Origin of the sequence: Aliamphritea ceti (assembly GCF_024347215.1) — a bacterium.
In the GTDB taxonomy this organism is placed as follows: domain Bacteria; phylum Pseudomonadota; class Gammaproteobacteria; order Pseudomonadales; family Balneatricaceae; genus Amphritea; species Amphritea ceti.
Map to the genome: position 1 here is coordinate 2,015,198 of NZ_AP025282.1, position 922,746 is coordinate 2,937,943.

A 922,746-nucleotide genomic window follows, 5' to 3' on the forward strand; every position below is an offset into this window, starting at 1 on the left:
TAATCAGTTTGAAGCTGTCTGCTTCAGCTGGTGCGGCGAGTGCCGCCTCTATTTCAGCCTTAATAGCTTCAGCATGCGATAAGTCTATTAAAGGCGTAGTGATTAACTGAGTTCGCTTTTCCTGATGATCAACAACGATTGCCCAGGGGTAGATTGCTGCCTGCATATCCGGCAGTTCCTGATCCTGAGGGTTTAGTTCCGGAAGGTCTTCCAGGCTGCGTCCCAGATCATAAGAGAAATAACCAATCATGCCGCCACAAAATGGCAATTGAGCGATATCTTTGTCAGCAGGAGGAGGGCAGTTTTTAGTGTATGCCTGGTACATTTCCTGAAGGTGGCTGAAAGGATTTCCCTGCAGGGATTCTGTATTGGTATGCAGATGGCTAAGCGTTGTTTTGCCATGTTGGTAACTGAGTTGCGCGACTGGAGATGCAGCAATAATGTCGTACCGGCCGAAGCCTGAGCGGGGCTTACCGCTATCAAGGAAAACCGGCGCGTTATGCTGTCGGATGGCAGCAAAATATGGGCAGGCATCATCTAGATAGGGAAGGGAGAAAAGTCTGTACACCGGGTAAGCCTTTTTGTCGTAGCTGCAAGAGTAACTGTATAGCAGACGGATAATTCCTTATGGGAATAAGCGTCTGGTTAAAGAGGGCGATTGTAACCATCTGGTCCTATTAATGCGAGTATATTGGCGGGAATAAGGCACAATATTACGCATCCAGAGCAGTTTGATTCCTTTCGAGGTAAAGACGTAATTTCGTGTAGACTTAGCGGGACTTTTTATATGATTTTCTTAACCTTAACGAGTGATTATGAAGTTCCCTTATAGCCTGTATACAGGTATTTACCAGCGTCCGGATCAGCAGATATTTTATCGGGTTTACCGGCATTCTGAGAATCAGAGCGGGCGTCGTTTGGTTTTATTACATGGCGCAGGGGTAGCGGGGGAAGATACCTGGCAGGCTTTGCTGGCGCAGCTGGGCCTTTGGTCTGAGGTATTGGTGCCGGATTTGCGGGGGATGGGGAAAACCGTATCGCCGGACGGCGAAGAGTATGCGTATACCGCTCATGAAGTCGTTGCAGATGTTGCCGGGCTGCTTACGCATTTGAATTGGCAACATTTTGATTTGGCGGGGTATTCGATGGGTGGGTTAATCTCCATGCTATATAAACAAGAGTACAGTCAGCATGTTGATAAGCAATATCTGTTGGAGTCTGCCGCAGTAGACCGGGGTGACTGGCAGGCAAGTCTGGAATTGCGTGCTGAGTATATGCAGGCGGCTAAGCATCTTAGCAGTGACACTGAAAAAGGCGTAAAGCAATTTTTGGACGCGATTTCGCCTAACCGAAGAGTATCACCGGTCGTTGAGCGGCTTACCGTTGAGCGTTTAGCCCAGCGTCCGCGAGGGTTTGCGAATGCACTTAAATGCGTGACGGATGCCTTGCATGATATTGATCGCGAAGCGCTGGTAGCAGCGCAGGGAGATGTTAGCAGCTTTATTGGTGGTAACAGTGTTGACGCTATGCATCAGTATCAGAGAGCTCTGGCTGAGCGTTTGCCGAACTGGCATTATTTTATGGTGACAGGTACTGATCATTCTTTGCCATTTCAGAAGCCGCGTCAGATTGCTCAAATAATGCAGGCTGAGCTTGGCCGGTATTTAGCAGTCTGATTATCTTAGCTACCGTTTGTCCCGGTATATGATTCAGATAATAGTTTTTGCATAAAGTGTCGACAGTTCTCGTGTTTTGGTAAAACTGTCGACAATCTTGTTTGTCCTTCCTTCTATCAATACTAGGTTGCTATCAGTCTTGTTTAGTCTTCTTGCTGCCCCTTATCATAAGGCGTAGCGCCTTTTTCGTGATTTCATTTCTAGTCGTTTAACAGTGTGTAATAGTGTGGAAATAGCGCTAGGGATTACCCTTATACTTTTGTATTATGTCGACAAATAGCCCTTAAAACTACCTTGACGAGCTATAATATGGACTGTATCGTAAGTTCACAATTTAGATTGTCGACAATCTGGAAATATATATGACTGAAGTCTCTGTAGTTGAAGTAGCAGACCAGCCAATCAGTAACAGCGAATTGCGCACGCTGGCTGATAAGGTTTGCGAGCAGTTAGTAACTGCCATTGTTAAGGGTGATATACCGCCAGGCCATAAGATCAGCGAACCTGAACTGGCACGCACTTATGGTATTAGCCGTGGGCCATTACGAGAGGCGATCCGTCGCCTGGAAGGTTTGCGACTGGTTGTCCGTGTACCACATGTAGGTGCGCGGGTTGTTTCACTTAATACCGATGAGTTACTGGAAATTTATCACGTACGTGAAGCTCTTGAAGGCATGGCCAGTCGTTTGGCGGCCGTACAAATGTCGCAGGCTGAAATTGACAGTGTGCGGGAGTTGTTACACGAGCATGAGGCCAGTATCGAGAAGATCGATGGTCACTCTTACTTTCAGAAAGAAGGTGATCTGGACTTTCATTTCCGGATAGTTCAGGGCAGCCACAATGAGAAGTTGATGGAGCTGTTAGGCGGTGAGTTATACCACCTGGTGCGAATGTACCGCTATCAGTTTAGCGTGTCTAAGTCCCGTCCACAGAGGGCTCTGAAAGAACATCACCGGATTCTTGATGCCATTGAAGAACGTGATGGTGAATTGGCAGAAATTTTAATGCGTCGCCATATCAGTACAGCGCGGCGCAATATAGAAGTTAAGTTGACCGATCATCAGAAAGACTGACCGGTCTGAATAGAGTAATTACATAGGGAGTCACTTATGTCGCAGCAACTAACCGCCGGCGGACGTTTCCGTCAGGCTTTGGCCGAAACCAAGTCTTTACAGATCCTGGGCACTGTTAATGCCTATCATGCAATGATGGCTGAACGGGTTGGCCACAAAGCTATATATCTGTCGGGTGGCGGTGTTGCGAATGCGTCTTATGGCTTGCCTGATCTGGGTATGACCTCACTTAATGATGTTTTAGAAGATGTACGACGTATTACCGATGCTGTTGAGACTCCACTGCTGGTGGATATCGATACTGGCTGGGGTGGTGCGTTTAACATTGCTAAAACCGTTCGCAATATGACTAAGGCTGGTGCAGCCGCAGTACATATTGAAGATCAGGTGGCGCAGAAGCGTTGTGGTCACCGACCAAATAAAGAAATTGTCAGTCTTGAAGAAATGGTTGATCGGGTAAAAGCTGCTGTCGATGCTAAAACCGACGACGACTTCTTTGTTATTGCCCGTACCGATGCTTTCCAGCAAGACGGTTTGAACGCAGCTGTTGAGCGTGCACAGGCTTGTCTGGAAGCAGGAGCTGATGGCATCTTCGCTGAAGCAGTACATACCCTGAATGACTACCGCGCATTTGCTGAAGGCATTAACGGTGCGCATTTGCTGGCCAATATTACTGAGTTTGGTGCGACACCACTGTTCAATAAACAGGAGTTGGCTGATAACGGTGCCACTATGGTGCTGTATCCACTTTCTGCGTTCCGTGCTGCTAATCAGGCTGCGCTGAATGTGTACGAGGCTATTTTGCGTGACGGTGACCAGAAAGCGGTTGTCGACAGCATGCAAACCCGTATGGATCTTTATGATTTTCTGAATTATCACGATTTCGAGCAAAAGCTGGATGCGTTGTTTCAGGAAGGTAAGAACAAGTAAATATTAGACCGAGGCTTTTCACGAAACGGCGAACAAAAGTGAGTTGAACAAGTCAGGCGAACAACCGGCGTTTATAGTGATGAACGTGAAGTTCGAACTGGTTGTAAGCATCACAGCACTATTGTTGTCATCGTAACAAAGGTCTCAGACAGAATGTTTTGGCCGGTATCAGTCCGGCCACGGTGTGAGGAGACATATCATGGCTGAAGCGAAGAAATTAGGCGGTGCAGGTCTGCGGGGGCAGTCTGCCGGTGAGACGGCTCTGTGTACAGTGGGCCAGTCTGGTGCAGGTCTTACGTACCGCGGTTATGACATTAAAGAGCTGGCAGATAATGCTCAATTTGAAGAAGTTGCCTATCTGTTACTTTACGGCAAGTTGCCAAATGCTGGTGAGCTGGAGATGTATAAGGCACGCCTGAAAGACATGCGCAGTTTACCTTCTGCGTTGCTGACCGTATTAGAAAATATTCCGGCAGATGCACATCCGATGGATGTTATGCGTACCGGTTGCTCTATGTTGGGTAACCTGGAAACCGAGCAGGATTTTTCTGAGCAGCATCATCATATTGATCGCATGCTGGCGACTTTCCCAGGCATCATCAATTACTGGTATAACTTTAGTCATCATGGCAAGCGGATCAGTGTTGAAACTGAAGCCGACTCGATTGCCGAACAGTTTCTGTGGACCTTGCATAATGAAAAGCCAGAACCATTACACGTAGAAGTGATGCATGCATCGCTGATTCTGTATGCTGAGCATGAGTTTAATGCATCTACGTTTACTGCACGCGTTTGCGCTTCAACATTGTCGGATATTCATAGCTGTGTCACTGCAGCTATCGGTTCATTACGTGGTCCGTTACACGGTGGTGCTAATGAAGCAGCCATGGCGATGATTGAGAACTGGCGCAGTGCCGACGAAGCTGAAGCTGAAGTGATGGGCATGCTGGCCCGTAAAGATAAGATCATGGGTTTTGGCCATGCTATCTACAGTGAGTCGGACCCTCGTAATGCCATCATTAAAGAGTGGTCGAAAAAGCTGTCTGAACAGGTTGGCGATGATTACCTGTATGCGGTTTCTGAACGGGTTGAAACGGTTATGTGGCGTGAAAAGAAACTGTTCTGTAATGCAGATTTTTTCCATGCGTCGGCATATAACTTTATGGGTATTCCAACTAAGTTGTTTACGCCAATTTTTGTTTGTTCCCGGGTAGCCGGCTGGACTGCACATGTTATGGAGCAGAGAGCAAACAACCGGATTATTCGCCCATCGGCGGATTATACCGGACCGGAATCTGCAGAGTGGGTTGCGATTCAGGATCGCCCATAATCTGTGAGCCCTGATGAATTTCTTCAGGGCCTCAGCAGAAAATCTGGTTTAAAAAATCCTACAAAAAGAATCTTATAAATAAGAGGGGAGCTGGCGCTGTGCATGCTATGCGTCTGGCTTCGCTCGTGTAAAAAATACTGACGGGTCTGATGCTATGAATACTGCAAATCGTAAACCCTTGCCAGGTACGCAGCTGGACTACTTCGATACGCGTGCTGCTATTGAAGCGATTCAGCCGGGTGCTTATAAAAGCCTTCCTTATACTTCCCGCGTTTTAGCTGAGCAGCTAGTACGTCGTTGTGACCCGGCGGTACTGACTGATTCACTTGAGCAGATTATTGGTCGTAAGCGTGATCTGGATTTTCCCTGGTATCCGGCACGGGTCGTTTGCCATGACATTCTTGGCCAGACAGCCCTGGTTGATCTGGCGGGTTTGCGGGATGCGATTGCAGATCAGGGAGGTGATCCGGCTAAAGTAAATCCGGTTGTGCCAACTCAGCTTATTGTTGACCATTCACTGGCGGTCGAACACGGTGGATTTGAAGCAGATGCTTTCGAAAAGAACCGTGCGATTGAAGATCGTCGTAATGAAGACCGTTTTCACTTTATCGAGTGGACGAAAACAGCTTTTGAAAATGTTGATGTAATACCGGCCGGTAACGGCATCATGCACCAGATTAATCTGGAAAAAATGTCTCCGGTGATTCAGGCCCGTGACGGTATTGCCTTCCCGGATACCTGCGTAGGTACTGACAGCCATACACCACACGTTGATGCATTAGGTGTTATAGCCATTGGTGTTGGGGGGCTTGAAGCGGAAAACGTTATGCTGGGCCGTGCGTCTATGATGCGCCTTCCGGATATTATTGGTGTAGAGCTCACCGGTAAGCGTCAGCCGGGTATTACGGCAACCGATATTGTTCTGGCGCTGACAGAGTTTTTACGTAAAGCACGGGTTGTTTCTGCTTATCTGGAGTTCTATGGAGAAGGTGCCCGTGATCTGACTATTGGGGACCGTGCCACTATTGCGAACATGACACCGGAGTTCGGTGCTTCCGCAGGTATGTTCTATATCGATGAACAGACCATTGATTATCTCAAGCTGACAGGCCGCGAACCTGAGCAGGTTGCACTGGTTGAGAACTACGCTAAAACCACAGGGCTTTGGGCGGACGATCTCGCTAACGCTGAGTACGAACGGGTACTGACATTTGATTTGTCGTCTGTATGTCGCAATATGGCTGGTCCGTCTAATCCCCATCGCCGGTTACCAACATCAGAATTGGCGGCTCAGGGTGTTGCCGGAAGCTGGGAAGAAAAGCCCGGTGAAATGCCTGACGGTGCAGTCATTATTGCCGCTATTACCAGCTGTACTAATACCAGTAATCCGCGAAATGTAATTGCAGCGGGTTTGGTTGCCCGTAAAGCCAATGAGTTGGGTCTGTTACGTAAACCCTGGGTAAAGTCATCTTTTGCGCCGGGTTCAAAAGTTGCGCGTCTGTATCTGGAAGAGGCGGGTTTGCTATCTGAATTGGAAGCTTTAGGTTTTGGTATCGTGGCGTATGCCTGCACCACCTGTAACGGTATGAGTGGTGCACTTGACCCTGATATACAGCAGGAAGTTATTGACCGGGATTTATACAGTACTGCTGTATTGTCCGGTAACCGTAATTTCGATGGCCGTATTCATCCGTATGCCAAGCAGGCATTCCTGGCTTCTCCGCCGTTAGTAGTCGCTTATGCAATTGCTGGCACAGTGCGTTTTGACATTGAAAAAGATGTTTTGGGTACTGATCAGAATGGTAATCCAATTACTCTGAAGGATATTTGGCCGAGTGACGAAGAAATAGATGCGTTGGTCGCCAGCAGTGTAAAACCTGAGCAATTCAAACAGGTATATATTCCTATGTTTGATCTTGGCCAGGCAGAGCAGGCAGAGAGTCCCTTGTATGACTGGCGTCCGCAGAGTACCTATATTCGTCGCCCTCCATATTGGGAAGGTGCATTGGCCGGTGTTCGTGAAATGAAAGGTATGCGTCCTCTGGCTGTGCTGGGAGATAATATTACGACCGATCATCTGTCGCCTTCTAACGCTATTCTTGCCAGCAGTGCGGCCGGTGAATATCTGGCGCATATGGGGCTGCCGGAAGTAGATTTTAACTCTTACGCGACTCATCGGGGAGATCATCTGACGGCGCAGCGAGCAACCTTCGCGAATCCTAAATTGCTGAATGAAATGTGCCGGGATGATGCTGGTGATGTTATTCAGGGGTCACTGGCACGGATCGAGCCGGAAGGTCAGCAGGCGAGAATGTGGGAAGCGATCGAGACCTATATGGCGCGTAAGCAACCGCTGATTATTGTTGCTGGTGCTGATTATGGTCAGGGCTCATCCCGTGACTGGGCAGCTAAAGGTGTTCGTCTTGCCGGCGTTGAAACCATTGTGGCGGAAGGCTTTGAGCGTATCCACCGTACAAATCTGGTGGGTATGGGGGTTTTGCCTCTGGAGTTTAAAGCCGGAGAAACCCGTGAAACCTATGGCATTGACGGTACCGAGACGTTTGATGTGATCGGTGAACGTACTCCGCGGGCACAGCTAACTTTGCTGATTCACCGCAGTACAGGTGAAACCCTGGAAGTGCCGGTTACCTGTCGTCTGGATACAGCCGAAGAAGTGTCTGTTTATGAGGCGGGTGGTGTATTACAGCGCTTTGCGAAGGACTTTCTTGAAAGTAACGCATAACCGTTAATTTGCAGTACTTGCCGTATTGAATATGGCAAGTATTGTTTGTTTTTTTGAATAGTAGGTTAAGCGTCAGATTAATCAGAATTTAGCGGAATTGAATCATGGCACATGTTCCTCAGGTAAAAATACCGGCAACCTATATTCGTGGTGGCACCAGTAAAGGTGTGTTCTTTAGTCTTAACGACTTACCAGTGGTTGCTCAGGTTCCGGGAGCCGCAAGAGATGCTTTGCTGCAGCGAGTTATTGGCAGCCCTGATCCTTATGGTAAGCAAACAGATGGTATGGGTGGCGCAACGTCCAGTACCAGTAAAACAGTAATTTTATCGAAAAGCAGTCAGCCTGATCATGATGTTGATTACCTGTTTGGTCAGGTAGCAATTGATAAGCCATTTGTAGACTGGAGCGGTAATTGTGGCAACTTGTCTGCAGCGGTCGGCGCGTTTGCCATCAGTAAAGGTCTGGTGGATGCATCACGTATACCTGTAAACGGTGTCGCTGTTGTAAGGATCTGGCAGGCAAATATTAAGAAAACCATTATTGCTCATGTGCCTATTACTGATGGCGAAGTTCAGGAAACCGGTGATTTTGAATTAGATGGTGTCACCTTTCCTGCGGCAGAAGTACAGGTAGAGTTTATGTCGCCGGCGGACGGTGAAGGCTCAATGTTTCCGACCGGAAATCTGGTGGATGAGCTGGAGGTGCCGGGCGTAGGTACTTTGTCCGCGACAATGATTAATGCCGGCATACCGACTATTTTCGTTAACGCAGCAGAGATTGGTTATAACGGTTCTGAGTTGCAGGAAGCGATTAATGGTGATGTAAGTGCGTTAGATATGTTTGAATCAATTCGAGCTCACGGCGCGTTACGTATGGGGCTTATCAGCGACCTTAGCGAAGCTGCCGCCCGCCAGCATACCCCAAAAGTAGCCTTTGTCGCACCGCCGGCTGATTATGTATCTTCCAGTGAGAAGTCTGTATCAGCTGCGGATATTGATTTGCAGGTCAGAGCGCTTTCTATGGGTAAGCTGCATCATGCCATGATGGGAACTGCTGCCGTTGCAATTGGAACTGCTGCGGCTATTCCGGGTACTCTGGTTAATTTAGCTGCTGGAGGCGCTGAACGAAGTGCTGTGCGTTTTGGTCATCCTTCCGGTACGTTACGAGTAGGTGCAGAAGCTGCTTGTGAAAATGGTGAATGGACCGCGACTAAAGCGGTAATGAGCCGCAGTGCACGGGTCTTGATGGAAGGTTGGGTGCGTATTCCGGGTGACAGTTTCTGATTGATTGCCAGCTATAAAAAAGGACTCTTCAGAGTCCTTTTTTGTGTTTGTTGTATTAAGGCTTTATTTGACTGAATACAGTCCTAGCGGGTCGTTAGGGTCCAGACAGTCTTCAAACTGTTTGGTACGGTCAATATTGGTGGTTTGATACACCTGACCCAGCCAGCGGTTGGTGAATGCGTTTGCAGTGTCCTGCCAGCTGTTGTGAACCAGTGGTCTGACATGCAACTCCGGAAATTCCGGATGTTCTGTATTGTTTTGCATTGCGCTGACTAAACGTAGCCGGTATTCCTCAAGGATTGCCTGGGATTGCAGTGACAGATAGTTTGCCGGGAAAGGCGGATAATCCCCCCGATCGCCACTTATATAACGCATTACTTCGCGTTTATATTCTTTCAACAGGCTTACCGTGTCGTATTCAGGATGCCCCTGCAGGAAGATGATTCGGAAGCCGTCTTCGCTGACTGCCAGATGTGCACCAGCTTCTTCTGATTCGACCAGTACCTTCAGGCCTGCATTTCGCATGGCTTCGCTGGTGACTTCGTTATGCCGGGAATGGCAGGCATCGAAGCGGCTGTTCATGCCATGTACCAGCGGATGTGTCGGATCGCTGACGGTATGGTTAAACAAACCCCAGCATTTTTCAGGTAGTGGCTGACGGTCTATGTCGTATTTGATTTTAAGCAATGCATGGGAGGCCAGGCATGAGCAAAAAATCGACGTGACATTATCGTAAGCCCAGTCAACGATTTCCTTAAGTGGTTCCCAGAAGTCTTCGTCCTGAATATTTTTATTCGCTACATTAGCACCGGTAATGACCAGTGCATCTAAGCCTTCCAGCTTGAGTTGTTCAAAATCATCGTAATAGTCCGCAACATATTGCTGAATTTCAGGACCGCGCTGTTCAACATTGATCGTAAACGGGTGGAAAATGAACTGAGCAATCTGGTTACTGCTGGCGATCAGGCGCAGAAATTGCCGTTCAGTCGCTGTGAAAGCAGCATCTGGCATCATGTTAAGGAAGCCGATATGCAGTTCACGAATATCCTGAGTGGTGGCGCGTTCATGGGTAAGGATCGCGAAACCTTCAGCTGCTAATTTTGTATAGCTGGGTAAAACCCGGCTGGAAGGAGTAATAATCGGCATAATAGATTCCTAGCGGCGGGCGCTGGCTGTAATAATATCGATGAAGTCTGCTTCAGTTTTACAGGTTGCCAGTTCGCTTGCCTGAACAGTATAACCATAGTTGTCTGCGATATGCTGGTAACGTGGCAGACGGGACTGGAAAAGATTCGGGAAAACCCAGCGAATAAAGTCATCAGGTTCCATCAGCGCCAGGTATTCCAAAGTACGTTCCTGCTGGAATTTACTGAGTTGCTCGAGTATGAAGTCCTGACGGTAATACAGTGGCTTCGGGCTTTGCTGAGCACGTTCGATCAGTTTGATCTCATCTTCTGGTGACGTCTTGATATACAGAATAAGCGTGTTTTTTGCTAAGACTTCAAAGACACCTGGTTCATCGATTTCACAGAGGCTTCCTGTCGAGTCATTGATGAAATGGTTATGGCCTTCTGCATGTGCTTTTTCAATAAATTTAGGTACATCGTATGCAGATGCAATTTCTGCTTCGAGGTAGAGTTTCTGGCGACGCAGAAATTCGGGCAGTGCCATACCCTCTTTTTCAGGGTTTCCTACTTTACCCAGAAATGCAGACACCGAACTCAGGTTATTGATGGTGACGTTGTTACTGATGCTGATAGAGTCGTTTTCCAGCAGTTCACGCAGAAAAGGTACCGTCATTGCCTTGTCGCGCAGGTTGGCTTCAATATCACCGTTCAGATACTTGTGGCCAATACGGTAATCCGCTGAGAAGTGATACCAGTTTTTTTCTTCCAGAATGTTGGAAATATACGTCTTTCCGACTCCAGACATACCCATCAGGGTGACCGCTTTATTCGGGCTGGCGAGGAATTCGTCAATGTTTATACGCATAAAGATCGTGCTCAGTTGATAGGGTTGACGGCGGACCGGAAGTGACAAAGAAGCATCCGACAAAGCAATACAGAGACTTATCATGAGTCTGTCAGAGCGGCAAATACTATACCAAAGCGATTGATGTAAAAAGAGGTATTTACGACCTGTTAATCCACTTGAGGTGCAGTTAACAGGTCGTCTGAAATGAAGCTAAGCGGCTTGCTAACTGGCCTGAAGTTTAACGACTAGCTTAGTGAAAGCCAGCCGGTCTTTCTGGATGCTGTCTACGGCACGGCCATGATAGCGTTCATCGTTATCAGACATAGCTTTTTTAAGATCCAGGCCGATTTTCAGTACATTATCGAACATACTGAAAAGCGGTAACAGTCGCTTACGGGCCAGATAAGGCTTGTTTTCATAGAGTACTGCTGAGTAATGATTTTTCAGATCAATATATGCAGGTGTCCAGGTAAGGTTACGGTATTTGAAATAACCATCAGGGTCATTATTCGCTTTGTGTTCATCGTAAGCGTTTTCTATATCTTCAAGACTGTGCTCATAGTCTTGCTGCAGTACAGTGACAAATTGCTTGATATTCAAGTCCGACAGTTGAGGAATGGGTCTGGGCGCTTTCTCTTCTGTCGCGTCATTTCCGCAGCCGTGCAGTAACAAAAGTATGCAGGTCATTAATATGCCTGCAAGTAAACGATACGTTTGACGCATTATTGGCTTCCCTTAAGCGCTGTGATATACCCATTTATAGCGAATGGTAAAGAAATTAAAAGAGCAGATTGCTCAAAGTGAGAGCTGACGATGGCAGAGCACAGGTTCTTTTGATCCAGAACTATACTTTGGGAAAGTGAATTTGGTGCAGACATGGTTTGAAATGGTTGACTGGCAAGGTATAGAGCCATGGATACGGATTGCCTCTTTTTTTGCCGTATTTGTAGTGATGGCCAGCTGGGAAAATATTTATCCGGCACGTGTCTCAGCTGTTAATCGTGGTTATCGCTGGCTGCATAATCTTGCTTTGGTAAGTTTCAATATTGTACTCGTAAGATTTGCGTTACCTGTCGCACCAGTCGCTGTTGCTGTTTATTGTGATCAGCATCAGTTGGGGGTGTTTAACATGCTGGACCTACCATTGGTGGCTGGCATTTTATTGAGTCTGGTAGTACTGGATCTAGTGCTGTATTTGCAGCACCGTGCTTTTCACCGAATCCCGTGGCTATGGCGTTTGCATCGAATGCATCATTCAGATCAGGATGTTGATGTGACCACAGGGTTGCGTTTTCATCCGTTCGAAATAGCGCTGTCTTTGCTGATAAAAATGCTGGTGGTATTGCTGCTAGGAGCACCTGTGCAGTCGGTGATTATATTTGAGGTTATTCTGAGTTCTATGGCTGTTTTTAATCATGCCAATATCAGTTTGCCACAAAAAATGGAACTCTGGTTAAGACGCGTGTTGGTTACACCTGATATGCACCGCATACATCATTCCGTGGATTTGCGGGAAACACATACTAACTTTGGTTTTAATTTGTCTTGCTGGGACTACTTATTCGGTAGTTATTGTTCGTTTGCACGCACACCTTTACAGGTTGGAGTGAGAGGTTTGTTGCAGCATAGTGAGCAGCGTATAGATAAGTTGCTGACTCAGCCTTTCCGGCAGGCGGGGCCTATCATAGATGAGTGATCAGTTATCGTGGTCTACGAGCCACTGACTGACTGCCGGTGCGACTATTTGCTGTGATTTCTGCGACACAAATACACCTATATGACCGGATTTAACTTCAAGCTCCTGGTAGTCTTTGCTTTTCGTCAGGCCTTTAAGTGCCTGCGATGCAGCCGGTGGCACCAGATGGTCATGCTGGCCGTAAATATTGAGTATAGGCTGCTGAATTTTTTGCAGTACGATGGCCTGACCATTGATCGACGCTGTGTCGTTCATGAAACCGTTATTCCTGAAGAACTGACTGACGAATTCGCGGAACATTTCTCCAGCCTGATCAGGGCTGTCGTTAATCCATTTTTCCATTCGCAAGTAATTCAACGCTTGTTGTTCTGTGGAGCATTGGGCGGGCATATTCAGATATTTCTGCAGGCTGAGCCGCATAGGCATTAATGCTGCATAGGCATCATTGAGCATTTGACCTGGGATATTGCCTAAGGTCTCAACCATCAGGTCAACATCTATCTGTTGAATCAAATGGCTCAGCATATTGCCCTGGGTATGGAAATCTACCGGGGTGACCATAGTTATCAGGTTTTTAATGTTATCGGGCTGAAGTGCTGTATAGCTCAGGCTTAGGCAGCCTCCCTGACAGATGCCCAGTAGATTAACTTGTGGTTGCTTGCTGTGCTGCTTTACCTGTTCAACACAGTTATGCAGGTAGCCGTTTATATAGTCGTCCATATCCAGATAGCGATCGGCTGCGTCGGGATAGCCCCAGTCAATCAGGTAAACTGGAATACCTGTATCAGTCAGGCGGTTGATGAATGAGCGCTGCGGATCAAGGTCTAGCATGTAAGGGCGATTAACCAGTGCATAGCAGATCAGTAATGGTGTCTGACAATTGTCGTTATTGTCTTTGTTATTGTCTTTGTTATTGTCTTTGTTATTGTCAGCAGGCTGATACTTATAAAGCCTGAGCTTATCTTCCTGATAAATACATTGTTTTGGGCTTTGTCCTACCTCACATTCACTCAGAGATTGCAGCGTACGGTAGCTGTCTGCCAATTGCTGATTGAATTGGTTTATCTCAGAAAATATCTGTTCGCTATCGAGAAATTTATGCGTCATGGCGGTGCTCTGAGCCTTGAAGTTTTTCGGAGAGTTGCAGCTTTTCTTCGAGCTGATTCAGCCTTTGCTCCAGTTGAGAGATGGTTTGTTGCTGGGTGCGGACTTTTTTTCGTAGCTGGTGCTGTTGTTTCAGGCTTTGATCATAGTCCTGACGGCTAACGAATCCAGGATTTAAAGGTGATGTCTGAAGATGTTGCTGGCAAATATCCTGTTGTAACTTTCTGAGCTGTAGCAAGCTGTTATTAAAGGCAGCATGCCGGCTCTGGTAGGTTTGTGTAAAAACCTGGCTGGCATAAGCCTGTTCATAGCTATCCACCCAGAGGTCATGTAGTTGTTTAAGACTATCTGGTTGTTCTTGTTGCAGGCGAGTTTTCAGTGTTGCAGAGGTTTGTTGAATAATTGACTGATACTCTTTATTCAGATCCGTAAAGGCGTCACGGCAGACCTGACCGTTTAATCTCAGTTGGTTTAACTGGTCTTTGAATGCGTGATTAACAATGCCGGCCGGCAGACTATCTAGCTGATCAGTGAGTTGTTGGAAGTAATCGTTCAGCGCTGTTTCCCATGCTTGCAGTGACGCTTCAGTATCCGGTTTAAGTAAGCTGCTTAACTGCCAGTTTTTAGCAAATAAGCCGGCGGCTTTTTCCTGAAGCAGTACCTGCAGTTTATCGATCAGTATTTGCAGGTCTTTATGGGAGGCTTGGTTTGTGTCTGCTGTGTTAGCGTGCTTGTCTACCTGTGTGGCTGCAAAGCTCCGGTACAGGTCAGCAAATTCAGCTGCCAGCTGTTGATTGCTGCTCAGTAATTTGGAAAATTCTTCATTATGCTGTGTTTGCTGATACGGATGTTGCTGCAGAAATTCTTGCCAGCTGGTGGCAGGGGAGGATGTCTGACCTGACTGTAATGCCTGCCAAAATTGCTGCTGTTGCTCCAGCCATTTTTCTAGTGGTGTCTGGTTGGGATCGGTCATACACGGCATCCTTTGTATAGCAGGGGATATATTCCTGAGGCTAGCTTAACGAATTTATAGCTGCTTATGTACTGCTGTTACTTTCAAGCATTTCAATAAAGCGTTGCGCTGCTTTACTTAAAGTACGCTCTTTGTGGCTGATATAGCCGAGTTGGCGGGTAACCGGTGGCGCATCGACATTCAGAATGCTCAGACCTTCTGTGATCATAGTGTCAGGAAGCAGGCTCCAGCCGAGACCTATTTTTACCATCATCCGAATAGTATCCAGATAATTAGTCGACATTGCTGTCTTTAGTCTCAGTTCAGGGTGAGTGAATTGCTGTGCTGCAATTTGACGGGTGAAGGTAGCCGAGCCGGAAAGTATAGCGCTGTAAGCGGTGAGTTCTTCCAGAGTGACTTTCTGTTTACCTGCAAGCGGATGATCATGGCTGACAACATAACGGAGGGGGTCATCCCAGACCTTCTGCGCATGGATTTGTTTATGCGGTTGTGGCGACAGGGTGATGAGTGCGAGCTCAAGGTCGCCTTTAAGGACGCCTTCATAGGCAATTTCTGATGCATCAAAGCGCAGGTCCAGATCTACCTCGGGGCATTCCTTGGTGAACCGTCGTAATACCGGAGGTAAGCGGTGCAGGCTGATGTGATGGCTGGCGGCCATTGAAAGGTTACCGCTTACCTGACCTTGCAGATCGTGCAGTGAGCGTTTTGCATCCTGTAACTGGCGTAATATTTGTCTTGCTTGCGGCAGTAGCGTATTACCAGCTTCGGTGAGACTGACTTTACGGCCTATGCGGTCGAACAGTTTGATATCCAGTTGTTCTTCTAATAACGCAATACGTTTGCTGATGGCGGATTGTGTCAGGAATAGTTGTTCAGCAGCCAGGGAAAAAGATTCTTTATCGGCAACGGTAACGAAGGCTTGCAGGCTGTTGCTGTCCATATTTTTTCCCTGTTTGATGAGGAATGTTTCACATAAAAATTGTGCTATCTGATGAATAGTATTTGCTATTCCAATTTGGAATTCAATCTATAAAAAATATGAATTTGTTTTATCGAAAACCTTGCACTAGGATATGCGCTATCTAAGCAGTCTTGGTCACAGTACTGGCCCTGAAGAAGGGAGATTTTTGTACAGTGAGCAAGGCTTATGAAGCTCGCATCAGACGGGCGAAAATGACAAAAATTAGGTTCGGAAGTGAGCCTGATGCCGACAGGAGCTAAACATGGCTGGCAAGACGTTATATGACAAGTTGTTCGAGCAACATTTAGTCCGCATGAATGAAGATGGCAGTGCATTGATTTACATTGACCGTCAGGTACTGCATGAAGTGACTTCACCACAGGCGTTTGAAGGGCTACGCATTGCAGGCCGAAAGCCGTGGCGTATCGATGCCAACATTGCAACGCCGGATCATAACGTACCGACGACCGAGCGTTCAGGTGGCGTTGAAGAGATTGTTGATCCGGTTTCTAAAATTCAGGTGAAAACCCTGGATGAGAACTGCGATGATTTCGGCATTCTTGAATTCAAAATGAACGATCAGCGTCAGGGGATCGTTCACGTAATGGCGCCGGAACAAGGTGCTATTTTGCCGGGTGTAACAGCAGTATGCGGCGATTCCCATACTGCAACATTGGGTGCGCTTGGTGCTTTGGCCCACGGTATTGGTACTTCTGAGGTTGAGCACGTATTGGCAACTCAGTGCCTGATCACTAAAAAGATGAAGAATATGCTGGTTCGTGTTGATGGCGAACTGGGTATTGGTGTGACACCTAAAGATGTTATTTTGCACATTATCGGCGTAATTGGCACCGCTGGTGGTACCGGTTATGCGATAGAGTTTGGTGGCGATGTATTCCGTAACATGACCATGGAAGGCCGCATGACGGTTAGTAACATGGCAATTGAAGCGGGTGCCCGCGTAGGTCTGGTTGCTGTTGATCAGACAACAATTAATTACGTTGAAGGCCGTCCTTTCTCGCCTAAGGGTGAACAGTGGGATGCGGCTGTTGCTGCATGGCAGGACCTGGTATCTGATTCTGACGCTGAGTTTGATTCTGTTATTGAAATTAAAGCCGCAGATATTGAGCCACAAGTTACCTGGGGAACATCTCCGGAAATGGTAGTGGGTGTATCTGAGTTGGTGCCTAATCCAACGAATGAAGCTGATCCGGTTAAGGTAGATGGTATTGAGCGTGCGTTGAAGTACATGGGTCTTGAAGCGGATCAGAAAATTACTGATATCAAGCTTGATCGTGTGTTTATCGGTTCCTGCACCAACTCCCGTATTGAAGATTTACGGGATGCTGCCAAGGTTGTTGAAGGTCAGAAAGTTGCCGGAAACATTATCCAGGCGCTGGTTGTTCCGGGTTCCGGTCTGGTGAAAGATCAGGCAGAAGCAGAAGGTCTGGACAAGATCTTTACAGCTGCGGGTCTGGAGTGGCGTGAACCAGGTTGTTCTATGTGTCTGGCAATGAATCCTGACAAATTAGGTGCCGGTGAGCACTGTGCGTCTACGTCTAACCGCAACTTCGAAGGCCGTCAGGGCTTTGGTGGCCGTACGCATCTGGTAAGTCCGGCAATGGCTGCAGCAGCAGCTATCGCAGGTCACTTTGTTGATGTGCGTGAAATGATCAAGCAGGGGTAAGGGGAAGCAATCATGAGAAAATTTAATCAGCACAGTGGGATTGCCGTACCTTTAGATCGTGCCAACGTCGATACGGACATGATCATCCCAAAACAGTTTTTGAAATCTATTAAACGGTCTGGTTTCGGTCCGAACCTGTTTGATGAACTGCGTTACCTTGATGAAGGATTTCCTGATCAGGATAGTAGCGGCCGTCCGGTTAATGAAGATTTTGTTTTGAATGCACCGCGTTATAAAGGTGCCAGTGTTTTACTGGCCCGTGAAAACTTCGGTTGCGGTTCCAGCCGTGAACATGCGCCATGGGCGTTAGATGATTATGGTTTCCGTTCAGTTATTGCACCAAGCTTTGCCGAGATTTTCTATAATAACTGCTTTAAAAATGGCCTGTTGCCAATTGTACTTTCAGAAGCTCAGGTTGATCAGCTGTTCACTGAAGTTGCTGAAAATGAAGGCTATGAACTGAAGATTGATCTTGAGCGTCAGGTGGTTGTTACGCCATCTGGTGATGAAATGACATTTCAGATTGATGACTTCCGTAAGCATTGTTTGCTTAATGGTCTGGATGATATCGGTCTGACTTTACAGCAGGCTGATGATATCAAAGCGTATGAGGCTAAAGCTCGCGCTGCCAGCCCGTGGTTGTTTGACGCGATTCGCTAAAAGCACTGTTTAGATTTTGAAGTTGCTGTTACGTCAGCAGCTTCCGACATTATAAAGGTTAATAAATGTCTAAGAATGTATTGATACTGCCAGGTGATGGCATTGGTCCGGAAATTGTTGCCGAAGCCCGTCGTGTACTGGAACTGGTAAACGGACAGGATAATCTGGCGCTGGAATTATCTGAAGCGCGTGTTGGTGGTTGTGCTATCGATGCAGACGGTGTGCCACTGCCTGAAGCAACGCTTGAAGCAGCTAAAAATGCCGATGCAATTTTATTAGGTGCAGTTGGCGGTCCAAAGTGGGATACCAATCCTGACTTTCAGATCCGTCCGGAAAAAGGTTTGTTAGGTATCCGTTCTAATCTGGAATTATTCGGTAACCTGCGTCCAGCAATTCTGTATCCTCAGCTGGCAGACGCTTCTTCTTTAAAGCCTGAGATTGTTGCCGGTCTGGATATTCTGATTGTACGTGAACTGACAGGCGGTATTTATTTCGGTCAGCCACGTGGAATCCGTGAAAAAGAAGGCGGTATCCGTGAAGGTTTCAATACTTACGTGTACGACGAAAATGAAATCCGTCGTATTGGCCGGGTAGCGTTTGAAGCAGCCCGTGCCCGTGATAAGCGTCTGTGCTCGGTAGATAAAGCTAACGTATTGGAAGTAACAGTACTGTGGCGTGAAATTATGGATGATCTGGCGAAAGAATATCCTGATGTTGAGCTGAGCCACATGTACGTTGATAACGCAGCAATGCAGCTGGTAAGAGCGCCAAAGCAGTTTGACGTGATGGTAACCGGCAATATGTTCGGCGATATCTTGTCTGATGCTGCCGCTATGCTGACCGGTTCTATCGGTATGTTGCCTTCTGCATCTCTGGATGAAAGTGGTAAAGGCATGTATGAACCTTGTCATGGTTCAGCACCGGATATTGCAGGGCAAGGCGTTGCTAACCCGCTGGCGACTATACTGTCAGCTGCGATGATGCTGCGTTACTCTCTGGGTGCCGGCGAGACTGCTGATCGTATTGAAGCGGCTGTCAGTGCTGTGCTGGATCAGAACCTGCGTACTGCAGATATCTGGTCTGAAGGCATGGCAAAAGTAAGCACCAGTGAAATGGGTGATGCAGTAGTTGCTGCGCTGCAGGCATAATTGCTGGCAGGTTTAGAAACGGCACTTATTGCCAGGTTGCGACCTTAGTATGAGTGCCGGGTTGACTCGGATAGGGCTTTTGATTGATCTTGCTCATGTCAGCCTTATGTAAAAGTCGTATGAAGCCTATATAGTTTATGTATTAGAAATGTTGCATAATACTATGTTCGCTTACTGAGGCTTAGTAAGTAAGAAGTAAGTTTCCTCTGTTAAAATTGAACAGAGGCAGACAGGCTGGTGCGGATATTTTACGCACTGGCTTTTGTCGTTTTTTAAATCCTTAATTTGGTGATTAATACAATGAAGCGTGTAGGTTTTGTTGGTTGGCGCGGAATGGTTGGTTCTGTGCTGATGCAACGCATGATGGAAGAGCGGGATTTCGATCACATCGAAGAGCCGGTCTTTTTCACGACATCCCAAGTAGGTCAGGCCGGTCCAGATATTGGTAAAACAATTCCGGCGCTGAAAGATGCGACATCCATTGATGATTTAAAACAGATGGATGCCATTATTTCCTGCCAGGGTGGCGACTACACGAAACAGGTATATGCTGATCTGCGTAAGGCAGGCTGGCAGGGTTACTGGATTGATGCGGCATCTTCTCTGCGTATGGAAGACGATGCGATTATCGTACTTGATCCGGTAAACATGAATGTTATCAAAGATGGTCTGAGCAATGGCATCAAGACTTTCGTTGGTGGTAACTGCACAGTTTCTCTGATGTTAATGGGCCTGGGTGGCCTGTTTAATGCCGGTTTGATTGAGTGGATGACGTCTATGACGTATCAGGCTGCTTCAGGCGGCGGTGCACGTCACATGCGTGAGCTGATTACTCAGATGGGTATGATCAACGAATCAGTAGCTGCTGATATGGCAAACCCTGCGAGTGCGATTCTGGATATCGATCGTCAGGTTGCGGATATTATCCGTACTGGTCTGCCAACTGAAAACTTTGGTGCACCACTGGCTGGCTCTCTGATCCCGTGGATCGATAGCCCGTTGGAAAACGGTCAAAGCCGTGAAGAGTGGAAAGCGTACGCTGAAACGAACAAGATTCTGGGGCTGTCTGATAGCCCGGTACCAATTGACGGTACCTGTGTACGTATCGGTGCAATGCGCTGTCACAGCCAGGCATTCACGATTAAGCTGAAGCAAAACGTGCCTATGGATGAAGTTAATGCAATGCTGGCTGAAGCCAACGATTGGGTTAAGGTGATTCCAAATGAACGTGAAATTACAGCTGCTGAGCTAACGCCTGCGAAAGTAACTGGTACTTTGAGTGTACCTGTTGGCCGTCTGCGTAAGATGAATTTGGGTGATGAATACCTGAATGCGTTCAGCGTTGGTGATCAGCTATTATGGGGTGCTGCTGAACCGCTGCGTCGCATGTTACGGATTTTGATGCAGGGCTAATTGTTGCTATCGCTCTGAAAAAAAACCGCCTACGAGGCGGTTTTTTTGTGGATGCTTCATAGGTAAAGCCGTTGTCTATACGGAAGCCTTGCGATGATTAAGCTGTTGTAATAATACGCCGCCAATGATCAGTGCAAAGCCAACCAGGGTTGAATACAGTACTTCCTCACCGACAATGACTGCCAATAACACCAGTGACAGGGGCGGTGCCAGATAAATAAGGTTGCTCAGTTGCGCCGTGTTAGTCGCCAGACGCAAAGCACTCATCCAGCATAAGAATGCGAAGCTCATTTCGAAGGCGCCGATATAAATACCGCCGGCGATCGCCGCGAGTGGAATATCGGTAAAGCCGTTTTGCCAGAACATGATAGCCGATAGCATTGGCAGGCTAAGTCCAAAGCATAAGAAAAGGGTAATGACCGGATCGTGAGGGTATTTGGTATTAAGAATCCAGTAACTGGAGAAGAAAATTGAACTGCTTAAGCCCAGTGCAACGCCCAGAGGTTGCTTAAAGTCCAGGGCCATAAGTTCACCCTGTGTCGCAATGACCAATACCCCGGCGTAGGCGATGATGATGCTGAACAAATTGACACGGGTAAAGCTTTGGCCAAGAAAGGGTACTGCCAACATGCTCAGCATGACTGCCCAGGTATAGTTGAGTGCCTGCGCCTGTTGAGCGGGCAGGATGTCATAGGCCGCAAATAAGATCAGGTAGTAAGCTGTTGGATTAAGAAACGCCAGCAGGACAAAAAATCCCGGCGATTTCTTTAGGTGTTGCCAGGCAGGTAACAGTTTTTGCTGCTTCCAGGCAGCAATACCTAATATGGCGACTCCGGTAGTGACCGCCAGCCAAAGCATTTGCAGCGGTGTGACAAGAGTCAGGGTCAGCTTAAATGCACTGGCAACTGTAGACCACATCAGTACCACGCACATAGCCAGTAAAAAGGCTTTGCGGTTCATTTTTATCTCTTATCTAAATTACTGATCTAAGTTGTTGCTTTGATGTCAGCGGTTTATATCAGCTACTTATTCTCAGCCATTTATACCAACTTGGCTTCAATATCTTTGACGTCTTCCATTACGACGAAAGTGCTGGTTTGGGTAACAAAAGGCAGTGACGAAATTTTCTCACCCAGAACCGCCCGATAAGATTCCATATCAGTGGTGCGGACTTTCAGTAAGTAATCAAAATTTGCCGCAATCATATGGCACTGTTCGATTTCCGGAATACTCCGGACAGCGTCATTAAATGCCTGTAGAGCTTTAGTCCGGGTGTCGCTCAGAGATACCTGAACAAAGGCGACATGTTTAGTGCCGAGTTTCTTCTGATCAACCAGGGCGATGTAACCCAGAATATAACCCTGCTCTTCTAAACGGCGCATGCGAATTTGGCATGGGGTTTTCGAAAGGCCGACCCGTGATGCGAGCTCGGTAATAGTGATTCGGGCGTTTTTTTGCAATTCACGAAGGATTGCAATGTCTAGCTTATCCAAATTGTCCATGTGTAGGCTTCTTTTTATGTTTTTGTAATTCTATGCTGCGATTGCGAAAAGGATACGCCTATATATTCTCAGATTACAGGGAAAAAGACTTGTTACTTTTTCATATAATTTAGCGCTTTAGTGTCACATGGCAAAAGTTGTCTGAAGCAAAAAGTCGTTTTTGGTACCAAATCAGTGGATGAGAGGGGGCCAAATGCAAATTTTTTCTTATAAAAGCCGAGAAAAGACAAATACTCACTAGATGTGTCTTTAATCGTCCAGACGACTTAGGTAGAGTGGCGCTAGGAATAATAATAAAAAAGCTCCGGTTCGGAGATTGCATTTCCTGACCAGGGCTTTAAAGCAAGTTCGCGCGACGTAATTGCTATCTGGAGTCAAAAATATATGCATCAACTCGCTGGTCTGACCAAGGCACAGATCATGGATCTGTTGACCGAAAAATTATGTGCACAGGTCGATTCATCCCTCGCACAGTCCATTACTCACTACGCTCACCAGTTTTTCAGTGTTTCCCCACCTTCTGATTTGCAGCGCAAATCTCTGGAAGATCTCTACTCAACAGCTTTTTCATACTGGCAAGTCATTCAGAATTATGACGGTACCCGGCCAGAAGTACGGGTTTTTAACCCGGATTTTGAACATTATGGCTGGCACTCAAACCATACAGTGATTCAGATTCACAACTCTGACATGCCATTTTTGGTAGATTCGGTTCGTATGGAACTGAATCGTCGTGAAGTTGCGATTCATAATATCAACAACTGTGTGATGGCTGTTGAACGTGATAAAAAGCATCAGCTGACAAATGTTACAACTCCGAGTGAGCGCAGCGAAACTGCGCGTATGGAGTCTGTTATTTGTCTGGAAATCGATCGTGATTCAGATCCTGCATGGCTGGATGAGCTACGTGATACGCTGGCAAGTGTTCTGGAAGATGTTCAGTACGTTGTTAAGGACTTCCGTCAGTTGCAGGATCAGGTTCAGGCGGTTAAAGAAGAGCTGCGTGAAACTGACGCAAATAATCCGGAAATTAAAGAGTCCCGTAAGCTGCTGGACTGGATGCTGGACGAGCATTTTATTTTCCTGGGTTACGAAAAAATTGCCTATAAGCATGCCGGCGAAAAGATTACTGAAAATGCAGACGTAAAAAGCCGTCTGGGTATTCGTCGTCTGGCGGCAGATAAAAAAGCCAGCCATGTACTGACCGACTGTGAGCGTGCGTTTGCCAGCAACAGTGATCTGGTTAGCTTCAGTAAAGATACTATTCGTTCGACTGTTCACCGTCCTGCATATCGTGACCTGGTAATTGTTAAGCAGTTTGATGCTAAAGGTAAGTTGACCGGCGCTCACCGTTTCTACGGTTTGTATACGTCTTCAGTATTCTTTGCTAAGCCGTTAAGTATTCCAATGGTGCGTCGTAAAGTTGTTCAGACTTTGTCTGAATGCGGCTTTGAGCCAGGTGGCCACAGCCATAAAGCGCTGGTGCAGCATCTGATTGATATGCCTCGTGAAGAATTGATGCTGGCTGATGCAGGTGAGTTGCAAGAAACCGCGATGGGTATCTTTAACCTGCAGGAACGTCGTAAGGCTTGTTTGTTTGTACGTCAGGATTCCAGCAAGCGTTTCTATTCATGCCTGTATTATATTCCGCGTGATCTTTACACGACACAGCTGCGTCGTCGTATTCATAAGCTGTTGGTCGATGGTTTCCATGCGCTGGATTCGGAAGTAAATGCTCAGGTTTCTGAATCGATTCTGTCGCGTACTCATTTTGTACTTTATGTGGATCCTGAACAGCAGAAAGATGTTGATATCAAAACCATTGAAGCGCGTATTCTGGAAATGTCCCGCTCCTGGCCGGATGATTTACAGCTGAATCTGATCGAAGCCTTCGGTGAAGAGCAGGGTAGTCGCTATAACAGTGATTTCCGTTCTGCGTTTCCGTCGTCTTATACTGAGAATTTTTCTACCGGTAATGCAGTTTCAGATATCCAGCATCTGGATAGCCTGAACGAAGATCGCAAGATCTCTATGAGCTTCTACCGCTCATTCGAAGAGTCCAGCGGCATTCTGAAATTTAAGCTGTATAGCGCTAACGAGCCTTTAGTTCTGTCTGATGTCATTCCGGTTCTGGAAGATCTGGGCTTGCGGGTAATGAGCGAGCATCCTTATCAGATTAGACCTGCAGACGGTAATACCTACTGGGTAAGCGACTTCCTGGTGAGCTACGGACAGGAAGATGCCATTGAGCTTGAGCAGGTTAAAACTATCCTGCAGGATACTTTTATCAGTGTCTGGGAAGGCCGGGCTGCCAGCGATAAATTTAACCGCTTGGTTATTGGCGGTAATCTGGCGTGGCGTGAAGTGGCTATGCTACGGGCAATGGCGCGTTATATTAAGCAGCTGCGTTTTGGTTATTCACAGCCGTTTATGGCGGAAGTGCTGCACCGTAATATTCCGATTACGCGTCAGTTAACCGAGTTGTTCCATGTGCGACTGAATCCTGAGCGTGCCGGCGATGAGTCTCGCGTTGAAGCGATTGAAACCAGTATTCTGGAAGCGCTGGAAGGTGTTGCAAGTCTGGATGATGATAAGATTCTGCGTCGCTTCTTAGTGGTTATTCAGGCGATTCTGCGGACTAACTTCTTCCAGATGGCTGCTGATGGTAAGCCGAAGTCATACTATTCATACAAGATTGATTCTCAGTCTATCCCGGATATTCCGTTGCCTAAGCCGGCGTTTGAAGTTTACGTATACTCTCCACGTATGGAAGGTGTGCATCTGCGCTTTGGTAAAGTAGCGCGTGGTGGTCTGCGCTGGTCTGACCGTACCGAGGATTATCGTACTGAAGTACTGGGTCTGGTTAAGGCTCAGCAGGTTAAGAACTCGGTTATCGTGCCTGTAGGTGCGAAAGGCTGCTTCATCTGTAAGAAGATGCCGGTTAATGGCAGCCGTGAAGAGATTCAGGCTGAAGGTATTGAGTGCTATAAACTGTATATCCGCGGTTTGCTGGATATTACCGACAACCTGGTAGGTTCAGGTATTGTTTATCCAGATAATGTCGTACGTCGTGATGAGGACGATCCGTATCTGGTAGTGGCAGCAGATAAAGGTACGGCGACTTTCTCTGATATCGCTAACTCCATTTCTGAGGAATATAACTTCTGGCTGGGTGATGCATTTGCATCCGGTGGTAGCCAGGGTTATGACCACAAAGGTATGGGTATTACTGCCCGAGGTGCCTGGGAATCAGTTAAGCGTCATTTCCGTGAGAAAGACATTAATACCCAGAAAGAAGAGTTCTCGGTTATCGGTATCGGCGATATGGCGGGTGATGTATTTGGTAACGGTATGCTGTTATCCGAGACAATCAGTCTGGTTGCTGCATTTAACCATATGCATATCTTCATTGATCCGAACCCAGATGTTGCCCCATCTTTTGTTGAGCGTCAGCGGATGTTTGAGCTGCCACGTTCGTCCTGGACAGATTACAACGCTAAGCTGATCAGCGAAGGCGGCGGGATTTTTGAGCGCAGTGCCAAATGGATCAAGATCAGCCCGCAAATGAAAGCGCGTTTTGACATTCAGGAAGATCGCCTGGCACCAACAGATCTGTTAAACCGGTTGCTTAAAGCACCTGTTGATATGATCTGGAACGGTGGTATCGGTACCTATGTTAAAGCGACTAAAGAAAGTCATGCAGATGTAGGTGATAAAGCCAACGACAGCTTGCGTGTTAACGGTAACGAGTTGCGCTGTAAAGTGTTGGGTGAAGGCGGTAACTTAGGTTTCACACAGCTGGGTCGTATTGAGTTTGGCCTGAATGGCGGTTCATCAAATACCGACTTTATCGATAATGCCGGTGGCGTAGACTGTTCTGACCACGAAGTTAACATCAAGATTCTGCTTAACGAACTGGTTAGTCAGGGTGATATGACAGTTAAGCAGCGTAACCAGCTGTTACGTGATATGACTGATGATGTATCTGAACTGGTATTGAAAAATAACTACCGACAGGCGCAGGCGCTTAACATTGCTGAGTTGCATGCAGCCGGTACGATGGATGACTACATCCGTCTGATTCGTCGTCTGGAAGCGGAAGGTAAGCTGGATCCACAGCTTGAATTCCTGCCAAGCGAAGATGAACTGCAAGAGCGTAAAGAGCAAGGTTTAGGTTTTACCCGTCCGGAGCTTTCTGTACTGATTTCGTATGCGAAAATCGAGCTGAAGCAGGCGTTGATCAATTCCTGGATCACTGATGATCCTAGCTTTTCGAAAGAGATGGAAACCGCATTCCCACAGCGATTACTGAACGATTTCCCGGAAGCCGTGCGTAATCACCGTCTGCGTCGCGAGATTACTGCAACACAGATTGCAAACGATCTGGTTAACCGTATGGGTATTACCTATGTGAATAACCTGCGTACAGCAACGGGTCTGGATTACAGTGATATTGCAGCGGCTTACATGATTGTGCGTGAGCTGTATGACATTGACACTATGTGGGCTGAAATTGAATCTCTGGATTATCAGGTAACATGTGATATTCAGGTCACCATGATGCGTGACATGATTCAGTTACTGACCCGTGGTAGCCACTGGTTATTGCGTAACCGTCGCGATGGTCTGAGACTGGAACCTTGTCTGGAAAGCTATAAAGCCTCTATTGATGAAGTGGTTTCCAGTGCTGGCAAGATCAGTAACACAGTACCGGATAATCGTATGGCTGAACGCTATGATGATTACCTGGAAGCAGGTGTTCCTGAACGTCTGGCAGCATTTGCGGCAGCGACTGAAAGTCTGTACTGGTTACTGGATGTTATTGATGTAGCATCTGAGCTGAAAGAAGGCGTAGAAGTTGTAGCCCAGACGTACTTTGGTTTAGGTACGCACCTGAATCTGGTTGGACTGGATCGTAAGATTCGCGAGTTCAAAGCTGCCAACCACTGGCAGGCACTGGCGAAGAACAGCTACCGTATCGAGCTGGATACTCAGCAGCGTGGCCTGACACTCAGTGTCCTGCGTGGCAGTGAATCTGATCAGACAGTAGAGCAACGTTTGGCTCAGTGGAGTGAATCTCACAAGGATCTGCTGACCCGTTGGAATAATACGTTGACTGATATTGAGTCCACCAAGTTGGTTGACTGTGCGATCTTCTCGGTTGCACTCAGTGTATTGCTTGAATTGGCATAACGGCTCTTAGTCAGATAAAAAGCCTCTACCCTGGTAGGGGCTTTTTACTTTCTGGCAGAAGCTTATATCGAAAGATATGTGCTGAAGTAAGCTAAACGCTTGAATCTATAGTGAGAAGTTTGTCATATTAATAACCAATGTTATGAATAACGTCGAGGGTTAGCATGCTGGCAGTGGCATATGCTGTGTATCTTGGAATATTGATACTAATTGGATATTGGGCTTTTCGGCGCAATGAGGACCTGTCTGACTATTTACTCGGTGGCAGAAGTCTGGGTGCCTGGTCCTGCGGTTTAAGTGCTGGTGCCAGCGATATGGGCGCCTGGTTAGTGTTAAGCTTGCCCGGTCTGGCAATGACTACTGGCTTTCATGTGCTTTGGTTAGTGGTAGGGCTGCTCGTCGGTATGTGGCTTAACTGGGTCTTTGTTGCACGTCGTCTGAGGGTTTATTCGGAGCTGGATGGCGACACGCTGACTATACCAAGCTATCTGGAAAATAGGTTTGAAGATAATAGCCGGGTTGTTCGTTTAATTGCCGCGTTATTTATACTTGGCTTTATGTTGCTGTATACCAGTGCAGGTTTATTGGCTGTCGGTCAGCTGCTCAGTGGTGTGTTTGACTGGGATCCGCGTTTGGCAATTATGTTGGCTGCAGTGGCTGTTACCGCTTATACCCTGCTCGGTGGGTTTTTGGCGGTTTCATGGAGTGATGTGTTCCAGAGTTTGCTGGTGCTGGCGGCATTGTTGGCTGTACCGATTGCATTAATTGATGAACCGGGACATTTGCAGGCAAGCTTTAGTGCTTTACAAGCAGCAAATCCGGCGTTGGTTAATATCTTTAGTAATCCTGAAGGCAAAGCTCTTTCAGCCATTGGTATTATTTCTCTGAGCGCCTGGGGGTTGGGGTATTTCGGTCAGCCACATGTACTGGCGCGTTTTCAGGCAATTTCTAGTAAGCATAATATTATCTGGGCACGATACATTGCAGTGAGCTGGGGAGCTTTGGTGATGGTTGCAGCTTGTCTGACGGGGCTGCTTGCCCTGATTACACTGCCCGATGCAGTAACTGAGCCTGAAAGTGTATTGGTTGCAATGCTGAATGTTGTTTTTAATCCCTGGGTAGCAGGCGTTTTGTCGCTGGCTGTTTTAGCGGCAATTATGAGTAGCGTTGATTCTCAGTTAATGGTAGCGGCTTCAACCCTTGCTGAGGACTTTAATGAGTTGGTATTAAATCAGCAGGCAGGGGATGGCATAGCCGCAGATATCGGACGTTATGCAGTATTGCTGATTATCGTGTTGGCTGCCTGGCTGGCAATCGATAAGCAGGCCAATATCCTTGAGTTTGTTGCTTATGCCTGGGCGGGTTTAGGCGCTACTTTCGGGCCGGTTATTCTATTGTCTCTTTATTGGCCATTGATGAATCGTATAGGTGCTATAGCCGGAATGCTCACTGGCGGTATCACGGTGGTTGTCTGGCGCCAATTGGAAGGAGGCTGGTTTGATTTGTATGAAATCCTCCCTGGTGTTATTGCTTCGACCCTGGCTGTTATTGTGATAAGTAAGCTATTTGGGGCGCCCAGTAAGTCAGTTCGGTGGATGTTTGCTAAAGTGCAGGTGAAGCTACGAGATTAAAATAAATATCGCATTCTTGGTTATTTGCCTAATATAGTCATTAAAAAATATCTTTTGTCTTTTTATTGTATAAAAAGTTAGATTTATATAGATGCTTATTTGGTTAATATAGAGAAAGTATCTTCCGTGTTGCAGCTAGAATGATTAGATAATAATTTTAGAGGTGACCCTATGCATCCGCGTATCCAATCATGCCGCGAAGCTATCCGCCAACATTACCTGGCAGACGAAGCCCAGGTAATTTCAACGCTTATCGACAATGCCCGTTTGACTCAAGATGACCGTGAGATTATCTCCCGTGATGCTGCTGATCTGGTACGTAAGGTACGTAATGAAAGCAGCCCGTCTATGATGGAAAAATTTCTGGCGGAATATGGTCTGACTACTAAAGAGGGTGTGGCTCTGATGTGTCTGGCTGAAGCTCTGTTGAGGGTGCCGGATACCGTCACTATTGATGCGTTAATTGAAGATAAAGTTGCAACGGGTAACTGGCGTGAGCATTTAGGGCATTCAAATTCATCATTGGTGAATACTTCTACCTGGGCGTTGCTGGTCACCGGTAAGCTGCTGGCACCGAGCGAAAGCCGTACACTGGGCCGTACGCTAAAAGGTATGGTGAAGCGCTTAGGTGAGCCACTGGTGCGCACAGCGGTTGCTCAGGCAATGAAAGAGCTGGGGCGTCAGTTCGTATTAGGGCGTGATATTCGGGAAGCTACCCGCAGTGCTACTAAGTTGGAAGCGCAGGGCTATTCCTATTCTTACGACATGCTGGGAGAAGCTGCCCGTACTGATGCTGATGCATTGCGTTATCACCGTGCGTACAGCGATGCTATTGGTGCCCTGGCAAAGTCATGTGTACATGATGATATTCGGATGAACCCGGGTATTTCGGTTAAGCTGTCTGCGCTGCATCCACGTTATGAGTTTGCTAAACGTGAGCGGGTGATGGATGAGTTGGTTGCCCGTACTCTGAGTCTGGCCATTCAGGCTAAAGAAGCCAACATGGGCTTTAATATTGATGCTGAAGAAGCGGACCGTTTAGATATTTCCCTGGATGTTATCCATGCCGTGCTGGCCAGTTCTGAACTGGAAGGCTGGCAGGGGTTTGGTGTGGTTGTGCAGGCGTTCGGTCAGCGTGCTTCGTTCGTATTGGACTGGTTGTATAGCTGTGCTGAAGCACTGGATCGCCGAATTATGGTGCGACTGGTTAAAGGTGCATACTGGGATGCAGAAATTAAACGGGCGCAGGTGCTTGGTCTGGATGGCTTTCCGGTATTTACCCGTAAACTGAATTCAGATGTGTCTTATATGTGCTGTGCAGAAAAACTGCTGGCTATGACCGACCGCATTTACCCTCAGTTCGCGACTCATAATGCACATTCCGTTGCAGCTATTCTGCATCTTGCCCGGAATGTTTCTAAAGAAAAATTTGAATTTCAGCGCCTGCATGGAATGGGTGAGTCTTTACATCACGCAGTATTGTCCGGTCAGCAAACCAGCTGCAGAATCTATGCGCCTGTAGGTGCACATCAGGATCTGTTGGCCTATCTGGTACGTCGACTGTTAGAGAACGGTGCAAACAGCTCTTTCGTAAATCAGATTGTTGATACACGGATTCAGCCTGAAGATATCGCTACTGATCCGTTTTCGGCAGTTACAGCATTAGAGGGCAAGATCGCCAGTCAAACGATTCCCAAGCCGGTTGATATCTATGGTGCTGAGCGACCAAATGCCAAAGGCTGGGATATCACTGATCCGTTGGTCATTGATGCTCTGGATGAGCAACGCAGCACTTACAAGGATTACCAGTGGGCTGCGAGTCCGATGTTTGTACGGCAGCTTGTAGATCAGAACGAGGCAGTTGATGCCGTTGCGGTTATGAATCCTGCTGTTGACACTGATCAGGTGGGTACTGTTGTGAATGCGACAGCTGAAGATGTTCAGCAGGCAATTATTGCTGCCAGAGATGGGTTCGCTGAATGGTCGGCGCTATCTGCAGAAGAACGTGCAGTGATTCTGAATAATATTGCTGATGTGTATGAAGAAAATGCTGCTGAGTTTTTTGCACTGGTCTGCCGTGAAGCGGGCAAGACGATGCTGGATGCGGTAGGTGAAGTACGTGAAGCTGTCGACTTTGCACGTTTCTATGCAAATGAAGCTATGCGAATTGGTGATGAGCAACCGGCCCGTGGTGTACTGACCTGTATTTCGCCATGGAATTTCCCATTGGCAATCTTCTCGGGTCAGGTGCTTGCGGGTCTGGCTGCAGGTAATGCAATTCTGGCTAAGCCAGCGGATCAGACCCCCTTGATTGCTGCACGGGCCGTTGAGCTGATGCATCAGGCAGGTGTGCCAGCTGCTGCGCTGCAGTTATTACCGGGCAGTGGTCTTGAGGTTGGCGTGCCATTAACGTCTGACAGCCGTATTGATGGTGTCTGCTTTACAGGTTCAACTGTAACCGCTCAGTCAATTAACCGGGTAATGTCGCGGACGATGGCACCTGAAGCGCCGCTAGTTGCTGAAACGGGTGGTCTGAACGCGATGATAGTCGATTCAACAGCTTTACCGGAGCAGGTTGTACGGGATGTACTTATTTCTTCCTTCCAGAGTGCCGGACAGCGTTGTTCAGCATTACGGGTGTTGTATCTTCAGGAAGATATAGCAGAAGAGTTATTAAAGATGCTTTATGGTGCGATGGATGAGCTCACGCTTGCTGATCCCTGGTATCTGTCTGCGGATATCGGTCCGGTCATTGATAAGGCCGCCAAGCAGAAAATAGAAGCACATTGTCAGGCGTTTGCTGATAAAGGTCGGGTTTTGAAGGCGTTGCCGGTGCCTGCGGAAGGGCGTTTTGTGGCGCCTACAGTAATTCGTCTTGATTCCATTGCAGAATTACCAGAAGAGATTTTTGGGCCAGTTTTACACGTAGTGACCTTTAATGCAGAAAAACTGGATGAGGTGGTCGATGAAATTAATGCGCAGGGCTATGGTCTGACATTTGGTTTACATACCCGGGTGAATAACCGGGTGGAGCAGGTGGTTAGTCGTATCCAGGCGGGCAATATGTATGTTAACCGCAACCAGATCGGTGCTGTTGTTGGCTCTCAGCCGTTTGGTGGTGAAGGCATGTCAGGTACCGGGCCTAAAGCGGGTGGTCCGCAGTACGTCCAGCGATTCAAGCAGGCAGCGGTTTATTCAGCTACTTCAGACGGGGCTTTAGAAGCGGTTTCTTCTGCAAGGCTTCAGTCTGTTATTAATGAGTTGCAACAAATAACAGTGTCACAACCTGCAGTTGCTCAGTTAACAGCGCTGGCTGATGTTTGTCGGGCAACATTACCGGCGCTTGAAGCTGAGCACAGTATGCCGGGGCCTACAGGCGAACTTAATTTGCTGACGAACCATGCCCGGGGAATTGTTTTATGTCTGGGTCCTGACTTAACGAGTTTGCGTGAGCAATTGTTATTTGCGTTGTCTCAGGGGAACGCGGTTGTTGTTGTCAGTGCTGGAGCAACGGAGCTTGTAGCAAGTTTGCCAGACGGCTTTGCTGTTAAAGGTATCGATGGTTGCCTTGATGCCGAGGCGCTGGGTGAATGTGAGGGTTTTGCAGCGGTTGCCAGTCAGGCTGAGCTTGGTAAGTTACAAGCGTATCGACAGGCGTTAGCTGGTCGTAATGGGGCGTTATTACCCTTATTAACAGAGCCCGGTGCTGTTGAGCGTTATGTGATTGAGCGTCATTTATGCGTTGATACTACTGCAGCAGGTGGTAACGCAAGCCTGATTGCTCAGGTGGAATAAACGCGGTTAAGTGTTATGCCGGTTGTAAATTATAAAGCCCTCCTGTGAGGGCTTTTTTTTAGTTATATCTTAATAATTTATCTTGATCTGGCAGAGAAAAGGGCTTTTAATTACTGCTGCTGAAATTTGTTCAGCACTTTCACTTCTTATTCGTATTTATTGGAATCCAGCCGCGATGAAAATGCAGCGTTGTATTAACGTCATTTCATACCGACAAACAAACCGCCACATTATGTGGAATCCGGTTTTGTCGCCGCGTGCCTGTGCTCTGATTACTGAATAAATCAATTTACAGCTGCCGCGGGATATAAAGCGGCGCTGTGAAATTTTCTGTTTTAGACATTTCCTGCTTTTGCTTTATATCTCCGGTTATAAGGAGATCGTCATGTTATTAATTACTGTTCTGGCCGGAATTACTGAAAAAGTTAACGGTTATTTTTCTGATCGTATCAATGCACAGCGTTTGGAGTACCTGGATGATCACCTGCTGCGTGATATCGGGCTTGCGCGTGAATTTGGTCGTATTGTCAGTTACGATTTTCGTGATGACGAGTTGAGTCAGTCGCGCAATAAAACTGCTTTTGAGGATGTTTCGGAGGATTCCGGTGGCTGAGTTTAGCTGCCGGCAAAGGAGTTGTGCTGGCAGGGTAAAAAAGCCAGATGCGGAGTGTCTCCGGTTTGGTGTCAGCAGTTGATTTAACTGCGGCGGTGTAACCGTTGCTAACGGTTACACTTTTCTATCTGGAATTGTCTGGCTTGCCAGCAGGGCTTTGCTGGGGCTCAGGAGATGATTTTCAATGAGTTGGCAGGCGGTTTTTCGATCTCGTTTTAACAACGCTTTTATCAGGTTGTCGTGTTCTTTCTGGTTAGCATCAAAGAAATCATTTTGCTGCATGTTATCGGTGAGCCATAAATTCCGGTAACGGGATGCTTTTTCATACAGTGAACGGCGAACATGTAAAAGTGTTGGTGAGTGGCATCCTGCCACAATGGCTGTGTGAAAATCGTGATGCCGACGCTCCCACTCCTGCGGATCAGATTCCATGCTGTTACTGAATTTTTGCATTTTATGCGCCGCGGCAAGAATTGTGGCTTCCCATTCGTCATCGCCCTGGTCAATAGCTAATCCAACACAAAGGGCTTCAATACGTGCCCGTGTCTGGTAAATATCCAGCATTTCTTCTTCGCTGATCGGGTGAACTCTGAATCCACGCTGGTTTTCAACAATGACTAACTGTTCGATTAATAGCTGCGAAAGTGCTTCCCGTAGTGGCGTGACACCAATCTGATAGCGCTCTTTAAGGCGCGCCATTGCCAGTTTTTCACCGGGAGCAAAGTAACCTTGCAGGATATCCTGTTTCAGGTCGCCAACGACTCGAGCGGCACTGTTGTCTTTGTTATCACTCAGCATGCGAATCCTATGATGGAATGTTGTTTGATATTGAGAGAAGCGCGAAGCGAAATTTTACGGCATGTTTTTACATTAGTTAAATATATTTGTGAATATTGTTGACGGAACTATAAAATGTCGACATTATTTGTTTTCATCGATATAAGTTAGCTATCAGTAAAACTCTAGGAGGAAGGTATTGTGAATGCCGTATTGCCAAAAGTGAGTAGTCCTAAACAAGTCTCTGGGTTCAGTGTTGAGCCTTTTACAGATAATGCCCGTCTGCAGATAGTTACCTTGCAGTGTGACGTTATGCAGAAGTTTTCTGAACTGGCGAACGAGTGGCCGTTACAGGCGCTGGAGTACAAGCCTTTTTTGCGTTTTGCGATAGCGGATATGCTGGATGAGTTAACAGCTAATACTCTTGGCGAGGTTCTCAATACGATTATGCGCAACCGGGATACTGGTGCGTTTCTGCTGAGGTACGATATGTCTGCGAATGAACTGGATAAGCAGCAGCGTACGGAGTTAGACATTAAATTGTCGACGGCGGTCTCTCATCTTATTGGTGTGCCAAATCATGATTCAATGTACGGTAAGTTCTATGCCCGCTTTACCGTAGAGAATACTGATACATCAGACAGCTATTTGCGACAGGCACACCGGCGGATGGAGTTGCATAATGATGGTACTTATGTGAATGAACGCACGGACTTTGTGTTAATGCAGAAGCTGGATGAAGCAAATATGCAGGGTGGTGACTCGTTATTACTGCATGTAGATGAATGGCAGGAGCTTGATAAGTTTTACCGACACCCGATGGCGAAGCAGGAGATACTCTGGGGGGCACCAAAATCAAAAAATGTCAGCGGTAAAATTCAGCATCCGGTGTTTTTTGAGGAAGATACTCAGGGTAAGCCGCATATGCTGTTCATAGATCAGTTTGCCGAGCCACAGAATATGGCGCAGGGGCGTTATCTCTATGAAATGGGAGCTTCCTTAGAAGCTGATCCAAATTTTATACGGGTACCTTTACCGGTTGGTTCTATGCTGGTCATACAAAATCATTGCTGGTTGCACGGTCGGGATAAGTTCGTTGCTCATCCTGAGCTTAAACGTGAATTGCTTCGTCAGCGTGGCCATTTCTATTTGTAATCCAGGCCGGCACTTTATTTTTAATTATTATTCACAGCGCAGAGAGTCAGATGAAATACGATTACATTGTTATTGGTGGCGGGATTGTTGGGGTTTCTACTGCCTGGCAATTACAGCAGCGTTTTCCGGAGAAAAGCATTCTGTTACTGGAGAAGGAGACTGCTTATTCTCAACATCAGACCGGACATAACAGTGGTGTTGTACATGCCGGCGTATACTATGCGCCGGGCAGCCTGAAAGCTAAATTCTGTAAAGCCGGAGTGGCTGCAACGCTGGCTTTTTGCCGGGATAATGATATTGAATTTCAACAGTGTGGTAAGTTGCTGGTTGCTACTACGCCACTGGAGGTAGAGCGTATGCAAGCGCTGTATCAGCGTTGCCATGAAAATGGCATTGATGTGCAGCTGTTGGATGCAGATCAGTTGCAGACAGAAGAACCAAATATTGTTGGCCTTGGTGCTATTCTGGTGAATGATACAGCTATTGTTGATTACCGGCAGGTGACGACGCGAATGGCTGAGCGTTTTCAGGCGTTGGGTGGGCATGTTCGTTTATCCCATGAGGTAACCGGGCTGAAAGAATCTGCAGAGCATGTACAGGTAACTGCTCAGTATCAGGAGCAGGCTGTTAGCTTTACCGGTGATTTTTTGATTACCTGTTCAGGCCTTATGGCGGATAGAACAACGCGTATGTTAGGGATTGAAACTGACTTTCAGATTATTCCGTTTCGTGGAGAATACTACCAGTTACCCTCGAAATATAATGATGTTGTTAAGCACCTGATCTATCCGATTCCTGATCCGGATTTACCTTTTTTAGGTGTACATCTGACACGTATGATTGATGGTTCTGTGACGGTTGGACCCAATGCGGTTCAGGGCTGGAAGCGAGAGGGCTATGGACGGATTAACTTCAGCATCAGAGATGTAGCTGACATGCTGTGCTTCAGCGGATTTTGGCGGGTGCTTAAGAAGCATTTCAGAACAGGTTTAACTGAAACTAAAAACTCATTATGGAAGCCGGGTTATCTGAAGCTGGTGCAGAAATACTGCCCGCAAATCAGCGTGGATGATTTACGTCCTTATCCGGCGGGAATCCGCGCTCAGGCCGTTATGTCGAATGGTGAGCTGGTGCATGATTTTCTATTTGCAGATAGTCCGCGCAGTTTGCATGTGTGTAATGCGCCATCGCCGGCGGCAACTTCAGCGATTCCGATTGGCGACTATATCTGTGAGCAGGTGCTGGTTCGCCAGGCTGGAATTGATAAAGAAAGAATGTGAGCTTAGTGACGGGGATAAATTTTAGACACAAAGAGTTGTAATAAAGTGTGAGCTAAGAATGCAGGGTGAATTTTACTCTTTTGTCGCAACGGGTTATGTTTGAAGAAGGCTACAATGAGAGTATCTGAATAATTGACCAGGGTGGTGCGATGCTTAGATTGAGTGGAACGCGATTACTTATGTTATTAGGTTGTCTGGGGCTGTTTGTTTCGGCAACAATTACACACGCAGGTGAGATAGACGGTAAGTCTTTTAAAGACTGGGTGGGGCAATGTGAAGTTGCACCGGATGGCAGAGAGTTTTGTTACATACTGCAAAGGCTACAGCGAAAAGATAGCGATGGCACTTTGATGATCACTCAGGTTGGTTATCATTTGGACACTAAAGAAGCGTTGGTTATATTTCATTTACCGCCGATGTTAGATCAGCAAGAAATGCTGTTATTTAAAACCGATGATAACGATGCGAAAAGTATTAGTTACAGTTGTAATGAACAGCGATGTCGTGGGGATTTTATTCTTGATAAGGGCTCGTTGGCTGAGCTTAAAAAGGGGCGTCAGGGGTTAGTTGCTTTTGTGCATATGGAAAATGGTAAGCAGGTGTTGTTACCACTATCGCTGATGGGATTTACCGCAGGCTTTAAGTCTTTGCGTTAAGATTATTCTTCTACCCAGATAACCCGTAATGGTTCACCAAAATCATCGTAAATAACTTTCTTACGGTTGCGTGGGCGGTGTAAGGCAACTGGGCTCTGTTTTTGAGTACGGCGTGCATCCATAGTTGCCATTACATTTGTCAGAGGCGTTCGTTCCTGGCGAGGTTCCGTAAAATTAAAGTTACGGGTGTTGTAAGCACCGTCTACCAGACCGGATGCACCGCTGTTAACTTCACTCACCACTCCACCCTGACTCAGGTATGCTTGGGTATGCTGCGTTAATTGTGCGCGGATCTCAGATTTTGTGGGTCGTTTCATAACAGTCTCACAGCGTAAACTTTTTCAGAAGGCTCAACATAACTGGCTAATTATGCACCAGCAATGGCTGTAACTGCAAAGATCTGTTACCCGGATTGGGTCTGAAAAGCAGTTCTTTGGTCGGATGGGATTGTTGTGAGGGTAGGTTACTGCTTGTTTTTGTTCGTTATCTGCTCAGAATTTTGTGTTTACTCTTCGATAAAAGATATTCTGCTTATTTTGAAGATACAGGGCTAAATGTAGCGTAAAGTACGCTTTCTTTCGGGCTGTTCAGGCCTACTGAGTATCAGAATTCGCTATCAGATTAGTCATTGAAGCAGTTGCTGGGGGTGTTTGGTTTGGAGTATCAGCTGCGACGCAGTAAACGGCGTAAAACAGTGGAAATACAGGTGCGGCCAGAAGGGGTGCGTGTGCTAGCGCCTGAAAGTGTCAGTCAGCGCTGGATTGATGAGTTTGTTGCTTCCCGGCGTGTTTGGATAGAAACCCGATACGCAGAGTTGCGGCGTCAGTTGCAGCTGATTGAAACGCGTCAGGCAGAACTTACCGATGCGAGTCAGGTTTTGTACCGCGGTGTTGAATATCCCTTACAGATTCAGGCTGATGCAGATCAAAGCCAGGTGGGTTTTTCTGATGAATGTATTAGTGTTGCTATTTCCCGACGAGTGCGTAAATCAAAACAGGATGCCTGCAGACAGTTGCTTGAAGGTTGGCTGAGACAGCAGGCTGAAGCTGTATTCGCTGAAAGGGTCGGTGAATGGTCCTCACGTATGGCACTTTTTCCAGCATCAATCAAGGTAAAAAGCTTTCGACGAAAGTGGGGTTGTTGCGATTCAAGGGCTGAAGTACGGTTTAACTGGCTGCTGATTATGGCCCCGGATGACGTGCTTAATTACGTGGTAATTCACGAATTGGCACATTTGCAGCATATGAATCATTCTGCTGCGTTCTGGTCGTTGGTGTCCCGTTATTGTCCGGGCTATAAACGCCAGCAGAACTGGCTTAAGCAGCAGGGTGCTACTCTGGTGTTGCCCTGAGTTAATTAAACACTCGGAGGTATGGCTGTCATGATCAGTTAACATTCAACGTACTGTATGTGAACTGAAGTTTATGAGCTTATACGATGTTGTAGAACGAAACTGTTTTTTTACCCTCACCCGTAAAATTGTTGGTAATGTCTTATTCCTGAGTTTTCCGACGGTTTTGTTGTGTGTCTGTATCGGATATTTTATTGCTGAGTTACAGGTACAGTCCCTGCCAGCTGATGTGTTAAAACAGCTTGATAATATGATGCTGATTACATGGGGTGTTGTTGCTTTAACGGTGACAATTGCGCTGTTTTCGGTCTTTTTTATGCGGCATCTGTTTCTGCGGCCGATTAAAGAGATGATCGTAGTGCTCAGTGCCATCCGTAATCAGGACGGTGATATTTCTGCCCGACTTCCCGCCTTTACGCATGATGAAATTTCTCAGATGGCCAGTGACTACAATGGTTTTTCGGACAGCCTGAAGCGTATTATCTCAAATACCCGTTACAAAAGTGTCAATGTAGCGCTGAGTGCCACCCGTTTGCAGCAGGTGTTGTTATCGGCTTATGAAGCAACCAGCGTTCAGCAGGCGCAGGCGCAGCAAGTATTAGAGTCGAGTCGTGAGTCGACAATTGCCATTGATGAAGTAGCAAAAAATACGCTGAATATCTCAGAATTTACTTCCAGTAATCTTGAAGAAATCCGGCAGTCATCAGCTGAGCTGGCAAAGGTGCTGGATCAGGTTCATAGCATTACTGAGCTTTCGCAGGGGTTTCAGTCAACCTTGCAGCAGTTGGATAGCAGCTCAAATAACATCACTGAAATTTTAGTGATGGTTAAGCAGTTTTCAGAACAAACCAATTTGCTGGCTCTCAATGCATCAATTGAAGCAGCGCGGGCTGGTGAGGCTGGTCGGGGGTTTGCGGTTGTTGCTGATGAGGTACGTGGGCTCTCGCTTCAGGTGAATCAGGCGACAGACGCGATTGATGAAAATATTTCCCAGATGGCCCGTTTAATGGGCCAGACACAAAAAGGCGCTGAGGATATTCTTGAAAATATAGAACATGCCGAAAGCTTTATTGGTAATACCAGTGAGCATTTCAATCGTCTGGTGAATGATTTTGAAGAGGTTAATGGGCAATTAGGGAGTATCAGTAGTAGCCTGGATCAGCTGTCATATGCAAATCGGGAGGCGCATGAGCATGTAGAAACGATTGCGGCAGTGAGTGATGATATCCGTAATGGTATGGAGTCTTCTAAGGTGTATTCCGGTGATCTGGAGTCGGCCACTGAAGATACTCAGGAGCTTTTGTCCCGCTTTAAGATTGGTTACGGCAGCTTTGAAACAATTATTGAGGCCGGACGACGCTGGACGAATGAGATGCAAGTTGCTCTGGAAGCAATGGCTGCTCAGGGGTTGAATGTGTTTGATCAGAAATATGTACGGCTTAACGAAGGTCAGGAGCCGGCAAAGTTTGATCTTAGTTATACGAGTGCGTATGAAAAACGCCTGCAACCTTTGATGGATGGCTTTCTGGAGGAGCTGCCGGATATTATCTATGCCATTGGTGTGAATAGCCGGGGGTATGCGCCGGCCCATCATGCTAAGGTTTCAAAGCCTTTGAGTGGTAATTTTGATACCGATAATGTGCTGAGCCGCCAGCGTCGTATTTTCTTTTCTTCCCGTGCTGAGCAGCGTCGGGCAACCCATAATTCTAACTTTTTGCTGCAGACGTTTATTCGTGATACCGGTGAGGTCCTTAATGATTTGTCTTTCCCGGTGTATGTTCAGGGCAAGCGCTGGGGGAGTCTTATTATGGGTTTTAATGCTGAGTTGCTGCTGGAAAGGGAGTAATCTTAAAAAACTATTTTAGGTACTTAACTGGCCCATGCTGCTATCAGGCCGCTGATATTGAGCTATTGTTGTTACTTGTAAACTCTGTGTTACAGAAATGGATTTCTGCATGGCAATGTAAAGCATGCAGACTGGGCTCTGGGTTGTTTGTTATCTGCAGGATGCTTTTTACCTATCTTTCAGTGAGCTGATAACCGGACTGCATGTCAGGTTTTAGGATCTGTCACAGTCTTATGATTGTGGGCAATAAGTATGGAAGTAGTGTGGCGGCTTATATGGATTGTGTGTGTTTATGGGATGCTGAATCAGCAGCCTGTATATGCCCATACGCCGGTAGATGAAGAGCCTGTAACACAGCATCAGCAGTTAGTTATTTCCGATACCGGTAGTCAAAGCCGGATAGACTCTCTGAACATAGTATATAAGCCCCAGCCCTGGGAGGCTTTGGGTGGCTATTTGCTAATTATTGCAGGCATTATTTTTTTAGTATTCATTGTTGTTTTGTTATGGAATACCAGCCTCCGGCGCGAAGTAAGCAGGCGTCGCCGAACTGAAATAGCGTTACGGGAAAGCGAGCAGAGTTTGCTGCAGTCGCAACGAATTGCTGCAATTGGCTCCTGGCAGTTATCAGTGACCGACAGGGTAATGAGTTGTAGTGATGAAATGCACCAGATCCTTGGTGTTGCTCCCGAAGCGCTTGATAATTGCTATAAGCAGTTTCTTGATACGATTCATGAAGATGACCGCTTACGGGTCGAAAATTATTTTTATACAACGGTGCAATATCAGAATGACCTTGATTGCCAGTTCCGGATCATGGGTGCTGATGGTGGTATCCGTTATGTGAAATGTCAGGGCAAGGTTTCTGCGGAGACAGTGCACGGCACACTTCAGGATATTACTGATCGCCATTTATCTGATCTTTTTTTTCAGGGCTTTGCACGTCAGGTGACAGGTAACCACGGTACTGATTATTTTATCGCTTTGGCAGGTTTGCTGGCTGAGACCTTTAATGTGGCTTACGTCATGGTTGGTGTAATTAATCAGTCAGATCCGGGGAGGGTGGACAGCCTTTGCCTGATTGCCAAAGGGAAAGTTGTTAAAGATTTCTACTATCAAATGGCTGACACGCCCTGTCAGAAGGTGCTTGAAAATCACGTCTGTTTTTACGCCCGGGAGCTACGGTTAAGGTTTCCGGATGTGGCTGTTTTACAGCAGATGGAGGCTGACAGTTACGCAGGTATTCCCATGTTCAACTCAGAAGGGAAGTGTAATGGCCTCATAGTCATGCTGGATCAGAAGCCTATGCTCCACGAGCAGGCGACGCTATCAATTTTACAAGTAGCTGCCAGCAGGGCCAGTTCTGAGCTTCAGGAGCTGGAAGCTGAGCGACAGTTAAAGCTTACGTCGCTGGTGTTTGAGAATACTCAGGAAGGCATCATTATTGCTGATGCTGCTGGCTGTATTATTCGGGTTAACCGGGCCTTTTCTGAAATGTCCGGTTTTACAGAGGCTGATGTGCTGGAAAGGCGTCCCGAGTTTTTATACAGCCGTGCTCATCATGATCACCATTTTGTATTTCATTTGCGTCAGGTTCTGAATAAAAAGGGGCGCTGGCAGGGCGAGTTGTGGAATCAGCGTAAAGATGGGTCGGTTTTTCCTGCTTTGCAGAGCATAGAACGAATCAGTGACAGCGGTGGCAAAGTTCAGCATTACATCAGTGTCTTTACGGATATTACTGAAAAAAAAGCGGATGAAGAAAAGATTCAATATCTGGCGCATTTTGATGCCATAACCGGATTGCCTAACAGGGTACTGTTTAATGACCGGTTGCATAAAGCTATTCAGAGAGCCAGACGTTTTAAGCGTCAGGTAGGTTTGATGTTTCTTGATCTGGACAGGTTTAAATATATTAATGACACCTTAGGTCATCCTGTTGGTGATATGTTGTTAGAAAGAGTTGGGATGCGCCTGCAAAAAAGCATTCGCCAGCTAGACACAGTTGCAAGGCTTGGAGGCGATGAGTTTGTAGTTATCGTAGAAGATCTGGATAAAGTCGATACGCTGAATCTGCTGGCAGAGAAAATTATGCAGACCTTATCGCAGCCTGTTCAGTTGGAGTCTCATCGGGTGAGCGTGCATAGCAGTATTGGTATGAGTTTGTTTCCGATGCATGGTGATAATGCTGAGCAATTAGTAAAGCATGCTGATATGGCTATGTATCATGCCAAAGAATCAGGACGCAATCAGGCTGTGCTGTATGTGCCTGAATTAAGTGTACGTACCTATGAGAGCTATTCGCTTGAGCGCAGCTTGCGCCATGCAATTGATACCACGCAGTTACGTTTGCATTACCAGCCGCAGGTGCGTTTATCCGATGGTCGGTTAGCGACGGTAGAGGCATTGGTTCGCTGGCAGAAAGATGACGGGTATTTGGTTGAGCCTGATCAGTTTATTCCGCAGGCAGAAGAAAATGGCCTGATAATCCCTCTGGGAAAATGGGTGTTGCAGCAGGCATGCAGGCAAATGAAGTGTTGGCTGGATCAGGGCCTGAACATACGTGTGGCTGTCAATATTTCAGGGTTGCAAATCATTAATGGTAACTGGCTGGGTACCGTTAAAGAGGTGTTGGAAGAAACCGGCTTGCCTGCCTGTAATCTTGAATTGGAAATCACTGAGAGTTATGTCATTCAGCACATAGATCAGGTTGCTGAAGTATTAGCTAAGTTACGTGCATTGGGAATACGTATCAGTATTGATGATTTTGGTACTGGGTATTCATCGCTGAGTTATCTAAAGCTGTTGCCGGTTGATGCGTTGAAAATAGATCGCTCTTTTCTGCAAGATGTGCCCAATAGCCATAGTGACGGTAAGATTATTGCCGCGATTATTGCGATGGCAGCTCAGCTTGGCTTGGATGTTGTGGCTGAAGGTGTCGAGAACGCAGCGCAGCTGAGTTTTCTGTCACAGCGGGACTGTGATTTAGTGCAGGGATATCTGATTGCTTCACCACAGTCTGTAAGCGAATTGGATGAATGGCTTGTGCGGCATTACAGGCATGAATCCACAACAGTACGCAGGAGTTTGGTGGAGTAAATGCTGAGGTGTATTGTTAGTATTGTTCAATTAAGTACCAAAAAGCCCTGCGTATGCAGGGCTTTTTTATCATGCGTTCCTGAAATCAGGCTTTATTCGCCACGGTCGTCACGACGGCGTGGGCGGCTCTTATCGTTATTTCTTGGCTTGCTTGAACGTGGCTTGCGCGGCGCGCGTTCTGGCAGTTCGCCTTCAAATAAAGTGATATTGGTTTTCTTACGGCAAATAAAGATATTCTGCAGGTGCTTCAGAGTATCTTCAGGCATGCCTTTTGGCAGCTGAACTGTACTGAAGTCATCGTTCAGGCGGATATCGCCAATGTGACGGCTGTTAATATCAGCTTCGTTTGCGATTGCGCCAACAATGTTTTTAACCTGAACACCGTCGTTACGACCAACATCCAGGCGGTAAACATCCATATCTGCACTTGGCATGCGCTCACGGCGCTGTTTGCCATCACGTTCGCCACGCTCACTGCCACGTTCGTTGCGGTCATTACGTTCACGACGCGCACGTGGTTCTGGCTCAGGTGGCAGAATCAGAGGTTTCTCTTTCTGTGCCATATACAGCAGGGCAGAGGCGAGATCCAGAGTTTCCAGTTCAGTGTCGGAAGCCAGTTGATCAATCAGCTCACGGTATACAGACATATCTTCATTGGTGAAGATGTTCGCGATCTGTCCACGGAATGATTCCAGACGCTTGTTCTGAACCATATCACGGGAAGGCAGGTCCATTGTCTCGATTGGCTGGCGGGTAGCACGTTCGATTTGCTTCAGCAGGCGACGTTCACGTGGCGCTACGAAAAGAATCGCTTTACCATCACGACCGGCACGGCCAGTACGGCCAATACGGTGCACGTATGCTTCGGTGTCGTAAGGAATGTCGTAGTTAACAACCAGACCAACACGCTCTACGTCCAGGCCACGTGCTGCAACATCAGTTGCAACCAAAATGTCCAGTTTTGCATCTTTCAGGCGCTGAACTGTACGCTCACGCAGTTGCTGGTTCATATCACCATTCAGTGCTGCTGCAGCGTAACCACGGGCTTCAAGTTTTTCAGCGAGTTCAGTGGTTGCTGTTTTGGTGCGGGCGAAAATGATTACGCCGCCGTACTCATCAGTTTCCAGAATACGTGCCAGGGCGTCCAGCTTGTTTACACCGGAAACGATCCAGCATTTCTGCTCGATGTTTTCCATTGTGGCTGTTTTAGACGCAATCTTTACTTCCTGAGGATCACGCATGTAACGTTTGGTAATGCGACGGATCTGTTCAGGCATAGTTGCTGAGAACAGAGCAGTCTGACGGCTTTCCGGTGTTTTCGCCATAATGGTTTCAACATCATCGATGAAGCCCATGCGAAGCATTTCGTCAGCTTCATCCAGAACCATTGCTTGCAGGCTGTCCAGTTTCAGGGTGCCACGGTCTAAGTGGTCCATGATACGGCCAGGCGTACCAACGACAACGTGTGGTCCACGGCGCAGTTGCTTCAGCTGGATGTTATAGTTCTGACCGCCGTAAATTGGCAGTACGTGGAAGCCCGGAATATGGCGAGCATAAGCCTGGAATGCTTCTGCAACCTGAACCGCCAGTTCGCGGGTAGGTGCCAGAACCAGTACCTGTGGCTTGCTAACCGACAGGTCAATGCGGCTTAACAGAGGTAAAGCAAATGCTGCGGTTTTACCCGTACCCGTTTGAGCCATACCCAGCACGTCCTTGCCGGACTGTAATAAAGGGATACAGCTGGCTTGAATCGGAGACGGGGTTTCGTAACCGAGTTCGGTAATAGATTTAAGGACGGCTGCAGGTAGATCAAGATCGCTAAAGGCGACTGGGGTATCGGACATATCAGGTAACACCGGGGGAGTATTTGAAAGACGCGATATTATACGCGTGATTGTTTGAAAAAGCTCATGTTATTTATGGATCGATACAGGTTTTCTGGCTTTTGGGTGGAATTCCCGCGCTATGTTGCTGTCGCAATCTGTGATGGCTGAGTATGATGCGCTTAAACAGAGTTACCAGAGAACGGAATTATGGCTGTAAATGAAATGCATCAGCGGGTCTGGCAGGTATTAGGTCAGATTCCGGCTGGTAAGGTTGTAACTTACGGACAGGTAGCGGAGCTGGCTGGATTGCCGGGCCAGTCACGAATGGTTGGTCGTTGCCTGGGGAAGTTGCCGGAAGGTTCTCAGTTGCCCTGGCACCGGGTTATTAATTCTCAGGGCAAGATTTCTTTACCGGTCGGAAGTGAGTCTTATGACTGTCAGGTAGGGCGTCTGCAAGAGGAAGGTGTAGCGGTTATAAATGGTCGTATAAAGTTGTCGGTGTATCGTTGGCAGCCCTGAAGCTGTATTGGGGCTGCGACCGGAAAGATATTTAACTGGCTGCGTTTAGCTGTTGCCAGACATTCAGAATGTCTTCTTTATCAGTATCTTCAAGGTGATCAACTTTAAATGCTTCGGCAAGGCTGTGTTCAACGCCGGACATGAATTCCTCAACTGTATCGCCTTCTGCGCTACTAACCAGGCTAATGTGCCCTAACAGATAGCTGTACGTGAAAAGCTGTTCGCTTGCTGCGCAGGCTTCCATGCTAAGTAGTTGCTGATACACAGCTTCGGCGTGAGTTTTGTATGCGTTCATTAATTCGGACTTGTAGTGTGTTATATCTTGTTAGGCTAATAGGTGTGCTGATGCGGAGCTTTTCAGGTATCAGTTCAGTGCTTTGATTACCAGGGAGTAGCTCTTGCCGTCGGTTTCCGTTTGTAACAGTTTAACTAACTGGTAATTCAGTTCCGGTGCGAACCAGATCCATGTTTCCCGTTTGCTGTCTGAGCCTCTGTCGCGGCGCAGTTTTACTGCCTGGAAGTTACCTAAAGCTGTTTCTACAGTTTCTTCGCCTTCGTGGATAAAGCGATAGGTTTTTAAGCGGTCGCCATCTGCTACCTGATATTCCAGCTTGTCGCGTTTGTTGATCAGGTCAAGACGGAGTTGCAGCTGGTAGCTAAGCTTATCCAGTGTACCTAGAGGGATTTCCATTTGCTGTGGGGTATCGCTGATCGGATTGCTTACCAGGCTGTTTTGCCAGTCAAAGTCCAGTTCTGCGCGGCGTTTTTTGCCCAGTACTTTACGTTGGTAGCGATAGCTTTGCGGTTCAACGCCTTCCGGGGTGAAACGTAACTTACTGCTTTCGCTCAGGCTGGCAACCATTGCGCTTGCGTTCAGACTTAATTGCCAGCCGCTTTCTATTTGCTGGAGTTGTCGTACCGCTTCGCCGCTAAGAGAAAAGCCAAGATCCCATTCAGATGCATACACTGCTTTATAGGGCTTTACCTGTACTCCGGCACTGTGTACGGCAGATAAAGGCAGAGCTATCAGGCATAAAATAGAGATTTGTGTGGCTGTTTTTTTAAATGTGCGGCGGAAACTGAATGGCATGCTTACTCCGTGTATTGATAACCCTGGCTGTCCAGACTGATGCCGTCGAGCTGAACCTGTCCTGAAATCAGTTGCAAGCGATCATTGCAGAACCATTCTACTGCTAACGGATAAATATTATGTTCCTGACGATGTACCCGCTGCTGCAGTGTGCTGGCGTTATCTTCAGGCAAAATATCTATTGCTGCCTGAATAGCCAGAGGGCCACCATCCAGTTCTTCCGTCACAAAGTGTACGGTGCAGCCATGTTGTGCTTCTGCATCATCGAGTGCGCGTTGGTGGGTGTTGAGCCCCTTGAACTTGGGTAGCAGAGAAGGGTGGATGTTGAGCATCCGGTCGGAATAGCGGTTGACGAATTCCGGCGTGAAAATACGCATGAAGCCAGCGAGGATTACTAAGTCAGGTGAATGGCTGTCAATTTCAGCAATCAGTGCCTGATCAAAGCTGTCACGGTCAGAGTAATCTGTGTGACGGATAACGCAGCCAGGGATATCTGCCTGACGGGCCCGTTCCAGGCCGTATGCATCATCTTTATTACTGATGACCATTTGTATGTTGCCGTTAATGCGCTGTGCATTAACGGCATCAATAATGGCTTGCAGATTGGAGCCGCTACCTGAAATCAGGACAACGATTCGTTTTGCTGCAGAGGTCATTGTGCTGGTCATCAATTAAGACTCCACACCCAGCAATTCAACCTGTTCTTCGTTAGCGTTGGCGCTGGCGATATGGCCAATCACCCATGGGCTTTCACCGGCATCTTGCAGAATCTGCAGGGTTGCATCAGCTTTATCAGCAGGTACTACGACAACCATGCCTACACCGCAGTTCAGTGTGCGGTACATTTCACGGTTTTCAACGTTGCCCAGTTGCTGAATCCAGCGGAATACTTCAGGCATGACCCATGACTGAGTATCAATAACGGCTTTAGCGCTTTCTGGCAGAACACGTGGAATGTTTTCCAGCAGGCCACCGCCAGTGATGTGAGACAGGGCATTAACCTGGCTCTTTTTAATCAATTCCAGCAATGGTTTAACGTAAATACGGGTTGGTTCCAGCAGAGCTTCTGTCAGAGGTTTACCGTCTACTTCACCGCTCAGATCTGCGCCACGTACTTCGATGATCTTACGGATCAGAGAGTAGCCATTTGAGTGAGGGCCGGAAGATGGCAGGCCGATGATAGCATCACCGATGCTTACCTTAGTGCCGTCAATGATGTCAGCTTTCTCGACAACACCGGTGCAGAATCCTGCCAGATCATAGTCTTCGCCTTCGTACATACCAGGCATTTCTGCAGTCTCGCCGCCAACCAGGGCTGCACCGGCCAGTTCACAACCTTTGCCAATTCCGGAAACTACGTCCGCAGCTATGTCTATGTTCAGCTTGCCAGTGGCATAGTAGTCGAGGAAGAAGAGAGGCTCTGCGCCAGCAACAACAAGATCGTTAACGCACATAGCAACCAGGTCGATGCCGATGGTGTCATGTTTGTTCAGATCCATTGCCAGGCGTAACTTGGTGCCGACACCGTCGGTACCTGAAACCAGAACTGGCTGTTTGTAGCCAGCAGGGATTTCACACAGGGCTCCGAAGCCGCCCAGGCCGCCCATTACTTCAGGTCGGGCTGTGCGTTTAGCAACGCCCTTAATGCGGTCAACCAGAGCGTTACCCGCGTCGATATCAACGCCGGCATCTTTGTAGCTGATAGAGGTATTGTCAGTCGTAGACATAGTGTGTGAAAACCCATTCTAGGAGGTTACTGTAAAAATTTGGCGCCATTCTATCAGGTTGCTCTATGGGGAGCTATGTGTGGTAGAGTTTGAAACCTATTTTTTTGGTACTTATTTTATTTATCGTTCGCCTGTCAGAGGCGCCACGTAAGGGATGTATTTTGTACATGAAAAGTATTTGTAGCCGTGTAGTGTTAGCAATCTCACTGTTGGTGGGAAGTGTAGTACAGGCAGCAGTGGTTGATAATTTGTATCAGTCGGAATTATTAGTGCCAGAGCAATTGGCGCAACCAACCGATAAGCAGTTAAGTGAAGCGCTGCGGGATGTGTTGGTAAAAGTGTCTGGTCGCAGTCAGATAGCAGGTAATGCGAAAATCAGTGAAGCACTTCAGGCTCCGGCGGTTTATTTGCAGGGCTTTGCATACGAGTCAACTCAGATTCCGGTTGCTGCCGGAGATGGCCGTGAAGTACTGGGCTTACGTCTTAAACTTGCTTTTGATACACAGGCTATCAGTGGATTGTTGAGTGAAGCGGGACTGTCTGCTGTTGGTGGGGGCCGGCCGGGAGTATTGGTTTGGCTGGTTGCAGAAGGGCCTGAGCGTCCCAGGGATTTTGTAGCTGCTGAAAGCGAAATCGTCAGCGAACTTCAGGCTTTGGCAGCACAGCGTGCTTTGCCTGTGTTGTTGCCGTTGTTGGATCTGGATGATCAGCAGGCATTGTCACCGGGCGATATCTGGGGAGCATTTCAGGAACCGGTGAATCAAGCCTCTGCGCGATATCGGCCAGATGCTGTCCTTGTTGGTCGTCTGCAGCGTCTGGCTAGTGGTGCATGGAATACCCGCTGGCAATTGTCTTACCAGGAACGTCATCAGACATACGCGCCCACAGGCAGTCTGGCGGAACAATTGGAAGCTGTTGTGAATTCGGTGGGGGATCGTCTGTTAGGAGGTACTTCTGTTGTTGAAAGCAATTATGTAGAAGATGGCATAGTGCTGGAGATCAGCAAATTGAATAGTATTGATGATTATCTGCAATTATTGACCTATATGCGGGAACTGCAGCCTGTTGAGCAAGTCTTACCTGCGCAGTTGGAAAATGACACTGTGACATTGCGGGTTGAAGTGCAGGGCGGCGTACCGGCATTGTTGGAAGCTATCCGGCTAAATCCACGCATTCAGTCTGATTCAGTATTGCCTTCAGCTACAGTTGCAGGGCCGCTGTATTATCGCTGGCAGTAACCGCTATATATTTTGGTAAAGGGACGACAATATGAAACTGACTGATTCACAGCGTTGGATGTTTATTTGTGTGCTGGCGGTGACCGGGGGGCTGGTGTATTTGCTTCAGCCGATACTTTCCCCTTTTATAGTAGGGGCGTTGCTGGCTTATATATTTGATCCTCTTGCTGACCGGCTCGAAGATAAAGGTATGTCCCGTACCGGTGCGGTGGTTATTGTATTCGGTATTATCAGTACATTAGTGATGGTTTTATTGCTGCTGTTACTGCCAAAGCTGGGGCATCAGATACAGATCATGGTGCAAACTATTCCTGCGGTTATTACTTTATTTGAAACTAAGTTAGTGCCCTGGCTGGAGTTGAACCTGGGTGTTTCGCTGGTGAGCTTTGACTGGCAGAACGTTCGTCAGATTTTGAGTGGTAATTGGCAACAAACCGGTAATGTGCTGAAAGATGTGATGAACAGTATCGGTCAGTCCGGTATAGCCGTAGCTGCCTGGCTGGCGAATTTAGTCCTGATTCCGGTAGTAATGTTCTATCTGTTACGTGACTGGGATGTGATGATCGATAAGATCAGTCACTTATTGCCACGTAATGTTGAGCCAAAGGTAAACTTGTGGGCGACTGAGTGTGACGAAGTTTTAGGCGCGTTCGTTAAAGGTCAGTTATTGGTGATGACTGCGCTGGGCACTATTTATGCAATTGGCTTATGGCTGGTTGGGCTGGATTTGGCATTGTTAGTTGGTATGTTGGCGGGTCTGGCGAGCATTGTGCCTTATATGGGCTTTATCATTGGCATTGTGGCGGCCATCATTGCCGCGATGCTGCAATTTAATGATCCAACAGTATTGGCGTGGGTAGGTCTGGTGTTCATTATTGGCCAGATGCTGGAAGGTATGGTGCTAACGCCATTGCTAGTTGGTGACCGTATAGGTTTACATCCTGTGGCAGTCATTTTTGCTATTATGGCTGGTGGGCAGCTATTCGGTTTTGTGGGGATTTTGATTGCGCTTCCAGTAGCGGCGGTTATCATGGTTTTACTGCGTCATTTGCATGATGGCTACCAGCGCAGCAGTCTTTATGGTGACGCTAAACCGGCTTCGAACCTGGTTAATGCTGAAGAAGCAGTCAAGGATGTTGCCGGGGATTGAACAGGCACCTTTTTTTGCGTTTCGAGGCGTAGTACCATACGCGAAATTTTTTATGGTCAGGCTGGCATGTGTAGGTTATTTTTCCTCTTTAGCCTGACTGACAGCAATTTCTGATCAGATATAACTGGATTTGCCAGCTCCGATTTTTGAATAGATGAATAACCCTGTACCTATCCAATTACCTTTAGGCATCGCTTTGCGCGATGATGCGAAGTTCGAGACATACTTGAGCCGGGGTAATGAGCTTGTCTGTAACTACCTGGCTCAGGTAGCAAACGGCGAAGGCGATCTTTTCCTTTATCTTTGGGGAACTCCCGGCGCAGGATGTTCGCATCTGCTGCAGGGTGCTTGTCATGCCAGTGATCCGGCCGGGCGTACGGCGGTTTACCTACCGCTGGATGAACTGATTGATCTGGGGCCCGGAGTGCTGGATGGAATGGAGCATCTGGATCTGGTCTGTCTTGATAATCTACAGGCGATTGCGGGTAATCGTGAGTGGGAAGAGGCTTTATTCCATTTCTTTAACCGTATTCGCAGTGAAAATAATTTTCTGGTTGTCGCAGCGGATCGAGCGCCGCGACAGTTAGGTATAAAGTTACCGGATCTGGCATCCCGTTTTACCTGGGGGATGGTGTTTCAGGTTCAGGGGCTGGATGACGACGGCAAAGTGATTGCGCTTCAGGTACGGGCTCAGAGCCGGGGTTTTGAGTTGTCTGAAGAAGTGGCCCGTTTTCTTATACACCGCGCCAGTCGTAGTATGCAGGACCTGTTTGATTTGCTGGATCAGCTGGATAATGCTTCTCTTAGTGCGCAGCGTAAAGTTACTATTCCGTTTGTGAAGCAGGTGCTTGGCTGGTAATCGCTATACTGAGTATTAGCAAATTTGCCAGGAGGGCCTGTGAAAATTATTCTTGAAGGTTTACCCCGTGAAGTTTCTGATGCTGATATCAGAGATTTTCTTGAAGGTTATGTCGAAGTTCTGGAACTGGAAATTTACGCCAGTCGTCAGGGGGAGCATAGCAGTGCCTGGATTACTATAGTTGCCAGCCATGCTGAAGCTCACTGGGCTGTAGGCCGTTTAAATGGCCGGTATTGGCGTGAACGTACAGTAAAAGCTTATATTTCTCTGTTCTCTGATAATCAATGACAAAATACCTGCCTGTTGAGGGCTTCCCAGACGGTATTCAGCTTATTGCTGATACTGAAGATTTTCTGTTAATCAATAAACCGGCGGGTATCTCTGTTCATAAAGATGATCAGGATGCTGGCTTAGTGATGTTATTGCAGACGGGATTAAAACTACCAGAGCTTTACTTAGTCCACCGCCTGGATCGGATGACATCCGGGCTGCTGTTGCTTGCAAAGCGTAAAACTGTTGCTGCTGAGCTGGGGCGACAGTTTGAGCAGCGCCGGATGACGAAGTTTTATATGGCGTTAAGCCAGACTAAACCCAAAAAGAAACAGGGCTTGATTTGTGGCGACATGCTTAAAGCCCGTAGAGGTAGTTGGAAACTTGCACCGTCGCAGGATAATCCCGCTCTTACTCAGTTTTTCAGTCATGGTTTAGGTGGCGGTTTAAGGGTTTTTCTATTGCGACCGGTGACAGGAAAAACTCATCAGTTACGCGTTGCTCTCAAGAGCATTGGTGCGCCTATTCTGGGTGATAGCCGATACTCAGGCGTGGCAGCTGAGCGCGGTTATTTACATGCTTGGTATCTTGGTTTTGAATTATCGGGCCAGATTTATCGTTTCAGTTGTGTGCCGCAGGAAACTGAATGGAGACAGGCTGAGTGGCCAGATGCCTGGTCTGAACCTGAGCTACTTGCCTGGCCGGAAATAAAGTCGAATAAGCTTGTTAAGCAGTAAGGACGTAACATGAGTGAAGAGCGTATAGAGCGGGATTTTATGAACCGTGATGAACAGGAGCGCCGGGCGTTTCTGGAGCAGACCTGGTGTGATAAATGCCTGCAGGAAAACCTTGGCATGAAAGAGCCTGCTGAGTATGAATACAAAGGTATAGTGTTCATTGAAGGTAAGTGTAACCAGTGTGGCGAAATAGTTCTGACTGAACTGACAGACGAAGAATTTTGACAGAGAGTTTTACGGCGTGACGAATCAGACTGATCCTCGTTTTGGTGGTATTGAGCGGTTATATGGCGCAGCGGGTTTGCGTTTATTTCAACGGGTTAATATCTGTGTTATCGGTATTGGTGGTGTGGGTTCCTGGGTTGCGGAAGCATTGGTTCGCTCAGGTGTTCAGAATATTACGCTGATTGATCTTGATGATATCTGTATTACCAATGTGAACCGTCAAATACATGCGCTTACCGCGACTGTAGGCGAGTCTAAAGTTGAAGTGATGGCGCAACGGCTGAAAGCGATTAATCCTGCCTGCGAAGTCACGGAAGTGGATGATTTTATAACGCTTGAAAATATTCCTGAATTAATTGGTCAGCAGTTCGATTATGTAATTGATGCTATCGATAGCGTGAAAGAAAAAGCAGCGCTAATTGCGCATTGTAAGCGTCGTAAGCTGGGTATTATTACCGTTGGTGGCGCCGGTGGTCAGATAGATCCGACCCGGATAGATATTTGTGATCTGAGCAAAACTAATCATGATCCGCTGGCAGCGAAAGTCCGTAGTTTGCTCCGCCGTGAGTATAACTTCAGCAAAAGTGGCCGTCGTTTTGCAGTCGATTGTGTCTATTCTACAGAGCAGTTGGTGTATCCACAGCCGGATGGATCTGTGTGCCAGATGAAGTCCGTACAGGATGGTAATACCCGCCTCGATTGCAGTGGTGGATTTGGTGCGTCTACTTGTGTGACAGCGAGTTTTGCGTTTGCTGCTGTGTCCCGTGTATTGCAAAAGCTGATTGAAAAGGCCCGTCGTGAAAATAGCTTAGCCTGATATTATTCTTTTGTTTTCTGGTCATTAAGTTCAACTGGTAAGTAATACCGGTTGAATGGTGTTTGAAATTTGTACACTTCTGTGGTCTAAATAGGCGTTCTTCGAATAGCTGATTATCAGTGAACGGCCAGGATCAACATCGTGTGCGACGTCATCCCCGATACTGAGTTCTACACTGCATTGCTGAATCACAGCAGCGATGGTCTGTGCCTGTTAGACGCATCCAGCGGTCTGATACGGATGGTTAATCAGCCTTTGTGTTGTTTACTCGAACGTTCAGAAGAGGGTCTTACTGGCAAGTCGTTTGAGGCTTTGTTCAGTTATCGGTGGTCGGGACTCGTGAATACCCGTCAGGTGCAATATCTGGCGGCGGCTAAACCTCTGTCTTTAGAAATCAGCATTAATCCTTTTACCTGGCAGTCTGCAAGTTATGGTGTCGTAACAGTAAGGGACATTACCGCTCAGTTGCATAGCCGTGAGGCTTTGGTTGAAACCGGGTTGCAGCGGAACTTTGCTCTGAATGATGTTCTTGACGGTTTATGGGAAGTTAATCTGCGTACTAATGAAGTGTATATATCCTCTGAGTTTAAACGCATTATGGGCTTTCCAGCGGAAAAGACGCATTTCGGCCTGGGTGAGTGGCAGCAGCAAATTCATCTGGATGATTGTGTCAGGGTAATGGAGATAATGAATGCTCATCTTCAGGGAAATATTTCGCGCTTTGATGCTGAGTACCGCTTAAAAACCTTTCCAGGTGACTATGTTTGGGTGCGTGACCAGGGCCGGGTATACGAACGGGATGAGCATAACCAGCCTTTGCTTATGGTGGGTATGGTACAGGATATCAGTGCTGCCAAAGCTCAGGAAGTTCAACTGCGCCGTCAGGCCAGCTATGATTACCTGACTGATTTGCTGAATCGCAGAGCGGGCTATATGCATTTTCGTAAGCAGTTGAGTTATGCGCAGCGCTATGGGCGGCAATTCAGTATAAGTCTGATCGATCTGGATCACTTTAAAACAATCAACGACAGCTATGGTCATCAGATTGGCGATAAGGTGCTGAAACATCTGGTCGCACGTATATCATCACAATTACGCCAGTCAGATACACTGATGCGGTGGGGCGGTGAAGAGTTTTTGTTGCTCTTACCGAATACTGATGCAGCGGGTGCATTGCAGTTAGTGGAGCAGTTACGTGTGAGTGTTAATGATAACCCGATGCAGGTTGCAGATGGCGGTGTTCACTATACTTTCAGTGCCGGTGTAGCCAGTTTCCCTCAGCATGCTGAACAGATGGATGCACTGATTAAGTTGGCAGATGATGCTTTGTATGTTGCAAAATCTGCCGGCCGTAATCAGGTCTCTGTCAGTGATGAAGTCACCGAGATCGCGCAGGGTGAGCTTTCTGTCTAACGAATTTATTCGTATTTAATCGTTTGATTGTCTGCGATGGCCTTCAGGCCTTTTAGCGTTGTTTCAATCAATTCACTGTCGCTCGGCGATTCCTGATATACCAAATAAGTTGGCCGCTGAAATATTGGCGCCTCTTTAACCTGATGCAGCTTTCCAGCCTGAATCATAGGTTCAACTGAGCTGGCAATAAAGTAGCCTGAGCCGCCGTGGTTCAGAATATGCTGTAGTCCAACACTGCTGAGTCCTACTGTTAGTTTTGGTACCGGTACATCGGCGAACGCCAGGCTGTGCTGGGCGCGGAAGCTATCACCCCAGTCGACAAATATGTATCCGGGTACTCTACCGGGAACAACCTGTCTGGGTTCGGTTGAAACCAGTATCAGGGGTTCGCTCATATAAGGTTCTATCGTCAGTTCCGGCCTTTGTTGCGGATCGTAGAGAATAGCGACATCGATCAGCCTGTCCCGTAGACGGTCCATAAGAGTAGTCGAGTATTCTGCCAGTACATGTGTGGCTACGTTCGGTGCCTGCTGTTCCATCCAGGCCAGCCATGGCGGTGCGATTTGCTCCCAGTGATTGAGCTGTAACCCCAGATTTACTATTGCTTTAAGATCGTCTGGTAGCGCTATTTCCTGGCGGGCCCGGTCCCAGGCGCGAACCGATGTAAGCGCATGGCGGTGAAAATGATGGCCTGCTGCAGTTAGTTCAGCGCCATTTCTGCGACGTAAAAATAATTCCCGGTTAAGGCGGTCTTCCAGGGCTTTGATTCTTGCGCTGATAGTGGATTGAGTCACGCAAAGTTTATCCGCAGCCAGCTGAAAGCTGCCGGTTGCTGTAACTTCCAGGAATGCGCGCATGTGCTCTATATTCATAAAACCTCTGAAACACTGCTCTGTTAAGGCTCACAGTTACGACTGTTGTTCTTTTTAAATATCGATTTTGTCGATATTAACATTAAATTATATTTGTTTGTTTTATGGAAGAGCTTGTTTGATATTAATCACAACGGTATCTGGCTAGGCCAGAAAATGAATATCAGACACGGAGATAAAAGAGCATGAGCGGGCAAGAAGTGATTCAGGCTGACCCTGTGCGGCTGGAGGATATTGTTGACCTTGAGCGCTATCCTATTGATCAGTTGGATCATCCGGACACTCAGGCATTGTTGGCACATTGTCGGGCTGAGCTGAACGATATTGGCTGTGTAGTTATCCGTAATTTTGTTAAGCCTTCTTCGCTGCAGCGGATGGCTGCTGAAGCTAAGCGATTATTGCCGGAGACTTTTTGGTCGCAGGGAAGCCACAATCCGTATTTCACACCGGATGATCAAGGCCTGCCAGCGGAACATCCAAAACGTTTTTTTGAACGCCGTGAGAGTGGTTACATTAATTCAGATGTGCTGGAAGCTACGTCGGATTTACGTGAAATATATGAAGATCCTAAAATGCTGCGTTTTGTGGGCGAGTGTCTGAATATCTGGCCGTTGTATTGTTGGGCAGATCCATTAGGGCGTAATCCTTATTCTGTAATGGATTCCGGGCATTACTTCCCATGGCATTTTGATGGCAATGAATTCACTGTGAGTATTCTGGTACAGGAGTCAGAAAGTGGTGGTTGTTTCGAGTTCGCCCCGGATATCCGTAACCCGGAAGATGAATGTTTTGATGATGTAAAAGAAGTGTTGGAAGGTGGGCGAGATAAGGTGCATCAGTTGCAGTTGCGCCCGGGAGATTTACAGTTATTTAAAGGACGTTTCTCAATGCACCGTGTCACCCGTATAGAAGGAGATACGATGCGTATTATCGCCTTACCGACTTATTCAACTGATCCTCACACTGTAAACCGGCCTAAGCATTCAGAGCATTTGTATGGACGTGCTATGCCGATTCACTATGAGCGGGAGAATATGCGAGTGGATACCCTGGCGGATTAACAAGATTACTTCCGGCTGACTGAAGGTGCTTTTCAGCTAAAAAATCTTAGCTGGTAGTGATGTTTTGTATACGTTCAATAATCGCCAATAAGCCATTGCCTCTGGAAGGGCTTAGATGCTTCATCAGCTGCAGGCGTTGCAGATAATCAGGGATATCAAAAGTCTGTATTTCTGCAGCGGTTTTGCCATTAAGGGCGGCCAGTAGCAGTGCGATAAGTCCGCGAATCACCCGGGCATCGGCATCAGCACTGAACCAGTACCGTCCATCCTTATCTAGTTGGAACTCCAGCCAGGCCTGGCTTTCACAGCCTTTTACCAGATGTTCACTGGTTTTACTTTTACTGGTCATATGTGGCAGCTGCTTTCCGAGCTGCATTATTTCCCGGTAACGGTCATTCCAGCTGTGCAGAGGCTCAAGTTTGGCAAGTATTACTTTGGCGTCAATGTCTTTACCGAATGGATTGTCGGTAAAAGCTTTGTCGCTACTGACAGTTTCTGCGACAGGAAAGAAGCCGCTGGATGTCAATTGATGAAGAGCATTGGCAAAGCGTTCGACATCATCCAGGGTGTTGTAAGCGGCAAAAGAGGCGCGAATCGTCCCAGGCAGTCCCAGTTTTTTCATCAGCGGCATGGCACAGTGGTGTCCGGTACGAACGGCAATCCCATGCTGGTCAAGAATTAACCCTACATCCTGCTGATGATGGCTGGTCAGCTGGAATGAAAGAATCGCAGCGTTTGCCGTTGGTGTGCCTATTCGGTTAAAGCCTTTGATTTGCTGGCAGGCTTTTATAGCATGCTGCAGAAGTGCTTGCTCATGGCTGGCAATTGCGCGACGGTCTAAGTTGTTGAGCCAGTTGATTGCAGTCATTAGCCCAATGGCGCCGGAGATGTTGGGCGTGCCTGCTTCAAACTTGAAAGGCAGGTCATTGTATTCAGTGTGTTCAAAGCTGACACTACGGATCATTTCGCCACCACCTTGCCAGGGCGGCATTGCTTCGAGCAATGCCTGGCGGCCGTACAGCACGCCAATACCTGTGGGACCGTACATCTTATGGCTGGAAAATACGTAGAAATCACATCCTAGCCGCTGTACATCTACCTGCAAATGCGCGACGGCCTGAGCACCATCAACAATTACTGTTGCGCCGGCAGCTTTTGCCTGCCGAATCATAGCTGCCAGTGGATTTACTGTGCCCAGTGCATTGGAAACATGGGTTAGCGCAACGATTTTGGTTTTGTCAGAAAGCAGATTACCGAACGCTTGTTGATCAAGGTCACCGTTGCTAAGTATGGGAACTACTTTAATGATGGCGCCGGTTCGCTGTGCAAGCATTTGCCAGGGCACAATGTTTGCGTGATGTTCCAGTTCTGTCAGTAAAATTTCATCGTGCTTTTGTAGCTGATCTGTCAGACATTGGGCGATGAGGTTGATGCTTTCTGTGGTGCCGCGGGTCCAGATGATTTCTTTAACACTGGCGGCGTTTATAAAGGTCTGAACGCTTTTTCTGGCGGTTTCAAACTGCAGTGTTGCCCGCTCACTTAAGTGATGTGCACCACGATGCACATTGGCATTGTCAGTTTGATAGAAATCCTGGACGGCCTTAATGACTGAGGCAGGCTTTTGAGTAGTGGCAGCGTTATCCAGATAAACCAGTTGCTGGTCGTGAATCTGCTGATCCAACAGTGGAAACTGCTGGCGAATGTCTGTCACTGAAAAACTCAAAATAATGACTCCGGAAAATACTGCTGGTCGCTAAGATGCGGGTTATTACGAAGAGCCGGTTAAGTCTGCAGACTCTTCATCTGCCAATCAGATTACTCAAATTATTGAGTTTTCTGAGCCGCTAGTAGTTTTTTCAGTTTACTCTGCCAGCGAGTGAACATCATCGCTGCAGTGAACAGACTGGCTACCAGCAGAGTTTCGATTAATCCCAGTAAACTGTTAGGTCCGCTGGACATCGCAATTTGCACTGCGTGCATAAAATAGATGCTGACAAAAAAACACAACCAGATATGTCCGCGTAGGTTTCTTTTCATTATGACCGGATAAAACAGGGCCAGTGGAATCACCTGAAATGCCCAGATAATGTAAGGATTAGCGGTAGGTGGTGGCGAAATTATCAGATACCAGGCCGTCAGAAACAGGATGAGCCCAAAGTAGCTGAGCAATGTGGCGGCACGGCTAATGTTAACCAGGCGTTGTAGTGTGGCTTGCATGGGAGGTTTCATCCAGTATGGTTAATTCGCTGTGAGCAGTTGTTTCGCCAGCCGACCAAGGCGCTTGCCCTGAGCCTGACACAGATTGCGTTCAGCATTGTCCAGGTCGCGACCGTCTTGACCGGCAACATGGGTTGCGCCGTAAGGTGTACCGCCCTGAGTTGTGCTGAGCAGATCTGATTCAGAATATGGAATACCGGCCATCAACATACCGTGGTGCATTAATGGCAACATCATACTCAGTAAGGTGGTTTCCTGGCCGCCGTGTAAGCTTGCGGTTGAGCTGAAAACACAGGCTGGTTTGTCGATCAATGCACCGCTTAGCCATAGGCTGCTGGTACTGTCGATGAAGTACTTAAGGGGGGATGCCATGTTACCAAAGCGGGTAGGGCTACCGAGTGCCAGGCCGCTACAGTTTGCCAGCTCGGTTTCAGTACAGTAGATATCCCCTTCGGCCGGGATGGTTGGTGCAGATTGTTCGCTGTTAGCGGATACTTCAGGAACCGTTCGTAGCAGGGCATCTATGCCACTGGCTTCGATACCCCTGGCAATTTGCTGCGCCATCGTGCGGGTAGCACCATGGCGGCTGTAGTAGAGAACCAATACGTATGGTGAACTCACTTAGAGAATCTCCAGTACCGATTCCGGTGGCCGACCAATACGTGCCTGACCATCTTTGATAACGATAGGACGTTCAATCAGCTTCGGAAATTCAGCCATGAGTTCGATAATCTGGTCTTCGCTGAGGGTTTCATCTGCCAGATTATTATCAGCATATTCAGCTTCACCGGTACGTAGTAGTTCCCGGGCGCTAATACCGAGCTGCTCCAGTATGCTTTTGAGTTCCATTTCAGTTGGTGGATTTTCAAGATACAGACGAATATCAGGTGACACGCCATTTTCTTCCAGCAGGGCCAGAGTAGAGCGAGATTTAGAGCAACGTGGGTTGTGGTAGATTTCTGCAGACATAGCACCATACCTTTTTAGATAGTGAGCAAACTGGCCGTTACTTTTGCAACGGCGCATTTATAATAATGATGCGTCAGGCCTATGATACATATGTTTAAATAGGTGGCGCTGACAGGCCTTATTGTATACAGCTTAGCGTTGGGTCTAAAGCGTCTGAAGCTATGATTTAGCAGTTTTTAAGAGGGTGAACAGAAGATGTCGGGCAGAAATATTTCTGATGAGCAGGGACCCATGGACAAGTTACGTGCTGGCGGTGCTTTTTTACGTTATTTATTCCGACAGTTTATAGAAAACAAAGGTGTGCTGAATGCTTCTGCACTGACGTACACCACTTTGTTTGCTGTGGTGCCTTTAATGACTGTTACCTACGCGATGCTGGCGATAGTGTCGCCATTTCAGGGGGCAGGTGAAGAGTTGCAAAGCTGGATTTTTGATAATTTTGTGCCGGCAACCGGTAATGTTGTGCAGGAGTATCTGAACAGCTTTGCTGCACAGGCTAAGCAATTGACAGTAGTAGGTATAGTAATTCTGGTCGTTACTTCAATCATGATGATGAAGAATATTGAGGCGGCTTTTAACCGTATCTGGCGAGTCGGGGAGCCACGTAAAGGCTTATCCAGCTTTTTGCTTTACTGGGCAGTACTCAGTCTTGGGCCAATTTTGATTGGTGTGGGGTTGTTTGTGACGTCTTATGTGGCGTCTCTGTCATTATTCACCAGTGCGACTGAGCTGGTGGGTAAAGGGCGGTTACTATCTATGTTGCCAATGTTGCTTTCTGCTGCAGCGTTTACTTTGTTATATGCAGCAGTTCCAAACTGTAAAGTACCGCTTAAAAATGCCCTGATCGGTGGCATTGTTGTTGCGCTTTTATTTGAAGCAGCCAAGCGTGGTTTTGCTTTCTTTGTGACTGAATCACCTTCTTATCAATTAATTTACGGCGCCTTTGCTGCGGTTCCGCTGTTTTTAGTGTGGATTTATATCAGCTGGATGATAATTTTGCTGGGAGCTGAGCTTACCCGTGCACTGAGTATTTATCGGCATGAACTGGATCCTGCTGAGCATTCCAGACTGCATACTTTGATAGCTGTATTACACCGTTTATGGCAGGCTCAGCAGTGGGGCAAGTCACTGGATGAGCGAATTTTATTGCGTCAGGTGGAGGGTTTAGATCAGAGTCGTTGGGATGAATATGTGCGTTTACTAACGCCTGGTATTATTCGTCGCACTGATCAGGGGGAATATATTCTGGCGCGGGATTTGGGTAGCCTGACTCTGGACCAGTTACAGCAACGCTTGCCGTGGCCATTGCCGGATGCTGCAGAGGTGGCTGCTATGGAAGTTTGGCAACGCCGCCTGAATTCTCGCTTGAATGATGTAACAGAGCACCGTCAAGCATCGCTGGATATAAGTCTGGAAGTTTTGTTTGCTGAGCCTTCTGAAGACAAGACAGATATTGAATCTGCAGCTAAGCTGAAGACCCCGGGTGTGGGCGATGGCAGGGACTGAATAGTTTCAGTAGTGACTGTCTTTTGTATTTTAATATTTCTGCGCTTAATATCCACGGCAGCTAATATGGCTGTGATTAAACCCTCGCGTATCTGGCCGGTCTATTGTTAAGGAAGTTGTATGGCACGCACGACGAATTATGTTCTCGAGAATGATGACCTGTCTTTTGCCAGGGACTTTATCCGTAAGCAGATTTCCCAGTCAGGAGGGCTGAATGATGCTCAGCTGGTGGGCGCGGCAGATGAAATGGATACTGTCTTGCAGCGACAGGAAGTGCGCTTACTGAGTAAAGATGAAACGGTTGAGGTATTTGCCCGTAATCTTCAGTGTTTTGATTTGCACCCAGTATTTCACGGAGTAATGGGTAAGCTGCGCAATGCCCTGCGGGTGCGTAATTACAGACGCCGCAATGGTTCACGTAAGGCGTCGCAGAAAACCATTACTATTAGTCACGAAGCCTGGGCTGTGCTGAAAACTATGGTTAAAAACAGTGATGCCAGTAATTTATCTGAAGCAATTCTGAAGCTTGAAATTCCTGCTGATGTGATTGACAGCATCAGCAGAAAGTCCTGAGTATCTGAACGGTTACAGATAATTATTTTAGATCAGCACTTATGTTGGGCTAATTAAACTGTCTATTTTCGCTAAATGGCGGGCTTGCTGTTCTCCAGGTAAAAAGCTGGCTGTAATGCTGTTAATTGCCAGTTGTCTGAGCTGTGCGTCTGTCATGTTTAATGCGTCAGCCAGGGCCTGATAATTGGCATTCACATAGCCGCCAAAGTAAGCCGGGTCGTCTGAGTTTACTGTTACCCTTACGCCTTTATCTAACAGCTGAAGAATATTATGCTCCGACATATCGGCAAATACTTTTAGCTTAGTATTAGAAAGCGGGCATACTGTCAGTGGTGTACGGTGCTGCACCAGATAACTTACCAGTTGTGGATCCTGTGTTGCCGCGACGCCATGATCTATACGGCAGACGTTTAGCAGGCTGATGGCATTCCAGATGTTGTCTGCAGGGCCTTCTTCACCTGCATGGGCAACCGTTCTCAGGCCTGCTTCGCGGGCAGCAGCAAATACCCGTTCAAATTTTTCCGGTGGGTGTCCCAGTTCCGAACTGTCTAAGCCGACGGCAATAAAGTGCTCTTTGTAAGGCAGTGCATCCCGTAAGGTGCTGAAAGCCTCTTCTTCGCTCAGGTGGCGCAGAAAGGACAGTATCAGGTAGCTACTGATGCCGAGTTGTAGTTCACCATCTTTGAGAGCGCGAGTGATACCCTTAATCACTGTGCCGATGTCAATTCCGCGCTCGGTGTGTGTTTGCGGATCAAAGAAGGGTTCAGTATGTACGACACCATCAGCCTGGCAGCGTAGCAAATAGGCCCAGGTCAGATCGTAAAAGTCTGCTTCAGTGCGTAAAACATCTGCAGCTTGATAATAGATATCTAAAAAGTCCTGTAGATTGCTGAATTCGTAAGCTGCACGTATTTCTTCGACAGACTTGAAGGGCAGTTCTATCTGGTTTCGCTTGGCCAATTCGAACATCAGCTCAGGCTCAAGGCTGCCTTCAAGGTGGAGGTGTAATTCTGCTTTCGGGATGGCGTTGATTAGTTGCTGCATCTGATCTCCTTCCGGCTGTGTTTTCGATGTTATTTACTAACAGGGTTTGAAATGTTGCGGGCAGTTTAGGTACAGAGTTTTTTGTTGGTGGTTTTTTATAGAGTTCTTTGTTTATAGAGCTCTTTGCTTATAGGTTTCTTTATACTTAGCCCGTTTCGTTAACATCTTTTAACGGTATTTCCCTGATGTTTTAGAAACTATAGCAGGCCAGCCTAATCAAGGCTGGCCTGAATTAGATATTATGGTATCTGGTTTTATTCAAACTTCTCACGATATTCATAAGTAGCTGCAAAGCGGGACAGCAGATAATCGCCAGCTGTTATCTCTGGGTATTTAGCCGGGCTATCAGTGTCGTAACAGCCTTCAAGTGCGTTGATTGAAGTGTCGAAATTTGGCTCAACAAAAAATGGCATGGAGTAACGTTCCTGCCCGCTGGGATTAATAACTCTGTGCGGTGTTGAGGTATAGCGATCGTTGCTCCAGCGAGCCATCATGTCGCCAATGTTAATCACAAAGCTGCCTTCAACGGGTGTTGCATCTAGCCATTCCCCCCGGCGGTTTTTAACTTGCAGCCCGCCTACCTGATCCTGATGTAAAATAGTGATGCAGCCATAATCAGTATGCGCGCCGGCGCCGATCTGTTCGGAATCTGACTTGAACGCTATTTCCGGATAATGAATAAACCGAAGTACGCTAATCGGTGCAGTGAATTTGTCGGCAAAAAAATCTGGATCAATTTTCAAAGCGACGGCCAGGCCCCGTAAAATCGTTTTACCTAACTCGATCATGTCCCAGTAATGGGTTTCCATGATTTCCTGGAATCCAGCTATATCGGGATATTGATTTGGCCCGTGCAGTGGCTTTTGAGCGATAACATCAGGATGCTCTTCCGGCAGGTTGCGACCCATATCAAAAGTTTCTTTGAAATCCCCGGGACGTTCCGGGTCAAGTTGCTCAGTACCAAAACTGCCATAACCGCGATGATGACGGGTACAGGTGATATCTATACGCAGTTTTTCTTCATGAGGCAGGGCGAAAAATGTTTCGCTTAACTGACGCAGTTCAGCTATTCGTTCAGTGCTGATGTTATGGCCAGTGATATAGAAAAAACCACTATTCTGGCAGGCGGCGTCAATTTCTGTGGCAACATCCTGCCAGTCAGCGGAGTTCAACGAGTAAAGTGGGGATATATCAATTTTGGGAATATAGGGTGTCATATAACACACCTCCTGATTAAAAGAGTTGGCTCCCGGCCAGAATGCGCCGGGAGCCAGTGTGTTGTTTGTGAGGGCCGCACCACAGCCCTGCTTTTCAGCATAAGCCGCCTGAGTTGCTTAGGCGGCAGGTGGGGGCAGTATATTACTTAGGAATGTCGCCCTGAACACCTTCTACATACCAGTTGATGCCCAGCAGGTCTTTAATTGGCATACGCTCACCTGCGGCAACCATCACTTCACCTTTCTGGTTTTTAATAGGACCTGTGAATGGAAAGAACTTACCGCTGGTGATATCTGCAATGATCTGATTACCTTCTGCGGCAATTTCGTCAGATACATTGGTGATTTCAGGAACAACGATATCGCCTTCAGCCATACCACCCCAGTAGCTTTCTGGCTTCCAGGTACCATCCATTACTTCCTGTACACGTTTGATGTACAGAGGGCCCCATTCGTCAACCACTGACATCAGGTGAGCGTTCGGGCCAAAGCTGGACATATCCGATGCCTGACCAACGGCAAATTTACCACGACGCTCAGCGGCCTGCATTGCGGCAGGGCTATCAGTGTGTTGCAGAATAACGTCCACACCCTGATCCATCATTACGTTAGCTGCATCTGCTTCTTTACCCGGATCAAACCAGCTGTTTACCCAGATGATTTTCATTTCTGCTTCCGGGTTGTACTTGTTTAGTGCCAGCTGCACGGTATTGATATCGCGGATTACTTCTGGAATTGGGAAGGAGGCGATATAGCCGATCTTGTTGGTCTTGGTTTTCTTAGCAGCAACAAATCCTGCTACGTAACGACCTTCGAATGTTTTCGACAGATAGTTACCGGCGTTCTTTGAAGTTTTGTAACCAGTTGCATGTTCAAACGTAACCTTCGGAAACTGCTTGGCAGCTTTGATGGTAGGGTTCATATAGCCGAACGAAGTGGTGAAAATCAGTTTGTTACCGGCTTTAGCCAGATTACGGATAACCCGTTCAGCATCAGCGCCTTCAGGCACAGATTCGACATAAGTTGTCTCGACCTTATCACCGAAGTGTTTTTCGATAGACTGACGTCCCTGGTCATGCTGATAACTCCAGCCATGATCACCAACCGGACCTACATACACAAAGCCAACCTTGAGTGGTTCTTCTGCCTGTGCGATCGGTGCACTGGCAATGCCAAGGCCAACCGCAACAGAAGCGATAAGATGTTTGATGCTGTGTTTCATTTCAGCTTCCTCATTTGTTTTTTAATGTTCTTATTTAGTTGTTCTTACTTATGTTGAGCTTGCTTGTATTGAAATTGCTTTAGTCGAGCTGTCTAAATATAAATGTGTGTATTTGAATTTATATATGCCGGGCGTACTTTGAAATAATACCTGTAGGCATTGCCTGATTATTTTCGGTCCGCCAGTGGAGTAGAAAAGGAATACTCCATATCCCAGGGGAAGCGAATCCAGGTGTCCTGGCTGACTTCAGTGACAAAAGTGTCTACCAGAGGCCGGCCTGAAGGTTTTGCGTAGATTGTAGCAAAGTGTGCTTTTGGTAAAAGTTCGCGGACATATTGCGCAGTCTTGCCGGTGTCTACCAGGTCATCAACTAGCAGCATGCCTTCACCGTCGCCGGCAGCAGATTTAAGTAGCTGCAGCTCACCACGGGATTTATCACCGTCATCTTCTGATGAGCTGTAGCTTGAAATGCAAACGGTATCAATCATACGGATATCCATTTCGCGGGCCAGAATGGCTGCCGGAACCAGGCCGCCGCGGGTAATCGCGATGATGCCTTGCCACTTTTGCATATCCAGCAGGCGCCAGGCTAAGGCACGGGAGTCTCGGTGAAGTTCTGCCCAGGATACTGGGAAATCCTTGTTGTACGGCATGTTAATCCTCGTTATTTAAAATATACCGGTTTTGTTCCGGTTAATTCTGTGCCGGTGGAGCGGGTTTATAGTTACTGATGTAGCCGCTGCCAATGGCGGAAAATGGCATCTTAAGGTTCAGCTCAGGTACCTGACTGGCCACCCAGGCGACAAATGTATTGCTGTTAGGGCCAGGGAATACCTTGTATTCATTTTTCCAGGGGTAGCTTAGCGCTGCCTGACGAATTTTAGCAATTAATGCCTCGGCCTGAGGGCCTGTATGTGAAACCAGTAGTCTGGGCTTTGAGCCAAACCAGTGACGGTCAGGTATGTCCTGATAAATGCCCAGAACCGGGCGTCCCTGACCACCTCGCCAGCCAATCACATCATAAATGGTATAGCGGCTTTCTCCGTTACGCTTGGTTGCAATCCAGGGGTGGGTAGCAAACCAGCCCCTCCAGCCCCAGGCGTCTGCGGCGTATACCTGAACAACTGCCATGCTCTGCTGCGCCGGATCAGGAGCCAGACCAGCAGATTCACGGCTGGCAGTTCGCCAGTCAGAGTCAGTGGAACAGGCAGAAAGCAATACTGAAATGAGTAGCAGTAAATAACGCTTATTGCCTGACAACCACTGAAACAACATCTAAATCAGCCCCCTGGATGGAAAGGTTTGCCCAGCCAGATAGGCGTGTGCATTTTGCTCTTCGCTACATTACTGGAAATCATGACCAGTACCAGCACGGTCGCTGCATAAGGCATCATGGCTAGTAAGTTTGGTGATACTGGGTAGCCTAAACCCTGAGCAACAAGATTAAGAATACTGGCCAGACCAAACAGGTAGGCACCGAGAATAATACGTTCAGCACGCCAGGTAGCAAATACCACCAGTGCCAGAGCGATCCAGCCCCGGCCTGCGGTCATGTTTTCTGTCCAGAGCGGAGTGTAAGCCAGAGAAAGATAACCACCGGCAAGCCCTGCCATAGCGCCGCCAAAGGCAACCGCCAGATAACGGGTGCGCATAACTGGTAAGCCAATAACATTAGCGGCATGTGGATTCTCGCCCACAGCTTTTACAGTCAGACCTGCGCGGCTGGATTTAAAAAACCAGTAAATAACGGCAAATAAACCAAAGGAAAGATAGACGATCAGGTCCTGTGCAAAGAGCATTTTTCCGATCAGTGGAATGTCGCTGAGAAATGGGATCGCATAAGGGTTGAGGCCTTCAATTGGCTGACCAACAAAATCCGCGCCGATAAAGGCAGAAAGCCCGGTGCCGAAGATGGTTAATGCCAGTCCAGTTGCAACCTGATTGGCATTCAGGCCCAGGGCAATGCCGGCAAATAGCATCGACATGATAACGCCGCTGAGAATTGCCAGAATAAAGCCGAGTAACAGGCTGCCAGTGGTCAGGGTAGCGATAAAGCCAATAACAGCCCCCATTAGCATCATGCCTTCCTGGCCGAGATTCAATACGCCTGACTTTTCACAGACCATTTCTCCCAGAGCGACTATTAGCAGGGGAGTGCCGGTACGGACCATGGCATAGAGTATATTGGTGATCAGATCGATATCCACGCTCAGTTCCCCGTCGCAGTGTTGTTTGCGGCAGCTGAATTCAGCTTTATCCGAAAGTTAATTAACACATCACATGCCAATAGGTAGAACAGCAACATCCCCTGGAACAGGGCGGTAACCGCCAGTGGCAGGTTGAGTTCGATTTGTGCCAGTTCGCCGCCCATATAAATAAGTGCCATCAGAAAACTGGCAAACAGAATGCCAATGGGGTTTAGCCGGCCCAAAAAAGCAACAATGATGGCAGCATAACCGTAACCTGGTGAGATAGAGGGGATCAGTTGGCCAATCGGACCGGTGACTTCACTTGCACCGGCTAAGCCCGCCAGAGCTGCGCTGATCACCATGGCAATCCAGACCAGATACTTATGCTTAAAGCCTGCCAGCTTAGCGGCATTGGCATCGGCGCCCAGTACTTTTATCTGGAAGCCAATAAAGCTGCGTTGCATTAATACCCAGATGCTGACGGAAGCGAATAAAGCGAACAGGATGCCGATGTGTATGCGGGTATCTTCAAGCAGGATAGGCAAGGTAGCGGCGTCACTAAATAAAGCGGATTCAGGAAATCCGTAGCCATCAGGGTCTTTTAACGCACCGTGTACGAAGTAAAGCAGCAAGTACAAGGCGATATAGTTGAACATGATGGTGGTTAAGATTTCGTTGGCATTAAAGCGGGTTTTAAGCCAGGCAGCCAGTAATCCCCATAAACCGCCGCCAATCATGCCGCTGATGAGAATGCAGGGGAGAATCCAGAAGCCTTCTGCTTCGCCAAACTGAAGCGCAACAGCACTGGCGACCAGGCCGCCCATGAGTAGCTGGCCTTCAGCGCCAATGTTCCAAACCTGAGCTTTAAACGCGACGGCAAGGCCTACAGCACAGAGCATAATAGGTGCGGCTTTTACGCAAAGCTCCGCTATGCCATAAAGATCTGAAACCGGTGCAATCAGGAATACGCCTAATGCATGAAAAGGATCTAGACCCAGTGAGGCAAAGAAGATGCCACCGGTAAAGAGTGTCAGTAACCCAGCCAGTACCGGTGACATATATGCCATGGTGCTGGACTGTTCGCCACGGGGGACTAGCTTGATCATACGGACTCCTGTGGCGCAGCTTGTGTTTCAGTATCAAAAATACCGGTCATCCAGCGTCCAACTTCATCGATGCTGGTTTGCTGAGTGGGTTTGGAGGGCGAAACTTCGCCGTCACAGATTGCACATAAGCGGTCACTGATCAGAAACAGCTCATCAATATCTTCAGAAATTACCAGAATTGCAGCACCTGCATCACGTAAGCGAATTAAGGCTTCGTGGATGGCCGTGGCAGCACCGATATCAACGCCCCAGGTTGGGTGAGCAGCAACCAGTAGTTTAGGGTTTTGCAGGATTTCCCGGCCAATAATAAACTTTTGTAAGTTACCGCCGGACAAGCTTTGGGCTGCGGTTTGCTGATTAGGCGTTTTGACTTTGAAATCGTCAATAATCTTATCTGCAAATTTACTGGTGGCTTGTTGATTAATGAAACCTTTGTTTACCAGCCCCTGCAGAAACCCGGTTAATAAGCTGTTATCTTTCAGGCTCATTTCCGGTACTGCGCCGCGTCCTAAACGCTCTTCAGGTACAAATCCAAGTCCGCGCTGACGACGTTGTTTTGGATCAAGGTGACCAACCGGTTCATCGTTAAAGAGAATTTCATCAGCTTTTGCTTCAAGTGTTTCGCCACTGAGAGCGGCTAGCAGTTCTTCCTGGCCGTTACCTGCAACGCCGGCAATGCCTAGAATCTCGCCACTGCGAACATCAAGGCTGACATTTTTAAGGTTCATGCCAAAAGGATCTTCGCTGGTCTGAGAGAGGTTGTGTACTTTGAGGAATGTCTCGCCACCTTCAGCTTTCGGGTAGTCAGTGCTGATAGGTGTATCGTCTCCTACCATCATCCGGGCCATATTTGTTGCTCCGGCCTCCGCGGGAATGCAGTCGCCGGTGACCTGACCTGCACGCAGAATAGTTGCGCAGTGGCAAAGGTCCTGAACCTCTTTCAGTTTGTGGCTGATGAACAAAATACTGCAGCCTTCACTTGCCAGTTGTCGAAGAGTAACAAATAGGCTGTCCACTTCCTGAGGTGTCAGAACTGAGGTCGGTTCGTCAAGGATGAGTAACTGAATGTCTTGTACCAGACAGCGCACAATTTCTACTCGCTGACGTTCGCCCACTGATAGTGAATGGATGTGGCGGTCTGGGTTCAACTCCATGCCATAACGCTGTGAAACGGTAAGTATTTTTTGTGCCAGCGTTGGTAAGTCGCCGGCATCTTCTCCCAGCGCCAGGGCGATATTTTCGGTTACAGTCAGGGTTTCGAACAGCGAGAAATGCTGGAAGACCATGCCTATACCCATGCGTCGGGCGGTAGCCGGGTCTTTAATCGTCACCGGGTTGCCTTGCCAGTATACCTGGCCAGCATCGGGCTTGGTGACGCCGTAGATGATCTTCATTAGGGTGCTTTTACCGGCACCGTTTTCACCTAGCAGGGCGTGTATTTCACCAGGTTCTATTGCCAGGTCGATTCGGTCATTGGCCAGACAGCCGGGATATTGTTTAGTAATCCCCTGCAGTCGCAACCTCATATTCAGGCTGTTACCGGCATCATGGTGCGTGTCCATTGGTGGAGTGTCCTCATCAACGAAAGCGCTTAGCTATGCTTTCGGAATGGTCGCATTGACCAGAGTGTTATTATTTTTTTTACACGAGGCAAAAATATATTCAAAAACTGATTTAAAAGACAGGTTTTTCTTGTTTTTCGTGTAAATTGAAAGAGTTATTCCATATAACGCTTTTGATTTCTAAATACTTTTTCCGGATACCAGGTTTTTCCATAGCTGCCGTTATAGCGTGCCAGTGCTTCAGTGAGATTGCCTTTAGAGCGTTCCAGATAATGTTTCAGAATGGTTGAGCCATAACGAATATTGGTCTGAATATTGGTCAGATTATCCTGTTCGCGGCCTATTTCTTTTTTCCAGAAGGGCATTACCTGCATCAGGCCCTGAGCGCCAACGACTGATACAGCGAAGCGGTCGAACAGGCTTTCAGTATGCATCAGTCCCATGATGAGGGAGGGGGGCAGGTCTACACGGCGTGCTTCTGCGTGCAATGTTCGCAGAATTTCTATACGTTCCAGATCATCGTCAATATAGCGAGAGGTACGCCCGGACATGTCTGTTAACCAAACCTCGGCATCAAACCGGTCGTTAAAACTGTCGCTTTCGGCGAAGGCATCTTTTAGCGCCTGACGCAGCAGAGGATCTGCTTCCTGGGCCTGAAGCGAAGCAGGTAGCAGGCAAAGTAAAATCAAGCCGGTTAACAATTGCCTGGCAGTTTTGCGGATCAGCATAGTAATCACTGGCATGGGATTAGAGTACGCTTTCAAAACCTTCGAACTGAGGCGGGCCGAGATACAGGCCTTCAGGGCGGCTTTTTCCGGCGTTGGCATGTGCCTGCTTAAAGGCATCTGATGTGAGCCATGCGTCGAAGGCTGCTTTATTCCGCCAGATAACGTGAGATGCCATTAAGGTAAACTCATCATTACTTGCACCTTGTACAAGGTTGAAGGATTCAAAGCCATCAGCGCTGTGTAGCTGGCTGTCGCGGTTGCGCCAGATATCAATAAATTCCTGTTCTCTGCCTAACGCTATTTTAAATCGATTCATGGCGATATACATGGTCTTTCTCCTTAAGGCCTGGGCAGAAATTTTCAGTAAAACGGCTCGTTGAGCAGTTTGACAAAAACAGTGTTATAAAAGCAAACACCCCGGCACTGGGCCGGGGTGTGTTGTAGCGGTTAGACCGATAAGGCGGACAGGATAAAGGCTTCAGCCTGGTCTGCAGCAATTTCTTGCTTGTCTGTATCACGGCGGGCTTTATATTCATATGTGCCAGCGCCGATACCACGGTCAGAAATAACGATACGGTGTGGGATACCCATTAATTCCATATCGGCCATTTTAGCGCCTGGGCTTACCTTTGGACGATCATCCAGAATGACTTCCACACCGGCTGCTGTCAGGCTGTCATACAGTGCGTCAGCCTGTTGCTTAACGACTTCAGACTTTTCATATTTCAGTGCAACAATAGCCACGGTGAAAGGTGCAATCGCTTCTGGCCAGATAATGCCTTTGTCATCGTAATTCTGTTCAATAGCGGCAGCCACTACACGGCTTACACCGATACCGTAACAGCCCATATCCAGCGTAGCTGTTTTGCCGTTCTCGTCCAGAACCGTTGCATTCATCGCTTCCGCGTATTTCTTGCCAAGCTGGAAGATATGACCAACTTCGATACCGCGCTTGATGCTGATATTGCCCTGGCCACATGGGCTTGGGTCACCTTCAACAACGTTACGAATGTCGGCAACCTTAGGCAGTGGTAAGTCACGCTCCCAGTTGATACCGAAGTAATGCTTACCTTCAATGTTGGCTCCGGCGCCGAAGTCTGCCATTTTCTCAACAGTACGGTCGATAACAACCGGAATTGGCAGGTTAACCGGGCCTAAAGAACCTGGGCCGGCACCAATCAGTTTACGGATGCTGTCTTCGTCAGCCATTACCAAAGGCGCGGCAACTTCGCTGAGCTTTTCGGCTTTGATTTCGTTCAGATCGTGGTCACCACGTACCATCAGTGCAACAAAGTCAGCGTCACATTCTTCGGAGGCAACAACGAAAAGTGTTTTAACGGTTTTTTCGATATCAAGACCGTGCTGCTCAACCAGCTGTGCAATCGTCTTGGCATTTGGTGTATCAACCAGTGTCATTTCCTGGGTGGCTGCTGCACGATCTACGGCCGGCGCAAGTGCTTCTGCTTTTTCAATGTTTGCAGCGAAGTCACTGTTGGTAGAAAAGGCGATATCGTCTTCACCGGAAGACGCAAGCACGTGAAACTCGTGTGAAGAGTTGCCACCGATAGAGCCGTTGTCAGCCAGTACCGGACGGTAGTCCAGTCCGATACGGTCAAAAATTTTGCAGTAAGTGCTATGCATCAGATCATAAGTCTGTTGCAGTGATTCCAGAGAGCTGTGGAAAGAGTATGCATCTTTCATGATGAATTCACGGGAACGCATAATACCGAAGCGCGGACGAATCTCGTCACGGAACTTAGTCTGGATCTGATACAGGTTAGTTGGCAGCTGTTTGTAGCTTTGAATTTCGTTACGAACCAGATCTGTGATTACTTCTTCATGAGTAGGGCCTACACAGAATTCGCGATCGTGACGATCTCTGACCCGTAACAGTTCAGGGCCGTACTGTTCCCAGCGACCGGATTCCTGCCACAGTTCAGATGGCTGGATAGCGGGCATCAGAACTTCCTGTGCGCCGGATTTGTCCATTTCTTCACGGACAATGCGTTCAACTTTACGCAAGGTACGCAGGCCCAGCGGTAACCAGTTATATAAACCGGCAGCAACTTTACGAACCATACCGGCACGCAACATCAGCTGATGGCTGATGACTTCGGCGTCAGATGGGGTTTCTTTCAGTGTGGCTATCAGATATTGACTGGCGCGCATAGGATACTCTAGTGATCAACAATGAAATAAAAGCCGATATTTTAGGGGGGCGGGGCGTTTGGGACAAGTAAATAATGATTGCCTTGTCGCTATCTGCCTGCGGGCTTTATAATTCTTTCGGCTTTTTGGTCGTATTATAGGCTCAGGAATCTTGTGGGTGTTTATTCAGCAAGTTATTCAAATAGTTATTCAGGAAAAATCATGCAGTTACAGGAAATTGATAAAGAACGTTACAGCAAGCATTACAAAATTGTTTTTGTCGCTGTGGCGGTTGTCTTATTGGTGGTTTCTCTAACGGTTTCTACCGTCCTGATTCAGGTTTTCACCGATGGTGATGGCAGTCACTTTTGGCTGAATCTGTCGGGTGTTGCTGTTGCTGCTCTGGTGGTGGGTAGCTTATTACGACGTTATCGCCGTGATGTCTTTATGTTTGAAGTGATGTACGTTTGGGACCTTAAGCAAATGTTGAATAAAATTTATCGTAAACAGGCCAAAATTAAAGCTGCAATGGCGGAAGGTAATGCTGATGCTATGCAAATTATGAATTTTAGCTATCAGGGCTCAAAGCAGTTATATCTTTTAGATAACAATACCCTGACGATGGAAGAGTTGAATAAGTCGATGACTGAGTTAGATGCGCTGGCCGAGGATTTCAGAATTACGCTGGCGCTGGAGCAGTTTAACCCGGCTATGCTGGAAGCATTTTAAAGCCGGGCTTATATTACATCAGGAGATAACCTCAGAGATAATTTCAGGCGCTATGGGTAAGTGATTCTATAGCGCTTGTTTCAGCAGTTTTCCTTGCGCTGAGTTATCAATGTTTTCCATAAAATCGATCAGCTGTTCAAGCTGTCGTTCATTAAATACGGGCACGCCACTGCGCATTAGTTCATCTGCGGTAGCGCCGGATCCCGGTACTATCGTGCCGTTGAATTGCCCGTCGTAAATTTCCAGATTGCCACAGGAAGGGCTGCGTGATTTAAGTAACGCGCAGCAGCAGCCTTGTTGTTTTGCCAGATTGACTGAATGCTCCGCTCCGGCGAGAAATTCCGGTGTTACGTCCTCACCCGCATCCGTCACTATGTGCAATGGAAACTTATTAAGTATTTCTGCTGGTGCTCTGGGCGTTGGTAAGCCACCAGCCATTTCCGGGCATACAGGGACCATACGGCCTTCTTGTTGCCAGCGATGAATGACTGGGTGATCTAACAGGTTGTCGCGTCCGTCATATCTTACTTTATTACCAAGCAGACAGGCGCTGATGAGGATCTTATTGTTATTTTCTTGCGTCATGGTTGTACCGTGTTTAAAGCCTGAGTACGGAAACGTCTTGTATAAAATCAGGCGATGTAAAAGTCCGTTTACTACAGCGCGGCTATTCTAGGTGAATTCAGCAGTAAGTGACAGGTGCTTATCAATTACATGGCTTGTTTTCTGTACTTTTTGAGTGTTGTCAGGGATTAGGTTATGAAAATTTAATCTTTGTTGAAATGCGAAAACAATCAGAGCTGGTGACCAGAGCCGGATGACCAGGTTATTAGACTAAATGTTAATGCTCTGGGTTTCATTGGGACTTTACCTTTGTGGTTTTGTTAGGGTATATAATTAAGGGTAAACCCTAATTATGAATATGTGTGCTGTTGTATTAACCCGGACATGCACAAATGACTGACAGGACAACGCTATGGATTTAAGCCTCAGTGAAGAGCAGCAAATGATTCAGGAAACTGCGCGCCGGTTCGCTGAAGCAGAGCTGGCGCCTTTTGCCGCAGAGCTTGATCAGAATAAAGATTACGCGAGGTTAGCAACCCATTGCCATAAGCTAGCTGAATTAGGGTTCATGGGGCTGAATGTTCAGGCTGAGTATGGTGGAAGTGAAGCCGGAACCGTCGCGTTCAGTCTTGCGATTACTGAAATAGCTGCCAGTTGTGCATCTACAGCCGTCACTATGTCAGTTACAAATATGGTTGCTGAAGTTATTCAGGCGATGGGCAGTGAAGTTCAAAAGCAGGAGTATTTACCGAAGCTGTGCAGTGGTGAGTTTACCGCTGGGAGTTTTTGCCTGACGGAGTCTGGTGCCGGTTCTGATCCAGCCAGTATGCGCAGCCGTGCTGATGCAACAGAAGGTGGTTGGCGGCTCAATGGGACTAAGCAATGGATTACCAGTGCTGAGCTGGCCGGTGTATTTGTTGTCTGGGCAGTGACAGACGTGACAGTGCCTAAAGGTAAAGGCATTAGTTGTTTTCTGATACCGGCAAATGCTGAAGGTATCAGTATATCTGCCGCGGAAAAGAAGATGGGCCAGCATGGCTCGCCAACCAATGAAGTTCATTTTGATAACTGTTTCGTACCTCAAGATGCATTGCTGGGAGAGCTGAATGATGGTTTCCGCATTGCTGTCGGTGAGCTGGCAGGAGGGAGAATTGGAATAGGATCTCTAGCGCTGGGTATTGGGCAGGCGGCAATGCAATATGCGTCGGCTTACATACTTGAGCGGCAGCAGTTTGGTAAGCCGCTGGCAAATTTTCAGGGATTGCAGTGGATGTTGGCAGATTGCATGACCGAACTGGAAGCGGCGCGCCTGTTGTTAATGAGTGCTGCCTGGCAAAAAGATAGCGGGCAAGCGTTCGCGCGGCAGGCATCAATGGCGAAACTCTTTAGCAGTGAAAAAGCTAACGATGCTTGTTACACAGCGCTTCAGATGCTCGGTGGCTATGGCTATATGCAGGAGTATCCGTTGGAAAGACTGAGCCGTGATGTGCGTATTACGACCATCTATGAAGGAACCAGCGAAGTGCAGCGGATTATTATTGCCAGAGATATTTTACAGAGTGCCGCAACACAACAATCTTAAGCCAGCGTAGGCGATTCAGTCTTGCTGAATACAAATATACGGACTTATCAATATCCATATGTCGTGAGCACAGGGATGAAACCAGAGTGTGCCCGCAGAAATAATAAATATAAGAGGCAATGTTAATGGAAAATTACGCAGAGTTTTATGGTGATTTTACGGCTGCTAAAGCGGAATCACTATTAGTCGGTAATTTAAAGGAAGGCTTCAATGTTTGTACGGAAATTTGCGATCGTTGGGCGAATGAAGAACGTACAGCACTGTATTACGAAGGTATAAACGGGCCAGCTTCAGAGCATAGTTTTGCAGAGTTGAAGGCGGCGGCGGGGCAGTTTGCTAATTTTCTGGCTGCTCAGGGCGTTGGTCGCGGTGACCGGGTGGCTTGTATGTTACCCAGAACACCTGAGTTACTGGTCGTTGTTCTTGGTGTATTAAAGGCCGGAGCTGTTTATCAGCCATTATTTACTGCCTTTGGCAGCGGCGCTATCGAATATCGCCTGACCCGGGCTGAAACTAAGCTGGTTGTGACTGATGCGGAGAACCGGCATAAGTTTGATGCTGTAAATGGTTGCCCGCCGGTGTTGCTGGTAAACCGTGAAGGGGATGCAGCTGGCCATCAGCAAGATATGGATTTCAGGCAACAGCTGGATCTGCAAAGCAGTGATTTCGAGCCGGTAGTGATTGCTGCCGATGAACCATTCTTGCAAATGTTTACCTCAGGCACTGTCGGCAAAGCCAAAGGCGTTGCTGTACCTGCCAGAGCGCTACTGTCATTCCACGTATATATGCGTTATGCGATCGGTCTCAGACCAGAAGATAAGTACTGGAATGTGGCTGATCCCGGTTGGGCGTACGGGCTTTATTATGCGGTGGTCGGGCCTTTACTGCTTGGTAATGCTACTCACTTTAATGAAAACGGTTTTACGCCAGAAACTACTTATGCGATGTTGCGAAAATATGCGATAACTAACCTGGCTGCCGCGCCAACTGCGTACCGGATGCTGATGGCACATGATGATGTGCTGGAGGGTGAAGAGGCATTTAACTTAAGGGTAGCAAGCAGTGCAGGCGAACCGCTGAATCCTGAAGTGATTGGCTGGGTTGATCGTCGTTTAGGGTGTCCTGTGATGGATCATTATGGACAGACCGAAACAGGAATGACTGCCTGTAATCATCATGATCTTGAGCAAAGCGTAGTCAGAATCGGCTCAATGGGCTTTTCAATGCCTGGTCATAGGGTAGTCGCACTTAATCCTGAACTTCAGGAGATTAAAGAAGGCGAAGTGGGTGAACTTGCCATTGATATGGAAAAGTCGCCACTGTTCTTTTTTCCGGGTTATACCTGGGGGGAAAAGAATCCATTCCGGGGTAAGTATTATCTGACCGGTGATGTGGTTGTTAGCCATGGTGATGACAGCTATTCGTTTAATGGCCGGGATGACGACATAATTACAACGGCCGGATACCGGGTTGGCCCAGCTGATGTGGAGAGTACCTTACTTGAGCATGAGGCTGTGGCAGAGAGTGGGGTTGTTGGTAAGCCTGATTCTGAAAGAGGGGCGATTCTTAAGGCATATGTTGTCATTAAATCAGGCTTTGAACCGAATGAGAGTCTAATTGCGCAGCTGAAAACACTGGTGCGTGAGCGTTTGTCAACGCATGCATTTCCCCGTGAAATTGAATTTGTGACAGATTTGCCAAAAACACCGAGCGGTAAAATTCAGCGTTTTATTTTACGTAACCGAGCTAAAGAAGAGGCTGATGCCCTGACGGCATAATGCTGACTGAATCTGTATAAGGGAGAAGTATATGCAGCCGGTAATGTCGATTGCAGATTTAAATGGCTTTTTGTCGGAGCACTTTCCGCAAGGGGAGCGCTTTGGTGTACTGACCGGGCTGGGGGATAACTGGGCAGAAATGACGTTGCAGGTTGGTGATGAGCATTTGCGACCTGGCGGCACTGTATCAGGCCCCGTGATGATGGCGTTGGCAGATGTCGCTATGTATGCCGCTTTGCTTGGGCAGATTGGCGCAGTGGCGCTGGCTGTTACGACTAATCTGAATATTAATTTCATGCAGAAGCCTTTACCTGATTGTGATCTGGTGGCACGTTGTCAGATTATGAAGTTAGGTAAGCGACTGGCGGTAGGTGAAGTCTGGATTCGTTCGGCAGGCTCAGATGAAGTGGTCGCTCACAGCACCCTGACATACTCGATACCGGAGCTCTGAATGAATAACTATCTGAATGATTCGCGACGCCAGCATTACTATGCGCAGGCACTGGAGTGGCAGGAAGGCTTTGTTGCCCCGGAAGAAGGTGTGCAGATTCATTATATTCATGGCCGGCATGCGGAGCATAGTAAGCAGGACAGGCCCGTTTTAGTGTTACTTCATGAGGCTCTGGGTCATCTGGATATGTGGAAAAGCTTTCCCTCCAGGTTAGCGCTGGCAACCGGGCTGGATGTATTTGCGTACGAGCGTCAGGGCTATGGTGGCTCAGGTGAACCGGATGAATATCGTCCCGATGACTATCTGCAACGTGAAGGCCTGCAAAGACTGGCGCCTGTATTGGAAGCTGCCGGGCTGGAAACAGTGATTCTAGTGGGTCACAGTGATGGCGGTTCTATCGCCCTGATGGGGGCGGCGGAATTGCCGGCGCAGGTAAAGGCGATCGTGACTATGGCTGCACATGTTCGGGTGGATGAACTCACCCAGCGTGGCGTGCAGGCCGCTAAGCGAATGTATCAGGAGACTGACTTGCCTGAACGGCTGGCCCGCTATCATGGTGAACACACAGATAAACTGTTCTGGTTATGGAATGAAATCTGGTTGCGGGATTCGTTTCAGGGATTGGATTTAAGTGAATGGCTGAAGCATGTTCAGTGTCCTGCATTGGTTATTCAGGGCGCTGAAGATCAGTATGGTGAGCCGGCTCAGGTTGAAGAAATCTGTGCCGGTATTAATGCTAATATCCACAATGGTGGCGCATTGCAGGCAGAAGCTTTACTGCTGACAGATTGCCGGCACATTCCGCATCTGGAGGCGACTGATGCCTGCGTGGCAGCCATCAGTAAGTTTGTTATGCGGATCGTTAGCTGAGGTTCAGCTGATCAGCCTGTTTGACCAGTTCAGGCAGGCTTGCCGCACGCATTTTGCTCATTACCCGGGAGCGGTGTACCTCAACCGTTTTTGGGCTGATGCCAAGCTCTTCGGCGATTTCCCGGTTGGCCCTACCAGCTACGACTAACACCATTACCTGCTTTTCACGACGACTCAGGCTGTCGTGTAAATCCTGAATATGTTGCTGTTGTTGCTGGCTTTCCATCAGGTTTGCGCTGTGGGTTAAGGCATTTTCAACCAGTGGTAGAAGAACTTCGTCATCGAAAGGTTTTTCCAGAAAATCCAGTGCCCCATTTTTCATGGCGGTTACTGCCATTGGGATATCACCGTGGCCACTCAGTACGATGATTGGCAGACGAATTTCCCGTTCCTGCATAATTTGTTGCAAGGCCAGACCATTGATCTCAGGCATGCGGACATCCAGTAGCATGCACCCTGATTCGCCCTTATAAGTACTGAGGAAATCTCTGGCGGAAGCAAAGCTGCTGACGTTCAGGTCGGCGCTCTCCAGCAACCATTGCATGGAATCGCGGAAGTCGTCGTCATCGTCCACTATGAATACGTTACCTGGATGTTTCTGCATTACACTTGCCTTCAGATGTTTGCCGGTAATTTAATGTAAAACCGGGTGCCGGTTTTACCATCACTCTCTGCCCAAAGCTGTCCGCCGTGGGTTTCTATAATTGTTCTCGATATCGACAGGCCCATGCCAAGGCCAGTGGATTTTGAAGTAAAAAATGGTTCAAAAAGCTTGCCCAGTATTTCTTTGGAAATGCCTTTCGCTTCATCCGATACCGATATATAGATACATTCGTTTTGCTTACGGGTGGCGATAATAACGGGTCGATGGTTTTTTTGACAGCCGTTATAGGCTTCTATGGCATTTCTGAACAGGTTCAACAGTACCTGTTCGATCTGTACTTTATCGGCCAGAATCTGAAGATCTTCGTCTTCCAGCTGAAACTCAAAGACTGTGCCGTGATCAATTGCTTCCTGTTTGAGGAATTCTGCAATCTCATGACAGCTATCGTTGAGTGCGAATGTCATGCGCTGATATTCAGTTTTCTTCACAAAGCTGCGCATACGTTTGACGATTTCAGCGGCACGCTTTGCCTGGCGGGTAATCAGCTCCATGGATTTACCCACTTCAGCCACACTTTTGAAACGACCTTCTTCGATCCGGCGCATTGAGCCGCGGCAATAGTTGAGAATGGCGGCCAGTGGCTGATTGATTTCATGGGCCAGCCCCGAAGCCATTTCACCGACGGATAGCAACCGGGAAATATGTGCCATTTCCAGCTGATGGCGTTTCATTTCTTCTTCTGCTTTACGGCGCAGGGTGATGTCGCGGCCAATGATGGAGTAATACTCCACCGACATATCGTCGTTAAGATTCCGGTGTGCAATAACCTCTCTGATTTCGGCATTTCGTGGCCGGTCGTTTGGCAGTTTTAATGGAATGCTGCCATACCATGTACCGTGTTCTGCTGCGTGGCAGAGAGCGTCATGCAACAGGCTGCTGTATACCTGAGGTTCAAATAGCTGCTCAAGATAAAATACAACCGGGTTCTCTTTTTCAGTACCAAAAGTGATGTAGCTGGCTTCATTCATGTAGGTCAGCTGTCGGGTATTGTGATTGCAGAACATAATCATGTCTGAGGAGGCTTCAACGACCCGGGCCAGACGTCTTGTTGCCTGTTGGGCCAGCGTCTGTTCAGTTACATCCCGGGAAACACAGATGATTTCAATTGGTTTGCCGTCTTCATCACGCAAAGTGCGGCTGGTGGTTTCCAGCCAGATGTAATGCCCCTGTTTATGCTTGTAACGGTAAACATTGGTGTACATGCCGCTGCGGTAACGGACAGAAGCGGAGCGTTTAATCAGGTTGTCAGCATCTTCCGGATGGAATAAATCATAGCCACGGGTACCGGTCATCTCTTCGACTGTATACCCCAACATGCGTTCAACAGCGGGGCTGACATCCAGAAAGGTCCAGTCCTGGCTGGGTGAATGCCGGGATATCATGTCAGTAGACTGCTCTACCAGAAAACGAAAGCGTTCGGCTTCGTCAATGTCTTCCAGATGTCTTAGTTTGTTGTCGGTCATAAATAGCGGGTCATGGCTTTTTAAATAATGGTTGCTCTGATCCTAGGATAAACCCTGATAAGAAAGCAATTTTTAATGCCTCAGTAGAATGTATGACTTTAGGATAGTATCTCGAATAAGTGATTACCCTTAATATCGTCAGATGGTCTATTTAAAGAAAATTTATGTAAGAAACAGTCTGCGCGCCGCGTATTCAGATAAGGGAGATCAGTATGCAAACCCGGAATAGCCCCTATAGTTTTGGTCTTGAAAAAAATGCTGCCAATTTTACCGCGCTCAGTCCGCTTGGTTTTATTCAGCGGGCGGCCAGTGTGTTTCCTGATTATCCGGCGGTTGTGCATCAGGATGTTCGTCGCAGCTGGTTGCAGACTTACCAGCGTTGCTGTCGGTTGGCGGGAGCTTTACAGGGAAGAGGCATAGGTAAAGGGGATACGGTAGCAGTGATGGCGCCGAATATTCCTGAAATGTTTGAAGTACATTTTGCGGTACCTATGTCCGGCGCTGTGCTTAATGCACTTAATATCCGGCTGGATGCTGAAGCACTGGCTTTTATCCTGCAACACGCAGAAGCGAAAGTGGTGATTGTTGACAGAGAGTTCTCAGAGGTTATTGGCCGGGCTCTGAACATGCTGGAACAGCGCCCTCTGGTGATTGATATTGATGATCCGTATTACCAAGGCGGCCGCCTGATTGGCGAATGCGATTATGACGCTTTATTGGCTGAGGGCAGCGAAGATTATTGCTGGCAAATGCCTGATGATGAGTGGGACGCTATCAGTCTGAATTACACATCAGGTACTACGGGTAACCCTAAAGGGGTGGTTTATCACCATCGGGGGGCCTACCTGAATGCGATGAGTAATATCGTGTCCTGGAATATGGGATCTCATCCAGTATATTTATGGACACTGCCTATGTTCCATTGTAATGGTTGGTGTTTTCCGTGGTCGATAGCCGCCGCTGCAGGGGTGAATGTATGTTTGCGACAGGTACGTGATGCAGATATTTACACGGCTATCAAAGATGAAAAGGTTAATCATTTTTGTGGCGCGCCGATTGTCCTGAATATGCTGAATAATGCACCAGACGAGTTGAAAGCAGATATAGAACATCGGGTGAATGTGATGACTGCCGGTGCGGCGCCACCTGCGGCAGTTATTCAGAATATGGAGGCAATGGGGTTTAATGTTACCCATGTGTATGGTCTCACAGAAACGTATGGACCTTCAGTCGTGTGCGAATGGCATGAGGCCTGGGATGAGCTGGGGGCGGATGAGGTTTCTCGTCTGAAAGCCCGGCAGGGCGTGCGAGCGCCAATGCTTGACGGTTTGATGGTCGCTAATCCGGATACGCTGGAGCGGGTGCCGCAGGATGGCCAGGCAATGGGTGAGATTTTCATGCGCGGTAATCTGGTCATGAAAGGCTATCTGAAGAATCCTTCGACAACGGCTGCCAGTTTTGCCGGTGGCTGGTTCCACTCAGGTGATCTGGCGGTTTGGCATGAAGATGGCTACATCGAAATTAAGGACCGTTCTAAAGACATTATTATTTCTGGCGGTGAGAATATCTCCAGTATTGAAGTTGAAGATGTGTTGTATCGTCATCCTCAGGTGATGGAAGCAGCGGTGGTTGCTAAAACGGATCTTAAATGGGGAGAGGTGCCTTGTGCGTTTATTACGCTTAAAGCCTCTGCAAGCGTAAGTGAGGCAGATATTATCGCTTTTTGTCGGGATAACATGGCGCATTTTAAGGTGCCTAAATGTGTCATATTTGGACCTTTGCCAAAAACCTCTACCGGGAAAGTACAGAAGTTTGTTTTGCGTGATAAGGCTAATCTGTAGAGCCTGTCTTAAATGTTAATTTTTTAGATAAGCCATTAAGGACAGCCTTTAATCGGACTTAATTATTAACTGAGGGATTTTCTGCCAGAAGTTGCGGTCATAGTAATGCCAGGTGAATCGCATCTCTTACTCAGAAATAAAGGATTATCATGAACAAGTTTCCTCAGTTTGCAGCTGTCGTCGGCAGTATTTTGCTGACGACTTTTACGCTTAATGTTCACGCCGAAGACGGTTTGGTTCGGTTAAAAAGTGTTTCGTCTGTTGCCGATACTGCAGATAAACTTGAAACAGTTTTGCGTGCTAAAGGTATGACAGTTTTTTCCCGTATTAACCATAGCAAAGGTGCTGAAAGTGTTGGCTTGACGTTAACGCCGACAGAAGTAGTGATTTTTGGTAATCCAAAAATAGGCACGCTGCTAATGAATTGCAGTCCTCAGGTTGCTATCGATTTACCACAAAAAGCCTTAATACAACAGGATAAGAATGGTCAGGTCTGGCTAAGCTATAACGATCCTCAGTATTTGGCTGGCCGACATAATATGCAGGGCTGTGAAGAGCCATTAAAGAAGGTGTCTGGTGCGTTAAATAAGTTTGCACAGAAAGCCACTCAGTAAAGAGTTCGTACGAATGATAAAGGCGCCTGGTGGCGCCTTTTTTTGTGTGGGCAGTTTGGATGTAGAGCTGCAATGCTAAAGGGATTTGATTTGCTCACGAACTTGTTCTGCGTATTGCTTGCGCAAGTTCAGATTAGTAATTTCATGCTCGTTCAGCTGAGTATTCTTCAGCGCGATATCGATTTGTTGCATTGCCCGGTCAACCTGGCCGATAGCCAGAAAGTATTCAATACGAGCGTTGTGGACACCCTGGGTGTCGCCAGCCAGGCCATAGAGTTCTGCCAGTTCATACCAGAGCATACTGTTTTGCGGCTGTGACTCAGTCAGGATTTCATAAAAGCGGACTGCTTTGGGGTATTCTCCGGCTGACATCAGGGCGCGGGCGTAGAATAAGCGTACGGGGTAGCTGTCCGGGTATAGCTGGTAAAGGCTGTCGAGTTTGTCCAGAGCTGCAGAGTAATCTTTCTTAGCTAACAGTAATTCAACGTAACCGATATTAACGGCAAGTTGGTTCTGATATTCGCTCGGTAATTGATTGTAAGCTTGTAGCGCCTTTTTGAATTGCAGATTACGGGTTGCAGCGAGCATGATGCCATACTGGCTTAACGGATCCTGGCTTTGATTCTCATATTCTTTTATCAGGTCTGCTGGCTGCTTAGCATAGCTAACCCTGATACGTGTCTGAATCAGGCCAAACTCAGGAGTAAAGGCGCGGTGTTTAGTCGTTGTTAGTTGTTTTGCCCTGTTTTTCGCATCAGCAATACGTGATTCAGTTACCGGGTGAGTCAGCAAAAATTCGGGAGGCCGTTGACCAAGGAAGCGGCTGGAACGCTGCAGCTGACCAAACATTTGGTGCATCGCGTTAGGGTCATATCCGGACGCAACCAGATTAAGCATTCCGATACGGTCTGCTTCTTGCTCATTTCGACGGCTAAAATTAAGACTCAGTTGCTGGCCAGCGGCAATACTGGTTGATAAACCTGCAACACCGGCCTGGCCTCCAGTCGCGGCGCCGGCAATGATGCTTGCCAGTACTCCAGCGAGTATCAGTGGCTGATTAATACGGGATTGTTCAAGTTGCTGGGCATAGTGTCGTTGTGACAGATGAGCTAATTCGTGTGCGACGACTGAAGCCAGTTGCTGTTCGTCTTCAGCTGCGAGAACCAGTCCAGCATTAATACCAACAATGCCGCCGGGAACGGCAAAGGCATTCAGCGTTGGGTTGTCGAGAACAATCAGTTCCAGGCGACGGTCATTCAGTTGGCTGGTTGCAGCAAGACCCCATAGGGTATCCGACAGATAGTTATAAACCACAGGGTCATGGTATTCGCGAGTGCTGCCACGAAGTAGCCTTGCCCAGGTGCGTCCCAGCTGATATTCCTGCTGCAATGAAATAATAGACGACGTAGTGTCACCAATCGTGGGTAATTGGTTACTGGTTTGAGCGCTCAGTGGCAGTAAAAAAAATGCTGCAGTACTGACGGTGAGGAGGCCGCGTTGAAAAATCTTTTTCATCATCACAACTTTTAACCCTTATTGCCGCAGTGTTTGATAGATGAATTATATCTGTCAGACAGTTTCAGGCAGTACATAGAAAATAACTTTGGTGTCATAGGTTATTGAGGCTTTTTATTATATATTGCTTAACCTGTTATTAGCATTATGGTTTTCGCTGGCATTATGGAATCAATCGTCCGGATGTTGGCAAGCGTTTTCTGAGAGTATTATGAAGCCTGATTCATTTGATCAACATCTTGATGCCCGTGGTTTGAATTGTCCCTTACCTTTACTCAAAGCTAAACAGGCACTGCACAGTCTGGCAGCAGGTCAGGTACTGCGGGTTATAGCGACTGATGCAGGCTCAGTAAGAGATTTTAAAGCCTATACAGATCAATCCGACCATGAATTGCTTGAAGCGTTCACTGAGGATGATGAATATATTTACGTGATTCGCCGCGGTTAACGGCTGAGGAGCATCCGGGTTTGAAGAAGATATTTTCGAAGTGGATTGAAAGTTACTTTTCTAATGAAGAGGTAATGTTGTTGCTGGTGCTGCTGGTAGCATCGTTTGGCATCATTATTTATCTGGGACATGCACTGGCACCTGTGTTTACCAGTATTATCCTCGCATTCCTGATGCAGGGGGTAATTGTCTGGTTGAAAGAGAAAAAGGTTCCGCATCTTATCTCAGTAGTGTCAGTATTCCTGGTGTTTGTCGGAGTGCTTTTGTCGGTCATTCTGTTTATTTTGCCACTGGCATGGAAGCAGTCGGTGAACCTGTTTAATGAGCTCCCCCGAATGGTCAGTGAGGCACAGGCTGTACTGTTACTGTTGCCGCAGCAATACCCGGAGATCTTTTCTGAGCAGCAGATTACCCAGATCATTGATATTGCAACCACAGAGCTGAGTAAGGCCGGGCAGTGGGTGGTAACTTTCTCGCTGAATTCTATTACCGGTTTAATTGCTTTGCTTATTTATCTGGTACTGGTGCCTATCCTGGTGTTCTTCTTTTTGAAAGATGGTGGTGGGTTAGCCCGTTGGTGGGTGTCTTTTCTGCCGGAAAAGAAGGAAATGCTGACTAATGTCTGGCATGAAATGGATGATCAGATTGCCAATTATGTACGCGGTAAAGTAATTGAAATCGTGATTGTTGGCTCGGTGACCTATATCGCATTCGTATTTCTTGGAATTAACTATGCTGCGCTGTTGGCAATCATGGTGGGTTTATCAGTATTGATTCCATACATTGGCGCAGCGTTGGTAACATTGCCGGTTGCGCTGATTGGTTTTGTTCAGTGGGGCTGGACCAATGAGTTTTGGTACCTGATGATTGCTTACGGCATTATTCAGGCGCTCGATGGTAACGTTCTTGTGCCTTTGCTGTTCTCAGAAGCTGTTAATTTACATCCGGTATCAATCATTGTTGCAGTGTTGGTATTTGGTACGGTGTGGGGCTTTTGGGGTGTGTTCTTTGCGATTCCGTTGGCAACCCTTATTAAAGCTATTCTGAATGCCTGGCCGAAAACCCATGCAATGGGGGCGGGGACGCTTGAGTAGGCCGTAAGTCGATAAGAGTAAGCAGGTTACATTCAAAAAGCCGCATAAACCCAGAGTTTATGCGGCTTTTTTGTGTCTGATGTTTAGTTTAAACCGGCGTCGGCAGTTCTTTGCGGGTACGGATCATCAGCGCAATGCATATTAGTAGCATGGCTGTGACTTCAGGTTGACCGAGTGTTTGCTGCATAAACCAGGTGCCAGTGAGCATCGCGATGATCAGTTCACTGGCGCCAATAATAGCTACCTGCTCCGGAGCTGTCCTGCTGACGCCAAACAGAAACATAAATTGTGGAATGGCTGCGGCGAGTATTGATATGCCCAGCAGGCCATACAGGCCATTAATACTTTGAGGTAGTAGCTGGTCCGGAGGTGATAACAGCATCATAGGTACAAGAACAAATAAATGGCCAGTTGAACTCCAGGCTATACGTTTAGTGGCGGGCATTTGTTGTGTGGGTTTTGCCAGGTATTGAATGTGAATAGCAAATACCAGAGGAGCAATCGTGCAGATCAGCAAAGACGTGAGTGGGACGCCATTTAGTGTGTCTGGAGTAGCGACCAGTGACACTGCAATTAGTATCAGCATCGCGGCGAGCGATGCGTTACGGCAAGGTTTACGTTTGCGCCATAACCAGCCGATAGTCACGCAAAATACCGGATAGGTGTAATAAATCAGAATGGCCAGGCTAACCGGAACGTTCTGTAATGCATCGAAATAACAATATGCTCCAATACCATTAAGCATACCAAGCAATAGCATTCGGCATGCTTCTGGCCATAGTGCACGGGCAAGAGGTAAGAATCCAATGCATATCAGACCAGGTATAGCGAAGCGGTAAAAGGTTGTAGTGAGCGTATCAAAACCTTCCTGTGCCAGCAGCTGAACAAAGAGCGGGTTCAGACCAAAGCCGCAGGCTGATGCGAAAATCATCACTGGTCCGGCTAGTTGAGAGAGATTGTTATTCTGAAGGCTGCCTGCCAGTTTGATTCGAGTGTTGGGTAATGAGCTTTGCATGATGTAACTGTGTCCTTGAATACGCACGCGAGCTGATTTGTTGATGACTGCATCCTAGATGCAAACAGATGAATTAAATATTGAAAAATTCGGTAAATCGATTAATTTAATGCATGTGTTTTTGGTTGTATGTGAAGGAAGTTAATTATGATGCGGCTGGATATGCGCCACTGGGAAATGCTGTATCAGGTTTGTCAGTGCGGTACGTTGCGACAAGCTGCTCAAGTGATGGCAATTAGTCAGTCCGCACTAAGTCATCGTCTGGCAGAAGCAGAAAGGCGTTTAGGAGGTCCTGTTTTTGAGCGTCAGGGGCGCCTTCTGAAGTTGACTCCGGCAGGTGAAATATTGATACAGCAGATGCAGCAGGTATTGCCTGTGTTACAGCGTGCTGAGCAGGACTTTATTCAGCGTCAGCAAAACGATGGCGTAACATTACGTATCGGTGTAGCTGCGTATAACTGTTATCACTGGTTGGCTGAGTTTATGGCAGTGTTAAGGCAGCAGGCTCCGGGCATTGAAATCGAGCTGATAGCAGCCGCGACCCACAGGCCTTTACAAAGCTTGCTTGAAAGTGAAGTGGATATGGTGCTGGCACCTGGTCATATGGCGACTCCAGGTGTTGAAGCGATCGCTTTGTTTGAAGATTATCTGGAATTAATCGTGCCGGTAGGTCATGCGCTGGCAAGCAAAATCAGTATTGAGCCGAAGCATTTGCAGGCAGAGAATTATCTTACTTATAGCCGTACAACTCAGCCAGGTTTTGAATACGAAAGGTTTATTCGTCCGGCGGGTGTTGTGCCTGCCAGGGTAAGTGTTGTTGAGGTGACCGATGCTATCGTTGAGTTAATAGCCGCGGGTTTTGGAGTGAGTATTTTATCTCGCTGGGCTGTTTCTGAGGCACTTGTCCGGGGGAAAGTAGTTGCGGTTACTCCGGGAGAGGGGTTGTCCCTGCAGTGGTCTGCCTTGGTGAGGCGAAATGAGAAAGCCAGTTCTGCCGTGCGTCAACTGGCCGGTGTGCTGCAAACCTGGTTTCAGGCTAACGGCACACCGGTGAGTATTGGTTAAAGTGTTTTAACCGCTTCAAGCACTTCGTCGACGTGACCGGCTACTTTTAGCTTGCGCCATTCATTGCGCAGTACACCGTCAGCGTCAATTAAAAAGGTACTGCGCTCAATGCCAAGGTGTTCCTTGCCATACATTTTTTTCAGTTTGATTACGTCAAACAGTTTGCACAAGTCTTCTTCTTTATCGCTGATCAGTTCGAATGGAAAGGACTGCTTTGCTTTAAAGTTTTCATGCGCCCGCATGCCGTCACGGGAAACACCAAAAATTTCGGTATTTGCAGCCTGAAAATCGGCGTATAGGTCACGGAAGTTCTGGCCTTCGGTTGTACATCCCGGAGTGCTATCTTTTGGGTAGAAATAAATAACTACATTTTTGCCTTTAAGATCACTCAGGCTGACGGTGGTTTCGCTGGTGGCTTGAGCGGTGAAATTGGCTACGGCTTCGCCGATTACTGGCAGGCTCATGGTTAGCTCCTTGGTGTTTATCTTAATGGCTTATATTCGTCACATGGGTCGGCCATGTTTATTCAGGCGGTTAACAGGGTGATTATGCTGCCGACCGGAAAATGGCTATACATTCAAACAGAGTATTCTTACGAAGAAAATCCCTGAGTGGATTTTTTAACAGGCTAATTCTCTTTTAAATGCATCGACATGCAGTCAAGGGGGAAAGCATTAGGTGTTGTTATTTACAAAGCAATATATGCACAAAAACCTCTGAACTATTAAGGCTTTAAATACACAAAGGTTAGTCTGTTATGACTTTTTGTTATTTTACCGGCCTGAAGCGTTGAGTGATCTTCTCAGGCCAAGTAGTATTAGGCACTTTCATTTACTTCTGTAGCTGTAGTTGTGGTTGGTGAGTGTGCCAGCAACCGAATAATGCCGGGCGAGAGTATGAACAATCGTAATGGTTTTTGGTTGAATAATCCGGTAATCGCACCTGCAGAGGTAAAGGGCGTCTTGAACGATGTATGTGGTTGCCTTTAATTTTAGAACGGAATTAAACATGCGAAATATTGTGTTGCTGCCATTAGCGGCAGCTGTACTGACTTTGACTGGATGTGGCACATCTAATCCTATTTATGGCGAGAACGGTCTGATTAAGGATCGCAGCCAGGACTATGAACAATCGCAGACCAGTCAGCGGCTGGAAATTCCACCAAGTCTGCGTGACGACACAATTCAGATGAGTGATCGTCTGGAGGTACCAACCGTCGGACAGACATCCGTCGCCCGTAATCAAGAGTTTAGTGTTCCGCGCCCAGAGTTTTTCTATGCAGAAACCGGTGGTGAAAATGTTGCGCTGAAGCGTGAAGGTCTGGATAAAGTGCTCATTGTTGACGAGCCAATCGCTGATGTATGGAATCAAGTGCAAAGCTACTGGGATAATCGCGGTGTTAAGCTCAGCGAATCTTCCGCTCAATCAGGTGTGATGGAGACTGAGTGGGTAGACACTGCCGGTAAAGATTATGGCTTTATTGATGGTTTAGTTAATACAGTTACCTTTAGAGATGTTGAAGGTGATGTTAGCGATAAAATTCGGATTAGTTTACGTCCGGTGGAGAATGATTATCAAAGAACAGAAATAGTGATGGATCATAGCCGCGTCTCAAAGGACGCTCGCCCTTCAGTGGTTGATTGGGAGGAGAGTGAGGATAGCGCATATAAAGCTAATCAGATGTTTGAAATGTTGCGTTACCTGAGTCGTCCGGCAAACAAACCAACTACGCAGCGTGAGCTGGCGAAAGAACAAAACCGTATTAAACGCCCTCAATTAGGCCGCGATGCAAATGGTTTCCCTGCGCTGAAGGTTTCAGGAACGGTTGACCAGGCTTGGGCTGAAGTTAATAAAGCGTTAAATAAGGCAGGTCTTGATATTGGCACCCGTGATCAGCAGCTGGGTGTTATTTATATGACTTTTGCAAGCACTACTCCGTTAGAGGACGGCCCTGCAATGGGGTTCTTTGAGTGGCTGCATTCTGATCGTGAAGAAATTAAACTGAGCACTTCTGATTTGTCTGATGTACTGGGCTTGGGCGGTGAAAGCAGCGATGATCAAGTTAAATATTCTTCAGTAGCAGAGGGTGTTCAGCCGGGAAGTCGTAAAGGTGAAGAAAAGCCGTGGACCGATCCGACAGACCTCTCGAAGCGTAACGGATATAAGATATGGTTAGGTAGCCGGGTTATTTATGTATTCGGTGATGAAGAAGGTGTAATAAATGAGAATACTGGTGAATATGAGCATGTAGGCCGTTATCAGTTGCAGCTTCGACGTACAAATGACGGAGCTTTCCTAGTTGTTAAAACTGATGAAGATGTACCTGCCCCTAAAACTATTTCTGAAGAAATTCTCTGGGAAGTGAAGGATAATCTGAATCAGGCTGGTTAGTCGATTAGTTTAGCGATGAATAATTAAAGGGGCTTGTTAGCCCCTTTTTTGTGTTTAAAGTTTATGGAAACTTGAAATGAAAGCCGTATTTCTTGATCTTGCCACTCTGGATTTTGATGATCTGTTACTGAATAGCCTGCAACAGAGTTGTGATTTTTTTAGTGCCTTTTCTGCGACTGAACCTGAGCAGGTCGCTGAGCGAATTATCGATGCAGAAATTGTTATCTTGAACAAAGTGGTACTCAATGCTGAGTTACTGACACGGGCAACAAAACTGAAGTTAGTGTGTATAGCTGCAACGGGCACGAATAATGTTGACCTTGAAGCAGCGCGAGCACTGGGTATTACGGTTACTAACTGTCAGGCTTATGGAACGAATTCAGTTGCGCAGCATGTGTTGGCCATGATGTTGGCGCTGCATACCAATTTAATTGCCTATGACCGGGCTGTTAAACGAGGTGACTGGGGGCGCTCTGAGCAGTTTTGTTTGCTGGACTATCCTGTTGCAGAGCTGGCAGGAAAAACCTTGGGTTTAGTCGGTTTTGGGGCGCTTGGTCAGGGAGTTGCCAGTTTGGCGGAGGCTTTTGGAATGCAGGTTATAGTGTCTCGGCGTCAAGGTGCTTCGGAGCCAGGTTGTTTGTCATTGGATGAAGTGCTCAGGCAAGCAGATGTGCTGAGTTTGCATTGCCCTTTAACCGATGAAACGAAAGATCTGATAGATGCATCAGCGCTGGCTAAAATGAAAGCTGGTAGCTTTTTGATAAATACTGCCCGGGGCGGCATTGTGAATGAAAACGCTCTGGCTGAAGCGCTTAAATCTGGTCATTTGGCAGGAGCTGCGACTGATGTGCTGAGTGTTGAGCCGCCCAGAGATGGTAATGTCTTGCTAGATGAGGATATTCCCAGTCTGATTATAACGCCCCACAGTGCCTGGGGTAGCTTACAGGCTCGTCAGCGGATAGTGGATCAGTTAGCAGAAAATATTGGTGCTTTCAGGTCGGCAGAGGTGTTACGGGTCGTTAACTAAGCGGAGCGTTGGAATGGCGAATATTACAGTTTTTTATGATGGTAGTTGTCCGCGCTGTGTTAAAGATCGTGAGAGGTACGAAAACCTTGATCCTGCTTATGAAGGTGTTGAGTGGTTTGATATCACAGGGCAGGATGATTACCTTAAATCTTTAGGCATTGATCCATATCGGGCATTAACCGAATTACATGTTTTAAATGAGAATGGTCAGGTGTTACAGGAATTGGATGCATATATTCTGCTTCTGGGACGAATACCTCGCTATCGCTGGATTGGTTGGTTGCTGGGATTGCCTGTATTGAAGCAGTTTCTATCGGCACTCTATCGTTGGTCTGTTAAGCGGCGACTTCGACGTGCAGGGCGACTGTAATGATTAATATCTGTGGCTGTTTTCAGCAACAAACATCTGCCAGTCTTCTAAGGCTTCAATGAAGTCTTCCAGGCCGCAGTGACTGCTGGCTTCTTCATCATAGAAATCGAAGTTTTCTTCCAGGCTTTCAGCTTCAAATCCGTATTCATCGCTGAGGCATTGGTGGCTAATTTGCGCGCTACCGTCTTCAAGTGTTAGCTGATATTCGTCTGATGTGTGTTGCCAGCTTAGTTTGGTTCTGTCCAGAACAGTTTTTGCCTGGGTCAGTATCAGCGAAATTTCATCCAATTTCAGGGATTGGTTAAGGGCTTCATTAAGCCAGCGACCGAAGGCTTCATGAGGCATTGAAAAAGATGCCTGGCAGCCCATGAGGTCATCCTGATTAAATTGATAATCCACAAGAGTAGTTCCGTAAAAGACTGACTGGGTTAGAAGTCGGCAGGTGCGGTAAAAGTAAGCGAAGTGCCGTTAACGGGGTGGCTGAAAGTTAATTGTTCAGCGTGTAACAACAGCCGGGGTGCCATAGCCTGCTGTGCTTCGCTGGCGTAAAAACGGTCGCCGGCGATAGGGTGGCCAAGCGCCAGCATATGTACTCTCAACTGGTGTGAACGTCCGGTAATCGGGAATAAATTAACTCTGCAGCGGTCCTGCATGCGTTCTGTGACCTCCCAGCGGGTTTGTGCCGGTTTGCCCTGTTCATGATCAACCATTTGTAAGGGGCGATTATCCCAGTCGCAACGCAAGGGTAGGTCGACCAGTCCGCTGTTTTCAACCGGTGAGCCGGCAATGATTGCCTGATAATACTTATCCGTTTCCCTGTTTTGAAACTGCATACTAAGATGACGATGGCTGTCGGCATTGAGTGCGATGACCATCACTCCGGATGTTGCGTAATCAAGGCGGTGCACCATACGGGCGGTCGGGAAGTTTACCTGTGCGCGCCGCCACAGGCAGTCCTGTTTGTCTTCGCCTTTACCTGGCACTGATAACAAATCCGCAGATTTGTTAACAACGATCAACTGCTCATCTGCATAGAGTAGCTGGTCGGCATTCAGTGGCGGGTAGGACATTAACGTCGTCTCCAGAAGCTGTGGTTAACAGGCTTGCTGCTGCTTTTACGCTTCTTCAGAGTGTCTTCACGGTGATGGCTGTTTTTACCTAATAGCTTTTCTTGTTGTTCAGGTTTGAAGTGTGGATCACGTTCAAACAAAGCAACTGATTCTATGTGATGTGTCTGCGGGAACATATCTGCCAGCATGAAGTGGCTAAGAACATAACCGTGTCGCTGCAGTTCGCCGCCATCACGAGCAAGAGCGCCAGGGTTGCAGGCAATATAAAGAATCTTGCTTGCCTGTAACTGACAGACTTCCTCGATGATGCTTTCTGCGCCAGCCCGTGGCGGATCTAGCAGAATCTTATCGTATTTGTTTTTGTACCACTTACAGTATGCGATATTATCGGCCAGATTCGCACGGAAGAATGTGCAGTTATCGATACCATTTGCTGCAGCGTTTGCAGAGGCCTGCTCGACCATGGCATCGCTGCCTTCAACACCTGTTACTGATTGGGCTTTACGTGCTAGCTGTAAAGAGAAGTTGCCCGATCCACAGAACAGATCGAGGATTTTATCTTCTGTCTGAATATCCAGAAGTTCGACAGCTTTATTAATCATTTGCTGATTAATTTCAGCGTTTATCTGAATAAAGTCGCCACTGTGAAAGGCGAGGTCAACATCATTGATGCGATAGCTGGCGCTAAGCTTTTCACTTTTCTCATGCTGTAAGCTCAGGTCGTAGGCTTCACAGACTGATGTAAAAATACTCAGTTCATCTTCATTCAGTGGCTTTAAGTGACGCACGCTAAGTAAGCCGTTATTGTCGCCCAGGCTGATATCCAGATGTGTCAGGTGTTTAACTGAAGGTAATGCTTCGAGAGCGTCTCGCAGGCTGGCGCAAATGTTTTCCAGTCGCTTATCAAGTACCGGGCAGTTATCAATTTGTGTCAGTAAGTTTGAAGCGCGCCGCCGGAAGCCGATAATGACTTCACCGTCAGCTTTCTGGTTAATACCAATTCGTGCACTGCGACGGTAATTTTCAGCAGGTCCCTGCAACGCTGGCAGAGTTTTCTGCGGTGTAATATGGCCTATTCGTGACAGTTGCTCGAGTACCTGAGTTTGTTTGTGGTCTACCTGTGCGTCCTGGCGCAGGTGCTGCAGGTCGCAACCGCCACAAGTCTGATAATGCTCACAAAAAGGCTCAACACGATCTGCGCTGGCAGTAATTACTTCCAGGCAGTCTGCTTCATTAAATTTTGCCTTGGCATTATGCACCTTAGCCAGCACTGTTTCGCCGGGCAGTGCATGGCTAACAAATGTGGCTTTACCGTCAAGTCGGCCAACGCCGCGGCCGTCATGGCTTAAGGAGTCGATTACCAGTTCAACCGGTTCGTTAGTCAGTGTTTTAGCTGGCTGGTGTTGTTTGACAGGTGGGCGTTGATTAGCTCGGCGCATGATGTGGCTCTGTTCAGGAAAAATTTGCTGCAATTGGCAAGACAGGAGACTGTCGCTTGAAAGCGATCTGTAAATCGTCCGGAATTATTTGGCAGGACTTATAAGCTGCGGATTTTACCAGTGTCGGGCTGGAAAGCAATTTATGTGATTAGCCAGCATAAGTATAAATAGATACTTAGCTCGGATAATTGCTGGCAGGCGCCAAGGCAATCGCCCGTATAGCCGCCAATACGTTTCAGAAAGTAGCGTCGGCAGGCCAGGGCAGTGAGGACGGCGGGTACTAGTGTTATCCAAACCGCAGTAAGAGAAAATATATCACTGTTGATAGCCGTTAATATCAGAACAATCAGCACTGGCAATGCAGCAAAGCTTAACCCGCCGAAACTGATACCGCGGCCCATGCTGCGGGCTTTGCTGTTAGCGTCGGCCCTGACGTACTGGTCGAGATAGATCAGTAATAATGGGCTGAATCGACTCAGAGTATGAGTCAGAATAATGATCAGTGTAATATCGGTCAGCGCAATATTGGCAAGATTATTTAGGGTGATATATTTCATGCCCAGTGCCAGTAATAACGCAATGCAGCCATAACTGCCGAGCTGGGAATCTTTCATGATGGCGAGTATCTGAGGTTTCTCCCAGCCACCACCAAACCCGTCAGCACAGTCTGCTAATCCGTCTTCATGGAGCGCACCGGTAAGTAAAATACTGGTGAGGATAGCAGCAAGTATTGCCAGTGCTACCCCGAAAAGGTGTTCGGCAATAACAAAGCTTAATGCGGAACTACAACCTATCAGGATGCCAATCCAGGGCAGGTAGCGGTTGGCGAGCTGGCTGTTCTGTTGGCTGTATTCAATACCTTTAGGTGCAGGTAAGCGGGTAAAAAATACCAGGGCGTTAAAGAACAAATGATAATGCTTATGCAGAGTTTTCATGAAAGCTGGGGTGCCTGGTCGGTAACAGGCAATAATGCCGGTCAACAAATGTTAATTTATACCTTTGCGCCCTGTACTCTAGCCTTTAGAATTCAATGACTGCGTATGTTAGCCATTTTATTAATAGATAGTTGATGGCTGTCAGGCACTTGCGGTAACTCCGCGCACTTTAATTTAATCAATCGAGAAGGTCTATGTCTCTGGAACATCCTTTTGCTCAATATGTACGTATTCTTGGTAAAGGTAAGAAGGGCTCTCGTTCACTTACCCAGGAAGAAGCTCATGATGCCATGCAGATGATAATCCGTGGTGAAGTTGAGCCAGAGCAGCTGGGAGCATTTATGATGTTGCTGCGGGTGAAAGAGGAAGCGCCAGAAGAATTGGCAGGTTTTGTGAGTGCTGTCCGTAGTGAAATGAATCCTCCACAGGGCTTACAGGTCGATATTGACTGGTCAACTTATGCCGGGAAAAAGCGTCAGCTACCCTGGTTTCTGTTAAGTGCCTTTGCGCTTGCTGACGCCGGATACAGGGTGTTTATGCACGGTGCCCGAGGTCATACTCACGGCCGGATGTATACCCAGGAAATGTTAGCGATGTTCGGTATAGAGGCCTGTCAGGACTGGCAGCAAACTGCTACAGCATTAAGTCGGGATAACTTTGCGTTTATGTCGATTGAACAGCTTAGCCCGAAGATGTCGAAGATCATTAACCTGCGTAATATTATGGGTTTGAGATCACCGGTTCATACCTTATGCCGTTTACTTAATCCTTTGCATGCTGAGCATACGGTAGATGGCGTATTTCATCCCGCGTATGGTCCTATGCATCAGAAAACAGCAATGTTGCTGGGTGTGAAGCGCGGTTTGACGATTAAGGGCGATGGTGGTGAGGCAGAGATTAAACCTGACAGCGATTGCGATCTGCAGTGGACCTTTGATGGTGAGTACCAGACAACTGAATGGCCGCGGTATTACCCACGCAGGCTGGTGAAGCAAGAGCTGAACTTGGAAGAGTTAGCCGGCCTGTGGCGTGGCGATGTTGAGCACGAATATGGTGAAGGCGCTGTTATTTCTACATTGGCGACTGTACTGCAGCTGCTCAGTGATCAGGCGCCTGAACAGTCAAGTGCTGCTGAGTATATTTTAAAGGCAGAAGAGATCTGGAAGGCGCGTAACAAAGCGAAGTTTTCTGCCTGATATTATTTAAGTGCCCGAATTGGCTGCAGAGAACTCTCCATTAAAGAGCTCTCCATTAAGAGTTCTCTATTAACAGCTCTCTGTAGGGGCAGAGTATTTCCAGAATAACGCCGGTGCAATTAATCCCGGCGTAATTTATCTGAAACCGCGATCGGATTCGGAAAGTTAAATATCACGACATAGGTGGATAACAGGAAGGTCAGGATAGCGGTCGCCTGAATAACATGTGAAGCCTCCTGGCCTATCAGTGCAGTACTGGTCGCCAGATAAGCAATCAGTAATGAAAACTCACTGATCTGACCCAGCCGAAACCCTACTTCCCAGGCAAGTTGCTTGCTTTCACTGATACGTCTCAGTAATACCCTGAATACCAGAGGCTTGAGTGCCAGTACTAAAATTGCCAGCACCAGTGCCGGAATCAGAATGTCTCCCAGCAACGCCAGGTTAAAGCTGGCACCGATTGAGAAGAAGAACAGAATCAGGAAAAAGTCCCTTAAAGGCTTCAGGCTGGTTGCGATGTATTGAGCGATAGGGCTGGTTGCTACTGCAACACCGCCGATGAATGCACCTATTTCAGCGGATAGTCCGGCCAGTTGAGCGATCTCTGCCATGCCCAGGCACCAGCCGATTGCCACCAGGAAGATGTATTCATGGAAGCGGTCAAAGTGATGAATCAGGGGTAGCAAGCAATAGCGCACAAACAAAAACGCAACGACGATAATGGCCGGTAAGGCGATGATTGTTTTGACAAACATCATAGGATCATTTTGTTCTGAGCCTGTGTTGTTCAGAACTAACAGAACCATGATGGCAATAATGTCCTGAAGCAGTAGCAGACCAACCACCAGTTCTCCGGTGTGTTTATGATGCAGGACTGTTGTTGGCAGAAGCTTGATGCCAATGATAGTGCTGGAGAACATCAGGGCTACGCCCATGACAATTGCTTCTGTCTGGGTAAAGCCAAAGGCGATGCCAACAAGATAGCCTATTACCATGAAAATTAACGCACTGAGTATGGCCACCAGAGTCGCTTTGCGAAGCATCTGGACTAAGTGTGAGGGTTGCATATCCAGGCCAAGCAGGAATAGCAGAAAAATAATGCCGATATGAGAAATGTCAGCAAGTAGTTTGGTATCGCCAATGAATGCGAAACCGTACGGGCCTAATAAAGCGCCAAGTACTATATAGGCAACCAGTAATGGCTGGCGTGTATATAAAGCGATAGTGGCAAGGACCGCCGCACCGGTAAAAATCAGGAAAAACGAGAATACTAAGCTTTGTTCTGCCATTTGCCAGTGAGCCCTGTATGTAGGATGAACGGGTCAAAAATCAACAGTTTAATCAATCGGAGCGTACATATGAAGCGGTCTGTTGATTTAAGCCCAGAATAAAAATAGTCAATCTGTTGTCTAATAACTGATCAATTTACTCGGATTTAGAATGGGTGTATCCTGCACGCCACAAGAGTTGTATTTGCCACAGGAATATACATGAATATTACGGTTACTGAGTCGGCTGAAATTTATCTGGCCGAACTGTTGGAAAAACAGAACGTTGAAGGCATTGCCGTGCGTATGTTCGTAACCCAGCCAGGTACCCCATACGCTGAAACGTGTCTGGCATATTGCCGACCAGAAGAAGTCGTTGCTGACGATGAAGTGTTAGAGCTAACAAGGGTTAATTTTTATTTTGAGCTTAATAGTCTGCCTTATCTTGAAGAAGCAACAGTTGATTACGCGACTGACCGCATGGGCGGCCAGCTGACGATTAAAGCGCCAAACGCTAAAGTGCCTAAAGTTTCTGCTGATAGCCCTATGGATGAACAGATTACTTACATCCTGTATTCAGATATTAATCCGGGCCTTGCTTCCCATGGTGGTGAAGTAAAATTGGTTGAGTTAGTAGAAGAAGAAGCCGGTCATATTGCTATTCTGCAGTTTGGCGGTGGTTGCCAGGGTTGTAGTGCTGTTGATATGACGCTGAAAGATGGCGTAGAGAAAACCTTGGTTGAACGTATTCCGGGTCTTATAGGTGTGCGTGATGTAACCGATCATACGGTACGTGATAACGCTTATTACAAGTAAATAGCGATCCGGTTAAGAAAAGGCTCCTCAGGGAGCCTTTTTTATTGCCTGAAATGACGTGTGTCGGGTCGTTTTTGTATGCTTTTTAAACAGTTTTAGCGTTGCTTTGAAAAGCAGAGAATTATTCCCATTATGGTAGATTGTATCGCTGTGTCTGAGCTGCTATAACCTGTGTAGCCTGATGAGAAACATTAAATAATCAGGCGGAGCGGTTGGGGCTTACAACATATTGACCTTGAAAAAGAATTTAAGATTATTTTTATATATAGCGCTTGTAATCTGATTCACGGCCCCCATCTAGTTTTAAAACGTTTTGTTGCATATCTATCTAACCTGTCTTTGGTTTTTGGCAGAGTTTCATAGGCAGTATCTGAAGAAGGAGAGGGTCCCCATGGCACCACTCGAGAATAATACTGAGATCACTACCACGCTTCCGGTTTTACCTCTGCGCGATGTTGTTGTTTACCCGCATATGGTTATCCCCCTGTTTGTCGGCCGCGAAAAATCTATTAAGGCCCTTGAATCTGCGATGGCGCAGAACAAAGAAATTCTGTTGGTTGCACAAAAGAATGCTTCCGATGATGAGCCGGTCGGTAGCGACCTGTTCTCTGTCGGTACTGTTGCCAGCGTGCTGCAAATGCTGAAATTGCCGGACGGCACAGTAAAAGTTCTGGTTGAAGGCGACTACCGTGCGAAGGTAGAAACACTGAATGAAGATGGTGAGTACTTCACTGCTGATATTTCAGTACTGCCTGTTGCTGAGTTAAACCCTGCTGAAGGGGATATTTACAAGCGTACCGCGCTGGATCAGTTTGAGCGTTTTGTTCAGGTGAACAAAAAGATTCCTTCAGAAGTGCTGAGCTCTCTGTCCAGTATTGATGAGGTTGGCCGTCTGGCTGACACTATCGCTGCCCATATGGCGCTTAAGCTGGATGAAAAGCAAAGTATTCTGGAAATGCTGGATGACCGGGCCCGCCTGGAGCATCTGATGGCGCTGATGGAAGCGGAAATCGACCTGGTTGAGGTTGAGAAGCGCATTCGTGGCCGCGTTAAGAAGCAGATGGAAAAAAGCCAGCGTGAGTATTATCTGAACGAGCAGATGAAAGCGATTCAGAAAGAGCTGGGCGATCTGGATGAAAATGGCACTACCGATATCGAAGAGCTGAAAAAGCGTATCGATGAAGCGGGTATGCCAAAAGAAGCATACGATAAGACCATTAATGAATTTAATAAGCTGAAGATGATGTCACCGATGTCAGCTGAAGCAACTGTTGTACGCAGTTACGTTGACTGGATGCTGCAGATCCCATGGGCGAAGCGCAGCAAGGTCCGTCACGATATGAAGCGTGCGGAAAAAATCCTTAACGAAGACCATTACGGTCTGGAAGAAGTTAAAGACCGTATTCTTGAGTATTTGGCGGTACAGAAGCGGGTTCGTAAGCTTAAAGGTCCGATTTTATGCCTTGTAGGACCTCCGGGTGTAGGTAAAACCTCGCTGGGACGTTCTATTGCCCGTGCGACAAACCGTGAATATGTCCGGATGGCGTTAGGTGGTGTGCGTGATGAAGCCGAAATTCGTGGCCATCGTCGTACATACATCGGTTCGCTGCCAGGTAAGCTGATCCAGAAAATGGCGAAAGTAGGTGTACGTAACCCACTGTTCCTGCTGGATGAAATTGACAAAATGGGTATGGATCAGCGTGGTGATCCTGCATCAGCATTGCTGGAAGTACTTGATCCGGAACAGAACAGTACTTTCAATGATCATTATCTGGAAGTGGATTACGATCTCTCAGATGTAATGTTTGTCTGTACCTCTAACTCGATGAATATTCCGGGTCCGTTACTGGACCGTATGGAGATTATTCGCATCCCGGGTTACACCGAAGATGAAAAGTTAAACATTGCTAAGAAATACCTGGTTCCTAAGCAGATGAAGACCAATGGTCTGAAAGCTAACGAGCTGGAAATTGCTGATAATGCTGTGCTTGATTTGGTGCGTTACTACACCCGTGAAGCAGGTGTTCGTGGTCTGGAGCGTGAAATTTCTAAAGTATGCCGTAAGGTGATTAAAGAGATCACACTTGCTGATATGAAGAGCGCCAACATTACGGTTGATTCTGAAAACCTCGAGCAATACAGTGGTGTGCGCAAGTTCAACTTCGGCATTGCTGAAGAAGAGGATCGTATCGGTCAGGTAACGGGTCTGGCGTGGACGTCAGTCGGCGGTGATATTCTGACCATAGAATCCGCTGTGGTGCCTGGTAAGGGGCGTCAGGTGCATACCGGTTCTCTGGGTGATGTCATGAAGGAGTCTATCCAGGCGGCTCTGACAGTCGTGCGTAACCGTGCTGAGTCTCTGGGGATCGCTGACGAGTTCCACGAGAAGAATGATATCCATATTCACGTACCTGAAGGCGCGACGCCGAAAGACGGCCCGAGTGCAGGTATTGGTATGTGTACAGCGCTGGTATCGGTATTAACGAATATTCCTGTTAAGTCCGATGTGGCAATGACAGGTGAGATTACATTGCGCGGACAGGTGCTGCCAATTGGTGGTCTGAAAGAGAAATTACTGGCTGCTCACCGCGGTGGTATTAAGACGGTTATTATTCCGCATGAAAATACCCGTGACCTGAAAGAAATTCCTGATAACATTAAGGCTGATTTAAGTATCTGTCCTGTTAAATGGATCGACGAAGTGCTTGAAGTTGCACTGAAATTTCAGCCGGAACCGTTAAAAAAGGCTGAAAAACCAAGCGTATCGTCAAAGAAAAAGCAAGCAAAAACTGAGTCCGGACAAATAAAAACGCATTAATGGCAAATATGGGTAAAAGTGGCTGAAAGTCGCTTGACACCTGAATCTGCCACTTGGTATAAATTGTCCGACTATATTGCTGGGCATGGATTAAGAACATATAAAAATGATTGGTAAAAGGGGAACAAAGTGAATAAATCTGAACTGATTGATGCAATCGCGGCTTCTGCTGATATTCCTAAAGCGGCTGCTGGTCGCGCACTGGACGCAACTCTAGAATCTATCTCTGGCGCTTTGCAGAAGAATGATTCTGTTGCTCTGGTTGGTTTTGGCACATTCAGTGTTAAAGAGCGTGCAGCACGTACTGGTCGTAATCCACAGACTGGTCAGCCAATTGAGATTGCTGCTGCTACTCTGCCTACTTTCAAGCCTGGTAAGGCTCTGAAGGATGCTGTAAACAAGTAAGATATCTGTTATTCCGGTTCGTTCATTCTTCTGCTTCCTGGTGTCGACTTTCAGGCTTTGCTTAGCCCTGAAAATTTGGCAACTTGTAAACAGAGAATAAACGAACCAGTATAACTGCTTGTAGTAAAGGCGAGTGATTAAAGGAGCGGTAGTTCAGTTGGTTAGAATACCTGCCTGTCACGCAGGGGGTCGCGGGTTCGAGTCCCGTCCGTTCCGCCAATATCAAAGGCGCATTCTATAAGGATGCGCTTTTTTTTATCTGAAATTATTAGAGGTCCGGGAGGATCATGCTTCAGAATATCCGAGATAATTCAAAAGGCATTGTCGCTAAAATCATCGTAGGCCTGATTGCTGTGACCTTTGCTTTGTTTGGTGTTGAGTCTTTAGTTAGCCTGACTGCCGGATCAAATGCGCCGGCTACTGTAAATGGCGAAGAGATCAGCGAGCGTGATGTGCTTCAGGGCGCTGATTTGCAACGTCGGCAGTTGTTGACCCAAATGGGTGAGAATGCCGATCCTACCTTATTAGATGATAATCTGATCCGTAAGGCTGTGCTGGAAGGTTTGATTGAGCAGGAAATTCTGCGTCAGTCAGCGCTAAGCCAGGATATGACTATTTCCGATCAGCAGCTTGATCAGCTGATTGTGAGCACGTCAGATTTTCAGGTGAATGGCCAGTTCGACCGTCAACAATATGAGGCGGTTTTGCGTAATGCTGGTTTTTCTCCATTGTTGTACAAAGAGCTGCTGCTTAAAGATAAATTAATAGAGCAGGAACGTGCCGGTTATTTGCTGTCTGCGTTCACTACGGATGAAGAAGCCGAGCAAGTTGTTGCTCTGGATCGTCAGACCCGTGACTTCGCAGTGATTACATTATCTGCTGAAGCGTATAAAGCACAGCAGAATATTAGCGCTGATGATATCAATGCTTACTATCAGGATAATAAGTCAGATTTCATGACTGAAGAGCAGGTTATCATTGAATACTTGCTGCTGAATAAGCAGGATTTACGTGCTGGTATTGAAGTTGACGAAGCTGAGCTGCAATCACAGTTTGATCAGCGTCTGGCTGCTTTCCAGGCTCAGGAAGAACGTGAGATCTCACATATTCTTGTTGAGCTGGGTGATGACGAATCTACTGCCGAAGCGAAAGCTAATGATCTGTACGCACAGTTACAGGCCGGTGCAGACTTTGCTGATTTGGCGCGTGCTGAGTCCGATGATCCGGGTTCTGCTGATGCCGGTGGTGATCTGGGCGTTTACTTCCAGGGTATGATCCCAGGTGCTTTTGATGACACCGTTAATGAACTGGGTGAAGGTGAGTTGTCTGCGCCTGTACGTACTGATTTTGGCTACCATTTGGTTAAAGTTAATAAAATCAGTAATTCTGAGCCGCCAAGTTTTGATTCCCTGAAAGCACAGTTGGTTGATGAGCAACTGGCTAACAAAGTTGAGTCTCTGTACGTTGAAAAGCTTGAACAGTTAGCTGACCTGACATTCTCTGCGGGTGATTTACTGGAGCCGTCTGATGAGCTGAAGCTGGAAATTATGACAGCGCCTGCTTTTGGTCGTAACGGTGGCTCTGATGAGCTGACAAGCAATCAGCGTGTATTGCGTCAGGCATTTGATCAGGAATTAATTCAGGATGGTATTAACAGTACTCCGATTGAGTTGGATTCCGGTCGCGCAATGGTGTTGCGGGTTAAAGAGCACATTCGTCCACGTCAGTTGGCGGAAGATGAAGTAGCTGAAGTTATTCGTGCGCGTTTGATTGAGCAGGGTGCTTCTGATGCGTTGCAGGCTGATATTGATTCTGAATTGGCTGGCTTGCGAAGTGGTGCTGAGCGCAGCAGTATTCAGGGCTCGGACTGGGTTGTTGCTGATCAGGTGAATCGCGCCAGTAATGAACAACTGCCTCAAATAGTGCAGCAAGTGTTTAAGATGCCTCAGCCGGCAGATAATGCAGCTACTTATAGCAGTATTGATCTGTTAGGTGGCGATAAGGCGATTATTGCGCTGACTAAGGTTAACAATGCTGATATGCAAGTACTGACGACAGAGGAGCGTGCAGCGATGCGGGCGATGCTGGCGCAGCGTTTGGGTCAGTTTGATTATAAAGCGCTGTTAAAGGCGCGTCAGGCGGTTGCTGAAATAGAACGCCTGTAAAAAGTTTTTTAACTGCATGTCCTTAATGCAGATCCGCTGCTGGTAATTTTGAACTGAGTTATCAGCTAAGCGATATAGTCAAAACGCTCCTTTTAAGGAGCGTTTTTTTATGTCTGAAGAAACCTACTGTTGCCGGTCAGAGATTAGTAGCTGCCATAATTGCTGCGCCTGTGGGCTGTGAAGTCTGTTTTTCAGTCGTATCAGATAGATCGGATTAAGCAATCTGGATGGGTAGTTACTGATATCCAGTTGTTGTAACTCTCCGGATTTAAGTTCTGCTTCAATCATGTGGCGGGGCATGCGAGCCCAGCCCATGCCGGCCATGAGCAAGGTTTTTTTCATGTGATAGTCGTTTACATACCAGGTTTGACCTCCTGGGATGACATGTTTGTGAGGTATCGGTACAGAGCCGCTGTCAGTAATTAATATCTGCGCAAGATTACGAAAATAGTGCGGGCTAATCTGATTCTCTGGTTTGCCGTTTTCCGATCTGGGAATATCTGAACGGGATATAAAATCCCGGGTTGCTACTGTCAGAGTTTCGGTTTCGTCAATGACGGTAAATTCAAAGCGATCGTCCAGGCCTGTGTGCGGGCCTATAGCAAGGTCGGAAGTATCGGTATGCAATTGCTCCAGAACGCCTGATAAATGTTCAGTGTTGATTGTCAGGCGCATATCGGGACGTTGCTGGCAAAAGTCGCGGATTGTTTCCTGTTTCGGCAGTTGGCTAAACGTTGCGCTAATTGTGATGTGGAGAGTGGGTGTGCTCTGGTGTGCAAGCTGATGTCCCAGTTGTTCGAGTTCTTCAGTTTGGCTGATCAGCTGCTTCGCCTGCTGATAGAACGCGCGGCCAGCTTCGGTCAGGCTTGGCCGATAGCTTTCTCGATCCAGTAATTGCAATTCAAACTGTGTTTCAAGGTTTCGGACGGCGGCGCTGATACTTGGTTGTGTTTTGTAGATTGCGTTGGCTGCTGCACGAAAGCTGCCATGATCTACAACAGCAATAAATGCTTTTAGCTGGTCATGCGTCATGAAAGATAAATCCTTTCATTATGATAATAAGATGAAATTATTTTACTTTCGATATTACGAGTAATCTATACCCCCTACTGAGATTGTTGAAGGGGAGGTGTTTGTGGGATTTGAGCTGATTGTTTTAACTGTAGCAGGTTTTTTGACGGGGTTTTCTAAGTTCTCTGTTGGTGGCATGGGGTTGTTGATATTACCTGTCCTGATGTTAGCGTTTCCTGGTACCAGTGCGTTAGGCATTATAGTGCCGCTGTTTATGATTACAGATGTGTTGACCATGTGGCCATATCGTCGTGGTGCCGACTGGCAGCTAATCGCTAAGCTGCTGCCAACGATGCTTGCAGGTATTTTGGCAGGTAGCCTGCTGCTAACAGATATAGATGTGCAGCTGTTTTCATTGCTTTTGGGTGGATTGATTTTGCTGGCTTTGTTGCTGGGTATGTTGCTTGACCGAATGGGTTCGGGCTGGTTGCGTAAGCCGTTAGTGGTTGCGGTCATGGGGTTCTTCACCGGGATTATTGGCTTGTTGGCTAATGCTGCCGGGCCTTTAGTGAGTTTGTTTTTGCTGGAACAGAAATTAAGTAAGCGTAATTATGTATCGACACGTTGCTGGATGGCGTCTCTGACAAATCTGGCGAAAGTGCCGGTGCTAATGTATCTGGGTTTGCTGACTCAGGAATCAGTCGAAATAAGTTTGCTGGCAATTCCGGGTTTGCTGTTAGGTGGTCTGATAGGTTACTGCTTTTTAAATGCAGTGAGTGCTGCGCAGTTTAAGTGGATAATTCGTGGTCTGGCAGCGTTGGCGGCCACTAAATTGCTGTTTTTTAGCTGAAAGCGTTCAGCTGTGTCTGTTGACTACGGGCTGGTATAAAGCGGTGATGACAGATTTGCTTAGAAGAGCTGTTTAGTTGGTTTGCTGGCAGGTAAGGCCAAAGCAATTAATAGATTAAATTTTGGATATAAAAAACCCCGCATTAGCGGGGTTTTTTGTGTGACTTACTAATTATGCAGTAGCAATAACGCTTGAAGCTGCATTGGTATAAGTTTCGATCTGATCGAAGTTCAGGTAGCGGTAAACATCTTCAGCCATGCTGTCGATCTTAAGCGCGTATTCCATATACTCTTCTACAGTTGGGATCTTACCCAGCAAGGCTGCAACTGCTGCCAGTTCCGCAGAAGACAGGTATACGTTAGCACCTGTACCCAGACGGTTAGGGAAGTTACGTGTAGAAGTAGAAACAACAGTAGTGTTGTCGCCTACACGTGCCTGGTTACCCATGCACAGTGAGCAGCCTGGCATTTCCATACGTGCACCGGCTTTACCGAAGATGTTGTAGTAGCCTTCTTCAGTCAGCTGAGCGGCGTCCATCTTGGTTGGTGGTGCAACCCACATGCGTGTTGGCAAAGTAGTACCAGCTGCATCCAGAAGCTTACCAGCTGCACGGAAGTGACCAATGTTGGTCATGCAGGAGCCCAGGAATACTTCGTCAACATGTACGCCAGCGACTTCAGTCAGTGTCTTCACGTCATCCGGATCGTTAGGGCAAGCCAGGATAGGTTCTTTAACGTCAGCCAGATCGATTTCGATAACAGCTGCGTATTCAGCATCTGCATCGCCTTCCATCAGTTCTGGGTTAGCTAACCAAGCTTCCATGTTGCCAATACGGCGTTCGATTGTGCGTGGGTCACCGTAACCTTCAGACAGCATCCACTTAAGCATGGTGATGTTAGAGTTCAGGTATTCACGAATCGGCGCTTCGTTCAGCTTGATAGAGCAAGCCGCAGCAGAACGTTCAGCTGCAGAGTCAGACAGTTCGAATGCCTGCTCAACCTTCAGATCTGGCAGACCTTCAATTTCAAGAATACGGCCAGAGAAGATGTTTTTCTTACCGGCTTTAGCAACAGTCAGCAGACCTTGCTTAATTGCGTAGTAAGGAATTGCGTTAACCAAATCACGCAGAGTAACGCCTGGCTGCAGGGTGTCGCCCTTGAAACGCACCAGTACAGACTCAGGCATATCCAGAGGCATTACGCCAGTCGCTGCAGCGAATGCAACCAGGCCAGAGCCTGCTGGGAAAGAGATGCCGATTGGGAAACGGGTGTGAGAGTCGCCACCTGTACCAACAGTATCCGGAAGCAGCATACGGTTCAGCCAGGAGTGGATTACACCGTCACCAGGGCGCAGTGAAACACCGCCGCGGTTCATGATGAAATCTGGCAGGGTGTGGTGAGTCGATACGTCAACTGGCTTAGGATAAGCAGCAGTGTGACAGAAAGACTGCATAGTCAGGTCTGCAGAGAAGCCCAGACATGCCAGATCTTTCAGTTCGTCACGGGTCATAGGACCAGTAGTGTCCTGAGAGCCTACGGTAGTCATCTTAGGTTCGCAGTATGCGCCTGGGCGAATACCTTCAACACCACATGCTTTACCAACCATCTTCTGGGCCAGGGAGTAACCCTTATCAGACTCAGCAGGCTGTTCTGGCTTACGGAACAGGTCAGATGCATCCAGGTTCAGTGCTTCACGTGCACGTTCAGTCAGGCCGCGACCAATGATCAGAGGGATACGGCCGCCGGCACGAACTTCGTCCAGCAGTACAGGTGTTTTCAGGCCGAATTCGCACAGGGTTTCGCCTGTTTCAGCGTTCTTAGCAACACCTTCGTATGGGTAGATGTCGACAACATCACCCATATTCATGTTTGTAACGTCCATCTCGATCGGCAGAGCGCCGGCATCTTCCATTGTGTTGAAGAAGATAGGTGCAATCTTGCCGCCGAAGCAGTAGCCGCCAGCGCGCTTGTTAGGTACGTTCGGGATATCATCGCCGAAGAACCACAGTACAGAGTTAGTTGCAGATTTACGGGAAGAACCTGTACCTACAACATCACCAACGTATGCAACCGGGTGGCCTTTAGCTTTAACTTCTTCGATCTGCTTAAGAGGGCCAACGCTGCCGTGGTTAGATGGCTCAATACCTTCACGTTCCATCTTCAGCATCGCATTCGCGTGTAGCGGGATGTCAGGACGGGTGAATGCGTCAGGTGCCGGAGACAGGTCGTCAGTGTTAGTTTCACCAGGTACTTTAAATACGGTAACGGTGATTTTTTCAGCCAGTTCAGGCTTGCTGGTGAACCATTCGCCAGCTGCCCAGGATTCCATGATCTGCTTAGCATGTGCGTTGCCAGCATCTGCCTTGTCTTTTACGTCATAGAACGCATCGAACATCAGCAGTGTGTGAGACAGCGCTTTAACGGCAGCTGGTGCCAGTGCGTCATTGTCCAGTGCTGCGATCAGTGGTTCGATGTTATAACCACCCAGCATAGTGCCCAGCAGTTCAACAGCTTTAACCTGATCAACCAGTGGAGAAGTTGCGTCGCCTTTAGCGACTGCAGCCAGGAAACCAGCTTTAACATAAGCTGCCTGGTCAACACCTGCAGGTACACGGTTTTCCAGCAGATCAAGGATGAATGCTTCTTCGCCAGCTGGCGGATTTTTCAGCAGCTCAACCAGTGCCGCTGTCTGATCAGCGTCTAAAGGTTTAGCTGGTACGCTTTCTTGGGCGCGTTCTTCTACATGTTTACGGTAAGCTTCAAGCACGATATAGCCCTCATCTGTTGTTCTTTCCGGCCCCATAGAACAGCCGGCGGTCGATACGGCCCGTATTTGGACCGTTCTTGAATTTGGCGCGTGAATTCTAGCTCAAATCGATGAAAAAGTTAAGTTTTGTCAACAATGTTTATGTTAATACTTTCCGCTTAGATGAATTGTGACGCGACGGCATTTTAGTCATATGGCTGATGTGATCTGTGCTTAAGTATTTGTAATTAACTGTTTGTTTTTTATGGTTAATATTTTTCATTAAGTATTGATTGTTGAACGGATAACAGGAGCTTTAATGATCAGTTTCGCTCAAAGGCTTATCGGTGAGCGACATAACAAATAATGTAAAAGTGTAGACAGTCGGGACAGAAAAGGATTTTTTATTCAAGTTTTTTGGCTAGATTGTCGACAATGTCTGTGGTCAAAAGAGTTTTTAAAAATATTATGAATTTTTTAGGCCACAAACAGCTAAATTGTCTGTACTGCTGATGGTTATATAAACAAGTGGGTCACCGGATGACTTAAATTGTCATCTAAATCAGTCTAAATCTTAAGAATCAGGCATATTTGTCTGTCGGACTAGTGATAATTGCCGTCAGGCATTAGAATCCCTGTCATTGCTTTGAGTATCGGATGAAAGAGTATTTCTAATGGGAAGAAGTTTTGAGAATCGTAAGGCATCTATGGCGAAGACCCAGGGTGCTAAATCTAAGTTGTATGCTAAGTACGGTAAAGAGCTCTATGTTTGCGCGAAAAGTGGTGGCGTAGACCCGGATGGTAACTTGTCACTACGACGTCTGATTGAAAAAGCAAAAAAAGACCAGGTACCTGCTCACGTTATTGAAAAAGCGCTGGATAAAGCGAGCGGCAGCGGCGGTGAAGATTACGCTCACGCGCGTTATGAAGGCTTTGGTCCGGGCGGGTGTATGGTGATTGTTGACTGTCTGACAGATAACAATAACCGTACTTTCGGTGACGTACGTACCGCCTTTAACAAAGGTAAGGCTAAGCTGGGCGGCCAGGGCGCAGTAGCGCACATGTTTGACCACCGTGCGGTACTGGTGTTTCCGCATACGGATGAAGATGAAATCCTTGAGCTTCTGATGATGGCAGATGTTGACGTTGCTGACATTGAAAGTGAAGACGGCAAGATCACAGTGCTTGCGCCACATACTGAGTTCTTTAAAGCGAAAACAGCTTTGCACGAAGCGTTGCCAGATGTTGTGTTTGAAGTAGAAGAAATTACTTTCGTGCCTCAAACAGTAACAGAGCTTAGCGGTGAAGATGTTGAGCAGTTCGAGAAGTTTATGGATTTATTAAACGACTCTGATGACGTTCAGGAAATTTATCACAACGCTGAAATCGCTGAATGATATTAGTTGGCTGAAGCAACTGAATTAAAAAAGCCCTGCAGTGCAGGGCTTTTTTGTGTCTGTCGTAAAGCTATTAACAGGTAATTTGAGAACTAATACGTCTGTTAAAGCGTAATTACCCTGATCGCCAGCGCCAGCAGCACCAGGCCTGTAATACGATTAATCCACTGACTGTTACGCTGTAGGCGGTTTAGTACAGTGCCTCGTGAAAGTACCAGGCATACAAGTGTGTACCAGAAACCATCAACCAGCGTGGCTGTGGCAATCAGGATAAACCGATCTGTCTGACTGGCATCTGCAGATACAAACTGAGAAAACAGCGCGATAAAGAAAATAGCCAGTTTGGGATTCAGTAAAGAAATTAGCAGGCCTTCCTGTCCGGCCTGTAACAGTGAGGCTTTTTGGCTTGCCGTTACCTGCAGTGCATTGGCGCTACCGGCACGTATTGCCTGTAAGCCAATCCAGGCAAGGTAAGCTGCACCTGCCCAGGTAATAAGCGTAAATAACTGTCCGGACTGGCTTATCAGCAATGCCAGACCAGTCACTGTGGCAAATGCCCACAAACCAACTCCGGCGGCGTGGGTCCAGCTGGTGAGTAAGCCGTGCTGGCGGCTGTTGTTTACCGTCTGCTTTAAGACGACTGCCAGGCTTGGTCCCGGTGACATGGCGCCCAGACAGCAGATTAAAAATAATGAAAACCAGGCGGCAAGAGTCATGCTCTGATCCTTAGATGTTGCATTGCTTGAATGAATTTACAGTCCCTGAGGGGCAGCATTTAAGCGCTATGCTCTCAGGAATGCAACAGTCTGAATTTAACTGCCTGATTACAATAAGAAAAGCCTCTTAATTGTTGTTATTACATATTGTGTGTCATGCAATAAATAAATTGTGTCATTCAATCTGCCATGCCAGACTTTTCTGCATGGCGAATCACAAGGAGGCATGTATGAAAACAATCGGTATTTTAGGTGGCATGAGTTGGGAATCCAGTGCAGATTACTACGCCGCTTTGAATCAGGGAGTAAAGCAGCAGCTAGGTGGGCTGCATTCGGCAAAAATTTGTATGTTAAGTGTCGATTTTGCAGAAATTGAACAATTGCAGCATGCCGGTGACTGGTCCCGCTTAGCAGAAATTCTTGCCCGGCAAGCTGTTGCAGTTGAGCGTGGCGGGGCTGATTTTTTGTTAATAGCGACCAATACAATGCATAAGGTGGCAGAAGACGTACAAACTGCGATTAACATCCCGTTACTACACATTGCCGATGTAACCGCAGAAAAACTAATAGCTGATGGTGTAAAGCGTATTGGATTATTAGGTACCCGCTTCACTATGGCTGAAGAATTCTATAAAGGACGTCTTAGCGAAAAGTTTGGTTTAGACGTACTTGTACCTGATAACACGCAGCAGGATGAGATACACCGGATCATTTATGAGGAATTGTGCCAGGGGGAAGTGTATGAAGCTTCACGCAAGATCTATTTACAGATCATAGATGATTTGTTTACCCGCGGCGCAGAAGGTGTGATTTTAGGCTGTACTGAAATCGCCATGCTGGTGAAGCCAGAACACACCTCGATACCTCTATATGACACGACGGCATTACATGCCCGGGGTGCGGTTAAATTTGCCTTGGCTGAATGACTATTTAGCAAGCAGGCCTTTGGCTGACTAAACTGTAATCAGACAGTGTCTGTAAAAGTAGTCAGCAGGAGGCGATTATGATTATCAATCATCAGGTGGGCATAGCCGGTAGCGCAACTGATATATATGAAGCACTGACCACAAATGAAGGCTTAATGGACTGGTGGACTAATGATGTTACCGGTGCAGGAGAAGTCGGCTCAGTTATTCAGTTCCGGTTTAATGGTGGTGGGCCTGATTTTCAGGTAACGGAGTTAGTGCCAGACCAAAAGGTAGTCTGGCGGCACCATGGCAATATGCCAGAAGCCTGGAAGGGGACTGAAATCAGTTTCGATCTTATCCCCGGAGACAACCAGATACTGGTGCGTTTCAGGCATGCCAACTGGGAAGAAGCGTCAGACTTTATGGCGCATTGCACGACCAAGTGGGCGGTTTTCCTGCTGAGCCTCAAAGCTCTGATAGAAACAGGTACAGGCCAGCCTTTCCCCGACGACATTCACATCGATCACAGTTAATCATGCAGTGCCTTGAAGAGCGGCGTGTTGAATGTCCTTATTGCGGAGCAGGTTTTACCTGCCTGTTAGATTGCAGTGCGGGTAATCAGCAATACACCGAAGACTGCCAGGTATGCTGCCAGCCAATCGTATTTGACCTTCAAATTACAGAAGGCAGTGCTGAGGTGCAGTTGAGACGTGAAGACGACGCCTGAAGCTGAGCCCTTATAGAGAGTTCTTAAACAGAGCCCTTATAGATAGCCATTAAACAGAGCTCTTAAACAAGATAAGAACGGTTCTGTAATATTTGATATCTGTGTAAACTACGCGCCTTTCAAAATTGCAGAGATAACAGACAGTGGAAAGCCGCGACGTAGTAATTATTGGTGCCGGTGCCTCCGGATTAATGACGGCAGCAACTGCCGGATACCGTGGCAGAGATGTACTGCTGCTGGAGCACACTAAAAAAGTTGGCCGTAAAATACTTATGTCTGGTGGTGGTCGCTGTAACTTTACCAATATCCACAATGGCCCTGATAACTTTCTTTCTTCGAATGCACATTTCTCCAAATCGGCTTTAAGCCGTTACAAAGCTGCAGACTTTATAGAGCTGGTTGAACGGCATGGAGTGGAATTTCATGAGAAAACTCTGGGGCAGCTGTTCTGTAATGAATCCAGTAAAGAGATGTTGCAGCTTTTGCTGACCGAGTGCGACTGGTCAGGCACTGAGATCCGTACTGAAACCACAGTGAATAAAGTGGAAGCGCTGTCAGATGGTGCTGGCTACCGTCTGGAAACGACATCTGGTGAAGTAAGTTGTCAGTCGCTGGTTATTGCGACTGGGGGGCTGTCTATTCCGAACGGTGGGGCGACTTCTTTCGCTTATGATCTTGCCCGCCAATATGGCATGGAAGTAACAGAATTGCAGGCCGCGCTGGTACCGTTCACTCTCCAGCCTAAAGATCTCGAACACTTCAAGCCTCTGTCAGGTGTATCACATCCGGTCACTGCGAGCATTGGCAAAGTCAGCTTCCGCGAAAGCATGCTATTTACGCACAGAGGCATCAGTGGTCCGGCAATTTTACAGATTTCATCTTACTGGCAGCCGGGAACAGAAGTTAGTATTGACCTGTTCCCAGAGCTGGATCTGACAGACTGGCTAATCCAGGCTAAAGAAAAGCACGGTAAAGCAGATATTGTGAATCAGCTGGCACAGCTGATGAGTAAACGCATGTCACAGACCTTTTGTGAGCTGTGGGCTATCAGTGGTCCGATGAATCAATTCGATAACAAGAAGCTGGCAGCTATCGCTGATCAGTTCCATAACTGGACTATTAAACCCAGTGGCACAGAAGGTTACCGTACTGCTGAGGTCACGCTAGGGGGTATTGTTACTGATGAAGTGTCTTCTAAAACTTTCGAAGCTAAGAAAGCGCCGGGTATGTACTTCGTAGGTGAATGCCTGGATGTGACCGGCCATCTGGGTGGGCATAATTTTCAATGGGCCTGGGCCTGTGGTTTTGCGGCAGGGCAGTTTGTTTAAGTGTGTCAGGGTATTTAAAAGTTAGACAAATGGGGTATTGTCTAACTTTTAATATTAGGTAAGTCTGCTTTGTGCCAAAAGCGGACACTTTCATTGATTGAAACTGATGGTTCTTCATGCACCCTAAAGCTATCGTACATAGATAGGCCATTCATCCATTAGGCGTGATTGTATTGGATATTATTGTGCCTGAAGTATCTTCTTAGCCACAACAAAATAACTAGACGCACCCTCATATACTTCTTCGGTCTTGAGCTTTTGAAACCCCCCATTCTCCAGTAATTTGTCTACATCAGACCTTCTGTATCTTCTTATAGAAATGGGGATAATTCCGACTCTAGATAATATGCTTACTAATAACATCTGCATGCTTACTAGAAGAGACTTTCTATCTTTCAAGCAAGGAGTTGCAGTAATGAATACCCCATCATTTTTCAATAAATCATGAATTCTTGAAATGACATTCTGAGGACTGTTTACGGTATGAAGCATATTGAAGGCTAGTATCACATCAAATGATTCTTTCTTATACCTGTTATCAAATATGGTCGATTGCTCGAAATCTACATTCTCAACATTATTTTCAGCCGCTTTATTTTTTGCTATCTCAATCATCTCAGATGATATATCGAGTGCATGAACCTCTTTTACCAGATTAGAAAGTTCACAGGATGCTGTACCTGTCCCACACCCATAATCTAATACGATATCGTTGATTTTAAGGTAGTTTTTAGTGCTTTCTCTGGTTTTATCATGAATGTATTCAAAGCGCTCTTCTGACTTATCGTAGTTCTTTGAAGCCTTATCCCAGAATTCTTTCGCTTTATTCATAACTTGCACCGACTATAGGTTCTTGAGCTTTAGCGAGGTATGTAGAGGTCGAAACTCATTGACTTTTGAACTCATGTTATCCGTATTTTATCAATGCTATTATGAATAGATACGGACGATTTTGAATAACAGGTATTCATATGGGAATAGATTGGAAGGCTGTAGATTTTGATTGGAACCGAGCCAGAGCTTTTCTTGCCACAGCGGAACTAGGCTCTCTCTCAGCAGCAGCCAAGGCTTTAAATTGTTCTCAGCCCACCTTGAGTAGGCAGGTAAATGCGCTAGAAAGAGAGTTAAAAGTAGTCTTATTCGAACGTGTCGGTAAAGGTTTAGAGCTAACACCCAGCGGAGTTGAGTTACTGGAGTGTGTAAGAAACATGGGTAATGCTGCCTCTCATTTCTCAATCGTGGCCTCAGGGAAATCAGAATCATTAGAAGGATCTGTGTGTATTAGCGCATCAGAAATCATGGCTGTTTATGATTTACCTCCAATAATTTCAAAGCTAAGAAAGATTGAACCCAAAATCACTATTGAAGTAATTGCATCTAATACGAGCAGTGATTTAAAGAGAAGAGAAGCAGATATTGCTTTGAGAGCCTATCGTCCTACTCAGCCTGACTTGATTGCCAAAAAAATCAGAGACGATGATTTTTTTCTTTATGCCGCGACAAGTTATCTGGAGACTAATGGAAACCCTACAGTGATAGATGACTTAAATAGTGCGGACTTTATAGGAATACCTGAAACTCAGAAGGTTATCTCGATATTAAATCAACGAGGCCTTGATCTTACATCAGATAACTTTCCTGTTATTACGGGAAACCATACCGTTTATTGGGAGCTAGTTAAGCAAGGAGCGGGTATCGGTTTTATTCAAGAGAAATTAGGTAAAACAGAAAGCAGGGTTGAGAAAGTGTTACCTGCATTAGGAGCATTCTCTAGTGAGCTTTGGCTTGTTACTCACCGTGAACTCAGGACTAACAGGAGAATTCGGCGAGTATTTGACTTCCTTGATGATGAATTAGCGCAGAATAAATAGTCAGGTACGCTATATATGATGCATCCTTAAATGTCCGCTTTGTGTCGTTTGGAGTCTAACGACAAGGTAGCTTCTGATGACTGCTTTTGGTACGGAGCAGTCTAGACAGCTCTGTGTCGGAGGCTGACTTTGAAATATGGAATAGCATTTTTAACGTTTAAATATTACTAGGAATTCAAATGAAAGGAATCAAACTCATAAGTTTAGTGTTTTTATGTTCCTCACTTTCAAGTTTTGTAACTTGGCATTATGTTCAAAGCTCGAATGACGCAGGATATGACTTGATCGGCTTAATGTGCAACTCTTCAACTGTTTCTCTGAACACCAAAGTTCTGAGTTTAGAAAGTGATGATGAATTGCGTTGTCACTTAGCGAAACATACTTCGTGGATGGTGGAAGATCTTGAGGCTGCTGAGATACCTGATAAGTATATTATCGCTGGGCCAGGACTTCCTCGGATGACTAGGTCATTCTTAAGTGAGTCTGTAGGTGAATATAATTCTACCCAGCTCAAAAAATATGCTTCTGAGTGTGAAGTAAAAGAGAAGCTCTTTTGATAAATTATGTTTCGGATACCAGTAATTGTGCTTATTAGTTGCAACGATCCACTGAACTCACAGTCGTTTAGAGTCTAAGTAAACGCAACTATAGATGACTGCTTTTGGCACAAAGCAGAAGTTGGATAAGACTAAATCCACATGACTGTTTTGTGCCAGAAGCAGACATAAACGGCGACTTTTCTTCGTGGGTCGACAGCAGCCTAATTATGGATATTCGTACAGTATATTTGGTGACTTGCAAAATGATGGCTCGTTTTGACAGATAGGTAGGCTCGAAAACCTGTTGGAAATATATACAAAATATTGCATTATCAATGAATTAGCAGATTAGTTGCTTGGGATACTGTGCCAAGCATCCCAGAAATATACGCTGGCACGTTTTCATGGAAGAGAATGAATGACACTTTCTTATTTTTCCTTACTCTTCATATGTTTATCTATCTTTAATAGATATATCTAAAACGACAAACCAAGCCAGCTCAGTATTAAAATGATAGTCGCCTCTAGACATCGAGTTCATGTGTTTAAAAAAGTAGTATTACCAGTCTTTATCGTTATGCTTATATTGGTTACGCCAGTTCTGATGAGAGTGCCGCTGATATTTCACTCAGCCGAGATGGCGTATGCTGATTTTCAGGATACAACGGATCAGGCTGAAGACATGTTAATGGACCCTTTGATTCTCGCTGGAGATAAAGTCGTGCCTTTAGTTCTAAAAGAAGTTCAGTCTCCCGACATGAAGCTAAGAAGATATGCAATTCATTTCTTGGGCAACGGTCGTTATTCCGAAGTATTACCAGTATTAGAATCGATTTTGGCCAATGATAGCGAGCTCGATTATTTTCGAGCCGACGCGCTTGCTAGCATTTTCAATATTGATCGAGACTTGGGGCTTACGTTGGCCGGAGAATATTCTACTCAGCCTGGTTTCCTTGGTCGGCAAGCATCTGAAATTACTACGGGCACTAATAAATGGTGGGTTCAGCGTTCCTTCTGGGAGGCCTTGCGCAATGTTCACCACTAAGCAACTAACAAGCAAAGGCAGCATCGCCCTACGGGCTGGACGCGCTAACGCGCGCCGCTGCTTTGGGCGTTAGAGGTACGTATGAATATTAATGAAGCCCTAGAGTGGGTAAAGAGAATAGAAAATCTGCCTGATATCTATAGTGCTATTGAAGATGCTGTAATCGCAGTTGTTAATAGTTATTATTCAGAGATTATTGAAGTTGAAAAATTAGAAGCTAAAATAATTTCTAAAAAAGAATACGAAGAACGAAGCCTTGATATTCACATGGCTACGAAGAGAAAAGTTCATAGTAAATATTGGTCAAACTCTGCAGGTTTTTATCAGCCATGTTCTGCTAGCAGCCATCCAAATCATGTTTGGGAAGCCCTAAGTGATATTGAAGTTTATCAAAACGGAGACGATGATAATCAACTATTTATATTTAGGGGAAAATATAAAGACCCTAGCCATGGTGTTGTGACAATGAGGGTTTATATTTTAAAAAGAGTTGGGAATGAGCTCAAAATTGAGCATGAATTTTATGGGTAAACCTCTAACAAGTTTAGGCACAGCGAATTGTCTCCGCTACTTCGTAGCTACGCCAATCGCGTGCTAAAAGCGTTATGTTTGTAGTTAAATTTGGTGCATTCAATGAATGATGTGAAATACTTGAAAATCATGGATAAAGATAAGGAAATTGGCAGAATTCCTGATTCAGGTGATCCTGTAGAAAATGCTAAGAGGTATACTCAGTTTTTAAAAGATAAAAACTTGTATGTTGAATTCAGTCAATCAACACTAATGTTTAAACAAGCTAGAGCTTTTGCAACAATAGCTAGGGATATACATTCAAAAAGTCTACTCAAACCTCCCTTTAGCCAAGAAGCCTTGTCACCATTTGTTGTTAATTCAGCTTTTGCATGTGAAATGTATTTAAAAACACTCCAAAACATCTATGGCAAAGCCGAAGAAATTCATAGCTTAAGCTCTCTGTTTAAACACTTGCCAAATAAACTCAAAGACAAAATCAATAAATTAACCAAAGAGAAGAGTGTTGAGTTTAAAATTCAAAGTAAAACACTTTTTAAAGACCATATAAAAACCATTTCCAATGCTTTTGTTGATTGGCGATATATTTATGAACAAGAGAGCGCAACGGTAAATATAAACGTAATATTATTAATATTAACTGTACTGGATACACTTGCATGTAGTGAAGTAAAACCAACATAACAAGCTGTTAAAGCGGGACAATTTACAGTTGGCTGGTTCCGCTCCGCTTCACATTTTAGCCAACTACAATTTGCCCCTTAACAGGGCGTTATGTTTTTTTGAGAGAGATTGAATGAGTAGAGAATTTCTAAATCAGATTGATCCTATAAGGAAGACTAGACTGCTTTCTATTTCTAAGAATTCTAGGGATCATTTACAGATAGACAATTCCCCTCCAACTAAATCTGCAGGGCTATATTGGATTTATACCAGTTATAATGATGATGAATTAAAGGCGAGTACTAGTTCAGATGATAAAGGCGCGATTGATATCTGCTCTATGATGAGCCTTCATGAGGGCTTACCAAAGATCTGTTCAATTAACCAACAATCAAAAGATAAGAAAAAGTTTCGATTGGTGTATAACGGAATTGCAGGAAAGTCATTAGGTATTCGTGGACGCATTCATCAACATTTTAATGGTGGCAAGGGAACTGGCTGCTTATCTATATGCAAATCGTCGTTAAATAATCTAGACAACTGGCGTGTCTCATACCTTGTTCTAGAACACGATGATAGAAATTTAATAGATATAGACGCCAGCTATGAATTGCATGCTAAAAATTTAGAGCGTATTTGGAGGTTAGAGAATGGCTGGCCTCTACTATGCAAAACATAACAAGCGCGTTCAATCTGACCTCCGGCAGTTGACGCGGGCGTTAGCTTATAGTCAAACAATGAAGAAATTATCAAAAAAGAAAGAAGTTCGAGATAACATAAAGAAAATCGACAGATCACAAAGCAGTGATTTGAAGAAACAGTATCTCTTTGAACTAATCAATAGTATCCCCCATATAGCGAGAGTTGTTACAACTGATCAGTATGTATATCGGGCAAATAAGGTTGAAGAGAAACCGAGTGACGTTTCTAGAATAAGTTACCCACCGAAGGAAATAGTCAAGATCCCTCAAGGTCGGTGCAATTATAACGGTAATTCAGTATTTTATTGCTCTGTTGATCCTTCTGCAGCTTTATTTGAAATAAATCCAAGAGAAGGTGATTTGATTGCTCTATCCAAATGGAAAGTAGAGCAAAGGGTATCTGCAAAAATCATTGGATATACGAAAGCTGAATTAAATAGTGAATTCAATGGGGTTGGAGAAAAATCGATTTCAACATCAGATATTGGTCTCTACGATTATATAAATAAATATTTTGATAGTTGGTTTCGATCCCCAACAGAACACTTCTACGAATTAACATCAATTGTTTCTGAAAAGCTACTAAACGATGGTTCATTAGAGCCTGGTCCAGGAGGGAATCAAATTGAGCCAGTTCACGATAATATAGCAATATTGTACCCCTCAATAGCATGGGATAAATCTGATTCTAAATCTAACAAGCCTGCTCACAATATTGTTTTTTCACAAAAGGCAATTGATGATGGGGTTGTTTCAGCTGTAGAAATTGTTTTTGGTGATATTGGTAGAGTAGAAAAAGGTTCTGTCACTTTCAACAATACAATAAAAACAACCGATATATCAGATTCACAGATTAATTGGTAAAACGAAGCTAACAAAAAAATCCATGCGACCGCATTCAGCGGCGCATGATTTGGGCGTTAATGTCCGCTTCTGGCACAAAGAAGACGTCATTCCTCTTTATTGCTTGTGTATTAATTGTTCAGATGGAACGCTTTATCAAGGTTTTTATCTTCTCGGCCGTTGAAACAGACTGGGTCAGGTCTTGTTTTTTGCTAACTTAATAAATAAAGCAAAAAGAAAGACCTGATGCGATTAGCCTTACCGCATCGCCGATGTCTCCCTGAGCGGTATCGTCACGTATGAAGTGTTTCGAAAACCTTTGAAGTTCTATGCTCAAAAACTTAGTTTGGCATCAGATAGATTGGTTTTCACTAATGAGCGTATAAGTTCTGCTAATTGTCTGTAAAAGCCTCGATTTGGTGAGTTCTGCCGCCAGGCCAGTACATGGGTGCGGTGCAGGTTCAGGTCTTCAATATCCCTGACGATCAACCCTTGAGGCTGGTGAATTTCAGAATAAATATAAAGTGAGGGTAAGAAAGTTAATCCCATCTGCATGATCACCATCTGTCGCAGGGCATCCAGACTGCTTCCTTCGTAGTCCCTGGCGATAGTAGCACCCAGGTCGGAACAGAGAACTTCCATCTGCTGATAACTACTGTACTGTCTTTCCAGTGTAAGTATATTCTGACCTTTCAGATTATTGGATCTGACTCTTTCCAGCTTAGCCAGTGGATGATCTTCTGGTGCTATCAGTTTTAGTGGTTCATCAAACAATATTTCTGTCGTCAGACGAGGGTTGTTAAATGGTCTTGGAATCAGTACCAGGTCCAGTCGTCCCTCAAGCAGGTCAAGCTCTAATGCTTTAGGTGTGTGTTCCCTTACAAAAAGTTTAAGGGATTCATAGGTGTAATGTAATCCCGGTAAGATATGTGGCAGCAGGTAGGGGCCGACGGTGGGTGATACTCCCATACGGAAGGTTCCCCCAGGCCCATGGTTCATCATCGCTGCCTGATCAAGAAGACCATTCATTTCCTCAAGAACCTGACGGGCGTTAGCCAGTATATCCCTGCCTGCCGGGGTTAGAGTAGCCCCGCTGCGGCTACGTTCAACCAGGGTCAGATTTAAGGTTTTTTCCAGGTTATAGATCTGAGCTGACAGCGTTGGCTGACTGATTTTGAGCTGCTCTGCTGCGCCACGGAAAGTGGTGGATTCGGCCAGGCGTACAAAGTATTCCAACTGTTTTATGGTAGGTGTTTTCAGGGCCATATTGGTAACTTCTCAGGAGTATAAATTTCATATTGATAGGATTATCCTATCAATAAAATTAAATAATCTCTATTGAGCTATCACTCGTTGAATCGCAATATTAGGTCATATAGTTGTTCTGGAATAACGAATAAGCCGCACTGGATTGAAAGATTAAAGGCTTATTGAAGTTTCAGAGAGCGTTTTTGCGAAGAATAAAAGTCTGTTTTGTTGGTTGTCACTCATAGTGGACTACCATCAAGAAGGGGAGCTGAAGGCCTTTAAGGTCGGTTACCTTTGCTGAACAAAACAAGAAACACATCGGGAATAAATTGGAGCGATATTACATGCATATCGTTAAGTGGGCGGCAGTACTTTCAATATTCTGGTTGTTGCTTTCCGGATTCATCGAGCCGTTATTACTGAGTTTCGGTGCCATATCAGTGGTTGTTGTTGTCTTTGTACTGAAGCGAATGGATGAGGTCGAAAATGAGTCCAGTCAGATCGGTACAAGCCTTCGGCTGATTCGCTATATTCCCTGGCTGATCGGGCAAATTATCAGTTCCAGCATCCACGTAACGAAGCTAATTTGGGGTTCACCGGACAAAGTGTCGCCAGCTATAGCAACAATAAGCGCAAACAGAGTTCCGCCAAGTAGCCGTGTCCTTTATGCAAACTCAATTACACTGACTCCCGGTACCTTAAGTGTGGATCTGGAAGAGGGTGAGATAACTGTACATGCATTGCACAAGTCGTCTATTGATGAGTTGAAAGAAGGTGCAATGGAAAAGAAGATTGCAGGCATCTGGGGCGAAAGCAAATGACAGGTATTCTGGCAGCAGTATGTATTGCGATTCTGGTCGTCATGGCGATTGCCCTGGCCAGAGCATTTAAAGCACCTACGGTTTATGACCGTATCCTTGGGGTCAATATGTTCGGCACCAAGACCGTTTTATTTATCGCGGTTATAGGATTTTTGATGGGACGACCGGACTTTCTGGACATTGCCATTGTATATGCGCTGATAAATTTTATTGGGATGGTCGCGGTACTTCGTTTCTTCGAATATACCTCACCAATTGAATAACAACTGAGTATAAGTGGTAAGCCATGCTTTTCCTGGACATTGTCAGTAGCATACTGCTTCTCGCAGGGATATTTTTTGGATTGAGCGGTGCTGTCGGGCTGTTCAAATTTCCTGACTTTTTCACTCGGGTACACGCAGCCAGTGTCACCGATTCTATCGCCGCTATCTTAATTATTGGCGGTTTACTGTTACAAACTTCATTCGATCTGAATACGGCCAAGCTAGTGTTTATTTTGCTGTTTTTAATGTTGACCAGCCCCACAGCCTCCCATGCACTGGCAAAAGCTGCCCGTCATGGCGGATTGCTTACTCTGGCAGAAACCCGTCCGAAAGATAAACAGGAGCATACTCAGTAATGGCAGAGTTTATTGATCTGGTGCTGCTGGCAATGCTTGCACTGACCGCCTTGCGGATCATTTTCCTAAAAGACCTGTTTGCCGTTGTAATGTTGTTCGGTATCTACAGTTTCCTGTCCGCTTTGATTTTTGTGAATCTCGATGCAGTTGACGTTGCCTTTACTGAAGCTTCAGTGGGGGCTGGTATATCGACAGTTCTGATGCTCGGTACGCTGGCGCTGACTGGCAGAAAAGAGAAAAAGAGCACGCATTCTAAGCTATTGCCGCTGTTTGTTGTTCTGGTTACAGGCGCGGCGTTAATTTATGGCACCCTCGATATGCCTCCTTTCGGAGATCCGAATAACCCGGTGCATCAGCATGTCGCACCACGTTATATAGAAGAGTCACCGAAAGAGGTTGGCTTACCTAATATGGTTACGTCGGTGTTAGCGAGTTATCGCGGCTTCGATACGCTGGGGGAAACGGTCGTAGTGTTCGCTGCGTTGATAGGCGTTTTCTCTCTGCTGGGAGTAAGACGTAAGCAGAAAAAAGACCATGAATCGGGCCTTGAATCACACACAGTGCTGCACGTGGTTGCCAAAGTCATTATTCCCCTGGTGATTCTTTTTGCCTTATACGTCCAGTTCCATGGCGATTTCGGCCCTGGCGGAGGTTTCCAGGCAGGCGTAATTGCGGCAGCTGCTTTCATTTTGTATGCCCTGGTTTTCGGGCTGCCTAAAGCGTTTGCCGTAGTCGGGCCAAAATTCTTACAGTGGATGGCTGCTTTTGGCGTGCTGCTCTATGCCAGTGTCGGTTTGTACAGCATGTATAAGGGCGGGAATTTCCTTGATTACAACCAACTCGCCGCAGACCCGATAGCCGGTCAGCACTATGGCATCATCATTATTGAGCTGGGGGTGGGTTTTACCGTGTTTGCGGTCATGCTGAATATTTTCTATGCCTTTGGCAGTCAGGCTGAGAGGTCAAACGTCCAGTGAACTTTATTCTCGATTATTACAACTACTGGATCGTCGTATTTCTGATGATGGCCGGTTTTTACATTGTTATTTCAGCGAACAATCTGGTTAAGAAAATTGTTGGCCTGAATGTTTTTCAGACCTCTGTCTTCATGCTCTATATCTCCATGGGTAAAGTCAGCGGAGGTACTGCTCCTATCGTGGTTGAAGGGGTTACTGAATATTCTAATCCTCTGCCTCACGTTCTTATTCTTACCGCCATTGTTGTGGGTGTTGCCACAACGGCGGTGGGTCTTGCACTGGTTGTCCGGATTAAACGCGCTTATGGCACTGTTGAAGAGAATGAATTTGATAATAAGGATGATGCGATCTGATGCTTGAACAACATTTGCCTGCGCTTCCTATAATACTGCCCCTGATCGCAGCACCTATTGCACTTCTTCTGGGCCGGTCAATACTTTCCTGGGGCTTTGCCACCCTGGTCAGTGGTCTGGCATTTATATTCTCCTGGCAATTGCTGGCAGCAGCCTTATCTGATGGTGTGCTCAGCTATGCCGTTGGCGGTTGGGCGCCGCCCTGGGGAATCGAGTTACGGGTTGATGTTGCTAATGCCTTTGTCTTATTAGCAGTAACAGCTATCTCTACTCTGGTGCTGGTATATTCAAAAGACAGCATAGAGAAAGAGGTGAAAGCTGCAAATCACTCGCTTTTTTATACCGCACACTTGCTATGCCTTGCAGGTCTTTCAGGCATTCTGATAACCGGCGATGCGTTTAACCTCTTTGTATTCCTGGAAGTCTCTTCACTGGCGACCTATGCCTTAGTGAGTTTGGCTTCGGACCGGCGTTGTCTGACAGCAGCATTCCGTTATCTGGTGATGGGTACTATCGGTGCGACCTTTATCCTGATCGGTGTTGGCATGCTCTACATGAAAACCGGCACCCTGAACATGATGGATTTGGCGGTCAGAATAGACGCATACGACAGTAGTCGTACGATTAATACCGGGCTCGCGTTTATTATGGTGGGTGTCAGTATCAAGCTTGCACTGTTCCCGTTACATATGTGGTTGCCGCCGGCATATACCCATGCCCCTTCGGCAGTGTCAGCATTTCTGTCCAGTACTGCTACGAAAGTGGCGGTCTACGTCATGATCCGCTTTATCTTCACTGTTTTCGGCATTGAGCATGTTTTTGTTGATATGGGGATGGGTCTGATCCTGATGGTGCTGGCGGTTGTTGCTATCTTTAAGTGCTCCTATATGGCAACGGTACAAAGTAACGTTAAGACAGTACTTGCCTACAGCAGTGTTGCGCAAATTGGCTATATGATCCTTGGGCTTAGCCTGGTGAGTGTAGCGGGGCTCATGGCCGGTATGATCCATATCTTTAACCACGCGCTGATGAAGGGTGCCCTGTTTATGGCTGTGGGGGCAGTGTTTTATCGCGTTGGTTCTGTCGATATCAAAGCGTTTGCAGGGCTGGGCAGGAAAATGCCTCTGACAATGGCGGCGTTTGCCATCGCTGGGCTGAGTATTATTGGTGTGCCGCTTACCGTTGGTTTTGTTAGCAAATGGTATTTAGTGACAGCAGCGCTGGAGCAGGATAACTGGATTGTAGCAGCGCTGGTATTGCTCGGTTCTCTGTTTGCGGTTGTCTATATTGGCCGGGTTCTTGAAGCGGCTTATTTTCAAAAACTGCCGGAATCACAGGGTTCGAAAAACATCAAAGAAGTTTCCTGGCTGATGCTGGCTCCGATGTGGGTGCTTGTGATTGCCAATATCTATTTCGGCATTGATACGTCCTTGACAACTGAAGCGGCGAATAGCGCTGCAGAGTGGCTTTTCCAAGCTGACAGTATGTCAGTAAGTAAAGCGCTGGAAGGCCAGATGTCAGACACTGTAGTGCAGGAGGTTTCATCATGAATCTCTGGCAGGCATTCGAACCGGCGCAGTTAATTGCGCTATCTATCTGTGTTCCTTTTATTGGTGCGCTACTGGTTGTTGCGACGGGGAAATTACCTAACCTGCGTGAAGCGGTGACGCTGATAACAGCCGTCATATTGTTCAGTATTGTTCTGGCAATTACTGATTACACTTTCAAAGGAACTGCTCTTCAATTAGATGTGGTTGAGATATTTCCGGGGCTTGGTATCAGCTTTAATGTTGAACCTTTAGGCGTGCTGTTTGCTATCGTTGCCAGCTTTCTGTGGATCGTTACCAGCATATATGCCATTGGATATATGCGCGGCCATCATGAAGTAAACCAGACGCGCTTCTTCTGCTGTTTTGCATTGGCAATCAGTTCAGTCATGGGCATCTGTTTTTCAGGTAACCTGCTTACGCTGTTCATTTTCTATGAGGTACTGACGCTTTCAACTTACCCTCTGGTAACTCATGCCGGCAACGATGCGGCGAAGCAGGGTGGGCGGGTCTACCTGGGCATTCTGCTGAGTACCTCAATTGCATTCCTGCTATTCGCGGTGCTGGGTACCTATGTCCTGACCGGAACGCTGGATTTCCGGGCTGGCGGTATTTTTGATGACTCCCATAATAAGGTGGTTCTCAGTGTTCTGCTTGTTCTGTTCTGCTACGGCGTGGGTAAAGCGGCTATTATGCCTTTCCATCGCTGGCTGCCCGCTGCGATGGTTGCACCTACCCCGGTAAGTGCCTTATTGCACGCAGTTGCGGTCGTAAAAGCCGGTGTGTTCAGCATTCTGAAGATTGTTATCTATATCTTTGGTATTGAAGGTCTGAAGGATCTGGCGACAACCGATCTCATGTTGTATATCGGTGCGGCGACCATACTGCTGTCATCCTGTATCGCCATGACCAAGGATAACCTGAAAGCCCGTTTGGCTTACTCAACAGTGAGTCAGCTGAGTTATATCGTGGTCGGTGCATTGCTCGCATCTTCCATCGCCAGTGCTGGTGCTGCCTTGCATATTGCGACTCATGCGGTCGGTAAGATCACGCTGTTCTTCTGTGCCGGTGCCATCATGGTCGCCAGCCATAAGAAAAACATCAGTGATATGGTGGGGCTGGGGCGCAAGATGCCGATTACTTTTGCCGCGTTCGCTATCGGTGCCATCAGTATTATCGGCTTACCACCGATGGCAGGCACCTGGAGTAAATGGTATCTCGCCATTGGTGCGTTAGAGACGGATAAACTCATCATAGTGGCAGTGCTGATGATAAGTTCCCTGCTGAACATTGCTTACCTGTTACCGATTCCGATCAAGGCGTTTTTCAGCAAGCCTGCGGAAGGTGCTCAGCCATGGTCCTGGTCAGAAACTAAGGAAGCGCCGTTACCCATTCTGATTGCGCTGTCGATCACTTCTGTTGGTTGTCTTGCACTGTTTTTCTATCTTCAGCCCCTGGTCGATCTTATTAATCTGATCCCGGGAGTCTCAACCGACATGCCAGCTTCAACGGATACGAGCGTTTCAACGAATATGGGGGAGGGCTAGATGTCTGATAATCATGATTCAGATGGCTGGTTTGATAAGCCGGAAAACGTTAAAAAAATGTTAAGAGTTTTCTATGTTATCTGCGGCCTGTTAGTCCTGGTTGATTTTATGGTGCACCGGCATATTTATCACGACTGGGAGAACATCCCGGCATTTTATGCCATCTATGGTTTTATTGGTTGTGTTGTTCTGGTGCTTATTGCTACAGAGATGCGTAAGTACCTGATGCGTGGGGAAGATTACTACGATGAATAGTGTGATACCGTTTCTTCCTTTGCTGCTAGGTGCTCTGGCGGCAATTGTGCTGCGGGGCTGGCTGCGTAATCTGATAATGATAGTGGCACCGATTCTGGGGGCTATAAACCTGATGGGGATGGACCATGGTGTGTTCTGGTCCCTCGAGTTTATGGGGTATGCTCTGGAGCCGGTAAAAGTAGACAAACTCAGCCTGATGTTTGGTTACCTGTTCCATCTCGCTTCATTGATTGCTGTTATTTATGCGCTGCATGTTAAAGATACAGTGCAGCATGTGTCTGGCCTGGCTTATGCAGCAAGTGCTGTCGGCGCCGTGTTTGCAGGCGACCTGCTTACGCTGTTTATCTTCTGGGAATTGCTGGCGCTGACGTCGGTATTTCTGATCTGGGCCCGTCGGACGGATCGTGCTTACTCTTCTGGCATTCGCTACCTGATCATTCAGATATTGTCTGGCGTCCTGTTGCTCGTAGGCCTGTTGATTTTCGCCCAGGTAAATAACAGTTTGTTGTTCACTCACATCGGCTTGCAACATGAAGGTATAGCCCAGCTAGGGGCCTGGTTAATTTTCTTTGGCTTTGGTATCAAGTGTGCGTTCCCGTTTATGCACAACTGGCTAACGGACTCTTACCCTGAGGCAACCCCAAGCGGTACAATTTTCTTAGCTTCGTTCACAACGAAGGTAGCGGTATACGCCTTTGCCCGTGGCTTTCCGGGTGAGGAAATTCTGGTCTGGATCGGCGTCACAATGGCGTGTTTCCCGATCTTCTTTGCCGTGATTGAGAATGATCTTCGCCGGGTACTTGCTTATAGTCTGATCAACCAGATCGGCTTTATGATAGTGGGTATTGGTATCGGTACTGCTCTCGCTTTAAATGGTGCCGTCGCACACGCCTTTAATGACGTTATCTTTAAAGGCCTGCTGATGATGACCATGGGTGCGGTATTGCACATGACAGGTAAAATCAACGGCTCTGAGCTGGGTGGCTTATATAAAAGTATGCCCAAAACCACGGTGCTCTGTATTGTCGGTGCTGCCTCTATCTCGGCTTTCCCACTGTTCAGCGGTTTCGTATCTAAGTCGATGATTATGGCCGCAGCTGTTTCCGAAGGCTATGATGTGGTCTGGCTGTTGTTGTTGTTTGCTGCTGCAGGTGTATTCCACCACGCAGGCATCAAGATCCCTTACTTTGCATTCTTTGCTCACGATTCAGGTATCCGTACAACAGAACCGCCTAAAAACATGCTTATCGCCATGACGTTGGCAGCAGTAGCCTGTGTTGTTTTAGGTACTTTCCCGGCCCAGACGGTTTATGCCCTGTTACCGTGGGAGCATAACTATCAGCCTTATGATGTTACCCACGTGTTAACTCAGTTGCAGTTGCTGTTTTTCTCAGCACTCGCCTTTGTATGGCTGAACCTGAAGAATATGTATCCGCCTGAGCTACCATCGACCAATCTCGATGCTGACTGGTTCTACCGTAAGCTTGCGCCGGCTGTTGTGAAACGGGTGGCGAGCACAACCTACGGTGCTTATGTCAGCGTTGAAAATTCTGTAATCCTTTCAGTCAAACGAATGGTACAGAATTCATATGATGCAGAGGCAGGCCAGCCAAAGGGCTACTTCGCTAAGCTATGGCCAACTGAAACCATGGTTGTCTGGGTAGCGATATTGCTGGTGGTCTATCTGCTATTTTATTACCTGCACTGATTATCCTGAGTACTGTTCAGTTTCAGATGGCAGTTTTAGATAGTAAAGTGCGGATCGACACTCTTGTGTATTCATGACATCGTGTCCTGAATATTATTGGTGATAAAGCCAATTTCAAGAGACTAAAGCGACTGGAATGCTCTTAAGCCGATTAATTAAGGGCTTTCAGATTGTCTTCATTCTAATTTTGTCTTTAGTGCTAATATGCCCGCCAATTTCTGGGGGGGCTACAGCCTGGCTTTGTCTTCGTTATAACCCCCCAATCATAAGTGGTTTGAAGTAATTAGAACCAGGTTAATTCAGCAGTATTTCTAACTGCGCTCCCCGGTTTATAGGGTTTCGAGAGTAAATTATCTCCGAATGATCCTCTTATTAATTACGCGCCAAGCTGTAATAATTATTCTAAATATGTCTTCGTGAAGTTGTTTGTGACAACTGGTAGAAGTGTGTTGCAAGGATACACTGAGTCCGCAGTGCGAAGCGGACTGTTGGCTTTTCTTTACCGGTCATTTGATGTCGATAACAAGAAAGTCATCGCGATGATAACCCATATACCTTAGCTGTAATTTATCAAAATGTTCTTGCATCGAGTCGTAATATTTGAAATATTGTTAACATGTTAATTAATTATAGATACCTTAACAGTGATCTATAAATTGTGAGGATCGCTGAATGCAATATCATCTGAATGGGTTCAAACCCGGCAATTACCAAGTTCCTGATGAGGCCAGAGAGCCTTATCCCACACCAGCGACTGTGGATCTGCCTGATGAAGTGGATGTTCTGATCATAGGCACCGGTCCTGCGGGTTTGACCATGGCGCGACAGCTGTCTGAGTTTACTGACATTAAAACATGCATTGTTGATATGGCACCTGGTCCTTTGTTATTTGGACGCGCAGATGGTATTTCCTGCCGTACAATGGAGATCATGGAGGCCTTTAATAGCAGTGAAATGGTAGTGAAAGAGACCTATCAGCTGAAACAAAATACATTTTGGGAGCCTGACGAAGCCAACCCTGCAAACATTAAACTCACGCATAAGATTGCTGATGCCCGCGCCGGGTTATCTGAATTTGTACACGGTATTGTTAATCAGGCGCGTCTGCATGAGTTGTTGGTTGATGGTATGGAAAGATCGGTCAGTCACCTTAGTCCTCATTACAGCCGTGAACTGGTTGAGATGAATATTGACGAAAGTCTCGCTCAGGATCTCGATGCTTACCCTGTAACCGCCACTTTCAGGAGAACCGATGACTCGGGAGCAGGAAAGACCGAAACAGTTAAGGCGCGTTATATCGTGGGTTGTGACGGTGCCAGAAGCCGCGTTCGAAAAAGCATGGATATACCTTTAGAAGGTGATTCTGCCAATAAAGCGTGGGGTGTTATGGATATCCTGCTAACAACCGATTTTCCCGATATCCGCGTTAAGAGCTTTATCCAGTCTAAAGATCACGGTGCTGTGATGACTATCCCTCGGGAGGGCGGCTACCTGTGTCGGTTCTATGTAGAGCTGGATCTGCTGGGTAAAGATAAACGTGTAAGGGATGCCAATCTGACCGAGCAAGATCTTATCGCCAAAGCTCAGAAGGTTTTTCACCCTTACACATTGGATGTGAAAGAAGTAGCCTGGTGGTCCGTCTATGAGGTAGGCCAACGCATTGCTGAGCGTTTTGATAATCGCCCCGCAGGTAGCCCAGATAATATTATTCCCCGTGGATTTGTCGCTGGTGACGCCTGTCATACGCACAGTCCCAAAGGCGGCTGGGGGTTGAATACCTCATTGCCTGATACCTTCAATCTGGGCTGGAAACTGGCCGCTGTACTTCAGGGCAGAAGCGATCCCAAGTTGTTGAGTACCTACGGAACAGAGAGACGTAAAGTGGCACAGCAGTTGATTGACGCTGACCGTGAGTTGTCCAAACTGGTTGCTACCCGACCAACTGCAGGCGATGACTCTGAGAAGGCACAAGTCGACACAGCTAAGATCGAAGCCTTCATGAAACGCCAAAGCGGTTTTGTCTCCGGGACTTCCATCGAGTACTTCCCGTCATACATTTCCACTGGGCAGGAAAACCAAAACTTAGCCACTGGTTTTAAAATTGGTCAACGTTTCCACTCGGCTGAAGCCACTCGCGTAGCGGATGGCAGAAGCCAGCATTTGGGGCATCTTGTAAAGGCTGATGGTCGCTGGCGCATTTTCATATTTGGTGGCACTCAACTCCCTACTGATCCTGCGTCAGATGTATATCAATTCATTGATTTCTTAGCTAACGATGTATCTTCACCCGTGCATAAATACACGCCGAAGGATGCAGATGTTGATTCAGTCTTTGATACCTATGCTGTATTCCAGCAACGGGATTTGTCGATGCATGATCTGCATGACTATTTGTGGCCGGCAAAAGGAAAGTATGGGTTGCGGGACTACGAAAAAGTGTTTCACGCTGAAGAAGGCAATGATATTTATGATCTGCGCGGTATTGACCGATCCGCTGGCTGTCTGGTGATTGTAAGACCTGATCAGCATATCGCCAGTATCTTACCTGTTACGGCACACGATGAACTAAAACAGTTCTTTGAAGTTTTTATGATTGAGCAGAAGTAACAGCCTCATTGCATGAATAAATGCACCATAAGTCCGCCGAATCACTTGGCGGGCTTATTATCCCTTCCCTGTAGAAATTTCAGTCTAGTGCTAAAAGATTGATTTCAGGCCCCGTAATACGAGGCTTGTAATATTGTCTTCGTTTTAACTTCATTATTAGTGCTAAAATGCCCGCCGAAATATTGGGGCTACAGCCTGGCGTTGTCTTCGTTTTAAATTCCTTCAATACATTGGTTGTGTATTCAAGGAAGTGACACGCAAACACTTCTGTTGTGTTTATTGCTGCGTTCCTTTATCTGCAGGGGCTTCAGATATTTCATTCACCGAAAGATATGATTAAACAAGAGGTTCAACATGGTGTTGTTCTTTCCCATTCAGCAAGAACTTGATTGCATTAGTGATAGTGGTCGCATTCTTGGGAAGATAAAGTTTGATGGCTCTGAATCTGAGTACATATTCTGCCCTGACGAGGAATCAATCGTTTTATCAGGCGTAGAAGAAGCGTGCATTGTAGAGAGGCTGGCGGGGCTTGCGTCAGGTAAGTACTCAATGGCTATGCAGGATGATGATTGATTCGTTCTGATCTGGTTGCTGGTCGGGAGTAAATCAAGGTGAAACATGACAGAGAATTATTCTTTTAGCACGTCTTTTACACTAAGTAAGACGTATTTATGTGAGTGTTATGAGCAATCGGTAGTACAAGATCCGTCTTTAATGAAATACAGACGGGCTGCTATTTAGTTGGTACTTGGTGTAGGGCTGCTAGCCTCTGATATGATCAGCAAATATATTGCTTATTTTGTGATTTCATTGGGGGCTTTAGAAGTTTTTAGCACCCGATATCATAAAACCTGGTGGCTTTGGCGGCAGATGTTAGGTAAATCTTATAAGAGCAAAGTCACTATCCATGTCGATGAAGAAGGGATCAATACTTGTTCGCAACATGTGAATGAAACGATTAAATGGCAGGATATTACAGAGATAAAGCAAACGGTTCTGGGAATGATTATTCGTTATCCCAAAGGGACCAGTTATCTTTCTAACAGTAATCTGGATGATGTATCAGTTGAATATATTGTTCAGCAAATAAAAGGGGCTCTGTAGAGTTTACTTTCCCTTCATCTGTTCAGGCGGAATAAAAAGAAAATTGCTATTAGGTAGCAGATTAAATATCGGCCTAAGTATTATCCTCGTACTGCCTCAGAAGGCCGTTATAAAGATAATGAGACCCTGATCTCAGATTTGTGAAATCGGGGTCGTCATTATTTCCTTCAAGGAATTCTTTATTCGAGAATTTGGTAAGCAGCTGAATAACCGGAAATAACAGCGCCCTGCACAGTTGAATTTTGCCCGTAACGGTCAAAGGTTTCTCCTGCGAAGTACACCTTATTACTAAGAGGGGCTTGAAGAGCTTCAATCAGGCTTTCGTCTTTATACTGGTCCGTCCATGTGCCCAGGGTAAATTGAGCCTTACCCCAGTCTTTCATCAGGTATTCGCCACTATAGGAAGCACTCGCCTTGCCGTCGAAGAGTTGATCCAGTTCAGTGAGTACCGCATTCACGATCGCCTGTTCTGATCCCAGACTGTAATAATACTCAGCCGATTCTCCTGTTGATAGTAAGCCAAATACTTTGTCCTCCGCTTCTTTTTGGTAGGCAACGTCGTAATAGGTTTTTTCTCCGCTATTGGTCTCTACTTCAATTGCGTCAGGGTAAAACTTGTTAGAAAACTTTAAGAAAAGCTTAAAGCCTGGCAGAAACGCTACTGACTGAATAGCTGCTTGTTTCTGCTGCGTCAGTTCAGGAATAAACCGAATGTAGTTTGCTTTCAGAACGCCAATGGAAACGGTTGAAATAACCTTATCAGCGAGGTATTGCTGTCCGTTAAGGGTTGTGACGATCACTTTATTACCTGAGTAATCAATAGCTGTAACCGGTGAGTTATAGATAATCTTACTTTCAACATGACTAGCGAAATGCTCTTGTACAAAAGAAAACCATGTTGAATTTTTGAATTTGTATTCCGGGTAACTCCACTGGATCAGCTTGAGTAAATAAGAGGGTACTTTTTCGTAAACACCGTCGTCCAGTGAGTACACATCGGAAGGGGAGTAGCGAATTAGTTCTCTGGAAGCGGGAGAGGTTTCTGGTTTGCCAGTCAGGCGGTTAAGAATACTCTTATCCTGATGAATCCATTCTGCTCCCAGGTCGATAGGAAAGTCTGCAAAACGAGTGTTTTGTTCCAGCCGGCCTCCATAACGTGAAGTTGCTTCCAGTATGGAATAATCAATGCCATTCTTTTCAAGCACTGTCGCCGCAGCCATACCAGCCGCGCCAGCCCCGATAATAATGACGTTGCCTTCGAAGTCGTGATTAACTGTTGTGATCAAGGTCTCAGGAGACGAATCCATCCAGTCTGTAAGCCAGCCCTCACCGAACGAGTGAGCTGTATAGAACGTCAGAGTTAAGATTACAGTAAGTACAGCTAATATTTTTTTCATTGCTAACCTGTAGGGGTTTATCCCGGCGCTTGAGTGTTCGGTGAGATGATATCCAGAAAGAAGTAAATATCAGGTTAAGTCGTTCAGTATTGACTGTATTAAGCTGGGGTAAGGGGAGTCTGGAGTTTCAGTTTTTAACACTGGAAGCAATGCTGGTATTTGGGGCTGTGCGGGGCTAAGTTTTTACTTACTTAATAAATAATTTTTGTGATTGTAAGGGGCGCAATAGCGCCCCTTATTTATACCTGTTCGCTTGGGTGTCCCCACATAAGCGGTGCGGCGTAAGGTCCGGTGATGCTTGACGTGGATTCTCCTACGTTGTCTAAAGCACCTGGCGTCAGTTCACGTGCAAACCAGCATTCCAGAGGGGCCATAGTTTTAACAGGAGGCCTCACCTTGTGAGGAGTGTTGTACCGATTGCCGTAGTGGTGTGGTTCACCCATAACAAAGATTACGTCAGCATCCAGTTGGCTTTCGGCTTCTTCCATTAGCCTGGTAGCGTAACCTTTGCCCTGATATTCAGGCAGTACTGCCAAAGGCGCTAGCACATAGCATGTTAAGTGTGGGACTGAGTCTATGCGAATAGGGGTGTAACAGGCGTGTGCCACGCCCTCATGTACGATAGAAAAGCTACCATCCTCAATCAGAGCATTTGCAAACTCTGCGTATAGTTTCGCGTGCCGCTCATCGTACAGGCCGCCAGCAGCAGCAAAGGCTTCGAATTGTATTTGGTAAGGTGTTTTCATTAGAAAAATCTCCTTTTGTGTAGGCGTATAGCCTTGGTTTTAAACATAATGGGCCAGCAGTGTTATCGCTGCATCATTTGTGACTGAACAGAGCTGGCGCCTAATTTAGTGATGCGATAGGGCTGGCTTTTTATCGAGCTGATCAGTTTTTTACGTCTTAAGTGTTTGAAAGTATTAAGCGTGCATCCGGAAAGGGCATTACCTTCCCGGGTGTAACAAGTGACTTCATAGATTTTTCCGCTTTCTCTGCGCAGGTAATGAACCGAGCCACCAAGAGCGAGAATGTGCAATATGCGTTGTTCTTGCTTTGATATATTCAATTGAGAACCTCAAATTTTTAGAGTGATGGTTACCTTTTCATCGTTTGCTAAAGAGCTTTGTTAAAGTTTCAGACCCTTTAAAGCCTGTCGAGATAGAAAGGCTGTTTTTTTGATAGTTAAACTAACCGACCGTCCGGTCAGTAATTTAAATAAATTTATAGGTAGCAAGCACGTATAATTCATGCGGCTTAGCTGTATTTTTTTATTAACTCATCTTTAATAAGCATCAGAGGAAATGCATCATAAGAGAACAAGTAATTCATAGCGGTGCCATCGATTTCAGCAATAAACAAATGGCTAAGAACCCGGCTATTGTCTTTTGATAGTTGGCTAAAAATATCTTCTGTTGTTTCAAGCAGCATAGTTGCTCTTTCTTCTATCAGATCGCTTAGAATTGCTCTCGTTGTGGGTTGTAGCAATACGTTAAGGTTAAACTGATATAGTTTTCGGTGTTCAATCATTGAGGCGAAAATCGACTCTATGAGGGCAGCTAATCGCTGTCTAGGGTCAGATATTCTTGCCTGCTCCCTATTCAGTTCTCCGATGATTTCTGTGGTTCTGACGAAGATCTCTCTAAGCAAAATATCTTTATTTTTAAAATGGTGGAAAACCAGGCCTTTTGAAACATTAGCGCCTTCGCAAATGGCTGATATAGGTGTTTTTTCAAACCCGTTCTCAGAGAAAAGCTCGGTGGCTATATTCAGTATCTGTTCTCGTTTATCCATGCTCTTTCTTTACCACTTTTCTCTATTACTTGGCGCTACAGTAGAAAATTACAAACTGACCGGTCGGTCAGTGTTGGTGGCACTTTAGTTTTAGTGCGAATGTTTTGTCAACGATTTATTGTTCTGGAACAGCAGTGATATATGGATTAGCAAACAGAGCAGTGCCTGATAATTATGTCGGTGTAAGTATTATTTAGTTAGAGAAGGGCAGAGAAGGTAAGCATACCGGCATATTAATACTGTCTAGCTTTTGGGTTATTTTTAATGGTATTACCGCGCATTGTGGGAGTTGTGAGTGATTATTGTCTGGGATAGATCTCTTCAGTAAAGCTTTCGACCAGAGCTTTCCAGTAGAGCTTTCCAGTAGAGCTTTCCAGTAGAGCTTTTCAGTAGAGCTTTTCAGTAGAGCTCGTGTGATGATGTAAAGGCACTTAACAGAAGTGCCTTATATTTAGGGCTCAAAGGGTGCTTCTATCTGTCTTCGTCAGGTCTTTTTGGCACAAAAACAGCAATTGTCACTACGATCAGGATAACAGCAGCAGCGATATAGCCTAGGCGTTCCAGAGTAATTCCCTCAATACTATGTGCCTGATAAAACAAAAAAATCGCTAGACATACTGCTACGATTGCGCCAAAGATTTTCATAATCACCCTTATGTTTTGTTAACCTGCTCAGGCCCTACATGCTACTGGATAAATGGGGCCAGATAAAACACTAAGCCGGCTTAGTTTATATGTGCTGTGGAATAAGCAGCTATACAGATCGCATTGCCATGTTCGTGTACTTCTACTAAATCACGGTGCAGGCTTTTTACGGTCATTTCATAGTCAGTTTCTTCAATGACAAATTGCATATCTACTTGTCGCATCGATTGATGGATTGCCAGTACGCTAATGTTGTCATTGGCGATTGCGGAGACTGCTTTTGCCAGCATTCCGGGGACTTTTATATCACTGCCGATGGCAGAGACTACCGCGACCTTTTTCTGGTCAAGTTCTGCTTCAGTGAAACGCTCTTGCAGTGCGGACTGTATACGTTTAACTGTTTTCAGGTTTGTGGCCAGATAATGAGTTATTGTATTAGCGTTCATATCTTTGGATATAACATGTGCCCGAAAGCGCTTAATCAGCGCCATGATCTCCTGATCATAATTGTCTATATTGCCCACCATGTCCTGATCGAATAGCTCAAGCGCATAGACGCCTTTTCGGCCAGCGATGATTTCAACACAGGGGGTATCGCTAACATAGTCGCCAGTAATTAATGTGCCGGTGTGTTCTGGCTCAAAAGTGTTTTTTATACGCAGTGGTACGCTGTTCTGTCGCAAGCCTTTTGCCGCTTTAGGGTGGATAGCTTCCATCCCAAGGTTGGCTAACTGGTCAGCGACATCATAATTGGTCCGGCCTATTGGTACTGCATTTTCTTCGCCTACCAGGCGAGGGTCTGCAGTACTAAGGTGAAATTCCTTATGAATGATTGCTTCCCGTGCATTGGTTAAAACGGCCAGACGGCTAAAAGTCATCTCGCTGTAACCGCGGTCGAAAGAAGACATCAGGCCATCTTCACTGTGTGCATAGCCGGTGACTATTGGCAGTTGATTGTCGAGATTTATGTGTTGGAATGCATTGCGAATACGATCATCCAGCGGCAGGTGCTGCTCAGTATTCCAACCGGTCAGGTCAATGTAGCAGGCGTTGATACCATCTCGCTTCAAGAGCTCTGTCATATTCCATGCGCTGTGTGCTTCGCCAATACTGGCGAGCATCTCTCTGACGGTGGCAAGGTGCGCATTCAGGGCGAAATGACCATGCATACACAGACTGTACAGGTCGGTCAGGCATTTTTGTGCTTGTTGTAACCGTTCGTCAATAAAGTCATTGGCAAGGGCTAGCAAGCTGCTTTCACCGAAGAGTGAATGGTTGATGGCATACATCTCAGATCTAAGTTGTTCGAGCGCCTGTAGCCAGCTTTTGTCTTCCATGCTGCTGGCAAAAAGTGCGTAAATACCGGGCTGGCCACTTTTCTTATGCTCGAGCAGTTTATCTGTAATACCGCCATACGCTGAGACAACGAAAACCCGTTGATAGAGACTTTTCTGATTCCCCGGTTTGTGAATAATGTTATCTCTGACAGACGGGTAGTCTGACATAGATGTACCGCCTATTTTCTCGATAGTATGCATAATTCTCGAATGTGTTAATGATGATACTTGGTTTAAATCCAGTCGTGATAGTTTGGATGTAAATGAAGAACCGCTAATTAGCGGCTCATTTTTTTGCTATATAGCGACTGAAGACAAAGGGGTGATCTTGTCACGGCTGCAAATATATTCCGGCCTCGGTGGCTGGTGGCAGAATGGCTGCTGAACCCGGTTGCTGATGGCGTTATAGACAAAGAAAACATTTGAACGGGGCTCCGGAGTAATGTTGCCATTGGAGCCGTGCATAGTGTTGCAGTCAAACACTATGACACTGCCGGGCTTGCACTTGGCGACTGTGATTCCGCCTTTCTTCACCATGTCTTTCAGTTGAGTGTCAGAAGGGACGCCGTATTCCTGCTTTTTGAGAGAAGCCTGGTAATGGTTGTCAGGCGTATCACCCGCGCAGGCGGCGTATTGGCGATGTGACCCCGGAATTAGCATAAGCGGACCATTATGCTCATGGTTTTCTGTCAGCGTAATAGACATGCTTAGCGCTCGCATTCGAGGCATTCCATCTTCTACGTGCCAGGTTTCAAAGTCTGAATGCCAGTAAAATTCTTTACCGCGAAAGCCCGGTTTATAGTTAAGACGGGACTGATGAATATACACATCGTCATCGAGAATGTAGCGTGCCAATTCAGCTAACCGTTCGTCCGCCGCAAGTGAGCTGAAAATCGGGTTGTTTTCATGTACACGAAACACTGACCTTACGTCACCGCTTTCTGGTTCAGTAATAGTTTCACCAGAGTTTTTGACGGCTTCGTCATTGTGCAGTCGTTCCAGTTCCTGTTGAAATATTTGCACTTCCGCTTTAGAGAACAATCCTTCCAGAATCATGAAGCCGTTTTCAGCATAATGTCTGATCTGCTTATCAGAGACTGGTGTTAGTCTGTTTCCGGAAGCATAGACAGTTGGATCCTGGCGTTCGATATAGTGCTCCAGTCCCTGGCGGGAAGGGTAGATATCAGTTGGTTGCGCTTGGTTTGTCATAAAATACCCTCCCAGGTTGATTATCAGGCCGATACAGCTTCAGCTTCCAGTTCATAGGCACCTTCAGTGTTATGAACTTCTTTTCCGTTCAGTGGAGGGTTAAAAACGCAGGCCATCTGCATTTCTTCAAAGGCTCGCAGAATATGTTTGTCATGCTTGTCCAGAATGTAAAGCGTGCCCGGTTTAATTGGGTATACCTTGCCGTCAGATAATGTTTCAACTTCGCCCTCACCTGAAACACAGTAAACGGATTCCAGATGATTCTGATAATGCATCTGAAAATCGGCATGCTTATAAATAGTGGTGATATGGAAGGAGAAACCCATATTGTCATCCTTGAGTAGCATGCGGGTGCTCTCCCAGTTGCCATCAGGGGATACAATTCGGCGATTACTTTGTTCTGCTGTTATTAAGTCACGAACGATCATTACTATTCCTTCATTCAATTATGCTGTTATGTATCGGGCTCGAGCGTGATCACCATATCCTCACTGCCGGATACGGTGACCACTTCATCGGCCGGGATCAATAAAACCTGTTGCGGTTTAATGCGGCAGGGTAGGGAGCGGGACATCAGACGAATCAGGCCTGAGCCACTAATGCAGGTCAGAATATATGTCTGTCCTGGTTCCCTTTCTGGAAGGAGCAAACGTTCTCCATCCAGATATAAATCAGCGCTTGCTGAGGCATGCTTAGCTGGCAAGTGCGACCGGGTCGAAGTACTTTTTCTGTTCCGGAATTGAATCTTCTGTAGCGCAAACCTCACGGATAGCTTCCTCCAGAATATCGATGCCTTTTGCCAGATTATTGATATCGATAATGAGCGGACAAAAGAGCTTTACAACATGATCATCTGCACCGCTTGTTTCGATAATCAGGCCTTTCTGAAATGCTTTCTTAGTGATTTTTCCGGCCAGTTCGCCGTTGACGCAATTGATACCCTGGAACATGCCGCGGCCGCGGGTAGTGAAGTTACCGTTACCGTATTGCTTTACGATCTTGGTAAGGCGGTCTGATACAAAGCTGCCTTTACGCATTATTTCTTTGCTGAAAACATCATCAGACCAATAGTGATCAATGGCTGCTTTGGCTGTTACAAATGCAAAGTTATTACCGCGGAAAGTACCGTTGTGCTCGCCGGGTTTCCACTGATCCAACTCTGGTTTGAACAGGACTACAGCGAAGGGGAGTCCGTATCCACCCAGTGATTTAGAAAGGGTGACAATGTCCGGTTTGATGCCTGCCTCTTCGAAACTGAAGTAAGTGCCTGTACGACCGCAGCCGGCCTGAATATCGTCCACAATTAAGAGTACTTCGTGCTTTTTACATACGAAATCAAGTTGCTTGAGCCATTGGACATCGGCTACGTTGATACCGCCTTCTCCCTGAACGGTTTCAACAATAACAGCTGCAGGTTTATCTATACCGCTGCTTGAATCGCTGAGTACTTTGTCCAGATAAACCGTGGTATCAATATCGTCACCTAAATATCCGTCATAAGGCATTCGGCTAACGCCGCTCAAGCTGACACCTGCTGCACCACGGTGATGAGAGTTGCCGGTAGCGGCAAGCGCGCCCATGCTGACACCATGGAATCCGTTGGTGAAGCTGATAACGTTTTCCCGTCCGGTAATGTTACGGGCCAGTTTTAAGGCAGCTTCAACAGCGTTAGTTCCGGTCGGTCCTGTGAATTGCATTACATAGTTGAGATTACGGGGCTTAAGGATTTTTTCGTTGAAAGCCTCCATAAATTCGCCCTTTGCTTTGGTATGTAAATCAAGCCCGTGAGTAATGCCATCGCTATGGATGTAGTCGAGAAGTTTTTCCTTAAATATAGGGTTGTTGTGGCCGTAGTTCAGCGTGCCGGCACCTGCCAGAAAATCAAGGTATTGATTGCCATCCTCGTCATACAAATGTTCGCCCTGAGCCTTGTTAAAGATGCGTGGGAACGAGCGGGCGTAGGATTGAACTTCAGATTCAATCTCTTCAAAAATTTTCATGACAGTACTCTTTGATAGTGAATTATATGATTTATTTAGAAAGGCGAAGTATTAACGTGACAGAGGGCCGATTCTGGCGAGTAGCTCAGAATCATGCTCGTCGTTGAAGTGAGTTATCCGGTCAAATATCACTGAATGCTCAAGCGGTGCGTCGAAGTGCTTTGCCAGCCGGTTGAATAATGCCCATGAGGCATTATTTGTTTCAGTAATCGTTGTTTCCAGGTGAGTAACAGAGATGTGTTCATCTCGTTCGAGAAGTTGCTGAAGCATTTGACTGCCAAGCCCACAATTACGAGCGTCTGAGCTGACTGCTACTTGCCAGATGAATAAGGTTTTATGATTGCCCGGCTTAAGGTAACCGCTGATGAAACCTAAAATATTGCCATGCTTTTCAGCAATAATAGACGTGTCTACAAAATGACAGCACTGCAACAGATTACAGTAGCTGGAGTTGCTATCTAATTCTGGAATTCTGGATATAAGTTGATGTACTGACTGGCCATCTCTAGCGGTGGGTTTGCGTAAAGTTACGCCTGAAGTATTCATTGCATCCCTAATTGATAGTATTACGAATATTTAGCATTGCTAAGCTTCTTTTATTATAGAACATACTGAATTGTCTTTAACAACAGTAAAATGTAGGTATTTAGCATAAAGTACTGAAATAATTGTTTTGAATTACAAATAAAATTGATTTGAAACCTGTGGGTAGATAGATAAAGGCGCGTTAAATACGTAGAATGGCCGATTTTAAAGTGTCATTGCTTCATTGCTGAGCAGGAATATTGATGGAAAATAGCCAGAAAGCACTTGTGTTGCTGCGACAGATTATTCGATCTGCTGATATGCAGGACAAAGAAATTAGCCGCAGAACAGGGCTGACTCCTGCACAGCTGATAGTTATGCAAACGCTACGGGAAAATGTCCATCTGACGACCGGTGAGCTGGCCAAAGAAATGGCTATAACTCAGGCTACCGTCACCAGTATTCTGGATCGTCTTGAGAAAAAAGCTTTAGTTGCCCGGGAGCGTGGTGTCGAAGATAAACGCAAGGTATGGGTTAGCCTCACTGACGATGGCGTTGAGTTGATGAAAGGGGCTCCCACCACGCAGCAGGATGTGTTTGTGCGTCACTTTGAAGATATACAAAACTGGGAGCAGTCGATGGTTGTGGCAAGCCTGGAACGGGTTGCTTTCATGCTCAACGCACAGCATCTCGATGCTGCTCCTGTGTTGGATATAGGCCAGTTAGATCGCGCTCAGAATGAGCAATCTGATAGCTAAATATTTTTTTGGCTACTTTGGTTTCGTAATCGATGCTGTGCGATGGAATGGCTTTAACTGTCGCCACCTTTTAGTTACAGAGTGTTTGTTTACAGAACGACACTTAAGATTTGCCAGCCGCCAAATCCTAGCAGTAACACTCCTGCCGCTTTGCTGATCAGCTCAATTGTTGATGCGTGTATTTTATGTCGGATGATAGATACCGATGTGGATAGCATCAGCCACCATATAGCTGAACCGAGAAATACACCTGTCACCATAGTCATGGCGGATTGGGTATTGAGCATCATGCTGCCACTTAATGCAGAGAACACTGCGATGAATGACAGAATTGTCATTGGGTTAGCCAGGGTTAACGCCATGGTTGATATAAACGCCTGAATGTTACTTGTTCCGACCTGCAAAGATGCTGCTTTAGTGTTGGCTGACGTCCTCAGCAGTTGGTAACCCATCCAGATCAGAAACAGGCCGCCAAATAGTGCAAGTGGTGTTGCTGCGGTTGTGAATATTTGAGTGACGGCGGTTAAACCAAAAGCACCTATAGCACCGTAAATAGCATCAGCAGTTGCAGCGCCTAATCCGCAGGCAAGGCCTGTTTTAGCACCGCTGATGAGTGTACGTTGCATGCATAGCAGCCCAATAGGTCCGACAGGGGCTGCGATTGATAAGCCTATTACTGATGCTTTGGTAAGTAATACATAGTCCATCGATATCTCCGTGAATATCCGTAAAAACAATACAAATATTCTGACAAGAGGCGCAAATTATTTGAATAGGTTAGTTACGGCAATGGTTTGATTTAGGCTAAACTATTTAGGTAAAAATCAATTTTGGCCGAAACTATGAATATTGATCCTATTTCCTGGCAAATCTTAAACGCTGTACAAAATGATGGCCGTATTTCTTTAAAGGCATTAGCAGCTGAGATCGGTTTGTCATTACCTGCTACTTCTGAAAGGCTGAAACGGCTGGAAGAAGCGGGCATTATCAGCGGTTATCGGGCAGTAGTTAAACCTGAGTCTGTAGGGTATGGGGTAATGGCTATTATGGCTATGACGACCTTACAGCCGGATAAAGCCCGCCTGATTAAGTTGCTCACGGATATGCCTGAAGTTATCGAGTGCCTGCACGTAACCGGTCAGGACTCATACGTCATACGCGTAGTTACCCGGGATTTGCAACACCTGGAGGATTTTGCCGGCAGTATTAATCAGTATGGTGAAACCCGTACCTCTATCGTGTTATCTCATCCAATACGCTTACGGCCAGTGAGTTCGTTAGCTAATCATGACTGACACTTCTGTGATTATAAGTAGTTGTTTGGTGGAACAGTTAAAGTTTTTCTGTTTGCTAAAGGCTTAGGTAAATCTCAGTAAAGGAAAGCAAATAAATGGCATATATCTGTGCCTTTTGTTACCTTGCTGTGCTGTGGAAACGCCTGATCTGAAGCGCTGTCGCTTCTTAATTAAGGTAATTCGGTTTTCCTGCCTGCCATATTCAAATTATTAAGACGAAATTATATGTTTAATGACACCTCTACCCGATTAAATAAGTACATAAGTGAAAGTGGCATTTGCTCGAGAAGAGAAGCCGATCGCTATATTGAGCAGGGTAATGTTTACATTAATGGCAAGCGGGCACAGATAGGTGACAAAGTATCTCCGGGTGATCTGGTAAAAGTTAATGGTCAGCCGATTGAGCCTCAGGATGCCGAAGAGTTTATCTTTATTGCTTTGAACAAGCCGGTGGGCGTTGTCAGTACGACTGAAAGCAGTGAACGAAATAACATTGTAGATTTTGTAAACCACAGCGAGCGGATTTTTCCGATCGGCCGGCTAGATAAAGATTCGCAGGGGCTGATCTTTCTGACCAGTAATGGCGATCTGGTAAACAAAATACTGCGTGCCGGTAATAACCACGAGAAAGAATACATCGTCACCGTTAATAAGCCTGTTACCGATGAGTTTATTACGGGTCTTGGTGCCGGGGTTCCCATGCTCGGAGTCACGACCAAAAAGTGCAAGGTGGTAAAAGAATCCTCCCATGCTTTCCGGATCACTCTGATTCAGGGGCTTAACCGTCAGATTCGTCGTATGTGTGAGCACTTTGGCTACGAAGTCGAGAAGCTCAGCCGTGTGCGTATTATGAATATTGACTTGAAGGGCTTACCTGCAGGTGAATGGCGGGACCTGACTGACGAAGAGCTGATGGTGTTATTGAAGTCAGTAGAAAAGTCTTCTTCAGGCAGTTCTAAGCAAGGCAGTTCAAAACAATCCGGTTCAAAAAAGCCTGGTTCAAAACAGTCTAATTCTAAGTCATCAGGCTCTCGGCAGTCGAATGAATCCGGTAAATCAGCACAGTCTAAAAAGCCGTCAAGATCCGGCAAGTCATCAGGTGCTGCGGCAGGTCGACAGCATAAGCCAAAAGCGACAAACAGCAGAGGCGGTTCACAGCGTTTAGGTAAGAAAAAGACCCGCCGCTAAATTTGTTATATCGAGAAATTAAGTGGCGTAAAACGCGCAATTTTGTCCAAGTAATTTGTGTGTGCTTCGCTCTATACTTCATCTGTGCCTGTGAATGGCTTACTGTGTGTTAGCGGTGACAGATGATGAAATGTGATAATCAGTTCCAATACTTCAAAAGCAAGAACCTGGATCAGGTGACGGTGCTGCAGGCTGAGATGAATGATTTTTCTTATGGCAGGCATGCCCATGAGGAATATTCCTTCGGTGTAACGCTAGCAGGCCGGCAGGATTTTTTTGCTGGTCGTGCATTTCATCGCAGTCATCCGGGTAACGTTATTATCTTTAATCCAGGTGAGGTTCATGATGGTCAGTCCGGAGTGGATGATACCTTGCAGTATCGCATGCTCTATATACACCCTGATCAGCTCGAGCCTATGCTTGAAAGTGCCGGTATCAGGCACAGCAAAGACTTTCAGATTGTCGATACTATGCTGGATGATCCTGAGTTGCGTCAGAGTATCCTCAGTATGGCTTTGTTTATTGAAAACAAAACCGGGGACCAACTGCAGGAAGAGTGCGAGCTTTTTCGGATGGCTGAGCGCATCGCGAAGCGTTATGGCGAGTGCTCTACCGATACAAAACAACGGAAATCAGATCAGTTATTGCTGCGGGCACGGGACTTTATTCATGACAATATCCATGCGGATATGTCTCTGGATGAGATTAGCCAGCAGTCCTGCCTGTCCAAATATCATTTTCTGCGAATGTTTCGACAGCAATTTGGTATTACGCCGCATCAGTACCTTCTTAACTGCCGCATAAATCGTGCTCGCGAAGATCTCGAGTCAGGTATAGCACTTGACGATGTGGTTTTCACATATGGTTTCAGTGACCTGAGCCACTTTAACCGTCGGTTTAAACCTGTCTTTGGTATGACCCCACGGCAATATCAGCAGCATTGTCTAAGCGCTTGAAATAAGTCGCTATTGCTGCTGCAAAGCAGTTAGTTCCGTATTTAATTCCACTTTTTTTTTCTACTTCCAGGGTCATCACTATGGTTGAAATACTCGCGTACGCCTTTGGCATTATGTACACCCCAGGGCCAGCTAATTTGCTGAGCATGAATGCAGGGCTGAACGGTCATTTACGCTCGACAGTCGCATTTTGCCTGGGAGTAGCAAGTGCAATGTTGCTGTTATTTATATTATTTGGCTATACCGGTGCCTGGCTGGTGGGTCCCCGTTATCAATTACTGATCAGTTGCCTGGGGAGCATGTATATCATGTATCTGGCGTATAAAATTGGCTGGTCCAGTATTCGGACACCGGTCGCTGAAGCGGTGGAGCAGACTTCCACGCACAGGCTGAATTATAAAGCTGGGTTGATAATGCAGTTACTCAACCCTAAGGCTTTTGTGGCTATATTACCGATAGTAACGGTGCAGTTTCCTGAGGCGCAGATTTCAGGAGAAGCAATTATAGTTTGGTCATTATTGCTCTCATGCATGGCTTTTGGTGCGCCGGCCAGTTACCTGTTGATGGGTGCGCATTTGGGAAAACGTATACGGGAACCGCGTTATTTCCGCGTTCTTAATTTATGTATGGCTGCACTGCTCTTATATGTGGCGGGAGATATTGCCTATAACCATGTGTATCTGAAATGGGGGTAGCTGTTTCCCTTTATTCATACTTTTTAAATTCAGGGCCTTTAGTCAGCGTGTCGCCCTGATACGCACCGATAGCGATCTTCTTGGTTTTGTTTGGATTTTTAGACTGAATGCTAACCCACTTAAGATTGAAGACGTCGCAAAGGGGTTTGCCTTTAGCCTGCTTGGGTGTTTTCAGTCTCAGATCTCCTTTAAGGGAATCTTTAAACTCAAATGCCTGATCGGTAATACCGTGCTTTTCCTGTTTATATTTGTCTTTGAGTTCACCAAAGCCCGCTGTTGAAATGTCGTAATCAAAATAGAGATTACTGGGCCATATTGCGTTTTCAGGAAGCTTTTTTGTTAAGGCATCCCGCGAGATGCACAGACAGTGTTGGTCGGTATAATTCGCGTGATCACAAAACTGATAGGCGTTATTAAAGTGGTGAAGGTGGTTAATATTGCTTTTTTTAATAGCGTAAGAGCGGGTATACCAGCTGTTGTTGAATATGTAGCTGTCTTTTGATGTTTTTGGATGCTTACCAAATTTGAAAATTTTACCGCCCCGGCCAGTTTGGTTTGGCATTCCTGGTTGGTCATTAAACCAGCCAATGTTGCCATAAATTAACCAGTGGCCGCCCGCGACGTTATCAAATGAGAAGGGGGCGTGATTATTAATAAACTCGTTGTGATATATGTGCCAGTTAAGTGCATGGCCTTCAGGTTCTATCGCGTTATCGCGTATGTAGCGGAAGGTATTCGCATAGATCTGTACGTTTAGATTTCGATCTGAAACATCATCAGTATCGATTGCCATGCGCAGTCCATTGAAAGCGTATTCAATAGTGTTATGGCTGAAGATAATGCCGCTTTTGAAATTCAGGCTGCCAAAGAAACCACCATTCATGTGCGAATAGTGAGTGTGATGGGTATAGAGCCAGTCGATATCTTGCCAAATGGCTTCACTGGGATCTTGCTTCCAGTAATTGTGAGTGATTTCAAAGTCTTCACTGTCAGGGCCTGCGGCAAAAATGGGATAACGACCGTCCTGTATGTGGTTATGTTTGATGTGAACGTTCTGGCAGTTTTCTGCAAACACAAAACAAGGCCAACAGCCTTCGGCATACAGGTTTTCAATGACGATGCCATTGGTATCTTTGATCTTAATGAAGGCGTAATCGTCAGCACCTGGTAATTCTGGATAGATGTTTGTCGGCGAATTCGTGCCACAGAGAATGGTCTTTTTCCCCATTCCACTGATGGTGAGCGGTGCAGAATTATTGGTATGTGGTTTGCTGATATAAACCGGTTGGTAATATTTCCCTGGCAGTAACTGCACTTTTGTATGCTTGCCAGCAAAACGGATAGCGTTCTCAAGTGTGTAAGTTTGTGTGGGTGTTTTTGCCGGATCATTCAGAGGGGCATTCTGGTAGTCAGTGATCTCACCTGTTTCTATAAAACGGTTCGGAAGCACTCTTATATCACCCTGTGGAGAGCAGAAAATTAGCTTAGGTACTTCATGTTCATTTTTTTCAAAAATCATACCGCGGTGGATCATGGCGGGGATTTCTTCGAGTGCGTCACAGCATTCCTTTGGCATGGTTCTCTCCTGAACATAAACAGATGTGAATTACAGTAACCATACAGTAAGAAAAACCATTGCTTCAAGCAGATGTGTTACGGCAAGAATATGCTTGAGATGGCTACTTTAATTGCTCCGGCACGGCGTGCAGTGTAAAGTCTGCGCATCTGAGAAATAGGTGATTTACGCCTATACTCACCTCTCATCTTGCACCTGACGATTCCGGAAAATATCAAATGGAAATCAAAGTTAATTTTTTAGAAAACCTTCGACTTGAAGCTAAGTTTGATGATTTCACTGTGACTGCAGATCAGCCTATTCGTTATAAAGGCGATGGCTCTGCACCGAGTCCGTTTGATTACTTCCTGGCTTCGTCGGCGCTTTGTGCTGCTTATTTTGTGAAGGTTTATTGCAAAGCGCGGGATATCCCAACGGAAGACATTCGTCTGTCGCAGAACAATATTGTTGATCCGGAAAACCGCTATAACCAGATTTTCCAGATTCAGGTTGAGTTGCCGGATGATATTTCTGAAAAAGACCGTGCGGGCATTTTACGTTCGATTGATCGCTGCACAGTAAAAAAGGTGGTGCAGACTGAGCCTGAATTCAAGATTGAAACCGTCGAAAATCTTGATGAAGATGCTTCTATTATGGCGATGGGTATTTCTGAAGATGTCAGTAATACCATGATTCTGGGTAAGGATCTGCCATTGGAAAAAACCATCGCCAACATGACAGGTATGCTGGAATCCCTGGGGATGAAGATTGAGATCTCTTCCTGGCGGAATATTGTACCTAATGTCTGGTCGCTGCATATTCGTGATGCTGCTTCACCTATGTGTTTTACCAATGGTAAGGGCGCTTCTAAAGAAAGTGCGCTGTGTTCTGCACTGGGTGAGTTCATCGAGCGGGCCAGTTGTAACTTCTTCTATAACGATCAGTATTTCGGTGAAGAGATTGCTAACAGTGATTTTGTTCATTACCCGAATGAGAAATGGTTTGTGCTGACAGAAAATGATTCCTTACCGACAGGTCTGATGGATGATTATTGTCTGGATATCTACAACCCGGATGGCGAACTACAGGGCTCTAACCTGATTGACACAAACTCAGGTAACTTTGAACGGGGTATCTGTACGATACCTTATGTACGCCAGTCTGATAAGCAGGAGGTTTATTTCCCGTCGAACCTGCTTGAGAACCTGTTCCTGAGTAACGGCATGAGTGCCGGTAATAATATTCATGAAGCTAAGGTTCAGTGTCTTTCTGAAATTTTTGAACGGGCAGTGAAGCGTCAGATCATTGAAGAAGAAATTGTTCTGCCGGATGTACCTGAGGAGGTATTGGCTAAGTATCCGGGTATTCAGGCGGGTATTGCTGGTCTGGAAGAGCAGGGCTTCCCTGTGTTGGTGAAAGATGCTTCTTTGGGCGGACAGTTCCCGGTCATGTGTGTGACGCTAATGAATCCCCGCACTGGCGGTGTTTTCGCATCTTTCGGTGCGCATCCAAGTTTGGAAGTAGCACTGGAGCGAAGTCTGACTGAGTTGTTACAGGGGCGTAGCTTTGAAGGCTTGAATGACGTGCCTGCGCCGACGTTCAGTAGTGAAGCGGTCTCTGAACCGAACAACTTCGTGGAACACTTTATTGATTCAACGGGTGTGATTTCCTGGCGTTTCTTTAGCGCTAAGAGTGAGTACGAATTCTCGGAGTGGGATTTCTCAGGTACCAATGAAGAAGAATCCGACAGTTTAATGGGAATTCTGGAAGCGCTGGGTAAAGAAGTTTATGTGGCTACTTTCGATGATTTTGGTGCGTCTGCATGCCGGATTTTGGTGCCAGGTTATTCAGAAGTGTATCCAGTTGAAGATCTGATTTGGGATAACACAAATAAGGCGATTCATTTCCGTGAGGATATTCTTAATCTGCACCGTTTAGATGATGAAGAGTTGGCTGATCTGATTGCGCGTCTGGATGAGAGCGAAGAAGACAACTATACCGAAATTAAAACGCTGATCGGCATTGAGTTTGATGAGAATACGGTATGGGGACAACTGACGATTCTTGAGTTGAAAATTCTTATTCACCTGGCTCTGCAACAGTATGAAGACGCAATGGAATTAGTTGCAAGCTTTCTGCAGTACAACGATAACACGGTTGAGCGTGGGCTGTTCTATCAGGCCATGAATGCTGTGCTGGAGATTTTACTGGACGATGAGCTTGAGCTGGATGATTTCATTTATAACCTGCGCAGGATGTTTGGTGAAGAGGTGATGGAGAATGTCGTGGGCTCAGTAAACGGCGATGTTAAGTTCTATGGTTTAACACCGACCAGTACTAAGCTGGAAGGTTTGGATAAACATCTTCGACTCATCGAAAGCTATAAGAAATTACATGCAGCAAGAGCTGCGCGGGCAGCAAACTGATTTGCTGCTTTACTAAAAAAACCGGCTAATTAAGGCCGGTTTTTTTATGGGGAAATTTTACTGCTGAGTGCATAAGTATCTTGTAGCAGGGGATCTGTTGTAAAAGAAGTAGTCGCTTAACTTATAAATAATAAACCGCTGCCATAAAGCCAAACACAAACATTGCCATGCCAATGCCAATGTATAGTTTTCCGATAAATTTAGCAGTTCTTTTGATACTCACGGTATAGGCTTTTCATCATTGTCAGGTTAATGCTCTGTACAAAACTCAGAATATGTTCGTCGTTCTGTTCCTTAAGACGCTGGTCTTTTTAGCCAGTGGTGTTTCAGGGCTTTAGTCATGAATGATTGCAGGTCGTGAATTTAAGTATATGTGCAGTTTTCTTGGCTTGCCTGATTTTTCCTATTACCCATTTTAAGAGGTGCATTGCGGATGGTCGTCGCCAGAGGCGGTCTCTATGCCCTAGAATGAGCTAATTTCTAGTAATTCTCAGCGTTCAGGCAACTAAGTCTATTACTTGCTTCGACACCTCATTAACGCTGGGGAAGTGCGGTAAAACAGACCGGGGTTATCGAATGAAGCTTACCAATAATGACAGCTTAGAAATCGAGCAAGTGGTTGAAGATGCAGAGTCTGATGCCGTATCCCGAAAAGCCTATCGATTACCGTTACGGGATAAAGATAATTATTTTCTGGAGATGAATGGCAGTGCATATCCTTTGCTGGATATCAGCGTGGAAGGTGCCTGTATTGCCATTCTGGATACCCCTCCAATTTCTGCTGATGGCACTAAAGCTGAATGCAAAGTTGTATTGGGCGATCAGGTGTTTGAAGGACTGCAAGGCCAGGTAGTACATACTTCTCTGGATTTTGACGGCGGCTGGATTTGTGGCATTCACTGGACGGATACCGACGAGTTAATAAGTCAGAGTTTACAGCAGGCATTGCTGGCTCTGCGAAAAGAGATGTTTGAGAATGCATAACCCCCAACCCAACGACATAATGGGATTATTGCTGAATGACGATGTTAGCGACGATATAGCAGAACTGGAACAACTCAATAATCTGATTTTTTGTGACGCTGATAATACAGCAGAGGCTGCAACTGAGATCTCTCAGGGTGAGCTGATCTGGCGAGAAGAGAACGATAAGTTTGCGATTCATGTTTGGAAGATAGACGAAAAAATCAGTCTTAAATTTATTTCCAAATCGAAGACAGAAGTGTCAGTCCAGCGGCTGGCTAAGATTGCGTTAAACGCAATCATGGAAGATCTTAAGAAGGCGAATCCATGACTATAATCGTATGTCCCAGCTGTTCGAAAAAGCATCGTGCTGATACTAAAAAGTTCGCAGCGATCAAAAAATTCGTGGTCCGTTGTAAGGCGTGTAGCCATCGCTTCCAGATTGATCTGAATAAACCAGATGTGGTTCAGTCTCCACGTCCACCTAAATTGACCATGCCTGTTTCCGGGCCAAGGCATACCCGCAAAATTTGTGTGTCATTGAGTAAAGGTGGTGTCGGTAAAACCACGACGGCGGTAAATCTGAGTGCTGGCCTGGCAATGGCCGGTTACAAGGTTTTACTGATCGATACCGATACTCAGGGGCAGTCCTCTTTTCTGTTAGGCAAGAAGCCTCAGGCAGGTTTGACCGAGTTACTTACCGGCGAGCTTACGCCGCAGGAAACGATCATTCAGGCGAGACCGAATTTATCCCTGTTAAGTGGTGGGCGTTCTCTGGCTGGGGTGAAGCGGATCATTGATAAAAAGAGCTTTGGTTCGGAGTGGACGCTCAGCGAAGCGATGGAAGATCTGGATAAAGACTATGACTTTGTCATCATTGACACGTCACCAGGCTGGGATCAGCTAACGGTAAACGTACTGTTCTATGCAACAGAAGTACTGACGCCGGTATCCCTTGAAGTTATGTCGTTGCATGGTTTGGCAGAGTTTATTAAAAATCTTCATGCAATCAAAAAGTACAAAGACATCGATCTGAATTACGTACTGCCAACCTTCCTTGATGGCAGGGTAGATCAGCCGCAAAATATTTACCGTAAATTACAGAGCCTTTATGGCGATAAAGTATGTCAGCCGATTCGCTATGATGAACAGCTCAGCCGTTCACCTTCTCACGGGCAGACGATTTTTGAATTCTTGCCAGATGGAATGGGTGCAGAAGACTACACCGCTCTGGTGCGATTCATAGCCAGAGATCAGAATATTCTGACCACCGGAGCAGAAGGGCAGAAAAGCACTGTTGTTCCGAGTTTATGATGGATCGGTCACTAATATTTTGTTGAACACAGTGACTTTGTCAGATCTGTTGCGATCAGCCAGTAGCTTTGTTCGTAGCAGAACTGGCTGAAGACCTTATCCTATTGATTAGCTGGTGCCAGTGCAGTGGTGCTTTGTGAGAAGAGCATTACACCGCTATGTCTGCTCATCTTTTTAAGATAATCACTCAGTGCTTCAGGCAAAGTGAGCTCGGCGACCATTGTCAGGTTGCGGAGCTCAGCGAAGGCGCATAAATCATCAAAATTCAGTGCTCGCTGGTTTTGCAGGAATGCAGGGCTGCTAATAATATCAGGCAGTCGTGCCAGCTTTTCGCTGATTCGGTTAAGCAATTCCGGCGTTAGTGACAGCGCATGCGATGGACTCATGCCTAACCGTTTACTAAGCATCTCACTGAAGCGTGCTAGTGCTTCAGAGGAGGCCAGTTCGGGGAGATTCATAGTTGGCATACGTGGATAGCAGAGCAGATTGATATCTGGCCGTATGCTGATCAGCCAGTTACTCAGAGCGTCTGAAGCTTGCAGGTTTTTTTGTTGTGAATGGTTTAACAGTGGCTGCTCATCATACTGATCCAGGTAGCGGATGATTTCACCGCTATCTTGCAGCAGAATATCGCTAGCGGTCACTTCTAATATTGGAACAGTTGCGGCGCTTAGCTTGTGCTGCAGGTGTTCAGGAAAGTTTCCCAGTGTTACATAGCTAATCTCACAACGGATGTTCTTCATTCCCAGCAGTGTTATAACCCTGATGCAGAAAGGGCAACTGTTGAACGCGTATAGCTTCATATCAGCCTCCGTGGATGATGGCGAAAGACATCTTGCGTATATATACCGGCAGGTCCTGATAGTTTGGCCAGTCCTTATACGCGGGCATTTTCAAATTTTCGCTCATCTCTATTATTCGGGGCACCAGTTGACTCGGATTCGTTGCCAGCGTGTTTTTAATTTCTGGTAACACTAAATCATAAAGATCATCGAGAAATTTGGCTGTAGCAACTAGCGGTGCAAGATCCGTACTGGATGAGTGCACATTAATCGCATGTTTTGGCTGCCAACTGATTAGTGTTTTAAGTGTTTTTCGCACACCGAGAAGATTTGTATCGGTTAAATACACCCCCCGGCCCAGTCCTTCGTCCACATACATATCAGCGCTAAGCACAATGTTTTCTGCTGGCAGATGAACGATAGCAACGGCTGCACCGTCAGCAATGCCCATATGTTGCAGTTCAACCTGAGTTGTCCCCATGTCGATTGTCATGTGCGTAGAAAATGTCTGATGGATAGTGTCGGGCACCATATCCAGTGGATCCAGCTCTTCATAATCATGAATATTCTCATGCGCAATGATTTCTGCATCAGGGAAAACAGCAGTACCACCGGTATGATCAAAGTGTTCGTGGGACAGTACAATCTTTCCGACCGGTTTTTCCGTCAGGCTTTGGATTTCCTGTTTTAACAGATTGGCTCGATAAGGGTTCGCAGTGTCGGTGATCAAAACTTCTTCTTCGCCAATAACAACCAGGCTGGTGTAGTGGAGAAGGTCTATGGTGTAAATATTTGTTGCCAGTTGTGTTGTTTTTGTATCGCCAGTAGCTTGCGCGCTCTGAGTACCGATAAACAAGCTGAGAACCAATATGGCGGGTGTTAAAAATGTTTTCATGTTACGGCTCCTAGTTGCCATGCCAGATGGAATAAGACATACGTTCTACATGGCCAGGCAGGTTTTCTGTATAACCGCGCCAGTGTGAAAACGCCGGTAACTGAATACTTTGTTTTAGTTCTTCTGTCGTTTTACCTGCCTGCATACCGGCCCAAACGGCATCAAACAGTGCCTGTGTAAAGCGGTAATCTTCTTCGAACTGTTGAGGTGAGGATATTGGTGCATGGCCGCTAATTACTGTGTCGTACTCAAGTTCAGTGCGGACCCGTTTGAAAGTGTTGAGAATACCTACATAGTTATGTGCGGGAAGGCGATAAGTCTCATTAATGTAACCGGGCAGATGCCAGTCAACGCCCACCAGTACTTTGTCTTCAGGCATGTGAATGACGCTCATGCAGCTGCCGTCATTCGGGCCGTAATAGTGCAGATCTACCTGTTTGTCGCCTAGCTTAATACTCAACGCGTCCTGATAAGTCAGATCTGGTTTTACCACCTTGTTTTCTAAATCTCTGCTGAGTAGTTCTCCACAGCCTTCCTGGGTAATGAACTGGGCTCCTTCATCTTTGAATATCTGGCCGCCACGGCTGTGATCAAAATGGTCATGGGAATAGATGACTTTAGCGACAGGCTGATCCGTCAGTTTACGGATTTCATTACGCATATCCGTGGCACGTTTTTCGCCGGATGGGTCGGTTATGATGACGCCTTCATTGGTCACCACTACCAGGCTGTTGTAAAAGAATTGACTGTATTGATAGACGCCGTTTTTAAGTTTTGTCATGACTGGTTTTGCCGGATTGAAAGCGGGTTCGCTGCTGGCAGCCGCAGTCAGGCTAGTCGCTAGTCCGGCTGTCAGAGTGAGTGCCGCGACAGATGTAAGAAGTTTTTTCATGGGATGACCTTTCATAATGACAGATGAAAAAAATGGAAATAGCTGCTGAGTTAGCTCTTTGGCGTTAGCTTTGGGCCGATAATTTTTGCACCGAATGTTTCAGCCATTTGGCTAAGTTCTTCCATCGATGTACCGTTTGCTTCAGCTTCCGGAATGTTGCGTATAAAGCCGTCATGAATACCGGGTGTCAGTACACTGATTAACTGGCCATTGTTTGCTTTATCTTCGAAAATAAAGCTGTGTGGTGTGTTTTTCGGGATATGCACGGTAAAGCCAGGCCCACCGGTGAGCTCGTCATTTCCGGCTCTGAACCGAAAAGTCCCACTGATGACATGGAAGGTTTCAGCCTGGTCCGTATGTATGTGCAGTGGGGTGCCTTCACCTGGCTTTACATTCTGAACTCTGAGAGATAGTTGCTCTGACGTTTCTTCGCCAAGTAATGCGATGTTATAGCGTGCAAGGGTGGTTTCTGGCTGCGTGATGACAACTGACTGGCTCATGATGTTCTCCGGAGAAGAGTTGTAAATTCGATGGATTTATCTTAATTTCGATAGTAATGGTTAACAATTGTGGTAAATGTCTTTATAGAATTTACCTGGAGTATCGAATGGATAAGTTAAGAGACATGCATCTGTTTGTAACAGCGGTTGAAAAGGGCAGTTTTTCTCAGACCGCAAAAACAGTTGGCTTAACACCTGCGATGGTTGGACGGCGTATAGCCGCGATTGAAGCTGAATTGGGGTTTATGCTGTTTAATCGTACAACCCGGCGAATGGAGCTGACCCCTGGTGGGCGGACTTACTATGATGGCTGTAAAAGCATTCTGGCGAATGTATCAGAACTGGAAGAGTCTGTTACCAGCGCGCATCAGACAAATCCTAAAGGCAGAATTAAGCTATCAGCACCGGATGGTCTTGGCAGTCCGTTTCTGATTGAAGCAGTAAAAGTGTTTCGAAAATCCTACCCGCAAGTGAGTTTTGATATTGATCTGAGCAGTACACCGCTTGATTTGATTAAGGAGCAGATAGATCTGTCGATTCGGTTGGCTTTCGAGCTGGACGATTCCTCTATGGTTGCCAGCCGTCTGGGACGAACAACTTTCGGATTATATGCCTCCGAAGATTATCTTAGTGAAAGAGGGAAGCCGGCCAGTCTTGATGTTTTGAAGGAGCATGATTGCTTACATATGAGAGGCAGTAAATATGGTGATTACTGGAGTGTAATTGTTGATGGTAATGTAGTGAATTTTCGCCAGCCCTGGGCACTGACTGTGCCGAATACGGAATGTATAATTCAGGCAGTGTCTGATGGTATGGGGATTGCCTTGATTCCGCGTATGTTTGCACGTGAGGCAGAAGAGGAGGGTAAACTTAAGTTACTTAATGGCATTGCTGAGTTTCCGGCGTTAAGTATTTATGCAATGTATCCTACCCGTAAACATCTGCCTTACAGGGTGCATCTGTTTTTAGATTTCCTAAAACAGTGGGCACCTGAAAAGTTAAATATTCTGCCAGAGTAGTGTCTTGACCTGTCTATAGCTACACGGTTTACAGTCCGCGTTCATTGTTGCTCCTGTCTGTATCCGGAGTTGTCTTTTTAAACATTTTTTAAGCATTTTTTAAAAACTTCTAGGTGTCGCTGACAGTATCTGTTAGCGTGCCGCACCCGCTGTTAGTCGGGACAAAGTAATATGTTTTTCCGGTATCGGACTGAACTGGAAATCTAGAGAATATTGAAGGTGAAAGATGGCTATTGGCTTTGATTTTGGGACATCTAACTGTTCTGTCGCACATGTGATTAATGACCCTGTAGCGGGCAAGAGAGTAGAAACAATTCCATTGTCAGGAAATGAAGCATTACTGCTGTCTGCAATGTGTGCACCTACCCGGGAATCGGTGTCAGAGTATCTTTTCAGTTGTTTAGATATAAAACCACTGAGTACGGTTGGTGAAAATGTGCTGCGCCGTGCGATAGCTGAAAACAGAGCAGAAGGGATTAATGTCCGGCCTGAAGATGTTTTGTTTGGTCAGCAAGCAAGGGATATGTATCTGGAAGATCCTGATTTTGTATATTACGTAAAATCGCCGAAGTCCTTCCTTGGTACTTTACAGCTTCGTGAAGCTCAGTTGGCAATGTTTGAAGATATTGTCTGCGCCATGATGGCAAATGTGAAAAGTCGTGCGGAAGCTTACCTGGGGGAAGAGGTTACTGAAACGGTGATTGGCCGGCCGGTTAATTTTAATAACCGGGGCGGTGAGGCATCGAATATTCAGGCTGAAGGTATTTTACACCGGGCGGCAACCCGGGCTGGTTTTAAGCATATTGAATTTCAATTTGAGCCGGTTGCAGCAGGGCTGGATTTTGAATCGACTCTGACCACAGAGCAAAACGTACTGGTTGTCGATATTGGCGGTGGTACGTCTGATTGCTCAATGATTCGTATGGGCCCGCAATGGCTGCAGAAAAAAGACCGCTCCGAGACATTACTTGCACATGCGGGTCGATCTATAGGCGGTAATAACCTGGATATATCAATCGCCTTTCAGCGTTTTATGCCAGAGTTTGGTAAAGATACCCAGACTGTTAAAGGGACAACACTGCCTTCGATGGCATTTTGGAATCCGGTCGCAACCAATGATGTAAATGCTCAGAGAAGTTTTTATGCGTTTGATAACCTGGATGTCCTGAAACAACTGAGAATCGAAGCTCGTTATCCTGAAAAGATTGACCGATTGATTCAGGTGTATCAGAAATCTTTGGGGCATTTAGTCGTGGGAGAAGCAGAAAAAACCAAGATTGCCTTGTCAGATGCATCACAGCATACGGCGAATCTCCATCTGCTTAATGAAGTTGTTGATATTTCAGTATTGGTGGAAGAGATGGAAGCTTCTATCAATGAGCCAATGCGGCAGATTAAAGGCTTAATTAAAGACATTCTTGAGCAGAGCAGTGAAAAGCCTGATGTGGTGTATATCACCGGAGGTTCATCCCGTTCGCCGATTGTCAGAAATACAGTGAAGACCTTATTACCAGATACTCCAATTGTTAGTGGTAATTACATGGGGTCTGTAACTGAGGGACTGGCACGTTGGGCGGATCTCTGTTTTAGCTAAATCTTTGCTTTAGCTAATCCGTTAACCATCAGGCTTATAAAAAAAGGCCATAGTGAATTGCAGTCGCTATGGCTTTTTTTGCTTACATCAACAGCCTGCATGCGTAATAGAGAGCGTAGCCTGCGCAAAATAGCAGGTCAGCAGTTATACCTCTTGCATGCTCATCCCTGCGATCTGATGCCAGTAGCCGTTACATTCAATCTCTTTTTCAAGAGGCGTGAAGGAAGGAGTGCTTAGCTGTTGGCGGAAGGCCTCCAGCTGCTGGAGGGTTTCAGGCGATTCAGGACTGAGCCGCATAATATCGACACCGAGGTTTTGCATCGCTCCTACTTCGTTGATCAGGTTATAGCAATAGCCGGACATCGTCTGAATACCGTTGAGCCGGAATACCTTTTCTGCTTCACGGGATTTCATCATCAAACCATTAGGATGCTTAATGCAGCAATATCTGCAGTCGTCTTTTGGCCGGTTTTCAGCCCGGGCAGTAAAGCAGCGTGCTGAGTAAGCCAGCGGAATGTAGCCGTAACTGAAAATCTCTGTTTCGAACTGCTCTCGAATGCCAGCGTCTTTAGCTTCTTTCAATAGTCTGGATAACCAGTCTCCGGACAGTTCTACCGGCATTACCCAGCGGCGCATGCCCTGAGACAAAAGCACCTTCAGGGTTGCCAGGTTGTAACAGTTAATGGCTGGGCCCACGACAAAGGGCAGTTGTTTCTGGCGGGCGATTTCAACAGCAGATAAATCGTTAGCCTCAATCAAAATATCATGATTATCGATCAGTTTACGAAGAGTGTTCAGCTCAGTCGGAGACTCCAGCAATGCCATGGTTGATAACACGACTTGTTTGCCCTGTGCACTGATCTCCCGAGCAAGGCTGATCCAGTCGTCTGCTTTAAGTTCACGCCGTTTTGAACAGACAGTCTCGCCAAGGTAAATAATATCTGCGCTGCTGTTAATCGCCTGACGATAGAAGTCCTGAACATCTTTTCTGGCCCAGAAATAGAGTATCGGACCTAATGAAAACTGCATGTTATGTTCTCCTATTGCCAGCTGCGGTGATATGCACCGAGAGTGGTCTGGCTACCTTCAGAAAGGCTGGCCAGGGTTTTGTGCCATGTGTCGGTAACACGGAAATCATCCGGGCTTCGCTGATAACTATCGATAGCCTGGCGCCAGGTACGGGTGATTTGTTCAACATAGGCAGGGCTGCGCTGACGACCTTCAATTTTGAATGAGACAATGCCCGCCGAAGCTAACTGCGGAAGCAGTTCAAGCGTATTCAGGCTGGTGGGCTCCTCTAAAGCATGAAAGGTATTGCCTTCAACTTCGAAACGGCCTTTACAGAGGGTTGGGTAGCCGGCGGATTCATCCGGGGCATAGATGTCGATCAGTACATCATTGAGGCGGGCTTCAGTGCCCTGATCTGTTTCCTGCCAGCGTACATATTTTGCAGGTGAGCAGGCGCCGGCTGTATTGGGTGATTCTCCTGTCATATAGGAGGATAAATAACAGCGCCCTTCAGCCATGATGCAAAGGCTGCCAAAGGCAAATACCTCCAATGCAACCGGGCTGCTTTTAGCCAGCTGAATAACTTGCTGAATAGAAAGGACCCGGGGCAGAACGACCCGGTCGACGGCGAAATTGTTGTGATAGTAATGAATAGCTTCAAGGTTAGTGCATGAAGCCTGTACTGATAAGTGCCGTTCTATGTGTGGGTATGTATTCGCGGCGTATTCAAGTACACCTATATCCGAAATGATCAACGCGTCACAACCTATATCAACTGCCTGATCTACAGCATGTTGCCAGCGTGACCAGCCGTTGGGTTGTGCAAAAGTATTGATCGCAACGTGAAGCTTTTTACCATGCTGATGAACATAGTCTGCTGCTTTCAGCAGTTTTTTATCGTTAAAGTTCAGACCGGCAAAGTGGCGTGCGTTTGTGTCGTCTTTTAAGCCGATATAAACCGCATCGGCACCGTTATCGATGGCGGATTTCAGTGCGGGCAAGTTACCCGCAGGACAAAGTAATTCCATGCTGTTACCGATTGTTGGGAAACGGGACGCACATCTTAAGCAGGCATGCCTGTCTGCTCCTTGATATATGACAAGTGACTGATGAGGTTAAGCAGGAGAAGAGACACTGCAATGACAGAGTTGATGTATATCAAGGGTGCCTGTTAAACAGCGGCTATAATCGGTATTTTTATCGGAGGACCGACAATGTTCTTATCGCTTCAACAGCATTTTGTTTCGGTTAGTTCTGGCTTGCCTAAGCCTGGCTGGTTACGACCAGGACATTTGAAGCCTGTATTCAGGTTATTACCTTTTGCTGTGATCAGAGCCGGTTTGCAGCCAACGCTGGAGCGCTTGTTTGCTGAGGCATTGGAAGACGGTGACTTTGAATGCCTGACTGATAAATGGCTGCGTATCGATATTCAGGATCTGGAGCTACGCTGGCTGATTAGCTATAGCCAAGGGCAGTTAGTAGTAGCCAATGCTTTGCAGGAAGATACACCTGCGCAGGTAACCTTTCGGGCGAGCAGTGAAGATTTATTGTTAATCGCTGCGCGCTACGAAGATCCGGATAGCTTGTTCTTTCAGCGTCGGTTGTTAATCGAAGGTGATACTGAGTTGGGGTTAGAAGTGAAGAATATTATCGATAGTGCTGATCTGGAATGCCTGCCAGAGCTAGTAGGTCAGCTGGTCAACTTCGCTGCAAAGCAGGTTAAGCAGAGTGGGTGATATTCTAAGTATCGTTATCCTGTTTCATAACAGTTAAGCGTAAATAAGCTCGGCAATCTTTGCGCCCAGAATCAGGTCCTGTTCGTGGCCCATTTTATTGATACGCAGTTTTCCCTGTTTATCAAAAATCAGCAAGGAAGGTGTGCCCTGAAGATTATAGTGGCGCATGGTTTTCGGTATCGGGTCGTCGTGGTTATCTGCAGGAGCATCAATTGCAACCGGAAAGCTGATTTTATATTCATGAACAAAGGCTCTTAACGACACTTCACTCATGGCCTGATGGTGTTCAAAAACAGTGTGCAGGCCAAGTACAGCAACATCTTTCTCCGGGAAGGCTGCATGTACCCTGCGTGCCTGAGGGATAGAGTATTCGACACAACCGGGGCAGAGCATCTGAAATGCATAGATAACGATTATCTTGCCAGCAAAAGACTCACTGGATATTGGTGTGTTGGTATTTAGCCAGGTATCCGCAAACAGGACTGGGGCAGTAGGGGGATTTGGGTTAGCTGATTTCTGATTCATAGTGCGTTTCCTGAATAACGGCGGCTTAGCGCTGTTACGCCAGCCGCCACGTAAGCTGAATCGCTATTATTTGATCTTACCCGGTAAGGATAGATCACCGGATGCAACGTCAAAGACATCTACCACACAGAGTAATGGCGCGTGGGCACTTTCGTTAACCCGCAAACCGGAAGTAACACCATCAAAAGCAATGCCTTTCAGGTCCCGTGCATTTTTAAATGGCACCCTAACCATCACTTGTTCAGCATCAATAACCGGCGAGTAGCCAGGGCTATCAATTAATATTGGTAAACCGGGCCAGGTCAGAGGCAGCTTGGGTTGAGTGCCTGCAGGAATATCTTTTACCTTTAGTGCACCTTCGCCGCAGGCGTTATCCTGAACCAGTACCACCCAATGGGAGTGCCAGACAGTTCCGTCATTGCCCAGATTGCCGTCGCCGTTTTCGTCAAACAGTGGTGTATCGTCAAAGTCGGGATGTGACGTTATTGCCATCGCCAGAATCCCCTGACTGGCTTCGAAGCCAACCACAGAGCTGTCTATTTTTGTTGGCCACACATAGGAAAATACATCGCTGCCTTCAAGCTTACCTGTCGGGGTTGGTATGGTTTGGCCAGCATTCTGGCTGACGTCCATTTTAAAGGTTAACCAGTTATCACTGGTTTCTACGTTAGCCTGCACAATGTCAAAAGATGCCAGATTAGTATTGCCGGTTTCAGCTTTAATACCATGGGCATTAGCGGGCAAAGATGAAGCTGTCGCGAGGCATACACTGGCACTTACGCTTAACAGCATTTGCGTTATCGTTTTCATATCAGTCTCTCAGTTTAGATGGTTAGTATTGGCTAGAGGGCATGACTTACACACCGGGGCAGCCCTGCATTTTTAAGATGAAATAACCATTTCTGGTGATTTCCTGTGCGACCTCAGGATTCGCCATTTCTGAATGACAGAAATTACAACGGGATAGCTTTAGGTCGGTGCTGACAGCACCGATACTGACCAACCATTGCTGGCCGTACTGGTGCGCCTGTTGCTGGCTGGTACCGGCCGCGACCAGTACGTCGAAGTGCATCAACTGTCCTTCTGCGGACTGGCTGTATGAATCGTAAACGTCGATTTTCATAAGCAGGCCATTAGCTGTTCGAGTTGAGTTTGTTCCGTTGGCGTCGTACCACTCAGCGGTTTACGTGGTTGACCAGCGCTAACTCCCTGTAGTGCTAAGCCGGCTTTAATCGCTTTGGGGATCCCGCCGGCGACAATAAAACTGAGCATAGGCAGCTGCTTATAGAAGTTATCTCTGGCAGCGTTCAGGTCACCGTTGGATACTTGCTCAAAGAGGTTTTTGGGTTGCTCGCCTAACAGGTTTGGTGCTGCAGTACACCAGCCTGAGGCTCCGGCGCAGAGTGCTTCAAGTGCCAGTGGGTTGCTGCCGTTGTAGAAGGGAAGTTCACCTGCTGAAAGCTCTGTGAGCTTATGCATGCGTTGGATATCACCGCTGCTTTCTTTAACCATAGTGACATGAGTGATTTCCCGGAACATTCTTACCATCAGTTCCGGTGACATATCGATGCCGCTGGTGGCCGGGTTGTTGTACACCATAATAGGAATGTTTATGGCGTCAGAAATAGCCTGGTAATAAGCAAAAATTTCAACTTCAGTGAGCTTCCAGTACGACACCGGGATGACCATTACTGCGTCTGCCCCGATAGATTCAGCATATTGCGCTTTGCTGATGGCGTTGACGGTTGTCAGCTCGGAAATTCCAATAATCACGGGTAAGCGATTAGCGACTTTGGTGATGGTGAAGTCTGCTACCTGACGCCATTCTTCAGGGCTCAGGTAAGCGCTTTCACCGGTACTGCCTAACGGGGCGATAGCGTCACTGCCGTTGCTGATCAGTTGTTCCAGTGTGTCACCCAGAACCTCAAAGTTGATTTGCGTTTCATCCTGACTAAACGGGGTAATTGGGTAAGCGATAATTCCGGATAATTTCATGATGGTCTCCTTAAATGCAGTCTGGGTTAGTTTTCAGTGCTTGCCTGGCGTAATAGGTGAAGTTCACTTTGTTGCGTTTGTCTGTTGATACCCAGTCGTGGGCTTCGTGGGCCAGCGCTGTAGGCAGGGGCTGAATTTGTCCGGCAGACATAGCTAGTAGCTGTAGCTTGGCAGCCCGTTCGATGAGAATGGCCAGGTTGCAGGCTTCTTCGATAGTGCGACCAGCAACCAACTGACCGTGATGGGCCAGAAATACAGCGCGCTTATCGGCGAGTATTTTGGAGATAAGAATGCCTTCCTCATTGCCTACAGGTACGCCGGGCCAGTCGCTCAGAAAGGCGCAGTCGTCATACAGGCTGCAGGTGTCCATTTGCGAAATCATTAGTGGGACTTCAAGCATCGATAAGGCTGCAATGTGTGTCGGATGGGTGTGAACGATGCAGTTCACTTCAGGATGTTCTTTATAAATCCAGGTGTGAAAGCGGTTGGCAGGATTAGCCATTCCCTGACCATCAATAGGTTTCAGGTCCTGATCAACTTCAAGAAGATTATCTGCACATATTTCATCAAAACCTAAGCCAAATTGCTGCGTGATGAAGGTGGTTTGCTTATCTGTCCGGCAGGTGATCTGGCCAGCCAGACCGGCGTCGTGACCTTTGCTGAAAAGGATCCGGCAGGTGAGTGCCAGTTTCTGACGATCGCTGAGCTCCATATCAGGTATCAGTTTGGTCATGCTGTCCTGGGCAGTCTGCATGAGCATTTGCTTCGTTGCGGTGGCTGTCTTCATAGGTGGGGTCCTTAAAGTATTGCTTTACTGATTGTCTGAACTCACAATAGCTTTTCATCTGGACCACTAATAACACCCAGTTTTATTTTTAATGATGGTCCTATTGTTTTTTAGGCAGCTTCTTTTGAACTGTCTGTAAACTGTTTGGTTGTTTATGAGGTGTCGTATGCTGCGTCCCTGGCAAACGCAATTCTGGCTGGAAGAAAGCTCAGGCCAGTCATTTCATGCCAAGTTGAGTAATCAGCTGATGAAGGATATTCAGACTGGCCGATTAACTTCAGGCATGATGATGCCGGGCTCCAGGGCACTGGCAAAACAGCTGGGAGTGAACCGCAAAACGGTGCAGCTGGTATATGAAGAACTGGAGTCTCAGGGCTGGCTGATATCAAAGCCGAGAAGTGGCACTTTCGTAGCGGATGTGCTGCCGGAGCAGGCATTATCGGCAGAAAATCAGCAATTAGTGCATACAGTTAAAGCGCCCCGTTCGTCATCTGCATTACTTGATAATCTGTATCAGTCGGCGCTGGTAGCGGAGGACAGACCTGGCCCCAACGATGGCATACCAGATGCCCGTTTGATTCCATATGAACTACTGTCCCGGGCTTATCGCCGGGCACTGGTGCAATCCAGCCGTGGTGCCTGTATGGGTTATGGTGATCCCCGTGGCAGCATAGAACTACGCCGTTCAATTCAGAATATGCTGACAATGGACCGGTTTATGAATGTCTCCACCGAACAGGTCTGTATTGTTCGGGGCAGTCAGATGGGAATTTACCTGGCATCGAGAATACTCAATCCGGACAAGGGCGTTATTGTATTAGAAAAGTTTTGCTATCCGCCGGCCATGGCAGCATTTGAATCGAACGGTTTTACGGTTGTGCGCTGTGAACTGGATCATCAGGGAATAGATACTGATGCCTTGCAGTCGATTCTTGAGAAGCATCAGGTAGCGGCTATCTATACAACGCCGCATCATCAATATCCTACAACCGTCAGCATGACAATGGAGCGACGTCTCAAGCTATTGCAGCTTTCAAAACTGCACAGGTTTGCGATCATCGAAGATGATTATGACCATGAGTTTCATTATGAAGGCCGGCCAATTCCACCACTTTCAAGTTTGCCTGATTCGGAAAATGTGATTCACATTGGTTCAATGTCTAAGGTTTTTGCGCCGGGACTCAGGCTTGGCTATCTGGTGGCGGATGAGGGGTTTGTCGACCGGGTTGCCCAGGAAATAATTCTCATCGACCGGCAGGGTAATACCATGACTGAACTGGCGGTTGCTGATCTGATGGCATCCGGTGATGTTAAAAAACATATACGTAAAACACGCAAGCTATATCAGTCGCGCCGGGATTTTGCGGCCAGTGAGTTCAAAAGAGTATTTGGCGACAGCATTTCTTTTATCTTGCCTGCCGGAGGAATGGCGTTATGGGTAAATGTTACAGCGCTAGTGGATGTGAACTCGCTTGATGCTTTTCAGCATCCAGATTCGAGTTTAGGGACTGTATTCAGTTGTGAGCAAACAGAGCTGACACATATTCGGTTTGGTTTTGGCGCATTAAACGAGCAGGAGATAAGCCTTTCAGTGGAAAAGCTATTTGCAGCATTGCATTAAGGCTTCATTGATCAGGGCTTAGCCGGTTAAGGCGATGTAGAAGAGTTAGATTAATGACTTTTACGATGTCTGTCAGACACGCTCAGACGAATTCAGGTAAACAAGCTGAACAAATATAGCGGGAACCTTCCCAGGTAGATTCCCGCTATACACTGATCAGTTACGAACGCCTTCAAGTTCCAGACGCAGCGCAATGTCGTCGCCAATCATTGGAGCACCGTACTTCATACCAAAATCACTGCGCTTGATGTTGCCAATAGCAGTAAATCCAGCTACTTGCTTACCATTGAACGGGTGTTCGCCAACATTATTTACCGTCAGATCCAGTTCTACCGCCTGAGTAACACCCAGTAAGGTTAGGTCGCCTTTCAGTTTTGCTGTTTCGCCATTAACTTGAGTGATTCCGGTGCTTTCGAAGGTCATTTCCGGAAATTCCAGAGTGTTAAAGAAGTCTGGAGAACGCAGGTGTTCGTCACGCTTTGCATGGAAGGTATCAATAGAGTCAGTTTTGATTACGATAGATACATTGGAGTTTTCAATATCATCCGCATCAAAGGTTAGCTTTCCTTCGAGATCGGCGAAACGGCCGGGCATATTGCTAAAGCCCAGGTGGTTTACATCAAACAGAACGAATGTGTGTGACATATCAATGTCATAGTTAACCGCTTCTGCTTGTGCCAGTGGCGCAGTCATTGCTACGGCCAGTAATGTTGAGCCGATCAGTTTTTTTAAAATCATTATATTTTCCTCTGCGGAATATAGTGGGGGGAGGTTAAATTCAGTAAGCCATACCGCTGGGTTCTGCCAGCATAACGGCGCTGCTAATCGCCAGCGGTAGCAGCACAACAGCAATGGCAGCCAGACTAATTGCACGGGTAACCGGTCCGTTGAACTGGTTAAGAAAATTAATTCGGGTCTGTATCTGGTCAATAAATAACAGGGGTAAAAGCAGTAACAGGGCAATACCGCTGGCTTTGGTGAAGAACAGCGTTTGTGCGAGTAATGCAACCAGTGAAGTGATGACAACTAACTGAGCGGCGGCGCCAAACCGGAAACGTCGGGTAGGCCAATTAAGTAACAGAAAGCCTCCGATGGCTGCACTCAATGCGAAAGCTGTTTGTCCCAGTAGAGCTGACGAGCCAATCACCGTAATAACCCCGAGGCCCATACTGACGAATAACAGTTTTAGTGGACCATCGATGTTTTTGTCTGCTTTAACACATTGCTGCCGGGCAAGAATGGCAGCGCTTATAATTGCGGCGAAATAGCCCCAGCCAATCACATCGATGCTGCCAAAACGTGCACCGAAGAGCCAGGCAAGTACTGAAACAGGTATAACTGTGGTGATGATGCGGAGTACTTTTTCCTGAGCATTTAATGCGTCTAAAAGTAATCCCGCCAGCCCGGCAAAAATAATCAGATAAGGTAGTTTTTGTGACGCAGAGCGGGGCATAAATGAGAACCCCTGAATCTGAAAAACTGTCAGAAGCAAACCCACTCCGATAGCGATCCCTGCAATTTTTTTGCCAAATTCAGAGCTGAATCCGATCATAGCCGTGACAATAAAACTGATTAATAGCGGTAACAGTGAACTTTGAATCAGAGGATTGTTTAGTAATGTTTCCATGTCTGATCTCTTAATTTAGGAGCGTGGCGGAAAGTTTTAAGTGCACTTATTTCAGCGGGAAAATGTCACAAGAGTTTTTCAGTGAAGGGTGATTTTGTCGCAAAAGTTACCAGTCAGATCGATTGATACACTTTGATACATTTTTTTCGTTGTTGTCTGAGAGTCAGAACCGATATCCTTGATGGCTGGTTCTCACTGCTATTTTTATCTCCCTCGGACATATCCGGTTATGCAAAATTCTTCTCATATTCTGGTTGTTGATGATCATAAGGATATTCGTGATCTTGTTGCGCGATATCTGACAGAACATGGTTACCGGGTAACAACGGCTAAAGATGGCAAGGCTATGAAGGCCGCTCTCAGTGCGAGTGCCATTGATCTGGTGATTCTGGATGTCATGATGCCCGGAGAGGATGGCTTGAGCTTATGTCGTAACCTGCGTGAGCAGGGGGCAATGCCAGTTATTATGCTAACGGCAATGGCAGAACAGACAGATCGTGTTGTGGGTTTGGAAATGGGGGCGGATGATTACCTGACTAAGCCATTTTTCCCCCGTGAACTGTTGGCACGTATCAAGGCTGTTTTACGACGCACAGCCGCTATGCCGCCTCAGAAAGCAGCACTGACAGAAGATATTGTGTGTTTTGACCGTTGGCAACTGGATGTTTCAAGACGGGAGCTGATCGGTGAGGATGGAGTAGCCGTCCCATTAAGTACATCTGAATATAAATTATTGTCTACATTTCTTGCGCATCCTAAACATGTATTGAGCAGGGAACAGTTATTAGATCTGACCCAAGGCAGACAGGCTGAAGTGTTTGACCGCAGTATTGATAATCAGGTCAGCCGGCTGCGGCGTAAAATTGAAGAGAATCCTTCTAAACCCTGCCTGATCAAAACAGTCTGGGGTGGTGGTTACACCCTTACTGCAGACGTATCCAGACCGTAAATTAAGCAGCAATGGCCGAGAACTAATGATTGAATATCTGAGAAAAAGCTTGCCGGGCCGGGTCATTGGCCTGTTAATTTTAGGCTTCGGATTACTGAATGCGTTGACCGTTTACGTGTTCTATGAGGAACGTGGACGTGCCGTCAGGCTGAATCAGATGGAAGATCTGGTAACCCGCAGTGCATCCATGGGGCGGTTACTCGATGAAACACCTGTGTATTTGCATCATCAGATACTGACAGCTATATCGACCGACAAATTCCTGTTTTCTATTGACGCCGAGCCAAGTGTCAAACCCGAGGATGCGGCTTCTTTAGAACATCCTTTATACCAGCAGTTGCTGAACAGTAGCCCGGCAAATAACACTGATAACAGTTTATCTATCAGTCCGCGTTATTACTGGTGTTATAGCTGGATAAAAAATCTGCTCAGTCTTGATTTAACATTTGGCACCTATGATGGGCGCAGACCGATTGCGATTGTTTCTATTCAGCGTGAAACAGGTAATTGGTTGAATGCTGTGTTGATGCCATCGAGTTTTTTTCCTGGCTGGATCGCAGCTGTTTTAGTCGCTCTTGCTCTGTTTACATTGTCGGTGGTGATGGTTGTACTTATTGTACGCCGTGTCACTCGCCCTTTGGCTGTGCTGACAAGTGCAACAGATAAGATTGGCCGTGGAGAATTGGATGCACCTATTCCGGTACAGGGGCCTGAGGATGTCCGCCGTACAACGAAGGCATTTAATCGTATGCGTGACAGAATTGAGAGGTTTGTACAAAACCGGACGCAGATGCTGGCAGCAATTTCTCATGACCTGCGTACGCCGCTGACTTCATTGCGACTGCAGGCTGAATTCGTCACGGACAGCGATACCCGTGAAAAAATCATTAATACCCTGAATGAAATGCAGGAAATGACAGAGGCTACCCTGGCATTTACTCAGGAAGATGCTGCCCGGGAGGAAAGCCGAACTATAGATCTGTCGGCACTTGTTGGCAGTTTGTGCGAAGACTTGCAGGATATTGGCCTGGAAATCGAGAATGAACCGGCTGAGCGGCTGCCTTATGCTTGCCGGCCGGCTGGGCTCAAACGGGCATTAAATAACCTGATAGAAAATGCCTGTTACTACGGAGGTAGTGCAAATGTAAGCTTATGGCTACAGGCGGAAGAGGTTGTTATCAGTATTCGTGATAAGGGAACAGGTATTCCAGAAGAAGACTGGGAGCGTGTTTTTGATCCGTTTGTTCGTTTGGAGTCCTCCCGGTGCCGTAATACCGGTGGTATTGGCTTAGGTATGGCCATTGCCCGTTCTATTGCTCATGCCCATGGCGGTGAAATTTACCTGCAGAATCTGCAGCCTGACGGTTTTGAAGTACAGATGCGGCTGCCGACCTGATAATTCTGGTTTTTAAATTTTATAGTGAATGAACATAGCCGCTTTTTAGCGGTTTTTTTGCTCTTTCGAAGTTTCTTAAGATTGCCTTAAGTATTGCGTTTTAGTCTGGCAACAGATTGAAATGAACAGGGCAATTTTCATGCGAGACCTTTCAGCTACACGCGCACACTATACATCTTCAAATGCTCAGCCTGCGGAAGGCGTTAAGGTATGGGATGTGCTTATCCGGATGTTTCACTGGTCACTGGTGATTCTGTTTTTTACTGCATACTTATCTGAAGACAGTCAGGAAACTGTGCATTTTTACGCCGGTTACGGCGTTGCTTTTTTAATTGTATTCCGTTTGTTATGGGGCTTTATTGGCACCCGTCATGCGCGATTCAGAAACTTTGTTACCTCTTTCTCAGACGTTAAATCTTATCTTAAGAGCTTGTTATCCCAACGGGCAAAACATTACTCCGGCCACAATCCCGCGGGTGGCTGGATGGTGGTTACTTTACTGTTAACGCTCGGTTTGCTGAGTGTGTCCGGCTTACTGATGGCTGCTGGTGAAGGTTCAGGTCCGTTAACTAATTTTTATACCGCAGGTCACTGGTTGTTTGCAGAATCCTGGCTGGAACCTGTTCATGAGTTTTCTGCAAATTTTATGATTTCACTGATTGTCATTCATGTGGCTGGGGTGGTGGTGAGTTCTGTTTTGCATAAAGAGAATCTTATTAAAGCCATGCTAACCGGTAAGAAAAAACACTGAATCTAAGGCTGGCGATAGAACAGCTTTCATAACAGCGGCAGGATTAAAGAGAATTCCATCATGATGACTGCAAACCGTTTAAGTTTAACTTTTGGTTGTATCGGTATGTTGTTAATAGGTAGCAGTGTGTTTGCTGCACCGGCCGATGACTTGCTGGCAAAATATCAGGCTCAGGGAATCAGTATCGTTAACGCTGACGCGGGTAAAAAGCTTTGGTTTAAGGGTTTTTCCGGCCGCAGTTGTACCAGCTGTCACGGCGAAACTCTCGCTGCAACAGGTAAACATGCGCGGACAGGCAAACGTATTGAGCCAATGGCGCCATCACTTAATACTGAGCGGTTAACGGATGTGGCAAAGATTGAAAAGTGGTTTTTGCGTAACTGTAAGTGGACGCTTAAACGTGAGTGCAGCCTGCAGGAAAAAGCAGATGTGCTTGCCTGGTTAAAGGAGCAATAAAATGATGCAGCACCTGTATTCCCGTGGGCGCTGGCTAGTGGCCAGTGGCTTGTTATTGAGCGGTATGTACTTTGGTATCAGTGCATTGAGTACCGCCGCAACAGCATCTGAAAAGAATAGCGTCGCAATGCAAAGTCCTGTTCCAGCTGGTTATGAGCGTGCTTGTGGTGAATGTCATATGGCTTATCCGCCAGTGCTTTTACCGGTCAAGAGCTGGGAACGCCTTATGTCTCAGCTGGACAATCACTTTGATGAGAATGCTGAACTGTTGCCGGAGGAGCACGTCAAAGTTGATAAATATCTGATCAGTAATGCTGGTTATGAAGGCCAGGGATTACTGCAGAATATGCAGGAGAAGGCGCCTCTGAGAATTACTCTGTTGCCTGAGTATTTACATGAACATGACGAACTGAAGAAAGAAATGACAACCGAAAATCCGCAAGTTGTCAGTCTGAGTAACTGCGATGCCTGTCATCAGGACAGTGTTCTGGCCCGTTTCGAAGAAGATATGATTAACATTCCTGGCTTTGGTCCCTGGGAGGACTGAGGAACCTGCAACAGCAGGTGCCCGCAGCAATTGAGTTTGCTGCGGGCTTGTTATCATCAGATATGGTCACGTACGTCTAACGTTTCCCCGTGGTGACTGTTCAGTGCTTCAGCGTAAGCGCTGGCTGTGTCCGCAGCACTGATACCTGTGCTGCTGTCCATACCCATCATTTCCATGGTTTCTTTTACGAAGGCTGGTGCTACTACGTTCAGGTTGATCCGGGTTTCTTCCAGAGCTGCTGCCAGCACAAAGCTTTCTAAAGCGCCGTTGGCCATCGCAATACTGGCACTGCCAGGAATCGGTTCTTTAGATAATACGCCAGATGTCAGCGTAACTGATCCGCCGTCGGACACATATTCACTACCGATTCTGATCAGGTTGATCTGCCCCATGAGTTTATTGTTTAACGCCAACTGGTAGTCACTGTCCTGCAGTTGTTGCAGGGGTGCAAAGCTGGCAAGGCCTGCCGTAGATATAATCGCGTCCACTTTGCCTGTGGTTTTGAACATGCTGCGAATGTTGTCTGAATTTCCCAGATCGACACGGACATCACCATCGCTATAGCCCGCGCGAATGATCTGATGTTCAGCTGCCAGTTTGTCAGCAACTGCTTTGCCAATGGTACCTGTTGCGCCAATAAGTAGAATTTTCATCTGTGTTACTCCGTTGCTTTTTCATGCGTTGATGTATTGATGGCTATGCTATTCTTGTGCGTTAATCAGAAAAACAGTCGATTTGTAAAAAGATATTTCTCATAAAGAGAATAATGGTGGTGATATGGATCTGTTAAAGGCAATGCAGACATTTCGAATGGTGGTTGAGCAACAGAGCTTTTCTGCCGCTGCGAGGGAACTGAATCTGGTCACTTCGGCTGTCAGCCGTCAAGTAAACGATCTGGAGGAGCATTTTGGCTGCAAGTTATTGCAGAGAACCACGCGGTCGATGACGTTAACTGAAGAAGGGCGGGAATATCTGACAGGATTTAGCGATATTCTGGATCGCTTATCAGATTTGCAGGACGATATGACTGAGCGTCAAAAGATAGTTGCAGGTCAGTTACGGATTACGTCACCTTCTCATTCTGCAGCATTTGGCTTACAACCTGTAGTAAGTACTTTTATTCAGCAGCATCCGCAGGTGAAGTTGTCATGGTTAATTGTGAATCGCTTTGTCAATCTGGTTGAAGAGGGCGTTGACCTTGCTATACGAGTTGGGGAGTTGCCTGACTCGGGTTTAGTTGCACGTCAGATAGGAACAATGCAGGTTTATTGTGTGGCTCATCCGGATTATCTTCATAAGCATGGGGAACCGGAAAGCCCTCAACAACTGACGAATCATCAGTGTATTCTTGATAGTTCGAATCGTCAGCCTGGGCGTTGGCGGTTTCAACTGAATAATACGCCGCGTTACGTGAGTGTGAATTCTTCGTTGGATACAAGCAGTGGTCAGTTGGCTGCGGATTTTGCTGCCGATGGTCTGGGCATTGCTCTGCTGCCGGACTTTATGCTGCGAGAACATATGCTTGCTGGGCGCTTGGTCAGAATTTTGCGAGATTATGAGTTACCTGCAGCCAAAGTTTCGGTGGTTTATCCGGCCAACCGGGTGATGAAAGCATCGTTGCGAGCGCTGATCGACTTTTTGGTTGAGACCGGTTTGCCCGATAACCGTATAACCAAAACGGATTAAAACCGCGGTGAAAATAGCCGCTCAGTATCGGTCATATCATTGCCAATGCCTTGCTCAACAAAGGCGGGTAACTGTTCTGTATTACGGTCGACTACACCGCATTTTTTGAGTGCCAGACGTAGGTCCGGCTGTTTACCAAGGTACTGCCAGACGGTACGTATACAGCTAATCTGCTGGGAGCCTTCGGCTGAAAAACCAACCAGTAGCCCCGGTAAATAACGGGGCTCACCATGCTCCGAAGGGTATAGGAAGGTTGCGTTTAGGCTACGTCCCTGGCCCTTTTCCCGCTCATAGATGGCAATACGGTTGCAGCCTTCCATGACGATTCCTGAATATTTTAGTGTTGCAGGCAGCATATAGACTTCGTCCATATGCCGCTCAATAGTTTTCGCCAGCCATTTTCCGTCTTCCTGATAAATACGTGATAAAGAACGGATGCAATGTTGCTGAGCAGAGTCCGGCACGATGTAGGCATGATAATAGCCTTCATGGCGCTCAAAAAATCCTGAGGTTGTGTGCTCGCTGGCAGTCAGGTCTTCAACAATACGCTGAAAGCGGTTCTTTCGTTGGTTAAAACGAGGGGGTCGTAAGCGGATAATCTCTCGAAATGCTTTCACATCCAACATTATTTCATGCTCTTCAACACCAAAGAAATCACAAATTTTGCGTAAGCTTGCCAGGGAAGGCTCTGCGTGGCCATTGAGGTATTTACTGAACTGCTGACGATTAATTTTTGCCCGCCGGCAAATATCGGAAACTGAATGTCCGTAACTGCAAAGCAGGCGGATGTTTTCGGACAGTGCAGATTGAGACATAGTTAGAAATACCGTAATACAAATGCTTATGCTAGTTGATGCTTTTAGTATACATATGGCGTCAGTTAATTACAGGCCAATGCATATCAAATTCGAAGCATGCTTCATATCATAGAGATATCCGCTGGAAAGAAGAGTTTGTGAATATGTGTTCACTGATCCGGCACCAAAACTCAATATCGGGAAGTACCTTATGTCTGCTGATTCTTCTTCAAAATCGCCTTATAGCCATGAACTGGCCTGGTTAACTGCGAACCCTCAGGTGAAGCACTTAACTGCTGCGGTGACAGATCTTAATGGCGTTTTAAGGGGAAAGCGTTTGCCAGTGGCACAGGCTGAAAAGATTCTCAGTGGTAGCTTGCGCATGCCACCATCCAGTTTATCCAGTGATATCTGGGGTGGGGATATAGAAGATAATCAGTATGCAGATTTAACCGGTGATGGCGATGGTATTTGCCAGTACACCGGCCGGGGACTGCTACCGGTTAACTGGACAGCCGCTCCCCATGCGTTTATTCCGCTTTGGATGACTGATGAGCAGGGCGAACCATTTGCAGGTGATCCACGGGGTGCTCTGGCGTCAGTACAGCAAGCATATGCAGAACAAGGCCTGACGCCGGTAGTGGCTACTGAACTGGAGTTCTATCTATACAGCCTGGAAGATGGTCAGCCGGTGGCACCCTATACACCGGACAAACACCGCCAGTTTGATACCAGTGGGCTGTTATCCATCGATGAAATGGATCAGATGGAAGAGCTGTTCAATAAGATATATGCAGCTTGTGAAGAGCAGGGGATTCCTGCGGATGCGGCTATTTCTGAAGGTGGCGCCGGTCAGTATGAGATTAATCTCAATCATTTGGCGGATCCGCTTAAAGCTGCTGACAACACAGTGTTGTTCAAACGCATTATCAAGGGTGTTGCCCGGCAAATGGGCTATGGTGCTACCTTTATGGCTAAACCCTATGGTGACCGGGCCGGTAATAGCATGCATGTGCATTTCAGTGTGATAGATGCCGATGGTAATAACATATTCAACGACGGCGGTGAAAAGGGTACCGACAGTTTGTTACATGCAGTGGGTGGCTTGCTGGAAGCTCTGCCGCAGCTGACGCTTATTTTTGCGCCCCATTACAATTCTTACCGACGCTTGCGGCCACATTCGCTGGCTCCAACGAATGTTACCTGGGGCTATGAAAACCGCACCGCCGCTATTCGTATTCCCGGTGGTGCGCCAGTGGCCCGTCGAATTGAGCAGCGTGCCGCGGGTGCTGACGCAAATCCGTATCTGGTTTTGGCTGCACATTTGGGGGCCGCGTTGCAGGGTATGCAGCAAAAGCTGGATCCCGGTAAGCCAGTTGAAGGCTGGAATTATGAAGCAGAAGCCCCGCGGATTCCTACAGAATGGGCTAACGCCATCGACATGTTTGAGCAGGGTGAAATGGCCCGTAAAATTTTCCACCCGGCATTACATAAACAGTTCGTCAGCCTGAAGCGACATGAGCAGGTGATATTCAAACAACGGGTCTCTGAATTTGAATACGCCAGTTATCTGGAGGATGTTTAATGTTGTCTGGGGTATCCGCGTATCCAGACAGTTATTACGCTGCCAGTGTTGAACCTCAACCTCAGAGGTCATCTTTAAAGGGGGCGAATGAAGCAGATGTTTGTATTGTCGGGGCAGGCTTCAGTGGATTATCGGCAGGGTTGTTTTTACGTGAGCAGGGTTATCGCGTCATAGTTCTTGAAAGCCATCAGGTTGGCTGGGGTGCCTCCGGGCGTAACGGCGGACAGCTGATTAACGGCTTTAATGGTGGCATTGAATTTCTGCAAGAATACTTTGCTGATTCCACTATGAGTATTGCTGATTTGCATTTGGCCGGTGGCGATTATTTGCAACAACTGATGCAACGTTATCAGATTGATTGCGACTACCGACCTGGTCATGTCACTGTCGCTTATAGCCGCAAACACATGCAGGATCTAGAAGCTGAAGCACAGCTTTGCCAGCGCTATGAGATTCCCGGTTATCAGATGCTGAATGCTGAGCAGTTAAAAGCATATGTGGGATCTGAAGTGTACGCAGGTGGCTTGCTGGATGGTCGGGGTGGTCACCTGCATCCGTTAAAGCTGGCGTTGGGTGAAGCCGCCGCACTGGAAAGTATTGGTGGCCAGATATATGAACAGTCATCGGTAGTGGCGCTTGAACAGCAAGGTAGTAAGCAAAAGGTTAAAACCGCTTCTGGTGAGGTACTGGCAGATAAGGTAATTCTCTGTGGTAATGCCTATCTGGGGCAGCTATCTAAGCCACTGGCAAGTCGAGTCATGCCGGCTGCGACACAGGTAATGGCAACTGAACCATTGTCAGAGGAGCAAGCCAGAACGCTATTACCGGCGAACATGTGTATCGCTGATTGCCGCTATATTCTGGATTATTACCGTTTATCAGCCGGCCGGCGTTTATTGTTTGGTGGCGGTACGGTTTATGGGGGTGTGGCACCTGCAGATATTATCGGTAAATTACGGCCCAATATGCTTAAGGTATTCCCGCAACTGAACGATGTGAAAATCGATTATGCCTGGAGTGGCAATATCGCTATTACCAATAACCGTCACGCTCAGTTAGGGCGGCTGAATGATAACCTGTATTTCGCACATGGCTATTGCGGTCATGGTGTTAATGTCACGCATTTATTTGGCAAGATCCTGGCGGATGCTATAGGTGGAGAAACAGAACTGTTTGATCGTTTCTCTACGGTGCCATGGTCTGGATTCCCCGGCGGTCAGCGTTTACGGGTGCCTTATTCTGTCGCTGGTTCCTGGTGGTATGGGTTAAGGGATCGTTTAGGGGTTTAAACCTGATTCGCCAGATCAGAACCAGATCTAAGAGACATTTTTTGGTTTTATGGCAGACTAGATTTTATCTATGAAGCGCGTCTTGATCGAAAGGCATTCTAGCAATGCTTTCAAGTAGTACTTTCTAGTAGTACTTTCTTCCAATGTGCGCTTGCAATAAGCGTTTGTAGCACGGATTATTCGTAGCAAAATTCGATCAGGAAAGATTGCTATGAAATATCCGTTGCTTCTGGCTGCCACTGCTCTTTGCAGCACGGCAGTATCCGCTGAAATTCTGTCTGTTCACTGCCCGACGGGTTGTCCGCAAAACCCTGCCGCTAACGATATGATATTCAATCACTTATATGCCATGTCGAATAACCCGAAAACCAAGTTTGCGGATTGGGTTGCATATGAAGTGGACGTGGTGAATTTCGGTGCGTCTCCAGGTCGTGACTGGGCTACTGATCCCTTGCTGGATGAAAATGAGACCTTAGAAGCGAAAGATTATACTGGTGCCCGGAACAGCGAGTTAGAAGCAGACCGTGGTCATCAGGCACCGCTGGCATCCTTTGCTGGTTCCCGCTACTGGTCAGAACTGAATTATCTGAGCAACATTACACCGCAGGATAAACATCTGAACCAGGGGCCGTGGAAAGCACTGGAGGATGCCGTTCGTTCAGGAGTAAGTTACGGTAAGTCTTTATATGTAATTACCGGGCCTCTGTACGAACAGAGCATGCCAGCATTGCCAAAAGCTGACGAAACGCATCAGGTGCCCTCCGGCTATTTTAAGCTGGTTTACAACATGAAAGGCGAGGCCGCTGGCTTCATTATGCAACAGAGTGCAGGCCGTAAAGATGACTTCTGCGCCAGTGCTGTCAGTTTTGCAAAAATACAATCAGATACCCAGTATGAATTACCGGTTCTTAAGGATTCATCTGTAATTGCGAAACGGCTGGGGTGCTAATTAGTTAGAGTAGTGGCTTGCTGAATGACACAATTATTATGTCTGATGGTTTTTTTAATCAGCCAGTCTTTGTGTTTCCGGCTTAACTGAGTGACGATTTCATCCGGGCTGATATTATATCCATGAATTGGGCAACAGGGCTCATAACCTTTCAGGAAAAAATTGTTCAGAGACTCAGTTATCGGTGACAGGTTACGCACTCCCTCTTTGTACTTAACAAACAGAAGTTGTGCGTTTGTCTGATTTGGAGCAATGCATTCTGCCTGTAGCTTGCTGATGTCCTGCCATAAGATACTGACAGTTTTGTGCTCATTCAGCACAATATTAATGCCATTGACGTCAGTCATTATCTTACTGGAAGGTTTTCCCTTTTTTATCCAGCCCGCGAAGACTAGTAAAGCAACCAGAGGTGAACAGACGAAGGTTGTGAGTAATATTGCGGGAATACTGAAGTGAAATATATAGGTGATATAAACGGGAATCAGCGCCGCTAACACGTAGTAAATACGGTAGTGTCGGTTATTTCTTTTAACAGCAATGATGTCATCCATTATTGTATGCTTCTCTTCCATATGAGGCACTGATTGTTGTCCGGAATTAGACTTTAAAAGCTTCAGTGAATCAATGGTTTGATACGTTTAGCACAGAGGTTTAAGCTTTGGCAGGTAATATGTTTTTAGCGTCAAATCAGTACTGTTTCAGTGATCTCTGTTTTTTATTAAAGGAAGCTCCATGACTACCCGCCACATCGGTTCGCTATCTGTTTCTTCCATAGGCTATGGCTGCATGAGCCTGTCCCATGCTTACGGTACGCCGCCGTCCCGTGAATATGCGGAGCAGATGTTGAATCGCGCGTTGGATGCCGGCTATACCTTTCTGGATACTGCAGCTTTGTATGGGTATGGCGCTAATGAAACACTGGTTGGGGAAATGCTCAAAGGCCGTCGTCAGGAGTTTGTGCTGTCCAGTAAGTGCGGCATGTTCCGTAACGATGCGGGTGTACGGGAAATTAATGGCCGCCCGGAGATGATCCGTAAAGTTTGTGAAGACAGCCTGCGGCGGTTACAGACAGATGTGATTGATCTGTATTACCTGCACCGTCGGGATCCGAACGTTCCTATTGAAGAAAGTGTGGGTGCGCTGGGTGAGTTAGTCCGTGAAGGTAAGGTTCGTGAAGTGGGGCTATCTGAAGTGTCTGCAGAGCTTTTACATCGGGCGCATAAGGAACATCCTATTGCGGCGGTGCAGAGTGAATATTCTTTATGGACACGTAATGTTGAAATTGCAGTGCTGGAAGCCTGTAAAGAATTGGGCACTGCACTGGTGGCATTCAGCCCACTGGCCCGGAAGTTCTTAACGAATACTTTATCTGGTCCTGAGCAACTGATGGAAGGGGATTTTCGCAGTAATATGCCGCGCTTCAGCCCAGAGATTTATGCCCGTAATCTGAAGTTGCTGGACGACTATTTACCCCTTGCTGCAGAAGCAGATTGTACACCGGGCCAGCTGGCACTCGCCTGGCTACTTAAAAAGGCCGGGCATATCGTGCCGATTCCGGGTACTGCTGTGCTTGAACATCTGGAAGAAAATATAGCGGCGGTTGATGTCACATTGAGCGATGAGCTGTTTGACCGGGTCGATGCCGTGATTAATCAGCAGACAGTGGTTGGTGAACGTTATCCAAAACAGGCTCAGTCTGAAGTAGATACAGAAAGGTTCTGATCATGCGGGACAGTGATTCTTTCAATCTGAAGGTTGATGATGAAATTCAGCTGGAACTGGTTGCGGCAGAAATGGCGCCTGTGTTTCAGCGACTGGTTACAGATAACTATGAGCCGCTAGCCCGTTGGATGCAGTGGCCCAGGTATTGTAAAACTGTTGATGATTTCAGTCATTTTATTGCCAGAGAACGTCAAAACTACCGTGATGGCTCCCGTATGTCGCTGGCTATTGTTTACCGTGGACTGATAGTCGGCACGGCGTCATTTAATGTTATTGACAGAGAAGTACAGCGGACGGATATAGGTTACTGGCTAATACCTGATTATCAGGGTCTTGGCATAGTTACCCGTGCCTGTAAGGCAATGCTGAACTATGCCTTTGAACAACTGGATGTCAGTAAAGTACAGATCACCGTTGCTGAAGATAATCTGCCTAGCCGGGCTGTGTGTGAACGTTTAGGTATGCAGTTGGAAGGGATTATCAGCCACAGTGAAAAAATCGGCGAGCGGATTCTGAATCATGCGATTTATGCGGCGTTTAAGGCTTCCGAAGATATTGCAGCTAATTAGTGTGAATCACCGGTTTTCTTGTCTGTTGCTTTGTTAGGGGCTGGCTTTAAGCATCGTAAAACAGGCTTAAATGCAAACTTAAACGGTAGCAGATACAGTCCCATACAGCTGGTGTAGATATTAGGTTTCGTCCGGCTAATCCCAAAATGCACGTCTTTGTTTGTCTGTGGCACTTCATAGGTTTTGAACAGTACATCCCAGATAGGAAACACGAAGGCAAAGTTTTTGTCGATGTGATCAGGGTGGCAGCTATGGTGAATCTGATGATGGGCCGGGGAGCCAAACACCATGGCCAGTTTACCGGGCCAGCGTAGCCATATATGTGAATGCCGCAGGTTATATCCCAGTAAGTTAAACATGAATATCAGGATAGGCACGCCGAGTAATACCGGCATGCTGGGCAGATAGCCTAATAACGCATAACTCAGCCCCATAAATATACCGGCAGTCGTACCATTCGTCAGTGCATACACGATGTTATCAACCGGGTGCTCGCGATAATTAGTGAGTGGATGCATGACTTCAGCACTGTGGTGTACTTTATGAAATTCCCACAAAAACGGAATTCGGTGTTGCAGCATATGAATGAAGAAAGATACAAAATCCAGAACCAGCACCATCATAAGCATGTAGAGAGCAGCGACTGTCACTGAGTAGTTAGTTCCGGTCTGGCTGGTGAGAACCGTTAATACGTCACTATTGGCAATCAGTTTGAAAGTTAGGTCAATAGTGCCGGTGAGCAAGCTGGAATAAATCAGCAAACGCACTAGCTGATGAAAAAAGAAATACCGAACATCCAGTCAGGCAGATGGATGTTGCCAGACTTTCCTGGGAAACAGGAATCGAAAAAATGCTAAGGGAGAGCGTTCTGACTTATTCGTCGTTAAATAAAATACCAGTAAGGCGAACAGGGCTGAGGTTATCAGGTATAACCAGAATATCCGTTGGTTTGGAGCTAGGGGGTATTTCAGTACCTGATGTAACTGAGCTGAAATTAGCTGAATTCCGGTAAAAATCTGGTGTAGGAAATACTGTAAAGATTCCTGAAAGGTGATGTCTATTGTCGTATGTAAGGCCGTTGGAGAGTTCGATGCAACCATCAGAGCTATCCTTTACATCTAAGCTGAATTCAGTCTGGGCTGTTGGTGACAGATAACAGCCATCATTCGATTCAGCATAGACCTGGTTCAGGAAAATTACAGGTTTTACGTGACACAGCTGTTTGAATGCTGGGTTATAAAATCTCCTATAGCGCCTGGATTTCCTGCGGTGAATTGCCAAAGAAACGTTTGAATTCCCGGCTTAATTTCTAAGGACTTGTATAGCCAATATTATATGAAGCTTCACTTGCCTGAGTGCCGTTGAGCAGCGAATGGGCCCGGTGCAAGCTTAAGCTTTCACGAATGCCATGGGGCTGGATTGTAGCGTGGATATCTGTTGCGAAGAGTATGCCGGGCAGTATGGTGTTCCGGTTCTGTTTCGCTCATCAATATTCACTAGCCTGTCACAGTTACATGGAGACAAGGGCGCAAAAGCGCTGTGTAATATCCTGTTTACACAGTGGCAGGGGCGAAGTTACCTCAGGTAGCGTGCGATATTGACTACCCACAGGATCTGAAGCTGCTGATGGGTATCAAAAGAAACACGTAATTGTCCCGGTTTGGGTAATTATCTGTCTGAAAGCCAGACGTTTTTCCTGAAATAGAGATATGCTGAATAGATTGAATACGCGTGTTTTGCCAGCTGATTGAATTAGCTGGTGTGTTTTGCATATAAGGAGAAGACCGCCATGGAAAGACGGATGTTACTGGTGGATGATGATCCGGCAGTAGTGGCTTCATTACGTCGGGTGTTGCGACAGCAGAGCTTTGAGCTACAGACGGCTGCCAGTGGGCAGGAAGCTCTGGAGATACTAACTGAGCAACCTGCACAGGTAGTAATGAGTGACTTCCGTATGCCGCTGATGAACGGCATTGAATTCCTCACTGAAGTGAAACGGCGCTGGCCGGACACCGCCAGGCTGATGCTCAGTGGTCAGTCTGATTATGAAAGCACCGAAGAAGCATTAGCCGCAGGCGTGGTAGATTTTTATCTGGCAAAGCCCTGGGATAATGAAGAGCTGCTGGATGTGATTGAGCAAGCCTTTCAGGGGAATGCTAAGCAGCCTCGTACGGCACCGGCTCAGCAAGATCAGCCTGCCGCCAGAGTCGCGGTAATCTCTGTTGATTCAACTGAAAAAACTGCTCCTGCTAAAGAACCTGATAGTTTACCTGCTGAATTCGCACCGGATGTGCTGGACAAGCTTGGTCAGGACGTTGGTGCAGACACCTTACCTTCACTGGTCGATATATTCCTGAAAGATGCCCACAGCCGCTTACAAACGCTGGAGGTAAGCGCGGTGGCAGATAAAAGTAATGTAAAGCATGAGCTGCATACACTGGGAAGCAGTACTGCGTTATACGGCCTTATGAAAATCTCTGCGTTAGCCCGGCGTCTGGAAACCTTGTGCGACACGGATATCAGCAAGGTAATGACGAATCTGCCTGCCTTTATTCGGTTAAGCCGAAGTTGTTTAAAGCAACTGGAAGAGCACATGTCAGCATCTATGCAAACCGAGCTGTAATCTGGCTGATCAGAATGTGTTCATCCGGATAAGTTCTGAGTAGTCAGCTAAAGGTTCGTATTTTTTGTTTATGCGAGTGAATCCGTTTCAGTTTCAGATATTTCCTGAACGGAATAGCGTTCAATGATCTGATCGGCAGTGACTGGCCTGGAATGCAAGTACCCCTGAATATAGTCACACTCCAGTGCCTTAAGAATATTCTGCTGGTCTTCTGTTTCAACGCCTTCGGCGACTACCTTATAACCAAGCTCTTTTGAAAACTCAATTATCAGTTTAACGAATGCGATATGGGTATCATCAGTGGTTAGATCCTGAATGAAGCTGCGATCAATTTTGATTTTATCGACAGCAAGTCTTTTCAGGTAAGCCAGTGAACTGTAGCCAGTGCCGAAATCATCAATACTGATGTTAATGCCAATGCCTCTAAGCTTTTTAATGGTGTTAGTGCTTAAGTAGGCATTTTTCATTGCTGATGTTTCAGTAATTTCAATTTCTATCATTTCAGCCTGAGTGCCGGTCGACAGAAGCACGTTCTGAATACGCTCGACTAACTCAGGGTTACTGAATTCCTGAGCAGATAGGTTGATAGCAATAGGTAAGGTAAAGCCGAGGCTATCCTTCCAGGCAAGCGCCTGCGCAGATGCCTGTTTGATTACCCAATAGCCGAGGTCAATTATCAGATTGCTTTCTTCCGCCAGTTCAATGAACTTGTCTGGCGTCAGTAAGCCTTTTTGCGGATGTAACCAGCGCACCAGAGCTTCTACAGAGACAACTTTATTGGTTTGGGCATCGACAATTGGCTGGTAAAGCAAAAACAGTTGGTTATCGTTAATTGCGTGCGACAGTTCCTGTTGTAGCTGGATTTTATCGTTGAGCTTCTGACTTTCTTCGAGATTATAAAAGTGATAACAACCTCTGCCATTCGACTTTGCCTGATACATCGCCATATCTGCCCGCTTTAACGCCTGATGCACAGAGGTAGCGTCATCAGGGAGCATGCAGATGCCAATGCTTGTACCAATGTTAATTTCTATATCATTAATCAGGAAAGGCTCATCAAAGGTTTCCAGGACACTTGTCGCGGTCATTTCAACTTCAGCTTTGCTGTGAACATCATGTAGCAATATGGTGAATTCATCGCCGCCAATGCGGGATACGGTATCAGTCACATTGATTGCCTGTGACAGACGCAGGCTTATCTGCTGCAGTAAGCTGTCTCCAATGGTGTGACCTAAGGTATCGTTTATTTGTTTAAACTGGTCCAGATCAAGATACATAAAGGCAGTTTGAATATCGCCATCGCTGATCTTACGAAGTGACTGTTCGATTCTTTCGTAAAGTAATGTGCGGTTGGGAAGTGAAGTTAGCTGATCATAATAGGCGAGTTGCTTGAGCCGTGATTCGGCGGATTTAATCGGTGATATATCTGAGAAAATGCCTATGTAGTTTAAAACATCTCCCTGATCATTGTGCATAGCAGAGATTGATAACCACTTAGGGAAGGTGTCACCATTACTTCGTATACCGCACACCTCGCCTTGCCAGCTACCATGTTCATTGATGCCATCCCACATAGATTCAAAGATGACCGGGTCATTATCACTGAGGTTGGCAAAGTTTGGTTGTGTCCCTACGGCCTGTTCCGGGGAGATGTCCATAATCAGACAGTAGGCTGGGTTTACTTCAATAATTGACAGGGTTTTATCGGTAATTAAGATGGCTTCATTGGCCGATTCAAATACCTGGCTGGACAGTTTTAGTTGCTGTTCGGCCTGAGCTCTTTGCTTTATTTCTGCTTTCAGTTCAATCGTCCGTTCCTCAACGGATTTCTCCAAATTCAGATGATATAGCTGCAGCTCCTTGTTCGTGACCTTTAACTCGTTAATCATTTTGTTGAAGAACAAGGTTAGATCATCGACCTCTTTGATAAATATATTCGCGTGGTGTTTAACCGTTGAAACGTTAGAAATTTTGTCAGTGGCAATACTGGCGACGGCCCGGCTGATACGTTCGATTGGCTGGGCTAAATGTTTAGCTGCAATCCAGCTGAGAAAAGTAGAAATAGACAAACCTAATAAAGAAATGATGATAACGGCGTAAAGCACTTCATTGGTATTGTCGATCAGTTCGCTCACCGGTTGTGGCACCATGATTCCCCAGCCAACACCGGGTACTGAGGTGTGTCCGGCTATCATGTCAGCCTGCATGGGCGGCGAGTAAAAGGTACTTACCCCGGTTTGTCCCTGCATCATTTTCTGGACGACTGAAAGGCCGGAGGCGTCTTTGGATGTTCTTTCCCAGTCTTTGTTTGGATGAGCAACAACTTTTCCGGTTGCATCAACAATCATCGAATGTCCGCGCTCGCCAAACGCAATAGATTGCTGACTTTGTTTTATATAGGTTGTTTCTAAAATGCCAACGGCAGTGGCGTGATTATTGAGCGCTTTACTGATCAAAAATACCGGACGACCGTCGATACTGGTTAAATCTGAGAGATGAGTATCACTGTCTGTCTGGCTGGAATTGTTGTTTATTAAAGATCGCTGCTGGCTACTCAGGTCGAAGTCACATGAACTGCCGTTAAAAATATTTTTTGAAGAGTCGTTTGGATAAAAAATACAGGTATCTGTGATGTTAAAGGTGTTTAACAGTTTTTGTCTGTCACCAGTATATGTAGGCGAGAATTCGATTGCGTGTACGAAGTCAAAAGCAGACTTAGTATCTGTGATGTAACGCTGGATCTCTCGGCTAAGGTTGTTCGCAATGATTAAGTGCTTTTCTTTAACGGCTTTAAATTCATTCTCCACCGAGTTTTGCTGCACCCACATGCCTAAGAGCAATACTGGAATCAGGGATATAAGAACCAAAGAGATAAAGATGATGGTTTGAAGGCGATACTTGTTGTCCGTCATTGCAAAAAGCGGCATTAGCTATGAGTCCTGTCATATGCAGAAAGTGGCCGGAGATTACAGGTTAGCTGTAAGCAAATGGCCTGTTTATTGTTTTTATTATCAAGTCAGCGATCAGTCGTGTGTACGTTTTTATAACTGATGGGTGCAATTCCATCTGATTGTAAATATTGAATAATTGGAGCCTGCAGTAATGCTGTAATTTCGAAATAGCTTTAAGTGAACATCGACTGTCAGCAAGTAAACGTGAAATTCAATGACGCGTAAACGTTTGATATTAGTAATAAATGTAACTAATGGGTCAGCTTTGTTAAGAATGATTTTCAATTATTGCTCTCCAGCCCCTATGTACAGTGGGGGAAGGCCATTTAATTTAGCTTCAGGTGCAGGAAGAATTGCATATTTGAAGGATTACTCAAATTGAGTAGTTGTAGGGTGTTTGAGCTATTATCGTGCGCTTTGAGCTTTGCAGCCTGAATGGCGTACACTAGCCGCACAATTTTACCTTGTGCTCAAATAGAGCATGAATAAACAGAGCTTACATATAAGCAAATACCTTATGAATTTTAACGTTTCAGAACTGGGCAACCAGGAAAAGTATCGTCTGTTAAATGGTGGTGTCACCCCCAGGCCCATCGCATGGATCAGTACCTGTTCAAAGGAAGGTATAGATAATCTGGCTCCATATTCTTTTTTCACTGTTGCCAGCTGTAACCCACCGGTACTTCTTTATACCCAGGTTACTCAGCGTAGCGGGATAGATAAAGATACCTTGCAGAACCTGAAAGATACCGGCGAGTGTGTCGTGAATATTGTTAGCGCTGAATTGTTAGAAAAAATGAATGCCACCAGTGCCAGTATTCATAATGAGCACAGTGAGTTTGAGCATGCAGGGGTTGAGCGTATCGCCAGTTCCACAGTGACGCCTTCATCAGTAAAAGGCTCTCCGGTTCGCTATGAATGTACTTTGCGGGAGATCATTTCGGTAGGTGATGAGCCGGCGAGCGGTACAGTAGTGATGTTAGATGTGAAGTCTGTCTATGTGCGGGATGATCTATATGATGACGGGCTGATCAATCAGGCATTGATTGATTCGGTGGGGAAGATGGGGGGAGATGGGTATAGTCGGACGTCGGATTATCTGGAGTTGGAGAGGCCATAGGTTTTCTGTTTGTTTGTTTGTTTGTTTATTTATTGGTTGTGCTGTTTTAGTGGTTGTCGTTATTTTTTGTGGTGGGTTTTAGTTGGGATGATCTTTTTCGACTTCGTCGAGTCAAGACCTTTAAACGGCTTAAGGTCTTAACAATCTAAAGGCCGCCCCACCGCTTGCCCGGCCTTTAGTTGCGAGCAGGCCTGATTCCCTGTGCGTTTCGCTAGTAACAGGCCTTCGAAAAACTCAATCGCTTCGCTCTTTCAAACAGTTTCTCAGGCTGATCTGTTACTAGCTGCAATGCTCGGCTGCGCAGAAGGGGGAAAGGGTGCCTGCTGGTGGATTTTGTGGGTTACCTAGAAGATGAGAAGGGGCCGGATATTTTTATTTTGACCCCATTGGTTACTTGTTTTGATTCGAGTTATTTACCTGCACTACCAAGGCTTTTAATCTGCTTTTCCCAAGATGATTTGTGTTCAGAGTTAGCCGATATGATAGAGCCAAAAAGATTAAGCTCTGCTTTTTCAAAGCCGCAAAACTGAAGTGTAAAAAGATCAAACTGCTGTATAGCCGGGGCCGCCTGTTCTTCGGCATAGTCTGAGGGTGCATCCATCGTCATAATAATTCTGGATGTTTTTCCTTTCAGTAACTGTAAGGGTAGAGGATTCTCACCTTCATATTTGAACGCGAATCCAGGTAAAAAAGTTCTTTCGAATAAACCTTTTAACTTTGCTGGTAAGCCTCCCCACCAAATAGGCGTAACAATCACAATATGATCAGCCCATAAAATCGCTTTTTGAAACTCAACTAAACAAGGCTCAAGTTCTTGCCTCGCGTCATAACCACAATCGAGGCTTGGGTTGAATTCCATCTTTGATAAATTAAAGCGTTTTACGTCAAAGTGCTCTCTTGCTTCAATTTCGTACAGCTCGCCTAAATGCCGGCAATAGCTACTTAGTTTAGGGTTTCCGTTTAGGACCATTATCTTCTTTGTCATCGTACTCATATTCCTAATATTGTGAGTTCGATGACTATTTTAATCTCTGCCCTTAGGGGGAGAGTCAATAGAGGATGGGCAAGATTCTATATCCAGTAAGCACTTCTCGACTTTTTGTACTTTGCTATTCAAATCATCAATTTGCAGTAATAACTGAAGTTTAATATCGGCAAGAAAGCTCTCGATGTACGACCAGTCAACTTCACCATTTTTATAGACAATTGCACTTTTTAGTTGAGACAGCGTTGTACCCAATGACTTAGCTTCTTTAATCAGGTTTAAGATATCAATATGGGTATCACTATAGACACGATACCTGCCTTTTCTAGGGGGCGGCATGATCAAGCCTTTCTCCTCATAAAAGCGGATAGCCTTAATTGAGAGACCTGTTTTGTTGGCTACTTCACCGATGTACATTTTTATCCTGAACTTAAACGTTGCCATTAAAACGCATGTGAGCGCGTTCAGTGGAGGCCCGTTATTTTGGGCCGGAACGATGTTTGATAAACTTGTTAGCTGTCACTGTTCGAAATATTTGGATGTATTGGCTCAAGTGCGAGTTTGCTAGATTTTTTAAACAGAAGACAAAACCAAATCGCATTCCAGGAACCTACGACGGAATAAGCAAACAAATATGCCTTGAACGTCGGCTCACCGCCCGTAAACCCCCACGCAAAAGCATTTCCAGAGTAAATAACAGAGATTACAATAATAACTAAACCAAGTTTTCTTCCCCATTGCTTTCTGTAAAGAAGAGCAAGGCCAGCCGTTACAAACAAAATGTTTATTGTTGCGTCACGAAAGTATGAACCCACTTTATATGCTGTACTCATTGACTCAAATTCTGCATGTTGTGGATCAAGCCCTAATAACGGCCATAGCAAACCAATACCACCAACAAGCAAAAAATAGGATATTACAGCTTTTAAAACGTTCGGTAATTTCTCAGTTATATTTACCTATATTACAGCTAACGCTTTGCTTTGCGGCTATTTTGGAACACAGTGAAAAACAGTCTGGCAACAGCGCCTTGTTACATTCTAAATCTGCCGCTTGAACAGTAAGCATAAACAGATTCTCTGATCTTTTTGAGTTTACCAGATTCAAAATCATGGCCTCTATGTGAACTCAATGCGTGACCATTTTTAGTAAGAATTATGTGGTCCCGACCTCTACCGAAGTAAAGACTATGAACATTATTACTAATTATATTGTCATTGTGCTTTGATTCGTGCTTCGAAAGTGAAAACCGAAAATATTCGTTGTTGATACCTGTTACCTTGATGTCTGGTAGCGGTAGATAGTATATCTCTTCATCTTCATTCCTGTGCGCAGCGATACTTCCATGCATCCCGGATACAAAGTAGTAGTTTTTATCAATAACATTTTCCGAGGCCCACTGATCAAGAGCATTTACTATACTTGGGTTCCCTGCAAGAGACTCTATATAGTCACACCTTTCCTGGTCATATCGAGCCATATCCCAGAAAAGGAAAGCCACGATAGACAAAATAATTACTAACCCGAAAAAGAACAACTTCCCTAAATATTCCAATCTTCACCCTCTGGGAATTGTAACGCTCGCAGCACGCGCGGCTTTGTAGTGGAGGCGAAGCCGCAACGAAAAAGCCGTCGCTGTGACTGCGCTTGTTAAAGGCTACTTGGCAAAATACTCTTTTACTTCGCCATTACTTTTTGTTGTGCGTTTACCAATTAAGCCTTTGGTTTCATAAATGTACTCAATCCTAAAAAACATATCTTTACCAATGTACTTCGTGAGCATCAGAACTTCCCCAGAATCGCATGCCAACTGCACATAGTAGCCTTCGCCATCGTTCCTTTTTCGGGCAATCTCTTTCTCATCGATAGCTTCAGCTACCACCTCTGGAAAAACCTTTAAACCCGCAGCTGCGTAAGTCGTCTCTACCGCGTTATCGCAAGCCAAAACAACCACAGGTAAAAAAGCCGATAAAAGTAACACTGCAATGCGAATGATCATGTGCTCTTTTGTCCTTTAACAATTTATTACTGCGCCCTTACAAGGTTGGTAAGCTTGTAAGCTTCCTAACCTTGTAAGGTAAAAAGATTATTTATAAATAATCAGGTGATTGTAGCTTTATTTAATTAAACCACCTTACGACAAAACCTATTCCTTCCAGCTATTCCGTTTACGGTAAATAGTTGCGGCGCTTATTTCCAGATAATGCGCGGCTTTGGGAATATTACCCTGACAGAGGTCAATGGCGCGTTCGATGGCTTCCCGTTCAAGTTCCGCGATGGGGCGGATTTGCTGGGTAAGGTCGTCGCCGTTGCCTGGGGCGGGTTGTGTTTGTGGTGCTGGGCTGAAGCCTGTCGGTGTTGCGTAGGCTGCTCCTGAGGGATGAGCTGAGGCGTGAGTAGAGATGGGAGTTTGGGGTGGCGCAGGCATTACCGGTGCTACTGGTTGTGTCATAGGGCGTGGTTGTGCGCCACCGATGCTTGCCATGCCGTCCAGTGGGGCGGGGAGCATGGAGGTGGTCACTGTGTCGCCGCTGTGCAGTACTACTATGTTGCGGATAACGTTCTGTAGCTGGCGGACGTTGCCGGGCCAGTCGTAGTTGCTGAGGATGTATTCGCAGTCCGGTTCAAAACCAGAAAAGCCTTTTTGTTCTTCTGCCGCGTACTGGTTCAGGAAGTGATTGGCGATTTCAATCACATCGTTGTCCCGTTCCCGCAGTGGTGGCAGGTGAACGGGTAATACGTGTAACCGGTAGAACAGGTCTTCGCGGAAGTTACCGGCCTGTACTTCTGCCAGAGGATCTTTATTGGTTGCGCAGACGATGCGTACGTCTACCTGTTCGGTTTTATCGCTACCGACTTTCTGTAAGGTGCCGGTTTGCAGGAAACGTAGCAGTTTCGACTGCAGCGACATGTCCATTTCGCAGATTTCATCCAGGAACAGGGTGCCACCCTGGGCGGCTTTGGCTGCACCGTCGCGCTCGCCGACTGCCCCGGTGAATGCGCCTTTAACATGACCGAAGATTTCGCTTTCGATCAGATCTTTAGGAATGGCACCACAGTTCAGCGCGATGAACGGGGCTTTTTTACGGCCGCTGTGCTGGTGAATTGCTTCCGCACAGACTTCTTTGCCTGTGCCGCTCTCGCCGGTGATAAAGATGGTGGCCTTAGAATCTGCGGCGCTGTCGATGATCTGATATACCCGCTGCATGGCTAGGGATGAACCTATAAAGCCACAGAATTGGTGTCTGTCGATTTCGTTGTGATAGGTCTCAACGATGCGTTTCAGATTTTGGCTTTCAAAGGTGTTTTTCAGCGTTGTTAGCAGACGTTCCTGATCAAAAGGTTTGACCAGATAATCCCGTGCACCCAGCTGCATCGCTTCAATGGCGGTATTCATTGAGCAGTCGCCGGTGGTGATGATAACTTCCGCCGGATGTTCTTCGCTGCTGATCTGTTTGAGTATGTCCAGACCGTTCATGTCAGGCAGGCTAAGGTCCAGCAGAATGCCATCGAAGCTTTGCTGGCTGAGTGCCTGTTGCGCAGCGCTGCCGTCTGCTACGCAGTGCAGGTCGTATTCCTGATCCCGAAGATAGCTCTTACATACAGCTGTCATGGTCGGGTCGTCTTCAACAAGTAATAACGTTGGGGTCACGTTTGGCACAGCAAATCCTCTGCATATATAAAGCGGGTTTTTTATCAGGCTGTGGCTGTTTTGTGATTAATTATTAGCTAATCAGCCGCCAGTTTGCCGTGATAAAAAACGCTTAGATTGTGATCCATGTAATACGTAGAGTAAGCTAGAGATATAAGCGGATCAACCAGTTATGGAGTTTCTGCTGACCGGAATGAGTAGTTTTGAGTGGTATATTCCGCGACCGTTGTCATGCAAAAGGAGGTGATATGCAGGTACTTGCAGAATGGGAGTTTCAGCCAGCTTTGAGTGCTGCCCGGGATTTGCGTAATCAGCTGGCGGAGTTGTTGGAGAACCTGCCGGAAGGTCAGTCCGTGGCAAATGTGCAGTATTTCCTGCTGGCCTGCAGTGAACTGGTGGTCAATCTTACCCGCTATCCGCAACCCAGACCAAGCGTCGCGACTTTGCGTTTTTGTCAGGATGAATTCTACGATCAGCTCGAGTTGCTGGACGATGGCGGCAGTTTCATTAATTTTAGCCAGCAGTTACAGGATAGTTCCCCACTGCAGGCGGCTGAAAACGGCATGGGTCTGAAGTTGCTGGCGGCTAATTTTGATGACCTTTGTTATGTGCCTGCCTGTTACCGGGATGATGCCCGTAATCTGATGTTGGTGAAGCAACAGCGCTGCCAGCCACGACCAACTTTGTTGGTGGTGGATGATGATCCGGTGTATAGGGCGGTTGTCCGGGCGTATTTACAGCCGGATTACAGGGTGCTGGAAGCGGAAGATGTTAACACTGGTTATGAGCTGATTTTACAGAACCGACCTGAACTGGTGATTTGTGACATTAGCATGCCGGGTTCCGATGGCCCTGTGTTATTCGATCGTATGCGGCATATACCGGATGTGGCTGGTACTGCATTTATTTACCTTTCCGGCTGTCAGGATGAAGCGGTAATCAACCAGGCATTACAGCGCCCTATAGATGACTTTCTGGCTAAACCTGTTGCTAAAGACAAACTACTGATCAGTGTACAGCGAACTCTGATGCGACGTCGTCATCTGACAGAACAGCTACAGGCTGAGTTGGATCAGAAGATTACTCTTGGCTTACAGCCTTCTTTACCCCGTGAAATTGGTGACTATCAGGTTGCATTGCGTAGCCGAGTGCCGGAAGCCGGCGGCGGCGATATGGTGCTGTTACGGGATCAGTTGGTAATTTTTGCGGATCTGATGGGGCATGGCATTACTGCTAAAGGCTATGTGTATGCGTTGGCGGGGTATTTGCGTGGCTTATGTGCAGCTGCCGGTCAGCCTTCTATTGGTCGATCTTCTAAACAACTGGACGGGAAGGCCTGTCAGCCGTCTCCCGCAGAATTACTGACACTGGTTAGCAGAGGCTTTAGCGGTGACCCGGTACTGGCAGAAACGCTGGCGACACTGATGGTGGTGCAACTGGATAAAGCAGGGCAGTTGCGTATCGCTAATGCTGGTCAGCCACGGCCTTTACTCTGCTCAGCTGAAAATGACTCTGTACAGCAGTTGGACATCGACGGACCGTTGCCAGGTCTTATTTTGCAGGAAGGGGACTTGCAGCAAGAAAGCTTGCAGGAAAGCAGTCTGCAGGAGAACAGCTTGCAGGAGAGCAGCTTGCAGGAGAGCAGTGAGGTGGCGTATTCAGAATATGCTTTGGTCTTGCAAGATTCAGAGCGCTTACTGATTTATTCCGATGGTGTACTGGATGCGGCAGAGCCATTGCCAGCGGCATTTATCCAGCAGATTAAAGCCAGTATGGCGATGCCATTACCCCAGGCGGCAGACTTCCTGATTCAGCAGTTGCCTGCTGATGCACAGGCAGATGATATAACGCTGATTTTGCTAACACGCACATAAATGCATCATAAGCCTGATGCACTGATCAGAGAGGCTGATTGATCAGATCGGAGGCTTCTACTTTTTTGCGCAGATAGTTAGCAATGCGTGGTAGCCATTTATCTAAACGGCGTATTTCTCTTAGCATTTCTTCCCGCAGACCGGGTGAATAGCGGTCATTCATCACGGCGCCACAAAGTGGAATATTGGCTTGCTTAAGCACGTTCTGGGCTTCATCTATCTGGCTTTCGGTTGTTACGTGGGTGACAACATTGAGTATGCAGGTTTCACAAACTGAAGCGATGGTAACGCCACAGATGGCACCGTCATTGGAATGTAGCAGGGGTGGGCTGTCGCAGATGATGATATCGAACTGATCCAGCGCCTGGCCGAAAAAGCTGCAAAGTACTTCAGTATTTCGAAACTCAATGTTGTCCGGGTGAGTCTGGTCATGCAGTGGAGCGGTCAGCACCATCAGCCCGGGGCAACCGGTTTTTTGCATGGCATCCTGCCAGCTGTTATCACAGGGCAGCCAACTGATTTGTTTCGTACCGGTATGCCAGTGCAGGCTGGGGGTTTCGCTATTGAATTCGATTAACAGGACGCGCTTTTCAGCCTGCGCCATCCGCTGTGCCAGTGCCAGGCTAAGCAGTGAATTACCACTTTCCGGGCTGGGGCTGGCAATGGCCAGCAGTGATGTCCGGTTACGGATCAACTGATTGTAGATAGCATCTATAGAAGGCGATGTATGTAACTGATGCATGGTCTGATTCCTTTTATCCGGTGCGTCTTACAGGGTACGTCTGCGGCGCTTTAACTTATGGTTATAGTTCTTGTTCCTGTGCTACAGCCCCAGCAGTTTGGCAAATGAAACGACGGTAATTGATTCCTGCAGAGTGCTGACAAAGCGGTACCAGCTGCTCTGTTCTTTGCCGGGTACATACAGGGTGTCTCCGGCTTGCAGTACTGGTAGTTTGCTGTAGTCACCTGTTTTAGCGAACTCGACCAGATCGAACAGGCGGGAGTGCGCTTCACCGTCAACCCGGTTTACCACCATGATGCGATCTTGCAGAGCGTTGTTTTGAGGGCCACCGGCTTCAGCTAACAGATCGAGAATGGTCATGTTGCTGTCGAAGCTGTAACGGCCTGGGCGCTGTACTGCACCCAGTACCCGAATCACAGTTTCTTTTGGCTTTTCTAACCATGCACGGTCACGTTCAGGGATAAAGATCACATCCTCAGTGCTGACGACTGGCAGCATAGTTTCGTCACCGGTATGGAAATAGTTATGCAGGTTCAGGTGCGTGACTTCATCGTCACCGCTACCACGATGGGTAATGCGTACGTTAGACAGATCAGCACGGGTAGTTGGACCCTGCGCTGCAGAGAGAATATCTAGAAAGTTAAGCTCATCGTTGAAGGCGTAACGACCTGGTGCGCCTACCTGACCAAAGATATAAATAGAGCGCTCGCTGGACTGACGGACCCACTGGGAGCGGTTGTCGTTAGGGTCTTTAGGCAGCTCAGGTACGACCACTGTATCGCCAGCATGAATGCGTGGAATCTGACGAATATCACCACCTTTATCAAGAAAGCGCTTCAGATCGAACGGGATTGACTCAGTAATATGACGCTTACCTTTTTCATGGCTGGAGGTCAGTACCTGCAGGTGAGCAGTATCGGCACCGGCCAGTGGGCCGCCGGCATGGGCGATAAGATCCATCAAGGTCATTTCAGGCGCCCATTCGTAACGACCAGGACGGTTAACGGCACCGATAATGCGAATGGCACGGTTAGGATGAATGTCTAACCAGCTTTTTTCGTTCATATCGGATTTTTCTGGTACCAGAATGGCATCGCCCGGATTAATAGTTGGGATCTGACCACGTGACTGACCGTCGATATAACCTTGCAGGTCGAAAGGTTCTACACCGCCATCAGCACGCAGAATATGAATCTGACGGGTTTCAGCAAAACGGGTAGGGCCGCCAGCTGTGGCCAGCAGGTCGTAGAAGCTGCTTTCTTCTTTCATTTCCATGGCACCGGGTTTGAATACCTCACCCATGACATACACAGTGCGGGCGCCGCCCTGGACCTGATCAGATGCCTGAGGGATAAAGATAGTGTCACCCTGTCGAATTTCAGGAAGCAGTTCCTGATTACCGGTATCAAGGTACTCGCGCATATTAAAAGGGAATGGCTGGCCGTTATGGATTACACGGATTTGTTCGATACCGGCATAACGGGTCACACCGCCAGCCCGCATGATCATATCCATAACAGAAGGTGTACCTTTAAACGCAAATGTACCCGGGCGGTGAACCTCACCAAATACTTTTACGGCTGTGTCGCCTTCACCTGCATCACCGGAAGCGGTCAGTGTACGGGCATCAAATTCAACCTGAACGTTACCAATTAAAGGTGACGCAGGTACAAAAATGGTATCCATAGGCTGAAGCTTTGGCAGAACATTCAGGTCACCGCTGTCCAGATAATGTTTGTAATCAAACTTGATGATCTCACCGTTACGGCGGATTTGTAGTTTATCCAGTTGAGCACCCTGTGCCAGGCCACCTGCATGATTAATGGCCATTTGCACATTGGAACGTAATGGCAGATCGACCGGACCTGGAGTTTTAACATAGCCCAGCACGATAACACTGAGGCGACGCTCCATGAGAATCAGATCAAGATTGTCCAGATCACGGTAGATAACGGCGAGCGTGGTTTTGATTAGCTCCCGTGCTTCATCAATGGTTTTGTCTTTAAGCTGCATTGGGCCGGTTTCCGGCAAGTTAATGCTGCCCTGATGATCCAGTTGAAACGGTTGATCGAAGCTGCTTTCGCCGGGGAATTTGATCTGAACTAAATCACCGGGGCGCAGTTGTGCTGTATTTGCCTGAGTGTTGAGAACCGTTAGCAAAGTAATGAGTGCCAGCAGCATGATGAATAAATGTTTCATAGGATAATCTCCTGATCATTGGAGCGGGCGGTAGTACCGCTGTCCCTGATTGGAATCAGTTGGGGGCTCTTGTCTGGGCTCAGAGGGTGAGGGGCTAATGAGCCATGATTAACCGGCTGCATGTCGGTGAAAACGTCTTTATCAGCTTGCTTTAGCAGGAACTCAACACTGTTCATTGCATCGTTGGCTTGCTGATAATAACCGGCCACATGTAACCGAAGGCTTCGGGTAAGTAGCAAGTTAATGTGCTGATAAAAGTGCGGATAAGTAACGGTAAGCCCTTGCTGGTGATGCACTTGTTTGAGTGCCTGGCAGCGGCCTAACCGGAACATGTAACGTTGCTTTTCCTTACTCTCCTGGCTAACAGGCCAGCTTTCAGTCTGAGGATGCATACCAGGGGTCAGATAATTTTCTGGTTGGGTATAGCGTTCAGCAACGCCACCCTGACCCCGTTCCACCATATAGAAACAACCACTACTGAGCAGCATGCTGCCTGACAGCAGCAAGGCAGAGAATGATTTTATGGTGGCTAAATTGCGCATTGTCCGTCTCCTCTTTTTCTACCAGGTTTTAGCTTTCAGTCTGTGGTTCAAACAGACTGATGCACTTGTCGATGCGCAGGTAACGCATTAACTCCAGTGGCTGCCCGTGTACGCCGGTAATCGACATGTGCAGATCCTGACTTCGCAGGCGTTTGAACAGGAATACGATGGCACCGATACCAGAGGAGTCGATAAACTCAACGTTCTGCATATCAATGACAATGTCCTGTTGTTGCTCAGACAAACTGTCGAATTCATTACGTAGTTCTTCAACTGCCAAGGCGTCGAAGTCACCGCTGAGGTTGATGCAAAGCATCTGGTTAGTAATGGCTGAAGTCATCATGGCGCTTTCTCCTAAAAGGTTTTGTCGCTTACCTGAATAAGAGCAAAGGCCATGCCAGCTGTTAATGTGATTGATTTTAAAGGGAAAGTTTATAGACGTGCTTGGCGTCATTGTTTTTTTACGAGGTTATTCGCATTTTGCGAGGCAGTATTAGAGAGCATGATGAGAGTGCCTCCTGTTATTTTCAGGGGAGCTCTCTAGTGCATGCTGTGAGGAGAAAAGCTGCCCGGCCGATAGTTACCGGGCTGCTTATGTTGGACGTAATAAGCGGGAAAGAAAAAGCGCTGAATGCGTAAGGTTAATTACTGGCCCCGGCCACACACCATTACTACAACAGTCTGTACCATGATACGCAGATCAGTACTCAGCCAGTTGAAAAAACCACTCAGGCTCAGCGCATATGCATGGTCGTAACCAACTTTTGAACGCACATCTTCAATGTCGCGGTCATAACCCTGGTTAACCTGAGCAAGACCAGTAATGCCGGGCTTTAAACCGAAAGTACGTTCAGCAAAAAATGGAATAGCGGTTTCCAGCTTTTGGTAGAAACCTGGACGTTCCGGACGAGGGCCAATCAGTGACATATCACCGCGTAACACGTTGAACAGTTGTGGCAGTTCATCAAGACGGGTTTTACGCAGAAAGCGGCCTAAGTGGGTTACCCGTGGATCACCCTCGGTTGCCCAGACTGCACCGCTACCTGCTTCAGCATCTACCCGCATGGTGCGGAATTTATACATCCAGAACAGATGAGTGAAGTTAGCTTCGGCATGACCAATGCGTAGCTGACGGAAGATCACCGGGCCGGGTGAGTTAATCCGAATGGCCAGCGCAATTAAAGGCAGCAAAACAGCACAGGCCAGTAAGCCTGTGGCTGCAATGCCGATATCCATTGCACGCTTAGCAATCTGCACGCTTTTAGGGACGTAATTGTTGAGTTCGTGTTGTGAAACTGTTTTTTGTTTAATAGCGTTTTTGTTAAACGCTGTATTTGTATGAATAGCTGTATGAGTAGTCATGTTCATGATAATTCTCCCCGGGCAGATTTTGCCGCCCAATTATGAATATTTACTGGCTGCTATCTTTGCTGACAGATTTCCAACAACCGCGCTCAAGGCCGCAGCAATAACGAATCATGCCGATGAAGCTGGCGCGGTAACCGTTCGCCAGATAAAAAATTGTTTGGATTTTGCCCGGTATTAACCTCGCAGGCAGACACTTGCTCAGAGCTGCACAGGTGAATCCCAGTGGCTGCAGAATGCTAAGGGCTAAGAGGATTTGTGATTCGCCGGCGAGCAGGCAACACAGCAACCATTGTAAAAACAGAATTGCAGGCATCAGTGCGCGTAGAGCTTTGCCAGATACAAAAGTGAAGGCAGTACCCTTGTAACGGGGCAGGGTTAATTTGATTAAACGTAGCAGTTGCTGCAGGTTGCCTGCGGCGATACGTACACGGCGTTTTTCATCCATCTGCAGGCTGGCCTGTTCGAGCTCAAGGGCAACAATATCTTGCAGGTAAACACCTTTATAGCCTGCCATTACCATCTGCATAGGTAAGATGAAATCATCGTTGATGGTGTCGGCAGCCAGTGGTGTGAACAGCTGACGTCGGAAGAAGTACAGAGCACCGTGTACACCAATTGGGCTGCCCAGGTTAGCTTCGTTGCACTTAATGCGTGTTTGATACAGCCAGTAATCTGCTTCACCTTTGCTGCCAGGGTTTAGCAGCTTATAAGTAGCAGCAACAAAGCCGGTATCGGCATCCTGAAAAGCATCACAAGCCTGTAATAATGCGTCGATAGAAATGAGCGCTGATGCATCACTCAGGGCAACAATGTTGCTATCCAGTTGGCCAATAATGTCGTTAAGTACAGCAACTTTACCGCGATTTTCTTTAAAGTCTTCGATATGTACCTGTAGTTGGCGGCATTCAGGCTCCTGAGCCGTTTTGCGGGCAATCTCTGCTGTGTCATCACTGCAGCCATCACAGGCGATGATAAGTTGCAGCTTGTCTGCAGGATAATCCAGACTGGCAACGTTGCGGATTTTATCGGCAATAACGTCTGCTTCGTTATATGCAGGAATGACCAGACTGATTGTCAGTCGCTTCACGCCTGGCATAGGCTGTATTGCTCCAGTAGTTGAGTCATTGTCTGACTGGCGACCGAGTCGACTAAGTAACATTGGGTAAATCAGATGGTGATACACAATCACCGCCCAAAACATGAGTAACAGGCTGGATAGCAAGTTAAGTGTCAGAGTGTTCATGACGCACCTCCTAACTGCAGCAAAGAAAAGTAAGCCTGGGCGGTGTTATCCAGGTTGGCATTCTTCAGCACGAATTTCCGTGGGGTAAACTGACTACTACGATGCTGACAATTGATAAGGCCCCGTTCAAGTGCGGAAGCATTGCCCGGTTCGACCAGTTCGCCGCTATTTTTACAGACAATGCTGCGACAACCACCAACGTCGGTAATTACTACTGGAACACCGCTTGCCTGAGCTTCCAGTGGTGAAAGAGGTAAGCCTTCGTTGAGTGATGGCAGACAGAAGATATCAATTGCCCGGTAGAAAGCTGGCATGTCATCAAGGGCACCCAGAAAGTGAACCCGGTTATTGATTCCAAGACGTTCCGCTGTTGCCTGCAGTTCTTCCCGCAGGCTGCCGTCGCCGGCCAGTGCCAGAATAAAACGGGGATGCAGACGGCTTAATGCTTCAAGCAAAAAGTGGTGGCCTTTAACAGTCTCGAGCCGGGCGGCGCAGCCAATCAGGGTGCCGTACTGAGGCAACTTAAGTTTGGCTTTCATCAGACACTGTTCATCCGGATGCACGGGGGTGAATTTACGGGTGTCGATACCGTTCAGAATCACCTGAGGATTGCTGCGCGGAAAGTAGCGTGTCAGCACATCGGCAACCGCATCACAGTCAGCTACTAAGGTTGGTTTAAGTATGGCAATCAGCATGCGCTGTAAACGTCGGTTGGCGCTGGCATTCAGGTGCCAGGCATCATGCTCTGTATGGACGTGAACTTTGATTCCGGCTAGCTTTGCAGCCGTACCACCATAGAGTAACGGGCCTATATGGTGGGTATGAATGGCAGTTGCCTGTAACTGTTTAAGCAGGCCTGATAAAGCAATAATGGCATCCGGACGCAGGCCGGCAGGCTTATTGAGGAAGTGCAGCTTCTGGCGGTAAGGCTTGAGCCGCGGCCATGCATTCAGTGCCTGCTCTGCGGTGCCTTCCAGGCTAACGATGTGGGTTTCACTGTTTGTATCGAGAGAGCCGATATGGCTTAACAGATCAAGTGCCATAGTTTCGATACCGCCGGGACGCAGGTGTTGTACCAGTTGAATAATTACCTGACGCATGTTGCTATCCTCCTTGCCGGTGCCGGTTTTTATGAACCGGACTGGCTGAACAGTTTGTCTGTAGAGTTATCTGTATGGTTTTTTGCAGGCTGAACCGGAATACGGGCCAGAACCGGCACGGCGAGCATTTCACTGAGTGTGTCGCGGCGGCGGATGCTGGTATCCAGCAGTTCAACCACAGTAGCTAGCCCAAAGCCCAGACCGATACCGCCAAACAGGCCAGCAATAATAAATGCGATCAGAGGCAGGTTACTGGGAGCCAGTGGTTCGTAAGGCGGGTCAATCAGTTTTACCCGCTCGTTTTCTTCGTTTTTACCCAGGGAGCCAGTAATCTGTGCCAGTTCGTAGCGTTCAGCCAGATCGTGGTAAACCTTCTGACGTACCTGGATATTACGGTTCAGTTCGTTGAGTCGGCGTTCATGCTGACCGAACTCATTTACCCGGTTTTGCAGGTTGGTGATTTCCTGGGTCAGAGAAGAGACTTCTTTCTCCAGGCGTTGAATATGGTCATCGGCCTTTTGTAAGCGTTCAAGCTGCGATACCAGAAGCATGTGTGGTGTATGAGGGCCGGCATCCTGACCGTTAGATGTAGCCAGAGCCCATAAACGTTCTAACTGCTCCCGGTCCAGACTTTTGGTATCCAGACGTTGTGTGGCAGAAACTACCCGGTTGCGCTCTTTTTCCAGAGCTTTCAGATGTGCCAGTACACTTTGTACCTTGCTGTGATTGTCGGTATAGCGGGCCCGTAGTTGGGTTAGCTCAGCCATGACATTGACAATGGCTTCTTCTATTTTTCCCACCACAGGGTTGGTTTGTGACAGGCGGATTGCCAGGCTGGCCTGAGCCGCTTTAGCACCATCCAGTTCTATACGGCGTTCAGCAACCAGCGCTTTAAGTGCCGATAAACGCGCCACGTTAGCTGAATGTAATGTTGGCAGTTCGCTGGCAAAGCGGTTTTTGTATTCTGCCAACGCTGTTTCAGCGGTGATCAGATCTTTACTGCGCTGCTCCAGCTCTTTGGCCAAAAAGGTTTCAGACTGGGCGATAGAAGAACGCTGTGGTGCCAGTACCCGTTCAACAAAATGCATGCTGACCATAGACAGTGTTTCTTTCATGGTGCTTTTGTCTTCGGCGGAGTAGATGATTTTGATTAGATTATCGCCCACCAGACTGCACTTAAGTGACTTAGACAGCTCGCCAATAACAGTCGCTTTTTCCTGCTCATCCATATCTTCGTTAAGCAGTTTCATCTGCCATGCAACACCGGCCAGAATGTGACGGCTGTGTAGCAGAGCATTAAGCGCTTCTATGCGGCCTTTCAGGTTGGTTGCAATGGAAAGATCTTCCAGAAAGGGGTTATGTTGTGCGGCTTCCTGGAACAGGATTGTGGTCGAGGTGGTGTATTTCTTTGGTGAGATAACGCCAACCACAGCACCAAGTACTGGCATCACCAGTATTGGTAACATGATCAGGTAACGGCGTCGCCATCCGGCCCAAAGCAGGCTGGCGATGTTACGAATCAATGTGCTGCGAAGCATAATTATTCACCTTATTCCGATGATCGGATTACTGAGTAACCAGAATTTGGTTGTGTACTAATTGCGGCTGCATATGTACTTCAGCCTTCAGAGCACGACGTGTTAAGAACTGTGAAACATGGATGCAACGTTTCATGCCTTGTGCCATGGCAGTAAAACTGTCGCTGACATCTGAAGGGGCGCATTTCAGATAAACAGGTTTAACGCTGTATTGGTTGGCATAGGCATTTAACTGCTGAGCTTGCTGCTCAGACAGCTTCATCTGATTGGCAGAGAACGTCAGGGTAATTTGCTCGGGCTGATCATCCTTGTTAGCAGAACCATTTTGCAGGCGGGCATTGCTAAGCAGCTCTGAGATACTGATGGCGCCGACTTGCTGGTTATCGCCACCCTGATTAAGAATGGCCTGTGGCGTCATTTGATTAGAGCTACAGCCGGCCAGCAACAGTGAACTACAGATCATGCCGAGGGTCGTTGTACGAATTGAATGTGGATGACTGTTCATAATCCTTTTCCTTCCCTTATATCTCTTTGCTTAAGTGCTGTTTCAGGTTGCAGTAACAAGTGTTTCTGAAGAGCTTGTATGAGATCACTGATGTAACACTGCTTAAGTATTCGCAAGAAGCGCGCCAAAGCGGGAGTGAAAGGGCTAGAAACCTCGTTTGGTGGGGGTTGTAGCCTGATTGATGGTTTTGATGAAGTGCTGCTGACTTTTCGGAAATGTGGAAATTAGCGATGTAGTCTCATAATAATTCGCATAATGCGAATAGAAGACGATAGTTTTTTCGCGGTTTAGAGGTATCCGTCTATAATTCAAACGGATATTTGAAAACAACGTGACCGGACAGGTAATTGCTAGTCTGTTCGGAAAGCACAGGGAGTGTGCGATGACGAGTGTATCTACTGAGATATATCTTACCTGCGTCGAGATTATCGGTTTGTTAAACAGGGCTAAAGAGATTTCACATTTCAGTATGCTCACAGACAGACTTCATTTTATGGCGTTTAAGCTTAGTGAGTATGATCATCAGGCCTCTCAGGTGGTTCGGCAGATTGCGTTGATTATCGAAAAATACGACCAGGATTGTCCCTGTGGCTGTGAACATCAGCACTTACCGGACAAACGTCAATACGATTTGTTTGTCCGGATAAGTGATCAGGTCGATCTGCTGGCTGTCATCGCTACAGAGCATAGTCTGGCCGGAAACTAAAAAACCATAATTTCACAGCTTTAAGCCCGTATCCGTATGCCAGAAACACTGAACCAGTAACAGAAAACCAGGCTCAAACTTCTGTGCGTGTTTACAGTTCATCCAGCAGGCTTTTTAGTTCTTTACCACGCTGTTGCCAGCTTTCTTTTTCTACCCGTTGCTGACGAATTGTCCGTATAGCTTTAAGGTTCTGACGGTTTCTGTAGATGGCTTCCAGTTCCTCGGCAAAGCCTGCTGCAGAATGACTTACCTTCACCAGGTCACGATAGCCGTCCAGAGCCGGGAAGTCTGTGCTAACAATCGGACTACCAGCGGCCAGATACTCCCGCAACTTAAGTGGATTACAGGCCTTGATCTGAGGGTTCTGCAGAAAGGGCAGTAAACTCACGTCCCAGTGCTGACTATAACGGGGCAACTCATGATGAGGTTTGCTACCTAGCCAACGGATATTGGGCTGTTCCAAAAGGGCGCTGATATCTGTTTTTGCAGGGCCTATTAATACAAAGGTCCAGTGAGGTAAGAGCTTCGCCAATAAGGTGAAGAGCCGCTGATCAAACCAGCCTGCCAGAGACCCGTAAAACCCGGCGACCGGTCCGTCACTGGGCAGATCATCAGCACGAGGTGCGGGGCTGCTGAATAAACTGGTATCGACACCATGTGGTAACAACCAGGTCTTATGGTCAGGGAATTTAGCCGCCAGCTTTGAACTGGCCGTGATGATCAGCTGGCTTTTCTGCGCCAGCTCCTGTTCCATACGGCTGACAGGACCATGATCAACACCATCCAGTGCTGAAAAATCATCGCAGCAATAGTAGACGCAAGCCCGCTCGTTAAGCTTACCCACTACATCCACTGCCGATGGCAGTGAAGTCCATAACAGTGGGGATTTCGCCTTCTGTGACTGATTAGCGGATGCATTTAAAAGTGGCAGTATCTGTCGTTTCAGAAGCTGACTGCTGAGGCTGCGGGCCAGTGGATTACCAGGCCAGGAGATTGCCCTCGGATTAAGGATCTGTAACTGATTCGACAACGGATTCATTGACTGATCAGAGGCACGGCCCAGTGCTTCGTTTTGCTTTTGCTGGCTGATCATTTTACTGATTTTATGCCAGGCTCGACGCAAATCGGCACTGTTCAGACGCGGGCGGCGCAAGCCCAGTGAATTGATCCAGAGTATTTGCTGCTCAGGCAACAGCTGGGTGATCAGGTGCTGAGTGCTGCTTGGATGCTCGCCCCAGTCTTCACCAAACACTAACATATCAATATTCATGCGACGTCCTCCTCTGTCAGTGCGCTTACACAGTGGTTTTCCTTGTCAGCAGGTTTCTTATTCAGTTCTGCCTGCTGTGTTGCGCCAGCCAGTTCGGCACTGTTAATTGGCTTGATTACTTTAGCGGGCATGCCAGCCGCTATTACACCGGCTGGCAAGTCATGGGTGACGACACTGCCAGTGGCTACGATCGTACCGGCACCTATTGTGACGCCTTTCATGACGGTGACGCCGGAGCCTAACCAGACATCTTTTTCGAGAATGATGTCACCGACCTGATCATCAGTATCAGGCAAGCCTTTGGCTCGGGCTTCAGGATCAACCGGATGACCGGGATACCCCGCGAGAAAACAACGGCCGCCCATACGAACGTTGTCTCCCAGAATGACTTTGCTGCCAACAGCAATAGTGGTTTGCCAGGAGATACCAACGTTATTGCCGATAATCAGCATGGGTGTTTCCTGAGTACGCCAGCGACCGCTAAAGGTGGTCTGGCCACTGAGCCGGCAATTGCGACCCATTTCCATGATCAGATTCCCCTGTACCAACGGCATGCCACCAAACAGATATAACTGGTTGCCTAAGCCTTGTGGGCCATGACGTAAGCGGGTACGAAACATCGGCGTCCAGTACATAATCCGGGCGGTTTCGCTGCACAGCTGGCTGACTGCCTGGTGCAACAAACGTAAAGGTTTATAAACCGGATAAAGTGCTGGAATTTCAAACTCACGCCAGCCGGTATGCAGAGCACGTACACTCATACCCAGAGGATGTTGAGTTGTTTTAACCCAACGCTTTAAGTTATGCAGACTGTTCATAGCATCACCTTTGAGGTTGCTGCCGGACAGCTTCACTTTGGTAAGCAGATTCCGGCGGGTTAACTGGCAGTGGTTATTCCACGGTGACGGATTTAGCAAGGTTGCGTGGCTGATCAACATCCGTGCCTTTCGCCAGCGCGGCGTAATAGGCAATCAGCTGAAGGGCAGCGACGTAGAGTAACGGACAGGTAAAGGGGTCAGATTCGGGCATCTCAATGGTTTCGATCTGATCACTACTACAGGCTTTAAGGCTGTGTTTGTCGCCTAATAAAATACAGCGGCCGCCTCTGGCGACTACTTCCTGCATATTCGACAGGGTCTTTTCTAACAGATCATTATTCGGCGCAATAACGAACACTGGCACGCCAGCTTCAATCAGGGCAATAGGGCCGTGTTTAAGCTCACCGGCACCAAAGCCTTCGGCGTGGATATAGCTGATTTCTTTTAGCTTCAGCGCGCCTTCCATCGCAATCGGGAAGCTACTGCCGCGGCCAATAAAATAGGCATCCCGGACATCCGCGAGGCTGTTACCGATGGCTTCGAACTGGCTTTCCATACTCAGAATTTGTTCCAGTTTCTGTGGCACGCTTGCCAGAGTAGTAAAAGCTGCGCGGGCCATTTCTGCAGAAAACTGGCGACGTTGCTGTGCGGCCTGTATGGCCAGGCTACCCAAAACACTTAACTGAGCGGTGAAAGCTTTGGTCGAGGCGACGCCGATCTCAGGACCTGCCTGCGTCTGTACCGACATATCTGCTTCCCGGGCAATGCTGCTGGCGGCAACATTTACAATCGCCAGAGTTTTCTGATTGCTGCTACGGGCGTACTTCAGAGCAGCCAGAGTGTCTGCGGTCTCACCGGATTGCGAGATGAATACCGCCAGGCCTTTGTTGCTCATCAGTGGTGAACGATAGCGAAACTCTGATGCTACATCGATATCTACTGGCAGGGCCGCGAGCTGTTCAAACCAGTATTTGGCAACCATAGCGGCATAGTAAGAAGTACCACAGGCAATAATGCTGAGACGGTCAATTTCCATGAAATCCAGTGCCAGTTGATCTTTGAGATGATAGCTATGCACCAGAGTACGGGCGACTGTATCAGGCTGTTCGTGGATTTCTTTATGCATGTAGAAACTGTGGTTCTGCTTACCGGAATGTTCGTGGTCGATGTCATTATCAACCCGTTTGCGGTTAACACTGCGGCCAAAAGCATCTACCAACTCAATGTGCTGCTGGCTTAAACGCGCCTGATCACCTTCTTCCAGATAGATAACCTGCGATGCACCGTTACCCAGTGCCATGGTATCTGATCCCAGGCTCATTTCTGTGTCGCCGCAACCTAACACCAGAGGGCTACCCCGGCGTGCAGCGTATATGTGATCCGGGTCATCATTGAATAAAACACCTAAAGCAAAGGCACCCTGTAAACGCTCCAGTGCCTGGTTCAGTGACTGGTCAGGATCATTGCAGCGGCGGTAGTAATAGCTGATCAGGTGGGGAATAACTTCTGTATCTGTCTGGCTTTGAAATACAAAGCCTTCAGCCGTTAACCACTGACGTAATTCATGGTGGTTTTCAATAATGCCATTATGTACAACGGCCACATGATCATTAGTATGAGGATGGGCGTTGCGGGTGTTAGGTTCGCCATGGGTTGCCCAGCGCGTATGGCCGATACCAGCGTTGCCACTCAGTAATTGCTGGGTTAACAGGTCACGCAGTGCCTGCAACTTACCGGTTTGTTTTACGGTTGAAATACCGCCTGGTGTGAGCACAGAAATGCCGGCTGAATCATAGCCGCGGTATTCAATGTTGCTCAGGCCGTCCAGTAGTTCGGGGACGACGTTTGAATGACTGATAGATCCGACAATTCCGCACATGATAATTCTCCTTCATAACGAATGTATTTGTTATTGCAGAAGCCGTGCCATTTCTTGTATTTGTTTTAAATCAATGGGTTATGTTGTTTTGTTGGAAGGGTAATGAATGCTTGATTAGCTGTTGTCGCATTTTGAGAATTGTTTTGCGAGGCGAAGAAAACCTTTCCCTGAAAAGGGTGTTTATATAAGTGTTATCGGGAATAAAATAATACAAACAGTCGAAGCGCTTAGGTATGCCTGGACGCCTGACGGTTCTGATATTGTGATAAGGCCACTGCGAGTGCCAGCATAATGTATAGCGGCCAGGTAAAGCCCATGGTCAGGAATGTACCTGACACACAGAATCCAGCCAGTCCGGCCTGTACCGATTGAGCACAGGCAAACAACACCGGATCATATGGGGCTGTTTTCTTGCTGTCGGTGATATCGGTTTTGGGTGCAAAGCTTTTGAGGCAGCGACTGCTGATTCGGGCAACGGCGATAATGATGGCAATGAATACAGTAAAACCCAGTAGGCCGGTTTCGGCGAGCACGCCAAACCAGGTACTGTGTACCGCATGGTTCTTACCGTCCCAGTGGGGGCTGTAATCGAAGTAGTTTGATATAAAGTTATTCAGGCCAACACCGGTTAACGGGTGGTGCAGCGCCATGCCAATAGCCGCTTGCCAGGCGTAAACCCGGCCCATTGCTGATTCATCGATACCTTCTTCGTGGGCGCCACCGGAGGCCCGGTCGGTTATACCTGCCAGCACAAAGAGCACCATCAGAGCAGCTCCTCCAAGGCTTATCAGCAGGACTTTGTTTTCTACCCGGTGCCAGGCATAAATGCCGCTTACAGCGCAGATTCCCAATAAACCGCCGCGACTTTGGGTGGCGATGACTGCACAAGCGACTAATACAAAGCAGATCATACCGAGTAATTTCCAAAGCTTGCCGAACCCAGGTGTTAACAGCATGGCCAGAGCAAAGCTGGCTGGAAATAGCAGCACCAGAGACAGGTCGTTGGGGTCTCCCAGCATTGAGCCAATACTGCGGCCAATGGTTACCCGGGTTCCTTCTACCAATTCCAGCCCCATATGTTTATTGCGCAGAGCAACGATAGCGACACTGATCCCGCAAACAATCATGGTCAGTAATAGCCAGAAAAACTGGCGGCTGTGGCGCAGCAACCAACTGATCGCAAATACCATCGCAGCAATTTTGATATAGGTGCCGGTCAGGCTGCTCATGGCTGCGCTGCGGTTAGTTGCGAGTAAGCAACCAATTATCACCAGTACCAGGAAGAAACAGAATACTGATAATTCCCGGCTCCAGAACATGTTGATGCGTTTGGTCAGCATGTTCACTGCCAGCGATCCAAGAGTACCCAGTGCCAGCAGCTGTGGGATATGCAGTGGATACAAGGCGGGAAATACCTCATGCAGCCGAAAGAATGAAAAGGCAATAAAGGCCAGACAGAGTAAAAATGGCATTTGTAAGCCTGCCGCCAGACAAGCTGGCAGCAGGGCGATAGCAGCAATCAGTGGGCTCGGAACTTTAACCCAGACCAGTGCGATCAGTAGAAGAAAACTGCCTGCCAGAATAATCTGAGTACGACGCTGGTTAATCGGCAGCATAACTATTTACCTGGATTAACGGGCAGGGAAAGTTTTTGTAACAGCGTTTGTAACGGGCCTTTCAGCTTTACAGGAAGCAAGTTGAGCGGCAGCAGGCTTAGAGGAATCAGGCCACTGATGATAACTGCCACTGTAAAGCCACCAAACAGTAGTGGATATACAGCCAGGTTCGACCAGCTTAATGGTTGCTGGGGCATCAGGCTGATGAACAGCAAGCTGATTCCGGCCAGTAACAGCAATCGGCGTAATGGGTAAGGTAATGGCAGGATTCGCTGGCTTATATACAGAGTAACCAGACAACGGCTGATCAGGGCCAGGCTGGTGGCTATAATCGCTCCCCAGGCCTGATACAGCGGAATAAGCAACAGGTAACCGGTCAGCGCTAATGCGGCAGCGCTGCAGTCAACAGCAGCAGGGCGCCAGGTACTGCGTTGTGTCATTGCTCCAAAGTTAAGGGTAGCTGTTATGTTGTGAACGGCTGCCAGAGCCGCAAGCCACGGAATGTAAGCAATGGCACCATGATAACTGGTAGGGGTCATAAGCCGTATCAGCATTGGGCCAACTGCGGTAATGAAGAGTGCAGCAAATAGTGCAATGACGATACCTATGCTGGCGAAGCGGGCGCAGGCTTCTGAGCCGTTGGCTTCTTTAAGACGGCTGAAGCGACGGGCATGCCACCAGAGATCAAAAGGCTGAATCAGTACTGCAGTAATCAGGCCGAATTTAGCTGCCAGTGCATATTCAGCCATTTTTGCCGTGCCTATACTGTCTGCAAGAATCCAGCGGTCGAAACTGCCCAGAATAAAGCCGGCAATACCGACAAATATCAGCGGCCCGCCGTAGATTGAATAGCTGCGAAAACGGGTGAAATCAAAACGGATGCCGGTGTCCTGATATTGCTTCCTGATCAGATAGGCTGCCAGCAAAACTGCTGAAATCAGGGTTGCGCAAAGTACACCTGTTACGCCGAATCCCAGTGTTAGTAACAACACGCTGATAGCAACCTGAAGTGCTACTCTGCCGGCGGTACCTGCAAGATAAAGCCAGGCAAAGTTCTGCATACGTAACCAGGCCAGTGGTACCAGAATTGTGCCGCATAAGGCCAGGCTGAACAGAATTAAACGGGTTTCAGTTTCATTGATTCCGCCTGGCAATAACCGGGTAATCGGTCCGGCAAGTAACTGACCAAGTATCAAAGCAAAAGCGCCCAGGCAGAGTGCCATGCCAAATATATTTGCAGCTGCCGCTTTACGTTCTTCCGCGCTGTCAGCACTGCCCGCATAACGGTAAAGCGTTTCAGCCAGACCCATGCCGATCAGAATACTTAGCAGGTCTGCCAGAGTTTGCAGGACATCCAGACGGCCATAGTCAGCAGGTGTCAGATAATGCGTTGCTACTGGTACCATCACTAATGCCAGACCTTTTGATAGTCCCAGTGCTGCGGCGTAAATCAGGCTGTATTGCAGAGCCTGAGGTAAGCGGTTAAAACGCTGAACTAAAGGATTTCGTCTATGCTCGCCTGAAGTATGTAATCCACTGGACATGATGCTGACCCTCCGTGATATCTGTTATGCAGTGTATAAAGCTATAATCAGGCCATTGTTACTATCTTCAATTAAATCAATTGGTTATATGTTTTATGTAATGTAAGGCTTAGATTTAGGTAAGTGTGTACATAGATTTTTCGCATTTTGCGAAACGTAATGTGAGAGCTTATAGCGTGAGAAAAAAGGTGTGGCTTATATAAAAAAACCCGGCAAAATCTGCCGGGTTATCCTCCCAATTGAGGGGGGGCGGGAGGTATAGGTGAAAGAGGTGAGCTGCTTACGTAAACAGTTCAGCGGCACTCTTTTATGAAATGTTTTTGCGACGCTGTTCTATTACATTATCTTTTGAAGCAGATGACTAAAGGTTCTGCGTGCCAGTAGTTGCTGGCTCAGGCGTTTTGCAAGTAAGCCGATGCCAGCTAACAGAATCAATAAAGCGCTGGCGGCACTATTACCCAGTTTCGGCATGGGGGCTGCCTGCATATTGATGACCGTCTCGGTTGACGGAATATCTGCAAACATAGCGGTGACCGGGTCAGTCCGGATACGGAAAACCGCATCATTAAAGTCGTTGTCACCGTAGGGCCGTTTGAGATCCTCAAAGCCGAGGATGTAGTCATTGTCGGCAGACAGGCTGGACATCATGGCGACGTGGCGGGCATCTTCATCAATACCTGTATACAGATATGCATCGCTGCTGTTTTCAGGATTCAGAAAGTCTAAAGTGTACATCGCCAGGTTGTCGTGGTTGGTATCCCAACCTTTCACCTGAGAGCCATTCCAGGCGTTCTGTATCAGAAAGAAGCCCATATTAGTGCCTTCACTAAAGGTTTCACCGCCGGTCATTTCAAAGTCAGTACCAACGATATTGGTTAATTCCGCGCCGCCCAGGGTGACAGTATCACCTGCATTAAGACTGCCACCACTGCCGCTGCCGGAGACATTATTGAAGATCATGCCAGCATCAACACCACTTATATTTTGCAGTTCGCTGAGGCTGATGTTACCGGAGCTGTTGGTATCAATACTGCCAAAGCTAATGTCGTTAAAGCTGTTATCTTCAAATGTGAAGTAGCCTAGTGAGTTCCTGTAGCCGGCACCTTCTGACAAAAAGGTAACACTGACATGGGCATCATCGGTAAAGGTTAAATTTGGATTATATGAAGAGTTCAAAAATTCCTGATTGACGTCCTGGCCTTCTGGTAACGCATTTGTGACCTCTGTCAGTAAGCCCGCAGGCAGGTCAATGTTCACCAGTGTGTCAGTTGCATCATCTGCAGCTAACGCTAATGGGCTACAAAACATACTGAGTAAAATGAATTTCTGACTGAATCGGTGAAGTGTACTCACATGCAATTTGTGCCGGAGCATCCTCGTCGTTCGTAACGGAGTGAATGTGTGTGTTTGCATTGCGATCCCCTTTTTTTGGAAAAGTATTCTGATGCATATGCACCTGAGTACAGACAGACCTATAGGCAGGATCGATATGGAAAACTGCCTGGAATGTCTCTCTAGTATTTATTGAGCAGATTACATGCCAAGTATTAACTTGTTGTTTGTTAAGGGTTTGTTTTTGTTTGTTGCGTTATGCGCAGTTAATAAGCGTCGCAAAGTGAGAAATTTTCAACCTTATGCGATACGTATTCTCAATATGAGAAATGGCTTAGCCGTTGCTGGTCAGGAAAGTTGCCTGCAATGCTGGCGGCTATATGACACTGGCCAAACTCGATAAAAGCCATTGGTTGGGGGAATGTGTTTTGAGACAACGAAGGCAGGTGTGTTGGGTCAGCAAGTTGGCTAACTGTGCTTAAAACACTGCTGAACTGAAAGTGGATACGTTTGATGAGAATTTTAAGTTCCGGGTATTCCGGGTATAGCTGTCCTGCAAAAATAATTCCCTGAGTTATCTGCTCTGAGCTATTGCTGAGCGGGCTGTCGAGCATGTTCTCGAGAATGTGCGCGCCTTCAGCGTTGCGTTGTAAAGGCAGTAAAGCAATGCTGCCATTGCAGTAATTATGTGAGAAACCACTTACCCGATAATTACCCCGGTTGGCCGGAGACAGCTCACCAAGCTTACTTATAGGGAGGTTTTTCAGACCGCGCACCGGAACTGAGTCTGTTTCGGTTATAGCTGGCGTAATGTCCGTTACCCGTATGGCAGGTGCTATCACTAAGGCAACAAGCAGACATGCCATTGCGCTACTGTTAAGACGTTGTAATTTAGATGTGGCTTTTTGATTATCCGCAGCAGGTGAGTTCTGCGGTGAAGTTTTGTTAGTGGGTCTGACACAGATGACAGGCATGATAAATAGCAGAGCATCAACAATCAGCATGCCGTCACCGTCATGGATATAGGCATATAAATCAGGTCCGGTTGCCATTAATGCCAGTCGTACGCCATTAATTATCAACACTATGATACTGAGAATGCCTGCCCGCAGCAGATCGGCCATATTCAGACGCTGGTGGTTCCACAGGCTAATGCTCAACCAGAGCAGCAGCGCCAGTGATAGGTTAGTAAAAGCAGAGCAGCCGGTGAGAATCAGCAGACTGAAACCGTTGTCCTGATTGATCAGGTTACCGGAGACACTGTACTGATCACCGGGTGGCAGAAACAGCGCCGATAACCAGGTATCGAATCCCAATATCTGATCAGCAAAGCCGTTGAGCATTAGCTGGGTCAGAGGTTCCCGTATGGCGATGGACAGCATCAGCCAGGCCGCCGCCATCATGTAGCGGTTAACACTGTTGCGTAGCCAAAAGAATGCTGACAGAGCACATATAAGCCAGCTAAGTAACGCAATAGGTATCAGCAAGGCTAAAGTCAGAAACCCCGCCAGACAAACGCCAGGAATACTGTCGGTCTGGAAATGAGTTTGCTGTCCGTTCTTTTGAAGACGCGTTTGTGCTGTTTGAAGCTGACGGGCTTTACGGTACAGCAACACTGCTATTAGCAAGCTTAGCCAGATTACCGGGCTGCGACCAAAGCCTTCCAGTAATGCTGACAATAATCCCTGGTTATAGATGCTGAAAAGAGCTGCTGGCAGCAGGGCATTCAGTGCTGCCAGGCCACTCAGGTACGCAAAAAAACGGCTGTTCATGAGCGTTCAGCCATTTGTGCCAGTGCCGGTAATGCCTGGCGATATACATCAATTATTTTGGGGCCGACAACGTCACAGCTGAAGCGCTGACGAATAGTCTGATAAGCCATCAGTGATATGCAGCTTCGATCAGTAGCTGTACTTTGTTGCCAGTGTTGAATCACCTTTTGAAACAGAATGAAGTTCTGTGGTGGGATCAGCCAGCCATTTTTTTCATGCTGAATAAGCTGCGGTAACGCGCCTATCGCGAAGCTGACAACAGGAATTCCCCGTGACATAGCTTCCAGTGCCACCAGAGGTAATCCTTCGCAGCGGCTGGTAATGCATAGCAAGCCAACATCATCCCAATGGTCCTGCATATCTACCTGTCCATGAAAATGCAGATGCGGGTAATGATCCTGTAAGGCTTCACGCATCGGGCCGTCCCCAAAGACAGCTACTTCCGTGTGTTCATCAGGCTTACTTGTGGATTTACAGGCAGAAGAGAGTGTAGCGGTGATCTGTGCAAAGCAGTCGGGGCCTTTCTCATGGGAGAGCCGGCCGACAAAGGCGATTTTCTTGCCTTTATTCTGGCGATAACCTCCTGTGCTGACAAAGTTAGGTAGCTGGTTGCAGTCGCAGGATAGCCGGTTTGCAATTTCGGGGCTCACGCTGATGACCTGATTTGCCAGCGGTGCGCTCAGCGTATCCAACATACTGTACAGACGTAGCCGGCCTTCGCCTAAATCACCTGCATGATACGTCGATACGACAGGGACCCTGGCCAGCCGGGCAGTTATTCTGCCAAGAATGCCAGCTTTATAGCCATGGGTTGCCAGCATGGCAGGATGATGTCGCAACAGTTTATAGAGTGAGTACCAGCCTTCGCTGGTTTGCCATTCTATTCCCGCCTCATCGAGTTGATCTTTAAGCGGGTGAGGCCCGTAATCATTTATAAAGATGATTCGGGTCTGATAACCCTGACGTTTAAGCCAGCCAGACAGATTAAGTATATGGGTTTCTATACCCCCGCTGTTACGGCTGTCGATCAGCTGAAAAATGATCCAGTCATGTAAGGACATAGTCAGATCTCCTGTCACAGTTTCCTTGTTGTTGCTTTGATTGCCGAGCCGCTACGGACATAACTCGGCAGCTTTAATGAGAGGGATAACGCAAATTAACGGCCACTTATAAAATACTATTTATAAATCAGTGTCTTGCAGGGTTTATGGTTTGTTTGAGGATTTACAGATCGGTAACAATTACAGGAAATTTCACAAATTAAGATCGTGTTTAGCAAGTTGCGTGGGAATTTCGCATTTTGCGAATCATTTTGTCGGTCGTAATTGGCGGTATGTAATTAAGTATTTGAAATGTATGGGTATTTGATGTTGGCGAGGCTTTTGCACTGAACATATCAGCGATTAATTTTCGCTCTGTTGAGAGCAAAAGGAGAAAGCCCATGAAATATTTAGTGACTGGTGGTTGTGGATTTATCGGCTCGCATCTGTGTGACTCACTACTCGATAAAGGTTATGAGGTTCGGGTATTGGACGACCTGTCTACAGGATGTGTTGGTAACTTACCTGAAGAAGCTGAGCTGATTATCGGGGATGTTTCAAATCCGGAAGTTGTTAAAGCTGCGATGCGAGGCGTTGTCGGTTGTTTTCATCTGGCCGCGGTGGCTTCGGTTGAACGCTCTTCAACTGACTGGGTTGGCTGCCACCGGATAAATCAGCAGGGTACAGTAAATGTGTTAGATGCTGCCCGTACCGCGAATAACGGTAAGCCGGTACCTGTGGTGTATGCGTCGTCGGCGGCTATTTATGGTGATAATGCTTCTGTACCGCTGAGTGAAGATACTTTACCGCGCCCAATCAGTGCCTATGGTGCCGATAAGCTGGGCAGCGAACACCACGCCCGTGTTGCCTGGTTAGTTCATGGCGTACCCACTGTAGGGATGCGTTTCTTCAATGTTTATGGCCCACGTCAGGATCCGCATTCACCATATTCCGGTGTGATTTCTATTTTTATTGACCGGATTCTTAAAGGTATCCCGCTGACCATTTTTGGTGACGGTAAGCAAACCCGTGACTTTATCTTTGTGACGGACGTGGTGCGTTTTCTGGTGGCTGCGATGATGAATCATCGTAATGAAGCAGCAGTATTCAACGTATCGACAGGACAGATGTCATCGATTCTGCAGCTTAGCCAGACACTGAAGCTGGTGGCAGGTTCTGAATCAGTGATTCGCTTTGAACCGGCCCGTACCGGAGATATAGCTTCATCGCTTGGGGATCCGGGTAAGGCTGTAGCACGCTTTGGTTTGCGGGCTAAGGTAGACCTTGGTTTGGGACTGATGCTGACCTTAGAGTCATTGCGCCGGGAGGAGGCCAGTTATGTTGCTGACCCTGAGCCATTTATGTGTCAAAAGGTACAGTTAGATGAGCTATGAGTTGTGGAAAATCGTATGTCCGGTATGGGATTTATACCGGATATACGGTGCTTATCTGCTTATAAGGCTCCCGCTTTGGGTATCTGTATCAGGTTATGCATCACTGTTGTACGCGGGTTGTGCTATTAAATATAAGTGTTTGTTTTCTCAGTTGGTTACTCTAGATCAAAAGTCTGCTGACCAATTGTTATTTAGTCAGTCATACTGTGCCGATAGTGAATCATCATAAGGGATTAAGGAATGTTAAAGCGGATTTTATTAGTGGATGATGAGGCTGCCATGCTAACTGCGTTGCAGCGGGCATTGCGTAGTAGTGAATACGAGGTAATGGTTGCCAGTTCAGGCCAGGAGGCACTGGATATTCTCACAGTGAGCGAGATACAGGTGGTGGTCTCAGATGTCCGTATGCCTGAAATGACCGGCGACGAACTGATGACACAGATTAAAAATTTGTATCCGGATGTTGTGGGTATTCTTTTGACCGGTTATGCCGAGCTGAATGCGGTTATCCGGGTGTTAAATAACGGTGCTGTATTCAGGTTTCTGGAAAAACCCTGGGAGCAAGCTGCTTTAATTGACTGTTTGCAGGATGCTGTTGTTCACTGGCAGGAACGCCAGCAAGTGAATGATCAGCATACGTATCTGGAAAACCATACGCATGCCTTACTCGAGACGGATGCGGATAACCGGACCATATATGCCAATCAGAAAGCCTGTGAGCTTTTACAGCTTAGCGGCGAGATCGATGGTGTAGCTGTTACTGAATTATTACCTATGTTACGCCCAGAGCAACTGCAATATTTATGCAGTGGTGAGGCGCGACAGCTGGAAGTTCAGGACAGAGCCAATGAGCAAATGCTCAGGGTCAGTGTGCGGGAACTTCATAGCCAGCGCCGAATGTTTAGCATCGAGCAGCTTTACGAACAGGATACACTGGCGATTCCTGAACTATTGTCCCGACAAGAACTGCTCTATCAGCTTGACCGGTTGTTACGCAGTTCAGATATACCGGTAACAGCCATTTATCTGGACATTAATGGTTTCCGCCGATTTAACGACAGTTTAGGTTATCAGCAAGCGGATCAGTTGCTGGCCCTGGTGGCCGACAAACTATTGAAAGGCAGACCTGAATCCGCCTGTTTAGGACGTATGAGCGGTGATGAATTCGCACTGTTCCTGGCCGGTGAATTCAGTATGGCGCAGGTATGTGAGCAGTTAGAAAGAATGCTGGAGCCATTCAGTAACCTGATCGACTTTGCCGGTCGGGAGCTGCATGTGGCATTCCGTGTAGGGTATGCACAATCACCGGACGACGGTACCGATGCCGGTGAGTTACTGCGTAACGCGCAGGTTTCAGCGAATACTGCTTCCCGTGGCGGACGTAGAAATGTCGTCCGTTATCAAAACCAGATGAACGCAAATGACAGTGAATTTGTTTCCCTGCAGTCAGACTTATACCGGTCTTTGGAAAGGGACCAGCTATTTGTGTTGTATCAGCCAAAAGTGTCAATGCCGGACGGGCGTATTGCCGGTGCAGAAGCTCTGCTGCGTTGGGAACATGGTACTAAAGGTATTATTTCCCCGGCGGTATTTATTCCTATGGCCGAAGAAAATGGCCTGATTGAGCCTATTGGTGACTGGGTATTAGCAGCAACCAGTGCCCAGAAACGTATCTGGGAGGCGCAACAGCTGCCTGATTTCGTTCTTTCTGTGAATTTATCAGGCAGGCAGTTGGAAGACGATGGCCTGCTGCAACGGGTGAGCGATCTTATTCAGCAGAATTCACTTCATGCATCGCAGATTGAATTGGAAATTACCGAGACATTTCTGATGCAGGACATCAGTCATAGTCTGGAGTTGTTGCGTGCACTGAAAGCGCTGGGTGTACGTTTGGCAATTGATGATTTTGGCACGGGCTATTCATCGTTGAATTATCTTAATCAGTTGCCGGTAGATACCCTCAAGATTGACCGGTCATTTGTTATGAACCTGGGCATTAACCGCGAAGCATTTGAACTGGTTAAGAAGATCATCCATATGTCACATGATATGGGTAAGCAGGTTGTGGCTGAGGGTGTAGAAACCCGCGAACAGCTGGATATTCTCACTGACCTTAAGTGTGATGAGATTCAGGGGTTCTTTTTTAGCCCGCCGGTTTCTGCCGATAATTTCCGTGAGTTGCTGGAAAATCAGCCTTTAATTTCGCTGGAGACTTCTTCACAGCAAGATATATGGGTACCAGCCTGAGTTTGTATGAGTGGCGTTAGCCTCGCTTTGAGTAACTGAATGCTGGTCAGCGTTTTTGTAGAACGTTTACTATGTACATAAGAAACAAATAGTTAGATGGTCCGATAGCGGTGCTGTTGAACCAATGGTTTCAAGAAAAGGATGCAAGTGTATGGAATTTCCCGAGCGCAGTTTATTGCTGGTTGATGATGAGGCGTCGGTGCTGAGTGCCCTGAAGCGGATTTTGCGCCGGGTGAAGTGCACAGTGCATCTTGCTGAATCAGGCAAGGCCGGGTTGGAGATACTGGAAGAGCACAGGGTCGATTTGGTGATCAGCGATATGCGGATGCCGGAAATGGGCGGTGAAGAGTTTCTGGCCAATGTTGCTGAGCGCTGGCCGGATACAGAACGTATCGTAATGAGTGGTTATTCAGATACAGAAGCAACTATCGAAGCGATTAATAAGGGCAAAATCAGTCGTTTCATGACTAAGCCCTGGAAAGATGATGAAGTGCTGAGCGTTGTCTGCAAAGGTTTTGAACTGGCAGAGTTGCGACAGCGAGCCGATAAGCTGGAAATCATTAAAGAACAGAAGACCCGTGAATTGGCACAACTGAATAAGACCCTTGAACAGAAGGTAGAGCAGCGGACTCAACAATTGCGGGACAGCCATCAAAACCTGCAAAACAGCTATCGTTCAGTAGTACGCATGTTTTCGTCGCTTACTGCACGACGCATGGGGCAAGACAGTAGATACAATCAGAACCTCAATAAACTCCTGTTATTAATGGCTGAGCGGCTCAACATTACGGGCCCGGATCTTAAGCAGCTGTTTTATGCATGGCAATTACGCAATATCGGCAAACTGAGTTTCGACGATGAATTGCTGAAGCCAGCGTATGTGGACTTAACTGCTGAACAACTGCGTCGTTTTCACCGGCACCCGATATTAGCCAATGCTTCTATGGTGCTGGTTAAGCCATTGCATGCCGCAGGGCAGGTTGTACTGCAACATAAAGAATATATCGATGGCAGTGGCTATCCGAATGGGCTGACGGCTGAGCATATAAGCCGAAGCGCGCAGATACTTTGTGTACTCAATGATTTTGTAGAACTGATTAACGGCAGATATCAACCGAGGCCGTACAGTTCTAATGAAGCTATTCAGTTTATGCGCGACTTTGAAGTTCCGCGCTATGATTCTCATCTGATTGAAACTCTTGCAGGCGCGGTTGAAACCCTGGCGAAGGAAGGAGAGGCAATTCAGGACGAACGCATTCTCAGTCACGGTATGAAACCGGGCATGGCGCTTACCCGTGATTTGCTCAGCGAGCAGGGAGTGTTACTACTCAGTGCTGGCGCGAAGCTTGATCAGGATATTATTGACCGTTTAACAGACATGGAAGAAAACCTGGGCGAACAACTGGAAATTTATGTTGATGCTCAATAATTTATTCATACAGAAGTAGCAGTAATCAGATGCAAACACCGTACATGGGTACATAGCGGTATCCCCTGCGGACAAGGACATTTTTCAAGGAGCAGCATGATGAAGACGTTACGTAATTTATTGATTGCCGGTGGTATTTTAATGAGTGTTGGTGCACAGGCCGATACACTTACTTTTGGCATTGTACCCCAGCAGTCAGCGAAGAAACTTGCCAAACTCTGGACCCCTGTGACGGCTTATCTGAGCGAGAAAACCGGTCATGATATTAAGTTTACAACGGCTAAAAATATTCCAACCTTTGAAAAACGTTTACAAAAAGGTGACTACGATATTGCCTATATGAACCCGTATCACTTCACGGTGTTTAATCAAAAGCCGGGCTATAAAGCGATTGCCCGTCAGAAAAATAAGCGTATCAAAGGCATTATGGTGGTGCGCAAAGACAGTAGCTTTGCGGACTTAAATGGTCTGGATGGTTCTAAATTGGCATTTCCGTCTCCGGCTGCGTTTGCGGCCAGTGTTGTTCCACGTGCGAATCTGACTCAAAAAGGTATCGAGTTTGATCCGAAATACGTGTCTTCTCATGACTCTGTATATCTGAATGTTGCTAAAGGTATTTTCCCAGCGGGTGGTGGAGTAATCCGTACCTTTAATAATACTGATCCGGCGGTACGTGACCAGCTTAAGGTACTTTGGACAACAGATGGTTATACGCCTCATGCTGTGGCTGTAGGTCCGGATGTAAGCAGTGATGCGGCGGCTAAGCTTCAGCAAGCGCTGGTCGATATGGCCACTGATCCTAAAGGTGCAGAGTTGCTTAAGAAAATTAACTTTAAAGCCTTTACGCCAGCCAGTGATAACGACTGGGATGATGTTCGCGGGCTGAATATCACTCTGTTAGACCATATGCTGTAACCGGCTAACTTATACCTGCCGAGTTAATTTACTGCTATGTCTATCCGACTTAAAACCATCCTTGGGGTGGCGCTGATTGAAGGTTCATTACTCATTGTCCTATTGGTGACGATGATGAACTTTATGCGTGATTCGAGCTATGAAGCACTGGTAAAACGCGCTCAGACCACTGCCACGCTGTTCGCGACCACCACTAAGGATGCAGTGCTTTCCTATGATCTGGCATCACTGGAAACCTTTGCCGATGAAATGCTGAAAAACCCAGATTTAGTGTATGCCCGGGTTATTTCCGCAGAAGGTGATGTGTTTGCTGAGTCCGGTGATATCAGTCACCTTAAAGAACCTTTTGTGCCGGATACAGATGTCGGCCTGGTTGATGACGATGTCTTTGATGTCATCGTCGACATAGAAGAAGGTGGTGAAGTTTACGGCCGTGTGGAAATTGGCATTCACATCGCCAGTATTAATCAGGCGATTAATCAGGTGTATACCTGGGGTATGACACTGGCTTCAGTAGAAATGCTGTTGGTGGCGCTGTTCTCTTTTTTACTGGGTGGTTATCTGACCGGCCAGTTAAAAGTATTGCAGCGTGCTGCCAAAGTCATTGGTAACGGAAAATTCAATATCAGTATTCCGGTTAAAGGCAAAGACGAAATCGCAGTAGTGGGTGAAGCATTCAATACTATGGCGAAGAATCTGACGAAAACCAGCCAGCAGCGGGATAGCTTCGAAGCTGAGATTCTTGAACTTAACCGTTCACTGGAAGCCCGGGTACAGCAGCGCACAGAAGAGCTCCAGAAAAAACATGCATTGCTGGTTAAAGCGTTTAAATCCGTCAAAGAGACCCAGGCTAAGTTAGTACAGTCTGAAAAAATGGCGGGTCTGGGTACTATGGCAGCAGGGGTGGCGCACGAAATAAATAACCCTGTCGGATTCGTTAAGAGCAATCTCGGTAGTTTGCAGGCATACAGTAAAAACCTCACAGATTACATTAAGCGTCAGGATGAACTGCTGGCCGAACACGATGATATGCAAGCCTACCGGAAAAGCTTGCAGGCAGCCCGGGATGACTTCGATATTGAATACACAGCGGAAGATCTTGAACCATTAATTGTTGAATCAATGGATGGCGTTAACCGGGTAGAAACCATTGTTTCCGGCCTGCGCAGTTTTGCCCGTGAAGACGATGAACAGCAGGCACCGGCAGATATTAATCAGGCATTACAAAGCACCCTTAAAGTGGCTGCGAATCAGCTCAAATACAAATGCACAGTGCATGAAGATTACGCGGAATTACCAAAGCTGGTGTGTAATATTGGTCGTCTTAACCAGGTGTTTATGAATCTTCTGGTCAATGCCGGACAGGCGATTGAAGAAAATGGCGAGATCTTCATTGGCACCCGTTTTATCAATAATGAAGTCATTGTCAGTATTCGTGATACGGGTAGTGGTATGACGCCAGAAGTACAGAAGCAGCTATTCAATCCTTTCTTCACCACAAAAGATGTAGGCTCAGGTACTGGCCTGGGGCTGTCGATCAGTCATGGGATCATTGAAGAACACGGCGGCCGTATTCAGGTACAGAGTGTTGTTGGCAAGGGCAGTCGCTTTATTATCCGCTTACCCATAGCTCTGCAGGAAGAAGCTCCAGCGGTTTCCCCGGATGAAGCCATTGAAGAGAATGCCGGCGCTGATTAGAGCAGTCTGCTTCTTTTTGATATTGGCGTGTATGCAGCGCTTAGTCTGAAAAATGTCTGAAGTGTCTTATTTGAAGAGTTTTCTTTGAAGAATTTTGTTTTAAGAACTCTGTTTAAAGCACTCTTTTTGAAGAACTTTCTTAAAGGTTTTTTTCCTGAGCTGATTGAGTAGTGTCAGTTAAGCATTCGGATTAATTTGATTAAGGATTTATACCGTTATCTATAGGGGTGTTATAAGTCTCGTAAAGAATGTGCCACCGATCAAGGTTAAACATTCACAGGGGGCTTTTGAGCAGGTGGTTAGTCTGGTTTTCTTGTTTAAGCGCAGCCTTTAAATCTTAATTTGTAGCTTGAGATTTAGCGTTCAGCTCTTAGATAAATGAGCCTGGATAAATGAGCTTAGATATTATGCGCTTGGAGAAATGAACTGGATAACTAATCATTGGAGGAGTGAGTGGGAGAAATGAGTTCGGAACAGTTCACTGAATGCTTAGGCTTCAATGTGCTGTTTTATTCGCGTATGTAAAGCACAGGCTGCGCATGAGGCTGGTATTCAGTTTCGTCTTTTTCGGTTTCGTCTTTTTCGGTTTCGTCTTTTTCGGTTTCGTCTTTTTCAGTCAGCTTGCGTCTTTATCTGTTTAGTAATAACCACTTTGTAATTTGATTGAATGTGTTATTACTATGAGTAACCAATAAATGTGCAAGTGCGTGTAAGTAATATAAAAACAAAAACGAGGAGCTTTATACAATGAATGCCTGGGTGAAAGACGCTATCAGTCAGATCAATGCCGATGCGCATCGTTCGGCAGATACTCATCTGTTTAAGTTGCCTTTGCCGGCGCTGGCAGGCGTAGAGATTTACCTCAAAGATGAAAGTACCCATCCAACCGGCAGCCTGAAACACCGGCTGGCAAGGTCACTGTTTCTCTATGCGTTGTGCAACGGCAAGCTGAAGCAGGACATGACAGTTGTTGAAGCTTCTTCTGGCAGCACCGCGGTATCGGAAGCGTATTTTGCCAGAATGATTGGCTTACCTTTTATTGCTGTCGTGCCTAAAAGTACTGCACAGAGCAAAATCAAACAGATCGAATTTTACGGCGGACAGTGCCACTTCGTTAACTCTTCTTCTGAAATGCACGATGCTTCAGTGGCTCTGGCTGCGTCTATTGGTGGTTATTTTATGGATCAGTTCACTTATGCCGAACGGGCGACGGACTGGCGGGGCAACAACAATATAGCCGAAAGTATTTTTCGGCAGATGGCCTGTGAGCCCCATCCAATACCTTCAATGTTAGTCATGAGTGCTGGTACTGGCGGGACATCTGCAACCTTAGGCCGGTTTATCCGTTACAAAGGCTACGATACTGAACTGACAGTAGTCGATCCCGAAAACTCTGTATTTTACGATAGCTATATGAGCGGTGACCGCCAGCTTGTCAGTAATGCCTCCAGTCGTATTGAAGGTATCGGCCGACCTAAAGTGGAGCACTCTTTTCAGCCTGATGTTATCGATCATATGCTGAAAATACCGGATGCCAACAGTATTGCGACTATTCTCTGGTTGGAAAAGCTTATCGGCCGGAAAGCCGGAGCATCTACCGGTACCAATCTGTGGGGGGCGCTACAGGTAGCGGAACAGATGCAGAACAATCTGCAGAAAGGCTCTATTGTCACCTTGTTATGTGACAGTGGTGAGCGTTATCTGGATACCTATTACAACCCGCAGTGGGTGGCAGATAACTTTGGTGACCTTAGCGAAGTAACTAAGACGCTAAACCGTTTCGTTTAAATTCTAAAAAGTACCACCCAGAGTTTTCAGAGGCAGTTTTCTTGTGTCTGAAGACTCTCATTACAGTTCTCCCTGAATCTTTATCGCAGCTTTCCCAGTTATTCTTCTGGCAGCCATCCCGGAGCAGATGCGATTGAACGATTGGCAACTATTCATGATCGTTAAGCAAACTGTCTGAATAGTGCATAGGCTAAGCTTTAAGGCTGATTACTAAAAGAAAGCTGGATTACCGGGAGACAGTCACATGATTAAGCGCATTATTCAGGCTACCTCGCTGTGTTTGCTGACACAGGCTGGCATTGCCGTTGCTGACAACCACGAACGCTTTAAGAACGTCAAAATCGAATCTCAGCAGGTCAGTGAAGGCCTGTATATGCTTACTGGTGCTGGCGGTAACCTGGCGGTCTCGATTGGTAAGAATGGTACGTATCTGGTGGATGATCAGTTCGCGCCGTTAACTGAGCGTATCCTTACCGCGATAAAAGGCCTGGGTGGCGACGTGCCAAAGTTTCTCCTCAACACCCATTGGCATGGGGATCATACTGGCGGTAATGAAAACTTCGGCAAGCAGGGCAGTATCATAGTCGCGCACGATAATGTGCGTAAACGAATGTCGTCTGATCAGTTCATTAAAGCTTTTAACCGCAAAGTTGAGCCTGCACCGGAAGTAGCGCTGCCAGTTATTACTTTTGCAGAAGGTGTTAACTTTCACTGGAATGGCGATGTGCTGCAGGTAAGGCATCAGCCAAATGCGCATACTGATACCGACAGCTTTGTACAATTTAAAGCGGCTAATGTAATTCATACCGGCGATATTTATTTTGCCGGTATGTATCCCTTTATTGATGCCAGTAGCGGCGGCTCAATTACCGGTGTAATCGCCGCGGTTGACCAGATACTGACCGTCGCTGACGACAAAACTAAAATTATTCCGGGCCACGGTAAGCTATCTAACAAAGCCGAACTGATGGCATATAGAGACATGCTAAAAGTGGTTGAAGGCCGTATCAGTAAAATGATCAGTGAAGGTAAGACCCGACTTCAGATTGTTGAGGCTAAACCTACAGCAGACCTGGATGCTAAGTGGGGTGGTGGCTTCATGAAACCCGATAAGTGGGTAAGCATTGTCTTTGATGGTTTGAACTGATGCGCTGAAGTACGCTGTAGCTATATCTAGAACAACAAAGGGCATCTGTTAAAGATGCCCTTTGTTTTTGTATTAGAAATCTTTAACTGAATAGCTCAGCCTGATCCGTAAAGCTCTTAAACTCCAGCGGGTTACCGCTAAAATCCAGCACAAACATCGTCTGTTGCTGACCTGCCTGGCCTTCGTAGCGCTGTATAGGTTTGACTATAAATTCAATATCGGCCTGTTCCAACTGCTGACGGGTGGTTTCAAATTGCTGTGGGTTAAGTACCGCGCCAAAGTGAGGAATTGGCACATCAATCCCGTCTACTTTACCGCAATAATCCAGTGCATTGGGCATCTCTGCTACATGGGCAGATAGCTGATTGCCCCAGAAGTCGAAGTCTACCCAGGTATCAGTAGAGCGACCTTCCTTACATCCGAGAATTTCAATGTAGAAACGTCGGGTACTGGTAAGATCCTTAACTTTAAACGCGTAATGGAAGACGTTTGCCATCGGATATCCTTTTGTTGTTACTCTATTATTGCTATAGCGGTATACGGCTAGTTAGCTATATTTTCAGTTTTCTGACCAGCCATGGATTAGTCGTTGCTTGCACTATTAAGGTAAACAGCACCACACCAAAGCCAATAGACTGGATCGTCCACCAATAGGGAAGTTCAGTCGGCAGGGATAATACCAACGCGATTGTGACTGCGCCTCGCAGCCCGCCCCAAATCATAATTGGCGGATAGCGTTTGTCTACGGTCTGGCCAATAGTTGCTTTGTTGAGCAAGACAGAAGAATACACCGCAATAGTGCGGGCCAGTGTGGCGGCAGCTACGGCCAGTAAAATGGCAAGCCAGCGCTCGGTAAACATCTCAACGGTAATCACCAGGCCTAATAAAACAAACACAAAAACATTGGCGATGAAGCCGATAGACTCCCAGACATTATGTACCTGATGCTCAATATCTTTTAGTTTCTGTCTGGCACACTTTTTAAAGACGATGGCTGCAAATAGTACCGCCACGATGCCAGACACATGCAAGAAATGCTCACCTATAAAGAAGCTGCCATAGGAAAGCACGATAGTGACTAATACCAACCCGGGCAGAGTGACGGTAAAAATACGCAGTATCAGGGCGAACAGATATCCCATCACCACGCCAACAGCGACCCCACCAAAAAAGATCTTCAGAAACTGAATCATGCCATCGGTCACATCCGCCTGAACGGTACCCAGGCCAATTCCAACCAGAATAGAAAATAACGCGATGGCAGTCGCATCGTTAAACAGGCTTTCGCCTTCAATCAGTACGTTCAGCTCAGCGGGAGCATTCAGTGCTTTAAGCTGCGCAACAACTGCAACAGGGTCGGTGGCAGATATCACTGCACCGGTGATTAAGGCAGCAATAAAAGGGAATCCGGGGTGCCCAATGCCGTAGAAAATAAACACCGCAGTCGCAACTGTAGAAACAAGCAAGCCTATAGTGGCCAGTGTCAGTACATTGGGCATGAATTTGAATAACAGCTTTGAATCCAGTGAAAATGCCGCTTCAAAGATCAGAACAGGTAAGAGTACAAACAGCATCAGGTCCTGAAAATTACTGGCCCGGATACCTGTGTCCCAGCCTAAGGTCTCTGTAGACAACGCCAACACAAAGCCCAGTACGACAAGGATCAGTGAGTAAGGCAGGTCGATCAAGCGGGTAATGAACAGGCCGACAATGCCTGTCATAGAGAAAATAAGCAGAACAGCAATGAGATCAGTGATAGGCATGCTGGGTTCCTGTAGCGAGAAGGTTTTTAGCGTTCACTACAGTTAATAAAGCATAAATACTGTTCAGACAGCCAGCAACTTATACTGGCGGTCTGAAAACTAAGCTTTTGAATAGGCTTTACTCACCCAAGTGCGCATAGCTATCTGCGAAGCGTTTGTACTTGTGGCTGCCACAGGTGTAGGGCGGATATTTCGCCGGGTTTGCTTCGCTCTGGCAAGTTGGCACGACGCTGACTTCGGCATCAAAGTCCAGATCGATAAAGAAGGGCAGTGAGTAGCGTTCGCGGCCGCTGGTGTTGATGACGCGGTGCATAGTTGAAATGTATTTATCGTTGGTGAAAGTTTGAACCAGATCACCGATATTCACGATAAAGGTATCTTCTACCGGTGGGGCCGCTATCCATTCGCCGTGGCGGTTTTGTACCTGCAAGCCACCGTTATTGTCCTGGCCGAGAATGGTTAAGAAACCGTAATCTGTGTGGGCGCCGATACCAATTTCTTCCTGACGGATTTCTCCGGATTGCGAAGGGTAGTGCAGCAGCCGCTGAATGGTGATTGGGTTTTGCTGAAGCTTGGCAAAATAGTCTGCAGGCAGGTTCAGGCTAAGGGCGATAGCGCTAATGAGTTTCTCTGCCAGTTGCGTCATTGCGCTGTGGTAGCGTTCAAAGGTCTCTTTGAAGGCTGAGGGTGTTTCAGGCATCAGGTTGGGGCCGTGAAACGGGGTTGTTGCTGGTAGGTCTGCACCCAGGTCGAAGCACTCTTTATGATCTTTGGTGTTTTCCGGATCAACGTTTTCTGCGTACATAGGTATATAGCCGCGCAGGGTCTGGCCGGAATTGCTGATGTGCAGTTTGTTTTTTGCATCCAACGGCAGTTTAAAGAAGGCTTCCGCCTGCTCGTAGGCAGTCTGGATGAGCGCTTTATCGACGCCATGATTGCGAATGTACAGAAATCCGACATTCTCACAAATGTCGCCAATCTGGCTGGCAACCTGTTGTGGATCAGAACCATCGATTAGTGGTCCGATATCAATAATGGGAATTTCATGAAAGGATGTTTCTTTGCTCGCGAGTCGGGAGTCTGTCTGCGTAGACACGTTGGCACCTGTTGGCTTTAGTTATTATAAGAGGTGCCAGTATTGCTTTTATAGGTGCCTTGCCTATATCAAAAATGCGAAGAAGAGTCTTAGCGTTGCGAGAAATTATTCCTGGCGTAGCTGAGACGGCTGAATATCGTAAAGATCTTTAAAGCATTTACCGAAATAGCTCTGTGAACTGAAACCTGTTGCCTGGGCAATACCTGCAATACTCAGATTCGTTTCTTCCAGCATTCGGCGGGCGTGTTGCAGTCGGATCTTCAGGTAATAGCGGTTAGGTGTGGTGTCCTGATGGCGCTGAAATACCATTTCCAGATTTCGTCTTGTGGTACCGATTCGCTGAGAAAGCTCTTCAATGCTATAGGGCTGATCAATGCTTTTTTCCATTAGCTCAATGGCGGCTCCGAGACAGGGGGATTTCATGGAAAGGGCAAGCATACGCTGGCTGGTTAGCACTTCTTCGCCGGAGCGGATGCGTTCCTGCTGAAAACGCTGGGCAACTTTGTGAGCAAAGGTTTTACCCTGATCAAGACCGATCAGGTACAGCAGCATATCCAGTGTAGCGGTACCGCCAGCGCTGGTAAGCAGGTTGCCGTTCACTGTATAGATGCTGTCCTGCAAAGTGATTGACGGGTATAACTCGGCAAAGGTACTGCGGTGCTCATGTACCAGAGTACAGCCTTTTTCATGCAGTAAACCGGCTTTCGCGAGCAGAAAGCTACCGCCACTGAGTGCAGCAATTCGTACCCCTTTTTGTGACAGACGGCGTAGCTGGCTCAGAATTTGTGGATCTTCAAAACTTGCCGCACCTTTGTAGGCACAGATAAACACCATTTCGGCATTGTCACAGGCATCCAGGCCATGGCTGACTTCAATCGGTACCCCGTTGGCACTGATAACGTTACCTGGCTGATTATCGTCAAGCAGACTGCAGATCTTATAGCTATAGATCGGCTGATCTTCGAGTCCGTTGGCGACACTGAGTGCTTCTATCGCCAGCGAAAAAGAGGTCAGGGCAAATCCGGGTAACAGAATAAAGCAGATTTGCTTTTGGACTGTTGTTGATCCGGGTTCGCCGGGATGTCTGTTTAACGTGTTCATTATCAGTGTTTGTCCTTTCCTGCTCTGGTACAGAACAGGAAGCTGCTCCGACCTTTTAATGCATCAGTAATTCAAACAGCTCACTGCAATTTTTTGCGGTTGGCAGTGAGTTAATTGCTGTGCAGATCGCGTCCCGGCGTGACTGATTAAGATTAACCCCGGCCAGTAAATCAAATTTAGCGCGGAACTCTTCTAGCGTCATGGCCGTTGCCGGATCACCTTTCGCCTGAGTCACAGGGCTGACAATACGGCTGCCATCCTGCAGTTCAATACTGACCCGGCTGAGGATCTCTTCCGGGAAGCGCGCTGAAAGATCATCAGCTTCAACAATTTCGATAAGCTTACTGACCTTTAAGATCTGTGCATCTCTGATTGCGTCACCTGTGACCTCATTCGGACCAACTTGACCGCGGGTGATGAGTGCCGCCAGCGGAAAGGCAAGGCCATACTGAGCTTCATCAGCATTGGCTGGAAAATGTCCCTGTAAACGCATGGATTCGTGAAAGGTTTCTACCTGTATTGCGGTAACTGTTGCGCTGCTGATGTGTGGATGCTCGGCTAACATGGCGGTAACAGCCGTCAGTGCCGGTTGAGCCCAGCGGCATACGGGCCAGGGTTTGAAATACTGTGCGTCGATTTCCCAGCGCTGGCCCAGGTCGTTCCAGCAATGGCGAATTTTATCGTTTTCGACAGTTTCGGCGGGTGCTCCGGTAATACCTGCGTCTGCCATGAATAATGCATTTACGCCGGCATAGGCGCCGGCGCCATGGGCATCACGCAGCATGGAGGGGAAGTCGACTAAACGCATCATTGGACAGCGTGGTCCGAAGTATTCAGCAATTCCCAGTGCATGCATGAACTGCTCTTCGCTCATTTTCAGTAAACGGGCCCCGCCACAAACGACGCCTAATCCTGAGAAAGCGCCTGATGCGTGATATTCAGCAGCGGTATCCATTAACGCAACACCGGCACGTAATCCTGTTTCATAGGCAACGGTCACTGCCGCCAGGAATTCTGCACCGGAGATGTCTTTTCCCTGTGCATGGCAGGCATCGGCGATTGCCAGCAGGGCAGGTACTACTGTTGCGCCAGCATGACCTTTGGAGGTGAAATGTCCTTCGTGAGCATCAAGGCTGTCGGCAGTGAAACCACCGGCCCAGGCTGCGCCCATTGGATGAACACTGCGGCCATCAAATAACAGTCGGCTATTCAGGCGGGTCGCCGGGTAATGATCAGCAGCATAATTACGGATGTTTACGCTGGTTGTATTGGCGGTCGCGCCGGCAACAACACCGATGATATCCATCAAAGAAGTGGTTACCAGTTGCTGTGTATGGGCAGGAACGTCACTGAATGTCAGGCCATTGATGAAACTGTAGAGGGACATTGCTTTTACCTTTGAGAAAAAAATAAAGGCACCCGCAGGTGCCTTTGGTATTAAAGACAGGTGCTTAGTTAACAGCAGCGCGTGCTTCAGTTAACCAGCTGTCGTATGTTCCACGGTTAGCAGAAATCCACTCCTGCGCATGACGCTTGATGTCTGCGATAGACTTCTCACCGTCCTGCATTTTCAGGTTCTGTGCGCTTTCGTCGCTGGCACTGATCTGTACCAGAGACAGCAGCTTAGTGGCTACCGGGTTTTCTTCAGCAAAGTCTTTGTTCACAACGGACATTACGCGGTCAACAGCGAAGCCCAGGTTTTTGCCATTGAAGCTGGTGTTGACGTCATTGTTGCCGTCAGGCAAGTCTGTGTGAGGTACTTCTAACCAGACAACATCTTTGTTCTCAACCAATACACCGGAGATCCACTGTGGTACCCAGGTGTAGTACAGAACAGGCTTGCCTTCGTTGTAACGGGTAATAGTGTCTGCCATCAGCGCGAAGTAAGAACCGCGGTTATGGTTAACAGTATCGCCTAAACCGTAAGCTTCGATGTGATGGTCGATAACCAGCTCACAACCCCAGCCAGGATTACAGCCGGTCAGATCTGCTTTACCGTCGTTATCAGCATCAAACAGTTTTGCTATTTCCGGCTTCTTCAGGTCGGCCAGTGACTTGATGTTATGGGCATCAGCGGTTTTCTTGTCGATAAGGTAACCCTGTAATACACCCGGGATAACATCACCGGCTTTAACCATAGTGTCGTCGCCGCCAGCTTTTTTGTAGAAAGTATCGTGCAGTACATCCCACAGGTGAACGGTAAAATCTGCGTCCCCGTAAGAAAGTGCCAGCATCATGGTGGCGTATTCAGTTTCTTTTGGTTCTTCAACTTCGTAACCCAGTTCTTGCAGGCCTGCGATAGCGATTTCACCACGGAAACGTTCTTCAGCAATACTTGGGAAGATAGGTGTCACTTCAACGCCTTCGCCCGGCTTATCAGCTGCAAATACAGAGCTGGCAGAGGTTGCCAGAGTGGCAGCAGCAGTTAACTGAATGATACTTTTAGACAGTTCTTTTAAGCGTGATTTGATCATCGCTGGGTCCTCATTTAAATGAATAGTTTTATTGTTGTTTTTAAATTGTTGTTTTTTTTAACAGTTGCTTTAACTGGTTTTTAAGGTCGAGCTACTTCAATTGTGTTGCGTGTATTTATTTTGCGGTCATGCTGCGATAGCTACGCACCAGGAATCCTGCCGGTCCGGTTTCGTACCAGTGCATTCCATGGTTGGCTGCAGAGCGGTCGCCCATTGCCTGAGTTAAGCGGTCAAGGAATATTGCCAGCAGTACCAGACCGACACCGCCAACAGTGGCCAGGCCCATATCCAGGCGACCGATACCGCGCAGTACCATCTGACCCAGTCCACCGACGGCAATCATTGAAGCAATAACTACCATGGATAGAGATAGCATCAGCGTTTGGTTGATGCCGGCCATAATGGTAGGCATTGAAAGTGGTAACTGAACTTTGAATAACATTTGCCGTGGCGTGCAGCCGAATGCGCGTGCCGCTTCAATTTTGTCAGCCGGTACCTGACGGATACCTAAGTTGGTCAGGCGTACAAGCGGTGGCAGTGCGAACACGATTGTCACCAGTACACCTGGTACGTTGCCAATGCCGAATAACATCACAACAGGCACCAGATAGACGAAAGCGGGCAGGGTTTGCATGGCATCCAGTCCCGGACGGACGATTTTTTCAAGTCGGTCGCTGCGTGCTGAAGCAATGCCTAACGGAATGCCGAATACAATGCAGAAGAACAGTGATGTCAGTACCAGTGACAGGGTTGTCATGGATTCAGACCAAACACCGATCAAACCTAAGAAGGTCAGTGTGATGGCGCAGAAAACGCCCATTTTTTTACCGGCCAGCTGCCAGCCCAGTAAAGACGACAGAATAATGCCGATTAATGGTGGAATGGACTGCAGTACGTATTCAGAGAAATCCAGTACCTGATCGATTGGCCAGCGGATTGCCCGGAAGAACCCCCGGAAGTTTTGTACTAAGTAGTTCAGCAGGCTCTCGACCCACTCACCGAGGGGGATGCTCAGGAACTGAAACGGATCTAATAAACTAAATTCAGACATGATGTAACGGTCTCTTTTATTGTTGTATTCGGCTTAGCCCAAACGTCACGCTGCCCTAGGAATGGCTCAGGGTCTGCAGCATATGATCTTTGCTGATGACGCCACAGAAATTGCCAGTCCGGTCAACTACAGGTACCGGGTAATCGCTGTTGGCGACCTGCTTGAGAACATCTTTGAGCAAGTCATCGCTATATACCTGAGTGTGGCTATCCAGTTGTGACGCCTGCAGTGAATCTAGCGTAGCGGTTGAACCGTCGTTAGCAGTCAGGGGAACAACGCCTTGTAACTGGTTACTGTCGTCGAGGAGGTAGCCAAAGCTATGGCTGCTGCTATCGAAAGGCTGCACACTGCCGTTCACACGTATAGTGCAGCCGGTATCTGCGCAGGCAATGTCGCCGGCTTTAAGGATCTTGGTAACATCTACGCCCTGAAAGAAGGTTTCTACGTAGTCATCTGCCGGGTTGCGCATGATTTCCTGCGGTGTACCTATCTGTACTACGCGACCGCCTTCCATAATGGCGATACGATCGCCGATACGAATGGCTTCATCGAGGTCATGGGAAATAAAGATGACGGTACGTTCCTGTTCTTTCTGCAGGCGAATTAACTCACCCTGCATTTCGTAACGGATTAGCGGATCGAGTGCAGAGAAAGCCTCGTCCATTAGCAGGATAGTAGGGTCGTTTGCCAGTGCGCGGGCCAGACCTACACGCTGCTGCATACCACCGGATAACTGGTGCGGATAGCTGGCACCGTGCTCGCCAAGGCCTACCTGATCCAGGGCTTCCTGGGCACGTCGGTTGCGTTCATCTGATTCAACGCCTGAAATTTCCAGGCCGAAAGCTGCGTTTTCCAGTACAGACATGTGTGGCATCAGAGCGAATGACTGAAAAACCATACTCATTTCTTGACGGCGTACGTCTAACAGATCTTCATCACCCAGGTTAGTGATGTCTTTACCGTTTAGCTCAATGCTGCCAGCTGTCGGTTCTATCAGGCGGTTAAGCAGACGTACCATGGTGGATTTGCCGGAGCCTGACAGCCCCATAATGACGAAAATCTCACCCTTTTTAACGGAGAAACTTGCATCGAAGACACCGACTGTCTGGCCGGTTTTTTCAAAGATCTGATCCTTGTCTGCGCCATCGCGCAACATCTGCATCGCTTTTTCCGGCTGCTCACCGAATACTTTGTATACGTTGCGAATCGACAGGATATCTGTGTTGTCTGTCATGCTGTCCTCGTTTTTATTATTGGATTACATATTCCCCGGCAGAATATTTTCTGCTGGCTGCGCCTTGCTATCACCCGGATAAAATATTCAAACCGGATGCGATGAGACGCAGAAAAACTCTGTTATCTAAATTAGAGATTTTGCAAAAAACCGTCCAACGACATTATTTGCCTAAAAACCATAACTTCCGGTTATTGTTCGTGGCTTAATGATCGAAAAACGTCACTTAAGTAATGAAAGTGTCTGGTAGTGAACAGGTAGGCTCCACGATCATTGATAATGATTGAGATAAATAACTGTGCCGGACAGTGAAATTCGGTGCTGTTTTCTGAACTCAGATACGTGAAGAGAAAAGGATAAGCAGGGCAAGGGACAGGCAAAGACGATGTAGAGGAAGTGATGAAACAGATCAGCGATCAAAGATTAAGAACGCTATAAAAACGGCAAGAATGGCCAGCTGAGTCACTGGCCATACTGAAGATGCTGTGGGCTGAGTACAGAATTACTTACGTGCCAGTGTGATTGCTGCAGCGAGTACCAGCACACCACCAAGTAAGGTACTGGGATGCAGAGGTTCGCCTATCATCAGAACTGCAATACTGATCGCGACTATTGGTTCCAGAGTCGAAATTGTTGCAGCATTCGCGGCACCGGTTTTGGGGGAACCGCTGATAAAGCAAATAGCCGGTAAAATAGTGGCAAAAGCAGCCAGCCCAAAGATTGCCAGCCAGCTGGATGCGCTGACTGTCTGGCTGAGAACTATGCTACCACTGCCGGCCGGATTGCTAAGTATTTCGATGACAACTGCCAAACTGAAAACGATAGCGCCGCCCAGCATAACGACACAGCTGTCAGCAAGTGGTTGCCTGCTCACTGCATTATGGCTGCCATAGATAATAGACGCGCCGTAGCTAAGTGCTGCGAATAATGCCCAGCCAATGCCGCTAAGGTCACCCTGAAAATCCGAGCCTGCGGCTAAAACAACACCCCCCAGCCCCATTAGCATGCTTAACAGTCTGGATTTACGCAGTGGATTTTTTAGCACCAGCATTGAGTAGAGCGTGACAAAAGCAGGAAAAGAGAACAGCAATATGACAGCAGTGCTGACAGATGTACTTTGGCTTGCGGTGTAATAGCCCATTGCGGCACAGCCATACCCTATGCCAATAGTTAAATACTGACGTAAGTTTTTACCGGCTGGCAGAGGCGTTTTTCGCCAGATTAACCAGCTAAGTAACAGCAAAAAAGCAATACTGTAGCGGCTAAGTAGCAGGCCAAACGGGGTAAAACCATCGGCATAGGCCTGGAAAGCAAATAGCGGTTGCAGGCCATAGCTAATAGCAGCAAGGATCACCAGTAAATACCCCCGCAGATATTCACCGGATGGGATCAGTGTGACAGGAAAGCTTCTGTACATATGTGTTCCGTGATATGCCGGAATTCAATAACCGGTTATCAGAAAAGCTGAAAAAACCCTGCCGGTGCTGAACTTCAGTACCGGCAGGGAAGACGGACAAAACAATTGTGCGCTGTAGATACAACCCGAACAGTGATGTCTTTAGATGAATTAGCCCAGACGGGTTTTCATCGTATCGCAGTACCAGTCGACGAACTGACATACACCATTTTCTGCTATTTCTGAAAAAGGGCCTGGAGTGTAAGAAGGTGAGCCTGTACCGCGAAAGGTCTCCTCGACTAATTCACGGTCCTGATCATTGGTAGACAGCCAGACTTTTGTCAGCGTATCCAGATCATAGTCAACGCCTTCCTGAGCATTCTTATTCACCAGCCATTTTGTGGTAACCAGTGTTTCACCATGGCCAAGTGGAAGAATTCGGAAGCTTAATGAGTGATCGCCCAGAAAGTGATTCCAGGTTGACGGGTAGTTGAAATACAGCAGTGCGCCGATGTCTTCCAGATGCTTGCCATTCGCATCCGGAGTATCCAGCCGACCATTTACAGCAGGCTTACCGTTCATGGTGTAGCTGACAGCACCGGATGCTAACGGAATTCGGGTCATGCGGTACTGGCCATTCTTCGGATCCATAACCAGACGGCTTGGGAAACCAGCAGCTTCACAGCTATCCCAGTGGGCAGTCAGCTCTGGGTCATCGTTACCACCAACGCCTGCGACGGATAGATTTTCAACGAAGGAATTAAGCAGTTCCGGGTGGTTGGCATCACAGTGGTAGCATTCACGGTTGTTTTCAAAAACCAGTTTCCAGTTACCTTTTTCGATGATGTTGGATTCGAAAGCAACCTTACAGTCGTCCAGATTATGTGGGGCGATAAAAGGCGTGACGTCAGACCGGAATGCTTCGAAATCAGGTGCGGTTTCGGCGACACATATGTAGATAAAACTGTTCACTACTTCACAGTGAACCGGCAGCAGGCCGTGGTCAGCATTACTGAAATCAGGTCCCATATTGCCAGCGAACAGGAGTTTGCCGTCCAGACCAAAGGTCCATTTATGGTATGGGCACACCAGCTTGGCTGACTTACCTTTGGCGGCAGAACACAGCCTTGAACCACGATGGCGGCAGGCATTATGAAAAGCATTTATCTCACCTTTATCGCCCCGGACAATGACGATCGGATAGCTGCCTACTTGCAGTGTCAGGTAGTCACCAGCTTTAGGTATTTCAAAGTTGTGGCCGGCAAAAATCCACTGCTTGTGCCAGATCTGTTCAAGATCCTGCTGGTAGACATCAGCGTCATGATAAAGCTTACTGCTCAGTGCATGGCGGGGTTGCCGCTGCTGGATAAGCTCAAGGGTTTTGGCCTGACTGGACATGGGGTGACTCCTAAGAAGACGGGTAACGAAGCACTTTTATTCTTGTAAAAAAGCAGTTTTTAAACACCCTGATAAAAACATGGCTATTGTTTTTAAGACCATCTATCGTTTTTAATGCAGCAGGCATTGGCCAGACCGTAAGTTGTAATGCGAGCACCTGAACTCCCCCGGAACTGACATTTCATAAGGGATTAGGGCGAGGCAGAACGGTGCAGACTGTGCGCTGAAATCAGGGCGTGATGACGAGGGCCAGTGTATTTTTGGCCTGAAAATCGGTAAAGCGACTTTTTATTTAGAGAATTGAATACCTGACGTTATGGTTAAACACGTAGAACCGGATCAGATACTGGTCAAAATGCCTTCATTGCGGGCGGTTAAGTCATTTGTGGCGGCCGCTAAATATCAGAACTTTACCCGTGCTGCTGAAGCCTTGTGCGTGACGCAAGCTGCAATTAGCCGGCAAATTCGCGAACTCGAAGCTGCCTTAGGCGTAACTTTATTTAAGCGCTCCGGGCGTGCGGTGGAGCTGACCGAGGCCGGCAGTATTTTCTATGATGCCGCTTATCTTTCATTTGTGAATATCGCCCAGGCAGCCCAGCGAATTCAGAACACCGGTAAGCGTCGTCAGGCATTGACGATTTGCTGCACCCCGGCGTTTTCAACCTTCTGGTTGTCTTACCGGTTACCGGAATTTATCGCCCGGCATCCGGAAATCGACGTTAACATGGTGACCACCAATAATTTCCTGCAGATGGAGCCAGGTGTCCGGCCGGATATTTATATCAATAAGGCCAGTGATCCCCGGGAGGGATATCACTCAGTGCCGCTGTTTTATGATCTGATTTATCCGGTATGTTCACCAGAGTATCTGGCGGCCAATCCTGAAATTGTCACATTAGAAGGCTTGCAACAGGCAGTGTTACTAAACCTGAGTCCGTTTGGTCGTTCTCAGGTTGCTGAGCATGTGGACTGGGGTGTCTGGTTTGCATTTCATGATATGAAGCTGGACCAGAGTGATGACAGCCAGCTGAGAATCTTTAATGCCAACGACTTCAATATGTTGGCACAAATGGCCCTGAATCATCAGGGGGTATGTCTGGGCTGGAATCAACTGGTTGAGCATATGCTGGCAGAAGGGCGGCTGGTCAGAGTCAGTGACCATAAAGCGGTTTTCAAAGAGAAGCTGCATTATCTGACCTATACAGAAGATAAAAGCACGACCCCGGCATTTAAGGCCTTTATGGACTGGTTTATGGATTGTATTCGTCAGGAGCCAACCTATGTTGGCAAGCTTTCTGAGGATGATGAATAGCCGCTATTTCGGAGAGGCGAATGTCAGTAAGTAGTCAGTAATAGGCTGGATCGGTTATTAGGTGAGTTATTAAATTTTAAACGTCATTCTGTGAGAACAGTATGGCGTTTTTTTATGAAATAAAACCCTCAGAAGCATGGCTTAATCATTACCTGAGTGACGGTTTAGTCGCTTTAGCCTTGCTTTGATAACTTGAGGTTATGCTTTTTGCGACAAAAAGGTTGATTGTGGTAACAGGTAGCTCCTCGTTAAGATTTTTACTATGTCGCTATTAATGCTCAGGCATCGATAGCAGGAACAATAAGAATCTTAATGGGTAACACAACTATGCATTTTGAGGGGATTTATACGCCGGTCATCACCCCGTTCGGCGAAGATCACAGCATCGATTACGATGCCTTTGCCGCTCAGGTTCAGTATCTGGTCGATTCCGGCGTACAGGGCCTGATGGTCGGTGGTACTACTGGTGAATATTACGTCGAAAGCCATGAAGAACGGGTTAAGCTACTGGAGATCTCAAAACAGATCGCTGCTGATAAGGCCATCGTTATCTTTGGTACCGGTTCTATTAATCCAGATCACTCCATCAAACTGGCAGAAGACGGCGCTAAATATGGCGCTGACGTGATTCTGCTGGCAACGCCGCCATATTCGCTGCCAACCCAGCGGGAACTGGCGCTGCATGCCCTGACCATTGATCGTGCAGCAAACCTGCCAATCATGCTTTATAACTACCCGGACCGTATGGGCGTCAACATGGAAGAAGAGTTCTTCGACCGTGTCGGCCGTTCCGCTAATTTTCAGGCTATTAAAGAAAGCTCCGGTGACATTAACCGCCTGCACATGTTGGCGCGGGACTATCCGCACATTCAAACTGCTTGCGGCATGGATGATCAGGCCCTGGAATTCTTTGCCTGGGGTGCCAAGAGCTGGGTCTGCGCCGGTTCTAACTTCCTGCCGACAGAGCATTTGGCGCTGTATCAGGCCTGTGTGATCGAAAACGACTTTAACAAAGCCCGCCGGATTATGTCAGCAATGATGCCACTGATGCGGGTACTGGAGCAGGGTGGCAAGTTCATCCAGAGCGTGAAGTACGGCGTGACGATGGATGGTCGCTATTCCGGTGAGATGCGCCGTCCTCTGCGCGGTCTGAACAAAGACGACAAGCGTGCCATGAGCCAGGTTGTGAAGACCCTGAAAACTACCATTGCCAGCATTCTGGCTGAAGATTCTGCGGAGCAATAAGCCATGACTGATCTGTTAACTCTTGAAGAATATCAGGCCGTTGCTGCCGATCTGAACCCTGCTTGCATGAGCTTTGTAGACGGTGGATTCCGTCCGTCTGTATCCGGGAATACTTTTGAATCGACCAACCCTGCTACCGGCGAATTGCTGGGCAATGTGGCTGCCTGTAATGCAGAAGATGTCGACTTTGCGGTACAAAAAGCCCGTGAAGCTTTTGAAGATGGCCGCTGGAGCAAACTGCACCCTGGTGAGCGTAAAGAAGTACTGATCCGCCTGTGTAAGCTGGTGAAACGTAATTCACGCGAACTGGCTGTACTGGAAAGTCTGGACTCAGGTAAGCCAATTGCCGATTGCGAAAGCATCGATATTCCTGAATTCATTCATACCCTGACCTGGCATGCGGAACTGATCGATAAAATTTATGACCAGACCGCGCCTGTCGGCAACGATGCTATTGCCATGGTTGTACGTGAACCGATAGGAGTGGTGGGTGCGGTATTGCCGTGGAACTTCCCGCTGCTGATGCTGGCCTGGAAAATTGCACCGGCACTGGCGGCAGGTTGCTCTATGGTTGTAAAGCCTGCAGAACAAACCTCGCTGACAGCTTTACGCATTGCTGAGCTGGCCATGGAAGCGGGTATGCCAAAAGGTGTACTGAACGTAATTACCGGTGGCGGTGCTGAAGTGGGTGAGCCACTGGGCATGCATATGGATGTCGACATGGTGACCTTCACCGGTTCGACCGTGACGGGTCGTCGTTTCCTGCGTTATGCCGCAGATTCGAATCTTAAGAAAGTTGTACTGGAGCTGGGTGGCAAGAATCCATGCATCGTTCTGAATGACGCTGAGAATCTGGATAAAGTCGCTGAACAGGTCGTTGCAGCTGCATTCTGGAACATGGGAGAGAACTGCTCTGCCGGTTCCCGTCTGATCGTAGAAGCGGGCGTTAAAGATGCTTTGCTGGAACGGATTAAAGCCCACGCCCGTGACTGGAATACCGGTAATCCACTGGACCCGCAGAATCAGTTAGGTGCAATGATCGATGCAGGCCATTTCGCCAAAGTCGATGGTTATCTTAAGCAGGGTAAAGCTGATGGCCATGATGTGGTTTTGGGCGGTGAAACCGACAATGGCACTTTCATTCAGCCAACTATTTTTGACGGTGTCAGCAACAGCGATACGCTGGCGCAGGAAGAAATTTTTGGTCCGGTACTGTCGGTGATTACGGTAAACAGCTATGACGAAGCGATCACTGTGGCGAATGATACGGAATATGGTTTGGCGGCGTCTGTATTTACTGCAAATGCCAAGAAAGCCATCCGTGCTGCGCAGGCAATCCGTGCCGGGACTGTAACCGTAAACTGCTTTGGTGAAGGTGATATCACTACGCCGTTTGGTGGGTATAAACAGTCTGGCTTTGGTGGCCGGGATAACTCTATCCATGCCCATGACCAGTACACTGAACTGAAAACTATCTGGATCGACCTGAGTGACGATGCAGTCGATGGCAGCGTAGATTAATACGCAGCTGTCGCATTGATGGAATTTGCCGCGTTAGCGGCAGGTTCCTGAGTTGTCTGTGATGTTTAGATGTAAGCGTTAACAGGCAGGCAGCATCGTTAGGAGCGATGATATGAGCAGAACAATCAAGGTAAGTCAGGTACCGAAAGAAACCGGTCCGGCAGCCTGGAACGAGATTCTTGACGATTCGCACAGTTTTCCGCAGGCCAGTGGCAATATTGAAACTGACTGGCTGGTTATCGGCGGAGGTTTTGCTGGCATTGCCGCTGCGCGACGTTTAAGTCAGCTGACAGGCGATGACATCGTTTTACTGGAGGCCTGTAATATGGCTGAAGGTCCGGCAGGGCGTAACAGCGGGTTTATGATCGACTTGCCTCATGACCTGAATTCAGAAACTTATGCCGGCGGTACTGAGGCGGATCTTAAACAGATTATGCTGAACCGGGCCGGTATTGAGTTTGCTGCAGAAATGGCCAGAGAGTTTGGCATGCCTGAGCAGGTATTCGATGCCTGTGGACGCGTAACTGGCGCGGCCAGCGAGCGGGGTATTACTCACATCGACAGTTATGTGAAGCATCTGGATGGTTTGGGTGAGTCTTATAAATTGCTGTCTGCGGATGATATGCAGCAGCGAACCGGTATCAGTTATTACCAGAAAGGTTTGTACACACCGGGTGCGGTAATGATTCAGCCGGCAGCGTTTATCCGTCAGGCTGCCCGGGGATTAAGTGACAAAGTACGTATTTTTGAACAGTCACCGGTAATTGAGATGAACCCCGGTGAGCCGCACCGTTTCCGCACACCTAAAGCACGTGTTCGCGCTAAGAAGGTGATTCTGGCGGTGAATGGTCATGTTCAGTCGTTTGGCTATTTTCCCCGCCAATTACTCCATGTGTTTACTTACGCATCGATGACCCGTGCGTTAATGCCGGAAGAGTTACAGAGGTTGGGTGGTGAAGCCGACTGGGGCGTTTTGCCAGCAGATCCTATGGGCACAACCGTACGCAAAACCTCCGATTATCTGGGCAGCGGTGACCGTCTGACCGTGAGAAATCGTTTTACGCTGAATCAGTCGATGGAAATCAGCCAGAAAGATATAGATGGCATCGTTAAGGTACACGATAAGGCCTTTACTTCGCGATTCCCTATGCTGGCCGATGTGCCATTGGAGCATCGCTGGGGTGGCCGTTTATGTCTGTCTCTCAATTCAGTACCTGCTTTTGGTGAGCTGGAGCCCGGTGTCTGGTCAGCGGCTTGTCAGAATGGCCTGGGAACTGTGAAAGGTACCTTGTCAGGCATGCTTGCGGCTGAAAAAGCGGTGTTGGGTGATACTGAACTGGTGAAAGAATTCAGCAACTATGCCGAGCCGAAAAAGTTGCCTGTCGAGCCGTTTTTAACGCTCGGGGCGAATGCAACTATGCGTTGGAAAGAATGGATGGCGGGTAAGGAACTTTAGTTACTATGTCTTTACTGGAAAGAGCCTTACTGGAAAGAGCTCTACTGGAAGGAAGCTTTGCTTGGAAAGCAGTTCTGACTGAAAAGAAGCTTTAACCTTTTTCCACCGAATAATAATCATAAGACCTGCAGGGTATCCCTGTAATTTTCATCAGATGAGCAGTTATTTCAACCCGGTATGTGCCGGGCTGAAGCGTTCCTGTTGCTGATCTGCGGAGAGAGTAATGAACGATTTTAATACCGCTGATTTTCTGAACCCGGTAGCCACCCAAACCTGGGGTAATGGCCGTCACTTAGTACGCTGTTCTAAAGTGATTCATGAAACCCACGATGTCTGTACCTTTACGTTCAGCATGGGCTTGCCGGTTTTGTTTTTCTTTAAACCGGGGCAGTTTGTAACCTTGGAGCTGGAAATTGATGGTGAACGGGTAATGCGTTCATACACTATATCCAGTTCACCTTCGATTCCGTATAGCTTCTCGATTACGGTTAAGCGCGTAACAGGCGGGGTGGTGTCGAACTGGTTACACGATAATCTCAGATCTGGCGATCAAATTGCCGTTCACGGTCCGGCAGGGCAGTTTAACTGTCTGGACTTTCCGACTGATAAAGCACTGTTACTGTCCGGTGGCGTTGGCATTACCCCGGTTATGTCGATGGCACGTTGGTGGTTTGATACTGATTCTGAAGTAGACATGGTATTTGCACACAGCGCCCGTAGCCCGGCGGATATCATTTATGCTCGCGAGCTGGAATATATGTCCACCCGAGTGAAAAATTTTAAGTTACATCTTATCTGTGAGCGTTCAGAAATAGGCCAGGCGTGGGCTGGTTATCGTGGTTATCTGAATGAAAACATGCTGAAACTGATCGCGCCTGATTTTCTCGAGCGGGAAGTGTTCTGCTGTGGTCCTGATCCATATATGAAAGCGGTGCGAAAGCTGTTGGAATCGCTTGGCTATGATATGGATCGTTACCATGAAGAGTCTTTCGGCGCGACACCTGTTGAGGATGCCAAAGATGCAGAGCAACATGCAGATGAAGCAGATCAGCAGGAAGTAACAGGGGACGTTTACCAGGTCAGCTTCACTGACTCCGGTAACAGTGTCAGTGTAGTTGCAGGTACCAACCTTAATGAAGCGGCCAGTGAAGCCGGCGTTAATATTCCTAAAGCATGTGGCATGGGAATTTGCGGTGCCTGCCGGATTAAAGTTATCAGCGGTGATTATGAAATGGCGCATAACGGCGGCATTAATGAAGAAGAAGAAGCCGAAGGTTATGTTCTGTCCTGCTGCACCAGCATTCAGGGTGATATGACGATCGATTACTGATCACTAGCGGGTTTTTATTGATAAGGCAGCTGTGTCCGGTGAGTTTTTACGTTACTTTAAGTTAATCTTAACTGACCGGAACCAGCCCGTTATGCAATCCCGTCGCCTCGATTTACCTTCGTTAACAGCTATTCGCGCTTTTGAGGTTGCAGCAAGGCAACAGAGCTTTAAAGCTGCTGCTGATGAGCTGTGTGTGACGCCAGCAGCGATTAGCCGACAGATTAAACAACTGGAAGAACAGTTAACGACCGCTTTGTTTGAGCGCGGCCACCGACAGGTAAAACTGACGACTGAAGGTGAGCGGTTATTCAGGGCGACCAATAATGCGTTCGATGAAATAACCACTGTTGCCAGGGAAATACGTGGCCAGGTAGCTGATAGTTATCTTAATTTGCATGCGACCAGTTCTTTTTCCCGCCTCTGGATGGTCCCACGGCTTAGCCGGCTGCGTCAGAATTATCCTAATTTGCATCTACATCTGATCAGCGTGGAATCCACGCCGAACGAAGCAGATAAGTTTGATGCAGCGGTGACTCTGGGTTTGAATGAACTGGCCGGTTATCAGTCAGAGTTTCTTTTTGCTGAAGAAATATTCCCGGTATGTACACCTGAATTTTTAGCCCAGTATCCTCAGGCAGTAACATTGGAAGGCTTGCAGCAGTTGCCTTTGCTGGATCTGGATCCGGCATTCTGGCAGGCCCGCTGGTGGTCGCCGGTGAACTGGAATTTCTGGTTGAGCCACTGTGGCGTTAAGCAGCCGGAGGTTAAAGCACAAATGTATTTTAGTCACTTGCCTATGCTGATGGATACGGTACTGGAAGGCATTGGTGTTGGCCTTGGCTGGCGCCATCTGACTGAAGATTTATTGCGCAGTGGGCGCCTGATCCGGCCAATTAAAGAAAGCTATTTAGCGCCTGAGCGTAAACATTATTTTGTTTGCAGAAAAGAGTTGGCTGATACCCCTGGTATGCGATTGTTGCGTGATTGGCTGTTAGAAGAAACGGCAGTGCTTAGGGAAGTGGAACTTCCTGATTGAGCTAATACTAGTTAAAGCAACACTGCCGACAACTCAGCTCAAAAAGGTAAGGGCAGTTTAGCGGTGCGGCCGCCGTCGACAGTGAAGGTCTGACCGGTAACAAATCCTGAAGCTTCGCTGGCAAGGAAGACCACCATAGCTCCAATATCATTTGGTTCACCGGTACGTCCGACTGGGTGCATTGCATGCAGGTCCTGCCTGGCCTGAGTAGGATTGTTCTGAGCATTGATGTAATCATTGCTCAGGTCTGAGTTGATCCAGCCAGGGGCGATAGCATTACAGCGAATGCCATCTGTGCCTAAATCTACTGCCAGTGCGCGGCTGAAGCCATGAACCCCCGCTTTAGAAGCACAGTAAGCAGCATGAAGCGGATTAGCACCAATGCCTTCTATCGAGCCAATATTGATAATGCTACCACCACCTTTGGCACGCATCTGACTAAGTAGTGCCTTACAGAGAAATACCGGGGCGCGCATGTTAACTGTCATCATCCGGTCCCAGTCTTCTTCTTGCATGTCATCCAATGCCATTTCAAACATGAAGCCGGCATTATTTACCAGAATGTCTGCACCGCCTAAGGCCTCTGCAGCTGCGGCTATTTCATAGGGAGCCTGCTGCTCAAGTAAATCAGCTTTAATAAAACTAATCTGAGGGTGCTTTGCCAGTTCGTTATTCAGTGGCTGGCGCTGGGCAATTAATACCCGGGCGCCAGCGTTGAGCAGCTGTTGAGTGATGCCACGACCAATACCCCGGCCGCCGCCGGTGACGATTGCTAATTTGTTATCCAGATTTATCATGCCTGTCCCCCTTAGCCTGAAACCGGTTTGGCGCCGGTGACTTCAATGGTTTCGCCAGCAATGTAACGGGCTTCATTAGATGCCAGAAAGGCGATTACATCTGCGATATCTTCAGGCTCAGCGATACGGCCAATAGGCACTGTTTTATTGAGTTCTTCGACAGCTTTATCAGGATCAAGACCACGACGTTCGAAACCGGAGCGGATCATTGGCGTATTAATTTCGTGAGGGCAGACGGCATTAACCCGAATGCCAAGTGGTGCACAGTCACGGCCAAGGTTTTTAGTCAGTGCTGCAACGGCACCTTTACTGGTGCAATAAGCGACATGAGCGGGGCCCGGATAAGTCCCCCATACAGAGGAGGTGTTCACAATGGCACCGCCATTTTGCTTCATGTGCGGTACAGCGGCGCGACACAGGAAAAACACAGCATTGAGGTTTACATCCATAGCGGTAAACCACATCTCATCTGTGGTTTCTTCGACGGTGCCCCGGGGAATAATGCCTGCGTTGTTAAGTAAGATATCCAGGCCACCAAAGGTAGCTACTGTATGTTCAACAACCGCGTCGCAATATTCGCGTTCACGCAAATTGCCGGAGAAATAGCGAATATCTTCACAATCACGGCCGGTTACCTCTGCAACGTTTGCTGCGACATCAGCACAGGCTGAATCATGCAGGTCTGCAATCATCACTTTCGCGCCTTCGCTGGCAAAGAGTTTTACTAAAGTTTGGCCTACGCCACCGGCACCGCCGGTAATCAGCACGGTTTTATTTTCAAATCGCATTTTGTACTCGCTCACAGAAAAGGTGTTATTTGTGTGCAGTGTGCGATGAGAAGGCGGGCAGCGACAAACTACTTATCAGGTGTTTTGAGGTTACCTGAAGTTAATTGAATTCTGGTAAATAGAAGTGAGGTTTAGTGTTTTCAGGCAAATATTCAGTTGTTGAAAAATCATTAACAACCTGGATGTGTGTGAGTTTAAATCAAGTTGGAGTTTCTTGTTTTGGTCTAGCTTTATAGTCTGGGGGTGTTCATTAATCGTAACGCTGAGGAGGCAAGTATGAGCATTTCAATGGAAGTCATGGATGAAATCAGGGCTAGGGATGAGGCGTTCACTGAGGCTTATCATAAAGGTGATGCTGCCGGTTTAGCGGCGCTTTATACGAAGGACGGTGAGTTCTTGCCGCCGAATACCGATATCGTAAAGGGGCGGTCTGCAATTGAAAAGCAGTTCCAGACGTTTATGGATATGGGGGTGAAAGAGATCAAGTTGGAAACCACTGAACTGGATGGCTTTGGAAACACTGCTTTTGAGATTGGCACATATATTTTGGAAGATGCTGAAAATATGATGCTTGATCAGGGAAAGTTCATGGTTATCTGGAAGAAAGAATCAGGCCAGTGGAAACTTCACCGGGATATGATTAATTCAAATATGCCTGCACCGCATTAGATGACAGGTATCTCTAGTCAGGCAAGGTGGAAGGAAGGGCTGCCCGGATTACCGGGCAGTCAACACGACAGGCTTAACAGTCGTTTCTATTTCTCGCTTTAATTTATTACTCTTTTTTGTCGATTCTTATTTATCGACAGCCGCAAACCCCTGATGCAGTGCGTTTACAATCTTATCGACTTCTTCAGTACCGATAGTCAGCGGTGGTGACAGAATGATCTTGGTGCCAACAGGACGAACAATTACGCCTTCCTGCAGTGCGACAGCTGCAACTTGATTTGCAAAGCCGCTCATTGGATCGATTGGCTCACGGGTTTTCTTATCGCTGACCAGATCAAGCGCAACCATCAGACCCTTACCGCGAATCTCACCGACAGAAGGGAAGTCCAACAGTTTAGCCTGTAGTTTCTCAAGCAGGTCCGCGCCCTGACGGCCTGCATTTTCTGGCAGATTTTCGTCTTCAACGATTTTCAGTGATGCCAGTGCAGAAGCACAGGCAACTGGGTGGCCAGAGTAAGTGTAGCCGTGCATTACCGCACCGCTAAAGTTGTCGCACTTTTCAATGCCGTCAGCAACACGCTGGTTGATGACTGTTGCACCCAGAGGGATGTAACCGGAGTTGATACCTTTCGCGAAACACTGGATATCTGCCGCAACGCCCCAGCCACGTACACCGAACATGCTGCCGGAACGGCCAAAGCCGGTGACAACTTCATCTGCAATCAAGAGTACGCCGTACTTGTCACAAACTTCACGGATCAGTGGCCAGTAATTAGCAGGAGGCACGATCACACCGCCGGCACCCTGAATTGGTTCAGCAATGAAAGCTGCAACGGTATCCGGACCCTGGAAAACGATCTCTGCTTCCAGTTGCTTAGCTGCCAGTTCACCCAACTCCTGAGGGTCTTCAGTGTTCCATGGGTTTCGATATAACCATGGTGTATCAATGTGGATACAGCCTGGAAGAACAGGTTCATAGTTAGTACGGAATACAGTGTTACCGTTGACAGATGCCCCGCCAAAATGAACGCCGTGGTAACCCTGTTTCAAGGATATAAACTTGTAACGCTGTGCCTGACCAACGGCTTTCCAATACTGGCGGGCGAGTTTAAGCGCCGTTTCAACTGCGTCAGAACCGCCTGAGCTGTACATTACCCGTGCCATGCCTTCAGGTTCCAGCATGCCGATAATTTTATCAGACAGCTCGCTTACCCGTGGGTGGCTGATTCCATCGAAAATCTGGAAGTATTCCAGTTCATCTAACTGCGCCGTAATTGCGTCTTTAACTTCTTTACGGTTGTGGCCTACGTTTACGTTCCACAGACCGCCTACGCCATCGACCAGCCACTGGCCTTCCTGATTCTGAACGTAGTTGCCGTCACCCTTGGTAATAACAATGCCGTTACGTGAGCGTGGATCACCCGGGTGTACCATCGGATTCCAAAATGTCTGTGCTGGGCTGTTTGTACTCATTATTTTCTCCAGTAAGAAGTAAGCATCGGGAGAAAGCCGACCAACAAAAGGGGAAGATCTGTGGTCTGTTCTGCACGTAAAAACGGCAACTTTCTGTTGGGTTAAGTATCCCCCGGCTGGTTTATATGTATATCAACCAGATGGTTGATGCCGCCTTGGTGGAGCATCTATTAACATCGATTTAATTACTTAAAAAAGTACTGCATATAAGTACTTATATGAGCACCTATATAGCTACGCAGATAAGCGCCTGAAACCATTCTGAGAAATGATAAAGATAACCATGACCACTGAAACCGCACGGCTGCTGGAAGACTTGCAGCAACGTAATTTGATTGCCCAGAAATCCGGAGATGATGAGGGGTTCACTGCATATTTTTCACAACCGGGCCGGGTGGTTTATTGTGGTTTTGATCCGACTGCTGACAGTTTGCACGTTGGCCATTTGGTGCCGCTGTTGATGCTGAAACGTTTTCAGCTAGCGGGCCATAAACCGTTAGCGTTGATTGGCGGTGCAACAGGCATGATTGGTGACCCTAGTTTTAAAGCATCAGAGCGGAGCTTAAACAGCGCTGATGTAGTAACTGAGTGGGTAACTAAATTAGGCCAGCAGATCACCGGCATTCTTGATGTTGAGAATCCCGCCAGTGCTGCGCAAATAGTTAATAATGGTGACTGGATGGCGGGAATGGATGTGCTGACATTCCTGCGTGATGTCGGCAAGTTCTTTTCAGTGAACAGCATGATAGGTAAGGAGTCTGTGAAGCAGCGGATCAACCGTCCGGAGCAAGGCATCTCGTTTACCGAATTTTCTTACAGCTTGTTGCAATCGTATGATTTCGCAGAGCTGAACCGGCGTTACGACTGTTCACTGCAAATCGGTGGTAATGATCAGTGGGGTAACATTACAGCCGGCATTGATCTGACCAGGCGGATGAACAGACAGCAAGTGTTTGGTATGACTTTGCCGCTGATTACTAAATCTGACGGGACTAAGTTCGGTAAAACAGAATCCGGTGCGGTGTGGCTGGACCCGGCCAAGACTTCGCCTTACAGCTTTTATCAGTTTTGGCTCAACAGTACTGATGCGGATGTTTATGATTACCTGCGCTACTACACATTCCTCAGTGTTGTCGAGATTGCTGAAATAGAAACTGGTGACCAGCAACGTAATGGCAAACCACAGGGGCAAAGAATTCTGGCAGAGCAACTTACGTTACTGATTCATGGTGAGTCAGGGTTAGAACAGGCGCAACGTATTTCCCAGGCTATGTTCAGTGGAGATCCGCGAGCGCTGACACTGGATGAGTTGCAGCAGTTGAGTTTAGACGGCGCACCGAAGTTACAACAGGCGGCGGATAGTGATTTACAGGATGTACTGGTAAAGGCCGGTTTAGCCGGGTCACGCAGAATAGCCCGAGAACTGATGACAGCAGGTGCTGTACTGGTAAATGGTTTGGTTGTTGAGGATACCGATATGCAGCTGAGTCAGGCGCAAGCGCTATATGGCTGCTATGTGCTAATACGTAAGGGTAAGAAGCATTTCTGCCTGATAGAAATTAACTGACAATATTAAGATTAGAACTGCCAGGCTGTTATAGCTGGCAGTTTTGGCTGTACACAAGATTTGCTACTTCCGCTTTGCTGTTCACTGCCATCTTGCTAAAAATGTGTTGCAAGTGAGTCTTAATAGTTGCCAGGCTGCAACACAGATTCTGCGCAATCGACTTATTCGGTAATCCCTGCGTCACTAGCTGAACGACTACACGTTCTTTCGCTGTCAGTTGGTATTCATCACAGAAGTCATCAAAACTGGTCTGCGTGGGTGTAGACAGATTTTGCTCCAGAGAATATTCGATAAAGCGGTGCAGGTGATTGATCTTTTTAAGATCATCACTGAGTATTTCTGGTTGATCTTTTGAGGTAAACAGAGCGGCACCTGCAATCAGTTTGCCGTCTACATGAAAGAATAATTCGACTATGTCCTGAATCCCCCAGGGGGTAACAAAATCACGGTAATAAGGGTGATTATTGCGCCGGTACGGCAGCACCAGATCATTCATCTTTACTACGTCGGCACGGCTTTCCTTGAAGTTCGCTGGATATAGCGGGTCTGATTTATAAAAATCTGACAGGTATTCCCGATGCATCAGTGGCTGCATCTTATGGTTTTTGTAGCACATAGGCTTAGCGCGATCATCTAACAGATAAGTGACCGCGTGATTAACATCTACGACACCGGTTAGCAGTGTCAGACATTCATCCTGAAACTTATATAAACCTGAAAGACGTTGTTGATTGATCTGGCCCATAGCAGTTACCTCAAAGCACAAGCTGTACGTATTACTATGGACTGAGAGTAGCTGAAATGAAATAAAAAGTTAACATGTTAATTATATTTTTCTTATGCTCAATCATAACATTATTTGTGTCAGTCGAGCCAAGCAAAGAGGTTGAATTGGAGAATAGGCCTGAGTTTAACAAAGCAGTGATCATGGTGAGTTACTGAGAATATGACGCTATGTCACTCTAATTTGTAGGGAAATATGCATTTTCATTAAGATGTTTTGCAGCGGCTCAGAACATTTTATCTGGCTGTTTGCACAATTATTAAAGCCTGACATATAAAAAAAATCGATCAATCTATCAGTTTTATCTATATTTAACTCCCTCTTTAGTCTTACGTGTTAAGGCTGGTTTTTGTAAATTTTTCTGTCTGACATTCTGCATGCAACTTTGGTCGCATTTAAATCTGAGTAATCCTTCATGTGCTACGCATCAGACGTGGTGCAGCTTTGATCAAAAAATACCCGATTCAGCAATTACTGACTGCCAGGGCAGGTTGTGAAAAAAATGTAAAAAAAACAGATCGATAATGGCTTTTTTAGGTTAAAAAATGAACTGGTCAATTTTTGACAGGTGACTGAACGCTATCTTAGGCTCTGGCCTTCCATAACGTTCTGGAGACAATAAAAAAAATGTCCAGTGATACCCGTAACGTGGCTGAAAACAATTTAATCTTTGGCGAATTATTCAAAAAACACTTTGGTGCGACGGATCAGGGCTTCGGTCCGGAGTTTGCTAACTCATTAACCTCGCTGCAATCCTGGGGAGGTTCTGGTTGGGCACAGGGCTTTAATAAGCCGGAAGGTCTGATCTGGGCATCGTCTGCGGTGTATCGAAAATTCAAAGATGATTTCGAGTCAATTGGTGATGTCGGTGCTGTCGGCAGGATGCGGGCTGACTTCCGTTATGGAGAATACCTGGCTGATGCAATTCGTGGGGCTGCAGACCCTTCGGCGTATCAGGGCAAAACGGCTGAGTCTACTCAGTCGGCGATTGCCTCAAACGTCTTTGCAACACTGGACTTCATTCCCAATCTTATTGATGCCTATACCAGTTATAAAGTTGAATCAGCTTTCCGGGATATCCGGGCATTTCATGCTGACGGTGGCCAGGATGGCTATACCTATCAGGATGCGGAATTAGAGAAACTAAGAACCGAGCCGGATTTCGATAAGCTGGTTGAGCTGCATAAAACGATTCTGCAACGTAAGCAAGATACTATCAGCACTGAGCTTGCCAGCCTGGAGGCAACCGTCGCTGATGCTCAGAAAGTGGTTGCTGATCAGATCGCTGCAAAAGAGTTACAGAAAGATGCATCTCTGGTGACATACATTGCTCTCGAAGCAGGGCACAGCCTTGGAATAGAAGGCGAGATAGAAGTTACTGAACTGCTGATATCTGAAGATCAGACTGCTCTTAGTCAGAAGCAGAGCCGGATTACAGAAATTGAAGCCGGGGCCGGTGAAGATGGTGCACTGACCCGGGAGCTGGCGGATGAGCTGACGACCCTGAGAACCGAAACTGCTGATCTTGAGCAAACGCTGGTGCGGCGCAATTCAGAGCTTGAGAACTATCGGGAAACGAAAGTTCAGGTAGATAGCTTGTTGCTTCAGGATAGCGATGCGATCCAACAACAGATTGATACACACAAGTCCAGTTACCAGAATCTGGGCGATGAAGTGTATCAGCTGATGAAAGATAAAGCGGCGCTTCCTTATACCGATGAGTACAGTACTCAACGCAGACAACTTGAAGGTAATCAGCTGGATATTGATGTGGATCTGGCAGATGCCAATTCATCGCTGGCGACACACAAATCGCAGGAGCTGCTTAAATCGGGTCTGGCGATCGGCAGTAACCTTTTAACGGTTGCATCCAGTGCTGCAGGGCTGGCCAAAACCATTCAGGAAGACGGCAGTACCGTTGCTGTTGCACAGGCTTCCACCGGGCTAGGTGGGTTTGTTGCAGATACTATCGCCAGTTTTATCGATCTGAGCAGTGCCAAATCGGCCGGTAAGGCCAGTGCTGCATTTGGTGCGGTTGGTGCGGCGGCAGGTTTCTCTGCCAGTGTGGTGGGCATCACCGAGATTTCCAAACAACTCCATGATCCGAATATTTCGGATGAGCAGAAAGAATATCTGAAAGCAGAAATTGGATTACAGGGTGCGGTTGCGGGTTTATCTGCCGTTGCTGGAGGTCTGGCGGTTGCTCAGGCATTGGTAAAAGCAGGTAGTACTGCTGCAACTACGCTGGGCAAAGCTGTACCGATTATCGGCGCTATTGCCTCGGTGGCGTCTGCTATTAATCCTGCTAAGTGGTCTGAGTTTAATGAAAAGCAGGACCGGATCGATAATTTACGTCAGAGTGATGATTACTCAGCGGACCTTTTATCCGGTTTGCTGGACGATACTCTGGTTGCTCAGAAAGGTTTTTATGGCGCAACAACAGCGCTGAATGCGGTAACCGGTGTGGCAAGTGCCGCACTGGCTGCTACCGGTGTCGGCGCGGGTGTTGCGGTACTGGTAGGCCTGATCGGTGGGGCTATCTCGGCCATTGTTGGTGCTTTTGAACAAGTTGCGCTTGAAGATATTGCTGATAAATACGCGGATAAAATCCGTCACCGGGATGACGGCTCTGAACGAACCGTTGAAGAGTTCTTTAAAGGCAGTTTTGATCAGCAACAGGAAAAGTCAAAGCAGGCATATGAGAATGTGCTGCAGGACATCATTAATGATCAGGGTTTTGACAGTGCGGTAACACTGGGTAGTCAGTTGTTGTCAGCTTCTGATCTTGAACTTGCTGCGAAGAGTAAAACCCGGGGCGAGCTTGAGAAAACCGCCCGTCATTATTTTGAAGAATATAAAGACACCGGAGGCTGGCAGGATCAGACCATCCGGTTGGAAGAAAAGGTTGGTGACGATCATATCAACTTGCCGGACGCTGCCAGTACTGCGTCACCGGAAAATGTGTATGTTTCCTTCCTGACGCCTCTGCTAGCCAGCGGTGATCAGAGTACCTCCACGACCTCTACCGGTAAAAACAGTAACCACACATCTGTCACAATCAGTGATCTGGCAGGTTGGGTGGTAAACGATGGTGCCGGAAAAAATACAACTTTTAACATGAATCGTATCATTAACAGCGCCCAGGATAAGGCCAATAATGATGTGTCGGTGGACTTCACGATTAATGCTGGTGACGGTGATGACACACTGTTTGCGTATGACAGTGAAATCACCTTTAACGGTCAGGGGGGAACGGATACTGTTTCCTATACCAGCTTCGCTGCCGATAACCTTGCTGGTGGTATTACCGTCAATAAGACGGCTACCGGTATTAGCGTTGATAAAAGCCTGGCAGCAGGTTCCAAGTATTACAAAGAGTCCATAGGCAGTTACGAAACCTCCCACGGTAAACGTACGGAAACCGTTGAGTATCGTCAGGTACAGGTACTGGAACGGGACAATGTTTCAAATGTAACCGATCAGTTCAGCGGTATTGAGATCATTCAGGGATCTGCGAAAGATGACACCTTTAACCTGTTAGCGGACACTGAAATTCGTCAGATCTTCGGTTTTGACGGCGATGATGTGATTTTTGCCGGTGAAAATACTGAGGTTATTTCAGGGGGCACGGGTAAAGACATCATTCATATCAGTGACAACCTGCTGGCTACCAAAACCGGCACTGCTCAGTTGTATGTGGATGGTGGCAAGGGGCACTCAGATACTTTAGTGATCTCTCAGAACCTGCTGGATACTCTGGCAGAGCAACACTCTGCAGAACAAACTAATATCAGCATTGCTAATTCGGTTGCGGCCAGCCTTGTTGGGGCCAGTGGCAATCTGCAGTCCACCGCCAGCAGTCTGGCAACTATGCTGAATAAGGGTAACCAGAATGCTGCCGCGAACGTTGTTCTGAACGATATTGAGCGTGTACAGCTTGAGCTGAAAGATACACCGTCGGTCAATCCTGACAACGTTGATGGTGTGGGGATTTTTAAAACAGCAGCATTGAATGGTGCCCATGCGGGCAGTGCCAAGCTGGACAGTATTTATTATCTGTCGGATTACGAAGCAATTGTGAATTCACAATTGTCGAAAACCTCTTCTCAGGAATCATTTTACGGCCTGGAAAATGCGCGTGTCGCCAGCTATGAAAATGCATCAGCCAGTGATGCTGCCGCAATGCAGACATGGGTACAAAATCATACAGCGACATCTGTCGCCGATGCCGATAAGTTAAGCGGTGAAATTGCTGTTAACGAGATCAAGCATATCAGCGGCAAAATGTATGTGGTTGAAGGACGCAGTTATTCCTTCAGAGAGGTTGTCGATGATTATGCTTACCTGACCATAGATGGTCAGGCTGTTATCAGTGACACCGTTCATGATAATGCGGCTACCGGTACTTATCAGGCAACAGCTACCGGGTTTGTTGATCTGGATTTCTATGTGCTGAATACCGGAGGTCCGGGCCATTTTGATCTGCGCGGACGATTAGAAAATCCGTTGCCGGAAACTCTGGGAACATTGCAGAACGTTCAGACGCAGGTGTATCAGAATGCCAGTGTCACAGATCCTGCCGATTTGCCCGTGTTTGCGACCGCTAATACTGGTAGTAGCAGTGCTTCGTCTGATCTGGCCGCGACCAATGCGGCGGGTACCCTGACAAAAATTACCGGTCAGATGAGTGTGACTGAAGGGCAGGTGTACAGCTTTCAGGCACAGGGTGAAGTGGTCAGTTATCTGCGCATAGATAATACGGAAATCATCGGCAATGGCAGTGCCGCGTACCAACAGCAGGGGAGCTTTAAGGCCACCGCGACCGGTACGGTAGATGTTGAATATTATGTTTACAGCGCCACTGCTCAGGAGCATAACCTGGTACAGCTGTTACAGACCGGTGCAGCCAGTACCAGTGCTGATCTTAAAATCTTGCGGACCAGTGAATACACTAATCTGCCAACCTCACAGCTGCTTTATAATCAGGGTGATATTGTTGCTGATCTGGCTGCGCGCCAGCCGGCAGACACATCTTTGAGCGGTGATCTGACAGGTACGATTGCAACTGATTCGGCTAAACATATTCAGGCCAAACTGTACGTTGAGGCAGGTCACACTTATTACTTCACAGAGAAAACGGATGATTTTATACATCTGATTGTTGATCAGCAGGTAATTATTGATGACCGGCAGTGGGATGTGACCACTGAGGGCGCTTATCTTGCCCAAAAGAGCGGTTATGTGAACGTTGATTATTACGTTTTTAATGGCCCGGGTCCTGGTAACTATGAACTGACAGTAACTGCCAGCGTTAACCAGACACATACACCAACGAATACCAGCCCGACGGCCAGTGATAGCGACAGTAACAGTTACCCGCGTCTGTTTGTAACCCCTGAAGCAGAGCAGTTACCGGATGATAAGCTTGCCGTGGATGTGACCGCAGCAGGTATTAATCACGGCGTGCAGGTCATTGGCACCAATCAGAATAATGGCATTACCGGCAGCAACCATGCAGATATTTTGTTTGGCCACGGTGGTAATGACATGCTTGAAGGCGGCCTGGGTGATGACACCCTGATTGGTGGAGCCGGTAAGGATAGCTTCATCTTTAAAGGCGATAACTTTGGTCATGATGTGATTGTGAACCTGGTTCAGGGCGACGCGGACCGGGATGAAATCATCTTTGAGGGCACGACCATGACCTCTATCTGGTTGTACCGGATGGGTGATCATCTGGTCGTTAAGCCAAGTGACCAGGGTGCTGTAGTTATCACTCATGTATTTGGGGCGAATGCAGTCGGCGATTTTGAACGCATTGTTTTCCGCGATCAGAATGGCAATGAGCCCTGGGTTTTCACACCTGATCAGTTTGTCGCGGGCGGTCAATATGAAAACATTGGCACCATTACTGCCGGGCATGCGGTCTATGACCGGATAATGGCCAGTGATGCTGCTGATGAATTAGCGAAGGCAGAGCTGAATGTAGCGAAATCTACTGATGAGCTGTTGGCTGAATCAGAAGCGGCTAACCGCCAGACTCTGGTAGAAGCAGAGCTTGGCCGTAACGGTTTTGAACTGGGGGCGGAGCTACTCACTAATGGAGGCTTTGAAACGTCGGGTGGCTGGAGTCATCCTAATCCTCTGGAATACTGGAATGATGGTGCTTACAGCGTATATACCAGTGCCGATAGCCAGCGTTATATCGAACTGGACTACGCAAACGGAGTTGATTCTGTATCACAGCAATTTGCCGGCACTGTCGGTGAGAAATATCTGCTGTCATTCGATGTAGCTCGCCGGGGTAACGGCAATGACGATTCGAATACTGTACAGGTTAGCTTTAACGGTAACCTGTTGGGTGACTTTGTTGCTCAGGGCAATAACATCTTTGAGCGCTATGATCTGGTAGTAGATGCTGCTGCGATGAATACCCTGCAGTTTGCCGAAACCGTCAGTGGTAATGATACTGTCGGGCCGTTACTGGACAATGTGTCGGTACGGAAAATCAATCAGGTACAGGATACTAACCTGCTGAACAATGGCGGTTTTGAATTCTCAGGTGCGGTTGAGTCAGAAGTACACCGCGCCAGCATTGATGGCTGGCAGAGCAGCAACGCCTTCCACTTGTTTGCAACCGCTAATAATGGCGTGACGCCACAGGGCAGTTCGGAAGTATATCTAAAGCTTGACCGGACCGACGCGGCAGACAGTATTACCGCGCAGGCCGATCTACAAACCGGTAAGCAGTATCAGATTCAGTTTGATATTGCCGCTGATACTGCGGTGAGTAATGAATCCAATGCTGTGCAGGTTCTGCTTAATGGCGTGACTCTGGGAACTGCATACGCGACAGGTAATGGATGGCAGACTGTTAGCTTTACAGTAGAAGGTTCTGCAGGTGCAGATAAGCTGACAATCCGTGAATTTGCGAACGGTAATGACGGTGCCGGCGTGTACCTTGATAACGTCCGGGTATTCCAGGATACCGCCAGTAACCGTTTGAGTCTGGCCACCATCGGTGCCAGTCTGATTCTGGATGGTAATTTCCAGTCAGATATACTTCCGGCCGGTCAGACCAGCCAGACCGCCACAGACTGGACGCTGGGCAACGGCGCGTTGCTGACTCAGAATCCCGCTGACAGCACTGATCAGGTTATAAATCTGGATGCTTCAGCTGATTCACAACAGGCTCATGTCGGCCAGCGTTTTGATGCACAAACCGGTAGCGAATATCAGCTCAGCTTTACATTGGCCGGGCAGGGAACTGAAGTGAGCAATACGGTTGAAGTCTGGTGGAACGGTTCGCAGCTGGGCACTGCTTCGGTGGCAGCTAATCTGACTGAAACCTTTCAGTTCAGCGTGACGGGTGCTGCTGGTCATGATCTGTTGCAGATTGTGGAGAGTAGCGTAGGTAATGACGGTGCAGGATTATTCCTGGACGATGTCAGCCTGACGGCGCTTGACTTGCCATCAGTATCGGAAGCCTTACTGGGTGAGAATCTTCTGGAAAACGGAGACTTCGAGTCCAATGGTTTTTCCGGTAGCGGTGTGATTCCGGTGTCTGCAGTCTCTGGCTGGGAATCCGGCAACAGTAATCTTACTGTCGGTCAGGAAGATTATGCTGCTCACGAATCGACTTTGCGTGGACGTTATCTGGAACTGGATCAGACCGCTAACAGTCAGGATCAGGTTTGGCAGGATGTAGCAGCTGAAACAGGTAGTTATTACCGCCTTAGTTATGACCTGTGGAATGATCAGTCAGGTACCGCTGACGGTGCGCCGGAAATTCACTGGAATAATGGACTGGTTACCGCATACAGCAATAATCAGTATGGTGAAGCGCGTCACTTTGAATACATTGTTCAGGGGGCGGATGGCATGGATCGGCTTACGGTTACCGAAGCGGGTGGTAATGATGACGGTCAGGGGCTGTATCTGGATAATTTCAGCCTGCAATATATTGCGCCGGATAAATACAGCGAATTTAACTTTACCTTCTCGTAATAGCCTGTTTGCGGGCTGAGCTTCAGCCCGCAAAGCTCTCTGGACAACGTATATGAATCAGAAACAACTTCTTGATCTTGGCAGAATCTCATGGCTCTGGCAGAACTCTGAACTGCATAAAGAATGGCAGGTTGGCGCCATGTCACGTTATGTGCTGCCTGCTGTCGCTTCAAATCAGTACCTGATTATTGAACATGAAGGCGCCCCGGTTGCTTACTGCTCATGGGCCTTGTTCGATGAACAAGCTGAAAGTGATTATGTGCTGGATCCTGCCAGTCTTTCTCCGCAACGCTGGAATTGTGGCGAAAGGCTTTGGTTTATAGATTGGATTTCGCCGTTTAATTCACGGTTTACCTGGATGTTGCGGGCAGAATTAAATAATCGCTTTCCGGGGTATCTGGCCCGGGCTATGCGGGTTAAGAAAACCACTGATAAAGCCAGAATAGCGTCGTTTTCCGGTAAAGGTCTGAGCAGAGAAGAAAGTCACTCACTTCGTCGCCAGTATTTTACTGACATGGTTGAAGGCGTGCAGAATGCACAGCAGTCCGGTGCGGATATTAAAGTGAACACTGTGCCTGGCTGACCAGTCGGCGTTTAGGCCATGGATGGCTATGTCTTAGCAGGTACCTGATCTACATGGCTTCACAAAAAAACACCTATCTCAGCGATGCACTTAACCTGATACGCGGCGCATTTTTATCCGTTGCAGGTTTTAGCTGCTGCATCAATCTTCTTATGCTTGTTCCGGTCATATACATGTTGCAGGTGTATGACCGGGTGGTCACCAGCGGCAGCCTGAGTACATTGCTTATGCTGACACTGATAATGGTGGCGCTGCTTATTGCCATGGGGTGTCTGGAATGGTGTCGTTCCAAGATACTGATTCGGGCAGGTGCCCGATTCGACCGTTTACTGGCCGCTAAAACCTTTGACGTTGGCTTCAAGCAGTCGCTGTATTCCGGCGGACGTAATAACTCGGCGGGCAGTATTCAGGATCTGAACGGATTGCGCAGTTTTCTGTCCGGTAATGCCTTGTTCGCTTTTTTCGATGCGCCCTGGATGCCGGTATACATAGGTGTGATGTTTATCTTCCATCCGTTGTATGGCTGGGTAGCCGTGTTCAGCGCTATTGTGTTGGGGTTGCTGGCGCTAATTAATGAAAAGCTGACCCGGAATCTGTTGCAGGAAGCGGGTAAGGAAGTCAGTCAGGCTAACGAAGCTGTAACCCGTACGTTATGCAATGCAGAAGTCATTGAGTCGATGGGCATGCTGGGAAGGCTTCGCCAGCGCTGGCAAATGCGTCAGGACAAAGTATTGCTCTGGCAAAGCCGGGCAGCAGAGCGGGGGGCAAGTATTGCCTCTGTGTCGAAAACTATCCGCATTACGGTACAGTCACTGATACTGGGGCTTGGGGCTTATCTGGTTATTCAGCAGGAAATCACCCCGGGGCTGATGGTAGCCGGTTCGATTTTGCTGGGCCGGGCACTGGCACCCATTGATCAGATGATTGGCGCCTGGAAAGGTTTTGTCATGGCGCGTTCTCAGTATAACCGTCTGCGGGACGGCTTACAGAAACTGCTGCCGGAGCAGGAGAATATGGCGCTGCCAACACCGTCCGGAGAAATTAGTATCGAACATTTGTCAGTAACACCTCCCGGTGCTGGCAGTCCGATTCTTAAAGATATTTCATTACAGGCTTCACCCGGAGAAGTATGGGGGATACTGGGGCCAAGTGGTGCAGGCAAGTCTTCTCTGGCAAGGGCTCTGTTGGGAATCTGGCCGCCATCATCAGGTAAGGTCAGACTCGATCATGCGGATATTTTCACCTGGGACAGAGAAGCGCTTGGCGCATATGTTGGCTACCTGCCGCAAGATATCGAACTGTTTGACGGAACTGTAAGCGAGAACATCTCCCGTTTTGGAGATGTTGATCCGGAGCAGGTTGTGCGAGCGGCTCAGATCGCGGGTATGCATGAGATGATACTTTCATTCCATGATGGCTATGACACAAGAATTGGGAAAGACGGAATGATGCTTTCCGGTGGGCAGCGGCAGCGGCTTGGCCTGGCCAGGGCTATTTACGGATCGCCGGTATTGCTGGTTCTGGATGAGCCTAATTCAAATCTTGATGATCTTGGTGAGCAGGCATTAACCCGGGCATTACAAACAGTCAAACAACAGGGCACAACCGTGTTTATTATCACCCACCGGCCTTCTGTGCTAGGTCAGGTTGATAAGCTGATTATGCTTGCTAACGGCGCCGTTCAGCTACAGGGGCCGAGGGACGAAGTACTGAGTCGTCTGAAGCAGGCACAGGCTGCTATGCAGCAGGCCGCACCGAATAATCAGGGAGCCGTAAATGGATAAGCCAGAGCAACAGGTGGCCAAAACAGGCGACCGTTATATCCGGGGATTTGGGCTGATGGTCATTGCTCTGACCTTTGGTATGTTTGGCAGCTGGGCTTTTCTAGCTCCGCTGGATAGCGCTGCACTTGCTCAGGGTGTGGTAAAGGTTGCCGGTAACCGTAAGACTATTCAGCACTTGGAGGGCGGGATTATTACCGATCTATATGTGCGTGACGGTGACAGGGTTAAGCCCGGTGATGCCTTAATTCAACTGGATGCCACACAGTTTCGTTCTGAGTTGCAGGTGCTGAAAACCCAGCTAGTCATTTATCTGGCGAATGAAAGCCGTCTCAGGGCAGAAAGGGATGATGACGAGAGTATACGCTTCAGTCCTGCGCTGGATGATGCTGACCTTAGAGTAGTTGATGCAAAACAGGCCGAAATTCAGCAATTCAATTCCCGCCGCGCAGCCCGTCTCGGTGAAATTGACGTGTTTAGCCAGCGCATCAGGCAACTGGAAGCTCAGGTCGACGGCCTTAAAGGGCTTATGGACAGTAAGCAGGCACGGATAGCCTCCTATAATGATGAGATTGGCGACTACCAGGCTCTGCAGACCCAGGGTTATGTGGATGCCCGGCGAATAAGGGAATTACGCCGTCTGAAAGAAGAAATCGCGGGTGAAGTTGCAGAACACCGGGCGGGGGTAGCTGGGGTCAAGGTTCAGATAGGCGAGGCCCGTTTACAGATTTTACAGTCCAGTAAAGAATTCAATAAGGAAGTAGTGAATCAACTGGCAGATATTCAGGCCAAGGTGTTTGATATCCAGGAGCGTGTCGTTGCTGTAGAAGATCAGGTCCGGCGTACCCTGATAATTGCTCCGGTAGAAGGCATTGTACTGGGGCTGGCATTTCATACGATTGGTGGTGTAGTACCGCCCAGTAGTCCGGTGTTGGATATCGTACCGGAAACCAGTGAACTGATTGTGGAAGCGCAGGTTTCACCGATTGATATTGACCGGGTATCAGTTGGAATGAAGTCTGATATCCGTTTCAGCTCGTTTAAGAGCGCGATTACCCCGGTTCTGACCGGGGAAGTGATTAACCTGTCAGCAGACAGTTTATCGGTGGAAGGTGAAGCCGCTTATTACCGGGCACAGGTGGCCATTAAGGATCCATTGGATAAATTGCCTGCTAATACCCGGTTGGTTCCGGGAATGCCCGCCGAAGTGTTAATTAATACCGGTGCCGGTACCCTGTTTGAGTATCTGATGCAGCCAGCAACTGATGCCATCGCCCGGTCATTTATTGAGGATTAGTGTTGGGATGTGCTTGGTCTTCTTCAGGTAAGTAAGACTGTCAGGAGCGTTAATGCATAAAAGTAACAAGGTTAACGATTCGTCATGTAAGCAAGCGTTACGTAAACAGCAAGTACGCAAATTTTATGAAGTGCTCTGGGATGCGCTTGATAAACAGGCCATACCGGACGTTCTGCATGAAGATTTTGTATTTCGCGGCTCTCTGGGGCAGGAGAAAACCGGCCATGCTGGCTTTGCAGAATATGTCGATATGGTGCATCTGGCACTGGGTGACTATAGCTGCATCATCGAAGAACTGGTGGCTGAAGGGGAAAAGGTATTTGCCAAAATGTCCTTCACCGGCATCCACCGTAATGATTTTATGGGATATAGCCCTACCAACAAACGTCTTACCTGGCATGGCTGTGCGTTGTTTACGTTCCGGGAGGGCAGGATCGCAGAAACCTGGGTGCTGGGTGATCTTAAAACCCTTGAAAATCAGCTAGCAAAGAATCTACAGTAAGCCTTTGAATCTTCAGCCTGTTAAAGGTTTTATATGTCTGCACCGGATACACTTAAATCTCCCGAAATGTTACGTCATCTTGAGAATGTAATGGCCAGCTACACGCGGTATTTTAGTGAACCGCTGATCAGCGGAATGCCAGAAGAAACCAGAAGCATTTCTGAGCGTCTCTGGCAGGCAGATTTTGTACTCTTATCCCATGGCGGAGGTGCTGATCCGGTTTTTAATTTTGGTAATCAGATGGCACTGGATCTTTTTGAGATGGACTATGACACGTTGGCGGCACTGCCTTCACGAAAGTCTGCAGAACCTGTCTCGCAGGCGGAAAGAAATCATCTCCTGAGGCAGGTAACTGAGCATGGGTTTATTGATGATTATCGTGGGGTGAGGATTTCTGCCACAGGCCGGCGGTTTTACATTGAGAATGCCAGAGTCTGGAATTTGTACGATGAAGCAGGGCAATATTACGGTCAGGCAGCAATGTTCAGTAATTGGCGTGATGTTGAAGTCACTGAGCCAGGCTGAATTAGCGCTGGCTCACCTTCGTTGATTTGTTAGCTTGCTGCTGCCGTTTGACGACTTTTTAACTGGCTCCAGGCAAAGATAAGAATCGATGCAATTGTCAGGCTAAGCAGTGTCAGGCTGATAGGGCGGCTGAGAAAGATACTCAGGTCACCATTGGATACGCCAAGCGCCTGCTTAAACCGGGTCAGGAAAACCGGCCCCAGTACCAAACCAAGAATAATTGGCACCGCCGGTATATCGTTCTTGCGTAGCATGTAACCGAAAATTGCAAAACCCAGTGCGATCAGCGCATCCGTAAACTGATAGTTCTGGCTATAGCTACCAATAAACCCCAGTACCAGAATAAACGCGCCGATGAATCGACCACGGATACGGGTCAGGTTAACGATCCAGCGAGTCGCAACAGACAGATACACAAATACAATGATGTTCATCATGAACAGCGAGATGTACAGGCCGGAAATGAATTCAGGGCGTTCAGCGAACAGGGTTGGCCCCGGAATGTAGTTATGTACCATGAATACCGCCAGTAACATAGCCATCAGTGCATCAGCGGGAATACCAAAGGCCAGTAACGGAATCATGACTGACGCTGTCACTGCGTTGTTGGACGTTTCAGACGCAATCAAACCAGCGGGTTCACCGTTGCCAAAATTCTCCGGATTTTTAGAAAACTTCTGCGCCAACGTGTAAGAGAAAAATTGTGAGCCAAATTCGCCAACACCGGGTAACAGGCCCATTACAACGCCCAGTGCGGCAGAGCGGACGACGGTGACTTTATGTTTAAGCAGTGTCAGCGCGCCGCTAAAGAAGCTGTCGCCGGTCAGTTTAGTAACCTGCGAGTCACCGCCTTTCTGTGATAACAGTACAAACGCCTGAGACATGGCAAACAGACCTATTACAGCAGGCACCAGCGGAATGCCACCGAGTAGCCATTCCTGATCAAAGGTATAAGTTTGGGTGTTGTAAGAACGATCCAGACCAATAGTGCCGAGGAAGATGCCAAGTCCCAGCATCATGGCGGCTTCCAGTACATGTTTGCGGTGCGCCAGCACAACAAAGATCATACCCAGTACCGCTAACATGGCGAATTCTGCTGAGCCGAAGTGTGTAGCGACTTGCGACAGAAGCGGTGCCATTAATACCAGCGACATAACACTGATGATGCCTCCGACGAATGAAGCGGTATAGGCAATGGAAAGGGCTTTTTTACCTTCACCGCGTTTGGCCATTGGGTAGCCGTCATAAGTGGTGAGTACGGCGACCGGTGTGCCGGGTGTATTCATCAGAATGGCTGGAATAGCACCTCCATACCAGGCGCCGCCGTATACACCTAGCAGAAGTGTTACACCTGCCAGAGGTTCCATTGAAAAGCTTAGCGGTAGCAGAATTGCCATGACGCCTGCAGGTTCTAAACCTGGAATTGAACCGATAGTCACGCCGATCAGAGCGCCAACGAAAATGGCCAGTAACACATTGACGTTACTGACTTCAGATAAACCGAGAAGTAAAGTTTCCATAGCTGAGCACCTGAATCTTATAAATACTGATTGGCAAAGCTTGCCAATGTTTCTGGCAGCAGCTCGTAGAGCCAGACATCCGGTAGCCAAACACTGACACCAATCCGGAAAATCAGGATCAGCGCGGCAGTTGTTCCAATAGCGCAGCCAAACCAGAACAGGTTAAGCAGACGGCTGAGCCAGAGTAATGTCGAGACGAACAACAACGTGGCAAGTGCAAAACCGAATACAGACAACGTATTGATATAAAGAAAAAACAGGGCGCTGGAAAATAATGCCACCCGGTAATTGCTGAGGGTGTCCATCAGGCTGTCGATGGGGTCAATACTACGTAACCATATCAGTCGGAAGGAAATAAACAGCCGCGCAGCGGTAAATATAACCAGAACACTCAGGCCGATAGCAGGTCCCACCATAGGTTGGGTGTACCAGCCACGTTTAGTGGTTACCCATTGAGCTTCCTGTGGCAGCAGTATCAGTAAGGCACTTGCGGCGACCAGTATCAGCCAGTAAATGCCAAAGGTACGTTGCTGAATCGCAGAATCAGTTTCTTCAGCAAGCGCTTCCATAGAAAGTGATTCTTGTGTGTTTGCTTCATCCGGGAGTGCTTGTTCTGAGCGAGCTTGAGCAGAGTTGGATAAAGCTGTATCAGAATTGTCTTCATGAGCATGTAACTGAGCATCTGAAGGAGTGTCCTGAAGTTTGTCGACAGTGTGGTTTGCGGAAGTCATAGGCGTGTTGCTCTTCGCAGATGAATCATCGGGCCTGGCAGAAAACAGCGTAGCTGCTTTTAGTCAGAGTCTGACCTTAAGCAGCTACGCATGCCATCAGCAGTATTACTGCTTCATGAAGTCCAGCAGATCCTGGGCGGCGTCGTAGTCATCAGAAACGACCTTCTCAGCATCAGTGCCGGCAATCCAGAATACGCCTGCACCTGTTGATTTCGCCAGTTCCTGAGCGCGGTCAGAAGCCATTGTTTTAGCTGCGATTTCAGCAATACGTGCTTTGATTTCCGGAGCCGTACCTTGTTTAACAAATAAGCCGTTCCAGGTTGTCTGGCTAATCCCTGTCTGTTCGTTCAGCGTTGGTACTTCAGGCGCAATGCTAAGGCGCTCACGGGTGATCGCTGTCAGCAGTTTTACGTCACCTGATTTCAGGCAAGCAATGATTTGCTGAGTAGTCGTATTAATAACGTCCGCATCACCGTTTGCCAGTGTTGAACAATCGTTAGAGTCAAAGGGCGCATCAGAAGAGAAGTTGATGCCAATCTTGTCAGCTGCTTTGAAGGTGATTGCTGTTGGCAATGCCTGATAACCAAAGTGGCCTAAAGAGACATCGTTGCTTTTTGAGTATTCCGCCAGTTCGTCCATAGTGTTATATGGCGAGTCTGCTTTGGTAGCAATAACGAATGGGTAATCAAGAAAGATTCCGACTGGCTCGAAGGTTTCTTCGTCGAATGGCGCGTTACCTGCCAGTACATGTGTGGTCAGAATATCCGCAACGAAAGAGCCAATGGTCAGGCCATCTGCACGTGCGCGGGATACGTCGGAAGCACCCACAACACCGCCGCCGCCAGGTTTATTGACCACAGAAGCTGGCTTGCCAGTTTCCTTTGCCATGTCTTCAGCAACCATGCGGGTGAGGATGTCTTCAAGATCACCGGCAGGCCATGGCACAACGAACTTAACCGGACGGTTTGGATAGTCTGCAGCAAATGCAGGTGTCGCCAGTAATGGCGTTGCAACAACAACAGCGGTAGAAACCAGATTTATTATTTTTTTCATAATTACCTCTTCTTATTATGGTATTGCGCATCCTGGGTGCGCGAATGACTGAAACAGTTATTTTTCTTTTTTAAGGGGAACAATCAGGACAGGAACCTGACTTTGATGAATGACTTTCTGGGCGGTTGAGCCAAGAAAAATCCGGGAAATACTATTACTCTCACGGTCACCCATAACGATCATGTCGACGGCCATTGTTTTGGCTTTTTCGAGAATAATTCTGTGGGGCTGACCAATAGATACTTTGATGGTTGCCGGTTTAGGTAGCTCAACACCTGCATCCAGTTCACTCTGCACGAATGATTCAATGCGTTCTTTAATCCGCAGCTTGCGGCTTTGCATGATCTGTTCGCTGTGCTTTTTGCTCAGTTTCTCTGGCAGGTAGTCTTCAATGATGTCTTCGGTGAGTTCACTGATAGGTTCAACCGCATGTAAAAAGATAATTTCAGCGTCATGTCTGATTGCCTCATTAACCGCATAGCGGAACGCAGGCCGGCTACCCTGACCAAGATCAGATGCATACAGAATTCGTTTGATGGTTTGCAGCATGGTTTTACCTTCGCAACGCTGAATATCATTGATTTCTATTAGAGAGGATCGCCGCAAGAAAAAATATCAACCGGATGGTTGATATGTGCAGATGGTTTGAAAATTGGAACAGGTCCTGATTACATATAAAAAAAGGGCCCGAAGGCCCTGAAAATACCGCCAAAAGGCAGTAGCAGATTTACCGGTTTGGAGACCAGTGATGACATCTGTAATGCGGCAGTGCAGGCGTTATTACAGATGTATTGTCGGTATGATCGACAGACGTGATGTGTAGTCGGTCATACGCAGGGGAGCGATGTATCTCTGGCTCGACAGCTATACTGCGCCCAGACAATTACTTATTGATGTTGATGACTTGAGGTAGGGTATATTCCAGCAAACCGTCGAGGCCAAACTCAACACCGAATCCAGATAGCTTACAGCCACCAAATGGTGCGTGTGGCAGGACTTCAGCATGGCCGTTAATCCATACTGTGCCGCATTCTAACTGTGCTGCAATCTTTTGGGCGGTATCCAGATCTTTACTCCACACAGAACCACCTAAGCCAACTGAGCAATCGTTAGCCATACGTACGGCATCGTCCACGTTGCTGTAAGCGATAACGGGCAGGGCAGGGCCAAACTGCTCTTCATCAACAAGACGTGTGCCGTTACTGACGTTGGCAACAATAGTTGGTGGGTAGAAATAGCCGTTACCGGACAGGGCTTCACCACCACAAAGAATCTTACCGCCGTTAGCCGCCGCATCTGCAACCAGCTCGCTGACAATTCTTAGCTGATTGGCATTCTGTACCGGTCCGAAGGTTGTACCGGGTAACATACCGTCACCGATTGTCTGAGCTTCAGCCAGCGCAACCAGTTTGTCGCATACAGCCTGATACTGGCTTTCATGCACGTATAGGCGCTTCAGGCAGGCGCAGGTCTGGCCCATGTTCAGGAATGACGTCTGAAACAGACCTTCAGCTATGGCATCAATATCGCTGTCAGGTAATACGATCGCCGCATCATTACCGCCAAGTTCAAGCGTCAGACGCTTCAGGTTACTGGCGGCACTCTCCATGATACGTTGACCGGTTGCGGTAGAGCCTGTGAAAACAACTTTTTGAATATCCTGATGACGACTGATTGCGTTGCCGATTTCAGCTTCACCGGTAACGATATTGACTACGCCAGCTGGCAATACTTCATTCATCAGCTCGACTAAACGCAGGGTATTGAGTGGCGTCAGGCCTGAAGGCTTACAGACTACTGTATTACCGGAACGCAGTGCCGGGATAACATGCCAGATGGCAATCATCAGCGGCCAGTTCCAAGGCGTAATAGACGCAACCACGCCTAATGGCTTACGGTGGTTTTCGATGCGTTTGTTTTCGCTGTCTTCGATGATCTCGACCGGAATTTCAAGATCAGCGGTATAGCGTGTCCAGGCCATCGCACCCTGGATTTCCATATTTGCCAGAAACAGCGGTTTACCCTGTTCCTGAACAATGATCTTCGCCAGTTCGTCGGCGTGCTGTTCGATTTTATCTGCAATTTGATGAATCAATTGCTGACGCGTTTCATGGCTGCTGTGTTGCCAGGTTTTAAAAGCTTCACTGGCTGCCACAACGGCTTCATCTAGCTGTGCTACAGAAGCCAGTGGCGCCTGGGCAAAGGCTTGCTCTGTTGCTGGATTAATAACATCGAATTGACCGGCTGCACCGGCAACTGACTGGCCGTTAATGGTCAGTAGAATTGCGTCAGACATAATGTTTCTCCCGGGTGGCGGCCGGAACTGTAGGTAACAGTATCTGCAACCGACGCCACCGTTTTATGGTTTTTTACAGGATTAGAAGGGCACGATGGCCAGTAACTGGAAATAGGTATTTGTGTCGGTGTTGCTGACAACGCTGGTGGCTTTATCCGGCGTGTAGAAACCTAATAGCGGGCTGATGATCAGGTGATCATTCACCACCCATTCTGCATACAGGTTTACTTCCTGCGCATCAGACCGGGCTGCACTGCCGGAGGTATCATCAAAATCGAAGAATAGAGCACCAACAGTCAGGGTTTCAGTCGGATTGGCTTTCACGCCGATATGATGAACGTCTACACCCGTATTACCCGGGCCTGCAGCTGAATAATTTGCCCATACTTCACCCTGAAACCAGGTACCGTAACCACGGTTAAAGCCGGTAAACAGACTGTCGTAACCTTTATCAAAAGAGCTGTAACGGTAATTAACACTTGGTGACCAGGGCAGGTCTGCGAAAGTCCAGCCGGCTTCAGCGTACCAGGCATCCGCATCAGCGGTGTTATTGCCCTGTTCCTGATTAGCAAACTCTGCAGAAAGGAACAGATTTTCAACGCCAGCGTTACCCTGGTAACGGACACTCATGGTTTCCTGACCGTCACGTTGTAAATTGTCGAAATTGCCGCCAGCAATACCGGTTGGGCTAGTGCCGAGGCCTTTCAGATAGAAGGCGCCAAAGGTACCGATGTCGCTCACATGTTCAACATTTACACCGGCCATTTCCGGACGGCCCTGTGCTTTGTTGTCTGATTCAAGCCAGAAAATATCGGAACGTAAACCGTCATCACCGCCCAGTTTCAGGACCGCTGTTTTATCAAAGGCTTTACGGCCAGCCAGCCAGTAAGCGCCGCCACGGTTTAGCTGAGGATCTACGCCGTTACCAAAATTAAGGGCATCATCGTTGAGAATAAAACCATCGCCAATGGTGACGATCTGGCGACCTATGGAGAAGTCGACCATGTCGTTACGCCAGCCGGCAAATACTTCTTCAAATTCTGTTTCGCGTTCGTTGCCGGTTGTTGTACCAGAGGCTTCACCGTCGCCCCATGCGCCAGTGCTGATTGCATTGATTTTGCCGTAAAACTGGCTTTCATTACTTAATGTCGTATGGCCGGAAAAACCGTATTTTACAAATGCTTCCTGCCATTTAGGGCTGGAGTTAGCATTTCCGTAAGTCTGATCGCTGCTGAAGGTACCGATAATTGTTTCGATATCCAGATTCAGCTGGTCGCCATTCTCGTCGATTAAGTTTATTGCATGGGTGGGGGCGCTGATGGTTGCCGCTAACAGCATTGATGAAAGGTAATGACCCTTTTGCAGTCTCATCAAAATAAACCTCTGTTTTATTATTCTGTTTTATTCTTCTGTATTTATAAGTGGACTGCGCAGCGGATACTGACAGGCCTGAGGTCTATTTAAGAGCAAAGAGCTAAAGGGAGTAATCAACCAGATGGTTGACCCTGGCGGAAATTTTGTCGAAATATCGGCTAAACAAGTTAGCGGGATACATAAAGAGGTGAGATAGGGGAGTAATTCTGGCCAGTTATTTTACTGGCCAGATCTATATCCACTGCGCCGTATAGCGCAGTAGATATAGATAAGTGCTGTGCAGAGTTTGTTGTTTGCCTGGCAGATTTTTTCTCAGCTTTTATTTGCCGAGCTTATCCGTACTGACTCATTCTTTACTGAGCTTAAGATAAACCCCCAGCGCCATCAGTAGTGCGACGGCTGCCATGAGCATCCATACAGCGTTCAGTACCTGCGTATCGTTCTCCGCCAGTAAGGATTTGAACATTAGCAGCAGGGATTCAATTGATATTGCGATGACAATTGCTGACATGAAACGGGTGATAGTACGCCTTGAAGTATCATGATGATGAATGTCTTTATTTGATAATACTTCTTCTTCGAGAATGGTTTTGCCGAGATCGAAGATTGCCAGCCCGAGGGTAATCAGGATGACGATACCAAAGGCGCCGGTAGTGACGTCGCTGGTAAGTTGTAATACATCAAGCAGGGATTTTCCTGCGCCGCCCAGTAAAAGCAGTGAAACGATGATCAGCAAGCCGCCAATAATCGCATATACACCCTGAAAAGCCGGATGGAAACGTTCACGCAGCTGATCACCTTTAAGGTATGAGATGAGCCGTTGCAGATTGAAGTTCAGTACAAGGTAGCCGGTTACCTCATCCGCATCATTACGAATGGTCTGCACGCAGGAAATGGCCATTTGATGGGTTGCGCTTGAGAGGTAAGGTTCAGTTACGCTGACATCATGATGCTGATGTTCAAGTATTTGCATATAAGGGCGCTGGCTACGGTCGCGTCCTTTGCCGGGTTTGCGGCGTTTACGGTAACTGACGTGAGGACTGAAAACCGTGTCCATCAGTTGGACGCCATGGTTATCCAGGCTATACATGAGTTCAATAAAGGGATAGTTCTCGCTAAGGCGACGTACTGCCTGTTGCTGTTTTTCCTGGTCTGGCAGCAACTGTGCGCCGCTGAGACTTGCCATCATGGATTCCATGAGGCTGTGAATAGCCTTTTTGTATTGCTGGTAATGTTCCAGCAACCGTAAATGATTTTGCATTTTGGATACTCTTCAGTAGAACAAATCAGTTAAAAAAGGGATCAGTTCAGTGAGAGTACGAAGCAGCGGTCGTCAGGCCAGAGGTTTAGTCTGGATTTGTTAGAGCGTGTCTCATCAGCGGGTGTTTTTTCTGAGACTGTTTTTGCAGTAATAGGCGCAGGTTCAGCGGGGTCTTCAGAGCTGGGTTCGAGTTGGGTAGGTTTAACCTGATGTTGGTTCATTATGTTATCTCCGAATAAATCATTTTTGTTGTTGTAAAAGAGGTCTGTAACGACCTGATAAAAATCTTACCGCAGGCCGGATGGGCGATTGGATTGAAATCACTGTATATCTGGCTCATTGATCTGAATTTATACTAACTAACTGGTACTAAAGTCTATTGATGAATTTTTATTGAGAGATAAAGTTTTCTGATGGGTATGCAAAACAAAAGATATAGCGGGCACTAAGAGCCCGCTATAACGTATTTCATATTCAGGCTGAAACAATTAGAGGGAGCTAGCTAACTTTTCGCCGTCCACGGGATGAAAATTCACCGAGAGCAGCATTGGTTCGTAGCAGCAGATTGAGAAAGTCTTCCTGTGACATAACATCAGCAATAGGCTCAGTGCCTCGCTGAATGCTGTCAATGTCACGTAACTGGCTGCCGTAGATTATGTAATCGGCAGGTTCGCCATAGGGAATGACGTGCAGTTTACTTTGAGTATAAAGTGCAATTAAGCGGTGAATCTGGTCAGCGGGAATGCCGACAAGCGATACACGGTTACCTTTGAGCATGGTGTATTCATCCTTGAATAGTTGTGATTAATGCTTGCGGGAAAGCATAGATTGTCCTTTGTGCAGATGCAAAAAAATCAACATCAAAAATTGTGCAAAATGGGTATTAATAGTCTGATTTCATTAGAGTTTACGACTGAAGTCTTAGTTGATTATAAAATTGTGCTACAAAAAAGTTAATGGTAAGAATCTGTAGCGATGGTTGGCAAGCGTTACCCAAATAGTGGAATGCTTATTTGATTGTTTAATCTAACTTCCGGGTAGCAATAAAACTGTCGCTTAATAAGTAAGTTTTGTCGGTTAAAGCGCTTTTGGCTAAAGGGTATTGCTGGTACATTAGCGCCGACTGAAAGCAGCCGCAGATCAGGCAGTAATTTAACATCGGACAATAGATGCGAAGTTACTTCGGAAGCTTTTATGTCTTTTTATAGATACCGTTTCAACAGTGTGTCCTCACCGCTTTCTTAAACTGTTTTATTGAGATTTCCTACATGGATTTGGATCTATGGCTGCTGTTTGTAGCTGTCAGTATTGTACCGGCAATGAGCCCGGGCCCGGCTATTTTAATGGCGATGAATAACACTCTTCAGTATGGTCCGCGAGCGACACTGGTGTCGGCAGTTGGTAATTCTGCCGGTCTTATGGTGCTGGGGTTGGCGATTTCTTTTGGGTTGGGTTCAGTGATGGCATCTTCTGCTGTGGTGTTCACTGTATTTAAGCTCGCCGGTGCCGCTTACCTTATATATCTGGGGCTGAAAGTCTGGCGTGATAAGGCTGCTTTTTCCGCAAATGAAGTTGTGCGCCGTCAGAAGAGTGCGGTCCGTTTAATTATGGAAGCATTTTTACTTGCGGTGACGAATCCTAAAGCGGTGGTGATTTTGGCAGTTCTGTTTCCACCTTTTCTGAATACTTCTGTTGCGTTAATGCCGCAAGTGCTGATCTTATCGGCGACCTTTGCTTTACTGTGTTATCTCAATCATTTTCTGGTTGCACTGTTTGCTAAGCGGCTAAAGTCTTTTATCAAAAGCGAACGGCGTGGCAAATATACCCGCCGCTTTGTGGGCGGTAGCTTTATGGGATTAGGCGGTGTTCTGGCAGCTGCTTCTCAGTAGCGAAAAAAAACCGCAGAGTAAAGCACTGCGGTTTGTTCGTTAAGTTAGCCGGGACAGCAAAGCCGATTTAGCCAGTTAAGAGAGATAAATTTTAGCTTGCCGGCAGGCCCGGCTGATAAGTTCAGGCGCCAGTTGTTGAGCGGTCTCTGTTTCCTGTCGGTCCTGAATCCAGCCCAGATAGGTAAAGCCACGGGCTGTCAGAAAGGTGTCCAGTAGCTGCAGGTCAGCGTCGCTGAGGGAGCGTAACTGACGGTAGCCATCAATCAGCGCTGTTTTAGCCGTTTCATAATCGGTTTCCTGCAAAACAAAATACAGTGCAGTTGCCAGTTCAAACATATGCCAGCCGAAACCGGCATCATCGAAATCCAGCAAGCGTACATCATTGCCATCAGTCATGAGGTTTTCCGGTACAAAGTCGGCGTGAATCAGACTGTAATTCTGTGGGGTTTTATTCAGCTTAGTAAGTACAGATCTGACTTTATCCCGGGCTTCAATGAGCAGTTTTTGTTGTGCAGCTGTTAATAGAGGAAGCTCCCAGAAACGCCCCCAGAAAGGTTGCTCACCGACTAAACCTTCGCTATCCCAAGCATGACGTTCAAAGCCATCCGGTAAAGGCCAGTGAGAAGATTGGTTGTGTAGCTTAGCGGCAATCAGGCCGATCTGCCGGTAAGTGCTGCGAATGTTGTCGGTGTCTTGCGCTAAGCCATGTTCAACGCTGCCCAGCTGTTCACCGTTAATCCAGGCAAACAGATCAATGCAGCGGGTTTCTGGTACAGCATCAATCTGATCGCTGATTAACAGTTGCTTGTCTGCAGTTGGAATGACAACTGGCACTGCAATTCCAGCTTCGTCCAGCGCGGCCATCCACTCTAGCTCGGAACGTAATGCTGCAATGCTATGGTAGCCAGGTCTGTGAATACGCAGTGCATATGTGTTGTCAGCAGTGGTGACTTTGAATACGGCATTCTCGCGGTATTTAATCAAGCTTATTGATTCCGGTTGAATGTACCAGTGTTGCAATGCATGGCGGGCAAGCAGGGCGAGGTGCTCTGCCTGTTGGTCTGGACTGAGTTGGTAGAACTCACCCATGATTCATCTCCTCGGTAACCTGATGCAGCACTTTGTCCAGGGTGTGTAGCAGCAGGTCAGCATGCTCAGGCTGGAATGGCATTGGCGGCCGCAGCTTGAGGATTGAATCGTGGACACCGATGGCACTAATCAGCACACCTTGTTGTTTCATCAGGTTGATAATGCGACGTGCCTGTTTGCTGGCAGGTGTTTTGCTCGCAGGATCTGTTATCAAATCAACCGCAAAGAACATTCCCCGGTCACGGACTTCACCGATCAAAGGATATTTGTGCTGCAATTTCCGTAAGCCGGAAACAACGTATTCACCGGTGCTGATGGCATTTTCCAGCAGCTTATCTTCGACCAGAGTATCCAGAACGGCCATACCAACAGCGCAGGAAACCGGGGTGCCGCCGAATGTATTGAAGTACATCGCTGATTTGCTGAATTCTTCGATCAGTGCCGGGCGGGCGATAACGCCAGCTAATGGATGGCCATTACCCATAGGTTTACCCAGCGTAACGATGTCCGGTGTAATGTCGAACCACTGATGTGCCCACCAGTGTTTACCGGTTCGGCCAAAGCCAGCCTGAACTTCATCGGCGATCAGTAAACCGCCGGCGTTACGTACCAGCGCAGTAGCTTTTTCCATGAAACCGACAGGCACGTTAAGTAAGCCTTCATTGGCGAAATCCGGGCAAACCAGCATGCCGGCAAAAGGAATGCCTTCAGCGGCAAACTCAGCAATCGCCTGTGCGACCTGATCGGCATATGCGTCGGCTAGCTTTTCCGGAGCAACGCCTTCAATGCCTCTGTAGCTATCGGGAATTGAAAACGCTTTTACGCGTTTAGTTTTGCGGGCTTCAGGCATAAAGCCGGTGCCTATTTCGGCAACCGCTTCAGTGTTGCCGTGATAGGCGAAGTCCGTGACGATGATGCCTTGTCCACCTGTACAGTGGCGAGCCATCCGTAATGCCAGTTCATTGGCTTCGCTGCCGGTACAGGTCAGCATGGCCATGCTCAGGTCATCGTGAAAGGTAGCGCTGAGGCGCTCCACGTAATCAACAATGTTGTTATGCAGGTAACGGGTGTGAATGTTGAGTGTGCTGGCTTGCTGATGCATGGCCTCAACAACACGCGGATTACAGTGGCCTACATGAGGCACGTTGTTGTACACATCTAAATAACGTTTGCCTGAATGGTCGTATAGCCAGACGTCTTCGCCACGCACCAGTTGTAATGGCTCTTCGTAAAACAGAGGTGTGTGTGGGCCGAGAACTTTAATTCTGCGCGCCAGCAGAGATTGAGGTGTGTTTTGCATGACAGATACCGAAAAGCTGTTGAATCAGCATTTGAGTATCCTGTTTATCGTGTATTTACAGCATCCATCAGAAGGTTGAGATGGATTTTTAGCCGCGGTCGGGTAAATGGAATTAGCTGGTTTGTAATAGTTGTAGGCTTCGGCTCACCAGCTCTGCACGGGACTGGACGTCGGTCTTCTGAAAGATGTGATGTAAGTGGGTTTTGATTGTCGCCAGGCCCAGGTTTAGTTCAGCGGCTATTTGTTTATTGTTGGCACCGCTGATCAGCAGTTCGAGCACATCGAGTTCCCGCTCAGTGAGTTGGTATTGCTGTTCAAAACTTTGTCGCTCCTGATGGCGGCGGGGCAGGTAAACCGTATTGAGACTGTATTCCATGAAGGGCTGGATGTTGTTAAGCAACTCAAGTTCTGTATCGCTAAAATTGCCCAGCGATTCGGCTCTTAGTACGCTGAGTATGGCGACAATATCACCCTGATTACGGAAGAACATATCCGCAACAAAACGGTGTTCGTGGGGCAGCATGAATTCCTGATAATAACGACTCTGCTTTAGCAGGTGTGGGGCAATTTGAGAGTCCAGCGTAGCAACCCGGGTGTCTTTATCACGAAAGCGATCCGGGCTGAGTGGATCCATTGCGTTGTATTCCTGAGTGTATTGCTTCTCCATATCCTGAGCACCGTTAAAGATTACTGCACCGCGGTGCTGCATTCCGGGCTCCACCAAAAAGAATACTGCATTGCTAACCGGCAGCAGACTGTTTATCAGCGACAAGCTCTGATGTTGAAACTGATGAGGTAAGAGGCTGCTAGCTGACATAGGTATTACTCAGGATTTAAATAATTATAATTAACATATTAAGTTTTTATGTAAAAGCCAAGTGGATTTAGAGATAAGAAGAGAATATTCCCTCTGCGAGAGAGCAGAGGGAGAGGCCATGCTTTATAGGAGGTTACAATTTATCGATAAGCTTTTTCAGGTTGCTTTTTAAAGTGGCGGTTTGTTCAGCAGAAAGGTTACTGAGCAGCTCAGCTTCTTCGTCCAGCGCCAGTTTCTGTAAACGGCGGGCCATATCTGCGCCGGTTTCGGTGGCTTTAAGCGTGTCTTTATCTTTGTATTGAATAAGGCCTTTTTCGGTCATCCAGTCTGCTGTTTGTCGCAGAGTGACTTCCGGCTGCATAACCAGATCAGTTAACTGATCAATGGCTACTTCAGGTTGATTTACCATACGCGCCAGAATACGCCATTCTTCTGGTGTTACCTGGCATTCCTGATTCAGTTTTGGATACAGCTGCGCGCTGAAGCGCTGGTATGTTTCCCGAACAAGGTACAGCAGGTAGTCACCAACAAAATCGTTTTCAGGCGCGGTAACTGTCTCTGCCTGGTTTTGCATCATTTCAGGGTGCTGTGCTGAAACCGCATAGCTGCCACGGGCAAAAACCAGTGGTTCGGTTTCACTGTGGTGACGATAGTCTTTAACTTCACCGACCAGAATCAGGTGGTCACCACCTTCGTATACGGCCCAGGTGCTGCATTCAAACTGTGCCGCGTAATCATCAAGCAGAGGCACGCCACCAATGCCTGTGTGATAATCAGCATTAGCGAATTTGTCTTCGCCACGGCTGGCAAAGTTGTTAGAAGTGCTAACCTGTTCACGGCTGAGTACGTTTACAGCGAAGTGCTTAGCGTTTTCAAATGCGCTCAGGCTGTTGGCGCCTTTGTCGATACTCCATAGCACCAGTGCTGGCTCAATAGATACAGAATTAAAGCTGCTGGCGGTAACGCCAACCGGGTTGCCGGACTCATCCAGTGTGGTAATGACGGTAACGCCGGTAGGGAACTGGCCCAGTGCACGGCGGAAGTCTTTTGCATCGAAACCTGAAGCAGACATAGAGATTACTCATTATTGTAGTTAGTAGGGCGGTCTGATGACGCTGTTAAAGTTTATCGCTTAACCAGAACAGCAATGTTAGGTACCAGAATACGCATCGCTTGAGAAAATTATAGGCCTGTCATGGCCAGTATGAATATATTTTTCACTGCTTCATTGGTACTTTTCGTGTGGTCGTACATAGGACGGGCTGAAAAAAGTGCCTAAAGCTATGCAGATATCTGGCTGATATTAGGTGTTTTTCTTGCTGTCTCTGTATTCACTGGCAGTGACACCTGCATTTCTACGAAAGAAGCGCGCAAAATATGCAGGGTCTTTAAAACCCAGGTGATAACCTATTTCTGTGACCGGCGCAGTTGAATATGTCAGCAGTCGGCGGGCTTCCTGTACCAGTCGGTCCATAATCAGACGTTTTGATGGCTGACCGGCTAAACGGCGACAGATATTATTCAGTCGTGCTTCGGTCACACCGATCTGATTAGCGTAATGTCCCAGGGTCAGGTGCTCACGGAAATGTGTTTCGATTAATTCGTTGAAACGGTGAAACACGCGTACATCTTCCTTTTGGGTATTTTGCTGTGGGCGGCCCTGATCTGCGAGTCTGGAAATATCAATGAGCACTAACTGTAACAGTGCCTGTTGTGCCCGGTTATGTTGCAGGCTTTCCGGGTTATTCTCAGCAGACATCATATTAAGTAATTGCAGCATGCGGTTCGCGGCGGGCTGGCCGTGTGATGTTGTATTCAGTTCTACGCATAGGGGCTGGCTCATAAAACTCTGACTGTTAGGCTGATCTATATCACCGAGTAATTCCCAGATGAGTTGTTGCCGTACTGTTACCACATGACCTGTAGCCTGATCATCGGTGACGAACGCATGGGGGACGGTTGGAGGGGTGAGAAAGAACATAGGTGCTTGTGCACTGTAGCTGACTTCATCCAAATGTACTCTGACGGTGCCACTGAGAATTACATGGAGCTGGTAAAACCGGTCGTGATAATGCACGGGCATATTGCGGCCAAAAAAGTCAGCCAGATTCTCCAGGCTTTCATAGTGAATATCCGCTTCTATATAGCGCTGATCATAAACCTGACCAATATGAATATTAGGTATTTCATCCTGTTGGCGGGTCTGTAAGGTTGTGCTCTGAGGGCTCATAAGGATATCTGTCGCATATGTCTGTTTGTGCAATTTAGATTCTAGACTGAGTTTTAATAATTGCTATGTGACTGTGTAACTATATGAAATATAGATATTTAACAGGATTAGGTTAAAATTATTAGTTAATATGTTAACTTATTTGGCTTTTCAAAAGTACAACAAAGCCGCTGAAAGATCCATTCTCCTGAATAACTGATCGCTGCACACTGTAATCATCCCGCAGTTACTGTTCGTACAGTCGCTGCTTAAAACAAGAATCACAGTGAAGGTAGCAAGATGATGCACAGGCCTAATCCATTACTCGATAAACTTCAGGAAATTCTGCCGCGGATCGCGGAAAATGCAGCCCAGGCTGAGCAGGACCGAACCGTCCCTGAAGAAAATATCCGCTTGTTAAAGTCAGTGAAGTTTCACCGGGCTTTGCAACCTAAGGCTTACGGCGGGCTGGAAATTTCTTTACCAGAACTGACCGACTGTATTGTAGCAATTGCGGGTGCCTGTGGTGGTACCGCCTGGGCGGGTAGCTTACTGGCAACGCATAGCCACCAGATGGCGATGTTTTCTAAGCAGGCACAGGATGAGTTTTGGGCTGAAGATCCGGACGCAACTGCGAGCAGCAGTATTGCGCCTTTCGGTAAAGTTGAAGAAACCGAAGGCGGTGTGTTGTTTAACGGTGATATGAAGTGGAGCTCCGGTTGTGATCATGCTGAATGGGCCATTCTGGGTTTTCTTCGCAATGGTGAGAACGGCGAGAAGATTTATAGCTTTGGTGTGGTGTCACGTGATGATTATGAGATCGAAGATGACTGGTATGCAGCGGGTATGCGCTCAAGCGGTACGAAAACACTGAAGATCAAGCCAGATACTTTTATTCCTGAGCATCGAATTGAAGCGGCTAAAGACATGATGACAGGTAAGTCTGCCGGTTTTGGTCTGTATCCGGACAGCAAGATTTTCTACGCGCCATACCGTCCGTACTTTGCCTGTGGCTTTGCGGCAATTGGTTTAGGTATTGCAGAGCGTATGCTGGAGGTTTACCGCAATATTACTAAGAACCGGGTACGCGCTTATACCGGGGCTAAAGTTGGCCACGCAACGCCGGCGTTAATGCGACTTGCAGAATCTACTCATCAGGTTGCAGCTGCCCGTGCGTTCATGGAGAAAACCTGGGACGAGCACAAAGCAATGAGTGAGCAGCAACGTTATCCAACGGATGAGCAGCTGGCTTTCTGGCGGACCAATCAGGCATATGCTGTGAAAATGTGTATTGAAGCGGTAGACCGTTTGTTCGAAGCGGCGGGCGGCAGTTGCTGGTTTAGCGATAACGAAGCGCAGCGTTTATTCCGTGATTCACACATGACAGCAGCGCATGCCTATACAGACTACGACGTATGTAAGCAGATTCTGGGTCGATCACTGATGGGCATGGAGCCGGATCCAACGATGGTATAAACGGTCAGCCTTATATTTGAAAAATAAGCACCCGCGGCTCGAGAGAGTCAGCGGGTTTAATGCGTGCAGTAAGTGTTTGGAAGTAACTGATATGCAGGGTTTTACGTACATACTGTCTCTGACCAGTCCAATTTTTTTATTAATTGGCTTGGGTTTTTTGGTCGTGCGTCTGGGGTATTTGAGTCGGGATGCGATTCGTACATTTGCCTGGTTTGTCATCAATTTTGGTTTGCCAGCCGCAATGTTTAAAGCGCTGAGTTCACGGTCATTTCAGGATATTCTGCATTTTGATTATCTGCTTATTTTTGGTCTTGGGTCGTTGCTGTCTTTTGCAGTGCTGTTTGTGATTGCACGGTTGCGTAATAAATCCTTGACTGAGTGCGCCATGTTTGGTCTGGGTGGCAGTTTGTCAAACAGCCTGATGATCGGCTTCCCGATTATTATGCAGTTGTTTGGTGAAGCCGCACTAGTGCCATTCGCGCTGACTCTGATTGTCGAAAACTTCTTCATTTTACCTTTAGCACTGGCACTTGCAGATACCGGACAACAGCGTAATGAAGGCTTCTTACGCTCACTGGGCGCCGCTTTACCACAGTTACTGAAAAATCCTGTCGTGATGTCTATCGGAGTAGGTTTAGTGAGTGCTTTAACCGGCTTACAGCCACCGGCATTCGTGAATAAGGCCATCGATATGCTGGCTGTAACTGTAGGTGGTTTAGCACTGTTTACAATTGGTGGCATGCTGGTGGGGCTAAAACCAAGAGGTATGCTGACAGATATATCGGTGATTGTGCTGGGTAAGCTGATTCTGCACCCGTTATGCATTGTGCTGATGATATTACTGATGCCGCCAATGCCAGCATTGTTTCAGTCTGTGGCGCTGGTGCTGGCCTGTATGCCTATGTTTAGCATATATGCGGTGTTTGGCATGCGTTATGGCATGGACGAATTATGTTCAGCTGTATTGCTGCCAGCGACCTTGCTGGCTTTCGTCAGTATTAATCTGATGATCTGGATACTTGATGTGGGTTCTGCGGTTGGTTAATCCTGTCTGACTGATTGTGGTAACTAAGCGATTTCAGCAAGTACAGATAATAAGTATAGATAAACACAGATACGCCTTTGTAGTGAATATTATAAAATTAGTTAACTTGTTAACTAATTTTAATTAGAGTAATCTGAAATAAGTGTTAAACGGCTCCATAGTGGACGAACAATAAATCATTGTTGTGAGTGTTTAAGTGCTTAGACAATGCTTCAGTTAATACGGGTAAGTTATGAAATTAGAATTACAGGACAGCAGTTTGCTGAAGACCCAGGCATTCATCAACGGTGAATGGGTAGATGGCGATGAAGGTAACAGTTTTGCAGTATCTAATCCGGCTAACGGCGAACAAGTAGCTGTTGTTGCCAGTGTTGGCCAGGCAGAGACGCGCCGTGCAATAGATGCAGCACAGGTAGCTATGCAAAGCTGGAAAGCGTTGCCGGCTGCACAGCGTTCAGCTGTTCTGGAGCAGTGGCATGCGCTTATTCTGCAAAACCAACAGGATCTGGCAACACTGATGACCCTTGAGCAGGGTAAGCCGCTATTCGAATCAGTGGGTGAGGTGGCTTATGGTGCTTCTTATCTGAAGTGGTTTGCTGAAGAAGGTAAGCGCGTATATGGCGATGTTATCCCTACGCCACAAACTAACCGTCGCGGCATTGTAATCAAGCAGCCCGTCGGTGTTGTTGCTGCGATTACACCGTGGAATTTTCCGAATGCGATGATTGCCCGTAAGGTCGCGCCGGCTCTGGCTGTTGGCTGCGCTATTGTACTTAAGCCTGCAGCAGAAACACCATTGTCAGCGCTTGCGCTGGCTGAGCTGGCGAAGCGTGCCGGTGTGCCAGATGGCCTGTTTTCGGTGCTGCCCAGCGCTGATGCACGGGCTGTTGGCGGTGAGATGACATCTAATCCGCTGGTGAAGAAGGTGACATTCACAGGTTCAACTCCAGTTGGGAAGTTACTGATGAAGCAGTGCGCTGAGACAGTGAAGCGTACCTCTATGGAACTGGGTGGAAACGCGCCAGTAATTATCTTTGATGATGCTGATTTAGACGCAGCAATTGAAGGTGCGCTGGTTTCGAAATACCGCAACTCTGGCCAGACCTGTATCTGTGCCAACCGTCTGTTAGTTCAGGAAGGTATCTATGATGCATTCGTTGAGAAGTTTGCCACGGCTGTTAACCAATTCCAGTTAGGAGAAGGCTTCGATAAAAATACTACTCACGGTCCGGTTATTACGGGTAAAGCGCTGACAGATATCCATGCCAAAGTTGAGAATGCAGTCGCAGAAGGCGCAACTGTTGTGACGGGCGGTAAGCCTTCAGATCTGGGTGGTAATTTCTATGAGCCAACTATTCTGACTGGCGTTAATTCAGATATGCGTGTCTTCCGTGAAGAGATCTTTGGGCCGGTTGCGCCGGTATTTAAGTTCAGCACCGAAGAAGAAGCGATCTCGATGGCCAATGATACTGAATTTGGTTTGGCTGCTTACGTATATACTCAGAATCTGGGCCGTGTATGGCGGGTATCTGAAGGTATCGAGTACGGTATGGTCGGTGTTAATGAGACAGCGATCAGTTCTGAAGTAATCCCGTTTGGTGGCGTTAAGGAATCCGGCCAGGGCCGTGAAGGTTCTAAGTACGGACTGGATGACTACCTGGAAACTAAGTACATCTGCATGGGCGGATTATAAACAGGCGGTTAAGAAATAGCCGGTGTGTAAATATCCGGCTAATAAACCGCTGACTGCTTAGTCGATCAGCGCGGAATTATCCGCGTTGCTTCAACAGCCAGGCTGTACCTGCCTGGCTATTTCTCTATCTTGTATAACTTCATCTCTGCTACAGAGTAGTTCTATATAAATACTTAATATATTAACCACTAGATATTAATTAACATATTAAGTATATTTATTGATAGATAGTTAAGATGTTATCTGATTTGTGTTTTTGTCAGGTAACAGGGTGTTAGCTGGACAGGCATTAGCTGGCAGGTAACCCGTAAACCAAACACATCAAAGAGAAGGGCACTGGAATGTTAACTCCGGAACAGATCAGCGACGCAGCTGCACGCCTGTATAAGGCAGAAAATGAACGGCAGCAAATTCCTGCGTTAACCCTGGATTATCCGGGGATGGATATGGATGACGCTTACAAGATTCAGAAAACTTGGGTTGACCGTAAGATTGAAGAAGGTGCCAGTGTTAAAGGTTATAAAATCGGCCTGACCTCACGTGCAATGCAGATGGCGGTCAACATTGATCAGCCAGATTACGGTGTCCTGTTGGACGATATGTTCTTTGCCGACGGCGCTGAAATCAAGGTTGATGACTTTCTCGATCCACGCATCGAAGTCGAACTGGCTTTCGTACTGAAAGATCGCCTTGAAGGCGACAACATCACCATGTTCGACGTGCTGAACGCCACAGATTATGTAGTGCCTGCTCTGGAGTTGATTGCTGCCCGTTGTCACCGTACAGACCCTGAAACCGGTTATACCCGCAAAGTGCTGGATACTATTTCTGATAACGCAGCGAATGCCGGCATTATTCTGGGTGGTCGTCCGATCAAACCGATGGAAATTGATCTGCGCTGGGCAGGTTCTCTGCTGTATCTCAACGGTCAGATTGAAGAAACCGGTATTGCAGCAGGCGTATTGGGCCATCCGGCTAACGGTATTTGCTGGGTATGTAAGCGGTTCGCGCCTCACGGCGTTGCACTGGAGCCTGGTCAGGTGGTTCTGTCTGGATCATTTACCCGCCCTGTTCCCGTAAAAGCGGGCGACACAGTACATGCAGATTACGGCCCACTGGGCGGTATTTCTGTGAAGTTCGTTTGAGGTAAGGCTGATGTCCATTCTTAACTCAACTGCTGGTTCTGATTCAACTGCATCTTCTGGTTTAAAAGAAAACTACAGCACTGACTTACCAGTAAATACATTTAAGCAGGGCCTTAAGGGTGATCAGCCTCTATGGGGCTTATGGCTGGGCCTGCCGGATTCAAGCTGTGCGGAAATTGTTGCTGGCGCTGGTTTCGACTGGCTGCTTATCGATGGTGAACATGCTCCGTTTGAACTGGACAGCACCATGCGTCACTTACAGGCGATAGCGCCGTATCAGGTGTCAGCGATTGTGCGTCCTGAAGAAGGCCGCACTGCGTTACTGAAGCGTTTGCTGGATATCGGTGCGCAGACGCTACTTATTCCTATGTGTGACAGTGCTGAACAGGCCCGTGAACTGGTCCAGGCGGTGAAGTATCCGCCACAGGGCATTCGTGGCCTCGGCAGTTCACTGGCCCGTGCGGCTAAGTGGAATAACGTGCCTGGCTATCTGCATAAAGCTAACGATGAGATCTGTCTGATCGTACAGGCAGAAACCGCAACAGCGATGGATAACCTGGCAGAAATTGCAGCGGTAGAAGGTGTTGATGCGGTTTTCATCGGGCCATCTGATTTATCAGCTTCGATGGGGTACGTCGGCAACCCGGACCATCCGGAAGTAGTGGCGGCAATAGAACAAGGCATTGCCACCATTAACGCTGCAGGTAAAGCGGCTGGTCTGTTGTGTATCAATCCGGCGAAAGCCAATGACTATGTAGCCAAGGGTGCCAAGTTTGTTGGTATCGGCGTCGATACGTTGCTGCTGGGCAATGCTGCCCGCCAGCTGGCAAAAAGCTTTAAAACCGATGCTGCAGACACTAGCAGCGAAGCTGGTCAGTCCAGCGGTTATTAATTAGGTATAGAGACTATGAATAGCAATCCAATTGTTAAAGGCAAGCTTGTCTGTGTGGCACTAAATGATGCTGAACAGCTGGCATCCATGCAGGCTGAATTCAGCGAAGCGCCGTACCAAAGTGCACCGACTCAGCCGGTGCTGTATTTCAAACCCCACAACACCTGGAACGTAGACGGCGCAGTTATTGACTGGCCTGTCGATGAAGCTGCGATGGTAGTGGGTGCCAGTCTGGCGGTTGTTATTGGCCAGGAATGTTGCCGCGTCAGCGTTGAAGAAGCCCTGACTTATGTGAACGGCTACACCTTGTTACACGACTTTTCACTGCCGGAGCAAAGCTATTACCGTCCGGACATTAAAGGTAAGTGTCTGGATGGCAGCGCACCGCTTGGCAGCGCGGTGATTGCCGCGGATCAGGTTACTGATCTTGCTGGGCTGACTGTTATCACCCAGGTAAATGGCGAAACCGTGAGCGAAATGCCAATGACACAGCTGGAACGAAACGTACCGGAACTGATTAGCACGATATCACGCATTATGACGCTGCAGGCCGGCGATGTAATTGCAGTTGGTTTCCGTGGCGAACGGACGTCAGTGCAAAAAGGCGACCGGGTAACTTCAGCAATTGCTGGCGTTGCTGAACTGAATAACCAACTGGCTGATTAAGGGGCAGACGATGAAACATGCACGCGTATTTCATAACGGTGTTGAGCTGGATATCACTGTAGACGACGCTAACCGTCTGTTACTGGCTGATGGCACTGAGCTTAACGAAGCAGAAGTTAGCTGGCTGTCGCCAGTTAAAAATCCGGGCACTATTTTTGCGCTGGGTCTGAACTATGCAGATCACGCTTCGGAACTGGCGTTTGCACCGCCGACTGAGCCGCTGGTGTTCCTGAAAGGCGCGAACACTCTTACAGGACACAAACAACCGTCTTATCGTCCGGATGATATTGAGTTTCAACACTATGAGTGTGAACTGGTAGCGGTTATCGGTAAAGAAGGTAAGAACATTTCCCGTGAAGATGCGATGGATTACATCGCCGGTTACACCGTGTGTAACGACTTTGCGATCCGTGACTATCTGGAAAACTACTACCGTCCTAATCTGCGGGTTAAGAGCCGTGACTCTTTATGTCCTATCGGCCCGTGGCTGATTGATAAAGATGATGTGGGTGATATCAGTGATCTGAAACTGACCACCCATGTTAACGGTGAGCTGACACAGGAAGGCACCACCGCAGACATGATTTTCGATGTCCCGTTCCTGGTCGAATACCTAAGCAAGATTATGACCCTGCAACCGGGTGACATGATCGCGACCGGTACGCCAAAAGGTCTCAAAGATATGCAGCCTGGCGACGTGGTTGTGTGTGAGATCGAAAAGGTGGGTGCATTGGAAACCCGTATTGTGTCTGAACAGCAGTTCTATGGCGATAAGTACTAATAAGGGCAAAGAGGAATATCTGATGAGCGAAGCATTAAATCAAAATATCGCCAAGGCTGATGCGTATCTGGCGCGGTTTAAAGACAATACTCTGGGCCACTTTATCAATGGTGAATGGACACAGGGCAACGAAGGCCAGACTTTCGAAAACACTACGCCGATTGATAACTCTTCACTGGGTTACGTGGTTAAAGGCACTGAAGCAGATGTAAATGCTGCCTGTGAAGCTGCCCGCAAAGCAGCGACTAAATGGGCAGAAATGTCTGGAGCAGAGCGGAAAAAGATTCTTCATAAGCTAGCAGACGAAGTTGAAAAACGTGCTGAAGAAATCGCGCTGGTTGAGTCAACTGACTGTGGTCAGGCGTTGCGTTTCATGCGTCAGGCTGCGGTACGTGGTGCAGCTAACTTCCGTTTCTTTGCGGATAAAGCACCGGAAGCCCGTAATGGTTTGTCATTGCATCAGGATCAGCACACTAACTTTACTGTACGTAATCCGATTGGCCCGGTAGCGGTTATCACGCCGTGGAATACGCCATTCATGTTGTCCACCTGGAAAATCGCTCCGGCGCTGGCAGCAGGCTGCACAGTGGTACATAAGCCAGCAGAACTGAGCCCTTTAACGGGCGCTATTCTGGCGGAATGTGCAGAAGCGGCAGGCTTGCCGAAAGGTGTCTGGAACATGGTGAATGGCTTTGGTACTGAAGTCGGTAAAGCGCTGACAGAACATCCTGCGATTAAAGCCGTAGCCTTAGTCGGTGACTCTGCAACCGGTAAGCTGATTCAGGCGCAGACTGCACCAACACTTAAGCGTTTGCATTTGGAGCTGGGCGGCAAGAATCCGGTAATTGTCTTTGATGACGCTGATTTTGACCGGGCACTAGATGCTGTTGTGTTCATGATTTATAGCCTTAATGGTCAGCGCTGTACCAGCTCAAGCCGTTTGCTGGTTCAGAGTGGCATTAAAGACAAGTTCATGGCTGCGTTGAAAGAGCGTGTAGCGAACCTGAAAGTTGGCCATTCGCTGGATCCGGAAACTGAAGTAGGCCCGTTGGTACATACCGGCCATTACGAGAAGGTTACCAGCTACTTCGAAACCGCAAAGCAAGATGGCGCAACCATCGCGGTGGGTGGTCATTCCCTGCGGGATGAATTAGGCCCGGGTAACTATGTTGCACCTACGCTGTTTGTAGATGCAGATAACAGCATGCGCATTGCTCAGGAAGAGATCTTTGGCCCGGTACTGACTGCCATTGAATTTGAAACCGAAGAGCAGGCAATCGAGCTGGCCAACGATACCATTTATGGTCTGGCCGGTTATATCTGGACCAGTAACACTGGCCGCGCCATGCGTATGGCGAACAAGGTTGAAGCGGGCATGCTTTGGGTTAACTCCGAGAATAACCGTAACCTGCCATCACCTTTCGGTGGTGTGAAAATGTCCGGTGTTGGTCGTGACGGTGGTGACTGGAGTTTTGATTTTTACATGGAAACCAAGAACGTCTGTATCGCTCACGATTTACATAACGTGCCAGTACTCGGGCGTTAAGAAACCGGCATAAGCAACAGCATACTGACGGGGGACGGCAGCCTGCCCAATCGAGGGATTGGCTGTCGTGTTTAACCTGTCATTATGCTGGCTTCAAAAGGAGGCAGTCATGCCACATTTTATTATGGAGTATTCAGCAAACCTGGATGACGATCTGGACATTCCAGCGTTGTTTGAACAGCTGAATAATACGGCAATCGCAACCGGTGTTTTTCCCATCGGAGGTATCCGTACCCGTGCGATTCGTTGTGAACATTACCGTATAGGTGAAGGTGATCCTGAGAATACCTTCGTCCATCTGACTGCGAAGGTTGGTGCAGGGCGTGAGCCGCAAATACTGAAAGCAGCGGCAGATAAGGTGTTTGAAACCTTTACCCAATGCTTACAGCCGGTTTTTGATAAACGTTATATGAGTATCGGTTTCGAAATGATCGAGCTTAACGCAGAGCGTAACTACAAACAGAACAATATCCATAAGAAGTTAGCTGACCGCTGATTTCCTGTGGCTGACGTTGTACCGGATTCAGAGTGAAGATCCGGAGCCAGATAAAACCGGTGTATTGATTTTGCAGCTGTATTTATGAACCAAGCTTTTTATGAACAAAGCTTTCATAAGTGAGAAAGCAGCGAGGAAGTAGGAAGTAAGTATCGATAAAAAGAGCCTTTAGCAGATTGGGCTATGGTCGTATTTCTTCTCGTTGACAGACGCATAAAATTAGATAATTAATATATTAAGTTTTTTCTTGGCTGAATTATAAAAATATCATTGAGGAAAGAATAATGAGTATAAAAAAACTTCTCACAGCAGGATTATTAACAGCGCTGGCTAGTGTTGCCAGTGCTGAAACAACCTTGCGCGTCGCCAGTTGGTTACCACCAACCCATACCCAAAATACCGTAGTATGGCCAACCTGGGCCAAGTGGGTAGAAGACGCCACTGAAGGCCGGGTTAAAGTGGTCGTAGAATATGGTATGGGTCACCCGAAAACCATGTTCGAGCTGGTGGAAGACGGTGTAGTAGATGCGTCTTTCAGTTACCACGGTTATGTACCGGGCCGTTTTAAATTAACTCAGATGGTTGAACAACCACTCTTAGGCACAAACGCCGAAGCGGCATCCGTTGCGCACTGGCGAATCCATCAGAAGTACCTGGCAGAAGCCAACGAGCATGATGGCCTGGAAGTCATTGGCCTGTTCACTCACGGACCGGGTCAGATCCAACTGGCAGAGCCGATTGAATCCCTGACCGAGCTAAAAGGTAAGAAGATTCGCTTAGGTGGCGGCGTACAAGGTGAGATTGGTCACCGCATGGGCGTAACTGCCGTGGGTGCCCCGGCGCCTAAAGTGTATGAAATGATGCAGCAGGGCGTGATTGATGGTGTGTTTATTCCACTGATCGACCAGAAGGGCCTGCGTCTTAAAGAAGTTGCCCGCAACGTAGTTGCCTTGCCGGGTGGCATGTATATGGGCAGTTTCTCCATCTTCATGAATCCGGATTTTCTTGCGGATATTGACCCTCAAGACCGTCAGGCAATTCTCGATGTGTCCGGTGAAAAGCTGTCAGCGATGGCTGGCCGTGCATGGGATGCTGGCGATAAAGATGGTTTAGCAGCCGCTGAAGAAGCGGGTGTTAATGTCATCATGGTGAAGCCGGACGATGCCTTTGCCCAGGAATTCGTCAGCCTCACAGAAGGTATGGACGATGCCTTTATCAAATCAGTTTCAGACCGTGGTGTAGATACCCGTACGGCTCTGCAGGAATTGCGCGAAGTTGCCCGCAATTATAACTAATGCGCGTGTGTTCTAAGCATAAGTAACAAACTGATGTGAGGTGGTTCCAATGGCATTAACTGCCTGGGTGAACGCGCATTACGAAGAGCGGGGGCCGGTTGTCTGGCTGGCCTTTGCTCTGGAGCTGATTGCTGCTGTAACCCTGTTTTTTCTGATGGCGCTGACCTGCGCTGATGTGGTGGGCCGTTATTTCTTTGCCGATGCGGTAGATGGCACAACTGAGCTAACGGAAATGGCCATTGCCATTCTGGTGTTTGCTGAAATGCCGGTGGTGACCTGGCGGGGTGGTCATGTAGTAGTCGACATTCTCGATCGCTGGCTTGGTAGCCGGGTTATTCAGCTGCTTGGTCTGTTGTCTGTGTTACTGATCAGCGGGTCTTTGTATTTTTTAGCGGTACGTATTTATGAACTGGCACTGCGCTCAATACGGCGTGGTGAAGTCACTGAGTATTTGCAGTTCCCGGTGGGTTACGTGGTGGAATACATCGCGTTAATGAGCTGGATTACTGCAGCGGCGATGATCACTTACGGTGCTTACCGTCTGATTACTCAGCCACGTGACTAACCTGTGTAATCAACGATTTTAAACTGACGTGATTAAGACAACAGTTCATATATAGCGCCGCGCGCGCATGAGGTATTCACTCATGATAATTGCATTAACCGGCTTTGCCATTTTGCTGGCGATGATTGTGATCGCCCGGGTGCCGATTGCATTTGCAATGGGGCTGGTAGGCTTCTTTGGCTTTGCGTTTATGCAGGGTCTTACGTTCGACAATATGGTGGATTTTCGCTGGACAGGCGCATTATCCATGGCATCTAAACGGGTTATTGATACGGCACAGGAATATAGCCTGTCAGTGATTCCGTTATTTATTCTGATGGGAAATCTGGTAACTAAATCAGGACTCTCACAGGAGCTGTATCGGGCATCTTATGCCTTTCTGGGGCATCGCAAGGGCGGTCTTTCAATGGCTACTGTGGTTGCCTGTGGTGGATTCTCGGCCATTTGTGGCTCCAGCCTGGCGACTTCGGCGACTATGGCAAAAGTAGCAATGCCACCAATGCGTAAATATGGCTATGCCGATTCGCTGGCAACAGCCTCAATTGCGGCTGGCGGTACTCTGGGTATTTTGATTCCCCCCAGTGTGATCTTGGTAATTTATGGTCTGCTCACTGAAACCAGTATTCGGGAGCTGTTTGCCGCCGGTTTTATCCCGGGCATGATTGGCATATTGCTGTACCTGGGCGCGGTTCGTTATGTGGTTTGGCGTAATCCTGAAGCAGGCCCCTGCGGTGAGAAGTTTAGCTGGCCTGAGCGGCTGCAGGCCCTGAATGGTGTATGGGGAGTGCTGATTCTCTTCAGTATCGTCATGGGTGGTATTTATCTGGGTATATTCACGCCGACAGAAGCGGCAGGTATCGGTGCCGGCGGTGCATTTCTGATTGCCATGTTACGCCGTAGCCTTAACTGGGGCAGCCTGTTCGAGATTCTGACGGACACTGCGCGTACTTCTGCCATGTTATTCGCGGTATTAATCGGCGCGCTTATCTTCTCGAACTTTATCAATCGCGCAGGGTTGCCTGCAGATCTGCTGGCAATGGTTAACAGCCTGGAGCTTTCGCCAATGCTGGTGATTGTGTTCATTCTGCTGATTTATATTGTGCTGGGCATGGTGTTCGAAAGCCTGTCGATGCTGTTGCTGACAGTGCCTATCTTCTTCCCGCTGGTGCAGAGCATGGGTTTTGATCTGGTGTGGTTCGGCATTGTAGTTGTGGTGGTAACAGAGATCAGTCTGATAACCCCGCCAGTCGGTATGAATGTCTTTGTGTTAAGTGCGGTATTAAGGGACGTGAAAGCCGCCACTATATTCAAAGGCGTTACACCTTTCTGGTGTGCAGACATCATTCGTTTGGTGCTGATTACCGCCGTGTCTTCCGTTTCACTGTTTCTGCCTGAGTTGCTGTACCGCTAGCGCGGTACAGGTGCTCTGGTGCCGAAAATTTAGGTTATGCCTGCAAGGAGTTATGAATGATAAACCGAATGAAGAAAGTTCTTTATGCCTCGGATATGGATCAGGGCTCACGGCCAGCGCTACAGGTTGCTGTCAGTGTGACTGGCGGCCATGCCGCTGAAATTACTTACCTGCATGTACTGGAATCCACCCATAAGGACAATATGGTGCTGCAGTCGATACTGAAGGACGATCTCATGCGGGACATGTATGAGAAGAGTCTGAAAGATCTTAAGCAGAAGCTCGAAACCAGGATTACAAAATTCCTCACAGATGAAGCGTCCGAGAGCCCGTTACCGGAAGATCTGAATGTAACCTCAGTGATTGCGGAAGGCACTCCATGGAAAGCCATTGTAAAGCAGGGCGAGGCTATGGATGCTGACGTGATTGTCATGGGCACCCGCAGCCATTCAACTTTGGGCAGCGTGATTCTGGGTTCAACGGCGACGAAGGTGATGCAGAATGCCGGAAGGCCTGTGTTGATTGTGCCGCTGGATTAATCTTGTTCCATAACTATATTTAATTAGCGGTCTCTTGAGGAATTGAAGCAGACTGCAGCACTGAGCTAGGGGTCGGATAAGGAATTCAAAAAAGGATATCAGCGCGTTATGGATACGATCCGAGACTCAAAAAAACTGCCAGTTCTGGCGATCTTTTCTGAAGCATTAGCCCTGCCTCGCAAACACTTTCACTCTTTAATTCGTTATGGCCTGCCGGTCTTGGTTCTAGGATTATTTACAACGGTGTTTACTTCACCTCAGATTGGCGGAGGAGGCTTCAGCGGGCTTTTAGGAGGTATCTTTGGTCTGGCGTTTGGACTTTGTTTAGTAATGGGCATTGTGAGTTGTCACCGAATTTTTTTATTGGATAGTGAGATAGCCAATAGTACGCCGGTTTGGCGTTGGACCATTCGGGAAACACGCTATTTAATTGGCTGGATTACGATCAGTGTAGTCACACTGGCTTTAGCATTATCGGTGATGCCGTTTGTTGTGCCGATGTTAGATGATATGTCAGGTGCTGTCGGTAATGATGGTTTTTTGTATTGGCTGCTTTCTAATGCTTTATATGTTCCCCTGATGTATATCATTTCTCGTTTGATGATTCTCTTGCCGGCAATCGCAGTTGGTTCGGTAAGGAGGGGGATGGGTGCTGCATGGCAACTGAGCAAAAATAACGGCTGGCGTCTCACGATATTGATTGGCCTCCCTGCATTTGTGTCACATCAAGTATTTACCTTGTTCGAATACTTTGAAACTTTTCCAATGTTTATTTTGGAGTTTTTTTTCTGGTTGTTTCTGGGATTGATTGAGCTAGGCATTTTGTCACTCAGTTATGCCTGGCTCCGTGATAATAGTTCGTCTGAGAGCAAACCGGCACAAATAAATATTCAGAAGACAGATTAATGCCTCCGGTTTAACAAAATGGCAGTGCTAGTGAAAATTATCAGAAGTAGTGCCAGCCATTCTGTTCCCATTGCTAAAATTACAGGCGCGGCTTGAGTAACCAGCGCGCCAGTAAGGAGTTGCATAAATCCTAATAAGCCTGAAGCGGCTCCCGGTGCTATATCACTACTGGCGATGGCAGCGGACTGGTTATTCGGCTGACTTAACCCACGGCCGAAAGTGTAAAGCGCCATGGGTGTAAACAGCAGAAAATAGCTCAGTTCAGCACTTAGCAGCCCGATTAATAAACTCAACGCTGCAACCACTGAGATACCATTTCCCATTGTGATCATTGTTTTAATGCCAAGCTTTGCCGAGATTTTAGCTGCACTGAAACTTCCCGCCATAAACCCCAGCGCGACAATTAAGAACCAGTTACCAAAATCTGCAGACGTGCCCTGTAAATGATTGGCCACAATGTAAGGTGCTGTCCCAATGAACAGGTAGAAACCGCAGGCGATTAGCGTGGCAGACGTGCTATAACCCATATAGGTTCGATTAGTGATTAGCTGCTTATAGCGAAGTAAGACAGTTTTCAGGCGAATACTGGTGGTCAGATTGACGGCGGTTTCAGGAATAACCAGCAGTACTATCAGCCAGGAAATACTGCTCAGTAATAATGAAAAATGGAATAGTACCTGCCAGCCAAATAATACATTCAGTTGGCCGCCAAGCGTGGGAGCAATAGCCTGTGCCAGTGCAATCGACAGGGTAATGTAGCCTATTTTTCCTGCAGCCTGAGAGCGGCTGTAGCAGTCCAGCATAATCGTCCGCGCCAGAACCATACCGGTGCAACCGCCAGCAGCTTGCAGGACCCTGGCCATCAACAGAGTTTGTAAGTCATTGGCAAAGGCTCCCAGTAAACAACCGGCAAAGTGCAGAGCGATACCTGTCAGCAAAACAGGCTTTCGGCCAAAACGGTCGGCGAGTGGTCCACAGATTAACTGCCCAAATGCCAGTGTGAACAGATAAAGAGTGAGGCTGAGCTGTACTTCATCGGTAGTGACGTTCAGATCAGCCGCGATATTTGGCAGAGCAGGCATGAGAATGTTCAGCGCAACAGGGCTGACCATCGACATAACAGTAAACCAGGCGATGCCCGGTAATTGATGGGTTGCTGGCGCCTGTTGTGTAGAGGTATTCGTCATGCGCTCTGCAGTTCTGGAAACGATGCAATGCCAGCAGCTGCACATTCCTGATCCTGGGATTCGCTGGCACCGGATACTCCAATTGCACCGATTAGCTGTCCGTTATGCTTAATTGGTAGACCACCGCCGAACAGCACCATATCGGGACGCGTCGTAAGGCCTGAAAGTAAGTGTGGTTTGTCTGCCAGGCGCTGCTGCCAGAGGTGAGTTCCAAATCCAAAACTAACGGCTGTATGGGCTTTATCACGGGCGATGTCTGTTGATGGTAACGGAGCATGATTGATACGCTGCATGGCCAGCGGGTTTCCATGACGATCCAGCACCCAGACGCAAATGCGTAGGCTCTGTGCTGTAGCGTATTCACAGCTTGCCTGACAGATTTGCTGAGCACTTTGCCAGTTAAGAGATGTTTCCTGTATCAGCATAAAAGTAGATTCCAATAAAAATGGCCGGGCAGTATTTCTGGCCGGCCATTGAGTATTTATAAGATTTTGGAGTGTGCTTACAGGCTTAGCTTACAAACTAAGCTTACAGACTGAAAACAACGTTCACCTGGCCAGTACCAGAGCTTGGGAAGTACTCACCGATGATTTCGCCTTTGCCCTTATATTCATCCCATCCCAGCGCTCCAAACAGCATAGCAGTATCGTGCATACCGCCTTCACCGGAACACAACTGGGCGTAATCAGGCAGCATTTTCAGGAAGGTGCTGGTATCGCCCTGTTGCCATAAGTCCAGTACCCGCAGATCCACCTGGCGGTTAAATTCTTTGGAGATAGTGAAAGTACCGTTATTGGCTTCGTAATCGTCGTTATCCCAGATGCGGTGAGATAAAGAACCAGACGCCAACAGCATGACATTGCTGTCGCTGGCTTCAATTGCTTCACGGATGGCTTCGCCCAGCAGCTTAGAAGTTTCCAGACTGTGCACGGTACACCAACCGGCAACAGACACTACTTTAAGATCCGCTTCAGGGTTCATATAGCGCATTGGAACAAGAGTGCCGTATTCCAGATTCAGTGTTTCTACCTGATGAGAGAGGGTAAAAGCACCTTTTTCGGTGGCTTTTTCGGCGATCAGGTCGCCAAGTTCCGGATTACCCTTATACTCGTATTCCATATTCTGGATGAAGTGAGGGAACTCATGACTGGTGAAACAGCCCTTAAAATGCTCGCCTGAATTAACGTGGTAACCGGCATTAACCAACCAGTGTGTATCGATAACAACGACTGTATCGGCACCTGCTTCACGGGCACGGCGGGCAATCTCTTTATGTCCGTCAATGGCTTGCTGGCGGCAGCCTTCAAGCTTCCCCGGGCGTTCTGAAAGTAGCATGGTTGGAACGTGGGTGATTTTTGCCGCGAGTACAATTTTGCCCATCGGAGACCTCTCAAATTTGTGTTTATTCTTTTAAAAGTAGCGTCAATGTCTGACAAGTTAAAATCAGTATATAGCGATTAAGTTAATATGTTAACTAATTTTCTGTGAAGAATATGCTCAAAATTGATCTGAATTAGCTTTTAAATGAAAAGTACAGCAAGTAAAAGCAAAAGTACTACGGTAATAAAGCGGCTAAGAGATGAAGATCAAATGGTGTAAGTAGCCAGGTGCAAGCAAGCTGGTTCAAGCAAGCTGGTTCAAGCAAGCTAGTAAAAGAAAGCGTAAGTAATGAATTTAAGTAAAGGAGTATGAGTAAAGGAGTATGAGTAAAGGAGTATGAGCAGACCGGCAACGCCAGCGCAGAAGGAAAGAGCTTCAGCGCCGGATTAATATGGCTGCGCTGAAGAAATATAAGGTAATGAAAGGGCTAATCTATCAGGGTTCAAGCTCAGAAAGCTCTTTGAGCATGAACATCAACTCTTCAAGCTTTTCTTCGCTGTAACGGTCAATGAAGGCAGCATAGCGTGCTTCAACTTCAGGGCTAAGCCGCTCGAACAGATCGTATGCTTTATCTGTCAGGCTGATGAGCGCACGGCGCTGGTCTTCATTACATTTACGGCGCTGAATGTAACCTTGTTGCGCAAGGCGTTTTAAGATGCCAGTCAGGCTGGGGCTTAAAATACAGCAGCGATTCGCCAGTTCTTTAGACTCTAATTCTTTATAGTTGTAAAGCGCTCGCAGAATTCGCCATTGCTGTTCAGTCAGAGAATTGTCGTGCAGCAGCGGGCGGAAAAACAGCATAGTAGCTTCTCTGGCCCGGAGAAGTTGAAGGGGTAATGAGTCTTCAAACTTTCGCATTCTGTCATCGCTTTAAAAGTAATTAATGTATTAACAAATATGGTATCGACGCCCCGGGGTAATGTAAACGCCAGGCACGGACTCATGCTGATTATTTATCGGTTTTGCCAAGAATAATTAGATTTTTATATTAATTGTGCATGATGGAAATAATATATATGCATTAGATGGATTCGTATCCGGCAGGTAGATTGGTTGCCTCGCGGATGTAAAACCAATTGAAGGAAGTATCTGATGCCTGTAACACGCCGTCATTTTACCAGTCTGGCCGGCCTTTGGGCTGCGCTGGCAGCGTTACCTGTTAAGGCTGCATCAAAGTCTCAGGGGGCGGAAGGGAATACACCTGCTTCGGAGAGTAGCAAAGACCGTGGTGATAGCGCTGCATACGGGAAGAAAGCACCAGCCTTGTTCATCGGTCATGGTGATCCGATGAATATACTGCAAGATAATACTTTTACGCGTGACTGGGATGCGCTGGGTGAACGTTTTAGCCAGCCAGACGTAAAGCCACGGGCAATCCTCATGGTATCTGCGCATTGGGAAACTCCGGGGGTAGAAGTTTCGCTGGCTGATAAGCCTGCAATGATTTACGACTTCTATGGTTTTCCGGATGAAATGTATCAGCAGAATTATCCGGCTCCGGGCGCGCCGGAAATTGCTAAAGGTTTGTGGAAAGCAGATTTTTCGCAGCGTATTTTGGCTGATAATAGCCGCGGTCTGGATCATGGTGCCTGGTGTGTACTTATGCGCTTATTCCCAAAAGCGGATGTACCGGTATTTCAGTTGAGTCTGTCACGCAATATACATTCAGCAGATCATTTTTTACTGGGGCAGGAGCTACGGCAGTTACGTGAGCAGGGCGTAATGATCATTGGTTCAGGCAACATTACCCATAACATGCGTAGCTGGCAGCAGGACTACCGTACTGGCAGAACGCATCTGGTACATGACTGGGCGAGGTATTTCGACGCGAAAATAGTTGAGCGCATTAACAACCATGAATACGCAGCGTTGGCGGATTACCTTCAGTACGGTCGAGCTGCGCAAATGTCGGTGCCAACACCGGAGCATTACCTGCCATTGCTGTATGTGGCTGCCAGTGCTTATGAAGATGAAAAAGCTGAATACTTTGCGGAAGGGTTTGAAGCGGGATCTTTCTCTATGCGGTCTGTGCTGTTTAACGGCTGATGGCTCTTGTTAGCTGAAGGGCTTTTGTTAGCTGAATGCTCTTGTTAGCTGAGGGCTCTTATCAAACAGAGGAGGTGAGGCTCCTCTGTTTTGGCTTGGCTTTTTTGCAGAGCTTAGTTTTTGCAGAGCTTAGCTTTTACAGAGCTTAGCTTTCTCTTTAGATTCTTGCAGCTGCTCGCATAATAATACAGTTTGATTCAGCTGCGCCGCAATATTCCGGATCTCTTTGAAGTTGCGTTTCAGGCCTCTGTCTATATTGGCCAGTACAGCTTGCTGTTGAGCTTCTGGAAGATATTGCCAGCTGATTAATCCAGCTTCAGAAATACTGATGTTAACAGTGTTTTCCCAGGGGCCGTAAAGCACAGAGTTATCAATGGCTTGGTTCAACTCTTCATCCATCTGGCTCAGCTTGGCTTTAGCCAAAGCAAGACCGGCCCAGCTGTAAGGCCAGTGCGGTCGTAACTGGCTGGCCTGACGATATAAGTCGAGGCTCTGGTTCATTAGCTTGCCGTAATCGCGGAAGCGCTTTTCCTGTTGTGCATGTAATGCCTGGCTATAACTTAAACCTGCTTTAATGTCGTAGTAATCACCATGGTCAGCACGCCATTCAATTGCTCTGTCGATAGCCTTTTGAGCACGTTCCAGTTTCTCAACGGGAATAGGAGCGTCTGCATCCAGCTCTTGCAGGTTGATAAGCGCATTGCGGGCTGGGTAACTGTTTATGTCTGCCATCATCCAGCGAACGCTGAAATATGCCATTACTGTCAGTAGCAGAATACCGGCAACGGCCAGAGATTTACCCAAAGGGCCTGGCTTTCTGCGGCGGGAGCTTTTGTTCGAACGGGAAGATTCAGTGGTCATAGTTAACAGTAATATTCGACTATTAAGTTCGGGAGATATGTTCGGCTTATGTATTAGCTGTTAGCAGCTTAATGAAGACCAATCAATTTGGCTGGATTCTCATAAACAAGCTGATGCGCAGCAGATTCACCAATTACTTCCGCAGCAGCGTGCATACCTTCAGAAAGTACAGGAGGGCGGCGATTCGTATTATGGGCGTCCGTTGCAATAATAGTGGCCCAGCCACGTTGAAGAATTTCCAGTGCCCGCTCATGGGCAACATCACCAAATTTGCCGGCGACAGACATTGAAGTTAGCTGGAACAGGCAGCCACGGCTTACAAATGGCTCTATCTTTTCCAGCTTATGCATAATGTCTTTATTACGCTCAGGGTGAGCAATCATCGGCAGAATGTCTTTAGCTAACAACCAGTCAACCAGTTTATCGCAACCAGGCGGAATGTGGCTGTGAGGCAGTTCCAGTAACAGAACTTTGCGTCCGTCCCATTCACCCAGAAAAGGAATCTGGCCGGTAGGAACCATACCCAGCATTTCAACTGAAATCCGTACTTCAGCAGCCATGCCTAACTCAAGGGGAATTCCTCGTTCAGCGATGGCTGTTTTTAAAGCCTGGTAAGCGGGAGTGATACTGCCGATGTTATTGTCATAACGGCCCGGATGAATATGCGGCGTTGCAACGGCATGAGTAATGCCGTCAGCGGCAGCCATGGCTGCCAGCTCAACTGCTTCTTCCAGGTTAGCCGCGCCATCGTCGATGCCCGGGAGTAAATGACAATGCAGGTCAATCATAACTTACCTTGCTTTATTTCAGCTTCAACAAGCCAGATTATTTGCCGCCGGTATAACCGTAGCTATCGTAATAGCCAGAATAGTCATAACCGTACTTCTCAGCTTTCTTAACATCCAATTGGTTCAGCACTACACCAATAACAGGAGCATTTGCTTCCTTCAGACGCTTAAGACCATTCTTAGCTAATTGCTGGTTCGTAGAATCCGCTTTAACTGTGTAGATCATTGCGCCAACGATTTTACCAATCATCAGAGCATCGCTTACTGCCTGAGTAGGGGCGGTATCAATTACGATACGGTCGTAGCGAGTTTCCAAGTCTTCAATCACTTTGGCAAACTTCTTAGAAGACAGCAGCTCCAGTGGGTTTGGCGGAATAATACCGGCAGTCAGTATATCGATATTGGCATTTTCAATGCTGTGAATACATTCTTCAACATCGGCAGTGCCAGCTACCAGGTTAGAAAGACCTGCTGCACTTGTAGCAATCCCCATTGCTTTCGCAATAGAAGGTCGACGCATATCGGCATCAATCAGTAATGTCTTTTCCATTTGACCTAATGAGTAAGCAAGGCTTAATGACATTGAGGTTTTACCTTCACCGGGTATCGATGAAGTCACACATAATGTTTTATGCGGATTGTCTAAAGCAGAAAGGACAACGCCTGTACGAATAGTACGGACGGCTTCAGAGTATGCTGATTGAGGTTCCTGGATATATTGTGTGTAGCTTGGGTGGTCATGCTTACGGCGTTTAGGTAGCAACGGCAATAAACCTAACAGAGTAGCGTGTAGCTTTTCTTCTACGTCTTTCGCCGACATTATGGTGTTGTTCAGTGCCTGTAATAAGAGAGCAACCATAACGCCCAGCATGATACTGGCAGCAAAGGCCGCCACAACGATCAGCTTCTTCTTAGGTTTGGCTGGTAGTCGAGGAGGAATTGCAGGATCGGCAATACGTGCATTAGCGCTGTGTAAGTCGCCGGTAGCATTTGTCTCATTTAGGCGACCAAAAAAAGTATCGTAAAGTTGGCGGTTTGCATCAACTTCCTGTTCAAGCTCTTTAAGGCCGTATTCTTTGCGGTTGATAGACTTAAGTTCAGATTTAGTCTGGTTGACGGCAGACTTAAGAGAGCCTTCACTGGCAAGTGCCGCTCGGTATTCGTTTTCAATACTGTTCACTACAGCTAAAATCTGACTGTTTAAGCTTCGGCGGGCGTTATTCAATTCTGATTGCGCAGCTTGCATCTTAGGATGTTTCGCGCCATATCGTTCTGCAAGTTCTGACTTCTTCAGTTCAACAACAAGAACAGACGCTTTGAGATTTTGTACCACTTTGTGTTGCAGTACAGTGGGAATGCGCTCGAAGTCAGCCGGATTATTTTTACTGATAGCTCGAATTTGGCGATAAACACTTTCAAGGGCCAGCCGATCACGACGAGCATCAACTAATTTATCTGACACCAGTTCAAGTTCTGTATTGGCAATATCAAGACCTCCATCCTGACCGACGATGCCTTGTGAATCTCGGTATTCCTGTAAACGGCGCTCTGAAGCTTTAAGCGTCTGACGCAAACCGCTCAGCTGTCCAGTCAGCCATTCAGATGCCTTCGCTGTAAGTTGAAGACGCGCTTCCAAATTGTTATCAATGTAAGCTTCACCGACAGCGTTCGCGACGGTTGCTGCAAGTAAACGATTATTCGCTTCAAAACTGATTTTAACTAACTGTGTTTTACGAACAGGGGAAATTGATAGTTTCTTAAGAAAGGAGTCAGTCACAATTTGAAAATGCTGAGCTGATTCTTCTTGTGCAGTCAGCTCTACTGTTGGAGTGTTAAGCTGATCTTGGATAAACTGATTAACACCAAGGTCTTCTTTGATTTCTGTAATCTTTGACTTTATAAATCCTGGCTCAGGATTAAATTCCGGATGATTAACTAAGTTAAGGTTACGTATGACTTTTTCAGCTAGTTGGCGTGACTTCAATATTTCAAATTGAGTCAGATAGTATTCATTGTTAGACGAGTCGAGCCCATAAACTTCTTCAATGGATACAACGTTGGCCTGTTGAGCTTCGATCAGTAGAGTGGCTGTCGCCCGATAAGTGGGTTTAATGCTGAATACCACCATAATCGTCAGCAAAGTGACAACAATAGCAAAGCTTAGAATACTCCATTTACGTTGCATAATGGTATGCCAGTATTGGCGAAGGTCGATACTTTCTTCTTCGATGACGGGCGTTGTAAATTGATTATTCATTGTATCCATACTTTTTTATATAACTGTTAAAGCGGCAAAAAACCGGACTACTGTTTGCAGCAATCCGGTTTGTAAGCGTTGCTTGTTCAGGCAATGCTCAGAAGAAGCTCTCTTCAATGGTAATAATGTCGCCTGGCTGAATACTGGTGTTAAGCTTCACCCGGCTTGGATCGCCGTTTTGGTCTTCACGGGCGATAAATAATTTTGATTTCGAAGCCCGCTCAGTAAAGCCGCCAGCAATGGCGACTGCTTTTTGCAGCGTCAGACCGGGTTGGTATGGGTAGCCACCAGGTTCTTCTACCTCACCATTAATAAAGAACTCACGGTATTCAGCGACAGTAATACTAACCGTAGGGTTAATAAGATAACCATCAGCTAACCCTGTTTTAATTGTGCTGGTGAGTTCACCAATAGTGTTGCCCAGTGCGTTTAATTCTCCCAAGAATGGATAAGCAATGCTTCCTGCGTCACTCAAGCGAATTTCCATACTTAGCTCTTCTTCGCCGTAAACTTGAATGCTTAATAAGTCACCAGAACCGATACGGTAGTTAGATAGGTCTTCAGCGATTGCGGACTGAATACTAAATAAGAGTACAAATACAAAGCTAAACAAAGAAAGCAAACTACGCATAGTTAAAACCATTTTATAATTACAGAGATGCGTCAACGGTCAGGAAGATGACATTTTTATCAAAGCTGACGCCAGTCACGTTTGAGCTGGTGTCGTTATAGGTATATGAAAGTCCAAGTGATAACCAGCGACGCATATCATAGTTAAAACCAGCGCTGTAGCTTTTAACTTTATCTTCGCGGTTGTTAGCGTCACCTTCGTAAGTTTCAGTCGAGTGGCTAATTCCCAGGTCAGTGCTGATAAAGTCATTCCAGCCATGATTCCAGTTAACTGCTACTGTTTCAGCGTTGATAAAGTTGCCTGTACCGTTACTTTCTTTATCTTCCTGACCTGTAGAAAGCTCAACGATAGAATAGGTTTTAGGTGACCATTTAACTGCGGCTTCCCAGCTCGCACCGTCATCATCTTTACGGGTATTCGAGTCGAAGTCCTTGTCGAAATGACCAATCTTAACGGTACCCGTGGTTTTAGCGGTAGACTCCCAAGTCGCACCGATAAAGTAACGCCAAGTATTGTTGTCTAACGTAACTGTGGCGAGGTCGTAATCGACATCTTTGTTACGGGCTTCAAACAGCAGAGAGGTTTTAGGCGCTATGCGGTAGTAAAAAATACCACCAGCAATAAGCTCCTGGTTATCCCGGCCTTCAGTAATATTACGGAAGTTATTGTACTCACGGTCTAGCCGTTCACCATAGAATTCAATACGGCCAGTTGCGTCATCTCCGCCAAATTGATAATTGAAAGAAACTGAACGGGTATCGTATTCAAGTGGCTCGGTAACTGCGTTGGCTAAGCCGCCGTTAGCGCTTAAGCCTGTGCCCCGGGTTTCATGACCTCGGTTGTATTCAGCACGTAAATCCAGCTTGTTGCGGGAATTGAATTCTAGGTGAGCATCAAGTGCCAGATTATGATCTAAATAATTATCATCAGAACTGTTTTCGAAAATACCTTTACTCAGGGTATAGCTCATGCGATATGCATTGAGACCTTGCTCAGCAATCAGTTGTACACTTGGAGATAGTACCGTCACCATACTTGAAATTTCATTAGTATTAGCGCTAAGAATATTGTCGTCATAACCAACTTGCAGGTTCATGGTTGGCACGAGATCCATTTCACCGACAGCGATAGAAGCGGGTTCAATCTCTGCAAATACAGGATTACTGAGTGCAGCAATAATTGCGGATAGTGGAAGAATTTTGCCAGGGAAGCGCATCGCAAATGTCCTTATATTCTTTAATGATTGCCAAACAGTCAGCTGACGGATGGTAAAGACCATTAAATGTCACGTCCTGTGTGTTGTGCTATTAGATCAAATCTATTGATCAAGAATGCGCGCAATAATAGCACATCACATTATGTGAGCTACAGCTATTGACATGGAATTATTAAAAAAAACTTAAACGAATCTATTTCGTTGCTGACACAAAGTAAAATTTAATTAAAATGACGTAAGTTATTCATAAATATGTCAACTTGGGTAGTCTGGCTGGTTTGGTTTTGGGTTGTTATAAGTGGGTCTGAAACAGATGCATTGTCTAATAAGGGTTAGCCGGAAGTTGGGTGCTTTGTTACTATGCGATTAAGTAGCCGGTAGAGTTAAGAAATATTAGAGGTGTAGAGTGAATAAACTAACCAAGCTGATAATTTCAGTATGTTTGATGAGTTTATCTGCGTTGGGGCAAGCAGTTGACTCATTCAGTATAAAGCAGCCAAGTGCAGTTCAGGCCGAACCAGCGAATGGCAGTGATGTACTAGCTCAATTGCGTGCTGGGCAAGTAGTGTTGAAAATTCAGCAGAAAAGCAGCTGGGCGCAAGTGTTTTTCATGAGTGATACCGATCAGCCAGTCAAGGGCTGGGTGCCAGCAAAATTGTTGGCCGCTATAGGTGATGTTAGCTATGAGCCAGTTGCGTCGGATGTTAAAGCTGCTGAGTTATTTAATAGCAAGGTGAATGCTAATAGTTTGCGTGTACGTGCAGGGGCGAGTACTGATTTTGAGGTGGTTGGACGTTTGGTAAAAAGTCAGTCAGTCGTTCGTCTGAAAGATGCTGATGGCTGGTCTAATATCCGTTTCAAAGTTGATAATGTATGGAGGGAAGGTTGGGTAGCCAGTAAGTATCTTGCTGCTAAATAGCTTTCCTTTTTTGTAAAAAAAACGCCGTATATACGGCGTTTTTTTATGGGTAAATTTTAGAGGTCAGAGATCAGAGAACAGAAATCAGCTACGTGATTTCTTCTTATATAAAGCGATATAGCCACACGCGAGCAGTATGATGAATGTCAGCGCATTTGCGGGAATCTGTAAGTTGAAATCTACCGTTGAATGAATGGCAAAGGCAATAATGGCCATTAGGCAGCCGAAGGCTAGCCCGCGTAGCAGAGGGTCTTTACGGGTTCGAATTGCTTGTGCAGCCATTAAAGCGCATATGAAAACAGCAATTATGAGCAGGATCGTAATGGGCACACCGTATTCACTGGCAAATTGAAAATAATCATTATGGGCTTTGTCGTAGAAGCTACTTCCAGCAAGGTAGTCTCTGTGCATAGGAAAATCGGTATAAAAGGTACCAGCGCCACTGCCGGTTAGCATATGATCATTAATAGCGATCAGTGTATAGCTGTTTACTTCATCACGGGTTTCAGTGCTGGCTGAGGTATTACTGAGTCGCTCGGCTACTTTATCAACGCCAAAAAATGTACCCACCACAAAAATATCAATAATGATCAGGCTGGTAATAAGTATCAGTACTGAACGCAGGCTGCCTTTATGCAGAATAAGTGCTAATACGCCGGTGATTGAAAGGCTGGCGAAGAAAGCAGTGTTACCCATGCGGGAATGCGTCATTACCAGGCCTGCAACCATAATAATCAGAATGAGCCGTAAACTAGCCTTACTGCTGAGTAGGGTTGTGAGAAAGCGTTTCGCCCGCGCACGCCAGTTTTGTTCTGAAGTGAAGTTTAGTTTAGAAATCATCATACCGATGCCTAAAGACAGGGTTAATAAAAGGTATCCTGCAAGGTGGTTACGGTTTACAAATGTGCCTGTAGCTACGCCGATATAAGTGCCTTCGTCTTTTGGTACAAAAAACAGATACTCTATGCCTGTTAGAGCCATCAGACTGCCATACACAGCTTGGAATAAGCCGCTAGCGACTAATGTGTAGCATAGGAGTTTAATTCTGCGGGTTGAGGTACAGAGTAAAAGGCAAAGATTGAATCCAAGCATCAGGGCCAGTGCAAGCATCATATGATTCAAGCTAGTGCTTGGGTCGAGGCTCGAGCCTGTAACTATACTTTGTAAGCCAGCCCATCCTGATGTAACAACAAGAATGACGCTAACAGGCCAGGCATTTTTGAATGGCTGATTAAAGCGTGCCTTACCTGCAAAGAATAAAGCGCTCCAATAAATGCTAGCGCAAGAAAGTAATAGAATGAGTAAGTGTAAAGACCAGTCCCGGTTGCTCCCAAGAGGCAGGGGAGCCCAGAAAAGTATAAATAAAAAGAAATAGAAGAGTTTATTATCAGTTCTGTGGTGGGGTATTGCTGGTGTCATTCAAACTATCCGGATTGCTTACTAGGTTTGGCTTATTCAAGGCAATAAAAAAGCGCATTGCTGCGCTTTTTTCAAATCTTAACAAGTTTTAGCTAGGGCTGCTGTTTCCGCCGCCACCAGAGCCATTGCTTGAGCCGTAACCGATGCCATTATTACCACGGATACCGTTACTGTTGTTAACACCATTGCCATTGTTCGCATTGGCGTTACCACTGTTACCAGCACCTGCAGCGGTGGCTTCCAGTACATCAGTAGTGTCAACGTTTGCTGCGAAAGAAGCGGCAGCAATCGTACCTAAAGGAACGTTTGCTGCGTTTGCCGCACGTCCGATTGCAGCCTGTGCCGCTGGATTACTGTTATTCAGGCCAAGTGCTGCAGTCAAAATAGATTGCTGCTGTGCTTCACTGGCAGAGCTCAGCAGGTTTTGAATAGCAGATTGAATGGCTTCAGGTGTGTTAGCACCATCAAGTGCTACAGCAACGCTGGTAACGATATCAGAAGAAATTCCGGTATCCAGGGCAGTAGCTTGAACGGCTTCTTGATCGACTGCAGCAATAACTGAAGTGGCAGGAAAAGAAAGTGTCGCTGCAATAGCAATAGCTAACAGTGAACGGCGCATATTTTATCGCTCCATGAATTGAATTGTGTCGTGTACTGCCTGAAAGTATCAACACGCGCATAGTTTAGGCGCAACTTTAGAGTATGTAATGGTTTAATTCAAACAGTTTTGCAGGTTTTGTTTGAAATATGTTAGATGAAAACGATTGGTTGCTACTGATGGATTTGATCTGATTTGACTACTCAAACTATAAAGGAGGCGTGCAAGGTGTTAAGATTTGTATATAGAGTAGGGTAAGTGGTTGTTATTACAGGCGCGGTTAAAATATTAAGCAAAAGTTCAGAAAAAATGCAGAATTCTGTTAGGTGCTTTGCTAATATGCGCCTTCTTCGGGGGGAGAGATCGTTTCACAAGTTTGAAACACATTATCGTTATCGTACACATGATGTAGCCTTTTCTCGTCGCTTTAGGTCAATGCGTTTTATTTAGTTTCAAGCGGTTTGAAACTTTTGTGGTAACTGTAGTCGCATTGTAGGAATCATTCATCCAGGGATTTAATCGTAGGATGAAGCTGTTCAACTGAACAGCGGTGATGCAAGGACACGCCATGACTGCGCAAATAAATACCATTCAGGTATCCCGCTCACACGCCCGCAAAAAACGTTTGTTGAGCAATCATCGCTCACTTGCTTACTGGGTTCAGATCCTTGCTGATCTGGGCGTGATTGTTGTAAGTCTCTTGTCCCTTACCTTTTTAAAAAATGGCGCAATAAGCAGCGAGTATCGTGTCTTAGCGATTGCGACTGTGTTACTGATGTTTATTGTGTATCCCACTCAGGGGCTTTACCGCCGTTCCGGTAGTCATCTTAATAATCTATTACGATTGCATGGGGGCTTGTGTGCTTATTGCTTGCACTGGCCGGGTTTGTAACTAAAACCAGCGAAATGTTCTCAAGAGAAGTGCTTTTACAATGGGCCGTAACTGCATATTTATTGCAAAGCATTAATCACCTTGTGTTAAGAGCCTTATACAAACGCTATAAAGTAATGTTTGCTCGTGAAATTCCAACACTTGTTGTTGGAACGGGTGAGTTAGCAAAGCACTTAGTTAAAAATCTGAATTCTAATAACTGGTTGCCAGACAATGTGTCTGGCTTTGTCTATGTAAAAGACAATCCCCGCGATGCCAATATACAGGAAACATTTTCGTTACCTATTCACGGCCATGTTGATGATTTGCGTCAGATAATCAAACAGCAGGGTATTCGTCGTGTTTATATTGCTTTACCTGTTAAAGCCTCTGAAACCATAGAAGCATTGCATATTGATCTGCTGGACATGAACGTCGATGTGATCTGGGTGCCGGATATTTTCGCAATGAGTTTGTTGAATCATTCAGTACGAGAAGTAGCGGGTATGCCACTGATCTCTTTGAATGAAAGCCCAATGACGTCCAGTAAAACATCAATCTTCCTAAAAGGTGTCATGGATCGATCTGTTGCGCTGATTAGTCTGATTTTGTTGAGCCCTCTTTTAATTAGTATTGGGGTTGCTGTGAAACGTTCATCGCCTGGTCCAGTGTTCTTCAAACAGGAGCGTCATGGTTGGGACGGTAAAGTCATTAAAGTCTGGAAGTTCCGCAGCATGAAACTTCATGACGACAGTGAAGTTAAGCAAGCAACTAAGGGTGATAACCGCATTACAAGTGTCGGCGCATTTATACGGCGCACTTCTATCGATGAGTTACCTCAATTAATTAACGTACTACAGGGTTCTATGTCACTGGTAGGCCCTCGCCCGCATGCTGTGGCACATAACGAATACTATTCAGGAAAGGTTGATGCCTATCTGGCGCGTCATCGAATTAAACCGGGCATCACTGGGCTAGCACAGATCAGTGGTTGTCGTGGTGAAACCGAGACTATAGACAAAATGCAGAAGCGGGTTGAGTTTGATCTTAGTTATATTAATAACTGGTCGTTGATGGGGGATATTAAGATCCTAATTAGAACGCCGTTAAGTTTGTTAAGTAAAGATATTTATTAGTTTTTGCAGATATTTTAATGTTCATGTTTTTTAATTTAAAGATTGTAAGGGAATAAAATGGATTTAGAAAATACCAAAATAGGTGTAATAGGATTAGGTTACGTAGGACTTCCTCTTGCAGTTGAATTCGGTAAAAAATTTAAAACGGTTGGTTTTGATATTAACCGAGCTAGGATAGAACAGTTAATGTGCGGTAATGATGTGACTTTGGAGGTTGAGGAAGAAGAGCTATCTCTTGCTCAAAGCTTAGAGTACTCATTTGGCTATGAAGATTTAAAAAAATGTAATTTTTATATTGTTACTGTTCCGACACCTATTGATGATAATAAACAACCTGATTTAAATCCTCTTATAAAAGCTAGTGAAATGCTTGGGAAAGTGGTGAGCGAAGGCGATGTCATTGTATATGAGTCAACCGTTTATCCTGGAGCAACTGAAGAAGTATGTATTCCTGTTGTAGAGCGAGTTTCTGGTCTGAAGTTTAATGATAACTTTTTTGCTGGATATTCGCCAGAGAGAATCAATCCAGGTGATAAGCAGCACAGAGTTACAAATATATTAAAGGTCACAAGCGGTTCTACAGAGCAAGTAGCAGATTATGTCGATGACGTATATAAATCAGTTATTACTGCAGGAACATATAAGGCATCTAGCCTAAAAGTAGCGGAAGCAGCAAAAGTAATTGAGAATACACAAAGAGATGTAAATATCGGTTTAATTAATGAGTTATCCATTATATTTAATCGACTAGGTATAGATACTTTAGAAGTTTTAGAAGCTGCTGGAACAAAATGGAATTTCCTTCCTTTTCGACCGGGACTAGTTGGCGGACATTGTATAGGTGTAGATCCTTATTATCTTACTCATAAAGCTCAGCGATCTGGTTATAATCCAGAGATGATACTGGCTGGCCGAAGAGTAAATGATCGTATGGGAGAATATGTTGTTTCTCAGTTAATAAAGCAAATGATTAAAAAATGTATACAAATTGAAAAATCTAATATTTTAGTTATGGGCTTTACTTTTAAAGAAAACTGTCCAGATTTACGAAATACAAAAGTAATTGATATCGTAAATGAATTGAAAGAATACAATGCAAACGTTGATATTATTGATCCTTGGTGCTCCAGTGATGAAGCGATAAGAGAATATGGAGTGAAAATTGAAAAAACTCCTTCTAAATCTAATTATGACGCAATTATTTTAGCTGTAGGTCATGAGGAATTTAAAAATAAGGGCGCGTCAGAGATTCGAAGTTTTGGGAAAAATAATCACGTTTTATATGATTTAAAATATGTTTTAAAACAAGATGAAGTTGACTTGAGACTGTAAATTTAAACTGAAGTTAATTATCTTAATCTATGGAAGAGTTAAGTATGTTTTGTTATAAAAAATCTCAAACTGAATTGATGAAAAATCCTAAAAAATGGTTGGTAACTGGAGTAGCGGGCTTCATTGGTTCCAATATTTTGGAAAGATTATTGAAATTAAACCAAGTAGTTGTGGGGTTAGATAATTTTTCCACTGGATATAAAAAGAATTTAGACGAAGTAAGAAATTCTGTATCTGAAGAGCAGTGGGATAGGTTTAAATTTATTGAAGGCGATATTAGAGATTATGAAACATGCTTGTTATCAGTAAAAGGAATTGACTATGTTCTACATCAAGCAGCCTTAGGGTCAGTTCCGCGCTCTATTGCTGATCCTATTACTACCAATAGTGTTAACATTAGTGGTTTTCTAAATATACTAAATGCCTCAAGAGAAGAGGATGTGTCTAGTTTTACATATGCAGCTAGCAGTTCAACGTATGGAGACCACACTGCTCTGCCAAAAACAGAAGACGTTATAGGTAATCCTTTATCACCTTATGCGGTAACAAAATATGTAAATGAATTATACAGTACAGTATTTTCAAGAAATTATGGGTTTAAAACCATTGGTTTGAGATATTTTAATGTATTTGGAAGGCGCCAAGATCCAGCCGGAGCTTACGCTGCAGTTATACCAAAATGGATGTCTAGTTTGATTAATCGCCAAGAAGTATTCATTAATGGTGATGGAGAAACCAGTCGTGATTTTTGCTATGTAGAAAATGCTGTTCAAATGAATATACTTGCTGCCATAGCAACTGATGAAATGAAAGATACTGTTTATAATGTAGCACATGGAGAAAGAACTTCGTTAAATGAGTTGTTTGACAATATTAAAGATACATTGATGGCACATGGTGTTTATATTGATCAGTTGCCTGAATATAAAGAGTATCGAGTTGGCGACATACGACATTCACAAGCCGATATAGATAAGGCAAAAACAAAACTAGGCTATCTTCCTGAATATGATTTTAATTCGGGACTCTCAGAGGCTACTAAGTGGTATTTGCAGCACTTGAAAGTGATAAAGGTATAAAATGATAGGCCAGCGTTTTACTGAATTAGATGGCTTAAGAGGAATAGCAGCGGTTGCTGTTGTCTTTTACCATTATTTAGTCAGGTATGTTGAGTTGTATGGCGGTGATAATGTTGTATCAATAGACTTATTTTGGCTCAGTTATGGCGTACAATTATTTTTTGCAATAAGTGGCTTTGTTATTTTTTACTCCATTGAAAAAAAAGGAGTTGGTGCAGAGTTCATAGTCGCTAGGTTTGCGCGACTATACCCTGGCTACTTGTTTGCAGTATTTCTTACATTTTCAATCGTTGGAGCTTTTGGTCTTGAAGGTAGAGAAAGAAGTGTTTTAGATTTAATAAAAAATTTAATCATATTTCATAGTTATTTTGGCATTGCAAGTATTGATGGTGTTTATTGGACTCTTTCATATGAGGTTGTGTTTTATGGGTTGGTTTTTGTATTAGCAATCAGCCTAAAGAGTATCTCTTTATATAGAAAAGTAGTGTTTATATATTTATGTTCAAGCATCTTTATTTTGATTGCTGGGAATGATTATATAGTTTCAAAGATGCTAAATAAAACTTTTATTTTAGATTATTTGTCTTTTTTTATAATGGGGATGTATTTTTGCCAGCGAGTAAATGATGAAAATAAATCAGATATTTTAGGTATGATTATTATATTGTTTTTGATGTATTTGAAAGGCGAAAATTGGGTTGTATTTGCAGTCGTTTTTCTTATATTTCAAATGCTGATGAATGGATGGTTGAAAGTTCTTAAAAATAATTTTTTCTGTTATCTGGGAATGATTTCATATTCATTATATCTTTTGCATCAAAATATCGGTTATGTCATCATTAATTTATTTGTTGATGATTTCGGTCTTGTCTTGGCAATAATGATGGCAATAATGGTGTCTTTGATTTTAGCAACTATCTCATACTACTTTGTTGAAAGGGTAGGTAAAAAAATTGTGTTAAATCAATATAATAAATTTTTAACTTCTTCTTTTATGATAAATAAATCATGAAAATTAGTATTTTCCTAAAATTGTTTAGCGGTGTGGCATTAGCACAAATTATTGTTTTTATTTGTACGCCCTTTCTTGCAAATAGTTATGGGGCAGAGGCTTTTGGTGAATTCGGTTTCTTTTTTACTATAGCCTCTGTATTGGCGATTATTTATGTCGGACGATTAGATTTGGCGATAAGTAAAGCTAGAACAATCGTAGATTGTAAAATAATTATAACTGGTATTGTTTTATTATCATTTTGCTCTGTCTTTCTCACATTTCTAATATGTCAATTGTTATTGAAAGATATTATAAATATCGAGTTTTGGAAATTAGTGTGCGGTGGAATAGGTTTTGGATTGTTTTTAATTTCAAATTCTATATTGATTTTTAACGAAGATTATCTCAATCTCGCGAAACAAAAAGTTACTAGAGCTCTGTTGACTGTTAGTTTTCAGTTTATATTACTTTTTATTTTACCGAACGAAGGTTTAATCATTGGCTGTACAGTTAGCTATATTTTAGCGTCTCTTATTTATCTTACAAGACAATTTAAACCGTGTTATAAAAGATTTTGGCTTGCTGTATCTATTGCTTTGGTAAAGCATAAGGGAATTCTAAAATATAACCTATCAAATGATCTAATCTCAGCTTTTTCTCAAAATATGCCAGTCTTTCTTGCTGCTACGGTTTCATTGAATGTAGCTGGTGTTTACTTTTTGGCTGAAAGGCTAATAAGAACACCTATATATTTAATAGCTTCAACAATTAGGCCTGTAATTATAAGAAGTTTTGTAAGTTTAGATTACAATGATAAGGTTTCAAGATATAAGCTATATATTATACAGCTTTTTGTTTTTTCAATTGCTTTGTTCTTAGTATACATAATAATTTCTAGCATACTCTTTGATTATTATAATTTTGATGAGTGGCTTGATTTAGAGTTCTATATGACTTCTATTATTTTATGGACTCTGGCATCTTTAATTAATACACCAACAAACGCATTTTTAACCCAGACAGGGCGTTCAAAGTTGTTGTTTTATTTTGAAATAGTTATTTTGTTTGTACGATTAGTTCCTGCTTACTTGTTATTTTTAGATCTGATTGGTTTTAAAATATTTGTTCTTTGTTTTGTGACATTATCAGTTATTGGTTATTTATTTATAATCGTATTTGTTTTAATGTCAAGTAAAATAGCTTGCGAGACACCTAATGGTTTTGAAAATTAAAGATATATATTTTTGGTTTTTTGTTTTTGCACTCTTGTTTTTTTCGCGAAGCTTTACTTTTCTTATGGAACGTGAGGAAATTATTGGTAGTAGTGTTGGCTTTCAATTCATAGCATTATTTATATACTTTATCTCTTTTATTTATTTAATAAGATATAAATTGATAAGTGATTTTGTATTAGATAGCAAGCTTCTGTGTCTATTTATAGCTTTCATGTTTGTTTCAACCATATGGTCTGATATACCTGCAAAAACGTTCTCGAGAAGTGTTGCAATGGCTGGGACATTAGTTTTTTCTTATGTTCTGTATAGGTCTTCTACAATTCTTACTTTTACCTCGATAATTATTTGTGCACTTACCTTAGGGGCTATCTTATCATTATTTTTTGGTTTTTTTATACCTGACCTAGGTATTCATGCAGGTGAAACATCAATAGATCATATTGGATTATGGAAAGGTGTATATGGTTTTAAAAATCATTTAGGTAGATTTATGGTTGTATTAACGTTAGCTGTTTTTGTGATGATATTTGTTTTTAAACGAACTGACTTTAAATATTTCCTTATTTTATTAATGTCTATGTTTTTGATTTATAAGTCTGGCTCATCGACAGCTTTACTATTACTTTTTATTTGCCCTTTAATTTACTGTTTTCTTAACATAATTGTCTCATCAAAAATAAATAGATATATTCAAGCTCTTGTATTATTAATTTTTCTTTCTTTTGTGTTAATAGGGATTCTTGTACTTCCATATATTGTTGTTGAAATATTTGGTAAAGATATGACAGGGTCTGGTAGAACTGATATTTGGTTTTCGTTATTTAACGTATCTCAGAGTCCATTAATAGGTCATGGTTTTGGTGGGGTATTCTGGGGTGAATATAACAGTGCATATTATTTACTTGATGAGGCTTGGTTTAACCTAGGGCATGCACATAACGGATGGGTAGATATATGGATTGAACTCGGTTATATAGGTTTGTTTTTATATTTACTTATAACTTTAAAAGTTGTATATGCGGCATACAATCTTGTATTTAGGAAAAAATATAATATATACGCATATATTTTCTTGTTAATATTATTTTTATTCTTATATTCATTTAGTGGTGGAGGATTTGTGAAGCAAAATAATATGCTTTGGGTTTTGTTTTGCTGTTCTTGGTATTATGTATATTCGCGTGAAAGGATAAATGTAAATGACGATGATGTTTCTATTAAATAGCCTAGATGTCGGTGGAAGTGAAAGTAAAGTCGTAAGAGTTTCTAACGAACTTGTTAAACAGGGTGTTGATGTAAGAATTGTTTATCTTGGCGGAGGAGATGCATTGATTAATCGTGTCTCAAAAGATGTTGAGCTTTTAAATTTAAATTATAATATAAAATCGATAACAAAAGCCAGTTATGAGTTGTTTAAATATATTAGAAACAATAACGTGTCTACTATATACACTGTTAATATGTTTCCAATGATTTTTGTTGTTTTAAGTAAAGTATTGCTTAGAAAAAAATTGAAATGGTTTTCATTGATTAACACTACTTACTTTGAATCTTTAAAAAAAGAAATTCAAATGGTTTTATATAGAATTGTTCTTTTTTATCCAAGTTTTATTGTCTTTGGAGCAGAAGAACAGAAAAGAGTCTGGAACAAGAGATATTTAATTAATGATAAATCATCTGAAGTTATTTATAACGGTGTAGATAATAACTTTTTTAGTTTCAACGCTGTTCCGAAAAGTTCAATTGATGAGCTTTATCGTTTATATAATATTGATGACTTCGATCGTGTCTATATTACTGTTGCTCAATTACGTTCTGAGAAGAGACATATCGATATTATTGAAGCAGCTAGAATAACAAAAAAACTTGGATATAATTTTTTATTTTTATTCGTAGGTACAGGATTATCACGAAATGTTGATGATTTAAAAAAACTTGTTGATGAGTATAACCTTTCTGAGAATATTATTTTTATTGGACAAGTAGGTGATCCTCGTCCGTTATTGTCTATAAGTAATGGCTTTATTTTAGCATCTGAATCAGAAACTTTTTCTAATGCGGCGCTAGAAGCTATGTCTATGGGATTACCCTGCATTTTGAGTAATGTAGGAGGTGCTTCCGAGATGGTTATTCCTGGCTATAATGGATTTCTTTTTCAGGCTAAATCTTCAGATTCTCTCGTAGAGCAAATATTCAACCATTTTAATTCAGATAATTCGTTACTATCTGAGAATGCAAAGAAGCTTGTTGAAGATAAATTTTCTTTTTCTCAAATGATTCAACAGTATTTAAGGCTATATAAAGGTTCTTTTTAATTATGCAAGATAAAAAAAAAGTAATTATGATAGGTTGTTCACCAAATTCACCAGGTGGAATATCTAGTGTCATAAAAACATATGAGCAGAATAGCTTATTTGATGGTAGTGTTAGATACATATCATCATATTATTCATCTAATAAGCTTTTAATGATTTTTAGATTTTGTATTTCTTTTTGTCAATTTATTTATAATCTAGTTGTATTTAAACCTGACATTGTCCATGTTCATTCTGCATCTAGGGGGAGTTTTTGGAGGAAATATATTTTTCTAAGAGTATCTTGTTTTTTTGGTATAAAAACAATATTTCATCTTCATAGTGGCGAGTTTATTAATTTTTATACAAATCAGTCTGTTGCTGTTAAAAATAGAATCAGGGTTTTTTTGGAGAATGTAGATCTTGTTATTGCATTAACACCTTACTGGAAAGAAAAGATCAATTACATATCTACAGAAATCAATGTTAAAGTTTTATTTAATCCAGTAGATAAACAAACGCAATCAGCTAGTCGTATTAATAATCAACTTATTTTTCTTGGTCGGTTGAGAAAAGAGAAAGGCATTTTTGAATTACTTGAAGCATGTAAAATTTTGTTACAGGCTGAACTTCAATATAATCTTATTTTAGCTGGTGACGGTGATTTGAAAATTATTGAAGATGAATGTGAAAGGCTAGGTATTAGCCAGAATGTAAGTATTGTAGGTTGGGTTGAAGGTAAAGAAAAATATAAATACTTATTGAGTTCTGATGTGTTTGTTTTACCATCTTACTTTGAAGGCTTACCTATTGGTATTCTCGAAGCTATGATTAATAATGTTGCAGTTGTTGCAACTAATGTTGGCGGTATTCCTGATATCATAGACGATGGTCAAGATGGAGTTCTTGTAGAGCCAAGGGATGTAAACGCTTTAGTTTTAGCGTTAAAAAAAGTATTAACTAATGACTCATTAAAAGAAAGATTACGAGTTAAAGCATCAATTAAGGCAAATGATTCTTTTAATAGTAAAAGTATTATTAGTACATTAAAATCTTACTATACTCAGCTTCAAGGATGAATTACACATGTCAAAAAAAGTATTAGCTGTTTCATCAGGAGGTGGGCATTGGGTTCAGCTTATGAGGTTAAAAAAATCTTTTGTAGGCTGCAATCAAGTTTATGTGACAGTTAATGCAGATTATAAATCATATATTGATACTGATGCCGTATTTTATAAAATAAATGACGCAACGAGGTGGGATAAGTTCTCTTTAGTTATTTTAGTTCTCAGATTATTTTGGATTATAGCCTTAGAAAGGCCTGATATTACAGTTTCAACTGGTGCTGCACCTGGATATATAGCAATTAGAATTGCAAAATTATTTGGCTCTAAAACTATTTGGATTGATAGTATAGCAAATGTCGAAAAGATATCTCTTTCAGGTGAAAAAATTTCAAAGCATGCAGATTATTGCTTAACCCAGTGGGAGCATTTACAAAATGATAAATTTGTCTTTTTAGGTAAGTGTTTATGATTTTTCTTACAGTTGGTTCGCAGATGCCATTTGATAGAATGGTATCAATAGTCAATGAATGGTCAAGTCTAAACCCCCATATCGAAATTGTTGCACAAGTTGGTAACTCGAATTCTAGCTTTACTAATTTAACTACAATTAAAAATGTCAAACCAAAAGAGTATGATCAATATATATCACGTGCAGAGTTAGTCATTGGTCATGCTGGTATGGGGACGGTGATAACATGTCGAGACCTTAATAAACCACTAGTTGTAATGTCAAGGCGAGGGGATTTATTTGAAACAAGGAATGATCATCAAATAGCAACTACTAAATGGATAAAAAATTTTCCATATATTGAGGAGTTTTCAACAGTGGAAGAACTTGGTATTTCTATTAATAAACTACTGGATAAATCAGTTGAAATGGAAGTAAAACCTTCTTCTAATAGTGAATTAGTATCTAATATAATTAATATTATTGATAGAGTATAAAATGAGATTTTGTTTGTTTCGTAGTATGTTGTCTGATGATCTTTATAGGGCAGTTGGTAAACGTGGTTTTTTTAATGGACTAAAGTGCTATATAACAGGTCAGGGGTTTAAATATTTATTTTTTTTGCGAATATGTCAGTTTTCAAAAAAAAATAAGCTAATTAAGTACACTATTTATCCTTTTCTTAGATTTTACTTAAGTAGGTTAGAATTTAAGTTAGGAATTTCAATACCAGTTTCTACAATTATAGGTCCTGGATTTTATATAGGCCATTTTGGGGCGATAATAATTAGTAGTAGCGCTGTTATAGGAAAAAATTGTAACGTTTCTCAAGGTGTTACAATTGGCCGAACAAGTAGAGGAAAGCGCATCGGTGCTCCTATTATTGGCGATAATGTTTATTTAGGTCCAGGAAGCATAGTTTCTGGTAATATAGAGATCGGTGACAATGTGGTCATAGGTGCTGGATGTGTTGTAAATTTTTCAATCCCAGAAGGAAGTGTTGTAGGTTCACCCAGACCAGTCATAATCACACAAAATGGTTCGGAAGGTTATGTTAACAATAGAGTCTGAATTTTAGGTTTAGTGTTATGAACAAATTTAAAAAAATATCTTTTTATGTTTTATATTCAATTTTTTTTCAATACTTACCAAACGGTTTCGGTATTATTGGTAAGTTATCAAATATATTAAGAAGGTTTGTGTGTAGAAGAATTTTTACCGAAACAGATGAAGAATTTAATGTGTATAATAATGTTAAATTTCCATTTAATGGTTCTTTAGTTATGAGGAAGAAGTCAAACTTAGGCCCAAGAGCTCTCATAACCGGAAGAGGCCGTGTTACGGTTGGATGTCATGTTATGATGGGTTATGAGTGTTACATAATTACCCAGAATCATAAATATTTAGAAGAAGGCTATGATGGTTATGAACAAAAAGATGTACTTATTGATGATTATTCGTGGATTGGACATCGAGTAACAATTTTACCTGGAATAACAATTGGTAAGCATGCGATTGTAGCTGCAGGAGCTGTTGTAACTAAGGATGTTCCTGACTACGGGATTGTAGGCGGAAACCCAGCTAAATTTATAAAGTCTAGAAGAGATTAATTGTCAACATAATTGCCATTTTATGAATTCAACTCATTTAATTTGTTGGATAGGTTTAATATAACGAATAAATAACCTTAATTCTGGATTGTTTTTTTACTCCCTGATTAGATTGTCTATACTTCCGTGTTGTAGAACTTTACTATTATTTTTGATTATTTTGTTAAATGCCAATGAGCCAAGTTGGTAACAGACATGTAATTGCCCCTTAATTTGCAAAAATATTCTATTTTACCACTGATAAATTGAGTGAATCCTCAATATTTCTTTAATTGAAAGTAAGTTTGAATAAGTTTGCATCTGCACGCGGAACTTTTAGATGGTTCAGGGCGTTTATCTATAATTTACAATACGTTTGAGAAACTCCAGCTTTTAATTATTACAGCTGTCAAGAGTTTCTACATCATGGCTGGCCTCAATCAGTTCTTCGCAAGTATGGCTGTGGATGGAGCAGGCATCGCCGGTTACCAGAATTTCCATGGATTATTAATTATAGATTTAAATGGCGTTTTCCATTATATTTAGTGCGATTGTCATGTCTGATAATAGTCATCTTAATAGAAATAGACTTTCCTAAAAGGAAATCAATTTTATCTGGTCGCGTTATTCTTTCCATTCTACTGAACTTGATACTTGATGAATAAGTTTTGGCTTTTGAATCTTCGACTTAATACGTATAGCTATTAGCCTGATGAGACGAGTAGAGAATTCCTATGATTGTTCCGGTAATTTTAGCAGGAGGCTCGGGTACCCGATTATGGCCGTTATCCCGTACTGCTTTCCCAAAGCAATTCTTTGCACTCTCAGGTCAACTGACAATGCTTCAGCAGACTTGTGATCGTTTGCAAGGCATGCAATTTCATAAGCCAATGGTTATCTGTAATGAAGAGCATCGGTTTTTGGTGGCTGAGCAAATGCGTCAGTTGGGTTCCAGTGCTGATATTTTACTTGAGCCTGCCGGACGTAATACTGCGCCGGCGATTGCATTGGCTGCTCAGCATGCGAGTGCTAAAGCATCCGGTATTGATCAGGCTGTACTGTTAGTTTTAGCGGCTGATCATGTTATCGAAGACACTGCAGCTTTTCAGGCGGCAGTTCAACGACTATTGCCAGAAGTATGTGACGGTAAGTTTGGCACATTAGGTATTGTGCCTACTGAGCCTGCTACGGGTTACGGTTATATTAAGCCTGCAAGTTCTGGCTCGGATATACAGCAAGTCGCTGAGTTTGTTGAAAAGCCAGATGCTCAAACTGCCTGCCAGTATATTGAGGATGGTTATTTCTGGAACAGTGGTATGTTCATGGTATGTGCCGATCGGTATTTGGAAGAACTAAACCGATATCGGCCGGATATTACCCAGGCATGTAATGCTGCAATGGCTGATGTTTCCCATGACATGGATTTTATCCGGGTTGATAAGGCTGCGTTTGAGGCTTGTCCGGATGAGTCTATCGACTATGCCGTGATGGAACCTTTGTGTGCTGCTGGTGATTCAGTTGTAATGACAGCGCTTGATGCTGGTTGGAGTGATGTCGGCAGTTGGTCTGCGCTTTGGGAAATCTCTGATAAGGATGTCGATGGTAATGCGGTTACTGGCGCAGGGGAGACTGTCCTCAAAGATACTTCAGGCAGTTACGTATATTCGCAAGACCGTTTGGTAACAACGCTTGGTGTTGATGATCTTGTGGTTATTGATACCCCTGATGCTTTGCTGGTTGCCAGTAAAGATAAAGTGCAGGATGTAAAAAGCATTGTTGCTGAGATTAAAGCGTCTGGGCGCAGTGAGCACCATCAGCATCGTAAAGTGTATCGCCCTTGGGGTAAGTACGATTCCATTGATAACGGCGAACGCTATCAGGTAAAGCGTATTACGGTTAACCCAGGTGCAAAGCTGAGCTTACAGATGCATCACCACCGGGCAGAGCACTGGATTGTTGTATCCGGGACTGCAAAAGTTACGAATGGTGATCAGACATTCTTAGTTGGCGAAAATGAGTCAACCTTCATTCCTATTGGCGTTACTCACAGCCTTGAAAACCCGGGGATGATTCCATTAGAACTGATTGAGGTTCAGTCCGGGTCTTATCTCGGTGAAGATGATATCGTCAGATTTGAAGACTTATACGGGCGAAACTGATCAGACAAAAAAAGCCGCATATGCGGCTGTTTTATTAGCTTTTTTATTAGTAATCCGGTTATTAGTAAACGTTTATTAATAGCCTAGTGGATTCTGCTTTTGCCAGTTCCAGTGGTCACTGATCATATCTGTTAGATCATGCTCAGCTTGCCAGCCTAGTTGCTCTTTGCTGTAAGTAACAGAAGCGTAGCACTCTGCAATGTCTCCGGCTCTTCTTGGAGCGACTTTGTAATTGATTTGCTGTTTTGATATTTTTGAAAACGCATTCACAATTTCAAGTACTGAATTTCCGTTACCCGTACCCAGATTATATTCTTTGCATTGATGATTGCTTTCTTTACTCGTTATCTTCGACAACGCAGCAAGGTGTCCGCGAGCTAAGTCGACCACGTGAATGTAGTCGCGCACACCTGTGCCATCTGGAGTTGGGTAGTCATCACCGAAAACACTTAGGCACTCAAGCTTGCCACTGGCTATCTGTGCTACATAGGGCATCAGGTTATTTGGTATTCCGCTTGGATCTTCACCAATCAGGCCGCTTTTATGGGCGCCAACGGGGTTAAAGTAACGCAGGATAGCTGTATTCCACTGGTCGTCTGAAACTGAGATATCCCGAAGGATGTTCTCGATCATCAGCTTTGACTGACCATAAGGATTGGTTGCTGATAGTGGGAAGTCTTCAGTTATCGGTAGGGAAGCCGGGTCGCCATAGACGGTGGCAGAAGAGCTGAATACCAGGTTCTTACAGTTAGCTTCGGTCATTGCTGCAAACAGAAGCAGTGAGGCAGCTACATTGTTCTGATAGTAGTTGATTGGTTTTTCTACAGACTCACCGACCGCTTTATACCCTGCAAAGTGTATAACCGCTTCAATGTTGTTCTGACTGAATACTGTATTCAGTAAACTCGCATCGGAAACATCACCTTCAACCAATGCTGGGGGGGGGCCGCATATAGTTTCTATACGATTGAGTACTTCTGGTTTTGAATTACAAAAGTTGTCTAAGATGAGTACATCATAGCCAGCTTCGATCAGTTCGATACAGGTGTGGCTGCCAATGTAACCGGCGCCGCCGGTAACCAGAATTGTCATGATGAGTCCTTTTAGATTGAACGGGTAATATCCATGTAAAGATTGGCAAATTATACAGGGGTTTTACATGCCTGATAATTGTTATATCAACGATAGTAGCCACTTTCTAAAATACTCAGCACCTTGTTTCGGCCGGGCTGTTTGCTCAGGTTCGAGCATTAAAAACTGTGAGGTGGTTTCTACACTGCTGCTAACCGGTTTAATCAGCAGGCCGCTGGCCAGATAGTCATCTACCAGGTTTTCCCACCCAAGTGCCAGGCCCTGACCATTGAGCGCGGACTGAATTACTAACAGGTAGTTATTGATGTTCATCCGTGGGCCAGCGTCGGCTTTGTATTCAATATTGCAGGCGCGGAACCAGGCTTGCCAGCTGAGCCATTCTTCATCGACTATCAAAATTAGCTATGCTTTCTAGTCTCATTGTAGTGAGTGGTTGCTATGTTCAGCTGCAATAGTCCAGTATACTTTCATCGTTTGAATTGGTGATAGCAGGATTGAGACATAAGACGAAAAACTCCAGATTTATTCTTCTATGTGACAGTTGTATAAGGACTTAATATGCGTCGTATTATCGTAACCGGTGGGGCTGGCTTTATAGGCTCGGCAGTTATTCGATATTTAATCAAATCTACAGACAACTTTGTGGCTAATGTTGATAAACTTACATATGCAGGTAATTTGGATTCATTAAATGAGATTAGTGACTCGCAAAAGTATCAGTTTTTTGGTGTAGATATCTGTGATAAAGCAGCACTGGAAAAAGTTTTTGATGAGTTTAAACCGACTGATGTCATGCATTTAGCTGCTGAAAGCCATGTTGACCGCTCTATTGATGGGCCTGCGGCATTTATTCATACCAATGTTGTAGGTACTTGCGTGTTGTTAGAGGTCGCACGTGAGTATTGGTCAGTACTGGATAGGCAAAAAAAAGACGCGTTTCGATTTCATCATGTGTCTACGGATGAAGTCTATGGTGACCTTGAAGGTACTGAAGACCTATTTACTGAAGAAACACCTTATGCGCCCAGCAGCCCATATTCGGCCAGTAAAGCAAGTTCAGATCATTTAGTAAGAGCGTGGGGGCGGACTTATGGCTTTCCGATTCTTTTGACAAATTGTTCAAATAATTACGGTCCTTATCATTTCCCTGAAAAATTGATTCCTCATGTAATTCTAAATGCGTTAAGTGGTAAGGCTTTACCTGTATATGGCGATGGCAAGCAAGTACGGGACTGGTTGTATGTTGAAGATCATGCAAGGGCACTTGTAACAGTCTTGATGAACGGAAAGCTTGGTGAAACTTATAACATCGGTGGTCATAATGAAAAGCAGAACATAGAAATTGTAGAGACAATTTGTGAATTGCTTGAGGAAATGGTGCCTGGTAAACCAGAGGGCATCAATCAGTATAGAGACTTAATAGAGTTCGTTAATGATCGTCCTGGTCATGATGTACGTTATGCGATTGACGCTTCTAAAATAGCTGAACAGCTAGGTTGGCTCCCGGAAGAAACTTTTGAAACTGGTATCAGGAAAACAGTTTGTTGGTACCTGGAAAATAGTTGGTGGTGGGAAAAAGTTCTTAACGGTGATTATCGTCTTGATCGTTTAGGCAGTGTTTAATTTTTGGATTAAGTATGACTAAGTACAAAGGTATTATTTTAGCCGGTGGTTCAGGTTCTCGTTTGCACCCCATCACTTTAGGTACATCAAAACAACTGTTACCTATTTATGATAAACCGATGATCTATTATCCAATTTCGGTTTTGATGTTGTCTGGTATTCGTGAAATTTTAATAATTTCAACGCCTGAGGACATGCCTGGTTTTAAACGTTTGCTTGGTGACGGTAGCCAGTTTGGTGTTGATTTTAGTTATGAAGTTCAGCCTACACCTGATGGGCTTGCTCAGGCATTCCTGATTGGTGAAAAGTTCATTAATGAAGATCATGTTGCTCTTGTTCTTGGAGATAACATTTTTTATGGTCAGCACTTTAGCGATAAGCTTAAATCCGCGGTTACCAGAGAAAATGGTGCAACTGTATTTGGTTATCATGTAAGTGATCCGGAGCGGTTTGGTGTAGTTGAGTTTTGTGATGATGGCAAAGCTCTGAGTATTGAGGAGAAGCCTCTAAGCCCTAAATCAAATTATGCAGTTACTGGTTTGTATTTTTATGACAATGATGTCATTGAAATTGCTAAATCTATTAAACCTTCTTTACGTGGTGAGTTAGAGATTACAGATGTTAATAACGCTTATTTAAATCGCGGGGATCTTAATGTCGAGATGCTTGGTCGCGGCTTTGCCTGGCTAGATACTGGAACACATGACTCATTGATTGATGCAAGTATGTTTGTTCAGACTGTTGAAAAGAGACAAGGCTTTAAAATTGCCTGTCTAGAAGAAATATCTTATCAGAATGGCTGGATAGACGAATCACGGCTGGCTATGCAAGCAGAAAAGCTAGCTAAAACGAACTATGGTCAATACCTATTTTCACTGATTGGGAACGGAAAATAATGAACGTTTTAAAAACGTCTATACAAGATGCAGTGATTATAGAACCAAAGGTTTTTGGTGATGACCGTGGTTTTTTTTTGGAGACGTTTCGAGAAAATCGATATGCAGAGTTAATTGGTTCAGAACTTAGTTTTGTTCAGGATAATCATTCTAGGTCCAGTAAGGGGGTTTTGCGTGGTTTGCATTTTCAGCACAAGAGACCGCAGGGCAAGTTAGTTAGAGTTGTTCGTGGTGAAGTGTTTGATGTTGCTGTTGATATTCGCCGAGATTCACCAACCTATGGACAGTGGGAAGGTGTGATTTTAACAGAAGATAATAAGCGTCAGTTCTGGGTTCCTCCTGGATTGGCGCATGGTTTTTTAGTGTTGTCTGATGTCGCAGATTTTGAGTACAAATGCACAGATTACTATGATCCGCTAGATGAAGGTTGTTTATCTTGGGATGATCCTACTGTAGGTGTTGAATGGCCTGTTGTAGATCAACCGTTACTTTCATCGAAGGACCTTCTAGGTAAGCGGCTAGCTGACCTATGAGTACTGATAAGTGGCTAATTACGGGGGCTAATGGGCAGCTTGGTAGCTGTGCGCAAGATTTATTCAAAGCGAAGGGGATTAAATTTGTAGCTCTGAGCTCTTCCGAACTAGATGTAACTGACAGATTGCAAGTGATGTCGCAGTTAGATCAGATTAAACCCACTGTAGTGCTGAATGCAGCAGCTTTTACTGCCGTTGATAAGGCTGAGGCAGAGCAGGAAGTCGCTACTGCTGTAAACGTCGAAGGACCAGGCTTGTTGGCAGAATGGTGTGATATTAATAATGCTGTGTTGATTCATATATCGACAGATTATGTTTTCGATGGTGTTTCGTCTTCTGCTTATAAAGAATCCGATAGTACAGCCCCAATGAGTGTATATGGCGTTACAAAACTTCAAGGCGAATTACTACTGGCAGAAAAACTAGAACGGTTTCTTATATTAAGAACCTCATGGGTTTTTAGCGAGTATGGTAATAACTTTGTTAAAACTATGTTGCGCTTAGGTCGTGATAGAGATCAATTGAGAGTTGTAAATGATCAGTTTGGATGCCCCACATATGCCGGTGATATTGCTGAAGCAGCCTATATTTTGCATTTGGCTGCTAAGCAAAATGATGAAGGGTGGGGTATTTACCATTATTGTGGAGATGTTGCTGTCAGCTGGTGGGAATTTGCGCGTCAAATTTTTAATACAGCAGTTGCTGAAGGTAAACAGTCGGTATCTCCAATCTTAAACGGTATACCGACATCGGAATATCCAACACCTGCTGTTAGGCCTCTTTTTTCGGTACTTGATTGCGCTAAAGCTGAAGCGTTATCAGTAGAGTTGTCTGATTGGAAAGAGCGCTTACGGATTGTGATTCCTAAGCTCTAAATTAGTGAAAGAAGCCATTTCCTGAAATACTCAGCACCTTGTTTTGGCCGAGCTGTCTGCTCAGGTTCAAGCATTAAAAACTGGGAGGTGGTTTCTACACTGCTGCTAACCGGTTTAATCAGCAGGCCGCTGGCCAGATAATCATCTACCAAATTTTCCCACCCAAGTGCCAGGCCCTGACCATTGAGCGCGGATTGTATTACCAGTAGGTAGTTATTGATGTTCATCCGTGGGCCAGCGTCAGCTTTGTATTCAATATTGCAGGCGCGGAACCATGCTTGCCAGCTGAGCCATTCTTCACCCACTTCCAGTGTTAGTAGTGTGCCTTTTAGCATGTCTTCAGTTGCCTGGATATGCGGGTTCTTTTCAAGATAGCCGGGGCTGCATACCGGGAATACGTTTTCGGCAAATAATGGTGTTGCGTTCAGGTCTGCCGGCGTTTCGTGGCAGAAGAACAGCGCGATATCGAATTCATTGTGGCGGATGTCTTTCAGGGAGTCGACCGCCAGTATGCGTACATCTATGTCCGGATGTAACTCCTGAAAGGCGTTGAAGCGGGGCAGTAACCAGAAGGACGCCATAGCATGGGTCGTTACTACCGTTACCTGCTGATCACCCTGCCATTGCAGAATGTTACCGGTGGCACCTGCAACCAGTAACAGAGATTGTTGGATACTGTCGTAATATTCAGCGCCTGTATTCGTCAGAGTCAGGCTGCGTTTATCGCGGATAAACAACTTACGGCCGAGATAGTCTTCTAGGTGACGAATCTGACGGCTGACGGCGCCCTGGGTAACGTTGAGTTCATCGGCGGCCCGCGTGAAGCTCAGGTGGCGGGCAGAAGACTCAAATACAACCAGGCTGTTGAGCGGTGGCAGGGGAGTAATACGCATAGGTATTTGTTGGCTCTTATTGTTATTTTTTGTAATAGATAATGGCGATTTTAAGCTTTAAGCCGGTTTAAAGGTGTTGAGCTTTAAGCAGAATTTTCGCTACATATTCTTTTATTATCAGGCAATTTAGTGAGTTTTTAAGGTTTTTTCAATCTTGTTCTTAATGCATTACATTTTGTAATGAATCGGCGACCGAAAAGTCGTTTGTCAGCTTTCCGGGTGCGCCGCTACTATTGAGGGATAAACAGGGTATTTATGAGAGTCGTTAAACAGCAGCGCAACACTGCGAGACTCAACATGATGCCTGAGAATAAGAATCCACCGGTTGTAGTCTGTTTGCCGGTTCCTTTTGAGAGCACACTTATGACTGATTCAATGCTGAAAATCCCTCTGGCTACTCTGGACGCCGTCCATAAACCTATTGCTGATGCGAGCGGCATGCCTAACGCGGTTTATGATGACCCCGCTATGTTTGAATACGAGCGCGATAATGTTCTGGGTAAAACCTGGGCGGGCTTGGCATTCGGTAGCGAATTGCCTAAAAAAGGCTTCGCAAAGCCGGTCGATTTTATGGGCCTGCCACTGGCGATCATGCGTAACCGTGATGGCGAAATTAACGTATTTCATAACGTCTGTAGCCACCGCGGCATGATTCTGCTGCGTGAAGAAACTGAAGTAGAAGGTATGGTGCGTTGCCCGTATCACTCCTGGACCTATGATCTGAACGGTAACCTTAAGGGCACGCCACACATTGGCGGTGTTGGTGTACATAAGGCGGAAGGCTTTGTGTGTGAGAAGCACGGCTTACGTAAGGTCCGTTCGGCCATGTGGAACGACATCATATTTATTAATCTGTCCGGTGAAGGCATTGCTTTTGAAGACTACATTTCGCCACTGGTACAGCGCTGGGAAGAGTTCACCGGCAAGGGCGGTTTTGACAAGGTAAGTGTTGCGCCAACGGGCAGTGCTATGGAGCTGACTGTAATGGCGAACTGGAAGCTGGCGGTAGAGAACTACTGCGAGGCTTATCATCTACCATGGGTTCACCCAAGCCTGAATACGTATTCGCCGCTGGATCAGCATTACAACCTGATTGTAAATGACGACATGTCTGGCCAGGGCAGTTACACCTATAACCTGTCTGATGTTGCTGGCACAAGCTTGCCGCAGTTTACTGACTGGCCACAGGATAAGATCCGTCAGGCTGAGTATATTTCCTTGTACCCGAACGTACTGTTAGGCGTACAGGCTGATCACGTGTTCTCAATTATTCTTCAGCCAAAGGCAAACAACGAGACTTTGGAGAAACTGCAGCTAGCCTATGTGGGCGATGAAGCTTGTGGCGATAAGTACGCTGCTTGCCGTTCATCCGTGCTGGAAAGCTGGAAGGTTGTATTTGGGGAAGACGTATTTGCTGTAGAAGGTATGCAGAATGGTCGTAAGTCTCCGGCATTCCAGGGCGGCGTATTTTCACCAGTATTAGACGGACCAACGCATCATTTCCATCAGTGGGTCGCTAACCGTTATGCTGAGTCTATGGCGTAAGCCTTCAGACAGACTGGAGTAATACATGACAGAACAAAAAAACTGGCAGAATTTCATTGCCGGCGAGTGGGTTGATGGCAGCGAAACTATCGACGTGCTTGATCCAGCTAATGGTGAAGTATTTGCCAGTATGGCCGCAGCGAATGAGGCTGACATTGACCGGGCAGTAACCGCTGCCCGTGCGTGTGTCGCCAGTGGTGTACTGACTGACTGCAGGCCTGCACAGCGGGCCGATATCCTTTACCGTATTGCCGGTGAAATTCATGCGCTGGCGGAACGTGGTGCTGCTTTGCTGGTTCAGGAAAGCGGTAAGTCATTGGACGATGCCATGGGTGAGTTCACCACAGCCGCGCGTTATTTCGAATATTACGCGGGTATGGCGGACAAGATTGAAGGTAAGTCTATTCCATTAGGCAACGACTATGTCGATTTTACCTACTACGAGCCAATTGGCGTTTCTGCCCAAATAGTTCCGTGGAATTTCCCGGTTGATATTTGCGCCCGTTCACTGGCGCCAGCATTGGCGGCTGGTAACGCGGTTGTTGTTAAAACACCGGAGAACACGCCTTTAGCTATGTTGTTACTGGCGGAAGCTTGCCAGCGTGCCGGATTGCCAGATGGTGCTCTAAGCATTATCAACGGTTATGGCTATAGCACCGGCGCACAGCTGGTGGCCCATCCGGGGGTTGATCAGATTGTCTTTACTGGTTCTGTTGCAACTGGCCAGGCGATTCTGCGTTCTGCTGCAGACCGTGCTCTGCCTTGTGTAATGGAGCTTGGCGGTAAGTCTGCCGCGGTTGTGTTTAACGATGTAAACATGGATCAGCTGCTGAGCAGTGTGAAGTGGGGCATCTTCTTTAATGCTGGTCAGGTTTGCTCAGCTATGTCCCGAATGCTGGTGCAGCGTGATGTATATGATCAGGTTGTGGCAGCAGTTAAAGATTTAGCTCAGAGTTTACGTATGGGCCCTGGCATGGAGAATTCAGATCTGACGCCGCTGGTGTCAGCTGACCAGCAACAGCGGGTTGCCAGTATTGTTGAGCGCGCTAAAGATGAAGGCGCCCGGTTAGTAACAGGCGGTAGTATTCCTGACCGTGCCGGTTATTTCTTCGAAGCAACAGTATTTGCAGATGTTACGCCTGAGATGAGCATCTTCCGTGATGAAGTATTTGGCCCGGTATTGGCCATTACGCCATTCGATACAGAAGAAGAAGCCTGGGAACTGGCCAACGGCACAGACTTCGGTTTAGTCGCCGGTGTATTCACTCATGACCTAACTCGCGCAATGCGTGCCAGCCGTAAGTTGCAGGCGGGGCAGGTGTTTGTGAACGAGTGGTATGCAGGTGGCATTGAAACACCTTTTGGTGGTATCAAAATGTCTGGTTACGGTCGTGAAAAAGGCCAGGAAGCATTGTATAGCTATGTTCATACTAAGAACGTTGCTATTCGAGTGACCTGAAAAAATGGGGCTTGAAGAAAGGGCATGATGAACAGCCCTGATAAACAGTCCTGATAAAAGAACCCGGTGAAAATTAGTTATTCATTGGGCTGTTTTATCTAAAAAGCTGCTAAGTGGCTTTGTAATGAATTCAAAGCAGATTGTGTTTTAACTGGCGCATCTGCTTTTTGTTGGTTTTAATCAGAGGAAACAATCGTTTCCGGGGAGAGGAGTAGCGCGTGAGAAAATGGCTCTGTGTGGTATGTGGTTTAATTTATGATGAGGCCAAAGGCTGGCCTGATGATGGCATTATGGCGGGAACCCGCTGGGAAGATGTGCCTGATGACTGGCTTTGTCCCGATTGTGGCGTTGGCAAAGCTGACTTCGAAATGATCGAAATCACTGAATCCCCTGTAGCTACTTCTTCTGTTGCTGAATCCGTTTCTGATGCGCCTATTGCTGCGGTACTGAACGACGAGCCACCAGTTGTTATTGTTGGCAGTGGTTTTGCGGGTTACACACTTGCAGAGACGCTACGCGAAAAATCACCGCAGAAGCCAATCATTGTTTTCACGTCTGATGACGGCGCTAACTACTCTAAACCTGGCCTCTCGAATGCACTGACCCGAGGCAAGAGTGCAGCACAGTTGGTAACTGAAACTGCATTGCAAATTGAAAAACGTCTTAATATCCGTATTTATACCCGTGTTCAGGTTGAGCGTATTGATGCTGACGCGCATTTATTGCACACCGATATTGGTGAGCAAGCGTATAGCAAACTGATACTGGCCACTGGCGCGGCGCCAATTCGTTTACCGCTGGCAGGCAGTGGCGCAGCAGATGTTCTGAGTGTGAATGATTTAGGTGATTACCGGGTGATGCGTGCTCAGCTGGAAGGGGCAAAGAAAGTCTGCATTATTGGTAATGGCTTAATCGGCTGTGAGTTTGCTAATGACCTGAGTAATCAGGGGCTGAATGTAACGGTTGTTGGTCTGGGTGACTGGGCAATGCAAGGCCTGATACCGCAGCAGGTAGGTGAGCAGCTTCAGTCTAAGCTGGCAGAGCAAGGTGTTAACTGGCAGCTACAGGACAGCGTTGAGATTGTTGATCAGGCTGATTCCGGTTATCTGTTAACGCTAACCAGTGGTGTAAAAGTTGAAGCTGATCTGGTGATATCCGCCGTAGGTCTTAAGCCACGCACTGAACTGGCACAAACTGCAGGCATTGACTGTAATCGTGGCGTAAAGGTGAATGGCGGATTACGGACTAACGTAGCAGATGTGTATGCTTTGGGTGACTGTGCTGAACTGCAGGGCAAAGTACTGCCTTATATTGCGCCGATTAACTTTGGTGTACGTGCACTGGCAGATTGCCTGCTAGGACGGCCGACGATGGCACAGTATCCTTATATGCCAGTTGTGGTTAAAACCCCTGCATTACCATTAACGATTCAGTCTCCGGAAGTTGGCAGTGAAGGTGACTGGCAGACTGAAACGACAGATGACGGTATGCGCAGTTTGTTCCGTGATTCTGCAGGTATGCTTAAAGGTTTTGTATTGGCTGGTAGCTGTACGTCTGAACGTCAGCAATGGCTTGATCAGCTAATCTGAACTGATTGATTTTGCTACCCAATGTGGTGTTCTACTGCATGGTCTTGTAGCTTTCTGATTGCTAGTGTTAAGGGTAATCTTTGAGCTACAGGATGCATGCGTGAGATTGTTTCCTTTTTTCTTTCACAAACAGTTTGTTAAACCTTTTCTTCCGGGGATTGTGCTGACTGCTTCCTGTCTGTTCAGCAGTCTTTGTTCTGCCTCACTTGAAGAACTCTCTGAATTTATTGATGCTGGCCAGTATGGCAAAGCCTATGAGTTAGCCAACACAATGCTGGCTGAACATGAAGGTGACCCTGTATTCGATGTTCAGTATGCAGTAGCTGCCATTGAGACCTTTAACCTTGAAGAAGGGGTCTTCGCATTAGAGCGTGTCTTGCTTGTTGAGCCAGATAACCAGCTAGCCAAACTTGAACTTGCCCGTGGTTATTACCAGCAGCGAAAGTTTGATCAGTCTGCAGCTATGTTTAATGCCGTTAAAGCTAACCAGCCACCTCCAAGAGTAGCGACCCGCATCGATCGGTATCTTGCTTTGATCGAAGCAAAACGGGTTAACCGCTTTACCCGGGTACAGGGTTTTATCGAACTCTATGCCGGTTACGATTCTAATATAAACGCTGCGCCAGACAGCCAGTTAACCCGTGTGGTACTGAGTAATGATGCCTTAGGGCGGGATGATTCATTTGCTGCACTAAAAGCAGGTTTGGATGTAGAGCACCGTTATGCCGAAGACAAATCACTGATTCTTGAAACCCGTTTTGATGTCCGCAGCTATAACACTGAAGATCAGCAGGATAACTCTAATCTGACTTTAAAAGCTGGTCATCGCTGGTATCAGGATAATAACCAATACCAGATAAACCTTGTTCGTCAGGATTATCGGCTGGATCAGAAGTCATACAGAAACCTGCTGGGTGTCGGCTTCGACTGGAACCATCAGTTGAGTAACCGCAGTTTACTGCGCTCTTATTTTGCCGTTAATGATCTTGATTATGACACTACAAGCTGGAGAGATTCTCGCCAGTACAGTTTAGGGACCAATTATCTGTATGCCGGTGATGGTGAGTTAAAGCCGGTGTATGTTTTAGGCGGTTTTATCGGTAACGAGAAACCAGATAATCCGGGGGTGTTGGCGAATGCTGATGTCGACCGGGACTTTTACGGTGTGAGTCTGGGCGTACAGCTGACACCGATGCAAGACCTTACACTGATGCCGAGTCTGGTATATCAGGTAAGTGAATATGCGGGGGCGCACTGGATTTACGGTGTTAAACGTAAAGACAAGTATGCCGCGTTAAATCTAAGTATGAATTGGCGGTTCAAGCCTGACTGGTCGTTGTTGGCCACTTACAGCTATGCCGATGCTAATTCAAACATTGAACTGAATGATTACCGGCGAGAGCAGATTAATTTAGGCCTGCGCCGGGATTTTAAGTGAGGTGGCGACATGTTATATGCAACAGCAGTAACGCAAGCGCCTTATGGCCGACGTTTGCTATTACCCCTTTCCTTCATGCTGGCGATTCTGCTGGCTGCTTTTCCGGCCAGTGCCGCTGATGTAGTAGGTAAGGTAATTCTTAGTATTGGCCAGAATCAGGCGACAACTCCTGATGGTCAGGTACGTAAACTTGCCCGTAAGGCGGAGGTGTATGCCGACGATTTGCTTGCAACCAGCGCTAAAGGGCGGCTACAGATACGTTTTACTGATGGCTCACGTTTATCGCTCCGGGCCAGTTCTGAATTTAAGATTACCGAATACCGCTTTGATGCTGCTGAGCCTACTGAGGGCAAGGCTATTTATAAGTTGTTAAAAGGTGGCATGAGAACTTTATCTGGCCAGATTGGTAAGGTTGATAAAGAAGATTACCGGCTGGAGACGACCGTCGCCACGATCGGTATTCGCGGTACAGATTTTGTCATCGTTAAAAATGGTGATTCAGTTACAGGTTCGGTTAACAGTGGTGAGATAAATGTTGCGGGTATTGATGGCTCCAGAACCGAGAATATAGCCGCGGGCGAGTCTTTTGTGATCCAGACTGAAGGTGCTATTCAGGTATTTGAAACCCCGGCAACTTCAGAAACAGGAGAAGGTTCTGCTGCAGAAGGTGATTCTGAAGAAACGGAAGAATCTGAACAAAGCTCTGAGGAAGATACAGACGAAGGCTCTGCAGACGGGGATGATCAGGCAGGATCCGACGATGCTAACGGTCAGAACTCTAACGAAGATACAGATGGTTCGCAGACAGCATCCGCTACAGGTTCAGGAGTTCTGGTATCTGGCGAGAGCACTGAGACTAGCGAGGTATCACTTAACATTAATACTGATTCAGCCTTGCTGCCAGATACCAGCATACCGGCAACTGACCCTCAGGAAAGCAATACCCAGACAAACCCCAGTATTGCACCTAACCCAACGGGGAATGGTGTGCTGGCGCCGGATAACAGTGTAGTTGCAGTTGCATTCACTGAAAGCGAAGCCGGTGTATTGCGCAGTGGTAACGGCAGTGTACCTGTCGCTAGCGGCTCTACAGTGATGATAGACAGTAGCGGTTCAAGTGGTGATGTTGTTACGGGTATCAACTATGTTGATAGCACTGGCCGATCGTCTGCGCCATGTTCACCTTGTACCTTTACCAGCCCGTCTTCATTAGGCGTAGTTCGGGCAGCAGGAAGTACTACATTGGGAGGCGTGAAGGTGTCCTGGGGCCGTTGGGATTCAGGTTTCTCGCTGATTGAAAATGGTGTGGCGACTGAAACATCCGGTGGCTTTAGCTTTATGTACGCTAACAGCATGACGACTGCTGCAGAGATGGCAACAGTTATCGCAGGGAAGACAGGGTCTTATCTGTACAGTTTCTCGCCGGGCTCACAATCGATGACTGCGCCACAGATAGAAAATGGCAGTACCGGTAGCCTGATTGGTTATGGTGATAACAGTGTTTCCAAGGCTGCTGGGCAGCTTTATTACGGCACCTACATGGTCGTTGACTGGGATACGCAGAAAATTTCGCAAACCTCTGTTGTTGCACAAATTCATGATGGTACAGATATCAGAACATATAAATTAGAGGATTCCAGCCAAGTTGATCTGAGTGCTGTACTGAATGGTAGCCAGGTATCGTTGACAGGAACATGTTCCGGAAGCACCTGTACGAATGTAGAGACAGATACGACGCTTTCCGGGCAAATGTCAGTTAACTTTATTGGTGGTCAGGCAGATGGTGCCGTTACCTCTTACGGTGCCAGTGGTGTTACACCTGGCGGTACGACTGCGACTGTATCGGGTACTGCTTTATTACAAAATAATGGTTTAGCACCGTAAATTGCAAAGCCAGTTTATTAGGCTTATTTAAGGTCAGCCTAATAATGCTGCTGGCCAGGTAACTAGAAAATCAGATAGCTGGATAACCAGATAGTTTATAACGGTAATTGAAGAACGCCATGCTGCAGTTTACGCAGATCCTTTTCAGGCAGAAGTGTCAGGCAGCGATCCATGATTTCATCTTCAAACCCTGGTTTGAGGTGAGTGATCATAACCGGGCACTGATGAGTTAACAGGTCAAGCTGCTGAGCCAGGTGAGAAGGTGTCAGGTGGCCGCTGAGTTTAGCCAGTTCATCGACATCATCGGTAAAAGATACGTCGATGATAAGCAGATTAGGCTGTTTCTCGTTAAGGATCGGCCAGAGCGCATCGTTACACCCGCTGTCGCCGCTGAATGCGAAGCTGGCAGAATCAGAAGCAAGCAGATAACCAACGGTCGGCGTTGGATGCTCAGCAGGTAATACCTCAATGCTTTTGTGTTCAAGCTGGAGTATGTCGCCAACATTGACAGTATGTAGCCTGAGGATAGGCGTTGCTTCTGGCAGACAGGTATAGTCCGGCCAGATAACCCAGTTAAAGATGTGTTTTTGTAAGGCATCGATAACTTCGGGAAGGGCATATACATCAACAGGGGCCTGATGTTGGTCGAAGATAGTTGCCAGCATCAGCGGTAAGCCGGTGATGTGATCTACATGGGCGTGAGTGATCAGAACGGTGCGGATCTTTAGCATTTGCTCAAGAGTTAGGGATTCAACCCCGGTACCGGCATCGAGAAGCAGAGTGTCATCAACCAGAAAGGTGGTTGTTTTGAGTCCTTTGCCAATGCCGCCGCTACAACCGAGGATGTCTAACTTCATCTGATCACCTGTTCCGTTATGACCGGTAAAAATAACAACTGCTGATCGTTTGAGTTAAGTGACTGAATCAGCAGAAGAGTTTGATTTCAACGATACAAAATATCGGGCAATAATACTATGCACCAACAGCACGGGATTACCCGCAATGACAATACTGCCACCAGAGGAGCAGTCTGCTTATGATTGGTCGGTTTACATTTGGGCAGCGGTCCGTACGAAGCGGGCTTGGTTTATTGGTAACTCTGCTGATGTTATTACCGCTCATTCTTGATAACCGTCCGGTATTGCTTGAGCGCTTTGAGTCTGATCTTTATGACCTGCGGCTCCGTCAGTTTATGGAGCAGGAGCAGGACCCCCGTATAGTTATCATTGATATTGATGAAGCCAGCCTGGCAGAGCAGGGCCGCTGGCCATGGAGCCGCTATACACTGGCAGAAATGCTTAACCGGTTATTTGATGACTACGGTGTAGCCATTGTTGGCTTTGATATGCTGTTTGCAGAAGCTGACACCAATATTCCTATGGAAGCACTGGAACAATGGCTGGAAAGCCAGCCATCGCTACAGGGTAATCAACTTCGCAGCCAGTTAGCAGAGCTAAACCCTGATCACCGGTTTGCGGCAGCGCTGGCTGAACGGCCTGTAGTGCTGGGCTATGTATTTGATCGCAGTGCTCAGCAATTACAGGTGGGCAGCCCTGGCCTGCCGGTGACGGATGATGTGTTACTGGCCGATGTACCAGTGCCCAGAGCCAGCGGTGTCGTTGCCAGCCTGAATGAACTGCAGAGCAGCAGTGTCTGGAATGGTTTTATTGATAATCCCAGAGTAGATGCTGATGGTGTATATCGCCGGGTGCCCCTGCTACAGGAATACCAGTCACAATATTATCCATCGCTGGCGTTGGCGATGACCTTAGCGCTGTTTGAAGAGCGTCAGGTTACCCCCGTTCTTGAATCAGATGCTAATGGTTCGAATGCTGTGCTGGTGGCGGTAGATGCTGCAGGTATCAGTATTCCGGTAGACCGCGGAGGTTCTGTGCTGGTGCCATACCGGGGCCGCCAGGGTAGCTTTCCGTATGTATCCGCTACTGATGTAATTAATGGCCGCGCGAATACAGACACACTGGAAGGTGCAATCGTGCTGGTGGGAACCAGCGCTGCCGGGTTACTCGATTTAAGGGTAACGCCTGTAGGCAGCCGTTATGCAGGTGTTGAAGTGCATGCCAATATAATTGCCGGCATTCTGGATGAACGGATTAATCACAAACCGGATTACACTTTAGGTGTTGAGTTATTACAGGTGCTATTGAGTGGCATTCTTTTATCTTTATTGATTCCACGTACTTCTGTGCTGGTTTCAAGCTTCTTAACTCTGCTGTGGATAGCGGCACTGACGGGTTTTAATCTGTATGCATGGCAGACTTTGCAGTGGGTTATTCCGTTGGGTTACACCTTGTTTCTGGTTGCATTGCTGTATCTGTTTCAGCAAACCACAGGATACTTTTTTGAAACCCGTAATATCCGTAAATTAGCCGGACAGTTTGGTCAGTACATTCCGCCGGAAGTAGTTGAAGAATTAAGTGCTCAGAACGAAACGGTGCAGCTTTCAGGTGAAAGTCGGGAAATGACCGTGTTTTTCTCGGATATAAGGGATTTTACCAGTTTATCTGAGCAACTTACTCCGCAGCAGCTAACCCGGATGATGAATATCTATCTGACGGCGATGACAGCGAAAATTCACGACCGGCGTGGAACAGTAGATAAATATATCGGCGACGCGGTTATGGCTTTTTGGGGAGCGCCGCTGGATGATGCTTACCATGCCCGCCACAGCTTGCAGGCCGCACTTGATATGCTGGACGTTATGCCTGAATTAAACCGGCAGTTGCTCGCGGAAGATTTACCGGAAGTGTCCGTCGGCATGGGAATTAATACCGGCCAGATGAACGTCGGTAACATGGGTTCAAGTTTCCGCATGGCTTATACCGTGATGGGTGATGCGGTTAATCTGGCTTCCCGCCTGGAAGGCCTGACTAAGTTTTATAACTGTCCGCTGCTGGTGAGTGACGAACTGACTAAAAACGTACCTGAGTATTGTTTTCGCTACATTGACCGGGTGCGGGTGAAAGGTCGGTTTGAGGCCGTCGATTTGTATCAGCCGGTTGGCAAAAACGTGCAGGTAACGGCTGATCAAAAGATAGCTGTTGAGGTGTTTAACTCAGGTGTTCGGGCATATCAGCAACAGCAGTGGGAGGCGGCAGAGCAGGCATTCAGACGTTATCTGGATACTGATCCTGACGATTACTGTGCGCAAATGTATTTGCTGCGTATTGCTGAAAGCCGCGAGTCAGGTGAGCCTAAATGGGATGGTATTTATAGCCATCAGCAGAAATAACAGCCGTTAGCGAAGATAAAAGCCATCAGCAAAAATAGACCTTTGCTGATGACAGGTTAGGGTTAGGTTCGGGAAGGGCTAGGCCAGATTCAGGCCTGGGAGTTCAGAGATTTCAAACTGATCAATTTGCCGTGGCGACATATGGTTTTTCGCATATTGTCTGTAAGTTCCGCTTGTCACAAAGAGTTCGAACAGTTTAGGGTCAAGCTGTCCGTCTTCGACCATACGTCCAAGAATATTCATTGCCTTAGACAGCAGCATACCTTTCTTATAAGGCCTGTCTGGTGAGGTGAGTGCCTCGAATACATCTGCGATACACATAATACGTGCTCTCAGCGATAACTGATCACCGGTAAGACCTCGGGGATAACCGCCGCCATTCATGTGCTCGTGATGATTACAGGCAATTTCCGGCACCTGTGATAACTGGCGAGGGTATTTCAGGGACTCAAGCATATCGATGGTTACCTTGATATGGTCCCGCATGACCTGTCGTTCGTCCTCTGTCAAAGTGCCACGGTTAATGCATAGGTTGCTTACTTCATCTTCGCTGAGCAGGTTATGAATACCGTCTTCGTCTTCCCAGCGAATTTCACCGATGGCTTTCACGCGATTCTGATCCTCATCAGACATAAATTCTTTGCCGGTATTAGCCATACGCAAGAAGCTAAGGTCATCGCTGAGTTTTGTCAGTTGGTTATCCAGCTGTTGCTGTTGTTCTTCGGCGTCATGCGTAGTCAGGTGCGCACGTTGCTGCAGGAATGACAGTTGTAAATGCTGCTGATAGATCTTAAAACGACTGCTGATGAGTTCGATTCTGTCGAACATCGTATGTAGCTTAGTCGCCTTGTCGATGATGTATTCGGGAGTGGTGATTTTGCCGCAGTCGTGTAACCAGGCTGCAATACGTAATTCATACAGCTCCTGATCTGTTAGCTGAGTATCTGAAAAATGCCCCCGTTCGGCATCGTTAACGGCATCTGCCAGTAGCATGGCGATTTCCGGCACCTGTTCACAATGTTTACCTGTCACCGGTGATTTATGGTCAATGGCGCGGCCTATCAGTTTAATAAAAGACTCGAATAGCTCGCGTTGGGCATTAATCAGGCGTCGTTTAGTGAGTACGGTAGCTGCCAGAGAGGCGAGGGACTGCACCAGTTCCTTGTGTGTCTGATCAAACTCAATAATAGCGCCATCTTCGTCCATGGCGTTTATCAGCTGTAACACACCGATAGTCACATTCTCATGATCATTCAGCGGCACACAAAGGAACGACTTGGAACGGTAGTTGAGTTGTTTATCAAAGTTGCGGGTGCCTGAGAAATCATACTGGGTGCAGCTGTAAGCATCTGGAATATTGATGGTCTGTTTAGAGACAAAGGTTTGCACTGCAACCAGCTTAGAGGCCTGTTGTCGGGAGTTGTATATTTCAATGGTTGGAAAGTTACTGGGTTTGCCATGAATACCCAGTGAGCGGTTATGCAGTATGGCAATGTTCAGGTCATTATCACTGGATTCGTCCAGTGTATAGAGCGTACCACCATCAGCATTGGTAAGGTTCATGCAGCCCAGGATGATCCGATCCAGGAGTCGGACATGATCTGTCTCAGATGTCAGTGCTCCGGTCAGGTCAGCTAAATGCTGGATGATTTCCTGGGTTGAAAGGTGGCTCATAAGTATGGTTTCCGGGTGTCATTAACCAGCAATTTTGTTATGTGTTTGGCTATGTTGTTGGTTGATTGTAACTGGCTGTTTTTTAATGTGATTTTCTCGCAGATAGCGTATAGCAAATACGTCTCCGGGTACGGGTTTACCATAATAATACCCCTGGCCGTAATCACAGTTTTCCTCGCGGATAAACTGACTTTGCTCCTGCGTTTCTATGCCTTCAGCAACTACCTGTAAATCGAGACTGCGGGCGATTGAAATAATGGCGCGGGCGAGTTTTTGATCTTGTTTATTCTCAACAATGTTGGCGATAAAACTACGGTCAATCTTAAGCGTGTCGAAAGAGTACTTCTTGAGATAACTTAATGAAGAGTATCCGGTACCAAAATCATCCAGCGAAGTGCGTACACCTAATTCCTGAATAGTACGAATGGTTTTAATGGCCCGGTGTTCGTCTTCAATCAGCACGCCTTCGGTTATTTCAATTTCCAGATATTCGGCAGGTAACTGGTAACATTCGAGCAGTTCAGCAATATACGCGCTGAACTGGTCGTCTTTGAATTGCATAGGCGAAATGTTAACAGCAATTCTAAAAGCTGCCGGAAATATTTTGTGCCATCTGCTGGCCTGTTTTATAGCCGTGCGCAGTACAAAATTACCTATCTCGATGATTTGTCCGGTTTGTTCGGCAACATGAATAAACTGATCAGGCCGCACATTGCCTAATACCGGGCTAAACCAGCGTAGCAATGCTTCTGCACCGACTGTATTGCCTGTTTGGGTACAGATAATGGGCTGGTAGTGAAGAATTAACTCGTCATTTCTTAGTGCTTCGGCCAGATGTGTTTCAAGTAAATAGCGCTGGTTAATAAGAGATTCTGTGGCTTCGCTGAAGAAACCATAACTGAGTTCCTGCTCTTTACTGGCCGTCATAGCTGCGCTGGCTTTCTGGATGAGCAACTGGGCATCCATGCTGTCGTGGGGAGCCATTGCAATGCCGATGTTGGCGATAACAGCAATGGAATGCCCATGAATACTGTAGGCCTGGTGTATGAGTTTGTTTATTTGCTGCACCAGAACCAGTGTTTGTTCCTGAAAATCCTGAGCATTGGCCTGCAAAGGTTTTTGCGCCTGACTGATGATGACAAATTCATCGCCAATTATACGGGCAGCAAACTGATGGTGCTCCAGATTGCTTTGAATTCGCCGGGCCAGTTCACGTAAAACGGTATCGCCGATGACATGGCCATAACTGTTGTTGATCGATTTAAAGTTGTTCAGGCTCAGGTATAAAATCGCAATGCCGCTTTCATTCTGGTCCAGTTGTTCAAGCTGGGCTTCTAGGCTTTGAAGCAATGAATTACGGTTAGCCAGACCAGTGAGGGCATCGTACTGTTGGTTGTATTGCAGAGTGTGTTCACTGGCGTTACGTCGGTCAATCTCATTACTGAGTTTACGATTCAGAGCTTCAAGCTCCTGAGTACGTTCAGCAATACGGGCTTCAAGTTGAATATTCGCCAGCTCGAAGCTGCTTTTTTCGAAGATGATGCGTAAATCTGTTTCGATGGTTTGCTGAAAGCGTTGCAGTAAGTTGATGGCTTGTGGGGTATAGCAGTTTTCTTCACTGTCGAGCATGCAAATAGTGCCGAATGGTGATCCGTCAGGCCAGTTCAGTGGCACACCACAATAAGAGATCATTCCCAGTTTAATATCCGGATTCTGATCCCAGTCGGTATCTTTGAGTGCGTTAGGTACCAGCAACTGTGCTTTATTGGCGATAACGGTTTCGCAATATAAACCCTGACCAAGTGTTTCGGTCATACCGGAATCGTACGGGTTATCGTTACTTTCACTTGAAGCAAATACCTGAATATTATCGCAGCTAATGCGCATAATCAGCGCCGCCGGAATATCAGCTAATTCAGCAATCAGGTTAACGGTTTGCTGCCATCCCTGAAATATCTCTTCAGATACTTTCAGTTCTTCACTGTTAACTTGCATAGGTACAGTCCAACTCCTTCAGACATCACACACAGTTATAGCATTAGTAGCAGACTCAGGAGGGATGGAGAAGTGGGGAAAATACCCACACATCTCATATTGGTTAATGTAGTGAAGTTGCAGGTTTTTAAGGAGGCATAAACAGAACTGTTGTTTGAATTTATGGGTGTTTTAGTTAACTAACAAATACCCGTTTATTCAGGGGTAAATTGCGGCTTAAAAATCTTATTTTAAACCGGGATTATTTCGGCTTAACTGCTCAGAAAGATAGTTGAGCAGGCACTCCAGCCGGCGTGGAATTGACGCTGTGTTCGGGCGAAGTGCATAGAGGTTTAAACAAGCGGTTTGATATTCAGGTAATACGTTAACAACACGTCCGGTTTTTAGATCATCAGCCACAATAAAGTCTGGCATCATGACAATACCCTGATCAGCGAGTAATGCAGTGTGCAGTAACTGACTATTGTTAACCTGTAGCCGTGGTTGCAGATGTATATCCTGAGTTTTATTGTGTCGTGCAAAGGACCAGCGCAAAGGTGCGCCGGGCCGGGTATAAACCAGACAGTGGTGTTGGCGAAGATCTTCCGGTGAGGTTGGGCGGCCCATCTTTTGTAAATATGCGGGCGTCGCGCAAGTTACAAAATCATAACGGGTTAAAGTTCTGCAGAGCAGGTTGCTGTCAGGTAAGGCTGTAGATAGGCGCAAGACCAGATCAAATTCATCACTCAGAATATTGACGTGTTGGTCACTGAGATGAATATCCAGTTCTATATCTGGGTAGAGACGCATAAAGCCTGTTATCAGATGATCAAAGCAATACAGTGTCCAGGTCATGGGCAAGCTGATCCGTAGCTTGCCACTGGGCTTCTGTTCAGCGTGATCCAGGCCATTTTTAAGATCTTGCCAGCCTTCCAGCAGTACCAATGCTTGTTGATAGCAGTGCTCACCACCTTCGGTTATTTGCATGTGACGGGTGCTGCGAATAAATAATGGTGTGGCCAATTCAAGCTCTAGTTTCTCAATGGCTTTTGATACTCGGGCCGTTGTAATGCCTAAACGTTTTGCCGCAGCAGTGAAGGTGCCACATTCAACAACCGCTTTAAATACCCGCAGGCTTTCTAGTTGATTTATCATATTCAACTTAAAGTTATAAATGTTTCAATTAATACCTATATTTATTAGCTTTAAGTTTATTGTCAAGCTGCGTTCTCAATCCAGATAACGGAGCGTTTACTATGTCTATTCTGACAGAATCTCTTTTTCAGCCAGGCTTACTGGCTGGCGTCCATATTAAAAACCGTCTTGCAGTAGCGCCTATGACTCGGGTTAGTGCGCTTGAAGACGGATGTGTTGGTCCGCTGATGACTGAGTATTACCAGAGTTACGCTGAAGGCGGTTTTGGACTAATCATTACTGAAGGTTTGTATACCGATAAAGCATTCAGCCAATGCTATTACCGCCAGCCGGGTATTAGCGATGCCGAGCAGGCGATGAGCTGGCAACCAATTATACGTGGGGTAAATAAGACCGGCGCAAAGATCATCGCACAGTTGATGCATGCGGGGGGATTATCACAATTTAACGGTTTTAAAGGACATAGCGCAGCACCTTCTGCTGTTCGGCCTTTAGGTCAGCAGATGCCGTTTTATTACGGTGAAGGCCTGTATTCCATACCTGAAGCAATGACGGTGATGGATATTGAATCCGCAATTGAGGGCTTTGTGGAGGCGGCTTTAAGGGCTAAAGAGGCAGGCTTTGACGGAGTAGAGTTACATGGCGCGAATGGCTATTTGCTTGATCAGTTTTTGACGACCTACACAAATCAGCGAAACGATGAGTTTGGCGGTAATCTGGAAAACCGTTTACGTATTTTTCAGCAACTGATTTTGTCTGTGCGCCGGGCAGTTGGCAGTGCCTTTATTTTGGGGGTACGTTTTTCTCAGACGAAAGTGAATGACACAGAGTATCGCTGGTCAGAAGGGGCTGCAGCAGCGGAAAAAACCTTCCGGCTGGTGGCTGAGTGTGGGGTCGATTACATTCATACTACTGAGCCAGATATGTGTGAGCCTGCTTTTGAGGGCAGTGATTCCCTGGCAGCGCTGGCGCGGCGTTATAGTGGCCTGCCAGTGATTGCGAATGGAGGTGTTCAGCAACCTGAAGGCGCAGCAAAAATGCTTAACTCTGATCAGGCGGATTTTATTTCACTGGGCAAGGCTGCGCTTGTTAATCCTGACTGGCCAAACCGGGTAAGTAAAACAGGACAACTAAGAGAGTTTGATTTTGCCATGCTATCACCGTTGGCAAATCTGCAATATGGAAGTGAGTATCTTGAAGGTCTGGCTGATTAAGGTATTAAGAACTTAGTGGCTTTTCAGTAAGTTATACAGCTAACAGGGAAGGGCGTTAGATAGGTCTTCCGCAATAAAAACGCAGCTCAAGGGCTGCGTTTTTATGTATAGCTGGCTTTAGGTTTTGATCCGGTAACCGGTTTTGAAGATCCACCAAACACCGCCAAGACAGAGTAGCAGGAAGGCGAACGTCATACTCAGGCTGACAGCTACATTCACGTCAGCTACTCCGTAGAATGCCCAGCGGAATCCGCTGATCAGATACACCACGGGGTTGAATAAAGTCATGGTCTGCCATGGTTCTGGCAGCATCTTAATCGAATAGAACGCGCCTCCTAAAAAGGTCAGAGGCGTAATAACCATCAGTGGGATGATCTGCAGTTTTTGGAAGTCATCCGCCCAGATACCGATCATGAAACCAAACAAACTGAAGGTTATGGCTGTCAGAACCAGGAAGCCAAGCATCCATACCGGGTGCTGAATCTCGTAGTCAACGAATAGCCTTGCCGTGGTGAGTATCAGCAGGCCGAGTAATATCGACTTAGTTGCTGCGGCCCCTACGTAGCCCATTACAATCTCAAAAGGGGAGACCGGTGCAGAGAGCACTTCATATATGGTCCCGGAAAACTTCGGAAAGAATATACCGAATGCCGCATTGGAAATACTTTCACTTAACAGTGACAACATCACCAGGCCCGGAATGATATAAGCACCGTAGCTAACACCGTCGATCTCGCCCATGCGCGAGCCGATCGCTGTGCCAAAGACCACAAAATAAAGCGTAGTAGAGAGGACTGGTGAGGCGATACTTTGCATCAGCGTACGCCAGGCACGGGCCATCTCAAATTTGTAAATTGCTTTTACACCGTAGAAATTCATGCCTGATCTCCCTGCTTGCGAACCAGATTAACAAAGATCTCTTCCAGTGAGCTTTCGCTGGAGTGCAGGTCTTTCACGTCGATGCCGGCTTTACTCAGACCTCGCAGCAGTTCGGCAATACCGGTGTGTTCTTCTGATACGTCAAAGCGGTAATCGATAGAGTAGCCACCGCCATTTATGTCCAGTTTGAACTCTTCCAACTCAGCAGGAATTTCAGTTAAAGGAGATTGCAGATGAATTCGCAGGTGCTTCTGGCCTAACTGGCGCATCAGACGGGTTTTGTCTTCCACCAGCATCAGCGTGCCCTGATTAATGACGCCAATCCGGTCAGCCATTTCTTCAGCTTCTTCAATGTAGTGGGTCGTCAGCAGGATAGTGACTCCACGTTCCCGCAACTCGCGGACCATTTCCCACATGTCGCGGCGTAACTCAACATCAACACCGGCAGTTGGTTCATCAAGGAACAAAATCTGTGGTTCATGGGACAGCGCTTTCGCGATCATTACCCGGCGTTTCATACCTCCAGAGAGCTCACGAATACGGGCGTCTTTCTTATCCCATAAGGAAAGCTGGCGTAACAGTTTTTCAATATACGCAGGGTCAGGGGCTTTACCGAATAAACCACGGCTGAAATTCACAGTTGCCCAGACACTTTCGAAAGCATCGGTGCTGAGTTCCTGAGGGACCAGGCCTATTTTGCTGCGGGCCTCACGGTAATCACTGACAACATCATAACCGTCGGCTAATACTTCACCCTGAGATGGATTAACAATTCCGCAAATGATGCTTATAAGAGTGGTTTTGCCTGCGCCATTTGGGCCCAGCAGAGCAAAAATTTCGCCACGTTGTATATCCAGATTAATGTCTTTGAGGGCGCTAAAGCCTGAGTCGTACGTTTTATGCAGCGATTTAACGCTGATGATAGGTTGATGCTCCGGGGAGTTTTGCACTTGTGCTCCTTATGCAAATGGCCATATGTAAAGATGGAGGCCAGAAAACAGATTGCTTTCAGCGGGGAAGTGTTCTGCTCAGTAAACAGACTAAAGTCGCAGAATGCTGAATTAAAACACTAGTTTAGCGGTAATTTTTAAGAAGTCAGCATCTTTAATACGAACATACCCGTCATGATTTACGAACAATAGACGGGTATCGGGGAGCTGATGGTGCTACAGACGCGCTTATCCCTTGGAAATCAGTACTTTCTTGCCTGATTCACGGGTCTGCATCCGCCTGATCCAGGCTGTCAGATTGGGTACATTTGCAAAGAGCTCACTGGCATGGGGCAGGCCTGAAAGATAGTCGATCATTGGCGTAAGAATCGCATCCGCCATACTGTACTGGTCACCACAAAAGAAAGCATTATCGCCCAGTTGCTGTTCCAACAGTGCTAGCATATCAATGGCTGCTGGTTGATGTTCCGCTACTTTATCCATTCTGATACTGCCATCGTCACCTTTAGGAAAGGCAAATTCCAGTAAATAGTTGCGAACCAGAGCCTGATCCACATAGCAGCTTAATGCGGCTGACCACTGATCAACATTGGCCCGCTCAGCCAGATCTTCAGGCTGAAGCGCCGGGCCCGGAAATGCTGCGTCCAGATAACGGCAGATTGAAGCTGTTTCAAAAACAGTCTGACTGTCATGTAGCAGTGCTGGAATCTTACCGAAAGGATGTAATGCAAGATGAGAAGGGCCTTTATACTCAACTTCTTTGCCGTCCGGTTTTAAACCGTAGCGGTAGCTGATGCCTTTTTCTTCACAGGCCAGGCATACACTGCGTACAAATGTGCTGAACTGGGGACCAAGAATATGAACCTGAGCAGACATGATATTTCTCCGTTTACCGTTGCTGGGTGATGAACTCAGATTAGTGTGTATGACAATATGATCAAGAACATATTTTGGGTTTATAATATGCTGAGCTAAATAGATAACGGAGGCTGCTATGGCCTGGCAAAAAGATCACAAGCAAAAGACCCGTGACAGAATTCTAAGTAGCGGCGCTAAGCTATTCACGTTAAAAGGATTTCAGAAGGTAGGCATCAATGACGTAATGGCTGATGCCGGCCTGACTCGCGGTGCTTTCTATAGTCATTTTTCTTCCAAAGCTGAACTGTATGCAGAATCTATGCGAGCTGCAGGTAAACGCCGTGCTTCAAGTATTCTGAACCGTTCACCTGAAGACAGCGCTAAAGCGTTGCAGGCGCTGGTGAATGGCTATTTAAGTGAGGGTCATCGTAAGAGTGAAGAAGGGGGCTGCCCGCTGGCGTTTCTGGTAACTGATATTGCGCAGCAGGATCAGCAGGTAAGAGATGTGTATACCGAAGTATTCCGTGGTTTTATGGGCATGTTAGGTTCGAGGCTGGGGTATGCAGATGCTGACAGTGCCGAGTCAGAAGCATGTCAGACTGAAGTTATGCAAAAGACAGTGATGATGGTGGGTGGGATGGCTATCGCCAGAGCCCTGAATGATGATGAACTCGCGGATCAGCTATTGCAGGCTTGTCGGATTGGTATGCTCAGCGATGCAGGAATATAAAGCCCCCGGCTAGTACACCAGGGGCTTTTAGTTTGTTATCTAACTTTCATAAACCAGAAGACAGTTCTGAACATCACTGAATATTCATCAACAGGCGCGGGAGGAACAGCGCCAGATCAGGTATAAAGGTTACCGCCAGCACCACTGGCAGATGCCCCAATACAATGAACATCAGCGTGGGTTTCAGGTATTCATTAAACTGCGCCTTTCCAACCGAGCCTGCCATATAAAGTAAGGGGGCGCAGGGTGGGGTAATGTTGCCTAATCCCAGGTTTGTACCAACTATGGCTGCAAAATGAATCGGGTGTACACCCAGGTTCATCGCAACAGGCATCAGAATAATAGATGCCAGAATGCTGCCAGAGACATCATCCACCAGCATGCCAATTCCAATCAGAATCACGTTAATCAGCAAAAGTATGATGATCTTGTTGTCAGACAGCCCAATCATGAAGTCGGATAATTGCTGCGGCACCTGTTCCATAATCATCACCCGGCTCATGACGAACAGGAAGAAGATCATCGCGATGATAGAGCCGGTACTGATCGCACCATGCAAAATAGCCTTGCCGGCGGTTTGCATGTTCAGCCCTTTGTAAATAAAAAAACCAACCGGCAGGGTGTAAACCAGTGCGACCGCTGCAGCTTCGGTTGGCGTAAAAATGCCGCCGTAAATACCACCGAGCATGATAACAGGCATCAGAATTGCCCAGCTGGCTTCTTTACTGGCGAGAGTTATGACTTTGGTGCGTTCCGGGAAACTGACCTTTTTTTCAACCTTAATGTCTTTACGTTTCAGATATAAATAGTTGATCAGGCAGTAAATCAGGGCGATAGCGACGCCGGGAATTATGGTTGAAAGAAATGCCGCTGCTACCGAAAGGCCGCCAGTCAGTGCAAAGATAATCATTGGCACACTCGGCGGGATTAACAGCGCAAGCACTGAAGAACAGCCCACCAGTGCGGTAGCGTAGCCTCTTGGGTAGCCCTGTTCAGTCATCTTGGGAATCATGATTGAACCGATGGCCGCAATGGCAGAAGCACCGGAACCGGCAATGGCACCAAAAAGTGCGCAAGTGACGATTGTTACTGCGCCCAACCCTCCGCGAATTGGACCCACAAAGGCATTAACGAAACGGACTAGCCGGTCGGAAATGCGACTGGCACCCATTAATGCGCCGGCGATAATAAATAGCGGTAGCGATAACAGAGCAAAGCTACCCAGTTGCCAGAAGGCATGGGGTACCAGATAACTCATGCTTTTACCCGTGAGTAATACAAAGCTTATTGCGCCTACGCCAAATACGTAAGCGACTGGCATACCGATTAACAGCAGAGTAATGATGAGTAACAGGGAAATACTTAAGGTAGCCATTAGCGACTCTCCTTCAGAACGGCATCCTGTGAGTGCAGGGATTTATTATCGTACTGGCTATAGGTGTTGGAATGACTGAACAGGTCACGCATTTTGTATGCGGTCATGAGGGCAAACCCGGCGACAGCGGCGCTAACCCAGAGAGAGGTTGGCCAGCTGAGGTTGGTGCTGGCACGGTTGATTTTCATCACAAACAAAAGATATTTAGCCGCATAGAAACCAAAGAAGCAGATAACAGCCAGGCCGATGAAATCATTAAATACTTTGATGAACGTACGTTGTTTAGGGCTGAGATTAAGCAGTTCTATAATGCCGCCGGTGAGATGACCACGTTCGCGGGTAACCAACACCATAGAAATGAAATACAGCCATAAGCCGGTAAGGATGCTGATTTCCTCGATGGCGGGGAATGCCTGATCAAGCACATAACGCAGAAATACAGCAGTAGCCATCAGGCCGGTAAGGAATAAACAGAGGAATATGAGAAGCAACCGCGACAGCCGGGCAAAGCCAGCATCAAGTCGGCTGAGAAAGTTAAGCATGGGATATCTCCCGAAAACAGGAAGGGGCCGGCACATAAAGTACCGACCGGTTATCAGAAATCAGCGATTACAGGTTAGCTGTTGCGGTACGTACCTGATCAACCAGGTGCTTACCGACTGTTTCTTCCATCCATGGCCATTCATTATCCTGAATGATGCTGCGTAACTTAGCCTGTTGCGGGCCGTCCAGTTCAACAACGTTAATGCCATAACCTTTGATATCTGCGATCAGCTTCTCGCTAATACTCTCTGCTTCCTTCCATGCCCAGCGGCCAGCGTCATCGGCCGCTGCTTGCAGGGCTTGCTGCTGATCTGCATTCAGATCATTCCACCAGTCCATGTTGACCAGAAAAGCACCTTGCTCGAAGTAGTCGCGGGAAAATACATAGGTTTCCAGTACATCACGCATCTGCCAGATTTCAGACGGTGGGCCAAAGGTACGGCCGTCGACACTGCCCAGCTGTAAGGCTGTATAAAGCTCGGAGAATGGCAGCGGCACCGGATTAAAGCCCAGGAACTCGAAGCGCTTAATCGCAGTTTGCATTGGTGGTACCCGTACCTTCAGGCCTTCGCCGTCTGCTGGGAAGTTAACCGGTACTTTACCTATGCCTTTACGAATGGCGATGCCGCCAAAATCAACCGGCAGAATCGCCAGCAGCTTCATGTTCAGACCCGCATAGATCTCACTATAAGTGTCTACCATTGAGCCGCCTGGGCCGTATATGCTGGTTGCTTCATCCCAGTTTCCGGCAACCATACCCATAATGGAAATATTCAGGCGAGGGTCAAAATCTGTCGCAGGGAAGGTCATGGTCATGCCGATCTCACCGGCAATGGTTTGTTCGAACTGTGAAGTCCAGTCACCCAAGTCACCACCCGGGTGGTAACGGATGTTGAATTCATCCGGTGCCTGTTTTTCCAAAGATGAAATAAAGCGATCGGCGATCGGGTTAAAGATATGTTCCTGTGACATTGCATGGGCCAGAATCACATCTTCTTCAGCTTGAACAGCAGGGCCCCAGGTTGCCAGAGAAACCGCACCTGCGAGTGCCAGTGCTTTGAGTGATCCGCTCTTTAGGACAGTGTTCATTGATGAACAGCGCTTCAGGGAAAGGTTTTGCAGCATGGTTAACGCTCCGTAATTATTATTGTCTGGAATGTTTCAAAGAGTTTTCAGTGTTGCTGAGCGCTTATCTAAAGTCCTACTGGCAAGCGCTCTGAATTACTCTGAAACCGAGCATAACCAGTTCAGCGTTGTTAGAATTTTTTTGATTGTTGTCATTTCGGCAACGGCAATTATTTGAATAAAAATATGTCGCAGAGGTATTTGTAGGGATTTTCAGATAACTGGTTTAAGCTGCCAGCAGTATCACTGTTAGTGTCATTATCAGTTTCAGTACAGTATTAAGGATGAGTGTTTATGAAAGTTGCTGTGGTGTATTTCACCCATACAGACGTTACCGGCGCTTTAGCCCGTGCACTGGTTGAAAGCATTAAAGGTGCAGGGCCGGTTGAGGTTTTAGAGCACAGCATAAGTGGCTCAGAAATTATCGAAGGGCGGTTTAGAAATCAGCCGTTACTGGATGCGCTGAACAGCTGTGATGCAATCGTTTTTGGCTCGCCTACTTATATGGGCAGTGTAGCGGCACAATTTAAAGCCTTTGCAGACGCTACCAGCGAACTCTGGTGCGAGCAGCGCTGGGCAGGCAAATTAGCAGCAGGCTTTACCTGTGGCAGTGCACTTAACGGTGATCAGGCAGCGACCTTGCAATATATGGCAACACTGGCGAACCAGCAGGGCATGCTGTGGCTTGGTTTATCCAGTACTGGAGAACAGCCGGCGCAAAATGAAGAGGGTGATACTGAAACGTTGGGTATTAACCGTTTAGGTTGCCAGGCGGGTGTTGTTGCGCAATCAGCTGATGGCACTGTTGATCCGCGAGATCTGGCGACTGCCGCGTATCTTGGTAAGCGGATTACAGAGCAGTTAATGCGTTTTAAAAACTGAAAAAACGACTCCAAAAGCTCAGGTAAAAGGAAGCTACATGCGTTACATCATCGGCGTTGTGTTACCGGTAATATTGCAGTGTTTGTTTGTACTGGTGTTGGTAGAAATGAATACCGGCAATGGTTCCTGGGTGGGGCTTGGTGCGTTTTTATTAGGTATGTTTGCCATCCCTGGCACGGCAATTATTAATGCTATTTATATTCGCAGCCACCCGGACTTACATGCGGTGACTGTGATTAACCGTTGTTTTCTGTTCGCACTGATTGTTCCGGTGCTCACACCTGTATTCCTGTTAGCCCTCTGACACAGGGCGGGGCTCTTTGTGCCGTTCGGCACGTTCAAAAGCACCTTGTTGCTGATTGTAGTTGAACTTAGAAGTGTTTCCCTGATGAATTTCCTGAATGCGTAATCCCTCTGTTTCCGGTACCAGAATACCTGCAGCAGCCAAACCGTTATAGCGAGCCTGTGCAGCTTTCTTTTTGGTTACCTGGTGGGGTTGGGTTGTGTTCATGAATTCGATATCGACATCGTCGCCTAATACCAGCGCACCTGCATTAACCGCGTCTGTCACTAACTGCATACCTGCCTGAGTACGGATGATGAGCGAGTTTGTGCCTAAATCAGTTTCTGAGTTTAAGCGATCAGGACTGCCGCCTTGCCAGGTATCGGCTGCGGCAATATCTGCACCGTCGCCAATGCCGTCCGGGCAAATTTTACAACGGAAGGGCAGCGACCAGGCGCTTTCATCCTCACCCCAAAAGTCCAGATAATGTACGTCTTTATGTTTCCCATCAGCGGTGTGAACAGTGGTGGGGCCTGGGCAGCCAAAGCCACGGTAACGTAATGCAGTCACTTCGCTGCGTTGAATCTCTTGTTCATTGAGAAAGCGGTCCATAGATGTGTCTGGCATATAGCCGCCACAGACGGGCGTTAGCCAGTAACGGATCAGCTGATTCACCCGTGGGTCGAGGTGTGCAAGGTTTCTTACCGCATTCAGGTCGCAGGATTTAGCGATCAGAGCAAAAGGTTCGCCGCGGTCTAATGCAGCATTGATATCAATCAGTGGTGCGGTTGGGCCATAACGGGAGCCGGATGCTTCCAATACATCTGCTTCAGTAAAGCTGAGGGTTGCTTCACCAAAGGTTGGCTCAGTGACAGAGGCTTTTACGTGCAAGATAAAAGCAACTTTTTTGGATGCCAGAAGATAGCTGGCCAGCGCAGTTAAAACACCGCCGGTAGCGCCCATATGGCGTATTTCCGGGTTGCCTGCCCAGCCGAGTGATAGTTGATGGTAAGGCCCCCAGACCGGATCATGATTGGGTGCTTCATCAATAAGAGGTGCTGGCAGCCCTTCAGCGCGGGTGCTGGGGCAGGTTGCATAAACCCTATCGACGTCTGACTCTGATAACGGGTTCAGAATCTGAGGGCGCAATTCACCGCTCTGAGATTTGGTCATCCGGACTTTAGCTTCGCCTGTAAGCGACTGGCAAAGCCCGCAGCCAATACAGACACCATCTTCGACAATACGATAAAAGCGATCATTCTGGTTGGTCATAGCATGCTCCTGCCTTTTAGAGTAGGCATGTAATGAATAGCTTTCAGATTAACTGAGCCAGTTTAAGACACAATACTGGGTTGCTTCAGGAGGTCGCTAATAGGGTATTGATGGCGTTGCTGACACAAGAGTTAAGCAGATAAACGCTGGCGTTGAGTATTTACACTGCGAGAATAGTCATTTGTATCTGGCTTATGCTGCATTTTAACCGATAAGTTATATTTGGCGGATGAAGATGCCCTAATTAGTCTGCCGATCCGTTATACTGCCTACCTTGTACGTATACATCTGTTAGCGCCGGTGTATGCAGATTATTTCGTAGTAGGAGCGCTCAGTGTCAAAGTTTTTCTTTAAAGGTACCCCGGATTTAATGGGGAATTACGGTAAAAGTGGATATAACCCCAAGCCTGATGTTAAGGCTGGCAGTAAAGCGCAGCCGCTTGCTATTACGGTTAATAATGAAGCCCGTCGCGAAGAGGTAGAAGCGTTGCTGGCTGAGCATGATTTAGTTGCGAATATCGACGTTGTGGCTGATGTTGCAGAGAATATTGCAGAGCTGGAAGCAATGATTAATACGCCGGAAACGCAGCGGTTTGAGGCAAAGCCTGCCCGTAACGAACCTTGTTTATGTGGTAGCGGTAAGAAGTATAAGAAGTGTTGTGGCTAAACAAAGATTAAGCCATAGCTTTCAATGAAAGCAGCTAAGTCATAGCTTTAATGAGAGTAGCTAAGCTAAACGTGCTACATGACACTTGGGAAAATAGAATCTAATACATAAGCGCTGTAAAAGGAGCCGTCATAAATGGCAACATTGAGCGATAAAAAGATTCTCCAGTCATGGCATAAGAATGTGTCGCCATGGACGGCTGCAATTCAGGATAAAGCTATACCAAGCCGCATACTGGTTACCGATCAGGCTATTACAGACACAGTTGCGTCATTGCAGCCCGAAACCGTGCTGGACATCGGCTGTGGAGAAGGCTGGTTAGCACGGTCACTCGCCGATCGCGGTATGAAAGTTACAGGCATCGATGCAGTTGCCGGTTTGATTGATAAAGCTCGAAGGTTGAGCGCTGTACAAATAGCTTACGAGCAAATAGCGTACGAAGAGCTGTCGGCTACACGCATAACAGACCGTTATGATCTGGCCGTTTGTAACTTCTCGTTATTAGGTAAAGAGTCCGTAGAACACGTCTTGAAAACTATTCCCCAGCTGCTTAATCCCGGTGGCCATTTTGTCGTACAGACCTTACATCCGCTGATCAGCTGCGGCGAATCCGCTTATGAAGATAGCTGGCGGGAAGGTTCATGGGCAGGCTTTAGCGATGAGTTTACAGATCCGGCCCCCTGGTACTTTCGAACCATTGAATCCTGGACTGAACTCTTCGTCTCCAATGGTTTGAGTATTCAGCAGTTGAAAGAACCGGTTCACCCTGAATCCGGACAACCCGCGTCACTGATTATCGTTTCTTCCGTGCCATGAATAGCTGCTCAGCTGTGAAGTGTGAGTGATATGGCTACTGATATGAATACAGAAGCGACAGATAAATTTGCGACTTATCCTGACGATGTCCGGGTCAGCCTGATGGCTATTCGTGAAATGATCTTTGCCATTGCCAAAGCCCATAACCTCAGCCCCGTTGAAGAATCACTTAAGTGGGGGCAGCCAAGCTATTCAGTAAAAGGCGGCAGTCCTGTTCGGATCGACTGGAGTGCAAAAGCGCCGGATCAGTACAGTGTATATTTCAACTGCAGCACTAAGCTGGTGGCTACATTCAAAGAAGTTTACGGTGAAGAACTGCAATTTAACGGCAACAGGGAGCTGGTCTTAAACAGGCATGATGCTTTGCCCGTTAAGCCTTTGCAGCATTGTCTCGAAGTTGCACTGCGGTATCACAGTTTGAAGAAGCTGCCTTTGTTGGGTATGTAAAATCCATATCATATTAGCGCTGAAGCATAAGTGGGCTATCAGAAGGGCTATCAGGCCTGAACTGGAGCAGGTCTTACCTCCGAGCTCAGGCCTGATTCTAATCACTCACCTGTCAGCTTGATTCTTTTCTGTGTCAGTTCACCGTCATCACCGGCGGGCCAGTACAGGTCTACGTTAACGCTGGCTGTGCCATCCTGATCGTCTGTATTCACAATCAAAAAGTTGTGCTGGCCAGACAGGGCATAAAGCCTTGTGGCATAGCCACCTTCATAACCGGATATGCTTCCGGTACTGCGAATGAGCATTTCTGCTTTAGCCGGCGCAGGCTTTCTGGATATAGCGCTGGATGTAGCATTAAACACTTTAGCTTTAGGGTACTTATCACGGTTTTCCAGCTGATACACACTGGCGCTATGAACGTCGCCACTGAGAATTGTAGCCGGGCAGCCATACTGGTCCGACAAGCCCATCACAGCATCCAGCAGTTTATTGCGCTCTTTGTGGTTGGTCTCATGTTCCCATTCATCCCGCAGGTCATCTTTGACAGAACCAATATCCAGGCTGGATACCAGAGCACCCCAGTGAACCACAGGTACAGGGGATACAATGAACAGACTGCTGGAACGTTTGGCGGCTTGTTCAAGCCAGTGGAGGAACCTGGTCATCTGTTTTTCACCGAGTAGAGCAGTGCCTTCTTCATGACGCTCGTAGTCGTGATGCCCGCGCATATCTAACACATAGAATTCGTGATTTCCCATGCGGAAACTGTAATCCCACTCACAGTCTTCGTTGTCTTCAGGCTTTAACGAGACAGGTGTTTTAGGATTATGGCTGTGCTGATACTCAAAATAGACCTGTTTAGCTGCTTCAAACATTAGCTGAATCAACTGATCATTGGTGGCTTCGTCGTCATCCTGAAACAGACGGTTAAGCAGTTTCTTTCGCTCTGCTCTGGAGTACGAGCCCCAACCGTCCATGATCTCGTGATCGTCCCAGACCATATAAGTAGGGAAGCGCTGAAAAGCTTTCTTAAGATTAGGGAAGTTCCAGTAAAGGCGGTAATAGCTGCGGTAAATGTCGACGAAGTACTCAATCAGCTCTTGCTGCTTAAGAGCGCCGTTTTCACTGTATTCTTTGATAATGGCGTTCTTGTAATCGGCCAGCCAGGTCCATACGGAATACATGTCTTCTTTATCGTTCGCATCAATATATACCTGATCACCGCCACCGATGGAGAACAAACCGTTGCGGTTTACCATTGTCTGGTAATACAGCGGCCATGCGCCTTCACTATTGCTAACTGAACTGAAAGGATCATGGCAGCTGAAATAGCCAAAAGTTACTGATGAAAGGTTGGCCGGTAAGGCACGGAAGAACTTCTTACCCTGATGGCCTATCTCGGTCCGGCGGGGGATTCTGTCAGCATCCGCTTTATCGGCAATCACTGCGTAATAGTACTTCTTGCCAGCTTCTAACCCGGAGATGCTGAATATAGCGGTGTTATCAGTAGTCTCATCAATTTGCTTAGGTTTGCAGTAAACAGGCTTAGTTGTTTGTTTTGCCACAAAAGCATCAACATCCAGACCGTCCAGCGTATCAAGATCACCTTCAAGGGGTTTCTCGGTCACCACCAGCCACCAGCGGGCACTGCAATACAACCTGACCCAGAGCTTGCAGGTTTTGGCCGTCATATGACCGATGATTGCTAACGACCCGAGCTTAGGATGCTCCTGTTCGACATTGGCGGGATTCCTTGGGAAATACATACCTATCTCCTTATAGTTTTATATGCTCTTGCCACGTTCCTTCAGCGCTGAGGCTCAAGAATAAGCGGTTTGTAAGAATAGCGGCTTCTGGCAGATAAGTATCTACGGAAGAAGTGAAGCATTATTAAGAAGAAGTGTTGAAGTGGTAAATGCGTATTGGTCTTTGTGAGAACAATAAATCAGTTGTTTGCTGTCTATTGTGTTTTTTTTCAACTGTTTCAGGTCAATAGAGATGCAGTTGATACCAAGATGATACTGTTTTGGTCGGTCGATGTGTGTTTAATGGCTGAAGATGTTCTCAATGAGTCAGTAAGTGCCAGATATGTGTGTCTAAGCACCGTAACTCATTGATTGAATACTGCTTAATACCGAATGAAACGGAAACGTATAGCCAACAAGGAAGCGTGATTGATGAATCTCCAAATAGGGATTTTGAAAGTTTGGAAGGAAGACAAAGGGTTTGGCTTTATTGCACCTGGAGATGGTGGAAGCGATGTTTTCGTTCATATTCGCGATTTCGGCAACATTCCTCGCAAACCCAGAGTCGGTGATCAAATTCATTTCCAACCGATGAAAGATAACGAAGGGCGACTTCGTGCCGGTGATGTTCAGATTGAAGGTATCAGCCGATCAGTGTCTGTCACGCGGTCCAACAGAAAGAAAAAGCCAAAATCTGCTCGGCGGAAAGAAAGCAGTCGATTTGTATCGACTGCGATATCAGTAGTGCTTCTGGGTTTTCTTGCTTTTTTTGGTTATGACGCATTACAAGGTGAATTCAATAGAGGTTCACTTGAAACTTATGAAGTCACATCTACAGATGCTCTGTTAAAGCAGGCATTTCAGGATCGTAAAAGTGATCTGCAAGTTACTGGTACAGGCACAGTTATAAGAATTTTACAGGATGATCTTCAGGGTAGCAGGCATCAAAAATTCATTATCCGCTTGAACTCCAGCCAAACCTTACTGGTAGCTCACAATATCGACTTAGCCCCACGCATAAGTTCGCTTCAGGAGGGGGATGCGATTTCATTTAATGGTGAATATGAATGGAATGAGAGAGGTGGTGTAGTGCATTGGACTCACCATGATCCTGCTGGTCGGCACGAAGCTGGGTGGCTTAAGCATGAAGGGCGAGCTTATCAATGATACATAAGGCAGTTCTTCTGAGACGCAGTGCCATCAGAAGAACATTTGGGATAGGGAATAGTTGGGACAGAGTAAAAACATATTTAGTGTTAACTCAGACTATAAATGTCGTACGAAGAATAAATCAGTTCAACGCCAGCTAAAAATTTAAGTATTAATGTATTTAAGGAAAAAAGATGACTGCGTCAGTGCACAACCCTGATCAATACATGTATGACTTTAAACATATTTTGACAAATGGAAGAAAAAAGATCGGGCTACTTGTCGGGGCAGGTGCGCCAGTAAGCATCAATATAGGAGGCGAAACATCCTGGAAGCCACTTATTCCAGATATAGCTGGCTTGACTAAAATGGTTATTGAAGGTCTGAATGACGAGGAGCGCGAAGCATTTAATCTATTAAAAGAGGATATTTCGGATAGTAACATCGAGTTAATATTATCTAGGGTTCGCTCTCTAGCTGAGATTATAGGGAAGTCGAAGGTTCATGGTTTAGATGCCGAAGGCTATACAGCGCTATCTGAAAAAATATGCCACATAATAAAAGAAATCGTTAACCAACCTTTGCCAACTGGAGAAACTCCTTATTCAAATACCATCTCCTGGATTAATGGTATTAACAGAGATCATGCCGTTGAAATTTTTACTACGAACTACGATTTACTGCTAGAAGAGGCTATGGAAAGGGTTCGGACCCCATATTTTGATGGATTCTCTGGATCAAGAGCTGCCTTTTTTGATCCTTCCAGTATTTCGAGTAATGACCTTCCTCCTAGGTGGGTTCGCTTATGGAAGCTACATGGTTCCATCAATTGGTTGACAAACGAGGTAGGGGAAATAATCAGGGGAATGAATGAAGGTGCAGGGACAATGGTTTACCCATCTCACGTTAAGTATGACCAAACACAATCAGCTCCGTTCTCATCACTGTTTGAAAGACTTAAAAATTTTCTTTTAGAACCAGATACTTTATTAATCACTACTGGTTTTTCTTTTGCTGATGCACATATATCAGCGAAGCTGGATGAATGTATGGCAGAAAATGCTTCTGCGGCTATTCTAGCGTTTCAATTTAAGAATCTTGATGAAGAGTGTTTCGCTACTGAAATGGCACTAAGACGTCCTAATATAAGCGTTTACTGTAAAGATGGGGCAGTTATCAATGGCGTAAAAGGAAAGTGGAAGTTAGGGGATTTACCCAGCAGAAACTGGGAACTAATTCGAAATGAATATTGGAATGATGATAGTTTTATTTTGGGGGATTTTTTACAGTTTGGTAAATTTTTAGCTAGATCAGGTGGAGGTAGATGTATTACAGAGCCAACTTCCTACTTACAGACAGAGGTAGAGGTTGAGCAAGAGGTACAATCAGATGATGAATGATCCAACCTTTTTGGGAGAGGTCTTATCAGTTTCAGGTTCATCAATATTAATACAACTGACACCTCAAGTCAGATCGGGTTTACTAATTATAGAAGGGCGAAATCATAGGATAGGACAGGTAGGTAGCTTTGTTAGAATCCCCCAGGGTTACAATGACTTATATGGCGTGATTGCTGAAACGAGTGAGTCTGCAGTTAATGATACAAAGGGTATCGATGATGAAAGAAGAATCATAAAAGTTGAGCTAGTTGGCGAATCTGTTGGAGATCAGTTTGAAAGAGGAATTAGTCAGTTTCCTAGCATTAATGATGAAGCGCATCTAGTAACCGAAAATGACCTAAAGAAGATTTATGGTGATCAAAGTAATGGGCAGGTGGTCATTGGTAAGTTGTCCAGCTCAGACAGCATAAATGTTAGCGTAGATTTAAATAGTCTTGTAAATCGTCACTCTGCATTATTAGGTTCTACAGGCTCAGGCAAATCCACGAGCGTATCTAGCTTGTTGAGATCAATAGTTACAGATTATAGTGATGAAATTACAAAACCGTCCTCACGAATAGTACTTTTTGATATTCACGGTGAATACGCTTCAGCTCTCAGTGATATAGCTACAGTTTATTCCGTATCTCCAAGAAAAGGCGAAGAAAAATTATTCATACCTTTTTGGTGTGTCTCGCCAGAAAAATTGATTGATTTCTTGTGCGGTCAAAATGAAAACATTAAAAATAAATTTATGGACAGAATGGTTCATGAAAAGAAAGAATTCGCAAAGAACAATGATCTCGAAATTGATATCGAAACAATTACACCTTACACACCTCTTCCGTTTAGGTTGAATAAAATTTGGTATGACCTATACCACGAAGATAATGTTAATTGGGAAGAAAAGGAAAGGGAAACCCCATCATATATTGATGAAGGAGACTTCACTAAACTTATACCTCCAACGTTTAAGCCCCCAAGCACTGGTGCAAATCCGCCTCATAAAGGCGGCCCTCAGCATATGAAGAAACAACTAGATTTGATGAAGTCTAGGTTGTTGGATGGGCAGTATTCCTTCTTCTTGTCTCCTGGTGCATGGAAACCGAGTAATACAAATAAGGTTGATAAAGATTTATCGGTGCTTATTAAGGAATGGATCGGAGGGGTGAACCCTATAACCATTTTGGATCTATCAGGAATGCCATCTTCAAGGCTTGATCTCTTGCTAGGCTCCTTACTCGATATCATGTTTGAAGCTGCTGTTTGGGGTCGTAACCTCATCGAAGGCATGAAAGAGCGGCCGTTGTTATTGGTTATGGAGGAAGCTCATAGATATTTATCGAATGATAGTAATGGTCTTTCAAAGGATATGGTGAGAAGAATAGCCAAAGAAGGAAGAAAGTTTGGTGTAGGTTCAATGCTAGTAAGCCAAAGACCATCGGAAATTGATGAAACCATACTATCTCAATGTGGAACATTGTTTGCCTTAAGAATCAATAATGCTACTGATAGATCAAGAGTTAAATCTGCAATGTCAGATGGGCTTTCAGGTATTGTTGATACGCTACCAATACTAAGAACAGGGGAGGCTATTGTTACTGGTGAAGCCGCCAGACTCCCGATGAGGTTTAGGTTTAAGGTTCCTAAAGATGGTCGCTATCCAGATAGTAGAGATCCCGAAGTTAGTGACAAATGGTCTCAGGCTTACAGTGAAATGGATTACTCAAAGCTTGTAAAAGCCTGGAGGCAGCAAAAAGCAATTAGTAGTACAGACGATGAAAATTAATCAATCATAGGGAGAAAGACCATGGAAAGAACGGCCGTTAGTTCGAGTAATTTAGCTGCTGTAGGTTATGATTTTGATTCAGAAATACTTGAAGTTGAGTTCAATAGTGGTGGAGTTTATGAGTATTATAATGTTCCTGGCTATGTTTTTCAGGAATTAATGAGGGCTGATTCTTTAGGTATTTACCTTAATCAAAATATAAAAGGGACATACCAGTATTCGAGAATATAAGTTATTAACTCATAGAATTGCTTGATGTTATATAAAATAGGGGAATACCTTCTTACTTTATATGTTTAAGTAAAATTAAAATAATTAGTTTTTATACGAAAAGTTCACAGGCATCTTGTTTTTATTTGTGCAAGTGTGGTGTCAGGTCTTATCTTTTGCTGTTATAGAAAGACAGGCAAAAGAGAAGAGCCTGGCTCTGTTAATATTTCTGAACAGGTAATCAGATCAGATAAAATTTACGACTACGATCAGGATAAGTGTAAAGGTCATACCTACGATTGCGACGGTTTTTCTGGGGTTATTAGGGTTACTGTAACTTTCAGTTATTGATTTTTTGCCACACCGTGTGTGGAGGATATCTGCCCAGTGTAAACAACAGGCAGATGGGCAAGCCTATATAGTAGAAAATGATATAAAAAAGAAATTCGACCACGATCCAAAGGATTAAACCCAAAACTAATCTTAGAGTGACAAAGAGTATTTCTTCTAACATTGAATTCATCCCTGATTTGTAATGATTCGTTTGGCTTCCTGCTTATAAGTGTAGGCTCTGTTGTAGATCTGCGATGCTTTTGGTTCATTGCCAATAGTCTGGCCGGGTCAGACCTTGCTTTTTGCCTTTATAGAAAGATAAGCGAAAGGAATAACCTGATCCTGTTATTCGTGTTTCAAGCCTTTCATGAATTTGAGAAATTCCCTTCCTAACATTAATGGTCATAACATTTGGTAGCCGTGCTATCTGATCCAAAGCTCCTTCTCGAGCTTTATCTGGAAATCATTACAGGCAAAACCAACCCCACATTCCCATCCCGAACTCCTAATCTTCTCCTACACTCTTTGTGTTGCCTAAATTAGAACATTAATCCAAATCTAACCTCCTTATTCACAACGCTCTGTTGGTACAGAATGGGGGGCAATGTGATTCTCAATTATAAAAAAAGGTACAACATGGCGAATACGACGGTAGGTGTGATCGGCCTGGGCGCAATGGGGCATGGCATGGCCAAAACTCTGTTGCGGGAAGGTTTTCAGGTTGCTGGTACAGATTTAGGTGAGGCGCAGAAAGCTGCAGCGGCTGAACTGGGTGTTCAGGTTGTGGGCAGCATTGCTGAACTCTGTGAACTGACCGATTCCTTTGTGCTGTCGTTACCAATGGCGAAGCATGTACAGGCGGTTATTCAGGGCGAAGGCGGTTTGCTTGAGCATGCGCCAGCGGGCAGCTTAATGATTGATACCTCTACTTCTGAGCCGGAAATTACCCGGGACCTTGCCGGTTGTCTTGCCAGTAAAGGCCACCAGATGTTGGATGCGCCTGTCAGTGGCGGCCCGGCAGGTGCAGCGGCAGGCACTATGGTGATGGTTGTTGGCGGTGAAGAAGCAGCGCTTGACCGGGCGATGCCGATTTTGAAGGCACTGAGCAGTAAGGTGGTTCACCTGGGTGAAAGCGGTAATGGCCATGTAGCCAAGCTGATTAATAACTTGCTGTGTGCGGCACATCTGGTGACTACTGCGGAAGCGGTGGCATTAGGTAAGCGTGCCGGGCTAGACCCTCAGGCGCTGATCGAAGGTTTAAATGCCGGTTCTGGGCGCAGTGCTATCAGTGAAGTGAATTTCCCTCGCTGGATTCTCAACGAAGGTTTTGATTCTGGTTTTACGATGCAGTTGATGCGTAAAGATGTGCGTCTGGCGAAGAAGCTGATTGGCGATATGCAACTGGAACTGCCAGTTGCTGATCAGATCGCATCTATCTGGGCAGCCAGCGAAGACAGCATTGAAGGCGCTGAGGATTTTAACTGCATCATCAAAAATGCCGGGCTGGGAGAATAACAATGGGTGTATTAGCTAAAGAATTTACCGTTGAAAAAGACGGCACGGCTCAGGTAGCCGAGTTATTAAGCCTGCTGTTTGATGATGCACGTGCGATAGAGAATTTCGGTAGTTGGGTAGGCGGTGAAATGCTGCGCGGCGCGGGTGAGCCGATTAGTCTGATTAACCCGGCAACAGGCGCTGAGTTTATGGTCTATCCGGATGCCGGCGCTGCCGTCGTAAATAAGGCTGCAGATGCTGCCAGTGCTGCACAAAAGCAGTGGTGGGCGCTGCCGGCCAGTGGCCGTGCCCGTTTAATGTGGGCTTGTAGCGTTAAAGTGCGTGAACAGGCTGAAGCGTTGGCGCGTCTTGAGTCAGTGTCTGCCGGTAAGCCGGTTCGGGACTGTCGGGTTGAAGTTGCTAAAGTTGCCGAGATGTTTGAGTACTACGCGGGCTGGTGCGACAAGATGACTGGCCAGGTTATTCCGGTACCGACGTCTCACCTGAACTATACCCGCCACGAGCCTTATGGCGTTGTTACTCAGATTACGCCGTGGAATGCGCCAGTATTCACTTGCGGCTGGCAGATTGCCCCAGCTATCTGTGCCGGTAATGGTGTTTTGCTTAAGCCTTCTGAACTGACGCCGTTAAGCTCTACTGTACTGGTTAAATTAATTGAAGATGCAGGCATCCCTAAAGGCCTGGTAAACGTGATTAATGGCCTTGGCCAGAGTACGGGTGCGGCGGCTATCGAAAACCCTGCGACTAAGAAAGTTGTGTTTGTTGGTTCACCTAAAACAGGTGGTCTGATTGCAGCGGCAGCGGCTCAGCGTGTTATTCCCTGTGTGCTGGAACTGGGCGGTAAGTCGGCCAATATTATTTTTGATGATGCAGACCTGGATCGTGCGGTTGTAGGTGCTCAGGCGGCAGTATTTGCGGCGGCTGGCCAGAGCTGTGTTTCCGGCTCGCGCTTGCTGGTTCAGCGTGGCGTGTATGATGAAGTGGTCGAGCGTTTGGCATCTGCCACTAACAAGATCCCGGTAGGCTTACCATGGCTGGACGATACTATGGTTGGGCCTATCAATAACCTGACGCAGTTCCGTCACGTTTCTGCTTTGGTGGAAGCAGGTAAGGCTGGCGGTGCCCGCATTGCTGCCGGTGGTTGTGGTGCTGATATTGAAGGCGGTGAAGCGGGTTATTTCTTCCGTCCAACCGTGTTGGCCGATGTCGACAACAGTATGGCTGTCGCCCAGGAAGAGATATTTGGGCCTGTGGTATCGGTTATTCCGTTTGATGACGAAGAAGATGCGGTGGCAATTGCCAATGACAGCCGCTTTGGGTTGGCAGGTGCAGTCTGGACCGCTGATGTTGGCCGTGCACACAGAATGGCTGCTGCGGTAAACGCAGGTACATTCTGGGTGAACAGTTATAAGGCGATCAATGTTATGTCTCCGTTTGGTGGCTTTGGTGAAAGTGGCTATGGCCGTTCCAGCGGATATGAGGGCTTGCTTGAATATACGCAGACCAAGAGTGTCTGGGTGGAAACAGCCAAAGATGCTGCGATTCAGTTTGGATATTCTATTGAGTAAGAGCTTTCAACAAGAGCTTTGAATAAGTGCTTTTAACAAGCGCTTAAGCAGCATTAAGTAAGCAGTAGCGCGTATGGGTGTTCAGGTCGTGAGTCAGTATTTTAACGGCCTGAGCTCTATTCGTATTAGCGACTTTAAAGGGGAACCTGATGACAGATTATAAACGTGAAGTAGATCTGACAACCCTGTGGCCAACCATGGTTGCTGAAGCGGAAGCCGCCGCTGAAGAATTTCCTATGCTGGCAGACTTTTTCAGGCGCAACATTATTCAGCATCAGAATTTTTCCCAGGCGCTGGCCTTTGTATTGGCTGAAAAGTTACTCGATAGCAGTGCCAGTATTTCTGATGATCAGACTGATCAGCTAAACCAGTGGCGCAGCTTTCTGTTAATGCAGATGGCCGCGCAGTCTGATATTGAACATGCCGCGTTAAGTGATTTGCTGTGCCAGTTGGAAAGCAATGCCAGTATTAAAGATCACTACACACCACTGCTGCATTTCGCCAGTTATCAGGCGCTGCAGTGTCATCGCATTGCACATCACTGCTGGCTTAGCGATCAGCATGCAATGGCGAGCTATATTCAGGGCAGAGTGGTCTCTCTTTTTGGCGTAGATATTCATCCCGGAGCGCGTATCGGCAGCGGTATTTTTATTGATCACGCTGTAGGAGTGGTGATTGGCGAAACCGCTGTAATTGAAGACAAAGTAACACTGTTCCAGAACGTAACCCTTGGTGGCACAGGTAAGGGCAGTGGTGACCGGCATCCTAAGTTGAGAGAAGGGTGTTTTGTGGGTTCCGGCGCGGTGATCTTCGGCAATATTGAAATAGGTGCAGGCGCTAAAGTAGCCGGTGGTGCCGTGGTTGTGAACGATGTACCCGCCGGTGCAACGGTTGTTGGGCCAAAAGGCCGGGTATTACCAAAGCGGGATTAGCAGGCTTAACAGGTTTGAAGAACAATTTATGATGGGTAGTAAGAGATGAGCAAAACCAATACTGATAATCATCTTGGCATTGACCACCCGCTGGTGGCAGTGCGTGATATGGATAAAGCCTGTGAAGATTTTGCCAGGTTGGGCTTTTTTATTAACCCCCGGCATCACCATCCATGGGGAACAGATAACCATTTGCTGATGTTCCCGGAAAACTTTATTGAGGTGATCAGCATTTATGATCACAGCAAGCTGGATCTCACCAATGAAAAAGGCTTTGCTTTTGGCCGCTTCATTAGTAATTCGATTGAGCGTAAAGAAGGCATTTCGCTGGTGGCATTACACAGTAAAGATGCCCGTGCAGATCATGCGTTAATGGAAGAACGCAGCGTTGAAAACATGGGCATTGTCGACTTCCGTCGTGTAGCCCATCGGCCGGACGGCAGCGAAGAAGAAGCTGTGGTTTCACTGGTGATGCTGATAAACTCCGAAACCCCGTCGGTATCACATTTTTTCTGCCATCAGCATAAGCCGCATCTGGTCTGGGTAAAGGACTGGATGACACATCCGAATGGCGCGAATGGTATTACCTGTGTCAGTTATGTTGCCAGTGAGCCTGCTTCACTGGCTGCGCGTTTTATCGGCATATATGGTGCGGATGCCGTGACCCTTGATAACGATTATCTGCGGGTACAGACCGACAGAGGAATTTTTGAAGTACTGAGTCCGGCGAAGGCTGCGAGCCGATTTAAAGGCGTGGATGTGCCAGTTGCCGATGACCAGTTACCCAGTGGCGTCGCCATCAGAGTGAGTACAACGTCTCTGTCACAGGCAAAAGATTACCTTGATGTTCAGAAGGTAAGTTATTTAGAGACAGATGATGGCGGTCTGCGTATTCCGGCACATTATGCCGGTAACACTATTATTGAGATTTATCCGGATTGCATGTGAGTAATTGCAGTCCAGAGGAGAAGACAGATGTCACTGATTGAACAGGAAGGCCAATTACATCAGCAAATGCGAGACTGGCGCCGCGATTTACATCGCCATCCGGAAACCGCCTTTGAAGAACACCGTACTGCAAAAATAGTGGCCAGTCTGTTAACTGAATTTGGTTTAGAGGTGCATACCGGCATCGCGACAACCGGCGTTGTGGCCACTCTGAAAGGTAATCTGCCAGGTGATGATGCGGTTGCTCTACGGGCTGATATGGACGCACTGAATCTGCAGGAACTGAATACCTTTGATCACTGTTCTGTAAATAAAGGCAAGATGCACGGTTGCGGTCATGACGGCCATACCTGCATGTTACTGGGTGCGGCTAAACATTTAGCTGAGCACCGGGATTTTGCTGGTACAGTAGTTTTTATTTTTCAGCCTGCTGAAGAAGGTGAAGCTGGTGCACGGGCAATGTGTGAACAGGGCTTGTTTGAGCGTTTTCCGGTGAAAGCTGTTTATGGCATGCATAACTGGCCAGGGCTTGAAACTGGTGAGTTTGCCGTACACTCCGGGCCGGTAATGGCCTCTATGGATGTCTTCGATATCACAATCACGGGTAAAGGTTGTCATGGCGGTATGCCGCATCTTGGCGTTGACCCGGTGGCAATTGCCGGTCAGTTGATCAGCAGCCTGCAAAGTGTTGTTAGCCGTACTATGAACCCACTGCAGTCAGGTGTTATCAGTATCACCCGCATGAAAGGTGGTGAAGCCTATAACGTAGTGCCAGACAGTGCGACTCTTTCCGGTACCTGCCGGGCATTTTCAAAGGAAACTCAGGATTTGATCGAATCCCGTATGCGCCGACTGGTAGAGAGTATTTGCCAGGCATACGGTGCAACAGGTGCGCTGGATTACCGCCGTGTTTATCCTTCGACAGTCAATAACGCTGAGCATGCTGACATTTGTGCTGCGGTTGCCCGAAGCTTAGTCGGCGATGACAAGGTTGACCGTAATCCTGATCCGAGTATGGGCGCGGAAGACTTCGCTTTTATGCTGCAGGAATGTCCGGGTGCATATGTTTGGGTCGGTAACGGTTCCAGTGAAGGCGGTAAAGGTCTGCATAATCCTTATTACGATTTTAACGATGAGATTCTGCCTAAAGGTGCAAACTATTGGGTAGAGCTGGCCCGTGCGCAGCTGAATTGAAATCAGTGCGCATAGAGGTAGTAAAGAGTTCTTATGAAAGCGATTAACGAAAAGCGGATAGCTTACCTGTACGAGGCGGTAACGCTGGGTACGGTTAGGGCAGCAGCAGATAAGCTGAACGTTGCACCTTCAGCTGTTAGCCGCCAGATTGCCTTGCTTGAAGACGAGCTGGCTATGACGCTGATAGAACGGCACCGCAAAGGTGTGACTGTCACTGAGGCCGGTGAACTTGTACTGCGTTATTATCGCGAAAGCCTGGCCAACGAAGAAGATTGCGTCGCTAAACTGCAGGCCTTGCAGGGTTTACAGCGTGGTCACATTCAACTGGCCGTAGGTGAAGGCTTTGTTGGTGATTTAATGGCTGGCCCTTTGCCTGAGTTTCATCGGCACTTTCCGCAACTGACCGTGGGTATTACGACTGCTGGCAGTAACGAAGTGATCCGTATGGTAGAGAGTGATGAAGCGCATATCGGTTTACTGTTTCAGCCGGGTAACCATCCGGGCATTCGTTCGCAGGCAATTAGCCGGCAACCAACCTGCGTAATCGTTCATCCTGATCATGAGTTGGTGGCTGTTGCTGAACAAGGGCCCGTTAGCCTGCAGCAGTTACTTGAATATCCCATCGCGTTACCGGAAAGCCAGTTTGGCGTGCGCCAGTTATTAGCGATGGTTGAGCTTCGTGAACAATTTCGTTTTACGCCGGTGATGACCAGTAATTCTATTGCAGTGCTGAAGCATTTTGTCCGCGCGGATATGGGAATTACCTTGTTACCAGAGTTCGTTGTGGCAGCAGAAATTGCTGATCAGCAGCTGGTCGCCATTCCGGTAGATAACAGCTTGCTGGCAAGTGGTGAAGCCCATATGATTACCCGTCTGGGCAGGCATCTCTCTGCTGGCCCGCATAAATTATTACAACATCTTACTGCCTGGATGCGGGCGTTTCGTCCTGCAGGTTAAACGGTTTCTTTCTGCAGGCCTCTGACATATATTCTTTGCTTGGTTAACAGAGGACGTTCGATGGCACTTGATACCTGGTTGATATACCTGTTGGCAGTTGCAGGCCTGTGCCTGACACCCGGGCCTAACAGTTTACTGGCACTCGCACATGGGGCGCTTTATGGGCACCGGCGTACCTGTATGACGATTGCCGGTAGCTTTGCGGGTTTCATGCTAATTGTCGCGCTGTCTTTGCTGGGCATTGGTGCGTTATTGCAAACCAGCGGTGAAGTTTTACTGATTATGAAATGGCTGGGTGCGGCGTATCTGATATATCTGGGTATTCAGGTATGGCGCAGTCCGGCGATGTCTCTGAATCAACCAACTCAGTCACAGGGAAAGAGTAATCTGGCTTTGTTTCGTACCGGGCTGACAACGGCACTTTCAAATCCTAAAGTTATTCTTTTCTTTGCGGCTTTTTTTCCGCAGTTTATTGATCCCGAGCGTTCATTGTTAAGCCAGTTTATTGTGATGGCGGCGACTATAGCGATCGTGGAGTTTACGGTGGAATACACCTTGGCTAGGGCAGCCTTTCAGCTGCGACCAGTGATAGAAAAGTCCGGCAAGATTTTTAACCGTTGTTGCGGGGGAATGTTTGCAGCTATTGGTCTGGCGTTGCCGTTTGGCAGTTAAAACTGTTATTAACAGTTTCTGAAATCATTGCAAAAATCTACCTACAAGCATTATTAATACACTGTCTAAAATAAAGCCCTGTAGCGACTGGGTGATGTTTTGAATTGCAGTTGAAAGCTTCGCTGTAGTTGTTTGATTGATGTGAAACCGCAATCTTCAGCTATCCGTTCAATGCTGCGATTGCTGTTTACTAGCAGATCCCGTGCTGCTTCAAGCCGCAGTTGAGTAATGGCTTTTGCAGGTGTGTTGCCGCTGAGTTTGCAATAATGACGATGAAAACTGCGTATGCTCATGTTGGCCTGTGCAGCGAGTACTTCAATGCTGAGATCTTTATGCAGGTTTTGTCTGATCCAGCTGTGCAGCGTATCGAACCGGCCTCCGGAATCCTGATTCTGTAATTCCAGTGGGATACTGAACTGAGATTGATTACCCGGACGTACCATATAAGTGACCAGTGATTTTGCCAGCCTCAGTGCCTCAGGCCGTCCAATGTCTTCGGCAACCATTGCTAACGCCATGTCTATACCGGCGGTGACGCCTGCCGACGACCAGACACCATCTTCAACATAAATAGAGTTCGGATCAACGTGCAGTTCGGGATAAGAATCTGCCAGTCGCTGACAGGCCTGCCAGTGGGTGGCTATGTTCTTGCCACTGCAAATGCCGGTTGCCGCAAGTAGAAATGCGCCAGTACAGATAGACCCGGTTCGGTAAGCGCTATTTAATCGTTGAGTGAGAGTGTTGATGAGCTGAGGGTTTTTGCAGGCGTCATGAACACCTTTACCGCCGGCAATTAGCAAAGTATGAGGTTTAACATCAGTTAGCTTTACTGTGCTAATAAATACACCTGTATCGGTGCGTATAAGCCCGCCATCAAGAGATGTCAGGCAGGTATTGTAAACCGGCTGTTGTTGGTACTCAGCATCAGAAAATACCTGTAATGCTCCACTGACATCCAGCAGCTTAACATCTGTAAATACCAGTAAAGCGATAAGTGGTCGATCATTGGAATTGGCATAAAATGTCGTCATGCTGTCATTTATGCCATATCGTTTGGTAATAGCATAGCTCTGTAAGTATTTATCAGATCAATTGCGGAGCAGTTTATGAGCCGAACATATATTTATCAGGCAGATGGCGTACCGGCAGCAACATCGCCAATTTCACATGCGGTAGTGTGTGGAGAAACGTGTCACATTTCAGGGCAACTGAGCGTTTACGAAGACGGATACCGAGCAGGAACTGCGAGGGAAGAAGCTGCACGGGCTTTTCAGCTGGTGTTTCTGATCGCAGAAGCGGCAGGGTTTAGTCGAGAAGAAATAGTGTACGTAGACATTGCTTTTAGTGATCTGGAACGTGACCTGGCAGCTGTGAATGAGCTGATAACGGAGCTATTCAGTGATTATCCTGCGCGCACTATATACGAAGCTAAGTGTTTGCCGTTCAGGGCAAAAGTTAAGGTGCAGGCAATAGCGATTCGCGTTGCGAAGTAATAGGATGAGCGTCTGGCTAAGATCGGTAAGTAAGACATCTAAGGGAAACAGGAAATGCAGAATACACTCACCGAAACAACAATTGGTAAGGTTGAAGCTGTACTGACAGGTAAAGCAGTGCCATATAGCCGTCCGGGTAAAACCAGTGCGATTCATAAGCAGCCGGTGAGCGGCAAAGTTCAGGTGACTGAGTCAGGACTTAGTGGTGATGAACAGGCGGATTTACGTGTGCATGGCGGGCCCCACAAAGCGGTGCATATATATCCGCGCGAGCATTACAGTAACTGGCAGTCTGAACTGGGTGATCTTGAGGTGCTGCAACAGGCGGGTGCGTTTGGTGAGAACATCAGCAGCCGGGGTCTTACAGAAGAAACGGTGTGCATAGGAGACCAGTTTCGTATTGGTTCCGTGTTGTTTGAAGTTTCTCAGGGTCGGCAGCCATGCTGGAAGTTAAATGATCGCTTTGATATCCGTGATATGGCCAAGCGAGTGCAGGATACTCGTCGTACAGGCTGGTATTTCCGGGTGCTGGAGGCGGGTGAAATTCAGGCCGGTGACGACATTATCCTAGCGAAACGTGCCTGGCCGGAATGGTCGCTGGCGCGTTTTATGGGGCTGATTTACGACGGCGTTCTTGATGTCGAACAGTTACGGGTGGCGTTAGAGTTACCGCTGGTTGAATCCTGGCAGAAATTGATTCGTAAGCGCTTGGAAAAAGCCGAAGTAGAAGACTGGTCACCGCGTATGGATGGCCCTGCAAAGGGCTGAGCAGGAGAGTACCTCACTATGTCACTTAAAACGCTACGTACACTGGCAGCCATTGTTCAGCAGGGCAGCTTTGCTGCAGCTGGCGAAAAGCTTGGCCTGACTCAGGCGGCGGTGAGTATTCAGGTTCGTCAGCTTGAGGAAGAGCTGGGAGCGCGGCTGTTTGACCGTATTGGCCGCAATCAGGTGCTGAATCCTGATGGGCGAAAAGTGTTGGAACGGGCTGAGAAAATCCTCGGGCTTTACGATCAGCTGGGGGAAGGCATCGGCAGCGAAAGTCAGTATCAGGGTGAGTTGTTACTGGGTGCCGTATTTAGTATTCAGACCGGCGGACTAGGGCTGGTGCTGGCCCGCTTACGGGCACGTTTTCCACTCTTGAAAATCAAAATACTGCGGGGCATGTCTATTGATCTAGCGGCCCGGGTTGAAAATGGCGAGCTGGATGCGGTGCTGATCACAGAGCCGCAACACAGTATTCGCCCGGAGCTGTGCTGGCAGACGCTGGAATCTGAGCCTTTTTATGTGGTGGCCCATAAAGATGTACCGGCGTTATCTGACAGCGAGATCCTGAGCCAATATCCGTTTATCCGGCTCGATCCAAGAGCCTGGGCGGGCAGCATGATAGATAATGAGTTGCGCCGCAGACATATTCAGACTAATGAAATGATGGAGCTGGATTCCCTGCAGGGGGCGCTGAATATGGTGAAGCAGAACCTTGGTGTGACGGTAATGGCGTTGGGTAAGTACCGCAGCGAGCAGTTGAAAAGCGACTTCCGACTGGTGCCTTTCGGTGATCCGGTTATTTACCGGAATATTGGCATTTATCAGCGGCATGATCATGCCCGTCAGGGACTGGTTCGGGTATTGATCGATGAGTTTACTGAAGCCTTTATTGAGGCGTCAGAAGGTTAAATTGGCAGCTTGAGTGTTGGATGTGTTGAAACCAGTAATGGCATAAGCATTTAAGAGCAGAAACCATTGCTGAAGAGTTTTAACTCATAAATAAATTTTAACATTTAAGATAAAAAGTATAATTTTTATTGTTGTTTAAGCAGGCGTAAGCTAGTCAGAAATCAAACCATATAGCTGTGAGATTTCTTCGGAGTCTGTTATGCCACTCGCCATTGAAGCCTTGATACCTGTAACCCTGACCGTGTTGATCGGTTATCTTGCGCGCCAGTATTTTAAAGTGGGTGAGCCTGTTTGGAACGGCCTCGAAAAACTCACCTACTATCTGTTTGCACCTTCTTTGCTGGTGGTTTCGCTGGCGAATAAATCATTGCAGGACCTTGCCTGGTTTGAAGTGTTTGCCACGTTGGTGATGGTGTTATTGTTTTGCAGCGCATTGATCGTGCTTTGGCAAAGTTTGATCCGGCCGGTAGATATGCCGTCTTTTACCTCTGTGTTTCAGGGAGGAGTGCGGTTTAACAGCTTCGTCGCTCTGGCGCTGGCGGATAACCTGTTCGGGGCTGAAGGCTTAATGATTGGCGCGTTGGCGACGGTTATTATTGTTATATCGGTGAATATTCTCAGTGTTTCCGTGTTCTCTGTGGCTAACCGTAAGGATGGTGGCTGGCTGAAGCTGCCGTATCAGTTGATTACTAATCCGTTAATTATTGGCTGCCTCATTGGCTTAACGCTTAACCTCAGTGGTATTGGCCTGACGGCTTCGCTGGATAATTTGTTACTGATGCTGGGTAAAACTGCATTACCAATGGCGTTGCTGGCAGTGGGTGCTGCGTTACGTTTAGGAAATGTTGGCAGCAGTATGGAGATGATTGCCTTTACCTCGGTTATTCAGTTTCTGGTGAAGCCGGTAGTGGCGCTGTTAATTGGCCAGTGGCTTGGGCTGGAAGGGCTGACAGTTATAGTGGTGGTGATTTTCATGGCGGTGCCTACTGCGCCATCGTCATATGTGTTGGCGCGTCAGATGGGTGGTAATGCTCAGGCAATGGCATCGATTATTACAGTGCAGACGCTGGTGGCTTTCTTCACGTTGCCTATTACGCTTAGTTTGTTGCTGCCAATGCTTAATGTGTAACTGAGTAAATTGCGCGATAGACGTTAATCTGAAAGCTGGGATTACCGGTGTTAACTGTTTCGCGCATTTACGCAGCAGATTTGTCGTATTCTGTTAGCTTGCAGTGCAACTTTTTGCCAGACCTTTTGCTATACTCTCGCGCCTTCACGGTCCGACCGTAACTGCATAAGGTTTATCATGTTCACTCACGAGTTTTTATATAACGCTGTCGGGATGCTCAGCTCCCTGATGTTTCTTGGCTGTCTGTTCGGGCTGGTGAAGCAATATCGCCGTATTAACGCTCGCAAAAATGATCCGCAGAACAGCGAAGCCGGTTATGCAACCCGTTCATTGTCAGTTAACAGCTTCTTTTCCAGCTTTGTCGCTTTTTATGCGTTCTTTCTCTATTCCATCATGCTGGTGGAAATAGATTATTACCTGTTCGTTACCCGGCTGCTTGCCGCTTCTATGACACTGGTTGTGTTGTACGAAATCTTCCGTGACCGCAAGCCTTTATCCCAGCGATTACCTTTCCTGTCGGGCGTGTTGCTGATGGCAGTGGCCATTCTGTGTATTGGCGTAAGGGAAGACAAGTTGTTTATTGGTCGTTCGGCGTCGATCTTCCTTGCGGTTGGTGCGACGTTGATAATGCTGCAGGGTGGTATTCAGCAGATTCGTAAGATCCGTGAAGAGAAGTCGACCGGTGCGTTGTCACTTTCGATGAACGTCATCTTTGGAATGAAAGATTTGTCCAACATCGCTTTTGGTCTGGTGATTGGTTTTGCTGATGGCTGGCCGCTAATTATGACGGGTACTGTCAGTGCGCTGACGAAAGCAGTGGTTATTCTTCAGTTTTATCTGTTTCGTGAGAAGCCGGCTGTCGCCTGATACATACCGGCTGAAACGCAGGGGCGGGTTTATCCTGCCCCTTGTTTTTTATTGTGTTGCCTTACAATCCATTCCGCTAGGCCGATTCCGGCCAGTACCAGTGTCAGCCCTACCAAGTGGTATATCTTAAATTCTTCCCCAAGTACCAGTACTGCAAGCAGCGCTCCAAAAATTGGTACCAGGTTAATAAAAATACCACCTCTGTTTGCACCGATACGGGCAACACCTTTGGCATAAAACAGTTGTGCCAGGAAGGATGGGAATATTGCTACGTAGATGATCAGTAAAACGTTATCGGCGTTGATCTCTGGCAGCCCGCGGCTCTGTGCGTTCCAGGCAATCAGTGGCAGCAGTACGGTAAGGGATACAACCGCCAGCGAAAAGATAAAGCTCAGGTCATGAATCTCGGGGCGCCAGCGTAAGCTGACGCTATATGCTGAATAGAAGACGATTGCGATGATCATAATGGCATCGCCGCGGTTGAGGCCTTCATTCAGTAACATTGCCGGGTTGCCCTGGGTTACCGTGATGATAACGCCAATAGTAGCAATAACGACACCGAGAACTTGTAAGCCAAATACCTGCTGACTAAACAGAACTCGGTTCAAAAGCATGATGACTACCGGAATAGCAGCCTGTTCAATAGATACGTTAATAGCACTGGTATAGTGGAGCGCACCATATAAGCAGAGGTTAAAGCCGACAAAGCCGAAACCGCCCATAAGTGCCAGCTTCCACCAATTTTCTCGGATGGCAGGCCAGTCTTTCTTCAGATGTGCACGGGCCATAAACCCAATTAGTGCGACGGCAAATACCCAGCGTAGAAAGGTAAATTCTATGGCATTCCATTCGGTTATCGCCAGTTTACCGACCACCGCATTACCGCCCCAGAACAGCGGCGCTAAAGCCAGCAATAAGTAGGGTGATGATAAGGTGTTATTACGTGTGTCTGACACTGGGTTCGTCCATGGCTTGTTATGAGCAGACGGCCATACTGAAGTAAAAAATCCAGATTGTCAGCAGAAAGTTAGCGGCCATTCTTTGATTAGTGTGGCGGTCTTTTGTGATACAAAAAGCAAATCTGAATATTTTATCAGGAAGTGAAAAATGGAGTGCTTATTTGCAGGGATTGCATGTTTGATAGTGTTTCTGTTGTTGAGGCATTTATTGCTGAGGCCTGCGTTGACCAGATAAAGAATGCCAGCAGAATATTAAACCCTTGATCAGGTGTTTTGAGCATCATAAACGTCTCGAAATAGACTATGATCAGGGTAGTTTTGATGGATCAGACGGCGGTGGAGACTAAATATGTTAACGGGTTTAAATCATATAACGCTGGCAGTCAGGGATATTGATGCATCGCTTGGGTTTTATATTGAGTTGTTAGGTTTTTCTGGCCATGTGAAGTGGGAGCGGGGTGCATATCTCTCATTGGGGGATTTGTGGCTGTGTTTATCGCTGGATGAGCCGGATACAAAAAGTGATTATAGTCATATCGCGTTTGATACCAGGCAGGATGATTTTAATCAGGTTACCCGGTTATTGCAGGAAGCAGGTGTTACCTGCTGGAAGACTAATCAAAGTGAAGGGGATTCCCTGTATTTGTTAGATCCGGATGGGCACAAGCTAGAGATTCACTGTGGTAGTCTGCAAAGCAGGCTGACAGCTTTACAGAAAGAACCTTATAAGGGGCTTGTCTGGTTGTAACTTAGGACCTTAGTTAAACGATATCTAATATTATATTTCCAAAAATATTGAAATATATTTATCATTGGCATATATTGAACCCAGCTCAGCAACCAAGAGCGTTTGGAATAGAAAATGGAACACGAAATAGCAGCGCAGCGCCTTGCAGAATTAGGCCACACTACCCGTTTAGCCGTTTTTCGGTTGTTGGTAAAAGCAGGGCGTGATGGTCTGCCGGTAGGGGATATACAGAAGCATCTGGATGTTGCCGGGCCGACGTTATCGCATCATATTAACCGACTCAAAGGGGTTGGTTTGTTGACCCAGCGCCGCGAGGGCAGAACCTTGTACTGTATTGCAGAGCTGGATGCCTTGCGTGAACTGACAGGCTTTCTTGAGTCTGAGTGTTGTACTTTGTAAACGATATGATCTTCTATGCCTTGCCGCTATTTATGTGAGCTAAAAGAGACGCAGCCATTTGGGCTGCATTTTTTTAACTATATAATTTGATATATTTAGAAATATTAAATTAAATTTTCAGAGGTGAATCATGTTCAGTGAAGGTTTCCTGACACCAGAAATGCAAGTGATGCTGCAGGAAAGCGGTCTGATGTTTTTGCAGTTGTTTACTGAGTTAACGGTATTGTTTCTGGCAATCAGCTTTGCGGTGGGGCTGATTAATCAGAAGTTACCTGCTGAAAAAATACAGCGGCTGTTAGGTGCGCGCAGTGGTCGGGGTTATATAACCGCTGCCGGGCTTGGTGCGGTAACACCGTTTTGCAGTTGTTCAACCATACCTATGCTGGTTGGTTTGTTAAAAGCACGCGCCGGTTTTGGTCCAACAATGACTTTTCTGTTCACATCGCCGTTGTTAAACCCGATAGTAATTGCACTATTCATACCTGTGTTGGGTCTGAAAGTTACCCTGTGGTATGCAGGATTAGCGCTTACTGCTTCGATCCTGGCTGGTTACTTATTGCAAAAGTTTAATTTTGATCGCTTCATCAAAACGGAAATGCTTGAGTCAGGTAAAAAAGGCTGCGGCAGTGGTGCAGAGAGTTGCTCTACAGACTCAGCTAGTGGCTGTAAGCCTGCTGTACCTGACTCAATATGGCAGAAAGCCTGGGCTGACAGCTGGGGTCTGTTCCGGAGCATGTTTCCGTATATGTTGATAGCAATGCTTATAGGTGCGGTTGTACATGGTTTCGTGCCAGCAGATTTTTTTGCAGAAGTAGCCAGTACGGATAACCCTGTTGCTGTGCCAGTTGCTGCACTGATCGGTATTCCGTTGTATATGCGGGTGACTGCTCTGATGCCTTTAGTTGGCTCGTTTCTGGCAAAAGGTGTCAGCATGGGGGCGATTATCGCACTGGTGATAGGCAGTGGTGGTGCGAGCCTGCCTGAGGTAATTCTGTTACGCCGGTTGTTTTACTGGCCATTACTGGCCGCGTTTTTAAGTGTGATCTTTACAATGGCTGTACTGGGGGGCTTTGCATTCGATCATATTATTCTTACCTGAAGTGGGTTAGGTTTTTACTGCATGTTTGTTGGTATATTTTATTTAGATATTACATTAACTTAATGGCTTAATTTACTGTTATATAAACGATATTGTCTTTTTGGTGCGAAGAGAAATGGATGGTTTGGCAGTAAGGCTATGCTCAAAATAAACGCCGTTATCAAAAGGGTAACGGCGTTTTGCTATTCAGTAATTACTGATTAGAAGTCCTGATGCGGGCCGAATACTTCGTAGTGGATCTGTTCTTCAGTAGCGCCCAGGGTGATCAGTTGCTGTTTAATAAAACGCATGAAAGGCGTAGGGCCGCACAGGTAGAAGTCGCCATTGCTCAGTGGTAATTCTTCACTGATCTGACTCAGATCCATCAGGCCGTGATGGGTGTTTTTGGCATCGCTGTGGTCCTGGTTGTACCAGGTGTGGGCAGTGAGTGGCAATACTTCAGTCAGATGGCCAACGCGTTTTCTGAAAGAATGCTGCTCAACGTTTTCACAGGCATGCAGGAAGTGCACCGGCTGGCTATAGCCTTGTCCGGCCAGAGTTTCCACAATGCTGACCATTGGTGTCAGGCCGACGCCGGCTGAAATCGCGACAACCGGGCGTTGCTGGTCAGTGAAGAAGAAGTCACCTGCTGGTGCCAGCAGTTCAACTTCTTCATTGAGGCGCAGGCCGTCATGCAGGTAGTTTGATACCAGTCCAGGAATACCCATTGCTTCACGCTTAACCGAAATACGGTACGTTTCGCCATTGGCTTTATCTGACAGAGAGTACTGGCGAATTTCAATGTGTTCGCTACCGGTAGGCGTCACTTTAACACCCAGGTATTGGCCAGGCTGGTAGCCAATGACTGGCTTGCCATCGATTGGCTCGAATACCAGGCTCTTAACCAGCTCTGATTCGATACGCTTTTCGATCAGGCGGAAGCGGCGTGGGCCTTCCCAGCCACCCTCGGTAGCTGCACGTTCTTTATAAAGAGTACCTTCACGGTTTATGAATACTGAAGCCAGCAGTCCGTAGGCGGCAACCCAGGCTTCTTCGATCTCAGGTGTAAAGGCATCTGATGCCAGCTCGCGCAGAGTCTCTATCAGATGGTGGCCAACGATGTCGTAATGCTCAGGTTGGATGTAAAAGCTGGTATGTTTCTGCGCGATACGTTCTACAGCTGCCGTCAGAACCGGCAGATTATCAATATGGGTTGCGTAAGCTGCCAGTGCATTGAATAGAGCCACAGACTGACCACCGCTCTGCTGATGGCTCATGTTGAAAATATCTTTAAGCTCCGGGTTGTGCTTAAACATCCGGACGTAGAAATGTTCAGTGATCTTGCTGCCAACACTTTCCAGCAGGGGAATGGTGCTTTTAACGGTATCGATATGTTGCTGGGATAGCATAGAATTTCCTTCTTAGGTATTGCTTGTTATAGGTTTAGATTTTTATAGATTCAGTCTGTCTAGCGGGGTTATGCGTTACACAGGCCGTAGTGGTTATCTTGTTTGCGCAGCTTTTCAGCTTGCAGTATCTGCTTGTGATATTGCTTTATGCGGTGCTGGCCAGTGAGGCGAAGTACGTAACCAAACTTCAGGCCAGTAGCAAAAATAAGCATGCCGATATGGCTGATAATCTGGATCTGTAATGTCACCTGATCAGGTATGACGTAGGCGGTGAAAATGGTTGCCAGGAGCATTACAACCGAGCAAGTGAGTAAGCTGTTGCCGGCGGTTACCAGGGTGTTTGCCCGCTGCAGTTCTGCAGCCAGTTCCAGCTGTGTTGGCAGGGGTGTCAGCAGGGCAGCTGAAGTGTTATCTGGCCGCTCAAAGTCGGGCAGTGACTTGTTATTAGAGTTACTTATCATGACAGGTACTTCCTTTTTCGGTGACGTCAGAAACGTCGCCCTGTATCGCATAGACTGTTTTGCACCTGTGCCGGTGCTTTATGTCTTTGTTATTACAGGATACGTGCCATTATTTTAAAATTACTATAAAACAAATATTTATGATGGTTTATTAAAGTTAATTTAAAATATAGAGGTCAAAATGACTCTGTAAAATAAAGGTCTATTTGACATATTTGTGTATTTATTACTTCTGCATGCATATAATTCATCAGTAACCTGATTGGTGTAGATAGCTACCTTGACCAGGCTGATTAATCAGTTTTGAGAGAAAACATATGAGCCCGCTTTCCCATACTGCGCTGTTGCAACTTGCTGTCGATATGGCTAACAGTGTGACCGCCAGTGATCGTTTTGAGCGCTTACTAAACACAGTGCGAAGTCACATTCAGTGCGATGCTGTTGTCTTACTGAGGTTGCAGGGTGAAGTGTTAAAACCACTGGCTCAAAAAGGGCTGCACCGGGAAATTCTCGGGCGTCGTTTTACACTGCAGGAGCATCCCCGTCTGGCAACAATTCATGCTTCTACTGTGCCGGTGAGATTCTCTTCTGATTGTGATTTGCCTGATCCTTATGACGGCATGTTGCCGGAGCACGATGGCGATTTACCTATTCATGCCTGTATGGGTCTACCGCTGTTGGCAGATGATCAGATCATTGGTGTGCTGACGATGGACAGTATGCTGCCGGGAGCATTTGATGATATTCCCGGGCGCTCACTTGAGCTGATTGCTGCTATGTCGGCGGCAAGCCTGAAAACGGCTATGTTGCTGGAGCGTCTCGAGCATCATTCCCAGCATGTTGAAAGTGTTGTTGCTGAGCTAACCCAGGAGGCATTGAATAAAGACGGCGGTGAGCTGATAGGTGACAGCAATGCAATGCAAAAGCTGCAACGGGAAATTACCTTAGTTGCACCTTCTGACTATGCGATTCTGATTGAAGGTGAAACGGGGGTAGGTAAAGAGTTAATTGCCCGCACCTTACATAGCCGTTCGAATAGAAGCCAGGGACCGCTGGTATATGTTAACTGTGCGGCTATTCCGGAGAATCTGGTTGAAAGTGAATTGTTTGGTCACGTGAAAGGTGCCTTTACCGGGGCTGATCGAAACCGGGCGGGTAAATTCAGCCTGGCGGATGGCGGCACGCTGTTTCTCGATGAGATAGGTGAATTACCACTGGCTGCCCAGAGTAAGCTGCTTAGGGCGCTGCAAAGTCATGAAATACAGCCGGTTGGTCAGGATAAAGTTGATAAGGTTGATGTACGGGTGCTGGCAGCAACCAACCGTGTGCTTGAAAAAGAGGTCGCAGAGCAAAGATTTCGGGCTGATCTGTATCACCGGCTTAATGTGTATCCAATAAAGGTGCCGCCATTGCGCGACAGACAAGGTGATGCCGCGTTACTGGCCGGTTATTTCTGTGAGGCGACAAGGCGTAAGCTTGGTATGCGTCAGTTGTTGCTGAGAGATGATGCGGTGCAGGTGCTGGATGCTTATGACTGGCCAGGGAATGTCCGTGAGCTGGAACATGTTATAAGCCGTGCAGCACTGATTGCCCGTGCAGCCAGCGCAGGCAGCATTGTTCAGGTGCAAGCCGAGCATTTAGGGCTACTGATGCCACAAATAGCAAATACTGCCGATATCTCTGAAGAGGTTTCTTCAGAACAGGATAAGCATGAAGCTGACTCAGCGTTCGCAAGCGGGGTTGAAGGAAGTAGTTCTGATAATAGCGGGCCTGTATTTGTTCCTGGGGCAAGTGAGGGGTTAAAAACAGCGACAGAGGAGTTTCAGAAGCAGCTGATTCTCCGGCAGTTGCAGCATAACGATGGAAACTGGGCCGCAGCAGCGCGGGATTTACAGACAGACCGGGCAAATCTGGTGCGTCTGGCGAAAAGGCTCGAAATCGAAGTAGTCAGGGAAATTATTGTTAGATAAAGAACTGTCAGGTGAAGGGCTGTCAGATGAGGGCAGCCAGATGAAAGAGGATGAAGCAAGGATGCACAGTCCGGCTGAAAGGCTGGTTTAGGGTTTATAAGACATTTCAATCGATACGGGTTTTGAAATAGCTTCTGTAATACATTTTTTCGACATTTCAGTGTGTAAAATTGTCGCCGCTTGCGGAATTCTTTCAACGTCTGAATGCAGACATGTGTTTGTCATATTTGACATTTATTATTGCAGCTTTTGTGCTTTTTCAGGTAAATGGCTTTTCAGCTAAATCTAATTTTTACAGGTTTGTATATGCAATCCCCAGACTCATCTTCTAACTCTTCAACTGATTCTAACTTTGATCCCGAACGGGCTGACATACCTCAGTCATCAGTCTTGCAGGTATTTCTGACGTTTCTTAAGCTTGGTTTTACGTCTTTTGGCGGGCCTGTGGCACATATAGGTTATTTTCGTACTGAGTTAGTCGAAAAGCAGCGCTGGCTGACAGATAGTCAGTTTGCTCAGCTGCTGGCTATTTGCCAGTTTTTGCCGGGGCCGGCGAGCAGTCAGATGGGGTTTAGTCTGGGATTAATGCGTGCAGGCTGGGGTGGTGCGCTGGCCGCATTTTTGGCTTTTACTGGTCCATCGGTCGTGCTGATGTTGCTGTTCGCATATTGTTTACCGTATTTTTCAGGCGAAGCGGGAACAGCAGCGATTCATGGCTTAAAAATTGTTGCGCTGGCCGTGGTCGCGCAAGGTGTGCTTGGCATGTCCCGGCAGCTCTGTCCGGATAATACCCGTGCTGCAATGGCGCTGTTGTCAGCGGCAGTAGTGCTTATTATTGGTACCGCTTCAGTTCAGTTATTACTTGTCGGGGCGGGTGCTGCAGCAGGTATCTGGCTATGTCGTGATGTAAAGCCAGAACCAGCGGCTGCGTTACAACTTAATTATGGCGTTAAATTTGGCTGTACCTGCCTGGCTATATTCGCTCTGTTATTTGCAGGTTTACCGCTGTTAAGCGATGGCAACGGTGTTGTGGCAGCAATTCAGGGGTTCTATCAGGCCGGAGCAATGGTTTTTGGTGGCGGGCACGTAGTCTTGCCAATGCTTGAAGATGCAGTTGTGGCGCCGGGCTGGATCAGTTCAGAAGATTTTCTGGCAGGTTATGGGGCTGCACAGGCATTGCCTGGCCCAATGTTTTCTTTAGCGGCTTACCTGGGCAGTGTGCTGCCTGATGGCCTCGGCGGTGTTGGTGGCGGATTACTGGCTGTACTGAGTATTTTCCTGCCGGGTTTCCTGCTATTGGTGGGCTGCCTGCCGTTGTGGCAAAAAGTATCTCAGGGAGCGTCAGCGGCGCGGGCTATTGCGGGTGTTAATGCGGTTGTTGTTGGCTTGCTGGGGGCTGCGCTCTATGACCCTATTTTTGTCAGTGCAGTGACTGAACCGGTAGATCTGGCAATAGGTGTAATTGGCTTTCTTATGCTGGTTATCTGGCGTTTGTCGCCGCTGTGGGTCGTGCTCTGGTGTGTAGCGGCAAGTCTTACATGGGCGCTGGCTTAACGTCGGTTAGCAATAAGGTTACACGTATAAAAAAAGCGGTGCTGACTGTCAGGCTGGGAAGCATTGAGTCAGACCGCTTTGGGGACGTACGTCTAAAGGGAAATCAGAAGTTGTATCTTAAGCCGAGGCTAATGGCGTCAAAATCCAGGTCACCGCTCTGGCTGGTGTTTTGTAAGCCTCCCGGGCCGCCACCGAAACGGTTCAGATCTACATCATCGATCGCTACATAGCGGTATTCTGCAAAGCCGGTTAACTGATCGGTGAACTTCACATCTAATCCCGCCTGTACCTGATACGCGAATGCATTATCGCTGTCGGTAATGTTGGCGGTTGGTCCGTAGGAAATACTGCTGTCGACATCCGCATATCCTATGCCTACACCAATATAAGGGGTAAAGGTGTCGGAGGAGGTGGCAAACTCCTGAGTGACGTTAAGGAATAATGTTTTAGTTTCAATGCTACCGCCTACAGACTGGCCGTTTGCCGGGAAGTTGTTGCCATTGAAATTTACACTCTCAGTATCGTTTTCAGTCGCCAGGTATTCGGCTTCGATACGGATGTTGCCGAGAGTGTTAGCTTCATAGCTGTAACCGCCGGCAATGCTGAATGCGGTGTCTTCATCGAAGGCAGCAGTAACGTTACGGCCTGTGCTGTTAAGTGAAGTGTCGTCAACGTCAGCGCTGAGAATGCTAATTTCGCCGTACCAGCCATCATCTGCCTGTGCGAGAGGTGCGCTTATTACACCTGCCAGAACCAGTGTGGAAACTAAACTGCGTTTCATAAATGTACTTTGCATCGATTTTTCCTGTCATTAAAACCTGTTGCCAGGTTCCTGCTTAAAGTTACTCATTAGTGGTTCAGGTTCACATCGCATATTTTAATTGTTAGCCATTAAATAGTGCACAATTAAATTGTAAGGATTATGACTTGTGATTCAAAGATTAGTTCTGAGAGTTGTGAAAATATTTCAAATGATCAGCAGAGATGTGAGCGGATAGAATTTGTAAGCAAGCTCGTTGCTACGTATTACTACGTAGATGGGAAGGTGAATACGTAAAGAGTCTAAGTAGTTTTATCTGAGTAGTTTTAGTCAGTCTGTTGCGAAGTATTGCGAATATTTTGCTGGCGTAGGTTTTGTCAGACTTGATTCATGGGGGTTGCGCCTGCTGATACGTATTGCAGATGCAGCTGTTCTTTGATGATGAGCGGCAGGAAAGTGGTCACACAGACTCGCTGCGAGGATGACAATAACAATGCTAAACCTTAAAAATCTGAAGATGAAAGCCGCTAAGAAGCTGGCACTGGTTGCGACCTGTGCGGCAGTGCTGGCGAGTCCGGCGATGGCCGCGGACAAAGTTTATCGCCTTAAACTGGCTGAAACCTGGCCGACAAACTTCCCGATATTCGGTGATGCGACCAAGAACATGGCGGCGCTGGCGGAACAAATGTCTAACGGACGTCTGAAGATCACCATTGATTCTAAGAACAAGCATAAAGCGCCATTCGGTGTATTTGATATGGTACGTTCTGGTCAGTATGACATGGGGCATTCTGCGTCTTACTACTGGAAAGGCAAGGTACCTAATACGCTGTATTTCACCACTATGCCGTTTGGCATGACTGCTCCTGAACAGTATGGCTGGTTCTACTATGGCGGTGGTCAGGGGTTAATGGATGAGGTGTACGGTAAGTACAATCTGATGTCTTTCCCCGGCGGTAACACCGGTAACCAGATGGGTGGTTGGTTCCAGAAAGAGATTAATTCTCTGGAAGATCTGCAGGGCCTGAAGATGCGTATCCCAGGCTTCGCTGGGGAAGTGCTGGCAAAGCTGGGTGCTAAGCCAACCAATATTCCTGCAGGTGAGCTTTATACCGCGCTTGAGCGTCGCACGATTGATGCACTTGAATGGGTAGGCCCATCACTTGATTTACGTATGGGCTTCCACAAAATTGCGCCTTACTACTACACAGGCTGGCATGAGCCTGCAACAGAGTTGCAGTTCCTGATCAACAAGAAGAAGTTCGAGCGTTTGCCTGAAGATCTGCAACAGATTCTGAAAACGGCGATGCGTACCGCTGCGTATGACATGTACATCCAGTCTTACCATGCGTCTGCTCAAAACTGGGACAACATGAAGAAAGAGTTCCCGAATATTGAAGTGAAATCTTTCCCGCAAGACGTTGTAACGGCGATGCGCCAGGCTAACGATGAACTGCTGGCTGAAAAGGCTGCTGCGGATCCGCTGGCGAAGAAGATTCTTGATTCTCAGGCTGATTATCTGCAGAAAGCCCGTGCCTGGACCAATATCTCTGATAAGGCCTACCTGGATAGCGCCGCTGCTCAATAACGCATATTAAGCTCAACTGGCCTGCGGACGTTATTTGTCTGCAGGCTGTCAGAATGTCAGGAGCAGTTATGCTGTTAGTCCGTCTTGAGCAGATCATCAATAGTTTTTCCGAGCTGTTGGGTAAGGTGTCTGCAATCCTCTTTATAGCCATGCTGTTTAACGTGTTTTATGACGTTGTCATGCGCTATCTCTTTAACGATGTTTCGATTGGTATGCAGGAGTTGGAATGGCACCTGTATGCATCAGTTTTCCTGCTCGCAGTGCCTTATACCCTTAAAGCTGGCGGCCATGTTCGTGTTGATCTTATTTACGAACGCCGTAGTACAGCAACTAAAGCGCTGATTGATATGTTCGGCACGCTGATTTTGTTAGTGCCGTTCTGTGGGCTAGTCGGCTGGTACGGTATCGGCTTTGCTTACGAAGCCTGGGAGCTTGGTGAGACCTCCGGTGATCCGGGCGGTTTGCCATATCGCTGGATTATTAAAGCGGTCATTCCATTCGCCTTTTTCGCCATGCTGATCAGTGGCATTGGTTTATTCCTGAAATCTCTTAATGTCCTGCTGGGTAACAGTCAGCCGGATGATTATCAGCCACCACAACATTAAGGAGGCATTATTATGATTGGTATAGTCATGTTTATAGTGGCCCTGCTGATGCTGTTGGTAGGTTTTCCTGTGGCGTTTACCTTTGGCGGTATAGCGCTTATTTTTGGTGTTTTCGCTGAAGGTGCTGAGATGTTTGCCTTCATGCCTTTCCGTATTCAGAGCATTATGGAAAACACTGTGCTGATGGCAGTGCCATTGTTTATTTTCATGGGGATCGTACTGCAGAAGACCCGCCTTGCGGAGCAGTTACTTGAATCCATGGGTAAGTTGTTCGGCGGTGTACGCGGTGGTCTGGCAATTTCAACTGTATTAGTGGGTGCGTTGCTGGCAGCGTCTACCGGTGTGGTTGGTGCTTCAGTGGTGGCAATGGGGCTTATTTCACTGCCGGTTATGCTGAAGTACAAGTACGATAAGTCGCTTGCCTGCGGCACCATCTGTGCGTCAGGTACGCTGGGGCAGATCATTCCGCCATCGATCATCCTGATTATTCTTGGCGATGTACTAGGCATTCCTGTAGGAGATCTGTTTAAGGCTGCGGTTGGCCCTGGGTTTATTCTGATTGGCGTATACGTGCTGTATATCCTGATCTATACCTGGTTGAAGCCTGAAGCTGCGCCGGCATTGCCGCTGGATGATGATGTTTCAAGCAAGGGTGAGCAGTATCGTAAAGCATTAATCGCAATCGTACCGCCGCTGGCGCTGATTCTTGTGGTACTGGGTTCTATTTTTGCCGGTATTGCGACGCCAACTGAGTCTTCAGCTTTAGGTGGTGTCGGCGCAATTGTTCTGGCTGCGTTGTACCGCCAGTTCAGCTGGGAAATGGTTTACAACTCTGCATTGGAAACCGTCAAAGTAACCGCGATGGTGTTTGCGATTCTGTTAGGTGCTACGGCTTTCTCGATGGCGTTTACTTATACCGGTGGTGATTACATTGTTGAGGAAATACTGACGGACTTACCGGGTGGGGCGACTGGCTTCCTGATTTTGTCGATGCTGGCGATTCTGGTGCTGGGTTTCTTTATCGATTTTGTCGAGATCAGTTTTATCATCGTACCTATATTAGCGCCGGTTGCTGATGCGCTTGGAATTGCACCGGTGTGGTTCGCGATACTGATAGCAATGAACCTGCAGACCAGCTTCCTGACGCCACCATTTGGTTTCAGTTTGTTTTATCTCAAAGGGGTTTCACCACCGTCGATACGAACGGTTGATATCTATAAAGGGGTCATGCCATTTATCCTGATGCAGGTGGCAGTTGTTATCTCTATATTGCTCTTCCCTGAGTTTTACGGACTCACCTGACGGAGAGTGCTCAGCCCGGCTTACTTTAAGTACGCCGGGCTTTTTTAGTTTTACGGTATACTGCAGCCAGCGTTTGCTGCAGTTAAGCAGATCTTCTGCGATGTTCTGTATGTTTGATAAGGCCCGGTATGAAAGCTGTCATTACCTCTTTAAAAGCAAAAATTCTGCTGTTATCTATTATCCCGCTGATTCTGGTGACAGCGGCGATTACGGTTATTAGCCTGAGCCAGGCAAAGCAGTTATCTGAGCAGGAAATTCAAACTTTCGAAGAAAACTTATTACGTTCAAAGCGTCAGGAACTACAGCATTATGTAGGTCTGGCGATGACCTCTATTTCGCACATTCTGGCAGATGCCGATACCATTGATAAGTTTTCTGAAGCCCGGGTAAAGGCTATTCTGCACAGCCTGACATACGGAGATGATGGTTATTTCTTTGTCTATGATATGCAGGGCAGAAGTCTGGTACATCCGATACAGCCTGAACTCGTCGGTCAGAATTTATATGATCTGCGGGATACTTACGGCAATTTTGTTATTCGTGATTTATTAACCTTAGCGAAGGAAGGCGGCGGTTTTTATCGGTATGTATGGCGTAAACCGTCTAAAGGGGGCCTGGAAGATAAACTGAGTTATGTGGTGCAAATCCCTAAGGTTAACTGGATGTTGGGAACTGGCCTGTATATTGATGACATTGCCAAAGAAGTTGCCGCTACCCGGGAAAAAGTAACCGCCAATATCCGTAATACGTTTCTCACGGTTGTTGTTATTCTGGCGGGTACTGTGGTGATCATCGCCTTGCTGGGCGTCGGTATTAATGTACGTGCTTCGCAGCTGGCGGACACCCGGCTGAGAGAAGTGGCACACAGCTATGTTCAGTCACAGGTTATCCAGCGGCGTAATTTTGCCCGGGAATTACATGACGGTATTAATCAGTTGATGGTATCAGTCAAATTCAGAATCGAGCTTGCCAGAGATAAGCTGGACCAGCCTGAGCAGCGGGCATTGAGTGAGTTAGAAAAAGGCAGTGAAGTGCTGAATCAGGCGATTCAGGAAGTGCGGCGCATTTCTCATGACCTGCGGCCAATTTTGCTGGATGATCTTGGCTTAGAGTCAGCTCTGCACAGTATGACCGATGATTTTGCAGAACGTACCGGTATTGATGTGGAGTTAAGTCTGGATTTGCCGGACCAACGGCTAACAGATGATATTGAGATCACTCTGTATAGGGTGTCACAGGAAGCGTTAACCAATATTGAGCGGCATGCGAATGCCCGTCAGGTGTGGCTGACGGTATGGCAAAAGGATCGTATGATCTGGGTTGAGATTAAAGACGATGGCCAGGGTTTTAGCTGTTCCGGTCAGGGCAGTGATGATTGTGGTATTGGTTTGATGAATATGCGTGAGAGAACAGAAATTCTCAGTGGTGATTTCAGCATTCGAAGTAAGCCCGGTGGTGGTACCCGGGTGCGGGCTGGATTAGCGCTGGTGTAGTAATGTCAGCTAACCTGAGTGAGTCTTAGCGGTATAGGTTAAAAAGGACGACTGATGAGCGATACAAAAATCAGAGTTGTGCTGGTGGATGATCATCCGCTGGTTCAGGAAGGCATTATTGCCCGACTTGAGAGCGAAGCTTCGCTTGAAGTTGTGGGGGCGGCGAATGATGGCCAGCAAGCGCTGGAACTGATTGCTGAGGCTAAGCCTGATGTCGTGCTGATGGATATCTCAATGCCCGTAATGACAGGCTTTGAGGCAACTGAACGGCTACGCGCTGAGCAACCGGATGTACGGGTGCTGATTCTGAGCATGCATGAAAACCGTGAGTATATTCTTAAGCTTATTCAGTGCGGCGCTGCCGGCTACGTGCTTAAAGATGTGTCATCCGGTGAGTTGGTGACGGCAATTCAGACGGTGCACCGTGGCGGTACTTACTTCAGCTCAGGTGCTTCACAGTCACTGTTCGGTCAGGCTGATTTAGCAATGCTGGCACCAGGTTCAGAGTCAGAAACGCTGACCGGCCGTGAGCAGGAAGTGCTGAAGCTACTTGCTGAAGGGGCGAGTAATAAAGATGTAGCCCGGCAGCTGGAAATATCAGTACGTACCGCCGAGACGCACCGGCAGAATATTAAAAATAAGTTAAATATTCAGACTTCTGCTGGTTTAGTGCGTTACGCAATTGAGCATAAGCTGATAGATTAGGTAGCCAATACTGAGGATATCAGAAGGTTTTGCTCTATATGGAAAACAGCAAAAAACATCTGGCGTATGCCGTGCTTGAAGATGGTCGTAAGGTTGCGATTGATGCTAAATCGCTGGTCATTGAAATGGTTGGCGGTGAGGCGGTAGAAATAGATTTAGACGTAGCCCCTTATCCGGGCGCGGGCCTGGCAGTGGCAACGCCGCCTTATGCTGAGCGTGATCAGCGATCACCGCTGGGCTGGCCAAGAATAGTGGTGCGTCCCGGTGCAGCTAACCTGTTAGAGTTGTGTATTGAAACCCCTGCGGAAAAAGCCGAAGACTGATGCTTCGGCTTTTTTTATTCAGTTAGTTATTTCACGGTATATCGCCGGTTTAATGTCCAGCAGTTTAGTCTGATCCAGACAGTCGAGCCCGTTCACTGTGATTCTATCTGCTGTAATCTTGCTAATTGGCAATACTGCAACACCAATAGGGTTTGGCCTTATCGGGCTGCGCAGAGCAAAGGTGCCTTTGTCCCCACGACTGGTACTCGGCTTACCGTTGTGCCAATAGTCGTTGTTCCAGATGTTGCCAGTATCACCCAGCCAGTAAAGCACCATAATATGTTGCCCGGTTTCAAGTCCTTTCAAATCATGCTGATATGCCGGATCAAGCTCAATGGTACATTCAGGTCCATTAAAGTTAATGTTGCGGGGGCATTCATCCAATGATTTATAAGGTGTACGGATTTTGCCTATGAATGTCAGTGTTGTTTGCATCAGCCATCCTCTTTTGCTGTTGATATAGCGTAAACAAAAATAGTAACCAGAATCAGCGTGCCACCGATGATGCTCGCTGCAGGGGGAATCTCGCCAAAGAAGCCAAAGGCCAGCAGTGGCGCAAATACAGCTTCAATCATCAGGATCATGCCAACTTCCGGTGCGGTGATGTAACGGGTTGCTGTTTGAGATAGGACCCGGCCGAAAGGTGCGGTAAATAATCCCATCGCTCCCATGATGATCCAGGTGCTGGTGCTGAATGTAGAAGGGGATGCTAAGAAGAACATTACTATTGCCAGAAACAATCCCCCCAGACCGACGCTGGCCATACGGCTGACGTCTTGATACTTACGTAGCAACGTTTGGTTGAGTGATAAGCAGGTGACTGCAAATACGGCCTGTGCATCACCAATCAGGTTACCTGACTGAAAAGAGCCTGAAACCACAATTCCTATTCCGATCATCACAGAAGTAATCGCAATCCAGGTCGAGCGCCGGGTTACTTCACCCAAAAAGATGCGGCTGAAAACAGCAGCCAGTGCTGGCGCTGCGCTAAGGATGACAAAGGTATTAGCAATAGAGGTGTTCTTGATGCTAAGTACCAGTCCAGACGCGCTCCCAAGCATTAGTAAACCAGAGAAAATGACCGGCCAGCCGCTGTTTTTCAAGGTTTTTATCAGACCCCGTTCATCCCGTAACTGAATGAATAGCGGCATCGAAATCGCCGTGAATAAGCCAAACAGGAAAGCGGTGTCGAATCCGCTAACCCCTGAAAAGCGGATAAAAATCGGATCAAAGCTCATCAGTAAGGCCCCGAGCAAGGCGAGGAGTATGCCTGTGGTTTGGGCGCTTTTTTGCGTAAAGGATCGGGTGAGTTGATTGTTCATGTCGTGCTCCTGTTAAAAATCATACTTGGTAGTATGATTTATGAGATTTGCACGTATGTCAATAAAATCATACTATGAGGTATGATTTTTATCTGGTGAGGTTAAATGAGCAAAATCGAACAAAACAGGGAAAAAAAACGCCGGGCAATACTGCAGGCTGCGCAGGAAGTGTTTTTGTCAGAAGGCTATGTCATAGCGAGTATGGATAAAATTGCCGCAGGGGCCCAGGTAACCAAGCAAACGGTGTATCGCTATTACCCATCAAAGGGGGAGTTGTTTAAAGCTACGTTGCAGTACATGGGGGAAAACTCAGAACTGGATTTTATATTTCACTTGCAGGCGTCAGATGTCCGGGAAGCTATGTATCGTTTTGCCCGTGGTTTCATTGAGTTTCATTTAGCGGATGAGCACTTAGCGACTTACCGGTTGTTGGTATCTGAGAGTGCCAAGGCACCCGAAATGGTTGCCAGTTTCATGGAAGTTGGCCCGGATGATACCAGCGCAAGGTTGGCAGAATTCTTCATTGAACGATTAGGTATTGCTGAACCTGAAACCGCAATAAGGCTATGGTCAGGAATGTTACTTAGTCAGCGGGCTGGTGCACTGTTAGGAATGGAAAAACCGGATCAGGCGGCAATGGAGTCGCTGGCTGAATCTTCGACGGATTTTTTGTTAGCGGGGCTGGGTAAGTCTGCAATCTGAACTTCAGACTGCAGACTTGAGCGAGGTTAAGCTTCGCCGAGGAAATCACCACTCTGATGCGACCAGAGTTGTGCGTAGATACCACCTTTGTTCAGCAGTTCCTGGTGATTGCCTTCTTCAACAATGCGGCCTTTATCGAGCACAATCAGGCGGTCCATCGCCGCGATGGTTGATAAACGATGTGCAATGGCGATAACGGTTTTGTTTTCCATCAGACGGGTGAGGTTTTGCTGAATAGCCGCTTCTACTTCAGAGTCCAGCGCTGAAGTGGCTTCGTCCAAAAGCAAAATCGGCGCGTCTTTAAGTAATACCCGGGCGATGGCGATACGTTGTCGCTGGCCACCGGAAAGCTTCACACCGCGTTCGCCAACTTGTGCGTCATAGCCTGTGCCGCCCTTGGGGTCGCTGAGGCTATCGATGAACTCATCAGCCTGTGCCTGAGCAGTAGCTGCCCGCATTTCGTCTTCGCTGGCGTCAGGGCGGCCGTAAAGGATGTTTTCCCGAATACTGCGGTGTAACAGGGAGGTGTCCTGAGTAACCATGCCGAGATGGCTGCGCAGACTTTCCTGATTGACGGCGGTGATGTCGGTACCGTCGATGCTGATCTTACCTGCATCGAGATCGTAAAAGCGCATTAAGAGGTTAATCAGTGTGGATTTGCCCGCACCGGAGCGGCCCACTAAGCCAACTTTTTCGCCGGGTTTAATGCGTAGGTTCAGGGACTCAATCAGCGGAATGCTTTCGCCATAGTTGAAGCTGATATTGTCGAAGTGAATTTCACCACGGTTCACCTGTATTGGTGGGGCGTTAGGCTTATCCTGAACGCTTTGTGGCTGGGCAAGGCTGGACATACCATCAACCACAGTGCCGATGTTTTCAAACAGGTTACTGACTTCCCACATGATCCACTGAGACATGCCGTTCAGACGCAATGCCAGGCTGACGGCAATGGCAATTGCACCTGCGGTAATGGCGTTATCGTTCCATAGGTACAGTGACAGGGCCGTGATATTGAATACCAGCAGGTAGTTATTAATCTGCACCAGTACATTAAGTTTGGTGACCAGACGCATTTGCCGGTAAACCGTGTCCAGAAAGCCCTGCATATTGTCTTTTGCGTAGGCTTCTTCGCGGTCGGTATGGGAGAACAGTTTGACTGTGGCAATGTTCGTGTAGCTGTCGACAACTGCGCCGGTCATCATAGAACGGGCGTCTGCCTGTTCAGTAGAAACTTGCTGTAACCGGGGTAAAAAATATCTCTGAATGGCGACATAGCAGGCTAACCAAAACATCATTGGAAGTAACAGTAAAGGGTCTGCCTGAGCGACCAAAACCATTAAAGATGTAAAATAAACTACAATATAAACAAATACATCCAGGACTTTTGTAATGCTTTCTCTAAGGGCGAGTGAGGTTTGCATAACCTTGGTTGCAATGCGTCCGGCAAAGTCATTCTGGTAAAACGCCATGCTTTGTTTTAGCAGGTAACGGTGCATAGACCAGCGGATGGCCATCGGGTAATTGCCCAGAATCCCCTGGTGAATTATGGCCGAGTGAAAGAATACCAGTAGCGGTAATATCACCATTAACAGCACAGCCATTAATGTTAAATGGGTGCCATGCTCAGCGAGAATTTCGGTGGTGCTTTTAGAGGAAATCCAGTCGACCAGATCGCCCATAAAGCCAAATAAAATGACTTCACTGATCGCCAGAGCAGCGGTCAGTAAAGCCATAAGCAGTAACTGAGATTCAGCACCGCGAGTGTAATAGCGGCAAAAGGCAAACAGTTTGTTAGGCGGTTGCCGGTCGCCGTGATCGGGAAATGGAGCGATCAGTCCTTCGAAAAACTTCAGCACAGAGTGTAGCCTGCAATATAGATACGGTTAGCGGCGGCTCTGCACTGAGAGCCGTCATTCCACGAGCGCAGATGTTATGCGAATCGGGCCTTCAAGGGTACGGTGTACCGGACATTTATCGGCAATTTCTAACAGCCGTTGCCGTTGGTCCGGAGTCAGGTCTCCCTGCAGGTCGATTAAGCGTTCGATGACATCAATACGCGGGTTGTTCTGGTCTGCTGCCTGGCAGTCGCTGCAATGCTGGCGGTAGTGCTTTAGGCTGACGTTTACGGCGTCAAGCGGCAGATTTTTTCGGTTGGCGTACATGCGTATTGTCATCGAGGTGCAACTGCCAAGCGCCGATAATAATTGTTCATAAGGGTCAGGGCCAGCATTACCGCCACCAACATTTACAGGTTCATCGGAAAGCCACTGGTGATGGTCGGTATTCACCACCCGTAAAAACTGTTTATTACCTTCCCGGATGACTACTTCGCCTTTTTCTATCTGCTCAGCAGGCGCGTCAGGCAAAGGGGTTGAATCAAGATATTTTTCAGACCACCCACTGATGATGGCAGCAGCATAAGCTGCATCTGCTTTGTTGGTTAACAGGTGGTCGGCACTGTCCAGGCTGATAAAGCTTTTGGGGTGCTTGGCACGACGGTAGATATGCTCAGCTTGTTGAATAGATACCGTGGTGTCGAGTGGCGAGTGCATGACCAGTAAAGGTACTCTTAATTGTTCGATGTCGTCATTTTCGCTGCGGATATCATCCAGAAATTGTTTTTCTATGGTGAAGTGACGACCACCCAGGCTGACATCTGCCTTACCCTGAGAGTCTATCTCTTCTACATGTGCTGAAAACTGTTTGGCAACGTGTGCAGCATCCGCAGGTGCGCCAATGGTGGCGACGGCGGCAACTTCAGGAATACGGCTTGCTGCGGATAATACCGCACGGCCGCCCAGGCTATGGCCGATCAGTAGGGCAGGTGCCTGATGGTGTTCCCGCAGATAATCTGCCGCTGCAACCAGATCATTCACATTGGATGAGAAGTTAGTGTTAGAAAAGTCGCCGTCACTGCCACCCAGGCCAGTAAAATCAAAACGTAATACAGAAAAGCCCAGCGCTACCAGGCTTTGGGAGATTCGGGTAGCTGCGAGGACGTTCTTGCCACAGGTGAAGCAATGGGCGAATAGTGCGCAGCCCCTTGAGTTTACTTCGGGGGTTTCAAGTAAACCTGCAAGTTGATGACCGTTACTGCTAAAGGTGACTTTCTGGCGTTGGGCTGGCATAGGTGATTCCCTTTTAAGACATGCTTTTAGGCAAACATTTTTAAATATGACCGGTGTAGTGTTTCGAGGTTCCGGTTGTACGTGGTTTGGAAGTATTTGGAGTATAGGCTTAGCAGATGATTAATGGCGTTGGAGGTTATTGTCAGAGGGGCGGTTGTGAAAGCCAGCCTGGCAATAATAAAGTCTCCCACCCGCGAGCCCATGGCCGTGGTAACAAGCGGGGGGAGAAAACTGCTTTTTAAGTAGTTATAGCATCTGACAGTTTTTATCAGTCTGTTTATGCAACTGCTTCCAGAGTGTTATCAACACTGCTGCGGATCAGGTGATCGAATGCACCTAGCGATGCTGTCGCGCCGGATCCCATGGCGATGATGATCTGCTTGTAAGCTGAGTCAGTTACGTCGCCGGCGGCAAATACGCCAGGCAATGAAGTCTGGCCGCGACCATCAACGATGATTTCGCCTCTGTTTGTCAGCTCTACTATATCGCTTAACCATTCTGTATTAGGCATCAGGCCTATCTGTACGAAGATGCCCGCAACGTCCAGTTGTTTGATCTGGCCATTGTTACGGTCTTCATAGGTTAGCCCCTGTACCTTACTTCCGTTACCGAGTACTTCGGTTGTTCTTGCGCTGCTGATAATGTTGATATTGCTCATGGAGCGGGCTTTACGTTGTAAAACCTCATCAGCACGCAATGTGTCGGCAAACTCAAGTACGGTGACATGTTCAACAATTCCGGCTAAATCGATAGCGGCTTCTATGCCGGAGTTACCGCCGCCAATGACAGCAACTTTCTTACCTTTAAATAGCGGGCCATCACAATGCGGACAGTAGGCGACACCTTTGCCCCGGTATTGCTGTTCACCGGGAACGTTCATTTCCCTCCAGCGTGCGCCGGTAGAAATGATGACAGATTTACTTTGCAGGCTGGCACCGTTTTTAAGTTCGATATTTATGCCATTAGAGGTCTGGCTCAGGCTGCTGGCAAGCTGGCCTGTCATGATATCGACTTCGTAATCTTTCACGTGGGATTCAAGGTTAGCGACCAGTTTAGGCCCCTGAGTTTCGCTCACGGAGATGAAGTTTTCGATTGCCATAGTATCCATTACCTGACCACCAAAGCGGTCGGCTACTATGCCTGTGCGAATGCCTTTACGGGCTGCGTAAATTGCTGCAGATGCACCAGCCGGTCCGCCGCCAACAATCAGTACGTCGTAAGGCTCTTTAGCATTCAGGACTTCAGCCTGTTTATCCGCCGCTGAATCATCAAGCTTATCGATGATTTCCTGTAGGGTCATGCGGCCCTGACCAAGCAGTTCGCCGTTCATGTAAACGCTGGGAACAGCCATTATGTTGCGATCTTCAACTTCCTGCTGGAAGACACCGCCGTCAATCATACTGTGCTGAATATTTGGATTATGCAAAGCCATCAGGTTTAGTGCCTGCACAACATCCGGGCAGTTCTGGCAAGACAGCGATATGTAAGATTCAAAACGAAATTCACCTTTAAGATTACGTATCTGCTCCAGCTGGGCTTCGTCAACTTTTGGTGGGTGGCCACCCGCATAAAGCAGCGCCAGCACCAGAGATGTGAATTCATGGCCCATTGGGATACCTGCGAAGGTAACCCGTGGAGACTCGCCAGTAGCTGCGATGCTCATACTCGGAGCGCGAGGATTACTGTTGTCTTCCCGTAATTGAATCTGATCTGAAAGGCTGCTGATTTCAGTGGCCAGCGCCAATAGCTCCTGAGATTTTGCCTGGCGTTCAGGGCTGCTGTCCGTCGCTACAATTATTTCTATGGGACGCACGATGTTCTGCAGGTAAGTGTTCAACTGGGATTTAAGGTTTGCGTCTAACATGTGTAATTCCTTATTCAGGTCTGACAGTGACCATGCGCATTATGTATTGGGCAGCGCAGCTGAATGGCAGCGCTGCCGGATAGCCTCTTGGCTGTTTAGCTATTTAAATTTTGCCAACCAGATCCAGTGAAGGTGCCAGTGTTGCTTCGCCTTCTTTCCATTTGGCCGGGCATACTTCACCTGGGTGTGCGGCAATGTACTGAGCAGCTTTGATCTTACGCAGCAGTTCAGAAGCATCGCGGCCGATAGCGCCAGCATTGATTTCAATGATCTGAATCTTACCTTCAGGGTTAATCACAAAGGTGCCGCGCTCTGCCATGCCATCTTCTTCGATCATGACATTGAAGTTGCGGGTAACCGTGCCGGTTGGGTCGCCGATCATTGGGAAGTTAATTTTCTGAATAGTGTCAGAAGTGTCATGCCATGCTTTATGGGTGAAGTGTGTATCTGTAGAAACTGAGTACACTTCTACACCCATGTTTTGCAGTTCAGCGTAGTTGTCCGCCAGGTCACCCAGTTCAGTTGGACATACGAAAGTGAAGTCAGCCGGGTAAAAGAAAACCACAGACCATTTACCTTTAAGATCCGCATCTGATACCGGAATAAATTCACCTGCGTGGAATGCGGTTGCCTGAAATGGTTTAACGTCTGTGTTGATCAGCGAGTGGGACATGAATGCTCTCCTAGTTAGTGCATCTGAGTTGTTGTTTCGTAACCGTGGAGAGATATTAATTAAATAAATTAATTTGTTGTAATTGATAGTTTTAACAATTGCTATAGATTTTTATAATCGTAACTTATTGATAAATAACAACTATTGCTTCGATAGATTAAAGCTAACGGTAGTGCTGGGGAGGGAGTAGTAATTGAGTATTGATCCCGGGGATAGTCTGGCCGGGATCCTGTGGCTGTAAGCGCTACGTTAAGAGTAGTTAGCGGGAAATAGCTGACGCTCAGTCAGCTCAATAAAGATGTGCAGGACTTTAATGTGCAATTCCTGAACGCGATCGGCGTATTCTCCGGCGGGCGTACAGATGCAAAGGTCGGCCAGGGCTTCAAGCGGAGAGTTAGGCTTGCCCGTTAGTACTATGCTGCGAATCCCCATTTCTCGGGCAGTCTCAACAGCCTTAATTATATTCTTACTGCTGCCGCTGGTGCTCAAAGCAATCAGTACATCTTTATGATTGCCATGGCTTTCCAGATATCGTGAAAATATAAAATCATAGCCAAAGTCATTGGCTACGCAGCTAATGTGTGACGCATCGCTGATAGCTATTGCAGCGACGCCTTTACGGTTATTGCGGTAACGACCGGTCAGTTCTTCAGCAAAGTGCATGGCATCGCACATTGAACCACCATTGCCACAGGAAAATGCGCGGCCACCGCTGGTAACAGCCTCAACTATCCAGTCTGCGCCGGTGGAAATGTTTTGCAGAGTTGCTTTGTTGCTCAGGAGATTGTCTAAGCCGTTCCGGGCTTCATCAAGGCTTGCGGTAATGTGCTCAATCATTGATACAGTTCTCAGTCCATTTCTTAAGAGATACACAGGACACTACTCTTAATGGCGCTTAAAGACAGTAATTGTTTGTAAGGAGATAAGGAGCTTTAAATGAAATCTGTGTTGCGCGAGGGATGTTACAGGTAGGGTGGTGCAAGTGTTTGATGCGCACGGTAGCGGCTTCTTACCACTGACCGGTAGTCTAACTAGATCTAAAGGCTGTCCGGGCGGCTTTTTATGCGACTGAGAAATTGCGAGGAGAGTTGATGGCCCTGGATGAGCTTGATGCATTTGAAAGGATATACCTTATGCCAGAGGGCTTATTGGCAGGTGCCCTTTAGAAGTGCTCTTTAGAAGTGCTTTTTACAGGCGTTCTTTTCATGTGCTCTCGCTTGAGTAAGCGAAAAAATATCAGATATAAGCCTGGTTGGTTGCTAACAGTCTGGCGTGGCTGGCATAAAACATGCTTAACTTACTTCCGAAAAATTCGCTAATGTTGCAACGTGAAAGGACGATGTTTCGCGTCAAAGGAATGAAGAATGTTTTTAAAAGCGAACGAAGAGCGCTTTCTATTTAATGTGCAGGGAAGTGGCGCTGAGTTTTCACTGGTTAAACTGACCGGTGCTGAGCAAGTTTCCGGTGTTTTCAGATTCAAAATTGAGCTGGTATCTAAGCAATCGGATATCGAACTGGATTCGCTTATGGGGAAGGCCGCAGGGGTCACCCTGATGGATCAGACCGGCGATGAAAACGAACAGACCCGTTACATCCATGGCATTATTGCGCAGGCGAGCATTGGCGAAGAAGGCGTTAACCAGACCGCCTATGAAGTAGTACTGGTGCCTAAAATCTGGTTGCTGAAACATCGTAAAAACAGCCGTATTTTTCAGAACCTTACCACGCAGGATATCATCAGCGAGTTACTGAATGAGCATGAATATCAGACCGATGAATTCCGGTTTGAATTGACTGACCGCTACAGTGCCCGTGAATACTGCGTGCAATACGCTGAATCTGACTTCAACTTTATTGAGCGTCTGCTCGAAGAAGACGGTATTCATTATTATTTCGATCACTCTGACACGCGACATACCGTCGTTTTTAGTGATGCGTCTTACTCATCTCCGGCTATCGGCGGCGATCAGGATATCCCTTATTATCATCATGCGCAGGGCGCAGTAGCGGAGCAGCATTTGTTCCGTTTTCAATTTGCTGAAGCAATGCGTCCGGGCAAAGTCTCACTGCGGGATTTCAACTTTACCAAGCCTAATATGGATCTTACCGAAACTGTCTCTCATGGGCAGGACGAAGCACTGGAGATTTATGATTACGCAGCTAACTTTATGGATGCCAGCCGTGGCGGACAGCTTGCGCAGGCACGTCTTGAAGGAGCCAACCGCAAACGCCAGACGGCCTATGCAGAAAGTGATGTTAATCGCCTGGCGCCCGGCTTCAGTTTTACTTTATCTGGTCATGATCGTGACGGACTGAATACTGAGTATTTTATTTCCCGGATAGAGCATGATTGTGCGCAGCCGCAGGTGTTAGAAGTGGGCGCAACCACCGAAGGTTCACGCTACACGAATAAGCTTCAGTTGGTTGCCATGAGCAATCCTTATCGTCCGAAGCTTTGCCCGAAAAAAATTCCTGCGATTACCGGGGTGCAAACGGCGACAGTTACAGGCCCCGAAGGTGAAGAGATTTATACCGACTCTCATGGGCGCGTTAAAGTGCAGTTTCACTGGGATCGTCATGGCCAGCGTGATGAAAATACCTCCTGCTGGGTACGGGTGAGCCAGAACAGCGCCGGAGGTGCGTTTGGCAGCCTGTTTTTACCACGCATTGGTGATGAAGTGATTGTCGACTTTATTGAGGGTAATCCGGACCGGCCTATCATTACCGGGCGGGTCTATCATGGCCACAATACGCCACCGTATACGCTGCCAGAACACAAAACCCGTTCTACGATTAAAACCCGCTCCAGCAAGGGCGGAGAGGGTTATAACGAAATTCGTTTTGAAGATCGCAAAGGTGAAGAAGAATTGTTCATCCGGGCGGAAAAAGACCTGGATCAACGTACCCTGGATACCCACAAGCAGTGGGTCGGTAATGATCATCAGCAGCTGGTTGAACACAACGAATACCGCGAGTTCTATCAAGAAGAACATGCGCTGACGAAAGGTGACTATCACCGGGAAGTCAAAACCAGCTACAACCATACCGTTGCACCGGATTACCACACACAGATTGGTAAAACGGGCTACCAGCATACCGCCAACGAAGCGAACTGGAAGGCGGGTCAGAAAATACTCTTTGAGGCCGGCAACGAAATTTTGATTAAAGCCGGTGGCAGCACCATTACGATTAACCCTGCTGGGGTGAATGTGAATGGTGCGGCAATCAGCCTGAATGGCGGCGGAGGTGGCGGTAGTGCTAAAGCGGCCGCACCTGTTGTGCCAGAGCCGCCGTTAGAGGCTGATCTGGATCAGGCAGGGTATGTGACTGAGGGTAAAGAGGCGCCTGCGCCCTGGATTCCTGCACCTGCATTGAAACGTATGGCGCTGATGGATCAGCCGGTTATCGCGCTGTGTCAGAAGCAGGGTGGCTCTATAGCTTCCTGTCCCCGTGGCGATTGTCCATGCCGGGGGGCTGCATGATCCCTGAACATCAAGACACGCTGTATTGCCTGATCCTGGATCATAACCGTTTTCAGGAAGATCCATTGTCTGTTGTCTTTCAGAATGAGGAGCTGCCGGAACTGATCAGGTTGTTTGATAACACCATTCTTCAGGACGTTGCAGAAGAGGGACCCTGGTGTTTGTTTTTAACTGCAGAGTCACTGTTTATAGCCGACCAGTTGCTTACTGAGCTATGGCGTGATGATAAATACTGGCAAGGTGGCGCAACGCTTGTTGTTGGGCTGGCAGAACAGAGCAAACAATCATTGCTGGAATGGATACGGAGCCGGGCATTAGCTTTATCATCCGATGGCAACATATCGGTTTTCAGGTTTTATTCACCGGCACTCCTGGGTCAAATAGCTGAATATGAGAATAAGCAAGATCAGGATCATCTGCTTACCGGTGTAAGAGGTGTGATCTGGTCCGCTGGGCAGTTGAGTGCTGATGTGTTTCCCTCAGAAAGGGAGTCTTTCAGAACCTATCAATTGCCCGAAGTGCTTCAGAAAGGATTAATGGAATAATCATGGGAAATAAATACGAGATCATTGAGGGCGATTGCCTGAAATTGATTGCTAAGCGGTTGGGTATCTCAATCGCTGAGCTACAGGCAATGAACAGTGATCAGATCAAGAATGTCGATCTTATTTATGCAGGCAATCTGCTGAATATTCCTGCAAACGATGATAAATCACAAGATAACCAAGCCAAGAGTGAGCCTGCTTATCCTGATGATATAAAACCGACAGAGGTTTCAGCTGAACGTATTCAGCTACCTGAACTGCCAAAAGCCCCGGGCAGTGTGTGTGAGCCGAAAGAATATGTGGACGTGGTTTTTTACCCGTCGATGCCTAAAACCGGCAAGCAGGGGTGGTTTGCCCTGACGCAGCAAGCGAAAGATAAACTTGAAGAAGAGATCGCTCATATGCGTTCCGTCATGAGATCGCTGGCGGCGGGTGATGTTAATGATGCAATGCTGGAGCTTAGTAAGTACGGCATTTTATCTAAATTTCAGAGCTGCGATCATGAGCGCTTTTTGGTAGATTCGGACGATAAAAAGCGTTACCGGGCCCTGCTGCTTTTACAGCTGGCATTAAAGCTGGAAGTGCTCCGTGTGCCTGAGGTGTTGCTTGAACAAGCGATGCAGGATCGCGAGGTAAGTCAGGAGTTTTTGAGTCGCTATTCCGATGCTTATGCAGATCAGTTGTTTTGGGAAGAGTGTCAGAACCTTCTGAATGTTGGCTTTAAAACGGCTCTTAAACGGTCGGTACTGGGTATCTTCAGCGAAGGCCCTTCCAGTGAAGATTACATAATCAATTATCGGGAAGTACGTACAGACGCCATCGCCGATGTCATGGAGCAGTTGGCAGATGAAATTGAAACGCTGGAAAAGAAAGCCCGTAAAGAAGCTGCAAAAAAACTGACTGATGACGGCACGCCATTCACCTACTCTGATTCGATGGGCTATTTTACCAGTAAACAGCAAAATACCGTTCACGCTGCGTTGAATAACGTTCATAAAGCCCGTGGGATGTATAGCCTGGAGCTTGAAGATATCTGTGAAGACAAGCCCGAATCCATTCAGCGAAGGCTTGAACTGTGGCAACAGGACAGTAAAGTTGCTGCTCAGTTGACCCCCTATGAATTTAAAGCCCGTTTTGCTGGCCGCTTTGTGCCGATTTTTACACTCAATACAAACCTGATGGTGCTAATTGAGCAGTGTCTTACCGATGATGAGTTGATCAAAGTCCAGCCTGAGAGCTTTAAGTATTATGAAAAACTGGATGAGGCCGCTGAGAAAAAACTGATCGCTGAAGTGTTTGCCCGCATACCGGGCCTGAAGGATATGACAACCGTTCCCGGCGAGGCCCTGAGCTGGAGTTACTACCCCTGCATTGCTGTATTGCACAAGCTGGAAGCATCACTCAAGACCAAACTGGCCGAACTGAAAGATATTCTCGGCGTTGGCAAACTGCCCAAAGAGGTATTGGGTGATCTGGTGCAGTGTAAAAAAGCACTGCTGGCACGGGTAGAGCATTTCGAGAAGACCGCCAAAGCCCATGCGGCAGCCAAAACCTATCAGCGTTTATTTACCTCAGCAGATAAAGTGTACACACCGGTCTTTAAAGAAAAAGCCTGGAAGCCGGCCAAAAAGACCGGAAGCCTCTACACCAAAGCGGGTAAAGCCGATCTGACCGTGGTGGAATGCTATTTGAGCAGTGAAGGTGGCAAAACCGCGTTTGTGCGGGGGCCGAGCTGGCTGGTACCGGACGATACGGCTAGCAGAGTTGAGTGCGGGGATCATTTATTCGACCTTAAGCCCGGTTTTAAATCCGCTGAACCCATGCAGCCAGCAGCGAAGAAAAATCTGATTCCGGGCGGTGAGCCTATTCCTGAGCCAGAACCTGAGTCTCAAGAAGGTTCCTCTCCTGAGGGGGTGTTAGAAAAACGGACTCAAGCCTATTTCGCTAAGCTGGCTAAAAAATTTCCAGTTAAAGCTAACTTTAAGAACACGCTTGTATCATTTGATAAAGCTTTCCTGAAAAAAGAGATATACAGGTGGGAATCTGAAGGGCCTAAGATCAATGAAACGGCCTATCATATCAGTGCAGAATGTCAGTTTTTGCGGTTTTCCAGTGCCGTCAGTGTTGGGGATGATCTGGATGTTTCAAAACTGACAGATGCTATCCAAAATCAAAATGTTAAGTTTGGCTTAGTAGATGCCAAGGCCACCCTGAACCTGGCGCAGGGACAATCAACCCTGACGGTGGAATATCCCAGTGAGGCAGGTTACGTATTTACCATTCCTTATATTGCTTACGTGCCGTCGGAACCTTTAAAAATTAAGCAGGAAGTCTTGTATAAAGCCGCGCGTAAAAAGCATTCCCGGTTTTTTGATGCCGGAAAGCTTAAATTGCAGGGGGCGTTTACCCTCTACGGCATGGTCGGTGCCTCGGTGAATCTTGGCGCCAGTGTTGAGTTTGGCAACCTGGATGAAGGCGGTGTTGGCGTTAAAGGTTTTACAGAAAGCTATCAGGGGTACAATGCCTATCAGCACGAAGCAGCGCAGATCAGCAACGCTGATGGCGATTTGATAGCACAGAGCAAAGCGGCAGACATAACCGCCACTGCTGGTGTCTTTGCGGGCGTTGAGGCCGGAGGCGAGTTCGTAGGCAGCCTTAAGTGGAAAGCACCGGAAAGGGTTGCCGGGCAGGTGGCAGAAAAAGGCGGGGATAAAAACGGTTTTGTTTCATTCGGTCAGTTTACGGCAAAAGCAGCCGTTGCTTATGCAGCTGCGGCCAGTGGTGTTATTAAACTTACCGTCAGCGGCGGTAAGATCATTTTTATCATGGCAGCCCGACTGGCGTTAGGCCCCGGAGTCAGCGGTAAGTGGGGGTTCGAAATATCACCACTGGTGATCAACAGCTTTATCGATCATATTCTCACGATTATGGACAAAGAAGGCTTTCGCCGCCTTAACCTGTTCGATGAAAGCATCGACCCTGAAAGCGGTGAAAACTCCTTTGAACTATTCAATATGTTCCTCACCGCCGTGATGGTCACAGGTCTGAAAGCCGCGGATGTACTGTTGTTGCCGTTCGAACAGATCAAAGCCTTTAACGACGAAAGCACCCGTGAAAAGCTCGCCCCGGTACTGGCTGATTTTATCAATAAAGACGCAGAAACAGCCCTGCCGTGGGTAAAGAAAATGCCACCGGAGACGTTGGGTAGGCTCTTATATACGCTGACGGATAAGCAGACGTATAGTTGGACGGAAAAAGGGCAAGATATATTTTCTGGAGGTTCATCGAGAGAAGATAGAGATACGGCTAATGATTCCAAACAGAGAGATGCTATGCAGCAAGTATTACTTTGGTTGGTTGATGGTAACGTGTTAAATGATCAAATTACTTTTTTTTCTCCTTCAGAAATACAACGTAGGCATTTTGAAGAAACACTATCGCGTATGAGCAGCAAGGGACAAAAGCCCGACGTTTACAAAGAAGAATGGCAAATGTTATTGGTTAGTATACGCCGTATCATTTATTTATATGAATCATCAGCACGGTCTGAGAATGGAAAAGGTAAAAGTCCATCTGCTATATCAAACATGATTTATCGTTTTAGACAATTACTGTTAGCACTCTCCGATGATTACATATTTTATATGGATAAAGGTTATATCAGTGATGATTATGCGGCTATATATATTGGAGATTGTCAAAATGATGGTGCCGAACAAAAAGCTCGGCAGCAAGCTGTCGGAATTAATTCAAATTATCAGTTAATTTCTGTTATGGATATAGAAGGGCAAGCATAATGTTATTTTTACGTACGCTGTTTTTAGCCAGTGTTTTGCTAATAAGTTCATTAAATAATGCAGCAGGTTATGTAGAGAAAGATCATTATCTTTATCCGATAATGATTGATATTCGTTATAAAAGATATGACGAAGCAATGGTTAAGTTAGAACCTTATGCGAAACAAGGCGATGCCCAAGCGTTATTCTGGTATGGCTATATGAAACAGTCTAACTGGGGGCGTGACCGGTTTGCTGCTTATCGTTGGTATGAAAAGTCTATAGAGGGCGGAAACCCATATAGCATGTTTAAATTATCTGGCGAGGATGGTACGGATTATGTGTGTGACGTCAATGGGTGGGAATGTGCTGAAGATAATTTGGATAAGGCTATTCAACGTTGGGGAGAGCTGGCAGAGCAAGGCGATGTCAGAGCTGAATATTACCTCAGATATTATGATCGTTCTTTTTTACAAATTGGGTATGACGCATGGCTGAGTGATGATAATGAAAGAGCTATCATTAAAGCTGCGAAAAAAGGTTATTATCGTCCTCTAGCGCGTAGCACTGGTATTGCTTATCGTGCAAAGAAAAGCTATCGAGAGCGTTGGGGTGATGAAATGTACCAAGTTCTACTTGATAATATTGATAAAGATCCAGAAATTGCGATGCATTTTGTCTATGAACCTTATGAAGGTATGACAGATTTAGAACGTAGGAATATTTTGCTAAATAGCTTTAAAAAAGGTTATCAAGTTAGTGGTTTTAGCCTGTTTATTGAAAATAATTTAATATCTAAAGAAGAGGCTTATATTATTAGTGGAGCTCAATTGCTAGGTACTGAAGAAGAGTACGATAAAAAATTTCATGCGGAAATGTTTGATGTTCCTGAAAAAAAAATATCTTATTTAGATAAAAGATCAGAAGAGTTTTTTAATAGCATAGAACATGTTGTTAACTTTGATGAAATGGAGTTTATGTATTTCTCTCAACCGGATGTCTGACCTTTAAAACAGCAGAAGGTTCTGCGCTTTGAATATCTTTTCGTCCTTACGCTCGTGTGAGGGCCGTCGCAAGTCAGTGAAGGCGGTACAGTATGTGTCGCCGTAATCCAATGATGAATTATCTATACAGGCCGGGTATAAGCAGGCCGGCTCCCTCAATTGATTTCCAAGGTGAGTTTGAAGCTGATATAGGACTTCGTAAAACAGCTGAGGCTTTTGTTTATGATAGGTCAGTAGAGGGCAATGAGTTGGCTCAGAAAGTCCTGATGAAAGCTGACGAAATTAAAAATAAGAGTAATGCCAGTTGATATTAATGAGCTTTTGAAAAAGGGAAATTTTAATGAAGTTGTTACATGTTTTTAGTGTGATTCTGATCTTGTGTAGTCAGGTACATGCAAGTGATATTGAAGAAAAAAGTGCTATTAAGGTAATCGAAGCTTTCCATCAGGCTTATTTTAACGATCCTTCTGGTATCGATGATGTAGTGGCTCCAGGTATTAGGAAAGGGAGCAAGTTGTATTTTCCGGACATTCCTCGGCCTATGCCGATTAGATCTATAAATAGACAAGAAGCAGATGCGCCTATTACGTTAAAAATTGTTGAGGTCAAGCGTTTTAAGGATGGTGAATTTGATGTCTATATGACCACCGCATTGATTGGGCGGATTGGTGAAACAGACAGCAGCGAGTCAACGGTTCTTTTCTGGCTGAAACAGCATGAGCAAACACCTAAAGTATTTGGTTTAAAGTATAAAAACGCTGTTGTTTTCGACGGCATTGAGAGCAAGGTTAAAAACATAGAAAAGGTTGTCGCTAGCGGGTCAATCAACCAGATTAATGGCGCATTTGGTTTCGAAGAAGCCGACACCTTAAATGAGAAAATTCAATGGCTATCCCCAGCGTTGATTAGAGATGATGTTTCATTTACAGGTTCTGGGCAGGGGGTATTTGGTGAAGATTATCGTACGTATTTTAGAACTTACGACAATAGAGCCCAAAAATCTGAAAATTACAAAATTGTGACTCAGTGTGAGATTGTAGATCCAAACTTAAATGTAGATTGTAAATTTCTTTTTTAAGCTGTTTGGTTTGGGAAAGGGTGGAGCCAAGCAAATCAATATGATGGTATGGGAAGTCCCCGTTACTAACTGTTAAGTATCGAGTATGGGGCTCAAGCTATTTTCAGCTTGCGCCCCTATGGTTGCTTAGCGTGTTAGGTTGTGAGGCTATGTCGGAGGCTAATCTATCTCCTCCACATCTTTTATCCTAAGCGATGGAAAGGGGATAACATTCGAGATTTCCAAATCAGTAGATGTATCGTTCTGATCAGTATTTAAGTATCTCTGTGCTGTGGGGCTACCTAGTTCGGCAGCCATAGAGAAATACTTAATCCCTTCATCTTTGCTGATGTATCCCCAAGTTCCTTTCATATGTGTTAAGCCCATCAGGTAGTGGGCTTGAGGGCAATTTTTCTTAATTCCTTGCTGTATTAGTTCGTAGGCACTGCTGGCACTCTGGTTACCCAGAAGCAGGTCCATAATAGCTAGGTGGCTGTATGCTAGTTCTTCACCTTTGTCGATAGCTGCGATGAAGTATTGTCTTGCCAGCGACATGTGATTCCCTTTACGCGAATGTTTCTGATAAAAAATCCCAAGGACAAGATCACCTAAGCCTATATCGTTATCAGATGCGTACTTCGCATATATAAACGCTTGTAAAGGATCTGCCTGAGGAGCAAGAAGGAGCGTGTTGCTATATAGAGCAGAACAAGTTGCACAGCCTTCCTCGGTGCCTATCTTAAGAGTTTTATTCGCTTCTGATTGCTGGTCTGATTCTTGGTAAGCAGAGTAAAGAAGGGCATAGCCGGCACCGTTCTGTTTTACATACTCTTTTAAAATAGAGATGGCCCCATGGGGATCTGATGGGGTTTTCAGTAATAGATATTTCGCATGATAGAAATCTATAGTGTCTATTTGTAGTTCGATGCCTTGCTGAATAATTGCCCAGGTATCTTCTGGTCTGTTTTGTTGGAAATAGAAGTGACACAGTGCTGAGAAGGCGGGTTTGAACTTCAGGTCAATCAGTTCCAGATAATAGGCTTCTGACGCTTTCAGGTTCTTGATAACGCCAATGCCCTCTTCGAGCATCTGTGCCAGGTTATATCCTGCTGCAGGGTAGTTGTTTTGATAGGCCCTTTGGTAATTTTGCCAGGTGGATTCCGGGCCTTGAAGGGCGTGCTCCAGCATGTCGTGAATCTGGGCAATTCGAAAATAGGCTTCTCCCTTGTTAGGGTATTCAGCTGCATATTGTTCAAAGCACTCGAGGGCGCGACTGTAGTTTTTTTGCGCTTTTGAATAGAGGAATGACTTACCCCATTCTAACAGTGCTGGTTTATAGTCTGTTTCTTCTACAGCGCGCTGTAAGAGGCTTGCGCTCTTCAGGGTGTATCCATTGTCATCACGTTCTAGTAATGCGGTATCGTAGAGTATGGTGTCGATGCCTGCTTTACAGCCCTCGTTCAGCCAGAATTGATATTTTTCATCATCCGCTTCTGTACCCAGGCCGTCTCTGTATAAAATAGATATGTTCTTTATGGCAAAGTGATTTCCTTGTTGGGCTGACTTTAGCCAGTGTTTGAACGCTGTGTCCTGATCTCCTTTGTCCCAATAGATAGAGCCTGCGTCTGCATGTGCAGCCGGGTGACCGTCCTGGATGGCGGTGAGTAAATATTCAAGGGCTTTATCGTTGTTTTCTTTCTTTTTTCGATAATACAAACTACCGAGTAAATACCGCGCGTAAGTATCCCCAGCATCTATTGCTTCCAGATACAGAGCCTCGGCTTGTTGAATTGATGCATCCGTACCTAATGCGTGCTCGTAACAAAAACCTACTGAGCGTATACCCGGAGCATAACCAGCGTCCGCAGCATCATGGTAATGTGCAAAAGCCTCATCTGGGTCTATAGATTCATAGGTATATCCCAACTGATACATGACTCTTCCGTAGTCGTAGTCTTGCGAGTAGGCGCGTTCAAAATAGGAAATAGCCTGGTGATGATCTTTTTCTTCGTCGCGTAAGATGATGCCTGATAATAATGAAGCGTAGTCATTCCCTCCCTCCGATGCGGCCTTAGCATGATAAAGAGCTTTTTTATGGTCTTTTATAATTCCGTGTTTCGAATAGTAGTAAATGTCAGCTAAATTTTTATGGGAGAGAGTGTTGCCTAACTCGGCAGCACGGTGAAAATAGCTAAGTCCAAGTTCAATATTGCCCGGGGTATTGTCAAGTTCATAAAAGTAAATTGACCCAAGGTTATTCAGTGCCCAGATATGATCATTTGCTTTTTCGTACCAATGGATTGTGTCTTTAAGTGTATAGTTTTTTTTAAACCATGGTTTGATAGCCAGCCCATTCCAAAGCATGCATCTGGATATGCTTCCTTAGCTGCAATCAAGAATAAGCGTTTCGCTTCGTTAAAGTCCTGTTTAGCGCTTTTTCCGTTGTTATAGCACCAACCTAGTTCGGATGTAGCTTCGATATCCCCTTGCTCAGTTTTGACGACTAGTTCGGTAAAGCCGGTTTCATTAATATCATCTAAAAAAGTATGATCAAAAATATCGGCATCTATCAGTGTATTAAGCCATTGGCTTGGCATTAACGGATAGCATGAGTACAAATGCTTGAGTTGATCCTTACTCAACTCATCGAACAAATCTGAGGGTATTGTTGAGGTAGATACTTGATCGCAGTAGAAGTCTTCAATTAGCACTATAAATTCTGCGATTGAATACGTACTGCCGTTACTCAGTTCAAAGGTTCCATCTTGCATTTTGTAATCCATTATCAAGTTGCAGTGATGTACAGGGCGAGGGCGGTGTCAAAAAAGCTCAATGTTACAGTATGCACTGAGAGAATCAGATCTGTTATTTGAAAGTTTATACCTGGTATATCTAAATTAAGATAAAAGTGCAGAGTGGTTTCAGCTGCACTGCGCTTGATGAGCTTATGCTTTAATGGTCAAGTATTTTGGCCACGGGTTTATATTCTTCAAAGCGAATCTGTAGTGCGTATCCAGGGTAGGTAGCCTAACGTTTCTGATGTTTTAGTAGCGATTGCCTGGGCAGATTCAAAATCATCAATGACAGAAGTAATTACATTAAACAGGGTAATATTCTGGGTAGTCGTTGAGATGATCCGGGAAGCAATATCCGGGTGGGTCGACTGAAATTTAAGCGCGTCCTGCTGAATAGGGAATGCTGCCAGCTGCAGTATATAGCCGTGTTTTGATACGGCGGCCTGTTTAAAGGCTTGTGCAGGTGGTGGTGCAGGGTTCGGGGCTTTAAATTTAAGAATTTGCCTGCCATCTGTGGCGCTGCAGCGGTTATCGCCGGACTGAGGTTGGATGCGCTGACGGCAGTTTACCGCCCATTTGCCTTTTTGCTCCTGCGTAATAATGAAGTCTGAGGCGTTAATCTGGCTGTTGTACCGTTCTTTGGGAAGTGTTGGAAGCTGTGTATCGGCGCCGGCATTTGAGCCGTGCAGTAATAACAGTGTGCAGAAAGAGAGGTATTTAAATTGTTTGTAGTACATTGCTTCGTCCTTGAGTATGTCTATTTAGACTGAGCAACTTTTATGCCAGCGGTTATTGGCTGATATAAGTTAATTTTTGTGCATTTTTAGGTAAGTGAGAATATTTGTGCGCATATTTGGTGTTATTTTTAAGGGTTTGTTTTTTATAAAGAAGTGAGTAGACTTGTTCGCAGTTTTTTTGCTGTTGATAGTGAATAAGGATGTTTATGACGCCAGTTAAGGATATTCAGTTTGAAGAGCTGTCCGGGTTACGTGATAAGTCTCAAAAGATCAGCTCTTTACTGAGTGAAGATCTGCGCGCTTATGTCAGTACGCTTACTGTTTTATGTGCTCCCCGTAAAATATTGGGGGAATATATGCAGAGTGCTTCCCGTGACAAAGTAATTGGCGCTGAGAAAAATTTTTCACTGCTGGAAGAACGCTATAAAACGGTTATGCGTGATGCGTTCGGTTTGACCGGCAAGCTCTCCACACCTCTGCCTGCAATTCATAATAAGCTTGTTCTGACGCCCTGGAGTTATGCTAAGACTCTGTCCGGGCTGTCTTCGCCGTTGATGTTTTCAACCCCGGTCAGATGGGTGCTTGGCTATGATTGCAGTTATGATCTGCGTAGCCTGATCACGGATCGTATCGCCGGCGAGGCTATGCGCTATGAAGAGGTTTCTCCCTTTATTGTACGGGCTCTGGCGATCTGGTTGCTGTTTGAGCAGAATCCTGATTTGCAGCGCTTGTTTGCCGGATTGGGATATAAAGTGAGTATCGAAACTCTGCCTAATGTATCCGGTGAGCTCCCTTATGTCGTTTTAACCTCTGTGGTGCCAGCGTTTTGTCCGCAGGATGCATTGGTGTCGATGGTCTCTCAGTTGTCTGGCGGTTCTACTTTTGAAGAGTTGGTTGATATTGATGGGCTGGAGCAGATGGGGTTTGATCTGAAACAACGCCTGATGGCTCAGTTGGTATGAATGTGCTCATTCGAGTATGTTTGTGCGCAGTTTGCTGTTTTTTTAAGGTGTGAAGAGCGTAAATCTGTGGTGAAGCCCGCCAAATAGCGGTGTTTGAAAAGTTGGCACGGACTTTGAATGGTTGAAGATACATTTATACAACCATAAGTCTAAGGAGAGAAAGATGCCAACACCAGGTTATATGTCCATTGAGGGTGAAACTCAGGGTAACATTACTGAAGGCGCTAACAGCATGGATTCCATGGGTAACCGTTTTCAGGAAGATCATGAAAATGAGATTACGGTGCAGGGTTTTGAGCACCAGATTCTGATTCCACGTGATCCGCAGAGTGGTCAGCCAAGCGGTCAACGTGTTCATGATGCTTTTGTGATTTCTAAAATTTATGACAAAGCATCGCCAAAATTGTATGAAGCTTTAACCAGCGGTGAGCGTCTGCCTAAGGTTGTTCTGAAGTGGTACCGCACTTCAATGACCGGCCAGCAGGAGCATTACTTCACCCATGAGCTTGAAGATGCCATGATCGTTGATATTAAGGCGAAGATGCCTAATTGTCAGGATCCAGGATTGGCGCACTTCACGCACATGGAAGATATCTCGCTGACTTACCGTAAGATTACCTGGACCCATGAGGTTTCTGGTACTTCCGGTTCTGATGACTGGCGTATACCTAAAGCTTAATACCTGTCGTATTAAGTTTAAGGGGCTGCCTATCTGCGTTAAGCGGATCAGGCGGCCTTTTACGTTGTGTGATTGTAAATGGATGAAGGCTAAAGGAGTTAGATAATGCCGTTTGGTATCGGGAATTTTTGCCGGTTGTTTTTTTGTACGGCGCTGCTGTTTTCTCTGGTGGGGTGTTTTTCACTGGAAGTGAAGGAAGATACACCGCCTGCGGCGACGCTTTCACTGGCGATATCCGCTCACCCATTAACGAATCTCGATTTATCCGGCCGTCCATCGCCCACTGTTGTCAGGGTGTATCAGCTTCGTAAGGAAGTTGATTTTAACGAAGCCAGCTTTTTTGATCTGTATGATCAGGATAAAACGCTGCTGGCTGCCGATCTTCTCAGCCGTGAAGAGCTGGTGGTAGCACCAGGCACGGTAGTAAACCGTCAATTAATTATCAGTCCTGACGCGCGCTTTGTTGCCATTATGGCGGCTTTTCAGGACACCAATAATTCCGTACATAAGCAGATCCAAGCGGTGTCCGGCGTCGATGATACGACCCTGGTTGCCTACCTGAGTGCGAATTCGCTGGCGGTTACGTCAGACGGTTCGACCGGAATCAAAGAACCATCGTTGCCGTTAAACACTAAGATTGATACCCAGGCGTCTCAGGGCGTTGCGGTTGATAAGGATGGTGTATCAGTGAATCCGACAAAACTTGAAGGATGTCAGGGTGCGAAGGCTATAAATGTGCTGATGAATGAGGGATGTTAATTGACTACTAAAGTTATCTGGCATGAGGGCATGTTTTTACGCCCTCATCACTTTCAACAGTTCGAACGCCATGTTGCTAAAGAACTGACGAATCGAAGCCGCGATCTGACGCCTTATTCATGGGGATTGTCAGCGTTAAGTATTAATCAGGCCAATCTTGAAATAGGTGAGTTAACTCTGGATCAGTGCGCCGGTGTATTTCCGGATGGCACAGGCTTCAGTACCCTAACCGGTGATGCGCCGCCTTTATCTATTCGTGTACCTGATGCGGTTGAAGATGCTGTGGTGTATCTGGCGATTCCTTTATCCCAGCATGGCGCTGCAGAAGTTGGTGAAGGTGATCACCGCAACAGCCTTATCCGCTATCTGCCACGCACTGTTGAGCTACTGGATAGCTCAGACGAGCAGGGGGAGCGTTCATCCATTCAGGTGGGTGAGTTGCGAATGCGTTTGTTTGTCGAATCTGCCCGCAATGATGATGAATCACTCCGGGTGCCTCAGGGGTATACGCGGATAGCCATTGCGCATATTGAAGAGGTTAAGGGCGAAAAAATCCGCCTGCGTCAGGCGTTTATTCCCACTGTTCTGCATATTGGTGTTTCCCGGTTGTTATCAGACTTTGTGACTGAACTGCATAGCCTGGTGATGACGCGTGCGCGGGAGTTAGCAGGGCGGGTTGCAGGTGGTGGCGGTAAAGGTGGCGTCGCAGAAGTAACCGACTTTATGCTGCTGCAGATTCTGAACCGGCTGGATCCTGTTCTTAATTTGCTGAGCGATCTTGAAACGCTGCATCCTTTAGCGCTGTATGAACGTTTGCTGGGGATGGCTGGTGAACTGTCGACCTTCATGAAGAAGGATAAACGGTCGCCTGAATACCCTAAATATGAGCATGAAGCTTTATATGAAACCTTCGCACCGTTGTTTAGCGACCTGCGTGATTCATTCGGTACGGTGTTGGAGAATATTGCTGAGTCGATTGCTCTCTCGCCCCCTCAGTATGGTATTCGTGCGGCACGAATTCATGATCGTGCACTCTTAAAGAGCGCCGATTTCGTATTGGCTGTGAATGCGCAGGTGCCACAGGAAAAATTAAGAAAGCAACTGCCTGCACAAATGAAAATTGGCCCTGTTGAGCAAATACGTGAACTTATCAGCAGTGCATTGCCCGGTATTCCAGTCAGTGATTTGCCGGTTGCACCCCGCGAGATTCCTTATCACGCAGGCTTTACCTATTTTCAACTGGATACCAGCGACCCTATTTGGAAAAACCTGGATCAGTCAGGGGGGATTGCATTCCATATCGGGGGCGATTTTCCCGGGCTGGAGTGTCAGTTCTGGGCGATTAAACGGCGTTAACAGAGAGTTTTATCATGGATGACCAAACCATAATCCGTCCCACGCCTGGGGGAAGAAGACCGCAGCGTGGGGGTACTCAGCAGGCGGGGCAGGGACAGGGTTCTTCTGTTCCTCCGCAGCGTCCCGAGACAGGGAATGCCTATCAACCGATGTCGCCTCCTCCAGCTCCCGGACAAGGCTCTGCGCCTCCACAGTATGGACCTGCCGATTATCAGCAGCCGGGTTATCAGCAGCCGGGCTATCAGCAAGCTGGCGGGTATTCTGGCCATGCTGCTCCAAATCAGGATTATGGCCACCCGCCGGCAGGGGCGATGCCTCTGGCTGATGAAAACCCACTTATTGCTTTAGTGTCTCCTTTGCTAGCTTTTGCCAGCAAGATTCAGAGTGCTTCTGAGTGTCCCAATCTGGATGAATTTCACCGTTATGCGCTGGATCAACTGAATTTTTACCGCAGTCAGGGCTGGGGGATTCAGGCGGATCCAAATACTGCTTATCAGATCAGTTATGCGATGTGCTCACTGGTGGATGAGATTGTTTTGAATACTCCCTGGGGGAGCACCAGTCGCTGGTCGGGCGACAGTATGTTAATCAACATGCATCAGGAGGCCTGGGGTGGCGAAAACTTCTTCAATTACCTGCAGGAGTTGATGCAGCGCCCGGCAACCAGTCTTTTAGTGCTGGAATTTTATTATTGTTGCCTGTCTCTAGGCTTTGAAGGTAAATATCGGCGCTTGTCGAATGGCCGCAGAGAGCTGGATCAGTTACGCAATGAACTTTATATCCTGATTACACGGCATAGAAACAGAGCTGCGCAGCCATTGTCTCCTGCATGGTTAGGGCTGGATGTTGCGCATCAGGGGTTTGTGCGTCATCTGCCGCAATGGGTGATCTGGTCGGTTGCTTTGGTATTGTTAGCCACTTCGTACATTGGTTTTAACTGGTATCTGAATCAGAAGTCAGATCAGGTTATGGTGACTCTGGCCCAGGTCGGGCAGGCGGACCCATTGCAGGTCACGCCGGTTAATATCGATAAATTAAACCGCTTTGTGCCTGTTGAGGCTCCAGTGCTGGATTTTCAGCGAGTAGATCTGGTGGGCATTCTGACACCCGTACTTAAACCTGAGCTGGACAGTGGTGTTGTTGAATTAATTGATGACGCGACACATACACTGGTACGCATTCGTCATACCAAGCTATTCGCATCCGGACAGGACGATGTAGCGGCTCGCTTTATTCCGTTGATTGAGCGCATCGGAGATACCCTTCCTGAGTTAAATGCTCCTATTGAGGTTCAGGGTCATTCTGACAATGTGCCTATTTTTTCCGCCCGCTTCCCATCCAACTGGGTATTGTCTAAAGCCAGAGCCGATGCGGTGGGTGATCTATTGAAAAACCGGTTGCCGGGGGAGCAGGTTATCCGGACTGAGGGGCTGGCTGACAGCGAGCCTCTGGTGCCTAACTCATCGGCGCAAAACAGGGCGTTAAATCGACGTGTTGAAATCGTATTACGTAAGTAGACATCGAACTTCCAGGGATTGAATACAGGTTTTGTCGTGAAAAAAATTGTCAGTTTTGTTACGAATAAATGGTTTTTGCAGGTACTGGGTCTCATCTGTATTGCGCTTTTGATCTGGTTTGTAGGGCCGCTCATTGCTATCGCCGATACACACTTTCTAGCGTCTGATTTCGCACGTTTACTTGCCATCATTATTGTTATTGCGCTGTGGGGAGCGAACATTGCCCGCAAACAGTGGCAGACAAAGAAAAAGAACCAGCAGTTGATGGATAACCTTTCCAGTAATCAACAGGTTGAGTTACGGGAAGAGCAGGCAACCGCAGAAGAGCAGGGGGTAATTGGCGAGCGCTTTGATGAAGCGCTTGAGGTGCTCAATTCTCACGGTAAGAAAAATAAATATGCGCTTTATGAGTTGCCCTGGTACATCATTATCGGCCCACCGGGGTCTGGTAAAACAACGGCTCTGGTTAACTCTGGCTTGCACTTCCCGCTGGCAGACAAAATGGGCAGTGAAACTGTGCAAGGCATTGGTGGTACCCGGCATTGTGACTGGTGGTTCGCTGATGAGGCGGTAATGATTGATACCGCAGGCCGTTTCACTACTCAGGACAGCTACGAGTCAGTCGATAAAGCAGCCTGGCAAAAATTTATGGAGCTGTTGAAGCTTAATCGCCCACAGCAGCCGATAAACGGCGCTATTATTGCGATGAGCATGGCTGATCTGATGCAGCAGTCTGACGAAGAGCGTCGTCAGTGTGCTAAGACGATACGCCGCCGTATTGAAGAGCTTCAGGAAAATCTGGGTATTAATTTTCCAATTTATTTCACCTTTACCAAGTGTGATCTGATACCGGGTTTCAGTGAGTTTTTTGGCGGTTACGACAAAGAGGCCCGTGGCCAGGTCTGGGGGGAAACTTTCGGAATTAACGCAGACGGGCAGTGCGATCTGACTATAGAGCAATATCCTGAGCACTTTCAGCAGCTGAGCATGCGTTTGCAACAGCAGGTGCTGGAGCGTCTGCACCATGAGCACGACCCGGATAAACGTGGTCTGATTCTTGGTTTCCCAAGCCAGTTTGCCGGCCTTGGGGATATTGTTTCAGTGTTCCTGAACGAGACTTTTTCCAGTAGCCGTTACAGTCAGCCGGTTTTACTACGCGGAGTGTATTACACCAGTGGTACGCAGGTAGGTTCGCCGATTGACCGTTTGCTGGGGAATCTGGTACGCAGTTTTGGATTTGGCCGTACCACCATGGTGGGTGGTTCAGGAAAAGGCAAAAGCTTTTTTATTCGGGATCTGCTGACCCGCGTTATTATCGGTGAGGCTGGTGTAGCTGGCCTTGATCAGGGCTTACTGCGTAAGCGCCAATGGATTCAGCGTATCAGTGCCACTGCTGCATTGGTTGTAGTTGGCCTTGCTGGCAGTGCCTGGGGCTGGTCGTACCTGAATAATGAAGACCGTATTGAGGAGTCTTCTGTTCAACTTGCCGAGGTGCAGTCCCTGCAAGTGGCTGGACCGCTTGGCCAGGCCGACTTCAGAGCAGTTCTGCCGGGGCTTAACAGCCTGAATCAGATGCCTGCTATTTATGCTTCAGCGGGTGTTGATCATAGTTTTGGTTTGTATCAGGGCGATAAAGTACAGCAGGGTTCTGCGGCGGCTTATCGTAAATGGCTGGAAAGTCAGTTTTTGCCTGTGTTAGTTGCCCGCATAGAAGAGCTGATCATTGCTAATGATCCCAGAGATACCAGTGCATTGTATGAGTTGCTCCGGGTGTATCTGATGTACGGCGGTGTGCGTGATTATGATGCGGAACTGCTGAAAAGCTGGGCGATGCTGGATTGGCAGGCAGATAATGAGTTGACTGATGATGAGCTACAGCAGCTTGAATCGCATCTGGATATCTTGCTTTTGGAAGGTTTCTCGCCGGTTGTGATGAACGATAAAATCATCACTGATGCGCGCAAGAATCTATCCCGGGATCCGCTGGAAAAACAGGTCTATCAAGCCGTTAAACGAGAATTACAGCAGAACCGTCAACATGATCTGGTCATGGATGATGTGTTGGGCACGTACGGCTTCGACATATTCCGCAGCAAAATGGGACAAGACCTCAGACAGTTTGTAATACCTGGCTTCTTTACCAAGAAAGGCTTCTACGAACTGTTTTTACCGAACAGTGTTGAGATCTCTAAACGTTATCTGGAAAACAACTGGGTAATGGGAGAGCGCTATCAGCAGGCGAATGTGGATCCGGCTGCATTACAGCGCAAAGTACTGGATCTGTACTACGCGGATTACATTAAGAATTGGGATGGTTTGCTTGATGACCTTGCGGTTAAACGCCCCACGGATGCCCGGGACAGTGTGCGTCAGGTGAGTATATCTGCGGGTATTGATAGCCCGGTCAGGTATTTGTTAGAAACGGTTAAAGAGCAGACAACTCTGACTCAGTATCTGGTAGAAGGTCAGGGTGAGGGCAGCGAAGAACTTGCACGCTCTGTGGCGAGCCTTAACCAGAAAGCAGCAGTGCAGCAACAGCGGGTCAGTAAACTGCTGCGTAATGCTAAAAAAGCCGGTTTGCTTGACCAATTAGGCGGCAACCTCGGTGAACGGGTTGAACGCCATTATGCGCCATACCATAAACTGCTGGAACGGCGAGGTAACAGTACGCTGTTTGATCGTCTGAGTGATGACCTGGCTAACCTGGGCCTTTACATGGATAGCGTTGCGAACTCTTCTTTTTCAAGCACAGGTGCGTTAGATGCAGCCCAGAACCGCCTGGCCCGTGGTGGTCAGGACCCTATCGGTAAGGTGAATAGCTACCAACACAGCTTGCCGCCTATTATGCAGGGCTGGGTCGGTGATCTTGGTACTCAGAACTGGCAAATGATGTTAAAGGGCACGCTGGATGAGCTGAATCAACTGTGGCAGACGCAGGTGTATCAGGAGTGTAAGGCCTTTGTTGCAGGCCGATTCCCGCTGAATCCTAAAGCTGCATCAGAATCTACTTTAGAAGACTTCAGTCGTTTCTTTGCCCCGCAGGGTACGCTGGATGTCTTTTATCAGAGTTACCTGAAGGACTTTGTTGATACCAAAGGCCGTAAATGGGTTGAGCGGAAGGTTGATGGGCAATCCATTGGACTGTCCCGGAACACGCTGGCTCAGTTGCAGCGGGCGAGTAAAATCCAGGAATTGTTCTTCCGCAATGGGCAACTTTCTGTACCTTTTGTGATGCGGCCGTTAAGCCTGGATGCCAGCGTATCGAAATTTGATATGACCTTGGGCGAGCAGCATATTACTTATCGTCATGGTCCACGGCGACCGATGAATCTTAACTGGCCGACCCAGTCTACAGACAGTGTATCGCTGACGCTGGAAGGGCCGCAGGGTATGTTGTCGTCCCGTTCAGAGATCGGACCCTGGGCATGGTTCCGGGTACTGAACAGTGCCAGAGTTAACAAAACCAATAACCCGGCTATTCATCATGTGACATTCGATGAGCAAGGTTATAAAGCAATGTTTGAGCTGCGGGCGCTGAGTGCTGTGAATCCGTTTGGCGAAGATCTGTTATCCGGCTTCTATTGTCCGGAGTCGCTGTAATGCAGCAGGGAGCAGGGTTCTACGGCAAGATGCCGTGCCGGGGCGATTTTGTCAGTCGTAATTTGCCCCGGGGGCTGGTGGATGGTTTTGATCTCTGGTTTCAACAGGGCATGCACAATGCAAGGCTGGAGTTGAATGAGCAGTGGCAGGCGCGCTATGGCATTGCGCCTATCTGGCGTTTCTTTATAGCCCCTGGTGTGTTTGACCAGCATGGCTGGATCGGCGTGTTTATTCCCAGTGTCGATAAAGTAGGTCGTCAGTTTCCCTGTCTGATCTCTGTACCGGTACATCAACGTATTGCCACGTATGAGCAGATACTCGCGCAGGACAGTGTTTATCTGCGCATTGAGGATTTGCTGCTGGACTCCCTGGAAATAGATTTTAATTTTGATCACTTTTGTGAACAGGTTGATGCACTGGCAATGCGGCCTGTATCGCCACCGGCGGAGTTACTGGCTGTAAAAGATGAGATTCCGGTAATGCAGAATATTTATGCCATGCGTTATCAGTATCAGCATCTCGATTTGATGACTTCAATCGAGTACCCGGTGTTATGGATGAGTGAAGGTACAGAAGGCGTAGAGCCGCAATTGCTGCTATCAGGTGGGCTGCCCGATCCTGTTGGTTTTGCACGGTTTATTGTCGGAGAGAGTGTTGCAGGGGAGAGTAGTAATGCCGGAACAGCTTAGTTGGCGCTCCGTCGGGTTAACTGAAACAGGGCTTGTACGAAAAATTAATGAAGATGCGTTATATGTCTCTGATCCTAAGGCCCATTGGGCTGTTGCCGATGGCATGGGAGGGCATCATGCAGGGGATCTGGCCAGTCAGCTTGTGGTTGAAAGGCTGGATAGGCTGCCACTGGATGCATCGTTATCACGGCGGGTTGACCATTTAGAAGACGCGCTGATTCAGGCCAACCAGGAACTGGTTCACATGGCCGGAGGCGGCGGTAAGGTGATTGGCACGACAGTCGCCGGGTTAATGTTCGATCAAGGCCGGTATCTGGTTTACTGGTGTGGCGATAGCCGTGTGTATTTATTTCGCAATGGCTGCCTGAATCAGGAAACTGTTGATCACACTCTGGTTCAGGAGTTATTGGAGCAGGGCCGGATCAATCCGACGGATGTTGAGAACCACCCAGAACGAAACGTAATTACCCGTGCAGTAGGTGCTGCACCGTCTCTGTATGTTGATATGGATCTGCGACCTCTCCAGGCGGGAGACCTGTTTCTGATTTGCAGTGATGGGTTGGATAAGGAGATCAGTGAGCTGGAGCTGACTCAGATTCTTGGCATTGAAGGGCAAAGTCTTGATCAGATAGCCGGACGTCTGATGTCTACCTGCCTGAACCGTACTGCAAAAGATAACATCACGCTGGTTGTTATCAGTGTCGAAGAAACCGTTGGTATTGAGTGAGGCTTTACGGGTAAATAATGGAATTATTTAAAGCTGAACTGCAGCGTTTTATTCGCGGAGAGAGCGATCAGGCGTCACTTGTTGCCGCTATTGAGAGTGCACTGAATGAGAATCCGGAATATGCAGCGCGTATTAACAGTGGTTTACAACGGCTGGCGGATGCGGGGCACCTTGCTCCCGACGTGGTAGCTGAATTAGTTCAATATACTGAAAGTTTCTCGCAGCGCGATAGCGAGGACAGTACCCGTTTTATTGCGGAAGATCAGACGCAGATTGCATCGCGACCCATTCCAGATGATCAGACACAGATAGCATCAAGCCCTACCACCGAAGATCAGACACAGATAGCATCGGGTCCCATTCCTGATGACCAGACTGTTATGGCGGCCGGTCAGGAAGATAAAACACAGTTTGCGCAAGCCGCGCCCCGTTCCGGGTCTGCGCAGGACCGTTCGGGGTTTACTACGCCTACTTCACGGACTTCAGGTACCAGCAATACGAGTACAACATCCAAATGGGCAAAGCCATTTGATGAAGAGGGCCAGGTTGATCATACGCTGACGGTTGGTTCGGTTATAAAAGAACGTTTTCGTCTGGTCGAGTTTATTGGCTGTGGCGGTATGGGAGACGTTTTTAAAGCAGAAGACCAGCGCCGGATTGATGCGCAGGACGTCGAAAGCTATATCGCGATTAAAGTACTGAACAGCAATTTCCGGGATCATCCCGAATCGCTGCGATCGTTGCAGCGTGAGGCAAGAAAAACCCAGAACCTTGCTCACCCAAACATTGTTAACGTGTTTGATTTTGACCGTGACCAGCATCATGTCTATATGACCATGGAGCTTATGCTTGGTGAGCCGCTTAACAAAGTCATTAAGGGCAAACCCCGCGGTCTGGCTGTTGAAACTGTTTATCGTTATGTCGCTGAAATGGGAGCGGCCCTGAGCTATGCCCATCGTAGCGATATTATTCACTCGGATTTTAAGCCCAGTAATATATTCCTTGATCAGAACACCATCAAAGTATTCGATTTTGGTATTGCCCGTGCGGCAAAAGAGGGGCAGGCAGATAACTTTGACGCTGGCGAACTGGGCGCTTTAACGCCGACATATGCATCGCCTGAAATGCTTGATGGACAGCTACAGGCTGATCCAAAAGACGATATTTATGCGCTGGCCTGTATTACCTATGAGTTGCTGTCGGGTAAGCACCCGTTTCTGGAAAAGGGTAAAAAAGTACCGGCAGATCAGGCTCGGGATAAAGGCTTAACGCCTGCTCCGTTAAAAGTGCTAAAGCGTAGTCAGTGGAAAGCACTCAGCCAGGGTTTGAGTTTTGACCCGGCAAGGCGGACACATTCGGTTGATGATTTTCTGCAGGGCTTTCTGCCTTCTGCTCAGCCGACAGGGCTGATGAGCAAGTGGTATATCTGGCCTGTTGCTGCCACTGTGTTATCGGCCATTGCTTACTTTCCTGCCCGGGACTTCTGGGAAGCGAAGCTGCTAAGTGATATGGCTGATGGCCTTAAAAATGGTGACGATGCCGATATTCTTGCGTTGCTCGATGAAATTGAAAACATGCAGGAAGATGAACGGCTGACTTACTTCAATGACGCGAGGGTTAAAAGCTCACTGACGAAGTATTTTATTGGCCGTATGAATGATCAGATGAGTGATGATCAATATGCAGAAGCGGAGCATGTTGCCGCCAGAGCATTGCAAATCTATGAAGATTCCCGTCGTTTATCTGATCAGCGTGAGTTGGTGAGTAAGCGCAAAGCCGGTCGCCTGAATGAGCTGAATATTGAGCTTAACCAGTATTTGAGTGCCAGCCTGAACGCGTTTATTGCCAAAGTTGAGGCTTTGCCAGCGCTTTTCGATTCCATTCGTAAAGTGGATTACAAAAACCCAATGCTTAAAGACCCGCGGGTGCCAGAGCGTATGGTGGAAGCCATTGACTGGCTGGCTGGGAAGAATGCCTTCAGTGAGGCCGAGCGTGTAAGCACACTTGCGAAAGGAATGTTCGCTGGAAATGATGAGATAACTGTTGCTTATGAGCAGATGAAGCAACAGCAGTACCGCTTTGAACAAACCAGTCAGATCGAAGGGTATGAAGCGTCATTGGCAGCCGCAACGGACATCCGGGCGTTGCCTGATCTGGATACCTACAAAGATGTGGTGACAGAGCTGAACAGGATTGCACCGCAAAGTGCAGTCCTGAGCACCTTTAAGCAAACGGCATCGCCATTGGCGGAACAGGCGATCAGCGATTTGATCGCTCAGAATAACTGGTCTGATGCTCAGGCGCAGTTTGAGCAATATAGAGGTTATCTGACAGGTTCTGTACTGGATCAGCTTTTTGTTCAGATTGAACAGGGCAGGGCTGATCAGTCGAATACGCAGACACGTCAGAAAAATGCGATTTATGCAGCGATTGAACAGGGTGATCTGACACAGGCTGCAGCATTAATCGAGCGTTTTGATGCACCGGAAAATACCCAGCTAATAGTTGCTGAACGTCTTGGCCGGGCCTTCCTGAAACAGGCACGTATAGCCAGAGCTGATAAGCAGTGGGATCAGGCTGTCGGTTTAATTGAAAGTGCCCGCACAGCGTACAATGACACTGAATTTAGCAGCTTGCTGAATGATGAACTGCAGATTATTGAGGTCAGCCGTGCAGCCACTGACTCAGCACAATTAGAGCAGATTCAGGCAGAGCGGGCAGCAGAGCTGAACCAGCATCAACAGACGCTGAATACAATGCTGCAACAACCAGTCGGCTCAGTTGCATTAGAAGACATTCAGGGGTTGCTGGATAAGGTCGAGCAGTTACAGCCAGACCACGCTTTGCTACAGGATATACCGCAGCGGCTTGCCTCCGGTTACCTTAATCAGGCAGAGCATTTAACGCAGCAAAGTGATCATAAGGTTGCATTAGAACTGTTGAATCAGTTCAACACGGCTTTTCCAGGTAATGCATCGGTGGATCAGCGTATGGCTGAGCTGGATAGTTACCTGAAGACGCAGGCTGAAGCGCAGCGTTACAACGATACCGAGCAGCAGATAACACAGCTTCTTACACAGGTTAGTCAGAATCCGAACTGGCAGGCAGAGCTGAATCAGCTAACTGATCAGCTGCAAGGGCAAGGTGCAACAGAAGCGCAGCTTAATGCGCTGAATACAACTATCGCGTTGCAGCTTTCCCAGCAGGCAATGCAGTATTCAGATGACAAACGTTTTGATCCTGCGCTAGAGATGCTGGGTAAAGCTGCTGAATATGATCCTGCACTGGGAACCCTTGCAGGGCTGGAGCAGCAAATCAGAACCAGTCAGGCTGACTGGGAAGCAGAACGGCAACTCAGGAAGCAGCAGGCCGAGATACAGGGCCTGAAACAGACCTTACAAACTCAGCTGCAGGCTAATGATTTGCCGCGCGCTGAACAGAGTCTGGAGAAACTGAAAGGCTTACTTGGGCCTGACAGTCCTTATATTCAGAGTGAAGCGCATCCGGCATTTGTAGATACGTATTTACGTCTTGCTGATCAGCTGGCGCGTCAGACACGGCTTACAAAAGCAGCTGAATTACTTGAGTCGGCTAGAAAGTACTCGGTAGATACAACGGTTATTGATGAGAAAATTGCGGGTTACAAGCGTGATGCAAAGCTGTGGCGTATTGGCCAGGCGACGCGCAGTATTTCCCTGGATTCGTTCACATCAGCCCACCAGTTGCTCACAGAAATTGAAGCGGAATTAGCTCCTGAAAGAGCGGAGAAATTGCATAAGGGGCTGACAGATGCGGTTATAGCGCGGTATCAGCAGCTTAAAGGCAGTCGCCCTGAGGCAGCGCTGAAGTTACTGCAAAAAGCGCGGGGGCTTTATCCTGATCATGCGGGTATTCAGGGGATTGAATTACCGGCTGTCGCGCCGAAACCGGCGGCACCCAAAGCTGAGCCTGCACCCGCACCGGCAGTGGTTGAGCCGGAAACAAAACCTGAACCTGTTGTTGCAAAACCTGCCGTTACAGCGCCTGCAGTAACTGCTACAGGCAAGGCTTGTACCTCAGGGTTAGCGGGCCTGGGCAGAAATGTGAAAGCTGTTTGTTACGACATGGTGTCAGCACAAACTAAAGGGCCGTATATGGTAGTGGTGCCCGGAGGTGCCGGCGGACCTTTTGCAATATCAAAATTTGAAATCAGCAATGAAGATTACAACGCCTATTGCCAGCAGACGGGCTGTAATACCCGTGCTGGCAATGGCCGCAGTCCGGCAACCGGAATCAGTTACAGCCAGGCCGCAGGCTATGCTCAGTGGCTGACGAAGGTGACTGGAAAACAGTATCGCTTACCTGAATATACACAGTGGAAATACGCTGCTCTGTCGGGCAATAAACGTCAGCCGAATAATTTTAACTGTCGGTTGATGCAGGGAGAAACCATTCTGAAAGGCCATGCGCCGGTGTCGGTACGTAACGGTAAAGCCAATAACTGGGGAATAGTAAATTACCTGGGTAATGTTCAGGAATGGGTAACAGATAACGGTGCTGCTAAAGCAGCGGGTGGCCATTATGCCGACAAAATGTCGAGCTGTTCGGTCGACCTTATTCGGACTGCATCAACCGATGCGAAAACAGGTTTCAGGCTGGTTCGGTCGCTATAAAGGTGAATTATGGGAATCACACTACTCACGCTTAGCAGGCAGCATGCTGCAGGAAAGATCACCACGGCAGACTATCGGGCTCAGCGCCGTACCCTGATTGATGAACAGGTTTTTCAACTAGAAGAACGTACTATGCCGGGGTTGGTAAAAGAGTGCGAATCCGTGCGCGGAGCTGTTCTTGGGGATGTTACTCAGCCTCCGCCAGCAGCCTATGGTACAAGGTCAGGTAATCAATATAGCCCGCCGGTATCTGCTATGCCGAATAGCGGGGTGCAGGTAGCTGCTGCTATGGCTTCTGGTTCAGATACAGCCTCTGGCAGTGCTATGAAGCGGTTAGAGGGATTAGCGCATCCTGAACCGGCGGTCAGTAAATCATCTGGTCTGGCGAAGAAGGGGCTGATTACAGGTCTGATCGTCGGGTTGCTTGTTTTAGCTGGGATCGCATATATATTAATGGGGAATACAGAACAGCCGTCAGAACCAGTCGATGATCCACTTAAGCAGGCAACAGTGTTACTGCTTGAAAACCCTGATTGGCAGGTTGCAGATTTGCAGGCTTATCGCCAGCAGCTCAGTGGCCAAACTCAGGGATTAACACATGAGCAGGCTTTGTTGTTAGCCTCTGTGGAAACATACTTATCGGTGCCGCTGAGCAATGATCATTCGGTGCTGGATCAGGCGGTGCAGCGGCTCAAGCAAGATTTAGATGCCTTGGGTCAACAGCAGTAAACTGGTAATTCGTAAAGCAAAGGAAAGCAAAATGGCAAAAGCAGCACGTTTAGGGGATATAGGTTCTGGCCATGGCTGTTTCCCACCCACGCCGATTACATCCGGCAGTGGCAATGTTGTTACCAATGGTCTGCCTGCGGCGCGGTTGGGTGATCCATTAGCCGCCCACGGATGCGGAAATTGTCCGCCTCACGGGCGATCTATCTCTGGCGGTTCCGGAACGGTAACTATTAACGGCAAGCCAGCAGCAAGATCCGGAGACGGTATAGGCTGTGGTGGCTCGGTTGCAGCTGGTTCTGGCGATGTTTTGATTGGCTGATGCTGATGATGCGCTTATTTGCGTAGCATCGCAGCTAGAGACGGGAGAGAAGCCGGCTAGGTTAGGGTGCTTTAGTTCCAGCGGATAGTCTTCAAAATCCATTTATAACTTCGTCTCAATAAGATGTTGAGAGGGCTGTTAATCCTTAACAGCCTTAATACTCAGTGCCAATTGATGGTTTCACCTGTCCATTCATGGACTTCTTTTGGCCATTTCTTTTTAAAGGGGTTAAACCAGAGATAAATTGTTGAAGGGTGTATTAGGAAAACTATTAGGGTAACTAAGGGAAAAATGAAGGGGATCCCCAATAAAGGCATATTCTTGGTATGCACTGCTTTGATGCGAGAGTTTTTATCTTCGGGGTTATAGACCTGGTTTGGTCCTTCTGACATATATGCCCTGACATACTCCCAGTAATTGTAAAGGTCGTAGTGGTATGAGCCCTCGTTCAACAGAACTAAAGGAACAGGCTCTTTGCTTGCTTTCCCATTGACACAGTGCTGCGGGTAGAGCCATAGGTTAAGGCTGTAGGCATCTGCTAAACCGGCCATGCCCATATAATCGGGTGCATACATACAGGCTATTTCACATTCGTTCCAAGGAATGCGGTATAAAGCGCCTTTATGATAGGCATAAACTTCCTGGTCTTGGTAATTAAAACGCACAGGCGTCGCGATCGGTCTGAGAAAGTCGAATAGAATAAGGCCTAAAATACTTGCTAAAAAACCATAGTCTAAAATATCAAATTCTAACCAGCCCATCCCCCCACCAATTCTAAAAACTATATAGCCGAGTATATACATTGGTAATAACAAGAACTGAGCACCACGTGTACACATTTCGCGGTTGGTGACACTATTTACCCGCATATCCATGTAGTGACTATGATTACCTGCACCATAATGTGAACAGCTTTGTTCTTGAATATGTTCGGTGCTTTCTTTGCGGGGAATTTTTTTAGCCGGAGGGTTAAGCACATCTTCCATTACTACACCTTTACCAAATGCTGTGCCTAAGCCTTTACCGCGACGGGCCTTGGTGTTTTTAAAGGTAGGTGAGTAGCCGTTTTGCTTAGGAGCAACCCATGCATTTGGATTGGTTTTATCTATCTGCTTCTTCATTTGGTTAACCGTTTAACATCGAAGCTGACATCAGAGGTGAAAAATGGCACTTTGCTGTCGTCATCGATCGCTATCTGGTAGTGCAGGGTGACAGGGAAGCCTGCGGGGTTATGGTGCTTGAGTTCCAATTGATAGTCTTCAAAATCCATTTGTTGTTTTGTCTCAATAAGGTGATGAGAAGGCTGTTAATCCTTAACAGCCTGGATGCTCAGTGCCAGTTGACGGTTTCGCCCGTCCATTCATGGACTTCTTTTGGCCATTTTTTTTTGAAGGGATTTAGCCAGACATAAATTTTTCTGGGTTCAAGAATTGAGTAAACAATAAAAATAAATGGAAGCTCTATGAAGAGTCTTAATGATAGCTTGGAGAAATCAACAAAATACGCGCGTGAACCATCATCATCATATGTATAGACTTTGTCAGGCCCTTCTGTCATATAGGCTCGGACGTATTCCCAATAATCATAAATGTCGTCGTGAGCTGAGCCTTCATTTAATAGCACCAAAGGAACGGGTTCCTTTCCTGCTTTCCCATTGACGCAATGTTGTGGGTATAACCAGAGGTTTAGATTGTATGCATCAGTTAAACCACCAAGCTCCATATAATCAGGAGCGTACATGCAGGCAATTTCGCACTCATTCCAGGGAATCCGATACAAGGCTCCTTTATGGTAGGCGTAGACTTCCTGCGTTTTGTAGTTAAAGCGTACAGGGGTTGCTATTGGTTTGAGGAAATCAAATAAAATTAAAGCCAGCAAGCCAGCAAGAAAGCACAATTCTACAATATGTAACTCAAACCAGCCGTAGCCTACAGACCTTATAATAAGATATGCAGGCAGGAATATAAGCACAAAAAAGACTTGGGCTGCACGAGTCAGCATCTCACGGTTAGTGACACTATTGACTCGCATATCCATATAATGGCCATGATTACCTGCTCCAAAAAGTAGGCAGCCATTTTGTTGAACCTGTTTGGTTTCTTTATCACGGGGTATTATTTTGGCTGGAGGGTTTAGAACATCCTCCATTACTACACCTTTACCAAATGCTGTGCCTAAGCCTTTACCGCGACGGGCCTTAGTGTTTCTAAAGGTAGGTGAGTAGCCGTTTTGCTTAGGAGCAATCCATGCATTTGGATTGGTTTTATCTATCTGCTTCTTCATTTGGTTAACCGTTTAACATCGAAGCTGACATCAGAGGTGAAAAATGGCACTTTGCTGTCGTCATCTATCTCTATTTGGTAGTGCAGTGTTACAGGGAAGCCAGCAGGGTTATGGTGCTTCAGTTCCAGCTGATAGTCTTCAAAATCCATTTGTTGTTTGGTCTCGTTTAACTCAAAGATTTGCGTAAAGAGTGCATTAGCGGCTTGCGGGTTACTTACACTCTGGCTGGCGGGTATCAGGCTTTGCTGGCCTGTTTCGTAAAGGGTAACCCGTGAACCTGTGCGCTCAGCGGTGAGTTTAAAGTACGGCGGTTGCTTCTGGCCAGAGTTAAAGCCGGGCAGGTGGATATTTAGGGTAAAGTTTTCGTAGCGGCCGTAGTCGGTTTCTTGGTAGTTATCGACCGTGAGAATAGGTTTATAAAGCTGATGACAAAAGGCCGTGAGTTCTTTTTCTGCTGTTTTGTGCACTGAGGCGTCTTCCAGCGCTTCATAGTAGGCCAGGCGGCCGGCTATATCCGTAAGGTTGTCGTCGTATTTATATGCATTGCCTTTACCCCAGAATGTACCTTTCAAGAACAGCTCCATATCACTGACTTGCAGGTAACTGTGCCAAAGCCCAAGTACTATACCGGCAACGGCTAAGATAATGCCGGTGACCGCGACCAGCGGGGCCGCCGGGCTTACCAGTGCAACGATTGCACAGCCCAGTGCAAGAGTGTTCACACCTCCAGAAGTAATGCCTACAGCTTTCGTAATCAAACTCTCATCTTTGTTGAAATCCCGGTGGATATTAAAACCGCTGCTGATCACCGCAAGCAGGTTGCCGACAACGGGGAGCACTTTGTAGCCAGCGCGGCCAGAGCGAACAAATAATTTACTGATAATATTCTTTGTATTTACAGTTTCCTCAAACCGCCTAATAGTGGTAAAGCTAAGTCCTTTTAGAGTGGTATGAGTTTTTATGCCGATATCTTGTAGTAGTACCTTTGAAGCAGCTTTCATTGCCGCTTCGTCGCCCGCAAACAGAATGCGTTGAATCAGAACGAAGCTGGTTTGAACCAATCCAGATAGCGATGAAAAGAGATTCACAAAATCTTTTGCGGATGCTTGTTCGGATCTCAATGATTGGGTTACAGAGTAAAAGTTAAATACTTGTCCCAAAAACAGAATCCCTAACCCTTTACCGGCAAATTTCTCGAAGGCTTTACCAGCTTTTTCTACGGTTTGTACTACTGTTGCATCGCTTTTTACCAGGCCTGCTTTGTCGAGTTGGCCGACAAACCATTTAGCAGTGGGGGTTAGGGTTTGTTCAACTTTACCGACAGGGGCGGGCTCTGCCAGATTAAGGGCCCTGACTCTGATATCGCTTTCAATGGCAGCAGCCAGAGGCGTGGGGCGTGTACCGAGCGCCTGGCTAGCCTGTTGTTGAAAGTTGGACTGAATATCGTTGAGCATGGTGCTCATTTTGTATTGGGTGCTGAACAGGTTGTAGCCGTAACGGTAGGACTGGCGTTCCATTAACAGGAAAAACGCGGATTCGCCGGGTGTATGAACGCCGAGCTGAGCAAGGCGTTCGCCGAATACGAGGTTAAGCTGGTCGGTTGCCAGCGTTGCTCTGACATTCTGCCCGGTAAAGAAGTCAGTATAGGTTTTAGACAGGCTGCCGTAATTGATACCGGATGCGGCGATCAGTTGTTTATTGACCTTGTTGGCTTCCTGAAACACCTTGCCTGCCATCATTAGCAATATGTACCAGCCGGCGCCTTCCTGTTCGGCAAATTTTTCGTCGGGGTTCAGGTTTACTACAAACTTATCGACCCAGTCATTGCGAAGGGCAGCGCCTTTGTCTGACGTTTGCAGGTTCAGAGTCATGTTGCTCAGGGCGGCTTCCAGCTTTTCCAGATTCTCTGCTACCGGGTTGGCCGGGGCGGTATAAAAACTCAGTGCCAGATTCAATTCTTTGCTGTCGAGCCATTTGAGCCAGTCGGTGGCTTCTTCATCCAGCGCTTTGCCCAGGTTCTGGGTGTAGTCATCCCGGGTCGCCAGAAAATCCTGCATAGGGCCGTAATTTAATTGCTCAATGTAGTTCTGCTTTGCCCTTTCGCGGTTTTGAGTTTTGGCAGCGTTGATCCCGTCCTGGTCTCTGGGAATTACGAGCGTGTCATAGCCATAAACGGGTGTTAGTTCCCATGCAAGTTTGACATTATTTGGGTTGAGAATACGACCTGCTGAAGGTTGGCTCTGGCGAACTGTTTTTATTGTATAGGCCGGTACGTTGCGGTCGTAATCATTCTGGGTGAGTTTATTCAGTAATTGCTCGGTGGTTTTGCCAATCAGGTAGGGATGCTGTGTCTGGGCGATGCTGGTCATCGCGACGTCGTACTGTGCATCGAAGAGCAATGCCAGTTCGGTCGTTATGGTAATAGGGTCTGGCAGTACCACGGCAATATGGTTATCCGGTGCTGCGCTATTGGCGGCGGCTAACAGGCGGTTGGCGGCATCGGGCTGTATACTTTGTATTGACCAGTCAAACTGCTCACTGGCGACATTACAGTCGGTCAAAAAGCCGGGAAGTTCACAAAGTGGGCTGGCATTCGCCGTGCCCGGGCCCCGGGCAGCAGTGACAGATACGGTTTTAAAGTATTGTTTACGCAGGCTGTCATTTTGCTGAAACGCAGCAACCAGGTTGCCAGGTAGCTGGCAGGGGGTGTAGAGCAGTTCTATAGTATCGTCTTTCTGTGCTTGCAGGTTGGTGCCGGAGATAGCCTCTGCAGGCGCATTACCTGCTGCACAGCAGGCAGATGATGGGCCGTTATCGCCATATTCCGCTTCAAGTATATGCCCTTGTTTTTGGGAGTAGAGGTAGACATATCCGGGCATCAGCGGACGCGGGACATAAATATGCTTCTGTAAGGATTTAAGGCCGCTGATCTTCAGTTTTTGCGGCTGAAATGAATCGCCATGCTTCTGTTGTACGCCATATCGTAGTGGCATCACTACGATCCATTCTTTCTGATTAGGGCACTGTGCCATCACGCCGTTGGTGGCTCTAAAATTAGCCTTTGCTGCATCATTGGAACGTTGCCCTTCACTGGACTTGGAGGGGCTGGCAGCAGTAGTAGTTGATGTGTTCGTGGCCTTAGCTCCGGCAGGCAGTACAAGTTGGTCGCCAGTGCGAATGGCGTAATCCGGTGGAAGAATGGCCGGATTGGCCTGTTTTAGCGCGTCCAGCGATACGTTGTGCTTTTGCGCAATTGCGCTGAGGCTGTCGCCGGGCTGTATTGTATAGTTAGGCATGACTGGATTCCGTTCCCGTTGCATGGTTTGACTGCAGGGTCTGCTGTGCCGCGACTATGTTGGCGGCCAGATCAGCGGCCTGGGCCACTCTTTGTTGGGGTGTTTGCGGGCTTTTCTGTAGCAGGAGATTGCTGACGTTGGGGTAAGGGGAGTGGGCTTCTATGCACTCTGCTCCCAGCATTGCCAGGGTGTTACAGAACAGTGTTAGACTGAGCTGGTCGTCAAACCCCAGTCTTTTCCCTTGTACTATCCAGTCATTGCAGAGCTCATTTTGTTCTGTGGCGGTTTTGTTTGCCATTGTATCCGGGTAACAGTTACTCAGATGTTGCTGCAGACGCTCCTGAAAAACTTGTTGTGAGGCACCGTCCAGTGCAGCCAACTGATGTTGAGACAGGGGGTATGGGGTATTGCTGCGGGTTTGTTGGCCCGGATTATGAAATTCCGTCCAACCATCGGCAGTAGGTATCAATATGGTTTGGACAGGGCCCAATAGCTCGGCCTGTTCAGTGTTGCTGCTGCACTCGAGCAGGTGCCGACAGACACGGGGATCATACCATCGGAATACAGCTTTTGGTGTTAGCTCGCAGGTTGCATAGAGTAGCGATTGCAGGTGCTTCAGCAGCGTGTTTATGGACACTTCTGGGTAAGTTGAAAGCAGGATGCCCGAGCTGTGTGCATTGCTAAATGCCGAAAACTGATCAGCCAGATGGGCTTGTCCTGGTTTGTTAAGCTCGACCAGACAAGGGGAGACATCACGGGCGTTGGCCATATCAGTATTTTCATATAAGTGATGAAAATAAGGTGTCGAGGTGTGGCTGTATAGCCATTTTTCTGTTGATTCAAACTGCGCGCCATCAAGTAGCAGGTAGGCTGTCTGGTTGTCTGGACAGCGTTGTAAAACACTCATGATTGCTTTTCCTGCTGACAAATTTCACAGATGCCTGCACCTTCCTGTGCTGCTTGTTTTAATGCCAGGCTTTGTTGGTGTAAAGGTGCTGCCTGCCATGGGTCATTACTTGCCAGCTGCGGCGTAACATTTCCGGCCTGATCCAGATCTGCTTCCAGTGGCGGTGTTGGCGGAATGGGAGCCGCCTTCGTAGCCGAGGGGGCTGAGCCGCCGGAGTTCAGGTTTACTTTTGCACCGTTGACAGTGACACCGCCCGGGTTGACGTTGATCGTACTGCCACCCGCGGCAATGACCATATCGACACCGGCCTCTATGACAATTTTGTTACCGGCTTTGATGTGGATGTTCTGGCCAGCGCTGGTGGCATGGTTCTGTTTAATCTGGATATGCCGTTCTTTATCGACAATCAGGTGTTGATCATTGTCACTCTGGCGGTGGAAACTGCCGTCAGTCAGGGCGTTTTCTTTTGCCCGCAGTTCCCGGTATTCATTGTTGACCTGTATCCAGTGATGGTCCTGACCGATCCATTCTTTGTGGTCATTCTCGGTACGCTGATCAAAGTTTTTCTGGGCGTGGATGAATACCTGTTCCTGGGCTTTGGCATCTTCCAGACGAATCTCATTAAACCCATCACCGCCTTTGGTTGAGTTGGTTTTGATGGTGCTAATGGTTTTGCATTCTGGCAGTGGGTAAGGCGTGCGGTTTAGGCCGTGGTAAACCCGGCCTGTTATTACTGGTTTGTCCGGGTTGCCTTCCAGGAAGCTGACAATAACCTCTTCGCCGATACGTGGAATAAAGATGCCGCCGAACGCACCGCCGGCATGGCTCTGACTAACGCGTACCCAGCAGGAACTCTGTTCATCCATCTGACCTTCACGGTCCCAGTGGAACTGGACTTTCACACGGCCGTGTTCGTCGGTATAAATTTCTTCACCTTCGGGGCCTGTCACAATTGCGGTTTGAGTGCCTTTAATGCGCGGTACTGGTGTGGTGCGAGTCGGTCTGAAGATAACTGAGAAGGGTATACTGTGAATCTCATTGGTATATTTTGATCCTTCCGTTGTTGCGCCGGCTTCCAATACCTGTGGTTGCGCACAATTGTGCGCAATGTGTGTAATTAAATGCTCTATATTATGTTGTTCGGTTTCGTGGCCGTGCAGCTCAAAACTGTAGCCGGGTACCAGGCGATTAATGTCAGACTCGGCAATAACCTGTTGTCGGTTGTTGCTGATTGCCTGGGTCATTGATTTGGCTAACTGCTTGCCCCGGCCGGCATCAATAAAGTCGCCCGGGTATTCATAAATCTCAAGTGATTTATCCAACTCATGACTTTCGTCTGCTGCTAAGGTGAGGTTTGGCTTTTTGAAATCATAATCCCGAATGGATACTTTGCCGCTGCGAACGGCTTCACGATAGCGGAATTTAAAAAAGTGCTGTTCACGGACGGTACCTTGACCATTTGTGAAGTAGGGGGCTTGGGTTTCACCGCTGATCGTGGTGTTAGTTTCTGAGGTGTCACTGAATACCAGTACGTGTTTGTCATACTGATGTTCAAAGTAATAATGCATGCCTTCAAACTCAGCTAAACGTTGAATATAGGTCAGATCGCTCTCACGGTACTGCACACAGTATTCGCGTGGTGTGTAGCTATTGCTGAGTTCAAAGCGGTATTCGTCGTTCTGCAGCCCGGCTTCCTGAAGCAGTTGGCTGATAATTTCCTGTACGGATTTGAACTGAAAAATACGGCTGTTAATGCGGTAACGCAGCGGCCAGAGTTTGGGTACCAGGGTTAAGTGGTATGTCGTCTGACGTATCCCTGTTTCGCCAGATTCTGCCGCAGCGATGATCCCATGTATGTAGCGTGTGTGTTCGTTTTCGTCGCAACTCTGATCTAGCAATTTAAGTACTGCGGAACTGTTTAAAAGATTAGTCAGTTCAATTTCAGCGTTTTCTGAAACGACTTCAATCGTTATTTCAAACGGTTTGGAGAGTGATTCAAAACCATTCATGCGGACAAGCTGAAAGCTGTCAGCTGAGTCTGCGACGTCAAAGAAAAAGCGCTCTTCATCCGCTTTTAGAAACATATTGAGTCCTTTTTAATGTCTCTTGTGGGTATGGTGAAAATACCAATGCGTCCCGCATTCTGGCGAGTTTGCCAGCGATATATTTATAAATTAACAGGAGAGTTAAGCACGTTGTGTGCCAGTTTTTGGCGTGCTCGATATTGTTTTAATCGGGTGAAATTTACGATGCAAATAACTGAGCAAAATTTCGTAACTGAGCCTTTAAATTCCCAGTTATTTGGTGTAATGTCCTCCGCCATGAGTTGGCATGTGCATGTTTGAAACATATTGAAACTGCATTGGAATTGCCAGGAAAATGGATGTTTTTCATTACAGGGATAGTGAATGTTGGCTATTTTACAACTGAGGTTAATCGCCTTCCGGGGATTGGCACCCGCTGTTTCTCAGGTGTTTGAATATGACCAGGATGAGATCTTAATCGGTCGCGCTGCCGATAATGATTTTGTCGTCGACGACCCTGAACGCTTCTGTTCCCGCTATCATGCTCGCTGTTATCGTGCCGAAAATCAGTTTTTCGTAGAAGATACCAGTACACCTGGTACCCAGGTCAATGCAGGGCATTTCCTGAATAAAGGGCATCGGCACCGGCTTGTTACAGGTGATCTTTTGCACATTGGTGAATGCCAGATCCAGGTTGAGATTCTTCAGGCTGCTGCCGCTGAAACTCAAGCTGATGTCAGTGCTTTTTCCATCGATGATTTTTTTGCTGATGGAACATCAGGTTTTGATGCACAACCAGAAGTGAAAAAAGTACCGCAGCCTAATATTCCTTATACATCACCCGCTGATTTTTATAATCCTCAGGCATCTGACCCTCATGCGTATTCTGAGCAGCAGTCGATGCAGCCTGTGGCGTTTGAAACCCCGGGTAATGGGTACGCACCAGTAGATGATTATCCGGTGGTTCCCGGGCCAGATGGTTTCGGTGGTAGCGCCGAACCATACCTGGCTGGTGCTCCTGCTCCTGCGGAATCTGTGGGTTATGAAATTCCTACAGGGTATCCGGAACAGACACCGGTAACGGATTATCCTATAGAACCTGTTTTACCTCATACAGCGCCTGTTGATTCAGTGTTGCCCCTAAATTCATCTGCTGAGCCTGTTTTTTCTCAGGCAGCTCCTGGGGAACCTATTTTTCCTCAGGCAGTTCCAGCTGAGCACGTATTGCCTCAGGCAGCACCGGTCGAGCCTGCTTCGTCTCGTAAAGTACAGGCTGAACATGCTTTGTCTCAGGTAGCGCCTGCTGAACCTACCCGTGTGACGGAAAATAAACCTGATACGGATGTTGATGGTCGCGCCATTCGTGCGTTTTTACAGGGGCTTGATGTGCAGCCTTCGGATCTGGTGGGGCGTAACAAAGAAGAGATTATGTATTCTGCCGGCCAAATGCTGAGAGTTTTAACTCAGGGCATTATGGAAATTTTGCTGAGCAGAAATGATGTGAAGAAAGAGTTTGGCATGGATGTTACCCGCATCGGTGCTCAGATGAACAATCCGTTAAAGTTTAGCCAGAGCGCAAGTGAAGCGATGATTAAACTGCTGACCGAAGCTGAGGGATATATGTCAGCCCATGATGCGGTTAAAGAGGGTGTTGTTGATGCCAAGGCGCACCAGGTTGCTGTTATGGCGGGTATGCAAAGTGCAATTGTTTCTATGCTTGAACGCTTTAATCCTGAATCTCTCGAGGAGCAATTATCATCGCGGTTCGTATTCTCCAGAAAGGGTAAGTACTGGGAAGCCTATAAAGACACCTATCGGCAGTTAGTGTCTGAGGCTGAGGATGATTTTAATGCGTTATTTGGTGATGAGTTCAGCCTGGTTTATAGGCAACAGGTGAGTGAAATTGAATCGAGTTACGCTCAGGAGTAACCATCAAGAAATACGAGTTTAGGTTTTTTAAACTGCTTTGAATGCCCCGTTGATGGGGTGATATCAAATGGATTTAGGATTTGTTTCGAACCTTCCTAACTGATTATACGAAATAAAGTGTAAAAGGATTTACTGATAGTGATACATCAACGTTTCTGTTCTCTTCTGATTCCTGCTTTTGTTATGGGAGCTGCTACGGCTTCTCATGCCCAGACTATTCCTGATACGGCAACTCCTGGCGCTATTGTGAGTCCGCTTCCGGATTTATTAATACAGCCAGATAATACACTGGATATTACGATTCCAGCTAAGCAAGACCGTCCACTGAATCTTGAATCAGGCCCCGTCATTCAGGTTGAAAAAATCACTCTTTATGAGCTTGGTAAAGGCTATGAAAAAGGTCTGAAGATTGTCTCTGATGCTCATGTTGAAAAGCTTATTGAAGGGAGCTTAACAGAGCGCTCTGGTGGCTTTACTTTGGGTCAGTTACAGGCGCTTGCGGATGAAATTACAAACTACTATCGCCAGCGCGGATGGATCTTATCGACAGTGTATCTGCCAGAGCAGGAGGTTGATGGTGGTGCTGTTGTTTTTCATTTGTTGCCCGGAACATTGTCAGGAACCTCTGTACAGGGCGAATCATCTTACTCAGACGAACAGTTAATGAAGCCTTTCGATGACTCTCTGGATTCCATATTGGATAAAGATGAGATTGAAAGAGGGCTTCTGACAGTTCTGAGTTATCCGGGAATTGCTGTATCGGGTGTTCTGGAGCCAGGTGAAGAAGTGGGTACAACGCGTCTTAATCTTGCGGTTAATAGTGAAGATCGTTTTACAGGGTTGGTGTATCTGGATAATAAAGGTTCTTCGTATTCTGGTGAGGAACGTTTGGGTGTTGGCCTGCTTTTTAATAATCCGCTGGGCTTAACCGATCTGTTACGTTTGGATGGGATGGTACAGAACAAACCGGAAGTTGAAGGTGAAAACTCGGTTAACCGTGCCTTTTTTGGTGGTCTTACCTATAGCTTGCGGCCATTCGATCCGGATTACGAGTTCAGCGTTACTTTAGCCGAAAACCAATATGATATTGGACGTGAGCTTGCAACCTTTGGATTTGAGGGTAAAACCCGCCGTACGTCTCTGGGTGTTAAGAAACAGTTGCAGCGAAGCCGTACATTTAATGATTCAGTTTCATTTGCGCTCGATTTAAATGATGCGCAGGTTACCCGTGACGGTGATCTTGAATCTCAGGATAAATTAACGACGGTTGAACTGAAGTATAACGCTGACTTTACTGACGGGGTGATGGGCGGCGGTTATTCCGCGTTAGCGGTTTCCTACACTCGTGGTCTTGAGGATACGTTAGGCAGTTTCAGCAATGGCGATGAGCGCATTAGCCGTTTATCTGCTGATGGCCGTGCGCCAGTTGATTTTTCTAAGTTCAATCTGAGTGTTTCCCGATATCAGCGGTTTATTGCCAATACCTCTTTAAGGGGACGTTTTAACCTGCAGTATTCGGATGACCCTCTGGTCTCACTTGAGCAGTTCTCCATTGGTGGTGCGGACAGCGTCAGAGCATATCCCGGCGCGGAATTTATGGCAGATAAAGGTTTTTTCGCCAGCGTTGAGTGGATCGTACCAGCGCCATTTTTCTCAGACACACCGGCATTTAAGGGTCGCACCTGGGGAGATGTGCTGCAGTTGTCGGCATTCTACGATTATGGTCGTGGCGTTAAGAACGATGCGTTGGCCAATGAAGATAAAGATCAAAAGCTGGATGGCTATGGTCTAGGTTTGCGTTTTGCACCGCTTGAGAGTGTTGAACTTAATTTTACTGTGGCCAGAGCGCTTGCAGGAGAACCGAGTAATAAGCGCGAACCTCAGATATTTGTTGATTTGATATACCAATTTTAATGTTTCTGATTGTCGACACAGGACGTGCAATCTAATGAATAGGGCGTAAGCCTGAGATAGTGGAAAGGATTCTTATGAGCTGGTCAAGAACAGCAATGTCAACTTTTGTTAAGTCCGCAATGGTCGCGGGTGTCAGTGGTTCTGTCGTTATACCTAACCAAGTGCTTTCCGCGCCTAAGGGCGGGGTGATATCTCATGGCAGCGGTAGCATCAATACCAATGATAAAGTAACCACTGTGCAGCAGTCTTCATCCTCAATGGTGGTTGACTGGCAGAGCTTTAATGTTGCGCAGGATGAGCTGGTTAAATTCGAGCAACCATCGACCAAAGCAGCGACTCTTAACCGTATTCATGATCAGCAGGCGTCGCAGATTTTAGGGCGCGTTGAAGGGCAGGGTAAGGTCTTTTTAATAAACCCGAATGGTATTGTGTTCGGTGAGAATTCTTCGGTAAACATCGGCAGCCTGGTTGCTTCTACAAAACAGATTTCTGACCATGACTTTATGTCTGGCAATATTGTTCTGCAGGATTCCGGGGATGAAGGCGTCATTATTAACAAAGGAACTCTGATGGCTGCAACCGGCGGTGCCGTAGTGCTTGTCGGGGATACCGTTGTCAATGAAGGTGTTATTCAGGCTACCAAGGGAAGGGTTATTTTAGCCTCAGCGGAGAGTGCAACGCTGGACTTTGATGGCGACGGTTTGTTGAAATTTAAATTGACCGGAGAAACTACCGGAGCTGAATCTGATACGGCTGTCCTGAACACCGGATTGATTTCAGCAGCAGATGGTTCTGTTCTGCTAACGGCCAAAGCTGCCAGAGATGTGTTTGCCAATGTGGTAAACAATACCGGTGTGATTGAGGCTAAAGGTATTGATACCAGCGGCGGAAAGATCAGACTTATTGGCGAAGGTGGAGCCGTACGAAACAGTGGTCAGCTGATTGCATCCAGTGCAACAGGAGCTGGTGGCGATATTGATGTGACTGGTGATCGCACGATAGTTGAGGCAGGTGCTTTGCTGGATGTGTCCGGTGAGACTGGCGGCGGTAATATTCGTGTTGGTGGTGGTTATCAGGGTAAGGATACCGACATCAATAACTCCGGGGAGACGCTGGTTGAAGAATCCGCTGAGTTGAAAGCTGATGCCGGTGCCGGTGATGGCGGGCGTGTGATTGTCTGGGCTGACGAAACTACCAGTTATAAAGGCTCAATTTCTGCCAGAGGCGGAGAGAGCCAGGGCGATGGTGGATTTGCCGAAGTTTCCGGTAAGGAAACGCTGCAGTTTTCCGGTGATGTTGATCTCAGTGCGCCTTCCGGAAAAACCGGTGAGCTTCTGATTGATCCTAAGAATATCCGTATTGCGAAGAGCGGTAGTCCGATTTCTGGCAATATTGACGCTTCTGATCCCCCTACTGACGCTCGTATTGATGTTGATGATCTGATTGAACTTTTGAAAACTACGAATATCTCTTTGCAGGCTACTGATAATATTTTTGTTGAAGCTGGGATTGATACCAGTGTTAACACTGGTGGTGTGGTTGCAACAACGAATCTGACTTTGGATGCCGGCAAAGATATATCAATTAATGACGAGATTCGCCTGGTAAATGGTGAAACCCTGTCATTGACGGCAGGCGGTTTAATCTCTCAAAGCCATTCCGTTACAGCCAGTTCTGTGAATATTGATGCTGATACAGTAACGCTTACGCAGGCGAATGATTTCGATACATTATCTTTGAATGGTGCTACGGCCCAGATAAATGATGTGGATGGTGTTGAATTTGGCAGTACGGATTTAACTGGTAATTTAACAGTGACAGCTGCTGGCAATATCACTCAGTCTGGCGTTGTTGAGGTTGCTGGAGCGACCAGCCTGACAGCAACAAATGCGGATATCACGCTGGATAACAGTGGCAATGACTTTTCTTCGCTGGCGCTGAACGGGATAAATGCCACTATAGAGGACAGTAATGCATTGACGCTGGCTGCTTCGACACTGACCGGAAATCTGGATGTCACTTCCGGGGGCGATCTTACTCAGTCAGGTGCCATTGATGTGGATGGTGCGACCAGCCTGACAGCAACAAATGCGAATATCACCCTTTTTAATGCGAGTAATGACTTCAGTAGTTTATCTGCTTCTGCAAATAACCTGAGTATTCGTGATGTTAATGCGCTGAGCATGGGTGCTTTGAATGTTAATAATCTGACTGTAACAATCGGTGGTGATCTGACTCAGTCAGGTGCATTTGTAGCTACTAATACGGCTAATATTGATGCCAACTCTGCGATTCTGACGCAGGCGAATAATTTCAAGACTCTGTCTTTGAATGGTGGTTCGGCTGAGGTTAACGATGTAAACAGTATTGAGCTTGGTGCCTCGGATCTGACCGGTACCTTAACAGTGACTGCCGCCGGGAATATTACCCAGTCAGGCGCTGTTGAGGTTGCTGGAGCGACCAGCCTGACCGCGACAGGTAGTAATATCACGCTGGATGACAGCGGTAATAACTTTTCTTCGCTGGCGCTAAGCGGGGTGAATGCCACGATAAAGGACAGTAATGCATTAACGTTGGCTGCTTCGACACTGACCGGAACTTTGGATGTCACTTCCGGGGGCAATCTCATTCAGTCTGGCGCTGTTGATGTGGATGGGGCGACCAGCCTGACAGCAACAAATGCGGATATCACCCTTGTCAATGCGGGTAATGACTTCAGTAGTTTATCTGCTTCTGCAAATAATCTGAGTGTGAGTGACGCTAACGCACTGAGGATTGCGGCTCTGAATGTGAATGACTTGTCTGTTACTACTGGTGGTGAACTGACCCAGACAGGTGCATTTGTAGTTACTAATACGGCTAATGTTGATGCCAGCTCTGCCATTCTGACGCAGGCGAATAATTTCAAGACTTTGTCTTTGAATGGTGGTTCGGCTGAGGTTAACGATGTAAACAGTATTGAGCTTGGTGCCTCGGATCTGACCGGTACCTTAACAGTGACTGCTGTTGGGAATATTACCCAGTCAGGCGCTGTTGAGGTTGCTGGAGCGACCAGCCTGACCGCGACAGGTAGTAATATCACGCTGGATGACAGCGGTAATAACTTTTCTTCGCTGGCGCTAAGCGGGGTGAATGCCACGATAAAGGACAGTAATGCATTAACGTTGGCTGCTTCGACACTGACCGGAACTTTGGATGTCACTTCCGGGGGCAATCTCATTCAGTCTGGCGCTGTTGATGTGGATGGGGCGACCAGCCTGACAGCAACAAATGCGGATATCACCCTTGTCAATGCGGGTAATGACTTCAGTAGTTTATCTGCTTCTGCAAATAATCTGAGTGTGAGTGACGCTAACGCACTGAGGATTGCGGCTCTGAATGTGAATGACTTGTCTGTTACTACTGGTGGTGAACTGACCCAGACAGGTGCATTTGTAGTTACTAATACGGCTAATGTTGATGCCAGCTCTGCCATTCTGACGCAGGCGAATAATTTCAAGACTTTGTCTTTGAATGGTGGTTCGGCTGAGGTTAACGATGTAAACAGTATTGAGCTTGGTGCCTCGGATCTGACCGGTACCTTAACAGTGACTGCTGTTGGGAATATTACCCAGTCAGGCGCTGTTGAGGTTGCTGGAGCGACCAGCCTGACCGCGACAGGTAGTAATATCACGCTGGATGACAGCGGTAATAACTTTTCTTCGCTGGCGCTAAGCGGGGTGAATGCCACGATAAAGGACAGTAATGCATTAACGTTGGCTGCTTCGACACTGACCGGAACTTTGGATGTCACTTCCGGGGGCAATCTCATTCAGTCTGGCGCTGTTGATGTGGATGGGGCGACCAGCCTGACAGCAACAAATGCGGATATCACCCTTGTCAATGCGGGTAATGACTTCAGTAGTTTATCTGCTTCTGCAAATAATCTGAGTGTGAGTGACGCTAACGCACTGAGGATTGCGGCTCTGAATGTGAATGACTTGTCTGTTACTACTGGTGGTGAACTGACCCAGACAGGTGCATTTGTAGTTACTAATACGGCTAATGTTGATGCCAGCTCTGCCATTCTGACGCAGGCGAATAATTTCAAGACTTTGTCTTTGAATGGTGGTTCGGCTGAGGTTAACGATGTAAACAGTATTGAGCTTGGTGCCTCGGATCTGACCGGTACCTTAACAGTGACTGCTGTTGGGAATATTACCCAGTCAGGCGCTGTTGAGGTTGCTGGAGCGACCAGCCTGACCGCGACAGGTAGTAATATCACGCTGGATGACAGCGGTAATAACTTTTCTTCGCTGGCGCTAAGCGGGGTGAATGCCACGATAAAGGACAGTAATGCATTAACGTTGGCTGCTTCGACACTGACCGGAACTCTGGATGTCACTTCCGGGGGCAATCTCATTCAGTCTGGCGCTGTTGATGTGGATGGGGCGACCAGCCTGACAGCAACAAATGCGGATATCACCCTTGTCAATGCGGGTAATGACTTCAGTAGTTTATCTGCTTCTGCAAATAACCTGAGTGTGAGTGATGCTAACGCACTGAGGATTGCGGCTCTGAATGTTAATGACCTGACTGTTACCGCTGGTGGTGCTCTGACCCAGACAGGTGCATTTGTCGTTACTAATAATACCAGTCTTAATGGCACTGCAACGTTGAATCATGCTAGCAATGATTTCAATAAACTTACTGTTTCAGGCAATAAAAATATTTCCCTGACAGATATGAATGAAATCGTAATTGCTGAGTCAAGCCTGAGTGGGGATCTGACGATCACTGCAGGAGGAAATATCACCCAGTCCGGTGCGATTGATTTGGATGGAGTCTCTATACTGACAGCTTCTGGTGATATTACTCTGGAAAATGCTGGAAACGATTTTAATAGTTTATCTGCTTCTGCAAATAACCTGAGTGTGCGTGACGCTAACGCACTGAGTATTGCTGCCCTGAATGTGAATGACTTGTCTGTTACTACTGGTGGTGAACTGACGCAGACTGGTGCATTTGTCGTTACTAATAATACCAGTCTTAATGGCACTGCAACGTTGAATCATGCTAGCAATGATTTCAATAAACTTACTGTTTCAGGCAATAAAAATATTTCCCTGACAGATATGAATGAAATCGAAATTGCTAAGTCAAGCCTGAGTGGGGGGCTGACGATTGTTGCAGGTGGGCATATCACCCAGTCCGATGCGATTGAAGTCGGCGGCGCGACCAGCCTAACAGCGACAGGTGGCGATATCACCCTTTTAAATGTGGGTAATGATTTCAGTAGTTTATCTGCTTCAGCAAATAATCTGAGTGTGCGTGACGCTAATGCACTCAGCATTGCAGCCCTGAATGTTAATGACCTGACTGTTACCACCGGTGGTGCACTGACTCAGACCGGTGCATTTGTCGTTACTAATGATGCCAGTATTAATGGCACTGCGACGTTGAATCATGCAAACAATGATTTCAATACCCTTACTGTTTCAGGCAATAAAAATATTACCCTGACAGATGTGAATGAAATCGTAATTGCTGAGTCAGGCCTGAGTGGAAACCTGACGATTGCTGCAGGAGGAAATATCACCCAGTCCGGTGCGATTGATGTGGATGGAGTCTCTATACTGAGTACTTCTGGTGATATTACTCTGGAAAATAGCGGAAACGACTTTAATAGTCTGTCTGCCTCGGCAGCGAATCTTAGTGTGCATGATGTAAATGCGCTTAGTATGGGGGCTGTGACCGTTGATCATCTTAGCGTAACGGCCGGTGGTGCACTCACTCAGACCGATGCGTTTGTTGTTGCCAATACCGCTAATATTAATGCCAGCTCCGCTACGCTGACTCAGGCGAATAATTTCAATACCCTCACATTAAATGGTGGCTCGGCAGAGATCAATGACGTGAACGCTATTGAGCTGGGCAGCACAGGTCTGACTGGCTCTCTGGAAATTACAACTGCAGGAAATATAACTCAGTCCGGTGCGATTGAAGTCGGCGGCGCGACCAGCCTGACAGCAACAAATGCGGATATCACACTGGATAACAGTGGTAATAACTTTTCTTCGCTGGCTCTGAACGGGGTGAATGCCACGATCGAGGATAGTAATGCATTGGCGCTGGCTGCTTCGACACTGACCGGAACTCTAGATATTACTTCAGGAGGCGGTCTCACTCAGTCTGGCGTTGGCGCTATTGATGTAGATGGAACGACTACGCTGACTGCTAGCGGTGACATTACGTTAGAAAATGCATCCAATGACTTTAATAGTATAACCGCTTCGGCAAATAATCTCAGCGTGCGTGATACCGATTCGCTGAACATTGCTGCTCTGAATGTTAATGATCTGGCTGTTACAGCCGGTGGTGAACTGACACAGACCGGTGCATTTGTGGTTACTAATACAGCCAGTATTGATGCCAACGTAGCAACCCTGACTCAGGCAAATGATTTTAACACTCTGTCTTTGAGCGGTGCTTCGGCTCTGGTTAACGATGTGAACGCTATTGAGCTGGGCAACACGGATTTGACCGGTAGCTTAACATTGACAGCCGCTGGCAATATTACTCAGTCAGGTGCTGTTAAGGTTGATTTCGAGACTAACCTGACGGCAACGAATGCGGATATTACGCTTGTAAACGCGGCCAATGACTTCATCAGATTGTCTGCTTCTGCAAATAATTTGAGTGTGCGTGATGCTAATGCACTGAGTATAGGTGCGTTGAGTGTAAATGATCTGAGCGTGACGACCGGCGGTGCTCTGACTCAGACGGGAGCGTTTGTTGTCGCTAACACGGCGAGTATTGATGCCAGCTCAGCCACGCTGACTCAGGCAAATAATTTCAACACATTATCGTTGAATGGCGGCACTGCCCAGATTAACGATGTTGACGGTGTTGTTCTGGGAAGTTCAGACCTGACAGGCAACTTAACAGTGACAGCTGCTGGAAATATCACTCAGTCCGGTGCGATTAAAGCCGGCGGGGCAACTAGTCTTACAGCAACAGGTGCTGACATCACACTGGATAACAACGGTAACAATTTCTTTTCGCTGGCGCTGGATGCTGTCAATGCCACGATAGAGGATAGCAATGCATTAACATTGGCTGCTTCAGCTCTGACCGGAAATCTGGATGTCACTTCCGGAGGCAACCTCACTCAGTCTGGTGCTATTGATGTGGACGGTGCGACCAGTCTGACCGCGACAAGTGGCGATATCACGCTGAATAACAGCGGTAATGATTTCAATAGTTTATCTGCTTCTGCAAATAATCTGAGTGCGCGCGATGTTAATGCATTGAGCATGGGCACTATAAACGTAAATGATCTGAGTGTGACTGCCGGTGGTGCGTTGAGCCAGACCGGCGCGATTGTTGTCGCTAACACGGCGAGTATTGATGCAGATACAGTGACACTGACTCAGGCAAACAACTTTAATACTCTGGAATTGAAAGCTGATTCTGCTCAGATCAACGATGTCGATAGCATCGTTCTGGGTGAATCTGATTTGACAACGTCTCTGAGTGTAACTGCAGCAGGAGATATTTCTCAGATCGGTGCATTGTCAGTGCCTTCACTCTCGATAGATGCGGGCGCAGGCAATGTCACTCTTGAGCATACAGGCAATCAGTTTGATAACCTTAGTATCGCAGGGAATCATGTCAGTATTCGGGATCAGGACGCACTTGAATTGAGAGATGTGAATGCGGCGAATTTTAAAGTTGTAGTTGATTCCGCAATTTCGCAACAGGTTGGAACGGTACTGACGGTCACTGATGAGCTGTCATTGTCTGCCAGCAACATTACGCTGGGCAATGCTAATCAGATCCATGCTGTTGAGCTACTGGGTGGTGGCAGTGTGATTCTGAAAAATACAGCAGATCTTGAGTTAAATGATATTGATGTCACTGATTTAACACTGGATGTAACAGGTTCTATCAGTAATACCACCGCCAGTAATATTAATGTGGCAAATGCCTTTACGGTAACAAACACTGGAAATATTGATTTAGGTCGAATTAGCGGAGACCAGGTCAATTTTGGTTCGGTTGTGCTGAATAGCGGTAATGTGATTCTGCACGAAGATAGCAGTACTTTACTGCAATCTTCTACAGCTTCTAGTTTAACTGTTAACAGTGCCGGCAATGTTACAGATGATGGTGATCTTTCTGTTTCTGGGCTGTTAACGGTTGATGCCTCAGGGGATATCGAATTAGGAACGCTTGGGGCATCGGAAGTCACACGGTTTGGTCAGATCAGCCTGAAGGGGGCGAATATTCGCCTGATTGAGGAAGACGCCATATTGGTGAACCGTGCCGAAGGTGATTCAGTAGAGCTTATTTCTGAAACAGGTGGCATTAAAACCAACGGTACTCAGATTGTCGCCCAAAGCCTGCTGAGACTGGATGCCGGTCCCAATCAGGATATTGGTGACCCCGGGAACCTGGTTAATTTCACACTGGATACCAGCGGCTCATTGATTATTGATGCCCGGAGCGCATATCTGACTCAGTCGGCGGCTGATATTTCCCGTCAGGTTGCTTTGTTCAGTTCTACCGCATTGATTCGCTCAGAAGCAAACCTTAACGCGTTGACCCGATCTGAGGTTCAGTTCCTCAGTTATCTGTTGGGCCTGGATGATGCGCTCTTCAATGAGTTTGTGACAATTTTCGATGTGGCCGATGAGGGTATGTTGTTGCCTGAAGATCAGCGTGAAGAAGAGCTTGCATGGTTCAATAATGATGGGCGTTATCTGGTATCGGTTGATCGTAATGACCGCTTTGAGTATTACCATGATCAATGGGCGAAATACGGTATTGTATTTTCTCTGCAGGCAATGAATACTCAGCAGGGCATCATGGAATGGATGTAATAATGGATAGGGAGTGTCGACCGAATGAGTGTTAAAAAACCTTTATTTTACAACAAGATTACAGCGCTGAGTCACCGCACTCACGGTGCTTGCTATCTTGATAATAACGTTGGTTTCCATTTCGCGAAGGAAGCAAACTCCGTCCCGGTGGGCGTCAACGAGTTTGCTTCTGCCTGTCATTCTTTTCCTATTGTGTTTTTGCTGGAAGACAATGAAGCGGTGCCTATTATTGTGCTGGCTATTCAGGCAAACCTGAATCAATGGGTCAGCGCTGAAGGTGAATGGTCTGGACAATATATACCTGCTTATATTCGCCGTTACCCGTTTATTGCTGTCCGGACCGATGAGAGTGAATTAACACTCTGTATCGATGAGAAAAGCGACAAACTGAACCGCGATGGTCGTGGTATCCCTCTGTTCGAAGGTGAAAAGCCAAGCGAATTCCTGAAACAGATTCTTAAGTTTACTGAGGCTTTTGAGGCAGAGCGGGATCGAAACCAGATGCTTTCGGCGCTCTTGCAGGAATTAGATCTGCTGGAACCTGCTCAGCTTAATGCTAAACCAGAAGCGGAGCGTACTATTTTGTCGGGCTTTTGGGTGGTTTCCAGGGCTCGACTTGAGCAACTGGATCAGGAGAGTGTCGCCAGACTTCACAAAGCTGGGGCGCTGGAACTCATCTACCAGCATCTGTTATCCCTTAAGTGCTTTCAGCAATTAAAGCTGGAACAAAAACAATCTGATAATGCTATAGCAGAAGGAGCTGCTTAATGGATCAGCAGGAAGTTCTGAATTATGCATTGCCGTTATCGGGAGAGTTATCCGCAGGGCCAGAGGTAAAGCATAATGATGATTTTACGGCGTTAGAAGATGAACTGAGAAAGTCAGAAGGCATCAATATACAGCCGGTTGACTGGGATAAGGTCGAAACGCTGGCTGCAAAGATATTGAAGGAGCAAAGTAAGGACCTGCGGGTAGCTGCGCGCCTGGCAGCTGCGCTTTTTTATCGTTATAGCTTTGAAGGTCTTAATCTGGGCTTCCAGCTATTACGTGATCTGGTCAATGCGCCATATTGGTCTGAGATCCATCCTGCCAGACCTAAGAGTCGTGGTGCCGCAGTAACCTGGCTGCTGCAAAAGATTGACAGGCCCTTTTCTGAATACCAGTCGACATTAGATCAGGCCGTATCAGTTATTGATGCGACAAATGCCTTTGTCGAGCTGGATAACAGCCTGGCTGACAAACTGGGTGACAAAGCCCCCAGTTTATTTGATTTCAGGAATGTTCTCGGCCGGTATAAGCAAGAGGCTGAATTCCTACTCGAAGAGGCAAAGCAAAAACAGGCGGAGCCAGAGCCCGCACCAGAACCTGAAATCAGTAAGCCAGTGAGTCAGGACAACGGGTCTGCACCTGTCAGGGTGCCGGCAGAGCAACCGACACCTGCAGCTGCGCCTGAAGCCGTGAAAGCGCCTGTTCATACACCTGTGGCGGTATCATCTTCGGAAGATATTGCTAAAGCGCTCCGCTCATGTGGTTCGACAATTACTAAAGCTGCACACTTGCTACGTTCACAAAGAGTGAATGATGCTTATCCCTATTTTCTTCTGCGTTCCGGTGTCTGGATGCAGCTAAAGGAAACGCCTCCTGATGCTGTTTTACCGGCACCTGCCGAAAGTAAAGTGATGGCCTTGAAACAGTTGGAGCAGGCTAAAGACTGGCCGGGTTTGATTGAAGAATGTGAAAAAACCTTCGCATCGGGTCAGGTCTTCTGGCTTTCCCTACACCGTATGGTAGCTAATGCGCTGGAAGCGATTACCGCAAAAGAAGCGGCACAGGCTGTCAAAGATTCGGTCTCCATGTTGGTATCCCGAATGCCGGAACTGCTTAACGGAAGCTTTGCTAATGGCGAAGGTTTTGCCGATGAAATGACCAAAGCGTGGATCGCTTCTCTCAGCACCGGATCAGTTGATGCGCCAGCGGCAGATAAAGGTTCTGCAACAGCCTCAGCACCCTGGCATGAGGTTGCTGCCAAAGCTAAGCAGTCTGCAATCAGCGGTGATTTTGATCAGGGTCTGGCGATGTTTAAAAGTGGCATTGCCGCAGTCAGTAGTCTGAGAGAGCAGGCCTACTGGCAGTTTGAGCAGGCCCGCTATTGCTTTGAGAGCGGGTATCTCGACATAGCTCAACCTCAACTGACGTATCTGCAGCAAATGATCGAAGAAAAACAGCTGCAGCATTGGGAGCCACTTCTGCATCTGGATGTGATCAGGCTTCTGGTGAATTGCCATATGCAAAATCAGACAAAGAAAAAATATACAACAGAGCAGCTTATCCATGTTGATCAACTGAAGGCGCATTTGTGCCTGATGGATCCTCTGGGCGCGCTGTCCATTCTCAAAACAAACTAACGAAGGAAGTAACCATGGCTAAAGAAGGATCAGTCGCTCCTAAGGAAAGGATCAATATTGTCTATAAGCCTGCTATAGGCGATGCAAAGGAAGAGATTGAATTACCGCTGAAGATCATGATGGTGGGTGATTATACTTTGCGTGAAGACGAAGACGAGGTGGAGGACCGTGAGCTGATTGATGTCGACAAGGCGAATTTTAACGACGTCATGTCTAATCAGAAGCTGAGCTTGCAACTGACAGTGCCTAATAAATTGTCTGGTGAAGAGGGCGATGAAATGCCCGTGGATCTGAGCATCGATACGCTGAAAGATTTTGAGCCAGAAGCCGTGGTCCGCCAGGTTCCGGAAATGGCTAAGCTCCTCGAGCTGCGAGAAGCATTGTCATTCTTGAAAGGTCCACTGGGCAACGTACCTGCTTTTCGTAAGCAGATTGATGAGCTGTTAGGCGACGACGAGTCACGTCAGAAGTTGATGGCTGAACTCGGCATTGAGCAACCGTAAGTTTACGCGGCAATTAAGGTAAAGGAATAAAAAGATGTCAGAACAGGAAATGATTGCGGGGCAAGCTGAAGTCGTTGAAACAGAGAGCGGCTCCTTGCTCGATCAGATTTTGCAGCAAACCAACATGAAAGCAGGTGATGAGTCTTATGATGTTGCATCGAAAGGTGTACAGGCTTTCATTGCAGAGATCCTGACTTCGGGTGAGAAGACCGAGCGGGTTCGTAAACAGCTTGTCGACGATATGATTGCTGAGATCGATGAAAAACTGAGTCTTCAACTTGACCAGATTCTGCATAACGAGAAAGTGCAGAAACTGGAATCGGCCTGGCGTGGCCTGAAGTTTGTTGTTGACCGGACCGATTTCCGCGAGAACAACAAAATTCAAATCCTGAATGTTTCAAAGGATGATCTGGCTGTCGATTTTGAAGATGCGTCAGAGATCACCCAGTCAGGTTTATACAAGCAGGTTTATACCGCTGAATACGGTCAGCACGGTGGTGAACCTGTAGCTGCAATTATGGCCAACTATGAGTTTGAACACAGCGCTCCGGATATCAGCTTACTGCAGAACGTAGCCAGTGTTTCCACTATGGCGCATGCGCCGTTCATCGGTGCTGCATCTCCAAAGTTCTTTGGCGTTGAAGACATTCAATCGTTGCCAAATCTGAACGATATCGCAGCTATTTTCGAAGGGCCTCAGTATGCTAAGTGGCGTTCGTTCCGTGAAAGCGAGGATGCCAGAAGTGTTGGTTTGACCCTGCCGAGATTCCTGCTGCGTTTACCTTATCATGAGCGTGATAACCCGGTTAAGGCGTTCTGTTATAACGAGAACATCGACGGTGATCATCAGAATTATCTATGGGGCAACACCTCTTTTGCGTTTGCTTCACGTCTGACTGAGAGCTTTGCTAAATACCGCTGGTGCCCGAATATTATTGGTCCGCAGAGCGGTGGTGCTGTTGAAGATCTGCCGTTGCATCAGTATGAAGCAATGGGCCAGATTGAAACGAAAATCCCTACTGAAGTACTGGTATCGGATCGCCGTGAATTTGAACTGGCGGAAGCGGGCTTTATCCCTCTTACCTTCAGAAAAGGCAGCGATAACGCAGCATTCTTCTCTGCTAACTCGACTCAGAAGCCGAAATTCTTTGGTATTAGCAAGGAAGGCAAAGAAGCTGAGATGAACTACAAACTCAGCACTCAGTTGCCGTATATGTTCATCGTTAACCGTCTGGCGCACTACATCAAAGTGCTGCAGCGGGAGAACATTGGTAGCTGGAAAGAGCGCAACGATCTGGAAGAAGAACTGAATGTCTGGATCCGTCAGTTTGTCGCCAATCAGGATGGTGCGAGTGCCGAAGTACGTAGCCGACGTCCGCTGCGTGATGCAAGCATTCAGGTTTCCGATGTTGAGGGTGAACCGGGCTTTTACCGTGTATCTATGAACGTGCGTCCGCACTTCAAATACATGGGGGCAGATTTCACTCTGTCTTTGGTTGGTAAGCTGGATAAGTCCTGATAACCGACCTGCAGGACGAGGGGGCTCTGTTGTATACCTCGTCCTGCACATGCCTGGAGGGTAAAGATGCTTGAGTATTCATTATTGCAGCGGATTGCATTAGGTGATGAAGGTGCGCAGCGGTCACTTGAGGTAGGGGTGGATAAGCTTCGCCAATCCGTCCGGTTGCATTTACAGAACCTGTTTAACGTGCGTTATGGCAGTGTTACTGCATTACCTGAGTATGGTTTGCCTGATTTTAATGACCTGGATTTGAATAGCGGATATATGCAGGCAGTTAAGGATATGCGTAAAGCGATTAAACGGGCATTGGAACTGTATGAGCCTCGTCTGGATCAGACCCGCGTATCCTTTACACAGAATGAAGATGATCCGACGGATCTGCGCTTTGAGATTGTGGCGCGTTTGGTTGTTCCCGGAAGCCCTGTGCGAGTTAAGTTTGAAACTATGATGGGAAATGATGGCTTATTTAAAGTACAGAGCTGAGTAATGGCATTTAACAAATATTATCAGGATGAGCTTTCTTACCTTCGAGAGTTAGGTGTTGAGTTTTCACACCAGAATCCGGGGTTGTCAAAGTTTCTGTCAGAAGAAGGCAATGATCCGGATGTTGAGCGTTTGTTTGAAGGCGTTGCATTCCTCACCGGGCGGCTCCGGCAGAAGCTTGATGATCAGCTACCTGAGATCACTCATTCTCTGACCAGCCTGTTATGGCCGCACTACCTGCGGCCATTACCTGCAATGAGTATTCTGGAGTACAAACCTGTCACCAGCGCACTGACAGAAGGAAAGAAAATCTCAAAGGGCGAGATGGTGCGCAGCGTAGAAGTGGATGGCACTGCTTGCCAGTTCAGGACTTGCTACGACGTTGATATATATCCTATCAGTCTGACTGATCTGACGACCTCCGTTAACAGTGATGGCGCGGAGATGGCTATTCGGTTTGAATTGGAAACTGGCGCTACAGCTGAGTCGATGCAGTTGAAAAACCTGCGGTTATTTTTGCACGGCGATCGCGAAACTCATATCAGCCAGGCCTTATATTTATGGCTGTTTCGTTATCTGGACAGTGTGCACTTAGAGGCCGGATACAAAGATGGCCGTGCTAATACGCAGCACCGTTTACCCGGGTTGCCGGTTTCTCCGGTTGGCTTTGCTGAAGATGAGGATTTGCTGCCTCAGAGTAACCGTTCATTTGAAGGTTATCGCTATTTGCAGGAGTTTTTCAGTTTGCCTGAAAAGTTCATGTTTGTAGATGTGAATGTCGATCTTCCGGTGATGTCAGCCCCCATGCTGGAGCACTTTACACTGAGATTTAAGTTTAATCGCCAGTTCGATTCTCAGCTGCGGGTGAAGAAAGGTCATGTTCGTCTGTTTTGTACACCTATCATCAACTTGTTTGAACATGATGCTGACCCGATCAAAGTTGACCCGCGCAAGCTGGAATATTTAGTCCGTCCTGATTATGGGCAGCAAGAACATATTGAGCTTTTCAGCATAGACAGTGTGTTGGGTAAGCAAAGAGGGCGAAGCGATATCTATCGCTATGAGGCGTTTGAGAGTTTTGAACACGAATTAAACCACAGTGATCAACGCCGTCAGATTTTTTATACGCAGCACAGGAAGATGTCGACCCTGCAAAATGGTGTCGATAATTATCTGCGCTTTGTTGATCTTGATAACCATAAAGCGCTACCCGTGACAGAGATCATTTCTATAGAACTGACCTGCACTAACCGCCAGTTGCCAGAAACACTAAGGGCGGGGGACATCATTTATCCCACTTCTGACTCCCCGGAATTTGTAACTTTTAAAAATATCTCCCGGGTGACCGGAGCATTACCGCCACCTGTCAGAGAAGGGCTGCACTGGCAACTTATTGCCAACCTTGCATTGCACTATCGCCCTCTGTCCAATCTGGAGTCACTTAAGAACTTGCTTACCAGCTATGACTTACGGGCAATGTTTGACCGGCAGACAGAGCGTGCCAGTAAACAGTTGCAGGAAGGAATCGTTGGTATTCAGACTGAGACGATTGATCGTATATCCAAGGGTGTGCCGGTTAGAGCGTTACAGACCCGGATGCAGATGCGGGAAAGCAAGTTTGGTGCAAAGGGGATACAGGGTGAAAGCAGCATGTTTTTATTCGCAGCGGTGCTGAGTGGCTTTTTTGCGCAGTACGCTCCGATTAACTCGCATCATCAACTGATTGTCGAAGGGCTTGAGAATGGAGAGGTGTATCAATGGAAGATACAACCGGGTTTGAAAACGATTCTCTGACTCAGCTTATTCTCAGGGATTCGCATCAGTTTGATTTTTTTCAGGCGGTGCGTCTGTTAGAAAAAAACGCTCCTGTAAAGGTCGGTTATCAGGGTGCCGTGGCTAAAGAGCAGGTTCGCTTTGCCGGGCACCCCTCGCTGGCGTTTGCCAGTAGCGATATAGCAAAAGCACGTATTGATTCCAGTGGAAAGGCAGTGCTGGAATCCAATTTCATCGGGCTGTATGGCGCGCCTTCGCCGATGCCCGTGCATGTAACGGAAAGCATCATTGCTGAGCAGATGCGGATCGAAACTCAGGATCATCAGACCTACTTCATTAAAAAAGAGGAGCAGCTTCAGCGCTTACGGGATTATCGACTGGATGTATCCAGTCTTCTGAACGATGCGACTGATATAAAAAAACAGATCAAGTCAGGCGCATTTGCGGTAAGGGAATTCAGTGAAAGCTGTTTAGAGCGTCTGAGACGTTCAGAATCCCTGCCCGACATTCTGGGGCGGTCCGATTATCAGGCATTCCGTCAGGGAGAGCTCCTGCTACAGCTTTATGATGTTCCTGCAGCAAGGCAAAGAGACTTTCTGGATCTGTTTAATCACCGGTTTACTTCGCTGCTGTATCGGAGCTGGGAAAAATATCAGCCGGGTATTCTGTATCAGAAAAGGGCTGAAGATCCGTTCTCTGAAGGTGTTTTCTCTCTGATGGGAGCGCCTGACAAACAGGCCAGAGAGCGTTCAGCAGTGAATTGGCCAAGGTTGTTGGGATACGCCGGGCTAATAGCAATGAATGCTAACTCAGTTAGCGTGATGACCTCTGTAATAAGTGGTTATTTTGGGATGATTCCGGTGCAAATCCAGGAGTACGTTGAGCGCTGGGCAGATATTCCGGGTGATCAGCTCAATAGCCTGGGTAAAGCCAATAGCCGGCTGGGTGATGACCTGTGTCTGGGAAAAAAAATTAAAGACCATTGCGGCAAGTTCAGAGTGTGTATTGGCCCTCTTGATTTTGAAACTTTTGAACGCTTTCTGCCCGATGGCGACGCTTATGCTGCTTTATTAGAACTTATTGAGCTCTTAATGCCGGAACAATTGTGCTTCGACATTGAGCTTATATTGAAACGCGAGGATGTTCCCCCGTTCACCCTGGGTGGGGCATCTGCACCGAAATTAGGTTGGGTGGGTTGGTTGGCGAAAGCCACGGGGGAAGACCCTCGTGTAGTGCTGAGCAACACCGTACAGGACAAATGGATCAGTAAGCCAGATTAATGGCTTGCCAGTGAAGGACTTATGGATAATATAAAAATGAAATCCCTGATGGGACGCCTGAACAAAAATGTAACCCGTGCGCTGGAAGCTTCTGCGGGGCTGGCGGTTTCCCATGGCGCTTATGAGATTAGCGTTGAGCATTTTTTACTGAAAATGCTGGAGGATGATAATGACCTCGCGCAGATTCTTGTGCACTACAAAATCAATGTTATGCACTTTGTCCGCGACCTGCAGCATGCAGTAGAGACGGATAAAAAAGGCAATACAGGTAAGCCTGTTTTCTCCCGTACACTGATGGGCTTGTTTGAAGACGCGTGGCTTATTGCGTCATTGGAACGGCGTGACAGCGAAATCCGCAGCGGTGTTTTGGTGCTGGCGATTCTGTCAAATCAGCGGCGTCACGGCATGGCTGGTTATTGTGACAGTTTGTCTGAAATTTCCGTTGATGATTTATTAAAAAATTACGACGACATTGTTGCTGATTCTCCAGAGCAGAAAGCCGTTTTGAGCCAGGCAGGTCATCAGGCTTCAGTTGCAGAGAAAGAAGTTGATCTGGGGCCTTTGCATAAATATTGCACACATTTTACAGCCCGAGCCCGGGAAGGTCTGATCGATCCGGTATTCTGCCGTGATACTGAAATCCGGCAGATGATCGATATATTAGGACGCCGTCGTAAAAATAACCCGATCTGTGTGGGTGATGCCGGTGTTGGTAAAACAGCAGTGGTTGAAGGGTTGGCGCTTAAAATTGCACAAGGAGAAGTGCCTGATGTTCTGGCCGATGTAGAGCTTTATGGCCTTGACCTGGGTCTGCTTCAAGCCGGCGCAAGTGTTAAAGGAGAATTCGAAAACCGTTTGAACGGCGTTATTACGGCGGTTAAAGAATCACCTAAACCTATTATTCTGTTCATCGATGAAGCCCATACGTTGATCGGTGCAGGCGGTGCTGCAGGCAGTGGCGATGCTGCCAACCTGCTTAAACCTGCTCTGGCTCGCGGTGAATTACGTACCGTTGCAGCAACCACTTGGTCCGAATATAAGAAGTACTTTGAGAAAGACCCTGCTTTAGCCCGCCGTTTTCAATTGGTAAAACTGGATGAGCCGACAGTCGATCAGGCCGTTACTATCATCAGAGGTCTGCGGGAAACTTATGAAGCAGCACACGGTGTTTATGTAAGAGATGATGCTGTTGAAGCGGCTGCAAGTTTGTCGTCACGTTACATTTCAGGTCGCCAGCTACCGGATAAAGCTGTTGATGTATTAGATACAGCAGCAGCCAGGGTCAAAATCAGTATCTCCTCTATTCCTTATGGCGTTGAAGATGCCGACCGTAGAATTCAGACATTACAGAGAGAAAGAGCGGCGCTCGAACGCGATATCGCCGCTGATATCATGGCCGATGAAGGCCAGTTAGATGCGCTGGATGTTTTGTTAGATCAGTCCATGACTGAGCGGGACGTGCTGACCGATCAATGGCAGAAAGAGAAAGCCATTGTTGAGCGGATTCTTGAACACCGACAAACACTGGCGAAGGCTCATCTTGAAACTGCAGAAGGGGACGCCTGTGAGACCATCGATGAAGCCGGGCTTAAGCAGCAGATTCGTGATGAGCTGGCTGAGCTTGCAGGCATTCAGGGTGACAATCCACTGATTCATTATGAAGTCTCTCCTGACGTTGTCGGACGTGTGATAGCAGACTGGACCGGTATTCCTCTGGGGAAAATGGTGCGGGATGAAGCAGCATCAGTACTGACACTGGCGGATAATTTAAAGCAGCGTATCCGTGGTCAGGACCATGCAATCGATGCAATTGACAGAGGGGTGCGTGCAGCTAAAGCCGGTGTCAATAATCCAGATACGCCGTTGGGTGTGTTCCTTCTTGTAGGGCCGAGTGGCGTGGGTAAAACTGAGATGGCTCTTGGCGTTGCCGATATGCTGTTCGGTGGCGAACGCTTTTTAACCACGATTAATATGTCCGAGTTTCAGGAGAAACATACTGTTTCCCGTCTTATCGGTTCACCACCTGGTTATGTCGGCTTCGGTGAAGGTGGTGTATTAACGGAAGCCGTACGTCAGAAGCCATATTCACTGGTGCTGTTGGATGAAGTGGAAAAAGCAGATCTGGAAGTGATGAACCTGTTCTATCAGGTGTTTGATAAAGGCATGTTGTCGGATGGCGAAGGCCAGCTAGTTAACTTCCGTAACTCCGCTGTATTTCTTACCTCGAATCTGGCAACTGAAATCATTACGGATATGTGTAGCGATGGTAAGCGTCCGGATCCGGAAGCGCTGATGGCGGCCATTCGCCCAACACTGAGTAAGCACTTTAAACCGGCACTGCTGGCCCGTATGCAAATTGTTCCTTTTTACACCATTGATACCTCAGTGATGTCTGATATCGCGCGTCTCAAGCTTAATAAAGTTGTCGATCGGGTAGGAAATAGTCAGCAACTGGACATGCAGTACACCGATGAGGTGGTCGAAACCATTGCGCAGCGATGCCAGGAAGTGGAAAGCGGTGCACGTAATATTGACCATATTATTAATGGCTCTCTTCTGCCGCAGTTAGCGAGTGAATTACTCGAACATATGAATAGTGAGGCCCGGTTTACACGCGTAGATCTGGATATAAACGATGCCGGTGATTTCTCGTTGTCTTTCAGTAAATAGCAGGATTAATAATGGATTATTCAATCGAAGATTCTGTATTGGCGCTTGAAGAGCTGGTTCAGATTAATCTTTCAATTACCCGTGAAAAGGATATCAAACGCTTACTGGATAAAATCCTCACAGCCGCCAGAAAACTGACGTCTGCAGAAGCTGGTTGTGTCTATATTCTGGATCGAAAAAAACGTTTCCTGATCCCTGAAGTGGCGCAGGGAGATTATTTTTCTCAGCTGAGTAATGAACTTCGCCCGGTTGATCTCCTGGCTGAAAAGCGTTCAGGCCAGACCGACGTTATCTCCTGGGCGGCCCTGTCGGGCCAGGTTGTTAATATCGCCAATACGTATCAATACAGCGGTTTTGATTTTGCTGAACAGTACCGTTTAGACAGACTCTTTGGTCAGCAAACGGTGTCAATGCTGGTGGTCCCGCTGACTGATTTTGAAGGCAGCAGCCTGGGGGTGATGAAACTTTACAATCGCCGGGAGAATGAGCAGGGAGAGATTAATGCTTTCCCGGCTCAGCTGGAAGGTTTGGTTAAAGCCTTTGCTGTTCAGGCTGTGGTGGTTGCAGAAAATGCGCGTTTGCTGGCAGATAACCGGGTACTGATAGAGCAACTGGATTCGGCCAGACATGTTCTGGAAATTGAAAATCAGGAGCTGAAAGAGCGAATCAGCGGTTCACTTGTAGTAGATAACATCATTGGTGACTCACCGGAGATGCGTAAGGTGTTCAGCCTGATGGAGAAAATCGTCAGCACCAGCGCAACCATTATGATTCGGGGCGAAACCGGAACAGGTAAGGAGTTGGTGGCTGCGTGCATTCACCGTAATAGTCCGCAACGCAGTAAGCAGGCTTTTGTCGCACAGAACTGCGCGGCATTGCCTGAAGAGCTCCTCGAGTCAGAATTATTCGGTTATAAGAAAGGTGCGTTCAGCGGTGCTTCTGCGGATAAAAAAGGACTGATTGAATTAGCCAGTGGTGGCACCTTATTTCTGGATGAAATCGGTGATATGCCACTTAAATTACAAGCTAAACTGCTGCGTGTTTTGCAAGAGCGGGAAGTGCGACCGCTGGGAGCTTTGCACCCTATAAAGATTGATCTGCGGGTGATTGCAGCAACCCATCAGGACCTTCTGGAACTCATTGATAAAGGAGAATTCAGGGAAGACCTTTATTATCGACTGAATGTTTTCCCGATTGACCTGCCGGCGTTAAAAGATCGACGTGACGATATCCCTGCGCTGGTTCACTACTTTATCGGAAATATAGCGCAGCAATATGGAAAACAGATTTCAGGTATTAAATCGGCAGTTTTAGATGTGATTCAGGCGCAGCCTTTACCGGGGAACATCAGAGAGCTCCGTAATATGATTGAGCGTGCTGTGTTATTAGCGCCAGAAGACGGCGTGATCGAGTTACAGCATTTGCCTGAATCAATGACTGCTGCAGCACCGGTTATGGCGGCAGATTCTGAAGGAGTTTGCCTGGATGGTGACAGCCTCAAGGATACAATGCAGCGGCTGGAAGCAAAGGTAATCGCCAAGAAACTGCAGGCGTATAAAGGTAACCAGACCCGTACCGCGAAAGCGTTGGGGGTTTCAAGAAGATCCTTGGTTGAAAAGTTGAGCCGGTACAATCTGCGTGATAATCCTTTGGTCTGCCATTGATCAGGTAGTGGTTCAGAAAAGGATTATGTATTTGGATGCCGTCATAAGCTTGTCTGGCATACCCATTGCTTAATAGATACATACAGTTGATAACCCAGAAACGTATTGAGCGACATATCGCGTGGGTATGTATAAAACAGGGAAGGTTATAGCGTGTTTTTAAAATCCAATGAAGAGCGGTTCTTCTTTACGGCAGCCGGTGCCAGTGATGACTTTCATCTCGTCAAAATGACGGGAGAAGAGGGGCTCTCTAAAAGTTTCCGCTTCAATGTGGAGGTGGTCTCACAATATCCTGATATTGAGCTTACGCCGATCCTGGCGCAGCCGGGGTTGATTACGCTGCATGACCTGACTAATGATGGCGAGCCATATACCCGTTTTATTCACGGTGTCGTTACAGAGGCTGAGCTGGAAGAAAGCAGCTTGCGCCAATCTACCTATCATTTTGTCGTAGAGCCTAAAACGGAACTGCTGAACTTACGTGCCGGATGCCGTATTTTTCAACAACAAAGCACCCAGCAGATAATTACGACGCTACTGGATGAAGCGGGTTTCTCCGGCGATGAATTCGAATTCAGGCTACAGGGAGCGTATCCGGCGCGTGAGTACTGCGTCCAATATAATGAAACGGAGCTGGAGTTCATGCAGCGTCTGCTTGAAGAAGAAGGTATACACTACTTCTTTGAGCATGAAGAAGCGCTGCACCGGATCGTCTTTAGCGACAGTTCAGCTACCCATACCCCCATCGAAAATCAGTCTGAGATACCTTATTTTCATGATGCGCAGGGCGCTTTACGTGAACAGCATATATTCCGTTTTGACTACAGTGAAGCGATTGTATCTGGCCGCAGCCAACTCAGAGACTTTGATTTTACCCGTCCGACCCTGACCCTGGAATCCGCCCAGCAAGATGAGCTTGATCAGGCTCTGGAGGTATATCAGTATCCCGGCCGTTTTCAGCATACTGACGCCGGTGATCGCTTTGCTCAGGTGGTGCTGGAGTCGATTAATGTTCAGCGCCGTACCGTTAGTGCACAGAGCGACGTTAACCGGCTGATACCGGGATTCAGTTTTACGCTCGCTGAGCACGAGAGAGATACGCTGAATACTGAGTATTATCTCACGCATGTTGAGCATGAATGTGCTCAGCCGCAGGTGCTGGAACAAGGCGCGACCACCGAAGGTTCCAGTTATAGCAATACCATTAAGGCCATTCCTTTTGATGTGCCTTACCGGGCACCGTTGAAAACGTCGGTACCGACCGTCTACGGCTGCCAAACGGCAATTGTTTGTGGGCCAGCGGGTGAAGAGATCTATACCGATCAGCACGGCCGGATCAAAGTACAGTTCCATTGGGACCGGGTTGGCCAGCGTGATGAAAACAGCACCTGCTGGCTGCGGGTAAGCCAGCTGTTTGCCGGGCATGAGCGGGGCAGTATGTTTATACCCCGCATTGGTGAAGAGGTACTGGTCGATTTTCTTGAAGGTAATCCAGACCGCCCGGTCGTGACAGGTAGGTTATACCATGGCCTTAACCGGTCACCCTATCCATTGCCGGATAATAAAACTCTCAGCACGATTAAAACCAACTCCACCAAAGGCGGAGAAGGCTTTAATGAGATACGGATCGAAGATAAGAAAGGCGCAGAGCAAATTTTCACCCATGCCGAAAAAGATATGCAGCAGGTGACCCGTAACGACCATAAAGAGTGGGTTGGCAACGAGCATCACCGAATTCTGGAAGGCAACGAGTACCGCCACGTAAAAGGTGATGAACACGTCAAAACCCAGCAGCGTTATAGCCGGCAGGTGAACGGCGATATGCATCTCACCATTGGTCAGGATCATCAGCTGAAAGTGGCTAATGACCAGTATACCTACGCCGGGCAAGAGCTACATTTTACCAGTGGCGTTAAACATGCCCTAAGTGCAGGGACGGAAATTGCGTTTAAAGCCGGCGGCAGCCTGGTGACCATTAATCCGGGCGGCGTCACCTTTAAAGGGGCGCAGGTGAAGCTCAATATGGGCGGCGGTGGCAGCGGTAAGAAAGCGGCACCTATAAGCCCAGCACAGCTAATGACAATGGAAACACCGGCACCTTTCTGTGAAGAATGTGAAGCCTGTAAGGACGGTAGCTGTGCAATCTAGTCATCCTGTTTTATTGCGTGAGCAGCTAAATCAGTTGCAGGAAGTAAGCTCTGAAGGCCTGAACTTTTTTCTGGTGCTCAGCGGTACCTCAGAGGCTAACGCGCTGCAACACTTTTACAGCCAGGGCGAAAGCGGCGCAAAGCCACTTTGGCTGAATACCCCGTATCGTGACTGGGAAGAGGTGATGCCACATCTGGCGCCTATTGAGCCCGACTCTGCTTTTATCGACTGGCTGGATGAGCAAGGTGAGGCATTTCCTGACTGGGGTTGGCTGGTAGTCAGCCCATTTGGATTTGATGCGGTGTTTAGTCACTTTGAAAGCCTGACGAAAGTAATCATGCCCAGCGGTAATGAAGTGTTTTTCCGCTACTGGGATGCACCGCAGGTGTTGCCTGTTTTTCAGCTTGAGGAAGCAGAAAATGTAGCTGACCTGATGGGACCCGTCGCGAATCTGATCAGCGCAAATGGTTCAGTAAGTCATCCTCAAAGTCCTGGTATTGTTTGCCGGCAGTTTCCGTGGTGGGAACTAAGTAAGCAAGTCCAGCAAAAGTTATTTGCCCAGAATACATCCACGCTGGAAAGTAATCTGTTGCAACAGCTTATTGAACGAAATCCTAATCTCTATGAAGCCTATCCTGTGAATACGTTAAAAGTAAAAATTCAGCGGTTTGTTAAATCAGAACAGGCATCAGCTGTTATTACACGCTACTCAGGGTTAGAAGCGTATCTGCAAAAGGAATTGAATGATGCAATCGCATATCCAAAGCATTGAAGAGGCACTAGCGGCCTATCCGGATTCCCTGAATACCTATCGTAAACACACCGAAGAATTCTTTGGGGTCAGTCTTTTACTACCTTCCCTGAAAATGGATCGAAAGATCGTTGTCGGGGAAAACGAAATTGTTGATTCCTATGATGAAAATGATTTTACCCTTACCGCAGTATGTCCTGAAAGTGGTGAGTTGGTTCTGGTAAGTAAATTTGAGTCAGTTTTTCATGTCCCCATAGGTGATGTAAAAGTTGATATTTACGAGGTGGGAGCGGGATTCTTATTGAGCGATGGGGATCCTGTTGATTCAGCGGTTGCTGATAAGGATGGAAGAGTTGTTTTTACCGGATTAAAGCCCCGGGTACGTTACCGCTTTGATATCAATGGCGATGCATCAGATGCGCATTTAACTGCATTGTTTTCATCCTACGACGGTTTTATTCAGGATAACTATGGCTGGTTGCAGGAACAGTGGGGTATTTACAAACCGCAGTGGGCTGGGTCTGTAGGGGCGTCGCTTGGTAGAACCATGGTTGCACCCATAACAGGCATAGCGAAGGGTATATGGGGCGCGTTAAAAGATATCTGGGAGGGTATGAAGGCTGCTTACAACCTATTAAAGGACCCTTACGCAATCCCCGACAAACTGCTGGAAGGGGCAGGTAATATCCGTGATCAGGTTGCCGGTCTTATCGCATCTGCTCCGGATGCTGCAGCAAAGGCTTTACTGTTCGCTTCAGATGAAGCCGCGCTGTTCCTTCTGGTTAAACGAACCTTGTTGTGGATGTCGATGATCCCGCCCGATCAGGCGATTGAAAATACCTACGAAACAATTACTCAGTTTGTAGTAACTATTGCTATCGATATTGCTTTAGGCCTGGTGCTGACAGTATTGGGTGGCGCACTCGGCATAACCTTTCTGGCAGCCCGTATAGCCGTTTATGGAAGGCGTTTTACAAGCTGGTTTTTAAAGATTGCGGATGCGGTAATGGGGTTCTTTAAAGAGCTCTCTGAAATGGTGGTTAAGTATGCCGATAACGCACTGAACTATCGAAAGGTAGCGATACGTGGGAATAAGCCAGCAGCGGCTCTAACTAACGGTAACGAGCTGCATGCAAGTTTTGATAATAAGCCTCATACCAGTGTTGATCAGAACAACGGAGTAACGGATAAATCAGATCAGGGGACCTCTGGTAGCGGTGATCCTATAGACAGTAATGCTTGCACTAAAGTTGATGGCTGTCCTGTTTCAATGGTTACTGGTGAAGAACTTCTTGAACTGGAAGACGCCCGTTTATCCGGCTTAATTCAGCTGCCGTTTGCACGTACCTACCGCTCCTCTAACTGCGAGAACAGCCAGGGTATGGGGTTCGGCTGGACGCATTCACTAAGTCATCAGCTTCGCTTTATTGGCGGCCAGATTGAATGGCATGATCATCAGGGGCGTATGACGCCGCTGGCAAACCCTGAAGAGCATTTTGGTGTTGTAACTAACCGTCTGGCAGGCAGTACCATTTTCTTGGGTAAGAGCGAAGGTGAGTATATTCTCACCTCAGAGAGCGTTGCCCCGTATTTTTACCACTTTAAGAAACACGGTACGGTCGGCTATCTGAGCGCCATCAGTGACCACTACCAGAATCGCCTGGATATACGCTATGACAGCGACCGACGCATCACCCGGGTAGAGTCTGAACATGGCACGGCATTGGGGTTGCAGTACCATGGGCTTTCATCACTGATAAGCAGTGTTGATCTGCTTGGTCGTGAACATGGCCAATGGATTAGCCAGGGTGCGTACATGCGGTATGAGTATAATGCTGCTCATCAACTGATAAAGGCCAGTAATGCTCAGGGTGAAGCTGAGTCCTATGAATATGATGAAGCGAACGTTATTCAGCGACGTCATCTGGCCGGTGGCGCGGAATTTTACTGGCAGTGGCAGGGTGAAGGTAAAGCCGTCCGGGCGATCCGTCATTGGGCCAACTTTGAACAAATGGATACCCGCTATGAATGGGGCGATGATGGCAGTGTTGTCGCCACCTACCATGATGGCAGTAGCCAGACCTATCAGCATGATGACAATGCTCGCTTAGTTAAGCAGGTCGACCCCGATGGCGCTGTGACCGAAAAAGTCTACGGTGAAAAAGGGGAGCTGCTCGAAGAGACCGATCCGCTGGGTCACAAAACAGAGTATAAATATGACAGCAACCAGCAACTTGCTGCTGTTATGTATCCGGACGGTACCTCAACCGGTTATGAATACACCGATAGCCGGCTGACTGCGAAACACGAAGGGACCAAGAGCTGGTACTACGGTCATAATGAGCAGGGCGATCTGATCAGCGAAACTGACCCTCTTGGTCATACTGTTAAGTACAGCTATAACGAGCATGGCCTGATCTCCTCTGTTCACTATCCGGATGGCAGTGTGGCCCGCTACAGCTGGAACAGGCTTGGGCAACTGGTTGACGAAACGGCACCAGATGGTGGTGTTACCCGTTACCGTTATGACTGCTTTGGCCGTCGTATCTGGCAACAGTCTTCAGTTGGCGGTGTCACTGAGTATGGCTGGGACAGTGCCAATCGTCTGATTTCTGTACGTGAGCCGGGTACCCGGCAAGCTCGTATTTACAGCTACAATGCTTACGGTAAAGTGACGGCTGTTACCGACGAACAAGGGCAAACCACCCGCTATGAATACGCACAGCCGTTGCATCTTGTTACCGCAAAAATCAATCCCGATGGTAGCCGGGTCGAATATAAATACGACAACGCCAAACTCTTCCTAAGCGAAATTCGTAACGAACGCGGTGAGCGCTGTCTGCTGGACTATCACCCCAACGGGCTGATTGCCCGGGAGCAAAGCTTTGATGGCCGGGTAACCCACTACGGCTATGATTTAAATGGCCACCTGACTGAAAAGATCGAGCAAGGGTTGCAGGGTTCCGAACGGGTCACCGTCTACGAACGTGATGCTATGGGGCAACTGGTTAACAAAACCCTGCCTGACGGCAATCAGGTTGCGTACCACTACGACCAGTATGGCCAACTGGCCGAAGTCGACGATGGCCACTGGCCTTTAGCTTACACTTACGACCCAAATGGTCAGCTCTTAACAGAACATCAGGGCTGGGGAACCTTCCACTACAGCTATGATGCGATGGGCCGTATGACATCTATGCGGTTGCCTGACCATCAGCAACTGGATTACGACTATGCATCGGGACAGCTGACTCAGCTCAATCTGAATGGTGAGATGCTCACCCGACACCACCATCAGGCAGGCCGGGAGCAGTTTCGTCAGCAGGGGCAACTGACTTCACACTATCAGTACGATGATCAGGGCCGTCTCAGTGCGCATACTGTGAACCAGCGGGAACGCCATGCGACTGACCCTGCGAAGACCGTCCATCATCAGCTGTACAAACGCACCTATGGCTACAGTGAGAATGGCAACCTGCTCAGCCTGGAAGACAGTCGTAAGGGGCGTCGTCAGTATCACTACGATGCACTGAACCGCCTGCAGCAGGTAAGTGGCTCGCTAACTGAACAACTAATCCATGACCCCGCCGGTAACCTGCTGGATGGTCGTGGTGAGCAGAGAGATGTCAGCAAGGGCAACCGTTTAGCCTTTAAAGGCGATCGCCACTACCAGTATGACGAATTCGGTAATCTGGCCGAAGAACGCCGGGGCACGCAACACAAGTTGATCAGCCGTTATGAATACGACTGTCAACACCGCCTGATTAAAGCGGATTTACCAGATGGTAGCAGTGCCCAATATCGCTACGACGTCTTCGGTCGCCGTATTAGTAAGACTGTTAATGAAAAAGATGGTACGCGACAGGAAACTGCGTTTCTTTGGCAGGGCGATAAACTGGTCGCAGAAGTTAATGAGCTCACGCGGCAACACACCAGCTATGTCTACGAACCTTACAGCTTTAAACCGATGGCCATGCTCAAGGGCAGTGGGCAAGCAACCGAAGTTTACTATTATCAGCTTGACCATCTGGGCACGCCGCAAGAGCTCACCGACAGCCAGGGCAAAATAGTCTGGTCTGCTCATTACCGTGCCTATGGGCAGTTGGCTATCGCAGAGGTAGAGGAAATACTGAACCCAATTCGCTTCCAGGGTCAGTATCATGACCTTGAAACGGGTTTATACTATAACCGCCATCGCTATTACGACCCGCATACAGCAAGGTTCACAACGATAGATCCGATAGGCCTTGCGGGCGGCCTGAACAACTATCAGTATGTGCCCAATCCGACGGGCTGGGTTGATCCGCTGGGATTGGCGAGTACGCCGGGGGATTGTCCTGGAAGGGATACATCTCCTTACAATGCTCACGAAACACGTCAGAGACTTGAAGATGCTTTTGGGGCGGAAAACGTACAATCAACGACTGTACCGAATGCTAGTGGAAGAATGGTTCATATGGCAGGTAAAAGGCATCCGGTTACTGGTGTGCCATATGATAGCCGGGGCTTCCCAATATTTGATGATATTGCTAAGTATGATACTAAAATTCCAGGGCCAGATTTTAGCAGCTTGTCATATACTCAGCAGATGCAAGCTGCTTCTAGAGATCTTGCAGGAGCGATTGAGCGTGGGGCTGTTAATTCTTCCGGTTTTAGTGACTTACAGTTGAGTCAAATTCGGTCAGGTTCTTCAAAAGTTGATGGTTATACTTGGCACCATCATCAAGATTTTGGTCGAATGCAATTGTTACCTAGTACTGTTCATAGTAAAACAGGTCATATTGGCGGCGAAAGGATATCAAAAGGTATATAGATGAAAATATATAAAAATGATTCAGATGATTTAGGCTTTGCTTATACTTGTTTATTTAGTCAGGCTGTTAATCTTTCTGAGTTTAAAAAATGGGCGGAGAAAATTGTTCTGGAGGTTGATGATTGTCCAGACTATATCTTCGAATTAATTGATTTTGAAGGTGAAATTTACAAAATGAACGAAGCTATTGGATTTTCTCCTTCATGGGATCATGATATTAATGATGAATATGCATTAATCGGTTTGGCCTATAAAAGAGGAGTGGAGGTTTATGATTCTCCTATTTCAAAAAAGAATGCATTAGAAGTATTGCATAAAAATATAGGTATTGAGGATAGGTTTAAAAGTAGTTTCCCGTTTATTGCCTTCGGTTGAAGTTAAGGAGCCTACGAAGTAAGTGGATTGTTAATAGTTCTGTACTATCCGGGCTTAATAAGTCGACGTGTTCGTCGATCCGAACTTTGAAGAGGATGCTTAGCTGAGACAGCGCCAGGCTCGACGATGGCCACTGGCCCTTAGCGTACGCTTACGATCCTAATGGTCAGCTTTTAACAGAGCATCAGGGCTGGGGAACCTTCCACTACAGTTATGATGCGATGGGCCGTATGACATCTATGCGGTTGCCTGACCATCAGCAACTGGATTACGACTATGCATCGGGACAGCTGACTCAGCTCAATCTGAATGGTGAGATGCTCACCCGACACCACCATCAGGCAGGCCGGGAGCAGTTTCGTCAGCAGGGGCAACTGACCTCACACTATCAGTACGATGATCAGGGCCGTCTAAGTGCGCATACTGTGAATCAGCGGGAACGTCATGCGACTGACCCTGCGAAGACCGTTCATCATCAGCTATACAAACGCACCTATGGCTACAGTGAGAATGGCAACCTGCTCAGCCTGGAAGACAGCAGTAAGGGGCGTCGTCAGTATCATTACGATGCACTGAACCGCCTGCAGCAAGTAAGCGGCTCGCTAACTGAGCAACTCATCCATGACCCTGCCGGTAACCTTCTGGATGGCCGCGGTGAACAGAGCGATGTTAGTAAGGGCAATCGGTTAGCCTTTAAAGGGGATCGTCACTACCAGTATGACGAATTCGGTAACCTTGTCGAAGAACGCCGGGGTACGCAACAAAAGCTGATCAGCCGTTATGAATACGATAGTCAGCACCGCCTGATCAAAGCGGATTTATCGGATGGGAGCAGTGCACAATATCGTTACGACGTCTTCGGTCGCCGTATTAGTAAGACTGTTAATGAAAAAGATGGTACGCGACAGGAAACTGCGTTTCTTTGGCAGGGCGATAAACTGGTCGCAGAAGTTGATGAGCTCACGCAGCAACACACTAGCTACATCTACGAACCTTATACCTTTAAACCGATGGCCATGCTCAAGGGCAGTGGGCAAGCAACCGAAGTTTACTATTATCAGCTTGACCATCTGGGCACGCCGCAAGAGCTCACCGACAGCCAGGGCAAAATAGTCTGGTCTGCTCATTACCGTGCCTATGGGCAATTGGCTGTTGCAGAAGTTGAAGATGTCATTAACCCAATTCGCTTCCAGGGCCAATATCATGACCTTGAAACGGGGTTATATTACAACCGCCATCGCTACTATGATCCACATACCACAAGGTTCACAACGATAGACCCGATAGGCCTTGCGGGCGGTTTAAATAACTATCAGTATGTGCCGAATCCAACGGGCTGGATCGATCCGCTGGGATTGGCGAGTACGCCGGGGAATTGTCCTAGCGTTTCATACGAAAAACCTGAAGAAAATTATGTGTATTTTAATAAGACACATAAGGATTCGTTACCAAAACCTAAAGGGCGAGGTCCGAATAACGGGAGGTTACAATCGCATCATGGGTTACAGCAGCAATGGGCTAAGGAAAATCTTGTTGATTATGGGTATGACTCTAATCTAGCGCCTTCAGTCACTCTTGAAACTGGCAAAGGATTGCCCCATACGACCATCAGTAATGGGCAAAATACCCGTAGAAATGCTCGTGTAGAAGCAGGACAAGAAAAGTGGAGTTCTGGGCTGCAAGATGAGTTGCAATATATTGTTGATGATATGTCTGAAGCTGGCTTTCAGCCACAAACTATAAATCTAGTACTTGAGCAACAATATAAAATGTTAGACAAACTAAATGTTCCTTACAAGCAGATAAATCAGTAGAAGGTCAAATTTTGAGCATACTTTGTAACCTAAATTCAGCTTTACAAATTAAAGCGAGTGAGTCAGCGGCAAGTACGAATGATATTAATTCTTTAAAAGAATTTAGTAGTATTGAAGTGCCAATAGATTATTGTGAAATAGTTAGTGAAATGACAGAGGTCGAAGTTGTTATCGATAGCGATAGATATTTCCGGGTGTGGAGCCCTGACGGTTGTATAGAGATGAATAAGGAATATCAGATTCAAAGTTACATACCACAATCATTAGCCGTTGGTGATGATGAAGGAGGTTCTGCCCTAATCCTAATGACAGGAAAGAATGGCTTTGGGCTATATAAAGTTGATTTTGGTGATTTAGATATTGAAGATGCGGAGTATATTTCAGACTCTTTGAGATCTCTATTAATCGACGGCATTGGAATAGAGCGAATTTAGACTATTGTTCCAGACATTGATATCGAACGAGTTAAATCAAAAAGTTAGCATTTTCCTGCTACAAGAGGTAAGTGTGAGAACCTATAATTATGAATATAGAAGTTGAAAAAAAACGATTTGGTGAGTTATTAATGACTGTCGATCTTGTGGATTGGAGAACAGCAGTTTATTTACCCGTAGATATCGCCCGATGGTCTACCGAAATAGAGGCATTGATAGCAAATCCTGATTTTTTTGATGAATATGACTTAGATGATAATCCAGAATATATGACAAGTATCGGTTATAAAGAGATTTTGTTGTCTGATGATATAGCAGGAGTTTTTAAAAATGCCAAATCTAGGTTTGATGTAGTTGATGAGGATGTTATGTTCAAAGCATTTTTATTTTATTATGAAAATGATGCTTATATCCCTGATTAATAGTTGTAGGTAATAATTGCATATAAAGTTATATTTGTTTTTTTCTTAAAGAAAATAGTTCAATTATTGTTAGCGCGATGAGCTAAGAATGAGTGCCAATAGAACTAGGGAGCCTGCGAATAAGTCTTTTCTGCTGCTCTATAGGCCTCATGGTATGGGAGGCTGTTCTACTATTTTGGACTTATTCGCACTTTCCCAAGGTAGGTTTTTATGAACAATGGTGCTTTAAAAATAGGCGATGACTTTATAGTTGATAGAAATTTTAAAGTTAAAGATTTAAAGCTAGTTGAAAAAAAATACTCCATTAGTCCTGTTGTGATAAATGATATTTATAAATCATACAAAACCAATCCTATATTGTTTTATGGTGAGTTAGTTGCTTTTACCTTGTACTTTGAAAATGATCTCATTGTGAAAGTTAGTATGTATATAAAGAAAGACAGTGGATCTGTCTGGTTATTAGACACTAAACAAAATGAGATGGATAATGTCCAATATCAAGATAAATGGTTGTTCGGTATTCTTAAAGCCAAAAGCCCTTATATCTACCAGTGGGGAAGAATCGAATCTATCTATGATCAAAGAGCGGGTTATAGCTCAGTTGTTATAAGATACTTATAATCATTGTAATAAAATTTTTATGAGTCAGATTATTATTTTCGAATAAGGGAGCCTGCGAATAAGTCCCCAGCATGAGACAATCTACGCTCTTATGTGCTGAGGGCTATCCATGGATCCCCAAGCCTCCTTCGATAGTTGCTTTAACTGAAATGGGGATTACTGGTTAGTCGTGGGCGTTAAAGAAATTCAACCTCAGAGGTATAATATTATTTGTAAATCTAAAATTTATATGGATATCTTATAGTGGTTTTATAGGTATATATAAAATAAGTGTATGATGAATAGAGTTAAAGTAAATTAATAAAAAATATAAGTTTATTTTGTTTTTACGAATAAATAACATTTTGTAACCTTAACGATTAATCTAATTTATATTATTGATATAGATTATATTGTTTTTATAAATCTGGCCTATAAATAAGGTAAAATATATTTAGAGAATATTGAAAGTGGAATGTTTGTTGTCAATATTTGCTATGTTTTTAAGCATAAAGAATGTTGAGTAGTAAAATGGTCCTGGAAGATTAATAAATAGTTAAATGGAATTTTAATATGTATAAGAGTTTTTGTTTGTTGATTGTGATTTTTATTTCTTGCACAGTTAATGCTGCTGATTGTAGCCTTTACGAAGAAGGTGAAAAAGTTGTAATCAATAATGAAGAATATGATGTCAATAAAACATTATATTTATACTTAGATGAACCGGAAGCTGAGATAAATTTGAAAGACTATTTATCTCTTAAATGTCTAGGAAGCATAGCCATTTCTGCTAAAGACGTTAATATTGATAGCATAGGTGGTTTTAGAGATTTAATCTCCCTCAATGTTGACTTAGTTGATCCAAGAGATTTTTCTCTAACACTTGGTGAAATTTCAAAAATTAATAATCTTAAAACTTTTGGTATTGTTGTTGACAGTAAGATGAATGTGTCTTTTGAAAACTTTCCAAAAATAGATGCTTTAAATTCTATTAGATTAAATACTAAAAATATGGATTTGTCTTTTCTTGATAAAGTAGGTTATTTACATGAGCTTATTCTTCCATCTAAAGGAATTGATTATAGTTTAATACCTGAGTCTGTAAATGTTAAGATGCTTGTTTTGTCAAGCATAGGGCCTGTTTATAAGGCGGATGCTATCTCAACAACAAAGGCTATTAGTATCAATGGTAATATTTCCTATGTATTTATAGATGATAGTGGTTTTGTGTTTGATAGATTAAAAGATAACAATTCTATCAAAAAAATTCTTGTTCACGATAAGCGAGAACCAGCCAAAGATGTCATTTTATCTATGAGTGCTTTAAAGGAGTACGGTACAAGTAGTGTTTATGGTTATGGCGGTGAGAAATGGTATAAAGGCGGTGAAATTTCGCTCTATTTTGGTGAAAAAAACGCCTTGGCTAGTTCTACATCAGTTAAAGGCTTTGTTACTTCTTTTGATGCTGGTGCTGGTTATATTAACGATAACAATAAGCTTGTTTATGCGGATAAACTTACTTTGTCTAAGTTAAATAAATGTGGTTCAAATAATATTTATATTAGCACAAGGCTTTTAGGGTTAGATATTGAAGAGTATAAAAAGGTTGTCTACACGCTCATTGACCGAAGAGAAAAGGTCGAAGCCCGGTTTACAATTAGTGGTTGTTCAACAGGAGGTGCGTTGATCAGTGCTCTTTCACTGCAGAAAAACTAAGGTGAGTATAAATTTAAAATAATCCAATTAATAAATTATAGTTTTTACAAAGAAGATAAAGGGAATTATGAGAAGGAAAGTTTCCTTTTTAGTAAGAAGATATATAAAGATGTTATTCAGATGAGTGACAGTCGAATATGAATTTCAGTTTCATAGATGAACTTAAGGTTATCTATATTAAGCTGGGATAAATAGGGGCATAAACTGGTTGCTGAGGCTGATGAACAAACACAGCAATACACCAGCTATATCTTCGAACCCTACTGCTTTAAATCGATGGCCATGCTCGAGGGCTGTGGGCAAGTAATTAATAAAATTAGTGTTGCGTGAGTGATTGTGCGGATAGGGTGGTGCTCGGAGGCAGCGGCATCCTGCCACTGACCTGTAAAAGAATAGGTACTGTTCTTGTTAGATGATGCTCCAGTCAGCGTCCTGTTCGGAGTCTTCCATGCATTCTTTGATGATTTCCAGACCTTTAACAAAGTCTTGTTTATTGACCGAGCCTGCCAGGCTGATTCGGATGGCATGCGCGCTGGCGGTATCGTTGACATAGAAAGCTTTGGCCGGGGCGACTTCAACATTGAAGTTTCTCAGGTTGCCGGTCAGGTTTTCAATATTGATATGTTCGGGCAACTCAAGCCAGACATGATAACCAGGGGCTGATCCGCTGATCTTATAGTCATTGAGGATTTCATGGGTAAGCGCAAAGCGCTCTTCAAGTTCATGAAGTTGTTTGTCCAGTAATCGCTCAGCTGCGCCATGCAGTATCAGGTCACAGGTAAGGCTGGTCAGGAAAGGGGATACCATCCAGTACTGGCTTTGCTGAGCAACAACCATCTTACGGTAGTGACGTCCGGTCGCCAGAATTGCGCCCAAACGTAAGCCGCCTGCCAGAATTTTAGAAAAGCTGAACAGGTATATAGTACGTTCCGGGGCCATTGAATATAGAGATGTCAGGCCATTCTGCGGCATATGAAGCGCGCCATCTTCAATGATCAGGAAGTTGTATTCACTGGCAAGTTCCACAAGACGTTCACGTCTTGCCTGAGTCATGACGGCAGTGGTTGGGTTGTCATATTCAGGCGTTACATACACAGCGCTAATGCGTTGCTTCTTCAGCAGTGCTTCCAGTGCGTCTATATCCATGCCGTCAGCATCCTGATCAACCGCTATCAGAGTCCGACCTAAGAGGCTGGTAGCTTGTTTTACGCCAGGGTAGGCCAATTTATTGGTGACAATAATATCGCCGCTGTTCATAAGGTATTGAAGCACCAGATGTAAACCATGCTGAGCACCTGAGGTAAGCAGCATTTCAGATGCCTTGGCTGAAATACCTATATCACTCATGAAACGGGCGATGAAATCGAGCTGGGGTTGAATTATATGTTCAGGCGCCTGATACGTTGTCATCAGGTTAAGCCGGGCAGGCTGATTCGCCAGACGGGCCATTGCGTTGCTTAATTCAGCACCGCGTTCTTCCATTAATAGTTGTTCATTAAGACTAAGATCAATTGTATTGCTATTGGGTGGTATGGCGGTTTCACTAAGTGTCGATTCGCTGTTACCCGTTTGGCGCCATTTCACATAGGTGCCGCTGCCCACACGGGAGTACACCAGGCGGCGGGTTTCGAGTTCTGAATAGGCTTTTTTTACTGTATCCAGCGCGACGCCCAGGTGCTCGGCCAGTGTGCGTAGTGCAGGCAGACGTTCGTTATAGATATAGAGGTTACTTTTAATCAGGTCTTCGAACTGATTCGCTACTGCCATATAGATTGGATAGGTGTTGTTCGGTGCGATAGCAATTTTTTCGATTTTATTAATCATAATTGTGTTGCTTTCATTTTTTAATAGTATGCATTGTACTTTTATTGTGATGCTGTGTTGTAAATTGTAATATAAGCGTAATACATAGCGCCGGGTTACATCGATGCCGAGTACTGCATCACATACCTTTTGGCGCTTAGGTGTGTGTTACTCAATATCGAGTTTCAAGAGAGCTTAAGAGCTTAAGTCTCAACGAGTGCATTCATAGTAACAAAGGCAGCCAGAGAATACATACAGGGCAAATGTTGTTGTTTCGCCAGCGGTTCAGATAATAAGCCGTAATGACAGAATGGTGCCCTTTAATCTGAGTGTTTGAGTGTAGTACACAGGTATAGGTTCAATGAAAAACAAAAGACTTCTGGGCGGCGTATTAGCAACGTTAGCTGCTTTGTTCAATGGCACTGTGGGTGTCATCAGCGTTAACTTATTCGCATCAGGTATGTCATCGGAAGCAGTGGCGTTTTATAAATGCTTTATAGCGCTGATTGCTCTGAGCGGTGTCTTGCTGATGAGTGGGCAATGGTCTGTCATGTGCAGCTATCTTCGGGAAAAGTGGCGGTATATTTCGCTATGTGCGTTTTTTGGTTTTTTTATGCTGTATAACTTTGAAACCGCTGCTTACCAGTTTATAAACGTTGCTGTTGTCGTGTTTTGTCTGTTTGGCGCGTCGACAGTAACTACCTTTATATTTGGGGCTGTACTCGAAAAACGCAGCCTGTATGGCATAGAAGTTATTTCCATTATTTTGTCGATCGCAGGCTTATTGCTTATCTTTCTGGATGCAGGCAGCTTTGAAATAGACAGTGTTACCGGGATTTTCTTCGCGGTTTTATCCGGCATTGGTTATGGCATGTTTCTGGTGCTTTCAAAGCGTTTTGATTTGGGTGGCGGATTGATTGCAGTGTTCTCACTGCTGCTGTTTGGGGTTGTTTATCTGGCAGTTCCGTTTATTTTAACCGGCGTCAGCTTGCCGACCGCTGCCAGCTTACCGGTATTAATTCTGCTGGCTTTATTACCAACTATCTGCGGTTTCTGGTGTACGGTGAAAGCTCTGACGTTAATGAACAGCCAGTCGGTACAACTGATCGAGCTTACTGAACCTATTTTTGCGCTGATTATCGGCTTTATCGTATTAGGGCAAGTAACTACTATCATGCAGGCTATAGGTGGTGCGTTGATTATGGTAGCAATACTGGTACATGAGCTTTCTCAAAATAAGGTTACAGAAACGGCTTGATTACAGCATTTTGAATGCAAGAAGCTTGCGGTTCATTCCGTATCCACTTGTTTGAGCGCAGGCTGTAATACAGTGATAATCGAGGCCTGGGAATAACAACTATCAGTACTGAGGGATTAGGTAAATGGAATTTATGTTTCTTGCAGACAGGGAAGAAGAGGCCACAACAATTGCACAGTGGTATTTCTCTGAATGGGGCCGTTTATCTCCTTCCGCAACAGTGACGTTTTTTACTGAGCAGTTAAGCGGTTATCTCAATCGTGATGCTGTACCACTGGTGATAATGGCTGTAGAGAATGATGTTGTAATTGGCGCTGCACAGCTGAAATACCGTGAGATGAAAATCTACCCCGAGAAGGAACATTGGCTGGGCGGTGTGTATGTGACCGAGCCACATAGGGGAAAGGGAGTGGCAGCTGCACTGATTAATGAAGTGGAGGCTGTTGCTATTCGCCTGGGAGTCACGGAATTACATCTGCAGACAGAGCAGCTAACCGGCGGCCTTTATGCCCGGTTAGGCTGGCAACCGCTTGAGCAGGTCAATTACCATGACACAGATGTGCTGGTCATGAGGAAGGTCATTGCCTGCTGCTCAGCAAAAGCCGGTGGCTAGCTGCCACCGGCAATGAGCTATACGTAAATCTCGCCCTGCATGAACAGAACTGCTGTACCGCTCATACTTACCCGGTCGCCCTTATGCTGGCAATAGAGTGTGCCACCACGGGCTGACAGCTGTCTGGCAAGTAATACGTCTTTGTCCAACTGTTCTGCCCAGAAAGGAATCAGAGTGCAGTGAGCTGATCCGGTAACAGGGTCTTCCGGTATGCCTGCCTGGGGCGCAAAGAAGCGTGATACAAAGTCTGCCTGGTCGCCTTTAGCGGTAGCGATAACCGCAAAGTGGCTGTTGAGATCTTTAAACGCCAGTAAGTCCGGTTCCAGCGCCAGAATATCTGCTTCAGTTTCATAAACCAGCATCAGATCACGTGACTCCCATGCCGCTATTGGCGCTTTGCCCATGGCTTTAATTGCTGCCTCTGTAATTGCGGTTGGTGTTGGCATTCTGGCAGGGAAGTTTAGGCTAATACGTTCTTCTGCTTCCCGGGTAACAATCAGGTCGCCGCTTTTGGTCGTAAAACGAACGCTTTGGAGTGAGGGTTCTATAAAACGGAAAATGATATAGGCCGCTGCTAACGTGGCATGTCCACACAGATCAATTTCTACTGCAGGCGTAAACCAGCGAAGTTCATAGACATCTCCTGCCTGAACGATGTAGGCGGTTTCAGCCAGATTGTTTTCTGCTGCAATGCTTTGTAGCTGTTCTTCAGGAAGCCAGTTTTGCAATATGCATACTGCAGCCGGATTGCCGCCGAACAGGCTGTCAGTAAAGGCATCAACCTGATAAATAGGGATGTTCATTATAAATGACCTTTCTAGTGTGAATGGGCTTCAGATAAAGGTGAGCTGACGCCTTACCTCAGTGATTAAGTACGGAAGACGCCTTCTAAGCTGTGTGAAAAGTATATTTCGGGTATAGTGATTCAATACAGATTTAATAAAATAATATTTGTTCAGTACAGTTTTGGTATTTTGAAAACTGTACTGATTTTTAAGTGCAGGAACTGTATTGCATGGCGTTATATCGGGAAGTAGCTGCACGTATACAACAGCAAATAGAAGATGGTTTATTTGCGCAGGGGGAGCGTTTACCCGGAGTACGTAAGCTTAGTAATAGTATGGCTGTGAGTGTATCCACTGTAGTGCAGGCGCAACGCTTACTTGAAGACAGCGGCGTTATTAGCGCGCGTGCGCGTTCCGGATTTTACGTAACCCGGCAGTTAACACCGGTTACAGAATTACCAGCTGCTGGCTTGTCTGCAGGGCAGCCGGTACCTGTGACAACTGGTGAAGTTACACTATTTCTCGGTCAGCTGAGTCAACAGAAAGACTATACGCAACTTGGCTTTGCCATCCCGCATACGGATTTTTTGCCTATGCGGGCATTACAAAAATCCTTAATGCATGCTGTCAGACAGTTTGATGAGCGGGCAGCGGGTTATACGTCACCCGGGGGTAATGCTGAATTAAAAGCACAGATCAGCCGACGTATGCGGTTTGCCGGTAGCGAAGTAGACAGTGACGATATTCTGATAACAGGTGGTGCGCAGGAGGCATTAACACTGGCATTGCGCTGTATCGCAGAGCCAGGTGATGTTATTGCAATTGAGTCGCCAACTTATTACGGACTATTGCAGGCGGTTGAGTCTCTGGGTATGAAAGCCATTGAGGTAGCAACTGATCCGGCTGAAGGGATTAGTCTGGCAGCGCTTGAAATGGCCGCCAGACAATGGCCAATTAAAGCCTGCTTACTAATGCCAAATTTCCAGAACCCTTTGGGTGCAAAGCTGAGCGATGCGAATAAAAGCAAAATTATAGAGCTGTCGAAGGCCTATGATTTTATGCTGATTGAGGATGATATATACGGCGAGCTTAGCCAGACTGATCAGCGACCACCAAGCCTGCACAGTTTTGATCATATTTCTGATACTGAAAGTGGTCGGGTGATGTATTACAGCTCCTTTTCGAAAACAATTTCTCCGGGGCTAAGGATTGGTTGGCTGATCAGTCCGCCGGAATACCGGGTACGTTTGCGTCACTTGAAACAGATCCTGAATTTATCCAGCAACTCGCTGGCGCAGCTGGCGCTCACAGAATATCTCCAGAATGGTGGTTATGAGCGGCATTTACGTCAGGTAAGGCTCCGATATTGTGAGCAGGTACAACGAATCAGTCAGGCCGTAATTCGTTACTTTCCTGAGGGAACACGCATCAGCCAGCCACGGGGTGGTTATGTGCTTTGGGTAGAGCTGGTCAGAAATTTTGATACTCTGGCACTGTGTCAGCGCTTATTTGAGCTGAATATCAGCATAGCTCCGGGCCAGCTGTTCTCAGCGAATAAGCATTACCAGAATTGCTTACGGCTGAATTGTGCCCAGCCATGGGACGCAGAACTGGATAAGGCGCTTTTGGTTATTGGCCGGGAAGCAGAAAAGTTGTTGCCGGCCTGATTTACAGCAGGTATCAGCCAGACTGTTTTAGCAGTGTTTTAAGCTTTATGTCAGGGTCTGAAAGCAATGTCTGGTCTGCTTGAATACCCATTTCAAGCATGCGCTGTAGTATTCTTACGTCTGCCGATGCGGCAGTACCTTCCGCGATGCTGACAACGCTGGATAGTTTGCCATTGCGGAAGCCTAAATGAATTTCTTTACGGTCTGAATCCAGATCACCGCGCAGTAGCCAGTGTTCAGCTTCAACAGGAAAGCCAAGTGTTTGGATTTGCCAGTGATACTGGTCTGACCATAGCCATGGTACCGGGTTGTAGTCTTTATGGTTGCCCATAATGCTAGCGACAACGTTTTCAGCTTGCTGGTTGGCATTCTGATAGGACTCAAGCCGCTGATGTCGTTCATATCGGGATAGGAGGCTGGCAGCGCAGTCACCAATGGCATATACGTTATCAGCTGAAGTGAGGCCGCGAGCATCGGTAATAATGCCGTTATCGCATTGAATACCGGCGGCTTCAGCCAGCTGTGTATTAGGAGTTACACCAATGCCGACAATTACCGCTTCGAATTCCAGTTTACTTCCATCCTGAAATTGCACGCCTGAGACATTTTTATCACCAATAAAACCTTGGATGGCTGCGTTGCAGGTAATCTGATTTCCTTCGTTTTGATGTAACGCTGCTATTTTATTGGCAATGAATGCTGGCAGACTACGGGCCATAATGCGCGGGCCGGCTTCCAGCACAGAAGTTTTAATCCCAAGACTGCGGGCACTGGCGGCGACTTCCATGCCAATGAATCCACCACCAATGATTGCAATACTTTGAGCTTCCGCTAAGCGGGCTTTGATCGCCAGGCTATCTTTATTAGTGCGTAATAAATGCACACCGGGCAGATCGCAACCGGGTAATGGAAGGTTACGAGGTGTGGCACCGGTGGCAAATACCAGAATGTCGAAATCCGTATTCAGGTTGTTGTTGAAGGTGGCCTGTCTGGTTTGCAGGTTAAGATGGGTAATCCGAGTGCTGAGGTGCAGTTCGATATTCAGTTCAGCGTATGCTTCAGCAGTGCGCAGTAGCAAGTCTTCAGGCGTTTGGTTGCCGGTGAGTATGCTTTTAGATAATGCTGGTCTTTCATAGGGGGGAATAGCCTCTTCTCCCACTAGAATTATGCTACCGACAAATCCTTTCTGTCGTAGCTGCAGAGCAAGCTGACCGCCAGCCTGGCCGGCACCAATAATCAGGACGCGTTGCTGATCTGACATATATAAGCCTTCCGTGTTTATTATTGTTATCTGTTAGTCGGAATATAGAGCAGTTTTGCTGAACAAAGAAGCAGAGTATTTAGAAGTGCTTTTGTTGAACTATTCAAGCGACTGGATTTCGATTAGTAGTCAGCAACGCTTTATAAGTGTAAGGAACAGCCGTGATAATAGTTATATACGTAGCTAAGGATTTTCGATGTTGTTGGTATGCCTTCATTGATTACTATGAGTCAGCAGAGCTAATTGGTAGAGCCGTATGAGTGTGGCGAAAGTATTCTTTCTTTCTTTCTTTCTTTCTTTCTTTCTTTCTTTCTTTCTTTCTTTCTTTCTTTCTTTCTTTCTTTCTTTCTTTCTTTCTTTCTTTCCTTCTTTCTTTCCTTCTTTCTTTCTTGCGGGGTGGTGCCGTATCAGACACGAAAACGCCCGGCGCGGGGCCGGGCAGAAGCATAAGGGTCGAACTTAAATAACGCTAACAGGCTGGGTTAGATTTCTTCGCGGCCGAGGGCACGCAGTACGTTATTAATCTTATCTTTACCGCCAACGCTATCGTAGTACTTAGGCCATACTTCGCTGGTCGCCTTAGAGATCCATTCTGCTTCATCAACTTCAGCCCACTGCATGCCTTTGCTTAGCAGGTTGGCCTTTGCAGACGCTTCTTTATCACGAAGGAAGTCAGCACTGTGAAGGGTGGCTGCTTTGCCTGCCGCCAGGATTGCAGCCTGAACATCTTCAGGCTGATCCTGGTAGATAGATTCCGACATGATCATAGGTTCCAGCAGGAAGTTGTAATGAATGTTAGAAATGTAGGTTTGTACTTCATTGAATTTAACCGACTCGATATCTACAAGTGACAGGTCCTGACCATCGACGACCTGTTGCTGCAGAGCAGTGAACAGCTCAGACCATGCCATAGGTGTCGGGTTAATGCCCCATGCTTTATACGTATCAATCATTATCTCGTTTTTAGGCACACGGATAACCAGGTCCTGAAGATCATTAAGGTTAGCTACTGGGTGTTTGGAGTTGGTCAGTACCCGAAAGCCAGAAAAGGTCCAGCCGATGATACGTACGCCTGCATCACGAATAGTGTTATCAACCAGCTGTTGTGCAGCAGGGCTGTTGGTTAGCTCAACGGCTTCGTCAAGGCTCTGAATCATGTATGGCAGGGTGAATACGCCAACACTTGGGGAGAAAGGGGTAATGTTATTAATAGCTACGACGGAGAAGTCCAATACACCCAGTGCCGCATCGTTGATCGTATCCTGTTCTGAACCAAGCTGGCTGTTGTAGAACATTTTAGCGGTAGATTTTGCATCAGTATTCTTTTCCAGCTCGGAGACAAATTTACTGGCCAGTGCGTGTTGTGAACCACCCTGACCACCACCAAGTGCTATCTTGTATTCGGTAGCCTGTAATAAAGGGCTGGCACAGAACAGGGCGCAGCTTAACAGTAAAGATTTAGTTGTTGTTTTCATCTTTTACCTCTGGGTCGCGTATCTCAGGCGCGACATGTTAATAGTGAAGCGTAAAAGCTTCACGGTTTTTATATGCCCTTGGCCTATTTTAGTAATAGCAGCTGTCGGACACGGTTGGTTGTAATCGGTTGTGCATCCATAATTCCGGGAATTTGCTGTTCCCTGTTTTCAGTTGGCAGGCTGTTACGGATGACGTCCTGCAAAACTTGTTTATCAAGGCTGAGTTGCTTTACCTGTTTTTGCAGCAAGCGGTTGGTCTGCTGCAACTCAGTAAGTTGATCAATTGCGGCGGCGTTAAGGCCATTAAAGCGACGCTTCCAGTTATAGAAGGTGGTATCTGTGATTTTTAGCCGGTCACAAATGGTGCTAGCCAGCACACCACATTCCGCCATGAATAACGCCTGCTCGATAATTGCTGACTGAGTTTTCATTACCGGGACTGCCAGTACACCACTTGGGTTTCGGTGTATTCATACAGGCCGTGTTTACCGTCAGCACCACCAATTCCAGATTTACGCGTACCAGCGTGATAGCCCTGCATAGCTTCAAAGTGTTCGCGGTTAACGTAGGTTTCGCCAAACTTGAGTTCACGGCAGGCTTTCATTATCTCGTCGGCATCCTGTGAGAAGATGGAGGACGTGAGGCCAAACTCTGAGTCATTAGCGTGAGTCAGTGCTTCATCAAGGCTGTCGACAATCATTACTGGTAATACGGGACCGAAGATTTCCTGCTGCATAAGAGGGTGTTGGTTGTCTTCAACCTGAAGTACCGTCGGCTGGTAGTGATGTCCGGCAACATTTGCGACTACGTCACCACCGCAGAGTACTTTTGTGCCGTCTGCTTTTGCGGCGCTGACCATTGCGGCAACCTTATCCAGTCCTTGCTGGTTAACCAGTGGGCCCATCTCGATCTTTGCATCTTTGAGAGGGTCACCAAGTTTGGTATCGGACATTGCAGCGGTAATTTTTTCGAGAAACTCGTCAGCAACATTGCGCTCGACGTAAACCCGTTCTGCGCAGTTACATACCTGACCAGTATTGATAATGCGGGAGTCACGGATAGCTTTAACTGCAAGATCGATATCAGCTTTAGCGGTAACAATGGCCGGGGCTTTGCCGCCCAGCTCTAAATTAACTTTAGTGACGTTAGCGGCGCAGGTAGCCATGATCCGCTTGCCTGTTTCAACGCTACCCGTAAAGCTCACCATGCCGACGTCTTTATTTTCACAAAGAGCAGCACCACTGGTACCTTTACCTGCTACCAGGTTGAAAATACCAGCAGGTAAATCGGTTTCAGCAACCAGTTTTGCAAATTCAAAGGCATTGTTTGGCGTTTCTTCGCTGGGCTTGATGACTATGGCATTACCGGTAACCAGTGCTGGAGCGAGTTTGCGGGCGATCAGGAAGAACGGGAAGTTCCATGGGAGGATTCCGCCGATTACACCGATGGGTTTGCGTTGTAATAAAATGGTTTCATTGGGCCGGTCGCTGGTTATCACTTCGCCTTCAATACGGCGTGCCCATTCAGCCATGTAATCCAGGTAGTCAGCCGTAAAATTAACTTCAACCTCTGCAAGACCCATTACCTTGCCTTGCTCTGCAACAATAGTTCGTGCCAGAGCGGGTACGTTTTCACGTAACTTGTTAGCAATCTGACGCAGATAGCCAGCCCGTTCTATCGCGGGTTTACGTGACCATTCAACCTGAGCGGCTTTAGCAGCAGCAACAGCCTGGTTAACGTCATCAGCATTACTGTCAGGAATGGTAGACAGTAATTCGCCGTTAGCAGGGTTGGTTACGTCGATCCGCGCGTCAGAAGAAGCGGAAATAAACTGGCCATTTATAAAGTTTTGGTAATGTTCAGTGCTGCTCATGGAGAAGACTCCTTTGTTATTGTTAGCAGGTGCGTTTTTTTAAGATTTCAGTTGTGACGTTTGAAGATCTGTTTAGCTAAGTCTGTAAAAAGTCCGTATGCAACGCGCGTAATGAGGGTCGTCATAAGAGCTTTAAACAGAGTGCTCAGGTACAGCGCTTCAGAAAAACTTAAAGTGCTTTCGGATTGGCTGGCGGATATCCCAGTTCACCAATAAGCCAGCTTCAACGGTCACTAAATCACCCTGATAGATGGTTTTATCGATACCGCACTTTGTTGTCAGGCGTGCTTCTCCATCGAGGATGTAGAACATCTCTTTGGCGGTGTAGTCTTCATCAAAGTTACAGGGTTCCTTTTCCCAAACAGGCCATTGTGTAACAGTGTTAAGTTGGGAGTTGCTCGGTGATTCAATAGAAATCATTTGCCTGTCCATATTTTAATTATTTTAATATCAATTGATTGAAGCAATTTAATAATGTTAATTATTGATTGTTAGCTGGTTCTTGTGTCCATCGAGTCACGCATTTCGTAGTACTTTATAGCGCTGTAAACGCCTAGCTTGTGCATGCCGTGGAATGGAAAAGCTTTGAAATTGGTTGTTGGTATTGCCAGGTCTTCGGGCGCTTTACCTAAGACCCTCTCAGATAGAATGCGGCCCATGACTGTGCCCATGGCAACGCCACGGCCGTTGTAGCCAAGGCCGGCCAATATGCCGGGTGCAGGTTCGTGCAAATGAGGTAATACTTCAGGTGTAAATGCCAGTCGGCCGCCCCAGTAAACATCAAGATCTGCAGCTGAGAATTGAGGGAAAACGTGGTTGATAGCTTTATGCAAACGCTTACGGTCAGCGTTATTGCATTGCTCGCTCATGCCGAGACTGCCGAAGAGTAGGCGGTTCTTGTTGTCTTTTCGGCAGTAATAAATCACCCGGCGGGTATCTGAAAGGGTGTGCCCCTGCGGCAGGATAGCGTCATACTCGTCATCAGTAAGTGGGCGGGTTACAGCCTGTACGCTGATTAACGGAACGATTGTTTGTTTAAGACCTTTCAGTGTGTTGTCGGTATAGCCGTTAGTGCAGAACAGCACCCAGTCACTGGTGACTTTCCCTTTAGGGGTGTTTATTTGCCATTGCTTATCAGCTGGTGTGATGCTGAGGGCTGGGCTTTGAGAATATATTTCTGCTCCATGCTGACTGGCAACGCGGGCCAGTTCACGGCTGTAGGACAAAGGTTGAATGCAGCCACCGGATTTTACGACTGTTGCTGTCTGGTATGCGTTGGATCCACTTACACGCTGTAATTCTTCGCCTTCAAGAAAGCTGATATCAAGGCCAAACTCAGACCAGCCTTTATGCATTTCTTCCAGATCTTTGATAGCACTATTACAGTGTGCACCACGGATCCAGCCATTCTGAACGGCATCACAATCCAGTTTGTATTCGTTAATCAGATTAAATAATTCGTTACCAGAATTTACATAGCTTTCCAGCATGCGGGGGCCATAAGTGTCGCCTAGCTGAGTAATGATCTTTTCTGGAACAGCGTGAGCTAGTGGATTGACCTGGCCGCCAGTACGCCCAGAAGCACCCCAGCCTGGTTCATGGGAATCCAGCAGTGCAACGTTAAGACCTGCCTTTGCTAATTCCAGTGCCGCTCTTAATCCGGTTATACCGGCGCCAATGATGGTCACGTCACGGCGAATCTCTTCCTGCAGTGAGTTGCCCGGTTGTGCCGGAACGGCAGTCTGGGTCCAGAAGGAAGGATTGGTGGATTGCGGAAGGGACATCTTTAGCTCCGTTCATGCTGTCGTGAGTGACAGGTTGTTATCTGAGTGCCGGTTCAGAGTATCAACGGAGGTAGCGCTTCAACCATTTGGCTGGCTTGTACGCTTTGAAGCTAAAGCGCTGCATTTATTGTGCGTTTGGGATGCAGCGCTTATGTAAATTGCGCTTTGTGCTCGGTTTTTAAGCTTTATTAAGGTAAGTTTCTGTATATCGATGGGCTTTGGCATTGGTTACGTGCAGCGCTTAAGAGCACAAAACTGGTTTAAAGCTAACGTAAGCTGTAAAGCCTAGCTAAGTAAAAAACAGAGTATTAGTGAACCGGTTCAGAGACCGGTCAGAGGTGAAGTTTTTCATGCAGCCAAATGATGATCTGGCAAATTTTGCCGCTAATCTGCAGTTCTTATGTGGCTTTTACAGTTCTATTTCAGAGGTTTGCCGCCGGTTAGAAATTAACAGACAGCAATTTAACCGCTATCTGAACGGTAAAGCTTTTCCATCGTTTAAGAACCTGAAGAAAATCTGTGACTTTTTTGGTGTAGAGAGTGAAGAAATTGTTGAAGCACCTGGCGTATTTAAGACCAGGGTTTCGCCACCAGATACCGTTAATGCCCAGCAGGCTATCCCGACAAACTTAGCGAATATTATTTTGCCCTTACTGAAAAGCCCTAATCAGGGGCTGGAACGGTATGAAGGCTATTACTACCGTTACTTTTATTCGTTTGGTTTTCCTGGATTTATCTTCCGCTCATTTGTGAAGATATATAAGAGCGATGATATTTACTACATGAAGCACATTGAGCGTTCCAGCGGTAAGAATCCTATGCTGGGCGCAAGGCTAACCATCAAATATCACGGTTTGGTATTTCTATTGGCGGACAGATTGTTTTTAGTTGAATCAGAGCCTGAGTTAAATTCGACCGTATCGGAAACAATACTGACCCCTAGTTATCGGCCTAATAACCCGTATCTTTCCGGATTAATGATCTGTGCATCAAGCTGCAGTGCCCATCAGCCAGGTGCAGCCCGGACAATGTTTGAATATCTGGGTAAAAATATCGACGTACGTAAGGCTATGAAGAAATGTGATTTATTCCATCATACCGATGACAACATTCCGAAGAATATCCGTCAGGCAATTAGTAATGTCATAACGCCTGAGGAGTTTACCTTTCATCCGCCGAGGGGGTGACAGCTAAAACTGGACAACTCTTCATTAAAAAAAACACGCAGATTAAGTTTAAAGTTGTTAAAAACCCCAAGCCAGATGTTTTGTTTTGGTCAGTCCGGTTATTTTTGTAACAGTTACTTAGCAACTTTTTTGCGTAAAATTTAGTAATATAGATGCTTCACCCGGACTGGAATCTTTGCCGTATGTATATTCAGTCCGATTGCTTACGATATCTGACAATGGATTTTTAATGTCTCTCAAGCTGTTGATTATTGGTTATGTTTGGCCTGAGCCCCGGTCTTCTGCGGCGGGCAGCCGAATGATGGAGTTGATCGACTTTTTTCAGCAGCAGGGCTATGAAGTGACATTTGCCAGCCCGGCGGCATTAAGCGAGCACCGGGCTGATCTGAAAGCGATAGATGTTCATGAGGTGGCAATCGAACTTAACAGTGAAAGTTTTGATGGTTGGGTGCGTAACCTGGCACCGCAGATTGTTATGTTCGACCGTTTTATGATGGAAGAGCAGTTCGGTTGGCGGGTAGAGCAGCAGTGTCCGGAAGCCTTACGGATTCTTGATACTGAAGATTTGCATAGCTTACGTCAGGTGCGGCATCAGCGCTTTAAGAAACTTGATCCGGCAGAAACGCTTGATAAGCAATTCGATGACAAGCATACGCTGTTCTTAGAAATGTCTGAGCTGGATATCGCGCAGCGCGAAATAGCAGCAATCATGCGCTCTGATCTGAGTATTATGATTTCACGGTTCGAGATTGAGTTACTGACGGAATGCTTTGGGGTTCGTATGGAAAACCTCGTGCATTTACCTTTCATGCTTGAGCGGGAGAATATAACTCTGCCACGATTCACCGCCCGTGAACATTTCGTTACTGTCGGCAATTTCAGGCATGCGCCGAACTGGGATTCAGTTTTATGGCTTAAACAGGTCATCTGGCCCCGTATTCGGGAGCAGCTGCCGGAAGCAGAATTACATGTATACGGTTCTTATCCGCCCAAAAAAGCAACTGACTTACATCGTCCTGATGATGGCTTTTTTGTTGGTGGCTGGACGCCAGATGTTCATCGGGTACTGAGTCATGCACGAGTGTGTCTGGCGCCGCTACGTTTTGGTGCGGGCATTAAAGGTAAGTTTACCGATGCAATGCTTAATGGCACGCCATCAGTGACGACCCCGGTTGGGACTGAATCTATGCATGGTGAAATCCCATGGTGCGGTGAAGTGGCTGAATCTGTGCCGGCGATTGTTGCCGGGGCTGTTCGTTTGTATAACGATGCCGAGTTTTGGCTGGATTGTCAGCAAAATGGTTTTGACATTCTGGAAGCAGAGTTCTCCCGCGACAAAATACAGGCAGCTTTTCTAGAGCAGATAGAAAGTACCCAGGCCAAGCTGGTTGTAGCCCGCAAAGAAAACTTCATGGGGCAATTGTTGCGGCATCATCATCACAAAAGTACTAAATACATGTCGCAGTGGATAGAAGCTAAGAACAAGCTTCTGTCCTGAGTATTTGTTGTCAGTCGATTTATCAAAACGGGAATTTCATGTTAGCTGCACTCGCAAATCCTATTTTGCCGATTTTTGCTGTTATTTTTATCGGTATTGTCTTTGGCCGCAAAGGGATCTTTACGCCAGAAATGGCCAAGGCTCTGAATACTTTTGTATTTTATATTGGTCAGCCGGCTCTGATCTTTTTACTGGCGGCACGTTCGCCATTAGATGCTTATGATGTAACAGCATTGGGGAGTTATTTTGCTGTAGAAGTCGCTCTATATGCAGTAGTGGCATTCGTTGCTGTCAGAGTCTTCGGAACTTCACTGGGTGAAGGCCTGGTGCTGGGGATGACCACAGTATTTGTGAACCACCTCTATTATGTTTTACCGATAGTTACTTTACTCAAAGGTGAGTCTGCTGCTATTCCTGTTGAAGGGGCAATCTTTACTGATCTGGCAATCTTGTATTGCGGCACAGTATTTATCGTTGAGCTGATCTCCAGGGGAGGTGCTTCTGTCTCACAGGTACCTGTGATTCTTGCCCGAAATCCCGCTCTGTGGGCACTGCTGTTAGGTCTGATGGCAAATCTTTCAGGATTTGGACTGCCAGAAGGTCTGTATACCTTTGCAGACTTTGTTGGCCGCACGGCTCCGGCAACTTTGCTGTTTGTATTAGGTATTACCATGGCGAATGTCAGGCTGTTCAGTATCGATAAGCTGACGGGCCTGGTGATTGCACTGGCATTGATTGCGCAACCAGCTCTGATGTATTTGCTGGGGCAGTTCAACGGTGCTGATGCACAGTGGCAGGCTACTTTAGTGTTACTGGCAGCGGGACCCTGTGGCGCCATGCCGTTTGTGATTGCACTGAAATATGGAATTCCGACGGACCGGCTAACCCGGGCTATTTTAGCAGCCACTGTATTGTCACTGCCGAGTCTGGCATTCCTGACCCGGTTTGTTTAATCGCTGCTGAGGTAAACTTCAGCCCATCTCCCACAGATGGGCTGCGACAAGGGAGCGAAAAGGGCGAAACTGCTCCAGCCATTCCGCCGTTCTAGACGGACTGATTTTGTCTTCAAGCTGTAGCAGCTGAGTTAGGTTGCGCCTAACTGCGGCATCTGTTTCCAGGGATTCATCCAACCAGCCAAAGCCTCTTAGCAACCCATAGTTTATCGTCCAGGGTCCTATGCCTTTCAGATCGAGTAAGGTCTGACGGACATTCTCCGCGCCCAGGGCCTTCAGCCAGTTTTGGCTAAAATAACCTTCACTGATCACATGACTGCTAAGGTTCAGCAGACAATTAGCTTTACTGTCTGACAACCCACAATTACGTAGTTGTTGATAGCCCAAAGCGTTTATATGCTCAGCATCAGGATAGCAGTGCATGCTGGTGCTATGCAGAACAGCAGCAGTCTGAATCAGTCGGCTACGGATACTGATTGCAGCTGTTACGCTTATTTGCTGGCCAATAATCGCCCATGAGAATGCTTCAAAGGGAGACGCGACGGTGGGAATACGTAAGCCACTGTTATTTGCAATCAGTGAACCCAGCAGCGGGTGATCTCTATACTTTTGCTCAAATAATGCGACATCCTGATGCAAACCGAGCATACGTTCAGTGAGTAAGGAAAGCTCAGCTTCTGTAGTTTTGCTGGGGCCATCAACCAGCAGTTCTGCCGTAGCCTGTGAAATTTTGGATGTAGGATTATGTTTTGGGAAACGTATCGCTATCAGAGCAGGCTTACCTTGCCAGATAATGCCTTTATCTATTCCCGGTGTATCTGAATTTTGATCATGAATCCGCTCTGCCAGTTGCTGCTTGTCGCGTTGGTGATAGGCGAGAATACCCTCGATATGAAAGTTTTCAGGAAGGTTCAGTTGAATTAAGGGTGATGTCATCTGTGTCTTACATGGTGTCTTAGGGGGGAATAGGATATCTGACTGTAACAGCCCTGAAAGTGGTAAACACCAAGTTTCTTGCGGTTATATCAGAGGTGCGTATGCCATCGCTCTGAATCTTGATTGGGTTTTATGATGAACAAAATTAAAAAAAACTTAGCGGAGTATTTGAATTAGATTTTGCTATTTAATACTTTCTTTGCTTAAATTTTTTTAATTCAAACAAAAATGATTGCTGAGGTTACGGTCATGCATTTTACCCTTAAACAGTTACGCTATTTCACCACTGCAGGTGAGTTTAGCAGTGTAACTAAAGCGGCAGAGGCGCTGCATGTATCTCAACCGTCGATTTCTTCGGCAATTTTACATTTGGAAGATGTAACCGGATTACAGTTATTTGTCCGCCATCATGCGCAAGGGCTCTCGCTTACGCCGGCTGGGCGTAAGTTTGTGCTTAAAGCTAAGCAGTTATTGCAGGACGCCGAAGGACTTGGGCATTATGCCAATACATTGGGTGAAGAAATTGCAGGATCATTAAAGGTGGTGGGCTTTCCGACTTTTACACCTATTCTGATGCCTTCATTGATGAAAGCATTTATTGATGCTTATCCTGAAGTGAATATTCAGTGTGATGAAAACCATCAGAAAGATCTGATTCAGAGTTTGCATGAAGGGCGCTATGAGCTGGGCCTTACCTATGACCTGCAAATACCCGCTGATATTGAGTTTGAAGCGGTGATTGAGTTCCCCCCTTATGCGGTACTGAATAATGCCCATCCGCTGGCTGAGAGAGATGAGTTATCGCTAAAAGAGCTGGCGGATTATCCTATGGTAGTACTGGACTGGCCGATGAGCCGTGATTATTTCTATTCGCTGTTTTTAAGTCAGGATCTCGAACCTAAGTTTGCCTACAAAGCACAGTCGCTTGGCATGGTGCGTGGCTTAGTGGGTAATGGGTTTGGATACTCGCTGTTTAACTCGCCACTGGCAAGTAATCTGGCTTTGGACGGAACTGAGCTAAAAGCTATACCGTTGAAAGACAAACTGCGTCCATTGCGGATGGGAATAGCCAAGGTAGCCCAGTTAAGGCTGACACCTGCAGCCCAGGCTTTCGTGCAAATGCTGAAAACCCAGACTACTGAGCTTACTGATGCAGTGTTTACCGATAAGCGCTTCCACAAACCGCTGGACTGAGTTGTAAAGACGACGTTATAAATAGTTTTGAATAGCGGGCCTCAGGGCCCGTTTTTATTGAAGTTAATGCATCTGGATTAATAAATTTAATGCAGGTGGAAACTATATAATATTTTACAAATCCAGTGGGTGTTTTTAGTCTGGATTGATGCGGTTATCCGTTCAATCCAACTTAGTCAGTACCCAAAAATGAATGTTAATAATAAAAAGCTGATCAAATCTGTTCTATGTGGTGATGCCCTTGAAGCATCCGAATTTTCCGATTTAACTAAATTTTCCACGCTACAGTCACTCGCTGTGGGTGAAGCTTTTGTAGTTTCCGACCGTGATGAACTGGCAATACTTCTTAGCGGTGAAGTTGAAGTCTCTCTGTCTGATCTGAAAGTAAATCTTGCTGCTCAGGTGAATCTGAATAACCTGAACCCTACAGATTATCAGATTCAGGGCTGCGCAGTCGCAGCTGCAGTTATTCTGCGTTTACAACGTGATGCGCTGAGCCAGTGGCTCGATCAGTCGCCGCAGACTGCAGCCGTAGCTGTGCGGTTACTTCGCCTTGATCGTCAGCGATCTAATGTAATGTCAGCTGCGCGTCAGTTACAGATTGAGAAGGCTGATGACACACGATTAGAAAAAGATTTACTGGGTGAGCGTCAGGTACCGGCAAGTGCTTTATACGGTGTGCAAACACTGCGTGCAGAAGAGAATTTTGCCATTACTGGCATCAAGCTAATGCATTTTCCAAAACTCGTTATCGCACTGGCAATGGTGAAGAAGGCTGCTGCCCGGGCGAATAACAAACTTGGATTGCTGGACAAAGATATTGCCGCCGCTATTAGCAGCGCCTGTGATGAGATTATCGCTGGTCAGTGGCATGAGCATTTCGTTGTTGATGTGATTCAGGGCGGTGCAGGTACCTCGACCAACATGAATGCCAACGAGGTAATTGCCAACCGTGGTCTGGAGATTATGGGGCATCAGCGCGGTGAATATCAGTATTTGCATCCGAATAACCATGTGAATCTGTCGCAGTCGACTAACGATGCTTACCCGACGGCTATCCGCCTGGGCATTTTACTGAGTCATCAGGAATATGTATCGGCACTGGGGAATCTTTCGTATCAACTGAAACAGAAAGCGGTTGAGTTTTCTGACGTGGTGAAAATGGGCCGTACCCAGTTACAGGATGCGGTGCCTATTACACTGGGCCAGGAATTTGATGCTTGGTTTTCCACGGTTAAAGAAGACATCGAAGAAGCCAAAGATGTGGTGGAATTCTTCCGCGAGATCAATATGGGTGCAACAGCAATTGGCACGGGTATCAATTCTGATCCGGAATATTCCAGCCTGGTAATTGAAGAACTTTCACAGATTTCGGGCAAGGAGCTGATCCGTGCCAAAAATCTGATAGAAGCTACTTCAGACATGGGCGCTTTTGTGACTTTCTCCAGCGTGCTGAAACGTAACGCGGTTAAGCTATCTAAAATGTGTAATGACCTGCGGTTGTTATCCAGTGGTCCGCGGGCCGGCTTACAGGAGATTAATTTACCGCCGATGCAGCCAGGTAGCTCGATTATGCCGGGTAAAGTAAATCCGGTAATTCCTGAAATGGTGAATCAAGTCGCTTTTCAGGTCATCGGCAATGACATTACGGTGACCATTGCTGCTGAAGCAGGGCAGTTACAGCTCAATGTGATGGAGCCTGTAATTGCTTTTAACGTGCTGCAATCGCTGCGTTTACAGGTACGGGCGATTAACACTCTGGCGGAAAAGTGTATTCAAGGTATTACCGCTAACGAACAACATTGTTTGGATGTGGTGAATAACAGCATTGGCATTATTACTGCGTTGAATCCGTTTATTGGTTATGAGAATGCAACGCGGATCGCCAAAACGGCAATTGAGAATAACAGCAGTGTACGTGAACTGGTTCTGCAGGAAGGCTTGCTTTCGATTGAAGAACTGGACGACGTGCTCAGCGTAGAAAATATGACTGCACCGCGCCGCATGCGCAAAGCAGCAGCGAGTGCAATTTAAGGAGTATTGAAACTATGACCGTACAGAACAAAGATTACTGGCTGAGCCTTCAGGCATCGATTCAGTTACAGGATAAAGCCTTCATTGATGGCCAGTTTGTTGCAGCCAGCGACGGTGGTACATATGAAGCGATTAATCCGGCAACCGGAAAGCTGTTAGTAAATGCAGCGGCCTGTACCGGCCAGGATGTGGATATTGCCGTTGCAGCAGCGCGTCGTAGCTTTGATGCAGGCGTCTGGGCTGATCAGGCTCCCTCAGCAAGGAAAGCTGTGCTTAAACGCTTAGCTGCACTGATCATGGAAAACCATGAAGAAATGGCGCTGCTGGAAAGCCTTAATGTCGGCAAGCCGGTTCAGGATGCTATGAATATCGATATCCCGGGGTCTGCGGGATGTTTTGAATGGTATGCCGAGGCGATAGACAAACTATACGGTGAAGTTGCACCTACTGATGGTAATAACATCGCGACTATCACCCGTGAGCCTATTGGCGTTGTCGCAGCCGTTGTACCATGGAATTTCCCACTGGACATCGCTGCCTGGAAACTGGCTCCGGCGTTAATTGCCGGTAACTCAGTTGTGCTTAAGCCTGCAGAGCAGTCTTCACTGACGGCATTACGTCTTGCTGAACTGGCAAAAGAAGCGGGGCTGCCAGATGGCGTGCTGAATGTTGTCACTGGGCATGGTCATGTCGTCGGTAAGGCATTAGGCCTGCATATGGATGTTGATTGTTTGGCATTCACTGGTTCGACAGCGGTCGGTAAACTGTTCATGGGCTATTCTGCCGAATCTAATTTGAAGCCAGTATGGCCGGAAACCGGCGGTAAGAGTCCAAACCTGATTTTTGCTGATTGTGATCTGGATGCTGCAGTAGAGCATGCAGCAATGGGTATTTTCTTCAATCAGGGAGAAGTGTGCTCGGCAAATTCACGCATCCTGATTGAATCCAGCATTAAAGAAGCGTTTGTTAAAAAGTTTGTTGCTAAAGCTGTATCCATGAAAGTGGGTGATCCACTGGATGCTGATACACAAGTTGGTGCGTTAATCGATCAGCAGCATGCCTGCAATGTACGTGAGTTCATTAAGCAAGCTCAGGCAGAAGGCGCTGAAATGCTGACCGGTGGTATTGGTGATGAAGCAACTGCAGTTGTAGCGCCGACCATTTTTGATGGCGTAAATCCTGATATGCAAATCGCCCGTGATGAAGTATTTGGACCAGTTGCAGCGCTGATGACATTCGAAACGGAAGAGGAAGCGATCCGTGTTGCGAATGATTCACTCTATGGATTGGCGGCGTCTTTATGGACGACCAATTTAAACCGTGCTCACCGTGTATCTAAGAAACTGCGTGCCGGTACCGTATCTGTAAATACCATGGATGCTCTGGATTTCAGTACGCCGTTCGGTGGCTTTAAACAGTCAGGTTTTGGTCGGGATTTATCTTTGCATGCTTTGGACAAATTTACGCAACTCAAGACTACCTGGATCAAACTGAGCTAATTCCACATGTGCCAATAATACGCCGGAGTTTTACTCCGGCGTTTTTTTATTCCTGGTTTAAGTTTCGAGTGCTAAGTCTGAGCTATGAGTTCTTAGTTTAGAGCATCGAGTGTTCAGCGGTCAGTGTAATGAAGGGTAGTGAGCACGGCAGAAATTGGCAGCATTCTGTGACTGGGATCAATCCACTATCGGTAATAAGCCGGTGCCTGCTGACGGGCTGGGCGAATCCGTGGTAGTAGGTTATTAGCAATCAGTGCACACACGACTAAAAGCATGCCATACAGTTCCATAGGAGCGATTTGCTTGCCCTGAAAGAAGGCGATGATGAAGGCGGAAACCGGGATCATATTCATAAACAGTAATGAGTTGATTGCTCCCATACGCGCAACGCCACTGGCCCAGCATGAAACAGCTAAAACGCCGGCAGCGAGGATCAGGTAACTAATCTCAAAGCTGACCATACGGATATCACCGGGTGAGGGTAAATAGGCGGCACCGCGCCAGCCGGCAATAAGGTTAATCGCAATAATAGTAAGCAGTCCGGCGCAACAGGACATGGCCGTATAGCGACTGGCTCCCCAACCGGGAACCTGGGTAATGCCCATGGAGAATATGACCCAGCAGGTAACACCCAGAATGATCATCAGGTCGCCTTTGATCGCGCTGAGTTGTAGCAGGTTATCTATCTCACCGCGGGAAATAACCAGCACTACACCGGCAATGGCAATAAGTGCACAGATAAGGGTGCCGGGATCTGGCCGCTTGCCATAGATAACCCAACTGATGAGGGCGCTTATCAGCGGCATGAGTGAGGCAATAACAGCCCCATGTTCAGCCGGTGCATATTCGAGGCCATGAAATAACAGTACGGAGAAACCGCAAAAACCGCAGGATCCGTATAGCCATACTTTGACAAACTGGCCATCGAAGCCGAAGCCGCTGCGACCCTGTTTAAACCACAGGAGCAGGCAGAAAAACAGAGCACCAAAACCATAGCGAATTGTCGTCAGGGTATATGGGTCAAGGTATTGCAGTGCGGTTTGAGATACACCGTACATGCCCCCCCAGGCAATAGCTGCTATGAGCAAGTTTGTGCTGCCAAGTAGTGAGCCGGACGCGTCAGGATGTGTAATAGATGCCTTTGTAGTCATGGCGATTGCGACCTTTGAAAATTGGATTTAACCGGGATGTATAGGTTTAGTTAAAAGAATTCTGGCTGATTGTAGTGCCGCATAACGGGGCAGATAAGCACACAGTCTGAAACAAGATCAACGAATTATTTGAAGATGTCGCTACGGGACTTTCGACGCTGACATTTCTGAATATTTCCACTGAATTGTTGCAGGTAAATACTGCTGAAACTTTGAGGAACATCAGATGGTGGTATCGGTTAAGCCTGAATATCTACAGGTGCTGATCTCTGTTGAACGTAATGGCAGCTTATCGGCGGCTGCTGCAGAGTTAGGCATTACGGTTTCAAGCGTTAGTTATGCGGTGAGGCAGCTAGAAGAGCAATTAGGTCAGGCGTTGTTAAATCGTGACAGTTACAGGGTGTGTCTGACCCCGGCAGGTGTCACCGCCAGAGACTACGCAGAGCAGATTGTGAATTTGCACCAGAGTCTTGAAGCCCATGTGAGGCAGGTAGGTGAAGGTTGGGAGCCTGAGTTACGCATTGCCTTCACAAATATGATGTGTGGAGAAGTGCTGTATCAGTGGCTCCGAGACTTTTATCAGTTAGATACCCGCACCCGCATAAGAGTTGTAAGAGAGGTGTATCAGGGAACCTGGGATGCTCTTTATGATCAGCGAGTTGACCTGGTGATAGGTGCTGTCGGGCAGCCGCCCCATGAGGTGGATATTGAATATCTTCCGGTAGGGCGGCAGGCGCTAATGTTGGTAATGGCCGCAGATCATCCATTGGCTGTCGATACCGCACCGCTGAGTATTCGTGAACTGAGCCAGCAACGGCTGGTGGATGCCGGCGATAGCAGCCGTCTGATTCGTCCGGGTAAAGGTCAGCAGCAACTTTGCGATGAAGTACTGATAGTGCCGGACCTGTTTGCGCAACGTGAAGCGATACTTAGCGGTATTGGGGTTGGATTTATGCCAGAGCATTTGATCGGTGATTTATTAGCAGAAGGGCAGCTGTGTTGTCGGGAGGTGATTAACCTCGACTGCAGCAGTGAATTGTTCGTTGCGTGGCGAAAGTCATCCCGCGGTCAGGCGCTGAATTGGTTCAGTGACAGGTTGCAGGATGCGGCTATGCGAGAGAGTTTTTTGAATAAAGCAGTAACTATTTAAATAAGAATTGAGAGTAAAGATTATGAGCAAGAGCCAAGCGATCAGTGTCTGGAAGTTGAATGAGCTGAGCCAGCCAGCACGGGATAAGCTGTTAGAACGCACTGAGTCAGATATGTCCGAATATTTGCTACAGGTAAGTCCGATCATTGAAGATGTGCGTCGCCGCGGTGATGCTGCGTTAACAGAGTATGCTAAGCGTTTTGATGGTGCCAACCTCCGTGAAGCAGACTTGAAAGTATCGTCAGAAGAATTCGTTGCAGCTGCTGAAAAGGTCGATGCCGATACACGCGAAGCAATCGAATATGCGGCAGACAATATCTGCCGTTATCACGAAGCCCAAAAGCCTGGTGAAATGACCATGCAGGAAGTACGCAGGGGCAGTTTTGTTGGCGAGCGGTTTTTGCCAATACCGTCCGTGGCCTGTTATGTACCCCGCGGCAAAGGATCATTTCCATCGGTACTGATGATGAATGTAATTCCAGCAGTGGTTGCTGGCGTAAAGCAGGTTATTGTTATCACCCCACCGGGGGCAGATGGCAGTGTTGATGCAGCTACTCTGGTTGCAACGCAGTTAATAGCTGACAGGCTGAATTGTCGTATTGATGTATTTAAGTGTGGCGGCGCTCAGGCAGTAGCCGCTGTGGCATACGGTACTGCGACCGTGCCCCGTTGCAGTAAAGTTGTCGGGCCAGGATCACCCTGGATGGTTGCGGCTAAACAGCTGCTCAGCAGCCGCATTGATCCAAGTATTCCAGCGGGGCCATCAGAATCAATTGTGTTTGCCGATGGCAGTGTTGATGGTGGTTTAGCAGCGCTGGATTTACTGATTGAAGCGGAGCACGGCCCGGATTCATCTGCATTTTTAGTGACAACTTCGCAACAAGTGGCTGATGAAGCTATTGCCGCCATGCCTGCGCACTGGGCAGCAATGTCTGATTTGAGAGTGGATTATTCATCCACCGTAATTTGCGGCTCTATGGGTGGAATCGTGGTAGCGGAAGACCGCGGGCAGGCGTTTGAGTTTATTAATGACTATGCACCTGAACATCTGCAGATTCTCAGCACAGATGCCTGGCAGTATCTCGGCGATGTCGAAAATGCCGGTGAAGTACTTTTAGGTAAGCACTCGCCAAGTACTCTAGGTAATTTCGTGCTGGGTTGTAATGCGGTGTTGCCTACATCAGGTAAAGCAGCGACAGTTTCACCATTGTCAGTAATGGACTTCATGAAGTTTATGTCGGTGGCCTATGTAACTGAGTCCGGTTATCCGGAAATGGCTAAACAGGCAGAACGGCTGGCGACATATGAAGGTTTCGACGGCCATGCCAGGGCGGTATCCTCTGCACGCAACCGATATATGCGCTGAGCTACCAGGTAGGTTCGAGTTTACTGACGTAAAAGTCCATCCAAAGACGGGCTTTATGCGTCAGGCCTCGCTGACTGGGATAGAGCATATAAACACTGAGTTCCGGTGTACGCCACTCAGGCAGGATGCGGCGAAGCTGGCCGGATTCAACCTGCTTACGTACCAGGTAGGTCGGTAAGCAGGCAATGCCACCGCCACCTGCTACCAAGGTTGTGAGTGATGTCAGGTCATTGATCTGAATATTAGGGCTAACATTGAGGGCGTATTGTTCGCCACTGTCGTTTTCCATTCGCCAGTTCAATACATTATGTGCATCAGACATGACCAGTATCCGGTGCTGATGTAAGTCTTCAAGTACATGTGGCGCACCATGCTTTTGTAAATAGCTCTCTGCAGCGAACATACCTGCGTGACCGCTGCCAAGGCGCTTGCTGATTAGATTTGAGTCTTCCAGTTTGCCGACGCGTATTACCAGATCGAAACCCTCACTGACGACGTCTACCCGGCGGTTACTTAGTTCAAGATCTATATTGATTAGTGGGTACTTTTCAGTGAATTCGCTTAAGTGTGGCGCGATCAATTGTTGCCCCGTAGTTACTGAAGCGCTGATACGAAGCTGGCCTTTAGGTGTCTCTGTTAATTGATGGACCGCATCTTCAGCTGTTTCAACCGCTTCGTTAATCTGTTTACAGTGCTGATAGTAAATTCTGCCAGCTTCAGTGAGGTGCACAGCACGGGTTGTTCGTTCGAGTAATCGGGCATCCAGTGATGCTTCCAGCATTGCCATACGACGGCTTACTTTGGATTTCGGCAGGTTAAGTACACGGGCAGCGGGGGATATTCCTTTCAACTCGGCTACTTTGGTGAAAATCAGCATATCATTAAGATCTGGCATTATTTAACCCGGTAATTATAGCGTTCTATTAATGGAACAGTATTTTTCAATATTGCCTGCTAGTCAATAAATGTAGAACGGTTAATATGTTCTTATAGATTCAGTGGCAAGACACTGACAATCAGGTAGCAGGAGAACAGGCATGAAAGTATTAGCATTTGCAGCATCTAACAGTAAGCAATCCATTAATAAGCAGCTGGTGGCATACACTACGGGCTTAATTAATGAAGCAGAAGTAGAGATTCTGGATCTGAATGATTATGAAATGCCGTTGTTCAGCGTTGACCGTGAAGCTGATCTGGGTCAGCCGGCAGAGGCTCAGGCGTTCTTCCGTAAAATCGGTGAAGCTGATGCGTTGGTCATTTCTTATGCTGAGCATAATGGCTCTTACAGTGCTGCCTGGAAAAATCTGTTCGACTGGACGTCGCGGATTGATCAGAAGGTATTTCAAAACAAGCCGATGATTTTACTGGCAACTTCCCCAGGCCCTGGCGGCGCCCGTAATGTTCTGACTCAGGCGGCAAACTCTGCACCATACTTTGCAGGTGATGTCGTTGCGGATATTTCTGTTGCGCGTTTTTATGATGTTTATGATGCTGACTCCGGACAGATTACATCTGAAGACACAGCTGAAGAAATCAGCAATGCTGTAGCAGCCCTAACAGATAAAGTAGTGGCAATACCTGCATAATCAATACCGAAATATTATAAAAAAACCGCCTTTATGGCGGTTTTTTGTTTTTAAACTTTTGTTTGATTAAAGGTTTGACGAATCGAAATCTAGTTACTAAACCTATTGATGCATTCTGTAGTCTGCGATGTATTAATAGTCGTCGCAAATGATGGAATAATTCAGCTGTTCTTACTGAACAGGGAGTTATTATGATTTACGTATTCACAAATAGAAATATAACTAATAATAAAACATGGATTGGTGATGGTTTTAATACAGAAGGTAATGAATGTATTCGGGTTGCAGAGTATGTACCATCTGAATCCCCTACAATGCATTTTTACGAAGAGTTACCTGGAGAAGTCCTGCCATCGTTTAAAGTTATAGGAGAAGTTGAGGCGAGTGATAAGCCCTGTTGTATTTTCATTCATGGATTCAATCAGGATCCAGATAAAAATATGAAAAAGTGTAAAGAAATCGAGTCATACGGTGTCAATGTAATAGCGTTTTCATGGCCTTCTAATCCAGGCCCTCAGAAGTGGTACTGGAAGTTAAAAGAATACAAAGCTGCCCGGCAGAATGCCAGAAGATCTGCTGTTGCGCTGGAACGGTTCTTTGATAAATTTAATGACTATGTCGCCGAAAAGGGCTCAATATCTAATATTAAGACCTTAGTTGTTCATAGCTTGGGGAATTATTTATTTCAATCTTTCGTATCCAATGATGGCTTTGAACAGCAGACGAAATTTTTAAAAAACATATTGCTTCATCAAGCTGATGTGGATAGTAATAAACATGTTGGCTGGGCAGATAGTTTAACTGTTGACTCCAGAGTGTTAGTCACTATAAACGAAACTGATGATGTATTAGATTTTTCAGACGTAATAAATCCTGACAGATTAGGTAATACGCTGAGAAACTTAGATTCACATAGCATTAATTATTTTAATTTCGGCCGTATACCGGAAGCAGATGACCAGCATCGACTTTGGATAAAACCTACGATTAAAAACCTGAATGCTAAAAAGTTCTTTGAGAATGTATTTACCGGAGAAAAAGTCGTAATAGGTCAGTTTGAATATGATGACAGTAAAAACTGTTACCATGTGACATGATTATCGATGCCGGTTAAGAATAACCGGCATCATATAAATCTAAATTTCAAAGTATTCCTTAAAGCCAGAAAATAATAGCGAACTTTCTGAAGCTATTTAGTTGTGAGTTGACGCCACCAAAAAGAAGTTCCATTCATGTTAGCGACATCCAGCCTTTCACCAGTTTCTGGTGTAACCAGCTTTACACCCGCAGCGTCGGCAAGTTCACTGATGCGCTCGAATGGTTCATGCCATGGATGAAGGGCCAGATCGAAAGTGCCGTTATGTACCGGCAGTAAAGCTTTACCTTTTACATCTATATGCGCCTGAAGTGTTTCTTCAGGTTTCATGTGTACCTCTGACCAGTCTTGATCGTATGCGCCGTTTTCGATCAGTGTAAGATCGAAAGGGCCGAGGCGTTCGCCGATTTTTTTAAAGCCTTCGAAGTAGCCGGTATCGCCACTGTAAAAGATTTTCTGATCAGGTGTTTCAATTGACCATGATGCCCACAGGGTCTGATTACCGCCGGTGATTCCCCGGCCGGAAAAGTGCTGAGCCGGTGTAGCCGTCAGTTTCAGTTTGCCGATGTTAACGTGCTGCCACCAATCCAGCTCGTGAATTTGCTGCTGATCAACACCCCAGTCCAACATTAGCTGGCCGATCCCCAGCGGAGTAATAAAGTACTCAGCAATGCTGCTGAGTTGTTTAATAGTGGTCTGATCAAGGTGGTCGTAATGATCATGGGAGATAATGACACCTTTAATTTCCGGTAACTGATCATGATTTATAGGTACCGGATGAAAGCGCTTTGGCCCCATCCATTGCACAGGAGAGGCGCGATCGGAAAATACCGGATCAATCAGCCAGAATTCGCCTTCTGTAGCTAACAAAATGCTTGAGTGGCCTAGACGGTAGAGGGCAGTCCCGGTTTTATTTTCTGCGATTAATTGTTCTTTATTTAGCTGTGTTAACGGAATGTCACCAGCAGGTGAAGCATCTACACGTTTCTCTGTCATATAACGCCATGCAATGCGGGCAATGGTACCTGAGTCATTCATATTGAAATCTTTCTGGTTACGGAATTTACCCTCTGAATATTGTTGAGAGGCTGTGTAATCAGGTGTTTTGATTTTGCCGCTGAATATGCTGCAACTGAACAATGATGCCATAAGACTACCTCCCAGTAGGATTTTGAAGAATGTTTTGGAGCGCATAATTGGTTCATTTATAAGTAAACTGTACGGTGCAGTTTACTTAAATTTGTTTAAAAGTAAACTCAGAAGTGTATATTTGTGCCATCTTAGTTTAAATCACAGATAGTTAGCGCCATTGGAAGAGATGATTGATTTTACTGAATTTAATAATACTGGAGTATTGAAATGACCCGGCAAACTCTTAGTCAGCGCAAGCGCGCAGCAATTGTTGAAGCGGCTGTTCTTGAGCTGAGAGATAAAGGGTTTCAGGCAATGAGTATGGATGCTCTGGCAGCAAGGGCAGAGGTCTCTAAACGCACGGTTTATAATCACTTTGCCAGTAAAGATCTGTTGTTTCAGGAAATTGCCAAGCTGATCTTTGCACAGAGTAATGAAGTAACTGCCATCCGTTATCAGGCTGATCAAAGTATTGCATCGCAGTTAACAGATTATGGGCGTAACGAGCTTGAACTACTGAAATCACCACGCTTCAGAGATTTGTGTCGGGTGATGATTGCCGAGTGTATTCATTCACCACAACTGGCTGCTGAAGCAATGCTGAAATTTGCTGAGCAGGAGCAGACTCTGGATCAGTGGATTGCTGACGCAGTTGCTGATGGTAAATTAAAACCGGTTGATGCCAATTACGCAGCTACTCAGTTTCACGGATTGATTAAAGCGCAAGCGTTCTGGCCTCAGTTATTAATGGGACAGCCATTTCCGGACGATACTGTCTGCGAGCAGATAATCAGTGATGCTGTGATGATGTTTATTGGACATTATACGCAGGCAAATCAGAGCTGATGTTCCCGCCATTTAGTTTCAAAATAACTCGCTATCTCAGCATATACTAACTGGATTTTACGACTGGTACGAAGCTCGCTATGCGTGACTAACCAGAAGGGGATTTCTATTGCCGGGAGTTGTGGCAAAACCAATTGGAGATCAGGGTTAAGTGCAGCTATCTCCCGACTAATGATGCTAATACCCAGTCCTTGTTCTATAAAGGCAAGAATGGCAGTACCACTGGCTGTTGAAATTTTAAACTGATCACGGTCAACAGTTATCCCTTGAAGGCTCAAATACTCGATCAGTTTATCTACCTGATCAAAGCCAATAAATTCTGCTTTGCTCAATACAGCAGGGTCTTGCGGATCGCCGATAGTGGCCAGGTATTTTCTTGATGCATAGAGATTCGCGGTTGTAGTACCGATTTTTCGGGCGATAAGATCGTTTTGCTTTGGCCGGGCGTGACGAATGGCAATATCAGCTTCACGTCTGCGTAAATCCCTCACCTCATTCGAAGCTATAACCTCAATCTCTATATTAGGTGCTACTTCACGAAGCCTGGCGAGAATAGGTGGCAAATGATAAGTAGCAAACATGTTTGTTGTAGTAATGCTGACCAGGCCTTCGACAAGCTGTGATTTACCAGTTGCTGTGAGTGATATCTGGTTGGCTGCATCAGCCATCTTCCTGACATGTTCCAGCAATACAAGTCCTGTTTCCGTCAGTTTCATCGCCCGGTTACTTCGTTCGAACAAAATGACTCCCAGAGTTTGCTCAAGTTCGCTTACCTGACGACTGAGTGTTGGTTGTGTAAGTTGGAGAGCTCTGGCAGCAGCAGAAAGGGAGCCTTCCTCTGCTGTTGCTAAGAAAGCTCTTACCTGGTTCCAGTCGTAGGATATCGCCTGCCAGTTCATCTATTTTCGTATACCACTATTTGAATTATTCGAATATGTATTTAAATGTTTACTAGCTAATCTATAAGCACCTAAAAAAAAGTACAAGTATGGTTAAGCAATGATAAAAGCGGATAACACAGATCCGGATGCAAAATTTTGGAACCGTATCGCAAAGCGTTACGCAAAGCAGACAGTCACTGATCAACTGGCTTATGAAACTAAATTAGCTAAAACAGATAGTATTTTGCAGCCAGAAGATAGAGTGCTTGAAATAGGTTGCGGAACAGGAAGCACTGCCATTCATCACGCGCCTCGGGTTAGTCATATTAAGGCGCTCGATATATCTGAGAGGATGATTGAAATAGCCCGACAAAAAGTATCTGTTGCAGGTATCAGTAATGTGGAGTTCGATGTTCAGACCGCTAGTGTTTTAGCATATCCGCCACAGAGTTTTGATGTGGTTATGGCGCATAGTATTTTGCATTTGATGGCTGACGTCGATCAGGTTTTAAGTAATATTCAACAAATGCTAAAGCCTGATGGGCTACTAATCTCCAGTACTGCTTTTATACGGGACGACTATCCCTGGCTCCGCTATATTGCGCCTTTGGGGCGCAAAACTGGTTTGCTACCGAGAGTTAATGTTTTTACTGAAAAACAGTTTATTCAATGGCTCGAAACTGCAGGATTTATTATTGAAGAGCGTTGGCAACCTAAGCCCAAAAGTGGTGTTTATATTATTGCCCGTTCTAAAGGGCAGTAATGGCCGGTTGATCCAGTCAATCTGGTTCTTTTCAGAGTTAATGAATTCCGGTCCAATTGTTGATATTCAATGTAAGTAAGTGAATATTTATGACGCAGATTTTCGATAAAATGCCAGATCCTTATGAACAGTGGTTTCACACGCCATTAGGTGCAGTTATCAAGCAGCTTGAACTTGAATTGATCATGAAGTTGGTGCAGCCGAAAGCTGGCGAACGTATTTTAGATGCTGGTTGTGGCAGTGGTATTTTTACAGAGCCTTTAGTGCTGGCAGGCGCGAAAATAACAGGTGTTGATATCTCACAACCGATGCTGGACTGGGCTGAAAAAAGAATGCCAGATCAGAATTTCCAGGTGGCTGATATGTGTGATCTGCCATTTGAAGATTCTAGCTTCGATAAAGCTGTTTCAATTACCGCGCTTGAATTCATTGAAGATGCTCAGCTAGCAATCGATGAAATGTGGCGCGTTACCCGATCTGGCGGTTTAATGATTGTGGCAACGCTGAACGGTAAAAGCCCGTGGGCGGCACGTCGAAGAGAAAAGGCAGCCGCGGATAAAGATTCAGTGTTTAACCATGCCTGGTTTCGTACTCCAGATGATTTAGCCGCACTAATGGATCTACCCGGTGAGATTCATACTGCAATTCACTTCGCCAAAGACTGTTCGCCTGAGGATGCATTTCGAATTGAGCAACAAGCATTGGAACAGGGGAGTGACAGCGGTGCGTTTCTGATTGGTTGTTGGCGTAAGCCGTAAGCCGTAAGTCTGTTCAGGTATTTATCTGCGGTTTTTATGTAATCTTGGCAGCCACTATTTATAAAGTCTGTGTTGCCTATCGAAAATCTGCTTTGCAGATTGAGTCGGTATCTGCTGTTATTGCTGTAACCCATTGTTAATTATGAACAGGTTCCAACATGAAGGTTACCGGCTATCAACTGACCCAGGTGTCAATTCCTCTTAGTAAACCTCTTATAACTGCTATTCATCGAACAGAGACCGTTGGTTGTGTGTTGTTATCCATAGAAACCGATGCAGGCCTGACAGGTGAAGGCTATGTGTTTGCTCTCAATCAGCAACGTCTGGCGGCTTTTACCGCAATGATTGATAGCCTTATGCCGCTGATTAAGGGGCAAAATCCTTTGTATGTCGAAAAGCACTGGCAAGCAATGTGGCTTGATATAAATCCGGCCGGGCTGAAAGGCGTGACTGTATCCGCCATGTCAGCCATTGATACTGCGCTTTGGGATATCGTTGGTAAAAGGGCGGGGTTACCGCTGTATCAGTTGTTTGGTGCCTCCCGGGATGAAGTTAAAACCTACGCCAGTAGCGGTTTGTGGCTGAGTGCATCTGTTGATGAGCTGATTGCCGAAGCCCATGACTTTGTCGCTCAGGGCTTCAGGGCTGTTAAGTTGCGACTGGGTAAACCTGATATGCGTGAAGATGTATCCCGGGTGAAAGCTTTACGTGAGTCTCTGGGAGATAGTGTTGAAATCCTGACGGATGCTAACCAGTCACTGACACCCCGAACGGCTATAAACCTTGCCCGAAAAATTGCCGACTACGACATTACCTGGTTGGAAGAACCGGTTGCTGCGAATGACTTTGCCGGCCACCGCCGGGTACTTGAAGCAATTGATATTCCACTGGCCAGCGGCGAGACGGAATACACCAGTTTTGGTATGAAAGATATGCTCGAACAGCGCACGGTTGATGTGCTTATGCCTGATTTACAGCGGATAGGTGGCCTGAGTGAAATGCGCAAAACAGTGGCGATTGCTGCTACATACCACACGCCGATATCCACCCATATCTTTACTGAGCAAAGCCTGAGCATTGCCGGTTCTGCCGCGAATTGTATTTCAGTAGAACATGTCGACTGGTTCGCGCCTTTGTTCAACGAAAAGATAACCGTATGCGAAGGGCTGATTTCTATGCCGCAGACTCCGGGTCTGGGGTTCAGTTTTGACTGGGATTATATTGATCAGCACAGGCTCTGAAAGTTTATCTAAAAAAACGCTTCTAAAAAGCCTGTTTTAGAATCAGTTTATAATACGCCTGAATAAAAAAAGGAGAGCCGAAACTCTCCATAAAACCATAATGCAGGCATAACTTGGGAGAAAGTGCTGCACTATGGCGACGGATGGCCCGGAACTGGCATGCTCTCAATACCAGAATAGCCATACGTGAGAAAACGGATAAGGATGATTGGCCCATCAAAGGTCAGGCCAGGAGCTTTGCGGATAATTGCTAATGCTATTATCCGCAAATGTTTCTGCCCCTGTTACAGGGCAGAATACGCATTTAGATTGCTATAAACAGAATCTAACAGCAGGTTTTAAAGAAAGCCTTCGCTCTTCAGGTCCGCCATGGTTGCTTCGATAGATTCACGCAACGTTGCTACCAGGAAGTCGACGTTTTCTTTGCTCAGCGTTAACGGTGGTGACAGAACATTCATGTGCGCCAGTGGACGGACGATTAAGCCGCGTTTCTGACAGTGATCAGCGATGCGGTTACCAACTTTTGCATCTGGGTTGATCAGTTCTTTAGTCTCTTTGTTTGCAACGTTCTCGATGCACATCATGAATTTACGGCCACGGACATCACCAACAATTGGTAAGTCGATCAGGCTCTTAACCTGTTCTTCGAAGTAGGCGCCCATATCTTTAACGTGGCCGCAAAGGTTTTCACGTTCCATGATTTCAATGTTCTTAACACCCGCAGCGCAGCTAACCGGATGGCCAGAATATGTGAATCCGTGGGTGAATAGTGCACCGTCAGCCTGTGGCTTGCTGATTACTTCATACATTTCTTCAGAAATGATGGTGGCACCCAGAGGCAGATAACCAGAAGTCAGACCTTTTGCACAGGTAATGATGTCTGGCACGATGCCAAATTCATCTTCTGAAGCAAACATATGACCAAGACGGCCAAAAGCGGTTACTACTTCATCAGAAACATACAGCACACCGTACTTGCGACATACTGCCAGCGTCTTCTGGTGGTAGCCTTCAGGTGGCACGATTACGCCGCCAGCACCCAGAATTGGTTCCGCAAAAAATGCTGCAACGTTATCCGGTCCAAGCTCAAGAATTTTGTCTTCAAGTTCCTGCACTTTTTCATCACAAAATGCTTCCAGGCTTTGCTCATCCGGGCGACGGTATGGGTTAGGGCAGGAAATGTGGTGAACCAGCTTATCTTCAATATCAAAACCGATGTGATCAAACTTAACACCCGTAATAGACATCGCCATATAGGTGCTGCCGTGATATCCGTCGATACGTGAAATGATCTTCTTCTTCGTCTTCTTACCTAGCTGGTTGAAGTAGAAGTGAATCATACGAACAGCGGTATCGTTAGCAACAGAACCACCGCAACCATAGAAAACGTGGTTAAGGTTACCCGGTGCCAGCTCAGCCAGTTTAGCCGCCAGTTGTGCTGCCGGTACTGTTGTATGGTGGCCGAAGCATGAGTAGTAAGGAATCTGACGAACCTGGTCAGCAATTGCCTGGGCCATTTCTTCACGGGCATAGCCGATGTTTACACACCAAAGGCCGCCGATACCGTCTAAGTATTCATTGCCGTCGCCGTCTTTAACATGGACGTTATCACTGTCGGCCAGCACCATAGAACCGGATTCTTTGAAGGTAGAAAAATCTGTCCAGGGATGAATGTAGTGGTCTTTATCCTGTTGCCACACGGTCTTCATATCGATGTTGTTATCGGACATTTTCAGGAACGCTCCTCAATTTTAATTGTATTTTTGTAGCCACAGATCGCTGGCGGTGTACAAGTTTCACCCTTAGAAAACCGCTGAACCGTACATGGCTGAAGTGTCGGAATCACTGATTAGCTGATTACAAGGTATGCGCTATCTGAGCATAGGTAAAATACTAAAAATTGTATGCCTGTATCAGAAAAATTAATTCAGCGCCTGATTGTATCTGTTTTGATGATTAACCCGCTGCTGGCTACACTGATTGCAGAGCCGTAATACCTTTAATAAATAAGGCGCTAAGGAGTTTCATATGATGGAGTTCAACTGGCTGGGGGTTTTAGTCGCGACCATTCTGAGTTTTGTATTTGGCGCGTTGTGGTATTCACCTTTATTATTTATGCAGCGCTGGTGTGAAGAATCCGGTGTCGATCCTTCAAAAGACATGGCGAATCCAGTGCAGGTGTACCTGAGTACTTTTCTGCTTACACTTATGTCTGCGCTGACCCTGGCATTTCTGCTGGGGCCTTACCCAAGTATCAGTAATGCGCTGATGGTATCTGTACTGATAGGTGTAGGGTTAACAGCTGCATCTATGGGCATTAATTATCAGTTTGCCGGACGTAGCCAGATGTATTGGTTCATAGATGCAGGTTTTCACGTGTGTAGGTTTGCGGTTATCGCCCTGACACTGGCGCTTTGGCCTTAAAAGGGCCCTGTTAGAAAAGTCTCTGTCAGGCCTGTTCATTAACAGGAATGTTTAACGATTCAACAAAGGCTGTTATCTGTTCGGGGGGAGTCGACCAGTTAGTGACGAAGCGGTAATAGTCTCGGACGATTCCCTGATCTTCGAGGGGCCAGTGATACATCTCAAAACCTACATCTTGCGCACGTTGAAACTGTAATTCAGATAGAGGCAAAAATAGCTGGTTAGTCTGCGCACTGAATTTTGCATTCATATCGCGCTGTTTCAGGAGCTGGTCGCACAGAAATGCCATATCGTTCGCATGACGGGCATTTTTAAGCCATAGATCATCACTGAAATAGCTAATTAACTGGGCTGAAAGAAAGCGCATTTTTGAAGCAAGATGGCCACTGCGTTTGGCTTTGGCCATCAGGCCTTTTGCATACTGCGGATCGAATATTACTAACGCTTCTACATTAAAGGCGCCGTTTTTACTTGCGCCCAGTGTCATTGCTGTCACACCTTTTCGCCAGCTAAGCTCTGCGGGATGGCAATTATGTGCAGCGAGTGCGTTGGCAAACCGGGCGCCATCTACAAAGTAGTTCAAACCATATTCCTTGCAGAGATCTCCGAATAGTTGCATGTCTTCCAGGCTGTAAGTTCTGCCCAATTCTGTTGCCTGTGTGATAGCCAGCGTAGCAGGCGGCACACCGTGAATATCGTTCCACTGAATAGCTTCAAGCTGCTGTGCCAACATCAGCGGACTTATGCGGTCAATCTCGCCACCGCTATAGTGCAGCCTTGCACCTCCAGTAAATAACTGAGGTGCTGTACCCTCTGAAACAGCCAGGTGACTGGATTCATGACAGATGATGCTTTGATGGCTGCCGCAAAGCTGACCTAAACCAAGGCAGTTAGCAGCAGTACCTGTCAGAACCGGAAACACCCACACCTCCGTATTGAATATTGCAGACAGGGTTTCATTTAGCATTTTTGTATAAACATCATCGCCATAAGGTAAATCTAAAGTGCCCTGAATCTGTTGCTGCAGGAAAGTGAATATCTCCGGACAAGCAGGTGCAGTGTTGTCTGAAAGGAACATAGGATCTCCTTATATAGCTCGGCAATGTTTGCAGCGGGTGTTTTTAGCAGCGGGTATCAGTAGCTTTAAAATTCGCGGCTTGATCATTGGATAATTTAGCCATACTATATTTGTTATACACTCGTATAACAAGGAGCTTGGTGCAATGTATCAAACTAATCAGGCACAAACTGTGCAATCAGAAGCAGTGCAGGTAGCCCATGCGCAAGTCATACATGCGACGGCTGAAATATCAGGCTTGAGACTGATCTGGAGTGATGATACCAATCAGCTTATTCCGTGGTTTTGGGTGCGGGATCATGGAACCGACGGTATAAGCCAGAATTTAAAAACACTGCAGCGCCAGGTGGATACTTTTTCTCTGGCAGCCGATACCAGAGCTGATATTGCAGCTATGGATGAGGCTGGCCAGAACATTCAGATTGGCTGGTCAGATGGCCAGGAGACAACAATATCAGTACAACGAATAGCGGAAGCAACGGGAAAGTGTATTGATGATGATCAGTTATCAGGCTCTGACAGTAAAACATACTGGCTGAAAGACTCTATGCCAGATCAGGTGCCATCAATCTCTTTTGATGAGGTAATGGCATCGGATGAGGGTGTACTGAACTGGTTAATGAAAATTGATCAATATGGTTTCTGTGTTGTTACCGGTACGGAAGCAACTGAAGAGGGTACTGAGCGTTTGGCAAAGCGTATCGCGCCAGCACAACGAACCATTTTCGGCACGTACTGGCCACTGTCGACAGATGTAAAGCATCATGATGATACCGCGTATACCACTGATTTTCTGGCACCACATACTGATGCTTCTTATTACTACAATGCGGCAGGGCTACAGATGTTCAACTGCATTGAGTTTGATGGCCGGGGCGGGGAAAGTGTAGTTGTTGATGGTTTTGCTATTGCACGGAAAATCGAAGCTGAGCGGCCTGATCTATACGATACTCTGTGTAACATTATTGTTCCGGGACATTATAAAGAAGAGGGTGTACATCTGGCGGCTGAAAGGCCTGTTATCCGCAAGAACCGACATGGGGAACTGGTACAGGTAACGTTCAATAACTACGATCGCTCGCCTTTCATCCTGCCTGAGAAACAGCTGGAAGCATTCTATGAAGCTTATGCGGAATATAGCCGCCACAGTATGGATCAGGCTAACTGGCTGAAGATACCTCTACGACCAGGCATGGCACTTATTTTTGATAACTGGCGTTGTATGCATGGACGTATGGGCTATTCAGGCCGGCGTTATTTCTTTGGCTGTTATCATGATAAGGCTGATTATGAGAGCCGTATCAGAACCTTGCAGCATCAGTTGGCACGTCGGTAAAGCGTTGCGAAAAGAAAGTGTGATTTGAATTAAGCCTTTAAAAAAGGCCCCTGTACAAGTTCTTGTACAGGGGCCTTTTGATATATATTAACGGGAATTAGAACGAACGGGTCGTTTAAGATGCTTCAGAAGCGCAGAGACAGGCAGCTCAGACCGCCATCAATCTTACGAAACTCACTGACATCCACACATATAACAGGATAGCCAGCGGCTTCAATCAACGCTTTGGTTTTTGGATAACCGGCAGGTGTAATCACAGTACCGTTTACCCAAATGCTGTTTGCCGCATAAGATTCGTCCTGTGGTACTTCGATTATGTTGTATTGCTGAAACTCAGGTTTACTAAGAAATTCACCGCTTGCCAGCAGGTTATTATCTTCCAGATAACCTAGTCCTGTTTTGAGGTGAAGCACTTCTTCAAAGCTAACGATCGATCCGCTCATGCCATACTTTTCAAGTATAGCGATCATTTGTTCGGCGCCATTCTGATTAGTACGGGCAGACAGGCCGATATAGAAGTGTTGGCCGACCATCATAATGTCACCGGCTTCAACCTCACCTGGAGCTTTAATACTCTCTACAGCTTCATACAAGTCTTCAATGACCGGTGCCATACTTGTGACTTCATCGGTTCGGCTTTCTGCACCAGGGCGAGTCAGAATTGCACAGTCTGGGGTCATCAGAGCGACATCTTCAACAAAGGTTGAGTCAGGAAAGTTTTCGTCGGCAGGCAGAGAAATGATATCAAGACCACAGGATTTTAATGCTGCTACATATTCAGAATGCTGCCTGAGAGCGTTGTCATAATTTGGTGAACCAAGGTCCGATCCAGTCAGACCATTAATCATTGCAGCGCAGGGCGGTTTTACAATTGCTCGGGTAAACATAGGAAATCTATCCTTGTAATTGTTATTAGCACAATAAATATTATGATTTATGTTGTACGCGTAAGTCATTGTATTTATTGGTGCTAGTATTTTTTATTATGTTTTTAATAACATCTAAGTAGCAATATACTAACGTTGTTATACGTTTGTGCAACAAAAACAATCTAATAATTTTTCACTGGCTAAGAACAGCGAACTGAAAAAAGGTGAGCATTGCTAAATGGTTTATGTCGTTAAGCCGTTTGCGATACGAGCGAAATCAGCGTCTTAGATAAACGGTTAGTGAGGATCTATATATGCAAGGTAGGCATGCTAGTAAGGCGTGAGCAGTGAGTAATAAAATGGTCTAGAAAGGGCTGAACTAAAAAAGGGGGCATTAACTGTTATTAATGCCAAGTAAGTTTTCAACGGAGCTTACGCCAAGATCAGCTAACTCTCCGCTCTTAAACAGATCCATGGCCAGGCAGCCTTCGATCCAGAGGCCGTCAATTAGGGCATTAACTGCAATCGCATAACGCACGATCTGATCATCTGATATTTCTTGTTGTAGCTCATTAAATACTTCTCGGACCAGATATTCACATTCGACGCGGAACTCGAGATATGCCTCACGGTGAATTTCTGCAATTTCTGGAACCGAGTTAATCAGACTACAAAATGATGTCCATAACTGGTGATTACGCGGTTGCATAACCGGTGCTTCAAGCGAGGTTCTGACAAACAGACGCAGGCGGTCGCGGGCGGGTTCTTCCTGAGCATGTATAGCGTCTTTAGCATAACGGGTCATATTCGACATTGTGGCCCGGTGTGCTTCACAGAGCAGGGCATTTTTATCGGGAAAATAATGCCTGACCAGACCTGGCGTCACTTCAGCAAACTCAGCAACCCGACGAATTGTTACAGCAGCAATTCCACCCTGAACAATGCATTCCTGCGTCGCTTCAATTAACGAGGTACGGCGTTCTTCTTCACTTGCGCGGCGAAACGGGCGACGGGTTGTAGTCATTAATTTTAGCCATTTAAATCGCTGAATAGTAAAGCGAATTTTAGCTTTTTTAGGGGGCTTCAGGCAAATAATTTGCCTGGTGAGTATTGCTTGTTATACAAATGAATAATAATATCCTGTGACAACTTTCGAGGTGCAAGTATGTTACTGAGTGAAAATGTTGGTGAATCAGAAGGATTAAATCAGGCTGCTACTGAAGCAATTTCAATCAGTGGCCTGCGAAAATCTTTTAATGGCTTAGAGGTGCTGAAAGGCGTTGATCTTGAAGCCCGTAAAGGTGATGTAATTGCCATCATTGGTGGTAGCGGCTCAGGTAAGTCTACCTTGTTGCGATGTATTAACCTGCTTGAAATTCCATCTGCCGGATGCGTTCGCGTCAATGGCGAAACTATTCAGATGAAATCTTCCCGTGAAGGTCCGGTACCGGCAGATCAGCGTCAGGTGAACCGCATACGTGCGAGTCTGGGAATGGTGTTTCAAAGCTTCAATCTCTGGCAACACATGACCCTGCTTGAAAACCTCATAGAGGCACCGGTACTAGTGCACGGTATTAGCAAATCAGAAGCTACCTCAAGGGCCCGGGAGTTACTCGCAAGAGTTGGCTTAAGTGAGAAAGAATCAAGTTACCCTGCATTTTTATCCGGCGGGCAGCAGCAACGGGTCGCTATTGCCCGTGCAGTCGCTATACAGCCGAGCGTAATGCTGTTTGATGAGCCGACATCTGCACTTGATCCGGAGCTGGTCGGTGAAGTTCTGAAGGTTATTCGGGATCTGGCTGAAGAGGGCCGCACTATGGTTCTGGTTACGCATGAAATGAAGTTTGCCCGTGAAGTTGCAACCAAAGTGGTGTTCTTACATCAGGGAGTGATTGAAGAGCAGGGTACACCGGAAGATATTTTTGAGAATCCAAAGTCCGAACGCTTAAAGCAGTTCATTAGCTCTGTGCAGTAATCTTCTAATGCCTGTTGTATTGGCAAGCGGATAACTGGGCTGGCAACAACAATAATAAATCTGGAGAGAATGACAATGACGTTTCTGAATAAAGCAGGTCTGATCGGCGCGACTTTCAGTGCAATAGCTATGGGTGTTATGGCTGGCGGTGCACAGGCTGAGACAGTAAAAGTTGGCCTTGCTGCCGAGCCTTATCCACCTTTCGCCTTTACCGATGCCAGTGGTAAATGGCAGGGATGGGAAGTCGAAATGATGGATGCAATTTGTTTGACCGCTAAGCTTGAGTGCGAGATAACACCGATTTCATGGGACGGTATTATTCCTGCTTTGCAGAGTAAAAAGATCGACATGATTATGGCCTCGCTGTCGATTACGCCGGATCGCCAGAAGGTGATCGATTTCTCTGATAAGTATTACAACACGCCAGCGGTGATTGTCGGTGACAAGCGTATTGAAATGGACGCTACTCCAGACGCAATGAAGAATAAAATTCTGGGGGTTCAGAGCGGTACAATTCATCGTAAATATATCCAAAAGCATTTTGCTGACATGGCCGATTCAGTAAAAGAATATCAAACTCAGGATGAAGCAAATCAGGATCTTGTTGCAGGTCGTATCGATGCCTTACAGGCTGATTCCATCGCGATGATGGACTTTGTTAATTCGCCGCAAGGTCTAGCCTGCTGTGAAGTAAAAGGTGAAGTGGCAGGTGATCTGGATATCCTTGGGCCAGGTGTTGGTGCGGGTATTCGTAAAGGCGATGAAAAGTTAAGAATGGCAGTGAACGACGCTATTCTGGCGCTGCGAGACAGTGGTAAATATCAGGAAATTTCTGCCAAGTACTTTTCCTTTGATCCATACGGTAAATAGCGGCTGTATCCGGATATAAACAATTTTTGTTTGTGTCTGATGAGAACAAACCGGCAGTACAGATTCTATGTATGTGCTGCCGGAATAATCATAAGAATCAAAATCAGGGTACCGGGTCTGACATACCTGGCATGAAGTGAATTGCTAACTTTATAAGGAAGCACTGAGCAGCCCTGCGTTATTGCATTGGCGTTATGAACTGACAAGGGTGCGGTAACTGATTCCTTCGGGAGAATCAGGTTTGGATATTTTCTCTACGTTTTTCGACAGCCTTCACTTGTTGTCGCTTGAGCCTCCCGGCTGGGGCGGTAACTTATTACGCGGTTTAATGCATTCATTGCAAATTGCAGTGGGAGGTTATGCACTGGGTTTGTTACTTGGTGTATTTACGGCCTGCGGAAAGCTCTACGGCGGCATCATAAGTAAAGACATTCTCGGTTGTTACACCACGATCGTACGGGCAGTGCCTGAATTAGTCCTTATATTACTGCTTTATTATGCAGGCACTGATGTGATTAATCAGCTGATGTTCTGGCTGGGTAAAGATCCTGTAAATATCAATGGTCTGGCTGCAGGTATTTTTGTTATCGGTATCGTGCAGGGCGCTTATAGTGGTGAAGTTATCCGCGGTGCAGTGCTGGCAATTCCCCAGGGGCAGCTCGAAGCAGCCCGTGCTTATGGGTTTACTGGCTGGCAGGTTTTACGCCGCATCACTTTACCTGCGATGCTGCCGTATGCAATTCCCGGGCTGGCTAATCTATGGCTCATCGCAACTAAAGATACTGCACTGCTGGCGGTGGTTGGATTTAGCGAACTTACCCTTGAGACACGTCAGGCCGCTGGTGCTACACGGCATTACATGCTGTTTTATTGTGCTGCCGGGGTGCTTTATCTGTTAGTGACTCTTATTTCAAATCATGTGATCAGTCGTATTGAGCGCTGGTCCCGCCGTGGCATTTATCAGGTGTAAAGCATATGAATGACTTATCATCTAAAAGAACGTTGTCCGGGACCGAAGGTGAATCACAAGCGCAGAGCGCAGGGGTGTTTTCCTGGGCGGCGGATAAAGGTTTTGCGTTACACCGGTTAATAATGGCAGCAATCGCAATAGCAATTGTATTGATCTGCGCGGCACAGATGCGCTGGGACTGGTTGCCGGAATATCATGAACTTATCTTTGAAGGCTTATGGCGTACGCTATGGTTATTAGTTGCCAGCGTGGTGATTGGTTTTGCGCTGGCTTTACCTCTTGGGCTCGTACAGGTGACCGGCCCTGCAATTCTGGCAGCTCCCGCTAAAGCTTTTTGTAACGTCATTCGCGGAACTCCATTATTGTTGCAGTTATGGTTGTTATATTACGGTCTGGGTTCGGTTTTTCCGGCTATTCCTGAAATCCGTGATTCCTGGTTATGGCCGTATTTGCGGCAGGCATGGCCCTATGCGTTACTGAGCCTGACGTTATCCTTTGCTGCATATGAAGCTGAAGTGATGCGTGGTGCTTTTGCCGGTGTACCAAAAGGTGAGCTTGAAGCAGCTAAAGCTTATGGTTTTACGCCCTGGCAGATATTTCGTCGGGTATGGATGCCAAGAGCGATACACAGAGCACTACCAACACTGGGCGGTGAAGTTGTTTTACAGCTTAAAGCGACACCACTGGTAGCTACTATTACAGTTATTGATGTGTATGGCGCATTTACCCGAGTCAGGCAGGATGCTTTTTTGACCTATGAACCTTTATTGCTACTGGCGTTTATATATATGCTGATGGCCGGTGCTCTGGTGCTTTTCTTCAGGTATATGGAACGACGTATACCGGTAAAATAATCCGTAACATGACCGGCAAAAAACTTCTAATTAAAAAGCGTATCGAGATAATTCTCACGGATTTCTCTGATACGCCCACTGGTATGCATAGCCTGCAGTATCTGATCAAGATGAGGGATTATCTGTTGATGACGGATATGAACGTAGTGATAGAGGTCCAGGTTTAACAATGGTGGGTTGAGTGGGGATATATCGGTTACTTCCATTTCTTTTAAAATTTGCAAACCGTTAGAGCGTGAAAGCAGAGCAATGTCTATGCGGGATTTTTCAAGCATATTGAAAAGTTGCTGGTTGCTAGCTACTTCCTGAGTTGAGTGATCAAGTGGCAGGTGAACATTGAAACGTACACCTCGGCGTACACCAAGACGATAGCCCTTAAGTGACTCAAGCGTCATGCTGTTATCGTCGTCTGTGCGGCAAAAGGCGACTACCTCCACCTGATTAATCGGGGTGGGAACCTTTAACAGGTGAGGGTAGTCTTCAGAGATGCCGGCGATGCGATAGAGCTCGCCGTCATACTGACCATAACTCGCCATCATTAGTGAGCGGCTGGCGGGTAAAAAATCTGCATCAACATCTATATCAAGTTTCTTATAGGCTTCACGCATAACCTGCAAACTTATTTGTGAATTCACTGAGTTGGCAATGGTCGCAAAGGTAAGCTGTTTCACGTCGGCCTGAACAGACAGGCTCAGAAGCAACAGGAATAGCCCGTGTACAAGGCAATGCAGGCGATGTTGCAGTGCCAGGTAGTCAATATTGGGCTTAGCCGTTTTGATGCGTTGCATAAATTCACCTGCCGTGAACTGTCCTTAAAACCGCAGCGATAGACAACTGATACCGCCGTCAATTTTTTCAAACTCGCTTATATCGATTGTTTTTACAGGGTAGCCCTTAGCTTCGATTATCGCCTGGGCTTTTGGGTAGCCGTCCGGCATTAACACAGTACCGTTTATATACAGGCTGTTGGCTGCAGCAGCTTCATCTTCGGGCAGTGGTATCTGGTGAAAAGCGGTAAACTCTGGCTTGTCTATGAATTCACCACTGGTAAGAATGTCTCCATTATCCAGATATCCTATGCCGGTTTTCAGGTGCAGGACAGAATCAAGGCAGACGATAGAGGCGGTCATACCATAGCGGGCAAGTATGTTAATCAGTTGCTCTGCACCAGAACGGTTAGTGCGGGTGGACAGGCCAATATAATAGTGCTCTTCAGCCAGTAGTATATCGCCTGCATCCAGCATGCCAGGGGCGTCGATAATTTCGATAGATTCATAATATTCCTGGATAACCGGTGCCATAGTGACTACTTCTTCGGTACGACTTGGCGCACCTGGCCGGGTAAGAATTGCACACTGAGGTGTTAACAAGGCTACGTCCTCAACAAAAGTTGAGTCTGGAAAGCTCTCATCAGCAGGTAATTCAATAACATCCAAGCCGCAGTCGCGAAGTGCCGCTATGTAAGCGGTATGCTGTGACAGTGCCGCCTGGTAATTAGGTGGCCCCATATCTGAAGTGGTCAGCGCTTTAATAATGGCATTGCATGGTTTGCGTACAATCGCTTGTGTGATCATTGGGTTCACTTCCTTGATGACCCGGGCAGCTGAATGTCGTGTCGTATTTGATGTTCTCTGGAGCAACTCTTGCCTGAAAGAGAAACATTCACTTGCCGCAGGACGCTGTATAACGATGACGGTATTACTGCTGAACTTAACTGTAGCAACGATTCGTCAGATTGATGCTTTGCGTATGACAATATGGGTACTTCTATAAAGCGACTTATCTATAGTCACTTGTTTGCTACTGAAAAATATTAAACATAAACAACAGGATGACTGGTGCTGCTGGAAGTGAGCTGCTTAAATAGCCGTCTTTCGATTTTTCTTATTCCGGGAGCTGCTGTTGTGCTTAAAATCATACTGTTAACCAGTCTGGCCATGTTGGCGTTTGCCGGTAATTCAGTCCTTTCCCGGCTAGCACTGGCATCAGGAAGTATTGATGCCGCGAGCTTTAGCAGCATACGTTTGTTATCCGGAATCATCGTACTGGCGATTCTGTTACCTGTGGTAGCAAAGGTGCGAGAGGGTGAAGCAGGACATTTTCGGCAGGCTTTTCGCGGTAGCTATAAAGCGGCCGCTTATCTGTTTATTTATGTAATTGGCTTTTCGTATGCCTATTTAACACTTGATACTGGTGTAGGCGCTTTGATCCTATTTGGTTCAGTTCAGCTAACTATGATTCTGATCAGTTTGTTCGCCGGCGCACGTTTTCAGTTTATGGAATGGTTAGGATTAATGATGGCTGTAGTAGGTTTTGTATATCTGGTATTTCCAAGCCTGACCGAGCCGTCGTTGCTTGGATTTGTATTAATGACCATTGCGGGAATTGCCTGGGGCTTATACACCCTGAAAGGGCGTGGAGCAGAACAGCCAGTCAGGGATACGGCATATAACTTTATTAAAACATTACCAATGATTGCGGTGCTGACGCTGTTGACGTTGTCTGATGCACGTTTTGACAGCAGCGGTGTGATGCTGGCCATTGCATCAGGCGCGATAGCTTCAGGCCTTGGTTATGCAATCTGGTATATGGCATTAACTGGACTTCAGAATGTACAGGCTGCAGTGGTTCAGCTAACCGTCCCTGTGATCGCAGCGATTGGCGGCGTAATCTTTGCCAGCGAGTCTATTGGTGAACGGTTAATTGTAGCTTCCTTATTGGTGTTAGGGGGCGTATTGTGCGTGTTTTTGAGCAGGCATCGGGCAGCAAAAACAGCCTGATGATTTAGATGGAAGGTGAGTGTGGATTACAAGGTTTTCCTGACAATTTTTGCGGCGGTTTTTGTTGCTGAATTGGGTGACAAAACCCAACTGGCAACTATGTTATTTGCTGCTGATGGTGAAGTAAGCAAAATGACAGTGTTTCTGGCTGCATCACTGGCTCTGATTGTTGCTTCAGCAATAGGAGTGTTAGCTGGGAGTCTGCTATCAGACTATATCAATCCGAAAATGCTTTCTTATATTGCCGGTGTTGGTTTTATTGCGATAGGCGCGCTGACGTTATATCAGGCGGGTTAATAACAGCTCGTAAGAGGCTTTATTGGCCAGGCGTTATTAATCAGGGCTTAGCTGCGTAGCTTTTTGCCTAGGTTGTCATTTCTGACTTTTATTAACGATTACCATTAGCCGATTGAGGCACCGGGAAGAGGAAGCGCATTGTGAATTATCCTGTCGTGTTATTCGGTTTCGTACTGACTCTGTCATCCAGCTTTGGTCAGACGCATTTCATTTCATTGTTTAATGAAGCCTGGCGAACAGAGTTTAATCTGAGTCACGGTGAAATAGGTGCGTTGTATTCTGCTGCAACTCTTTGCAGTGCCATTTGTCTTATTTATCTTGGCAAGCTAATCGATAGCATTGATCTGCGTCTTTACACTGCTTGTGTCATGTTGGGGTTAGGAATAGCAGCTTGGTCAATGACAGGGGCTGATTCGCTGTTGTTATTGGGGGCTAGCTTCTTTCTGTTACGACTCTGCGGTCAGGGGCTGTCCGGTCATGTTGGCCTGACGACAGTAAGCCGTTACGCAAAGCAGCGCAGAGGGATGTCCCTGAGCATTTGTGGCTTAGGTTTTTCTGTTGGAGAGTCAATATTGCCTGCCAGTGTCGCGATGTTACTGGGCTGGCTTAGCTGGCGACAGATCTGGCAGGGCGTCGCATGGCTTGAGGTGCTGGTGGCACTGTTATTAGCACTATGGCTGTTAAAACGGTTCTATCCATCGGCTGATGAGGTTTCTGAACAGGTCTTATCAGGACAAAATTTTTCGGCACAAGACTCGTCAGAATTAGAAACTGCTAAGCAGAATTCTGCAGAACAAGAAGTTGCTGTTGTTAGCTCAGGTTGGCGACGACGCCAGGTATTACGTGATACAGGCTTCTGGTTGATGGCACCTGCAATGTTTGCACCTTCTATGTTTATTACGGCGTTTTTCTTTCATCAGCAGAGCTTAGCAGGCTACAAGTCCATAGAGTTTTCATTCTGGGCTGCGACAATCGTTGGATACTCAGTTAGCAGTATAGTGATGTCGCTGGCGGGTGGTGCCGCCGTCGATCGATGGGGCGCTAAGCGTATAGTCAGTTTTATGCTGCTACCTTTGCTGGCGAGTTGTTGGATGGTAGGGACAGATCTGCCAATGGTATCGCTGCTGTTTTTTGCTTTAATGGGCGCCAGTCAGGGCTTATATGTACCAGCCAGTGGTGTGCTCTGGGTTGAGCTGTATGGGACCGAGCATATAGGCGCAATACGTGCACTGATTCATGCATGTATGGTATTTGCCAGTGCGTTGGGGCCGGTTAGCTTTGGTGTATTGTTAGATGCGGGTATGAGCTGGTCTGGTTTGTTATGGGTCAGTATGATCTGGCTGGCTGTGGCTTCATTGCTGTTAATCGCTGGCCTGAAAAAAGCAGGTATGCAGGAACAAGCTTCTCCATCTTTAACTTAACTGCAGATATAAGAATTTACTGAGTAGATATACATGCGACACTGGTTTAAAAAGCTGAGTTTTACGGCAGCATTAATGGTTTCAACACTGACCTTTGCTCAGCAGCCTAATCCTGTTTTGGCGGATCATTTATCCCGTCTGAAACCAATTTCGAAAGTAGCACTGTTGGTTCAGAATCAGGACGACGGCTGGGCTTTGCGGGCTGATAAGTCTCTGGTGCCGGCATCAACTTTAAAGATTGTTACAGCCTGGCTGGCTATTCAGCGTTGGGGGCTGGGACACCGTTTTGCAACGGAGTTCTATCGCGATGGTAATACGCTCTGGGTTAAAGGGCTGGGTGATCCGTTTATCACCTCAGAAGAAATCGAGTTAATAAAAATACAACTGGGTGCGCGAACTGATTTAAGCACAATTACCAGTATTCATCTGGATAACAGTTTTTTTCCTGAGTTGCGTTTAGATGGTCGCAATAAGAGCGACAACCCATATGATGCCGGGAACGCTGCGCTGGCGATCAATTTTAATACTGCCGCCGTACGGTTTAGAAATGGATCTCTTCAGCCGGGCGAAGCTCAAACTCCGCTAACACCTTTAGCCGTTGATTTAGCCGATGATATCCCAATTGATAAGCAAAGCGGTGAGCGTCGCATTGCGCTGCCCGGTGGCCGAAATATGTCTGCTCAATACTTCGGAGAAGTATTTTCAGCGTTAGTATTTGAGCGTCAGCTGCCATTAACTATCATGCCTTTAAACAGCGCAGTTGAGCAGATTTATAGCCATAAAAGCTCACGTACTCTCGAAGATTTACTCGTTGGCATGCTCAAGTATTCCAATAACTTCATTGCGAATCAGTTATTTCTGTTATTACCGGATGGCGAAGTGAGTATTGAAGCTTCACAGCTGTATGCAATGCAACAGCTGGAAACTGCGTTTGGCTGGCAGAATTTTAATGTCAGTGACGGTGCAGGTCTGTCACGGCAGAACAAGTTAACGCCGCGTCAGCTGATGGCTGTTCTGGAACGTTTTCGCGACTGGGCGTATCTGTTGCCATCCCGGGGAGATCGTATCCAGGCTAAAACTGGCACGTTTTGGGATAATCACAGCTACGCCGGATATTATCAGGATGACCAGCAACAATGGCAGGCGTTTGTATTACTGATTAATACAACTATGAAGTCTGGTTATCGATACCGCTTTGCGGATGCTCTTATTCGCTGATTTTAATATTTAATCATTGCTTAGCAGATGACTCCCAATATGTAACAAAACTTTGTTTCAGAAGTTCCTTACCCTTATAGCTATAACTGAATGTCCATTCTCCAGCGACCAATTCATAAGGTTCTTCCAATGTATAAGCTGAATATCCGTAATAACTGTGATCTTTCATATTGTGCTTACGTGTATATGTATAATCGGTAGATGAGCTTCCATCTGCTTTAACCATTTCAGGGTGTGTGACTTGCCATTCAAACTCAACATCACCATTTGGTAAATTATGCAGTTCGTAATCAAACCCGAAAGATACGCTCTCCTCAATAGCTATTTTACGAGTGTATTCCATGAGTACAGGTTCAAGACTGTGTAGTTTTGTAGATGGATTGGTTGTACTCGAGTTTTGTACAGTTTTCAGGACATCATCAGGATGTTCTTCATATATTCCATATTCTGTTATCTGGCCAGTAGGAGCTTTAAAAAAATATGTAATATCATTAAGAAAAAGGGATAAAGAGATAATGAAACTGAGAAATAATTCCAACATAAACTTTCCTTGTTAAACGTTTCGAAAATTATAAGTATTTGTTTATGATTTGCACATACCTGCATTAAATAGCTCTATGGGGTTCTGGGGACATTCCGTCCTGAAGTGACACTTATTGCTATAGCCCTCGCCTCATAAGGCCTACAGAGGCACCTTAATTTTCATTCTGCACGATTGATTGCATAATCTCATCCAAATTGAGTGTATTTTGTTCAAAGCTAAAGCTATAAGTCCCGTTCAAATTGATGTTGTGCCAGGCCACTGGTGAAACCTGCTTGATGATTTCGAGCTTCTTATCGTCACCTTCCGCTTCAAAATGCTCGAGTAATCGCGTCAGTATCAGCGAGTTAAAATAAATAATGGCGTTGGTTAACAGCCTAGCGCATTCATTCCACAAAACGATTTCGTCGTCTGATTTCCCTCTGAATCGATTACCATTCACATGAGCAATGGCACGGCGTAGTTGATGATAAGCCTCTCCGCGATTCAATGCTCGCTGCACATAAGCTCTTAAGCTGGCATCATCAATATAATCCAGTAAGTACATGGCCTTGAGCATACGGTTGTACTCAGTTAAAGCTTTCAGCAAGGGATGGTTTTGACTATAGCCAGACAGCTTTCTAACAAGTGTTGCCTGCGTTATCGTCTTTTGCTGCAGCGATATAATAATGCGTTGAATAGTATCCCACTCATCGATAATTAGTGCTGTATTGATAGGCTTTTTCAATGAGAGCGTCGTCTTATTATCGTCTCCCTCACTCACATCAAAAAGGTCTGATATCACCGTTCCAAACTGAGCATAGCGCGGCGCAAAGGTATAGCCAAACAGGTTCAGCAAGGCAAAGTTCACATGATTAACCCCGTGTGTATCCGTTGACAATATATCCGGCTTAATTTCAGAGGTGTTGTTATGAAGCAGATCCAAAATAAAGTGTGATTCATGTTCATTAGCACCGATAATTCGGGCATTCAATGCCACATGATTGGCAATCAGGTTCATCGATGTCAGTCCTTTGTTTGTGCCAAAATATTTCGATGAATAACGGGTTTTAAAAGTATCTAACCGTGATTCGAATTTCTGCCCATCGGCACTGGCATGAATGAGTCCTTCTTGGATATTGTAATGCTTGAAGATTGATAATTTTGCTGTTGCATCGTTAATGGCATCATTGCCGAGGTTTAGCGTTTCTGGTCGCAAATAATTGGCTTGTACTGTGCGCAAATGGTCGTATGAACGATCAGAGATGCTGGCCATACCATGTAAGCCGTAATACGTTCCATTGCCAATGAGGGCCGCCAATAAATCATTCAGATGATCACTCTGCCCAGACTGTACCTGACGAACATGCTCAAAGTACTTTAAAAAATCTGTCTCCTGGTGAACGAAGCGTAATACGTCAGCAACGTTGATGGGTTTCATGCGATCAAAAAAAGGATTGTTTAGCGCAGTTTTAGCACCGGAATACGGCAGCCGCCATTGGGTTTTACCCGAACGATTACGTAATATCACATTTCGATTGTCGCCTTCATCAATACGCTGGCAGACCCGCTGCAGCTTATCGCTCATCTCTTGTTCCATTGACTTGACCAGCTGGGCAGGATTGGTATTCATACTGTCTAACAGGGAGTCTTTGAGTAATTTGTCTTTCTCTTCCCAAGGGATATCCCCAACCAGATCATCGTGTAATGCGCGATATTTGATGGCCGTGGGTATAAAAAGTTGACCATCCAGCTTATTTTGGGCTACTAAATACAGCATGATCTCGTAACGTTCAGAGACTACTTTGTTATCCGCATCGATCACATACAATTGATGTTTGGACAAAATTAATCGCCGGTCTGCAGACTCCAACTGCCCGGTATCTAACAACTCCTTTTGCATTCCATTTAGTTGTGCTGCTAATGCCTGCGTATTGTCTGACCCTTCAAACGTCAGACATAAAAAGATGGGGCGTATCAACTGCCGAATCAGATCCTGATGTTGATCATAATATTCCCAAATATAATCATTTTTCGTGCGTTTTTGCTTTTTCAGATACAGGCACAGTGATTCTATTTCCCGTGCTCCAAGTAAGTTTTGTACCCGTTGTTTTATTTGTTTAAATGACACTTGATCATCAATGGTATCGTCAATAAAAAAATATAGTAATTCGGCTGCTTTACTGATATTTGCTGCCGCACCTTCCCAGTCTTTATAGGCCATCTCCTTAGCATACGCTTTTGCCTTTTCACGCAATTTTCGAACATGGTAGATAAAGCCATCGGCCAAACGCTCAATATTGATTTGTGCTCGTTCTTGAAGATAACAAAGTAAATAGAGTTGCTGGGTAGATCGATCGAAGCGTTTCAGTTTGGTAATGGAATAGTAATCGACCATCGTCGCATAGTGAAGCTGGTTCTGTTGCGATAGTGACAAAGCAGATACAACTTGATTTACTTCATTCATCCAAGGCTGAATGAGCTTGTTGACGTTCAATTCTTTTCCCAATTCGGGGGCATTAAAACTTTTGGCTGCCTGCTTAAGTTCTTTAACCGTTAGCGTGCTTTCCCCATCGATTAAATCACCCAGATCAGAAGATAATTCATTCGATATGACTGTTGTTAATGTGTCAGAAAGCCGTTTGCGTTCCTGCTTAATTACCTGACTGATAATCCGCTGAAGTACGGTATATTTCGGGATAGTTATATGATTTCGAGCCAGATACTCGGTGCAGGCATCAAATAAAAAGCGTGGATCAATCCAGGATTTGGCAATCTGTTGTAAATAATATCTGAGAGGATCCTGATGTTGCTCTACTTCCCATACTTCAAAGTTCAACAGGCTAAGAATCTTGTCGTAGATGCGTGTTTTCTGCTTACTGCTAATACTGAAGCGAGGGACTTTAAATCTAGGGAAATATTCTTCAGCAATAAAGGCTAAGTCTTCCTTCAATTCCTTGTAAGCAGGATTGAGCTGTATGGGCTTGATCTTAAAGTAGCCCAGTAAAGCAATGGCATAGCATTTATGATTACGATTTCTGAAGGATTTAATAACATCCAGTTCTAGGTCATTCAGGGCAAAGCTGACACGTTTTTCTTCCAATGACAGGCTGGGAAGACAATATAAATCGTTTATTTCTGCTTCATGGAGTATCGTCAGGCGTTCTTTGTAAGACATGGGCTTCTCGCAAACCCCAAATACTACTATGAATTGAATTTTACAGCGATTTTGAAAATTAGGGCCCCGCTGTAGGCCTTATGATGTAAGGGCTACAGCGATAAGTGTCACTTCAGGACGGAATGTCCCCAGAACCCCAAGGTCGAGATCGTCAGCATGGACATGTGGAACCCCTACCGGGCAGCGGTCAAGGCTGTGCTGCCCCAGGCCCGTATCGTGGTCGATAAGTTCCATGTGGTGCGCATGGCCAACGATGCCCTAGAGAAAGTGCGCAAGGGCCTCAGAAAGGAGCTGAAACCGTCCCAGAGCCGGACTCTCAAGGGAGACCGGAAAATCCTGCTGAAACGCGCTCACGAAGTCTCAGACCGGGAGCGCCTCATCATGGAGACCTGGACAGGCGCGTTCCCGCAACTGCTGGCCGCCTACGAGCACAAGGAGCGCTTCTACGGCATCTGGGACGCCACCACACGGCTCCAGGCAGAAGCCGCCCTGGACGAGTGGATAGCCACCATCCCGAAGGGCCAAAAGGAAGTCTGGAGCGATCTGGTCAGGGCAGTGGGAAACTGGCGCGAAGAGACCATGACCTACTTCGAGACGGACATGCCCGTCACCAACGCTTACACGGAGTCCATCAACCGACTGGCCAAGGACAAGAACCGTGAAGGGCGCGGTTACTCCTTCGAGGTGATGCGGGCACGAATGCTCTACACCACGAAGCACAAGAAGAAGGCACCGACTGCGAAGGTCTCTCCTTTCTACAAGAAAACCATCGGTTACGGACTGCCGGACTTCGCAGAGGAACTCAACTACGGAGTCGATCTATCAACCATCTGAGGGTGGTATCAGATTGATGGGGTGAAGGTGCCCCATCAACCATTAAATCCGTATACCCTTTTATTGCCGTGACCAAGACAGCCTCCTGCTAGAGCACCCTCGGTCTTCTAATCTGTAAATGAAGCCCTTACTTGTCCTACACCATCAATTTTGACTGTGATGTGCTCTCCAGCGGCTACCTCTACTAGAGGCGTTGGAGAACCCGGAATAACGATGCTACCAGCTGGCAGCACCTTACCTTGTACATTTAAAAAATTAATCAGCCAGCGTAAGGATTTAAGCGGACCACCATCCATAATATCCCGAGCCTGTGCACCACAAACTAGTTGATCATTCCTATAGACCTGAAACAGCTCCCGATCAAACCTTAGCCCCTCAGGGCTAACTTTATCCTCACCGATTACCAAACCAGCCCAGATTCCTCCACTACAGATAAGCTCCTGCGAACTGGGAGGCATGTGCCAGAATTTAAAATTATGGATTTCGATACCGCAACTGACCCAGTCGATCGCATTGATGATCGTTTCATAATCAAGATCTTGACCGCTGATTTCGTGTTTAAATTTAATCACCAATTCAGGTTCTATAGCGCAGTTAACATATCGGCTATGAGAGAGTGTCGTTCCGCTGGGATAAATGTAAGGTGAGAACATTCTTCCGCTGATAGGCTCTGTCAGTCCAAATTGCTGCCGGATAGGGTCACTCGTGCAACCTACTTTATATCCAACTACTGATTCACTTTTCTTTTCATGTTGCGCAACAATCAGGTCCTGTACTTCATAAGCTTCTTGAATGCTTAGGCATTTCAACTCGCTGCATAGCTCGCCGGGCCATTTTTTCTCATAAAAAGCGAGAGTAAATTTTTCTGCAATTTGTGTTTTGGAAGCCATGTTGTCCCTTGTGTGATAGCTAATTATTGGAGGGATCATAAGCCCCGTGTTTTTAATAGTAACTAGTCATGAACGGTCGTTCAAGCTAAGATTGAACAATTGTTCAAGAGGATTATTCATGTCAACTGCAAAGCACGATCGCCAAGATGCAATTCAAAAGGCAACGGACCTGTTCTGGGAAAAGGGTTTTCATGCCACGTCTATGCGTAACATTCAGCAAGCCATGGATATGCGCCCGGGCAGCATCTACGCGAGCTTTGGGAGTAAAGAGGGGCTATTCCAAGAAAGCCTTCAGCATTACGCAGACTCTAGCAAGGCTCGGCTTAAGGCCTGTGTCCAAGAGGCTTCGTCACCTTTGGAGGGATTGAAGTTATTTATCCGAGATGCGGTGGTCGGCTGCCGAGATAAAGCCCCTAGCGGTATCTGTATGCTGGTAAAAACGATTTCGGAACTGACTGGTGAAAATGAAGATCTTCTAGAGCAGGCTAAAGGTCTTTTCAAAGAGATGGAGCAAGCTTTTATGGAAGTTTTGATCGAGGCTCAGGAACAGGGAGAAATTGATTCCAGCAAAGCCCCGTATCGTTTAGCTCGAACAATCCAGGTTCAGTTGATGGGCCTGCGAGTGTACGGCCGTGCCAATGACGGTGATGAGGCAATTAACGAGTTGATTGATGATATCTTCGATCATTTAACCTGACTCGCATAGGTACGCACAGTTGTATTTCTTAGACTCAAGCATGACCGGTTTGTGTTCAGTCTAGGGAACCTGCGAATAAGTCCTTGCGAGCTTCTGGCTTTCAGCTTGGTTCGCAATCAAGGCGTGGCTTTGCCGCAATGTCTAGACCTTGCAAAAAGTCACAACACGGAGTGCGGGCCAAGCTGAAAGCCCCGTAGGGCAAGGCCTGCGCCTATAATCTGGCTGTTTCAGGCGCTTGCAGAAGCCGCAGAGACTTGTTCGCAGGTTCCCTAGTATTAGCCGTACCATTAGTTCCGGCTAATACTACATAAGAACATATTATTTGAAGAAAAGAAGTAATTCATCGATCAGGGCTGAAGGGGCTTCTTCAGGTAGGAAATGGCCGCAATCTAAAGCCTTTCCTTCCACATGTTTTGCTCGTTCTTGCCATGTTTGAAGAACATTGTAATTCCGGTTTACGAATCCCTTAGAACCCCACAACACTAATAAGGGACATTCTATTTTTTTATTCGAATCTTCTTCATCATGAGTTAAATCAATAGTCGCAGCGGCTCGATAGTCTTCACATGAAGCATGTATAGTTTGAGGCATACTAAAGCAACGGATATATTCAGCTACTGCCTCATCTGAGAACGTTGCATCTGGGGCACTCCAGCGTTTAAGTTTTTCAGTAAGATAATAAGCAGGGTCTGCATTTATCATTCGCTCCGGTAAACCGTCGGGTTGAATCAGAAAGAACCAATGATAATACCCTGTAGCAAAGCTTTGATCGGTTGTATTGAACATATGATGAGTGGGAGCAATATCCATAACACATGCTTTTTTTATCCTGTCTGGATAGTCCAGTGCCATTCGATGTGTCACTCTAGCCCCTCTATCATGGCCAGCTACAAAAAATTGGTCATATCCTAGGGCGTCCATAACTTCAATCATATCTTGCGCCATTACTCGCTTTGAATAAGGAGAGTGGTCAGAGGTACTTTCGGGTTTGGAGCTATCTCCATATCCTCTTAAATCGGGACAGATAACGTGGAAATTGTCGGTTAGGCTAGGGGCTACTTGATGCCAAATTGCATGTGTTTGTGGGTAACCGTGTAGTAATAATAATGGATAGCCTGAACCTCCATGAACTAAATTTATTTCTGCACCATTAGTTTTTATTTGTGTATTGTTAAAATTATTACCGAAATCCATTTGATAAACCTCTTTATGTCATTTATCGCAAGGCAGCCATTTTTAATGGTAGGCTGGGCAATGTTGGGATGTAAAGTTCAATATATCTGATTAGGGATTTTTCGTGTATTGAAGATATAGGCTAGTTAAAGCTATTCATACTCTAAATGATATGAAGTCGAAGAAGGCTCGGGGATTCTTGTATTTTAATGGTGCCGTTACTGAGTTTATTTAGGCGCTCAGATACTGTAACAATAGGCGAACCTAATACGGGTAGATTGGTTGAGAAAGCAATAGGTGTTTTAAGTAAAACCTTATCTTCAGCCATAGCTACATTAGCCACAGAAATAGACGCTGCTAACGAAGTTGTACCGATGATCGCACGGTGCATGATTTTCATAGTAAATCCCTCGTTTTTTATTTGTTTGAGGTGGAGTGAATTAGGTTTAAATAAACTGCTTACCTGGATAGGGGGCTTGTTTGCCCAGTTCAGCTTCTATTCGAAGTAACTGGTTGTATTTGGCAACCCTGTCAGAACGGCAAAGTGATCCCGTTTTGATTTGTCCTGCTGAGGTACCTACAGCTAAATCGGCAATAGTGGTGTCTTCTGTTTCACCTGAACGATGGGAAATAATCACACCATAGCCAGCAGATTTAGCGAGTTGGATCGCATCTAGTGTTTCGCTTAAAGTGCCGATTTGATTGAACTTGATGAGAATGGCGTTACCAACATTACAGCTAATGCCTTTCTGTAAAATTTGACTGTTAGTGACAAATAAATCGTCACCAACCAGCTGTTGATGATCACCAATTTGTTTCGTGAGATGAGACCAACCCTCCCAATCAGACTCGTCCATTCCATCTTCTATTGACCGAATGGGGTACTGTTGGCAGAGGTTGTCCAGATAATTTGCGAAGTGCTCTGAATCAAAGGATCTACCTTCGCCTTTGAGGTGATATTCACCCTCCGAGAATAACTCAGAAGCTGCACAATCTAACGCCAGAGTTACGTCCTCACCCAATTTGTAGCCTGCATTAGCGATGGCTACTGAGATGATGTCCAATGCCTGAGCGTTACTTTCTAGACTCGGTGCAAATCCTCCTTCATCTCCAACAGCAGTGTTTAAACCTTTCTCATGTAATACTTTTTTAAGATGGTGGAAAATTTCCACACCGCACCGGAGGGCTTCACTGAAACTGTCAAAGTTGAGCGGCTGAACCATAAATTCTTGAATATCAATATTGTTATCAGCATGTTCTCCACCATTGAGGATATTCATCATTGGAACGGGCATACTGTATTGTCCTGAAGTGCCGTTAAGTTTGGCGATGTATGCATATAGAGGGAGTTGCTTCTCTAATGCTGCCGCTTTAGCAACGGCCAATGAGCAAGCAAGAGTCGCGTTAGCGCCTAACAAAGCCTTATTTTCAGTGCCATCAAGAGCGATAAGTTTTTGATCAATGACTGCCTGATCAAAAGCATCCATGCCTATCAAAGCATGGTTAATGACATCGTTAATATTGCTAACCGCTTTTAAAACCCCTTTACCCAAATAGCGAGCTGGCTCCTTATCACGAAGTTCAAGCGCTTCACGAGAGCCTGTTGATGCTCCTGATGGAGCACATGCAATAGCTTTGATCCCAGAGGCTAGTTCAACTTCGGCTTCGACAGTAGGGTTACCACGAGAGTCTAAAATTTCTCGGCCTATAATTCGTTTAATCGTGCTCATGATCTTTTAGCTCGCTTGGTTTTGGTTGAGGTAATATCATTTCTTTTTGCTCGGCGACTTCTTCGCGAAAATCAAAGTCTCTTGGCCAATGCTCTTCTTTGGTGTGAACTGTTTTTTTCATTGTTTTGATACCTGAGAATCAGTGGATAGCTTGCCCAACGCGGATGATTTTTAATGTGTTTGTTCCGCCGTGAACGTTGATGTAATCACCTTTTGTGATCATTATGAGATCACCTTCTTGTACTGTTCCTGCTGCAAGTAGCTGTGCAACGGCATACTGATTTATTTCACTGTTTGGTATATCGGAAGCATCGAAGTAGAGTGGTGTAACGCCACGGAAAATGGCAGAACGATTGAGTGTCTGTGTATGTGGGCTAAGTGCAAAAATAGGCAGCCCTGAGCGGATACGAGACATTAATAAAGGAGTCGCGCCTGTTTCGGTCATGGAAATGATCGCTTTAACGCCGCCCAAGTGGTTAGCCGCGTACATAGCGGCGAGGCCAATAGTTTCATCAATTTGGCTAAAGCATTGGTGGATACGGTGGCCTGATTTACGTGTTTGCGGCTGGCTTTCTGCGCCTTTAATCACCCGAACCATAGCTTCAACCGTTTCAATTGGATAAGCACCGACAGCTGTTTCTGCTGATAACATGACGGCATCGGTCCCATCTAATACGGCATTGGCCACATCAAATACTTCTGCTCGTGTTGGCATCGGGCTTTGAATCATGGATTCCATCATCTGCGTTGCAGTAATCACGACGCGATTAAGTTGTCTAGCACGCTTGATGATGTGTTTTTGCACGCCAATTAGTTCGGCGTCTCCAATTTCGACGCCTAAGTCGCCACGCGCAACCATGACGCCATCAGAGGCTTTTATAATGCCGTCTAATATCTCAGGGTTACTAACCGTTTCTGCTCGTTCTATCTTTGCGATTAGGTGAGCTTTACTCTCAGTTTTGTTTAATAAAGAGCGTGCATATTCCATGTCTGCTGCGTCTCTTGGGAAAGATACTGCGAGGTAGTCGACCCCAATTTCCACGGCGGCTTTAAGATCTAATTTGTCTTTGGGTGTCAGTGCTTCAGCAGACAGGCCACCACCTTGACGATTAATGCCTTTATTGTTGGATAGCTTTCCGCCCTGTAAAACGGTGCAATGAATACGAGGGCCATCTACAACATCAATCTTCATGGTAAGGCGGCCATCGTCTAGCAATAGAACATCACCTGCGAAGCAGTCTTGACCAAGCGATTTGTAATCTAAACCTACAATTGTGTTATCGCCTGCGTATTCATCATGTTCGCTATCAAGCGTGAATTTTTGCCCTTCACGCAAGATAATTGATTCCTCTATAAAGCGAGCGATACGAATTTTGGGGCCTTGAAGATCTCCTAATATCGCAACATATTTATTGGCCTTTTGTGCGGCTGCTCTAACACGGTTAGCACGTGCTATATGATCACTTGTTGAACCATGAGAAAAGTTTAGACGGACAACGTCAACTCCTTTTCTAATCAGGCTATCTATGATTTCTTGAGAATCAGATGAGGGACCTAATGTGGCTACTATTTTGGTTCTTCTCATGGGTACTTTTACCTGAAGTGTTATGTAATGTTTGGATTATTATGTTGCTCATCCAGTGAAATATCTTCGGCATAAATACAAATATTAAGGCGGATTTTGCTTTAGTTTTGTGCATCGGCACAAAGCATAAAAGATGCAGAATAAAGCGAATAGGTATAAAAAAGCCGGCTTGGATAGATGAAATGTAGCGTAGGTGTTTAAAAGTTCTGAGGGTAATAATGTAGTGGTCAAGTAAAACTGACCACCACTTTGTAGTCATTCCAGTATCTTTCTTCTGCCAGATTAGGTAGCAACATTCCGTTATGCTGATGCGGCCTTTGCTGGCTGTAATACCCAACGATGTAATCAGTGATTGAGTTTCTGGCTTCAGTTATTGAACAGTAGCCTACCTCTGGAACCCATTCAGCCTTCAAGCTGCGAAAGAAACGCTCCATAGGAGCATTATCCCAACAATTGCCACGTCGGCTCATGCTCTGCTTTATCTTGTGTCGCCACAGAAGCCTACGGAACTTCACACTGGTGTACTGACAGCCCTGATCTGAATGGAACAGCAGTCCTTCTGGTCTACCTCTTAATTCAAAGGCCATCGTTAGTGCTTTGCCTGTCAGGTCGCTATCAGGGCTCAGAGAAAAAGCCCAACCAACAGGTTTACGAGCATATAAGTCCAGTACGACTGCCAGATAGGCCCAACGCCGCCCCGTCCAGATATAAGTAATATCGCCACACCATACCTGGTTCGGAGCCGTGGCCTTAAATTGCCTTGCCAACAGATTGGGTGCAACAGGATGCTCTTGTGTTGCTTTTCTGTAACGGTGCTTGGGTTGCTGGCAACTAAACAGTTGTAACTCTGACATCAGTTTGCCCGCAACATAACGACTGAGCGGTGTACCCGAGAGCGTTACCATAGCTGCTACACTTCGTGCACCTGCTGAACCCTCGCTAATACTGAAGACCTCTCTGACTTTCTCTTTCAAAAGAATACGGGCAGGGTTTTCGCCTTTGGCATAATCCCGCCAATACTTATAACTGCTACGATGCACACCGAAGAGATGGCATAATCGTGTTGCTGAATAGCTCCCTTGAAGTCGGCGTATTACCGCAAACCTTTCAGCTCGTCGGACATCAAGAGAGCTGAAGCCTTTTTTAATATCTCTTTTTCCATCTCAAGCTGCTTCACCTGTTTTTCCAGCTCTCGAATACGACGCTGTTCTTCTGTAACGGTGTGGCTTTTGGTGTTTCACCTTTACGCTCCGCCCGAAGCTGTCGAACCCACTTGTCCATGGTTGATTTACCCACTCCCATAGCTTCAGCGGCTTCTCGTACTTTATAGCCCTGGTCCACGACAAGCTGAGCGGATTCAAGACGGAATTCAGGGCTGAAGTTAGGTCGTTTTGGTTTTGTCATAGTGTCACCTGTGTAGCCAGGAGGCGATCATATCACCTCTAATCAGGTGGCCAAATTCACTATGCCACTACAATATAAGTATATGGAAATTTTGTCAGTGTAATCTATGTGATGTTGGTGCGAATATGTTGTATTATTCCGCCTATGAATATTATTACTATGGATAGTCATTCTATGAAGTCTAAGTTTTCTCGACTTGTGAACACTGCATGTGTATGTTTTTTAGTCACGTCGTTAGCCGCCTGTTCGCCTCAATCAATAAAGATGTTTAGTGACGAGGCACCGTTATTAAATGCTGATGCGGATAATATTTTACCTATTGATGTGAGCGAAATTCTGACAACGACATCTCAGGATATGTCCATTGTTATCTCTTCAGGGTCAATGGAAGGTCAAACTCTCATTGTTGGTCCAACTTATTTTGCTGCGAGTGGTCGTTTTTGCCGTAAAGCCGATATTGATGACAATTTGCAGGGTGAGCGTTATGTGGCTTGCCGATCTGAATCAGGTCATTGGGTATTAACGCGAGCGACAATCTGATATAGATTTTTCCTTCCCCTATTTTAAATAGCCATTAGTACAACCTTAAATGGAATTTTTCATGATCCTTTTTAAAAAATACTCATTTATAAATAAAAGTTTACTTGCAGGCATCTCTTTAATGTTATGCGGAGTGGCCAATGCGGCCATCGAAAGTGCAGGTGCTCTAGATCCGGCTGTTCAGTCGTTGATGAGTGGGGGAACTGATGAGCTGGTACGAGGCAATGTTGATTGGCAACCCAATAATTATGGGCAGTTAGCTGTAGAACCTAGTGCAATAGAAGCGGTTAAGCCGTTTGGTAGTCAACTGTTTGATGGTGGTTTTAGTGGCTTACGTGCTGACGGTTTAAACTCTGACTATAAAATAACACCGGGTGATCAAGTTATTCTCCGTATCTGGGGAGCGGTTGAAATGGAACGTGTTTTACCTGTGGATGCGCGTGGTAATGTTTTTATTCCTTCAATTGGTCCTGTTAAAGTGCAGGGCTTAAACCATAAAGGTCTTGATTCGCGTATTCGAGGAGCTGTTCGCTCAATTTACCCTGAAAGTGTAAATGTTTATACACAAGTGCAGGGCGTTCAGCCGGTAGGTGTTTTTGTAACAGGTTTTGTGCCTCGGCCAGGGCGCTACGCAGGTACTCCTAATGACTCTGCTATTTTCTTCCTGAATCAAGCGGGAGGTATTGATGAAAATATGGGTACATACCGTGCAATAAAAGTTATTCGGCACGGTAAAACCATTGAGACGATTGATCTTTACGATTTTTTGTTAAATGGAGAGTTGGCTCGGCCTCAATTTAGAGATGGTGACACGCTTGTTGTGGGTGAACGTCAGGCTTCAGTGGTCGTAAGCGGTGATGTTGAGCGCTCCTATCGTTATGAGTTGATAAAAGGTGAAATGCTTGGCAGTACTTTGTTAAAGCTCGCTCATATGAAGGCCGGCGTATCACATGCGCTGTTGCGTGGCGATCGGAATGATGGGCCGTTAACGGGGTACTTGTCGCTTGATGAATTTGTTAAACAGCCGTTGCACAATGGCGATGAGGTTGTTCTTAGTATCGACAAGCGTTTTGATACGATTATTGTTGCGTTAGAGGGGAGTTTTTATGGGCCATCCCATTACTCGCTACCGCGCGATATCATGTTACAAGACTTTCTTGATTCGATTGCTGTGCCAGAAAATATCACTGATACAGCAAGTATATCGATGCGTCGAGAAAGTGTTGCCCAGCGACAAAAAGAATCGTTGGAAGAGAGTTTAAAACGATTAGAATCGACCTATTTAGGTGCTTCATCTTCAACGTCTCAAGAAGCAAGTATTCGTGTTGAAGAGGCTAAATTAATTACACAGTTTATTGCACGTGCATCAAAAGCTGAGCCTAGTGGCCGGTTAGTTGTTGCATCGAATGATCATATTGCAAACATTCGTTTACAAGATGGTGATGTGATTACAATCCCCGAAAAATCTGATTCCCTTTTAATCAGTGGCGAAGTACTTGTACCTCAGTCTGTTGTATATGATCCAAGAAAGTCTGTAACAGATTATATCGAAGGTGCTGGAGGCTTTAGCCAGCACGCCGATGATGAAAAAATCCTTATCGTAAGAAAAAATGGTGAGGTTAGAGATGCAGATGATGTCGCGTTAAGAGCAGGTGATGAGATTTTAGTCTTGCCTGCGGTACCTACTAAAAACCTTCAGTTAGCCACAAGCATTACACAGATATTGTATCAAATTGCGGTAGCCACTAAGGTGGTTACAGATCTTTAATCTGCTTTTTAATAATAGCACTGAGTTCTAAGTTTTATTATGTGGATGAATCTTAATATCTAATGGAGTAGGTCATTGTTATCCCCTCGAACACCTTGGCAGGTAACGCGTGCTGTTTGGCACGCCTTGTTTTTACGTGAAGTGTTGGCTCGCACAACAATGGATCGTATGGCATGGTTTTGGATGTTACTTGAACCTATCGCTTTTATTGTCATTATGGTCTCTATAAGAACCGTGGTTTTTGGGCGAAGCAAACATATTGTTGGTGCTGAATTTGTGCCTTGGTTAGTTCTTGGCCTGTTTGGATTCTTTTTAGTGAGAGAGAGCATGATGCGTCCGATTGGTGCCGTTGATGCAAATCGAGCGCTTTATGCTTACAGGCAAGTTAAACCTGTCGATCCGGTTATTATTCGTTGCTATCTAGAGGGTATGATTAGAACTTTTATCTTCATACTTTTTATTATGATAGGTATCTTGCTTGGAATTGATCTTTTTCCAGATGAGCCGTTACGGGCGCTGTTTTATTGGTCTTCGCTATGGTTGCTGGGGGTGGGTGCAGGACTTGTGTTATCTGCCTTATCGGGTCTGGTACCGGAAGTTGGCCGGATTGTGAAAATAATCTCAATGCCCCTGCTGTTAATTTCTGGTGTGATTATTCCTCTTAATTTTTTACCCCACACTTTACTAGAGTACTTAATGTGGAATCCTATTGTTCATGGGTTAGAAGCATTACGCGGTAGTTTTTTTTATGAATATAAGAAGGTTGCAGGAGTTAGTGTTCTTTATCTTTGGAATTGGATACTGATCTTAATTGCTACAGGATTACTCTTACATATACGGTTTGAAGCGAGGTTGAAACGTAAGTGATCAAAATAGAGAACCTGTATAAACGCTATCATAACCATCACGGCAGTAAATGGGTTTTAGAGGATATTAATTTAGACATTCCTCAAAATATTAGTGTCGGATTAATTGGGCGAAATGGCGCTGGAAAATCAACACTATTGCGGCTAATTGGTGGAATGGATAGCCCTGATAAAGGGCGTGTTGTGCGTAGTTGCAGTGTCTCTTGGCCTATTGGCCTTAGTGGTGGTTTTCAAGGCTCGATGACCGGGCGGCAAAATGTCAAATTTGTGACCCGTGTATTGGGAAGTAGCGACTCTGTTGACCAAATCGTTTCTCGCGTTGAAGCATTTGCTGAAATAGGAGAGGCCTTTGATGAGCCGGTTAAAACCTACTCTTCAGGTATGAAAGCGAGGCTCAGTTTTGGTTTGTCGCTGGCATTTGACTTTGATATTTACCTGTCCGATGAAGCGACATCGGTAGGGGATAAAGCGTTTAAAGCAAAAGCGAAAGCGGCCTTTAAAGAGCGTATTAATCAAGCCAGTTTAATCATGGTTTCACATAGTGAAGGCATACTTAAAGAGCTTTGCCAAGCGGGAATTTTTCTAGATGGCGGTAAAGCATATTGGTTCGATGATATTAATGATGCCATAGCTTCATACCATGCAGGTTCTAAATAAACGCACCCATTAAAATAATTAGTGATCGGCCTAAGGTTTAATATGAAAATATTTATTAAACGCTTTCCCCATTGGGTAGCGTGTTTTGTATCAATTTTTGTTGTTGGGGTTTATTGGGGGCTCATAGCGAGTGACCGTTATATCTCTGAAGCGAATGTTGTGCTAGAAAGTCCACAAATAGCCTCTCCTACACTAGATTTTCAAACCTTATTGTCGGGTAGTGGGTCAGGTAACAGTTCAGACATGCTGTTGTTAAGGGATTATTTGCTGTCAGTTGATATGTTGAAAAAGATAGATGCGAAGTTTGCATTTCGGGAGCATTACGCTAACAGCGATATCGACTTTATATCATCATTAGCATCGACTGACGTACCGATTGAAGAGTTACATGCTTATTACCTGAAGCAGATTTCGGTAGAGCTAGATGATTACGCGCATGTATTAAGGATAAAGGTTTCTGCGTTCAGCCCTGAGATGGCGCAAAAAATAGCACTTTTCTTGCTTAAAAGTGGCGAGCAGCATATGAATGATATGGGGCAGCGTTTAGCCTCGGAGCAGGTCGCTTTTTTGGAAAAGCAAGTATCGCAGTTAAATGATATTTTCCATGCATCAAGGCAAGACATCCTTACTTATCAGAATGAAAAAGGCCTGATTTCCCCTTCTGGTACATTAGAGAATATAAATACAGTAGTGGCCAGTTTATCCGCAAAATTAGCAACTTTACGGGCACAGCGTATTGCAGAGATGAGCTATCAAAGTAAAAAATCTGCAGAGGTGCGTAGGTTGGATGCGGAGATAGCGGCATTAAGTCAACAGATTGAGATAGAGCGTTCACGGATGGCGCAAAGCTCTGGCTTGGCGTTAAATGTTCTATCGGCTGAATATCAAACATTAGAGTTAAAAATGGATTTTGCTTTGCAAAGTTATTCGGGGGCGTTAGCGGCCCTTGAAGGTACTCGAATTGAAGCAGCAAGAAAATTAAAGCAAGTGTCAATATTGCAAAATCCTACCTTTCCCGAGTATTCCGTGGAACCTCGCCGATTTTATAATGTTATTGTTTTCGTGATTATATCGGTATTTTTAAGCTTGATATTACATATGTTGATTTTAATTATTAAAGATCATCGTGATTAATTTAATAGGTTGTTAATGTGATTTTCTCTAAAAAAACAAATAGAAAATTTAATTTTATTGATACTTCGTTTTATGATGGTTTTTTTGATTTTTTTAAGAAGAAAACGCCAAAATCAGACTCGTATCCTTATGATGTTTATCATCCATATGACGTTTTGGGTGAAAAATCAGGTTATGAAGGTTTCTATTTGGTAGGTGAGAATTGGATTGATTTCCCAGAGAAACCAATAGCTTTATGTTGGGGGTTCAATGATTGGAAGTTAGGGTTCGTTGCAGCGTATCTTTCTGAGTATCGAGTTGCATTTGCTTCTAGAAAAATAAAAGATTTTATAGCATTTAGAAAGCTATTTTCTATCAAGGTAAAGCCAGCATGTTTTATTGTTTGGGGCTATAATGAAAGTTTTCTAATTCGCAGCTATTCAAAATTTGAAGGTATACCGCTTTATCGTATGGAGGACGGTTTTGTTCGTTCTGCGAGTATTGGTGCGTCTCACTCAGTCCCTTATTCTTTGGTTATAGATAAGTCTGGAGCACTCTACTACGATGGAAGTAAAATATCTGATATAGAGAATCTTCTTAATAATTATGATTATGAGGCTGACCCAACCTTACTTAATAAATCAAGGCAATCTTTAGCTTTACTACAAGAACTAAGAATTTCAAAATATAATCAATCTGATGAATTACTTACGCCACCTGTACGAAACATAAAAACTAAAACAGTCGTAGCTGTTTTAGGGCAGGTGGATTCTGATGCCTCAATTCGTTTAGGTAACCCCGATAATTGGTCATCAGAAGAGTTGGTTCGGTTGGCTGCTTATGAGAACCCAGAGTCAGAAATTTTATATAGACCTCACCCAGAAATTTACAAGGGTTATCAGAAAAGTCGATTTAAGAAAAAGAAAATAGAGAATTTTGCGGCTATATCTTCTCCTGATTTGTCTATGAGTGAGTTTCTAGATGGAGTGGATCATGTGTATACGATCACTTCCTTAACTGGTTTGGAAGCACTTATTCGTGGTATAAAAGTAACTGTTGTTGGTGTGCCCTTTTATGCAGGCTGGGGGTTAACAGATGATCGTATAACTATTAAAAGGAGGCAGAGAGCGTTAACAATAGATGAGCTGTTTGCAGGTTCTTACCTTTTGTATCCGCAGTATTTGGCGAACCTAAATGATTCTTATATCGGTTTTACTTCTGCTTGTTATCGAATAAATGCGGATCGCTTTATCGGGGTCAACGATATTTTTTCTGGGGAGCGTAAGGATTTTAGCAATGTTATAAATACAGCTTTTTGGCCTAAAGCTTTCTTTGATACTAAATTTTCTAAAGATCCTGAAGATTTAACAATGTATATATCTGCTTTGGATTTTTCGAAAGTTTTTCCGGTTGGGTGCGGAAAGATTTACCAAAGTTCTGTGATGTATGCGATTTTGGGTGTGTTAAAGAGTACTAAGCAGAAAGATGCTTTTATTCGTAAAGCTAGAGCGTTTATTAATTACGAAGTTTTAAATGATGTTTTAATATATATGGATGTTTTGTTTCCAGGTTCATATGTTTTTGAACATATTTCTTGGTTGTTGTCTGAAAATGGTGAGGCGGGTCTTTCAAATAAAATTTTATCTAAAGCAGTTCCACATGAGTTAAATGAAATAAGAGATAGTATCATTGACGAAGGGGGGGTGATTGACGAAGGGTGTATAGTCAATTTGAATTCTAATAACCTTAAATTGATGCTTCATTTATTTCAGCAGACAATATCTGCCAAAGATTTCGATACGTCCTTGTCCGTTTCAAAGCTTCTTTTGATATCTAACTATTCTATATACGATGTGCTAAAAGGGGTTTTGGCTGTATCGGAGCTTAAATTTGATTTCGAATCGTCTTTGAATATCTCTAGCTTCATGCAAGGTATAGATATTTTGAGAAATAATCGTGATTCTGTGGTTGCCGAGGTTAAATCAGTCAAGTATATCCCACCAATTACTTCTATCGAATATCATCAGCTTTTAGTGAAAATGCTGGTCTTGAAACCAGAGCAAGTTGCATTTGCATTATTTATTATTGAAAATAATCCTGATTTTTTTAATGAGAATTTTTCCAAACTAATAATTAAAGGAATATTGAATTTAGATAATGATATCTCTCGTAGAAAAGCACAGTGTTATTTAGCTCTGGAGAATCCACTAAAAGCAAAACGTACATTAGAACGTTTAATAATCAATAGTGATAACTCTGATATGACAAGAGTTATATATTCCCAAGCATTATCTTTTAATGGTGAAGTTGGAAAGGCCATGAAAGTTATGGATGCTGCTCGCTTGAAAAACCCAACTAGTGCCATTCTCAGGGAATCAATGCGCCTATGTGTATTGGAATCAAATTATGCGATGAGTTTGGAGCTTTTGAACTCGGCAGAATCACTTCGTATTAATTTAGGAGATATGCATAAGCGGAAAGCTTATTTTGGAAATCGAATGATTTTTGAAGCCTTTGATACTTTTAGGGATATTCAGTTGGTAAAAACAGTATCTAAATATTACCCAGAAAAATATTACAGTTTTAAAGAAAAGTTGCTAGGTGAGGAATTAATAACATTAATTGCAATATTTGGACCTGGTGATGAAATACGCTTTGCGTCAATATATAACATTGTTATGGATGTACTAGGTATTGATAAATTATCGATAACTTGTAGCCCTAGACTGTATGAATTGTTTTCTAGGTCTTTTCCTCGGATTAAATTTGTTCCTGTTCATCGGCCTAGAAACTTTGAGAAAATAAATCTAGAAGAATATTCTCATGTTCCAGGCTCTGATATTATAAGTGTTATTAATAATGCAGCTGTGAATTGTATTGAAGAGTCTGATTATTTTCTCTTTGTGACTGATATGCTTCATGCATGTTTGCCAAGTTATGAAGCTTTTAGTGGTGAGAAGTATTTAACTGCTGATATTGAACGGTGTAATGAATTCAAGGAGGCTTTACCTGAAGGTGAATTTATTATTGGTATAAGTTGGCGTAGTAGTTTGACTACACACTCTAGAAATGAGCACTACCTATCTATTGAGGAAATATCTCCGTTATTTAGGGTTCCAGGCATTAAATTTGTAAATCTTCAATATGATGAGTGTGATGAGGAGCTAGAGTGGGTAGAAAAACAGTATCCAGGTAAGTTGATTAATTTTTCTGACCTTGACCAGTATAATGATTTTGAAGGTGTGGCGGCTTTAATGTCTTGTTTAGACTTGATCATTTCTCCTGCAACTACTGTTGTGGAGCTTGCTGGAGCTTTAGGCATTCCTACGTGGTTGTTTTCTAATTCGTCAGAAATAGATTGGCGTAAAAAAGATAGTGAAGGTTCTGATGTTTGGCATTCCAGTGTTGAAGTTGTTGATTGCGAATCTGTAGGTAATAAACCCGAGTTGGTTAACTGTTTAAAAAGGAAGCTTGAAAATATCAAGTTTACTAGGTATTAGAATGACTAAAATTTATATTCACTTAGGTTCACATAAATCAGCATCTACGACGTTACAAAAGAATTTACGTATGAATACAGGTGTTTTATCGGAAAGTTATAATTTATTCTATAATGCGGGGCAGGAAATTCATACTACAGCTCTAGGTGTTCATTTTAGAAAACTTTCCAAGTTCCAACTTATGGATAAATCTGATTATTTAGAATCTATTGGCGAAGCTAAGAAAGCTGTTAAAGAAATGATAGAACACGCTGCAGGGAAGAATATTTTGGTTTCTTGGGAGGGGTTTTTAGGGCACTCAGCACTAGATAAATATGGTGGAATATATACACACGCGGAACGAGTTGCTGATTCTTTAAGACGTATCTTTTCAGAAAATGAGTTGCGTTTTTTACTAGTTGTACGTAGGCAGGATTCCTTTATTGAATCTTGCTACCTACAGCAGATTAAAGAAAACCGTTCTTTAAGTTTTCATGAGTTTACTGATGGGATTAATATCGATAGTTTGTCATGGTTAGATTTCTTTCTCGAATTCTATAAGTTATTTGGGAATAATGTTGCTCTATGTCCCTTCGAATATATTAAGGGTTCGGGTGCTAAAGGTTTTATTGAGTACTGTATGTCGTCACTCATGGATACGGACTTTAATGCGAGTGAGTTTTCGATTTCTGAAAAAGCTAATGCCAGCTTTTCTGAAGAAGGTGTAGATATATCACGAAGTTTGTTGCCTCAAGTATCTAAAGGACGGCGAGCTGAAATTAATAAAATATTATTTGCGGAATTTTCTAGCAGAACAGGCACAAAAGCAAAGTTTTTTTCTGAATTTGAGAAGAAGCTTATTTTAAATAAAGAGTCGGAGTCTAATTCTCGTCTTTTTAAAGAGTTTTTTGTGCATAAAGTTAAAGGTCGAGTTTTTGACTTGTCAGATGTTAATAATTATTGGAATTTAAACTAAAGTGGTTTAATAATTTAGGGTGATATATGTTAAAAGGAAAAACAATTTTAGTAACTGGAGGAACGGGTTCCTTTGGTCATACGTTTATACCAATGACATTGGAAAAATATAATCCAGCAAAAATCATTGTGTATTCCCGTGATGAGATGAAACAGTGGGAGATGGCAAAGAAATTTGAAGGCGACCCTCGTGTGCGCTTTTTTATCGGTGATGTCCGCGATAAAGAACGTTTAAATCGTGCTTTAGATGGTGTTGATTACGTTGTACACGCAGCGGCTACTAAGATTGTACCTACAGCGGAATATAATCCGTTTGAGTGTATTAAAACGAACATTAATGGTGCAATGAACCTTATCGACGTATGTATTGATAAGGGTGTTAAGCGAGTAGTAGCGCTGTCTACTGATAAAGCCAGCAGCCCAATAAACCTTTATGGTGCAACCAAACTTGCATCAGATAAGGTGTTTGTAGCGGGCAACAGCTATGCTGGCGGACACGATACACGTTTCTCTGTTGTTCGTTATGGCAATGTAATGGGATCTCGTGGATCTGTTATTCCATTTTTTATGTCTATACGTGATAAAGGTGTTTTACCGATTACGGATGACCGTATGACGCGTTTTATGATTTCTCTTGAGCAAGGTGTTGAGCTTGTTTGGCATGCATTTGATGACATGGAAGGGGGCGAAATTTACGTTAAGAAAATCCCATCAATGAAAGTGACAGACTTAGCGACTGTTATTGATCCTAAGGCAAAACAAGAAGTTGTAGGTATTCGCCCAGGTGAAAAACTTCATGAGCAGATGATCGGCGCGGAAGACTCTTATTTTACCTATGAGTACCCAGAACATTTTAAAATATTGCCAGCTATTCATAACTGGAGTAACTGCGAATCCCGTATAAAGGATGGTAAAAAAGTACCCGAGGGTTTCATCTATTCGAGTGATAATAATACCGAATGGATGAGCGCTGATGATTTGTCGGCTTGGATTGATGAAAATTCCGAGAAAATTGGAGCTATCTGAGAATGATTCCTTATGGAAAACAGGATATTACTCAGGGTGATATAGATGCTGTAGTCGAGGTACTGCAGTCGGATTTTCTTACGCAGGGGCCTAAGGGCCCTGCGTTTGAAAAAACGGTATCTGATTACTGTGGCAGTCGTCATGCTTTTGCTGTTAACAGTGCAACATCGGCATTACATATTGCTTGCCTCGCTTTAGAGTTGGGGCCTGACGATTATCTTTGGACTACCCCTGTTACTTTTGTCGCTTCCGCTAATTGTGGGTTGTATTGTGGCGCGAAAGTCGACTTTGTTGATATAGATCCAGCCACTTACAATATGAGTGTGGACGCTTTAGAACGTAAACTGCTTGAGGCTGAACCTAAGGGCATGCTGCCTAAAGTATTGGTTGCAGTGCACTTATGCGGTCAACCTTGTGAGATGGAGCGTATTCATGCGCTATCAGAGCGTTTTAATTTTCGTATAATTGAAGATGCTTCTCATGCTATAGGCGGGCGCTATAAAGATGAACCTATTGGTAATTGCCGTTATAGCGATATCACCGTTTTTAGTTTTCATCCAGTAAAAATAGTGACAACCGCAGAAGGGGGGATGGCGCTTACAAACGATGATGAAATTGCGAGGCGTTTAGCCTTGTTCCGTAGCCATGGGATCACGCGTGACAACGAGCAGATGACCAAGGAGCCTGATGGCCCATGGTATTATCAGCAAATCGAGTTGGGCTACAATTATCGCATGACCGAGCTACAAGCTGCGCTTGGCGTTAGCCAGATGGGGCGAGTTGATGCGTTTGTTTTTCGACGACATCAATTGGCGCATCGTTATTATCAAGCACTTGAGTCTTTACCTATTACCTTGCCTTGGCAGCACCCAGATAGTTATTCTGGTTTGCATCTGTTTGTTATACGTCTAAAACTTGAGCAGATTAAATTGACACATAGGGATGTGTTTGAAGCACTACGAGCAAAGGGTATTGGCGTTAATTTGCATTATATTCCAGTCCATACCCAGCCTTATTATCAAGCGACAGGCTTTAAAGCAGATGATTTTCCGGAAGCGATGAAGTATTACGCTGAGGCGATTAGTTTGCCAATGTTTCATGGTATGACAACTGAGCAGCAAGATGAGGTTATCTCTGTACTAAAAGAGGTGCTTCAGTGAAAATAGCGATAATCCCTGCGCGGGGGGGAAGCAAGCGCATACCACGGAAAAACATTAGAGAATTTTGTGGTAAGCCGATGATTGCTTGGTCTATCGAAGCAGCACTGGCCAGTGGCTGTTTTGATAAGGTGGTTGTTTCTACTGATGATGATGAGATTGCAGCCGTTGCCAAGCAATGGGGAGCTGATGTTCCCTTTATGAGGCCTGCTACATTATCGGATGACTATACGGGTACTATTCCTGTTATTGCTCATGCGGTTAAGTGGTTTAATGATAATGTCGCCCATGTTGATTTAGCCTGTTGTTTATATGCAACGGCGCCTTTTGTTCAAGCTGATGACCTGCAAAGAGGCTTAGGTATTTTAGCTGATACTGACGCTGAATATGCGTTTAGTGTTACCAGCTATCCTTTCCCTATCCAACGCGCTATAAAAATTACGTCTTCTAATAAAATCGAGATGTTTAATCCTGAGTGTTTTAATACACGGTCTCAAGACTTAGAAGAGGCGTGGCATGATGCAGGGCAGTTTTATTGGGGAAAAGCCGATGCATGGCTTAATGAATCAGCTCTTTTTGGGTTGTGTTCTTCTCCCGTACCTCTACCTAGGCATCGTGTGCAGGATATAGATACACCTGAAGATTGGATCCGTGCGGAATGGCTGTTTAAGGCTATGGAATGCTAGTTATTGCTTTTCGCGTAGATGCATCAATAGACATAGGCTCAGGTCATGTCATGCGTTGTCTAACTTTAGCGAATGCTCTACGGCAGCTGGGTGCTGAATGTGTTTTTATATGTCGAGAACATCCAGGTAATCTGATCGAGCATATTCGTAAGTATGATTTTGAGGTTTATACATTACCTGTTGTGGATGTTGAGCCAAGCAATGAAAGTGTCGAGGCTTTTAGGTCTATTCATAGTGATTGGTTAGGTTCTACATGGATGCATGATGCGACCGCCTCTTTGGCGCTCCTTAACGGATTGAAACCTCATTGGTTTATTGTTGATCATTATGCATTGGATGAACAATGGGAGAGCTTTGTTCGTCCATATTGTTCTTATCTTGGTGTGATTGACGATCTGCATGACCGACACCATAACTGTGATTTATTGGTAGATCAAACCTTAGGGTTAACGCCTGATATATATGCTCCTCTTGTTCCCACCTCTTGTGACGTTTTAACTGGGGCCATCTACGCCTTGTTAAGGCCTGAATTTAAAGAGTATAGGTTAGAGAGTATAAAGCGCAGAGACGCCTCACCTAAACTAAAGCACATTTTTGTCAATTTAGGTGGCGTGGATAAAAATAATATAACCAGTCGTGTATTAAGCGGCATTGATCAAAGTGTTTTGTTGAATGACTGTAAGATAACAGTCGTTATGGGGGCTACTTCGCAAAATGTGGAACAGGTAAAAGCGAAAGCAGAGGCTTTACGTATGGATGTGACTGTCCTTGTTGGCGCTAATAATATGGCTGAGTTAATGAGTGAGGCTGATTTAGCAATTGGCGCTGCTGGAAGTACAACGTGGGAACGTTGTTGTTTGGGGTTACCTTCAATTATGGTTGTTCTCGCGGAGAACCAGCGGGATATCGCTGAACAGTTGAGCAATCGAAGTATAGCTGACGTGGTTTTCAACATTAATACTGATTTTGAAAATAATATTGCTAGTGCTTTGAATCGTTTTACACCTGAGAAGTTGGATTTACTGAGTCATGCGTCTAGGCGAGTGACTGATGGTGGTGGCGCTACTTTTGTTGCTGCTCGGATTTTTAATAAGGAATAAATTGATGCCAAGATTTCACGTTCGTGAGATGTGTGATCAGGATTTGGAGTATGTTCTCGAGTGGAGAAACCATCCGGACATACGACGCTTTATGTACTCTCAGCAAGAGATAGGTAAAGAGGAACATTATACTTGGTTTTCAAAAGCATCTATTGATCCGACAAAGAAATTATTGATTTTTGAAGTTGATAAAGAGCCAGTTGGCTTTGTTAACTTCTCATCGATTCGCACAGGTAATATCGCTGATTGGGGGTTTTATTTGGCACCTTATGCGGCTAAGGGCACTGGCGCTGCGCTCGGGAAAACTGCATTAGATTATGCGTTTAATGATTTAGGTTTGCATAAAGTGTGCGGGGAAGCGCTCTCTTATAATCAAAAGTCGATTCGTTTTCATCAAAAAATGGGGTTTGAAATGGAAGGCGTCCTTCGTGATCAATTTTTTGATGGACAGGATTACCATAGTATTCATTGTTTTGGCTTGTTACATTCTGAATGGCCTAATTTACAGGTAGATTAATTTATGAACAATACACCCGTTATTACTATTGATGGTCGAGTCATTTCGTCTGCTCACCCTCCTTATATCATTGCTGAGCTTTCCGCAAACCATAACGGTAAAATTGAGAATGCTTTGCGTATTATCGATGAGGCTAAAAAAGCAGGTGCGGATGCGGTAAAACTTCAGACCTATACGGCTGATACAATCACATTAAATAGTGATACAGAAGATTTTCAGATCAAAGGCGGGCTTTGGGATGGAAAAACCTTGCATCAGCTGTATGAGGAAGCTCATATGCCTTGGGAATGGCATGAGGTGCTTTTTAACTATGCAAAAGAGAAAGGTATTACAATTTTTAGTTCTCCATTTGATAAAACCGCAGTAGATTTGTTAGAAGAATTAAATGCGCCTGCTTATAAAATTGCGAGCTTTGAAGCCATTGATTTACCTTTAATTCGGTACGTTGCAAGTAAAGGTAAGCCAATGATTATTTCTACCGGTATGGCTAATGAGGTAGAGATTGCTGAAGCGATAAAGGCAGCTAAGGACGGTGGTTGTAAAGAGCTAGCTATTTTGCACTGTGTTAGCGGGTACCCAGCACCAGCTGATGAATATAATTTACGCACTATAAGTGATATGTCAGAGCGCTTTGGCTTGGTAACGGGACTATCGGATCATACTTTAGATAATACGACTGCAATTGCAAGTGTTGTGCTTGGCTCTTCTATTATTGAGAAACACGTCACGCTTGACAGAAGTGGTGGCGGAGCTGATGATAGCTTTTCGTTGGAGCCTAAGGAATTGAAAGAGCTATGCCTTAATAGTAAAACGGCATGGTCAGCTCTTGGAACCGTTAATTACGGGCGTAAATCTAGTGAAATAGGTAATGCACAGTTCCGTCGATCATTATATTTTGTGAAAGATCTTAAGGCGGGTGAGCGTATTTCAGATGATGCGATTCGCAGTGTTAGGCCCGGATTTGGCTTAGCGCCAAAGCATTACGACCAGCTTATAGGAAGCGTGGTTTTAAGTGACGTGTCTGCGAATACACCCGTTACCTTAGACAAGGTGGATATTTCCATTTTGGATGCTAACAACGCATAACGCTTGTTTTTAGGCTGGAGGGCGAATTTTAAATGAGCAAGCTTCGTTGTGCTTATGTTGTTTCAGTATTGCATGTAGCATTGTGGAGAAATCGAAGCTTAGCTTTTTTTCTTGATGGGGATCTAAAAACAGATTGGCCGGGTATTAGAGATAGCCAGTGTATAAGGCTGGGATGGGGGCGTAAGAAAAGTGGTTTAAATGCGGTTAGATTAGCTGCTGAGTGTGTACTACTTGAAGATGGTTTTTTGCGTTCCCTTGGTTTGGCGAGCATGGGTTACGAACCCTGTAGTTTGGTCCTCGATAACACCGGTATTTATTATGACGCCTCTTCTCCATCTGACCTTGAGATAATAATTAGGGATTCTGATTTTGCGCTTGATGATTTGCAGCGCGCAGCGCGCTGTATAGAGCTAATCAAAAAAAACAGACTGTCTAAATATAATCATGCTCCTGATATTACGTTATTTGATAGTACGACACGTTCCCGCATTTTGGTTATAGACCAAACATGGGGGGATGCTTCGATTGTTTATGGTGGTGCTGATTCGTCAACGTTTGAGACGATGTTAACCACTGCAACTTTGGAGCACCCTGAGGCGGAGATTCTAGTTAAAATCCACCCAGATGTACTTGCTGGAAAAAAGAAAGGCCATCTTCTAGATGCGGCTAAAAATAAGAATTGTCGTATTATTGCTGAAGATGTATCCCCTTGGTCACTTCTTGATTTAGTTCAGCATGTGTATGTTGTGACAAGTCAGTTTGGTTTTGATGCATTATTGGCAAATAAAAAGGTTACATGCTTCGGAATGCCATTTTATGCTGGATGGGGGCTCACTGATGATCGTCTATCTTGTGCTAGACGAGGGAAGGTCCGGTCGTTAGAGACTGTATTTTATGCGGCTTATATTCAATATAGTAAGTATATAAATCCTTACACGCTTCATCGATGTGAGTTGGAAGATACAGTCCGACTTATCTCTCACCAGAAACAGCATTTAGAAAAACACAGAGGCCGTTGGTTGCTCTTTGGATTTTCTAAATGGAAAACTCGTTTTATTACCGATTTTTTAAACATTGGTGCCAATGTTTTATATACAAAAAATATTAAGAACGATCTTTATAAGTTAGCTCCTGGTGACAATTTACTTGTGTGGGGGCGTTATTTAGATGACGAAAGCCGCTCTTTATGTGATCAGTTAAATATTAAAATTTGGCATATGGAAGATGGTTTTCTTCGCTCTGTAGGGTTAGGGGTTCACCTTGTTCGCCCTCTCTCTCTTGTGGTTGACTCATCTGGTATGTATTACGATGCTCGTACCTCAAGTGATTTGGAGGTGATGCTTAACACCTATCAATTTGATCGTGAAATATTGAATCGTGCGAAAGCTGTATGGGACCAACTGGTTACTTTTAGGCTGTCTAAATACAATGTTGGTCATGCCGAAAAGCTTATTTTGCCGACCGATAAAGCCATTATTCTTGTTCCCGGGCAAGTTGAGGATGATGCGTCCGTTCTTTTAGGGTCGCCCGAAATAACGTCGAATAGCAGCTTACTTGTGGCTGTGCGTGAAAATAATCCGGATGCATTTGTTATATATAAACCACATCCGGATGTGTTAAGTGGGGTTCGTTCCGGAGGGTTGACGGTCTCTGCTACAGAGCTTTATGACTTACAGGTAGAAGACATTCATATAGCTGACTTGTATGACATGGTTGATGAGGTCCATACAATGACATCTCTAGCTGGTTTTGAAGCACTTTTAAGAGGTAAAAAGGTTGTCACTTATGGGATGCCTTTTTATGCAGGGTGGGGGCTTACGGTTGATAAACTTGTGTGTGAACGGCGGCAGCGGACGCTGTCATTAGAGGCGTTAATTGCAGGTGCTTTAATTCTATACCCTACCTATGTTGACCCTGATTCAGGGCAGGTATGTGATATAGAAACCATTATGGAGCTGCTTGTGAGGGGTAAAGATAAGGTTCAAACAGCACCATTTAAACTGCGTATTTATCGGACCATTCAATCCTTCTTTAATCGTTTTCTATCCTAATACACTTTTTATCTAAGCCTGGTTTGTTGCATATGATGATTGCCTCACTAATAGCTTGCTAGTTTTTTTGGGTGGATAGTCTGTTATCAGTGGATAATTTACAATGTTTGTTGTGTTTTCTCAGCGGTGGGCAATAAAGTCGCTTGTGATACAACTTTTTTATAGTAGGGCGTGTTTGTGATTGGTTTTTGTAAAAGGAAAATCGGCCGTTTACCTCATGTAGCGCTGTTACTAGAAAAAAAGCCGCAACGTTTACTCCCTTGGCGGCGCGTTAGAGCTCTTTCTGCAATATTAGGGTGGGGGGCAATGGCTTTAAATAGCAAAGAGCAGCGCCTAGCTTTTAAGTATGGCGTGCCTTATATCGCCTTGGAAGAGGGGTTTCTTCAGCCTTTAACGAAAGATCTAAAGAATCAAAAACTACATAGCCTGATTGTCGATAGACAGGGCATTTTTTATGATGCTACCTGTTGTAGTGATTTAGAATGTTTAATTGCACAAGCCGGTTTTTCGTCAGCAGAGTTAGCGAGGGCTAAGCGCGGTCTTGTGCGTTTGCAGGAGTATAAGGGGTTACAGGCTAAAGAATCTGTAACGGCGATGATGGCGCGATTGTCCGGTAATAAACCTAAAGTGCTAATTGTAGATCAGGAGCAGGGGGAGGTATCCATTGCTCTTGGGCTGGCAAATGGCGATAGCTTTGTCACGATGTTTCAAACGGCTTGTCAAGAAAACCCTGATGCGGACATTATAGTTTTAACTCCCTTAGGGAGTATTGCAGGTAGGAAAAAAAGTTATTTGTTACAGCGAGCTCAAGAGTATGGTTGTACTGTCGTTGAACAAGACGCCACCACAACGGGTTTATTGAGTAGTGTCGATAAGGTGTACGTGGTCACAAGCTCATTAGGTTTTGATGGGCTGCTCGCGGGCAAAGATGTTTTTTGTTTTGGCGTTCCTTTCTATGCCGGTTGGGGGTTAACCCATGATCAGCTCTCTATTTCTCGTCGAAGTGTTTCACGCTCTTTGGCGCAAGTATTTGCTGCTGTTTATTTTCATTATTGTCATTATATTAACCCTTATACAGGCCTTCAGTGTGAGTTTGAACAAGCATTAAGTTTGTTGCATGATCAGGAGCGGCAGCGAGCGCGGTTTTCAGGACGATGGTTGGGTATTGGATTTGGGTATTGGAAAAAAGGCTTCGTACCTTATTTTTTGGGTGATAAGTCGGGTATTAGGTTTGTTAAATCCTGCCCTCCTGCAATAGATAGCGCTAATGAAAAATTACTTGTGTGGGCTTCTGATGGGGAGTCCATTGATGGTGTTGGTAGATACAATCCATTATTGCCTCTTCATTTTATGGAAGATGGTTTTATTCGTTCTGTTGGTTTAGGGGCTGATGCAGTCAATCCATTATCTTTGGTCATAGATGATAGAGGGATTTATTATAATGCCACAGAGCCCTCTGAGCTTGAATCTTTACTTGAAAATGGCCGTTTTTCAGAGGCGCTTGTGCAGCGTGCTGCTCAGCTACGGCAGTCTTTAGTGCAACTCAAGTTAAGTAAATATAATGTGGGTGAGGAAAAACGATTAAACATACCTAAAAATCGTCGAATTATTCTTGTGCCTGGACAGGTGGAAACCGATGCATCAATTCGTACAGGTTCGCCCAGCTTAAAAACGAATGCTGAACTACTGTTTGAGGTTAGGCGCTTAAATCCTGATGCTTATATTATTTATAAGCCTCACCCCGATGTGGTTGTGGGGGCACGGCTAGCTGAAGTCAATCGAGATGAAATGGTGGGTAGTTATGACCTGCTGGTCACTGACATTGCGATGCCGGAATTATTGTGTGATGTTGATGAGGTTCACACATTAACATCATTAACGGGCTTTGAGGCTTTACTCCGAGGTATAAAAGTATATACGTATGGAATGCCCTTTTATGCGGGTTGGGGGATTACGGTCGACCGACATCAGAGTCCCCGCCGCACCCGCCAGCTCACTGTTGACCAGCTGGTTGCTGGGACTTTAATTTTATATCCGACTTATGTTGATCCTGAATCAGGTGATCAGATTAATGTTGAAACAGCTGTTGAGCTTATTAACCAACAGAGGCAAAAGCCTGTTCGAAAAACATTGAACTCATGGGTATGGCAGAAGGTACGTAAACCAGAATAGTTGGCTGTATTAAAGATATTTGAGCTAAAAGGTATATTGTTCTGTTAAATCGAGCTAAATAATTACATTTATTTTTTATCTTGTAGGAATCGTTATTGTGTTAAAAGGTTGTTTTAATCGAAGGGACCTGCATCAGCCGACGGAAATATTGATTACCGGCGCGACGGGGGCTATTGGTGGCGCCTTGGCTAAGTTATATGCCAAACCTGGTGTCACGTTACACCTTCAGGGACGACAGCAAGATATACTTCAACAGGTTAGTCGAGAGTGTTGCTCTTTAGGCGCTGACGTGAATATATATTGTATAGACTTACTCGATACTACCGCGCTACTTACTTGGTTAAAGCACATTGATGATTTATCTCCCATTGATCTGTTTATTGCTAATGCGGGTATGAATATCAATATTGGCTGTGAGAGCCTTGGTGAAAATGAGGAGGAGATGGCCCAGCTTTTAGATTTGAATGTTAAGGCAACTCTTCTTATGAGTGGTTATTTGGCGAAAGCGATGCGTAAGCGGGGCCGTGGAAAAATTGCCTTAATTAGTTCACTGGCAGGGTTTTATGGTTTACCTATTATGCCGAGTTATTGCGCCAGTAAAGCTGCAGTTAAAGCTTATGGAGAAGGGTTAAGAGGGTGGTTGGCCGGTTCAGGTGTTAGTGTGTGTGTTGTCATGCCAGGGAATATTCAATCTGCTATGTGTGAGGCAATGCCGGGGCCTAAGCCTTTAATGATGACACCTGAATCTGCTGCTCGCACTATTGTACGAGGCCTCGCTAATAATACGGCGAGAATTAGCTTTCCATTTCCATTAAATCTGGGGTCTTGGTTTCTCATGCTTTTGCCAGATACGGTATCTCAGAAGATACTTCAGTTATTGGGTTATACTCGGCCTACTAAGTGATATTCATTTTTTACTGAGTAGGCCTGTATCGCGACATGTTCACCCGTTGTTGTGTGATTAAGGGAGTATCTTTTTTTGGCGCGGAGGGAGTGGTAGAAATGCATCCGGTTGGTTAACCGTGTTGTTGATTAATCGGTCACTCATCTCCTCTATGGCTATTTTTCGTCCTTTTTTTGAGATAAAGCTACCGTGAACCTGAATTGTTGCGGCCATCAATCGAACGAATGCCTCTACTAAATGTGGGGTTGGCGTAGCGGGTTGTATAAAAAAGTTTGTTAAGCTTTGCTGGCTCGTGAGTCCAGGGATGTCATACATTGCATCGCCAAGTGTGAGCACAGGCTTTAATTTCTGAATAGCGATAACACCAACTGTACTATTTATTGTGATGGTCCCCGCGCAATCGATTAGCATATGGTCGAGGTTGCCACCATCGACGCACCATACTCTACCGTTTAAATTATAGCGGCTTGTTTCTTCACTAATGATGTTTAACCAATCTTCAATTCCGTTGTCCATTGGATGAACTTTAAAAAGAAGGTGGGTTTCATGCTCAGCACTGTCTTTTAACGCGCTAATAGCTAAGCTGATAGCTTCTCGTTGGTGGTTGAAGGGTGAATTTTCACGTAATTGGTAATCATTTTGCATTTGTAAGGGGAATAAAAAAAAGCGGCCACCTTTCAGTTTTTTTACAATGGTGAGGGCTGCTTTTTCATTTTTTTTAGCTTTGAATAAGCGAGGAATATAATTAATGTATTCGTATAGTGGATTGTAGACCTTGTCCGCTTGGTAGTTACGGAAGAACAGAAAGTCAAAATAATTCGCAAGATTATAGACGACCTCATTCCATGCTTCTTGCCAGAACGGGTGGTGGAGACCTTTTTGTATTGTCGGTGCAGGGAGTTTCTTTCCTGCTTTGAGTATATGATCTGGATCTATTGGAAAATGAGATAGGCGCGACATACCGCCGTGTTCTAGTGTGATCCAATAAGGCCTTAGGTAGCCGTTCTCATAAGTAATCGCATTAATTCCGAGTTCCTGTGCAATATCCATTGCACAGCGGTGGTAAGGTAACCTGTCGGCATAATAAACGAGATCTGTAACGTGGTTCTGTTTAATAAAATTACTCAGGAATGATTTCCAGCCTGCTAATTTTCCACGGTAGTTAATTGCACCGGGTCCTTGCCAAAATAACCAGTCGCCTAGGCAAAGATTAATCTTAAAACATGTTGCTCCATTCTGTTGTAATCCCTTACTGAGTAAAGCGCTAAACCCCGACGGAGGTCCTTGTAATAAAAGAAAAACTTTTTTGTCACTGTGCAACTTACTATCCTTTATCTATTTATGTCAGAGCAATTGCTTTAATAGGTTTATAGTTTGGTCTACCTGCTGTTTAGTGTGGTCATAGGAGATAAAAAACCGAAGTCTAGCACTGTTTTCAGGGACGCCAGGATATATGATTGATTGAACATTGACACCTTGTTGAAAAAGGTTTTCTGCGAGGCGTGCAGTTTTAACTGAACTGCCGATGATTATAGGGACTATAGCAATGCCTTCGCTTGCGCCAGTGTCTAGGCCAGCGGATCTAGCTTGCTCAAGGAAATAGGTTGATATGTGATGTAATTGTGTAATGCGTTCAGGCTCACGTTCCATCATTTGAAGTGATGAGAGTGCAGCGGCCGCGGTTGGTGCTGGTATACCAGCGCTATAAAGAAACCCCGGGGATAAATATCGGAGGTTGTCGATGAGAGCTGACTCGCCAGCGATGAACCCGCCACAGCTTGAAAGTGTTTTACTTAGCGTACCCATCCATATATCTACATCGGTGCCAGGGCATCCGTAGACTTCTCTTAAGCCTTTTCCTGTTTGGCCCAATACGCCAAATGAATGTGCTTCGTCAATCATAAGAAAACTATGATATTGCTTTTTTAATTCTATTAATCGAGGTAAGTCTGGGTAATCACCATCCATACCGTAAAGCCCTTCAACGATTATCACAACTCGCTCAAATTGATGGCGGTGTTGTTCTAGTATGCGCGCTAGAGCGTCCATATCGTTGTGCTTGAATGAGAGCCTTTTTGCCCCAGATAATTGAGAGCCGACAATTGAGCTATTATGGACGTATTCATCGTGAATAATTAGATCTTTATGACCAAACAAGTAACCAATGGTTGACACATTTGTTGCATGGCCGCTGACATATACAAGGGAATCGTCAACGCCATAGATATTGGCTATTTTTTGTTCTAATTCTCGGTGAATTGGGCGCTCACCTGACATTATTCGACTGCCGGATACCGAGGTCCCATACTTATAAATCGCGTCTATTGATGCTTTATGTACCTCAGGGTGTCCATTTAATCCCAAATAATTATAGCTAGCAAAATTTATAAGTTCTCGGCCATCAATGGTTGTCGTCGCTCCAGCTAGGGCGTCATGGACTTTGAAGAAGGGGCTGTCTAACCCCAACTGTGATGCCCCTTGATCCATGAGTTTCATCTGTCGATAACCTGGGTGTTGGTCAAAACGATAAAACTTTTCTGGTATATCGGATTGATTTAAGGCGCCTAATGGCTTGCTCTCTTCCTCTTCGACTTTTTCATATTTACGTCGTAATGACTGCTGAATCAGTTTTTGTTTTAGGTTATTGGGGAGTTTTTTTGTACTCATTTTAACTCGCCCTGTTGATGGCTGCTGTCTTTATTTTGCACTGCTGTGAGGATCTCTTCAGTGGTTTCTGTATCGGTGGTTACACCATGTTGAGCCGCTAAATGTTGTAAGGCTTGTTTATCATCCGATGATTCGGAAGAGGTTTCGCTATCTTGTTTGGCTAGCTCTATGATCTTATTCGCCAGCTGTGAAAGCATGGGAGTATCAGTTAAAGCCATCACGGGTATTCTAATACCCATACGGGATTCGAGAGCGGTCATCAGCTCGACTCCCATTAAAGAGTCCATACCCATATCGTAAATCGACTTATTCGGATCTATTTTATTGGCTGGGGTCATCAAAATCTCACTTAGTTCATTTGTGAGAATCTCTAGGACGGCCGTTTCGAATTCCGATGCACTCATTTCCTGCATCATTAATGTCAGGCTTAGGGCATCCTCCTCGTTTTCCTCTTTATCACCTGCAATGAGGCTAATTTCTCGGAATTTATTTTGAGAGGATGTTGGTAAAAACTTACTTAATGTATGCCATTCCAGTTCAATTATTCCAAGGGTTGATGTGTCGTGAATAATCATTTGTTCAAGCATATTTAGCGCGGCATCTGAGCGCAGTGCATTACCACCTATGCGGTTTTGTAGGGCTTGTTTTGTCTCTTCATTACGGGAAAGGAAGCCTACATCGTCTATAGCACCCCAGCGCACACAGGTTGCTGCTAAGTTAAGTTTTCGCCTTGTTGCTGTCAATGCTTCAAGCCAGCTGTTGGCTGCTACATAGCTGGCTTGACCAGGGTTGCCGAGCAGGGATGTTGCCGATGAATAAAGTACAAACAAGTCGAGCTCAAGTGTTCGAGTGAGTTCATCGAGGTACTGAGCACCGCAGAGTTTGGCTGCTAAGCTTGTTTTTATTTTGTTATGGTCTAAATTTCGAATTAATCCATCGTTGATTAATGTGGCAGCGTGGATTACACCTTTGAGTGCAGGAAGCTCATTTTCGCAAAGCTTAATAATACGTGCTAGAGCTGACTTGTCGGTCACATCACAGGCTTCAGCTCTAACCGATATGTCATTCGCTTGGCATTTAAGTAAGAAGTCCGCAGCCTCTTTAGAGGAGGGGCCTCGTCGACTAATAAGCAGAAGGTGTTTAGCGCCTTTTTCTATTAGCCATTCAGCTGTTCGTAGACCAAATCCGCCTAGGCCGCCGGTTACTAAGTAGGTGGCATCTGAGGATAGTTGTAAACAAGGTGCGCCCGTTTGTGCTTTGGTTGTAATATCAGCCTTTAAGCCTTGTTGATAGGTAACGACAATTTTACCGATCTGTTTGGCTTGTTGCATGTAGCGGAAGGCATCTACGACTTGGTGAGCATTAAATTGGGTGTAAGGTAATGGAAAGAATGTACCGTCGCGAAAGAGCTCCATTAACTCACGGAAGAGGCGCGCAGACAGTTCAGGCATCTCTAGTTGTAACTGGTCTGCGTCGATACCGAAGTAACTAATATTGTTACGGAAAGGGCGTAGACCTATATGGGTGTTCTCATAGAAGTCTCGCTTGCCGAGCTCAAGAAATCGACCAAAAGGCTTTAGAACACGGAAGTTCTGGTTGATGGCTTCCCCTGATAATGAGTTAAGTACGACATCTACACCTTTGCTATCGCCGATATCTCTGAGAAGTTCTTCACCAAATGTCAGAGCACGCGAGTTATAAATGCGCTCAGGGGGAATGCCAATTAGTTCAAGGAACTCACGTTTGTCATCCGAGCCTACTGTTGCATATATTTCAGCGTTCAACCATTGTGCCACCTGTATGGCTGCGATGCCTACACCACCAGCGGCACCATGAATAAGTATCTTTTCGCCCGGTTGCAACCTTGCCAAATGATGAAGTGCATAGTAAACGGTCAAAAAGGTGGTAGGAATTGTTGCTGCACCTTCAAAGCTAACACCTTCAGGTATTTTGGCAATGGCTGATTGTTTAGCTATCAGTCGGTTGCTAAAGCATGCGGAACCTGAGCCGACGATAGCATCGCCTGCTGTAAAGCTGGTCACGTTTTTACCTGTTTTTATTATGCGTCCAGAAAATTCAAGGCCGAGGGTTGCGCCCGCAAAACCGTTTTCAATCGCTTCGTCGGAGAGTAAGCCTAATGAATACATTACATCCCTGAAATTAAGGCCCGTGGCCATGACTTCAACTTCAATATCATCCTCTAATAAAACAGGCTCAGGATGCGCTTCCCACTTAAGGTTGCGTAATTGCCCCGGTAACTCGAAACCTAATGAAATTAAATGATCATCGGTTTTCGATTCGATCATTCCTGGTTCTGTTTCGCTTCTTAAGCGAGGAGCGAACCTTGCCCCATCGGGAGTTATTACTAGTTCATGTTCATCTGATGGTGCGAGCAGCTCTTTAAGGAGCGCATCGCTAGACGCTAGGCTAACACCTGAGGGAAGATCAATAAGCCGTATTGTATTGTTTAATGACTCATTCATTAGCGTTCGGCCAAACCCCCATAGTGCGGCATCAGCAGGGGGATGCTTTGTTGCTTCCCATGCTATCGGTTGGTCGCAAGGAAGGGTTGCTCCCACGCCTTCTGTGAGTAACCAAAACTGTGCTGTTGAATTTGCAGTAAGTTCTAAGGCCATGGATATGTCAGTCGCCAATGTGCAGCGCTCTGTCTGGCTGTCAAGTGGGGGGCGGAGTGGTTCGGTGTTTGGCATCAGAATGACATCGGTGATCGTGATGCCACTTTGTTTAAATTCAGTTAGCTTTGTAATAAGTGAAGCGCGGTTAGTTGGGGCTATCACTGTATGCGGAATATCCGCTGTCATGAGCCTTTCTAGTAACAGTAAGTTTTGCTCATGCTGGTGGCTTAGGATGAGCCAATGGGCATCGCTAGTGTGTGAGTGTACCTCTTGTTTTTCTTGCGCTGCTTCAGCACAAATGATGAAGAAGCCTGAATCAGCTAGCTGTTTAGAAACAATGTTTATATTGGACAGCTGATGTTTTTTCAACGTGGCGGCCCAAGGTTCGGCAGTTGCTTGATTTGATTGCTGTGATGTTTGCCAATCTGGACTGTCACCGAAACATAGATCTAGCCAGAATATTGGAGACATACCGTAGAAAAGAAGGCTTGCCCCTTCGGCGATTAAAGGTCTGATTTGTTGTAGTAGCTTTAAGTTGTCTTGAACTTTGTAGTTATCAAGACTTACAACAACTAATTGGAACGCTTGTTGCAGTGAATCGTTGGCGGTATTGGTCAAGTCTATCGCTGAAGCTAAGGGGTACTGTTCGCGAAGATGGTTTACGCTATCCAACGCGGTTTGACTATTGCTAGCGAAACTGTAATCACCGTTGGTGAAATTAATATGGTTGCATAGGGTGTGGCCAAAGTGAGTTTGACTTGAGGCAACTTCAAGTACTCTTAAGCGTTGGCCTGTAGGTAAGCTATTTTGCTTTTGTTCAATACATTGAATTAGGCTTGACGCAAGTAACGGGTAGCACGTTTGTGCTGAAAGCTCTCTGAATAAACGGGGATAATGTTCTTCTGGCTTGAGGTTAGCGAGTTGTTTTTGCCCTAATATTTTTTGAGACAGGGATAAACTACCACGACCAGCAAGGTTTAATAGGCTAAAAAAGTCGGGATATTCTCTTAATATGGTATTCCATATTAAGGCGCTAGTTACGTCGAGATCTCGGAAATCTTGATTAATGACATATGCATCATCATTAAGTGTAATTAGTTCGAAATTGGTCGCATGTCTTAGAACGAGCTCAAGCAACGCTCCCTGGATTGGATGTTTAATTTTTAACGTTTCAAGTGCGGTTTGATCTAAATGACCTAAACCGGCTTGTATCAGTTCAAGGTTTTCATAAATGGCCTGTAAGGCCATACTTTCAATTAAAGGTGCGACTTCGTTACTGAATCGGTTGAATTCATCCGATAGCTTTTGTCCATTTTTGAGGAGGCTTTTTTGTAAAGTCTGATACAAATTAGACACCGTTCCAATCTTGTTTGGCACGGGGGTTAGGTGATAATTAAGATATGCAATCTTCTGTTGTTCTGACTTATGGAGGCGAACAGATTTGAATCGTATTCCTTCTAATGCCGCAATACAGCGTCCTTGATTATCAAATAGCTCTAATTGAGCAAGAATAGAGTGGGAGGATTTTTTTAATAATCTTAAATGAGCTAACTGAGGCCGTGTTTTAAGGTGTTTATTAATGGTTATCCGGTCCGCCCCTGTTGGGATAAAGGCTGTGCCGTTAGTTTCTGCTAATTCTTCGAGTAAAAACTGTATAATTAGCTGAAAAGCGCTATCAAGAAGAGTCGGGTGTAGAAGGTATTCGTTTATTGTGTCAGTAATATTTTCATCAGCACGTAGGTGCGCGATGACCTCCTTTTGGCTACGCCAACCGGAAGTGACCGCACTAAACGCCGGTCCATATTCTAGACCTGCTTGGCGAGCAAGGCTTCGGTGAGTATCTTTATTAAAATCGGGTTCTCGATTAGGTATTTCGGGCGCTGTAATGTCTAAAGATACAGCGGTACATTGATGTATAGCCCGAGCTTTTATATTTAAATTCCATTGTTCAGATTTAGTGTGAGTACGGCTCGTTATAGTAATGTTACCATTGTCTGGATCGACTTTAGTACGTACCACCTTACTTGTACTCGGTTCTAAAATAAGAGGCGCGAGGATTTGAAAATCTTCAATTTGAATCGGTTGCTCGGGTTGAAAATGTCGGGCTGCATTTAAGGCTAATTCAATAAACCCTGCACCAGGGAAAACAATGCTATCACCCACCTTATGGTCACCTAACCATGGCTGTAAGCTCGTATCAATTTGATGTTCCCATTGTAATGGCTGAAGAGGCAATGCAGCACCTAACAGAGGGTGGATAGCATATCTTTGTAGCAGTTGCTGTGACTCTATTGTAACGGGATGCCAATAGTCTTCGTGCTGGAAGGCATATAAAGGCAACTCTAAGCGTTGACCATCTGTAGGGAACCACTGGTTCATATCTACAGCACCTGCCATAAGCGCTGAGGCTATACAATTATCGAGTTCTGTTTGAGTGCTTTCACTGCGGCTAAACGTAGGAATAACTAAGGCGTTTTTGTGATGTTGACGAATTTGGTCATTAAGGTAGCTGCGAAGAACTGGATGACCACCAATCTCGATAAAGCAATTTTGTCCACGCTCTAAGAGTAGGTCTAACGCTGGACTAAATAATACGGGTTGACGGATGTTGTCCCACCAATACTTGGCCGTTAGTGTTTGACCGTCAAGTTCAGTTCCTGTAACCGTTGAAATAAAAGGGATCGTCGTTGCAGAAGGGGTTAGACCAGAAAGGACTTCGATTACCTTTTCTTCGATTGGGTCCATTGCTGGGCTATGGAATGCGTAATCAAGCTTTAAACGGACGTTAAAAATATTCTCTTGTTGTAGTTTTGCTTCTAGCTTTGTTAATTGATCTGCATCACCCGCAAAGGTTACACCTTTAAAACTATTAATTCCTGCGAGAGAGATATTGCAAAACTCAGGCTTATTTAAAAGAGCTTCGGCTTGTTGTTGGCTTAAGCCCGCAGCAGTCATTGCTCCATTGCCCTTAGTTTCGCCCTGACATAGGCTGCGGTAATAGATTACTTTTACTGCATCATCAAGGGAAAGGGCGCCGGAAGCCCAAGCTGCGGCTACTTCGCCTACACTATGGCCTGTTACGCTCGTGGGCATTATACCGTGGTGCTTTAGGTATTCAGTAATGCCTACTTGAATAGAAAAGAGGGTTGGCTGAGATATTTCCGTGAAATCGAATCGGTTGTTGCCATTTAACCCTTGAATTTCATCCAATAAGGAAAAGTCAGCATATTGGTTGAATCGTTCATCTATTTGCGTGATTGTTTGCCTGAAAATATCAGAAGACTCAAGCAGGGCTTTACCCATGGTTTCCCATTGGCATCCATTGCCAGAGTAAACAAATACAGCCCCAGGGGATGATTCTAGCGCATTTGATGTTCTTACATCAGCAGTCGGCTGATTGGGGGAGGCGGTAAAGCTTTGTAATTTCGTGATGGCATCGTTTGCATTGTTTGCATAAATGAGTGCCGCTTGGGAGTGTTTGTCTTTACAGAAATTATAGTTCCATGCGACATCATAAAAGGAAACGTCTTGATTTGTTTTTAGGAATTTGACTAAGCGTTTGGCGTTATCTACTAAGGCTTGATCACAGCGGCCACTAATGACTAATGGTAAGCTTTCGTCTGTGTTCTTTGATGTTAGGTTTTGGGTTGTGGTTTCTGGACTGCTTTGTAAGATAACGTGAGCGTTCGCCCCCCCAAAGCCGAAAGAGTTGATGCCTATTGTCAATGTACCATCTTGTTTTAACGGTCTTAGTTTATCTACAACATCTATGTTCCATTCCTCAAATTTAATATTTGGGTTTGGTGTTTTCATGCTGATTGTAGCGGGGACTTCGCGATGTTTAATGATCAGCAAAGCTTTAACTAAGCTCGCTACCCCGGAAGCGGGTTCGAGGTGCCCTAAGTTGCTTTTTATTGAGCCGATAGGGAGAGGTTCTTTACGTTTTTTCCCTAAAGCATTACCGATTGCTCGAGTTTCGATCGGGTCTCCAACTGGCGTTCCAGTACCGTGGGCTTCAAGGTAGTCAATATCATCTGCAGTAATACCTGCCTTAAGGCAGGTTTTTTCTATCAGTGATGCTTGGCTGTGACAGGATGGGATAGTAATACCTGATTTATACCCATCAGTATTCACTGCAGAGGCTGCAACTACCGCATGGATTTTATCGCCATCAGCTATAGCTTTCTCATAATCTTTGAGTAGAAAAACGCCTCCACCCTCAGAACGTACATAGCCATCTGCGGACGCGTCGAAAACTTTGCAGCGGCCATCAGGGGATAACATAGAGGCTTTGGAAAAAAGAATAAATCCAAAGGGGTGGAGATGAAGACTAATACCACCGGTTAGAGCAGAGGATACTTCTCCGTTGATAATGGCTTGGCAGGCTTGATGGAAAGCGACCATTGAGGATGAGCAGGCGGTGTCTAATGAAATGCTGGGCCCATGGAGGTCGAAGCTATACGAGATTCTATTGGATGCAATACTGCTTGTGTTGCCTGTTGCAGAAGACGCATTGATGCCACAGAGGTCGTCAGACATTCGGTTGCCGTAATCGAGGCTAGATATACCGATGTAAACCCCACAGTCAGTCTGCTTAAGAGTTGAAGCGCGAACTCCTGCATGTTCAATGGCCTCCCATGACATCTCCAGAAGGTAGCGTTGTTGGGGGTCCATTACTGCTGCTTCACGTGGGGATATGCCAAAAAATCCAGCATCAAAGCCTGAAATTTTGCCTAACGATCCCGCTTTGAATGTATAACTGCTGCCCAAGTGAGCTTTGTCTGGGTGTAAATGATTATCAAATGACCACCGTGACGATTCAACTTCGGTAATTAGGTCTTTTTCATCACGTAAATCTTGCCAGAATGTTTCTTGTGACGTCAGAGGAAGGCGAAATGAAAAGCCGATTAGGGCAACACGTTTATCCATATGTGATAACACTGTCCATTAATACATGTAAATGAGTTGCGCATTTTAAAGTAAATGGGCTGTTGATATAAGGGGTACTAGGGATTTTCCGTCCAAAAACGACAAAAAACGCTGAAGCCTCCGCCCTTCAAAGCCTCCAAGAGGGTATTACTTTTCCTGAAGTCCATTCTTGTACACTTTTTGGTTAAGATGTAGTCATTTCAGGCTACCGATATGGCATATAAAGAAAGAGTTCAGATCCTATCTGATGCTGAACAGTCCGATTTTTACAACCCTCCAATTTTTGCGTCTAATGATCAACGATTCTTTTTCGCTCTTAACGATCAGGAACTAACAGTAGCCAATAAACTCCGAAATCGTGGCCTGCGTTATATGTTCGTCGTGTTGCTGGGGTATTTTAAGGCTAAGCCGGTCGTGCTGAATCCTGGCTTTCACCAGATAAAGCATGACCTTAAACATGTATATCAATCGGTACTGCTGGGACCTGGATTCAGGCCGTTCAATCTATCCCAGAAAGAAAACGAGCGGATTTACCAGGAGATTTTTAATCTATGCGAGTATCAGCGCTGGAGCATTAAAAGCCATAGAACATCTTTAGTAGACTACCTGACTGAGCAAACCAAGGCCTGGTCTGCTCCAAGAAATCTCTTCGATGCAGCTATTGAGTATTTGTCAGGTCATAAGATCGCGATCCCTGCCTACAGCACCCTTCAAAAGATTATTAGCCACGTGATTAATGAGCAACAAACGAGGCTCATTGCCCATATTAAACGCGAGCTGTCTCGAGATCTAACACAAGCATTGACTGATCTTGCCGCCGGTGACGGAGCGCTGACTTTGCGGCAATTACGTCAGTCAGCCCGCAACTTCACAGGAACCGAGTTAGAGAAGGAACTGGCCATACATCGTTACATTCAGTACTGGATGCCGGAAGTGAATACCCTATTGAGAGCACTATCGTTATCTCAGAAAAACCAGCAACACTTTGCCGAGCGTGTAGACTATTATGGAGCCAAACTGAAGCGGCAGTCTGGAGGTCATCAACGACTGTATTTGCTGTGCTATTTACAGTCACGCTGGCAACAAGCTTTGGAACGCATTGCCGATGGTTTTGTTCATCATATCCGACAGACCAAACAAAAAGCCAAGGCCTATGCGCAGGAATCAGTTTATCAAGACTGGCAAAAAGCGGCTAAAAACGTCAGCAATGCGGCGGAAGTTCTGCACCTGTTCATTGATGATACTATCGATCAACATCAGCCTTTTGGGACAGTAAAGCAGAAGGCGCTGAAGCTTCTTGCGGCGAAAGATCTCGAATCTGTTTGCTTGTTTCTGAATGAACAAAAACGTTCCGTTGATGACGCTATATGGCTTTACTATGACCAGCGAACGAGCTTAAGGGAAGGCTTGCTTCGCCAGCTGTTCCTTTGCCTGCACTTTGAAGGCAGTGAGAACACGCAACGACTTACAGCAGCACTCGGTCATGCCCGGCTTGATCTCGTCGCTCAAGGTGGTATATCACAGACAACGATAGACGGTCGGCTGCCAGCCAAGAAGCAACGCCCATTCTTGCAGTATCCGAGTGGTCTGTTTAATCCAGATCGCTATGAATGGTACCTCTATCAACAAATCCCCGACCGTCTGAATGGCCAACTGACCTTGCCTGAAGTGGTTAAATACCGGTCTTTGGATGCTGATTTAATCAGTCGTGAGCGATGGCGAGAAGAAAAGGTTACGTTACTGGAACAAACCCAGTTGCCAAAATTAACCACCGAGTCAAATAAACTGATCATGCGAATGGCGATGGATCTAGAGATCCGTTTGCATGATGTCAGCGACTACTTGGAACACGATGATAACCGAAACATTATCCTAAGAAACCCTAAGGGTAAGCGCCTGTGGCGATTACCGGCTTCCAGTAAAAAGTACCTAGTCAACAATCCATTCTTCCAGCAAATACCTACGACCAGCGTCGCTGATGTGCTGCGCATAGTGGACCGCGATACCGAGTTCATTGACTGCTTTGAGCATGTGCTTGGCGCACAATCTAAGAGCAGAGTCCACGAGTATGATCTGCTGGCCATCCTCGTGGGAAATGCGACCAATCAGGGCATCTATGGCATGGCTCAAATCTCCGATCGCACCTATGATCAGCTCAGTACAATACAGGCGAACTACCTGCGACTGGAAACCCTGAGTGCTGCCAATGACAGCATAAACAACGCGACGGCTAAGCTTCCAATCTTCAGGCATTACAACATCCAAGAAGATGTCATCCACGCCAGCGCCGATGGTCAAAAGTTCGAAGCGCGGCGTGACACTTTCAAAACACGTTACTCATCAAAGTACTTCGGTACTCAGAAAGGTGTATCCGCCATGACCTTAATCGCCAACCATGCCGCCATTAACGCCCGGGTGATCGGGGCGAATGAACACGAGTCCCACTATATTTTTGATTTACTGATGAACAACCGTTCTGAAATTATCCCGGACGTACTCTCTACCGATACCCATGGGGTTAATCACGTTAACTTCGCTTTGCTTGACCTGTTCGGGTACAGCTTTGCACCGCGTTACGCTCAGATTGGACGTATCATCAATGAGATGTTCGATGTAAAGGAAGATAAGGATCAGAGAATCCAGCTACGCTTGAAAAAGCCCATCAACACCCAGCGAATCATGCAGCACTGGGACACTATCCAACGGATCGCCGTCTCGCTTAAAGAACGTAAAACGACTCAGTCAACGCTGGTTCGGAAACTGTCAGGCTACAAGAAGAACCACCCTTTGTTGGAGGCCTTAACGGAGTACAACAGGATGGTGAAAGCGAGTTATCTCTTAAACTACATTGATGATGCCAGTCTTCGCAACTACGTCCAGCGGGCACTCAATCGCGGGGAGGCCTATCACCAGTTGCGCCGAGCGATAAGTAATGTCAATGGGGATCAGTTCCGGGGCAGTTCAGATGAAGAAATCGAACTATGGAACGAGTGTGCCCGCCTTGTCACCAACGCCATCATTTATTTTAACTCCAGCATACTCAGTCAGCTGTTGACGAGCTTCGAACATCAGAACGACAACACAAGGATACAGATCGTCAAGCAAGCTTCTCCTGTCGCTTGGTATAACATCAACCTAAAAGGGACTTACAACTTCGAATTGAGTGAAAAACTGCCAAATCTGGAGGAAATGATGCGTTCAATCGAGGGCTATTTGCCGGTTAAGAAAAAGTAATACCCTCTTGGAGGCTTTGAGGGGCGGGGGCTTCAGCGTTTTTTGTCGTTTTTGGACGGAAAATCCCTAGTACCCCAAACCGGTAAGTTAATGCCGATGTTGCTGGGTAGCGGTGTTAAGGCGTCACCAGCTCTGGAAGCCTGTAGTGATTTTGTGGTGGATGATGGCAAGGCATTACTGGATCTGTGTACTGAAGGCCTGGGACTGATGCAGGCGCCGCACTTTGTATTCAGAGAAGAGCTGGAAAGAGGCGATCTGGTGTCACTGTTCCCGGCAACTCAGGCCGAAGGTTTCGGCGTATGTCTCCTATACCCTAAGCGGCGCTTCCTGCCTGCAAAAGTTACCGCTTTTATCGAGCATGTTCGTCATTCACTGGCGGAGATTAATGAAACCTCAACCCATACATGGGCTCGTGATATTAAGCCTCAGCATGAATGGTAACAGGCTGAATTATTCTTCATGGTGGTTGTGAGAAGTAAGAGCCTGTATTGCTGTTGGTACTTTGTTGACGGGCTTTGCTTTACTGCTTTTCACAGCAAAACCTGAAAAGGTAGCCGTCCGGGTCCTGTGCTATAAATTGTTTTTGAGTTTTTGATGTGTTCCCACACTGATAGATCTTTGTTTCCAGTTCCAGGTAAACAGATTCTGGAGATGAATTTTTGATGCGTGAATACAGTGAATCTATATCCCTGACATCCCATTGAAAGTTTACAGCTCTGCCATAAGGTTTCTCCAGATTGGCGGTTATCCAGTGACGGCCTTCATAGGAAATGCTTTCAACCATGATATCTACATCATCCAGTGTAAAGTACACAAACTCATCTTCTGGCCTTTGATACTTTATATTGAAGCCAAATATTTCAGTATAGAAGCGTGTGGTGGCAACAATATCAGAGCAATATATTTCGGGTACCAACTTCAGATCAGGCATGTAGTTCTCCAGACAAAAGACCCTAAGTTTCAGTAATTACAGTGTGATTCGATCTTATGGTTTGATTAAGCATTGAATCTGATAACGTAACCTGTTTTGCTGGCAACAAAGCCTGCTGATTCGTAAAAATGGTGAGTCTCAGATTTTTTGGAGCCCGTCATAAGCGCAACCTTGTAACACCCGGCTGCCTCGAAATGCTGTTTCGCATAGCAGAGAACTGCTTTACCTATACCTTTACCGCGGCAGTGTTCAGAAACAATCACATTTTCGATAATCGCATAAGGGCGGCCGGACCAGCTTAAGTTCGGGCAGATATTAATTGTACAGGTGCCTAATAAACTTTCATCCGCAAATGCTCCGACAACACATCCTCCTGATTCAATGATTGCGGTATAGATTGTTTCAAGGCATGCCTGATCAGGCCTCGGCGCTGCTTCCTGGTCATACTGATCGATCAGTGCAAGAACGTCGTTTATTTCTTCTGGTTTTATCGCACGAACTTCCATGTCTGGCCTTTTGAATGTTTAGCTTTGCGTTCGCAAACTCACTCGAAATGCTTGTTGTTAGTTACACTTATGTAAACATGAAACTTTTATTATAAGAGCGTTTTTCTTTACCGATTTTGTTCAAAGGCAAAGAACTCTGCCGATTCAGGATTTGATTGGGTTATAAGCCGCTCATTATGTCGTTTAAAAACAATTTTATTTTGAATAAAAAATAACTCTGTTTTCTTAATATCAGCGACTGTAAATATCAAGCCTTTGTGTTGTAGGCTCGTGCCGTGAGTACTTAGGCTTATACCAAATTCTTGCTTAAGTTTCTCTGGGGTAATAATTGATAGACTCCCGTTAGGGAATAAGCACTTAACCTTTTGTTTATTAGCGTGGATCTCGCTCGATCTGGATAGTTCTTTTAACAGATCGACATAGAGCAGTGGCTCATTAGAGCAAGATATGGCGTGGTTAACGCCCAAAGCTCCATTTTCGTGTTTGAGTAATGTAGAACGGTCGATTTCAGGAACAGCTATATCCTGACACGTAAAATAGAATCCGCATTGAGCTTTAGGATGAGTAGCGAAAGCAAGTTTAACAGCAACCGTTTCCATTTGGCCGTCTGGTTGCTCAAACTGCCTGGAGAATGAAACAATATTGCCACCGGAAATGCCGTGTTCCTGAAAACTGCGATGATCCAGCTCAGCGTCAGTAGATGTCATAGCTATATGGGAGAAGCCTTCATCCCCATGTTCTGCACGAAATAACGCATCATTCTTAACAAAAGTATTTCCTGCTTCAATCGCTTCGACATACTTGATGTGATTCTCTATTGATAAGGTTTCGATCATCGGCCCTTTACGAAAGTACATATTCGCGTTGTAAGTGCCGAATGGATGAATACCGTCAGGTGCGACGTTGAACCCTATTTGCTGATAGTGCTGGCGGGCATCAGGAAGATTCCCGGCGACGAGTACAAAATGGTCAATCAAACACATTACAGTTCTCCTATCTAAAACGGGCAGGGGCAATGCCAGTGTAATTGTTTACCACTAATGGGGTGCTCAAAATATAACTCACTTGCGTGTAACAGCAAGCGGTCAGCCCTGTGTTCACTGGTATCACTTTTATATAAATCACAGCCAAGAATAGGGTGGCCGATTTCGCGACTGTGAATCCGTAACTGATGGGTGCGTCCGGAAAGCGGTGTGTATTGCACTAAGGTCCGGGTGGGCTCTACCAGCCTCTCTAATACCTGGTATTCACTGACGGCAGCTTTGCCTGTGCTTTGGCAAATTTTAACCAGAGGGAACAGTGATTTGTCTTTAGCGATAGCAGCGTTAATTTCACCCTGATCGTCAGTAACTGAGCCTTCCAGCATAGCAAAATATCGCTTTTTAATAGTCCCTGCCTGGAACTGTTTATTGAGATGTTTTGAAGACGCAGTATTCAGTCCCACGATCATAATGCCAGAAGTACCAAAGTCTAAACGATGGGGCAGCTTGGCTTCCGTGAACGCCGGTGTCACGCCTTTCTGGCCATTCACTAATCGGTAATGCACTGAATCCCAATTGAGAGGATTTTTACCGGATAAACTAAGCAGTCCGCTAGGTTTACTGATCAGTAAAATATCATCATCCTGATAAAGGATTCCGACGTAGTCTTTACAAGGCTTGGCAATGAAGTCGTCAGTAATGATGTTAGTTGGGAGAGAAGTGTTTGGCATTTAATTCTCGTAAATGAATATGAATATCACAGCAGAAGAGAGGGATACAATTGCGGAGCTGCAGTTTTTGCTTCCTCTGTCCGGTTTTATTATGCCCTAATTAACCTCTAGCTCGTAAGTTGTGAACCTACTTCCCAGAAGCTCATTTTCATATACGTTTTTTGACATCTTTCGTAGGAATTTATATTGAGGACGGGTATGAAGTAAATGAATAAAAACTGTCGCATGACCAAGCTCTTTGGCCCAAGACATTACTTCCCGAAATACTTGTTTTCCAATGCCCCAATATTTGTCATCGACAACAACAGCTATCTCATATTTACCTTCTTCGAGTTGAATTCCACACCACCCGGCGAGCTGCTGATTAACCAAAATAGCTCTAACCTTGCAGCCCTGAGAGGAATCTATATCAGTCTTACACTGCATCCACTCCTTTACCTTATGAATATCAAACGAAGCATGATCAATTAGATGTTCTCGCGTAGTTTGTTTATTCAACAAAGGTAAAAATTCAGCAGGTTTTACTTGATCGAGCTTTACGTATTCTAAGCAGTGCATATGATCTTCGATGATTGATGGTTAAGTTCTCACTCAGCTGGCGCTTCAGCGGGCGGTTGAAATGACTTGTTAGTGGTTGTTATAGGTACTATAGAGTTTTGGAATCCACCATATCTGCTATAAGAACCTTTCATTATTTTCTTTAGGTATATGCTGTATTAGCAGCCTGTACTTTTAACATGGATAGCAATTGTGTACTTCAAGTAGCCGTTATTTAAGTGGTATTAGCCATGATCTTAACCTACTCATATGACTTCTTGTTACCGCGCATAAGCATAGCGCCAGAATCTATCGGTGGGCGGTTCCATCTGTTCGGTTGATTTGTAACAATGCGTTAACTTTTTTGGGATAACGGACATATAACTATGAGTTTTAAGCAGTTTTCCAGTGATCAGGATGTCATTGATTTTGTACAGACCCATACAGCGGTTTTCAATAACAGCCCTGATCTGACGGTAACAGAGATTGGTGATGGCAATATCAACTTTGTATATCGGGTGGATGACGGCGCTCAGAGTCTTATTGTTAAGCAGGCACTGCCTTATATTCGGGTTATTGGTGAAGCCTGGCCGTTATCGCAGGACCGTATTCGTATTGAAGCCAAAGCACTAAAGCAAAGTGAAGAGAGCTGTCCGGGCAGTGTGCCTGAGGTCTATCACTATGATGCTGCGAGTTGCGCGATCATCATGGCGGATATTGGCCAGTATCAAAGTTTGCGTCAGGCGCTTATTGAACGTCAGTCGTTGCCAGGCGTTGCTGAGGAACTAGGCGCATATGTGGCTAAAAGCCTGTTTTATTCGTCAGATTTTTATTTGAGCAGTAAGGCTAAGAAGTCGATTGTTCAAGACTTTATTAATCCTGATCTTTGCCAGATAAGCGAAGAAGTTTACTTTTGGGATCCATTTTGCGACCACGAACGGAATAATGTAAACACTCCGCTGGCTGCCCGTGCCTCTGAATGGTGGCAGGACGCTGAGTTGAAGCAGGCGGTGGCCCGACTGAAAATGAAGTTTCAGAATCAGGCTCAGGTATTGCTGCACGGTGATCTGCATACCGGTTCTGTATTTGTTGATCCCTCGGCTGAACACAAAGTTAAAGTGATTGACCCTGAATTTGCTTTTGTGGGACCAGCAGGCTTTGATCTTGGGGTGCTGATCGCTAATTATCTGCTTAACCTTGCTGGTCAGTCGCGTGCTGCAGGAGAGCCTGAAGAGCGTCATGCATATCAGCAGGTGTTGCTAAGTGATGTTAATAGCCTGTGGCAAAGCCTGACAGAGAGCTTCCGTCGTCTCGCGGCAGAGCATACGCAGGATCCTTGTTTACAGAGTAGCGATATTGTTGATGCCTGGTTATCAGAGTTACTTACCGACAGTCTTGGCTTTGCTGGCGTTGAGATGACCCGGCGCACGTTAGGCGTTGCCCATGTTGCTGATGTAGAGCAAATTGAAGATGAAGCTGCCCGTGCTGAAGCACAGACAATGTGTTTGGATATGGCTGACTTACTGATCAAACATGCAGGTCAGTTCAGCGGTATGCCTGTGATTACGGCTGCTGTCGGTGAACTGAGTTTTTGTCGTTAAATATCGTCGCGCAATAAGAGCTCTGAGTTCGCTATGATGTGAATGGTGTCTTGCTAAAAGGACCAGTAGATGATGGATAAGGCAGGGAAGCATATGGCCGTACTCAGTGAATAGCGCGGATACCTCGCCAGCATTAAAACTCATGCTGGCAGATTTCATACTCAACCTTGAATCAGCCAATGATGTCAGTTCCAGCTTTGATATTTTGGCTAAAGCCAGTGAACAGTTGGGTTTTCAGGGGCTGGTGTATACCTCAATAGCTACCGGGCTGGAGCCGCTAACAACCAGCGGGCCTTTGTTTTTCCGCTCCGATGGTTTTAGCGAGGCATTTCTTACTCATTATCAGCAAGCTGATTTTGCCAGCCAGGATTTCACGATAAAGCGCATCATGAATGATGATCTTGGGTTGATGAATTGGTGGCAGGAAGAGCAGAAAGGGCGACTGACGGATTATGAAAGACAGGTAATAGATGTTGCCCGGCATGAGTATTCAATCGAAAATGGCTTATCCATACCACTGCTAAAAAACGATCACCAAATAGCTGGCTGTAGCGTGGTAAGTCAGGATAAGGGAGTAGTATTTGGTTTATTGCTCGAAGAACGTCTTACTACTCTTAAAGTTATGTTGCGTCTGTTTCATGACCGTAGTTATGCCAATATCGACTTTCAAAAGCAGCTTTATCTTCCTTTACTGAAACAGCTCAATCCTACCGAAAGAACCGTATTACGTTTTTTAGCCAGTGGTCTCCCACTAAAATCTATTGAAGCAGTATCCGGAATCAGCCCTAGCTATGCCGGCAACGTTCGTACTGTTCTGTTCCGTAAACTGGGCGTTAAGAACGTTTCTGAGCTGGCGTATATCGTTGGCTTACATCGCATTCTGGATTTGATCTGAACTTATCTGGTCCATTCCAACCCAATCCAATCGTATTTACATTACGCTTCTTAAGTCCGAATTTTCTCTCATATATCAATACTCTTAGCAATGTGAAAATTGTCACGCTGTTTAGCTCTGGTATAAGGGGTACCATGCGCGCTGTGCATCGTGGAGAAGCATACGGAGAGATATTGCAGCGACTAACAGGGACGTTGCAGGATGAAAGGGACATAAGAAAGGATTCACTTAACGGCGATAAGAACAGGACGTTCCTATCGCCGTTTTTATATATGACGATAAATGATGTAGCTTACTTCACCGGGAATACATAGTTTAACCAGCCAAGCATTCGCAACAGTACTTTACGCATGACTGCCACATGGGTGAACTGATCAGAATATATAACCATTTTACCCTGTACACCTAAAGGCAGTTGATACTGCTCAAGATCTTCCTCAGTTACTTTGATTAGTGCGATTGCACGTCCATGTCTGCTGATCTGATTAGCTGAAAGCAATTGGCCGGAAGCCTGATACTGACCTTCACTCATCGCCGGTAACACACTTATTACCTCTCCTTTGAATACGTGGCCTGGTACAGCGTCCAAAATCATTTCTGTTTCAAAGCCAGGTTTCATCATACCCAGAGAGTTTTGCCAAAAGCTGCCGGCAAATACCCGTTCCTGCTTAGGTATGAACACCATGGCGGGGCTTAGTGGCAGAGGAACAGCCATGATACCGGGTTTAAGGGCGATTTGAGTTGCTATGCCATCAGAAGGGGCGCGTACGACAGTACGTTCCAGATCATAACGGGCTGACTCAAGTTTTTTCTGCAGTTCAACTACCTGGGTATTTACACCGTCGATATTTGATTCGTGAGCAAAGGTAACCCGTTGCAAGTCTGCCTGTGCTGCGTCTGCGTTGGCCTGTGCAGCCAGATACATTTGCCGGCTGTCATCAACAGTTTGCCTTGCGAAGGCAGCAGCATTGTTTTTGCTTCCCTTACGGTAGCGGTTATACGCTGTACGGGTTCGGTCCCTTTCAGCAAGTGCCTGTTTTACCTTGGCCTGTGCAAACTCCAGTTGAGAGCCAAGCTGCATCGCACTTTGCTTAGCTTCCATTAGTGTAGCTTCAAGTTCATCTACTTTTAGCTGGTAAGGCTTCGGATCGATGGTAAAGAGAATATCACCCTGTTTAAGCGGAATGTTTGGCTTTACCTCGACTGTCTGAACTATGCCTTTAACAGGCGGTACCACAGGCACAACAGCATAGACTTCTTTACTGAACTTACCGTACGGGTGGTTAAAGTTCATGAGCAGAATCATGGTGCCTAGCAGGGCTATGCCGCCAAGAATGGCAGTCGGTACGCTCCATTTATTAAGTGGGATTCTGAATAGCTTGAAGATCAGCACACAGAAGCCGGAATATATCAGGATAATTAACAGATCCATATTCAGCGCTCCTGTTGTTGGCTATCAAGTTTCTGCAGTTGTTCCTGCAGCTGGTTAACCTGTTGTTGCAAGCTTGCTAAATCGTCTGTCTTATCATCAGTGACATTGCCGTTGGCATCACTTACATGGTGTTTAAACCCCCAGCCACGGTCCTCACGGTAAAGGGTTGACCAGATCCACAGAAACGGCCACAGCACATGTAGAGTGAACAGGCTGACCCAGCCTGCCACATGAATTGCATCCTGATGGGGATGGTTGCGGTGTACGGCTATTTCGTAGGGTATGTCGTGAATAACGATCACGGCATAGAAAACGAAAATACCGACAAAAAAGATCAGAAACAGCGCTACGTAATCTAGAAACATAATTATCTCCTCGCTATTGTCCAATATTACTTGTGGGCCAGATCCCAGTTTTTACGGAAGCGTTTTACCCAGTAGTCCAGTGTTGAGTCCAACGACTTAACATCTGAAGAGCCTGTTTTAACGGTGGTTTCATCGCCGCTACGCTGATCCACCATCGCGATGAGGCGATCTCCGTTAACAGAGTCATAGCCTTCTGCTTCCAGGCTGGCTTCGTAGAAGATTTCTTCCTGGTCCTGAATATTATTAGCAAGATTCTGACCCGCACTGATTAACAGGGCTATAGGGATGTAGCCCAGTGCACCGCGTTCAGGAGATTTTTTTTGTAAGCCGGTCAGCGCCATACGTACCACCAGAACATTTTTGCCGGCGGTGTCTACGATAGGGTATTGAGGTTCAAATGCAGCTTTAAATTTGCTTTCAAGCTGAGAGGTTATATATGCCAGTTCCTGCGGGTTTATGCCCTGGTATTCAGATTTATTTGAATACCATACTTCAATTGGAAGAAGCATTATTTTGTCGTATTTCTTAAGAATTTTGATATCAGTGTTCTGATTCAGGTAAACCTTTGCACCGTCACTCCAGTCGCGGTCTTCGAAACCTTCGTAGTTGCCAAGAAATCCAGAGCCTTTTACTGCAGCGGTCTGGCAACCGGAGAGCAGTAGAGAGGCGAGAAGAACTGAAATAGCTACATTAATTTTATTCATGAACAATCCCTATGTTGTGCAAATTATTAATAACAGTATAGGAAGAGAAATTAAGGAAGATCAGTAATTTATGAAATAAATAACCAGAATGGTATATGAATGAGATGTGATTACGCGCGCGGCTATGACAATCCGGTTTTATTAAGCCAGACGCTTAAAAGCAGAAAAGGCAGATGTGATCTGCCTTTTTAAAATACTTATATGAATGGAAGGGGACATAGATTTCGATAAATGTACCTGCCGCAGGTCCTGAAGGTCAGGTTTACAGGCTGTTATGTACAAATCGAAACATAGTTACGCCTGGTCCGATACCGTACTCAGGTATGTTGCATCAATATCTGCATCATAATATGCCATACCCAATTTGTTCAGGTAGTCCATGCGGTCTGCTTTCATAAGATCAATCTCGGGAACATTAACACCAGTACGTTCGCAAATGGCTGCTAAATACGCCATGTAGTGTTCACCTTCTTCAACCATTAGCAGGCTGGCTGCACCAACATCAGGTCTAACCTGGCTGTTAAGGTTATCAGGTAGCGTAATCGCCAGTACTATTGGTTGTTCTTCACCTTCTATACGGGTGCCACGTTCGCGAACAGTTTGTTGCGCCCAATAAAATGCCAGCTCTTTACTTTGGGTAAGAAATACCGGCTCGACTGACTCAGTATAGGTGTTACCAATAGTGGCCATGGTCTTTTTTGCCGCGGCTTTCATCATCCGGTCGCCAGAGCGCATTAATCCCTGTTCGTTAATTGAATCGACCAGCGCAGAAGACGTCCCGTGGTACCAGACATTACTGGTAGCAAAGCCTTTGTCGGTTAACAGGTCTTGGGCATCTTGAAGAAAAGAAGGAGTATCAGTCATATTCGAAATCACTTAATCAGTTTGCAGTACAAAGCAGATTGAATTTTAACGTAAAATGCTTAGGGCAGGGCAAAAAAAAGGCGACGTTTCAATGAAGCGTCGCCTTTATGTTTTAAGGTTGATCCGCACCCCGGGTGGCAGGGTGCTTCTCTAAGTCTGTTCTGAATTAGAACTGGTTAGAGGTGTTCTTAGCGCCGCCAGCTTTCAGAGCGTTCTCACCAGCGTAGTATTCTTTGTGATCGTCGCCCATATCGGAACCAGCCATGTTTTGGTGCTTAACACATGCGATGCCCTGACGGATCTCTTTACGCTGTACGCCAGCAACATAACCCAGCATACCTGCATCACCGAAGTACTCTTTAGCCAGGTTATCAACGGACAGTGCAGTCGTGTGGTAAGTCGGCAGAGTGATCAGGTGGTGGAATACGTTCGCTTCACGAGCTGTATCAGCCTGGAAAGTCTTGATGCGAGCATCAGCAGTTGCAGACAGTTCAGTCTCATCGTATTCAGCTGACATCAGGTTAGCACGATCGTATGCAGATACGTCTTCACCAGCTTCAACCTTCGCATCGAAAACTTGCTGACGGAAGTTCAGCGTCCAGTTGAAAGAAGGAGAGTTGTTGTAAACCAGTTTTGCATCTGGGTGTACTTTACGAACGTCATCCATCATGCCCTTGATTTCGTGGACAGTTGGTACTGCAGTTTCGATCCACAGCAGGTCAGCGCCAGCATTCAGTGCTTCGATACAATCGAATACGCAACGCTCGTGGCCAGTGCCCTGACGGAACTGGTACAAACCAGAAGGCAGACGCTTTGGACGAACCAGCTTGCCATCACGGTTGAAGCATACGTCGCCTTCAGCCATGTCAGCTACGTCGATTTCTTCAACATCCAGGTAAGAGTTGTATACGTCACCCTGATCGCCTGGCTCTTTAACAACAGCGATTTCTTTAGTCAGACCAGCACCTTCAGAGTCAGTACGGGCAACGATCAGGCCGTCATCTACACCCAGCTCCAGGAAAGCGTAACGCAGTGCGCGCAGCTTGTTGTGGAAGTCAGCGTGAGGAACAGTAACTTTACCGTCCTGGTGACCACATTGCTTCTCATCAGCAACCTGGTTTTCGATCTGCAGGCAACAAGCGCCAGCTTCGATCATTTGCTTAGCCATCAGGTAAGTCGCTTCAGCGTTACCGAAACCAGCATCGATGTCTGCAACGATTGGTACTACGTGAGTTTCGTGGTTGTCGATAGCAGCCTGTACTTCAGCTTCTTTAGCGGCATCACCAGCTTCACGTGCTTTGTCCAGCTCACGGAACAGACCACCCAGTTCACGTGCATCAGCCTGACGCAGGAAGGTGTACAGTTCTTTAACCAGGCTAGCTACAGAAGTTTTCTCGTGCATAGACTGATCTGGCAGAGGGCCGAAATCAGAACGCAGAGCTGCAACCATCCAGCCAGACAGGTACAGGTAACGACGTTCAGTTGTACCGAAATGCTTCTTAATAGAGATCAGCTTCTGCTGACCTACGAAACCGTGCCAGCAACCCAGAGACTGAGTGTATTTGGTCTTATCTTTGTCGAATTCTGCCATGTCGCGACGCATGATAGCCGCAGTATATTTAGCAACGTCCAGGCCAGTCTTAAATTTGTTCTGTGCACGCATACGTGCTGCTGATTCAGGATTAATTGCATCCCATGGGCTGCCAGCAACTTCTTTTGCAGCTGCAACTGCTGCGATGTTTTCTTGATATGTAGACATGACCAAACCTTCTTTTTTTATAGCTAAAGTTTGAATAAGTCCCCGTTTCACCAGTGTTACAGCCTCTCATGTAACACCAGTGAAACGTTGACTAGCACTCGATTCAGGACGCCACTATGGGGGAGGACGGAGGCTTTGGTCAAAGGGTTTTTGTGCAGAGCAATATAGCTGTAAATATACTACAAACAGTGGTTTACAAGCCTTGGTAAAAAAACTACAGACTATTCTTCTGGCTATTATTGTTAAAAGTCCCGTTTAATCAGGGCTTAGCTGCTGATCAGTTTATGATCAGCTACTTTGGTGTAATAAGATTGAGCTAGTTTTAGACGTTAATTACAAGAATATTAAATGTGTTTTTTATTCCAAAATTTTATAAAGGTTTTCTCACTACATTTTTAGAAAACCATAAAAACTGTCGACAGAAATGAAAAAGTGTTTTACATCAAAACTACGTTTTGAAGAGCAAATAGGCAGTATTTAGGAAAAATGACCCATTAATTACCATTATATTAAATATTAGCTGCATTTTAGTTATAAGGATTGTAGACAATCTTAAGTGTTTTTAAGTGATTTATGAGTATTGAAACAGTGATTGTTGACAACTGTTTGAGGAAACAAAAAAGCCTGCAGGTCTGCAGGCTTGTAGAAGAGATGTTTTTTATGCGGTGTAACTACAAAGGTTATTCTGCGAGATAAATGCAGCCCCGGTTGTACAGGCTGACCAGAAGCTCAAGTTGTTCCTGTGCCCATTCACCCTGATTGATAATCAGATTAGGGGTCTGGCACATTAGCTTAGCCAGTTGAACACTGCCGCCTTTACATTCATATGACTGTCCATCGACAAAGAGTAGTACCTGGTCATCATTTTGCTCAACGAAAGATACCCGGCTTCCTTCATTACGCACGAAAGCCAGTTCACCCTGAGCTAAGGCATCTGCCAGTTGGTCAGCGTCGATCTGATCTTCAGGGCTTTGATCAAGCTCAGGATACTTAGGGTCGGTGACATATTCGCCAAACCAGGTCGCCAGCTTAGTGTCGTCATTAAGAAACTGATTAAACACATCCCGGACTTTATCCAGTGCCAACGCAGGAATTTCACCCGGATGTTCCTGCAGTTGTAAATCCGGATCGGCATAGCGGGATTCAGATGTTAGTTGCTCGCCAACGTAGTCCGTGAATCCGCGCAGTATTTCAGCCTGCGATGGCGCGCGAAAACCAACAGAGTAGGTCATGCAGTCATCAGTAACGGCTGTTCCGTTATGGCCAACCTGTGGTGGTACATATAACATATCACCCGGTTCAAGCACCCAGGTTTGTTCCGGTTTCCAGTCTGGGATAATCATCACAGGCGTATCATCTCTGCGTGGTGAATGCTGGTCGAAATGCCCGCCAACTTCCCAGCGGCGTTCGCCCTGGGTCTGAATCAGAAATACATCGTAATTGTCGTAATGAGGGCCAACACCACCACCGGCACTTGCGAAGCTGACCATCAGATCGTCATAACGCCAGTTAGGGATAAAACGAAACTGTTCGATCAGCTCACTGGCATCTGGTACCCAGTTGTCGACTGCTTGTACTAAAAGTGTCCAGTGACTATCCGGCAAGGCAGCAAAGGTCTGTTCGTCAAACGGGCCGTGTTTAAGTTCCCAGTTGTCGCTATCAGGTGAGGTAATAACCAGGCGGGCTTCAACATCTTCTTCACAGGCCAGCCCGGCCAGTTCGTCAGCATCAACTGGCGGTATCAGGCCTTTGAATGCACCCCGTACCAGCAGAGGTTTTTTTTGCCAGTATTCAGCAAGAAAAGTTTCGATCGAAATATCACCGAAAGGGGACTGGCTCATGATTTGACTCCATCATCTGTGCTGTTTTCACGGGGGTGATCTTTAGCTACTTTTTCAGCGCGCTCTGCAGTTTCATCAACTGAACGCAAAATGCCACGTAGCATATTGAGTTCAAGCTGTTCAGGACGGCTGCGGTTGAAATAGCGGATAAGCTTTTTCATTACCTTGCCTTCGTGTTGCGGGATAATGAACCGGGTTTTACGCAAGGCTGATTCAAGATGCTCGTAAAACAACTGCATCTCTTTATATAGAGGGTATTCAGTTTGTTCTTCTGGTTTAGCATTTTGTTGCTGGCTGGCTTGCCATATTTCGTAACACACTAATTGAATAGCTGCTGAAACATTCAAAACCGGATATTCCGGATTGGCCGGAATATAGACGTGGTAATTGCACTGTTCCAGTTCATGGTTATGCAGCCCCATCGTTTCACGGCCAAAGATAATAGCGACGTTACCGGTATTAGCTTCTGATACCACTTTTTCACCGCAGGTGCGGGCATCAAATATTGGTAAATCAAATGCCCGGTTACGGGCACTTGTGCCAATCACAAGCTGGCAATCTGAAATGGCTTCTTCAAGTGTGCCAACAACTGTTGCATTATCGAGTACATCTTTTGCACCTGCGGCGCGGGAGTCAGCTTCTTCGCTTGGATAAATGCGGGGTTCTACCAGATATAGCTGGCTCAGGCCCATGTTTTTCATGGCACGGGCTGCTGCACCTATGTTGCCAGGATGGAAGGTATTGATCAGTACGATACGAATGTTGTCGAGCACAGCTATGAATCTCCGAAATAATCACGAAACACGCCCGTCGGTCAGGCGACGCGTATTGTATTGCACTGACGGTGAGAAATATATCTGCGATTAGGGAGTCGGTGTCAGTGATTGATCTGGGGCAGTGGTAAATAATTGATACACTTGTATGAATTTGAAAGTTTGAGCCTTAAAATGTATGGCTATCAATCATTTACCATCTAATCAGATGGCTCCAGTTTATATCTGACAGATAGCTATTTCGGAGAAATTATGACCGCACAGACGCTGCTTCAGAGAATGAACCGTATCAAACAGGCGGTCCCTCTGCGAAGTGCGCTTTATCAGGTAATGAATGAATTACATGCCATGGCTAACAGTGATGCATATTCGGTAACTTTTACTGCTGCAAACAACCCTAATACTGTGCCGGTGTTTTCTGCTGCAGGTTATAGTGGCTATTCTGCTGATACAGGTAACAAGCTGATTGGTGCACATGTGACCTTTAAGGACGACTTGCCTAGTTTTGTGCATGAATTAACGCATGCCCGTTGCATTCAGTGTTATAAGTCGGAAGCCGTTAATTACGCTCAAAGCAGACCTAATACTGCCGCGATGACCTTTGGAATGGGGGCGATGCCAGGGGCACCAGCGCATACGGTTTCACTGGTTGCTGAAAGTATAATTGCGCGCAGAACTGCCTGGTACCGGCAAGATTACAAGCTTGTTCTCGAGGGTAACTTAACCCGTCTTAAAGCTATTGCTGAAACAGAAGATTACGAAGAAACCGAAAATAAGTTTATGACCCGTGTGCAGAAGCAACAATTGAAGGCGGCACCAACCAGTGTTGAGCAAATGAATGAGCAACAAACGCTTGCTCAGGAAATGCAGTACCAGGGTAGGGTTCAGAAAACCTTGAGAACATGGAAACCAGCTACGGAAAATCAGTTACGACTACGGACTGAAGCTGAGCGTAAGAAAAGCTGGATTCTGGAACGGATTAACTACGGCAAAAATGGCATGGGCGGCCTGGGTGATGTTCATTTCGAATACGATACTGTGGTTAATCAAATGCTGGTACAGATGCATGCCTGGGGCTTTGATGCCGAGAGCGATTTGTTTACTGCGGTATCTACCTTAGCGCAGGAAACCCATGAGCGCCGTATGAGTGCGATGGCGCCACCGCCAAATGCGATCCCAGGTCCGCGCTCAGTATTAACCTGATAGCTTTAACAGTTGATAAACCCCGCTTTAGGCGGGGTTTTCTGTTTTGATAAAGTAATAAGGTGCGACAGAGCAACCAGCTTGGAAGTTAACAGATATAAAGGACGGTCTCTTATTTCTGGTTCTGATAACGGGCACTTGTCATTAGTCATTAAAACAAACCGTACTGTAACTCAGAGTTTAAACTCAGCCATGTTACCAGCCACTTTAGATAAAGCTGTTTCAAGTTGCTCACGACCGCTCTGTAATGCATGGGTGACGCCTTCTGTCTGATCGGCAACCGTGCTGACATTTGTCATATGGTTATTGATTTCCTGCATGCTGGATCTTTGCTGTTCCGTTTCACTTGAGATCCCCAGGTTTATGCTTTCAATGCTGGCAGCATTTTCTGTCATGTTGTGTAACGCATCACTGACTGCCTGGCTTTTTGCGACGCATTCCAGTGCAAGCTGCTGCCCCTGATCCATCACTGTACGGGTGTTTTTGACGCCTTGCTGAATATTACAGACAGTCTGCTGGATATTCTCAGTAGACTGCCTGGTCTTCAGTGCCAGTGAGCGCACTTCATCGGCAACAACGGCAAAGCCACGACCAGCTTCACCAGCACGGGCAGCTTCAATTGCTGCGTTAAGTGCCAGTAGGTTGGTCTGGTCAGCGATGACTTCAATAACGGTTAACAATTCACTGATGGATTCACTGGCTGATTCCAGCGCTTGCGTACTGTTACTGGCATTGGCTACTTCATGCGCGAGCTGGCCGATACTGTCTGCAGAATCCTGTACTAATGTCAGACTGCTACGGGTTTCATAGTTGATCTTTACCGCCTGCTCTTTGGCTTCGAAGGAATGATCAGCTACTAATTCTACGGTCTGATGCATTTGATCAACAATATCTGCTGTATCCACTAAATGTTGCTTTTGTTGTTTAACGCCCAGACTGGTTTCTGCTGTTAAGCTGCCTACGTGCTGTAGCGTATTATTTGCCTGTTCAACAGAGTCGCGGGTTTCACTTACCAGTAAGTGTATGCGGGCAATAAAAATATCTACTTCACCGGCTAGCTGGCCAATCTCATCATTACGCTTGAATCCAAGTCGCTGTGTGAGGTCGCCTTTACCGTGAGCAAGATTTTTAACTGCACTTAGTAGTTCTGCCAGGGGCAGGGTAAGGCTGCGAGCAATCATAAACGCCAGAATGATGCCAATCAGGCTGCTGAGTCCGAGAATAATATTATTTACATACTGAACCTGCCGGGTATGGGTAATGGTATGCTTTTTGTGCTCGCTGGCGGCATAAAGGCTGTTATCAACCAGTTTTTGTAATTCATCACCTAATTGCATGTCGAGTGTGTTTAACGTGCGTTGATCGGTTAACAGTCGCTGCTGCTGACCTCCTATACGTTGCAGGTTGAGTCGATACCATTGAGCAGCTGCCTGACTCAGCTGCGTTGTATCACCCTGAACCATCAGAGCGGAGGTTGCTGTGATCGCATTGCTGAGCTGTTGCTTGAAAGTTTCCTGATAACTAAGTAATTGCCGTTCTGCTGCAGTTGCATCGTTAAATTCGATGCGTGCCAGTTGCCGGTTAACCAGATCCCGACTGTTACGGAAGGTATCCCAGGCAGCACGGCTCTGATCTACCGCTGTTAATGGATATTCAAATGCCGCTACTGCGGTATTACTGAGCAGGCCCAGTTGATAGCTTTGATAAGCACCCAGGCCGCTGAACAGACTGATTAGTAAGCCAAAGCCCAACCATAATTTCTGTTTAATACTCATATCTTGGTTCTCCGGTCAGAATGGCAGAATTGGCAGGCTGACGGGCTGGTCATCACCGGTCAGGCTTTCAAGGAAGCTGCGCAAATCCTGCATTTGCTGAGCAGTCATTGGGCGTACTTTGATTTTGTCTGATCGGCTTGCTCTTGGTATGCCACCGGCAATGTAGTGAACGATGACCTGATCCAGAGTAGTCATACTGCCGTCGTGCATATAAGGTGCGCGTTGTTGTATGTTTCTTAGTCCGGGAGTTTTAAAGGCCTTAAGATCTTTATCATTGCCAGTTACTGTTTTACGCCCTTCATCAGTGGAGGCGAGACCAATGTCGTAAAATTTGTTATCGCTGAAGTTCCAGCCTGAATGGCAATCACTGCAACCAGCACCATTGTTAAAGAATTCGAAACCGCGTTTGGCTGATTCAGTGATTGCCTGCTCATCTCCGGTTACCCAGCGATCAAAAGGGGCTGTGCCTGACACCAGAGTACGCTCATAAGTAGCGATGGCTTTCATTACGCTGTTGCTGCTAATGCCTGAGTCGGGAAATACACGACGGAACATGTCCTGATATGCCTGGACCTTACTCAGACGTTCAACAACTTCTGCCATGCTGATGTTCATTTCATTCGCTGATTCAACTGGTCCTCTTACCTGTTCTTCGAGGGTTTCACTACGTCCATCCCAAAAGAAGCTGTCTCCCCAGGCCATATTGAGAATTGTCGGGGAGTGACGGTCGAGGAATTTACCTTGTCCACCAAAAGCGCCGGGCACACCATCTTCCCAGCCAAGGGACGGATTGTGGCAGGTAGCACAGGTCATATTAAAATTCTTACTCAGACGTTGATCAAAAAACAGCATTTTACCGAGTTGTGCTTTTTCAGCGCTGTAAAGATTGTCAGCAGGGAACGGAATGCTCTCTGGCCGTTGATACTGAGCTTTAAGGGAATCGATTGATGTGTCTGCAGCGGCTACCTGCCCAGAGCTCAGCAAAACGGATGCTGTAAGAACGGCTCTGAATGTGGCGATATAGGACATTATTATGCTTTCTCCATGAACGAAACAGCTACAGCTTTGTGTGGTGTCCTTCCACAGCAGTCTGTAGTTATTACATGTTGTATTGCTGATTCGGCTGAGCCCGAATCTGTATTTGGTACCTCTCCCCAGAGTGCTTTCAGGTTAATAGGTTTTAGATTCTGAACAAGCGGCAAAGGTCTTAGTTTGGTGATGAATTAAGTGATTTTTAAGGCTTTAAGTTATTAATAAATAACAATTAATTTCTAAAAAAATCACAACTCAATTTTGACTGAACAGATCTGTTCATTGAGGGGTGCTGCAGGTTTGGTACGGGTAAATTGCAAGCAAAAAAATACCCCGCACTAAGGCGAGGTATTATCAGTTTCTAAATTCATTAAAACTGAATTCTGACAAGGCTATTAGCCGTTGGCACGGGCCAGGGCAGCGTTAAGTGTTGCGCTTGGGCGCATTACTTTCTTAACCATGTCACGATTGGCGTGGTAGTAGCCATCCAGTTCAGGTGCTGAACCCTGTACGGCCTTCAGTTCACCAATGATAGCGTCTTCACCGTTTGCAAGGTCTTCAGCCAGTTGCTTGAACTGAGCTGCCAGTTCAGCATCTTCAGTTTGATTTGCAACTGCCTGAGCCCAGTATTTACCCAGGTAGAAGTGGCTGCCGCGGTTATCCAGTTCACCTGTCTTACGAGAAGGTGACTTGTTGTTTTCCAGCAGTTCAATCGTTGCTTCATCCAGTGTCTTAGACAGCAGAGCAGCACGTGCGTTACCTTTCAGTCCCTGTTCTTCCAGAGATACTGAGATCGCCATGAACTCACCCAAGGAATCCCAACGCAGGTGGTTTTCTTCCTGAACTTGCTGCACGTGCTTAGGCGCAGAACCGCCTGCACCAGTTTCATACATACCGCCGCCTTTCAGCATAGGTACGATAGACAGCATCTTCGCAGACGTGCCAAGTTCCATGATAGGGAACAGGTCAGTCAGGTAATCACGTAATACGTTACCTGTTACAGAGATGGTGTCTTTACCGCGCAGCTGGCGTTCCATAGAGAAGCGAATCGCTTCATCATAAGACATGATGCGGATATCCAGACCTTCAGTGTCATGCTCTTTCAGGTAAGCTTCAACTTTAGCCGTCAGCTGTACGTCGTGAGCACGCTCAGGATCCAACCAGAAGACAGCAGGGGTGCCAGAGTTACGTGCACGGTTTACGCCCAGCTTAACCCAGTCACGTACTGGCTCGTCTTTGGTCTGGCAGGCACGCCAGATATCACCAACTTCAACTTCATGAGACATCAGTACGTTACCTGTAGCGTCAACTACACGCATGGTACCGTCTTGCTCAATTTCGAAAGTCTTATCGTGAGAACCGTATTCTTCTGCTTTCTTAGCCATCAGGCCAACGTTAGAAACAGTACCCATAGTCGTTGGGTCGAATGCGCCATGCGTCTTACAGAAATTAATCATTTCCTGATAGATGCGTGCATAGGTGCTTTCTGGCATAACAGCTTTAGTGTCTTTAGCCTTCCCATCAGGGCCCCACATCTTACCGGAGCTACGAATCATCGCCGGCATAGATGCATCAACAATTACGTCACTTGGTACGTGCAGGTTAGAAATACCTTTAACAGAATCAACCATCGCCAGTTCAGGACGGGATTCGTAGCATGCCTGGATGTCTTCTTCGATTTCTTCACGAACAGAGTTAGGCAGGCTGGCAATCTTTTCGTAAACACTGCCCAGGCCGTTGTTTGGGTTAACACCCAGCTTAGCAAACAGGTCGGCGTGCTTTTCGAACAGATCTTTATAGAAAACAGTTACCGCGTGACCAAATACGATAGGGTGGGAAACCTTCATCATGGTTGCTTTAACGTGCAGAGACCACATTACGTTAGTTTCTTTCGCATCGTTCAGCGACTTTTCAAAGAATTCACGCAGTGATTTACAGCACATGTACATGCTGTCCAGTACTTCACCTTTTTCCAGGCTCAGTTCTTTCTTCTGCTGTACTTCACCGTCTTTAGTTACGAACTCAATGCGTACGTTCTGAGCTTCATTAGACGTGATGGACTGTTCGCTGGAGAAGAAGTCTCCGCCACGCATGTGGTCAGCGTGAGTGCGTGAAGCCATGCTCCACTTACCCATAGAATGCGGGAATTTACGTGCGTATGCTTTTACAGCAGCAGGTGCGCGACGGTCAGAGTTACCTTCACGCAGAACAGGGTTTACTGCACTGCCCAGAATCTTAGAGTAACGCGTCTGAACATCTTTATCTGTATCGTTAGTTGGTGCTTCCGGGTAATCAGGGATGTCGTAGCCCTGACCCTGTAATTCAGCAATACATGCTTTTAACTGAGGAATTGAAGCACTGATGTTAGGAAGCTTAATGATATTGGCATCCGGGTCCTGAGTCAGTTTGCCCAGGAACGACAGGCCATCAACAACTTTCTGATCTTCACTCAGGTTATCGGGGAACGCAGACAGTACACGACCAGCAAGAGAGATATCGCTGATTTTGACATCGATGTCAGCAGCAGAGGTGAATGTTCTGATAATAGGGAGCAGAGAACAGGTCGCCAATGATGGTGCTTCGTCGGTCAGGGTGTAGTACATCGTTTGTTTATTGGTTGTCATTTTATCCCCTTTTGTTTCGACAGGTAGACGGTGGTTTATTATAGGAAACTACGAAGACGTGATTTCGCATCTCCCTAAGCGGGTGTCGCACCACCGAATGATTTTAACGCGGAGGCGATTATACGTTAAAAAACTACTAAAATTGAAGCGGAGCCGTGAACAGATCGGGGAATTTTCGGCTAAAGTAGCAGTACAATGTAGTTTTACTACTCCAAAGGTCGCTTTATTTCTTCCAGATAATAAAAAAGGGCTCCAATGGAGCCCTTGATTTTACTGGGTATTTTGCTGATTAGCGGTTTGGTAGTACTGCTTTCAGTTTTTCATGCATATCCAGCAGAGTCTTTTCAGTCGTATCCCAGTCAATACATGCATCTGTAATAGAGACACCGTATTCCAGGTCAGCAGGGTCTGCTGTCATCTTCTGATTACCTGCACCGAGGTTACTTTCAACCATCAGACCAACAATAGTTTTGTTGCCGTCGATGATCTGGTTAGTCACGTCAGTCATAACCAGTGGCTGCAGGTTGTGGTCTTTATTGGAGTTAGCGTGGCTGCAGTCAACCATGATGTTGGTTGATACGCTGGCTTTTTCCAGAGCCTGTTCACACAGTGCTACATTAACAGAGTCGTAGTTTGGTTTGCCGTTACCACCACGCAGAACAACGTGACCATACTCATTGCCCTTAGTACGAACAACCGAGCACTGGCCATCTTCGTTGATACCCAGGAAGTTGTGTGGATGAGCAACAGATTCAAGCGCGTTAATAGCAACTGTCAGACCACCGTCAGTGCCGTTCTTGAAACCTACTGCGCCGGACAGGCCGCTGGACATTTCACGGTGAGTTTGTGACTCAGTTGTACGGGCACCGATTGCAGACCATGAAATCAGATCCTGCAGGTACTGCGGTGAAATTGGATCAAGTGCTTCAGTTGCCAGTGGCAGCCCGGCTTCAGCCAGTTGCAGCAACAGATCACGGCCAATATGCAGTCCTTCAACAATCTGGAAAGAATCGTTCATGTGCGGGTCGTTGATTAAGCCTTTCCAGCCTACAGTTGTACGTGGCTTCTCAAAATAGACGCGCATAACCAGATACAGAGTGTCTTCAACCTTAGCTGCAAGTTCCTTCAGACGCTGCCCATATTCGATGGCGGCTTTAGTATCGTGAATAGAACAAGGACCAACAACGACAAAAAGACGCTTATCTTCGCCTTTAAGGATGTTTTTAATAACCTGACGGCCTTCCATAACAGACGCAGCGGCAGTTTCGCTCAGCGGCAATTTGGACTTTAGTTCGGCAGGAGTGAGGAGGACTTCATTACTCTCAATATTGAGGTTTTCTACGCGTTTATCAGACATCTTATTTCCTTCATGCAGCCCTTAGTGATTCAGCTGGACCGCAACGCCTTGCTTTGGCTTAACTCTTGTTAACTTACTAATAAGTGGAGACTCTTTGTATCACATAAGTTGTTACTGTTTAAGGGGCAAAGCACGAATCCCGGACCTTGTACTGAAGAAAACGTTGCCTGTCGCGCTAAAGTGAATAAAATCCGTGTCACAATCAGTCGCTTAATGACGCTTTTAAAGGTTTGTAGCAAGCGATGAGGGTGGTTTTTAGCAGGACATATCGTTATAGCTATATTTAACTGACCTGAGTCAGATAAAGATTACTGTTTTTAAACAGTTTTATCGCGCTCAAACAGAACTGTTCAGTAAAATGGTTGTCCATTTAGCATCCCGTATAACTTCATTATAGGAATAACCGTGTTGCAAAGAATTCAGCAATGGCTCAGCTATCTGCTAGCTTGCACTTTTTTCATACTTTCGACAGTGCCGGCAGTACAGGCAGGCCTGTTCGATAACGCTGACCCTTTCGGTGCCAGTGATGGTCCTGTCGATGTCGAACAAGCCTTTATGTTTGATTATGAACAGGGCGCAGACGGCAAGCTTAAACTGGTCTGGACGATCAAAGACGGTTATTACCTGTATCGTGACAAAACAGAGCTGACGACCAGTGAGCAGATATCTGAATTGTCCCGTGAACATTCTGCAGCCAAGCTGAAATCAGACCCCCTGTTTGGTGATGTTTATGTTTATTACAACCAGGGATTGATGGATCTTCAGCTTAGCAGCACTACCGGTGCGGCTGTTAATGAAACAATGACTGTTTCTTATCAGGGCTGCTGGGATGGTGGTATCTGTTACCCGCCCGTGCAGAAGACCGTTAGTCTTAAAGATATTCCGGTTGTTAAAGCTTCAGTGATACCTGTGGTGGCAGCAACTGATCCGGCTATGGCGAATGCAGATAAAGTCATTCAGGCGGTTATACCTAAGCAGCCTGCTCAACCATTGACGACGACATTAAGTGAACAGGATAGGTTCGCGCAACTGTTATCGTCCAGCAACCTGTTGCTGACTCTGGGGGCATTCTTTGTCGCTGGAATGGCGCTGGCACTGACACCTTGTGTCTTTCCGATGATCCCGATTCTTTCGAGCATCATCATAGGCCAGAAACAGCCAGTCAGTGCTAAACGAGGATTCTTCTTATCGCTGGTCTATGTGTTGTCTGTGGCAGTTACCTATACGGTAATCGGTATTATCGCTGGCCTGTTTGGTGAAAACTTGCAGGCGGCTTTCCAGAATGCATGGATCATAGGCTTCTTCAGCTTCATTTTCGTTTTATTGTCTTTGTCGATGTTTGGTTTTTACGACCTGCAGCTGCCTAACAGTTTACAGAGCAAACTTAATGAAATGAGTAACAGCCAGCAGGGCGGCAGCCTGATCGGCATCGTTATTATGGGCCTGCTGTCTGCTCTAATTGTTGGCCCGTGCATGGCTGCACCGCTCGCAGGAGCGCTGATTTATATTGGCCAGACCGGCGATCCCGTTTTAGGTGGTGCAGCATTATTCAGTCTGAGTATGGGTATGGGGATTCCTCTATTAATTGTCGGTGCTTCAGCGGGTAAGTTGTTACCTAAAGCCGGTATGTGGATGGAGAACGTTAAAGCAGGCTTCGGTGTCATGTTGCTGCTGCTGGCGGTCTGGATGCTTGACCGGGTGATAGCTGACGGTGTCGCGATCTTCTTGTACGGTGTGATTCTGCTGGTGAGCGCGGTTTACATGAAAGCGCTGGATTCTCTGGTAGATGCCAGTAAATGGCAGCGTTTCTGGAAAGGCATTGCTGTACTGATTCTTGTCTATGGAGGGAGCCTGGTTATAGGCAGCCTGAGTGGCAGTCAGAGCCTGTTCCAGCCACTGAAAGGATTGGCTTCTAACGGTGGAGTTGCGTCTCAAGAAGCTAAGGTAGAGTTTGTAAAAGTGACGAATGAACAGGCACTTGATCAAATTCTCATGACTGCTGAGCAAAATGGTCAGCCTGTTATGTTGGATTTCTATGCTGACTGGTGTATTTCCTGTGTTGAGCTGGACAAGATAACCTTTGTTGATGCCGGCGTTCAGCAAGCACTTAAGTCATTTATCAGTGTTAAAGTAGATGTGACTGCCAATGATGCCGATTCAAAGGCACTGTATAAACGCTATAGTGTGATTGGACCGCCAGCACTGATTTTTTATGATAAACAGGGCAACATTCAGCCGAACATGACGTTGATCGGCATGGTCCAGCCAGATGATTTTACCGGTCACATACAACCGTTGATCTAGTGCTTATCTAATTAAGTTAACTCATATAAAAAACCGGGCTTTTGCCCGGTTTTTTTATTGCTACTTATTACTGTTGTGCTTCTAATACAACCAATAAGTTATTAATGAAGGTGCTGTCTAAAGCCACTGACAGATAGATCAGTGGGTGACTTCGGTAATGACCTGGCTCATGGCCTGAGTAAGCGGCGTGTCTTGCGGACCGCTTAGCAAAATGGTTGTGGATACCGGCAATTCAGGCAGGCCGTCAACGTTGCTCAGCTCGCGCATATGAGGCTGCAAGCTTGAACGGCTTAGCATGCCAATGACAAGACCAGCATTTATAGCTGCTATTATTCCCGACAAGCTTTCACTGCTAAAAGCAATCCGATAATTTACACCGGCGTTACTCAGTGCTTTAACGGCTGCCTCACGCCACCAGCACTCACGGTTAAAGAGCGCCAGTGGTAAAGGTTTTTCCGGCTCTGTTATAAAGTTATCAGTGACCGCCCAAACCATCTCTTCCTGACAGATGATATCGTCACAGGACTCATCGGGGCCAACCGTATATAGCGCCATATCCAGCTCGCCTTTACTGATTGCCTGTGGGAAGTTCTCACTGAAACTGCCGTTGACAGTGACATCTACATCGGGATGACGCAGCGCAAACTGTCGCAGAATTGCTTCCAGCCATGGACGTGAAAAGTCGTCTGGTACCCCTATGCTTATTTGCCCGGTCAGTTTATTACTGAATAGGCGGGATATCCGGTCAATATCGTTTACCAATACTGTTGCTTCAGGTAACAGGCGATGTCCACTTTCAGTTAACAGCATGCCTCTTGGTTGCCGGTAAAACAGGCAGGTATCAAGAGCTTCCTCCAGTTTACGTATCTGGACGCTTATTGCTGACTGAGTACGGTTAAGCAGGTTTGCTGCCTGAGTAAGATTTTTAGTTTCAGCAATCGCAAGAAATGTCCGCAGCAGTTCACTGTCGATATTAGAGCGTTCGATATTTTTCATGGATTGGATCATAACTATTCATTTTTTAAATCATGTTAGCGCTATTACTCTGAGCAGACAATGTAATTAGATAAGGTAAAAATCATGTCCTGTGAAGTTTCTGAGTCTGGCTGTATGGGTTCAGACAGTCGAACTAGCAATGCCCGTTACTGGCTGTTTGGTTTGTTAACGGTGCTCATCATATGTATTAACCCGGTAGCATTTTGGCAAGCTATTCAATTTTCATTACAGAGTCTGTGGCTGGTTAGCCCGATGATTATCATTGGAGTGGCTTTAACTGCTTTTATGCTAGCAACTAATTCCGTACAACTGATTGCACGGGCGTTTCGTGGCAGAGAATTATCAATGATTCTCTGGGTTTCACTGGCCGGGGCGATAACACCTGTATGCGGTGCAACTGTATTACCATTAATAGCTGGCCTGCTGCTGGCAAGAGTTCCATTAGCACCTGTTATGGCGTTCTGGTTGGCATCACCAATAACCGATCCTGCCATGCTGTCTCTTACGGCTGCTACATTAGGCTGGCCACTGGCAATTGCTAAGACGGCAGGTGCTGTTGGAGCTGGATTATTTGGCGGTTTGGCTGTGTTACTGATGACCAGTAGTGGCTATTTACGCGAACCAATAAAAGCACAGTCTGAGTTACATAGGTTGAGCACTAACATGCTTGGTACTGAAGACAGTCTTTTATGGTCGTTCTGGAAAGAACAGCATCGTAAAACAGTATTCAAGGGCAGTATTAAAAGCAATGGCAGACTGATGATTATCTGGTTGTCTCTTGCGTTTATTGCTGAGTTTTATTTGCAAAGGTTTGTGCCATTAGAGTGGTTACCAGAGTTGTTTGGTAGTGACGCTACCTGGGCGGTGCCTTTAGCTGCAATTGTAGGTTCGCCTATATATCTGGATGGCTATGCCGCTTTACCGTTGGTCAGAAGCCTGATTGATGCGGGTATGGGCCCTGATGCAGCACTGACATTTTTGATAGCAGGTGGCATAACCAGTGCTTGGGCTGCAGTGCCTGTATTTGCTCTGGTAAGGGGGCAAGTGTTTATTCTGTACTTACTTCTGGCGTTGCTAGCATCAATGCTAGTGGGCTTCGTCAGTGGTTTTTTCTTATAATCATTTATATCAAAAGGCTAATCAAAAGAAGTTTAACTATGTATGTAAATACGGCAGTAATGACGATAAGTGTATTAGCGTCCAGTGCGGGAGTTGGTGTAGAAACCGTTCGTTATTATCAGCGTTACGGCCTGATGCAAGAACCGGCAAAGCCCGCAAGTGGTTACCGCCATTATACGGCGTTGGATTTACAGCGGTTATTGTTTATTCGCAGAGCTAAGAATCTCGGCTTTAGCCTTAAAGATATATTGGCATTACTGGCGCTGGATGGCGGCAGTAATTGCCAGTTAACCCGTAATTTAGCTGCGGTACGTCTCTCTGAGGTTGAGACTCGCATGAAAGATCTGCAGCTCCTGGCGAGTAGGTTAGAAAGCATTGTGCTTAGTTGTGATCAGAACATTTCAGCAGGTATTGATGAATGCCCGGCAATTGACAGCATGGTCCGCGAAACTACAGTCAATTAACTGTCCAATATTGACTCCGCACTATGGTACGGAGTTTATGCTGCAAAATTGATATCGGATCTAACAGAGATTTAAGGTAAGAAATGCGACTGTCTGGATTTGCGCTTGCTACAGAAAAACTGGGGGCTTTCGGGGCGATTATCTCAGCTATGGGCTGTGCATCTTGCTTCCCTGTACTCGGAGCGTTGGGTGCTGCAATGGGAATGGGATTTTTGGCTCAGTACGAGGGAGTGTTTATTAATACACTCTTACCCGTATTCGCCTGGTTAGCATTGGGCGCAGCTGTTTTAACGGGAATGCAGCACCGGCTTTGGTGGCGGTTGTTACTGGCAATGGCGGGCCCACTGATGGTATTAGCAACTTTGTATCTGTTCTGGACAGATAACTGGAGCACTTTGATGTTTTATCTGGCAATTGCTCTGATGTTTATCGTGGGTGTGTACGACCTGATATCACCACCTCGCCAAAGTTGCACTATGCGCTTACGAAAACCAAATGCTACCCCGGAGGAAGATTAGATATGTCAGGTAAAGTGATCTTAACCTCTGAACTAACTTGTCCGGAATGTGGCTATGTTAAGCCGGAACAAATGCCAACAGATTCCTGCCAGTGGTTTTATGAATGTGAGTCCTGCAAAGCACTGTTCAAACCATTAAAAGGGGATTGCTGCGTGTTTTGTTCATATGGAACGGTGCCTTGCCCACCAATTCAAATAGACGGAAGCTGTTGTAAATAGAATAGTTAAGAAAGATATAAATAAATTTAAAATATAATAACCATTTTGTGTTTTACACAATATTGTTTTATACAAACGTTAAATATATTCAGTTAGATTTTATTTCTTTATATAACATTTAAACGCTCATAATAAATAAGTTAGTCTTTTTAATATGTATTTAGTCATTTTACTTAAACTTAATATTAATTGTAACTGACTGAGTTAGTATGCTCTTTATGTGTAAAATAATACCTATGGATTAGCATAGATCTAGTTTTATACTTATGTTTCAATATCTTATGATTTTACCTAATAACTATCAAAATTAATTTTTGATAAATTCATCATGCTTTAACTATTTGTTTTCATCTTGTATGTTTTTCCTGTTCGTAAATGCGAATAATTAATGTTTTAAGCATGTAAAGGGAAATTAAAGATGATTAAAACCTTGTTTGTTTTATCTCAAACTTATCTTCATTATGCGTCTTCAGAAGCCTTTTTTAGGATTAAAAAACACTCAAAGATCGTGTTGTTTTTATCTGAAAATGAGACGCTCGATGAGCGAATAACTAAATATATTGATGAAGTGGTTCATGTCAGAGGTAATTGCTCATTAACATTGCGGCCAGAATTGGATTTTTCTGCAATAGCTAATCGGGTAAAGGCTGAAATTGAATTGCTGGGCTCTGCTGGCAATATAAGTATTTACTGCCAGCAAGAAGATAACCTGATGGTTGCTGCACGCTTACGTGAAGCTTTTGGTATTGCCGGTGATCTACCTGAGCAGGTAGAAATATTCCGCGATAAGCTGGCGATGAAACTGACAGTTGGCAACTGTATTCCAGACAGTATCCCGAAGCATCAAAAATTTGATCAGCAGAGTTATAGTGAAAACTGTGAAGAGTATTATCAGCTGTTAGTTAAGGCGCTGGGGGCGCGCATGGTCATAAAGCCGGTTTCAGGGGCTGGCAGTGTAAATGTGGCTGTTATTGACAACTATAGCCACTTTGCATCCTTTGGCGAACTTTTAGCACGAACTGATTTCAGCTTTGAATATGAAGTTGATGAGTTCATTTCCGGCAATATGTATCAGTGTGATTCAGTTGTTGTTGATGGCGGGGTTATTTTTTCTTCAGTACTCGAACTTGGTTGTACTAATTTTGAATTTGTTCAGGGACAGCCGCTCAGCTTCATGCCATCTATACCGGGTACACTGCGTGAAGTTCTGAATAGCTTTAATTGTAAAGTTATTAAAGCACTTGGGCTGCAGAACGGCATTACACATCATGAGTTCTTTTATGATGCGCAGACTGAGACCATTACGTTTCTGGAAATAGCCATGCGGGTCCCGGGAACCGTTGTAGTTCCGCTGCATGCAGATAATTCCGGTATCAATCTGATGGATTGCAGCTTGTATCTTGCAACTGATAAGCGCTGGTTAAATACGTTACAGGCAAGCAGTAAGAATGACCGTTTCGCTGCTTTGCTTCCAGTTGGCCCCGGGGAGGTAATGTGTCTTCATCAGCCTGAGCTGGAAAGTGATTACGGCATTGACTGGTTTATAAGTGAAGGTACGGCCATTAATGCTACCGCAACGGTGCAGGATCAGGCTGGAGTGTTAAGGGTGTACAACACGAACCCTAAGGCGTTGCGCCGTGACTTTAATCGTCTACGTAGTTTTACAGCGACAACCTGTCGTTAGATATCTCGAAAATACTTTCTATATATTTTACTGAATTTATCTCTATAAGAGAGGCTTTCGCATGGAAGACTTACGCTATTTTTCGTTTCAGGATCTCGAAGACATCCTTCGTGGAGCACATTTTTATGCCAGTGGTGGCGGTGGTGCATTTGAGAATGGTAGCCAGTTACTACAGCAAACACTGGATATCCTTCGTCAGCGCGGTGAGACCGGGCTTGCTTATTTTCAGCCGGGAGTGGACGTTCCGGATGAGCTGTGGTGCCCGTTCGTAGGGGCGCTAGGAGCACCTGCTAAGTATTTAAGTGAAGGTTTTGAACACGCGCCTTTACGTGCATTCAAACTGCATGAAGAAGCTATGGCGCAACAGTTAGATCAACCAGGCCTAAAATTCTCAGCTGTCAGTGCTGTGGAAACCGGCACGATTGCCTATGGCATGAACATGTTGCTTGCAGCACAGGAGAATATTCCCATGATTGATGCTGATGGTTGTGGCCGGGCTGTACCAATCATCCCAATGCTTGGGCTTGCACAACCTGTAGAGTCAGCGCCTCGGTTATCACCAATTGCGCTTGTTTCAGAACAGGATGAGCACCAGGGTGGGGCACAGTTGGTGATTAATACTCAAAACACCCAAAATCTCAGCGATATGCTACACGGCATTATTACTTATGATGATGGTTTTGATCAGCGTTCTGCATTCAGTTGTTATGCTGCCACAGGTAAGTCACTGAATGCTGTTAGCCCTGGCTTTATTGTTCCTGGGGCTATGACCGATTGTTTAAATCTGGGCCGCGTTTTGCGTAATAACAAAGGTCATGAGACAGCAACTATCAGTGCAATAGCAGAGGTAACGGGGGGTGTGCATCTAGCCAGAGTTCGCTTGCTAAGTATTAATGAAGAAACCAGAGACGGTTTTGATTTTCTGCAAGTGGAACTGCTGGATGAGTTCGGTCGCCGTTACAGGGTGCAAGTTGAAAACGAAAGCCTGCTGGTACAACGTGAAGATCTGTATGGCCACTGGCAATCTTTGGCTATGGCACCCGACTTAATCTGTTATCTGTGCAGCAATGGCGACACTATAAGCAACGCTGAACTAGTCAGTACTCAGGCTGAATATGCGAAACAGGGTCGGCCGTTGATGTTAAATCTTTTTGTATTGCCTGTTCCTGACGCGCTGAATACCGAATACTTTCAACAACTGTGTCTGGATGAATTAGCATCTATCGGTTGGCCACAGGAGGCTTTAGTTTCGCCGTTCACTGATTATCAGAAACCACACAATGGCAAATTACCAGGTGTCAAAGATGTTCTTAGTCAGGCTAAGCAATTAGCTGAAGGAGTGTCATTGTGAACTTGCTGATATTGGTGCCTGTAAATACATCCGCATTCAACGAATCTATTTTAGAGCACGTAAGGCCAGCTGTAGGTAAAGACTGTAGTGTTTCAGTCCGTAATCTTGATTCAGGTACCTCTTGTATCGAATCAAGGGCGGATCTGGCTATTAATGCCAGTCATGTTATTAAGGCGGTACAACAGGCTGAAGCTGATGGCTTTGATGGTGTGTTTGTCACGGATATGGACATGTGTGGCGTTGAAGCTTCCCGCCAGTTAGTCCGCATTCCGGTGATTGGAGGGTATCGGGCCAGCGCATATACCGCAATGATGCTGAGTCAGCGTTTTGCGATTCTGACTATCGCTAACGCCGATGATATGCAGCGTGAGCATGCCCGCATGTTCGGGATTGATAATAATCTGGCAACAGTATTGGCGCTACCTCTGGGGGTATACGACCTAGCGGATGACACTGTAATTAAACAGATGCTGGTTGAATACGCTGTCAGAGCTGTCAGAGAATTCGGTGCCGAAGCGATTACCTTTGGTTGTACCGGATTCGTTGCCTATGCTGAACATCTTGCGAACAGTCTGCAGAAATTAGTAGGGAGTTATATACCTGTGATGGACCCTAACCGCTGTGCAATTAACTATCTGGAATTATTGGTTCGAAATAAGCTTTCTCAAAGCCAGAAAACCTATCCGTTGGTCCAGCCGAATCTTGCTGTCATGACGTAGGTTTGTAATCTGAAGTTACCAACTGATATAAATATAAAGCCGCTGATTTCAGCGGCTTTATAATGGGCAATTTTGAAAAGAATGCCCTAATGATCCCGAGTTTTGATTGCTATGAGCCAATCAGCGAAGGCAACCAGAGTACTATGCTTGGGAAGGCGATCAGAACAGCAATTGTAACTACATCCGCTACGAAGAAAGGTGTAGCTCCCCGGAAAACGTCCTGTACGGAAATGTCTTTTCGTACCCCGGCAACAACAAAGCAGTTGAGACCAATAGGTGGGGTGATCAGACAGAGCTCTGCCATTTTTACGACGATAATGCCAAACCAGATGGCACAGCCTACACCGGATACGCCGAATGCAGAATCAGCAGCGGCGACGGCTTCACCACCGTTTAAGGCAATAACAGCTGGATAAACCACTGGCAGTGTCAGTAACAACATGCCAATAGCATCCATGAACATGCCCAGTACAGCATAGGCCAGCAAAATACATAGTAAGGTCATCATCGGCGGCTGATCGAGAGCCGTAATCCAGTCTGAAAACGCTGAAGGCAGATCTGCAAAACCCAGAAAGCGCACATACAGCAGTACGCCCCAAATGATGGTAAAGATCATAACGGTGAGCTTTGCAGACTCAATAAGAGCATCTTTCAGGTTATGCCATTTCATTCCCTGATAGAGCGCCATAATCAGTACGACAAAGGCACCCAGCGCGCCAGCTTCCGTTGGTGTGCCGACACCGCCATAGATACATACCATAATGATGCCGACAACAAAGAATATCGGCAATGCACCGGGTAAGGATGCCAGACGTTCACCCCAGCTAAAGCCACTGACAGGTGGTCCCAGATCTTTACGCCATTTAGCTAACAGGATGACTAAACCCGCATAGATGATTGCAGATACTATTCCTGGCAGAAAGCCAGCCATTAGCAATGTGCCTACATCCTGCTCAACAATAATCGCGTAGATGACCAGAATTGCAGAAGGGGGGATCAGTGAAGCCAGTGTGCCGCCAGCAGCGACAACGCCGGCAGCAAAGCGTTTGTCATAACCGACTTTCAGCATTTCCGGAATGGCTATCCGGGCAAATACTGCGGATGTTGCGACGGAGGCGCCAGATACCGCGGCAAAACCTGCCGTTGAAAATACTGTTGCAACCCCAAGACCACCAGGGAGCCAGCCAACCCAACATTTAGCTGCCCGAAACAGCGCCTTGGTCAGGCCTGCATAGTATGCCAGGTAACCGATCAGGATAAAGGTTGGAATCAGTGACAATGATAGCGTAGTTGCTTTGGAATGCGGGATAGTGCCGGCCATTTTGACGGCAACACCAAAACCTTTTTCAAAGCCAAGTTTAGCGGAGAAAATCCACAGTAAACCAAAGAAGCCAGCGCTGGCGGCAGCAAATGCGACGCGTACACCGATAATGACCATGAATAACATCAGCGCTGTGATAATTAAGCCAATGTTGATTGAGCTTAGCTCGCCCATAGCAGTGAATAAATCGCTCATACACTGCCTCCGTTATTTTTGTCTTGCGCGTCCATGCCGGAAACAGTATCCGCTTCATGAGATGCCTGAGTGGCTGCGTCTTCAATCAGCGGAACGGCAACAGGGGTATCAGTATCTTCTTTAAAGGCTCTGAGATAGCCCCAGAACTGTAAAATTAAACGTAGCGCCAATACCGTCAGAGCAAATGGAATGACAAGTTTGGCAGGCCATACAGGCAAACCTATATCGATTGAACTATCGCCGTTAGTGTAGGCACGTAGAAAGTGAAGGTATGAGCCGTAAATGAGCACCAAAGTGACGAATAACATTAACAGTGTGGTAACAGCTTCACTTAGCCAGAGCTTACGGCCGTGCAGCTTGCTGACGAATATATCCATGCGGATGTGACCACCGAGGCGCTGGCAGTAAGCAATGCCAAAAAATGCGAAGATCGCCATAAATTGCTCAACCCAGTCGATATAGCCACTAACAGGCAGGCTAAACAGCCAGCGACCAAGGACATTCACGACAGCCAGCAGGACCAGTAAAAAAATGGTTATGCCACTTAGGAGTGCCAGCCAGGATTCAGCAACATGAAATGCTCGGTCCAGCCGACTGAGAAGAGATGAATCACTGAGTACAGCAGAGGATCCAGCCATATTAAAGTACCTGTATAAAACAGCCCGTACTAAGACGGGCTGAGTATCAGAGAAGAAAAAGCTTTACTGAGTAATCATGCCATTAACCAGGTCATATAATTCCTGAGCAGGTATGCCTTTAGCGGTCATATCTTTTATCCAGGCTTCACGAGTAGGTCCGGCAACTTTAGATTTGAATTCAGCGATCTCTGCATCAGAGAAAGTGACACGCTCAATACCTTTCTCATCCAGCTTCGGGCCCCAGGCCTTCATTGTCTTGCCGTTATAGTTGTCAATGTAATACGCCAGTGCTTCATCGACTGAACCTAACAGTGCTTCACGGTTCGCATCGCTCAGGCTACCCAAAGCATCTGTGTTAACTACTACAGGGCAGTTAACCGTGCCTGGGTTAAGGTTAGTGGTCCACCATTTGGCAGATTCAACAGTACCGAAAGCCATGTGTGCATGGGGTGCGAAAGCAACGGCAGAAATAACACCTGAGTCCAGAGAGGTGCGTACTTCAGTTGCAGACATTGAGGTGGGTACTGCATTTACACCGGACATAGCTTTACCAATACCGCCGGTTGCACGTACACGCATACCTTCAAAATCCGCAACAGTTTTGGGCGCATCACCTACACCGGCAATGTTGTACTGAGGCATTGGGGAGGGCATCAGTAAAGTTGCGCTCCAGCGGGCCAGATCTTTTGCAACGGCAGGGTGCTTATATAGTGCCTGGGCAATTTTTGTTTCTTGCTCAAGGGATGACACACCCAGGAAAGGCAGTTCCATCACAGTGATTGTTGGGTTTTTGTCACGGTGATAACCGGCACAGAACTGTGCCATCTCAAATGCACCGATAGAAATACCATCAAGGTTTTCTTTGTTCTTTGAGAGGCCACCGTAGGAGAGATTGAGTTTGAAATCGCCGTTTGTTTTGGCTTCAACCAGTTCTGCCAGCTTTTCAACATGCGCGGTAAATGCCCGTGGTTTACCCCATAGTGATACGTTCCACTCAGTTGCAGCTTGTACTTGTGAAGCAGTTATCAGGCCAATGGCAGATGCCATAGCCAGGGTTTTAAAGTGTTTCATAGCGTTCTCGTAATTATTGTTTTTGTTGAGACGATACAGGTAAGCATTACAATTCGTGGCTTCCCTGACCGACCAGATTGAGTTTTAAAACAAATACATAGGTAACGCATCGGGGAAATGACGTCAAGTTTGACCAGATGGAAAACTCAATAAATTCATCAGATAGTTTGATTTAAAGATGATCAGGAAAAGTAATTGCCCGAATTAAATGAGTAATAAACGGCGCAATGTAACGGCGGGTCTATGAGTTAAGGTTACAAGCTTTATTAAATTACAGGCATAAAAAAGGCCTCAGAAGAGGCCTTTTACATGGGCAACTTTTACAACCAGCTAATTAGCTGATTTTGTTGATGGTGTCGAAACCACCTTTCTTATTCATAACGATACGGCCGTCAGCAACTTCATAGCTCCATTCAGCAGTGCGACGCAGGCCACCTAACGGGTACATGTGAATACCGGTAATACCGCAGTTAGGATCAGTCGCGTGGTAGTGAGCCAGATCTGTAAGCTGCTTGTCTGGTGCATTAACAACCAACAGCTTAGTAATGTTCTTAGCCTGTTTAGTCAGAACCTTCATAGATGCGCCAACACCACAGTGCTTAGCGTGCATCATCAGAGATTTCAATGTTGCCAGACCTGGTACACCGATATGGATCGGTAGTGAATTGCCTTCAGATTGCAGGAACTTATCCCACTGGATAATTGGATCTACGTCGAATGCGAACTGAGTCACCATGTACATATCGGTACCGGTTTCTTTCGCGTAAGCATTCTTCCAGCGCATTGCATCCAGAATTGCCTTATCAGACATATCAGGGCTGCCTTCAGGATGACCGGCAACCGCAATTTTATTAATGCCGTGCTTCTGGAACAAGCCAGTTTGTAACAGTTGAGTAGAGTCAGAGAAGTCGCCCAGAGGCTTATCTACAGCACCTGCAATTGTCAGAACCCAGTCAACACCGGCTTCACCAACAACGCGTTTAATGTTTTCTTCCAGAACTTGTTCGTTGGTAATGCTCCGGGCAGCAAAGTGAGGTACAGGAATGAAACCTTCTTTACGTAAACGTACGGCTACATCAACGGTGTCATTAAAGTCCGAACCTGGCAGGAAGGTGATATATACAACGGTACCTTCGCGTAAGTGCTCGCGAAAATCAGGAATTTTAGCTGCGCCAGCAGGCGTAGTTTCCGCTGTAAAGCCCTGGATAAAGTTCTGAATAATTTCAGGATTGGACATAATCGCTATTACCTTGACCAGTTATCAGTAACCTTTCGCCGGCGAAAGCCTGAGGCGTTTTGGCATGTACCGATAGGTTGATGTAGTTGTTATGCAGCAGGCTTATACCTACTGTGAATCTAGTAAGCCGCTAGTGTCCTCTTTCATGGCATGGATTAATTATCTGAAGACGTCAGAAAAGCGCCGAAATACGGCATGGATATGTCGCTCAAGGCAAAAGTTTTGCTGAAGTTTGATATAGAGCAATCAATCAGTTGCATAAAAAAAGCGCCTTCACAGAAGGCACTTTTAATTATACATAGCCAGATGACGTTATCAGGCAGCTAGTCTTGCTGAAGTTCAGCTATGTTAGCGAATAGTTCAAGTGCTTCCGGATTAGCTAAGGCTTCTTTATTTTTAACCGGACGACCATGTACGACATCTCTTACAGCCAGCTCTGTAATCTTGCCTGAACGCGTACGGGGGATATCTGTAACAGCAATGATCTTAGCTGGTACGTGGCGAGGTGTGCATTCGCTGCGAATGCGCTTTTTCATTGTGATCACAAGATCGTCGGTGAGGGAAACACCCTGAGTTAACCGTACAAACAACACCACCCGGGTATCAGCATCCCACTCCTGGCCAATAACGATAGCTTCCTGAACCTCATCAAAAAGCTCCACCTGGCGGTAAATTTCTGCGGTACCTATACGGACGCCACCCGGGTTAAGGGTTGCATCAGAGCGCCCATATACAACCACGCCATTGTGTTCAGTGATGGCAATAAAATCACCATGAGTCCAGATATTGGCGTATTTATCAAAGTACGCGGACTGATATTTTTCACCGCTGTCGTCACCCCAGAAACCAACGGGCATATTAGGGAAAGGTTTGGTACAAACCATTTCACCACGGTCGCCACGTACTGGCTGGCCATCATCATCAAATACTTCAATAGCCAGACCTAAACCGCGGGCCTGAATTTCTCCACGCCATACCGGGCCTGTAGGGTTACCAAGAATGAAACAGCCGCAGATATCAGTACCGCCTGAAATAGAAGATAACTGTACATCCTGTTTTACTGATTCGTAGATGTAATCAAAACCTTCATCAACCAGTGGCGATCCGGTTGAGCAGATAGCACGAAGATCTTTCAGGTCGTGGGTTTCAATAGGTTTGAGCCCGGCTTTGCGACAGGCATCAATATATTTGGCTGAGGTGCCAAACAACGTAAATTTTTCTTCAGCTGCATAGTCGTACAATACATTGCCGTTTGGATAGAAAGGGGAGCCGTCGTACAGCATGACAGTTGCACCTGTACCGAGAGCACCAATTAACCAGTTCCACATCATCCAGCCGCAAGTCGTAAAGTAAAAGACCCTGTCTTCCGGACGCTGATCACAATTCAGCAGATGCTCTTTTCGCAGGTTAAGCAGCATACCTCCTGCGCTGTGTGTGATGCATTTAGGTTTGCCTGTGGTACCGCTGGAATACATGATAAACAGCGGATGATTAAATGGCATTGCTACAAACTCAATTTCACTGGCTATGAAATCAGCCGTGAAGTCTGCCAGAGTTGCTGCAGAACGTACTTTTTTTACCACGCTGATATCAGGTGTATCGTTCAGCAAAGGCAACACGATAACCTGTTCTACAACGGCAAGGTCGGTAAGGATCTCAGCAACAGTATTCAGACTGTCATGGCCTTTACCGTTGTAGAAGTACCCATCCGCACAGAACAATACTTTAGGGCGGGACTGACCGAAGCGGTCTAATACACCGTTAACTCCAAAATCCGGAGAGCAGCTAGTCCAGATAGCTCCGACTGAGGCGGCTGCCAGCATAGCAATAATGGTTTCAGGCATGTTAGGCACAAAGCCTGCGACCCGGTCACCCGGTACTACGCCTGCATTACGTAACGCCTGGCTTAACAGGGAAACCTGATCGTACAGTTGGTTCCAGCTAACCCGACGGTTAGCCTGGTCTTCGGCTCTGAAGACAATGGCGTCACTTTCATCACGACGCTGTAACAGGTTTTCTGCAAAGTTAAGTTTCGCATCAGGGAAGAATTGCGCGCCTGGCATTTTGTTGCCGTCAATAAGAACTCTCTCGCCCCGGTGCTGACTTTTAATTTCTGCGTAATCCCAGAAAGCACTCCAGAAGTCTTCAGGGTAATCAACAGACCATTGCCACAAACTGTCGTAATCCGGCAGATTAAGATCAAAGCGAGTTTCGCACTGTTGGCTAAACGCGCGAATGTTAGATGCTGCTATCGCTTCGGCAGAAGGGGACCAAAGGGGTTGATTCATGGTGTGCTCCGGAAACTTCTTATTCGTTTTTAAGAAGTGTCTGACAGATAGCTTTATTAATCCAATAAAATTATTTGAATAATTTATTTAATAAATTTATAAATAAGCTTATAAATAAGTTTCGCCGTCATAATCAGAGATCTTTCTTCATGCGTAATATCACCCTTAAGCAATTACGGGCATTCGTAGCTGTCGCACATACACGTAGTTTTACAGAGGCCTGTGTACGGGTACATTTATCGCAACCAGCTCTGAGTATAGCGATAAAGAATCTTGAAGAAGAAGTTGGTGGAGAGTTGCTGGCCAGAACGACACGAACCCTGGCACTGACACCTGAAGGTGAAGAGTTCTTTCCCATTGCGGAGCGCATGCTACTTGACTGGGATAATGCATTGGAAGATTTACAACAGCGTTTTGCCTTAAACCGTGGCCGAATCATTATTGGTGCTATGCCATCGTTTGCCAGCAGTCTTCTACCTGCTCTGTTAAAAGCATTTCGCATTGAATATCCGCAGATTGCAGTGACTGTCCAGGATGTAGTAGCAGAAAGTGTTGTCGACCTGGTCAGGGAAGGGCGGATTGAAATTGGTTTCAGTTTTGATCCCGGCGATGCTGATGACCTGAGCTTTACACCGTTATTTGAAGATCATTTTGTAGCCATTGTTAATCAAAAGAGTCCGCTGGCTGACAACAAAGAGATTCAGTGGGCTGATTTACTGCAACATGATTTTATAAGTTTGCAAAAACCTTCCAGTATGCGTCAGTTGCTTGAAGATGAGTTAGGGGCTCTCAACATGCAGTTGTCACCAGAATTTGAGAGCCATCAGTTAGTGACTATTGGCCGAATGGTTTCAGCAGGCTTAGGTGTGAGTGCCGTGCCTTCTGTATGTATACGTCAGATGCAGGAAATGCAGGTATTGTGTAAACCCTTGCAGGCACCAAAAATATCCAGGCCTGTGGGAATTCTTACCCGGCGACGGTATCCGTTATCCAGTGCTGCAAGGCAAATGCTGAATGTTGTGAGCAATCAGTCAGAATTATTTTCTGTTGGGCTCTAGATACAAATCCTAACTCCAGAGTCAGCCTTGATGCGGCTTACATAGCAGTTAAAGGGTTTTAGTCTTTTACCTCTTGTAAAGGTTTTACACAAAATAAGTAATGTGACATGGCAATGTCAGCATGCAGTACTAGACTTACGTGCTGCAGGTACATCAAAGCGCTTACTAATCAATATGTAAGCTATTTCAGTGGATGGGATAGCGATTAGTAAAGTTTTCATGGATCAGCCTAAGGATGGGGATTATTCGTTCATGTGAATGTACTGCAAATCACGGACGCCCCTGAATTTTTGTAACAATAATTAGGATGAGTTATGAAAATTAGAACTAAGCTCGTAAGTGTTTTTTGTTTGTCTATGGTGCTGATGGGAGCCGCCCTGGTTGCCGAAAAAGTTGCCGTATCGAAAAATGACGACCAGCTTAAGGCCAGCGAAAAGCGTCATTTGTCCAACCTGATTGCGGATGAGTTTTTACAGTCATCTAAAAATCTTACCCGTCTTGCCAGAACGTATGTCGCCACTGGGGATCAAGCCTATCAGGAGAAATACTGGCAGATAGTTCAATGGCGTAGTGGTGACATACCCAGACCAGCTGAGTTTCATCCTGATCTCTATCCTGGGGTGATCAAACCTCAGGCCGATATAATGAAAGACCTAAATTTTACAGATGCTGAATTTGCCCTGCTTAAAGAAGCGGGACAGCTTTCTAATGACCTGATCAGAACAGAAGAACAGGCAATGAACAGTATTAAACAGGGCATTGTTGCTGCGGGACCTTATAAAGCAAACAGTGGTGAAAGCATTGAAACCTTCGCTATACGTATCCTGTTTGACGCAAATTATCATCGGGAAGTGACGAAGATAATGGGGCCTGTTGATCTGTTTTTTGCAGAGATTGATCAGCGCACAGCCGCTGAGTTAAAAGCTGCCCAAACTAGTGCTAACTTCTGGATGAACACTGCGTTTACATTTCAGCTACTCGTTTGCGCAGCACTGATCGCCGTTATATTCATGACATTACGTTTCGTACTGACACCTCTTAATCAGGTGGTTGAGGCTATGCGTGAAATAGGCGAAGGAGACGGTAATTTAGGTAACCGGCTGGAAGAGAAAGGTAATGATGAACTGACAGACCTTGCCCGTAGTTTTAATCTTTTTGCCGCTAACGTTATGGCAATGGTCCAGCAGGTAGGTGCTTCGGTTGAGAACATCTCTTCTTCTTCCAGCCAGTTAGCTTCTACCGCTGAAAAAGCTGATTATGCGATTAATCAGCAGAAAATGTCGATCGATCAGGTTTCATCTGCCAGCCACCAGATGGTTGCTGCGGTTCAGGAGGTTGCCCGTCATGCAACTTCAGCTGCGGCTGCTACAAATCAGTCAGACACTGAAGCCAGCCAGGGTATGCGTGTGCTGGATAACGCAATTCAGGAAATCAATGTCCTGACTGAAGAGATTCACCAGGCTTCCGGGGCGATAGGCCAGCTTGAATCTGACAGCAATACCATAAGCACTGTTCTTGATGTCATCCGGGATATTGCAGATCAGACTAACCTTCTGGCTCTAAACGCTGCAATTGAAGCAGCCCGGGCTGGTGAGCAGGGCCGTGGCTTTGCCGTTGTTGCTGATGAGGTACGTAATCTTGCACAACGTACTCAGGATTCAACTCAGGAAATTCAGGGAATGATTGAACGCTTACAAAGCAGTGCGATGACCGCCGTAAACGTCATGCAGCGAAGTCAGGATCAGGCAAAAAGCTGTGTGACTCAGGCAGTTGAGGCGGGAACATCATTACAAAGTATTACTCAGGCAATTTCTTCTATTAATGACATGAATAATCAGATTGCTACTGCCAGCGAGCAGCAGGGTGCTGTAATGGAGGAAATAAGTACTAGTATTATGGCTATTCTGACTCAGGTGGATGAAACTTCTGAGGGCTCCCGTAATACTGCCGTTAGCAGTGACAGTATGCGTGATTTATCGATGGAGCTGAAAGCACTGGTTGGGCAGTTTAAAGTGGCTTAGCACTTAACCTTAAATAGCTAGAATTATAGAAAGTTTAGAAAAAGCCTTCAGATATGAAGGCTTTTTTTTGTTATCAGGAATGAGTCAGGCTCTTTACCAGCGGCATAAGTTTGATGGCTGCTTGCGAATCTTCCTGAACCATAGCCGTTGTGATCGCCCCTTCTTTTAATAGGCAAAGGGTGTCTGCCAGTAGTATGGCTGTTGATTCATCAGAACGAATCAGACGAGTGTGCTGCATCACCAGCTGATAAACATGTTTTTTGTGTTCTTTGCAGGCTTTATGAACCGCCGTTAACGGATCAGTATATTCACCGCTGGCATTAATAAAAAAGCAGCCACGAAAGCTTCCCAGCGCGTCAGCTCTGTCATTGAACCAGTCGTCCAGGCCGTCAAACATAGCGAGAAGTGCATCCTGACCTGGAGCAACAGAAGACATCTTGCCAGTTAACCAACCCATAAATATTTCGTCACGGTAATTGAGAGCGGCAATTATCAGTGCTTCTTTACCGGAGAAGTAACTGTAGAGTGTCTTTTTAGCAACGCCGGATTGCTGGATGATCTCGTTGATCCCAACCGCATGAATTCCTTGCCGATAAAATAAACGTAGGGCTGTGCGTACGATAGTGAGTTGTTTTTCGGTCATTCTGGCCCGGAATATAAAGATACTTGTATATATAACAACTCCGGATGGAATTGTTTACGACATGAATATTGACAGAGGTAGACAGACTTGTCTACCATGCACCAAAAGGTAGACCAACTTGTCTACCTATAATTATATATGGTGAGGATAATCCATGCTGGATTCTAAGTTATTTCCGCTGGTGGCTGGCATCGCTGCAGCCGTTACGATTTCAATTCTGGCGTATCTGGAAGCCTTTACCAGTGCAGGCTTATGGCTAATGGCGCCATTTGGAGCATCCACAGTTCTGGTATTTGGCCTGCCAAAAAGTCCGTTAGCACAACCTAAGAACGTTATATTTGGTCATGTATTGTCAGCACTGGTGGGTGTTGTCTTCGTGACGTATGTAGGTGTTGAACCCTGGTCTCTGGGAGCCGCAACAGGTGTTGCAATTGCTCTTATGCTGGTAACTAAGACAACGCATCCGCCAGCTGGCGCTAACCCGGTGCTGATTATGCTGACCGGACAAAGCTGGAGCTTTCTGCTTACACCAGTCGCAATAGGTGCTGTCGTAATTGTCGCCATGGGCTTTCTGGTTAACAAGCTGGTACACAAGTCATAATTTGTTAGTTACAAAAAAGGGGATCATAAGATCCCCTTTTTTACGTCTGTACGCACCGAATTTTCCAAAGCCAACAGCTAAGCAGGTTCTTCTGCTGGAACCTGCTGACCCTGAAAATATTTGGGCCAGTGTTTTTTAACAACCTCACCCCTTGTATTCAGGGCATGACAATTATCCAGCATAAAAGGCTGAGCGCCGGGCATTTGTTCGAGTCTGGCGACTTGCTCTTTGTGGGTAGATTGAAATGCAGTAGTAGCAATAGGACCCAGTAGTTCAAGTAAATGTGTACAGCCGTTAATACCACCAAAGAGCTCACGGGTCTGGCGGGTAAAGCCTGAAGCAATACGCAAACCAATAAGCTTTTTGTAATGCTGGCTAATCTCAGGACACAAACGGTAGGGTGTCAGATCCATGCTGCTGGCAACATCATGAATGTTCATATCAAGATCAATCGTCAGCCGCAGGCTAAGGTCATGAATCGGTTCTCCTGCCGGCACTAAACCATCATTGCGTTCCTGCAGTGGCGTTGCAGTAGTTTTGATGTCGGTTAAGTGACCTTCGATATCCCACAAGCCGTCTTGCCGTTTAAATCCACGACAGATGACGGTACGTGTATGCTGGAGGGCACGGGGTGCTGATGGAGGTAATGGCATAGGCTGCGGTTCTTTTAATTTATTCTTTTAGTGTCTGCGCAGTCATAAGCTGTTCATGCCTTGCTGCATTGCAACAAGGTAAACATTTGGGTGGAGTTTGTAAATACAGTTGCAGATGGGGAATGTAACTAAAGCGACGCATCCTTCGCTTCTTTAGTTACATTTGTAACTGTTCAGAATCAGTTAGACATTGATAACATAGCGTCTTTGCTCCAGTTCAGAGCTGAACGATAAGATTCTTCGTATGCCTCGATATCGATATCCTGAGGTAGCAAATCCCAGTCACCGGCTTCATAGTGCGTGACATGCTTAAGAATGTCACCCATAGATCCGGTATGATCTTTAATTGCTGACTCAATATCTTCACCGAGTGGCACTTGCTCAAGCATAGTTGCCTGGTCAATATCGAGCATAATGTGTAGCTGCGACAGCACACCGGTCATAAAGAAGCTGCTATTGTTTTGAAATCCCTGTGACTGGGCAATTGCCTCGCACATTTTGCCCCGCAAGAGCAGGGAGCGGCAGATTTCTTCAGGCTTGCTGGTGCGATTAGCCAGTGCAATCATTGTTGCCCAACTACGAATCTGATCCATTCCCAGAAGTACAATCGCTTCAGAAAGAGATTCAACACGACGGATCAGTGAATAGGCTGCTGAGTTAACAATACGTAGTAACTTATAAGTCAGCACAGGATCCTGAATGATCAGTTCTTCTAAACGTTCCGGTGTTGTACGTTTATTTTGCAGTTCGCTGACCAGGACCAGCAAGTTAGCATGATTAGCTTCAAGCTTACGTCCCTTGATAATCTTTGGTCGACTCAGGAAGTGTCCCTGAAACAGCTTAAAGCCAAGTGCATGGCAATGCTCCAGCACTTCAACTGTTTCAATTTTTTCAGCCAGCAAGGTTACTTTAAATGGCTTTAGTAGCTTAACCTGATTGGCGATTTCATCTGGAGACATACCCAGTACATCGACTTTAACTATATGTGCCAACTCTAACAGCGGGTCAAATTCAGGACTGTAAACAAAGTCGTCCAGTGCTATACGATAGCCTTTTTCAGCCAGACGCTTTACCGCTGCAATGATTTCATCATCTGCTGCGATATCTTCGAGTACTTCGATAACAATTTGTTTACGAGGTAACTCAGGAAAGTCTTCTGATAACAGAAGTTCCCGGGTCATATTTATGAAGGCTGGCACGCTCTTCTTGCTGCCGTTATCTGCAATGTTAGTGTAAACATTCAGAATTACATCGCAGGTGGCGCTGGAGTCATTAAATAGAGCATGTTCTGTGTCTGCTTCATTACGATAAAGCAGCTCATACGCAACAACCCGTTGCTGACAGTCAAAAATTGGCTGTCTGGCCATCATTACCTGCGAGTGCGCAGCGGTGGTGGTCATATATGATTATTCCTTAAACTGTCCCCGATATACTAAGTCTTAGGTTATATTCTGCTGACCAACAAGTCAGCAATCCTAGTACTCATGATGTGGACTATAAAATCTGCCATTTTTTTATGTTAATGACGTTATTTCCGTTACTTAGGGCTATGCTGTCTGTATAATCACAGCCCGCATTTTTTCAGAATATCGATTATGAGTATTAACTGGTTTCCGGGTCATATGCACAAGGCGAGAAAAGAAATCGCCGAAGTGATGAAAGACATAGATGTTGTTATAGAAGTACTGGATGCACGCCTGCCGATCTCCAGCGAAAACCCTATGGTGTCTTCACTCCGTAAAGGGACTCCAGTAATCAAGTTGCTGAACAAGTCCGATCTGGCAGACCCGCAGCGGAGTCAGGAATGGCTTGAGTATTTCAACAGTTTGCCGGATACCACTGCATTGCTGATCGATTACTCGCAAAAGAAGCTGATTAGCCGTATACCGGACCTTTGTAAGCAACAGGTACCAGCGCGGGCTAATGCTGGCAGGCCTGTCCGGGCAATGATCATGGGGATACCGAACGTCGGTAAGTCCACGATGATCAATGCTTTACTGGGTAAGCGTATTGCTAAGGTTGGTAACGAGCCAGCAGTCACTAAAGGGCAAAAACGTTTTACCCTGAAAAATGGCATGGCTCTATCTGATACACCAGGTATTCTCTGGCCTAAAATCGAAGACCGGGATTCCGGTTATCGTTTAGCAGCCAGCGGTGCAATTAAAGATACGGCTATCGAATATGAAGATATTGCAGCTTATGCTGCTGGATTCTTGCGAACCGATTATCCAGATCTGCTGACTCAGCGTTATAAGCTGAAATCGATTCCTGAAACAGCGGAAGAAACGCTGGAAAGTATCGGCCGCAAACGGGCCGGATTACGCCCCGGAGGTGTAGTTGACCTGCATAAAGCTTCGGAAATCCTGTTGAATGAATTACGTTCAGGGGTAATTGGACTGGTTACCTTTGAAACTGTTGACGAATGGCAGGCGAAGTGGGAGGCGCAACGGCTTGAAGCTGAGCGGCTTGAGCAGGAACGCCTGGAAGAAGAACGACTCGCCGCCGAACAGGCAAAAGAGAAACAATACCGCCGCTAATTGTATGCGTGCAGGTAGTTATAGGTAATAAGATGTCACGAACTAAGAAAAAACGTACTGGCGGTCAGCCGGTAATCTGGTTAGATGGACCGCGTCGCAGCGAAAAGCTGGCGGATCCGGAGAGCTATGAGAGCCGTAAGCGCAAAAACCTTGATAAAAAGAAAAAGGTTAAGTCGGTATTTGAAAAACATCAGGATGAAAACAGCCAGGAAGGTAATGGCTCAGAGCAGCGTAAAACCCGCCTGTCGGATAAAATCCGTAAAATTAAAAAAGAAGATTCTTAACAGACTTCTTTGTTAGCCTGCCAGCTCTGGCAGGCTAATCCCCGAGCGTGCTAAACGCTATTATTTTGTGCTTCCCTTAGCTGTTTAAAATGGCTATCTGAAATTGCCTTTTTTACATGTAACTGAACAGGTATCTGCCTGCTCAGTAAGCGTGCTCATACCTTTTGAAGCTCCAGGACTACTTAATTTCCCTTAAGGATAATTTGCGCGATACGGCTGGCTCTTCTACGGTTATTGCATGCAGTTACTTAAGGAGGTTGTTATGTCTCACGCCGAAGTACGTCGTGCAGGTAATGCGCCGATAAAGATTGATCTGGTTGAAGGGGAGACTTATTGCTGGTGCGCTTGCGGCCGTTCATCTACTCAGCCATTGTGTGACGGGTCCCATCAGGGTACCGGATTAGATCCGGTGGTTTTTATTGCCCGTAAATCAGAAACAGTATGGCTCTGTACGTGTAAACAGACGCAGACTACACCCTTATGTGATGGTAGCCACAAGCAACAGCAGGCTCAAAGCAAAGCATATTAATAGTAACCAGGGCTGATGGTCTGGCTTAAGGTGAGCATAGAAGTGAAATAACCGGTGATGTTTAACACCACCGGTCTGTAACGCAGTAACAGCGATTAATCTACCAGTGCGTACTCTTCTTTCAGGATAGCAATGATTTCTGCCTTAGGATTATCAGACAGATTCAGCTTTTTACCTGTAATCTTTTCCGCAATGCCTACATATGTATCGGAAACTGCATTCAGAACTTCTGTTGGTAGTTCGTTATCACGAGCTAGGGCTTGACGTTCGTCCATACGGTCTTTATTCAGCAGAATGTCTGGATCAGGGAAATGCGTCAGCAACAGCTGGCGGAAACTCTCTTTGGAATTCTCAACTACCTGGCCGTCACGGTAAGAAGGGCCGTCCCAGATACGGGATGAGTCTGGTGTTCCTACTTCATCCATATAAATTAGCTTTTCGTTACCGTTAGCATCTGTAACGTAACCAAATTCAAACTTAGTATCGACAAACACCTGATCAAGTTCGCTCAGAGCATTACTAATCAGATTGAAACCTTCCTTCAACAGCTTCTCGTACTGATCGATATCTGCAGCGTCGCGGAAGTTGAATGCCTGGTAGTTATTTTTAATGTCAGTACGGGTAATGTTTACATCATCAACTTCAGGCACACCCGGAATACCGGTCAGAATGCCTTTAGTCGAGGGCGTAATCAGCAGCTCAGGAAGTTTCTGATCTTTCTGCAGGCCTTCAGCAATTTGGATACCGCAGAACTCACGTTCACCTTTACTGTAAGCACGCCACATTGAGCCAGTAATGTATTGACGGCAAATAGCTTCAATCATTACTGGTTTAGCTTTCTGAACAATCCATACCAGTGGGTGAGGGATGTCCAGAATATGGCTGTCAGCCAGGCCCTGTTCACGGAACAGTTTAAACCAGTGGTTAGAGATAGCGTTCAGCGCTGCACCTTTACCAGGTACGCCACGCATGCCGCCTTCACCTTGCCAAATGCAGTCAAAAGCAGAGATTCGGTCACTGATAACCATAATGGCAAGCGGTGCATCGCTAACTACGTCGTATCCTTTCTCAGCGATTAACCGGCGGCTGTCAGCTTCAGTAAGCCAGTAAACGGAACGTACTTTGCCACTGTGAACCGGGCTGTCTGTACGAATAGGAAGATCATCATTTACCGCTAAAACTTTATCGGCACGACTCATTTGTCAGTGTCCTGTATTGCTAATTCAAGAAATGTTTTATGTATTCCTGTAATCATATTTTCTGGGCCCAAAAGAGCACCTAGATTACAGAAATGCGGATCTTACCAGAAGACAGTAAGGCAGGCATATATTTTCCACTTCAGATTCTATGTATAAAACCATGCCGTTTTTATTTTTTCTTTAATTACATATGCTTGCATAGTTATTGATAGAGTCAACATTAACAAATCAGCTTGGCATTCAGCCGTATTAGTAACTGACTTACAAGTCAGTCAGGATACATTTTTGTTGAGCCTTACGTAGTAAAACTGATATGTCATGTAAGCTCATTTGTTACTATTTATAACAAAGGCTTAATGCATTACCCTTGTTCTGCGGTGTAACATGCGTTTGAAATTAACCGCTATACAACCATGTGGCATCACTATGATACGGACAGTTACGGATACACAATCATGAAAAAACTACTCTTGCTGGCATCCTTGCTGGCAGCACTGGCGACAGGTTTTGCTGCTGGTATCTATGCGCTACCTATCATGATTGCGCCACCGTCACCCAGCAATGCAATGCTTACACAGATCATTTTAGAAGCTGACTACACAGCTGAGTTTGATGCGAATATTTCAGGCAGTGATTTTCTGCACTGGGGCGAAGGGCGGTTAGGGATAACTGGCAATAAGGTCGCCTTTATTGGTGAGCTCGCGCCGGGCCCGGATTACCGATTATATCTGGTACCTGAATATGTAAATTCTGACAAAGAATTTCTGGCGGTTAAATCCAGCGCGTTGCAGCTAGGTGAGGTTAATACCTTTAAGAATTTCCTGGTTGAGTTTGATGACGGCGTTAATTTTGCGGAATACAACACACTACTGGTGTGGTGTGAAACGTTTCAGAAATACATTTCAGCAACGCGGTTCCGTTAATTCCGTATTTACTGCCCTTTGTTCTTTGTCAGGATGATACAATAGCGGAATTACTCTTTTCCAAAGCTTGTTTAGCATATTCATGCGTGCAGCAAGCGGATAATTTCTGTTAAAACAGTCGTCATATTTGCTGGCTTTATTCCTTAAGGCAGGCAGGTGTCGAGCTTTTCCTGACTACGGAAGGTACTTCATGCAAAAGGCTGACGCTCAACAGCCACCCTGGTTAGCACTCTTCAGTATTTGTCTTGCAGCATTTCTGGTACCTATGGCTATGGCTGCTGTTAATCTGGCCTTGCCGACCATAGCGCTTGATCTGCATATAGATGCGGTTTATTTAAGCTGGGTCCCCAGTGCGCCGTTATGGGGCTCTGTTGTGCTGATGCTTCCGGTTGCCAGATTGGCAGACCTCTATGGCAGAAGGCGAATACATCTTTACGGCCTGGCTTTATACGCTGCATCTTCAGTGGTTGTCGCCTGGGTAGACCAGATTGAATGGTTGCTTTTCTTTCGGGTTTTGCAGGGGCTTTCCAGTTCATTCATTTTTGCTACCGCAATGGCTATGGTTGCTACACTGGCTGGTAGCGAGCGGCGGGGAATGTTCCTGGGCATAGTTTCTACGTCTGTATATCTTGGTTTAACACTTGGTCCTGTTGCGGGAGGCTGGCTGACTGAATTACTCGGCTGGAGAAGTGTGTTCTGGCTACCGGTACCCGGTATATTGCTGGCGCTGGTATTGGTCTTACGTTTTGTGCCAACGACGCCGCGTACACAGCAGACTAATGAGGGCCTCAGTTTCAGCCAGCGGTTGGACCTTACCGGTAGCCTGATCTTTGCGCTTTGTACCAGCTGTTTGTTTTTCGGTGTATCTGGTTTACCAGACCTTCGCTTTGCCGGTGTATTGTTCATGGGCATAGTACTTTGCTGGGTATTTGTACGTCATCAGCGGGTAGCCAAAGCCCCTTTAGTACGTATTGATGCTATGCGCCAGAATCGAATATTTACCCGCTCACTACTGGCCAGTGTTTGTATGTATGGCGCCAGCTTTCCGGTGTTATTTATTCTGAGTTTGTATCTGCAGTACATACAGGGGCTATCGCCGGGTGAGGCGGGCAGTATTATCCTTATACAGGCTTTACTAATGGCCTGCGTTGCACCGGTTGCTGGACGGCTTTCCGATCGTTACGAAGCAAGAGTTATTGCAACCTCTGGTTGTGGGATGTTTGTGCTGGGTTTCGTGGTACTGTTTTTTGCAGGAATGGATTCGCCGCTGTGGCAAATTCAGATGGGGCTTTGCTTTTTAGGCATTGGATTTGGGTTATTTTCCTCACCAAACAATAACGCAGCGATGGGGTCAGTTGATCCTTCACGGTTAGGCATTGCTTCTGCCATGCTTAACTTAGCCCGTACTGCTGGCAACATGTTCAGTACAACTATTATGGTGGTGATTTTTAATTATTACTTTGGTGAGAAAGTGTTGCAGCCGGAAGACTATCCGCAGCTTTTAGTTGTAGTGAAAATAGCAGTGTTACTGGGTGGGGCTTATGCCCTGGCCGGCGGGTATTTTTCTTTAACCCGCGGCCGGATGCGCTAAATAAGTTAACGGCGGGTCAGTCGATTCGCCGGTCCAGATCCATTTGCGCCATGATTTTGGTAGCAATCTCTTCAATAGAGAAACTAGTGGTGTTGATGCTGGGTAAGACTTCTTTACGCAACATCCGCTCTACACAACGTACCTCAAACTCACACTGATCCAGTGAAGCATAGCGACTGTTAGGCCGGCGCTCATGGCGAATAGCAGCGAGCTGGAAAGGATCTATCGTAAGGCCATAGAGCTTATCGCGATAAGGCTTGAGAATGGCAGGCAGATCCTTATCATGCAGGTCATCTTCAGTAAGGGGATAATTGGCTGCACGTACGCCAAACTGTAATGCCATGTAAAGACATGACGGGGTTTTACCGCAACGGGAAACGCCAATTAGAATGATATCAGCCTGATCGTATTGCTGAATCCTGGCACCGTCATCGTTATCCAGTGCAAAATTAACAGATTCGATGCGATCCTTATAACGGTCCATTTCATGGATACCGTGTGATGTGCCGACGCTATAGGACGAGTGGCAGCCGAGCTCGAGCTCAAGAGGTTTAAGAAAAGCTGAAAACACATCGATCTTATACGAGACGCTACTGCTTATTTCTTTACGAATAGTTTCATCTACAACAGTGTCGAACACGATTGCTTGCTGACCGTCCTGTTCACTGGCGTCATTGATGCGTTTTACTGCAGCGTGGGCTTTATCAATGCTGTCGATATAAGGCAAAGTAATTTTGTCGAAGTAAATGCCTTCAAACTGTGCCAAGAGGCTGTTGCCCAAAGCTTCGGCTGTTATTCCAGTGCCGTCGGAGATAAAAAATGCTGTACGTTTCATGGGCTTTATCTTGAAGTAAAACGGCATTATTGCCAGTTTGTTGTTAATTGCAAAGCAATACCTTTGTATTGAATCGCGCTGATATATCCGCCAAAAGTCGTATGAATAAATAACATACAGCAGGCTATTGCTCTTCTTTGATAATCATCAAGCATAAAATTACTGATGAATGGTAGCCTAATTGCGATCTACAATAAGCATGGCGGGTACTAGTTAAAATGCCGCTTAAAGCCTTGCAAGGCTTGGACTTCAGAGGTGTTTAGCCGGTACATTTAAGCTACATGACTCTTTATATTGCTAATACCAGGCGCATAGTTCGCAATCGTTATACAGAGTCGTCAGGACCTTAGTGATGTTCTAAATGCCGGATAGCTACAAAAATGTCATTAAAACAAGGTATAAAGCTACTCAAAATCTGAGGCCAATTACAGTATTATGGCCGGGCTAAAGTATGTTTAATCGCTCAGTGGTTTACCCAGCCTCAAAGATTAGCATTCTGTGTTCATACCCCCGAACAAACTACAAAAGGAGAAAGACTTTGCACAACTACGTGATCTCGTTAGCCCAGGTGGGCATGAAGGATGTCGATAAAGTTGGTGGGAAGAATGCCTCCCTGGGGGAGATGATAAGTCAGTTAAGTGATGCCGGTATTCGGGTGCCCGGTGGATTTGCCACAACGGCTGATGCTTTCAATGAGTTTCTTAATTACCACCAGTTGGGCGGTAAGATTTCTGCTGCTCTGGCTGCCCTGGATGTTGATGACGTCCGTGAGCTGGCCAGAGTAGGTGCACAGATCAGAGGTTGGATCGAAGCCGAGCCGTTACAGCCTGAGCTGGAAAGTGCCATCAAACAGTCTTACGAAGCACTGTGTGACGGTAACGAAATAAGCGTTGCTGTACGTTCGTCAGCAACCGCAGAAGATTTACCTGATGCATCTTTTGCAGGTCAGCAGGAAACCTTTCTTAACGTACGTGGCTATGATGCTGTTATTCAGGCCATCAAGTCAGTATTTGCGTCTTTATATAACGACCGTGCGATCGCTTACCGGGTACATCAGGGATTTGACCATGATCTGGTGTCCTTATCTGCAGGTATTCAGCGGATGGTTCGCAGTGATATTGCGACCAGTGGTGTAATGTTTTCTCTGGATACTGAATCAGGCTTTCAACACGTTGTCTTTATTACGTCTGCTTATGGCCTGGGTGAAACGGTGGTGCAGGGCGCAGTTAATCCTGACGAGTTTTATGTCTATAAACCAACGTTGCGCCAGGATGTCCCTGCTGTCTTACGTCGCAATCTTGGTACTAAAGCTATTAAAATGGTCTATAACAATCAGACCAGCGACGGGAACGGTGAGCAGAGTAGCGTTAAAACCGTTGCTGTGGACCAGGCTGAACGAATGCGCTTTTCACTGAACGATGAAGATGTTCAGGCGCTGGCTAAACTGGCTGTGACTATTGAGCAGCACTATGGCTGTCCAATGGATATTGAATGGGCAAAAGATGGTGAAGATGGCTTGCTTTACATCGTGCAGGCCCGCCCCGAAACCGTTAAGAGCCGCGTACAGGATGCGGTAATTGAACGATATCTGCTTAAAGAGACCGGTCAGGTGTTAGTTGAAGGCCGCTCGATTGGCCACCGGATTGGTAGTGGTGCTGTACGTTTAGTTGAAGATATCAGTGAAATGGATCTGGTTAAGCCCGGTGATGTTCTGGTAACAGACATGACAGATCCTGACTGGGAGCCTGTTATGAAACGGGCATCAGCAATTATTACTAACCGTGGTGGCCGTACCTGCCATGCAGCGATTATTGCCCGTGAGTTGGGTATCCCGGCAATTGTAGGCTGCGGCAACGCAACCGATGTACTGCGTGAAGATCAGCTAGTCACTGTTTCCTGTGCGGAAGGTGATACAGGCAAAGCTTACGCAGGCAAACTGGATTTTGAGCACCAGACCAACCGCGTAGACTCAATGCCTTCTTTACCCTTCGATATTATGATGAATGTTGGTAACCCGGATCGCGCTTTTGATTTTCAGGCACTACCTAATGCTGGTGTCGGCCTGGCAAGACTCGAATTCGTGATTAACCGGATGATAGGTATTCATCCCAAAGCACTGCTTAATTATGATCAGCTGAATGAAGACCTGCAGCAGGTAATTGATCGTCGCACTGCGGGCTATGATGGCCCAATTGATTTTTATGTGTCTAAGCTGGTCGAAGGCATGTCCAGCCTGGCCGCAGCTTTCTACCCGAAGAAAGTCATTATTCGGATGTCTGACTTTAAATCTAATGAATATAGCCATCTGATTGGTGGTGATGCGTACGAAGCCCGTGAAGAAAATCCTATGCTGGGCTTTCGGGGAGCCAGCCGCTATATAGCTGAAAGTTTCCGTGATTGTTTTGAGCTTGAATGCCGCGCAATGAAATACGTGCGTGAGAAGATGAAGCTGAGCAACATCGAAATTATGATTCCTTTCGTGCGTACTGTTGGGGAAGCAAAGCAGGTTATCGACTTGCTGGCAGAGAATGGTTTACGCCGAGGTGAGAACGGTCTGCGCATTATTATGATGTGTGAGTTACCTGCTAACGCATTGCTGGCTGAAGAATTCCTTGAATACTTCGATGGTTTTTCAATCGGCTCTAACGACCTGACACAGTTAACCTTAGGTCTGGACCGTGACTCTGGTGTTATTGCACATCTATTTGATGAACGTAATGAAGCAGTAAGACAGTTACTTGCAATGGCTATCCGTGCCTGTAAAAAACAAAAAAAATACGTGGGCATATGCGGGCAGGGGCCATCAGATCATCCTGATTTAGCTCGCTGGCTGATGGAAGAAGGTATCGACTCTGTATCGCTCAATCCGGATACGGTACTTGATACATGGTTCTTCCTGGCAAACGGTGAAACAGCTCCCGAGTAACCTTAGCCTTCTCGGTTAACTCAGCGCCCGTCATTCAGACGGGCGTTTTTGTTTTCAGACTTGTAGATATTCACACCTAAGGCCTGTGAAGCTCTTTAAACAGAGTATAGAACTGTCTTTATACCGTTATCTTTTATAAGAATTTTAATATCTCAGAGCTCCGTAGCCTACAGCAGTAATCAGTAAGAGAGGGCCTTAGGGTGTGTGAGATTAAATGCCGCACTATGCTTGTATTGGAAGAAACGGATTACCATAATAGCGCCCCCCGGAATTGCTACTATTAGTTTTGATGGAATATATATGCTGCTTAAATCAATAATTGCCATCTTTACCCTTATGCTCATTGCAATGTTTGCCATGGGCTGGTGGTCGCACAAAACGACAACTACTGCTTCAGGCCTGAAAAATGGCCAGCTGACTAAGTGTCCTGACACACCTAATTGTGTAAACAGCGAAGCCTTTGCTGCTACAGCTATAAAAAATACAACTCAAGATGAGGCAAAAATTGCTGCAGTATCGTTACCGGACAAACCTCTTGATGAATTAAAACTTGATATTATCCATACACTTGACCGCATGGGGGCAGATAATTTGCAATGGCAGGATGCTTATCTGGCCACCACCTTTACCACACGAATTTTCCGCTTTGTTGATGATTTTGAATTACGTATTGATCAGGCAAGTGGGGAATTACATATTCGCTCTGCATCACGGGTGGGTAAAAGCGATTTTTCAGCTAACCGTAAACGTACCGATACGTTTCGTGAGCAGTTAAAACAGGCAGGATGGTAATGGCAGCTAGACGTTTTCTGAATGGTTACCCGGCTCATTTGCAAGAACAGGCTGAGGCATTACTGCAGCAGAATAAAATGGATGCTTATCTGAGTAAACGCTATCAGCCCGGTCACGACATCCGTCAGGCTAAAGCCCTGTATCAGTATGCAATGTCGATTAAGCAGGAATACCTTCGCCAGTCACCGGCCCTGAGCAAAGTTATTTATGATGACAAAGTTGATGTTATTCATAATGCTCTGGGACTTCATACCCAAATCTCAAGGGTACAAGGCAACAAGCTTAAATCTAAGCGTGAGATTCGTGTTGCCAGCTTATTTAGGGATGCTCCGGAGCCATTTCTAAGAATGATAGTGGTTCATGAATTGGCGCATTTGCGCGAAAAAGACCACAACAAGGCTTTCTATAAACTATGTAGCTATATGGAAGCGGACTATCACCAGTTAGAACTCGATCTGCGTTTATATCTGACACTTCTGGATCATCAGGGCGGCGTTAACTGGTAAAGCGTAATCTGCTGAAACAGACTGCTTGTCCCGATCAGGCAAAAGGTTGTCGCAGATCAACCGCTTTGTCGAAAACAGTCATTTCCCGTCAGTTACATGTCGTTAACTGCAATCACCTTAGTTACTTTACTGCCTAGTATGGTGCGGCCACTTTTGCGGCCCGGAACCTTAGTGCTCCGGATCAGCAAAGAGGCAATAATAACAACAAATTGGAGTCGTTTATGAACGATAACTCTAAAAGCTCGCAAGGCTCTGGTACAGAATACGATTCTGATTACGAGATAGGGCAAAGCAATGTCCAGATGATAGGCATGGATGTCCATAATCCGGTATTTGCGATTAGTGCAGTATCCATTCTGTTTTTCATTATTTTCGCGCTTATTTTTCCAGCCGATGCTAATGAGATGCTGACTGGTGCACGTTCATGGTCAATTCAAACGTTCGACTGGTTGTTTATGATCGGTGGAAACGTATTTGTATTGTTCTGTATCGCGTTAATTTTCCTGCCTGTTGGCAAGGTAAGACTTGGTGGTAAATCAGCTAAAACTGATTTCAGTACCATTTCCTGGTTATCTATGTTGTTTGCTGCCGGCATGGGCATCGGTCTGATGTTCTATAGTGTTGCTGAGCCTGTTGCTTACTACACCGACTGGTGGGGTACTCCATTAAATGCAGCACCGAATACACCAGAAGGTGCGTCTGCTGCTATGGGTGCAACTATGTTCCACTGGGGTTTGCACCCTTGGGCGATTTACGGCGTAGTTGCTCTGGCTCTTTGTTTCTTCACTTACAACAAAGGCCTGCCGCTGACCATCCGCTCTGCGTTTTATCCAATTCTGGGTGATCGTGTGTGGGGACCTGTTGGTCACGTTATCGATATCGTTGCGGTACTGGCGACTATCTTTGGTTTGGCTACTTCTCTGGGTCTTGGCGCAAGTCAGGCTGCAGGTGGTCTTAACTTCCTGTTTGGTATTGATAACAATATTTCAACTCAGATCGGCATTATCGTTGCTGTTAGTGCGATTGCTATCTTCTCGGTTGTTCGTGGCCTGGATGGCGGTGTTAAGCTGCTGAGTAACATTAACATGTCCATCGCATTTGCGTTGTTGATGTTTGTTATTTTTGCTGGCTCTGTTACTGCATTCCTGACTAACTTCTTCGGAATCCTGGGAAGCTATGCAGAAAACATCGTACCTTTGAGTAACTGGATCGGCCGTGAAGATGAAAAGTTCTTCCATGGCTGGACTGTGTTCTACTGGGCTTGGTGGATCTCCTGGTCACCATTCGTGGGTATGTTCATTGCGCGTATCTCGAAGGGCCGTACTGTACGTGAATTCATGCTTGCAGTGCTGGTTGTCCCTACGCTGGTTTCAGCAGTGTGGATGGCCGCATTTGGCGGCAGCGCTTTGGATCAGATTCAGGCTAATGTTGGTGAACTGTCTAACGGTTTAGGTGATGTTTCACTGGCAATGTTCCAGATGCTTGAGAATCTGCCTCTGACAGAAATCACTTCTTTACTGGCAATTATCCTGGTTCTGGTGTTCTTCATTACATCTTCTGATTCTGGCTCGCTGGTAATCGATTCGATTACTGCAGGCGGTAAAGTCGATGCGCCTGTACCACAGCGTTTGTTCTGGGCTGTGCTGCAAGGTGTTATCGCTGGCGTTCTGCTATATGGCGGTGGCTCTGAAGCTCTGACTGCATTGCAGGCAGGTGCGGTAACTGTTGGTCTGCCATTTACTGTGGTTCTGTTGTGCATGTGTTTCAGCCTGTATAAAGGTCTGAAAGACGAGCCTCGTTAACTCAGAAAATGACTTTTCAGGTCGCCTACGGGTTACCTGAATTGCATTCTTTAAAAGCCGGCGCAAGCCGGTTTTTTTGTCGCCTTAAATATCGCTCTAAGGTCTCGACTACACTGTGTATTTACAGCTATTTTTATTGTGAATGTGACCGTCAGGTTAAAACTTCACATTCAGATATCTCAATGACGCATTCAGGTATGTTTTACAGGCAGCGAAGATTGCGGCTAAGACAATAAACCTATAAATTTGCGCCTATAGAAATGGTTCTTTTCCGACCAATTCTCCTGGCACTTTCTGCCCGATAAAATTCATTTGCTAGATGTGATTTACTGGATTCTCAAAAGAGATTTCAGGCCTTTTTAATGGCTATGATTTCTTTGTAAATCTAATGTGTTAGCAGAATTTTTCTAACAGAATTACAGCTATTTATCTGTATCACGAGTGACTTCAGATTTAGCCAGCAGGGAAATTGTTATCAGATTTTAACCAGGAACCTAAAAACGGGGATAAATCCCGTTGACGTTTCAGACCAGAACGCTATTTTTCATAGAGCTGTGAAGCATTCCGCTGACGTGAATTATGTGACTCTAGTTATATCCAGAGTACATATACAGTTGTCAGATGATCGGCGTGCCCCGCATCTACCAAGGAAAAAATCATTGGCAGTCATCTGCTGACAGCTGGCCGGACTGATAAATATTAATGAGTTATTTGAAGTAGAGTATTCATAGAGTGCGCGCAACCATTCTGCCATTAACAGCCTTATTTCTAAGCTGTTTCATTTTGTATCTTGGAAATGGACTGATAAACGTCTTTTTGCCGATACGTATGGAGCTGGAAAGCTTTGATGCCAACTCCATAGGTATGGTGTTGTCGTTATATTCTGTCGGTGCCTTACTGGGAGCGCTGTATAGCAAGGAGCTTATCAAACGGGCAGGGCACATCCGTATGTTCGCCGGTTGTGTGGCACTGGGTACCCTGAGCGTTCTGATTTGCAGCCTGTACACAGATCCAATTCTGTGGGGAGCGATGCGGGTCTTTATTGGTTTTTGTAATGCTTCAGCCGCTACAGCAATGGAGAGCTGGTTAAGTGGTAGCTCTGATAAGCAAACCCGCGGTAAAGTGCTTGGGGTTTATAACGCAGTTGTACTGGGTGGCCTGTTTCTGGGGCAGTTCCTGTTAAATGCGGCAGACCCTACCGGCACTGTACTCTTTGTTATTACCGGTATATTGCTCTGTACAGCGATCATTCCTATGGTACTGAGCCGCAATAAAGGTCCGATAGTTGAAGATGTTACTTCGATGTCGATTGCTGACCTGTATCGGGCATCGCCTCTGGGTGTTGTGAGTTGTTTGGCATCCGGCATTATCTATCAGGCAATTTTTAACATGTTGCCGATATTTGCTAATGATTTTGGCATCGTCGATTTTCAGCTTTCATTGTTCATGGGAGCTGCAATTTTTGGTGCATTTGTGCTGCAGTTTCCGGTCGGTTACCTGTCGGATAAATTCGATCGTCGTACCGTACTGATGTACTTACTCATGATTTCATCCGGTGTAGGTGTACTTATTTCTGTGTTTGCACCATTAGGTCAGATCTGGATTGCATATCTGGGCGCTGCTATTACTTGCGGCATTATCGCCTGTACTTATCCGCTAAGTGTTTCTCAAACATTCGATACCCTTAAGCAGAATCAGATGGTTGCGGCTTCAGGTAAGCTGATTGTTATCTTCTCAATAGGCGGAATCATGGGGCCTTATGTAGCCTCGATGACAATGGCTACTTTTGGCAGCACGGCACTGTTTTACTTCCTTGGCATCATACAGTTCTGTCTTGCGGGGTTTGTTGCTTACCGTATGACGGTCAGTAAAGCGCTGCCGATTGATCAGCAGGAAAGCTTTGTTATGCAGGGTACAAGCAGCAGTGTGGCAGTAGAGCTTGATCCACGTACTGAATACAAAGAATCCGTTATGCCAATGAGTAAGGAGGCTAAGACAGCTGTTGCCATTGCTGAGGTTGACCCGGCAGCTGCTGTGAAAATGGCCCGTGCCATTGCTATGTCTAACCCAACAAAAGGTACTGAAGTGGCAGCTGCAGTCGCAGACGTACAGGGCATTGATGTACTGCGTTTATACGAAGTCATGAAAGAAGTTGTGCCTTATCAGATTCTTCAGATTACCCGGGCCATTGTTACAGCCAAGCCAGAACTGGCATATGAGCTTGTTACTAAACTGGCTGAAACCCATCCTAATCAGGTGGTGTCTATCGCCGCTGAGATTGGCAGGGCTCTACCGGATATTCGGGTAGAAATGGCGCGAGTAGCCGCAGAAGCAGCGCCAGAGTCAGTCACCCAGGTTGCTGAATACTACGCACAAGTACTCGCTGATGAGCTGGAAGCGACCCGACCTGCAGATATGGTAGATGACACCAGTGCTCAGGATGCAGCTGATATTGCCAGTGAGCTGTGGGACGCAGCACCTGAACAGGCAATGGATGTTGCTGTCGCCATGGTTGATGCAGTACCTGAATCTGCTGTTTCGGTTACAGAAGGTTTTATGGCGAATACCTTACCTGATGAAGACGAAGCTGCTGATATATCTGAAGCACAAAAGATTGTTGATGCTGAAATCTCAGATGCAGCACAAAGCGATGCCGTTGAACTTGTTACCCGACTGGCTGAAGTAGCGCCTGAACAAGCCGTTGATATGGCGGTTGCAGCGGTAGAAGCAATGCCAGATAGCGCTGCTGATGTCGCCGCTGGTGTCGCAGCCAGTATGGCGAATAACCAGTCTGCTGACAGTGAAGCAGGAGATGACCAGTTAACCTCTGATGATCAAAGCAGTGATGAACACGCCAGTGATGATCAAAGCAGTGATGAACAAACAGCTAATGAAGCGGCCGTTGAACTGGTGCAGCGTATTAATGAAGTTGCGCCTGATGACGCAGCTGTTGATGTTGCTGTTGCGGTTGTTGAAGCAATGCCTGAGTCAGCGGCAGACGTTGCTGCTGAAGTTGCATCTGATATGGCTAGCCAACAGGAAGATGAGGCTGAGCTGGCTACAGAAGATCAGCCAGATGCATCGCAGGCTGATACTGCAGCAGTGACTAACGCTGAATCAGTCACTGAAACATCTGAAGCTGATGCTCAGGATGTTACTGGTGATACAGCTGAAGAAGACGAAACTCCAGCTGGTGATAACGATGCTGCGGTAGAACTGGTACAGCGAATTAATGAAGTTGCACCGGATACTGCAGTTGATGTTGCTGTGGCAGTGGTTGAAGCGTTACCGGATGCCGCTGCAGATGTTGCCGCCGGTGTAGCAGCAGATATATCTGCGCATCATGAAGAGGCAGCTGAACAGTCTTTGACAGCTGAATCAGGCACAGCAGATATTGCTGACTCGACACAACAGGACAATGATCCAGAAACGACAGATGATGAAGACACTGAAACAGTCAGCGAGGCAGCTGTTGAACTGGTACAGCGTATCTCTGAAGCAGCGCCTGAAAATACCGCTGATGTAGCAGCTGCTGTTGTCGAAGTGTTACCTGAGTCTGCTTCAGATGTCGTCGACGCTATCAGTGAAGGTATTGAATCAGTAGACGGAGAATGGATGCAAAGCATTGATGATGCTCCTGAACAGTCGACTGAAACAGAACAACAGACAGATAAGCCTGCATCATAAAAGAAACGTTTAGCCGAGTATTGCAGTTGCTGAAGCAACTCTTATAATGCCCGCCATATTTAAATCGCCGCACCTGCGGCGATTTTTTTTGCCTTTCATATAGGAGTGGTAAGCCAATGTCAGATTTAACTACTTTGCTGAATACAATTCCGGAAATACAGGATCAGCTAACACTGTTTACTGATGCAGCCAGTGCTACTGCCGCACTCAGCTCAGAAAACCGGGATTGGGTGCTTTGGGCAAGTTTGCATGCTATGCGGGATAAGCCGCTAATAGAATGGGCGAAAAAACAATATCCGGAACCTTTGGAAGCGGTGAAGCGCGGCGTATTAATTGCCAGCAGCAGAATGGCAGTAACCAATCCATACTTTATGGCAAGTAATATACAGCCGCTGCAGGCCGGTGGTAGCCTGGAAGATCTTTCTATGCGCCCGTTCAGTGAACTGCAGGTTCAGAACACCTGTGGCTATCATTATGCCTGTATTGCTATTTCAGTCGTGAATGGCGGCTTTGTCTGCTACAACAGTCACTTGCATAGTCTGCGTCAGGAAGGCGAGAGTGATACAGCGATTGATCAGGCGTTAAGAATGGTGGCATCGCTGAGCAGCATACGACAATCAATATTCAATGCCGACTGGTTAATCTAAATCTGTTTTATAGCTGTTTAGTCGCTCATCGATCCTATATAAATTTGCATATCATTTTCCTGAGTTAAGATCCTGTATCAGGATGTATGCAACTTTGTACTTACTCAAAGCGAAAAGCCGTTCAGGCAGGGACAGATTTCAGGAGATATTAGTAGCGAATCGGAAACTTTAGGGCCTCACAATAAAAGTAGTTTCAGGCATTTTTTTTAACTGATCGTTTAAGAAAGAAGTCGCTGCAGACCTCTACAGATAAGGGCGTAGCCGAAAAACGTTAAATGTCTGTCGGTATCTGTAAAAAATCATTTTGAATGTCGCTATTTGATAAATTCTTAAGGCTTGATGTCGCTTTCTCGTATTCGACTTTCAGGGGAGTGATTAATATAACACCTCATCTTATCCGCTTCGGGATTAACAGATTGAAACAGGGCATTTTAAAAATTAACCATAGCCCGGTTTTCTGATTGGAAACTTTCAGAACTGTTAACAAATTCTTCAAAAGCGATACGGTTGCGCTGTTTAAGGATTAATAGCATCAGGTTCAGATTATAAAGCCCGCAGGGCTCGACACTGAATTCTTGGGAGTACCTGTTTAAAGGGTATGAATTGAGTGTTCTGTACACTGCTGGCTGCATTGCAGCCGAGAGTATCGCACTTCAGAAATGTGCTTTTAGCAAAATCCACTCTTTACGGGTGGCGGCCAGTGCCGGCTGTTGTTTGTTAATCGTTATTTCTTCAGTGCAGCAGAGCGAGTGTAATCTGAATTAATAATAATATTAGTGACTTGCGTCGTGACGGAACGACCAAGGGGCGTCTGAGAGGGCATACTATGACTTCAGTTGTTATGCGACACCCTTTTAAAGAAACAAAAGAACAGACCCGTGTGGGCTTTCTGCTGCTGGATAATTTCACCATGATCGCTCTGGCTTCAGCGGTAGAACCGTTGCGTATGGCCAATCAGCTATCAGGTGAAGAATTATACAGCTGGCATATGATTTCTGAGAATGGTGAACAGGTTCGCGCCAGCGATGGGCTGTGTTTTACACCTGATGCAAGCATCAGTCATGCACCTGATATTGATATTCTGATCGTTGCCGGTGGGGTTAACATTACCCGCAGTTACCGGCCTAAGCAGATCAGTTGGATACAAGCTCAGGCACGTCGCGGAATCGTTGTCGGCGGTATCTGTACCGGTCCGTATGCGCTCGCGCACGCAGGCCTGCTGGACGACCATGAATGCAGTGCCCACTGGGAATGCATAGCCGCTCTTCAGGAGCGTTATCCAAAGGTACGCTGTAACAACCGTCTGTTTACCATTGATCAGAAGCGAATGACGTCTTCAGGTGGAAATACTCCAATGGATATGTTTCTGCACCTGGTTGCCTTACAGCATGGAGCTAAGCTTTCCAGTGCGGTATCAGATATGTTTGTCTGTGACCGGATACGCAGTGAATTTGATCAGCAGCGTATACCTCTGCGTCAGCTGCATAACAATGGCCAGCCTAAACCTAAGCTAGTTGATATTATTGAACTGATGGAAGCCAATCTGGAAGAACCTATTGAACTGGATGAGCTGGCACGTTTTGTTGATGTGTCCCGCCGTCAGTTAGAGCGGATGTTCCATAAGTATCTGAACTGCTCACCGTCGCGTTATTATCTCAAACTGCGATTAGACAGGGCACGACAGTTACTTAAGCAATCCAGTATGTCGATTGTCGAAATTGCCAGTGCTTGTGGCTTCGTATCCACACCGCATTTCAGTCGCTGTTACCGTAAACATATTGGTATTTCACCGCGTGATGAGCGAAAACGGGTATGGGGTAAAGGTCAGGAAACTGTGATGGGGGATCCGTCTGCCGATGAGCAACTGATCGCCAGAGCCGCACGCTCGTCATCAGCGTTATCTGAGGCGCAGGCCGAACCAAGTTTTGGCTCTGTAGCTCTGTAAACAGATTTCAAAACTGGTTCAATACCCAGGATAACCCGGACAGCTTTTAGCTCTCCGGGTTTTTTATGACCTTAACTGTTATCATGCCGGCTCTTTGAAATCATAAGGACTGACCTCAATGCCTCATTGCATATTGGAATGCAGCCAGGACATTTTGCAGCGCTGTAACCAGCAAGAACTGATGCAGCATTGCTTTGATGCTGCACTATCCAGTGAATTGTTTACTGCTGACGATATTAAAGTTCGCGTCATCACGCTGGACGCTCAGCGAGTAGGAGAAATCGATCACTCTCAGTTGCATATCCAACTCAAAATTCTTGATGGCCGTAGCGTAGAGCAGCGTAAAGACCTTTCTCTGCGTGTAATGACTGGGGTTCACCTGTATCTGAAAGACTCCGGGCTTACAAAAGTATCACTTAGCGTTGAAGTGACAGACATCGAACGCGCCAGCTATAGCAAAATCATATTCTGAACGAAATAGCATCAACAGTTTAGCTAACTGGCAACATCTGAATTTAATTGTGGGATATAACCCTATGCGATTTCTAAACCCTTTACCTGTGGTAACAGGTGCACTGCTAGGTGGATTATTATCTGCTTCAAGCCTTCATGCTGAAGAAATTGGCAGCGTAGATACTGTTTTCAAAATGTTTGGCGCCAATCACAAAATTGTCATTGAAGCTTTTGATGACCCAAGAATACCAGGCGTAACCTGCCACTTAAGCAGGGCCAAAACAGGTGGCATAAGCGGCAGCTTAGGCCTGGCTGAAGACACATCCGATGCATCAATCGCTTGCCGGCAGGTTGGACCAATAACGTTGCCAGCTGATCTGAACAATGGTGAGAGGGTATTTAAGCAGAAAACGTCAATCCTGTTTAAGAGCATGCAGGTAGTGCGTTTTCTGGACCAGAAACGTAACGTGCTTATTTATCTGGTGTATTCAGATAAATTAGTGGAAGGCTCGCCTAAAAACAGTATTTCAAGTGTGCCTATCCGTCCCTGGTAAGGCTGCATCGAAGCGTAAACAGCAGTTTACTTAACAGACAGTATTACTGATGCCTGTTGTTTAACGCTTCAGATTTCCCCGTTTATCATCAGGCCGGTAAGATGGTCCATCAGCGTGATAATGCCAGCCAGTCAATGTTCGCTCGTTGCTACTCATCCGCCAGCTAAGCATCTTCTGGGCGTATTTAAGTGTTATTTGAGTATATTCCGGGTTATCCGCCAAATTATTCAACTCGGCCGGATCTGCCTGCATATCAAAGAGTAGCGGCGGTAACTGATTAAAATGCACGTACTTGTAATCGTTATCACGAATTACTGCCAAGCTGCATTCATCCAGGTTTAGCCCCAGTTTTGATTCAGGATCACCCAGTAAAATATCTCTGTAGTCATGTTCCCAATGAGCAGCAGATCTCCAGCTCATATCAGAATTGCCTTCGAAAAATTGCCTTTCCAGAAAGGGCCGTAAACTATAACCATCACATTGTAGTGGTATTGCTGAACCCAGCATATCCAGTATCGTCGGCATGATATCGATATTTTCGGTGAACTGAGTGATTTGCTGACCACGGGCAGCATCCCATTCAGTACCAGGAACTCTGATGATGAGCGGAATATGATATGACTGATCAAAAAAGCCCTGTTTATCTGAGAGATAATGATCACCCAGCTGTTCACCGTGGTCACTGCAGAAAACAATCAGCGTATTTCCCAGTAGATCCTGTTCAGACAGGAACGTATAAAGCTTGCCAAACTGAGCGTCTACTTCACTTATCAGACCGTAGTAAGTAGCACGAAGCTGTCGTAAATCTTTCTCCGACATATCCGGCCCAAGACCTTTACCGTCCATCACATTCCAGTAACGATTAAGATTCTGCATGTTATTTAGATAGAAGTTCAGATAGGGGTGCTGCTGCTTCTCCTGCTCAATATTTGATTGCCGTAGGGGCATATCAACATCTGCAGGATCATACATACTGTTATAAGGTTCAGGTGCTACAAAGGGGGGATGAGGCTTAATCCAGGACAAATGAATAAACCAGGGATTGCTGGCCTGCTGGGTTATATATTCTTCAGCACGCTCACGAAGGAATGCAGTTTCTGTCTGGTCGGCGGTGTAACAGGGCGTACCGTAACTGGCACCCCGATCAAAATCAGCGGCATTTTTTTGCGGTTTATATATGCTGTGAAAGTCCTCAATTGCAGGTACAGCCACTCCTTGCTTCGCCAGCCAGGCAAACCAGTTATCTGGCTTTTCTATTAATAGCTCTTCTGTATCGTAACCCGGAAGTACAGTTTCATAACTGCGAAACTCAGGCGAGCCTGCAGCCAGGGTATCCGGATCTAATGCGGTATCTGTATAACCAAACAGCACGGGTTTAAAGCCCTGCTTACGTGCTTCCAATGCTATGTTTGTAAAGCGTTGATCAAGAGGGGTTCCGTTACGACATACCCGATGATTATGCTGATACATACCGGTATGGATCGATGCTCTGGAAGGGCTACAAGGGGTCGCCTGTGAATAGTGTTGAGTAAACATCACGCCTTCCTGCGCTAACCGGTCTAAATTTGGCGTCTTCACAACCGGATGGTTTAATGCAGAAAAACAGGCGCCACGCCATTGGTCAGCGGTAATCAGTAAGACATTTTTAATCACAGTTATTTATCCAGAATTAGTCAAAACCATAACATTAATGGACTATCATACATCTGGTATATACCAGTTAAAAGCTAAGACTAAAGCTAAAATAATAACTTCATGACACTGTCATATAATTTTTTGCTAAGTGGCAATGCGAACAAGAATCCATTTCGCAGTGATACGTTTAAGATCATTTAAATATCTTCAAACTGGTCTGCCAGCCAGCGCCATACTTCACGGCCAGACGGGGGGAGCTGAGCACTGCTTGAGCATAAGGCAAAAAATCCTTCTTCAGTAGGGCAGCGGGGTAAGTCTAAATCCTGCAATGAAGCACTGGCTAATTCGTGTTCCATAAAACTGCTGCGCGCCAGCACAATGCCTAACCCCTGTGCCGCCATCTGATAAGCAATAATTGAATTATCGACAGAACGTTGCTGACGTTTTAATAACTCCGGCTGTCCGGTCTGTTTTGCGTACCATTGCCAGCCAGAGCGATATCCCAGCACATTAATAAGTGGCAGATCCTGAGGATTCTGAATGTTTTTACCGGTAGCAGGAAAGAGTTCATCACGGGTAAGTCGCATTGCACTGAATCCTTTCCAGGGGCCAATACCATAACGAATATCAATATCGCCGCCCACTGGTTCGCGGTTCACATCCCATACCGTATGGGTCATTTCCATCTGTAAATCTGGCAGACGCTCATATAAGCCTGAAAGTCGCTGACTCAGTACCCAGTGAGCAAAGCTGATATTAACCCGTAGCTGCAGTACGCCCCGCTGGCGTAGGCCAAACAGATCTTCAGTGGCACCATCCAACGTACTGAGTGCCGCCTGTACTTCAACCAGATAGCGTTCACCCAGCTCAGTAAGACTGATGCCATGCGCCTCACGATTAAATAACGGCTGATTGAGTGCCTGCTCAAGTGCCCGCATCTGCTTGCTGACTGCCGCCTGAGTAAGATTCATTGACTGAGCCGACTTAGTAAAACTCTTATGCTGAGCGGCATAAGCAAAGGTGCGTAGCCAATGTAAGGGGGGATGCGGGTTCATAGTTAGCCGTCTCAAATAAGTAACTGAATGTACAGCAACACTATATAGGTAACCTAAGCTAACATTCCATAAATTATCCAGTCATAACTTTAGTTGAGTCTGAGGGTTTAACTAATTCGTTTGAGACAACCCGTTAATCACGGCTAATCTTAGTCAAACTCAAACAACAATAAACTTAACATTTCAGGACGCAGCCATGATGCCAGCGCTAGCCGTTTCCCGACGTACCCGCAGTACGCCTTTTACCAGCCGTGTCGAAGCTATGGGGGTAAAAGCGTATACCGTTTACAACCATATGCTTTTACCAACAGCCTTTAAGGGTGTTGAAGAAGATTACTGGCACTTATGTGAGCATGTGCAGGTTTGGGATGTATCCTGTGAACGTCAGGTCGAGATAACCGGACCTGACGCAGAAAAGCTGATCCAGCTGATGACTCCCCGTGATCTGAGTAGCGCACGTGCCGGGCAGTGTTTTTATCTGCCTATATGTGATGAGAAAGGCATGCTCATCAATGATCCCATTGCAATTAAGCACAGTGACAGCCACTGGTGGCTTTCTATTGCCGACAGCGACGTCAAGCTATTGGCAAAAGGCATCGCCATTGGTATGCAGCTCGATGTTGAGGTGTGTGAACCGGAAGTATGGCCACTGGCAGTTCAGGGCCCAAAAGCTGAAGAACTAATGACCAGGATATTTGGCGAGCACGTTAGAGATATTCGTTTCTTCAACTATCGTAACCTGGATTACAGGGGCACCAAAATGCTGGTTGCCCGCTCTGGCTGGAGCAAGCAGGGCGGTTTCGAAATCTATGTAAATGACAGCGAAATGGGCGGTATTCTCTGGGATGAATTGTTTTCCAAAGGCGAAGACTTACAGGTAGCACCCGGCTGCCCCAACCTGATCGAACGTATCGAAAGTGGTTTATTGTCTTTTGGTAACGACATGGATTACGGCGATACGCCACTGGAATGCGGACTAAATAAATACGTTAGCCTGACTGCAGACATCAACAGTCTCAGCATAGATGCATTGCGTAACAGTACACCACGCCACCAGTTAGTTGGCCTGGTGTGTCAGGGTCAGCAGAGCTTCACTGCAATGGGTGTTTATATGCAGGAGTTATGCGTGGGTGAAATCACATCTTACGCCTGGTCACCCCGTTATGGGGTCACTCTGGCAATGGCGCGTTGCAGTAATGTTGCACTGGAAACTGACGTGAGCCTAACGGTGAATAGCGATGCCGGTGTTCAGACAGTAGTATTGAGCAGATTGCCATTTAACTTTAATGACTTAGGACTGATTGCTCATGAGGCTAATCAGTCAAAACCAGTTTCAGGGAAGCCAGTTTAATGAGTAAGCAAAACAACCGATCGTCGTATCTGGGGGCTGACACAATCGCCCTGCATGCCGGCTATCAGCCTGAACCGGAACATGGTTCACGGGCCGTGCCTATCTATCAGACGACCTCTTATGTATTCGAAAGCGTTGATGCTGCATCAGCATTGTTCAATGTCGAACAGGGCGGGCATATTTACAGCCGAATAACTAACCCGACTGTCGCAGTCCTTGAGCAACGTGTTGCTGCACTGGAAGGTGGCACAGGCGCAGTTTGTACTGCTTCAGGCATGAGCGCACTTTTCGTCAGCTTCGTTTCTCTCTGTTCGGCAGGGGATCATATTGTCAGTGCAGGTCAGATTTATGGTTCAACTGTTACTTTGCTCAAGCACACCCTGAAACGCTTCGCGATTGATGTCACTTTTGTTGATATCAACGACAGCCAGGCCGTCGCTAATGCAATCCAGAGCAATACCAAACTGGTTTTTTGCGAATCTATTGGTAATCCGGGTCTGGAAGTTTCGGATCTGCCTAAAATATCGGAAGTGGCCCATCAGCATGGTGTTCCACTAGTCGTAGATGCCACCTTTGCTACCCCAAGCTTATGTCGTCCACTGGAGCACGGTGCGGATATAGTGGTGCATTCACTGACTAAATGGATTGGTGGCCATGGTACAGCTATTGGCGGCGCTATTGTTGATGGCGGTAAATTCGACTGGGCAGCCAGTGGCCGTTTCAGCACACTGACGGAACCTTACGAGCCTTTTCATGGTATTAATTTCTGGGAGGAGTTTGGCCCGGCAGCACTGACCATGCGTATACGGGCAGAGGCGATGCGTGATTTTGGCGCGGCCATGAGTCCACATAATGCCTTCTTACTGTTGCAGGGTATAGAAACCCTTAACTTGCGAATGAAACAACATGTTGAAAACGCTAAACAGTTAACTGAATGGTTGCAACAGCAGGAAAATGTTGCCTGGGTGAATCATCCTGATCTTGAGTCTAATCCTACGCATAACGTTGCCACTGAGCTGTTCCCGAACGGTGCCGGTTCTATGCTGTGTTTCGGCGTGAAAGGTGGCAGGGCCTGCGGTGCCGCTTTCATTGATGCGTTACAGCTATCGTCAAATCTGGCGAATGTTGGTGATGCCCGCACCTTAGTACTGCACCCAGCCAGCACCACTCACTCCCGTTTAGACGATGAAGCAATGCTTAAAGCAGGCATTGGCCCTGATATGATCCGTGTATCTGTGGGTATTGAATCTATTCGTGATATTTGTGCGGACTTTGCTCTGGGGCTTAAGGCCGCTAACAAAGCCTGGCAAAAGCAGCAGGAGGCATAAACATGCGGATTTCAGTTAATCAGCAAGATGTATTTATAGCCACCGGCGGCAAACCATTTAACCCAGAGCAGCCTTGCGTGGTATTCCTGCATGGCAGCGGTCTGGATCATCGTTGCTGGGCTTTGCAGGCACGCTGGTTCGCATTTCACGGTTACAGTGTATTCGCCCCCGACTTTCCTGGTCACAGCTTATCTGGCGGAGAGCCGCTAACCAGTATTGAGGCTATGGCTGCCTGGCTGATCGATGCACTCGAAGCTGCCGGGGTTGAAAAACTTCATTTAGTAGGTCATTCGCAGGGATTCCTGGTTGCACTGGAAGCTGCTGCCAAATTAAAAAACCGCCTGTTATCACTAACTGCAATTGGCACTGCCGCAGCTATTCCGGTGAATCCGGCACTTATCGACACGGCCCGCGAAGCACCAATGAAAGCTGCGGATATGATGCTGCAATGGGGTTTTGGTCAGGCAACTCAAATGGGTTACAGCGCTGTACCCGGCGTACAGCCGATTGCTGTTGGTCGCCAAATTATGGCTGCTAACCCATTAGCTGAAGACCTACAGGCATGTAACGACTATAGCCAGGGCGCTGCCCGGGCGACAGATATTGACTGCCCGACGCTGGTTATTCTGGCCAGCCAGGATCGTATGACCCCTTACAGAACTGGCACTGAATTGGCTAAAAGCCTGAATGCTGCTCCGGTACGTATTGAAGCCGGACACATGCTACCTATTGAAGCGCCAAAGGCCTGCCTGGACGCAATGAAACAATTCTTTACCAGCCTGTAACTGCTGATCACCGGATAAGAGAAATATTATGTCTACATCTACATTCAAAAAAGTCGCAGTTATTGGTGCAGGTACTATGGGGGCTGGCATTGCCGGTCAGGTGGCTAATGCCGGTATTGAGGTCTGGTTACTGGATCTCGCATCAGAAGGCGAACAGGTTAATGCGTTGGCAGAACGCGGCATGCAACGCTTACAGGACCCTGATGCCCCAGGCCTGATGAGCGATGCTGCAGCGGAGAATATTCACTTAGGCAACATACGTGATGACTTTGACCAGCTGGCTGATTGCGACTGGATCGCAGAAGCAGTCGTTGAACGGCTCGACATTAAACAGGATTTATATCGCCGTATTAATGATGTTTGCCGTGACGATGCCATCATTACCTCGAACACTTCAACGATTCCTATAAGCCTGCTTACACAAGGCATGCCGGAGTCATTCTGTGAGCGTTTTGCGATCACACATTTCTTCAATCCGGTTCGCTTTATGCGGCTACTTGAACTGGTGCGTGGCGAACATACCCGTGATGAAATAATGCAGCAGCTGGATGCATTCTGTGACCAGCAACTAGGTAAAGGCGTGGTGCATTGCGCAGATACCCCTGGATTCCTGGGCAACCGGGTAGGTGTATTTGCTATTCAGTGTGCATTGCATACTGGATTTGAAATGGGACTAAGTCCGGCAGAAGCTGATGCGTTATTTGGGCGCCCGATGGGGATACCTAAAACCGGTGTGTTTGGCCTGTATGATCTGATCGGTATAGATCTGATGTCAGACGTAGTGAAGAGCCTGGTGAATATTTTACCCGCCGGTGATGACTTCCATAATGTCGCCGCTGAAATTCCGTTAATGACCCGCATGATTGCGAACGGTCAAACCGGTAATAAAAATGGCCAGGGCTTCTTCCGTGATGTGCCGACGGATAATCCGGACGTGACTTCTAATGAAGTGTTTACCCGTGAAGTACTTGATCTTAAAACCAATACATATCAGCCATATCAGCGTCTTGAATTACCGCTGGCTCAAAAAGCCGAAGCGCAAGGCATTCAGGTATTGCTCGACGATGACAGCCATTATGGCCGTTATGCCTGGCAGGTTCTGTCACGTACTTTATGTTATGCAGCGTCTCTGATCCCGGAAGTAGGGGATGACATTGTACCTGTCGATGATGCCATGAAACTTGGTTATAACTGGGTTCAGGGGCCATTTGAATTACTAGATCAGATAGGCACAGAGCGTTTTGTTAGCCGTCTTGAAGCGGAAGGCCGCGAAGTGCCTGCACTGCTTCAGCAAGCCCGTGGCGATCAGTTCTACACTGTACTTGATAAAAAGCTTTGTGCCCGCCGTGCTGATGGCAGCTATCCGGCAATTGAACGCGCTGAAGGGGTGTTACGTTTCTCCGAGTTGCGTCGCACATTGCAGGCACAGAATAGTAATGCCATGGCTAGCTGGTTCATTGTTGATGATGCAGCCATTGTTGAATTTCACAGCAAAGCCAATGCTTTAGACGGCGACTCTATGATTATTCTGCAGGATGCGATCCAGCAAGCCGAAGCCCGAGGCTTACGCGGAGTCATCATCCACAATGATGCACAGCATTTCTCCTGCGGGGTAAATCTTGGTGCGGTACAAACCTATTATCAGGCAGAAGACTATCAGGGATTAGATGATTTTCTGAATCATTTTCAGCAAGTCGTTCTGGCAATGCGTAATAGTCCATTGCCCGTTATTGCGGCACCTTCCGGGCTATCAATTGGCGGCGGTTTTGAGGTGGTATTACATGCTGATCAGGTTATCGGCCATGCAAACTCTGTTACAGGTTTAGTTGAATCGCTTGTAGGTGTAGTGCCTGGCGGCGGCGGTTGTAAAGAAACTCTGTACCGCAACCTTGAGAAATACGGCGACATTGATACTGCCAGCTGGAAAGCCTTCATGAATCTTGGCTATGGCCGTACCGGCACCTCTCCGATTATCAGTAAAAAACTGGCGATGCTACGGGAGCAGGATGGCTGGCTGATGAACCGTGACCGTCTTCTTAATCAGGCACTTAAAACGCTTGATCAGGTACAGAAAGCACCACCAAGAGAAGCTATTCCTCTATCAGGTGAGCCAGTCTATACCGCCATGTGTGAGTGGCTGGTAAAAGCCAGAGATGAAGGTCAGTTATACCCACATGATGTTGTTGTTGGCAGTGAAATTGCCGGCATTCTGACTGGCGGAAACTGTACAGCAAGTACCTTACACAGTGAGCAGGACTTGTTTGATGCCGAACGCAGGGCATTTCTAAGGCTGGTTAAAACCCCGCAAACACGGGCCAGAATTGACAGCATGCTGGGCAGTGGCAGCAGCATCCGTAACTAAGCGTTAACCCGGGATAGCGGCACTGCAGATTATTAAGTGGCAGTGCCATCCCCGGACCATCCTGAAAAAAGGTTTAAGGAGCAATACGATGCACGCAGATTATCAGGCGCTGTCCGCAAATGCTGCAAACCATGTCAGCCTGTCACCCATTTCGTTTCTGCATCGCAGTGCTGATGTCTATCCAGATCATGAAGCTGTTATATACGGCGATAAAATCTATACATGGCAACAAACCCGGGACCGTTGCAACCGCATGGCATCCAGCCTCACAGAAGTAGGAGTGGGTCTTGGCGACACAGTTGCGGTATTAGCGTTTAATACACCGGAAATGTTCGAATGCCATTTCTCAGTTCCAATGACCGGCGGTGTCATCAATACGATCAATACCCGACTTGATGCTGAAACCGTTGGTTACATTCTGGATCACGGTAAAGTCAGGGTTGCCATTGTCGACCGGCAACTGTTTCCGGTATACAAAGCAGCACTTGAGCATGCGGAGTCCCGGCCACAACTGATCATTGTTGATGACCCAGCTGCCAGCGAACGTCCGAACGTTGATTTGCCTCACCTGAACTATGAATCACTGATCAGTAATGGCAGTCCTGATTTCAACTGGCAGCCGCCAGCAGATGAATGGCAGGCAATAGCGCTTAATTACACCTCAGGTACTACTGGCAGACCAAAAGGCGTGGTGTATCACCACCGGGGCTCTTACTTGATGAGTATGGGCACTGTCATCGGTTGGAATTTACCGAATCATCCCCGCTATCTGTATTGCGTCCCGATGTTCCACTGTAATGGCTGGGGACATGCATGGACAATGGCGGCGGTTACCGGCACGGTTATCTGCATGCGGGCATTTGAACCAGGTTTGCTGTTCCGACTGGTTGAGCAGCATCAGATCAGTCATTTTGGTGGGGCGCCTATCATTCTTAATATGCTGGCAAACGCACCAGAAGAACAACAGATCCGCTTTAGCCGCAGCATTAAAGTCATGACAGCAGGCGCTCCACCACCGGCACAGGTTCTGGCCCGCATGACCGAGTTTGGCTTTGATGTAATGCATGTATATGGCCTGACAGAAACCTATGGTCATATTCTTCAGGCTGCACCGCAACAAGCATGGGAAGCAGAAAATAACGACACACAGGCTGAACTAAAATCCCGCCAGGGCGTTCGTTTCCCAATGACAGAAGCGGTAATAGTCCGGGACCCAGCCAGCGGGCTACAGGTGCCTGCCGATGGCACCAGCATTGGTGAAATACTGATCCGCGGCAATACCTGCATGAAGGGCTATCTGAATAACCCTGAAGCAACGGAAGAAGCATTTACTGATGGTTGGTTCCATAGTGGTGATCTTGCAGTTGTGCATCCGGATGGCTATATCCAGATAAAAGACCGTTCTAAAGATCTGATTATTTCCGGTGGTGAAAACATATCCTCAGTTGAAGTAGAAAACACGCTATACAAGCATCCGGCAGTAGGAGAGGCGGCAGTTGTTGCTATGCCCGATAATACCTGGGGTGAGGTTCCTTGCGCATTTGTTGAGCTCAAAGCGGAATTTGAAAACGGGCTGAACAGTCTCAACGGGGACGCTGCAGAAGCGGTCACTGAAGCAGAATTAATTGATTTCTGCAGCACACACATGGCACGCTTTAAGCGACCTAAGCGGGTAATATTTGGCCCGCTGCCAAAAACAGCAACCGGTAAAATTCAGAAGCACGCTTTACGTGCTCAACTCAAACCGGCTGAATAAGGAAGTATTCGTGCTCGATAATCCAAGCAGTCTCTGGCAAAAAACCGTTCAGCATCTGATGCCATTATGGCGGGAAGCACTGGGCAATAAAGATTCCCTGGACAGCCTTACGCTAACACCGGATCTTGAAACCAGTGATCACAAACAGCTGCTTACCTGGATCGATGCCTGCATCGACGGTGCAGGTGACGTAGCTGCACGTAACCGTACGGCACAACTTGGCCGCTGTTATCTGGAACTCAGTGAAACTGGCCGGGTAACTTTCTTTACATTGCTGTGCCAAAAATACGATATTCAGGAGCAAAAATTAACTGAACTGATGCAGGCCTGGCAGGATGCCGACAGCGATAGCCGTCAGGCGCTTACCCGGAAACTCAGACAGCAGCTAGAGCCTCCGCGCATGGTATTGTTACGTCAGTTCAACGAGCTGCCTGAAGGCGTAAAGTTCCTCGTTGATATGCGTGCAGAACTGCTTAAATTAAGCCGTCAGCATCTACATTTAAAACCTCTTGAAGAAGATTTAAAACGCCTTCTAACTAATTGGTTTGACGTGGGTTTGTTGCAGCTTGAAGAGATCACCTGGCACTCTGGTGCAGACCTGTTAGAAAAGCTGATTGAATACGAAGCAGTTCATGAAATACAAAGCTGGAACGACCTAAAAAACCGTCTCGATTCCGACCGGCGCTGCTTCGCATTTTTCCACCCCAATATGCCTAACGAACCACTGATATTTGTTGAAGTAGCACTGGTTGAAGGGATGTCTGGGAACGTACAGGCACTGCTCGACGAAGACGCACCTCTGGCCAATCTTAATCAGGCAGACAGCGCCATTTTCTATTCTATCTCTAACACACAGAAAGGCTTACGGGGCATCAGTCTGGGCAACTTCCTTATCAAGCAGGTAGTAAATCAGCTACAGCACGACTTCCCGCAATTAAAGCAATTTGCGACTCTTTCACCGGTACCAGGCTTTACTGACTGGTTGGATAATCTAAGTGAAGCAGAACAGCAGACACTGGCCTTCAGCGGCAATTCTGAGCAACTTCGTCAGCAACTGTTACAAGCAGACGAGGCTGGAAAAGAAGCACTTGAAGCACAGATAAAACCGCTGGCACTGGCATACTTCACTCAGGCGAAACATCCACGTTACGAACGTTTTGCCCGTGACTCAGTTGCACACTTCCATTTAACAAATGGTGCACAGCTGGCCCGCATTAACTGGTTGGCAGACCAGTCAGAAAAAGGCCTGAAACAGTCATTGGGGCTGATGGTTAACTATCTGTATGAGCTGCCTCAAATAGAAGCCCGTAGCCAGGGCTATACAGGTAACGGAGAAATAGCACTGTCAGCTGCGCTAAATAAACAAAAGAAGTAGGGCGTATCCAGCCACTAATTAGCCATTTATCTGCGTATTCAATGAAGAACACTAAGGTAAATGGCTTTTCGATCAGCATAACTCATCTTAATTCAAAGCAGTGCTTGGCCCCTGATCAATACTGCTCTTAGACAGGTTTGTTGTTACAGCTAAATGGAAAATGCGGCCTTCCATTTAATAGTACGAGACGCATCACGCGCTTCATATTCCCGGATAGCGGTTGGTAAATCTAATGAAAACCTTTGCTCACAATCATTACCCAGCGCCGTTAGCAGCATGGAGTACCAGGCGGTAATACCACCGGGAACAACGGATTCAAAGCGTGGGAAAACAGGATCACCGATGCCTGACAGCCATTCATTAGCCAGAGAAGGATTCAGTATCGTTGCGCGGGCAACACCCACCATATCAATGGCGCCACTATTTAGTGACTCAACAGCTTCATAGCGAGCTTTAAATCCTCCGGTCGCTATCAACGGAGTACTGGTTACTTGCCGGGCTTTAGCTGCGAAGTCCACAAAATAAGGGCCTGAACTTACACTGTCAGAGCTAGATTTAGCACCAGGAAAGTAAGTACCGCCACTTAGCTCGATCAAATCGACTGAAGTGCCATCCAGAATACCTATTACTTCCAGTGCATCTTCCTGAGTTAGTCCGCCTTCTAACAAGTCAGAAGTGTTTACCTTGATACCAATAGGGAATACAGGGCCCACGGCCTGACGGACTTTTGTAATTATTTCAACAATGATTCGGCTACGGCCTTTAACTGAACCGCCGTATTCATCACTGCGGTGGTTAAATAGTGGTGACAGAAACTGGCTCAATAAAAAACCATGCCCGGCATGAATTTGGATACCGGTAAATCCTGCAAGCTTGGCAATGTCAGCGGCTTTTGCATAAGTCTCAGGTAATTTCTGTACTTCAGCTAATGACATTTCAGCAGTGTTTAAGTCGCCGATATTAAGTTCAGATGGCCCTTTAGGCTTACTGCAAACAGGTACGTGCGATAAAGCACCTGCATGACCAATTTGCGGCCAGATATGTGCTCCGTTAACACTTCCCCGACTCGTTAATTGACGTAAAGCATCAATATCTGAGTGCTCACCCAATACCAGATTGCCAGGTTTTTCCGGAAAGCGGGCGTCAATCTGAACCTCACCAATTATGGATAGTGCCATACCGCCTTCAGCCCACCTTTCATATAACCGTGTTTGCGCCTCAGTAGGATTACCTGCGCCGTCGCCAAGCGAATCAGACATTGCTGACTTAACAATGCGGTTTTTCAACACTGTGCCGTTACTCAAAACTAACGGCTGACCTAAACAAAGCTGATTAACAATTACTCCTTTGGAAGAAGAGGGCGAAGACAATTGTGAAGGTGCTTCATAAGCCTTTTTTGAAAGTGAGCTCTGCGCTTTTAGGTTTTTCGTTTCAGTCATAGGAATGTCTTCCGGTTATTCAAAGTAAGTGTGATCAGTCGTGGCCATTCACTCTGATTCAAACTGATACAGACATTATTGAGAATATTCTTTAAACTAAAAATACAGCAATCAGACAAACACTATTAAAAAATATTTAATAATGAACATTTCAGATCTGAATCTTTTCATTCGCATTGCAGAAACCGGCAGCATTACTGAATCAGCTAAACAGCTGGGGATCACTACCGCCGCAGCTAGCCTCGGGCTGAGACGTCTGGAAAAGCAATTAGATGTACCACTCTTCATAAGAACAACGAGACAGCTGCGGATTACTTCCCAGGGGGAGAAATTCCTGTTTCATTGCCGTCAGGCAATAGAGTCGCTGGAACACGGCGTGCTGTCAGCCCATGAAACACAAGGAGAAATAAGCGGTGAACTGCGCTTTTCAGTGTCTTCTGACTTAGGCCGCAATCAAGTCTTTAACTGGGTTGATGAAATGATGGATCAATATCCTTCACTGACGATAGACCTTAATGTCAGCGACTCTCTCTCAAACTTCTTTTTAGATCAGGTTGATGTAGCACTTCGTTACGGCAAGCCTGAAGACTCAACAATGGTTGCTTTTCATATCGCATCTATTAACAGGGTAACCTGCGCAGCCCCTGAATATTTAGCAGCCCATGGAACTCCGACACATCCAGAGGAATTAAGGCAACATAACTGCCTGCTATACAGGCTGGACGGCCGCCTGTTTAACCACTGGGAATATAAGGATGCAGAAAGTAAACACAGCATCAAAGTAAGCAGTAACCGGATAAGTAACGATACCGATATCGTCAGACGCTGGGCTGTAGCAGGGAAGGGAGTCGCTTATCGATCTGAAATAGATATATCAGCGGACTTACGTAGCGGAAAGCTGGTGCAACTGTTAGATGACTACCAGTCACCACCGGTCGAGCTGTATTTGTTATGTCCGGGAAGGAAGCAAGTCACACCAGCGGTTATAGCATTCAGAGAGATGTTGAGGGAGAAATGCAAAGAAATACTTAGCCTCTAAATCAATCTTCTGATCGTCCGTACATTTTATTAAAACCCGGTATACGTTTTTCCCATGCGGGAATGCCTTCACCAATAATCTCTTTAAGCGTATCGATAAACAGACGAGTTTTAATCGGTGAGTCACGGTGCGGATATACAGCGTAGAAAGTCCCGTAATCAGCCAAATTTAAATCCGTCATTATTGGAACTAACTGTCCTTCCAAGACTTCATTATTAATCATTTGGGCCGTTACCAGCGAAAGCATATTACCTGCAATGGCCGTGTTCGTCAGCATATCGAGCTCGCTGACTTTATACGCAGCATGCAGCTTTATTGATGCTTCAGCACCTGACTTATCAAAATACTTAACTTTATCAATCAAAAGACCTGTCGTTGAATATACCACCGCAGGAAGCTGCTCTAAATCTGAAATCGTAGATGGCTCTCCATACCTTTCAATAAATTCTGGAGAGGCGACAATCAATAAACGGTTTCTGGCAATATTTCTGGCAACCAGTGTGGAATCTTTTGGCTTTCCGGTACGGAAGCCTATGTCATAGCCTTCAGCCACTATATCAACGGTTCTGTCTTCCAGGCGTAATTCAATTTCGACGTCTGGATATTTACGCTGAAAAAGCAAAATTGCTTTTTGTACATACTCCCGGCCGAAGTAACTGCTACTGGTAATTCGAAGTACACCCTTGGGCTCAGCATGATAATTCTGCGCAAGCGCCTGTGTTTCATTAAGTAAATCGCGAAGGCTAATAGCCTGCTTCACCATTTGATGCCCTGCAGTAGTTAACGACAAAGACCGTGTCGTTCGGTTTAGAAGCCGTACGCCTAATTCTGACTCAAGTTTACTGATCTGTTTGGATATGACAGATCTATTCACATTACGACGCTCAGAAGCGTCTGTGAAAGAACCTAAATCCACAACATCTAGCAATAGCAGTAAGCGACTCGAAAAGTCCATTGACATAAATTGTTGCCTATATGGAATCAAACATATTCAAATATGATCATTTATCATCACCAATTTCAAGCATACAGTAGATTGCAAGTTGATTGATGTAAGCCTTAATAAACAAACAGGGCAAAGAACCGAGGAGAAAGAGTCATGAGTAAATTGAACGTAACCATCAAAGATGGAATAGCAAACGTTGAAGTCAACAATCCTCCAGTTAATATTCTAACTATTGATCTGATTAACGAACTGAACACTTTTATTCTTTCTCTTAAAGGTAACCGTGACATTAAAGCTGTTGTATTCAAATCATCACATGAGTCATTCTTCCTGGCTCATCTTGATCTGAATATCATTAATGGCACACCGGGAGGGCAAGCTGCCAGTATCGAGTTCAGCCATATGATCAGTAATATAAAATCTATGCAGCAACTTTCTATTGCGGTAGTTGATGGCGTAGCCCGTGGTGGCGGTAATGAATTTGTTATGGCCTGTGATTTGGCATATGGAACCGAGAATTCAGCATTTGCGCAGCCAGAACTGTTTATAAACATCCCAACAGGTGGGCAAGGAGCTGTTCAATTTGCTCGTCGTATGGGGAAAAACAAAGCACTTCAGGCTTTATTAACGGGCGTAGATTACACAGCTCAACAAGCTGAAGCCCTTAATATTATTACCCAATTTGTTCCAAAGTCAGACTTGGAAAGCTTTCTTAACTTGTTGCTTACTACCATAAAAAACTGGGAATTGCGCGACATTGTCATGTACAAGGAAATCGTGGCTACTTCAATTAGTGACGAAGAAGCGGGAGCCGAGCTGGAGTTACGCTATTTTCTTGAAAGAGCTAAAGAGCAGAAAACACAAACAATTATTGCTGCGTTCCTTAAGCACGGAGGCCAAACTGAGAGAGAAGCAAAGGATATACAGGGTATTTTTATAGATACAGCAAATGAATTGTCAGACTAATGTTACAGGATCTGCTTTTCACGCAGGTGAATAGCATTTGAAAATGTCAGTTCCAGTCAATTACGATTCCGGAAGAAGATTTGTTATTAACCTACTTAGAATCTAAAAAAGTATGTCCTGAGACAATACCAATTAACCTGACAATTGAGCCGGGTTAATTGGCATACACATGAAATAGAAAATCTAAACCCACAAGAACAGTGCGCAGCTTGCCGTCAGACCACCTGTTCCCCAGGTGAAAATTTTCCAACGCATCTCAGTGGACAGGAATCTGCGGATAGCCCGGCCGGCAACAGCCCAGGGGGTAATCGACAGAAAGCTCAGTGGCGGAATTATCAGCAATACCAGCCAGAATAACTGCGGATCCTGTTCAATCGCCACCAATACCAGACTGACAAGGGCAAGAGTGGCGCTAATCGCTTTAGGATTGGCAAACTGGAACAGTACAGCCATGATAAAGCGCATAGGTTTTTCTACCTGCTTGTCATCGCTAGTCTGACGCGCATTGGCCATTTTCCAACCAATCATAATTAACCAGACACTGCCAAGTACTTTCAGTACTAACATTGTCTCTGGCCAGGTTTCAATCAGCGGCTTTAATCCCAGTACTGCCAGTGAATTTAGCAATACAGTACCCGCAAGAATACCGAATATATGCGGCAAGGTAGCGCGGATACCAAATTTTGCGCCTGAATAAACAAGCATCATGTTATTAGGCCCTGGTGTAGCCCACATAGTGTAAGCAACCAGTACGAATGGCATGAGCAATTCAAGATTCGCAGACATCGTATTTTCCAGACAAAGTGTTTTGTGAGTCATCAGTATATGAGCAGAATGTCTGACGGACACAGACACACAAAGCATAATAATTAATGGACACAAACTTTATTGCTTTTCATACTTATCCGGACTGATAGGCTTAGATCCATACTCTACTGACTTGCTTATATGCATTAGCTCTGGATACGAATGATATGACCGAACTCGCTAACAACGCTGTTAACCATCAACCACAATATTTACAGATAGCAGGACAGATAGAGCAGCAGATTCGTAATGGCGAGCTGAGTCATGGTGTGCGTTTACCAGCAGTACGGCAACTGGCAAAAGATTATCGTGTCAGCATTAATACTATTCGCAGCGTATTAGATACTTTGGAGCAGGATGATCTGATCAGCCGTCAGCCACGCCAGGGAACACGGGTAAACTTTCAGCCGAAAACGCAAACGCACTATCAGCCCTTCGAACCCTTCAAAGCAGATCCAAAACTGGCACCGCAAGCACAGAAATGGCTCGATGCTTCAATCCTTAATGGGCAGGCTAATGGCCAGTTCATTAATATGGTGCTGTCACCTGAACTTGAAATGTTCCGTTCATTCCAGCGGCATTATCACAAAGTTTTGTTGCAGCCTTCGCGTCGGGGAATGGAAAGCTCTGCTGGATATCTACCATTACGGGAAGCACTCTGCCGCCTGTATGAACAGCGCAGGCTTAATATCAATGCTACACAGGTTCAGATTACCAGTGGCTGTCAGCATGCTATGGAACATGCGTTACGGGTTGTCTGTGAGCCCGGAGACAATGTTGCCGTGCCAACACCTGCGTTTCCAGGTTATCTGGCGTTACTTGGCCAGTTAAAACTTAATGCTGTGGAAATTCCAATGACGCCGGCCGGGCCGGACTACGCAACGCTTAAGTCTGTAATGCACAATAAAGGAAATAGCGGTGACATCGCAGCACTGATCATAAATCCTATTTGCCATAACCCAACAGGTGTAACAATCAGCGATGACTACAAACGTGACATTGCTAAATGGGCCAACACACAACAGATTCCAGTTATTGAGGACGACATTTGCGCCACACTGAATTTCTCTGAGCCTCAGCCGCGACCTGTCATCAGTTATGACACGGACGGCTGGTGCATGCTGGTCAGCTCAATATCAAAGATAGTGGGGGACAGTGAGCGGGTTGGCTGGTGTTTACCGGGAAGGTTTCGCGATGCCTATATGACTCAGGTGGCTATCAGTCAGATCAGCGGGCCGTATTTTCGCCAGAAAGCTCTCGCCAATTATTTAAACGGCTCACGCTATGCCAGCCAGCTACGCCGCTGGAGAGGACAGATGAAAGCATTCATAGCCGATGCCAGTGATTACCTTTACCAAGAGTTGGGAGATAAAGTAGAGATTACGTCACCTAGCGGTGGCTATGCGGTGTGGATCAGGTTACCTGATCATGTGGACGTATCAGCAGTACGAAAACAAGCTAAACAGAACGACTGTGACTTTCTGCCTGGTGAAGTATTTAGCCTGGCGTCGCGTTTCAGGAACTACATCAGGTTAGTACTGATACCGCCCTATGATGATGTATACGCAAAAGCCCTTAAGCGTCTGACAGACATCTTAAAGGCAATGCTTTAAAGCGCTACAACAGCGTCCTGGAAATATTAAACGACGACCTGTAAGCGGTTTAATAGCCGCTGTAGAGGTACATCGAGATGGTTACCCAGTTTTTTCGCCTGCGCCTGTAAACGACGGGGATGAGGATCAAGTTGAACATCTTTACCGACGAAAACAATAACGTTGCCTTCCTGGGTACTGGCCTGCAATGGCTGTGAGCCAAAGACTTCCTGCAAAGTATCCATACACAGTGGCAGAATGCCTTTGCCTTCATCCCAGAGGTTGATGATCATCACACCTTCATCACAAAGATGGTCATAACTGGCCTGTAAAAACACCGGATCAATAAGCTGATCCTGAAGGCCGTTATCCAGATACAAATCAACAAACAGTAACTCTTGCTCACCAACAGGTAAAACAGGCTGCTGGATATGCTGAAATGCATCTCCTATGCGAAGGTCAAGTCGCTGAGAATCCGGTAGGGAAAACCAGTCCCGTGCCGCCTGAGCAACTTTTTCCCGAAGCTCAACAACCGTTAACTCAATATTATCATCGGCCAGTAACAGAGCCTTAGCCAGAGAGACTGCACCCAATCCCAGCAAGGTGGCCTTACGGGGATTGTCTATCAGCAGTAAGGCCAGCATCATGCACTGGGTATATTGAAACATCAGCCGGTCAGGCTGGTTCACCTGCATACCGCTTTGCTCACCACCGTTACCGAAGGTCAGATAAATATTGTCATTGTCGCTAAGAACATGAATGGGACCCCATTCATCATGGTATCGACTAACTTCAAATGAGCTCATACGTTGCTTTTCTAATATATCTGCTAAGAAATAAGCGGCTGAGTATATACAGCCACTGACGCATTCTCCAGCACACAATTACCCGTAAGCAGCTGCCGGTAACCAGAGTACAAGTTGTGGCCAGAAGACCAACACCAACAAGCCCATTAATTGCAGGATAATGAAAGGCGTCACCCCCTTATAGATATCTGTAATTTTCACATTCGGCGGGCATACACCTTTCAGATAGAAGAGGGCAAAACCGACCGGTGGGGTGAGAAAGGATGTCTGCAAGGCCATGGCGACCAACATCACAAACCAGACCAGCTCCGGATTATCGACAACGCCGTAGCCGTTAATATCCAGGCCCAGCGCCGAAATAACCGGTGCCAGTAATGGCAGAATGATCAGCGTGATTTCGATCCAGTCGAGGAAGAAACCCAGCAAGAAGATCACACCCAGAATAAAGAAGATAATGCCGTACGGACCAAATGGCAGACCGGTCAGGAAAGACTCAATCAGCTCATCACCGCCCAACTCCCGTAATACCAGAGCAAAGCAGGTCGCCCCAATGAAAATGGCGAAAATGTAAGCGGTCGTATTATAGGTGCCGGTCATAACCTCTTTCAGCACTTTAAAACTGAACTTGCGGTTATAAATTGCCAGCATAGTTGCCCCGAAAGCACCCACGCCGGAGGCTTCCGTTGGTGTGGCGATACCCGCAAATATCGACCCCAGTACAACGAAGATCAATGCTAATGTCGGCAGAATCGCCTTCAGTACTGAAATCAGTGTGGCAAAGGTGACTGGTTTGGCATCCACAGGCAAAGGTGCTGAGTCAGGCTTAAGAAAGCCGGTAATCAGAATATAAGCAATGTACATCGCGCCTAACATCAGGCCGGGGAAGACCGCGCCCATGAACAGATCACCTACGGATAAACCTAACTGATCGGCCATGATGACCAGCATAATGCTGGGGGGAATTAAAATGCCTAAGGTGCCGGCACTGGCAATAGTACCCAGCGCAAGCGGCATCGAATATCCCTGTTTGGTCATGGAAGGTAAAGACATTACCGCGAGTAACACGACTGAAGCACCAATGATGCCGGTAGACGCCGCGAGGATAATCCCGATAGCCGTAACGGTAATCGCTAAGCCACCGCGGACATTTCCGAACAGCTCCTGCATGGACTTCATCAGCCGTTCCGCAACACCAGACTTATCTAGCATGATGCCCATAAATATGAACATGGGGAGGGCGACCAGAATCCAGTTATCCATGATCTTCCAGAGGCGGTTTACAACCAACCCTAGCGTCAGATATTCCAGCCCGGTAATCGTGTCGAAATAGGTATCAGCAAGGTAGCCAATGCCGGCAAAAATCACGCCGATGCCGCCTAATACCCAGGCGACAGGAATGCCCGTGAATAACAGTGCGATGAATGACACAAACATCGCGATAACAAGAATTTCATTAATTTCCATCAAGCGTCCCCTCTGATCAGCAGCACGGTATCACGATACAGACGAGACAAAACCGCCAGTGCTAACATCGCCATGCTCAGCGGAATCACACTCTTAATTAGCCAGCGCCAGGGCAGACCGGAAGGAGATTCTGAATGTTCATTGATGCGCCAGGCATCAGCGACGAAATCCAGACTGTGCAGAAAGATCACAGTAATAAATGGCAGCAGTAAAAACAGAATGCCGAAGATTTCGACAAGATACTTACTGCGGGCACGGAATTTGGTATAGAACAGATCCACACGGATGTGTGAGTTGGTGGTTTGCGCATAAGCTAGGCCAAACATTACCCCTATGGCATACAAGTGCCATTGCAACTCTTCAAGGGCGATTAAGCCATTTGAAAAGCCTTTACGCAGAACAACCTGGGCCATGATTGTCAGTACAAGTAATACGTAAGACCATGCAATCAGACCGCCAATCTTCTGAATAAACCGATCGATACAGTCGGCAACCGGTACTGAGGGACGTGTGCTTGTTTCTTCATTCACCCGATGCATCCTTTATTGTTATTTTCGAATGTCGTTTTTCTTAAAGCTCTACACAGAAAGCAGCGCAACAGTTAAAACCATTGCACTGCTAATGCTTTAAGAATAGTCAGTATGAGCTTAGTTCTTAGTTCGCGGCAAGAAAGCGTTGGCTTCCCAAAGATCATAACCCTTACGGAAAGTACTCAGGTCATCCCACACTTTGTTAAAGAAAGGATCTGCAGCTGTCTTGTCGGCAACTACTTCCAGCCACTTCTCGTTGAAGGTATTCAGCATGTCATCGCTCCAGTAACGGATGTTCACACCGTTCTCCTGGGCTTTAGCCATCACCTCAAACTGCATAGACTCGCCTTCAGCGATTGCATTGGTCATAGATGCTTTACAGGTATTCTCAACGATCGCCTGCTGGCTTGGAGACATTTTAGCCCAGGCATCTTTGTTAACCAGTAATTCAAAGATAGTCGCCTGTTGATGCCAGCCTGGGAAGTAGTTGTACTTAGCAATTTTGTAAAAACCTAGCAGTTGATCAATCGCTGGCTGAGAGAACTCAGACGCATCAATTGCACCTTTCTCCAGTGCACCAAAGATTTCACCGCCTGGTAACTGAGAAGTCGATACGCCCAGTTTTTCCATAACAGAAGCGCCAAGACCAAAGAAGCGCATGTTTAGGCCATCAAGATCAGCAGGGCTGTTAATTTCCTTACTGAACCAGCCAGAGGTTTCCGGGGAAATAATCGCACAGGGAATGACCTTTACGTTGTAACCGTTGGTGTCATACATTTCCTGATACAGCTTCAGGCCGTTGCCATAATAAATCCAGGCCATGTATTCGCCTGCTTCAGGTCCGAAAGGTACCGCTGAAAATAACGCGGCGGTAGGCATTTTACCTTGCCAGTATCCGGCTGTTGCGTAACCTGAGTTCACCTTACCTGATGAAACCGCATCAAGAATTTCTTTCGGTGCAACCAGTTTGCCTGGCTCATAGATTTTCATCTTCATTGAGCCATCACTCATGATTTTCAGCTGTTCAGATACCCATTTAATTGGGGTACCTAACGCAGGTAAGTGCGAACCAAAAGCGATTGGGGTTTTCAGCAGGATTTTATCAGCAGCCGAAGCGACAGTTGTGCCTGCTGCCATCGCAGCCGTTAACAGTGATACAGCGAACATCGATTTTATTTTTTTCATAATGAGTCCTTGTTTATCAATTTTTTATAGTTAGGTTCAAATTTTCCGGTTCTAGCGTCTTTCCTTTAAAAATCATTCAGGTTTTGAGCAGTCGTTACTGGGCACTCCAGGCGCCATCGATAGGCATTGCTGCGCCGTTAATTGCGCAGGCTGAATCGCTACACAAAAACACCGCCATATCGCCGATAGCGTCTGGTTTTACCAGGTCAGGGTAGGCTTGCTTATCAACTACCAAATCATGTTTTGCTTGCTCTGTACTGCAGTTGTTTTGTACCGCCAGGGCAGTAATCTGATCATTAAGCAAAGGTGTATCGACCCAGCCAGGGCAAATACAATTAGCAGTAATACCGGCTGCAGCATTTTCCAGAGCAACAACTTTTGTGAAGCCGATAAGGCCATGCTTGGCAGCGACGTAAGCCGCTTTATCTACCGACGCGACAAGACCATGTACAGAAGCAATATTGATGATGCGACCAAAGCCTTGCTGCTGAAAATGCGGCAAGCACAAACGTGTGGTATGAAATGCGGCACTGAGGTTAACAGCAATTATCTGATCCCATTTTTCAGGAGGGAACTGTTCGGTGGGAGCCGTATATTGAATACCTGCATTGTTAACCAGTACTTCTAAGCCTCCAAAATGACTCAAAGTATTGCTTATAAGTGATTCCAGCTGACTAACATCGCTTAAGTCTGCGCGGTGATAAGCACAACTAACAGGATACTTCGCGAACTGTTCGCACAGCTGCTGACCAAAAATCTCATCTTCCAGACCATGTAGCATTACATTCATACCACTGGCCGCCAGCCGGTGTGCACATGCCAAGCCAATACCGCTGCTAGAGCCAGTCACCAGTGCTGTTCGAGTCTGCATAGATGTTCTCCGTTATTATTATGAGCGCGTTACCGGCAGGCAGATGCCTGTTTTCCGGTAAGGCCGGTTAAACCCGCTGCGCTAAATTTAAAACTGCTAATTCTTAGGTAACTATTTCATTTAGTCTCGTTACGTTTCTGCTAAGGCTATAGCAGGCCCCGTGCCATGTTTGTAACTCATTGATTTTTCGAAGGTACCGTCTAATAATTTGCTAATAAAATGCATTGCAGATATTTTATGTCTACATAACTAGACACAATGCGTCTAGTTTTTCAGACAAAACTGTCTATATAGCTAGACACTTATTAGTTTTTAAGGCGCTTTATGATCTGGGATGACACACAACAGGCATCACTCAAACAGCGAGCAATGGCGTTTCTGAGTCAGTCTTTTGATAGCTTCTACCAACACTCTGTATCTACAGACGAGAAGGGTATTATTGTCTGGATTAGTGAGGCGTATTTTGATTTTCTCGGCCTGAAAGAATCACCATTAGGCAGACATATCAGCGATATTATTCCAACCAGCCGGTTACCTTCTGTCATAGAAAGTGGTCAGCCAGTATTTTTGGATTTGCTCTATATCAGTGACCAGTGGGTAGTCATCAGTGTGATTCCGCTGAAAGATGAAGATGATAAGATTATCGGTGCCTTTGGATTTGTAGCAACCGATAGCATCAACCCTTTAGTTAAGAAATACAACAAGTTACAGAATGAACTTCAGGCAGCTAAAGACCGCTTAAACAGTGACCGGCCACGCTACGGATTATCCCGGGTGATCGGCAATAGCCCGGTCATGAGCCATGTTAAAAAGCAGGTCCGTCAGGCGGCCCGATTTGATATTTCAGTATTACTAACCGGAGAAACAGGTACAGGTAAAGAACTGTTTGCCCAGGCACTGCACGACCTTTCTCCCCGGAGCAGCGCTCCTTTTGTAAGCATTAACGTTGCAGCAATACCGAATGACCTGATAGAAGCAGAGTTCTTTGGCAGCGTTGCCGGTGCCTATACCGGTGCCAGCAAAGCCGGCCGTAAAGGTAAACTGGCACTAGCAGATGGCGGCAGTTTATTTCTCGATGAAATCGGCGACATGCCGTTGAATGTACAGGCCAAGTTATTAAGGGTCTTACAGGAAAAAGAATTCTCAGCGCTGGGCTCAAATGACATTCAAACTATCGATATCCGCATCATTGCTGCAACCAGCCGGGATTTAGCGGCGATGGTTGAGCAGGGCGAGTTTCGTGCAGATCTGTATTACCGACTCAATGCAATGCCAATTGAATTGCCACCTTTGAGAAAGCGCCTGGAAGATGTTGAAGCGCTTTGCGAAAACATCATTGACGATATCTGCCTTACCCTTGGCATACCCAGTAAACAACTCAGTTTCACAGCATTACAATTACTTCGACATCAAACCTGGGTAGGTAATGTCAGAGAACTGCGCAATGTATTAGAGCGTACTTGCGTACTACATACAGAAACAGTTATTGAAGCTGAATTCCTCAGTTCAGTATTGCCACCATCCAGAACTCTGCCAGCAGAAGCGCTTATTCAGCCCGAATCAGTTGCACCTAAGCCTCTGGCGCAGAGTATTGCGGAAACAGAACGGCAAGCGATACTGAGCGCGCTGAGCTATACCCAGGGCCACAAAGTTAAAACAGCCAAGCTGCTGGGCATTTCCCGGGCAACACTCTACGCGAAGCTAGAGAAATTGGGATTGAGCAGCGAATAGCGTTAACTGAAAATACTCATTAAATCGCTAAATTAGCGGCTTACTCAGAATCTGACTTGCAGCTTCACGAAGCCGTTCGGTCAGTCGCTGACTAATACGTGGGTCAATTGCTGCAGAACAAATCATATTCATCTTCAGCACCTGATTATTATCCAGCCTGGCATCTTCCAAAGGTTTGATTGACCGGGAACGAATCAATGACTCAGGCAATAACGACACCGCAAAACCAGCAGCCACTGCTGAAGCGACATTATCCAGTACCGTACTGCTAAAAACCCGATCATAATTGATCTGGGCGGCCTGAAGCTGCTGAAGCGCCAAGTCTCTCACAATACAATTATCTTCCTGCACAGCAAATGGCAAAGGCGTATCGTCAATTTTCTGATTGCCGTAAGAGCCGCACCACTGAAGCCTTTCAGTCCAGATGAGCTGTTCATCCTGATACTGCTCTTCACCGGCAACAATCGCTATATCCAACTGACCAGCCGCAAGCATTTCACGAAGATTTCGGCTCCGGTCACAGATAATACGGGCATCAAGATTAGGCATTTCGCTGCCCAATACCGGTAAAAAGTCCTGCAGAAAGTCCTGCGCATAATCCGTTGGAATACCAAAACGTACTTTGCCGGCCAGCGGTGCTTCTGCAAGCGCACCGAAAGTTGCTGCGTTAAGCTTAAGAAACTGCTCGCAGTAACCCATTAGTATCTCGCCAGATTCTGTCAGGCGAATACCCTGATTATTGCGCTGCATTAACTGACAACCAAGCTGCTCTTCAAGACGCTTTATCTGCATACTGACAGCTGCATGGGAGCGATGCACAGTATTGGCTGCCTTTTTAAACTCACCGGTTTGCACCACTGCAGCAAAGGTTCGCAGCAGGTCCAGATCAAGAAGAGGGAACATGAATGATCCATTATTTAGTTTTACTGAACCAGCGATTCTAAATTATTTGTTTGCCTGAATAACAGCTGTTTTTTAAAGTAGCATAAAATCCAATAAGAAATACCCTGGAGTAACCGATGTCTAGTAACAACAAATCTGCTGCAGTACCACAAACCATGGCAGCCGTTCAGCTAACCGGCCACGGTGGCTTTGACCAGTTAAGTTATCGCACAGATGTACCTGTACCTACACCTTCGGCTGGAGAAGTACTTATAAAGGTAGGAGCCAGCGCGATTAATAACACCGATATAAATACCCGTATCGGCTGGTACTCCAAGGCCGTTTCCGGTGACACGAATACCGGTGGCAGCGAAGGTTTTGATGACATCAACGATGATGATGCGTCCTGGTCAGGGATTCCGCTACAGTTGCCACGTATTCAGGGTTGCGACTGCTGTGGCGAAATAGTGGCCGTTGGCGAAGGGGTCGATCAGAGCCGTTTAGGTGAGCGGGTATTGGTGCGCAACCTGCAACAGCCTGCAGGCAGCGATAATCCATTTGAATGCTTTACCTACGGTTCAGAATGTGACGGCAGCTACGCCGAATTTACAACAGCTCAGTCACGGGAAGCATTCGCTGTGAACAGCACAATGACAGATGCAGAGCTGGCATCTTTTCCTTGTGCCTATTCAACCGCAGAGAACATGCTCGACCGCATGAACCTGAGTGATGGAGAACGGTTACTGATTACCGGTGCTTCCGGCGGAGTAGGCTCCGCAGCGGTTCAGTTGGCGAAACGTCGCGGCGCACGAGTTATCGCAGTCTGTAGTCCGGCAAAGTCTGATGAGCTATTAGAGCTGGGTGCAGAGCAAGTGATTCACCGTGGCGATAACTTACTCAAGGCATTAGGCAAAGACAGCCTGGATGGCGTCGTCGATCTGGTAGCCGGTAATCAGTGGCCAGAGTTACTGGATATTCTCCGTCCAGGCGGCCGTTACGCTGTGGCCGGCGCAATTGCAGGGCCACTTGTCGAGCTAGACGTACGCAGCCTGTACCTGAAAGACCTGACATTCTTTGGCTGCACTTATCAGCCCCGACATGTATTTGAGAACCTGGTTAAGTACATCGAAAAAGGTGAGATCAAACCGCTGGTTGCGAAAAGCTATCCGCTGGAAAATATTATTGAAGCTCAGCAAACCTTTCTGAACAAAGGCTTCACTGGCAAGCTGGTATTACTGCCACAGCGTAATAACTGAGCAAACAGGAGTTCAGTAATATGAAAATTCATCGTATAGATGTCTGGCAAAAAGACCTTCCAATTCAGGGACCGGCCTACAAAATGGCATTGCAAACCCTGACGGCATTGGATACCACGCTGGTTCGTATCACCACCGAATGTGGCCAGGAAGGCTGGGGAGAAGTCTGTCCACTTGGCCCTGCATATCAACCGCAACATGCTGCAGGTGCGCGAGCCGCTATTGGTGAAGTCGCACCTCATCTGCTGGGTGAGAATCCATTACATATCGAACGGATCAACAGCCGTATGCATCAGGCGCTGTGTGGCAGCCTTTACGCCAAATCAGCCATTGATATGGCCTGCTGGGATCTTGCAGGCAAGGCTTACAATGCCAGAGTATGCGACTTACTTGGCGGAGCGATAAACACTGAAATTCCTTCGTATTACGCGATAGGCCTCAGCAGCCCTGAAGAAGCTTCTGCAGTTGCTATCAAAAAACAGACTGAAGGTTTCCAAAGACTGCAGTTGAAAGTAGGTGGCAGAGCCCTTGAAGAAGACATAGCCTGTATTCATAAAGTTGCTGAAGTACTTCAGTCAGGAACAGCTCTGGCAGTGGATGCCAACAGGGGTCTGAATGTCAGTGATGCAATGCAGCTGTCAGCGGCCTGTCGCGATATTCGTTTTATCTTTGAACAGCCTTGCCAAACCTATGAACAAGGCCTTCATCTGAGAAAGAACTGTCACCACCCTATATGGCTGGATGAAGTCATTGAAGATGTGAACTGTCTGCTGCGGGCTATTCGGGATAATGCCGCAGATGGCTTTGGTATGAAGCAAAGCCGCGTGGGTGGAATTAGCCAGATGCGCACTGTACGGGAAATCTGTGCGGTAGCAGGCTTACCTATTACCTGTGATGACAGCTGGGGAGGTGATTTAGTCGCTGCAGCCTGCATCCATTTAGGCGCGACTGTTCAGCCTTCACTGTTTGCTGGCAGCTGGATAGCAGCGCCATATATACAGGGACATGATGACCCTCAGCATCCCATAAAAATTAGTAACGGGCGGCTTAAAGTACCTGAAACTCATGGGCTGGGAGTCATCCCGGATACAAGATTGCTTGCATCACCGGTGATAACGTTTACTTTATAAACAAAAGCTTATAAAGGCTATTTAATTTAAAAGATCGTCTTCAAACGGGTAATGACTGATAAGCTCGCTGCCGTCTTTCGTTACCCGCACCATCTGCTCTAGCTTCACACCTTCACGTCCATCTTCAGTACCTGAGTAACTTTCGACACAGATAACCATATTCTCCTGAAGCACGTCATTATAGTCATTGTGACGACCATCCTCCGGATAATAAATCTTGGGATATTCATCAGATAAACCTGCGCCATGAAAGGCACAAACATATCGGCGTGCCTTGTATTCTTGCTGCCGCTTAAAGGCCAACTCAGCCAGCTCATTAAAGCCGACACCGGGCCGAATTAAATCAATATTATGCTGCACTTCGTCATATGCATGTCGGTAAGCATCTTTTTGTTCCGCATTCGCCCCTGCACCGGGGCAAAGCCAGGTACGGGATATATCTGCTAAATAACCATGCGGACCTATCATGTCAGTGTCGAAAGCAAGCAGCTCACCAGCCTGAATAACCCGGTGCGTTGCTTCCTGTAACCAGGGGTTCGTCCGCGGACCTGAAGCCAACATTTTACCTTCAATCCAATCGCCGCCATGGGCTATGTTCACCTGATGAAGAATCGACCAAAGTTGATTTTCAGTCACTCCAGGCTCCAAAGCCTGCTGCATAAGACCAATACCAAACTCTGCCACCGCAACTGATTTTTGAATGCAGGCCAACTCAACTGAATGTTTAATTAGCTTTGCCTGCTCAACCAGGCATTCAGCGTCCAGCAAGCGATAGCCTTCATGCACCAACTGTTGGCTAATCAACGGTGAAAATCTTTCTAAAGCCACAAAGCCATCAGCAAGTCGGTGTTCTGACATGAAGGATTTTATATCGGCAACTAAATTCTTGCAGTTCAATGTTAGATCAACACCACCATCAAATGGCGTCACAAAGCGGGAAGGGCAATAAGCATCAACCTGATCATAATGCCGCTGGCTAGCACCAAACAAGGTCACAGGGCCTTCAACAGGTACAAACAGATAAGCAGTGGGAATATGCGCTTGAAACATCTGATATTCCACAAAGTTAACCGCGTAACGCAAGCTAACCGGACTGGCCAACACGCAGAGGCTTACGCCCTGTAAGCGCATTTGCTCACGAATACGGTTTAGCCGATATTGCTCCATGACCTGTAGCTGAGGCGTTTCCAGCGACGGTAAAGACAGCTGAGATAAATAATCCAACACGATTAGCTCCGCAGAATGACTGTTGTGAGACAGTATCTGCGGCAAGCTTCTGATCACCAATTCAAATTCTCAGAGTCAGCCATTGAGTATCATGATCTTACGTATTGCCATGCCAGGGAATTAAGCGCTGGCATAGCATACAGATTTGCTCTCTGTCAGTGCTCTATCAAAAGATCAGCCTGCATCATTTCGCTGATAGCTGCCGCACTTACCGGTTTACTGAAATAGAACCCCTGAATCTGGTCACAGCCTTTATCTTTTAAAAATGCCATTTGCTCGGCAGTCTCAACACCTTCAGCAACCACCTTGAAGCCAAGGCTTTTGGCCATCAGGATGATTGTAGACACCAGCATTTCACTGTCAGGCTTGCCTGGAATGCCTTTCATAAAGCTGCGATCAATTTTCAGATGATCCACCTGTAGTTGAGTCAGCATACTCAGACTTGAAAAGCCGGTACCAAAATCATCCAGAGAAATACTTAAACCAAGGTTACGAAGATACTTAAGGCTCTGACACACAGACTTAAGGTCTTCAAGTAGGCAACTTTCTGTGATTTCAATGTCCAGTAAGCTGGCCTGAAGCTGACTGCTCTGTAAAGCTTTTTCTACCTGACCAATTACCGCCTGCTGCTTAAACTGTAACGCAGAAACGTTTACCGAAACGTGTAGATCCTCAATGCCTTCATCCTTCCAGCGCTGACATTGCATTGCCGCCTGATCAAGCACCCAGCTGCCAATCTCATTGATTAATCCCAAGTCTTCAGCTAAAGGAATGAATTGATCCGGGGGCACCCGGCCGAATTCTTTATCTTGCCAGCGAAGCAGGGCTTCAACGCCAACGATGCGTTCACCGTCAAGAGAGCGTTTTGGTTGATACTCAAGAAATAACTCGTTGTTTACCAGTGCTCCCCGTAAACGGTTTTCCATTTTAAGATGCAAATGAGAAAGCTCATCCATTTGAGGAGAATAGAAATGGAAGGTGTTGCGCCCGGTTTGCTTGGCACGATACATCGCAATATCAGCATTTTTTAGCAAGGTTTCCCGGTCTTTGCCATCATCCGGGTACATGGCACAGCCAATACTTGCAGACACATATAGTTCATTATCTTCAACGTTAACAGGTTGCTGCAGACATTCCGCGATCCGCTGTACAGCACGTCCAACAGTATCTGCGTCCGACACTTCAGTAAGCATTAGGATAAGCTCATCACCACCGATTCTGGCAAGCGTGTCGCCCTCACGGATAATGTTCTTTAAGCGGTCGGCAGTTTCGATTAAGACCTTGTCACCAATAGTATGACCCAGGGTGTCGTTAATGCGTTTAAAGTGATCCAGATCGATAAACAGCAGGGCAACATTACCTCTGTCCCGGTGAGCACCGGCAAGCGCAACATCAAGTCGGTCAAACAATAGCTGCCGGTTAGGCAATTTAGTCAGTGCATCATAGTAGGCGAGGTTTTCAATAATCTGCTCAGATTTCTTACGCTCAGTAATGTCACTGAAAATACCGGCATACAGGGAGCGGCCACTGTTCGGCTCTAAAATTCGGGTGATTGTCAGCCATTCAAGGTATACCTCACCGTTCTTACGCCGGTTCCATATTTCACCTTTCCACTGCCCCTGAGAGTTAATCGACCGCCACATTTTTTCGTAGAAGACGGCGTCATGCTTACCAGAGCTAATTAGACTGGCTTTCTTACCAAGCGCTTCAGATTCCGCATAACCGGTAAGAATACTGAAGGCAGGATTTATTGACTCAATAATGCCGTCATCATTAGTCACCATAATCCCGTCCATTGAAGCTTCAATAAGGGTATGCGCCATGTGCAGCTGTTGCGCAGCATCCTGTAGATCAGCTGACTGATTAGCCAATGCAGCACGCAGACGGCGAACATATGTCTGCTCAATATTATTAAGAATATCGCCAAATGAAATCAGGCCCAGCAATTTACCGTCATCCTGATTAACGCCTATATGCCGAATACAGCGCTTTTGCATCAGTGAACGGGTTGCAAGCAGGCTCATCGAACGTGGCACACTGATCAGCGGGGTACTCATGACGATAGATAATGGGCGATCTACATGACCCTCGCCAATCAGTCTGACCAAATCCCGCTGAGTAAGCATACCTACCGGCTCGCCTTGCGAAGTCACGACTAATGCATCCTGATTAGCTTTACGCATCAGACTAACGGCTTCACTGAACATTCGCTTCTGATCCAGACACAGCGGGTGTCTGATAGGCAGCAGCGAATCAATTTCAGTCATGCTGATAAAAAATTCAGCATCCTGATGTACGACGACATCAGTCTGCGAAAGTATTCCACAAAGCTGATCATTTTCATCAACAACTATCAAATGGCGGATATTTTGCCGGCGAAATTCCAGTGCAGCATCATCAAGCGTACTTTGCATATCTATTTTATGCAGCGCAGGGCTCATAAACTCGGCTACCGGACGATTTAGCGATGCAGTATCGGTAAAATCAATGCGCAGCGCATCTGCTTCAGTCCAGATACCGACAGGCATATGCTGATTAACAATCACAATGGAGCTGCAGTGCTCCCTCTGCATCATAACTGTTGCTGCTTTAAGGCTGACTGTTGGCTCGCAAGTTAAAACCCGGCACTGAGCCGCATCTCTGACAAGTTTATCGGTACGGGGGGATGCAGTAATTGATGAAAAAGACACAAGAATCCATTTGCTGTTACTAGAAAGCGGCAAAGTCTAAACAAAGTCAGTTTCTTCAGTTTAGATTCAGGTCAATTTTTGTTGGATTTGAGAGGCTTTTTCATTCGTATACACATATAAATATTCAAACACTCAATTGATAAGCATTCGATTACTCAGTTCGGGGGGATAAACATGATTACAATTATGAAGGAATCAGATAAATAGCTTACAATCAGCTATTCACGTACTAGAAGCGCTCTGATAACAATTAGCAAATAGTATAATTTTGGTTACAAATTCAAACAAAACCATCTATCTTAAATACATTCAAAGGACGCATTCAGGGCAGCGGAAGACACAGGCTTTAAACGATACAAAAAGGTACGTCTTATCAAGACTTCAGGCTCATCATCACACCGAAAGGATTCGGTCAGTAGCCGCGGGGATCAGAATCCCGCTAAATCAGCTAATCGCAAGAGCAAGCTGTTTATTGCCTGCTTTGCATTTCTTATTTTCGCACTGACATTTTATAGCTGGTACAAGGCTGAAGCGATATATGCTCAGCAGCATCAGAATGAAGTACGCGAACAGATACTCAAACATTTATCCAAAATCAGAGACCGGCTTGAACACAATCTTGCCAGTGACTTACAGCTATCCAAAGGGCTCGTTGCCAGCATTTCTGTCAATCCTCAGATGAATCAGGAGGAGTTTGAAAAACTGGCTGGCGCTATATTCCGGGACGACAATATTTTACGTAACGTTGCTGCTGCCCCGGATATGAAAATCAAGTTCATGTATCCAACAAAAGGGAACGAACAGGCAATAGGTCTCGATTATCGCAGCATTCCTTCTCAGTTCCGTACAGCTGAAATTGCCCGAAAAACCCGCAAGCTTGTTTTAGCCGGGCCTGTTGATCTGGTACAGGGTGGCTCGGCATTTATTGCCCGAGTTCCCGTTTACCTGCGAAATGATTATCGACCTGACCACTTCTGGGGTATCGTTAGCTCCGTCATTGATAAAGAAAAACTCTTCCGTGTCAGCGGCCTCTACGACCAGCTCCCTATAGAAATAGCTATTCGTGGTAAAGATGGATTAGGCAAAAAAGGCGATGTTTTCTACGGTAATGGCGACCTGTTTACCGACGACGCCATACTGACAGATATTCAGCTACCGCTAGGTAGTTGGCAACTAACCGCCGTTGCTCAGGGAGAGTGGGCAAATAAATCAGCAGAACTCAATATGATCACTGTTGGGTTTATCATTCTTGCACTCGTAATCACCGGAATCTTCGCGTTTATACTCTTCAGTCTCAGCTCACTGTCAACCGCTAAGCAAAAAGCTGAAACTGCAAGACAGCAACTCAGCAAATCTTTGCGTTCACTGCATGAAAGGGAAACCCTGCTTCAATCAGTAGTGAATGAAATCCCCGATGCGGTTTTGCTTAAAGACAGCAATAACATTGTGCTACTGGGAAATCAGGCTGCAGCTAAGCTATATAAAACGACAACTGAAGACTTGATAGGCCGCCCGGAGTCTGACTTTAGTGCCCCGGCTCCACTGGCAGAGTATTTCGCCCGTGACCTGCCAGACAGCAACAGTCGAAGCGAAGCACGCATTCTCTTACAGATGGATCAAAAAAATCGCCACTTCAGGGCAATCAAAAAGTCCATCAAAGATCCCGGCGGCAATCAGCAAGTGCTTATCCTTGCACAGGATATTTCAGACATTGTCTCCGCCCAGGAACAGGTCATTGAAAGCGAATACAAGCTCCGCACGATTCTCGATAATGTTGATGCCTATATTTATCTCAAAGATACAGAAGGACGCTACCTGTTTGCGAACAAGCCAGTGCGTGAGCTGTGGCGAGCAGCAATGGAAGAAATTATAGGCTCACCCGATGAACGTTTTTTTGATGCCCGTACCAGCCAGGAGATCCGTCAGAATGATGCCCGGGTGCTACTACACGGTGAAACTATCAAAGCTGAAGAAACAAACACCGTGCCTGAAACAGGGCTCACAGCTATATTTCAGTCGACTAAACTCCCTCTAAAACGTGATGATGGCAGCGTATACGCGCTCTGTGGTATTTCCGTTGATATAACCCGACTGAAGAATATAGAAAAAGCATTACGGGAAAGCGAGCAGCGTTTTATGATCGCTGGCCAGGCAGCTTATGATCTGATTTATGAGCGGGAAACCAATAACGGCAATCTAACCTGGTTTGGCGATATAAACAGTATTCTTGGTTACTCAGAAGAAGAGCAGATCAGTAGCCCCGAAGATTGGCTGGCACAGATTCATCCGGAAGATGTACCTTTAGTTCAGGAAATGCGTAACAGCTACAAAACACTGTTACAGCCTTTGAAGTACGAATACAGAATCCTTCATGCTGATGGAGCATACCGATACTGGAGTGATCACGCTTTACCTTTACTGGATGATAGCGAGCATGCACACAAGTGGGTTGGCGTCTGTAAGGACATCACAGATTACAAGAAACACCAGGCAGAGCTGGAGCATGCAGCATATCACGATAAGCTGACAGGCCTCCCTAACAGAGACTTGCTTGCCGATCGTCTCCAACAGGCTATGCACCAGGAAAGGCGCCGCGGTCAAACGCTGGCGGTTGTTTATCTTGATCTGGATGGTTTTAAAGAAGTTAACGATCAGTATGGCCATGAAATTGGCGATAAAGTACTGATGGCGCTGGGCAAGCGGTTCCGCCTGATATTAAGAGAAGGGGATACCATTGCCCGATTGGGCGGTGATGAATTTGTCGCTGTGCTTTTAGATATGGACCGCGACGATGATGCCATGCCATTACTGAAACGCTTGCTACAAACCACCACGCAGCCTATTGAAGTAGACCAACTCACGTTAAAAGTATCCTCAAGCCTTGGAGTCACTTTTTATCCGCAACGTAACGGCATTGAAGCGGATCAACTGATCCGTCAGGCTGACCAGGCAATGTACCAGGCCAAGCTTGCCGGTAAAAACCGCATACATTTCTTTGACCCGCACCGTGAAGAAACTATACGTGGACAACGCCAGGGGCTTGAGCGTATCCGCGAAGCGCTAAGCAATAATGAGTTCCGGTTGTATTATCAGCCCCGTGTAAATATGAAAAACGGCACACTGATAGGCGTAGAAGCGCTGATTAGATGGGAACACCCGGAGCAGGGCTTGTTACTCCCCAGTAGCTTTCTTCCCTCCGTAGAAGGGCACCCACTGACTGTTAATATTGGCCAGTGGGTACTCAGAACAGCACTCAATCAGCTCGCTGAATGGAAAGCAGCCGGGCTTGATATCAGTATGAGTATCAACATCACAGCTCTTGAACTACAGCAAACCAACTTTGTCACGAACTTACAGGCAATGATTGCCTCACATAACCATATATCACCAACAGATATAGAACTTGAAATACTCGAAACATCCGCACTTGAAGACATTGAACAAGTCTCAGATGTAATGCTTGAATGCCAGCAAAGCGGTATTAGTTTTGCCTTAGATGACTTCGGCACAGGCTATTCTTCGCTGAAATACCTGAAACACTTGCCAGCCGCTGTGCTAAAAATTGATCGCAGCTTTGTGCGCGATATGCTGCAAGACCCGGATGACCTGGCTATTTTAGAAGGCATCATGGGAATGTCGAATGCATTTCGCCGAACAGTGGTAGCTGAAGGGGTTGAGCAGATAGAGCACGGTACGCTATTACTGCAGCTCGGTTGCGACCTTGCTCAGGGTTATGCCATTGCCAGACCTATGCCTGCAAGCGATCTTCAGGCGTGGCAAGCGAACTGGTCTGCACCTGCCAGTTGGCAGCAACAACGACGCATTAACCACGATGACTTTTCATTACTGTTCTCAGCAGTTGAGCATAAAGCCTGGATAAAACAGATCGGAAAACATCTGGATTCAGCAGCAAGTGACGATCCTCATCCATGCCTTGATAACTGCCGGTTTGGTGAATGGCTAAAAGGAGAAGGTAAGCAGCATTATGCCGGGCACCCAAGCTTTAGCGAACTACTGAGCTTACATAACGACATACATACCCAGGGGCTTGTCACCTGTGAACTGTTTGAAAAAGGCAATAAGAATGCAGCAAGGAGCAATTTGCCAAAACTGTATACACAAGTGGATGTAATGTTTAGCTGCTTGCGTAATTTACTGCAAAGCCCTCATTAAAGAGCACTACTAAAGAGCACTACTAAAGAGCACTACTAAAGAGCACTACTAAAGAGCACTACTGAAAGCTATTTGGCAGCATTTAGGCGAAGATAAACACAGAATGGGCACGGATATATGGATAATAAATGAATTTAATGTGTCACATATAATATGTTCGACTAACCTTCATTCAGAAGCACATATATTTCCCTGTGCGCAGAAATGGTCAAACGGTAAAAAGGAGATTTACTATGACACTATCACCAGAGGTCATGGAGCTTGTCAGGCGGGCATTACACAGAACTGACTTCAAATCCGAACATTTACAAACTGTCGAGCATCAGCTGCATGACCGACTAATTGCATCTGGATATTATCAAAGCCATGACTATCAACGTATGTGTGATAAACATAACATCCCTATTTACCAACGCTAGAATCCAGCCAAGCATACTCTTATAGAGTATCTTTTTAAGCCCCATACCTGGGGCTTTTTTTTTGGTTTTAAACCATTAAATCAATATATTGCAGCCAATACATAACTTTTAATATTGTTGCACATCAATTACTTATTCTGAATAAACCTCATCAAGCCGATCGCTGACAACGGAATAAAACAGATATCTTTCCGCGATACTAATACGCAGCTAAAGCCCTTCATTACAGCGCCAAAATTTGCTTTATCTGCCCAAGTCAGCCAAATATTCAAACAAATTGCCTATACTCAAATGAAAGGATTAATTTAAAGCTGCAGTTTACAAAGCAGAATTTTTTGCTGAGAGGATTTCCCAGGTAAGGGGAGACAGCGACAGACGCGATTGCTATGAACTTCTCTCTGAGAAGAAAGGAAGGTGGTGATGCACTCAGTGCAGCGGTTTTCCCTTAGCCTTATTTTTTTTCTTATTTGCATAACAGCCCATGCAGATAAAACCACTGAACCACTCGAAGTAACCATCTATGCAGATGACAGTTATCCGCCGTATTCCTATGTAGATGATCAAAAATTAAAAGGTTTATATACACGTATTCTGACGACTGCATTTAGCCGCATGCCAGACTATAAGGTCAGACTAATTCCAATCCCATGGAAACGAGGCCTGCTGTTACTTGAACGGGGCCAGGGATTCGCCTTATACCCACCTTACTTCCATACCGCAAAACGACCTTATATATGGCCTTACTCATTACCTCTGGGTGATGAAAAAGTAGTAGTTTATTGCCATCAGGATATTCTTCTCGGCAAACCCAGACCTCAATGGCCCGATGACTATATGGGTTTACTTATCGGTATTAATTCTGGCTTCCTCTTAGGTGGGGAACGGTTTTGGGATGCAGTAGCGGCAGGTGATATACAGATAATGGAAGTTAGAGGTAATCGTGAAGGCATTCTGACACTGAGCAGAAAACGGGTTGACTGTTACATGAATGATCAGCTGTCGATCATAATTGAACTGGAAATACTTAAAAAGAGTGGAGAGTACTGGCAAGGAGGCGTTAACACCCGGATATTTCAGGGAACTACTATCACCCGGGAACAAGCCTTTGTAGGCTATACAAATACTGATAATGGCCGGTTTGCATATAAAGAACTGTTTAGTAAATCGCTGGATACCGAAATTTATAACATGCGTCGCAGCGGTGAACTTGAAGAGATAGTAGAAAGTTTTATTGAAGAAATGCGCCCTGAGCAGGCTAAGTAGCACTGAAGATCTCAGTGCCAGCTTTATTCACCACTAAACTCACAATACCGGCCAGCATCCCGCTTGGCGCGATACATAGCCTCATCAGCTTTAAGTAGCAGGTCTTCAGCACTACCAGCATCACTGGGGAAAAGACTGATACCAATACTTGCCGAAATAATTGTCTGATCTTTCTCATCAAGCTCTAGGGGAGGGTCGAGACTGTGTAGTACCTTATCGGCAACAGCTCTTGCCTGTTCACAATTATCAATATCCACCAGCGCAACAAACTCATCACCGCCGATTCTGGCAAGCGTATCTGTTGAACGGAAACAGCTTTGTAAACGTCTCGCAATCTCGACCAGAACTTTGTCACCGACAGCATGGCCATAGAGATCATTAACCGGCTTAAAATCATTCAGGTCGATATACATGACAGCCAGTTGTGATAATTGGCGCTCAGCCCGGATAATCGCGCTTTCAAGACGTGAATAAAACAACCGGCGGTTCGGCAAATTAGTCAGGGAATCCTGATAAGCAATGTGTAGCAGGTTTTCTGCAATTTCCTGATGCGTTTCTTCATCACGAATAATCAGAACATACTTATTTAACTGTTCAAATTGTCCCTGCACCAGGTTAATCGTAGCCAGCAAACTGTTGTTTTCACTTGAACAGCAAATTTCGCCGTACCAGCTGTTGGTATCACCCAATAACGTATTGAGATCAAGCGTCGAAACAGAAGGGCAGTGAAACAGATCGTTTATGTCCTGCTTTTGATGATCATCAGTAAGCTGACTAAAGCGCTTCATAGCCGCTTCGTTACGAGAAATAATACCGCCAGTATTATCAAAGATGATGCAGGGATCAGGTGTAGTATCGAACACCAGAGACGCCATCAGCAAATTCTGCTCAGCCTTACGCTCATATGTGACATTCCGGCCAATACCAAGGACACCAGAACGCGCCCGGCCACTTTCGAGCAATGGCAGTTTATACATATCTAACAGACGGCGACGGCCATCCTGATACTTCACCCATTCATCATAACGCTGGGCCTGATTTGTTTGCTGAACTTCTTTATCCCGACGGTTGATGTAAGCCGCAGACTCAGCAGACATGAGTTCAAAATCTGTTTTACCAATAATGCTTTCAGCAGGGTAACCCAGAAACTCTTCAAAGCTTTTATTACAAACCTGATACGTGCCGGTATGATCCTTCGCAAAAATCAAATCAGGAATGGCATTGATAATAGTGTTAAGTAGCTCTTGCTTCTGCTCAGTAGCTTCCTTCGCACGTGCTATCTCTGTAACGTCACGTACCACTACAGCAACACCAGGGCCATCGGTCAGCGGCCCCCGGTAACAGGTATGTTTTACATCCAGAAAACGCAGCTCACCCTGAGAGTTGGTTCGCCAAAAACGGAAAGTGTGTTCATCGCCTTCAAGTGTTCGGTCGAGCTCAGCTTTAATATGAGCCACGAACACTTCTTCACCATGTATATCACTGACATGCTTGCCAACTATCTCACTGTGCAAACAACCAAAGAATTTTTCATAGCCTTTGCTGACAGCACAGTAGCGATAGTTTTTATCGACAATAGATACCAGGTCATCAATGTAACCCAGAATTGATGAATCGCTGTCTTTGGATTGATTCTGGCACAACTTCACGTCAGAGCTCATATCAGTTTTAGTAACCTTGTTAACCTAAACCGGTATTAGTGACCCGGATCCTGTTCAGTTATCGCAACGAATCCATAAATGTGTAAAAGCTGCTGTGTTGCAAAACTGATAGCGGTGAACAGCAACCGTAGTCCGGTTTATTCCATTAATACTACATTAATCAACTGCAAAAAGTGCAATTGAATCTGTAGCACGAAATTAATACAAGTGTTTGATTAAAACAAACATTTGTACTCTTGAGAACAATCTTTTACACAGTTGTACGACATAAGTAGCCCTAAGGAGTAAGGCCATGAACCCTTTGTTTATAAAAAGCAGACATTTCTTCGAAGATATTCAGCCAGAATACAATGCCAATCTGAACCTGGTTGTAGTTACCCATTTGTTGGATATGCCAACCTGCTATCTGGATTGTTTGGAAAGATTTGGTCGGGTATCGATGGTAATTCCCAAACCAAGAAGTATTGATCACAACACATTGGAGCTGGTTGAGAAGAAATTTCCGGTAGTTATTAAAAAGCGCGACCACCTCCAATCTCCAGAAGTTGCCGCTGCTATTCTCAACGATCATGTTCCCACAGGAGACTTAATAATCATTGATATAGGAGGGTATTTTGCCGCATCAGTCAGCCAGCTCCCGGAAAAGCTTCACGCCAACCTCAAAGGTATTGTTGAAATCACCGAAAATGGCCATCAGCGTTACAGCAGCCTTCCTGAATTGACTATACCTGTTATATCTATTGCCAGAAGCCCGCTTAAAGGCCCGGAAGACTATCTGACCGGGCAATCTATCGTCTATTCAAGTGAAGCCCTGATGCGCCAGTGCCATCACATCATGAATGGTGGCAATGCTGTAGTGTTTGGTTACGGGAAAATAGGCAGCTCAATTGCCAAAGCCCTGCATGCAAAAAACATCAACACAAAAATCGTTGAAATAGACCCCATCAGAGCGATTGAAGCACGCTCCAGAGGCTTCGACCTGATTCAAAAAGACGAAGCCTTACAACACAGTGACGTAATATTCTGCGCAACAGGCAACCAGTCACTGAGTAACCATGATTTTAGTCGTATCAAAAATGGTGCATTTATATTTTCGGTCACTTCATCGGATGACGAACTCGATCTGAAGAGGGCGGACAGCAGCTTCAATATCACTCCGGTAACAGAGCATGTCAGCCAATACGAAAGACTTGGACAGTATTTCTATCTAGGCAACCACGGTAACGCGATTAACTTTATACATAACGCAGAAGTAGGGCCCTATATTTATCTGGTTCAGGGGGAAGCCATCATGGCCGTCGATTATCTGCAAAACCATTCGCTTGAAAAAGGCATGGCTAACTTATCAGTCGCGCAAAGGCGCAAACTGGCAACCAGCTGGCTCGCACACTTCGGCTGATTCTCTGTCATAAGAAATTTTAGTCTTCTAATACAGCAGCAATTACTAACCGCTGCTTTAAGAAATAACTTTTAGACAAGGAATTCCTATATCAGACGTTAGATACAAACAGCTTAATTAACAGCCCTATAAGCATGCTTATAAAACGAGCTCTTGTCAGCAGAGCTCTTAGCGACACAAAATTTGTTAGTAAATGCGATTAGCAATAGATTTTTTAGCGGAAAGAGTTCTTAACTGAACACCTGCGTTGCAGAAAGAACTCTTTACTTCATAGCGTATTAAAGTTTTGTCAGTTAAAAACATCCCTTCAGTATTTCAGAGATCACTGTTCTGCAGAGGCTTCAGGTAAAGAACTGCGGTTTAACTTATCCCACGTAATGAACAGTACCAGTGAACATAATAGATAAACTGATGCTGCTACTGAAAAACCAGCCTCATAATCCCAGTAAGTCAGAATCAGAGCTCCCACACTTACACCTGCCAGATTACCAAGTTTAATGGTTCGCTGTGCGCGGCCAATGAGTAAACCTTGCTGTCGCTGCTCGGTCATCGAAATCATTAAGGCCTGTACCATAGGTAGCATTGCTCCCAGACATAAGCCCCAAATAAAGCGAACTATTAGCAAAATCAACCACTCAGTTTGCAGGTGTAGCAAATAACAAAGAGAAGCAAAGCTTGCAATTAGTGCGAGGAGCAATGGTTGATTCCCTGACCGTAAGCGATCAAAGCATTTCCCCCAATAGGGAGCACTGAACATCATTCCAACTCCCGCTGCACTGAACAACAGTCCGGTAAAAAATGGCGTTGCCACCAAATATTCTTCGGTATAAAGGGCAAAAAATGAGCTTGGAATTGACTTTGCTATCTGGAGTAGAAAAATGACTGATAAAAATAACCATATCAGATGCGTATATCTGCTAACGGTCATACCTTCATCAAGCTTTAAAGGAAAAGTTTTTGTTACTAAATTACAATCTTTATCGTCAGAACTTACACGCCACATTAGCAACACGGTGATAATTAAGCAGGTAATAGATGCAACACCAAATAGTGCGGTAAAACTTAGCCACTGGATCAAAATACCACCCAGTAAAGGACCAAAAATGGCACCTGCTGCAGTAGCTGACGTTAGCTGACCAATAACTGTAGATCGGCTCTCCTGTGGCGCAAGACTATTTGCCAGGCAAAGAACAGCCGTAATAATCCCTGCCAGCGCCCCTTGTAATAAACGGTAAACCAACACCTCCCAGAGACTGCTGCTGAAATACAGCAGCCCCTGAGTAAGAGCTAAACCTAACGATGCTCGTAAGACCATTTTCTTGTGCCCATAGCGATCTCCCAGCGCTCCCCAATACGGGGCCACTAGACCAGACACAAAAAGCGGAGCACCGTAAATCACAGCACTCCAGATTACGATATTTTCAGACTCAGGACTAAGTTGGCGAAGAAATAATGGCCAGAACGGCTCACTCATTTCCATAGACGCTATAGCCAGTAACTGACACCACCAGAGCAATACTATTTGCCTCTTCCAGTTAACCATCTAGGCTACTATCCCTTCTGTTAAAGGGTTCCTGACAGGTTGGCTTTGAGCATATTCAGACTGTCCCTGTAATCTCATGCGTAAAAATGCAGTACCTGGCCACGGCTGACGAAAAAAGGCTTCCATTTCATGTTGTAACGCCTGTTCGCCATACTTATCACCGTGAGCTTGTATATGTTTCTGTAGCAATGCAGAAACCTGTAACCAGAGTGCTTCAGCGGTCAGATCAAAATAGCCTTCCGCCAAACTAATGAGTTCTCCTATATGACTCTGTAAGACAGTATGAGAAAAATTAGCCCTGGTTTCATCAGTGGTTTCTACAAACACAGCTGACTCAGTGAAATTTATCGGCCAGCCACGATCTGAAAGAGTCGCTTTGTGAATACAAATCCCTCCAACATCCCGGTTAAGAAACCCTCTCAGCTCGCCTTTATCTGTAAAAACTACCATCATGTTTTGCTGATGTGCTTCTAAAGCCAATCCGTACTCAAGCAAAAGGCTCAGAAGTGCTGTAAGTAAGGTATCCACATAGTGACTAAACCATCTAATGGCCTGCGAATTGTTTCTAACTCCTGACAACAACATCAACTCAATAAATAAAGGAACCGGCTTCTCACACAGGGAATTAAGCGGACTTTCACTAAACAGAGCAGCAACAACAACTGCATGTTCATTTTCTGTAATTAAACGGCCAGGGTTACGCCGAAAAATTACTGACAGATATCGGTCATTATCACGTTCTTTTGTATCAACACAGGTATGCAACCCAACCTCATCCCACTGAAAGCGTAATACAGATGCAATATCAGACCGCAAAGTCAGGATATCCTGTAATACAGCAGCTATACGTGGAGCATTATCAACAGATGAGGCCGAAAGGTTACGCACGGAGCTTGTCATTTGTGCAGCAACAGGCAGTTTTATATAAGGCAATGAGGCATTCGTTCCCGGCGCAAGTGTACGACAGGACAAAGTAGCCAAAGCTGGAAAAGAGGGCCCTGAAAGCACAATTTTTTGCTGCTGTATTTCAACAGAAAATAAATCAGGTAAACGATGTTCAAGCTGCCAGGGATGGACAGGCACCGGTAAATAGTCATCTGCATTAACACCATTATTGTCCTGAAGTGAGACAAACCATTGCTGATACCAATCTCGAAACGTATTGGCAAACCATTGACAATAATTAAGATCGGGACTCAGAGTTGTCACCTTCAATAACGACCGGTGAACTGCAATAAGTACCAGCGGCACCGAATTATTAAACTCTGGGGAATAATTAAGTACTTCCCGAACAGATAACCCCAGCTTAGTTTTGCTGCCAGGATGATATGGGTGTCCAACAGCCGACCATTGCTCTATCAGAATAGCGCTATTAACTGCGGTACATTGTGAGGACTGCTGCCGTGCAGCATAACGGCTCCAGCACAGCAGATTATTGACACCCTGGATCTCGCATTGCTCACGAATAAGTTCGTCCTGATAAGTTCGCCAGTCAATCGTCAGCGCCTCATTATTCATGCTGTTTTGTAATTCATTACTGATTCTCTGCCAAGGATCCTCGTCTTTAAGGCTCTGGTAATCAGTAACTGTTAACAGCTTATTTAAAGCTGTTACAGGATCAGTAATATCCTTCTTTTCACTATTGCCATACCAAGTCAAAGAACGATAAGTCCGCAAAGCCCCAAGACTGTCATATTGAGGCTTAGCCAAAACCAAACATCCTTTAATGCTGGTCAGACATATACCTGTTTCATGATACTGCCAGCTAAACATCTGTTCTCGAAGAACACTGCGCAATAAGCGAAACAGGCCTTTAGCAGCAGCCTGTTGCTGATACTCAGGCTTGATTGCTACCTGAACATCCTGTTTTATTATTGCGTTGAGAGGAGCATTCATATATCTGCCTCCAGATAATGGAACTCGGGAGCAGGGTGGCAGAGAAACTGCTGATGGGAGATATTCCAGGCATATGCACCTGCCAATGGCATAATAAGCAAATCACCTACTGCTATTTTCTTAACCGGAGCCTGAGTAGCGATAATATCTTTTGGTGTACAAAGCTGACCCACAACAGTCACTGTTGTATCAGAGAGGCTATCTGCATCAGGAATATGATTATTCAGACAAACAAAAGGGTGACTATGGCCCTGTGCAGCCGGTAATCGAAACTGATGAGTACCTCCACGACAGATCGCAAAATATTCACCATGATTAGCCTTTAGATCTAAGACCTCCATCAGGTAATACCCGCTAAATGCAGTCAGATAACGACCCATTTCCAGGCGCAGTTTTAAGTTTTGATAGGCAGGTTTAGCTGCAAGCGCAGATATACCATTGGCAAACACTGACCACTCATACTGATTATCCGGCTGCCGATAATTAACACCTATTCCACCGCCTAAATTAACCACACGTAAGTCGACCGAAAACTGCAATGCCAATTCAACTGTACGATCGAGCAGAAAGTCGAGCATCTGAACATGCTTAGCAGCATCCAGCTGATGAGAAAGCGCATGGATATGAAAGCCTTGTAAATCCACCCATTCACTCGCCTTTGCTAACTCAATTGCACTGCCGATACCAGCTTCATCAATACCAAAAGCAGTCGCCCGGCCTGCCATTGTTAGAGTAGTTTTCATCGTGTCAGGTAGCACAGGATTCAAACGTAAAAGTATTGGCTGGTGACGTTTTTTTTCTGCAGCAATACAAATAACACGACGCAATTCACCTAAACTTTCGACATGTAAACAGTCGACCTCATTAGTAATTGCACGCTGAATATCACTATCGAGCTTACCGGGGCCGCCAAAAATATACGGCTTATTATTCAGATAAGGTTGAATCAGTTCCAACTCGCCACCTGAAGCTATTTCAAGACCGTCGACAAAGGATGCGACTGTACTCAAAACTCTTGTGTCCGGATTTGCTTTAACTGCATAAAACAACTCGACACTGCCCGAAAGATCTTCACATATAGTCTTTAAATGCTGCTCCATACTTGGTAAATCATAAAGATAAGCCGCCAGGGGCTCTTCGCTGGTTTGCTGTAGGCGCAATGCCTCCTGCTGAATTATTTCATTCACCTTGAACACAGTCGCCTCACTTATCAAATGGGTTAAAAGGGTTGTTCAGATATACATAGCCTGCTTCCCGGTCAGGACGCTTATTGATACGCACAAGCAAATTGGTTTTACTGGGAATAGGTTCGCCTGAAAGAAGGGCTTCCAAACGCTCATGCACTAGCGGATTAGTTGAAGCTTGCTGGTAATCATGAATTACCTGCTCAATAACGTCCCAAAGTTGGGACTCGGTGCTTTCCTGATTATTGGCAAGATAATTAACAGCTTCTGACAAGTTATTAATCAACAGGCAATAACGCACCCGGTTCCAGCCCTGTTCAAAACTGTAACGAACCGATGACTGTGCCCGTTCACTTAAGTCGGTCAGTTCACTTACTGGCCAGTATGAATCAACTAACTTAACGCCTTCGAAATCCCTGACAACGACACCACTTGGCCGGTTATTCCTCAGGCAAATAACCGTGTTTTGTAAATGCGGCTCAAAAATCACACCGTGTTCAAAGAAAGCCTGTAACATCGGTGGAATAATTGCTCTTGCATAATCATCTAACCAAACCGCTTTATCGATGATAGGAACCTTGTTAGCTAACGGCGATCCTTCTTGAAAAAGAGCACCCGCCATCACAGCTTGTTCATCATCCGCTAGTACACAGTGAATATTTTCCCTTACAACTAAACCAAAACCTTCCTGAATAAGGGTGTTATCTAAGGCATCAATATCTGGCAACTGTAAGGTCATGAAACCTGGTTCAGACAGTAAACGGAAACCCGTGTGTTGTGCCTGTAGGTCAGGCTTAATGACTTGCAAACGCCTGTGTAATGCCAAAGCTGTTTCTAGCTCGTAAATTGCATTCTTACGCACGCAGTTAGTAATACGTACATTCAGCGAGCCTTTAATAAACCAGGGGTTGTTTCGGTTATATAATGTTCGCACTGAAGCAGTAGCAGCGTATGGCTCACCGGCGGCACCCAGATATTCAATTAATCCATCAGCAATCGCTTGTTGCGTTGCAGGTAATGTAAGTACATAACGCGCCTGAGCGGGATGCAGCGGCAACAGGCCTTTGCCTGAATCGCGAGTCTTTAAGGGGCATATATCCTTGTGGAGTTGTTCTGGACGTAAAGGTGCGACGGTTTCACAGCGCAGCAAATCAGCACGTACACGGAACCAGTGCAATTGAAAATCCCCACGATACTCTGGAGCATAATCAGCTTCGTTTTCATGGGTTGGCCACTGACGGCTTTTTGGAGTGGGATGAAAGGCATGACCATAGGAAAGAGATTGCTCTGAAAACAAGTACAAGTCTTCTTCATACGTATTCATGGATGATAGCGATAAGTTATGCCTCTGAATCTCTGTTGTATTTTCCAGACTCAACCGGATTTGCTGAATGAATTCCAGATTAAAAGGTGCAGCTTCTGCTTCGCACAAATCAGCAACAAGCCAATTCGCCAATTGCATAGCATCCAACTCAGCCCAGGCTGCGTTATTTGCACGTAACGATCGACCTAATACCGGAAAAGCATAACGATAATTACCTAATAAGGTATGCCGACTGACGGCAACTATAATTTGTTGCTGGCTATGCTCAAGCTTGATTACTAACCAGCAACAATTCCGTTGCCGTTGCCTCCAGCCGAGCGGCAGGGTTTGAATGAGTAATGCTTCAGGATACTTTTCTAACTCTTTACGTGGCGAAGCGACTTCACGAATATAACAGTTGAGAAGGGTACGTATCGTGCTTTGCTCTGCAAGCCGGTGGGCACTGCCATATACGTTTTCATCGTGATCTTCAGTTGCTAACGAGAGCTTAAGAGCATTGTTGAATACGTTCATTAAGCTTCTCCGATAGCCGCGTTATTGTCGCTGGAAAAACTGATTGATAACTCAGATACAAGCTCTGTCATAACTTTAGAAAGCTGTGTTTCCGTTGGCCCTGTTCCCCGCAGAATGCTCAGGTAATCCCGGTTAGAATTATCTTGCTGATGATACTCACCCGACTTACACAAAGGTTCGTAATAAACAGTGCAGCCATCACGTTCTAATGTGCAGTTCCCAGGAACCTGATCAATAACACCGCTGCGATCAGCAATCTGGCAGTGGATTTGAGCATAATGTGATCCATCAGGTACCTGTGGCATAGCTAAGCCAAGATAAATATCTACAACCGCGCCAAACAAATTAAAGTGCAGTGCCTGCGCCAACAGAAAATCTGACTGATCACCGATATTTCGATAATTAATCTCGATCAGTCGAGGACCTTTATCGGTCATCACGAACTCAGTATGACAACTACTAAAACCAACACCGACAGCTTTAATCTGTGCCAGTAACGGTTCGATAATTTCAGCGTCAAGTTGACGGTTAAAAGTTTGGCCTAACTCAATAAAGTAGGGAGGTTCAGATAAGTAGGTTTCAAAACTGCCCATGACCTGTAACTGATGGCCGTCTCCGAGGGTTTCCAAAGTATGCAGGGCACCAGGGATATATTCTTCAAGTAACAATGCTTGGCCGGGGTTGCGTAACCAGAATGCCTGGCAAATAGACTTTAACTCTGCTTCGTCTTTAACAAGACTGACATTTTCACTGGCAACACCTTCAATTGGTTTTGCAATACAAGGAAAGGGGATCTCAACATCTGCAAGATCAGATGCCATTGAAACTGGCTTGAACCACAATGTATCCAGACCAGCATCCTGAATTACACGACGCATAGCCAGTTTATTTTTTGCCTGGAAGCAAGCTCGCCAGTCTTTATTCGGGAGCCCATAATAATCAGCGACGATGGCTGTAGATGTTTGCAGATGATCACTATTGGTAAAGATAGCTACGGGCTCAATAAAGTTTTGATTTAAAAGGTTTAAAATAGCAATTGGATTGAATACATCCACTGCTAATATCTCATCTGCATACAACAGGCCTTGCTCGATCAGTTCCTGATGAAGAACAGGCTGATCGGTAACAACCAGTAATGGTTGGTTACGACGTCTAAGCTCTGGAAGAAAGCCCTCCGTTATTGATGCAGTTGGAACATGAGCCACAATTACAAAATACTTATTCAATAGATTTCTCCAGAAATTTTTAAATCAGTTAATAGAAAACAACAAAGATACAATTGCGAATTATTATTATTAACGATTACAATGACGCCCGACTGATCAATTACCCAACCTGGGCGTAACAAATGAATAGCTTTTTTTGTGATTCAACACTGCAAAAAAGTGATGCGGGGGATACTTATGAGCACCCCGACAGATCTGATAAAACACAACAGGCAATACATATCAGCGAGCTGTATAAAGCCCATCGCCACGCATTACTTCTGCATCTACAGGCCGTAGTGAAAGACCGGGATATAGCCGAGGAGTTACTCCAGGAGACGTTCGTCAGAATAGCCAAGATGCCTGCTATAAGCGTCATCCAACAACCCAGACCATTCTTATTAAAAACCGCGAGAAATCTTGCTCTGGACTATATTCGCCAGCAAAAAAAACGTCCTACGGCAGAACTGGATGAAGTTGACATGGAATTTGTTTCTCAGGAGCCAGAACACCTTGATGTGCTGATAAAAGAGCGGCGCCTGAAACAGCTGAAGCAGGTCGTTACGGACTTACCTCCTAGGGCGAAAGAAGCGTTGATGCTTGCGAAGTACCGGGAGATGACCCTTAAAGAAGTTGCCAGAGAAATGGATATCTCTCAGACAATGGTTGAGAAACATCTGAAAACAGCCCTGCAGAAGTGCCGTGCGGCACTGCTCTCGGAAAAGCATTAGTTTGGAAATACGCATGACGACTAGAAGACAACAGCCTGCCAGCTCAATTTCTGATGATGTATTTGAGCAAGCCAGCAATTGGTTTTTACAACTTCAGGGTACGACCGACGAGGCACTTCTGAGTGAATTTAAGGGATGGTTAGAAACCAGTCCAATTCATGAAGAGGCTTACTTAGAAGTACTAATGCTATGGCAAGAACTTGATGAAACTGTTGCGGAAACCGAATCAGAAACGATTTTTGATATTAAACCTGCTGACATAAAAAACCATAAAAGCACTTCATTATCAAATACTAATACACGCTACATAAAGCCATTTATGCAATTAACTGCGCTTGCAGCTTGTATTTTACTGATGGTTTTTATTGTGCCACAGCACGTATGGCAACCTGCGGATTATGCAACTGCAACTGCTCAGCAACGAACGATCATTCTTGATGATGGCAGCAAAATCCATCTCAGCGCACAGTCAGCTGTAAACGTAGATTATTCAGCCAAGTCTCGAAATATCGAGCTTTTGTACGGCGAAGCATTCTTTGAAGTAACAGGCGATCCACAACGCCCCTTTAAAGTAGGGAGTGGTGATCAGACAGCTCAGGCAATCGGTACAGCATTCAACATAAGACAGCTTAACCAACAGGTTCAAACCACTCTGACAGAAGGTGTTCTGAAGCTGGATTTTAAAAAGCAGGGTACATTGCTAATCAATGCCGGACAACGGGTCGACTGGAACGGTCGTGGGCATCAGCTATCAGATGGGGACTATGCATATCTGCCAAGCTGGAAACGACACATTGTCCGGCTGGACAAGATGCCACTAAAAGACGCCGTTAAATTACTGAACCGCTATTATTCGCCAATTTTCAGAATTGCTGATCCAGGCCTGGGCGAAAAAACATTACAGGGTACACTCCCTCTGAATAACCTGGATACAGCCCTGAAAGTACTGCAGGATGCATTAAATCTGGAGTATGTAACTGTCTCGGATAAGTTAATCCTGCTTTATTAAATTTATTTCAAATATACAGGTTGGGTGTTTCATCCGGACTCCGTCTTATTAGTATCAATAATTCGAATGACAACGATTTGCATTCGTTAGCTGTAAGACAAACTGGAGTACCGGATGAAGTTTCCGCGTTTTACTGCGCTGCACACTGCAATGCAGGCACATAAAAAATCAAACTATAAACACATTCTCGCCCGTGGCGTATTCTGTTCATCAGTGCTGGTATCTGCTTTACCTGCTACCCTGGTAAATGCAGCAGACGCAAACCTGCAGCAATCCCATACATGGAACATTCCGGCTCAGTCTCTGAATATATCTATCACTGACCTGGCTGAACGTGCCGGACTGGTAATACTGCTACCACCTAACCAATTTGAGGCTGTTCAGGCTGTTGCTGTGCGAGGTGATATGTCTGTTGCTGATGCACTTAACAAACTGTTGCAGGGCACTGGCTACTCTTACGAAATTGAAAATGGCAATACACTTACACTTCACGAAGTCAGTAGTGAATTACCTCTGGTAAGACCTGAATCAATGCTGGTCACAGGCAACTGGCTGGATAATGTGGGAGATACCACAGTTCATGAGTTTCCCGGTGCCCGTAATATCCTCACTGAGGAGCAGATAGAAAAATCCGGTGCCTCGTCACTGACTGAAGCTTTTCGCAAAATCCCTGGTGTTCAGGTTCGTATACCTGCTGAAAGCTATGGTGCTAATCACGCATTAAGCGTCGGTGTTCGCGGCCTTAAATCCCGTTTCTCTGAAAAATCGACAATTCTGTTAGACGGAATGCCTCTGGCATTTGCACCTTATGGTCAGCCACAGTTATCGATCGCACCTATCGCATTAGGAAACTTGGCTGCAATTGATGTTGTTAAAGGTGGCAGTTCCGTGCGTTACGGACCACAGAACGTTGGTGGTGTAATTAACTTCGTTACACCTGAAATCCCGGAAGAATTGACCACCCGAATTAAACTTCGTACTGAAGGCGCAGTCGATGACGGTAACAGCGGCATTCTTGGCCAGACGAACGCTTTTGTTGGTGGCGCCATAGGCGAAAGTACTGGCATGGCGCTTATTTATTCAGGCAGTCATGGCAGTGGCTTTCGTGAAAACTCCGGTGAAGACATCGATGACCTGATGATCAAAGCCGAAACCTGGCTGAATGACAGCCAGAAGCTGGAAGGGCACGTGCGTCACTTTGTGGCTGAAACGGATATTGCCGGTGGCCTGAACCAGCAACAGTACGCTGAGAACAAATATCAGTCCCGCTATGACTACAACAGGTTTGATGGCGACAGAACAGAAGCCCGCGTCAAATATACTAACTTCATCAGTGATACACAGGAATTTGAAGTTCAGGCATTTGCGTCTAACACATCCCGCTTATACGGCTTGCAATTTAATCCTGACTCACGCCAGCGTTATGATGAATGGGACCGTGAATACAATGTTTATGGTGTTGAGCCGCGCTACAGTGAAGTATTCGACTTTGGCGATACCGAGCATGAAATTTCAGTAGGCTACCGGTTTGTCAAAGAAGATGCTGACCTTACCCGTTATCGCTGGAACAATTTTGCAGTAGGCAGTAATCCAAAAACTGTTGCCGGTGTTTTACGTACAAAGGATGAAACCGGTACGACGGCACATGCGGCTTACATTGATGACCGTATCAGTTTCGGCGACTTCACCGTCACCCCAGGGGTTCGTTTCGAAAACGTTGAAGTATTCCGCAAAAGTTTAGTGAAGAAGAATGTAGCCAATAACTTCCGGAATGAACAAAGCTACACAGAAGTGCTGCCGTCTCTGAGTACCAGCTACACCTTGTCTCCGGCGGTTACGCTGTTCGCTAATTACAATACTTCGTTCGGCACGTTACAGCATCTGCAGCTATCAGACAGCTCTACCAATAACCTGGATCCGGAAATTGCTAAAACAGTTGAGTTGGGCGGTCGCTATCAGGAAGGCAACCTGAATGCTGAGCTAACGCTGTTTAACATTAACTTCAATAACAAGTTGCAGTACGACGACACACTTGAATATCACGTAAACAAGGGCCGTACACATCACTATGGTGTGGAGTTAGGCGCCGGTTATATGTTCCCCGGTACCGGATTCAGTATTTACAGCAACCTGGCGTACACCCAGGCTGAATTCAAAGACGGCGACCTGAAAGGCAATGAATTACCTTACTACTCTAACTGGGTGGGTAATCTTGGTATGCAGTATGAACAGGGTAAATGGACCTACAACCTGGAAGGTTACGCTCAGTCTAAACAATATACTGACAACGAAAATACCAAACCTCTGACAGTTGTAAACAATACCTACTACAGAGGCCAGACACCTAACTTTGTTATCTGGAATACCCGTGCCAGCTATCAGTTTCAGCCAGCAAGCCGCGTATCTTTCGGTATTAAGAACCTGTTAAACGAAGACTATTACTCACTGAGCGGTCCGGATCAGCCATATGGAGCAGGTATTAGTGCAGGCGCGCCTATGACTGCCTATGCAGAATTGGAAATGGAATTCTGAGCAGGGACGACAAACGCAGCCGGAGCACCTGAAAAGGTAAGCTGCTTCCCCCCAAAGCCCGGTGGTTTCCCACTGGGCTTTTCGCCGTTATAGCATCATTGTTCAAGGAAACCTGATGAAAGCAGGACCGACGATTAGAAAGCGATTTATTACCTTACTGATAACCCTGCTATGTATATCTGCAACCCATGCAAGAGATATAAAAGATCAGGGCGATGGTTTACGAATTGAAGGTCAGCCTGGCAGAGTAGTTGTGCTGGAATATTCATTTTTAGATGCCGTCGTACTTGCAGGGATCAGTCCTGTAGGCATTGCTGATGACCAGCGTAAAGAACGCATTTTGCCAGTCATCCGAAAACAACTAAGTAGCTATACCTCTGTAGGTTTACGTGGCCAGCCAAGCATTGAAACAATTGCCAGACTCAAGCCTGACCTGATTATTGCCGATAAAACCCGTCATCAAAGCATATATTCTGAACTGCAACAGATTGCGCCAACATTACTGCTACGCAGCTACGGCGCTGAATATCCGCAACTACTTAAAGACGCTCGTATTATTGCTGCAGCGCTGGATAAAGACACTGAAGTGGAAGCAGCTTTAACACTGCATCAGCAACATATGAACGCCTATAGCCAACGGCTCAGTAATCAAGCGACACCTACAGATAAGGATAAGCAATTACTCTTTGCTGTTACCAGTCAGCGTACTATGACTTTGCATGGCAGCAAAGCTTTCGCCAGTGGCGTCATGAAGAGACTAGGCCTGCAAAATGCAGCTCCTTTAAACGATCAACGCGCCTATATTCAGATAGGTTTTGAACAACTGCTGGAAATGAATCCCAACTGGCTGATCATCGGGGATTACAGTGCGGAAGAGGGAGGCTCTGAACTGCTCAGGCGTTGGCAAAAACATCCTCTGTGGCAACAGCTTTCAGCAGTTAAGTCAAAACAACTGCTAACAGCAGACCCACTTGCATGGTCTCTGGGTCGTGGTATCTATGGTGCAGAACGCATCGCAGCAGATTTAACTGCAGCGCTAACCCAATGACATTAAAGTATGCAGCCGCAACAAACCTATCAGCAGATCGCATTCCGGCATTTTCTGTATTTGTTTTATTTGTAGTTTTGTTGCTTGCCGGCATGGCCTGCGCATCAGTTGGCGGTTCAACGTTTAACCTGACACATCAACAATTAGCTCAAATATTTACTGATCTGGTTACCACAGGTTCAGTTGCCGACGACCTTGCTACTCAGCTCATCTACAGTATCCGCCTGCCACGGGTAATGATTGCGGCTGCCGTCGGTGCGGCATTAGCTATTGCCGGCGCTCTGATGCAGGGAATTACCCGAAACCCATTGGCGTCGCCTGCATTATTCGGCCTCAACTCAGGTGCTGCCTGCATGTTGGTGCTGGCGGAAACCGGCATGATTCCATTACTCAGCCAACTGCCTCTTGTACTAAGCACCGCAACTGGAGCCGCTTTTGCAGGGGTAACCGTACTGGCGTTAGGTGGCGGGCTAAGAGGTAAATTACACCCAACCCGTATGGTATTAGCCGGAATAGCCCTGAGCGCTTTATTACTGGCAATAACCCGTACCGTATTGATTTTAGATGAACAGGCGCAACAAATTCTTTCATGGCTAGCGGGATCACTCACAGATGTAGGCTGGGATCACTGGCAGCAACTCTGGCCCTGGATATTGAGCGGCATCATAGCTTCAATATGCATTAGCCATAAACTCAATATTCTTGCTCTTGGGGATGAAATGGCAACAGGCCTGGGGACTTCGGCCTGGGCTTTGAGGCTCTGGGCATCCCTGGCAATTATTCTGTTAACCGCCACTGGCGTCGCAATTACCGGTCCTATTAGTTTTGTCGGTCTCTTAGTACCACATCTGAGCAGACGTTTAGTCGGCAATGATTACCGTATTCTAATACCTGTAAGTGCGTTACTCGGGGCAGCCTTACTGTGCTGGGCAGACTTGTTGTCACGTTATATGGCATTTCCCTCAGAAACACCTGTCGGCCTGGTCACCGCCCTGATAGGTGCACCATGTTTTATCTGGCTGGCAAGTCGTGGGCAGGAGAGAACCTGATGATAAATACTCAGTGGCGAACCACAGTCATATTACTAACGTTTATTTTAGTTACTGCTGTCACAGGGCTGTTTACTGGTAACTTCAACCTCAGTACAGCCGTTGGCTCTGAATGGATTATTAACAATATTCGGCTAGCACGCATTGTGCTGGCTGTGCTGGCCGGTGCTGCACTTGGGCTTTCCGGCTGCCTGATTCAGGGAGTGATCAGAAACCCACTTGCTGCACCGGATCTGATCGGTGTTAGTGCCGGTGCCGGTCTGGCTGCTACAGCAATGCTATTACTGTTTCCGGACCTGTCACTTTTCTGGCTTATGCCAATGGCAATTATTGGGGCATTAGTCACACTGCTGTTATTACTGTGGCTTATGCGCAATCACAGCCTCAACCCTGCAAGGTTGGTATTAGTCGGTATCACACTGAGCATCTGGCTAACCGCTTTCACCGACTGGTTACTGGTGAGTCATCCTCAGCAAACCAATGCTGCGCTGATCTGGTTAACCGGCAGCCTGTGGGGCAGGGGCTGGCAACAGATATGGATGTTACTAACTGCATTACTAATACTGGTCCCGGTAACTCTCACACTGTCGCTGAAACTTAACTTACTGGCACTGGGTGATGAAACAGCAGAAAGCCTTGGCTCTTCAGTTCTCCAAACTCGAAAAATCAGTTTATTTCTGGCGGTTACACTTGCAGCGGTCAGTGTTGCAGTATGCGGAGCACTCAGCTTTGTCGGCTTAATTGCTCCACATATGGCTCGCTTGCTGGTTGGTGGCAACCATCGCTACTTACTGCCAGCAGCGGCAATGACCGGTGCACTGTTGGTATTGCTGGCCGATACTACTGCCCGCACCATTGCAGCGCCGCTGGAGCTGCCCGCAGGTGTGTTCACAGCACTAATTGGCGCACCTTACTTCCTTTTTCTGCTTACCCGTTACAGAGGCTGGTAATGAAATATCTGAATATTCAACAATTGTCATTTAGCTATGGCAAACATCAGGTGCTGAAACAACTGAATCTTGAAATATCTAAAGGCAAAATTACCGCACTGATCGGCCCCAATGGCTGCGGAAAATCAACCTTACTAAAATGCATTGCCCGAATACTGCGACCACAACAGGGCCAGGTTCTCCTTAAAGGTAATAATGTACATCAACAGCATACCCGCAAAGTTTCGCAACAATTGGCGTTATTACCGCAGGCACCGGTCACACCGGAAGGTATCAGCGTTCAGGATCTGGTCGGATATGGCCGCGCACCCTGGGGGTCGCGCTGGGGAAAACTAAACGTTGAAGATTTAACAGCAGTACAAGATGCGCTTTCAGAAGTGGGACTAAAAGATCTGGAAAACCAGCCAGTATCGACGTTGTCAGGTGGACAGCGCCAACGGGCATGGATCGCTATGATATTGGCACAACAGACAGATCTGGTATTACTGGATGAACCAACTACCTGGCTGGACATTGCCCATCAGATAGAGCTGCTGAAGCTGATGCGTAAACTGAATCAGCAGGGCAAAACTATAGTAGTTGTATTACATGATCTTAATCAGGCTTGCCGTTACTGCGATGAACTGGTGGTATTACAGGAAGGCATGCTAGTAGCACAAGGAACACCAGAGAAGGTGTTTACTCAACACTTACTCCAACAAACCTTTGCGCTGACAGCAGAAATCCATCCGGACCCAGTCTCAGGAACCCCAAGCCTTGCTGCAGTTTAAAATGTTATTTCTTCAGCTTTTCAGATCATTAAACTAACAATGCCTTAGCTAAAACCTTACGAGCTAACAGCCTCATGCATAACATGTAATTTGTTACCGTCCGGGTCACGGCAATACGCCCCGTAATAATGTGGCCGGTAACGGTATCCTGGTAAGCCGTCACAGCTACCACCAGACTCAACTGCAGCCTTATGGAATGCTTCTACCAGCTCATTATTGCTTGCCTGAAATGTCACCTGTGTACCGTTACCACGGGTGGCTGGTTGTTTGTCGTAAGGCATAATAATCCAGAAACTGCTGGCTCCACCTTCAGGCCCATAGCCGACTTCATCATCTGCCTCCATTGTCCGGACCATACCCAGCGTACCCAGAACTTTGTCATAAAACTTAGCAGACGCTTGTAAGTCATTTGTTCCTAGACACACTCCAAGAAGCATATTCTTATCCTCAATTGATATAAAAATCAGGCACATAGTAGCGGTTATTACAGCTATAGCCTAGCCTGTACAGGGAACAAAGTAGCCTAAAACTACTCCCAATAGTACGTGTTAGAAATCAAAGTCGATTGGAGAAGAATATGAAGATGCCCGTCAGCATACTGTTTATTAGCCTTAGCAGTGCTGCCTTCAGCGCCGAGCTGGTACTAAAAAACGGCAATATTCTTCAGGTAGATTCTGGCTTTAACACTGCCAGTGCGATAGCCATAGAAAAAGGTGAAATTCTGGCTATAGGCTCCGATAAAGAAATCGATATACACATTGAATCTGAGACACAAATCATCGACCTTGAAGGCAGAACTGTCATTCCCGGCCTGATCGACAATCATATGCACCTGGTACGTGCCGCACAAAGCTGGGGTCATCAAATTCGCTTAGAAGGCATCACTGATTATGAGCAGGCGCTGCAACAAATTGCAGAAGCTGCCGCGAAAGCAAAACCCGGACAGTGGCTGGTTGCCAGCGGAGGTTTTGTAGAACGTCAGTTTGCCAACCGCCCTAAAGCCGGATTTCTTCGCAGCGATCTGGATAAAGCCGCTCCGGACAACCCTGTATACCTGCAACATCTGTTTGACTGGGGCTACGCAAACAGCGCAGCAATGCAGCAAATCGGTGTTGATGTCAGTAATCCGCCACAAATGGCAGGTCTATTACTGGATGCAAACGGATTACCGGAAGGGCCTGTAACCAAACGTGCGCAGTTTTTGTTAGAAGAAAAACTGGCAGAAAACACTAAGCAAAACCAGCTAGAGCAAAGCTATAAAGCCCTTCAGGACTTAAGCCGCGCCGGGCTGACCACAGTTGTAGACGCTGGCGGTTTTGATACCGTCGATGCGCTATATGACCCTTTTGTAACGCTGAGCCAGCAGGGCAAAATGCCTATGCGTCTGTTCTACATGAAACAGGTAATTCCCTGGGGTAGAGATAATCTAAACCCTGATCTGAGCAGGCTGGATAACGTTGACTTCAATTCAGGTGATCCTTTCTTTCGGCCGGTAGGCGTGGGTGAGCAACTTATGCTACCAGTACAGGATACAGCTGGCCGTGTCGCCCGCAGCACTGAAGAAGTCAAAACAGCATTCCTGAACAACGCGAAGGAGCTGGCAAAGCGGAATATCCAGTTACACCTGCATGCAGTAAACGACATATCTATTAACCAGCATTTAGATGCCTTTGAAGAAATCAATGAAACTTATACGCTGGCGCCGCTGCGCTGGACCTTCGCCCACGTGGATGGCATTCAGCCTGACACCATCGAACGTGCCAAAACCTTAGGTATCCTGTTTGCAATACACAGCCGTCCGGTGCTCATAGGCTACCGGTTCCAGAATAGCTTTGGCTCAGCAGCCCAGAGCATGACTCCCATGAAAACACTCACCGAAAAAGGCGCTCTCTGGGGGCTTGGCTCCGACAGTCCGGTTGTTTCTATTTACAACCCGTTCCGAACCCTCTGGTGGGCGGTTAACGGCCGTATGGTGGATGGAACCAAGGTATCTGAGCAAAACGTTGACCGCCGTCAGGCATTGGTTGCCCACACTATAAACAATGCCCGACTGGCGTTTATGGAAGATAAAATCGGCTCACTGGAAGCAGGCAAACGGGCAGACTTACTGGTTTTGAATAAAGACTATATGAGTGTCGACAGCAGCAAAATAGCTACCATTAAACCGCTGGCCACTATGGTAGATGGCCGCTGGTCGTATAAGGCTGATGAACTTGGATGGTAAATGAAGCAAGTAAGTTGTTGTAATCAGATAACGCATAAGCCTGGTAGCTCACCAGGCTGTATTACAAGTGAGCTAACCGAAGACTATAGCTGTGCATCCCAATAAAGCGGGGCGGCAAAACATTCAGCATAATAATCAATAAATGCCCGCACTTTGGGCGCCAACTGACGGGAGCTTGGGTAAACCGCCCAGATAGCAGCATCCGTCACTAACGGATAATCCTTTAATATCTGTATCAACTCACCACTGGCCAGATGCTTATAAGCACTCCAGGTAGAATTAATCGAAATTCCTGCGCCAGCTACACTGGCATCCCGCATGGCTTCACCGTTATCGGTACGTAACCGTCCTGAGGCTTTAACAGTGACAGGGCCATCAGGTGTATCAAAGGTCCAATGCTCAAGCCCGGTAAGATTCACACAGGCATGTTCAGCCAGATCGGCAGGGACTAGTGGTTCGCCATACTTAGCCAGATAACCAGGTGATGCACACATAATGCGGGTATCAGCCGCCAGTTTACGTGCAATCAGCGATGAATCCTTCAACTCAGCATTACGGATAGCAATATCAAAGCCGCCTTCAACCATGTCGACGATTGAGTCTGAGAAACGAAAATCTACATACAGATCCGGATAACGGCTCAGAAACTCTTCCAACGCTGGCACCAAATGCATACGCCCGAATGAGGCCGGGGCAGCCACTCTGAGTGTACCGGACGGAGATACCTTACCGGCGCCAACCGAAGCCCGGGCTGCTTCAACACTGGAGAGTACATCTTCCGCATGGGGCAAAAATGCCAGACCATCCTCAGTAAGAGATACTTTTCGGGTTGTACGGTGCACCAGACGCACCCCCAGACCATCTTCAAGCTTATTAATATGCAAGCTGGCCACCGCAGGCGACAAGCCCAGCTCCTTACCCGCCTGACTGATATTTTGTGTCGCAGCCAAACGTACAAAGAGTTTCAGATGCTCAATATTCATGGCTCATTATCAATATTTATTTGAAAGTGATTATGCATTCTAGCCAATTATCATATTTTAGTAAGTAAATATAATACGTCTCATATACCAAACCTCAGACGTAAACAGAGACTATTACCCATGAAAGCAATGATCATTCGTCAATTTGGCGGCACAGAACAATTCGAACTTAATGAGCAGGACCGTCCGCAACCTAAAGCCGGTCAGGTGTTAGTTAAGGTTGCAGCCACCAGCGTGAACACCGTCGATACAATGATCCGCCAAATGGGCGAGGCATTACCATTTGCTCCTGCGCTACCGGCTATTCTGGGTATGGACTTCGCAGGAACCGTCGCAGCAGTTGGTGAAGGCGTCACTGAATACGCAATCGGAGATGAAGTATATGGCTGTGCAGGCGGGCTGGGGGATCGTCCCGGCGCGCTGGCAGAATACATGCTGGCAGACATCGAACTGATTGCACCTAAACCTTCAAATATAAGCATGCGTGAAGCAGCAGCGCTGCCGTTGGTTGCAATCACAGCCTATGAAGGCCTGAAGCGCGCCAATATTCAAGCTGGCCAGCAAGTACTGGTGCATGGTGGCGCGGGTGGTGTTGGCCATGTCGCACTGCAACTGGCGAAACACTGGGGCGCACATGTATCGGCTACCGCTGGTAACGAAAAGCATCTGGCACTGGTCGAAAAGCTTGGCGCAACAGCGGTTAACTATAAAACTGAAACCGTTGAAGACTATGTTGCTACGCACACTGATGGTAAAGGCTTCGATCTGGTTTTCGACTCTGTGGGCGGCGCTAACCTTAACAGTTCGTTTGCAGCTGCGGCCCTGAATGGTCAGGTTGCTACCACAGTATCACTGGTAGAAATGGACCTGTCAGTTGCTCATATGAAAGGTTTGTCGCTGCATGTCGTGTTTATGCTGATTCCTATGATCCATAACATTGGCAAACAGCAGCACAGTGAAATCCTTCGGAATATTAGCCGTATTGTCGAAGCCGGCGAACTGACACCTGTCGTTGATCAGCAGCAGTTTAATCTGACAGATGCAGGCAAAGCGCATGACCACCTGAGCAGCAGGGCGGCAACAGGTAAAGTCGTTATCGATATCGCGGTATAGTTGGATAACAGCAGCTTACGAGGGAGATCATCATGGACCTGTCCATCACAACACAGACGTTCCAGACGATTAACAAAGGCTACAACCGGGTGTTCAAACCGGGCAAACTGAGTATTGGTCTGGTTGCCCCCATTGAGAACTATGCCAATGGTCCTGTACCGGAGTTACAGCAGCACATAGAGCGTATTCAGCTGGCTGAACAGTTGGGCTTTGCTGCCGTTTGGTTACGTGACGTGCCATTTAATGTGCCGTCATTTGGCGATGCCGGGCAACTGTTTGATCCCTTTGTGTATCTTGGCATGCTGTCAGCCATGACTAATGAAATTGCTCTGGGTGCCTCCAGCATTGTTTTGCCATTACGGCATCCGGCGCATGTGGCAAAAGCCGCTGCCAGTGCCGATGCTCTTTCAAATGGCAGATTGATTTTGGGAGTCGCCTCTGGAGACCGTCCTGATGAATATCCGGCACTGAATCAGTGTTTCGAGACCAGAAGCGCCGACTTCAGAGCCAGTTACGATTACATTCGTAGCATGAGTAGAAGCTCACCGGCATTGAGTAACCATTACGGAAATCTGGCAGGGGACATAGACATGCTCCCCAAACCAACCGCAGGTAAGCTGCCGCTATTAATCACCGGGGCAAGCCAGCAATCATCAGGCTGGATAGCTCAGCATGGCGATGGCTGGATGCTATACCCAAGAGAAAACCAGCTGCAAGCTCAAATCATCAACAAGTGGCGAGCAGAGGTCGCCGCCGCAGGCCGGCCCGCCCAGCCAGTGATGCAACCTTTATATATCGACCTGGTTGAAGACCCGCAAGCAACACCGCAACCTATTCATCTGGGTTATCGCCTAGGCGTAGGGCAATTGCATGCTCATTTAAAGAACCTTCAATCAATCGGCGTCAACCATGTCGCGCTGAACCTGCGCTTTAACAATGCAGATATTAAAACCACATTACACTGCCTGGCCGATGAAATCCTGCCAGACTTTAGCCACTACTCAGGCACTATTTAGGTGCAATTAAGGCACTAAGGAGAGTAAACATGTCTAAAACGATTTTGATCACAGGCTCAACCGACGGCATTGGCCTGTTAACAGCCCGTAAGCTGATTGAAGCCGGTCATACAGTACTGTTGCACGGTCGCAGTCAATCAAAGCTGGAAGCAGCACAAAAAAGTCTTGCTGATGTTAAAGGTAATACAAAAATCACTGGCTACCTGGCAGACCTTTCCGACATGGATCAGGTGGCAACACTGGTAGCAACCATTCAGGCTGAACACGCGCAGTTAGATGTACTGATTAACAATGCTGGCATCTACAACACGCCTGTAGCAATAACAAAAGATGATCTGGACATACGCTTCGCCGTTAATACCTATGCCCCCTACATACTGACCAAACAATTAATACCATTACTGGGCAATGAAGGCAGGGTAGTAAACCTTTCATCGGCAGCACAGGCACCAGTAGACCTGAAGGCACTGGCAGGGCAGGCATTACTGACAGACGGACCCGCTTACGCACAAAGTAAACTCGCCATAACCATGTGGTCCCGACAACTTGGCCTGCAATACAAAGACAACGGGCCAATGATCGTCGCTGTAAACCCAGGTTCACTACTTGCCAGTAAAATGGTCAAAGAAGCTTACGGTATTCCCGGATCTGACCTCAGCATTGGTGCCGACATCCTCGTACGGGCAGCATTATCAGACGAATTTGCCACTGCGTCAGGAGAGTATTTCGATAACGACGCAAAATGCTTTAATACACCGCATTCTGATGCCCTGAACGCAGATAAGCGCAGTGAAATTCTGCGAGTGATGGATGAGACACTGGAGAGAATAGTAGGGACTTAGTGAGAAGTAAGTGATAGAAGAGTGAAGTGATAGGAGGCTGATGAATATTTAATCGGGCCTAATAGGCAATGTAATGAATGGGGTAAAGTAGCTATTCTCAAATCCTATTCATTTCACCCAATAGCAAGGCATTGGGAGAACGGAGGCTATCACCTATTACCAAACAAACCTCACTGTTATACTTGCTGACCACTTCCTTATTGACTACCTACCTGAGACTCCATGCCATTTTCTAATCTTGGATTGTGCGATCCTATTGTACGAGCTATTGAAGACCAGGGTTACGCCAGCCCTACGCCTATTCAAAAGAAAGCTATCCCTATAATCCTCTCTGGTAAGGATGTAATTGCCACCGCGCAAACCGGAACGGGTAAAACAGCCTCTTTTGTTTTGCCTATTTTGGAGCTGTTTAATAAAGACCGTAAGCTCCGGGGTAAACGCATACGTGCGCTTATTCTTACGCCTACCCGAGAGTTGGCAGTACAAATTGAAGCGAATATTACTAAATACAGTAAGCATTTAAATCTGAGCTCAATGGCCATATATGGCGGTGTTGATTCAGAATCACAAAAGCAGCGTTTGATTGAAGGTGTAGACATCTTAGTGGCCACACCAGGCAGGCTGCTTGATCTGGCACATCAACGCGCATTGCACTTCGATGAACTTGAAGTACTGGTCTTAGATGAAGCCGACAGAATGGTAGACATGGGCTTTGTTGGTGACATAGATAAAATTGTTGACCGCTTACCCGTCACACGTCAGAACTTATTATTCTCAGCGACCATGAGTCACGACGTTCGGGAAATGGCTGATGGTTTTTCTGACAGCAAGATGAGTGAAACAGCGGTTGAAGTATCCATTTCATCTAACGTCAAATCAGCACCATCGATCAAGCAATGGTTAATAACGGTAGACAAAGACACAAAGTCCGCATTACTGAGTCATTTAATCAAAGAACAGGAATGGGATCAGGCGCTCATTTTCATAGAGAAAAAGCACGCCGCCGCCAAACTGGTGGTTCAGTTAGAAAAACGCGGTATTAAAGCGGAATCTATTCATGGGGATAGAAGCCAGGCCATGCGAGAAAAAATCCTGGCTGATTTCAAATCCGGAAACTTAAAATACTTAGTGGCCACTGGCGTAGCAGCGCGCGGCATTGATATAGGTAAACTTAGCCGCGTTGTTAATTACGACTTACCCTTCAAACCGGAAGAATATATTCACCGTATTGGCCGAACAGGCCGTGCTGGCCAGCCAGGTGAAGCCATTTCTTTTGTGGCATTAGGCGATTTTAAAAACCTATGCGCAATTGAAAGCCGCTTAAACCACTTAATCGATCGAAAAGAGATAGAAGGTTTTCCTGTTAGAAAAGAAGTGCCTATTTCAATTTTGAATTACGTTCGTAAGAGCAAACCGCCGGTTAAATCAGCATCAAAACCCCGTAATAAGGCATCAGGTAAAGTCACAGCCGAAAAAAGTGAAAATACTGAGAACAGCAGCGTTTGGGGTCAAATCAAGAAATAGGGGACAGGTAACACTGAAATGACGGCACAGGGATAGTCAGCATCGATATACCAAACACCTGGTCAAACCGAACCATTAGTTGAACCAGGTGCCTGATATAGAAGAAGTTTAAGCATCATTACAGTTAAGTAGATGATGCTTAATAAAAGCACCGGATATCAATACTCAGGTAACTGATAAAACTGCTCTTCTTCCTCCCATTTATTTCTGAAGTATTTGCTGGCAGGCATTTCAACCTTAGGTAAAGTTTTCTGGTCAATGACTTGTTCAGCATCTACCAGTTCGTTCATTTCAAGGATATATGCAGTCACGGCGTACACCTCGTCAGCGCTAAGTTGCTTAACGTTGTACGGTGGCATTGCTCGCTGTATGTAGTCAAAAACAGATGTGGCGTACGGCCATGAGTAACCGGTTGACCAGTCACTGCCATGTTTAGGCTTACCGGCCAATGCTGGCACATGAAACTGGCCATTACCTCTGCCGTCCACGCCATGACAATGCGCGCACTGCGTCTTGTAGACCGTTGCGCCTGCTTTAGCAGTACCACTGCCTACAGGCAGTCCTTCACCGTCAGGGAAGACCGTCATACTGATGCTATTAACTTCATCTTTGCTAATAGTCTGGCCCAGATTAACAGTGCTGTCAGGATCAGGCTTATCTGCTCCATGAGCGATGCAGGACACTAAAGCCAAAACAGACATGCCAGAGAGGCGGAAGTGCGAGTGTAAAAGGTTAGAAAGCATTGTTAACACCCCCTTGCTGATCGATATACCAGGTCTGGATAGCGTTATAATGCTTCGGTGACCCTTGGTAAAAGCTTTTCCGCCATTCTTTATGGGTAGGCTGAATATTTCCGAAATCATCCATAGCACGACTCTGTAACTCTACCGAACCACCTGTCCATTTCCAGGGAAGCGAAAAGCGGGTCATCGACTTGCTGTGCACAGGACCTTCCAGCTTAGCTTGCTGCCAGGTCTGGCCACCATCTACAGATACTTCAACCGCATTGACTTTACCGAAACCGCTCCAAGCCAGGCCGGAGATTTCGTAATAGCCTTTATCAGGTAACTGCTGACCGGATGAGGGATGCGTAATCACCGATTTAACCCCCATATAGAGGCTAAAATTTTGCAGCTGACCGTCGCCCAGCGTATCAGCATAAGAGCGGTTTTCATTCTGGGTATAGGCAGGGCGATCAGATATTTCCAGGCGTCGCAGCCACTTAACGCTGACATTGCCTTCCAGCCCCGGCATAAACAGCCGCATTGGATAGCCCTGAGAAGGGCGCAGCCGCTCACCGTTCTGATATAACGCAATAATGGCGTCATCCATAATACGTTCTAACGGAATACTCCTGGCCAGTGAGCCAGCATCACTGCCTTCAGCAATGACCCATTTAGCACCTGGCTTTAATCCGGCTTCTTCTAATAGTCGGCGTAAAGAGACGCCATACCATTCAGAACCGGATATTAAGCCGTAGAGCTCCTGTAACGTTTTCTGTTCAGCATTTGGAAACACAGCCTGAGGCCAGGTATTACCACTACATTCTAAAAACTTATGTCCGCCCACCATTGGGTAACGTAATAAGTCACTTACCGAGAACTTAAGCGCTTTCTCTGTCAGTCCGTGGATATAGAGCGTGTGAGTATCCGGATCAATATCCGTTAAGCCTGAGTGATGCACACTGAAGTGCAAACCAGAAGGAGTGATAGTGCCTTTTTGCTGATGTAACGGTGCGTAAGTGTAGGTAAGCGTCGACATACCGTTTTGTTGCGTAACCAGCCGCTTTACATCTTTTTCATAGATGGAAGGGCTGCCATATGCATCGGCATTACCTCCCGATTTTAGCATGGAATCAGGCAACGGCGCAGCAGATGCCAGCGGTGCTGTAACAGCTGCAGGAGCCGATATTGCGGTTAAAAACGTTGCACCAGATTTTATAAAATGGCGTCTTCCTGTCTCTTTTTGCTTAAGTTCTTCTATTTTTGTCATATTTATTTACCTTCAGGAAAAGAGGGCGTTTGAGTACTTCTTACACTCAGTTAAATAAGACGAACCATAATTAAAAAGACGACGCTGTATGATCAATAGAAGGCTTCGTAACTGGGCTACAGCCATATATAAAAAGCCACAGTCGAAACAGCTACAAAAGCCTTGAGGGATTTAAAGCTCGGCACGGCCTCCATCGACAACAATTTCAGAGCCCAGCATATAAGCGGATGCATCACTGGCAAGAAACAGAACAGCACCGGCGATTTCTTCAGCACGACCCATACGGCCAATTGGCACCTGTTTACCGATCCGTTCAGCATAGGCACGAAAATGCTCGTCTGTCTCGTTAGGGTTGCGGTGAATAGGGGTTTCTATTGAACCGGGGCTAACACAGTTTACCCGGATCTTTCGCTCCACCAGCTCAGCCGACATCACTCTGGCAAAAGATCTTACCGCCGCCTTGGATGCTGAAAGTAAAGCTTTACCCGGTGTACCTATCTGATTAAGCCATGATGTATTTAATATGACGGAGGCATTCTCTGATAATAACGGCAGAACCGTTTGTACCGAAAAGAAAACACCTTTCACATTTACATCCATCAACTTTGTATACATAACTTCATCTGTTTTACCTAAAGGCGTTCCGAAAGCTACACCTGCATTGGCAAACAATACATTCAGCTCACCAAACTCTTCTTTCAGTACGATCTGCATACGAGCCAGGTCTTCTGATTTTGTAACATCAGTCTGAATGGCAAGCGCATCGTCACCGAGTAACGCACGGGCAGTTTCCAATTTATGGGGATCCGTACCCGTAATCGCCACCCGGGCACCGTTCTTAGCCATCAATTGAGCGGTTGCAAGGCCAATGCCACTGGAGCCACCGGTAATCAGTACTGTCTTTCCATCGAGCATAAATACTCTTGTATTGTGAAATATCTGGCTACAAAAAAGCGAGAAGAGCTGACGACTGCAAGGCATTACCACTACAGATCCAGCACCTTCTCACGTCTCTTTATTGAAAATTTCCAGGTAGATTATTTAACAGCAACTCTTCGACGATTTAGCAGGTTCGGGTGCAGCCACAGGTGCAATCTCAGCCTGAGCAGCCTCTGTCAGTACGGTTTTAAGACGTTTGAAGGCTATTTCTATATCTGCCTTAGAGGCAGCAAAGTTCATTCGCGCAAATTGACTGGCATCGCTGTCAAACCAGCTCCCGGGAGATGCTCCAAAACCAGCTTTACCTAAGGTTTTAGTCAGAGTCTCACCAGACAATCCGGTTGCCGAAAAATCCAGCCAAACCTGATACGTACCTTCAACTGGAAACATCTTAATTTCAGGCAATTCGGTCTGTAGAAAATTACTGATCCAGTCAATGTTGCCCCGTAAATACTCCAGCAGCTCATCTACCCAGGCTTCCCCCTGGTTGAAAGCAGCGATTGTCGCAAAGGTGGTAAAAGCATTGCCATGATCCAGGTACATCGACGCTGACACAGCACGCATTGCTTCGAGTATTTTCTGATTACCCGTATAGATATAGCCATTCGAAATACTCTGCATACCGAATGTCTTAGAAGGCGAGCCAATAAGGGAAACGTGATTATCAGGCTCTAACGCCATCACACTGGTAAAGCGATGGCCTGAATGAATGATATCCGCATGGATTTCATCACTGATGATGGTCACTCCATGCTTATTAGCAAGCTTCAGCAAAGTTTGTAGCTCATCCTGCGTCCAGACCCGTCCAACAGGATTATGTGGGTTACACAAAATCATGACATTAACGTCTGAAACACGCATTTTTTCATCAAGATCAGCGAAATTCATTACATAGCGCCCATCCTCAATCAACAGCGGACTTTTAATTATCTCGCGACCAGCAGTGCTAATGACTTTGGAAAATTGATGATAAGCCGGTGTCTGTATCAACACGCCTTCACCCTTATCAGTCAGCTCACGTATCAGCAGAGCAATTGCAGTTAATACGCCACTAACCTGAACAAACTTATCGGTATCCAGCTGTAACTGATGGCGGCGTTTAAACCAGTCACTGATAGCAGCGAATACACCCTCTGAATTGAATTCATACGCATACTGACCACGATTAGCCAGGCGCAGAAGCTCTGCTTTAACTGGCTCTGCAACGGTAAAGTCCATATCTGCAACCCAGAATGGCATCACATCTGTAGTCCCAAAAATGCCTTGTAGCATCGAAGAACTGTTACGAATGAAGTTGTTATGACTCGCAGCGTTGGATTGATCAAAGCTCATCTGATTCTCCTGAATCCTATATCGGTTAAAAACGATTTAATTAATAAGACGAAGCCGAAAAAGAAAGACGACACTGCATCCGGGATTCACAACTGGCACGCATTGAACAGACGAAGCGTCAGCTTAATAGCCGTCATCTTTTCCGTCGGGAGACGTCTTATAAGAAACATCAACAGAACAACGACGTGCTCAGTAGCAGTTAACACCAAAGGAAAACAACCAATGCAAACGATTACCAAAGGTATTAAGACACTAAAAGAAAAAGCCTACGAACGGGTTGAAGATATCTCACTTCAAGCTGCACTGGATCTTTATCAAAATGACGCATATGTATTTGTCGATGTACGTGAAGCAGAAGAGCGCCGCAAATCAGGCGTCATTCCCGGTGCATTTACCTGTACACGGAGCATGCTTGAATTCCTAATTGATCCGCAATGCCCAGCGCACAATCAGGTGTTTAATCAGGACAAAACCTATGTATTCTACTGTGCCCACGGGCTACGTTCGTTGTATGCGGCCCAACAAGCCAGTGACATGGGTCTGACACCGGTTAAAAACCTGGCAGGCGGTTTCGCAGCATGGGTTGAACATAATGGGAAGGTCGTGACTGAAGGGTAATGCAGACAGTTAAAGCATTCAGGAAAGCCTGATCAGCAGGCAGAATATTGAAAAATAAAAGCGCTGAATAGCGCTTTTAATTAAGTTTTCTAATAGCAGGGTATAGCAGAGAATTCACAAAGAAACGCTTGGTGGCAGGCAAATAGGGAGCAAGGTTTTGCAGCGTTCATATTTTTCAGGATTAACGTTGAAATCTAAAATATTGCCCCGTCGGTCAACTGAGATATCGCAGTATTCATTAAAAACCGCATACAGCATTTTACGGGCTTTCTGCACCCGGGACTTTAACGTTGAATAACTAATGCCTATATCTGCTGCATATTCCTTCTGTGAATGGCCCTTTATATCTATCGCGGTTAGCAGCGCAGCCATATCATCAGGTAAATCCCTGATCAGGGGAGCGACACAACGGCTAAAAACATGCTCGACATCTTCCGACTGATCCAGATACCACAAGTCTTCAGGATGTGGATTAAGGCGCTTATTACTATTTTTGCGATAAAAATCTATCACCATATTACCGGCAATCTTAAACAGCCATGCCTTGGTTTTCTCTTCAGACTTAAGTGTGTTCAAGTTTAAAAATGCCCGAAGACTGATCTCCTGCAGCAACTCTTCAACATCATCCGGATTGGATACTTTGGAATGTAGATACGCTTTAATATCTGCCTGATATTCAGACCACAGGGCATCAATCGTCATACATACTCCCCCTTGAATAAGGTTCGTCAGCTTAGAAGTTAAAGCGCTGAAGCTATAACAACTTCAGCGCGTGCAGATCAGATAAAAACTACCGGTACCGTCAGATAAACAGGTTGAACAACATACCTGCGAAGATAGCCATACTCAGAATCACCACCAGAAATGCAGCAATCATCTGGTTTTTGAAAATCGCCTTAAGCAGAATCACTTCGGTCAAACTTGCTCCGGCACTGCCAATAATCAGCGCCATAACAGAACCTAGTGCCATGCCTTTCTTTACCAGCGCAGCACTCAGAGGGATGACAGCTTCAGCACGGATATACAGAGGAATACCAATAACAGCAGCAATCGGAATCGCGTACCAGGTTGCCTCACCGGCATACTTTGCAATCAGATCTGTAGGGATAAAGCCGTAGATGAATGAACCTAAGCAAATACCCAGCAGCAGATAAGGTACGACCTGCTTAAAGTCCTTCCAGGTTGCTTTCCAGATACGTACCCAGCGGCTTTCAGTTGCTGCCGGCGCAGAAGAACAAGCAGACGCAGTATCAGAAGCGCCGCATGCACTTTCAGTAGCCTTAGCTGAGCTGGCACCACAACCGCTTGCTGTTGGCATTTGGTAAGCCTCTTCACGTACATAACGCTCAAAACCAAGCTTCTCGAGTACAAAACCTGCGGTTACGGATACCACCAGGGCAACGCTGAAGTACATAACAGCAACCTGCAAACCAAAGGTAATCACGAACAGACCGATAATAACCGGGTTCAGTAACGGACTTGAGAACAGAAAGACCATCATTGGTCCAAAGCCAGCCCGTGCCCGCAATAAACCTTTCAGGAAGGGAATAGTAGAACATGAACAAAACGGCGTAATAGCGCCAAGCAGGGCAGCGATTACATAACCTTTACCGTTTCGTGAACTCAGGATCGACTGAATCTTTTCCGGCGTAATGAATTCCTGTAATACGCCAACCAGATAACTGATAGCCAGGAACAGCAAGGTTAACTCAACAGCGAGAAAGGCAAACATGCCAAGCGCATCTTCAAGCATCTGCACGATTTCAGGGGACATATAAGTACTCCAAAAGATAAATTAAACTATATTTCCAGAATTATAGAAATATAATTCAGCGAGTCAATAAATATTTCGACACATATAGAAACGTTGAGAATCTTAATTATGTTCAACTTCAGAGTAATAAGATGAAAAAGAAGGCTTATCTATTTGATATAAATATAGAAGTATATTTATATTTTGATCAGACAGCACTCTTTCATAAGAGCCAACCATTCCTTTGCGTTTTAAAAACACTTCGATTAATATCGAAATAGTTTAACGAGGAAGACAACAATGCAAACAAGCATCGCAGCAAAGCGCCTGGCCGAACTTGGTCATGAAACTCGCTTAGAAGTGTTTCGGTATCTGGTCAAAGCCGGACACCAGGGCGTACCTGTAGGTGAACTGCAAACAAATCTCAGCATTCCAGGTTCGACTCTGTCGCACCATATAAGCCGTCTGGTATCGGTAGGCCTGGTAGAACAGCGCCGGGAAGGGCGTGTACTTTATTGTGTTCCACAGTACGACAAACTTCTGGCACTGGCGACTTTTCTGATTGATGAGTGTTGCAGTAAGGAAAGCAACGAAACAGGCACTGATGCCTGAACTTAACAGCCACCTTACATTGGTACAGCGTCACCCAAACAGTCAGCATTTGACCATCAGGCAACGAATCTTCCTTAAAAAGGCATGGCCTTCCTGAAAACCCAGGTTACAACTGGCTTGATTCAACCCTATAAAATCTGTCCCTAAGCAAGACTTATTTAAGCTACTGGATATTCATCGTCGTCAGAATTTCAGTTTACAGATGAATTATTTACCAACTTTACCTCGTCCAGACCCGACCGCTTCAACCTGTTTTTATCACAGAATGATTCCTCAAGCTTAATGCTACCGGCCTTGTAATTTTCATGCTGTTTCAGTAATAGCGGCTATTATTTGAACTACTGTTCTGTAAATGACCAGTTTGAATTATCCCGAAAAGGATGGGTTTCAAACAGTATCAACTTCTGCCCATCCATATTCATAAAGCGGAGGGAAGTTAGATGCAACCAACCGTTGCCGGTGCTGTTCCCACCATTGACAGTAAATCGTTGGGGCAGGCCCTGGTAAGTAGCGGCTCCCTGACAGAAAAAGATTTGCAACGCGTGTTGCAGATGAAATCTTCCAATGCTGACAACACTCCTATATCCAGTCTGCTGATCCGCCTCGGTCTGGTCTCAGAAACGACCATGTCGCAACAGTTGGCAGCACTACTAGACTTACCCCTGATCAGCGCTAAGCAATTCCCGGATGAGCCTTTACTCAGCGAACACTTATCGTTCCGCTTTCTTAAAGAACATTGCGCTTTACCTATTGCCCTTCAGGACGACTCCTTACAGGTAGCTATTGGCCGTCCGGGTGAAGCCTTTACGCTGGCTGCACTCAGGCATGCAAGTGGCTATGAAATTGAGCCCTGCATCGGCGTTTGTACTGAACTGGAAAATGCGATTGAGCGGCTTTACGGTGAAGGCAACAGCCAGATGGGGAATATTCTGGCGGAGGTTAGCCCTGATACGAATGATGAAGACCAGGATATAGAGCAGCTAAAGGATATGGCCAGTGAAGCCCCAGTCATCCGGCTGGTTAACCTGATCATCCAACGGGCCGTAGAATCAAGGGCTTCGGATATCCATATTGAGCCTTTTGAGAACAGTCTGAAGGTCCGTTACCGGGTTGATGGGGTGTTGCATGACAGTGAAGCGCCACCGGTCAACATGTCTCCTGCGGTAATTTCACGGGTTAAACTGATGGCAAAACTGAACATAGCCGAAAGACGTTTACCCCAGGACGGCAGAATAGAAATGCGCCTGCAGGGTAAGGATCTGGACATCCGTGTCTCCACAGTGCCTACCATGTTTGGGGAAAGTGTTGTGCTACGTTTACTTGACCGTGAAAGCGTTGCACTTGATTTCGATACCCTGGGTTTTGATGCCGGACTGTTACAACAACTGAATACGGTACTGAACATTCCTCACGGTATGCTCATAGTCACCGGGCCAACAGGCAGCGGTAAAACCACCACTCTCTACACTGCCCTGAATCAGCTGAATACTGAAACCAGTAAACTGATCACCGTTGAAGACCCTGCTGAGTATCATCTGGAAGGAATTAACCAGATTCAGATAAAACCAGCCATAGGCCTGACATTTACCAGTGCGCTGCGCTCTATTGTACGCCAAGACCCCGATGTGATTATGGTGGGGGAGATGCGGGACCTCGAAACTGCCCGTATCTGTGTTCAGTCAGCCCTTACCGGGCATATTGTCCTGTCCACTCTGCATACCAATGATGCTGCCAGCAGCATTACCCGTCTTCTGGAGATGGGAATAGAGGAGTATCTCCTGACCTCTACACTGAATGCTGCTATTGGCCAGCGTCTTGTCAGAAAACTTTGCCCGCACTGCCGTGAGGCGTACACACCACTATCAGAGATTATTCGTGAAATGGGGCTGGATAATCTCCATTCGGGGTCTGACTCCCCCATGCAGTTATATCATCCTGTTGGCTGTCAGCATTGTGCAGACAGCGGTTACAAAGGGCGGTTGGCAATTATCGAGTTACTTGTAATGGATGATGAGCTACGCCGACTGGTGTTGCAACGGGCGGACGCCGGCACACTGATGAAGCAGGCACGGGCCAGCGGCATGCACAGTATGTACGAAGATGGCTGTCGGAAAGCGCTGCAAGGACACACCAGCATCGAAGAAGTTATCCGCGTCACGCAGGAGTCCTGATATGCCTTTGTTTGCTTACCGGGCCGTGACTACAGAAGGCGAAGAGAAAGCCGGCACGCTGGATTCAGCCGATGAAAGCAGCGTGGCTCACAACCTGCAGTCTCAGGGGCTGATTCCCCTTAGTATTGCCCTGTCCAAACAAGGCTTTGATCTGCACCGACTGCTTAATACGCCAGTCGGAGGCAATAACTTCAGCAAGGCGCGTCTGTTAATTTTTACTGAGCAGCTGGCTGACCTGATGCAGGCGGGCATCTCTCTCGACCGGGCTCTTGAAATCATGATTGATGTCAGTGATGACCCCAAGCTGCATGAACGCACAGTGCCAATTCAGGAAGGTGTCAGGCGAGGGCAGCCATTATCCGGCGTACTGGCCGAACAACCGGAAATATTCAGCCATTTCTATATCAGCATGATTCAGGCTGCGGAAGCTTTTGGCGATCTCGGTAAAGGGCTGAAAAATTTGGCGGCCTATCTGGCCCGCAGCCAGGCACTGCGCGACAAATTGTTATCGGCGCTGATTTATCCAGTCATTTTAGTCGCCGTTTCAGTCATTTCGCTGCTGATTATTCTAACCTACGTTGTCCCGCAGTTTGAGCAACTGTTTGCCGGCATGGATAAAGCACTACCAGTCTCTACAACAGTTGTACTCGGCGCTGCCAGCTGGATGCAAACCTATGGTTTATGGGCCATAGGCGGAATACTACTTGGTATCGTATTGCTACGATATCAGCTACAGACAGCTGCCCACCGGCAACGCTGGGACAGTTTAAAGCTGCGCCTGCCATTATTAGGACGTCTTATCCAAAGTGTGGAAACAGCGCGTTTTTGCCGTAGTCTCGGGACCTTGCTCAACGGAGGAGTACCACTCTTAAGCGCTATGGGCATTGCCCGCCAAACCCTGACCAATACTCAGATGATTAACTCGGTTGATCAGGCAACATCGGAGCTTAAAGCAGGCAAACACCTTACTCAGCCATTACAAAACACCCGGCGCTTTCCATCACTGGCAATTCAGATGATTCAGGTAGGCGAGGAGACAGGCCAGCTCGATGAAATGCTGATAAAAGTTGCCGATCTCTACGACCGTCAGGTGGCCAACCAAACCGAACGTTTACTCGCAGTGCTTACCCCGGCACTGATTGTCGGGCTCGGCATCATAATTGCGGGCATCATTATTTCAATTCTGGCCGCCATTATGAGTATCAACGATATTCCTATCTAACGTAGGAGGAGCTGTTATGTATACGCACCGGATAAAGCGCCGGATATTTGAGAAACCTGCTGTAACCAAAGGATTCACCCTGTTAGAGATTCTGGTGGTGCTAGTCATTCTGGGATTACTCGCCAGCCTGGTCGGGCCTCAGGTGTTTAAGCAACTGTCAGGTTCAAAGGTGAAAACAGCGGCCTTACAGATTGGAGAACTGTCATCGGCACTGGATCTGTATCGCCTTGAAGTAGGCCGCTATCCGAGCACAGACCAGGGCCTGGACGCACTTATCAAGCAGCCTTCCGGGATTGATAACTGGAACGGACCTTATTTAAAAAAATCTGTAGTACGGCTGGATCCCTGGGGTAATCCCTATACCTACCGGTATCCGGGAGAGCATGCCGAGTTTGATTTGTATTCCTACGGTGCTGATAACAAGGAGGGCGGCGAAGATGAGAATCAGGACGTTGCCAACTGGCAGTAAGCCGCTGGCCCGGGAGTAACAAAATGCGCGGGCACGATCAGCTGGGATTTACCTTACTTGAGCTATTAGTGGTACTAGTCATAGCAGTGATGGCAACCACATTGGTAGCCCCTGGCTTTAGCCAGGTGACTGAGCGAATGGCCTTACGGGGCGACAGCCAGAAAGTCGCCGCGTTGTTGCGCTTTGCCCGCAGCGAATCCATCGCTCAAGGCAGCAAAATAAGCATAGAATTACAGCCTGAAACAGGCACGCTGCTGATATACAGCCAGCAGGCAACTTCCGTATACCCGGTTGAATCCAGAACAGACATATCACTGACCGGAAACCGGAATGAATCTGTACTGAGTAATCGTATTCTGTTTTTCCCTGACGGCAGCTCAAGCGGTGGCGGCATCCACCTGAGATCACCGGCCGGGCACTATCAGATAGTAGTCGACTGGCTGACCGGCAGGGTGGAAGTTGATGGCTAATCACAGTAAACCTTTCACCCGGCAAGCTGGATTTACCTTACTGGAAGTATTGGTCGCATTCCTACTGCTGAGCATAGCCCTGACACTGATAATGAATATTTTCTCAGGCAGCATGCACAATCAGGTAACAGGTGCAGAATACCGTAAAGCTTTGCAACACGCTGAGTCTCGTATAGCAGATGTCACTTCTGAAACAACGCTACGCCCAGGTCGTGACCAGGGATGGATCGATGACAAGTACCGATGGGAGGTAGAAATAGAAGACTGGCAATATCCGGATTATGACCCCGCCGAACCTTATGAACTGGAACCGCTTAGTATCAGCGTTACTGTCATCTGGGGGGACGTAAAAGAACGACAGGTTAGGCTGCATACCGTTAAGCTGATCCGTACGGAGCCGCTGTAATGTCTGCCCTGCATGAACAAATGAAAGGATTTACACTGGTCGAGGTTCTGGTGGCACTGACCCTGACAGGCCTGATCATGATACTCATCACTGTTGGTCTGAACCTTGGAGTAAGGAACTGGGAAAGTATCATCAATATCCAGGGTGAACAGAACCGTCAGCAAAGTGCTCAGTGGATGCTGAGAAAGCTCATTGGTCAGGCACGTAATGAAGTACTTTATGATCAGGGCGGTGAAAGCATGATCGCCTTTGAAGGTCATCCAGATGAAGTTACCTTTGTCGCGCCTTTGCCCGGTGCCAGTGACTTTAACAATCTCTACTGGATCAGAATCGCACTGGAATCTGATGATAATGGCATGCCAACACTGCAATTAAGCTATCTGACCTATCACACCCAGCAATCAATTAAAGCGGGGGTATCTGAGCAAATTCGCATTCAGGAAGGGGATGACCAGCCTTACCTGATTGATCTCGCCCGCGATCTTTTGCAGTTCAGTGAAAACAAGGTAAATCTGCTTCCCAGCCCGGGTAGCCGGTTAGAAATCGACTACCGGCATAATCCTGATGACCTGTCACCGCGTTGGGAAACCGAATGGAAAAAGCAAAAGCAGCTTCCGGATCTGATCAGAGTACGATTCTTTAATGAGCAGGAGAGCATCTCGACAGAACTGATGATTAAACCTCAGGTACATAACTATGAAGTTAAGCAGTTGGCGTTGTAACAAGTATCTCGCATGCAGCTCTTCCGGCTTTGTTCTGGTCATGGTGTTGTGGTTGTTAGTTCTTTTATCAATGATCGCTATGCACCTCTCACTGATTACCCGTACAGAAACAAAGCTTTCAGTCAATCTGCTAAGCCATACGCGGCTCAGTTACGCTGCTGATGCCGGTGTTAACTGGGCCGTTATAAACTTATCTTTAGACCCTGAGTCCCGCTGGCTGGCGGACAGCAGTTTACAGTTAATGATGTTGGGTGACATTGAAGTTGAAGTCAGATTACAGGATGAAAACGGAAAGTTTGACCTGAACCAAACGGGTCAGGAACAGCTGGAAAGGCTCTTCATTGCTGCTGGGGTTGAGCCTGAAAAAAGTAATTTCCTGGCAAATGCAGTACTCGACTGGCGCGACCAGGATCAGTTACGCCGCCTCAACGGAGCAGAAGACGACGACTATATTGCCGCCGGACTCTCGTATGAGGCAAAGGATGCAGAATTTGAATCAATCACTGAACTGCGTCAGATTCTGGGGATGGAAGAGTGGATCTTCGAGGCCATTTCCGGCGCTGTTACCGTCTATTCACGCCAACGTCAGATCAACCCTCAGGTAGCGCCCAGACTGGTGTTGCTGGCTTTTCCAAATGCCACCGGAGTGGCTGTTGATCAATATATTCTGAAAAGGCGGGAACGTCACGATATTGAACAGCCTGCACCGGCACCACCGGAATTTATTGATAAATTTCTTCCACCAACTTTACAAGGTGTCTACTACACTATTCATACAAAAGCTTCTGAGGCAGAGCATGCCCAAGCTTTCAAAGACGTGGTTATCAGAAAGAGGACGGGGCCTCTGGGTAATCATGAGGTACAAAGTATCCGTATTCCAATCCCGTCTGAAGGAACACAGCAAAGAGAGGAATAATTGCTACTGGTTACCGAAAATAAAGGATAACCAACATGGATAAGCCAGACAGCAGCTCCGTTATAAAAACTAATGTCGGCCAATTACTGCAACAGCTACAAAATTTCTGGAAGTGGTGGAGCACAGAACTGCTTGAACTCATGCCGGAGAAGCTCAGGCATAATTTAATTAACCGTGGTCAGTATCTGATCACCGAGCTCCAGCAGCAAGAATGCAGCTTTAGGTATGGCAACCGCGGCCAGCTTTCCTTACTGGGTAGTATGTCTCTCGATGACCATTCTCCTGAATCCTCCAGCCGCTACGGTTCCTTTGCCAGAGAAGCTGATCAGATAATCCTGTTACTTCCTCCTGAATACCTGCTTGAAACCGAAATAAGCCTGCCCCGTGCCACTGAGAGCAATTTGTCTGAAGTTCTCAAATATGAAATTGACCGTTATACCCCCTTCAGGGCAGAAGAGATTTACTATGGCTACCGGATACTTACAGATACTGATAAAAATACAGCACAAATACATGTGGCCCTCAAACTGATTACCCGCAAAACACTCGATCCTGTTCTGGAAACACTGGCAGGCTGGGGCGTGTCACCGAATGTCGTAGCGCCATCAGCTGAGCAAAGTAACCACCTTTACAGTATGAACCTGTTACCAAGTGCTCACTCAGAAACCACAACATCAGGGATTGGGGTTTTCTGGCGCTTCAGCCTGATCATCCTGCTACTGATAGCACTGGTAACACTCCCGTTTTATTTCCAGCAACAACAACTGGCGTCCCTAAAGCACTCATTAAAAGAGCCCAAAATTGCCGCTGAGCAGGCCCGTAAAGTAGAGCAGGAACTCAGAATACTCAGCCAAAGCCGCTCGTTTTTCAGTGAAAAACAGCAATCCACTTATTCAACACTGGATTTTCTCAAGCAGCTAACCGAAATACTTCCGGATCATACCTGGATTAACCAGCTACAGATTGACGGGCAGGAACTTCGCCTTCAGGGAGAGTCTCGCCAGGCTTCAACGTTGATAGGCATGCTTGACCAGTCACAGCTAATGACCGACGTTGCCTTTACGTCACCAGTGACACTCAATCCACGCACCCGCAAAGAACGGTTTGTTATCAATGCCCGCTTGCCAACGGAGTTAGCGCCATGAATCACAGGCGCACGTCCTTTAATCGCTACAGGGTAGCGGCACTGGCGCTACTACTGGTGTCAGTTGCACTGATTTACTGGCTCTTAATCTCACCGCTGTTAAGCCGTTATCTGGAAACACACAGCGAGATTCAGCAAATGGAGCATGAATTACTGGTCTACCAACGGGTTGCTTCTGAACTGGATAATAACCAGACAAAGCTTAAAGAATTACGTGCAGCCACACCTGTAACAGATCAGTACCTGCGGGAGCCAAAACCCAGTCTGGCCGCTGCCCAGTTACAACAGATGATCAATACAATGATCTCCCGCACAGGCGGACAACTGGTCAGTACGAGCATTAATAACCGGCCACAGAATGAACCTTTGCAGGCAGTCAGCATTAAAGTACATCTGAGAACCGAAATAGATGATCTGGTTAAAGTCCTGTATTCCATTGAGCATAACCGTCCGGTTCTTTTTACCGATGATCTGGTGATTCGCTCAACGATCCGTACCGGGCCTGACAAAGTGGTAACCAGCCGAGGCAAGGCCAAAAGCCGTGTGCGGGTTAGGGTACCAACCCTGGATGTACAGTTTAATGTTACCGCCTACACACTAGCGGAGGGCGGGATATGAAAAGCTTACTACCTGCTCAACGCATCAAAAAGCTTCTGCTGCTCCTAATCTTCTTTAGTAGTTCAGTAGCACTTTTGCACGCTGAAGAAGCCAGTATCGATGCTGTTAGACAGGAAATAACAGACACAAATACGGCACAGATTCCGGCGGCTACAGAAGCAAATACCGCACAAGAGACTGTGGCCAGTCCCACAGCAACGCTCGGTGATTATCGCAGCATCAGTGAACGGCCACTGTTTCACTCATCAAGACGTCCACGGCCAGATGCCAATGGCAATAAGAATCCGGGGGACCTGTCACAGAAATGGCGATTAAGCGGCATCATTCTTCAGCAAGGTAGCCCCATCGCGTTGTTTTCATCCAAAGAGCAGGGAGGTACTGCACGTCGGATAGAAGCAGGCATGCCACTTGAACGTCGCTGGTTACTGGATGAGGTTGGTCCTGATTATGCGCTTGTCAGCGACGGCGATGAACAGGTGCGTTTTGAGCTGTGGCAACCAAGAGCAGTCTCTATACCGAATGCTGAGCCAACAAAACAACCGGAAGACAGTAAAGCCAGCCGGACAAAGCTAAAGCCACTAATAGTGGAAAAGGCAGTTAATCAAAAGACAGATTAACAACTGCCGAGGATGGAAGTAATGAATAATCTCTCAACAAGAACAATAATGCTCATTGTCAGTTGTTATCTCATTTACGCCTGTAGCATGACGCCGGGAGGACAGCGTCAGACACTTGATAATCCCTGGCACACTGACAAATCTGACACTCAGCAAACACAAACCACCTCAGAAAAGGCGCAACCGAACAAAAAGGCTAGCTCCGCAATAGCATCGCGTTTTTCAAACCAGGGAAGCCTTAACGAAACCGCCAGACCTCCCAGTTTTGAAATATATGAAGGTCATGGCGTAATGGTTGGCGACAACTCACCAGACTCGGTATCAAATCCCGTTCAGGGAGAAATCACCATGAATTTCCAGGGTGCTGAAATCAGCGAAGTTATCAAAACCATTCTGGGCGACATCCTGCAAAAAAACTATGTAATTGATGAGCAGGTCAGAGGCACGGTGCACATGAAGACCAGCCAGCCGTTAATGCAGGATGAGTTAATTCCAACGCTGGAAGCCTTGTTACGCATCAACGGTGCGGTAATGCGTCAGTCTCGCAATTTTTTCGAAATAGTACCCGCTGAATCGGCACTTGATGCCGGATATTCACCCCGTACCGGCTTTGAAGCCGGCAGAGGCTATCAGGTAATGATTATGCCGCTACGATACATAGCCTCATCAGAAATGATGAAGATTCTTGAACCTCTGAAACCCAAACAGGGGTTGCTGGAAGTGGACAGTCGCCGCAACCTGCTGATTGTTGCCGGCTCCGCCGATGAGCTGTTAAATATTCAGGAAACCGTCAGAATATTCGACATTGATCAGTTAAAGGGGATGTCTGTCGGCTTATTTCGGCTTCAGACTGTCGCCGCTGATGTAATCATCGAAGAACTTGAAACCATTTTTGGTGACACCTCCGAAGGTCCGCTGGCCGGTTTTGTTCAGTTTCTGCCCATAGAGCGGCTAAATGCTTTGTTAGTCATTACGCCACAAAAAAAATACCTGCGCGATGTCAAAGTATGGATTAAGCGCCTAGACCGCGCAGAAGACCCTCGCGGCATGAATATGTACGTGTATTACGTGCAGAATGGTAAAGCTGAAAACCTTGCAGGAATGTTGTCTGAACTATTTGAAGGCCAGCGTCGCAGTCAGCAGGCCGCTGAGGGTAATACTTTGGCGAACAGAATTCGCCGCGCTAACGACTCTGATACAGAAGCAGGTTCCCAGACGTCACCAAGCCCTGCACAGGCCAGAGTAAGCTCAATAACAGCCTCTGAAGGTTCCAGCCTGGATGTCGGAGACGTGAGTATTATTGCTGATGAAGAAAACAATGCCTTACTGATCCTTGCCTCATCACTGGATTATAAAAAAGTTCAGCGGGCAATCGAGAAGCTGGATGTGTTACCTCTACAGGTGCTGGTTGAAGCGACCATTGTTGAAGTTTCGCTGGAAGATGAATTGCGCTACGGCTTGCAGTGGTTCTTTAAATCTACGTTAGATGGGAAATCTTCCCGTGGTTCTGTAGGTAACGTACCTATTCTGCAGCCAAGCAATTTCTTCTCCACCGCTAATTTTGAGGTTTTTGATGCCAACGGTACGCGTTTATTACTCAACGCACTGGCTGAAGATTCAAAATTAAATGTTATTTCTTCACCCACCCTTATGGTGCTGGATAATCATACAGCGACTATCCGAGTGGGTGATCAGGTACCGGTTCGAACATCTGAAACAACCTCAACCGTGAGCGATAACCTTAATACCACCAGCACCATCCAGTTCAGAGATACCGGGGTGCTGCTGGAAGTAACACCGAGAGTAAATGCCGGCGGAATGGTGGTTCTGGATATAAAACAAGAAGTAAATGATGTTGACCGGACCACAACGTCTGGCATTGATTCACCAACCATAATACAGCGTCAGATCGAAACCAGTGTTGCAATACAGAGCGGTGAGACATTGGTGCTCGGAGGCCTGATTAAAGAAAATCGCGATACCGGCAGCGGAGGGGTACCAGGTCTGCGCCATGTACCAGTCGTCGGTTGGTTTTTTGGTAGCGAACGAAAAAGTGTCAGCCGTACCGAGCTGGTTGTGATGATTACCCCAACCGCAGTCACGGATAAAGAAGAAGCCCGTGACGTGACACGTGAATACCGCCAAAAGCTTAAAGGCGTTCAGTTTCCATTGTAAACGCTTTGCTGCCGGTACGGTCCCGTACCGGCCACTTTACACTTCTGATTCATTCCTAATAGATGTATTAGCTCACATATCAAAAATAACTCACTGATAAATATAGAAATGTATCCTTGGTTAATTTCATAACACGCATATTTTGTTATTTCAAACAGAGGCTGTAACGACCTTGTTACATTGATCACAAGCTTTTGTACATCAGCTGTACATTTAACAATATTTTCAAAAAAACAAATCAAGAAAATCTATATAAATCTGAAAGTTACAGATTGGCACAGCGATTGCTGCCTTATTGGCGCTACGTTAGCTGCCAGATCACTCAGTCTGAATACACACAACAAATTGCAACAGAACCTCCCAACCGGGAAACGCAGGCAGGGTAGCCAAACAAAATAAAGCAGGACAACAACCTCAAACTTGAGACAAGCGCAATTTAATTTTGTCGATGCGAATGCCTCTGTGGCAATTATTTCCTGCGGAATTGGTGAGGTGAAACATGAAACAAATAACACTCTTCAGATACATAAAGGCATGGCTCTTAGCATGCTTTATGTGTCTGGCGTCTTTCTCAGCATTCGCTGTGCACGACGGTTCCTTCCAACTCGAAGGTAATGCTGTAGATAATGGTGCTGCAGCCGAACCCGATGACTGGGAAACCCTCTATGATGACTTAATTAACGGAACAAATAACGGTAACGATGACGTATTCTCATTTGTCTCTGAGAATGCGGATATTTCCATCTTCGGCGGTGGTAACAAAGATATCCACGATGTCAGTGACTGGAGCTGGGGAGACGGTTCAGTACCGGATAAAAGTGACATCCGTGATGCCTTCGCCGCCGCATATAACGAAAACGGCGACCTGACGGTCTACTTCGGTGCTGACCGCTTTGCAAATGCCGGTGATACATTTCTGGGCTTCTGGTTCTTCGTTGAAGAAGTAGGCATTATTGATGACCCGCAGGACCCGGATTTTGGACAGTTTTCCGGCAACCATACATCAGCCACCTTCAGTAACGGCAAGTACTCCAACGGTGACGTACTGGTGCTGGTCAACTTCCCGCAGGCCAACAATGCTGTACCTTTAATTCAGGTACTGGTATGGGATGAAACCTGTCCGAAAGCCGCTAGCAATAACCCTGGCCCTTTAGACTGTGCCGCCAGAAACCTACGCTTAATTGAAGGTCAGTCCGGTGCCGGTGCAATCTGTGGTGGCCCGGGTGCCGATCTGGCCTGTGCTGTATCAAATGATGAAAATGGCCCGAATGATCCTACTGACAGTCCATGGCCCTATACCTCAAAAGACGGTTTTGTTAACCAATTCCCATATGAAACCTTCTTTGAAGGGGGGATTAACATTACTGAACTGGTCGGCGGTAACGGCTGCTTTGCCAGCTTCATGGCAGAAACCCGTTCTTCCAGTTCTTTTACAGCTCAGCTGAAAGATTTCATTACCGGCGCCTTCCCGCTATGCGGTTTTGAAGTCGATAAGTTCTGTGAAGCCGATATTAACGGTGACGATACTGAAGTAACCGTAAGCTTTGCCGGTAACATTGATAATACCGGTGTGGCTTCTCTGTCAATTGACCTGACTGATACTGCTCCGGGCGGTGTCGCTGTATTTGATGCATTCTGCATAGATACCGGCGGAGACGGTTGTGACGGTGGCGATACAGCTATCACCAACACCGGTACCGCAGGTGAACCGACTGTTGTAGTCCCAGGTGGTACTGTGGTTCGTTACGAAGGCCATTACACAGTGGCCAATCCGGATCTGTCAGATCTGAACTTTACGGATACAGTCACTGCGGAAGCATACTCAACCACCGGTGGTGGTGCGCTGATCGATACCAAACAGGCAATCGCTGACTGCTTCGCGGCGAACCCAACCATTGATGTGACTAAAAACTGTACGGCTGCGTTAATCAATAATGATACCTATCAGGCAACCCTGAGCGGTACGGTTGAAAACACCGGTAACGTACTGCTGTCGAGTGTTGACCTTGCTGACGTCGCAACCGATGGCTCAGGTATTACACCAAACAACTTTGTTGCCTGGTATGAGTCTGTAGCTGTTAACGGTATCCAGGACGCAGGTGAAGCTAGCCTCACGCTGGGCAGCGGAACCATGGCAATTGGTGATCTGGTGGCTTATACCGGTTCACTGACCAAAACGGATGACACTAACCATTCAGATACAATTACAGCCAGTGCAGATTATCTGGTTGATAATGTAGTGGATGATTCCACCAGCGATACTGCCAGTGTACTCACATGTGGCCTGGCACCGTTACGCGATCTGACCATTGTAAAAGAGTGTGGTACCCAGGCCGATCCTGACGGGGTCGCACTGATTGCACACCAGGGTGCACTGGCCGTTGAGGTCACTAACCTGATCACGGTCACTAACTCCGGTGATACCAGCGATCATGAGGATCTGAATGTACTTCTGAGTGACACCCTTGCTGAAACGGTTATGAAAGTCAGTGGTCCTGCCGGAATGTCATGTACTAATGCTGGCTGCAGTGGCCGGTTAGATGTAGGTGAGACTCTGGTAATCAAAACCACTTACCTGCCAGATGCAAGCCTTGGCCCAATCGTTGAGCAGGGCACAGCAACATTCACCAACACTGCTACTGCCGCATATTCAGGCGTTCTGACCCAGGGCGACCCTGAAGACAAGTCTGACAGTGCAACCTGTGAACTGTGTAATTAATATGATTACTCAGTAATACAGAGGCATAACATAGCGGGGGCATCTGCCCCCCGCTTTTATGTTTTTTACTTCAGCTTTTTTCCTGATTTTCAGCATCAAAAGAAAGCCGTTTCATCATCTTTACATATAGTTAACGGTTAATAAGCCATGTGTAAATCCTGCCTTACTAAGTGGCCATAAATCACGCCAACGCTTTAAAATTACCGATAACTATCAACAGCTTATATTAATGGCACATTATATGCTGGCTATTTAAAAAGTGCTGTAATCAGGCTTGTTCGGGGGAATATTGTTTCAGCGCTTAAAGAAGGAGGGCAGTGTTTGTGCGTCCTCTAAGGGCTGTCAGAGTGAACTGACAGCAGTCTTTAACTGAATGGAGGACAAGCCATGTCTGAATCAAAAAATGACTACAGTGGCTGTATCGGTGGCACATACAGACACAACCTTTGGAGTATTGCCATGGGTGGCGTATGTGCCATGTTTCTTTCCGCTTCTGTCAGCGCGCATCACTCGGGCTTTCAGGACCGGGCCGGCTCACCAAGCGTGCCGGGCAATATTCAGCCTCATGTCTATGAGGGTAACCCGACCTGTTCCGACCTGAGTGAAATGCAGGGAATCGATGGCTTACTGGAAGTTAAGCTACATCCTGAACAGTATCTCTCAAACCCTTATGTCGACATTACTCTGGGAAGCGGTAACACGTTTTCATGGTCAAATTTTAATGGCCAGATACAGGGGATTTTTGTAAAAGGCGGGCCGATCGGCGGCAACATGTATGATTACCGGGGAACAGGCATTAGCGCCGACGGCAATCTGCATTCACCGTTGCACCCCCGACAGAATAAATTTAGCGGTCTGAGCCATATTTCATTCTGCTATCTACCTGGAAGCCCGGACATTACCGTTGAGAAAAGCTGTCCTTCAGCACCGCAATTGCTTAATAACGGTGTAGACGGAGCCCGTTACACGTACGAAGTTAAAGTAACTAACAGTGGTGATGGAGTACTTGATAACTTCATGGTCGATGATTCACTGACAAGTGTAGCCAGCTGTAATATAACCAATGTGCCTCAACAACTGGGTGAAGACGCAATGGCCACAATCAGTGTGGTTTGTGATTCAGCCACACCGTTGCCTAACAATGGTTATAACGAAGTGACCGTAACAGCTGATACTGAATTTGGTCACCAGCCAACCGTGAGCGATGACAGCAACGCAAGTTGCCCTGATTTCGCGCCACCAAGTGTGGTTATCGAGAAAAGCTGTGCTGATCCGATGATACGTTTAGTCGAAGTAGATACCGGTGAAGCAACTATTCTTGGCGTACAGGCCTGTGTTGATATCCGTGTTACCAATAACGGTAATGATGAAACACTGACCAATGTTGTTCTGGTAGATGACATTGCTCTTGACCAGAACCTGCCGATTAATGATCTGGCACCGGGTGCCTACAAAGATCTGAATATCTGCTACTACCCAAGTATGCCTACCGGAGAAACATTGCTGCATGGTGACGGCATCTATTCACCGTTCACTGTGTATATGCAAGGGGAAACCCCTGAAGCTCTGTTCTCTAATACAGCAGTTGTGATGGCAGAAGGTGTCTTCTCAGGAGCACAAGTCTCCGATGATGATGATGCCCATTGTTCAATCTGTGTATCCAACACACCAGGTTTACCATCCGAGTGTCCCAGCCCGGATATGAACCCTTACCTGTTAACTGAGTAAACTGAGCAATTTATAACCGGCCCATATGGGCCGGTTTTTTTATGGGACTAATTTTTATGTGACTAAAAAGGAGGGAGTTATTTTTTACGGCCTTTGCCTTTGCTACCGCCATCACTTCCATCACCTCCATCAGTTCCACCAGACGATAGCTGAACGTTCACTGATGCCGTTGCGGTATCTTCTCCATCGCTGATGGTATAAGTAAAACTGTCGGAGCTTTTAAAACTCTTATGCGGCGAATAAATAAGCACACCGTTGCTAACACTAACTGTGCCTTTATTGCCCTGGGTGAAACCTTCGACAGTAAGTCCATCATTTTCCGGATCATAATCATTATCCAACACAGCAATCTGAACCGTGGTTTTACTGCTGATCTCTACCAAATCCGCAACTGCTACCGGCGCTTTATTCGATGATACAGCGTTTACTGCAACAGACACTGTCGCACTGTCAGTACCACCGTTACCGTCACTGATGCTGTAATTAACAATCGCAGTACCGGTGAATCCGTTTGCTGGGGTAAATACAAGCTGATTACCACTGATAGTCACATTTCCCAGCGAGCTGTTGGCCGCAGTAATCGTCAGGCTGTCACCGTCAGTGTCACTGTCGTTGTTTAATACGGCAATCGTCACAGCTGTTCCGGCATTCGTGCTGGCACTGTCATTTTTAGCTACAGGCGCAGTGTTCTGACTGCTCGCCGTGACAGTAACAGTAACCGTTGCGCTGTCAGTCCCGCCCTGACCATCAGAGAGTGTGTAGCTGAAGCTTTCAGCACCACTGAAGCCACTGGCAGGCGTAAACATAATATTTCCGCCACTGATCTGAGCAGAGCCATTAACCCCTGAAACAGATGTGATACTCAGGCTGTCGCCGTCAGCATCCGTATCGTTAGCCAAAACATTGACTGTTACTGAAGTGTTCGCGTTGGTTGTCGCACTATCGTTCACCGCAACAGGCGCTGTATTGGTGTCCGGTTCTGGATCAGGCGTTGTACCATCCAGAGAAACGCTGATACTGATACCGTTACTGTTATTAGACAGCGGTGTGATTGAGATACCTGACACATCATCGATGTAGGTCTGACCAACTTCCAGTGCAGCATCCCGGAAATCATAACTGCTGAAGCTGGTAATACTGTCCGGTGTCATGTCCAGCAGATAGCTGCTGTTACTTTGAGCACCTGTAGCACGGTGAACAATCACACCGTTTGCAAGATTTTCAGGATAACGCTGATAGCCGTCTTCAAAATGTTCCGCATCAAAACCAATTGGCTGACGGTATTCCAGGTAATACCAGACCGTATCACCTGTTGCAGCATCTGTACCGGCCGCAATTTTAAGCGCCTTGCTTTCTAACGTATTGGATTCAAGAGGGGCGATATCATAAACTCCTGATGATGTAACAGTAGTCACCGCCGGTGACTGACCATAACCAAGCCAGCCCAGTAATGATTTGTTAAAAGCATTCATGTGACCGACATTGGTGCCCATGATGTCTAACAAGTCGCCATAGGTTGATGACTGACAGTTACTTTCAAGTACACCGCTTTCACAGTTAAGACTGTGGGCATGAGACAGGCCAAGGTTATGGCCAAATTCGTGCGCTACTATGCTCAAAGACAGAGGAGAACTGATCCAGGCGCGGGATACACCGTTACTGCCCACGGTACCTGCATTGGTTGAGCAGGCACTGTTCGGAGGGATCATGTACATAATGTGTTCGTAAGCAGAAAGATCGACACCGGCATCTGTAGCGGCTTGATCCACCTGCAGATGATAATTAGACGGACAGGTGGTATTGCCGTCCAGAGGCAGGGTAGTCCAGTTATACACGTCACCGGTCAGCCAAGTCTGATTGTATGAAGCTTCCTGTACAAAATCGTTTACCGGGCCAAATACATTGTCCCGAATTTGGGATGTGGTCCAGGGCTTATCCTGAGGAGCATCCTGGAAATTCACCAGAAAGACTGCTGTTTTACGCTCCCCAAAGGTATTTTGCATAATTCCGGCTGTGCCACCATTACTACCACCGGTTGCCCCCATGATCAGTATATCGTCACCGCTTTCAACAGCTATCTGCTCATCATTATTCTTGCCTTTGAATGCCCAGCCACGCACTCGCGCTTTCTGACCACTGTGCAATGCCTTTTGCTGACCAAAAACATGCAGCGGGAAACGGTTATTATCGGTAACTAAAAAATGGCTGAGCTGATGGCTGCCGTCCGGAAAGTCCTCGTATACCTGTTCTATCGAACCTTCCAGCTCAAGCCGGCTTTCCAGCTTTTCCCGGATATGAGCGGGCATACCTTTTGCGGGAGCAATCTGCGAATCAGATAAGCTACTGTGGGAAGAGTGAGAAGAGTGGGAATGAGAAGAGGCTGAAACCTCTACACCTGATAAACCGACGCAAGACGCGAAGCCCAGCGTACCTAAAGCACGCACGAATGAGTTGCCTGATATTAAAGCCATGAGAATCTCTGTTAAAAAATTTATAACGAAAGATCCTCTGCAACTTCAGGCTGCAAGGAAGGGGTTAATTCTCTCTTTCGGCAGTTCGGCGGTCCCACGAAACAACTACTGGGGATCCGTAACTTTGCGATACCTGATTACTCAGGCTGTGCCTTTGTCTGGAGAGGATCTTTCTATACTGTACTTCTACTGTTCATCAGTAGATCCTTTCATTCCGTATGGCTATTTCACCTGTAATGTAAGTAAACTTTAATGCTGTTTACTTACACATGATGTCCTGTATCAATTGGATGCCTGTTTAGCCTGCTCGCAGTATTAACTGTTAAAGCTGTGTTACACCCTGTAAACCGGATGCAATACTAGCAGCTAAAACTGTACAAGTCTTATACAGTTGTTGAATAGAAACTGTACAGTTTTGTATAAAATGTGATCGGAAGAGTAGGGATAAATATGGAAAGTTTGGAGTCCAACACGACTATTTTGATTGATGATGAGGATAATCGGAATGCCAGTCTTCTGAGAGTTCGTCCCAAAAAACAATATAAGGTGCAGAAGACCAGTGAATAGAGTGGTGGATAGCGCGCTGCTGATGGCGCCGGAGATCTTGTAAAAGTGCCTGATTCCACTTAGGTGTGGAATCATCAGAATCAATTAATACAGGCAGCTTGCTTGAATAATCTTCACGAAGAGACTTATTCGATACAGCCTGATTAATTACTGTGCCAGTGACTCGCATTGCTGCTTACCTCCTTATACTTATAGCAATGCAATGATCGAGCCATCAAAAAAAGTACTAATAAAACAACACATTAAGTAAATAACGAACATGAAACCGGTTCAATATGTTTCATGAGCTATACAATTTATACCTCTAATCGATATTTCTTAATCAGGCGGTAAAGTGTCACTCTGGATATACCAAGAGATTTAGCCGCTTTAGAGATGTTTCCCTTAACGTAATGCAAAGTACTGCGAACAGCGAGCGCTTCTGCTTTATCACGGGCGGTATCCAGCGAAACTATTTCATGATCAACATTCTGGTTCGACATACCAAGATCATCTGAAGTGATCAACCGGTTGTCACTCATGATAAGCGCCCTGCGAATACGGTTGATCATCTCGCGGATATTACCAGGCCAACTGTAATTACTCATCGTGTACAGCGCCTGTTTAGAAAACCCCTTACAATGAGCATTATATTCTTTAGCAAAATGGCGATAAAAATACTTTGCCAGCAATTCTATATCCTCAAAACGTTCAGCAAGAGTAGGAATATGGATGTTAACGACATTAAGACGGTAGAAGAGATCTTTGCGAAAGCGACCGTCTTCGACAGCTTTCTTTAGATCAACATTCGTCGCTGCAATAATCCGGGTATCAACCTTAAAAGTTTCACTTCCACCCAATCGCTCAATTGTCTGTTCCTCAAGAAAGCGTAATAAATAAACCTGCAACGGCATAGGCAGATCGCCAATCTCATCCAGAAAGCATGTGCCATTATGTGCTGACTCAAGACGCCCAATCGTACGTGCATGTGCACCGGTAAACGCACCTTTCTCATGACCAAATAATTCAGAATGAATCAAAGTGTCAGGTAACGCACCGCAGTTAATAGCCACGAAAGGGCCTTCACAACGGGAGGAGCGCTGATGTATTGCCCTGGCAACCATTTCCTTACCCGTTCCTGTTTCACCAGAAATGAGCACAGAAGCATCAACTACGCAGATCTTCCTTATCATTTCGAATATTCGACGCATAGGCTCGCTGGCGCCAACCATCTCACTGGTCTTGATAAAATCTTCTTCACGTTCACTGGCCACACGCAGCAGTGAAATACCATAAGCATGGCCCATAACCGCTTTCAGATTAACAAGACTGCTATCCAGCGGCAGGGTAAAGTAGTCATAAAAATTTTCATAAATAAGTGTTCGTAAACGACTGTCTTCCAGGTCACCTTCTTCAACTAAAGCAATCCAGACCGTGCCATATTCATAACCTATCAGATTGATAATATTTTCACGTTGCTCATCCGTCAGGTAACTGAGATAGACCATACCGACCAGATAATGCTGGTTACTGATTAAGTTTTTAGCCCTGTATTCAGAAGTAACCCGGTCAACAGACCAGTCCGAAAACGGGAATCGATTAATGTTGTACTGGTGCTTATCCGCCAGATCGAGATAAACCGCTTTTCTTACATTACCACCAGCGGTAGCACCTTGAATGAATGTATCCATGGTGCTGTTTAACTTCCTGTCGAGGATTTTTATTATTTTTAAAACGCTTTTGTTTCACGAAGCGCAAGCATAATTCTAGTAACGGATCCTGCTTTGTGGGTGAAATCTGTGCAACAGATATGTGTATTGTATGAGTTACATTACCTCAGCAAGTGTAAACTTGGTGAACAGTCATCAAAGGAACGGACATAACCGGCCAGGACATACGCGCATTTAACTTTAAGCTTCTATAGTTAAATGGCGACAAAGGAGAACCGGTATGTACAGCCACTATTTTGGGTTATCTGAACCGCCATTCTCAATTGCACCTAACCCCCGATTTCTCTATATGAGCGAACAACACAGAGAAGCACTGGCGCATTTACTATATGGCATTAGAAGTAACGGAGGCTTCGTCCTGCTGACCGGTGAAGTCGGCACAGGAAAGACAACAGTCACCCGTTGCCTGTTAGAGCAGCTACCGGAAAACACCGAAGTTGCTCTGATTCTTAACCCGAAATACACAGTTACCGAATTACTGGCCACGATATGCGATGACCTTGGTATCTTTATATCTGCAGGTTCCGACAGTCTCAAAGAATATGTAGACCGTATCAATCAACATCTGATAACCAACCACCGCCACAACAAAAATACGGTACTCATAATTGATGAGGCCCAAAACCTTTCGACAGATGTCCTTGAAACTATTCGCCTGCTGACCAACCTCGAAACCAATACTCAGAAACTTTTGCAGATTATCCTGGTTGGACAACCAGAACTTCTGGATTTACTGGCACAGCCAAAACTGCGCCAGCTGAATCAGCGTATAACCGCTCGTTACCACTTAAAAGCGCTACAACAGGATGAGATTCAAGCCTATATTAATCACCGATTAGCAGTAGCAGGAGTGGACTGCCCACTGTTCAATATGGATGCAACGAAACGGCTATACAAGCTAACGAAAGGTGTTCCACGGCTTATCAATATCATCTGTGACAGGGCGCTGTTAGGCGCGTATGTTCAACGCGAAAACATGGTCAAAGTTGATGTCTTAGTTAAAGCTGCAGGAGAAGTGTTTGGCGAGCAGGTGTTAAGGAAACAAAAAAAACCTTGGTACTGGCTACCTATGTATTCAGGTGTGCTCTCAAGCATTATTGTGATGTTTCTACTTATGGGTTATCCGGGGTATCAGGTGTTGATCAGTCACGCACAGGCACTTGTAAATACTCAGCCGAACAACACCAATTCATTATCGAGCTCGACTCTACCTATACCGGCAACTGAAACCCCAGAGTTAACACAAAAACATAACTCATCAGAACTGATGAGTAAGAATCAAACTGGAACTGTACAACCAACAGATACAGAACAACCAGCAATTAAGAAAAACACACCGCACATAAATCATTCGGAAGTTATTCAAGTGCGAAAGGTCAGTACAATACCTGACGACACTCAGGCGTTGAGTTCATCTACCTCATCGCTACCGAGTAAAAGTGCGAGTGGCTTAAAGCCTGTACCCAAGCCGCAATCAATGCAGATTCCAATTGCCTCATTATCAACCCCTGCAAACTGGTACTGGCAGGGTGAAGAGCAAGCCGATATAAGTGAAACTCTTGCATATAAGCATTTGTTTGAGCTTTGGGGGATAAATTATGATCCTGTACAACAACCGGCAGTTTGCCAGGCTGCTGAGACCCAGGGATTAAGTTGTTATTTCAAAATAAGTGGACTGGATGAACTGAGACGAGTCAACTTACCCGCTGTTGTTAAAATGCAAAATGCGAATGGCCAGCATTTTTTTGCAACGATAAGCGCCATCGAGGGCGAAATAGCTCAGCTCTATGTTGCAGAAGATACACGCTATGTTGAACTTAAAGACCTGGAACTCTGGCTACCTGGTAACTTTACTTTGTTCTGGGATCGTCCAGAAAGCTACAAACAAACCTTAACTCCCGGAAAAACCGGGCCTGAAGTTATATGGCTGGATAAGCAACTAGCCGCTATTCAGGGACGCGCACCACGACATCCTTCACCTCAGGTTTATGATCAGAGATTAGTCTGGCAGGTTAAAAAGTTTCAAACCGCCTCAGGTTTAATAGCCGATGGAATAGTAGGGCCCAAAACACTGATACAGCTAACAACAGACTCAGCAGATGATACACCACTGCTGACAGAGCCATAGGAGAGAAGTGTGTCATATATTCTTGATTCTCTTAAACGCTCAGACGAAGAACGTACACGGGGTTCAGTACCCGATCTGCAAAGTCTGCCGTTAATCAGCAGTGGACCTGCAAAGAAAAAACCATCCCGCCTTTATTGGGCATTGTTACTCACTATGCTCGCTATAACTATCTATGTAACAAACCAGCTACTGTTTACAGCCAGCCTACAGCCTCAGACTGCTTCGCCAGAAACATCCTTCTCAGATAATGCGATACTGACTACAGAAACAGCGCAGCCACTGCAAAAAAACAGCTTTACTGAGCCCACCGATAAGAAACAAAGCAACACAGATATTCCGCAAAATGCCACGGAAAACCAGCAACTTGCCAGTGATAGTAACGACAGCGTGAAGGGAATAAATACACTGGATAGCCTGGGCATCTCATCAGATACCCAAAGCCGCTTAAAAGGCATTAAAGTTAAATTGGAAGCAACTAAGTTCCAATTAGCTGATGAAATAAAGCCTCAACAAATACTGTCTGAAACTAACCGGAAAAAACCATCTGAGAAGCAAGAGGCACATGTTACTGGCATACAAACCATAGCCTCAAATAAGGCAATAAACGCCATTCAACCAGTTACTAAAGCGGAAAAAGTACAGAAAATAATTACAGCAAAAAGCCAGCCTGTAAAAAACCCTTATCAAGGGGTTATGCACGTCAAACAACTTCCAACGGTTATAAAGAGAGAATTACCAGAACTGAACTTCAGCGTGCACATTTATTCGGAGAACACAGCCAGTCGAATGGTAAAAATTAACGGCAGAAGCTATCGGGAAGGACAAACAGTCTCGCAATACCTGACACTTAATGAAATCACCCGTGACGGTGTGATTATGACCTTTAAAGATGAACGCTTCTGGCAATTATCACGCTGAGTAGAAGCTTTAGTAAAGCTGAATTATTCTCGGGAGGGCAAACAGTGGTACTTACAGGCATCAAAAAATCGGATGTATAGATACTCTTAATTACTAATTAGTTTCACAGCTAAACCAACAAAAAAAGCAATCATTAGAATGATAAAAGCATAATCAAATACAGGGCTACGTCCATCCCTAAAACCAGCACCCAAAAATAAAATTTCAAAAATATGTTTTGGGTTTTTAGAATTTCTTACAACATCAATGATAGATATTATTGATAATAACACTAAACCTAAAAACCCAAACTGCATTAATGAACCAAAAAAATCATTCATAGCTAAAAACCATATAGAGTTTCAATATAAGACAACTTAATAAAAAACAATAACAAACTACTCTTATATGCTGTTGAGTTTTTAACTTATAAACACAGAAAAGCCCAACTCAAACCTCTTGACCCTTAGCACTCGAAGCCCGTTCCATATTGTCAGAATCTACATATAGCTCATCAGTGGTTCTGATACTGCCATGGCCAAGATCAGCCTGTACGTGGGCAAGGTTTCTGCCTGCAGCCACTTCCATTGACGCACCTGTATGACGCAGCCAGTGAGTGGTAGCAGCTCTCAGTTCAGAAGCTTCTACCTCAAAACCATCTTTCAGCAGTGAATCACAGCTTTCAGTAAAAGCGACTTCAACAATGTTGCGCAGCTGACGGCTACCAATACCTCGATTTTTAACGCGAGACTCAATCACTGGCTCATCGGAGTCTTTAGAAGGCAGGGGGGTTAAGCCCCGAAAATCGCGATATCGCTTCAAGAAAGTCAGATATTCATTAGAGATAGATACATCCCGTTCTTTAGATCCTTTACCAAAGGTTCGGTACCACCAGTTGCCTTCATGATCTCTGTGGAAGTGCGACATAACCGGTAGCCAGTTCGCGCGCTCTGAAAGCTCCGATATACGTAACTTAAGTGATTTTAACGTAGCGATAACAAACAGAGTGCGTTCATGTTGAGAATCTGCTTCAGCCATTGCTGTGGCAGTACTTAGCAGGTATTCCCACTGTAATTCCGACAGTCGTTTAGCGGTATTAATACCAGTTTCATGTCTTAAATACGGACAGTTTTTCTTAACAATCGGAATATGATTCCCGGGCGCATAGTCTTCAGCCATTAAGTAGTTAAAGAATACGCTGAGGTTAGAAAACAAACCTTGCCAGGACTTAGTATTCAATCGCCCTTTACCAGCGCCAGCTAGACGAAAAGGGCGCCAGAGTTCATTGGGTTCGCGTACACCACTAGCACTCAGGAACCGTCTTATTGTTGATTCAGCCTGCCAACTGGGATCTGGCTTCGCAACGAAGTCTGTATATTCCTCGAGATCACGTCTGCGTAGTTCAACAACAGATTTCTTCTGGATCAACCACGCCCATAACAATAGACGCTCAGCATCACCTCTAAACTTATCGTAAGTATCCTGACTTTTCTTACTGTAACTGGCCAGAAAGTCTCTGGTATAGCGATAATCATCAAGAGCGCCTTTAATATTTAAGCTCAGCACAAAGGTCTCTACAGCCGGAGACTGATCAGGGAACACAGCATTTCTGGGGATCTGATTAAAGTATTTAGCAGAATCAAATAACGGCATACCAGGAAATGTTTTATTCGACACGAAGACTCAAGCCTCAGTTAGTTGCTGAACGTTATAGGACATATGAAGCTAAGTATATGTATTTGCACTGTCAATTTCCAGTAGTGTCTACTACTGGAAACACAATAAGTAATAGAAATAAGCCTGATTAAGCGCTCTTATCAATAAGAATCATTCCATCAAGCCATCTGACTGTTGCTAACCTATAAAAGCCATTCAATCGTAACTCTGTGATTTAACGTCAAATACTTCTGTAATGCTCAGTGACCGTTCTCAGCCAACACTAAGTATTCAAAGTACATTGGCTCAGTTCTTTCTTTAGGAGTTTTTCGTCTGGAGCTCTTTCTTCAGAATCCTGTCGTCCAGCCTATATATGAAATCTAAATAAGAGTTCTTCTTTGCATTCTGTACAAGAAACTCTATTCAAGAGTCTGCGTAAGAAACTGTGCATCCGGTAATTTTTGAAACCGCAGATCTCACAGTCTGTTATCAATTGATACAAACACAATTAACAAGACTCACAATCTGAACTATAGCTTCAGCAGCTTTCATCTATATTAAGCAATTAAGAACTTCAGGCTTATCCGGCAGCTAAGAGAAAGCCAGGCAAGTTAAAACGGAGATCAGGCATCGTCTGTTTGCGTGAGCACAGTTGTTATTCCAGATCCGACTTTACACATACAATTATCGCTCTTCAAATAATTCTTACAGCACCACAGACTCAACATGAAAGGCGAGGATTTTGAAGTTGCAGATTACCTGCAAGCCAAACCTGATAACTAAATCTGTAGATCAGTCCTTACCAATAGCAGACAGAAACCCTCACAGCTCAGCTACATAGATCACAGTTCAAGTAGCATCATAAAATGCAGTCACTGGATTGCATGTTTATAGCAACCGCCAGGATAAAATCATCAACGGGATATAAGGACAATAAAACATTAGCATTTCACAGCAAAATGATTAAATGCAATTCTAATACTATTTATTACAGGCGACGCTCTGTGCGCAGAGCGATACTCAGTACGCAAAAACAAAATTAACGAAGCTCTCCGCACGCACAGATTTCACTCTGAAAGTCATAGAGTCTATTCCGAGCAGCGTTCTAATCCCTAACCACACAAGAGCCACCATACGGATACAAAAATCACTACTCTATTTAACATAATATACATTGTAGAGAAAAAACAATGTGTTAGAAGGGGATTTAAAACAATACCGCAGCCCAGTCAGGCTGCGGAATCTGAGTGGTTTTGATTATCTAAAACTACCTGAAAGAATTCTCTCGTCTCCGGATTTTTAAATTCGTCCTGAAACAACTCTCCAACAACCGTCAATGGGTCTTTTTCTAACAAAAGGGCAATCTTGTAGCCCTCTCGAATATCTACTCCACTACGACCAGTTTTCCACTGGTAGATAGCACTACGGGAAACATTCATTACTTTTGCTAAATGTAGGTCTGAACCCTTGTTGTCACGGGCTTTCAGGAAGGTTCTTACCTTTTCAATGTACTTTTGTGTGTTATTCATAATTTTGGGGTCGCAGTATCAATTTCATTCAAGTTTAGCTCACCAATGGGTACCGGCAAGTGCTAATTGCATTAGCACAGCTAGTGCAATTAGCATTATCATATTCTCCGCAGTATCAACTCAAGGCAACTTGGATTGGTAGGTGGGCCGGTAGGGGTACCGGCTCACCAGTTTCTGCAAACACCCAAAACAAACTAAGAGCAGCATTTCCTCGTTGCGAGGGAGTTGGTAGGCATACCGCTCCCCAAACAACGAGACGAGGAATTGCAACGAGGAAATAGCGATGATTGGTATTTATGATGAGTTTTTAGGGTTGTTAATGCATGACTGGCGAGGTGTTCAGTTAACCCGGATTCAATGGAAAGCTAAGTACAGCTGTTTACGGGCGCAGGCTAGTTCCGGTAATCCGAAAGCTATGCAAATGATAAGCGCAAATTTCGAGACCAGAAGAGCCGAATATCAGTGGTCTGATGTGTTGCGTGAGTGCGCGTTTATTAGCGGTCGCTGGAAGTGCAGGGACAAGCGCGATTTAGATGCGGAGGTGTCCGCATGAGCTACGTATACGAATCTATTCCGACTCAAGTATGTGCATTTAAGGTAGAAAGACTTGGGCATTGTCCATTCTCAGGCGATAAGACTGTTTGGTTTAAAGGCCACGGAACCTTCCCGCAACACTTAATTAAAGATAATGAGTCTCTTGAGGTTGGAGATTACGTTATCTGGCTGGATGAGGACGATATTTACCGCTGCCCAAAAGCTGTATTTGAGGCTAAGTATCGGAGGGTGTTTGTATGAATTACGGAGCAGCACTAGAGCTATTAGACGAAGGTAAGCAGATTCAGCGTCAGGGCTGGAATGGAAAAGGGATGTTCATTTTTTTGGTCTTAGAATATGAATGGTCACTTTTTGTATTTGGATGGGAAAAGAAATGGCTGAATGATAATTTTGAACCTCTATCATTTATCTGCATGAAAACAGCCGATGACAAGTTGGTTCCTTGGCTTGCTAGTCAGACGGATATGCTGGCAGATGATTGGCAGGTGTGTGAATGAACGCGCCGCTGTCAGTCTTTTCGGGCACCCGGCCAAAGCATACCCCTCAGTTTCTGGATATGAATATTAAATTCAGAGACGGCATTATTCACCGGCTTCCGCACATGTTGCGGGAAGATGCTTCAAAGCGCTATCAGCGTCTGTTTGATGGTGGCGATCACTTCACGGCAAATACTGAATTGCGGCATCTGCGGGATTCTTTACAGCTGAAGGGCGTAGGGCTTTCAACAATGGCGCCGCGTGAATCGGTGCAGGATTACGCGGAAGCGCTGACAAAGCAACTTAGCCGGGAGTTGGCGGGTCGTGTGTGGTACGACCAGCGAAGCACTACCGGCAATAATGCCGCTGATGCTGTGTTCTGGCTGGCTGGTGAGGTGTCTAAGCGTGGCTTTGAATTCCCTTTTGATCTGGATGAACTGAGTAAATACCTACGGGTAAAAGATGATCTTGACGCAGAGACGATTAGCCAGTTTAAGAACGCTATGGCTGCGGCAATGGCTAGGGTGCTTGATCCTGTTTGGTGGGTGCGTCGGATCGTTAAAGAACAACGCCGCCGGATTGAGAATGTCGCTCGTCAGTTAGAAGTTGTGCATCGGGGCCGTTCTCCGTATGTGTCACAATGGGCGTTGTCTGAACACCAGTCACAGAAAACCCGCAATCGCCGGATACTTGAAAACCTTGTTGCTGAGAATCAGGAAGGTCATGCCTTCACGTTGCAGGAATTATCAGACCTCTCTGTATCTAATCCAGAATTGCGCCGTAATGAGCTAATGGCTCGGTTAGATGGCTTTCAGTCCGTTGCTGACGAACTGGGGGACGCTGCAGCGCTGTTCACTATCAGCACACCTAGCCGGTTCCACCGGATTAAAACCGTTAAGTTACCGGGCCGCAAACCGTTCTATAAAGCTAATCCAAAATGGACAGATGCCACCGTTAAAGATGGTCAGAAGTGGTTAGTTGAAATCTGGGCGAAGATTCGTTCATCGCTGGAAAGAAAGGGTGTGCGCGTCTATGGCTTTCGGATTGCTGAGCCTCACCATGACGGCACACCCCACTGGCATATTCTGCTGTTTTTTGCGCCTAAGTACAGCCGGTTAATTCCGGTTATCTTTCGTCAATATGCACGTGGTATTGCGCGCCCTAAATACAAGTGGAGCAAGGCACAAGGCCAGCACTACGCACACGCCAGCACTATACACGGTGATCCCACCTGTAATGGCTATGAACCGGGTGCAGAAAAGCACCGTGTTGATGTCGTATATATCGACAAATCACAGGGCAGCGCCGTTTCCTATCTGGCTAAGTACATTTCAAAGAATATCGACGGTTACGGGGTTGATTACGACCACGAAACCCATCAAAGCGCCAGCAGTTCAGCGCAACGGGTTGCCGCTTGGGCGTCTGTGCATGGTATCCGTCAGTTTCAGCAGGTCGGCGGGCCGTCTGTCGGTGTATGGCGTGAATTGCGCCGTATCGACTCAGACGCTTGTGAAGAGTTGGACGAGCTAGCGGCGAGTGCTGAGCGGGCATGGCAGGATTCGTTTAAAGCTGCTCAAGGCGGCTTCGATCAGTTAGCCGAATTCAAGCGGTTATTTTTCAAGCGTGAAAACATGACTGTGCAGACTTTGAAAGCGCTTATTTCAGCGGCTGACGCTGGTTTGTGGAGTGCCTTTGTTCAGATCATGGGCGGGCCAGTCATGCGGCGTAAAGATCGGCCTGTTCAGCTGGATAAGCAGCAGGACGGTGAAACCGTTTATGGCGAAGCAAAGCACATCATTAAGGGCATCGTTTACGGTGCTGTAAATCTGGCAACCCGACTGCATACGTGGTCGGTGACTCGGATGGATCGTTTTTTAGAGGTCGCAGACCTCTCTCGGAGTTCTGTCAATAACTGTACGCGGGAGGCAATCGAGCGCTGGCAGTTACGTGACGATTTTGAACGTGGGGCCGGAGGCTCTGGAGAATATCAATATGCAGAAGGGTAGCTATGAATAAGCAAAGGGTTGTTAGTGATACGGAGTTACTGGAAACGGTAACAGGAATGATTGGTGGGCTATTGGGTTCTCTTCGTCGTGCTGATGTGAGCATGAGGATAGACATTGACGGTGATCGTGTGTCCGCGGTTTTGGATCGTGGAGAGTGTTGTTCGGTCAGCATCTCAGAATTAATAGATGCGGCGGTTGAAATGGGCTTGCCCTCTGAACTGACAGATATGTTAACAGAAGGCGCTTCAGAAGAATTATCAGAGCTGCTTTGTTCAGCAAGCAATAAATAACGGAGTTTATATGCAGTTAATCATGAAAAACAACGAAGCCGCTGACGCTGAAATCATGGAAGCGATAGAAGCGTTTCAAGGGGTCGCAGCTGGCGGCATAAACATCATGGGCTTAGCCATGAACCCAACGAAGGCAATGGAGCAGTTCGGGGCACCACTGATGCAGTTAGTTAGTGGCTTGCAGGCAAAAAACGAGATTGTTAATGATCTTCTATCTCAGGTGGCAAACTTACAAGCGACTGTAGAGGAGCTGGCACATGGCGAATAAAAACCCCGTTCTAGGTGTTGTAACCTGCACAACGCCTAATTGTGATGGAAGCATGCAGGTGAAAGACCGTAAAACAGGCCGTAGCGCTGTACTCAAGAAATGCGGCTATTGCAGCACCTGTAAGAAAACTGAACAGCGTAACGAAATGCAAGACCACCTGAAAAGTTACCGGGCAGTAACTCCAGTTACAACGCCAGAACCTGCGTCAGCCGTGCAGCCGAAGGCCGTTAGCAAGCCGGACTCGGAGGGGTTTGATCCGCATGAGATTACCCATTTAACCCCGGAAAAAACACCGGTAGAGAAACCGGCCAAACGCAGTAGCGGCGGGCTTTTGAAATGGGTTATCGGGGGTATTGTTGTAATTGGAACGTTAGCGGGGGTGGGCTATGCAGCAGGACGATAACACGGAAATCAACGTTGTAGAGGCTGTTGATGGGGTTGCGGTTGAACCTCAAACGATCACCGTTGATGTCACAGAATCTGATAGCAATGACGCCGATGTGCTGAATAGCCTTGATGCCGTTGAAGTAGAGGCTGACTCGGTTAGCGTGACAATGACGGCAGAGGGTACAGCAGCGGCACCGGCTGAGCTGACCGATGTTGAAAAGCAAATAGCGGCACAGCTTACAGCAGCTGCAGCAACAGGCGGTATTTCTACAGTTATTGAAAAGGTATTTAAGCCAGCAGAAATCAGCGATGAGCAGCGTAAGGAGTTTATGGAAGCATTAACCCCTGTGCTGATGAAAAGTGGCGGTGTAATGCCGCCTTGGCTGGCTAAAATTCTTGCTGACTGGAAAGAAGAGCTTGAGTTGGCGAAAAAGACAGTGTGCATTGGCTGGGCGGTATACGATCAGGTGCAGGAAGACCGGAAAAGCCGTATTCAGGTACAGGAGGCGTAATCGTGGCCGTAAATCCGAATACCAGTTTACCAAACCGTCACAAGCTGGTTTTAGCCTGTTCTGGTGGTGGCAAGTCTCAAGTAGTTTTCCAAGATGCTGAAGTGCCGCGCCGGGGTGTTTGGCATGTGCTATATGACCCGGATGAAGACCATCCCGCTCGCCGCTTTTATACTATGGCGTCGTTTAAAACCGGGCTGAAGGCTGCTATCCGTGACGCGCTAAAGCGTAACGGCGGTTTTCGTGTCGCGTATTGCGGTGATGCAGACTTAAAAAGCTTTGAAGCGTGGTGCGCGCTGGTATGGGCCATTCTGGATGGTAATCGTCTGGTCTATATGACGATTGAAGAATTAGCAGCAGTTACTGAAACAGCCAGTAAAGCTTCGCCCAATTTTGGCCGATTGCTGAACCGTTCGCGTAAATACGGCGGGGTTATTACTGCGACCACTCAGCGTGGTACCGAGATAAGTAAAACCGCTTACGTTCAGTGTGCCACTAAAATTGTGGGCATTCAGGAAGGTTCTGACGTTGAAAGAATGGCGAAACTCTGTGCATTGCGGCCTGAACAGATACGGGAGCTACAACCCCTTGAATACTGGGTTAAGAAACCGGGGAAAGAACCTGACAAGCTTAAGATTCAATACAAACCAATACCAAGGGCCGCATAGCCCTTTTTTTGTGCCTGATTTTTTTACCCCATAGGGGGTTTACAGAAACGGAGTTTCGTGTGGTTCCCTGTGAAACTGAAATTTACATTCAAGTGTTTCACAGGTTGAAGGGTACACAATGAGCAAGTTTGAGAAGCTAAAAAACGCGGTTGATTGGGAGTTGATGTTCACCCTGATTCTTACTGCATTGGTTCTGGGCGGCATCGTCTGGGGAATGAAAAAGACCGGCTTTAAGCCTGTCGCTGAAATCGCTAAAAACGTTTAAGGGGTAAAAAACTATGCGCAATGTACCCGGTAAACTAAACGGCGTTCAAAATATCGTTTCTGGCCAGAAAGCCTATGTAAAAGTGCAGAACGGTCCGAAGTATCTGGAATTCATCATTGTTTCCAATATCCCGAAAGAAGGTATTGAAAAGGTCACTATTGACGTTGGCGGCGTTCACCAGTTGGGTGAAGTCGTTGAAGTGACTGGCGATGATCTGGTGATGATGGAAGATTACCGCGTTAAAGAATATGCGTTTGCGGCGTCTGCCCCGTATATCTATGTATTACAGCTGGGTAATCAGGAAGCGAACCAAGATTTTGCACAAATGGCGGGAGGTCTTGTTACCACCCTGAATGATAACGTGCTGCTAAACATCTATATCAAGTCGACTGATGCAACGGCAAACAAGTTTATTGATGTGCACTACGAAGCCACGCAGCCAATTGCGGAGCTGGGTGAAATTGGCCCGAATGGTGAGCCTGTTCGTGTCACTGTGCCGATGATCAAACCGCATACCGTTACGAACAATGTCACTGGTGATGTGGATTATATGACGTTACCGGCTGAGCCAGGTTTAAGTGTGCGCCGTTATTACTTGTCAGGTGGTGATATTGATTCTGTCGAAATCAAACTCGACGGTCAGACGAAATATGATGAAACAAAAGCTGTTGCCGAGTTTCAGCAAAACCGTGAAAAGCGCACCCCTCAAGCGGGTGTTTTTGTCGTTGACTTCGTACGCCGTGGTTGGATTTTGAAAGATGTTTTCCGCCCGCAGCATAGCCGAGAGTTACGACTTCGCATGAAAGTTGCTACGGCTGAAAACATTCGCATTCTGGTAGACGGTTTGATCACGTTGCCGACGCCGCAAAGCTAAGGGGGTGACCTATGCACCCAATTTATGGAGAGGACGACGCCTCTAAAGCGTCGGGATTCTTTGAAAGCGGTCTGGATTTTCTCGGTAATTTTGCCGGTCAGGCGCTGAATATCGCGGCTCAGGGTCAGCTTAATGATATGCGGGATGATGCCGGACTGGCTCGCCCGCAATCAGAAAACCAGCGTCAGACGCTGGTTGGCCCCGGTGGTGAAAATCGTACGGTTGAAGAAGCGGACGAAACAGACATTAAGCAGTGGCTGATCATTGGCGGCGGAATCTTGCTGGTTATCATCGTATTGATGGTACTGCTTGGGGGTCGTAAATAATGGCCGGAATGCCAATGCCTAATATCACGGGCGGCGCTGCCACGGCTGGCGATGCTAAATCCGGTGATTCTCGCAATGGCGGGACCATGTTTAATAACGGCGGCTTAACCATCAACCGGAATAATCCGTGGGTGATGGTGGCGCTTGTCGCTGCTGCCGTTGTGGTCTTTCTCTGGTTAACCCGTCGAAAAAAAAAGTAACTGGCATTGAGGTAAGGCGGCTGAAATGGTCGCCTGATCTTGAGCAGACTTTAGGGGTATCACTGGGCGGTGATCGAGATGAAATAGCCGCCGATGTGAATAAAGGTGAACTACTGGCGCTGAGTTGGAATGGCCAGTTATTTACTGTTTCAGAGATTCAGGACCATACATTGGTGCTGTGCTGTGTCGCTGGCGCGAACCTTCAGCGGTATTTGCCGAGTATTTACAGATGGGCGCAAGGTTTGGGCTGCAAAGCCGTCCGCGTTCATACCTACCGCCAGAAAGTTTTCTTGCGAATTGGGCGGCGCTACGGCGCTAAGTTAGTAGGAGAGTCAGACGGTATGAGTGTGATTGAGTGTGAGGTAGCCAATGGGCGGACGGGCTAAGACGAGCTCTAAAACGAGCAGTACGCAGACAACGACGAACAAGACGTTAAATGCTTCAGCCAGTGATATAGAAAATGGCTCAGTCGTCCAGAATAGCGGCGATAACGCCAATATTACAGCGACAGATCACGGGGCCATTAATCGTGCAGGGCAGTTGGCTGAATCAGCGTTCGAGAGAAGCACCGATATTGCATTTGAAGCTCTGCGGGTCGGTGAAGAGTCTGTTAGACGTGTCAGTGCGAATGCGTCAGGAAATGCGGCGGCAATTGAGCGGATTGCGAAGTCAGCGACGACAGGCGGTCAGTCTATTGTTGCTGATTCGCTGGTGAAGATTTTCCAGCCGTTTGCGCTGGGCATCTTGGTTGTGGCGGCTGTCGTCATCGTAGCAATGATTATCAGAGGAAAAAAACGTGTTTAGTCGAGTAATGCAGCCGGGTGAATCGTTAGAGTTTCCGGCCTCTGGTCAACATGTACGTGTCGATAAAGGCAGCAAAGTACACATTAAAACGGATATGAACGAAATCGCGCCAGTGTATGAGCGCGATAGCGTCACGTTCAAACCGTTCAACAATATCACCATTACTTTTCAGGGCGTAGCCGCTGAGCTGGTCGAGGTGCGTGTCTCTGATGGCCGCATTGTGTCTGCGGGTGATGGCGCTGTCATGGCGATATCATCGCAAGGTAACGGCGTAACGCTGCTAAACCCTGAAGCAATCGCGCTGGGGAGTTTAGACGTTACCGTTGGTGATGTGGGCATTACCGGCGAAGTCGTCAGTAAAAACGTTGCAACCACGCTGGCAGATGTACCGGATATTCAGGTTCCGGCCGGTCAATCTGCAACGCTGTCAGCCGCCAATGCTAACCGCCAGGAACTACTGATTCAGGCGGAGGGTGGCGGTCAGTTATCTAAAGCCCGGATTGGCGGCAGTACTGTTACAGCAGGTCGCGGCTTGAAGATTTACGGTGGTAACGGTGTTGAAGGTTCGCTGACCTTGAACAGCTCGGGATTGGTACGAGTTCACAACGAAGGCCCGGAGCAAATGACATTCTCAGTCGTTGAGGTGAGCCGATGAGCAGCATTGACGCGATGCGCATGATTCAGATCGCCACACCTGCACAGGTCGCGGCGGTTCAGACCGCCAGTGATCAGGTGCAAACGAATCTGACCGCATTAGTCACCCAAGTTGGGAATTTAGCGCCTGCTAACGTTATCCAAAATGATGAGTTTTCAGCGAACGCTGTACGTGACTTGTTAAAAACGGTTGATGGTGACGGTTCTGGGCTGGATGCGGATTTAATTCGAGGTGAAGCGCTGTCTGTTCAGAATGGCTACCTGTTAACACCTAACCGACCCGCATTTAGTGTAAGAAGCTTGCCAGAAAGATCAGATGTAACTGTTTCAGGTGTCTACAAAGGTCCCGGACTTGAAGCGCTGACTAATATAGGCGGTTGCTTTGACTTGGTTACAGGTCGAATGACTGTGCCTGTGTCGGGGTTTTATGCGCTGTCATTTCAGACCCTGATTAACGTAGCTGCAGCAAGCAATGCAGCGGCCTATATAGATGTGCATGTGAATGGAGCAATGCGCGGGGCCAGAACACATTCGAATACAGGTTTCTCACGATCTTATGAGTCGCTTGCAAATAATATCGGTCTTGATCTGTTACAGGGTGACTATGTGGAGTTGTCTGTCACTCTGGAAAATGGCGCAAAAATACACGGCAACTTTTTTTCGAATTTTTCAGGTTATTTAGTCGGGTAACAGTATGAAACGCTTAATTGTAGATATTGAAGATTTAGAGTTTGTTGCACTGGAAACAGCCGCAGTTGATCCCCGTGAATGGTTGAAAAACTTTGTCGGTGTGAGAGTAAAGAAAGAATTAGCAGGCCTGAAAATGGTTGTTGCACAGCACTGTATGAATGAAGGCGTTTCATTACCTACAACTGAAGCTGAAATTATCAGCCTGGGTATTAGTAATGGCTGGATTAAAACCGCTGCACAGCGGCAGGCTGAGGCAGAGGTGGTTCAAGCTAGTACGCAAGCATGAACCGAACGCCAGCAATAGTCCTAATACTGGTACTGGTAATTGCGTTGGCGTGGTACGCCGGGCAACCGAGATTCAGTGTTTCAGGCAAATTATTAGGGGCAACGGGCTTAGCCCGTACCCGGCACAAAACAGAAATTGAAAGGGTGCAGAATATGTACGCAGATAAGCGCGGTTTACGGAATAACAACCCCGGTAATATTGAAAAAGGTGCGGCATGGCAAGGCAGATCGAAAAGCCAACCGGATAGCCGATTTATTACGTTTAAGTCGCCTGAATGGGGTATCCGTGCGATGGGCCGAATTCTGCTGAATTATGAACGCCTGCATGGGATCAATACCGTGAATGGCATTATCAGCCGTTGGGCGCCACCTAAAAAGAATGGCGTCGTTGAGAATGATACGACCAGCTACATTAATGCTGTCGCGTCTAAGCTGGGCGTTTCTCCGAATCAGGAAATCAAAGTTAACAATCACTTAAAGCCGCTTGTGAAAGCAATTATTCATCATGAAAACGGTTTGCAGCCGTATTCAGATGCACTGATTAATGACGGTTTGGCACTGGTGTAAATGATGAAAAACTCACAGTTTTTAATTGTTATAGGGCTGATTCTGGCGGCGGCGTTCGGTGTCTATAAATGGCAGGTTCACATGGAAGTTAAGCGTAAAGCCCGTGTGAATACGGCCAATCAACAGTTGGTATCGAATTTTGAATCTTACGGCGGCGGCTTTTAGTCATGGCCGTTATGACTGATCGTCAGTTCTTCTTCGTGGTCGGCGTTGCTCTGGTCTCTGCGGTGGTCGTTACCTATTACAGCCGTAAACTAGGGCCAAGTGTCGTGTCAGCGCTTCAGGATGCAGGCAGGGAGGCTAGAAACACAGCCAGCACCATTGCTAATGCACCCTTGCAGGCAACCCGTGACGTTAACGAAGACGGCAGTACATTTGGTTCTCGTGGCTGGGCGCATAACCTGGGCAATCAAGTGAAAGGATGGTTTGTAGGTAACGACAAGTCCTATACAGGCCCATACGACAACGGCGGCAAGGTCAGCAGCTTCGAGCAGTTGCCAGTCTTTACCCCATACAGGCGAGACTATTGATGATTCCGAACGCATTTAAAATCAGTGTGACAGGTGACGGTAAAAGCCCGGTACCTGTGAAAATTACGATTGGTCCGGGGCTGTTATTTCTGGGAATAGCGACACTGGTGATCTTGTTAGTTAAAGCTAAAAAATAAGGAAGTGATTATGTTTGATTGGTTAAAAGATCGTGCAAAAGAGCGCTCAACATGGCGTGGATTAGCAATTCTGGCAGGTATGGCCGGTGTTGCAGTTGATCCGACACAGGTTGAAATGATCGGTTACGGCGTTGCCGGTGCAATCGGTGCTGTTGAAACGATCACGCAGGATAAACCGGCAGAGGCTTAAGGATGACGCGGAATATGCAGCACAATATAGGGACTTTATTACAGGGCTTGGCATTGGCTGCAATTCTGGGTGTTTTTAGCACGATGCAGAGTTTAGAAGAAAGTTTTCAGAAACTTGAAAACACGGTGTTATTGAATAATTACCGGATAGATATGATCGAAAAAAAAGCCCCTTAGACGGGGCTTTTTCGTTTCACTGCGAAATGATTATTTAATAATTCTCAAATGTTTAACATAACGCGGTTTAGGATTTTCATTCACATACACCCGGAACGGATTGTCTTTAATTTCCTTCAGTTCAGCTTCTAGCCGGTTAACCTTGGCAACCAGACGCTTCATATCCAATTCATACAGACGCATTATCTGTAGCGTGAATTCGTAATGCTCTAAATCATTCGGGCTAAAGTGTCGGCCTGTGGGGCCGTACAGTTTGCCGTCGTCAAAATACCAGCCTTCAGGCCAACCGGGAGCCGCACCAAGTACTGTACAGCGCAGACTTTGCCGCTGTGTATCTGTCAGCGTAGATTCACCGCTAATAAGTCTGTATGCGTGGGACAGGCTTACATTTAAATGGCGGGTTAAGTCACTGGCAGTCAGAAACCTGACTCTAAAATGATCTTGTAAATGAAACTTCTTTAATTTGGCGATTCGGCTTGCTTGATTAATTTTCATGTTAATCAGTCTCTCCATGTACAACATTGCTCGGAACCGCTGGCCAGCGACAATTCAGGTTAACCGAGAATATGACCCCAAAAAACTGACGGTTTTGGGTGATCTGGGGGGAGACTTTTAGCCCATTTTCAAACAGTAAATTTTGCGCATAATATTCTGTAACGGGATGGTCCATTTCTACATCCTATTTAACATAATATACATTATGCGAAGTCTATATATTTCTATTGCGAGAGCTATAAAGCATGTAAATACGTGCTTACATACCATCGTTTTCTCATTTTGAGACCCATTTTTAAACGGTATCCGCGTCCTACGTGGCAGTATTCGGCCCGCGTACTGGCCAGTCGCCACAAGATGAAATTTATTAATTAGGAACGGAAATGGCGATTAAAAATAATCATACAAATAACGGATGGAATAAAAATCACTTGTATGCGAAAAAGCTACACCTGTGTAATGGAAACGGTGTAGTTTTTCTGACGGCCGATCAGATTGTCACTCTCGCTGGCATATCAAAGAGTCATGCTTATAGAATCATCAAAGACCCGGTTAAATACCTAACAGGCCCTTTACGTGAATTACTTTGCATCAAGGCATTAGGACAAGTACCCGGCTGGCCGGATGGCTGGCGTTTTGATTCTGAGAACTCACATTTAATATCACCCGATGGCAAAACTCTACATCATGTTGATTTAGAGAATTACGCACTCACTCAGCAGCTTTTCAGGCTACTTGAAGGTGAAGCTGTAATCAGTCGCCGCAGGATTAAAGAGCTTGAAAACCGGCTTTCACTGCCGCGAGAATTGCGAGTGTATGTCAATGATAGTCTGAAGGAACGCCGAGTACTTAAGGTTGCACCCAAGAAAAAGACTGCATAATCATTTCGCATGGAAATGAAAAAGCCCCGTTATGGGGCTTTTTTATAAACCGAACGTCTTACGTTCTAAAAGCTTTATCCGGCCATTTTGCTGCCACAGGATCAACAGCAATGGCACTATATCTCCTGTCTGAATCAGCGTTGCTAAATCAGCCATTTACAGGCTTATCCTGTGTCACAGCTTCAACCGTTGCAAGCGCACCAGCCACACCCATGCCGATCATTTCAATCTGTACCGGATCAACTGCCACACCGGCCAGACCTGCCAGAATTGCCAGACCACGCCATGTAGAGCGCTCTTTCACACGATCTTTAAACCATTCACCCATTAGAAACCACCTCCAACACTTTTAAATTTTGCGACCAACTCATGCTGCCGCCTCAGCTCCGTTTCACGTTCGGTCATGCGATCCGCATCAGAATCACCGTATAAGCCACGGACACTGTTAACACCGTCATAAATAGCGCCGCCCAGATTCCAGTTTTCAATGCCGGTAATCTCAGCGCCCACGCTATCAACACCGCTTGAAATAACGTTGTCATTGTTCAGCGGATTAACGGCATCAATTGCCTTTTCAGCCACTGACCCCACTTTACGGGAGGCGTACCAGACACCCACACCGATCAGCACCCCCATGACTGTGAATTGCTTGTTATTCAGGATTGCCATATAAGCCCCCTGCTAAGCCAGCGCAATGCCATCTTTGATCAGCGCATCAGAGTAAGGCTGCAAACCGTTCTCATGGTGCACAATCGACTTAATCAGCGGCAGCATATGCGCCTGCACATTGATGGTCTGATCAGGTGATACATTCAGCGAACGCGCCACGGCATTTACATAGCTGTCTGTATCGTTTTCCACGGGCGGTGCCCAACGGCCAATCACACCACGCACAGTATTTAAACCGTGAATCTTCTGGTAATTACCCAGTACACGCGCCATTGCACGGATTCCGTACTCAGGTGAACGAAAGGTAATAAATGACTGGTCTTTCTGAACGTCAGCCATACCCTGCCATGGTGAACCATGACGGATATTGCCGGGGTTATTGTTCCGTAACCCGCGTTTTTCTGCGTACACGATTGAATAATCCTTCTTATCTGATTTAACAGGTACAACCTGTTTTTTAACGCCTTCCCACAAGCCCAATAGGCTTGTTTCCGGTAAAGGCTCTGCGACTGGATTCATTGGTTCGGCAACCGTCACCGGTGGCGCTAACGGCTTTCTGGGCAAAGCAATTGCAACCAGTAAAGCCGCCGCTGACAGCGCCACCAAACTACCAGCGTTAACCATTTTCAAGCGCCCGTATCTGATCATCTAAGGCCGCTACTGAAGCAATCCAAAGCGGCATGTTCTCGGACCATTTCGGCTTATTTTCATCCCAGCTCAGCCGCTCAGCTTTTAGGCTCAGCAAATACTCTGCCGCGTCTTCTGCTGGTGAAACAGGCTGCTGCAACTGCTCAATAACAGCCTTTTGCCTGATCACCTCTTCAGCGCACTGTTCGAACGTCAGCCCTTCCGCTGCCGCCGTTTTTTGAAAGGCATAAACATCTTCTAAAACACTCATCAGAGCACCTCATAATGAACGGTTGCAATGGCCGGATAGGAGTCAGAAAAATTCTTAAAATAAAGCCCGTATCCAACAGGAATACGCACAGCCCGATTAAGCGTTGCGGATGGTGCGTTTGCCGCCGCGGTCCACCAATAAGTCTCCAATAATGTCGTAGCGGCATTATCGTTAAAGTCGAGCGGTATGCTTTGCTTAATCATTAACCGGGTACGTGCGGCCCGAGAATCCGCATAATGCACAATAACGCCGTTGACGTTTGCCGCAGGCGTGACCAGAGTGTTCCAGCTTGTACTACTGCCATCCTTTCTGTATGTGCTTAGCCCGGTCAGATCAAGCGGGGCTATTTCATCAATTTTTCCAATACTGGAAACCCGGTTAATCTTCGCCGATCCATCTATCAACTCCTGCACATTTGCAGGGGCTTCCAGCGTTACTACGCCGGTATCCCGGTTATCAATGAAGTCTTTTGAACCCAAGTAGAATTCAATGGTTTGCGGCTGGTCTGACTGATTACTCAGACGGATACTTTCAAAGCGTTCAACGCCTTTTAAGCCCTGACCGGACTGCAAAACTTGCTCTGACTGAATCGTTCCGCTCAATTCACGAAACTCAACCTTCACCGGGTATTTCGCATTGATCAGATACAGGCTTGAACCTTCCTGACTTAGGGTCTTCTGTTCATAGCCCTGTAAGGTAATTTGCATACTTAACCCCGACTCTTAACAACTGCGACAGCCACACCCAGCACCGATACGGCAGCAGATACGGCTATAGCAATCTTGGTTTTTTCAGTCATCGGCGGCGCAATCGGTTCAACACCGTTGGCAGACGCCACATTTTGTATAGCGGTACTGGCCAACTGGTTCGCCTGACCTAACACAACCGCCTGATTTTCGTTTAACTCGGTAATGAGCGTACCCATACCGTTAAGCGCATCTTTCACCACATCAAACGCCCCACCGTCTGTAATGTGCTGTGTTAGCGCTATTTCGTCGCCAGCAACGGCAACAGAACCCGTTTCCATATCACCAGACAATGAAGCGTTTAAGCTTTCATTGGTGGTGTTATTGGTCGTTGTCTGGCTGCTGGACGAACTTTGTTTTGAACTACTGGACATTAGCTTTCCCACCGATAGACAGTTTGCACACGCCCGAATCCCCAGCGCTTTACAAAGCGATTGATTAATTTTTCGGGATGGTGCGTGTGAAACCGTATTGATTGAATGCCTTTTGATTGACAGACATTCTGTGCGTGCTCAACAATCGGGCCAGTGTTCTGACCGGCCCAAGCAACAAGCACCAGTTCCTGCACACCCGGCTCAATATCTTCCAATCGGGTCACGATATAGCCATGCTCTGGCACGTGCCAAAGCGTTGCAAAACCGCGTTCCACATCAAGCTTGATAGCAATTTCATCACCAGCGAACGCGGGTTGTAACGTGGTTGCCGCTTCATCGCACCATTCGATTTGTACCCACTTCACTGCTGTCATTACTTCAACGCCTTCACTGTCAGAACGGTGACCAATACCGCCGCTAATGCGGCACCCGCCAAGTGCACAGGGTTTTTAGCATCAAATGAGAAACCACCCGGATTGATGGTGATTCCGCCATTTGAAACATTGCCTGTACTGGTGTCGTAATTGGTTTTACTGGTCTGATCACCATTGGTTGCCGTAGCACTGGCGCTCATGCCGCCGCCAGCGCTAAACACTCTTAACCGCCTTTATCAGCACCGCACCAAACAGCAATGCCGCTGAGCCATACAGCAACGGTTTAGGAATGCGATCCCAGTAACCTTCTACGCTGCTGTACTGTGCATTTTGCATATTGATCGCGTCTTGCATGGAGTCCACACTGGGCGCGTGTAATGCCTGCTGCTGGTTCGCGGATTGTGCCTCTATCTGCTTTACTTTCGACTCGGCTTTTGCCTGCTCAACTTGCAGATAAATGCTGCCAATGTCTGACAGCGACACATCAAAAAACGACTGATCGTCATCTTGCATACTCATATTTCACCTAAGCGCGGCACATACCGCGCCCCTGTTATTTATGCGAATTGAGCAGCCGGGCGCACCAGATCATTCCACGAGGTAATGTATTCGGTGACATAGCGAACGGTAGAATTGGCGCTTGCACCGAGCGTAGTTGTCAGACGCATCTGACGAACTCGATAGCCCTTTTTGTCATCACGCATTACCAACGTTTCATCGGTTACACCGGCTTGCAGGAAGTCCAGACAGAAACCTTTATCCGCCGCATATGGCACACGCGGCACCACAGCGCCTTCCTGATCAAAGTCAGCACGGGCACGATCCAGATTGAAAGCAATGGCATCATCAACCCGTAATTCAGCTTTCAACACCTTGTCATTCTTAATGTGGATGGCGGCAATGCGGTCACGCAAATCAATAGAGTCAAAGTGATTGTCACCTTCAGCATTACCACCGCTGTTATGTGCAACAACCTGTGTTAGATAGCCCAACTGAACCGGACGTTCTGCGGTTTTCTTGCCCCATGCTTTGATTACTGGAGTTGTGCCAGACGCAATGTCGAACTCAACCCGGACCATGGACAGGCCACCAGTTCCCAGCGCATACGCCATGCGTTCCATTTCAGTTTCCATCTCAGGACGGCGGAAATAGAATGACAGCGTGCCGGCTTCAGTTTTACGGCCATAGCGCTTATTGATTTCATCAAGTTCCGCACCATCTTTGTATTCCTGGAGGGTTAGCGTGCGATTAGCAGACACCAGCAGCACCTTGATATTGGTAATCTGCGCCAGTGTCAGACCACCATGCTCAATGTGCCAATCGAGCCATGTACGGCCAGTGATTGGACGGACAATACAACGCTGACCAGCGGTCGCGTTTTCAATGATTTGAATATCTTCGCGAATACGGGTCATTTACTTAGCCCCGCTTGCAATTTTGGCAGCGTCTTTCAACGGGCCAACACCGGATTTAACAGCGAAATAGGTAATAGCGCCGAATACGGCAAAACCAATCACAGTTGATACGATAATAGGCGTACTGACGTTACGATTAACGAATTCCTTGCCTTTATCCTGCATGCTCGTTTGCATATAAAAAAACCTCTAAGGTGGTCATTTGCTCATAAAAGAGACGCCACGATAGAGGTCAGACGGTTGGGTTAGTCGAGCCCACTTCGGTTAGAGTTTGGTTAACTTTTCGGTCACTTCGGTTAATTTTTTGGTTAAATAAAACAATTAGTTACGCTGCTTTCTTATATTTCAGTTGAATTTGTCTGGCTTCAAAGCCTTCACCCGAGTCATTTACCCAGAACTGTAACTTCTGCTGACTGGCGATCTGATCAGCAGGAACCCCGATTTCCTGCGATAGCAGCTTAGCGGCCGCCAAATCAAGCCGCCCGACATAGATCACTTCACAGTTGCGGTACACCGTTTTTGGCACCTCCTGCGCAAACTGAATGACACCGTGGTAACGCATACCGAACTTACGCCCTTGGTTCAGCAATACGCCATGATGAAACGCCGCTGAGCCACTTCTCTGACTACTGCCACCCAACTCTTCATCAATTACATAAGTGAGGTGCTTTCCATCCAGAATTGAGAACACGAACTGACAGAACCATTCATGATCAGCCTCACCGCTGCCACCTGTATAGGCAATTCTAAAACCCTTACCAGAGCGCAAGGCACGTAACACCGCATGACCAAATGCTGCTTTGGTGCTATAACGATGCGCCCGGTGGTCTTCGTTGGGATCGTAGAGAACAACCCGCGCCCCTTGGCGCGGAATATCAGCGTTTTGCTTCAAGGCCTGAGACTTACCAGCCCCAGATCGACCGAGGTAGAGCGTATTTCGGTTAGGTAGTGAGCCGTTGGGGTTCCGAGCCATTAAAACCACCCTCCTCTTTTTTGGCTGCTGCTTCGTCTGCTTCACGGGTCTGACGGATAGCGCTAGCCGTGCCTAGACCCAATTCAATCAAGAATGCCCCGGCCTGAAACTCTTCACCAAAGCGCGTAATTCCAGTGCTGCCAATGCCATGTTTAACCAGTGCCGGGGTTAGCTCGTCTTCAGCCCTTTGAATAACATCTTGACCATATTGCACACGGCTGTCTTTTAACCGTAAGAGCCAGTTCATACCGTGCATTGCAGCCCGAACTAAACCCCTTGCGGAATTCTCAGCATCAACCGAATCAACCGTTTCCTGATCGTCTTCAATCGGTTTACTTTCGGCTGCTTCAGCCCCGAATACCAACGCTTCAGCTTCTGAATAGTCCGTATCATCAACCAGCACACCTTCAAGCGGCTGTTCCTGACCGTCTAGACCGTTATCATGCTCTTGCAAGTGCCACCCCCAAACCTAACAGCGCAGCTACACCGGCTACTGCGACAATAACGCCGCCTTTCTTCTTCGGTTTATCTTCAACCGTTTTCGGTGGTTCTGTTGGGTCAAAATCAGCAGCAGCTTTCGGTTGTTTTTCGGCTGGTTTAACGGTCTCAGACCCTTTATTTACATCAACATTCACAGGGGCTGGCGGGATGCCATCAACCCACTTTGCATTGTCCCAGATATATTGCTGCTTCTGCTTCCCCGTACTCTGATCAAAGCCACAACAATCACAGCGCAACATGAAATGGCTACCCTTACGCTTGGCCTGTGTCACTTGAGCATTACCGCCCATTAAACACTTAACATTTCCGATAATTTTACTCATGAATCCCCCATTGGATTGCTATAGAACCTTCACCGGCAACCAGTGCCAGACCGAACAAAACCGGCACCGCTAACCGGGAAACAACCCCCGACACAGCCCATAGCTTTGCAGTATTGATAATCTCTTGTTTCATGCTCTTACCCTTCAGCATATTGATACCAGTCAAACAGCGTTTGCTGCTGCTCTTCACGTCTTGCCTGTTCACGCTTAAAGCAGGCTTCATACACTTTCAGCGGCAAACCAATAAAACGGCGTGTGGCACGCTCACAGTGCATACGAAATTGAAATTCTGATAGCCAGTTCCCGGTTGGTTTGGGCTTGTTATCGTCCCAAGCGTCACCGCTGGCCTTTGGTGGTAGCCAGCCGTTACCTGACTGCTTATCAGCCGAACGCGCCCACGCTAAGAATTCATCGGCATGCTCTTTCGACTTAATGAGAATCTGAAACTTACTGGCAATAGCTGGCAGGCGATTTAATGCACGGCGAACCTTGCCCAGTGCTGCACCGACCTTATGACGGGCTTTACGGTGTTCTTTCGGTGTGGCATCAAGCTGTTCTTTTAACTGCTTACGCTTTGCGAAGTGATGGCCATACAATGCAGTAAAGTAATCATGCGTATCAGCAATCAGGTGACCCATGATGCCCAGTTCTAGCCGTTCCTCAGCAACCCAGCCCGGCGCACGGCTTAACGCGCTGATACCGTAGCGGTTGCCTTTTACCGGCCCTTGCTCACTGTCACCGGCAGCTTTGCTCAGATACCCGGCAGCTTTGGCCATATAGGCACCGGCACACTCTGAATCTTTGATTTTTTCCAGTGTGGCGAACCCCTGACCCCAGAGGCTTTCGATCCGGTCTGCCCAACTGGCAAAGTGAGAGAATTTAACCCGCCAATCCATCAGGATATGCACATGCGGATTGCGTTGGCCGCGTGTGTTAGTCGGATTTTCTACGACCCAGCAATAACGCACCGGCAAGCGCTTAACCCGCATCTCTTTTTCTGCCATATAGCCTTTTATGTCGATAACCTGACTTGGCTTTTCGGCTACTGACTGGCCTTCCCTTTCAAAACAGGTTACTTCGCCCCACGGGTAACGTTTCTTTGCTACCCAGCCACGTTGACGCATTTTATTGATAGCATCGAAATAGCGGCCAATCTCTTTCTGAATAGACGCATAAGTAACGTCTGTACCTTCATCCCCAGTCGGAGCCGCGTAGTAACGGCCATCAATCAGCATTACCGGTGTGTATGTGGCGTCAGGTGCATCAGCGTTCAGCTTATGGTCATTCCACTGGTTAACACCGCGTACACCGGCAGGCTTGATGCCTTCACGTTTTGCCAGCCCTGCAACCTTAACGCCAGCGGTTATAACTTCCTGCTTGAATTTATCAGTGTTCAATTCTACGAACGGCCCGGACGCCTTACGAATATCAACCCGGCAGCGGCCTGCATCATCGAAAGTCAGTGTTTGAAAGGTGCGGTATCCGCCGTGCTTCAGGTGCATATACTGGCAAGAGTCAGCAATCTTTGATGCGCCGGACAAACTGAGAGTATTTGTGATTCTGTCGCCTTCCTGCTCTGGTGGCAGTTGATTGCACATTTCAACCTGAGTGCGTATGCGGCATTCACCAGACCACTCACGGTGGCTAATCACTGTGAAAGCACGTTTTTCACTGGCTTCAGCTTCACGAACTACCGGTTTCAGTTCGCCGGAAGTCAATAAGCTGGCAAGATCGAAGCTGGTGCCTCGTTCCCGGAACACATCGCCGTAATTTTCCGGAAAAACGTCCTGTTTCTTGCTGATAACATCGCCAACACCCAGCATTTTCGCCAGTTTCAGGTTGTCGATGGCTTTGGCTTGTTGTTCTTCGAACTCTGCGCGTTTGGCTGCTGAATCCGGGCTTTTAGAGCCTGTCGGACATTTGGCCGCCTTGACTAGCCTATTGCGATCCGCTTCGCTGATCGCTGGCCCACGCCCACCGATTGGCAGCCCGTCTGCGTAGTATTGTGGCAGCGGCGATTCGAGATAATCGGCTTTTTCGATGGTAGTAAATTTGCCTGTCTGTTTTGCAAGCAAAGAAAAACCCGCGCTAGGCGGGGTATGTGAATTGGTTGAATCAAGAGGCATGTTGATCACCTCCCAGATACTCACCTGACTGGTCAATTATGCGCAGGTCGCACGGATCACACTCGAAGCACTGCGGTACCCACTCTATGGAATCAGGCAGCTTAGGCCCAAAAAGAAACATTGGAATACCTTGCTTTCTAACATGACGAGCTTTGAAGCGCTTCATTTCCTGCTGACAGTTGGGGCAATTCATAGAGAACCACCATTAAATTCGAATACAGCTTTTGCAAAACCTTCAGGAGTAGCGCTACGTAAATTTGCGCGCTCCGGCCCTGGTGGCATGAGGTGCATTTTGCTGCCTTCTACCGGCTCAACGGCTTTAAACTCAGGCATGACAAAACCACCACCAACCCACAGGCATGTTTTTTTAGTGTAAGCATCACCACCATTCGGAAGATAGCCACCAAAATCACAAGGGTTAAACGTAAAGTCAGGCTTACGCCAGTAGCTTGAAATTGTAGAAACTGGATTTTCCAGAAAGTACGGAGCTTTAACCAACTCCGCGATTTCCCGACACCGCTCAACCAGTGATAGTGCAGAAATGAGGGCTTTTAACCCTTTATCTTTGAACCAGCGCGCACCGGATACAGCTAAATCAGTACATGGAGGAAAGGCAGCAACAAAAGCAACATCAGACGCAGGCGGTTGCCAATTTTGTATATCAGCCCCCACATACACGATATTCCCCACACGTTTCTCACCTGGCGCATGCTGAACATCAACGCAATAACATAAATATCCGGCTTTTGCCCAGGGCTCAGCCATCTTTCCCGTTTTATCGCATAAACTGATCATCACTTGCTGACTCATGCGGACACCTCCGCCAGTAACTGATACTTGGCGTTGAAAACGTCTTTAGGACAACGATACCGATCTCCAGAAGACTGAAAAATCACGTAGTCACCAGCTACAGCATCATCACCCTGCCCAACGGTTTCACTCCAAATTTCTGCACCACCATCAAGATATAAAATCTTACCGCCATAGCTAACGCCCTTCGGGTTAACCTCAATGGTTTGAATTTGAAACGCGACTACCTGAACCTGCTTTTGAACGTATATAAAACCCATAGCTATTCTCCCGTTGCTATCTCCCGTTCCGTTGATGTGGGGGTGGTATGCCTACCAACCCCCTGCAACGAGAGATGCTGCTCTGTGAATTTGGCTGACCCTCTCAGTGGGGAACTTTGACGCGAGGGCCAGCCGACGAGGAGATACTACACACTACTCTAGTTAGTAATCAATAGCCTAGTCTGTATGGCATTCTCATATTGCCACTACTACTATGCAATACAGTATTTACTAGTGGGGACTACGATGAATTACAGTATGAAGCTATTGACAAAGCTGAAGGCCATGAATGACGGGTGTTCTGACTATAGAGCCGCCCAAATATTAGAAATATCTCAACAATCCATTTCCAAGGTAAAAAACAACGGAACAAGCCTAAGTGATGAAACGCTAACCCGTTTAGCCAATTTAGTAGGGGAAAACCCTGTTATCGTGGTTGCTGAGAACGCATTAGAGATGAATTACTTTCCCAATATGAGACAGTTCTGGGAGGAAGTTTTAGCCAACGCAAAAGAGCTTGAAAGCCGCGCCAGTGCTGAAGAAAGCGAGGAGCGGGCCGCATGAAAAGCGGCCCATATTTTATGCGAATAAATATACATTATGCGAAGCCTTATAATAACAATAATGTACTCTTAATAATTGGCTAGTACCAACCAACTTATTCAATAAGATCAACGATGGTCATAGATTATTAAGTCTCTAAGCCGCTTAATCACTTAGTCTCATACTTTTTTAGATTATGATTGCCACGAACATCCGAGCCTAAAACTTGCACTTTCCTGATTTGGATTTATGCGTGATGCCTTCGATGAATTACAAAACCATTTATCACAATCAATGACTAACAGTTACATATAAACATTTCACTGCTAAACGTTAATTATGTTATTTTCAAATCACACTCTACGCGCACAGAACCATACTCACCCCACGAAAACATAATTAGAGCGACTCTCCGTACGATAATTTAGATGGGGATTCAGGCTGGTTTTGATAATGAATATTGCTAACAGCCATGCCGGTTCAACGTATAACTGACTATTTACGCAAAGGTATTTCGACCCGCTCCAGCCTGGCCAATCACTGGGATTTGATGCTGAGCATTCCAACATCTCTTATCAAGATGAAAAACGCTGCATCATGTTGATCTGTAAAATTAGAGATAATACCGCGACTTCTTAGCTAGCTTGGAGATAAAGCTTCAGTAATCGACAACGAATAAATGAATTGAAAAACAGGCTATCGCACCGCGCAAATTTCGTGTGTACATCAATGAAGGACTAAAGAAACTATTCGCACTTAAGTCGCTGAATAAAACAAAAAAGCATAATCATTATGCCCAAGCCTTTATTGCTGATACCAATACCTTATGACCTTTTTTAACAAAACCAGTTACTTACTCAGAGAGTACAGCCATCGACTATTTCTGGGTTATCTAACTCCAACATTGTCAGCCCTTTTTAAGCGCCCTATTTATCTATAAATTACCATTTCACAGCGTTACTAAAATTACCATATGTACACCGTGCTCTACGTGCACGGAGCCACATTCCCCCCGCAAAACATTAATTAGCGCAACTCTCCGCACGATGTTTTAAGCGCCTACTTGCATGTTTTTATCCAATCTTAAACCTATCTGATACAGCCAGATTCTCTACAGCCAACTTTCATTCAGGCACAAAAAAACCCGGATTCACCGGGCTTCTTTTAGATTTAATAATTACACCATTTGAATCGGTGTCGGTGCCTGTTCGTAACTGCATACCTGATACATTGAAACATTTACCAGCTCACCGGTTTTATAAGACTGAACAACCAGTGTTTGAGCCCCGCTTACTGAATCTACTTTGTTTAGCACCTGATACGGCACTGCTTTGCAGAGCTTACGTTCGCCATCCAGGTAATGGTCGGCATCTATATAGATATCATCGCCAACCTGAATTTCTCGCCACATAAAGTCTGCCTCAACAATAAGGTCTGACTGATCCTGTCGGATTGGATTCATACTGGCCTCGCTTTCGCTGGGTTTTATTGGCGTCACTATGCCATTAAGCATAGCTGAAGCTCGCATTTTTAGTGCCATATTTATGCCTGAACAATATTGTGCCGAATCGCCATATGTACCAATTCAGAATTATTACTAATTTTTAATTTCCGTAAAATATTCGCCCGGTGCGCATGTACTGTTTTAGGACTGAGAAACATTTTCTCAGCAATATGTGCAACCGGCTGTCCCTCTGCCAGGCAAGAGAATATCTGAAACTCGCGCTTAGTCAGCAGTCCAAAAGGCGTACCTTCTTCACCGCTGCCAGGCGAAAGCTGTTCTTTTATACTCTCGGCAAAATACGTTTTTCCACTGGCGACTTCACAAACAGCTTTTAGTAATTCATCTGGTGCGCAGCGCTTGGTTAAATAACCACTGGCACCGGCCTGAACTACATGGGCCGGAAATGGCTCACTTTCCATAACCGTTAAAACAAAACTTTGGCTTTAGGGTCTTTAGCACGGATTTTTCGAATAGCTTCTAATCCACCATACGCCTGCATACCTTCACGTTCGGTATTATCCTGCGGCATGGAAAGATCCATAATTATTACGCCGGGGTTGGTCTCGAAGTATTTTTCAACAGCTTCCTGACCACTGCTCGCCTCGGCGATAATGTCTATGCGGCTATCATTATCAAGCAGTCGCTGAAAACCTGCCCGTACTACAGGGTGATCGTCAACTAATAGAACTCTGATCAATTCACTCATAATATTTACAACGGGTTACGCTCGATATGTATTGATGTTACTGAGAATATTCAAGTTAAACTACTGGAGAGTACCTATTTTGAAACCTATTCTTTAAAAAGAATTATTCTCATTTAATGATTGCGTCTGCACCCCGGTATACACCGAAAGTCTCAACATCTAACGCAACAGCTGGGGATACATCTTCCGGATCAACCTGTACAGGCATTGCGACCAATTCATCGCTATAACCAACAAGCTGTACACCTTCTTTTTTACAGTGAAGTAAAACTTTTTCCAGCGCCCGGACAACTGCAGCTTGCCGTGTACTTAGCTGGCAATCTGTTGGTCGGTCTTCTTCAGGGGTTTTGCTGGTTACTTGTCTGACGGCAAAGCCCTGCTCATCGACTAATTGCACTGTCACGCCGGCTTGCTTTTCTTTAACCAAAACTTCTTTAGCTAAAGTAAAAATTGTTTCTTCCGTACAGCACACAGCTGCATTCACATCAACTTCTCGAATGGCTTCCAGGACATCCTCATACGTGGCGTTTTTTTCCAGATATATATCCATAGTATTCCAAGTCACACAGTTTGATGTTCATAGCCACTTATTGCTTACCGCATTAAATGACTATTTATTCAGACTCAGGATAAGTGAATGCAGGCGCTGCACTTCCTGTTCTTTGGCAGATTTATCAGCTTCAAGTGACTGAATCCGCAAATCCTGCTGAATAATTTGCTGCTGAGCGTTTTGATGTGCTTCGCGCAAATTCACAATTTCGCCTTCAAGTCTTTGATTATGCTGCGAGAGACTTAATTTTTCATTAGTTAATTGAATTACTTTCTGCTCGCTTTGGGTATCGGTCACAGAATAGCCAACAGCTTTTTGTGTAATCAATGCTGTTTCCTGGGCTTTAAGCGCCGTCATTTTATCTGCATATTCCAATTCCAGCGCTTGCCGTTTAGCTGAATTTTCAGCTGCAGAATGGGCCAGCGCCTGCTCCCAAATCTGGTTAGCCATATTAAAAATTTGCTCCGGAATATCCGGGCGCTGACGCTGCATTTGTAGCCGCTCACCCAAACTTTGCCACCAGGCATTCAGGGCTTTATTGATGGTTGTCAGGCTGCCGGTTCCAAGCAAATCCCGAACTGATTGCTGCGTAGGCCGCTGACCAAGCGCAAGCAATTCATCTGCGGCAATGAAGACTTTCTGATAAGTAGAATCGTGTTCGCTCATGATATTATTAATACACAATACATATTGAATGATATGTATCATATCAGTGTTAGTGATAACTAACTAGCGCTGGAGTGTCGACAATCTCGATATTCTTTAAAAAATTGCTTTTAATTCATGAGGTTTGTACATATTCTGAAATCACCTGCCTGAAAAAGGAGAAGCACTATGACCACACGCGTCGCAATTAATGGTTTTGGTCGCATCGGTAGAAACATTTTGCGTGCTTTATATGAGTCCGGACGTCAGCACGAAATCAGGGTAGTAGCCATCAATGACCTTGGTGATCCCGCCAGTAATATTCACCTCTGCCAGTACGACAGCGTGCACGGTAGATTCAACACAGATATACAGTTAGATAGTGATCAAATGCTGATTGGTGATGAGCGTATTGCCATGCTCAGCGAAGCCGATCCACATGCTCTGCCCTGGTCGGAATTAAATATAGATATCGTCTTTGAATGTACCGGCCGATTCACTTCTAAAGAAAGCGCTCAGGTTCACTTAGATCAGGGCGCTAAACGGGTTTTAGTATCAGCCCCCTGCAGCGATTCAGACGCTACGATTGTTTATGGCGTGAATCACAACACTCTTAATGCCAATGACAGGATCATCTCTAACGCTTCCTGCACAACGAACTGCCTGGCACCTATGGCCAAGATACTTAATGACGCTATTGGTATTCGCCAAGGCGTTATGACGACTATTCACGCCTACACCAATGATCAACACCTGTCCGACACTGCCGGAGGCGACCTTTACCGCGCACGCGCAGCTGCACTATCGATGATTCCCACTAAAACCGGTGCTGCACAGGCTGTTGGCCTGGTATTGCCAGAAATGAACGGCAAGCTAACAGGCATGGCTGTTCGGGTGCCGACAGCCAACGTTTCTCTGGTTGATTTGAGCTTTATTCCTGAACAGGATACTAATGTAGACGAGATCAACCAGCTAATGCAGGCAGCAGCGCTGGATCAGTATCATCAGATACTGCACTACAACGAACTACCGCTCGTATCCGTCGATTTTAATCACCATCCGGCTTCCTGCATCTTTGACTCAACGCAGACCCTACACGCTGACGGCCTGGTGAAAGTATTTGCCTGGTATGACAATGAATGGGGATTCTCAAACCGTATGCTGGACACCTGCCAGGCAATTGCCGCGCTATAACCAAAACCTCAGCAAAATCAGGACAAAAAAAACGGGCAGTTATTAACTGCCCGTTTTTTTTACGATAACGCTATTATTCAAACACTTCTTTCAATTTAACAAGCACTTAGCCGGTTATGATGATGTTTCGTTGAGACAACCTGACAACATCTTCATCCTGATGCGTGACCAGCAGCAGAGTCTTACCCGCCTGCTCTACTTTATCCTGAACCCAGTCAGCAGCCAGCTCCCTGGTTTTAGCATCTAACTCAGCAAAGGGCTCATCCAGCAACACAATCGGCTCAGGACGCAGCAGAGAGCGCAATAAGGCCACGCGCTGACGCTGACCTCCTGATAACTGCGCCGGCATCTTATGCAACAGCTCAGACACTCCTAAATGCTCTGCCTCAGCATGAATAACCTCAGAGGATACTGCTTGCAATGTCAGCGTTAAGTTCTTAATAACGCTGAGGTGCTCAAACAAATTATGCTCCTGAAACAACATCGCGACCGGTCGCTGATCTGCAGCTAACTGCAGCAATGACTCGCCATTAAAGCTGACAGAACCAGACTCAGCATTCACAAAACCAGCCAGACACAGTAGCAATGTGGTTTTACCTACACCACTTACACCTTGCAGCGTTACGCGTTCGCCGACTTCAATATTCATGTCATAACTTAGCAATTTATCATCACGAAGTATCTTAAGAGACTCAATCTTCAACATATTGATTTTTATATCTTATCAGTGGCTTTTTGAAGTGGTTTCTGCACCACAAACAGCTTCATTAATCCGGCACATACCAGTAACAAAACCAGAGACGCCATTGCCGCCTCACTCATCCGGTATGTACCTGCGTAGCTATAAATTAGCCAGGGCAATGTAATTAAATCCTGATGCCCGAATATAGCGAATATCGCGACATCACCAATTGCCAGTAACAAACCTAACGCAAACGCATTAATCAGTACTTGCCGTAGATATGGTATTTCTATACGCAACCGAAGCAATGGCGAAAACTTAAGATTGCGCACCAACTGATCGTACTGCATATCATACTGAAGCAAACGCGGCCTGAGCTGCTGCACAACGAAAGGAACTACAGCTAACGTGTTTAGCAATGCAACCAACAACAGCCCGTATTCATCAAGATCTACTTCAGGCAGCAACAGCACATACAAACCTACACTGGTAACCATCGCTGGTGCGATTAGCGTATGTGTGGCCAACCATTCCATAAGCCACTGACGACGCCGCATACCGCGGTATCTCGCTTCACGGATTGGCAGTAGCAGTAAATATCCAATCACCACTGCCATGCACGCAGCAATGACGCCCAATCCAACTGACATCATTAGCGGCTGCAATAAAGCCAGATAATCAAAACTCATCAAATCATTACGTGCCGCCTGAAACACCAGCGACACCAGGGGCAGTAACATAAACAGCCAAACAAGCAGATACAGGCACATATAAACACCCTTCGTCCACTTACCTGGTGACGGGCGCCACTGACTTTGCGGCAAATCAACACTCAGCCAGCCACCGCTGCCATTTCGATATAACACCAGAAACAACAGCCCTGCTATACCTAACTGAGTCCAGGCAAAGCTAAGTGCTTCCGGGATATTAAAGTCATACTTCAGCGCCTGATAAATGGCCACTTCCAATGTCGTCGCCTGCGGCCCACCACCCAGCGCCAGCACAACAGCAAAACTGTTAAAGCAAAGAATAAAAACGAAGCCGAGCAACATAATAAGAACCGGCCGCAGCACCGGCCATTCAATATGCAGGAATCGCTGCCAGCCGGTTAACTTCAGCTGTAACGCAAGCCGCCATGCTGGATCAGGTATATTATTATATTGCTGACGTAACATTCTGATAGCAAATGGCATATTCAGATAAATATGCGCCAGCAAAATGCCATGTAAACCATAAAGGTTCCAGTCATCCGGCAATACAGGCAGCAGCCAGCCCGAGCGCCCGAACAGCACAACCAACCCGGTAATTAACACCAACGTTGGCATTACAAACGCCAACAAACATAACTGCAAGAAAGACTGCTGACCGCGCAACACCGGTAGAAAATACAGACCTCGAGCAACCGGCCAGGCAAGAACAACAGACAACACCGAGCTGAGCACTGCCTGCTTTATTGAGAACGACAGCACACCCCAAAAATAACTATCACTGAAAATACTGAGATCTGCGCCCTGGCCTGAAAAACCAATCAGGCCCTGAAAAGCCAGTACTGACACAGCAATATTGCCGGTCAGTACTAATAGCGCGATCACCAGCATATGCAGAACTGCGTCGCTGGCGAAGAAAATATATCTAACATCTTATATGTGTTTGGCACTCAGCTTACTTCGCTGCAGCACTGCGCCATTCGCGAATCCAAGACTTGCGCTTTTCAGCCACTTCTTCAGAACTAAAACCTATTCGGTCTACATCAGCCAAACGACTGAAAATTTCTGGTAGCTCAGTACCTTGCGCAACTGGCAGCATCCAGTTAGTTACCGGCAAAATCTGCTGCGCTTCTGGCGACACCATAAACTGTACAAATTGCTGCGCCAGCTCAGGCTGCTTGCTGGTATTCAATACCGCTGCAACCTCTACCTGAGCAACATGACCTTCACTAAATGGCGCTGCTTTGTAGTTAGTTTTTTCTTCTACAACAACATGATACGCCGGTGAAGTCGTGTAACTTAAGACGTAGTCCGCACCGCCTTCCAGGAACATGCTGTAAGCTTCCCACCAACCTTTGGTGACAGTAACAGTATGCTCACTTAGCTGCTTCCAGGCCGCTTCGGAATCATCACCGTAAACGGATTCAACCCACATCATCAGACCCTGACCAGGCGTACTGGTACGCGGATCCTGATAGATCACACTGGCATCACTGTCGATCAGTTCACGAAGCGACTTAGCAGGTTCAGCTATCTTGCTGGAATCATAAATAAACGCGAAGTAACCCATATCGAAAGGTACAAACTGCTTATCCTGCCAATTCAGTTCAGTACGCAATGCTGGCAGCTTTACTTTATGATCAGCAATCAGGCCAGTTGCACGGGTTTCTTCGATCAATGCATCATCAAGACCGACAATCACATCTGCTTTGTTCTTTTTACCTTCAACGCGCAAACGATTGAGAATACTTACACCATCATCAACCGCAATGAAATTCACATCGCAGTTACATTGCGCTTCAAACGCTGCTTCAAGCTTAGGGCCCGGGCCCCACTCTGAAACGAAGGAATCATAGGTATAGACATTTAATGGTTCAGCCTGAGCAGCCGTTGCCGAATACGTTACACCTAAAGACAGTGATACAGCAGATGCCATCAGCGCTGACTTAAACTTAGCCATGTTTGATTCCTCAAAATTCATTTCATTAACCGGCCGCCATATTACTCTAAAGTGACAGCTGACCCAAGCAGTTACCAATCACTCATAAGCCTATGATTTTCCCGGGCTGCTTTACCCATTTTATTACCGCAAGTACACTGCCTCATCAACAAACATCAAACCATTAAGCGAAGACCTTCTTGCAACTTCCTGACGAACAGCACACAAACTTTCAACACGCATGTAGCTTTACTGGCATAGATAGCTGGCAACCTCTGAGCCACCAGGGCAGTAGCAACTACCTGTTCAGAGCGAAGCACTCACAGCAACTATTGCGCATTAACGCATCCCCTGAACGTGCTGTTGGTGTGTGCCGCTCCAGAGAAACCAGCATAATGCAGCTTTTGCAGCGTCATACCTGGATGGTAGAAGTGATAGAGAACCAGCCTGATAATGGCTGGTGCTACTTAAAGGACTACGGCGACCAACCTGAAGCAGCTATTGAGAAAGCCGCTAAGCACCAGCTTTTAGAAATTATTACCGAGCTACAAAAGATCCCGGTTACCGCAACCGATCTTAACTTTGAGTTCGGCGCGATCTGGTCAACCTATGAGCAAATAGTTAGTGATAATCAGGACAACCCTCTAAAACAGCAGGCCTGCATTGCATTAAGCAATGAGCTGAATGAAACAAAGCGACTGCAACAGCAACTTCCCACCACACCTAAAGTACTCGGCCATCAGGACCTTCATCTCGGTAACCTGACACTGGACGGCACACAGCTAATATTGCTTGACTGGGAATACGCAGGCATCTGCCAGCCCTGGCTGGATGCGGCAGGGCTTATCAGCAAGTTTAGTTACACCCCTGCAGAGGTAAATCAGCTGCCGGCATTTCAGCACCTGAATTCACAGAGCTTTGCTACAGCAATAGATATTGCACAGAGATTTAATAATCAGCTTGAAGTGCTATGGCTACAGGCACGGGAAATCTCAGATACAGGCAAACAATAACAAGCAAAGTTCTATTAATGAGTATGAGAACAGACAGATAAGAAGAGAAATGGAGGCGCGAGTCGGAATCGAACCGGCGTTAACGGAGTTGCAGTCCGCTGCATGACCACTCTGCCATCGCGCCTTTGAAATCTTTATGGGATTGGAGCGGAATATCGGGCTCGAACCGACGACCTGAACCTTGGCAAGGTTCCGCTCTACCAACTGAGCTAATTCCGCAAAGACCCTGACCAGGAATGATCAGTTTTCATCAAAGATTATCACCCACTTACAAGAAGTGGAGCGGAATATCGGGCTCGAACCGACGACCTGAACCTTGGCAAGGTTCCGCTCTACCAACTGAGCTAATTCCGCATAAATCAATTAGTTACAGCCAGCTCTTACTAAGCTTTGGTATCGCTCAATACTGCCCGTGACTTGATGCGCAGTATATTAGGTAAATCGACCCACCATTTCAACCGATATTTTGAGTTTTTGACCTGGCAACTAAGTAAAAGACAGATACTGAGCTTCATGAAAGGCCCGCCACAGATCAGCACTCGCCTATTTAGCCCCTTCAATAACAAACGACTTAACAGTTAAAGCCGTTGAATCTACCCCAACACTGTTGCTCAGCTTTATAATCTATTACAGAATCCCCATCTGCTTTGCCTCAGCAGCACAACTGGTACGGTTATCAACATCAAAAGTATTCATTAACTTTGATACGTGCGACTTAACCGTGCTTTCTGTAATACCCAGCGAAGCACTTATAGCAGAATTAGAGTAACCATTTGCCAGCAGCACCAAAACCTCTTTCTGACGGTCGCTTAACTTTGCATCAATCACCTCATATTCAGGTAATTCAGAATTACGGTATCTATAAAGCGACTCACTCACTGAATCAGGTAAATACGGCTTATCCCGTGCGATCTCCTGCAAACAGCTACTCAGATGCTGCTTAGCTGTGCGCTTAAGCAAATACGCGACCACGCCCGACTCCAGCATCAGATGCACCTGCTCAGGGTTCGCCAGTTCGGCCATTACAACAACAGGCGCATGCGAAGCGAACTCACTTAGCACTGCGGCTAAATCAGAATCTCGCACGCCCTCTAAATCCGGATCAGCAACAATAAGATCAAAGCCCGTATCAGCCTGCAGTATCGCCATAGCCTGAATAACATTAGACGCACAGCGCACTGTCGCTTCTTCAAATAAACTTGATAACGACAACCTCAGACCATCCACAAAGAACGAGGAATCATCGACAATCAAAATCTTATCCATGATGAACTTAACACCCTTACCCGCAAGAAAATGACTTAACAGACATGAGGTATCTGAACTGATACAAAATTCGATAATTACCTCACCCTGCTAACAGCACGCTCAGCTCACCAGGTAAGATTCAGAATCAAATCAGGCACTCAAGCATTCCTAGAGTATTTCAGGAAAAACTTAAGAAACTCTTAAGACATCTTCCAAAGAAGAAGAAAGAAGAAAGAAGAAAGAAGAAATATGCCAACCAAATACCACGACCACCCAACCAAAGAGGACTTTTTTAACAACACTTGCAAGGACCGTAAACTTTTGCCACAATCAAGTCATCTTCTGCTACTTAAGCCCTCGGACTTACCCAGCAGAAGTACTCAGGCAGCTGCCTTTAACCTGGTTAAAGACAGCTGCCGACCTTCCCTTCTTCTTGAATACCCCACATCACATCTTTCAATCTCAATTCCTGAACAGATATAACTGCTACATCCTCTGCATACTTAATACAACACCTGTGCAATAGTCATAAACATTCAGATAGATACTTTCCAAGCACTATCACACAGCCGTGCTTTGCCCTAAAAGCACCAAGCAATAAAGTGATTTCGATTAAAGCAATCAAGCCGATAAGGTGCCGGGAGCTAGGAACCAAGGTAAATCGAGAAGAAATTCAGCGGTCATAAGTCACCAGCAATAATGGCGGCTTACAACCGGAATAGGGAGATCAGAAGAAAATCTAGGATAAGGCTATTTTATGCGCCTGAATTTATACACGAAGCAACAATTGTATCGGCAACTTAGAGTCTGTCTAAAAGCTAATACTACCCTGCTCAGCTATTAAGCCTCATCTTCGCCAGCACGACGCTCTGCCGCCTTCAGCTTTTTAGCATCAACTCTGGCCGTTTTTTCTGCACGCTTCTGATTTTTGCGCTCATTTTTTTCAGCTAAAATCTTAATTGCTTCTGGCTTAGTCATCTCAGGATGCTTAGCAAGTAACTCTTCAACCTTTCCATCATTCTTGGACATTGGTAAACCTCTATATTTGAAAGCACGGATGCTACTGGTATTTGCCTGCTAACAGAACTGAATAATAGACACATTGCACTGCAATGAATAACGCTTATTACCCACCTATCAGATCATGAGGCAACTAGAACACCTTATAATCAGGCATATTACGTCTTTTCAGACCAAGATATTTCAGGCAACAAAAAACCCCGAAAGCCTAAGCCTGCGAGGTTTAAAGTTCACCATGTCAATGGTGCCCGGAGCCGGACTTGAACCGGCACGCTGTTTCCAGCGGGAGATTTTAAGTCTCTCCAAACATGGCGAATTATCAATGACTTGAATGTCATTTTCCTAATATATCACCATGACTCTATGCAGCTTGGCCGCCACTCTACCTACTGTATATTAGGAACACAAGATAGAATTAAAAAACTGGGATAGCACTGATTAATTAAGCAGCTTATTTATAAAACGAAAGCTATAGTGTTTCAGCGCTTTGACGCTTCGCTTCCTCGCATTATGAGTCTGACCCGGAAACCAGTTAATACTCATTAATACATCTAACACTTTGTTTTAATGTGATTTTAGCAAACGACCATGATCAAATTTTTAAATATTACCCGGAATATTACCCGGTTTGATTTTACTTGATTTATGGGGCATCTGTTTAAGGTGAGGATAGTACCACATAGACTTATATTTGCGACCCATAGCTATTGCTATCCTGCCTACAATGTAGCAAAGAAATTTAAACTAAATTACTAACTACCCATGTCGCAGAGCTTCGAACTCAGTTTCGGCTGTTGCTTGCAATACACCCAGTAATGGCTGTACAGCGGTGATATCAGTAACCTGATTTAATTGATTTACTGCGTTTGATTCCAAACCGTCAATAACTCCTTCCGCTTCAGCGTATGCTTCTGCTTTTTGACATTGAAGTTCAGCTAATTCTTCTGGAGTCTCGTTTTTATTTCGCCGGGTAGCTTCTGCCGTTAAAATTTTAATATCTGCAGCAGTCCCGCCACCGGCAACCACACGCTCAGCACGTCGGGCTTTATCAGCCCAGCCAGCTGTTGTGTAATGATCCGCGTAACCGGCTATGTTTTGGCGGCAACCTGTGGCGAAGGCTTGTACCATTTTAATAGCTTTGCTTTTTGAATCTGCCAGCTCAGCAGTTCTATCAACTTTCCAGCTATTGCTCTGCCATAAAGAAAACGCGAGGGGCTCGATAATTGTTACCCCGTCAGTTAGCGGGCCTAGCTCGGTAATTGTGATCGGCTCCTTTGTATCTGTTCGCCAAGCAGTACCGCGATAATCATCTACTGCCAACCATTCTGTATCGTCAGCATTTCGAATAGCTATTTGATTGGCCTTTAGTTCAGGTAGTGGTTCGGCGGTTGCAAAAGCCTGAGGAAAGAACTCACCCTTCTTAACTGGGTTCGATATCGCTGGTGCTGAGTGCGTAAACTCACGAGTACTGGGGTTAAAGTGATTCAAATTCATCCTGTACAATCCTTATTTATAATAGAAGGCTAGAGGCCAGGCTATACTTTTAGACCGAGTTTCTGCCTCGCCTTCATATTTAGCATATGGCGCGGGCGTACTCCCTGATACGGAATGTTCAACATATGTAACATCCGTTTGCACACCATCTCTGACGCCTGCCATCCCTTCCGATTGGTTGCTGGTAAGAGGTACCGTGGTCGCATTCGATGTTGCACCGAAATTCCCGGCACTTAAAAGAGAAATCACATGACTTTTAATTGCATCCTCTTGATAACTACCAGCAACGCGGCCTGCATCAATACCTGCACCGTTATCCCAAATACGTAACACTAACGCCCGCGGGTCAGGTGCTCGAAAGGTTGTAGAGCCATCACCAGCCGACCAAAAGCCATGGCGGCCAGCTAAATACTCAGCGTCTGAAATAATATCAATATTCCTGCCAGACTCATTCAGAGATGCCCATAATTCAGGGTAATCAGCTCTAAGCATTGTTTGACGGGCAAAAAACAGCGCGTTTACAGGAGGCGTTTCGCCAAGATGAAAGAACGGCTCACCAAACGCCTTACCCGGAGCCAGTTTTTTTATGGCGTCAAGAAGCTGGTTCAGATTCTCTGAATCAGGCGTTAAACCAGCCGCCGCAATAACAGCCATGATTTCACGTTGAGGTCCCTCAATGGCTTTGGCAGGGACAACCGATCCCGGCGTTCCTGTTGAAGCGTCACCATCAACATAAGGCGCATTTTCAGCGCCCCCTATTGGTTGAACGTATTCCATTAATCACCTCACTGGTAATTGAAAAATAAATCGGTATGGGAAGGTTGCAAGCGACGAAATACGCATTCCAATTCGCTTGCAGAAACTATATGAAGCAGTGACTCGCCGGCGGCAGATTCACCTGTTCGAAAATACACCGCACGATTGCCGGGTATATTCACTCGCCAATTAAATCGGCAATCTTCCGGTTGCAACGCCTCCCCACACCGGGAAAGTCCCGCTATAAAGGGCCGGTAGATATCTATCGTTATTATGTAACCCAGCCTTTCGGCAAGCTTTATAAAATAAGCTTTGCTCTGCCCGCCTCTCATTACATATTTGGCATGTGCAGCTTCGCGGCGCTGCTGTAATGTTTGATTGGCAGGCGCGCACCTATCTGGAAGGTCTAAGCAGCGCTCCCACTCTGGAAGCAGGTATGTGGCAGTTCTTGGATCGAGCTCATCAAGCGAAGTCTGAATATGATCACCGACCCGGCTTAATGCGATCGCAAACACCTCAAGCAGGCCGGTATAGTCGCTACCCCGCTGAATATTCCAAGCCTGACCTGGTGGCGATAGTGCTATCAGCTGTTGCCGGTAATCTGCTACGGCCATGCAATATCTCCCAATACTGGCAGTTCACCTGGCTGAAATGTCAACAAGTCAGCGGAAGGTGCTGACAGTAAAAAATCTGATTCACCAGTTGCCGTGGATATGGCTTCGCGGATTTGTGAAAGTGGCAGCGTTGCAGATCCGTTTTTGTCCTCAACCTGTCCGGCACGGGCAAAGAAGCTGACCAGCTCTGCTGCGATAGCCGCTCTTACTGCCGGACTATCTGGCACCAGCTTTGTGAATGTGACAGCTACCGGTGAAGGTGTTGGCGCAATAATGACAACATCGGCAGTTACTTGCGCCTCAACCTCAACGAAGCTGTCAACCAGACTCACAGAATTAGCATCAGGTATTGAACCGCCATCCAAGGTAAAAAACACACCTACCGTGCCTTTTCCCATCCACTTACGCATAACCCATACCCGGCCAACATTCACACCTGGGGTAAGCTTTACCCAGCGCTTATAATCGGCGTCATTGCCGCCGTGGGCTGGTTCACGGATATCAGCCAGCACCCGGGACCGGTATGTTTCGATATGTTCGTCATCGGTACCGCCAGCGATTGCGCCGGATGGTGAAGAAGATTGAATACCCGGTAACGGAGTAACGAAATTTAATAGCTCACTGTCTGCCGTGTTACCTGCAGAGCCTGCCAGTAGAGCTATAACAACAACTGAAGCCGTTCCAGAAGCAATAACTGCGCCGGTGGTCACTTTATATTGCTGTCCATCTGAGCGCTGCAGTAACACGCCTGCTTCAACAACAGCGCCATTCGTACCGTTAATGAGCCGTGAACCAGTGGCCACCGTTTTAAGCTTACGAGGAATGCCTCTGATATCCCCTTTCCGGATCAAATATTCTGCGTCTGCAGTGTCTTCAAAGCCCTGCTTTAAATTGTATTCAAGATGCCCGTGTAAACCATGCAAGCCACCCGCTTGAACCTTAGCTATGATACCGGCGTTTGAACGGCGTACCTGCTGCAAAGGAATTCTAAGCTGTGCTGACAGGTCTACTGACTGTTGCTGCATAAGCTGCGCAACTGTTTGGCGTGGGTATGGCATGAATCAGGACTCCTGTATTAAAAACAGCTCGTTTTTACCATTCGGCAGGGTAATGTTTATATGTTCTTTTAGAATGCCGCGCTCTGCCCATTCAGCGGTAACGCTTACGGCTTTTGCCAGGCCTGCATCTTTTAGCCATTCCAGTGCATCAGAATCGTAACGAACGAGTCTGTTCAGCACGTCTGAGGTTTGCTTTTCGCGGCTGAGCGTCCAACGTAAAGACCCTATTTCACCATCGGCCCACCAGCCCCGCGCATCATCTGGCAGTGCTTGCGGGTTACGTTTATCAGTAAAGATTGAAATGCCGACAGCCGTTGCAAGGCTTGTGTCTTCTTCAATACCCTGGCCACTAAAATTGTATTCAGCGCCAGAGGTCAGACTTTTAAATAAGGTTTTAAAATCGCTCATGATGCTGGCACCATTTTTTGATTCGGCTTATTTGTGGTGCTGTTTGTTTCGTTGTGATCATGATCATCAAACACATCCCGCATAGCAGCCACGCTGAGCGTGTTATCAGCAGATTTGTCGGTGATATCACCCAAGGCCTTCACGTCGCCAGAAAACTGCGCCAGCGGCGTTTCTATATCGACTCTGACCGGTGCCGCTAAGTGCATCTTTCCGCCGCGCTTTAAGTGCACTTTATTGCCGGTGTCGTCATACAGCGCTACTTCACCCTGCGCCATACCTTTAAGGCGGTACCGGGCATCATCAACAGCTATGATCAAGCCCGCCGAATCATTCAGCATCGTAATGACGACCTCTGCGTCTTTGTGAGGGTTGCTGGTAAGGCCGTATTGCTGAATGCGGGGCATTTCATAGGTGTCGCCATCTAAAGCGGTCACCTGAAGCACCTGAATACCTTTGTCGTCATAGCTAAGCTGTACAATGCCGCGCAGTACTTTGCGGGCAATACGGCGCGCAAGTGTTTTAATCATGGTGTGATCCTTGATCAGAATATTGCGGGAAGATCTGGCGCAGGTAGTTGCTGATCATCGGCAAAGACATTGCCAAATTTTTTACCGCCACCGGCAGCATTCGGCGACTTCTCTTTAAGCAGCTGAACCTTGAAGGACTCTTTAGGCATCACAGTAATAGTTGCAATGGTTCCGTCTCCATCGCTATAGCCATATACGACAGTGCTTATAAGTAGCCAGGCATCTATGCCGAAATATGAATCAACCACCCTGACCAGAGTATTAGGTTCCCAAAGTCCGGCATCATGCTCCCAGCCCTGTACGGTGTAGGTGATTTTATTGCTGCGCCCAAGCCTTACGGTGGCCTCAAATTGAGCGCGGCTTTGTAAATCAGTTTCGCCGTCTTCAGCATCAACGACTAATGGTCGATAACGCTTAACGCCCGGATCAGTCGCAACACCTTTAGCCTGTATCTGACTGGCCAGATCGCTACTGCTATCAGACTGTCCCTTTATCAGATACTGATTAAAGCGCTGATTCATGCTGAACGAACCGCCGGCTTTTTTGACGTTGCCGCCGGTTTGTAAAGGCGTTGAGACCTTACGGTTACCAATGGTTGTAATGATCAACTCACCGGCTGGAGAGCTCGAAAGGATCAACCCTCTGCGGCGACATGCTCGCTCAATGATAGAGTGCGGACTGGCATCGTCGGTACGGTGCTTGGCAAGTCTTTCACCAACAGATGTTTCAGCCCTGACTTTTACGCCGAAAGGTTCGCAGAGGCTTTCCGCTATCTGGGTGACAGTGAGGTTATTAAACTCGCCGCCCTTTACGATCGCACTGCAATCAACCAGATCACCGATTGCTGACCGGCCTGTGATTGAGTAACTATGTGTTTTGTCGTCATAGCTTCCGGTAATGCCATCTACGTAACCGGTAATGACTACCGTATTATTTAACACCAGCTTGCAGGCGGCTCCCGGCTGCACAGGTAGAACCCCGGTGCCGTTCTGAAAATCAGCTGACAGGCCTATCGTAAACTTGGGTGCGGCTTCTTCAATTGACCGGGTAACAGATACGTCTTTCCAACCTTCATAGATATAGCCGTTAACGTGCAATTTAATGTTAGACATTTAGCACCTCAACACGGCCACTGACAAAGCCAGGATGTGTAATATTGTTACGATTGATAATCTGGGCTTCATTGCTGGCATTGCCGGTGTACCGATATGCAGCCACAAGCGCTGGCATTGTTTGCGGAAGATTTACCGCCTCCAGTACTGCCAATGAGGGCGTTTTCTCCTGTACATCCTGCTGAACCGCAATGCGTAAATCAGTTAGAGCGATAAAGGCCTGGTCATCAGATTCCCAGCTGGCCTGCTCGATCAAGTCAGCCGCATCAAGCCCGATTTGTTCAGCTTCAGCCTGATGCTGAAAATTCATATTAGGCACAGATTTAGCCAGCTGTGTTGCCGCCAGTTGCTTTACCAGTAGCTGAGTGGCAGCTTTGTTATTCGACATCTTCTGCTGCATTGGAGTGCTTGAAACAGAAGTATCAGAGCTTGATGCGTTAGCTTCAGATAATGACTTAAAGCCTTGAAATGTATTAGCAATACTCTTGTTAAGACTGCTAACACTGCGTACTGATGAAAGAATTTGATTCGCCAGCTCGCCAGGTTTATTAATAACCGCAGCAATAGACGTATTGATATTTTGACCAGCAGCAACCACTGACTGCAGTGATTCTGTTACGTCAGCAACTGCTTGATCAGCAACAAAAGACGGGCCTGTAACATCATATGCAGTTTCAAAAGATTTAATAGCGGCTACTTCTGCCGCCAGAGATTTATCTGTTATCAGCTGTGCGGTATCAGCGGTTTGACCAGGCTGATTGTTATGACCCGCTTCATAAAATGTTGCCTGAAAAGTGGCTTGCCTGCCCTGGTAACTTACCCGCCCTTCAGCCGTTACTTGTAGCTCACCATGATGCGGATGAACTAATAAACCAGGGCCTGCAGTATCAATCGCATCGATAAGCGCATGCGCTTTTTTAATGAAGTCATCCCCGTACACAGCAAAGGTAAGTTTATAAACTTTTTGCTTTCTGCCGGTATCTTCACTATAAGGCTCATCCCTTCCGGCGTATTCATGATTCGCCATGCGCCTACCGATTTCGGCTTCAGGATCCTCTATCACACTGAAAGGAATGCCACGGAATGACGGGGCATGAAGTGTTTTCAGCCATTTAGACATGCTTCTACCTTGCTGTTTAGGATTGCCAGTAAACGCGGCTCATAAAAAAACCCGCTTTCGCGGGTTTTTTAATCATATTTCTTCGAGAATTTTTTCTTTTTTATCGATGAACTCTGCTTCACTTAGAACTCCAGCATCCCTGAGCTCTGCTAATTTTTTAAGTTTATCTAATCCGTCGCTCTCAGCTTTAACTGAAGCACCGGCCTTTGATCTGCCATCTTCAATAGCCTGAACAATTGCTTCTTCGTTGTCTTTCTGAAATGTTTTGAATGCCAGATCATCATGACTGGTATGCAACCTGATTGTCCGGTGACCCATCGTTGATTTACGCTCAATAGAGGTAATGTTCTTTAAAGGCATTGTTTCTAAAATTTCACCCAGAAAGCCTTTGCGGTAGAAAGCGACCAGTGTTTCAGTAACCACTAAAGCTCCATTTTGCTGTGCCTTATCGCCTTTCCCCAAGGCCTCACCAATGTATCCCTCACCCCATGCAATCACTGATTCGCCATCACTGAGATGGCGTTCTTTATACTTAGTTACATGCTTCGGTTCTTTGGCCACTGCTAATCTCCTTTTAATTCCCTGTAAGACCAACAGCTTAATAGTCTTTCACAAGCAGCCAATCTAACAACTGGAAAGCATCGAGACAACCACACATTGTTTTAATTCATGTGCACCACTGGGCCACCCATGGCCATTCCTGCATCTACTGCAATACCTACCGCGGCATTGTCGGCAGTTATGCTATTTACTCGCGGGCGACCTTCAGAATCTATTGTGACATGCACTGTTCCACCCACCTGCGCCTGTGCATTGGGGATAGGTGCTGAAACAGGCTTTGCTGATGATGATTCCAGATCAAGTAAATCGATTGCCCAGTCAGGCAGCATATTAGACAGACGGCTTTTAAGTGATTCGATCACGCTGAAACCGGTTAGCATCTTAACCAGCCGATCTGCGCCTTTTATGAGCAAGGCAAATGGGTTATTCAATAAAGCCATCTTGCCGAAACTGATGATGGCGTTTTTAACGGTATCCCAGTTCTTATACAACAGAACACCAGCGGCCACGACCGCAGCAATGCCTGCCACAATCCACCCAATAGGCGTCATCATTATCGCAAAACCTAGTGCTTTCACTGCTCCAGCTAAAGCCACGACGCCAATAATTAGTTTACTCGCGATAACCGCTCCCATTACTGCCATAACAGTGTTCATAATGCCGAAGTTCTCAGACACCCAACTAACAATTTTCAATATCCCTGAAAATCGCTCGCCTAACGATTGGAAAGAGTCGTCGAGTTCCTGCCCTTCCACTGTGACACCGGATAGACCAGAACGGAAGCTATTAAAGATGACTGACAGACGTGCGACTCGACCAGGTAACGCATTAGCGAAACCTTGTGCCCAGGTGCTTAGCTTTGGGCCTAACTTAAGAGCGATGGTCGCAAACTTCTGGATCAGCGGAATTAAAACCGGTATTAACTTAGAGCCAATGCGGTTACGTAGGCCAGAAACCACTGCGCTCATATTGGTCATTTTATCGGTAAAGTCTTCAGAAGCTTTTACACTTTTTTCTGACATCACCAGACCCAGCTCCCGGGCTTCCTGCCGCATTTTTTTAATGCCGTCAGCGCCAGCAGCAGCCATCTGTACTAACTTTACACCCTCAGAATCAAAGAGCTTCATAGCCAGAGCATTTCGCTTCATTGGATCCTGTACGCGACCGAGCGCATCTAGCGCCTCCATCATGAGCGTTTCAGTGTTTTTCATTTTTCCGCCAGAACCTTCCAGCTCTAACCCCAGCGCTTTAATGGCATCCTTTGCAGCACCAGTGCCCATTGAGGCTTCAGCGGCACGCCTTCCATAGCGTTGAACGGCCATATCAAATGTAGAAGCAGATACACCCGAGCGGTCAGCTGCGTATCTCATTTCCTGTAAAGCTTCGGCACCAAGATTCAAGCGTAATGATGCCTTTCCGATATTGTCGCCAGCTGAGGCAAAGTTTGTTGCTAGCCCTGCTATTGCCCCACCAGCAGCAAGAGACAAGCCCGTTGCCCATTTTGCCGCACCAGCAAAGGCTCTGCCTGCATTAGCCATACTCTTAGCAGATCGTTTTAAATCCCGATTAAATTGCTTTAATCCAGCCTGCCGGCCCATCTTATTCATGGCCCGGTTTACCTTATCAATCGGTGCTTTGATTTTTTCAATGCGCCCATTGATTTTTTGCATGGGCTTACTGAGCTTATCGATCGCGCCAATGATTACGGAAAGACGTTTTTTAGCCATCGGGAGTTATCTCACTATTAATTCGATTGCACTGGCTTGCCCAGAACAGCAGATCTGGAAGTGTCATTACATTTAATTCGGAGGGTGGAAACTTAAAGGCATATGCGATGTTGCCGATCAGGTCCCTAATGTTTCCAGGAACTGACCGGCAAAGGGGTTTACCAGTTTCATTACTTCCATAGCGTCTGTGGCGTTCAAACGTTCAATAGTTGATGGTGGAACGCCTGCCATCTTTGACGCCAAGTGCATGCTTGGCAATACCATTCCTTCACCTTCAACCATCATAGGCAGATTCATCAAGTCCTTACCGGTAGGTTCGTTAAAGATCAGCTCTGTTACGCTGTCTCCATGCGCCTGAACGCCGTGTGTAGTAAGAGTTATTTTTTTAGGCCACAGGCCTTCCGTGATATCAGCCATTATTTAACTTCCTCTGCAGATTCGCCTTCAAATTTAAACGGGATCTTGCCTTCTTCAGCGTTCACTTCACCTTCGCCCGTTTGCCAGGCATTACGCAGAACGATTGATTTACCGGTTGCCAATTCTGCGGTAATAGTTGCATTGTCTAAATCAAGAAACTTAGCAACATCCAATGACTTGTTGTCGAATAATTCACCCGAAATATAAGGTACTTGCGCCACTTCTTTAAAGTGATGCTCAAATGAAGAATCAGAACCTGATTCACGCTTCGGACGACCCAAGTTATAGGTAATACCCGCGCTAACGCTGTATTGCTGACCGTCAACTTTGAAGAAGATACGACCAGATACTAGTTTGTTTGACATAATTGATGCCTCTTATAAACGGAAGTCGATACGTGCGGCCATGATGCGCAGCTGATTCATTAAATCTGGCGGCAAAATCATGTTTAATCGGTTTGGATCGTTCGGATCAATACCAATCTGCATATCAGTTTTGAATTGCTCAACACTTTCGATCAGGCCTGCGTCTGCCCAATCCCCCGCCAGCGCCACCATTTCATTCTTCATGCCTTTGGGTGTCATGACGTTATCGCCACGGGAGCCATCTTTACCCAACTTAAAGCGCGGGAATTTTTGTAATACACGCGCTCGCCAGCTGTAGCGCAGATAGCTCAGCGTGAATAGCGTGTTTAAATCCAGATAGCTTGGGTCAGGTGCACCGAATTCATTTTCGGTATAAGTGGTAACCGCTCGCTCAATTCGCACAACACCGCCGGCATCGGTGTAACAAGTGCTGATGCCATCAAACAGTAAGAGATTACGCTCTGAATCTTCAAAGCGAACGGACGGCGCTGGCGCCATATCGCCTAACAGGCCAAGTGTCTGAAATGGCCGAGCCGGATCATTCTGCGCAGAGAATGCAATCTGTGCAGCGATCATTGCCGCCCGAGATTCCGGATTAAGTGGATAGCCTGATGATTCAAAAATAGATAGATGCGGACTGTTACGGCTCTGGCCCAACGTTGTTAAGGCTGAATGATTGCCTCGATGTGCTGCGATCGCGATTCCGTCAATGGCTTTTAGCGGACCAAAACGAACTGTTAGTTCTGTTTCAAGCGCGGTCAGGTTTGATGCGTCAGTCCATGGCATAGTAATGACATTGAACCAGGTGTCGCCAAATACACTGATAACATCTGAAATATTGGGATTACCTGACCCCGGTGTTTTCTGTGCAACACTCGCGCCTACACCTGCTGGGAAAGTCTGACCGGTGAAGTAATTAAAGCGCACATCAATTGCCGTGCCGTTTTCCCCTTTATGCTTGGCAGTAAGCGATACTTTATCTGCTGATGCGGTTGCTGTTATGGGGTAATCAGAGCTCGCCGGAATCGCTGCAGCAACAGCCGTTGCAATCTGTTCGGCGGTATCATCTTTTGAAACGCCAACCTGCAACACCTTGCCCGCAATATACAGATTCAAGGTGCCGGCAACTGTTGCTGGTCCTGTGAATGTAATATCTTTCACCGCCGCTGCCCCGGCATCGTTATCAAGGACAGGAATGCAGATCAGTTTTGTGACCTGATCATTCAGCTTATAGCGCTCAACCATATCAGCCAGCATAGAGCCCTTGCCAAATAATGGCGCTGCCTGGCTGGGTGTTGTTACCTGCACTTGCTCAAGTGGCGTTGCTGTACCTGCGCTAAGCATTTGCCCGATCAGCAATACTGTATAAGGCTGGCCGACCAGACCCTGAATGGCAAAGTCGTTATTAAACTCAGCATACGCACCAGGTACACGCCAGTTACTGGGCATGTATTCGAAACTAATCTGACTCATTGGTTTTACTCCGCTTAGTACAATCAATCAGCGAGCCATCTTTAAGCCGCCGGCTAACAGTTGTAGTTAATTCAACCTCTGCGGGCTTATCTGTCACGCACAGAGAATCCGACAGCCGGCACTGATGCCCCGGCTGGGCTTTTACTTTTATGATGGGCATAACTGGTCCTAATCGAGCGAAAGAGTGTCTTTAGCCTCAGGCAGTGTTGTTGATGGGTTTGTTTGCCAATCGACATCCGCATGATTGAAATCAACCAGATCACCGCTATCTGGCGGCTCTGTTCGGTAATCCAAATCAAACGAGAGCAACCTGTGCTCATAATTGAGCCGGCCAACTGATGAAAAACGGCTGCTGATATCGGTTATATCAAGCGCTGATCCAGGCAACAGCTGAGCATCTGGGTGCAGTATCGCTTCTATCTGAATCGTTAAGGCTTCAAGGGTATTTTCAGCGGTAACATCTGCAAGCGTTTTAACATTTACTTCAAGCTTTGCCGCCCGTTTCTGCACGCCGTTATCTGATTCGATTTGCGTATCGTCTATCCGGACGCCAATGCAAGGGAATGAATCACAGTTAGCGAAGCCCAGACGGGTTGCAAATACATTAGGACCGGCTGTCGTGTTACCTGTCAGTGCCACGCGAGCCGCCTCACGAATTCCGCTTTGCTCGCCCTCTGCGATCGTCTGAAGCGTTGTTACTTCTGCGTCGATGATGATGCCGCACACGCCTGAATCTTTGTCGTACAGGTCGCCACGATCCTCGATTGATATCAAATAGCCAGGATGCGCCTCTTCAAGCACCGCAATTACTTCATCTTTCAGCTCTGAAGCTGACTTATAACCTTTATCCCAAATAGAAAACCGTACCCGATCGCCTTCCGCCCCGTATGGCCCGTGCTCATCTTCGGGAGTGAATTGGCTTTCAATGCGATATAAAATTGCCGGAACGTTATTACCTTCAGGTACGATCAACGGATATAGCTTTGCTGATAAGCCGCCTAGCCATTCTGTTATAGCTTTCTCGATCATAATTTCTTTAACTCCCGATCAACGACGCTGGCGTATTCTTGTTCAACAAGGCTTCTTGTTTGATCAAGTGCTTTCTGAATAAAAGGCTGTTTACTGGTGTGTTTAGTGCCGTACTCCATAAACCGGCCCTTATATGCCTGACTAACCTTCTTGCCGATACCTGACTGGTCAACTGACATTACTTTGCCGAACGGGCCAATTACTGAATAAGCACGTCCACCAGCAACATCTGTTTTTGTTCTGGCTGTGACACCTTCTGCCAACGCGCCTGATTCACCTCGAGGGGCGAGCGCCTTCATTTTTTCTTTTACAAGCTTTGAAGAACGTCGGGTAGCGACTTTCGTCACCTTGATGCGTACGTTGTTAGAAAACTTTTCCAGTGAGTTAACGACTTCAGCCACGTTGACACTGGATGCATCAGCCATCTGTCCACTCCTCGCACTTTAAATCCAAATAGCGGTTTGTTGGGTCTGGCAAAACCGCCATGATTCTTAGCTTTCTATCACCATGCTTAAGCCGCATATCATCGCTTACACCTGGACGATTGCGGATCCGGACAGAGACAACTATAAAATTCTGTGTTTGATCTGAATCTTTGGTTTCACGGCCTGAAAGATTCTTAACATCTGCCTTTATTTTTTTTAACGCCGTGTCGACCCAGGTAACTTCTTCTTCAGAGAAATCATTCTTAGTTGTTGTCTTTACCTGCAGTGTTACCCGGTGCGGAAATTGCTGCATATCACACCTCAAGAACCCGGTAGTTACTCAGCAAAGAAGAGACAGAGAATTCAACTTCACCAGCCACGGCGCCTGCAGCTTCTCTATTTCTGAACCAATGACCAACCAGTAAACGAATTGCCTGCTTAATGTCATCCGGTACGTCTTCAGCGGCGCCATAACCACATGTAAAGTTAATTGTTACTGGTTGTGGATGAGGCGTTTTTACTGCTGGCACAGACATTAATAACTGCACTTTACCGACGATTTCTGCTGTATTTATGAAGTAGTTCGCAGCAGGTAAAGTGACCTTTTCTCCTGACGTATTGAGATAATCAACAGACTCAACAGTTAGCAGGTTAGGTGTTAGTTCGATACTTGATTTAAATTCGCCAACGTATTGTTTTTCCTGCCGAATTATCGGCCTATTCATACGGCCTTCGCAAAACAGCATCGCTGATTTTATATAGCTTTCAATCAGGCCATCTTCATCTGTAATATCAGCGTCCAGCATGCACTGAACACGGGCGTCTTCCAGAGTAATAGGCGTCTCCGCCGGCGGTGTTGCATCGATAATCGGCATAGTCGTTTACTCACTAAACAGTCTCAACGAAGAACACCGGCAGTTGCCGGTGTTTTTGATTCAGATTGCTTTATGCTGCTGGGTCTTCTTTCTTTTGTTCAGCTTCTTCAGCTGTACCTGGTTCAACGACAAGCTTAGCGTCAATCAACTTCTGAACTTTGTCGGCCTCGAAACCTGCAATATCGCCCTTTGAATAACGGCTCCAAGGCTTGATGAATTCAACAGATATCAGTTCGTTTTTTGGTTCTTCTTGCTTGGTTGCTTTACCGGCCATGGTTGTATCTCCTGGCTTTGGTTAATGATCAAAGACAGGGCGGTATGCCCTGCCGTAAACTGTAATTACCAGGTAACAGCAGAACCCATTGCCAAGCCTTCCGGATGGCGGAAGCCAACATCATGCTCAAGCACTACACGAATCAATGACTGATTACGGGCAAAGGCAGAAACCAAATTGCCAGAACCGTCCTTGTAAGTGGCTTCCTTAGAGAAGTCGACACTCATATCACCGTCTTCACCGATCACAACGTCATTCCAATCACCAAAATAGATTTCGGTCTCATTTGAGCCTGTGCCCAGGTTTGATGGAATCGTGTTTGTATGCTCAATCGGATAGCCTTTCAGAAGACCTTCCTTCATTTCTGGATACACTTTATTGCCGTTACCATCGCGTAAACCGAATAACGTCATGTAGGTACGCGGTGACAAGCCCCAGCCCGGGTTGACCAGCATGCTGTCACTACCCATAAGCTTAAGAATCAGGCTATCCAGGTAAGCATCAATTGTGTTCAGGTCTGCAGTACCTGACCATGGAACAAGACGGCTGGCATCGGTCGCAATCTTCTTAAAACCTGTTGGAGTATCATTTGTACCATCATCGCGAAGGAAAGCTTTGTCTTCCCGGATCGCGATTGCATTCAACATATCGCTAAGAACAAAGTCTTCAACGTTACGACCAGCATGACCGATCAGACTGTTCGAGATAGGAACCAATGTGATCATCGTTTTGGCAGAAAGCTTTACATCGCCAACTGTCGATTCCGTTGCCAGCACATCGCTTCCTTCACCAACATAGCTTGAGGTCGCGCCTGAAGATGCCCGCGGTAATGACATATTGCCGTTTGGTAACGGCATAGATCGCGCACCTAAGCGCCGAACGATAGTGCGCGGACGCAACAGCTCGATCACTTCGCTGTATGTGTTCTTCGGAATCAGAGCACCGCCACTTCCAGCAGCTGTCTGAATAGCCATTGATACACCCTTATCATTGAGCTCATTGGCCGCAAACTTCGACGCCAGCGCTAAGTCACCACCACCTGCAGCAACTGACATCGTGATTCGGGCCAGCGTTGCCCCCGGGTATTGTTCTGCTTCCTGCTTAACTATCACGCCAGGCGCTCCACCAGCAAAGGTTTCTACTGGAGTGGCAGCTGCTGCTGCCATCTTCTCAGCTTGCTCAAGACGGTTAATCTGCTGAGTCATGTTTTCGAAGTCTTTCGATAGCTGATCAAACTGAGTAATTTGTTCGGCAGTGATGGTGCCCGCTTTCTCTGCATCTGCCAGCAGTTGGATTTGTGCATTGATCTCCGCACGCTTGCGGCGGGCTTGTTCGATTGTAAGCATTTGTTCTCACCTTTTTAGTGAATTAATGACATAAAAAAAGCGGCTAATGCCGCTTCATGATCGAGCTCTGCCGCAGGGCTAAAGCTGAACCTGTTGGTTGATAGCCGCAGCGCGGATACCGATAGAATTTTGTTTAGCGGGTTGAATGTACTTCTGGGCAATTTCGTTGATGGCTTCCTGAGCGGGCTTGATTTCATGGATCAAACCACGGGCCATTGCCTGAGTAGCAGTAAACAAACGCGCTTGGGTATCAATGATTGATTGCACCGGGATGTCTAAATACTCTGCAACTGAACTGGTGAATATATCGTAGGCTTCATCTAGCTTACCGCTGATCTCTTCAGCTGCCTGTTCAGTCAATGCTTCGTGTGGGCTACAGTCATTTTTATGATTCCCCCGGTAAAAGGTGTTGTATTTAATACCTACCTCTTTTTCCCATTCACTTACTTCAACTGTTTCCATAATGACGCCAATCGAACCAGCACCACCCGTAGGGCTGCAGATAATTTTGCTGCAAGCAGCCGCCAAAAAATAAGCCGCTGAGTAAGCTGCAAAATTAATGATTGCTGTGATTGGTTTGATTTGTGTACAGGCGCGGATAAAGTCGGCCAGTTCTTTACAGCCCATTGCATGGCCACCGCCAGAATGGAAATCAAGCACGACCTCCTCTACCTGGTCATGCTTCATTGCTAGGGTGATTTGTGTGCGCAGTCGTTCATAACTAATGAGCTCTGAACAGGCGTTATCGATCGTGCCACGGCGAGCAACCAACACCCCATGAACATTAATCACGGCTACTTTGCTAACAACTTTCAAACTACGCAATTCACGGTCGCGCTCTGACATTTCTGGAGCCGATGAGCCAGAAGGAATAGGCATCGAATCTTCTACATCCATTCCGATAGCATCTGCGGCCTGCCCTGTCAGGCGTGGTATTAGTACAGCTTTAACGCCGGCAACTACTTCAGGAGTCGCATATAGTGGCGTGTTAAATACCATGCTGGCCACATGGGGATAATTAATCATCAGCTTCGACATAGTATTTCCTCGATCTCTTTCGCTTGCTCAGGTGTGGTGTTCATAGAAGACTGAATCTTCCCCGAATCATCCATATTTAATGGGGTTAGGTATTTATCACCGCCTGAAATTGGCGGCATATTTTCAAGACGGCGGATATCATTAACCGATAAGAAACCCCACTGCCGGCCCAATGCATAAGAGTCATAACGAGACTTCTGATCGCCGCGCAACAAGCCAGAGAAGTTAAATTCGATATAGAATTCTTTTCGTTCTTCAGGCAGCAAGAAGTCCCGCATCATTGCGGCTTCATGGCGTTTAATCCACGGCAACAGCGTATAGATAACAAAGCTCAGGGAAAGCTGTTCAAGACCTGTACCAAAGGACGTGGTTTTCTCAAGGTGCTGGATCATATGTGGCGGTATTTTGTACAGCCGGCATATTTCATTCACACCGAAATTACGACTATCAATCAGCTGCGCCTTTTCGTTATCCATTGATAACTGGCGGTAAGTCATACCTTCCTGCAACAACGCAACTGAAAAAGCATTCGACTGGCCGCTATGACGATCAGTAAATTTATTTAAAAAGCGATCAACGCCCTCCTGAGTTTTGATCGCACCGGCCTCCACCGGCCTCTCAATAACTCCGCTCATGGTAGCACCACGTTCAAAAACAGCCGCTGCATGTTCTTCTGTTGCCAACGCCAGGCCAATCACATCAGCGCTGGTTTGCAAGGGAGACAGGCCTACATATCCATCAAGCGAAAATGCTTTAACGTGATGAATCAGGCGTTTCGGCATAATGCCTTCAATACCCTGTATGTCGTAATAAGGCAGCGCATCCGGACCTTTCAGAACAGTTACTTTCTTCGGATTAATTGGCCACAGCTGTTTAATATATCCGGCTTCATCGCGATCGATAAAGGAATAGGTGTTGCCTTCTAACCCCAGCGCACCTTGGCTCTGCTCGTAGTACTCAAACGCGGTATCTTTACCGTTTGGCTGATGCCGAATCACGTCATACAGTGGATGGTCTACCGCCTTTTCACGGCCTGAATATTCACTATTTTTGGCGTCTTTCGTGCGGAGGTATAGCTCACAAGGAAGCTGAGCAACGGATTCAGCAAGCAAAGTGACGCATGAACGAAGGGCGGAATTTGCCAGTGCCGTTTCTGTTGTAACCATCATGCCGGATTTTGTTTTAGAACCAGATGATATTGAGCTAATCCAGTTACCCCAGCCCTGACGGGCTGGCGCACTACTGCCTTTTTTAAACATTGCAGGGATAAACATTAACTATTCTCCCCCATTAGTCGCGATGCCTTCGGATGATTGGCGGGCAACCATGTAAGACCAGAATAAAGCTAACATGCCACCGACAATAAAACCTGCAGGCGGATAACTTAGCCAAGCCCCGTATGACACGGAGCCGACACCAATAATGCCAACTAAAAATGCAATTATTTGAATTAGCATGCTACGTCCGTTTCGTCGTAAATTGATTTCTTAGAGCCTGTGGTTTCTTTAAACATTGCTCGACCAATAGCCATTAATAGAGCGACCGCTCCATCTATTTTGCTGTTAGTTGCTTTGTCTTTAGTCGGGCGAACAATGTCATCAGAGCCCGGGAGCTCTTTACCAATAACATTGCTAATACACCACTTAAGAATTGGATTGCCGTCATGATGGAATCGGCCGCTTTTTAATGCGGCTTCCAGCTCTTTCATTGGATCTGACATATTGGTGAAGTTTTGCGTGATAGATACCACATCGATATTTTCGTCGATCAATCGATGTGACAACATCGCTGCACCGTGCGGATCCATTCCTATTTCTTCAATTTGTCCGCTGATGTTTAGATTCTTCATCTCTTCGAGAATGTATAAGTAATCTATTTCTGCGCCATCAGTAGCAATTAGGTGATCAGTTTCAACCCATGCCTGGTACCTATCGGCAGCAGATTCATCATCGCTTTCAAATACCGTATCTTCGGGAATCCAGAAGTAAGGGGATATGCAGTAATAATGCTTTCGACCTTTATCATCTAATCTGCTGTAAACAGACACAGCCGAAGTTAAGTCGAGCTTCGCGGCTAAATCTATTCCTAGAAATAAATCTTCACCGTCAAACTGATCATGGCTTAATTTTAAATCAGCGCACTGATCCCAATGCTCCAGATTGAAGAAAGCATTAGCAGCGCCGCCCCATAAATTCAGGTGCTTAGTTTTAAATGATGCAGCCGTACGTGGATTATTCAGCGCTTTCCGTAATTGGCTTTGCAGATACTCAGGTGTTACTGAAACACCACAATTAGGATTGGCTTTGATTAAGCTTTCAGGGGCTTTCCAGTCATCATCAGGATCTATCGTATAGATGATTCCAAACAGTTCATCATCCTGAAGAACGCCTTCAAGTACTTGTTCAACTTCTTTACGTTTAGCGTAACAGGGGCTGGCTACATTATTGCCGCCTGTTGTGATGATGAGGGTCAGTGGGTTTTCACGAGCTCCCATCCCTGTAGTCATCGTGTCATAAAGCGAAGCCGTTCTATGTTCATGATACTCATCAATGATGGCGCCACTTGGCGAACCACCATCACCCGGGTCACCAATCAAAGGCTCTAATTTGGAGTTATCTGAAAGCACGTTAAGATTTCGTGCATTTACTTCTATGCCAAATCTGTTTACTAAATCCGGCGTCCTAAGACACATTAGTCGAGCGGGCTCAAAAACCTTCCACGCCTGATGCTCAGTCGTAGCACCACAATAAACTTCAGCACCGTACTCACCATCAGCAGCAAACAAGTAAAGCCCGATACCTGCTGCTTCTAAAGACTTTCCATTCTTACGCGGTATTTCGTTATAAGATTCTTTAAATCTACGAAACCCCGTTTTCTTATTTACCCATCCAAATACAGCTGCATATCTAAACAGTTGCCAAGGCTCTAATACTAACTTTCTACGTTCCTGAGCCCATCTACCTTTAGTGTGTGGAAGCTTCTGTAAAAAGGAGCAGACTCGCTCAGCCTTAGCTTTATCGAATTTATATAAATAAGTTTTCTGTTTCGACTTCTCTAAATCATCTAAGTGACGCTTGCACGCTAGATATACCCACCGGCATGCAGGAATACGGCTAGCAACAATGTCCCGGGCGTATTTGTTCGCCGCATTTACATTCGGATAACTGGCCATTCATTAGAATTCGTCAAACTCGCCTTTAGAAGATTTGCCGCCGGGGCTAATTAATGCGCTTCTCGCAGAAGGACTCAGCCCCAGCTGGGAACCATAAGAAGTAATGTTACGAAGGCATTCATTTATCACTGTGCTTGCAGGATTTTTAATAGGTCCGCCGTTAGCGCCAATTACAACTGGCCCGCCAGTTTCAGGATCATTGTATATCTCTAACGCTTCTCGCCAGCGTTTATATTCAGTTGCAAAAGCCTCAAGTAAATGAGCATCCTGTGCAGACAGCACGCCAGCTTTACAAAGCTGAGGACAAACCGTTTCCCACATAGAAGCAGCTAATCCAGTTAGCCACGGTGGGCAATCTATATTTACGACTTGTGAAAATTCAACCGCTTCAGAATTACTATGTCGCGAACCACTTAACTGTTTTTGTGACTCTGGTTTCGGCTTGCGACCTTGACCAGGCCGATTAGCTCTACCTGCCATGCTCGCCCCTTTTTATTTTTTAATTTCGTACACGTAAAAATTTGACTGAGGTGGCGGTGTCCGCTGCTCAAAGGCTCTGGAGTTTTTACCCCCCCTATCCCCCTGATTATGCAGAATGCCGACACTTGCGCCCGCGAATGGCTTCCTGCTTTGTCTTTGTATCGCTGCACTGCTGGCAAAGCCATTGCAGATTGCTCATGTCAGACGTGCCACCTTCGGCTTCAGGAATGATGTGGTCACACACACAACCAGCAACCGCAAAGCCGTTTAACCGGCAGTATTCACATAAACCTTGGGCTGCTTCTTTCACCTGGTCACGTGTACGCCGCCAAGGTCTGCCGCCACGGCCACGGCCTGCGCGGCCGGTCGACCATGACGCCGCTTTATCAGCATGAGCTTCACAGTAACCATGCTTAAGCGTGGTTGCGTGCCGACAGCCTTGCTGCCGGCAAGCCTTAGGAGTGCGGGCAGGCATCAGGCTACCAGTTCCCTTTCCCGCCAATACGGACGGCGAAGTAAACTATCCAGCGCAACCACTTCGAGCCCGGGCTTGGCACTTCTCCCATTGCTTCGAATAGAATCTGATCTGCTATCTTTCTTGTCATACGGTGGCACTGATGCGAATAACAGTAATCGTGAATCACTGCCGCTAAACGTATTCCCGGGTCGTCGGGCGCGATCAGCCACCATGCGAGACGCGGCACTGACGCTAAATCTGTTTCGTACTTCACTGGGACCGTTATGCTCATATTCCAATGTTTGGAATGATACGTCAGGGGAAATTGTGTTATCCGCCTGCGGCTTCCCAGTATCGGTTTCATATCCCACAGGTCTAGCTGTGTCCTGAATGGCATCGTCTTCACCCCACTGTTTAATCTTTTTCGCCAACACATCTCGTACCCAGTTCGGATTACAAATACCGCCATCCGGATACGCTGCATATTTACTCTTGATATATGCAACCAAACCAGCGCGAACACTCGGCGTCAAAGCATTACAGCCTTGAGCCTTTAATGTGCTGACAGCCGTTCCAGCCGTCACAACACCCGTCATAAAAGTTGTAACGCTGGCGCAGCCAAGTGCCAGTGTCAGACAGGCAGCAGCAAACGCCGCCATGTAACCACGTCGCTTATTCATTCAAATATCTCCAGGGAGTTTTATTGTTTGCTTTGCTCGATAAGCAGATCAGTCATCTTGTCCAGCTTTCGATTTATAGAACCCAGTTCGCGGGTGATACGGTCATCCTGCTTCACGATTGATTGCGCGTTATGCTGGATATCCTTTTCATTGGCTGCAATTCTCTTGTCTTGATCAGCCATAAACCACAGACCAGAAACGATCATCGCGAATGTCGTCAGAATATGAGTAATAGAAATGTTTTTATCCACGTGCCATCCTGGCGAGGCCCTGCGATCTGGGCCTGAATAGCCGCTTGATTGATTAGGAATATCAGACATGCATCAAATCCTGTTCATCAAGTAGCGTGTAAGTGAAGCTATTACCGTATAGCGTCGTAGAGTGGCGACACAGCCCCACAATGAAATCTAAATCCGCTTTGCTCGCCAATACCTGACAACCTGCAGACCACTTATCAACTAACTTACTAACCCAGCAGGCGGACGCATGATGCATATTGATGCCATGCCAGCCTTCATCAACCAGCCCGGTTGTATCGAGCTCAGCATCTTTATCATTATCCCGGTGAACCGGTAGCGGCCACGCCTGAACCAGTGCAGGATATAAACCGCGGTGCTTACCCAGCTTAAATGCACCGGGATGCTGGCCAGCTGCTAGAATCGCCGTTCCCAGTACATTCATTGGGTTCAAACGGTAATACAAGCCCGGGTCCGTTGTGGCCTCAAACACATACAGCCGCCACTCGCCCTCCACCTTGAACGACACGGTAATAAAATCATTAAACGTATTGGCTTTGTCATCATCGGTCCGGATACCGACAATGTTCAGGTTGTAATCGCCGTATTCAAAAAATTTATAACCCAGCCGCTGGCAGGCAGCGCGGATCAGATCAACTGTAATGAAAGACGTATCCATGCGGCCTCCGAACGACAGGCGAAAAAAAACCCCGCCGAAGCGAGGTTTTAAAATGAGTTTTTGGGGAACTATCCCAACTTATAAATAAGGGTATGCTTTTTGTATCAGAAAAACAATACATCCATGTATTTTTATACAGACTGTACAAAAACACACCTTCAAATATTCTTCTAGACAAAATTACTCTATTGAATACTATAGCGAAATTACTGACTATTCTAACCACTAATTTATTACCAAGAAATTTCGCTAAAAATCGCAAAAATGCAAGGGAAAAGCCATGCTCGACAACAGACATCTTATTACTTTAACGAATGCACACAATATCGTGGATAAGTTTATTAGTGGCGCCAAGGTATGGAATGATTTCATTAGTGATTACCCTGAAGCTAACATCCATTTTCATGTAAAAAACCTAGATCATTTTCTACCTAAAGGTAATATATTTGATTTTTCAGAGTATAAATTTCCTCTTAAAGGAAATGTCAAATTTTCAGGCATCAACTTTGGAAATATTAAGGTTGATTTTTCAGGAGCAATATTTGGCGAAGGAAATATCCTGTTTAACAACTGTCAATTCGGAGATAAAGATATTTTATTTCTTAATACGAATTTCGGCAATGGTATCGTTACTTTTGAGAATGCAAAATTTGGAAATGGTAACATTTATTTCATCGACGCAAAGTTTGGTAACGGTAATATCTATTTTACATCCTGTAATTTTGGAGATGGTGATGTTTCTTTCTATGGAGCTCAATTTAAAGAAGGAGATATAATATTTCATAAAGCCATTTTCGGTGATGGGGATGTTTCTTTCAACAATATATCTACGGGTAACTCTAACGCTTATTTCGATAATATGCAGTTTGGTAGCGGAAATGTATCATTTAATAACATAACATTTGGAAGTGGTGTCACTACATTCTCCAGAACGTTTTTCGGCAAAGGAAATGTTATATTTTATAATGCTAATTTCGGAGAGGGTATTGTTTCTTTTGATAGAACTCAATTCAGCGAAGGTAAAGTGATTTTTGATCATGCATACTTTGGAGATGGCGATACCTACTTCCGCACTACCAGTTTTGATGAAAACTATATTTCCTTTAAAAAGGTTAACTTTGGAAGTGGAAGTTTTAGCTTTAAAGATTCAATTTTTTCCAACTGCGAATTTGTATTTAATGATGCTGTTTTTTCAGAGGGATTTGTTGATTTTAGTGATATTGAGTTTTCTTCAAATAAAATTAACCCCATACACTTTCAAAATATTTCTTTTAGTGAGCGAGGGGCTAACTTTAGTCGTTCTAATTTCGGACATTCAAAAATTTATTTTGACTATAGTGATTTCAAAGGTCATGTATCTTTTGTTAATCTAACTAATTCAAATGAAATATTATCACTATCATTTAAGCATTGTATTTTCCATAAATCATTAAATTTAGAATCAAATAAATTCAATTTTGTTCCCGACTTAACAAATACATCTTTAAATAATCAACTGTCTATCCAAGGTTTTATGTGCAAACCTTCTCCGACTGATGATGGAGTACCTAAAGCTATAGATGCAATTCGATTTTGCCGTTTAAAAGAGTTAGCTGAAGCAAATAAAAGTCATCAACAAGCACTAATATTTCATATTCAAGAAATGCGAATAAAACGATTTTATATAAATAAAGGAAGACGATTTTTAGACCTCATCTTTGATAAAACTTGTCATTATGGAAATAGTATATCTATACCTAGCAAAATACTATTAGGCATGACTGGAGTATTTTGGTTTATTTATTTTTGTATAAGTAGATTAACTATTTGTAAAAACCTTGAATATTTAGAGTGTGCCAAGATCTTTGATATACCTGAATTTGTTGGTAATAGCCTTTTATTCACGATAACACAAACTATATTATTTATGTCCGCCGGTAATAAGATAGCAGATGAAACAGCTAAAAGCCTTTTCTTAATTGATAATAAAGGGGATATACCACACTTTATTTATGGCATAGGTGTTATTCAAGGTGTTATTTCATTTATCCTTTTATTTTTAATAGGCTTAGGTCTCCGTCATCGCTTCCGGTTGTAAACCCATCAAAAGCTCAACACTTAACCCGCGGTATATCACTCAGTCTTGTGGTGTACTGGGGGGAAAGGAATTCTCGGCGCATGGCGAACTTCTGGCGGATACCCTGCCCGGCGATGTGGGCGGTGTCACGGCCGTATTTCACGTTTATAGCATCCATGCAGGCCATCAGTTCCGAGTTATCGACTGAACAGTTAAACAAGTCATGCTGACTGGTGGCTTTGTCGCTCAAATCCACCAGCCCAACACCACAGCGGTAAAACGGTACCTGTTCCCGGTAGATCTGCCCTAAGGCACTCCTGCAGGCTGCTGCGATTACGGTTGTGTCTTCGGTGGGCACCGCAAAGCGGTGTGTGATGTGTTTGCGGTAATACCCCTGATTGTCATGCGGTGAGCTGGTGGCGAAGATAATCGCCGCACCTGCTAGGCTGTTCTGCCGGCGTAACTTGGCTGCAGCAATGCCAGCGTGTTGAGTCAGCGCCTGTAACAGATCTTCCGGGGTATATATCCGCTGACCGAAACTGCGGGTGCTGTATATCTCTTTCTTCGGTGCTCGGACATCATCCCAGCCAAGCTTAGCTGTTCCACTCAGTTCATAAACCGTACTTTCCACTAGCACTGAAAAGTTCTTCCGAATCCAGCCTGGGTTAGCATTTGCCAGCTTCCATACCGTATCAACACCTAAAGCCGTTAACCGTCGTGCAAGTCGGCTACCAATCCCCCACACATCAGTCAGTTCCATATGCTGAAGAATATACCGCCTGCTCTCTTCATCATCGATCACAGCTACGCCCCGGTAACCAGGTATACGTTTGGCAGCATGATTCGCCGCTTTAGCCAAGGTCAAGGTTGGTCCTACACCCACACCAATGGGTAAACGCACTTCTTGCCATACCGCCCGGCGAATTGCTCGGGCATGCTCAAACCAGCCTTCCGGCGGCATCCAGCCCTGATAATAATGAAACACTTCATCAATGGAATAGATATGGCTGTTTGGCGCATACCGGGAACACACATCCATCATCCGTTGGCTTATATCCGCGTACAGCTCATAGTTACTTGACCGGATCACCGCCCCGGCCCGTTCAAGATCTTCCTTCACCTTAAAGTACGGTACAAACTTCTTATCGATGCCCAGGCGCTTAGCGACATGACACGCTGCACAGATGCAGCCATCGTTATTGGTAAGCACCACCACCGGTTTATCACGAATAGACGGATCAAAGATCTTCTCACAGCTGGCATACATGCTGTTGGCATCACAGAGTGCGTACATCAAATACTTTTCACCAGCGGCCGGTGTAAGCGGATGGAGCGGATCACCACCCCTTCGATCTGGAAGTCATCCCCTTCACGGATATGATACGGCGCCCTGCCCGGTGCCGCTGACAGCAGCAAGGCCCGGCGCTTATCGATCTTCTTACAGACGAACACGCCATTGAGGTTGGCGACAACTACGTCCTGGTCTTTCACTTTTTCGAACCGGGAGATCACCAGCAGGTCACCAGAGAAGATCCCTTCCCCCACCATGGACTCCCCCTCGGCATAGCCAAGGTAGGTGGCAGAGGGATGGTCGATGAGCAGTTCATCCAAATTCAGGGTAGATTGTGTGTACTCAGCAGCCGGCGACTCAAAACCGCTGATGCCAGCTTGCGCCGGTATGGGAATAAAACGAAGCATAGAACAAACCTTATACTGTACATAAATACAGTATAATCAAGAAGGTGTGCTTCAGCTACTGAAACACGTTCATAGTGGGTAACAATCAGATTACTGCGAGTGTAGAAGGCTCTGCGGCTCAGGCAGTATCAGGGCTTGAAACCTAGTGGCCGCTTCCTGCAGGTGTAAAAAAACCCGCACTAGGCGGGTTACTAAAGTTAGTCTATTCCCCAAATGCTTTATGATTCATGAGAATTTTATGCTCAGGAGCGAAAAGGCTATTTTCATCTAAGTTATCGAAAATACTATACTTAATGGCATATTTTCTAAACCTCTTTCCCTGAGAGGTAAAGCAGTTATAAAACAAAATAACCATTTCTTGATCAGAAATTTGTGCTCTTATCAAATTAGAGTAAAATTTCTTATCAATACCATCTGTTGAATCTATAAGCTTATAAATATTATACAAAAACCTAAAATAAAAGCTCAAATAAACAGAATGTCTATTCCAAAATAACTTATAAGATAATTTAATTTTATCTAAATCACCTTCTGAACTTTGGTTAATATAAGTATTCCTAAGACTTCTCGAAAAATCTTTAATTAGCTCACGTCCTTTGGTAACTATCGGACTATTTTTCACTGTCCCGGTTCTTTCAATAGACTCTAAAACTGTCATATGAAGGCTCATCATATTAAAGAAAGAAGTCTCAAACTGTTGTAATTTCTGGGTTTTAGAAATTTCTTCTTGAGCTTCTTTAGTACCTTCTAGCTCTTCTCTTGTAAGCTGCATTTCTTCAACACTAAGCTGAACTTGTTGCCTGGTTGCTTCAAGCATGCAGTTAGCCTGATCAATAGCGAGCCTTGATTGTTTTAATGCTTCTTGAGTTTGCTCTATTGATAAATTTGTTTGTGCAGCTTGAATACCTGAAACTTGTAAGCTATCAAAAGCAATTTTATTCGTTTTATTAGTTTGACGAATTGTAAGCCATAGCAAAACAATCATAAAAAATGTAAATAGTGGATTTAATAAACCACCAAAAGCATCACCTAACGCACCAAATTCACTACGGGCGGCTTCAACAAATGATGCCTTTTCCTGTTCTTCTTTTGTTGGAGCTTCCAAGACTTCAGGAAAAAAATCCGCGAACGTCGAGTTATAGACAAGTAGTAACATTACTCCCATAGATATAGAGAAAAAAATTAAAAAACCCGGTAAAAACCTTAAATACCAAGGATCTTTTTCTGCATCTTGAGCAATATCAGGAATATTCGAATTTTTAACAGTCATACGACTCTCTCCATGTCGTTTAGAAAGCCGCTACTATAGAGACATTCCCTTTCAAAAAGAAGGGATTAGCCCGCTATCCTGCTGTTCAGGCAGATAGCGGGCTTTGCGCTTAATTCCACCCCATCTGTAACCGATCTGCGAAGGCTTGCATGGCTTTTTTCCAGCGGGTGCGCTGGTTTTGTTGCACGTATACCGGCAGCATCGGATCGAGGGTGGTGAAGTAATCCAGGCACAGTGCATACGCCTGCTTGTAGGTGTCGATGTGAACACCGTCGATATACTCAGAGGTCTGCTCCTGCTGCCAGACCAATTCCGCCAGGCGGCTGATGCTTTCTGGGGGTGTGTTGATGTCTTTGATCGCTTCGCTGATTAATCGGTTGCGGTAATGGGTGTAATTGCGGTTACAGAGGCTGCGGGCAATGCGGTTGATTTCTTTCAGGCTGGCATCACTGAGCCAGGGCACGCCCAGGCGTTTCTGTTGCGGAGATTGATGCTGTTGCGCTAAGGAACCTGCGATTAAGTCCCTCAGCATGAGACAATGAGCGCTCTGATGTGCTGAGGGCTATCCATGGATCACCAACTCTCCTTCGCTGACAGCGAATTCAACAACAAGCGCCGCCAAACCCGAAAAGAGAAGTTTCTAGGCCGTATGGAAAAGCTGATTCCCTGGCAGCGACTCGAATCTGTAATTACGCCTTACTATCCAAAGGCAGGTAACGGCCGCAGACCTTATCCGCTATCGACCATGCTACGCATCCACTGCATGCAGCAGTGGTATAGCATGAGTGATCCAGCCATGGCGGATGCGCTTTATGAAATTGCATCCATGCGTTTGTTTGCGGGTCTCTCGTTAGATGGTGCAATACCCGATCACACCACCATCATGAACTTCCGTCACCTGCTGGAACGGCATGGTTTGGCACACAAGATCTTTGACGAAGTCAGCACCTGGCTAAGCGAAGCTGGCGTGCTGATAAAAGAAGGCACACTGTTGGATGCAACGATCATTGAAGCCCCTGGCTCCACCAAGAATAAAGCGGGTGAGCGCGATCCTGAGATGCACCAGACCAAAAAGGGTAATCAGTGGCACTTTGGCATGAAAGCCCATATCGGTGTTGATGCCAGAACCGGGCTGACGCATAGCTTTACAACGAATGCCGCTAATGAGCATGACCTCAACCAAGCCGAGCACCTTCTCCACGGCAAAGAAGCGTTTATCTTTGCCGACAGTGGTTATCGTGGCGCTGAGAATCGTGAGGAGCTGGAAGCCGTTGAGGCTGAATGGCACATTGCTGAAATCCCCAGCAAGGTCAAAGCGCTAAAGAAACATCCGCGCATCAATAAGGTTCCATTGAAAGCCGAGTACCTAAAAGCCAGCATTCGGGCCAAGGTTGAACATCCGTTCCGGATCATCAAATGCCAATTCGGTTTTACCAAGACGCGCTATCGTGGCTTGATGAAAAATGACAGCAAACTGGCCATGCTGTTCGCTTTAGCGAACGTCGTACGTGTGGATCAGATGCTGCGGGCGTAGGAGAAATCCGTCTGGATGCCGGGAAATTGGCATACAGACGATATTAAACGGTCAAATAGTGGTTGATTACGCAACAAATGCTGCCTGATCAACAGCGCGGCTAAAAAACTGGGACTTAATCGCAGGTTCCCTAGTAAATAAGAGCCCTTCATCATTAAAATACAACGAATCGAAACTTATGTTTTACTAGATTTTTATATCCGAGGAAGGGTAAAGAAAAACACTAAAACTATATAAATATTTTTCTCGCGAGACTTCCTTTGTAAACGAACAATATTCCAATTTTCTTTTCCGTTAGACCAATGTAGTACAACAAACCATAATTGACTAAATTTTAACTATCTTTATTACCCCACCAACCCCACCTCCGATATCTCCACTAGGTCTGACACAAAACCCTTCCCCGCCTTCAGATTGTTAAGGAAGGCGGACCGGCTTAGCTGTATCGCGGCAGCTATACGCGCATCAGTATGATAATCAGCTTCGTTGTCAGGGTCTGGACGGTTCTTTAGCAGTACCCAGGCCACCAGCGCGGTGTGGTGTTTGGGATTACGTTTATGTAAGCATGCCATGACCCGGAAGGCCCAGCGGGTTTTAGGGTCACTGGGTTCTTTAAACATCATGCCTATCTGGTAGATCATAGCGCCGTTACTGTTTCCACCGGTACCGCCTTCAGGGAGCTGGCCGCGGTATTCCATCAAACGTCCGATCTGATGCTCAGCGCGAAAGCCGGCATCGCTGTTAAGGTCTCTGGCTATTTCGACGGCCAGGTAACGGTCTACGACGTTTATGATTCTGGAATCACTGATCATCTATTGCCCTGCCCTTGTTTAGCCGTATAACGCCAGTAAGGCGGCATCGCGTTTGTCTTCATTACTTTTACCGGTCCAGCCTGTGAGACGGTTAAAGTATTCAGCATTCTTTTTAGCGTTTCGCTTGGTAACGCCTTGCAATGGTTTGATCAGTTTGAAGTCTGCACCGCTGTCTGCGAGGTATTGCTTCAGCAAGCGACCGATTGCTTTTACCTGGCCTACCTTCTGAGCAATGCTGCGTTCTACGGCGGCGTTCTTTACACCTGGGCGTCGGTAAATCGCTTTATCGTGCTCAACGTCTTCCAGGTGAAAGCAGGCCTGGTGTTTGTGTTCTTCAATGCACTGAATCAGTTGGAAGAACGACATGGCATCCAAACTGATGATCTGTTGCGCCTGAGTGATAGCCACCCCGCTTTTCACCAGGTCCGGATCGATACCAATGATTATCTTTGAAGTCATATCAGCGCCCTCACCAGCTTGTATCCTGAACATCCATCAGCGATGCACTCACAGCGGCACGTTTGGCGGCTGGGGTCTGTGCTGGTGGGATGTCATTCGAAGATCCTGCAGTCTCAAACTGCAAACGTTTCATCTGCTGGGCAAGCTTGTGCTCCCAGCTGCTCTGCGTATTCGCGACCTCAGCCCGCCCAGACCAGTAGCTTCGAAACTCACCGAGAATGCTTTCCTGTTGCTCAGGTTCGAAAGCCGTGAGGTTAATCCCCATCATCTGACAGCGCTCGGCCAGCTGTTGGCTTGGCATCCACTCCCAATGCATGCAGAAACGCTGTGTATCTTGCTGGGCTGGTGGTTGGAATGGCTGAGTGGCATCCACCTGAAACAGGCTTGATCCGGGGGGTGTTACCGGTTGAGCTGCTGATGCCTCACTCATGTTTGATTCAGTATCATGGTTCGCGCTCTCATCACTCTGATCAATGGTAGGCTGATCATGGGTATACTGATATGCGGGAGATTTTTCCCTACCTAGTCGGGAATTTTCTCCCGCCTTAGTCGGGATATTTCTCCCGCCTTGGTCGAGATTTATTTCCCTACCTTTACCCACTTCATTCGTATGTAGGGATTTAATTCCCGGCTCTACCGGCTTGAATAAGGCTTTTTCTGTGCTTTGGTCGGGATTTATTTCCCTACCTTTATCTGTGTCATTAGCAAGGGGGGATTTATTTCCCGCCCCTGAACGCTTAGCCGGGATTTTTTTCCCTACCTTAGAAGCGGCACTCTTCGCTTCAGCTTTATTCCACTGTTTACCTTTTCGGGTTATCCGAACGTATACACGATTGTTAACCACTGCCCGCTCTATTAGCCCCTGCTTTTCCAGCGTCGCCATGTAGCGCTTAATGGTATCGGGCTTAGGTGAAATAGCGGGTAGCTCTTCTGCTATCTTCTCTTTACTGATCCAGTAGAACAACTGGCCTTTAATCGGCTTGCTGTCAGACCAACTGGGTAGTTCATACAAAAAGCCAAATAACACTGCCTGCTGCAGATTTAATTCCCACTCAACCATTCTCACCTGGTTAATGAACAGTGAGTACTGCATCAGTTGCCTCCTGTCCAAACGGACACTGCGCCAGCATTGCCTTTCATTCCTTGCCACTGCATAATCATTCCTCAGTTAATAATCAACCGCTTAGGGATTGCACTCCCAGTCATAGCGGTTTTTTATTGTCTGTTTGGCAGCCCCGAAGCCCAGCAATGTGGACGGGCTGTCAGCCTTAATATTTGTTCATGGCCTATAATTAGGTTCGAGATATAGCTCGTATTTCTCAGGACTCTTTACACAATTTTTCTGAATGAATACTCAGCCAATTGAGACACAGGATCTGCGTGCTTCTATTTGCCCGGGCCCCAGCTATCTGCCAATATTCAAGTTAACTGCTGAGCCAAGGTTCCTCTTTAGGTGCGAGGCAGAATCAGGTAGCGGCCATTAATCTGATTAAAGGTCGCTACCTACCCTCCTTTGCTCTTGTTAAAACACCCTCGCAAAGATGCTTTAAAAAGGACCGGCTAACCCGCCAAGTGCAGACAGATCTCTCCCGGTCCCTATCTACATATTCTGCGTACCCTGCTGCCTTCTAAAAGGTGTGTAATCCCGCTACTATCCAAACTCTCACACCCATCAAGTAACGGAACTACACATAACTCTGAAAGCACTCGAACACGCTGGTCTCAATCCGCCAGGCGCGTCCCGTGAACAATCACCAATTCATGCAGCGGGAAAATAACGTAAGTCACGACAAAGCATCCCCACGCCAACCAAAGCTGTTCTGAGTTCGTTAAGCTGGTTGATTGGTGGCTTGTTCTACGATTTCGCAGCAAGCTCCCTGTCTCCACTAGGTTCACATACGCTAGGTATAACGACGTACATACTGCTGTTAGTAGTAATATCTATATCGACATATGCCTATCACCTATACAAACTCAATAAAGCACTGACCCAGCCACCAGCCACCAGCGTCTATGACGAACACGATGTCGGTTGCTGACATCCGCCAACTCTTTGATATCACTCTCAACTCCCCTGTCCTTTCGGCCTATAGCTGTCTGTTTGGCCGATTTAAAACGCTGTTCCAGCCGGTAACGTTAAAAGCGTTCACTTGGTCTGTCCGGGAACATCGGAGCGTCGGGCAATCAACTGCCCTTTGCTTTCTTTCTCGAGTACGCACTGAACGCTGTACGGAAAACCGCCTTCAGCTTTGAACTGTGAGATACGTGAGTCCGTAAAATTAAGAACTTTCGCGATCGCTCGGTTTGTTTTGTAAAAGCTAAACACTTCAGGAAAAGTCATTGAGTAAATTCCACTCCTTATTTTTAGAAAGTTTAAAAACGTTAAACTAACAAGTCAAGGACTCTAAACCTAAAAAGTTTTAATATTCTTAACTATGGAAATGAAAGACAGAATCAGACAGAGAATGTCTGAATGCGGTTTAAAAGCCGTCGATATCGTAAATAAAACAGGCTTATCCAAAGGCACTATCAGTCAGTGGCTTAATGGCCATACACAGCCACGTGGTGACAATCTATTGATCCTCTCTAACGCACTAACCGCTTCACCTGAATGGCTGCAGTTCGGAGTGGTGTCTCAAGGTAGCTCTGAAGAACAGCTTCATTTCAAAACATACGAAATACCAGTTCTGGATGTTCAGCTTTCTGCAGGTTTTGGAAGCACCCAGGATGCCGAGGCCGTAATAGAAACCATGCCTGTCCCTGAGCGTCTATTGGAAGAGTTTGGCGTACACCCTCAGAATGCCAATATCGTTTCTGTTAAAGGTGATTCTATGGAGACGACCCTTAGGGACGGTGAAAAAATCATTGTCGATACCGCTCACTGTCAACTGATCAGCAACAGCATTTACGCATTCGCTTTCGATGGAGAGCTAAAAGTAAAACGCTTCATCAAGAACTTTGATCAAAACTGGACGATCCGTTCCGACAATAACCTCGACCCTGCCTACCAGGATCAAACAGTTGCGCCACATAACATCAAACAGCTCCAGATAATTGGACGAGTGGCAGGGATCTTAGCTAGAAAACTATAATTTTAAAAACCATCATCGGACGAGAAGTAGAAGCTCTGATGGAAGCTTTATTAGATTGCCAGGATGCACAGCGTGATACCAAATTTCAACCAATCTGGAGTCCTACCTCCTTTTCTGCCAGACGATTCTCCCGTGAATCCGAATGCAGTATCTCCCTACAAAGTACCTCTCATAGAGTTTGTTAAGCACTTCAACACCAGCAAAGAGCGTAAGAAGATACTTCTTGGCTTCTTAAATTATCGCGCTTACCTAAAGAAAAATGGTATTAAAGATGGGTTTCAATGGATAGATGGTAGCTTTACTGAACATATAGAAGATACGCAAAAGAGGCCCCCTAAAGATATTGACGTAGTTTCATTCATACATCGCCCTTCTGACTTTTCTTCTTATCATGAATGGAGAGCCTTCATTACGCTTAATCCTTCACTGTTCAGCCAACCCCATATTAAGAAACAGTATATGTGTGACGCCTATCTTGTGGATATGGATCTCGATCCCAAACACATAATCGCACAAACAGCATATTGGCATGGGTTGTTTTCTCATCAGAGAGATACATACTTATGGAAAGGAATGTTACAAATCTCGTTAGCTGATAGTGAGATAGATTCTTTAAAATCTTTACGGGAGGATGAAAATGCCGCGTAAGCTAACATTAGATAGCCTCCGAGCAGAGCTTTCTTCAGTAAATAATTTGATATCGAGCTCTATAGAAGCTGCTGATATTCTTGGTGAAATGCAATTCAATTTCCGGAAGGAAGAGCTTGAATCCAAAATACAAGAACTAGAGAAACAGCATGAAAACAATGCCAAACTCGCTCTCTTTTTTGGCGGAAAACCTGTATTAGGATCTTTGGGTATCAACTCAAGCTTTGCAGGACCTGCCCTTGATCGTTTCCAAGACATCGTCACGAAAGTATATGCCAACATAGTAAACGGAGAACTTGGGCAACGAGGGAAAGTTGCATTTCATGGTGATACAAATTTGATGGTAACTGGACTTGCTAAAGGCTCATTCGGGTTTGTATTAGAAGAAACTGATAATCAATTAACCGATACAACACTCAAACTTGCTGTGGAATCCGCAGCTGATATCTTGAAGAAATGCGGTTCGCATGATGAGGATGTTTTTGAAGAAGTTATCGATGATATTGACAAGCGTGTTCTTGACTCTTTAAGAGAGTTCTTCTCACTCTTAGACAAGAATGAAGCGAATGTTCGATTAGTCGAGGATCTTAAGGAATTCACCCTAGACTCACGTTCTATCAGCTTGGCAAAACAGCGTATAGAATCCACTCAAATAGATGAAAACGTCGATGAACATTTTGTTCTCTTAACAGGATTTCTGCCTGAACATCGCCGTTTTGAAGCTAACCTTCCTAGTGGCGAAAGCATTCATGGCACAGCAACCAAAGAAGCGGCGTCTAAGTTTTTTGAGCTTTCAACCAACAAGAAAATGCTTCAAACAAAATGGAAACTGGCAATACAGAAAAGGGTATTTAAAGCTCGTAATACTCAAGAACGAGTTTCGTATAAACTCATAGATTTTATCGAATAAACTTTCTCATAACCCTAAAAACCCGCCCTTCCGGCGGGTTTTTTATTGTCTGGATTTAACAAAACGAACAGAATGTTTAAACTATCGAAACTTTTTACTTGACCAAAAAGTTTAGAGTTTTTAAACTTTATCTCAAATTGAACACTAAACTTCAGTTTGAGACCACCATGATCGTACTCACACCTACATCACAAAAAGCTTTTACAGCAGCCTCATATCAACGCGCTGTACGGCTGAACGCATGGCGCTCCAAACTGGCCAGACATTCCAGAAACAAAGGACAACAGATTTCTCATATACCTCAGCAGTCTCTGCTGACAAGACCGGCAAGGAGACAGCCATGCTAAGTGCTTCACAACAAAGCATGCTTTATGAGACAGCCAGAACTCAGGCATTACACATTAACCGAAGCGCTGCACAAGAAATAAGCCTCACCGACCGTCAGCTTGAAGCATCCCTATGGGTTGCCCAAGGCAAGACAGATAACGAAATCGGCATCATCATCGACTGCACCGGCCGTACTGCTAAGCACCATGTATTAAATGCCATGGCCCGCACCAATACACATACCCGCGCCCAGTTGATTGCTCAGCTGTTTTTACAGGGCATCTTTGAAGCCCGTACCGTAGCCACAGCCCTCACGCTTTGCATCATGTTTACGTTGGCGGGCGGTTATAACAGCAGCAACACTACTTATGACGACACACTGGCGCGCCGCATCCGTGGTCGACGCGCCCGAGATTTAACCGCCCTGGAAGAAGCCGATGACCTGCCCTCTTTCTTACATAACGATTGGCAGCAACTTGCCAGCCACGCGCCCATAAAACCATCAGCTACAAAAGCCACCGTATGACAAAGCGCACTGGCCCTGCTCCGCGTATTCACTCGGTACCGCTGCAACGCTGCCCTGAATGCAAAGGAAAAGCCTTTACGGAAGGCTTGTTTTACGACCTCCCCTGCACCGTCTGCAATGAGATGGGTGTGGTATGCAGAAAGACAGGCGAATCACTGACACCAAACCGAGCGGCAGTCAGCCTGCTAAGTGTCGTTAGTGCACAAGCCAATACCATTAATCGGCTCAAAAACGGTGCAGAAAAACACGACCCATATGCACCTTTATCAAACCGCCTTGGCGGCAAGCACAGAATGGATTAAAGCAACATGAAAACCGTCAGACAACGTTTCAGAAAGCTAGCCGCATCAGCCATCGATAAAGCTGAAAGCTCGCAGCTACAACAAGGCCGACACTCAGAATATGACGCCCTTCAGGCGGACATTCACCTGATCGAACGGCATATGGAAACCATGGGTAATGAAGATTTAGGCCGCGCAGAGAACACGCTGAAAATTCTGCGCCGGCCTGACTGGCACAAACGTCGTCGGTTTAACTTTGAAATCGCACCTCGCGTGCAACTGACATAAGGATATCGATATGGCACGCGGCATTAACAAAGTCATTCTGATCGGCAACCTGGGCAATGACCCGGACACTAAATACCTACCCAGCGGCAATGCTGTGACAAACATCACAATTGCCACCTCAGAAAGCTGGAAGGACAAGCAAACCGGCCAGATGCAGGAACGGACCGAATGGCACCGCGTCGTTTTCTTTAACCGACTGGCTGAGATTGCCGGCGAATATCTTCGCAAAGGCTCAAAGGTATATATCGAGGGCTCACTCAGAACCCGTAAATGGAAAGATCAGGCCGGCCAAGACCGTTACACCACTGAAATCATCGCCAGCGAACTGCAGATGCTAGATGTCCGTACTGATAACAGTAACTCGCCGCCTCAATCACCAGCACAACAGCAAACAAACGCGCCACAGCAGACATCACAACCTGCACCCGCGCCAAGCTCTGATGATTTCGATGATGATATCCCGTTCGCGAATCCCTACAAGGGGTGCGAATACACCGTGTAAGCCCTGCTGCCGACGGTTCAGTTCCCCGCCGCTGGCAGCAGCCCTAACGTAAACAAGGAAAGGTACATAGCAATGTCTGAAAACACATCCACCAACTTTGAAGCTGTTATGGCCGACCTGGACGGCGGCGTATTCGTTTCTAAAATCAGCCGCGCACTCTCTGATGTCGCCATGGGCACCGTACTGACTGGCAAAGTCGGCAAGGTGACTGTTCAGTTCGATATGAAGCAGATCGGTGAAAGCAGCCAAATAGAAATGGCGCACAAAATTGCCTACGTCAAACCCACCGACAAAGGTAAAAGCACAGAAGAGAACACCACCAAAACCCCATTACACGTGGGCAAAGGCGGCAAACTCTCTCTGTTCCCAGAAGAACAGGAACAGTTCGATTTCATGAAAGGCCCACGCAATCAGCAATAAGCCACTTTTTAACAACCGCTTAAGGAGAGACATCTAATGAGCATGGATCAATCCGCCATAAAGGAAATACAGAAATCTGCCACGCTGCAACACGCTACACAGCAGCTAACCCAAACACTCACGCCATTGGCTGTGCTGCCTGATGATTTCAAAATCGAATCATTGGAGACATATTTGAATGGACGTGTACGTTTTCGCGGCAACTTCGAAACACAGTCCATTACAGACATTGCCGATTACATTGATGACCGACACCCATCAGTATTTGTAAATGCAGATAAGATGACTGCTAAGGCCATCTTCAATTTCGGTACCGATGAAGCACCTGGCCATTGCGATAACACAGCTACTCTTGCATTAGAAAGAAACTCAGCCTTTAGCGCCCTGCTTTCTATTAACGGACGTAAGCTTTCTCAAAAAGACTTAGCCGAATGGCTGGAAGACTGGAACGAACACGCCAAGGTGTTTGACCAGGAAGATGAAGAGATGAGTATCGTCGCAGCCATCGCGGCTATTCGCCGCATCACCATTACTGCCAAATCTGAGTCCACTCACAGTGAACACAACTTTGGCGCGGCTCGCAGCGCTATGGAAGAAATAGAAGCAAAGGCCGAAGAGCGTATGCCTTCAGGCTTCACCTTTGCCTGCGTGCCTTATGAAAGCCTGGATGAACGCACCTTCACTGCACGCTTTAGCGTATTGACCGGTCACGATAAGCCAGTGTTATCTGTTCGAATTGTGCAGCTGGAAAGTCAGGAGGAAGACATGGGCAGTGAATTCAAAACGAAGCTGACCGATGCGCTGGCGGACGATATTGCTATTTACCTGGGCAGCTTTAAAGCCGGCCATTAAAGGTAATCACTTACGAGGCGTGCTTTACGCCTCTTCTTTCAATGAATTCATTGCTTCAGGTAATTACCATGGCAACAGCTAATTACATACCAATCGCTAATACGTATTTCAGCGGCATGGGCATTGGTGATGCTGGTATCTTGCGGGCCGGTGTAAAAATTGGTCAGTCATTCGAGCTAGACTCAAAAGCTTGTGAAGTTTACCGGGCCAACTTGGGTAATCACATGAAGCAATGCGATATTGCCCATGAGCTCGTTCTTGAACAAGACAGTTGTGATGCAATGGGCTTCACCTATCCTTGTACGAAATACAGCTCTATCGCCGATATACATGGCACCCGCACAGGTGATGAGCTCTATCTTCATGCTCTACGGCATATGGCTATTGCTCAACCTGAACTGTTCTGGCTCGAAAATGTGCCAGGCATGCGCAAATTTCCCATCGTTATGGAGGCAATGACAAAACTGCCTGATTACTACATACAGATGTTCTGCCCTATACAGTCCAGTACCTGGCTACCACAAAGCCGCAATCGATTAATCATATTTGCTACACGAAAGCCCTTTAACTTCAGTGAGCCAGAAACAAATAAACGTACCCGCTTAAAAGACATTCTGGAGCGCGAACCCAGCATTACCTTACCAAAGGCTATCGCAACACGAATGCAAGGCGGCTACAGGGACAGACCTATCATTTCTGATCCAAATAAAGACGATATAGCCCCTACTTGTGTGGCTCACTATGCCAAGGATAAAAGCACTCGGCTGGTTAAAGATAATCGCTTTCCATTAGGGGTTCGGCCGTATTCAGTGCGTGAGTATGCCCGCTTGCAGGGCGTAGAAGACTGGTTCAGATTCAACTGTAACGATACAGCTGCTTACCGAGGTATTGGCAACGGAGTATCAGAACCTGTTGGCCACTGGATAGGTCAGCAAGTTATGCGGTATTTCAACCGAAATAACAGAGCACTGAGTATAGATAAAAACAGAATGGAGATATCGCATGGCACAAGTTAACTTGCTCACTGACAGCGATATAGTCGAACTGACCGGTTATAAACAGCGTGCCAAGCAAGCTCAGGTATTAAAAGATGCCGGTATTGAGTTTGTAGAGCGTGCTGACGGTAAGATAAAAACAACCTGGTACCACGTAAACCACCCTTCGCATTTACGCCATGTAATTGCGCAGGAAGAACCCGATTTTTCAACATTTAAGGCATAACGCACGATGGGCAGATCAAGGAAACCCGGTACCGAATGGTTACCGCAGCGGGTATATAAAGGGAAGTCAGCCTATGAGTTTCACCCCAAGACTGGTGGCGCTATTCGGTTGGTACCGCTCACAGCCGGTAAAACTGCTGTTATCCGCGCCTATGATGAAGCCCTGGCACAGCTGGAAATGTCACAAGGCACATTCAAAGAACTGGTACAGCAGTTTCTTGCCTCACCTGCGTTTGAAGAATTGGCCATCAGCACACAGAAAAAATACCAGCAGAACGCCCGACAAGTGCTCAAGCCGTTTGGCAAGATGCAAGCCAGTAACATAAAGCCTGAACATATCCGTCAGTATATGGACTTACGTGGCCAACAGGCCCAGGTCACCGCCAACCGTGAACACTCGTTTATGTCCAAAGTGTTTAGTTGGGCGTATGAACGCGGCAAGGTAGCAATGAACCCATGCAAAGGCGTAAGGAAGTTCACCGAGAAAGCCCGGGAGCGCTATATATCAGATGCTGAATACTCTGCCATCCTGGCATGCAGTGATCCGATCGTTCAAGCGGTGATGGAAATATCCTACTGCTGCGCCGCACGGGTAGGTGATGTACTGAAGCTAAAGGCCCACCAGCTACAGGAAGAAGGTATTTACATACAACAAGGTAAAACTGGCAAAGCACAGATCAAAGCTTGGTCCCCTCGCCTGCAATCAGCCATTAACGTTGCGAAGTCATATCAGACAACCCGTTCGGTTACCCAGGTAATAGCAAACGAACAAGGCCAGCCGCTAACCTATGCAGCCTTCCGCGCCCGCTGGTTAAAAGCAAAGACATTAGCGAAGGAAACCCACCCTAACCTAAACTTCGAATTCACATTTCACGACATCAAAGCGAAGAGCATCAGCGATTGGGATGGTGATAAACAGAGATTCAGCGGCCACAAGTCACCACAGATGGTAGAGACTTATGACCGGAAGACGGAGGTTGTAGGGACGCATGAGTGAAATACTCTATTGTAACGTCTTTATAAACTCGGCTTGATAACTACGGAAAAAGAAAATACTTTTTATATAAGCTTGTTAACTGTTCGCTGCTCAGCGATGTTCTTCACGCTGTAAAGCAATACGATCTCTATCTGAATTATTTTTTATCCCAGCCAACAACAACATTATTCTCCAAAATCACTTTTAGAGCGTAGCGATTTTTACCCTTACGATGATACTTCCACACTTCTTTAATCTTAGTTTTGAGAACTTTTTGATCTATATCCATAGGCCTACCCAGTGAATCAATCAGCTGTTCTGGGCTTTGACTTTGCCAAATCATCTTCTTCATAATTTTGCGAACTATGTCTTCATTACCATACTTTTTCATTAATCGTTGCTTCTTCAAATACCTAAAAATAAAGGCCAGCATTACCCAAAGCACAGCAATCAATACTAAAATTTCCATCAAAAATATCCTTATATTCAAAACAAACTAACTAACAAAACAGCACTTAAGCTTCCTGTTTACACATTGATCATGACAACTCATCTTCCCGGGCCTTAGACAAAGCAGATGCAACTAAACCTGCAGGAATGGCGACTATGCCTAAACCTATCATTAGCACCAAAAACGTAAACAGCTTGCCACCGATGGTTACCGGATACATATCGCCATAGCCTACCGTTGTCAGCGTCGTTACCGACCACCAAAGGCTATGGAATACAGATTTAAATTGCTCAGGCTGTGCGGCGTTTTCAAAGTAATAGATGCCTACGGAAGCCAGGTAGAGAAGAATCAAAGATACGAAACCAAATAAAACTATCTCTTCCTTTGCTATTGCGATGGCCTTATTGAATCGATTAATCGCTTTGTTGTATCTGAGTAGTTTGAATATTCGAAACAATCTCAGTAAACGCAACAACCGTAGCGCTCGCAGATCAACCCCAGAAGCAAGATAAAAAGGCACGATTGCCAGCAGGTCAATTATTCCGTAAAAGCTGAAGACGAATCTTAGACACTTATCTGAGGCATACAGCCTGGCAACGTACTCTATGGTAAAGATGATTACTGACAGCGCTTCAAAGTAGTACAGGTACTCTCTTTGCTCCGCAGTTAGATTGGGTAGCGTTTCAAGTGAGAAAGCCAATAAAGTTAAAACGATCAACGCCTGGATACCGAGCGCACAGCGTCTACCGACGGGGTTTCCAACATCATCGACAATCAGTTTTATCTTATCTTTAAAGATCACCGCAGCTCTGCCTCAACAGCGTTACCTTTCAACTGATCATTGCAACTATCAGCATCCGTCGCATTGAACACTGGCCCATGGCTATTGGAACAAACAGCTACAACACTACAGTTAGATAATTGGCGTTTCCTTTTAGCCTCAGCTCTTTTATACGGCCGCTCAGAAGCAATGCGAAGATCACGTGCAAACTCTCTCTGTTTTAACCAGAGAACTTCAAAAATAAAGATCGGAGCTTCGATAAACAATTGAACACTAGTTGGTAAATCGCTCATCATTTTCAGAGGACCTGAAATTACTAGCGAAAGATAGAACAAGCAGCACAGCAAAAAACACAATCCAAAAACATAACAGCGAACAGAATGATGCAACACCTCAACAGGGTTTTGTGCGAGATATCTGACCTTCTTAATGTACTTAAACTTACGAAGCTGTAACTTCTCTACGCCTCGGCCACCAATCTTCTGTAACCTAGCTAATAACCCTGTACCTAAGGTAGATATCTGGCGAGCAAAGAGCGCAATCATCAAACCGATTGAGAGCTCTATTGAAAATATGTCTGTAAGAAACTCCATCCTAACCACCAAACCCTGTACTGCAAACAATTTAGAACTTCATGAAGGCAAGGATAATTGTATAGACGGATAAAGCCTGAACGAGCTTCAACACAGATTAATCCTTTAATAACTGATACATACATCTAGCAATGCTGCTTACAAGATTGTACACCTGAAGCACGAAAAACATAATTGATTTAAATGCTGGATATTAGGAAAGGTATTAGGAAAAGATAAAAACAGGCCGCACTGATACCAGTGGGAATCGGAATTTCAGACAACAAAAAACCCCGAAGGCCAGAGCCTGCGAGGTCTAAAGTTCACCATGTAATGGTGCCCGGAGCCGGACTTGAACCGGCACGCTGTTTCCAGCGGGAGATTTTAAGTCTCCTATGTCTACCAATTCCATCATCCGGGCAGGACATGGAGGCGCGAGTCGGAATCGAACCGGCGTTAACGGAGTTGCAGTCCGCTGCATGACCACTCTGCCATCGCGCCTAGGTAACTTTTACTTTGCAGATCTTTATAAATAAAGATTGGAGCGGAATATCGGGCTCGAACCGACGACCTGAACCTTGGCAAGGTTCCGCTCTACCAACTGAGCTAATTCCGCCTGCTTCGTAAGAAGTGGTGCGTATTATAGACAGATGGCTTTTTATGTCAACAACTTTTCAACTTCACCCTTACTTAGAAAAAGCTAAGCAGATTAATAACTTAGAATCTCAATAAACGGACAAAAAATAACCAGCGCAAGGCTGGTTATTCACTTTATATATGTCACTGAAAACAACTCAGATATCCTGCGTGAGATCCGCCCAGGAAGCTGCCAGATAGATATACATTGACCACAAAGTCAGCACTGCTGCCAGATACAGACAGACAATCCCCGCCCAGGAAACAGCTGAATATGGAATGCTGACCAGCAGCAACAGAATAGACAGCATCTGCAGTGAGGTTTTAACTTTGCCAATATATGACACCGAGATATTCGCCCGTTTACCCAGCTCAGCCATCCACTCACGTAATGCGGATATAACTATTTCGCGACCAATAATGATGATCGCCGGAATTGTAATCCATAAGTTACCGTAGGTTTCTACCAGCAAGGTTAATGCAACTGCCACCATTAACTTATCAGCAACCGGATCAAGAAAGGCACCAAACGGAGAGCTCTGGTCTAACTTACGCGCCAGATAACCATCCAGCCAGTCAGTAAACGCAGCTAAAGCAAAGACAAAGCCCGCCCCTACTGCACTCCAGCCATACGGAAGGTAATAGATCATCACAAACACAGGAATCAGAACAATGCGCAGTGAGGTAATAATATTGGGGATTTTCATCGATTATCCAATAACAACAAGGCGGAATGAGCAGCCTTTAAAAATCATGCCTTTCAGGCAGCGGTAACGTATCAATTAAGGATCCGGATGTAATGCAGCATAAATATCCTCTGCAATTTTGCGGCTAATACTAGAGACTTTTGCAATTTCTTCAATACTTGCTTTTTCTATCGACTGAATACCACCGAAATGCTTGAGTAATTCCCTGCGACGTTTCGGCCCAACCCCAGCTATACCTTCAAGTGGCGAGGTCCTGCGTGTCTTCGCACGGCGTGCGCGATGACCGGTAATGGCAAACCTGTGAGCCTCATCACGTATATGCTGAATAAGATGCAGTGCTGAAGAATCGCCACGTAATGTTATTTCACTGTTCGACTCAGCCATTACCAGAGTTTCCAGACCAGCACGCCGATCGCTGCCTTTCGCGACACCTACAATAAGCACGCCTTCTATCTGCAGCTCACTTAACACGTCCACTGCCTGTGACACCTGCCCTTTGCCACCATCTATGAGCAAAATATCCGGCAGCTTACCTTCACCTTTTCGCAAGCGGGTATAGCGCCGCGTTAACGCCTGATGCATTGCGGCATAATCATCACCACCGGTGATGTCGGTAATATTAAAATGCCGGTAATCGGTTTTAAGCGGACCGTTATGATCAAAGACCACGCATGATGCCACAGTTGCTTCACCTGAACTGTGACTGATATCAAAACATTCCAGCCGTTTAGGCACATCATCAAGCTGCATTGCGTCCTGAAGTGCCAAAAAACGGTTATAGATATTTTGTTTGCTGGCCAGATAGCTTTGTAAATGCTGCTCAGCATTGGTTTGAGCTAACCGCTGCCAACCTGCTTTTTCGGATCGGACCCGTTCAACCACTGCGACTTTTTTACCCCGTCGTGCGGCAAGCGCCTCTTCCAGACAGTCTTTATCTTCGAGTGGAAAACTGGTGATCACAGAATCGGGGATTTCACGCCCTGCCCCCAGGTACCACTGAGCTATAAAGGCAGATAACAGATCACTTTCAGTATCTTCAACAGAAACTTTTGGATGGTGTACTTTTGAACCAATAATCCGGCCACCGCGCACAAACAACATATGCAGGCACACGCCACCGGGCTTAATAGCGCAGCCAATTACATCGGCATCACCACTGGAGCCGGACACATACTGCTGTTCCTGCACTTTTTGCAGGCTGGAAATCTGATCACGGTAATGCGCGGCCTCTTCAAACTTCAGTGCCATGGAAGATTCTTCCATCAGCACCGCCAGCTCATCCATAATTTTGGTACTTTTGCCTTCAAGAAACATGCTCGCCCGACGGATATCGCCCTGGTAAGCCTCAGGGGAAATCAATTCAACACAAGGGGCTGTACAGCGTTTAATCTGATGCTGCAGACAAGGCCGGGAGCGATTTTTAAAAAAACTTTCTTCGCACTGCCTAATCTGAAAAACCTTTTGCAGAATTGTCAGGCTCTCACGTACCGCCCCACTGCTGGGGAATGGCCCGAAATACTTACCTTTAGCGCGCTTGGCACCACGATGAAAACGAACTGCAGGATAGATTTGCGTATCAGATACAAAAATATAAGGGTAAGACTTATCGTCACGCAGCAAAATATTATAGGGCGGACGGTTCTCTTTAATCAGGTTCTGCTCAAGCAGTAGTGCTTCAGTCTCACTGTTAGTCACGGTTATCTGGATATCCATGATGTGACTAACCAGTGCCTGAGTTTTTACATTCAGCCCGGTTGAGCGGAAATAACTGCTAACACGGTTTTTGAGATTTTTAGCTTTACCTACATATAACAGCTCTTCTTTACTGTTATACATTTGATAGACCCCGGGACGGCGTGTCAGCCGGGACAAAAAGGCTTTACTGTCAAAAGCCTGCGGTGCGGAATCACTATTTTCAGGAGCCTGAAAAACAGCGTCGTCGTGCGTTGGGGAATTGTTATCAACCATGCAGCAGTATTTTACTGTGCAACGAACAGGTAGCAAGCCATAAATAAAAAGGATTCAAGATGTTAAGACATCATTATCAAGAAAAGCGGCGCTACGGTGCAGTCAGAATAACACCGCGGCGATGCCAGATTAATTACAAAAAGTGCGGCTTAAACGTCGAGAATATTATTCAGCTTGTTCGCATCCATATGGGCACGGGTAGCTTCTTGGTGAACTTCTTCAAGTCGCTGCCGGGTATCATCAAGAATACCCGAATCACGGGACAGTGATACCTCCAGGAAAACCGCAATCTCTGCATAATAATACAGACGGGCATTAAAGCTCTGCGCCCTTTTTAATTTACTCAGAGCTGTTTGTGCGCCGTTTACCAGGATCATATTAATGTCATTAGTCGTCATCAACGGATGACGATCCTGCTCATCTACTACCTGAGTGCTCTGCTGTCGTCTGCTCTGGGTCATTGCATATACCTTATAAAGACTATTCGCGTTTCTCAAACTCGCACTGAAATAAGTTCTCAATTCCGCATGATAACTGCTACAGTTCCACTACTTTAGGGATTTTTCCCAGCAATGTGAATGCTTTGCGTATGAAGACTGAAGTAAGCATGGCAAATTTCCAGCACGGAATTGTCAGAGACCTCGCCTGGCTCGCTCAGAGCCCGGACATTATGACCCTACCTGACTCACTGCGCGCCGACTGGCTATTCGATATCGACGGCCTGTATAACCATCTAAAAGCTCTGGATAGTCATCCTGCCCCGGTTATCAGTCAGCTGCGTCAGCAAGCCTGCTACCGACTTGGATATTACTTCGAAGATCTCGTTAAAATATACCTTAATTGCTTTATTCAACCAGCTGAAATACAAACAAATATTCAGGTTTACAAAGATAAAACAACCGTCGGGGAATACGACTTCCTGATCCGCCTGGCTAACGGTGAAAAAGTCCATCTTGAGACGGCCGTAAAGTTCTATTTATGTACCGATACCCGCACACATAACCTAAATGATTTTGTTGGCCCCAACCGCTCCGATAAGCTATCCCGCAAATGGCAGCGGCTTAACGAGCATCAACTGCAGTTGTCGCATACATCTGCAGGCAGTCAGCAGGCTGAAAAACTAGACCTGCTACCTGACCGCCACAGCCTGCTGTTAAAAGGCTACCTCTTCTACCCTTACGCTGAATGGCAAGACGCCGGTAACTGGATTGAACCTATTAGCCCAACACATGCCAGAGGCTGGTGGTTACCGCTTGAAGAAGCCGCTGAACTGGCGCCAGACAATAACTACCGCTATGGCATACTGATGAAACCTCAATGGCTGGCACCTGCACGCATGTGCTTCCAGGACAGTCTGAGTCGGGATGAATTACTTACCACCATCGATGATTTAGCATCACCACTGTTAATTGCACAGCTAAATCAGCATCCGCAACACGGCTGGCAGGAAGTAAGCCGGGGCTTTATCGTCCCAAACGACTGGGGCCGGGTATCTCAGATATACGCATGATAAAAGGCAAAGAAAAACATAAGAAAAACCTTTAAAAACAATACCTTTAAATGGCTTGCTAAAGTTTATTAAAAAACATGTGATTTAGCACTGAGCTATAAAACAGCCCTATTACAATAGAAAATTCAGGAGTTACAGTAGAGCTGATAAGATTTACAAAGAATAAGATTTACAAAGAAGGGAAACAAGAAAAATGCAGATGCCGGTTAGCATCTGCAGTATCAAATAAGCAGGTACTTATTTGCGCTCGGCAGCGGCAGCATCTTTAGCAATGCTCTTTTTCAGCAGGCAAACGCCCACAACAACCATTACCAACATAGCACCAACAATAGCGATGCTCGGCGCGAAAGAGATTAAGTTGTACTTATCTACCATAGAACTGTCCTCATATCGGGCTTTAAACCCTTATTTATAATTGGCGCCGATTATAGAGAATCGTCGCCAATCATCAATAGACTCAGACTGATTTGCACAAAATTTAATCAGTTTTGAACTGACTATTACGCTGTATTGGTAGAAATTAATACTTAAGACTGACCATTACGGTTTAGACGCTTCACCAAACTGGACGTATCCCAACGATTACCACCCATCCCCTGCACATCAGCATAAAACTGATCAACCAGACCTGTCACCGGTAGCTGAGCGCCATTGCTTCTGGCTTCACTTAAGGCGATATCAAGGTCTTTACGCATCCAGTCAACAGCAAAACCAAAATCAAACTCGTCATTGATCATTGTCTGGTTACGGTTAATCATCTGCCATGACCCTGCGGCACCGTGCTGAATAACATCGAACACTGCAGCAGCATCTAAACCAGCCTGCTGCGCAAAATGAACACCTTCAGCCAGCCCCTGCACCAAACCGGCAATACAGATCTGATTTACCATTTTAGCCAGCTGACCACTGCCTGCAGGGCCTAGCAATTTGCTTGATTTAGCAAAGCAGTCAATAACTGATTCAGCAGTTGCAAACGTGCTGTCGTTGCCGCCAACCATCACACTCAGAACACCATTTTCAGCACCTGCCTGACCACCTGAAACAGGCGCATCCAGAAAACCAAAACCACGTTCGGTAGCAATAGCATCCAGCTCACGCGCAATATCAGCTGATGCAGTTGTATGATCAACCAGAATAGCGCCGGCTGCCAAGCCGGCAAATACGCCCTGCTCTCCAGTCACAACTTCACGCAGATCGGCATCATTACCTACGCAGGTAAATACAATCTCAGCGCCCTGAGCAGCAGCCTGGGGCGTCTCTGCACGGCTACCTTTATATGTTTCCAGCCATTTCTCAGCCCGGGCGGCTGTACGGTTATAAACACACACCTCATGTCCGGCATTCGCTAAATGCCCAGCCATTGGAAAACCCATCACTCCCAAACCAACAAATGCAACCTTCATGTGTTTTCGTCCTCTAACAAACACTAAATAAACTGCGCTTAGCCTATACCAAGCGTCGCCGATGCAAAACTCCAGATTTGCACCGCGCTATAAAAATTGAAGTTTTGTTTAGCCTTAGGCCGTAATCAGGCAAAATGTGACTCAGGCAGCGTTAACTATCACGGAAGTAAATTATGATCAGCATGCAGCAACTAAAATCATTTCCACGTGTAATGGCTTTATCAGTTATCTGTACATCTTTTCTTACTGCACCTGCAATTGCTAAAGATGACTTAACCAATCAAGAACAGACACAACAGCTGCAAAGCCTGGCTTTATCTGACATGGATAACTCTCCCCGCTCTATCAGTGAATATCGTGGCAAGCCTTTACTGATAAATTTCTGGGCATCATGGTGCCGGCCATGCGTTAAAGAAATGCCTGCATTACAGAGGCTTCAGGACGCATTTACCACAGACGAATTCCAGGTTATCGCCATCAATATCAGTGAAAACCAAACCAGCATTAATAATTTCCTCAGCCAGCAGGAAACCCAGCTAACTATGGATATCCTGATTGATGAAAATGGTACTGCACTAGGTTCTAAACTGATCGACGTTATGCCATCCAGCTTCGTTATGGACGCTGAAGGCAATGTTCTGGAAAAAATTGTCGGCATACGTGAATGGGATCATCCGGACAACATTGCAAATGTGCGATCAATGCTAACAACGGCTAAGTAGAACGCTGCTTATCATTCACCTGATGGTGCTTTTCTCACTGAGAGCAGCACTTCCATTAACACTCTACTAACCGCCTTCTCAACACTCTTCTCAGCGCTATTCCGGCCTGCTGGCTAACATCAACGGGTGTTTGTCAGCATGACTACACCAGCCATCCAGAAACTTTTATGTTGAATATAAAATAACTTAGTAACTCAATGGCGATAGGATTATTGTTACACAGCATTGCAAATGAGAATTCATTGCATTTATAATGTTACATTATAACATTATGGAGATTACTATGAAAAATAACATACACCCGGAATACGATTACGTAATTTTCCGTGATACCAGCTGCGGACGAGACTTCAAAATTCGTTCTACATGCAAAAGTAAACAATCGGTTGTTTGGGAAGACGGTAATACCTACCCCCTGATCCATTTAGATGTGTCCAGCGCCTCCCACCCGGTCTATACCGGCGAAAAACGCAAAGTGCAGGCTGAAGGCCGTATTGCCCAGTTCAATAAACGTTTCGGTAAACGTTCAGCGAAAAGCTGATCTAACGGAGGTTATATGCAGGTTGTAAATTCATTGAAGTCAGCGAAGAAACGCCATCCTGATTGCCAGGTCGTTAAACGTCGTGGTCGGCTATATGTAATTTGTAAAAGCAATCCACGCTTTAAAGCCCGACAAGGCAGAGTAAATTAACGCTTAGCGCAATTCAGAAATTCACTTTATCTTTCTAATAAAAAAGGAATCCTCGATTGAAGATTCCTTTTTTAGTCTTCGGAGAGCCCTACAAAAAAGCTCTATTCAGTTTTAATGCTTATGCCGTATGCAAGTCTTCTACGATATTCATGACCATTGCCGCAGAATGCTTTGCAGCAGTAACCAGGAACTCATCAAAAGACAGATTAGATTCTTTACCGGCGATGTCCGACAAAGCACGGATAACAATGAACGGCATATCAAACTGATGGCAAGTCTGCGCAATTGCTGCAGCTTCCATTTCAACCGCTTTCATTGTTGGGAAGTTTTCACGGGTTTTAGCTACACGCTCCGGACAGTTCATGAAAGAGTCACCCGTTGCAATCAGGCCCTGAACTGTTTGCATGCCTTCCATACGGGCAATACAACGCTCAGCAACATCTGCCAGGTGCACATCTGGCAGGAAAGCAGCCGGTAAACCTGGCACCTGACCATGCTCATAGCCAAAGATAGTGACATCAACGTCGTGGTGACGTACTTCAGATGAGATAACTACGTCACCTACTTCCAACTCAGCAGCAAATCCGCCAGCAGAACCCGTATTAATCACACAGGTAGGCTGGAACGTCTGCAGCATCAGAGTTGTGCCGATAGCCGCATTAACTTTACCAATACCTGATTTAAGCAGTACCACTTCAACACCGTGCATCTGACCTGTGTACAGGTCATAACCGGCAATATTATGATCTTCACGGTTTTGCAGTGCCTGCTTAAGGATTTCTACTTCTTCATCCATTGCACCGATAATGCCTACTTTTAGCGCGTTATTCTGTTGTTGCAGGCGGCTTGCAAAACTGGTTTGTGATGTCATCTTATAAACTTCCCAATTAAAATTACCACGTGAAATGCTTATTCCACATTATCACTCTAAAATATTGACGCTTTGGCCGCTATTACGTAACTGATCGGCCTGGTCGTGTATATAGCGCTGAAATTCTGGCTGCTGTTTGTAAGCGCCGGACGCAACATACTGCAAAGCGCTGTTAAAGTGAAATGCTCTTACATAAGCATCCACCCTAAACTGTTCTTTTCCGGCAGCATCATAGAAAAGCCAGGCTGGTAAATATGAAATACCCAGCTCTCTGGCCCAGTCACCTGCTGTTACTGTCCGATCACCCGGCAGTTTAATACGTGGATTATCACTTAGATTAATGTCCACACGCTGGTATTCTGCCAGTAAGTTCTGCGTATCAGCACGCTCAAGTACTTCTTTATTAAAATCAACACATGCAGCACAGTCACCGGCAATTAGCTGAACCGCAACTGGCAGATTAGCTGGCTGACTTAAATCCAGCAGTTGCTCTGAAACACCCTCAGGATCCGGCAAGACACTCTTACCGGCAATTAACCCCTGTACTAAATCAAGGAAAGCTTCCGGAGGCCTGTAGCCATCAACTCTAAGCTCGGGGGTGCCCGTTTCATCAAGAAAGATAAGGGTAGGGGTGTACTGAACTTTTAGCATCGCCGCCAACTGTTTTTCAGCTAACTCAGTACCATCCTGTAGCGTCACCACTCGAGAGCCCCAGATATCCAGTTCAATCAGCTCATAGTTTTGTGCCATCAGCGCATTTACATCTGGATGTGGAAACACCCGCGTGACCAGGTTGTAACAATAAGGACAGCCTTCCTGATGAAAATACAGTACCAGCTTATGGCCACGTTCATTTGCCTCTTCAACATCATCCGCAAGCTCGAGGAAGCTATCGAGATACCAGCTGAGCTGAGGAATTTCCTGCGTTTGGTCCACTGGCTGCATCTCTGCAGAAGCTTCTGTCGCCTGCGCAAACCCTGCCAGGCACCATATACACAACAGATAACCTAACTGGCGGAAACACATCCCTTGTCTAAACCATTTTTTACTCGCCATGCTCATGGCCGATCTCTCCTTCATCGCTGCCGAAATCAAAATATCCGACATTAACGTTAAAAACAGATAACTGATACATCTGCCAAAAAATGCTTTAGCAATCATCAGTTGTAATTAACTGCTGCCAACCCAGCTTCGCAAATAAGGACTGCTCCCACTGCCCCGGTGCAGCTGAAACGGTCATTAGGTTACCGGTATGCGGATGACGAAAACTCAAATCGGTTGCTAACAGTAATAACCGCTGCAAATCAAAATGCTCACGAAACAATGTATTGTGCCGGCCATCTCCATGCCGGGTATCGCCAACAATCGGATGAAATATATGTTTCATATGACGACGGATCTGATGCTTACGCCCGGTCCGTGGCTTAACTTCTACCAGCGAATAACGGCTGGTGGAAAACTTACCTGATGGAATCTCAAGCTCGACCTGACCTAATGTACGGTAAGCACTAATGGCCTCTTTTGCCTCCTGATCGGCATTTGCAAATTTATCGGCCAGCTTATCCAGCTCTTCTTTTAAAGGGTAATCAATGACACCTGCCGGTTCTGTGTAGCCACGGCATACACACAGATAGGTTTTTTCAGTTCCTCGCTCGGCAAACTGTTCACACATGGCCCTGGCTGTTACCGGATCTTTAGCAAACAACAGCACACCGGAGGTTGGCCGGTCTAACCGGTGAATAGTATAGGCTTTAAAATTACGCTGTTCCCGCAGCAAGGTAACGGCATTTTCTGCGCGTCGTTCTATCGGGCTAGGATGTACGAGCAAACCGGAAGGCTTATCTATCGCCAACAAATAGTCATCTTCATACAGCACATTTAACTCAGTCACAGGGATTACCGTTCTATAATTTAACAGGACCTTTTTAAGGCCAGATTCTGCACCGTATGATACGTATGCGCTGTATTCAGGTACAGACTGAACAAACAAGCCTATAATTAGTAAGGATTTATACTTTGCATTATTTCTTTTTTTTCATGTAGCTGGAGTTGAAATAACAGTAAAATCCTATATATATAAGGCATACACATTTAGATTTTACCGAGGGATACAATGCGTAATATCGATACTATGGCTGCACCGCGCTCGCAAGAGTCGATTCTGTCATCCAACAAAATGATCCGTAATACCTATATGTTACTGGCAATGACCTTAGTGTTCAGTGCTGTAACTGCTGGTATTTCCATGGCAATGAATCCTCCGTTCATTCTTTACATCGGCAGCATCATTGTTAGTTTCATCATGATCTTTGCTCTGAATAAGCTGCAGAACTCTGTTTGGGCACTGCCAATGGTTTTCGCTTTCACCGGTCTGATGGGCTTTGGTCTTGGACCATTGCTGAACCATTACCTGGCGATGGCAAACGGTGGTCAGATCATCATGACGGCTCTGGGCATGACTGGCGCTGTATTCATGGGTCTGTCTGCTTATGTACTGAGCAGCAAAAAAGATTTCAGTTTCATGGGCGGCTTCTTAGCAGCAGGCATGATGGTTGCGCTGATCTCAATGGTTGCACTTTTTGCCCTGCCATTCTTTGGTGTTCAAATTGGTGCACTGAGCCTGGCATTCTCCGCTCTGATCGTTATGTTGATGGCAGGCTTCATCTTGTATGACACCAGCAACATTGTGAACGGCGTTTATACTAACTACATCATGGCGACTGTCAGCTTGTACCTGAACATCTATAACTTGTTCGTACACCTGCTGAGCCTGGTTGGCGCTTTCAGCGACGACTGATCCCATCAGATAAAACAGCCTGGCCTATTTCTTCAACTGGCTAAGCCTTGTTAAACTAAAGCCCTGCATTTGCAGGGCTTTTTTTATTTGAGGCCAGCGCAGTGTGTTGCTTAAGCTTCACCACCCTATAATGGTATCACTGCGTAATGGTTTCCTGACACAGACGATATTATATGATCTTCTCTCTGCTCATTACCGGCGCGCCTTACAGCAGCCAGAGCGTTACAACGGCTTTTCAGTTTGCCAGTACGGCACTGCAACAGGGCCATGAAATACACCGGGTATTCTTCTACGCTGATGCCGTACATACAGGCTCTGTTTTAGCTACGCCGCCTCAGGACGAAATGCATATCCCGAATGAATGGCAAAAGCTCGCTCAGGATAATCAGCTAGACCTGGTGGTATGTATTGCCGCCGCAGTTCGCCGCGGAGTTCTTGATAATGGCGAAGCGAAGCGTCATGAAAAACCCGCAGGCAATCTGATGCAGGATTATCAGCTATCTGGCCTTGGTCAGTTAGTAGAAGCCGCGATGATTTCTGATCGCATGATCACCTTTGCACCTTAACACCGCTGCTTTTCATTTCAGGATAATTTATGAGCCAGATAAAAAAATCGTTCCTGCTGATTAACCGCCAGGCTCCGTATGGTTGCTCTGCAGCACGAGACGCTTTGGATGTCGCGTTAACTGCTTCTGTATTTGAGCAGGACATCAGCTTGTTATTTCTTGCTGACGGCGTGTTTCAACTGCTTAAGGATCATCAGCCACAGGGCATTAAACAGAAAAACCTGTCTGCAAATCTTGCCGCTCTGCCAATGTATGATATTGATCAGATTTTTGTTTCAGCAACCGCACTACAGCAACGCGGATTGAATAAAGACCAACTGAGCCTTCCTGCAGAAATACTGGACGATCAGCAAATAGCTGCACTAATCAGCCGCCATGATCAGGTAATGAGTTTTTAATATGAGTTTACATACCCTCAATAAAGCCCCGGGAAACAGCACAGCTCTTCAGGACTGTCTTAATTCACTTCAGGCTGGTGACGCACTGCTATTAATTGAAGACGGTGTATATGCAGCACTGAATGCTTATGACGAGTTATTTCAGCATGCAAAAAGTCTGGGTGTTGATTGCTACGTACTTGAAGCAGATACTGATGCCCGCGGTCTGAAAGCCCTAAATTCATTATTCACAACCGCCAGCTACAACACCTTTGTTGAGCTGAGTTGCCAGCATCAACCCGTTGTCAGCTGGGCATAACTGGTTGGATTTAGCACGGAATTTATATGTCACAGTTAATCATTGATGGCCAGACCATCGAACTGGATAAAGAAGGCTATCTGCGCAACCTGCATGACTGGAACAAATCCGTCGCCGAGCAGCTAGCCATTTCAGAGAACCTGACGCTCACTGAAGAACACTGGCAGGTTATCGAAATACTCCGGGATTTCTACCAAACCTATGAGCAATCCCCTGCTATGCGTCCACTAGTAAAAGCTGTTGGCTTAAAACTAGGTGCAGACAAAGGCAAGAGCATGTATTTGATGCAACTCTTTCCCGGCAGTCCGGCAAAGCTGGCCAGTAAGTTAGCCGGTTTACCCAAACCCACTAATTGCCTCTGACCTCATAACGCTATATTTCAGGAGCTAGTATGCATATCGCTTTTCTGGGAATCGGTCTCATGGGTCTTCCCATGGCCACCAACCTGTTAACCGCAGGCTTTAACCTTACCGTCTGGAACCGAACCGCCAGTAAAGCAGAAGCACTACAGGATCCAGGCGCTACTATCGCTGACTCCCCTGCTGATGCAGTAAAACAGGCAGACATCGTAATTACCATGTTGGAAAACGGGCCTATTGTTAACGATGTATTACTGCAACAGGCAGGTATCAGCAGCTTTAAAAGCGGTGCAACGATTATCGATATGAGCTCTGTTCCACCAGAGCTTGCTAAACAACATGCAGCTATATTCTCAGCAGCAGGCCTTCACTATCTGGATGCTCCGGTATCCGGCGGTACTGTAGGCGCTAGCCAGGCAACACTATCCATAATGGCTGGTGGTAATAAGCAGATTTTTGAAGCTGTCCAACCGGTTTTTAGTGCACTTGGTAAATCGACTTACATAGGCCCTGCCGGTTCAGGACAACTGGCAAAATGCGCCAACCAGGCCATTGTCGGCATTACTATCGGGGCTGTATCAGAAGCCCTGTTACTGGCAGCAGAAGGCGGTGCTGATCCTGCTGCAGTCCGTGAAGCGCTGTTGGGCGGGTTTGCTAATAGTCGGATTCTGGAGCTACACGGCCAGCGCATGATCGACAGGCAGTTCACGCCTGGTGCAACATCACGGGTACAGCTGAAAGACCTGCGAACTATTTTAGATACAGCCCGCGCAGAATCACTCACCCTGCCTCTGTCTCAGCGCGTATACGAACAATATCAGGAAATGGTCAGCAAGGGCTTTGAAGAAGTCGACCACAGTGGCTTATTGCTCCAGCTTGAAGCACTAAACCAACCTGCCCGCCTTAATGATCAGCCTACGACAGCCCCAGCGGTAACGCCCAAATACGACAGGAAACACAAAGATGCCTGATTTTGCCGTTAACCTCAGCATGCTGTTCACTGAACTACCGCTCAAACAACGTTTTAAAGCTGCTGCTAAGGCTGGCTTTAAAAAAATTGAAATCCAGTTTCCTTATGAACTCAGCATTGAGGAAATCAGGCACGAACTGGATGAGCATCAGCTTGAATTGATTTTGATTAACGCGCCAGCCGGAGACTGGGCTACAGGTGAACGCGGTATTGCCTGCCACCCAGACAGAATTAATGAGCAACAACAAGGAGTTGCTAAAGCGATTCGCTATGCAACAGCGCTAAACTGCCAAAAAATTAATTTACTTGCTGGCATTACTCCCCAAAATAGTGAAAAAGCCCAAGTAAAATCAACGTTTATCCGTAATCTATACAGTACGGCTGTAGCCTGTGATGCTGAGAACATTCAGCTGGTCAGTGAAGCGATAAATACTCAGGATATTCCTGGCTTTTTCCTTAACACCAGCGACCAGGCATGGCAGCTATTTGCGGAGGTTGGACATGCCAATCTGAAACTGCAGTTTGATATTTATCATATGCAGATTATGCAGGGGAATCTGATTCAAACCCTGCAGGAAAACATTGACCGGATTGGCCACATACAGTTTGCAGATGTACCTGGCCGTCATGAACCAGGTACAGGTGAGATTAATTTCACCAATGTTTTCAATGCAATTGACGCGACATCTTATGCTGGATCTGTCAGTCTTGAATATATACCACTGGGCAGTACTCTCACGGGTCTCAGTTGGTTAAATCAATCATAATAAGGTTGTAGGTGAACTATGAGTTTTGAAGAAGCCACAAAACACCTTCAGGAACTGGAGCAACTAAGTGACTCCGAGCTGGAAAAAAAGGGCAAAAACCAGGAAGAAATGAAGCAGTGGGCTACTTTTACAGTCGCCGATGAGCTCTATGGCATCGATGTAATGCAGGTTAAGGAAGTGTTGCGTTATACCGAAATAACACCTGTACCAGGCTCCCTGCCCGGCATTCTTGGCATTATCAACCTGCGGGGTAATGTGGTAACTGTTATCAGCACCCGTGACCTGTTTAATCTTCCGTCATCAGAAATCAATAACGACACCCGTGTCGTAGTTGCTGAATTTGATGAAGAAGAAGTTATCGGTATGCTGGTTGATGGTGTTGATGAAGTTATTAACCTGCCAATCAGCGAAGTTGACCGTGCGCCTAACCTCGGCCGCGACGAAACCGCCCGCCACTATGTTCAGGGTGTTTGCTACCGTGAAGAACAGCTCATTATTTTGCTGGATTTAGTAAAAATGCTGTCAGGCTATCGCAGCCTGAGCCCTGATTACGCATAAAGCATTTATACAATTAAGCCTCTGAGCGAAAGCCAGAGGCTTTTTTTTGCCTTTAAGGCTCTCCTCACACCCCTCTACTAATACTTAAGTAAAAGATGCAAAACAGCCCAACTGATATGCATCAATTAACCTACCGATATAGCAGTGACATCCCTGTACAAATACCTTAGCAATATCATCATTTTGGTGACTTCCGGCTTTGCATATTAGCTAGGCCGCAATTAAGATTCCGGCTTTTTTTCGTATGCTGATCCAGCAAACGAGTATATTCCGGCAATCTGTACCCGCCGATCTCTTACGAGGAGACCCTGAGGTTGACTAGCAACACCGAACGCCAATATTCAGCAACAACCCGGCTTATATCTACAACAGATCTTGATGGCCGCATTACCTATGCCAATCAGGACTTTATCGACGTTTCCGGATACAGCCTGAAGGAACTGGTCGGACAGCATCACAACCTTGTTCGGCATACAGATATGCCAAAAGCAGCGTTTGCCGATTTATGGCAACACCTGAAACAGGATCGCCCTTGGATGGGCCTGGTAAAGAACCGCTGTAAGAACGGTGATCATTATTGGGTTCGTGCTTATGTAACACCTCTGTACAATAATCATGGCGCAAAAATCGGCTATCAGTCTGTTCGTACCCGGCCAAGCGATGAAGAAAAACTACTCGCGACCAAGCTATATAAGCGTTTAAATAATGGTTCAAATACTTCTTTTTCACGCCAAAGCTTAGCATTACGTCTTAGCACAACAATGTTAGGGGGATTTGCAGCAGTTATTTCCCTGGGCTTTATGCCATTGGATACTGTCACTAAATTTTTGCTAATGGGCACTACTGCAGGTGCCTGTAGTTATGCTGCCTACCGTATGCTCAGCCCGCTGCAAAAGCTGCTGGATACCTCCCGTGAAGTCTATGATAACCCTGTCGCTCAGCAAGCCATCACCGGGCGTATGGATGAAACCGGCGCTATTGAACTTGCAATGCGAATGCAAAAAGCTCAGCAACGGACCATTACCGGACGTATTGAAGATGCCATTGGTACCCTTGACGGGGTCATACACACCACGCGCGATGCTCTGATTAAAACCAATGCTGGTCTTGAACAACAAAACAGCCAGACAGACATGCTTGCAGCTGCCGCTGAACAAATGTCCGCCAGTGCCGATGAGATTGCAAATAATACGCAGCAGACATCTGATGAAACCCAGCGGGTAGTCAGCCAGACACATACTGGCAAAACGGTCATCAGCAATATGCACCAGAGTATTGAACAACTTGTTGCTGACGTCAGCGCCGCCTCAGGTTCCTCAGAGCAGCTACGTAATCAGACTCAGGAAATTGGTGCCACGATCAGTATCATTGACGATATTGCCGATCAGACCAACCTACTCTCGCTCAACGCTGCCATTGAAGCAGCCCGGGCCGGCGAGCATGGTCGAGGCTTTGCTGTTGTTGCAGATGAAGTTCGTGCCCTGGCAAAACGCACCCAGGAATTTACCGGCGAGATCCACAAAACAATCGACGGCATTCAAAAACAGGTCGACATTACAGTCAGTACCATGCAGCAGAGCCAGCAAAAAGCACAAAGCAGTATCGATCAGGCAATACAGGCCAACAAAGCCTTTGAAGATGTCGCCGATTCAATTGAGACAATCTCTCAGGGTAGCTACCAGATTGCCAGCGCAGCAGGCCAGCAAAGCAGTGCTGCAACTGAAGTCAGTAATAGCATTATGTCTATTCGCATTGTATCTGAACAAAGCAGTGAGTCAGTCAGCCAGACAACTGATGCCAGCGAAGAACTTGGCACCCTGGTTGCCGACTTGTCTCAAATTGTCAGTCGCAGTAAATAGCCTGCCCAGCACAAAAAACGGACGCATTCGCGTCCGTTTTAATTTCTAAACTGTTTAACCAATGTGAACCGCGATACTGCGATTATGACTACCATGGCGATGCTCCCAGCAAAACACCCCCTGCCAGGTACCAAGCATTAGCAAACCACCCTGCACCGGCACTGATAAACTGGTTGCCGTCAACGCGGCTTTAATATGTGCAGGCATATCATCAGCGCCTTCAAAAACATGCGTATATAGAGAGTCATTTTCTGGCACAAGACGCCTGAGCCAGCGTTCAAGATCATACTGCGCACTGGGATCAGCATTTTCCTGAATACACAGACTGGCGCTGGTATGCTGAATCAGAATCGTACAAAGCCCATCCTTAACGCCGCTGCGCTTTACCACCGCTGACAGTACATCAGTAAACTCATACAACCCCTGACCATGGGTTTGCACCTGAAGCGTCGTAACCATTTAGCCTACCTTGTTAGCTACTTTCTTACCTAAACCTCTAGGAATTATCTGCAGCTTATCTGCCAGCAAAAAATAAGCAACTCATGCAGACACTTTTGATGGCGCTTTAAGCTTTTCCAGCCAAGCTATTGCAGCAACAGTCACCAGACAGCCAAACACCTGCAGTGGCAATAAGACTTCACCCAACCATAACCAGGCAAACAACAATGTCATGCCAGGACCAGCCAGCGCCACCCGGCTCGCACGCTCTGCACTCGCACGTCGAATGGCCTCATGCATTAACAGAAATGGCAACACCGTACATACAACAGCAATTAGAACACTCCATACAATACCTTCAACGCTGTAACTCAGCACTGGACTACCCTGCAAAACGTACAAACCAGTCATAAAAAGAAGGATGAGACTACCGCTGGCTGCTGAAAAAAACGCAGAAGACATCTTTTGCATGACCCGTTGGCTGTAAACCAGATATATACCGTAGGACATCGCCGCTAACAGTGCCCAGCCAATGCCTTCCAACTGATCAGATTTATGCATAACAGTCATCCCCCCCATGCCCTGCAACATAACCGCTACCAGGCCTGAATACGCCAGCATTAGAGCTATGATCTGAAATACTCCCGGCATTACACGGTTGAGCACTGCATTGATCAACACGACAAATATTGGAAAGGTAAATAAAATCAACCTGGATAATCCCGCATCAATCAATTCCAGTGCATGAAAATCAGCATATGTAGCAGAAAAAAATAACCCACTGGCAATCAGTAATTGCTTTACCTGACGCCTACTTAAAGCTGTAGCTTGCGGCGAATAATTAGCTCCTCTTCTGGTACGCTGATACCAGAACCATAACCAAAAGAGTGGTGCCGCGATCCCAAAGCGTAATAACAGCAATACATTCACGTCGGTCCCAGCGGCATACACAAACTTTGCAACGATACCTTTGAAGGATAACGCCGCAGTCGCCACTAATATCATCAGCAACGCCTGCTGTTCTGTACTTTTCAACAATCCGTTCATTGGTTTACCGCATTTCAGCTGAGAAAATTTATGCGGTTATTATTTGTCGTCAGACATCATAAATCGATATCATAACAAAGCTATCAGATATTACATTTATGCATATCAGGACATGTCGCATGGACTCAAAGCATTTACGCAGTTTTTTACACATCGCTGAACTCGGTAATCTGAGCCAGGCAGCCAGCCGCCTTAACCTCAGTCAGCCGGCACTTAGCCGCCAACTCAAAGCACTGGAAGATGCTGCCGGCACTCGCCTCTTGCATCGCACCGGCCGCGGCGTTCAGCTAACAGATGCTGGCGAGATACTCGCAACCCGGGCTCGACACATCATTGACGAGCTAGAGCAGCTTAGCAGCGAGCTGGTGGGCTTACAGGAAGAAGTGCGGGGTTCATTATGTATTGGTTTTCCGCCGGCTGCCGGCAGCCGCTTTGCAGGACCGGTTATTGAAGCATTTCATCGACAGTTTCCAAAGGTAAAGCTAAGAGTCGTGCAACTGTTATCCGGAGCACTGGAGCGGGCTTTACTGGAAGGTCGTATCGATATCGGTATTCTGTATTCAGGTGCTTTAAGCGCAAACCTGCACACCGAGTTACTGTGGGAAGAATCTATGCAGCTGATCACGCCAGCCACTGGTATGGCAATTAATCAGCAATATCCAGCCGTACTGAAGCCAGATATTACACTTAAAACAGCGCTCAGCCTGCCGCAGATACTACCGAACCGACCGCATGGATTGCGCGCTATGCTGGAGCGTGAAGCATTTCGTCATAACCTGAACCTGAATACGGTAATAGAGGCGGAATCAATGCAGATTCAAATCGAATTGGTAAGGCGTGGCCTGGGATACACCGTCATGCCAGAGGGTGTGAACTTACCGGAAGACATTCGCAGCCTGGCAATCAAGCAACCTGGTGTACAACAACCCGGCTTACAACGACAGTGCCTGCTGGCCTGGTCAAAAGATCAGGCCCTCAGCAACGCTGGCAAGGCCATGCAACACATACTGCAACAACATATCAGCTCACAGCCATAGAGATTACAGAATCAGCAAAGCTGACCAATATCTGATGATCAGTCAGCTGCCCGATTGAACAACCGGTAAAAGTTTTCTGTTGTAATACGTGCCACATCCTCGACCCGCAGGCCTTTGATGTCTGCAATACACTGTGCAACTTCTGCCACATAACCCGGCTCGTTTTGCTTGCCACGAAAAGGCACTGGTGCCAGATAAGGTGAATCCGTTTCAATCAACATTTTATCCAGCGGTGTCTGCTTAACAACTTCGCGTAACTCAGCAGCATTTTTAAATGTAACAATGCCAGAGAATGACAACAGATAGTTCATATCCAGAGCCTGACGACCCATATCCCAACTTTCAGTAAAGCAATGTAAAACGCCACCCACTTCGAAGTCTGCATGATGCTTGAGAATATCCAGCGTATCCTGGCGTGCATCACGGGTATGCACGATGACCGGCAGTTTAGTCAGCTTTGCAGCCTCGAGATGATTGATAAAACTCTGCTGCTGAATATCAACAGTATCCTGCTGATAAAAGTAATCCAGCCCGGTCTCGCCCAGTGCAACAATTTTTGGTAACGCTGCCTGTTCCAGCAATGCTTCCACAGTTACCGGGGCCTCAAAAGTATTCAGAGGGTGCACACCGACCGATGCGTATACCTGATCCAGATCGGCAATCAGATGATACATAGGTGCAAAGTTTTGCATATCAACACAAACGCACAACATTTTACTGACCTGACGCTCAGCAGCAGTCGTAAGAACACGGGAGAGCGTATCGCCAGAGGCGTAATCCAGCTTATCTAAATGGCAATGGGAATCTACAAACATCGGACCTGATCACAACACAGTAAAATTGCCGGCATTGTAAGGGAAAAGCCACTAAAAGTAAGCAGTGAATACTGCTTTAGGGAAACAGGCGCACAGCCTGAGCACTGTGCGAAAGCAGATTACATAGTATCAGTACGTCGACCGGAATTCAGCGCACCGGTAAGATAAGTTTCGATCTTTCGTACAAGAGTTGCATCTTCCTGGGAAAGTTGAATACCAATACCAGGAATCCGTCCACCCTGCGCTGCCCGCGGAGTAACCCAGACAACTTTTCCTGTTACAGGGATCTTGTCATCTTCTTCCATCAGGGACAGCAGCATAAAAACTTCTTCGCCCAGCTGATAGGTGCGCGGCGTTGGAATAAACAACCCACCATTCTGAATGAATGGCATAAAAGCCTTATACAAATCCTCTTTGGTGTTAATACCTAATGACAATATGCCATGGCTCATACGAGGAATTACTGACATCTGGCCGAAGCCTCCCTGAACTTAAGTCTTATCCGGTTGCAACCCAGACTGGTGCTAAAAATTCACACTCAGTCATCGTAATCACAGCTTACTGCATTGATTACTAATATTAAAGATCAACGCAGTCCCTGCCAGCCATGAAGTAATTTCTCCAGTAACAGCTGCTTATTAGGATTCAATCTGAACATAACAAGTTTTCGTGCTTCGTGAATCTCATCTGCGAATGCAAATAAACGCTGAGGATCAGCCCGACGGGAAACCGCCAGCAGCATATTCTGGACATCTTTATGACGTAGCAATTCAGTATCTTCCTGACCTGCAGCCAGACGGGCAATATCATTCACCAGACCATACAGCCAACCCAGAATCAGATCCAGATCTTCCTTATGAAGCGTCTGCGCAACGTCCAGTGCACTGCGACGGTTTTTAAGAATATCCGCCAGCCCTGCCAGTACCTTACTGCGTAAACCCAGATAGTCCTGCTGCTTATAAGCCAACGCCTGTAAAGGAGAGTTATGAGCAATACGTAATAACTGCTCAGCATCCTGGCTGTCCATGGTTAGCTGTGTTGCCAGCCACTGCGTCGCCATCTCCCCATCCGGCGCCACACAGTCAACTCGCTGACAACGACTTTTAATCGTTGGCATAACCTGACCAGAACGATGGGTAATCAATAATAAAACCGTATCTTTACCAGGCTCTTCAAGCATTTTAAGCAATGCATTGGCTGCATTAACGTTCATGCTCTCAGCAGGGTCAATAATAACTACCCGATAACCGCCCTGTTGCGCAGTTGAATAAATAAACTCTGTAAGCTCACGAACCTGATCGACCTTAATTGGCTTACCCGGCTCATCAGGCTGCAAATGATATAAGTCAGGATGACCACTACTCTGAGCCAGCTCACAACTGCGACAGTGCCCACAGGCAGCATCATCTTTAGGCGACTTACATAGCAGATAATTAGCCGTCGCCAGTGCGAAGCAAGCCTTGCCAATCCCTTTCGGACCATTAATCATTAAGGCATGAGGCAAGCGCCCCTGACGCTTAAGATCACACAAATACTGCCAGCGCTCTTTAAGCCAGGGTAATACCACCGGATGATCTTGCCAGAGCTCGTCACTCATCTCGAATTCCTGTGAAACATTCTGTTAAGCCGAAAGGTGCCGTTTAAGAAAGCCTGCCATTACCTTTGCAATCTGCTCTTGCACTTCGACCAGCGTGACCGATGCATCAATAACAGCAAACCGTTCAGGCTGGTTTTTGGCCCGCTGCAGATAAGCTGCACGCACCCGCTCGAAAAAACCAATCTGCTCCTGCTCAAAGCGATCTAACGCACCACGCTTTGCAGCGCGCGCCAGGCCGATTTCAACAGGCACATCCAGCAACAGGGTCAGGTCCGGCTGTAAACCTTTCTGCACCCTTTGTTCTAAATCCAGAATCAGGGACTGATCAAGGCCGCGACCACCACCCTGATACGCAAAGGTGGCATCTGTAAAGCGATCACATAGCACCCATTGACCCGCCTGCAATGCGGGCTTAATGACTGCCTGCAAATGCTGGGCACGGGCAGCAAACACCATGAGCAACTCAGCATCATCGGCAACCGTTTCTTCCCGTGGTGCCAGGAGCATTTCACGAAGCTCTTCAGCCAAAGGTGTACCACCAGGCTCCCGGGTCAGCGCATAACTAACACCAGCATCAGCCAGTAACGACTCGATAAACGCCAGATTGGTCGATTTGCCAACACCTTCAGTTCCTTCCAGTGTAATGAAACAACCCTGAGGATTACTCATATATATCCTTACTTATTCCGGCGATGAACGGTATGCAGCTTTACGTTTAAGCTGATATTCGCGAACGGCTTTATTATGCTGCTTTAACGTTGCTGAAAACTGATGACTACCATCCCCTTTAGCAACAAAGTAAAGCCACTTCTCACCTTCAGGATTAAGCGCAGCCCGGATAGCTTCACGACCAACCATTGCAATAGGCGTTGGTGGTAAACCAGGGATGGTATACGTATTGTATGCCGTTGGCTTACGCAAATCTTTACGGCGTATGTTGCCTTTGTACTTATCACCCATGCCATAAATAACCGTTGGATCTGTTTGCAGACGCATACCTATCTGCATACGACGCACAAATACACCAGCAATCACTGGACGCTCTGCGCTTAAACCAGTTTCCTTTTCAACAATAGATGCCATGATCAGCGCCTGATATGGCGCTTTATATGGCAATGCTTTTTTCTCAAACGTTTCAGCCCGGGCCTGCCATTCTTCAGCCAGCACTTTTTGCTGCAGTTTATGCGCCCTGCGCAATAAATCCAGATCACTCATACCGCGCTGAAACTGATATGTATTGGCAAGAAAACGCCCTTCAGGATGCTCTCCTTCCATCCCAAGAGCTGTCATTAACTGCTCATCGGTCATGGTATCTGTTTCGTGTATCAATACATCACTTTCAGATAAGCGCATCCGCAGCTGCTTAAACGTAGAGCCTTCAATGAGGCTGAAACGATATGAAATACTTTTGCCTTCAATCAGTTGCGTAACCAACTGACGCGGAGTCACACCTGGCTCCAGCAGGAACTCTCCCGCCTTTAACCGGTGACCTACCTTTTGCATACGGACATAAAATGCCATCCAGTCAGGTTTTGACAACAGGCCTCGCTCCGCCAGTTCGCGCCCTACTTTAGGAAAGCTGCTGCCCGACTTAACTAACACCACCTCGGACTGCTCAAGCTGTAAAGGTGAATCCAGATAATCATTCAGCGAACGCCAGCCAAAATATGCAACCAGCGCTACAACCGTCAGGGTTAATAAAAAGGAAATGGCAATTTTACGTAACATATGTCTCTCGTTTTTATTATTACTGCTCAGTGATTCAACCACTGATTCAGCTGCTGGCTCAGGGGACCAATTTGCCAACGCTGCTGTAAAGCTGGTGATACACAATCGATGACCGGCCAGACACCAATCACACTATTAGTCAGAAATACTTCTTCTGCATGCTGCAAATCTGTCGAAAGATAACGGCCAATATTGACTTTAATGCCTAACTCTCTGGCGCGTTGCATCAGTCGTTGGCGAATAATACCGTCTATTCCGCAGTTTTCCAGAGTCGGTGTAAATAACTCGCCACCCAGACACCAAAACAGGTTACTCATGGTGCCCTCCACCAGATAGCCTTCAGTATCACACACCAAACCTTCTGAAATATCTGCTTGCTGCCATTCACTGCGGGCAAATACCTGCTCAAGGCGATTAAGGTGCTTAATACCTGCTAACTGTGGATTTAGCCCCAGTCGGGTTTCACAAAGTATTACCTTTATACCCCTGTTCTGAGGATCTGCAGGCCAGACTGGAAAAGGATTCAACTGCAAGACCCGATTAGGCTCTAAAGGCTCGGTCACCGCATAACCTCGACCGCCGGCACCCCGGGTAAGAATAATCTTTAACACCGCACGGGATGGCAATTCATCAACAGCTGAAATAAGTCGATTTAAATCATTAGATATACTATCTAAGATATTATTATCGAAGGGGATTTTTAGTCGTTTCGCGCCCAAAGCAAGGCGCTGCATATGCAGCTGCCAGTCTTGAGGCAGACCATCAATCAACGTCAGGGTTTCAAACAATCCCTGGCCATATGCCAGACCACGGTCCTGCACACTGAGCACACTGGTCAACTGACCGTTAACGGAACAACTAAGCATGGGAATTCTCTCTGTAACGCTACAAAGCAAATAACTGCATTGCAGAAATAATAAAGGCGTGCCTGGCACGCCTTTATTTTATACCGCTCAGACTTTTCGGAAAATCAGGGTACCGTTAGTACCACCAAAACCGAAGGAGTTGGATATTGCCGCATCGATAGTAGCCTGCTGTGCAGCATTTGCCACATAGTTCAGGTCACAACCTTCTGACGGGTTATCCAGATTGATTGTAGGTGGTGCTACCTGATCACGAATCGCTAAAATACTAAAGATCGCTTCAACAGCGCCTGCAGCACCTAACAAATGACCAGTCATAGACTTGGTAGAACTCATACGTACATTCGCTGCTGCAGCATCACCCAATACAAGCTTGGCTGCATTAGATTCTGCAATATCACCCGCAGGTGTCGATGTACCGTGAGCGTTAATGTACTGCACCTGATCACCATTCAGTCCGGCGTCACGCATAGCATTCGCCATAGAAAGTGCCGCACCACTGCCATCTTCCGGTGGTGACGTCATGTGATGTGCATCATCGCTCATACCGAAACCAACCAGCTCAGCATAAATTTCAGCACCACGGGCTTTTGCAGATTCGTACTCTTCAAGCACGACCACACCAGCACCGTCACCCAGCACAAAACCATCGCGATCACGATCCCATGGCCGTGAAGCCGCCTGAGGATCATCGTTACGCGTAGACAATGCACGGGCCGCAGAGAAACCACCCAGGCCTAAAGGCGTGGTTGCCATCTCAGCACCACCTGCCACCATTACATCAGCATCACCATACTGGATCATGCGCGCAGCCTGACCAATATTGTGCGTACCTGTTGTGCAGGCAGTAGTAATCGCAATATTCGGGCCTTTAAAGCCGTACTTAATCGCTAGGTTGCCGGCAATCATATTAATAATGCTGCCTGGCACAAAGAATGGTGAAATCCGGCGCGGACCACTCTTGTTAAGAATATCATGGGTATTTTCAATCATCGGCAAACCGCCGATACCGGAACCAATCGCTACGCCGATACGCGATGCGTTCTCTTCAGTGACTTCAAGACCTGCGTCCTGAATCGCCTGAATGCTTGCCACCATGCCGTACTGGATAAACAAATCCATTTTACGGGCGTCTTTAGGATTAAGGTAACCTTCAAGACTGAAGTCCTTAATCGAAGCAGAAAAACGAGTACCAAAGGCAGATGCATCAAAATGACTAATTTCAGCAGCACCGCTTACGCCATTTAGTATATTCGCCCATGTCTCCTGGACAGTGTTACCTACCGGGCTAAGCATGCCCATGCCGGTGACGACAACTCTTCTACGAGACATTCAAATCCTCCTGGGGTTTGGTGACAAAAAGAAAAGCCGCACTATATCGCTATAGTTGCGGCTTCTCGGTATTCTGGGTATGTCGATTACTGATTTGCGTTGATGTAATCGATTGCCAGCTTGACGGTAGTGATCTTTTCAGCTTCTTCGTCAGGAATTTCAGTTTCGAATTCCTCTTCCAAAGCCATCACCAGTTCAACGGTGTCCAGAGAATCTGCACCCAGATCTTCTACGAAAGAAGCTTCTGTAGTTACTTCATCTTCTTTTACACCAAGCTGTTCAGCGATGATTTTTTTAACGCGCTCTTCGATGTTGCTCATAACTCTTCCTATTTTTTATCGACAGTCACATCCGTAGATGCGAACAGGGATTTTATTAGAATCCGCCGCCTTGGATCAAGCCTAACGGCAATTTTATCCAGTGAGCTGCGGCCCATTATCAACAATTTGACAAAAAAAACAATTCCCGTGAGAGAACTTTACGACATATACATGCCGCCGTTGACATGGATCGTCTCACCAGTAACGTATCCGCCCGCGTCACTGGCTAAAAAACCAACAACGGATGCGATTTCTTCAGGCTGCCCCAGACGCCCTAATGGGATCTGTGACTGCAATGTATCTTTGTGCTCCTGCGCCAGACCACTGGTCATATCAGTATCGATAAAGCCAGGTGCTACGCAGTTAACAGTGATGTTACGTGACGCAACTTCACGTGCCAGCGCACGACTGAAACCTTCCATACCGGATTTGGCTGCAGCATAGTTTGCCTGCCCTGCATTACCCATAGAAGCCACGACAGAGCTCACGTTGATAACGCGTCCCCAGCGAGCTTTAGTCATGCCACGCAAACAACCTTTCATGAGACGGTAAACAGACTTCAGATTGGTATTCATTACTGAATCCCACTCATCTTCTTTCATCCGCATCATGATATTATCCCGGGTGATACCGGCATTATTCACGATGATAGCGACTGCACCGAATTCTTCCTGCACAGCTTTAACCACCGCTTCGACAGACTCATTGGAGCCAACATCCAGATTCAGACCTGTGCCATTAACACCTGCCTGCTGCAAATATTCTGCAATAGATGCCGCACCGTTATCGCTGGTCGCAGTACCGATTACTACAGCACCCTGGCGACCCAGCTCAAGCGCAATCGCTTTGCCAATTCCCCGTGTGGCACCGGTAACCAGAGCTACTTTACCTTCAATGCTCATACTTTTCTTCCTATAATCACGATTCTGACGACCGCGTTCAACTTAATGCTTTTTCAAGTCCGGCTGGCTCGTTAATAGCAACCACATTCAACGGACGATGAACCTTCTTATTCAGACCAGACAGCACCTTACCCGGACCGCACTCAACAACCGTTTCAACACCTTCAGCAACCATATTCTGAACACTGTTAGTCCACAATACAGGGCTGTACAGCTGTGCCAGTAAATTCTGCACCAAGGCCTCGACATCAGCCGGTGGCTGAGCCGTAAAATTCTGCACAACTTTAATATCTGGCATACGAATATTTATATTCGCCAGCGCTTGCTCCATCTGCTCAGCAGCGGGACGCATCAGCGCACAATGGGATGGCACGCTAACCGGCAGAGGCACTACGCGCTTAGCACCGGCCTCTTTACAGGCAGCACTGGCACGTTCAACAGCATCTTTATTACCGGCAATAACAACTTGCCCCGGGCAGTTGTAGTTAACGGCAGAAACAACCTCATCACCTGCCGAGTCAGCACAGGCCGCCACAATCGCTTCATCAGCCAGACCCAGCACTGCAGCCATAGCTCCGGTACCTGCCGGCACAGCCTGCTGCATGAACTCACCACGCAGCTTCACCAGGTTAACGGCATCTTTAAAATCTATAGCCCCGGCACAAACCAGCGCAGTGTATTCACCCAGACTATGACCAGCCATTACCGCAGGAGTTGCACCACCCTGCTCCTGCCACAGACGCCATAAAGCAACACCAGCTGTCAGCAGAGCTGGCTGGGTACGATCAGTCTGATTAAGGTCTGCTTCCGGACCATTCTGAGTCAGAGCCCAGAGGTCATATCCGAGCACTTCGGATGCTTCAGCAAAAGTCGCCTGTATTACAGCGTGGGATTCTGCCAGCTCAGCCAGCATGGAAAGATGTTGGGAACCTTGTCCCGGAAAAGCAAAAGCAAGAGACTGCTGCATTATTACCTCAATTTGCAGATGAATGCCCGAAACCTGTAACAACAAAACTGAATATCTACAGGCTCAATTGACAGCGTAGTTTACAGTATTCACCTGAAAATAAAACGCCTTAGCTATCTAAGGAGAACAAGCCTTTTCAGGTAAAATTAAATTGAATGAATTTTTTCTAACTGGCGGTTGATACAGTTCGGCACATCCATACTTACTTCAGCGACCGCCTGATCAATGGCATAACCGAAACATTGCTGATCCGCACCACCATGACTTTTAACCACTATACCCTGCAACCCCAGTAAACTGGCCCCATTACGCCGAGCAGGGTCTATATAACTGGACACATCCTGCAACACCGGCTGCACCAGCCAGCCAAGCAAACGCCGATACAAGGAGCCGCTAAAACCACCTTTAAGCTGCTTTCCTATCAGGCGGGCAACACCTTCACTACTCTTCAGCGCAATATTGCCAACAAAACCATCACACACCACGACATCAACTTTACCGGCACAAATATCATCACCTTCGATAAAGCCGGCATAATTAATACCGCCATGCTCTTTAATCAGACGGGACGCCAGCTTAACCTGCTCATTGCCTTTTATTTCTTCTTCACCAACATTCAGCAAACCGACTTTAGGCTCAGCAATGCCAGCCACAGCCTGGGTCATTACCGACCCCATAATAGCAAACTGCAATAAGTGCTCAGCGCTGCAATCAACATTCGCGCCCAGATCAAGCATATAACTTTCACCGTTACGGGAAGGAATCGCTGTTATAATCGCAGGTCGGTCTATGCCCGGTAACATTTTCAGCACAAAGCGACTCAGCGCCATTAACGCACCAGTATTACCTGCACTAACACACGCTTGCGCATGACCATCCGCTACCAGACACATAGCTTCGTGCATTGATGTTTGTTTTCGCTGCCGCAGGGCATGAGAAGGCTTATCGGCATTGCCAATTACTTTATCGGCGTGCAAAATCGACAGTCGCTCAGAAAAACGCTGTTGCTCTTCAGAAGAAAGATAGGCAGAAATTTTATCTTGCTGGCCAACTAAGGTCAGAGATAAATGAGGATGACGCGCTAACGCATCAATACAGGCGGGTATAACAACGCGGGGACCGAAGTCCCCGCCCATCGCGTCAATCGCGATTCGCATATAGTCAGACCGACTTACTCGTCGTCTTGCTGTGCAACAACCTGCTTACCGCGGTAGAAACCATCAGCACTTACGTGATGACGACGGTGAGTTTCACCAGTAGTTGCTTCTACAGATAGAGTTGGGTTGCTCAGAGCGTCGTGTGAACGGCGCTGACCGCGACGTGAACGAGTTACTTTGCTCTTTTGTACTGCCATGGGTTGTAGCTCCTATATCAAAGCTTAATCAAGCTTACCGCCTTTCAGTGCTGCTAAAACACTAAAAGGGTTAGTTTTATCTGAATCTGTGTTTGTCGAGGTATCCGTTACTTCTTCACCGAAGGAAGTCTGTATGCTGCAGTCATCATGGTATGGCACAATTGGCAGCGTCAAAATCAGCTCTTCTTCAACCATCGGAAACAACTCCAATTCATCCCCTTCTACGATCAGCGGATCATAGTACTTAGGCAGATTATTGGCATGCTCCTCAGTCGGTGCAATGGCTAGATTGAACTTCGCTTCAACATCAATCTCAACCGGTTCCAGACAACGCTGACAAGTCATCGCTAACTTGCCACCTGCACTGCCCTGAACCGTACGTATCTTCAGCTCATCACGATCAAACTGTAAATCGATCCACACCTCTGCCTGATCATCAACTAACATTGATGCCAGATTCGGCATGAATTTCAGTTCAGTTGAACCTTCAATTCGTATTCCCCGCTCAGCAAGCTTACGCGGGTCTATTTTTTTGGGTATTGGGACGTTCGACATAAGCGCGCCATGATAGGGATCAAAAACCCTGCTGTCAAAGGAAATAACCCTTTGCAAGTTAAAAAAAACCGTTAATATCTACGACTTGTCTATCTCGTTAATCTGATTGGAATAACAGCCTGATGTCAGCGCTTATTTTAGCCTCGTCTTCACCCTATCGCCGCGCTCTTCTTGACCGCCTGAATCTGACCTATAAATGCGCTTCACCGGACATTGATGAAACCCCTATAGAAGGTGAATCCCCTAAGGATTATGTTGCCCGCCTGGCAGAAGCCAAAGCCCGCGAGCTTGCTGCGCAATATCCTGATGCCATCATCATCGGCAGCGACCAGTGCTGCGTACTGGACAACAGAATCGTCGGCAAGCCGGGCAATTTTGAAAATGCCCGCCGACACCTGCAAAACTGCTCAGATAAACACGTATCCTTTCTTACCGGACTCTGCGTACTTAATACCAGTAATGACAACTGTCAGGTTTGTGTTGAACCATATAATGTCCACTTCCGCACATTGAGTACGGCGATGATAGAAAACTACCTGCATGCAGAGCAGCCATATGATTGCGCCGGCAGTTTTAAAATAGAAGGACTGGGAATTGCATTATTCAGTAAGCTGGAAGGTGATGACCCAAACAGCCTGATAGGCTTGCCGCTGATTCGACTGATCAGCATGCTTGAACAACAAGGACTGGCTACTATTTAGATAAGCGGTTTAAGTAAGCGATTTAAACCGGCGCTGCCTCATCGTAAAACGGCGCCTGGGACTCTGCCAATGGCAAAGCCTCCCAGGCCGCTTTTGAACCAACATATATATGTAGCCCAATTTCTATTTCAGGGTCACCATCGACACAACCCAATGTTACACCATGCACCTGACCATTATAAATTCCGGTAAGCGTTGAACCACAGCACTTACAAAACTGCAAACCAAAGCCCTGCACACCAATATAGCTGGTCAGCAAATCTTCTCCCTGCACCCAGCGAAACTCATCCGCATCAAGCAGCGCATAAGCTGACGCCTGTGCACTGAAGGCCTTACGACATTGAGAACAGTGACAGCTACGTGCATCACGCAGCTTTCCCGTCAACTGATAAGTAACAGCGCCACAAAAACAACCGCCACTAATCGCCATAGATTATTGCAACTGCACCGGCGTATTCAGTCCCAGCTGGGTACTGATAGCCTTAGCAAAACTCACACCTAACTGATCAGCCAGTTCTTTAAGCGGTGAAACCTGTGGCGAATACTCTACCAATTGCTCAGCACCAACAATCTCCCGTGCAACGGTACTGCTGCTTGCCAAACCATCAATAAGACCAAGCTCTAATGCCTGCTCACCCGTCCAGACTAAACCGGAATACAGTTCCGGATTATCTTTCAGACGCTCACCACGCCCCAGCTTAACCTGTTCAATAAACTGTTTATGAGTTGTATCAAGCACGGTTTGCCAGAACTGACGATCCTCATCACGCAACGGTGAAAACGGATCCAGTAAAGCCTTGTTATCACCGGCAGTTAATGCCCGGCGCTCAACGCCCAATTTAGACATCAGATCCACAAAACCAAAACCAGAAGACACAACACCAATAGAACCTACCAGGCTCGCCTTATCCGCATAAATCTCATCGGCAGCAGCAGCAATATAGTAGGCACCTGAAGCACCTATATCAGTAATAACTGCGTAAACCTTCTTCTCAGGATACACCTGACGCAGACGCTTAATTTCATCGTACACATAACCGGACTGTACCGGGCTGCCACCCGGACTGTTAATCCGCACTAACACAGCTCTCGAATCTTCAGCCTTAAATGCACGGCGTAATGAATAAATAATAGAATCAGCACTGGCATCCTGACCGTTGGCGATCGGACCATTAACCTGCACAACCGCTGTATGCGGCGGCTGATCCAGAACATCTGAAGAAAATTGCGACTCCATAATAAATATTCCCAAAATCGCAAACAGGTACAAAAATGTCAGCGATTTAAAGAAAATACCCCAGCGGCGAGATTTCCGCTGCTCGCCCTGCAGACTCATAATCAGGCGTTCGATCAGACGCCATTCTTTTGCCGAGCGAACGTTACCGTCACCATCTGTTGTTTCTTTTTTTACAGAAGCCTTAGGTGCATCATTCGGCAATGCAGACATTGCCGGCTCAGCGTCCTGCTGCTGTGTATTAGTATTCTGCCCCGCAGCATCATCCTCTGGCGCTGCCTGCCAATGTTTATCTGACACGTAACTCTCCTGGCACAGAACTAACCTCTGCGCCCTTTTTATATAACTATATTTTAGACCCGAAAAACCCAGACCTGTCACCTGAAACAACAGACTCTGACGCTAAGAAAAACACATTAGCCTAAGCATTTACCTCGGCCACAACCTCAGCATCAAGGTAACGGTTTTCTAACCAGCTAACCATTTCTGTAAAGCTATGCACTTCCTGTACCGGACTAAACGGCTGCATCCGCTCCAGCGTATGAACGCCATAGCTAACAGCCAATCCATCGACACCGGCATTCAAAGCCATTTCCATATCGTATTCAGTATCACCAATCATCAGTGCATGCTCTGCTGCAACACCCGTTTCAGCCAGAATCTCATTAATCATCAATGGATCAGGCTTAGAAGCTGTTTCATCAGCACCACGGGATGCGACAAAAACATCGCCAAAACCAGTAGATGCAAACACCCGATCGATACCACGACGACTCTTACCTGTTGCTACAGCCAGCACATACCCCTGCTGCTGCAACTTTTTCAGACCTTCACGTACGCCTGGAAACAACGCTGTTGGCGTTGGATCATCACCCAGAAAATAATGCCCATACCGCTGCCGCATTGGCTCAATCATATCGTCAGCAATACCCGGAATCAGAATACGAAAGGCTTCAGGCAACCCTAACCCAATAATATCCCGGATAGCCGCGTCAGTTAATTCCGGCTGCTCTAAATCCCGCGCAGCCTGCTGCAAACAGGCAACAATACGCGCCGCGGAATCCATAACAGTTCCGTCCCAATCGAATATCAGCAGCTTATACAAGCAAGACTCCTTAACAGATTAAAAGTTTGAAAAACCAGCCGTACCAGATAGATTTTTTGTCGGCTACTTCATCAGAAAACAACACAAAAAATGTGCTGCCTACCTTATATGAATGCCCCTGAAAGTAAACCAGTCAATTCCTTTCACGGGACTTGTATGCATTGTTAGACTCAACTAGTCTATTCAGTTCACTCAAAATAATCTGACAAGCCACGTCCATATTGCTTATAGCTTTAACCAGCGACCAGCCAGTCAGAATAGTGATTAAAGCAGGTATTTCATGCAGCTCAGCCGCTTCAGCGATTACAGTTTACGCGTACTGTTTTATACAGCGACGAATAACCACCGTTTATGTCAGTTAGCAGAAATTGCCGATTTCTTTGATATTTCGGTCGAGCACTTACGTAAAGTCGTCCACGGGCTGGCTAAGTCAGGCTATCTGGAAACATTCCGGGGCAAAAAAGGCGGGATACGTCTGGCAGTACCTTCTGCCGACATTAATCTTGCTGAAATTATTGCATTGACTGAAGGCATGAAGCCACTGGTAGACTGTACAGGTCAGGAATGCTGCCTTTCGCCAGCCTGCGGACTGAAGAACATTCTCGCTCAGGCTCAGGCAGCAATGATGCGCACTCTGGCACAATATTCGCTGGCAGATATATTAGACGACCCGCAAATGCAAAGCCGTCTTATAGTTACCAGCCGTTAAACTATCCGGCAACTCTTACCCAACAACTCTATTACTCTGCAAGTTCCAGCTTTTCGCTGGCAACGATAACACCGTTATTATCTGCATAGACATAATGACCCGGTGTAAAATTCACACCGCCAAAGTTTAGCGAGATGTTCAATTCACCCACGCCTTTCTTCTCAGTCTTCATCGGATTAACACCCAACGCCTGAACCCCCAGATCCAGCTCACTGATTGCATTCACATCACGGAGGCAGCCATAGATAATAATACCTTCCCAGCCATTCAGCGCAGCCTTTTCAGCCAGCATGTCACCCAACATCGCACGACGCATTGAGCCGCCACCATCAACAACCAGCACCTTACCCTCACCCGGCAAAGCAACTTGCTCACGCACCAGGGAGTTATCTTCAAACGCCTTCAAAGTAACGATTTCACCGCCAAAGCGCTCGCGGCCGCCAAAGTTGCCAAACATTGGTTCAACAACCTGAATTTTTTCAGGAAACTGATCACATAATTCTGGTAATAAATCGTCCACGGAGCACTCCTTAATGTTCTTTGCATGTATACATAATGATGGCAGCATCATCCTAGATATCCGTGCCGGATGCACTACCACTTAAGAGCGAAATACACAGCTACGCGATACTGCGTTCAAATAAATAACTGTCGATCCCGCCGTCATCATCATCGTGACAGTTATATTGAAGCAACTTCAGTCCCGTAGCATCCTGGCCGGCAAAACCACTGAGCTCTGCCTCAGAAAGACAAAACCGGGCAGAGAACCCCTGCAACTGATGTTGCCGCTGGTTAAATGTCGCCAACCAGATTCGCCCACCGGGAAGCAGCAAACCAGACAATACAGCCAACAACTCTGGCGCTGGCTTAAAATAACTCATCACAATATTGTCAAAGTTGCCTAATCGCTGCAGCTCAGAATAATCATCAAGATCCAGACAACAGGTCGATACTGTTACACCATCAGCTGCAGCAAAACCTGCTAACCGCTCTAAACCGGCAGCAGATATATCGGCGGCAGTGACGTTAAACCCCTGCCCGGCAAGAAACAAACTCGCCGCACCATCACCACTGGCAATATCCAGCACAGAGCCAGGTTTCAAATGCCGCCACTCCTGAAGGAGAATTTTAGGTGTTCCGGGACGGACAGAAGGCTTACCAGCATAACGCTGATCCCACTTAATACGGTCTTGCTGCATAACGGTCTGAATTCCATAACTGAAACAGGCGTCGATTATGCGCGCAAGTATAGATACGGGCAAGCAGTCGGACTGCTCTCTTCAGGAATGACGCTTCTGCTGTTCAGTCAACTGACGATCCATTTCGCCGTACTGACGCTCATACGCCTGCGGATCCGACTGCCAGAGGCGGTAAAGCTTGCGATCATTTTTTGCCATAGGCGGTACTTTTTGATGCCTTCGCTGCCAGGCCCGCCAACTTAGCGGACCCAACACTAAAAGCAAAAATATCAGCAGCAATGGCCAGGAAACGTCACTATCAATCATATATACCTAAGTACTTTATTATTTAACTGCTTTTCTTAACTGCTTTTCTTAACTGTTTTTCTTAACTGGCAGCTCTAACGGACAATGCAGAACTGACAGCTCAAACATCAGCGGCTCAGATATAACAGCCGCTGTAGAGGATGCAGAATCTGCTGCTGATCCTGTCGCTTAACCTGACTTCTGCAAGAATAACCAGTAGCAACCAGACGATCGCTATTTTCCGGCGCATTCACTACATCCGACCAGCTCATTTTATAGATGCCGGCTGAAGTTTCAGCGTTTTCTGCCTCATGCCCATAAGTACCGGACATACCACAACAACCTGTGACTGCCTGCGTCAATATCTGACCACAATCAGCAAAAATCTGCTGCCAGCCCTTCATACTGGCTGCTGCCGAGGTTTTTTCAGTGCAGTGTGCCAGCAGAATAAACTCTCCGGCAGCAAGGTGGTAATCAGCGGCATAATCCTGCAACGCATCGCTCTGTTTTGAAAGCCACTCTTGAATTAACTGCACTTCAACCTGAGTACGGTTGGCATCATCGCGATATTCCTGCCGGTATGTCAGCGTCATTGCCGGATCAATCCCCACCAGTGGCAACCCGGTATCAGCAAGTGCTTTGAGCATATCGGTATTACGGTCTGCCGTTTTCTCAAAACCCTTCATAAAGCCATGCACATGCAAAGGCTTACCATTAGGGCGAAATGGTGCCAACATGACATTAAAACCAAGCCGCTGTAACAGTTCGATAACATCTAACACCAGCTGTACTTCAAAATGGCTGGTAAAAGCATCCTGCACAAGAATGACACTACGTGCCCGGTCAGCCTGTGTTAACCGGGTGATTCTGCTGACCGTTGCCAGCTCAACAACATGAGCTTCCAGCTGGCTGGCCAAGCTCTGTGGCGACATTTCAGGGTTATCTATCAACCCCAACAACCGGGCTGTTACCGCCCGCATTGCCGGACGCTGTGTCAGGGTATTATATAACAATGGCCATTTAGCCAGCGCTGGCAATAAAGGCTCCAGTCCCGCCAGCAAATAATCTTTAACCGGGCGCATATACCGACCGTAATACAGCTCAAGAAAACGCGACCGGAAATCCGGCACATTTACTTTAATCGGACATTGAGCAACGCAAGACTTACATGCCAGACACCCCTGCATAGCCTCATAAACTTCATGATTAAAGTCATACTGACCACGCTTAAGTGAAAGACTGTTGATCAGCCGACCGGGCAAGCTAAACAAAAAACTGCCCGCCTGAACCTTCTTACTTTCAGCAACCGGATCTGTATTTCGCTCAGCCAGTAACCTTAACCACTCCCGCACCAGCGATGCACGCCCTTTCGGTGAATGTTTGCGCTCCCGGGTTACTTTCCAGGAAGGACACATAGCATCCTTAGGATCATAGTTATAACAGGCGCCATTACCGTTGCAGAACATAGCCTGGCTATATTCTTCCCTAACCTCTAGCGGAATCAACCGGTCATGTTGGCCCCGGGTTGCCACTTCATCAATTTTCAGTAGCTCTTCATCAGTATCAGCTGGCGTAGCAATTTTGCCAGGATTCAACTGATTCAACGGGTCAAACCCAGCCTTCAGACGCTGTAGCTGCGGATAAAGCTCACCAAAAAATGCCGGTGCATATTCAGAGCGCACCCCCTTACCGTGTTCCCCCCAAAGCAATCCGTTATATTTTTGGGTCAACGCCACCACACCGTCAGTAATAGTTCTTACCAGCGATTCATCTTCCGCTTCTTTCATATCCATCGCCGGACGCACATGCAAAACCCCGGCATCAACATGACCAAACATCCCATATGCCAAACCATGCCCATCCAGCAAAGCACGAAACTCAGCAATAAATGGCGCTAAATTTTCTGGCGGTACTGCAGTGTCTTCAACGAAAGGAATTGGCCGTTGCTGCCCTTTGGCATTACCCAGTAAGCCAACAGCTTTTTTACGCATCGCCCAGACTTTGCCAATCTCATCATTACCGTATACAACCGAGTAACCAAAACTTTTAGCCGGCTGCTGATTCACAGCATCAAGATAAGCAGTAAGACGTGCAACACCTGCTACCAGCTCTTCCTGACTGGCCGCCGTATATTCGACCAGGTTTATGCCTTTAATTTCTGGCTCTGAAGCTTCCTGCGGGAAATAGTCTTCCACGGTTTGCCAGACAATATCCTGCATCGCCAGCGCTAATACTTTTGAGTCAATGGTTTCAACAGAGGTAGGCTTACACGCCATCACATGCTTGGCATCTTCCAGCGAATCCTGAAAGCCTGCATATTTAATATTCACTAAGGCTGAAAACTCAGGGATAGGCAATACATTCAGCTTTGCCTCGGTAATAAAAGCCAGCGAACCTTCAGCGCCACAAAGCACCGAATTAAGGTCAAACAAACCTGTTTCGGTACGGATATGCGCCAAATCATATCCTGTCAGACACCGGTTAAGCGGGGGAAACACATCTTCAATCAGCTGTTTATTATCCCGGTGAATATCATCCACCAGACGATGCACTGCGCCGACTTTGTCATCACGCCTTTTAACCTGCTCCAGCTCAGCCTCAGCTAATGGCTCAGATTGCCACTCACTGCCATCGAGAAAAACTGAGCTCAATGCCAGTACGTGATCCCGGGTTTTGCCATACAGACATGACCCCTGACCACTGGCATCAGTATTAATCATGCCGCCGATTGTTGCCCTATTACTGGTCGATAGTTCAGGCGCAAAAAATAACCCGAAAGGCTTCAGCGCAGCATTCAGCTGATCTTTAACCACACCGGTTTGTACACGCACCCAGCGCTGTTCAGCATTGATCTCCAGCACCTGATTCATATGCCGGGATATATCCACTACCACACCATCAGTCAGCGACTGACCATTTGTTCCGGTACCGCCACCACGCGGCGCTAAGACCACAGTCTTAAACTTTTCTTCACTGGCCAGCCTCGCAATTAACACCAGATCAGATGTTTGTTTCGGGTAAACCACCCCTTGCGGCAAAACCTGATAAATACTGTTATCTGTTGCTAGAACTACCCGGTTGGCATAATCCGGATTCACATCACCGGCAAAACCATTGGCAGTTAACTGATTAAAAAATTCCAGATAAAGGGCTTGAACAGGATTCAGGTTATCAAGACGGGGAATCATGGAAGAATATCTCTTGGCGTTTATTATAAATACAATATTAACAGATACTTATAGGATAAACTGAATTTATTACATTATTCATATTTATACTTAGACTGCTGTTTTCTGGCTCATGAGTGACAGTTTGAGGCTTAATCATTAATTACTCAAACGATTTAATTTGATAGATTAATCATCATTAAGAATTAATTGTTCGGACTCCACCTATGCAAAACAGCCATAATTTGTCGGTAAGACACCTGCGTGCATTTCTCCAGATAGCCGCAACAGGCAGCTTTACCCGTGCCGCAGAAAGCCTGCATCAGACCCAGTCCACACTGACAGCAACGATTAAACAACTGGAGCAGCAAGTCGGTCTGTCACTGTTCGACCGCACCACACGGAGCGTCATTCTTACTCAGGCAGGCGAACGCTTTTTACCCCAGGCAAAGCAACTCATTTCAGATTTCGACACAGCCATCGGCGACCTGCAAGCCATCTCTGCACATCAGCACGGTTTAGTAACAGTGGCGGCCTCCCCTTCAACCGTCAGTCGGCTGCTGCCCAAACTGGTACAGCTATATAAAGCAGAATACCCGGATGTCGATATTTGCCTGCGGGATGATAATGCCGCACAACTGGAACAACTGATTATCAGTAATGACGCTGACTTTGCCATTGCTGCCAGCCACAGCCAGCATCCGGATCTTAACTATCAGCAAATTCTTACCGACGACTATGGCGTAGTCCTTACCCGCCATCACCCTTTGAGCGACATACCACAACTTACATGGCAACAGATTGAAGCAGAACCTCTGGTTCATCTCAGCAGTGACAGCGCTATTCGCCAGCAATTAACAGAACACATCCCTGCATTTTCACAACCGCCGGGATTAGAAGTTTCAACCACCTCAGGCCTGGCAGCACTCGTCGAGCAAGGTCTGGGCATTACTCTGCTTCCGGCACTTGCTGCCAGTACAACAGCCTTCCAAAACCTTAACTTCGTCCCGCTCAGCAATCCGCTGATAACCCGCCGTATTTGTATTATTACGCGCAAATCCCGTTCACTAAGCCCAGCAGCAGCGAGTTTTCTCAAACTGATTCAGCAATATCTTGAGCAGGCCCGCCTGCCCACGCATGTACGCCTCACAAGCCAATGAAAACACATGTCATTTTGGGATATACATGCAGGCATGAAGCGCCCTGATCGCTATATCTGAATGAATTCTTTCTATAGGCTTAATGAACAAGCTCAAAATGGGTAATGGAATAAGGATGATGTTCCGTACCAGATGTCCTAACTCTAAAGCCTCACGTTGCAGGAAGATTAGCGCCTATTATGAAAATAAATATCACCCACAAAGCTTCGATCGGATACCTTATTATTCTGATCATGACGGTGGTCGCAGCCACTATCCTATATAACGCCACCCACCTTATCCGCGACAAAGTAAATGTCTTCGTCGATGACACATTACCCGCTCTCAATCATATCCAGGACATTAATCTGTCACTGAATGAGCTTGAAATAACCGCTTACGAACTCTACGGCACCAGCATCACTCCTGATCAATTTGCCAGCCGCGCGGCTTCTGAACTGGAACACATTAATGCTGCTGTTTCCGCCTACCAGTCCATCCGTGGTAATGATATGGGGCAGTTACAAGGAATTGTAGACTCAGTCAGCAACTCTCTGGGGCAACTGCAACAAACCATGTCTGCCAGCAACAAAGACTGGGACAAAGCGCGTAATCAACTGGCAGACCTCTCAGCCCGCGCAACTGATGGCAAAAACCGTATTGCTGAAATCAAACAGATGATCCAGGAAGACGCTAACGCCGGTGTCGCAGAAGTCAGCAACATGCTCGGCAACGAAATTCAGTTACTCTTCGTACTTATCATACTGATCCTGGCAGTCGTCATCGCGGCATTCATTGTGACTAAACGCCTGGTCGCTGCACCTATCCTGTCACTGTCCAATGATATCGATGTTGTGGCCAGCAGCTACAACCTTCGCCATGAAGTAAAAACCTTTGCTGAAGATGAGATTGGCGATGCCGCACAGCGCCTTAATGCGCTACTTGGCACTTTCCGTACCGCCATGACCGAAGTAAACAACGCCGCTCAGGGCACACAGGCCGCAGTATCAACCTTAAGTTCTGTTGCCACCACCTCAGATCAGCAAATTGATAATTTAAGTCAAATGATCGATGAACTAATGGACACTACCCGTGACCTTGAAGGCCATATTAAAGACCAGGTAGTACGCTCTGAAGCTGCCGCTGAAGCGGCAAATAAAGGTGCTGATGAAGTTGATAAAGGCGCATCAGAAATGCAACGCACATCCGACAGCATTGATGAACTGGCGAACGATGTCGAAAAAGCCTCTAACGAATTAATGCAGCTGCACGAAACCAGCAATCAGGTCGGACAGGTCGTCAGCACTATTGCCGATATCGCTGAACAAACTAACTTGCTGGCACTCAACGCAGCAATTGAAGCTGCACGGGCCGGTGAGTCTGGGCGGGGCTTTGCCGTTGTTGCCGATGAAGTACGTACCCTGGCAACACGTACTCACCAGTCAACCGCTGAAATCAATGAGATGCTGGCAGCACTGGTACAGTCAATCAACACAGTCGTAAACTCAATGCAGAGCGGCCGCGAGAAAGCTTCCGCATCTGTTGAGCTTGGCCAGAACATGGTGACAGTGCTGAATGAAATCCGCGCCTCCATCCTGTCCCTCAGTGAAGAAAGCCATCAGGTAGCCACTGAAACCGAACGGGCCGGTGAACAGGTATCCAGCATTGCAGGTGATGTTCAACAGTTCTGTTCCATTGGTAAGAGCGTCGCTGAAGACTCTCAACGAATTAAAACTGAAGCCCACAGCCTGAATGATCACGGCAATACCCTAAACAACACGGTTGCCCGCTTTAAGGTCTGAGCCAGCGACCGAATAAAACTTAAAGATAAAAGCCTCTGCAGCTAACTGCAGAGGCTTTTTTAATTTAACGGCGCCGCAATACCAAATAGACACCAAACACAGTGACACCTATGGCAGCTAATTGCAGCAAGGACAGCTGCTCATCAAATAACAACCAGGCCTCTATCGCCGCAGCAGGTGGGACTAAATAAAAGAAACTCGCCACTCTGGCCGACTCACCTTCCCGAATCATCAGCATTAACAATAAAATCGCTGCCACTGATAAACCAAATACCAGCCAGGCCATCGCCAGCCAGAGCGTCGGCGTCCACTGCACCACCCGCTCTTCAAACAGAAACGCCAGCAGCCCCATAAAAATAGCTGTCGAAATATACTGATATACAGAGCCCGCTAACAGATCCACTGAACCGCCAAACTGCTTCTGATACAGGGTCCCCACCGAAATAGCGATAAGCGCACAGCCAACCGCTACAAAAGCGCCCAGCCCGACATTTAGATTAGCGCCACCCTGCTGACCACTCAGAATCACTACACTGACACCCAACAGACCCAGCGCCATTCCCAGCCACTGAACACTTAATAGCTTCTGGCCAAACCAGCGCCAGCTCAGCAATGCCGTCAACAGCGGCTGAAGACCCACAAAAATTGCTGTAATACCCGCCGGCATACCCAGCTTAATCGCAGCAAACACACCTCCTAAATAGCAACCGTGCACCAGAAACCCAGTCACCATCTGATGACCTGCCTCCACTGGCGCAGGCCAGCGGGGTTTAAACATAAAACACAAGCCTGCAAACACCACCAATGTAAAAAGCATACGGAGAAACAACAGATAAAAAGGCTCAATAAATGGCAACGCATACTTTGCACCGACAAAACCGGTACTCCACAACAACACGAACATCCATGGAACGAACGCAATCGCGCGATTCATAGCAAACATCCTTCAGCAGCAAACAGAAATTGCGGAAAAGTCTTCAGAAAACAATCAGGAACGCCGGATCATAACGAAAATACATGGCCGGCAATACCTCCAGAACAAGGTTAAATTCATACTCATAAGCCATCTATATATCATCAGGCGTTTTTGCAGCAGAAAACCTCAATATAAAGTCAGCTCTCTGCGTCTTCCGGTTGACGACCCTTCACTCCCTGAGTTACAAATAAACTGCCGCCACAAGCTATCTTCAGCTAACATTTATCTATCAGCTGTTGTTATAACTACCTAATAATCAAAATAATTTGCGGCCACAGGTATTAAGAAGTATTTATGAGTAAATTTTATACTGCCGAACGCGTCAAAATAGACAGCCTTAACGATATTACCCAGCGCCCTGCTTATACCGACACTGTCAGGCCACTGCGCTCCGAATTTAAATATGTCGTCGCCGCTTACTCTTTCCCCCGCAAGATCGCCTGTTGCTCTGTGGCCAATTGCTATCAGAACCACAAAAAAGGCTTTCTGGTACACACCGCACATGGCCGGGAATGCAGCCTTTGCGAAAACTGCGCCCGCAAACTCATGGCTCCGGAGCTACTGAAGCCACCCCGTCCAACCAGGGTTAGCAGTAAGTCTTCTGCACCTAAAACCAAAACTGTCAGCAGCCGCGCTCCCGCTACACCAGCTGAAGACTTAGTTGTACTCAACCTAACCGATATTCACCAGCGCTGCGCTGACACCAAAGCCCGGGTTGAAGAGTTAAAGAAACAACCCAAAGGCGCCAGCTGGCTGTATCAGTCATTGCGTAATTTTAAGCAAGCCTGTCCAGCTGAACTCTTAGAGGCCCTTAAAAGCCTGCATCAGCAAGGCGAAAACAGCCCTGTACTGGAGCAAATGATAGAAGCTGACGCGAATGACGCACAATTAGCAGACGTTGAAAACCTGCAGGGTCTGGGTGTTTTTGCAGGCGATATTCGGCAGCAGTTAATCGACACTTGCCTGAAAGGCATCACTGAACTGGAAAAAAAGCTGAGCCGCTATAAGGATACTGACACACTGCAGCTGCCGGATGACTGGTTTGACGATATAAGTCAGGCATTAAACAATGGCGAACAACTACTCAGTGAAGCTAACCTATTTTTCACACCGGAAAATCTGTTACGCCTTAGCAGCTTGCCACTGGAAGGCAAAGCTCATCAACAGGTACGCAAGTTGCAGTGGGACTGCGACAAAGGCAAACCACGCTAACGACTTACTATGCCATCACTCACTCAGATTAATGACTTACCCGCCCCACAACGCTTGCATGAAGACTTGTGCTGGTTTCACCATCACAGCCCACACCAGCAAACAACTCTTCTGGTTTACGCCATTGAACGGGATTTTTTGTCGGCACCGAAAAGCTTTGCGGTTGTGGAACTGTCAGGAGAAATGACACCGGAAGTACACCAGATGCATACTGCCACTTATTTACAACAACTCGACATGGACGCTGAGCTGACGACGGGTTTATACGGCATAGATCTGGATGAGGAGACCGATATCCTGCTTCTCCTCAGCCAGCAGTCAGCACTGGAGGTTACCTATCAGCAACGACGTCTGATAACAACGCTATACCACTGCTCAGACAGTCAACAGGCATTACTGCAGTACCTCCGTACAGACTGACTCTTAGACAAACTGCCAGCTCATGCCGGCTGGCGATTTAGCTAGTCGCTCTTACCCCATGGGCTACTTTTAGTATCCAGATATAACTGTTCAACTTTAGTACGCGCCCAGGGCGTGCGTCGCAAAAATTTCAGACTGGATTTAACACTGGGGTTTTGCTGAAAACAGTTAATATCAATCAGCTGACCAAGACGCTCCCAGCCATAATGCTGTTCCAACTCAGTAACGATCTGTTCTAGCTTAACGCCATGCAGCGGATTGTTTGGTTGCTGATCCATAAAATTCCGGTCGACTCATTAATTTCTGGCGCAATTATACGGCCTCTCAGTCGCGACCGATACTTAATTAGCCACAATCATTAATCCGGATTTCACAACGAAGCTAGCCGTCAGAACGGACCTACATAACAACTGAGCAAGCAGCAAACACTCTAAATGCTGTTCTAACTAAAGCATGTCAGATAACTTCCGTTCCAGGTCTTACCGAGCGTTTTCTTCCGCATTTGAGCTGGGTTACAATGCCCAGCCTGAACATCAACCTTCACTGATCAGTTGTCACTCAATCTATGAATTTCGATACGCTGCAAAATAATTTTTTCCGCCTTCGTAACAACCGCCTGTTTGAATGGTTTGTTGTCGGCATTATCATCTTCTCAGCGCTGGTAATTGGCGCCAAGACTTACGACATCCCACCCCAGCTGCTAATACTGACAAGCTGGATGGATACCGGCATTACATTCTTCTTCCTCATAGAGATAACAATACGTTTCCTTGGCGAACCGAATAAACGCAGCTTCTTCAAGAACCCCTGGAACCTCTTCGACACCCTGATTGTTGTAGTCAGCCTGATACCTATTCAAGACAGCGAAATGGCCCTGATCGGCCGCTTAATCCGTATCTTCCGGGTATTACGGATGGTATCGATTATTCCTGAGCTACGCTTATTGCTGAACTCACTGATCAAGGCGTTGCCACAACTTGGCTATGTCATTCTGCTGATGTTTATCATCTTTTACATTTATGCGGCGGTTGGAGCATCTTTCTTTGCCCACATAAATGAAACCCTGTGGGGCGACATATCCATTGCCATGCTAACCCTCTTCCGGGTAATGACTTTTGAAGACTGGACAGATGTCATGTATGAAACCATGGCGGTGTACTCCTTTAGCTGGGCCTACTATCTGAGCTTTATCTTCTTAACCACTTTTGCCTTCCTGAACATGGTTATTGGTATTGTTGTAAACGTCATGGAAGCCGAACACGCTGAAGTACGTAAAGAACAGGAACTTGCCGATGGCGTACCAACCATTGAAGACCTGCATAAAGAAATTATCGAACTCAAAACCCTGATCAGAGAGCAGCATACGCACCGCGAAAACTAATCACGATGCACCCCGTTGCAGATATAAAAAAAGCCTCATTATGAGGCTTTTTTTATACATTAATTCAGCATTACGGGCGCATGGTTTTGCCCTGAGAGCTGATCTTCACCAGATCAGAGAAACCGGCGCCTGTGTGCTGCTGATAGATATCATCAAGACTACCATCCGCATGCATGGCACCGACAGCGGCATCCAGACGACGCATCTTATCCCGCTGACCTACGTTAAAAGATGGATACATAGGCTGAGTACTGAATACCGGCAGCATAGGCTTAAGATCCAGACTGTGATCACGGATTGCCTGCTGCATAACCACGACATCAGCAAACACCAGATCCAGACGATCTTTCATAATCATCTTCCCAGCCACTTCTTCACTGGGCACCCATTCAATAACAGGAAAACCAGCATTCAGAATTTTGGTGGAATACTGGAAGCCCTGCATCAGCGCCAGACGCTTATCGACCAGCTTACCAACATACTCGTAAGGCCCATAATCGTCCCCGTTACGTAACCAGAACGCCTGCACATACAAAGCATTGGGGTGGTCACCATGGATCAGACCGGGACGCTCAACCGCATCCAGAGCAAAATCATATTCGCCCCGCTGCACCATTACGATACAACGTTGCCAGGGTAAATTACGGAAGCTGATATCGAATCCGGCCCGTTCTGCTGCAGCCTGCATTACATCGACGGTAATACCGCCAGGCTGACCATCAATCATCCGTGTATAAGGTGGCCACTCAACAAAGCAAGCTCTCAGCTTCTCTGCTGCAGAGACTTGCGTGGCACTAAACAGAACAACGACCAGAACTGCACGAATCAGACAGTCGAAAAGTGTGCGCATATAACGTTTCCTTTTGGCTATCAGAGTGAATCTGTCACTGTTTCGCCCAGTATATAGCAGCCACCGTACCCCTGACATACTGTATTTATATACGACTGCCCAGATCGGGGTGAATGGAATATCTTAAGTCGTTTTGTGACACATAACTTGCCCATACAAAGCCGCACACCTATACTGTATATATTTACAGTATAAATATATTACACTCATGAAATGCCAATTTATTGCCCGCTATCAGATGCCTTCAAATACCACTGTTTGCATTCCACTGTTTGGCGAAACAGTTCCTGCAGGTTTTCCTTCACCGGCACAGGACTATGTAGAACGTAGCCTGGACCTGAATGAGCTTTGTATTCAGCATCCTGCAGCGACCTACTTTGTTCGTGCTCAGGGCGATTCCATGCAAGGCGCGGGCATTTTTGACGGCGATATTCTGGTCGTAGACCGTTCACTCAAAGCCCGCCATGAAGACATTGTCATCGCCTGTCTGGACAACGAATTCACCGTTAAGCAACTGCAAACTCGCCCCCGCATGCGCTTAGCCCCAATGAACCGACAGTTTCCCGTCATCGAGATACAAGAAGAATCAACACTGGAGATTTTCGGCGTCGTCAGCACTGTTATTCATCAGTTGCGCAGGTAACAACTATGTCGACACCCTGCTTTGCCCTGGTGGACTGTAATAACTTCTATGCCAGCTGTGAACGCCTGTTCCGCCCGGACCTGCGCAACAGACCAATAGTTGTACTCTCCAATAACGATGGCTGTATTGTTGCCCGTAGCTCTGAAGCTAAAGCACTGGGAATTACAATGGCAGTACCTTTATTTCAGGTACAGGAAATCCTTGACCGGGAACAGGTCACTGTTTTTTCATCCAACTACGCACTTTATGGCGACATCTCTGCCCGCGTCATGAGCCTGCTGGAACAACTGGCACCGGCCACAGAAGTGTATTCAATTGATGAAGCCTTTCTGGATTTTACCGGCATTAAAGCCAACCAGTCACTCGACGCACTGGGCAGCCAAATTAAACAACAGATAGCCGACTGGGTAGGTATTCCGGTATGTGTAGGTATAGCCCCGACCAAGACACTCGCCAAGCTGGCTAATCATGCCGCCAAAGCATATCCAAAAACCAATGGCGTTGTTGATCTCACAGACCCGGCCCGGCAACAGCGATTATTGCGCCTGCTACCGGCAGACGAAGTATGGGGCGTTGGTCGTCGAACTTACAGACGTTTGCAAACACTCAATATTCATACAGCCTGGCAGCTGGCATGCTGCAACACCGCGTGGATACGCAAAGAATTTTCCGTCACTCTGGAACGCACAGTCCGGGAGCTTCAGGGACAAAGCTGCTTTGATCTGGAAGACCAGCCACCACCACGGCAACAGATTCTCTGCAGCCGTAGCTTCGCAAAGCGCATAACAGAATATTCACCCATGCATGCAGCCATTTGTCAGTACACAGCCAGAGCAGCAGAAAAACTACGCGAACAGGATGCTACAGCGCGGCTAATCAGCATTTTCATCCGCACCAGCCCGCACAGCCATAACAGCGAGTATTACAGCCCCTCTGCCAGTCACCGCTTAAGCGTTCCCAGCAATGACACCCGCATACTGGTTGCAGCTGCCATCAAATTACTGAATAACATCTGGCAGGAAGGCCACAGATTTATTAAGGCAGGCATCATTCTCACCGACCTGTACACCGCTGGAAGTTTTCAACCAACCCTGTTTGACCAACCTGACCGGCGCAACAGTAAAGCACTCATGGAAACGCTGGACAGAATCAACCACTCGGGACTTGGCAAGATATGCTTTGCCGGCGAGCAACTTAGCCAGGGCTGGCAGATGCAACGCAATAAATTATCACCAGCCTACACCACTAGATGGCATGAATTACCCATTGTAAAAGCTTAGAATTACACTCTCTAAATTCCAGACATAAACTTAAACACCTACATTTAAAAATCTATATAAGCCTTTGATATTTAAAATATCAAAGATGAATCACTTTCCTGCCACGTAGCGAATTTAGGCATTACTTGCTTAAACAGATCAGACTCACAGAACCCCTTCACCCAGGCCTGCAAATGTGGGTAATCATTAGTGTAAAACCAATCTCTGTCGACATGAGCAAACTGTCGCACGAAAGGCACAATTGCCATATCCGCCAGACTCATTCGCGGCAATACCAGATACCCCTGATTAGCTGCTAAACGCGCCTCAAGCTTCGCTAAACTCACCATACATTCATCACGATAATAGCTTTGCGGACGCTCAGGATGACGGTCAAAATACTTGTAACGATCCAGATGCTGCTTGAAAACAAAATCATTCTCCTGAATCAATCCCTGAATATCCCACTGCAGCTCGGGCTCTGAATTAAGCAGCCAATCCTGCGGATCATTCTGCCGTAATGCCCAGCGCATAATATCGAAGCTTTCCTCCAATACCCGACCATCTGGCAACACCAGCACCGGAACTGTTCCCTTCGGAGACACATCCAACATTGCCTGTGGCTTGTTTCTGAGCACAATTTCACGCAACTCAACCTGTGTCTGACTATACGCCAGTGCCAGACGGGCACGCATCGCATAAGGGCAACGACGAAAAGAATATAAAACAGGAAAGTCAGCCATATATCTCTACTTAAGGGTCAAAGAATCAAAAACCGCCAGTATACTCTGTTCTGCTGCGGTGCTTAACCGAACAGCGCTATGCTATGATCCCGCCGACAAGAATTAACCGTACAAGAGCACCCCGTGGAATTACTCAATATACAGTGTTTGGGCAAATCATTACGCTTAGAAGGCTCTATGGCCGGCTGGCAAATCCTTTACTGGGATAATACTCCTGTATCCCGTATTGATGCTGATGCGGACTACAACGGCGCATCAGAGCACAGCTTTGAGTTACAGGCAGGCGAACAGGTTATTAACTGCCGGCTGGCAATTCAGCTGAACTGGCAACCTTTCAAATTGCAGCACCGGTTGTTTATAGACGACCAGGCAATAAGCGACGGCAACCGCGACAGTAAAGATATCGAGCGACAAGAACCCGTGCAGGCACCAGAACCCGCTAAAAAACCTTTCAGCATTGTAGGTTTGGCAGCACTGGGCCTGAAGCTATTCAAAAGCGCTAAGCTCATCAAGGTCATACTTGCCGGTGCCAGTCTGGCTGCTTACTCATGGTTCTTCTCAATACAGTTTGCACTGGCTCTTATTGCCTGCCTGGTAATACACGAGTACGGGCATATCCGAGCGATGAAACACTTTGGCATGCAAACTAAAGGCATTTATCTGATTCCTTTTCTCGGTGGCCTGGCGCTTAGTGATGAGAAAATTAATACTCGCTGGCAAGATGTGGTGATTTCACTGATGGGCCCGGTATTTGGTTTACTTATGTCGGTACTCTGCCTGTTTGCTTACTGGATAACAGGTGAAGCTTTTTTTGCCGGTTTAAGCGCCTTTAATGCACTGCTAAATCTGTTTAACCTGCTACCGATTTTACCTCTGGATGGCGGGCATGTATTAAAAAGCATCGCCTTCTCAATGAACTCTCTGGTGGGCTTATTATTATGTGCTGGAGCTGCAGGCGCGGGCATTTTCGTCAGCTACTACCTGGGACTGGCCCTGCTGGGCTTTCTGCTGATCATCGGCTGCCTTGAAATAGGTTTCGAATGGCGCAGCCGCTATATGACACACTTATTGCCACTGGATCGGTACGGACAGATTTTTTCAACCCTATGGTATTTGGCCACCGTAAGCGGCCTGATTGCAATCATCTGGTACTTTGCCGGCAGCGGTGATGCTCTGCTAGGTTTGCCGTTACAGGTATTACGCAGCTAGAATACAGATATCGCGGGCGAACAACGCCCGCTTTATGAGAAGAAAACATGAGCGATAAAGTCGTAGATTTCAATAGTAAACGGGACGAAGCCCGCCACAAGCGCAAAGAACAGCGCATGGACAATATGAAAGACCGCTTTGAAAAGGCCATGCCAACAGAAGAAACAGACCCAAAGAAAAAGCTGCTGAATATTTTTAAAAAGAAAAAGCCGAAAAAGCGCTAACGGGATAGAAAATCAGCACGCACTTTATACCCGGTACGTGACCAAGCAGCCACATGACACCACTTATTCAACTACAGCAAGCAACTACTCAATTCAGCAACTCCTGCCGTAACAAACTTAACTGGCCGCATTTAGTAGATACCGGCATCTAAACCCGCAGCAAGCGTCATACCCAGCTCTTCACATTGCTCAACAAAACTGTCTTGCCATTCCCCCCTGCACAATAAAGGCTCCTGCGCCCAGTTCCAGCGAAGACCCGTACAGATAGTTTCAACTGCCCTTCGGGTACCTGTACCGTCATGCCCGGCACGAATATACATTGCACAAGGCAATGCCTGAGTCTTTTCAAGGCAAGGATAATAAATACGATCAAAGAAATCTTTCAACGCCCCACTCATATAACCCAGATTTTCTGTTGTACCTAGTATAATGGCATCACATGCCAAAACATCGTCAGCAACAGCCTCGAGTGGTGGCACCCAGCGACAATTAACGCCATCAATATCCGGATGTCGGGCACCTTTCAGTGCAGCCTCTACCATTCGCCGGGTATTTTCCGAAGGCGCATGTGCAACGATAAGCAGATTCTTCATAACAGCTTCCTGAATCAAATACCTCTGCAGCTTACCATAGCCCTATAACTCCGTCCTGTCAGGCAGCGACTTACAAACCTAAAAAAATCAGCAGGTTAAATGATAGCCTTGCAGCTTGCTTAGTAATACTTTCTGCAGCGTTTGTTGTTTTTCCGACCAGTATTTCTGATTAGTTTTACAACAAAGCAAGACTGCAGACAGATTCCTGCGCCCTCCAACCTGATTACCTGCAAGACGTGCATTGCTGCAGCTCACTGCAATTTTTAAAATTAAAATACATTAAAAGATAACGGTATAAACTATTTTCCAATCACGACCCATAAGCCGCAACAGACAAACCATCTCACCAAATAATCCACACAAAAAAGGCAGCCAATTGGCTGCCTTTTAATACATAAAATTTTTACAACAACTCAAGATTATCAATAAGCCCCAATGCAGTATCTGTCCCTTCTGTTCCACTCTTAATATCTTCTGCGGCGATAAAAGTAACATCTGCCAGACCGATGAAGCCTAAAACTGTTTGCAGATAAGTTGATTCGTGGTTCAGCTCAGCATAAGGGCTACGACTTGAATAATTACCGCCCCGGCTACTCAACACATAAACCTTTTTGTTTTTTAATAAACCAATAGGTCCAGTCTCAGGCGTATACTGAAAAGTCCGTCCAACACGGGCAATCTGATCAAGGTAAGTCTTCAAACCGGAAGCGATAGTAAAATTATGCATCGGAGAACCGATAACAATTACATCTGCCGCTTCCAGCTCTGCAATCAACTGATCAGACAACAGGGTTTTCTGCAGCTGCTCAATAGTTAGCTGATCGGCAGGCGTATAAAATGCACCTATAGTTTCAGCATCCAGATGAGCCGGAGGCTGCTGCCCCACATCGCGAAAAGTAACTTCCACCTGTTGGCCAGACGCTCCCTGCACAGTCTGAAAACGTTGCACAAAGGCAGCACTTAAACGGCGACTGACTGAACCTTCCAAAGACGGGCTGGAATCAATGACTAGTAAACGGGACATTAACACTCTCCTAGAAACAAATACGTTGCGTTGGAGAGCATTATCGATTACATAAAAGCGAATTAAAATCGCATAAAACAGTCAAATTAGTTCGATTTATTAGAACCTTTATTGATCTGACCAGACAGCAAACTCATTGCCACAAGGCTCTTTAAAATGAAACCTACGACCTCCGGGAAACTCAAACGCAGGTTTACATATTACCCCACCAGCCTTCTCAACCAATATTTGAGTTTGCTCCAGCTGCTGACTGTAAAATACCACCAGCGCAGCCCCTGAGTTCGCATCAGAAGCAGCATCAGCACGATAGAAGCCTCCTTCAACACTGCCCGTCCCAGGCTCTTTAAACGCACAGTAATCCGGACCGTAGTCTAAAAACTCCCAATCAAACACCTGACTAAAGAATGCTTTAGTTAACTCAAGATCCCGTGCCGCAAACTCAAGATAATTGATGCTGCCATGTCGCGGTATCGATGAAGTGTCATTACTCATACTACCTCCCTGGTAATAGCTATTTTGAATCACTCAGATTTCAGACTAGCAAAACAATTCGGGACGGTATACGGTGCTCGCAGCTCTTTCATTTGCTACGGGAAGTTATGAATAAAAGTATTTTAATTACCGGCTGCTCAAGCGGCATCGGCTACTATGTTGCAAAACAGCTAAATCAACGCGGTTATCAGGTTTTTGCCACTGCCCGTAAAGCTGAAGATGTTGCCAGACTGAACAGTGAAGGACTAAACAGCTTCCAGCTTGACCTGGACAACTCAGAATCAATTCAACTCGCTGTGAACTGGGTGTTCGAACAAACCAATGGCAAACTATACGCCCTGTTCAACAACGGTGCTTATGGACAGCCAGGCGCGATCGAAGATCTGAGCCGCGAAGTACTGAAAGAACAACTTGAAACCAACTTACTGGGCTGGCATGAACTGACCTGCAAAGTGCTACCGGCAATGCGTCGTCAGCGTGAAGGCCGCATTATTCAAAACAGCTCTGTACTGGGTTTAATCACAATGCGTTTTCGTGGTGCCTATAACACCAGTAAGTTTGCCCTGGAAGGATATAGCGATACTCTGAGACAGGAACTACACGGCAGCGGGATACAGGTATCACTTATAGAGCCGGGCCCGGTACGCAGTGAATTTCGAGCAAATGCTTACTCCAAATTTATGGCGAACATCAACATCGAGAACAGCCCTTTCCGCAGTACTTATGAAGGCGTTATTTCCCGCCTGAGTAATACTGATCCGACCAAAGAAGATCCTTTCACTCTTGGGCCAGAAGCCGTTCTCAAACGAGTCATTCACGCACTGGAAAGTAAACGCCCTCAACCCCGCTATTATGTCACCACACCCACTTATCTTTTAGGATGGCTTAAGCGCTTCGTATCAACCCGCTTACTGGATAAAATACTGATCAAAGCCTCTGGTTCAGAAAATTAGTCAGGATATGCAGAGCCTGATGAAAGGCTCTGCTAAGTAGTGTTTATACAAGATCTTCTTACCTATAAGCTCTTATATAGGCGATGACGTAATACCTATGCCAGATCACTCATCTGAGTAGCAATAGCATTCTTGATACCCGTCAGTTTATTACGCGCATGCAGCTCAGCATCGCTCACCTGCTCTGCATCATTCTCATTACGGGCGTTTTCAAAGTAACACAGCGTAGGCTCAAAGCTTTCGGCTTCCTGTTCGTCTAACTGAACATAAGCACAGATAATTAACAGGTCACCCTTGTTTGCTTTATGGGCAGCAGCACCATTCACCGAAATAATACCGCTGTTATCTTCACCACGAATAGCATAGGTGCTAAATCGTTCACCATTATTGATGTTATAGATATGTATCTGTTCATATTCGCGAATGCCGGAACTGTCCAGCAGCTTACCATCGATGGCGCATGAGCCTTCGTAGTGCAGTTCGGCATGGGTAGCAGTTACCCGGTGAAGTTTAGCTTTCAGAAATGTTTGCAACATAGATACAACCTTAATCTTGCGCCACAGTATACCTGCGACTTTCCCAGGAACAGCCTGTCGCCAGGACTGTTCGTCTAAAGTCATGCCTACGCCCGTCACGGTCAGAACCGTATGATCTGTTCTGGCACGATATACGAACGCCGACAGACCTGCCCAATTAAACACCGCTCAGCAGCGTTTCTTCACCACCTGACAAACAGGCGGCGGTAATTCCGGCAAGGATTGTAACAGCTGAAAACCTGATTTAAAGCGTTAATTTGTCGCTAAAAATCATCAATTTGCAGCGATCACCAACATATCCTGAATCTTTATTCGAGTTACAACTACGGCTTACACAACACCAAAAACACAAAATAATTCAACAAATCCTAACTTCTCTTTAATTTCATTCATTTTAACCTGAGCCGAAATCACCCAGCACCAGCGTATAAACTCCTAGAATGGACGCCTTTATCGACACGCAGTAACGGAAATACCTATGACAACCGCCCCTATTCAGCCATCCGTCCCTAACACTATTACAACAGCCCTGCATACAGCACTTGAGCAGCGCATCCTGACGCTGGACGGCGCCATGGGCACTATGATTCAAAAATACCCACTCGGTGAAGCTGAGTTTCGTGGCCAGCGTTTCAGCGACTGGCCGACAGACCTTAAAGGCAATAACGATCTGCTGGTACTCACCCAGCCAGACATTATCCGTGAGATTCATGCCGGATTTCTGGACGCGGGCTGCGACATCATCGAAACCAACACCTTTAACGCCACATCGATTGCTATGTCCGACTATGACATGGCCCACCTGAGCAAAGAGATCAACTATGTTGCAGCAACCTTAGCCCGGGAAGCCGCTGATCAGTTCAGCAGCACGGAACAACCTCGCTATGTTGCCGGCGTGCTTGGCCCGACAAACCGTACCTGCTCTCTGTCACCGGACGTCAATGACCCTGGAAAACGCAATGTGCACTTTGATGAACTGGTAGAGGCTTATACGGAATCCTTACAGGGTCTTATTGATGGCGGTGTTGACCTGATATTGATCGAGACGATTTTCGACACTCTGAACGCTAAGGCCGCTATATTTGCCTTCGATCAATATTGTCAGAACCACCAGCTGAATTTACCGCTCATGATCTCCGGCACCATCACTGATGCTTCCGGCCGCACCTTATCAGGCCAGACTACTGAAGCATTCTGGAATGCCGTACGACATATCAAGCCTATATCTATTGGCCTGAACTGCGCACTGGGTCCAAAAGAATTACGCCAGTATGTCGCCGAACTCTCCCGTATTGCTGATACCTTTGTGTCAGTGCATCCAAATGCAGGCCTGCCAAATGCATTCGGTGAGTATGATGAAACACCTGAAGAAATGGCCGCTGAGATTGGCGAATGGGCCAGCAGTGGACTGGTGAATATTGTTGGCGGTTGCTGTGGCACCACTCCTGAACATCTGAAAGCAATTAAACATATCTGCCAGCAGCATCAGCCACGCTTAGTGCCCGAACGACCAGTTGCATGCCGCTTAGCTGGACTGGAACCTTTAAACATAGATTCAGACAGCCTGTTCGTGAATGTTGGTGAACGCACCAATGTAACCGGCTCTGCTGTTTTCCGTCGTTTGATCAAAGCCGGTGATTACGAGACCGCACTGGAAGTTGCCCGCCAACAGGTTGAGAACGGTGCGCAGATCATCGACATCAATATGGATGAGGGCATGTTGGATGCGGAAGCAGCAATGGTACGCTTCCTGAACCTGATTGCTTCTGAGCCTGACATCAGCCGCGTACCGGTCATGCTCGACTCTTCTAAATGGGATGTCATTGAAGCCGGTCTTAAATGCGTACAGGGCAAAGGCATTGTTAACTCCATTAGCCTGAAAGAAGGTGAAGACGCATTCATTCATCAGGCAAACCTGCTACGACGTTACGGTGCAGCGGTTGTTGTTATAGCTTTTGACGAGACCGGCCAGGCCGATACTTACCAGCGTAAAATTGATATCTGCCAACGTTCCTATCAACTATTGACTGAAACGGTGGGCTTCCCGGCTGAAGATATTATTTTTGACCCTAACATCTTCGCTGTTGCCACAGGTATCGAGGAACACAACAACTATGCCGATGACTTCATCCGTGCCACCGGCTGGATAAAACAAAACCTGCCTCATGCGATGGTATCCGGCGGCGTTTCTAATGTGTCATTTTCATTTCGCGGTAACAACCCGGTGCGCGAAGCTATTCATTGCGTATTTCTTTACCATGCCATCCAGCAAGGCATGGACATGGCTATCGTTAACGCAGGCCAACTGGCCATTTACGACGACCTCCCTACAGAATTAAAAACAGCTGTCGAAGCCGTAGTTCTCAACACATCCGATGAATCCACCGAGAACCTGTTAGAAATTGCTGGCCGCTACCTGAACGATGGCAGCCAGACAGATAACAGCGAGCAACAGGCGGCACAACTGGCATGGCGTGAGCTCCCTGTAGAAGAGCGCCTTTCTCATGCGCTGGTGAAAGGCATTGCCGATCATATTGAAACCGATGTAGAAGAATGTCGTCAAAACTATGCGCGCCCAATAGAAGTCATTGAAGGCCCGCTGATGGCTGGCATGGGAATTGTTGGCGATTTATTTGGCGCCGGTAAAATGTTCTTGCCGCAAGTGGTTAAATCCGCCCGGGTAATGAAAAAAGCCGTTGCCTGGTTAATGCCTTACATCGAAGCAGAACAGCAAGATGGCGAAATCCGCAGTAACGGCAAGATTCTAATGGCGACGGTTAAAGGTGATGTACATGATATCGGCAAAAACATCGTCGGCGTTGTACTCCAGTGTAACAACTACGAGATCATCGATCTGGGTGTTATGGTCTCAAGTGAAAACATTTTGCGTACTGCCCGTGAAGAGAATGTCGACATCATTGGCTTATCTGGTCTGATCACTCCATCACTGGATGAAATGGTCAATGTTGCAAAAGAAATGCAGCGTCAGGACATCAATCTTCCACTGATGATTGGTGGTGCAACGACCTCAAAAGCACATACTGCTGTCAAGATCGAACCTGGTTTCAACCTGGACCAGGTCGTACATGTCAGTAACGCATCGCGGGCAGTTAATGTTGCCAGCAGCCTGCTATCGAAAGAAAGAAAAGATAATTATATCAAAGAAATAAAGGAAGAATATCAGGCAATACGAGAACGTTTCACGGAGCGCCAGAAGCTCGGCCGAAGAGTAAGTTTACAACAGGCACGCACCAACAAACTGGCAACCGACTGGCAGACCTATACACCACCTGTACCCGCTAACCCCGGAATTCATAGCTTCCGCGATTTTGATCTGCAAAAACTACGTGAGTTCATCGACTGGACCCCTTTCTTTCGCAGCTGGGAACTGGCCGGACGTTACCCGGCGATTCTGGAAGATGAAGTTGTCGGCGATGCCGCAAGTAAACTGTTTGCCGATGCCACCGCAATGCTAGATGACCTCATCAACAACCGGAAAATTACCGCACATGCTGTCGTCGGCCTGTTGCCGGCCAACACCCGGAACCATGACGATATTGTTGTTTACCAGGACGAACAACGACAAACAGTACAGACCACTCTGCCCCAGCTTCGGCAGCAAATAGAAAAAACAGCAGGCAAAGCCAACCTTTGCCTGGCTGACTTTATTGCCCCGGAAGACAACGACATCCCAGACTACCTGGGCATGTTCGCCGTCAGCGCTGGTCATGGTGTAGACAAACTCGTTGAGGCTTATGAAGCAGATAACGATGTTTACAGCAGCATCATGGTTAAAGCCCTGGCAGACCGACTGGCAGAAGCCTTTGCCGAATACATGCATTGCTATGTCCGCAAGGAACTCTGGGGATATGCAAGCCAGGAACACTTAGATAACGAGGCACTGATTCAGGAAAAATACAGCGGAATTCGCCCTGCCCCCGGCTACCCGGCATGCCCTGACCATACGATTAAAGCCCGCTTATGGGAACTGCTTGATGTAGAGCAACATACCGGACTGACCTTAACAGACAGCTATGCAATGTATCCGACTGCAGCAGTCAGTGGCTGGTATTTCAGTCATCCGCAAAGTCAGTACTTTGGTGTTGCAAAAATAAGTGAAGATCAGCTGGGATCCTACGCAGAACGCTGTGAAATCAGTCAGCAAGATGCGGAACGCTGGCTAGCTCCGAACCTGGGATATGAGCCAGAGGAAGGTTAATACACTTCTCTATACTCATCCCTTTAAACTCATTTCTATTAAAAGAGTTTTTCACCAGACGCTTTCCCCAACCGCGTCCCATTGCAGTCACCAGCATTTAACGTGCTGGCTGGTGGCTGCCTTTTTATTCCTTTAAAAAATCATCAGTCTGATGATTTTCTGAATTAAAAAAAGGCATTTCAGATTCATCTGAAATGCCTTTTTTCTGCTAACAACCAACCTGAAAGAATCTGCTCAGACGGTTATTCAAGCAGCTTCAGAACCGCCTAAAAGCTTACCTGAGGTCGAATCGGTCCAGATCCATCACCTTACTCCAGGCCGCCACAAAATCACTGACGAACTTAAGCTTAGCGTCATCACTGGCATAGACCTCCGCAACCGCACGCAATTGCGAGTTTGAGCCAAATACCAGATCAACCTCAGTAGCTGTCCATTTCAGCTGTCCGGTATTACTGTCACTGCCTTCAATAACTCCTGCCTCGGTTGCTGACTTTTGCCACTGAGTACTCATATCTAACAAATTCACAAAGAAGTCATTAGACAAAGCATCAGTCTGCCGGGTAAACACGCCATGACGGCTTTGTCCGGTGTTAGCGTTAAGCACTCGCATGCCGCCAACCAGCACAGTCATTTCAGGCACAGTCAGTGTCAGCAACTGCGCCCTATCAACTAACAGTTCAGCTGCTGGTCTTACATGATTAGCAACAACATAGTTTCTGAAACCATCAGCAACAGGCTGCAAAGCATCAAATGATTCGATATCAGTCTGCTCCTGAGTCGCATCAGTACGACCCGGACTGAACGGCACAGTAACGTCTATCCCGGCGTTTCTGGCTGCCTGTTCAATTGCCGCACAACCACCCAGCACAATCACATCCGCCAGAGACACCTGTTTATCATTTACCTTCTTATCCGACAGGGAACAGTTAAAAGCCTGCTGCACACTAACCAGTGATTGCAACACAGCTTCAAGCTGTGCCGGATTATTCACACTCCAGTCTTTCTGAGGCGCTAAACGTAAACGTGCACCATTAGCGCCGCCACGCATATCACTGCTCCTATAGGTTGCAGCAGATGCCCAGGCGGTTGATACCAGTTGCGAAACAGTCAAACCTGTTGCCAATATTTTAGCTTTAATGTTCGCGGCATCTTCAGCATTAACCAACTCATGATCTACAACAGGCACAGGATCCTGCCACAGCTGTGGCTCAGCAGGCACCATTGAACCCAAACCACGCACATATGGACCCATGTCCCTGTGGGTTAACTTAAACCAGGCCTTGGAAAAGGCTTCAGCCAGTTCTTCAGGATGTTCATGAAAACGGCGCGAAATAGGTGCATAAATCGGATCAAGCTTTAACGCCATATCAGCCGTTGTCATCATTAACGGCTCTCTGCTATTGGCATCGTGGGCTGCGGGCGCACCATTTGACTGTGAAGCAGCGGTAGGCGTCCACTGATGTGCACCAGCAGGGCTTTTGGTCAGCTCCCACTCATAACCTAACAAGGCATCAAAAAAACCATTATCCCATTGCACCGGATTACTGGTCCACGCGCCTTCAACCCCACTGGTAATAGTGTCGCCACCTTTACCGCTTCCCATAGTATTTTTCCAGCCCAGCCCCTGCTCTTCAATGCTGGCACCTTCCGGCTCAGCACCTACATGCGCAGGATCACCCGCACCATGCGCCTTACCAAAGGTATGACCACCGGCAACAAGCGCAACTGTTTCTTCGTCATTCATCGCCATACGCGCAAAAGTTTCACGAATGTCACGGGCAGAAGCTAACGGATCAGGATTACCATTTGGACCTTCCGGGTTAACGTATATCAGTCCCATCTGGACAGCACCAAGAGGATTCTCAAGCTCACGATCACCACTGTAACGCTGGTCACCCAGCCATTCTGTTTCAGGGCCCCAGTAAATATCTTCTTCAGGCTCCCAGATATCTGCACGGCCACCTGCAAAACCAAATGTTTTGAGCCCCATAGTTTCCAAAGCGCGATTACCAGCAAATATCATCAGATCAGCCCAGGAAATAGCATCACCGTATTTTTGTTTCACCGGCCAGAGCAAACGTCGTGCCTTATCGAGGTTACCGTTATCAGGCCAGCTGTTAAGTGGCGCAAATCGCTGCGAGCCGCTTCCACCACCACCTCTGCCATCATGGGTCCGGTAAGTACCCGCGCTGTGCCAGGCCATACGAATGAACAATGGACCATAATGGCCATAATCAGCTGGCCACCAGTCTTGGGAGTCTGTCATCAGTGCATCAACATCTTTCGCCAGCGCATCAAGATCAAGCGAACCAAACGCTTTAGCATAATCAAACCCTTTACCCATAGGGCTGACATCATCGGTATTCTGGCTAAGAATCTTAAGATTCAACTGGTTTGGCCACCAATGGCGGTTTGCCGCACTACCGGTGGCCATCTGTTTATTAGCCCCATGCATTACGGGACATTTTCCTTGCTCACTCATCGGCTCGATCTCCTGTCATAATTGAAAACTCCCCGCTATGCTTTGCTTGGGTGTAGGTAAGCGGGCGTAAACAAACTATAGAAACAGATTCGAAATATGGATAATTAATTAATTTTTGCGGCTTAATAGTTTTTTATAAATGAACGATAAACCCCGTTAATTGACCCCACAGCCAAAGCCGGGCAGTATGCGCGCCTCTTACTATCAAAATCAGTGAAAAATATGACTCAGCAAAACAGTGAACAGGCTTACAACACCTTTCTGAACGAAGTCGCCAGCCAGCAGGAAATCTGGATTCTTACCGATCAGTACGGCAGTGTAATGCTCAACACTGATGATGAAGATTGCGTACCTGTATGGGCCAGCGAAGCCGAAGCCGCTGCCTGGGTAAGCGATGAATGGAAGGACTGTCAGCCAGAAGCTATCGCACTGAAAGTATGGCAGCATCGCTGGACCGCAGGCCTTGAAGAAGATGAATTCTGCGTTGTCATCTCACCGAAAGAAGATCAGGAAGGCCTGGTGATTCATCCGGAAGACCTGGATTCAGATTTGCGCAAAGCACTGAAAAAAGCACAACGCTAAACAGCTATATGCATTAACGCCGGTTTATAATGACAAACCGGCGATTGTAGCCACGCCTAACTGGCGCATCTGTCGCATAATCCAGCGAACACGCTTTTGCATATACTGGCTGGGAGCAGCCGCATTAAAACGGTATGGGTTTGGTAATACACTGGCTAACAAAGCCGACTGCTTCACCGTTAAACGCTCAGCAGAACGGTTAAAGAAATGCTGACTGGCCGCCTCCACTCCATAAATACCCGGCCCGAACTCCACGATATTTAAATACAGCTCAAGCGTTCTTTGCTTTCCGCAAATAGCATCCATCAGCACCGCAAGACCTGCCTCAAGCCCTTTGCGCACATAATTCTTTGCTGGCCAAAGAAACAGGTTTTTAGATGCCTGCTGAGTAATAGTACTGGCCCCGCGGGTACGCTTACCCGCATTACGTTCTTCCAGTGCCTTTTCAATTGATTCCCAGTCCAGGCCATCATGCTCAGGAAACAGCTGATCTTCACTGGCAATGACAGCCAGCTGCATATTCTCAGAAATATTTTCCAGATCAACCCACTGATGCAAAACATCATCAGGATAACCGTCAGGTGGATTCAGCCAACGCTGAATTTGCCAGGACCAGGTAGGCGGATCAATGAACTTAACCGTCGCAACCAGCGCAAAAGGTAGCAGGCACAGCACCAGCAAAAAGCATACAACCAACCGCTTTAGCTTCATTTTTCCACGCCTGAAGCGCTTTCTGATACCTTTTCCGATACCCCTAACTGTCAACCTCACAGTAATAATACCACCCAACTGCTGTACAAAAATTCGCCATCATACCGACTTATCCAACAGACAGAAAGTGAATTTGAATCAGTCTGATCAGGACTCTGTCTGAGATTTAGGCACTCCCGCAGGCGTTGCTTTACCCAACATAGCAACCAGACCTGCACCGCATACCAGACAAATACCTGCCCACATATATGTGGTCAGCTGCTCGTCCCAGATCAACCAGCCCAAAAATACTGCAAAAGCGACAGAGCCATATGTGAAAGGCCCCAGCTGACCTGCAGGTGCCATTCCATAGGCCTTACTAAGTAACAGCTGAGCAAGCGTAGAACAGGCCGCTACCACAATCAGCAAGCCAAATAACGGCCAGGTCAGCGGCTGCCAGCCGATAACTGCCGGAACCAATGCGATTAATGCGCTAAACAGTGCAAAGTAAAATACAATACGCTGGGCAGGCTCGGTACTGCGCAGGTTACGTACCGTGACTTTCGCCAGCGCGCCAAGAAACGCACCGCAAAGCGCAACCATTACCACCCAGTTAAATGCACCTTCCTGCGGATTTAAAATGAGATAAACCCCGCTAAACCCGATAAGAATAGATAGCTTCACCAGCCAGCCAACACGCTCCCCCAGCCAGAAGAAAGCAAGTATTGGCATAAAGAATGGCGCCGTTTGCTTTAGCAACGCTGCCTGCGCTAAAGGCAAATGCCCCCAGGTGTAAAACAGACACCCCATTGCTACTACCCCTACACCGGCTCGCATAAAGTGCAGATGTATACGATTCGTCCGGATAGCAGGCAAACCATTTTTAAATAACCAGGGCAACAACAGAGCAACACCAAGAAGATTACGAAAAAAAACGATCATCTCCACTGGTAACTGATCACCTATCTGCTTAATGGCCATACCCGACCCAACTAAAAACAACTCTGAGACGAGAATCAGAGCAGCACCCTGATAAACAGAACCCCTGGCCTCAAAAGAAAGCTGGTTGCCAATCATATATGTCACTTTGCAGATAAATAAAAAAGGCACTGAGAACCTCAGTGCCTTGATGTTACGCTGATATCAGATCAGATGCTTATTACATCATAACCTTGTAGCTGTTCAGCGCCTGCCGGACTGGTAACCACTGCAACACTTGCTTTCTCAGGCTGAAGATAAGTAACAGCAACACGCTTAAGATCAGTAATCCCTACTTCCAGAATACGCTGTCTGAATGCTTTACGCTGTTCAGGTGTACGGCCAAATAACTCACTGTGATACGCCTGCTTAGCTTCGCCCGCCGGAGAACCCGGCTTATCGATATTGCTAACAATACCTAATACAGCTTCTTCAAGCTTTTGCTCGTCATGATCGTTATCCGCCAGCCATTGCAGGGAGGCATCAAAATCATCCAGCGTTTCGCTCAAACGCGGATCACGGTAGGAGAAGAAACGGAACACAGCATCAGCAGAGTCCTGACCAGCACCACTGCCATAGGCACCGCCCTGCTCACGAATAGCCCGGTGTAAAAAGCCATTACGCAGGAAATCGCCCAACACAGTTAACGGCGCAGCATCAGGATGCTCGACTGCAACTGTTGCATACGCCTTAGCGGCAAAGTTCACCTGTGTACTGGTTGTCCATGCCTGCTTTACGATACTACGGGTTTCAGTCAGCGCCAGTGGTGTAAAGCTCTTAGACGCATGCCCCTGCCAGCGATCACAAAGGTCAGCAACCAGCTCTTCTTCATGTTCAGGCTCAGCAACCAATAAATAACGCCGTGGGGCATCAGTAATCTTGCTATGCAAAGACTGAAGCTCATCACTTAACTGCTGCAAACGCGCATCATCAGCGAGTGCATCATCCAGCACTTTAACCGCTTTAATGCTCGCTAAACCACGCTGCAGATGACTAATATTTGCCGCTGGAGCTAACTGGCTACAGGCCGCCGCTATCGCAAGGCTATGACCCTGGCCAGTAATACTTTGCTCTTTACGGGTACGACGCTGAGAAACCAGCTCACGAATTTTAGCCAGTTCATCGAAGCGTACGGTTTCAAGTGTTTCTTTTAATAGCTGAGTCAGCGCCTGCTGTTTGGTAACCAGTGCTTTACCGGATACCACAAAATAACCGGACACATCCTGCTCGTTATCGATACTGCCCCGCAAAGTACTGTGGGCATAAACGCCACCGGAAACCTGCGATTGTAACGCCTGGTTTTGCTGGTAATCACGCTCACCGCAGCCAAGCTCAGTTACACAGTCACTGTATAGCGGCAGCAACTCAATCTCATCCTGGGTCAACGCTGGCAGAGGCATGATCACTTGCTGATATACCAGACCGTTAGTTCCCTGCGCATAGAAGCTATAATCCACAGCGCCCTGATGATCAGCTCCTGTCGGTATGCGCATTTCAGAAGGCACATCAGCAATAGTTACTTTAGGCAGTACAGACTCATCGTCCTGCTCATTCTGACGGGCTTCGAGAGCAGCAGCCTGTTCAACGACCTGCTGCTTGTCAGCATCGCTCAAACCCTCTTTAATTTTCGCCAGACGGGCCGCTTCAGCGGCGTCTTTACGCTGACTCAGCTGAGCATCCGGACGCATGGTTAAGCGCACCTGATGAGCATTATCCAGCAACAGCTCACGAATCAGACCCGGAATGAAGTCTTCATGCTGAATCTCATCACGCAGCTTTTCCAATACCGGATCAAGGTTAAGCAAAGCAATCGGGTCGCCGCAATGAATTGCAGAAGACAGCGAAGACAGAATGAGATTCATACCATATGGATAACCATCACCGCTAAGCTCACGCTGGCTCAGCTCTAACTGATGCAAGGCTGCTTCAACATGACTCTGATCGATACCTTCATCAACCACCTTCTGTAAAGTTTCCAGTACCAGCTGTTCAAACGCAGCAGCATGCTCAGGGTTACTACCCTCCAAACCGCACATGAAGGCCATCTCACGATTGCTGTCTTCCAGACCACAAAGTGGCGAAGGCGACAAGCCAAGCTCAGTAGACTCCAGCGCGTAACGTAACGGAGACGAACTGTTATCAAGTAAGACTCTGGATAACAAGTTGGCCTTAAGCTGTTGTTCTAAATCAATACTTGGACCAATCAACCAGGACAGAACATGGTGCGTCTTGTTTTCAATATCATCCTGATCCAGTGCATAAGCTTCTTCAACACGTACTGGCGCATGGTAACGTTTTTCATCATCAACACTGATGGTCGTATCGAGTTTTTCAAATCGGGACAACGCCAGTGTTTCCATTCGCTCCTGCAGTTCAGCAACAGGAATATCACCAAAGGTCATGAATACCGCATTGGTCGGATGATAGTGACTGCGATAGAACGCTACCAACTCTTCGTAGCTTAGATCAGGAATACACTCCGGATCACCGCCGCTGTTGTAATGGTACGTCGTGGTTGGAAACAGGTGCTTAGTCAGGGTTTGCCAAACAGTTGAAACAACTGAGCTCATCGCCCCTTTCATTTCATTAAAAACAACACCTTTATAGACCAGCGGGCTGTCAGTATTGCCAGCTTCTTCGAACTCGATGCGGTGGCCTTCTTGTGCGAAATCCAGCGGATCAAGACGGCTAAAGAACGCGGCATCCAGATACACATCCAGCAAATTAAAATAATCTTTGCGGTTCTGGCTGGCGAATGGATATGCCGTCCAGTCACTGCTGGTGAAAGCGTTCATAAAGGTGTTAAGAGAACGACGGGTCATCATAAAGAACGGATCACGAACCGGATAACGTTCGCTACCGCATAGCGCAGTGTGCTCCAGCATATGCGCAACACCGGTACTGTCTTCCGGAACAGTCCGGAAAGCAACCAGAAAGACATTTTCCTGATTGTCACTTTGAATATGGTAATGCAGTGCACCGGTCTGCTTGTGCTCGTACTCTTCGATAATAATATCCAGCGATTCGATCGGCTGGCTGCGCTGCAGTTGGAACGCAGAATGACAGGCCTGTTGCGTAGCTGCTTGGTTCATAAATCCTATGCCTTTTGTAATACCGTTTGGTCCATTGTAATCCGAAATTCCACAGAACGCTTGGGTTTGATAACCAAGGTATTGAAAAATATAGCCTTGAAAATACAACCATGAACAATATCTGGGAAATCCAACATCTCAACTCTCAGACAGACTAATTACGACTTTGTCATCAGCATGCAATATAAAAATGACACATTTTTATATACGACTAAAGATCAAATTGTGCAGCGCACAAAAACGTTTGACTTCAAGCGTTCTGATGCTTATATTTTAACCAGCTTTGTTGCACTGCAACATCACACTACTGCGAAGGTGAACAATATGTATGAAAATATGCTTAAGGACGTTCAAGAATCTTTCCGCCCAATGATGGACATGGTGGAAATTAATACAAAGACAGCAGAAAAGATGTTCGCGCTGCAATCCGAATACATGAACAGCCTGGTTAATACGACTATGTCCCAGGTACAGGAACTTACAGCGGTAACTGACCCTCAACAGTTTCTCGATCTGCAAATGCAGTTTGTTAAGCAAATCGAAACTCAGTTTACTGAAGTAGCAGAAAAAGAACTGGCTACGATAAGCACAGCATCTGATGAACTAACAGACATCGTAAAAACGAATCTGGATAGTATTACTCAGACAGAACTGAGTTATATGGATGAAGTGAGCAGACTACTGACTAACACCGGTATGCCAGCTTTCACTGCAACCAGTACAGTTACTAGCGCACCGGCAAATACCGCAGCTATCAAACCTGTGACAAAACCAGCGCCTAAAAAAGCGGCACCAAAACCAGCGACAAAAAAGCCTGTAGAGAAAAAGACTGCTGAGAAAAAGCCATCAGTTAAAGCAGCAGCGAAAATAGCTGCTAAGCCAGCAAGCAAGCCTGCTGAAAAAACAATTACCAAGCCAGCTACATCAGTACAGCCAACAACTAAAGCAGATGCTACGGCTACAGCAGCTTCTACTGCTAAAACAGCTACGGTCGAAACTGCACAAGCAAAGGCTCCTGCTACTAAACAGACTGAAACTAAAGCCTGATAGAGCTTTGCTCAACAGCGGTGCTCATTTTTATGCGTACCGCTGCCTTTCCTAAACGACACCTTTATTCCAAAAGATACTTGCCGTTCTCCTCAAGTGCTCTGCTCACGCCACTCTAAGAAGTGTTGTTTATCGTCGCGCCAGCAACGGCATCGGCCCTTCAAGCCCCATCGCAAAGCGCATTACTTTATTACGTGCAGGGCCAAGCTTACCCGCAGCACCTAAACCAATATTACGCAGTAACTTAAGCGGCAGATGATCATTACTGAATAAACGGTAAAAGCTGTCCATTACCTGCATCATAAGCAGATTCTGATTGCGACGCTGGTCTTCATAACGTTTGAGCACTTGCACACTGGTAATATCATCACCGGCCTGCAAAGCATCCAGTAACACTTCAGCTAACGCAGCAGCATCAAGCAAGCCTATATTCACACCCTGGCCAGCCAATGGATGAATAGTGTGGGCAGCATCACCAGCAAGCGCTACGCCTTCCTTAATGTATTCCTGCGCATGTTGACGCCGCAATGGAAATGCAGCTCGCCCCAACAGGGAATCTATACTACCCAGACACTGAGGAAAGTTACTTTCAACAGCAGCCAGAAATGCTTCATCATTAAGCGCAAGTAACTTACGAGCTTCTGATGGCGAGTTGTACCATACCAGCGACCCCTGATGACCACTTAACGGCAGAAAGGCAACTGGTCCACTTGGCGTAAACTGCTGCCAGGTAATGTCCTGCTGAGGTAGCTCAGTAGTCACCGAGGCTACTAAAGCATGTTGCTCATAGTCCCAGCTATGCACTCCGATTCCCACCTGACTGCGCACTTTAGACTGAGCACCATCAGCAGCAATCAGAAGTTTACCTAACAGCTGTTGCTCATCAGCCAGCGTAATCAAACTGGCACCCGGTGCATAATCGATCGTACTGATTTCAGCCGGACATATTAGCTCGATGTTTTCACATTGCTGTAACTGCTCTAGCAGAGCAAGTTGTATTACCCGATTCTCAACAATATGACCTAGGTGATCTTCACCTATATCTTCGCTGTTAAACTCTGTAGCAGCCCTTTCAGCATCTACTTCCCAGGCTTTAAGACGGCGGTAAGGACAAAGCCGCTTATTCAACAGGTTTGGCCAGGCACCTACATTCCGCAGAATATTCTCTGAAGCCATACTGATTGCCGAGACCCGCATATCATGGGGCTGTTCATGATCAAAGGCGTCAGGCTTACGCAACTCAATTACGCCAACACTTAGTTCTGAACCACCAAGCGCGCAAGCAATTGTCGCTCCAACCATACCGCCGCCAACAATCAGCACATCGTATTTTTTCATATTCTGTAAACCGTTAACTCTGTGATTTTCATCTACTGCTGATACAAACAGCAGATACAAAAAGAGCGACCCTCAGATCGCTCTTCTGCTCACACTGAGCGGTAATACTTCCACTTACCGGAAATATTAAAGCTCAGTAATACCGCCCATGTATGGCAGCAATGCTTCAGGCACTTTTACTTTGCCTTCAGCAGTCTGATAGTTCTCAAGAATAGCTACCAGTGTACGACCAACCGCCAGACCAGAACCGTTCAGCGTATGAACCAACTCAGGTTTGCCGGTTTCAGGGTTACGCCAGCGCGCCAGCATACGGCGTGACTGGAAATCAGCCATGTTACTGCAGGAAGAAATCTCGCGGTATTTCTGCTGACCTGGCAACCATACTTCGATGTCATAGGTCTTCGCTGCACTGAAGCCCAAATCACCACCGCACAGTGTTACGACACGGTAAGGCAGGTTCAGCTTTTTCAGAATCGTTTCAGCATGACCAACCAGCTCTTCAAGCGCATCCCAGGACTTAGATGGCTCAACAATATGTACCAGCTCAACCTTTTCAAACTGATGCTGACGAATCATACCGCGGGTATCACGGCCATGACTGCCCGCTTCACTACGGAAACACGGCGTATGACACACAAACTTCATTGGCAGTTGATTAGCATCAACAATTTCGTCACGAACAATATTGGTTACTGGTACTTCAGCAGTCGGAATCAGGTAGTAATCACGCTCGCCCGGCACCTTAAACAGATCTTCTTCAAACTTAGGCAGCTGACCTGTACCACGCAGAGAGTCTGCGTTAACCATATAAGGAACATAGGTTTCCTGGTAACCGTGATCACTGCCATGAGTGTCCAGCATAAACTGGATCAGTGCACGGTGCATACGCGCAATACCACCACGCAGTACAGCAAAACGTGCGCCGGTAATTTTAGCAGCAGTACCGAAATCCAGACCGCCGCTCATTTCACCCAGATCAACATGATCACGAGGTTCAAAGTCTAACTGAGTAGGCTCGCCCCAGGTGCGCTCCAGCACGTTATCGTCTTCATCAGCACCTTCAGGTACGTCTGCATGGGGAATATTAGGCACGCCCATCAGAATAGCGTCCATCTGTTCCTGGATATCACGCAGTGATTCTTTACTGCTATCCAGTTTTTCACCCAGCTCACGTACTGCAGCTTTCAAAGTTTCAGCATCTTCACCCGCTGCAATTGCCTTACCGATATTCTTCGATCGGGTGTTTCGCTCACTCTGCAGCTGTTCAGCCTGTACCTGAACTTCACGGCGCCGTGCTTCCAGCGCGTTAAACTCATCGACAGGAAACTGGTAGCCTTTCTTTAACAGTAACTGTGCGACTTCCTCAGGATTGGAACGAATATATTTAGGATCTAGCATGATGTCAGAAATAACCTTAATCAGAATAAGCGGGTAAACCATAGACCGGCGTACAACGCCAGCAGGCACAGTAAAACACTAAGTAAAACATACACTGCGGCGGACATTATATGCCCTTCTTGCAACAGGGTCACGGCTTCCAGAGAGAAGGTAGAAAAAGTTGTAAAAGCGCCCATAAACCCGACCATTAACAAAGGTCGCATTTCAGGACTGATACGTGCTTTCTCCAATATAAGCACAAAACAGACGCCCATCAGAAATGATCCTAATACGTTGCATATTAAAGTACCATACGGCAGGTCATAACGGGCATTATTTACAACATGATTACTGACCCAGTAACGTCCCAGCGCACCAAATGCGCCACCAAAAGCAACAAACACTAATTGCAGCATACTCGTGCTGTCTCCTTAATCGCCGTGCTGTCCTGTTAACTTTTAACTTTTGTTCTTAATCGCAACACTTCGCTAACTAAAAAATGCCGAAATAAAGCCCGCTTCTTACCTGGTAGCCGCGTATTACTTACCGATAACGCTGTTTGTCACTGGCTGCATCCAGTGCACGCAGATATTCAAGCTTATCAGCGATTTTAATCTCCAGACCCCTTGGCTCTGGCTGATAATAACGCCGCTCTGCAATTTCTTCAGGTAAGTAGTTTTCGCCGGCAGCATAAGCTTCCGGTTCATTATGCGCGTAACGGTATTCAGCGCCATAACCCAGATCAGCCATAAGGCTTGTTGGCTCATTACGCAGATGCTCCGGCACTTCATACCCCGGATCCCCTCGCACATCCGCCTTAGCTTGGTTAAAGGCCATATACACAGCGTTGCTTTTTGGCGCACTGGCACAATAAATGGCAGCTTGTGCAATAGCCCGCTCACCTTCGGCGGGGCCAACCCGCTCAAACGCATCCCAGGCAGAAAGCGCTACCTGCATTGCTCTGGGGTCTGCATTACCAATATCTTCTGATGCAATTGCTACCAGCCGGCGGGCAATATACAGAGGATCACAACCACCATCTAGCATCCGGCAATACCAGTAAAGCGCACCATCCGGCGAGGAGCCACGTACAGATTTATGGAACGCAGAAATCATGTCGTAGAATAAATCGCCCTGCTTATCATAACGCCGGGCACTGGACTTCAGTACTTCTTCAACCACTGCCTGATCGACGTGATAACCGTCAGCCTGATGCTCAGCAAGATCTGCTGCGATTTCCAGTAAGTTCAAGCCCCGCCGGCCATCGCCATCCGCTGCCTGAGCTAACTTATTTAACGCACCCTCACCAAAAATAAGTGGCTGCTGAGTAACACCTTTTTTAGGATCTCTAATTGCCCGCTCAAGCAGCTGCAAAATATCACTGTCATTCAGGCTGCGTAATAAATATACCCGCGCCCGAGACAACAGTGCGTTATTTAACTCAAAGGAAGGATTCTCTGTAGTCGCTCCCACGAAGATAAACGTTCCGTCTTCAATAAAAGGCAGAAATGCATCCTGCTGCGACTTATTGAAACGATGCACTTCATCAACAAACAAAATAGTTTTACGACCTGACTGCGCCTTCACCTGCTGGGCCTGATCAACCGCTGCCCGAATATCTTTCACACCGCTAAGTACAGCTGAAAGAATAATAAAATGCGCATCAACATGATTTGCCAGAAGTTTAGCCAGTGTGGTTTTACCAACACCCGGCGGCCCCCAGAGAATCATAGAATGAACAGCCCCCTGCTCGAGAGCTTTACGCAACGGTTTGTCTTCACTCAACAAGTGCTGCTGACCGCAATATTCCGCCAGGCTGACTGGCCGCATTCTCGCAGCCAGAGGCTGATAGGCTTCGCTTTCCAGATCACTAAACAGATCCGCCATTAATTTGCTCCGTCGAGACCATTTTCAGCGCCGTTATCGTACATCACGTCAGTCCCTTCAGGAATATCAAAACGGAACTGCGATTCGCTGATATCCGGATTCAGCTGTTGCTCAAAAAACTGTACTGAACTGCGCTGCCCAAGAGAATCCTCCAACTGCAGCTCTGCAATTACGCCATTACTAAACAACAGGCGCACCCGGGTGAAGATTTCCTGATCACTCTTAGGTAACAGTTCAAAAAGTTTCGTATTCTGCTCTTCATGAATCAGACGAATTTTGTAAGTTTCACGTAGCTGATCAATCTGACCATTCAATATCAACGCCGGCACCCCTGCATTCTGCTGGTCTGCAGATTTACGTGTCGCCTGCTCAAGGTCAGGATCATAAATCCAGATGTATTCACCATCGCTGATTATCTGCTGCGGAAACGGCTCTTTTGCTAACCAGCTAAAACGGTTGGGTTTAGCAACAACAAGTTCGCCACGTGACTGCTCTGTACGACGACTGTCACCTGCAACCGATACTTGCTCAAACTCAGCACTGAGACTGGTAAAACTGCTCAGCATGCTTTGCAACTCAGCACTGGCATCTTTATTCAGGTCAGCTTCTGCTGATGCAAAGCTAATCCAGCCGGTTATTACCACGGCACCTGCGAACTGCATTCCGCGTTTTACAAATGTATTTAACATGCATTAATCCTTAGGTGGAGGCGGCGCCAGTACTTCGCGGGCACCGTTACTACCAGCACTTGTAATTACGCCGGCAGCTTCCATTGTTTCAATCATTCTTGCTGCACGGTTATAACCAATCTTCAACCGCCGTTGAACAGATGAAATCGAGGCCTTACGGGTTTCTGTTACAAAGGCCACTGCTTCATCGTACAAAGCATCCTGTTCATCATCACCACCGAAGCTGCCACCACTGCTACTTCCACCCTCAACCATTTCAGAAAGATCATGGATCAGATATTCAGGGCTGCCAATCTTCTTCCATGCTTCTACGACTCGATGTACTTCATCATCACTGACGAAAGCACCGTGTATCCGGTTAGGCAGACTGCTGCCAGCAGGTAAGTACAACATGTCGCCATTACCCAGCAAGTGTTCTGCACCGCTCTGGTCAAGAATGGTCCGGGAATCAATCTTAGAAGACACCTGGAAGCCAATTCGGGTTGGCACGTTAGCTTTAATCAAACCGGTTATAACATCGACTGATGGTCGCTGAGTTGCCAGAATTAGGTGTATACCCGCTGCCCGTGCTTTTTGTGCGATCCGGGCAATAAGCTCTTCCACCTTCTTCCCTACAACCATCATCATGTCAGCAAACTCATCGATACAGACCACGATATAAGGTAAAGATTCCAGATAAGGTGCTGGCGAGTCTGCCGGCAGACCTTCTTCTTCAGGATTCCATAACGGATCTAGCAACGGCTCACCCCGATCTCGGGCTTCCTGTAGTTTATCGTTAAAGCCTGCCAGATTACGCACACCCATTTTAGCCATGATGCGGTACCGGCGCTCCATTTCGGCAACACACCAGCGCAACCCACCAGCTGCTTCTTTCATGTCAGTAATAACCGGGGCCAACAAATGCGGGATACCTTCATAAATCGAAAGCTCCAGCATTTTAGGATCCACCAGCATTAAACGTACTTCATCCGGCGTGGCTTTATATAACAGACTAAGCAACATGGCATTAACACCCACTGACTTACCTGAGCCAGTCGTACCTGCTACTAATAAGTGAGGCATTTTTGCTAAATTCGCAACCACCGGGTTACCGGCAATATCGTTACCTAAACCCAACGTAAGCTTGGAAGACGCTTCGATGTAAGGCTTTGAATTCAGCACCTCACTCAACCTCACCATCTGACGTTCTTCATTAGGAATTTCAATACCGATTACCGACTTACCAGCGATAACTTCAACTACACGGACACTCATCACCGCCATTGAGCGGGCCAGATCTTTCGCCAGATTCGTAATACGGCTGGCCTTTACACCTGGCGCCGGCTGAAGTTCAAAACGGGTGATTACCGGGCCTGGATTCACCTCAACAACTTCAGCCACAATATTGAAATCTTTCAATTTGCTTTCGAGCAACCGTGACATCTGCTCAAGCTGTTCATCGGTGTAACAATGATCCTGCTTAAGCTCAGGCGGATCCATCAGATCCATTGAAGGAATCTTACGGCGTGGCTGACGACGCTTAGTCATAGCAGCCTTATCCAGCCCTAGTTCATTATCCTTCATGGGAACATGAGTTTCTGACAAAGGTACGATTTTCACCCCTTTGCGATGTTCACTTTCAGAGACAACCCGAGGATCAACCGCTGCCGGCGTAGCCGCACTCATATCCATACCAACAACAGGTACCGAATCCGGATCAATATTACTTACAGGTTCTGCATTATGCTGAGCAGGTGGGGCAGTAATTGGCTGTGGTCTTACAGGCTGCGCACGCTCTGTCTGCGGTGGTTCTTCCGGGCGAAGCGACCGCTGTGGTGCGACTTGCTGAAGAATTTCACCAACTTGCTGTGGCGCGGCCGAACTACGTGGCTGTACTGTTTGCTGACGCTGGCTTGGCGGACGTGCATCCGCAGGACGACGCTGCCCTGCTGACGGTTCAGGACGTAAATTCAAATCCTGTTGTTGCTCCGCCCTACCTGACGGACGCCCCATTGGCGCAAACAGTGGATCATTAGCGTCTGCATTGTGAGGCTGCTCCAGATTAAAGCTTGGCTCACGACGAATATCCTCATCTGGCTGACTTCTCAGAGCTACATCAGCCAGACTATCTTCTTCTGTTTTGCTGCTTTCACGGCTAAACAATGCCTTTAGTCTGCCAATAGCCGATGGGCGTTCGGCAATCGAAAATTCATTGTGATGATACTCCTGCTCAGGTTCAGCAAACGTCTCCGCAACAGGCTCTGCAGCGCTCTGTTTTAAAGGCTCAACCTCAGGATGTTTACCAGCCAGCTCGGCAGTCAGTTCTTCGGCAGCAACGTCAGTATCATCATAATCAACATCTCGCCCCATTACCTTATCGACAAGATTCAGTGCTGAACGCCCCATTCCTTCTAAAACAGATACCCATGAAACTTCAAGAAACAGCGTCAACGCAAACAGCAATATGGTCCACAAAACAACTGAACCGCCAACCAGACTAAACAGACTAACGGTTAAATCTGAAACTGCCTGACCTATGACGCCCCCCATACTGAATGGCAAGGTATCACCTGCGTTAGAAAGATGCGTCGCAGCCAGTGTTGCTAAACAACATAATAATAAGACCGCACCAACAAGACGAACCATGACAAAAGGAATCGCGTCAACCAGCGTAATCTGTTTGCGAAAGAAAAACTTAGCCGCGGGATATATCAACATTAGTGGCAGAATCCAGGCAGCAACGCCCAGCATCGAAAACAACAGATCGGCAAGCCAGGCACCGGTCTGACCGGTAAAATTTCGCGCCTCTGGCTGATAGCCTAAATGCGACCAGCCGGAATCACGTCTGTCATAGCCAAACATTGCTAACTGCATAAAAACAGCTAAACCAATCCATAGTATGATGCCGCCCTCTTTCATCACCCGGGCCACAAGATCAGTAAAAGATTCGGTGCTTAACTGATTGTTTTGACTCAACGAAATTCCCTCACACACAAACATAAAACATATACCGGGAAAATAGCATAATTGCGCCTTCAGCCCCACAGCCTGCGCCAATAAATTCCCGCTTAAACAGATGTTTTATCTTATCCGACGAAATTCATAACAGAGAATTTGTCTCAAAATCGAAAACAGGCATAATAGGCCACTGATTTAATGCCAGATTTTTTGCTCCCGGATCAGCATATGCATGACTAACGCATAACGACCGGTTATAGCTACCAGGCACATCAATAGCTCGACTATTGATATATACCTTTTCGCCTGGCCTCCAATAGAACGAACACTGGCTGTTACCCAGTTATCTGAGTGGATATTTTTATGAGCGACGTACAACATCACCGTCTTATCATCCTTGGTTCCGGTCCTGCCGGTTACACTGCAGCCGTTTATGCTGCACGAGCAAACCTCAACCCGGTTGTTATCACCGGCATGCAGGCTGGCGGCCAGCTGACAACCACTACTGATGTCGATAACTGGCCCGGAGATGTGGATGGCGTACAGGGCCCTGAACTGATGCAGCGCATGCAGGCACACGCTGAACGCTTTGAAACTCAGGTATTGTTTGACCACATTCACACTACTGAGCTTACACAACGCCCTTTCCGCCTGATTGGTGATATGGGCGAGTACACCTGCGACGCTCTGATTATTGCTACTGGCGCATCAGCGAAATATCTTGGCCTGCCTTCTGAAGAAGCATTTATGGGCAAAGGTGTCAGCGCCTGCGCAACTTGCGACGGCTTTTTCTATCGCGGCAAAAAAGTCGCCGTTATCGGCGGTGGCAACACAGCTGTTGAAGAAGCATTATACCTGTCTAACATCGCCTCAGAAGTCACTATCATTCATCGCCGCGACAGCTTCAGTGCTGAGAAAATATTGCAGGATAAAATTTTTGACCGCGCCGAAAACGGCAATATCAACATTATCTGGAATAACACGCTGGACGAAGTATTGGGTGATGATATGGGCGTAACCGGCATCCGTATTAAAAACAAACTGGATAATGCCACCCAGGACCTTGAGCTTGAAGGTGCATTTATCGCAATAGGCCACCAGCCGAACACCGGTATTTTTGATGATCAGCTGGACATGAAAGATGGCTACCTGAAAATCAATTCCGGCACTAACGGCAATGCTACACAAACATCTATACCAGGTGTATTTGCTGCCGGTGATGTAGCAGATCACGTTTACCGACAAGCTGTCACATCTGCTGGCTTTGGTTGCATGGCCGCTCTGGACGCTGAAACCTTCTTAGATAACTGACGCTTAAGCACTATTCTGCTATACATTAACGGCGTCTTACATGACGCCGTTATTTTTCATCAGGACATATATTCACAACCATGATCCCCTGGCTTACCCCTGAATGCAGCTTCCCATCAATTGAAGAAGCACTGGATGACCCAAACGGACTGCTGGCCGCAGGTGCAGACCTGAGTCCCGAGCGCCTGTTAAGCGCATACCGTCAGGGAATATTCCCCTGGTTTGCCGATGACGAACCGATTTTATGGTGGTCACCACACCCCCGCTGCGTCATGCACCCTAACAGCATTCATATATCGAAAAGTTTACGCAAGCGCATTCGTCGTGGCGATTTTGAAATTAGCTTTGATAGCGATTTCGCCGCTGTCATTAAAGCCTGTGCCGAACCAAGGCCCGGACAACCGGAAACCTGGATCACAGAAGAGATCCAGCAGGCATATATCAATTTACACAAGCTGGGGCACGCACATTCAGTTGAAGTCAGAATCAATGGGGAATTAGCTGGCGGCCTTTACGGCATAGCTATCGGTAAGCTGTTTTTTGGTGAATCGATGTTTAGCTACAGTACCGACGCTTCTAAAATTGCATACGCGTATTTTGCTAAACAACTGCAAAAATGGGGCTATGCTTTAATTGACTGCCAGGTTTATAACGATCATCTGGCTAGCCTGGGAGCTGAGGTTATCCCCAGAGCGGAATTTAAAGGTTACCTTGATCGCTATTTGGATACCCCCTGCAATCATCTCTGGCAATTTGATATAGCGACAGACGATATAGTGAGTAACACGTGACGAATCTGAAAACGTTACACTTCTATACTACGCCGGAACACGAATGCAGCTATCTGGACGGCGTACAGGCAAAAACACTGTTTGTGGACCCTCATGAAATCATTGCCACAGACGCCTATAGCCAGCTGTCTGACCTTGGTTTCAGGCGCAGTGGTAAGCACATCTACCGCCCTTACTGTAACCATTGCCAGGCCTGTATTTCAGTACGCATTCCAGTCCGTGAATTTCACCGCAGTAAAAGTCAGCAACGCATCTGGAACCGCAATAAAGACTTACTGGTTACTCAGGTAACGCCACAATACACCAACGAATACTATCAGCTATACGCTAGCTACATTGAAGCCAGACATGCAGACGGCGACATGTTCCCCCCCAGCCAAAGTCAGTTCAGTACCTTCCTGGTTGAGAGCCAGCAACAAGGCTGCTTTATAGAATTCCGCCTGCCAGACAATCAGCTCATCGGCATAGCTGTCATTGATGATTTGTTGCAGGGGTTATCTGCGATTTATACATTTTTCGACCCTCAACATACCCGTCGCAGCCTGGGCAGCTATGCAATTTTATGGCAAATCCAGGAGGTAATCCGACAGGATAAAGACTACCTTTACCTTGGTTACTGGGTGCGTGATTGCCAGAAAATGTCTTACAAAACCAGCTTCCGTCCGTTAGAAATGCTTCTCCAGGGCGAATGGCTGAACGTGGATGTATAAAACAAATCGACATCCATGCAGAATATACAGAGAAATCGCTTTGATATAGCAAACAAATAAGGCAAAATACTGCGCTTCAAATATTAGCAACCTAGGTAGGTACTTAATGTCAAAAGAAGATAGTATTGAAATGGAAGGCGTTGTCACCGACACACTGCCTAACACCATGTTTCGCGTAGAACTTGAAAACGGTCACGTTGTGACTGCACATATCTCTGGCAAAATGCGTAAGAACTACATCCGCATCCTGACTGGCGATAAGGTAAAAGTTGAGCTGACACCTTACGATCTGACCAAAGGCCGCATCACCTACCGCGCCCGCTAATTACGGTTTTTCGGCTCTGCAACTTATTAGCTAACTGCTGATTAACTTAGCATCTATAGCTGTCCGCCAGCGCCGACCCTTAATAAAAAAACCGCTTGTTTTCACAAGCGGTTTTTTTATGGACGGTCAGTACAGATGATCATGCCATTGCGGCAACCACATCGAGTACCAACTTATCGTTTTCATCAACGCTGATTTCAACTTCACCACCTTCATCAGACAACTCACCAAAGAGAATCATCTCTGCAAGAGGCTTTTTCAGCTGCTCCTGAATCAGACGCTGCATAGGACGCGCGCCCATAGTTTCATCATAGCCTTTTTCAGCCAGCCAAGTTCGAGCAGCATCATCAATATTTAGCTGAACCCCTTTATCATCAAGCTGCACCTGCAACTCAGTAAGGAATTTATCAACCACACCTTTGATAACACTCATAGGCAAAGCTTTAAACTGAATAATGCCGTCCAGACGGTTACGGAACTCAGGCGTAAACATCTTCTTAATGGCTTCCATACCATCAGTCGTATGATCCTGATGTGTGAAGCCAATAGAGGCACGACTCATTTGCTCAACACCCGCATTAGTCGTCATTACCAAAATCACGTTACGGAAATCAGCTTTACGGCCGTTATTGTCTGTCAGCGTACCGTTATCCATAACCTGCAGCAGCAAGTTGAATACTTCAGGATGAGCTTTTTCAATTTCATCCAGCAACAGCACAGAATGCGGCGACTTAGTAACTGCTTCGGTAAGCAAACCACCCTGATCATAACCAACATAACCAGGTGGAGCACCAATCAGACGGGATACGGTATGACGCTCCATATACTCAGACATATCAAAGCGTATCAATTCGATACCCATTATCCGCGCTAACTGAGAAGTTACCTCAGTTTTACCAACCCCGGTCGGACCAGAAAACAGGAATGAACCAACCGGCTTGTTTGGCTCTTTAAGCCCTGCACGGGAAAGCTTGATTGCAGCAGATAAAGTATCAATAGCTTCTTCCTGCCCTAACACAACCATTTTCAGATTCTTGTCCAGCTTCTTCAGCTGTTCTTTATCCGATGCAGTAACGTTATTGACAGGAATACGGGCGATCTTAGCAACCACACTTTCAACTTCAGCGACATCAATCAGCTCAGCACGCTTATCTTCAGGCACAAGGCGCTGATACGCCCCGGCCTCATCAATCACGTCGATAGCCTTATCAGGCATGTGCTTATCATTGATGTAACGGTCCGCCAGCTCAGATGCAACCCGCAGCGCGTTATCTGTGTAGCTAATCTCATGATGCTCTTCGAAGCGGCTGCGCAAGCCCTGCAGAATTCGGTATGTATCATCAACAGACGGCTCAAGAACATCTACTTTCTGGAAGCGACGCGCTAGCGCACGGTCTTTTTCAAAGATTCCACGGAATTCCTGGAAGGTTGTAGAACCAATACAGCGCAACTGCCCCGAACTCAGAAGAGGCTTAAGCAGATTTGAAGCATCCATAGAGCCACCAGATGCTGCACCTGCACCAATAATGGTGTGAATCTCATCAATGAATAAAATGGCATGATCAAGCTTGCGAATTTCATTCAACAAACCTTTTAAGCGCTTCTCAAAATCGCCACGGTACTTCGTACCTGCAAGCAAAGCACCAAGATCAAGCGAATAAACAGTACTCTGGGAAATAACTTCAGGTACTGAACCTTCAATAATCAGCTTAGCCAGACCTTCAGCAATGGCCGTTTTACCGACACCAGCTTCTCCGACAAGTAATGGATTATTCTTACGCCGACGGGAAAGAATCTGTACCACTCGCTCAACTTCATCATCACGCCCTACAAGCGGATCGATATTGCCAGCCTCTGCTTCTTTATTCAGATTAACTGCATAATTAGCGAGAGGGCTTTTGTCTTTCTCAGCTGGCGCACTGGCTTCACTTAAATCATCCAGCGCAGCCGGCTCATCAGCATCGCTGACTTTGGAAATACCATGAGAGATATAATTAACAATATCTATACGCTCAACACCCTGCTGCTGAAGCACGTATACAGCCTGGCTTTCCTGCTCACTGAAAATTGCCACCAGCACGTTAGCACCAGTAACTTCAGACTTACCTGATGACTGAACATGAAATACAGCCCGCTGCAAAACACGCTGAAAACCCAGCGTTGGCTGAGTCTCAAGATCAGGAATATTATCCGGTAGTAAAGGTGTTGTATCCTCTATGAAAGATGACAGGGAAATTCTTAGCTTATCTACATCAACTCCACATGCCTGCAGTACAGAGTAGGCCTCTGAATTATCCAACAAAGCCAACAACAGATGCTCAACCGTCATAAACTCATGACGTTTTGCGCGAGCACTATTAAAAGCCACACTTAGCGTATCTTCTAATTCTTTATTCAACATAATAATCGCTCCGCTACGCTTGCTCGACTTCACACAGCAACGGGTGCTTACTCTCCTTAGCGTACTGATTCACCTGAGTTGCTTTAGTTTCTGCGACATCCCGGGTATACACACCACACACAGCCTTACCCTTAGTATGGACCGTTAACATAACTTGTGTGGCTTTTTCTTGATTCATAGAGAAAAAAACCATTAATATTTCCACCACAAAGTCCATAGGGGTATAGTCATCATTCATCACTAGTACTTGGTACATTGATGGACGTTTTAGTTCAGGTTTAGAAACTTCTTCGACGACACCAGTCCCATGATCATGCGGATCCTGGTCGTCGCTAGAGCAACGGATGGCTCCTTGTAAATGACGCATATCACATTTCACAATATTTACCAATTTTTGTATCTCATAATGGGGAGTCTTGTAATGCTCGTCTAACTCCGAAGAATGTTATAATTTTTTCTGCAGGAGGAATAATAAATTTGTTGTATCGGTAGTCCCTGCAAGACACTTTTCAGGAACATGGAAGCACCTCAGCTGTAGTACATTGTATCAACAAGAGGTCGTTCAGTTAACAGACCCAGGGAGATTAGGGTCGAAGTTTTAATCGGATATTGGGGGACACCAATGTACACAGGGAAAGTCAAGTGGTTCAATAACGCCAAAGGCTTCGGATTTATTATATCGCAAGAACATGATGAAGACTTATTTGCTCACTATTCGGTAATACTTATCGATGGCTACAAGAGTTTGAAAGCCGGCCAGGAAGTGAGTTTTGAGACGACACCGGGACCTAAGGGTATTCACGCGATCAACATAAAGCCTATTGAAGTGGCTGCATTAGAACAAGCGGAAAATTCTTAATAAGGTCTTCCCGACGCACTAAAGCCTAGCTTTACTTCATACAATAAAAGGCAGCCTAAGCTGCCTTTTTTTATGCCTGCAAAACCTCATTGCATATGCTTGATAATCGCCGCTCCGAATCCTGAACTGGAAACTTTAGTCGCACCATCCATTAAACGTTCAAAATCATAGGTCACCGTTTTCGCTGCAATAGCGCCATCCATACCTTTAATTATAAGATCAGCCGCCTCTATCCAACCCAGATGCCGCAACATCATTTCTGCAGATAGAATAATAGAACCTGGATTAACCATATCCTTGCCTGCATATTTTGGCGCCGTACCATGCGTTGCCTCAAAGATTGCAATCTGATCAGATAAATTCGCACCAGGTGCTATGCCTATCCCTCCTACCTCCGCTGCCAGCGCATCGGATAAGTAGTCACCATTCAAATTCAGGGTAGCAACAACATCATATTCAGCAGGACGCAAAAGAATCTGCTGCAACATTGCATCTGCAATTACATCCTTAACAACAATCTCGCGCCCCGAATGAGGATTCTTAAAACTCAGCCAGGGACCCGCATCAAGTAGCTCTGCACCAAACTCCTGCTTAGCAAGCTCATAGCCCCACTCTTTAAATGCACCTTCGGTAAATTTCATGATATTACCTTTGTGCACCAGAGTTAGAGAACGCCGGTCATTATCAACACAATACTGTAGCGCTTTACGTATTAAACGCTTAGAACCTTCCTCAGAAACCGGCTTGATACCTATACCGCACATCTGATCGAAGCGAATTTTAGTTACCCCCATTTCCTGCTGCAGAAAATCAATAACTTTTTGTGCCTCAGCGGTACCAGCCTGCCACTCAACACCCGCATAAATATCTTCAGAGTTTTCCCGATAAATCACCATATCTACATCACCAGGTTTAATAACCGGGCTCGGGACTCCTTTAAACCAGCGCACTGGTCGCTGACAGACATATAAGTCTAACTCCTGACGCAGCGCGACATTCAGCGATCGAATACCCCCACCTACAGGCGTAGTCAGCGGCCCTTTTATACCGACTGCAAACTCTTTAAATGCCCGTAAAGTCTCATCCGGCAGCCAGGTATCCTGATCATACATCTGAGTAGCTTTTTCACCGGCAAACACTTCCATCCAGGCAATTTTACGCCTTCCTGTATATGCCTGCTGAACTGCTGCATCTACTACCTCAATCATTACCGGCGTGACATCCGCACCTATACCATCGCCTTCAATAAACGGGATTATCGGCCGGCCCGGCACCTGAATCAGATTATCGCCCGCAAAAGTTATCTTCTCACCCTCAGGAACACGAATATGTTGGTATGCCATAGCTTACTCCACGTATACTTACATCCAGAAAATACTGAGTTCAGGTAAAGGCCGTGAATCCATATGCTTCGGCACAGAAGTATACGGAATCCAGCTTCCGCCACAGTGATCAACTTTCAGACATAATTACCTGAAAGCGTCCGCACCGTTATTTAAATATAGTTTTACGGATACAGTCCTACAAATGTCACGAGTCATACTTTTTAATAAACCTTTCCAGGTACTGACGCAGTTTACTGATACAGAAGGCCGCGCCACTCTTGCAGACTTCATTAAACAGCCAGATGTGTATGCCGCCGGACGACTGGACTATGATTCGGAAGGACTATTAATCCTCACTGATGACGGGCAACTGCAGCATCAGCTGGCCAACCCGAAATTCAAAATGGCTAAGACCTACTGGGCTCAGGTTGAAGGCGAAATTGATGACGCAGCTTTAAAGCAGCTACGCAATGGAGTTGAACTTAAAGATGGAAAAACCCGCCCCGCCAAAGCTCAGCGCATTGAAGAACCGGATATATGGGTGCGCACACCACCAATAAGAGAGCGCAAAAATCTGCCAACAAGCTGGCTGGAACTGACTATATCAGAAGGCAAAAACCGCCAGGTAAGACGGATGACTGCGGCAGTTGGCTTTCCAACATTGCGTCTGATCAGGGCAAGCATTGGCGAGTGGAAACTTGATTCACTCAAATCAGGAGAAAGCAGAATAGAAGAAATTTATCTGCCTGATACTCAGACAGATAAACCGGTAAAACGTAATAACAGAAAACACACTGCTACACGAAAAACATCAGGAACACACCCTTCTAAAAAATTTGGTTCAAAGCCCAAAAAGCGTTCCTGAATGCTTTAGCAGGAAATTTAAAGATTATTCATCCCAGGAGTCGGCACGCTTCAGATCAGTATCTTTAGCCGCCACCCAGGACTCACCATGCTCGGTGATTTCTTTTTTCCAGAACGGCGCATCACGCTTCAGATAATCCATAATAAACTGAGCGGCAGCAAACCCTGCTACCCGGTGTGGACTTGCAACTCCTACAAATACAATATTATCGTTCAGGGATAGTTTCCCAACCCGATGCACAATCACTATTGCACCTAACTCCCAACGCTCACGAGCCTGGGTAGCAATTTTTTCCAGTGACTTTTCTGTCATACCAGGATAATGCTCCAACTCCATCGCCAGTAAACCAGGCCCCGAAGCCATTTCACGAACGATACCTGTAAAGGTAACAATCGCCCCATGACTGCCGCTATCATCTCTGATCAGGGCATTTAAACCGCTGATGTCGAAATCTTCCTGCTGAACCTTGATGATATTGCTGCTCACCTAAAACCTCGTACCACAAATACAAAATGACTGATGAAAATTCAGGAAAAGCATGACCAGAAATGCTAAGGTTGTCCACCTAAAAAATCATTACCTATATGGATATTTTACACCTATGCGCTGGACCCCACACGCTACTGTTGCAACCATTGTTGAAGATAAGGGACGTTTTCTGTTTGTAGAAGAACACTCCCCCCCCTCAACAAACTGGTTATCAACCAGCCAGCCGGGCACCTTGAAGCTGACGAAAGCTTTATTGAAGCCGCAAAGCGTGAAACTCTGGAAGAGACGGGCTGGCATGTAGAGCCAGAAACACTGTTGGGCATGTATGTATATAAAGCACCGGGTAACAGCACGGTTTACCATCGCTACTGCTTTATCGCCCGGGCAATATCAGAGCAGCCTGGTGCAGAGCTGGATACCGGCATCGAACGCGCACTTTGGCTAACCTATGACGAGCTTGCTGCCCGTCGTGACGATTTGCGAAGCCCGATCGTTTTAAAATGCCTTGAAGATTACCTTCAGGGTCAACGCTATCCACTTAATTTTATCCACGAATAAGCTTTAATATTGCGATCCGCATCCCCATATTAAAATTTTGCACTAAGTCATCATGAGCCAGTATTTTTTATGAGTAATAACGCCAATACCAAAGTCATTGTCGGCATGTCCGGCGGTGTTGATTCATCTGTTTCTGCCCTTTTATTGCAACAGCAGGGCTACCAGGTAGAAGGCCTGTTCATGAAGAACTGGGATGAAGATGATGGTACAGATTACTGCACCGCAATGGACGACCTTGCGGACGCTCAGGCAGTGTGCGACAAGCTTGGCCTCACTCTTCATACAGCTAACTTTGCAGCAGAATACTGGGACAACGTATTCGAACACTTTCTGGAAGAATACAAAGCCGGCCGCACCCCCAACCCAGACATTCTATGTAACCGGGAAATCAAGTTTAAAGCCTTTCTTGAATACGCTCAGACACTTGGCGCTGACAAAATCGCAACCGGTCATTACGTTCGCCGCAGCGATATAAATGGCCATGCCTGCCTATTAAAAGGCCTCGACAACAATAAAGACCAGAGCTACTTCCTGCATCAGGTAGGTAGCGAAGAGCTGAGCATGACATTATTTCCGGTAGGCGAACTGGAAAAGCCTGAAGTGCGTCGCCTGGCTGAAGAACATGACCTGGTCACTCACAATAAAAAAGACAGCACCGGTATCTGCTTTATTGGCGAGCGTCGTTTCAGCGACTTCCTTAAACAGTACCTGCCTGCCCAGCCGGGTAAAATCGAAACACCTGATGGCGACATCATCGGTGACCATCAGGGGCTGATGTACCACACTATCGGTCAACGCCAGGGCTTAGGTATTGGCGGCTTAAAAAACTACCCTGAGGTCCCCTGGTTTGTTGCTGAAAAAGATCTGCAACGCAATGTACTGGTAGCCGTTCAGGGCACATCACATGAATTACTGTTCAGTGACTGGCTAACAGCCAGTGACATTTTCTGGATCAGCGAAGCACCTGCCGAGTTACCTTTACGTTGCCGGGCTAAAGTTCGCTACCGTCAGGATGATCAGGCATGTACGATCGAAGCCGGAGCGAACGGCGGTTATGTTATCCAATTCGACGATCCTCAGCGTGCTGTAACACCGGGCCAGTCAGTTGTCTTTTATACTACTGAAGTCTGCCTGGGTGGCGGTGTTATCGAAACAACTGGCAAGAGAGCTTAAGTTACTTATGTCACAAGCAACTCATAATCAGGCAATTGCACTGGCGGGCTTATTTCAGGCAGCCAGCTTAGTTGAACAGATCGCTACCCGCGGCATGGTTCAGCAAAGCAACCTTGAAACCTGTATACGCAGTGTCTTCATTACTAACCCAGACAGTACTGCTGAAATATATGGCGGCGAACAAACCTTACCCGTCAACCTGGGTCAGGGCTTTCGCCACCTGCAAGAACTTATTGATAAAGACCGCTCGAAACAAAACCAGGATGTAATTCGTTACGCGTTAAGCCTGTTACATCTGGAAAAAAAGCTAAACAAGCAGCCTGATTTATTCAATACGATTGCCGAACGCCTCGTTAAAATTGAACAACAAGCCAAATATTTTAATGATCAGGAAAGCCTGTCAGAAAACTCAGCAGCACTGACACATCCGACTATCATTTCGAATCTGGCCAGCCTTTATCAGGACACACTCAGCACCTTCAAATTTCGCATTCAGGTTACCGGCGAGCCACGTCACCTGCAAAATGCAGAAAACGCAGACAAAATTCGCGCCCTTTTACTGGCAGGCATACGTGCAGCGGTGCTATGGCGCCAGAGCGGCGGTAAGCGCTGGCAGCTATTATTCTTCAAATCACGCATTCGTCCGGCCATCACTGACATCACCGGCCGGTAATTTATTCGCACTAAAGCTTGCGACTGCAACTTATGAATGTGTAAAAAGACGCCGGGCGGATTTTCCTCGTCCGGCGTTTTCGCTATAATTCGCCCTCAAAATTTAATTCATCAGGTAATGCCTCGTTATGGATCTCTCTTCTTTAACTGCTATTTCCCCCGTCGACGGCCGCTACGGCAGCAAAACAGCTGACTTGCGTCCGGTATTCAGCGAATTCGGTCTAATTAAAGCCCGGGTTGAAGTGGAAGTACGCTGGCTTCAAAAACTGGCTGCTCACCCACAAATCTCTGAAGTACCGGCACTAAGCGATACAGCAAATGCTGTGCTTAACCAGCTGGTTGATAACTTCGGCGAAGCTGAAGCCAATCGCGTTAAAGAAATCGAACGTACTACTAACCACGACGTTAAAGCGGTTGAATACCTGATCAAAGAACGCATTCAGGACAACACTGAACTGGCTGCCATCAGCGAATTCGTTCACTTCGCATGTACATCTGAAGACATTAACAACCTGTCTCATGCCCTGATGCTAAAACAGGGGCAGACAGTAATGTTGCCGCTGATGCAACAAGTGACTGACGAGATTGCTCAACTGGGTCGTAACTTTGCAGACCAGCCAATGCTGTCCCGTACTCACGGCCAGACTGCTTCACCAACAACTGTAGGTAAGGAAATGGCTAACGTTGCTTACCGTCTGCAGCGTCAGATCAAGCAGCTTAAAAACACAGAACTTCTGGGTAAAATTAACGGTGCGGTCGGCAACTATAACGCCCACATTTCCGCTTACCCTGATGTTGACTGGGCACAGAATGCACAGGAATTTGTTGAAAGCCTGGGCCTGAACTTCAACCCTTACACTACACAGATTGAGCCTCACGATTACATCGCTGAAATGTTTGATGCTGTTTGCCGCTTCAACACTATCATCATCGATTTTGACCGCGATATCTGGGGCTATATCTCTCAAGGTTACTTCAAGCAAAGAACAATTGCTGGTGAAGTTGGTTCTTCAACCATGCCACATAAAGTTAACCCGATTGACTTCGAAAACTCAGAAGGCAACTTAGGCATTGCTAACGCGATTATGCAGCACCTGGCAGCTAAACTGCCGATTTCCCGCTGGCAGCGTGACCTGACTGACTCCACCGTACTGCGTAACATGGGTGTTGGCTTCGGTTACAGCATGATCGCCTACCAGTCCAGCCTGAAAGGTATCAGCAAGCTGGAACTGAATGCAGCCCGACTGAATGATGACCTGGAAAATGCCTGGGAAGTACTAGCAGAACCAATTCAGACAGTTATGCGTCGCTACGCCATTGAAGAACCGTATGAAAAGCTCAAAGCCCTGACCCGCGGTCAGACTATGAATAAGCAAACTATTCAGGCTTTCATCGATACTCTGGAAATGCCACAAAGTGCTAAAGATGAATTGAAAGAACTCACGCCGCACAGCTATATCGGCAACGCGCCAGCTCAGGCTAAAGCTATTTAATTGAGTTTTAGCGCAAATACAAAAAAGCAGGGCATCCCCCTGCTTTTTTTTCAGCTATCAAAAACTCAGAAAAAATACCTGACAGCGAACAATAACTGTCGCTCTTCCCGACTTACTGGCTGGCCAGAATATACACGACCCGGACGATCTGAATTAATCCAATTATGCTCTACCGATAAAAATACTGGCTTGGAATAACGGTAGGTATAATTCAACGTCGCTGCTTTACCATATTCATCATTATTATCTCCAACCGTCTGATCTTTATCTGTGACAGAGAACTCTTCAAGCCGACCCGTCAAACGATGCTTATTCCAACGCTTGCTTAGCATGATGTAAGCACTGCTATAGTCATTATCAACAACCGCATTGCCATACACATCATTCATCAGAGTATCACCCGTCATATACTGTGCACTCAACTCCAGCTTATTTGGCAACAACCAACGCGCCCCGGCATAATAAAAACGGGTACGCCAGGTGTACTGACCATTCACAACAATATTTGTTTGGGCATTATTGTCATAATAACCAAGATTTACCTCGCCCTTTCGCGCCCAGCGAACCTGGGTTTGCAAATGATAGCCAGGCCGGTCATCCAGCTCTAAAAACGGATCTGACTCAGCAGCCTGCGGAGCAAGTTTATAGCCTGGCTTGCGCGCTTCTAACGGTGGTATTTTACGCTTTTCGCCCCAGACCGTTTGCCGCGAACTACTTGTCCAGCCATGCCACGCCAGCAGCGCTCCTGTGGGATCATTGTTGAAGAATCCCGAAGCGGTAAAACTCAGATCATAGTTACTGTCATTGAGTTTCCCTAGCCGCGTCCAGCCCAACTCGACTCCCAGTAAACGAATTTCTTCACCTATCCAGGTATTTAATGTCGAGCTGTTTAAAGTATTTTTTGAAGCCCAGGCAAATGCTTTATTCTCAAGAGAAATAGCCGGGTAGAACAAACCTACACGTGACTGAAGCCGATTACCTGATTCACTGGGAATTCCACGGTACTTAAAAAATGTTTCTGTAATACCGAGACCATTATCTTCACCATCAAGATAACCATTAGCGACAGAATGAAAACTCAGACCTGAATCCCATTCTAAAATCCACTGCAATCCCGCCTGACCGACATACGCCTGTCCGCCATTATCAGTTCCAAACTTACCTACGCCACCCTGACGATAGCTGTTAGAGGTATCACTGTGCGCAAAACGGTAATCAATAATGCCATTCACTTTACTTTCCAGCGCGCTTACCTGAGCAACGCCACCTGCACTTATCAATACAGCTAATACAGTGCCTTTATTTAGCACGCCTCCTCCCGGGAGTTCAATACGGCATGATCCTTAAGCCATGGCGTCAGTATATCTTCAGCCTGAGGACGGCTAATGTGATATCCCTGCGCTAATTCACAGTTGTTAGAAGTGAGCCACTCCAGAGCAAACTCATCCTCAATCCCTTCTGCCACAACACTCAGGCCCATACTATGCGCCAGCTCAATGGTCGACTTCACAATAATCTGATCAGACTGATCATCGCTCAGACGCTGAACAAATGATTTGTCTATCTTCAGCTCATGTACTGGTAACTGTTTTAACTGCGCCAGTGAAGAATACCCGGTACCATAATCATCAATTGAAATCCGCATTCCCCGCTCTTTAAAGCGACTTAGCAACTTAATTGCAGATTCAGGATCTTCAACAACAGCACTCTCAGTTACTTCAAGTGTAATCTTTCCTGCAGGCACTTCAGCAGTCCGCATTGCCTCACAAACAAACTCATAAAACCCCGGATCTTTTAGGTTCGCTGCTGAAATATTAATCGCAATTCCTAAGTCCAGCCCACCAGAATTCCAGGCATTATATTGATTTAAAGCGGTCTGAATAACCCAGCGTGTTAACGCATTAATCTGCCCAGTCTGCTCAGCAATATGGATAAAATTATCAGGCGGAACCATACCCAGCGTCGGATGCATCCAACGCACCAGCGCCTCTACATGCGTCACTATTCTGGACTGAAGATTCAGCTTAGGCTGATAAAACAATACCAACTGATCGCCACTAATAGCCTGTTTTAAATCATTAATCAGATTCAGACGCTCAACACTGTTCACATCCTGCTCTGGGTTGAACCACTGCACATGCTGACTGGTTTTACGGGTATGATGGAGTGCAATATCAGACATACGCAGAAGACTTTCAGGCTTTTCACTGTGCTGAGGGTAAAGCGCCACTCCGCTACGAACCTGCAGCTGAAACCCTAACCCTTCGTAATCAAATACAGACTCAAGCGCCGCATCAAGATTTAACAGACATTGACGCACAGCCTCTTCAAGCTCAGCAGACGGGCAGCTATCTGTCAGCAAAGCAAATTCATCTGCCCCCAGATGACACACTAGTTGAAAGCCTTCAGCTTCGCTTAAACGCCTGGCAAGCTCTTGAATGACCAAATCCCCCACCTGATGCCCCAACGTATCATTAACGTCTTTAAGGCGACTCAGATTGAGTTGAATAACAGCAAATGCGTCCCGCTGCTGACACAGGGTCTGTAAAATAATGTTAAGAAAATTTCGGTTTGGAAGATCAGTTAGCGGGTCATGATTTGCCCTGTGTGACAGCGCCTGCTCACGGCTTAACACAGCTTCCTGCATGACATTAATCTCATCAGCAAGCTGGCCAAGCTCACTTTGATCATTAAGATTTATCGTCTGATTATAATCACCGCTGGCAACAATTTTTGCCTGCTTCACTAAACGCTTAACCGGTCGGGTAATGGATGCAGAAATCCAGTAAGCACCTGCCAGAGACAACACCAGCGTACCCACTGCCAGAATTAACAGCTTCCACCACTGCTCCTGCAATACTTCAACAAAGTTTGCCCGCAAACCATACATAGCAACACCGAAGCGCAAATGCTGATCGTCGGAAATCTGATGACTGATTGCAATAAACTGATCATCAATTTGCTGGTTATTAAGAATTTTTTCAGAGAAGCCCACATCTGCTGTTGGCGATGAAGAAGCAACCAACCACCAGCCAGAATTACCCTGCACAACAAAATCGGTCTCAAGGCCGGTGATGCTCATGAACTCGGTCGCTAGCCGGGCATCTACCTGAAAACCAAACATTACCCAACCAATCGTTTTCGCGCCTACCTTTACTGGTGAAAGACTTACCTGATATACATTATGATCGATTGCATAAAGATGCCCACGATCAACATTCATCATCCAATCCGAGTAACGAAACTGGACACCAGCTTCATCACCAGACCGAACCTTACGCTGGCCATCACCCTGCTCCATGCTCACCAACTGAGCACTGATAACACCTTCAGCAGATATCGTCATCGCCAAATCTGCATTAATTCGTTTGCGATGGTTATTCAGTGCAACCAGCAAGCTCCGCCGGTCTTCATTGAAAACCTGCTTAATACCATAGTCTTTAGAAACCGTTTCAGAGAATGCTGCGAGATACTCTATACGACTGGAAAATAACTCAGTAAAAACTGTTTTAGCAGTGGTCAGACGATTGCTAACCTCCTGCTGTTGCTGATTCTGGTTACCAACATACAGGGTCCAGAATGCCACCCCCTGCACAAATAACAGAAGCAATACAAAGAAGCTGAAAATTTTACTTTGTAAGCTTTTCACGCCCATAAACTCACTTAATAATCAGAGATAAAATCAAAATCGTCGTCGCTCTCCTGCGAAGGTACTGCTTCCATGCCATTAATCAGCTGAGCTGTAATCTGAATATCTTCATTCAGATCAATAACCTGTGCTTCACGATTATTCTCTGCCCTCAATTGAGGGTGCCAGACTGTCACTTTATAACGCCCCGTCTCTGACACATCAAAACTAACATTGCCCTGCGCGGCAGTTTTAGCGAATAAAGGGGTATCAACCAATAAGATATAACCTGACATCCAGTCGTGAATATTGCATCCCATCGCAACTTCGCCCGCACTATTCAAGCCGTCTTGCAAACGCTTTTCACCAGCCTTAATTTTGAAGGAGAAACGTGAATCACCATCGACTGAATAAATGTGATGGGTAATATTATCCTGATTATCAAACAGCACATTATTACCTGCCTGAGAAACACTCACATAAGGTGTAAATGACTTACCTTTCTGACCAACACTGATAACCTTATCGGTTGCAGGTAATTGCTGGCCATCAAGTGGCTCAGCATAAACCACCATGCCTTCAAGAACTGCACCTGAGGCACTTTTCACATTGACGCTCAGCTCAACAGCCATTGCCGGTAGCGACATTAACAACCCTAATACCAAGGCTGTATTTTTACCTGCTTCAGGCACAAGCCCTAACCTATTCAACGTCACAATCTCCCAGTCACAACCGCAACAAACACCGTCAATAGCCTCAGTAAAAGTAGGTATATTCACCCAGCATTCATCTAACGCCTGAACAATTTAGACCTGAATATACAGTATTATTCTCCTGCAACTTGTTGCAGAAAGTACATTTTTACGTAAATAACATCTCACTTTGTGTTTCATTTCGCAGTCAGTTTTCTAACTGCTCAGATAGTAATCAAACACCCGGATTGACTCAGTTTAAAAACAAAAAAGCCGGCAATAATGCCGGCCTTCTATTTAATGCAGTTTGATTTTGGGCTGCACCATATGCCCTACTTTTTGTGCAAGAATCAGACACATACCTTTAAGCCACCCATGAATGCTGAGCTGATGCATTCGGTATAATGACATATACATAAGGCGTGCAATTTTCCCCTCCACAAACATAGTACCGCCGCTCAGGTTACCCATAAGGCTACCGACTGTACTATAACGACTCAGATTAACCAGCGAACCATGGTCTTTATAAAAATAAGGCTTAACTGCTTTACCTTTCATCTGGCGACGTATATTAGCTGCAATATGACTGGCCATCTGGTGCGCCGACTGCGCTCTTGGTGGCACCCATGAACCATCTGGTTGCTGACAAGCGGCACAGTCACCAAGCACCCAGACATTATCATCAACACTCGACTGTAAGCCGGGTTTCACCACAATCTGACCGCCACGACCCAACTCAAAATAACCAAGCTCACGAATAAAGTCCGGCGCCTTCACCCCCGCTGCCCAGACCATAAGATCCGCAGCAATCAGGTCATCATTCTGATCCACATAACCATCTTCATCTGCACGTGTGACCCGGGTATTCTCATGCACAATAATGCCAAGCCGTTGCAGCTCCCGCCGTGCTGCCTGGGAAATTCTTGGCGGCAAGGCCGGTAGAATACTTGGACCAGCCTCAAGCAAATCCACTTGCAGACGGCTTGAAGACATATCCGGCATGCCATACTGTTTTAGCAAATTAGCTACGTGCGTCAGCTCTGCTGCGAGCTCAACACCTGTAGCCCCACCACCTACTATTGCTAACCTGAGCTTCTTATCAGAGCCTTGCTGATTTATCCGCATAAAGCTATTAAGTAAACCACGCTGGAAACGCTCCGCCTGCTGATGAGAGTCCAGAAAATAACTATGTTCAGCAACACCCGGTGTACCAAAATCATTGCTAACGCTGCCCACAGCCATCACCAGGGTATCGTAGCGAATAGTTCTTTCCGGCAAGACCTGCACGCCGTATTCATCATCGACAGCAGCTAACTGGATACACTTTGCAGACGCATCCATACCGGTCATCGTACCCAGCTGAAACTGGTAATGATGCTGACCACTGTGCGCACGATACGAAACACCATCAATACTCATATCAAGCGAACCCGTTGCCACTTCGTGCAACAATGGCTTCCAGATATGATTGGGATTACGGTCTACGAGAATAATTTTCGCCTGCTTCTTCTTGCCTAAATGACCACCTAAGCTTGCTGCCAGCTCAAGGCCTCCGGCCCCTCCTCCTACAATTACGATTGTTTGCATGGTAAATCCTCAAAATAAAGTCAGCTTAAGCCACTGTTTTTAAATTAAAAACCAATAGCTTAAGCTCACCTTATTCGAGAGATCATTGTTATTCTGCCAAACAGAAAATAGCAGAGACACATAAAGAAATATTTACGGGTACATACAATAGACTAAAGTATATCCAGCCGCTATACCCATTACAGAATAGGCACTTAGCCTGCCAAATGACAACTTCCATGCATCAGCTGATTTGCTTCAGCAGGCAGATTAATATCCAACGTAGATACAGACAGTAAGGCAAGATTCGATAAGCGGTTAAATCTCAGCGTTCGCTTATTCATTACGACGACAGTCAAACCGTTTAGCATGGTGTAATGCCTGAACTCAGCAGCTTCGTAACTTACCTGATGCTGATACAGCATAAAATAATCAGCACTGTCCGCCAGCTTGCATAGGAACTCTTCGCCGGGTACCTGCACAGATATCCTTTCTGGTACCTGGGTAGCCCTGGATGCTGTAACCAACAAAACGCCCACCATAAGAAATATTACATTTCTAATCAGTAATCGCATCATAGATTCACAGCGCTAAAACAGCGCCGCCCCTCAACCATTTAATACCCAAGTATAGCGCTACCCTGTATGCACACTAAAAGCCAACTTAAATACACCCATTCACGCAAAGTTTAGATAACTGAATACGAACGTCTATATATTTAGCAAGTAAGACCTAGCTCTGACAGACAGGCATAAAAAAAGGGTAGCCTTAGCTACCCTTTTTATCAGCACTGATTCTGCCTAGACTAAAAAATCACTCTTCAGCAGCAGCTTTAGGCTGTTCAATATTTTCATAAATCATCATTGGTTCAGACTCACCTCTAATGACGCCTTCATCAATAACAACTTTACTGACATTTTCCTGAGACGGTAGTGAATACATGGTATCCAACAAAGTCTCTTCCAGAATCGATCGAAGACCACGCGCACCCGTCTTACGGGCCAGCGCCTTCTGAGCAACCGCATGCAAGGCCGACTCACGGAAATCAAGCTCAGCACCTTCCATATCGAACAAAGCGCCATACTGCTTAGTCAGCGAGTTTTTAGGCTCAGTCAGAATCTGGATTAACGCACCTTCATCAAGCTCTGCCAGTGTTGCCAGCATTGGCAAACGACCAACAAACTCAGGAATCAGACCGTATTTCACCAAATCTTCAGCTTCCAGATCACGTAGAACATCAGTAACATTCTTAGCATCATCTTTACTGCTAACTGTCGCACTAAAACCTATAGAGCTCTTTTCGCTACGGCTACGGATAACCTGATCCAGACCAGCAAAAGCACCACCACAGATGAACAGGATGTTAGATGTATCAACCTGCAAAAACTCCTGCTGAGGATGCTTACGACCACCCTGCGGGGGCACTGAAGCAACAGTACCCTCAATCAGCTTAAGCAATGCCTGCTGAACACCTTCACCGGACACGTCACGGGTGATTGAAGGATTATCTGACTTACGTGAAATCTTATCGATCTCATCAATGTAGACAATGCCCAACTGAGCTTTCTCAACATCGTAATCACACTTTTGCAGCAGCTTCTGAATGATGTTTTCAACATCTTCACCTACATAACCGGCTTCAGTCAGCGTAGTAGCATCTGCAATGGTGAAGGGTACGTTAAGCATACGCGCCAACGTTTGAGCAAGTAATGTTTTACCACTACCAGTAGGACCTATCAGCAGGATATTACTCTTGCCAAGCTCTACTTCACCATTATTATTTTGCTGAAAACGTAACCGTTTATAGTGGTTATAAACCGCAACAGACAGAACCTTTTTCGCACGTTCCTGACCAATGACATATTCGTCCAGATTGTGCTTAATTTCAGCAGGTGTTGGCAGATCATCGCTCTGCTCAACATCTTCATTAATCTGCTGCGTTTCTTCTGTGATAATGTCATTACACAGATCAACACACTCATCACAGATAAATACCGAGGGACCTGCAATCAGCTTTTTAACTTCGTCCTGACCTTTACCGCAGAACGAGCAATACAGCGTTTTGCTGTCATCGCCATTATCTTTGCCGTTGATATCGTCTGACATTCAACTACCTCTTTCCTCAGGCGGCCATTGCTGAAGCTGACCACCATCTAATATATATCTTCCGCCATGCTGATAATTATAGCGGTTCACAACTTTGGAGCAGCCTCTAATGTCGCATAATAAGTGCTAAAACTGTAGCACACGACAAATATCAGCATTCAAAAGTTTAGCGACGTTCCATCACCGCATCAATCAAACCATACTCCACCGCAGCTTGCGGTGACATAAAGTTATCCCGATCAGTGTCGCGGGAAATCACTTCCAGATCCTGATTCGTATGCTGAGCCATAATACCATTCAGGCGCTCACGAATAGACAGAATTTCTTTCGTATGAATTTCAATATCAGTTGCCTGGCCCTGATAGCCACCCAGCGGCTGATGAATCATCATTCGAGAGTTTGGCAAGCAGTAACGCTTACCTGCAGCACCACCAGTTAAAAGCAATGCCCCCATGCTAGCCGCCTGACCAATACACATAGTGCTTACATCTGGCTTAATAAACTGCATAGTATCGTAAATTGACAAACCGGCAGTAACAGAACCACCCGGTGAGTTAATGTACAGGTGAATATCCTTATCAGGATTTTCAGACTCCAGGAACAGTAACTGAGCTACGACCAGGTTAGCCATATGATCTTCGACCTGACCCACCATAAAAATTACGCGTTCTTTAAGTAACCGGGAGTAAATGTCATAAGAACGCTCGCCGCGAGCAGTTTGCTCAACAACCATAGGTACCAGACCGCTGCTGGTGATCATTGTTGGGCCGTTATAAGTTTGCGACATACCTATTCTCTCCTTTGATCCTGAACTCGGTGCCCTACAAACCAAATAAAAGCACCCTGAAAAGCAAAAACGGCGGCCGACTTTACGCCGACAGCCGTTATTTTATAAACGCAAATCAAGCAGTTGGCAATTATGCTTCTGCTTCAACCTCTGCGTCTTCGTCCTGTGCTTTTGGCTCAGCAGGCTTGATAGCGTCTTCATAGCTCAGTTCTACGTCTGTTACCTTAGCGGCATCCAGTAGCAGATCCAGAACCTGATCTTCCATCACCAGGCTCTTAACCTGACCCAGCATTTCTTCATTGCTGTTGTACCAGTCAATAACTTGCTGTGGATCCTGATAAGTAGCAGCCAGCTCGTCAATTGTAGTCTTAACACGCTCATCATCAACTGTCAGTTCGTTTGCTTTGATTACTTCGTTAACCAGCAAACCAACTTTTACACGCTGCTCAGACTGTGCCTGGAACATTTCTTTAGGCAGCATTTCTGGATCGATGTTCGCTTCTGCACCACCGAACTGCTGAATAGCCTGACGACGCATAGCATCGATCTCGTTATCAATCAGCGCGGCAGGAACATCAATTGCGTTCAGCTCAACCAGTTGACCGAAAACAGCTTCTTTCAGCTTGCTCTTCAGCGCTTGCTTAACTTCACGCTCCATGTTCTTGCGAACTTCAACTTTGAAGCTATCAACGTTGTTTTCTTCCAGACCAAACTTAGCGAAGAACTCTTCGTTAAGCTCTGGCAACTGCTGCTCAGAAACAGACTGCACAGTCGTTTTGAATACTGCAGCTTTACCTTTCAGCTCTTCAGACTGGTAGTCATCAGGGAAAGTTACGTTCAGCTCAACATCTGCACCGGCTTTAGCGCCTTCCAGACCAGCTTCGAAACCTGGGATCATAGTATTGGAACCCAGTACCAGATCCATACCTTCGCCCTTACCACCTTCAAACGCTTCACCATCGATGAAACCTTCAAAGTCAATCTTAACCTGATCGCCGTCTGCAGCAGCACGCTCTACAGCAACCCAGTCAGACTGCTGCTTACGCAGAGTTTCAATCATCTGCTCCAGATCTTCATCTTTTACTTCAGCGCTGTTCTTTTCGATTTCAGCAGCAGAGAAGTCAGCCAATGCGATTTCTGGGTAAACTTCAAAAGTAGCGGTGTAAGAGAACTCTTCACCTTCTTTATCATTTTTGAATTCAATATTTGGACCGCCAGCAGGTGTCAGGTTTTCCTGCTGAGTTGCCTGGTAGAAGCTTTCCTGAATAACTTCACCAATTACTTCCTGACGAATCCCTTTACCGTAGCGCTTCTTAACTACTTTGGTCGGAACCTTACCAGGACGGAAACCGTCAATACGTACTGTACGGGCTGTTTGCTGCACACGCTGAGCAACATCATTGTCTACACGCTCGGCCGGTACAACAACAGTCACTTGACGTTCTAGACCAGTAGTCGTTTCTACAGAAACTTGCATGGAATTCCTCACAAAAAAATTATTTGTATCGTTACAAATCAAATCACTTACAACCTGCATGCTCTTGAAGCCAAAGCACTCTAACGCAAACAGGGCCAGAATATCTAAAGGCGGGAATTTTCCGGCAAGCAGCAAGAATAGTCAAGTGAAAAGCACTGAAATAGCCAGTAAACAGCAGACATAAAAAAACCGCCATAAGGCAGCATCTAAAATCGTAATACAGAGAAGATACAACAAACAAGAAAAGGAAATTGGGGTGGACGATGGGGCTTGAACCCACGACCGCCGGAATCACAATCCGGAGCTCTACCAACTGAGCTACGCCCACCATATTCCCTACAGGAGGAGTCTTACTAAATGGTGCGGACGGAGAGACTCGAACTCTCACACCTTGCGGCACTGGAACCTAAATCCAGCGTGTCTACCAATTTCACCACGTCCGCTTATATGCAATGGGGTGGACGATGGGGCTTGAACCCACGACCGCCGGAATCACAATCCGGAGCTCTACCAACTGAGCTACGCCCACCATAACATATAACTTACTTTTCCAAACTGGCGGGCCAAGAAGGATTCGAACCCTCGACCACCGCCTTAGAAGGGCGGTGCTCTATCCAGCTGAGCTATTGGCCCATATTGGAAAAGCTTACTCTATGAACAACTAACATTCTATCCATTGAGCTTCAGGCGTTTAACTTCCCGAACCCCTGATCTTTCGGCCCTCCGCGTTACCGCGTCAGTGCCTCGTCTCAAGGTGGTGCGCATATTATATATGAGCCCCTTTGGCGTCAACACCCTTTTTGATTTTTTTAAAGAAATAAGTCAGTTAGCTAAGCCTGGCGCGCATATATGTTTACTTCACAACCAGCAAAAACAAGAATTAGCCAAAAAATCATTATAAAAGCATCGTAGCTAATTCAATCACACGAATTTTTCAGGTTTGTTTCAGGGCATCACTGCAGCATACCTCAGTATTTGTGGCCGGGTTTAAAAATCAATACCATAGCTCATCAGGCTGATAACCCTCTCATATCGAAAGCATCCTCAGCTTTCTTATCTATAAGGACACCGTCATGAACTGGAAGAAAGGCCTGCTGGTTGCAGTCTTTGCACTGGTAGTAATTGCATTCTTTATTTTCGACTTAGGCAGTTACCTCAATCTTAGCTATATAAAGTCACAGCAGTCCTCTCTGCAGACTTGGGTAGACAGCAACCTGTTACTTTCTGGCCTTGCCTTTATGGCTATCTATATAGGTGTCACCGCCTTATCCCTACCCGGTGCAGCTGTTATGACGCTGGTTGCCGGCGCCGTATTCGGATTATTGTCAGGCCTGATTCTGGTTTCTTTCGCCAGCACCATAGGTGCTACCTGCTCATTTCTTATTGCCCGTTACCTGCTGAGAGAACCTCTCACCAATAAATTTAAATCGCATATAGAGCCTATTAACCAGGGCATAGCAAAAGACGGCATGTTTTATCTGTTTACGCTACGTCTTGTGCCGCTGGTACCATTTTTTGTTATCAACCCGGTAATGGGACTAACAGGTATGCGTGCCAGAACCTTTTACTGGGTCAGCCAGCTTGGCATGTTGCCCGGCACAGCTGTATTCGTTAATGCCGGCACTCAACTCGGTGCGATCGAACAGGCAGGCGATATTTTATCGGCAGAGCTTATACTGTCTTTCTGCTTACTTGGCATATTCCCATGGATAGCTAAAGCAATAGTCGGCGGTATAAAAGCACGCCAGAAATACAAGCAATTCAATAAGCCCAAGAAGTTTGACACCAACATGGTGGTTATTGGCGCCGGTGCCGGCGGTTTAATCACGTCTTACATAGCCGCTGCTACAAAAGCAAAAGTAACCTTGATAGAAAAGCATAAAATGGGCGGGGATTGTCTGAATACAGGATGCGTTCCATCTAAAGCACTAATCCGCAGCACACACTTTCTTGCTGACGTACGCGACGCAAACAAACTTGGTATCAAAAAGGCCGAAGTAGAATTTGATTTCGCAGACATTATGGCCAGAATCAAGCGGGTTATTACCACCATTGAGCCTCATGATTCTGTTGAACGCTACCAATCTCTGGGCGTAGATTGCGAAACCGGTGAAGCAACCATCCGCTCACCATGGGAAGTAGAAGTTAATGGCAAGATAATTACGACACGCAACATTGTTGTAGCTACAGGAGCCCGCCCTTCTATCCCCAACATACCCGGTATCGAAAACCTTACACCATTAACATCAGACACCATCTGGAACTTACAGCAGCGCCCGGATCGCCTCCTTGTCATAGGCGCTGGAGCCATTGGTTGCGAATTAGGTCAGTGCTTTGCCCGTTTAGGCAGCCAGGTATCTCTGGTGTATCGTAAGCCACAAGTACTTACTAATGAAGATCTGGACGCGGCTCGCGTCGTCGAAAACAGATTACTGGAAGACGGTGTCAACCTATGCGCAGAGCACTCCCCTGTGCGTTTTGAAAGCAACAGTAATACACATACACTGATCTGCAATCACATGGGCACTGAACGCCGCATCGAATTCGATCAACTACTTATAGCAACAGGCCGGACACCTAACCTGCACGGTTTCGGTCTTGATAACATTGGCCTGGTCAGCAAAGATCAAAAAAGCCTCGAAGTGGATGAGTACCTGCGCACTGAGCTACCTAATGTATTTGCCTGCGGAGACGTTATAGGCCCCTTCCGGTTTACACATGCAGCCTCGCATCAGGCCTGGTACGCAGCTGTTAACGGCCTGTTCGGCCAGCTAAAACGTTTCAAAGTTGATTACAGCTTCATTCCATTTACTACTTACACCAGCCCGGAAGTCGCACGGATTGGTCTGAATGAGAAACAGGCTATCGACAAAGACATCCCTCACGAAGTCGTTAAGTATGACCTCGACGACTTAGACCGGGCTATTACCGATGAAGCAGCCTACGGCTTTGTGAAGGTATTGCTAAAGCCAGGCAGTGACAAAATCATTGGCGTAACACTGGTTGGCGAACATGCTGCAGAAATGCTGCCTGAATTTGCGCTCGCAATGAAAAACAATTTGGGACTAAATAAAATTCTCGGCACACTTCACGCTTACCCAACCATCAATGAGGCAAACCGCTTTGCTGCTGGCGTCTGGAAAAAACGTCACGCGCCGCAAAAAACGCTGGCATGGCTGGAAAAATTCCATCGCTGGATGCGTGGCTAACTCTTAGCTATTGCAACCCGCCCTTGATCAGCACTTAAGGGCGGCTTACCTCTCCTATCTTTCGCCAATCCCTGAAAAGCTAATGACTACTTAAGACTTTTAGCCATCAATTCCAAACTAAAGATAGACAGTAGGAACTTCAGCTTCTTCAAGCTCAATCATGAAACCCGCTCATACACAACAGAACCTGCTAGTCTTCAACATAATGAGTAACAGGCTGACATTAAGCGGTTGTTTCTGAGCTACCATTAGGCCAGTATGCTAGAAACGCACGGACGCAAACTAATACCCATTAGTCTTAGTTTTGGTTCAATATTGAGTTCAGTTATCGCCTAAGTTATTAATTGTATGGCACAAGAACTCGGTTCATTGATACTGAGTAGGTATATTTTGTGATTTCAAATAAGTCTCAGATGTCCGGCATAACTGGGCTGAGTAAAAGAATACTTTTTTACATTCTGATCTGCAGCTCCTCAGTTACCCTGATACTGACGGGCCTTGAGCTGTATTTCGAATATCGAATAGACGTGAATCTGCTTGAACAACGCTTCAAGTCGATCGAAGTCAGCTACCTGCCGAGCCTGAGCGAAAATATCTGGCTGTTTAATACCGATGTCGTCGAATCCCAGATTCGTGGTATCTATAACCTTAATGACGTTATTTACGTCAGCATTGTCGACGAAACCAACACCATAGTTAATGCCATCGGCGATAAACAAGCAAAACACATCATCTCCCAGACTTATCCAATTGTGCGTGAACAACAGGGCACAATTAATCAGCTGGGTCATATCGAAGTATGGGCAACACTGGATAACATTTATGCCAGCTTACGCAATCGCCTGGCTGTCATCTTACTTGGCCAAGGTGTTAAAACATTTTTGGTGTCCTTCCTTATTCTGCTGATAATTTTCAAGATCATCACCAGCAGAGTTTCACGCATATCCCAGCTGGTCAGCAGCATTGATCTGTCGGACAACCAGGAACATCAGACTGAACTGTCCGTTCACAAAGCCATAGCACGACCTAACAAGCCACATGATGAGCTTGATGAACTTGCCCAGACGATCGACTCTATGCACGGTAAAGTACGTCAGCTTTATGTACAAAGCGATGAACAGCGCCGCAAGTTAAGCACAATCTTCGAAGGCTCCCACGACGCCATTCTCATCATTGACCTGACCAATAACAGCGTTATCGATTTCAACAGTAAAGCCTGTGACATGCTTAACTTTTCAGCCGAACAGCTGAGAAACCTGTCTTTCTACGCGCTCTACAGCGGTGCACATAATCACATTCGCAATTTTCTTGATGATACACAGCGTACCGGCTGGAACATTAAAGAACTGACGTTCAAATCCCGCCTTGGCAATCTGATTCCAACCGAAACATCAGCCTCGATTATCGAGATTAATGATCAGCCTCATCTACTCACTATTTGCCGGGATATTCGGGAGCGTAAGCAACACGAAGCCAAAATAGACAAAATCACGAACTTCGATCAGCTAACCTCCCTGCCCAACCGGGTACTGATGCGTGACCGTATAAACCAGACCATTATCCGTAACCAGTCTGCACCTAACCGTTACGCTATTATGATTATCGACATCGATAATTTTAAGAGCATTAATGACACTCTGGGCCAGGGTAACGGCGACTTACTTATTAAAGCCACCGCTAACATTATCCAGTCAATCGTGCCAAAAAGTGATTCACTCGGACGCCTTAGCTCAGATGAATTCCTGCTGCTGGCTGAGCTGCCTGAGTCAGATATCAGTATTGCCCGAAAAATAACCGCAAAACTGGCAGAACAAATACGTCAGGCATTCGACGAAACTATGCTGGTTGCAGGCTCACTGATTAAAGTATCAGTCAGCATCGGCTGTGCCATGCTGGGCGATGACGGTAAGAGTTTTGATGAACTGCTACGCCACACAGATTTAGCGCTCTGTAAGGCAAAAGCTGACGGACGCGACAGAGTCGTGTTCTTCAGTCCGGGCATGGACGCAGAAGCCAATCAGAAATTGATTCTTAAAACAGCTCTTCACCGCGCGCTTAAAGCTAAAGAATTCGTATTGTTTTACCAGCCAATCATTGACCTGGATACCCGTCAGACGGTGTCTGTTGAATGTCTCTTACGCTGGCAGACTCCTGATGGCAACATGATCTCACCGGCTGAGTTTATTCCCGAACTGGTATCCAGCGGATTAATCCTTGATGTCGGCGCCTGGGTTATTGAAGAAGCCTGCAGCAATATGGCAAAGCTTGATGAACAGGTACCTATTGCAGTCAACGTCAGCCCCTGCCAGCTCGAATCAGATGATATTATCATCCATGTTGAGCAGGTATTGAACGAAACAGGCCTGGCGCCTGAAATGCTTGTAATTGAGGTCACTGAAGATCTGATTATTCAGGATAAAGGCTGGGCAATCGAACGTCTCAACAGGCTCAGTAAAATGGGCGTTAAAATAGCACTTGATGATTTTGGTACTGGCTATTCATCCCTGTCTTATCTGAAGATACTACCGGTTGATAAACTGAAAATTGATCAGAGCTTTGTGCGCGACATGCTTACCGATCCTGAAGACTCAGCCATTGTTGCAACCATCATTTCAATCGCAAAAACTCTCAAACTTGATCTGATTGCTGAAGGCGTTGAAACTGAACTACAGGCCCAACACTTGCGACATCTGGGCTGTGCAAAGGCGCAAGGCTATCTTTACCAGAAGCCACAGGGCAACCTGACAAAAAGCATTCATTATCGGGAAGATAAGCTGGAAAAGATAAGCGGCCTTTAATGCGTAACTGATTTAACAGTTAAGCCGCTTACTGAAAATCACACCCTACCGAAACAACCGCAACCTTAACAAATACATCCACTCAGGCCAGGCCTGCTTCAGCCAAAGATACTGGTATTTAAAGGTCAGACTCAGCCAGCCATGCGAGGCATATTTACGGGCACTTGTTGGTAATGCCAGCCCCGTAGACCGCAGCCTCATTCCTGCCTGCCGGGCATACCAAACCAATAAATGATCTTCCCCGTACGCAACATTTTCGGGATAGCCACCCAGCTGCAAAAAACTCTCACGTAACAGACAAAAAGCCTGGTCACCAAACGGCACTCCAAGACAAACAGATCGAAAGTTCGCCCCCCACTGATTCAACCGCATAGGCCCGGCACCATCATCCTCAAATGCTAGAGGAAAATAGTGCAGCCCGTCAGCGTTTTGCAGAATCCGCTCGCTTAACCGCCATAGGTGCCCTAATCCCACATTAGAATCCAAATGCAGAAACCAGACAAACTCTCCACTGGCTGCTAAAACTCCAGCATTCATCTGTTTTGCTCTACCAGCCTCAGCGCACAAAACAGTCGCGGACTCCTGCTCTGCAAGCTGCTCGCGCAAATGCAACGACTCTTCACAAAATACTAAAATTAACTCCCAACCTTGTAACTGCAGAGCAAGCCGGCGATCACTCTTAAGCGCCTGTATCAAATCAGCAGGTAAACCGCCCAATTTTTGTTCTGCAGGCCCTACCGGTATCACAATAGAAAGACTAGACACAGAAAACACCTGCTGAGCTGTCAGGCTTCACTGCAGGATGAACCATACTTAAAACAACTAAAGCAGCGGTGATGGCGCATACTGATTTTCTGCTCTAGTGCCGCCGCTAAATCATCGCCCAAATCATACTCGGCATCATCATCCACCAGCGTACACGCATAAACCCTCATACGACCTTTTTGCTTAACCAACATTTTACTGAAAGCACACATAAAGCTACGTCGTGTATCTTCGGTATGATATTCAGTCATACAACTGGTCGTAATATCCGGACCATGCCCCATACTCCCTGGTGGCAAAAAATCAGGAAAGGCAACAAACTTAAGATCTGCAGGCAAACCATATTCCAGCAGCACATCCCGATATAATTGCTCCACCACAGCAGTGTCTTCACCATCCGCCATATGACGAGCCAGTGAAACACCGAAACCGCGTTCGTGAAGCATTCTCATACCCACCAAAGCACTGGCAAACATACCTTCACCACGGCCCTGATCATGCACAGCCTCATCTGGCGAATCGATACTTACCCTGAAACTCACTGGATATTTCGCATCATGTAAAACATCTAATTGCTCTATTCGTTTTTGCAGTGCCTCAGTACCATTGGTCAACACTAAACAAGGCGCATGCTGAGCGGCAGCCTGGAGTATTTTCACCAGATCTTTGGCTAAAAAAGGCTCTCCACCGGTAAAAGAAAACTGCTGTACTCCCAGCTCTACCGCCTGTTCAATATACGGCTGCGCATCAACAAGTTTTATTAACTCAAGACGCTTATCACCAGGTCCGGAGCCCTCAAGACAAAAATCACAACTTAAATTACAGGCGGTACCCGTATGAAACCACAGCTCTTTAAGCTCATGCGGTGCGATATAACCCCGTGCAGTACCACTTTCAGTCTGATACCAACTACGACTGCGAATTATCTCCATCCGTCATGCTCCTCCAGCAATTGATTGGTTATCCGCAACAAGGTTTGGCGCGCTGGCCGCGGATCATCTCGTAAACTTTTCTGTATGCGCTGCAAGTCGGTTATCTGATCAATATCATAACAAGCGTCTGAATAACCAACCGAAAAGCCAGCTTGTTCAGCCTGATCACTCAGTCCAGCTCCTAACTGCTCAGTACTCCAGGGCAGGCTTTCAAGTGCCCCCCAACCAACTGATGAAGCCATTGCAGTAACACCGCCATCAGCTGCTGGCGTTAGTACTACATCAAACTCATTTATCAATCTCGCTAAATCAGCATAAAAACTTTGCGTATGCTCAGGCGCATCACTACCAACATAAACAATCCTGCTCTGCCCCTGGCTGCGCAGATATTTATCGACTGCAAGAATACGCTCACCCAGATTACCTTCAGACTGCGGAACAACCTGATAGTTTCCATCAGCCAGCTCAGCTGCCCAAAGCGCATCAGCCTTACTTGCTGGCGATAAGACAACCTTTCCCGGCCATCGCGCTGCATCTTCCAACACACAATTAAGTAATGCCTCTGCAACAGTTAGAGCCGCTGGTAGACCTACACTGGCAGCCAGGCGTTGCTTACCCTGCCCTAAGGCCGGGCGCTTACAAAAAATGACTAAGCTAATATCCTTTGCGAACAAGCGGTACTCCAGATACACAAAAGGCAGAGGGGTTAGCTCTGCCTTTATTATTAACTTACAGCTGGTAACTCACAGCTTTTAACTTACAACTATTAATATACAGGGATTAATTAACTTTCACGGAACCAGCTAGTGCCTTCCCGGGAATCCTTGAGAATTATTCCCTGAGCAGCTAACTCATCCCGAATTCGATCTGACTCAGCGTAATCTTTATTAGCCTTAGCATCTGCACGCTGCTGAATCATCCCCTCAATTGCCGCATTGTCCAGCTCACCTTCTTTTGCCTCACCCTGAAGGAACTCAGCCGGATTTTGCTGCAACAATCCCAGCACTCCACCTAACTGCTTCAACTGGCCAGCTAAAGCTGCAGCCTTAGCCAGATTTTCGCGCTTCGCGGTATTCAGCTCATTTACCAGCTCGAACATAACAGCAAAAGCCTGTGGCGTATTGAAGTCATCATCCATTGCGGCATTAAAGCGCTGCTGGTAGTCGTTATCTGTTTCCGGCTCAGAGACCACTATATCGTTCAGTGCCTGATAGAAGCGGTCCAGCTTACTGCGGGCTTCTTTCAGGCTTTCTTCTGAATAATCAATGTAACTGCGGTAATGCACTGAAGACAGGAACATCCGTACCACTTCTGCATCGTACTTTTCCAGCACATCGCGAATAGTAAAGAAGTTACCCAATGACTTAGACATCTTCTCAGAGTTAACCCGTACAGCTCCGGCATGCATCCAGGTATTAACGTACTTCACACCATTAGCTGCTTCAGACTGGGCAATTTCATTCTCGTGGTGCGGGAATGGCAAATCAGGACCACCACCGTGAATATCAAAAGTATCACCCAGGCAGCATTTGGACATTGCCGAACACTCAATATGCCAGCCAGGACGGCCCGCACCCCAGGGAGATTCCCAGCTCACTTCACCTTCTTTTGCACCCTTCCAGAGCACAAAATCCAGCGGGCTTTCTTTAGCATCATTAACTTCGATACGGGCACCAGAGCGCAGCTCATCGACATTCTTATTAGTGAGCTGGCCATAGGTTGCAAACTTTTCAACCCGGTAATACACATCACCATTGCCTGCAGGATATGCAAAGCCTTTTTCTATCAGAGTCCGGATTAATTCCTGAATACTATCGATGTGTGCTGTTGCTTTTGGCTCCTGAGAAGGACGAAGCACATTCAGCTTTGCTTCGTCTTCATGCATAGCCGAAATCATTCGCTCAGACAACTCAATGGCTGCTTCGCCATTATCAGCAGCCCGGTTTATGATCTTGTCATCAACGTCGGTGATGTTACGCACATACTCAACATCCCAGCCACGCGACCGCAGGTAACGGGTAATCAAATCAAATGACACCATCACCCGGGCGTGACCGATGTGACAGTAATCGTAAACTGTCATGCCACAGACATACATCTTGATCTTGCCTGCTTCAATCGGTTGAAAAGGAGCTTTCTCTTTCGTCAGGGTGTTATAGATTTGTAGCATTTGATTTCGCTTATAACTAGACAGTTGAAATTGAGCTAAACATTATAAAGAAAATTAACCGCTGTGCACCTGATTAGCATTATTTCTTTACACCCAGATCAAACACTTGCATGCGCTACTAAGCTTTTATCATCAACCTAACTATTAGTTAGTACCCAATACGAAAACTCTATCAAAAATGATTAAGCTGAATGAAGTTCAATTGCAAAACGTTCTCACTTACAAATATAATCCCGGCTTCAGTATATTGCGCTCAATCAGGTACGCACTTTGTCATCTTCCCTTAAGCCAAAAAGTCTTTGTAAATTCAATAAAGACAATATAGCCAAACACTTTGATGAACTGGCAGCCGCGACCCGCAACAGCGAATTCCTTTGCCAGAAATGCGCCCGCTCAGCTAAAGCAAAAAAATGGCTCTGTAAGCCAATTGCGATATAATCAATTTTTAATTTGTATCAAGGACATAACAATGCTAAGCCCTTCTATGCTTGAGAAACTCAATAGCCAGATTAATCTCGAATTTTACTCATCCAACATGTATTTACAGATGAGTGCCTGGGCTGAATCAAAAGGTTTTGATGGCTGTGCAGCATTCCTGATGATTCACGCCGATGAAGAAATGCAACACATGAAGCGCTTGTTCACCTATGTAAACGAAACCGGTGCTATGGCTAAAATTGGTGCTATTGATTCACCGGTAGAAGAGTTTCAATCAATCAAAGACCTGTTTGAACAGGTTTATGAACATGAATGCCTGATCACGCGTAAGATTAACGACCTGGCGCACACTGCATTTAGCAATCAGGATTACTCAACTTTCAATTTCTTGCAATGGTATGTTGCCGAGCAGCATGAAGAAGAAAAGCTCTTCAAAGGTATTTTAGATAAGATCGAAATTATCGGCGAAGATGGCAAAGGCCTGTTCTTTATCGATAAAGAGATCGGCCAAATGGCAAACGGTGAAGCTGGCGGTAGCATTCTGGAAGCCGACGCTCAGGTTTAAGCACACTGCCTACTACTTTAAGTACAAATAAAAACGCCTGTGATGATCACAGGCGTTTTTGTTTACTCAGGCCAAACTCAGAATTCGTTATCGCCTAATACATATTCAGGTAATTCATCTTCCGCTGGCACAGGTACCGGATTGCCCTCATCGTCTATGGCTACAAATTTAAAAATTGCCTCTGTCACTTTTTCCCGCAAACCGATACGCCCGCGGCGCACCCAGGCTTCCACATGAATTTGCATAGACGTACGGCCTACTGACTGAGTTTCAGTGTACACACCAAGAATATCACCCACCTTCACTGGACGAATAAAGCTCATACTATCCAGTGCAACAGTAACGACACGGGTTTGCGCCCGCTGTCCTGCACATATACCTGCTGCCATATCCATTTGAGACAACACCCAGCCACCAAAAATATCACCTGCCGGGTTTGTATCATTCGGCATTGCAATTGTACGGGTAGTTAGACGACCACGGGTTTTATCTGACGTAACTGACATTATTCTCTCTGTTTACTTATTAAGTACGGGGGCGCGTAAAGCGCATTTCACAAAAATCACCTTAGAAGCTACCAGGATTCAGATGCATTGAGATGACGCTCATGAATACAGCCAGGTTAAATCCGAACAAGTTAGCTATCTAAGACAGAAGTATAACTATGCCACATCAGTAATAAACTTGCTGAAACAACACTCAGTCATTCTCGCTGCGCTTCGTTAATTCCTTAAGTAAGGCAATATTCTCAGGATTATCTGATTGCAGATTATCCCAGCCGTCAAACATAACCTGCTCTTCTACAGCCAGACGCTTACGCCAACCCACACTTTCCAGCTCAGGCTTCTGATAAAAGAAATCCACGTAACCCAAACACAGATAAGCAACCGGTGTTACATGCTCCGGCAGATTCAGCAGACGCTTAAGTTCTGCTTTCTCGAAAATACTTACCCAACCGGTACCAACACCTTCTGCACGCGCCGCAAGCATCAGGTTTTGCACAGCACATACAGTGCTATACAGATCCATCGCTTTATCGTGGGTACGCCCAAGCACAACTGGCCCTGCCTTTTCTGAATCACAGGTTATACAGATATTCAGCGGCGATGCCATGATGCCTTCCAGCTTTAGTTGCTGGTAAAGCCTGGCTTTTTCAGACTCAAACATTTCAGCCGCTTCTTCATTCGCCTTGGCGAACAACTGCTGCACTCCCCGCTTAACTTCGTCAGAACGTATCAGCATAAAATTCCAGGGCTGCATAAAGCCTACAGATGGCGCATGATGCGCTGCATCTAAAATCCGCCCCAACACATCGGCTGGTATAGGATCTGGCTTAAACTGACCACGCACATCCCGGCGGGTATATATAGCTTTATAAAGACCTTCTAACTGTTGCTCAGTAAAACTATCATCGGTCTGATGCATCATAGGATCGGTCAAAACGCACTCCTGGCTAAAAAACAACATATCCGGCACGGGTGTAGTCGCACCAACGCGCAGGCATAAAAAAACGGCTAAAAAGCCGTTTTTTAGCTCATGCTAGATTACTTCTTCACCCAGCTATCTTTCAAGCCGATAGTCTTATTAAATGTCGGTGTTGATACACTATGGTCGTAACGGTCAGCCACAAAGTAACCTTCACGCTCAAACTGAAAAACCGTTTCCGGCTCAGCTTCGATCAAACCCGGCTCAGCCCAGCAATTTTCCAGTTCAGCAATAGATTGTGGGTTAATGTCTGCAAGAAAGTCCTCATCATTCGGTTTTTCAACACTGAACAGACGATCATACAAACGCACTTTAACCTGCTTACCTTCTGTAGCAGACACCCAGTGCATAACGCCACGGGGCTTCATTTCAGCAGGTGGATTTTCGCCAACAGTACCCGGTACCAGAGTTGCTCTGATTTCCGTCACTTCACCGTTATCATCTTTAATTACTTCTTCCGCTTTAATCACGTAAGCACTGCGCAGACGCATGAAGTCACCCGGTACCAACTTTTTAAACTTCTTACGGGATAGAGTGCTATCTTCGTTGAAATCACTGCGATCGATATAAATTTCACGAGTGAAAGGCAAATTACGCACCCCCATTTCCTTTTGCGGATGAGCAGGCGCAGATAACATTTCAACCTCACCTTCAGGGAAGTTAGTAATAACCACTTTCAACGGGTTCAGTACACACATCGCGCGGGCAGAGTTGTCATTGAGATCTTCGCGTACAAAGAACTCAAACTGCGCCATATCTACAACACCGTCAGTCTTTGCGACCGCCAGGCTATCACAGAAATTTCGTACCGCCTGTGCAGAATAGCCGCGACGACGCATACCGGAAATCGTCGGCATGCGGGGATCATTCCAGCCGCTTACAACACCATCATCCACCAACTTCTTCAGCTTACGCTTACTGGTCACTGTGTAGTTAATATTCAGACGGCCGAACTCATACTGACGCGGCGTACTTGGCACAGGCAGGTTTTCAATAAACCACTCATACAATGGACGGTGATCAGCAAACTCAAGCGTACAGATAGAATGCGTTACACCTTCAATGGCATCTTCCTGACCGTGTGCAAAATCATAGTTAGGGTAGATACACCACTTATCACCGGTCTGATGATGCGACTGCTTGCGAATACGGTACAAAATCGGGTCTCGCAAGTTCATATTGGAAGACGTCATATCGATTTTGGCGCGCAATACACGGCTACCTTCATCGAACTCGCCCTGCTTCATGCGCTCCAGCAAATCGAGGCTTTCTTCTGCACTGCGGTCGCGGAAAGGGCTGTTTTTACCCGGCTCAGTTGCCCAGCCACGGTATTCACTTGCCTCTTCAGGCGAAAGATCACATACGTAAGCATTGCCATTACGTATCAGATGCTGCGCCCAGGCGTAGAACTGATCAAAGTAATCAGAGGCATAACGCACCTCACCCGCCCATTTAAACCCTAACCACAACACGTCTTCTTTTATAGCATCAACGTATTCCTGATCTTCTTTAGAAGGATTAGTATCGTCGAAACGCAGATTACACTCGCCATTATATTTTTCAGCAGTACCAAAATTAAGGCAGATAGACTTGGCATGACCAATGTGCAGATAGCCATTTGGCTCAGGCGGGAAACGCGTAACAACCTTGCCACCATTCCGACCTTGTTGGATATCCTGCTCGATGACTTGATGGATAAAATTTGTCGGTGGTGTATTTGTTGTCGAAGCGTCGTTATTACTCATAGTACGTCTTTGATTCCGTTATTATATCCACTTAGCAACAGCTAAGCTCAAAAGTGAGCAGTATTATAAATCAGCCTCCTGGCAACTGCTACAGCACACAAGCCTCTGTAACATTAATTTTAACCTGACGCGGCACAATGCCTGACGTATAATCCCTGCTTTGTTTTATTAGGTTTAAAGGTAATTAAAGCCATGATCGTTCTGCAAACTAACTTCGGGGACATTTCCCTGGAACTGAACCATGAGAAAGCACCAAAAACGGCTGCTAACTTTGAAAAGTACGTCAAAGAAGGTTTCTATGACGGCGTTATCTTCCACCGTGTGATTGATGGTTTCATGATTCAGGGCGGCGGCTTTGAACCAGGCATGATCAGCAAAGAAACTGCAGAAAGCATCGAAAACGAAGCAGATAACGGTCTGAGCAACACTAAGTACAGCCTTGCAATGGCACGTACTATGGATCCGCACAGCGCTTCCGCACAATTCTTCATCAATGTTAGTGACAACACTTTCCTTGATCATACTGCTAAGACAATGGAAGGCTGGGGCTACACAGTATTCGCAGAAGTTGTTGATGGTTTCGACGCTGTCGATAAGATCAAAGCAGTGACAACTACTTTCCGCGCTGGCCACCAGGACGTACCAACTGAAGACGTGATCATCAAATCCGCTTCTATTGCTGACCTGCCAGACCTGGAAGAGATTGACGTCGACAAATAACATGCGCTGTCTGTTTATTTCCGACCTGCACTTGCAGGCCTCACGCCCGGACCTTACCCGGGCGTTACTGGACTTTCTGGACGACCAGGCCAGCCAGTGCCAGCAACTCTACATACTCGGCGACCTGTTCGAAGCATGGATTGGAGACGATGCAATTCCAGCCGATCAGCAACCTGTGCTGGAAGCGCTAAAAAAACTTAGCGACCAGGGTGTGGAGCTGTTCTTTCAGCACGGTAACCGCGACTTCCTCATTCAGCAGAAGTTTGCAGAACTGACCGGATGCACACTGCTGCCTGAAGCCATCACTGTTGAGTTACCCGCCGGACCTGCTTTGCTGATGCATGGCGATCAGCTATGTACTGATGACCATGAATATATGCAGTTTCGACAACTACTGCGTAACCCACAATGGCAAACAGACTTTCTTAGCAAAACCCTTGCAGAGCGCCTTGATATTGCCCAACAGCTGCGCGCAGCAAGCCAAAGCAAAAACGCTGAGAAATCGATGGCTATCATGGATGTTAATCAGCAAGCCGTTACACAGGCAATGCATAACGCTAACGTCAACCTGTTGATTCATGGCCATACACATCGCCCCGCCACTCATGAACTCGGTCACGGTTTACGCCGTATTGTACTCGGCGACTGGGATACTGAAGGCTGGTTTCTGGACTGTACTGAAACCGGAGAAGAGCTCATTAGCTTTGCTATTTCTGGCAACGAATAACACGGCAATAAAGCCGGTTTTTTTATATCTGCAATACTGGCCGTCAACATCAGGCCACAGCAGGCACACCACTATGAAAACGAAACTCAGGATCAGGTGACTCTATCAGCTCCCTTTCGATTTCACGGAACATAGCCACACGTTCGCTGATATCTTCACCGGCAGCATCTTCAGCAAGTTTCAGATAATCCTGATAGTGACGCCCTTCCGACTTAAGCAGCGAACGGTAAAATTTTGCCAGCTCATCATCCAGATAAGGTGCCAGCTTTGCAAAACGCTCACATGACCGCGCCTCGATAAAAGCACCAATGATAGAAATATCAATCAGACGCCCCGGCTCACTGGTCCGCACTGGCTGCCGCATCCCGCCAGCATAGCGACATGAGCTAAGGTGACAATACTGAACCCCCCTATCTTCCATCAATGCTAATACCT

845 protein-coding genes, 11 tRNA genes, 3 pseudogenes and 1 riboswitch (2 of these 860 only partly in view) are annotated in these 922,746 nt (G+C 46.5%); of the genes and pseudogenes, 447 read left to right on the top strand and 412 right to left on the bottom strand.

All coding sequences use genetic code 11. The annotated features are described in order from the left end of the window. Nucleotides 1-568: the 5' portion of an aminodeoxychorismate synthase component I gene (pabB, locus tag OCU49_RS09245; RefSeq protein ID WP_261844691.1), read on the bottom strand. The gene continues 827 nt to the left of window position 1, outside the view; the window shows 568 of its 1,395 coding nt (coding positions 1-568); the start codon lies at nucleotides 566-568; its stop codon lies off the left edge, out of view. Nucleotides 569-815: 247 nt separating this feature from the next. On the opposite strand from pabB, the gene OCU49_RS09250 reads away from it, so the two are divergent. The 6 genes from OCU49_RS09250 (at nucleotide 816) to prpF (ending at nucleotide 9,035) form a co-directional block, all read left to right on the top strand. Then, nucleotides 816-1,676 carry an alpha/beta fold hydrolase gene (locus OCU49_RS09250; RefSeq protein WP_261844692.1) on the top strand — a complete coding sequence of 287 codons (861 nt, stop codon included), beginning with the start codon at nucleotides 816-818 and terminating at the stop codon, nucleotides 1,674-1,676. A gap of 362 nt (nucleotides 1,677-2,038) precedes the next feature. Further along, nucleotides 2,039-2,749, top strand: a complete 711-nt coding sequence (locus OCU49_RS09255; RefSeq protein WP_261844693.1) for a GntR family transcriptional regulator — start codon at nucleotides 2,039-2,041, stop codon at nucleotides 2,747-2,749. 36 nt (nucleotides 2,750-2,785) lie between these two features. Beyond that, nucleotides 2,786-3,679 (top strand): methylisocitrate lyase, encoded by an 894-nt coding sequence (gene prpB / locus OCU49_RS09260; RefSeq protein ID WP_261844694.1) that lies wholly within the window; start codon nucleotides 2,786-2,788, stop codon nucleotides 3,677-3,679. A 199-nt stretch (nucleotides 3,680-3,878) separates the two neighbouring features. Then, nucleotides 3,879-5,009, top strand: a complete 1,131-nt coding sequence (gene prpC / locus OCU49_RS09265; protein ID WP_261844695.1) for a bifunctional 2-methylcitrate synthase/citrate synthase — start codon at nucleotides 3,879-3,881, stop codon at nucleotides 5,007-5,009. Nucleotides 5,010-5,163: 154 nt separating this feature from the next. Then, nucleotides 5,164-7,752 (top strand): Fe/S-dependent 2-methylisocitrate dehydratase AcnD, encoded by a 2,589-nt coding sequence (gene acnD, locus OCU49_RS09270; RefSeq protein ID WP_261844696.1) that lies wholly within the window; start codon nucleotides 5,164-5,166, stop codon nucleotides 7,750-7,752. 104 nt (nucleotides 7,753-7,856) lie between these two features. Then, nucleotides 7,857-9,035: a 2-methylaconitate cis-trans isomerase PrpF gene (gene prpF, locus OCU49_RS09275; RefSeq protein ID WP_261844697.1), complete on the top strand. Its 1,179-nt coding sequence runs from the start codon at nucleotides 7,857-7,859 to the stop codon at nucleotides 9,033-9,035. 63 nt (nucleotides 9,036-9,098) lie between these two features. Here the strand turns inward: prpF and metA are convergent, their stop codons facing one another. The 3 genes from metA to OCU49_RS09290 form a co-directional block, all read right to left on the bottom strand. Then, entirely contained in the window at nucleotides 9,099-10,181 is a 1,083-nt protein-coding gene (gene metA, locus OCU49_RS09280) for a homoserine O-succinyltransferase MetA (protein ID WP_261844698.1), read from the bottom strand. Nucleotides 10,182-10,190: 9 nt separating this feature from the next. Continuing rightward, a complete protein-coding gene (locus OCU49_RS09285) occupies nucleotides 10,191-11,027 on the bottom strand; it encodes a hypothetical protein (RefSeq protein WP_261844699.1) in 837 nt (278 codons plus the stop codon). 204 nt (nucleotides 11,028-11,231) lie between these two features. Next, nucleotides 11,232-11,732, bottom strand: a complete 501-nt coding sequence (locus OCU49_RS09290) for a hypothetical protein (RefSeq protein WP_261844700.1) — start codon at nucleotides 11,730-11,732, stop codon at nucleotides 11,232-11,234. Nucleotides 11,733-11,877: 145 nt separating this feature from the next. Between OCU49_RS09290 and OCU49_RS09295 the strand changes: the two genes are divergently transcribed. Further along, on the top strand, nucleotides 11,878-12,705 hold the full coding sequence (locus OCU49_RS09295; protein WP_261844701.1) for a sterol desaturase family protein: 828 nt from the start codon (nucleotides 11,878-11,880) through the stop codon (nucleotides 12,703-12,705). Here the strand turns inward: OCU49_RS09295 and phaC are convergent, their stop codons facing one another. The 3 genes from phaC to OCU49_RS09310 all read right to left on the bottom strand — a co-directional run bounded on the left by phaC (nucleotide 12,706) and on the right by OCU49_RS09310 (nucleotide 15,722). Continuing rightward, on the bottom strand, nucleotides 12,706-13,812 hold the full coding sequence (phaC, locus tag OCU49_RS09300) for a class III poly(R)-hydroxyalkanoic acid synthase subunit PhaC (protein WP_261844702.1): 1,107 nt from the start codon (nucleotides 13,810-13,812) through the stop codon (nucleotides 12,706-12,708). Beyond that, nucleotides 13,802-14,782 (bottom strand): poly(R)-hydroxyalkanoic acid synthase subunit PhaE, encoded by a 981-nt coding sequence (locus tag OCU49_RS09305; protein WP_261844703.1) that lies wholly within the window; start codon nucleotides 14,780-14,782, stop codon nucleotides 13,802-13,804. Before OCU49_RS09305 ends, phaC begins: the two co-directional genes overlap by 11 nt. Before the next feature lie 64 nt (nucleotides 14,783-14,846). Continuing rightward, entirely contained in the window at nucleotides 14,847-15,722 is an 876-nt protein-coding gene (locus tag OCU49_RS09310; RefSeq protein ID WP_261844704.1) for a LysR family transcriptional regulator, read from the bottom strand. Nucleotides 15,723-16,005: 283 nt separating this feature from the next. Between OCU49_RS09310 and leuC the strand changes: the two genes are divergently transcribed. The 4 genes from leuC (at nucleotide 16,006) to asd (ending at nucleotide 20,651) form a co-directional block, all read left to right on the top strand. After that, nucleotides 16,006-17,430: a 3-isopropylmalate dehydratase large subunit gene (gene leuC, locus OCU49_RS09315; RefSeq protein ID WP_261844705.1), complete on the top strand. Its 1,425-nt coding sequence runs from the start codon at nucleotides 16,006-16,008 to the stop codon at nucleotides 17,428-17,430. A gap of 12 nt (nucleotides 17,431-17,442) precedes the next feature. Then, nucleotides 17,443-18,090 (top strand): 3-isopropylmalate dehydratase small subunit, encoded by a 648-nt coding sequence (leuD, locus tag OCU49_RS09320; protein WP_261844706.1) that lies wholly within the window; start codon nucleotides 17,443-17,445, stop codon nucleotides 18,088-18,090. A 65-nt stretch (nucleotides 18,091-18,155) separates the two neighbouring features. Next, the gene (gene leuB, locus OCU49_RS09325; protein WP_261844707.1) at nucleotides 18,156-19,238 is read left to right on the top strand and encodes a 3-isopropylmalate dehydrogenase; all 1,083 of its coding nucleotides are present in this window, start codon (nucleotides 18,156-18,158) and stop codon (nucleotides 19,236-19,238) included. A gap of 300 nt (nucleotides 19,239-19,538) precedes the next feature. Continuing rightward, entirely contained in the window at nucleotides 19,539-20,651 is a 1,113-nt protein-coding gene (gene asd / locus OCU49_RS09330) for an aspartate-semialdehyde dehydrogenase (RefSeq protein WP_261844708.1), read from the top strand. 75 nt (nucleotides 20,652-20,726) lie between these two features. On the opposite strand, the gene OCU49_RS09335 is transcribed toward asd, so the two are convergent. Both OCU49_RS09335 and OCU49_RS09340 read right to left on the bottom strand, forming a co-directional pair. Continuing rightward, the gene (locus OCU49_RS09335) at nucleotides 20,727-21,611 is read right to left on the bottom strand and encodes a DMT family transporter (protein ID WP_261844709.1); all 885 of its coding nucleotides are present in this window, start codon (nucleotides 21,609-21,611) and stop codon (nucleotides 20,727-20,729) included. A gap of 80 nt (nucleotides 21,612-21,691) precedes the next feature. Beyond that, entirely contained in the window at nucleotides 21,692-22,153 is a 462-nt protein-coding gene (locus OCU49_RS09340; protein ID WP_261844710.1) for an Lrp/AsnC family transcriptional regulator, read from the bottom strand. A 384-nt stretch (nucleotides 22,154-22,537) separates the two neighbouring features. On the opposite strand from OCU49_RS09340, the gene OCU49_RS09345 reads away from it, so the two are divergent. The 4 genes from OCU49_RS09345 to OCU49_RS09360 all read left to right on the top strand — a co-directional run bounded on the left by OCU49_RS09345 (nucleotide 22,538) and on the right by OCU49_RS09360 (nucleotide 33,385). Then, a complete protein-coding gene (locus tag OCU49_RS09345; protein WP_261844711.1) occupies nucleotides 22,538-27,346 on the top strand; it encodes an NAD-glutamate dehydrogenase in 4,809 nt (1,602 codons plus the stop codon). A gap of 164 nt (nucleotides 27,347-27,510) precedes the next feature. After that, nucleotides 27,511-28,977, top strand: a complete 1,467-nt coding sequence (putP, locus tag OCU49_RS09350; RefSeq protein WP_261844712.1) for a sodium/proline symporter PutP — start codon at nucleotides 27,511-27,513, stop codon at nucleotides 28,975-28,977. A gap of 171 nt (nucleotides 28,978-29,148) precedes the next feature. Further along, nucleotides 29,149-32,772: a bifunctional proline dehydrogenase/L-glutamate gamma-semialdehyde dehydrogenase PutA gene (putA, locus tag OCU49_RS09355; protein WP_261844713.1), complete on the top strand. Its 3,624-nt coding sequence runs from the start codon at nucleotides 29,149-29,151 to the stop codon at nucleotides 32,770-32,772. 385 nt (nucleotides 32,773-33,157) lie between these two features. Beyond that, nucleotides 33,158-33,385 carry a hypothetical protein gene (locus OCU49_RS09360; protein ID WP_261844714.1) on the top strand — a complete coding sequence of 76 codons (228 nt, stop codon included), beginning with the start codon at nucleotides 33,158-33,160 and terminating at the stop codon, nucleotides 33,383-33,385. Between the two features lie 114 nt (nucleotides 33,386-33,499). Here OCU49_RS09360 and csiR read toward each other — a convergent pair whose 3' ends face one another. Next, entirely contained in the window at nucleotides 33,500-34,183 is a 684-nt protein-coding gene (csiR, locus tag OCU49_RS09365; RefSeq protein ID WP_261844715.1) for a DNA-binding transcriptional regulator CsiR, read from the bottom strand. 180 nt (nucleotides 34,184-34,363) lie between these two features. Between csiR and glaH the strand changes: the two genes are divergently transcribed. The 3 genes from glaH (at nucleotide 34,364) to OCU49_RS09380 (ending at nucleotide 37,253) form a co-directional block, all read left to right on the top strand. Then, on the top strand, nucleotides 34,364-35,317 hold the full coding sequence (glaH, locus tag OCU49_RS09370; RefSeq protein ID WP_261844716.1) for a glutarate dioxygenase GlaH: 954 nt from the start codon (nucleotides 34,364-34,366) through the stop codon (nucleotides 35,315-35,317). A 50-nt stretch (nucleotides 35,318-35,367) separates the two neighbouring features. After that, nucleotides 35,368-36,597: an L-2-hydroxyglutarate dehydrogenase gene (lhgD, locus tag OCU49_RS09375; protein WP_261844717.1), complete on the top strand. Its 1,230-nt coding sequence runs from the start codon at nucleotides 35,368-35,370 to the stop codon at nucleotides 36,595-36,597. Between the two features lie 149 nt (nucleotides 36,598-36,746). Next, nucleotides 36,747-37,253, top strand: coding sequence for an invasion associated locus B family protein (locus tag OCU49_RS09380; protein WP_261844718.1), 507 nt, complete (start codon nucleotides 36,747-36,749; stop codon nucleotides 37,251-37,253). Between the two features lie 2 nt (nucleotides 37,254-37,255). Here OCU49_RS09380 and OCU49_RS09385 read toward each other — a convergent pair whose 3' ends face one another. After that, entirely contained in the window at nucleotides 37,256-37,570 is a 315-nt protein-coding gene (locus OCU49_RS09385) for a hypothetical protein (RefSeq protein ID WP_261844719.1), read from the bottom strand. Between the two features lie 311 nt (nucleotides 37,571-37,881). Between OCU49_RS09385 and OCU49_RS09390 the strand changes: the two genes are divergently transcribed. From OCU49_RS09390 to OCU49_RS09400, 3 genes are all read left to right on the top strand, one after another. Then, a complete protein-coding gene (locus OCU49_RS09390) occupies nucleotides 37,882-38,604 on the top strand; it encodes a M48 family metallopeptidase (RefSeq protein ID WP_261844720.1) in 723 nt (240 codons plus the stop codon). A gap of 73 nt (nucleotides 38,605-38,677) precedes the next feature. Then, nucleotides 38,678-40,450, top strand: a complete 1,773-nt coding sequence (locus OCU49_RS09395) for a methyl-accepting chemotaxis protein (RefSeq protein ID WP_261844721.1) — start codon at nucleotides 38,678-38,680, stop codon at nucleotides 40,448-40,450. A 252-nt stretch (nucleotides 40,451-40,702) separates the two neighbouring features. After that, nucleotides 40,703-43,546, top strand: coding sequence for a bifunctional diguanylate cyclase/phosphodiesterase (locus OCU49_RS09400; protein WP_261844722.1), 2,844 nt, complete (start codon nucleotides 40,703-40,705; stop codon nucleotides 43,544-43,546). Between the two features lie 92 nt (nucleotides 43,547-43,638). On the opposite strand, the gene OCU49_RS09405 is transcribed toward OCU49_RS09400, so the two are convergent. After that, nucleotides 43,639-45,390, bottom strand: a complete 1,752-nt coding sequence (locus tag OCU49_RS09405) for a DEAD/DEAH box helicase (protein ID WP_261844723.1) — start codon at nucleotides 45,388-45,390, stop codon at nucleotides 43,639-43,641. 189 nt (nucleotides 45,391-45,579) lie between these two features. Between OCU49_RS09405 and OCU49_RS09410 the strand changes: the two genes are divergently transcribed. Beyond that, nucleotides 45,580-45,891, top strand: coding sequence for an MGMT family protein (locus OCU49_RS09410; RefSeq protein WP_261844724.1), 312 nt, complete (start codon nucleotides 45,580-45,582; stop codon nucleotides 45,889-45,891). A 31-nt stretch (nucleotides 45,892-45,922) separates the two neighbouring features. On the opposite strand, the gene OCU49_RS09415 is transcribed toward OCU49_RS09410, so the two are convergent. From OCU49_RS09415 to purM, 4 genes are all read right to left on the bottom strand, one after another. Further along, nucleotides 45,923-46,186 (bottom strand): YfcL family protein, encoded by a 264-nt coding sequence (locus OCU49_RS09415; RefSeq protein ID WP_261844725.1) that lies wholly within the window; start codon nucleotides 46,184-46,186, stop codon nucleotides 45,923-45,925. Between the two features lie 69 nt (nucleotides 46,187-46,255). Next, nucleotides 46,256-46,981, bottom strand: a complete 726-nt coding sequence (locus OCU49_RS09420) for a DUF3108 domain-containing protein (protein ID WP_261844726.1) — start codon at nucleotides 46,979-46,981, stop codon at nucleotides 46,256-46,258. Between the two features lie 2 nt (nucleotides 46,982-46,983). Next, complete coding sequence (gene purN, locus OCU49_RS09425; protein WP_261844727.1) at nucleotides 46,984-47,649, bottom strand: phosphoribosylglycinamide formyltransferase; 666 nt, start codon at nucleotides 47,647-47,649, stop codon at nucleotides 46,984-46,986. Between the two features lie 3 nt (nucleotides 47,650-47,652). Continuing rightward, nucleotides 47,653-48,708 carry a phosphoribosylformylglycinamidine cyclo-ligase gene (gene purM, locus OCU49_RS09430; protein WP_261844728.1) on the bottom strand — a complete coding sequence of 352 codons (1,056 nt, stop codon included), beginning with the start codon at nucleotides 48,706-48,708 and terminating at the stop codon, nucleotides 47,653-47,655. A 167-nt stretch (nucleotides 48,709-48,875) separates the two neighbouring features. Here purM and OCU49_RS09435 point away from each other — a divergent pair, with 167 nt between their 5' ends. From OCU49_RS09435 to OCU49_RS09470, 8 genes are all read left to right on the top strand, one after another. Next, on the top strand, nucleotides 48,876-49,946 hold the full coding sequence (locus tag OCU49_RS09435) for a DUF2066 domain-containing protein (RefSeq protein ID WP_261844729.1): 1,071 nt from the start codon (nucleotides 48,876-48,878) through the stop codon (nucleotides 49,944-49,946). A 31-nt stretch (nucleotides 49,947-49,977) separates the two neighbouring features. Then, nucleotides 49,978-51,096, top strand: coding sequence for an AI-2E family transporter (locus OCU49_RS09440; RefSeq protein WP_261844730.1), 1,119 nt, complete (start codon nucleotides 49,978-49,980; stop codon nucleotides 51,094-51,096). 154 nt (nucleotides 51,097-51,250) lie between these two features. Then, on the top strand, nucleotides 51,251-51,955 hold the full coding sequence (gene hda / locus OCU49_RS09445) for a DnaA regulatory inactivator Hda (protein ID WP_261844731.1): 705 nt from the start codon (nucleotides 51,251-51,253) through the stop codon (nucleotides 51,953-51,955). 39 nt (nucleotides 51,956-51,994) lie between these two features. Then, entirely contained in the window at nucleotides 51,995-52,243 is a 249-nt protein-coding gene (locus OCU49_RS09450; RefSeq protein WP_261844732.1) for an RNA recognition motif domain-containing protein, read from the top strand. Beyond that, nucleotides 52,240-52,962, top strand: a complete 723-nt coding sequence (locus OCU49_RS09455; RefSeq protein WP_261844733.1) for a TIGR01621 family pseudouridine synthase — start codon at nucleotides 52,240-52,242, stop codon at nucleotides 52,960-52,962. Before OCU49_RS09450 ends, OCU49_RS09455 begins: the two co-directional genes overlap by 4 nt. 9 nt (nucleotides 52,963-52,971) lie before the next feature. Continuing rightward, nucleotides 52,972-53,187, top strand: a complete 216-nt coding sequence (locus OCU49_RS09460) for a hypothetical protein (protein ID WP_261844734.1) — start codon at nucleotides 52,972-52,974, stop codon at nucleotides 53,185-53,187. A gap of 16 nt (nucleotides 53,188-53,203) precedes the next feature. After that, nucleotides 53,204-54,004, top strand: coding sequence for a tRNA cyclic N6-threonylcarbamoyladenosine(37) synthase TcdA (gene tcdA, locus OCU49_RS09465; RefSeq protein WP_261844735.1), 801 nt, complete (start codon nucleotides 53,204-53,206; stop codon nucleotides 54,002-54,004). A 141-nt stretch (nucleotides 54,005-54,145) separates the two neighbouring features. After that, nucleotides 54,146-55,417 (top strand): sensor domain-containing diguanylate cyclase, encoded by a 1,272-nt coding sequence (locus OCU49_RS09470; RefSeq protein WP_261844736.1) that lies wholly within the window; start codon nucleotides 54,146-54,148, stop codon nucleotides 55,415-55,417. Between the two features lie 5 nt (nucleotides 55,418-55,422). Here the strand turns inward: OCU49_RS09470 and OCU49_RS09475 are convergent, their stop codons facing one another. Next, nucleotides 55,423-56,289, bottom strand: coding sequence for a LysR family transcriptional regulator (locus OCU49_RS09475; RefSeq protein ID WP_261844737.1), 867 nt, complete (start codon nucleotides 56,287-56,289; stop codon nucleotides 55,423-55,425). Between the two features lie 185 nt (nucleotides 56,290-56,474). Here OCU49_RS09475 and OCU49_RS09480 point away from each other — a divergent pair, with 185 nt between their 5' ends. Continuing rightward, on the top strand, nucleotides 56,475-57,350 hold the full coding sequence (locus OCU49_RS09480; RefSeq protein ID WP_261844738.1) for a HalD/BesD family halogenase: 876 nt from the start codon (nucleotides 56,475-56,477) through the stop codon (nucleotides 57,348-57,350). A gap of 46 nt (nucleotides 57,351-57,396) precedes the next feature. Here the strand turns inward: OCU49_RS09480 and OCU49_RS09485 are convergent, their stop codons facing one another. From OCU49_RS09485 to arsC, 4 genes are all read right to left on the bottom strand, one after another. Next, a complete protein-coding gene (locus OCU49_RS09485) occupies nucleotides 57,397-59,073 on the bottom strand; it encodes a SufS family cysteine desulfurase (protein WP_261844739.1) in 1,677 nt (558 codons plus the stop codon). 101 nt (nucleotides 59,074-59,174) lie between these two features. Then, on the bottom strand, nucleotides 59,175-59,567 hold the full coding sequence (locus OCU49_RS09490; protein ID WP_261844740.1) for a DUF2069 domain-containing protein: 393 nt from the start codon (nucleotides 59,565-59,567) through the stop codon (nucleotides 59,175-59,177). Nucleotides 59,568-59,588: 21 nt separating this feature from the next. Further along, on the bottom strand, nucleotides 59,589-60,188 hold the full coding sequence (gene wrbA / locus OCU49_RS09495; protein WP_261844741.1) for an NAD(P)H:quinone oxidoreductase: 600 nt from the start codon (nucleotides 60,186-60,188) through the stop codon (nucleotides 59,589-59,591). Further along, on the bottom strand, nucleotides 60,189-60,536 hold the full coding sequence (gene arsC / locus OCU49_RS09500) for an arsenate reductase (glutaredoxin) (protein ID WP_261844742.1): 348 nt from the start codon (nucleotides 60,534-60,536) through the stop codon (nucleotides 60,189-60,191). A gap of 231 nt (nucleotides 60,537-60,767) precedes the next feature. On the opposite strand from arsC, the gene OCU49_RS09505 reads away from it, so the two are divergent. After that, the gene (locus tag OCU49_RS09505; RefSeq protein WP_261844743.1) at nucleotides 60,768-62,042 is read left to right on the top strand and encodes a virulence factor BrkB family protein; all 1,275 of its coding nucleotides are present in this window, start codon (nucleotides 60,768-60,770) and stop codon (nucleotides 62,040-62,042) included. A gap of 120 nt (nucleotides 62,043-62,162) precedes the next feature. Beyond that, nucleotides 62,163-62,615 carry a hypothetical protein gene (locus OCU49_RS09510; RefSeq protein ID WP_261844744.1) on the top strand — a complete coding sequence of 151 codons (453 nt, stop codon included), beginning with the start codon at nucleotides 62,163-62,165 and terminating at the stop codon, nucleotides 62,613-62,615. Nucleotides 62,616-62,654: 39 nt separating this feature from the next. On the opposite strand, the gene OCU49_RS09515 is transcribed toward OCU49_RS09510, so the two are convergent. The 11 genes from OCU49_RS09515 to OCU49_RS09565 all read right to left on the bottom strand — a co-directional run bounded on the left by OCU49_RS09515 (nucleotide 62,655) and on the right by OCU49_RS09565 (nucleotide 73,852). Continuing rightward, on the bottom strand, nucleotides 62,655-63,659 hold the full coding sequence (locus OCU49_RS09515; RefSeq protein ID WP_261844745.1) for an adenosine deaminase: 1,005 nt from the start codon (nucleotides 63,657-63,659) through the stop codon (nucleotides 62,655-62,657). Nucleotides 63,660-63,913: 254 nt separating this feature from the next. Beyond that, complete coding sequence (locus OCU49_RS09520; protein WP_261844746.1) at nucleotides 63,914-64,876, bottom strand: isopenicillin N synthase family dioxygenase; 963 nt, start codon at nucleotides 64,874-64,876, stop codon at nucleotides 63,914-63,916. Nucleotides 64,877-65,018: 142 nt separating this feature from the next. Beyond that, on the bottom strand, nucleotides 65,019-66,098 hold the full coding sequence (locus OCU49_RS09525; protein WP_261844747.1) for a BMP family ABC transporter substrate-binding protein: 1,080 nt from the start codon (nucleotides 66,096-66,098) through the stop codon (nucleotides 65,019-65,021). Between the two features lie 167 nt (nucleotides 66,099-66,265). Further along, nucleotides 66,266-66,751: a xanthine phosphoribosyltransferase gene (gene gpt / locus OCU49_RS09530; protein WP_261844748.1), complete on the bottom strand. Its 486-nt coding sequence runs from the start codon at nucleotides 66,749-66,751 to the stop codon at nucleotides 66,266-66,268. 40 nt (nucleotides 66,752-66,791) lie between these two features. Further along, nucleotides 66,792-67,373: a DUF3750 domain-containing protein gene (locus tag OCU49_RS09535; protein ID WP_261844749.1), complete on the bottom strand. Its 582-nt coding sequence runs from the start codon at nucleotides 67,371-67,373 to the stop codon at nucleotides 66,792-66,794. 5 nt (nucleotides 67,374-67,378) lie between these two features. After that, nucleotides 67,379-68,305, bottom strand: coding sequence for an ABC transporter permease (locus OCU49_RS09540; RefSeq protein WP_261844750.1), 927 nt, complete (start codon nucleotides 68,303-68,305; stop codon nucleotides 67,379-67,381). Nucleotides 68,306-68,307: 2 nt separating this feature from the next. Further along, nucleotides 68,308-69,393 carry an ABC transporter permease gene (locus OCU49_RS09545; protein WP_261844751.1) on the bottom strand — a complete coding sequence of 362 codons (1,086 nt, stop codon included), beginning with the start codon at nucleotides 69,391-69,393 and terminating at the stop codon, nucleotides 68,308-68,310. After that, nucleotides 69,390-70,955 (bottom strand): ABC transporter ATP-binding protein, encoded by a 1,566-nt coding sequence (locus OCU49_RS09550; RefSeq protein ID WP_261844752.1) that lies wholly within the window; start codon nucleotides 70,953-70,955, stop codon nucleotides 69,390-69,392. Before OCU49_RS09550 ends, OCU49_RS09545 begins: the two co-directional genes overlap by 4 nt. A 155-nt stretch (nucleotides 70,956-71,110) precedes the next feature. After that, nucleotides 71,111-71,683, bottom strand: coding sequence for a lytic transglycosylase domain-containing protein (locus OCU49_RS09555; protein ID WP_261844753.1), 573 nt, complete (start codon nucleotides 71,681-71,683; stop codon nucleotides 71,111-71,113). A 19-nt stretch (nucleotides 71,684-71,702) separates the two neighbouring features. Then, entirely contained in the window at nucleotides 71,703-72,011 is a 309-nt protein-coding gene (gene hmuQ / locus OCU49_RS09560; RefSeq protein ID WP_261844754.1) for a heme-degrading protein HmuQ, read from the bottom strand. 119 nt (nucleotides 72,012-72,130) lie between these two features. Further along, nucleotides 72,131-73,852: a proline--tRNA ligase gene (locus tag OCU49_RS09565; protein WP_261844755.1), complete on the bottom strand. Its 1,722-nt coding sequence runs from the start codon at nucleotides 73,850-73,852 to the stop codon at nucleotides 72,131-72,133. A gap of 201 nt (nucleotides 73,853-74,053) precedes the next feature. Here OCU49_RS09565 and OCU49_RS09570 point away from each other — a divergent pair, with 201 nt between their 5' ends. Then, on the top strand, nucleotides 74,054-74,560 hold the full coding sequence (locus OCU49_RS09570) for a DUF3087 family protein (RefSeq protein WP_261844756.1): 507 nt from the start codon (nucleotides 74,054-74,056) through the stop codon (nucleotides 74,558-74,560). 66 nt (nucleotides 74,561-74,626) lie between these two features. Here OCU49_RS09570 and OCU49_RS09575 read toward each other — a convergent pair whose 3' ends face one another. Continuing rightward, nucleotides 74,627-75,145, bottom strand: a complete 519-nt coding sequence (locus tag OCU49_RS09575; protein ID WP_261844757.1) for a 2-thiouracil desulfurase family protein — start codon at nucleotides 75,143-75,145, stop codon at nucleotides 74,627-74,629. 391 nt (nucleotides 75,146-75,536) lie between these two features. Between OCU49_RS09575 and OCU49_RS09580 the strand changes: the two genes are divergently transcribed. The 4 genes from OCU49_RS09580 (at nucleotide 75,537) to OCU49_RS09595 (ending at nucleotide 79,805) form a co-directional block, all read left to right on the top strand. Continuing rightward, nucleotides 75,537-76,706 carry an acyl-CoA dehydrogenase family protein gene (locus OCU49_RS09580; RefSeq protein ID WP_261844758.1) on the top strand — a complete coding sequence of 390 codons (1,170 nt, stop codon included), beginning with the start codon at nucleotides 75,537-75,539 and terminating at the stop codon, nucleotides 76,704-76,706. Between the two features lie 119 nt (nucleotides 76,707-76,825). Then, complete coding sequence (locus OCU49_RS09585) at nucleotides 76,826-78,484, top strand: AMP-binding protein (RefSeq protein WP_261844759.1); 1,659 nt, start codon at nucleotides 76,826-76,828, stop codon at nucleotides 78,482-78,484. A gap of 31 nt (nucleotides 78,485-78,515) precedes the next feature. Further along, on the top strand, nucleotides 78,516-78,935 hold the full coding sequence (locus tag OCU49_RS09590) for a PaaI family thioesterase (protein ID WP_261844760.1): 420 nt from the start codon (nucleotides 78,516-78,518) through the stop codon (nucleotides 78,933-78,935). After that, entirely contained in the window at nucleotides 78,936-79,805 is an 870-nt protein-coding gene (locus OCU49_RS09595) for an alpha/beta fold hydrolase (protein WP_261844761.1), read from the top strand. It abuts the gene before it with no gap. On the opposite strand, the gene OCU49_RS09600 is transcribed toward OCU49_RS09595, so the two are convergent. Both OCU49_RS09600 and OCU49_RS09605 read right to left on the bottom strand, forming a co-directional pair. Further along, nucleotides 79,798-80,409, bottom strand: a complete 612-nt coding sequence (locus tag OCU49_RS09600; RefSeq protein WP_261844762.1) for a response regulator transcription factor — start codon at nucleotides 80,407-80,409, stop codon at nucleotides 79,798-79,800. The genes OCU49_RS09595 and OCU49_RS09600 overlap by 8 nt on opposite strands. An 11-nt stretch (nucleotides 80,410-80,420) precedes the next feature. Further along, complete coding sequence (locus tag OCU49_RS09605) at nucleotides 80,421-81,932, bottom strand: PAS domain-containing sensor histidine kinase (protein WP_261844763.1); 1,512 nt, start codon at nucleotides 81,930-81,932, stop codon at nucleotides 80,421-80,423. Between the two features lie 212 nt (nucleotides 81,933-82,144). On the opposite strand from OCU49_RS09605, the gene OCU49_RS09610 reads away from it, so the two are divergent. Continuing rightward, nucleotides 82,145-83,773, top strand: coding sequence for an acyl-CoA synthetase (locus tag OCU49_RS09610; RefSeq protein WP_261844764.1), 1,629 nt, complete (start codon nucleotides 82,145-82,147; stop codon nucleotides 83,771-83,773). Between the two features lie 149 nt (nucleotides 83,774-83,922). Beyond that, complete coding sequence (locus OCU49_RS09615; protein ID WP_261844765.1) at nucleotides 83,923-84,387, top strand: DUF302 domain-containing protein; 465 nt, start codon at nucleotides 83,923-83,925, stop codon at nucleotides 84,385-84,387. Between the two features lie 75 nt (nucleotides 84,388-84,462). Here the strand turns inward: OCU49_RS09615 and OCU49_RS09620 are convergent, their stop codons facing one another. Further along, complete coding sequence (locus tag OCU49_RS09620) at nucleotides 84,463-85,905, bottom strand: M48 family metalloprotease (RefSeq protein WP_261844766.1); 1,443 nt, start codon at nucleotides 85,903-85,905, stop codon at nucleotides 84,463-84,465. 208 nt (nucleotides 85,906-86,113) lie between these two features. Between OCU49_RS09620 and OCU49_RS09625 the strand changes: the two genes are divergently transcribed. Both OCU49_RS09625 and OCU49_RS09630 read left to right on the top strand, forming a co-directional pair. Beyond that, nucleotides 86,114-86,350 (top strand): sulfurtransferase TusA family protein, encoded by a 237-nt coding sequence (locus OCU49_RS09625; protein WP_261844767.1) that lies wholly within the window; start codon nucleotides 86,114-86,116, stop codon nucleotides 86,348-86,350. A 20-nt stretch (nucleotides 86,351-86,370) separates the two neighbouring features. Continuing rightward, nucleotides 86,371-87,444: an AI-2E family transporter gene (locus OCU49_RS09630; RefSeq protein WP_261844768.1), complete on the top strand. Its 1,074-nt coding sequence runs from the start codon at nucleotides 86,371-86,373 to the stop codon at nucleotides 87,442-87,444. Nucleotides 87,445-87,532: 88 nt separating this feature from the next. Here OCU49_RS09630 and OCU49_RS09635 read toward each other — a convergent pair whose 3' ends face one another. Continuing rightward, nucleotides 87,533-88,459: a DMT family transporter gene (locus OCU49_RS09635; protein ID WP_261844769.1), complete on the bottom strand. Its 927-nt coding sequence runs from the start codon at nucleotides 88,457-88,459 to the stop codon at nucleotides 87,533-87,535. A 147-nt stretch (nucleotides 88,460-88,606) separates the two neighbouring features. Here OCU49_RS09635 and OCU49_RS09640 point away from each other — a divergent pair, with 147 nt between their 5' ends. After that, nucleotides 88,607-89,524 carry a LysR family transcriptional regulator gene (locus OCU49_RS09640; protein ID WP_261844770.1) on the top strand — a complete coding sequence of 306 codons (918 nt, stop codon included), beginning with the start codon at nucleotides 88,607-88,609 and terminating at the stop codon, nucleotides 89,522-89,524. Here the strand turns inward: OCU49_RS09640 and OCU49_RS09645 are convergent. Continuing rightward, nucleotides 89,521-89,988 carry a peroxiredoxin gene (locus OCU49_RS09645; protein WP_261844771.1) on the bottom strand — a complete coding sequence of 156 codons (468 nt, stop codon included), beginning with the start codon at nucleotides 89,986-89,988 and terminating at the stop codon, nucleotides 89,521-89,523. The two genes, OCU49_RS09640 and OCU49_RS09645, sit on opposite strands and share 4 nt — an antisense overlap. Before the next feature lie 544 nt (nucleotides 89,989-90,532). Between OCU49_RS09645 and bamC the strand changes: the two genes are divergently transcribed. From bamC to OCU49_RS09660, 3 genes are all read left to right on the top strand, one after another. Next, on the top strand, nucleotides 90,533-91,915 hold the full coding sequence (gene bamC / locus OCU49_RS09650) for an NlpB/DapX family lipoprotein (RefSeq protein ID WP_261844772.1): 1,383 nt from the start codon (nucleotides 90,533-90,535) through the stop codon (nucleotides 91,913-91,915). A gap of 76 nt (nucleotides 91,916-91,991) precedes the next feature. Further along, the gene (locus OCU49_RS09655) at nucleotides 91,992-92,942 is read left to right on the top strand and encodes a 2-hydroxyacid dehydrogenase (protein ID WP_261844773.1); all 951 of its coding nucleotides are present in this window, start codon (nucleotides 91,992-91,994) and stop codon (nucleotides 92,940-92,942) included. Between the two features lie 13 nt (nucleotides 92,943-92,955). Beyond that, nucleotides 92,956-93,312, top strand: coding sequence for a thiol-disulfide oxidoreductase DCC family protein (locus OCU49_RS09660; RefSeq protein WP_261844774.1), 357 nt, complete (start codon nucleotides 92,956-92,958; stop codon nucleotides 93,310-93,312). A gap of 3 nt (nucleotides 93,313-93,315) precedes the next feature. Here the strand turns inward: OCU49_RS09660 and OCU49_RS09665 are convergent, their stop codons facing one another. From OCU49_RS09665 to OCU49_RS09680, 4 genes are all read right to left on the bottom strand, one after another. Further along, nucleotides 93,316-93,711, bottom strand: coding sequence for a YacL family protein (locus OCU49_RS09665; protein WP_261844775.1), 396 nt, complete (start codon nucleotides 93,709-93,711; stop codon nucleotides 93,316-93,318). A gap of 29 nt (nucleotides 93,712-93,740) precedes the next feature. Next, a complete protein-coding gene (locus OCU49_RS09670) occupies nucleotides 93,741-94,382 on the bottom strand; it encodes a pseudouridine synthase (RefSeq protein WP_261844776.1) in 642 nt (213 codons plus the stop codon). Next, nucleotides 94,382-95,821: a 23S rRNA (uracil(1939)-C(5))-methyltransferase RlmD gene (rlmD, locus tag OCU49_RS09675; RefSeq protein WP_261844777.1), complete on the bottom strand. Its 1,440-nt coding sequence runs from the start codon at nucleotides 95,819-95,821 to the stop codon at nucleotides 94,382-94,384. The genes OCU49_RS09670 and rlmD overlap by 1 nt, the downstream gene beginning before the upstream one ends. A gap of 140 nt (nucleotides 95,822-95,961) precedes the next feature. Beyond that, complete coding sequence (locus OCU49_RS09680) at nucleotides 95,962-96,756, bottom strand: adenosylcobinamide-GDP ribazoletransferase (RefSeq protein ID WP_261844778.1); 795 nt, start codon at nucleotides 96,754-96,756, stop codon at nucleotides 95,962-95,964. 194 nt (nucleotides 96,757-96,950) lie between these two features. On the opposite strand from OCU49_RS09680, the gene OCU49_RS09685 reads away from it, so the two are divergent. Further along, entirely contained in the window at nucleotides 96,951-97,952 is a 1,002-nt protein-coding gene (locus OCU49_RS09685; protein ID WP_261844779.1) for a glycosyl transferase family protein, read from the top strand. Nucleotides 97,953-98,071: 119 nt separating this feature from the next. Here the strand turns inward: OCU49_RS09685 and OCU49_RS09690 are convergent, their stop codons facing one another. Then, the gene (locus OCU49_RS09690) at nucleotides 98,072-99,241 is read right to left on the bottom strand and encodes a cation:proton antiporter domain-containing protein (protein ID WP_261844780.1); all 1,170 of its coding nucleotides are present in this window, start codon (nucleotides 99,239-99,241) and stop codon (nucleotides 98,072-98,074) included. A 201-nt stretch (nucleotides 99,242-99,442) separates the two neighbouring features. Between OCU49_RS09690 and nfuA the strand changes: the two genes are divergently transcribed. The 5 genes from nfuA to OCU49_RS09715 all read left to right on the top strand — a co-directional run bounded on the left by nfuA (nucleotide 99,443) and on the right by OCU49_RS09715 (nucleotide 105,424). Further along, complete coding sequence (gene nfuA / locus OCU49_RS09695) at nucleotides 99,443-100,036, top strand: Fe-S biogenesis protein NfuA (RefSeq protein ID WP_261844781.1); 594 nt, start codon at nucleotides 99,443-99,445, stop codon at nucleotides 100,034-100,036. A 391-nt stretch (nucleotides 100,037-100,427) separates the two neighbouring features. Then, nucleotides 100,428-102,854 carry an endopeptidase La gene (gene lon, locus OCU49_RS09700; protein WP_261844782.1) on the top strand — a complete coding sequence of 809 codons (2,427 nt, stop codon included), beginning with the start codon at nucleotides 100,428-100,430 and terminating at the stop codon, nucleotides 102,852-102,854. 129 nt (nucleotides 102,855-102,983) lie between these two features. Continuing rightward, on the top strand, nucleotides 102,984-103,259 hold the full coding sequence (locus OCU49_RS09705) for an HU family DNA-binding protein (protein WP_205655877.1): 276 nt from the start codon (nucleotides 102,984-102,986) through the stop codon (nucleotides 103,257-103,259). Between the two features lie 142 nt (nucleotides 103,260-103,401). Then, a tRNA-Asp gene (locus OCU49_RS09710) sits at nucleotides 103,402-103,478 on the top strand. Between the two features lie 68 nt (nucleotides 103,479-103,546). After that, nucleotides 103,547-105,424, top strand: coding sequence for a SurA N-terminal domain-containing protein (locus OCU49_RS09715; protein WP_261844783.1), 1,878 nt, complete (start codon nucleotides 103,547-103,549; stop codon nucleotides 105,422-105,424). Nucleotides 105,425-105,547: 123 nt separating this feature from the next. Here OCU49_RS09715 and OCU49_RS09720 read toward each other — a convergent pair whose 3' ends face one another. Further along, a complete protein-coding gene (locus OCU49_RS09720) occupies nucleotides 105,548-106,456 on the bottom strand; it encodes a LysR family transcriptional regulator (protein ID WP_261844784.1) in 909 nt (302 codons plus the stop codon). A 103-nt stretch (nucleotides 106,457-106,559) separates the two neighbouring features. On the opposite strand from OCU49_RS09720, the gene OCU49_RS09725 reads away from it, so the two are divergent. Beyond that, the gene (locus OCU49_RS09725; protein WP_261844785.1) at nucleotides 106,560-107,285 is read left to right on the top strand and encodes a sulfite exporter TauE/SafE family protein; all 726 of its coding nucleotides are present in this window, start codon (nucleotides 106,560-106,562) and stop codon (nucleotides 107,283-107,285) included. A 171-nt stretch (nucleotides 107,286-107,456) separates the two neighbouring features. Here OCU49_RS09725 and acnB read toward each other — a convergent pair whose 3' ends face one another. Beyond that, nucleotides 107,457-110,051, bottom strand: coding sequence for a bifunctional aconitate hydratase 2/2-methylisocitrate dehydratase (gene acnB, locus OCU49_RS09730; RefSeq protein ID WP_261845221.1), 2,595 nt, complete (start codon nucleotides 110,049-110,051; stop codon nucleotides 107,457-107,459). A gap of 653 nt (nucleotides 110,052-110,704) precedes the next feature. On the opposite strand from acnB, the gene OCU49_RS09735 reads away from it, so the two are divergent. Further along, nucleotides 110,705-111,427 carry a YebC/PmpR family DNA-binding transcriptional regulator gene (locus OCU49_RS09735; RefSeq protein WP_261844786.1) on the top strand — a complete coding sequence of 241 codons (723 nt, stop codon included), beginning with the start codon at nucleotides 110,705-110,707 and terminating at the stop codon, nucleotides 111,425-111,427. 104 nt (nucleotides 111,428-111,531) lie between these two features. Here OCU49_RS09735 and OCU49_RS09740 read toward each other — a convergent pair whose 3' ends face one another. After that, nucleotides 111,532-112,143, bottom strand: coding sequence for a LysE family translocator (locus tag OCU49_RS09740; RefSeq protein WP_261844787.1), 612 nt, complete (start codon nucleotides 112,141-112,143; stop codon nucleotides 111,532-111,534). A 230-nt stretch (nucleotides 112,144-112,373) separates the two neighbouring features. On the opposite strand from OCU49_RS09740, the gene OCU49_RS09745 reads away from it, so the two are divergent. The 4 genes from OCU49_RS09745 (at nucleotide 112,374) to OCU49_RS09760 (ending at nucleotide 115,106) form a co-directional block, all read left to right on the top strand. Continuing rightward, the gene (locus OCU49_RS09745) at nucleotides 112,374-113,069 is read left to right on the top strand and encodes an aspartate/glutamate racemase family protein (RefSeq protein WP_261844788.1); all 696 of its coding nucleotides are present in this window, start codon (nucleotides 112,374-112,376) and stop codon (nucleotides 113,067-113,069) included. A gap of 77 nt (nucleotides 113,070-113,146) precedes the next feature. Beyond that, a complete protein-coding gene (locus tag OCU49_RS09750) occupies nucleotides 113,147-113,584 on the top strand; it encodes an SRPBCC family protein (protein WP_261844789.1) in 438 nt (145 codons plus the stop codon). Nucleotides 113,585-113,586: 2 nt separating this feature from the next. After that, a complete protein-coding gene (locus OCU49_RS09755) occupies nucleotides 113,587-113,778 on the top strand; it encodes a CPXCG motif-containing cysteine-rich protein (protein ID WP_261844790.1) in 192 nt (63 codons plus the stop codon). 143 nt (nucleotides 113,779-113,921) lie between these two features. Then, on the top strand, nucleotides 113,922-115,106 hold the full coding sequence (locus OCU49_RS09760) for a BaiN/RdsA family NAD(P)/FAD-dependent oxidoreductase (protein WP_261844791.1): 1,185 nt from the start codon (nucleotides 113,922-113,924) through the stop codon (nucleotides 115,104-115,106). Between the two features lie 180 nt (nucleotides 115,107-115,286). Here the strand turns inward: OCU49_RS09760 and OCU49_RS09765 are convergent, their stop codons facing one another. Next, the gene (locus tag OCU49_RS09765; RefSeq protein ID WP_261844397.1) at nucleotides 115,287-115,937 is read right to left on the bottom strand and encodes a class I SAM-dependent methyltransferase; all 651 of its coding nucleotides are present in this window, start codon (nucleotides 115,935-115,937) and stop codon (nucleotides 115,287-115,289) included. A gap of 140 nt (nucleotides 115,938-116,077) precedes the next feature. Between OCU49_RS09765 and OCU49_RS09770 the strand changes: the two genes are divergently transcribed. The 7 genes from OCU49_RS09770 (at nucleotide 116,078) to OCU49_RS09800 (ending at nucleotide 121,320) form a co-directional block, all read left to right on the top strand. Beyond that, nucleotides 116,078-116,977: a LysR family transcriptional regulator gene (locus OCU49_RS09770; protein WP_261844398.1), complete on the top strand. Its 900-nt coding sequence runs from the start codon at nucleotides 116,078-116,080 to the stop codon at nucleotides 116,975-116,977. A 179-nt stretch (nucleotides 116,978-117,156) separates the two neighbouring features. Then, the gene (locus OCU49_RS09775) at nucleotides 117,157-117,534 is read left to right on the top strand and encodes a hypothetical protein (RefSeq protein WP_261844792.1); all 378 of its coding nucleotides are present in this window, start codon (nucleotides 117,157-117,159) and stop codon (nucleotides 117,532-117,534) included. A gap of 523 nt (nucleotides 117,535-118,057) precedes the next feature. Continuing rightward, entirely contained in the window at nucleotides 118,058-118,561 is a 504-nt protein-coding gene (locus OCU49_RS09780) for a hypothetical protein (RefSeq protein WP_261844793.1), read from the top strand. 81 nt (nucleotides 118,562-118,642) lie between these two features. Continuing rightward, nucleotides 118,643-119,092 carry a hypothetical protein gene (locus OCU49_RS09785; RefSeq protein ID WP_261844794.1) on the top strand — a complete coding sequence of 150 codons (450 nt, stop codon included), beginning with the start codon at nucleotides 118,643-118,645 and terminating at the stop codon, nucleotides 119,090-119,092. 102 nt (nucleotides 119,093-119,194) lie between these two features. Further along, entirely contained in the window at nucleotides 119,195-119,776 is a 582-nt protein-coding gene (locus OCU49_RS09790) for a hypothetical protein (RefSeq protein WP_261844795.1), read from the top strand. A 112-nt stretch (nucleotides 119,777-119,888) separates the two neighbouring features. After that, on the top strand, nucleotides 119,889-120,434 hold the full coding sequence (locus OCU49_RS09795) for a hypothetical protein (RefSeq protein ID WP_261844796.1): 546 nt from the start codon (nucleotides 119,889-119,891) through the stop codon (nucleotides 120,432-120,434). Beyond that, nucleotides 120,406-121,320 carry a hypothetical protein gene (locus OCU49_RS09800; protein ID WP_261844797.1) on the top strand — a complete coding sequence of 305 codons (915 nt, stop codon included), beginning with the start codon at nucleotides 120,406-120,408 and terminating at the stop codon, nucleotides 121,318-121,320. The genes OCU49_RS09795 and OCU49_RS09800 overlap by 29 nt, the downstream gene beginning before the upstream one ends. A gap of 312 nt (nucleotides 121,321-121,632) precedes the next feature. Here the strand turns inward: OCU49_RS09800 and OCU49_RS09805 are convergent, their stop codons facing one another. Beyond that, complete coding sequence (locus tag OCU49_RS09805) at nucleotides 121,633-122,565, bottom strand: hydrogen peroxide-inducible genes activator (RefSeq protein ID WP_261844798.1); 933 nt, start codon at nucleotides 122,563-122,565, stop codon at nucleotides 121,633-121,635. A 326-nt stretch (nucleotides 122,566-122,891) separates the two neighbouring features. On the opposite strand from OCU49_RS09805, the gene OCU49_RS09810 reads away from it, so the two are divergent. The 11 genes from OCU49_RS09810 (at nucleotide 122,892) to OCU49_RS09860 (ending at nucleotide 134,085) form a co-directional block, all read left to right on the top strand. Then, nucleotides 122,892-123,368 carry a Na+/H+ antiporter subunit E gene (locus OCU49_RS09810; protein ID WP_261844799.1) on the top strand — a complete coding sequence of 159 codons (477 nt, stop codon included), beginning with the start codon at nucleotides 122,892-122,894 and terminating at the stop codon, nucleotides 123,366-123,368. Further along, complete coding sequence (locus tag OCU49_RS09815) at nucleotides 123,365-123,631, top strand: MrpF/PhaF family protein (protein ID WP_261844800.1); 267 nt, start codon at nucleotides 123,365-123,367, stop codon at nucleotides 123,629-123,631. The genes OCU49_RS09810 and OCU49_RS09815 overlap by 4 nt, the downstream gene beginning before the upstream one ends. Before the next feature lie 23 nt (nucleotides 123,632-123,654). Further along, nucleotides 123,655-123,987: a monovalent cation/H(+) antiporter subunit G gene (mnhG, locus tag OCU49_RS09820; protein ID WP_261844801.1), complete on the top strand. Its 333-nt coding sequence runs from the start codon at nucleotides 123,655-123,657 to the stop codon at nucleotides 123,985-123,987. Next, on the top strand, nucleotides 123,987-124,964 hold the full coding sequence (locus OCU49_RS09825) for a DUF4040 domain-containing protein (protein ID WP_261844802.1): 978 nt from the start codon (nucleotides 123,987-123,989) through the stop codon (nucleotides 124,962-124,964). The genes mnhG and OCU49_RS09825 overlap by 1 nt, the downstream gene beginning before the upstream one ends. Further along, nucleotides 124,961-125,317 carry a cation:proton antiporter subunit C gene (locus tag OCU49_RS09830; protein WP_261844803.1) on the top strand — a complete coding sequence of 119 codons (357 nt, stop codon included), beginning with the start codon at nucleotides 124,961-124,963 and terminating at the stop codon, nucleotides 125,315-125,317. The genes OCU49_RS09825 and OCU49_RS09830 overlap by 4 nt, the downstream gene beginning before the upstream one ends. Beyond that, a complete protein-coding gene (locus OCU49_RS09835; protein ID WP_261844804.1) occupies nucleotides 125,317-126,867 on the top strand; it encodes a monovalent cation/H+ antiporter subunit D family protein in 1,551 nt (516 codons plus the stop codon). The genes OCU49_RS09830 and OCU49_RS09835 overlap by 1 nt, the downstream gene beginning before the upstream one ends. Further along, complete coding sequence (locus OCU49_RS09840) at nucleotides 126,864-128,411, top strand: monovalent cation/H+ antiporter subunit D family protein (protein ID WP_261844805.1); 1,548 nt, start codon at nucleotides 126,864-126,866, stop codon at nucleotides 128,409-128,411. The genes OCU49_RS09835 and OCU49_RS09840 overlap by 4 nt, the downstream gene beginning before the upstream one ends. Then, complete coding sequence (locus tag OCU49_RS09845; protein WP_261844806.1) at nucleotides 128,412-128,666, top strand: hypothetical protein; 255 nt, start codon at nucleotides 128,412-128,414, stop codon at nucleotides 128,664-128,666. Beyond that, on the top strand, nucleotides 128,659-130,374 hold the full coding sequence (locus tag OCU49_RS09850; RefSeq protein ID WP_261844807.1) for a Na(+)/H(+) antiporter subunit D: 1,716 nt from the start codon (nucleotides 128,659-128,661) through the stop codon (nucleotides 130,372-130,374). The genes OCU49_RS09845 and OCU49_RS09850 overlap by 8 nt, the downstream gene beginning before the upstream one ends. 672 nt (nucleotides 130,375-131,046) lie before the next feature. Next, nucleotides 131,047-132,981, top strand: coding sequence for an FAD-dependent monooxygenase (locus OCU49_RS09855; protein ID WP_261844808.1), 1,935 nt, complete (start codon nucleotides 131,047-131,049; stop codon nucleotides 132,979-132,981). Between the two features lie 870 nt (nucleotides 132,982-133,851). Next, nucleotides 133,852-134,085 (top strand): YcxB family protein, encoded by a 234-nt coding sequence (locus OCU49_RS09860; RefSeq protein WP_261844809.1) that lies wholly within the window; start codon nucleotides 133,852-133,854, stop codon nucleotides 134,083-134,085. A 179-nt stretch (nucleotides 134,086-134,264) separates the two neighbouring features. On the opposite strand, the gene OCU49_RS09865 is transcribed toward OCU49_RS09860, so the two are convergent. From OCU49_RS09865 to ectA, 9 genes are all read right to left on the bottom strand, one after another. Next, nucleotides 134,265-135,482, bottom strand: a complete 1,218-nt coding sequence (locus tag OCU49_RS09865) for a flavin monoamine oxidase family protein (RefSeq protein ID WP_261844810.1) — start codon at nucleotides 135,480-135,482, stop codon at nucleotides 134,265-134,267. A 239-nt stretch (nucleotides 135,483-135,721) separates the two neighbouring features. Then, nucleotides 135,722-136,228, bottom strand: coding sequence for a GNAT family N-acetyltransferase (locus OCU49_RS09870; protein ID WP_261844811.1), 507 nt, complete (start codon nucleotides 136,226-136,228; stop codon nucleotides 135,722-135,724). Between the two features lie 62 nt (nucleotides 136,229-136,290). Beyond that, entirely contained in the window at nucleotides 136,291-136,548 is a 258-nt protein-coding gene (locus OCU49_RS09875; RefSeq protein ID WP_261844812.1) for a YjhX family toxin, read from the bottom strand. Between the two features lie 188 nt (nucleotides 136,549-136,736). Continuing rightward, the gene (locus OCU49_RS09880) at nucleotides 136,737-137,273 is read right to left on the bottom strand and encodes a TetR/AcrR family transcriptional regulator (protein ID WP_261844813.1); all 537 of its coding nucleotides are present in this window, start codon (nucleotides 137,271-137,273) and stop codon (nucleotides 136,737-136,739) included. Nucleotides 137,274-137,998: 725 nt separating this feature from the next. Beyond that, on the bottom strand, nucleotides 137,999-139,456 hold the full coding sequence (locus tag OCU49_RS09885) for an aspartate kinase (protein ID WP_261844814.1): 1,458 nt from the start codon (nucleotides 139,454-139,456) through the stop codon (nucleotides 137,999-138,001). 96 nt (nucleotides 139,457-139,552) lie between these two features. Then, complete coding sequence (gene thpD / locus OCU49_RS09890; RefSeq protein WP_261844815.1) at nucleotides 139,553-140,464, bottom strand: ectoine hydroxylase; 912 nt, start codon at nucleotides 140,462-140,464, stop codon at nucleotides 139,553-139,555. A gap of 23 nt (nucleotides 140,465-140,487) precedes the next feature. Next, nucleotides 140,488-140,892, bottom strand: a complete 405-nt coding sequence (locus OCU49_RS09895) for an ectoine synthase (RefSeq protein ID WP_261844816.1) — start codon at nucleotides 140,890-140,892, stop codon at nucleotides 140,488-140,490. 264 nt (nucleotides 140,893-141,156) lie between these two features. Next, the gene (ectB, locus tag OCU49_RS09900; protein ID WP_261844817.1) at nucleotides 141,157-142,464 is read right to left on the bottom strand and encodes a diaminobutyrate--2-oxoglutarate transaminase; all 1,308 of its coding nucleotides are present in this window, start codon (nucleotides 142,462-142,464) and stop codon (nucleotides 141,157-141,159) included. Nucleotides 142,465-142,515: 51 nt separating this feature from the next. Then, complete coding sequence (ectA, locus tag OCU49_RS09905; RefSeq protein WP_261844818.1) at nucleotides 142,516-143,010, bottom strand: diaminobutyrate acetyltransferase; 495 nt, start codon at nucleotides 143,008-143,010, stop codon at nucleotides 142,516-142,518. Between the two features lie 242 nt (nucleotides 143,011-143,252). Here ectA and OCU49_RS09910 point away from each other — a divergent pair, with 242 nt between their 5' ends. Then, the gene (locus OCU49_RS09910; RefSeq protein WP_261844819.1) at nucleotides 143,253-143,747 is read left to right on the top strand and encodes a MarR family winged helix-turn-helix transcriptional regulator; all 495 of its coding nucleotides are present in this window, start codon (nucleotides 143,253-143,255) and stop codon (nucleotides 143,745-143,747) included. A gap of 89 nt (nucleotides 143,748-143,836) precedes the next feature. On the opposite strand, the gene OCU49_RS09915 is transcribed toward OCU49_RS09910, so the two are convergent. Then, complete coding sequence (locus OCU49_RS09915; protein ID WP_261844820.1) at nucleotides 143,837-144,454, bottom strand: LysE family translocator; 618 nt, start codon at nucleotides 144,452-144,454, stop codon at nucleotides 143,837-143,839. 135 nt (nucleotides 144,455-144,589) lie between these two features. Between OCU49_RS09915 and OCU49_RS09920 the strand changes: the two genes are divergently transcribed. The 4 genes from OCU49_RS09920 to OCU49_RS09935 all read left to right on the top strand — a co-directional run bounded on the left by OCU49_RS09920 (nucleotide 144,590) and on the right by OCU49_RS09935 (nucleotide 147,881). Then, complete coding sequence (locus OCU49_RS09920) at nucleotides 144,590-145,042, top strand: Lrp/AsnC family transcriptional regulator (RefSeq protein WP_261844821.1); 453 nt, start codon at nucleotides 144,590-144,592, stop codon at nucleotides 145,040-145,042. Between the two features lie 225 nt (nucleotides 145,043-145,267). After that, complete coding sequence (gene rluF, locus OCU49_RS09925) at nucleotides 145,268-146,230, top strand: 23S rRNA pseudouridine(2604) synthase RluF (RefSeq protein WP_261844822.1); 963 nt, start codon at nucleotides 145,268-145,270, stop codon at nucleotides 146,228-146,230. A gap of 122 nt (nucleotides 146,231-146,352) precedes the next feature. Continuing rightward, a complete protein-coding gene (locus OCU49_RS09930; RefSeq protein WP_336605377.1) occupies nucleotides 146,353-147,186 on the top strand; it encodes an AraC family transcriptional regulator in 834 nt (277 codons plus the stop codon). Between the two features lie 80 nt (nucleotides 147,187-147,266). Continuing rightward, nucleotides 147,267-147,881, top strand: coding sequence for a LysE family translocator (locus tag OCU49_RS09935; protein ID WP_261844823.1), 615 nt, complete (start codon nucleotides 147,267-147,269; stop codon nucleotides 147,879-147,881). Nucleotides 147,882-147,891: 10 nt separating this feature from the next. On the opposite strand, the gene OCU49_RS09940 is transcribed toward OCU49_RS09935, so the two are convergent. Next, complete coding sequence (locus OCU49_RS09940; protein WP_261844824.1) at nucleotides 147,892-149,457, bottom strand: right-handed parallel beta-helix repeat-containing protein; 1,566 nt, start codon at nucleotides 149,455-149,457, stop codon at nucleotides 147,892-147,894. 218 nt (nucleotides 149,458-149,675) lie between these two features. Here OCU49_RS09940 and OCU49_RS09945 point away from each other — a divergent pair, with 218 nt between their 5' ends. The 4 genes from OCU49_RS09945 to OCU49_RS09960 all read left to right on the top strand — a co-directional run bounded on the left by OCU49_RS09945 (nucleotide 149,676) and on the right by OCU49_RS09960 (nucleotide 154,139). Next, a complete protein-coding gene (locus OCU49_RS09945; protein WP_261844825.1) occupies nucleotides 149,676-151,862 on the top strand; it encodes an OsmC domain/YcaO domain-containing protein in 2,187 nt (728 codons plus the stop codon). Nucleotides 151,863-152,438: 576 nt separating this feature from the next. Next, a complete protein-coding gene (locus OCU49_RS09950; protein WP_261844826.1) occupies nucleotides 152,439-152,846 on the top strand; it encodes a PilZ domain-containing protein in 408 nt (135 codons plus the stop codon). After that, the gene (locus tag OCU49_RS09955; RefSeq protein WP_261844827.1) at nucleotides 152,839-153,156 is read left to right on the top strand and encodes a hypothetical protein; all 318 of its coding nucleotides are present in this window, start codon (nucleotides 152,839-152,841) and stop codon (nucleotides 153,154-153,156) included. Before OCU49_RS09950 ends, OCU49_RS09955 begins: the two co-directional genes overlap by 8 nt. Beyond that, nucleotides 153,153-154,139, top strand: coding sequence for an AAA family ATPase (locus OCU49_RS09960; RefSeq protein ID WP_261844828.1), 987 nt, complete (start codon nucleotides 153,153-153,155; stop codon nucleotides 154,137-154,139). The genes OCU49_RS09955 and OCU49_RS09960 overlap by 4 nt, the downstream gene beginning before the upstream one ends. A 101-nt stretch (nucleotides 154,140-154,240) precedes the next feature. On the opposite strand, the gene grxB is transcribed toward OCU49_RS09960, so the two are convergent. Genes grxB through OCU49_RS09980 form a run of 4 tightly spaced genes read right to left on the bottom strand, consistent with a single transcriptional unit; the run spans nucleotide 154,241 to nucleotide 157,208 of the window. Next, nucleotides 154,241-154,942 (bottom strand): glutaredoxin 2, encoded by a 702-nt coding sequence (gene grxB, locus OCU49_RS09965; RefSeq protein WP_261844829.1) that lies wholly within the window; start codon nucleotides 154,940-154,942, stop codon nucleotides 154,241-154,243. Between the two features lies 1 nt (nucleotide 154,943). Then, nucleotides 154,944-155,816, bottom strand: a complete 873-nt coding sequence (locus OCU49_RS09970; protein WP_261844830.1) for an MBL fold metallo-hydrolase — start codon at nucleotides 155,814-155,816, stop codon at nucleotides 154,944-154,946. A gap of 10 nt (nucleotides 155,817-155,826) precedes the next feature. After that, on the bottom strand, nucleotides 155,827-156,708 hold the full coding sequence (locus OCU49_RS09975; protein WP_261844831.1) for an MBL fold metallo-hydrolase: 882 nt from the start codon (nucleotides 156,706-156,708) through the stop codon (nucleotides 155,827-155,829). 50 nt (nucleotides 156,709-156,758) lie between these two features. Next, a complete protein-coding gene (locus tag OCU49_RS09980; RefSeq protein ID WP_261844832.1) occupies nucleotides 156,759-157,208 on the bottom strand; it encodes a cupin domain-containing protein in 450 nt (149 codons plus the stop codon). 107 nt (nucleotides 157,209-157,315) lie between these two features. On the opposite strand from OCU49_RS09980, the gene OCU49_RS09985 reads away from it, so the two are divergent. Both OCU49_RS09985 and yegD read left to right on the top strand, forming a co-directional pair. Beyond that, nucleotides 157,316-158,227 (top strand): LysR family transcriptional regulator, encoded by a 912-nt coding sequence (locus OCU49_RS09985; RefSeq protein ID WP_261844833.1) that lies wholly within the window; start codon nucleotides 157,316-157,318, stop codon nucleotides 158,225-158,227. A 226-nt stretch (nucleotides 158,228-158,453) separates the two neighbouring features. Beyond that, nucleotides 158,454-159,821, top strand: coding sequence for a molecular chaperone (yegD, locus tag OCU49_RS09990; protein WP_261844834.1), 1,368 nt, complete (start codon nucleotides 158,454-158,456; stop codon nucleotides 159,819-159,821). 144 nt (nucleotides 159,822-159,965) lie between these two features. Here the strand turns inward: yegD and OCU49_RS09995 are convergent, their stop codons facing one another. Next, a complete protein-coding gene (locus OCU49_RS09995) occupies nucleotides 159,966-160,850 on the bottom strand; it encodes a U32 family peptidase (RefSeq protein WP_261844835.1) in 885 nt (294 codons plus the stop codon). An 11-nt stretch (nucleotides 160,851-160,861) separates the two neighbouring features. Next, nucleotides 160,862-161,857 carry a ubiquinone anaerobic biosynthesis protein UbiU gene (gene ubiU, locus OCU49_RS10000; protein WP_261844836.1) on the bottom strand — a complete coding sequence of 332 codons (996 nt, stop codon included), beginning with the start codon at nucleotides 161,855-161,857 and terminating at the stop codon, nucleotides 160,862-160,864. Nucleotides 161,858-162,043: 186 nt separating this feature from the next. Here ubiU and ubiT point away from each other — a divergent pair, with 186 nt between their 5' ends. Further along, entirely contained in the window at nucleotides 162,044-162,565 is a 522-nt protein-coding gene (gene ubiT, locus OCU49_RS10005; RefSeq protein WP_261844837.1) for a ubiquinone anaerobic biosynthesis accessory factor UbiT, read from the top strand. Between the two features lie 33 nt (nucleotides 162,566-162,598). Here the strand turns inward: ubiT and OCU49_RS10010 are convergent, their stop codons facing one another. The 5 genes from OCU49_RS10010 to OCU49_RS10030 form a co-directional block, all read right to left on the bottom strand. Then, nucleotides 162,599-163,090: a peroxiredoxin family protein gene (locus OCU49_RS10010; protein ID WP_261844838.1), complete on the bottom strand. Its 492-nt coding sequence runs from the start codon at nucleotides 163,088-163,090 to the stop codon at nucleotides 162,599-162,601. A 66-nt stretch (nucleotides 163,091-163,156) separates the two neighbouring features. Continuing rightward, a complete protein-coding gene (locus OCU49_RS10015; RefSeq protein ID WP_261844839.1) occupies nucleotides 163,157-163,900 on the bottom strand; it encodes a hypothetical protein in 744 nt (247 codons plus the stop codon). A 46-nt stretch (nucleotides 163,901-163,946) separates the two neighbouring features. Next, nucleotides 163,947-164,213 (bottom strand): DUF2024 family protein, encoded by a 267-nt coding sequence (locus OCU49_RS10020; protein ID WP_261844840.1) that lies wholly within the window; start codon nucleotides 164,211-164,213, stop codon nucleotides 163,947-163,949. Continuing rightward, complete coding sequence (locus OCU49_RS10025) at nucleotides 164,210-165,085, bottom strand: dihydrodipicolinate synthase family protein (RefSeq protein WP_261844841.1); 876 nt, start codon at nucleotides 165,083-165,085, stop codon at nucleotides 164,210-164,212. The genes OCU49_RS10020 and OCU49_RS10025 overlap by 4 nt, the downstream gene beginning before the upstream one ends. A 10-nt stretch (nucleotides 165,086-165,095) precedes the next feature. Beyond that, nucleotides 165,096-165,872 (bottom strand): aldolase, encoded by a 777-nt coding sequence (locus OCU49_RS10030; RefSeq protein ID WP_261844842.1) that lies wholly within the window; start codon nucleotides 165,870-165,872, stop codon nucleotides 165,096-165,098. Nucleotides 165,873-166,038: 166 nt separating this feature from the next. Between OCU49_RS10030 and pdxR the strand changes: the two genes are divergently transcribed. Next, entirely contained in the window at nucleotides 166,039-167,493 is a 1,455-nt protein-coding gene (gene pdxR / locus OCU49_RS10035) for a MocR-like pyridoxine biosynthesis transcription factor PdxR (RefSeq protein ID WP_261844843.1), read from the top strand. A gap of 156 nt (nucleotides 167,494-167,649) precedes the next feature. Here the strand turns inward: pdxR and OCU49_RS10040 are convergent, their stop codons facing one another. Next, entirely contained in the window at nucleotides 167,650-168,231 is a 582-nt protein-coding gene (locus OCU49_RS10040) for a YceI family protein (RefSeq protein WP_261844844.1), read from the bottom strand. Nucleotides 168,232-168,271: 40 nt separating this feature from the next. Beyond that, on the bottom strand, nucleotides 168,272-169,120 hold the full coding sequence (locus OCU49_RS10045) for a hypothetical protein (RefSeq protein ID WP_261844845.1): 849 nt from the start codon (nucleotides 169,118-169,120) through the stop codon (nucleotides 168,272-168,274). A gap of 229 nt (nucleotides 169,121-169,349) precedes the next feature. Here OCU49_RS10045 and OCU49_RS10050 point away from each other — a divergent pair, with 229 nt between their 5' ends. The 5 genes from OCU49_RS10050 (at nucleotide 169,350) to OCU49_RS10070 (ending at nucleotide 173,219) form a co-directional block, all read left to right on the top strand. After that, nucleotides 169,350-170,069, top strand: coding sequence for a response regulator (locus OCU49_RS10050; protein ID WP_261844846.1), 720 nt, complete (start codon nucleotides 169,350-169,352; stop codon nucleotides 170,067-170,069). Between the two features lie 25 nt (nucleotides 170,070-170,094). Next, on the top strand, nucleotides 170,095-171,465 hold the full coding sequence (locus OCU49_RS10055; protein WP_261844847.1) for an ATP-binding protein: 1,371 nt from the start codon (nucleotides 170,095-170,097) through the stop codon (nucleotides 171,463-171,465). 139 nt (nucleotides 171,466-171,604) lie between these two features. Beyond that, nucleotides 171,605-172,216 (top strand): cytochrome b/b6 domain-containing protein, encoded by a 612-nt coding sequence (locus tag OCU49_RS10060; protein ID WP_261844848.1) that lies wholly within the window; start codon nucleotides 171,605-171,607, stop codon nucleotides 172,214-172,216. Between the two features lie 60 nt (nucleotides 172,217-172,276). Beyond that, on the top strand, nucleotides 172,277-172,672 hold the full coding sequence (locus tag OCU49_RS10065; protein ID WP_261844849.1) for a DUF1924 domain-containing protein: 396 nt from the start codon (nucleotides 172,277-172,279) through the stop codon (nucleotides 172,670-172,672). 1 nt (nucleotide 172,673) lies between these two features. Then, on the top strand, nucleotides 172,674-173,219 hold the full coding sequence (locus tag OCU49_RS10070) for a diheme cytochrome c (RefSeq protein WP_261844850.1): 546 nt from the start codon (nucleotides 172,674-172,676) through the stop codon (nucleotides 173,217-173,219). Between the two features lie 56 nt (nucleotides 173,220-173,275). On the opposite strand, the gene OCU49_RS10075 is transcribed toward OCU49_RS10070, so the two are convergent. Next, on the bottom strand, nucleotides 173,276-173,872 hold the full coding sequence (locus OCU49_RS10075) for a short chain dehydrogenase (RefSeq protein ID WP_261844851.1): 597 nt from the start codon (nucleotides 173,870-173,872) through the stop codon (nucleotides 173,276-173,278). A gap of 124 nt (nucleotides 173,873-173,996) precedes the next feature. Between OCU49_RS10075 and OCU49_RS10080 the strand changes: the two genes are divergently transcribed. After that, nucleotides 173,997-174,905, top strand: coding sequence for a LysR family transcriptional regulator (locus OCU49_RS10080; RefSeq protein WP_261844852.1), 909 nt, complete (start codon nucleotides 173,997-173,999; stop codon nucleotides 174,903-174,905). Here the strand turns inward: OCU49_RS10080 and OCU49_RS10085 are convergent. Further along, nucleotides 174,902-175,720, bottom strand: coding sequence for a helix-turn-helix domain-containing protein (locus OCU49_RS10085; protein WP_261844853.1), 819 nt, complete (start codon nucleotides 175,718-175,720; stop codon nucleotides 174,902-174,904). The two genes, OCU49_RS10080 and OCU49_RS10085, sit on opposite strands and share 4 nt — an antisense overlap. Before the next feature lie 193 nt (nucleotides 175,721-175,913). Here OCU49_RS10085 and OCU49_RS10090 point away from each other — a divergent pair, with 193 nt between their 5' ends. The 3 genes from OCU49_RS10090 to OCU49_RS10100 all read left to right on the top strand — a co-directional run bounded on the left by OCU49_RS10090 (nucleotide 175,914) and on the right by OCU49_RS10100 (nucleotide 179,525). Then, nucleotides 175,914-177,287 carry a glutamine synthetase family protein gene (locus OCU49_RS10090; protein WP_261844854.1) on the top strand — a complete coding sequence of 458 codons (1,374 nt, stop codon included), beginning with the start codon at nucleotides 175,914-175,916 and terminating at the stop codon, nucleotides 177,285-177,287. Then, on the top strand, nucleotides 177,287-178,576 hold the full coding sequence (locus OCU49_RS10095; RefSeq protein ID WP_261844855.1) for an NAD(P)/FAD-dependent oxidoreductase: 1,290 nt from the start codon (nucleotides 177,287-177,289) through the stop codon (nucleotides 178,574-178,576). Before OCU49_RS10090 ends, OCU49_RS10095 begins: the two co-directional genes overlap by 1 nt. Nucleotides 178,577-178,787: 211 nt before the next feature. Continuing rightward, a complete protein-coding gene (locus OCU49_RS10100; protein ID WP_261844856.1) occupies nucleotides 178,788-179,525 on the top strand; it encodes a DNA/RNA non-specific endonuclease in 738 nt (245 codons plus the stop codon). On the opposite strand, the gene OCU49_RS10105 is transcribed toward OCU49_RS10100, so the two are convergent. Beyond that, nucleotides 179,522-180,076 (bottom strand): hypothetical protein, encoded by a 555-nt coding sequence (locus OCU49_RS10105; protein ID WP_261844857.1) that lies wholly within the window; start codon nucleotides 180,074-180,076, stop codon nucleotides 179,522-179,524. The genes OCU49_RS10100 and OCU49_RS10105 overlap by 4 nt on opposite strands. A gap of 181 nt (nucleotides 180,077-180,257) precedes the next feature. On the opposite strand from OCU49_RS10105, the gene OCU49_RS10110 reads away from it, so the two are divergent. Together OCU49_RS10110 and OCU49_RS10115 are read left to right on the top strand one after the other, a co-directional pair. Beyond that, the gene (locus OCU49_RS10110) at nucleotides 180,258-181,247 is read left to right on the top strand and encodes an aldo/keto reductase (RefSeq protein WP_261844858.1); all 990 of its coding nucleotides are present in this window, start codon (nucleotides 180,258-180,260) and stop codon (nucleotides 181,245-181,247) included. A gap of 2 nt (nucleotides 181,248-181,249) precedes the next feature. Then, nucleotides 181,250-181,816, top strand: coding sequence for a GNAT family N-acetyltransferase (locus OCU49_RS10115; RefSeq protein ID WP_261844859.1), 567 nt, complete (start codon nucleotides 181,250-181,252; stop codon nucleotides 181,814-181,816). Here OCU49_RS10115 and OCU49_RS10120 read toward each other — a convergent pair. Further along, complete coding sequence (locus tag OCU49_RS10120) at nucleotides 181,813-182,577, bottom strand: sterol desaturase family protein (RefSeq protein ID WP_261844860.1); 765 nt, start codon at nucleotides 182,575-182,577, stop codon at nucleotides 181,813-181,815. The two genes, OCU49_RS10115 and OCU49_RS10120, sit on opposite strands and share 4 nt — an antisense overlap. 1,028 nt (nucleotides 182,578-183,605) lie before the next feature. On the opposite strand from OCU49_RS10120, the gene OCU49_RS10125 reads away from it, so the two are divergent. Continuing rightward, complete coding sequence (locus tag OCU49_RS10125; RefSeq protein WP_261844861.1) at nucleotides 183,606-184,439, top strand: response regulator; 834 nt, start codon at nucleotides 183,606-183,608, stop codon at nucleotides 184,437-184,439. 68 nt (nucleotides 184,440-184,507) lie between these two features. Here OCU49_RS10125 and OCU49_RS10130 read toward each other — a convergent pair whose 3' ends face one another. Then, nucleotides 184,508-187,366, bottom strand: a complete 2,859-nt coding sequence (locus tag OCU49_RS10130) for a bifunctional diguanylate cyclase/phosphodiesterase (protein WP_261844862.1) — start codon at nucleotides 187,364-187,366, stop codon at nucleotides 184,508-184,510. Between the two features lie 541 nt (nucleotides 187,367-187,907). Between OCU49_RS10130 and OCU49_RS10135 the strand changes: the two genes are divergently transcribed. Then, entirely contained in the window at nucleotides 187,908-188,510 is a 603-nt protein-coding gene (locus OCU49_RS10135; protein WP_261844863.1) for a flavin reductase family protein, read from the top strand. Between the two features lie 409 nt (nucleotides 188,511-188,919). On the opposite strand, the gene OCU49_RS10140 is transcribed toward OCU49_RS10135, so the two are convergent. The 5 genes from OCU49_RS10140 to OCU49_RS10160 form a co-directional block, all read right to left on the bottom strand. Then, complete coding sequence (locus OCU49_RS10140) at nucleotides 188,920-189,495, bottom strand: NAD(P)H-dependent oxidoreductase (protein WP_261844864.1); 576 nt, start codon at nucleotides 189,493-189,495, stop codon at nucleotides 188,920-188,922. 39 nt (nucleotides 189,496-189,534) lie between these two features. Further along, the gene (locus OCU49_RS10145; RefSeq protein ID WP_261844865.1) at nucleotides 189,535-189,912 is read right to left on the bottom strand and encodes a MerR family transcriptional regulator; all 378 of its coding nucleotides are present in this window, start codon (nucleotides 189,910-189,912) and stop codon (nucleotides 189,535-189,537) included. 95 nt (nucleotides 189,913-190,007) lie between these two features. After that, nucleotides 190,008-190,328, bottom strand: a complete 321-nt coding sequence (locus OCU49_RS10150; RefSeq protein WP_261844866.1) for a hypothetical protein — start codon at nucleotides 190,326-190,328, stop codon at nucleotides 190,008-190,010. 824 nt (nucleotides 190,329-191,152) lie between these two features. Continuing rightward, on the bottom strand, nucleotides 191,153-191,494 hold the full coding sequence (locus OCU49_RS10155) for a hypothetical protein (RefSeq protein WP_261844867.1): 342 nt from the start codon (nucleotides 191,492-191,494) through the stop codon (nucleotides 191,153-191,155). A 147-nt stretch (nucleotides 191,495-191,641) separates the two neighbouring features. Further along, a complete protein-coding gene (locus tag OCU49_RS10160) occupies nucleotides 191,642-193,156 on the bottom strand; it encodes a sigma-54-dependent transcriptional regulator (protein WP_261844868.1) in 1,515 nt (504 codons plus the stop codon). 239 nt (nucleotides 193,157-193,395) lie between these two features. Here OCU49_RS10160 and OCU49_RS10165 point away from each other — a divergent pair, with 239 nt between their 5' ends. Next, nucleotides 193,396-195,021 (top strand): response regulator, encoded by a 1,626-nt coding sequence (locus OCU49_RS10165; RefSeq protein ID WP_261844869.1) that lies wholly within the window; start codon nucleotides 193,396-193,398, stop codon nucleotides 195,019-195,021. 25 nt (nucleotides 195,022-195,046) lie between these two features. Here OCU49_RS10165 and OCU49_RS10170 read toward each other — a convergent pair whose 3' ends face one another. From OCU49_RS10170 to OCU49_RS10210, 9 genes are all read right to left on the bottom strand, one after another. Continuing rightward, nucleotides 195,047-195,763, bottom strand: coding sequence for a CpsD/CapB family tyrosine-protein kinase (locus OCU49_RS10170; protein WP_261844870.1), 717 nt, complete (start codon nucleotides 195,761-195,763; stop codon nucleotides 195,047-195,049). A gap of 81 nt (nucleotides 195,764-195,844) precedes the next feature. Next, nucleotides 195,845-197,962 carry an SLBB domain-containing protein gene (locus OCU49_RS10175; protein WP_261844871.1) on the bottom strand — a complete coding sequence of 706 codons (2,118 nt, stop codon included), beginning with the start codon at nucleotides 197,960-197,962 and terminating at the stop codon, nucleotides 195,845-195,847. Continuing rightward, entirely contained in the window at nucleotides 197,959-198,504 is a 546-nt protein-coding gene (locus OCU49_RS10180; RefSeq protein ID WP_261844872.1) for a hypothetical protein, read from the bottom strand. Before OCU49_RS10180 ends, OCU49_RS10175 begins: the two co-directional genes overlap by 4 nt. A 28-nt stretch (nucleotides 198,505-198,532) precedes the next feature. Further along, nucleotides 198,533-198,847: an STAS domain-containing protein gene (locus OCU49_RS10185; RefSeq protein WP_261844873.1), complete on the bottom strand. Its 315-nt coding sequence runs from the start codon at nucleotides 198,845-198,847 to the stop codon at nucleotides 198,533-198,535. A gap of 302 nt (nucleotides 198,848-199,149) precedes the next feature. Beyond that, nucleotides 199,150-199,872: a sugar transferase gene (locus OCU49_RS10190; protein WP_261844874.1), complete on the bottom strand. Its 723-nt coding sequence runs from the start codon at nucleotides 199,870-199,872 to the stop codon at nucleotides 199,150-199,152. 43 nt (nucleotides 199,873-199,915) lie between these two features. Beyond that, on the bottom strand, nucleotides 199,916-201,115 hold the full coding sequence (locus tag OCU49_RS10195) for a glycosyltransferase family 2 protein (RefSeq protein WP_261844875.1): 1,200 nt from the start codon (nucleotides 201,113-201,115) through the stop codon (nucleotides 199,916-199,918). After that, nucleotides 201,112-202,215 (bottom strand): glycosyltransferase, encoded by a 1,104-nt coding sequence (locus OCU49_RS10200; protein ID WP_261844876.1) that lies wholly within the window; start codon nucleotides 202,213-202,215, stop codon nucleotides 201,112-201,114. Before OCU49_RS10200 ends, OCU49_RS10195 begins: the two co-directional genes overlap by 4 nt. A gap of 29 nt (nucleotides 202,216-202,244) precedes the next feature. Beyond that, nucleotides 202,245-203,753 carry a GumC family protein gene (locus tag OCU49_RS10205; protein ID WP_261844877.1) on the bottom strand — a complete coding sequence of 503 codons (1,509 nt, stop codon included), beginning with the start codon at nucleotides 203,751-203,753 and terminating at the stop codon, nucleotides 202,245-202,247. Between the two features lie 28 nt (nucleotides 203,754-203,781). After that, nucleotides 203,782-204,258 carry a hypothetical protein gene (locus OCU49_RS10210; protein WP_261844878.1) on the bottom strand — a complete coding sequence of 159 codons (477 nt, stop codon included), beginning with the start codon at nucleotides 204,256-204,258 and terminating at the stop codon, nucleotides 203,782-203,784. A 382-nt stretch (nucleotides 204,259-204,640) separates the two neighbouring features. Here OCU49_RS10210 and OCU49_RS10215 point away from each other — a divergent pair, with 382 nt between their 5' ends. Further along, a complete protein-coding gene (locus OCU49_RS10215) occupies nucleotides 204,641-204,964 on the top strand; it encodes a hypothetical protein (protein WP_261844879.1) in 324 nt (107 codons plus the stop codon). A gap of 91 nt (nucleotides 204,965-205,055) precedes the next feature. On the opposite strand, the gene OCU49_RS10220 is transcribed toward OCU49_RS10215, so the two are convergent. From OCU49_RS10220 to OCU49_RS10255, 8 genes are all read right to left on the bottom strand, one after another. Beyond that, nucleotides 205,056-206,234, bottom strand: coding sequence for a glycosyltransferase (locus OCU49_RS10220; protein WP_261844880.1), 1,179 nt, complete (start codon nucleotides 206,232-206,234; stop codon nucleotides 205,056-205,058). After that, complete coding sequence (locus OCU49_RS10225) at nucleotides 206,231-207,052, bottom strand: acyltransferase (protein ID WP_261844881.1); 822 nt, start codon at nucleotides 207,050-207,052, stop codon at nucleotides 206,231-206,233. Before OCU49_RS10225 ends, OCU49_RS10220 begins: the two co-directional genes overlap by 4 nt. Nucleotides 207,053-207,125: 73 nt before the next feature. Then, complete coding sequence (gene glmS / locus OCU49_RS10230) at nucleotides 207,126-208,931, bottom strand: glutamine--fructose-6-phosphate transaminase (isomerizing) (protein ID WP_261844882.1); 1,806 nt, start codon at nucleotides 208,929-208,931, stop codon at nucleotides 207,126-207,128. A gap of 227 nt (nucleotides 208,932-209,158) precedes the next feature. Next, nucleotides 209,159-210,547 carry an O-antigen ligase family protein gene (locus OCU49_RS10235; protein ID WP_261844883.1) on the bottom strand — a complete coding sequence of 463 codons (1,389 nt, stop codon included), beginning with the start codon at nucleotides 210,545-210,547 and terminating at the stop codon, nucleotides 209,159-209,161. Nucleotides 210,548-210,549: 2 nt separating this feature from the next. After that, nucleotides 210,550-212,091: a lipopolysaccharide biosynthesis protein gene (locus tag OCU49_RS10240; RefSeq protein WP_261844884.1), complete on the bottom strand. Its 1,542-nt coding sequence runs from the start codon at nucleotides 212,089-212,091 to the stop codon at nucleotides 210,550-210,552. A 336-nt stretch (nucleotides 212,092-212,427) separates the two neighbouring features. Beyond that, nucleotides 212,428-213,444, bottom strand: coding sequence for a DUF4114 domain-containing protein (locus OCU49_RS10245; RefSeq protein WP_261844885.1), 1,017 nt, complete (start codon nucleotides 213,442-213,444; stop codon nucleotides 212,428-212,430). Between the two features lie 296 nt (nucleotides 213,445-213,740). Beyond that, a complete protein-coding gene (locus OCU49_RS10250; protein WP_261844886.1) occupies nucleotides 213,741-215,195 on the bottom strand; it encodes a hypothetical protein in 1,455 nt (484 codons plus the stop codon). Then, on the bottom strand, nucleotides 215,192-216,256 hold the full coding sequence (locus OCU49_RS10255; RefSeq protein ID WP_261844887.1) for a glycosyltransferase family 4 protein: 1,065 nt from the start codon (nucleotides 216,254-216,256) through the stop codon (nucleotides 215,192-215,194). The genes OCU49_RS10250 and OCU49_RS10255 overlap by 4 nt, the downstream gene beginning before the upstream one ends. Nucleotides 216,257-216,636: 380 nt before the next feature. On the opposite strand from OCU49_RS10255, the gene OCU49_RS10260 reads away from it, so the two are divergent. The 7 genes from OCU49_RS10260 to OCU49_RS10290 all read left to right on the top strand — a co-directional run bounded on the left by OCU49_RS10260 (nucleotide 216,637) and on the right by OCU49_RS10290 (nucleotide 226,853). Continuing rightward, nucleotides 216,637-217,629 carry an NAD-dependent epimerase/dehydratase family protein gene (locus OCU49_RS10260; RefSeq protein WP_261844888.1) on the top strand — a complete coding sequence of 331 codons (993 nt, stop codon included), beginning with the start codon at nucleotides 216,637-216,639 and terminating at the stop codon, nucleotides 217,627-217,629. A gap of 240 nt (nucleotides 217,630-217,869) precedes the next feature. Next, complete coding sequence (locus OCU49_RS10265; protein WP_261844889.1) at nucleotides 217,870-219,876, top strand: putative bifunctional diguanylate cyclase/phosphodiesterase; 2,007 nt, start codon at nucleotides 217,870-217,872, stop codon at nucleotides 219,874-219,876. Between the two features lie 151 nt (nucleotides 219,877-220,027). Then, the gene (gene nosR / locus OCU49_RS10270; protein WP_261844890.1) at nucleotides 220,028-221,305 is read left to right on the top strand and encodes a response regulator c-di-GMP phosphodiesterase, NosR family; all 1,278 of its coding nucleotides are present in this window, start codon (nucleotides 220,028-220,030) and stop codon (nucleotides 221,303-221,305) included. A gap of 99 nt (nucleotides 221,306-221,404) precedes the next feature. After that, nucleotides 221,405-222,220 carry a phosphate/phosphite/phosphonate ABC transporter substrate-binding protein gene (locus tag OCU49_RS10275; protein ID WP_446680425.1) on the top strand — a complete coding sequence of 272 codons (816 nt, stop codon included), beginning with the start codon at nucleotides 221,405-221,407 and terminating at the stop codon, nucleotides 222,218-222,220. 36 nt (nucleotides 222,221-222,256) lie between these two features. After that, entirely contained in the window at nucleotides 222,257-223,918 is a 1,662-nt protein-coding gene (locus tag OCU49_RS10280) for an ATP-binding protein (protein WP_261844892.1), read from the top strand. A gap of 747 nt (nucleotides 223,919-224,665) precedes the next feature. Next, nucleotides 224,666-225,706: a PLP-dependent cysteine synthase family protein gene (locus OCU49_RS10285; protein WP_261844893.1), complete on the top strand. Its 1,041-nt coding sequence runs from the start codon at nucleotides 224,666-224,668 to the stop codon at nucleotides 225,704-225,706. Between the two features lie 244 nt (nucleotides 225,707-225,950). Further along, nucleotides 225,951-226,853 carry an MBL fold metallo-hydrolase gene (locus OCU49_RS10290; RefSeq protein ID WP_261844894.1) on the top strand — a complete coding sequence of 301 codons (903 nt, stop codon included), beginning with the start codon at nucleotides 225,951-225,953 and terminating at the stop codon, nucleotides 226,851-226,853. Nucleotides 226,854-226,935: 82 nt separating this feature from the next. Here OCU49_RS10290 and OCU49_RS10295 read toward each other — a convergent pair whose 3' ends face one another. The 10 genes from OCU49_RS10295 to OCU49_RS10340 all read right to left on the bottom strand — a co-directional run bounded on the left by OCU49_RS10295 (nucleotide 226,936) and on the right by OCU49_RS10340 (nucleotide 238,366). Then, nucleotides 226,936-227,349 carry a VOC family protein gene (locus tag OCU49_RS10295; RefSeq protein WP_261844895.1) on the bottom strand — a complete coding sequence of 138 codons (414 nt, stop codon included), beginning with the start codon at nucleotides 227,347-227,349 and terminating at the stop codon, nucleotides 226,936-226,938. 55 nt (nucleotides 227,350-227,404) lie between these two features. Beyond that, entirely contained in the window at nucleotides 227,405-228,616 is a 1,212-nt protein-coding gene (locus OCU49_RS10300) for a cation:proton antiporter (protein ID WP_261844896.1), read from the bottom strand. A 118-nt stretch (nucleotides 228,617-228,734) separates the two neighbouring features. Next, nucleotides 228,735-229,712, bottom strand: coding sequence for an isopenicillin N synthase family dioxygenase (locus OCU49_RS10305; RefSeq protein ID WP_261844897.1), 978 nt, complete (start codon nucleotides 229,710-229,712; stop codon nucleotides 228,735-228,737). Between the two features lie 105 nt (nucleotides 229,713-229,817). Continuing rightward, nucleotides 229,818-230,813, bottom strand: coding sequence for a GlxA family transcriptional regulator (locus OCU49_RS10310; protein ID WP_261844898.1), 996 nt, complete (start codon nucleotides 230,811-230,813; stop codon nucleotides 229,818-229,820). Nucleotides 230,814-230,868: 55 nt separating this feature from the next. Beyond that, nucleotides 230,869-232,200 (bottom strand): MmgE/PrpD family protein, encoded by a 1,332-nt coding sequence (locus OCU49_RS10315; protein WP_261844899.1) that lies wholly within the window; start codon nucleotides 232,198-232,200, stop codon nucleotides 230,869-230,871. Nucleotides 232,201-232,264: 64 nt separating this feature from the next. After that, complete coding sequence (gene proX / locus OCU49_RS10320) at nucleotides 232,265-233,287, bottom strand: glycine betaine/L-proline ABC transporter substrate-binding protein ProX (RefSeq protein WP_261844900.1); 1,023 nt, start codon at nucleotides 233,285-233,287, stop codon at nucleotides 232,265-232,267. A 115-nt stretch (nucleotides 233,288-233,402) separates the two neighbouring features. Beyond that, a complete protein-coding gene (gene proW, locus OCU49_RS10325) occupies nucleotides 233,403-234,338 on the bottom strand; it encodes a glycine betaine/L-proline ABC transporter permease ProW (protein ID WP_261844901.1) in 936 nt (311 codons plus the stop codon). A gap of 55 nt (nucleotides 234,339-234,393) precedes the next feature. Beyond that, on the bottom strand, nucleotides 234,394-235,572 hold the full coding sequence (proV, locus tag OCU49_RS10330; protein WP_261844902.1) for a glycine betaine/L-proline ABC transporter ATP-binding protein ProV: 1,179 nt from the start codon (nucleotides 235,570-235,572) through the stop codon (nucleotides 234,394-234,396). Between the two features lie 502 nt (nucleotides 235,573-236,074). Beyond that, a complete protein-coding gene (locus tag OCU49_RS10335) occupies nucleotides 236,075-236,989 on the bottom strand; it encodes a DMT family transporter (RefSeq protein WP_261844903.1) in 915 nt (304 codons plus the stop codon). 150 nt (nucleotides 236,990-237,139) lie between these two features. Beyond that, complete coding sequence (locus tag OCU49_RS10340; RefSeq protein ID WP_261844904.1) at nucleotides 237,140-238,366, bottom strand: aromatic ring-hydroxylating oxygenase subunit alpha; 1,227 nt, start codon at nucleotides 238,364-238,366, stop codon at nucleotides 237,140-237,142. A gap of 316 nt (nucleotides 238,367-238,682) precedes the next feature. Between OCU49_RS10340 and OCU49_RS10345 the strand changes: the two genes are divergently transcribed. From OCU49_RS10345 to OCU49_RS10370, 6 genes are all read left to right on the top strand, one after another. Continuing rightward, nucleotides 238,683-239,678, top strand: coding sequence for a LysR substrate-binding domain-containing protein (locus tag OCU49_RS10345; protein WP_261844905.1), 996 nt, complete (start codon nucleotides 238,683-238,685; stop codon nucleotides 239,676-239,678). A 312-nt stretch (nucleotides 239,679-239,990) separates the two neighbouring features. Then, a complete protein-coding gene (locus tag OCU49_RS10350; protein WP_261844906.1) occupies nucleotides 239,991-240,923 on the top strand; it encodes a dihydrodipicolinate synthase family protein in 933 nt (310 codons plus the stop codon). A 3-nt stretch (nucleotides 240,924-240,926) separates the two neighbouring features. Then, the gene (locus OCU49_RS10355; RefSeq protein ID WP_261844907.1) at nucleotides 240,927-242,444 is read left to right on the top strand and encodes an aldehyde dehydrogenase; all 1,518 of its coding nucleotides are present in this window, start codon (nucleotides 240,927-240,929) and stop codon (nucleotides 242,442-242,444) included. 112 nt (nucleotides 242,445-242,556) lie between these two features. Continuing rightward, the gene (locus tag OCU49_RS10360) at nucleotides 242,557-243,900 is read left to right on the top strand and encodes an NAD(P)/FAD-dependent oxidoreductase (protein ID WP_261844908.1); all 1,344 of its coding nucleotides are present in this window, start codon (nucleotides 242,557-242,559) and stop codon (nucleotides 243,898-243,900) included. Between the two features lie 223 nt (nucleotides 243,901-244,123). Continuing rightward, entirely contained in the window at nucleotides 244,124-245,230 is a 1,107-nt protein-coding gene (gene gbcB, locus OCU49_RS10365; RefSeq protein WP_261844909.1) for a glycine betaine monooxygenase reductase subunit, read from the top strand. Nucleotides 245,231-245,321: 91 nt separating this feature from the next. Beyond that, a complete protein-coding gene (locus OCU49_RS10370) occupies nucleotides 245,322-246,266 on the top strand; it encodes a LysR substrate-binding domain-containing protein (RefSeq protein ID WP_261844910.1) in 945 nt (314 codons plus the stop codon). Between the two features lie 38 nt (nucleotides 246,267-246,304). Here OCU49_RS10370 and OCU49_RS10375 read toward each other — a convergent pair whose 3' ends face one another. Continuing rightward, the gene (locus OCU49_RS10375) at nucleotides 246,305-247,063 is read right to left on the bottom strand and encodes an SDR family NAD(P)-dependent oxidoreductase (RefSeq protein WP_261844911.1); all 759 of its coding nucleotides are present in this window, start codon (nucleotides 247,061-247,063) and stop codon (nucleotides 246,305-246,307) included. A gap of 11 nt (nucleotides 247,064-247,074) precedes the next feature. After that, the gene (locus OCU49_RS10380; protein ID WP_261844912.1) at nucleotides 247,075-247,851 is read right to left on the bottom strand and encodes an SDR family NAD(P)-dependent oxidoreductase; all 777 of its coding nucleotides are present in this window, start codon (nucleotides 247,849-247,851) and stop codon (nucleotides 247,075-247,077) included. A 276-nt stretch (nucleotides 247,852-248,127) separates the two neighbouring features. On the opposite strand from OCU49_RS10380, the gene OCU49_RS10385 reads away from it, so the two are divergent. Beyond that, nucleotides 248,128-248,520 (top strand): YybH family protein, encoded by a 393-nt coding sequence (locus OCU49_RS10385; protein ID WP_261844913.1) that lies wholly within the window; start codon nucleotides 248,128-248,130, stop codon nucleotides 248,518-248,520. A 126-nt stretch (nucleotides 248,521-248,646) separates the two neighbouring features. Here OCU49_RS10385 and OCU49_RS10390 read toward each other — a convergent pair whose 3' ends face one another. After that, nucleotides 248,647-249,993 carry an aspartate aminotransferase family protein gene (locus tag OCU49_RS10390; RefSeq protein ID WP_261844914.1) on the bottom strand — a complete coding sequence of 449 codons (1,347 nt, stop codon included), beginning with the start codon at nucleotides 249,991-249,993 and terminating at the stop codon, nucleotides 248,647-248,649. 283 nt (nucleotides 249,994-250,276) lie between these two features. On the opposite strand from OCU49_RS10390, the gene tyrS reads away from it, so the two are divergent. Continuing rightward, nucleotides 250,277-251,560: a tyrosine--tRNA ligase gene (gene tyrS / locus OCU49_RS10395; protein WP_261844915.1), complete on the top strand. Its 1,284-nt coding sequence runs from the start codon at nucleotides 250,277-250,279 to the stop codon at nucleotides 251,558-251,560. 28 nt (nucleotides 251,561-251,588) lie between these two features. Here the strand turns inward: tyrS and OCU49_RS10400 are convergent, their stop codons facing one another. Next, the gene (locus OCU49_RS10400) at nucleotides 251,589-252,305 is read right to left on the bottom strand and encodes a helix-turn-helix transcriptional regulator (RefSeq protein ID WP_261844916.1); all 717 of its coding nucleotides are present in this window, start codon (nucleotides 252,303-252,305) and stop codon (nucleotides 251,589-251,591) included. Nucleotides 252,306-252,971: 666 nt separating this feature from the next. Between OCU49_RS10400 and OCU49_RS10405 the strand changes: the two genes are divergently transcribed. From OCU49_RS10405 to OCU49_RS10430, 6 genes are read left to right on the top strand one after another with little or no spacing between them, the layout of a single operon-like run. Next, on the top strand, nucleotides 252,972-260,351 hold the full coding sequence (locus OCU49_RS10405) for a DUF642 domain-containing protein (protein ID WP_261844917.1): 7,380 nt from the start codon (nucleotides 252,972-252,974) through the stop codon (nucleotides 260,349-260,351). A gap of 52 nt (nucleotides 260,352-260,403) precedes the next feature. Further along, entirely contained in the window at nucleotides 260,404-260,934 is a 531-nt protein-coding gene (locus OCU49_RS10410) for a toxin-activating lysine-acyltransferase (RefSeq protein ID WP_261844918.1), read from the top strand. Nucleotides 260,935-260,987: 53 nt separating this feature from the next. Further along, entirely contained in the window at nucleotides 260,988-262,718 is a 1,731-nt protein-coding gene (locus OCU49_RS10415; RefSeq protein WP_261844919.1) for a type I secretion system permease/ATPase, read from the top strand. Further along, the gene (locus OCU49_RS10420) at nucleotides 262,711-264,012 is read left to right on the top strand and encodes an HlyD family type I secretion periplasmic adaptor subunit (protein WP_261844920.1); all 1,302 of its coding nucleotides are present in this window, start codon (nucleotides 262,711-262,713) and stop codon (nucleotides 264,010-264,012) included. Before OCU49_RS10415 ends, OCU49_RS10420 begins: the two co-directional genes overlap by 8 nt. A 52-nt stretch (nucleotides 264,013-264,064) precedes the next feature. Beyond that, nucleotides 264,065-264,514 (top strand): ester cyclase, encoded by a 450-nt coding sequence (locus OCU49_RS10425; RefSeq protein WP_261844921.1) that lies wholly within the window; start codon nucleotides 264,065-264,067, stop codon nucleotides 264,512-264,514. Between the two features lie 33 nt (nucleotides 264,515-264,547). After that, nucleotides 264,548-265,039, top strand: coding sequence for an MEKHLA domain-containing protein (locus OCU49_RS10430; RefSeq protein WP_261844922.1), 492 nt, complete (start codon nucleotides 264,548-264,550; stop codon nucleotides 265,037-265,039). 29 nt (nucleotides 265,040-265,068) lie between these two features. Here OCU49_RS10430 and OCU49_RS10435 read toward each other — a convergent pair whose 3' ends face one another. The 8 genes from OCU49_RS10435 to OCU49_RS10470 form a co-directional block, all read right to left on the bottom strand. Beyond that, nucleotides 265,069-266,559: a tripartite tricarboxylate transporter permease gene (locus OCU49_RS10435; RefSeq protein WP_261844923.1), complete on the bottom strand. Its 1,491-nt coding sequence runs from the start codon at nucleotides 266,557-266,559 to the stop codon at nucleotides 265,069-265,071. 17 nt (nucleotides 266,560-266,576) lie between these two features. After that, complete coding sequence (locus tag OCU49_RS10440; protein ID WP_261844924.1) at nucleotides 266,577-267,290, bottom strand: hypothetical protein; 714 nt, start codon at nucleotides 267,288-267,290, stop codon at nucleotides 266,577-266,579. 105 nt (nucleotides 267,291-267,395) lie between these two features. Then, complete coding sequence (locus OCU49_RS10445) at nucleotides 267,396-268,343, bottom strand: tripartite tricarboxylate transporter substrate binding protein (protein WP_261844925.1); 948 nt, start codon at nucleotides 268,341-268,343, stop codon at nucleotides 267,396-267,398. Nucleotides 268,344-268,400: 57 nt separating this feature from the next. Further along, a complete protein-coding gene (locus OCU49_RS10450; RefSeq protein WP_261844926.1) occupies nucleotides 268,401-268,892 on the bottom strand; it encodes a universal stress protein in 492 nt (163 codons plus the stop codon). Between the two features lie 334 nt (nucleotides 268,893-269,226). Further along, on the bottom strand, nucleotides 269,227-270,639 hold the full coding sequence (locus OCU49_RS10455) for an aldehyde dehydrogenase family protein (protein WP_261844927.1): 1,413 nt from the start codon (nucleotides 270,637-270,639) through the stop codon (nucleotides 269,227-269,229). Nucleotides 270,640-270,720: 81 nt separating this feature from the next. Continuing rightward, the gene (locus OCU49_RS10460; protein ID WP_261844928.1) at nucleotides 270,721-272,010 is read right to left on the bottom strand and encodes an alginate export family protein; all 1,290 of its coding nucleotides are present in this window, start codon (nucleotides 272,008-272,010) and stop codon (nucleotides 270,721-270,723) included. A 349-nt stretch (nucleotides 272,011-272,359) separates the two neighbouring features. Then, nucleotides 272,360-273,274: a PDC sensor domain-containing protein gene (locus OCU49_RS10465; protein ID WP_261844929.1), complete on the bottom strand. Its 915-nt coding sequence runs from the start codon at nucleotides 273,272-273,274 to the stop codon at nucleotides 272,360-272,362. 498 nt (nucleotides 273,275-273,772) lie between these two features. Next, nucleotides 273,773-274,051, bottom strand: coding sequence for a hypothetical protein (locus tag OCU49_RS10470; RefSeq protein ID WP_261844930.1), 279 nt, complete (start codon nucleotides 274,049-274,051; stop codon nucleotides 273,773-273,775). Nucleotides 274,052-274,542: 491 nt separating this feature from the next. Here OCU49_RS10470 and OCU49_RS10475 point away from each other — a divergent pair, with 491 nt between their 5' ends. Then, a complete protein-coding gene (locus OCU49_RS10475; RefSeq protein WP_261844931.1) occupies nucleotides 274,543-275,163 on the top strand; it encodes a LysE family translocator in 621 nt (206 codons plus the stop codon). Between the two features lie 75 nt (nucleotides 275,164-275,238). On the opposite strand, the gene OCU49_RS10480 is transcribed toward OCU49_RS10475, so the two are convergent. The 5 genes from OCU49_RS10480 to hpaA all read right to left on the bottom strand — a co-directional run bounded on the left by OCU49_RS10480 (nucleotide 275,239) and on the right by hpaA (nucleotide 280,599). Further along, nucleotides 275,239-276,252 (bottom strand): phosphotransferase enzyme family protein, encoded by a 1,014-nt coding sequence (locus OCU49_RS10480; RefSeq protein ID WP_261844932.1) that lies wholly within the window; start codon nucleotides 276,250-276,252, stop codon nucleotides 275,239-275,241. After that, the gene (locus OCU49_RS10485) at nucleotides 276,245-277,552 is read right to left on the bottom strand and encodes an aspartate aminotransferase family protein (RefSeq protein ID WP_261844933.1); all 1,308 of its coding nucleotides are present in this window, start codon (nucleotides 277,550-277,552) and stop codon (nucleotides 276,245-276,247) included. Before OCU49_RS10485 ends, OCU49_RS10480 begins: the two co-directional genes overlap by 8 nt. A gap of 112 nt (nucleotides 277,553-277,664) precedes the next feature. Next, on the bottom strand, nucleotides 277,665-278,369 hold the full coding sequence (locus OCU49_RS10490) for a helix-turn-helix transcriptional regulator (protein WP_261844934.1): 705 nt from the start codon (nucleotides 278,367-278,369) through the stop codon (nucleotides 277,665-277,667). A gap of 133 nt (nucleotides 278,370-278,502) precedes the next feature. Continuing rightward, entirely contained in the window at nucleotides 278,503-279,441 is a 939-nt protein-coding gene (locus OCU49_RS10495; RefSeq protein ID WP_261844935.1) for a flavin reductase, read from the bottom strand. Nucleotides 279,442-279,672: 231 nt separating this feature from the next. Beyond that, nucleotides 279,673-280,599: a 4-hydroxyphenylacetate catabolism regulatory protein HpaA gene (gene hpaA, locus OCU49_RS10500; RefSeq protein ID WP_261844936.1), complete on the bottom strand. Its 927-nt coding sequence runs from the start codon at nucleotides 280,597-280,599 to the stop codon at nucleotides 279,673-279,675. A gap of 279 nt (nucleotides 280,600-280,878) precedes the next feature. Here hpaA and OCU49_RS10505 point away from each other — a divergent pair, with 279 nt between their 5' ends. From OCU49_RS10505 to OCU49_RS10570, 14 genes are all read left to right on the top strand, one after another. Beyond that, on the top strand, nucleotides 280,879-282,054 hold the full coding sequence (locus OCU49_RS10505) for a p-hydroxyphenylacetate 3-hydroxylase oxygenase component (RefSeq protein WP_261844937.1): 1,176 nt from the start codon (nucleotides 280,879-280,881) through the stop codon (nucleotides 282,052-282,054). A 91-nt stretch (nucleotides 282,055-282,145) separates the two neighbouring features. After that, nucleotides 282,146-283,099, top strand: a complete 954-nt coding sequence (locus OCU49_RS10510) for an AEC family transporter (RefSeq protein ID WP_261844938.1) — start codon at nucleotides 282,146-282,148, stop codon at nucleotides 283,097-283,099. Between the two features lie 232 nt (nucleotides 283,100-283,331). Beyond that, the gene (locus OCU49_RS10515) at nucleotides 283,332-284,792 is read left to right on the top strand and encodes an NAD-dependent succinate-semialdehyde dehydrogenase (RefSeq protein ID WP_261844939.1); all 1,461 of its coding nucleotides are present in this window, start codon (nucleotides 283,332-283,334) and stop codon (nucleotides 284,790-284,792) included. Nucleotides 284,793-285,133: 341 nt separating this feature from the next. Then, nucleotides 285,134-285,937, top strand: a complete 804-nt coding sequence (gene hpaH, locus OCU49_RS10520; protein WP_261844940.1) for a 2-oxo-hept-4-ene-1,7-dioate hydratase — start codon at nucleotides 285,134-285,136, stop codon at nucleotides 285,935-285,937. A gap of 10 nt (nucleotides 285,938-285,947) precedes the next feature. Continuing rightward, complete coding sequence (gene hpaI, locus OCU49_RS10525; protein WP_261844941.1) at nucleotides 285,948-286,829, top strand: 4-hydroxy-2-oxoheptanedioate aldolase; 882 nt, start codon at nucleotides 285,948-285,950, stop codon at nucleotides 286,827-286,829. A gap of 15 nt (nucleotides 286,830-286,844) precedes the next feature. After that, nucleotides 286,845-287,495, top strand: a complete 651-nt coding sequence (locus tag OCU49_RS10530) for a fumarylacetoacetate hydrolase family protein (RefSeq protein WP_261844942.1) — start codon at nucleotides 286,845-286,847, stop codon at nucleotides 287,493-287,495. A gap of 10 nt (nucleotides 287,496-287,505) precedes the next feature. Next, nucleotides 287,506-288,276, top strand: a complete 771-nt coding sequence (locus OCU49_RS10535; RefSeq protein WP_261844943.1) for a fumarylacetoacetate hydrolase family protein — start codon at nucleotides 287,506-287,508, stop codon at nucleotides 288,274-288,276. 22 nt (nucleotides 288,277-288,298) lie between these two features. Then, a complete protein-coding gene (gene hpaE, locus OCU49_RS10540; protein WP_261844944.1) occupies nucleotides 288,299-289,822 on the top strand; it encodes a 5-carboxymethyl-2-hydroxymuconate semialdehyde dehydrogenase in 1,524 nt (507 codons plus the stop codon). 109 nt (nucleotides 289,823-289,931) lie between these two features. Beyond that, on the top strand, nucleotides 289,932-290,318 hold the full coding sequence (locus OCU49_RS10545) for a 5-carboxymethyl-2-hydroxymuconate Delta-isomerase (protein ID WP_261844945.1): 387 nt from the start codon (nucleotides 289,932-289,934) through the stop codon (nucleotides 290,316-290,318). Nucleotides 290,319-290,602: 284 nt separating this feature from the next. Next, on the top strand, nucleotides 290,603-291,613 hold the full coding sequence (locus OCU49_RS10550; RefSeq protein WP_261844946.1) for a TRAP transporter substrate-binding protein: 1,011 nt from the start codon (nucleotides 290,603-290,605) through the stop codon (nucleotides 291,611-291,613). 49 nt (nucleotides 291,614-291,662) lie between these two features. Next, complete coding sequence (locus tag OCU49_RS10555) at nucleotides 291,663-292,178, top strand: TRAP transporter small permease (RefSeq protein ID WP_261844947.1); 516 nt, start codon at nucleotides 291,663-291,665, stop codon at nucleotides 292,176-292,178. An 82-nt stretch (nucleotides 292,179-292,260) separates the two neighbouring features. Next, nucleotides 292,261-293,589, top strand: a complete 1,329-nt coding sequence (locus OCU49_RS10560) for a TRAP transporter large permease (RefSeq protein WP_261844948.1) — start codon at nucleotides 292,261-292,263, stop codon at nucleotides 293,587-293,589. A 56-nt stretch (nucleotides 293,590-293,645) separates the two neighbouring features. After that, the gene (locus tag OCU49_RS10565) at nucleotides 293,646-294,128 is read left to right on the top strand and encodes a universal stress protein (RefSeq protein ID WP_261844949.1); all 483 of its coding nucleotides are present in this window, start codon (nucleotides 293,646-293,648) and stop codon (nucleotides 294,126-294,128) included. Between the two features lie 108 nt (nucleotides 294,129-294,236). Further along, entirely contained in the window at nucleotides 294,237-295,034 is a 798-nt protein-coding gene (locus OCU49_RS10570) for a hypothetical protein (RefSeq protein WP_261844950.1), read from the top strand. Here OCU49_RS10570 and OCU49_RS10575 read toward each other — a convergent pair. From OCU49_RS10575 to hpaR, 4 genes are all read right to left on the bottom strand, one after another. Beyond that, nucleotides 295,031-296,221 carry a multidrug effflux MFS transporter gene (locus tag OCU49_RS10575; RefSeq protein WP_261844951.1) on the bottom strand — a complete coding sequence of 397 codons (1,191 nt, stop codon included), beginning with the start codon at nucleotides 296,219-296,221 and terminating at the stop codon, nucleotides 295,031-295,033. The genes OCU49_RS10570 and OCU49_RS10575 overlap by 4 nt on opposite strands. Next, nucleotides 296,218-296,646 carry a GlcG/HbpS family heme-binding protein gene (locus tag OCU49_RS10580; RefSeq protein WP_261844952.1) on the bottom strand — a complete coding sequence of 143 codons (429 nt, stop codon included), beginning with the start codon at nucleotides 296,644-296,646 and terminating at the stop codon, nucleotides 296,218-296,220. Before OCU49_RS10580 ends, OCU49_RS10575 begins: the two co-directional genes overlap by 4 nt. Nucleotides 296,647-296,749: 103 nt before the next feature. Next, nucleotides 296,750-297,601: a 3,4-dihydroxyphenylacetate 2,3-dioxygenase gene (gene hpaD, locus OCU49_RS10585; protein ID WP_261844953.1), complete on the bottom strand. Its 852-nt coding sequence runs from the start codon at nucleotides 297,599-297,601 to the stop codon at nucleotides 296,750-296,752. 435 nt (nucleotides 297,602-298,036) lie between these two features. Beyond that, nucleotides 298,037-298,459 carry a homoprotocatechuate degradation operon regulator HpaR gene (gene hpaR, locus OCU49_RS10590; protein WP_261844954.1) on the bottom strand — a complete coding sequence of 141 codons (423 nt, stop codon included), beginning with the start codon at nucleotides 298,457-298,459 and terminating at the stop codon, nucleotides 298,037-298,039. Nucleotides 298,460-298,693: 234 nt separating this feature from the next. Between hpaR and ygiD the strand changes: the two genes are divergently transcribed. After that, on the top strand, nucleotides 298,694-299,647 hold the full coding sequence (ygiD, locus tag OCU49_RS10595; protein ID WP_261844955.1) for a 4,5-DOPA-extradiol-dioxygenase: 954 nt from the start codon (nucleotides 298,694-298,696) through the stop codon (nucleotides 299,645-299,647). A gap of 129 nt (nucleotides 299,648-299,776) precedes the next feature. On the opposite strand, the gene OCU49_RS10600 is transcribed toward ygiD, so the two are convergent. The 5 genes from OCU49_RS10600 to OCU49_RS10620 form a co-directional block, all read right to left on the bottom strand. Beyond that, the gene (locus OCU49_RS10600) at nucleotides 299,777-300,508 is read right to left on the bottom strand and encodes a hypothetical protein (RefSeq protein WP_261844956.1); all 732 of its coding nucleotides are present in this window, start codon (nucleotides 300,506-300,508) and stop codon (nucleotides 299,777-299,779) included. A 68-nt stretch (nucleotides 300,509-300,576) separates the two neighbouring features. Continuing rightward, nucleotides 300,577-301,296 (bottom strand): tyrosine-protein phosphatase, encoded by a 720-nt coding sequence (locus tag OCU49_RS10605; RefSeq protein WP_261844957.1) that lies wholly within the window; start codon nucleotides 301,294-301,296, stop codon nucleotides 300,577-300,579. Nucleotides 301,297-301,333: 37 nt separating this feature from the next. Further along, entirely contained in the window at nucleotides 301,334-303,553 is a 2,220-nt protein-coding gene (locus OCU49_RS10610; protein WP_261844958.1) for a GumC family protein, read from the bottom strand. A gap of 97 nt (nucleotides 303,554-303,650) precedes the next feature. Further along, entirely contained in the window at nucleotides 303,651-304,184 is a 534-nt protein-coding gene (locus OCU49_RS10615; protein WP_261844959.1) for a polysaccharide biosynthesis/export family protein, read from the bottom strand. A 19-nt stretch (nucleotides 304,185-304,203) separates the two neighbouring features. Continuing rightward, on the bottom strand, nucleotides 304,204-305,400 hold the full coding sequence (locus tag OCU49_RS10620; protein ID WP_261844960.1) for an outer membrane beta-barrel protein: 1,197 nt from the start codon (nucleotides 305,398-305,400) through the stop codon (nucleotides 304,204-304,206). A 445-nt stretch (nucleotides 305,401-305,845) separates the two neighbouring features. Between OCU49_RS10620 and OCU49_RS10625 the strand changes: the two genes are divergently transcribed. Continuing rightward, a complete protein-coding gene (locus OCU49_RS10625; protein WP_261844961.1) occupies nucleotides 305,846-306,319 on the top strand; it encodes an SH3 domain-containing protein in 474 nt (157 codons plus the stop codon). Between the two features lie 84 nt (nucleotides 306,320-306,403). Here the strand turns inward: OCU49_RS10625 and OCU49_RS10630 are convergent, their stop codons facing one another. Together OCU49_RS10630 and OCU49_RS10635 are read right to left on the bottom strand one after the other, a co-directional pair. Further along, on the bottom strand, nucleotides 306,404-307,300 hold the full coding sequence (locus tag OCU49_RS10630) for an O-antigen ligase family protein (RefSeq protein ID WP_261844962.1): 897 nt from the start codon (nucleotides 307,298-307,300) through the stop codon (nucleotides 306,404-306,406). A gap of 526 nt (nucleotides 307,301-307,826) precedes the next feature. After that, nucleotides 307,827-308,357 carry a hypothetical protein gene (locus OCU49_RS10635; RefSeq protein ID WP_261844963.1) on the bottom strand — a complete coding sequence of 177 codons (531 nt, stop codon included), beginning with the start codon at nucleotides 308,355-308,357 and terminating at the stop codon, nucleotides 307,827-307,829. Between the two features lie 547 nt (nucleotides 308,358-308,904). Here OCU49_RS10635 and OCU49_RS10640 point away from each other — a divergent pair. From OCU49_RS10640 to OCU49_RS10705, 14 genes are all read left to right on the top strand, one after another. Next, nucleotides 308,905-309,228 (top strand): hypothetical protein, encoded by a 324-nt coding sequence (locus OCU49_RS10640; RefSeq protein WP_261844964.1) that lies wholly within the window; start codon nucleotides 308,905-308,907, stop codon nucleotides 309,226-309,228. Then, nucleotides 309,195-310,343, top strand: coding sequence for an undecaprenyl-phosphate glucose phosphotransferase (locus tag OCU49_RS10645; RefSeq protein ID WP_261844965.1), 1,149 nt, complete (start codon nucleotides 309,195-309,197; stop codon nucleotides 310,341-310,343). Before OCU49_RS10640 ends, OCU49_RS10645 begins: the two co-directional genes overlap by 34 nt. A 57-nt stretch (nucleotides 310,344-310,400) precedes the next feature. Further along, nucleotides 310,401-311,675, top strand: a complete 1,275-nt coding sequence (tviB, locus tag OCU49_RS10650; RefSeq protein WP_261844966.1) for a Vi polysaccharide biosynthesis UDP-N-acetylglucosamine C-6 dehydrogenase TviB — start codon at nucleotides 310,401-310,403, stop codon at nucleotides 311,673-311,675. Nucleotides 311,676-311,719: 44 nt separating this feature from the next. Then, on the top strand, nucleotides 311,720-312,754 hold the full coding sequence (locus OCU49_RS10655; RefSeq protein ID WP_261844967.1) for an NAD-dependent epimerase/dehydratase family protein: 1,035 nt from the start codon (nucleotides 311,720-311,722) through the stop codon (nucleotides 312,752-312,754). Nucleotide 312,755: 1 nt separating this feature from the next. Next, nucleotides 312,756-313,766 (top strand): acyltransferase family protein, encoded by a 1,011-nt coding sequence (locus OCU49_RS10660; RefSeq protein ID WP_261844968.1) that lies wholly within the window; start codon nucleotides 312,756-312,758, stop codon nucleotides 313,764-313,766. After that, nucleotides 313,763-314,980: an MATE family efflux transporter gene (locus tag OCU49_RS10665; RefSeq protein ID WP_261844969.1), complete on the top strand. Its 1,218-nt coding sequence runs from the start codon at nucleotides 313,763-313,765 to the stop codon at nucleotides 314,978-314,980. The genes OCU49_RS10660 and OCU49_RS10665 overlap by 4 nt, the downstream gene beginning before the upstream one ends. 274 nt (nucleotides 314,981-315,254) lie before the next feature. Beyond that, entirely contained in the window at nucleotides 315,255-316,208 is a 954-nt protein-coding gene (locus tag OCU49_RS10670) for an O-antigen ligase family protein (protein ID WP_261844970.1), read from the top strand. Beyond that, on the top strand, nucleotides 316,183-317,298 hold the full coding sequence (locus tag OCU49_RS10675; protein WP_261844971.1) for a glycosyltransferase: 1,116 nt from the start codon (nucleotides 316,183-316,185) through the stop codon (nucleotides 317,296-317,298). The genes OCU49_RS10670 and OCU49_RS10675 overlap by 26 nt, the downstream gene beginning before the upstream one ends. A gap of 2 nt (nucleotides 317,299-317,300) precedes the next feature. Next, nucleotides 317,301-318,356: a glycosyltransferase family 4 protein gene (locus OCU49_RS10680; RefSeq protein WP_261844972.1), complete on the top strand. Its 1,056-nt coding sequence runs from the start codon at nucleotides 317,301-317,303 to the stop codon at nucleotides 318,354-318,356. Nucleotides 318,357-318,363: 7 nt separating this feature from the next. Next, nucleotides 318,364-318,813, top strand: coding sequence for a glycosyltransferase family protein (locus OCU49_RS10685; protein WP_261844973.1), 450 nt, complete (start codon nucleotides 318,364-318,366; stop codon nucleotides 318,811-318,813). Continuing rightward, nucleotides 318,810-319,289 carry a glycosyltransferase gene (locus OCU49_RS10690; protein WP_261844974.1) on the top strand — a complete coding sequence of 160 codons (480 nt, stop codon included), beginning with the start codon at nucleotides 318,810-318,812 and terminating at the stop codon, nucleotides 319,287-319,289. Before OCU49_RS10685 ends, OCU49_RS10690 begins: the two co-directional genes overlap by 4 nt. 1 nt (nucleotide 319,290) lies before the next feature. Then, nucleotides 319,291-319,863, top strand: coding sequence for a serine O-acetyltransferase (locus OCU49_RS10695; protein ID WP_261844975.1), 573 nt, complete (start codon nucleotides 319,291-319,293; stop codon nucleotides 319,861-319,863). A 290-nt stretch (nucleotides 319,864-320,153) separates the two neighbouring features. Beyond that, nucleotides 320,154-320,402, top strand: a complete 249-nt coding sequence (locus tag OCU49_RS23770) for an acyltransferase (RefSeq protein WP_261845223.1) — start codon at nucleotides 320,154-320,156, stop codon at nucleotides 320,400-320,402. Between the two features lie 713 nt (nucleotides 320,403-321,115). Further along, nucleotides 321,116-322,540 carry a mannose-1-phosphate guanylyltransferase/mannose-6-phosphate isomerase gene (locus OCU49_RS10705; protein WP_261844976.1) on the top strand — a complete coding sequence of 475 codons (1,425 nt, stop codon included), beginning with the start codon at nucleotides 321,116-321,118 and terminating at the stop codon, nucleotides 322,538-322,540. Between the two features lie 75 nt (nucleotides 322,541-322,615). On the opposite strand, the gene galE is transcribed toward OCU49_RS10705, so the two are convergent. Continuing rightward, nucleotides 322,616-323,632, bottom strand: a complete 1,017-nt coding sequence (galE, locus tag OCU49_RS10710; protein WP_261844977.1) for a UDP-glucose 4-epimerase GalE — start codon at nucleotides 323,630-323,632, stop codon at nucleotides 322,616-322,618. A gap of 81 nt (nucleotides 323,633-323,713) precedes the next feature. Continuing rightward, nucleotides 323,714-324,028 (bottom strand): type 2 periplasmic-binding domain-containing protein, encoded by a 315-nt coding sequence (locus tag OCU49_RS10715; RefSeq protein ID WP_261844978.1) that lies wholly within the window; start codon nucleotides 324,026-324,028, stop codon nucleotides 323,714-323,716. A gap of 162 nt (nucleotides 324,029-324,190) precedes the next feature. On the opposite strand from OCU49_RS10715, the gene rfbB reads away from it, so the two are divergent. Genes rfbB through rfbD form a run of 4 tightly spaced genes read left to right on the top strand, consistent with a single transcriptional unit; the run spans nucleotide 324,191 to nucleotide 327,559 of the window. Further along, nucleotides 324,191-325,255, top strand: a complete 1,065-nt coding sequence (gene rfbB, locus OCU49_RS10720; protein WP_261844979.1) for a dTDP-glucose 4,6-dehydratase — start codon at nucleotides 324,191-324,193, stop codon at nucleotides 325,253-325,255. Nucleotides 325,256-325,269: 14 nt separating this feature from the next. After that, nucleotides 325,270-326,151 (top strand): glucose-1-phosphate thymidylyltransferase RfbA, encoded by an 882-nt coding sequence (gene rfbA / locus OCU49_RS10725; RefSeq protein ID WP_261844980.1) that lies wholly within the window; start codon nucleotides 325,270-325,272, stop codon nucleotides 326,149-326,151. Continuing rightward, complete coding sequence (gene rfbC, locus OCU49_RS10730) at nucleotides 326,151-326,684, top strand: dTDP-4-dehydrorhamnose 3,5-epimerase (protein ID WP_261844981.1); 534 nt, start codon at nucleotides 326,151-326,153, stop codon at nucleotides 326,682-326,684. The genes rfbA and rfbC overlap by 1 nt, the downstream gene beginning before the upstream one ends. Continuing rightward, the gene (rfbD, locus tag OCU49_RS10735; RefSeq protein ID WP_261844982.1) at nucleotides 326,681-327,559 is read left to right on the top strand and encodes a dTDP-4-dehydrorhamnose reductase; all 879 of its coding nucleotides are present in this window, start codon (nucleotides 326,681-326,683) and stop codon (nucleotides 327,557-327,559) included. The genes rfbC and rfbD overlap by 4 nt, the downstream gene beginning before the upstream one ends. Here rfbD and OCU49_RS10740 read toward each other — a convergent pair. Then, a complete protein-coding gene (locus tag OCU49_RS10740; protein WP_261844983.1) occupies nucleotides 327,556-328,452 on the bottom strand; it encodes a LysR substrate-binding domain-containing protein in 897 nt (298 codons plus the stop codon). The two genes, rfbD and OCU49_RS10740, sit on opposite strands and share 4 nt — an antisense overlap. Before the next feature lie 363 nt (nucleotides 328,453-328,815). Between OCU49_RS10740 and OCU49_RS10745 the strand changes: the two genes are divergently transcribed. The 6 genes and pseudogenes from OCU49_RS10745 to OCU49_RS10770 all read left to right on the top strand — a co-directional run bounded on the left by OCU49_RS10745 (nucleotide 328,816) and on the right by OCU49_RS10770 (nucleotide 336,367). Continuing rightward, nucleotides 328,816-329,997: an aromatic ring-hydroxylating oxygenase subunit alpha gene (locus OCU49_RS10745; RefSeq protein ID WP_261844984.1), complete on the top strand. Its 1,182-nt coding sequence runs from the start codon at nucleotides 328,816-328,818 to the stop codon at nucleotides 329,995-329,997. Between the two features lie 25 nt (nucleotides 329,998-330,022). Further along, on the top strand, nucleotides 330,023-331,456 hold the full coding sequence (locus OCU49_RS10750; RefSeq protein WP_261844985.1) for an aldehyde dehydrogenase family protein: 1,434 nt from the start codon (nucleotides 330,023-330,025) through the stop codon (nucleotides 331,454-331,456). 218 nt (nucleotides 331,457-331,674) lie between these two features. Beyond that, a pseudogene (locus OCU49_RS23725) lies at nucleotides 331,675-331,836 on the top strand (rubredoxin); the annotation flags it as partial. Further along, nucleotides 331,825-333,045 carry an FAD-dependent oxidoreductase gene (locus OCU49_RS10760; protein ID WP_261845224.1) on the top strand — a complete coding sequence of 407 codons (1,221 nt, stop codon included), beginning with the start codon at nucleotides 331,825-331,827 and terminating at the stop codon, nucleotides 333,043-333,045. The pseudogene OCU49_RS23725 and the gene OCU49_RS10760, both read left to right, overlap by 12 nt. Nucleotides 333,046-333,145: 100 nt before the next feature. Continuing rightward, nucleotides 333,146-334,483, top strand: coding sequence for a porin family protein (locus tag OCU49_RS10765; RefSeq protein WP_261844986.1), 1,338 nt, complete (start codon nucleotides 333,146-333,148; stop codon nucleotides 334,481-334,483). 9 nt (nucleotides 334,484-334,492) lie between these two features. Beyond that, nucleotides 334,493-336,367, top strand: a complete 1,875-nt coding sequence (locus tag OCU49_RS10770; protein WP_261844987.1) for a FecR family protein — start codon at nucleotides 334,493-334,495, stop codon at nucleotides 336,365-336,367. Nucleotides 336,368-336,462: 95 nt separating this feature from the next. Here OCU49_RS10770 and OCU49_RS10775 read toward each other — a convergent pair whose 3' ends face one another. After that, entirely contained in the window at nucleotides 336,463-337,224 is a 762-nt protein-coding gene (locus OCU49_RS10775) for a 3',5'-cyclic-nucleotide phosphodiesterase (RefSeq protein ID WP_261844988.1), read from the bottom strand. Between the two features lie 179 nt (nucleotides 337,225-337,403). Here OCU49_RS10775 and OCU49_RS10780 point away from each other — a divergent pair, with 179 nt between their 5' ends. Beyond that, entirely contained in the window at nucleotides 337,404-339,617 is a 2,214-nt protein-coding gene (locus OCU49_RS10780) for a CHASE2 domain-containing protein (protein WP_261844989.1), read from the top strand. A 78-nt stretch (nucleotides 339,618-339,695) separates the two neighbouring features. On the opposite strand, the gene OCU49_RS10785 is transcribed toward OCU49_RS10780, so the two are convergent. The 3 genes from OCU49_RS10785 to OCU49_RS10795 all read right to left on the bottom strand — a co-directional run bounded on the left by OCU49_RS10785 (nucleotide 339,696) and on the right by OCU49_RS10795 (nucleotide 344,420). Further along, nucleotides 339,696-341,291 (bottom strand): HD domain-containing phosphohydrolase, encoded by a 1,596-nt coding sequence (locus OCU49_RS10785; protein ID WP_261844990.1) that lies wholly within the window; start codon nucleotides 341,289-341,291, stop codon nucleotides 339,696-339,698. A 21-nt stretch (nucleotides 341,292-341,312) separates the two neighbouring features. Beyond that, nucleotides 341,313-343,286 (bottom strand): bifunctional diguanylate cyclase/phosphodiesterase, encoded by a 1,974-nt coding sequence (locus OCU49_RS10790; RefSeq protein WP_261844991.1) that lies wholly within the window; start codon nucleotides 343,284-343,286, stop codon nucleotides 341,313-341,315. A gap of 225 nt (nucleotides 343,287-343,511) precedes the next feature. Beyond that, nucleotides 343,512-344,420, bottom strand: a complete 909-nt coding sequence (locus tag OCU49_RS10795; RefSeq protein WP_261844992.1) for a LysR family transcriptional regulator — start codon at nucleotides 344,418-344,420, stop codon at nucleotides 343,512-343,514. Between the two features lie 101 nt (nucleotides 344,421-344,521). Between OCU49_RS10795 and OCU49_RS10800 the strand changes: the two genes are divergently transcribed. Then, nucleotides 344,522-345,634 (top strand): NADH:flavin oxidoreductase, encoded by a 1,113-nt coding sequence (locus OCU49_RS10800; RefSeq protein WP_261844993.1) that lies wholly within the window; start codon nucleotides 344,522-344,524, stop codon nucleotides 345,632-345,634. Nucleotides 345,635-345,751: 117 nt separating this feature from the next. Here the strand turns inward: OCU49_RS10800 and OCU49_RS10805 are convergent, their stop codons facing one another. From OCU49_RS10805 to OCU49_RS10815, 3 genes are all read right to left on the bottom strand, one after another. Further along, entirely contained in the window at nucleotides 345,752-346,513 is a 762-nt protein-coding gene (locus tag OCU49_RS10805) for an ABC transporter permease (protein WP_261844994.1), read from the bottom strand. Then, the gene (locus OCU49_RS10810) at nucleotides 346,510-347,463 is read right to left on the bottom strand and encodes an ABC transporter ATP-binding protein (protein WP_261844995.1); all 954 of its coding nucleotides are present in this window, start codon (nucleotides 347,461-347,463) and stop codon (nucleotides 346,510-346,512) included. The genes OCU49_RS10805 and OCU49_RS10810 overlap by 4 nt, the downstream gene beginning before the upstream one ends. Before the next feature lie 228 nt (nucleotides 347,464-347,691). After that, entirely contained in the window at nucleotides 347,692-348,339 is a 648-nt protein-coding gene (locus OCU49_RS10815; RefSeq protein WP_261844996.1) for a glutathione S-transferase family protein, read from the bottom strand. A 118-nt stretch (nucleotides 348,340-348,457) separates the two neighbouring features. Between OCU49_RS10815 and OCU49_RS10820 the strand changes: the two genes are divergently transcribed. Next, on the top strand, nucleotides 348,458-349,051 hold the full coding sequence (locus OCU49_RS10820; protein WP_261844997.1) for a TetR/AcrR family transcriptional regulator: 594 nt from the start codon (nucleotides 348,458-348,460) through the stop codon (nucleotides 349,049-349,051). A 73-nt stretch (nucleotides 349,052-349,124) separates the two neighbouring features. On the opposite strand, the gene OCU49_RS10825 is transcribed toward OCU49_RS10820, so the two are convergent. From OCU49_RS10825 to dctP, 3 genes are all read right to left on the bottom strand, one after another. After that, complete coding sequence (locus OCU49_RS10825) at nucleotides 349,125-350,426, bottom strand: TRAP transporter large permease (RefSeq protein ID WP_261844998.1); 1,302 nt, start codon at nucleotides 350,424-350,426, stop codon at nucleotides 349,125-349,127. Next, entirely contained in the window at nucleotides 350,426-350,968 is a 543-nt protein-coding gene (locus OCU49_RS10830) for a TRAP transporter small permease (protein WP_261844999.1), read from the bottom strand. The genes OCU49_RS10825 and OCU49_RS10830 overlap by 1 nt, the downstream gene beginning before the upstream one ends. A 67-nt stretch (nucleotides 350,969-351,035) precedes the next feature. Continuing rightward, nucleotides 351,036-352,094, bottom strand: a complete 1,059-nt coding sequence (gene dctP, locus OCU49_RS10835; protein ID WP_261845000.1) for a TRAP transporter substrate-binding protein DctP — start codon at nucleotides 352,092-352,094, stop codon at nucleotides 351,036-351,038. A 294-nt stretch (nucleotides 352,095-352,388) separates the two neighbouring features. Here dctP and OCU49_RS10840 point away from each other — a divergent pair, with 294 nt between their 5' ends. Beyond that, a complete protein-coding gene (locus OCU49_RS10840; protein WP_261845001.1) occupies nucleotides 352,389-352,976 on the top strand; it encodes a flavodoxin family protein in 588 nt (195 codons plus the stop codon). Between the two features lie 37 nt (nucleotides 352,977-353,013). Beyond that, entirely contained in the window at nucleotides 353,014-353,280 is a 267-nt protein-coding gene (locus tag OCU49_RS10845) for a hypothetical protein (protein WP_261845002.1), read from the top strand. Here the strand turns inward: OCU49_RS10845 and OCU49_RS10850 are convergent. After that, complete coding sequence (locus OCU49_RS10850) at nucleotides 353,269-354,531, bottom strand: Coenzyme F420 hydrogenase/dehydrogenase, beta subunit C-terminal domain (RefSeq protein WP_261845003.1); 1,263 nt, start codon at nucleotides 354,529-354,531, stop codon at nucleotides 353,269-353,271. The two genes, OCU49_RS10845 and OCU49_RS10850, sit on opposite strands and share 12 nt — an antisense overlap. A 334-nt stretch (nucleotides 354,532-354,865) precedes the next feature. On the opposite strand from OCU49_RS10850, the gene OCU49_RS10855 reads away from it, so the two are divergent. The 3 genes from OCU49_RS10855 to OCU49_RS10865 all read left to right on the top strand — a co-directional run bounded on the left by OCU49_RS10855 (nucleotide 354,866) and on the right by OCU49_RS10865 (nucleotide 356,461). After that, on the top strand, nucleotides 354,866-355,198 hold the full coding sequence (locus tag OCU49_RS10855) for a PBPRA1643 family SWIM/SEC-C metal-binding motif protein (protein WP_261845004.1): 333 nt from the start codon (nucleotides 354,866-354,868) through the stop codon (nucleotides 355,196-355,198). A 135-nt stretch (nucleotides 355,199-355,333) separates the two neighbouring features. Then, nucleotides 355,334-356,014: a class I SAM-dependent methyltransferase gene (locus tag OCU49_RS10860; protein WP_261845005.1), complete on the top strand. Its 681-nt coding sequence runs from the start codon at nucleotides 355,334-355,336 to the stop codon at nucleotides 356,012-356,014. Nucleotides 356,015-356,044: 30 nt separating this feature from the next. Next, complete coding sequence (locus tag OCU49_RS10865; RefSeq protein ID WP_261845006.1) at nucleotides 356,045-356,461, top strand: DUF1801 domain-containing protein; 417 nt, start codon at nucleotides 356,045-356,047, stop codon at nucleotides 356,459-356,461. Between the two features lie 101 nt (nucleotides 356,462-356,562). On the opposite strand, the gene OCU49_RS10870 is transcribed toward OCU49_RS10865, so the two are convergent. Beyond that, nucleotides 356,563-358,227: an alkaline phosphatase D family protein gene (locus OCU49_RS10870; RefSeq protein WP_261845007.1), complete on the bottom strand. Its 1,665-nt coding sequence runs from the start codon at nucleotides 358,225-358,227 to the stop codon at nucleotides 356,563-356,565. 411 nt (nucleotides 358,228-358,638) lie between these two features. Between OCU49_RS10870 and OCU49_RS10875 the strand changes: the two genes are divergently transcribed. The 11 genes from OCU49_RS10875 to OCU49_RS10925 all read left to right on the top strand — a co-directional run bounded on the left by OCU49_RS10875 (nucleotide 358,639) and on the right by OCU49_RS10925 (nucleotide 370,852). After that, a complete protein-coding gene (locus OCU49_RS10875; RefSeq protein ID WP_261845008.1) occupies nucleotides 358,639-359,373 on the top strand; it encodes a DUF3465 domain-containing protein in 735 nt (244 codons plus the stop codon). Between the two features lie 176 nt (nucleotides 359,374-359,549). After that, nucleotides 359,550-360,755: an SIR2 family protein gene (locus tag OCU49_RS10880; protein ID WP_261845009.1), complete on the top strand. Its 1,206-nt coding sequence runs from the start codon at nucleotides 359,550-359,552 to the stop codon at nucleotides 360,753-360,755. Beyond that, the gene (locus tag OCU49_RS10885; RefSeq protein WP_261845010.1) at nucleotides 360,745-362,523 is read left to right on the top strand and encodes an ATP-binding protein; all 1,779 of its coding nucleotides are present in this window, start codon (nucleotides 360,745-360,747) and stop codon (nucleotides 362,521-362,523) included. The genes OCU49_RS10880 and OCU49_RS10885 overlap by 11 nt, the downstream gene beginning before the upstream one ends. 21 nt (nucleotides 362,524-362,544) lie before the next feature. Further along, a complete protein-coding gene (locus tag OCU49_RS10890; protein WP_261845011.1) occupies nucleotides 362,545-362,754 on the top strand; it encodes a KTSC domain-containing protein in 210 nt (69 codons plus the stop codon). A gap of 948 nt (nucleotides 362,755-363,702) precedes the next feature. After that, complete coding sequence (locus OCU49_RS10895; protein WP_261845012.1) at nucleotides 363,703-364,581, top strand: NAD(P)-dependent oxidoreductase; 879 nt, start codon at nucleotides 363,703-363,705, stop codon at nucleotides 364,579-364,581. A 2-nt stretch (nucleotides 364,582-364,583) separates the two neighbouring features. Then, the gene (locus OCU49_RS10900; RefSeq protein WP_261845013.1) at nucleotides 364,584-366,149 is read left to right on the top strand and encodes an aldehyde dehydrogenase family protein; all 1,566 of its coding nucleotides are present in this window, start codon (nucleotides 364,584-364,586) and stop codon (nucleotides 366,147-366,149) included. Between the two features lie 149 nt (nucleotides 366,150-366,298). Continuing rightward, complete coding sequence (gene epsC / locus OCU49_RS10905) at nucleotides 366,299-367,081, top strand: serine O-acetyltransferase EpsC (protein ID WP_261845014.1); 783 nt, start codon at nucleotides 366,299-366,301, stop codon at nucleotides 367,079-367,081. A 45-nt stretch (nucleotides 367,082-367,126) separates the two neighbouring features. Continuing rightward, nucleotides 367,127-368,029 (top strand): VOC family protein, encoded by a 903-nt coding sequence (locus OCU49_RS10910; RefSeq protein WP_261845015.1) that lies wholly within the window; start codon nucleotides 367,127-367,129, stop codon nucleotides 368,027-368,029. A gap of 27 nt (nucleotides 368,030-368,056) precedes the next feature. Continuing rightward, the gene (locus OCU49_RS10915) at nucleotides 368,057-369,223 is read left to right on the top strand and encodes a M20 aminoacylase family protein (protein WP_261845016.1); all 1,167 of its coding nucleotides are present in this window, start codon (nucleotides 368,057-368,059) and stop codon (nucleotides 369,221-369,223) included. A gap of 33 nt (nucleotides 369,224-369,256) precedes the next feature. Next, entirely contained in the window at nucleotides 369,257-370,180 is a 924-nt protein-coding gene (locus OCU49_RS10920; protein ID WP_261845017.1) for a LysR family transcriptional regulator, read from the top strand. 60 nt (nucleotides 370,181-370,240) lie between these two features. After that, nucleotides 370,241-370,852, top strand: coding sequence for a LysE family translocator (locus OCU49_RS10925; RefSeq protein ID WP_261845018.1), 612 nt, complete (start codon nucleotides 370,241-370,243; stop codon nucleotides 370,850-370,852). 65 nt (nucleotides 370,853-370,917) lie between these two features. Here OCU49_RS10925 and OCU49_RS10930 read toward each other — a convergent pair whose 3' ends face one another. Further along, complete coding sequence (locus OCU49_RS10930; RefSeq protein ID WP_261845019.1) at nucleotides 370,918-371,883, bottom strand: GlxA family transcriptional regulator; 966 nt, start codon at nucleotides 371,881-371,883, stop codon at nucleotides 370,918-370,920. A gap of 75 nt (nucleotides 371,884-371,958) precedes the next feature. Here OCU49_RS10930 and OCU49_RS10935 point away from each other — a divergent pair, with 75 nt between their 5' ends. The 5 genes from OCU49_RS10935 (at nucleotide 371,959) to OCU49_RS10955 (ending at nucleotide 376,018) form a co-directional block, all read left to right on the top strand. Further along, on the top strand, nucleotides 371,959-372,345 hold the full coding sequence (locus tag OCU49_RS10935; RefSeq protein ID WP_261845020.1) for a RidA family protein: 387 nt from the start codon (nucleotides 371,959-371,961) through the stop codon (nucleotides 372,343-372,345). 54 nt (nucleotides 372,346-372,399) lie between these two features. After that, nucleotides 372,400-373,113: an MOSC domain-containing protein gene (locus OCU49_RS10940; protein WP_261845021.1), complete on the top strand. Its 714-nt coding sequence runs from the start codon at nucleotides 372,400-372,402 to the stop codon at nucleotides 373,111-373,113. Nucleotides 373,114-373,131: 18 nt separating this feature from the next. Continuing rightward, the gene (locus tag OCU49_RS10945) at nucleotides 373,132-374,022 is read left to right on the top strand and encodes a LysR family transcriptional regulator (RefSeq protein WP_261845022.1); all 891 of its coding nucleotides are present in this window, start codon (nucleotides 373,132-373,134) and stop codon (nucleotides 374,020-374,022) included. A 199-nt stretch (nucleotides 374,023-374,221) separates the two neighbouring features. Next, nucleotides 374,222-375,151: an AEC family transporter gene (locus OCU49_RS10950; protein WP_261845023.1), complete on the top strand. Its 930-nt coding sequence runs from the start codon at nucleotides 374,222-374,224 to the stop codon at nucleotides 375,149-375,151. A gap of 177 nt (nucleotides 375,152-375,328) precedes the next feature. Next, a complete protein-coding gene (locus OCU49_RS10955; RefSeq protein WP_261845024.1) occupies nucleotides 375,329-376,018 on the top strand; it encodes a hypothetical protein in 690 nt (229 codons plus the stop codon). Between the two features lie 29 nt (nucleotides 376,019-376,047). On the opposite strand, the gene OCU49_RS10960 is transcribed toward OCU49_RS10955, so the two are convergent. After that, nucleotides 376,048-376,974: a DMT family transporter gene (locus tag OCU49_RS10960; RefSeq protein WP_261845025.1), complete on the bottom strand. Its 927-nt coding sequence runs from the start codon at nucleotides 376,972-376,974 to the stop codon at nucleotides 376,048-376,050. Between the two features lie 352 nt (nucleotides 376,975-377,326). On the opposite strand from OCU49_RS10960, the gene fos reads away from it, so the two are divergent. The 3 genes from fos to OCU49_RS10975 all read left to right on the top strand — a co-directional run bounded on the left by fos (nucleotide 377,327) and on the right by OCU49_RS10975 (nucleotide 379,223). Then, on the top strand, nucleotides 377,327-377,725 hold the full coding sequence (gene fos, locus OCU49_RS10965) for a fosfomycin resistance glutathione transferase (protein ID WP_261845026.1): 399 nt from the start codon (nucleotides 377,327-377,329) through the stop codon (nucleotides 377,723-377,725). Nucleotides 377,726-377,839: 114 nt separating this feature from the next. Continuing rightward, complete coding sequence (locus tag OCU49_RS10970) at nucleotides 377,840-378,124, top strand: ArsR/SmtB family transcription factor (RefSeq protein WP_261845027.1); 285 nt, start codon at nucleotides 377,840-377,842, stop codon at nucleotides 378,122-378,124. Between the two features lie 130 nt (nucleotides 378,125-378,254). After that, nucleotides 378,255-379,223 carry a permease gene (locus OCU49_RS10975; protein ID WP_261845028.1) on the top strand — a complete coding sequence of 323 codons (969 nt, stop codon included), beginning with the start codon at nucleotides 378,255-378,257 and terminating at the stop codon, nucleotides 379,221-379,223. A 200-nt stretch (nucleotides 379,224-379,423) separates the two neighbouring features. Here the strand turns inward: OCU49_RS10975 and hmpA are convergent, their stop codons facing one another. Beyond that, nucleotides 379,424-380,611, bottom strand: a complete 1,188-nt coding sequence (gene hmpA / locus OCU49_RS10980) for an NO-inducible flavohemoprotein (protein ID WP_261845029.1) — start codon at nucleotides 380,609-380,611, stop codon at nucleotides 379,424-379,426. A gap of 68 nt (nucleotides 380,612-380,679) precedes the next feature. Beyond that, nucleotides 380,680-381,072 (bottom strand): hypothetical protein, encoded by a 393-nt coding sequence (locus OCU49_RS10985; protein ID WP_261845030.1) that lies wholly within the window; start codon nucleotides 381,070-381,072, stop codon nucleotides 380,680-380,682. A 317-nt stretch (nucleotides 381,073-381,389) separates the two neighbouring features. Here OCU49_RS10985 and norR point away from each other — a divergent pair, with 317 nt between their 5' ends. Then, the gene (norR, locus tag OCU49_RS10990) at nucleotides 381,390-383,042 is read left to right on the top strand and encodes a nitric oxide reductase transcriptional regulator NorR (protein WP_261845031.1); all 1,653 of its coding nucleotides are present in this window, start codon (nucleotides 381,390-381,392) and stop codon (nucleotides 383,040-383,042) included. A gap of 306 nt (nucleotides 383,043-383,348) precedes the next feature. After that, nucleotides 383,349-384,596, top strand: a complete 1,248-nt coding sequence (chrA, locus tag OCU49_RS10995; RefSeq protein ID WP_261845032.1) for a chromate efflux transporter — start codon at nucleotides 383,349-383,351, stop codon at nucleotides 384,594-384,596. Between the two features lie 103 nt (nucleotides 384,597-384,699). Here chrA and OCU49_RS11000 read toward each other — a convergent pair whose 3' ends face one another. Then, nucleotides 384,700-385,392 (bottom strand): outer membrane protein, encoded by a 693-nt coding sequence (locus tag OCU49_RS11000; RefSeq protein WP_261845033.1) that lies wholly within the window; start codon nucleotides 385,390-385,392, stop codon nucleotides 384,700-384,702. 481 nt (nucleotides 385,393-385,873) lie between these two features. Here OCU49_RS11000 and OCU49_RS11005 point away from each other — a divergent pair, with 481 nt between their 5' ends. The 6 genes from OCU49_RS11005 to OCU49_RS11030 all read left to right on the top strand — a co-directional run bounded on the left by OCU49_RS11005 (nucleotide 385,874) and on the right by OCU49_RS11030 (nucleotide 391,372). Continuing rightward, nucleotides 385,874-386,944, top strand: a complete 1,071-nt coding sequence (locus tag OCU49_RS11005; protein ID WP_261845225.1) for a TRAP transporter substrate-binding protein — start codon at nucleotides 385,874-385,876, stop codon at nucleotides 386,942-386,944. Between the two features lie 68 nt (nucleotides 386,945-387,012). Next, complete coding sequence (locus OCU49_RS11010) at nucleotides 387,013-387,549, top strand: TRAP transporter small permease subunit (RefSeq protein WP_261845226.1); 537 nt, start codon at nucleotides 387,013-387,015, stop codon at nucleotides 387,547-387,549. A 12-nt stretch (nucleotides 387,550-387,561) separates the two neighbouring features. Beyond that, entirely contained in the window at nucleotides 387,562-388,851 is a 1,290-nt protein-coding gene (locus OCU49_RS11015) for a TRAP transporter large permease (RefSeq protein WP_261845034.1), read from the top strand. A gap of 128 nt (nucleotides 388,852-388,979) precedes the next feature. Next, nucleotides 388,980-390,344: a cache domain-containing protein gene (locus OCU49_RS11020; protein WP_261845035.1), complete on the top strand. Its 1,365-nt coding sequence runs from the start codon at nucleotides 388,980-388,982 to the stop codon at nucleotides 390,342-390,344. A gap of 54 nt (nucleotides 390,345-390,398) precedes the next feature. Next, nucleotides 390,399-391,049 (top strand): response regulator transcription factor, encoded by a 651-nt coding sequence (locus tag OCU49_RS11025; RefSeq protein ID WP_261845036.1) that lies wholly within the window; start codon nucleotides 390,399-390,401, stop codon nucleotides 391,047-391,049. A 38-nt stretch (nucleotides 391,050-391,087) separates the two neighbouring features. Continuing rightward, nucleotides 391,088-391,372, top strand: a complete 285-nt coding sequence (locus OCU49_RS11030; protein WP_261845037.1) for a hypothetical protein — start codon at nucleotides 391,088-391,090, stop codon at nucleotides 391,370-391,372. Between the two features lie 18 nt (nucleotides 391,373-391,390). Here the strand turns inward: OCU49_RS11030 and tsaA are convergent, their stop codons facing one another. Together tsaA and OCU49_RS11040 are read right to left on the bottom strand one after the other, a co-directional pair. Next, nucleotides 391,391-391,807: a tRNA (N6-threonylcarbamoyladenosine(37)-N6)-methyltransferase TrmO gene (gene tsaA, locus OCU49_RS11035; RefSeq protein WP_261845038.1), complete on the bottom strand. Its 417-nt coding sequence runs from the start codon at nucleotides 391,805-391,807 to the stop codon at nucleotides 391,391-391,393. Further along, nucleotides 391,807-392,694: a DMT family transporter gene (locus OCU49_RS11040; RefSeq protein ID WP_261845039.1), complete on the bottom strand. Its 888-nt coding sequence runs from the start codon at nucleotides 392,692-392,694 to the stop codon at nucleotides 391,807-391,809. Before OCU49_RS11040 ends, tsaA begins: the two co-directional genes overlap by 1 nt. 105 nt (nucleotides 392,695-392,799) lie before the next feature. Between OCU49_RS11040 and OCU49_RS11045 the strand changes: the two genes are divergently transcribed. Beyond that, nucleotides 392,800-393,396 carry a TetR/AcrR family transcriptional regulator gene (locus OCU49_RS11045; RefSeq protein ID WP_261845040.1) on the top strand — a complete coding sequence of 199 codons (597 nt, stop codon included), beginning with the start codon at nucleotides 392,800-392,802 and terminating at the stop codon, nucleotides 393,394-393,396. Nucleotides 393,397-393,422: 26 nt separating this feature from the next. On the opposite strand, the gene OCU49_RS11050 is transcribed toward OCU49_RS11045, so the two are convergent. From OCU49_RS11050 to OCU49_RS11070, 5 genes are all read right to left on the bottom strand, one after another. After that, nucleotides 393,423-395,252 carry an ABC transporter ATP-binding protein gene (locus OCU49_RS11050; protein WP_261845041.1) on the bottom strand — a complete coding sequence of 610 codons (1,830 nt, stop codon included), beginning with the start codon at nucleotides 395,250-395,252 and terminating at the stop codon, nucleotides 393,423-393,425. 54 nt (nucleotides 395,253-395,306) lie between these two features. Next, on the bottom strand, nucleotides 395,307-396,524 hold the full coding sequence (locus OCU49_RS11055) for a bifunctional alpha/beta hydrolase/OsmC family protein (protein WP_261845042.1): 1,218 nt from the start codon (nucleotides 396,522-396,524) through the stop codon (nucleotides 395,307-395,309). A 277-nt stretch (nucleotides 396,525-396,801) separates the two neighbouring features. After that, nucleotides 396,802-398,388: an alkyl hydroperoxide reductase subunit F gene (gene ahpF, locus OCU49_RS11060; RefSeq protein ID WP_261845043.1), complete on the bottom strand. Its 1,587-nt coding sequence runs from the start codon at nucleotides 398,386-398,388 to the stop codon at nucleotides 396,802-396,804. A gap of 103 nt (nucleotides 398,389-398,491) precedes the next feature. After that, nucleotides 398,492-399,049, bottom strand: a complete 558-nt coding sequence (gene ahpC / locus OCU49_RS11065; protein ID WP_446680426.1) for an alkyl hydroperoxide reductase subunit C — start codon at nucleotides 399,047-399,049, stop codon at nucleotides 398,492-398,494. Nucleotides 399,050-399,310: 261 nt separating this feature from the next. Beyond that, a complete protein-coding gene (locus OCU49_RS11070; RefSeq protein WP_261845045.1) occupies nucleotides 399,311-399,898 on the bottom strand; it encodes an SIS domain-containing protein in 588 nt (195 codons plus the stop codon). A 527-nt stretch (nucleotides 399,899-400,425) separates the two neighbouring features. Between OCU49_RS11070 and OCU49_RS11075 the strand changes: the two genes are divergently transcribed. From OCU49_RS11075 to OCU49_RS11100, 6 genes are all read left to right on the top strand, one after another. After that, nucleotides 400,426-402,543, top strand: a complete 2,118-nt coding sequence (locus OCU49_RS11075) for a type VI secretion system Vgr family protein (RefSeq protein WP_261845046.1) — start codon at nucleotides 400,426-400,428, stop codon at nucleotides 402,541-402,543. Next, the gene (locus OCU49_RS11080) at nucleotides 402,540-403,088 is read left to right on the top strand and encodes a DUF4123 domain-containing protein (protein ID WP_261845047.1); all 549 of its coding nucleotides are present in this window, start codon (nucleotides 402,540-402,542) and stop codon (nucleotides 403,086-403,088) included. Before OCU49_RS11075 ends, OCU49_RS11080 begins: the two co-directional genes overlap by 4 nt. A gap of 2 nt (nucleotides 403,089-403,090) precedes the next feature. Then, on the top strand, nucleotides 403,091-406,885 hold the full coding sequence (locus OCU49_RS11085) for a LysM peptidoglycan-binding domain-containing protein (protein ID WP_261845048.1): 3,795 nt from the start codon (nucleotides 403,091-403,093) through the stop codon (nucleotides 406,883-406,885). After that, the gene (locus OCU49_RS11090) at nucleotides 406,885-407,868 is read left to right on the top strand and encodes an SEL1-like repeat protein (protein WP_261845049.1); all 984 of its coding nucleotides are present in this window, start codon (nucleotides 406,885-406,887) and stop codon (nucleotides 407,866-407,868) included. The genes OCU49_RS11085 and OCU49_RS11090 overlap by 1 nt, the downstream gene beginning before the upstream one ends. Nucleotides 407,869-407,960: 92 nt before the next feature. Then, the gene (locus tag OCU49_RS11095) at nucleotides 407,961-408,176 is read left to right on the top strand and encodes a hypothetical protein (RefSeq protein WP_261845050.1); all 216 of its coding nucleotides are present in this window, start codon (nucleotides 407,961-407,963) and stop codon (nucleotides 408,174-408,176) included. Nucleotides 408,177-408,208: 32 nt separating this feature from the next. After that, on the top strand, nucleotides 408,209-408,946 hold the full coding sequence (locus OCU49_RS11100; protein ID WP_261845051.1) for a hypothetical protein: 738 nt from the start codon (nucleotides 408,209-408,211) through the stop codon (nucleotides 408,944-408,946). Between the two features lie 159 nt (nucleotides 408,947-409,105). On the opposite strand, the gene OCU49_RS11105 is transcribed toward OCU49_RS11100, so the two are convergent. The 3 genes from OCU49_RS11105 to OCU49_RS11115 form a co-directional block, all read right to left on the bottom strand. Then, nucleotides 409,106-411,289: an SEL1-like repeat protein gene (locus OCU49_RS11105; protein ID WP_261845052.1), complete on the bottom strand. Its 2,184-nt coding sequence runs from the start codon at nucleotides 411,287-411,289 to the stop codon at nucleotides 409,106-409,108. Further along, nucleotides 411,184-411,696 (bottom strand): SEL1-like repeat protein, encoded by a 513-nt coding sequence (locus OCU49_RS11110; RefSeq protein WP_261845053.1) that lies wholly within the window; start codon nucleotides 411,694-411,696, stop codon nucleotides 411,184-411,186. The genes OCU49_RS11105 and OCU49_RS11110 overlap by 106 nt, the downstream gene beginning before the upstream one ends. Nucleotides 411,697-411,914: 218 nt before the next feature. After that, a complete protein-coding gene (locus OCU49_RS11115) occupies nucleotides 411,915-412,457 on the bottom strand; it encodes a hypothetical protein (RefSeq protein ID WP_261845054.1) in 543 nt (180 codons plus the stop codon). A 206-nt stretch (nucleotides 412,458-412,663) separates the two neighbouring features. Between OCU49_RS11115 and OCU49_RS11120 the strand changes: the two genes are divergently transcribed. From OCU49_RS11120 to OCU49_RS11170, 11 genes are all read left to right on the top strand, one after another. Further along, nucleotides 412,664-413,419, top strand: a complete 756-nt coding sequence (locus tag OCU49_RS11120; RefSeq protein WP_261845055.1) for a hypothetical protein — start codon at nucleotides 412,664-412,666, stop codon at nucleotides 413,417-413,419. 163 nt (nucleotides 413,420-413,582) lie between these two features. Continuing rightward, nucleotides 413,583-414,098: an Hcp family type VI secretion system effector gene (locus OCU49_RS11125; protein ID WP_261845056.1), complete on the top strand. Its 516-nt coding sequence runs from the start codon at nucleotides 413,583-413,585 to the stop codon at nucleotides 414,096-414,098. A gap of 105 nt (nucleotides 414,099-414,203) precedes the next feature. Then, on the top strand, nucleotides 414,204-414,857 hold the full coding sequence (gene tssJ, locus OCU49_RS11130; protein ID WP_261845057.1) for a type VI secretion system lipoprotein TssJ: 654 nt from the start codon (nucleotides 414,204-414,206) through the stop codon (nucleotides 414,855-414,857). Continuing rightward, nucleotides 414,858-416,213 (top strand): type VI secretion system baseplate subunit TssK, encoded by a 1,356-nt coding sequence (tssK, locus tag OCU49_RS11135; protein WP_261845058.1) that lies wholly within the window; start codon nucleotides 414,858-414,860, stop codon nucleotides 416,211-416,213. It begins immediately after the preceding gene. Nucleotides 416,214-416,362: 149 nt separating this feature from the next. Beyond that, the gene (icmH, locus tag OCU49_RS11140; RefSeq protein WP_261845059.1) at nucleotides 416,363-417,730 is read left to right on the top strand and encodes a type IVB secretion system protein IcmH/DotU; all 1,368 of its coding nucleotides are present in this window, start codon (nucleotides 416,363-416,365) and stop codon (nucleotides 417,728-417,730) included. 36 nt (nucleotides 417,731-417,766) lie between these two features. Next, nucleotides 417,767-421,330, top strand: coding sequence for a type VI secretion system membrane subunit TssM (gene tssM / locus OCU49_RS11145; RefSeq protein ID WP_261845060.1), 3,564 nt, complete (start codon nucleotides 417,767-417,769; stop codon nucleotides 421,328-421,330). Next, on the top strand, nucleotides 421,330-422,019 hold the full coding sequence (tagF, locus tag OCU49_RS11150) for a type VI secretion system-associated protein TagF (RefSeq protein ID WP_261845061.1): 690 nt from the start codon (nucleotides 421,330-421,332) through the stop codon (nucleotides 422,017-422,019). Before tssM ends, tagF begins: the two co-directional genes overlap by 1 nt. Continuing rightward, complete coding sequence (locus tag OCU49_RS11155) at nucleotides 422,003-422,746, top strand: PP2C family protein-serine/threonine phosphatase (protein ID WP_261845062.1); 744 nt, start codon at nucleotides 422,003-422,005, stop codon at nucleotides 422,744-422,746. Before tagF ends, OCU49_RS11155 begins: the two co-directional genes overlap by 17 nt. Before the next feature lie 17 nt (nucleotides 422,747-422,763). Continuing rightward, on the top strand, nucleotides 422,764-427,398 hold the full coding sequence (locus tag OCU49_RS11160) for a protein kinase domain-containing protein (RefSeq protein WP_261845063.1): 4,635 nt from the start codon (nucleotides 422,764-422,766) through the stop codon (nucleotides 427,396-427,398). A gap of 9 nt (nucleotides 427,399-427,407) precedes the next feature. Then, nucleotides 427,408-428,127, top strand: coding sequence for a hypothetical protein (locus OCU49_RS11165; RefSeq protein WP_261845064.1), 720 nt, complete (start codon nucleotides 427,408-427,410; stop codon nucleotides 428,125-428,127). 31 nt (nucleotides 428,128-428,158) lie between these two features. Then, complete coding sequence (locus OCU49_RS11170; RefSeq protein ID WP_261845065.1) at nucleotides 428,159-428,446, top strand: type VI secretion system PAAR protein; 288 nt, start codon at nucleotides 428,159-428,161, stop codon at nucleotides 428,444-428,446. A 161-nt stretch (nucleotides 428,447-428,607) separates the two neighbouring features. Here OCU49_RS11170 and OCU49_RS11175 read toward each other — a convergent pair whose 3' ends face one another. The 6 genes from OCU49_RS11175 to OCU49_RS11200 are packed head-to-tail and all read right to left on the bottom strand — an operon-like array spanning nucleotide 428,608 to nucleotide 437,016. Continuing rightward, nucleotides 428,608-429,567 carry a DUF6708 domain-containing protein gene (locus OCU49_RS11175; protein ID WP_261845066.1) on the bottom strand — a complete coding sequence of 320 codons (960 nt, stop codon included), beginning with the start codon at nucleotides 429,565-429,567 and terminating at the stop codon, nucleotides 428,608-428,610. Then, nucleotides 429,564-429,716: a hypothetical protein gene (locus OCU49_RS11180; protein WP_261845067.1), complete on the bottom strand. Its 153-nt coding sequence runs from the start codon at nucleotides 429,714-429,716 to the stop codon at nucleotides 429,564-429,566. Before OCU49_RS11180 ends, OCU49_RS11175 begins: the two co-directional genes overlap by 4 nt. A gap of 59 nt (nucleotides 429,717-429,775) precedes the next feature. Beyond that, nucleotides 429,776-430,729, bottom strand: coding sequence for a DUF6708 domain-containing protein (locus tag OCU49_RS11185; RefSeq protein ID WP_261845068.1), 954 nt, complete (start codon nucleotides 430,727-430,729; stop codon nucleotides 429,776-429,778). Further along, complete coding sequence (locus OCU49_RS11190; RefSeq protein WP_261845069.1) at nucleotides 430,726-434,025, bottom strand: toxin VasX; 3,300 nt, start codon at nucleotides 434,023-434,025, stop codon at nucleotides 430,726-430,728. Before OCU49_RS11190 ends, OCU49_RS11185 begins: the two co-directional genes overlap by 4 nt. Further along, on the bottom strand, nucleotides 434,018-434,932 hold the full coding sequence (locus OCU49_RS11195) for a DUF4123 domain-containing protein (protein WP_261845070.1): 915 nt from the start codon (nucleotides 434,930-434,932) through the stop codon (nucleotides 434,018-434,020). Before OCU49_RS11195 ends, OCU49_RS11190 begins: the two co-directional genes overlap by 8 nt. Then, nucleotides 434,929-437,016, bottom strand: coding sequence for a type VI secretion system Vgr family protein (locus OCU49_RS11200; RefSeq protein ID WP_261845071.1), 2,088 nt, complete (start codon nucleotides 437,014-437,016; stop codon nucleotides 434,929-434,931). The genes OCU49_RS11195 and OCU49_RS11200 overlap by 4 nt, the downstream gene beginning before the upstream one ends. A 324-nt stretch (nucleotides 437,017-437,340) precedes the next feature. Between OCU49_RS11200 and tagH the strand changes: the two genes are divergently transcribed. From tagH to OCU49_RS11310, 21 genes are all read left to right on the top strand, one after another. Continuing rightward, complete coding sequence (tagH, locus tag OCU49_RS11205) at nucleotides 437,341-438,885, top strand: type VI secretion system-associated FHA domain protein TagH (RefSeq protein WP_261845072.1); 1,545 nt, start codon at nucleotides 437,341-437,343, stop codon at nucleotides 438,883-438,885. A gap of 138 nt (nucleotides 438,886-439,023) precedes the next feature. Then, nucleotides 439,024-440,799 (top strand): ShlB/FhaC/HecB family hemolysin secretion/activation protein, encoded by a 1,776-nt coding sequence (locus tag OCU49_RS11210; RefSeq protein ID WP_261845073.1) that lies wholly within the window; start codon nucleotides 439,024-439,026, stop codon nucleotides 440,797-440,799. Between the two features lie 95 nt (nucleotides 440,800-440,894). Further along, nucleotides 440,895-449,663, top strand: coding sequence for a two-partner secretion domain-containing protein (locus OCU49_RS11215; protein WP_261845074.1), 8,769 nt, complete (start codon nucleotides 440,895-440,897; stop codon nucleotides 449,661-449,663). A gap of 24 nt (nucleotides 449,664-449,687) precedes the next feature. Further along, a complete protein-coding gene (locus tag OCU49_RS11220; RefSeq protein WP_261845075.1) occupies nucleotides 449,688-450,431 on the top strand; it encodes a SapC family protein in 744 nt (247 codons plus the stop codon). After that, nucleotides 450,431-452,068: a type VI secretion system protein TssA gene (gene tssA / locus OCU49_RS11225; protein WP_261845076.1), complete on the top strand. Its 1,638-nt coding sequence runs from the start codon at nucleotides 450,431-450,433 to the stop codon at nucleotides 452,066-452,068. Before OCU49_RS11220 ends, tssA begins: the two co-directional genes overlap by 1 nt. A gap of 14 nt (nucleotides 452,069-452,082) precedes the next feature. Further along, nucleotides 452,083-452,571 (top strand): type VI secretion system contractile sheath small subunit, encoded by a 489-nt coding sequence (gene tssB, locus OCU49_RS11230; RefSeq protein ID WP_261845077.1) that lies wholly within the window; start codon nucleotides 452,083-452,085, stop codon nucleotides 452,569-452,571. Between the two features lie 34 nt (nucleotides 452,572-452,605). Next, nucleotides 452,606-454,090, top strand: coding sequence for a type VI secretion system contractile sheath large subunit (tssC, locus tag OCU49_RS11235; protein ID WP_261845078.1), 1,485 nt, complete (start codon nucleotides 452,606-452,608; stop codon nucleotides 454,088-454,090). Between the two features lie 66 nt (nucleotides 454,091-454,156). After that, a complete protein-coding gene (tssE, locus tag OCU49_RS11240; protein WP_261845079.1) occupies nucleotides 454,157-454,576 on the top strand; it encodes a type VI secretion system baseplate subunit TssE in 420 nt (139 codons plus the stop codon). 3 nt (nucleotides 454,577-454,579) lie between these two features. After that, the gene (tssF, locus tag OCU49_RS11245) at nucleotides 454,580-456,370 is read left to right on the top strand and encodes a type VI secretion system baseplate subunit TssF (RefSeq protein ID WP_261845080.1); all 1,791 of its coding nucleotides are present in this window, start codon (nucleotides 454,580-454,582) and stop codon (nucleotides 456,368-456,370) included. Next, on the top strand, nucleotides 456,334-457,629 hold the full coding sequence (gene tssG / locus OCU49_RS11250) for a type VI secretion system baseplate subunit TssG (protein ID WP_261845081.1): 1,296 nt from the start codon (nucleotides 456,334-456,336) through the stop codon (nucleotides 457,627-457,629). Before tssF ends, tssG begins: the two co-directional genes overlap by 37 nt. Nucleotides 457,630-457,650: 21 nt before the next feature. After that, a complete protein-coding gene (gene tssH, locus OCU49_RS11255) occupies nucleotides 457,651-460,299 on the top strand; it encodes a type VI secretion system ATPase TssH (protein ID WP_261845082.1) in 2,649 nt (882 codons plus the stop codon). Between the two features lie 11 nt (nucleotides 460,300-460,310). Next, nucleotides 460,311-461,963 (top strand): sigma-54-dependent Fis family transcriptional regulator, encoded by a 1,653-nt coding sequence (locus tag OCU49_RS11260; RefSeq protein WP_261845083.1) that lies wholly within the window; start codon nucleotides 460,311-460,313, stop codon nucleotides 461,961-461,963. A gap of 153 nt (nucleotides 461,964-462,116) precedes the next feature. Beyond that, the gene (locus tag OCU49_RS11265; protein WP_261845084.1) at nucleotides 462,117-464,111 is read left to right on the top strand and encodes a type VI secretion system Vgr family protein; all 1,995 of its coding nucleotides are present in this window, start codon (nucleotides 462,117-462,119) and stop codon (nucleotides 464,109-464,111) included. Continuing rightward, nucleotides 464,101-464,883 (top strand): DUF4123 domain-containing protein, encoded by a 783-nt coding sequence (locus OCU49_RS11270; protein WP_261845085.1) that lies wholly within the window; start codon nucleotides 464,101-464,103, stop codon nucleotides 464,881-464,883. Before OCU49_RS11265 ends, OCU49_RS11270 begins: the two co-directional genes overlap by 11 nt. Next, nucleotides 464,855-469,675: an RHS repeat-associated core domain-containing protein gene (locus OCU49_RS11275; protein WP_261845086.1), complete on the top strand. Its 4,821-nt coding sequence runs from the start codon at nucleotides 464,855-464,857 to the stop codon at nucleotides 469,673-469,675. The genes OCU49_RS11270 and OCU49_RS11275 overlap by 29 nt, the downstream gene beginning before the upstream one ends. Beyond that, entirely contained in the window at nucleotides 469,676-470,050 is a 375-nt protein-coding gene (locus OCU49_RS11280; RefSeq protein WP_261845087.1) for a hypothetical protein, read from the top strand. 230 nt (nucleotides 470,051-470,280) lie between these two features. Then, entirely contained in the window at nucleotides 470,281-471,864 is a 1,584-nt protein-coding gene (locus OCU49_RS23735) for an RHS repeat-associated core domain-containing protein (protein WP_446680422.1), read from the top strand. A gap of 11 nt (nucleotides 471,865-471,875) precedes the next feature. Beyond that, on the top strand, nucleotides 471,876-472,298 hold the full coding sequence (locus OCU49_RS11295) for a hypothetical protein (protein ID WP_261845088.1): 423 nt from the start codon (nucleotides 471,876-471,878) through the stop codon (nucleotides 472,296-472,298). Between the two features lie 89 nt (nucleotides 472,299-472,387). Then, on the top strand, nucleotides 472,388-472,720 hold the full coding sequence (locus tag OCU49_RS11300; RefSeq protein WP_261845089.1) for a DUF7716 domain-containing protein: 333 nt from the start codon (nucleotides 472,388-472,390) through the stop codon (nucleotides 472,718-472,720). Between the two features lie 210 nt (nucleotides 472,721-472,930). Beyond that, on the top strand, nucleotides 472,931-473,341 hold the full coding sequence (locus OCU49_RS11305; protein WP_261845090.1) for a hypothetical protein: 411 nt from the start codon (nucleotides 472,931-472,933) through the stop codon (nucleotides 473,339-473,341). 552 nt (nucleotides 473,342-473,893) lie between these two features. Continuing rightward, nucleotides 473,894-475,036 carry a hypothetical protein gene (locus tag OCU49_RS11310; protein WP_261845091.1) on the top strand — a complete coding sequence of 381 codons (1,143 nt, stop codon included), beginning with the start codon at nucleotides 473,894-473,896 and terminating at the stop codon, nucleotides 475,034-475,036. Between the two features lie 408 nt (nucleotides 475,037-475,444). Here the strand turns inward: OCU49_RS11310 and OCU49_RS11315 are convergent, their stop codons facing one another. After that, nucleotides 475,445-476,860: an aminotransferase-like domain-containing protein gene (locus tag OCU49_RS11315; RefSeq protein ID WP_261845092.1), complete on the bottom strand. Its 1,416-nt coding sequence runs from the start codon at nucleotides 476,858-476,860 to the stop codon at nucleotides 475,445-475,447. 340 nt (nucleotides 476,861-477,200) lie between these two features. Between OCU49_RS11315 and OCU49_RS11320 the strand changes: the two genes are divergently transcribed. Both OCU49_RS11320 and OCU49_RS11325 read left to right on the top strand, forming a co-directional pair. Continuing rightward, nucleotides 477,201-478,097 carry a DMT family transporter gene (locus tag OCU49_RS11320; protein WP_261845093.1) on the top strand — a complete coding sequence of 299 codons (897 nt, stop codon included), beginning with the start codon at nucleotides 477,201-477,203 and terminating at the stop codon, nucleotides 478,095-478,097. A 124-nt stretch (nucleotides 478,098-478,221) separates the two neighbouring features. Continuing rightward, on the top strand, nucleotides 478,222-478,710 hold the full coding sequence (locus OCU49_RS11325) for a GNAT family N-acetyltransferase (protein WP_261845094.1): 489 nt from the start codon (nucleotides 478,222-478,224) through the stop codon (nucleotides 478,708-478,710). A 17-nt stretch (nucleotides 478,711-478,727) separates the two neighbouring features. On the opposite strand, the gene OCU49_RS11330 is transcribed toward OCU49_RS11325, so the two are convergent. Next, nucleotides 478,728-479,513, bottom strand: coding sequence for a PhzF family protein (locus OCU49_RS11330; RefSeq protein ID WP_261845095.1), 786 nt, complete (start codon nucleotides 479,511-479,513; stop codon nucleotides 478,728-478,730). A 212-nt stretch (nucleotides 479,514-479,725) separates the two neighbouring features. Between OCU49_RS11330 and OCU49_RS11335 the strand changes: the two genes are divergently transcribed. Beyond that, nucleotides 479,726-481,162 carry an aminotransferase-like domain-containing protein gene (locus tag OCU49_RS11335; protein ID WP_261845096.1) on the top strand — a complete coding sequence of 479 codons (1,437 nt, stop codon included), beginning with the start codon at nucleotides 479,726-479,728 and terminating at the stop codon, nucleotides 481,160-481,162. A gap of 13 nt (nucleotides 481,163-481,175) precedes the next feature. Here the strand turns inward: OCU49_RS11335 and OCU49_RS11340 are convergent, their stop codons facing one another. From OCU49_RS11340 to OCU49_RS11370, 7 genes are all read right to left on the bottom strand, one after another. Beyond that, the gene (locus OCU49_RS11340; RefSeq protein ID WP_261845097.1) at nucleotides 481,176-482,423 is read right to left on the bottom strand and encodes an NAD(P)/FAD-dependent oxidoreductase; all 1,248 of its coding nucleotides are present in this window, start codon (nucleotides 482,421-482,423) and stop codon (nucleotides 481,176-481,178) included. Between the two features lie 223 nt (nucleotides 482,424-482,646). Further along, a complete protein-coding gene (locus tag OCU49_RS11345) occupies nucleotides 482,647-482,838 on the bottom strand; it encodes a hypothetical protein (RefSeq protein ID WP_261845098.1) in 192 nt (63 codons plus the stop codon). A gap of 67 nt (nucleotides 482,839-482,905) precedes the next feature. Next, on the bottom strand, nucleotides 482,906-483,898 hold the full coding sequence (locus OCU49_RS11350) for a TRAP transporter substrate-binding protein (protein WP_261845099.1): 993 nt from the start codon (nucleotides 483,896-483,898) through the stop codon (nucleotides 482,906-482,908). 83 nt (nucleotides 483,899-483,981) lie between these two features. Beyond that, nucleotides 483,982-484,329 carry a transposase gene (locus OCU49_RS11355; protein ID WP_261845100.1) on the bottom strand — a complete coding sequence of 116 codons (348 nt, stop codon included), beginning with the start codon at nucleotides 484,327-484,329 and terminating at the stop codon, nucleotides 483,982-483,984. Next, the gene (aldA, locus tag OCU49_RS11360) at nucleotides 484,329-485,771 is read right to left on the bottom strand and encodes an aldehyde dehydrogenase (protein WP_261845101.1); all 1,443 of its coding nucleotides are present in this window, start codon (nucleotides 485,769-485,771) and stop codon (nucleotides 484,329-484,331) included. Before aldA ends, OCU49_RS11355 begins: the two co-directional genes overlap by 1 nt. A 159-nt stretch (nucleotides 485,772-485,930) precedes the next feature. After that, entirely contained in the window at nucleotides 485,931-486,191 is a 261-nt protein-coding gene (locus tag OCU49_RS11365) for a cupin domain-containing protein (protein ID WP_261845102.1), read from the bottom strand. A 71-nt stretch (nucleotides 486,192-486,262) separates the two neighbouring features. Continuing rightward, entirely contained in the window at nucleotides 486,263-487,555 is a 1,293-nt protein-coding gene (locus OCU49_RS11370; protein WP_261845103.1) for an NAD(P)/FAD-dependent oxidoreductase, read from the bottom strand. Nucleotides 487,556-487,905: 350 nt separating this feature from the next. On the opposite strand from OCU49_RS11370, the gene OCU49_RS11375 reads away from it, so the two are divergent. From OCU49_RS11375 to OCU49_RS11385, 3 genes are all read left to right on the top strand, one after another. Beyond that, entirely contained in the window at nucleotides 487,906-488,742 is an 837-nt protein-coding gene (locus OCU49_RS11375) for a helix-turn-helix domain-containing protein (RefSeq protein WP_261845104.1), read from the top strand. 229 nt (nucleotides 488,743-488,971) lie between these two features. Then, nucleotides 488,972-490,240: a glycosyltransferase gene (locus tag OCU49_RS11380; protein ID WP_261845105.1), complete on the top strand. Its 1,269-nt coding sequence runs from the start codon at nucleotides 488,972-488,974 to the stop codon at nucleotides 490,238-490,240. Nucleotides 490,241-490,278: 38 nt separating this feature from the next. After that, nucleotides 490,279-491,193 (top strand): AEC family transporter, encoded by a 915-nt coding sequence (locus OCU49_RS11385; RefSeq protein WP_261845106.1) that lies wholly within the window; start codon nucleotides 490,279-490,281, stop codon nucleotides 491,191-491,193. An 18-nt stretch (nucleotides 491,194-491,211) separates the two neighbouring features. Here OCU49_RS11385 and OCU49_RS11390 read toward each other — a convergent pair whose 3' ends face one another. Further along, complete coding sequence (locus tag OCU49_RS11390; RefSeq protein ID WP_261845107.1) at nucleotides 491,212-492,129, bottom strand: DNA-3-methyladenine glycosylase 2; 918 nt, start codon at nucleotides 492,127-492,129, stop codon at nucleotides 491,212-491,214. A gap of 249 nt (nucleotides 492,130-492,378) precedes the next feature. Here OCU49_RS11390 and OCU49_RS11395 point away from each other — a divergent pair, with 249 nt between their 5' ends. From OCU49_RS11395 to OCU49_RS11405, 3 genes are all read left to right on the top strand, one after another. Beyond that, on the top strand, nucleotides 492,379-493,323 hold the full coding sequence (locus OCU49_RS11395; RefSeq protein ID WP_261845108.1) for a LysR substrate-binding domain-containing protein: 945 nt from the start codon (nucleotides 492,379-492,381) through the stop codon (nucleotides 493,321-493,323). Between the two features lie 189 nt (nucleotides 493,324-493,512). After that, on the top strand, nucleotides 493,513-495,357 hold the full coding sequence (gene aspA / locus OCU49_RS11400; protein ID WP_336605380.1) for an aspartate ammonia-lyase: 1,845 nt from the start codon (nucleotides 493,513-493,515) through the stop codon (nucleotides 495,355-495,357). 14 nt (nucleotides 495,358-495,371) lie between these two features. Then, nucleotides 495,372-496,856 carry an aldehyde dehydrogenase gene (locus OCU49_RS11405; RefSeq protein ID WP_261845109.1) on the top strand — a complete coding sequence of 495 codons (1,485 nt, stop codon included), beginning with the start codon at nucleotides 495,372-495,374 and terminating at the stop codon, nucleotides 496,854-496,856. 185 nt (nucleotides 496,857-497,041) lie between these two features. Here OCU49_RS11405 and OCU49_RS11410 read toward each other — a convergent pair whose 3' ends face one another. Then, nucleotides 497,042-498,007 (bottom strand): DMT family transporter, encoded by a 966-nt coding sequence (locus tag OCU49_RS11410; RefSeq protein ID WP_261845110.1) that lies wholly within the window; start codon nucleotides 498,005-498,007, stop codon nucleotides 497,042-497,044. 226 nt (nucleotides 498,008-498,233) lie between these two features. Between OCU49_RS11410 and OCU49_RS11415 the strand changes: the two genes are divergently transcribed. Both OCU49_RS11415 and hisD read left to right on the top strand, forming a co-directional pair. Beyond that, complete coding sequence (locus OCU49_RS11415; protein ID WP_261845111.1) at nucleotides 498,234-499,157, top strand: LysR substrate-binding domain-containing protein; 924 nt, start codon at nucleotides 498,234-498,236, stop codon at nucleotides 499,155-499,157. A 22-nt stretch (nucleotides 499,158-499,179) separates the two neighbouring features. Then, nucleotides 499,180-500,523 (top strand): histidinol dehydrogenase, encoded by a 1,344-nt coding sequence (gene hisD / locus OCU49_RS11420; RefSeq protein ID WP_261845112.1) that lies wholly within the window; start codon nucleotides 499,180-499,182, stop codon nucleotides 500,521-500,523. 1 nt (nucleotide 500,524) lies between these two features. On the opposite strand, the gene OCU49_RS11425 is transcribed toward hisD, so the two are convergent. Next, entirely contained in the window at nucleotides 500,525-501,418 is an 894-nt protein-coding gene (locus OCU49_RS11425; protein WP_261845113.1) for a LysR family transcriptional regulator, read from the bottom strand. A gap of 142 nt (nucleotides 501,419-501,560) precedes the next feature. Here OCU49_RS11425 and OCU49_RS11430 point away from each other — a divergent pair, with 142 nt between their 5' ends. Then, the gene (locus OCU49_RS11430; protein ID WP_261845114.1) at nucleotides 501,561-502,109 is read left to right on the top strand and encodes an NADPH-dependent FMN reductase; all 549 of its coding nucleotides are present in this window, start codon (nucleotides 501,561-501,563) and stop codon (nucleotides 502,107-502,109) included. 191 nt (nucleotides 502,110-502,300) lie between these two features. Then, complete coding sequence (locus OCU49_RS11435) at nucleotides 502,301-503,206, top strand: alpha/beta hydrolase (RefSeq protein ID WP_261845115.1); 906 nt, start codon at nucleotides 502,301-502,303, stop codon at nucleotides 503,204-503,206. Between the two features lie 92 nt (nucleotides 503,207-503,298). Here the strand turns inward: OCU49_RS11435 and OCU49_RS11440 are convergent, their stop codons facing one another. Continuing rightward, nucleotides 503,299-504,354 carry an MBL fold metallo-hydrolase gene (locus OCU49_RS11440; protein WP_261845116.1) on the bottom strand — a complete coding sequence of 352 codons (1,056 nt, stop codon included), beginning with the start codon at nucleotides 504,352-504,354 and terminating at the stop codon, nucleotides 503,299-503,301. Between the two features lie 210 nt (nucleotides 504,355-504,564). Here OCU49_RS11440 and OCU49_RS11445 point away from each other — a divergent pair, with 210 nt between their 5' ends. After that, nucleotides 504,565-505,182 carry a TetR/AcrR family transcriptional regulator gene (locus tag OCU49_RS11445; protein ID WP_261845117.1) on the top strand — a complete coding sequence of 206 codons (618 nt, stop codon included), beginning with the start codon at nucleotides 504,565-504,567 and terminating at the stop codon, nucleotides 505,180-505,182. On the opposite strand, the gene OCU49_RS11450 is transcribed toward OCU49_RS11445, so the two are convergent. Further along, the gene (locus OCU49_RS11450; RefSeq protein WP_261845118.1) at nucleotides 505,173-506,081 is read right to left on the bottom strand and encodes a LysR family transcriptional regulator; all 909 of its coding nucleotides are present in this window, start codon (nucleotides 506,079-506,081) and stop codon (nucleotides 505,173-505,175) included. The genes OCU49_RS11445 and OCU49_RS11450 overlap by 10 nt on opposite strands. 100 nt (nucleotides 506,082-506,181) lie before the next feature. On the opposite strand from OCU49_RS11450, the gene OCU49_RS11455 reads away from it, so the two are divergent. The 3 genes from OCU49_RS11455 (at nucleotide 506,182) to OCU49_RS11465 (ending at nucleotide 508,825) form a co-directional block, all read left to right on the top strand. Then, complete coding sequence (locus tag OCU49_RS11455; RefSeq protein WP_261845119.1) at nucleotides 506,182-506,826, top strand: class I SAM-dependent methyltransferase; 645 nt, start codon at nucleotides 506,182-506,184, stop codon at nucleotides 506,824-506,826. Nucleotides 506,827-506,915: 89 nt separating this feature from the next. After that, on the top strand, nucleotides 506,916-507,584 hold the full coding sequence (locus tag OCU49_RS11460; RefSeq protein ID WP_261845120.1) for a class I SAM-dependent methyltransferase: 669 nt from the start codon (nucleotides 506,916-506,918) through the stop codon (nucleotides 507,582-507,584). 158 nt (nucleotides 507,585-507,742) lie between these two features. Further along, nucleotides 507,743-508,825, top strand: coding sequence for a mandelate racemase/muconate lactonizing enzyme family protein (locus tag OCU49_RS11465; RefSeq protein ID WP_261845121.1), 1,083 nt, complete (start codon nucleotides 507,743-507,745; stop codon nucleotides 508,823-508,825). Between the two features lie 338 nt (nucleotides 508,826-509,163). Here the strand turns inward: OCU49_RS11465 and OCU49_RS11470 are convergent, their stop codons facing one another. Next, nucleotides 509,164-510,555, bottom strand: coding sequence for an aminotransferase (locus tag OCU49_RS11470; RefSeq protein ID WP_261845122.1), 1,392 nt, complete (start codon nucleotides 510,553-510,555; stop codon nucleotides 509,164-509,166). Between the two features lie 298 nt (nucleotides 510,556-510,853). Here OCU49_RS11470 and OCU49_RS11475 point away from each other — a divergent pair, with 298 nt between their 5' ends. After that, on the top strand, nucleotides 510,854-511,249 hold the full coding sequence (locus OCU49_RS11475; RefSeq protein WP_261845123.1) for a DUF1761 domain-containing protein: 396 nt from the start codon (nucleotides 510,854-510,856) through the stop codon (nucleotides 511,247-511,249). A 25-nt stretch (nucleotides 511,250-511,274) separates the two neighbouring features. Here the strand turns inward: OCU49_RS11475 and OCU49_RS11480 are convergent, their stop codons facing one another. Further along, nucleotides 511,275-512,327, bottom strand: coding sequence for a threonine aldolase family protein (locus OCU49_RS11480; protein ID WP_261845124.1), 1,053 nt, complete (start codon nucleotides 512,325-512,327; stop codon nucleotides 511,275-511,277). Nucleotides 512,328-512,472: 145 nt separating this feature from the next. Between OCU49_RS11480 and OCU49_RS11485 the strand changes: the two genes are divergently transcribed. Next, complete coding sequence (locus tag OCU49_RS11485; RefSeq protein ID WP_261845125.1) at nucleotides 512,473-513,663, top strand: TauD/TfdA family dioxygenase; 1,191 nt, start codon at nucleotides 512,473-512,475, stop codon at nucleotides 513,661-513,663. Nucleotides 513,664-513,788: 125 nt separating this feature from the next. On the opposite strand, the gene OCU49_RS11490 is transcribed toward OCU49_RS11485, so the two are convergent. Continuing rightward, nucleotides 513,789-514,550, bottom strand: coding sequence for a dimethylarginine dimethylaminohydrolase family protein (locus OCU49_RS11490; RefSeq protein WP_261845126.1), 762 nt, complete (start codon nucleotides 514,548-514,550; stop codon nucleotides 513,789-513,791). A gap of 376 nt (nucleotides 514,551-514,926) precedes the next feature. Continuing rightward, the gene (locus OCU49_RS11495; RefSeq protein WP_261845127.1) at nucleotides 514,927-515,556 is read right to left on the bottom strand and encodes a TetR family transcriptional regulator C-terminal domain-containing protein; all 630 of its coding nucleotides are present in this window, start codon (nucleotides 515,554-515,556) and stop codon (nucleotides 514,927-514,929) included. A gap of 141 nt (nucleotides 515,557-515,697) precedes the next feature. Between OCU49_RS11495 and OCU49_RS11500 the strand changes: the two genes are divergently transcribed. From OCU49_RS11500 to OCU49_RS11515, 4 genes are all read left to right on the top strand, one after another. Then, nucleotides 515,698-516,507 carry an ABC transporter ATP-binding protein gene (locus OCU49_RS11500; RefSeq protein WP_261845128.1) on the top strand — a complete coding sequence of 270 codons (810 nt, stop codon included), beginning with the start codon at nucleotides 515,698-515,700 and terminating at the stop codon, nucleotides 516,505-516,507. A 75-nt stretch (nucleotides 516,508-516,582) separates the two neighbouring features. Then, nucleotides 516,583-517,377, top strand: a complete 795-nt coding sequence (locus OCU49_RS11505) for a transporter substrate-binding domain-containing protein (protein WP_261845129.1) — start codon at nucleotides 516,583-516,585, stop codon at nucleotides 517,375-517,377. Nucleotides 517,378-517,618: 241 nt separating this feature from the next. Further along, on the top strand, nucleotides 517,619-518,347 hold the full coding sequence (locus OCU49_RS11510; RefSeq protein WP_261845130.1) for an ABC transporter permease: 729 nt from the start codon (nucleotides 517,619-517,621) through the stop codon (nucleotides 518,345-518,347). A 5-nt stretch (nucleotides 518,348-518,352) separates the two neighbouring features. Beyond that, nucleotides 518,353-519,201: an ABC transporter permease gene (locus OCU49_RS11515; protein WP_261845131.1), complete on the top strand. Its 849-nt coding sequence runs from the start codon at nucleotides 518,353-518,355 to the stop codon at nucleotides 519,199-519,201. Nucleotides 519,202-519,227: 26 nt separating this feature from the next. Here OCU49_RS11515 and OCU49_RS11520 read toward each other — a convergent pair whose 3' ends face one another. Both OCU49_RS11520 and OCU49_RS11525 read right to left on the bottom strand, forming a co-directional pair. Then, nucleotides 519,228-519,989 carry a substrate-binding periplasmic protein gene (locus OCU49_RS11520; RefSeq protein ID WP_261845132.1) on the bottom strand — a complete coding sequence of 254 codons (762 nt, stop codon included), beginning with the start codon at nucleotides 519,987-519,989 and terminating at the stop codon, nucleotides 519,228-519,230. A 24-nt stretch (nucleotides 519,990-520,013) separates the two neighbouring features. Beyond that, a complete protein-coding gene (locus tag OCU49_RS11525) occupies nucleotides 520,014-520,775 on the bottom strand; it encodes a dimethylarginine dimethylaminohydrolase family protein (protein ID WP_261845133.1) in 762 nt (253 codons plus the stop codon). Between the two features lie 330 nt (nucleotides 520,776-521,105). Here OCU49_RS11525 and OCU49_RS11530 point away from each other — a divergent pair, with 330 nt between their 5' ends. From OCU49_RS11530 to OCU49_RS11545, 4 genes are all read left to right on the top strand, one after another. Beyond that, nucleotides 521,106-521,981, top strand: a complete 876-nt coding sequence (locus tag OCU49_RS11530) for a DMT family transporter (protein WP_261845134.1) — start codon at nucleotides 521,106-521,108, stop codon at nucleotides 521,979-521,981. 21 nt (nucleotides 521,982-522,002) lie between these two features. Beyond that, nucleotides 522,003-522,278, top strand: a complete 276-nt coding sequence (locus tag OCU49_RS11535) for a TMEM165/GDT1 family protein (protein ID WP_261845135.1) — start codon at nucleotides 522,003-522,005, stop codon at nucleotides 522,276-522,278. A 140-nt stretch (nucleotides 522,279-522,418) separates the two neighbouring features. Next, nucleotides 522,419-523,699, top strand: a complete 1,281-nt coding sequence (locus OCU49_RS11540; RefSeq protein ID WP_261845136.1) for an MFS transporter — start codon at nucleotides 522,419-522,421, stop codon at nucleotides 523,697-523,699. A gap of 33 nt (nucleotides 523,700-523,732) precedes the next feature. Next, entirely contained in the window at nucleotides 523,733-524,917 is a 1,185-nt protein-coding gene (locus OCU49_RS11545; protein WP_261845137.1) for a D-alanyl-D-alanine carboxypeptidase, read from the top strand. Between the two features lie 13 nt (nucleotides 524,918-524,930). On the opposite strand, the gene OCU49_RS11550 is transcribed toward OCU49_RS11545, so the two are convergent. Further along, nucleotides 524,931-525,458 (bottom strand): DUF3859 domain-containing protein, encoded by a 528-nt coding sequence (locus tag OCU49_RS11550; protein ID WP_261845138.1) that lies wholly within the window; start codon nucleotides 525,456-525,458, stop codon nucleotides 524,931-524,933. A gap of 154 nt (nucleotides 525,459-525,612) precedes the next feature. After that, nucleotides 525,613-528,615 (bottom strand): Tn3 family transposase, encoded by a 3,003-nt coding sequence (locus tag OCU49_RS11555; protein WP_261845139.1) that lies wholly within the window; start codon nucleotides 528,613-528,615, stop codon nucleotides 525,613-525,615. A gap of 138 nt (nucleotides 528,616-528,753) precedes the next feature. Between OCU49_RS11555 and OCU49_RS11560 the strand changes: the two are divergent. Further along, nucleotides 528,754-529,449, top strand: a pseudogene (locus OCU49_RS11560) (ISL3-like element ISPpu12 family transposase); the annotation flags it as partial. Nucleotides 529,450-529,556: 107 nt separating this feature from the next. Here the strand turns inward: OCU49_RS11560 and OCU49_RS11565 are convergent. Then, nucleotides 529,557-530,339, bottom strand: a complete 783-nt coding sequence (locus OCU49_RS11565; protein ID WP_069945383.1) for a 2-keto-4-pentenoate hydratase — start codon at nucleotides 530,337-530,339, stop codon at nucleotides 529,557-529,559. Nucleotides 530,340-530,457: 118 nt separating this feature from the next. Between OCU49_RS11565 and OCU49_RS11570 the strand changes: the two genes are divergently transcribed. Continuing rightward, nucleotides 530,458-531,036: a TetR/AcrR family transcriptional regulator gene (locus tag OCU49_RS11570; RefSeq protein ID WP_261845140.1), complete on the top strand. Its 579-nt coding sequence runs from the start codon at nucleotides 530,458-530,460 to the stop codon at nucleotides 531,034-531,036. 318 nt (nucleotides 531,037-531,354) lie between these two features. On the opposite strand, the gene OCU49_RS11575 is transcribed toward OCU49_RS11570, so the two are convergent. From OCU49_RS11575 to OCU49_RS11600, 6 genes and pseudogenes are all read right to left on the bottom strand, one after another. Continuing rightward, nucleotides 531,355-532,230, bottom strand: a complete 876-nt coding sequence (locus tag OCU49_RS11575; protein ID WP_069945384.1) for an alpha/beta fold hydrolase — start codon at nucleotides 532,228-532,230, stop codon at nucleotides 531,355-531,357. Between the two features lie 142 nt (nucleotides 532,231-532,372). Then, complete coding sequence (locus tag OCU49_RS11580; RefSeq protein ID WP_069945385.1) at nucleotides 532,373-532,609, bottom strand: hypothetical protein; 237 nt, start codon at nucleotides 532,607-532,609, stop codon at nucleotides 532,373-532,375. Nucleotides 532,610-532,655: 46 nt separating this feature from the next. After that, nucleotides 532,656-533,939: a phosphopyruvate hydratase gene (eno, locus tag OCU49_RS11585; RefSeq protein ID WP_069945386.1), complete on the bottom strand. Its 1,284-nt coding sequence runs from the start codon at nucleotides 533,937-533,939 to the stop codon at nucleotides 532,656-532,658. Continuing rightward, the gene (locus tag OCU49_RS11590) at nucleotides 533,926-534,060 is read right to left on the bottom strand and encodes a hypothetical protein (RefSeq protein WP_261845141.1); all 135 of its coding nucleotides are present in this window, start codon (nucleotides 534,058-534,060) and stop codon (nucleotides 533,926-533,928) included. Before OCU49_RS11590 ends, eno begins: the two co-directional genes overlap by 14 nt. Nucleotides 534,061-534,078: 18 nt before the next feature. Then, nucleotides 534,079-535,524 carry a pyruvate kinase gene (pyk, locus tag OCU49_RS11595; protein WP_069945387.1) on the bottom strand — a complete coding sequence of 482 codons (1,446 nt, stop codon included), beginning with the start codon at nucleotides 535,522-535,524 and terminating at the stop codon, nucleotides 534,079-534,081. A 227-nt stretch (nucleotides 535,525-535,751) separates the two neighbouring features. Next, a pseudogene (locus OCU49_RS11600) lies at nucleotides 535,752-536,928 on the bottom strand (IS3 family transposase). A 264-nt stretch (nucleotides 536,929-537,192) separates the two neighbouring features. Between OCU49_RS11600 and OCU49_RS11605 the strand changes: the two are divergent. The 16 genes from OCU49_RS11605 to OCU49_RS11680 all read left to right on the top strand — a co-directional run bounded on the left by OCU49_RS11605 (nucleotide 537,193) and on the right by OCU49_RS11680 (nucleotide 557,025). Next, nucleotides 537,193-537,468 carry an RT0821/Lpp0805 family surface protein gene (locus tag OCU49_RS11605; RefSeq protein WP_261845142.1) on the top strand — a complete coding sequence of 92 codons (276 nt, stop codon included), beginning with the start codon at nucleotides 537,193-537,195 and terminating at the stop codon, nucleotides 537,466-537,468. Nucleotides 537,469-537,529: 61 nt separating this feature from the next. Beyond that, nucleotides 537,530-539,236, top strand: coding sequence for a polysaccharide biosynthesis/export family protein (locus tag OCU49_RS11610; RefSeq protein ID WP_261845143.1), 1,707 nt, complete (start codon nucleotides 537,530-537,532; stop codon nucleotides 539,234-539,236). A 75-nt stretch (nucleotides 539,237-539,311) separates the two neighbouring features. Beyond that, complete coding sequence (locus tag OCU49_RS11615; RefSeq protein WP_261845144.1) at nucleotides 539,312-540,103, top strand: ABC transporter permease; 792 nt, start codon at nucleotides 539,312-539,314, stop codon at nucleotides 540,101-540,103. After that, nucleotides 540,100-540,759, top strand: a complete 660-nt coding sequence (locus OCU49_RS11620) for an ABC transporter ATP-binding protein (protein WP_261845145.1) — start codon at nucleotides 540,100-540,102, stop codon at nucleotides 540,757-540,759. Before OCU49_RS11615 ends, OCU49_RS11620 begins: the two co-directional genes overlap by 4 nt. Nucleotides 540,760-540,801: 42 nt before the next feature. Continuing rightward, complete coding sequence (locus tag OCU49_RS11625) at nucleotides 540,802-541,893, top strand: KpsE/RkpR family capsule polysaccharide export protein (protein WP_261845146.1); 1,092 nt, start codon at nucleotides 540,802-540,804, stop codon at nucleotides 541,891-541,893. A 17-nt stretch (nucleotides 541,894-541,910) separates the two neighbouring features. After that, nucleotides 541,911-545,372, top strand: coding sequence for a capsular polysaccharide export protein, LipB/KpsS family (locus tag OCU49_RS11630; protein WP_261845147.1), 3,462 nt, complete (start codon nucleotides 541,911-541,913; stop codon nucleotides 545,370-545,372). Nucleotide 545,373: 1 nt separating this feature from the next. Further along, nucleotides 545,374-546,327 (top strand): hypothetical protein, encoded by a 954-nt coding sequence (locus OCU49_RS11635; RefSeq protein WP_261845148.1) that lies wholly within the window; start codon nucleotides 545,374-545,376, stop codon nucleotides 546,325-546,327. A 26-nt stretch (nucleotides 546,328-546,353) separates the two neighbouring features. Then, nucleotides 546,354-547,352, top strand: a complete 999-nt coding sequence (gene pseB, locus OCU49_RS11640; RefSeq protein WP_261845149.1) for a UDP-N-acetylglucosamine 4,6-dehydratase (inverting) — start codon at nucleotides 546,354-546,356, stop codon at nucleotides 547,350-547,352. A gap of 2 nt (nucleotides 547,353-547,354) precedes the next feature. After that, nucleotides 547,355-548,512: a UDP-4-amino-4,6-dideoxy-N-acetyl-beta-L-altrosamine transaminase gene (pseC, locus tag OCU49_RS11645; RefSeq protein ID WP_261845150.1), complete on the top strand. Its 1,158-nt coding sequence runs from the start codon at nucleotides 547,355-547,357 to the stop codon at nucleotides 548,510-548,512. After that, nucleotides 548,509-549,195: a pseudaminic acid cytidylyltransferase gene (pseF, locus tag OCU49_RS11650; RefSeq protein ID WP_261845151.1), complete on the top strand. Its 687-nt coding sequence runs from the start codon at nucleotides 548,509-548,511 to the stop codon at nucleotides 549,193-549,195. The genes pseC and pseF overlap by 4 nt, the downstream gene beginning before the upstream one ends. After that, nucleotides 549,189-550,295, top strand: coding sequence for a UDP-2,4-diacetamido-2,4,6-trideoxy-beta-L-altropyranose hydrolase (gene pseG, locus OCU49_RS11655; RefSeq protein WP_261845152.1), 1,107 nt, complete (start codon nucleotides 549,189-549,191; stop codon nucleotides 550,293-550,295). The genes pseF and pseG overlap by 7 nt, the downstream gene beginning before the upstream one ends. Nucleotides 550,296-550,299: 4 nt before the next feature. Beyond that, a complete protein-coding gene (gene pseH / locus OCU49_RS11660; protein WP_261845153.1) occupies nucleotides 550,300-550,812 on the top strand; it encodes a UDP-4-amino-4,6-dideoxy-N-acetyl-beta-L-altrosamine N-acetyltransferase in 513 nt (170 codons plus the stop codon). 3 nt (nucleotides 550,813-550,815) lie between these two features. Continuing rightward, a complete protein-coding gene (gene pseI, locus OCU49_RS11665) occupies nucleotides 550,816-551,898 on the top strand; it encodes a pseudaminic acid synthase (protein ID WP_261845154.1) in 1,083 nt (360 codons plus the stop codon). A 32-nt stretch (nucleotides 551,899-551,930) separates the two neighbouring features. Beyond that, on the top strand, nucleotides 551,931-553,949 hold the full coding sequence (locus OCU49_RS11670) for a capsule polysaccharide biogenesis protein (protein WP_261845155.1): 2,019 nt from the start codon (nucleotides 551,931-551,933) through the stop codon (nucleotides 553,947-553,949). 177 nt (nucleotides 553,950-554,126) lie between these two features. Continuing rightward, nucleotides 554,127-556,121 (top strand): capsule polysaccharide biogenesis protein, encoded by a 1,995-nt coding sequence (locus tag OCU49_RS11675; RefSeq protein WP_261845156.1) that lies wholly within the window; start codon nucleotides 554,127-554,129, stop codon nucleotides 556,119-556,121. Nucleotides 556,122-556,218: 97 nt separating this feature from the next. Then, nucleotides 556,219-557,025: an SDR family NAD(P)-dependent oxidoreductase gene (locus tag OCU49_RS11680; RefSeq protein WP_261845157.1), complete on the top strand. Its 807-nt coding sequence runs from the start codon at nucleotides 556,219-556,221 to the stop codon at nucleotides 557,023-557,025. A 57-nt stretch (nucleotides 557,026-557,082) separates the two neighbouring features. Here the strand turns inward: OCU49_RS11680 and OCU49_RS11685 are convergent, their stop codons facing one another. Genes OCU49_RS11685 through OCU49_RS11695 form a run of 3 tightly spaced genes read right to left on the bottom strand, consistent with a single transcriptional unit; the run spans nucleotide 557,083 to nucleotide 567,257 of the window. Then, nucleotides 557,083-558,345: a capsule polysaccharide biogenesis protein gene (locus OCU49_RS11685; protein WP_261845158.1), complete on the bottom strand. Its 1,263-nt coding sequence runs from the start codon at nucleotides 558,343-558,345 to the stop codon at nucleotides 557,083-557,085. A 24-nt stretch (nucleotides 558,346-558,369) separates the two neighbouring features. Then, nucleotides 558,370-559,692, bottom strand: coding sequence for an aminotransferase class I/II-fold pyridoxal phosphate-dependent enzyme (locus OCU49_RS11690; RefSeq protein ID WP_261845159.1), 1,323 nt, complete (start codon nucleotides 559,690-559,692; stop codon nucleotides 558,370-558,372). Next, nucleotides 559,689-567,257, bottom strand: coding sequence for a type I polyketide synthase (locus OCU49_RS11695; protein ID WP_261845160.1), 7,569 nt, complete (start codon nucleotides 567,255-567,257; stop codon nucleotides 559,689-559,691). Before OCU49_RS11695 ends, OCU49_RS11690 begins: the two co-directional genes overlap by 4 nt. A 213-nt stretch (nucleotides 567,258-567,470) precedes the next feature. On the opposite strand from OCU49_RS11695, the gene OCU49_RS11700 reads away from it, so the two are divergent. After that, nucleotides 567,471-570,491 (top strand): Tn3 family transposase, encoded by a 3,021-nt coding sequence (locus OCU49_RS11700; protein ID WP_261845161.1) that lies wholly within the window; start codon nucleotides 567,471-567,473, stop codon nucleotides 570,489-570,491. A 90-nt stretch (nucleotides 570,492-570,581) separates the two neighbouring features. Next, complete coding sequence (locus tag OCU49_RS11705) at nucleotides 570,582-570,932, top strand: LysR substrate-binding domain-containing protein (protein ID WP_261845162.1); 351 nt, start codon at nucleotides 570,582-570,584, stop codon at nucleotides 570,930-570,932. A gap of 79 nt (nucleotides 570,933-571,011) precedes the next feature. Here OCU49_RS11705 and OCU49_RS11710 read toward each other — a convergent pair whose 3' ends face one another. From OCU49_RS11710 to OCU49_RS11730, 5 genes are all read right to left on the bottom strand, one after another. Next, entirely contained in the window at nucleotides 571,012-571,422 is a 411-nt protein-coding gene (locus OCU49_RS11710; RefSeq protein WP_261845163.1) for a bleomycin resistance protein, read from the bottom strand. A gap of 65 nt (nucleotides 571,423-571,487) precedes the next feature. Further along, a complete protein-coding gene (locus OCU49_RS11715) occupies nucleotides 571,488-571,928 on the bottom strand; it encodes a GNAT family N-acetyltransferase (protein ID WP_261845164.1) in 441 nt (146 codons plus the stop codon). Between the two features lie 107 nt (nucleotides 571,929-572,035). Further along, a complete protein-coding gene (locus OCU49_RS11720; protein WP_261845165.1) occupies nucleotides 572,036-572,911 on the bottom strand; it encodes a VOC family protein in 876 nt (291 codons plus the stop codon). 14 nt (nucleotides 572,912-572,925) lie between these two features. Further along, nucleotides 572,926-573,639: an RluA family pseudouridine synthase gene (locus OCU49_RS11725; RefSeq protein ID WP_261845166.1), complete on the bottom strand. Its 714-nt coding sequence runs from the start codon at nucleotides 573,637-573,639 to the stop codon at nucleotides 572,926-572,928. Nucleotides 573,640-573,735: 96 nt separating this feature from the next. Then, nucleotides 573,736-574,197, bottom strand: coding sequence for a GNAT family N-acetyltransferase (locus tag OCU49_RS11730; protein WP_261845167.1), 462 nt, complete (start codon nucleotides 574,195-574,197; stop codon nucleotides 573,736-573,738). Between the two features lie 365 nt (nucleotides 574,198-574,562). Here OCU49_RS11730 and mtnK point away from each other — a divergent pair, with 365 nt between their 5' ends. Both mtnK and OCU49_RS11740 read left to right on the top strand, forming a co-directional pair. Further along, entirely contained in the window at nucleotides 574,563-575,777 is a 1,215-nt protein-coding gene (gene mtnK, locus OCU49_RS11735) for an S-methyl-5-thioribose kinase (RefSeq protein WP_261845168.1), read from the top strand. A 106-nt stretch (nucleotides 575,778-575,883) separates the two neighbouring features. Further along, nucleotides 575,884-576,672 (top strand): autoinducer binding domain-containing protein, encoded by a 789-nt coding sequence (locus OCU49_RS11740; RefSeq protein WP_261845169.1) that lies wholly within the window; start codon nucleotides 575,884-575,886, stop codon nucleotides 576,670-576,672. Between the two features lie 292 nt (nucleotides 576,673-576,964). Here OCU49_RS11740 and OCU49_RS11745 read toward each other — a convergent pair whose 3' ends face one another. The 7 genes from OCU49_RS11745 to trmJ form a co-directional block, all read right to left on the bottom strand. Continuing rightward, a complete protein-coding gene (locus OCU49_RS11745; protein WP_261845170.1) occupies nucleotides 576,965-578,104 on the bottom strand; it encodes an HlyD family secretion protein in 1,140 nt (379 codons plus the stop codon). Between the two features lie 2 nt (nucleotides 578,105-578,106). Next, nucleotides 578,107-578,469 (bottom strand): DUF3302 domain-containing protein, encoded by a 363-nt coding sequence (locus OCU49_RS11750; RefSeq protein ID WP_261845171.1) that lies wholly within the window; start codon nucleotides 578,467-578,469, stop codon nucleotides 578,107-578,109. Nucleotides 578,470-578,495: 26 nt separating this feature from the next. Beyond that, complete coding sequence (locus tag OCU49_RS11755; protein ID WP_261845172.1) at nucleotides 578,496-579,173, bottom strand: DUF3313 domain-containing protein; 678 nt, start codon at nucleotides 579,171-579,173, stop codon at nucleotides 578,496-578,498. A gap of 294 nt (nucleotides 579,174-579,467) precedes the next feature. Beyond that, the gene (locus OCU49_RS11760; RefSeq protein ID WP_261845173.1) at nucleotides 579,468-580,037 is read right to left on the bottom strand and encodes a hypothetical protein; all 570 of its coding nucleotides are present in this window, start codon (nucleotides 580,035-580,037) and stop codon (nucleotides 579,468-579,470) included. Nucleotides 580,038-580,203: 166 nt separating this feature from the next. Then, the gene (locus OCU49_RS11765) at nucleotides 580,204-581,796 is read right to left on the bottom strand and encodes an isocitrate lyase (protein WP_261845174.1); all 1,593 of its coding nucleotides are present in this window, start codon (nucleotides 581,794-581,796) and stop codon (nucleotides 580,204-580,206) included. A gap of 680 nt (nucleotides 581,797-582,476) precedes the next feature. Continuing rightward, the gene (locus tag OCU49_RS11770) at nucleotides 582,477-583,637 is read right to left on the bottom strand and encodes a cupin domain-containing protein (protein ID WP_261845175.1); all 1,161 of its coding nucleotides are present in this window, start codon (nucleotides 583,635-583,637) and stop codon (nucleotides 582,477-582,479) included. Then, nucleotides 583,634-584,410 (bottom strand): tRNA (cytosine(32)/uridine(32)-2'-O)-methyltransferase TrmJ, encoded by a 777-nt coding sequence (trmJ, locus tag OCU49_RS11775; protein WP_261845176.1) that lies wholly within the window; start codon nucleotides 584,408-584,410, stop codon nucleotides 583,634-583,636. Before trmJ ends, OCU49_RS11770 begins: the two co-directional genes overlap by 4 nt. A gap of 252 nt (nucleotides 584,411-584,662) precedes the next feature. Here trmJ and OCU49_RS11780 point away from each other — a divergent pair, with 252 nt between their 5' ends. Then, nucleotides 584,663-585,613, top strand: a complete 951-nt coding sequence (locus tag OCU49_RS11780) for a hypothetical protein (protein WP_261845177.1) — start codon at nucleotides 584,663-584,665, stop codon at nucleotides 585,611-585,613. Nucleotides 585,614-585,786: 173 nt separating this feature from the next. Here OCU49_RS11780 and OCU49_RS11785 read toward each other — a convergent pair whose 3' ends face one another. The 4 genes from OCU49_RS11785 to OCU49_RS11800 all read right to left on the bottom strand — a co-directional run bounded on the left by OCU49_RS11785 (nucleotide 585,787) and on the right by OCU49_RS11800 (nucleotide 592,401). Beyond that, nucleotides 585,787-587,388 (bottom strand): methyl-accepting chemotaxis protein, encoded by a 1,602-nt coding sequence (locus tag OCU49_RS11785; protein WP_261845178.1) that lies wholly within the window; start codon nucleotides 587,386-587,388, stop codon nucleotides 585,787-585,789. A 15-nt stretch (nucleotides 587,389-587,403) separates the two neighbouring features. Next, the gene (locus OCU49_RS11790) at nucleotides 587,404-588,417 is read right to left on the bottom strand and encodes a cytochrome-c peroxidase (protein ID WP_261845179.1); all 1,014 of its coding nucleotides are present in this window, start codon (nucleotides 588,415-588,417) and stop codon (nucleotides 587,404-587,406) included. Nucleotides 588,418-588,815: 398 nt separating this feature from the next. Then, nucleotides 588,816-591,044, bottom strand: a complete 2,229-nt coding sequence (locus tag OCU49_RS11795; RefSeq protein ID WP_261845180.1) for an NADP-dependent isocitrate dehydrogenase — start codon at nucleotides 591,042-591,044, stop codon at nucleotides 588,816-588,818. A gap of 289 nt (nucleotides 591,045-591,333) precedes the next feature. Further along, a complete protein-coding gene (locus OCU49_RS11800; protein ID WP_261845181.1) occupies nucleotides 591,334-592,401 on the bottom strand; it encodes a 3-deoxy-7-phosphoheptulonate synthase in 1,068 nt (355 codons plus the stop codon). Between the two features lie 405 nt (nucleotides 592,402-592,806). On the opposite strand from OCU49_RS11800, the gene dsbD reads away from it, so the two are divergent. Then, nucleotides 592,807-594,705, top strand: coding sequence for a protein-disulfide reductase DsbD (gene dsbD, locus OCU49_RS11805; RefSeq protein WP_261840769.1), 1,899 nt, complete (start codon nucleotides 592,807-592,809; stop codon nucleotides 594,703-594,705). A 138-nt stretch (nucleotides 594,706-594,843) separates the two neighbouring features. Here dsbD and OCU49_RS11810 read toward each other — a convergent pair whose 3' ends face one another. Beyond that, complete coding sequence (locus OCU49_RS11810; RefSeq protein WP_261840770.1) at nucleotides 594,844-595,713, bottom strand: LysR family transcriptional regulator; 870 nt, start codon at nucleotides 595,711-595,713, stop codon at nucleotides 594,844-594,846. A 72-nt stretch (nucleotides 595,714-595,785) separates the two neighbouring features. On the opposite strand from OCU49_RS11810, the gene OCU49_RS11815 reads away from it, so the two are divergent. From OCU49_RS11815 to OCU49_RS11840, 7 genes are all read left to right on the top strand, one after another. Then, nucleotides 595,786-596,820, top strand: coding sequence for a permease (locus OCU49_RS11815; protein WP_261840771.1), 1,035 nt, complete (start codon nucleotides 595,786-595,788; stop codon nucleotides 596,818-596,820). A 38-nt stretch (nucleotides 596,821-596,858) separates the two neighbouring features. Continuing rightward, nucleotides 596,859-597,284, top strand: a complete 426-nt coding sequence (locus OCU49_RS11820; protein WP_261840772.1) for a MerR family transcriptional regulator — start codon at nucleotides 596,859-596,861, stop codon at nucleotides 597,282-597,284. Between the two features lie 83 nt (nucleotides 597,285-597,367). Next, entirely contained in the window at nucleotides 597,368-597,802 is a 435-nt protein-coding gene (merC, locus tag OCU49_RS11825; RefSeq protein WP_261840773.1) for an organomercurial transporter MerC, read from the top strand. A gap of 2 nt (nucleotides 597,803-597,804) precedes the next feature. Next, entirely contained in the window at nucleotides 597,805-598,020 is a 216-nt protein-coding gene (locus OCU49_RS23705; RefSeq protein WP_272885297.1) for a GDCCVxC domain-containing (seleno)protein, read from the top strand. 418 nt (nucleotides 598,021-598,438) lie between these two features. Beyond that, nucleotides 598,439-599,704, top strand: a complete 1,266-nt coding sequence (locus OCU49_RS11830; RefSeq protein ID WP_261840774.1) for an ATP-grasp domain-containing protein — start codon at nucleotides 598,439-598,441, stop codon at nucleotides 599,702-599,704. A gap of 61 nt (nucleotides 599,705-599,765) precedes the next feature. Then, the gene (locus OCU49_RS11835) at nucleotides 599,766-601,055 is read left to right on the top strand and encodes an S-methyl thiohydantoin desulfurase domain-containing protein (RefSeq protein WP_261840775.1); all 1,290 of its coding nucleotides are present in this window, start codon (nucleotides 599,766-599,768) and stop codon (nucleotides 601,053-601,055) included. Then, on the top strand, nucleotides 601,052-601,774 hold the full coding sequence (locus OCU49_RS11840; RefSeq protein ID WP_261840776.1) for an aspartate/glutamate racemase family protein: 723 nt from the start codon (nucleotides 601,052-601,054) through the stop codon (nucleotides 601,772-601,774). Before OCU49_RS11835 ends, OCU49_RS11840 begins: the two co-directional genes overlap by 4 nt. Before the next feature lie 109 nt (nucleotides 601,775-601,883). Here OCU49_RS11840 and OCU49_RS11845 read toward each other — a convergent pair whose 3' ends face one another. The 5 genes from OCU49_RS11845 to OCU49_RS11865 form a co-directional block, all read right to left on the bottom strand. Beyond that, nucleotides 601,884-603,290, bottom strand: coding sequence for a TRAP transporter large permease (locus OCU49_RS11845; RefSeq protein WP_261840777.1), 1,407 nt, complete (start codon nucleotides 603,288-603,290; stop codon nucleotides 601,884-601,886). Beyond that, nucleotides 603,287-603,928: a TRAP transporter small permease subunit gene (locus OCU49_RS11850; protein ID WP_261840778.1), complete on the bottom strand. Its 642-nt coding sequence runs from the start codon at nucleotides 603,926-603,928 to the stop codon at nucleotides 603,287-603,289. The genes OCU49_RS11845 and OCU49_RS11850 overlap by 4 nt, the downstream gene beginning before the upstream one ends. 63 nt (nucleotides 603,929-603,991) lie before the next feature. After that, complete coding sequence (locus OCU49_RS11855) at nucleotides 603,992-604,999, bottom strand: C4-dicarboxylate TRAP transporter substrate-binding protein (protein WP_261840779.1); 1,008 nt, start codon at nucleotides 604,997-604,999, stop codon at nucleotides 603,992-603,994. Nucleotides 605,000-605,333: 334 nt separating this feature from the next. After that, nucleotides 605,334-606,236: a methylenetetrahydrofolate reductase gene (locus OCU49_RS11860; RefSeq protein WP_261840780.1), complete on the bottom strand. Its 903-nt coding sequence runs from the start codon at nucleotides 606,234-606,236 to the stop codon at nucleotides 605,334-605,336. Nucleotides 606,237-606,559: 323 nt separating this feature from the next. Continuing rightward, nucleotides 606,560-608,524 carry an acetoacetate--CoA ligase gene (locus OCU49_RS11865; RefSeq protein WP_261840781.1) on the bottom strand — a complete coding sequence of 655 codons (1,965 nt, stop codon included), beginning with the start codon at nucleotides 608,522-608,524 and terminating at the stop codon, nucleotides 606,560-606,562. A 149-nt stretch (nucleotides 608,525-608,673) separates the two neighbouring features. Here OCU49_RS11865 and OCU49_RS11870 point away from each other — a divergent pair, with 149 nt between their 5' ends. Together OCU49_RS11870 and OCU49_RS11875 are read left to right on the top strand one after the other, a co-directional pair. Continuing rightward, on the top strand, nucleotides 608,674-609,582 hold the full coding sequence (locus OCU49_RS11870; RefSeq protein ID WP_261840782.1) for a LysR family transcriptional regulator: 909 nt from the start codon (nucleotides 608,674-608,676) through the stop codon (nucleotides 609,580-609,582). 314 nt (nucleotides 609,583-609,896) lie between these two features. After that, complete coding sequence (locus OCU49_RS11875) at nucleotides 609,897-611,603, top strand: methyl-accepting chemotaxis protein (RefSeq protein ID WP_261840783.1); 1,707 nt, start codon at nucleotides 609,897-609,899, stop codon at nucleotides 611,601-611,603. A 73-nt stretch (nucleotides 611,604-611,676) separates the two neighbouring features. On the opposite strand, the gene OCU49_RS11880 is transcribed toward OCU49_RS11875, so the two are convergent. Further along, nucleotides 611,677-612,246: a TetR/AcrR family transcriptional regulator gene (locus OCU49_RS11880; RefSeq protein ID WP_261840784.1), complete on the bottom strand. Its 570-nt coding sequence runs from the start codon at nucleotides 612,244-612,246 to the stop codon at nucleotides 611,677-611,679. Between the two features lie 154 nt (nucleotides 612,247-612,400). Between OCU49_RS11880 and OCU49_RS11885 the strand changes: the two genes are divergently transcribed. Continuing rightward, complete coding sequence (locus tag OCU49_RS11885; RefSeq protein ID WP_261840785.1) at nucleotides 612,401-612,847, top strand: HPP family protein; 447 nt, start codon at nucleotides 612,401-612,403, stop codon at nucleotides 612,845-612,847. 77 nt (nucleotides 612,848-612,924) lie between these two features. On the opposite strand, the gene OCU49_RS11890 is transcribed toward OCU49_RS11885, so the two are convergent. Then, on the bottom strand, nucleotides 612,925-613,500 hold the full coding sequence (locus tag OCU49_RS11890) for a DUF2889 domain-containing protein (protein WP_261840786.1): 576 nt from the start codon (nucleotides 613,498-613,500) through the stop codon (nucleotides 612,925-612,927). A gap of 179 nt (nucleotides 613,501-613,679) precedes the next feature. After that, the gene (locus tag OCU49_RS11895; RefSeq protein ID WP_261840787.1) at nucleotides 613,680-614,900 is read right to left on the bottom strand and encodes an EAL and HDOD domain-containing protein; all 1,221 of its coding nucleotides are present in this window, start codon (nucleotides 614,898-614,900) and stop codon (nucleotides 613,680-613,682) included. Nucleotides 614,901-615,095: 195 nt separating this feature from the next. On the opposite strand from OCU49_RS11895, the gene ylqF reads away from it, so the two are divergent. The 3 genes from ylqF (at nucleotide 615,096) to OCU49_RS11910 (ending at nucleotide 616,850) form a co-directional block, all read left to right on the top strand. Further along, nucleotides 615,096-616,037 (top strand): ribosome biogenesis GTPase YlqF, encoded by a 942-nt coding sequence (gene ylqF, locus OCU49_RS11900; RefSeq protein WP_261840788.1) that lies wholly within the window; start codon nucleotides 615,096-615,098, stop codon nucleotides 616,035-616,037. Nucleotides 616,038-616,069: 32 nt separating this feature from the next. Then, the gene (locus tag OCU49_RS11905) at nucleotides 616,070-616,321 is read left to right on the top strand and encodes a hypothetical protein (RefSeq protein WP_261840789.1); all 252 of its coding nucleotides are present in this window, start codon (nucleotides 616,070-616,072) and stop codon (nucleotides 616,319-616,321) included. A 262-nt stretch (nucleotides 616,322-616,583) separates the two neighbouring features. Then, a complete protein-coding gene (locus OCU49_RS11910) occupies nucleotides 616,584-616,850 on the top strand; it encodes a CDGSH iron-sulfur domain-containing protein (RefSeq protein WP_261840790.1) in 267 nt (88 codons plus the stop codon). A 95-nt stretch (nucleotides 616,851-616,945) separates the two neighbouring features. Here OCU49_RS11910 and OCU49_RS11915 read toward each other — a convergent pair whose 3' ends face one another. Continuing rightward, nucleotides 616,946-618,049, bottom strand: a complete 1,104-nt coding sequence (locus tag OCU49_RS11915) for a phosphoribosylaminoimidazolesuccinocarboxamide synthase (RefSeq protein ID WP_261840791.1) — start codon at nucleotides 618,047-618,049, stop codon at nucleotides 616,946-616,948. Nucleotides 618,050-618,504: 455 nt separating this feature from the next. Between OCU49_RS11915 and OCU49_RS11920 the strand changes: the two genes are divergently transcribed. Beyond that, on the top strand, nucleotides 618,505-618,972 hold the full coding sequence (locus OCU49_RS11920) for a DM13 domain-containing protein (protein WP_261840792.1): 468 nt from the start codon (nucleotides 618,505-618,507) through the stop codon (nucleotides 618,970-618,972). 190 nt (nucleotides 618,973-619,162) lie between these two features. Continuing rightward, the gene (locus OCU49_RS11925) at nucleotides 619,163-620,563 is read left to right on the top strand and encodes an MFS transporter (protein ID WP_261840793.1); all 1,401 of its coding nucleotides are present in this window, start codon (nucleotides 619,163-619,165) and stop codon (nucleotides 620,561-620,563) included. A gap of 16 nt (nucleotides 620,564-620,579) precedes the next feature. On the opposite strand, the gene ppsR is transcribed toward OCU49_RS11925, so the two are convergent. Continuing rightward, nucleotides 620,580-621,398 (bottom strand): posphoenolpyruvate synthetase regulatory kinase/phosphorylase PpsR, encoded by an 819-nt coding sequence (ppsR, locus tag OCU49_RS11930; protein WP_261840794.1) that lies wholly within the window; start codon nucleotides 621,396-621,398, stop codon nucleotides 620,580-620,582. Nucleotides 621,399-621,936: 538 nt separating this feature from the next. Here ppsR and ppsA point away from each other — a divergent pair. The 9 genes from ppsA (at nucleotide 621,937) to OCU49_RS11975 (ending at nucleotide 634,710) form a co-directional block, all read left to right on the top strand. Beyond that, complete coding sequence (gene ppsA, locus OCU49_RS11935; RefSeq protein ID WP_261840795.1) at nucleotides 621,937-624,324, top strand: phosphoenolpyruvate synthase; 2,388 nt, start codon at nucleotides 621,937-621,939, stop codon at nucleotides 624,322-624,324. A gap of 300 nt (nucleotides 624,325-624,624) precedes the next feature. Continuing rightward, nucleotides 624,625-625,116: a DUF1499 domain-containing protein gene (locus OCU49_RS11940; RefSeq protein WP_261840796.1), complete on the top strand. Its 492-nt coding sequence runs from the start codon at nucleotides 624,625-624,627 to the stop codon at nucleotides 625,114-625,116. Then, complete coding sequence (locus tag OCU49_RS11945; RefSeq protein WP_261840797.1) at nucleotides 625,116-625,622, top strand: M48 metallopeptidase family protein; 507 nt, start codon at nucleotides 625,116-625,118, stop codon at nucleotides 625,620-625,622. Before OCU49_RS11940 ends, OCU49_RS11945 begins: the two co-directional genes overlap by 1 nt. A gap of 221 nt (nucleotides 625,623-625,843) precedes the next feature. Further along, complete coding sequence (locus tag OCU49_RS11950; protein WP_261840798.1) at nucleotides 625,844-627,424, top strand: BCCT family transporter; 1,581 nt, start codon at nucleotides 625,844-625,846, stop codon at nucleotides 627,422-627,424. Nucleotides 627,425-628,156: 732 nt separating this feature from the next. Further along, entirely contained in the window at nucleotides 628,157-631,111 is a 2,955-nt protein-coding gene (locus OCU49_RS11955; protein WP_261840799.1) for an MFS transporter, read from the top strand. 116 nt (nucleotides 631,112-631,227) lie between these two features. After that, nucleotides 631,228-631,758: a carboxymuconolactone decarboxylase family protein gene (locus OCU49_RS11960; protein WP_261840800.1), complete on the top strand. Its 531-nt coding sequence runs from the start codon at nucleotides 631,228-631,230 to the stop codon at nucleotides 631,756-631,758. A gap of 826 nt (nucleotides 631,759-632,584) precedes the next feature. Continuing rightward, nucleotides 632,585-633,703 (top strand): choline metabolism transcriptional regulator GbdR, encoded by a 1,119-nt coding sequence (gene gbdR, locus OCU49_RS11965; RefSeq protein WP_261840801.1) that lies wholly within the window; start codon nucleotides 632,585-632,587, stop codon nucleotides 633,701-633,703. A gap of 118 nt (nucleotides 633,704-633,821) precedes the next feature. Further along, the gene (locus tag OCU49_RS11970) at nucleotides 633,822-634,175 is read left to right on the top strand and encodes a 5-carboxymethyl-2-hydroxymuconate Delta-isomerase (protein WP_261840802.1); all 354 of its coding nucleotides are present in this window, start codon (nucleotides 633,822-633,824) and stop codon (nucleotides 634,173-634,175) included. 64 nt (nucleotides 634,176-634,239) lie between these two features. Beyond that, entirely contained in the window at nucleotides 634,240-634,710 is a 471-nt protein-coding gene (locus tag OCU49_RS11975) for a CreA family protein (protein ID WP_261840803.1), read from the top strand. Between the two features lie 60 nt (nucleotides 634,711-634,770). On the opposite strand, the gene OCU49_RS11980 is transcribed toward OCU49_RS11975, so the two are convergent. After that, a complete protein-coding gene (locus tag OCU49_RS11980; RefSeq protein WP_261840804.1) occupies nucleotides 634,771-636,363 on the bottom strand; it encodes an alkaline phosphatase family protein in 1,593 nt (530 codons plus the stop codon). Between the two features lie 179 nt (nucleotides 636,364-636,542). Next, a complete protein-coding gene (locus OCU49_RS11985) occupies nucleotides 636,543-637,400 on the bottom strand; it encodes a LysR family transcriptional regulator (RefSeq protein ID WP_261840805.1) in 858 nt (285 codons plus the stop codon). Between the two features lie 196 nt (nucleotides 637,401-637,596). Here OCU49_RS11985 and OCU49_RS11990 point away from each other — a divergent pair, with 196 nt between their 5' ends. The 6 genes from OCU49_RS11990 to OCU49_RS12015 all read left to right on the top strand — a co-directional run bounded on the left by OCU49_RS11990 (nucleotide 637,597) and on the right by OCU49_RS12015 (nucleotide 646,357). Continuing rightward, nucleotides 637,597-638,751, top strand: coding sequence for a dimethylsulfoniopropionate demethylase (locus OCU49_RS11990; protein ID WP_261840806.1), 1,155 nt, complete (start codon nucleotides 637,597-637,599; stop codon nucleotides 638,749-638,751). Continuing rightward, complete coding sequence (locus OCU49_RS11995; RefSeq protein WP_261840807.1) at nucleotides 638,751-640,079, top strand: O-acetylhomoserine aminocarboxypropyltransferase; 1,329 nt, start codon at nucleotides 638,751-638,753, stop codon at nucleotides 640,077-640,079. Before OCU49_RS11990 ends, OCU49_RS11995 begins: the two co-directional genes overlap by 1 nt. Before the next feature lie 2 nt (nucleotides 640,080-640,081). Then, nucleotides 640,082-640,864: an alpha/beta fold hydrolase gene (locus tag OCU49_RS12000; protein ID WP_261840808.1), complete on the top strand. Its 783-nt coding sequence runs from the start codon at nucleotides 640,082-640,084 to the stop codon at nucleotides 640,862-640,864. Between the two features lie 28 nt (nucleotides 640,865-640,892). Next, on the top strand, nucleotides 640,893-643,226 hold the full coding sequence (locus OCU49_RS12005) for a 3-hydroxyacyl-CoA dehydrogenase/enoyl-CoA hydratase family protein (RefSeq protein WP_261840809.1): 2,334 nt from the start codon (nucleotides 640,893-640,895) through the stop codon (nucleotides 643,224-643,226). A gap of 88 nt (nucleotides 643,227-643,314) precedes the next feature. Beyond that, on the top strand, nucleotides 643,315-644,982 hold the full coding sequence (locus OCU49_RS12010) for an AMP-binding protein (protein WP_261840810.1): 1,668 nt from the start codon (nucleotides 643,315-643,317) through the stop codon (nucleotides 644,980-644,982). Nucleotides 644,983-644,992: 10 nt separating this feature from the next. Further along, a complete protein-coding gene (locus OCU49_RS12015) occupies nucleotides 644,993-646,357 on the top strand; it encodes a malonyl-CoA decarboxylase (RefSeq protein WP_261840811.1) in 1,365 nt (454 codons plus the stop codon). Between the two features lie 149 nt (nucleotides 646,358-646,506). Here the strand turns inward: OCU49_RS12015 and OCU49_RS12020 are convergent, their stop codons facing one another. Further along, nucleotides 646,507-647,796, bottom strand: a complete 1,290-nt coding sequence (locus tag OCU49_RS12020) for an NADH:flavin oxidoreductase/NADH oxidase family protein (protein WP_261840812.1) — start codon at nucleotides 647,794-647,796, stop codon at nucleotides 646,507-646,509. Nucleotides 647,797-647,938: 142 nt separating this feature from the next. Between OCU49_RS12020 and OCU49_RS12025 the strand changes: the two genes are divergently transcribed. Next, complete coding sequence (locus OCU49_RS12025) at nucleotides 647,939-648,835, top strand: LysR family transcriptional regulator (protein WP_261840813.1); 897 nt, start codon at nucleotides 647,939-647,941, stop codon at nucleotides 648,833-648,835. A 1-nt stretch (nucleotide 648,836) separates the two neighbouring features. Here OCU49_RS12025 and OCU49_RS12030 read toward each other — a convergent pair whose 3' ends face one another. After that, nucleotides 648,837-649,796 (bottom strand): LysR family transcriptional regulator, encoded by a 960-nt coding sequence (locus OCU49_RS12030; protein WP_261840814.1) that lies wholly within the window; start codon nucleotides 649,794-649,796, stop codon nucleotides 648,837-648,839. 138 nt (nucleotides 649,797-649,934) lie between these two features. On the opposite strand from OCU49_RS12030, the gene OCU49_RS12035 reads away from it, so the two are divergent. Then, complete coding sequence (locus OCU49_RS12035) at nucleotides 649,935-650,747, top strand: enoyl-CoA hydratase/isomerase family protein (RefSeq protein WP_261840815.1); 813 nt, start codon at nucleotides 649,935-649,937, stop codon at nucleotides 650,745-650,747. A 183-nt stretch (nucleotides 650,748-650,930) separates the two neighbouring features. On the opposite strand, the gene OCU49_RS12040 is transcribed toward OCU49_RS12035, so the two are convergent. Then, a complete protein-coding gene (locus tag OCU49_RS12040; protein ID WP_261840816.1) occupies nucleotides 650,931-651,533 on the bottom strand; it encodes a LysE family translocator in 603 nt (200 codons plus the stop codon). Nucleotides 651,534-651,721: 188 nt separating this feature from the next. Here OCU49_RS12040 and OCU49_RS12045 point away from each other — a divergent pair, with 188 nt between their 5' ends. Continuing rightward, nucleotides 651,722-653,167, top strand: a complete 1,446-nt coding sequence (locus tag OCU49_RS12045; RefSeq protein ID WP_261840817.1) for an aminotransferase-like domain-containing protein — start codon at nucleotides 651,722-651,724, stop codon at nucleotides 653,165-653,167. Nucleotides 653,168-653,193: 26 nt separating this feature from the next. On the opposite strand, the gene OCU49_RS12050 is transcribed toward OCU49_RS12045, so the two are convergent. The 5 genes from OCU49_RS12050 to OCU49_RS12070 form a co-directional block, all read right to left on the bottom strand. After that, nucleotides 653,194-653,952: a spermidine synthase gene (locus OCU49_RS12050; protein ID WP_261840818.1), complete on the bottom strand. Its 759-nt coding sequence runs from the start codon at nucleotides 653,950-653,952 to the stop codon at nucleotides 653,194-653,196. A gap of 78 nt (nucleotides 653,953-654,030) precedes the next feature. Beyond that, nucleotides 654,031-655,416 carry a TRAP transporter large permease gene (locus OCU49_RS12055; RefSeq protein ID WP_261840819.1) on the bottom strand — a complete coding sequence of 462 codons (1,386 nt, stop codon included), beginning with the start codon at nucleotides 655,414-655,416 and terminating at the stop codon, nucleotides 654,031-654,033. Beyond that, on the bottom strand, nucleotides 655,416-655,955 hold the full coding sequence (locus tag OCU49_RS12060) for a TRAP transporter small permease subunit (RefSeq protein ID WP_376787874.1): 540 nt from the start codon (nucleotides 655,953-655,955) through the stop codon (nucleotides 655,416-655,418). Before OCU49_RS12060 ends, OCU49_RS12055 begins: the two co-directional genes overlap by 1 nt. 108 nt (nucleotides 655,956-656,063) lie before the next feature. Beyond that, the gene (locus OCU49_RS12065) at nucleotides 656,064-657,131 is read right to left on the bottom strand and encodes a TRAP transporter substrate-binding protein (protein ID WP_261840821.1); all 1,068 of its coding nucleotides are present in this window, start codon (nucleotides 657,129-657,131) and stop codon (nucleotides 656,064-656,066) included. A 94-nt stretch (nucleotides 657,132-657,225) separates the two neighbouring features. After that, on the bottom strand, nucleotides 657,226-658,002 hold the full coding sequence (locus OCU49_RS12070; protein ID WP_261840822.1) for a 3-hydroxybutyrate dehydrogenase: 777 nt from the start codon (nucleotides 658,000-658,002) through the stop codon (nucleotides 657,226-657,228). A 324-nt stretch (nucleotides 658,003-658,326) separates the two neighbouring features. Between OCU49_RS12070 and OCU49_RS12075 the strand changes: the two genes are divergently transcribed. Continuing rightward, a complete protein-coding gene (locus OCU49_RS12075) occupies nucleotides 658,327-659,733 on the top strand; it encodes a sigma-54 interaction domain-containing protein (RefSeq protein ID WP_261840823.1) in 1,407 nt (468 codons plus the stop codon). 27 nt (nucleotides 659,734-659,760) lie between these two features. Here the strand turns inward: OCU49_RS12075 and OCU49_RS12080 are convergent, their stop codons facing one another. Then, complete coding sequence (locus tag OCU49_RS12080) at nucleotides 659,761-660,636, bottom strand: LysR family transcriptional regulator (RefSeq protein WP_261840824.1); 876 nt, start codon at nucleotides 660,634-660,636, stop codon at nucleotides 659,761-659,763. 116 nt (nucleotides 660,637-660,752) lie between these two features. On the opposite strand from OCU49_RS12080, the gene OCU49_RS12085 reads away from it, so the two are divergent. After that, nucleotides 660,753-661,871 (top strand): alcohol dehydrogenase family protein, encoded by a 1,119-nt coding sequence (locus OCU49_RS12085; RefSeq protein WP_261840825.1) that lies wholly within the window; start codon nucleotides 660,753-660,755, stop codon nucleotides 661,869-661,871. 20 nt (nucleotides 661,872-661,891) lie between these two features. Then, nucleotides 661,892-663,001, top strand: coding sequence for a mandelate racemase/muconate lactonizing enzyme family protein (locus OCU49_RS12090; protein ID WP_261840826.1), 1,110 nt, complete (start codon nucleotides 661,892-661,894; stop codon nucleotides 662,999-663,001). 21 nt (nucleotides 663,002-663,022) lie between these two features. Here OCU49_RS12090 and OCU49_RS12095 read toward each other — a convergent pair whose 3' ends face one another. After that, complete coding sequence (locus OCU49_RS12095; protein ID WP_261840827.1) at nucleotides 663,023-664,228, bottom strand: M24 family metallopeptidase; 1,206 nt, start codon at nucleotides 664,226-664,228, stop codon at nucleotides 663,023-663,025. Between the two features lie 155 nt (nucleotides 664,229-664,383). Beyond that, nucleotides 664,384-666,918, bottom strand: coding sequence for an EAL domain-containing protein (locus tag OCU49_RS12100; RefSeq protein WP_261840828.1), 2,535 nt, complete (start codon nucleotides 666,916-666,918; stop codon nucleotides 664,384-664,386). 660 nt (nucleotides 666,919-667,578) lie between these two features. Here OCU49_RS12100 and OCU49_RS12105 point away from each other — a divergent pair. The 3 genes from OCU49_RS12105 to OCU49_RS12115 all read left to right on the top strand — a co-directional run bounded on the left by OCU49_RS12105 (nucleotide 667,579) and on the right by OCU49_RS12115 (nucleotide 672,773). After that, a complete protein-coding gene (locus OCU49_RS12105; protein WP_261845229.1) occupies nucleotides 667,579-671,091 on the top strand; it encodes an EAL domain-containing protein in 3,513 nt (1,170 codons plus the stop codon). A gap of 233 nt (nucleotides 671,092-671,324) precedes the next feature. Continuing rightward, nucleotides 671,325-671,510 (top strand): hypothetical protein, encoded by a 186-nt coding sequence (locus OCU49_RS12110; protein ID WP_261840829.1) that lies wholly within the window; start codon nucleotides 671,325-671,327, stop codon nucleotides 671,508-671,510. A 420-nt stretch (nucleotides 671,511-671,930) separates the two neighbouring features. Beyond that, nucleotides 671,931-672,773, top strand: coding sequence for a substrate-binding periplasmic protein (locus OCU49_RS12115; RefSeq protein ID WP_261840830.1), 843 nt, complete (start codon nucleotides 671,931-671,933; stop codon nucleotides 672,771-672,773). A gap of 23 nt (nucleotides 672,774-672,796) precedes the next feature. Here OCU49_RS12115 and OCU49_RS12120 read toward each other — a convergent pair whose 3' ends face one another. Next, nucleotides 672,797-674,434 carry a sensor domain-containing protein gene (locus OCU49_RS12120; RefSeq protein ID WP_261840831.1) on the bottom strand — a complete coding sequence of 546 codons (1,638 nt, stop codon included), beginning with the start codon at nucleotides 674,432-674,434 and terminating at the stop codon, nucleotides 672,797-672,799. Nucleotides 674,435-674,726: 292 nt separating this feature from the next. Between OCU49_RS12120 and OCU49_RS12125 the strand changes: the two genes are divergently transcribed. Continuing rightward, nucleotides 674,727-675,833 (top strand): adenosylhomocysteinase, encoded by a 1,107-nt coding sequence (locus OCU49_RS12125; protein ID WP_261840832.1) that lies wholly within the window; start codon nucleotides 674,727-674,729, stop codon nucleotides 675,831-675,833. Nucleotides 675,834-676,155: 322 nt separating this feature from the next. On the opposite strand, the gene OCU49_RS12130 is transcribed toward OCU49_RS12125, so the two are convergent. From OCU49_RS12130 to OCU49_RS12150, 5 genes are read right to left on the bottom strand one after another with little or no spacing between them, the layout of a single operon-like run. Next, nucleotides 676,156-677,376: an MFS transporter gene (locus OCU49_RS12130; protein WP_261840833.1), complete on the bottom strand. Its 1,221-nt coding sequence runs from the start codon at nucleotides 677,374-677,376 to the stop codon at nucleotides 676,156-676,158. Beyond that, nucleotides 677,377-679,272 carry an IucA/IucC family protein gene (locus tag OCU49_RS12135; RefSeq protein ID WP_261840834.1) on the bottom strand — a complete coding sequence of 632 codons (1,896 nt, stop codon included), beginning with the start codon at nucleotides 679,270-679,272 and terminating at the stop codon, nucleotides 677,377-677,379. Continuing rightward, complete coding sequence (locus OCU49_RS12140; RefSeq protein WP_261840835.1) at nucleotides 679,269-680,459, bottom strand: type III PLP-dependent enzyme; 1,191 nt, start codon at nucleotides 680,457-680,459, stop codon at nucleotides 679,269-679,271. Before OCU49_RS12140 ends, OCU49_RS12135 begins: the two co-directional genes overlap by 4 nt. A 16-nt stretch (nucleotides 680,460-680,475) precedes the next feature. Next, nucleotides 680,476-682,293: an IucA/IucC family protein gene (locus tag OCU49_RS12145; protein ID WP_261840836.1), complete on the bottom strand. Its 1,818-nt coding sequence runs from the start codon at nucleotides 682,291-682,293 to the stop codon at nucleotides 680,476-680,478. After that, nucleotides 682,293-683,519 carry an ATP-grasp domain-containing protein gene (locus OCU49_RS12150; protein ID WP_261840837.1) on the bottom strand — a complete coding sequence of 409 codons (1,227 nt, stop codon included), beginning with the start codon at nucleotides 683,517-683,519 and terminating at the stop codon, nucleotides 682,293-682,295. Before OCU49_RS12150 ends, OCU49_RS12145 begins: the two co-directional genes overlap by 1 nt. A 122-nt stretch (nucleotides 683,520-683,641) precedes the next feature. Here OCU49_RS12150 and OCU49_RS12155 point away from each other — a divergent pair, with 122 nt between their 5' ends. The 7 genes from OCU49_RS12155 to fecE all read left to right on the top strand — a co-directional run bounded on the left by OCU49_RS12155 (nucleotide 683,642) and on the right by fecE (nucleotide 691,587). Beyond that, complete coding sequence (locus tag OCU49_RS12155) at nucleotides 683,642-684,229, top strand: RNA polymerase sigma factor (protein WP_261840838.1); 588 nt, start codon at nucleotides 683,642-683,644, stop codon at nucleotides 684,227-684,229. Between the two features lie 13 nt (nucleotides 684,230-684,242). After that, complete coding sequence (locus OCU49_RS12160) at nucleotides 684,243-685,238, top strand: FecR family protein (protein WP_261840839.1); 996 nt, start codon at nucleotides 684,243-684,245, stop codon at nucleotides 685,236-685,238. 114 nt (nucleotides 685,239-685,352) lie between these two features. Continuing rightward, nucleotides 685,353-687,770, top strand: coding sequence for a TonB-dependent siderophore receptor (locus OCU49_RS12165; RefSeq protein ID WP_261840840.1), 2,418 nt, complete (start codon nucleotides 685,353-685,355; stop codon nucleotides 687,768-687,770). 115 nt (nucleotides 687,771-687,885) lie between these two features. After that, nucleotides 687,886-688,818, top strand: coding sequence for an ABC transporter substrate-binding protein (locus OCU49_RS12170; RefSeq protein WP_261840841.1), 933 nt, complete (start codon nucleotides 687,886-687,888; stop codon nucleotides 688,816-688,818). After that, nucleotides 688,815-689,867, top strand: a complete 1,053-nt coding sequence (locus OCU49_RS12175) for a FecCD family ABC transporter permease (protein WP_261840842.1) — start codon at nucleotides 688,815-688,817, stop codon at nucleotides 689,865-689,867. Before OCU49_RS12170 ends, OCU49_RS12175 begins: the two co-directional genes overlap by 4 nt. Beyond that, the gene (locus OCU49_RS12180) at nucleotides 689,867-690,817 is read left to right on the top strand and encodes a FecCD family ABC transporter permease (protein ID WP_261840843.1); all 951 of its coding nucleotides are present in this window, start codon (nucleotides 689,867-689,869) and stop codon (nucleotides 690,815-690,817) included. The genes OCU49_RS12175 and OCU49_RS12180 overlap by 1 nt, the downstream gene beginning before the upstream one ends. Beyond that, nucleotides 690,817-691,587 carry a Fe(3+) dicitrate ABC transporter ATP-binding protein FecE gene (gene fecE / locus OCU49_RS12185; protein ID WP_261840844.1) on the top strand — a complete coding sequence of 257 codons (771 nt, stop codon included), beginning with the start codon at nucleotides 690,817-690,819 and terminating at the stop codon, nucleotides 691,585-691,587. Before OCU49_RS12180 ends, fecE begins: the two co-directional genes overlap by 1 nt. 56 nt (nucleotides 691,588-691,643) lie before the next feature. On the opposite strand, the gene OCU49_RS12190 is transcribed toward fecE, so the two are convergent. Next, nucleotides 691,644-692,024, bottom strand: a complete 381-nt coding sequence (locus OCU49_RS12190; protein WP_261840845.1) for a VOC family protein — start codon at nucleotides 692,022-692,024, stop codon at nucleotides 691,644-691,646. Between the two features lie 140 nt (nucleotides 692,025-692,164). Here OCU49_RS12190 and OCU49_RS12195 point away from each other — a divergent pair, with 140 nt between their 5' ends. Further along, nucleotides 692,165-693,811, top strand: a complete 1,647-nt coding sequence (locus OCU49_RS12195; protein ID WP_261840846.1) for an amidohydrolase — start codon at nucleotides 692,165-692,167, stop codon at nucleotides 693,809-693,811. An 83-nt stretch (nucleotides 693,812-693,894) separates the two neighbouring features. On the opposite strand, the gene OCU49_RS12200 is transcribed toward OCU49_RS12195, so the two are convergent. Beyond that, complete coding sequence (locus tag OCU49_RS12200; RefSeq protein WP_261840847.1) at nucleotides 693,895-694,794, bottom strand: LysR family transcriptional regulator; 900 nt, start codon at nucleotides 694,792-694,794, stop codon at nucleotides 693,895-693,897. Nucleotides 694,795-694,914: 120 nt separating this feature from the next. Here OCU49_RS12200 and OCU49_RS12205 point away from each other — a divergent pair, with 120 nt between their 5' ends. The 4 genes from OCU49_RS12205 (at nucleotide 694,915) to OCU49_RS12220 (ending at nucleotide 699,289) form a co-directional block, all read left to right on the top strand. Then, the gene (locus OCU49_RS12205; RefSeq protein WP_261840848.1) at nucleotides 694,915-695,907 is read left to right on the top strand and encodes a zinc-dependent alcohol dehydrogenase family protein; all 993 of its coding nucleotides are present in this window, start codon (nucleotides 694,915-694,917) and stop codon (nucleotides 695,905-695,907) included. 32 nt (nucleotides 695,908-695,939) lie between these two features. After that, nucleotides 695,940-696,923, top strand: coding sequence for an LLM class oxidoreductase (locus tag OCU49_RS12210; RefSeq protein ID WP_261840849.1), 984 nt, complete (start codon nucleotides 695,940-695,942; stop codon nucleotides 696,921-696,923). A 29-nt stretch (nucleotides 696,924-696,952) separates the two neighbouring features. Further along, complete coding sequence (locus OCU49_RS12215) at nucleotides 696,953-697,765, top strand: SDR family NAD(P)-dependent oxidoreductase (protein WP_261840850.1); 813 nt, start codon at nucleotides 696,953-696,955, stop codon at nucleotides 697,763-697,765. A 222-nt stretch (nucleotides 697,766-697,987) separates the two neighbouring features. Further along, on the top strand, nucleotides 697,988-699,289 hold the full coding sequence (locus OCU49_RS12220; protein ID WP_261840851.1) for a DEAD/DEAH box helicase: 1,302 nt from the start codon (nucleotides 697,988-697,990) through the stop codon (nucleotides 699,287-699,289). 158 nt (nucleotides 699,290-699,447) lie between these two features. Here the strand turns inward: OCU49_RS12220 and OCU49_RS12225 are convergent, their stop codons facing one another. From OCU49_RS12225 to OCU49_RS12240, 4 genes are all read right to left on the bottom strand, one after another. Beyond that, nucleotides 699,448-700,032 (bottom strand): c-type cytochrome, encoded by a 585-nt coding sequence (locus OCU49_RS12225; protein WP_261840852.1) that lies wholly within the window; start codon nucleotides 700,030-700,032, stop codon nucleotides 699,448-699,450. After that, complete coding sequence (gene soxC / locus OCU49_RS12230; protein WP_261840853.1) at nucleotides 700,022-701,281, bottom strand: sulfite dehydrogenase; 1,260 nt, start codon at nucleotides 701,279-701,281, stop codon at nucleotides 700,022-700,024. The genes OCU49_RS12225 and soxC overlap by 11 nt, the downstream gene beginning before the upstream one ends. 171 nt (nucleotides 701,282-701,452) lie before the next feature. After that, nucleotides 701,453-702,196: an SDR family oxidoreductase gene (locus tag OCU49_RS12235; RefSeq protein WP_261840854.1), complete on the bottom strand. Its 744-nt coding sequence runs from the start codon at nucleotides 702,194-702,196 to the stop codon at nucleotides 701,453-701,455. Between the two features lie 126 nt (nucleotides 702,197-702,322). Beyond that, nucleotides 702,323-703,552, bottom strand: coding sequence for a MalY/PatB family protein (locus tag OCU49_RS12240; RefSeq protein WP_261840855.1), 1,230 nt, complete (start codon nucleotides 703,550-703,552; stop codon nucleotides 702,323-702,325). A 222-nt stretch (nucleotides 703,553-703,774) separates the two neighbouring features. On the opposite strand from OCU49_RS12240, the gene OCU49_RS12245 reads away from it, so the two are divergent. Further along, nucleotides 703,775-704,170, top strand: coding sequence for a rhodanese-like domain-containing protein (locus OCU49_RS12245; protein WP_261840856.1), 396 nt, complete (start codon nucleotides 703,775-703,777; stop codon nucleotides 704,168-704,170). A gap of 114 nt (nucleotides 704,171-704,284) precedes the next feature. Here the strand turns inward: OCU49_RS12245 and sigZ are convergent, their stop codons facing one another. Both sigZ and OCU49_RS12255 read right to left on the bottom strand, forming a co-directional pair. Beyond that, nucleotides 704,285-704,872, bottom strand: a complete 588-nt coding sequence (gene sigZ, locus OCU49_RS12250) for an RNA polymerase sigma factor SigZ (RefSeq protein ID WP_261840857.1) — start codon at nucleotides 704,870-704,872, stop codon at nucleotides 704,285-704,287. Between the two features lie 100 nt (nucleotides 704,873-704,972). Further along, nucleotides 704,973-705,944: a permease gene (locus OCU49_RS12255; protein ID WP_261840858.1), complete on the bottom strand. Its 972-nt coding sequence runs from the start codon at nucleotides 705,942-705,944 to the stop codon at nucleotides 704,973-704,975. Between the two features lie 279 nt (nucleotides 705,945-706,223). Here OCU49_RS12255 and OCU49_RS12260 point away from each other — a divergent pair, with 279 nt between their 5' ends. The 14 genes from OCU49_RS12260 (at nucleotide 706,224) to OCU49_RS12325 (ending at nucleotide 721,912) form a co-directional block, all read left to right on the top strand. Further along, nucleotides 706,224-706,535, top strand: a complete 312-nt coding sequence (locus OCU49_RS12260; protein ID WP_261840859.1) for an ArsR/SmtB family transcription factor — start codon at nucleotides 706,224-706,226, stop codon at nucleotides 706,533-706,535. Nucleotides 706,536-706,975: 440 nt separating this feature from the next. Then, complete coding sequence (gspE, locus tag OCU49_RS12265) at nucleotides 706,976-708,706, top strand: type II secretion system ATPase GspE (RefSeq protein WP_261840860.1); 1,731 nt, start codon at nucleotides 706,976-706,978, stop codon at nucleotides 708,704-708,706. Nucleotide 708,707: 1 nt separating this feature from the next. Beyond that, on the top strand, nucleotides 708,708-709,928 hold the full coding sequence (locus tag OCU49_RS12270; RefSeq protein WP_261840861.1) for a type II secretion system F family protein: 1,221 nt from the start codon (nucleotides 708,708-708,710) through the stop codon (nucleotides 709,926-709,928). A 16-nt stretch (nucleotides 709,929-709,944) separates the two neighbouring features. Then, nucleotides 709,945-710,397: a type II secretion system major pseudopilin GspG gene (gspG, locus tag OCU49_RS12275; RefSeq protein ID WP_261840862.1), complete on the top strand. Its 453-nt coding sequence runs from the start codon at nucleotides 709,945-709,947 to the stop codon at nucleotides 710,395-710,397. A gap of 23 nt (nucleotides 710,398-710,420) precedes the next feature. Then, nucleotides 710,421-710,867, top strand: coding sequence for a GspH/FimT family pseudopilin (locus tag OCU49_RS12280; protein ID WP_261840863.1), 447 nt, complete (start codon nucleotides 710,421-710,423; stop codon nucleotides 710,865-710,867). Further along, nucleotides 710,860-711,273, top strand: a complete 414-nt coding sequence (locus OCU49_RS12285) for a type IV pilus modification PilV family protein (protein ID WP_261840864.1) — start codon at nucleotides 710,860-710,862, stop codon at nucleotides 711,271-711,273. The genes OCU49_RS12280 and OCU49_RS12285 overlap by 8 nt, the downstream gene beginning before the upstream one ends. Then, nucleotides 711,273-711,995 carry a prepilin-type N-terminal cleavage/methylation domain-containing protein gene (locus tag OCU49_RS12290; protein WP_261840865.1) on the top strand — a complete coding sequence of 241 codons (723 nt, stop codon included), beginning with the start codon at nucleotides 711,273-711,275 and terminating at the stop codon, nucleotides 711,993-711,995. The genes OCU49_RS12285 and OCU49_RS12290 overlap by 1 nt, the downstream gene beginning before the upstream one ends. Continuing rightward, nucleotides 711,970-712,911, top strand: coding sequence for a type II secretion system minor pseudopilin (locus OCU49_RS12295; RefSeq protein WP_261840866.1), 942 nt, complete (start codon nucleotides 711,970-711,972; stop codon nucleotides 712,909-712,911). The genes OCU49_RS12290 and OCU49_RS12295 overlap by 26 nt, the downstream gene beginning before the upstream one ends. A gap of 35 nt (nucleotides 712,912-712,946) precedes the next feature. Further along, nucleotides 712,947-714,056, top strand: coding sequence for a PilN domain-containing protein (locus tag OCU49_RS12300; protein WP_261840867.1), 1,110 nt, complete (start codon nucleotides 712,947-712,949; stop codon nucleotides 714,054-714,056). Continuing rightward, nucleotides 714,053-714,673 carry a type II secretion system protein GspM gene (gspM, locus tag OCU49_RS12305; protein WP_261840868.1) on the top strand — a complete coding sequence of 207 codons (621 nt, stop codon included), beginning with the start codon at nucleotides 714,053-714,055 and terminating at the stop codon, nucleotides 714,671-714,673. The genes OCU49_RS12300 and gspM overlap by 4 nt, the downstream gene beginning before the upstream one ends. Then, a complete protein-coding gene (locus OCU49_RS12310; RefSeq protein ID WP_261840869.1) occupies nucleotides 714,670-715,290 on the top strand; it encodes a hypothetical protein in 621 nt (206 codons plus the stop codon). Before gspM ends, OCU49_RS12310 begins: the two co-directional genes overlap by 4 nt. A 21-nt stretch (nucleotides 715,291-715,311) precedes the next feature. Then, entirely contained in the window at nucleotides 715,312-717,465 is a 2,154-nt protein-coding gene (gspD, locus tag OCU49_RS12315; RefSeq protein ID WP_261840870.1) for a type II secretion system secretin GspD, read from the top strand. A 499-nt stretch (nucleotides 717,466-717,964) separates the two neighbouring features. Continuing rightward, nucleotides 717,965-720,184 carry a hypothetical protein gene (locus OCU49_RS12320; RefSeq protein WP_261840871.1) on the top strand — a complete coding sequence of 740 codons (2,220 nt, stop codon included), beginning with the start codon at nucleotides 717,965-717,967 and terminating at the stop codon, nucleotides 720,182-720,184. A 387-nt stretch (nucleotides 720,185-720,571) separates the two neighbouring features. Then, on the top strand, nucleotides 720,572-721,912 hold the full coding sequence (locus OCU49_RS12325; protein ID WP_261840872.1) for a hypothetical protein: 1,341 nt from the start codon (nucleotides 720,572-720,574) through the stop codon (nucleotides 721,910-721,912). A 77-nt stretch (nucleotides 721,913-721,989) separates the two neighbouring features. Here OCU49_RS12325 and OCU49_RS12330 read toward each other — a convergent pair whose 3' ends face one another. The 3 genes from OCU49_RS12330 to OCU49_RS12340 all read right to left on the bottom strand — a co-directional run bounded on the left by OCU49_RS12330 (nucleotide 721,990) and on the right by OCU49_RS12340 (nucleotide 726,620). Then, nucleotides 721,990-724,383, bottom strand: coding sequence for an Ig-like domain-containing protein (locus OCU49_RS12330; protein WP_261840873.1), 2,394 nt, complete (start codon nucleotides 724,381-724,383; stop codon nucleotides 721,990-721,992). A gap of 76 nt (nucleotides 724,384-724,459) precedes the next feature. Then, nucleotides 724,460-724,546, bottom strand: a riboswitch (cyclic di-GMP riboswitch). A gap of 312 nt (nucleotides 724,547-724,858) precedes the next feature. After that, nucleotides 724,859-725,119, bottom strand: a complete 261-nt coding sequence (locus OCU49_RS12335; RefSeq protein WP_261840874.1) for a hypothetical protein — start codon at nucleotides 725,117-725,119, stop codon at nucleotides 724,859-724,861. 127 nt (nucleotides 725,120-725,246) lie between these two features. Further along, the gene (locus tag OCU49_RS12340; RefSeq protein WP_261840875.1) at nucleotides 725,247-726,620 is read right to left on the bottom strand and encodes a sigma-54 dependent transcriptional regulator; all 1,374 of its coding nucleotides are present in this window, start codon (nucleotides 726,618-726,620) and stop codon (nucleotides 725,247-725,249) included. Between the two features lie 259 nt (nucleotides 726,621-726,879). Here OCU49_RS12340 and OCU49_RS12345 point away from each other — a divergent pair, with 259 nt between their 5' ends. Together OCU49_RS12345 and OCU49_RS12350 are read left to right on the top strand one after the other, a co-directional pair. Continuing rightward, a complete protein-coding gene (locus OCU49_RS12345; protein WP_261840876.1) occupies nucleotides 726,880-728,787 on the top strand; it encodes an ExeA family protein in 1,908 nt (635 codons plus the stop codon). A gap of 9 nt (nucleotides 728,788-728,796) precedes the next feature. Beyond that, nucleotides 728,797-729,705: a general secretion pathway protein GspB gene (locus OCU49_RS12350; RefSeq protein ID WP_261840877.1), complete on the top strand. Its 909-nt coding sequence runs from the start codon at nucleotides 728,797-728,799 to the stop codon at nucleotides 729,703-729,705. Nucleotides 729,706-729,791: 86 nt separating this feature from the next. Here OCU49_RS12350 and OCU49_RS12355 read toward each other — a convergent pair whose 3' ends face one another. The 3 genes from OCU49_RS12355 to OCU49_RS12365 form a co-directional block, all read right to left on the bottom strand. After that, the gene (locus tag OCU49_RS12355) at nucleotides 729,792-730,025 is read right to left on the bottom strand and encodes a hypothetical protein (protein ID WP_261840878.1); all 234 of its coding nucleotides are present in this window, start codon (nucleotides 730,023-730,025) and stop codon (nucleotides 729,792-729,794) included. Between the two features lie 109 nt (nucleotides 730,026-730,134). Then, entirely contained in the window at nucleotides 730,135-731,361 is a 1,227-nt protein-coding gene (locus OCU49_RS12360) for a tyrosine-type recombinase/integrase (protein WP_261840879.1), read from the bottom strand. A gap of 1,208 nt (nucleotides 731,362-732,569) precedes the next feature. Next, entirely contained in the window at nucleotides 732,570-732,869 is a 300-nt protein-coding gene (locus OCU49_RS12365) for a helix-turn-helix domain-containing protein (RefSeq protein WP_261840880.1), read from the bottom strand. A gap of 283 nt (nucleotides 732,870-733,152) precedes the next feature. Between OCU49_RS12365 and OCU49_RS12370 the strand changes: the two genes are divergently transcribed. The 24 genes from OCU49_RS12370 (at nucleotide 733,153) to OCU49_RS12485 (ending at nucleotide 743,726) form a co-directional block, all read left to right on the top strand. After that, nucleotides 733,153-733,422 carry a hypothetical protein gene (locus OCU49_RS12370; RefSeq protein WP_261840881.1) on the top strand — a complete coding sequence of 90 codons (270 nt, stop codon included), beginning with the start codon at nucleotides 733,153-733,155 and terminating at the stop codon, nucleotides 733,420-733,422. Further along, nucleotides 733,419-733,664 carry a hypothetical protein gene (locus tag OCU49_RS12375; protein ID WP_261840882.1) on the top strand — a complete coding sequence of 82 codons (246 nt, stop codon included), beginning with the start codon at nucleotides 733,419-733,421 and terminating at the stop codon, nucleotides 733,662-733,664. Before OCU49_RS12370 ends, OCU49_RS12375 begins: the two co-directional genes overlap by 4 nt. Further along, complete coding sequence (locus OCU49_RS12380) at nucleotides 733,661-733,921, top strand: DUF2829 domain-containing protein (RefSeq protein WP_261840883.1); 261 nt, start codon at nucleotides 733,661-733,663, stop codon at nucleotides 733,919-733,921. Before OCU49_RS12375 ends, OCU49_RS12380 begins: the two co-directional genes overlap by 4 nt. Further along, nucleotides 733,918-735,906: a replication endonuclease gene (locus OCU49_RS12385; RefSeq protein ID WP_261840884.1), complete on the top strand. Its 1,989-nt coding sequence runs from the start codon at nucleotides 733,918-733,920 to the stop codon at nucleotides 735,904-735,906. The genes OCU49_RS12380 and OCU49_RS12385 overlap by 4 nt, the downstream gene beginning before the upstream one ends. A gap of 2 nt (nucleotides 735,907-735,908) precedes the next feature. Continuing rightward, nucleotides 735,909-736,196: a hypothetical protein gene (locus OCU49_RS12390; protein ID WP_261840885.1), complete on the top strand. Its 288-nt coding sequence runs from the start codon at nucleotides 735,909-735,911 to the stop codon at nucleotides 736,194-736,196. A gap of 10 nt (nucleotides 736,197-736,206) precedes the next feature. Next, nucleotides 736,207-736,464, top strand: a complete 258-nt coding sequence (locus tag OCU49_RS12395) for a hypothetical protein (RefSeq protein WP_261840886.1) — start codon at nucleotides 736,207-736,209, stop codon at nucleotides 736,462-736,464. After that, the gene (locus OCU49_RS12400) at nucleotides 736,454-736,867 is read left to right on the top strand and encodes a hypothetical protein (RefSeq protein WP_261840887.1); all 414 of its coding nucleotides are present in this window, start codon (nucleotides 736,454-736,456) and stop codon (nucleotides 736,865-736,867) included. The genes OCU49_RS12395 and OCU49_RS12400 overlap by 11 nt, the downstream gene beginning before the upstream one ends. Beyond that, complete coding sequence (locus OCU49_RS12405; RefSeq protein ID WP_261840888.1) at nucleotides 736,851-737,363, top strand: hypothetical protein; 513 nt, start codon at nucleotides 736,851-736,853, stop codon at nucleotides 737,361-737,363. Before OCU49_RS12400 ends, OCU49_RS12405 begins: the two co-directional genes overlap by 17 nt. Before the next feature lie 2 nt (nucleotides 737,364-737,365). Next, nucleotides 737,366-738,028 carry a hypothetical protein gene (locus OCU49_RS12410; protein ID WP_261840889.1) on the top strand — a complete coding sequence of 221 codons (663 nt, stop codon included), beginning with the start codon at nucleotides 737,366-737,368 and terminating at the stop codon, nucleotides 738,026-738,028. A gap of 118 nt (nucleotides 738,029-738,146) precedes the next feature. After that, nucleotides 738,147-738,293 (top strand): hypothetical protein, encoded by a 147-nt coding sequence (locus tag OCU49_RS12415; protein ID WP_261840890.1) that lies wholly within the window; start codon nucleotides 738,147-738,149, stop codon nucleotides 738,291-738,293. A gap of 13 nt (nucleotides 738,294-738,306) precedes the next feature. After that, entirely contained in the window at nucleotides 738,307-739,167 is an 861-nt protein-coding gene (locus OCU49_RS12420) for a major capsid protein P2 (protein WP_261840891.1), read from the top strand. Nucleotides 739,168-739,178: 11 nt separating this feature from the next. Then, complete coding sequence (locus OCU49_RS12425) at nucleotides 739,179-739,493, top strand: hypothetical protein (RefSeq protein WP_261840892.1); 315 nt, start codon at nucleotides 739,179-739,181, stop codon at nucleotides 739,491-739,493. 14 nt (nucleotides 739,494-739,507) lie between these two features. After that, nucleotides 739,508-739,693: a hypothetical protein gene (locus tag OCU49_RS12430; RefSeq protein ID WP_261840893.1), complete on the top strand. Its 186-nt coding sequence runs from the start codon at nucleotides 739,508-739,510 to the stop codon at nucleotides 739,691-739,693. Next, entirely contained in the window at nucleotides 739,621-740,079 is a 459-nt protein-coding gene (locus tag OCU49_RS12435) for a hypothetical protein (protein WP_261840894.1), read from the top strand. The genes OCU49_RS12430 and OCU49_RS12435 overlap by 73 nt, the downstream gene beginning before the upstream one ends. Beyond that, complete coding sequence (locus OCU49_RS12440; RefSeq protein WP_261840895.1) at nucleotides 740,063-740,497, top strand: hypothetical protein; 435 nt, start codon at nucleotides 740,063-740,065, stop codon at nucleotides 740,495-740,497. The genes OCU49_RS12435 and OCU49_RS12440 overlap by 17 nt, the downstream gene beginning before the upstream one ends. Beyond that, complete coding sequence (locus tag OCU49_RS12445; RefSeq protein ID WP_261840896.1) at nucleotides 740,490-741,152, top strand: hypothetical protein; 663 nt, start codon at nucleotides 740,490-740,492, stop codon at nucleotides 741,150-741,152. Before OCU49_RS12440 ends, OCU49_RS12445 begins: the two co-directional genes overlap by 8 nt. After that, nucleotides 741,149-741,841 (top strand): C1q-like domain-containing protein, encoded by a 693-nt coding sequence (locus tag OCU49_RS12450; protein ID WP_261840897.1) that lies wholly within the window; start codon nucleotides 741,149-741,151, stop codon nucleotides 741,839-741,841. The genes OCU49_RS12445 and OCU49_RS12450 overlap by 4 nt, the downstream gene beginning before the upstream one ends. A 4-nt stretch (nucleotides 741,842-741,845) precedes the next feature. Next, entirely contained in the window at nucleotides 741,846-742,127 is a 282-nt protein-coding gene (locus OCU49_RS12455; protein ID WP_261840898.1) for a hypothetical protein, read from the top strand. After that, entirely contained in the window at nucleotides 742,124-742,693 is a 570-nt protein-coding gene (locus tag OCU49_RS12460; RefSeq protein WP_261840899.1) for a hypothetical protein, read from the top strand. The genes OCU49_RS12455 and OCU49_RS12460 overlap by 4 nt, the downstream gene beginning before the upstream one ends. Before the next feature lie 3 nt (nucleotides 742,694-742,696). Further along, on the top strand, nucleotides 742,697-742,858 hold the full coding sequence (locus tag OCU49_RS12465) for a hypothetical protein (protein ID WP_261840900.1): 162 nt from the start codon (nucleotides 742,697-742,699) through the stop codon (nucleotides 742,856-742,858). A gap of 2 nt (nucleotides 742,859-742,860) precedes the next feature. Further along, a complete protein-coding gene (locus OCU49_RS12470; protein ID WP_261840901.1) occupies nucleotides 742,861-743,223 on the top strand; it encodes a hypothetical protein in 363 nt (120 codons plus the stop codon). Further along, nucleotides 743,220-743,360 (top strand): hypothetical protein, encoded by a 141-nt coding sequence (locus OCU49_RS12475; RefSeq protein ID WP_261840902.1) that lies wholly within the window; start codon nucleotides 743,220-743,222, stop codon nucleotides 743,358-743,360. Before OCU49_RS12470 ends, OCU49_RS12475 begins: the two co-directional genes overlap by 4 nt. A 10-nt stretch (nucleotides 743,361-743,370) precedes the next feature. Beyond that, nucleotides 743,371-743,550 (top strand): hypothetical protein, encoded by a 180-nt coding sequence (locus OCU49_RS12480; protein WP_261840903.1) that lies wholly within the window; start codon nucleotides 743,371-743,373, stop codon nucleotides 743,548-743,550. A 14-nt stretch (nucleotides 743,551-743,564) separates the two neighbouring features. Beyond that, the gene (locus tag OCU49_RS12485; protein ID WP_261840904.1) at nucleotides 743,565-743,726 is read left to right on the top strand and encodes a hypothetical protein; all 162 of its coding nucleotides are present in this window, start codon (nucleotides 743,565-743,567) and stop codon (nucleotides 743,724-743,726) included. 30 nt (nucleotides 743,727-743,756) lie between these two features. Here the strand turns inward: OCU49_RS12485 and OCU49_RS12490 are convergent, their stop codons facing one another. Beyond that, on the bottom strand, nucleotides 743,757-744,221 hold the full coding sequence (locus OCU49_RS12490; RefSeq protein ID WP_261840905.1) for a DUF3653 domain-containing protein: 465 nt from the start codon (nucleotides 744,219-744,221) through the stop codon (nucleotides 743,757-743,759). A 383-nt stretch (nucleotides 744,222-744,604) separates the two neighbouring features. Here OCU49_RS12490 and OCU49_RS12495 point away from each other — a divergent pair, with 383 nt between their 5' ends. After that, on the top strand, nucleotides 744,605-745,102 hold the full coding sequence (locus OCU49_RS12495; protein ID WP_261840906.1) for a DUF3653 domain-containing protein: 498 nt from the start codon (nucleotides 744,605-744,607) through the stop codon (nucleotides 745,100-745,102). Nucleotides 745,103-745,250: 148 nt separating this feature from the next. Here OCU49_RS12495 and OCU49_RS12500 read toward each other — a convergent pair whose 3' ends face one another. The 19 genes from OCU49_RS12500 to OCU49_RS12590 form a co-directional block, all read right to left on the bottom strand. Continuing rightward, entirely contained in the window at nucleotides 745,251-745,430 is a 180-nt protein-coding gene (locus OCU49_RS12500) for a hypothetical protein (protein WP_261840907.1), read from the bottom strand. Then, nucleotides 745,430-745,771 (bottom strand): hypothetical protein, encoded by a 342-nt coding sequence (locus tag OCU49_RS12505; protein WP_261840908.1) that lies wholly within the window; start codon nucleotides 745,769-745,771, stop codon nucleotides 745,430-745,432. Before OCU49_RS12505 ends, OCU49_RS12500 begins: the two co-directional genes overlap by 1 nt. Nucleotides 745,772-745,783: 12 nt before the next feature. Next, the gene (locus tag OCU49_RS12510) at nucleotides 745,784-746,395 is read right to left on the bottom strand and encodes a hypothetical protein (protein ID WP_261840909.1); all 612 of its coding nucleotides are present in this window, start codon (nucleotides 746,393-746,395) and stop codon (nucleotides 745,784-745,786) included. Beyond that, on the bottom strand, nucleotides 746,388-746,669 hold the full coding sequence (locus tag OCU49_RS12515; RefSeq protein WP_261840910.1) for a hypothetical protein: 282 nt from the start codon (nucleotides 746,667-746,669) through the stop codon (nucleotides 746,388-746,390). The genes OCU49_RS12510 and OCU49_RS12515 overlap by 8 nt, the downstream gene beginning before the upstream one ends. Beyond that, a complete protein-coding gene (locus OCU49_RS12520) occupies nucleotides 746,669-747,376 on the bottom strand; it encodes a hypothetical protein (RefSeq protein WP_261840911.1) in 708 nt (235 codons plus the stop codon). Before OCU49_RS12520 ends, OCU49_RS12515 begins: the two co-directional genes overlap by 1 nt. 2 nt (nucleotides 747,377-747,378) lie before the next feature. Continuing rightward, complete coding sequence (locus tag OCU49_RS12525) at nucleotides 747,379-747,789, bottom strand: hypothetical protein (RefSeq protein WP_261840912.1); 411 nt, start codon at nucleotides 747,787-747,789, stop codon at nucleotides 747,379-747,381. Further along, a complete protein-coding gene (locus OCU49_RS12530; protein WP_261840913.1) occupies nucleotides 747,789-748,163 on the bottom strand; it encodes a hypothetical protein in 375 nt (124 codons plus the stop codon). The genes OCU49_RS12525 and OCU49_RS12530 overlap by 1 nt, the downstream gene beginning before the upstream one ends. Beyond that, complete coding sequence (locus OCU49_RS12535; RefSeq protein WP_261840914.1) at nucleotides 748,163-748,384, bottom strand: hypothetical protein; 222 nt, start codon at nucleotides 748,382-748,384, stop codon at nucleotides 748,163-748,165. Before OCU49_RS12535 ends, OCU49_RS12530 begins: the two co-directional genes overlap by 1 nt. Further along, nucleotides 748,377-748,682 carry a hypothetical protein gene (locus OCU49_RS12540; RefSeq protein WP_261840915.1) on the bottom strand — a complete coding sequence of 102 codons (306 nt, stop codon included), beginning with the start codon at nucleotides 748,680-748,682 and terminating at the stop codon, nucleotides 748,377-748,379. The genes OCU49_RS12535 and OCU49_RS12540 overlap by 8 nt, the downstream gene beginning before the upstream one ends. 38 nt (nucleotides 748,683-748,720) lie before the next feature. Then, entirely contained in the window at nucleotides 748,721-749,578 is an 858-nt protein-coding gene (locus OCU49_RS12545; RefSeq protein ID WP_261840916.1) for a major capsid protein P2, read from the bottom strand. Next, entirely contained in the window at nucleotides 749,579-749,755 is a 177-nt protein-coding gene (locus tag OCU49_RS12550) for a hypothetical protein (RefSeq protein WP_261840917.1), read from the bottom strand. 148 nt (nucleotides 749,756-749,903) lie between these two features. After that, nucleotides 749,904-750,551: a P-loop NTPase family protein gene (locus OCU49_RS12555; RefSeq protein WP_261840918.1), complete on the bottom strand. Its 648-nt coding sequence runs from the start codon at nucleotides 750,549-750,551 to the stop codon at nucleotides 749,904-749,906. After that, the gene (locus OCU49_RS12560; RefSeq protein WP_261840919.1) at nucleotides 750,520-751,005 is read right to left on the bottom strand and encodes a hypothetical protein; all 486 of its coding nucleotides are present in this window, start codon (nucleotides 751,003-751,005) and stop codon (nucleotides 750,520-750,522) included. The genes OCU49_RS12555 and OCU49_RS12560 overlap by 32 nt, the downstream gene beginning before the upstream one ends. Further along, nucleotides 750,992-751,375 (bottom strand): hypothetical protein, encoded by a 384-nt coding sequence (locus OCU49_RS12565; RefSeq protein ID WP_261840920.1) that lies wholly within the window; start codon nucleotides 751,373-751,375, stop codon nucleotides 750,992-750,994. Before OCU49_RS12565 ends, OCU49_RS12560 begins: the two co-directional genes overlap by 14 nt. Beyond that, nucleotides 751,368-751,508: a hypothetical protein gene (locus OCU49_RS12570; protein ID WP_261840921.1), complete on the bottom strand. Its 141-nt coding sequence runs from the start codon at nucleotides 751,506-751,508 to the stop codon at nucleotides 751,368-751,370. The genes OCU49_RS12565 and OCU49_RS12570 overlap by 8 nt, the downstream gene beginning before the upstream one ends. Nucleotides 751,509-751,512: 4 nt before the next feature. Then, a complete protein-coding gene (locus OCU49_RS12575; protein WP_261840922.1) occupies nucleotides 751,513-753,501 on the bottom strand; it encodes a hypothetical protein in 1,989 nt (662 codons plus the stop codon). Continuing rightward, nucleotides 753,491-753,694: a hypothetical protein gene (locus OCU49_RS12580; protein ID WP_261840923.1), complete on the bottom strand. Its 204-nt coding sequence runs from the start codon at nucleotides 753,692-753,694 to the stop codon at nucleotides 753,491-753,493. Before OCU49_RS12580 ends, OCU49_RS12575 begins: the two co-directional genes overlap by 11 nt. Next, nucleotides 753,691-754,311, bottom strand: coding sequence for a hypothetical protein (locus tag OCU49_RS12585; RefSeq protein WP_261840924.1), 621 nt, complete (start codon nucleotides 754,309-754,311; stop codon nucleotides 753,691-753,693). The genes OCU49_RS12580 and OCU49_RS12585 overlap by 4 nt, the downstream gene beginning before the upstream one ends. Then, nucleotides 754,308-754,571, bottom strand: a complete 264-nt coding sequence (locus OCU49_RS12590; RefSeq protein WP_261840925.1) for a hypothetical protein — start codon at nucleotides 754,569-754,571, stop codon at nucleotides 754,308-754,310. Before OCU49_RS12590 ends, OCU49_RS12585 begins: the two co-directional genes overlap by 4 nt. 246 nt (nucleotides 754,572-754,817) lie before the next feature. Between OCU49_RS12590 and OCU49_RS12595 the strand changes: the two genes are divergently transcribed. Next, entirely contained in the window at nucleotides 754,818-755,135 is a 318-nt protein-coding gene (locus OCU49_RS12595; RefSeq protein ID WP_261840926.1) for a hypothetical protein, read from the top strand. 1,156 nt (nucleotides 755,136-756,291) lie between these two features. Here the strand turns inward: OCU49_RS12595 and OCU49_RS12600 are convergent. From OCU49_RS12600 to OCU49_RS12620, 5 genes are all read right to left on the bottom strand, one after another. Further along, entirely contained in the window at nucleotides 756,292-756,654 is a 363-nt protein-coding gene (locus OCU49_RS12600) for a hypothetical protein (RefSeq protein WP_261840927.1), read from the bottom strand. A gap of 2 nt (nucleotides 756,655-756,656) precedes the next feature. Continuing rightward, nucleotides 756,657-757,037: a LuxR C-terminal-related transcriptional regulator gene (locus tag OCU49_RS12605; protein ID WP_261840928.1), complete on the bottom strand. Its 381-nt coding sequence runs from the start codon at nucleotides 757,035-757,037 to the stop codon at nucleotides 756,657-756,659. Nucleotides 757,038-757,042: 5 nt separating this feature from the next. Next, complete coding sequence (locus OCU49_RS12610; protein WP_261840929.1) at nucleotides 757,043-757,324, bottom strand: response regulator; 282 nt, start codon at nucleotides 757,322-757,324, stop codon at nucleotides 757,043-757,045. A 109-nt stretch (nucleotides 757,325-757,433) separates the two neighbouring features. Then, nucleotides 757,434-757,874: a response regulator gene (locus OCU49_RS12615; protein ID WP_261840930.1), complete on the bottom strand. Its 441-nt coding sequence runs from the start codon at nucleotides 757,872-757,874 to the stop codon at nucleotides 757,434-757,436. A 60-nt stretch (nucleotides 757,875-757,934) separates the two neighbouring features. After that, nucleotides 757,935-758,540 (bottom strand): DNA-binding protein, encoded by a 606-nt coding sequence (locus tag OCU49_RS12620; RefSeq protein WP_261840931.1) that lies wholly within the window; start codon nucleotides 758,538-758,540, stop codon nucleotides 757,935-757,937. Nucleotides 758,541-758,708: 168 nt separating this feature from the next. On the opposite strand from OCU49_RS12620, the gene gap reads away from it, so the two are divergent. Continuing rightward, on the top strand, nucleotides 758,709-759,713 hold the full coding sequence (gap, locus tag OCU49_RS12625) for a type I glyceraldehyde-3-phosphate dehydrogenase (RefSeq protein ID WP_261840932.1): 1,005 nt from the start codon (nucleotides 758,709-758,711) through the stop codon (nucleotides 759,711-759,713). Between the two features lie 106 nt (nucleotides 759,714-759,819). Here gap and OCU49_RS12630 read toward each other — a convergent pair whose 3' ends face one another. The 3 genes from OCU49_RS12630 to thiB all read right to left on the bottom strand — a co-directional run bounded on the left by OCU49_RS12630 (nucleotide 759,820) and on the right by thiB (nucleotide 763,062). Then, nucleotides 759,820-760,419: an ATP-binding cassette domain-containing protein gene (locus OCU49_RS12630; RefSeq protein WP_261840933.1), complete on the bottom strand. Its 600-nt coding sequence runs from the start codon at nucleotides 760,417-760,419 to the stop codon at nucleotides 759,820-759,822. 8 nt (nucleotides 760,420-760,427) lie between these two features. Then, entirely contained in the window at nucleotides 760,428-761,993 is a 1,566-nt protein-coding gene (locus OCU49_RS12635) for an ABC transporter permease subunit (RefSeq protein WP_261840934.1), read from the bottom strand. 64 nt (nucleotides 761,994-762,057) lie between these two features. Next, nucleotides 762,058-763,062 carry a thiamine ABC transporter substrate binding subunit gene (gene thiB / locus OCU49_RS12640; protein ID WP_261840935.1) on the bottom strand — a complete coding sequence of 335 codons (1,005 nt, stop codon included), beginning with the start codon at nucleotides 763,060-763,062 and terminating at the stop codon, nucleotides 762,058-762,060. Between the two features lie 179 nt (nucleotides 763,063-763,241). Between thiB and OCU49_RS12645 the strand changes: the two genes are divergently transcribed. Next, a complete protein-coding gene (locus tag OCU49_RS12645) occupies nucleotides 763,242-764,054 on the top strand; it encodes a phosphotransferase (RefSeq protein WP_261840936.1) in 813 nt (270 codons plus the stop codon). A 50-nt stretch (nucleotides 764,055-764,104) separates the two neighbouring features. Here OCU49_RS12645 and OCU49_RS12650 read toward each other — a convergent pair. The 33 genes from OCU49_RS12650 to OCU49_RS12810 form a co-directional block, all read right to left on the bottom strand. Further along, nucleotides 764,105-764,178: transfer RNA gene (locus OCU49_RS12650), tRNA-Cys, on the bottom strand. 19 nt (nucleotides 764,179-764,197) lie between these two features. Then, nucleotides 764,198-764,273: transfer RNA gene (locus OCU49_RS12655), tRNA-Gly, on the bottom strand. 59 nt (nucleotides 764,274-764,332) lie between these two features. Next, nucleotides 764,333-764,408 (bottom strand) — tRNA-Gly (locus OCU49_RS12660). A 273-nt stretch (nucleotides 764,409-764,681) separates the two neighbouring features. Then, a complete protein-coding gene (locus OCU49_RS12665) occupies nucleotides 764,682-765,320 on the bottom strand; it encodes a response regulator transcription factor (protein WP_261840937.1) in 639 nt (212 codons plus the stop codon). An 822-nt stretch (nucleotides 765,321-766,142) separates the two neighbouring features. Next, the gene (locus OCU49_RS12670) at nucleotides 766,143-766,331 is read right to left on the bottom strand and encodes a hypothetical protein (protein WP_261840938.1); all 189 of its coding nucleotides are present in this window, start codon (nucleotides 766,329-766,331) and stop codon (nucleotides 766,143-766,145) included. Between the two features lie 747 nt (nucleotides 766,332-767,078). Further along, entirely contained in the window at nucleotides 767,079-767,816 is a 738-nt protein-coding gene (locus tag OCU49_RS12675) for a hypothetical protein (protein WP_261840939.1), read from the bottom strand. Between the two features lie 12 nt (nucleotides 767,817-767,828). Then, nucleotides 767,829-768,593 carry a hypothetical protein gene (locus tag OCU49_RS12680; protein ID WP_261840940.1) on the bottom strand — a complete coding sequence of 255 codons (765 nt, stop codon included), beginning with the start codon at nucleotides 768,591-768,593 and terminating at the stop codon, nucleotides 767,829-767,831. Between the two features lie 8 nt (nucleotides 768,594-768,601). Further along, a complete protein-coding gene (locus OCU49_RS12685) occupies nucleotides 768,602-769,186 on the bottom strand; it encodes a YmfQ family protein (protein WP_261840941.1) in 585 nt (194 codons plus the stop codon). Next, complete coding sequence (locus OCU49_RS12690) at nucleotides 769,177-770,244, bottom strand: baseplate J/gp47 family protein (RefSeq protein ID WP_261840942.1); 1,068 nt, start codon at nucleotides 770,242-770,244, stop codon at nucleotides 769,177-769,179. The genes OCU49_RS12685 and OCU49_RS12690 overlap by 10 nt, the downstream gene beginning before the upstream one ends. 3 nt (nucleotides 770,245-770,247) lie before the next feature. Beyond that, nucleotides 770,248-770,652: a phage GP46 family protein gene (locus tag OCU49_RS12695; RefSeq protein WP_261840943.1), complete on the bottom strand. Its 405-nt coding sequence runs from the start codon at nucleotides 770,650-770,652 to the stop codon at nucleotides 770,248-770,250. Further along, a complete protein-coding gene (locus OCU49_RS12700) occupies nucleotides 770,649-771,179 on the bottom strand; it encodes a phage baseplate assembly protein domain-containing protein (protein ID WP_261840944.1) in 531 nt (176 codons plus the stop codon). Before OCU49_RS12700 ends, OCU49_RS12695 begins: the two co-directional genes overlap by 4 nt. 14 nt (nucleotides 771,180-771,193) lie before the next feature. After that, nucleotides 771,194-772,291, bottom strand: a complete 1,098-nt coding sequence (locus OCU49_RS12705; protein WP_261840945.1) for a phage baseplate assembly protein — start codon at nucleotides 772,289-772,291, stop codon at nucleotides 771,194-771,196. After that, nucleotides 772,284-773,411, bottom strand: coding sequence for a DNA circularization protein (locus tag OCU49_RS12710; RefSeq protein WP_261840946.1), 1,128 nt, complete (start codon nucleotides 773,409-773,411; stop codon nucleotides 772,284-772,286). The genes OCU49_RS12705 and OCU49_RS12710 overlap by 8 nt, the downstream gene beginning before the upstream one ends. A gap of 72 nt (nucleotides 773,412-773,483) precedes the next feature. Continuing rightward, nucleotides 773,484-773,972: an SHOCT domain-containing protein gene (locus tag OCU49_RS12715; protein ID WP_261840947.1), complete on the bottom strand. Its 489-nt coding sequence runs from the start codon at nucleotides 773,970-773,972 to the stop codon at nucleotides 773,484-773,486. A 101-nt stretch (nucleotides 773,973-774,073) separates the two neighbouring features. Continuing rightward, nucleotides 774,074-775,699 (bottom strand): phage tail tape measure protein, encoded by a 1,626-nt coding sequence (locus OCU49_RS12720; RefSeq protein WP_261840948.1) that lies wholly within the window; start codon nucleotides 775,697-775,699, stop codon nucleotides 774,074-774,076. A 117-nt stretch (nucleotides 775,700-775,816) separates the two neighbouring features. After that, nucleotides 775,817-776,116: a phage tail assembly protein gene (locus tag OCU49_RS12725; protein ID WP_261840949.1), complete on the bottom strand. Its 300-nt coding sequence runs from the start codon at nucleotides 776,114-776,116 to the stop codon at nucleotides 775,817-775,819. After that, nucleotides 776,116-776,481 (bottom strand): phage tail tube protein, encoded by a 366-nt coding sequence (locus OCU49_RS12730; protein ID WP_261840950.1) that lies wholly within the window; start codon nucleotides 776,479-776,481, stop codon nucleotides 776,116-776,118. The genes OCU49_RS12725 and OCU49_RS12730 overlap by 1 nt, the downstream gene beginning before the upstream one ends. A gap of 12 nt (nucleotides 776,482-776,493) precedes the next feature. Continuing rightward, a complete protein-coding gene (locus tag OCU49_RS12735) occupies nucleotides 776,494-777,954 on the bottom strand; it encodes a phage tail sheath subtilisin-like domain-containing protein (protein ID WP_261840951.1) in 1,461 nt (486 codons plus the stop codon). Nucleotides 777,955-778,122: 168 nt separating this feature from the next. Beyond that, a complete protein-coding gene (locus tag OCU49_RS12740) occupies nucleotides 778,123-778,983 on the bottom strand; it encodes a hypothetical protein (RefSeq protein ID WP_261840952.1) in 861 nt (286 codons plus the stop codon). After that, nucleotides 778,980-779,408: an HK97-gp10 family putative phage morphogenesis protein gene (locus tag OCU49_RS12745; protein ID WP_261840953.1), complete on the bottom strand. Its 429-nt coding sequence runs from the start codon at nucleotides 779,406-779,408 to the stop codon at nucleotides 778,980-778,982. Before OCU49_RS12745 ends, OCU49_RS12740 begins: the two co-directional genes overlap by 4 nt. After that, on the bottom strand, nucleotides 779,401-779,721 hold the full coding sequence (locus tag OCU49_RS12750; RefSeq protein WP_261840954.1) for a phage head closure protein: 321 nt from the start codon (nucleotides 779,719-779,721) through the stop codon (nucleotides 779,401-779,403). Before OCU49_RS12750 ends, OCU49_RS12745 begins: the two co-directional genes overlap by 8 nt. Nucleotide 779,722: 1 nt before the next feature. Further along, nucleotides 779,723-780,283: a head-tail connector protein gene (locus tag OCU49_RS12755; RefSeq protein ID WP_261840955.1), complete on the bottom strand. Its 561-nt coding sequence runs from the start codon at nucleotides 780,281-780,283 to the stop codon at nucleotides 779,723-779,725. A gap of 70 nt (nucleotides 780,284-780,353) precedes the next feature. Continuing rightward, entirely contained in the window at nucleotides 780,354-780,557 is a 204-nt protein-coding gene (locus tag OCU49_RS12760) for a hypothetical protein (RefSeq protein WP_261840956.1), read from the bottom strand. 65 nt (nucleotides 780,558-780,622) lie between these two features. Continuing rightward, nucleotides 780,623-781,903, bottom strand: coding sequence for a phage major capsid protein (locus OCU49_RS12765; protein WP_261840957.1), 1,281 nt, complete (start codon nucleotides 781,901-781,903; stop codon nucleotides 780,623-780,625). 78 nt (nucleotides 781,904-781,981) lie between these two features. Beyond that, nucleotides 781,982-782,941, bottom strand: a complete 960-nt coding sequence (locus OCU49_RS12770; protein WP_261840958.1) for a S49 family peptidase — start codon at nucleotides 782,939-782,941, stop codon at nucleotides 781,982-781,984. After that, a complete protein-coding gene (locus tag OCU49_RS12775; RefSeq protein ID WP_261840959.1) occupies nucleotides 782,929-784,215 on the bottom strand; it encodes a phage portal protein in 1,287 nt (428 codons plus the stop codon). Before OCU49_RS12775 ends, OCU49_RS12770 begins: the two co-directional genes overlap by 13 nt. 3 nt (nucleotides 784,216-784,218) lie before the next feature. Then, nucleotides 784,219-784,398, bottom strand: a complete 180-nt coding sequence (locus OCU49_RS12780) for a hypothetical protein (RefSeq protein ID WP_261840960.1) — start codon at nucleotides 784,396-784,398, stop codon at nucleotides 784,219-784,221. Beyond that, entirely contained in the window at nucleotides 784,392-786,113 is a 1,722-nt protein-coding gene (locus OCU49_RS12785) for a terminase large subunit (RefSeq protein ID WP_261840961.1), read from the bottom strand. Before OCU49_RS12785 ends, OCU49_RS12780 begins: the two co-directional genes overlap by 7 nt. Nucleotides 786,114-786,116: 3 nt before the next feature. Next, the gene (locus tag OCU49_RS12790) at nucleotides 786,117-786,593 is read right to left on the bottom strand and encodes a phage terminase small subunit P27 family (protein ID WP_261840962.1); all 477 of its coding nucleotides are present in this window, start codon (nucleotides 786,591-786,593) and stop codon (nucleotides 786,117-786,119) included. Nucleotides 786,594-786,699: 106 nt separating this feature from the next. Then, a complete protein-coding gene (locus OCU49_RS12795) occupies nucleotides 786,700-787,068 on the bottom strand; it encodes an HNH endonuclease (protein WP_261840963.1) in 369 nt (122 codons plus the stop codon). 4 nt (nucleotides 787,069-787,072) lie between these two features. Beyond that, a complete protein-coding gene (locus OCU49_RS12800) occupies nucleotides 787,073-787,534 on the bottom strand; it encodes a DUF1353 domain-containing protein (protein ID WP_376787875.1) in 462 nt (153 codons plus the stop codon). A gap of 216 nt (nucleotides 787,535-787,750) precedes the next feature. Next, complete coding sequence (locus OCU49_RS12805) at nucleotides 787,751-788,050, bottom strand: hypothetical protein (RefSeq protein WP_261840965.1); 300 nt, start codon at nucleotides 788,048-788,050, stop codon at nucleotides 787,751-787,753. Then, on the bottom strand, nucleotides 788,043-788,645 hold the full coding sequence (locus OCU49_RS12810) for a hypothetical protein (RefSeq protein WP_261840966.1): 603 nt from the start codon (nucleotides 788,643-788,645) through the stop codon (nucleotides 788,043-788,045). The genes OCU49_RS12805 and OCU49_RS12810 overlap by 8 nt, the downstream gene beginning before the upstream one ends. Before the next feature lie 280 nt (nucleotides 788,646-788,925). Between OCU49_RS12810 and OCU49_RS12815 the strand changes: the two genes are divergently transcribed. Next, entirely contained in the window at nucleotides 788,926-790,722 is a 1,797-nt protein-coding gene (locus OCU49_RS12815; protein WP_261840967.1) for a DUF4097 domain-containing protein, read from the top strand. 13 nt (nucleotides 790,723-790,735) lie between these two features. Here the strand turns inward: OCU49_RS12815 and OCU49_RS12820 are convergent, their stop codons facing one another. From OCU49_RS12820 to OCU49_RS12835, 4 genes are all read right to left on the bottom strand, one after another. Next, a complete protein-coding gene (locus tag OCU49_RS12820; protein WP_261840968.1) occupies nucleotides 790,736-791,995 on the bottom strand; it encodes a Y-family DNA polymerase in 1,260 nt (419 codons plus the stop codon). Next, nucleotides 791,995-792,399 carry a S24 family peptidase gene (locus OCU49_RS12825; protein WP_261840969.1) on the bottom strand — a complete coding sequence of 135 codons (405 nt, stop codon included), beginning with the start codon at nucleotides 792,397-792,399 and terminating at the stop codon, nucleotides 791,995-791,997. Before OCU49_RS12825 ends, OCU49_RS12820 begins: the two co-directional genes overlap by 1 nt. A gap of 202 nt (nucleotides 792,400-792,601) precedes the next feature. Next, nucleotides 792,602-793,669 (bottom strand): putative phage abortive infection protein, encoded by a 1,068-nt coding sequence (locus OCU49_RS12830; RefSeq protein WP_261840970.1) that lies wholly within the window; start codon nucleotides 793,667-793,669, stop codon nucleotides 792,602-792,604. A 109-nt stretch (nucleotides 793,670-793,778) separates the two neighbouring features. Then, the gene (locus tag OCU49_RS12835; RefSeq protein ID WP_261840971.1) at nucleotides 793,779-794,201 is read right to left on the bottom strand and encodes a hypothetical protein; all 423 of its coding nucleotides are present in this window, start codon (nucleotides 794,199-794,201) and stop codon (nucleotides 793,779-793,781) included. Between the two features lie 36 nt (nucleotides 794,202-794,237). On the opposite strand from OCU49_RS12835, the gene OCU49_RS12840 reads away from it, so the two are divergent. Then, the gene (locus tag OCU49_RS12840; RefSeq protein ID WP_261840972.1) at nucleotides 794,238-795,203 is read left to right on the top strand and encodes an IS5 family transposase; all 966 of its coding nucleotides are present in this window, start codon (nucleotides 794,238-794,240) and stop codon (nucleotides 795,201-795,203) included. Nucleotides 795,204-795,550: 347 nt separating this feature from the next. On the opposite strand, the gene OCU49_RS12845 is transcribed toward OCU49_RS12840, so the two are convergent. The 4 genes from OCU49_RS12845 to OCU49_RS12860 form a co-directional block, all read right to left on the bottom strand. Continuing rightward, on the bottom strand, nucleotides 795,551-796,015 hold the full coding sequence (locus OCU49_RS12845) for a hypothetical protein (protein WP_261840973.1): 465 nt from the start codon (nucleotides 796,013-796,015) through the stop codon (nucleotides 795,551-795,553). Between the two features lie 18 nt (nucleotides 796,016-796,033). Further along, nucleotides 796,034-796,474: a hypothetical protein gene (locus OCU49_RS12850; RefSeq protein ID WP_261840974.1), complete on the bottom strand. Its 441-nt coding sequence runs from the start codon at nucleotides 796,472-796,474 to the stop codon at nucleotides 796,034-796,036. Nucleotides 796,475-796,484: 10 nt separating this feature from the next. Further along, a complete protein-coding gene (locus tag OCU49_RS12855) occupies nucleotides 796,485-797,567 on the bottom strand; it encodes a DnaT-like ssDNA-binding domain-containing protein (protein WP_261840975.1) in 1,083 nt (360 codons plus the stop codon). A gap of 1,053 nt (nucleotides 797,568-798,620) precedes the next feature. Continuing rightward, nucleotides 798,621-798,815, bottom strand: a complete 195-nt coding sequence (locus OCU49_RS12860) for a hypothetical protein (RefSeq protein ID WP_261840976.1) — start codon at nucleotides 798,813-798,815, stop codon at nucleotides 798,621-798,623. 94 nt (nucleotides 798,816-798,909) lie between these two features. Between OCU49_RS12860 and OCU49_RS12865 the strand changes: the two genes are divergently transcribed. The 12 genes from OCU49_RS12865 (at nucleotide 798,910) to OCU49_RS12920 (ending at nucleotide 806,537) form a co-directional block, all read left to right on the top strand. Next, entirely contained in the window at nucleotides 798,910-799,566 is a 657-nt protein-coding gene (locus OCU49_RS12865) for a S24 family peptidase (RefSeq protein WP_261840977.1), read from the top strand. Between the two features lie 63 nt (nucleotides 799,567-799,629). Then, nucleotides 799,630-800,214 carry a DUF6932 family protein gene (locus tag OCU49_RS12870; RefSeq protein ID WP_376787876.1) on the top strand — a complete coding sequence of 195 codons (585 nt, stop codon included), beginning with the start codon at nucleotides 799,630-799,632 and terminating at the stop codon, nucleotides 800,212-800,214. After that, nucleotides 800,204-801,124 (top strand): hypothetical protein, encoded by a 921-nt coding sequence (locus OCU49_RS12875; RefSeq protein WP_261840979.1) that lies wholly within the window; start codon nucleotides 800,204-800,206, stop codon nucleotides 801,122-801,124. The genes OCU49_RS12870 and OCU49_RS12875 overlap by 11 nt, the downstream gene beginning before the upstream one ends. 340 nt (nucleotides 801,125-801,464) lie before the next feature. Continuing rightward, nucleotides 801,465-801,977 (top strand): helix-turn-helix domain-containing protein, encoded by a 513-nt coding sequence (locus OCU49_RS12880; RefSeq protein ID WP_261840980.1) that lies wholly within the window; start codon nucleotides 801,465-801,467, stop codon nucleotides 801,975-801,977. Further along, complete coding sequence (locus OCU49_RS12885) at nucleotides 801,974-802,279, top strand: hypothetical protein (protein ID WP_261840981.1); 306 nt, start codon at nucleotides 801,974-801,976, stop codon at nucleotides 802,277-802,279. Before OCU49_RS12880 ends, OCU49_RS12885 begins: the two co-directional genes overlap by 4 nt. Before the next feature lie 6 nt (nucleotides 802,280-802,285). Next, entirely contained in the window at nucleotides 802,286-802,546 is a 261-nt protein-coding gene (locus tag OCU49_RS12890; protein ID WP_261840982.1) for a hypothetical protein, read from the top strand. A gap of 10 nt (nucleotides 802,547-802,556) precedes the next feature. After that, nucleotides 802,557-803,048 carry a single-stranded DNA-binding protein gene (gene ssb, locus OCU49_RS12895; protein WP_261840983.1) on the top strand — a complete coding sequence of 164 codons (492 nt, stop codon included), beginning with the start codon at nucleotides 802,557-802,559 and terminating at the stop codon, nucleotides 803,046-803,048. Nucleotides 803,049-803,120: 72 nt separating this feature from the next. Then, nucleotides 803,121-803,468, top strand: coding sequence for a YfdP family phage-associated protein (locus OCU49_RS12900; RefSeq protein WP_261840984.1), 348 nt, complete (start codon nucleotides 803,121-803,123; stop codon nucleotides 803,466-803,468). A gap of 36 nt (nucleotides 803,469-803,504) precedes the next feature. Continuing rightward, nucleotides 803,505-804,320 (top strand): DUF2303 family protein, encoded by an 816-nt coding sequence (locus OCU49_RS12905; protein WP_261840985.1) that lies wholly within the window; start codon nucleotides 803,505-803,507, stop codon nucleotides 804,318-804,320. A gap of 68 nt (nucleotides 804,321-804,388) precedes the next feature. After that, complete coding sequence (locus tag OCU49_RS12910) at nucleotides 804,389-805,336, top strand: DNA cytosine methyltransferase (protein WP_261840986.1); 948 nt, start codon at nucleotides 804,389-804,391, stop codon at nucleotides 805,334-805,336. Then, nucleotides 805,323-805,541 carry a DUF4224 domain-containing protein gene (locus OCU49_RS12915; protein ID WP_261840987.1) on the top strand — a complete coding sequence of 73 codons (219 nt, stop codon included), beginning with the start codon at nucleotides 805,323-805,325 and terminating at the stop codon, nucleotides 805,539-805,541. Before OCU49_RS12910 ends, OCU49_RS12915 begins: the two co-directional genes overlap by 14 nt. 6 nt (nucleotides 805,542-805,547) lie before the next feature. Further along, the gene (locus OCU49_RS12920) at nucleotides 805,548-806,537 is read left to right on the top strand and encodes a tyrosine-type recombinase/integrase (protein ID WP_261840988.1); all 990 of its coding nucleotides are present in this window, start codon (nucleotides 805,548-805,550) and stop codon (nucleotides 806,535-806,537) included. A gap of 136 nt (nucleotides 806,538-806,673) precedes the next feature. Here the strand turns inward: OCU49_RS12920 and OCU49_RS12925 are convergent, their stop codons facing one another. The 9 genes from OCU49_RS12925 to OCU49_RS12965 form a co-directional block, all read right to left on the bottom strand. Further along, a complete protein-coding gene (locus tag OCU49_RS12925) occupies nucleotides 806,674-806,985 on the bottom strand; it encodes a hypothetical protein (protein WP_261840989.1) in 312 nt (103 codons plus the stop codon). Nucleotides 806,986-807,055: 70 nt separating this feature from the next. Continuing rightward, the gene (locus tag OCU49_RS12930) at nucleotides 807,056-807,769 is read right to left on the bottom strand and encodes an ion transporter (protein ID WP_261840990.1); all 714 of its coding nucleotides are present in this window, start codon (nucleotides 807,767-807,769) and stop codon (nucleotides 807,056-807,058) included. Beyond that, complete coding sequence (locus OCU49_RS12935; protein ID WP_261840991.1) at nucleotides 807,766-808,341, bottom strand: hypothetical protein; 576 nt, start codon at nucleotides 808,339-808,341, stop codon at nucleotides 807,766-807,768. Before OCU49_RS12935 ends, OCU49_RS12930 begins: the two co-directional genes overlap by 4 nt. A 313-nt stretch (nucleotides 808,342-808,654) precedes the next feature. Next, nucleotides 808,655-808,741, bottom strand: a tRNA-Leu gene (locus tag OCU49_RS12940). 6 nt (nucleotides 808,742-808,747) lie between these two features. After that, a tRNA-Cys gene (locus OCU49_RS12945) sits at nucleotides 808,748-808,821 on the bottom strand. Between the two features lie 39 nt (nucleotides 808,822-808,860). Beyond that, nucleotides 808,861-808,936, bottom strand: a tRNA-Gly gene (locus OCU49_RS12950). Nucleotides 808,937-809,114: 178 nt separating this feature from the next. Beyond that, nucleotides 809,115-809,663 carry a CDP-diacylglycerol--glycerol-3-phosphate 3-phosphatidyltransferase gene (gene pgsA / locus OCU49_RS12955; RefSeq protein ID WP_261840992.1) on the bottom strand — a complete coding sequence of 183 codons (549 nt, stop codon included), beginning with the start codon at nucleotides 809,661-809,663 and terminating at the stop codon, nucleotides 809,115-809,117. Between the two features lie 75 nt (nucleotides 809,664-809,738). After that, nucleotides 809,739-811,631, bottom strand: coding sequence for an excinuclease ABC subunit UvrC (gene uvrC, locus OCU49_RS12960; RefSeq protein WP_261840993.1), 1,893 nt, complete (start codon nucleotides 811,629-811,631; stop codon nucleotides 809,739-809,741). 149 nt (nucleotides 811,632-811,780) lie between these two features. Next, a complete protein-coding gene (locus OCU49_RS12965) occupies nucleotides 811,781-812,092 on the bottom strand; it encodes an excinuclease ABC subunit C (RefSeq protein WP_261840994.1) in 312 nt (103 codons plus the stop codon). A 128-nt stretch (nucleotides 812,093-812,220) separates the two neighbouring features. Between OCU49_RS12965 and OCU49_RS12970 the strand changes: the two genes are divergently transcribed. Further along, nucleotides 812,221-813,141, top strand: a complete 921-nt coding sequence (locus OCU49_RS12970) for a DUF1853 family protein (RefSeq protein WP_261840995.1) — start codon at nucleotides 812,221-812,223, stop codon at nucleotides 813,139-813,141. A gap of 237 nt (nucleotides 813,142-813,378) precedes the next feature. On the opposite strand, the gene OCU49_RS12975 is transcribed toward OCU49_RS12970, so the two are convergent. Next, entirely contained in the window at nucleotides 813,379-813,516 is a 138-nt protein-coding gene (locus OCU49_RS12975) for a hypothetical protein (RefSeq protein WP_261840996.1), read from the bottom strand. 152 nt (nucleotides 813,517-813,668) lie between these two features. After that, nucleotides 813,669-814,544: an NAD(P)-dependent oxidoreductase gene (locus OCU49_RS12980; RefSeq protein ID WP_261840997.1), complete on the bottom strand. Its 876-nt coding sequence runs from the start codon at nucleotides 814,542-814,544 to the stop codon at nucleotides 813,669-813,671. Nucleotides 814,545-814,717: 173 nt separating this feature from the next. Here OCU49_RS12980 and OCU49_RS12985 point away from each other — a divergent pair, with 173 nt between their 5' ends. The 3 genes from OCU49_RS12985 to ykgO all read left to right on the top strand — a co-directional run bounded on the left by OCU49_RS12985 (nucleotide 814,718) and on the right by ykgO (nucleotide 815,957). Beyond that, a complete protein-coding gene (locus OCU49_RS12985; RefSeq protein ID WP_261840998.1) occupies nucleotides 814,718-815,266 on the top strand; it encodes a TlpA disulfide reductase family protein in 549 nt (182 codons plus the stop codon). Between the two features lie 283 nt (nucleotides 815,267-815,549). After that, nucleotides 815,550-815,807 carry a type B 50S ribosomal protein L31 gene (locus OCU49_RS12990; protein WP_261840999.1) on the top strand — a complete coding sequence of 86 codons (258 nt, stop codon included), beginning with the start codon at nucleotides 815,550-815,552 and terminating at the stop codon, nucleotides 815,805-815,807. A 15-nt stretch (nucleotides 815,808-815,822) separates the two neighbouring features. Then, nucleotides 815,823-815,957 (top strand): type B 50S ribosomal protein L36, encoded by a 135-nt coding sequence (gene ykgO, locus OCU49_RS12995; RefSeq protein WP_261841000.1) that lies wholly within the window; start codon nucleotides 815,823-815,825, stop codon nucleotides 815,955-815,957. A 118-nt stretch (nucleotides 815,958-816,075) separates the two neighbouring features. On the opposite strand, the gene mtnN is transcribed toward ykgO, so the two are convergent. The 3 genes from mtnN to OCU49_RS13010 form a co-directional block, all read right to left on the bottom strand. Next, nucleotides 816,076-816,828: a 5'-methylthioadenosine/S-adenosylhomocysteine nucleosidase gene (mtnN, locus tag OCU49_RS13000; RefSeq protein WP_261841001.1), complete on the bottom strand. Its 753-nt coding sequence runs from the start codon at nucleotides 816,826-816,828 to the stop codon at nucleotides 816,076-816,078. Between the two features lie 51 nt (nucleotides 816,829-816,879). Further along, nucleotides 816,880-817,890, bottom strand: coding sequence for a thioredoxin fold domain-containing protein (locus OCU49_RS13005; RefSeq protein WP_261841002.1), 1,011 nt, complete (start codon nucleotides 817,888-817,890; stop codon nucleotides 816,880-816,882). Nucleotides 817,891-817,978: 88 nt separating this feature from the next. After that, complete coding sequence (locus OCU49_RS13010; protein ID WP_261841003.1) at nucleotides 817,979-818,719, bottom strand: pseudouridine synthase; 741 nt, start codon at nucleotides 818,717-818,719, stop codon at nucleotides 817,979-817,981. Between the two features lie 222 nt (nucleotides 818,720-818,941). Between OCU49_RS13010 and OCU49_RS13015 the strand changes: the two genes are divergently transcribed. The 9 genes from OCU49_RS13015 to OCU49_RS13055 all read left to right on the top strand — a co-directional run bounded on the left by OCU49_RS13015 (nucleotide 818,942) and on the right by OCU49_RS13055 (nucleotide 825,400). Then, nucleotides 818,942-819,625, top strand: coding sequence for a Bax inhibitor-1/YccA family protein (locus OCU49_RS13015; protein WP_261841004.1), 684 nt, complete (start codon nucleotides 818,942-818,944; stop codon nucleotides 819,623-819,625). 173 nt (nucleotides 819,626-819,798) lie between these two features. Then, nucleotides 819,799-820,191 (top strand): sulfurtransferase complex subunit TusD, encoded by a 393-nt coding sequence (gene tusD, locus OCU49_RS13020; protein ID WP_261841005.1) that lies wholly within the window; start codon nucleotides 819,799-819,801, stop codon nucleotides 820,189-820,191. Between the two features lie 29 nt (nucleotides 820,192-820,220). Further along, a complete protein-coding gene (gene tusC, locus OCU49_RS13025; protein WP_261841006.1) occupies nucleotides 820,221-820,589 on the top strand; it encodes a sulfurtransferase complex subunit TusC in 369 nt (122 codons plus the stop codon). A gap of 1 nt (nucleotide 820,590) precedes the next feature. Beyond that, entirely contained in the window at nucleotides 820,591-820,887 is a 297-nt protein-coding gene (gene tusB / locus OCU49_RS13030) for a sulfurtransferase complex subunit TusB (RefSeq protein ID WP_261841007.1), read from the top strand. Nucleotides 820,888-820,913: 26 nt separating this feature from the next. Next, nucleotides 820,914-821,249: a TusE/DsrC/DsvC family sulfur relay protein gene (locus OCU49_RS13035; RefSeq protein WP_261841008.1), complete on the top strand. Its 336-nt coding sequence runs from the start codon at nucleotides 820,914-820,916 to the stop codon at nucleotides 821,247-821,249. Between the two features lie 29 nt (nucleotides 821,250-821,278). Further along, complete coding sequence (locus OCU49_RS13040; protein ID WP_261841009.1) at nucleotides 821,279-822,217, top strand: NAD(P)-dependent oxidoreductase; 939 nt, start codon at nucleotides 821,279-821,281, stop codon at nucleotides 822,215-822,217. After that, nucleotides 822,210-822,983, top strand: a complete 774-nt coding sequence (locus OCU49_RS13045) for a hydroxypyruvate isomerase family protein (protein ID WP_261841010.1) — start codon at nucleotides 822,210-822,212, stop codon at nucleotides 822,981-822,983. The genes OCU49_RS13040 and OCU49_RS13045 overlap by 8 nt, the downstream gene beginning before the upstream one ends. Before the next feature lie 18 nt (nucleotides 822,984-823,001). After that, complete coding sequence (locus OCU49_RS13050) at nucleotides 823,002-823,541, top strand: chemotaxis protein CheW (RefSeq protein WP_446680413.1); 540 nt, start codon at nucleotides 823,002-823,004, stop codon at nucleotides 823,539-823,541. Nucleotides 823,542-823,855: 314 nt separating this feature from the next. Further along, on the top strand, nucleotides 823,856-825,400 hold the full coding sequence (locus tag OCU49_RS13055; RefSeq protein WP_261841011.1) for a methyl-accepting chemotaxis protein: 1,545 nt from the start codon (nucleotides 823,856-823,858) through the stop codon (nucleotides 825,398-825,400). 54 nt (nucleotides 825,401-825,454) lie between these two features. Here OCU49_RS13055 and OCU49_RS13060 read toward each other — a convergent pair whose 3' ends face one another. Both OCU49_RS13060 and OCU49_RS13065 read right to left on the bottom strand, forming a co-directional pair. Next, nucleotides 825,455-825,859: a secondary thiamine-phosphate synthase enzyme YjbQ gene (locus tag OCU49_RS13060; protein ID WP_261841012.1), complete on the bottom strand. Its 405-nt coding sequence runs from the start codon at nucleotides 825,857-825,859 to the stop codon at nucleotides 825,455-825,457. Nucleotides 825,860-825,940: 81 nt separating this feature from the next. Next, a complete protein-coding gene (locus OCU49_RS13065; RefSeq protein WP_261841013.1) occupies nucleotides 825,941-826,885 on the bottom strand; it encodes a DMT family transporter in 945 nt (314 codons plus the stop codon). Nucleotides 826,886-827,004: 119 nt separating this feature from the next. On the opposite strand from OCU49_RS13065, the gene OCU49_RS13070 reads away from it, so the two are divergent. Next, nucleotides 827,005-827,922 (top strand): LysR family transcriptional regulator, encoded by a 918-nt coding sequence (locus tag OCU49_RS13070; protein WP_261841014.1) that lies wholly within the window; start codon nucleotides 827,005-827,007, stop codon nucleotides 827,920-827,922. Nucleotides 827,923-827,960: 38 nt separating this feature from the next. Here the strand turns inward: OCU49_RS13070 and OCU49_RS13075 are convergent, their stop codons facing one another. From OCU49_RS13075 to OCU49_RS13135, 13 genes are all read right to left on the bottom strand, one after another. Then, nucleotides 827,961-828,737: a TatD family hydrolase gene (locus tag OCU49_RS13075; protein ID WP_261841015.1), complete on the bottom strand. Its 777-nt coding sequence runs from the start codon at nucleotides 828,735-828,737 to the stop codon at nucleotides 827,961-827,963. A gap of 119 nt (nucleotides 828,738-828,856) precedes the next feature. Next, a complete protein-coding gene (locus OCU49_RS13080; RefSeq protein ID WP_261841016.1) occupies nucleotides 828,857-829,207 on the bottom strand; it encodes a PilZ domain-containing protein in 351 nt (116 codons plus the stop codon). 116 nt (nucleotides 829,208-829,323) lie between these two features. After that, nucleotides 829,324-830,334, bottom strand: coding sequence for a DNA polymerase III subunit delta' (locus OCU49_RS13085; protein WP_261841017.1), 1,011 nt, complete (start codon nucleotides 830,332-830,334; stop codon nucleotides 829,324-829,326). Between the two features lie 24 nt (nucleotides 830,335-830,358). Next, nucleotides 830,359-831,003, bottom strand: coding sequence for a dTMP kinase (tmk, locus tag OCU49_RS13090; protein ID WP_261841018.1), 645 nt, complete (start codon nucleotides 831,001-831,003; stop codon nucleotides 830,359-830,361). Between the two features lie 12 nt (nucleotides 831,004-831,015). Then, complete coding sequence (mltG, locus tag OCU49_RS13095; RefSeq protein ID WP_261841019.1) at nucleotides 831,016-832,062, bottom strand: endolytic transglycosylase MltG; 1,047 nt, start codon at nucleotides 832,060-832,062, stop codon at nucleotides 831,016-831,018. Nucleotides 832,063-832,088: 26 nt separating this feature from the next. Then, nucleotides 832,089-832,928 (bottom strand): aminodeoxychorismate lyase, encoded by an 840-nt coding sequence (gene pabC / locus OCU49_RS13100; RefSeq protein ID WP_261841020.1) that lies wholly within the window; start codon nucleotides 832,926-832,928, stop codon nucleotides 832,089-832,091. Between the two features lie 87 nt (nucleotides 832,929-833,015). After that, a complete protein-coding gene (fabF, locus tag OCU49_RS13105; protein WP_261841021.1) occupies nucleotides 833,016-834,257 on the bottom strand; it encodes a beta-ketoacyl-ACP synthase II in 1,242 nt (413 codons plus the stop codon). Nucleotides 834,258-834,343: 86 nt separating this feature from the next. Continuing rightward, entirely contained in the window at nucleotides 834,344-834,577 is a 234-nt protein-coding gene (acpP, locus tag OCU49_RS13110; protein WP_205656449.1) for an acyl carrier protein, read from the bottom strand. A gap of 158 nt (nucleotides 834,578-834,735) precedes the next feature. Continuing rightward, complete coding sequence (gene fabG, locus OCU49_RS13115; protein ID WP_261841022.1) at nucleotides 834,736-835,479, bottom strand: 3-oxoacyl-ACP reductase FabG; 744 nt, start codon at nucleotides 835,477-835,479, stop codon at nucleotides 834,736-834,738. A 37-nt stretch (nucleotides 835,480-835,516) separates the two neighbouring features. After that, nucleotides 835,517-836,446 (bottom strand): ACP S-malonyltransferase, encoded by a 930-nt coding sequence (fabD, locus tag OCU49_RS13120; RefSeq protein WP_261841023.1) that lies wholly within the window; start codon nucleotides 836,444-836,446, stop codon nucleotides 835,517-835,519. Nucleotides 836,447-836,592: 146 nt separating this feature from the next. Further along, entirely contained in the window at nucleotides 836,593-837,603 is a 1,011-nt protein-coding gene (gene plsX, locus OCU49_RS13125) for a phosphate acyltransferase PlsX (RefSeq protein ID WP_261841024.1), read from the bottom strand. Nucleotides 837,604-837,617: 14 nt separating this feature from the next. Beyond that, a complete protein-coding gene (gene rpmF / locus OCU49_RS13130; protein WP_205656453.1) occupies nucleotides 837,618-837,800 on the bottom strand; it encodes a 50S ribosomal protein L32 in 183 nt (60 codons plus the stop codon). Between the two features lie 24 nt (nucleotides 837,801-837,824). Next, nucleotides 837,825-838,355, bottom strand: a complete 531-nt coding sequence (locus OCU49_RS13135) for a YceD family protein (RefSeq protein WP_261841025.1) — start codon at nucleotides 838,353-838,355, stop codon at nucleotides 837,825-837,827. A 122-nt stretch (nucleotides 838,356-838,477) separates the two neighbouring features. Here OCU49_RS13135 and OCU49_RS13140 point away from each other — a divergent pair, with 122 nt between their 5' ends. Continuing rightward, the gene (locus tag OCU49_RS13140) at nucleotides 838,478-839,056 is read left to right on the top strand and encodes a Maf family protein (protein ID WP_261841026.1); all 579 of its coding nucleotides are present in this window, start codon (nucleotides 838,478-838,480) and stop codon (nucleotides 839,054-839,056) included. Between the two features lie 22 nt (nucleotides 839,057-839,078). Here the strand turns inward: OCU49_RS13140 and OCU49_RS13145 are convergent, their stop codons facing one another. The 3 genes from OCU49_RS13145 to OCU49_RS13155 all read right to left on the bottom strand — a co-directional run bounded on the left by OCU49_RS13145 (nucleotide 839,079) and on the right by OCU49_RS13155 (nucleotide 841,395). Beyond that, entirely contained in the window at nucleotides 839,079-839,486 is a 408-nt protein-coding gene (locus OCU49_RS13145) for a GFA family protein (RefSeq protein WP_261841027.1), read from the bottom strand. A gap of 3 nt (nucleotides 839,487-839,489) precedes the next feature. After that, nucleotides 839,490-840,590 carry a signal peptide peptidase SppA gene (gene sppA, locus OCU49_RS13150; protein WP_261841028.1) on the bottom strand — a complete coding sequence of 367 codons (1,101 nt, stop codon included), beginning with the start codon at nucleotides 840,588-840,590 and terminating at the stop codon, nucleotides 839,490-839,492. Nucleotides 840,591-840,711: 121 nt separating this feature from the next. Then, nucleotides 840,712-841,395, bottom strand: coding sequence for an HAD-IA family hydrolase (locus tag OCU49_RS13155; protein ID WP_261841029.1), 684 nt, complete (start codon nucleotides 841,393-841,395; stop codon nucleotides 840,712-840,714). Between the two features lie 280 nt (nucleotides 841,396-841,675). Between OCU49_RS13155 and OCU49_RS13160 the strand changes: the two genes are divergently transcribed. After that, complete coding sequence (locus OCU49_RS13160) at nucleotides 841,676-842,104, top strand: RrF2 family transcriptional regulator (RefSeq protein WP_261841030.1); 429 nt, start codon at nucleotides 841,676-841,678, stop codon at nucleotides 842,102-842,104. Between the two features lie 31 nt (nucleotides 842,105-842,135). On the opposite strand, the gene rraA is transcribed toward OCU49_RS13160, so the two are convergent. The 4 genes from rraA to ydiJ all read right to left on the bottom strand — a co-directional run bounded on the left by rraA (nucleotide 842,136) and on the right by ydiJ (nucleotide 846,776). Beyond that, nucleotides 842,136-842,624, bottom strand: coding sequence for a ribonuclease E activity regulator RraA (gene rraA / locus OCU49_RS13165; RefSeq protein WP_261841031.1), 489 nt, complete (start codon nucleotides 842,622-842,624; stop codon nucleotides 842,136-842,138). A gap of 100 nt (nucleotides 842,625-842,724) precedes the next feature. Then, nucleotides 842,725-843,303: a class I SAM-dependent methyltransferase gene (locus OCU49_RS13170; protein ID WP_261841032.1), complete on the bottom strand. Its 579-nt coding sequence runs from the start codon at nucleotides 843,301-843,303 to the stop codon at nucleotides 842,725-842,727. Between the two features lie 81 nt (nucleotides 843,304-843,384). Beyond that, nucleotides 843,385-843,609: a hypothetical protein gene (locus OCU49_RS13175; RefSeq protein WP_261841033.1), complete on the bottom strand. Its 225-nt coding sequence runs from the start codon at nucleotides 843,607-843,609 to the stop codon at nucleotides 843,385-843,387. A gap of 107 nt (nucleotides 843,610-843,716) precedes the next feature. After that, nucleotides 843,717-846,776 carry a D-2-hydroxyglutarate dehydrogenase YdiJ gene (gene ydiJ, locus OCU49_RS13180; protein WP_261841034.1) on the bottom strand — a complete coding sequence of 1,020 codons (3,060 nt, stop codon included), beginning with the start codon at nucleotides 846,774-846,776 and terminating at the stop codon, nucleotides 843,717-843,719. 206 nt (nucleotides 846,777-846,982) lie between these two features. Here ydiJ and OCU49_RS13185 point away from each other — a divergent pair, with 206 nt between their 5' ends. Next, the gene (locus tag OCU49_RS13185) at nucleotides 846,983-847,915 is read left to right on the top strand and encodes a LysR family transcriptional regulator (protein WP_261841035.1); all 933 of its coding nucleotides are present in this window, start codon (nucleotides 846,983-846,985) and stop codon (nucleotides 847,913-847,915) included. A 179-nt stretch (nucleotides 847,916-848,094) separates the two neighbouring features. Beyond that, nucleotides 848,095-849,696 (top strand): methyl-accepting chemotaxis protein, encoded by a 1,602-nt coding sequence (locus OCU49_RS13190; protein WP_261841036.1) that lies wholly within the window; start codon nucleotides 848,095-848,097, stop codon nucleotides 849,694-849,696. Between the two features lie 64 nt (nucleotides 849,697-849,760). On the opposite strand, the gene OCU49_RS13195 is transcribed toward OCU49_RS13190, so the two are convergent. Further along, on the bottom strand, nucleotides 849,761-850,630 hold the full coding sequence (locus tag OCU49_RS13195; protein ID WP_261841037.1) for a DMT family transporter: 870 nt from the start codon (nucleotides 850,628-850,630) through the stop codon (nucleotides 849,761-849,763). Between the two features lie 336 nt (nucleotides 850,631-850,966). Here OCU49_RS13195 and OCU49_RS13200 point away from each other — a divergent pair, with 336 nt between their 5' ends. Next, nucleotides 850,967-851,884 carry a hypothetical protein gene (locus OCU49_RS13200; RefSeq protein ID WP_261841038.1) on the top strand — a complete coding sequence of 306 codons (918 nt, stop codon included), beginning with the start codon at nucleotides 850,967-850,969 and terminating at the stop codon, nucleotides 851,882-851,884. A 9-nt stretch (nucleotides 851,885-851,893) separates the two neighbouring features. Continuing rightward, nucleotides 851,894-852,304, top strand: coding sequence for a hypothetical protein (locus tag OCU49_RS13205; protein WP_261841039.1), 411 nt, complete (start codon nucleotides 851,894-851,896; stop codon nucleotides 852,302-852,304). 41 nt (nucleotides 852,305-852,345) lie between these two features. On the opposite strand, the gene OCU49_RS13210 is transcribed toward OCU49_RS13205, so the two are convergent. After that, nucleotides 852,346-852,582, bottom strand: coding sequence for a VF530 family protein (locus tag OCU49_RS13210; protein WP_261841040.1), 237 nt, complete (start codon nucleotides 852,580-852,582; stop codon nucleotides 852,346-852,348). Nucleotides 852,583-852,869: 287 nt separating this feature from the next. On the opposite strand from OCU49_RS13210, the gene OCU49_RS13215 reads away from it, so the two are divergent. After that, nucleotides 852,870-853,685, top strand: coding sequence for an ion transporter (locus tag OCU49_RS13215; RefSeq protein ID WP_261841041.1), 816 nt, complete (start codon nucleotides 852,870-852,872; stop codon nucleotides 853,683-853,685). Nucleotides 853,686-853,755: 70 nt separating this feature from the next. On the opposite strand, the gene OCU49_RS13220 is transcribed toward OCU49_RS13215, so the two are convergent. Continuing rightward, a complete protein-coding gene (locus tag OCU49_RS13220) occupies nucleotides 853,756-854,535 on the bottom strand; it encodes a substrate-binding periplasmic protein (protein WP_261841042.1) in 780 nt (259 codons plus the stop codon). 208 nt (nucleotides 854,536-854,743) lie between these two features. On the opposite strand from OCU49_RS13220, the gene umuD reads away from it, so the two are divergent. Beyond that, the gene (gene umuD / locus OCU49_RS13225) at nucleotides 854,744-855,178 is read left to right on the top strand and encodes a translesion error-prone DNA polymerase V autoproteolytic subunit (RefSeq protein WP_261841043.1); all 435 of its coding nucleotides are present in this window, start codon (nucleotides 854,744-854,746) and stop codon (nucleotides 855,176-855,178) included. A gap of 5 nt (nucleotides 855,179-855,183) precedes the next feature. Further along, nucleotides 855,184-856,458 (top strand): translesion error-prone DNA polymerase V subunit UmuC, encoded by a 1,275-nt coding sequence (gene umuC, locus OCU49_RS13230; RefSeq protein ID WP_261841044.1) that lies wholly within the window; start codon nucleotides 855,184-855,186, stop codon nucleotides 856,456-856,458. A 71-nt stretch (nucleotides 856,459-856,529) separates the two neighbouring features. On the opposite strand, the gene OCU49_RS13235 is transcribed toward umuC, so the two are convergent. Continuing rightward, nucleotides 856,530-857,180, bottom strand: coding sequence for a glutathione S-transferase (locus OCU49_RS13235; RefSeq protein ID WP_261841045.1), 651 nt, complete (start codon nucleotides 857,178-857,180; stop codon nucleotides 856,530-856,532). 123 nt (nucleotides 857,181-857,303) lie between these two features. Here OCU49_RS13235 and OCU49_RS13240 point away from each other — a divergent pair, with 123 nt between their 5' ends. Together OCU49_RS13240 and OCU49_RS13245 are read left to right on the top strand one after the other, a co-directional pair. Continuing rightward, on the top strand, nucleotides 857,304-858,389 hold the full coding sequence (locus OCU49_RS13240; protein WP_261841046.1) for a site-2 protease family protein: 1,086 nt from the start codon (nucleotides 857,304-857,306) through the stop codon (nucleotides 858,387-858,389). Between the two features lie 47 nt (nucleotides 858,390-858,436). After that, a complete protein-coding gene (locus OCU49_RS13245) occupies nucleotides 858,437-858,613 on the top strand; it encodes a hypothetical protein (protein ID WP_261841047.1) in 177 nt (58 codons plus the stop codon). 131 nt (nucleotides 858,614-858,744) lie between these two features. Here the strand turns inward: OCU49_RS13245 and OCU49_RS13250 are convergent, their stop codons facing one another. The 3 genes from OCU49_RS13250 to OCU49_RS13260 all read right to left on the bottom strand — a co-directional run bounded on the left by OCU49_RS13250 (nucleotide 858,745) and on the right by OCU49_RS13260 (nucleotide 860,722). Further along, nucleotides 858,745-859,206, bottom strand: coding sequence for a flavodoxin family protein (locus OCU49_RS13250; RefSeq protein WP_261841048.1), 462 nt, complete (start codon nucleotides 859,204-859,206; stop codon nucleotides 858,745-858,747). Between the two features lie 403 nt (nucleotides 859,207-859,609). Continuing rightward, nucleotides 859,610-860,230: an FMN-dependent NADH-azoreductase gene (locus tag OCU49_RS13255; protein WP_261841049.1), complete on the bottom strand. Its 621-nt coding sequence runs from the start codon at nucleotides 860,228-860,230 to the stop codon at nucleotides 859,610-859,612. Between the two features lie 108 nt (nucleotides 860,231-860,338). Next, nucleotides 860,339-860,722, bottom strand: coding sequence for a VOC family protein (locus OCU49_RS13260; protein ID WP_261841050.1), 384 nt, complete (start codon nucleotides 860,720-860,722; stop codon nucleotides 860,339-860,341). 107 nt (nucleotides 860,723-860,829) lie between these two features. On the opposite strand from OCU49_RS13260, the gene OCU49_RS13265 reads away from it, so the two are divergent. Further along, the gene (locus OCU49_RS13265) at nucleotides 860,830-861,675 is read left to right on the top strand and encodes an SDR family oxidoreductase (protein WP_261841051.1); all 846 of its coding nucleotides are present in this window, start codon (nucleotides 860,830-860,832) and stop codon (nucleotides 861,673-861,675) included. 95 nt (nucleotides 861,676-861,770) lie between these two features. Here the strand turns inward: OCU49_RS13265 and panD are convergent, their stop codons facing one another. Further along, nucleotides 861,771-862,211: an aspartate 1-decarboxylase gene (gene panD, locus OCU49_RS13270; protein ID WP_261845231.1), complete on the bottom strand. Its 441-nt coding sequence runs from the start codon at nucleotides 862,209-862,211 to the stop codon at nucleotides 861,771-861,773. Nucleotides 862,212-862,689: 478 nt separating this feature from the next. On the opposite strand from panD, the gene metH reads away from it, so the two are divergent. Continuing rightward, nucleotides 862,690-866,430: a methionine synthase gene (gene metH / locus OCU49_RS13275; protein WP_261841052.1), complete on the top strand. Its 3,741-nt coding sequence runs from the start codon at nucleotides 862,690-862,692 to the stop codon at nucleotides 866,428-866,430. A gap of 274 nt (nucleotides 866,431-866,704) precedes the next feature. Here the strand turns inward: metH and katG are convergent, their stop codons facing one another. After that, complete coding sequence (gene katG / locus OCU49_RS13280; protein ID WP_261841053.1) at nucleotides 866,705-868,912, bottom strand: catalase/peroxidase HPI; 2,208 nt, start codon at nucleotides 868,910-868,912, stop codon at nucleotides 866,705-866,707. A 222-nt stretch (nucleotides 868,913-869,134) separates the two neighbouring features. On the opposite strand from katG, the gene OCU49_RS13285 reads away from it, so the two are divergent. Next, complete coding sequence (locus OCU49_RS13285; protein ID WP_261841054.1) at nucleotides 869,135-869,494, top strand: DUF2750 domain-containing protein; 360 nt, start codon at nucleotides 869,135-869,137, stop codon at nucleotides 869,492-869,494. A gap of 24 nt (nucleotides 869,495-869,518) precedes the next feature. Here the strand turns inward: OCU49_RS13285 and mtgA are convergent, their stop codons facing one another. The 3 genes from mtgA to OCU49_RS13300 form a co-directional block, all read right to left on the bottom strand. Beyond that, nucleotides 869,519-870,205 carry a monofunctional biosynthetic peptidoglycan transglycosylase gene (mtgA, locus tag OCU49_RS13290; protein ID WP_261841055.1) on the bottom strand — a complete coding sequence of 229 codons (687 nt, stop codon included), beginning with the start codon at nucleotides 870,203-870,205 and terminating at the stop codon, nucleotides 869,519-869,521. A gap of 147 nt (nucleotides 870,206-870,352) precedes the next feature. Next, entirely contained in the window at nucleotides 870,353-871,261 is a 909-nt protein-coding gene (locus OCU49_RS13295) for a DMT family transporter (RefSeq protein ID WP_261841056.1), read from the bottom strand. A 71-nt stretch (nucleotides 871,262-871,332) separates the two neighbouring features. Next, complete coding sequence (locus OCU49_RS13300) at nucleotides 871,333-874,254, bottom strand: insulinase family protein (protein ID WP_261841057.1); 2,922 nt, start codon at nucleotides 874,252-874,254, stop codon at nucleotides 871,333-871,335. Between the two features lie 225 nt (nucleotides 874,255-874,479). On the opposite strand from OCU49_RS13300, the gene OCU49_RS13305 reads away from it, so the two are divergent. Further along, nucleotides 874,480-875,301, top strand: a complete 822-nt coding sequence (locus OCU49_RS13305; protein WP_261841058.1) for a phasin family protein — start codon at nucleotides 874,480-874,482, stop codon at nucleotides 875,299-875,301. A 129-nt stretch (nucleotides 875,302-875,430) separates the two neighbouring features. Here OCU49_RS13305 and OCU49_RS13310 read toward each other — a convergent pair whose 3' ends face one another. The 6 genes from OCU49_RS13310 to OCU49_RS23740 all read right to left on the bottom strand — a co-directional run bounded on the left by OCU49_RS13310 (nucleotide 875,431) and on the right by OCU49_RS23740 (nucleotide 883,547). Continuing rightward, a complete protein-coding gene (locus OCU49_RS13310; RefSeq protein ID WP_261841059.1) occupies nucleotides 875,431-876,639 on the bottom strand; it encodes a UbiH/UbiF/VisC/COQ6 family ubiquinone biosynthesis hydroxylase in 1,209 nt (402 codons plus the stop codon). A 126-nt stretch (nucleotides 876,640-876,765) separates the two neighbouring features. Next, nucleotides 876,766-878,037: a serine--tRNA ligase gene (serS, locus tag OCU49_RS13315; RefSeq protein WP_261841060.1), complete on the bottom strand. Its 1,272-nt coding sequence runs from the start codon at nucleotides 878,035-878,037 to the stop codon at nucleotides 876,766-876,768. Between the two features lie 20 nt (nucleotides 878,038-878,057). Beyond that, nucleotides 878,058-878,432 (bottom strand): fluoride efflux transporter CrcB, encoded by a 375-nt coding sequence (crcB, locus tag OCU49_RS13320; protein WP_261841061.1) that lies wholly within the window; start codon nucleotides 878,430-878,432, stop codon nucleotides 878,058-878,060. A 127-nt stretch (nucleotides 878,433-878,559) separates the two neighbouring features. After that, nucleotides 878,560-879,903, bottom strand: a complete 1,344-nt coding sequence (locus OCU49_RS13325) for a replication-associated recombination protein A (RefSeq protein WP_261841062.1) — start codon at nucleotides 879,901-879,903, stop codon at nucleotides 878,560-878,562. Then, nucleotides 879,903-880,592 carry an outer membrane lipoprotein periplasmic chaperone LolA gene (lolA, locus tag OCU49_RS13330; RefSeq protein ID WP_261841063.1) on the bottom strand — a complete coding sequence of 230 codons (690 nt, stop codon included), beginning with the start codon at nucleotides 880,590-880,592 and terminating at the stop codon, nucleotides 879,903-879,905. Before lolA ends, OCU49_RS13325 begins: the two co-directional genes overlap by 1 nt. A 3-nt stretch (nucleotides 880,593-880,595) precedes the next feature. Next, nucleotides 880,596-883,547 carry a DNA translocase FtsK gene (locus OCU49_RS23740; protein ID WP_376787877.1) on the bottom strand — a complete coding sequence of 984 codons (2,952 nt, stop codon included), beginning with the start codon at nucleotides 883,545-883,547 and terminating at the stop codon, nucleotides 880,596-880,598. Nucleotides 883,548-883,892: 345 nt separating this feature from the next. On the opposite strand from OCU49_RS23740, the gene trxB reads away from it, so the two are divergent. The 4 genes from trxB (at nucleotide 883,893) to infA (ending at nucleotide 886,666) form a co-directional block, all read left to right on the top strand. Further along, nucleotides 883,893-884,840: a thioredoxin-disulfide reductase gene (trxB, locus tag OCU49_RS13345; protein ID WP_261841064.1), complete on the top strand. Its 948-nt coding sequence runs from the start codon at nucleotides 883,893-883,895 to the stop codon at nucleotides 884,838-884,840. Between the two features lie 80 nt (nucleotides 884,841-884,920). After that, nucleotides 884,921-885,631, top strand: coding sequence for a leucyl/phenylalanyl-tRNA--protein transferase (gene aat, locus OCU49_RS13350; protein WP_261841065.1), 711 nt, complete (start codon nucleotides 884,921-884,923; stop codon nucleotides 885,629-885,631). Next, the gene (locus tag OCU49_RS13355) at nucleotides 885,628-886,341 is read left to right on the top strand and encodes an arginyltransferase (RefSeq protein ID WP_261841066.1); all 714 of its coding nucleotides are present in this window, start codon (nucleotides 885,628-885,630) and stop codon (nucleotides 886,339-886,341) included. The genes aat and OCU49_RS13355 overlap by 4 nt, the downstream gene beginning before the upstream one ends. 106 nt (nucleotides 886,342-886,447) lie before the next feature. Then, nucleotides 886,448-886,666, top strand: coding sequence for a translation initiation factor IF-1 (gene infA / locus OCU49_RS13360; protein WP_205656512.1), 219 nt, complete (start codon nucleotides 886,448-886,450; stop codon nucleotides 886,664-886,666). Between the two features lie 139 nt (nucleotides 886,667-886,805). On the opposite strand, the gene clpA is transcribed toward infA, so the two are convergent. Continuing rightward, entirely contained in the window at nucleotides 886,806-889,067 is a 2,262-nt protein-coding gene (clpA, locus tag OCU49_RS13365; protein ID WP_261841067.1) for an ATP-dependent Clp protease ATP-binding subunit ClpA, read from the bottom strand. A 13-nt stretch (nucleotides 889,068-889,080) separates the two neighbouring features. After that, the gene (clpS, locus tag OCU49_RS13370; RefSeq protein ID WP_261841068.1) at nucleotides 889,081-889,434 is read right to left on the bottom strand and encodes an ATP-dependent Clp protease adapter ClpS; all 354 of its coding nucleotides are present in this window, start codon (nucleotides 889,432-889,434) and stop codon (nucleotides 889,081-889,083) included. A 255-nt stretch (nucleotides 889,435-889,689) separates the two neighbouring features. Here clpS and OCU49_RS13375 point away from each other — a divergent pair, with 255 nt between their 5' ends. After that, nucleotides 889,690-889,926, top strand: coding sequence for a cold shock domain-containing protein (locus OCU49_RS13375; RefSeq protein ID WP_261841069.1), 237 nt, complete (start codon nucleotides 889,690-889,692; stop codon nucleotides 889,924-889,926). Between the two features lie 86 nt (nucleotides 889,927-890,012). Here the strand turns inward: OCU49_RS13375 and icd are convergent, their stop codons facing one another. Further along, nucleotides 890,013-891,269, bottom strand: coding sequence for an NADP-dependent isocitrate dehydrogenase (icd, locus tag OCU49_RS13380; protein ID WP_261841070.1), 1,257 nt, complete (start codon nucleotides 891,267-891,269; stop codon nucleotides 890,013-890,015). A gap of 184 nt (nucleotides 891,270-891,453) precedes the next feature. Here icd and OCU49_RS13385 point away from each other — a divergent pair, with 184 nt between their 5' ends. Continuing rightward, on the top strand, nucleotides 891,454-892,116 hold the full coding sequence (locus OCU49_RS13385; RefSeq protein WP_261841071.1) for an rRNA large subunit pseudouridine synthase E: 663 nt from the start codon (nucleotides 891,454-891,456) through the stop codon (nucleotides 892,114-892,116). Nucleotides 892,117-892,140: 24 nt separating this feature from the next. Here OCU49_RS13385 and OCU49_RS13390 read toward each other — a convergent pair whose 3' ends face one another. Next, complete coding sequence (locus OCU49_RS13390) at nucleotides 892,141-892,602, bottom strand: molybdenum cofactor biosynthesis protein MoaE (protein ID WP_261841072.1); 462 nt, start codon at nucleotides 892,600-892,602, stop codon at nucleotides 892,141-892,143. Nucleotides 892,603-892,654: 52 nt separating this feature from the next. On the opposite strand from OCU49_RS13390, the gene OCU49_RS23745 reads away from it, so the two are divergent. From OCU49_RS23745 to purB, 5 genes are all read left to right on the top strand, one after another. After that, a complete protein-coding gene (locus OCU49_RS23745) occupies nucleotides 892,655-892,906 on the top strand; it encodes a hypothetical protein (protein WP_336605335.1) in 252 nt (83 codons plus the stop codon). Continuing rightward, entirely contained in the window at nucleotides 892,816-893,163 is a 348-nt protein-coding gene (locus tag OCU49_RS13395; protein ID WP_336605389.1) for an NUDIX hydrolase, read from the top strand. The genes OCU49_RS23745 and OCU49_RS13395 overlap by 91 nt, the downstream gene beginning before the upstream one ends. A gap of 69 nt (nucleotides 893,164-893,232) precedes the next feature. Beyond that, nucleotides 893,233-894,336 (top strand): tRNA 2-thiouridine(34) synthase MnmA, encoded by a 1,104-nt coding sequence (gene mnmA / locus OCU49_RS13400; protein ID WP_261841073.1) that lies wholly within the window; start codon nucleotides 893,233-893,235, stop codon nucleotides 894,334-894,336. A gap of 7 nt (nucleotides 894,337-894,343) precedes the next feature. Beyond that, nucleotides 894,344-895,009 carry a high frequency lysogenization protein HflD gene (gene hflD / locus OCU49_RS13405; protein WP_261841074.1) on the top strand — a complete coding sequence of 222 codons (666 nt, stop codon included), beginning with the start codon at nucleotides 894,344-894,346 and terminating at the stop codon, nucleotides 895,007-895,009. A gap of 127 nt (nucleotides 895,010-895,136) precedes the next feature. Next, a complete protein-coding gene (purB, locus tag OCU49_RS13410) occupies nucleotides 895,137-896,501 on the top strand; it encodes an adenylosuccinate lyase (RefSeq protein WP_261841075.1) in 1,365 nt (454 codons plus the stop codon). 65 nt (nucleotides 896,502-896,566) lie between these two features. On the opposite strand, the gene OCU49_RS13415 is transcribed toward purB, so the two are convergent. From OCU49_RS13415 to OCU49_RS13470, 12 genes are all read right to left on the bottom strand, one after another. After that, a complete protein-coding gene (locus tag OCU49_RS13415) occupies nucleotides 896,567-897,811 on the bottom strand; it encodes a hypothetical protein (protein ID WP_261841076.1) in 1,245 nt (414 codons plus the stop codon). Next, nucleotides 897,805-900,156, bottom strand: a complete 2,352-nt coding sequence (locus OCU49_RS13420) for an EAL domain-containing protein (protein WP_261841077.1) — start codon at nucleotides 900,154-900,156, stop codon at nucleotides 897,805-897,807. The genes OCU49_RS13415 and OCU49_RS13420 overlap by 7 nt, the downstream gene beginning before the upstream one ends. An 8-nt stretch (nucleotides 900,157-900,164) precedes the next feature. Next, entirely contained in the window at nucleotides 900,165-900,908 is a 744-nt protein-coding gene (locus OCU49_RS13425) for a cupredoxin domain-containing protein (RefSeq protein ID WP_261841078.1), read from the bottom strand. A gap of 210 nt (nucleotides 900,909-901,118) precedes the next feature. After that, a complete protein-coding gene (locus OCU49_RS13430) occupies nucleotides 901,119-902,408 on the bottom strand; it encodes an NAD(P)/FAD-dependent oxidoreductase (RefSeq protein ID WP_261841079.1) in 1,290 nt (429 codons plus the stop codon). Between the two features lie 194 nt (nucleotides 902,409-902,602). Beyond that, a complete protein-coding gene (locus OCU49_RS13435; protein ID WP_261841080.1) occupies nucleotides 902,603-902,869 on the bottom strand; it encodes a hypothetical protein in 267 nt (88 codons plus the stop codon). 331 nt (nucleotides 902,870-903,200) lie between these two features. Next, nucleotides 903,201-904,493 carry an ATP-dependent Clp protease ATP-binding subunit ClpX gene (gene clpX, locus OCU49_RS13440; protein ID WP_261841081.1) on the bottom strand — a complete coding sequence of 431 codons (1,293 nt, stop codon included), beginning with the start codon at nucleotides 904,491-904,493 and terminating at the stop codon, nucleotides 903,201-903,203. 166 nt (nucleotides 904,494-904,659) lie between these two features. Then, a complete protein-coding gene (clpP, locus tag OCU49_RS13445) occupies nucleotides 904,660-905,280 on the bottom strand; it encodes an ATP-dependent Clp endopeptidase proteolytic subunit ClpP (RefSeq protein WP_261841082.1) in 621 nt (206 codons plus the stop codon). A gap of 130 nt (nucleotides 905,281-905,410) precedes the next feature. Next, entirely contained in the window at nucleotides 905,411-906,757 is a 1,347-nt protein-coding gene (gene tig, locus OCU49_RS13450; protein WP_261841083.1) for a trigger factor, read from the bottom strand. Between the two features lie 252 nt (nucleotides 906,758-907,009). Beyond that, nucleotides 907,010-907,085 (bottom strand) — tRNA-His (locus tag OCU49_RS13455). 30 nt (nucleotides 907,086-907,115) lie between these two features. Next, a tRNA-Leu gene (locus OCU49_RS13460) sits at nucleotides 907,116-907,200 on the bottom strand. A 10-nt stretch (nucleotides 907,201-907,210) separates the two neighbouring features. Continuing rightward, nucleotides 907,211-907,286, bottom strand: a tRNA-His gene (locus OCU49_RS13465). Nucleotides 907,287-907,313: 27 nt separating this feature from the next. Next, nucleotides 907,314-907,390: transfer RNA gene (locus tag OCU49_RS13470), tRNA-Arg, on the bottom strand. A 440-nt stretch (nucleotides 907,391-907,830) separates the two neighbouring features. Between OCU49_RS13470 and OCU49_RS13475 the strand changes: the two genes are divergently transcribed. Beyond that, nucleotides 907,831-909,966 (top strand): dihydrolipoyl dehydrogenase family protein, encoded by a 2,136-nt coding sequence (locus OCU49_RS13475; RefSeq protein WP_261841084.1) that lies wholly within the window; start codon nucleotides 907,831-907,833, stop codon nucleotides 909,964-909,966. A gap of 392 nt (nucleotides 909,967-910,358) precedes the next feature. Continuing rightward, complete coding sequence (locus OCU49_RS13480) at nucleotides 910,359-912,764, top strand: bifunctional diguanylate cyclase/phosphodiesterase (RefSeq protein WP_261841085.1); 2,406 nt, start codon at nucleotides 910,359-910,361, stop codon at nucleotides 912,762-912,764. A gap of 45 nt (nucleotides 912,765-912,809) precedes the next feature. Here the strand turns inward: OCU49_RS13480 and OCU49_RS13485 are convergent, their stop codons facing one another. The 4 genes from OCU49_RS13485 to cysS form a co-directional block, all read right to left on the bottom strand. Further along, complete coding sequence (locus tag OCU49_RS13485; protein WP_261841086.1) at nucleotides 912,810-913,529, bottom strand: glycosyltransferase family protein; 720 nt, start codon at nucleotides 913,527-913,529, stop codon at nucleotides 912,810-912,812. A gap of 20 nt (nucleotides 913,530-913,549) precedes the next feature. Then, a complete protein-coding gene (locus tag OCU49_RS13490) occupies nucleotides 913,550-914,461 on the bottom strand; it encodes a radical SAM protein (protein WP_261841087.1) in 912 nt (303 codons plus the stop codon). After that, nucleotides 914,452-915,135: a TIGR04282 family arsenosugar biosynthesis glycosyltransferase gene (locus OCU49_RS13495; RefSeq protein ID WP_261841088.1), complete on the bottom strand. Its 684-nt coding sequence runs from the start codon at nucleotides 915,133-915,135 to the stop codon at nucleotides 914,452-914,454. The genes OCU49_RS13490 and OCU49_RS13495 overlap by 10 nt, the downstream gene beginning before the upstream one ends. A gap of 110 nt (nucleotides 915,136-915,245) precedes the next feature. Then, entirely contained in the window at nucleotides 915,246-916,631 is a 1,386-nt protein-coding gene (gene cysS, locus OCU49_RS13500; RefSeq protein ID WP_261841089.1) for a cysteine--tRNA ligase, read from the bottom strand. Between the two features lie 469 nt (nucleotides 916,632-917,100). On the opposite strand from cysS, the gene ftnA reads away from it, so the two are divergent. Next, the gene (gene ftnA, locus OCU49_RS13505) at nucleotides 917,101-917,634 is read left to right on the top strand and encodes a non-heme ferritin (RefSeq protein WP_261841090.1); all 534 of its coding nucleotides are present in this window, start codon (nucleotides 917,101-917,103) and stop codon (nucleotides 917,632-917,634) included. Between the two features lie 77 nt (nucleotides 917,635-917,711). Here ftnA and OCU49_RS13510 read toward each other — a convergent pair whose 3' ends face one another. The 3 genes from OCU49_RS13510 to OCU49_RS13520 form a co-directional block, all read right to left on the bottom strand. Further along, on the bottom strand, nucleotides 917,712-918,140 hold the full coding sequence (locus OCU49_RS13510; RefSeq protein ID WP_261841091.1) for an acyl-CoA thioesterase: 429 nt from the start codon (nucleotides 918,138-918,140) through the stop codon (nucleotides 917,712-917,714). Nucleotides 918,141-918,333: 193 nt separating this feature from the next. Beyond that, complete coding sequence (bluB, locus tag OCU49_RS13515) at nucleotides 918,334-919,074, bottom strand: 5,6-dimethylbenzimidazole synthase (protein WP_336605336.1); 741 nt, start codon at nucleotides 919,072-919,074, stop codon at nucleotides 918,334-918,336. Between the two features lie 104 nt (nucleotides 919,075-919,178). Beyond that, nucleotides 919,179-920,864, bottom strand: a complete 1,686-nt coding sequence (locus tag OCU49_RS13520) for a glutamine--tRNA ligase/YqeY domain fusion protein (protein WP_261841092.1) — start codon at nucleotides 920,862-920,864, stop codon at nucleotides 919,179-919,181. A 192-nt stretch (nucleotides 920,865-921,056) separates the two neighbouring features. Here OCU49_RS13520 and OCU49_RS13525 point away from each other — a divergent pair, with 192 nt between their 5' ends. Then, nucleotides 921,057-921,584, top strand: coding sequence for a peptidylprolyl isomerase (locus tag OCU49_RS13525; RefSeq protein WP_261841093.1), 528 nt, complete (start codon nucleotides 921,057-921,059; stop codon nucleotides 921,582-921,584). Further along, a complete protein-coding gene (locus tag OCU49_RS13530; protein ID WP_261841094.1) occupies nucleotides 921,568-922,311 on the top strand; it encodes a UDP-2,3-diacylglucosamine diphosphatase in 744 nt (247 codons plus the stop codon). Before OCU49_RS13525 ends, OCU49_RS13530 begins: the two co-directional genes overlap by 17 nt. Before the next feature lie 49 nt (nucleotides 922,312-922,360). Here the strand turns inward: OCU49_RS13530 and OCU49_RS13535 are convergent, their stop codons facing one another. Beyond that, a protein-coding gene (locus OCU49_RS13535; RefSeq protein WP_261841095.1) for a MiaE family protein crosses the window boundary here: on the bottom strand, nucleotides 922,361-922,746 show its 3' portion. It continues 223 nt past the right edge of the window; the window shows 386 of its 609 coding nt (coding positions 224-609); its start codon lies beyond the right edge, outside the window; its stop codon occupies nucleotides 922,361-922,363.

Coding starts and splice junctions, on each gene's coding strand:
- OCU49_RS09250 (WP_261844692.1), top strand. CDS start 816: ATGAAGTTCCCTTATAGCCTGTATACAGGTATTTACCAGCGTCCGGAT.
- OCU49_RS09255 (WP_261844693.1), top strand. CDS start 2,039: ATGACTGAAGTCTCTGTAGTTGAAGTAGCAGACCAGCCAATCAGTAAC.
- prpB (WP_261844694.1), top strand. CDS start 2,786: ATGTCGCAGCAACTAACCGCCGGCGGACGTTTCCGTCAGGCTTTGGCC.
- prpC (WP_261844695.1), top strand. CDS start 3,879: ATGGCTGAAGCGAAGAAATTAGGCGGTGCAGGTCTGCGGGGGCAGTCT.
- acnD (WP_261844696.1), top strand. CDS start 5,164: ATGAATACTGCAAATCGTAAACCCTTGCCAGGTACGCAGCTGGACTAC.
- prpF (WP_261844697.1), top strand. CDS start 7,857: ATGGCACATGTTCCTCAGGTAAAAATACCGGCAACCTATATTCGTGGT.
- metA (WP_261844698.1), bottom strand. CDS start 10,181: ATGCCGATTATTACTCCTTCCAGCCGGGTTTTACCCAGCTATACAAAA.
- OCU49_RS09285 (WP_261844699.1), bottom strand. CDS start 11,027: ATGCGTATAAACATTGACGAATTCCTCGCCAGCCCGAATAAAGCGGTC.
- OCU49_RS09290 (WP_261844700.1), bottom strand. CDS start 11,732: ATGCGTCAAACGTATCGTTTACTTGCAGGCATATTAATGACCTGCATA.
- phaC (WP_261844702.1), bottom strand. CDS start 13,812: ATGACGCATAAATTTCTCGATAGCGAACAGATATTTTCTGAGATAAAC.
- OCU49_RS09305 (WP_261844703.1), bottom strand. CDS start 14,782: ATGACCGATCCCAACCAGACACCACTAGAAAAATGGCTGGAGCAACAG.
- OCU49_RS09310 (WP_261844704.1), bottom strand. CDS start 15,722: ATGGACAGCAACAGCCTGCAAGCCTTCGTTACCGTTGCCGATAAAGAA.
- leuC (WP_261844705.1), top strand. CDS start 16,006: ATGGCTGGCAAGACGTTATATGACAAGTTGTTCGAGCAACATTTAGTC.
- leuD (WP_261844706.1), top strand. CDS start 17,443: ATGAGAAAATTTAATCAGCACAGTGGGATTGCCGTACCTTTAGATCGT.
- leuB (WP_261844707.1), top strand. CDS start 18,156: ATGTCTAAGAATGTATTGATACTGCCAGGTGATGGCATTGGTCCGGAA.
- asd (WP_261844708.1), top strand. CDS start 19,539: ATGAAGCGTGTAGGTTTTGTTGGTTGGCGCGGAATGGTTGGTTCTGTG.
- OCU49_RS09335 (WP_261844709.1), bottom strand. CDS start 21,611: ATGAACCGCAAAGCCTTTTTACTGGCTATGTGCGTGGTACTGATGTGG.
- OCU49_RS09340 (WP_261844710.1), bottom strand. CDS start 22,153: ATGGACAATTTGGATAAGCTAGACATTGCAATCCTTCGTGAATTGCAA.
- OCU49_RS09345 (WP_261844711.1), top strand. CDS start 22,538: ATGCATCAACTCGCTGGTCTGACCAAGGCACAGATCATGGATCTGTTG.
- putP (WP_261844712.1), top strand. CDS start 27,511: ATGCTGGCAGTGGCATATGCTGTGTATCTTGGAATATTGATACTAATT.
- putA (WP_261844713.1), top strand. CDS start 29,149: ATGCATCCGCGTATCCAATCATGCCGCGAAGCTATCCGCCAACATTAC.
- OCU49_RS09360 (WP_261844714.1), top strand. CDS start 33,158: ATGTTATTAATTACTGTTCTGGCCGGAATTACTGAAAAAGTTAACGGT.
- csiR (WP_261844715.1), bottom strand. CDS start 34,183: ATGCTGAGTGATAACAAAGACAACAGTGCCGCTCGAGTCGTTGGCGAC.
- lhgD (WP_261844717.1), top strand. CDS start 35,368: ATGAAATACGATTACATTGTTATTGGTGGCGGGATTGTTGGGGTTTCT.
- OCU49_RS09380 (WP_261844718.1), top strand. CDS start 36,747: ATGCTTAGATTGAGTGGAACGCGATTACTTATGTTATTAGGTTGTCTG.
- OCU49_RS09385 (WP_261844719.1), bottom strand. CDS start 37,570: ATGAAACGACCCACAAAATCTGAGATCCGCGCACAATTAACGCAGCAT.
- OCU49_RS09395 (WP_261844721.1), top strand. CDS start 38,678: ATGAGCTTATACGATGTTGTAGAACGAAACTGTTTTTTTACCCTCACC.
- OCU49_RS09400 (WP_261844722.1), top strand. CDS start 40,703: ATGGAAGTAGTGTGGCGGCTTATATGGATTGTGTGTGTTTATGGGATG.
- OCU49_RS09405 (WP_261844723.1), bottom strand. CDS start 45,390: ATGTCCGATACCCCAGTCGCCTTTAGCGATCTTGATCTACCTGCAGCC.
- OCU49_RS09410 (WP_261844724.1), top strand. CDS start 45,580: ATGGCTGTAAATGAAATGCATCAGCGGGTCTGGCAGGTATTAGGTCAG.
- OCU49_RS09415 (WP_261844725.1), bottom strand. CDS start 46,186: ATGAACGCATACAAAACTCACGCCGAAGCTGTGTATCAGCAACTACTT.
- OCU49_RS09420 (WP_261844726.1), bottom strand. CDS start 46,981: ATGCCATTCAGTTTCCGCCGCACATTTAAAAAAACAGCCACACAAATC.
- purN (WP_261844727.1), bottom strand. CDS start 47,649: ATGACCAGCACAATGACCTCTGCAGCAAAACGAATCGTTGTCCTGATT.
- purM (WP_261844728.1), bottom strand. CDS start 48,708: ATGTCTACGACTGACAATACCTCTATCAGCTACAAAGATGCCGGCGTT.
- OCU49_RS09435 (WP_261844729.1), top strand. CDS start 48,876: ATGAAAAGTATTTGTAGCCGTGTAGTGTTAGCAATCTCACTGTTGGTG.
- OCU49_RS09440 (WP_261844730.1), top strand. CDS start 49,978: ATGAAACTGACTGATTCACAGCGTTGGATGTTTATTTGTGTGCTGGCG.
- hda (WP_261844731.1), top strand. CDS start 51,251: ATGAATAACCCTGTACCTATCCAATTACCTTTAGGCATCGCTTTGCGC.
- OCU49_RS09455 (WP_261844733.1), top strand. CDS start 52,240: ATGACAAAATACCTGCCTGTTGAGGGCTTCCCAGACGGTATTCAGCTT.
- OCU49_RS09460 (WP_261844734.1), top strand. CDS start 52,972: ATGAGTGAAGAGCGTATAGAGCGGGATTTTATGAACCGTGATGAACAG.
- OCU49_RS09475 (WP_261844737.1), bottom strand. CDS start 56,289: ATGAATATAGAGCACATGCGCGCATTCCTGGAAGTTACAGCAACCGGC.
- OCU49_RS09480 (WP_261844738.1), top strand. CDS start 56,475: ATGAGCGGGCAAGAAGTGATTCAGGCTGACCCTGTGCGGCTGGAGGAT.
- OCU49_RS09490 (WP_261844740.1), bottom strand. CDS start 59,567: ATGCAAGCCACACTACAACGCCTGGTTAACATTAGCCGTGCCGCCACA.
- arsC (WP_261844742.1), bottom strand. CDS start 60,536: ATGTCTGCAGAAATCTACCACAACCCACGTTGCTCTAAATCTCGCTCT.
- OCU49_RS09505 (WP_261844743.1), top strand. CDS start 60,768: ATGGACAAGTTACGTGCTGGCGGTGCTTTTTTACGTTATTTATTCCGA.
- OCU49_RS09510 (WP_261844744.1), top strand. CDS start 62,163: ATGGCACGCACGACGAATTATGTTCTCGAGAATGATGACCTGTCTTTT.
- OCU49_RS09515 (WP_261844745.1), bottom strand. CDS start 63,659: ATGCAGCAACTAATCAACGCCATCCCGAAAGCAGAATTACACCTCCAC.
- OCU49_RS09520 (WP_261844746.1), bottom strand. CDS start 64,876: ATGACACCCTATATTCCCAAAATTGATATATCCCCACTTTACTCGTTG.
- OCU49_RS09525 (WP_261844747.1), bottom strand. CDS start 66,098: ATGAAACACAGCATCAAACATCTTATCGCTTCTGTTGCGGTTGGCCTT.
- gpt (WP_261844748.1), bottom strand. CDS start 66,751: ATGCCGTACAACAAGGATTTCCCAGTATCCTGGGCAGAACTTCACCGA.
- OCU49_RS09535 (WP_261844749.1), bottom strand. CDS start 67,373: ATGTTGTTTCAGTGGTTGTCAGGCAATAAGCGTTATTTACTGCTACTC.
- OCU49_RS09545 (WP_261844751.1), bottom strand. CDS start 69,393: ATGATCAAGCTAGTCCCCCGTGGCGAACAGTCCAGCACCATGGCATAT.
- OCU49_RS09550 (WP_261844752.1), bottom strand. CDS start 70,955: ATGGACACGCACCATGATGCCGGTAACAGCCTGAATATGAGGTTGCGA.
- OCU49_RS09555 (WP_261844753.1), bottom strand. CDS start 71,683: ATGCTGATCCGCAAAACTGCCAGGCAATTGTTAACCGGCTTGATTTTA.
- hmuQ (WP_261844754.1), bottom strand. CDS start 72,011: ATGTATATCGCCATGAATCGATTTAAAATAGCGTTAGGCAGAGAACAG.
- OCU49_RS09565 (WP_261844755.1), bottom strand. CDS start 73,852: ATGCGCGCCAGTCAATATCTGATAGCCACACTGAAAGAAACCCCATCT.
- OCU49_RS09570 (WP_261844756.1), top strand. CDS start 74,054: ATGCAGTTACAGGAAATTGATAAAGAACGTTACAGCAAGCATTACAAA.
- OCU49_RS09575 (WP_261844757.1), bottom strand. CDS start 75,145: ATGACGCAAGAAAATAACAATAAGATCCTCATCAGCGCCTGTCTGCTT.
- OCU49_RS09580 (WP_261844758.1), top strand. CDS start 75,537: ATGGATTTAAGCCTCAGTGAAGAGCAGCAAATGATTCAGGAAACTGCG.
- OCU49_RS09585 (WP_261844759.1), top strand. CDS start 76,826: ATGTTAATGGAAAATTACGCAGAGTTTTATGGTGATTTTACGGCTGCT.
- OCU49_RS09590 (WP_261844760.1), top strand. CDS start 78,516: ATGCAGCCGGTAATGTCGATTGCAGATTTAAATGGCTTTTTGTCGGAG.
- OCU49_RS09595 (WP_261844761.1), top strand. CDS start 78,936: ATGAATAACTATCTGAATGATTCGCGACGCCAGCATTACTATGCGCAG.
- OCU49_RS09600 (WP_261844762.1), bottom strand. CDS start 80,409: ATGCAGAAACATCCAGGTAACGTATTCATAGTGGACGATGACGACGAC.
- OCU49_RS09605 (WP_261844763.1), bottom strand. CDS start 81,932: ATGACCGACAACAAACTAAGACATCTGGAAGACATTGACGAAGCCGAA.
- OCU49_RS09610 (WP_261844764.1), top strand. CDS start 82,145: ATGCAAACCCGGAATAGCCCCTATAGTTTTGGTCTTGAAAAAAATGCT.
- OCU49_RS09615 (WP_261844765.1), top strand. CDS start 83,923: ATGAACAAGTTTCCTCAGTTTGCAGCTGTCGTCGGCAGTATTTTGCTG.
- OCU49_RS09620 (WP_261844766.1), bottom strand. CDS start 85,905: ATGATGAAAAAGATTTTTCAACGCGGCCTCCTCACCGTCAGTACTGCA.
- OCU49_RS09625 (WP_261844767.1), top strand. CDS start 86,114: ATGAAGCCTGATTCATTTGATCAACATCTTGATGCCCGTGGTTTGAAT.
- OCU49_RS09635 (WP_261844769.1), bottom strand. CDS start 88,459: ATGCAAAGCTCATTACCCAACACTCGAATCAAACTGGCAGGCAGCCTT.
- OCU49_RS09640 (WP_261844770.1), top strand. CDS start 88,607: ATGATGCGGCTGGATATGCGCCACTGGGAAATGCTGTATCAGGTTTGT.
- OCU49_RS09645 (WP_261844771.1), bottom strand. CDS start 89,988: ATGAGCCTGCCAGTAATCGGCGAAGCCGTAGCCAATTTCACCGCTCAA.
- bamC (WP_261844772.1), top strand. CDS start 90,533: ATGCGAAATATTGTGTTGCTGCCATTAGCGGCAGCTGTACTGACTTTG.
- OCU49_RS09655 (WP_261844773.1), top strand. CDS start 91,992: ATGAAAGCCGTATTTCTTGATCTTGCCACTCTGGATTTTGATGATCTG.
- OCU49_RS09660 (WP_261844774.1), top strand. CDS start 92,956: ATGGCGAATATTACAGTTTTTTATGATGGTAGTTGTCCGCGCTGTGTT.
- OCU49_RS09670 (WP_261844776.1), bottom strand. CDS start 94,382: ATGTCCTACCCGCCACTGAATGCCGACCAGCTACTCTATGCAGATGAG.
- rlmD (WP_261844777.1), bottom strand. CDS start 95,821: ATGCGCCGAGCTAATCAACGCCCACCTGTCAAACAACACCAGCCAGCT.
- OCU49_RS09680 (WP_261844778.1), bottom strand. CDS start 96,756: ATGAAAACTCTGCATAAGCATTATCATTTGTTCTTTAACGCCCTGGTA.
- OCU49_RS09685 (WP_261844779.1), top strand. CDS start 96,951: ATGTCTCTGGAACATCCTTTTGCTCAATATGTACGTATTCTTGGTAAA.
- OCU49_RS09690 (WP_261844780.1), bottom strand. CDS start 99,241: ATGGCAGAACAAAGCTTAGTATTCTCGTTTTTCCTGATTTTTACCGGT.
- nfuA (WP_261844781.1), top strand. CDS start 99,443: ATGAATATTACGGTTACTGAGTCGGCTGAAATTTATCTGGCCGAACTG.
- lon (WP_261844782.1), top strand. CDS start 100,428: ATGGCACCACTCGAGAATAATACTGAGATCACTACCACGCTTCCGGTT.
- OCU49_RS09715 (WP_261844783.1), top strand. CDS start 103,547: ATGCTTCAGAATATCCGAGATAATTCAAAAGGCATTGTCGCTAAAATC.
- OCU49_RS09720 (WP_261844784.1), bottom strand. CDS start 106,456: ATGACGCATGACCAGCTAAAAGCATTTATTGCTGTTGTAGATCATGGC.
- OCU49_RS09735 (WP_261844786.1), top strand. CDS start 110,705: ATGGGAAGAAGTTTTGAGAATCGTAAGGCATCTATGGCGAAGACCCAG.
- OCU49_RS09740 (WP_261844787.1), bottom strand. CDS start 112,143: ATGACTCTTGCCGCCTGGTTTTCATTATTTTTAATCTGCTGTCTGGGC.
- OCU49_RS09745 (WP_261844788.1), top strand. CDS start 112,374: ATGAAAACAATCGGTATTTTAGGTGGCATGAGTTGGGAATCCAGTGCA.
- OCU49_RS09750 (WP_261844789.1), top strand. CDS start 113,147: ATGATTATCAATCATCAGGTGGGCATAGCCGGTAGCGCAACTGATATA.
- OCU49_RS09755 (WP_261844790.1), top strand. CDS start 113,587: ATGCAGTGCCTTGAAGAGCGGCGTGTTGAATGTCCTTATTGCGGAGCA.
- OCU49_RS09765 (WP_261844397.1), bottom strand. CDS start 115,937: ATGAATAAAGCGAAAGAATTCTGGGATAAGGCTTCAAAGAACTACGAT.
- OCU49_RS09770 (WP_261844398.1), top strand. CDS start 116,078: ATGGGAATAGATTGGAAGGCTGTAGATTTTGATTGGAACCGAGCCAGA.
- OCU49_RS09775 (WP_261844792.1), top strand. CDS start 117,157: ATGAAAGGAATCAAACTCATAAGTTTAGTGTTTTTATGTTCCTCACTT.
- OCU49_RS09785 (WP_261844794.1), top strand. CDS start 118,643: ATGAATATTAATGAAGCCCTAGAGTGGGTAAAGAGAATAGAAAATCTG.
- OCU49_RS09790 (WP_261844795.1), top strand. CDS start 119,195: ATGAATGATGTGAAATACTTGAAAATCATGGATAAAGATAAGGAAATT.
- OCU49_RS09795 (WP_261844796.1), top strand. CDS start 119,889: ATGAGTAGAGAATTTCTAAATCAGATTGATCCTATAAGGAAGACTAGA.
- OCU49_RS09800 (WP_261844797.1), top strand. CDS start 120,406: ATGGCTGGCCTCTACTATGCAAAACATAACAAGCGCGTTCAATCTGAC.
- OCU49_RS09805 (WP_261844798.1), bottom strand. CDS start 122,565: ATGGCCCTGAAAACACCTACCATAAAACAGTTGGAATACTTTGTACGC.
- OCU49_RS09810 (WP_261844799.1), top strand. CDS start 122,892: ATGCATATCGTTAAGTGGGCGGCAGTACTTTCAATATTCTGGTTGTTG.
- OCU49_RS09815 (WP_261844800.1), top strand. CDS start 123,365: ATGACAGGTATTCTGGCAGCAGTATGTATTGCGATTCTGGTCGTCATG.
- mnhG (WP_261844801.1), top strand. CDS start 123,655: ATGCTTTTCCTGGACATTGTCAGTAGCATACTGCTTCTCGCAGGGATA.
- OCU49_RS09825 (WP_261844802.1), top strand. CDS start 123,987: ATGGCAGAGTTTATTGATCTGGTGCTGCTGGCAATGCTTGCACTGACC.
- OCU49_RS09835 (WP_261844804.1), top strand. CDS start 125,317: ATGCTTGAACAACATTTGCCTGCGCTTCCTATAATACTGCCCCTGATC.
- OCU49_RS09840 (WP_261844805.1), top strand. CDS start 126,864: ATGAATCTCTGGCAGGCATTCGAACCGGCGCAGTTAATTGCGCTATCT.
- OCU49_RS09845 (WP_261844806.1), top strand. CDS start 128,412: ATGTCTGATAATCATGATTCAGATGGCTGGTTTGATAAGCCGGAAAAC.
- OCU49_RS09850 (WP_261844807.1), top strand. CDS start 128,659: ATGAATAGTGTGATACCGTTTCTTCCTTTGCTGCTAGGTGCTCTGGCG.
- OCU49_RS09855 (WP_261844808.1), top strand. CDS start 131,047: ATGCAATATCATCTGAATGGGTTCAAACCCGGCAATTACCAAGTTCCT.
- OCU49_RS09860 (WP_261844809.1), top strand. CDS start 133,852: ATGTTAGGTAAATCTTATAAGAGCAAAGTCACTATCCATGTCGATGAA.
- OCU49_RS09865 (WP_261844810.1), bottom strand. CDS start 135,482: ATGAAAAAAATATTAGCTGTACTTACTGTAATCTTAACTCTGACGTTC.
- OCU49_RS09870 (WP_261844811.1), bottom strand. CDS start 136,228: ATGAAAACACCTTACCAAATACAATTCGAAGCCTTTGCTGCTGCTGGC.
- OCU49_RS09880 (WP_261844813.1), bottom strand. CDS start 137,273: ATGGATAAACGAGAACAGATACTGAATATAGCCACCGAGCTTTTCTCT.
- OCU49_RS09885 (WP_261844814.1), bottom strand. CDS start 139,456: ATGCATACTATCGAGAAAATAGGCGGTACATCTATGTCAGACTACCCG.
- thpD (WP_261844815.1), bottom strand. CDS start 140,464: ATGACAAACCAAGCGCAACCAACTGATATCTACCCTTCCCGCCAGGGA.
- OCU49_RS09895 (WP_261844816.1), bottom strand. CDS start 140,892: ATGATCGTTCGTGACTTAATAACAGCAGAACAAAGTAATCGCCGAATT.
- ectB (WP_261844817.1), bottom strand. CDS start 142,464: ATGAAAATTTTTGAAGAGATTGAATCTGAAGTTCAATCCTACGCCCGC.
- ectA (WP_261844818.1), bottom strand. CDS start 143,010: ATGAATACTTCAGGCGTAACTTTACGCAAACCCACCGCTAGAGATGGC.
- OCU49_RS09910 (WP_261844819.1), top strand. CDS start 143,253: ATGGAAAATAGCCAGAAAGCACTTGTGTTGCTGCGACAGATTATTCGA.
- OCU49_RS09915 (WP_261844820.1), bottom strand. CDS start 144,454: ATGGACTATGTATTACTTACCAAAGCATCAGTAATAGGCTTATCAATC.
- OCU49_RS09920 (WP_261844821.1), top strand. CDS start 144,590: ATGAATATTGATCCTATTTCCTGGCAAATCTTAAACGCTGTACAAAAT.
- rluF (WP_261844822.1), top strand. CDS start 145,268: ATGTTTAATGACACCTCTACCCGATTAAATAAGTACATAAGTGAAAGT.
- OCU49_RS09930 (WP_336605377.1), top strand. CDS start 146,353: ATGATGAAATGTGATAATCAGTTCCAATACTTCAAAAGCAAGAACCTG.
- OCU49_RS09935 (WP_261844823.1), top strand. CDS start 147,267: ATGGTTGAAATACTCGCGTACGCCTTTGGCATTATGTACACCCCAGGG.
- OCU49_RS09940 (WP_261844824.1), bottom strand. CDS start 149,457: ATGCCAAAGGAATGCTGTGACGCACTCGAAGAAATCCCCGCCATGATC.
- OCU49_RS09945 (WP_261844825.1), top strand. CDS start 149,676: ATGGAAATCAAAGTTAATTTTTTAGAAAACCTTCGACTTGAAGCTAAG.
- OCU49_RS09950 (WP_261844826.1), top strand. CDS start 152,439: ATGAAGCTTACCAATAATGACAGCTTAGAAATCGAGCAAGTGGTTGAA.
- OCU49_RS09955 (WP_261844827.1), top strand. CDS start 152,839: ATGCATAACCCCCAACCCAACGACATAATGGGATTATTGCTGAATGAC.
- OCU49_RS09960 (WP_261844828.1), top strand. CDS start 153,153: ATGACTATAATCGTATGTCCCAGCTGTTCGAAAAAGCATCGTGCTGAT.
- grxB (WP_261844829.1), bottom strand. CDS start 154,942: ATGAAGCTATACGCGTTCAACAGTTGCCCTTTCTGCATCAGGGTTATA.
- OCU49_RS09970 (WP_261844830.1), bottom strand. CDS start 155,816: ATGAAAACATTTTTAACACCCGCCATATTGGTTCTCAGCTTGTTTATC.
- OCU49_RS09975 (WP_261844831.1), bottom strand. CDS start 156,708: ATGAAAAAACTTCTTACATCTGTCGCGGCACTCACTCTGACAGCCGGA.
- OCU49_RS09980 (WP_261844832.1), bottom strand. CDS start 157,208: ATGAGCCAGTCAGTTGTCATCACGCAGCCAGAAACCACCCTTGCACGC.
- OCU49_RS09985 (WP_261844833.1), top strand. CDS start 157,316: ATGGATAAGTTAAGAGACATGCATCTGTTTGTAACAGCGGTTGAAAAG.
- yegD (WP_261844834.1), top strand. CDS start 158,454: ATGGCTATTGGCTTTGATTTTGGGACATCTAACTGTTCTGTCGCACAT.
- OCU49_RS09995 (WP_261844835.1), bottom strand. CDS start 160,850: ATGCAGTTTTCATTAGGTCCGATACTCTATTTCTGGGCCAGAAAAGAT.
- ubiU (WP_261844836.1), bottom strand. CDS start 161,857: ATGGAATTACTTTGTCCTGCGGGTAACTTGCCCGCACTGAAATCCGCC.
- ubiT (WP_261844837.1), top strand. CDS start 162,044: ATGTTCTTATCGCTTCAACAGCATTTTGTTTCGGTTAGTTCTGGCTTG.
- OCU49_RS10010 (WP_261844838.1), bottom strand. CDS start 163,090: ATGAATCAGAAATCAGCTAACCCAAATCCCCCTACTGCCCCAGTCCTG.
- OCU49_RS10015 (WP_261844839.1), bottom strand. CDS start 163,900: ATGAAAACGATAACGCAAATGCTGTTAAGCGTAAGTGCCAGTGTATGC.
- OCU49_RS10020 (WP_261844840.1), bottom strand. CDS start 164,213: ATGAAAATCGACGTTTACGATTCATACAGCCAGTCCGCAGAAGGACAG.
- OCU49_RS10025 (WP_261844841.1), bottom strand. CDS start 165,085: ATGAAATTATCCGGAATTATCGCTTACCCAATTACCCCGTTTAGTCAG.
- OCU49_RS10030 (WP_261844842.1), bottom strand. CDS start 165,872: ATGAAGACAGCCACCGCAACGAAGCAAATGCTCATGCAGACTGCCCAG.
- pdxR (WP_261844843.1), top strand. CDS start 166,039: ATGCTGCGTCCCTGGCAAACGCAATTCTGGCTGGAAGAAAGCTCAGGC.
- OCU49_RS10040 (WP_261844844.1), bottom strand. CDS start 168,231: ATGATTTTAAAAAAACTGATCGGCTCAACATTACTGGCCGTAGCAATG.
- OCU49_RS10045 (WP_261844845.1), bottom strand. CDS start 169,120: ATGGAAACATTACTAAACAATCCTCTGATTCAAAGTTCACTGTTACCG.
- OCU49_RS10050 (WP_261844846.1), top strand. CDS start 169,350: ATGCAAAATTCTTCTCATATTCTGGTTGTTGATGATCATAAGGATATT.
- OCU49_RS10055 (WP_261844847.1), top strand. CDS start 170,095: ATGATTGAATATCTGAGAAAAAGCTTGCCGGGCCGGGTCATTGGCCTG.
- OCU49_RS10060 (WP_261844848.1), top strand. CDS start 171,605: ATGCGAGACCTTTCAGCTACACGCGCACACTATACATCTTCAAATGCT.
- OCU49_RS10065 (WP_261844849.1), top strand. CDS start 172,277: ATGATGACTGCAAACCGTTTAAGTTTAACTTTTGGTTGTATCGGTATG.
- OCU49_RS10070 (WP_261844850.1), top strand. CDS start 172,674: ATGATGCAGCACCTGTATTCCCGTGGGCGCTGGCTAGTGGCCAGTGGC.
- OCU49_RS10075 (WP_261844851.1), bottom strand. CDS start 173,872: ATGAAAATTCTACTTATTGGCGCAACAGGTACCATTGGCAAAGCAGTT.
- OCU49_RS10080 (WP_261844852.1), top strand. CDS start 173,997: ATGGATCTGTTAAAGGCAATGCAGACATTTCGAATGGTGGTTGAGCAA.
- OCU49_RS10085 (WP_261844853.1), bottom strand. CDS start 175,720: ATGTCTCAATCTGCACTGTCCGAAAACATCCGCCTGCTTTGCAGTTAC.
- OCU49_RS10090 (WP_261844854.1), top strand. CDS start 175,914: ATGTCTGCTGATTCTTCTTCAAAATCGCCTTATAGCCATGAACTGGCC.
- OCU49_RS10095 (WP_261844855.1), top strand. CDS start 177,287: ATGTTGTCTGGGGTATCCGCGTATCCAGACAGTTATTACGCTGCCAGT.
- OCU49_RS10100 (WP_261844856.1), top strand. CDS start 178,788: ATGAAATATCCGTTGCTTCTGGCTGCCACTGCTCTTTGCAGCACGGCA.
- OCU49_RS10105 (WP_261844857.1), bottom strand. CDS start 180,076: ATGGATGACATCATTGCTGTTAAAAGAAATAACCGACACTACCGTATT.
- OCU49_RS10110 (WP_261844858.1), top strand. CDS start 180,258: ATGACTACCCGCCACATCGGTTCGCTATCTGTTTCTTCCATAGGCTAT.
- OCU49_RS10115 (WP_261844859.1), top strand. CDS start 181,250: ATGCGGGACAGTGATTCTTTCAATCTGAAGGTTGATGATGAAATTCAG.
- OCU49_RS10125 (WP_261844861.1), top strand. CDS start 183,606: ATGGAAAGACGGATGTTACTGGTGGATGATGATCCGGCAGTAGTGGCT.
- OCU49_RS10130 (WP_261844862.1), bottom strand. CDS start 187,366: ATGCCGCTTTTTGCAATGACGGACAACAAGTATCGCCTTCAAACCATC.
- OCU49_RS10135 (WP_261844863.1), top strand. CDS start 187,908: ATGAATTTTAACGTTTCAGAACTGGGCAACCAGGAAAAGTATCGTCTG.
- OCU49_RS10140 (WP_261844864.1), bottom strand. CDS start 189,495: ATGACAAAGAAGATAATGGTCCTAAACGGAAACCCTAAACTAAGTAGC.
- OCU49_RS10145 (WP_261844865.1), bottom strand. CDS start 189,912: ATGTACATCGGTGAAGTAGCCAACAAAACAGGTCTCTCAATTAAGGCT.
- OCU49_RS10150 (WP_261844866.1), bottom strand. CDS start 190,328: ATGAGTACAGCATATAAAGTGGGTTCATACTTTCGTGACGCAACAATA.
- OCU49_RS10155 (WP_261844867.1), bottom strand. CDS start 191,494: ATGATCATTCGCATTGCAGTGTTACTTTTATCGGCTTTTTTACCTGTG.
- OCU49_RS10165 (WP_261844869.1), top strand. CDS start 193,396: ATGCAGGTACTTGCAGAATGGGAGTTTCAGCCAGCTTTGAGTGCTGCC.
- OCU49_RS10170 (WP_261844870.1), bottom strand. CDS start 195,763: ATGCATCAGTTACATACATCGCCTTCTATAGATGCTATCTACAATCAG.
- OCU49_RS10175 (WP_261844871.1), bottom strand. CDS start 197,962: ATGAAACATTTATTCATCATGCTGCTGGCACTCATTACTTTGCTAACG.
- OCU49_RS10180 (WP_261844872.1), bottom strand. CDS start 198,504: ATGCGCAATTTAGCCACCATAAAATCATTCTCTGCCTTGCTGCTGTCA.
- OCU49_RS10185 (WP_261844873.1), bottom strand. CDS start 198,847: ATGATGACTTCAGCCATTACTAACCAGATGCTTTGCATCAACCTCAGC.
- OCU49_RS10190 (WP_261844874.1), bottom strand. CDS start 199,872: ATGAACATGACTACTCATACAGCTATTCATACAAATACAGCGTTTAAC.
- OCU49_RS10195 (WP_261844875.1), bottom strand. CDS start 201,115: ATGAACACTCTGACACTTAACTTGCTATCCAGCCTGTTACTCATGTTT.
- OCU49_RS10200 (WP_261844876.1), bottom strand. CDS start 202,215: ATGCGTCAGGTAATTATTCAACTGGTACAACACCTGCGTCCCGGCGGT.
- OCU49_RS10205 (WP_261844877.1), bottom strand. CDS start 203,753: ATGCTTCGCAGCACATTGATTCGTAACATCGCCAGCCTGCTTTGGGCC.
- OCU49_RS10210 (WP_261844878.1), bottom strand. CDS start 204,258: ATGAACAGTCATCCACATTCAATTCGTACAACGACCCTCGGCATGATC.
- OCU49_RS10215 (WP_261844879.1), top strand. CDS start 204,641: ATGACGAGTGTATCTACTGAGATATATCTTACCTGCGTCGAGATTATC.
- OCU49_RS10220 (WP_261844880.1), bottom strand. CDS start 206,234: ATGAATATTGATATGTTAGTGTTTGGTGAAGACTGGGGCGAGCATCCA.
- OCU49_RS10225 (WP_261844881.1), bottom strand. CDS start 207,052: ATGAACAGTCTGCATAACTTAAAGCGTTGGGTTAAAACAACTCAACAT.
- glmS (WP_261844882.1), bottom strand. CDS start 208,931: ATGTGCGGAATTGTCGGATCTATCAGTCATTCAAACGTCGTCCCCGAA.
- OCU49_RS10235 (WP_261844883.1), bottom strand. CDS start 210,547: ATGCTGCCGATTAACCAGCGTCGTACTCAGATTATTCTGGCAGGCAGT.
- OCU49_RS10240 (WP_261844884.1), bottom strand. CDS start 212,091: ATGTCCAGTGGATTACATACTTCAGGCGAGCATAGACGAAATCCTTTA.
- OCU49_RS10250 (WP_261844886.1), bottom strand. CDS start 215,195: ATGAACAGCCGTTTTTTTGCGTACCTGAGTGGCCTGGCAGCACTGAAT.
- OCU49_RS10255 (WP_261844887.1), bottom strand. CDS start 216,256: ATGTCCTTACATGACTGGATCATTTTTCAGCTGATCGACAGCCGTAAC.
- OCU49_RS10260 (WP_261844888.1), top strand. CDS start 216,637: ATGAAATATTTAGTGACTGGTGGTTGTGGATTTATCGGCTCGCATCTG.
- OCU49_RS10265 (WP_261844889.1), top strand. CDS start 217,870: ATGTTAAAGCGGATTTTATTAGTGGATGATGAGGCTGCCATGCTAACT.
- nosR (WP_261844890.1), top strand. CDS start 220,028: ATGGAATTTCCCGAGCGCAGTTTATTGCTGGTTGATGATGAGGCGTCG.
- OCU49_RS10275 (WP_446680425.1), top strand. CDS start 221,405: ATGAAGACGTTACGTAATTTATTGATTGCCGGTGGTATTTTAATGAGT.
- OCU49_RS10280 (WP_261844892.1), top strand. CDS start 222,257: ATGTCTATCCGACTTAAAACCATCCTTGGGGTGGCGCTGATTGAAGGT.
- OCU49_RS10285 (WP_261844893.1), top strand. CDS start 224,666: ATGAATGCCTGGGTGAAAGACGCTATCAGTCAGATCAATGCCGATGCG.
- OCU49_RS10290 (WP_261844894.1), top strand. CDS start 225,951: ATGATTAAGCGCATTATTCAGGCTACCTCGCTGTGTTTGCTGACACAG.
- OCU49_RS10295 (WP_261844895.1), bottom strand. CDS start 227,349: ATGGCAAACGTCTTCCATTACGCGTTTAAAGTTAAGGATCTTACCAGT.
- OCU49_RS10300 (WP_261844896.1), bottom strand. CDS start 228,616: ATGCCTATCACTGATCTCATTGCTGTTCTGCTTATTTTCTCTATGACA.
- OCU49_RS10310 (WP_261844898.1), bottom strand. CDS start 230,813: ATGAACACGTTAAACAGACATCCCGGCGAACCCGGATCAACAACAGTC.
- OCU49_RS10315 (WP_261844899.1), bottom strand. CDS start 232,200: ATGTCCCTCTACAGTTTCATCAATGGCCTGACATTCAGTGACGTTCCT.
- proX (WP_261844900.1), bottom strand. CDS start 233,287: ATGATCAAATCACGCTTAAAAGAACTGTCTAAAAGTATCATTCAGTTA.
- proW (WP_261844901.1), bottom strand. CDS start 234,338: ATGTCTGAATTTAGTTTATTAGATCCGTTTCAGTTCCTGAGCATCCCC.
- proV (WP_261844902.1), bottom strand. CDS start 235,572: ATGACAGACAACACAGATATCCTGTCGATTCGCAACGTATACAAAGTA.
- OCU49_RS10335 (WP_261844903.1), bottom strand. CDS start 236,989: ATGTACAGAAGCTTTCCTGTCACACTGATCCCATCCGGTGAATATCTG.
- OCU49_RS10340 (WP_261844904.1), bottom strand. CDS start 238,366: ATGTCCAGTCAGGCCAAAACCCTTGAGCTTATCCAGCAGCGGCAACCC.
- OCU49_RS10345 (WP_261844905.1), top strand. CDS start 238,683: ATGGTTAAACACGTAGAACCGGATCAGATACTGGTCAAAATGCCTTCA.
- OCU49_RS10350 (WP_261844906.1), top strand. CDS start 239,991: ATGGGTAACACAACTATGCATTTTGAGGGGATTTATACGCCGGTCATC.
- OCU49_RS10355 (WP_261844907.1), top strand. CDS start 240,927: ATGACTGATCTGTTAACTCTTGAAGAATATCAGGCCGTTGCTGCCGAT.
- OCU49_RS10360 (WP_261844908.1), top strand. CDS start 242,557: ATGAGCAGAACAATCAAGGTAAGTCAGGTACCGAAAGAAACCGGTCCG.
- gbcB (WP_261844909.1), top strand. CDS start 244,124: ATGAACGATTTTAATACCGCTGATTTTCTGAACCCGGTAGCCACCCAA.
- OCU49_RS10370 (WP_261844910.1), top strand. CDS start 245,322: ATGCAATCCCGTCGCCTCGATTTACCTTCGTTAACAGCTATTCGCGCT.
- OCU49_RS10375 (WP_261844911.1), bottom strand. CDS start 247,063: ATGATAAATCTGGATAACAAATTAGCAATCGTCACCGGCGGCGGCCGG.
- OCU49_RS10380 (WP_261844912.1), bottom strand. CDS start 247,851: ATGCGATTTGAAAATAAAACCGTGCTGATTACCGGCGGTGCCGGTGGC.
- OCU49_RS10385 (WP_261844913.1), top strand. CDS start 248,128: ATGAGCATTTCAATGGAAGTCATGGATGAAATCAGGGCTAGGGATGAG.
- OCU49_RS10390 (WP_261844914.1), bottom strand. CDS start 249,993: ATGAGTACAAACAGCCCAGCACAGACATTTTGGAATCCGATGGTACAC.
- tyrS (WP_261844915.1), top strand. CDS start 250,277: ATGACCACTGAAACCGCACGGCTGCTGGAAGACTTGCAGCAACGTAAT.
- OCU49_RS10400 (WP_261844916.1), bottom strand. CDS start 252,305: ATGGGCCAGATCAATCAACAACGTCTTTCAGGTTTATATAAGTTTCAG.
- OCU49_RS10405 (WP_261844917.1), top strand. CDS start 252,972: ATGTCCAGTGATACCCGTAACGTGGCTGAAAACAATTTAATCTTTGGC.
- OCU49_RS10410 (WP_261844918.1), top strand. CDS start 260,404: ATGAATCAGAAACAACTTCTTGATCTTGGCAGAATCTCATGGCTCTGG.
- OCU49_RS10415 (WP_261844919.1), top strand. CDS start 260,988: ATGGCTTCACAAAAAAACACCTATCTCAGCGATGCACTTAACCTGATA.
- OCU49_RS10420 (WP_261844920.1), top strand. CDS start 262,711: ATGGATAAGCCAGAGCAACAGGTGGCCAAAACAGGCGACCGTTATATC.
- OCU49_RS10425 (WP_261844921.1), top strand. CDS start 264,065: ATGCATAAAAGTAACAAGGTTAACGATTCGTCATGTAAGCAAGCGTTA.
- OCU49_RS10430 (WP_261844922.1), top strand. CDS start 264,548: ATGTCTGCACCGGATACACTTAAATCTCCCGAAATGTTACGTCATCTT.
- OCU49_RS10435 (WP_261844923.1), bottom strand. CDS start 266,559: ATGGAAACTTTACTTCTCGGTTTATCTGAAGTCAGTAACGTCAATGTG.
- OCU49_RS10440 (WP_261844924.1), bottom strand. CDS start 267,290: ATGACTTCCGCAAACCACACTGTCGACAAACTTCAGGACACTCCTTCA.
- OCU49_RS10445 (WP_261844925.1), bottom strand. CDS start 268,343: ATGAAAAAAATAATAAATCTGGTTTCTACCGCTGTTGTTGTTGCAACG.
- OCU49_RS10450 (WP_261844926.1), bottom strand. CDS start 268,892: ATGCTGCAAACCATCAAACGAATTCTGTATGCATCTGATCTTGGTCAG.
- OCU49_RS10455 (WP_261844927.1), bottom strand. CDS start 270,639: ATGTCTGACGCAATTCTACTGACCATTAACGGCCAGTCAGTTGCCGGT.
- OCU49_RS10460 (WP_261844928.1), bottom strand. CDS start 272,010: ATGAGACTGCAAAAGGGTCATTACCTTTCATCAATGCTGTTAGCGGCA.
- OCU49_RS10465 (WP_261844929.1), bottom strand. CDS start 273,274: ATGCAAAATCATTTACGGTTGCTGGAACATTACCAGCAATACAAAAAG.
- OCU49_RS10470 (WP_261844930.1), bottom strand. CDS start 274,051: ATGCTCAAAGGTAACCGTGTATCGCTTGTCGGCATTCCCGCTGACCAG.
- OCU49_RS10475 (WP_261844931.1), top strand. CDS start 274,543: ATGGATTTGGATCTATGGCTGCTGTTTGTAGCTGTCAGTATTGTACCG.
- OCU49_RS10480 (WP_261844932.1), bottom strand. CDS start 276,252: ATGGGTGAGTTCTACCAACTCAGTCCAGACCAACAGGCAGAGCACCTC.
- OCU49_RS10485 (WP_261844933.1), bottom strand. CDS start 277,552: ATGCAAAACACACCTCAATCTCTGCTGGCGCGCAGAATTAAAGTTCTC.
- OCU49_RS10490 (WP_261844934.1), bottom strand. CDS start 278,369: ATGTCAGCTAGCAGCCTCTTACCTCATCAGTTTCAACATCAGAGCTTG.
- OCU49_RS10495 (WP_261844935.1), bottom strand. CDS start 279,441: ATGTCTGCTTCAGGTTTCGATGCAAAAGACTTCCGCCGTGCACTGGGC.
- hpaA (WP_261844936.1), bottom strand. CDS start 280,599: ATGAGCCCTCAGAGCACAACCTTACAGACCCGCCAACAGGATGAAATA.
- OCU49_RS10505 (WP_261844937.1), top strand. CDS start 280,879: ATGATGCACAGGCCTAATCCATTACTCGATAAACTTCAGGAAATTCTG.
- OCU49_RS10510 (WP_261844938.1), top strand. CDS start 282,146: ATGCAGGGTTTTACGTACATACTGTCTCTGACCAGTCCAATTTTTTTA.
- OCU49_RS10515 (WP_261844939.1), top strand. CDS start 283,332: ATGAAATTAGAATTACAGGACAGCAGTTTGCTGAAGACCCAGGCATTC.
- hpaH (WP_261844940.1), top strand. CDS start 285,134: ATGTTAACTCCGGAACAGATCAGCGACGCAGCTGCACGCCTGTATAAG.
- hpaI (WP_261844941.1), top strand. CDS start 285,948: ATGTCCATTCTTAACTCAACTGCTGGTTCTGATTCAACTGCATCTTCT.
- OCU49_RS10530 (WP_261844942.1), top strand. CDS start 286,845: ATGAATAGCAATCCAATTGTTAAAGGCAAGCTTGTCTGTGTGGCACTA.
- OCU49_RS10535 (WP_261844943.1), top strand. CDS start 287,506: ATGAAACATGCACGCGTATTTCATAACGGTGTTGAGCTGGATATCACT.
- hpaE (WP_261844944.1), top strand. CDS start 288,299: ATGAGCGAAGCATTAAATCAAAATATCGCCAAGGCTGATGCGTATCTG.
- OCU49_RS10545 (WP_261844945.1), top strand. CDS start 289,932: ATGCCACATTTTATTATGGAGTATTCAGCAAACCTGGATGACGATCTG.
- OCU49_RS10550 (WP_261844946.1), top strand. CDS start 290,603: ATGAGTATAAAAAAACTTCTCACAGCAGGATTATTAACAGCGCTGGCT.
- OCU49_RS10555 (WP_261844947.1), top strand. CDS start 291,663: ATGGCATTAACTGCCTGGGTGAACGCGCATTACGAAGAGCGGGGGCCG.
- OCU49_RS10560 (WP_261844948.1), top strand. CDS start 292,261: ATGATAATTGCATTAACCGGCTTTGCCATTTTGCTGGCGATGATTGTG.
- OCU49_RS10565 (WP_261844949.1), top strand. CDS start 293,646: ATGATAAACCGAATGAAGAAAGTTCTTTATGCCTCGGATATGGATCAG.
- OCU49_RS10570 (WP_261844950.1), top strand. CDS start 294,237: ATGGATACGATCCGAGACTCAAAAAAACTGCCAGTTCTGGCGATCTTT.
- OCU49_RS10575 (WP_261844951.1), bottom strand. CDS start 296,221: ATGACGAATACCTCTACACAACAGGCGCCAGCAACCCATCAATTACCG.
- OCU49_RS10580 (WP_261844952.1), bottom strand. CDS start 296,646: ATGCTGATACAGGAAACATCTCTTAACTGGCAAAGTGCTCAGCAAATC.
- hpaD (WP_261844953.1), bottom strand. CDS start 297,601: ATGGGCAAAATTGTACTCGCGGCAAAAATCACCCACGTTCCAACCATG.
- hpaR (WP_261844954.1), bottom strand. CDS start 298,459: ATGCGAAAGTTTGAAGACTCATTACCCCTTCAACTTCTCCGGGCCAGA.
- ygiD (WP_261844955.1), top strand. CDS start 298,694: ATGCCTGTAACACGCCGTCATTTTACCAGTCTGGCCGGCCTTTGGGCT.
- OCU49_RS10600 (WP_261844956.1), bottom strand. CDS start 300,508: ATGACCACTGAATCTTCCCGTTCGAACAAAAGCTCCCGCCGCAGAAAG.
- OCU49_RS10605 (WP_261844957.1), bottom strand. CDS start 301,296: ATGATTGACCTGCATTGTCATTTACTCCCGGGCATCGACGATGGCGCG.
- OCU49_RS10610 (WP_261844958.1), bottom strand. CDS start 303,553: ATGAATAATCAATTTACAACGCCCGTCATCGAAGAAGAAAGTATCGAC.
- OCU49_RS10615 (WP_261844959.1), bottom strand. CDS start 304,184: ATGCGTAGTTTGCTTTCTTTGTTTAGCTTTGTATTTGTACTCTTATTT.
- OCU49_RS10620 (WP_261844960.1), bottom strand. CDS start 305,400: ATGCGCTTCCCTGGCAAAATTCTTCCACTATCCGCAATTATTGCTGCA.
- OCU49_RS10625 (WP_261844961.1), top strand. CDS start 305,846: ATGAGTTTATCTGCGTTGGGGCAAGCAGTTGACTCATTCAGTATAAAG.
- OCU49_RS10630 (WP_261844962.1), bottom strand. CDS start 307,300: ATGGCTCTAACAGGCATAGAGTATCTGTTTTTTGTACCAAAAGACGAA.
- OCU49_RS10635 (WP_261844963.1), bottom strand. CDS start 308,357: ATGCGCCGTTCACTGTTAGCTATTGCTATTGCAGCGACACTTTCTTTT.
- OCU49_RS10640 (WP_261844964.1), top strand. CDS start 308,905: ATGACTGCGCAAATAAATACCATTCAGGTATCCCGCTCACACGCCCGC.
- tviB (WP_261844966.1), top strand. CDS start 310,401: ATGGATTTAGAAAATACCAAAATAGGTGTAATAGGATTAGGTTACGTA.
- OCU49_RS10655 (WP_261844967.1), top strand. CDS start 311,720: ATGTTTTGTTATAAAAAATCTCAAACTGAATTGATGAAAAATCCTAAA.
- OCU49_RS10660 (WP_261844968.1), top strand. CDS start 312,756: ATGATAGGCCAGCGTTTTACTGAATTAGATGGCTTAAGAGGAATAGCA.
- OCU49_RS10665 (WP_261844969.1), top strand. CDS start 313,763: ATGAAAATTAGTATTTTCCTAAAATTGTTTAGCGGTGTGGCATTAGCA.
- OCU49_RS10670 (WP_261844970.1), top strand. CDS start 315,255: ATGGCTGGGACATTAGTTTTTTCTTATGTTCTGTATAGGTCTTCTACA.
- OCU49_RS10675 (WP_261844971.1), top strand. CDS start 316,183: ATGACGATGATGTTTCTATTAAATAGCCTAGATGTCGGTGGAAGTGAA.
- OCU49_RS10680 (WP_261844972.1), top strand. CDS start 317,301: ATGCAAGATAAAAAAAAAGTAATTATGATAGGTTGTTCACCAAATTCA.
- OCU49_RS10685 (WP_261844973.1), top strand. CDS start 318,364: ATGTCAAAAAAAGTATTAGCTGTTTCATCAGGAGGTGGGCATTGGGTT.
- OCU49_RS10690 (WP_261844974.1), top strand. CDS start 318,810: ATGATTTTTCTTACAGTTGGTTCGCAGATGCCATTTGATAGAATGGTA.
- OCU49_RS10695 (WP_261844975.1), top strand. CDS start 319,291: ATGAGATTTTGTTTGTTTCGTAGTATGTTGTCTGATGATCTTTATAGG.
- OCU49_RS23770 (WP_261845223.1), top strand. CDS start 320,154: ATGGGTTATGAGTGTTACATAATTACCCAGAATCATAAATATTTAGAA.
- OCU49_RS10705 (WP_261844976.1), top strand. CDS start 321,116: ATGATTGTTCCGGTAATTTTAGCAGGAGGCTCGGGTACCCGATTATGG.
- galE (WP_261844977.1), bottom strand. CDS start 323,632: ATGACAATTCTGGTTACCGGCGGCGCCGGTTACATTGGCAGCCACACC.
- rfbB (WP_261844979.1), top strand. CDS start 324,191: ATGCGTCGTATTATCGTAACCGGTGGGGCTGGCTTTATAGGCTCGGCA.
- rfbA (WP_261844980.1), top strand. CDS start 325,270: ATGACTAAGTACAAAGGTATTATTTTAGCCGGTGGTTCAGGTTCTCGT.
- rfbC (WP_261844981.1), top strand. CDS start 326,151: ATGAACGTTTTAAAAACGTCTATACAAGATGCAGTGATTATAGAACCA.
- rfbD (WP_261844982.1), top strand. CDS start 326,681: ATGAGTACTGATAAGTGGCTAATTACGGGGGCTAATGGGCAGCTTGGT.
- OCU49_RS10740 (WP_261844983.1), bottom strand. CDS start 328,452: ATGCGTATTACTCCCCTGCCACCGCTCAACAGCCTGGTTGTATTTGAG.
- OCU49_RS10745 (WP_261844984.1), top strand. CDS start 328,816: ATGACTGATTCAATGCTGAAAATCCCTCTGGCTACTCTGGACGCCGTC.
- OCU49_RS10750 (WP_261844985.1), top strand. CDS start 330,023: ATGACAGAACAAAAAAACTGGCAGAATTTCATTGCCGGCGAGTGGGTT.
- OCU49_RS10760 (WP_261845224.1), top strand. CDS start 331,825: ATGATCGAAATCACTGAATCCCCTGTAGCTACTTCTTCTGTTGCTGAA.
- OCU49_RS10770 (WP_261844987.1), top strand. CDS start 334,493: ATGTTATATGCAACAGCAGTAACGCAAGCGCCTTATGGCCGACGTTTG.
- OCU49_RS10775 (WP_261844988.1), bottom strand. CDS start 337,224: ATGAAGTTAGACATCCTCGGTTGTAGCGGCGGCATTGGCAAAGGACTC.
- OCU49_RS10780 (WP_261844989.1), top strand. CDS start 337,404: ATGATTGGTCGGTTTACATTTGGGCAGCGGTCCGTACGAAGCGGGCTT.
- OCU49_RS10785 (WP_261844990.1), bottom strand. CDS start 341,291: ATGAGCCACCTTTCAACCCAGGAAATCATCCAGCATTTAGCTGACCTG.
- OCU49_RS10790 (WP_261844991.1), bottom strand. CDS start 343,286: ATGCAAGTTAACAGTGAAGAACTGAAAGTATCTGAAGAGATATTTCAG.
- OCU49_RS10795 (WP_261844992.1), bottom strand. CDS start 344,420: ATGATAAATCAACTAGAAAGCCTGCGGGTATTTAAAGCGGTTGTTGAA.
- OCU49_RS10800 (WP_261844993.1), top strand. CDS start 344,522: ATGTCTATTCTGACAGAATCTCTTTTTCAGCCAGGCTTACTGGCTGGC.
- OCU49_RS10805 (WP_261844994.1), bottom strand. CDS start 346,513: ATGAATTTCTACGGTGTAAAAGCAATTTACAAATTTGAGATGGCCCGT.
- OCU49_RS10815 (WP_261844996.1), bottom strand. CDS start 348,339: ATGTCTGCTCAGGTTCATATTCTTGGTCCCCAGTTCAGCACATTTGTA.
- OCU49_RS10820 (WP_261844997.1), top strand. CDS start 348,458: ATGGCCTGGCAAAAAGATCACAAGCAAAAGACCCGTGACAGAATTCTA.
- OCU49_RS10825 (WP_261844998.1), bottom strand. CDS start 350,426: ATGGCTACCTTAAGTATTTCCCTGTTACTCATCATTACTCTGCTGTTA.
- OCU49_RS10830 (WP_261844999.1), bottom strand. CDS start 350,968: ATGCTTAACTTTCTCAGCCGACTTGATGCTGGCTTTGCCCGGCTGTCG.
- dctP (WP_261845000.1), bottom strand. CDS start 352,094: ATGCTGCAAAACCTTTCCCTGAAGCGCTGTTCATCAATGAACACTGTC.
- OCU49_RS10840 (WP_261845001.1), top strand. CDS start 352,389: ATGAAAGTTGCTGTGGTGTATTTCACCCATACAGACGTTACCGGCGCT.
- OCU49_RS10845 (WP_261845002.1), top strand. CDS start 353,014: ATGCGTTACATCATCGGCGTTGTGTTACCGGTAATATTGCAGTGTTTG.
- OCU49_RS10850 (WP_261845003.1), bottom strand. CDS start 354,531: ATGACCAACCAGAATGATCGCTTTTATCGTATTGTCGAAGATGGTGTC.
- OCU49_RS10860 (WP_261845005.1), top strand. CDS start 355,334: ATGGCAACATTGAGCGATAAAAAGATTCTCCAGTCATGGCATAAGAAT.
- OCU49_RS10865 (WP_261845006.1), top strand. CDS start 356,045: ATGGCTACTGATATGAATACAGAAGCGACAGATAAATTTGCGACTTAT.
- OCU49_RS10870 (WP_261845007.1), bottom strand. CDS start 358,227: ATGTATTTCCCAAGGAATCCCGCCAATGTCGAACAGGAGCATCCTAAG.
- OCU49_RS10875 (WP_261845008.1), top strand. CDS start 358,639: ATGAATCTCCAAATAGGGATTTTGAAAGTTTGGAAGGAAGACAAAGGG.
- OCU49_RS10880 (WP_261845009.1), top strand. CDS start 359,550: ATGACTGCGTCAGTGCACAACCCTGATCAATACATGTATGACTTTAAA.
- OCU49_RS10885 (WP_261845010.1), top strand. CDS start 360,745: ATGATGAATGATCCAACCTTTTTGGGAGAGGTCTTATCAGTTTCAGGT.
- OCU49_RS10890 (WP_261845011.1), top strand. CDS start 362,545: ATGGAAAGAACGGCCGTTAGTTCGAGTAATTTAGCTGCTGTAGGTTAT.
- OCU49_RS10895 (WP_261845012.1), top strand. CDS start 363,703: ATGGCGAATACGACGGTAGGTGTGATCGGCCTGGGCGCAATGGGGCAT.
- OCU49_RS10900 (WP_261845013.1), top strand. CDS start 364,584: ATGGGTGTATTAGCTAAAGAATTTACCGTTGAAAAAGACGGCACGGCT.
- epsC (WP_261845014.1), top strand. CDS start 366,299: ATGACAGATTATAAACGTGAAGTAGATCTGACAACCCTGTGGCCAACC.
- OCU49_RS10910 (WP_261845015.1), top strand. CDS start 367,127: ATGAGCAAAACCAATACTGATAATCATCTTGGCATTGACCACCCGCTG.
- OCU49_RS10915 (WP_261845016.1), top strand. CDS start 368,057: ATGTCACTGATTGAACAGGAAGGCCAATTACATCAGCAAATGCGAGAC.
- OCU49_RS10920 (WP_261845017.1), top strand. CDS start 369,257: ATGAAAGCGATTAACGAAAAGCGGATAGCTTACCTGTACGAGGCGGTA.
- OCU49_RS10925 (WP_261845018.1), top strand. CDS start 370,241: ATGGCACTTGATACCTGGTTGATATACCTGTTGGCAGTTGCAGGCCTG.
- OCU49_RS10930 (WP_261845019.1), bottom strand. CDS start 371,883: ATGACGACATTTTATGCCAATTCCAATGATCGACCACTTATCGCTTTA.
- OCU49_RS10935 (WP_261845020.1), top strand. CDS start 371,959: ATGAGCCGAACATATATTTATCAGGCAGATGGCGTACCGGCAGCAACA.
- OCU49_RS10940 (WP_261845021.1), top strand. CDS start 372,400: ATGCAGAATACACTCACCGAAACAACAATTGGTAAGGTTGAAGCTGTA.
- OCU49_RS10945 (WP_261845022.1), top strand. CDS start 373,132: ATGTCACTTAAAACGCTACGTACACTGGCAGCCATTGTTCAGCAGGGC.
- OCU49_RS10950 (WP_261845023.1), top strand. CDS start 374,222: ATGCCACTCGCCATTGAAGCCTTGATACCTGTAACCCTGACCGTGTTG.
- OCU49_RS10955 (WP_261845024.1), top strand. CDS start 375,329: ATGTTCACTCACGAGTTTTTATATAACGCTGTCGGGATGCTCAGCTCC.
- fos (WP_261845026.1), top strand. CDS start 377,327: ATGTTAACGGGTTTAAATCATATAACGCTGGCAGTCAGGGATATTGAT.
- OCU49_RS10970 (WP_261845027.1), top strand. CDS start 377,840: ATGGAACACGAAATAGCAGCGCAGCGCCTTGCAGAATTAGGCCACACT.
- OCU49_RS10975 (WP_261845028.1), top strand. CDS start 378,255: ATGTTCAGTGAAGGTTTCCTGACACCAGAAATGCAAGTGATGCTGCAG.
- hmpA (WP_261845029.1), bottom strand. CDS start 380,611: ATGCTATCCCAGCAACATATCGATACCGTTAAAAGCACCATTCCCCTG.
- OCU49_RS10985 (WP_261845030.1), bottom strand. CDS start 381,072: ATGATAAGTAACTCTAATAACAAGTCACTGCCCGACTTTGAGCGGCCA.
- norR (WP_261845031.1), top strand. CDS start 381,390: ATGAGCCCGCTTTCCCATACTGCGCTGTTGCAACTTGCTGTCGATATG.
- chrA (WP_261845032.1), top strand. CDS start 383,349: ATGCAATCCCCAGACTCATCTTCTAACTCTTCAACTGATTCTAACTTT.
- OCU49_RS11000 (WP_261845033.1), bottom strand. CDS start 385,392: ATGCAAAGTACATTTATGAAACGCAGTTTAGTTTCCACACTGGTTCTG.
- OCU49_RS11005 (WP_261845225.1), top strand. CDS start 385,874: ATGAAAGCCGCTAAGAAGCTGGCACTGGTTGCGACCTGTGCGGCAGTG.
- OCU49_RS11010 (WP_261845226.1), top strand. CDS start 387,013: ATGCTGTTAGTCCGTCTTGAGCAGATCATCAATAGTTTTTCCGAGCTG.
- OCU49_RS11015 (WP_261845034.1), top strand. CDS start 387,562: ATGATTGGTATAGTCATGTTTATAGTGGCCCTGCTGATGCTGTTGGTA.
- OCU49_RS11020 (WP_261845035.1), top strand. CDS start 388,980: ATGAAAGCTGTCATTACCTCTTTAAAAGCAAAAATTCTGCTGTTATCT.
- OCU49_RS11025 (WP_261845036.1), top strand. CDS start 390,399: ATGAGCGATACAAAAATCAGAGTTGTGCTGGTGGATGATCATCCGCTG.
- OCU49_RS11030 (WP_261845037.1), top strand. CDS start 391,088: ATGGAAAACAGCAAAAAACATCTGGCGTATGCCGTGCTTGAAGATGGT.
- tsaA (WP_261845038.1), bottom strand. CDS start 391,807: ATGCAAACAACACTGACATTCATAGGCAAAATCCGTACACCTTATAAA.
- OCU49_RS11040 (WP_261845039.1), bottom strand. CDS start 392,694: ATGAACAATCAACTCACCCGATCCTTTACGCAAAAAAGCGCCCAAACC.
- OCU49_RS11045 (WP_261845040.1), top strand. CDS start 392,800: ATGAGCAAAATCGAACAAAACAGGGAAAAAAAACGCCGGGCAATACTG.
- OCU49_RS11055 (WP_261845042.1), bottom strand. CDS start 396,524: ATGCCAGCCCAACGCCAGAAAGTCACCTTTAGCAGTAACGGTCATCAA.
- ahpF (WP_261845043.1), bottom strand. CDS start 398,388: ATGTTAGACGCAAACCTTAAATCCCAGTTGAACACTTACCTGCAGAAC.
- OCU49_RS11070 (WP_261845045.1), bottom strand. CDS start 399,898: ATGATTGAGCACATTACCGCAAGCCTTGATGAAGCCCGGAACGGCTTA.
- OCU49_RS11075 (WP_261845046.1), top strand. CDS start 400,426: ATGTTTTTAAAAGCGAACGAAGAGCGCTTTCTATTTAATGTGCAGGGA.
- OCU49_RS11080 (WP_261845047.1), top strand. CDS start 402,540: ATGATCCCTGAACATCAAGACACGCTGTATTGCCTGATCCTGGATCAT.
- OCU49_RS11085 (WP_261845048.1), top strand. CDS start 403,091: ATGGGAAATAAATACGAGATCATTGAGGGCGATTGCCTGAAATTGATT.
- OCU49_RS11090 (WP_261845049.1), top strand. CDS start 406,885: ATGTTATTTTTACGTACGCTGTTTTTAGCCAGTGTTTTGCTAATAAGT.
- OCU49_RS11095 (WP_261845050.1), top strand. CDS start 407,961: ATGTGTCGCCGTAATCCAATGATGAATTATCTATACAGGCCGGGTATA.
- OCU49_RS11100 (WP_261845051.1), top strand. CDS start 408,209: ATGAAGTTGTTACATGTTTTTAGTGTGATTCTGATCTTGTGTAGTCAG.
- OCU49_RS11105 (WP_261845052.1), bottom strand. CDS start 411,289: ATGCTTTGGAATGGGCTGGCTATCAAACCATGGTTTAAAAAAAACTAT.
- OCU49_RS11110 (WP_261845053.1), bottom strand. CDS start 411,696: ATGCAAGATGGAACCTTTGAACTGAGTAACGGCAGTACGTATTCAATC.
- OCU49_RS11115 (WP_261845054.1), bottom strand. CDS start 412,457: ATGTACTACAAACAATTTAAATACCTCTCTTTCTGCACACTGTTATTA.
- OCU49_RS11120 (WP_261845055.1), top strand. CDS start 412,664: ATGACGCCAGTTAAGGATATTCAGTTTGAAGAGCTGTCCGGGTTACGT.
- OCU49_RS11125 (WP_261845056.1), top strand. CDS start 413,583: ATGCCAACACCAGGTTATATGTCCATTGAGGGTGAAACTCAGGGTAAC.
- tssJ (WP_261845057.1), top strand. CDS start 414,204: ATGCCGTTTGGTATCGGGAATTTTTGCCGGTTGTTTTTTTGTACGGCG.
- icmH (WP_261845059.1), top strand. CDS start 416,363: ATGTCGCCTCCTCCAGCTCCCGGACAAGGCTCTGCGCCTCCACAGTAT.
- tagF (WP_261845061.1), top strand. CDS start 421,330: ATGCAGCAGGGAGCAGGGTTCTACGGCAAGATGCCGTGCCGGGGCGAT.
- OCU49_RS11155 (WP_261845062.1), top strand. CDS start 422,003: ATGCCGGAACAGCTTAGTTGGCGCTCCGTCGGGTTAACTGAAACAGGG.
- OCU49_RS11160 (WP_261845063.1), top strand. CDS start 422,764: ATGGAATTATTTAAAGCTGAACTGCAGCGTTTTATTCGCGGAGAGAGC.
- OCU49_RS11165 (WP_261845064.1), top strand. CDS start 427,408: ATGGGAATCACACTACTCACGCTTAGCAGGCAGCATGCTGCAGGAAAG.
- OCU49_RS11170 (WP_261845065.1), top strand. CDS start 428,159: ATGGCAAAAGCAGCACGTTTAGGGGATATAGGTTCTGGCCATGGCTGT.
- OCU49_RS11175 (WP_261845066.1), bottom strand. CDS start 429,567: ATGAAGAAGCAGATAGATAAAACCAATCCAAATGCATGGGTTGCTCCT.
- OCU49_RS11180 (WP_261845067.1), bottom strand. CDS start 429,716: ATGGATTTTGAAGACTATCAATTGGAACTCAAGCACCATAACCCCGCA.
- OCU49_RS11185 (WP_261845068.1), bottom strand. CDS start 430,729: ATGAAGAAGCAGATAGATAAAACCAATCCAAATGCATGGATTGCTCCT.
- OCU49_RS11190 (WP_261845069.1), bottom strand. CDS start 434,025: ATGCCTAACTATACAATACAGCCCGGCGACAGCCTCAGCGCAATTGCG.
- OCU49_RS11195 (WP_261845070.1), bottom strand. CDS start 434,932: ATGAGTGTTTTACAACGCTGTCCAGACAACCAGACAGCCTACCTGCTA.
- OCU49_RS11200 (WP_261845071.1), bottom strand. CDS start 437,016: ATGTTTCTAAAAGCGGATGAAGAGCGCTTTTTCTTTGACGTCGCAGAC.
- tagH (WP_261845072.1), top strand. CDS start 437,341: ATGTTGGCTATTTTACAACTGAGGTTAATCGCCTTCCGGGGATTGGCA.
- OCU49_RS11215 (WP_261845074.1), top strand. CDS start 440,895: ATGTCAACTTTTGTTAAGTCCGCAATGGTCGCGGGTGTCAGTGGTTCT.
- OCU49_RS11220 (WP_261845075.1), top strand. CDS start 449,688: ATGAGTGTTAAAAAACCTTTATTTTACAACAAGATTACAGCGCTGAGT.
- tssA (WP_261845076.1), top strand. CDS start 450,431: ATGGATCAGCAGGAAGTTCTGAATTATGCATTGCCGTTATCGGGAGAG.
- tssB (WP_261845077.1), top strand. CDS start 452,083: ATGGCTAAAGAAGGATCAGTCGCTCCTAAGGAAAGGATCAATATTGTC.
- tssC (WP_261845078.1), top strand. CDS start 452,606: ATGTCAGAACAGGAAATGATTGCGGGGCAAGCTGAAGTCGTTGAAACA.
- tssE (WP_261845079.1), top strand. CDS start 454,157: ATGCTTGAGTATTCATTATTGCAGCGGATTGCATTAGGTGATGAAGGT.
- tssF (WP_261845080.1), top strand. CDS start 454,580: ATGGCATTTAACAAATATTATCAGGATGAGCTTTCTTACCTTCGAGAG.
- tssG (WP_261845081.1), top strand. CDS start 456,334: ATGGAAGATACAACCGGGTTTGAAAACGATTCTCTGACTCAGCTTATT.
- tssH (WP_261845082.1), top strand. CDS start 457,651: ATGGATAATATAAAAATGAAATCCCTGATGGGACGCCTGAACAAAAAT.
- OCU49_RS11260 (WP_261845083.1), top strand. CDS start 460,311: ATGGATTATTCAATCGAAGATTCTGTATTGGCGCTTGAAGAGCTGGTT.
- OCU49_RS11275 (WP_261845086.1), top strand. CDS start 464,855: ATGATGCAATCGCATATCCAAAGCATTGAAGAGGCACTAGCGGCCTAT.
- OCU49_RS11280 (WP_261845087.1), top strand. CDS start 469,676: ATGAAAATATATAAAAATGATTCAGATGATTTAGGCTTTGCTTATACT.
- OCU49_RS23735 (WP_446680422.1), top strand. CDS start 470,281: ATGACATCTATGCGGTTGCCTGACCATCAGCAACTGGATTACGACTAT.
- OCU49_RS11300 (WP_261845089.1), top strand. CDS start 472,388: ATGAATATAGAAGTTGAAAAAAAACGATTTGGTGAGTTATTAATGACT.
- OCU49_RS11305 (WP_261845090.1), top strand. CDS start 472,931: ATGAACAATGGTGCTTTAAAAATAGGCGATGACTTTATAGTTGATAGA.
- OCU49_RS11310 (WP_261845091.1), top strand. CDS start 473,894: ATGTATAAGAGTTTTTGTTTGTTGATTGTGATTTTTATTTCTTGCACA.
- OCU49_RS11315 (WP_261845092.1), bottom strand. CDS start 476,860: ATGATTAATAAAATCGAAAAAATTGCTATCGCACCGAACAACACCTAT.
- OCU49_RS11320 (WP_261845093.1), top strand. CDS start 477,201: ATGAAAAACAAAAGACTTCTGGGCGGCGTATTAGCAACGTTAGCTGCT.
- OCU49_RS11325 (WP_261845094.1), top strand. CDS start 478,222: ATGGAATTTATGTTTCTTGCAGACAGGGAAGAAGAGGCCACAACAATT.
- OCU49_RS11330 (WP_261845095.1), bottom strand. CDS start 479,513: ATGAACATCCCTATTTATCAGGTTGATGCCTTTACTGACAGCCTGTTC.
- OCU49_RS11335 (WP_261845096.1), top strand. CDS start 479,726: ATGGCGTTATATCGGGAAGTAGCTGCACGTATACAACAGCAAATAGAA.
- OCU49_RS11340 (WP_261845097.1), bottom strand. CDS start 482,423: ATGTCAGATCAGCAACGCGTCCTGATTATTGGTGCCGGCCAGGCTGGC.
- OCU49_RS11350 (WP_261845099.1), bottom strand. CDS start 483,898: ATGAAAACAACAACTAAATCTTTACTGTTAAGCTGCGCCCTGTTCTGT.
- OCU49_RS11355 (WP_261845100.1), bottom strand. CDS start 484,329: ATGAAAACTCAGTCAGCAATTATCGAGCAGGCGTTATTCATGGCGGAA.
- aldA (WP_261845101.1), bottom strand. CDS start 485,771: ATGAGCAGCACTGAACATTACCAAAACTTTATAAATGGCCAGTTTATT.
- OCU49_RS11365 (WP_261845102.1), bottom strand. CDS start 486,191: ATGATTTCTATTGAATCACCGAGCAACTCCCAACTTAACACTGTTACA.
- OCU49_RS11370 (WP_261845103.1), bottom strand. CDS start 487,555: ATGTCCCTTCCGCAATCCACCAATCCTTCCTTCTGGACCCAGACTGCC.
- OCU49_RS11375 (WP_261845104.1), top strand. CDS start 487,906: ATGCAGCCAAATGATGATCTGGCAAATTTTGCCGCTAATCTGCAGTTC.
- OCU49_RS11380 (WP_261845105.1), top strand. CDS start 488,972: ATGTCTCTCAAGCTGTTGATTATTGGTTATGTTTGGCCTGAGCCCCGG.
- OCU49_RS11385 (WP_261845106.1), top strand. CDS start 490,279: ATGTTAGCTGCACTCGCAAATCCTATTTTGCCGATTTTTGCTGTTATT.
- OCU49_RS11390 (WP_261845107.1), bottom strand. CDS start 492,129: ATGACATCACCCTTAATTCAACTGAACCTTCCTGAAAACTTTCATATC.
- OCU49_RS11395 (WP_261845108.1), top strand. CDS start 492,379: ATGCATTTTACCCTTAAACAGTTACGCTATTTCACCACTGCAGGTGAG.
- aspA (WP_336605380.1), top strand. CDS start 493,513: ATGAATGTTAATAATAAAAAGCTGATCAAATCTGTTCTATGTGGTGAT.
- OCU49_RS11405 (WP_261845109.1), top strand. CDS start 495,372: ATGACCGTACAGAACAAAGATTACTGGCTGAGCCTTCAGGCATCGATT.
- OCU49_RS11410 (WP_261845110.1), bottom strand. CDS start 498,007: ATGACTACAAAGGCATCTATTACACATCCTGACGCGTCCGGCTCACTA.
- OCU49_RS11415 (WP_261845111.1), top strand. CDS start 498,234: ATGGTGGTATCGGTTAAGCCTGAATATCTACAGGTGCTGATCTCTGTT.
- hisD (WP_261845112.1), top strand. CDS start 499,180: ATGAGCAAGAGCCAAGCGATCAGTGTCTGGAAGTTGAATGAGCTGAGC.
- OCU49_RS11425 (WP_261845113.1), bottom strand. CDS start 501,418: ATGCCAGATCTTAATGATATGCTGATTTTCACCAAAGTAGCCGAGTTG.
- OCU49_RS11430 (WP_261845114.1), top strand. CDS start 501,561: ATGAAAGTATTAGCATTTGCAGCATCTAACAGTAAGCAATCCATTAAT.
- OCU49_RS11435 (WP_261845115.1), top strand. CDS start 502,301: ATGATTTACGTATTCACAAATAGAAATATAACTAATAATAAAACATGG.
- OCU49_RS11440 (WP_261845116.1), bottom strand. CDS start 504,354: ATGGCATCATTGTTCAGTTGCAGCATATTCAGCGGCAAAATCAAAACA.
- OCU49_RS11445 (WP_261845117.1), top strand. CDS start 504,565: ATGACCCGGCAAACTCTTAGTCAGCGCAAGCGCGCAGCAATTGTTGAA.
- OCU49_RS11450 (WP_261845118.1), bottom strand. CDS start 506,081: ATGAACTGGCAGGCGATATCCTACGACTGGAACCAGGTAAGAGCTTTC.
- OCU49_RS11455 (WP_261845119.1), top strand. CDS start 506,182: ATGATAAAAGCGGATAACACAGATCCGGATGCAAAATTTTGGAACCGT.
- OCU49_RS11460 (WP_261845120.1), top strand. CDS start 506,916: ATGACGCAGATTTTCGATAAAATGCCAGATCCTTATGAACAGTGGTTT.
- OCU49_RS11465 (WP_261845121.1), top strand. CDS start 507,743: ATGAAGGTTACCGGCTATCAACTGACCCAGGTGTCAATTCCTCTTAGT.
- OCU49_RS11470 (WP_261845122.1), bottom strand. CDS start 510,555: ATGTCCGATAACAACATCGATATGAAGACCGTGTGGCAACAGGATAAA.
- OCU49_RS11475 (WP_261845123.1), top strand. CDS start 510,854: ATGATGGAGTTCAACTGGCTGGGGGTTTTAGTCGCGACCATTCTGAGT.
- OCU49_RS11480 (WP_261845124.1), bottom strand. CDS start 512,327: ATGTTCCTTTCAGACAACACTGCACCTGCTTGTCCGGAGATATTCACT.
- OCU49_RS11485 (WP_261845125.1), top strand. CDS start 512,473: ATGTATCAAACTAATCAGGCACAAACTGTGCAATCAGAAGCAGTGCAG.
- OCU49_RS11490 (WP_261845126.1), bottom strand. CDS start 514,550: ATGTTTACCCGAGCAATTGTAAAACCGCCCTGCGCTGCAATGATTAAT.
- OCU49_RS11495 (WP_261845127.1), bottom strand. CDS start 515,556: ATGACTACAACCCGTCGCCCGTTTCGCCGCGCAAGTGAAGAAGAACGC.
- OCU49_RS11500 (WP_261845128.1), top strand. CDS start 515,698: ATGTTACTGAGTGAAAATGTTGGTGAATCAGAAGGATTAAATCAGGCT.
- OCU49_RS11505 (WP_261845129.1), top strand. CDS start 516,583: ATGACGTTTCTGAATAAAGCAGGTCTGATCGGCGCGACTTTCAGTGCA.
- OCU49_RS11515 (WP_261845131.1), top strand. CDS start 518,353: ATGAATGACTTATCATCTAAAAGAACGTTGTCCGGGACCGAAGGTGAA.
- OCU49_RS11520 (WP_261845132.1), bottom strand. CDS start 519,989: ATGCAACGCATCAAAACGGCTAAGCCCAATATTGACTACCTGGCACTG.
- OCU49_RS11525 (WP_261845133.1), bottom strand. CDS start 520,775: ATGATCACACAAGCGATTGTACGCAAACCATGCAATGCCATTATTAAA.
- OCU49_RS11545 (WP_261845137.1), top strand. CDS start 523,733: ATGCGACACTGGTTTAAAAAGCTGAGTTTTACGGCAGCATTAATGGTT.
- OCU49_RS11550 (WP_261845138.1), bottom strand. CDS start 525,458: ATGTTGGAATTATTTCTCAGTTTCATTATCTCTTTATCCCTTTTTCTT.
- OCU49_RS11555 (WP_261845139.1), bottom strand. CDS start 528,615: ATGTCTTACAAAGAACGCCTGACGATACTCCATGAAGCAGAAATAAAC.
- OCU49_RS11565 (WP_069945383.1), bottom strand. CDS start 530,339: ATGGCTTCCAAAACACAAATTGCAGAAAAATTTACTCTCGCTTTTTAT.
- OCU49_RS11570 (WP_261845140.1), top strand. CDS start 530,458: ATGTCAACTGCAAAGCACGATCGCCAAGATGCAATTCAAAAGGCAACG.
- OCU49_RS11575 (WP_069945384.1), bottom strand. CDS start 532,230: ATGGATTTCGGTAATAATTTTAACAATACACAAATAAAAACTAATGGT.
- OCU49_RS11580 (WP_069945385.1), bottom strand. CDS start 532,609: ATGAAAATCATGCACCGTGCGATCATCGGTACAACTTCGTTAGCAGCG.
- eno (WP_069945386.1), bottom strand. CDS start 533,939: ATGAGCACGATTAAACGAATTATAGGCCGAGAAATTTTAGACTCTCGT.
- OCU49_RS11590 (WP_261845141.1), bottom strand. CDS start 534,060: ATGAAAAAAACAGTTCACACCAAAGAAGAGCATTGGCCAAGAGACTTT.
- pyk (WP_069945387.1), bottom strand. CDS start 535,524: ATGAGAAGAACCAAAATAGTAGCCACATTAGGTCCCTCATCTGATTCT.
- OCU49_RS11605 (WP_261845142.1), top strand. CDS start 537,193: ATGTTTAGTGACGAGGCACCGTTATTAAATGCTGATGCGGATAATATT.
- OCU49_RS11610 (WP_261845143.1), top strand. CDS start 537,530: ATGATCCTTTTTAAAAAATACTCATTTATAAATAAAAGTTTACTTGCA.
- OCU49_RS11625 (WP_261845146.1), top strand. CDS start 540,802: ATGAAAATATTTATTAAACGCTTTCCCCATTGGGTAGCGTGTTTTGTA.
- OCU49_RS11635 (WP_261845148.1), top strand. CDS start 545,374: ATGACTAAAATTTATATTCACTTAGGTTCACATAAATCAGCATCTACG.
- pseB (WP_261845149.1), top strand. CDS start 546,354: ATGTTAAAAGGAAAAACAATTTTAGTAACTGGAGGAACGGGTTCCTTT.
- pseC (WP_261845150.1), top strand. CDS start 547,355: ATGATTCCTTATGGAAAACAGGATATTACTCAGGGTGATATAGATGCT.
- pseG (WP_261845152.1), top strand. CDS start 549,189: ATGCTAGTTATTGCTTTTCGCGTAGATGCATCAATAGACATAGGCTCA.
- pseH (WP_261845153.1), top strand. CDS start 550,300: ATGCCAAGATTTCACGTTCGTGAGATGTGTGATCAGGATTTGGAGTAT.
- pseI (WP_261845154.1), top strand. CDS start 550,816: ATGAACAATACACCCGTTATTACTATTGATGGTCGAGTCATTTCGTCT.
- OCU49_RS11670 (WP_261845155.1), top strand. CDS start 551,931: ATGAGCAAGCTTCGTTGTGCTTATGTTGTTTCAGTATTGCATGTAGCA.
- OCU49_RS11690 (WP_261845159.1), bottom strand. CDS start 559,692: ATGAGTACAAAAAAACTCCCCAATAACCTAAAACAAAAACTGATTCAG.
- OCU49_RS11695 (WP_261845160.1), bottom strand. CDS start 567,257: ATGGATAAACGTGTTGCCCTAATCGGCTTTTCATTTCGCCTTCCTCTG.
- OCU49_RS11700 (WP_261845161.1), top strand. CDS start 567,471: ATGGCATATAAAGAAAGAGTTCAGATCCTATCTGATGCTGAACAGTCC.
- OCU49_RS11705 (WP_261845162.1), top strand. CDS start 570,582: ATGCCGATGTTGCTGGGTAGCGGTGTTAAGGCGTCACCAGCTCTGGAA.
- OCU49_RS11710 (WP_261845163.1), bottom strand. CDS start 571,422: ATGCCTGATCTGAAGTTGGTACCCGAAATATATTGCTCTGATATTGTT.
- OCU49_RS11715 (WP_261845164.1), bottom strand. CDS start 571,928: ATGGAAGTTCGTGCGATAAAACCAGAAGAAATAAACGACGTTCTTGCA.
- OCU49_RS11720 (WP_261845165.1), bottom strand. CDS start 572,911: ATGTGTTTGATTGACCATTTTGTACTCGTCGCCGGGAATCTTCCTGAT.
- OCU49_RS11725 (WP_261845166.1), bottom strand. CDS start 573,639: ATGCCAAACACTTCTCTCCCAACTAACATCATTACTGACGACTTCATT.
- OCU49_RS11730 (WP_261845167.1), bottom strand. CDS start 574,197: ATGCACTGCTTAGAATACGTAAAGCTCGATCAAGTAAAACCTGCTGAA.
- mtnK (WP_261845168.1), top strand. CDS start 574,563: ATGAGTTTTAAGCAGTTTTCCAGTGATCAGGATGTCATTGATTTTGTA.
- OCU49_RS11745 (WP_261845170.1), bottom strand. CDS start 578,104: ATGGATCTGTTAATTATCCTGATATATTCCGGCTTCTGTGTGCTGATC.
- OCU49_RS11750 (WP_261845171.1), bottom strand. CDS start 578,469: ATGTTTCTAGATTACGTAGCGCTGTTTCTGATCTTTTTTGTCGGTATT.
- OCU49_RS11755 (WP_261845172.1), bottom strand. CDS start 579,173: ATGAATAAAATTAATGTAGCTATTTCAGTTCTTCTCGCCTCTCTACTG.
- OCU49_RS11760 (WP_261845173.1), bottom strand. CDS start 580,037: ATGACTGATACTCCTTCTTTTCTTCAAGATGCCCAAGACCTGTTAACC.
- OCU49_RS11765 (WP_261845174.1), bottom strand. CDS start 581,796: ATGTCTACATATCAAGAAAACATCGCAGCAGTTGCAGCTGCAAAAGAA.
- OCU49_RS11770 (WP_261845175.1), bottom strand. CDS start 583,637: ATGAGCCAGTCCCCTTTCGGTGATATTTCGATCGAAACTTTTCTTGCT.
- OCU49_RS11780 (WP_261845177.1), top strand. CDS start 584,663: ATGACCGCACAGACGCTGCTTCAGAGAATGAACCGTATCAAACAGGCG.
- OCU49_RS11785 (WP_261845178.1), bottom strand. CDS start 587,388: ATGAGTATTAAACAGAAATTATGGTTGGGCTTTGGCTTACTAATCAGT.
- OCU49_RS11790 (WP_261845179.1), bottom strand. CDS start 588,417: ATGTCCTATATCGCCACATTCAGAGCCGTTCTTACAGCATCCGTTTTG.
- OCU49_RS11795 (WP_261845180.1), bottom strand. CDS start 591,044: ATGACAACCAATAAACAAACGATGTACTACACCCTGACCGACGAAGCA.
- OCU49_RS11800 (WP_261845181.1), bottom strand. CDS start 592,401: ATGTCTGATAAACGCGTAGAAAACCTCAATATTGAGAGTAATGAAGTC.
- OCU49_RS11810 (WP_261840770.1), bottom strand. CDS start 595,713: ATGATCCAATCCATGAAAAATATCGAACGCTCTAATATCGACAGTGAA.
- OCU49_RS11815 (WP_261840771.1), top strand. CDS start 595,786: ATGTCCTGTGAAGTTTCTGAGTCTGGCTGTATGGGTTCAGACAGTCGA.
- OCU49_RS11820 (WP_261840772.1), top strand. CDS start 596,859: ATGTATGTAAATACGGCAGTAATGACGATAAGTGTATTAGCGTCCAGT.
- merC (WP_261840773.1), top strand. CDS start 597,368: ATGCGACTGTCTGGATTTGCGCTTGCTACAGAAAAACTGGGGGCTTTC.
- OCU49_RS23705 (WP_272885297.1), top strand. CDS start 597,805: ATGTCAGGTAAAGTGATCTTAACCTCTGAACTAACTTGTCCGGAATGT.
- OCU49_RS11830 (WP_261840774.1), top strand. CDS start 598,439: ATGATTAAAACCTTGTTTGTTTTATCTCAAACTTATCTTCATTATGCG.
- OCU49_RS11835 (WP_261840775.1), top strand. CDS start 599,766: ATGGAAGACTTACGCTATTTTTCGTTTCAGGATCTCGAAGACATCCTT.
- OCU49_RS11845 (WP_261840777.1), bottom strand. CDS start 603,290: ATGAGCGATTTATTCACTGCTATGGGCGAGCTAAGCTCAATCAACATT.
- OCU49_RS11850 (WP_261840778.1), bottom strand. CDS start 603,928: ATGGCTGGATCCTCTGCTGTACTCAGTGATTCATCTCTTCTCAGTCGG.
- OCU49_RS11855 (WP_261840779.1), bottom strand. CDS start 604,999: ATGAAACACTTTAAAACCCTGGCTATGGCATCTGCCATTGGCCTGATA.
- OCU49_RS11860 (WP_261840780.1), bottom strand. CDS start 606,236: ATGTCCAATCCTGAAATTATTCAGAACTTTATCCAGGGCTTTACAGCG.
- OCU49_RS11865 (WP_261840781.1), bottom strand. CDS start 608,524: ATGAATCAACCCCTTTGGTCCCCTTCTGCCGAAGCGATAGCAGCATCT.
- OCU49_RS11870 (WP_261840782.1), top strand. CDS start 608,674: ATGCGTAATATCACCCTTAAGCAATTACGGGCATTCGTAGCTGTCGCA.
- OCU49_RS11875 (WP_261840783.1), top strand. CDS start 609,897: ATGAAAATTAGAACTAAGCTCGTAAGTGTTTTTTGTTTGTCTATGGTG.
- OCU49_RS11880 (WP_261840784.1), bottom strand. CDS start 612,246: ATGACCGAAAAACAACTCACTATCGTACGCACAGCCCTACGTTTATTT.
- OCU49_RS11885 (WP_261840785.1), top strand. CDS start 612,401: ATGCTGGATTCTAAGTTATTTCCGCTGGTGGCTGGCATCGCTGCAGCC.
- OCU49_RS11890 (WP_261840786.1), bottom strand. CDS start 613,500: ATGCCATTACCTCCATCAGCACCCCGTGCCCTCCAGCATACACGTACC.
- OCU49_RS11895 (WP_261840787.1), bottom strand. CDS start 614,900: ATGACCACCACCGCTGCGCACTCGCAGGTAATGATGGCCAGACAGCCA.
- ylqF (WP_261840788.1), top strand. CDS start 615,096: ATGAGTATTAACTGGTTTCCGGGTCATATGCACAAGGCGAGAAAAGAA.
- OCU49_RS11905 (WP_261840789.1), top strand. CDS start 616,070: ATGTCACGAACTAAGAAAAAACGTACTGGCGGTCAGCCGGTAATCTGG.
- OCU49_RS11910 (WP_261840790.1), top strand. CDS start 616,584: ATGTCTCACGCCGAAGTACGTCGTGCAGGTAATGCGCCGATAAAGATT.
- OCU49_RS11915 (WP_261840791.1), bottom strand. CDS start 618,049: ATGAGTCGTGCCGATAAAGTTTTAGCGGTAAATGATGATCTTCCTATT.
- OCU49_RS11920 (WP_261840792.1), top strand. CDS start 618,505: ATGAAAAAACTACTCTTGCTGGCATCCTTGCTGGCAGCACTGGCGACA.
- OCU49_RS11925 (WP_261840793.1), top strand. CDS start 619,163: ATGCAAAAGGCTGACGCTCAACAGCCACCCTGGTTAGCACTCTTCAGT.
- ppsR (WP_261840794.1), bottom strand. CDS start 621,398: ATGAAACGTACAGCATTTTTTATCTCCGACGGCACTGGAATAACAGCC.
- OCU49_RS11940 (WP_261840796.1), top strand. CDS start 624,625: ATGCTGCTTAAATCAATAATTGCCATCTTTACCCTTATGCTCATTGCA.
- OCU49_RS11945 (WP_261840797.1), top strand. CDS start 625,116: ATGGCAGCTAGACGTTTTCTGAATGGTTACCCGGCTCATTTGCAAGAA.
- OCU49_RS11950 (WP_261840798.1), top strand. CDS start 625,844: ATGAACGATAACTCTAAAAGCTCGCAAGGCTCTGGTACAGAATACGAT.
- OCU49_RS11960 (WP_261840800.1), top strand. CDS start 631,228: ATGTCAGATTTAACTACTTTGCTGAATACAATTCCGGAAATACAGGAT.
- gbdR (WP_261840801.1), top strand. CDS start 632,585: ATGACTTCAGTTGTTATGCGACACCCTTTTAAAGAAACAAAAGAACAG.
- OCU49_RS11970 (WP_261840802.1), top strand. CDS start 633,822: ATGCCTCATTGCATATTGGAATGCAGCCAGGACATTTTGCAGCGCTGT.
- OCU49_RS11975 (WP_261840803.1), top strand. CDS start 634,240: ATGCGATTTCTAAACCCTTTACCTGTGGTAACAGGTGCACTGCTAGGT.
- OCU49_RS11985 (WP_261840805.1), bottom strand. CDS start 637,400: ATGAACCCGCATCCCCCCTTACATTGGCTACGCACCTTTGCTTATGCC.
- OCU49_RS11990 (WP_261840806.1), top strand. CDS start 637,597: ATGATGCCAGCGCTAGCCGTTTCCCGACGTACCCGCAGTACGCCTTTT.
- OCU49_RS11995 (WP_261840807.1), top strand. CDS start 638,751: ATGAGTAAGCAAAACAACCGATCGTCGTATCTGGGGGCTGACACAATC.
- OCU49_RS12000 (WP_261840808.1), top strand. CDS start 640,082: ATGCGGATTTCAGTTAATCAGCAAGATGTATTTATAGCCACCGGCGGC.
- OCU49_RS12005 (WP_261840809.1), top strand. CDS start 640,893: ATGTCTACATCTACATTCAAAAAAGTCGCAGTTATTGGTGCAGGTACT.
- OCU49_RS12010 (WP_261840810.1), top strand. CDS start 643,315: ATGCACGCAGATTATCAGGCGCTGTCCGCAAATGCTGCAAACCATGTC.
- OCU49_RS12020 (WP_261840812.1), bottom strand. CDS start 647,796: ATGACTGAAACGAAAAACCTAAAAGCGCAGAGCTCACTTTCAAAAAAG.
- OCU49_RS12025 (WP_261840813.1), top strand. CDS start 647,939: ATGAACATTTCAGATCTGAATCTTTTCATTCGCATTGCAGAAACCGGC.
- OCU49_RS12030 (WP_261840814.1), bottom strand. CDS start 649,796: ATGTCAATGGACTTTTCGAGTCGCTTACTGCTATTGCTAGATGTTGTG.
- OCU49_RS12035 (WP_261840815.1), top strand. CDS start 649,935: ATGAGTAAATTGAACGTAACCATCAAAGATGGAATAGCAAACGTTGAA.
- OCU49_RS12040 (WP_261840816.1), bottom strand. CDS start 651,533: ATGTCTGCGAATCTTGAATTGCTCATGCCATTCGTACTGGTTGCTTAC.
- OCU49_RS12045 (WP_261840817.1), top strand. CDS start 651,722: ATGACCGAACTCGCTAACAACGCTGTTAACCATCAACCACAATATTTA.
- OCU49_RS12050 (WP_261840818.1), bottom strand. CDS start 653,952: ATGAGCTCATTTGAAGTTAGTCGATACCATGATGAATGGGGTCCCATT.
- OCU49_RS12055 (WP_261840819.1), bottom strand. CDS start 655,416: ATGGAAATTAATGAAATTCTTGTTATCGCGATGTTTGTGTCATTCATC.
- OCU49_RS12060 (WP_376787874.1), bottom strand. CDS start 655,955: ATGCATCGGGTGAATGAAGAAACAAGCACACGTCCCTCAGTACCGGTT.
- OCU49_RS12065 (WP_261840821.1), bottom strand. CDS start 657,131: ATGAAAAAAATAAAATCGATGTTCGCTGTATCACTGTTAACGGCTGCG.
- OCU49_RS12070 (WP_261840822.1), bottom strand. CDS start 658,002: ATGCAGACTCGAACAGCACTGGTGACTGGCTCTAGCAGCGGTATTGGC.
- OCU49_RS12075 (WP_261840823.1), top strand. CDS start 658,327: ATGATCTGGGATGACACACAACAGGCATCACTCAAACAGCGAGCAATG.
- OCU49_RS12080 (WP_261840824.1), bottom strand. CDS start 660,636: ATGTTCCCTCTTCTTGATCTGGACCTGCTGCGAACCTTTGCTGCAGTG.
- OCU49_RS12085 (WP_261840825.1), top strand. CDS start 660,753: ATGTCTAGTAACAACAAATCTGCTGCAGTACCACAAACCATGGCAGCC.
- OCU49_RS12090 (WP_261840826.1), top strand. CDS start 661,892: ATGAAAATTCATCGTATAGATGTCTGGCAAAAAGACCTTCCAATTCAG.
- OCU49_RS12110 (WP_261840829.1), top strand. CDS start 671,325: ATGACACTATCACCAGAGGTCATGGAGCTTGTCAGGCGGGCATTACAC.
- OCU49_RS12115 (WP_261840830.1), top strand. CDS start 671,931: ATGCACTCAGTGCAGCGGTTTTCCCTTAGCCTTATTTTTTTTCTTATT.
- OCU49_RS12120 (WP_261840831.1), bottom strand. CDS start 674,434: ATGAGCTCTGACGTGAAGTTGTGCCAGAATCAATCCAAAGACAGCGAT.
- OCU49_RS12125 (WP_261840832.1), top strand. CDS start 674,727: ATGAACCCTTTGTTTATAAAAAGCAGACATTTCTTCGAAGATATTCAG.
- OCU49_RS12130 (WP_261840833.1), bottom strand. CDS start 677,376: ATGGTTAACTGGAAGAGGCAAATAGTATTGCTCTGGTGGTGTCAGTTA.
- OCU49_RS12135 (WP_261840834.1), bottom strand. CDS start 679,272: ATGAATGCTCCTCTCAACGCAATAATAAAACAGGATGTTCAGGTAGCA.
- OCU49_RS12145 (WP_261840836.1), bottom strand. CDS start 682,293: ATGAACGTATTCAACAATGCTCTTAAGCTCTCGTTAGCAACTGAAGAT.
- OCU49_RS12155 (WP_261840838.1), top strand. CDS start 683,642: ATGAATAGCTTTTTTTGTGATTCAACACTGCAAAAAAGTGATGCGGGG.
- OCU49_RS12160 (WP_261840839.1), top strand. CDS start 684,243: ATGACGACTAGAAGACAACAGCCTGCCAGCTCAATTTCTGATGATGTA.
- OCU49_RS12165 (WP_261840840.1), top strand. CDS start 685,353: ATGAAGTTTCCGCGTTTTACTGCGCTGCACACTGCAATGCAGGCACAT.
- OCU49_RS12170 (WP_261840841.1), top strand. CDS start 687,886: ATGAAAGCAGGACCGACGATTAGAAAGCGATTTATTACCTTACTGATA.
- OCU49_RS12175 (WP_261840842.1), top strand. CDS start 688,815: ATGACATTAAAGTATGCAGCCGCAACAAACCTATCAGCAGATCGCATT.
- OCU49_RS12180 (WP_261840843.1), top strand. CDS start 689,867: ATGATAAATACTCAGTGGCGAACCACAGTCATATTACTAACGTTTATT.
- fecE (WP_261840844.1), top strand. CDS start 690,817: ATGAAATATCTGAATATTCAACAATTGTCATTTAGCTATGGCAAACAT.
- OCU49_RS12190 (WP_261840845.1), bottom strand. CDS start 692,024: ATGCTTCTTGGAGTGTGTCTAGGAACAAATGACTTACAAGCGTCTGCT.
- OCU49_RS12195 (WP_261840846.1), top strand. CDS start 692,165: ATGAAGATGCCCGTCAGCATACTGTTTATTAGCCTTAGCAGTGCTGCC.
- OCU49_RS12200 (WP_261840847.1), bottom strand. CDS start 694,794: ATGAATATTGAGCATCTGAAACTCTTTGTACGTTTGGCTGCGACACAA.
- OCU49_RS12205 (WP_261840848.1), top strand. CDS start 694,915: ATGAAAGCAATGATCATTCGTCAATTTGGCGGCACAGAACAATTCGAA.
- OCU49_RS12210 (WP_261840849.1), top strand. CDS start 695,940: ATGGACCTGTCCATCACAACACAGACGTTCCAGACGATTAACAAAGGC.
- OCU49_RS12215 (WP_261840850.1), top strand. CDS start 696,953: ATGTCTAAAACGATTTTGATCACAGGCTCAACCGACGGCATTGGCCTG.
- OCU49_RS12220 (WP_261840851.1), top strand. CDS start 697,988: ATGCCATTTTCTAATCTTGGATTGTGCGATCCTATTGTACGAGCTATT.
- OCU49_RS12225 (WP_261840852.1), bottom strand. CDS start 700,032: ATGCTTTCTAACCTTTTACACTCGCACTTCCGCCTCTCTGGCATGTCT.
- soxC (WP_261840853.1), bottom strand. CDS start 701,281: ATGACAAAAATAGAAGAACTTAAGCAAAAAGAGACAGGAAGACGCCAT.
- OCU49_RS12235 (WP_261840854.1), bottom strand. CDS start 702,196: ATGCTCGATGGAAAGACAGTACTGATTACCGGTGGCTCCAGTGGCATT.
- OCU49_RS12240 (WP_261840855.1), bottom strand. CDS start 703,552: ATGAGCTTTGATCAATCCAACGCTGCGAGTCATAACAACTTCATTCGT.
- OCU49_RS12245 (WP_261840856.1), top strand. CDS start 703,775: ATGCAAACGATTACCAAAGGTATTAAGACACTAAAAGAAAAAGCCTAC.
- sigZ (WP_261840857.1), bottom strand. CDS start 704,872: ATGACGATTGATGCCCTGTGGTCTGAATATCAGGCAGATATTAAAGCG.
- OCU49_RS12255 (WP_261840858.1), bottom strand. CDS start 705,944: ATGTCCCCTGAAATCGTGCAGATGCTTGAAGATGCGCTTGGCATGTTT.
- OCU49_RS12260 (WP_261840859.1), top strand. CDS start 706,224: ATGCAAACAAGCATCGCAGCAAAGCGCCTGGCCGAACTTGGTCATGAA.
- gspE (WP_261840860.1), top strand. CDS start 706,976: ATGCAACCAACCGTTGCCGGTGCTGTTCCCACCATTGACAGTAAATCG.
- OCU49_RS12270 (WP_261840861.1), top strand. CDS start 708,708: ATGCCTTTGTTTGCTTACCGGGCCGTGACTACAGAAGGCGAAGAGAAA.
- gspG (WP_261840862.1), top strand. CDS start 709,945: ATGTATACGCACCGGATAAAGCGCCGGATATTTGAGAAACCTGCTGTA.
- OCU49_RS12280 (WP_261840863.1), top strand. CDS start 710,421: ATGCGCGGGCACGATCAGCTGGGATTTACCTTACTTGAGCTATTAGTG.
- OCU49_RS12285 (WP_261840864.1), top strand. CDS start 710,860: ATGGCTAATCACAGTAAACCTTTCACCCGGCAAGCTGGATTTACCTTA.
- OCU49_RS12290 (WP_261840865.1), top strand. CDS start 711,273: ATGTCTGCCCTGCATGAACAAATGAAAGGATTTACACTGGTCGAGGTT.
- OCU49_RS12295 (WP_261840866.1), top strand. CDS start 711,970: ATGAAGTTAAGCAGTTGGCGTTGTAACAAGTATCTCGCATGCAGCTCT.
- OCU49_RS12300 (WP_261840867.1), top strand. CDS start 712,947: ATGGATAAGCCAGACAGCAGCTCCGTTATAAAAACTAATGTCGGCCAA.
- gspM (WP_261840868.1), top strand. CDS start 714,053: ATGAATCACAGGCGCACGTCCTTTAATCGCTACAGGGTAGCGGCACTG.
- OCU49_RS12310 (WP_261840869.1), top strand. CDS start 714,670: ATGAAAAGCTTACTACCTGCTCAACGCATCAAAAAGCTTCTGCTGCTC.
- gspD (WP_261840870.1), top strand. CDS start 715,312: ATGAATAATCTCTCAACAAGAACAATAATGCTCATTGTCAGTTGTTAT.
- OCU49_RS12320 (WP_261840871.1), top strand. CDS start 717,965: ATGAAACAAATAACACTCTTCAGATACATAAAGGCATGGCTCTTAGCA.
- OCU49_RS12325 (WP_261840872.1), top strand. CDS start 720,572: ATGTCTGAATCAAAAAATGACTACAGTGGCTGTATCGGTGGCACATAC.
- OCU49_RS12330 (WP_261840873.1), bottom strand. CDS start 724,383: ATGGCTTTAATATCAGGCAACTCATTCGTGCGTGCTTTAGGTACGCTG.
- OCU49_RS12335 (WP_261840874.1), bottom strand. CDS start 725,119: ATGCGAGTCACTGGCACAGTAATTAATCAGGCTGTATCGAATAAGTCT.
- OCU49_RS12340 (WP_261840875.1), bottom strand. CDS start 726,620: ATGGATACATTCATTCAAGGTGCTACCGCTGGTGGTAATGTAAGAAAA.
- OCU49_RS12345 (WP_261840876.1), top strand. CDS start 726,880: ATGTACAGCCACTATTTTGGGTTATCTGAACCGCCATTCTCAATTGCA.
- OCU49_RS12355 (WP_261840878.1), bottom strand. CDS start 730,025: ATGAATGATTTTTTTGGTTCATTAATGCAGTTTGGGTTTTTAGGTTTA.
- OCU49_RS12365 (WP_261840880.1), bottom strand. CDS start 732,869: ATGAATAACACACAAAAGTACATTGAAAAGGTAAGAACCTTCCTGAAA.
- OCU49_RS12370 (WP_261840881.1), top strand. CDS start 733,153: ATGATTGGTATTTATGATGAGTTTTTAGGGTTGTTAATGCATGACTGG.
- OCU49_RS12375 (WP_261840882.1), top strand. CDS start 733,419: ATGAGCTACGTATACGAATCTATTCCGACTCAAGTATGTGCATTTAAG.
- OCU49_RS12380 (WP_261840883.1), top strand. CDS start 733,661: ATGAATTACGGAGCAGCACTAGAGCTATTAGACGAAGGTAAGCAGATT.
- OCU49_RS12385 (WP_261840884.1), top strand. CDS start 733,918: ATGAACGCGCCGCTGTCAGTCTTTTCGGGCACCCGGCCAAAGCATACC.
- OCU49_RS12390 (WP_261840885.1), top strand. CDS start 735,909: ATGAATAAGCAAAGGGTTGTTAGTGATACGGAGTTACTGGAAACGGTA.
- OCU49_RS12395 (WP_261840886.1), top strand. CDS start 736,207: ATGCAGTTAATCATGAAAAACAACGAAGCCGCTGACGCTGAAATCATG.
- OCU49_RS12400 (WP_261840887.1), top strand. CDS start 736,454: ATGGCGAATAAAAACCCCGTTCTAGGTGTTGTAACCTGCACAACGCCT.
- OCU49_RS12405 (WP_261840888.1), top strand. CDS start 736,851: ATGCAGCAGGACGATAACACGGAAATCAACGTTGTAGAGGCTGTTGAT.
- OCU49_RS12415 (WP_261840890.1), top strand. CDS start 738,147: ATGAGCAAGTTTGAGAAGCTAAAAAACGCGGTTGATTGGGAGTTGATG.
- OCU49_RS12420 (WP_261840891.1), top strand. CDS start 738,307: ATGCGCAATGTACCCGGTAAACTAAACGGCGTTCAAAATATCGTTTCT.
- OCU49_RS12425 (WP_261840892.1), top strand. CDS start 739,179: ATGCACCCAATTTATGGAGAGGACGACGCCTCTAAAGCGTCGGGATTC.
- OCU49_RS12430 (WP_261840893.1), top strand. CDS start 739,508: ATGCCTAATATCACGGGCGGCGCTGCCACGGCTGGCGATGCTAAATCC.
- OCU49_RS12440 (WP_261840895.1), top strand. CDS start 740,063: ATGGGCGGACGGGCTAAGACGAGCTCTAAAACGAGCAGTACGCAGACA.
- OCU49_RS12450 (WP_261840897.1), top strand. CDS start 741,149: ATGAGCAGCATTGACGCGATGCGCATGATTCAGATCGCCACACCTGCA.
- OCU49_RS12455 (WP_261840898.1), top strand. CDS start 741,846: ATGAAACGCTTAATTGTAGATATTGAAGATTTAGAGTTTGTTGCACTG.
- OCU49_RS12460 (WP_261840899.1), top strand. CDS start 742,124: ATGAACCGAACGCCAGCAATAGTCCTAATACTGGTACTGGTAATTGCG.
- OCU49_RS12465 (WP_261840900.1), top strand. CDS start 742,697: ATGAAAAACTCACAGTTTTTAATTGTTATAGGGCTGATTCTGGCGGCG.
- OCU49_RS12470 (WP_261840901.1), top strand. CDS start 742,861: ATGGCCGTTATGACTGATCGTCAGTTCTTCTTCGTGGTCGGCGTTGCT.
- OCU49_RS12480 (WP_261840903.1), top strand. CDS start 743,371: ATGTTTGATTGGTTAAAAGATCGTGCAAAAGAGCGCTCAACATGGCGT.
- OCU49_RS12485 (WP_261840904.1), top strand. CDS start 743,565: ATGCAGCACAATATAGGGACTTTATTACAGGGCTTGGCATTGGCTGCA.
- OCU49_RS12490 (WP_261840905.1), bottom strand. CDS start 744,221: ATGAAAATTAATCAAGCAAGCCGAATCGCCAAATTAAAGAAGTTTCAT.
- OCU49_RS12495 (WP_261840906.1), top strand. CDS start 744,605: ATGGCGATTAAAAATAATCATACAAATAACGGATGGAATAAAAATCAC.
- OCU49_RS12500 (WP_261840907.1), bottom strand. CDS start 745,430: ATGGGTGAATGGTTTAAAGATCGTGTGAAAGAGCGCTCTACATGGCGT.
- OCU49_RS12505 (WP_261840908.1), bottom strand. CDS start 745,771: ATGGCAATCCTGAATAACAAGCAATTCACAGTCATGGGGGTGCTGATC.
- OCU49_RS12510 (WP_261840909.1), bottom strand. CDS start 746,395: ATGGTTAACGCTGGTAGTTTGGTGGCGCTGTCAGCGGCGGCTTTACTG.
- OCU49_RS12515 (WP_261840910.1), bottom strand. CDS start 746,669: ATGAGTGTTTTAGAAGATGTTTATGCCTTTCAAAAAACGGCGGCAGCG.
- OCU49_RS12520 (WP_261840911.1), bottom strand. CDS start 747,376: ATGCAAATTACCTTACAGGGCTATGAACAGAAGACCCTAAGTCAGGAA.
- OCU49_RS12525 (WP_261840912.1), bottom strand. CDS start 747,789: ATGTCCAGTAGTTCAAAACAAAGTTCGTCCAGCAGCCAGACAACGACC.
- OCU49_RS12530 (WP_261840913.1), bottom strand. CDS start 748,163: ATGACAGCAGTGAAGTGGGTACAAATCGAATGGTGCGATGAAGCGGCA.
- OCU49_RS12540 (WP_261840915.1), bottom strand. CDS start 748,682: ATGAGTATGCAAGATGACGATCAGTCGTTTTTTGATGTGTCGCTGTCA.
- OCU49_RS12545 (WP_261840916.1), bottom strand. CDS start 749,578: ATGACCCGTATTCGCGAAGATATTCAAATCATTGAAAACGCGACCGCT.
- OCU49_RS12550 (WP_261840917.1), bottom strand. CDS start 749,755: ATGCAAACGAGCATGCAGGATAAAGGCAAGGAATTCGTTAATCGTAAC.
- OCU49_RS12555 (WP_261840918.1), bottom strand. CDS start 750,551: ATGGCTCGGAACCCCAACGGCTCACTACCTAACCGAAATACGCTCTAC.
- OCU49_RS12565 (WP_261840920.1), bottom strand. CDS start 751,375: ATGAGTAAAATTATCGGAAATGTTAAGTGTTTAATGGGCGGTAATGCT.
- OCU49_RS12570 (WP_261840921.1), bottom strand. CDS start 751,508: ATGAAACAAGAGATTATCAATACTGCAAAGCTATGGGCTGTGTCGGGG.
- OCU49_RS12575 (WP_261840922.1), bottom strand. CDS start 753,501: ATGCCTCTTGATTCAACCAATTCACATACCCCGCCTAGCGCGGGTTTT.
- OCU49_RS12580 (WP_261840923.1), bottom strand. CDS start 753,694: ATGAATTGCCCCAACTGTCAGCAGGAAATGAAGCGCTTCAAAGCTCGT.
- OCU49_RS12585 (WP_261840924.1), bottom strand. CDS start 754,311: ATGAGTCAGCAAGTGATGATCAGTTTATGCGATAAAACGGGAAAGATG.
- OCU49_RS12590 (WP_261840925.1), bottom strand. CDS start 754,571: ATGGGTTTTATATACGTTCAAAAGCAGGTTCAGGTAGTCGCGTTTCAA.
- OCU49_RS12595 (WP_261840926.1), top strand. CDS start 754,818: ATGAATTACAGTATGAAGCTATTGACAAAGCTGAAGGCCATGAATGAC.
- OCU49_RS12600 (WP_261840927.1), bottom strand. CDS start 756,654: ATGGCACTAAAAATGCGAGCTTCAGCTATGCTTAATGGCATAGTGACG.
- OCU49_RS12605 (WP_261840928.1), bottom strand. CDS start 757,037: ATGGAAAGTGAGCCATTTCCGGCCCATGTAGTTCAGGCCGGTGCCAGT.
- OCU49_RS12610 (WP_261840929.1), bottom strand. CDS start 757,324: ATGAGTGAATTGATCAGAGTTCTATTAGTTGACGATCACCCTGTAGTA.
- OCU49_RS12615 (WP_261840930.1), bottom strand. CDS start 757,874: ATGGATATATATCTGGAAAAAAACGCCACGTATGAGGATGTCCTGGAA.
- OCU49_RS12620 (WP_261840931.1), bottom strand. CDS start 758,540: ATGAGCGAACACGATTCTACTTATCAGAAAGTCTTCATTGCCGCAGAT.
- gap (WP_261840932.1), top strand. CDS start 758,709: ATGACCACACGCGTCGCAATTAATGGTTTTGGTCGCATCGGTAGAAAC.
- OCU49_RS12630 (WP_261840933.1), bottom strand. CDS start 760,419: ATGTTGAAGATTGAGTCTCTTAAGATACTTCGTGATGATAAATTGCTA.
- OCU49_RS12635 (WP_261840934.1), bottom strand. CDS start 761,993: ATGCTGGTGATCGCGCTATTAGTACTGACCGGCAATATTGCTGTGTCA.
- thiB (WP_261840935.1), bottom strand. CDS start 763,062: ATGGCTAAGTTTAAGTCAGCGCTGATGGCATCTGCTGTATCACTGTCT.
- OCU49_RS12665 (WP_261840937.1), bottom strand. CDS start 765,320: ATGGATAAGATTTTGATTGTCGATGATTCCTCGTTCTTTGTGGATGGT.
- OCU49_RS12670 (WP_261840938.1), bottom strand. CDS start 766,331: ATGTCCAAGAATGATGGAAAGGTTGAAGAGTTACTTGCTAAGCATCCT.
- OCU49_RS12675 (WP_261840939.1), bottom strand. CDS start 767,816: ATGAATTTGAATCACTTTAACCCCAGTACTCGTGAGTTTACGCACTCA.
- OCU49_RS12680 (WP_261840940.1), bottom strand. CDS start 768,593: ATGGAATACGTTCAACCAATAGGGGGCGCTGAAAATGCGCCTTATGTT.
- OCU49_RS12685 (WP_261840941.1), bottom strand. CDS start 769,186: ATGGCCGTAGCAGATTACCGGCAACAGCTGATAGCACTATCGCCACCA.
- OCU49_RS12690 (WP_261840942.1), bottom strand. CDS start 770,244: ATGCCATACCCACGCCAAACAGTTGCGCAGCTTATGCAGCAACAGTCA.
- OCU49_RS12695 (WP_261840943.1), bottom strand. CDS start 770,652: ATGAGCGATTTTAAAACCTTATTTAAAAGTCTGACCTCTGGCGCTGAA.
- OCU49_RS12700 (WP_261840944.1), bottom strand. CDS start 771,179: ATGATTAAAACACTTGCGCGCCGTATTGCCCGCAAAGTACTGCGCGGC.
- OCU49_RS12705 (WP_261840945.1), bottom strand. CDS start 772,291: ATGTCTAACATTAAATTGCACGTTAACGGCTATATCTATGAAGGTTGG.
- OCU49_RS12710 (WP_261840946.1), bottom strand. CDS start 773,411: ATGTCTAAATGGCTGAAAACACTTCATGCCCCGTCATTCCGTGGCATT.
- OCU49_RS12720 (WP_261840948.1), bottom strand. CDS start 775,699: ATGGCTAAAAAACGTCTTTCCGTAATCATTGGCGCGATCGATAAGCTC.
- OCU49_RS12725 (WP_261840949.1), bottom strand. CDS start 776,116: ATGGCTGATATCACGGAAGGCCTGTGGCCTAAAAAAATAACTCTTACT.
- OCU49_RS12730 (WP_261840950.1), bottom strand. CDS start 776,481: ATGTCAAACAAACTAGTATCTGGTCGTATCTTCTTCAAAGTTGACGGT.
- OCU49_RS12735 (WP_261840951.1), bottom strand. CDS start 777,954: ATGAGTCAGATTAGTTTCGAATACATGCCCAGTAACTGGCGTGTACCT.
- OCU49_RS12740 (WP_261840952.1), bottom strand. CDS start 778,983: ATGATCGAGAAAGCTATAACAGAATGGCTAGGCGGCTTATCAGCAAAG.
- OCU49_RS12745 (WP_261840953.1), bottom strand. CDS start 779,408: ATGGCTGATGCATCCAGTGTCAACGTGGCTGAAGTCGTTAACTCACTG.
- OCU49_RS12750 (WP_261840954.1), bottom strand. CDS start 779,721: ATGCAGCAATTTCCGCACCGGGTAACACTGCAGGTAAAGACAACAACT.
- OCU49_RS12755 (WP_261840955.1), bottom strand. CDS start 780,283: ATGCCGATTATCGATGCAACACCGCCGGCGGAGACGCCTATTACTCTG.
- OCU49_RS12760 (WP_261840956.1), bottom strand. CDS start 780,557: ATGGCCGGTAAAGCAACCAAGCAAGAAGAACCAAAAAACGAACTGATA.
- OCU49_RS12765 (WP_261840957.1), bottom strand. CDS start 781,903: ATGCTTACAATCGAACAAGCCCGCCGCAAGCGTGCGGAGATCAATGCA.
- OCU49_RS12770 (WP_261840958.1), bottom strand. CDS start 782,941: ATGTCGAAGCTGATGATTAATTATCCCCATGTGGCCAGCATGGTATTT.
- OCU49_RS12775 (WP_261840959.1), bottom strand. CDS start 784,215: ATGTTTATCCCTGCAATGTTTAAAAAAGGCAGTAGTGCGCCAGCCCGT.
- OCU49_RS12780 (WP_261840960.1), bottom strand. CDS start 784,398: ATGCTAATTCAAATAATTGCATTTTTAGTTGGCATTATTGGTGTCGGC.
- OCU49_RS12785 (WP_261840961.1), bottom strand. CDS start 786,113: ATGGCCAGTTATCCGAATGTAAATGCGGCGAACAAATACGCCCGGGAC.
- OCU49_RS12790 (WP_261840962.1), bottom strand. CDS start 786,593: ATGGCAGGTAGAGCTAATCGGCCTGGTCAAGGTCGCAAGCCGAAACCA.
- OCU49_RS12795 (WP_261840963.1), bottom strand. CDS start 787,068: ATGCCTGCCCGCACTCCTAAGGCTTGCCGGCAGCAAGGCTGTCGGCAC.
- OCU49_RS12800 (WP_376787875.1), bottom strand. CDS start 787,534: ATGCAGCGTATCCGGATGGCGGTATTTGTAATCCGAACTGGGTACGAG.
- OCU49_RS12805 (WP_261840965.1), bottom strand. CDS start 788,050: ATGTCTGATATTCCTAATCAATCAAGCGGCTATTCAGGCCCAGATCGC.
- OCU49_RS12810 (WP_261840966.1), bottom strand. CDS start 788,645: ATGGATACGTCTTTCATTACAGTTGATCTGATCCGCGCTGCCTGCCAG.
- OCU49_RS12815 (WP_261840967.1), top strand. CDS start 788,926: ATGCTCGACAACAGACATCTTATTACTTTAACGAATGCACACAATATC.
- OCU49_RS12820 (WP_261840968.1), bottom strand. CDS start 791,995: ATGTACGCACTCTGTGATGCCAACAGCATGTATGCCAGCTGTGAGAAG.
- OCU49_RS12825 (WP_261840969.1), bottom strand. CDS start 792,399: ATGCTTCGTTTTATTCCCATACCGGCGCAAGCTGGCATCAGCGGTTTT.
- OCU49_RS12830 (WP_261840970.1), bottom strand. CDS start 793,669: ATGACTGTTAAAAATTCGAATATTCCTGATATTGCTCAAGATGCAGAA.
- OCU49_RS12835 (WP_261840971.1), bottom strand. CDS start 794,201: ATGCTGAGGGACTTAATCGCAGGTTCCTTAGCGCAACAGCATCAATCT.
- OCU49_RS12840 (WP_261840972.1), top strand. CDS start 794,238: ATGGATCACCAACTCTCCTTCGCTGACAGCGAATTCAACAACAAGCGC.
- OCU49_RS12845 (WP_261840973.1), bottom strand. CDS start 796,015: ATGATCAGTGATTCCAGAATCATAAACGTCGTAGACCGTTACCTGGCC.
- OCU49_RS12850 (WP_261840974.1), bottom strand. CDS start 796,474: ATGACTTCAAAGATAATCATTGGTATCGATCCGGACCTGGTGAAAAGC.
- OCU49_RS12855 (WP_261840975.1), bottom strand. CDS start 797,567: ATGCAGTACTCACTGTTCATTAACCAGGTGAGAATGGTTGAGTGGGAA.
- OCU49_RS12860 (WP_261840976.1), bottom strand. CDS start 798,815: ATGACTTTTCCTGAAGTGTTTAGCTTTTACAAAACAAACCGAGCGATC.
- OCU49_RS12865 (WP_261840977.1), top strand. CDS start 798,910: ATGGAAATGAAAGACAGAATCAGACAGAGAATGTCTGAATGCGGTTTA.
- OCU49_RS12870 (WP_376787876.1), top strand. CDS start 799,630: ATGCACAGCGTGATACCAAATTTCAACCAATCTGGAGTCCTACCTCCT.
- OCU49_RS12875 (WP_261840979.1), top strand. CDS start 800,204: ATGCCGCGTAAGCTAACATTAGATAGCCTCCGAGCAGAGCTTTCTTCA.
- OCU49_RS12880 (WP_261840980.1), top strand. CDS start 801,465: ATGCTAAGTGCTTCACAACAAAGCATGCTTTATGAGACAGCCAGAACT.
- OCU49_RS12885 (WP_261840981.1), top strand. CDS start 801,974: ATGACAAAGCGCACTGGCCCTGCTCCGCGTATTCACTCGGTACCGCTG.
- OCU49_RS12890 (WP_261840982.1), top strand. CDS start 802,286: ATGAAAACCGTCAGACAACGTTTCAGAAAGCTAGCCGCATCAGCCATC.
- ssb (WP_261840983.1), top strand. CDS start 802,557: ATGGCACGCGGCATTAACAAAGTCATTCTGATCGGCAACCTGGGCAAT.
- OCU49_RS12900 (WP_261840984.1), top strand. CDS start 803,121: ATGTCTGAAAACACATCCACCAACTTTGAAGCTGTTATGGCCGACCTG.
- OCU49_RS12905 (WP_261840985.1), top strand. CDS start 803,505: ATGAGCATGGATCAATCCGCCATAAAGGAAATACAGAAATCTGCCACG.
- OCU49_RS12910 (WP_261840986.1), top strand. CDS start 804,389: ATGGCAACAGCTAATTACATACCAATCGCTAATACGTATTTCAGCGGC.
- OCU49_RS12915 (WP_261840987.1), top strand. CDS start 805,323: ATGGCACAAGTTAACTTGCTCACTGACAGCGATATAGTCGAACTGACC.
- OCU49_RS12920 (WP_261840988.1), top strand. CDS start 805,548: ATGGGCAGATCAAGGAAACCCGGTACCGAATGGTTACCGCAGCGGGTA.
- OCU49_RS12925 (WP_261840989.1), bottom strand. CDS start 806,985: ATGGAAATTTTAGTATTGATTGCTGTGCTTTGGGTAATGCTGGCCTTT.
- OCU49_RS12935 (WP_261840991.1), bottom strand. CDS start 808,341: ATGGAGTTTCTTACAGACATATTTTCAATAGAGCTCTCAATCGGTTTG.
- pgsA (WP_261840992.1), bottom strand. CDS start 809,663: ATGAAAATCCCCAATATTATTACCTCACTGCGCATTGTTCTGATTCCT.
- uvrC (WP_261840993.1), bottom strand. CDS start 811,631: ATGGTTGATAACAATTCCCCAACGCACGACGACGCTGTTTTTCAGGCT.
- OCU49_RS12965 (WP_261840994.1), bottom strand. CDS start 812,092: ATGACCCAGAGCAGACGACAGCAGAGCACTCAGGTAGTAGATGAGCAG.
- OCU49_RS12970 (WP_261840995.1), top strand. CDS start 812,221: ATGAAGACTGAAGTAAGCATGGCAAATTTCCAGCACGGAATTGTCAGA.
- OCU49_RS12975 (WP_261840996.1), bottom strand. CDS start 813,516: ATGGTAGATAAGTACAACTTAATCTCTTTCGCGCCGAGCATCGCTATT.
- OCU49_RS12980 (WP_261840997.1), bottom strand. CDS start 814,544: ATGAAGGTTGCATTTGTTGGTTTGGGAGTGATGGGTTTTCCAATGGCT.
- OCU49_RS12985 (WP_261840998.1), top strand. CDS start 814,718: ATGATCAGCATGCAGCAACTAAAATCATTTCCACGTGTAATGGCTTTA.
- OCU49_RS12990 (WP_261840999.1), top strand. CDS start 815,550: ATGAAAAATAACATACACCCGGAATACGATTACGTAATTTTCCGTGAT.
- ykgO (WP_261841000.1), top strand. CDS start 815,823: ATGCAGGTTGTAAATTCATTGAAGTCAGCGAAGAAACGCCATCCTGAT.
- mtnN (WP_261841001.1), bottom strand. CDS start 816,828: ATGACATCACAAACCAGTTTTGCAAGCCGCCTGCAACAACAGAATAAC.
- OCU49_RS13005 (WP_261841002.1), bottom strand. CDS start 817,890: ATGAGCATGGCGAGTAAAAAATGGTTTAGACAAGGGATGTGTTTCCGC.
- OCU49_RS13015 (WP_261841004.1), top strand. CDS start 818,942: ATGCGTAATATCGATACTATGGCTGCACCGCGCTCGCAAGAGTCGATT.
- tusD (WP_261841005.1), top strand. CDS start 819,799: ATGATCTTCTCTCTGCTCATTACCGGCGCGCCTTACAGCAGCCAGAGC.
- tusC (WP_261841006.1), top strand. CDS start 820,221: ATGAGCCAGATAAAAAAATCGTTCCTGCTGATTAACCGCCAGGCTCCG.
- tusB (WP_261841007.1), top strand. CDS start 820,591: ATGAGTTTACATACCCTCAATAAAGCCCCGGGAAACAGCACAGCTCTT.
- OCU49_RS13035 (WP_261841008.1), top strand. CDS start 820,914: ATGTCACAGTTAATCATTGATGGCCAGACCATCGAACTGGATAAAGAA.
- OCU49_RS13040 (WP_261841009.1), top strand. CDS start 821,279: ATGCATATCGCTTTTCTGGGAATCGGTCTCATGGGTCTTCCCATGGCC.
- OCU49_RS13045 (WP_261841010.1), top strand. CDS start 822,210: ATGCCTGATTTTGCCGTTAACCTCAGCATGCTGTTCACTGAACTACCG.
- OCU49_RS13050 (WP_446680413.1), top strand. CDS start 823,002: ATGAGTTTTGAAGAAGCCACAAAACACCTTCAGGAACTGGAGCAACTA.
- OCU49_RS13060 (WP_261841012.1), bottom strand. CDS start 825,859: ATGGTTACGACGCTTCAGGTGCAAACCCATGGTCAGGGGTTGTATGAG.
- OCU49_RS13065 (WP_261841013.1), bottom strand. CDS start 826,885: ATGAACGGATTGTTGAAAAGTACAGAACAGCAGGCGTTGCTGATGATA.
- OCU49_RS13070 (WP_261841014.1), top strand. CDS start 827,005: ATGGACTCAAAGCATTTACGCAGTTTTTTACACATCGCTGAACTCGGT.
- OCU49_RS13075 (WP_261841015.1), bottom strand. CDS start 828,737: ATGTTTGTAGATTCCCATTGCCATTTAGATAAGCTGGATTACGCCTCT.
- OCU49_RS13080 (WP_261841016.1), bottom strand. CDS start 829,207: ATGTCAGTAATTCCTCGTATGAGCCATGGCATATTGTCATTAGGTATT.
- OCU49_RS13085 (WP_261841017.1), bottom strand. CDS start 830,334: ATGAGTGACGAGCTCTGGCAAGATCATCCGGTGGTATTACCCTGGCTT.
- tmk (WP_261841018.1), bottom strand. CDS start 831,003: ATGAGTAATCCTCAGGGTTGTTTCATTACACTGGAAGGAACTGAAGGT.
- mltG (WP_261841019.1), bottom strand. CDS start 832,062: ATGTTACGTAAAATTGCCATTTCCTTTTTATTAACCCTGACGGTTGTA.
- pabC (WP_261841020.1), bottom strand. CDS start 832,928: ATGCTTAGTTGTTCCGTTAACGGTCAGTTGACCAGTGTGCTCAGTGTG.
- fabF (WP_261841021.1), bottom strand. CDS start 834,257: ATGTCTCGTAGAAGAGTTGTCGTCACCGGCATGGGCATGCTTAGCCCG.
- acpP (WP_205656449.1), bottom strand. CDS start 834,577: ATGAGCAACATCGAAGAGCGCGTTAAAAAAATCATCGCTGAACAGCTT.
- fabG (WP_261841022.1), bottom strand. CDS start 835,479: ATGAGCATTGAAGGTAAAGTAGCTCTGGTTACCGGTGCCACACGGGGA.
- fabD (WP_261841023.1), bottom strand. CDS start 836,446: ATGCAGCAGTCTCTTGCTTTTGCTTTTCCGGGACAAGGTTCCCAACAT.
- plsX (WP_261841024.1), bottom strand. CDS start 837,603: ATGCGAATCGCGATTGACGCGATGGGCGGGGACTTCGGTCCCCGCGTT.
- rpmF (WP_205656453.1), bottom strand. CDS start 837,800: ATGGCAGTACAAAAGAGCAAAGTAACTCGTTCACGTCGCGGTCAGCGC.
- OCU49_RS13135 (WP_261841025.1), bottom strand. CDS start 838,355: ATGTCGAACGTCCCAATACCCAAAAAAATAGACCCGCGTAAGCTTGCT.
- OCU49_RS13140 (WP_261841026.1), top strand. CDS start 838,478: ATGTCAGCGCTTATTTTAGCCTCGTCTTCACCCTATCGCCGCGCTCTT.
- OCU49_RS13145 (WP_261841027.1), bottom strand. CDS start 839,486: ATGGCGATTAGTGGCGGTTGTTTTTGTGGCGCTGTTACTTATCAGTTG.
- OCU49_RS13160 (WP_261841030.1), top strand. CDS start 841,676: ATGCAGCTCAGCCGCTTCAGCGATTACAGTTTACGCGTACTGTTTTAT.
- OCU49_RS13170 (WP_261841032.1), bottom strand. CDS start 843,303: ATGCAGCAAGACCGTATTAAGTGGGATCAGCGTTATGCTGGTAAGCCT.
- OCU49_RS13175 (WP_261841033.1), bottom strand. CDS start 843,609: ATGATTGATAGTGACGTTTCCTGGCCATTGCTGCTGATATTTTTGCTT.
- ydiJ (WP_261841034.1), bottom strand. CDS start 846,776: ATGATTCCCCGTCTTGATAACCTGAATCCTGTTCAAGCCCTTTATCTG.
- OCU49_RS13185 (WP_261841035.1), top strand. CDS start 846,983: ATGCAAAACAGCCATAATTTGTCGGTAAGACACCTGCGTGCATTTCTC.
- OCU49_RS13190 (WP_261841036.1), top strand. CDS start 848,095: ATGAAAATAAATATCACCCACAAAGCTTCGATCGGATACCTTATTATT.
- OCU49_RS13195 (WP_261841037.1), bottom strand. CDS start 850,630: ATGAATCGCGCGATTGCGTTCGTTCCATGGATGTTCGTGTTGTTGTGG.
- OCU49_RS13200 (WP_261841038.1), top strand. CDS start 850,967: ATGAGTAAATTTTATACTGCCGAACGCGTCAAAATAGACAGCCTTAAC.
- OCU49_RS13205 (WP_261841039.1), top strand. CDS start 851,894: ATGCCATCACTCACTCAGATTAATGACTTACCCGCCCCACAACGCTTG.
- OCU49_RS13210 (WP_261841040.1), bottom strand. CDS start 852,582: ATGGATCAGCAACCAAACAATCCGCTGCATGGCGTTAAGCTAGAACAG.
- OCU49_RS13215 (WP_261841041.1), top strand. CDS start 852,870: ATGAATTTCGATACGCTGCAAAATAATTTTTTCCGCCTTCGTAACAAC.
- OCU49_RS13220 (WP_261841042.1), bottom strand. CDS start 854,535: ATGCGCACACTTTTCGACTGTCTGATTCGTGCAGTTCTGGTCGTTGTT.
- umuD (WP_261841043.1), top strand. CDS start 854,744: ATGAAATGCCAATTTATTGCCCGCTATCAGATGCCTTCAAATACCACT.
- umuC (WP_261841044.1), top strand. CDS start 855,184: ATGTCGACACCCTGCTTTGCCCTGGTGGACTGTAATAACTTCTATGCC.
- OCU49_RS13235 (WP_261841045.1), bottom strand. CDS start 857,180: ATGGCTGACTTTCCTGTTTTATATTCTTTTCGTCGTTGCCCTTATGCG.
- OCU49_RS13245 (WP_261841047.1), top strand. CDS start 858,437: ATGAGCGATAAAGTCGTAGATTTCAATAGTAAACGGGACGAAGCCCGC.
- OCU49_RS13250 (WP_261841048.1), bottom strand. CDS start 859,206: ATGAAGAATCTGCTTATCGTTGCACATGCGCCTTCGGAAAATACCCGG.
- OCU49_RS13255 (WP_261841049.1), bottom strand. CDS start 860,230: ATGTCCCGTTTACTAGTCATTGATTCCAGCCCGTCTTTGGAAGGTTCA.
- OCU49_RS13260 (WP_261841050.1), bottom strand. CDS start 860,722: ATGAGTAATGACACTTCATCGATACCGCGACATGGCAGCATCAATTAT.
- OCU49_RS13265 (WP_261841051.1), top strand. CDS start 860,830: ATGAATAAAAGTATTTTAATTACCGGCTGCTCAAGCGGCATCGGCTAC.
- panD (WP_261845231.1), bottom strand. CDS start 862,211: ATGTTGCAAACATTTCTGAAAGCTAAACTTCACCGGGTAACTGCTACC.
- metH (WP_261841052.1), top strand. CDS start 862,690: ATGACAACCGCCCCTATTCAGCCATCCGTCCCTAACACTATTACAACA.
- katG (WP_261841053.1), bottom strand. CDS start 868,912: ATGAGTGAGCAAGGAAAATGTCCCGTAATGCATGGGGCTAATAAACAG.
- OCU49_RS13285 (WP_261841054.1), top strand. CDS start 869,135: ATGACTCAGCAAAACAGTGAACAGGCTTACAACACCTTTCTGAACGAA.
- mtgA (WP_261841055.1), bottom strand. CDS start 870,205: ATGAAGCTAAAGCGGTTGGTTGTATGCTTTTTGCTGGTGCTGTGCCTG.
- OCU49_RS13295 (WP_261841056.1), bottom strand. CDS start 871,261: ATGATTGGCAACCAGCTTTCTTTTGAGGCCAGGGGTTCTGTTTATCAG.
- OCU49_RS13300 (WP_261841057.1), bottom strand. CDS start 874,254: ATGAACCAAGCAGCTACGCAACAGGCCTGTCATTCTGCGTTCCAACTG.
- OCU49_RS13310 (WP_261841059.1), bottom strand. CDS start 876,639: ATGAAAAAATACGATGTGCTGATTGTTGGCGGCGGTATGGTTGGAGCG.
- serS (WP_261841060.1), bottom strand. CDS start 878,037: ATGCTAGATCCTAAATATATTCGTTCCAATCCTGAGGAAGTCGCACAG.
- crcB (WP_261841061.1), bottom strand. CDS start 878,432: ATGCTGCAATTAGTGTTTGTTGCTTTTGGTGGCGCATTTGGTGCGCTG.
- OCU49_RS13325 (WP_261841062.1), bottom strand. CDS start 879,903: ATGGCGGATCTGTTTAGTGATCTGGAAAGCGAAGCCTATCAGCCTCTG.
- lolA (WP_261841063.1), bottom strand. CDS start 880,592: ATGTTAAATACATTTGTAAAACGCGGAATGCAGTTCGCAGGTGCCGTG.
- trxB (WP_261841064.1), top strand. CDS start 883,893: ATGAGCGACGTACAACATCACCGTCTTATCATCCTTGGTTCCGGTCCT.
- aat (WP_261841065.1), top strand. CDS start 884,921: ATGATCCCCTGGCTTACCCCTGAATGCAGCTTCCCATCAATTGAAGAA.
- infA (WP_205656512.1), top strand. CDS start 886,448: ATGTCAAAAGAAGATAGTATTGAAATGGAAGGCGTTGTCACCGACACA.
- clpA (WP_261841067.1), bottom strand. CDS start 889,067: ATGTTGAATAAAGAATTAGAAGATACGCTAAGTGTGGCTTTTAATAGT.
- clpS (WP_261841068.1), bottom strand. CDS start 889,434: ATGCGTCATTTACAAGGAGCCATCCGTTGCTCTAGCGACGACCAGGAT.
- OCU49_RS13375 (WP_261841069.1), top strand. CDS start 889,690: ATGTACACAGGGAAAGTCAAGTGGTTCAATAACGCCAAAGGCTTCGGA.
- icd (WP_261841070.1), bottom strand. CDS start 891,269: ATGGCATACCAACATATTCGTGTTCCTGAGGGTGAGAAGATAACTTTT.
- OCU49_RS13385 (WP_261841071.1), top strand. CDS start 891,454: ATGTCACGAGTCATACTTTTTAATAAACCTTTCCAGGTACTGACGCAG.
- OCU49_RS23745 (WP_336605335.1), top strand. CDS start 892,655: ATGACCAGAAATGCTAAGGTTGTCCACCTAAAAAATCATTACCTATAT.
- mnmA (WP_261841073.1), top strand. CDS start 893,233: ATGAGTAATAACGCCAATACCAAAGTCATTGTCGGCATGTCCGGCGGT.
- hflD (WP_261841074.1), top strand. CDS start 894,344: ATGTCACAAGCAACTCATAATCAGGCAATTGCACTGGCGGGCTTATTT.
- purB (WP_261841075.1), top strand. CDS start 895,137: ATGGATCTCTCTTCTTTAACTGCTATTTCCCCCGTCGACGGCCGCTAC.
- OCU49_RS13420 (WP_261841077.1), bottom strand. CDS start 900,156: ATGGGCGTGAAAAGCTTACAAAGTAAAATTTTCAGCTTCTTTGTATTG.
- OCU49_RS13430 (WP_261841079.1), bottom strand. CDS start 902,408: ATGCAAACAATCGTAATTGTAGGAGGAGGGGCCGGAGGCCTTGAGCTG.
- clpX (WP_261841081.1), bottom strand. CDS start 904,493: ATGTCAGACGATATCAACGGCAAAGATAATGGCGATGACAGCAAAACG.
- clpP (WP_261841082.1), bottom strand. CDS start 905,280: ATGTCGCAAACTTATAACGGCCCAACAATGATCACCAGCAGCGGTCTG.
- tig (WP_261841083.1), bottom strand. CDS start 906,757: ATGCAAGTTTCTGTAGAAACGACTACTGGTCTAGAACGTCAAGTGACT.
- OCU49_RS13475 (WP_261841084.1), top strand. CDS start 907,831: ATGAACTGGAAGAAAGGCCTGCTGGTTGCAGTCTTTGCACTGGTAGTA.
- OCU49_RS13490 (WP_261841087.1), bottom strand. CDS start 914,461: ATGGAGATAATTCGCAGTCGTAGTTGGTATCAGACTGAAAGTGGTACT.
- cysS (WP_261841089.1), bottom strand. CDS start 916,631: ATGCTACAAATCTATAACACCCTGACGAAAGAGAAAGCTCCTTTTCAA.
- ftnA (WP_261841090.1), top strand. CDS start 917,101: ATGCTAAGCCCTTCTATGCTTGAGAAACTCAATAGCCAGATTAATCTC.
- OCU49_RS13510 (WP_261841091.1), bottom strand. CDS start 918,140: ATGTCAGTTACGTCAGATAAAACCCGTGGTCGTCTAACTACCCGTACA.
- OCU49_RS13520 (WP_261841092.1), bottom strand. CDS start 920,864: ATGAGTAATAACGACGCTTCGACAACAAATACACCACCGACAAATTTT.
- OCU49_RS13525 (WP_261841093.1), top strand. CDS start 921,057: ATGATCGTTCTGCAAACTAACTTCGGGGACATTTCCCTGGAACTGAAC.